We start from the raw sequence: 911,279 nt of genomic DNA, 5'->3' as shown, positions 1-911,279 counted from the left end.
ACCAGGCGCCGACGCCGATGTCGGTGATCGGCACCGAACAGCTCGCCACCAACGCGAACGCCAATATCGCGCAGTTCGTCACCAACCTGCCGGCGTTCGCCGGATCGGCCAGCACGCGCTCCAGCACGACTACCGGCTCCAACGGTTCGGCCGGCGTCAATTCGCTGAACCTGCGTGCGCTCGGCGCCAACCGCACGCTCGTGCTGCTCGATGGTCACCGCGTAACGCCGGCGCTGTCCACCGGTGTGGTCGACGTCAACGCGATCCCGCAGATCCTGATCTCGCGCGTCGACGTCGTGACCGGGGGCGCGTCGGCAACCTACGGCTCGGACGCGGTGGCCGGCGTCGTCAACTTCGTCCTCGACCGGTCGTTGACCGGCCTGAAGGGCGAAGTCTCGGGCGGCGCCACGACCTACGGCGACGGTGAGAACTACAAGATCAGCCTCGCCGGCGGCACCAAGTTCGCAGACGATCGCGGTCATGTCGTCGTCGCGCTCGAGCAGGTGCATGACGAAGGCATCGGCGCGAACCGCCGCGACTGGAACCGGCGCGGCGTTCAACTGCTGGCCAACCCTGCCTACACCGCGACAAACGGCCAGCCGCAGCGGCTGATCCTCGGCAATGTCGGCTACATGACCTCGTCGCCCGGCGGCGTGGTGTATTCGGGACCGCTGCGCGGCACCGCGTTCGGCCAGGGCGGGCAGACCTATCAGCAGAATTACGGCGACATCCAGGCCGACCCCTTCATGCGCGGCGGCGACTGGGAGCAGAACGACCTGCGCCGTACCAACGCGGTCGCGCCGTCGGAAAGCCGCCAGACCGCCTATGCACGCGCGAACTACGAAGTGTCCGACGCGCTGAACCTGTACGCGCAAGGCTCCTATGTCCGCGCCAAGACGCAGGCGGACCTCACCACCGTCTACATGATCGGGTCGAGCGGCCCGGTGATCCAGCGCGACAACGCCTATCTGCCCGCCGACGTGCGCGCGCGGATGGTCGCCGCCGGCCTGTCGTCGATCCGCATCGGCACGCTCAACCGGGATCTGGGCATCACCTACCAGATCACCGACCGCAAGGCGCAGTCCTATCAGCTCGGCGGCAACGGCAAGTTCCAGATGCTGGGCGGCGACTGGCAATGGGATGCCTATGGCCAGTACGGCGTCAGCCGCAACCTGGTGACGTTTCCGACCAACATCTCGCGCACCAATTATGCGCTCGCGGTCGACGCGGTCCGCAATCCCGCGACCGGCGCTATAGTCTGCCGCTCGACGCTGACCTCGCCGAACAATGGCTGTTCGCCGTACAACGCGCTGGGCTTCGGCGTGAACGATCCGGACGGTGCCGCGGTGAACTTCATCCGCTCGGCGAGCCGGTCCAGGCTGAAGGTCGAGCAGACCGTCCTGGCGGCCTCGTTGTCGGGCGAGCCGTTCTCGACCTGGGCGGGCCCGGTGTCGGTCGCGCTGTCGGGTGAATATCGCAAGGACCAGGCGAAGTCGGTCGTCGATGCCGGCTCACTCGCGGTCGATCACATCTACGCCAACTACACCGCAATCGACGGCTCGACCAACGTCAAGGAAGGTGCGTTCGAGACGATCATCCCGCTCGCCAAGAAGCTGAGCTGGGCGGATTCCTGGGACATCAACGGTGCGGTGCGCTTCACCAGCTACAGTCTGGCGGGCAACGTCACCACCTGGAAGCTCGGCACGACCTATTCCCCGGTCGCCGACCTGACGTTCCGTGCAACGCGCTCGCGCGACATCCGCGCGCCCAATCTGCAGGAGACCTTCCTGCCGGCGTCCACCGCCCGCCGCTCGATCTTCGATCCCTTCACCAACACCACGCCGGCGTTCGACCAGACCACCACGGGCAACCGCAATCTGCGCCCGGAAAAGGCGGATACGCTGGGCGTCGGCGCGGTCTTCACCCCGTCCTTCTTCCCTGGGTTCAGTGCCTCGGTCGACTATTGGAGCATCAAGGTCGCCGACGCGATCTCGATCATCCAGCCCGCCGACGTGCTGCTGCTGTGCTTCGACGGGTCCGATCCGGCGCTGTGCAACAACATCACCCGCGTCAACGGCGTGGTCAGCCAGGTCATCAGCCAGAACATCAACATCGCCAGCGAGAAGGTGCGCGGGCTCGATTTCGAGGCGAGCTACCGCAGCGAGCTGACCGGGCTCGGTCTGCCGGGCAGCGTCGATCTGCACGCCAACTTCACCAAATATCTCGAGGACACGATCGACAACGGGGTCAGCGCGCCGAACGACTTCGTCGGTGAGATCAGCAGCATCTATCCGCCGCGCTGGCGGACGAACGTGACGCTCGGCTATCATCTCGACGGCCTGCGCACCTCGCTGACCGCGCGCGCATTCGCGTCGGGCAAGCAATTCTCCAACTTCGTCGAATGCACCGCGTCCTGCCCGGCGAGCACGTCGCAGAACCCCACCGTCAACGACAATTACCTGCCCGGGCGCGTCTATCTCGATTTCGCGATCAGCTACGATCTGAGCATCGGGCCGGTGAAGGACATGTCGGTGTTCTTCAACGCACGCAATCTGACCAATCGCGATCCCGGCCTGACCGCGGCGGGGAACGCGTTCGGCAACGGCGCGAACACCGCAGTGATCTACGATGTCGACGGTCCCGTCTTGCGCGCAGGGGTCAGGTTCAAACTGTGAGACCGGCGGTTAGGCATGGACCGGCCGTCGAGCGCCGGCAGCCGGGTTGACACTTCCGACCAGCGACGCGTATTCACGTCGTAGATACGATCAAGAGTTCATATAGGCGAACAAACATGAGCGAAGATACGGGGATCAGCAAGCAACTCGCCCGGGCATCCTTCACCGACGCGATGCTTGACAATATGCGCTCGCGCATCGGCACCGAACTGCGCACCGACGGTTGCGTCAACAACGAGATCGCCGACCGGATGGCGATCATCCGCTTCTGCGAAGGGATCGGCGACGACAACCCGCTCTGGATCGACCCGAGCTACGGCCCGGCATCGCTGTTCGGCGAGACGATCGCGCCGCCCAGCTTCATCTTCGCCTGCATGGCGTCCGTGCAGTTCGGCTGGGCAGGGCTCGGCGGCTTCCATGCCGAGACGACGATGAATTTTCACGCCCCCATCAAGCTGGGCGACCGCATCACCCCGCGCGTGGTGTTCGACGGCTTCGAAGGCCCGACCGAGAGCCAGTTCGGGGGCCGCCGCATCAAGGACTTCATCCGCCAGGAATATTGGAACCAGGACGGCGAACTGGTGGCGACCTTCATCTGTTCTCGGATGCGCTTCGAGCGCGGCGAGATGCAGAAGCGCCGCGAGACGCGAAAGATCGAGCTGCCGCATCCCTGGACCGAGGAGCAGATCGTGGCACTCGAAGACGCCGCGCTGGCCGAGACCCCGCGTGGCGCGACCCCGCGCTTCTGGGAGGACGTGGCCGTCGGCGACGAGCTCGACGTCATCACCAAGGGGCCGCTCGGCCTGACCGACTTCATCGCGTTCATCGCGGGCGGGGCGGCTCCGATTCCGCGGATCGCAGCACACCGCATCTCGCTGCAGCGATACCGCCGCCACCCTGCCTGGGCGTTTCGCGACCCGCGGACGAACGCGCTCGAGCCCGTCTATTCGGTGCACTATAATGACTATGCCGCCGCGCTGCAGGGCGCGCAGATCGCGTATGACGTCGGGATCCAGCGGACCTGCTGGGGCATCCATGCGCTGACCAACTGGGCCGGCGATACGGGCTTCGTGAAGGCGCTGTTCGGCCAGTATCGCGCGCACGTCTATCTGTCGGACGCGGTGAAGGTCGGCGGCAAGGTCGTCTCGAAGGAGATCGACGCGGACGGCGATCATGTCGTTACGCTGGAAACCTGGGCCTATAACCAGCGCGACCAGAACGTGATGCCGGGCACCGCGGTGGTCTCGCTGCCGTACAAGGGCGCCGGCGGCGAGACGATCCTGCCGAGCGGCATCGCCAAGTTCCAGGCGGCCTGACATGGATGCGTCGCAGGTCGGCACGACGGAACCGCGCTGGGGGACCGAGATCGTCGTCGAGGATGTGGGCGGCATTCCCTACCGCCTGTATGCGGAGCGGCCCAAGCGCCTCGAACACCTGCTGGCGCTCGCACCACGCTGGGGTGCGCAGCCGCATATCGTGCAGGGCGATCGTGTCCTGTCGTTCGACGACCTGATCGGGCTGGTCGACCGCAAGACGTCGGAGCTGGTCGGGCTCGGCATCGGCGGGGGCGACCGCGTTTTCCTGATGGGGTGGAACAGCCCGGACTATGTCGTCAATTACTGGGCGGTGCTGAAGGCCGGCGGTGTGCCGGTGCTGGTCAATACCTGGTGGAGCGAGGCGGAGGTTGCCGACGCGCTCGAATTGCTGGCGCCGGTACTGGTGCTGGCGGATGCGCGCTGTGCCACGAAGATCCCGGGCGGCTGGGCGACCGGGTCGTGGGAGACGAGCGACGCGCCGCTGGCCGAGCCTGTCGCCGGCCCCGCGCTCATCGACGAGAACGCGCCGGGCGTCATCATCTTCACTTCGGGCACCTCGGGCAAGCCAAAGGCCGTCGTGCTGTCGCACCGCGCCCTGCTGTCGAACCTGCAGATGCTGCTGGTGATGTCGAAGCGGCTGCCGCACCAGTCGCCGTCGCCCGACGTCGCGCTGCACACCGGACCGTTGTTCCACATCGGCGGCGCGCAGGCGATGCTGCGCGCGGTAACGGTCGGCAACACGCTGGTGATGCCGCGCGGGCGCTTCGATCCGGGCGAGCTGCTCGAACTGGTCGAGACGTGGAAGATCAACCGCTGGTCCGCGGTACCGACGATGATTTCGCGCGTGCTCGAACATCCGGGTATCGGCAGCCGCGATCTCTCCAGCCTGAAAGCCGTCACATTGGGCGGCGCGCTGCTCCACCCCGATCTGCAGCAGCGGATCCGTACCGGGCTTCCCGGCGCCGAGGCACGGATCGCGACCGGCTATGGCCTGTCGGAAAATGGCGGGCAGGCGACCGCCGCGTCGGACGGCGACACCGTCCGGCGGCCCGGCACGAGCGGGCGCGCGCTGCCGCTGACCGAGGTCAAGATCGTGCCGCGTGCCGGCCTGCCCGACGGCGAGATCGTCATCCGCGCGCCGACGCAGATGTCGGAATATTACGGCGTCGCCGAAACGCCCATCGATGCCGAGGGCTGGCTCGCGACGGGCGATCTCGGGAAGCTGGACGATGACGGCTATCTCTGGATCACCGGACGCTCGAAGGAGCTGATCATCCGCGGCGGCGAGAATGTCGCGCCCGCGGCGGTGGAACGAGCTCTGGTCGCTGCACCCGCGGTACGCGAAGCGGTCGTCTTCGGTCTGCCGCATGCCGATCTCGGCGAGGAAGTGGCGGCGGTCGTCGTGATCGAGCCGGGCGCGTCGCAGGACGCGATCCGTCAGGCGGTACGCGCGACGCTCGCCTCCTTCTCGGTGCCGTCCTGGTGGCGGTTCCAGGAGGACGCGCTGCCCGTCAATGCGACGGGCAAGATCGACAAGGCGGCGGTGATCGCGGAGGCTCGTGCGGCCGTGACGACCGGCTAAACAGGCGACCGTCGCGTCCGCTCCCCGCTTTGCTCCTTTCATTCACGGATCTGCCCAATGTCACGAAGCTTTCGTCATTTCGACCCTGGCTCGCGGATCCTCTACGGCGAGGATTGCCTGGGCCAGCTGTCCGCCGAGCTGCGCCGGGTCGGTGCGAAGCGCGCGGTCGTCTTCTGCGGGAACACGATCGCGCGATCCGAACCGGGGCTGGAGACCGTGCGTGCGGCGCTCGGCGAGTTCTGCGTCGGTGCGTTCACGGGCGTCGCCGAACAGTCGCCCCTGCCTTCGGTCGAGGCAGCGGCGCGCCTGCTGGCCGAACGCGACGCGGATGCGGTCGTCGCGATCGGCGGCGGTTCGGCGGTCGTCACCGCGCGCGCGGCGAGCATCCTGTACGGCGAGGGCGGCGACATTCGCGATCTTTGCACCGTGTTCACGCCCGGCGCAGCCCCCAAGAGCCCCAGGCTTGCCAACCCCAAGCTGCCGCAATTCGTGATCCCGACGACGCCGACCACCGCCTTCGCGAAAAGCGGTGCTGCGGTGACGGTGGAGGACGGTCGCCGCCTGGCGCTGTTCGATCCGAAGGCGCGCGTGCAGGCGCTGTTCGTCCATCCCGCGTTCCTGCGCGCGACGCCGTGGCGGCTGACGCTCGATGCAGCGCTCGACGCCTTCGCACAGGGTGTTCAGGGTCTTGAGTCTGCGCGGCGTGAGCCGCTGGCGGATGCGCTGCTGATCCACGGCGTGCGGCTGATACGGCAGTCGCTGGACGATGCCAGGGATGGCGACAGCGATGCGGCGCGGCGCGACCTGGTACTCGCCGCGCAACTGATCGGGCAGGGCACTGATTTCGTCGGTGCCGGCATGGCGTCCGCGATCGGCCATGCGATCGGCGCGCGCTGCGCCGTCGGCAACGGACACGCCAAGGCGGTCGTGCTGCCGCACACTCTCGTCTTCAATAGCGCTGCAACCCAAGGGCGGCTGGCCGAACTGGCAAACGCGCTGGAACCGGGCAGCGGTGGCGATGCGAACGCACTTGCCGGCACCTGCACCGCGTTCTTCGCATCGCTCGACGTGCCCTCCCGCTTGCGCGACCTCGGCGTCCCGGAAGAAGCATTGCCGCTGATCGCCGCCGACGCCGCGCAGGACTGGTTTATCACGCAGAACCCGCGTGCCGTGAGCGCGGCGGACGTGGTCGCGCTTTTGCAGGTGGTCTGGTGAGCGAGCCTGCCTATGTGCCGCGGATCGTATCCGAGACGACGCGCGCGCACGTGCGCGGCGTGGACTACCGCGTGCGGCGCTGGGGACCGGTCGACGCCCCGCCACTGGTGCTGCTCCACGGCTCGCGCGACACGGCCGCGACCTTCCAGTTTCTCGTCGACTCCCTGCGCGGGACCTACCGCGTCATCGCCCCCGACTGGCGCGGGCATGGCGGCTCCAGCTGGACGCCTGGCAGCTATTGGCTGAGCGATTTCCTTCTCGACCTCGACCGGCTCGCGGACGATCTTGTCCCGGGACAGGCCGTGGCGGTCGTCGGTCATTCGATGGGCGGCAACATCGCCGCGCTGTTCGCGGCGATACGCCCCGCGCGCGTCAGCAAGCTGGTGCTGTTGGATTCGCTCGGCAGCCGACCCGACCAGAATCCGGTCGCGATCGCGGACGAGCTGGCGAAAATCCTCGCACAGCAGGATCATGCCGCGCGCTTTCGCCGCTATGCCGATGTGGCCGCGCTGGCCGACCGGCTCCAGCACCAGAACCGCCGGCTCGATCGTCCGCGTGCGCTGTTCCTTGCCGACGCATCCGCGCGCTCGTTGCCACAGGGGGGCGTGACGTGGCCACACGACCCCCGTTTCCATCGATCCTATCCCACGCTGCACAGCGTCGCCGAATGGGGGGCGTGCTGGCAGCGGATAACGATGCCCGTACTGGCGCTGCTCTCCAGCGATCCGCAGCCGGGCGCCGCGACCGCCGACGCCGCCGAGGTATCGCGCCGTGCCGCCTTCTTCCCCGATCTGACGGTGCGGCGCGTGGCCGATACCGGGCACAACCTGCATCACGACGCGACCGCTGTCGCGGCGGACGCGATCGACGCGTTCCTGCGTGGTGCCACGCTGCCGGACTGCGGTATCGACACCATCGAAACGAGGACAACAGCATGACCGACGCCAAGGTACTGATCGAACGGCACGGGCCGATCGCGCTGGTCACGCTGAACGACCCCGAGACGCGCAACGCGCTGTCGCCCGCCGTCGTCGCCGGGCTGGTCGCGTTTCTCGAAGGCGCGAACGCGGACGAGAGCCTTGGCTGCATCGTCCTGACCGGGGCAGGCGGCGCCTTTTGTTCGGGCGGCAATATCAAGGACATGCAGGAGGGCACGGATCCACAGTTCGCCGGCACGCCCGACCGGATCCAGGAAGCCTTCCGCGCGGGTATCCAGCGCATCCCGGCGCTGTTCGACGCGCTCGACGTACCGGCGATCGCGGCGGTGAACGGCGTCGCGGTCGGCGCCGGGTGCGACATCACCTGTATGTGCGACATCCGGATCGGGGCGACCCGCGCGAAGTTCGCCGAGAGCTTCCTGCGCGTCGGCCTGGTTTCGGGCGATGGCGGCGCGTGGTTCCTGCCCCGCGTCGTGGGCTATCCGCGGGCGATCGAGATGGCGCTGACCTGCCGCATGATCGAGGCTGACGAGGCCAAGGCATGGGGCCTGGTAACGCATGTCGTGGAGGCCGATGCGCTACTCGACACCGCGATGGAGATGGCGCGTACCATCACGGCCTTCCCGCCGCGAAGCGCGCGGCTCAACAAGCGGCTCATGCGCAAGTCGATGAGTCTCGATCTGGCCAGCTGCCTGGAATTGTCGGCCGCCTATCAGGCGATCGTCCAGCACACCGCCGACCAGAAGGAAGCCGTCGCGGCGCTACTGGAGAAGCGCCCCGCCCGGTTTACGGGGCGCTGAGGGAGCGTGGTCATCAAAGGGGCGGGGCGAGCGTCTCGAGCTTGCTCCGCCAGTCGTCGGGCAGCGGTGTCGGGCGCCGGCTGGCGCGTCCGACATAGACATGGGTGAAGGCGGCCTCCGCGACGGGCTGATCCTCGCCGATGCGGAAGGCGCCGAGTTCGTAGGTCACGCTGGAACGGCCGAGCCGACCGAGCGCGAGCCCGATCTCGACCGGCTCGGGATAGGCGACCGAGCGCGCATAGCGACAGCGCGTATCGACCACGAGGCCGATCGGGTCGCCCTGCGCGATGTCGAGCAGCCCCGCCGCGATCAGCCACGCGTTCACCGCGGTGTCGAACCAGTGGTAATAGATGGCGTTGTTGACGTGCCCATACGCGTCGTTGTCGCTCCACCGAGTCGTGATCGGCATCCAGGCGACATAATGCGCGCGGGGACGGAGGGGCGTCTGGGGCATCATGGTCCTTCCGGTCTGCGTCTCGTCGTATAGGCGCAGGACGGCGTTGCTGGCACCCCGGTCGCGAAAATCGGTCACGCGATTTCGCCGTTCCAGCGTGCGTCCTGCCGCTTTCTCCTTGGTCGATCGCGCGCCAGCGGGAATGATGCGCCCATGAAGATCGAAGCTGCCGTCCTGCGCACCCGTGGCGCGAGCCTGCCCTATGCCGAAAGCCGGCCCCTGCGGATCGAGACGCTCGATCTCGATCCGCCCGGCAAGGGCGAGGTGCTGGTCCGGATCGCCGCGGCGGGCCTGTGTCATTCCGACCTGTCAGTGATCAACGGCGACCGGCCGCGGCCTTTGCCGATGGCGCTAGGGCACGAGGCGGCGGGCGTGGTCGAAGCGCTGGGCGCGGACGTCACCGATCTCGCGGTCGGCGATCATGTCGTGATGATCTTCATGCCGAGCTGCGGGCATTGCCTGCCCTGCGCCGAGGGTCGCCCGGCCCTGTGCGCGCCGGGCGCGGCGGCGAACGGGGCGGGGACCCTGCTGGGCGACGGGGTGCGGATGCACGACGATGACGGCAGCGTGCACCATCATCTGGGTGTGTCGGCCTTCGCCAGCCATGCCGTGGTATCGCGCCGATCGCTGGTGAAGGTCGATCCCGACCTGCCGCTGCACGAGGCCGCGCTGTTCGGCTGCGCGGTGCTGACCGGCGTCGGCGCGGTGGTCAACACCGCCGGCGTCAAGGCGGGGCAGACCGTCGCGGTGATCGGGCTCGGCGGCGTCGGGCTGGCGGCGGTGCTTGGGGCGATCGCGGCAGGCGCGGCGCAGGTGGTCGCGGTGGATCTTGCCGACGACAAGCTCGCGCTGGCGACGGAACTCGGCGCGACCGCGGTGGTAAAGGCGGGCGCCGATGCGGTCGCCACTGTGCGTGCACTGACCGCCGGCGGGTGCGACGTGGTGCTGGAAATGGCGGGCTCGGTCCGCGCACTCGAAAGCGCGGTCGCGATGACGCGGCGGGGCGGCACCACCGTGACCGCCGGCCTGCCGCCGCCCGACGCGGCGCTCGCGGTCAACGTCGTCGCGCTGGTGGCCGACGAGCGTACGCTCAAGGGCAGCTATATCGGCACCTGCGTGCCGACGCGCGACATCCCACGCTACATCGCCTTGTACCGCGCCGGACGGCTGCCGGTGGACCGGTTGGTCAGCGGATACCTGACGCTGGCCGACATCAACGCCGGGTTCGACGAGCTGCACGCCGGGCGCGCAGTGCGCCAAGTCATCCGCTTCGATTGACCGATGCCGCTGGGATGCCCGCGGTAGCGCGAGATTTCGAACGCTACCTTGTCGACCGCCAAACCTACGACGAACGACGGCCGGCAGCCCTGCCTAGCGGCGAGCGTTCATACCGCGAGATCGGCACACGCCGTATCGCGGGCGCAAAGGCGGATCGGTCATAGCAAGCGTCGCGGGGCGAACCCAGGCGATCCGACGCTCAGCCGGATGCGTGGACCGCGTAGCGAAGGTGTACGGCGCCTGCGGCCAGGGGTTCGCAGCCTAGCAGGCATAGTGTGACTTTTCCTTTTAATCCGTCGCCTGCTGCCACGATCCGCTCGGCATCGACGCCGCCGTCCAGGGTCGGCGTCACCACGACACTGAGTTCGTCGACGAGCCCGGCGGAGAGGAACGCACCGTTGATTCCTGCGCCGCCTTCCAGCAGCACTGTCTTGATTCCGAGCTCTCGGTGCAGGGTCGCCAGTAGTGCGGCGAGGTCGATGTCGTCCGTCTCGGACACGATGTAGGATACGCCGTTGGCGGCGAGTTCTGCGAGGTGGGAGTCGTCGACGCTGCGCCCCAAGGCAACGACGACATGATCGCCGCCTATGTCCGGCTTGGCGAACCGCAGCTTGCCGGAGCGATCGATCGTGATCGCGAAGGACGACGCGTCGCGCGCCTGGAGCAGCAGCGGACGCGCGGGCGCGTCCGTGGTCGTCGGTGCGCGAGGTTCGCCCTTGGCCATTTCGGCCATGGTGACGCGTCCGACGATCCAGCCGTCGGCGTCGAGCCTGTCGTGGAGGCCTTCATAGGCACGGGTCCAGTCCTCGAGCGTTCCGTCGGGGCTCTGGGTATAGCGGCTGGGATGCAGACCGCCGTCGATCGACGCGGTCATTAGGCAGATGATGCGGGGACTGTTCATGGACGGACCAACGCCGCTATCCGAGAACGGGTCCGATCGTCAGTTCGCTGTGTCCCATGGGTCCCTGCCGACCGACGCGCCGCCCGTGGCGTCCAGGTCGAGCATCGGGCGGCGGCGGTCGTCATAGGTCGGCCAGAGAGGCGGCGGGATGCTGGTGCGGTCGCCGCGCGCGTTCGGGTTGCCGGTCTTGGCGAAATTGACCAGGTAGCCGCTGGCGAGCCGCGCGGCGGCGCGGTCGGTGGGGGTGGTGGCGGCGCCGTATTTGATCGCGGCCGTATCGAAGAAGAACGGGATGTCGGTCGCGTGCGCGGCGCCCTTCGTCTCGGTCGTGCGCGCCGACGTCGCGACGTAGGAGAAGCGGTAGTAATAGACGGGCACGTTCTGCGCAGCGAGGATGCCGGCGATCGCGCGGGCGCCGAGCGTCATCGGTCCGTTGCGTCCGCCGATATCGTCGCTGGTCGCCCCGACCATGATCGGCACCCTGGCGAACACCCCCGTTCGGTAGGCCGCGAGACTGTCGACGGCGTAGCGGCCGTCGACGACCGGCGGCGTGTACGTCACCGGCGTCGTCGTCGGCCGGTTCGCGAGGTTGAGGCCGTCCGTCACCGCATCCGCCGAGAGCGCGCGCAGCCTGGCGAGGGCGTGAGGATCGTCGGGGGCTATTCCCTTGCTGGCGGCGAACGCGACCCCGGCGGCCTCGGCGGCGGCGGGCGTCGCCTCGCCCAGCGCGATCGGCCCGCCGGACTGGACCACCGCGCGCGCGAAGAGCCCCTTGGTGATCGGGCTCGTGACGAGGGCGTGCACCGAGACGCCACCCGCACTCTCGCCGACGATCGTGACGTTCGCGGGGTCGCCACCGAGCGCGGCGATGTTGCGCTGTACCCAGCGCAGCGCAGCGACCTGGTCCATATAGCCGAAGTTCGCGGACGGTGGGCCATCCTCGCGCAATGCGTTCAGCTGCGGGTGCGCGAAGGTGCCGAAACGCCCCAGGCGATAGTTGAAGCTGACGACCATGATTCCCTGCCTGGCGAGATCGGTCCCGGCATACGTCGGCGGCGACGACCCGCCGTTGACGAACCCGCCGCCATAGATCCAGACCAGCACGGGCAGCCTGCGCTTGCCCGCCACGGGTTTCCAGACGTTCGCGTAGAGGCAATCCTCCGCGGGCGGCGTGCCGAGCGGCGCGGCGTCGCTCGGGAAGGGGAGTTGCATGCAGTCATGGCCGTAGGCGAGCGCGTCGCGCACCCCGGTCCAGGGTGCGGCCGGTTGCGGCGCACGCCACCGGAGCGCGCCGACGGGGGGTGCGGCGAAGGGAATGCCCTTCCAGGAAACGACGTCACCCGCGATCGCCCCGCGCGTGATGCCCGTGTCGATCGTGACGATTTCGGGTTCGCCGCGTGCGGCAGCATTGCTGGCTAGGACGAGGCCCACGAGGCCGATCCAACGGTACGATGCCAAGCCCATTTCTTTCGATCCCATCCCTGTCCGCCGCTGTAAGGACGGTTGATGGTCCATTCCTAGCGCGTTTTGGCGAACGCCACGACCGGCGTTCTCGAACCTTTTCGCTAACGCTTGCAGGTCGCACCCCGAACACCCAGCTATGTTGCACTGCACAACGCCGGATTGCGCGGCAGTCGCATCCCTCCGCGTTTTCCACTGTCGCCGAGAAGGGCTGCCGTGCCATCGATCTCTGATACCATCGCAAAATTCCAGCGCTTCAGTGCCGGGCTTCCGTCAGCAAGCGATACCGCCGATGCGAGTAGCCTCGTCCCGATGGAGGCGTTCGGGCGCAACCCGGGAGAGCTGCGCGCGCTGATTCACGTTCCGGCAGGGTTGCCATCGGGGGCGCCGCTCGTCGTCGTCCTGCACGGCTGCACGCAGTCGGCGGGTGCCTATGATCAGGGGTCGGGGTGGTCGGCGCTGGCCGATCGCTTCGGTTTCGCGGTTCTCTACCCGGAACAGCAACGCGGCAATAACCCCAACCTCTGCTTCAACTGGTTCTTCCCCGCGGACACCCGACGGGGTGGCGGGGAAGCCGAGTCGATCCGCGAAATGGTCGTCGCCGCGGTCGAACGCCACCGGCTGGATGCCGCACGGGTTTTCGTGACCGGCCTGTCCGCGGGTGGCGCGATGACGTCGGTGATGCTGGCGACGCACCCCGAGATGTTCGCCGCTGGCGCGATCATCGCAGGGCTTCCCTATGGCACCGCGAACACCATACCGGAGGCGCTCGAGCGGATGCGGGGGCAAGGTCATGATCGGGCAGGGCTGCGGGACCGCGTTCGTGCCGCCTCGGCGCACGGGGGACCATGGCCTGCCGTATCGGTCTGGCATGGAACCGCGGACAGGACGGTGAACGCAACCAATGCTGCGTTGATCGTCGAGCAATGGCGGGGGATCCACGGCGTGGAAACGCCGCCGGTAACCGAGCGGGTCGACGGGCAGGTGCACAGGAAATGGCACGACAAGGCGGGCCGTCCGGTCGTCGAGGAGTATGCCGTGTCCGGGCTCGGTCATGGTACGCCGATCGCAACGTCGGGCGACGAAGCCTATGGCGTTCCGGGTCCCCACATGCTCGAGGCCGGGATATCGTCGACGTACCGTATCGCAGCGTCGTGGGGCATCGTGCCGGCCATGGCGCCGACCCGGGCACGGTCCTCGACGGAGGCGCCTGTACCAGCGGCCCCCCGCCAGACGCGTGCCGCCGCGCGGTCCTTCGATCCGGGGCGGGTGATCGAGGACGCGTTGCGTGCCGCGGGGCTGAGGAAGCCGTAAGGCGGAGGAAGCTCGCCGTCGGTCGGGATTGCGCGAAAGCCGGCGCCGGACATGCGCTCAGCGTCGGGGGCGACAATCCTTCGGCAGGTCGTTCAGCGCGATGCGCGAGACCGTCCCGGCGTGAAGGTTCGTGAGCCACACGGCGCCGTGGCCGACGGACAGGGAATCGCCACCGTCTCCCGTCCACTGGCACAGCACGGTGGAGGTCGCGGCATCGATCGCGGTCAGCGGCGTCTTCATCATCGTCGTCCAGACGCGGCCCGCGCCATAGGCGATGTCCCCGCCCGGACCGGGCGTGTGGAGTGGCAAGGCAAGCGCGGGTCGACGCGCGGCGATATCGATCCGGCTGACATCGCCTTCGCCCTGGTTGAGCGTCCAGATCGCGCCGGCGCCCGCCGTGACGAAGCGGGGCGACTTGCCGACGACGATATGCTCGACGACCTTGGACGTGCTCGCGTCGACGACGGTGACTTCGGCATCCTCGACCCGCGTCACCCAGACGAAACCGTCGCTGAACACCGGATTGTACGACCCCGGCGGAACCTGGATGGTCCGGACCGACCCGTCAGCCGGGTCGATGCGCGCGAGCGTTCCGGTCTTGTCGGTCACCAGCCAGACGCTGCCCGCGCCGACCGCGACGCTCTGCTCGCCGCGTACCGGGCCGACATCGAACACACGGTCCAGCGCGCGTTTCCGGATATCGACCTTCGCCAGCTTCGGGACGGGGCCGCACAGCGGCACCCACACATAGTCGGCGTCGGCGGCGATGCCGGCGCAGGGGCGGCCAGGCAGTTCGATCGTGGTGACGCGGTTGGTCTTGGGATCGATCGCGTTGACCGAGTTCGGGCCGCTGCTGCCGACCCATACGCGGTCCGCTGTGATCGCGACCCAGTCCGCGGTCTTGCCGATCGGGATCGTCGCGGCGATCTTCAACGCCGTCATCGGCCTGACGACGGGGGGCGAGGCGGCGCGACCGGTCGCGGCGCTTGCCGAGGCCCCGACTGCCGCGAGCGCGAGCATCGCTACGCCGGTGCGGACCAGGTTGCGGCGATAGGACTTTGCGATCACGGTCACTCCTGAAGGACGTCGATGTTCGGTATAGGCAGCCCGGTACGCGGACCGGGTACCTCGGGAAGGGTGGGTCGTTCGGATGCCGCTATCGGTTCAACCGGCCGGTGCGCGAAGAGCCTTGCGAGCCCGTCCGTTTGCTAGCGGGCGCGCACCTCGAGCGAGGCGAGTTCTATACTGGAACCCAGCATGCCGATCGGTAGCGGCACGGCGACCTCCTCGCCGTCGACACCGCCGAGCCGCACCGCGATGACCCGCGCGCGGGTCGGAAACCAGGCCCGTACGGTTTCGATCGGCACGGAAACGCGCCACTTTCGCCCACCGAGCACCGTGACGGGGTGGCCGGCGAGCATGACGGGAGCGGTGGCGTCGGCGCGGTGCCCGGTCACCATCAGGCAGGTCGCGCTGCCACAATGTTCCAGGCGGGAGCGGGCGTCGATCCGTGGCGCGGCAGACGCTGTGGTTGCCGTCAGGATTGCGGCGGCGAGCGCGCCAAGGCGAAGGGGAAATGGCACCATGTCCGCGACGATCGGCCATCGTGCCGGAACACCCCATACGCACTTTGACGTAGCCGGTGATGGCCGTTGGCAGCGTGCGCGAGCGGATGTGACGGTATTCGCGCGCGCGATGGGTCGTTTGTCGTCGCGCGTGCGTTGCTGTAGCGTTGGTATCAGGTCGTCGGAGAACGATCTTGCTACGATGCAGGAGAAGATGATGATGTTGAAATTGGCTTTGGGATCGCTCGCCGTCCTCGCCCTGGCGCCCGCGACGGCTGCGATGGCCCAGCAGAACCCGTTCGCGAAGGAGTCGGTGGTGCTGGACCTCCGGAACATCGACCTGGCGACCGTGGAAGGGCAGCGGACGCTGGCGATCCGCGTGGATCATGCCGCTCGCGATGTCTGCGGCGACCGGCTCGACCGGATCCATCTCGCGATGGAAGCGCAGGCGCGTTCGTGCCGCGCCGCCGTCGCCGACGATGTCCGCTCGCGGATCGAGGCGCGGACGGCCAGTGTCGAGGGATCGCGCGGGACGCAACTCGCGATGCGCTGAGGTTGACGGACGGCCGCGTGACCTGATGGGATCACGGGGGAGTTTGCTAGCCTGAACGACGATGTGGCAACCGACGCGGGCCGGCGCTCGGCTCGCGTCGGCTGGTCGCGCCTTGCGCGCAGCGAATGGCTTCACGATGCCGCCTGTGCCCGCTAGCCTGTCGGGACGGCCTGGGTAACCGGGATTTTCGTCGTCGATCAGCCGAAGGTACGGGCAGCATGAGACTTTCGGAACGGCGTGCGCTGCATGCGGATGTGACCTTGCCGCGCGTCGTGTTCGCTTGACGTACGAGGCGCGCGTTTCGGCGGCTGAGAAAGCGCTCGAACGGGGCGATATCGCGCAGGCGGCGGGGCTTGCTGCCGCGCTGAGCAACGAGCGGCCGGATCTGTCCGATGGCGGGTATCTGCTCGGGCTGGTCGAGGCCGCTTCTGGCCGCATCTCGCGCGCGCTGCCGCTGGTCGAGCGCGCGGTCGCGCAGTCGCCGACACCGCAGCGGCTTTCGCAATATGCGCGGTTGCTGAGCCAGGGGCGGCGGGACGGTGAGGCGGGCCGCACGGCGCGCACGGCGCTGGCGCTCGACCCGCAGGATGCGCTCAGTCTCGATACGATCGGTTGCGTGCTGGCGCGGTTGGGCGACCACGAAGGATCTATCGTCCCGTTCAAGGGCGCGGTTGCCCGCGCCGGGGACGATATCGGCTTTCGCTACAATCTTGCCGCGGCCTGCGGGTTCACGGGCCGCATTGCGGAAGCGCGTGAGCATTACGAGGCGTTGCTGAGCCGGGCGCCGAACTATGCGCGCGCGCATTATGCGCTGGCGATCCTCCGACGGAACGACGCGACCGACAATCATGTCGATCGGTTGCGTGAGGTGTTGGCCGGTACCACCGATCCGCTGGACCTGATGCGCCTTCGCTACGCTTTGGCGAAGGAGCTCGAGGATTTGGGGCGCCACGACGAGGCGTATGCGGAGCTCGCCACGGCCAATGCCGCCCGCAAGCGGGACCTGGGGTATGATTTCGCGATCGACGCGTCGCTGTTCGACGCGCTTGAGGCCGGCTTTTCGACGGATGTCCTGGCGGGGACGGGCCTCGCCGACGCGGCGCCGATCTTCGTGATCGGCATGCCGCGCACCGGGACGACGCTGGTCGATCGCATCCTGTCCTCGCATCCGGACGTCGGATCGGCGGGCGAGCTGCAGGCGATGCCGCTGGCGGTCAAGGAACTGGCGCGTACCCCGTCGCGGGTCGTGGTGGATGCCGCCACGATTCACGCGTCGCTCGCTGCGGATCCGCGCGAGCTTGGCGAACGCTATATGGCGCGCGCGACGCCGCACCGGCCTGCGGGCACGGCGCGTTTCGTCGACAAGCTGCCGGCCAACATCCTCTATGCCGGTCACATCGCGCGCGCGCTGCCGCATGCCCGGATCGTCTGCTTGCGCCGCAACCCGATGGACACGGTGTGGAGCAACTTCAAGAATCTGTTCGCGCCGGGATCGCCCTATTATTTCTACTCGAACGACCTGATGGACACGGCGCGCTATTATGCGCGGTTCGATCGCCTGATGGCGTTCTGGCAGCGCCGGTTCCCCGGTCGCATCCTCGAACTCAGCTACGAGGCGCTCGTCGCCGATCAGGAGGGCGAGACGCGGCGGCTGCTCGCGCATTGCGGGCTCGGCTGGGATGCGAGCACCCTGGCCTTCCACGAGAACAAGGCCGCCGTTGCGACGCCCAGCGCGGCGCAGGTCCGTCGGCCGATCAACGCCGACGCGGTCGGACGCTGGCGGGTCCATGCCGATGCGATGGGGCCGGTGCGCCGGTTCTTCGAGGCGAACGGCATCGTCGTCGACTGAACGGCACGGGCAATACGACACGAAAGCGCCGCCCCGTCGCATGGACGGGACGGCGCTTTATGCCTGTTCGTCAGCTCACAGGTGGACGCGGACCTCCGCGCCGACCGTGCGCGGCTGGATCACGCCGAAGCCGTAGGACCGGATCAGCACGCCGTCATTGGCGCGTGCCATCGTGTAGTCGTTGGCCACGCGGGACACGGCATATTTGTCGAAGATGTTGTTGGAGAAGATCGACGCTTCCCAGATGCCCTTCTTGTACGTGATCGAAGCGCGGCTGGTGGAATAGCCGGGGATCGCCTCGCCATAGCCGCGCAGGCCTGTGGTCGAGTAGGTGTTGCTGCGCGCCGCGGTGCTCCACAAGAGGGTCAGGTCGGCATTCTCCGGCAACGGCACCGAATAGACCGCGGTGATCGATCCGGCATGCCTGGACGAGCCCGGCAGCCGATCGCCGTCGAACGCGTCACCTGCACCCGGGATATCAAAACTGCTGCTGATGCCCCCGATCAGGCCGGGCGCATCCTGCGTCAGCTTGGCGTCGAGATAGGTGTAGTTGCCCGACAGGTTCAGCTTGCCGAGCGCAAGCGACATCGACCCCTCGACCCCGCGGCTGCGCGCGCCGCCGGCGTTGGCGGTGATGCCCACGGCGCCGTTCTTCGTCTGGCTGCCCAGCTGCAGGTTCGTCCAGTCGATGTTGTAGAGATCGATCGAGCCCTGCAGCTTGCGGTTGAACAGGCTGTAGCGGACGCCGATCTCGTAGTTGGACGTCTTGTCCGGGCCATAGGCCAGCTCGTTGGGCAGCGCGCAGACATTCTGGCCGGGGGGTAAAGGCGTGATGCAGGGAGCGACGCGGTTGACGCCGCCGATGCGATACCCGGTCGAATAGGTGGCGTAGGCGAACAGCGCGGGGCTGAACTCGTAGGACGCATTCGCCTTGTAGACGAAGCCGTCGTCCTTGGTCGAACCGGTGCGGACCCGCGAGGGATCGAACTGGATCAGCGGATAGGGCGTGCGCCGACGGCCGCCCGACAGCAGCGGCGTGTCGGTCGCGCCCGAGATAAAGGCCTTGTACGAATAATAGCGGATGCCGCCGGTGAACTGCAGCTTCGGCGTGACGTGCAACGTCGCCTCGCCGAAGGTCGCGTATTCCTTCGTGTAGGTATCGGTGAACGAGATGTATTCCAGGCCGTCCGGGCGGACGAGCCCCTGGTAGAGCGTGCCGTAGAGGCTGCCGCGGCCGGTCGAATTGGCGGCGCCGAACTCGGGGAAGCCGGGGATGCGCTCTGCGCTGAAGGTGTAGCTCTTATAGTGGTTGTAGAAGCCGCCGATGATCCAGTTGATCGGCCCGCCATGGGTCGAGACGAGGCGGAGTTCCTGGTTGAACTGCTTGGGATCGCTGTCCGACGTGGTCGTGCCGGCGAAGGCGGGGAAGAGCTCGTAGTCATAGTCGAGATCGAGGAGGAGGTCGGCGATGTCGCTCTGGGTGTGCAGCTTCTGGTTGGAATAGGCGGTGGCGGAGACGAGCTGCGCGATGCTGCCGATGTCGGCCTCGACCTCGGCCGCGACCATGTCGAGCTTGCGGTGCGAGGGCTGCTCGACGCGTCCGCCATTCTCGTATTTGCCGGTGCCGAGCACGCCGCGGCAATTGGCATAGACGCACTGGCCGTCGGGGAAGGCGACGCCATTCGCGTTCGACTTATAGGTGGCGCCGTAGCCGCCATTCGTCTGTACGCCGTGGGTCTTGGTATCCTGGCGGATGTAGCTGAACGTCGGCCGCAGCCAGCCGAAGTCGAACCCCAGCTGCGCGCGAACAGAATAGGTCTGCTCGTCGTTCAGGTCCCTGCCGCGCCGCAGATTGGCCGCGACCGCGGCGGGATCGTTGAAGTTCGGCTGTGGCAGCGAAACGCCCAGCTGGCGGACCAGGAAGGGCGAATCCATGAAGCCCGGATCCCGGTAATAGCCCCCGGTGACGCGTAGCGCGACCTTGTCGGCGATGATCGGCAGGTTGATGGTCGCATCGGTGACCGATCCGAGACCGCGCGAATGCGCGACGTCGTAGACGCGGACATGGCCTTCCGCCTCGATCTTGCTGAAGTTCGGCCGGTTCGGGATGTAGCGGATCGCGCCCGCCAACGTGCCGAGGCCGTACAGCGTGCCCTGCGGCCCGAGCAGCGTCTCGACGCGGTTGATGTCGAGGAACTTGAAATCGACGTAGAGCGGAATTTCCCCGAGATAGACGCCGACCGCGGTGCTGCGGTTGGTCCCGTCGGGGCCCCCCGACGTGATGCCGCGCATGACGATGCTGTTGGCGGTGCGCGGCCCGGTTTCGGGTACGGTGAGACCGGGCGTGAAGAGGCCGATGTCGCCGATGTCGTCGAGACGCTTGCTCTCGAGGTCCGCACCACCGATCGCCGAGATGTTGATCGGTGCGGTCTGCAGCGAGACTGCACGCCGCGCGGCGGTCACGACGATCTCGTTCGATCCCTGCGGGTCCGTATCCTGTGTACCCTCGGCCACCGTTTCGGCGACCGGCTGCTGTTGCGCCTGCGCCGGCGTCATCAGGACGCCCGATAATATGGTTGCCGAGAGCAGCTGCAGCCGCATCCGTGCGCGATCGATCACGTGTGTCCCCTTTTGCCCACCCAAAGTGCCAGACGGCATCCCCCCCCGGGAGTATTCTGCCGGCGACTGCCGCCCATGCCGTCGATCGGTCCTGGTGCAGCGTCTCGGTCTCGTTGGAGCAAGGCTATGGAGGGGGGAGGCCGCGTTACATGTGTCGTTTGACGTAGCGCCTGGCGGCCCTCGGCGCGGCGCGCTGGACCATGGTTTCGGCCGCGCTTTCGGCCGCCTTCGACCGTGCGCCGTGCCTGCCTACGTTAAACGACGTAACGCCATGCGCGCGCAGTTCACATAGCGTCGGCGGATCAAGAAGATATCGGCCATACCAGCTTCATCGAAAGATCCGTCCATGAGTGGAACCGACACGCTCGAAAAGCCCTCGTACATGGTGAGCGCTCCCATCACCCGCGGGCTCGACAACCTCGGCAGGGTGCAGGGCGGGCCGGTGAAACAGGCGATCTTCACCCATTTCCAGCCGGTCTTCCTGATCGCCGTCGTCGGCTTCTATTATTATGCACCTGCCGCGTGGATCAAACCGTCGGTGACGTTGTGGATCGGCATCGGCGTCAAGCTGATGATGCTGGCGATGGAGTGGATCAGTCCGCGCTACAAGAGCTGGGAGCATACGTGGAAGGAGCTGGCCTGCGACACATTCTATGTCGCGATGGGCATGATGATCGTGCGCGTGGTCTTCGGTCCGATCAACAGCGATGCCATCATCGGCTGGTTCCAGGATAATTTCGACATCGCGAAGTTCGCCTGGTTCATCGGGCTGCCATTGCTGCTGCAGGCCTTCCTGATCTCGTTCATCGCCGATTATTTCCAGTATTGGATGCACCGCGCGATGCACAACTGGTACCCGCTATGGGTCGCGCATGCCCCGCATCACTACCTCACGCAGCTGAATGTCCAGAAGGGCAGCGTCGGCAACCCGGTCGAGATCTTCCTGATCGGCCTGGGCGTTGGCGGGCTGTTCGACTTCCTGCCGCGGGCCGCACTGCTGGCGGGCGCGTTCGGCCTGGCGGTGAGCGGCTATCAGCACTGCAACATCCGCTTCAACACGCCCAAATGGTGGTTCAAGGTCTTCAACACGACCGAGCACCACAGCCTGCACCACGCGCAGGATTACGAGAGCACGCGCAGCAACTATTCGGGCACGTGGATCTTCATCGATCGCATGCACGGCACCTGCCGGGACGGCGAGGCGGAGTTGCTGGGGCAGGATGGCGGGCGCCGCATGTCGGTCTGGGAAACGCTGCACTACACCTTCACCGAGCCCTACAAGCTGCTCAAGGGGAAGTTCGCCCGTCGCGATCCGCACGACACGCGCGAGACGATGGGCATCGCACCTGCGGAATGATGGCGCGGGCGTGCTCGCGCAGGGCGCGAAACGCCAATCTTCCCGAAGCGCCTTGCGGGACCGGTCGGCAAGGAACCGGCAGCGGGTTCGGCCGGTCCCGCGGCCGGTCTCTGTGACAGCTTTCCAAAGGACTATCGTGTGAACCTACGCTACGTCGACTGGATCTGGCGGATAAAGGGGACGCTGCCGATCGACCCGCTCCATGGCCCGGAGACGGTGTTCGGGAAGCTGGCGAGGCTGTTTCACGAACCGAACACGACCTCCGAGGTCGAGGGCGATACGCTGGTCTTCACCAAGAAGAACCAGCTTCCGCAGGACAAGATGTCGGTTTTCGATAGCGGCACGTTGCGCGTCGCCGATGGCGTCCTGCGCTACGACCTGATGAGCCGTGCACTGCTCGCCTGTTTCCTGTCGCCGCTGCTGTTCTTTGCCGTGGGCCATGTCGGCGTCGCCTTCGACACCTGGCGCAATCCGCCGGAAGTGGTGAAGGCGAAGGCCGAGGCCGCGAAGCGACGCTCGAAGATCAAGCCCGAGACCGTGCCGATGAGCCCGATCGACAAGTTCCTGGGCGCGCCCAAGCCCGAGAAGAAGAAGAAGGGCGACGAGGAGATGGGCAAGCGCAACAAGAAGCCGTCGATGACGACCGCCTACGTCTTCATGGGAATCTTCTTCGCGCTGTGGATCCTCGGGCGGATCCTCGAGCATGTGCGGATCCATTCCCGATTCCGCAGGATGTTGGCGGGGGACGACATGGCGTCCATGCCGGCAGGGGCGCCGATGATGGATGCCCTGGGTCGCGGCGCCTAATCGACAGACCCCTAGGCGCCCATCACCGGCGAGGGGCGTCTTCATCGCCTGAGCCGCGTGGGCGTTGCTCGTGCGCAGCGGGCAGGGCATGGTCGCCGGCATAACCGAGAGGAATTCCAGCCATGCTCCGACCCATTATCGTTCTCGCCTGCGCCGCTGCCCTGGGAACGGGGGGTGCGTCCGCCCAGTCCGTCCGCCCCTCGAAGGAGATCGTGGCCGCGATCGCATCGCCCGACCGCACCCCGGCCAACCGCGCGCGCGACGGCTACAGGCACCCGGCCGAGACGCTGGCTTTCTTCGGGGTGGCGCCGACGCAGACGGTGGTCGAGTTCATCCCGGGCGGCGGCTGGTACACCGAGATCCTGGCGCCGATGCTGAAGGGCCGCGGTCGCTACGTCGCGTTCGTGCCGACGTCGCAGGCCGAGCGGCTGCGTACGACGCTGGCGGGCAAGACCGCCCAATATGGCGCGACGCAGCTCCAGACCATCGACTTCAAGACCGGCGTCTCGACGATGCCCGCCGGGACCGCGGACGTCGTGGTGACGTTCCGCAACGTCCACAATCTGCTGATGCAGGATGATCCGGCCGTCGCCGCGCGCGTGTTCAAGGCCTTCCACGACATGCTGAAGCCGGGCGGCGTGCTGGGCGTGGTCGACCACCGGCTGCCCGAGGCGATGGATACCGCGCGCGAGAAGTCGAGCGGCTACCTCAAGCGCTCGACGATCATCCGGCTTGCGCAGAATGCCGGCTTCCGGCTGGCGGGCGAGTCCGAGATCAACGCGAACCCGAAGGATACGCATGATCATCCCGAGGGCGTGTGGACGTTACCGCCGACCTATCGGTTGAAGGACGTCGACCGCGCCAAATATGCTGCGATCGGCGAAAGCGATCGCCTGACGCTCAAGTTCGTGAAGGCGCGCTGACGGCAGGCGGCGTGGGACCGCCTGCAGGGGATCTCACGCCGCGTCGGCGACGGCGACGCGCAGGCTGTCCAGCGTCTCGTCGAAGGGGATCTGGCAGGACAGGCGCGACGTCGGCGTGCGCGTCGACAGGTCCGCGAGCAGCTCGGCTTCCTCGTCGCTCATCGGCGCGAGGCGGTCGAGATCGGCCGGGTCGACGATCACATGGCAGGTCGCGCAGGACAGGCAGCCGCCGCACAGCGCGCGCAGCTCGTCGATCCCTGCATCGCGGATGATCTCCATCACCGAGAGGCCGCTGGCGGCGAGCAGTTCGCGGATTTCGCCTTCGAGCGTCGTTACGATCAACTTTGACATGATGGACCTTCGGTAAGGGGCCCCGCGGTTGCCCGCGGCGGCGGCGCGGCAATGCCGCGTGGTGGATGATGGGATTGCGGGACGGGGAGGGGCGGTTGCGGCGGCGGGGGCGGGGGCGGCCTCGACCGCGTTCCGCCGCCGCTCCGCTCAATAGTGGAGGCGGAACTCGACGCCGACGCGACGCGGCGTCAGCACGCCGCGCGAATAATAGCGTTCGACGACGTCGCTGCGCACCTGGTTGTACGATGAGCGATCGTTGCTGATCGCGGTCACCGCATATTTGTCGAAGATGTTGTCGGCGAACACGCCGACCTCGAACTGGCGGGTGATGTAGTTCAGCGAGGCGCTCTGCGTCGTGTAGTGCGGGATCGCCTCGCCATTGCCGCGCAGGCCGACGCGCGAATAGATGTTGCCGCGATAGACGCTCGCGACCGTCGCCTGGACCTTGCGCCCGTCGCCGAGCGGCTGCGTGTAGATCAGCTGCGCGCTGCCCGAATTCTTGGCCGACCCCGGCAGCCGGTCGCCGTCGAAGGCATCGTCGCGAACGCCCTGGCTGACGACGAGCCCGGCGGCATCGCGGGTCAGATGCGCATCGACATAGGAATAGGTGCCGATCAGCGAGAGCTTGGGCGTGATCTTGAGCGTGCCCTGGAAATCGAAGCCCTGCGACACCGCCTCGGCACCGTTGACGGTGATGCCGATCGCTCCGTTGAGCGTCTGGCTCGGCACCTGCACGCCCGACCATTTGACGCGGTAGCCGTCGACGGTGAGCTGGAGTCGTTTGTCGAACAGGCTGGCGCGCACGCCGAGTTCGAGATTGCGGGTCCGGTCGGGACCGTAGAACAGCTCGTTGGGCAGCGCGCACAGCACCTGGCCACCCGATGCCGCGCGATCGAGGTCCGCCTGGGTGCAGGCGATGACCTGGTTCGCGCCGCCGACGCGGTAGCCGGTCGAATAGGTGAAATAGGCGAGCAGGTCGTCGCTGAACTTGTACGAGGTGTTCGCCTTCCAGACGATGCCGTCCTTGCCGGTCGAGCCAGGCTTGAACCGGTTCGCGTTGATCGTCGTCGACGGATAGGCGCCGATGCCGACGCCGATCAGCGGGAGAGCCGACCCCCCGACGACGGTCGCGTCATATTTGAAATAGCGGATGCCGCCGGTCACCTGCCATTGATCGGTCAGGTGGAGCGAGGCCTCGCCATAGAGCGCCTTCTCGACGGTCTTGCTGTTGAGCTTCGAGATGTATTCGAGGTCGTCGGTCCGCCCGAGCCCCGCGAAATTGGAAAAGCCCGGCGTGTATTCGAGCCGGTCGCTGGCGTATTTCAGCCGGTTGTAGAACCCGCCGACCACCCAGCTGACCGGGCCGCCATGCGTCGAGACCAGGCGGACCTCCTGGTTGAACTGCTTATAGCGGCGCTCGTTGTTCGCGTAGGACGAGAAGGCGGGGAACGCCTCGTAGCCGTAATCGAGATCGAGCAGCAGGTCGGTGTTGTCGTCGACGCTCTCGATATGCTGCTTTGTATAGGCGGTGGTGCTGACGAGCTGCGCGATGTTGCCCAGGCCGATGTTGAATTCGGCGGAGAACAGGTCGGCGCTGCGGTCGACGGGCTCGAGATAGCGGAACGGCGCCTCGTACTTCCCGGTGCCGAGCACGCCCGAGCCATTGGCCTGGCGACCGCCGGTCTTGGTGGTCTGGTGCGCGTAGGTCAGATACGCCTTGATGGCGGGATTGACCTCGAGCAGCAGCTGGTTGCGCGTGGTGAAGGTGTGTTCGTAGTTGACGTCCTCGCGGCGCCTGAAGTTCGCGGCGTAGTCGTCGGTCGTGCCGAGCGACCCGGTCGACGTTGCGGTCGCGCGGCCGGGCTGCGGGTTCGAGACGCCGGGCCGCTGCAGCAGGTAGTTGTAATCGATGAAGCCGGCATTGTCGTAATAGCCGGTCGAGGTGCGGAACGCGACATGGTCCTTGATGATCGGCACGTTGACCGCGACGTCGCCGACGCCGCCGAACTCGTCCGAATGCGACTGCGCATAGCCGCGGCCGTGGACGTCGACGGTGAAGTTGTTCGTATCGGGCCGGTTGGGGATGTAGCGCACCGCGCCGGCGAGCGTGCCGAGGCCATACAGCGTGCCCTGCGGCCCTTGCAGCACCTCGACGCGTTCGACGTCGATGAGCTTGAAATCGAGGTAGAGCGGGACCTCGCCCAGATAGACGCCGACCGAATTGCCGCTGTTGGCGCCGAATACGCTGGTATCGCCCGAGGCGATGCCGCGCAGGATGATGCCGCCGGTCGACGCCGGGCCGGTGTCGGCGACGGTGACGCCGGGGGTGAACGAGGCGAGCGAGCGGATGTCGTCTAGGCGCTGTGATTCGATCGTCGCGGCGGAGACCGCGCTGATGTTCATCGGCGCGTCCTGCAGCGTCGTGGTGCGGCGGCTGCCCGTGACGATGATCTCGTTGGTGTCGCTGCTGCTGCTGCTGTCCTGCGGAGCGTCCTGTGCCAGAGCGGGGGCACCCGTGACGCCCATGAGGGCGGTCGCGCACAATAAGCCTGCGCGATAGAAACCTGGTACCATTCAAAAGCCCTTTTGCGGTGAAGCGCGTCGCTTCCGGCGTGTGTGGTGGCGCGTCATGTCGACGCCGTTCGCCTGGGGGCAGAGTGTGGGCTTTGCCGCCGGACCGACATGGGTTGTTTGACGTAAGCGGACGATATTCCCGGCCTTTTTCAGGTGCGTGCGTCAAACGGCGTATGTCGGCGTGCGCCATCGCGGCTAAACCTCGCCGCATGACCCCAACCGTCCCGCGCCGCGCCGTCGCGCTTTGCCGATCCGCCGCGCTGGGGGTCGCCGCGCTGTCCGTCGTGGGTGCGACGTCGGGCGCCGTCGGGCCGCGCTTTGCGCCATGGATCGACGGCACGCGCCCGGCCGAACCAGAGACGCAGGTCCAGCGGATCGATGCCGACACCGTCGTCATCCGGCAGTCGGTAAAGACGAATTTCGAGGCGCCGTTCCTGTACCTGCTGTTCGGGCGCGAGCGCGCGCTGCTGATCGACAGCGGTGCCGGCGGGCTGCGGATCCGGCCGACGGTCGACCGGCTGGTCGCCGAATGGCGCGGGCGCCACGGCAACCGTCCCGCCCGGCTGATCGTCGCGCATTCGCATGGGCACGGCGATCATCATGGCGGCGACGACGAGTTCCGCGACCGGCCGGATACCGAGATCGTCGGGCTGATGCCGGAACAGGTTGCCGCCTTCTTCGGCATCGCGCGCTGGCCCGACGGGATCGGCCATTACGATCTCGGCGGCCGCGTGGTCGATATCGTACCGACGCCGGGGCACGAGCCCGCGCACATCATGGTCTATGACGCGCGGACCCGGCTGATCTTCTCGGGCGACATGCTGTATCCGGGGCGGCTGTATGTGCCGACCGACCGCTTCGCCGCGTTCCGCGCGAGCGTCGACCGGCTTGCGGCGTTCGTGGCGACGCATCCGGTCCGGGCGCTGCTCGGCGCGCATATCGAGATGACGAATACGCCCGGGCAGGATTATCCGATGCGGGCGTCGACGCATCCCGCGGAGCACCCCCTGGCGCTTCCCGTCTCGGCGATCGCGGCGTTGCAGGCGGCAGCGCGGTCGGCCCCGGCGATCGATCGCCACCGGGATTTCATCGTCTATCCGGTTGCCCCGAAGCCGCGTTGATAATCGCGAGCGGCCTGGATCGCGTCACGGCTCACCGCGCCAGGGTCGTCACCGCCATCGCCGTGGCGGACGCGCGGTTCTCGACGCCCATCTTCTCGAAAATCTGTTCGAGATGCTTGTTCACGGTGCGCGGGCTGATCTGCAGGATCTCGCTGACTTCGCGGTTCTGCTTGCCGCGGCTGATCCACAGCAGCACTTCGGATTCGCGCGAGGTCAGCCCGTGCTGCACCGCCAGCAGGCGCTTTTCCTTGCCCTCGTGCCGTTCGGACAGGCGGAAGACCCATTGGTCGGACCCCGTGCAGCGCAGGAATCCGGCTTCCAGCGTGCCTTCGTCGGTCTCCATCGTCAGGCGCGCGCCCGGCGCCGGTCGGGTCGCCTGCAGGCGGCGGATGCTCGACCGCAGAGGTTCCGGCAGCCGGCCCGGCGCGGACGGGCGACTGGGGAACAGCCGCTCGAGCATCTCGCTCGCGGCCGGTGTCAGCCAGCGTGGCTCGCCCGCGCTGTCGACCGCCAGCGCCGGCCGACCGCTCATGTCGAGCGCCATCTGGCTGCCGTGCGCGATGCGCGCGGTAGCAAGGTGGACGCGGATCCGCGCGAGCAGTTCGTCGATCACGATCGGCTTGCTGACGAAATCGATTGCACCGGCATCGAGCCCGCGGACGACGTGCTCGGTATCGGTCAGCCCGGTCATGAAGATGATCGGCAGATGCTGGAAGGCGGGATCGGCCTTGATCCGCTCGGTCGCGCCGAACCCGTCGAGATTGGGCATGACGGCGTCCATCAGGATCATGTCGGGGATCGTGTGCTTGAGGAGGTCGAGCGCGGTGAGCCCGTCGATCGCGATCAGCACGGTCATCCCGGCCTGTTCGAGCGTGCTGGTCAGGAAGCGCAGCGCGTCGGGCGTGTCGTCGACGACCAGGATGACCGGCCGGGGCGGTTCGGGGGGCTCAGTGCGTGACATGGTCGATGGTCTTCTGCAGCGAGCGGAGGTCGAAATCGTCCAGCTGGCGCCGGAGCAGCGCGACCAGCGGCGCGGCGGTCGGCAACGCCTGGTCGAGATCATCGATGGCGCTCTGCATCCCGCGCACATGCCCCGCCCTGGCGCAATCGCGCAACCGGTCGAGGAACGGACCGGCCGCGGCTGGCAGGGGCATGGCGGCGGGCAGGGGCACCGGCTCCGGCGAGGCGGCGACGCCGGTATCGGCCCAGCGCAGGTCGAGCTGCGCGCCGATCAGCGCGACGAGCGCGTCGAGTTCGACCGGCTTGGTGACGAACGCGTCGTGGTTGCTGCGGCCGTCGCCGCCCGCGCGGAATTCATGCGCGTCGGCGGAGACCATGACGATCCGCAGCGACGATCCATGGGCTTCGCGCAGTCGCGCGGCGACCGCCCATCCGTCGAGACCGGGCATCTGGATGTCGAGGAGCACGATATCGGCCTGGATTCGCGCCGCCAGCGCGATGCCCTCCGCCCCGTTCGCCGCGACATGCACGACGAAGCCGAGGCCGCCGAGCAACGCGTGCAGGATGGCGCGCTGCGCTGGGTCGTCGTCGATCACCAGCACGTGACGGCGCGGGCCCTGATAGCCGGTGATGCGCGCGCCGGGGGTGACCGCGCGCGGCACGGACGCTGGCGTGGGGAGCATGACGCGGAAGCGGAAGACGCTGCCGACGCCCGGCGTACTGGTCACGCCGAGGTCACCGCCCAGCACGTTGGCGAGCACGCGGGTGATCGCCAGCCCCAGCCCGATGCCGGGCTGCAATTGCGCCTCGGCCGAGCTGCCGCGATCGAACGGGGCGAACACGCGTTCGAGATCGTCGGGCGCGATACCGATCCCCGTATCGCTGACCGCGATGTCGGCGACCTGGCTGCGGTAGCGAACCGACAGCGTGACGCCACCGGTCTGCGTATATTTGATCGCGTTCGAGACGAGGTTGATCAGGATCTGGCGCAGCCTTTTCTCGTCCGCCTTGACTTGGTCGGGCAGCCGGTCGGCAACCACGAGCGTCAGGTCGAGGCCCTTGGCAGCGGCCTGCGCGCGGAACATGTCGACGACCTGGTCGAGCAGGCTGCGGATGTCGACGATGTCCGAGCGGATCGTCATCACGCCGCTCTCGATCCGCGAGATTTCGAGCAGGCCCTCGACGAGATTGGTGACGTGTTCGGCCGAGCGGCGGATGATCGTGCCCGCCTCCGCGCCCGACATCGCGTCGTCGCGCTCGAGCAGCTGCGCATAGCCGTAGATGACGTTCAGCGGCGAGCGGATCTCGTGGCTGACCGCCACGAGATAGCGCGTCTTCGCCTCGTTCGCGGCTTCGGCACTGGCCTTGGCGCGCTGCAGGTCGGCGATCGTCGGTGCTGGGGGGGGCTCGTCCGGGGTCATGAGCCCCCCGGGCGAGACAGCGTCTCGATATAGGCGCGCCAGCCGCCGAGTGCGGTGATGTCGGCCGCGCCCTCGATCGCGCGGGGTTCGGCGACGAAGCCCTTCACGGTCGAGCCGTCCGCAAGCGTGACCGAGCCGATCGCCAGCGGTGCCGGCACCTCGACCACGAAGCTGCCGAATGCGGCGACGTCGAGTTCATAGACCTCGACCGCGATTGCCGCACCGCCGGCGTCGTGGATCAGCGCGGGCTTGGGGGGCGTAGAATTGGCGATCGCGTAGAGCCTGTAGGTCGGTGCGGTGGTGGTGCTGGCAACGAGACGCGCACCCCGCGAGGTAAGCTGCCAATGCAGCGGCATGCCGTCGAGATGGGCACCGACGACGGCGAGCTTTACGGTTTCCATGAGATCCTCGGTGGTCAGGGGCGGGGGAGGGGGAAGGTCGGCCGCCGCGAGATAGGCTTCGCCCGCGTCGAGCAGCGCGCGGTCGGTCCAGGCGGGCGCGATCAGCGTGATGCCGAAGCCGGTGCGGTTGTCGCGCCACCCGGCGGGGAGCGCCAGCGCGGCCATGTCGAGCAGGTTCACGAAATTGGTATAGAGGCCGAGATTGCTGTTCAGCGCGATCGGCGCGGCGCGCATCTCGGCGATGCGGTAGATCGTCGGCGTGGTCGGCAGCGCGAGCAGGTCGATGTCCTGCCACATCGCGTCGGCGATGCGCTGCAGCGCGGCGAGGCGGTACTGGCCCTCGAACACCTCCATGCCGCTGACCGAGCGGCCGTCCTCCAGGATCGCGCAGACCACCGGGTCGATCGCTTCGGGATGGTCGTCGAGCAGCGGTCGCGCGGCGGCGGTCCGCTCGGCGACCCAGGGGCCACCGTAGAGCAGCATCGCGGTCTCGCGCAGCGGCGTCATGTCGATGTCGACCAGTTCGGCGCCATCGGCTGCGAACGTCGCCAGTGCCTGCTCGTACAGGTGTTCGGCGGCGGCATCGCCGAGGAAGAGGCGCTGGTCGGGACGGGGCACGCCGATCCGGCGCGGGGTGACGGGGCGGTCCTCCCGGGGACGGGAGTAAGGATCGGCGGCGTCGAAGCCGGCGACCGCCGCGTCGACCGCGCGCGCATCGGCAGTGCTGTGCGCGAGCACGGTGATGCAATCGAGCGTGCGGCAGGCGGGGACGAGGCCGGTGGTGCTCCAGCGGCCCTTGGTAGGCTTCATGCCCACCAGCCCGTTGAACGCGGCGGGGACGCGGCCCGATCCTGCGGTATCGGTGCCGAGCGCGAACGCGACGAGTCCCGCTGCGACCGCGACCGCCGAGCCCGAGCTCGATCCGCCGCTGACATAGGCACGGTTGAACACGCAGGCGGGCGCGCCATAGGGGCTACGCGTGCCGTTGAGCCCGGTCGCGAACTGGTCGAGATTGGTCTTGCCCATCGGAATCGCGCCGGCCGCAATAAGGCGTTCGACCACTTCCGCCGATGCGACCGGGATATAGGCAAAGTCGGGACAGGCGGCCGTGGTCGGTACGCCGGCAAGGTCGATATTGTCCTTGATCGCGAACGGCACGCCCGCGAGCGGCAGGACTTCGCCCGCCGCGACCCGTGCGTCGACGGCCCGCGCGGACGCGATCACGTCGGCGTCGGCGATGCGGGTGATCCACACCGCCGGCTGGATCGCTGCATAGGCCTCGATCCGCGCCAGCGCTTCGCGGGCGATGGTCACCGCATCGGTGCGCTCGGCCGAGACGGCAGCGGCGATTGCGCCGGCTTCGAACAGGTCCGTCATGCCACCTCCACCGCCAGCATAGCGCCGCCCGGCGCCAGCGGCTGTTTTTCCTGCACGTAGATGCGGCGCACGGTGCCGGTGACCGGGCTGGTCACGGGCGATTCCATCTTCATGGCCTCGATCACCGCGATCGTCTCGCCTGCGGTGACGCTCGCGCCCTCGGCGACGAGCAGCTTCCACAGGCTGCCGCCGAAGGGGGCTTCGACGAGTTCGCACTTGTCGGGCAGGTCGATCTCCGCGACCGCGGCGCCGGCGCTCGCGTCTTCGGTCAGCGCGGCGACCCGGTCGAACTCGCCGTTGCGCTCCCAGTCGGCGCGCTCCTCGTCGAACGCGGCCTGGCGCTGCGTCTGGAAGGCCGTGATCGACGGCGCGTTCTCGGCAAGGAAGGCGCGGTATTCGGAGAGGCGGAACACCTCCTCCTCGATGCGGATCGCCCGCCTGCCGAGCGGGAAGTCGCGCCGCCATTCGGTCAACTCGTCATGGCTGACCGGGAAGAAGCGGATCCGGTCGAAGAAGCGCAGCAGCCACGGCTTGCCGTCGCGGAACGCGTCGGTCTGGCGCCAGGCGTTCCACACCTGGATGGTGCGGCCGAACAGCTGGTACCCGCCAGGGCCCTCCATGCCATAGATGCACATATAGGCGCCGCCGATCCCGACGACGTTGGGCGGGGTCCAGGTGCGTGCGGGATTGTATTTGGTGGTGACGAGCCGGTGGCGCGGATCGATCGGCGTCGCCACCGGCGCGCCGAGATAGACGTCGCCGAGGCCCATCACGAGATACTCGGCATCGAACACGATCCGCTGGACGTCGTCGATGCTGTCGAGGCCGTTCACGCGGCGGATGAATTCGATGTTATCGGGGCACCAGGGCGCGTCGTCGCGCACCGACTCGATGTATTTGTCGATCGTCTGGTAGATCGCGGGGTCTTTCCACGACAGCGGCAGATGGACGACGCGAGATGGAATCTCGAAATCGTCGAGGCCTCCGAGCCGTTCCTCGGCATCGGTAAGTGCGTCGAGCAGTGCGGCCTGGCTCAGCTGGCGGCTGTCGTAGTGTATCTGCAGCGAGCGGATGCCCGGCGTGACGTCGATGATGCCCGGCAGGCCCATCGTGTCGATCTCGAGCATCAGGGCATGGACGCGCAACCGCAGCTCGAGGTCGAGCATGATCGGGCCGTATTCGACGAGCAGGTTGCGGTCGCCCTGCTGGCGGTAGGTGACGGCGGGACGCACGCCCTGCGCGTCGATCGCGCGCAGGATCGGCGAGCCGAGATGGTCGGGGGCTTTGGCGACGGGCGCGCCTGCCAGCGTCGCGACGAGGCGGTCCTGGGCCTGCTCCGCGGCGACCGCGGTCGCGTTGTCGATCGGTGCGAAGCGGACGGTGTCGCCCGGGGCGAACTGGCCGACCTTCCACAAATCCGCCTGCGCCACGACGAACGGGCAGACGAAGCCGCCGAGCGAGGGGCCGTCGGGGCCGAGGATGATCGGCATGTCGCCGGTGAAATCGACCGCGCCGATCGCATAGGCGTTGTCGTGGATGTTCGACGGGTGGAGCCCCGCCTCGCCGCCGTCCTGTCGCGCCCATTGCGGCTTGGGACCGAGCAGGCGGACGCCGGTGCGGTTCGAGTTGTAATGCACCTTCCACGCGGTCTCACGCAGCATGGCGATGTCGTCGGGCGTGAAGAAATCGGGCGCCCCGTGCGGGCCGTAGAGCACGGCGAGCGTCCAGTCGCGGCTGATCGCGGGCTGGTCGGCCGGCGCGAGTGCCGCGGTCGGCGCCGATGCGGGGTCGATGCGCGAAAGGTGCAGCGTGTCGCCGGTCATCACCGCGCGCCCGGCATGACCGCCGAACTCGCCCAATGTGAACGCGCTGCGGCTGCCGAGGAACAAAGGCACGTCGAGCCCGCCCGCGACCGCGATATAGCCGCGCATGCCGCCTCCGGTGACGCGGCCGATCTTGAGCGTCTGGCCGGCGGCTATGTCGACGGGCGCGTAGCTGTTCACCGACTTGCCATCGAGCGTCGCGCCGAAATCGGCACCCGTCAGGCAGAGGCGCGTGGCGACGTTGAAGAACAGGGTCGGGCCGGCGGCGGTGATCTCGAGCCCCGCGGCGTCCTCGTCGTTACCGAGCAGTCGGTTGCCGAGGCGGAATGCGAGCGCGTCCATCGGCCCCGAGGGCGGCACGCCGACGTCCCAGAGACCGAGGCGACCGGGATAATCCTGTACCGTGGTCGAGGCGCCGCCAGCGAGCACGCGGATCGTCCGCGGCGTGTAGGCGATATCAGCGAGCGCGCGCGTCGACACCGCGCCGCTGGTGAAGACGTCCGAGCGAACCACGGTGCGCAGCCAGTCGAGGTTGGTCTCGATCCCGGCAATCGTGGTGTGGTCCAGGGCGTCCTGGATCGCCGCCACCGCCGCTTCGCGGGTGGGGGCGGTGACGATCAGCTTGGCGAGCATCGGGTCGTACCAGGCGGAGACTTCGGTGCCGGCAGCGATCCAGCTGTCGACGCGCGGGCCTTGCGGGAAGGACACGCCGACAAGGCGGCCCGAGCTCGGGCGATAATCCTGCGCGGGATCCTCGGCATAGAGGCGGACCTGGATCGACGCGCCTTCGGGCTTCGCCTCGAAGCCGTCGAGGAAGGCGAAGTCGCCCGCCGCGCCGCGGACCATCCATTCGACCAGGTCGACGCCGGTCACCTGCTCCGTAATGCCGTGTTCGACCTGCAGCCGGGTGTTCACTTCGAGGAAGAAGAAATCGTCGCGTTCGGAATCGTAGAGGAACTCGACGGTCCCCGCCGACAGATAGTGCGCGGCGCTGGTGAGGCGGACGGCGGCGTTGATCAGCGCCTGGCGCGTGGCGGCGGGGAGCAGGGGGGCGGGAGTTTCTTCCACCACCTTCTGGTTGCGCCGCTGGAGCGAGCAATCGCGTTCGCCGAGCGCGACGACATGGCCAGCGCCGTCGCCGAACACCTGCACCTCGATATGGCGAGCGCGCGCGACATAGCGTTCGAGGAACACGCCGCCGTCGCCGAAATTGCCTGCACCGAGCCGCGCGACGGTGGCGAAGCCCTCGCGGATGTCGGCCTCGTCGGCGCACACCTTCATGCCGATGCCGCCGCCGCCGGCGGTCGCCTTGAGGATCACGGGATAGCCGATCCCGGCCGCCGCCTCGACCGCCGCGGCCTCGTCGCGGAGCAGGTCGGTGCCGGGGGCGAGCGGCACGCCCTGAGCGGCAGCGAGATCGCGCGCGGTGTGCTTCAGGCCGAACGCGCGGATATTGTCGGGGGTCGGGCCGATGAAGGCGATACCGCGCGCGGCGCACGCCTCTGCGAAGGCGGTGTTCTCGGATAGGAAACCATAGCCCGGGTGGATTGCCTGCGCGCCGGTCGCCTCGGCGGCAGCGAGGATCGCGTCGACGTTCAGATAGCTTTCCGCTGCGGGGGCGGGGCCGATGCGGACAGCCTCGTCGGCCTGCGCGACATGCGCGGAGCCCGCGTCGGCGTCGCTGAATACCGCGACCGAACCGACGCCCATCGCCTTCAGCGTGCGGATGATGCGGCAGGCGATCGCGCCGCGGTTGGCGATCAGGACTTTCGTGAACATCACGATGCCACCAGCATGCGGACGGGGGTCGGGTTAAAGCCGTTGCACGGGTTGTTGATCTGCGGGCAGTTCGAGACGACGACGATCACGTCCATCTCGGCGCGCAGATCGACGGTCAGGCCGGGCGCGGAAATGCCGTCGACGATGCCGAGCGTCCCGTCGGCTTCGACCGGCACGTTCATGAAGAAGTTGATGTTCGACACCATGTCGCGCTTGCCGCGGCCGGCGCGGACGTTGGCGTCGAGGAAATTGTCGACGCAGCTATGCTGCGACTTGGTGTGATGGCCGTAGCGGAGCGTGTTGGACTCGCACGAGCACGCGCCGCCGATCGTGTCGTGATAGGCGACGTTGGTGCCGGTGATCGTCATCATCGGCCGGCCTTCGTTCGATAGCAGCACCGCGCCCGTCCGCAGGAACAGGTTGGCCTGCGCGGCGATCGTGTCCTGCGCGCTGTAGCGCTCGGAATCGTCGGCGGCGGCGTAGAGCAGGAAGTCGACCGCCTGGTTGCCCTCGAGGTCGATGATGCGCAGGGTTTCGCCCGCGGCGATGCGGTGCATCCACGGCGAGCGGGCGGGAACGGTCTCGTCGTGGCGGATGGTGCCGGGAAGCGTCATATCGGTCATCTCTTCAGCGCGCATACAGATCTTCGGTGTTGAGGAAGGCGCGCAGGCCCTCCGGCGTCGCGGTGCGGATCGCGTCGTCTTCCGATGCCGGTGCGCCGCGCCACGCAGTCGCGCGCAACGGCGTGACGGTGAAGGCGGGCCGCGCGTCGAGCACGTGCGGGCAGTTGGCGATCACGACGATCAGCTCCATCTCGGCACGCAGCAGCAGCGTGCGGCCGGGCGCGAAGGGGCCGATCTGGGGATCGGTCGATCCGTCCTCGGCGATGCGGACGCCCTTGAACCAGTTGACGCACGGGTGGACGTCCTTGCGGCCGAGCCCGTGCTTGGCGACACCGAGCATGAAGCGATCGCGCGCGTTGGGCTGGGGGCCGTAATTCTTGCCGCTGCCATAGAGCCGCGTGTTCGATGCTTCGTTGGACGCGCCGCAGAACGCGTCGTGCGTGCCGGCATCGTCCTCGAGGATCGTCATCATCACGCGGCCCATGTCGGACAGCAGCAGCCGGCCGGCGCCGAGATAGCCGTTCCACTGCACCTTGAGCGTGTCGGCGACGTTCAGCCGCTCGGTCGGCGTCTCGGCGTTGAAGACCAGCATCGACGCGCAGGCGTCGCCCGCGAGATCGACGAGCCGCAGCCGCGTGCCGCGCGCGATGCGGCGCGAGGCATAGCCGGCGGGCGCGATCGTCTCTTCCCAGACGATGTCGCCGGGCGCGTCGGATGCGGCGGCGGGGAGGGTGGGCATCGCCTCGACCCGGGTGCCCGTCATCGCGCGGGCGTGGTCGCGGGCGCCGAACGGATCGGCGGTGCTGGTGGTCATGCGAGATCTTTCTGTAGAAGGTCGGCGAGCGCCTCGGCAGAGGGGGCTTCGGCGGAGGGTGTCGCGGTCTTGCGGTCGAGCGGCAGGTCGTAGGTGACCGCCGCGCCGAACCGGTGCGGCGCGTGCGGATCGGTGCGGCGCTTGTCGAAGGCGAGCACGCGCGTGCCGAGCTTGAACGCCTCGCCGATGTCGTGCGTCACCATGACGATGGTCAGCCCGTGTTCGGCCCATAGCCGGGTGATGAGCGCGTGCATGTCGAGGCGGATACCGGGGTCGAGCGCGCCGAACGGCTCGTCGAGCAACAGGATGCGCGGATGTTTGACCAGCGCCTGCGCGATCGCGAGCCGTTGCTGCATCCCACCCGACATCTGCGCGGGGTAGACGTCGAGGCTGTGTTCGAGCCCGACCGCGGTCAGCATCTCGATCGCGGTGTCGCGCGCCGCGCGCCGCTGCGCACCGAACAGCCGGGCGGCGAACGGCGCCTGCGCACATTCGATCCCGAACATCACGTTGCGGAGTGCGGTGAGGTGCGGGAACACCGAGTAACGCTGGAACACGACGCCGCGATCGGGGCCGCAGGCGGCGCGCATCGGTACGCCGTCGAGCAGCAACTGGCCGCGCGTCGGCGCCTCCTGGCCGAGGATCAGGCGGAGGAAGGTGCTCTTGCCCGCGCCCGACGGACCGACCACCGCGACGAAGCTGCGCTCGGCGATCGACAGCGAGACGCGCTCGAGCACGATCTTCTCGCCATATTCGACCCACACGTTGCGGAGTTCGAGAAGCGGGGTCATCGGCCGGCCCCGTGCGCCCAGGGGAAGCCGCGCCGGCTGATCCACAGCAGCAGCGCATCCGCCGTGATCGCGAGCAGCGAGATCCACGCGACGTAGGGGAGGATGATGTCCATCGCGAAATAGCGGCGGACCAGGAAGATGCGGTAGCCGAGCCCGACATCGGACGCGACCGCCTCCGCGGTGATCAGGAACACCCAGGCGGGGCCCATCGAGAGCCGCAGCGCCTCGATCAGCCGGGGCAACAGCTGGGGCAGCGCGACGCGGATCGTCATCTGCCAGCTGTTCGCGCCCAGCGTTTGCGCCTTGGTGAACTGCTCGGCGGGGAGGCCGGCGACGAAGTTGGTCAGGTCGCGCGTCATGAACGGCGCGATGCCGATCGCGATCAGCGCGATCTTGGACGCCTCGTCGAGGCCCAGCACGATGAACAGGATCGGCAGTACCGCGACGGGCGGGATGACGGCGATCACCGCGATGGTCGGCCCGAGGATCGCACGGGCGAGCGGCATGACACCGAGCAGGAGCCCGAGCACCAGCGCGGTCACGGTCGCGATCGCAAGCCCGATGCCGAGGCGATAGAGGCTCGCGAGCGTATCGGCGACAAGGATGATCTGGTCGGTGTTCGGATCGCGATCCGTCGTGAACGCGCGGATCGCGTCGGCCATCGCCGAGAAGGTCGGCAGCACCTTGTCGGCCGGGTTCTCGAGATGGCGCGCTTCGGACGCGAGCAGGTAGACGAGCAGCAGCACGACGATCGGCAGCGCACCCAGCAACAGCCTCGTGCCGCGCTGGAGCCGGATATCGACCAGCCGCGTCACCGCGCTGGTCCTGTATCAGTATGGATCGGCAGCAGGTTCATCTTCGTCCCAAGTTGGGCGGCCCGCAGGCACGCCGCGCCATTCGTCGGAACCGGTGGTCCGACGTCGTTCCCTCGTCCTCGTCCGCGCGAGGCTAGAGCTTCCCGTCCGCTGCCATCTTCATGTAGCTCGGGTCGAACCGCAGCTTCACGTTCTTCTGGTCGCCGAGCGCCTTGCCGCCGGCGAAGCTGATGCCGATCGCGTCGACCGACTTGGCGCCGGGTCCGAACAGGCCGTGCGCGAAGCTGAAGCGGCGGACGCGGTCGGTAACCGTGATCAGGTCCGGATTCTCGGCATAGGCGACGGCATCCTTCGCGGTGGCGTAGAGATGCGTCGTCTTGAGCTGGTCGTCGAAACTGGCCGGGGTCGTGCCCGCCGCCTTGGCCATCGCGGCGCGCGCGGCCTTGCCCGCGGAGTCGTCGCGCGCGATGATCGCCATCGTCTCGTACCAGATGCCGGCGAGCGCCTTGCCGAGGTTCGGATTGGCCTTCAGCGTCTCGGTGCTGACGTTCATCGTGTCGAGGATCTCGTTGGGGATCTTCGAACTGTCGAACACCTGCGTAGCCCCGGGCTCGGCGCGGATCGTCGCGAGCTGGGGGTTCCAGGTCGCCACCGCGTTGACGCCGGGCGAGGCGAATGCGCCGACGATATCGGCGTCGCCGGTGTTCACCGTCTTCACGTCGGCGAGCGTCATCCCGCTCTGCTCGAGCCCGCGCGCGAGCAGGAAGTGCGACACCGACAGCTCGACGAGCTTGACCGAGCGACCCTTGATGTCGGCCATCGTCCGGCCGTTCTTGAGCACGACGCCGTCATTGCCGTTCGAATAGTCGCCGATCAGCAGGACCGTGGTGTCCTTGCCGCCCGCCGCCGGGATGGTCAGCGCGTCCATCGTCGTGGCGACGACGCCGTCCAGCTTGCCCGCGGCGTACTGGTTCACCGACTCCACATAGTCGTTGACCTGGACCAGGCGGATATCGATTCCGTATTTGTCGGCCCATTTCTTCACGATGCCGGTCTGCTGGGCATAGGCCCAAGGCATCCAGCCCGTATAGATCGACCAACCGATCTTGAACTCCGTCCTGGCGGTGCCGGCGTCCGCGTTGGCGGACCCCGCCGGCTTGCTGCCGCAGGCGTTGAGCGACAGCAAGACGGCTACCGCGCCGATGCTGGTGAGCCACGGTCGACCCCGCATTCCGTGTCCCCTTCGTTGCGATCGGCCAATCGACTGCGCCGGAAAGCGCGGTGTCGGACCGGATCAAGCCGATTACCGGGGCAGAACCCCTTGCCCGAACGGTGCCCCGCACTGCGTCATTGATGAAGGCGTAAAATGGTGATGCAAGGCATAGGTAAAATCTATGCCTTGCTCTGTGCACGGTGGCGGCGGAGCACTTCGTCGAGGAACAACTGGGTCGCGGTGTCCCGCGAGGGTTCGGCGCGGGCGAGCAGGAAGATGTCGTAGGACGGCTCCGCATCCGCATGGAGCAGGGGCCACAGGCGTCCCTTCGCGACGGCGTCCGCCGCGGAGAGTACCGGCAGGAAGCCGATGCCTACGCCCAGCGCGATCAGCCGGCTCGCCTCATTGATATCCTCGGCGAGCCCGTTGACCTTCGTCCCGAGATGATAGCGGCGGCGCAGTCGGGTGATCGTGTCGAGTTCGTCGTCGCCGGTCAGGACGAAGCCCTCGTCCTTCAATTCGCCCAGACGCGCGACGCGGTGCCCGAACAGCGGGTGGCTGCGCGAACAATAGACCTGCTGGCGCTCGACGAAGAGCGGTTCGTAGACCAGCCCGCCGCGGACGTTGCTGTCATAGCCGACCCCGATCTCGGCCTCGCCATGTTCGAGCGCGTCGAGCACCGCGCGCCATGGCGAGACGCGGATCTCGATGTGGATGTTGGGATTGCGGCGGTGGAAGCTCGCAATCGCGTCGTCGAACTCGCGCGACGTGACCGCGGAGATGAGCTGGATGCGGACGACGCCCTCGATCCGCTTGGTCGCCTGCGCGATCTGGTGCGGCACCATCCGCGCCGCCTCGAGCATGTCCTCGCACAGGCCGAGCAGCGCGGTGCCCGCGGCGGTCATCTCGACGCCCGTCGAGGAGCGGTTGAGCAGCTGGACCCCGACCTGGTCCTCGAGCCGCTTGAGCGCGGCGCTGATGCTCGGTTGCTGCTTGTTGAGCTTGCGCGCCGCCGCGCCGATGCCGCCCGCGCGGACGATCTCGACGAAGGTGCGCAGCAGGTTCCAGTCGACGCGGCTGGCGAACGTCTTGTCGGGCAGCATCGCGTGGTCGTCCAAAGCTGCGCCTTTCCTGTGGTGTTCGCGGCACCTTTAGCCGCGCACCCCAAGCACGCAACGCCTAGGCGCGCGCGGCACGCGTCCCAGAGGGCGAGCCTTCACCAGCTCGGCGGGATCCAGTCGAAGGCGTGGACCGCGGAATAGCCGGTCCAGCGTTTGCACAGGCGCTCCAGCGGCCAGAAGAGCAGGCCGCCAAATGCCAGGCCCGGGATGAAGCCGAGTATGAAGACGCCGAAGCTCGCATCCGCGGAGGTCTGGCCTGCGATCTTCTGCGCGATGCCGACGCCGAGCAGGATGCCGCCGAACAGCAGCACAAGCTCGATCGCGACGAAGACGAGCAGCAGCGCGCCTTTCCACAGCGGCTCGGGCTGCTGGCGACGTGCCCGCTCCGCCTCGCGCGCGGCTACCCGCTGGTCGCGGACGCGTTCGCGCTGGACCACGGTCAGGATACGATCGAAGCGCTGGCGCCGGATCGCGAGAAAGACGCCCAGCATGACCGCGACGACGGCAAAGACGATGTAGAAGCCCGCGGGCTGCTGCGTGCCGATCGCGGCCATGAACAGCAGGAACAGCACGAGGACGACGATCGTCGAATACTCGGGCTGCATCGACGCGTCGGGATCGCGTGCCGGCAGTTCGGGCGGCCGATGTGCCAGCGCCCGCGTCGGGGCGTCGGCGTGATGGCGGAGCGAGCCGTAGAGGGCAAAGGCGACCAGCGACAGGGCAACGCCGAAGACGATCGCGTGGGAGGCATTGCCCGCCCCCGGCAGCAGGCGTTCGAGCAGCAGCCAGGCCAGGGCGCCGAACGCGACCAGCGCGACGCCGTGCAGGACGATCGCGCGCACGCCGTTGCGCATGAACGCGGCATATTCGTCGTCGGACACGCGGATCGCGGGACCATGGCCGTAGCGACGGAACAGCCAGTCGCGGTCGACGCGTTCGAACTGCGGGGGCAGCCCGGCGAACCGGTCGATGCCGGCACGGCGATGCAGGCGGCGGAACTCGGACGAGGTCGGCATCATGCTCTCCTATCTGTCTGTCAGTGTCGGCCCCGCTCGGCAGCAAGGCTCTCGCGCACGCGCCTCAGCGCGACGCTCTCGGGGTCGTGCTGGCCCATCGCCGCCCAGGACCCGGTGATCGCGAAACTGCAATGACCGTGGACGGTCGCGACGAGCGAGCGCGCGAAGGTCCCGAGCGTCGCATCCACGGGCCGGCCGAGTGCGCCGGCCACCTCCGCCGCGACGATCAGCATCAGCCGCCCCCGCGTCGCCTCCTGTTCGGCCGTCAACGTCTCGCATGCCGGCCGGTGGTCGTAGATTGCCGCCCAGCGGTGCGGGTTGTCGCGCGCGAACGCGAAATAGCCGGTAACCAGGGCCGCGATCCGGTCCTCGCCGGCGGTGTCGAGGCTCGCGGTCAGCGTGTCCGCCCAGTCGGCGAACGTCGCGGTGTTGATCGCGGTCAGCAGGCCATCGACATTGCCGAAGACGTTGTGGATCGTCCCGATCGTATAGCCGATGCGCTTGGCGACCTCGCGCGCGGAGAAGGCGGCGAACCCCTTTTCGGCCATGAGCGCGGTACCCGCGTCGAGAATCAACGCGCGCAGTTCGTCGCGGCTATGGTCGGATCGTCTGCCCATGATACGGCGTCGGCTTTCGTTGGGGATGCGGGTTGTGGGGAGGTGGGCCAAGTGGCCGTCGCCCGCGGGCGACGACCACGCCATGAGCACTCTGGGTCAGCCGACGCGGCTGAAAAGGCGTCCGCTGCGGGGGCTGGTGTCGCTGGTCGCGTCATAGCTTTCCAGCCGAGTCACCAGCCCGCTCTCGCCCCGCGTGATACGGAAGAGGCGGGTGCCCGACACGCCGCGGCCGGGATCGGTCGGACGCAGCTTGAACAGCTTGATGATGACCGTACCCATTTCGGGCGTGGCGGTGCATTTCCAGTGTCGATCGGTCTGGTATCCCTCGGCGTCGATGCGGCAGCCGGTCGAACCGGCGCTGGGCCCGAGCGTCAAGGTATGCGTCACGAAGATCGCGACCCCGTCGCGGCCCTCGCCGCCGATCCGGCCGAGCGCCTCTTCCCATACGAACTTGCCGTACCAGCCGGAAAGCGGGGCCGCCGACGCCGGCGCGGCGGCGAGGAGGGCGGCAGCGCCGAGCGCGGCGAGCGAGGTGATCGTCTTCAACATGGTATGTCTCCCGTTGCTTGGGGTTGGAACGTTTCGGAAGCGATTCGGCTTCACCGCGTGTGGAGGGGCATGCGACCGGTCAGCGGCTGCACCGCATAATCGCTCCCACCGCGGGGCGACGGCCACATCGTGACGCGGAACCGCTGCTTGGCGGCGCAGGCATTGAGCGTCCAGATCTCGGCATGGCCGCCGCGCGCCGTGAAGCTGCCCGGGACGACGCGCATGTCGGCCGAGAAGATGAAGCTGCATCCGCCCGTCGCCTTGGAATAGCGGGCGATGTCGGACAGCACGTCGGCGGCCAGCCGCGGGCTGGCAAGGGTGCGGCCGGTGGTGGTGAGGTCGTAGGCGGCGGCGGGCTGGCTGGCGACACCGGCCGCTGCGACGATCGCTGCTGCGATCAGGGTCATGCGCTTCATCGTCGTTCTCCTGTTTGCCGATCCGGTCGAGGATCGCCGATGCGACCGGTCCTGGCCGCGAAGAGGTAATTACGCAGCGCTCAATTAACGGTAAATGAACAGCGATCAATTAATCGGAATTGGCTGTCGTATCAGGCGGTCGATACGGTTCGGGAACGATTCCGGGACGTTGCGCGTCCTTCGTTCCTGCGAATGGGAGAGTAGGCCATGTCCTTCTGCAACCAATGTGGCACCGAGCTGCCGGTCGGCGCGAACTTCTGTACGAACTGCGGCGCTGCCGTCACCATCGCCACGGCCGGGGCCGACCGGCGCGCGTCGGATCCGGGCGCACCCATCGGTGATCGGTCGCCACAATCCGACTTTCCGACCCGTGCCGCACCCGCCCAGCCGATCGTGGCGGGTGCACGCGGGGCGGGCTGGATCCTGCCTGCGCTGGTCGCGGTGGCGGTCCTGATCATCGGCTATCTGCTGCTGACGCCCAAGGCGACGGATCGGGCAGAGCGGGGCGGCGCGGCCGTCGCCGCGGCGGACGGGGAGGGCACAAGGGAGCGTGCGGGCGCCGATCGCCGCGCGGTCGACGACGCGTCCGACGCTGCGTCGGTCGCGGGCGCCAATACGCGCGCCGGCGCCAGCGTGTCGGCAGCCGTGCTCGACTCGGCGTTCAACAGCGATCCGGCGGGCGCGGCGTTGCGCTATCCCGGGCCGGTCCGCGTATCGGGAACGATCGCGACGATGGTCCAGCCGGGCCGCACCCCGTCGCTCTCGCTGGAAGGGCGGACGCGGTTCAATTTCATGATCGTCGAATTCCCCGAAGGCTATCGCACGCGCCTCGCGCCGCTCGCCAAGGGCCAGTTCGTCAGCGTCGCCTGCGACCAGGTCCGCGCGCTGGGCGGTACGACGATCCTGTCGGGGTGCCTGCTGACCTGAGCGTCAGCGGGTCCAGCGGCGACGCAGTCGATCGATCCAGAGGACCGGGTAGACTGCAATGACTGCGCCGAGCCCCCAGGCGATCAGGAAGCCTTCGCCGATTTTCGGGTTGTACCCGCGGGCAGCGAGCGAGGGCGCGAGCTTCTCCGCCACCAGCGACGTGATCACCACGCCGATCGCGGCTTCCAGCCAGAGCAGCAGACCCGACAGCAGGCAGCCACCCGCGCGTGCGTTCAAGGATCGGGCGGGTGGAACGGGGGCTGGCGGGCGGGTCATCTGGTGCATCCCGGGGTTGGTCCAGCGCCAACGATATCAGCACCATGCGGGTGATCCCAGCACGGGCTTTCGGTTGAAAACCGGGGAGCCGGCTGGCACGCTCGGCGCCATCGATCCGGGAGAGACGCGATGGACGCGGTACGGCGCTACGGCTGGTTCTATTTCATCGGGTTCATGGCGGTCGTCGCGATCGGCTATGTCCCCGCGTTCCACGATCCCGACGGCAATCTGTTCGGCCTGTTCAAGCTCGACCTGTACGACGACAGCCTGCACTTCTTCTCGGGTGTCTGGGCGGGCGTCGCGGCGTGGTGGTCGCGTGACGCGGCGCGCACCTATTTCCGCCTGTTCGGTCCGCTCTATTTCGCCGACGGGGTGATGGGCCTGTTCCTGGGCAGCGGGTATCTCGACGGCGGCATCTTCCTGTACGGGCCGATCCGGCAGTCGCTCTACGCGCACGTGTTCGCCAACCTGCCGCACCTGCTGATCGGCGGGCTGGCGATCTGGGTCGGATACCGGCTCGCCGCCCGACCCGTCCCGGCGATCGCATGAAGCGTCGCTGGCGCCTGCTCGCTGGCCTGGGGACGATCGTCGGCCTGCTGGTGGTCGTGCCGGTCGCCAGTATCGAACTCGGCTGCCGCGCGACGCCGGTCGCCGCAACAGCGGTCGCCAGCCCGATCCCGATGGACCAGCGCCGGCCCGAGGCGCGGACGTGGCTGACCTATCCCGAATGGCACATCGTCTATTCGGCCGAGAGCCTCGGCCGCTATCTCGCAAAGGGCGGGCGGCCGAGCGGGTACGACTATGGCGCCGACGTCGCCGGGTTCTGGCAAAGCTATTGCGCGATCAACCGGATCGCGGGCGCGCGCCCCGGCGCGTCCGACGCCAAGCTGATGATCTCGATCATCGGGATCAGCTTCACCGTCGAGATGGCGGTTAAGGCGGGATGGGAGGCCACCGTCGGGCGCGTGACCGAATGGCTGGGCGGGTGGCACAGCCCCGAGGACCGCTACGCCGCCGGCGTGCAGCAACGCTATGGTGCGTTCATGCACGAGGTGCCGTGGTACGGGTTCGACTTCGCCGGTACGCTTGCCGGGATGTGGCGGGCGCACGGACCCTGGTCGATCGTCCGACGGCCCGAGCGGCGGATCGCGCTCTCGGCAGAGTACGGCGTCAAGGCGGTGTATGCGAAGGGCATCGGCGCGATGGCGGCGATCCAGCCGGACGCGACCAGCCTGCTTATGATCGTCGCCGCGGCACCGGCGGAGGTCAGGGCGGTCGATCAGAGACTGAGCGTGGTGGCGACGGGGCAGGGTCGCACGCTGGTCCGCGCGCCGCGCTATGCGCAGTTCACCGACCTGCTGGGAAAGCTGGCGGACCGGGGTATCCGGGTCACGGATATTGCCGGGAATCGCACCATCTTCATGACTATGCGGGCGCCGACGCGCGCGGTTCCGCGGACGGCGACGATCGCGATGCCGCTCGGCGACCGGGCGGGCTGGTCGCGCTACGGCGTGACGGTGCCGGTCAGGGCGCTGACCGACCGGATCGCGGCCGCGCGGAAGGCGGGTGCCGAGATCGAGCATGTCTATGATTACTAGGATAGCGCGGGGCGTCGCGCGCGTCGCGCTCGTGCTCGGCCTGTGGACGCTGGTGATGGTCGCGATGCCGTTCGTCGGGAGTGCAGGGCGCCAGGTCGCGGTGATCGGCGACGGCGCCGCGGCGGTGCGGACGATCGCGGCGGCGGGCGGTACCGTCGTCGAGATCCGCCGCGGCGCGACGCTCGCGCGGTCGGACCATCGGGGCTTCGTCGCGGGGCTCTATGCCGAGGGCGCGCCGCTGGTGATCGAGGGGCGGATCGCCGCGGGCTGCTTCGCGAAGGCCGGGGCGTAGCGCGCATACCAGGTGTTGCTGAACACGCCGTCCGGATCCCAGCCGCGTTTCGCGGCGAAGAACGCGCCGATCTCGGGATAGGCGCGTTCGAGCTGCTCAGGCGTATAGTGAAGCTGATAGGGCAGGAAGAAGCGCCCGCCCTCCCGATTGGTCAGGTCGATCAGGTCGCTGGTCAGCTGCCGCATCCGCTCCGTCCCCGCCGCGGTCGTCGGCTGGTTGAGATAGAGCACCACCGAAAAGGCGGGCGCCGGGGCATAGGACAGCGCATTGTCCTCCACGCCCACCGCGCGGATCGAGGCGTTGACGACGTTGGCGTCCTGCGCGCGGAAGATGCCGCGCATGCCGTCGATGAACGGTACGATCCGGTCCCGCGGCACGAAATATTCGTGGAGGATGTCGGTCTCGCCGGGCAGGTCGTTGAAGAGGTAGGCGACCGAATCGTGCATCGGGTCGTTGCGCGCGACCAGGCATGCCTCGCCCGACCCCTGGGCCTGCGCGCGGGTGACGGTGCAGGTCTCGATGCGATGCTCGATGTTCTTCTCGCTCCACCATTTGAGCGATTTGAACAGGTCGTTCTTCTTGGCGAGGTTGACGGTGAGGCGGCGGACCTTGGTCGAGGCGACCTCGCCGAGCGGCGCGCGCAGCAGCGCCTGGTCTTCGGGAAAGCGGCGATATTGATAGACCAGGGCCTCTTCGAGCAGCGTCTTCGGCGCGGTCGACAGGTGGACGTAGCTGAGGCCGACGCTGGGATCGGCGGCGATCCGCGCGAACGTCGCCGGGAAGGCGCGATAGTCGATCAGCTGGCGTTCGGAGCGGTAGATGTCGTTCGGCACGACATCGAGCACCGCGGACAGGATGACGCCGAACAGGCCGTAGCCGCCGACGACATAGCGGAAGAGATCGGCGTTCTCGGTGCGCGACGCCGTGACGATCCGTCCATCGGCGAGCATGAGGCGGACGCTGCGGAGCGAGCCCATCACCGCGCCTGCCTGATGATCCATCCCGTGCGCGTTGACCGAGATCGACCCGCCGACCGAGAAGATGTCGGTCGACTGCATCGCCTTGACCGCGAAGCGCGGATGCACCGCCTGCTGGATCGCGTGCCAGGTCGCGCCGCCGCCGACGGTGACGGTCCGCGCGGCCTCGTCGAGCCGGATCGCCTGCATCCCGCGCATGTCGAGCACGATGCCGCCCGCGCGGAACGCCTGGCCTCCCATCGAATGCTTCACCCCCGCCGCCGAGACGGGAAGGCGGTGCGCGCGGGCATAGGCGAGCGCGGTCGCGACATCGGCTTCGCTGCGCGGGCGCACCACGCCGGCCACCGCGGTGCGGCTGAGGCAGCTCGCGTCGTTGACCGTGCCGCCACGTTGCGACCAGCGCGGCTCGGCCACCGTCGCCGTCGTCGAGGCCGCTAGAGCGGGCAGGGGCGGCAGGATATCGGTGCAGTCCTTGGGCCCTGTCGGCTCGGCGAGCAGCGGCGCGACGTAGAGCGTCCCCGCACCCGCGACCAGCGCCAGACCCGAGACGCCGACCAGCAGATATTTGCTTCGAGACATGGGACCCCCGCCTTCTGCACGCTGATCGCCCATGACCCGTCGAGGACGGCCGCGTCGATCACGGCGTCGATGCTAACCCGCTGAACAGAGGCATGCAAACCGTGCCTGGCTGACCATCGCCCGCCATTGCCGGATGCTACGGATAAGGTGGTCCGGGTGGGAGCGATCCCATAAGCGCCGATGGCGGCTTGACCGAGAGGGGCAGCGGTAATGCCTTAGTGCGCGAATTGGCCATGCCGGAGGGTCTTGACTGGATGACCAGCGGCCCTAAGGTACCGCTATCAATTGCTTGCTGAAGACAAGCGGGGTCGGGAGTTGGACGGTTTGGCGCCTTAGCTTTCAGTACATATCGAACCGGCGCGCTCGGCGCACGGGAGCCTGACGCACATACCGACCCATCGACCGAAAATAACGCACCCTCGCCGCAACGTCGGCGAGGTCCAGAGAGGATCCTGATCATGACACCTTGTAAAATGGTACCTCGCCTGACCCGCGCGACCCTGTTGTGCGCGACGACCATGGCAGCGCTGTGCGCGACGATGGCGACGGCGCAGACGATACCGCCGACGCAGGACCCGTCGCCGCCCGTCGCTCAGGATTCCGCGCCCGCTGCAACCAACCCCGCCGCAATCGACCCCGCCGCTGGGCCCTCGACCTCGCCCGGCGCCGACCAGGTCCCGGGGACGATCGACGCCACCGACGATGCCGACATCGTCGTTACCGGCTATCGCTCGAGCCTGGCCAAGTCGACCGACGCCAAGCGCGCGTCGACCGGGTTCACCGATTCGATCTTCGCCGAGGATATCGGCAAGTTCCCCGACACCAACATTGCCGAAAGCTTCAACCGCATTCCCGGCATCACCATCACGCGTGATGTCACCGGCGAGGGCACGAACGTCGCGATCCGCGGGCTGGGATCGAACTTCACCAACGTGACCCTCAACGGTGCGACGATCGCCGTCGCCTCGTCGGGCGCGACCGACGCGCAGGGCACCGACCGCTCGGTCGACCTGAGCTTCTTCCCGACCGACCTGTTCACCAAGCTGACGGTCAACAAGAGCTATACCGCCGATCTGCTGGAGGGCGGCGCGGCCGGCAACATCGATCTCCGGTCGGCGCGGCCGTTCGATCGCGCGACCGGGTTCCTGGCGTACAACGTCCAGGGTACCAAGCAGTCGCCCGAGGACCGGATCGGCGCCCGAGGCTCGCTCATTGGCAGCTGGCGGAACGATACGTTCGGTATCCTGGCGGGTGTCTCCGCACAGCGTCTGTTCACCGATACGCGCGGGTTCGAGACGATCGGCTATACCAATCCGGCGCTGACCGCGGCGCAGTGTGGTGCGGCGTCGGGGTGCAACACGACCGGCGGCGGCAACTGGACGATCCCCGCGGTGGTCCCGGCGGGCGCGGGCGCGGGGCTGGTGGCGGGGACGCCGATCACCAGCGCGTTCCTGCTCGCGAACAATCCGGGTGCGACGATCCAGCAGATCGACAACGCGCTGTTGCCGCGGCTCGGGCGCACGACCAGCATCCGCGGCCCGCGCGACCGCATCAACGCGATCGTCAGCGCCGAATGGCAGCCGACCGACACGCTGCATTTCTATGTCGACGGCCTGTACGGCTACAAGAAGAACGAGCTCATCCGCGAGAACATGGCGTGGATCGTCCGCAACGGCGCGATCATCCCGACCAAACTGACGTTCGACAAGGCGGATTGCACGGTCGGCTGCGTCGTCACCGGCGGCACCTTCGCCAACGCGCAGTTCTTCAACGAATTCCGCCCCTATACCGAGACGACGAAGCTGTTCAGCATCAATCCCGGTGGCGAATGGGAGATTTCGGAGAAGCTCAAGCTCAACCTGCAGGGCAATTACGCGCGCTCGACCTTCCACCGCGAAAGCCCCTCGGTCGGCCTGACCACCCCGCTGGGCGTCGGCAACACGGTGACCTATAGCAACACCGGTAGCGGCATCCCGACGATCACGAGCGGGCTGGACCTCAACGACCCGAAGAATTTCGGGTGGAACGCCGGCAGCCGCGTGAACATCCAGGACGAACGCCGGCTCAACACGAGCAAGGGCGCGCGCGGCGACCTGACCTGGGGCGGCAAGGCGCTCAACCTGAAGGTCGGCGGCGCGTTCGACGACGTATCTCGCCGAATCCAAGGCTTCGACAACAGCCAGGCCTGGCAGAATGCGGTCTGCGGCAACAACCCCAGCGTGTTCGTCGCGTCGCCCAACTCGCAGCCGCCGTGCGAGGGCCTTAACGCGCCGGGCCGAGTGCCGGCCGGCTACCCGACCTATCCGGGCTATGGCACCGGATCGACCGCCGGCATGGCCGGTCCGGTCACTTATGGCGGGTCGTTGATCCCCAACGCGGCGGCGCCGACCTATCTCAAGCCCGGCCCGGCCGGGTTCGTGACCGTCGACTGGCCCGCCTTTGCCGCTGCCAGCAACTACAAGCTGTTCCACGACTCCGCACCCGAGAGCGGCGGCGCGAACACCGGGGCCAGCGGCGGCACGATCCGCGAGGTCGTGAAGTCGGCCTTCGCGACGGTGAACGGCGAACAGGAGCTCGGTGGCAACCTGCTGCGCTTCAACATCGGCCTGCGCTACGTCAACACGATCCAGACGATCACCGGTCGGGTCTCGTTGCCGGATCCGCGCAACACCACGAGCACGGGAGCGTCGCTGCCGGATGGCAGCCGCTACCCGAACATCGTGAACATCGTGCAGACGCGCAACGAATATTCGGAATGGCTGCCCGCCGCGACGTTCGCCTACGACGTCAGCGAACATGCCGTGGTCCGCGTCGCGGGTTCGCGCACGATGACACGTCCGGATCCGTCCGCGCAGCTGCCCGGCGTCAGCTTCGGCGCACCCTCGGCCGATCAGGCGAACATCGGCAATCCGGCGCTCGAGCCCTATCTCTCGACCAATCTCGACCTCGGGTTCGAATATTATACCGGTCGTGAAGGCGTCGTCAGCTTCAACGCGTTCCGCAAGTCGATCGAGGGCTTTACCAACACCTTCATCAGCACGGTGCCGTTCTCGAACCTGGCGCAGTACGGGATCACGTACGACACGCTGAACCCGACGCAGCAGATCGCGATCAACTCGCGCGGCGGCCCAGGCGCGGCGCAGGTGCAGGTCACGTCGCAGGTCAACGTCCCCAACAAGCTGACGATCAACGGCCTCGAATTCCAGTGGGTCCAGCCGCTCGACTTCCTGACCAAGATGATCGGCGTGACCGGGTTCGGCTTCAACGCGAACGCGACGATCGTCGATCAGCGCAGCGACGGCCCGGCACAGGCGTTCGGCGTGGCGCCGTTCACCTACAACATCACCGGTTATTACGAGAAGAACGGCGTGATGCTGCGGGTGTCGACGACGTCGCGCGACGGATCGCAGAACAGCGGCGCGGCGCAGAACGGCATTCCGGCGGCGGCGTTGTACGGCACCGACTATACGACGTACGACTTCTCGTCGTCGTTCGATCTCGACAAGATCCTCGGCGTGAAGAACGCGCCGCAGCTGACGATCAACGTCGCGAACTTCACCAACGCGACGCTGCGGTCGTACTTCCAGTTCGAGAACGCGACGTTCACGCAGTACAAGCCGGGGCGCCAGTTCCTGATCGGCCTCCGCGGCACCTTCTAGTCGAGCCGACGGGGCGGTCCTGACCCGGCCGCCCCGTCAGGCTTTCGGTGGAACGGTCGGTCCGATTGGCACATGTGCGGCGTTGCCTTGGCGCAGCCGAGACCCGAAAAGACATCGCCCGAAGGAATTGTGATGCCCAAGATCGTCTCTGCCCGCGTCATCGTCACCTGCCCGGGGCGCAATTTCGTCACGCTGAAGATCACCTGTGACGACGGGACTACGGGTGTCGGCGACGCGACGCTCAACGGCCGCGAACTGAGCGTCGCGAGCTATCTGAGCGATCATGTCGTGCCGTGCCTGATCGGGCGCGACGCGCACCGGATCGAGGATATCTGGCAGTATCTCTACAAGGGCGCCTATTGGCGGCGCGGTCCGGTGACGATGGCGGCGATCGCCGCGGTCGATACCGCGTTGTGGGACATCAAGGGCAAGCTTGCGGGCATGCCGGTCTATCAGCTGCTGGGCGGCGCGGCGCGCGATGCGTGCATGGTCTATGCGCACGCCAACGGCACGACGATCGAGGACACGATCGCGGTCGCCAGGGCCGAGCAGGCCAGGGGCTACAAGGCGATCCGGCTGCAATGCGGCGTGCCGGGGCTCGCCTCGACCTACGGTGTCGCCAAGCACGGCGCGCGCTACGAGCCTGCGGACGCCGACCTGCCGAGCGAGAGCGTGTGGTCGACCGAGAAATACCTCCGCGTCGTCCCCGAGCTGTTCAGGGCGGCGCGCGAGGCGATGGGGTGGGACGTCCACCTGCTGCACGACATCCACCACCGGTTGACGCCGATCGAGGCGGGGCGGCTGGGCAAGGCGCTCGAGCCGTACAATCTGTTCTGGATCGAGGATCCGACGCCCGCCGAGAACCAGGAGGCGTTCAAGCTGATCCGCCACCACACCACGACGCCGATCGCGGTGGGCGAGGTGTTCAATTCGATCTGGGACGCCAAGGACCTGATCCAGAACCAGCTGATCGACTATATCCGCGCGACCGTGGTACATGCGGGCGGGATCACGCATCTGCGCCGGATCGCGTCGCTCGCGGACCTGTACCAGGTGCGGACCGGTTGCCACGGCGCGACCGACCTGTCGCCGGTGGCGATGGCGGCGGCGCTGCATTTCGGCCTGTCGGTGCCCAATTTCGGCGTGCAGGAGCATATGCCGCATACCGAAGAGACCGATGCGGTGTTCCCGCATGCGTACAGCTTCGACGACGGCATGATGCATCCGGGCGACGCGCCGGGGCTGGGGGTCGACATCGACGAAGACCTTGCGGCGACGTACGAGTATAAGCGCGCGTATCTTCCGGTCGCGCGACTGGAGGATGGCACGCTGTGCAACTGGTGACCGGGGACGCCGCTGCCGCGCTGGAAAAGCCGCGCGGGAAAGTCCGCTGGATCGTCTGCGCGCTGCTGTTCGCGGCGGTGGCGCTCAGCTACATCGACCGGCTCGTGCTGCCGACGCTCAAGCCCGAACTGCAGGCGCGCTACGATTGGAGCGAGCAGGGCTATGCCGATCTCGCGATCGCATTCCAGGCAGCGTACGGCATTGCCTATGTGTTGTTCGGCCGGTTCGTCGACCGGGTCGGGGCCAAGATCGGCTATGCGGTCGCGGTGACGTTGTGGACGGTCGGCCATGTCGCGCACGCTTTGTTCACCAGCGCGGGGATGATGATCGTCGCGCGTATCCCGCTGGCGATCGGCGAGGCCGGCGCGTTCCCTGCCGCGCTGGCCGCCACCAACGAATGGTTTCCGCAACGCGAGCGCGCGCTGGCGATCGGCATTTTCAACGCAGGATCCAACATCGGGGCGATCCTGACGCCGCTGCTGGTGCCGGCGATCGCGGTGGCGTTCGGCTGGCGGATGGCGTTCGTCGCGACCGGCGCGCTGACGGTGATCTGGTTGGTGGCGTGGCTCGCTTTCTATCGGTCGCCACGCGCGCACCGCCGCGTGACTCCTGAGGAACTGGCGTGGATCGAGGCCGATCCGGTGCCGCCCGCCAGGCCCGTCCGCTGGCGCACGCTGCTGCGGTTGCGGCAGACCTGGGCGTATATGCTCGGGCGGTTCCTGATCGATCCGGTGTGGTGGACGTTCCTGTTCTGGCTGCCCGATTTCTTCAACCGGCAATACGGCGTGAAGATGCTCGATTTCGGCCCGCCGCTGGTTGCGGTGTATGTGCTGGCCGATGTCGGATCGGTGGCCGGCGGCTGGTTCTCGTCGCGGCTGCTCAGCAAGGGGGCGACGCCAAACCGGGCGCGCAAGACGGCGTTGTTCGTGTGCGCGTTGTTCGCATTGCCGATCATCTTTGCCGCGCAGGCCCCCGGGCTGTGGTGGGCGGTCGCGGCGATCGGGCTGGCGTGCGCGTGCCACCAGGGCTTCTCCGCGAACGTCTATGCGATCCCCGGCGACCTGTTTCCGCGGGGCATGGGCGGATCGGTGATCGGTCTGGGCGGGCTTGCCGGCGCGTGCGGCGGGATGCTGATGGCGAAGTTCGCGGGCACGATCCTGGCGGGGGTCGGCAGCTATGGTCCGATCTTCGCGGTCGCCGGTTGCGCGTATCTCGTCGCGCTGCTGGTGATCCACCTGCTCGTACCGCACTACACCCCGGTCGATCCGGAACGCCTCGCCTGATGGTTCGGGGCTCGGGTCAGCCGCCGACGCCGCGTTCGTGGGCCCAGACCACCGCGGCGCTGCGACGGTTGACGCCGATCTTGGCGTAGAGGCGGGCGACGTGGTTGCGCACGGTGTTGCGCGACAGGCCCAGCCGCTCGGCGATCGCGGCGTCGTCCAGGTCCTGGCAGATCAGTTCGAGGACCTCGCGTTCGCGTTTGCTCAGATCGGTCGCGGGGGAGTCCTTGCTGGTCCTCGGGTTCCGCAGCGTCGCGAGCTTGTCCATGATCGAGCGGCTGAGCCAGTTCGCGTCCTTCATGACGGCCTCGATCGCCTCGACGAGCTCCAGTTCGCTGCGGCGTCGCGTCGAGATGTCCTGGTACAGCCACAGCACGCAGGGGCCGCCGTCCATGCTGATGCGCTCGGCGGAGACGAGGCAATCCGCGGCGTCACCGTTACGATGGAGCAGGCGGACGTCGTGCCCGCGGAACCCGCCGCGTTGGGCGATCTCCTGTTCCAGACCCTCGCGCTGCGCGGCGTCGTTCCAGAGCTGCAGGTCGTCGGCAACGCGGCCGATCACGGCGGCATCGTCATACCCGGTCAGCGTCTCGAAGGCGGCGTTGACCTGCGTGATCCGGTTGTCCTCGCCTTCGGTCACGACCATCGCCACCGGCGCCATCTCGAACACCGATGCGAGATGTCGCTCGCTGTCCTGCAACGCACGTTCGGCGCGGCGGCGCGGTTCGAGATCGGCGAAGGTGAACAGCAGGCAGTCCTGGTTGGCGACCTCGATCGGCTGGCCGGCCAGCACCACCAGCGTGGTGTCGCCGCCTGCGAGCGGGAGTTCGGCCTCGAGCTGGGGCACGACCTTGCCGTGCGCGACGCAGTCCCGGACGAACGCCTTGCGATCGACCTCCGCGAGAAAGTCGAAGTCAAGCAGGGTGCGGCCGATGATGGCGTCGCGGGCATAGCCCGAGAGGTCGAGGAACCCCTGGTTGACGAGCACGAAGCGCTGGTCGGCGACGCGCAGGATCAGCGCCGGGGCGGGGTTGGCGTGGAACATCGCCTCGAACCGGTCCTCGGCATCGAAGCGTTCGGAGACGTCGTTGATGACGAGGCCCAGGCAGTCGGGTTCGCCGCCATCCTCGTCCATCACGATGTCGCGGACCTGGTGTACCCAGCGCGGCTCGTCGGCGTTCGCGGGCGCGACCTCGACGATCAGGTCGGGAAAGCTCTCGCCCGCGAGCAGGCGCAGCAACGGATAGTCGCGACGCGGCAGGCGGCGATGGTCGCGGTAGCGCAGCGAGAAGCGGGCCACATAGTCGTCGGCGGTCTCGCCGAGATCCTCCAGCTTCGCAACGCCGTGCATCTCGAGCGCGGCGGGGTTGGCGCTGAGGATGACGCCGGTCGGATCGATCAGGATCACGCCCTCCAGCAAGCCTGCCATCAGCTGGTCGAGATGATGCAGCGTTGGCGCGTGCAGCGGCTTTTTCGAAGGCTTGGTCATCCCGCACCAGCGTCGGACCGGCCTTGTGGTTCCGTCCGCAACGGCCCGGAAATACCAATCCAGGCAGTGCGCATGCACCATGATTGGCGGGTGCGCGATTGGTACGGAACTGAACCGAATGCGCAGGGCAGGGGTTTAATCCAGCGTAGCAAGTCTGCTCTGGAGTATTATCATGAACCTCATCATCCTTCTCATCGTCGGCGGTCTCATCGGCTGGGTCGCCAGCATGATCATGCGGACCGACGCACAGCAGGGCATCTTGCTGAACATCGTCGTCGGTATCGTCGGTGCGCTGCTCGCCGGCTTCATCATCACGCCGCTGATCGGTGGCGCATCGATCATGGACGGCGCGCTCAACATTCAGTCGATCCTGATCTCGCTGGTCGGTGCGGTGATCCTGCTCGCTATCGTCAACATGGTTCGTCGCGGGACGGTTCGCTAAAACCGACCCGACGACAGGGCGGCGACGCGGTTTGCGTCGTCGCCCCAGACGAAGACGATCCTGACCGGCCAGCTGCAACGAACCGTCCAGAACGGGGCGTTGTTGCTGGCCGGCAGGGCATATCCGGCCCTGATGCGTTCGGCTGATCGAACATATTCGGGAATCGGCCATGAAGATCATCGCGTTGCAATCGCCCGGCGGCCTCGACCGCCTGTCCGTCACGGTCCGTCCGGACCCCGGTCAACCCGGCCCGGGCGAGATCCGCGTCGCGTTGCACGGCAGTACGCTGAACTACCATGACCTTGGGGTCGTGCTCGGCAAGATGCCGACCGCCGATGGCCGCGTGCCGCTGGCAGACGGCGCGGGGATCGTCGAAGCGGTGGGTGAGGGCGTAACCGATTTCACACCGGGCGACATGGTCGTGTCGTGCTTCTTCCCCGGCTGGCAGGACGGCACGCCGACGATCGGCGACTTCTCCGGCACCCCGGGCGACGGCATCGACGGGTTCGCGCAGGCGTTCGTCGTACGGCCCGCAACCGCGTTCACGCTCGCACCCAAGGGCTTCGACGCGGTCGAGGCGGCGGCGATCACGACCGCGGGCCTGACCGCGTGGCGTGCGCTGGTCGTCGACGGCAAGCTGAAGGCGGGCGACACGGTACTGTTGCTCGGCACCGGCGGCGTGTCGATCTGGGCTCTGCAGATCGCCAAGGCGATGGGCGCGACCGTCATCCTGACCTCGTCCTCCGACGAAAAGCTCGAGCGCGCCCGCACGATGGGCGCGGACTTCACGGTGAATTACCGCGACCAGCCCGAATGGGGCCGGGTCGTGCGCGACTGGACCGGCGGGCGCGGGGTCGATCACGTCGTCGAGGTCGGCGGCCCGGCAACGCTAGCCCAGTCGATCGAGGCCGTGCGGGTGGGCGGCCACATCTCGCTGATCGGTGTGCTGACCGGCGCGAGCGGCGAGGTGCCGACCGCGGCGCTGATGGCGCGTCAGGCCCGGCTGCAGGGTCTGATCGTCGGAAGCCGCCGCGCGCAGCAGGATTTCGTCCGTGCGCTCGACCGTGGCCTGATCAAGCCGGTGATCGACCTGCGCTATCCGCTCGAAGACCTTGCCGACGCGTTCCGGATGCAGATGAGCGGCGCGCATTTCGGCAAGATCGGGATCGCCTGGTAACCCCGCGTGGACCGACGCGTACCCGTCGGGCCGCCGCAGGGCATGGCGACGGGCAGAATGCGCGTCCCAGCTGGGGATATAGGCTGATGCCAGACATACATAGGTTGTGAACGACTCGGCGTTATCGCAGGGCACCGAGGAAGAACGACATGGTCGCGTTGCTGTCTGCTTTGAGATCTCGTGGGGTGCCGGCATCGGACGAGTTCCTGCTCGAGCAATATGGCGCACTGCGGCGCCAGATCCCGCTGATGTACGCGCTGATGTTCATCAACGTCCTGTTCCTGGGCATCGAGACCTTCCGCGACGTGCCCTGGGGGATGAGCTTCGGCGTCCCGATCCTGCTGTCGCTCGCAATCATCGGGCGCGCGGTGCTGTGGTTGCGCCGCCGGTCGGTGCTCGCGACTCCGCAGGCGATCCGACGCTACCTGCGCGGCACGATCGTGACGGCGGGCGTGCTGAGCATCATCTTCGGCGCCTGGGGATCGCTGCTCTTTTCGGAAGCCGAGCCGATCCGCAGCGTGTCGATCGCGCTCTACGTGTTCGTCGGGGCGATCAGCTGCTGCTTCTGCCTGCAGGCGCTGCCGGTCGCGGGATATCTGGTGCTGCTGTTCGGCGTGATGCCGGTCACCGTCCGGCTGTTCGTCGCAGCGGACTGGTCGCTGTTCAGCGTCGGCGCCAATTTCCTGATCGTGGCGTTGCTGATCCTGCGCACGCTGTCGACCAACTATGCGAGCTTCAGGCAGGTGCTGGAGTCGCGGACGAGCATGCTGGCCGAGCAGGAGCGCGCCCGCGCCGCCGAACTGGTCGCGCAGGACCTCGCCTATCGCGACCCGCTGACCGGACTCGCGAACCGGCGCGCGCTCATCGAGCATCTCGATACCGTGCTGGAACGCCGCGGGTCGCGGACGCAGCTGTACCTGTTCCTGCTCGACCTCGACCGGTTCAAGGGCGTCAACGACGCCTATGGCCATGGTGCGGGCGACCGCTTGCTCGAAGCGGTCGCGACGCGGCTCGGCGCACTGGTCGAGCCGGCCGGGCAAGCCTATCGCCTGGGTGGCGACGAATTCGCGGTCACGCTCGACCTGGGCGGTAACGGCCACGGGCTGGCGATCGCGATGGCGGATCGGCTGGTCAGCGACCTGGCGGCGCCGTTCGCGATCGACCGGTTCTCGCACCACATCAGTGCCAGCATCGGGATATCCCGCTTCCCCTCCGACGCGTCGAGCCGCGAGGCGCTGATCCAGCATGCCGACATCGCGATGTACGACGCGAAGCGGATGGGGCGATCGCGGTATCGCTTCTTCGAGCGGAGCATGCGCGATGCGCTCGCCGCGCGCGCGGTGCTGGAGAGCGAGATGCGCGCCGATGTCGGCACCGATGCCTTCCGCCCCTATTACCAGCCGATCGTCAATCTGGCGTCGGGGCGGATCGTCGGCTTCGAGATGCTCGCGCGCTGGACCCGTGCCGACGGCACGACGGTCCTTCCCGGCGACTTCATCCCGATCGTCGAGGAATGCGGGCTGATCGGCGAGCTGATGCTCAAGCTGCTCAGCCAGGTGTGCGTCGATGCGCGGAGCTGGCCGTCCGAGCTGACGATCGCGATCAACGTGTCGCCGATCCAGTTCCGCGATCGCTGGCTGTCAGAGAAGATCCTCGCCGTGCTGGCGCAACAGGGATTTCCGGCACGCCGCATCAGCCTGGAGATCACCGAAAACGCGCTGATTTCCGACCCCGCAGCGGCCCAGCGGAGCATCGAGTCGCTCAAGAACCAGGGCATATCGCTGGCGCTGGACGATTTCGGCACCGGCTTCTCGTCGATCCAGCATCTGCGGATGATGCCGTTCGACAAGCTCAAGATCGACCGCTCGTTCGTCGTCAACGTCGATACCGACGAGGCCGCGTACCGCATGGTGTCCGCGATCATCCGGCTGGCCGAAAGCCTGAGACTGAGCGTGGTCGCGGAAGGGGTCGAAACGACATCGGTACGCGATACGCTGCATGCGCTGGGCTGTCGGGAAGCGCAGGGCTATCTGATGGGCCGGCCGATGAGCGCGCAGGACGTCGGCGCGATCTTCGCCGTCGATGGACCGGGCAGGTTCAGGGGGTATAACCGCGGGTAACGCTCGGGTTGACTGGCGGGCGCGTTCGACGGACGCTCGCGCGATCCTTCGGAGCAAGCATGACCGCATTTTCGACCGACGTTCCCGGGATCGCCGAGAGTCCGACGCACGAGGGCCGACCGGTGGCCGACCGGCGGGGGATGTTGCTGTACGGGCTGCTGGGCTTTGCGGCGGGGCTGCCCTTCTACATGTTCTCGACCGTGCTGGCGCTGCGGTTGCAGGCGCACGGCGTCGCGCTGACGGTGCTGGGGTTCTTCGCCTGGGTGCAGTTGCTGCCGACGTTGAAGTTCGTCTGGGCGCCGTTGCTCGATCGCTACGACATTCCCGGCTTCGGGCGGTACTGGGGCCGGCGGCGCGGGTGGATCATGCTGGCGCAGCTGGGCATCTTCACCGCGATGATCGCGATGGCGGCGACGTCGACCGACGCTAGCCTGGCGGTCACGGCGTTGTTCGCGGTGTTGCTGGCGTTCTGGACGACGACGCTCGAGATCGCGGCGGACGCGTGGCGTATCGAGCTCTATCCGACGCAGGACCAGCAGGGGCCGATCGTCGCCGCCAACCTTTGGGGGTATCGCAGTGCGATGGTCGCGGCGGGCAGCGGCGCGCTGTTGATCGCGGACAGCGGCGGCTGGGCGTTCGCCTACCTGCTGATCGCGGCAGCGGCGTTCCTACCGTTCCCGATCCTTGTGGCGATGCGGTCGCACGAGCCGGCACGGAGCGGGGGGCGAACCTCGGCGTTGGTGACGGGACTGGTCGCGAGCGTCGTCATCCTCGCGCTGGCGTGCGCCGTGACTGCGGCGGTCGGATGGGTCGTGCTCGACGTCGCCGCGCGCGCGGGGATCGACGCGAACAGCAACGTCACGCCCTGGGTGCTGGGGCTGTGCATGCTGCCGTTCGTCGCGATGGCGGTGATGCTGCCGCGGATCCGCCGTGCGCCGGCGGATGCGGGGATCCGGACCTCGACGGTGCTCGGACCCTATGTCGATTTCTTCTGGCGCTATAGTTACGGCGCGATCCTGCTGATGGTGTTCGTCTCGCTCTACCGGATGGGCGACGTGCTCGCGCTCAACCTGTCCAAGCCGATGATCAAGGGGCTCGGCTATTCGCTGAGCCAGATCGGGCGCGCCGACAGCTTGGTCGCGCTGGCGGCGAGCATGATCGGGGTCGGGCTCGGCGGGTTCCTGGTGACGCGCTGGCCGATGGCGTGGACGCTGACGATCGGCGCGGTGGTCGCGGCGCTCGGCAATTTCGGATTCGTCTGGCTGGCGCACCAGCGCGTGGACGAAGCGATCCTCTATGTGGCGACCGCGGGCGATCAGTTCGGCAACGGTTTTGCGGGCGCGGTGTTCGTCGTCTACCTCTCGATGCTGGTGAACCCGCGCTATCCGGGGGCGCAGTATGCGTTCCTGACCGGGTTCGCGTTCCTGTTGCCGCGGCTGCTGGCGGGGGCGGGCGGAGCGATGGTCGGCGCGATCGGCTATGACGGGTTCTTCCTGCTGTCGGGGGTGCTGAGCCTGGCCGCGATCCTGTTCGTGCCCGCGCTGTCGCGGATCGTGCCGCGGAAGGAGGACTCATGATCGACCGTATCGCCGACGCTGCCTTTGCACCCGCCGCGGACGCGGTCGCGCAAGGGCGGATACCCGGTGCGGTGCTGGGTATCGTCACCGCGGACGGTATGCGGGCGGTTCGCGTCGTGGGGAAGGCGCAGACGGTGCCGACCCCCGAACCGCTGACCGCAGGTCACTGGTTCGACCTGGCGTCTGTCAGCAAGGTGATGGCGACCACCAGCTTCGTGCTGCAACTGGCGGACGAGGGGCGGATCGATCTCGACCGGCCGCTGACCGATGCGATCCCCGACCTGCGGCAATATGACGTGGCGAACGCGCCCGAGCGGCGGCTGACGTTCCGCGACTGCCTGGTGCACCGGACGTTCCTGCCCGCGGTCGAGCCGATCTATACCTATGGCGACGACCCGGCGCGGCTGCGCGCGTTCGTGCTGCAGCGCGAATGGAAGCACGGGCCGGCGGTCTATTCGGACATCAACTTCATCCTGCTCGGCATCGCGGTCGAGCGGCTGACGGGCGCACCACTCGATGCGCTGCCGCTGGGCGAGGGGTTGAGCTGGGGCCCGCCGCCGGGGCCTGCGGTCGCGACCGAATTCTGCCAGTGGCGCGGGCGCGTCTTGAAGGGCGAGGTGCATGACGAGAATTGCTCGGCGATGGGCGGGCGGACCGGGCATGCCGGGTTGTTCGGGACGGTCGAGGGTGTGCTGGGCTTTGCGCAGGGGCTGCTCGACGGGAGCGGCGCGTCGGCTGCGATGCTCGAGGCGATCCGGACCCCGGTGGAGGGGCACCGGACCGCGGGGTGGGAGATCCAGTTTCCCGGCTGGTCGGGCGGGCAGGCGTGTTCGCCGACGACGATCGGGCATACCGGCTTTACTGGGACCGGGCTTTGGGTCGATTTTGAGCGCGGCGTGGCGTGGACGCTGCTGACCAACCGGGTGCATCCGACGCGGCATTTCGACAGCGGGATCTTCACGCTGCGGCCGGCGACGGGGGATGCGCTGATCGCGGCGTTCGACGCGGGCTAGTTCGCCGCAGCGACCGCTAGCAGCGCCTTGTCGACCGCCGCCGTCGCCGAGGCGTCGCCGGGCATATCGTTGGCGAGCGCGGAGAAGGTGAGCGTGCGGCCGCTGGCGGCGATCAGGAACCCGGAGAGCGCGTTGGCGGCGTTGATCGTGCCGGTCTTGGCGAAGAGCTTGCCGTTGAGCGCGGTGCCGCCGAAACGGCGCGCGACGGTGCCGTCGACCCCGCCGACGGGCAGCGTCTCGCGCCAGGCGGCGCCCCAGGGCTGGGTTTGCGTCCAGCGCAGGAACCGGACTGCCGCGCGCGGGGTGAGGCGGTTGTAGTTCGACATGCCCGCGCCGTCGGCGAAATCGTAGGACCAGCGATCGACGCCGGCGCCGTCGAGCATCGTGCGGACCGCGCGCTGGCCGTCGGCGACCGAGCCGGTGCCCGCGAGCGCGCCGATCCGGCGGAGCAGCAGTTCGGCGTGGAGGTTCTGGCTCACCTTGTTGGTGACGCGCAGGTCGGCGGCGAGAGGTGGGGGCGCGAGCCGTGCCAGCACCGACGGTTCGGGCGGACGCGCGGCTGGGGCGGCGCCGCGCGTCGCGGGATCGTCCGAGGGCGAGGGCGCGCGGTGTCGGACGCCGATCGTGCCGGTGACGCGGACGCCGAGGTCGCGCAGTATCGCGGCGAGGCGCCACGCCGCGCGGTGCGCGGGGTCGTCGATCGCGATCGTCAGCGTTTCGGACGCACCGGGGGGGACCGTTCCGGTGACCTGTACGACGCGGTCGTTGGGCGCGCGCGTGAAGCCGAGCGCCGGCTTGGTGCCGCCGGTTACGACGCGGTTGTCGATCCGGTAGTAGCCGTCGCCTGTTACCACCGGGCCGGGCTTGATGGCGATCGTCGTGACGTTGTCGTCGATCGTCAGCGCGGAGATCGCGGTGCCGTAGCGGCTTGGAATGTTGTTCCAGCTCATCCCCTGCGGCCAGCGTTCGTCGGGAAAGGCGCTGTCGTCGCCGATCACGTCATGGACGATACGTGTGCGGGCCGCGACCGCGCGGGCGAGGTCGATGAGGCAGTCGGTGGCGCAGTCCGGCGCGCTCGACAGCCGCGCGTCGCCGTGGCCCGCGAGCACGACGTCGCGCCCCTCCAGTCGGACGGTCGCGCCGCCGCCGCCATCGGGTGCCTGCGTGTCGAGCAGCGCGAACGCCGCGGCGGTCGTGAACATCTTGGTGTTCGACGCGGGGACGAAACGGTCGTCGGGGCGGATCGCGACGATCTCCTGGCCCTGCTCGTCGGTGACGACGAGCCCGATCCGCGTGCCGGGTCCGGCGCTGGCCAACGCAGCCTCGACCGCCGGGTCCGCAGGGGCTGCGGCGATGAGCAGGAGAGGGGGCAGGAGGGGGAGAAGCGTGCGCATCACGGGGCCTCGATCACGTCGCTGAGGAGGGACAGAAATTCGGTCGCGAGCGCGCTGGGCGGACGGTCGAGCAAATGCATCGCGTGCACGTCGAAGGTCAGCGGCGGCTTGAGCGAGCGCATCGCGAGACCGGGCGCCATCGACGCTTCGGCGGTGAAATTGTCGACGACGCTGAGGCCGACGCCGGCGCGGACCAAGGCGGCGGCGATGTAGAAGGTGCGCGCCGACGCGACCTCGTCGAGCTCGAGCGCGAGACGCGCGAGTTCGGTGGTGAACATCTGTCCGATCGGGCCGCTCGCCGCGGGGGTGATGAAGGGCCGGTCGGCGAGGCAGGTGAGTTCGACCCGCGACGGGGCGTCGGGCATGTCGGCGTCGCGGTAGAGCACGACGAGTTCGCCCTCGCCGAGCCAGATCTGGCCGAGCGGGGCGCCGCGCGGGACCTCGGCGGCGATCGCTATGTCGGTCTCGCGTTCGTAGAGTTTCCGCAGCAGATCGTCGTGATGGACCGTCTGCAGGTCGAAACGGACGTCGGGACGCAGCGCCATGAACCGCGCCGCTGCGGTCGGCAGCGCGCCGAGTGCCAGGCTGGGCAAGGCCGAAATCCGCAGCGTCGTGCCCGCGCCGGCGCGGCGGTTGCGGACCGCCTCGCGCAGGCCGCGGACCCGGTCCTGGATGCCGGCGACCGAATCGAACAGCGCGTGCGCGTCTTCGGTGGGGACCAAGCGGCTGTTGCTGCGCTGGAACAGTTCGAAGCCGAGCAGCGACTCCGCATGACGCAACGTCTTGGAGACCGAAGGCTGCGAGATGTTCAGCGCGCGCGCCGCGGCACTGACCGATCCGTTGACATAGACCGCGTGGAAAATCTCGATGTGCCGCAGGTTCATGCGACCGTGTCGGCCACGCCCGGGTGTCGGGTCAAGGTGCGGCTCAAGACGCCGGGCAGCCTGCCGGAGTCGGCCGCAGCAGCACGCGGCCCGATGCGGCGCCGGTGGTCACGCCGTTCGCGAGCGCGAGTTGGCCGTTCACGAGCAGCGCGGAGACGCCGACGCTGGGGACGCGCGGGTGGATATAATCGGCGCGGGGCGCGTATTTGACGGGATCGAAGACGACGACGTCGGCGAAATAGCCGGCGCGCAGATAGCCGCGATGGTCGATGCGGTAGATGTCGGCGGTCAGCCCGGTCGAGCGGCGGACGAAGTCGCGCAGCGTGATGACCTTCCGCTCGCGGACATAGGTCTGATATTTGCGCGGGAAGGTCGCGTATTGGCGCGGATGGCCGTCCGATCCGTCCGAGCTGGTGACGATCCAGGGCTGCTGCATCAGCAGGTCGACGTCGCGGTCGGCCATGTTGAAGCTGGCGATGCCGACGCCGGCGGGGCCGGTGCCCTCGGGGTTGGCGACGCGCAGGATGCGGATCGCGGCGTCGACGGGATCGATCTTCCACTGCGTTGCCATCTGGCCGAGCGTCTTGCCGGTCCAGGGCTGGTCGGCGCTGGTCAGCAGGATCGATTCCTTGCCGCCGCGGCGGCGTAGATTCTCGACCATCTCGCGCTTGATCCGGACCAGCGTCGCGGGATCGTCGAACCGTGCGATCAGCTTGGCATAGCCGCCGTTGCTCGCCCAGCGGGGGAGCAAGGACGCGTCGACGCTGGAGCCCGAGGCGAGCCAGGGATATTGGTCGGCGGTGACGTCCTGCCCTGCTGCGCGCGCGGTGGCGATCGTCGCGATCAGCTGCGGTGCCTGGCCCTGCAGGTCGACGCCGAGCGCTTTCAGGTGCGCGAAATGGACCGGCATCTTCGCCGCGCGGCCGATCTCGATCGCTTCCTTGGTCGAGCCGAGCAGGCCGATCGTGTAGTTGGATTCGTCGCGCTGGTGGGTGTCGTACATCCCGCCACGACTGCCCGCCTCGCGCGCGACGGCGATGACCTCGTCGGTCTTGGCGTAGCTCTGCGGCGCGTAGAACAGGCCAGTGGAGAGGCCGTAGGCGCCTTCGCACATGCCCTTTGCGGCGAGGGCCTGTTCCTGCGCGAGTTCGGCGGGGGTGGGTGCACGGTCGTCCTGGCCGATCACGCGCGACCGGATCGCGCCGAAGCCGACGAAGGGCACGAGGTTGGTGCCGACCTTCGCCGCGGTCAGTGTCTTGGCGTCGGCGGCGACATCGGGGGTGCCGCCGCCGTCGACACCCATCACGATCGTCGAGACGCCCTGTGCGAGCCAGGGCAGGTTGAGCCGTTCAGTCGCGTCGGCCGAGCGGATATAGGTGTCTGGGTGAGTATGCGCGTCGATGAAGCCGGGCGCGACGATCTGGCCCTTCGCGTCGATCACGCGGACCGCGGGCGTGCGGCGGGTCGGGCCGACATAGACGATGCGGTCGCCGCTGATCTCGACGTCGCCGGTAATCGGTGCGGCGTCGGCGCCCGAATAGATCGTGCCACCGCGGATCACGACGTCGACGCGTGAGGCCGCTGCTGCGGGACCGGCGAGCGCGAGCGCCAGCGTGGACAGGACGAGACGGTTCATCGGCGGTTCCTTGTCCGGCCTGGGTCGAGCGCGGTACGCTCCGCGACATTGGCATCGACCGCGGCGCGGCTGAAGAGCATCGGGTGCATCCGGCCGGCGATCCAGGGGGCGTATTGATCGCGGTAATGTGGCGAGCGCGGATCGTTCGACTGGCCGGGCAGGTTGAGCATTAGCGACTTGTCCCAGGCGCCGACGTCGATGACCTGCAGGTAGCTGGCGCCGCCGCTCGCCTTCCAGCTCGGCCCGCTGCCGAGCCAGCGCGCCATCACGGTGTAGCTATCGCCACCGGTGCCCTCGCCCCCGATCGGGGGGAAGGCGGCGGCGATCGCGGGGACGCGCGACAGCGGATGCGCGATGCGGACCTGGTGCAGCGTGCCCCAGCGCCATTTGGCAGGATCGGGGCCGAGTAGCGTTTTTGCCGATGCCCAGGCCGACAGCATCGCGGCGTCCAGCATTGCGTCGCGCGCCGCGGCGGGATCGCTGCCGAGCCGCTTGTCGGGATGCGCGAGCAGGCCCAGCAGAACCGACGGTGCGATCTCGGTGACGAGCGCCTGTGCGCGTTCGGGCACGATCGCGGCGAGCATGCGCTCGCCCAGGTCGCGCCACAGGATCTCGAACAGCGCGGCGGGGGCGCTGTCGGCGTCGATATGGCCGTTCCAGCCGCGGAGCATATTGCCGGCATCGGACGCGCGCTTCGGCAGCAGCGCGAGCAGCTGGCGGGCGGGCGTCGATAGCGTGTCGTGCTGGAGCGCAACGCTGTCGGTCAGAGCGTGGCGCGGTTGCGTCGTGAGGACGTCGGCGATCCGGTCGTAGCGATAGGGATCGCGGAACGAGAAGGCGGTGATCCGATCGCGCGGCCAGTCGGTCGGCAGGTTGTTCTGGTTGGCCGACGCGAACCAGCCTTTCTTCGGGTTGTACTCGCTCGGCAGCGACGCGAAGTCGCGCATCCCGGTCCAGTCGTATCGCCCGTCGCCCGGCACGGGCAGCAGGCCGACACCGGTCTTTCGGATGGGGGCGAAGCCGATCACCTGCCAGCCGGTGTTGCCGTCGATATCGGCATAATGGAAGTTGGTGGGCGATGGGTGGAGCCGGAACGCCTGGCGCAGCGAGGTCCAGTCGCGCGCGAGATTGATCGCGATCATCGAGAAGGAACCACCGCCGCCGGGCTGCATCGCGATCGAGCCGAGCACGGTGGCGCGGTGGCGGGCCGGATCGTGCGAGATCACCGGGCCCTGCACGCTGTAGCGCAGCGTCGCGGATTGTGCGGGGCCGTCCTTGACGGCGATCGGCGCCTCGATCCGCGTGAAGCGCTTCCAGCCGCCGGCGTGGCGGTAGCGTTCGGGGTCGGCGGGATCGAGTTCGAGGACGAACAGGTCCTCCTGGTCAATGTGGAAGTTGGTCCGGCCGAATGCGAAGCGGTCGGTATGGCCCTGCATGATCCCCGGCAGTCCGGGTGCGCCGCCGCCCATCACGTCGAGCCCCGGCGCGGTCAGGTGCGCGACGTGGCGCGGGCCCCAGCCGCCGATGCCGAGATGCGGATCGTTGGCGAGGATCGGCCGGCCCGTTGCGCTGCGGCTCGGTGCGATCGTCCAGGCATTGCTGCCGGCATTGGCGCGTTCGACCGGAGTCTCTGAAGGCTCGAGCGTCGGCGTGCCCGGGCCGAACGGCAGTCCGCCCTGACGCAGCACGCCCAGGTCTGCGTCGGACACCGCGGCGACGTCGAGCCCGGGGGGCACGGTCATCGTCCAGGCGGGGCGCAGCGGCGCGACCACCGCGTCGAGATCGAGCAGGCCGAGTGCTGCCAACTGCGCGCGCCGCACCTCGTCGTCGGCGTTGCCGATCGAGGCGCCGCGCGCGAGGACGAAGGTGCGCACGTCCCATTTGATCGGGGTGACGCCGAGGATGCCGTATTCGAGCGGCAGCAGCGACGGGTCGGCGACGAGTTCGTCGATCCGCGCATTGATCCCCGCGACATAGGACCGCGCGCAGGCGAGCACATCGGCGGGGATGCGGCGGAGTTCGGCGTCGAGATCGCCGCGGTAATGGAACAGCTTCGCGACCGCGTCGTGCTTGACGAAATCGGATCCGAACGCCTCGGCGAGCCGGCCGAGTTCGCGGCGGTGCGACAGGTCGATCTGGAACAGCCGGTCGCGCGCGACGACATAGCCTTGGCCGAAGAACGCGTCCGGGATCGATGCGGCGCGGATGTGCGGGATGCCGTAGATGTCATCGACGATCTCGATCGGAGCGGTAAGTCCGGCAAGGTCCTTGTGCACCGCGGTGGTCGCGCTTTTCGCAATGGCGGCAGGCGCCAGCGCGAGAGTCGCGACCGAGCCGTGGAGGAATGAGCGGCGATCGATCATGGACGATGTCCCCTGCTGTGGCCGGCGTCGGTGCCGGCCGCGCGCCAGTCGCTCATCGCCGACATCGGTGCCGACATCGGTGCCGGCATGGCGGTGTCGGCATGGCCAGTGTTCGCGCCTATCATAGGGCAAGACCGGGCGCTGCGGCCTATATGCCACGGTTATGGTTCGATGAAGCGAAGGACGACCGGTTGGCCTTGACGCAAGTCGCTGCAACCGCGCACCTTCACCCGTCCGACACGACCGGCGTTTCCGCTCTCCAGGGGCGGGGCGACCGGATCGGAGGACCCGCAGGGGCATCCACACAAAGCCGGCGAACAGACCGGCGAAACAACGGATTTATTGGGGGTAACATGACGAAACCTGTGCATTTCGAGCGCCATCTCCGCGACCTGGCGAGCGTTTCCAGCTGGGCCGTGCTGGCCGTGGCGATCGGGGTGGCGTCGCCGGCCCTCGCGCAGACCGTGGCGCCGGTGCAGGCGCAGACCGAGACCGAATCCGCCAAGACTGCGGACGCCGACAGCAATGCCGAGATCCTGGTGACCGGATCGCGCGTCGCGCGTGACGGGTTCCAGGCGCCGACCCCGGTGATGGTGCTGACGCAGGAGCAGATCCTGAACTCGTCGCCCTCGAACAACATCGCCGATTTCGTCAACCAGATGCCCGCGCTCGCCGGGTCGACGCGCCCTGCCAATTCGCGCCTCAACCTGTCGAGCGGGCAGGCGGGCATCAACGCGCTCAACCTGCGCAACCTGGGCGAGACGCGCACGCTGGTGCTGCTCGATGGGCGCCGCTCGGTCGGGTCGACGATCACCGGGTTGGTCGACGTCAACACCATCCCCCAGCAGCTGGTGAAGAGCGTCGAGGTCGTCACGGGCGGGGCCTCGGCAGCCTACGGCTCCGACGCGGTCGCGGGCGCCGTCAACTTCGTGCTCGACAAGAAGTACAAGGGCTTCAAGGTCAGCGTCGACAGCGGCATCACCGACAAGGGCGACGGCGGGAATTACTCGATGAGCGTCGCGGGCGGCTTCGCCTTCGGCAGCGATGACCGCGGGCATATCCTGTTGTCGGGCGAAGTCGCGCACCGCGACGGCATCTTCAAGGTCGACCGCGACTGGAACGCGACCGGATACGTCCGCATCCAGAACCCGGCTTATGACGCGACGACCAATTCGGGCGTCCCGCAGTTCCTGATCCGCAAGCAGGTCGGCGCGGCCAACTCCACCCCGGGCGGCCTGATCACGGCGTCCGCGGGGGGGCCCGCGAACCGCCTGCGTGGGCTGTATTTCGGCCAGAACGGCGCGGTGCAGCAGTACCAGTACGGTGCGCTGACCTTCCCGTCGCCGACCGGCGCGACCGCGCCGTCGTTGACGCAGGGCGGCGACTGGCGGGTCAATGATTCGGGCCGTCGCATCGGGCTGGACCCCGAGGACGATCGTCACGGCGTGTACGGTCGCGCCAGCTACGAGGTCGCCAACGGCATCGAGCTGTTCGCCGAGGGTGCGTACAACAAGCAGCACGTGTTCTTCAACGCGGGGCCGAACCTGGCGACCGGCGTGTCGCTGTCCGCCACCGGTTGCGGCACCGCGGCGACCGCGGCCGCTGCGCCGCTCACCTGCAACGCGTATCTCTACAACACGCTGGGGCGCGCGCAGCTTGCCGGCATCACCAGCGTGACGATCGCCAGCACCGCCGCCGACCTGCCGTTCCGCGCGGTCGACAACAAGCGCGAGGTGCAGCGTTATGCACTCGGCGCCGAGGGCACGGGCGAGGTGTTCGGCAAGAACGCGACCTGGGAGATCTACGGCCAATATGGTCGCGCCAAGCTGCGCGAGCAGCTGCGCAACGTGATGAACATCACCAGGATGAACAACGCGACCGCCGCGGTGTTCGCCCCGGCCGGCAACACCGGCGGCTATGCCCCGGGCTCGATCCAGTGCCTGATCAACGTCGATGCCAGCACGACCAACAACGACCCGGGTTGCGTCCCGCTGAACCGGCTCGGCATCGGCGTCGCGAACCCGGCGGCATTCTCGTACGTGCTGGGCAACCCGTACCGCGACGAGGTGGTCGAACAGTATAACGCCGCGTTCAACCTGTCGGTGACTCCGTTCCGGACCTGGGCGGGCGACGTCAGCGTCGCGATGGGCGCCGAATATCGCAAGGAAAAGATCAGCGGCTTCGTGCCCGCCGAGTTCCAGCCGCTGTCGGTGCTCGATGCGAGCGGCCGGCCAGCGACGACCAACCGCTGGTCGGTCGGCAACTATCTGCCGACCAACGGCAGCTACAACGTCAAGGAAGCCTATCTCGAGACCGTCGTGCCGCTGGGACTGGGGATCGAGTTCAACGGCGCCGCGCGTGCGACGCGCTATTCGACCGCGGGCTATGTGACGACGTGGAAGGCGGGTGCGACCTGGCAGCCGATCGAGGATATCCGCTTCCGCGTCACGCGGTCGCGCGACATCCGCGCGCCGAACCTCAACGAACTGTTCGCCGCGGGATCGGCGAACAGCGATTCGGTGCGCAACCCCGCCTTCACCAACAACGGCGCGAACGGCCCGGCGACCTACAGCTATTCGGCGACGGTCACCGGCAACCTCAATTTGCGTCCCGAGAAATCGGATTCGTGGAACGCCGGTGTCGTCGTCGCGCCGCGCTTCCTGCCCGGGTTCAACCTGTCGGTCGATTACTTCCGCATCGACGTGAAGGACGCGATCAGCACGTTCGGCGCGCAGGACATCATCAACCTGTGCTTCCAGGGCCAGCAGCAGTTCTGCGACGCCTATAGCGCGGATCCGGCGCGGTCGTCGCCGGGCCAGCCCTATCTCCTGTTCCGCAGCCAGCCATTCAACGCCGCCAGCCAGCTGGTCCGCGGCGTCGACATCGACGGGTCGTACCGTCTGCCGCTCGACAAGCTGTTCGGCGACAGCGAGGGCGCGATCACGCTGCGCGGGACCGCGACCCGCTACATCGACAACCTGTTCAACAGCGGCGTTCCGAGCACGGTGGTGCTCAACTCGGTCGGCGTGAACGGCGGGCAGGCGAGTACGCCGAAATGGATCTATCGTGGTAGCCTGACCTACGACACGCCCGACTTCTCGATCACCGGCGTCGGCCGCGGCGTGAGCTCGGGCAAATATGTCGGCAACGGCATCGAATGCCAGACCGGCTGCCCGGTCTCGACGACGCAGTTCCCGACCTATGACGTCAATCACGTGTCGGGGCTGTTCTACGCCGATCTCAACCTGACCGCGAAGATCGACATGGGCGGGGCGGATGCGCAGCTGTTCCTCAACGTCACGAACGTGTTCGATCGCTGGCCGTTGCTGGTGCCCGAGACCGGGCTGGCGGCGAACAGCACCTATTCGGACCTTCTGGGCCGCGCGTTCCGCGTCGGGATCCGGATGGAGATGCGGTAGGAGGCGTCCTTCGATCCTCCCCCGCAAGGGGGAGGTGGTACCGAAGGTGACGGAGGGGGCGGACACGGAACGGACGTTATCGTTTCCGCCCCCTCCGTCAGGCTGACGCCTGCCACCTCCCCCTGGCGGGGGAGGAGTTGATGTTCAAACCACGTCCAGTTCGGTGACGAATTCGTAGCGGTCGCCGCGATAGACCGAGCGAGTGAACTCGACGATCCGGCCGTCGGGAATGCGGGTCCGGCGGTCGATCCGGAGCACTTCGGAATTCTCCTGGACGCACAGGATTCCGGCCTCGGTCGGGGTCGCGAGCGAGGCGCGGACGCGCTGCGTGCCCGAGGTCGGGCGAAAGCCGTGTGCGTCGAGCGCCTGGTAGAGCGAATCCCCCAGTCCTTCGAGATCGGGCATGAAGGCCGCGGGGATCACCGCATGCTCGATCGCGAGCGGCTCGCCGCCCGCCAGGCGGACGCGGCCGAGCCGCGCGACGCGCGCACTCGCCGCGACGCCGAGCGCGGTTGCTTCCTCCTCGGTCGGTAGCGCGTAGGAGCGGTAGATCCAGACCACGCCGGGATCCTCGCCGCGCGACCGCGTATCGTCGCTGAAGCTGCTGAGCTTGGTGCCGGGCGCCTCGATCCGGCGCGCGACGTAGGTGCCGGACCCCTGTTTGCGGATCAGCACGCCTTCGTCGATCAGCTGCTTGATGCCCTTGCGCACGGTGACGCGCGAGAGGCCGGCAAGCTCGCTCAGGTCGCGCTCCGACGGCAGCGCGCCGCCCGGACCGATGCCGCCGCCGCTGATATGATCGCGCAGGCTGCGCGCGAGCTGCATGTACAGCGGCGTGCCTTCGCCGTTCCGCGTCCAGTCGAGGTCGAGCGTTGTCATGATCGCGCGGCGAGACCCTGCATCACGGCGCGCAGGTTGCCGCCCTGTTCGGCGAGCAACGTCGCGGCCCGGTCCGCCGGCACGCCGAGCGCGATGACGACGCCGAGCCGAATGTCGTTGTCCGCCGCTTCCAGCGCCTGTGTCGCCATGTCCGCATCCACCCCTGCGATATCCTGAACCATGCGGCGACCGCGTTGCAAGAGCTTCGCGTTGGAGATGCGCATCGCGACCATGCGGCCGCGGTAGACCAGCCCCAATCGCAGCATGATCGCGGTCGACAGCAGGTTGAGCACCGCCTTCTGCGCGGTGCCGGCCTTCATCCGGGTCGATCCGGCGAGCACCTCGCTGCCGGTCGCGGCGACCACGGCGTGTTCGGCGCGATCGACGAGCAGCGTCGCGGGGTTGTTGGCGATACCGATCGTCAGCGCGCCGGCGGCGCGCGCGCGCTCGATCGCGGCGACGGTGAAGGGGGTGCGGCCGCTGGCGGCGACACCGATCACGACGTCGGACGCGCCGATGCCGCAGGCATCGATGTCCGATCGCGCGGCGTCGACATCATCCTCGGCGCCTTCATAGGCTTCGGTCAGCGCGCTGACGCCGCCCGCCATCAGGAACACCATGCGCTCCATCGGCCAGCCGAAGGTCGGGTGGAGCTCGGTGCCGTCCTGGACCGCGAGGCGGCCCGAGGTGCCCGCGCCGACGAAGATCAGCCGCCCGGTGTCGCCGAGCCGGTCCGCGGCGGCGTCGGCGGCGCACGCGACCGCGACCGTCTGCGACTGGATCGCGGCGATCGCCGCCAACTGCCCCTCGAGCATCGCCTGGACCGCCAGTTCGGTCGGCCATAGGTCGAGGTCGAGATAGCGGGGGTCGAGCGTTTCGGTATTCGTCATCATCGTGATCCCTGTCTGGGGGCCGGTGCAGCGCAGACCAGGAACGCGACCAGCGTTCCGATGCAGAGCTGGAAGGGGAAGGCGAGGCCGGTCAGCAGCGCGGGCAGCCCGATCGCGCGCGCGATTCCGGGCTGCAGCAGAACGATCACCACGAAGCCGATCAGCAGCGCGGCGATCACCGAGCCTGTGGTCCCGCGCCGCGTGAACAGCGCGGTGAAATAGACGCCCAAGATGCCGGCATAGGTGAAGATCATGACCTGCAGCGCGAACTCCAGCAGACCCATGTCGCTGTAGCGCTGCCAGTAGAAGGAGACCACCGCCATCACGAACATCGCGACGCCGATCACGCCCATGCCGGCACGCCCCGCCTGGACGAAATGATGCTCGTCGACGGGGCCGCGACGGTCGCGCCAGGGGCGGTAGAAATCCTGCACGAGCACCGACGACATCGCGTTCAGCGCCGAATTGGTGGTCGCGACCGCGGCGGCGCAGATCCCGATCGTCACCAGTCCGCGTAAGCCCCCCGGCAGCTGGGTCAGAATGTAGTGCATGAAGATGCTGATCTTCTCGCCACCGAACTGGTTGCCTGCGACCGCACTGGTGCCGCCCATCAAATCGGGGCGGTCGTAGAAGATGTAGAGCATCAGCCCGATGACGATGAACATGCCGACCACGGGCACGGTCGCGAACACCGACAGATAGAGGCTGCGCGCGCCGGTCTTCGCGTCCTTGCACGACAACAGGCGCTGCGTGGTGTCCTGGTCCATGCCGGCGTTGGCGATGTAGAGCAGCGCCAGGCCCGTGATGATCGCGAGCATCGAGAAGGGCCGCGACAGGTCGAACGAGAAGTCGAACAGGCGCAGCTTGTTCATGCCCTCCGGCGCGTTCGAGAGCGCCTGGATGATCTCGCCGTTCGAGGCCGGGATCGACATCCGCAGGAACACCAGCACCGCGATCGCCGAGCCGAGATAGACGACGAACTGGATCAGGTCGTTCCACAGTACCGACTTCAGCCCGCCGACGAAGGTGAACAAGACGCTCGCCACGATCAGGATGGCCGCCGCGATGACGATGCCCTGCGCGTCGACGCTGCCGGTGATGACCATCGCCAGCGCGATCGCGGCGAGATAGACGCGCGCGCCGCCGGCGAACACGCGACCGACGAGGAACATGCCGCCGGCCCAGCGCGTCGCCTTCTCGCTGAAGCGCAGCGTCAGCAGTTCATAGGCTGTCGTCGCGTTGATCGCGTAGAAGCGCGGGATCATCACGCGCGCGACGAAGATCGCGCCGATCAGCCCGCCGATATTGCCGCTGAGATAGGTGAGGTCGCCATGATAGCCATAGTCGGGACCGCCGAGGAAGGTCGCGGCGGACTGTGTCGCGGACAGTACCGAGATCGCGGCGAGCCAGGCGGGGACGTTGCCGCCGGCGAGGAAATAGTCGTGCGCCGACGCGGTCTTGCGCGGCGTGAAGATCCAGCCGCCGGCGACGAGCAGAAGGAGATAGGCACCGATCACCAGCCAGTCGGCCGTCGAGAATGGCAGCATCATCGAAGGGAACTCCGGCGGTGGAGACGGGGAAGGGACATCAGCTAATCAGCCGTCGTCCTGACGAACGTCAGGACCCAGAGCCACACGCGGTGGCGTTCGTGGCCCTGGATCCCGGGACGAGCCCGGGATGACGGAGGGGCGGCGTTACATATGCGCGGTCAGCGAGAAGCCGATCGTGCGGCCCAGGATGTCGTAGGTGTCGGGGAAGGTGTTGAACACGCCGCCCGACGAGACCCGCGGGGGCTTCTTGTCGAACATGTTGTAGACGCCCGCGCTCATCGTGATCACGTCGGTGAAGTCGTGCGAAGCCGACAGGTCGAAGGTGTTCTGCGCCGACAACGTCTCGGTCGAGCCCGTTGCGCTCGATTTCACCTTGCCGATGCGCTGCCAGTCGAACTGGATCACGCCGCCATCGATCAGCCAGCCGAGGCCCGCGGTGTGGCGATAGGCGGGCTGGACCAGGGTCGTGCCGTCGCTGGAGCAGGTCGCGCCGAACGTGCCCTTGCACTGGATGCCCGCGACGGTCGAATTGGCCTGGATCACGTAGGAGGTGACGACGTTGCCCTGGTAGCTGGCGCGCAGGCCCTTGCCCGGCAGCCAATCGGCCCGCAGCGTGTAGCTGGCGGTGATGTCGAGCCCGCGCTGCAGCAGGCGCCCGAGGTTCTGGTTGTTGACGAACGCGTCCTTGAAGCTGCCGTTCGCGTTGCGCGTCACGAGCCCACACAGCGGATTGCCCGCGGTCGGATTGGTGACGTAGCAGCTGGTGATCGCCGCGATCGGCTGGATCACGCCGACCGCGCCGCGCAGGTCGAGCTCGTACCAGTCGACGGTCACGTTGAGACCGGGAAGGAAAGTCGGCGTCAGGACCACGCCCGCGGTCGTGGTGTAGCCGGTCTCGGGCTGGATATCCGGGTTGCCGCCGTAGAAATAATTGCCGGTCAGGTAACCGGGGGCGTTGGAGTTGGTCGACCCCGCGGCCGGCGCGCCGAAGCGAGCGCACTGTGCGGCGTCGCCGGTGCCGAGCACGCACGGATCGCCGCCGTAGCGCGGCTTGAGGCGGTCGACGGTGACGAGGTTGTTGAACGGCAGCGACGAGGTGCTGGCGGCGAATTCGCCGAAGTTCGGGGTGCGCAGCACGCGCTGATAGGTGCCGCGCGCGCGCAGGTTGCGGTCGACCTCCCAGTTCGCCTCGACCTTCCAGGTGCCGTGCGTGCCGAACAGATTGTAGTCGGACAGGCGATACGCGCCGCCGATGTCGAGCTTGCGGATCAGCGGGGTGTCGTGGATTAGCGGCACCAGCATTTCGCCGTACAGTTCGGCGACGTCGAACGACCCGCTATACGCGGCCTGCACGCCCTGGCGGTAGGAGTTGCCGCTGAGCAGCGCGCTGTCCTGGTCGATGCTCGCGGTCTCGCGGCGATATTCGACGCCCGCGGCAAAGCCGATCGGGCCCGCGGGGAGCGAGAACAGGTCCGCCGACGTGCCGCTGATCGTCGCGGCGGTCACGAACTGGTCGCGCTTGCGGTTGAAGCCGTTGAGCGTGGTACCGAGCGCGCCCCCGAGGCCCGGCTGGCGGGGGCCGAAGATGTTCACGGTGTTGACGATCGACGCGAAATTGTTCGCGCCAGCCGCGTTGTTGACCAGGCCGTCGCCGCGGATCAGCGAGTTCTCGGTCGAGCGGCCATATTGCGCGTAGACGGTCCAGCGCGTCGCATCGGTCAGCGGCCCGCGCAGCCCCGACTGGAACTGCAGCGTGTTGCGTTCGGTCTCATAGGTGACGAGCCCGAGCTCGGCGAGCGAACGCGACACGTTCACCTGCGCAGCGCCGCCGACGAAGGTCAGCTGGTTGCGGATCGCGTCGGTCAGGAACGGGTTGGTCTGGCTGATCGACACGACGCGGCTGACCGAGGCGGGGGTGGCGCCGGGGGTGCCGGTCTCTTCGGTGCGCGTGTTGGTGTACATCGCGCGGCCGTAATATTCGATCTGCGGGGTGATCTCGTACTTGAACAAGGCCGCGACGTTGATCCGCTTGAGCGGCGAGATCAGCGGATAGCTGGCCGAGACGTTCGAGGTCGCCGACGGGTTGGTCGTGAACGCGCCGTCGTCGGTATAGCCGAAGCGGCGCCCGCTCGCGACGTCGGTGAACACGCCGCCGATGCTGGGAATGGTCTGGTTCGGCGTCGCCGCCCAGTCGCGCTGGCCGGCACGGATGCCGTCGCGCTGCGTATAGTCCGCCGCGACGACGACGTTGCCGCGATCGCCGAGCGTGGTGCCGAGCATCAGCGAACCGCCATATTGCGCGCCGCCGTTGGTCGACAGGCGGCTGGTCGCGGTGCCGCGAATGCCCTCGTAATCATCGTTCAGGATGAAGTTGACGACGCCGGCGACCGCGTCCGCGCCGTAGACCGCGGCGGCGCCGCCGGTCAGCACGTCGACGCGCTTGATCAGCGAGGCGGGGATGGCGTTGACGTCGACCGAGTTGCGGAAGCTGAACGGCGCCGCGCGGGTGCCGTCAATGAGCACCAGCGACCGGCTCTGGCCGAAGTTGCGGAGTTCGAGCACCTGCGCGCCGAACGCGTCGCTACCCTGCGATCCCTGGCGGACGCCGCCCGAGAGCTGCGGGATCTTGGTCGAGAAATCCTCGATGGTGAGCGCGGACTGCAGCTTGATCTGCTGTTCGCCGACCGAGGCGACCGGGCTGCTGGAGGTGAGGCCGGGGACGGGGATGCGCGTGCCGGTGACGACGATGTCTTCGCCCGCGTCGGGATTCGCCTGCGCGGTGGAGTCCTGCGGGGTCGACGCGTCCTGGGGGGCGGGCGCCGCCTGCGCTAGGGCCGTGCCCGAAGCCTGCGTCATGGCGAAGGCAAGCACTGCCATGGCCGCACCGTGCCGATATGACTTCACCATTGCGTGTCCCCTATTGCTTTCATTTCCCCGATTCGGCGCGATCGTCATGTAGCGACGCGCCGTCGGACTGCGGATCGTTATGCATACCTGTCTTCGAGCTGTAAAGATGTGGTATTATGAATGGTATTTTATCTTGGCCCGATCGGGCGAGGAAGGCGGGGGAAGTTTCGTACTCGTCAAATGCCACTTGCCTGTATGGAACAACTGGTATCTATCTGCGGTATGAGCCTGCTGTCGCCCGAACCCGCCTCCATCCCGCCGTCCCGTCCCGAAACGCTGATGGCGCGCGAGGCGCGGGAGGCGCCGCAGCGCTGCGTCGAGCAGCTGCGGCTGAACGCCGATCTGGTCCGCGATGCCGGGCGGCAGTTGCGCGCGTTGGCGCCCCCGTTCGCGGCGACGCTGGCGCGGGGCAGCTCTGACCAGGCGGCGGCGTTCGCGAAATTCCTGCTCGAGACGCATGGCGGCGTCCCGACGCTCAGCCATGCGCCGTCGATCGGGTCGCTGTACCACAAGACCTCGCCGGCGTTTCGCGGCGTACCGCTGATCGCGATCTCGCAATCGGGTCGCAGCCCCGATCTGCTCGCCGCGGCGGACGATGCGCGCGCGCAGGGCGCGGTGGTGGTCGCGATCGTCAACGACGCCGCGTCGCCGCTCGCCGAGCGCGCGCAGATCGTCATCCCGGTGCATGCCGGTGCGGAAACCAGCGTTGCCGCGACCAAGAGCTTCGTCTGCACGCTGGTCGCGCTGACGCATCTGATTGCGGAGTGGAGCCAGGATGCGGCGCTGCTCGCCGCGCTGGACGATGTCGGCGACGTGCTCGAAGCCGCCGCGACTGCGGACTGGACCGGGGCGGTTGCGCCGCTGAAGGACGCCACGCAGATGCTCGTGCTGGGTCGCGGCCCGACGCTGCCGATCGCGGGCGAGGCGGCGTTGAAGCTGAAGGAAACCTGCAGCCTGCATGCCGAGGCGTTCAGCATCGCCGAGGTCGCGCATGGGCCGATGACGTTGGTCGGTCCTGGCGACCCGGTGCTGGCGCTCGCACCGTTCGATATCGCGCGGACCGGCCTGCGCGATCGGCTGGAGGATTTCGCAGCGCGCGGCGCGACGGTGATCGCCGCCGGGCTGCCCGAGGACGTCGCGCCCGCGAAGCTCGTCCTGCCGTCGCGTGCAGACGTTCATCCGGTGCTCGCCGCGATCGCACAGATCCAGAGCTTCTACGGGCTCGCCAATGCGCTGTCGCTGGCGCGGGGCTATGATCCCGACAGCCCCCCGCATCTCAACAAGGTGACTCGCACGCTATGACCGTCCAGGCCCTTTTCGGCGCGCACATCGTCCTGCCCGAGATAGTGGTGGTGGGACAGGCTTTGCTGCTCGACGGCGACCGCATCGTCGGACTGGTCGCGCGCGACGCCGTGCCGGAAGGCTGCGTGGTGCATGCGCTTGACGGCGGCTGGCTGATGCCCGGGTTCATCGATACGCAGGTGAACGGCGGCGGCGACGTGCTGTTCAACGACCGGCCCGACGTCGGGGGGATCCGCGCGATTGCCGAGGCGCATCGCCGCTATGGCACCACGGGGCTGCTGCCAACGCTGATCAGCGATTACCCCGACGTCGTCGACGCGGCGATCGCGGCCGGGGAAGCGGCGCTCGCCGAGCGCGTGCCGGGCGTGCTGGGCGTGCATATCGAGGGGCCGCATCTCAACACCGCGAAGAAGGGGATCCACGATCACGGCCGCTTCACGACGATCGACGAGACCGTCCTCGCGCGGCTGACCGTGCCGAGCGCGGGGCGTCGGATCGTGACGCTCGCGCCCGAGCTCGCGCCAGCGGGCGCGGTGCGGGCGCTGGCGGACGCGGGCGTTCTGGTCTGCGCGGGACACAGCCTGGCGGATTACGACCAGACGCGCGCGGCGCTGGCCGACGGGCTGGCGGGCTTCACGCATCTGTTCAACGCGATGACCCAGTTCCTCAGCCGTGATCCCGGCATGGTCGGCGCCGCGCTCGAGGATCGCGCGAGCCATTTCGGGCTGATCGTCGACGGCCTGCACGTCCACCCGGCTGCGCTCCGCGTTGCGCTGCTGGCGCGCGGCGTGGAGGGGGCGATGCTGGTGACCGACGCGATGCCGCCGGTCGGCGGCACGCGCGATCGGTTCACGCTGATGGGGCGCGACATCGCCGTGGTCGACGGAACCTGCCGCGGGCCCGACGGGACTCTCGCGGGGTCGGCGCTGAGCATGGTCGACGCGCTGTGCAACGCGATGGACATGATGGGCTGCGACATCGTCACCGCGTCGCGGATGGCGAGCGGCAATCCCGCGGCGTTCCTGCGGCTGGCGGACGAGACCGGCGCGATCGCACCGGGGCTGCGCGCGGACCTCGTCCATCTCGACGTCGACCGGCGTGTGGCCGCGACGTGGATCGGTGGATCAATGGAAGATCACCGCGCATGACGATCCCCGATCTCGGGCTTATCGAGGGGCGGTTCGGCCGGCTCTGGAGTGAGGCGGAACGTAGCCATGTCGTCGCGACGGTGGCGGGGGCAGGGTATCGCTTCTACCATTATGGCCCGAAGGCCGACCGCGCATTGAGGCGCGACTGGCGGGTCGGGCATGACGCCGCGCAGACCGTCGGGCTGGTTCGTCTGTCCGCGGAATGCCGCGCGGCGGGGCTGCGGTTCGGTATCGCGATCACCCCGGTCGGCGCGACTCATCCGTTCGACGACGCGACGCGCGCTGATCTGGTGCGCCGCATCGGCGATCTGGACGCGATCGGTATCGACGATCTGGCGATACTGTTCGACGATCTTCGCGGCGACCTGCCCGATCTCGCGCGGTATCAGGCGGACATCGTCAATATGTGTGCGGGCCTGACGCGCGCGACGCGGGTCTATACCTGCCCGACCTATTATTCCGACGACCCGGTGCTCGATCTCGTCTTCGGCGCGCGCCCGCACGACTATCTGGGCGAGCTCGGGCGCCGACTCGACCCTGCGGTGCAGGTCTACTGGACCGGCGAGGAGGTCTGCGCGCGCGAGATCGGCAGCGGACATCTGGCGCGCGTCGCGGGCGAACTGGGCCGGCCGGTCTGCCTGTGGGACAATTATCCCGTCAACGATGGCGCACGGATGTCGCGCTTCCTGCACCTGCGTGGCTTCACCGGGCGGCCCGCGAGTATCGTCGAGCATATTTCGGGGCATGCGATCAATCCGGCGATCCAGGCGCATCTCGGCTGCATCCCTGCGCTGACGCTGCCGATGCTCTATGCGCAGGGCGACGGCTATGCGTACGGCGCGGCGTTCGCGGCGGCGGCGACACAGTTGTTGGGCGCGGAGTTCGCCACCCTCCTGCAGCAGGATCTGCTCGCGTTGCAGGACGTCGGCCACGAACGGCTGGGCACGCGCGCCGATCGGTTGCGCGCGCGCTATGTCAAGATCGATCACCCGGCGGCGCGCGAAATCCTGCGCTGGCTCGACGGTGGCGACCTCATGACCGATGACGAAGTCCAGACGCAGTGATGACCAGGGATCGCCAGCCATGACCTATTATCTCGGCATCGATGCGGGCGGCAGCAATTGCCGCGCCAGGCTGGTCGACGCGCAGGGTCTCGTGGTCGGCAAGGGGCGGTCGGGGCCCGCCAATGCGCGGATCGGGATCGAGGCGCTCTACGCGACGCTGATCGAGACGGCGGACAAGGCCATCGCCGAAGCCGGACTGTCGGCCGGTGAGCGCGCCGCGATCCGCGCGGGGATGGGCATTGCCGGCATCACGCGGCTCGGCATGCGCGAAGCGCTGGAGGCGCTCGATTTCGGGTTCGCGTCCACTGCGTTCGCGACCGATGCGCAGATCGCCAATATCGGCGCGCATGCCGGGCAGGACGGCGCGATCCTGATCATCGGGACGGGCAGCGCCGCGAAACTGCGGATCGACGGACAGGATTACACGATCGGCGGCTATGGCTTTCCGATCTCGGACGAGGGCAGCGCCGCGGCGCTGGGGCTGAGCGCGATGCGGCACGCGCTGCGCGCGCTTGACGGGCGGACGCGGAAGACCCCGCTGAGCGCCGCGGTGACCGAGCGGTTCGACCACGACACCGCGCGTGCGATCGCCTGGATGGATCAGGCGACGCCACGCGATTACGGCATGTTCGCGCCGCTGGTGATGGACTATGCCGAGGCGAACGACCCGATCGCGCGATCGATTGTCGAGGACGCGGCCGAACATATCGAGCGCTTCATCGAGACGATTTTCGCGCGCGGCGTTGCGCGGTGCACGCTCGTCGGAGGGCTGGCGCCGCGGATCAGCCCGTGGCTGCGCGCGCGGACCGTCGAACGGTTGAGCGCGCCGCTGGGCGATGCGCTGGACGGTGCGTTGCGGCTGGCGGGATACGAACCGGCGTCCTGAGCGCAACATAACCGGCGGTTATGCGGGGCGCCCGCAATCGAACGTGCGTGGTTCCGATACCAGCGGCTAGTCTGCGGTATCCGAACCGAGAGACCTTCGATGATCCGCAGTCCGTATCTTCTCTATCTCGGCCATTCCAACGACGAGGTCGGCATCAAGACGTCGCGCGGGCTGGCCGTGTTCCGCCCCGAGGCCTGTGTCGGCGAGTTCCGCCACGACGATTGCGGCCTGACGCTCGACCTGCCGCGGATGACCTTCGCCGAGGCGGTGGCGGCGGGTGCGAAGACCCTCGTGCTGGGCATCGCCAATGCCGGCGGCAAGCTCGGCGACGACCTGGTCCGCGACGCGATCGCCGCGATCGAGGCCGGGCTGGACGTCGCGTCGGGGCTGCACAACCGGCTGCGCGACGAGCCGTCGCTGGTCGCGGCGGCGGCGCGGCACGGGCGGCTGCTCCACGACGTCCGAGATCCGCGTCCCGACCTGCCGATCGGCACGGGCAAGCCGCGTGCCGGGCTGCGGTTGCTGACGGTCGGCACCGATTGTTCGGTCGGCAAGATGTATGCGACCCTGTGTTTGGAACGCGGGATGCGCGCGCGCGGGCTGACCGCAGATTTCCGCGCGACGGGCCAGACCGGCATCCTGATCGCGGGCAGCGGCGTACCGCTAGATGCGGTGGTCGCCGACTTCATCTCGGGCGCGATCGAGCAGATCTCGCCGGCGCGCGACGATGACGGCTGGGACCTGATCGAGGGGCAGGGGTCGCTGTTCCACCCGTCCTTTGCGGGGGTGTCGACCGGATTGCTGCACGGTGCGCAGGCCGACGCGCTCGTGCTGTGCCACGACCCGGTTCGCGAGCATATGCGCGGGCTGCCGCATTACGCGATGCCGGGGCTCGCCGAGACGCTCGAGGCGAACCTGCGCGTCGCGCGGCTGACCAGCCCCGACGTCCGCGCGGTCGGCGTCGCGCTCAACACCTCGAAGCTGACGACCGCGCAGGCGGAGCGACTGTGCGCCGACACGTCGGACGCGCTTGGGCTGCCCTGCACCGACCCCTTCGCCATGGGCGTCGACCCTATCATCGACAGGATCATTGCATGCTTCGCACCCTCGTCGCGCGTCGCGACGCTTACCCACTAGCCACGCCGTTCCGCATCTCGCGCGGGGTCAAGACGCTCGCGGAGGTAGTGACGGTCGAGATCGCCGAGGACGGCGTCGTCGGGCGCGGCGAGGGCGTTCCCTATCCGCGCTACGGGGAAAACGTGGAGGGTGCGCTGGCGGCGATCGAGGCGGTGCGCGGTGCGCTTCAGGACGGGGCGGACCGCGCCGCGATCCAGCGGCTGATGCCAGCGGGCGCCGCGCGTAATGCGGTCGACTGTGCGTTGTGGGACCTGGAGGTGAAGCGCGCGGGCCGGGCGGTGACCGATATCCTGGGCGTGGCGCCGATCGGTGCCACGCCGACCGCGATGACGGTAGGGCTCGATACTCCCGAGAAGATGGCAGTCGCGGCGCGTGCGCTGGCCGGCGTGCCGCTCATCAAGATCAAGGTCGATCGTAGCGACCCCGAAGCCCAGATCCGCGCGGTGCGCGACGCGGCGCCGGGCCCGCGCGTCATCGTCGATCCCAACGAGAGCTGGACCTTCGCCGAGGTGGAGCGGCTGCAGGCGCTGCTCGTCGACCTGCAGATCGACCTGCTCGAACAGCCGCTGCCCGCGGATGCGGACGAAGCGCTGGACGGATACACGCCGCGGGTCCCGATCGCGGCGGACGAGTCCGCGCATGTCGCGGGCGATGTCGCCGCGCTGCGTCGCAAATATCAGGTCATCAACATCAAGCTCGATAAGACCGGCGGGCTGACCGGTGCGCTCGCGCTCGCCGACGCGGCCGAGGCCGCGGGGCTGGGCGTGATGACGGGCAGCATGATCGCGTCGTCGCTGTCGATCGCGCCGGCGCTGATCGTCGCGGCGCGCTCGGCGTTCGTCGATCTGGACGGCCCGTTGTGGCTTTCCGCCGACCTGCCGGGCGGGGTATGCGGGCGGGACGGCGTGCTGAGCGTGCCGGAACCGGGCTTCTGGGGGACGCCCTGACGCGCGCACGCTACCAAGGGGACTTACGATGATGCGGCGGTGGTTTGCGGTTCCCTTGTGGCAGCGCGTGCTCGGCGGGCTCGCGCTCGGGTTGCTGCTGGCGCTCGTGTGGCCGAGCGCGGCGCCGAAGGTCGCGTTCATGGGCGACCTGTTTATTCGGGCGATCCGGATGCTGGTCGCGCCGATCGTGCTGGTGACGATCGCGTCGGGGATCACGTCGCTGGCCGATCCCAAGCGGCTGGGGCCGCTCGGCGGGCGTGCGGTCGGGCTGTTCGCGGCGATGACGGGGCTCGCGGTCAGCGTCGGGATGGCGGTGGCGATGGTGATCCGGCCGGGCGAGGGGGCGGCGATAGGTAGCGCGATTCCGAAGCCGCTGGGGCCGCCGGTGGCGCTCTACGACCAGCTGGTCGGGATCGTCCCGCTCAACATCGTCGAAGCGCTCGCCAAGGGCGACATGCTCGCGCTGATCTTCGTGGCGATCCTGTTCGGGGTCGGGACGGTGCTGGCAGGCGAGGCGGGCAAGCCGTTCGCGACCGTGCTGCAGTCGTTGTCGGCGGTGCTGCTGAGGATCGTCGGCGTGGTGATGGAGCTGACGCCGTTCGGGGTGTTCGCGCTGATCGCCAACGCGGTCGCTGCCAATGGCGCGGGGGTGTTCCTCAACATCGGGTGGCTCGCGCTCAGCGTCGTGGTCGGGTCGCTGATCCAGATCGTCGTCGTCCACAGCCTGATGCTGCGGCTGCTCGCGCGGGTGCCGGTGGTGCGGTTCTTCCGCGGGATCGTCGATGCGTTGGCTGTTGCGTTCTCGACGGCGTCGTCTTCGGCGACGCTGCCGGTCGCGATGACGGTCGCGGGGCGCAACCTGGGGATCGGGAAGTCGGTGTACTCGACGGTGCTGCCGCTCGGCGCGAGCATCGGGAAGGATGGTACCGCGATGTATGTCGGGCTGCTGAGCGTGTTCAGCCTGCAGGCGTTCGCGGTGCCGGTCGATGCCGGGGTGTACGGGATCGTCCTGCTGACCGGCGCACTGGCAGCGTTCGGGACCGCGCCGGTGCCATCGGCGTCGCTGTTCATGCTCGCGGCGGTGCTGTCCGCGGTCGGCGTCGCGCCCGAGCAGACCGCGCTGGTGGTCGGCTTCGTGCTGCCGTTCGACCGGCTGCTCGACATGACGCGGACGGTGCCGTCGGCGAGCGCGAACCTGACGGTCGCGACGGTCGTGGCGCGGTGGGAGGGCGAACTCGACGATATCGCGTATCGCCGGGAGAGTCTCTAGCCGCCGAGCGTCACGAAGCTGTCCATCACCCGCTTCTGGCCGGCATTCTCGAAGTCGATCTCGAGCTTGTTGCCCTCGATCACCAGGATCGCGCCATAGCCGAACTTCTGGTGGAACACGCGCATGCCGACGCTGAGGTCGTCGCGGCCCTTGTTGCCGAGGCTGACCGCACTGGCGCGCGATTCGACGACGCGCGAGGGCTTGGACGAAAAGGTGCTGCCGGGGCTCGCCGCGCGCTGCCAGCCCGGGCCGCGACCGGTGCCGCGCGCGACGTCGGCGAACGGGTCGGCCTTCTCGGACCAGTTCGCCTGCCACAGGCTCGCGCCGCCCGACATGGTGGTCTCGGCATCGATATGCTCGTCGGGGAGTTCGCCGACGAAGCGTGACGGGATCGACGAATTCCACTGGCCGTAGATGCGGCGGTTGGCGGCGTGGATGATGACCGCAAGGCGCCGCGCGCGCGTGATCGCGACATAGGCGAGGCGGCGTTCCTCCTCCAAGCTCTTCACGCCGCCCTCGTCGAGCGAGCGTTGCGAGGGGAACAGCCCTTCCTCCCAGCCGACGCAGAAGACGGTGTCGTATTCGAGACCCTTGGCGGCGTGGATCGTCATGATCGTGACCTGCGGGTCCTGCGCGCCGCCCTCATTGTCCATGACCAGCGAGACGTGTTCGAGGAACGCGCCGAGCGAGTCGTATTCCTCCATCGCGCGGACGAGCTCGCTGAGGTTCTCGAGCCGGCCGGTGGCCTCGACCGATTTCTCGGCCTGGTACATCGCGGTGTAGCCGCTCTCGTCGAGCAGCTGGCGCGCGAGCTCGGCGTGGGGGAGGCTGGACGCCATGTCGCGCCAGCGCGCGATGTCGCCGACGAGGCGGCCGAGCGATTTCTTGGCGGCCCCGGTCAGTTCGTCGGTGTCGAGGATGCGCGCGGCGGCGGTGGTCAGCGGCACGCCCGTCGCGCGGGCGAGCTGGTGGACCTTCGCCACCGCCTTGTCGCCGAGCCCTCGCTTGGGAACGTTGACGATGCGTTCGAAGGCGAGGTCGTCGGCGGGCTGGTTGACGACACGTAAGTAAGCGAGCGCGTCGCGGATCTCGGCACGTTCGTAGAAGCGAAAACCCCCGACGATCTTGTACGGCATCCCGATCGCGATGAAGCGGTCCTCGAACTCGCGCGTCTGGTGCTGCGCGCGGACGAGGATCGCGACTTCGTCGAGGCTCTTGCCCGAGCGGCGGACGGCGTCGATCTCCTCGCCGACGCGGCGCGCCTCCTCGGGGCCGTCCCAGACGCCGATGACCTTGACCTTCTCGCCGACGTCGAGCTCGGTCCAGAGCTGTTTCCCCAGGCGCCCGCCATTGTTGGCGATCACGCCCGACGCCGCGCCCAGGATATGCGGGGTGCTGCGGTAATTCTGTTCGAGACGGATGACCTTCGCGCCGGGGAAGTCGCGTTCGAACTTCAGGATGTTCTCGACCTGTGCGCCGCGCCAGGAATAGATCGACTGGTCGTCGTCACCGACGCAGGCGATGTTCTTGTGCTCCTGCGCGAGCAGCCGCAGCCAGAGATATTGCGACGAGTTGGTATCCTGATACTCGTCGACCATGATGTATTTGAAGCGCTGCTGGTAGATCGCGAGCACGTCGCGGTGGCGCTTCAGGATGACCAGCATGTGGAGCAGAAGGTCACCAAAGTCACACGCGTTGAGAGCGACGAGGCGGGCCTGGTACTGCGCGTACAACTCGCCGCCGCGGCCGTTGGCGTAGCGTTCGGATTCGCCGGCATCGATGTCGGCGGGGACGAGGCCCTTGTTCTTCCATTGGTCGATCAGCCCGGCGAGCGACCGCGCGGGGAAGCGCTTTTCGTCGATGTCGGCGGCTAGGATCAGCTGCTTCAACAGGCGCAGCTGGTCGTCGGTGTCGAGGATCGTGAAGTTCGACTGCAGCCCGACCAGCTCGGCATGGCGGCGCAGCATCTTGGCGGCGATCGCGTGGAAGGTGCCGAGCCAGGGCATGCCCTCGACCGCGTCGCCGACGAGTCGGCCGACCCGCTCGCGCATCTCGCGTGCGGCCTTGTTGGTGAAGGTGACCGACAGGATCTCGCTGGGCCACGCTTTCCGCGTGAAGATCAGGTGGGCGAGTCGTGCGGTCAGCGCGGCGGTCTTGCCGGTGCCGGCGCCCGCGATGATCAGCACGGGGCCGTCGGTGGTCAGTACCGCCTCGCGCTGCGGCGGGTTGAGGCCGCGGAGATAGGGCGGTTCGGCTTGGGCGGTCTGAGCGAGCTGGTTCACCGGTGAACAGGTAGGGAACGGGACGGCCGGGGGCAAGCCGCGACGGGCGTGCGTCCGTGCCGAAACGGGGGCTGGTGCCGGACAAGGCCAGCGCGATTGTCATAAAAACGTCACCATCGGCGGCAAAGGCGGGTCTGCCATGGCAACCACCTTTACACCGCACGGTGAATCGATCGCGTCGCACTCCAAGCCGGCGCATGCCGGACCGAGGCTCGACCACGCGCTCCATCCCTCGACCCGCTGGATCTTCCTCGCCGTGCTGCTCGGCGGTCTGGGCTATGCCGGGTTCAGCGTCTTCGTCGATACCGCGCAGGTCGGCGAGAACCTGGCGTTCGGGGCGTTCGCGTTCCTCGCGCTCGCGCTGCTGATCGCGCTGGGGTTCGAATTCGTAAACGGCTTCCACGATACCGCCAACGCGGTCGCGACGGTGATTTACACGCACTCGATGCCGGCGCCGCTGGCCGTGCTGTGGTCGGGGTTCTTCAACTTCCTGGGCGTGGTGCTGTCGTCGGGCGCCGTCGCCTATTCGATCATCACGCTGTTGCCGGTCGATCTGATCCTCAACGTCGGCAGCGCGGGCGGGTTCGCGATGATCTTCGCGCTGCTGCTCGCCGCGATCCTGTGGAATCTCGCGACGTGGTTCGTGGGGCTGCCCAATTCGTCGAGCCATGCGCTGATCGGATCGATCCTGGGCGTGGGCCTCGCCAACCAGATCCTGCGCGGCGGCGCCGACGGGACGTCGGGCGTCGACATGGCGCAGGTCTGGAAAGTGCTCTCCGCGCTGGCGTTCAGCCCGCTGGTCGGGTTCGCGGGCGCCCTGTTGCTGTTGCTGGTGATGAAGCGGTTCGTGCGCGACAAGACGCTGTACGAGGCGCCGAAGGATCAGTCGCCGCCGCCAAAGGGGATCCGTGCGCTGTTGATCGGCACCTGCACCGCGGTCAGCTTCGCGCATGGCAGCAACGACGGGCAGAAGGGCATGGGGCTGATTATGCTGATCCTGATCGGCTGCGCCCCGACCGCCTATGCGCTCAACCGCACCGTGCCCGAGAGCGCGACGCCGGGGTTCGTGCAGGCTGCGCGCGCCGCGTCGTCGGCCTATGCGGCGCACGCCAACGGCCCGGCCACCAATCTCGCCGCCGCCCGCACGGTGGTCACGCAGGCGCTGAAGACCAAGCGGATCGACGATCCGGCGGTGTATGGCGGGCTTGCCGCGCTGTCGAACGACGTATCGGATCGCATCGCGGGCTATGGTTCGCTCGGCAAGGTGCCCGCCGCGGCGACGCCGAACCTGCGCAACGACATGTACCTGGTGCTCGACACGACCAAGCTGGTCGCGTCCGACACGCGTGCACAGGCCCGCTTCACCGCGCAGGAGGTGGGAGTCCTCAAGGCGTATGGCACGCAGCTCGAGCACGGCACGCGCTACATCCCGCTATGGGTGAAGGTCACGGTCGCGCTGGCGCTGGGGCTGGGCACGATGGTCGGCTGGAAGCGGATCGTCGTCACGGTCGGCGAGCGGATCGGCAAGTCGCATCTGACGTACGGCATGGGCGCGTCGGCCGAGCTGATGGCGGCGGCGACGATCATGCTGGCGGACCGCTATGGCCTGCCGGTGTCGACCACGCACATCCTGTCGTCGGGCGTCGCCGGCGCGAGCGTCGCGAACGGCGGGGGGCTGCAGCGGCGCACGGTGCGCAACATGATCCTCGCCTGGGTGATGACGCTGCCGGTGGCGATGCTGCTCGCTGGCGTGCTGTACTGGGCGCTGCTCGGCGTCGCGCAGGGCATGGGGTATTGAACGCACGGTTGCTAACGCCCTGACGTCCGGGAACAAGTTGACGATGCTATCGTTTCTTTTCCGTTACAACAGGGAGAGTATCATGTCCGATTACCGCACCACCGAGACCGTTCCGCCGAAGCGTCGGGGCGGCGCGTCGACGATCGTGATCGTCCTGGTCGTGATCGCCGCCATCGTCGGCGTGCTGTTCGCCACCGGGTTCTGGAGCGCCGACGTCAAGAATGACGGCGCGCTGCCGCAGGTCTCGGTCAAGGGCGGCGAGCTGCCGAACGTCGACCTGAACTCGAAGGAAGTCGTCGTCGGCACCAAGAAGACCGAAGTCGAAGTCCCCAAGGTGAAGACCGAAACCGAGACGGTCGACGTCCCGACGGTCGGCGTGAAGAAGTAAGCCGACCCGCATCACGGCGACGAAGGCCTCCACCTCGCGGTGGGGGCCTTTTTCATTTGGAACGCCTTCGATTGCCGATGCCGGATGGAATCCGTCGCGCCGGGGTGTAGCAACCGGGGTGCGCGGAGGTCCGCGTCGGGAGAGAGAGAATGTTCAACCACGTGATGGTCGGATCGAACGATATCGAGCGGTCCAAGCGGTTCTACGACGCCGTGCTGGGCGTGCTCGGTGCGGGCGAGCCGGCTCGGAACGTCACGGACAGCGGGCACGTCCGGCTGTTCTACCGCCACGCCGGCAATGCGTTCGCGGTCAGCCAGCCGATCGACGACCAGCCTGCGACGCCGGGGAATGGCAGCACCATCGGGTTCAAGTGCGAGTCGCTCGAACAGGTCCAGGCGTTCCACGATGCCGCCGTCGCCAATGGCGGAAGCTCGATCGAAGCCGCGCCGGGACCGCGTGACACGGGGCTGGGGCGGCTCAACCTCGGCTATGTCCGCGACCCCGACGGCAACAAGCTGTGCGCGATCCATCGCGGCTAGCCGGTTGACCGCGCCAGGCGTTCGACGGATGCACGGGCGATGACGACGCTTCGCTCCCATCGCCGCATCCTCGCCGCCAGCCTGGTCGGCACCGCGGTCGAATTCTACGATTTCTACATCTATGCGACCGCGGCCGCGCTGGTGTACGGGCCGCTGTTCTTCAGCGGGCAGTCGCCGGGGGCGCAGCTGTTGCTGTCCTATGCGACGTTCGGGCTCGCCTTCGTCGCGCGGCCGGTGGGCGCGGTGCTGTTCGGGCATTTCGGCGACCGCGTCGGGCGCAAGTCGACTTTGGTCGCGAGCCTGGTGCTGATGGGCGGGTCTACCGTCGCGATCGCGTTCCTGCCGACCTATGCGCAGGTCGGGTGGATCGCGCCTGCGCTGCTGTGCCTGATGCGGCTGGGGCAGGGGCTGGGGCTGGGCGGCGAATGGGGCGGGGCGGCGTTGCTCGCGGTCGAGAACGCGCCGGCGCATCGTCGCAATACGTGGGGGATGTTCCCGCCGCTCGGCGCGCCGGTCGGGTTCCTGGCCGCGAACGGGCTGTTCCTGGTGATCGGGCTGGTGCTCGACGACGCGCAGTTCCTCGCCTGGGGGTGGCGGATCCCGTTCCTGCTGAGCGCGGTGCTGGTGGCGCTGGGGCTGTGGGTGCGGCTGAAGCTGGTCGAGACGCCGGCATTCCTCGAGGCGGAGGCGGCCGAGGCGATCCCGAAGGTGCCGATCGCGACGTTGCTGACGCAGCATCTGCGGCCGACGCTGGCGGGGACGTTCGGCGTGATCGCGTGCTTCGCGCTCTTCTATCTCGCGACGGCGTTCGCGCTCGGATACGGCACCAAGACGCTCGGCTATTCGCGCGAGGCGTTCCTCGCAGTCGAGCTGGTGGCGATCTGGTTCCTTGCAGGCGGCGTGATCGTCGCGAGCGTGCTGGCGGACCGGCATTCGGCGGGACGGATGCTGGCGATCGGCTTTGCGGGATGCGTGCTGGTCGGCGCGGCGATGGGGCCGATGCTGGGCGCGGGATCGCTGTTCGTGGTGTGGCTGTGGCTGTCGGGCGCTTTGTTCGTGATGGGGTTCGCCTACGGACCGCTCGGCGGGTGGCTGCCGAGCCTGTTTCCTGCGGGCGTGCGCTACACCGGCGTGTCGATGACGTTCAACCTCGGCGGCGTGCTGGGCGGGGCGCTGGCGCCGATCGTGGCGGAGGCGCTGGCGCCGCACGGGTTGTGGATGGTCGGGCTGTACCTGATGGGCGCGGGGGTCTTGAGCCTGGGTGGGTTGGCGATGCTCGGGCGGCCTCGGTAAAGGCGCTCCGCGCGCGACAAAGACCGCCGTCATCCTGAATTTGTTTCAGGATCCACCTCGTGGAACGCGTGCCATTCGATTGCGAACGCTGCGCTTGACGCTTGGTGGATGCTGAAACGAGTTCAGCATGACGGGGACTTACGCCGCTCTCAGCAGCGTGATCCGCGCCTTGCCGTAGACCCGCGTGGCGTCGACGTCGAAGCCGGGCAGCTCGACGACTTCCTGTTTGCCGGTCTCGATGCTGATCCAGGTCGCGGCGTTGGTCCAGCCGAGGCGGGCGAGCTTGTCGAGCGCGACAAGGCCGGCGCCGGTGCCGTAGGGGGGGTCCATCATGATGACGTCGAGCGCCGCCGGCGCCGGGCCGAGCGCCATCACCGAAGTCGCGCGGACGTCGGCGCGGACGTCGAGCTTGGTGAGGTTGGCCCTCAACGCATCGACCGCGAACCGGTCCTGTTCGACGAACAGGCACGACGCCGCGCCGCGCGACAGGGCCTCGATCCCGAGCGAGCCCGAGCCGGCGAAAAGGTCGGCGACCGCCAACCCCTCGAAGCTGCCGACGCGGCTGATCAGCATCGAGAACAGCGCCTCGCGCGTGCGGTCCGCGGTCGGGCGGGTGTCCTCACCCTTGGGGGCGACAATCGGGCGGCCGCGCCATTTTCCGGCGATGATACGCATTACTTCTTGCCTCCACGCGGCGCTCTGGGGGGATGGCCGCGGCCACCCGATGGGCCCTTGCCGGCGGGTCGTGCGGGTTTGCCGCCGGTGTCCGGACGGAAGGTGCGGGGCTCGGCACCCGGCCGGCCGCCGGCGCTGCGCGCGGCGCGCTTGTCGATCGGCGTGCGCGGTGCCGCGTCGTCGCGGGTACGCTGGGGCCGCGCGGTATCGTCGCGGGTGCGCTGCGGGCGGCTCGCGTCATAGGGCGTGCGCTGCGCGTCGGTGCGGCGCGGGCCACTGCCGCCGACGCGCGTTGGCGCGGGGGGCGCGTTGCGGGGCGGCTTGGCGGGGCGGAAATGCTTGATCTTGGGGCTGGTGCTTAGCGCCTCGCCGCGGTCGCGGTCGTCGTCGCGGCGTTGCCCGGTGGGCCGCGCCGAATGCTGGGCGGGGAGGCGAGCGGCGGTGCGCTCGCCGGGTTCGGGGCGCGCCCACGGGTTGGTCGTATCACCGCGCTGCTGCAGCGCGGTCGGGCGGATGCGCTCGGGCTTCACGCGGGCCGGGCGTTCGGTGACGGGGCGATGCGTGCGGATCGGACCCGCGACGGGGAGTGCGGCGGGCTTGTTGGGACGGCCACCGATACCCGCGCCGGCACCGGCGCTCGCGCTGATGCCGATATTGGGACGCTCGGCCGGGCCCGCGGGCTTGCCCTTGCCGAGGTCCTTCTGGAAGGCGACGACGTCGTGCTGAGTCACTTCGCCGATCTGGCCGGGCATGAGTTCGCCGAGCACGAACGGGCCGTAGCGCGTGCGGATCAGACGCGAGACCTGCAGGCCCAGATATTCGAGGACGCGGCGGACTTCGCGGTTCTTGCCCTCGGTCAGGATCATCTCGATCCAGACGTTGGCGCCGGTGCGACGCTCGATATTCGCGTTGATCGCGCCGTAGCGGACCCCCTCGATCTCGACGCCCTCCATCAGCTCGTCGAGCTGCGCTTGCGTGATCGGGCCATAGGCGCGCGCGCGATAGGCGCGCTCGACGCCGCTCGCGGGGAGTTCGAGCGTGCGCTTGAGGCCACCGTCGGTGGTCATCAGCAACAGCCCCTCGGTATTCATGTCGAGGCGGCCGACGGGGACGAGGCGTGGCAGGTCCTTGGGCAGCTTGTCGTAGATGATCGGGCGACCGGCGGGATCCCGCTCGGTGACGAGCAGGCCGGGTGGCTTGTGGTAGAGGAACAGCCGCGCATGCTCGGGCGGCTGCACGGGATCGCCGTCGACGGTCACGCCGTTCAGGTTGCGCAGGATCGTCGCCGGCGTATCGACGATGGTGCCGTTGAGCGCCACGCGACCCTCTTCGATCATGCGTTCGATCTCGCGGCGCGAGGCGATGCCGGCGCGGGCGAGGAGCTTTGCGATGCGGTCACCGGTGGGGGTGCCGCTCGGTGTCCCGACAGGGGTGCCTTCCGGCGGCGTGTCGGAGTCTTTGGATGTCGTCATCGGGCGCTGATACAGCCGAATGACGTTCCGCGCGAAAATATTTGCGACCGAAGGGGCAGCGGCGCGTTAAGGTGCAAGGGCGTAACGATTATCGCCAAGCGCGGGGCCGTGGCAATGCTATTCGGTAAGAAGACACGGCGGATCGTCCGCTTGCTGCTCGTCGAGGACGAGCCGCTGGTGGCGTTCGATACAGAACATTTCCTGGGCGACGCCGATTTCACGATCGTCGCCACGGTGGACCGCGTCGCGGACGCACTGCCGATCATCGAAAGCGACGAGGTCATCCATCTGCTGCTCGTCGACGTGACTCTGGCAGACGGGTCCGGGGTCGACGTGGCGCGCGCGGCGCATGCGCGCGGGGTGCCCGTGCTGTTCGTGACCGGCAATTTCCCCGACGAGGCGAGCGCCTGGGCGTCGGGCTGTCTCGCCAAGCCCTATGCGCAACGCAGCCTGCTGGCGTCGATCGCAGCGATCGAGGGGATGCTCGAGGGCAAAAAGCCCAGCCGCCTGCCGCCGGGGTTCCAGCTGTTCGAGCGGGTTTGACATTACCCCCCGGCGGCACACGCTTCGTCAGCCCCGCGAAGGCAGGGATACATAGGCTCTAGCGCCCGCGATGGAGAAGCGACACCAGCCAATATGGATTGCCGCCTTCGCGGGAATGACGAGCGTGGGTTTGCGCCGAGTGTTGCCGCTGCGACCCGGCCTCCCTAGGGTCCCCGCCAAATCCGAGTGGGGACAAGTTTATGGAACGGACCGCGGGGACGCGATGGGTGGATGGTCTTCGCCCCTATGTCGAGAAGGCGCCGCTGGCCGCGTTCTTCCTGGGCGTGTCGTCGGGGTTTCCCTATGCGATGATCGGGGCGACGCTGACCAGCCGGCTGGCGCAGGACGGTCTCGACAAGAAGACGATCACCGCGTTCACGCTGGGGTTCCTGGTCTATAATCTCAAGCCGCTCTGGGCGTGGATGATCGACGGGGTGCGGCTGCCGCTTCTCGGGCGTCTGGGGCAACGCGTGTCGTGGCTGGTGTTCGCCGGGCTGCTGGTGATCGCCGCCGTGGTCAACCTGGCGCTGGTCAGCCCGGCCACGAACCTGTCGGGAACCGTCGCTGCCGCGATCCTGGTAGGGATCGCGGGCGCGACGTTCGACATCGTCATCGACGCGTACCGGATCGAGACGCTCAAACCCTATCAACTCGGCGTCGGCTCGGGCATGACCCAATATGGCTGGCGGATCGGCAATGTCGCGGCAGGTGGACTGGCGCTGGTGCTGGCGTCGCGGATCGGCTGGAGCGGGGCCTATGCGGCCTGCGCGATGTTCGCGCTTCCCGCGATGCTGACCGGGCTGCTGATGGGCGAGCCCGAACGCCACCGCGAACCGACCACGAAGCGGGGGATCGGTGAGATCGCCGCGTCGATCGTCGGGCCGTTCGTGGAATTCTTCCGGCGGCAGGGTGCGGCGATCATCCTGATGTTCATCCTGGTCCACAAGATCGGCGACACGCTGGGGCAGATCGTGTTGCGGCTGATGCTCAACGACCTGGGCTTCAGCAACGACGAGATCGCGCTTTACGACGTCGGGGTCGGTTTCTGGGCGTATCTGGTCGGCATCTTCGTCGGCGGTGTGCTGTACGCGCGGCTGGGGCTGAAGCGGTCGGTGCTGATCAGCCTGGTACTGATGGCGGTGTCGAACGCGAGCTTCGCGCTGCTCGCCGGCGCGGGGCATTCGAACGAGGGCCTCGCGGCTGCGATCGGGTTCGAGAACATCGCGAGCGGGATCGGCGGGGTCACGGTGATCGCCTATTTCTCCGCGCTGTGCGACCTGCGCTACACCGCGGCGCAATATGCGCTGATCTCGGCCGCGTCGAGCGTGGTCGGACGGTTGCTGACCGCGACCACGGCGGGGGCGCTGGTCGAGCGGCTCGGCTATGTGGACTTCTATTGGCTGACGACGGTCGTCGCGCTGCCCGGCGTACTGCTGTTCTGGTGGATGAGCCGGTCGGGCGTCATCGACCGGTCGATCGGCAGCGCCGGGGTCGATGGTCCCGGCGATGCGCGGAACGGCGACGCGGCCTAGACGATGACCGGCCGCCCTTCGTCGGCGAAGGCCATCGCGACGGCGGCCGCGCTGGTCAGGACGCCGTCTATGCGGCGGATGCCGAGCAGGTCGGCCATCAGGTAGCGCGCGACCTCGGGCGCGGTCTCGACGCGCGCGAGGATCGTCAGCATCGCCGACTCCGCCGACGTCATCCGCGCGCAGCAGCACGGCGCGATCGCGATCGTGCCCGACGACGCGCTTGCCAAATCCGCCATCAGCGCGCGCAGCAGGACCAGCGGACGGCGGAATCCCTGTCCGAACGCGCTGAACAGCAGGTGTGCCGCCTGCGCGTCGGCAAGGCCATAGGCACCCATCCGCCGCATCGCGAACAACGCCACGCGCGCATTCGGGCAGGTCGGCAGCGCATGCGGCAACAGCGCCATGGCGGTCTGGGTATCGGTCATTCACGCGACTCCGTGGTGGTGACCGGATCGTCGCGTGTTCGTTATTGATAGTCAATATCAATAAGGACTCAGTCGGGGATCTCGTCGTTCATCGCGAGCACTTCGCCGGCAAGGTAGAGCGAGCCGGCGATCAGGACGAGGCCGGGGGCCTCGATGCGGTCGAACGCGGCGGGGACGTCGGGGGCGGTATCGGCGGTGGGGCCGAAGGTTCGGGCGATCGTGGCGAGATGGTCCGGCGCATGATGCGCATGGCCGGGCACAGGGACGGCGACGACCTGAGTCACGGACGGGGCGAGGATGCGGAGCACCGCGTCCGCGTCCTTGTTCGCGAGCATGCCGAGGACGAGGGTGACGGGGCGGCCGCGCGCCAGCGTCCGCAGCGCCTTGGCGACGGGCTGCGCGGCGTTGGGGTTGTGCGCGCCGTCGAGCCAGAGGTCGCTGCCCTCGGGTAGGCGGGCATGGAGGGGGCCGTCGCCGAGGCGCTGCATCCGGGCTGGCCAGTGCGCCCATTCGGCGGCGGCGCGCATCGCGGCTTCGGGGACGTGCACCGCGCCCTGATGGCGGAGCATCGCGATCGCGAGTGCGAGGTTGCGCGACTGGTGCGCGCCGACGAGGCGGGGGCGGTGCGTGACGACCGAGAAGCCGGGATCGCGGTAGCGCACCGTGTTGCGCGCGGCCTCGCTGGTCCAGGCCGAGCCGCGCGCGAAGACGGGGGCGCCGGCGTCCGCGGCGGCGCGGGCGATGCGGGCGCGGAGCGGGGCGGCATAGTCCATCGTCACCAGCGGCACGTCGCGCTTGGCGATGCCGGCCTTCTCGCCGGCGATCTGCAACAGCGTGTCGCCGAGGAACGCCTGGTGGTCGATGCCGAGCGCGGCGATTCCCGTGACCGCGGGCGCCGGGATGACGTTGGTGGCGTCGAGCCGGCCGCCGAGGCCGACCTCGACGATCGTCGCCGCGGCGGGAGTGCGCGCGAAGGCGAGGAACGCGGCGGCGGTGGTGACCTCGAAGAAGCTCGCCTTGAGGTCGTCTGCCCCGGTCTCGGCGGCGTCGAGGACCTCGGACAGGAGCATCGCGAGCGCGTCGTCCTCGATCAGCGAACCGGCGAGGCGGATGCGCTCGTTGAAGCGGACGAGATGCGGGCTGGAATAGACGTGGACGCTGTGTCCGGCGGCCTCGAGTGCGGCGCGGAGGAACGCGCAGGTCGATCCCTTGCCGTTGGTCCCGGCGACGTGGAACACCGGGGGGAGGCTGAGATGCGGGTCGCCGAGACGGGCGAGCAGCTTGGTGATGCGCTCGAGGCCGAGGATGTCCGCGCCGGGAGACAGCGCGGTCAGGCGGTCGAGCTGGGCCTGGACGGCGGGGGAGGATGAGGTGGCGTGGTCGGGCATCACTTCCCCTCCCGCTTGCGGGAGGGGTTAGGGGAGGGGATGGGGCCACGAACCTCTGACAGGCCCTCCCCCGACCCCTCCCGCAAGCGGGAGGGGAGTAGAATCACGCCGCGACCTTCGCCGTCAGATAGCCGATCACCGTGCCGAGCTGCGTCTTCAGCTCCTTGCGGTGGACGACCATGTCGATCAGCCCGTGCTCGAGATAATATTCCGAGGTCTGGAAATCGTCGGGCAGCTTTTCGCGGATCGTGCTCTCGATCACGCGGCGGCCGGTGAAGGCGAGCGTCGCCTTCGGTTCAGCGATCTGGACGTCGCCGAGCATCGCATAGGCCGCCATCACGCCGCCCGAGGTCGGGTCGGTCAGGACGACGATGTACGGCAGCCCGGCATCGTGGAGCATCTGGATCGCAACCGTGCTGCGCGGCATCTGCATGAGGCTGAGGATTCCCTCCTGCATCCGTGCGCCGCCGCTGGCGGTGAAGATGACGTACGGGCAGCGATCCTCGATCGCGGCCTCGACGCCGCGGACGAAGGCTTCGCCGACCGCGAGGCCCATCGAGCCACCCATGAAGCCGAAATCCTGCACGCCGACGACGACGCGGTGGCCGTCGATCGCGCCGCGGGCGTTGACCAGCGCATCCTGTTCGCTGTTGTCGGTGCGCGCGGCCTTCAGGCGGTCGGTATAGCGTTTCTGGTCGCGGAACTTGAGCGGATCCTCGGGCACCTTCGGCGCGGGAAGTTCGCTGCAGCTGCCCTCGTCGAACAGCTGCTTGAACCGCTCCTTGGGCCCGATGCGGTCGTGATGGTCGCATTTCGGGCAGACGTAGAGATTGTCCTCTAGCTCGCGCGTGAAGACCATCTGCCCGCAACCCTTGCACTTGTGCCAGAGGTTTTCGGGCGTCTCGCGCTTGGCGACGAACGGGATAACGTTGCGGACGCTGTTGAGCCAGCTCATGCCCCGATCTCCATCTTGGCTTCCTTTCGTGCCGTGGCAACGGCATCGGCTAAAGTCTTGATATAGGCGCGAACCGGCTCCGCGGCGGCGGTGCCATGCTGTGCGACGAGATCGACGATCGCGGAGCCGACGACGACGCCGTCGGCGACGCGCGCGACGTCGGCGGCCTGCGCAGGGGTGCGGATGCCGAAGCCGACCGCGACCGGGATGTCGGTCGCGGCCTTGAGCCGGGCGACGGCGTCGGCGATCGAGGCTTGCGCGGCCTGCTGCAGCCCGGTGATGCCGGCGACCGAAACGTAATAGAGGAAGCCGCTCGCGCCATCCAGCACCTGCGGCAGCCGCGCGGCGTCAGTGGTGGGGGTGGCGAGGCGGATCAGGTCGATCCCGGCCGCGCGCAGCTGCGGGCCGAGTGCGTCGTCCTCCTCGGGCGGCACGTCGACGCAGATCACGCCGTCGACGCCGGCCGTGGCGGCCGCGTCGGCGAACCAGTCCGCGCCGCGGCGAAGCATCGGGTTGCCATAGCCCATCAGCACGAGCGGGGTGTCGGCGTGGCGCGTGCGGAACGCGGTCGCGATGGCGAGGATGTCGGCGGTCTTGGTCCCCGCGGCGAGGCTGCGGATGTTCGCGGCCTGGATCGCCGGGCCGTCGGCCATCGGATCGGTGAACGGCATGCCGAGCTCGATCACGTCCGCGCCGCCCGCGACGAGCGCGTCGAGGATGATGCCGGTCGCGGCGGGGCTGGGGTCGCCCGCGGTCACGAACGCGACGAGCGCGGCGCGGCCCGAGGCTGCGGTGCGCGCGAAGGTGGCGGCGAGGCGGGTCAAAGCTCCCCTCCCGCCTGCGGGAGGGGCTGGGGGAGGGCGTGTCCCCAAAGGCTAACGGTAGCGTGGGGGGACAGGCCCTCCCCCGACCCCTCCCGCAGGCGGGAGGGGAGAAGAAGCGTGCTCATATCGCCACCCCGAGCGCTTCGGCGACCGTGAAGATATCCTTGTCGCCGCGGCCGCACAGGTTCGCGAGGATGATCTGGTCCTGGCGCATTTCCCGTGCCTTGCGGGTCACGGCTGCGATCGCGTGGGAGGGTTCCAGGGCGGGGATGATGCCTTCGGTGCGGCACAGTAGCTGGAACGCGTCGAGCGCCTCGACGTCGGTGGCGCTGTCATACTGGACGCGGCCGATGTCGCGCAGCCAGGCGTGCTCGGGACCGATGCCGGGATAGTCGAGGCCGGCCGAGATCGAATGCGCCTCGGTGATCTGGCCGTCGTCGTCCTGCAGCAGATAGGTCTTGTTGCCGTGCAGCACGCCGGGGAAGCCGCCCGCGAGGCTCGCCGCGTGCTGCTTGTCGAGCCCGTGGCCCGCGGCCTCGACGCCGAGCATCTGCACGTCGGCATCGTCGAGGAACGGGTGGAACAGCCCGATCGCGTTGGACCCGCCACCGATCGCGGCGACGAGCAGGTCGGGGAGGCGGTCGATGCGGCTCAGCATCTGCGCGCGCGCCTCGGTTCCAATCACGCTCTGGAAGTCGCGGACCATCTCCGGATAGGGGTGCGGGCCCGCGGCGGTGCCGATGATGTAGAAGGTGTCGTGGACGTTCGCGACCCAATCGCGCATCCCCTCGTTCATCGCGTCCTTCAGCGTGTGCGCGCCGCTCGTCACCGGACGGACCTCGGCGCCGAGCAGCTTCATGCGGAACACGTTGGGCGCCTGACGCTCGACGTCCTTGGCGCCCATGTAGATCACGCAAGGGAGGCCGAAGCGCGCGCAGACGGTGGCGGTGGCGACGCCGTGCTGGCCGGCGCCCGTTTCGGCGATGATCCGCGTCTTGCCCATCCGCATCGCCAGCAGGATCTGGCCGATGCAGTTGTTGATCTTGTGCGCGCCGGTGTGGTTGAGCTCGTCGCGCTTGAACCAGACCTGCGCGCCCATCCCGGGATCCGCGGATTCGCGGAGTGCCTCGGTCAGGCGTTCGGCGTAGTAGAGCGGGCTCGGGCGGCCGACATAATGCTCGAGCAGGTCGTCGAACTGCGCCTTGAACGCAGGGTCGGCCTTGGCCGCGCGATAGGCGACGTCGAGTTCGAGGACGAGCGGCATCAGCGTCTCGGCGACGTAGCGGCCGCCGAAGTCGCCGAAATGCCCGCGGTCGTCGGGCTGGGCGCGGTAGGAGTTGGGGGCGTTCATGCCGTGCGCTTTAGCACCTCATGCGGGTGCGCCAAGTCCTTGTGTCCCCGCGAAGGCGGGGACCCCAGTCTGGGCACCCACCTTCGCGGGTGAACAATCAGGCGTTCACGGCCTGCAGGAAGGCGGCGATCCTGGTTTCGTCCTTGATCCCCGGCGCGCTTTCGACGCCCGAAGAGACGTCGACCAGCTCCGCCCCGGTCACGCGGATCGCGTCGGCGACGTTGGCGGGGTCGAGACCGCCCGACAGCGCCCAGGGCAGAGGATGGCGGAAACCAGCGAGCAGGTCCCAGTCGAAGCGCAGCCCCATCCCGCCGGGAAGCGCAGCGCCGTCGGGGGTCTTGGCGTCGTAGAGGATGCGGTCGGCGACGCCGCGATAGGTGGCGGCGGCGTCGAGGTCGGCACGCGTGCGGACCGCAACCGCAGCCCAGATCGGGAGGCCGAAGCGCCAGCGGATCGCGTCGGCGCGCTCGGACGCGGTCTTGTGGAGCTGGAGGATGTCGAGGCTGCCCGCCAGCACGGCCTGCTCCAGCAGCGCGTCGTCGGGGTTCACGAACACGCCGACGCGCTGGACGTGGGTTGGCACGCGGGCGGCGAGTTCGGCGGCTTTGGCGAAGGGCAGGTCGCGCGGGGAGGGCGTGAAGAACACGAAGCCGACATGGCTCGCGCCGTGGCGGATCGCGGCGTCGAGCGTGGGGGCGGTCGAGAGGCCGCAGATTTTCGCGGTGGTCATTACTACGTCACCCCGGACCTGTTCCGGGGTCCACCGGTCCGCAAAGGCGGAAAGCGTTACACGTGCTGCACGGTGGATGCCGGAACAAGTCCGGCATGACGGCGGGCTTTAGAGTGTCGCGCCGATCGCCCTGGCCGCGGTATCGGGGTCCTCGGCCTGTGTGATCGGGCGGCCGACGACCAGGATCGAGGCGCCCGCATCGATCGCCTGTCGGGGCGTGACGACGCGTTTCTGGTCGCCGATCGCGCCGTCGGGGAGGCGGACGCCGGGGACCACGAAGAACCCCTTGGGCCACAGAGCCTTCGCCGCGGCGACTTCGGCGCCCGAGCAGACGATGCCGTCGACCCCGGCGTCGCGCGCGAGTTCGGTCAGGCGGACGACCTGGTCGTGCGCGCTGCCGGTGACGCCGGTCGCTTCGAGGTCGGCGACGTCGAGGCTGGTCAGCATCGTCACCGCGATCACCTTGGTCCCGACCGGCGCCGCCGCCTTCGCATCCTCGAGCATCGCGCGGCCGCCACTGGCATGGACGGTCAGGATCGCGGGGGCGAGCGCGCCCAGCGCCTGCACCGCCTTGGCGACGGTGTTGGGGATGTCGTGCAGCTTGAGGTCGAGGAAGATCGGCAGGCCGAGCTCCTGCATCGCGTGGACGCCGGCCTGGCCGTGCGCCGCGAAGAATTCGAGGCCGAGCTTCAGTCCGCCGACATGGTGGCGGACCTTCGTGGCGATCGCCTTGGCCCGGTCGAGGTCGGGGGTATCGAGGGCGACGTAGATCCGGTTCATCAGACGATGCCCGGCGTGACCGTGACGGGTTCGCCGGGCGTCGCGACGACGACGGGCTCCGGCCGAGGCATGCGCAGCTCGGCGAGCTGGCGCTCGCAGGTCGCCAGGCGCTGCCGCAGCCGCCAGCGGATCGCGTGGTTGTAGAGCATCGTCGGGACGAGCCCGAGCAGGAACGTCACCAGCAGCAGTAGCGGCAGGTTCACGTCGGCGATCAGCCCGCCCCAGAGCTTGATCGGCACGGTGGTCCAGTTGCCGATGGTCGCGACCGCGGCGATGAACGCCAGCAGGCACCAGAACAGGATTTTCAGGAACTGCATTGGGACACCTCGTTGATGCCCCAAGGCTAAACGCGATGGCGGCGCTTGGCCAGCCTTCAGCCGATCTCGGTGCGCAACTCCGCGAAGAGCGCGCGGATCGCGGTGAGGCGCGGCTCTTCCTCGTCGAGGATCGCGATGAAGGCGGCGCGCTTGATCGCGGCGACGCGGCCGGGCTTCATCCGCACCGACGACGGCAGCGTCGACACGGTGATGTCGATCATCCGCTCGGCGCCGTGGAGGCGACCCCAGAGATAGTCGTTCTCGCGGTAGGCACGGCTGAAGAACGCGCCGAAGCTATTGAACTGTATGCCTTTCAGTGTCGCCTCGACCCCGCCCGAGCGGATCGCGGTGGCGTCGTCGGGAGCGATGCGGTCGACCTTGATCGGGTCGAATTCGTCGAGGCCCTCGCCCTGCAGGAGCGGCAGCGTGGCGGTGTCGAAATAGGGGAAGCCGAGATAGGCGAGCAGCAGCGTCCGCCGTGCGCGCTTGCCCAGCGCGGCGAACCCCGCCGCCAGCCGGATGTCCGCGGCGGCGTCGATCGCGGCGAGGTCGAGACTGGCGGCGAGCGTATCGAGCAACGGCGCGATGTCGCCGGTACCCGCGGTCCTGCCGAGATCGGCATGCGTGTCGGCGCGGCGCGCGTCGAGATAGGGGGCGAGCGATTCGTAGATCGTCTCGCGCATCGGGGCGAGTTCGGGTTCGCCGATCTCGACCTCGATATCCGCCAGCCGCCGTGCGATCAGCCTGAGGCGGCGGATGCGGAAACCGATGTCGAAGCGGCGGAGGAAGTCGACCTCGTCCATGTCGACCGCGTCGACCGCCGCGCGAATCCGGGCGAGACGGTGCGCGCTGTGCTCGGCGCCGGACTGGTGCAGCAGCGCGGCGACGGCATCGACGACGTTGCTGCGCTTGAGATGGCCGTAGGCGGCATAACCATAGCCGGCGCTGGCGATCGCGGCCTTTTGCGAGCGGCGGCGCCAGGCGACGAGGCGCGCGGGGGTCGGCCGGTCGAGGAACAGCGTGTGGCCGAACAGCGATTCGACTTCCGATTCGACCTGCGGACGGATCGCGACGACGATGCCGCGCATCCGGTCGATCCGCGCGGAGCGTTCGGCGATCGCCTCCAGATTGTCGCGGATCGGTTGCTGGCGCGGAATGTCGCTGATCGCGCCGACGATGGTCTGGAAGAAGCCGGGCGTCCCCTGGCCACGGTTGAGCGTCAGCTTCACGCCGGGGGAGGGGTCGATATAGACGATGCGGCGGTCGATCTGGCGGCGTGCCGGGCGGTCCTTGAGCGCGTCGAGCGCGGGGCGGAACGGCGCGTTGGCGAGCACCGAGCCGTCGATCAGCACCGCGGTCTCGGCGGCACCGGCGGCCGACTGGCGCGGCAGTGCGCGTGCCAGGAACGCGGCGCGCTCGGGCCAGGCGATGCCGCGGTCGGTCAGCACGCCATCGAGTTCGGCGACCGTGAAGGGCGGGAAGGCACCGGGAAAACTCGACGTCGCGCGCGCGGCGAAGGCGAGTTCGGCAAGCGGCGCGAGGCTGTCGACGCCGTGGCCGTCGTCGGTGAAGTCGAAGACTAGGCGGTGTTCGGTCTCGACGACCTCGGGGGGCGAATTGAGTTCTAGACGTTCGGGATGGCCCGAGAAATCGGTGACGGTGACGAACAGGTCGAGCGGCTGGCCGGGGGGCAGCAGGCGGGGGCCGCGCGTGCTCGCGGCCATGGCGTCGAACGCGTCGAGCAGGCGGTTGGTGAAGCTGGCGCCGCCGAACGGCGGTTCGAACCAGCGCGATCGGATGAAGTGCGAGAGTTTCGAGCGCACCTCGTCGCGCGTGGTGTCGTCGAGCGCCTCGACCTTCTCGGCGCTGCGGCCGGCGGCGACCCAGGCGAGCGGGAGCGCCCAGACCTTCGAGAAGCGCGACTGCGGCGCGCTGCCGGTGTCGATCAACGCCTCGACGTCGGCGGCGGTGAGCCACAGGTCGGTCAGCGGGTCTAGGCTCTGGCCGGTTGCGATCGCCTGGCCGAGGAAGATGCCGTTGATGCCGCCCGCGCTGGCGCCGGCGATGATGTCGGCGAGGACGCGGACGCGGAGGCCGCCCTGCGTTTCGATCTCCGTGAGCAGTTCGGCATAGACGCCCTGGCTGCCGCCGGCGGGGGGCGTGCCGTCGTGGAAGGCGCGGCTGGCGCAGACGAGGCGCCAGATCTCCTTGGTGATGCCGTGCATGTAGACCGCGAGGCTGATGCCGCCGTAGCAGACCAGCGCGAAGCGGAGTTCCTTCTCGCGGATCATCGGGTGGCGGGCTGTATGGCGCCGTCGCCACTGACGGCGTCGCGCCGACCCGCTGCCTCGTCGCCCCAGCGAAGGCTGGGGCCTCGCGCGGTGCGGTGCACGGCCCGAACCGGGAGATCCCAGCCTTCGCTGGGATGACGGTTCGTACGCGGGCATAGCAAGTGCGGGTGACGGACGGTGCTCAAGCGGACTCCAGCGTCGCCCAGATCGGCAGGTGGTCGGACGCCTTGCGTGACGCGGGGCTGTCGTGGACGCCGCAGTCGACCACCTTCAGCGTCCTGGACACCATGATCCGGTCGAGCTTGGCGATGGCCCGGCGCGAATGGAAGCTCGGACCGGTCGGCGCGAACAGGTGGTCGCGGCCGAAATCGCGCAGGCATCCCGAACTCGCGCTCCATTCGTTGAGGTCGCCCATCAATACGGTGGGCAGCGAGACCGGGCAACCGTCGACATGCGCCATGATCGCCGCGGCCTGCTTGCGCCGCCACAGACCCGACAGATCGAGATGCATCCCGACGACGCGGATCTTGCCAGCGGCGAGGCTGACATCCGCCATCACCGCGCCGCGCGGCTCGAGCGAGGGCAGATGGATCGTCTCGCTGGCCGCGAGCTGCGCGGACTTGCGGATCAGGATGACGTTGCCGTGCCATCCCATGCTGACCGCGCGGGAGCCCAGGGGCACGGGCTTCCAGTCGCTATGCTCGTCGAGCAGGTGGAAGGGGAGCACGCAGGCGCGTTCGCCGAAGCGGCGATCGGCCTCCTGCAGCGCGATGACGTCGGCGTCGATCTCGCGCAGGACCTCGACGACCCGCTCGGGGTTGCGCCGACGATCGAGGCCGATGCCCTTGTGGATGTTGTAGCTGGCGACCTTGATCATGAACCGTAACGAACGCCGCAAGGCGGGCAGCGGTTGCACGCTTCCGGTGTGAACTGTCCGAGGCACGGTTCCTGATCTGGATCGGCGAGGTGCGGGAGCGCGCGGCGGTCGGTGACGCTTTCGAGACGTCGCTGTGCGCCGCGGGCACGACGAGTCGGCGTCGGACCGCCCGACGATCGGGCCCGGAAAAAATTCGTCCGCACCGACTCCAGCGACTGCGGTGCGCCGCGATCGGCGGCGTCACGCCATCGAAGGAGTGCGTTGATGCGGGATGACGAGATCAAGCGGTTCGTGGGACCTCGCTTCCAGGCGGCGTTCGGCGCGGACGCGGACCTTGGCTATCCGAGCTGGCACGCGCGCACGCAGGGTGACGATGGGGCCTCGAAGGTCGCGGCACTCGGCTATCGGTCGGCCGCCGACGCGCCGCTGTTGCTCGAGGCCTATCTCGACACCCCGATCGAACAGGCGGTGTCGGACCGCCTCGGCCGCCGGTTCGACCGCGCGGAGATCGTCGAGATCGGCTGTCTTGCCAGTAACTCGCCGGTCGCGCTGATCCATTTGTGGCAGGAGATCGCGACCGCATTGGATGCGCGTCACCGGGTCGTCGCCGCCACCGTCACCGCGACCGTTCGGCGCCTGTTGGACCGTGTCGGCGTCCCGCTGCTCGAGATCGGGCGTGCGGATGCGGGGCGCCTCGCGGACGGCGCGCGCTGGGGTCGCTATTACGATGACGATCCGCGCGTCTGCATCGGGGTCATCGCGGACGGAGCAGCCAGTCTCGACCGCTACGTCGCGCGCCGGACGGAGGCGGCATGAGCGCGCTCTATTCCGCGATCCTGGACCGCGCGGCCGAGGTGCCGGATCGGATCGCGATCGACGACGGGCGCCATCCCGTCGCCTATGCCGCGCTGCCTGCCCGCGTTGCGACGATCGCCGCCGTCATTCGCCAGACGATCGGCGAAAGTGGCGCACCGGTCGGGCTGGTGATGGACAACGGCATCGATTGGATTCTCGCCGACCTCGCGCTGCGGTCGCTCGGCGTGGTGTGCGTGCCCGTTCCGCCGTTCTTCACGCCCGCGCAGGTCGAGGGCGTGCTCTGCGATGCGGGCGCGTGCGCGATCGTCGAGGGGCGAGCGATCCACTGGCTGCAGCATGCGCGGCGCCCGGTTCCGATCGGCACCGCCAAGATCAGCTATACGTCTGGATCGACCGGCGCGCCCAAGGGGATCTGCCTGTCCGACAGCCAGATGCTCGCGACCGCGTCGGCGATCGTCTCGCGGTTCGGTGCCGACGTCGCCGGCACGCATCTGCCCCTGCTGCCGCTGGCGGTGCTGCTCGAGAATGTCGCGGGGCTGTACGCCAGCCTGCTCGCCGGTGGCACCTATGCACCGCGCGGCGCCGCCGAGATCGGCCTCGACCGTCCGTTCCAGCCGGACGTCGTCAAGATCATCGGCGCGATCGCGGCGACGGGTGCGACCAGCCTGATCCTCGTCCCCGAACTGCTTAGCGGCATCGTCGCTGTCATGGAGGCGACAGGGATGCGGCTCCCAGCGCTGCGGCTCGTCGCGGTGGGGGGCGCGCGCGTGCCCGTGAACCTGTTGGAGCGCGCGACGGCGCTCGGTCTGCCCGTCGTCCAGGGCTATGGCCTGACCGAATGCGGATCGGTCGTCGCGATCGAGGCGCTCGGCGACCGCAATCGCGGCACGACCGGCCGGTCGCTCGACCATGTCCGCGTGTCGCTCGCCGAGGACGGCGAGGTCCTGGTGCATGGCATAGGCCATCTCGGCAGGGTCGGTGCACCGCGGCGCGACGACGGTCCGTTCGCGACCGGCGACATCGGCACGCTGGATCCCGCCGGGCGGCTGTCGATCGTCGGGCGCAAATCGTCGATGCTGGTCACCAGGTTCGGGCGCAACGTGGCCCCTGAATGGGTCGAGGAGACGCTTCGCGCGCAGCCGGGCGTCGCGCAGGCGCTGGTGCACGGCGACGGGGAGTCCGCGCTGTCCGCGATCGTCGTGCCATCGGCGCCGGAGGCCGATATCACCGCGGCGATCGCGGCCGCGAACCGCGCGCTGCCCGCCTATGCCCGCATCGCCGACTGGCGGATCGCAGCGCCTTTCACGCCGTCCGACGGGACGCTGACGACCAACGGTCGGCTCCGCCGCGCCGCGATTCTTCAACGGGAGACCCCAATGCCCTTTTTCGACCGTCTCGTCGCGCAGACCGCCGAGGCTCGCGCGGCGATGCTGCAGGTTCCGCAGCTCCAGGCGGGGCTGTCCGGACGGATCGATCGCGCGACCTATATCGCCTATCTGACGCAGGCGTATCACCATGTCAGCCACACCGTGGCGTTGATGCGCGAAGCCCGCGCGCGTCTGGGTCACTCGCCGATGCTGATCGAGGCGCTCGACGACTATATCGCCGAAGAGACCGGGCACGAATACTGGATCCTCGACGACATCGCCGCGGCCGGCGGGGATCGCGACGCTGCGGTCGAGGCCGGGCCGTCCGCCGCGACCGCGGCGATGGTTGCGCATGCCTATGACACGATCCGCACCGGCAACCCGGCGGCGTTTTTCGGGATGGTGTTCGTGCTGGAGGGGACCAGCATCGCCTTCGCGCAGCAGGGTGCGGAAGCGGTGCAGTCGAGCCTGGGCCTGCCGCCCGAGGCGTTTCGCTATCTCACCTCGCACGGGGCGCTCGACCAGGAGCACATGGTGTTCTTCGAAGCGCTGATGAACCAGATCGACGATCCCGCCGACCGCGCGGCGATCGTGACGATGGCGAACGCGATGTTCGCGCTGTTCGGCGGCATGTTCGCGGCGATCCCGATGGAGGCGATCGATGTCGCGGCTTGATGGCGAGCGGATCGTCCTGACCGGGATCGCCGGCGGGATCGGATCGCTGGTCGCGCAGCGGCTGCGCGATGCGGGCGCCTTTGTGATCGGCGTCGACCGGTTCGAATCGGACCTCGCCGACGAGATGCTGATCGCGGATCTGGGTAGCTTCGAGGGGCTCGCCAAGCTGGGCGACGAGCTGCAGGTGCGCGAGGTCGACGGGCTGATCAACCTGGCCGGGATCCAGTATTTCGGGCCGTTCGCGGACCAGTCGCCCGAGACTGTCTGGGGCGGCTACGTCATCAACCTGGTCGCGCCGGCGATGCTGACGCGCGCGCTGATGCCGCGGTTCAAGGCGCGTGGCAGCGGGCGGATCGTCAATATCGGATCGGTGTTCGGCGCGATCCCGTTCGCGCATTTCGTGACCTATTCGAGCGCGAAGGCCGGGCTGAAGGGGTTCAGCGACGCGCTGCGCCGCGAATATGCCGGGACCGACGTCAGCATCACGCACATCGCCCCGCGCGCGGTGCGAACCGCGCTCAATTCGCCCAAGGTCCTTGCCTTTGCCGACGCGACCAAGATGGCGATGGATGCGCCCGAATTCGTCGCCGATCGGATCGTCGCGGCGGTGGTCTCGCGCAGCCGCAACGTCGTCATCGGCTTCCCCGAAAGCCTGTTCGTCCGCGTCAACGCGCTGATGCCGCGCGTCGTCGACCAGGCACTCGCCGCCAACGACCGCAAAGCCGCCGCCCTGTTCGTCTGAAGGAGATTTCCATGCATATCATTGCCAAGACCAGCCTAGCCCTCGTCCTCGCCGCGCTCTCGGCGACCGCAGCGCTTGCGGACCCGGTCGCCGACCACGCCGCCGCGATCGCGAGGGATTGGGCGCAGATCCAGTACCGCACGCCTGCGCCGCAGAAGCTCGACGCGATGACGAAGCTCAAGGCGCAGGCCGATGCTCTCGCCAAGGCCGCGCCGAACCGCGCCGACGCGCTGGCGTGGGACGGCATCGTCACCTCGTCGCTCGCCGGCCTGAAGGGCGGGATGGGGGGGCTGTCGCTCGCCAAGGAATCGCGCACGACGCTTGAGCGCGCGAGCAAGCTCGACAGCGGTCCCGCGGGCGGGATGGCGCATACCAGCCTGGGCGCGCTCTATTACCAGGTCCCGGGCTGGCCGATCGGGTTCGGCAGCAAGGACAAGGCGCGCGCCGAGTTGACCGCTGGCCTGAAGATCGCGCCGCGCGATATCGATGCGAATTATTTCTGGGGCGACTTCCTGTTCGCGCAGGGGCAGTATGCCGAGGCGGCCAAGGCGCTGCGGACGGCACTCGCCGCGCCGCCGCGTCCCGGTCGTGAAATCGCCGATGCGGGGCGCCGGGGCGACGTGCAGAAACTGCTCGCCAAGGTGAATGCCAAGCTCGGCGCGTAACTCGCGGAGCCACGCCGTAGCCGACTTCGAATCCCCTACGTCCGAGCCCGCCGGCCTGTCGGCGGTGCTCGCGGCGAGCCGCCCGCAACTCGTCCGGTTCTTCACCGGACGAACGGGCAGCGTCGCGGAAGCCGAGGACGTCGTGCAGGAGATCTGGCTGCACGTCGCGGAGCCGATGGCGGGTCCGATCGCGAACCCGCTCGCCTATCTGCACCGGGTGGGCATGAACATCGTGCTCGACCGGGCGCGCGCGAACGGGCGGCGGCAGCGGCGCGAGGCGGGCTATGTCGACGCGACGACATCGGTGGCGGGGTGGGAGGCAGTCGACGAAGCGCCGTCTGCGTTCGACGCGCTGGTCGGTTGCGATCGTATCGCGCGGCTCGCCGAGCTGCTGTCGGGGCCGCCCGAGGGGGCGATGCGGGTGTTCCGCCGCCACCGGATCGAGGGCGCGTCGCATGCGGAGATCGCGGCCGAGCTGGGCATCACGCGCAGTACGGTCGAAAAACATATCGCGGTTGCGCTTCGGCACCTCAGAAAGGCGCTCGATGCGTAATCGCGACGGGGGACTGCGGTTCGATATCCGTGGCGGCGTCCATGGAACAAGCGGGAAAGACTCGAGCGGGGAAAGGAGGGCAACATGACAGACACACGCACGGCAATCATGGACGCGGCCACCTGGCACGCGCGGCTCGACTCGCCCGAGATGGACTGGGAGGCGTTCGGTTTGTGGCTGGAGGCCGATCCGTCGCATCGCTCTGCCTATGACAGCATCGCCCTGCTCGATGCCGAGATCGGCGAGGCTGCCCCGGCGATCGCAGCGTTGCTGCCGGCGAATGACGATGCCGTGGTCGAGCCGATGCCGGCACGATCCACGCGCTGGCGGTGGGCTGGGCTGGGGGCTGGCGGTGCGATGGCGGCGGGGCTGGCGGTGTTGCTGGTGCCCTCGGCGCCGACCACTGCGCAGGTCTATACGACCGGCCGCGGCGAGACGCGCACCGTCACGCTCGCCGATGGCAGCCGGATGCAGATCGACCGCGGATCGCGCGTGTCGGTCACCGGCGGGACGAGCCCGGTGGTGGAGATCGCCGACGGCGCCGCGAGTTTTGCCGTGCGGCACGATCCGTCCCGCCTGCTGATGGTGCGCGCCGGCGGCTATGAGGTGCGCGATATCGGCACGCGGTTCGACGTCGTCAGCGCGCGCGGACGCGTTGCTGTCACCGTCGCGCAAGGGATGGTCAGCGTCGCGCCGATCGCCGGCGACGGCGACACGACGACGCTTCATGCCGGGCAGATCCTCGACATCATGCCGTCTAAGCAGATTGCCGAGCGTCGCACGGTCGATCCGGCGCGCGTCGCCGACTGGATCGATGGGCGGCTCAATTATGATGGCGCACCGCTGACGCTGGTTGCGGCAGATATATCGCGGTATGCCGACGCGCCGCTGATGGTCGATCCATCAGCCGCGAACCTGCGATTTTCCGGGGTGTTGACGATTGGTGATGGATCGCGGCTCGTCGATCAGCTTCGTGCGGTGCTGCCGATACGCGCTCGTCGCGTCGGCGGCGTGGTGTATCTGGGCGCCGCCGACCCGCGCTGAGAAGGCGCGCCCGGGGCTGACGATCCCGGCGGGCACGCTCCGATCGGCGCTGGACGCGGTCGCCCGGCAAAGCGGCATATCGATCGGCATGGCGGGGTCGCTGCCCGACCTACGCATCCGGCGGATCGATCGCGCGCGCGACGTCGCGGACGCGCTGCGCCGGATCCTGTCGGGTAGCCGGCTGCGCGCCGTACGCGTCGATGCGACGACGTGGCGGATCGAGCCACTGCCGGCCAAGCCGATGCGGACACCCACCCGACGACAGCAGGCCGTAGCCGAGGTGGATCCCGGCGATATCATCGTCACCGCCGGCAAGCGCGACGAGCGGCTGTCCGATCTGCCGGCGTCGATCAGCATCGTCGGCGGCCAGGCGCTCGCCCGGCTCGCGGGACGGCGGGGGCTGGTCGACCTGATGGCGACGACCGACAGTGCGTTCTCGACCAATCTGGGCCCCGGCCGCGACCGCATCTTCCTCCGCGGGGTCGCCGACAGCGCGTTCAACGGCACGAGCCAGTCGCTCGTCAGCCTGTATCTGGACGAGGCGCGGATCGGCTACGCCGCGCCCGACCCCGATCTGCGCTTGGTCGATGTCGAGCGGGTCGAGGTGCTGCGCGGGCCGCAGGGCACGCTGTACGGCACGGGTGCGCTGGGCGGCGTGGTCCGGATCGTGACGGCCGCGCCCGATCTCGACCGGTTCGCAGCAGCAGGCGCGGTCGAGGCGACGGGGATCACCAACGGCGCGTTCGGGGGCGCGACCGAAGGGACGCTCAACGTCCCGATCAAAACGGGATCGCTCGCGCTCCGCGCATCCGGGTGGAGCGAGACGATGCCCGGCTGGATCGACGACACCGGCCGCAACCGCCGCGACGTCAACCGGATCCGACGGATCGGCGGACGAAGTGCGGTGCGCTGGGCGATCGGCGACTGGCACGCGACGCTCGCCGGCGTGCTGCAGCGGATCAACGCCCGCGACAGCCACTATGCGACCAGCGGGCTGTCGCGGGCGACGCGGATCGCCGAGCCGCAGGACAACGACTTCACCGCGGGCACGCTGACCGTCGGGGGGGCGATCGGCAAGCTCGATGCGCAGGCGACGACGGCGTTCGTCGCGCAGGAATTCGGCAGCACCTATGATGCGAGCGTCGTTGCATCCACGCTCGGGTTGCCCGCGCCGCTCGCCTATGTCGAGGCCCGTTCGGCGCAGTTCGTGTCGCAGGAAGTCAGGGTGAGTGACCCGACCGCGCGCCATCCGTGGATCGTTGGCGCGACGGTCCTGCATTCGACGAGCCGGCTGAACGGCCGCTTCGTCTCCACCGCGGACGGCGGCAGCATCGCGGCGCGGCGCGACGAGGAGGACGTGACCGAGGCCGCGCTGTTCGCGGAGGGGACGCAGCGGCTGACGCGGACGCTGGACTTCAAGCTCGGGCTGCGTGCTTTCTCGACGCTCAGCCATCTCGAGCAGCGGGGCCCCGACCGCGAGCGGGCGCAACGCCTGGGCGTGACCCCCAGCGGCACGCTGACCTGGCACCGCGACGATATCGGGCTGATCTGGCTGCGCTACGCCAGCGCGGTGCGGCCGGCCGGGGTAAGCCGGACCGCTGTCGTGGCCGACCGCCGCATCCCGGGGGACGAGCTGCAGAGCGTGGAGCTCGGCTGGCGCGTGCGCGCACCGGGCGCGCGGCTCGACCTGCACGGCGCGGTTTTCGGGTCCGTGTGGGAGCATTTGCGCAGCGATACGGTGGGCCGCGACGGCCTGTTGGGGACCATCGACGCGGGCAATGCCGCCAATTACGGGATCGAAGTCGGCGGGCGGTTCGACCTCGCACCGGTGATGATCGACTTCGGGACGACGCTGCAGCGCGCGCGGCTGCGATCCCGGCCCGCCGCGGTCGACGACGACCGCCGACTGCCGGTCGTTCCCGACATCTCGGCCCGGCTCGGCGCGACGCGGCGGTTCGCGGTGCGGGGACGGCCCGCGCAGGTGTTTGCCGCCGCGCGCTATACCGGTCGTACGCGCCTCAGCTTCGACCCGCTGCTCGACCGCCCGGCCGGGCGCTATGCGACGATCGACACCGGCGCGTCGATCGACACCGGCGCGCGGCGATGGTCGATCGATGTCACCAACCTGCTCGACGGCCGCGGCAACAGCTTCGGCTTCGGCAATCCGTTCACGCTCGAAACCACCACGCAGACCGTGCCGGTGCGGCCGCGGACGGTGACGCTGCGGCTTGCGATCGGGCTATGAGAGGCGGGCTCAGCCGCTGCCGATCAGGATGCCGGCGGCAAGCACCAGCGCGCCGCCGAGCATGACCTTTGCCGCGGCGGAGACAGGCGGCGTGTCCATGTAGCGATACTGGATCCAGGCGATCGTGCTGAGCTCAACGACCACGACGATCGCGGCGACGACGATCGCGGTCCAGAAATCGGCGATCAGGAACGGCAGCGTGTGACCGATGCCGCCCGCCGTCGTCATCGCGCCGCAGACCAGCCCGCGCATCAGCGGCGCGCCGCGGCCCGACAGCTTGCCGTCGTCGGCGAGCGCCTCGGCAAAGCCCATGCTGATCCCCGCGCCGACGCTGGCCGCCATGCCGATCAGGAACGCGTTCCACGGCAGATGCGTCGCAAAGGCCGCGGCGAACACCGGCGCCAGGGTCGACACCGACCCGTCCATCAGCCCCACCAGCCCCGGCTGGACGACCTGCAGCACGAAGCGACGATGCGCGTCCTCGTCCTCGCGCGCGCGACGGTCGCTGGGGAGGCGCTGCGCCTCGATCTCGCCGGCGGTGCGCAGGTGGTCGAGTTCGGCCGAGGCGAGATCGCCGAGCAGCTTGCGGATCGGTGCGTCGGTGCTGCGATCGGCGGCTTCGCGGTAGAAGCGACTGGCGTTGGTCTCCATCCGCGTGACCTCTTCGCGGACCGCGTCGATGCCCTTCAGGATCGTGGTGCGCGGCGATGCGGGGGCGGGGGCGCCGCGCACGTCGCGCCGCGTGATATAGGCGATGTGGCGCCCGAACCGTTCGACATAGAGGTCGATCAGCGCGCGGCGATGCTCTTCCTCCTCGGTGGCCATGTCGTCGAACAGCCTGGCGCTGTCGGGATAATGCTCGCGCAGATGCTCGGCATAGTCGGCGTAGATCCGGCCATCCTCCTCTTCGTTGGCGATGGCGAGGGCGAGGATCTCGCGTTCGGTCAGGTCGGAAAAGGCTCTCATCGCCCCGTATCACCACAAAGCGGCGCGCAGGGCCATGCCTTCAGCGGGGCGGGACGCGCGGATCGATCGGGTGGCCGTCGGCGGACAGCGCGCCAGCGACGGGCATCGCGGGCGCTTCGCGTATTTTGGCGGGGTAGACCGCGTGCCCTCCCATGGGGACTGCGGTCTGCCCAGCGTCGCGGGCTTACTCCGGAATCGTGCCCTCGTCGGCGATGCCGGCCGCGAACGAGGCCGACGAATCGGTCCCGTCGGCCTGATGCGCGCCCTTGGGCTCCACGGGGTCGGCGGGCTTGGGCGTGCTGCCGCGCAGGGTCAGAAGCGCGCCGACTGCGGCGGCGACACCGCCCGCAATGGCGGCTGCACCCCATTTGCCGCCGACGCGGTCGGTTGCGCGTTCGAGCGTCGTCTTCGGCGGGGTCTTGCGCGCAGCAGCGGGTTTCGCGCGTGGGGCGCTGCGCTTCGACGATCGCGGCTTCACGGCCTTGGTGGACTTGGCCGTGTCGGCGGGCTTGGACCGAGAGGGCGTCGCCTTTGGAGCAGCGGCCTTCGGGGCGGCGGGCTTCGGAGCAGCTGTCTTTGCGGTCGCGGGCTTCGGGGAGGCGGCATCGGACGTCGCGGCGGGCTTTGCGGTCGTTGCCACGGGCTTTGTGACGGCCGGTTTCCGTGTCGCGCGACGGCGGGGCTTGGGGGCGTCGGACGTCGGCGTCTCGGGAGTGTCGGCCATGATAAGCTCCTACGATCTGGTTCCGGATGCGTGACGCATCATCCCCCGATCCGTTCCGCCGTCAACCTGCGAACGTCGCGCGTTTAGCGGAACGGAGGCTCGTCGAACGCGCGCAGCTTGCGGCTGTGCAGCTTCGGCCCCTCCATGCGGAGCTGCTCGCAGGTCTCGATCCCGATCCGCAGATGCTCGCTGATCGCGCGCTCGTAGAAGCGGTTGGCCTGGCCCGGCAGCTTCAGCTCGCCGTGCAGCGGCTTGTCCGAGACGCAGAGCAAGGTGCCGTAGGGGACGCGGAAGCGATAGCCCTGCGCGGCGATCGTCGCCGACTCCATGTCGATCGCGACCGCGCGCGACAGCGAGAAGCGCAGCGCCGACTTGGAATAGCGCAGTTCCCAGTTGCGGTCGTCGGTGGTGACGATCGTGCCGGTGCGCAGGCGGCGCTTGAGATCCTCGCCGGACTGGCCCGAGACGATCTCGGCGGCCTTGGCCATTGCGACCTGGACTTCGGCGATCGCAGGGACCGGGATCTCCGGCGGCAGCACGTCGTCGAGGACATGGTCGTCGCGCAGATAGGCGTGCGCGAGCACATAGTCGCCGATGCGCTGGCTGGGACGCAGCCCGCCGCAATGGCCGATCATCAGCCACGCCTCGGGCCGCAGCACCGCGAGGTGGTCGCAGATCGTCTTCGCGTTGGAGGGCCCCACGCCGATGTTGACGAGCGTGATGCCGGTGCGGTCGTCGGCCATTAGGTGATAGGCGGGCATCTGGTGTCGGCGCCACGCGCTGTCGCTGACGATCTTGTCGATGTCGTCGCCCGAGGTGATGGTGATGCCGCCCGCGCCCGACAGGGTCGTGAATCGGCTCGGCGTCCCATCCTCGCGGGGGCCGAGCTGCGTGCCCGCCCAGCGGACGAACTCGTCGACATAGCGATGATAGTTGGTGAACAGCACGAAGCGCTGCGCGTGCTCGGCGGGGGTGCCCATGTAGTGACGCAGGCGCGCGAGGCTGAAGTCGGTGCGCAGGCCGTCGAACAGCGCGAGCGGGCGGGTCTCGTCGTGCGCGACCCAGACGCCGTCGGCGATCTCGTCGCCGATGTGCGCGAGCTCGGTCGCGGGGAAGAAGCGCGAGAGTTCGGTCGCGGAGACCTCGTCGAGGCTCAGCGCGTGGCCGGGATCGATGACATAGGGGAACGGGATCTCCTGGCGCCCCTCGACCGCCTCGACGGTGACGTCGTAATCCTCGATCAGCAGCGTCAGCTGTTCGGTGATGTAGTCGGCGAACAGGGCGGGCTTGGTGACGCTGATCCGGTATTCGCCGGGCGTCACGAGGCGGCCGAACGACCGGAGCGGAGTCGGGCGATCGACGCCGCCCGCATAGGTCAGGCGGATTTCCGGATAGGCGAAGGAGCCATCGCGGCGCGTCGCGGGATCGGGGATGGTGCCGTCGGCGATATAGGCGGCGAGGGCGGTCTGGAGCCGCTCGACGGAGGCGCGGTAGAGGCGGTCGAGGTCGGCGACGAGGTCGGAAGCGATTGTCATGGACGAGTGTTATGCGGGTGATGTTGCGGTGGCAAGACTGCCGGCTTCCGATCCTCCCCCGACAGGGGGAGGGGGACCGGCGAAGCTGGTGGAGGGGGAGGACCGGGAACGTCTGTTCCGTATCCGCCCCCTCCGTCAGCCTGCGGCTGCCACCTCCCCCTGGCGGGGGAGGATAGGTGGGGTCAGATCTCGCTCAGCAGATGCTCGGCGCTCGAGACCTTGAATTCGCCGGGGGCCTCGATGTTCAGCTGCTCGACGACGCCGTCGTTGACGATCATCGAGTAACGCTGGCTGCGCGTGCCCATCCCGAACTTCGAGCCGTCGAAGTCGAGCCCCGTCGCCTTGGCGAATTCGCCATTGCCGTCGGCGAGCATCGTGATGTCGCCGGCGTCGGCCGACTTCGCCCAGGCGCCGAGCACGAACGCGTCGTTGACCGAGGTGCAGGCGATCTCGTCGACGCCCTTGGCCTTCAGCTCGGCCGACTTCTCGACGAAGCCCGGCAGGTGCTTGGCGGAGCAGGTCGGGGTGAATGCGCCGGGGACCGCGAACAGCGCGACCTTGCGGCCCTTGAAGAACGCGTCGGTGTCGACCTGATCGGGGCCGTCCGCGGTCGCCTTGATGAGGATGGTGTTGGGAAGCCGGTCGCCGACGCTGATCGTCATGGGGAAATCTCCTGATCGCCGCGCGCTTGCCGGCGGCGGTCCCGTACCTCGGACGGGGCGGCGGTGATTTCAAGCGTGGCGGGTTTGGCGCACGCCCGCTATGCCCTGATCCGATGGAAAAAGCCGTTTATCTGTCCGGACAGTTCCTGCTGGCGATGCCCGGCATGAGCGACCCGCGGTTCGCCCGCGCCGTCATCGCGATGTGCAGCCACGATTCGACCGGTGCGGTCGGGATCGGCCTTGGCGCCACGATCGACGGGCTGGGGTTCCACGACCTGCTCGAACAGTTCGGCATCGCGCCCGGCGACGCGCCGAACGCGCCGGTGCATTTCGGCGGACCGGTCGAGCCGCGCCGCGGGTTCGTGATCCATTCGCTCGACTGGGCCGGGCAGGGGACGATCGACGTCGCGGGACGCTGGGCGCTGTCGAGCACGATCGACGTGCTGCGGGCGATCGCCGAGGGCAAGGGGCCGAGCCGGTGGGTGGTGGCCCTGGGCTATGCCGGCTGGGATGCGGGGCAGCTGGAGGGCGAGCTGTCGCGGCCGGGCTGGTTCAACGTCTTGGGCGATACCGACCTGCTGTTCGACACCGACGCCGACGATCGCTGGACCCACGCATTTGCGGCGGCGGGTGTCGATCCGCGGTTGCTGGTGGCGCAGACCGGAACCGCCTGATGCCCCCACGGGCGCTGGGTACGGAGATATAAAGATATCTTTATATTTGATCGGGACCTGCCGTTCGCCTATGTAGGGAGCATCCGGCACGGGCATGAGGCTCGCCGATCATCGATTCCAGGAGACCCATCGTGGCCACCACCCTCGCCCCCGCCCCGACGACGGCGAAGACCGATTACGTCGTCGCCGACATCAGCCTTGCCGAGTTCGGCCGCGCCGAGATCAACATCGCCGAGACCGAGATGCCCGGCCTGATGGCGCTCCGTACCGAGTTCGGTCCGTCGCAGCCGCTCAAGGGCGCACGCATCACCGGTTCGCTGCACATGACGATCCAGACCGCGGTGCTGATCGAGACGCTGACCGCGCTCGGCGCCGACGTCCGCTGGGCGACGTGCAACATCTTCTCGACGCAGGACCATGCCGCCGCCGCGATCGCTGCGACCGGCGTGCCCGTGTTCGCGATCAAGGGCGAGAGCCTGGCCGATTACTGGAACTATGTCGGCGACATCTTCAGCTGGGACGGTTCGGTCGAGGGCCAGACTGCCAACATCATCCTCGACGATGGCGGCGACGCGACGATGTTCGCGCTGTGGGGCGCCAAGCTCGAGGCCGGCCACACGATGCCCGAGCCCGAGAACGAGGAAGAGGTCGAGATGCAGCGTGCGCTGAAGGCGTATGTCGCGAAGAACCCCGGCTACCTCACCGAGACCGTCAAGAACCTGAAGGGCGTTTCGGAAGAGACCACCACCGGCGTCCACCGCCTGTACGAGATCGCCAAGAAGGGCGAGCTGCCGTTCCCGGCGATCAACGTCAACGACTCGGTCACCAAGTCGAAGTTCGACAACCTCTACGGCTGCAAGGAATCGCTGGTCGATGCGATCCGTCGCGCGACCGACGTGATGCTCGCGGGCAAGGTCGCGGTCGTCGCCGGCTTCGGTGACGTCGGCAAGGGATCGGCCCAGTCGCTCCGCAACGGCGGCGCGCGCGTGATGGTCACCGAAGTCGACCCGATCTGCGCGCTGCAGGCGGCGATGGAGGGCTTCGAGGTCGTGACGATGGAGGAAGCGGTGACCCGCGCCGACATCTTCGTGACCGCGACCGGCAACGCCGACGTCATCACTGCCGATCACATGAAGGCGATGAAGCCGATGTCGATCGTCTGCAACATCGGGCACTTCGACTCGGAGATCCAGATCGCCGCGCTGTCCAACTATGACTGGACCGAAGTGAAGCCGGGCACCGACCTGGTGAAGTTCCCGGACGGCAAGCAGATCATCATCCTGGCGAAGGGTCGCCTGGTGAACCTCGGTTGCGCGACCGGCCACCCGTCGTTCGTGATGTCGGCCTCGTTCACCAACCAGACGCTCGCGCAGATCGAGCTGTGGACCAAGGGCGAGAACTACAAGAACGAAGTGTACGTCCTGCCCAAGCACCTCGACGAGAAGGTCGCGATGCTGCACCTGGAGAAGCTCGGCGTGTCGCTCTCGAAGCTGTCGGACAAGCAGGCCGGGTACATCGGCGTGCCGGTCGAAGGCCCGTTCAAGCCGGACCATTACCGCTACTGATCGCATCCCGCGATCGTTGCGCGAAAAGGCCGCGTCCACCGGAAGGTGGGCGCGGCTTTTTTGTGCGCGGGGCGGGTGGCGGGGGAAGTGCCGTGAGACTGGCTCCATCAACGCCATCGCAGGCATGCTTGCGATGGGTCGGGTTCCATCACGTTTGTTTGCGCACTTGCGGACGTCGTCTAGCCCTCTCCCGCCTTCGCGGGAGAGGGTTGGGTGAGGGTCTTCTACCTATACTTCGCGGTCAGCGCCGAGAGAGCGGCCAAGATGGTTTAAAGAACACCCTCTCGATTTTCGATGAGCTCGTTGTTCCAGAATTGCAGCACGTATTATTTGCCTTCCAGAGCAGCAGTTCGCGGGGCATCGATTGTCGGATCATGGTGTCCACCGTCCAGTTCCACGACTAGCCTGGCTTCAAGACAGGGAAGGTCGCTGCCTAACGGTCGCCAATCGTATGCTGCTCGCGAAACTTGAAACCGAAGGCGTCGGTTGCGGACCGCCAGGCAGATAATCTGTTCCACGTCCGTATACTCCCGCCTCTGACGCGTGGCATGACGGCTGATCTGGCGACGTACCGGATACATTGGCAGAGGGTAGAAGACCCAAGGCGCAAGAAGAAGACCCTCACCCAACCCTCTCCCGCGAAGGCGGGAGAGGGCTAAGCGGCGAATGTCCGCATTCCACCACTTACGACACTTGTTCGCGGTGTCCCACGCACGACGGTGAGCGCGCTGCCATCGGCGCACAAAAAAAGGGGAGCCGTTTCCGGCTCCCCTTCGTGATCGCTGATCCGGCGGATCAGAACGACATGCGCACGCCGGCGTAATAGCGGCGGCCGAGCGGGTCGTAGATCGAGGTGTTGGTGTCCTGGCCGGTCGTGCCGCCGATATCGGCAATGAACGGCGGCTTGTTGTTGAGCAGGTTCGAACCGCCGACGTAGAATTCATAGCCATTGTCGGTGCGGAAGCGGAGCTGCGAGTCGAGGTAGAACTGCGGACGCATGCGGTAGGTCGCATCGGTCTGCGGCCGGACACCCGTCAGTTGGTCGTCGAGACCCGCCTGGCTGATCCAGGTGCCGGTCATCGTCAGGCCGACCCCCGAGATGTCGTAGCCCGAGGTGATGCTGAACTTGTCGCGCGGCGCTGCGATGTCGGAGCTGACCTCGCCTGCGAAATAGTCACGCGGCGAGCCCGGCAGCGGCACGTTGTAGCCGGTGATCAGGTGCGTGTACGCGCCGTGCAGCGTCAGGTCGCCGGCCAGACCGATGGTCGACAGGTTCGACCGCCAATCGACCGCGACGTCGATGCCCGAGGTCTTGGCGCCACCGCTGTTGGTGGGGCCGGTGTTGACCTCGTCCAGCGAGCCTGCGCTGTTCGGCCCGACGATTCCGGGGCGGCGAACGATCAGGTCGCAATATTGCTGGGCTGCGTTGTTGTAGCACTGGTTCAGGATGAACTGCAGCGGCGTGGTGACGATCGCGTCGTCGATCTTGATGTTGAAGTAGTCGACCGTGACGACGAGGTTGCGCAGGCCGCGAACCGAGGTCGGGTTGATCACGACGCCGGCAGTGAAGGAATTGCCCTTCTCTTCCTGCAGGTCGAGATTGCCGCCGCCGAAGCTGGTGATGCCCTGGAGATCGGCCTGGTTGACCGCGAACGCGCCGTTGGCGGCGATGTTCGCGGCAACGCCGGCCGCGCCGCGGCACTGCGTACCGAGCGTGCCGCCGGTCGTGGCGGTCACCCCGGCACAAGGGTCCTGCAGACCGGTCGGGAAGTCCTGCTGGGCGGGCTGGAACAGCTCGTTGACGTTGGGGGCACGGACCGAACGCGCCTGCATCACGCGGAAGCGGACGTCGGCGATCGGCGCCCATTCGCCGCCATAGTTGTAGCTGTAGGTGGTGCCGATCGTCGAATAGTTCGATACCCGGATCGCGCCGCGAACCGACAGCGAATGGAAGAACGGACGATCCTGCAGGATCGGCACGATCGTCTCGGCAAAGCCTTCGATCAGGTCGAACTTGCCGCTGGTCGAGGGCAGTGCGTTGTTGCCGTTGAGGCCCTGCTGCGTGAGCAGATCGAAGGTGTTGCTGCTGCTCTCGCGGCGATATTCCGTACCGACGCTGACGCCGATCGGATCGGCGCCGAAGATCGAGAACAGCTTGCCCGAGACGTTGGCGCCCGCGACGGTCTGCGTGATCTTCGAGCGCAGCGTCGTCGGTGCGGCGAGATAGCCGGCCGCGGGCGCGAGCGAATTGATGCCGTAGATGTTGGCGGGGACGCAGCCCGCAGCGCGTGCAGCGGGGTCGGCGCAGACGATCTGACCGGTGGTCGGATCGCGATACGCGTTCAGCGCCTGGGTGAACTTGGTGCTGTCATACTGGCCGTTGCCGGTCTGGTTGTCGACGGTCTGGCCGTAGATGCCATAGACTTCGTAATTGAAGCGATCTTCGAGGAACTTGCCGTTGGCGCCGCCCGCGATGCGGAACAGGTCGCGACGCGAGCTGCTGGTGCGGGCGCCGAAATCCGAGAGGCGACGGTCGAAGTAGATGTCCTTGAGGCCATCGGCATCGGTGTCGGTCGCGGCGTTGAAGATCGCGTCGGGGACGTACGGGTTGCGATAGGTCACGCCGCCGACGACGGTCTGGATCGGCACCTGGCCACCGGTGGCGATGTTGACGAGGTCGGAGCTGAGCGGGAACGCCTCGATGTTGGTGCGCGACTTGGTGCGCGCGAAATTGCCTTCGAGGAACAGGTTCAGCGCCGGCGAAACCTCGAAATTGCCGCGGCCGGCGGCGAGGAAGCGCTCGACCGGGACCGCGAGGTAGCGCGAGTCGGAGCGGTTGAACCCGCCGCAGCTGACCGTCGAGCAGTCGCGCAGGACGTTGTTGGTGCCGTAGCTGAAGGTCTGGTCGCCCGCATAGAAACGGCCGCCGGGGATGAAGCCCGACAGCAGGGTCTCGGGATCGTTGGGCGTCAGGCTGGCGCTGGTCTGGTCGATCGCGCTCGAGCCGGCTTCGGTCGAGCGGTCCTTCTTGAGGACGGTGCCCTGCTTCGAATAGCCGCCGAACAGCATGATGTTGCCGCGGCCGTCGGCGAAGTTCTTGCCCGCGAGGACGTTGATCTGGCGATCGGCGCCGTCGCCATATTGCGAGATGCCCATCTGGCCATCGACCTGCAGGCCGTCGAACTTGGTCTTGTAGACCAGGTTGACGACACCGGCGACCGCGTCGGAGCCATAGACCGCCGAGGCGCCGCCGGTGAGGATGTCGGTGCGCTCGAGGAACTGCGTCGGGATGACGTTGAGGTCGACCGCGCTGCTGCCCGGCAGGCCCGAGACGAAGCGGCGGCCGTTTACCAGCACCAGCGTGCGGTCTTCGCCGAGGTTGCGCAGGTTGACGGTGGCGGCGCCGGCACCCTGCGTCGCGAAGCTTGAATTGGTGCGGCTGACGCCCGGCGAACCGAAGGTCGGGTTCTGCAGCAGCACGTCCTGGACGTTGATCGCGCCCGACTGGCGGATCTGCTCGGCGCCGATCGACTGCAGCGGCGAGGCGGCGGTCGCCGACGGCGACGAGATGCGCGAGCCGGTCACGACGATGTCGCCAGCGGGCTCGTCGCCCTGGCCGGCCTGGCCGTTGGCCTGCAGCGCGGGGTCCGCGGTCGCCTGGTCGGTCGCGACCGGTGCGGCAGTGGTCTGGTCGGCGGCCGTGGGCGCGCTCGCGTCCTGCGCGATGGCGGGGCTGGCGAACAGGGTTGCGCCGACGAACAGTGTCGTCGTGAGAAGGCTGCGGCGATAGGCAAGGGTCATGCGGCGGATCCGAATGCGAGGGTCAGCAAGAAGGTCAGCGGAACTGACTTGCGTGGGCCGGTAGCGTCAGCACCGCTGCCCTTCCACCGCGTTGCGACGTGTCGCGGAGGGTTTTCAAACCGGTGTCACATGTGTGCAACAGTCTAACACATCGTTAAAACTTTATTACCTTGCCGCGGCGCTGCGGTCGGAGATCCGGGCGATTTACGCATGCCGTGACTGGTTCGACGGCATCGGTTCGGGAATTCCACCAACTCTCTTCCCGTTCGCCGCGATTGTCGCGTAAATGACGGGAATGACATGCTCGCAACGCCGTCCGATCCTTCGATGATCGTCCTTGGGACCGGTGCCGCCGCGATCGTCGGGGTGGTGTTGCTGGCGTTGATCGCCGGTGGCGCGGCGATGCTGTACCTGGGCCTGCGCGGCAAGACGGCGGCACAGGTCGACCGCGAGGCGAACGTGCACCTGAACGCGCTGGTCGCGGCGTCGCCGGCGGTCCCGACAATCGTGCGCGGGGACGGGCGGGTCGAGATGCCGCAGCGGATGGCGGACTGGCTGGGGCTGGCGACACCGCCGCGGTCGCTTGCCGAACTTACCGGCGAAGGATCGGGGCTTTCGGCCGAGGACGTGGCGGCGCTGACCGCGGACGTGACCGCGGCGCACCGATCGGGGCGGGGGTTCGTGCGTGCGGTAAGGCCGCTCGGGTCGACGCGTGCGATCACGCTGCGCGGCGCGCGGGCCCCGGGTGAGATGGGCTCGGCCGGTGCAGTGCTGCTCTGGGCGTTCGACGCGACCGACACCGAGGCGGAGATCGCGCGGCTGAGCGGCGAGACGCAGCGGCTGGGGTCGGCCTATGACGCGCTGACCGGGCTGATCGAGGCAGCGCCGATGCCGATGTGGTACCGCGCGCCCGACCTGCGGCTGACGATGGTCAATTCGGCTTATGTCGAGGCGGTCGAGGGGCGCAGCGCCGCCGATGTCGTCGCGCGCGGGCTGGAGCTGGTCGAGGGGTCGGGGCGCGGCGGGCCGCTGGCGGGCGCGGCGGCGGCGCGCGAGGCGGGACGACCGCACGAACAGGTGCTGCCCGCGACGATCGACGGCGAGCGGCGGTCGCTGCAGATCTACGACGTGCCGCTGCCGACCGGCGGGGTCGCCGGGTTCGCGATCGACATCGAGGAACTGGAACAGGCGCGGTCGGGCGCGAAGCGGTTCGCCGAGGCGCAGCGTGCGATGCTCGACCGGCTGTCGGCGGGCGTCGCACAGTTCGGGGGCGACCACGGGCTGGTGTTCTGCAACCAGCCGTTCCGCCGGATGTTCGCGATGCGCGCCGAGTGGCTCGCCGACCGGCCCGAGTTCGACCGCGTGCTCGAGCGGATGCGCGAGGCGGACCGGCTGCCCGAGGCGCGCGACTTCCCGAGCTGGAAGGCGGAGCGACGTGCCTGGTTCACGCAGACCGGCCCGATCCAGGGCGGCGGCGCGATCGAGGAGCATTGGCATCTGCGTGGCGGCACGCACCTGCGCGTCGTCGCGCAACCGCTCCCCGATGGCGGGTTGCTGCTGATCTTCGAGGATCGCACCGAGCAGGTCCAGCTGGCGAGCGCGCGCGACACGCTGTTGCGCGTGCGGACCGCGACGTTCGACAATCTGTTCGAGGCGCTGGGCGTGTTCGCGGCCGACGGTAGGCTGCAATTGTGGAACAACCGGTTCCGGGCGCTGTGGGGTCTCGAGGAGGAGTTCCTTGCCTCGCATCCGCGGATCGACGCGTTTGCCGAGGCGGCGGCGGCGAAGCTGGCGACGCCGGGGCGCGCGGCGCTGTTCCCCGAGCTCGTCCATTCGGCAACGGTCGAACGCCAGCAGCGCGGCGGGCGCGTGGCGTTTGCCGACGGGCGGCATTTCGAATTCGCGGGCGTACCGCTGCCCGACGGTAACGCGCTTTTCACGATGCTCGATATAACGGCCAGCCGGCGTGCCGAGCAGACTCTCAGGGAACGCGCCGAGGTGCTGGAAGCGGCGGACCGGGTGAAGACCGCGTTCGTCGCGAACATGAGCTACGAACTCCGCACGCCGCTGACCTCGATCAGCGGGTTCGCCGAGATGCTGCACGGGGGGTATGCGGGCAAGCTGACCAAGAAGGCCGACGGCTATGTCGAGGCGATTCTCGAATCGGTCGAGCGGCTGGGGCTGCTGGTCGACGACGTGCTCGATTTGACCCGCGATGCGGTCGAGGATGGCGGGGTGGCGCGCGAGGATGTCGACCTGGCGGCGATCGTGCGCGCGGGGGCGGAGAGCATCGTGCCGACCGCCAAGCGCCGCAAACTCGATTTCGCGATCGAGGTCGCGCGCTCGACCGGGCGCGTAACGGGCGATGCGCGGCGGTTGCGCGAGGTGGTCGAACATCTGTTGCGGCATGCCGCGGCGGCGACGCCCGATGGCGGGCGGATCCTGCTGCACGCCGACGGCAACGCGACGTCGGCGCGTATCGTGGTGTCGGACGACGGGCCCGGCATGGACGCGGATGCGGTCGCGCATGCGTTCGACCGGTTCGCCGAGACCAAGCCGATGGGCGACCGCGCGCTGGGGCTCGGGCTGCCGCTCGCGAAGCAGTTCGTCGAGGCGCATGGCGGGACGATCGAACTGGTGTCCGAGCCGGGCCAGGGGACGTTGATCACGGTCGAGGTGCCGCGGCGGTGAGAACGCGCGATACCGCAACCGTGTGTCCCCGCGAAGGCGGGGACCCAGACTGGGCACCCGCCTTCGCGGGTGAACAAGGGACGCCCGCGTCGTGAGACTGGCCGACCCACAGGCCACCGAGGCGTTCGGGGCCAGTCTTGCCACGCTGGTGCGGCCGGGCGACGTGATCACGCTGCAGGGCACGCTTGGCGCGGGGAAGACGAGCATCGCACGCGGGTTGCTCGCCGCGCTGGGGCTCGCCGGCGAGGCGCCGTCGCCGAGCTTCGCGATCGTGCAACCCTATGCGCCGCCGGAGGTGCGCCTACCCGTGCTGCACGTCGACCTCTACCGCATCGACGACCCCCACGAAATCGAGGAACTGGGGCTCGACGAGGCCGAACGCGAATCGTTGCTGCTGATCGAATGGCCCGAACGCGCAGGGCCGGACTATTGGCCGCACGCGCTCGCCCTGACGCTGACGATCGAGCCGGACGGCGGTCGCGGCTTGACAGCGCGAGTGCCGGCGGGTTGGGAGCGGCGATGGCCGACATGACCCCGCCGCCCGGCGCCGCCGCTTTTCTCGACGCCAACGGATGGGCCGGCGCGCGCATCCTGCCGCTTGCCGGCGACGCGTCGTTCCGTCGCTATTTCCGCGCCGTGGAGGGAGAGCGTCGGGCGATCCTGATGGACGCGCCCCCCGCGCACGAGGATCCGCGGCCGTTCATCGCAGTGGCGCAGTGGCTCGCCGAGCGCGGCTTTGCGGCACCCGCGATCCTGGCGTCCGATCTCGACCAGGGGTTCGTGCTGCTCGAGGATTTCGGCGACGACCGGCTGCGCGAGGCGGCGGATGCCGCGCCGGACGCCGAACAGGCGCTGTACGAGCCCGCGATCGACCTGCTGGTCGCGCTGCGGCACTATCCGGCGGGGCCGCTGCCGCCGTATGACCGCGCGGTGCTGACGCGCGAGGCGGACCTGTTCGTCGACTGGTATTGCCCGGCGGTCGGCATCGAGCCCGACAGGGAGGGCTGGTACGCAGCATGGGACGCGGTGTTCCATTACTGCATTCCTGCAGAGCCGGTGACGGTGCTGCGCGACTATCATGCCGAGAATCTGATGCTGGTGGGGCCGACGCGGTCGCTGGGGCTGCTCGATTTCCAGGACGCACTGGCGGGGCACCCGGCCTATGATCTCGTCTCGCTTCTGCAGGATGCGCGGCGCGACGTCGATCCGGCGATCGAACAGGCGATGCTCGCGCGCTACGGCGCCGCGACCGGCGTCGACGAGGATTTCCTCCACGCCTATCACGTGCTCGGCGCGCAGCGGAACGCGAAGATCCTCGGCATCTTCACGCGGCTGTGGAAGCGCGACGGCAAGCCGCGCTTTCCGACGCTCTGCCCGCGCGTCTGGACCTATATCGAGCGCGACCTGGCGCAACCGGTGCTGGCGCCCGTCGCGCAATGGTTCGACGCCAACGTGCCCCCCGACCTGCGCGGCGATCCGCTGGCGCTGTCGGCATGAGCCGGCAGCACGTCGTACGCCCGGTCCCGGGCGGGCAGGTGCCCGAAACCGCGATGGTGATGGCCGCAGGCCTCGGCAAGCGGATGCGGCCGCTGACCGCGACGCGGCCCAAGCCCTTGGTCGAGGTCGCGGGCAAGCCGCTGATCGACCACGTGTTCGACCGGTTGCGCAGCGCCGGCATCAAGCGCGCGGTGGTCAACGTCCATTATTTGGCGGACACGCTGCAGGCGCATGTGACCGATCGGTTCGACGGCATTGAGGTGGTGATGTCAGACGAGCGTGCGCGGTTGATGGAGACGGGCGGCGGGCTGGTCCAGGCGCGCGGGTTGCTGGGCGATGCGCCGGTGCTGGTCGTCAACAGCGACAATCTGTGGATCGACGGGCCGGTCGACGCGATCCGGCTGCTCGCGTCGCGCTGGGACGATGCCAAGATGGACGCGCTGCTGCTGATGGTGCCGCTGGCGCGTGCGCATAATCACGGTGGGCTCGGGGATTTCTATCTCGATGCCGACGGGCGGATCATCGGGCGGCGCAAGCCGGGGCGGGTCGCGCCGTTCGCCTATACCGGCATCCAGATCCTGCATCCGCGGCTGATCGTCGACTGGCCGGAAGGGCCGTTCTCGACCAACCTGTTCTGGGACCGCGCGATCGCGGCAGGGCGCGCCTACGGCCAGGTTCATCAGGGTCTGTGGTTCGACGTCGGCACGCCGGGCGCGATCCCGAAGACCGAGGCGATCCTCGCCGATGGCTGATGGCGCACCGGCGCTCTTCACGATCCCCGCGCACCGGGCGTTTGCGGATGCGCTGGTCGCCGGACTGACGCGGCGCGCGGGGTCGGACCCGCTGGCGCTGGCGCGCGCGTTGATTTTGCTGCCCAACAACCGGGCGGTGCGCGCGGTGACGGAGGCGTTCGTGCGTGCGAGCGGCGGCGGACTGGTGCTGCCGCGGCTGGTGGCGCTGGGCGATCCCGAGCTGGGCGAGAGCGTCGGCGCGGCGCTCGATCCGGCCCCCGCGCCGGGCGAGAACGCGCCGCTGCCCGCGGTGCCGCCGTACCAGCGCCGGATGATCCTGGCGCGGCTGGTGGCCGAGGAACGTGCGCGCGGCGGCCAGCCGATCGAGGCGGCGGAGGCGGTGCGGCTGGCGGGGGAACTCGCACGGACGCTCGACCAGCTGCTGGTCGAGGAGGTCGCGCCCGAGCGGTTGCGCGACATCGACCTGGGGCCGGAGCTGACCGAGCATTGGCGCCGCGCGCTGTCGACGTTCGAGGTCGTGCTGGAACGCTGGCCCGCCGAACTCGCGCGGATCGGCCGGGTCGATGCGGCGACGCGGCGTGCGGCGTTGCTCGACCGGCTGGAACGGCGTTGGCGGAGTGCGTCGCCTGGCGGGTTGGTGTGCGCGGCCGGCGTGACCGATTCGGCGCCCGCGGTCGCGCGGCTGTTGCGCTGCGTCGCCGATATGCCGCGGGGGATGGTGGTGTTCGCAGGGCTCGATCTGGCGTTGCCGGTCGAGGAATGGGACGCGCTGGGGCCGCATGCGCCGAATGCGGCGGGGCTGACGCGGCGGTCGATCGAGACGCATCCGCAGTTCCACCTGAAGCTGCTTCTCGAACGGATGAGCGTCGGCCGCGACGAGGTCGCGACGTGGCGCGAGGGTGGCGGGCACGACGCCGATGCGGCGCGCGGGCGGGCGATCGCTAATGCGCTGGCGCCGGCCGACTTCACCGGCAAATGGACGCGGATCGGGGCCGAGGACCGGCGGATGAAGGGCGTGACGGTCGCCGAGCTTGCGACGCCCGCCGAGGAGGCGCAGGCGATCGCGCTGGCGCTGCGCGAGGCGCTGGAGGTGCCCGAGCGGACTGCGGCGCTGGTGACGCCGGACCGGGCGCTCGCGCGGCGGGTCGCGGCGCATCTGTGGCGCTGGGGGATCGCGATCGAAGATACCGCGGGGCGGCCGCTGTCGATCCTGCCGCCGGGGACGTTGCTGCTGGCGCTGGCCGAGGCGGCGGCGCAGCGGTTTTCGCCGTTGCCGCTGCTGGCGCTGCTCAAGCATCCGTTGGTGCGCAGCGGGGAGGAGCGGCTGGCGTGGCTGGATGGGGCGCGTGCGCTCGACAAGGCCTTGCGCGGGCCGCGGCCGGCGGCGGGGTTGCAGGGCATTACCGACCATCTCGACAAACGGTTCCCCGGCGAAGGCCGGGGCCCAGTGACGCAGGTCCCCCAACGGGGCCCCGGCCTTCGCCGGGGAACCGCTGCGATGTGGTGGGAGGGGGCGTCCGAAAGTTTGACCGCGATCGCTGCGACGGTCGAGCGCGGCGCGCAGCCGTTGGGCGATCTGCTCGCGGCGCTGCGCGAGACCGCAGAGGCCCTGTGCGGTGATGCGCTATGGGCGGGGCCGGCGGGGCGTGCGGCGGCGCAGTTTCTGGCCGATCTGGAGCTGGAGGCACCGGCGGGTCCGGCGCGGGTCGATCCGGCCGAATTGCCGCAGTTGCTGCGCACCCTGCTCGACGAGGTCGCGGTGCGGCCGCAGCAGGGGGGGCATCCGCGGCTTGCGATCTACGGGTTGATCGAGGCGCGGTTGCAGACCGCCGATCTGATGGTGCTGGGCGGGCTTAACGAAGGCGTGTGGCCGGGGCGGCCCGCGCCCGACCCGTGGCTGGCGCCGCGGATCCGCGCAGAACTGGGGCTGCAGGGGCTCGAACGACGGGTCGGCACCGCGGCGCATGATTTCGCGCAAGCCCTGGGCGCGCCGGTGGCGATCGTGACTCGGGCGCGGCGCGATGCGAAGTCGCCGGCGCTCGCGTCGCGGCTGTGGCTGCGGTTGCAGGCGCTGGCGGGGGATCGGCTGGAGCGCGCGGGGGCACTGGAGGGCTGGACGCGCGCGCTCGACACGCCCGATGCGTATCGGCCCGCGGACCGCCCCGCGCCGTCGCCGCCCGCGACGTTGCGGCCCAAGGCGATCTCGGTGACCGAGGTCGACCGGTTGAAGGCCGATCCGTACGCCTTCTATGCGCGGCGCGTGCTGGGGCTGATGCCGCTCGATCCGGTCGATGCCGATCCGAGCGCGGCGTGGCGCGGGACTGCGGTGCACGACATTCTCGAACAATGGTGGAAGCAGGATTCGTGCAGCGTCGACACGCTGCGCGCGCGGGCGACGGCGATGCTGAAGGACGAACGGACTCATCCGATGCTGCGTGCCTTGTGGCAGCCGCGGTTGCTGGAGGCGATCGACTGGATCGCGGGGGCGATTGTGGCGCAGGGCGAGGACGGCCGGAGTGTGGCGAGTGCCGAGGGCAAGGGGCGGATCGCGATCGCGGGGGTGACGTTGTCGGGACGGTACGACCGGATCGACCGGCTGGCCGACGGGCGGCTGGCGGTGATCGACTACAAGACCGGCAAGCCACCGTCGCCGACCGCGGTGCGCGCGGGGTATAGTCTGCAGCTCGGGCTGCTCGGGCTGATCGCGGAGCGCGGTGGGTTCGACGATGTGCGCGGTGTCGCGGGGGCGTTCGAATATTGGTCGCTCGGCAAGAAGCGCGACGCGTTCGGCTATGTCGAGAGCCCGGTCGATCCCGACGGCAAGCGCGACAAGATCCCGACCGCGGAGTTCACGGCCATCGCCGCGCACAACTTCACCGAGGTCGCGGGCGAATGGTTGACCGGCAGCGCCGCGTTCACCGCCAAGCTGGTGCCCGAATATGCGCCCTATGCCGAATATGACCAGTTGATGCGCCGCGACGAATGGTATGGCCGTGACCACTGACACGATCGCCACGCTGCCGCGGCTGAAGGACAACCAGGCCAGGGCGAGCGATCCGTCCGCGCATGTCTGGCTGTCGGCGTCGGCGGGCACCGGCAAGACTCAGGTGCTGGCAGCGCGGGTGTTCCGGCTGTTGCTGCGCGGAGTCGATCCGGGCGCGATCCTGTGCCTGACCTTCACGAAGGCGGGTGCCGCCGAAATGGCGCAGCGGATCAACGGGCGGCTGGCCGCCTGGGTGCGGATGCCGGGGCCGGCGCTGGGCGCGGATCTGGTCGCGCTAGGCGAAAGCCCGACGATGGCGCTGCAGGATCGCGCGCGGACGTTGTTCGCCAAGGTGCTCGATGCGCCGGGCGGGGGGCTGCGGATCCAGACGATCCACGGGTTCTGCCAGGGGCTGCTCGCGGCGTTTCCGGTCGAGGCGGGACTGACGCCCGGGTTCCGGCCGCTCGAGGCGCGCGAGGAGGCGGGGCTCGCGCGCGAGGCGCTGGCCGGGTTGCTGTCGGATGCCGAGCGCGACGGGCGTGAACGGCCGATCGAGATCGTCGGGCGGCTGAGCCTGCGCATGGGCGAGGGCGGGGCGGAAGGCTTCCTGCTCGCCTGCGCGTGGGCGCTGCCGGCGCTGGAGGCGTTGCCGAGCGGGATCCAGCCTTGGTTGCGGCGGCAGCTCGAACTGCCCGCGGGGCCGATCGACGAGGCGGCCGCCGACTGGTGCCAGGCGCTCGATCACGACGCGATCCACCGGATCGCCGCGGCGAACCGGGCCTGGGGCACGGCGACCGGCCAGAGCCACGCGGCGACGATCGAGCGCTGGTTCGCGGCCGAGGATCGTACCGCCGCGCTCGCCGACCTCGCGAGCGTGGTGCTCACGGGCAAGGGCGAACCGCGCAAGGCGTCGAAGAAGCTGGTCGACGCCGATCCCGAGTACGAGATCCTCGCCGCCGACCTGGGCACCGCCTGTTCCGACGTGCTGTCGATGATCGAGCGGGCGGCCTATGCGGACCTGCTCGCCGATGCGCTGGAGGTCGGGCGCGACTATGCGCGGGCCTATGCGCTGGCCAAGCGGCGCAGCGGGGCGGTCGATTTCGACGATCTGATCGCCACGACGGTCGCGCTGCTTGACCAGCCGGGGATCGGCGAATGGGTGCGCTACAAGCTCGACCAGGCGACCGAGCATCTGCTGATCGACGAGGCGCAGGATACCAACGGGCATCAGTGGCGGATCGTGCGCGCGCTGTCGGACGAGTTCTTCGTCGGGCGCGGCATCCATGCGCCGGCGACGCGGACGCTGTTCACGGTGGGCGACTACAAGCAGGCGATCTTCGGGTTCCAGGGCACCGACCCGCTCAATTTCCAGGCTGCCGAGCAATACTTCAGCGGGCGCGCAGCGGAGGCGGGTGGCGACGACGACTGGCCCGAGGACGAGCGCGGGTTGCCGCTGGAACGGCTGTCGCTGACGCATTCGTTCCGGTCGACGCGCACCGTGCTGGAGTTCGTCGATGCGGCGATCGTGGCGATCGGCGAGCCCGGGCTCGGGATCGACGGTGCGGTCGAACTGCATGCGAGCGAGGTGCCGGGGCCGGGGACCGTCACGATCTGGCCCGCGGTCTCGGCTGGGGGGAGCGAGGACGACGAGGAGAGCTGGGTCGACGACGCGGTGCGCAAGCAGGCGGGCGATATCGCGCGTGCGGTGAAGCGCTGGATCGACGGCGGGTTGATGCTCGAGAGCAAGGGCCGGGCGCTGCGACCCGAGGATGTGATGATCCTGGTCAAGCGGCGCGGCGAGCTCGCCTCGCTGATCGTCGCGCGGCTGTATGCGGAAGGCGTGCCGGTTGCGGGCGTCGACCGGCTCCGGCTGAACGCGCCGCTGGCGGTGCAGGACCTGCTCGCGGCGATCCGCTTCGTGCTGCAACCCGAAGACGATCTCAGTCTCGCGTCGTTGCTGGTGTCGCCGTTGATCGGGTGGACGCAGGACGATCTGATGCAGGCGGCGCCGCGCGAGGCGGGGTCGCTGTGGCGGCATCTGGGGCGGACTCAGCCGGCGGCGCGGCTGGCGCCGTTGCTGGCGATGCTCGCGCGCGCCGATATCGCCACGCCGTACCAGTTTCTCGAAGAGCTGTTGTCGGGGCCGCTGGACGGACGCCGGAAACTGATCGGGCGGCTGGGAACCGAGGCGCGCGATCCGATCGAGGAACTGCTCAACGCCGCGCTGACGTTCGAGAGCACGACGACGCCGTCGCTGCAGCGTTTCCTCGACTGGTTCGACCGCGGCGATGTCGAGATCGTGCGCGATCCGTCCGCGCCGCTCGACGCGGTGCGGGTGATGACCGCGCATGGGGCGAAGGGTTTGCAGGCGCCGCTGGTGATCCTGGCGGATGCGACCGCGGACCCGACCGCGGCGCCGCGGTCGATCCTCAAATGGTCGCCCGAGCCCGGCGACGCGCCGATCCCGGTGTTCCGCCCGCGCGGGTCGGAGCGGGGCGGGCCGCTCGACGAGGTGACGAGCACCGCGGAACGGCGCGAGCTCGAGGAGCATTGGCGGCTGTTCTACGTCGCGGCGACGCGCGCGGAAGAGCGGCTGGTGATATCGGGTGCGCTAGGGCCCAAGGCGAAGGGCGTGCCGCCGGTGTCGAGCTGGTACGCCGCGGCGGACCGGGCGTTTGCCGAACTCGGGTTGCCGGCGGGCGAGGGTGAACGGACCTTCGTCGGCAGCACGGTGCAGGCGGCGATCGTGCGGAAGGCTGATCGCGCTCCGGTTGCGGACGATCGCGCGGCCTTGCCCGACTGGGCGCATCAGCCGGCGCCGCAGGAGGCGCGCCCACCGCGGCCGTTGTCGCCCTCCGCGCTCGGCGAGGATGCGGTGTCCGATCCGCCGCCGACGCCAGCGATGCGCGTCGCGGCGGAGCGCGGGCGGCTGATCCATGCGTTGTTCGAGCGGTTGCCCTCGGTCGAGTCCGCCGCGCGCGCCGATGCGGCGGATCGCTGGCTGGCGCAGGCGGGGGGCGTCGCGGAGGCGGGCGCACGCGCGGAGATCGCCGGGAGCGTGATCGCGGTGCTCGACGATCCGCGCTTTGCCGACCTGTTCGGCGCCGACACGCTGGCGGAGGCGCCGATCGCGGCGACCTTGGCCGACGGGATCGTCGTTGCGGGGACCGTCGATCGGCTGCTGATCGAGGCGACGCGGATCCGGCTGGTCGACTTCAAGACCGGTCGGCGCGCGCCGCGGACGCTGGCGGAGTTGCCGGACTATCATATCCGGCAGATGGCGGCCTATGCCGCGGCGCTCGCGGTGATCTTCCCCGGGCGGAGAATCGAGGCGGCGTTGCTCTATACCGCGGGGCCGACGATGCTCGACCTGCCCGCCGAGCTGCTCGCCGCGCACAAGCCGCACTATCGGCCCGCGGAGCAAAGCTAGCGGCCCGGTGGTTGAGGCCGGGCATGCGCACCCCTAGATTGCGTACAACCAAGGAGACTTCATAATGGCGACCAAGCAGATCACCGATGCCAGCTTCGATGCGGACGTCCTGAACGCGGACGGCCCCGTGCTCGTCGATTTCTGGGCGGAATGGTGCGGCCCGTGCAAGATGATCGGGCCTTCGCTCGAGGAGATTTCGGACGAGCTGGGCGAGAAGGTGACGATCGCCAAGCTCAACATCGACGAGAACCCCGACGCGCCGGGCAAGTACGGCGTCCGCGGGATCCCGACGATGATCCTGTTCAAGGGCGGCGCTCCGGCGGCGACGAAGGTGGGTGCCGAGCCCAAGGGTCGGTTGAAGGCCTGGCTCGAGGGTGAGCTGGCGTAACGGGCGAGCCGCTCCCGTCATGCTGAACTCGGTTCAGCATCCACTCCGCCGCGGGCGTTTACGCTGGCGGACGGGTGGCCCCTGAAACAAGTTCAGGGTGACGGGGGTGGATGACGGCGGGACCAACCCCGTCATGCTGAACTTGGTTCAGCATCCACCGCGCCACGCACGTTGCCGCGCGCGGACGGGTGGACCCTGAAACGAGTTCAGGGTGACGGGGGCTCAGCTCCGATAGTCAGCGTTGATCGAGATGTAGCCGTGAGTCAGGTCGCAGGTCCACACGGTGGCGCGGCCCTCGCCGAGGCCCAGGTCGACGCCGACCTCTATTTCTTTCCCCTTCAAATGCGCTGTGACAGGCGCTTCGTCATAGCCCGTGACCGCCAGGCCACCCTCGGCGACCTGCGTATCGCCGAAGCGGATCGCGAGCTTGTCGCGCTCGGCTGGCTCGCCAGCCTTGCCGACCGCCATCACCACGCGGCCCCAGTTGGCGTCCTCGCCGGCAATCGCCGTCTTCACGAGCGGAGAGTTGGCGATGCTCTTGGCGATGCGGTGCGCGCTGAGGTCACTATCGGCGCCCGTCACGCGAACCTCGATCAGCTTGGTGGCGCCTTCGCCGTCGCGGACAACGAGCATTGCCAACTGATGGCAGAGATCGGCGAGCGCCGCGCGGAACGCGTCCGCGCCGACGCTGTCGTCGTCCGAGAGCGCGACGTTGCCGGCCTTGCCGGTCGCGAAGGCGAGCACGGTGTCGCTGGTCGAAGTGTCGCTGTCGACGGTGATGCACGAGAAGCTCGGCGCGTTGGCGGCGGACAGCGCGGCCTGCAGGAACGCGGGCTCGACCGCGGCGTCGGTGAAGATGAAGCCGAGCATCGTCGCCATGTCGGGCGCGATCATCCCCGACCCCTTGACGATGCCGACCAGCGTCACCGTCCGGTCGCCGATGACTGCGGTCGTCGTCGCACCCTTGGTGAAGGTGTCGGTGGTCATGATCGTCGCCGCAGCGTCTTCCCAACTGCACGGTGCGGCGGCGAACGCGGCGTCGAGCCCGGCCTCGGCCTTGTCGATCGGGAGCGGCACGCCGATCACGCCGGTCGAGGCAACGAACACGTCGGAGGGCTGGCAGCCGAGATGCGCGGCGGTGCGCGCGGCGATCGCCTCGACCGCGGCGCGGCCACGGTTGCCGGTGAAGGCGTTGGAGTTGCCCGCGTTGACGACGAGCGCGCGCGCGGTGCCGAGGGTCAGTGCGGCGCGGCACCATTCGACTTCGGGGGAGGGGCATTTGCTCTGCGTGAGGACGCCCGCGACCGTGGTGCCCGGGTCGAGCATAACGAAGGTCAGGTCGCAGCGGTCCCAGGCCTTGTAGCGCGCGCGGGCGATGTGCGGCGTGGCGCCGGGGATGGCGGGCGCGGGCGGGAAGGGAAGGGCGAGGGGGGAACGGTCTGACATGGCGTGGCTCCGGGATTTGGGCGGGTGTTAGCGTGCAATGGCGGGCGCGTCATGCCGGACGTTGTTGGGGGAGGCGGGGGATCGCCCGATTCCCGTTCCCCAGCAGATATCTCCGTCACCCCAGCGAAGGCTGGGGTCTTTCGCGGCTCCTGTTCCGCGCCTGCCACCGGAGATCCCAGCCTTCGCTGGGATGACGGGTGGGCGGCGGCGGGGCTGGGAGGCGTGCCGCCCCTCCACTCGTCGCACCGCCTTTTCGGTTGGACGATGGGCGACGCAATCCCTATGTCCTCGCCACAGCGAACCGTATCGGACCCGACTTGAACCTGCTGCTCCTCCTGTCTGCACTGCTGTCCGCGCTGACCGGCGCGGTGCCGGGCGTGCGCCGGGCGGAGGTGCCGCAGGTCGCGCAGGCGATGGCCGCCGCGCAGATCGGGCAGGCCGCGGTGGCGAGCGCGACGCGGCGGCCGACAGCAGCACGCGCGACGCTGGCCGCCGTCGCGGCGGGGCCAGCGGTGACGGCTGCGCTGTTCGCAAGCCCGGCGATCTGGATGGACCGCCGGCGCGAATAGCGCGGCCTGCTCTCCCGTTTCCTAATTTCACGCCGGCCCGACCTTGTGGCCGCGACCCCCTTGTATCAGGACCTACGCCCATGTTCGGTGGCCTCGCCAAATCCTTGTTCGGTTCGTCCAACGACCGCTACGTCAAGTCGCTCAACCCGATCCTCGCGCAGATCGCGAGCTTCGAGCCCGCACTGGTCGCGATGTCCGACGAGGAATTGTCGAACCAGACGGTCAAGTTCCGCGAGCGGCTGGCGAACGGCACCAAGCTCGACGACCTGCTTCCCGAGGCGTTCGCGACCGTCCGCGAGGCGGCGAAGCGCGTACTCGGGCAGCGGCATTACGACGTGCAGATGATCGGCGGCATCGTGCTCCACCGCGGCGAGATCGCCGAGATGCGCACCGGCGAGGGCAAGACGCTCGTTGCCACGCTCGCGACCTATCTGAACGCATTGCCCGGTGACGGCGTCCACGTCGTCACCGTCAACGACTATCTCGCCGCGCGCGACGCCGAGTGGATGGGGCAAGTCTACACCTTCCTCGGCATGACGATCGGGATCATCATCCCCAACCTCAGCGACGACCAGCGCCGCGCCGCCTATGCCGCGGACATCACCTACGGCACCAACAACGAGTTCGGCTTCGACTATCTGCGCGACAACATGAAGTACGAGCGATCGTCGATGACGCAGCGCCCGTTCAACTTCGCGGTGGTCGACGAGGTCGATTCGGTGCTGATCGACGAGGCGCGCACGCCGCTGATCATCTCGGGGCCGACCGACGACAAGAGCGACCTGTACATGCAGGTCGACGCGGTCGTGAAGCAGCTCGTCCCCGGCGACTACGACAAGGACGAGAAGCAGAAGACGATCATCCTCACCGAGGACGGCACCGAGAAGGTCGAGCGGATGCTCGAGGCGGCCGGGCTGCTCGAGGGCGCGAACCTGTACGATTTCGAGAACACGCAGGTCGTGCACCACCTCAACCAGGCGCTGCGCGCGATCGTGATGTTCAAGTCGGACATCGACTACATCGTCAAGGACGGCAAGGTCATCATCATCGACGAGTTCACCGGTCGCATGATGGACGGCCGGCGCTGGTCGGACGGCCTGCACCAGGCGGTCGAGGCCAAGGAAGGCGTCGCGATCGAGCCCGAGAACCAGACGATGGCCTCGATCACCTTCCAGAACTATTTCCGCATGTATCCGAAGATCGGCGGCATGACCGGCACCGCGGCGACCGAGGCGGCCGAGTTCTACGACATCTACAAGATCAACGTCGTCAGCATCCCGACCAACGTCGCGGTCAAGCGCGTCGACGAGGAGGACGAGTTCTACAAGGATACCGCGGACAAGTTCCGCGCGATCGCCAAGAAGATCAAGCATCACGCCGACCTCGGCCAGCCGGTGCTGGTCGGCACGGTGTCGATCGAGAAGTCCGAGCTGCTGAGCGAGTTCCTGGTCGGCGAGCAGGTCGAGCACAAGGTGCTCAACGCGCGCTTCCACGAGATGGAGGCGCACATCGTCGCGCAGGCCGGGCGCAAGTCCGCGGTGACGATCGCGACCAACATGGCGGGCCGCGGCACCGACATCAAACTGGGCGGGAACCTGGAGTTCCGCATGCTCGACGAGCATCCCGACCTGATCGAGGGCACGCCCGACTATGCCGCGGTCGCGGCGCGAATCGACGAGGAGATCGAGGCCGAGAAGCAGGCGGTGCTCGCCGCGGGCGGGCTGTTCGTGCTCGGCACCGAGCGCCACGAGAGCCGGCGCATCGACAACCAGCTGCGCGGGCGCTCGGGTCGCCAGGGCGATCCGGGCCTGTCGCGCTTCTACCTCAGCCTCGACGACGACCTGCTGCGCATCTTCGGGCCGGACACGTTGTTCGCCAAGATGATGCGCAACAACATCGAGGACGGCGAGGCGATCGGCAGCAAGTGGCTGTCCAAGGCAATCGAGACCGCGCAGAAGAAGGTCGAGGCGCGCAACTACGACATCCGCAAGCAGGTCGTCGAATATGACGACGTGATGAACGAGCAGCGCAAGGTCATCTACGAGCAGCGCGCCGACATCATGGACGCGGAGACGGTCGGCGACGTCGTCGTCGACATGCGCGCGGAGACCGTCAACGTCATCGTCGGCGAGGCCTGCCCGCCCAATTCCTATCCCGAGCAGTGGGACATCGCCGGGATGAAGGCCCGGCTCGCCGATATCCTCAACCTCGAGCCGCCAATTGACGAGTGGCTGAAGGAAGAGGCGATCGATCCCGAGGTCGTCGAGACGCGCGTGCTCGAAGCGGCGGATGCGATGGTCGCGGAGAAGGCGGCCTCGCTCGACCCCGAGACCTGGACCTCGGTCGAGAAATCGATCCTGCTGCAGAATCTCGACCATCACTGGAAGGAGCATCTCGCGACACTCGACGCGCTGCGCCAGGTCGTCCACCTGCGTGCGTACGCGCAGAAGACGCCGATCAACGAGTATAAGCAGGAGGCGTTCTCGCTGTTCCAGCGGATGCTCGAGGCGATCCGCGAAGAAGTCACCAGGACGATCGCGCATGCGTCGTTCCAGATGGAGGCGCCGGTCGGCCTGCCCGAGCTGCCCGACTTCATCACGACGCATTTCGACCCGTTCACGGGGATGGACGATACGAACGACGTCGATGCCGGGACGCTCGGCCATATCACGTCGCAGATGCCGCCGCTGCAGATCCCGCAGCCGCAGGGCGATTTCGGGACGGATCCGGCGGAATGGGCCGGCGTCGTCAGCCGCAACGCGCCGTGCCCGTGCGGGTCGGGGCAGAAGTACAAGCACTGCCACGGCTCGGTGTGAGGTAGCCGCCCTTCTGCGGGGGACATGAAAAAGGCCGGGTACCCGACAGGGCGCCCGGCCTTTTCTATTTCCGTCACCCTGAACTCGTTTCAGGGTCCACCTGGCCTCAAGCGATATCGCTCGTGGTAAGATGGACGCTGAAACGAGTTCAGCATGACGTAGATATTAGCGCGTTTCCTTCGGCAGCACGACGCTCGGGCCGATATTGTCGACGACCTTCTTGGCGTCGAACGCGCGGATGTTGTCGCGCGGGATCGGGCCCTTGCGCATCACGATCTCGGCGGTCGCCTCGTAGCGGTCGATCGTACGGACGTCGAAGTCGTTGCCCCATGGGCCGCCGAAGCCGCCGCCGAAATAGGGGTCCCAGCTGCGCCAGCCGAAGCCCGCGCCGCGATAGCGCCACGACGGGCCCCAATAGCCACCGAAGCCGCCATAGCCGAAGCCGCCGCCAAACCCGCCACCGAGACCCGGCGTCGAATAGGTACGCGACTGCAGGTTGGTATCGCGGTCGGCCATCAGGAAATAGTCGTACCCGTTCTGCAGCGTCAGCTCGGCGGCGCGGAAGAAGAGGTAGCGTTCGACGGTGTCGCGCGACGTGACGCTGTTGCCCGAGAAGCTGACGAGGAAGCGGTTCGGCTCGATCCGGCGGTCGCTGTAGCCGGTGCGCGAGAAGCCCTGACCCGTGGCGGGGCGATAGGTGGTTTCGGTCGCGCAGCCCGCGACCAGCAGGGTGCCGGACGCCAACGCCGCCAGCGCAACCCTGCGACCAAATGTGGTGAACATTGCATGTCTCCGTTCGCGGCGAATGCGGCGAAACGCCTGTTATTAGCCGTCAATGGTGGAACGGGCGATGAACGAGATGGCTCCCGTTCAGTATAAATCATTCTCCGATCAGGTGCAGCGCGAGGCTGCGGCGGTGCGGCCGCCGGCGGTGCTCGAACAGATAGAGACCCTGCCAGGTGCCGAGCGCCAGCGTCCCCGCGATCAGCGGGATCGTCAGCTGGACCTGAGTCAGCGCGGTGCGCAGATGCGCGGGCATGTCGTCGGGACCCTCGTCGTCATGCGCGTACTCGGGCGATTCGGGCGCGATCCGCGCGAAATACGCCTCGAGGTCGGATCGCACCTCGCGCGCCGCATTCTCCTGGATCAGCAGCGAGGCGGAGGTGTGGCGGCAGAACACCGTCAGCAGCCCGGTGTCGAACCGCTGGGCCGCGACCCAATCGGCGACGGCTTCGGTGATCTCGACGAGGCCCTGGCGGCGGGTATCGATCGAGAGGAGGGTGGTAGCCTGTCGCATGCGGTCAGGCGGCCTCGTCGACCTGACCCAGGTTGATGCCGTCATAGAGGCGCAGCAGTGCGGTGACTTCCGCGACGACGGTCTCGTGCTCGGCGCGAACGCGGGCGGTCGCGTCGAAGGTAGGCACGCCGTCCTTGCCGTCGTGGATGGTGAAGCCCTGGTCGATCAGCCAGATCGCATCGGCCGCCCGCGCGCGCTGGCGCCGGAGATGATAGACCCACTGCTCGATGATCCCCGACGGGACCAGTCTATCGATTTCGCCCATGACGCGTGCCTAGCCGAGGCGTAGAGCGTACGCCAGTCCGTCGGCGGCGGGCAGTATCGCGCATGGAGAGAGCAGATGACCGATTGGGACGAAAAGGCCGAGGCCCGCAAACTACACGACACGCTGCAACTCGTCGGCCTGCGCGCGCATGCGACCGCGGTCGGGTTCATCCAGCTCTGCGCCGAACTCCTGAAGGCCGGCGTGATCGACGACCCCGCGGTGTCGCGGATCAAGGATGCGATCGCCAAGGACATCATCGTCACGCGGACCACGTCGCGCGGGCAGGCGGAGTTCGAGACGTCGCTGCGCCGCCGGCTCGACACACTGCTGCCGACTTCGGAAAACGCGCCCGATCACGCAAGTGCGGTGGGGACGCCCGACGGGATGCGATCGGACCTGGACCTGGATCGGCAGGACTTCCGGTAATCCTCCGACGCCTCCGCCGGTCGCGGAACGAATGGGGGTGGACCGTGTTGAATCCACGGCCGGTCGCGATCGCGGATCGGCCGCTTCAACGCCGTCCAGGGAAGTCCGATGTCCGTCCGCACCGATCATTCGCCGCCACGCCTGTCGGACATGTACGGTGAAGCCCGCCTCGACGCACTCTACCGCCGCGCGGCCGCGGACCGCGCGCGGTTCGAGGCGCGGTCGGTGAAGCGTCCGGGATTGCTGGCGCGCCTCGCGTCGATCCTCCGCGGCTAGAGGATGACCGTGGCCGCTGCCGTGAAGCGGCGAGGGCGGGCGTTACGGGAGAGGACACGCTGGTGGAGCCGAGGGGAATCGAACCCCTGACCTCTGCAGTGCGATTGCTTTCTAAGCGACGGCCGATGCGCTTTACGAGAGAGGGCTGAAGCATCGAGGGCAAACTCAGCTGTCCGATAAAGCGCTTTGCGATACCAGTGCGATACCAGGCACGGTCCGCCTGGGTGCGAATGGCGACAGTCGTTGCCAGCACTGAGCGCGTTGCTCGCGCTCCAATCTGGCCCGGAAAGGCCACGTCGATTGCGAGGGGGCTGCGTTCGTGCTTGAACCGTCCGGCTAACGAAAGCGCCAGCGTCGCCATCTGTGATCTGGGCTAGGCCGAGGGCCTCATGAAACAGATTGCGATCTTTAGTCACAAGGGCGGCGTTGCCAAGACAACGATGACTTTTCATCTGGCCTGGATGCTGGTGACCTGCTCCCCAGACATCATGCCATTGGTAAGTTAGCTCGTCAGATGGAGACGAGTAATGCGGCGAGGCCGATTTAACGAGGATCAGATCATTGGCGTGCTGCGCGAGCATGAGGCCGGCGTGAAGACTGCCGAGCTGTGCCGGAAGCATGGGATCAGTGACGCGACGTTCTACAACTGGAAGGCGAAGTACGGCGGGATGACCGTGTCGGAGGCGGCGCGGTTGCGGGCGCTCGAGGACGAGAACCGCCGGCTGAAGAAGCTGCCGGCGGAGTCGATGCTCGACGTGTCGGCGCTGAAGGATTTGCTGGGAAAAAACTGACCCGGTCTGCAGAGCGCTACGCTGCGGTGGAGAAGCTGATGGCCGACCACAGCTTTTCCGAGCGTCGCGCCTGCAGGTTGATCGGGGTCAACCGGTCGGCGTGGCAATATGAGCCGCTTCGCGGGAAGGACGACGCTGTTCGCGTACGGATGCGCGAGATCGCGAACGAACGTCGTCGCTTCGGCTATCGACGGCTGGCGATCCTGTTGCGGCGTGAGGGCAAGGGCATGAACCTGAAGAAGGTTTACCGGCTGTATTGCGAGGAGCGGCTGACGGTGCGCAAGCGTGGCGGCCGCAAGCGCGCGCTGGGCACGCGGGCGCCGATGGCAATCCCGCAGGAACGAGACCAGCGCTGGTCGCTCGACTTCGTGTCGGATGCATTGGCCTGCGGCCGGCGGTTCCGTATGCTCAACGTCATCGACGACTACAGCCGGGAATGCATGGGGCGCCGAACGTCGCGGGCTGCCGTGCATGGTGGTCAGCGATAATGGGACCGAGCTGACCAGTCACGCCGTCCTTGCCTGGTGCCAGGACACCGGGGTCGAGTGGCATTACATCGCGCCCGGCAAGCCGCAGCAGAACGGCTTCGTCGAAAGCTTTAATGGTCGCTTGCGCGACGAGTGCCTGAACGAGCACCTGTTCCCAACGCTGGCTGCGGCCAGACGGATCATCGAGGCGTGGCGTACGGACTACAATACCGTGCGTCCGCACAGCAGTCTTGGCGGGTTGGCACCCGCCGAGTTTACGAACCGCCCCCGCCAAGGGCGTATGGATACCGAAGCTAAGTTATCAGCGGCCTTAAAACGGGGAGCAGGTCACGATACCGCGCGCGCATAAACTCGCACGAAGTCAGATTGATATGGGAAAGCACGGTAAAGAACCACTTCGACGCTGCTGTCGGCAACGTGCAATCCCCTTATATGATTGAGAATTGCCTGCTCACCCTCCAGTATTTCCGCAAATCACTTTGGCCATCGGAGATTGTATTAGGAATTTGCGTTCCGCGCTAGATTACCTTGCCTCCATGATGTCTATAAGTTCTAGCCTACCGGACAACAACACGATATTTCCATTCTCTAGGCTAAGAGGCGGCCTTGAAGCCAGTTCGAGCGCCGGGCAACGGCGGACATAAAAAGCTCAAGAGGGTGGCGCGCTCTACGATCTAAGCACAAATTACCCCAAGCTTAAGGCTGTAATTATGAATAAGATTCAACCTTATGGCGCGGACGATGGCGCGCATGCTTTCGGAGACATGCTTTGGCGGATGATCACCGCTGACAATATCGATAAGCACCGGCTTTTGATGCCTATTGTTCGGCGCGCTAGATGCAAACATGTGGAATTTGAAGGCGCTGGCAGCATCTCCAGTATGAGTTTCAAAGGAAATGTTCTTCCACACGCGCCCGGCACGAGGCTGAAGAAGAATTCCGACTTTTCCGTCGATATAGTTTTTAGCGAACCAACTACTTTGGCTGGCAAGCCCGTAACCGGTACACTCATCGAAGGATGCAAAGCTGTCGGTGAGTTGATCGACATTTTTAGGAGAACGTTCGCTGCGACTTGATTTCGGTCCGTCGCTTAGCCGTCTTGGCGCACGGCACCCCCGCTCGGCCTTCCGCCGGCGAGGCTGTTCGTTGATATGATTTTAAGTCGTCTCAGGCCCGGATTTGGCGAATCGACCCGTGGAACGTAGGCTGTGGGAATGATCGAGTGGACCGACACGCACGAAGAGCAGGTCAAAGCGATGACCGACGCAGAGCTGTGAGTGGCATACTAGCGCACTGACGGACAGCCGGGAAACCCGGAGGCCGACGCACTGCTCGACGAGATTTAGCGGCGTAGCCTAGATGTCTGACACGCGCTGCCAGCACGACACGACCGGGGTCTCCAAGCAGCCGATCCGCGTCATGGACTTGGCGAACATGCGGTCCCTCGGGATTCGGAGCATCGCGCTCGCTTGCCACTGCGGGCGCGGCGCAGTGGCCAATGTCGACGCGTACCCTGACCGACGTCTCGTGCCCGACATGAAGCGGCATTTTCGATGCTCGAGTTGCGGCAGGCGCCCGTACGACAGTCAGTCGGACGTCCGCGCAATGCAGCGGCCGAAGCGCACTGTCGAAATGCGATCGGATGGGCCAGAGCCGCGCTACTGGCCGGACGATGACAGCCTGCTACCGCCCGCGCCAGCGCCGCGCCGCTTTCCTTAGCTAGCCCTCGCAACAGGTGGCTGCTGGGACCAGGCGCCACCCGTCATCTGCCTCACGGTACAAAAGCAAGGCACGGTGGCCGATCTTCCTTACCGGTGACGCCGGGAAGGTGAGCAACCCTGGGGTCGTTTCGGGTCGGCAAGGCCAGCACCCCGACCTCTCCCCACGACCAGATATTTTCCTGATCGCCGCGATAATTAGCTGGATTGAAAGCTGGAGTCTCGAGCCACCGCAAATCGTAATCCAAGCGCGCCAAAAGACGTCGGCACGCGCGCAGCGTGGACATGTCGAGAACTTCGAAGAAAATAACGGGCCGATCTCGCGCGATCGTACGCAGCGCACCACGCAGAACGTCGGGCTCCATTCCTTCGACATCAATTTTCATCAGCCGGACTGGGCGATCCATCGACAGATCATCCACCTGCACGACGGTGATCGGCATTGTGTACGCTGCGCCCTCGACTGGTTCTGTACCGACTAAGCTTACTCCGCCAACATTATGCCCGATGCTTTCGTAATTCAACTTAAAATTCAAGAAGGCGCGTCGCTTGCCAGCAGCGACGTTGAACGGAAAAATATTGGAATGCCCGGAAGACAGGATATTCGCAGATAGCAGAGCATAAGCCAGTGGCTGAGGTTCGAGCGCTATGATTTTCGCCCCAGGATTGAGTGTCGAAAATCCGACCGCATGGGTGCCTATGTTTGCACCTATGTCGAGAATTATCCCGTCGTCCTTGACGAAAGGAGACAATATCTCGATTTCTAACTGAGCCCACTCCCCGTATTTCTTGAGCGACTTTCCGATCACGCTATCCGTTCGCACGCAAAAAAATTCGCCGTAGCGCGTTGAAACGCGATCGACATCCAAGCCAAACACCGGTCATTTCTCCTGCGATACCTAGAGGCGCGTTTCTTAGATGGAACGACCGGGCAGTCAATCGACGGGAGAGATTTGGCCATCGCAACCGGTTAAACCTGCCCGCCACCAACCTCGGCCTTCTCTGCCGACTAAACTGGATCAAGCACACCGATCTATAATTCGCTTATGGAGCCCCGAGAAATCGCAGAAGAAATTTAGAAGAGCCTTAAATTTGAAGAAGATTGCGATTGTTGGTAACTGCCAGGTGATTCCCCTCGCAGACACACTCAGCATCTTCCCAAATATCGAGGTCGACCGCTTCATCGACATAAACCGGATGGGAACTCCGGAGTTCGAAAACCTAGCGCAAGACACCGTCGATCAAGCCTGTCGCAGTGATATGAACATTATTGCGCAACCTATGGGCGATGACTTTGGTTGTCTGTCCGCCAAGCCGCTGCAGAGCTGCGGTGCCGAATTCTACACGATGGTCAACATGCACTTTTCGGGGCTTCATTCCGACATCACGTATATGGGGGCGTTCCAGCAGAGGTTCATGTCTCCCCTCGGAAATTATCACAGCAAGATCGTTGCTACTGCATACTTCAAAGGCTTGTCCGCCCCCTACTGCCAGTCCCTATTTTGTGATGCGACCTATCGAACGCTTGGATATTACGACGAGTACGATAACTCCGAAGCCGAACCAGCGCGATACCAACGTCGTCGCGCTCGCCGGATAGAGGGTCCGCCGTTAGGCAGATTATCCAGCGTTTACAGGTTGTTGACGCTGGTGGAGCCGAGGGGAATCGAACCCCTGACCTCTGCAGTGCGATTGCAGGGGCGTGACTCGAAAAGGGCGGAAATGCGTTGATTTCCGCCCTTCGATTCTAAGATCGAGGGGCAGAAAGCGCTGTTTACGATACGCGTACGATACGCGGACCAGGCCCAGAATGGCGGGATGAGCGGACTTTCATAGTCCGCGCCAGCAAAGTCGCGGAGGCAAGTCGACGGCTGCATAATTCACTTGGAGCACGCGTCGATGACGGGGTGGATCGGCAGCGCGCGAGCTGTGGACGATCGGTGTCGCGTAAAGCCAGACTTCGCGGCGGTTCGCCAGGCACAGCCGCTCGCCGCGGGCGTCGACGACGTGGCTGATAATCGCTTCCGGCAGTCGGTCGAGCCGGTGAGACCCGGGCACGATGCGGAGCGGAGCATTAGTCGCGTCGACCGGGTCAAGGTGGACACGGATCGTGACCATCCGCTCCAGGATTGCGAAGGGCGGTTCGACCTGGATGAGGCCGGCCTTTACGGTCCAGGGACCGAACCCGGCGACGTCTGCACGGTGCTGGACGACGATCGTGCGATCCTGATGCCAGCCGAGCGCCCAGTTCCGGGCCGCCGTCTTGTCGAACAGGACGGCGCGAACGGCGCGAGTGTCGGGCCCCAACGCCGATGCGGCGACGCCGCCGATGGGACCGTCCACCGCGAGCATGGCGCGCAGGGCAGGGGCGAAGCCAATCCTCACGCCCGGGACGTTGCCAGGTAGGTCTGCGACCGCCTGTTCGATCAAAAGGCAAACGGAGGGATTCAATGCTTGAAGAGGTTTTGCCCGCCGTCTGGTTTGAAACGTAGAACGATCTTGATGGGCTGCGCCTTCGGGTTCATCCGATGAGGTCAGTAAAGAGCGAATCGCCGATGCGGTAGTGCATTGCTGCGGCTAACGCGGCATCGGCGAGATTGCCATGGTCGCCGCCCGAAGCGCCGACGCTGCTACCATCAAGGGCCTCGCGCGTCGGGGATGCTGATCTTGTCGATGTTTCCTCGCATGACCGATGCGACCGCCTTTGGCAAAAAGCTCTGAAAATCGTCAGTTTGTCACGACCGTCAACCAATCAACGCAGTTGAATTCGTGCGTTTGCGCAGAAACATATTCGGCGAAAGACCCGAAAGTCTACATTCGTGCGCCCTTGTTGCCTTCCGAATTTTTGGACGCCCGTTGATCTCCATCTACGACCGCTTCGGCTTGAGTAGGAGAAAGCGGCCTTCTGTTCTGTGTTGTGGCGACGTTGGGTGTGCTGGGGGAACGCCGGTCAGCTTGCATCAAGAAGTGCGGCAACAGCGCACAGCGAGATCAAAAGCTTATCGCGATCGTCGCCTGCCTGACGGTTTATACAGCGAGCCTTGTCGCTCACCGCCTGCAAATCCCATCGCCATATGGCGTGCGCGATCAATCATATACCCCGCCTCATCGAGGTTTCTTAAAAGCATTTCGACGTCATCGCGTTGATGGTCGCCGTCTGGAGACGACGCCCCGCTGACGCGACTCATGACGTTAGGAAGCAACTCGACATCGATCGCGTTCGGTGCGTGAGTCGACGACTGAAGCGCGTCGTTGAAATCCAAGAAGCGGTACTCGCTCGAATTCATATCGGCATGCGGTGGCCGGAACGGATCCTCCCGCGTGAGGAGATCGCGCACCATCCGCCGGCCTGCCGAGTTTCCGTAGCTCAGCACATTGCTCTCTTCGAATAAGGCGGCGCAGATGCCAAACCAGGTCGTGGCGCCGTCCAGCCAGCCGTCGAATTCACGGGCAGAACGTAGTTGATCAAACGAGCCATTCCCCGCGATCGCCAGCATCAGTCCGCCGACAAATTCGGAGCGTAGGCCTCGATCACTGCGACGTTTGAGATCCAAGACAACCTCATTGAAGCGATTGATTCGCTCTTCCCGCGATGCTGCGAGCAAGGTGCCGAAATCCACGCCCACCGATAGGGGGGCCAATTGCGCGAGCATGTGTGATCGAATAGCTCCCGCCGCCAACACGTTTGAAAGAAAGCGGCCAATCACGCTTGCATCGGCGCCGACATCGCCCGCGGGCGTGCCAACCGCTGATGACACGATCCTCCACGCAACATTGGGCCCTTGTAGGTCCTGCGCGCCGAATGGATCGCCGGGTTGCTTGCGAAGCTCGGTCCACTCCGCCGAAATCCAATCGATCGCGGCTTGGTCATACCGCGCCAGCACTGCCTGCCCGAGCGCTGACGAAAGCGATGCAAGCAGTACTGGAAACACATTTTTAGGACGATCGGATTCGCGCGCAGAGGCGATCCACGCTTCCGCCATCGCCGCTCCGGCAACACATTTCGCAAGAGCGAGGTCGTTCTTGCTTGCCGCCGCCCGTCTCTCGAGCACTGAAATCAACTCGACAGGGAGCACGCGAAAGAATGCCGAGAAGGGGCGGACCTTTGCATAGGTGGAAAGGAAGGCGAACAGATCATGCATTTGTGCCTGCGCGATGCAGATGATCGGCCACGCTTCGATCTCGTGGCTAGGAGCAGCGAGCGTTACGTCGGTCGACTTTGCCGATCCGGCGCTTGATGTCCGAGGCAAGGCCGCCGCACCCAATAAAGCCTTTCCAAGCCAGTCAATAAAATCTTCACGGTTGAGCCGGACCCTTTCCACAGCGGTCATAGAAAGAGATCCTTCAAATTCGGTTCGGCGGCCATCGTGATCGAGCAGGCGTTGATGCCTTTCTCGAAATAGCCGGCAAGGTCGGACTGATGATAGACAACCAATGTGGTCTTCGCGCGCGTCACCGCCGTATAAGTAAGATTTTTTTGCGTCCTGTAGTTCTTAAGCTTTTCCGCGGCAATCATATGAACCGCGCGGAATTCGAGGCCCTTCGCCCCTTGCACAGTGGTAACGATCACGGGGCGGTCGGGAAGGATTGCATCATAGGCGCCGGCACGTTGGACTTGCATGGCGCCGGCAATTTCGCTTGCGTTCAAAATGTTAGCCACCTCGCCTAGTTCCGCGGCGCGAGGACACAAAACGCCGATCATCTCGCCCGGATAAGCTTGCAACTGGACTTTGATGCGGGCAACCGCCTCGGCAACCTGCGTGGGCAAATCTGCCTTCCCGATAATATCGACGGTGGATGGGTAACTGGCCTCATCATAGTTCGACGTCGCCTCCATACCTGACGCACTGTCCAGCAAATTCTTGATGCCATCGGCCACTCGGCAAATTTTAATGCCATTACGATAATGATGCTTGAGTTCGATACGCGTCGCGCCTAGCTCCTCGAGCCGCTGGAGTGCACCCGATTGGTCGCTAATCCGCTGATTATTGTCGCCAACGGCAAAGATCCGTGTGCCAAACAACCGGATAAGTCGGGCTTCTTCGGCCGAATAATCCTGCGCCTCATCTAGCAAAATGACATCGAACACGTTCTCTGCGGCTCCCTTGGCGGCAGCTTCCGCCAGTCCCGCGAACAGACGCGCTCTGATTTCGTCAAAGTCATTGCTGTCTTCGACCTTGATGCCGTTGGCGGCCAGCATCTCATACGCCCAGCGCACGAAGGTCTGCACTTTGTCGGCGGCAAAGGGGTAGTGCTCGGTGCCTGATGAGATGAATTCCCGCAGCACGCGGCCGAACGCCAGCACCTTAATGTTGGTCACCCCCTTCGCATGCAGGTAGCTTGCCCGAAGAAGCAACAGATTGGTCTTACCGCAGCCCGGCGGCCCCACGATCAGATGATCTTCATCATCATCAAGCGCGATTGCCTTCCTCTGGTCATCATCGAGTTCGCCGATGTTTTTCCACCATGACGCTTCCATCAGTCGACCCCCACCTCGACCAGACTCAGCTGGCCAATTGTTCCGTTCTGCGCCTGATCCAGGGCGACAAGGACAGCGGCCTCCACGCGGTCGCTCGTGGCGCCTGAGCTATAAGGACCCTTGAAAACGATGACGAGCGCCAGGGGCTCTTGGGCATCATCGGAGGGCACGGACGCACACGCTTCGAGACGAACCGCCTGCGCCTCCACATCGATCACGGTTACGGCAATCTCCATACAAACGTCACGCGCCAAGCCGTATTCCGCGGACGCAACAATCCTAATCTCGAGCACCGGCACTCGCTTTGGACCACGCGTGACAATCAACGGCGGCATAATGCTCGAATTTGCCTGTCGGATACGGCGAAGCTCGACCTTCAGTCCATCAATCACGGTTTCAAGCAGTTCGGCCATGGCTGGCCCGTCGTCGACGACGGCTTCCGACTGAGCGTCAGCCAACAGAAGTCGCTTGCTGATCCGTTGCCGCGCAGCGTCACCGGCCGAAGCGGCGACCGGCGGGCGAAATGCTTCCCAACTGACCAGCGCCAATCGCTTCTCAGGGCTTTTGACCAGCGCCATCTGGCACGCGTCGATGAGATATGAGGGCACCCCCTCACTGGCGACGCTCGGCGTTTCGTGCTGTACCGCGTTGACTAGCGCGGCGTAGGGGGTAACAAATTCCTCAAAGATCGGGCGACGCATGATCAGGTCGTGAAGCACAGCACCGACTTGATAGATGGCGAGTGCGCGCCATCCATCGGCATCGTTCTCCTCGTCGCGTAGCAGGAATTCTGGCGAACTATATTGGAGCGTTCCGACGAATAGACGCTGTCCATCAGTATCGGTCAGCCCCACCTCACCGACGGGTTTCAATACGCCAAAATCGAGGAGCACGAGGCGGCTCATATCCTCCAGCAGGACGATATTCGCCGGCTTAATGTCGCGGTGTGCAAGCTCATGGGCCTCAAGAAATTCGCAAGCCGACACAAGCTGTTCGATAAGGCCCGGGATATTCCCCTCGGGCACCTTGGTCAGGCATTTGCTGAGGCTGGGCCCGTCAAGATAGTCCATGACGATATAGTGGTTGCTGCTCTCTTCATGGAATCCGCCTCCTAGGATCCCGACCATGTTCGCATGGTTCTGCCCCTTTAGGCTAAGTTCGCGCCCGATCCTTTTCAGCTGTGTTTCGTCACCATAGCGTTGGATGAGCTCATCATCGAATATCTTGAGAGCTGCCAGCTTACCGTGGCCTTCACTCACCGCTTTGAAAACGGCCGCCGATTTGCCGTGATCAATCAAAGTCTCGATCGTCCAGCCGTCAATGGCTTGCCCGCGAAACTTGGCCTCCCATTCTTTTGCTTTTACCTCGTCCACTCAGCCCCCCCGTCCAATCGGAAACAATCTCGCGTGTGGCGAGGTTCGCGCATCGGTATGCGTTATCCACAATCATCCACCGGGCGGAACAATTAAATTCACGAAGGCGTCGAATTTGGCGTTCGTAAAATTGTGCATTGCGGGCGCATCGAGCACCGTTTTCAATAAAAACGTTGGCGAGGGGACTAGGGACGGTGGGCGTTGCCTCCCATAAATTTCCGATGGCCGGGCACGGAAACATGCAGCAAACTGCTATCCGCCGCGGTCTCGTAGCTTCAGCGAAACGCTTCGCCTGCGTGATTTACCAATCATCGCGCCACCGGGCCACCGGCATCGCGGAATGGATTTGGAATATTTTTGCTTGATTTGGACAGGCTGCGGTATAGACCGATCTCCGAAGGGATTACCCGATGCCGATTCGAACGGAAGATGAAGCGTACGTCGAACTTGAGCCGCATTTCACGGCACTCCGCGAGCTTGTGGCCGAGGCTCATGCTGACTTCCGTGAGCAGTGCCGCAGCATCGCGCATGTGCTCGAACTCGGCACGCGCGCCGCAATCTACAGAGATCTCATCGTCCGCAAGCTCCGGGCATATTGCGACACCACGACCGGGGCGCAGTTCCTCCGCAAGGATCAGCTCTGTCTGGTCGGACTGGAGAATAACTGGTTAGTCCGCGTCAAGCGCCTGCGTAACGGTTTTGCGGTGGGGGTGAGTCCTACGCTTGCTTCTGAGCAGTACGACGCTAACGAGCTGCCGGACTATGCAACATCGTTGCTTCCGGGTGCTCCGGCGGCGACACTGTTGTACCTTGGTTGGGCGGTTCCCGAGAATGCGCCCGGCGAAATCGAAAGCTATCTGGTTTGCAACGATGGCAATCGGGCGGTTTTATGGGCAATCAAATTGAGCGATTCAGCACCGAGCCGCGGCATTCAGGAGCCTCTTCCAATTGACGATGGTGAAAACGAAGAGCCTCGCCGCGTCACGCTAAAGGGGTCTGCGAAGCGGAGGGCAAATGGCTAAGCCGTTCAACGGCCGGCTACTTACGCTCGCCCGCCAGATGCGGCGCATGAGCCAGACTGAGTTGGTGAACCTGTTGGGAGGCACCGTGTCCCAGGGCACGCTGTCGAAAGTCGAGCACGGGCGCATTCAGCCCGGGGAAGAGTTGGTCGAGCTTTTGGCAGGCGCCCTGAAAGTCAGGTCGTCGTTCTTTTACGATTCCGGCTTCATCCGCGATCCTGTGGTCAGTTATCATCGGAAAAGGTCGAAGTTGGGCGTGCGGCATTTGGACTCAGTCCATGCGCAGGCAGAGGTCATTCGGTTGAACCTGCGGAAGTGCCTCGAGGCTTTGGACCTCGAGGCGCGATTGCCGTTGCCTGCGATCGATCCAGATGAGTTCGGGCGGGATCCAGACGAGATCGCTCGCGCTGTTCGGCAGCGGTGGGGCGTTCCCCGCGGTCCGATTGATGACGTCACAAAGTTGGCCGAGGACGCTGGGATTATCGTGATTACTCTCGATTTCGGGAGTGAACTGATCGATGGGTTCTGCCAATACGCAGCCGACGGCGTGCCGCCGCTCGTATTCTTGAACGCAGCCCAGCCGAAAGACCGGCTTCGGTTCAGCTTGGCTCACGAAGTGGGGCATCTCGTCATGCATCACACTCCTCACCCCCAACAGGAGGTTGAGGCAAACCGGTTTGCGTCTGAGTTCCTCATGCCCAGTCGGGAGATTAAGCCTGATTTCGATGGACACTCACTGACGCGGTTTATGGATTTGAAGGTCTATTGGGGCGTGTCGATGCAGGCCCTCATGTATAAGGCTTGGCAAACTGGTAAGCTCACCGATCGGATGTACAAATATTACGTTATCGAGATGTCGAAGCGTGGATTTCGGAAACGTGAGCCTGTCGATGTGCCGCATCTCAAGGAAACACCGTCAACGCTAAAACAGATCATCCGAGCTCACATCGAGGATCTAGATTACTCAATCGACGATCTTGGCGAGATGTTCGGCCTTCTGGACGATGACGTGACAGGGATCTATCCGGTCCCAGCTGCGCGGCCGAAGCTTCGGCTTGTTCGGAATGCTTAGGGTCCTTCTGTTGTGAAGGCCGCATAGCGATGGCACGGGCGCCGCGCATACCTGAAGGGCCGCCTCGTCGGTTTGGGGCGGTGTGGCGCCAGGAACGTATACCCGTGATACTCAGGCCGCACCCTGAGCCGCCCCTGTACGTCAGGCTCCCATACGCATTGAATAATCGAGCATGGTTGCACGCGTGCGGGCGAATTAATCCGAAGAAAGAGACGAGTGAGAAGACGGGCAAAACCCACTGGGAGGTCCCGTCTGCATGGTTCGGGAAACTGTTGCGCCGTTGCGTCGAACGGTACGGTCAAGTCTATGTCATTCAGCCACTAAACCGAGCCGAAATCTGCGCAAACTCCTGCTGGACCGCGAAGCACGATATTTGCGAATGCTCATGTTTTGGGACCAACCATGGCGGCGGCAAACCCGCTGGGGCGTGGAAAGAGATCAGCGAAACGTTTGCCGTCCAGTGGTCTGGTGGGGAGTTAGCTTGCCGCTTGTTTACCCGCCCTACACAATTAGCGCAGGTGCCACGCTGCGTTCCGTTGCCGGTCGGATAGGCCACCTGCTCCGCCGTCTGAACGAGCGGCAGCATACCGCGATCTCTTCCCGAATGCGGCCGGGCTGTATGCCACCCAATTTTAACGTGCTGCCGATGAGCCATTAAAGACGCAGTGATCTGCTTCTCCAGCATAGGGACATTGACGCGCTTCACGGCCAACGCACTAGCCTGCTGTTTACCACGCAACAGTTGGGCAAGCGCCGCAAGGATGGGATTGATCGCTTCCAGTGCGTCCGGCGCGTTGTTCAGCAACGCCGACAGATCGCCCCGAATGAAGGCGTCACGCTTTGGCGCGAGGTGACGTTTGGCAAAGGCTCCCGGGGTTCGCAGGGCACCGATCATGTCTGTTTCGGCCAGATTGCTTTCAATCTCAGCCAAGGCCTCGGCGGCATTGACGAGAACCGCGGCCTTCAACCAATAATCGTCCCGCCACGCCATGATCGCGTAACGCGTGGCGGCAAGTTCCCACATGGCACTCACGGCATGCTGCCTGGGCGCGCACCTTCCCATGCCGGAAACAGCTTCTTCAGCCGATCGACGGTGTGCCGCCATTTCGGCGTCTTCGGGGCGCAGACGCTGTTCTGGTTGCCGAACATCCCGACTTCGTGGATCGCCCGATCAAGCCCGACGGTCGCGATCCATTCGACGGGAACGAAATACTCGCAGCGATCGGGATCGTCGATGAACTCGCGGTGATAGCCGGCCTGAGTGAGGAGGTCGGCCGCGGGCGCCGAAGCGCCATCATCGCGACGGAGTTTGAAGTCGCTCATTGCCACGGGCTCACCGCGAACCACGCCGACGCCCACAAACCCGTATCCCGGCGCCTTCACCCAGACGCGGTCACCCGGATCCAGCAGACGAAGCGTGCCGCTATACCATGCGCCGCCGCCGGCCGAGATGAAGCCGTATCGCCGCGCCTCATCCCAATCGCGGCCCAAACCGTGGCCGAACGACACATAGTATTCGCCGTTCCAAGGTTCGCGCTCGCCCTGCCGCGTTTCGACGGTCGCTGCGACCTGCGTTTCGACCGGGTCGATCAGCCAAGCGCGGCTCAGGAGTTGACCGGCGTCGGTGTCGAACACCTGGAAGCACAGCACGTTGATCGCGATCCCGCGCTTAGCGAGATAGCCGACGATCCGTTCCGAACTGGCATCGAGGCTGGACGCGACGATCACAATTTGCAGGCTCTGGTTGAGCGTCGCCTCGTCGAGCAGCATGCCGAACCGCGCGCGGAAATCCGCGGCGAGATTACCGCCGTTCGAGAAGCGCGCATAGACGCCGCCGATCGCCTCCGCATCGAGCGCCTCGGCCCAGGTCGCATAGTCGATCGCCTGCGCCACGACGTCGCGAGGCGTGCGCCCGCGTTTCAGCTCGATCAGGACCAGCCCGCCATCGGGGGCGATCGCGAGCAGATCGATCCGGCCGCCGAAGCCGGTATCCTCCTGCCGGCCGATGATCATCCATTCGTCGGAGAGGATCTGCGGCGCGGCGACGATCATCTGTTCGAGCAGCGCCTCGCTCGGCAGCGCGGACTCACCGAGCGGCGCGGGCGCGCTACCGACCTTCCAGATGCTGTGGCGGATCGACATGGTCAGGCGCTCGCCGCCGCGCGACGCCCGCGCTTCGGTTTCGGCGCGTCGGCGCGCTCGGCGCGGATGCGGTCGAGCAGGACGCTGGCGGGCTCGTCGTTTGGATCCTGCGGCACCAGTTCACCGCGGAACGCCTTGGCGAGGATCGCGGACTCGAGACGGTCGAGAAGGGCGCGGGCGCGGGCGGCTTCGGCTTCTAGGCGGTCGGCGCTTGCGAAGGCGGTGTTGATCTTATTCAACATAGAAGCTCGTACATCCGCTGTTGGAACTGGAATGACGACGTCGCGAATATCGTCCAACCCCAAACCAGCCTTCGTGACACCTCTGTTCTTGGCGAGCATCTGTCCTTGACCTGCTTCAGACGACAAATACCAGCCTATCCAAGGCGCCATTTCCACGTTGAGCGGCCGTGCTAAAGCGACATGCTGATTGACGAAACCTGGCCCCAAGCTTTCCGGTACGACACCAACTCTACCAAGGTCAGCTGTTATCGTGATGACAACATCCCCTGCGAGAAGAGCGGTTCGAGCACCCTCCGCTCCGCTTGGGGGCTGAACCGACTGAACGTCGTTAAGCTCAAGTGCGATATTGCGTCGGCGCACGTCCCCAACTCGGATGAATGCAGGCCCCGTATCTGCGTAGTACTTTGCCCAACCCCTTGATCCGCTCGTGACGAAATGAACAAGATCTCGCAAAGCGCTTGTCGGAAAATCACCGCTGAAAGCCTCGAGAAGAATCTTGGTCCGCAATTTTTGAGTCAGCATCGGCACTCGGTCCAATTCCACTCGCGCGCGACTGAGACCGGCGGTCATCGCGTCCAGCTTCGCGACGATGCGGCGCTGTTCGGGTTTCGGAGGGAGGTCGATGTGAAATGCCTTTACCTCAGGGAAATAAATCGTTGTGTGTGTCGATCCTTCGCCGAAACGCCGAATGTCTTGCCCTTCCGCAAGCAACGCGTTCATCAGGTAGTCGGCATCGAGAGGTTCGAGGCAGGACCACGTCACGAAGTCCTGACTCGTCGCCATCTCTCTGCCCATCTTAACGACATATCCGACTGATGCCGTACGGGAGAGACAGACGGTGTCTTTCGGCAATAGTCGTGCTGCCGAGTTTGCAAGACCGAGATCGCTGACAGTCTGCATTGTATCCACGATCACCCGACCATGATGCGCGCCAGCATCTCGAATACCTATCCACGGCACGCCGCCGTCCCAGTATTCCGGGTGGTGCCGACTCGGCGTATGGCCGGTCCCAAGATCAGCCACATCGCCAAGAGCGACGCGTCGCCATCCCCGTGGGATGGGGTGACCGGGATCATTCACCGATATTGCATGTCGCCCACGAATTATGCGGCTAGTCGCTGCGCGGCCAGCCATTATTCCGCAGCCCCGGCTAAGACAGGCTCGGGCAGGCCGTCATCCAAGTCCTCGATCAGTGCGCGCACTTCAACCATCGCATTAGTAAGATGCAACTCGATCGCCGCAGCGATCTCGTCGGGCGTCTCCAGCCCGTCTTCGGGATTACTGCTGTCGTCCTTTAGCCAGCGGATGTCGAGATTATCGCCGCGGGCCACGATCGTCTCACGCGCGAAGCTGCGGAATCGCCCTGTCTCACCCTGATCAATTCGGTCAGCGCCGCCATCGGGGTCATCCCCGAATGCCGCAACGAAATCTTCCAGGTCGGACATGCCGAACGGCTTGTTTTTGCCATAGCTCGGCATGTTGGCGCGCGCGTCGTAGATCCAGACTTCCTCGGTTGCATCCTTCAGCGGCGCTTCCTCGTCGCTCCGCGTAAAGAACAAGACGTTGGTCTTCACGCCCTGCGCGTAGAAGATGCCGACCGGCAGGCGCAGGATGGTGTGGAGGTTGCACCAGCTCATCAGGCGCTGGCGCAGGAGCTTGCCCTTGCCGTCGTCGAACAGGACGTTGTCGGGCACCACCACCGCCGCGCGGCCGCCGAGTTTCAGCGAGCGGATGACGTGCTCGACGAAGGGGAGCTGATAGGACGAGACGCGATCGGTGATCGTCAGGTCGTCGCGCGTCGGCGGGCCACCGGCTGGGCCGAATGGCGGGTTGGTCAGGATCAGGTCGGCATTCTTGTATTTCGGCGCCGCGCCGCGCGGGCTTAGCGTATCGGCCAGGTCGAGGTGATCGGGGTCGATATTGTGCAGATGCAGGTTCATCTGGAGCAGGCGGAAGGTGTCGGGCACGTTCTCGACGCCGCGCAGCGCCTGGTTGAGCTGGAACGCCTGCTGCTTGGGCGACAGGGTGAAATAATCGTCGGTGGTCGCGCGCATGTAACGGTCGGCGGCGATCAGGAAACCGCCGGTCCCGGCTGCCGGATCCTGGATCACCTCGCCCGGCTCGGGCTGCATCAAGTGGACGATCACGTCGATCAGTACGCGCGGGGTGAAGTACTGGCCGGCGCCGCGCTTGGTCTCTTCCGCCATCTTCTGGAGCAGGCCCTCATAGGCATCGCCGAACGCATCGCGCTCCTCGCTGTACCAGTGCAGGCCGTCGATCGCGTCGATGAGCTTTCGCAGATTGACGGGCTCGCGGACGATCGTAGCGGCGTTCTGGAAGATCGCGACGATCGAGCGGTCGGCGATCTTAGTGCCGTCGCCCAGATCGATCAGCGCCTGACGATAGCGCGCCAGCACCTCGGTCTCGTTCGCGGATTTGATTGCGCTCCAGCGATAATGCTCGGGGATGCGGCTTTCGTCCTTCTGCTCGGACGCCATCTTGAGGAACAGCAGATAGGTCAGTTCGGTGACATATTGCTGGTAGGTCACACCATCCTTGCGGAGCAGCGCGCACAGGCGCCACAGCTTGTTCACCAGATCGGCGGAGGGATTCATGCGCGGTCTTTCGTCATGCCGCGCGGGCGCTGTCCCAGATCGCGGCGTTCAGGTCCTTGAGTACTTCCCCTAGACCGGAATCGAACGCTCGGTCGACCTCCGCGAAGCCGCCATGTTGCGCGAACAAGGGGTCGGACAGGATCTCGGGATCGCTGACCGGCTGCGCGCGCAGCACGCGGCCTATGCGTTGGAGCCATTGGCGCTGTTTCGGGGTCCAGGTCCGGCTGGCAAGCATGCGCTGGACACCGTTGTCGACGCGCGTCTCATAGGGGACCAGCGGGTCGCCGAGCGCCGCCTGACGGACGAAGCCGATGATGTGTGCGGCGATGTCGGCGTTGCGCGCGCTGCCATAAGCTCGGCGTAGATTGGCTTCTGAAAAGCCCTGACCGTCGAGTAGGATGGCGAGCTCTTTCAGCTCCTTTCGCGTCAGCTCGCGCGGCCGCTGAGTCGCGGCGATCATCGCCGGCACCGCATTCATGTTGGCGCGGACATACGCCTCAAAGCTCTCGATATAATCGCCGGGGGTCGCCTTTTCGCCGAAATCATCCTCGATCGAAAGGAGTTCGTCGTCATGCTCGGAGAGGTAGATGCCGTCGCCCTTGCGCGCCGGGTTCGCAGCGTCGAGCACCGCCGCGAGCGAGGGGTGCTGGCGGAACAGCGCGATCGTGTCGGCGGGGGGCGCATCCTTGAGCCGGTCTGCGAGGTCGCCCAGCGGGCCGACGACGAGTTCGAGCGCGTCGCGGCGATCGGGGCTGATGTACTTGATGCGCTGGCGAAGTTTGACGACGATCTGATCGCGGACGAACGCGCGATCCTCATCGGTGGTGGCTCGCTCGATGTCGCCGACCAGCGTGCCGAAGGTCAGGCCGGGGTCGACGACCACTGGGCGCATGTCGGTGACATCCTGCAAGTTGGCATAGATGTCGACCGCGTCGAAGATACGGAAATAGTCCTTGCCGATCTCGTCGCAGCGCCGCGTGGCGCGGCCAATCATCTGGTCATAGAGGATCCGGCTGTTCACGCGACGAACGAACACGAGGTTGGTAATCGCGGGGACATCAATTCCGGTCGTCAGCAGATCCACCGTGACGACGTATTTAGGGCGCGGGTCGTTCTTGAACGCCTTGATCTTGTCGAGCGGCTTGTCGACCGAACCGGTGATCTTGTCGACCAGGTCATGCGGTTGCGGACCGTATTCGGTGGTGAGCGCCGCGCGCAACTCGTCGACGAGGATGTCTGCGTGATCGTCGCGCGTAGCGAACAGCAGCGTCTTGCCCGGCTGGTCGGGTGGGCACTCGGCGGCGATGGCCTCGGCCACCGCACGGTTGAAGGCCCGGGTGTGGACCTTCTTGTTGAACTGCGCGATCTCGAAATCGACCTGATCCTCTAGGTCGAACAGGTCGACTTCGCCGGTGCGCGGGTCGAAGATCGTGACCTCCTCGCCCTGTTCGAAGCGTATCCCGGTCTGGCTGAGCGCGGTGGTTATGCGGCGGGGCGGGCGGTGGTCGATCAGGTAACCGTCGACCACCGCTTGCCGGTAGCCATAGCGGAACACCGGCGCGCCGAAGATTTGCCTTGTGTGCAGCGCGGGCGTGGCAGTCAGGGCGACCTTGGTCGCATCGAAATAGTCGAGGACGCGGCGATAGGCGGACAGGTAATCGTCAAGATTTCGGAAGCCGAGATCGTCTTCGCGCAGCTCTGCGTCGAGCGTGTAGCCGCGGTGGGCCTCGTCGACGATGATCAGATCGTAGGTGCCGGGCGTCGGCCGCTCGGCGCCGGGATCGTCGAACACGCGGTGGATCATTGCCTGGACGGTCGCGACCTGGACGCGGTCAGTCGCTTCGGGAAATTTGCGCGCCATGTCGGCGACCGGAAAGACCTCACTGAACTTGTAGAAGCCCATCGTATCCGTCGTGCTCATCGCGTCGAGCGTCTGCCGCCCGAGTGCGTTGCGATCGACGAGGAACAGAATCCGACGGAAACGCTGCGTGCGTAGCAACTCATACATCAGCGCGATTGCGAGGCGAGTCTTGCCGGTGCCAGTCGCCATCGCGAGCAGGATCTGTCGTTGCCCGCGTACGATCGCGTCCTCGACCGCGGTGATCGCCTCGCGCTGATACGGTCGCAATCCGGTGACGCCCAGTTCGCGCTCCGCAACCATCGTGGGTTCGGCGCTTAAATGCTGCTCGAGCCGCTCGATGAGATCACGGGGCGAGAACCAATCGACGAGCGCGCGGGGCGGGTCGCCCGGCGCGCGGGCGTCCCAGAACCATGTGCCCGATTTGGTCGCGAGCTGTTTTACATAGGCGCGGCCGTTTGTCGCGAACATGAATGGCACGCTGAAGCGATCGCCGCCGTCGCTCCATGGCCCACCGGACGGGAGTTCATCGACGCTCAGCGCGATGTCGCGAGCGTAGCGTTTGGCCTGTGCGATACGCCCGGGCACGTCGCTGCTCTGCCGCTTGGCCTCGATGACGCCGACGCAGCGCCCCTCGACGAACAGCGCATAATCGACTGGTCCGCTCTTCGTCGGCCATTCAGCAATGGCGATCGGCGTGGTATAATTCGGTCGCGTCCCGAGACCATGGCGCAGCACTGCGCTGTCGACGGTCCAGCCGGCCGCGCGCAAGCGGTCGTCGATCAGAACGCGTGTCGTAACCTCGTCCAGATCGACCCGCTTCGCACCATCCGCGGCCAAATCGGCGAGCAGATCGAGTTGCTGTGCGGGCAGGGCGGATGCCTGCGCCTGTAGGCCCGCCAGCGCCGCTTCTGCTGAGCGCAACGCGGCTTCGGTTTCGGCCGCATAGCGCTCCCAGAACGCCTTGTCCTGCGCATCCTGCGCTGCGCGATCCTCGCTGTGCCGACGACGCTGCTCGGCTTCCTGTGCTGCGAGCAAGGCCTTCGCTTCACTGTCCGCACTGGCCGCGATGGTGGCCTTCAACGTGGCGAGTTCTTGGCTCAACGCCTTGCTGGCATCGACCGGCGGCGTCGGTGGAACGAAGGCCCCAGGCTTGAAGTCGGGATACCCCTCGTAACTCCGGTGGAACCAGACACCGATCTCGCGGGCGATCTTGAGCGACGTCAGGACATCGCCCGCGCTGCCGGCGTCTTCGTGAACCGCGACATTCCCGGTGCGCTTCACATGATAGAACAGGTCACTGATCTCGCGCGGCATGATCGACCGCGCCCGCAGCGTCCGAAGGACGTCGTCGAACGACACCGCCTGCCCGGGCAGCAAGGCGTGCCGCGCCGCCACGCTTTTCGCCGTGATCTCAGCGAACTGGCGAAGCTTCACCAGAGCGGCCGGGGGATCGCTCGCAAAATAGCGTTCCGCCAACTGACCGAGCTTCGACAGCTGAGGACTATGTGCCGCCAGAAACGCGAAATTGCCCCTCGTTTCCCCCATACCCGACCCTATCACGAAGCCCGTGTCTCTCAAGCCTTTGTTGACGCTGCCGATCCTAGCACGCGACCGTTTTCTCATTGCAAAAGTCAGGATCCGCCGGCGTCCCAGTCCAACATACCGTCTCCCTAGGACCGAGCGTCTTGAGTCCCAGGTCGGCGGATGGCTTGGCCTGCATTTTCGTGCCGCCGATAGGCACCACCCGGATCAAGCCTTTTCAATAATTTCTAGGACTTCGGTTCGTGTACGAAGTGCATGGTCACCACCACAATGGTTGCGCCCGACCCAACTGCTCGGGCAAGAGCGTCTCATCCCGCGTGAACCCGCGGGTCGAGGCTTCAGAACCTCTCGCAGGAACCCGCTCTGGTCGAATCCATTCGACCGGGAGGCGGGCGCGCATGTCCAAGGCCCACGGGTCCAAAGGCGTCCGCGCTCGTGGGGTTCCTGCGGGTTCTGAACTCCCGGTTTCGGGTGCTGCCTCGTTCCTTCTTACACAGGGTATGGTGAGCCGCACGCGGCACGCACCCTGACGGAGCGTGCGTATGTCGTATCAGTCCATCACCATCGCCGATGCCCTAAAGCGCGTGAATCAGTCGCTGTTCCTGCCCGCAATCCAGCGCCCGTATGTCTGGAAGCAGGAGGCCATCGTCAGCCTCTTCGACAGCCTCATGCACGGTTATCCCATCAGCAGCTTCCTGTTCTGGGCGGTCGAGCGCGAGAACCGTCGCAACTGGAGCATCTACAAGTTCAACGAGCAGCATCGGCAGGGCGAGCCGTGGAACGACAAAGTCGAGCCCGATGGTCGCGACGTCGTGTTCGTACTCGATGGGCAGCAGCGGCTCACTTCGCTGCTGATCGGCCTCAATGGGAGCTTCACGCTGCGCGCCCGCTACGGTCGCCGCGAAAAGGTCGCAAGCTACCGCGCGCATCACCTCTACCTTGACCTGTTTCAGGACCCGGACATCTTCGACGATGAGGACGAGGTAACGGCCAACCGCTATGGCTTGAAGTTCTCGGATGTCGCTCCACGGAACGATCATCGCCACCTGTGGATCAAGGTCGGCGACATACTCGACCTCGAGCACGAAGATCGCTTGGTCGCCTATATGGATGAGCGGTTCCGGGCGGTGGGAGACCGGGTCACGCGGCCGCAGCTCGACACCGCCGAACTCAACCTGCGACGCTTGCACGAGCGCATCTGGCTCGATCGTCCGATCTCGTTTTACACCGAACGCAGTCAGGACATCGAGCGCGTCCTAGCTATCTTCATCCGCGCCAACGACGGCGGCACGAAGCTTTCGAAGGCAGATCTGCTGATGTCGGTCGTCACCACGACTTGGGGTGACGCGTATGTCCGCGACGAAATTCTCGGACTCGTCAACCGTCTTAACAAGGGCTTGGGGAGCCAGTTTTCCTTCGACAAGGATCTCGTGATGCGCGCCTGTTTGGTGCTGTCCGAGCTGCCTACAGTGTACAGCATCGCTAACTTCAACGAGCACAACATGGCCGTGATGCGCGAGAACTGGCAGATGATTCGGTCGTCCCTTGAAGGCGCCGTATCACTCGCAGCCCGTTTTGGTCTCGATGACGGCCTCCTGTCGAGTATGAACGCGATCATCCCTATCGCCTATTATCTCTTCCGGTTGGGCGGTCACCCGCTCGATGGAACCTCGACCTTCGACGTTAATAATCGAGAGCGGATCCGTCGCTGGCTGTTCTCCTGCCTCCTCAACGGCGTGTTCGGTGGCAACTCGGATCAAACGATCGCGACTTGCCGTGATACGATCCGAGAGAGCTTCCGGCACGATCGCGACTTTCCGCTCGAGCAGCTGGCCCGAGATCTCCTGTCCCGCAGAAACCGTTACATCGCTTTCGACGACGAAGGCGTTAAGAAGCTTCTGGCGACGCAATACGGACACCGTCATGCCAGCTTGGCACTGAGCCTACTGTACGATGGCCGCCAGCTTCGGGCACGCTATCACGTCGACCATATCGTGCCGACGGCTTTGCTGAGCGAACGATCGCTGCGCGACCGTGGCGTTCCGGGACCCCTGATTGAACGGATCCGTGCCTCCGTCAATCGCTTGGGCAACCTCCAGCTGTTGATCGACCGCGAAAACCTCAACAAGTCCGACGGCGAACTCGCCCCGTGGCTCGCCACCCGCGGCGCCGGGTATCTTGAGCAACATCTCATTCCAGAGAATACCGCGCTGTGGCAGCCCGAGGCATTCCTCGAATTCCTAGATGCTCGCGAGGATCTGATGCGGAAGACGATCAAGAGGATCCTACTTATCGAAGACAAACCCGTATCCTTTGCAGGATAATTTAACCGAGTGGGAGTACACTACGATGCCACATCGCGTTAGAATATTCCTCGACGACGAACGCGAGCCACCGCTAGGCAAATGGTTGGTGGCGCGTGACGCCACGCAATTCTGCGCATTGCTCAGGGACTATGAGCCAACGATCATTTCGTTCGATCATGACCTCGGCTGCGATAAGCGTGGTGCCGAGCTTCCGAGCGGGCAGCATTGCATGCGCCAGCTTATCGAGGATGCAATGGATCGTCCGGCAGCGTTCGAGCATCTTAGGATGGTCGTGTTGCACAGTGCCAATCCAGTTGGTCGTGCAAATATGCGCGGCCTGCTGGAGAGTGCGCAGCGGCACGGCATTCTGCCATCGGCTCGCCTGGTCGAACTGCCAGTCACAAGCCATCCTCTGGCGACATGGCGGATCACATGAGCGGCCAACTCTCGAACCACACGCAGCACGAACCGAAGAAGCGATCCATGACCCAATCCGAGCCAACAACGCTGACCACTCGGTTGGCAGAAGACAGCGAGGCGCAAGAACGTGCCAAGCGAATTAATCGTCTCAATCAGCAGATCATTGAGAAGTCGCTCGAACGGCACCTGGCGGAGTTGGAGATGGTTGACGGGTGGCTGGCCTCACCGTTGGCTGTGGGCGGACTGGGTGTTATCGCTGCCGTCACATTAGTGTCTTTGGGCGCGCTGTTCACAAAGTTCGTCATCCTCACGCATTGACCGTGGAGCGACTGCACAACACCCAAAAGCGAAGGGCCCGCTGGTGTCTCGCCAAACCCGAATATTGTACGGCAGGCGACGAGCGGCGCGGATAAGCCTGTTGGCAGCGGAGCAGCTGGGGTTTTGCCTCTCAGACGCGTTCTCGGCCGCCCGTGGCAAGGGACGCGACGTACGCCATCGCTCGCAGCGTTAAGCCGGGGAGAGGCTCAGCGACACCCACGGCCAGGCTCGAAGCCGGCAGCCTCGTTTTAAGGGCCTGAGAGCACTTTCGCGCCCTTGGGTGTCATTACCATGTCGGAGCCTCTCTTTGCGCTCTGAGGCCCCTCCCACGCCGTTTTGAGGCGGCCTTGGCTCGCATTGGGGTTCTATCCGACCAATCTAAGCCTGGACCGCCATAGCCGGTGCACTGCCTCAGGAATCGAAGGTGCATCGTCAGGATGCTGCAATTCTCCGCGGAAACGCGTTGCGCGCGGATCACCGGAGGGGTTCGGTTCTCGCGTGCGTGCTCGCGTATGCGCGTTAGGCGCGCGCGCGTCGAGGAGATCCATGGGTTCCGTGCTTGCTCAAGCTCGCTCCCGCAAGCACGTATACTTACTACTACGTAGTAGTATGGTGACGAGGTCACTTTTTGTTCATTTTGGTGAGCAATACTTACATATTCACCGGGCAGAGCATACTCCGCGGTGGTCGACGCATACGTGCGGAGTGAGCGCTTGCGCCTAACTCCGAGCTTTTTGGTCCAAAACCCGAGCCTGGCGTCGGCGTGGGGCGCTTCGAGCGAAATTAGTTGCGTGGTGCAACCAGTCGCCGCGCCTCACTTTCGGGCTTTCACTACCAGACCATCGGTTGTCGGAGGGTGGCTTAGAGTGCGCCGGGCACGAGAATGACTGGAACCTGGCACATCACCGCCGCGGTATCTGACCTTCAGCGATCGGGATCGAGCGCGGGGCTAAATGAAAACATCGTACGCCCAACCGTCTTCAGCATCGTAAGCGACAACGCCTTCGACCCTTCCTGTGATCAAGTTTCGAGCATGCGCGGCTGCGAGCGAGGACAGTGCGATGAACTCATCCGTGACGTCGATGACAACCGTCTTCGGGGACCCTGATCCCACGGGGAGGCCGTAGGCGGCGATGGCTGCGGCTCGGTCGGGTGCCATAGCTGCCACTATCGTTGGTGGAGCCCAGGCTTCGTAGCTGACCTGATAGATCCTAAGCGCTGCGGTGGGTGGGAGTATATGGTCGATCATTATGTCACCGTCTGTCGTTGTCGATGATCGGTGATCGCATACTGCATGATGGGTTGCGGGTGGCTTCAACACCGCAAAATGCGCAACAATCTGTAAACTATACGCAACCTGACGAGAGGAGCGTCCGGCCCGAAACGAAGCCACCGCCGGCGAGCGGGAGACCACCCATCCTAACGGTGCAGCGCATGTCTCGCAGGAGCCTTGGGGAGCGCCGAGGTCGAACCCGGTCTCGCTCTGCTTTGCGAAGCGTGCGTCGCTACAGGGCCTTCGGGTCGATCGTCATCTGGTTGCCCCGCATCGTGCCGGTGCGCTTACCGCTCTTCACAAGGTCCCAGACCTGTTGGGGCGAGGGCATCGCCGTGAACGAGGGGAAGGAGGATACCGTGCCCTCGACATCGGTCAGCGACACCGCGTACGTCCCGCTGTTGTCGACCTGCCCCATCAGCGATGGGTACACGCTAACTACGCCACCGGCATCGTAAAGCGCCATTACATAGCCGTTGGTCGAAGCGATCGATCGGTACACGCCATATTCGGTGCGCCCGTCGTCCTCCCTGCACCATGTCGTCGGCGGCGCGGATGCTGGAATGTCACTCGACTTCGCCTTGGCCGCGATGCTGCTGGCCATCAGTGCCATCAGCATGTCGGCGCCGTTGGGCTTTGCCTGTCTGGCCTTGGGGAATGTCAAAGGGGTATCGCACCCCATGATCGGCCGCGCGGTAGCGGTCGCCAGCGTGGCGGTTGGTTTTGGCCAGCGAATGGCCTGGATCACCTGTTGCAGGCTGGCGTCTAGCTGGTCCGCGGTCAGCGTCTTCGCGCTCATGCGGACGCTGACGATCCACTCACCAACGGGCACGACCGCGAGAGCGGTGCTGCGATATTGGCCGCCGCCGGGCGTGGCATAGACCTGGCGCAGCGAAGCGGCTGATCCGCTGTTTCCCACGGCGAAGGAAATTGGATCGGCACTCGCCGGAGCGGCATTGCGAAACAGGTCGCGCGTTTCGATCGCGGTGCGCGAGCGGTCGAACCACAGCGCGACATCGGTGATAGCTGGGTGAAAGAGATAGATCGTTGCGAACATGCTCTTGTCCGGCATGTCGTATTGGGCGGCCACGTCACGCTCGGTCTGCGTTGCGTCGGTAAGCGCAATCCGCGAGAGGCCAGCCAGCTGCGGCATCAGGATCAGGCCGGTTTCGGCATGCTTCCAGCCCTTGTCGGCCGGCACACCCAAGTCCCGCGCCTTGACCGGCGTTGCGATGACCAGCGCCAACACCAGCACCCACTTGTTCACGCGCGTTCCCCTTTTACGCATCATGTGTCAGCTTCACTTTGGCGGCAAGCGCGTACGGAGACGCGCTATGTCGTCTTCGACGACGTCGATGCCGAGCGATACGGCGCCTCGATCTAAATAAGTCAGCCTTGAGGTGCGGTAGTGTGAAGAAGATCCTGTTCGTGTGCAGCCAGAACCGCCTTCGTAGCCCGACCGCCGAACAGGTCTTTGCGTCGCGCCCCGATCTCGAGGTCGATTCCGCCGGCACGAACAACGATGCGGACAACCCGCTGAATGCGGAGCTCGTCGAGTGGGCCGATGTCATCGTTGTGATGGAGAAGATCCACCGGACGAAGGTTCAGAAACGGTTTCGATCGTCGCTCAACGGCAAGCGCATGATCTGCCTCGACATACCGGACGACTACGCGTTCATGGACCCGGCGCTTGTAATGCTGCTGCATGCTCGTCTTGATCGCCATCTTCCGGTTGGATGAATGGTCGGGCTGCTGTGCGTGGGCAGTCGTCATTGCGACGTGATCGGCGGGGATCATCGCCGATGATGTTACCGATCGGGATCTTTTGGCCGTCGAGTTGGAGTCCGAGCGCGTATGTTCCTGATCGGGAAGAATAGTGCTTGCTTCGTTGGCTGTATCCGTTATCTTCCCGATCAGGATGATATTTAAAAGCTTTGCCACCACGTATGAGCTCGGTGCGGCAGTCCGCGCCGCCCGCAAGGCGCAAGGCTTGCGCCAAGAGGAACTCGCCGGCGTGGCGGGGGTGGGCACGCGGTTCGTTATCGAACTCGAAGCTGGCAAGCCGACGATCCAGCTTGGCAAGGCCATAGCGGTACTTGCCGCGCTGGGGTTGATGCTGAGCCTTGATGGTCTGGAGCGTTGACCGACCGCGCGCTTGTCGTGTGGTGGGACCAGGATGCCGTGGGCCTGCTGACGCAGGACCGTAGCGGCGAACTCAGCTTCGGGTATGACCCTGCGTGGGTAAGCGGCGGGAACAAGGCGTTGTCGCGCTCCCTGCCGTTACGGGATGAGCCGTTCAATCGCGCGGCCTGCCGTCCGTTCTTCGGGGGATTGCTGCCCGAGGCCGAGCAGCGGCAAGGCGCCGCAGCGGCACTCGGTGTGTCGGTTGCCAATGACTTTGCCTTGCTCGACCGTCTTGGCGGCGATGTGGCGGGCGCGATCATGCTGTTACCGCCAGGGCAGGATCCACCGGAGCGCGCAACGACTGGGTCGCCGCGTGTTCTAAGCGACGCGGCGCTGGCCGACATTCTCGACAGGCTACCTAGTCGACCTTTACTCGCCGGTGAGGATGGTCTGCGCCTGAGTCTCGCTGGCGCCCAGGCCAAGATTCCCGTGGTGCTGGTCGACGGTAGCCCGGCACTCCCCGCGCCGGGGCAGCCGACGACCCACATCATCAAGCCGGAGATCGAGCGCTTTGCCGGTTCGGTTGAGAACGAAGCATGGTGCATGACGCTCGCCGCGCGCATTGGTCTGCCGACTGCACGCGCCGAAGCGCGCCAGGCGGAAGGTCATCCGTATCTGCTCGTCGAACGCTATGATCGTGTTACCACCGCAGGCGGCGTCACTTCGCGTCTCCATCAGGAAGACGCCTGCCAGGCGCTTGGCGTGCCACCGGAGCGCAAATATGCAGCAGAAGGCGGCCCGGCGTTCCGCGACCTCTTCGCGCTTACGAGGCGCTATGTGAGGGTGCCGGCACCGGCGGTGTTAAACCTGGTCGACGTGGCGATCTTCAACCTTACGATCGGCAACGCAGACGCGCACGGCAAGAACTTCTCGTTCGTGCTCGACGATCGGGGACCACGGCTGGCACCATTTTACGATCTGCTCTCGACGATCCAGTGGCCTGCCTTGGCGTCACGCATGGCCATGAGGCTCGGAAGCGCGGGTACGATCGACGAGATTACCAAGGATACGTGGAAGGCATTCGCGGAAAGCGCGGGGATAACCTATCCCTTGCTTCGCCAACGGATCGCGCGTGTCACGACATCCATCATGACTGCGACCGACACGATGCCTTCGGATAGCGCGGTTGGTGAAGCCCTGGCCAAGATGGTGATGCTCCGCGCGGACCGAGTGCGCCATGCGGCCGCGTAACATCGAGGGGTGTGCTCGTAACGACAGGCGGCGTGCAGGCACCTCGACTTCGTCAAGGTGCTATGGCCAGCCACCGTTTCACGGCGTCAAGCCATAGGCGATTTTGCGATTTAGAGTATTCCCGCTTTTGCGTGGATCCCAGCGCCTTGCTCGATCCCGCTGGGTATGTGCCGACTGCGTCGGCACGAGGCTGCACCTCCGCTTCGCTCCGGCTTGCCATGCTTTCTTGAGTGGTTTGAAGCTGAATGCGATTGGCAATACCTCAGGAATGCCGGCCGGCGATACGCCGACAAGCTGCCGAGATGGAAACGTCTTGCCCTTGCCTAGCGCTGCGTCGGCGTGAGCTGGGCGCACCGACGAACAAGCGGTCCCCAACGTGATGATTGCGAGCACGAAGCCCACGAATGAGGGTTAGGGGGCAATATGCTCCAGAACCATCCTCAACTTGGAAGATTCTACCACAGAATCGTCCGAATGGAAATCTGTCGATAGGAGGAAACTATCGTCCTGCCGCATGCTCTTCGTGATGTAGCGGCCCCATCCAGCCTCGCTAAAAACGCGGTCTAGCTGCATCGAGCCCGACCCCCTTGTTATTCGATCCCAATGTGCTTCCAACCCGCGGACGTAGCGTTCATCAACAAGTCCTCCGAGCCATGCCGGGCTCAAATTCACTGCGGCATGCAGATGGATGTTGGTGTCCGGGTGCTCGATGAACGCTATCGCCGAAAAGCGAAACGATGATATTAATCGATCAACGCGCTTCCTTCGAAATCGGTCTTGATCAACGTTGTAGCAGAACTTGCTGAACGACCGTTTCGCGTTTTCAATACTCATCTCGCGATTGATATTGAGCGTCAGAGAATGGGTCGCCCCGTGCTGCTTGATGAGCTCCAAGATACCCGTGCGCACTGCCTGTCGCGAGAATGGGTCGGGATGGCCATCCGTGAAGACAATCGGCTGCCTCAAGCGCTTGGCGGGCGGGTGGCTTGAAGGGTCCATCATCGCAGTGCCTCCTGCACCTTCTCCTGATCGGCCTGCGTCAGCCCTTGGCTTCGAAACGTCGGCCGAAGCCGGCGAATGAGAGCAACGATCGGTAGCTCATGGAGGCTTAGCCAGCGCGAGCGTGGCTCCCGATCGGCAAGGCATTCTCGAATGAGGTCGAGGTGATCAGCCGGAAGCGTCGACAGCGGCCGTCCGGCGATGACTTCGAACTGTTTCATCAGCCGCTCGTCCTTTTCATCGATCAACGAGTGGTTTCCGATCAGCGATCGGAAGTCGAGCATAGGCAGCCTCTGTTCGAGAACCGCCAGCAGAAACGCGTTTCTATCGAGGTCCAGAAGGTCGCTGATGTCCTTCGACCGATCGATCGGTATCGGCGCGCGGCCGTTGGCCATGTGACTCACGATGACACCTGACCTGTAGCCTAGCGCAATCGCGAGATCTCTCTGGGAGACCCCCAGCGCCTGCTTCGCAGCTATCGCTTCCGCCAACATTTTGGTGGCCTCGGTGTGGGCGAGGGGGCGGTCGTTTTCGGTCTCGATCGTCACGGGCTGTTCCCTAAAAATTCCAAGAACGCATCACCTCTGTAGTCTTTGCCACTCGACAATGCGCTACGTGCGTTATAGATATTACCGATGCACAGCAACCCGTACGTTCCGCTCGTTGAGCGCGCCAAATCCGCCCGACCTATGAGTTACGCCGCACCATACGGACGCCCCTCAAGCGGCCTAGTTGCGAGCGCGCAGCAGAGCGAATGTGCATGCCTGTAACAGGCGACCATCCGATCTTCGAGTTGATGAAACGTCTCCGGCGAGCGGCAAAAACGCCCGATGGCAAGTTGCACCTCTCGAATGAGGCGGCACGGATCCTCGTGACGCACGAAATTTACCAGGCTCTGGCCCGGATGGAGGCCGAGGAAATGAGGAAAGCATGCGTAAACGCGACGGCAAACGACAACAACTTGGACAGTTCTGGCTCTGGCAACGACCGGACACCGGAACCTGGAACATCTGCTGGCTTGAAAGGCGTCCCGGAGATGAAGGCGACGTCACGAGGCGCAAGGCTACGACTGTTCGAGGAGGTGAGGCAGATCGGCCACCTGCGGCAGCAAAAGACGCGTTAGCCGCTCATTACCTCGAGCACAGCCGTCCGGTGCGTCAACGACGCGATGAGGCGCTTGTCGAAGACCTCATGGCGGATTGGCTGAAGTATCACGTGTCGACGCTCGCAGCGCCCGATAGGTACGCGGTTTCGGTTGTCCACTGGATGGACTTCTTTGATGGCGAACGAAGGGCAGGGCGATTGGGTGCGGCAGTAACCGTCGCGGATCTCACGCCGTCCTTCCAGGCACGGTTTCGAACCGAGCGCGCGAAAGCTGGCGCTGGCGGGCATACGATCAGTCGGGATCTTGCGGCGCTGCGTGGTGCGCTGAACTGGGCTTGGAAAAACCAGAAGCTCGAACACGCGCCGTTCATCGCGGATGTCCCTCCACAGCAAAAGGCTCCGGCGCGTGATCGCGTGCTGAGCTTGCAGGAGATAGCCGCGATCATGAACGCGTGCTCTGGGCGGCCGGAGCGCGAACACCTGATCGCATTCATTGTCATCGAATTGGGCACGGCTGGTCGTCCAGAGGCGGTGCTCGAGTTGAACGACGAGAACGTCGATCTTGAGAACAACCTCATCAACCTCAATGCTGTGGGCAAGGTTCACCTGCGGAAACGCCGGCCCGTGCTCCCGATCGCGCGGCATGTTCTCCCTTGGGTCTCAGGCACCGTGGGCAAGCTCATTAAGTATCGCGTGCCGATCGCCGAGCGCAACCGGACCCCGGGTGGGCCTACGCACTTCGAGCGCGAGACCCGATCGGTAAAGACCGTCTGGAACGCGGTATGCGCCGAGGCCGGGATTGTCGGCGCGACGCCGAAGACGCTGCGCCATACGATGCTGACGTGGCTTGCAAGGCGCGGCGTGCCCAAGGAGCAACGCATGGCGTTGGCGGGACATGCCGCGCAGGATACGACGGCTCGAAATTATGAGCACCTGTCGCCCGACTATCTCGTGGCAGCGATCCGGGAGGTGGATGCGTTTTTCGAGGCGCTGTCGGAGCATACGTCCGCCCATCTGCGATACGCGAATGATACGCTCGTGATTGCGTCACTCGCCGCCTGATCGCAAAAAGCGTGTTAATTCAACAGGATGCGCTGGTGGAGCCGAGGGGAATCGAACCCCTGACCTCTGCAGTGCGATTGCAGCGCTCTCCCATCTGAGCTACGGCCCCGCGCGTCCGGCAATGCCGATAGCGGCTTGGTGGCGGGGTTGCAATATCGGGTCCGACTTTTGCGGGCGGGATAAACCCCCATTCGGCGCGGTCCGGCGCACTTCCCGGTTGCAACGCGCAAGGCGCCTGCCATACCGAGCCCACGGAAATTCTGGAAATGGAGCTCGATAATGGCACGTGCGTGGAGCTTGAAGGCGAGGCCGCAGGGCATGCCGCAGCATACCGACTTTGCGATGATCACGATTCCCGATCGTCCGCTGGCCGCGGGCGAGGTGCGGATCGCGAACCGCTGGCTGTCGGTCGACCCGTATATGCGCGGGCGGATGAACGACGTGAAGAGCTATGTCCCGCCGTTCGTGCTCGGCGAGCCGATGCAGGGCGGGGCGGTCGGCGAGATCGTCGAGAGCAACGCCGACGGGTTCGCGGTCGGCGACAAGGTGCAGCACATGATGGGCTGGCGCGACGAGGCGGTGGTCCCGGCCGCGCAGGTCCAGAAGCTCCCCGCGATCGACGTGCCCGAGCAGGCATTTCTGGGGCAGCTCGGCATGCCCGGCATGACCGGCTATTTCGGGCTGACCGAAGTCGCGGCGGCGAAGAGTGGCGATGTCGTGTTCGTGTCGGCGGCGGCGGGCGCGGTCGGGTCGACCGTGGTGCAGATCGCCAAGGCGCGCGGGATGACCGTGATCGGATCGGCCGGCGGCGCGGACAAGTGCGACTGGGTCAGGAGCCTCGGCGCCGACGCAGTGGTCGACTACAAGGCGGGCGTGCCGGTCGTGAAGGCGCTCGGCGAGGCGCTGAAGACGGTCGGCGCGGACGGTATCGACGTGTATTTCGACAATGTCGGCGGCGAGCATCTCGACGCCGCGCTGGCGCATGCGCGGATGCGCGCGCGCTTTGCCGTGTGTGGAATGATCGAGGTCTACAACAGCGGTGCGGCGACCGAGCTGCGCTATCTGGCGCGGCTGATCGGCAACCGGATCCAGATCCGCGGCTTCATCGTCAGCGACTATATGGATCGGCAGGCCGACTTCGTGCGGGACATGGGCGCGCTGGTCGCGGCGGGGACGCTCAAGCGCGAGGAGACCGTGCATGACGGGCTCGACGCGATGCCGGATGCGTTCCTGGGACTGTTCTCGGGCGGCAACCGCGGGAAGATGCTGGTGCGCGTCTAGAACAGCTCGCCCTGGGGGCCGCGCGGCGGGCGGAACAGGTCGCGGCGGAGCGGCACGCGCTCGTGATTGATGTCGTGCTTGCGGCAGGCGATCGCGATGCGCGTGCGGATCAGGTCGGCCCAGGGGCCCTGGCCCTGCATCCGCGTGAAGAAGCCCGCGTCGTTGTCGCGGCCGCCGCGCAGCGACTGGATTGTCGCCATCACCTTCCCCGCGCGGTCGGGGAAATGCGCGTCGAGCCAGGCACGGAACAGCGGCGCGACCTCCCAGGGCAGGCGGACGGGGAGGAAGAAGACGCGCTGCGCACCCGCCTCGGCCGCGCGCGCGACCAGGTGTTCGATCTCGTGGTCGGTGATCGCGGGGATGACGGGCGCGATCGAGACGTTGACGGGGATGCCCGCATCCGCGAGCCGCCGCACCGCGGTCAGCCGGCGCTCGGGGGTCGGCGCGCGCGGCTCGAGCGTGGCGGCGATCTTCGGGTCGAGCGAGGTGATCGAGAGCGTAACCGAGACGAGCCCCTTAGCCGCCATCGGCGCGAGCAGGTTGAGGTCGCGGACGACGCGGTCGGACTTGGTGGTGATGCCGAGCGGATGATCGGTTTCGGCGAGCACTTCGATGACGCCGCGAGTGATGCGCCAGTCGGTCTCGATCGGCTGATAGGGGTCGGTGTTGGTACCGAGCGCCATCGGCGCGACGAGGTAGCCGGGCTTGGACAGTTCGGTGCGGAGCAGCGCGGCGGCGTCGGGCTTGGCGAACAGGCGGCTCTCGAAATCGAGGCCGGGCGACAGGTCGTGATAGGCGTGGCTGGGGCGCGCGAAGCAGTAGATGCAGCCATGCTCGCAGCCGCGATAGGGATTGATCGAGCGGTCGAAGCCGATGTCGGGCGAGGTGTTGCGGCTGATGATCGTGCGGGGATGTTCGACGGTTACCGTGGTCTTGAGGCGCGCGGGTTCGCCGTCGATATCGGCGCGAGCGTCGAGCCAGTCGCCGTCCGCTTCGGTCTGCGGCAGGTTGAACCGTGCGCTGGCGTGATTGCGCGTCGCGCCGCGCACGGGTCGAGCCTTGGACATGCGCCTTCGTACCCGGAACTATGGGAACGAAGAAAGAACAACAATCGTCAGGCGTGGCCTACCGATCCCTCGACGAGATAGGCGACGCCCGATTTGTCGTAGAGGTTCTGGAACCCGCCGGGCGCGAGCGGGTGGAGGCCGGAGCGCGCGATCAGCGCCGCGGTCGACTGGTCGGCCGGCTTGGCCTTGCCGCTCATGGTCGCGTCCTTCGCTTCCTTCATCTGCTGGAAGCAGACGACCAGTTCGGGGTCGAGATTGGTGAACCAGTTGATGCCGAAGTCGATGAAGTCGTCGGGGTCGCCGGCGGAACTGAGGAACAGTCCGATTTGGGCGAGCACCGACGGGGTGATCGCATCCTTGATATGGTTCGCCGATCCCTTCAGCTTGTCGGTCAGCTGCTGCGCGGTGAGCTTGTCGAGCGGGGTCATCTCGTTGGCGACGACCGCCTCGAGCTCGGCGCGGACCACCGGGGCGGCCTTGTCGATGATCGAGTGCATCGACGACCAGGACGTGTTGTCGCTTTCGAACGCGAGGCTGACGATGCCCAGGATTTCGGGCTTGAACGCGGGATTGGTCGAACCATGGCCCGCCCCGAGGAACTGGCTGACGCCGAAACTCGCGACGTTGGCGAAGGTCGTGCGGCCGATATTGCCGGGAATATGCCGGACCGCGCCCTTCGAGACGTGCTTCGCCCAGTCATAGGTCGCCCAGGTGTTGGTCGAGGTCTGCGCCGATCCGGGAAGTCCGAGCTTCGCGCGGAACGGGATCACGACCATGTAGACCTCGTCGCCGTTCGACAGCCAGTTATCCTCGTCGGCATTCTGCACGCGCAGCGTGTCGAGACCCAGACTCCAGTTCGCGCTCATGATCATTCCCTCCGGTTTATCCCGGAGCGACGCTGGCAGGCGCGGTCGGCAGGCTCCACCGGAGGCGGGTTCGTAACGGAGGCTTTGCGGGTCCGGCTGGCGGGGCACAACCGTTATGGTCCAGTAGCGCCCTATCGCTCGAGCAGGCGCGGCATCAGTTCGACGAAGTTGCAGGGCTTGTGGCGGCTGTCGAGCTGGTCCTTGAGGATGCCGTCCCAGCCGTCCTTCACCGCGCCGGTCGAACCGGGCAGCGCGAAGATGTAGGTGCCGCGGGTGACGCAGGCGCAGGCGCGCGACTGGACCGTCGAGGTGCCGATGGTCTGGTAGCTGAGCATGCGGAACAGCTCGCCGAAGCCCGGGATCATCTTGTCGGCGATGCGCTCGATCGCCTCGGGGGTGACATCGCGGCCAGTCACGCCGGTGCCGCCGGTCGTGATGACGACGTCGATCTCGGGATCGTCGATCCAGCTGTGCAGCCGCTGCACGATGACGTCGGCATCGTCCTTCTCGATCCGGCGATCGGCGAGCACGTGGCCTGCCTCGGTCAGCCGCGCGACGAGCGTGTCGCCCGAGCGATCGTCGGCAAGCCCGCGGGTGTCGGAGACGGTCAGGACGGCGATGCGGACGGGCAGGAACGTCGCGCTGAGGTCAATCGGCATGCGTGACCGTGGTCGATTGCGGGCTGACCGCGGCGTTCAGCGCGACGGTGTGCAGCGGCATCGTGCTGGCGCTGGCGCGGGCGTTGGGCACCGCGTTCATGCGGACCATCTGGGCGCCGGGCATGCCCGGGAAGCGGGGCCACATGCCTTGCGCGAGCGCGGAGCGGCTGACCGAAGCCTTCTTGCCGCCCTGCGCCTCGTACATCCAGTAGTTGCGCATCACCGTGGTGACGTAGCCGCGCGTCTCCCAATAGGGAATGCTCTCGATATAGAGCAGCGGGTCGCCATTATCGTGGACGATCGCGTTCCAATCGCCGACCGGACGCGGGCCGGCATTGTAGGCGGCGATCACTTTCGGCAGCAGCCCGCCGGTGACGCCGGCCATGTCGCGGAGCCGTTCGAGGTGGCGCTGGCCGATGTCCATGTTGGTCGACGGCTTGGTCAGCGCGGCCTTGTCGATCGCGGTGCCGCGTTCGCGCGCGAAATCGGTCGCGGCGGCGGGCATGATCTGCATGAGGCCGTAGGCACCGGCCGCGCTCTTCACGGTGTTGCGGAAGCGCGATTCCTCGAGCGTGTGCGCATAGACCAGCGCCTTTTCGACGCGCCATCCGCTGTCGGGCGTCCAGTTGGGGGTCGGATAGCGCGAGTCCGCGGTCGCCATGAACCCTTGCGGGCAATTATGCGCGAGCCAGACGGTGGTCGCGGGCAGGCTCAGCGCCTCGGTGACGCGGACCAGGCTCGGGAATTCGGCGGCGGCGCCGATCTTGGCCTGCTGGCGGATCACGTCGTCGGCGAGATCGGTCTCGCCGACCTCGACCAGTGCGGCCGCGACCTTCACGTTCTGGCGCTTGTCGAGCACCAGCCAGTCGGCGGCGATCCGGCCGGTCGGCCGGGCGGGCTTGTCCTTGATCGACAGCGCCTGGCGCGCGAGCTGGCCGTAGAAGCTCTCGGAGAACTGCGCGGCAGCCTTCAGGCGACCCTCGATCTTGTCGGGGCGGCCACAGACCATGTCGGCACGCGATGCCCAGTAGAGCGCAGCGCTGCGCATATCGACGTCTGCGGCGCGACCGGCGACACCCTCGAACCCCGCCTGCGCATTGGCGCAGTCGTTCTGCCGCCAGGCGGCCAGCGCGCCGACCCAGCGCGCCTGGATCGCCCAGTCGCCGGAGCCATCCTGCGCCTTGGCGGCCATCGTCCGCGCGTTGACGTCGTCGCCGCGCAGGAAATAGATCCAGGCGACGCGCTGCTGCCATTCGGTCAGCGCCTCGGGCGACAGGCCCTGCGTGGTTTCGAGCAGCGCCTGCGCCTCGGGGCCCATGTCGGCCTTGACGTAGGGCTGCATCTTGAGCGCGAGGTCGGCGGCGATCAGATCGCTCTTCACGCTCTTGGCATGCGCGCGGCGGGGCGCGCCGTCCTGCCAGATCAGCCGCTGGGCCGCGGGCAGGAGCGGGAGGTCGACCGCGCCACGGGCCTTGGCGAGGCGCGCGATATCGGTCGCCTGGGGGAGATCGGGAGCTTCGGTGAGCAGCGCGACGAGCGGCGCCATCTCGATCCGCGGCGATCCCTTGGCGGTGTAGAGTTCGGCGCGGGCTATAGCGTGCAGCGGGCCGGGCTTCATCGTGTCGAGCTGGATTTGCGCGTCGGTCCATTTCTGGTCGCGGATCGCGGCGAAGACGAGCTTGTAGGCGTCGCGCTGGGCGGGATCGAGCTGGAGCGGGATGACGTCGGTCTTCGACCCGCCGACCAGCCGCGCATCGGGGGCGGGGTCCGCGGCAGCCAGCGCCGGGATACTCAAGGTGGCGAGCGCCACTGCAACCGCGATCCGCCTCATGCGTCCGAATTCCGCATCAACATCTGCAAATCCCTCCAGGCCTCGGGCTTCGCCGCGGGTTTCTCGATCAGAAACCGCGGGTGGAAGCTGACGACAGTCCCCGTCTTGCCGGTCTTATGGTTAAACGCGTGTAAACGCCCGCGCGCATCGGGCAAATCCGTCGCGAGGATCGCACGACTCGCCGCATTGCCCAGAACGAGCAGGCGCTTGGGCGCGATCAGCCCGACATGGTGCTGCGCGATCGCCGCGAGCTGGGCCTCGACGTCCCGGTGCACGCGGCCGGCGGTCGGACGCTTGGCGCAGACCGAGGCCAGATGCACCGCCTCGCGCGTCGTGCCGATCGCGGCGAGCATCCGGTCGAACAGCCGTCCCGCAGGGCCCGACAGCAGCGTTTCGCCGTCGTCGCGTTCGGGGCAGTCGACCAGCACCATGAGCTCCGCAGTCGCAGGACCCGTAGCGGCAAAGGCCACGCCGCCCCACAATGCCTCGGGTACCGCTGGGCTGTTCCGCCAGGTCAGGAACTCGGCGAGCGACGCCGGCATTTCGGCCGGTTCGAGGACCGCGACGGGAGTCGTGGAGGCCGGTGCGAGCGCGGCCGGCGGGGGCGGGGCGGGGGCTGCGAACCAGTCGCGCGGGGCGTCGTCGACGAGCATGTCGACGCCGGCATCCTGCCACCATTCGAGCGCGCTGGCGGCAAGCGCATGCCATGCGATATTCTGGTCTGCCCCCATATCCTTATCTATGCTGTGCGGTTGACGTGGCGGTCAACTCGCGCAATCGCCTTATTGGACAATATGGTGCTGGCTCGCGCCCGAACGAACGGCGTGCACGAATGCCCCGGGAGACGATGATGAACGACCGTGAATCGATGCCCTATGACGTGGTGATCGTCGGCGCTGGCCCGGCGGGCCTGTCGGCAGCGATCCGGCTGAAACAGCTGGCTGCGCAGAAGGAGGCGGAGATTTCGGTCTGCGTGCTCGAAAAGGGCTCCGAGGTCGGCGCGCATATCCTGTCGGGTGCGGTGATCGATCCCAAGAGCCTCGACGAACTGCTGCCGGACTGGCGCGACGACGGCTGTCCGCTGGCCGAGGTGCCGGTGACGGAGAACCACCACTGGCTGTTGAACAAGACCGGCAAGACCAACGTGCCGCACTTCCTGACGCCGTCGTTCATGCACAACAAGGGCACCTATACCGGCAGCCTCGCGAACCTGTGCCGCTGGCTCGCGGGCAAGGCCGAGGAGCTGGGCGTCGAGATCTTTCCGGGCTTCGCGGCCGCCGAAGTGCTGTTCAACGAGGACGGCTCGGTCAAGGGCGTCGCGACCGGCGACATGGGCATCGCGCGCGACGGCACGCACAAGGGCGACTATACCCCCGGGCTCGAACTCCACGCGAAATACACCTTCTTCTCGGAAGGCTGCCGCGGGCATCTGACCAAGGAGCTGATCCGGACGTTCGACCTCGCCAAGGACAGCGATCCGCAGGTCTATGGCCTGGGCGTCAAGGAATTGTGGGACATCGACCCCGCGCTGCATGCGCCCGGCCGGGTGATCCACACGCAGGGCTGGCCGCTGAGCGAGACGCAAGGATCGAACGGCGGCGGCTGGATCTATCACCAGGCGAACGGCCAGGTCTCGATCGGCTTCGTGACGTGGCTCAGCTACACCAACCCCTATCTGTCGCCGTTCCAGGAGATGCAGCGCTGGAAGACGCATCCCGAGGTTGCGGCGTTGCTGAAGGGCGCAAAGCGCGTGTCGTACGGTGCGCGCGCGATTTCGGACGGCGGGCTGCAGTCGATTCCGAAGCTCGTCATGCCGGGCGCGGCGCTGATCGGCGACAGCGCGGGCTTTCTCAACGTGCCGCGGATCAAGGGCACGCATACCGCGATGAAGTCCGGCATGATGGCCGCCGACGCCGCGGTCGACGCGATCCTGTCGCAGCGCCAGCACGACGAGCTCGCCGCCTATCCGCAGGCGTTCGACGCGTCCTGGGTCAGGAAGGAGCTGTCGGTCGTCCGCAACGTCGTGCCGCTGGTCAAGAAGTTCGGCGACATGCTGGGGTCGGCGCTGTCGGGCGTCACGATGTGGTTCGAGCATTGGGGCATCAAGATGCCGTTTACGCTGCATCACCATCCGGATCATGAGAGCCTGTGGCGCAAGGACCTGGTCAAGCCGATCGTCTATCCCAAGCCCGACGGCGTGCTGACCTTCGACCGGCTGTCGTCGGTGTTCGTGTCGAACACCAACCACGAGGAGGACCAGCCGGTCCACCTGACGCTGAAGGACCCGAAGATCCCGGTCGAGTATGACCTGCCGATGTATGACGAGCCGGCGCAGCGTTACTGCCCGGCGGGGGTGTACGAGATCGTCGGCGAGGAGACCGGCGACCCGAAGTTCGTGATCAACGCGCAGAACTGCGTCCACTGCAAGACCTGCGACATCAAGGACCCGACACAGAACATCAACTGGGTGGTGCCGGAAGGCGGCGGCGGTCCGAACTACCCGAATATGTGAGGGCGTGCCTTCCGCCCCGCCGCGAGGGCCGGCGGGCGGAGCGCTCCTCGCGTGACACCGGACCTCCGCCTTCGCAGGCGAACGTCGAGCGTGTATGCCAGGGTCCCGGCCTCCGCCGGGAACCCGGCGAAAACGACAGGGACGCGACCGATCAAGCCTTCTGCCCTCTACCGCACCGTGCTGACCCTGGCGTTGCTCGCGCCCACCCCGGCGTGGGCGGACCCCGGCGACCTGTCCGCCTATGTCAAGGCGCGCGCGGCGGACGCCGATGGCGCGGTCGACCTCGCCGCCGCGAACTATGCGCGTGCGCTCGCCGCGGCGCCGAGCAATCCCGGAATCGCGATCCGAGCCTATCGCGAGGCGCTGGAGGCCGGCGACGTCGCGCTCGCCACGCGCGCCGCCACCGCACTGGATACTGCAGGCGTCGCGCCGTCCGATGCGGCGCTGCTGCCGCTCGCCGTGGCGGCACGGCGGGGTGACGCCAAGGCTGCGGACGCGGCGATCGCGCGCCTCGCGACCGGGCCGCTCGCGGTGCTCGTCCCGGCGCTGACCGGCTGGACGGTGTTCGTGCGCGGCGGCGATCCGGCAGCCGCCTTGGGGGCCGCCCCCAAGGATCTCGTTGCAACGCGCTTCGCGACCGAGACGCGCGCGCTCCTGCTGATCGCCAGGGGCCGCTACGATGCCGGCATCGCTGCGCTCAGCCCCGATCTGCGCATGCCCAACGACCTGCGCGTCGCCGCCGCGCAGCTGCTGTTCGGCCAGCGTCAGGACGCCGCCGCGCGCACGCTGCTCGACGGGCGCGACCCGACGTTCGTCGCGTTGCGCGAGGGTGCGCCGGCAAAACCCACGCTGGGGTTCGGCGTCTCGCGCCTGCTGGTCAGGGTCGCGAGCGATCTGGCCGGGGGCACGCCGACCCCGCTCTCGATCGCGCTGACCCAGGCTGCGCTCACCGCGGATCCGTCCTGCGACCGTGCGCGCATCCTGCTCGCCGATGCACTCGGGAAGGGCGGGGCGGTCGCGCGCGCGCTCGCGGTGCTCGACGGCGTCGACCCGGACAGCCCGTTCGCGGGCGCCGCGGCGGCCGAGCGGGTCGTCGTCCTGACGACGGCGGGGCGGGATGCCGACGCTCTCGCGGTCGCGGCGGCGCGCGCGGACCGGGCGGAGGCCGACGCCTATGACTGGCAACGCTATGCCGACCTGCTGGTCAATAGCGACCGCGCCGCCGATGCGGTGCCCTATTACCGGCGCGTCATCGACACCGGCGAGCAGGGCGACGGCTGGGCCGCGTGGCTGCAATATGGCGGGGCGCTCGACCAGGCGGGGCGCTGGCCCGAAGCGCGCGAGGCGCTCGCCAAGGCCGTCGCGCGCGGTCCGAACGAGCCGATCGCGCTCAACTATCTGGGATTTGCGCGCGTCGAGCATGGCGAGGACGTCGCCGGTTCGACGCGGCTGCTGGCGCATGCGGCGACGCTCGATCCCGACAATGCCTCGATCACCGATTCGCTCGGATGGGCGTATCACCTGGGCGGCAACACGGTGCGTGCGCTGCCATTGCTCGAGCGCGCCGCGATCGCCGAACCGACCAATACCGAGATCGGCGAGCATCTGGGCGATGCCTATTGGACGCTCGGGCGACGGTACGAGGCGCGCTATGCGTGGCGGGCGGCGCAGGTAACCGCGACCGGCGACGGCGTGACGCGTCTGGCAACGAAGATCGCCGACGGGTTGCCGACGGGGGTACGGCGATGATCACCGAGCGCGCACCCGCGAAGATCAATCTCGCGCTCCATGTCCGGCAGCGGCGGCCGGACGGCTATCACGATATCGAGACGCTGTTCGCGTTCGCGGCGGACGGCGACGTCGTGACGGTGGAGGGGGCCGCGCGCGACCGGTTCGCGATCGTCGGTCCGTTCGCGGCCGGGCTGGACGCGGAGGCGGACAATCTCGTCACGCGGGCCGCGCGCGCGTTCGTCGAGGCGTTCGGGATTGTGGCGGCGCACGCGATCACGCTCGACAAGCGGTTGCCGATCGCATCGGGGATCGGTGGGGGATCGGCCGATGCGGCGGCGACGTTGCGGGCGCTCGCGCGGTTGCATGCGGTGCCGCTCGACGACGCGCGGCTGTACCGGATCGCCGCGGCGCTCGGTGCGGACGTGCCCGCCTGTCTCGACGGGCGGACCACGCTCGGCACCGGCAAAGGCGATGCGCTGGTCGCGATCGACGGGCTGGCGGGGACGCCGCTGCTGCTCGTCAACCCGGGTGTCGCGGTGTCGACCGCCGCGGTGTTCCGGACGTGGGACGGTGTCGATCGTGGCGGGATCGGCGAGGGCGACCTGCTCGCGCGGGCACGGGCAGGCCGCAACGACCTGGAGCCGCCGGCGCTTGCTCTCGCGCCGGTGATCGGCGCGGTGCGGGCGGTTCTCGACGCGGCGCCCGGGGTGTTGCTGTCGCGGATGTCGGGATCGGGCGCGACGTGTTTCGCATTGTTCGACGAGGCGGGCGCGTGTGCGGCGGCGGCGGCTGAGGCGCGGGCGCGCGGATGGTGGACGCTGCAGACCTTCCTGACCTGACCGGCCATGCGATTATCTGGTCGATAATCGATGTTCTCCGCTTGTTCCATGAGAACAAATGCGATACACAGTCCGCAACGCGTTGAACGGATCGCGCGCTTGGTCTAGCGATGGAGCTTCCCGATGGCCGCAAGTCTGAAAGTGATCGATACCGGCATGGCAACAGCCACAACAGACCGCCAGAAGGCACTCGATGCCGCACTGGCACAGATCGACCGCGCATTCGGCAAGGGCTCGGCGATGCGCCTGGGTTCGAAGGAGACGATGCAGGTCGAGGTGATCTCGACCGGCTCGCTCGGGCTCGACATCGCGCTCGGCGTCGGCGGCCTGCCGCGCGGCCGCGTGATCGAGATCTACGGGCCCGAGAGCTCGGGCAAGACGACGCTTGCGCTTCACGTCATCGCCGAAGCGCAGAAGGGTGGTGGCACCGCGGCGTTCGTCGATGCCGAGCATGCGCTCGACCCGGTCTATGCCAAGAAGCTGGGCGTCAACATCGACGAACTGATCGTGTCGCAGCCCGACACCGGCGAGCAGGCGCTCGAGATCGTCGACACGCTGGTGCGGTCGAACGCGATCGACGTGCTGGTGGTCGATTCGGTCGCGGCGCTCGTGCCGCGGGCTGAAATCGAGGGCGAGATGGGCGACAGCCACGTCGGCCTGCAGGCCCGGTTGATGTCGCAGTCGCTGCGCAAGCTGACGGGCTCGATCAGCCGGTCGCGCTGCATGGTGATCTTCATCAACCAGCTACGCATGAAGATCGGCGTGATGTACGGCAACCCCGAGACCACGACGGGCGGCAACGCGCTGAAATTCTACGCGAGCGTCCGTCTCGACATCCGCCGCACCGGCGCGATCAAGACCGGCGAGGAGGTCGTCGGCAACCAGACCCGCGTCAAGGTCGTGAAGAACAAGGTCGCGCCGCCGTTCAAGCAGGTCGAGTTCGACATCATGTACGGGCAGGGCGTCTCGAAGCTCGGCGAGATCCTCGATCTGGGCGTGAAGGCCGGGATCGTCGAGAAGTCGGGCGCATGGTTCAGCTATGACAGCGTACGCCTGGGCCAGGGCCGCGAGAATTCGAAGACCTTCCTCAAGGACAATCCCGACATGGCCGACCGCCTGGAAAAGGCGATCCGCGCGCGGACCGACAAGGTGGCGGAAGACATGATGGTGGGACCCGACGCGGACGATGATGCGTAAGGGCAGACCGGTCTGACGGAATTCCCTTCAGACGTATTGCCGCGTGGTGCGCGCTATGACGTGCGACACCGGATCGGCGCCGGAAGATGTCGGCGACGTATCCATTCTTCCCCTCCCGCGTGCGGGAGGGGATCGAGGGGCGGGCTCGCGCTATCGTCGGTCGTGTGGCCGGTGGGGCGCGCGACGCCTCCGTAGGATTTTCAGTGGCAGAGTAGCGGTTGCGCCTCGCCTCCTTGGTGATGCGATCGCCAAGGCTCCTGTGTCGCGACGATCTTTGAGCCTCCTAAAGGCCCCAATATTTCAAGATCCTAGGATCCTGAGGTCCTGAGGTCCTGAGATTCTGGGATCCTGAGATCCCCCAGGTTCTTCAGGTCGTGCTTTCCGTCGGGTCTAATCTCGGCCGGACCTACGATATCAATGACGACCGCGAAGGCCGTGTGCGCATTCCTTTCCGCCCGTGGTGGGATAGACGGTAGCTTTCCGTCGACCACAGCCGATCATGGATAGAGTACGTGGCACTTCCATGCAGGATTTGGAGAAGCGTAGCAGGGCACGCTTGACCTGTTTGCTTTGGTAGTGCCCGGGATCTGGCGCTCGAAACAATTCCTACGGCTGCGAGCCTGTCGTGACAGCGGTACGATGGCGACGCGATCGCACAATCCTGACAGGTCCAGCGAACAGGACAGGTCCGGACGGTCGCGATGGTTCCGCCGGTCGGTCGGGCATCGGAGCGATACGTGGTAGCGGGTGAGGTAGATATCGCCTTGCGGCATCGTATAACAATCGGGAGGTCTTTCGGTTCTTCCACCTGTCGGTTCATTCTCAGGCATCGTGCCCCGGTCATCGTGCTCCGGTCATTGTATCCCAGTCATCGTGTCTTAGTCATCCTGCTCGAATCATTCGGCGGTGATCGTCATGCCGTCGGCAGGCTCGACTGATCGGACGTGGCGGTGGACGACTTTCGCACATGGATGTTCAGCGGCGGATATTCGACTTTGATGTCGGTGCCACCGGTGCGCTAGGACGCGCAGCACGTGGTGGTCCTTCGTCGCGCTGTCGGCGTCCGGCGATCTCGTCCGGACCGCAGGGCTAGCGAGGGGTACGCGAAAGGGACCGGGCGCAGGTCAGCATGGTCACCTGTCGCGGTTTTCGCGACGGCGGGCGAATGGAGGAGAGACGCATGTTCCTGAAGGGCAAGACCGCCGTCATCACGGGCTCGACATCGGGCATCGGCCTTGCCTACGCCAAGGCGTTCGCGGCCGAGGGCGCGGCGGTGGTGATCAACGGCTTCGGCGACGCGGACGCCATCGAACGCGACCGCGCCGCGCTCGCCGCGACGAGCGGGGCGGCGGCACTGTACGACCCTGCGGACATGACCAGGCCCGACGAGATCGCGGCGCTGGTCGCGCGCGCGGTCGCCGAGACGGGCAGTTGCGACATCGTCGTCAACAATGCCGGCATCCAGCACGTCGCGCCGATCGCCGAGTTTCCGGTCGAGAAGTTCGACGCGATCATCGCGATCAACCTGTCGTCCGCCTGGCACATGATGCGCGCGGCGGTGCCGCACATGCGCGCGAGGGGCTGGGGGCGGATCATCTCGACCGCATCGGCGCATTCGCTGGTCGCGAGCCCCAACAAGTCGGCGTACGTGATGGCGAAGCACGGGCTTGCAGGCCTCACGAAAACGATCGCACTGGAGACGGCGACCGACGGGATCACCGTCAACTGCATCTCGCCGGGCTATGTCTGGACGCCGCTCGTCGAGAACCAGATCCCCGACACGATGAAGGCGCGGGGAATGACCCGCGAGCAGGTGATGGAGAACGTGCTGCTCGCGGCGCAGCCGACCAAGGAGTTCGTCACGCCCGAGCAGGTCGCGGCGTTCGCGCTGTTCCTGTGCCGCGACGAGGCGAAGGCGATCACCGGCGCCAACCTGTCGATGGACGGCGGCTGGACCGCGGCCTGACCACATCGCGCCACGCGTAGAGCCGCCGGACGTGGGCGTGTGCCTCGCCGAGGCGCGAAATCATTGTCGCGGAGACGGATGCGCGTGTACCCTGATGGGGATGAGCGTGGGGATGACGATGCGGGCGTATGTGAGCGCGGTGGCGGCGTGTGTGGTGCTGGCCGGGTGCGGCGGTAGCGACGACGGGGGCGGCGCGGTCGCGTCGTCGGGATCGCGCGCGGTGTCGCTGGACTGGCGCCGCGTGGCGACCAGTGCGGACCGCGGGCGGCTGCGCGGCTGGCGCGGTGCGTGGATCAATGCGCTGTCGCACGTCGATCCGACCGCGATCGGGCGCGAGCCGGCCCTGTTCGACCCAGATCATTCGATCGCCGGAGCGATGCCGCAGCCCGGTGCCTATCGCTGCCGCACGTTCAAGCTGGGCGCGAAGACCGGCGTCGGGCCGACGTTCACGAGCTATGGCTGGTTCGCGTGCCGGATCGACCGCGACCTGCGCGGCCAGCTGGTGTTCGGCAAGTCGAGCGGATCGCAGCGGCCGATCGGCACGATCTATGCCGACACCGATACGCGCAGCATCTTCCTTGGCACGATGGTGCTCGGCGACGAGACGCGCGCGCTCGACTATGGCCGCGACGCCGGACGCGACATGGCCGGCGTGATCGAGCGGATCGGACCGAGGCGGTGGCGGATGGTGTTACCCTATCCACGGTTCGAATCGGTGCTCGACGTGGTGGAGTTCGTGCCGGCCTAGTCGTCCGCGACAGGATCGGTGGCGGACCGGCGGCGACAGCACAGTTGCTGAGCGCGGCTCCCGCTCGCCGTGCGCGCGATCCTCGCGCTCGGCGCAATACGGTGCCGGATCAGGTCCGGCCTGTCGCGGGTCTCAGAGGTCGACCGTGACGTGGTCGACCACGAGCGCTGCATCTGCGCGCTTTTCGGGGCGGATATAGATCGAGGCGAGCATGGGGACCGCGGCGCGCAGCTGCGTCTCCATCTCCTCGATCATGGTTTCGCCGGCGCCCATCGTGATCGAGTCCTCGAAATCGGCGCTGATCGCCGCGAAGATGCTGTCGGGCGCGGTGTGGATCGTGCGGACATGGTTGACCGAGACGATTGCGACGTGTGCGGCGACGATGGTGCGGATCGTCTCGATCACCTGCGGGTCGGCGCGCTCGCCGATCAACAACCCCTTCGATTCGCGCGCCAGCAGGATCGCGACGAGACCGAGGATCAGGCCGATCAGGATCGAGGCGACGCCGTCGATCCGCGGGTCTGAGAACGCGTGGCTGGCCCAGATGCCGACGCCGGCGATGACGAGACCGGCGAGCGCGGCCGAATCCTCGAACAGCACGATGAACCCGGCGGGGTCCTTCGAGCGGCGGATTGCGCGCCACCAGCCTTCGCGACCCTTGGACGCGGAAAATTCGCGCACCGCGAGCGTCCAGCTGGTCCCCTCGAGCAGGAACGAGATGGCGAGGACGACATAGTTGATCGTCGGGCTGGAGAGCGGTTCGGGATGCCCGATGTGCCGCCATCCCTCGTAGATCGAGATGCAGGCGCCGACCGCGAAGATCAGGATCGCGACCACGAACGCCCAGAAATACAGTTCCCGGCCATAGCCGAACGGGTGCGCTTCGTCCGCGGGACGCTTCGCGCTGTGCTGGCCGTAAAGCAGCAGGACCTGGTTGAAGCTGTCGACGACCGAATGGACGCCCTCGGTCAGCATCGAGGACGATCCGGTGATCCCGGCGGCGACGAACTTTGCCACGCCGATCCCGAGATTGGCGGCGAGGGCGCCGTAAAGGACGATGTTGTCCTTGATTTTGGATGCGAAGCTCATGCCCGCGCCCTGCACGAGGGGGGCGGGCTTGGAAAGATGCGCGGGCGTCATTGTGACGAAAGAAGAACGCCGACGAATGCAGGGTTACGGGCGGGGGGAAGAAGCCCGTAACCCTGACCCCCGGTAGGATCCGGGAGAGCGGCCGGTCAGCCGCCGACGCGACCGAGGCGGTGATAGAGCGCGCTGAGACGCGTGAGGCGCGTGTCGTCGATCGAGATCTTGCTGATCAGTTCGCCGAGCGCTTCCTTGAGCAGCGCGAAATCGTCGGTGGAGAAGACGGCGCGGGTGCGATTGGGTTCGGTCATGGGGGCCTCCAACTGTGTCGGTGTCTTTACATGTCGTTCGACACCTTCGTCCTAGGGCGGCGATGGTCGGGCGTGGAAGCGGTCGCGGCGTCGCGATGCGGTCGGGTTGTAGCTTACTACTTGCAAGTCCGGTGTTGCCTTGTAAACATCGTGACAGGAGGTGGGCATGGCGGAGCGGAAACTGCTGGCAGGGCATGCGATCCGCCGATTGCGGCGACGCACCGGGCTGACCCAGGCGGCGATGGCCGAGATGCTCGCGATCAGCCCGAGCTACCTGAACCTGATCGAGCGCAACCAGCGCCCGGTGTCGGCGACGTTGATCGTCAAGCTCGCCGAAAGCTTCGATTTCGACCCGCGTGCGCTGGCGGCGGGGGAGCCCGGCGGCGGCGCGGACGCGGTGCGGCGCCGGCTGGCCGACCCGATGTTCGCCGACCTGGAGATCGACCGCAACGAGGTGGAGGAGTGGCTGGCCAGCGCGCCGGGCGGTGCCGAGGCGTTCGCACGCGTGTTCGACCGGCTCGGCAGCGGAACGGTGGTCGAGACGGGCGACGATCCCGTGACGCTGGTGCGGCGCGAGATCGAGCGCTGGCGCAACCATTTCGCCGATCTCGACGCGGCGGCCGAGGCGCTGGCGGACGAACTGCGGATGGGCGCGGGCGACCTGTACGGCGCGATCGCCGAGCGCCTGCGCGCCAAGCACGGCCTGACGATCCGGGTGCTGCCCGCCGACGTGCTGCCCGATACGCTGCGACGGCTCGACCTCCACGCCCGGCAGCTGCAGTTGAGCGAGGTGCTCGACCCGGCATCGCGGACGTTCGCGGTGGCGTTCCAGCTGGCGCAGATCGAGTCGCGGGCGGAGGTCGATGCGCTGGCCAAGGGGGCGGGGTTTACGGATCGATCGGCCGAACGGCTGTATCGCCGGCATCTGCTGAGTTATTTCGCGGCGGCGGTGATGATGCCCTATGCGCGGTTCCTGCGCGGGTGCGAGTCGACGGGCTACGATATCGAGCTGTTGCAGCGGCGGTTCGGTGCGGGGTTCGAACAGGTCGCGCATCGGCTGACGACGCTACAGCGCGTCGGTGCGCGCGGGCTGCCCTTCTTCATGATCCGGATCGATCGCGCGGGCCAGGCATCGAAGCGCTATCCGGGCGCGAGCGGCGCCGCTCTGGTCGAGGCGGACGGTCGGTGTCCGCTTTGGCGACTGCACCACGCGTTCGACCGGCCGGGCAGCCTGACGGTGCAGCTCGTGGAGCTGGAGGACGGCGCGCGCTGGTTGACGATGGCGCGCACGGTGACGCCGCAGGGGCGGCAATATGGCGCGGTGCATGCGGAGTTCGCGGTAGGCCTAGGCGTGGAAGCGTCGCTGGCCGGCGCGCTGGCGGCTGCCGGCGGGCTCGATCTGCGCGGCGTGGCGATGCCGATCGGGCTCGGGTGCCGCTCGTGCTTCCGCGGCGATTGCCCCCAGCGATCGGCGGCGCCGGCGGGGCGTGCGCTGTTGATCAACGAACGCGAACGGCGGACATCGGCGCTCACCTTCGCGGGAGATTGACCCATATCAGGCGCAATTAACTATCATAAGTTGTAATCTCACGATTTTTTCGGACATAATGCCTGCCTGATCCGTTCGAACTGGCTCGATGCAAAATGCCCCATCGATCGGGGTGCTCGGGGTGGTTCTGACATTCGTAGAAGGGTTTATGGCGTATCTTGCGAAAATGCCTGCGCGTGACGTCGTGCTGATCGTCGAGGATCACCCGCTGGTCCAGATCACCGCCGCGGCGCTGATCGAGAATGCCGGGATGGCCACGCTGGTCGCGGCGGATGCCGACGAAGCCTTGCAGATCCTGACCGACCGCGATGACATCCACGCGGTGTTCACGGATGTGACGATGCCGGGCTCGATGAACGGGATCGAACTGGCGCGGCTGGTGCGCCGGCGCTGGCCCGACATCGCGCTGGTGGTGACGTCGGGGGATAATTTGTCCGAATCGGCTAGCCTGCCGAACGGGGTCCGGTTCCTCCGCAAGCCGGAGGAATATGCCAGCGTGGTCGACGAATTGCTGGGCGACCAGTCCTCGCGCGCCGTCCCCGACGCCGTCGGGGCGTAAGAGCGCGAGAGACTGCCGGTGCTGATCCGGCGGTCATAGGGACGTGGTATCAGGCGCCGGCGTTGGTCAGCGATTCGAGATGCTCGGGACTGAGCTCCAGTGCCATAGCCTGCAACAGGTCCTCAAGCTGCTTGACGCTGGTGGCACTGGCGAGGGGGGCGGTGACGCCGGGCTGGGCGATCAGCCATGCGAGCGCGATCTGCGCGAGCGTCGCGCCGGTGTCGTTCGCAACCGCGTCCATTGCCGCGAGCACGGGCTTGCCGGGGCCCGCGAGGAGGTCGGCCATGCGACCGCCGCGGACGCTCTGGCCGAAATCGTCGGCGCTGCGATATTTGCCGGTCAGGAAGCCCGCAGCGAGGCCGTAATAGGGCAGAACGCCGATGTTCTCGGACACGCAGTAATCCTGCAGCTCGCCTTCGAACTTCGTGCGGCTGACGAGATTATATTCGGGCTGCAGCACATGGTAGCGTGGCAGTCCGTCGGCCTTGGCGATGTCGACCGCGGACTTGAGGCGCGCGGCGTGGAAGTTGGAGGCGCCGATGACGCGGACCTTGCCGGCGTCGATCAGCTTGCCGAACGCGGCAAGGACGTCGTCCTGCGACACGGCGTCGTCGTCCTGATGCGCGTAATAGAGGTCGATCCGGTCGGTGCCGAGGCGTTTGAGCGACGCTTCCGCCGCCGCCGCGATACGCGCGGGCGCGAGCTTCTCGCCGCCGTCGCCCGGCAGCATGCCGACCTTGGTCGCGATCAGAACGTCGTCGCGCTTGCCGCTGGCCTTCAACCATTCGCCGATCATCGTTTCGGATTCGCCGCCCTGATGACCGTCGACCCAGGCCGAGTAGACGTCGGCGGTATCGATCATCGTGCCGCCGCCGGCGACGAACGCGTCGAGCACCGCGAAGCTCGCGGCACGGTCGGCGGTCCAGCCGAAGACGTTGCCGCCGAGGACGAGCGGGGCGATCTTGAGGTCGGTCGAACCGAGGCGACGGAGGGTCATGGGGTACTTTCGTTGGTGGTGGCGTTCGTCGTGTCGGCGAGCGCGTTCGCATCGACGCTGTTGGCATCGAGCATCGCGGCCGCATCGTTCAACTGGCGCGCCTCGTTCGCAGTGACCGCGCCGGGGGCGTCGGGTTGCGCGGAGCAGGCGGTCAAGAGGAGGAAGGCAAGCGCTACGCCTGACAGGTGACGCCGCCCCCTCACGTCATGCCAGCGCAGGCTGGCATCTTCCTGGGGCCGGGCGCGTGGCCCGAACCGGGAGATCCCAGCCTTCGCTGGGATGACGAAAGGGGAGGGCGTCATCTACGCTCAGTCCTTCAGCGACTTGCCGGCACGCTCGAGCGCGTTGCCGGTCGCGTCGGCGGCGCGGTCGGCGCCGTTGCTGATCGCGGCACCGGCGCGGTCGGCGCTGTTCTCGATCCGGTCACCGGCGCGCTCGGCATGGACGTCGGCATTGTCCATCGTCGCTTCGGCCGAGCCGAGCGCGCGATCGCTGGCGGCATCGACGTCGGAGATCGCGTTCTGCGTGGTGGCGTTGGCGTCGGCCGCGATCGCGTCGGCAGCCTGTGCGGTTTCGTTCTGCGCGTTGTTGCTGCACGCGGCGAGACCAGCGGTCAGGGCAAGCGCGAGGGCAAAGGTCGTCTTCATCGATGGTCTCCCGTGGATAATCGCAGTCTGGACCGGGTTTCCGCCGATCCATAGCGCAAACGAACGCGGACAACCGCCTTTCGGGTCCGTCGCTTCGCGCTTTCGGAGTCTTCCTTCGCGTTGACCGCATATAAAGAATTCTTTATATGACAAACCATGACGGTCGCCCTCGATATATTCCGTGCTCTTGCCGACGCCACGCGGCTGCGCATCCTGGCGCTGTTGCGGCGTATGGAATTGTCGGTCGGTGAGCTGGCGCAGGTGTTGGGGCAGAGTCAGCCGCGGGTCAGCCGGCACGTGAAGATCCTGTGCGACGCGGGGCTTGCCGAGCGGCGCAAGGAAGGCAGCTGGGTGTTCGTCGCGCTCGGGCGCGCCGAGCGGGTCGCGCCGGCCGCGGCGGCGATCGACAGCTGGGAACAGGCCGAGCCGGATCACTGGGCGACCGCGGATGCGGCGCGGCTGGCGGCAGTGCGCGCCGATCGCGCCGCGAGTGCGGCCGCGTGGTTCGAGGGGCATGCCGGCGAATGGGACGCGATCCGGTCGCTGCACATCGCCGAGAGCGAGGTCGAAGCGGCGATGGCCGCGGTGCTCGGCGACGGACCGGTGGGGACGTTGATCGACATCGGCACGGGGACGGGGCGGATGCTCGAGCTGTTCGCAGGGCAGGCTGACGCGGCGCTCGGGATCGACAAGAGTTCGGAAATGCTGCGGCTGGCGCGCGCGAAGCTGGAGGGCAGGGCGAATACCGAGCTGCGCCAGGCCGACCTGTACGCGCTGCCGCTGGCGGACGGCGCGGCGGATGTCGCGATCCTGCATCACGTGCTGCATTTCGCGCAGCAGCCCGGTGCGGCGATTGCCGAAGCGGCGCGCGTGCTGGGGCCGGGCGGACGGTTGCTGATCGCTGATTTCGACGCGCACGACCGCGAGGACCTACGCGTCAGCGATGCGCATGCGCGGCTGGGGTTCGCGGATACCCAGATCGCGACGTGGTTCGCTGCGGCGGGGTTCGGCGCCCCGGTGGTGACGACGCTCGAAGGCGGCGAGCTGACAGTGAAATTATGGCTGGGGCGCAGGCCCGGCGCGAGTTTGCGTGAGGTGAAGGCGGCATGAGCATTTCGATTACCCAGCTGGGCGAGGCCCGGCGTGCGCTCGAGGAGCCGCTGTTCGCGGACCTGGCGGGCGATATCGGCATCAGCTTCGAATTCTTCCCGCCCAAGAGCGAGAAGATGGAAGCGCAATTATGGGACGCGGTGCGCACGCTGGAGCCGCTCGCTCCCGATTTCGTGTCGGTGACGTATGGCGCGGGCGGCTCGACGCGCGAGCGGACTCACGCAACGGTCGCGCGGATCCAGCGCGAGACGTCTATGAACGCGGCGGCGCATCTGACCTGCGTCGAAGCGACAAAAGCGGAGATCGACCAGGTCGCGGAGGAATATTGGGCGGCGGGCGTGCGGCATATCGTCGCGCTCCGCGGTGACATGCCGACGCTCGGCCAGCCCTATCAGCCGCATCCCGGCGGGTACGAGAATGCGGCGGCGCTGGTCGCGGGGCTGACCAGGCTGCATCCGTTCGAGATCTCGGTCGCGGCCTATCCCGAATGCCATCCGGAATCCGGCGGGCACGATGCCGATCTCGACAATCTGAAGCGCAAGCTGGACGCAGGCGCGAGCCGTGCGATCACGCAGTTCTTCTTCTCGCCCGAGGCGTATTTCCGGTTCCGCGACCGGGTCGCCGCCGCCGGGATCACCGCGCAGATCCTGCCGGGCATCCTGCCGGTGTCGAACGTCGCGCAGACGCGGAAGTTCGCAGGCGCGTGTGGCGCCGAGATCCCGGCGTGGATGGATCGGTTGTTCGAGGGGCTCGACGATCATCCCGCCGCGCGGCAGCTGGTGGCAGCGACGATCGCGGCGGAAATGTGCCGGCGGCTGTATGCGGGCGGCGTGAAGGATTTCCACTTCTACACGCTGAACCGTGCCGAGCTGGCCTATGCGATCTGCCACATGCTCGGCGTTCGCGCGAAGCCGGCGGCCGAGGTCGCGGCGGCGTAATTCCCCTCCCGCTTGCGGGAGGGGCTAGGGGAGGGCCTGTGCCTTCCCCAAGCGCTCCGCTGGCGGCACTGACAGGCCCTCCCCCAACCCCTCCCGCAAGCGGGAGGGGAGGAGATACGACGATGACTGCACGTGAAAAACTGAACGCCGAAGCCGCCAAGCGCATCCTGATCACCGACGGCGCGTTCGGGACCGAGATCCAGAACTGGAAGCTGGACGAGGCGGCCTATGCGGGTGACCTGGGGCTGAGCCACGACCAGAAGGGCAACAACGACATCCTGGCGATCACCAAGCCGGAAGTGCCCGAGACGATCACGCGCGAATATCTCGAGGCGGGGTCGGACATCGTCTCGACCAACACGTTCAGCGCGAACCTGATCAGCCAGGCGGATTACGGCGCCGAGCATCTGGTGCGCGCAATCAACGTCGAGAGCGCGAAGATCGCGCGCCGGCTCGCGAACGAATATGAAGCGAAGGACGGCCGGCCGCGGTTCGTGGCGGGAGCGATCGGGCCGACCAACAAGACGCTGTCGTTGAGCCCCGACGTCAACGATCCGGGGTTTCGCGAGATCGACTTCGATTACCTCAAGGGCGTGTACCGCGACCAGATCGACGCGCTGCTCGAGGGCGGCGAGGGGGTGGGGGTCGACTTCATTCTGATCGAGACGGTGTTCGATACCTTGAACGCCAAGGCCGGGATCATGGCGGCGATCGAGGCGGGCGACGATCTCGGCCGCGACGTGCCGATCATGTTGTCGATGACGCTGACCGATCTGTCGGGGCGCAACCTGTCGGGCCACACGGTCGAGGCGTTCTGGCACGCGGTGCGACATGCCAGGCCGGTGACGATCGGGCTCAACTGCTCGTTCGGTGCGGAGCAGCTGCGGCCGCATGTGAAGACGCTGTCGGCCATCGCCGACACGCTGATCATGATCTACCCGAACGCCGGGCTGCCCAACGAGCTCGGCGAATATGACGAGATGCCCGAGACGACCGCGGGGCTGGTCGGCGAGTGGGCGGTGGCGAAACAGGTCAACGTGCTCGGCGGGTGCTGTGGATCGACGCCGGCGCATATCAAGGCGATGGCGGACGGGGTTCGCGGGCTTGAGCCGCGACTGGTGGCGAAGCCGGAAGTGCGGACCAAGCTCGCCGGGTTGGAGCCGTTCACGATGGCGGCCTGATCGGTCGCCCGCACGATACACGTCATCCCAGCGCAGGCTGGGATCTCCCGGTGGTGAGGGAGTGACCTGTCACCACAAGACCCCAGCCTTCGCTGGGGTGACGGAATTTGGATTGCCATGACCACGATCTCCTCGACCAATTTCGTCAACATCGGCGAGCGCACCAACGTCACCGGCTCGGCGCGCTTCAAGAAGCTGATCATGGCGGGCGACTATCCCGCCGCGGTCGAGGTCGCGCGTCAGCAGGTCGAGTCCGGCGCGCAGGTGCTCGACGTCAACATGGACGAGGGGCTGCTCGACGCGCACCACGCGATGACGACGTTCCTGAAACTGATCGCCGCCGAACCCGATATCGCGCGCATCCCCTTCATGGTCGACAGCTCGAAATGGAGCGTGATCGAGGCGGGGCTGAAGTGCGTTTCGGGCAAGCCGATCGTCAATTCGATCAGCATGAAGGAGGGCGAGGAGCAGTTCCTCGCCCAGGCCAGGAAGTGCATGGCCTACGGCGCCGCGGTGGTCGTGATGGCATTCGACGAGGTCGGCCAGGCGGACACCAAGGACCGGAAAGTCGAAATCTGCGAGCGCGCGTACAAGCTGCTCGTCGGGATCGGATTCCCGCCCGAGGACATCATCTTCGATCCCAACGTCTTCGCGGTCGCGACCGGGATCGAGGAGCATGACAATTACGGCGTCGACTTCATCGAGGCGTGCCGCGAGATCAAGGCGCGCTGCCCGCACGTCCATATCTCAGGCGGGTTGTCGAACTTCAGCTTCTCGTTCCGGGGCAACGAGCCCGTGCGCCGCGCGATGCACAGCGTGTTCCTATACTATGCGATCCCCGCGGGCATGGACATGGCGATCGTCAACGCCGGGCAGCTCGACATCTATGACGATATCGATCCCGAGCTGCGCCAGGCGGTCGAGGACGTCGTGCTCAACAAGGACCCGGAAGCGGGGGACCGGCTGGTCGCTCTCGCCGAGCGGTATCGCGGGACCGACGTGGTCGCCGAGAAGGCGGCGGCGGAATGGCGCTCGCTGTCGGTCAACAAGCGGCTCGAATATGCGCTGGTCAAAGGCATCGACCTCCACGTCGTCGAGGACACCGAGGAAGCACGGCTGATCATCGCCAACGATGGCGGTCGCCCGATCGAGGTGATCGAAGGCCCGCTGATGGACGGCATGAACGTCGTCGGCGACCTGTTCGGATCGGGCAAGATGTTCCTGCCGCAGGTGGTGAAGTCGGCGCGCGTGATGAAGAAGGCGGTCGCGCATCTGCTGCCCTATATCGAGGCGATGAAGGAGCCCGGCGCACGCGGCAAGGGCAAGATCATCATGGCGACCGTCAAGGGCGACGTGCACGATATCGGCAAGAACATCGTCGGCGTGGTGCTGCAGTGCAACGGCTTCGACGTGGTCGACCTGGGCGTGATGGTGCCGTGGTCAAAGATCCTCGAAGCCGCGAACGAGAACGACGCCGACATGATCGGCCTGTCGGGGCTGATCACGCCGTCGCTCGACGAGATGGTCACCGTTGCCGAGGAGATGAAGCGCGCAGGCATGACCATGCCGCTGCTGATCGGCGGCGCGACGACGTCGAAGGTCCACACCGCGCTGCGCATCGCGCCGGCCTATGACGGGCCGGTGGTGCATGTGCTCGATGCGAGCCGTGCGGTGGGCGTGGCGTCGACTTTGGTCAGCGACACGATCCGCGACGAGTTCGTGACCAAGACCGCGGACGAATATGAAGCGGTGCGCTTCGCGCGCGCAAACAAGGGACAGAGCGAGCTGATCCCGATCGAGACGGCGCGCGAGCGGAAATTCGTCGCGGACTTCGCGATGAAGCCGGCGGCGCCGGCGAAGCCGGGCGTGCACGTGTTCCCGGACTGGAACCTGACCGACCTGCGCGAGTATATCGACTGGACGCCGTTCTTCCGGGCGTGGGAGCTGGCGGGCAACTTCCCGGCGATCCTGACCGACGAGGTCGTCGGCGAGAGCGCGTCGTCGCTGTATGCGGATGCGCAGGCGATGCTGGACACGATCGTCGCGGAGAAGTGGCTGACGCCGCGGGGGGTCGTCGGGTTGTGGCCGGCGCGGCGCGAGGGGGATGATGTCGTGGTATTCCCCTCCCGCGTGCGGGAGGGGCTAGGGGAGGGCGTGTCCGCAAACGACGCGCCATCCGTGACAAGCCCTCCCCCAACCCCTCCCGTAAACGGGAGGGGAGGAGAGGTGCGTCTTCCCATGCTTCGCCAGCAGATCGCCAAGCGCGAGGGCCGCGCGAACATGTGCCTGGCCGATTTCGTCGACACGCAGGACGACTGGTTCGGCGGCTTTGCGGTCGGGATCCACGGGATCGACGAGCATATCGCGCGGTTCAAGGCCGGGCATGACGATTATAACGACATCCTGCTGAAGGCGCTCGCCGACCGCTTCGCCGAGGCGTTCGCCGAGCGGTTGCACAAGCATGTCCGTCAGGAGCTCTGGGGTTATGCCCCCGACGAGCAGCTGACCAACGACGCGCTGATCAAGGAACAGTATCGCGGCATCCGCCCGGCGCCGGGCTATCCCGCGTGTCCGGACCACAGCCTGAAGCCGATCCTGTTCGACCTGCTCGACGCGGAGACCGCGACCGGCCTCGAACTGACCGAGAGCTTCGCGATGTTCCCGACCGCTGCGGTCTCGGGCTTCTATTTCGGGCACCCGCAGGCGGAGTATTTCGGCGTGGCGCGGGTCGGGCGCGACCAGCTCGAGGACTATGCGGCGCGGCGCGGGGTTGTCTTGCCGCTCGCGGAACGCTGGTTGCGGCCGAACCTGGACTGAGCCTTACACCCCCTCCCTGGAAGGGAGGGGGCAGGGGGTGGGTGGACGCTTGGCGCAACGGTCGCGAGCTTCAGGACCCACCCCCGACCCCTCCCTTCCAGGGAGGGGAGCAGCGCCTCAGCGCCCCACCAACGCCCCCAACCGCCGCAACTTCGGCGACACCATCGGCACCGTCAGCATCGTGCTGGCCAGCGCCATAAGCAGCAGCGCGGTGAAGGTCTCGTTGGTGATGATTGTCTTGTCCAAGAGGATGTTGACGAAGATGATCATGATCAGCGCCTTGGTCTGCAGCAGCCAGCCGATCGCGGAAGCCTCGCCCGGACGCCATTTCAGGATCCGCCCGGCGATATGGACCCCGGCGAGCTTGCCACCGACCGAGGCGACGAGCAGCAGCGCGGCGGCTCCGAATACCGCATAGCCGCCGACCGCCCACTGCGTCTTGAGGCCGGTCGACAGGAAGAACACCGGCATCACCGCGAGCAGCACGAAGTGGCGGAACTGGTCCATCTTCGCGGTGGTGAACCATTTCCCGTCGAGCACCGCGCCCGACAGGAACGCGCCGACCATGAAGTGCAGTCCCGCCCAGTCGGCGGCGAACCCGCACCCGGCGAGCCAGATCAGGCTGACATACCAGCGGTCGCGTTCCTCGATCCGGGCCATCAGTTTGCGCACTAGGATCGTCGCGACCGCGAAGCCGATCAGGAAGCCGCCCTGTCGGCCGACGCGCTCCCAGTCGAGCAGGATCAGCGCGAGCACGCCCCAGATCGCGATGTCGTCGAGGCTGGCGTAGCGCAGGATGCGCTGGCCGATGGGTTGGCGCAGAATCTCGAGCTTTTCGAGGAACAGCACGAGGATCGGCAGCGCGGTGACCGCGCAGGCCATGCCGATGCCGAGGATCACCTGCCAGGTGGCACCCGACGGGCCCTGCCAGCCGGGGAGGCGGAGCATCAGCACGGCGGCTATACTGCCGGTCACCAGAGGGACCGCGAGCGCGAGCCCTGCGGTGACCCCGGTCTCGCCGCGCCGCGCCCAGGCCTCGCCGAGGTCGAGCTCGATGCCCGCGACCCAGACGAACATCATCACCGCCCACCAGGCGACGCCGTTGAGCGAGCCCAAGGTCGCTGGCGTGAAGATCGTCGCGTAATAATCGGGGTAGAGCGCGCCGAGCACGCCCGGCCCGAGCAGGATGCCGCCGATGATCTGCACCACGACCAGCGGCGCCCAGTAATCGGTGCGGAGCACCCGCCACACCAGATACGGCACTGTGAAAATGATCAGCATCGCGAGGAGGAAGACCTCCGTCGGCGTCATGGCGTGCACGTGCGTCCCCCCGTCGCTCGGTCGGGTCGGCCCGCCGGCTGTCGCTGGCGCTATGGTATTGGGAGATCCGCGTGCGTTCAATGGGATGGTGCGTGACCGTCACCGCGTATGGCGATGACGGTCACTGCATATACTCCGTCGTCCGCCGACACTGCCGTCATCCCCGCGGAAGCGGGGATCCAGAACCTCGAACGCTGGAGGCTGGAACCGCGCAGTCAGCCAGTCTGGATCCCCGCCTTCGCGGGGATGACGGGGGGTGGGGATGGCAGGGCTACGGATATCTACGGATACGACGAGGCGCTAGTGCGCCGTTCCGAGACACCCGGGCGTGCCGGCAAGCATTCCATCCGCACCGCGCGCGCGTTAACTGCGAAAGAGGCTGGCGTTGCGGGTTCGCGCGCGTGCAGGCCGGGCCGAAAGGATTTTCCCATGAAACGATCGTTGCTCGCGCTGTCGCTCCTCGCCGCTCCCGCGTTTGCCGCGGGGCCTGCACCGTTCACCATCGGGGGGCAGGGTTTCGCGACGCTGCAGGACGCGGTCGATTCGGTGCGGCTAGGCACGGCGACCATCCTGATCGCGCCGGGGACCTACCGCGAATGTGCGGTGCAAGCGGGCGGCCACATCACCTTCAAGGCGGCCGAGCCCGGCAGCGTGATCTTCGACGGCGTGCCGTGCGAGGACAAGGCGGTGCTGGTGCTGCGCGGGCAGGGGTCGGTGGTCGACGGCATCGTCTTCCGCAACCTGCGCGTCAGCGACGGCAACGGCGCCGGGATCCGCACCGAGATGGGCGACCTGGCGGTGAGCAATTCGATGTTCCTCAACAGCCAGGAGGGGATCCTCGGCGGCCAGCCCGCGGGACAGCGGATCACGATCGACCGGTCGACCTTTTCGGGGCTCGGCCAGTGCGACGAATCGCCGAGCTGCTCGCACGCCATCTACCTGGCCAACAAGGGTAGCGTGACGATCACGCATTCGCGGTTCGAGCGCGGCACCGGCGGGCATTACGTCAAGCTGCGTGCGCCCACCGTGTCGATCACCGACAACAGCTTCGACGACACCGCGGGCAAGAAGACCAACTACATGATCGACCTGTCCGAAGGATCGACGGGGCTGATCGCGCGCAACGCCTTCGTCCAGGGGACCGCGAAGGAGAACCACACCGGACTGATCGTGGTCGCGGCGGAGGCCCGGACCTATCGGTCGACGGGGCTGCGCGTCGAGGACAATGACGCGCGGTTGTCGCCGGGGGACAAGACCAGCCCTGCGTTCGTCGCGGACTATAGCCATGACAAACTGGCGCTGGGGACGAACCGGCTGGGTCCGGGGTTGCGCGCGTTCGAGACGCGCTAGGGGTTCGATCCTCCCCCGCAAGGGGGAGGTGGCAGCGAAGCTGTCGGAGGGGGCGGAAAGGGCGACAGAGGTTCCGTGTCCGCCCCCTCCGACGCCTTCGGCGCCACCTCCCCCTGGCGGGGGAGGATTGAGGCCTACAGATCCACCCCGGCGGCGATGGCCTCGAGCTTCTTGATGCGTTCCTTGAGGTCAGCGATCTCGATGCGGGCGCCGGCGGTGGGAGCCAGCGGCGATTCGCCGTCGTGCGCCGCCAGTTCCATCCGCCGCAGCGTGAGCCAGCCGCGCCATCCGGACAGGCCGCCGGCGACGACCATCGCGAGCCCGGCGAGGCCGGAAAGCGCGAGCGTGATATAGACGTTCGGGTCGGTCATGTCCGCCTCCCTAGCGGTCGCGGAGCCGCTCGATCTCTCGGTCGAGATCGACGCTCTTGTGGTTGTCGGTGATCACGCGCTCCAGCACCTGGATGCGCTCCTTCATCTGGCGGACCTCGTCGCGCAGCCGCTGCGTGTCGAGGCTTTCGGTCGGGACGATCTGCGATCCCATCGCGCGGTAGCGTTCGCGCATGACCTTGGCGACGGCTGCGATCAGGACGATGCAGACGACCATTGTGAAAGGGTTCATGGGTCCTATCCTCTAGTTGACCGGGCGCGCGTCGCGCAGCCGCTCGATGTCGTCGGCGACCGCGATGCCGCGGTCGGTGGCGAGGCGCTCCAGCACGCGGACGCGCTGTTCGAGCCGCTCGGTATGCGCCGCATATTGCGCTGCCTTCTCGGCGGTCTGCGCGTTGAGCGCGGTCGCCATCGTTTCCTTGTGCCGCATCCAGCTCTTGAACATCTCGCCGCCGATCCCGAGCGTGACGGGCAGGCCGACGCAGATGATCGCGAGCATGAAGACCGTAAATCCGTCCATCGTCGTGATCCTTATCGGTCGCGGAGTGCGTCGATCTCGCGCGCGGTACGCTCGGCGGGATCGGTGGCGATGCGTTCGAGGACCGCGATCCGTTCCTCGAGGCGCGAGACCTGGCCGTTGAGTCGCTCGTTCTCGCTGCTCAGCAGCTGGACCTGGCGATCGCCATCCGGATTGGGCTTGTGCGTCTCGCCGCTCCATTCGTCTTCCAGCGCATAGCCGTGCTTCGCGCGGATCCAGGTGTTGACCACCCAGCCAAGGGTCGAGATCGCGATGATCGCAATGACGAAACCCGGTCCACCCCAACTCATTGTCCGTCCCCTGTTGGCCGCGCCTCAGCGCAGGCTGTCGATCTCTGCCGCGAGGCTGTTGCTGCTGCGGCTGGTGTAATGCGTCTCGATGTCGGCGAGGCGACGGTCGATGTCGCGGAACTTGCTGCGGACCTCGGCGGTCGAGCGCTTCGGGTTCGAGCGGACGCCCTGCCAGAACTTGGCGTCGTCGGGCGTCTCGTAGAGGCCGATCGGCTTGGCTTCGCCCATCCAGGCGACCAGCCAATAGGCGACCAGCGTCCATGGGAAGCCGCCGGCGAAGGTCAGCAGGATCATCGCGACGCGGACCCAGAGGACTTCGACCCCGGTATAGTCGGCGATCCCTGCGCAGACGCCCTTGTACTTGGCGTTCTGCTTGTCGAGGTAGAATTTGGTACGGCTGGCGGACATCTCAATTCCTCCGTTCGAAGGGGGTACGGGCGGTCGCGCGCTCGGGCTCGCGATCGGCGAGATAGGACTGGCTGGTCAGGCCCGGCTTCCAGTCGGGATTGTCGGCGGCGATGATCCGCTCGACGGTGACGACCCGATCTTCCAGCCGGCGGGCAAGCATCTGCAGCTCGTCGAGCAGGCGTTCGTCCTCCTCGGTGATCTTCGGAGCCTGCTTCCACTTGGTGATATAGTGCATGATCACCCAGGGCAGCCCGATGAAGATCGAGACGATGGGGACGCCGACGGACATCAGATCTTCCATCTCAACCGTCCTTCTTCATGCGGGCCTTGAGCACCGCGAGTTCCGCATCGACCTTGTCGCCGGCGCGCAGTTCGGAGATTTCCTCCTCGAGCGTCTTGACCGAGCCCAGGCCCAGCGCCTCGGCGCGGCCCTCGGCCTCGTCGACGCGGCGGTCGAGGACGTCGAAGCGGCTGAACGCCTCGTGCGTCTTGGGACCGTTGTACATCTCGCGAAGCCGGGTGCGGTTGTTCGCGGTCTCCAGCCGGGTCTGCACCGCGTTCTGCTTGGTGCGGGCCTCGCGCAGCTTGGTCTGCAGTTTGGCGATGTCCTCTTCGGACGCGCGCAGCGCATCGTCGAGCACGCCGACCTCGGCCTTCAGCTGGTCGGCCATGTCGACCGCCTTCTGGCGTTCGACCAGGGCCGCCTTGGCGAGGTCCTCGCGGTCCTTCGACAACGCCAGCTCGGCCTTTTCGGTCCAGTTGTCCTGCAGCTGGTCGAGTTTCGAGATATGCCGGCGCATCTCCTTCTGGTCGGCGATGGTGCGCGCGGCGGAGGCGCGAACCTCGACCAGCGTCTCCTCCATCTCGAGGATGATCATGCGGATCATCTTCGCAGGGTCTTCGGCCTTCTCGAGGAGATCGGCGAAGTTGGCGGCGACGATGTCGCGGGTGCGGGAAAAGATACCCATGTAAATCCTACTCCGGAGTGCGCGGGGTGCGGCGTTGCCGCCTTATGCCACGATGTGGGTCGGGCTCGCCAGCGCCGCCGAGGTGGCGGGGCCCACCGCGCCCAGCACGCAGGTGGCGCTGAAGACGATGGTGCAGAGGGCGGCGGCGACGGTGCGGGCGAAATCGGTCTTGAACATGGCGTGGCTCCTTGATCCTGGTGTCTGTTTCCGTCGTTTCCGGCGGGTTGCCTGAAGCATTGCATCTGCCGTGCCAGTTTTGAAAATCGCTTCAGATCAATGGCTTAAACATAAGTGCGGCATTTCGGACCGGACTGCACTTGCCAAGAGTTGGGAATACGCGCCAAACCTTGCGCATGGAGCGCACCACACAGGTCATCGGGCAGTCGCACACCTTCATGGGGGCGCTGGAACGCGCGAGCCGGGCAGCCGCGCTCGACCGCCCGGTGCTGGTGATCGGCGAGCGGGGCACGGGCAAGGAACTGGTCGCCGAGCGACTGCATCGTCTCAGTCCGCGCTGGGACCAGCCGCTGGTGATCATGAACTGCGCGGCGCTGCCCGAGACGCTGATCGAGGCGGAATTGTTCGGTCATGAAGCGGGTGCGTTCACCGGCGCGACCAAGGCGCGTGCGGGGCGGTTCGAGGAGGCGGACGGCGGGACGCTGTTTCTCGACGAGCTAGGGACGCTGTCGATGGCGGCGCAGGACCGGCTGTTGCGCGCGGTCGAATATGGCGAGATCACGCGGATCGGATCGTCGCGGCCGATGCGCGTCGACGTGCGGATCGTGGCGGCGACCAACGAGCATCTGCCCGACAAGGTCGAGCGACACGAATTCCGCGCGGATCTGCTCGACCGGTTGTCGTTCGAGGTGGTCACGCTGCCGCCGCTGCGCGCGCGCGCCGGCGACGTCGTGGTGTTGGCGGACCATTTCGGGCGGCGGATGGCATCCGAACTGGGGCGCGAGCGGTGGGAGGGTTTCGGTCCTGCCGCGCTCGATGCGCTGACGACCTATGACTGGCCGGGCAATGTCCGCGAACTGCGCAACGTGGTCGAGCGTGCGGTCTATCGGTGGGAAAAGGCGGGCGCGATCGACGAGATCGAGATCGACCCCTTCCAGTCGCCGCATCGTCCGGGTGCGGGCAAGCCGCGCCCCGTCGTCGCGGCGGCGGCTGCACCCGTGCCGCCTGTTGGCGACGCGGAGGATCCTGTGGTCGCGTGCGAGGAGGGGCCTTCGGACTTCAAGTCGCGGGTGTCGCGGTTCGAGCGCGACCTGCTGGCCCGCGCGATGGCGGAGCATCGTTTCAACCAGCGCGCGACGGCGGAGGCACTGGGGCTGACCTACGACCAGTTGCGGCATGCGCTGCGGCGGCACGAGTTGCTGGGGGCGGGGGCCTGACCACTCCGTCACCCCGGAACGAGCCCGGGACGACGGAAGGCACGCTTGCGTAACGACTGCGCCGGGACCATTTGACCGCGGCGGGCGTTTCACGTCCGACCCCATCTACAAGGAGACTCCCGATGGCTTTCGAACTCCCGCCGCTGCCTTACGCCTATGATGCGCTCGAGCCGGTGATCGACCAGGAGACGATGCACTTCCACCACGACAAGCATCACGCGGCCTACACCGCCAAGCTGAACGAGGGTGTCGAGAAGGACTCGAACCTGGCCGGCAAGTCGATCGAGGACATCCTCGGCATGATCTCGTCGCAGCCGCCGCTGATCCGCAACAATGGCGGCGGGTTCTGGAACCACGACTTCTTCTGGAAGACGATGGGACCCAAGGGCTCGACGACGCTGTCGGGTCCGCTCAAGGATGCGATCGACGCCTATGGTGGCCTCGACAAGCTCAAGGAGGACTTCAACGGCAAGGGCGCCGGACAGTTCGGCTCGGGCTGGGCGTGGCTGATCGTCGATTCGAGCGGCGCGCTGAAGGTGACGAGCACGCCGAACCAGGACAACCCGCTGATGGACGACGCCAAGGAGCCCGGTACGCCGCTGCTCGGCAACGACGTCTGGGAGCATGCCTATTACCTGACGTACAAGAACGACCGTCCGGGCTATCTGAAGGCCTGGTGGGACATCGTGAACTGGGACGTCGTCAGCGAGCGCTTCGCAGCCGCGTCGCGGTAAGTTCCATCGCTCCTCTCTCCGCGGGAGGGGCATGATGATGGCGGACCGGGCCGGCGCACCAGTGTCGGTCCGGTCGGACCATGGTACAGGGGTGCCCGCTGATGCAGCCTCGGCGCCCGGTACTTTGCGGTAGTATTTAAGACCGCACCGCTGACCCGGTGAGCATCTCCCGAGGTCCGTCCGATTTCACTTTCACGATCGCAGGCCTATCGTCAGACGAGGGCGCAGATCATCGCAAGGTATGCTCCCCGTCCCGCCGGCTCACTGCCGTATCGACGACCTGAGCGTCGATCTTCGAAACTAGGATGAGAGGGCAGGGCGCTCCGGGTTTCGACCTGGGATGTCTTCCGGCTGCGGCCGATACCCGATCCGGAAATTCAACAAGCACGATCTGCTTGGAAGCATCGCCGCGCCATCATGGGCGTGGGGGGCGGTGCGAAGCATCGTGCGCCGATGCCAAGTTAGTCGGCCCGGACGACTGCGGCAACGACATCATCGCTACCCGACCGTCCAGGCCGACCGCAATCATTCACCAGGGGCGAATGTTGCTACCGTAGATGAGCGCGAGAATGAACTTCAGCATTGTTTGCTCCCTTATTTTTAACACCCTTTCGGATGCAAATTCCCAGTAACAGTTAACGTGGCGTTAAACAATCCCGATAGGAGTTCGTTAACCACGTTCCTGCGAAGCGGGCCGTCATGCTTAAGAGTATCTTGAGGACTGGCCGGTAATCGCCGACGATATGAGCCAGTTTCCGCATGCGCAGTTGGATCGGTCGGCACGGCAGAACGCCGCCTCAAGCGACGTGCCCAGCCGTGTTGGCATCGGCGGGACGCCGTCGGAGTTGCAGGTGGCGCAACGGGGATGGCAGTTCCTGGTGCTGGCCGAGGTCGCTGATTTCGCTGTTCTACGCCGCCATCTGGGGCGGCCGCGCGCCGACATGCTGATCGTCGACGTCACCGAACGTATTGCCACGCTGCTGCCGGAAGCGCGTGTCGTCGTAGCGGGGCGCCATCTGGTCGAGATCGGGTTCGAAAGCGGCGTGCGCTTGACGCTCGACATCGCGTTGCAGGCGCTGGAGATGGCGTTCGACACGCCGCTCGACATCGATGGTGAACAGCACACGCTTCACCTGTCATTGGGGGCCGCGGCCGTGGCCGGGCATGTCGACGACGTCCGGCTGGTCGAGGAGGCCGAGCGCGCGCTGGTTGATGCGCGAATCGAGCGCGTCGCGGTGGTGCGAGACGTCGCGCGCGTGACCGCGTCGATCGATCACATCGCGCTCGCTCGCGACCTGGCGGGGGCGATCGAGAACGAGGAACTGTTCCTCCAATATCAGCCGAAGGTGCATGTCCGTCGACAGGAGGTGACGAGCGTCGAGGCGCTGGTCCGCTGGCAGCATCCGACCCGCGGCCTGGTGCTGCCGGGCGATTTCATCCCGATGGCGGAGGAGTCGCGCGATATCGTCGCGCTGACGCTTTGGACGATCCGGCGCTCGATCATCGACCAGAAGGCGCTGGCCGATCGCGGCCACGATCTGCGCGTGTTCATCAACATTGCCGGCGGGCTGCTCGCGGACCCGGGGTTCGTCCGCCAGGTCTGCGCGATCGTGATCGAGAGCGATGCGAAACTGGGGTTCGAGATCACCGAAACGTCGGTGATCCGCGATCCGGAGAGCGCGATCGCCAACCTCAAGGTCTTCGCCGACATCGGCGTGACGATCGCGATCGACGATTACGGCGCGGGTCTGTCTTCGCTCGCCTATCTCAAGCAGTTGCCCGCGCGCGAGCTCAAGATCGACAAGCTGTTCATCACGCAGCTGACCAGTTCCAATCGCGATCCGCTGATCGTGCGATCGACCATCGACCTGGCGCATGCGCTCGACATGGAAGTGGTCGCCGAGGGTGTCGAAACCGCCGCGGCGATGGCGCTGCTGTCGGTGATGGGGTGCGACATGATCCAGGGGTTCCTGATCAGCCGACCGATCAACATCGATGCCCTGATGCGCTTCCTCGAATCGGGCGGCCACCTGCCTGCGGCGAGCGATCTACGCATGCCGTTCAACCGGCTTGCGACGGTGTGGAATCGGGGCTGATCGCGATGCGGCGCCGTTATTTTCGTGGGATCGTCGCAGTAATATGCGCATCGATGTCTGGCGTCGCCGTTGCGCAGGCTCCGACGGCCAGCATCTCGGTTGAAACGACGATTGCCGATGCCAAGGCGGCGATGCTCGTCGATCCGGAAGCCGCGCGGGCGACCGCCGGTCGGGCGGAACGGATGGCTGATGGGATCACCGATCCAAAGGCGAGGGGCGTCGCGACCGCGACCGCGCAATGGCTTCAGGGCGAAGCGTATCTGCGGACCAATGCAATCGCCAAGGCTGCGCCGCTGATCGAGCGTGCGCTAGCGACTGCGAAGTCGGTTGCGCCGGGAGAGAAGTTGCAGGCCGACGTTCTGCTTTCGCGTGGCGGGATAGAGCAGCAGACCACCAAGGTCGGTCGCGCGCTGCAGGACTATCAGGCGGCATTTGAGATCTACCAGAAGATAGGCAATAATCGCAGCCAGGCGGTCGCGCTCCTCTACATTGCGTCGCTGTACAACGAGGCGATGGATCAGAAGAACGCTCTGAAATACTATGCGCAAGCGCTGGACACGTACAAGTCGGATATCAATCTGTCGGTCTCGATCTACAACAATATCGGGAGTGCGCTGAAGGATCTTGGCGAGCTTGAGAAATCGAACGCGCGTTTTACGCAGGCCTTGACGTTGGCGCGGCAATTGCAAAGTCCGATACTCGAAGCGCAGATACTGAACAACATTGCGCGGACGAAGCTTGCGCAAGGTGATCTCGATGCCGGCGACACCGTTATCAAGGCCGGAATGAAGGTAGCGAACGGCAGCGCGACCGGGGACTGGCGAAATCAAATCATCGCAACGGCGGCGCAGGCGGCGTTGCAGCGCCACCAGCCGCAGCGTGCCGCCGCGCTGATCACGCAGGCGCTGACCGGCGTCGATCCGGCGACCACGACCCTGTCGTTCCGCGACATGCACGACACCGCGTACCAGACCTACATGGCGGTCGGGGACATGGACGCCGCGCTGGTCCACCTGCGTGCGTTGAAACGCCTCGACGACAACGCGACGCGGCTCGCGATCGATGCCAGTACCGCGCTGATGGGCGCACGGTTTGACTTCGCGAACCAGGAACTGAAGATCAGCCAGCTGAAAGCGAGCGAACTGGAGCGCGGGATCGCGTTCGAGCGGGCACGAGCGCAGACGCAGCGTTATGCCTTCCTGGGTGCGTCGGTGGCGATCGCGATCGTCATCGGGTTGCTGGCGTTCGCTTTGTTCACCGCAAGGCGCAGCCGCGACAGGGTGCGCGCGGCCAACGCCGACCTGGCGATCACCAACAGCGCGCTCGGCAAGGCGCTGGCCGCCAAGACCGAGTTCCTGGCAACGACCAGCCACGAGATCCGCACGCCGCTGAACGGCATCCTCGGCATGACCGAGGTGATGCTGGCTGACGCCGCGCTCGCGCCCGCGGTGCGCGACCGGCTGAACGTCGTCCACGGTGCGGGCGTGACGATGCGCGCGCTGGTCGACGACATCCTCGACGTGGCCAAGATGGAAACCGGCAACCTGTCGATCGAATCGGCGCCGTTCGACCTGCGTGCGACCGTCATCGAGGCGTCGCGGATGTGGGAGGAACAGGCGCGTGCCAAGGGCCTCGGCTTCGACGTCGACCTGACCGAATGTCCCGCGCTGATCGTCGGCGACGCGGCACGGGTACGGCAAATCGTCTTCAACCTGCTGTCCAATGCGCTGAAGTTCACCGCCGCCGGGAGGGTCGCGCTGGTGGTCGACGTGACGCAGGACGACTCGCTGCGCATCGCGGTGTCCGATTCCGGCATCGGCATCGCGCCCGAGAAGCTCGAGGAGATCTTCGAATCGTTCCGCCAGGCGGATGCGGGGACGACGCGGCAGTTCGGGGGTACCGGGCTGGGACTGGCGATCTGTCGCAACCTGGCGCGCGCGATGGGGGGCGACGTGTCGGTCGGCAGCGTGGTCGGCGCGGGCGCGACCTTCACGCTGATGCTGCCGCTGGTCCGCGCGGAGGCGGCCGTGGTCGAGGATTGCGAGGTCGCAGGAGACCGCGTTCTTGTCGTCGACCGGAATCCGATTACGCGGATGACGTTTCGGTCGTTGCTTGCGCCGCGCGGCGGAGAGGTCGTCTTTGCGGGGAGTGTCGAGGACGCGGTCGCGCGACTGGCGGAGGGGGGTATCCGGCGCGTGCTGGTCGACGATGCCACGGTGCGCACCTGCACGGATTGGCATGCCGGGCTGCGCGCGATCGCGGCGGCGGGATCGGGTGCCGACGTGACGCTGTTGTGGCCGGTTTCCGCGGACTCCGAGCGTGACGAATTGCTGGCAACCGGGGTCGCGCGTGTGGTAACAAAGCCGGTCAGCGGTGCAGCGCTGGTGGCGGCGATGTTCGAGACATCAGTTTCGAAAAACGACGCAATTCCGGACCTTGTGTCGCGTGCGGCTTGAAGGGTATGCGAGGCGTATGATTACGCAGCCGAAACCGCTTTTTTCCTTACAATCGAAACGGCGGTGAACGTCCTCTTCATCGAGGACGATCGGATGAATCGTCGGGTTGTCAGGGACATGCTCGACGTGGCCGGCGCGTCGATGGTGGAAGCCGAGAGCGCAGAGATCGGGCTGCGGATCCTGGACGAGCAGGACTTCCAGATCGTGCTGGTCGATTTGCGCATGCCGGGCATGGATGGCGTCACCGCGATCGAGCACATCCGCGCACGCGGCGATCACAAGGCCAAGGTGCCGATCATCGTCGTGACTGCCGATATCGCGCCCGATCTGCGCGACCGGTGCATCGCGGCGGGTGCGGACGAGGTGATCTTCAAGCCCGTCGCGATGGATTCGCTGTTCGAGGCGATGGGCCGCATCCTCGCGCGCAACGGCGACGGAATGATCGGCTAGCGCTTCAGCGCGTCGGTGAGCGAGGCGGTGCCGCTGCCACGGCGCGCGGGCTTGGGTTGCGACGGATCGGGCGACCAGCCGGTCAGGAACACGATTTTGAATTTCTCCCGCGTGCGGCCGCCCTCGTCCGCGGCGTCCGCGAACGCCTGCGCCAGTCCGGCGAGCGCGGCCTTGCCGAGCGGTCGGCGGCCGGCGAGAACGTTGGTCGCCGCCATGCCGCGCAGATCGCCGAGCAGGCGACCGACATCGCCATAGCCGACGTTGAGCGTCTCGACATCGGCGACCGGCAGCGCGAAGCCCGCGCGCATCAGCAGGTCGCCCGCCGATCGCACCTCGATCTGCGGATGCAGCCGCGCGACCGGGCGGTCCTGTTCGGCGACGCGCAGCGCCGACCGCAGCGCGGACAGGCTGCCTGCGCCGACGAACGCGCCGAGGAACAACCCGTCGGGGCGCAGCACGCGGCGGATCAGTGTCAGCGCGCCCGGCAGGTCGTTGACCTGGTCGAGCACGCCCGCGCAGATCACGCAGTCGAACGACGCATCGGCAAACGGCAGCCGGTCCTCGTCGCCCTGGACCCCGCCGGCACCTTTGGCGAACGCGAAACCGGCGTCGCAGCGCGCGACCCGGGCGCCGGGCGGGGCCGCGAACGCACCATCGAAACAGCCGAGGTCGAGGATGTCGGTAAAGTCGCGCGTCACCGCGTCGAGGCGTTCGGCGATGCCGTCGAGCATCGTCGCGCGGATGAAGTCGTGCGCGGCATAGTCGGGGGCGGCGCGGTCGCGGCGAAGGCGCCGGGCGGTGCGATCGAAGATGTCGGGGTTGTCCACGGCCGCGCTTGTGCCGGGCGCGGGCTTTGACGACAAGGGGGCGCGGCAACGGGGGGCGCGGCAAAGGGGCAAGCGGCAAAAGGGGGAACGGTAATGCGGGGAGGGCCGTTTCGCGCGCTCGTCGGCCTGGCGTTGCCGCCGCGGTGTGCCGGGTGCGGCGTACCGGTCGCGGACGACCACCGGTTCTGTGCCGTCTGCTGGAGCGGGTTGCGCTTCCTCGGCCCGCCCTGGTGTGCCGGGTGTAACACGCCGTTCGCGTTCGACCGGGGAGACGGGGCGCTGTGCGGCCAGTGTCTTGCCGATCCGCCGCGGCACGCGGGAGTGCGCGCCGCAGTGGCGTATGGCCCGGTCGCGCGGGACCTGGCGCTGCGGCTGAAATATGGCGGGCGGATCGCCTTTGCCGAGACGATGGCGCGGCACATGGCGAGGCTGATGCCCGAGGGCGCGGCGCTGCTGGTGCCGGTGCCGCTGCATCGCTGGCGGATCTGGACGCGGGGGTTCAACCAGGCGGCGCTGATCGCCGATGCGCTGGCCGCCGCGACCGGCGTGCCGCATGGCCGCGACGTGCTGGTCCGGAAAAGGCGGACCGCGCCGCTACGCGGGCTGGGCGGGCGGCAGCGGACGAAGATGGTGGCGGGTGCCTTCGCGGTCGCACCCGCAAGGCGCAATGGATTGCGCGGGCAGGCGGTCGTGCTGGTCGACGACGTCTATACCAGCGGCGCGACCGCGGACGCGTGTACGCGCGCCTTGCTGAAGGGCGGCGCGGCGTCGGTGACGGTGCTGTGCTGGGCGCGCGTGCTGGCCGAGACCGATGATTGACAAGCGGACCCGCAATCCTCACCTCCGCTCGCATGGCTAAAGTCGAAATCTACACCAAGGCGTTCTGCCCCTATTGCACTCGGGCGATGAAGCTTCTCGCCTCGAAGGGCGTCACGCCGGAGGAGTTCGACGTGACCATGGGCGGCCCCAAAAAGGCCGAGATGGTCCAGCGTTCGGGCGGGCGCATGACGATGCCGCAGGTGTTCATCGACGGGAAGCATATCGGCGGGTCGGACGATCTGGCCGCGCTCGACGCTCGCGGCGGGCTGGACCCGCTGCTCGCCTGATGCGGATCGGCGTGCTGCAGATGACGAGCGGGATCGATCCCGCGGTCAATGCAGCGACGCTGGTCGACGCGGTCGCCGCCGCGGCGGGCGAGGGGGCCGCGATGGTCTTCACGCCCGAAATGTCGGGGCTGATCGATCGGGATCGGACGCGCGCCGCCAGGCACATTGTCGCCGAAGACGATGATATCGTGCTGCGCGCCGTCCGCGAAGCCGCGGCGGCGGCGGGCATCTGGGTGCATCTCGGTTCGCTGGCGATCCGCCGGCCGGATGGGCTGCTCGCGAATCGCGGCTTCGTGATCGATGGCAGCGGCGCGGTTCGCGCACGCTACGACAAGGTCCATCTGTTCGACGTCGATCTTCCCTCGGGTGAGAGCTGGCGCGAATCGGCGTCCTATGCGGGGGGCGAGGCCGCGGTGGTGGTCGACACGCCGGTCGGGATGCTCGGCACGTCGATCTGCTACGACCTCCGGTTCGCGCGGCTGTATGCGGCGTTGAGCGATGCGGGGGCGACTTTGCTGTCGGTGCCGGCGGCGTTCACGCGACCGACCGGGGCGGCGCATTGGCACGTCCTGCTCCGCGCTCGCGCGATCGAGTGCGCGGCGTTCGTCGTGGCCGCCGCGCAGACCGGGCTGCATGCCGATGGGCGGACGACCTATGGCCATTCGCTGGTCGTCGATCCGTGGGGTGAGGTTCTGCTCGATATGGGCGAGGCACCCGGGCTGGGCTTTGCCGAGATCGATCCCGCGAAAGTGGCGGACGTGCGGGCGCGCATCCCGGTGATCGCGCATCGCCGACCGATCCCCGCCGTCACGACCGCGTGACCGGGCAGCGTGTGGGACGACGTACGGACGAGCAGGAACGCCGCCGTCCCGATAGGATGACGGAGACGGTCGCCATCAGCCTTAGCAATTTCGCAGCACGGCCTGGCCGGTAGCGGACGGCATGGCGCGCGCCCTGAAAGTCTATCGCACCGCGGCGGGGTTTCACGACGCCTATGTCGCGGCCTCCAGCCAGAAGGCGGCGCTCGAAGCCTGGGGTAGCGACCATGACCTGTTCGCGCGCGGGATCGCCGAACTGGTGACCGACCCTGCGCTGACTGCCGAGCCGCTGGCGTCGCCCGGGACCGTCATCAAGCGCTCGCGGGGGAGCGCGGCCGAGCAGATCGCTTCTCTACCAGCGCGAAAGCCGCGCGCCGCGGCGGTCGAGACGGCAGAGCCGGCCAGCGCGGAAAAGCCGGTCAAACCGAAGCCCAAACCCAAGCCGCCCAAGCCCGATCGGTCGGCGGTCGAAGCTGCCGAGGAGGCGCTGGAGGCGCTGCGTCGCGATCACGACAAGGCCCAGCGCGCACTGGCGAAGCGCGAGGCGGATCTGGCGCGCGAGCGACGCGCGGTCGAACGCAAGCAGGACGCCGCGCTGCGCGAAACGCAGGCCGAGGTCGATGCCGCCAGAGACGCGTATGACGCCAAATTGCGCGCCTGGCGCGCGGCGCGGTAGCTGCCCCGGTTCATACGGGATTCAGCGGGCGGGGTCATAAGCCGCGGCAGAGGCATCGCCTGCGTATCGCGTACCTTCAGCGCCCCGCCCTGTTCCAGTCACACGGACGGCGGGGCGCGCTTTCGCATGATTCTGGTCGCCGGTCAGCCTGCGGGATTATGTCCTGTGAGGAACAGCTGCTTCGCGTTTTTGTCCTCTACTGTGCATCGTGGCGAGCGGGTATGATCGTCCGCAACGATAAAGCAGGACGAGGAGCTGGCGATGACGATGTACCACGACCGTGCAGGATTGCATGTTGCGCCCGTGCTGGCGTCGTTCGTCGAGGAGCGTGCGTTGCCCGGCACGGGGATCGCGGCGTCGGCGTTCTGGCAGGCTCTGGCGGACCTGTTCGCCCGGTTCGCGCCGGAGAATGCGCGGTTGCTGGCGACGCGCGACGATCTGCAGGCGAAGCTGGACGCGTGGTACGCCGCGCGTGCCGGTCAGGCAGCCGATCCGGCCGAGTATCAGGCGTTCCTGCGTGAGATCGGGTATCTCGTTCCCGAGCCTGCGCCGTTCGCGATCACGACGCAGGGTGTCGATGACGAGGTCGCGCGAATTGCCGGGCCGCAGCTCGTGGTGCCGATCCTCAACGCACGGTTCCTGCTCAACGCGGCGAACGCGCGATGGGGCAGCCTGTACGATGCGCTCTACGGGACCGACGCGCTGGGCGCGCTGCCGAGCGGGGGCGGCTATGATCCGGCGCGTGGGGCGAAGGTCGTCGCCTGGGCGAAGGCGTTCCTCGATCGCGCCGTGCCGCTGGCGGACGGGCCTTGGGCGGACTGGGGCGGGGGCGATCCGGTGCTGGCGGACCCCTCGCAGTTCGTCGGGCGGGCAGGGGACACGCTGCTGCTGCGTCATCACGGGCTGCATATCGAGCTGGTGATCGATCGCGGCCATCCGATCGGGCGCGACGATCCGGCGGGGCTGGCCGACGTCATCCTCGAATCCGCGCCGACCACGATCGCCGATCTCGAGGATTCGATCGCCGCGGTCGACGCCGACGACAAGGTCGCGGCCTATGCGAACTGGCTGGCGTTGATGCAGGGCGGTCTGGAAGCGTCGTTCGAGAAGGGCGGCGCGACGATGACGCGGCGGCTGGCGGCGGATCGCGACTATGTCGCGCCCGACGGCACTGCGTTCACGCTGCCGGGGCGCAGCCTGATGTTCGTGCGCAACGTCGGGCACCTGATGACGACGCCGGCGGTGCTGTTGCCGGGCGGAGCGGAGGCGCCCGAGGGTATCCTCGATGCGGCCGTGACTGCGCTCTGTGCGCTCCACGACGTCGCGGGCGCGCGCGCCAACAGTCGCGCCGGGTCGATCTACATCGTCAAGCCGAAGATGCACGGGCCGGAGGAATGCGGCTTCACCGACCGGCTGTTCGATGCGGTCGAGGACATGCTCGGGCTCGCGCGGCACACGATCAAGGTCGGGGTGATGGACGAGGAACGCCGCACCAGCGCGAATCTTGCCGCGTGCATCCACGCCGTGCGCCACCGGATCGCGTTCATCAACACTGGCTTCCTCGATCGCACCGGCGACGAGATGCACAGCGCGATGCGGGCGGGCCCAATGATCCGGAAGGCGGAGATGAAGGGCGCGGCGTGGATCGGCGCGTACGAGGATCGCAACGTGCAGATCGGGCTCGCCTGCGGGCTCGGCGGGCGCGCGCAGATCGGCAAGGGGATGTGGGCCGCGCCGGACCGGATGGCCGAGATGCTCGCGCAGAAGATCGGGCATTCGACGAGTGGCGCGAGCACCGCCTGGGTGCCGAGCCCGACCGCGGCGACGCTGCACGCGACTCACTATCACGACGTCGACGTGGCCGCGCGCCAGGCGGCGCGCGCGCACGAGCCGGTCGCCGACCTCGACTCGCTTCTGACCGTGCCGGTGGCGACAGGCCGGAACTGGCGACCCGACGAGGTGCACGAGGAACTCGACAACAATGCGCAGGGGATCCTCGGCTATGTCGTGCGCTGGGTCGACCAGGGGATCGGGTGTTCGAAGGTGCCCGACATTCATGACGTCGGACTGATGGAGGACCGCGCGACGCTCCGGATCTCGTCGCAGCATATCGCGAACTGGCTGCTCCACGGTGTGGCGACGCCCGAGGAGGCGGATGCGGCGCTGCGCCGGATGGCGGCGCGGGTCGATGCGCAGAATGCGGGGGATCCGGCCTATCGGCCGATGGCCGGGCACGAGGAGGAGAGCCTGGCCTTCCAGGCGGCGCGCGCGCTGGTGTTCGAGGGGCTGTCGCAGCCGAACGGCTATACCGAGCCGCTGCTCCACCGCTTCCGCGCCGCGGCCAAGGCGTCAGGGTAGGGCGGGAATGCGCGCAAGGACGAAGTCGGCGCCGGCGCGTGAGAGATGCTGCGTGTCAATGTAGAAGGGCATGTCGTCGTCGCCGGTGCGACAGCGCTGCGCGTCGCACAGGATGGCGCGGAGCGCGACGTGGCGCACGCCGGGGACTGCGGTCGCGCTGGCGGCGACGATCCGGCTCGCATCGTCGTCGAGCGGCGAGACCAGCGCGCGCGGCGCTGTGCCGTCCGATCCCAGCGCCGGGCTCACGCGGCGCTCGATCGCGCGGCGGGCGGGCAAGACTCCGGACCAGGCATGGAGCGCGGGGTCGAAGCCGATCCAGGGCACGTCGCCGAGGACCAGCACCGATTTCCCCGCACGCCGCAGCGTCACGAGCGTGCGGGTGAGCGCGATGCGCAGTTCGTCGGCATTGGTCCGCGCCCTGCCGGCCGGATCAGTGTCGACCAATCCGTCGCCCATTACTTGCGCGCGCGTGCTGAACGGCGACTGCCAGAAGGCGGTGAGCACGACCAGTTTCACGCGGGGGTCGCTCGCGGCGCGGGTTATCGCGGCGGTGTTGAACGCGGCGCAGGCGCGCGATGCGCCGGGATGCTCGGTCATCCGCAAGGTCGCGCCGAGCAGCGGTGGACAGGACGCCGCGGTCATCTGCAGCACGCCGTAGCCGTGTCGGGCGACCCGCTCGCGGAGTGCGTCGCCCAGCGCGGACGCGTGGCTGTCGCCCAGCAGTGCAATCAGTGGGGCGTCGCCGCGTGGCGCGCAGGCCGGCGACAGATTGGGGCGGTCGGTGCCATAGCCGGCAAGGCACGGATTGCCGCGACCGGCATCCAGCATCGCCTCGACCCGCGCGCCCGATGGTCCGACTCGCGCCGGGATGCCGCCCGACAGCGCTATTCCGCCGAACGCCAGGCTGCAAAGCGCGAGCGTGGCGGCGTAGCGCCTGACCGTCCTGCGGTCGCTGCCTGACGCCGGGCGGCGGAACGGGCGTTCGATCCAGCGCCAACACAGCCAGGCGGGCAGGATCGATCCGAACCCGACGAGGATCGGCAGCGCGGGCGGCACCGGCCCGGCCGCGGCGACGCGGAGCAACGCGAGTAGCGGCCAGTGCAGCAGGTACCAGGAATAGGAGATCAGCCCGATCGCGACGAGCGGGCGGCTGGCGAGCAGGCGGCGGTTGAGGCCGCTGTCGGGGGCGGCGAGCAGCGCGACCGTGCCGAGCGTCGGCAGCAGCGCCGCATGACCGGGAAAGCGGACATGCTCGTCGAACAGCGTGACGCTCGCGACGATAGCGCACAGCCCGGTGGCGGACAGCCACGGCTGGAGCCTGCCGGGCACGCGGTACCCGGCAGCGTGGGCCATCGCGAGCGCTACGCCGAAGCCGAGCTCCCAGGCGCGCGTCGGCAGCAGGTAGAAGGCCTCGACCGGTCGCAGCGGTGTCGCGATCACCGAGATCGCGAGCGACACCGCGACCAGCGCGAGCGTTGCGCCGAGCCGCGTGCGCGCCGCCGACCGGCGCAGCAGCAGCAGGACGGGGGGCAGTAGCAGGTAGAATTGCTCCTCGATACCCAGCGACCAGGTCATCAGGAACGGCGCGAGCCGCGCATCGGGGACGAAATAGTCGGTGCTGTGGACGAACCACAGGTTCGAGACGCCGAGCAGCGCGGCGGTGACGGAGATGGCCAGCGCCTCGAGTTCGCCGGGTCCGAGCAGGACGAGGCCGAGCGCGACGGTGCCGAGCGCGGTCGCGATCAGCGCGGGCACGATACGCCGCGCGCGCCGCGCATAGAAGGCGGCGAATCCGAACCGGCCTTCGCCGATCTCGCGGTCGACGATGCCGCCGATCAGATAGCCCGAGATCACGAAGAAGACGTCGACGCCGGCGAATCCGCCCGACACGCCCGAGATGCCGGCGTGGAACGCCACCACGGCGGTGACCGCGATCGCGCGAAGGCCATCGATGTCGCCGCGATAGGGCAGCGCGCGGTGCGATCCGGTCGTCATGCTCTGCCCCCTAGCGCGGATAGACGAACAACTGGTTGATCCAGCACGGCTTCCACGGACGTCGCCGTGGGTATAGCAATCGTCGTCCGCCCGTCATCGGCCTGTCATGCGGGGTGGAGAACTAGTCATGCGATGACCGACTCCGTTTCCTCGCACCCTCGGCCGCGCATCGCGCGGCTGGCCGGGATCATCCTGGTCGTCGCGCTGTTCGGGCGGTTGTGGTCCGGCGGCTATCTCGATCGCAGCGCGATCCGGCGGTTTCCGGCGGAGACGCATGCGGGCCCGGTGGACGCGCTGTTCTTCTCGGGCGATGCCGGGATGCGGTTCGGCATGGGGCCGTTCATCGCCGAGGCGCTCGCCGCACGCGGGGCGAGCGTCACCGCGGTCAGCACGTCGACGCTGTTCCGGTACGGCGCGACGCGAGGCGAACTCAACCGGCGGGTCGCGGACGCGGTCGCGCACGCCGAGCAGGCGGCGGGCTCGCGCAAGCTGGTCGTCATCGGCCAGTCCTACGGCGCGGACGTGCTGCAGACCGGGCTCGCGCATCTCCCCGTTCGTCTGCGCGAGCGGATCGCCGGCATCGTGCTGATCGTGCCGGGCACCGGGACCTATTTCCGGGCCGATCCGCTCGGCCTTACCTACGAGCTCGAACCGGACAGCCGGTCGATCGAGACCGTGTCGGCGATCGACTGGACGCCGTTGACCTGCATCTACGGCGCCGACGAGACCGACAGCGTCTGCCCGCTGCTGCGGATGCGCAACGCAGCCGTCGTCCGGCTGCCGGGCGGGCATTATCTGAACCACGACAAGCCGGGCGTCGCCGCCGCCGTGCTGCGCGCCGCGCGCCTCGACCCGGTACGCCCGTGAGCGCTCCGATTATCGAGCGGATACGCGACAACCGCCGCGCGCTGGCGATCGCGGTGGCGGTTCTGCTCGCGCTTGCCGGGTTCGAGGCGCTGCACCTGATGCTGCGCGAGGTGCATCTGCGCGATGTCCGTGCGGCGTGGAGCGCGACGCCGCACTGGCGGATCGTCGCGGCGCTGGCGCTTACGACGATCAGTTACCTGGCGCTGACTGGCTACGACATGATCGGGCTGCGCGTGATCGGCCGGCCGCAGCCCTGGCCGCTGGCAGCGGTGGCGTCGTTCACCAGCTTCACGATCAGCAACACCTTCGGGCTGACGCTGATCACCGGCGGGTCCGCGCGCTACCGCGCCTATGGATCGGTCGGTCTGCGCGTTGGCGAGATCGCGAAGCTTGGGGTTCTGACCAGCCTGGTCTTCTGGGCCGGGGTCGCGGGCACGGCCGCGATCGCGCTGCTCGCGGCGGTCGGGCCGGTCCCGATCGGGGGACTGGCCGTGTCGCCCGGTGTCGCGCACGCGTTGGGCGCGGCGTTGCTAGCCATGCTGCTGGCGCTGCCGGTCGCGCGCGCAGCGGGGCTGAGGCAGGTCAGGCTCCTGCGCTGGACAGTGACGCTGCCCAGCGTCGCGCAGTTCGCGGGGCTGGGCGTGGTCGCACTGATCGACCTGATGGCGTCGGCGGCGACGCTGGCGGTGCTGGTGCCCGGCCTCGACGCGACGGCGCTGCCCGGTTTCGTCCTCGCTTACGCGCTCGCGCTGCTGGTGGGTGCGGCGACGCATGTGCCGGGCGGGATCGGCGTGTTCGAGGCGGTGCTGCTGGGTGCGGTGCCGCAGGATCGGCCGGCGGTGTTCGCCGCGCTCCTGCTGTACCGGCTGATCTATTATCTGGTGCCGCTGCTGCTCGCGTGCGTGCTGGTGGTGGGGATCGAAGGCGCGCGGTTGCGCCGGCCGATCGGCACCGGGCTGCGACTGCTCGATCGCGCCGCGCGCGCGCTGGCGCCGACGCTGGTCACTTTGCTCGTGTTCGCGGGCGGGATGGCACTGCTGGTGTCGGGGGCGTTGCCGGGTGTGCAGTACCGCCTCGCGAGCCTGGACGGCGTGCCGCTGCCGCTGGTCGAGGGCTCGCATCTCGCGGGCAGCCTGGCGGGAATGGCGCTGCTGCTGGTCGCGCCCGCGCTCAACGCGCGGCTGACCAGCGGCTTCCACGTCGCGCGCGTGCTGCTGATCGGCGGCGCGCTGTTCTCGCTGATGAAGGGGCTCGATTATGAGGAAGCGGGGATCCTGCTGATCGTCGCGATGGCCCTGCAATACAGCCGCCGCGCGTTCCATCGGCAGGGTGGCGTACTGTCGCAACCGCTCGACTGGGCGTGGTTGATGGCGGGGCTGGGGGCGCTGGGGCTGAGCCTGTGGGCTGGGTTCTTCGCGTACAAGCGCGTACCCTACAGCACCGAGCTGTGGTGGCATTTCGCGCTCGACGGCAATGCGCCGCGGTTCCTGCGCGCGAGCTTCGGCGCAGGTGTGATGATGACGACCGCGATTGCGTGGCGCCTGCTGCTGGGGCGACCCGCGCCCGCGCCGGGGCCGGCGCTTCCCGACGACGTCGCCGCACGCGCGATGGCGGTATCCCCGCGGAGCGACGCCAATCTCGCCTATACCGGCCGCAAGCGCTTCATCCTGTCCGACGCCGGCGACGCCTTCCTGATGTACGGCGTGCAGGGGCGGACCTGGATCGTGATGGGCGATCCGGTGGGCCCGCGCGAACGCTGGGGAGAGCTGGTCTGGGCGACGCGGCGCGCCTGCGACGCCGCGCGGGGGCGGCTGTGCTTCTTCCAGGCGAGCGAGGCGATGCTGGCGCTGTTCGTCGATCTGGGGCTCGCCACGTACAAATATGGCGAGGAGGCGCATATCCCGCTCGCCGGGTTCACGCTGCAGAGCCCGAAGGCCAAGGCGCTGCGCCATGGCCGCAAGCGCGCCATCGCCGCCGGGCTGACCTTCGCGATCGTGCCGCGCGCGGACCTGCCGCCGCTGCTGGGCGAATTGCGCGCGATCTCGGACGAATGGCTGCGCGCGCGCGGGGTGCACGAGAAGAGCTTCAGCCTGGGGACGTTCGCCGAGGCGTATATGCTGCGCTTCGATTGCGCGGTGGTGCGCGACGGCGACGCGGTGGTCGCGTTCGCCAATATCTGGACGAGCGGCGACGGCGCCGAAATGTCGGTCGACCTGATGCGCCATCGCGACGCGGTGTCCTATGGTACGATGGACTTCCTGTTCGTCGAACTGCTCGAGCGCGGCAGGGCGGAGGGGTTCGTGCGGTTCAACCTGGGGATGGCGCCGCTGTCGGGGATCAACGGCGACCGGCTCGCGCCTGCCTGGGCCAAGCTGGCGCGGACGCTGTTCGAGAATGGCGAGCGGTTCTACAGTTTCGCGGGGCTGCGCGCGTTCAAGAGCAAGTTCGACCCGGTCTGGACGTCGCGTTATGCCGCGACGGTGCACGGCCTGGGCGCCGGCGCGGCGCTGATCGATCTCGTCGCGGCGGTCAACGGTGCCGACTGACCGCGCCGTTCAGGCGAACAGCCCGGTCAGCCAGTAGGTGCCGGCACCGATCAGCGCGGCGGCGGGCAGCGTCAGCGTCCAGGCGACGATGATGTTGCTCGCGACGTTCCAGCGTACCGCGGACAGCCGGCGCGCGGCGCCGACGCCGACGATCGAGCCGGTGATGGTGTGCGTCGACGACACCGGGATGCCCCAGATGTTGGCGGCGAACAGCGTGATCGCACCGCCGGTCTCCGCGCAGAACCCTTGCGCCGGGGTCAGCCGCGTGATCTTCGACCCCATCGTGTGGACGATCCGCCAGCCGCCCGACATCGTGCCGATCGCCATAGCCGCCTGGCACGACAGCACGACCCAGAACGGGATGTGGAAGGTGCCGCCGAGCATGCCTTGAGAATAGAGCAGCACCGCGATGATCCCCATCGTCTTCTGCGCGTCGTTGCCGCCGTGCCCGAGCGAATAGAGCGCGGCGGAGATCAGCTGCAGCTTGCGGAAGCGCCGGTCGACGCCGAGCGGGGTGAGCCTGAGGCTGGTCCAGGCGACGGCGAGGACCAGCACGAGCGCGAGCAGCAGCCCGATTGCGGGCGAGGCGAAGATCGCGACGACGGTGCGGATGACACCGCTCCACACGATCGCGCCAAAGCCGATCTTGGCGATGCCTGCGCCGAGCAGGCCGCCGATCAGCGCATGGCTGCTGCTCGACGGGATGCCGAGCACCCAGGTGATGACGTTCCACGCGATCGCGCCGATCAGCGCGGCGAAGATCACCTGCGCGTCGATCACCTCGGCATGGACGATCCCGGTGCCGACGGTCTGCGCGACGTGGAGACCGAACACGGCGAACGCGATGAAGTTGAAGAACGCCGCCCAGAGCACGGCATATTGTGGCTTGAGGACGCGCGTCGAAACGACCGTCGCGATCGAGTTTGCGGCGTCGTGCAGCCCGTTGAGGAAGTCGAACAGCAGCGCGATGCCGATCAGACCGCAGAGCAGGGGGAGGGAGAGGATCATGCCGCCCCCCCGATCGCCGAGCCGCCACCCCGGCGGAGGCCGGGGCCCAGGTGGGAAGGCAGATTTAACGGGGCGCTGTCCGTCGTCACGGGAGTCCCCCAACTGGGCCCCGGCCTTCGCCGGGGTGGTCTGGGAGTGAAGATGTCGCGCGGCTCAAGCATGGTCGATGACCAGCCCCTGGATCTCGTTCGCGACATCCTCGAAGCGGTCGACGATCTTCTCCAGGCTGCCATAGAGTTCGCGGCCGACGATGAACGCCATCGGGTCGCTGCCGCCCTTCGAGGCGTGAAACAGCGCCTTGATCCCGGTATCGTGGATGTGGTCGGCATGACCCTCGATCTGGATCAGCCGCGCGGTCAGGTCGTGGAGGCGGCCGGCGTTGGAGCCGAGCGAGCGGAGCAACGGAATCGCCTCGGCGGTGATGCGTGCGGCTTCGACGATGATGCCGGCCATGTCGCGCATCTCGGCGGGGAATTCGGTCACCTCGTACAGTAGGATCGCGTTGGCGGTGCCGTTCATCTGGTCGATCGCGTCGTCCATGACGCCGATCAGGTCGGTAATCGCGCTGCGGTCGAACGGCGTCACGAACACGCGGCGGACGTCCTGCAGGACTTCGCGGGTGATGTCGTCGGCCTCGTGTTCGCGGCGGACGATCTCGGCGACCTGTGCCTCGATCAGGCCTTCGCCGTGCAGCAGCCGCGCGAGCGCGTCGGCGCCCGCGACCAGCGTGGCGGCATGCGCGTCGAACAGCTCGAAGAACCGGCCCTGTTTCGGCATCAGCGACTGGAACCAGCCCAGCATCGGAATTCTCCTTCTCGCGCTCGTGCGCACGGCCGGTAAAATGCGTTGCGCGAACGTCGGCAGGACCGGAGGTTCGCGGAAAGCCGCGATCAGCGCCTTCAATTCGGGCTCATCCACCGCCGCCGCGGCGCGATCAAGCGGAAACCAGCGGGTGTCGCGCTGATGCCGCTCGGGCCAGTCCGCGACCTGCTCGACAAAGGCGAGCGGAAAGACGGTGACGACCAGGTCGCGGTAGCGGCCGGTGCGGCGCTTCTTGCGGTAGGCGAAGCTGCCGACGGCGAACGCGCACGGAATGCCGCGGATGCCCGCTTCCTCATAGGCTTCCTGCGCGGCGGCCTCGTGCGCGGCGAGGCCGGGAATCGGGTTGCCCTTGGGGATCACCCAGCGGCCGGTGTCGCGCGAGGTGATGAGCATGACCTGCGTACCGCCCTGTGCGTCGACGATATAGGGTAGAGCGCCAATCTGCTGGATGTCGGGTGTCCCGTGTCGGTGGATCGGCGATGCTACAGGCGACGGGGTGGCGTGCAACCACGATTTTCCGGCGTCGATCGGCCGGGCAGCATGTCCGCAAACCGTCCCATTTCCGCACAGCGCGAACTTAACCATCTTCGGCTCTGGGCTAAATCGTAAACGCCGCGTTAACTCTTCGCCATGACAAGACGCCTCGTCCTCACCCAAGAAGCCGCCCGCCATCCGTTCCGCCGGTCGCTACCGCCAACCGCCGTGAAACCGGCGCGCAAGAACGACGACGAGGACTGGAAGCTCTTCGTGCTGAGCTTCGCCGCGTTCTTCACCTGCTTCTACAGCTTCATCTTCTGAACGGGCCCGGCGGCCTGCGCGTCAGTCGCAGGCGCGGTGGAGTTTCTGCGCGAGCCAGGCCGAGACCAGGCACATCGCCGCGACCAGGAACAGCATGTCCTCGGGCGTCACGCCCAGCGCGGTGATGCCGAGGACCGCGACCGCGCCGATCGTCATCGCGCCGGCATTGACGACGTTGTTTGCCGCCACGGTGCGCGCGGTCTGATCCTTTTCGACGGTGGTCGTCAGGAACGCGTAGAGTGGCACGACGAACATGCCGCCGGTGATCGCGATCGCGAGAAGGGTCGCCAGCAGCAGGATCGACCCGGGCTGCGCGACGAAGCCGGCCCAGTCGTAATAGGTGCCCGCCGGCGACCGCGTCCAGTGGCGCGCGATGAACGAGAACAGCACGACGAACGCGCCCATGCCGATGACCGAGGCGGGCGAGTATTTGGCCGAGATCTTGCCCTTCAGCATCGAGTTGATGACCACCGATCCGATCGCGACGCCGACCGAGAACACCGCGATCACGAAGCTCGCGACGCGTTCGTCGGCGGTCAGCACGTTCTTCACCAGCGGCGGGAAGATGATGATCAGCACCGACCCGATCGTCCAGAAGAAGCTGATCGCACAGATCGCGAGAAACAGCCTCGGGATGTGCAGCGTCGCGCTGATCAACCGCCATGAGGCGGTGAACGGGTTGTAGTCGAGCTTGAGCAGCGGCCCTTCGCGCGGTGCCGGCGGCACCTGGCGCGCGGCGAACCAGCCGACCACCGCGATCACCAGCACGGTCGCGGCGGCGCCCTCGATCGAGATCCAGCCGGCGAGCACGGTGCCCATCAGGATCGCGAGATAGGTGCCGGCCTCGACCAGCCCGGTGCCGCCCAGCACCTCGTGCGGACGCAGGTGCTGCGGCAGGATCGCGTATTTGATCGGCCCGAAGAACGTCGAGTGCACGCCCAGACACAGCACCGCGCCGAGCATCAGCGACACGCCGACCGTCGAATGCCCCGCACGCGCGACCATCAGGCCGGTGGCGCCGAGCAGCATGATGCCGATCTCGACGGTCTTCACGATCCGGATGATCCGGGCTTTGTCGTGGCTGTCCGCCAATTGCCCGGCGAGCGCCGACAGCAGGAAGAACGGCAGGATCGAGATGCCGGTCGCCAGCGCGTTGAAGTTCGCCTCCATCTTCGGGTCGTTGAAGATGGCGTAGGTCGCGAACAGGACCATCGAGGTCTTGAACAGATTGTCGTTGAACGCGCCGAGGAACTGCGTGGTGAACAGGGGTAGGAAGCGACGTTGCTTCAGCAACCCCATGGCGTTGAGCATAACGAGAAATGGCCCGATCGTGGCAAACTGACGGCGTCGCTCTTACCCCAGCCCCGGGACGACGCCAACGCTTAAACCGGTTTCGTGGCGGCGCCGACCGGTATAGGGGTGGAGGGTGTGGACCTTGCCTAACCTTCTGACGCTGTCGCGGATCGTCGCGGTACCCCTGCTCGTAGCCTTTCTGTGGTGGCCCGGTTGGGCCGCCGGCTACGGCATCGCGTTCGCGTTATATTGCCTGATGGGCGTCACCGATTATTTCGACGGATATCTCGCGCGCGCCAATGGCGCGGTGTCGCGGCTCGGCATCTTCCTCGACCCGATCGCGGACAAGATCATGGTCGCGGCCGTCGTGCTGATCCTGGTCGGCACACGCGACATCGCCGGGCTCGAGGTCATCGCCGCGCTGATCATCCTGCTGCGCGAGATCGCGGTCTCCGGGCTTCGCGAGTTTCTGGCGCAGGTCCAGGTCTCGGTCCCGGTATCGCGACTCGCCAAGTGGAAGACGACGCTGCAGCTGGTCGCGCTGGGCGGAATCATCCTGGGCGGCGCGCTGCCGACGATGGCGTGGGTGCACCAGGTCGGGATCGTCGCCCTTTGGGGCGCAGCGGTCCTGACCGTCCTGACGGGCTGGGATTACCTGCGCGTCGGCCTGAAGCATATGGACTGACCATGACGATCGAGATGCTGTATTTCGCCTGGGTGCGCGAGCGCGTGGGCGTCGCCGAGGAACGCGTGAATCCGCCGGCGGAGGTCACCACCGTCGGCGAACTGGTAGACTGGCTGGCTGGACTGGACGATGCACATGCCGACGCGTTTGCAGAGCGTGGTCGCTTGCGTGCTGCGGTGGATCAGGCGTTCGTGGCGTTCGATACGCCGATCGCCGGCGCGCGCGAGATCGCGATCTTTCCGCCGGTGACCGGCGGATGATCCACGTCGCGGTACAGCGGAATGCCATCGATCTTCCGGTCGAGATGGCGCGCGCGGAAATGGCGGGCGCCGGCGCGGTGGTGACGTTCACCGGCCTCGTCCGGGCCGACGACGGAGTCGATACGCTCGAGCTCGAACATTATCCCGGTGCGACGGAGGCGGCGCTTCGCGTGGTCGCGCAGACCGCGGTCGACCGCTGGGCGCTGCAGGCGGCGACGATCGTCCACCGCGTCGGGCCGATGGGGCCTGGCGAGCGGATCGTGTTCGTCGCGGCGACGGCGCCGCATCGTGGTGCGGCTCTGGAGGCGTGTGCGTATCTCATCGACCGGCTGAAGACCGACGCGCCGTTCTGGAAACGCGAGACGCGGGGCGGAGAGGCGTCCTGGGTCGAGGCGCGGGAAACGGATGAGGCGGCCGCCGCGCGGTGGCAGGCGGAATAGCCGGCTGGGGGGAGCGATCCGAGCGCAATCGTAGTTGAATACACTACCCCGGCGAAGGCCGGGGCCCAACTGGAAAGGTTGCAGTGACCGCGGGCTGGCCGCCGTCACCAATGTCCCCCAATTGGGCCCCGGCCTTCGCCGGGGTGGTGTTTCGTTCTAGGGAAGGGCGCCGGTTCTCCCCGGCGCCCGAAGCCTTACCCGATTTTCGGCACGCTCATGCCGTTGGTCAGGTGGACGACGCCGTTGGTCGCCTTGACGTCGGCGGTGTCGACATAGGCCTTGCCGCCGTTGACGTCGGTCAGCATCACGTTGCCGTTCTCGCCGAGCGAGGCGATCAAAGGCTGGCCGGCGAGCGTCGTCAGCGTCGCCTTGCCGCCGCCGGCGGTGATCTGCGCCTTGATCTGGTCCGCGGTCAGCGCGCCGGCGACCACGTGATATTTGAGGATCGTCGCCAGGCTGGCGGACGACGCCGGCTTCATCAGCGTGTCGAGCGCGCCCGGCGGCAAGCGGCTGAACGCCTCGTCATTGGGAGCGAATACGGTGAACGGACCGGGGCCTGCGAGCGTCGCGTCGAGCTTCGCCGCGGCAACCAGCTTGACGAGGGTCGCGTGGTTGGGAAGCGTCGGCAGCGCCTGCGTGATCGTCGTCGTCGGTGCGGCCGCGGGTGCGGCGGGGGCAGCCGGCGCGCCGGCCTGCGGAGCCGCGGTGGTCGTGCCGGCCTGCGGTGCGGCCGGTGCCATCGGCGCGGCGGTCGTCGTCCGCGGCTGGCCTGCAGCGGGGGCGGGGGCAGGGGCGGCCGGCGCGGTCTGTGCGACTGCAGCGGTGCCGCACAGCAGCGCGGCGGTCGCGGCGATTAGGGTCGTCTGGCGGATCATGGAAAACTCCCGACTGGTGATAGACGGGGGACCAATGCCGTACGACCGCCGCGGTTCCATTGCCGCTGCGCAACGACCCGCCCGGCCGTTGCCGTCCGGCGATCAGCCGAGCTTGGGGACGATCACGCCGTTGACGACATGGACGATGCCGTTCGACTGGCGGACGTCGGCGGTCTCGACATAGCTCTTGTTGCCGTTGACGTCGGTCAGCGCGATGATCGTGCCGACCATCGTCGCGGTGATCGGGTCGCCCTCGACACTGGTCAGAGTCGCGGTGCCGCCACCGGTCATGATGCGTTCCTTCAACTGCTCGGCGGTGATCGACCCGGCGACGACGTGATAGGTCAGCACCTTGACCAGGGACGCCTTGTTCTCGGGCTTGAGCAAAGTATCGACCATGCCGGGCGCGAGGCGGCCGAACGCATCGTTGGACGGCGCGAAGACCGTGAACGGGCCGGGGCCCGACAGCGTCGTGGTCAGGTCGGCAGCCTTCACCGCCGCGACCAGGGTCGTCAGCGTCGGCGCCGCGGCGGCGTTCTCGACGATCGTCCGCGTGGCCAGCATCGGCGCGCCGCCGACCGCGGGATTGGGCGCGACCGGGCCGGGGGCGTCGCGGCCCGGCGCTTCGGCAACGGGAGTGGACGCGGTCTCGATCTTGTCCTTGCCACGGCTGCAGGCGCCCAGCGCGAGCGTGCTCGCGACGATCAGAAGCAGGGTCTTGGTCGACATGGTATCTCTCCGGAAGACGGCAGCGGGTCGGATACCATATGGTTACCGAGGCACAAGGTTCCCTGCGGCGTTGCCTACTGGGCTTCGGCCAGGACCTGCGCCAGCAGCTGGAAATCCTTTTCGCGCGGGCTGCCGCGCCGCCACACGAGCGCGATCCGCCGCACCGCATTGGCCTCGTCGAGCGGCTTGGCGGTAATGGTCGTGTTGTCGAGCAGCCCGGCCTTCAACGCCATTTCAGGCAGGATGGTGATCCCCAGGCCGTTGTCGACCATCTGCACGATGGTGTGGAGCGAGGTACCGAGCATCGTCGCCTCGGCGCGGATCTCCGGCCGGTTGCACGCCGCGAGCGCGTGGTCCTTGAGGCAATGCCCGTCCTCGAGCAGCAGCAGCCGCGTCTCGTCGATGTCGGCAGCGGCGATCGCGGGCAGTGCGCTCGGCATCTCGCCGGTCGGGAAGGCGAGGAACAACCGGTCCTCGAACAAGGTCTGGTGCGCGACCTCGCCGCACGCATAGGGGAGGGCGAGTAGCACGCAGTCCGCGCGGCCATTGTGCAGCCCCTCGCACGCAGCGCCGGTCGGCTCCTCGCGCAGGAACAGCTTGAGGTCCGGATAGCTCTCGCGGATCCGCGGCAGGATGCGCGGCAACATGAACGGGGCGATCGTCGGGATCACGCTCATCCGCATGTCGCCCGACAGCGGCCGCCCGGCGGCGCGCGCCATGTCGCCCAGTTCCTCGGCCTCGCGCAGCACGCGGCGCGCCTTGTCGGCGATGCGGTCGCCGAGCGGCGTGAAGCGGACGACTCGCCGCGTGCGCTCGACCAGCACGACGTCGATCAGCGTCTCGAGCTCGCGCAGGCCCGCCGACAACGTCGACTGGGTGACGAAACTCGCCTCGGCCGCGCGGCCGAAATGGCCGTGATCCTTCAGCGCGACCAGATATTGTAGTTGTTTAAGGGTAGGGAGATAGGTTGCCATTAATCGCCTCGATCGATCATTAAACGCGAGATAGGCTATTGGATCGATAAGGCAATCGCCTATATACGCGTTGCAACAGCCGAGCGGGCCGACCCGCCGATCCCGAGGATGCCTGGAGCCCGTAATCACTCCAGGAGAACCACCATGCTGACCATCGGCGATACCTTCCCCGCCCTGACCATCCCCGTCCAGCAGGGCACGGCCGCACTCCCGGCCGGCGAGACGCTCGACCTGACCACCGCCTATCCCGGCAAGTGGAAGGTGCTGTTCTACTGGCCGAAGGACTTCACCTTCGTCTGCCCGACCGAGATCGTCGGCTACAGCGAACTGAAGGGCGACTTCGAGGACCGCGACGCGGTGCTGATCGGCGCGTCGACCGACACCGCGCACGTCCACCTCGCCTGGCGCAAGTCGGATGCCGACCTGGCCAATGCCGACTTCCCGTGGCTCGCCGACAACGGCGCGAAGCTCGCAGAAGCGCTCGGCATCCTCGACAAGAACGAGCATGTCGCGTTCCGTGCGACCTTCACGATCGATCCGGACAACGTCATCCAGGCGGTCCAGGTCAACGGCCTGAACGTCGGCCGCAACCCCGCCGAGACGCTCCGCGTGCTCGACGCGCTGCAGACCGACGAGCTGTGCCCGTGCAACTGGAACAAGGGCGAGGACGTCCTCCAGCTCGCGGCGTAACGCTACATTCCCCTCCCGCGTGCGGGAGGGGCTAGGGGAGGGCGTGTCCACGGACGCGCCCTCTCTTTTTGCCTACAGGCCCTCCCCCGACCCCTCCCGCACGCGGGAGGGGGGAAGAAAGAACCATCATGTCGCTCAAGGAATTCGCCGGGACGCTTCCCGATTTCGCCAAGGACATCCGCCTCAACGTGGGCTCGCTGCTGAGCGAGCCGCAGCTGACCGACCAGCGCAAGTTCGGGCTGTTCCTCGCCTGCGCGCATGCGACCGGCTACAAGCCGCTGGTGGACGCGGCCGAGGCCGAATGCGCGCCCAAGCTCAGCCCTGAAGCCGCCAATGCGGCGCGCGCGGCGGCTGCGGTGATGGCGATGAACAACGTCTACTACCGCTTCACGCATCTCGCCGGGAACCAGGAATATCGCAACATGCCGGCCAAGCTGCGCATGAACGTGATCGGCCAGCCGGGGATCGACAAGGTCGATTTCGAGCTGTTCAGCCTGGCGGTGTCGGCGATGAACGGCTGCGGCATGTGCATCGACAGCCACGAGCAGATCCTGAAGAAGGCCGGCGTCACTGCCGATGCGATCCAGACCTCGGTGCGGATCGGCGCGGTGATCAAGGCCGTCGGGACCGTGCACGCCGCGATGAACTGAGTGCGTCGTCATCCCGGGCCCGTCCCGGGATGACGTCCGCTTCTGGAAATCTTCGGCCCGACCCCTTAGATACTCGCCCAGACAAAGGGGACGCGCGCATGGCGAACCGATTACTCGCCTATCTCGAATCGATTCGCGCGCGCGATCCGGCGCCGCGGTCGCTGGCTGAAATCCTGCTCTATCCCGGCGTCTGGGCGCTCGGCTGGCACCGCGTCGCGCACCGGCTGTTCAAGGCGCGGTTCTTTTTCCTCGCGCGCGCGGTGAACCATTGGTCGCGGTTCACGACCGCGATCGACATCCATCCGGGTGCGACGATCGGGCGCAATTTCTTCATCGACCACGGCTTCGTCGTGATCGGCGAGACCGCCGAGATCGGCGACGACGTCACGATCTACCAGTGCGTGACCTTGGGCGGCACCAGTCCCGACAACGGCGTCACGGGCAAGCGCCATCCGACGTTGATGGACGGCGCGATCGTCGGATCCGGCGCGCAGGTGCTGGGGCCGATCACGCTGGGGCCACGCTCGCGGGTCGGCGCGAACGCCGTCGTCACGCGGGACGTGCCCGAGGGGACGACCGTGGTCGGCATCCCGGCGCGGGCCACGACGGTCGCGGGCGGCATGGCGCCGGCCGCGCCGTTCGTCCCCTACGGCACGCCGTGCAGCGAGCTGTTCGATCCCGCGACGCAGCGGATGGAGATCATGCGCTGCGAACTCGAGACGATGCGCAAGCGCCTCGACGCGCTCCTCGCCGAACCCCAGGAGCGCGACCGCGCCTGATGGGAGTCGTCACGCCATTTCCCGGCCGCACGGCGCCGCTGCAGGTCGGGTTCGATCGCGCGGAACTGGGGCGGATTCTCGACCTGTACGGCCGGATGGTCGCGGCGGGGCACTGGCGCGACTATGCGATCGACCTCGGCACCGAGGCGGCGGTGTTCGCCTGCTTCCGCCGCGCCGCCGAACGCCCCGAATTCCGGATCGAGAAGCGCCCCAGCCTGCGTAACCGCCAGGGCATGTGGGCGCTGTTCGGCGAAGGCGGGATGGTCCTGAAGCGGGGGCACGAGCTGGGCCCCGTGCTCGCGCCGGTCGAGCGGCGGCTGATGAAGCTGGTCGACTAGGCGACCGCGACCGGTACCGGCGGCAACCGGCGGCCGAGATCGCCCAGGGTGCCGATGACCAGCCGTCGCATCGGCTGCCAGAATGCCGACAGGCTGAGCAGTGCGGAGCCGATCACCAGCCCGGTGATCGCCGCGCTCAGTTCGACCGCGCCGCTGGTCTTGATGAGCGCGTACATCGCGTAGAGGACATAGGCGAGGCTGGAGACCAGCAGCGCGCGACGATCGACCGCCAGCGCGATGAACCCGAACGCCAGGTACAGCACGAGCACGATCAGCGCGGTGCCGATGCCGATATCGTTGCCGAACACGCCGAGCATCTGGAACACCGGATGCGCGATCATCGGGGCTGCCGCCAGGTGCAGCCAGAAGGCGACGTCGGCGCGGCGCGTGATCCGGTCGCGGTCGCTGAGGTCCCAGCGCATCGCGAGTGCGAACACCGCGACCCCGGCGATCACCGACAGCGGCCATATCGCGCCCTTTGCCGACGGGATCGCGGCGAGCAGCAGCGCCAGCGCGAGGCCAGCGAGCGACGCCACCCCGGCGGCGACGGTGATCGGCACCGCGAACCGGCGCCAATGCACCCAGGCCCCCGCCGCCGCGGCGATCGCGGCGACCGCCGTGACCAGCGCCTGCGCCCGGTCGGAGCCATCGTGGCCGATCACCGCCATCCCGAACAGGCTGGCAGCACCAGCGATCCCGCCGACGAAAGCGAGCAGCAACAGGATGCTCGGCAACGCCATGCGACGCCGTGCGGTGAAGAATTCGGCGAGGCCCCATGCCACCGCCGCGACCGCCGCGGCGCCGACGCCGCTCGCGATGCTGCCGCCGATCTGGCCGACCGCCATCAGCAGGATGACCAGGGCGATCGAGACGAAGATGTCGTTGAACCCGGTCAGCAGCCGGAAATGCTCCTCGTCGACTGCGGGCGTCTCGCGGGCGGCGGCGACGTGGTTGCGAAACGCGTTCGCGGTGGCCGGCGTGAGCACGCCCGCGCTCACCGCATTGTCGATATCGCTCTCGCTATACATGGATGCCCCCCCCTGTTCGGGGCCGTCATAGCATCGGTGTATTGCGCTGACCATACAGTGCGGCGCGTCCGGTTGGTCGCTCAGGTGGCAGGCAGCAGAAAGGCGCCCCTCTCTTGCGAGAAGGGCGCCTTTCACCGCGGGTCGTGCCGGCGGACGATCACGTCCGCCGGCGGGACTGCTTACTTGCGGCGGCTCGACTTGCGGCCACCACCGCCCTGCATGCAGCCGTCATACTGGCCCTTCTTGCAGATCGGGTAGGATGCCTTGGGCGCCGGAGCCGGATAGGCCTGATCGGGCGACGGTGCCGGCTGGAAGCGCACGGTCGCGCCCGGGGCTGCGGGGCCCGAGGTGGCAGGGCCAGCGGGCTGGTAGCCACCGGCAGGCGTCGGCGCGTTCGGATCGGCGGCCATCGGCGCCGGCGCCATCGGAGCGGCAGGCGCAGCCGGTGCGGCCGGCGGTGCCATTGCCGGATCGGCGGCAGGGGCCGGTGCGGCCTGGTCTGCGGGCGACGGTGCTGCGGGGTCGGCAGCCGGCGGTGCCATCGCGGGATCGGCGGCCGGGGCCGTCTGCGGCGCGGTCTGCGCGATCACCGGGGCGGCGAGGAGGGCCGTTGCGGCGAGAAGGATGAACTTCATGCGTATCTCCTTAAATTCTTAGCGCTAGTTCATTAGCACCCCGCCCCAACGCGCCAGTGCAAACTTGGGTCCTTTGTTTCGGAGGCGATTCTTTTGGGGTGTGTGTACGCAGCCGGGAACCGGCGTTCCTTCGCGGGTCGGGGTGCGTCTCGTCAGCAACTGGCAGCTTCCGAGCATCAACCGTCACCCCAGCGTAGGCTGGGGTCTTTCGCGGCTCCTGTCCCGCGCTTGCCACGGGAGACCCCAGCCTTCGCTGGGGTGACGAAGGGGGGGCGTAAGCCGGGGAGGGCTTACCCGCCCGTATCCAGCGAATAGCCGGCCGAGCGCACGGTGCGGATGATGTCGGGGCGTTCGCCGACGTTGATCGCCTTGCGCAGCCGGCGGATGTGGACGTCGACGGTCCGTGCCTCGATGTCCGAATCATGCCCCCACACCGCGTCGAGCAGCCGCTCGCGCGAGAAGACCCAGCCGGGATGTTCGAGGAAATGCTTGAGCAGCCGGAACTCGGTCGGTCCGAGCGACACGACCTCGCCCGAGCGCCGTACCTTGTGGCCGACGGTGTCCATCTCGATGTCCGAATAGCTGAGCGCCTCGCCCGCCAGCGCCGGACGCACGCGGCGCAGCACCGCGCCGACGCGCGCGACCAGTTCGCGCGGCGAGAAGGGCTTGGTGACATAGTCGTCGGCGCCGGTCTCGAGCCCGCGGACGCGGTCCTCTTCCTCGCCGCGCGCGGTCAGCATGATGATGGGGACGTTCTGCGTCTCGGGCGCGCGGCGCAGTCGGCGGCAGACCTCGAGACCCGACAGCCCCTCGACCATCCAGTCGAGCAGGACGATGTCGGGCACCTTCTCCTTGGCGAGCAGCAAGGCCTCCTCGCCGTCGGGGGTGTGCGCGATCTCGAAATCCTCGCGCTTGAAATGCCACACCAGCAGTTCGGCGAGCGCCGCGTCGTCCTCGACCAGCAACATCCGTGCGCGTGCCATCTTACTGCTCCTGCTCGCCGCCGCGGTCGCGGTCGGCCATCTGGGTGCCGGTCGCGGCGAAATAGACCATCTCGGCGACGTTGGTGGCATGGTCGCCGATCCGCTCGAGATTCTTGGCGACGAACAGCAGGTGCGCGACCTGGCTGATCGTACGCGGGTTCTCGACCATGTAGGTGACGAGCGTGCGAAAGATGCTGTCGTAGAAATCGTCGAGCGCGGTATCGCTCTCGACCACGCGCATCGCCGCGGCGAAGTCGCGCGCGGCGAACGCGTCGAGTACCGCGCGGACCATGTCGCCGGCCATCCGGCCCATCGCGGGCAGGATCGAGATCGGCTCGATACGGTGCTCGCTCTCGATCATCGGCACGCGCTTGGCGATGTTCTTGGCATAGTCGCCGATGCGCTCGACCAGCCCGGCGATCTTGAGTGCCGCGACGACCTCGCGCAGGTCGACCGCCATCGGTGCGCGCAGCGCGATGATCTGCACCGCGAGCCGCTCGACTTCGGCCTCGAGCGCGTCGATGCGCTTGTCGTCGGCGCGGACCTGTTCGGCGAGGTCGAGGTCGCTGCGCGCGAGCGCCTGCATCGCGCGCGCGATCGCATCCTCGGCGAGCCCGCCCATCTGCGAGATCAGCCCGCGCAGGCGACCGATGTCGTTGTCGAAGGCCTTGACGGTATGAGAGTTCATGCTTGTCCCTCCACTCAGCCGTAGCGGCCGGTGATATAGTCCTTGGTGCGTTCCTCGTGCGGGTTGGTGAAGATGTCGGACGTGTTGCCGTACTCCACCAAAGTGCCGAGATGGAAGAACGCGGTCTTCTGGCTGACCCGCGCCGCCTGCTGCATGTTGTGCGTGACGATCACGATCGCGTAGCGGCCGCGCAGTTCGTGGATCAGTTCCTCGATCTTCGCGGTCGCGATCGGATCGAGCGCGGAGCAAGGCTCGTCCATCAGGATGACCTCGGGATCGACCGCGATCGCGCGCGCGATGCACAGCCGCTGTTGCTGCCCGCCCGACAGCGCGGTGCCGCTGTCGGTCAGGCGATCCTTGACCTCGTCCCAGAGCCCCGCGCGCCGCAGCGACTTCTCGACGATGCGGTCGAGATCGGCCTTGGTGCCCGCCAGCCCGTGGATGCGCGGGCCGTAGGCGACGTTCTCGTAGATCGATTTCGGGAAGGGGTTGGGCTTCTGGAACACCATGCCGACGCGCGCGCGCAGCTGCACGACGTCCATGTCGGGGGAATAGATGTCCTGCCCGTCGAGCTTGATGTCGCCTGTCACGCGCGCGCTGGCGACGGTGTCGTTCATGCGGTTGAGCGTGCGCAGGAAGGTCGACTTGCCGCAGCCCGAGGGACCGATGAACGCGGTGACCTCGTCCTGGTCGACGTCGATCGACACGTCGTTGATCGCCAGCTTGGTGCCGTACGAGACGCTGACGTTGCGCGCCGTCATCTTGAAATTCGGAGTCTTGGGAGTCTGTGGCATCACCAGCGGGTCTCGAATTTGTTGCGGAGGTAGATCGCGACGCCGTTCATCGCGAGCAGGAAGACGAGCAGGACGATGATCGCCGCCGAGGTCTTCTCGACGAAGCCGCGGCTGACCTGATCGGACCAGAGGAAGATCTGCACCGGCAGCACGGTCGCGGGATTGTCGAGCCCCGAGGGCGGCGCGGCGATGAACGCGCGCATGCCGATCATAAGCAGCGGCGCGGTCTCGCCCAGCGCGCGCGCCATGCCGATGATCGTGCCGGTGAGGATGCCCGGCAGTGCCAGCGGCAGGACGTGGTGGAACACGACCTGCACCGGCGACGCGCCGACGCCGAGGGCTGCGTCGCGGATCGACGGCGGCACCGCCTTGATCGCGTTGCGCCCGGCGATGACGATCACCGGCATCGTCATCAGCGCGAGCGTGAGCCCGCCGACGATCGGCGCCGAGCGCTGCATCCCGAACGTGCCGAGGAACACCGCGAGCCCGAGCAGCCCGAAGATGATCGAGGGGACCGCGGCGAGATTGTTGATCGAGACCTCGATCAGGTCGGTCCAGCGGTTCCTGGGCGCATATTCCTCGAGATAGAGCGCCGACAGCACGCCGATCGGGAAGGCGAGCAGCAAGGTCACCGCCATTGTCAGCAGCGAGCCCTTGAACGCGCCCCAGATGCCGACGCGCGTCGCGTCGGTGGAATCGGCCGACGTCAGGAAGGTCAGGCTGAGCGCGCTGGAGATCGCGTCGCGCGCCTCGAGCCGCGCCAGTACCGCTTCGGCCGCGGGGGTGCCGCGGCCCTTGGCGGCGACGTCGATCGGGCTGGCGACGGGGACCTCGAACACCGATTTGCGGGCGAGCAAAGTCGGATCGGCCTTGATCGCGTCGCGGACGGTCATCCAGGCGCCGTCGGACAGCAGGTCGGTGGCGTCCTCGCCGAACGCCTTGGTCGCCGCGCTGTCGACCGCGCCTTCGAGGTTGGCGGCGGCGAGCGCGAGGTCGGCGCCGCGGCCCTGCAGCCGTGCGGGCTCGACCGGCAGCTTGGCCGCGGCGAAGTCGATCGGCAGCGCGACGCGGGTTTCGGTGAACCCGGTCGCACCCTGGCTCAGCATCGAGACCAGCAGGAAGGCGAGGAACCCCGCCGACAGCCACACCGCCGCCATCCCGGCGAAGCGGAACCGGCGTTCGGACGCGTAGCGCCGGCGGATGCGCGCCTGCATCGCCTGCGTCGTCCAGTCGGTCGGCACGCGCTCGGCGGGCTCGGCACCGCTGGTCGGCAGCTGCGGGATGAGCGTCTCAATCATAGGCTTCACGGTACCGTTTGACGACGCGCAGCGCGACGATGTTGAGGAGCAGGGTGACGACGAACAGCGTCAGGCCCAGCGCGAACGCAGCGAGCGTCTTGGGGCTGTCGAACTCGGCCTCGCCGGTCAGCAGGTCGACGATCTGCTTGGTGACGGTGGTGGTGCTGGCAAACGGGTTCGCGGTCAGCGTGGCGACGCCGCTGGCGGCCATGACGACGATCATCGTCTCGCCGATCGCTCTGGAGACCGCGAGCAGCACGCCGCCGACCACGCCGGGAAGGGCTGCGGGCAGCAGCACGCGGCGGATCGTCTCCGACGAGGTCGCGCCCATGGCCAGGCTGCCGTCGCGCATCGACGAGGGCACCGCGGCGATCGAATCGTCCGCCATCGACGACACGAACGGGATGATCATGATGCCCATCACCAGCCCGGCGGCGAGCGCGCTCTCCGACGAGGCCCAGCTGATCCCGATCCACACCGCGAAGTCGCGCACCGCGGGCGCCACCGTCAGCGCGGCGAAATAGCCATAAACGACGGTCGGCACGCCCGCGAGCATCTCGAGGATCGGCTTCATCCATTTGCGCGTCGCGGGTGCGGCGTACTGCGTCAGGTAGATCGCGCTCATCAGGCCGAAGGGAATCGCGACGATCATCGCGATCACCGCGCCGATGAAGAAGGTGCCCCAGAACAGCGGCACCGCGCCGAGCGAGGCGCCGGGATCGCGCGCGTCGATCACCTGCGGGCTCCAGTGGGTGCCGAACAGGAAGTCGGTAATCGGTACGACCGAGAAGAAGCGCGCCGATTCGTAGAGCAGGGAGGCGACGATGCCGACGGTGGTCAGGATCGCGATCAGCGAGGCAGCGAGCAGCAGCAGCATGACCACGCGCTCGACCTGGCTGCGCGCGCCGAACCCGGGGCGGACGCGCGTGAAGGCGAACGCGCCGCCGGCAAAGGCGAGCAGCAGCGCGAGCGCGGTCGCGATCCAGTCGAACCGGTCCTGCGCGGCGGCATAGGCGGGCGCCAGCGTGCGCGCGAGTTCGTGGAACGCGCCGTAGCTGCGGCCCTCTGCAAGGCTGCGCGCTTCGGACAGCACCGACGCGCGGTCGAAGCCGGGCGGGGGAAGCTGCACCGCGGCGGGGGTGTTCAGCACCGTGTCGGTGACGAGCGCGGGCGAGACCAGGCTCCACGCGATCAGGAAGACGAGCGGCGGCACCATCGTCCACAGCGCGACGAACCAGCCGTGATGGCCCGGCAGCGAACTGAACCGCGCGGTCGTCCCGACGCGGAACCGCGTGGCGCGGACGCGTGCGGTGAGCCAGCCGATGAGGCCTAGGGCGAGGACGAGGAAGAGCAGGGCGAGCGCGGACATCAGGCGGTCGTTCCTCCGAGATCGAGCGGACCGGAGGCCCTACGCACCCCGTCACCTCCGGAAGAGCGCGGAACACCCGTCCCACACGCCCCGTCATCCTGAACTTGGTTCAGGATCCATCTGGCGGCACGCGCCGCGGACCGTGGGATCTGCCGCGCTATGGATCCTGAAACGAGTTCAGGATGACGGAGGAGGAGTTCAGGATGACGAAGCAAAAGGCGTGGAACGAAGCTCACGACAGCACCGCCGGATCCATCACGGTCTCGTTCTTCACGATCGCCGCCGAGCGCGCCTGGACCGCAGCGGGCGCGGCGATCAGCCCGCGCTTCACCAGCGGCCCGGTCGCGCCCCAGTTCGCCGCATAGAGCTTCAGCAGGTTCCGCAGCCCCGGGATTGCGGTCAGATGCGCCTTCTTCACGTAGATATAGAGCGGCCGCGACCCGGGATACGCATTGTCCGCGATCGAGGCATAGGTCGGCGCGACGCCCGAGATCGCGACCCCGTTCACCGAGTCCTTGTTTTCCTCCAGATAGGAATAGCCGAACACGCCGATCGCATTAGGGTTCGACTGCAGCTTCTGGACGATCAAATTGTCGTTCTCCCCGGCGTCGACATAGACGCCGTCCTCGCGGACGCGGGTGCACAGCGCCTTGTGCGCCTCGGGGTCGGACTTTGCGAGGCCGGGCGCGGTCGGATCGGACTCCTCGCAGCCCTTGGTCAGGATGAGTTCGGCGAGCGCGTCGCGGGTGCCGCTGGTCGCGGGCGGACCATAGACCTGGATCGGCACCGCGGGCAGCGCCGGATTCACGTCGCGCCATACCCGTGCGGTGTTGCGCTTGCCGCCGGGGTTCGCCGCCAGCGCCTTGTAGAGATCGACCGGAGTCAGCGTCATCTTCGGCCCGTTCTTCGCCTCGGCGAACGCGATGCCGTCGATGCCGACCTGGATTTCCAGGATGTCGCGCACGCCGTTCCTGGCGCACTGGGCATATTCGCTCGCCTTCATCCGGCGCGAGGCGTCCTCGATATCGGGATGCGCGGCGCCGACGCCCGCGCAGAACAGCTTCATCCCCGCGCCGGTGCCGGTCGATTCGATCACCGGCGCCTTCGCGTCGGGATCGTTCCCGACCAGCTGTTCGGCGATCATCGTCGTGAACGGATAGACGGTCGAGGACCCGACCGCGGCGATCTGGTCGCGCGAGCCCGCGCCGCCGCCGTTCGCCTGATCGACGCAGCCCGCCAGCGCCAGCATTCCAAGACCCAAAACTCGCCGCACTGAAATCCCCGTTCCGGGATCGGCTCTACCGGTCCACGACCGCGTCCGTGTGACAGTAATGTTATCCTTTTGTGACAGCGACTTTGGCGGGGGGCAGAATGACCATGACGGTAGTGCCGACGCCGACCTGGCTGACGATGTCGAGCCGACCGCGATGCCGCTCGACGATGTGTTTCACGATCGCGAGGCCGAGCCCGGTGCCGCCGACCGACCGGCTGCGGCCGGCGTCGGCACGGTAGAAGCGCTCGGTGAGGCGGGGAATGTGAACCGCGGCGATGCCTTCGCCCTCGTCGCGCACCGACAGGCGGACCATGCCCGAATCGTCGCGGCGCAGCGATACCGTCACCGGCGTGCCCGCGCGACCGTATTTCATCGCGTTGCCGATCAGGTTGTGGAGCATCTGCGACAGCTGGACGCGGTCGCCCGAGACTGCGGGGATCGCGGTATCGACCTCGCCGACCAGATCGCGACCGCGCGCGCCGGCACCGTCGGCGAGTTCGCTGCGGACCTCGGCGACCAGCGCCACCAGGTCGACCGGATGGTCGGGCAAGCGGTATTTCTCCGCCTCGATCCGGCTGAGCGAGATCAGGTCCTCGATCAGCCGCAGCATCCGCTGCGCCTCGTCGTCCATCACCTTGAGGAAGCGCGTGCGGACCATCGCATCCTCGCCCGCCTCGTCGCTGAGCGTCTCAATGAAGCCGAGGATCGACGCGAGCGGCGTGCGCAGCTCGTGGCTGGCGTTCGCGACGAAATCGACGCGCATCCGCTCGGCGGCATAGTTGCCGGTCTGGTCGATCAGGTGGACGATGCGCTGGCCGTCCGACGCCTCGCCGACGCGCATTTCCCAGCGCTGGTCGCGGGTGCCGAGTCCGACGAGCTCGATCGGTCGTTCGATCCCGAGCGGTTCCGCCTCGGACAGCCGCTCGGCGGCGGCGGGATGGCGAATCGCGACGCGGGCGTCGTCGCCGACGATGTGCTGGCCGAGCAGCGCGCGCGCCGCGGTGTTGGCGATCGAGACGCGGCCGTCGCGGATCAGCAGCACCGGCTCGATGATCGCGTCGAGCACCTCGTCGAGGATCGACGGCGGTGGCGGGGCTGGCACCGCCGCGATCTCGGACGCATCGTCGCCGGTCCCGGCCGCGACCAGCGCCGCGGCGATCCCGCCGACCAAGGTCACGATCGCGCCCTGCACGCCCGACGTGATCGCGAACACCGCGATCGCCGCGACGACGACGACGACGATCGCCCAGAAGGTGCGCAGGCCAAATCCGGAAAGCATGCCGTCCCCTACGATACCCGGTATACGCAGCGCCAGCCCGTCCCGGTTCGGCACGGCGGTGGCGCCCGCCACGGGCCTGCCTTGTCATAGCTTCAGGATTATGAAAGGGCTGGCGTGTAGCAGGGGCATCATGAGCGACGAAATTCGATCCGAACCGGGCCCGGACGATGGCGCCACCACTGCTCCGGATGCGGGGGGCGCGCCGACGCGTCGCGCGCTGATGCTGGGGGCGGTCACGGCCAGCGCGGTCGTCTCGATCCGCCCCGCGCTCGCGCAGACCGCGGGATCGGTGCTGAACTGCGAGATCCCGGTCCCCGACCCGGGTCGTGCGGGATCCTTCATCGATCCGCAGGGACGGGTCGTCGCCTCGGGGACGCGGGGTGCGTTCCGGCCCGCGAGCCGCCCGTTCAAGGGATATGAGGTCAGGCAGGCGATGGCATCGGGCAGCACGTTGCCCGGTACCGAATCCGACCGCAGCCGCGCGTACGTGAACTATATCCGCCGGCTGCAGCGCGGCCAGGGCGGCTTCACCTGCTTCGCCTCGCTGCAGATGCCGCGCGGCTGAGGGCCGTCCCGTCCGTCGTCACTCCGGACTTGTTCCGGGGTCCACCGTGCCGCAAACCAAACAGTCCATTGGTACGCGGACCGGTAAATGCCGGAACACGTCCGGCATGACGGGGAGGACTGCAGTGACCATCTACCGCGCCCCTCCCGCCGACGCGCTGCTCGTGGCGCCGCTCGATGAATTCACGGCGGTGTTCCACCACGCGTCGGGGATCACGCATCTTTTGACCGAACCCGCGCCGCAGATCCTGCACGCGCTGGGTGAGGAGGGGATGACGCTCGACGCGCTGCTCGCGACGCTCTCGGTCGAATACGACCTCGCCGACGGGGATCGCGAGGCGCTGGCGGCGCGGCTCGACGAGCTCGTCGTCTCGGGACTCGTCGCCGCGGCATGAGGCACGCGGTCGCGATCCGCATCGGTCCGATCGGGTTCCGCGTCGGATCCGACTGGCGCGCGCCGGTCGCCGCGCTGGAGACGCTGTACCGCGACTATCCCAGGCCCGACGTTCCCGACTTCACCGTCCGGCTGTTCGCGCGGCGGCCGTGGCGTCGGTTTGTCCGGCCGTCGGTCGAGATCGGCGGCGACTATATGCTGCCCGAGGCCGCGCCGTTGCCGCTGTCGCAGGGGCTGCTCGCGGCCGAGATGGCGATGAACCTGCAGATGGCGCTGGGCGGCCGGCGCTATCTGCTGCTGCACGCCTCCGCGGTCGAGCGCGACGGGCGCGCGCTGCTGATGACCGGCATATCGGGCGCGGGCAAGTCGACGCTCGCCAGCCTGCTCGCCGCGCGGGGCTGGCGGTTCATGGGCGACGAGTTCGCGCTGCTCGATCCGGCGACCGGGCTGGTCCACGCCTTTCCGCGGCTGATCAGCCTCAAGAACGAGGGGATCGCGGCGGCGATCGCGGCGCGACCTGATGCGCGGCTCGGGCCGCTGATGCCGGACACGCCCAAGGGCGACATCCGTCACATGGTCCCCGACGCGCGCGCGATCGCGGCGATGGACGTGGCTGCGACGCCGGCGCTGCTGCTGTTCCCGCGCTATGGGTTCGCGGCCGAGGTCCGGCCGGTCCCGCCTGCCGAGGCATTCGTGCGGATGACGCAAGCGTCGACCAACTATGTCGCGCTCGGCGAGGCCGGCTTCGGTGCACTGACGAGGCTGATCGGCGCGGTGCCGTCGCTCGCGGTCGATTATCCCGACGGGGCAAGCGCGGTGGCGCAGGTAGAGGCGTTGTGGGACGCGCTGTGACTGACGCCTGGCCGCTGGCGCGCGCTCTCGCCGATCCCTCGACGACGGCGGCGCTCGATGCGGACGGCTGGACTGCGTTGCTGACGATGGCGCGGGCCGAACAACTGATCGGCACGCTGGCCGTCCGGTTGCAGGGCCTGCCCATGCCGGCCTCGGTCGTGCGTATCCTCGAGGATGTACGCGCGGGCGCCGAACAGGGGCGCCGCGCGGCGTTGTGGGAGGCGGAGATGGCGCGGCGCGCGCTTGCGCCGCTCGGCGGTCCGGTCGTTCTGCTGAAGGGAACGGCGTTCGTGGCGGCAGGGATGCTCGCGGGGCAGGGGCGGTCGATCGGGGACCTCGATATCCTGGTGCCGCGCGGCGATCTCGACGCGGTCGAGGCGGCGTTGCTCGGCGCCGGCTGGGAATGGGTGAAGCCCGATCCCTATGACGACGCCTATTACCGGCGCTGGATGCACGAGTTGCCGCCACTGATCCACCGCGAGCGCGACCGGATGATCGACGTGCACCACACGATCCTGCCGCTCACCGCGCGGCCGACGCCGGATGCAGCGGCGTTGATCGCGGCGCGCGTCGACCTCGGCAACGGGCTGTCGGTGCTGACCCCGAACGACATGATCGTCCATGCCGCCGCGCATCTGTTCGCCGATGGGGATCTCGCGGGCGGCTTGCGCAACCTGTGGGATATCCGCTGCCTGGTCGAGGAGTTCGGGACCGAGGGGCTGGCGGAGCGGGCGGTGCATCACGGATTGTCTGGCGAAGTCGCGCGCGCGCTGCGTCTGAGCGCGTCGGTGTTCGATGGCGTCGCGACGCGGAGCGTGGATCGCCTCTACCTCCGCCGGCTGCTGGCACGCGACGGCTGGGGGCGGCCGACGCGGCCGGTCACGCGGTTCGCCTTCTACGTGCGGTCGCACTGGCTGCGGATGCCACCGGCGATGCTCGCGCGGCATTTGTGGACGAAGTGGCGAAAAAGCTCGTCGCTCAAATCCCTTCCCGTCCGGGCCTGACCCGGGACCCAGGGTTCCGGGCGCCGCGCGTGAAACCCCGGGTCCTGACTTTCGTCAGGATGACGGAGGGGGGATCAGTGGATCGTCTTGCCGACGATCGTGCTGCGTCGACGGATCGTCGCGACCACCAGCAGGATGGCGATGATCGCGATCGTGTCCGCCACCCAGTCGCGGATGTCGCAGTCGCGGTGCAGTGCCGGGATCGACTGCATCACCTCGACCAGCGCGCCGAGGAACGACAGCCGCTCGCCGATCCGCACCAGCCGGATGCGCGGATAGGCCAGCGCCGCCAGCAGCGCCATCGTCGCGAAGGCGAGCATGTGCGCGAACTTGTCGCCGAACTTGTCGATCGGCAGATGCGGCGGCTGCGGCAGCAGCGCCATCGTGACCGCGACCGCAACCGCGAGGAACAGCGCCACGCGGAACAGCCAGATCGTCCGCGGGTTCACGCGGCAAGCCTCGCGAGCGTCGGCAACAATTCGTCGTAACCGTCTATGATCGCATCCGCGCCCAGCTCCGCGACCGGCTGCATGAGGAAGCCGAAGCTGCATGCGATCGCCGGCACGCCGGCGGCATGCGCCGCCTCGATATCGAAGATCGAATCGCCGACGAACGCGGTGCGCCCGCCGCCCGATCGCCGGATCATCTCGTGGATCGGCGCCGGCGAGGGTTTCGCCTTGCCCGGGCCCATCGTGTCGCCGCCGATGACGCAGGCGAAGCGGTCGAGCAGGTCCAGCTCGACGAGCACCTGCGTCGCCAGCGCCTCGAGCTTGTTGGTGACGATCGCGACCTTCGCGCCGCCGGCGACCAGCGCGTCGAGCGCGTCGAGCGTACCGGGATAGGGCCGCGTCAGCACCGCGATGTTCGCCTCGTAATAAGCGAGCAGCCGCGCGTGCAGCAGGTCGAGCGTCGCGGTGTCGCACCCGCCGGTCGCTGCCATGCCCTGCGCCAGCATGTGCCGCGCGCCGCCGCCGATCATCGGCTTGACCTGCTCCACGCTCAGCGTCGGGCGGCCGATCGAATCCAGCGCGTGGTTGACCGCCGCGGCAAGGTCGCCGCTGGTATCGAGCAGGGTGCCGTCGAGGTCGAACCCGACAATATCGAATGAAAAGTGCGTCATCCGGGCCCGCGTGCCAGCCGGGCTATGGAATTGGCAAGGCTTTCGTGGCAGCGCGGTCGGTATGTCAGACGCAGCCCCCCCCGCCGGTCTTGCCGCCGATCTCGCCGTCGTGATCCTCGCCGCCGGCAAGGGGACGCGGATGATATCGGACCTGCACAAGGTGTTGCACCCGATCGCCGGGCGGCCGATGCTGCTGCACCTGGTCGCCAGCGCGGGTGCGCTGTCGCCGGCGCGGACCGTCGTCGTCACCGGGGCGGGGCGCGAGCAGGTCGAGGCGGCGGTGACGCCGCTGGGGATCGCGACCGCGCTGCAGGCGGAGCAGCTCGGTACCGGTCACGCGGTCGCGCAGGCGCGCGTGGCGCTGGCTGGGTTCTCGGGCGACGTACTGATCCTGTACGGCGACGTGCCCTTGGTGTCGGCCGCGACGATGCGGCGGATGGTCGAGCGGCTGCACGGCGACGATGCGCCCGCGACGGTCGTGCTCGGCTTCCGCCCCGCCGATCCGGGTGCCTATGGCCGGGTGATCGCCGATGCGTCGGGACGGATCGCCAAGATGGTCGAATTCAAGGACGCGACGTCCGACGAACGCGCGGAAACGCTGTGTAATTCGGGACTTATGGCGGTGCGTTCGAACGACCTGTTCGGTCTGCTCGACCGCGTCGGCAACGACAATGCGGCGGGCGAATATTATCTGCCCGACATCGTCATGCTGGCGGCGGCGGATGGTCGGGCGTCCGCGGTGATCGAGACCGACGCTGCCGAGGTCGCGGGCGTCAACAGCCGCGGCGAACTCGCCGGGGTCGAGGCCGCGTGGCAGGCCGAGCGGCGCGCGCGTGCGATGGCCGAAGGCGCGACGCTGATCGCGCCCGAGACGGTCTGGTTCGCGCACGACACCGAGATCGGCCGCGACGTCGTGATCGAGCCCAATGTCGTGTTCGGCCCCGGCACCGTGGTCGGCGACCGCGCCACGATCCACGCCTTCAGCCATATCGAGGGCGCGGCGATCGGCGAGCGCGCCGAGGTCGGCCCCTATGCGCGGCTTCGCCCCGGCGCGATGATGGGCGTCGCGTCGAAGGTCGGCAACTTCGTCGAGATGAAGAAGGCGGTGCTCGGCGACGGCGCCAAGGCGAGCCACCTGACCTATCTGGGCGATGCCGAAGTGGGGCCGGGCGCGAACATCGGCGCGGGCACGATCACCTGCAATTACGACGGCTATTTCAAGGCGAAGACCGTGATCGGCGCGGGTGCGTTCATCGGGTCGAATTCGGCGCTGGTGGCGCCCGTCTCGATCGGCGCGGGTGCGATCGTCGCGGCGGGATCCGTCGTGACGCGCGACGTCGCGGCGGACGCGCTCGTCCTGGTCCGGCCTGAACAGACGGAAAAGCCCGGCTGGGCGAAACGCTTCCGCGAGCGCATGGCCGCACGCAAGGCAGCGAAATGACACCCGATCTGCGGAGTAGTATCTAAATGTGCGGAATCGTTGGCATCCTCAGCACGGAAGACGTCGCCGAGCGCTTGCTCGACGGCCTCAAGCGGCTCGAATATCGCGGCTATGATTCGGCGGGCATCGCCACCGATCACGATGGTGGGATCGAGCGGCGGCGCGCGTCGGGAAAGCTCGTCAACCTGGCGACCGAACTCGCCGCGCATCCGCTGCCGGGCGTGACAGGGATCGCGCACACCCGCTGGGCGACGCATGGCGGCCCGACGACCAACAACGCCCACCCGCACGCCACCAACGAGGTCGCGGTGGTCCACAACGGCATCATCGAGAACTTCAAGCCGCTGCGCGAGGAACTCGTCGCGCGCGGCCGTGTGTTCACCAGCGAGACCGATACCGAGGTCGTCGCGCATCTGATCAGTGAGAAGGTCGAGGCGGGCATGGACCCGGTCGCCGCGGTGCGCGACGTGCTACCGCGGCTGCACGGTGCGTTCGCGCTGGCGATCCTGTTCCGCCAGCATCCCGACCTGCTCATCGGCGCCCGGCTGGGCTCGCCGCTGGTCGTCGGCCACGGCGATGGAGAGATGTATCTCGGCTCCGACGCGCTCGCACTCGCGCCGCTGACGCAGCGGATCGCGTATCTCGACGAGGGCGACTGGGTCGTGCTGACGCGCGATGGCGCGCAGGTCTATGACCGCGACAACGCGCCCGTCGAGCGTGCGGTGACGATCTCGGGCGTCACCGGCGAGCTCGTGTCGAAGGGCAACCACCGGCATTACATGCTCAAGGAAATCTACGAGCAGCCGATCGTGGTGGCGCAGACGCTGCGCTCGTACCTGAAGCGGATGGAGGGCGAGGTTTCGCTGCCGATCCCCGAGTTCGACCTGTCGACCATCAGGCGCGTGACGATCGTCGCGTGCGGGACCAGCTTCTATGCGGGGATGGTCGCAAAATACTGGTTCGAGCAGTTCGCGCGCGTGCCCGTCGACCTCGATGTCGCATCGGAGTTCCGCTACCGCGCGCCGGTGATGGAGGCGGGCGGGCTCGCGCTCTTCATCAGCCAGTCGGGCGAGACCGCGGATACGCTCGCGGCGCTGCGCCATGCCAAGGCCGAGGGGCAGAAGATCGCGGTGGTGGTCAACGTGCCGACCAGCTCGATGGCACGCGAGGCGGACCTCTTGCTGCCGACGCATGCGGGCCCCGAGATCGGCGTGGCGTCGACCAAGGCGTTCACCTGCCAGCTCGCGGTGCTCGCAGCGCTCGCGGCGAACCTCGCCAAGGCCAAGGGGCTGCTGAGCGCCGAGCAGGAGCGCGACATCGTGCGGCATCTGGCGGAAGCCCCCGCCGCGCTCAACGGTGCGCTGGCCTATGACGAGGCGATCCAGGCGATGTCGGGTGTCATCGCGAGCGCGCGCGACGTGCTGTATCTGGGGCGCGGGACCGACTATCCGCTGGCGCTGGAAGGCGCGCTGAAATTGAAGGAAATCAGCTACATCCACGCCGAAGGCTATGCGGCGGGCGAGATGAAGCACGGGCCGATCGCGCTGATCGACGAGCATGTCCCGGTCATCGTCATCGCGCCGTCGGGACCGCTGTTCGACAAGACCGTCAGCAACATGCAGGAAGTCCAGGCGCGCGGCGGCAAGGTCGTGCTGATCAGCGACTATGACGGCATCCAGGCGGCGGGCGAGGGGTGCATCGCGACGATCACCATGCCCAAGGTGCATCCGCTGATCGCGCCGCTGGTTTATGCCGTGCCGGTGCAGTTGCTGGCGTACCACGTCGCGGTGGCGAAGGGGACGGACGTCGACCAGCCGCGCAATCTCGCGAAGAGCGTGACGGTCGAATAACTTCTTCGCGTGTTCTCCCGCGAACGCGGGAGCCCAGGGTAGCGAGCGATCACGCCCGAAGGCCTGGGCCCCCGCTTTCGCGGGGGAACAGTGTCTTACTTGTCGCCGCGCAGCAGTTCGGTCGCGGCGAGGTGTTCCGCCAGGAACCAGACCTGCGGCTCGCCGGTGCGGATGATGTTGCTCACCAGCAGGTCGTTGGTGCCGTCGTCACCCGATTCGTCGGCCTGCTCGGCACCCTCGTGCGCCTGGCGCAGGATGATCTCGTGCGCTTCGAGGAGGCGCGCGATCTGCGTCGGCACGTCCTCGCGCCCCTTGGGCGGGCGGGGGATGCGGGTCATCTCGGCGACGTCGGGCGCCATCGCGATGCTGATGCCGCCCAGCGCCATGATCCGCTCGGCGATCATGTCGACCAGCTCGGCCTGCGCCTCGTAGTGCGTGTCGAGCAGCAGGTGCAGCTGGTAGAAGGTCGCACCCGACATCTGCCAGTGATGCTTCTTGTACATGTCGCGCAGCGTCATCGTGTCGGCGAGGACCTGGTTCAGGATCGCGACGCTCTGGGCGCGCGCATTGTCCTCCAGCGCGATCGGCAGGCTCTTGAGCGAGCCATAGGGCTGGATCTCGCGATACTCGACCTTGTACTGCGGCTGCGCTTCGGCATCGGCGGGCGTCTTGGCGACTTTGAGTGGCTTCTTTGCCATCGGAGATCCTGTCTGCTGGAGTTGTTACGGGACCGGCCTGATGGTCGGTCATGACGGTGTAACCGATCCAGCCGGTTTTCGATCCGGTTTCGCTATGCGCATGTCGGTCGGAGGCGCAGTTTCCCGACCGGGGCATGCACAAGGGGGCCGGGATGACGAAGCGGATGCGCGGCGCGGTCCTGGCTGTGGTCGCGCTGGCGGGCTGCACGCACGCGAAGCAGATCGCCGATATCGGGTTCCGGCCGCCCGAGGGGCCGTATCGGCTGATCGTCATGCGCCCCGACGTCTCGGTCGGGCTGCTGACCGCGGGAGGCGCCGTCGAGCCGCGCGAGGACTGGACGATGGCGGCGCGCGCCAACATCCTGCGCGCGATCGAACGGCAGCAGGCCGGGCGGGGCGGCAGCATCACCGTCGTCGCGACCCGCGAGGTGACCGGATCGACCCCGGCGGCGGTGGCCGATCTCGACCGGCTGCACGACGCGGTCGGCCTCGCCATCCGGACCCACAAATATGGCGGCCCTGCGCTGCCGACCAAGCGCGGGCGGTTCGACTGGACGCTCGGCGACGACGCGGTCCGGTTCGGGCGCGCGACCGGCTATGACTATGCGCTGTTCCTGCATGCCGAAGACAGTTTTGCGAGTTCGGGCCGGGTCGCGGTGCAGGCGCTCGGCATTCTGGGCTGCGCGGTCGGCTTCTGCGTCGTCGCGCATGGCGGGCGGCAGGCGGCGTTCGCCTCGCTCGTCGATCTCAGGACCGGGCAGATCGTCTGGTTCGACGCGCTGGCGTCGGGGGTCGGCGACATCCGCGATCCGGCGGGCGCGGAGCGGATGATCGACCGCCTGCTCGACCGGATGAAGCCGGGCCGACCCGCACCGATCGCACCACGATGACGTCGCGTCGCGCGGTGATCGCCGGCGCGGCGTGCAGCTGCGCCCTCGCCGGCGTCGCGCATGCCGAGCGCATCCACCCGGCTGCGATGCAGGCGCTGGTCGGGCCCGGCTATCGTCCGGTCGACGCGGACGAGCGCGGGATGTGGCAGGACTTTGCCAAGCTAGAAACCGAGATCGCCTCGTCGAACCGGCTGCTCGGATCGCCGGCGATGCAGCGCTACACCGAGGGCGTGATCGCGCGGCTGCTCGGCCCCCGCGCCGACGAAGCCCGGGTGTATCTGCTCCACGACCCCGCGTTCAACGCCGCGATGGCGCCGAACGGGATGATGATCGTCAACACCGGGCTGCTCGCGCGATGTCGCGACGAGGCGCAGTTCGCGACCGTGCTGGGGCATGAATGCGCGCATTATCTGCGGCGGCATTCGCTGCAGCGCTGGCGCGACCGGCGGACCAAGACCGGGATCATGGCGTTCGTTGGGGCGACGACGGGACTGGTGGCGGGGGTCGCGGCGGCAGCGGGTGCCTATCCGCGGACCTGGATCGACGTCGCCAACGCGATCAACGGCGCGCTGGTGCTGTCGATCATGCACTTCACCCGCGCCCAGGAAGCGGAGGCGGATGCGTACGGCGTCCGGCTGATCGAGGAAGCGGGCTATCCGCCGGGTGCTGCCGCGGCGATGTGGCAGCAGGTGATCGAGGAGCGCCGCGCCAGTGCGCGCGCGCGTGGCAAGCGTTACCGCGACGCCGCGCGATCGGCGATGTCGAGCCATCCGCCCAACCAGGAACGGATGCTCGACCTGTCGGCCTCGGCGCGCGAGCTGGAAGCAGCGTCGGTACCGCCGCGTCGCTATGACGGGGGCCGCGACGCGTGGCGCGATGCGGTCGCGCCGCTGCGCGCGGCGCTGCTCGACGAGCAGATCAAGATGAACGATCCCGGCGTCAGCCTGTATCTCGTCCATGCCCTGGCGCGGGACGGATGGGACGGCACGCTGCGCTATTGCGAGGGCGAGGCGTACCGGCTGCGCGACGAGCCGGGTGATGCTGCGCGAGCGGCGGCCGCCTATGCCAGTGCGGTCGCGAGCGACGACGCGCCGCCCGAGGCGTGGCGCGCTCATGGGTATGCGCTGGTCAAGGCGGGTGATGCGGAGGGCGGTCGGACATCGCTCGCTCGCTATCTCGAGCGCAAACCGGGAGCGGCCGACGCGGCGATGATCCGCGGTGCGCTCGCACCATGAGGATCGGCATGCGCGTCACCGCCGTCGTGCTTCTTCTCGTGCCCGGGGCGTGTGCGCCGCGATACACGCTCGTCTCGCCGGGCACCGTCGCGGTTGCGAAGCGGAGCCTGCATGTCCGTCCGGGTATCGCCTGGAACAGGATCCCAAGGGGCAAGCACGATAGTCCCTGGGAGGAACGCTGGACCCAGAACGGCGATACGCTCGACACGATCGCGTTTCTCGGCGGGCTTCCGGATGGCCGGGCGATGGTCAGGCAGCGGCACAGGGCCGACCGGAAGGTCCCGGTGTTCCGCGCGACGATGAGCCCCGAGGACCTCGTCGCGATGATCGAGAGCTATTACCGGATCCGCGCGGGCGCCGTGCTGTTCGAAACGCGCGCGGTCGTGCCGGTGCGGTTTGTCGGCACCGCGGGGCTGCAACTCGATTTCGCCTATGTCGGCGCGGACGAGGTCCGGCGGCGCGGCCGCGCGGTGCTCGCGGTGGTCGACGCGCGATTCTACTGCGCGTCGCTCGACGGCGCGGCGCTCCATTATTTCGACGCGGCATTGCCCGAGTTCGACGCGATCGCCCGCTCCGCGACGCGCTAGGTTGGTTCTCCGTGTTCCGCGCTTGACGGCGACGGATCTCCGACCGAAGCGGGTGCAAAAGGAGATGCGCATGACCGAGGGACCATTGATCGCCGGAATCGAGCTTGGCGGCACGAAATGCATCTGCATCCTTGCGCGTGGTCCCGATGCGATCGAGGAGACGGTGCGGATCCCGACCACGCGGCCCGCCGAGACGCTCGCCGCGATCGAGGCGGTGCTGGATCGCTGGAGCGGGTTCGTCGCGATCGGCATCGCCAGCTTCGGCCCGGTCTCGATCGACCGGCACGCAGCCGATTACGGCCATATCACCTCGACCCCCAAGCCCGGCTGGGCGGGGACCGACATCGCCGGGCGGTTGCAGCGGCGCTACGGCGTGCCGACCGGGTTCCACAGCGACGTCGTCGGCGCCGCACTCGCCGAGGCGCGCTGGGGAGCGGCGAAGGGCCTGGCCGACATCGCCTATGTCACCGTCGGTACCGGGGTCGGCGCAGGCTTGATCGCGGGCGGGCGGCCGGTCGATGGCCTCACCCACAGCGAGCTCGGGCATATCCGTCCGGTGCGTTTTCCCGGCGACGACTGGATCGGCCATTGCCCGTACCATGGCGCGTGCCTCGAAGGGCTGGTCGCGGGCCCGTCGATCGCCGCGCGGATCGGTCATCCTGCGCACGAGGCGCCGGCGGACCATCCGGTCTGGGACGGCGTCGCGCACGCGCTCGGGCAATTGCTCCACACCCTGGTGCTGACCGGCATCCCGCGACGGATCGTGATGGGCGGCGGGGTGATGGATGCGTCGCATCTGTTCCCGCGCGTCCGCGCCGCGATGACGCGCAGCCTCAACGGCTATATCGCGCTGCCCGACGTCGCGCTCGTCGACAGCTATGTCGTGGCGCCGTCGCTCGGCGGCAATGCCGGCCCGCTGGGCGCGGTGGTGCTCGGCGGACAGGCGCTCGCCGACCGCGACGGAACGTCGTTTACGACGCCTTAACCGTACCCGGCTACCTCTTGCTCCCGACAGAACACGCCGGTCTGCGTCCCCGTCAGGGACGCGCGACGGCCGGCCGAGGAGCGGTATTCGATGCGCATTTTGATCGTGGACGACGAGCCGGCGATGCACGACAGCTATCGGCGCAGCTTCGCCGGGCAGCGTTCGGACAGCGGCGATGCGCTGGGGGCGATGGCCGCCGACCTGTTCGGAGACGACGATGGCGACGAGGGGGATGCCCCCGCCGCCGCCCCCGACTTCACGCTGGTCCATATGCTCCAGGGGCTCGACGCGGTCGGGCAGGTCGAAGCGGCGCTCGCGGCGGGCGATCCCTTCTCGGTCGCGTTCATCGACGTGCGCATGCCCCCCGGCATCGACGGTCGCGAGACCGCCAAGCGGATCCGCGCGCTCGACCCCGAAATCAACCTCGTCATCGTCACCGGCTTCTCCGATTTCTCGCCGATCGAGATCAGCAAGGTTGCCGGCCCGCCGGACAAGATTTTCTACATCGCCAAGCCGTTCGAGGTCGCCGAGATCGTCCAGACCGCGACCGCGCTCGCGAGCCGCTGGGCGGTGGACCGCGAGCTCGCGCGCGCACGCACCGCGCTCGCCGAGCAGATCGTGCAGCTCGAGGAACAGGGCGCCGAGCTCGCCGCCAACGAAAGCCGCGCGATCCACATCGCGACGCATGACTCGCTGACCGACGCGCCAAACCGGCTCGCCTTCGTCCGGGCATTGGCCGAGCGCACCCGGAGCGAGGAGATGTTCGCGACCGCGATGATCGACCTCGACCGCTTCAAGCTGGTCAACGACACGCTGGGGCATCTGGCCGGCGATGCGCTGATCCGCGAGATCTGCGGGATCCTCGGCCGAGCCGCGCCCGAGGGAGCGATGGTCGCGCGGCTCGGCGGCGACGAGTTCGGCATCCTGTTCGCGACGCCCGGCGAGGATGCCGCGGTGATGGCCTGCGACCGCGTGATCGCGGCCTGCTCGGTCAGCCTTCAAGTGTTCGGCAATTCGGTACAGGCGGGCGCGTCGGCGGGCGTCGTCGTCACGCAGGGCGGGCAGGGCGGCGATCCCAACGATGTCATGCGCCGCGCCGACCTGGCGCTCAACGATGCCAAGCGCGGCGGCCGCGGGATCGTCCGGCTGTTCGACGAGGGGATGGACGAGGGCATCCGCTTCCGCCGCCGCGTCGAGAGCGGGCTGTCGCAGGCGATCGACAAGGGCGAACTGAGCCTGGTGTTCCAGCCGATCGTGTCGGGCGCGGCGATCGAAGTCGTGGGCTTCGAGGCGCTGGTGCGGTGGAATACGCGCGAATACGGCCCGATCAGCCCGGCCACCTTCATCCCGATCGCCGAGGAGTCGAACCTCATCCACGAACTCGGCGACTGGGTGCTGACGCAGGCGCTCGACGTCATGAAGCAGTGGCCGGGGCAATATGTCTCGGTCAACTTCTCGCCGCGCCAGTTCCGCCGGCACAATTTCGTCGGCCACATCATGGAGAGCGTCCTGCGCGCAGGGATCGAGCCGGCGCGGCTGCAGATCGAGATCACCGAGACCGCGATCTTCGACGATGCCGAGCGCGCCGCCGACACGCTGTACAAGCTGCGCCAGATGGGCTTCCGCATCGCGCTCGACGATTTCGGCACCGGCTATTCGAGCCTCTACAACATCCGCAAGTTCGCGCTCGACTGCCTCAAGATCGACAAGTCGTTCATCGACGGCATGGGCCGCGAGCGCGAGAGCGCGGCGATCGTCCATTCGATCATCCATCTCGGCCGCGCGCTGGGGCTCGGCATCATCGCCGAAGGCGTCGAGACCGAGGTCCAGGTCCAGGCGCTGCGGCTCGCGGGCGCCAGCCATCTCCAGGGCTATTTCTTCTCGCGCCCCGTCACCGCCGACCTCGCGGCCGAGATGGCGGCGACGCGGTTCATCGGCGGGGAGGACGACACCGATGGCGACCTGCTCAGCAGCATGAGGACCGGGACTCAGGGCTGATGCGCAGCGTGACGCGCCTGCCGAGTCCGGCGTCGCTCGGCGCCAAGCTGGTGATGATCATGACCGCGGTCGGCATCATCGGCGCGATCGGCATCTCGCTGCTGCTCGCGAGCATCATCACGCCGAGCTTCGAGCAACTCGAGACCAGGGCGATCGCCGGGCATGTCGAGCGCACCCGCGCCGCGCTCGCCGAGTTCCAGGCCAAGGTCGAGAGCGCGGTCCGCGATTACGGCGACTGGACGGCGTCGTACGACTACATGGCGAACCCCAGCGCGACGTTCGAGCGCGAGAGCTTCTCGCCGCTCGCGATGAGCAATATTGGCGTCCACGGCATGGCCTATGTCGCGCCCGATCGCCGCATCGTCATCGCGCGCTGGCGTGATCCGGCGTCCGGGGCGGAGCGGCCTGCGATGCGCGCGGCGCTGCTGGCGATGATCGCGCGGACCGACCTGCCGCGCGTGCTTGGGGCCCGGAACTCGGGCGGCTTCTATGCGCGCGTCGGCACCAGCGTCGCGGCGATCGGCGTCGCGCAGGTCCGGCGGTCGGACGGCAGCGGCACGCCGCGCGGCTATGTGCTGATGGCGCGCGTGATCAGCTCGAAACAGATTGCCGACCTGTTGCAGCTGGGCGCGCGGATCGACCTGACCGCGACGGGCGACGACGAGGTCGTGACCCCCGACAGCCGGACGCTGTCGATCGCGGTGCCGATGATCGGCGCGGACGGCCATGCGGTTGCGGCGACGCGGTTCAGCGTCCCGCGCGACGTGTCGCGGCTCGGGCGCCGGATGCTGATGCTCGCGGTCGCGGGATCGACGATATTGCTGCTGCTGGTGCTGATCGTGCTGCGGCGGCTGATCGAGCAGCTCGTCCTGCGCCCGCTGCACCGGGTCGAAAGCCACATGCAGCGCGTCAGCGCGTCGGGATCGCTCGGGCTGCTGGAGGAAGAGAAGCGCGGCGACGAGATCGGCTCGCTGGGCCGGAGCTTCAACACGATGCTGCGCCAGCTGAAGGATTTGCGCGAACAGATCGAGGTCCAGTCGTTCGACCTGGGGCGCAGCGAGAGCGCGGTCGCGGTGATGCACAACGTCCGCAACGCGCTGAACCCGATCAGCACGATCCTGAGCCAGGGGATCGCGCAGCCCCCGCCGATCGACCGCGCGACGATCGACCGCGCCGTCGCCGAACTCGCGCAGGACGACATGCCGCCGGCGCGCCGCCGGAAGCTGTCCGCGTTCGTCGCCGCCGCGGTGCAGGCGCAGGACGACGATCGCCAGGCGACGCGCCGCGAACTGGGCGTCGGGCGCGAGGCGCTCGCGCACGTCCTCGACATCATCGGGCAGCAGCAGAAGGCAGCGCACGAACGCCCGACGCTGGAGGTCTGCGACATCACCGATATCATCGCACGCAACGCGACGATCGCGCGCTATTCGCAGGGCGTCTCGATCGCGTTCAGCTTCCCCGGCGACACGCACCGCGTGATGGCCAACCGTGTGATCCTGAGCCAGGTGATCGGCAATCTGTTCGGCAACGCCGCCGAATCGATCGTCGCGCGCGGTGCGGGCAGCGGGATGATTGCCGCCGCAGTCCGCGAGGAGGGCGGCCGCGTCGTCATCGAGATCCGCGACGACGGCGAGGGGTTCACCCCCGAGGTCGCCGCCACGCTGTTCCAGCGCGGCTTCTCGACCCGCGCGCACAAGTCGGGCGGGCTGGGGCTGCACTGGTGCGCCAATTCGATGAACGCGATGGAGGGGACGCTCCGGCTCGAGAGCGAGGGCAAGGGGATGGGCGCGGTGGCGATCCTGACGCTGCGCGGGGTGGATGAGGCGGTCGCGGAGGCGGCGTGAGGCCACACCGTTCTCCCGCGAAGGCGGGAGCCCAGGGTTATTGATGGCAACGCTAGCGACTTCTTGGGCCCCCGCGTTCGCGGGGGAACGGTCATGCGGCGCGCACGGCTTCCATCGGGATTTCGCGCAGGAACGGCGCGACCAGACCACGCTCGAGGAACCAGCGCTGCCGCTCGTCCGGCAACGTCGCGAACCCGCCGATCCGCCCGCGACAATCCGCGCTGCCGCAGGCGCACGGCATCGCCCAGGCATCGGGGCCGAGCGTCGTCGAATAATCCCAGGCGATCTCCTCGCCGGCCGGAATGTCGCGTAGCGCGACCAGCAACACGCCGTCCTCGCCGAACCGCAGCCCGGTGTTCGGCGCGCAGCTATGGTTGATCAGGTCGTCGATCCGTCCCGACGGCCCCATGAACCGGTCCGCGGTGACCTGGACGTAGCGGTCGTCGGCGCCCTGCATCGGCTGCGGCACGCGCGCGGCGTGCACCATCCGGCCGGAGAAGCGGATCACCGTCTCGCCCTCGGCAAAGCCCGAAGCGGCGTACACCGCCTTGCCCAGATGCGTCTCGCCGACCGCGAACAGGTTCGCCGTCGGCCGGTACGCGTCGAGCACGAAGAAGCGCCCGCGCCGCAGCCCGAGCGAGCGGACCGGGTTGATCGTCGCGAGCCCGACCATGAACCAGACGCTCGCATGGCAGAGCAGTTCGACGAGGACATAACCATATTCGCCGATCCCCGACCCGCCGCTGCGCACCGCGAGCAGCAGGGTCGCGAGATCGCCGAGCGTCCACAGCGCCCAGGCCGGCGAGCGTTCGCGCGCGCGATCCTCCCACACGCTCGCCCAGGTCGGCCAGAAGCTGACCGGTACCGCGGCGACCACCAGCATGTGTGCCCAGAAGGTCTCGTGGAACGCGACCCAGAGCAGGATCGCGGCGAACGCGGCGCTCATGCAGACGGTCTCGCTCGGCGTCGGCGCCCGCCAGCGCGAGCGCTGCCACATCACCACCGTCACGACCGCGCAGGCGATCGCGGACAGCGCGAAGATATAGCTTTGCGGCGAGTGCGGATTGACCGCGGCATAGGTCGCCGCCTCGATCCCCGTCGCCGCGCTCCAGATCAGCCACGACGCGCGATTGGGCTCGACGAGATGACGCTGCAGGCCAGCGAGGTAGATCGCATAGCCCGTGACGCTCAGCGTAATCGCGATGACGAACCACGGTTCGATGCCCATGCCCCCCAGCAGTGTAACCCGGAGCCGATGGTAAACAACGGGTTAACGCGCGTCCATCGAAAGGTCGCAGGGGGGTGCACCGATAACCTCCACCCCGGCGGAGGCCGGGGCCCAATTGGAAAGGTCGATGTAACGGAGGGCCGTCCGCCTTTCCGGACGTGTCCCAATTGGGCCCCGGCCTTCGCCGGGGTGGAGGGGCGATAACCGAGCGCCCCTGCTCTACAGCAGCAACCCGGGCTGCTCGTCCTCGTCGTCGCCGACCATCCCCGACAGCGTCAGCCCCAGCAGCCGCACGCCGTCGGGCACCGGGAGCAGCGGTGCCAGCAACTCGATCCCCGCCGCCAGGAATGCCGCCCGGTCGGGCACCGCAGACGTAAAGGACCTGGCACGCGTGATCGTGCGGAAATCGGCATGGCGCAGCTTGAGCGTCACCGTCCGCCCCCGCGCGTCGTGCCGCGCGATCCGTACCCAGGCGGCGTCGGCGACCCGGTCGAGCCCCTCGTGCAAGTCCGCGCGCTCGGTCAGGTTGGTCTCGAACGTCCGCTCCGCGCCGACCGACTTGGCGATCCGGTTCGAGCGGACCGGGCGGTGATCCTCGCCACGCGCGGCGCGGTAGAGATAGTCCGCGTAGCTGCCGAAATGCGCCTGGAGGAAGGCGAGGGGGCGATCGCGCAGGTCCGCGCCCGAGAGGATGCCGAGCCGCTCCATCTTCTGCGCGGTGACCGGCCCGACGCCGTGGAAGCGCTTGACGGGCAGCGACGCGACGAACGCCGCGCCCTTGTGCGGCGGGATCACGCAGATGCCGTCAGGCTTGTTCTGGTCCGACGCGAGCTTCGCGATGAACTTGTTGTAGCTGACGCCTGCCGACGCGGTCAGCCCCGTGGTCTCGCGGACCCGCGCGCGGATTTCCTCGGCGATCGCGCTGGCCGAGCCGAGGCCGCGGATATCCTCGGTGACGTCGAGATACGCCTCGTCGAGCGACAGCGGTTCGACCAGCGCTGCGTAGTCGGCGAAGATCGCGCGGATCTGGTCCGACACCGCCTTGTAGACCTCGAACCGCGGGCGGACGAACACCAGGTCAGGGCAGCGGCGGATCGCGGTGACCGACGGCATCGCGCTGCGCACCCCGAACACCCGCGCCTCATAGCTCGCCGCCGCGACCACCCCGCGCGCGCGCGACCCGCCGACCGCGACCGGGCGTCCCTTCAGCGAGGGATCGTCGCGCTGTTCGACCGAGGCGTAGAAGGCGTCCATGTCGACATGGATGATCTTGCGCTGGACGGGTGGGGAGGTAGGAGGGGCGCGATCGGGCATCGTCCGGCATAGATAGGCGCGCGAGCGCCGCCGATACAGGTCGCGCGTGCGCGTGCCTGATACAGTGGCGCATGCGCCGGCAAAGGGACGTCGATGCAGGTCGGAAAAGAATGCTGGCGGATCGAGAGCGCACGGCGGATGGCCGTGATCGTCGATGCCGAGGACTATTTCCGCCACGCGCGGGTCGCGATGAAGAGCGCGAAACGCCGGATCATGCTGATCGGCTGGGATTTCGACGCGCGGATCGACCTGGAGCCCAACGTCGATCGGCCCGGCGAGCCGACCACGCTCGGCGCGTTCATCTATTGGCTGGTCGAGCGCGAGCCCGATCTCGAGGTGTTCCTGCTGCGCTGGGATACCGGGGCGATCAAGTCGCTGTTCCGCGGCTCGACGATCTTCACGATGATGAAGTGGATGCAGCACAAGCGAATCCACACCAAGCTCGACGGCCACCATCCGACGGGTGCGTCGCATCACCAGAAGATCGTCATCATCGACGACAGCTTCGCGTTCTGCGGCGGGATCGACATGACCGGCGACCGCTGGGACACGCGCGAGCATCTCGACGACAATCCGCTCCGCGTCCAGCCGTCGGGCAAGCCGTACAAGCCGTGGCACGACGCGATCAGCGCGGTCGAGGGGCCGGTCGCGGTCGCGCTCGGCGAACTGTTCCGCCGCCGCTGGCAGCTCGCGGGCGGCAAGCCGATGGCGAAGGCCGCGCCCGGCGACGAATTCTGGCCCGAGGGCCTGCCGGTCGATTTCGAGGGGCAGCAGATCGCGATCGCGCGGACCGAGCCCGAGATGCCCGACCAGGTGCCGGTGCACGAGAGCGAGGCGCTGTTCATGGCGCAGATCGCGGGCGCCAGGCGGCACCTCTATATTGAAAGCCAGTATTTCGCGTCGCGGCGGATCGCCGAGGCGGTCGCGCGCCGGCTCGACGAGGCCGACGGGCCCGAGATCGTGATCATCAACCCGGAAACCGCGCAAGGGTGGCTCGAGCCGCTCGCGATGGATACCGCGCGCGCCCGGCTGATGGCGGCGCTGATGCACCGCGACGTCCACAAGCGTCTGCGCATGTATCATCCCTACACCGCCGGCGGCGCGGCGATCTATTGCCACGCCAAGATCCTGATCGCGGACGAGGACGTGTTCCGGCTCGGCTCGTCGAACATGAACAACCGATCGCTGCGGCTCGACACCGAATGCGACCTCGCATTCCGTGCGTCGGATGCGGCGACCGGCGCCTGCATCGCGACGATCCGCGACGGGCTGATCGCCGAGCATCTCGGCGTCGACCGCGACCTGGTCACCACGACGATCGCGCAGACCGGCTCGCTGATCGGGACGATCGAGCAGCTGCGGGGCAAGGGCAAGACGCTGCGGCCGTACGAGGTCCCGGACCTCACCGCGGTCGAGGCGTGGCTCGCAGACAACGAGGTGCTGGACCCCGAGGGGCCCGAGGAAATGTTCGAATCGCTCGACAAGCGCGGGCTGTTCCGGCGCTGGCGTCGCGCCGGACGCTAGCGCGCGCGTCGGGCGCTAGATGTCGGCGGGCGCGTCGGGCAGGACCGCCGGGACGAGCGTCTTGGTCAGCAGCCCTTCGACCCGTTCGAGCCCGCGCTGGGTGAGTTGCGGCTGGTCTTCCCGGCGCCCGGCGAATTCGACCAGCGCGCAGGAATGCAGCGCACGCAGCCATTTCGCCCTGGAGACCGGCGAGACGCATGCGGTCGCGCAGTCGCCGCTACCGTCGAGCCCGCGGCCCTCGGCTTCGGCGATGTACAGGCCCAGCAGGACCGACCAGGCGCCGTCGTTGAACAGGTCCGCGCCCAGCACCGCGTTACGCTCGGCCATCAGGTGGGCCTGGCGCTTCGCCGCCGACCAGAGATCGGCCGGGGTCGCGCGAAAATCCTTGAGGTCGAGACTGAAGATCGTTCCGACCAGGCAGCCCTTGTCGAGGCCGGTATCGAGTTTCGAGACCTGAACCGACGCCCAGACATAGCCGCCGCCGGGCAAAATATATCGCTTGCGCAGGCGCAACGGCGCCGAGCCGACCGACAGCAGGCCGACACCCCTGACATTCTCGTGGCGATCGTCGGGATGCGTGATGTCCGTATAGGTGAGCCCGTGGAGCTGGGCCTTCGAGCGTTGGAGGAAGTCCGCGACCGCGCTGTCCATCGTGAGCAGAAGCCCCGATTCGGCGCCGATCGAGTGACCGATCATCGTCATACCATCCACCCCGATGGTCCCGTCCGTCGTGCCCCTGTCGGTTTCATGCCTAGCCGTCGCGACCGTCCGGTGCGCCGCAGCGGGATGATTGTATCCATTCGATACAATCGGAAAGCTTTGCGGCGAGGACGTAATCCTGCAGGCTTTCCGCGATGTCGCAGGCCCGCGTCAACGGTTCGGTCAACTTCCTCAACTCGCTTGCACGATCCGACTTACACATAACTAATCGCTCCACTCGGCAGATCATGCCACCTGACATGGGTTCATTCTCGATCAATAGGTCCTAAACTTCCATAACGCAGATTGGATGCCAAGCCCCCTGCGACGGCCGCACCTGAACACTCGCACCCTAACGGCCGTGCCGTGCATTGCACCACCAGCCGCGGTCTGCGACCATCGTCGCGACGGCGGCGCCGCCCCGGCAGCCCGATAGGACATACCCATGACGATCATCGTCCACCATCTGAACAATTCCCGGTCGCAGCGCGTGCTCTGGATGCTCGAGGAACTCGGGCTGCCCTACACGATCAAGCGCTACCAGCGCGACGCCAAGACGATGCTCGCGCCACCCGAACTGAAACAGGTCCACCCGCTCGGCAAGTCGCCGGTGATCGAGGATACCGACGGGGCGAGCGGGGGTGCCGGTAGCGATCTGGGCGCGATCGCCGAGACCGGCGCGATCGTCGAATATCTGGTCGACAAGGCGGACGGGCGGCTCGGCGCGCCGGCGAAGCGCGCGGATGCGCTGCGCTACCGGTTCTGGCTGCATTATGCGGAAGGCTCGCTGATGCCGCCGCTGCTGCTCAAACTCGTCGTCAGCCGTATTCCGGTGTTCGGCAAGGTCGCGCTGAAGCGGATCCAGCCGATGATCGACGTGCATCTCGACTATATCGAATCCGAGCTCGCGCAGCGGCCGTGGTTCGCGGGCGACCAGATGACCGCCGCGGATATCATGATGAGCTTCCCGCTCGAGGCAGCACGCAGCCGCGCCGGACTGGACCAGTCGCGCCCCGCCACGATCGCGTGGCTGGCCAAGGTCCATGCGCGCCCGGCATACCAGGCAGCGCTCGCGAAGGGTGGGCCGTACGCCTACGCGTGAGGCGGACCATCCTCGCCGTCACCTGTCCCCCGTCACCCCAGCGAAGGCTGGGGTCTCCCCGTGAAGGCCGCAGCACCCGCCCCGGAAAGATGCCAGCCTGCGCTGGCATGACGTTGGGGGAGGGTGGCCCTAGGCGGTGAACTCAGCCGTGGCCGCTCAGCCCATGGCTCGGCGCATGCGGCGGCTCGATGTCGATCGGTTCGGGCGGATCGAGATCGCCCTCCCAGCGCGCCACCACGCTCGCCGCGACCGCGTTGCCGATCACGTTGGTCGCGCTGCGCCCCATGTCGAGGAAATGGTCGACCGCGAGGATCAGCAGCAGCCCGGCCTCCGGGATCTTGAACAGCGGCAGCGTCGCGGCGATCACGACGAGGCTCGCGCGCGGCACGCCGGCGATGCCCTTCGACGTCACCATCAGCACCAGCAGCATCGTCACCATCTGCCCCAGCGACAGCTCGATGCCGTACGCCTGCGCGATGAACAGCGACGCGAACGTCATGTAGATCATCGACCCGTCGAGGTTGAACGAATAGCCGAGCGGCAGCACGAAGCTCGAGATCTTCGGCGGTACCCCGAACCGGTCCAGTGCCTCGAGCGTCCGCGGATAGGCGGCCTCCGACGATGCGGTGGTGAAGGCGAGCAGCAGCGGCGCGCGGATATAGCCGACCAGCTGCCCCATCCGCTTGCCGATGAACACGAAGCCGAGGCCGATCAGCAGCGCCCAGAGCAGCGCGAGGCCGATATAGAAGGTCAGCATGAAATAGCCGAGGTCGCCGATCACCCCGGGGCCGCGCTCGGCGAGCGTGCTCGTCACCGCGGCGAACACCGCGAACGGCGCGAACCGCATGACGTAGTTGGTGATCTGCAGCATCACGGTCGCCAGCGCGTCGATCGCGCGGACGAGCGGGGAAGCCTTCTCGCCGACCGCGGTGATCGCGACGCCGACGAACAGCGACATGATGACGATCTGCAGGATCTCGTTCTCGGCCATCGCCTGGATCATCGAGGCAGGGACGATGTGCGTGACGAACTTGGCGACGTCGAACGCGGCCTGGTCGACTCCGCTCGACGCGGTGACCGGCGGCAGCGGCAGGTTCAGACCGACGCCGGGGTGGAACAGGTTCACCAGGATCAGGCCCAGCGTCAGCGACAACAGGCTGGCGCACAGGAACCAGCCGACCGCACGCAGGCCGACGCGGCCGAGCGCCCCGGTGTCGCCCATGTGCGCGATGCCCACGACCAGCGTCGAGAACACCAGGGGGGCGATGATCATCTTGATGAGGCGCAGGAAGATCGTGGTGATGATCGAGACATAGCCCGCAATCTCGGTCAGCCGCGCCGCCGACGCCGCGCTGCCGTCGTCGATCGCGACGTGAAGCCCCCATCCTGTCACCAGCCCCAGCACCAGGCCGATAAGGATATAGAGGGTCAGGCGGTTGGCCAAAATCGATCTCCCGAGAAACGTCGCGCCTAGGGAGGGGATTGCGGGCGCGCGGTCAAGGACCCTATCGTCCCGGCTTATGTCTCCATACCCCAATCGCCGCCACATCCTCGTCGCCGCCGCCACGCTTCCGCTGCTGTCGAGCGCGGCCTTGCTGCGCGCGGCGGAGCCCGACCTGTCCGCGCTATCGGACATCACCGGCACGGCGAAACCGATCGACGCTGCCGAACGCGCCGCGCGGCTGGCGCGGGCGCAGGCACTGATGAGAGCGACGGGGATCGGCGCGGTCGTGATCGAACCCGGATCGTCGATGATCTACTTCACCGGGGTGCGCTGGCACACCAGCGAGCGGCTGACGCTCGCGATCCTGCCGGTCGAGGGCGATCCGTGCATCGTCACGCCGTTCTTCGAGGAACCCTCGGTCCGCGAGACGCTCGCGGTCCCGGCCGAGGTCCGCGTCTGGCAGGAGGACGAGAACCCGATGGCCGTCGTCGCGGGCTTCCTGCGCGATCGCACGCTGGGCGGCCGCCCGATCGGTATCGAGGAGAATGTCCGCTATTTCGCCGCCGCCGTACTGGCGCGCGTGCTGCCGGGGGCGCCGCAGGTGTCCGCCAACCCGGTCGTGCGCGGCTGCCGGATGATCAAGACCGCGCCCGAGATCGCGCTGATGCATGCGGCGACCGAGGTCACGCTCGCCGCCTATCGCTGGACGCACGCGCGAGTGGAGAAGGGGATGACCGGCCCCGACATCTCCGCACTGATGGCCGCGGCGACCCGGAAACTCGGCGGCGCACCCGAATTCTCGATGGCGCTGGTCGGCGAGGCCTCGGCCTATCCGCATGGCAGCCGCGAGATCCACCGCGTGGCGGCCGGGCAGGTCGTGCTGATGGATTGCGGCTGCACCGTGCAGGGCTATCAATCCGACATCTCCCGCACCTGGGTGCACGGCACCGCCAACGCCGAGCAGCGCCGGACCTGGGACCAGGTCGCGCGCGGCCAGCAGGTCGCGTTTGCCGCGGCGAGGATCGGTGTTGCGGCGGGCAGCATCGACGACGCGGTGCGGCGCCACTACGAATCGCTCGGGTTGGGACCGGGGTACAAACTCCCAGGCCTGTCGCATCGCACCGGCCACGGGATCGGGATGGACGGGCACGAGCCGGTGAACTTCGTCCACGGCGAGACGACGAAGCTCGCGGCGGGCATGTGCTTTTCGGACGAGCCGGGGATCTATGCGCCGGGCAAGTTCGGGGTGCGGATCGAGGATTGCTTCCACATGACCGACGCGGGGCCGAAGTGGTTCAGTACGCCGCCGAAGTCGATCGACGCGCCGCTGGGGTAGGGGCAGCTACCCCCAAACCACCCCGGCGAAGGCCGGGGCCCAATTGGAAAGGTCGGGGTAACGGAGCGCTGCGCGTAGTCATGAGCGTGTCCTAATTGGGCCCCGGCCTTCGCCGGGGAAGTGAGGGGGTGGTGTTGCGGCTGACCTACTTGTTCTCCCGCGAAGGCGGGAGCCCAGTCTGGGTCCCCGCCTTCGCGGGGAAACACCTCGGCGTCCGATTGTCGCACCCACACCTCACTTGAGCGAACCGCGTCGCTCGCCTAAGTCCCGCGCATGACCTCGACCAACGACATCCGCCGCGGCTTCCTCGATTTCTTCGCGCGTGAAGGCCACACCATCGTTCCCTCGGCGCCTTTGGTGCCGCAGAACGATCCCACGCTGATGTTCGTCAACGCGGGCATGGTGCCGTTCAAGAACGTCTTCACCGGCCAGGAATCGCGCCCCTATTCGACCGCGACGTCCTCCCAGAAATGCGTCCGCGCCGGCGGCAAGCACAACGACCTCGACAATGTCGGCTATACCGCGCGGCACCACACCTTCTTCGAGATGCTCGGCAATTTCTCGTTCGGCGATTATTTCAAGGAACAGGCGATCGTGAACGCCTGGACGCTGCTCACGCGCGACTGGGGCCTGTCGCCCGACAAGCTCACCGCCACCGTCTACCACACCGACGACGAGGCGTTCGACCTTTGGAAGAAGATCGCCGGCCTCCCCGACCACCGCATCATCCGGATCCCGACCAAGGACAATTTCTGGACGATGGGCGAGAACGGGCCGTGCGGGCCGTGCTCGGAGATCTTCTACGATCATGGCGACCATATCTTCGGTGGCCCGCCGGGCAGCCCGGACGAGGATGGCGACCGCTTCGTCGAGATCTGGAACCTCGTGTTCATGCAATATGAGCAGGCGAACAACGAGATCGTCGGCAACCTGCCCAAACCCTCGATCGACACCGGCATGGGGCTCGAGCGCATCGCCGCGGTGATGCAGGGCGTCACCGACAATTACGACACCGACACGTTCAAGGCGCTGATCGCCGCGAGCGGATCGCTGACGCACACCGCGACCGACGGCGCCAACACCGCCAGCCACCGCGTGATCGCCGACCACCTGCGCACCGCGGGCTTCCTGGTCGCGGACGGTGTGCTCCCCGCGAACGAGGGCCGCGGCTATGTGCTGCGCCGGATCATGCGCCGCGCGATGCGGCATGCGCATATCCTCGGTGCGAAGGAGCCGTTGATGCATCGGCTGGTGCCTGCGCTCGTCACCGAGATGGGGGCAGCCTATCCCGAGCTGTTCCGCGCGCAGTCGCTGATCGAAGCGACGCTGCAGCAGGAGGAGACTCGGTTCCGCCAGACGCTCGACAAGGGGCTGAAGCTGCTCGACGAGGCGACCGCGGACATGACCGAGGGCACGCTCCCCGGGGAGACCGCGTTCAAGCTCTACGACACGTTCGGCTTCCCCTACGACCTGACCGAGGATGCGCTGCGCGAACGCGGCATCACCGTCGACCGCGAAGGTTTCGACACCGCGATGGCCGAACAGAAGCGCGCCGCGCGGGCCGCGTGGAAGGGGTCGGGCGCAAAGGCGTCGGACGACATCTGGTTCGACATCGCCGAGACCAGCGGCGGGACCGAATTCCTCGGCTATGCGTCGGACACCGGGGAGGGCGCAGTCGTCGCACTGGTCAAAAACGGTGCGCGCGTCGACACGGCGACCGCGGGCGACAACGTGTCGATCGTCGTCAACCAGACGCCCTTCTATGGCGAGAGCGGCGGCCAGGTCGGCGATGCCGGGCAGATTTCGAACGACGCCGGTCTGCGGGCCACCGTCAGCGACACGTCGAAGCAGCTGGGACGCGTCTTCGTCCACAACGCGACGATCGATGCGGGCGAGATCAAGATCGGCGATCCGGTGAAGCTGCAGATCGACGTCGCGCGCCGCGCGCAGATCCGCGCCAACCACTCTGCGACCCACCTGCTGCACGAAGCCTTGCGGGAGCGCCTGGGCAAGCACGTCGCGCAGAAGGGGAGCCTCGTCGCCCCCGAGCGCCTCCGCTTCGACTTCTCGCAGCCGGTCGCGATGACGCCGGCCGATATCGCGCAGGTCGAATCGGACGTGAACGCGCAGGTCCGCGGCAATGGCGCGGTGACCACGCTGCTGATGACGCCGGATGCGGCGATCGAGATGGGCGCGATGGCGCTGTTCGGCGAGAAATATGGCGACGAGGTCCGCGTCGTCTCGATGGGATCGCAGGACGACGGCCGGACCTATTCGATCGAGCTGTGCGGCGGCACGCACGTCAGCGCACTCGGCGACATCGGTCTGTTCAAGGTCGTCGGTGAAGGCGCGGTGTCGAGCGGCGTGCGCCGCGTCGAGGCGCTGACCGGCGAGGCCGCGCGCGCCTATCTGACGGGCCGCGACGACCGCCTGCGCGAGGCCGCGGCGTCGCTGAAGTCGACCCCGGACGAGGTGCCTGCCCGCGTCGCGGCGCTGATCGAGGATCGCCGCCGGCTGGAGCGCGAACTCGCCGAGGCGAAGAAGGCGCTCGCCATGGGCGGTGGCGGCGGCGAAGCGGCAGGACCCGAGCAGGTCGGCGGCGTCGCGTTCATCGGCCAGGTCCTGAACGACTTCGAGGCCAAGGGGCTGCGCGGCGCGGTCGATGAGGCCAAGCAGCGGCTGGGTTCGGGGATCGCCGTGATGCTCGCGGTCAACGAAGGCCGCGCCTCGGTCGCGGTCGGCGTCACTGCCGATCTGGTCGCGACGCACAACGCAGTCGACCTGCTGAAGGTCGCGGTCGCGGCGCTTGGCGGGCAGGGCGGCGGCGGCCGTCCCGACATGGCGCAGGGCGGTGGGCCGGAAGGCGCGAAGGCGGCAGACGCGCTGGCGGCGGTGCGCGAGGCGCTGTCGAAGGCCTGAAGGAGAGTCCCCAGTTACCCCGCGGACGCGGGGGCCCAGCTAAGTACCGACCGCGCCCGGTACCCTGGGCCCCCGCCTTCGCGGGGGGAACAGAGCGATCACTGGGCAGGCCACCATCAGCTTCCCCGGCGAGGGCCGGGGCCCAGGTGGGAAGGTCGGAGTAACGGGGGGTGTCCGCGGTTACTGCTGCCCCCCAACTGCGCCCCGGCCTTCGCCGGGGAAGCGCGTTGGAGCCAGGCCGACGTTACGCCCCGCGCATCTTCGTCAGCGTGGTCCCCGCGGTGATCGCCTCGACGTCGGTCTTCAGGTGCAGCATCCGCACCCCGGTCTGCTCCATCGCGCGCGCCAGGGCCTGCGCGAAGTCCGCAGTTCGTCCGACCGTCTCGGCCCAGCATCCGAACGCGCGCGCCAGCGCGGCGAAGTCCGGGTTGCCGAGGCTGGTCCCGACGACGCGCCCCGGATATTCGCGTTCCTGGTGCATCCGGATCGTCCCGTACGCGCCGTTGTCGACCACGATCACCAGCATGTTGGCGCCGTGCGCCACGGCCGTGGCAAGCTCCTGCCCGTTCATCAGGAAACACCCGTCGCCCGCCAGCGCGACGACGGTCCGCTCGGGATGGCGGAGCGACGCCGCGACCGCAGCGGGCACGCCGTAGCCCATCGCGCCCGCGGTCGGCGCGAGCTGCGTACCCGGTCCCGCATAGCGCCAGTGGCGGTGCCACCAGCCCGAATAATTGCCCGCGCCGTTGCAGATGATGCTGTCCGCGGGGAGCTGCTCGCGCATCGCCGCGACGCAGAGCGCCAGGTCCATCCGCAGGTCGCGCGGCTGCGGTGTCGACCAGGCCTGCCACTCGGCATGCGCCTCGGGCCCCGCGGTCCGCGGCGGCAGGTCGATCAGCAGCAGTGCCTCGGCGAACTCCGCCATCCCTGCGCAGACCGCGACGTCCGCGCGGTAGCTGCGCTGCAACTCATCGGGATCGGGATGGACGTGGATCAGCCGCTGCCCCGGATGGTCGGGCGTGACCAGCGCATAGCCGTCGGTCGTCGCCTCGCCGAGCCGCGGCCCGACGACGAGCAGCAGGTCGGCCGCCTTGACGCGCTCGACCAGCCTGGGGTTCGGGCCATAGCCGAGATTGCCCGCCCAGACCGGGCACGCATTGGGGATCGCATCCTGCCGCCGGAACGCCGCGGCGACAGGGATGCCGTTGCGGTCCGCCCAGGTCGCAAACGCGCCCGATGCGGCGACGTCCCAGCCGGCGCCGCCGACGATCGCGACCGGCCGCTCGGCGGTGGCGAGCAGGTCCGCGAGCAGGTCCATCGTGTCGGCGTCCGCGGCCTGCGCGACGCGTTCGACGCGCGGTCGGTCGACGGCTTCGACCTGGTCGAGCAGCATGTCCTCGGGCAGCGCCAGCACCACGGGGCCCGGCCGCCCGCTCATCGCGGTGGCATAGGCGCGCGCGACATATTCGGGGATGCGCCGCGCGTCGTCGATCCGCGCCGCCCATTTCGCGATGGGCGCGAACATCGCGGTGAAGTCGACCTCCTGGAACGCCTCGCGGTCGCGCGTGCCGCGGTCGACGTCGCCGATGAACAGGATCATCGGCTGCGAATCCTGCATCGCGACATGGACGCCGATCGACGCGTTGGTCGCGCCCGGCCCGCGCGTGACGAAGGCGACGCCCGGCCGCCCGGTCATCGTGCCGTCCGCGCACGCCATGAAGCCGACCCCGCCCTCCTGCCGGCAGGTGACGAGGTCGATGCCAGGCGTGTCGTGCAGCGCGTCGAGCACCGCGAGGAAGCTCTCGCCGGGAACGGTGAAGATCCGGTCGCACCCTTGGGCGACGAGTTGGTCGACCAGTATGCGGCCGCCGGTACGCGTGTGTGTCATCGCGCCATCCTGCCGCGGGGCGCCGGCCAAGTCGAGGCGGCGATTGCGGTCGCCCGGCGGCTATCCTATGCGCGGTGGAAACCCAGGAGGAGGAAAGCATGGCGCAGAAACGCTTTACCGATGCGGCCGCGGCGCTCGAGGGCGTGCTGTTCGACGGCATGACGATCTGCGCCGGCGGCTTCGGCCTGTGCGGCATCCCCGAACGGCTGATCGACGCGATCGAGGCGTCGGGCGTCAGGGACCTGACGATCGCCAGCAACAATGCCGGGATCGACGGGCAGGGGCTGGGCAAGCTGCTCCGCTCGCGCCAGGTCCGCAAGATGATCAGCTCCTATGTCGGCGAGAACAAGGAGTTCGAGCGGCAGTATCTGAGCGGCGAGCTCGAGGTCGAGTTCTGCCCGCAGGGCACGCTCGCCGAGCGCGTACGGGCAGGGGGAGCGGGCATCCCCGGCTTCTATACCAAGACCGGCGTCGGCACGCAGGTCGCCGAGGGCAAGGAGGTCAAGGTCTTCGACGGGCAGGAGTATATCCTGGAACTCGGCATCCGCGCGGATCTCAGCATCATCAAGGGCTGGAAGGCGGACGAGGCGGGCAACCTGCTGTTCCGCAAGACCGCGCGCAACTTCAACCACCCGATGGCGACCGCGGGAAAGATCTGCGTGGCGGAGGTCGAGGAGATCGTGCCCGTGGGGACGCTCGACCCCGACGCGATCCACCTGCCGGGCATCTATGTGAACCGCATGATCATGGGCGGGCCGTACGACAAGAAGATCGAGTTCCGCACCGTCCGCGAGCGCGCGACCGCGTGATGCGCCGCGCAACGCTCGCGCTCGCGACGGCGGCGTTGGTCCTGCAGGGCTGCGCGGCGGCGGCGATCCCGGTCGTCGCCGGCGGCCTTGTCGGGCGCAAGACGGTGAGCGACCGCAATGCGCGCAAAGCCCGCAAGGCCGAGGCCGCGCGGATCCGCAGCCTGCCCGCCGCTCCGATGCCTGCCCCGATGCTCCCCGGCGTGCCGCCTGCGATGCAATATCTCTACGCCTCGGGCGAGGCGGTGGCGCTCGACCTGCAGGCCTATATGGGGCTCGCCAACTATCTCGTCGGGATCTCCGCGGACCTCCGGATCGGGCATGACGTCGATTCGGTCGTGCTGGCGCCTGGTGCGACGCTCGAACAGCCGAAATTCTTGCCCTGCGCGGGGAAGCCGCCCGCGATCGTCTTCGACATCGACGAGACCGCGATCCACAATCTCGGCTTCGAGGGCGACGCCGCCCGGCGCGGCGAGGCGTACGACGCGCAGCGCTGGGCGGACTGGGAGCGGACCGGCACCAGGCAGGTCGCGGTCGTGCCGGGCCTGACCGAAGTCATTCGCGTCGCGCGGCTGGCGAAGATCGCGGTGGTGTTCAACTCCAACCGCCTCGCCGAAAATGCCGATGCGACCGCGGCGATGCTCGACGGCGTCGGTCTCGGCCCGGTGGTGCACGGCGACACGCTGTGGCTGCAGGGTGACGCCGGCAGCACCGACAGCCGCAAGGACGGTCGCCGCTGGGCGATCGCCGCGAAATATTGCGTCGTCGCGATGTCGGGCGACCAGCTCGGCGATTTCAGCGACCTGTTCAACGCGCCCGGTGCAACCCCGGCGGCACGGCGCGAGGCCGCCGCCGGGCTGCACACCACGCTGATGTGGGGGCATGGCTGGTTCATGCTGCCCAATCCCGTCTACGGCACCGGGCTGAGGGGCGGGATGGACGACGTCTTCCCGCCGGCGACGCGCTGGACCCCGACCCCGACCCCGACCCCGAACTCGACCCCCATTGCGGCCCCCATCGCCGGGGCGCCAGCACCTGTCGCCAAGGAGAAGTGAATGCCCTGGGATCGCAATCAGATGGCGGCACGCGCCGCGCAGGAGCTGCAGGACGGCTTCTACGTCAATCTCGGCATCGGCATTCCGACCTTGGTCGCCAACTATATCCCGGCGGGTGTCGACGTGACGCTGCAGTCGGAGAACGGCATGCTCGGCATCGGGCCGTTCCCCTATGACGACGAGGTCGACGCCGACCTGATCAACGCCGGCAAGCAGACGATCAGCGCGCTGCCGTCCTCGAGCTATTTCAGCAGCGCCGACAGCTTCGCGATGATCCGCGGCGGGCATGTCGACCTGACCGTGCTCGGCGCGATGGAGGTGTCGGAGACCGGCGACATCGCCAACTGGATGATCCCCGGCAAGATGATCAAGGGCATGGGCGGCGCGATGGACCTGGTCGCGGGCGTGAAGAAGATCATCGTCGTGATGGACCACAACGCCAAGGACGGCAGCCCGAAGTTCATCCCGGCCTGCACCCTGCCGCTGACCGGCAAGGGTGTGGTCGACATGATCATCACCGACCTTGCCGTGTTCCAGCGGGACGACCATCACTCACCGTTCCGGCTGGTCGAAACCGCGCCGGGGGTCTCGGCCGACGATGTCAGGGCGAAGACGACGGCACATTATATGGGGTAATCGCATGGCCTATACGCTGATCACGGCGAACCGGAATTATTCCAGCTGGTCGCTGCGCCCCTGGTTGCTGATGCGCGCGTTGGGCATTCCGTTCGAGGACCGGATCGAGCCGTTCCTGCTGCCCGACAATTACGAGGCGTTCCGCGCGTTTTCGCCGAGCGGCCTCGTGCCCGTGCTGATCGAGGGCACGCGCACCGTGTGGGACTCGTTCGGCATCGTGCTGTACCTGGCGGAGCGGCATGCAGGCGTCTGGCCCGACGATGCGGACGCGCGCGCCTGGGCGCAGTGCGCGACCGCCGAGATGCATGCTGGCTTCGGCGCGGTGCGCGAGGCGTATCTGATGAACGTAGGGGTCCGCGTCGCGCCGTCGCCACCGTTGCCGCACCTCGAGCAGCAGATCGCACGGCTGGGGGAAATCTGGGCCGAAGGGTTGGCGCGGTTCGGCGGGCCGTGGCTGGCAGGGGAAGCGTTCACCGCGGTCGACGCCTTCTATGCGCCGGTCGCGTTCCGCGTGCGGACCTATGGCCTCGATGTCGGCGCCGCCGGCGCGGCATGGGTCGCGCGGGTGCTCGAGCACCCGGCGATGCGCGAGTGGGAAGACGCGGCGCTTGCCGAAAGCTGGCGCGAAGCCAGCCATGAGGAGGAACTCGCCGCTGCGGGAACGTTGCTTGCGGATCATCGGGCTTGAGTCCGTACAATGCAGGCAGAAGTCCCGGTCATCCTGAACGTGTTTCAGGATCCACCGTGTCGCGCGCGCAGCGTTCGATCCTGATCACTCGCGCTTGCCGCCTGGTGGGTCCTGAAACGAGTTCAGGATGACGGGTGGTATTCGATCGGAATGAGATGGTGAGTAGGCGCGTTATCCTTGCCGCGATCGTCGCGCTGCTCGTGATCGTCGGCGGCCTGGCGCTGACCGCGGGGCCGATGACGCTCAGCGTGCTCGACGGGCTGGTCGGTGGCGGACGCGGGACTGCGCGCGTGCGCTCCGGCGTGCCGTTCGGGACGCACGGCCAGACGCTCGACGTCTGGCGGCCGTCGGGCGGCGCGCGCGAGGGACTGCCGGTGGTGATCTTCTGGTATGGCGGCGGCTGGGTGCACGGCGACCGCGCCGCCTATGCGTTCGCAGCGCGCGCCTATGCGAAGGCGGGGTTCGTCGTCGTGCTGCCCGACTACCGGAAGGTGCCGTCGGTCCGCTTTCCCGCCTTCGTGCAGGACGGCGCCGAGGCGGTGAGATGGACCCGCGATCATGTCCGCCAATTCGGCGGTGATCCCGGCCGGCTGGGTCTGGTCGGGCATTCGGCAGGGGCGTATACCGTCGCGATGCTCACGCTCGACCAGCGCTGGCTGCGTGCCGAAGGCGTCGATTTGGCGATCGTCCGCGCCGCGGTCGGGCTGTGCGGGCCCTACGACTTCTACCCCTTCACCGCGAAACGCGCGATCGACGCGATGCAGGGCGCCGCCGATCCGCACATGACGCAGCCGATCCGCTTCGCGCGCGCCGATGCGCCGCCGATGCTGCTGATCACCGCGGGCGACGACACGCAGGTCCAGCCGCACAACGCGAACAACCTGACCGCGCGGCTGCGCGCGCTCGGCGCGCCGGTGCGGCACATCGACTATCCCGGCCTCAGCCACGAGAATGTCGCAATGGCGCTGTCGAAGCCGTTCCGCGGCAAGGCGCCGGTGCTCGCGGACAGCGTCGCGTTCCTCGATGCGAATCTGAAGGCGCGGTAGATGCGCGTCCTGGTCTCCGGGTCGTCGGGGTGGCTGGGGCGGTACCTCGTTCCGGCGCTGACGGGGGCAGGGCACCAGGTCGTCGGGCTGGATGTTGCCACGGGCGCGCATACCGAAATTGTCGGATCGGTCGCCGATCGCGGGCTGGTCGACCGGCTGTTCGCGGAATGGCGCTTCGACGCGGTGATCCACGCCGGCGCGCTGCACAAGCCCGACATCGTCCGCTACGCGCGCCAGGCGTTCATCGACGTCAACGTCAGCGGGACGCTGAACCTGCTCGAGGCGGCGGTAGCGCACGGGGCGTCGCGCTTCGTCTTCACCTCGACCACCTCGCTGATGATCAGCCACGCGATCCGCGCCGGCGAGGGCGAGGCGGCGGTGTGGATCGACGAGACCATGACGCCGCTCGAACCGCGCAACATCTACGGCGTGACCAAGTTGGCGGGCGAGCGGCTGTGCCGGTTGCTCCACGAGGAGACCGGGCTGCCGATCGTGATCTTGCGGACCAGCCGGTTCTTTCCCGAGGAGGACGACACCCACCGGACGCTGTCGGGCGAGAACATGAAGGCGAACGAGCTGCTGCACCGACGGTTGACGGTCGAGGACGCGGTGGCCGGGCATCTCGCCGCGCTCGACCGCGCGCCGGACATCGGGTTCGACACGCTGATCATGTCGGCGCCGACGCCGTTCGCGCGCGCCGAAGCGGCGGCGCTGAAGCGCTATGCGCCAAGCGTGATCGCGACGCATTTTCCGGAAGCGGCGGCGCTGTACGCCGCGAAGGGCTGGACGCTGCCCGCGAGCATCGACCGAGTCTATGACGCGAGCAGGGCGGAGCGCGTGCTGGGGTTCCGCTGTGCGACCGATTTCGCGGCGGTACTGCGTGCGTTAGAAGATGGTGCCCCGCTGCCGTTCGCCCACGACGCCGACTACACCTCTCCCCTCGTCATCGCCCCGTCGTCATCCAGCCCGTCACCCCATCCGTCATACTCCCCGTCATCCCGGACTTGATCCGGGATCCAGGGTGACAGGCGTTGCGCTCGGTTACTCTGGATCCTGACGTTCGTCAGGATGACGGCAGAGAGGGTGACGGAGCGGTCCGAACCGTCAACGGCGCGAGCAAGAAAATTGCCGTAAAGCTTGGCCATACGCGTGGTTTCGGTTAACGCAGCGCCGTCATGGCTACCCAACCCCAAACGCTGTACGAAAAGATCTGGGCCGCGCATGTCGTCGAGCGACGCGACGACGGTACGTGCCTCATCTATATCGACCGCCACCTCGTCCACGAAGTCACCAGCCCGCAAGCGTTCGACGGCCTGCGTCTCGCCGGCCGCAAGGTGCGCCGCCCCGACCTGACTCTCGCGGTCCCCGACCACAACCTGCCGACGACGCAGCGCGTCGACGCGACCGGGCGCGAACTGCCGATCGCCGATCCCGAAAGCGCGGCGCAGCTCGACGCGCTCCGCCGCAACACGGCCGAGTTCGGTATCGACTATATCGACGCCAACGCCGTGCAGCAGGGCATCGTCCACGTCATCGGCCCCGAGCTCGGCTTCACGCTGCCCGGCACGACGCTCGTCTGCGGCGACAGCCACACCTCGGCGCACGGCGCGCTCGGTGCGCTCGCCTTCGGGATCGGCACCAGCGAGGTCGAGCACGTCCTCGCCACGCAGACCCTGCTGCTCTCGCAGTCGAAGACGATGGAGGTCCGCGTCGACGGCGAACTCGGCTTCGGCGTCAGCGCGAAGGACGTGATCCTCGCGATCGTCGGCAGGCTGGGCGCGGCCGGCGGCACCGGCTACGTCATCGAGTTCACCGGCAGCGTCATCCGCAACCTGTCGGTCGAGGGACGCCTGACGATCGCCAACATGTCGATCGAGGCGGGCGCGCGCGCCGGGCTGGTCGCGCCCGACGACACGACCTTCGCTTATCTCAAGGGCCGGCCGATGGCGCCGTCGGGCCAGGCCTGGGACGATGCGGTCGCCTATTGGCGCACGCTGCCGAGCGATCCGGGCGCGGTGTACGCCAAGACGATCGTCCTCGACGCGGCCGACATCGCGCCGGGCCTGACCTGGGGCACCAGCCCCGAGGATTTCGTGCCGATCACCGGCGTCGTGCCCGATCCGACGAGCTTCGCCGACCCCGCCAAGCGGATCGCCGCGCAGAAGTCGCTCGATTACATGGGGCTCACCGCGGGCACGCCGATGACTGAGGTCGCCGTCCAGCACGTCTTCATCGGCAGTTGCACCAACAGCCGGATCGAGGATCTGCGCGCCGCCGCGAGCATCGCCGACGGCCGCCACGTCGCCGCCGGCGTGCGCGCGCTGGTCGTGCCTGGCTCGGGCCAGGTCAAGCGCCAGGCCGAGGCGGAGGGACTCGACCGCATCTTCAAGACGGCCGGGTTCGAATGGCGCGAGCCGGGCTGCTCGATGTGCCTCGCGATGAACCCGGACAAGGTGCCGCCGGGCGAACGCTGCGCATCGACGTCGAACAGGAATTTCGTCGGGCGACAGGGGCCGGGGGCGCGCACGCACCTCGTCTCGCCCGCGATGGCCGCCGCCGCTGCGGTGACGGGCCGGTTGAGCGACGTGCGTGAATTGATGGGGGAACGGGCGTGAAGAAGGTACTGATTTTGCTGGTCGCGGGCGCGATGTTCAGCGGCGTCGCCGCCTATGTGGCGTCCGCCCGTACCCTCCCGGAGCGCACGACGCAGCGATGAAGCCCGTCACCACCGTCAGCGGCACCGCCTATCCCTGGGGTGCGAAGAACGTCGACACCGACGTCATCATACCCGCGCACTGGCTGAAGACGATCACCCGCACCGGCCTCGGCAAGGGCGCGTTCGAGACCGTGCGCGCGCAGCCGGGCAACATCTTCGACGATCCCGCTTATGCCGGCGCGCCGATCCTGATCGCGGGCGACAATTTCGGCTGCGGGTCGAGCCGCGAACATGCCGCCTGGGCGCTCGCCGACTTAGGGATAGCCGCGGTGATCGCGCCGAGCTTCTCGGACATCTTCTCGGGCAACGCGTTCAAGAACGGCATCGTCACGGTCGTCCTGCCCGAAGACGTCATCGACCGGCTGATCGAGGTCGCGAAGACCGATCCCGTCACGATCGACCTGGAGAGCATGACGGTCACCACGCCGTTCCAGGACCGCTTCAGCTTCGAGTTGGACGCGTTCCGGCGCCAGTGCCTGATGGAAGGACTGGACGAGATCGGCCTGACGCTGGCAAGGGATACCCAGATTTCAAAATTCGAGGCCGGGCTGCGCGAGAATCGCCCCTGGACCCTCAAGGAGAGCGGGTATGCGGGCGTTGCTGTCGAAGGTGTCGGGCGGACCTGAAACTCTGGAACTGAGCGAGCTGCCCGATCCCAAGGCCGGGCCGGGGCAGGTCGTGGTCGCGGTCAGGGCCTGCGCGATCAACTATCCCGACGTCCTGATTATCGAGGACAAGTACCAGTTCAAGCCGCCGCGCCCGTTCGCGCCGGGCGGCGAGATCGCCGGGACGATCGCCGAACTGGGCGAGGGCGTCACCGGCTGGGCGGTCGGCGACCGTGTGATCGCGATGATCGGCAATGGCGGGCTAGCCGAGAAGGTCGTGGCGAGCGCCGCCGCACTCTATCGCCTGCCCGAAGGTCGCAGCTTCGCCGAGGGCGCATCGCTGATCCTGACCTATGGCACCACGATCCACGCGCTGCGCGACCGCGGGCATATCGCGGCCGGGCAGACATTGCTCGTGCTCGGCGCGGCGGGCGGGGTAGGGCTCGCTGCGATCGAACTCGGCAAGGCGTTCGGTGCGACCGTCGTCGCCGCGGTGTCGTCCGACAAGAAGGCGGCCGCCGCGAAGCAGGCGGGGGCCGACACCACGCTCGTCTATGGCCGTGCGCCGTTCGACAAGGACGCGTCGAAGGCGCTCGCCGAACAGTTCAAGGCGGCGGTCGGCCGCAACGGCGCGCACATCGTCTATGATCCGGTCGGCGGCGACTATGCCGAACCCGCATTGCGCTCGATCGCATGGGAAGGGCGGTATCTGGTCGTCGGCTTCCCCGCGGGAATCCCGAAACTCCCGCTCAACCTGACCCTGCTCAAGAGCTGCGACGTGTGCGGCGTGTTCTGGGGCGCGTTCGCGGCGCGCGATCCGCAGGCCAACGCCGAGCATATCGCGACGCTGTTCGAGCTGTGGGAAGCCGGCAAGATCGCCCCGCGCGTGACTGAGACGTTCCCGCTGGAAAAGGGCGGCGACGCGATCGCCAAGATGGCCGCGCGCGGCGCGATCGGGAAACTGGTGGTCGAGGTCGCCTGATACCCGTCATGCTGAAACGAGTTCAGCATGACGTTGGGGCTTGCGCCCCATTGTTGCACCCCCGGCCTACCCCCCCTATCTAAACCCGGACGACAAACACGGGGACCCGCGCGCCATGACCAGCATCGAAGACCGCGGACGCGCGAACGAAACGCATTTCGCGCGCGAAGAAGAACTGGCGTTCCGCATCACCGCACGCCGCAACCGCCTGCTCGGCCAATGGGCCGCGACCGAGATGAAGCTGACCAAGGAAGAGGCCGACGCCTATGCGACGGCACTGGTGCACGCCGACCTCGAGGGGGGCGGTGACGACGACGTCGTGCGGAAGCTGGTCGGCGACCTGACCGCCGCCGGCGTCGACCATGACGAATCCACCGTCCGCCGCGCGCTCGCGCAGCAGATGATCGAGGCGCGGCGCCAGCTGCTGGAGGCGCAATAATGCCGATGGCCGCCGACGACATCGCCGCCGCCATCCGCGACGCGATCCCCGATGCCGATGTCGTGATCACCGATCTCGCCGGCGACGGCGACCATTATGCCGCGCTCGTCACCAGCGCGAGCTTCGCCGGCCTGAGCCGCGTGAAGCAGCACAAGGCGGTCTATGCCGCGCTCGGCGACCGCATGGGCGGCGTGCTCCACGCGCTCCAGCTTACCACCGTGATTGCCTGAGGACGAATTTATGACTGAAGACGCCAACGCCCGCATCGACACGCTCGTCAAGTCGAACCCCGTCGTGCTGTTCATGAAGGGCAGCCCGCTGTTCCCGCAGTGCGGATTTTCGAGCCGCGCGATCGCGATCCTCAACCATCTGAACGTCGAGTTCGAGAGCGTCGACGTGCTGCAGGACCAGGGCATCCGCCAGGGCATCAAGGCCTATTCGGACTGGCCGACCATCCCGCAGCTCTATGTCGACGGCGAGTTCGTCGGCGGGTCCGACATCATGATGGAAATGTACGAGAGCGGCGAGCTGGCCCAGCTGTTTTCGAAGGATGCGGAGGCCTGAACCGGGTGCGGGTGGATCGACGCGAGATCGTGAAGCGATCGATCCACCCGGCTTGAAGCGCTGAAACGCTCGGTACGCGTCAGACTATGCAGTCCGCGTGCCAGATTTGGCGACCCGCGTATTTTAGCGGGATGCGGTAGTTAACGGCGACGGTGCCGACACCGCGCTTGTAAGAGAATTCGACACATTCCCCCCACGTCATCCCGGGCTCGTCCCGGGATCCAGGGTTCCAAACGCTGCATCCGATTACCCTGGATCCCGGGACAAGCTCGGGATGACGGCGTGGGTGGGACGTCCCCCTTGACTACAACCGTAATCAATACGATTACACCCGTAGTCACAGAGGAGCCGAGTCGTGCCAGAGCGTATCAGCGATGCCGAACATGCCGTCATGGAAGTGCTGTGGGACGAATCCCCGCTGACCGCGCAGGACGTCGCCGAGCGCGTCGACCCCGCCAAGGGGTGGAGCGCCAACACCGTCAAGACCTTGCTCGGCAGACTGCTGGCCAAGACCGTCATCGGCCATGAGGCCGACGGTCGCCGCTATCTCTACCGCCCGCTCGTCGCGCGCGACGATTATGTCACGGGCGAATCGCGCCGCCTCATGGACCGGCTGTTCGGTGGCAAGTTGACCCCGCTGGTCGCGCATCTCGCCGAACGCGACGAACTCACCGCGCAGGACATCGCCGAGATCGAGGCGCTGCTGCAGGAGTACAAGGCGTGAGCGCCGCACTGTCGGGCTGGGCGATCGCGGCGCTGATCGCCTCGACGGTCCTGATGATCGCCGTGTTGCTCATCCGCACGCCGGTCCGCCGTCTTTTCGGGCCGCAGGTCGCCTATGCGCTATGGGCCTTGCCCGCGCTGCGGCTGATCCTGCCGCCAATGCCACAGGGGTGGCGCGACATCGCCACCCCCATCTCGCGCGCCGGCGAGACGATCGCAGTCTATGTGATCGAACCCGCCGGTACCGCCGCCGTCGCGTCTGCGCCCCACTATCCCTCGCTCGGTTTGGTCGCCGGTGTGCTGTGGGGCGTGGGCGCGGCGGTGTTCCTCGTCTGGCATTTCGTCCAGCACAGCCGCTTCTGCGCGCGGATGCTCGGCACCGCCGAGCGACTCGACGACCAGCAGGGGGTGCGCGTCATCGCCAGTCCCGCGGCGCCGGGCCCGCTCGCGTTCGGCGTCGTCCGCCGCTACGTCGCGTTCCCGCGCGATTTCGACGACCGCTACGATGCCGACGAACGCGCGCTCGCGCTGGCGCACGAGCTCGGCCACCATCAGCGCGGCGACCTGGTCGCCAACTGGGCGGCGCTCGTCGTGCTCGCGCTCCATTGGTTCAATCCGGTCGCCTGGCGCGCGTTCCGCCGCTTCCGCGCCGACCAGGAACTCGCCAACGACGCGCGCGTGCTCGCCGGCCGGTCCGCGGTCGACCGCCACATCTATGCCTGCGCCATCGTCAAGGCCGCGCATGGCGGCGCGGTGTCCGCCGCCTGTCACCTCCATACCATCACCGACCTGAAAGGGAGACTCCGCATGCTGACCACCTCGCGCACCTCGCGCCGCCGCCTTGCCGCCGGAACCGTTTCGGTCGGGCTGCTCGTCGCCGCCGGTCTCGGCTTCACCGCCTCGGGGACGAGCGCCGCCGAGGCGATCGGCGCCCGGATCCACACCGACCTGCCGGCCATGCCTCCGATGCCCGCGATGCCGCAGATGGCATCCGTGCCCGCGGTGACACCCGTGCCGCCGATGCCGCCACGGGCGTCGCTGCAGGCGGTCGAGCCCGTTCCGCCGGTTCCGCCCGTTCCGCCCGTTCCCGGCGTCGGCGGCCCGCGCACTCGCATCATGCAGATCCGCACGGGCGACCGGGCGACGGTCCCCGGCGTCCCGGAGGTCAGCGAGCGCGTCTGCGCCGACGGCCGCGACGGCGACGTCAAGCAGCTCGTGATCAATCGTCAGGACGGCGACCGCCGGATCATGGTGGTGTGCACCAACCGCATCGAGAAGGCGGCGTCCGATGCGGCGGAGCTCGCGGTGAACAGCAAGGACATCGAACGCAACGCGCTGCGCCACGCGATCACGGGCCTGCGCAGCGCACGCGCCGGGATCGCCGGCAACATGAGCATGTCCGCGGAGCAGCGTGCGGAGGCGCTCGCCGGGATCGACGAGGGTATCGCCGAGGTGGAATCGGATATCGCCAAGGCGAATTGAGCGGGCGCGGTCCTCACCGTTCCCCCGCGAAGGCGGGGGCCCAGGGTAATAGGCGGTAACGGTCGTAACCCTGGGCTCCCGCCTTCGCGGGAGAACGGTAGTTGGAGAGTTGCCGAGCACCCTTGCCAACCCAACCCCGAGCCGCCATCTCGCGCGCATGGCTGAGCATCCGACCGGCATCCCGATCCAGCTCGAGCCGCTCGTCGTCCGCGTTCTCGCGCCGAACGCGTCGCCCTACACCTATACCGGTACGCAGACGCATATCGTCGGCACCACCGATCTCGCGGTGATCGATCCCGGCCCCGATGATCCCGCGCATCTCGCCGCGCTCGCGCGCGTCATCGCGGGGCGCCCCGTGACCGCGATCGTCGTCACGCACCACCACCGCGATCACAGCCCCGCGACGCGTCCGCTCCAGACCGCGACCGGCGCGCCGATCGTCGGCGCCGCACCGTTCGCGCTCGACGATGCGGGCGCGCGCGCGGACGCCTCGTTCGATCCCGACTACGTCCCCGACCGCGTGCTGGCCGAGGGCGACAGCGTCTCGGGTGACGGCTGGACGCTGCAGGCGATCGCGACCCCCGGCCACACCTCGAACCACCTGGCCTTCGCGCTGCCGGAGACGAAGGCGCTGTTTTCGGGCGATCACGTCATGGGCTGGTCGACGACGATCGTATCGCCGCCCGACGGCGACATGGCGGCCTACATGGCGAGCCTCGACAAGCTGATGGGGCGCGACGACCGCGTCTATTATCCCGGCCACGGCGAGGCGATCGAACAGCCGCAGCGCCTCGTCCGCGGGATGCTCGGCCACCGCAAGCAGCGCGAGGGGCAGATCCTCCGCCTGCTCCGCGAGGATGCGATGCCGATCCCGATCCTGGTCTCGCGCATGTATGTCGGGCTCGATGCCCGGCTGGTCCCCGCCGCGGCGCGCTCGGTGCTCGCGCATCTCTATGATCTGCAGACCCGCGGACTCGTTCGCGAGCAGGAGGCGTCGTGGCAGATCGCGGCATGACCCCGATGCCGCGGGCCTTGCGCGTCGTCGTGCTGTCGCTCGTGATCGTCGCAGGGCTCGCGGCGATCCTCGCGGCGTATCGCACCTACACCACGCGCTACATCATCACGCCCGAGCGCCGCGACGGACCGGCGGTGGCGAAGATCGTCGAGACGACGTTTGCAGGCGCGAGCGACCTCAAGGTCAGCACGCTGTCCGGCACCGTCCAGAGCGTGGGGTCGAACCGCGGCTGGTTCACCTGGCTCGATTCGAGCTACGTGATGAAGGCGCCGTTCTCGGTCGGCTATTTCGTCGACCTGTCGGGGATGGGTCCGTCGGACTTCCGCTGGGACGAGAAGCGCAAGGTGCTGAGCGTCCGCGCGCCCGACGTGCGGCTCGGTGACATCAACATCGACGAATCGCACATCTATATCGAGGACACGAAGGGCGTCTTCGTCACGCGGACGATGATGGGCGCCATGCGCCGCCAGGCGTCGCAGGGGGCGGAGCGCGTCGCGGACGGCGAGGCGCGCAAGCCCGAGCGGATCGCCGCCGCTCGCCGCAACGCGCGTGCGGCTCTGACGAACCTCGTTGCCGGACCATTGCGCGCGGCGGGCTTGCGGAACGTCACCGTCGCCGTGACTTTTGCGGGTGAGCGCGGCCGCTCGACCGAGCGCTGGGACACCTCGCGCTCGCTGCAGGATGTGCTAGGCAACGCCAGCTAATCGGGATGTGATCATGGAACTTCGTCAGAACCTTGCCGGCGTGGACATCCGCGCCGAAATCGAACGCCTCCGCCGCGAGAAGAACGCGGTCATTCTCGCGCATTACTACCAGAAGCCCGAGCTGCAGGACCTTGCCGATTTCGTCGGCGACAGCCTCGATCTGTCGCGCAAGGCCGCGGCCACCGATGCCGACGTGATCGCATTCTGCGGCGTGCGCTTCATGGCGGAGACCGCGAAGATCCTGTCGCCCGACAAGATCGTGGTCCTGCCCGACATGGACGCCGGCTGCAGTCTGGAGGACAGCTGCCCACCCGAGCAGTTCGCGGCGTTCCGCGCGGCGCATCCCGATCACATCGCGCTGACCTACATCAACTGCTCGACGGAGGTGAAGGCGCTCAGCGACATCATCGTCACCAGCTCGTCGGCGGAAACGATCCTGGCACAGCTGCCCGCGGACCAGAAGATCATCTTCGGCCCCGATCGCAACCTCGGCGGCTATCTGGTCCGGAAGACCGGGCGCGAGATGCTGTTGTGGCCGGGCGTCTGCATCGTCCACGAGGCGTTCAGCGAGACCGAGCTGATGAAGCTAAAGGCGCAGCACCCCGGGGCGCCCGTCGTCGCGCATCCCGAATGCCCGGCGATCATCCTCGATCATGCCGATTATGTCGGCTCGACGCGCGGGATCCTCGAATATGCGATGGCGATGCCCGGTGATACGCTGATCGTCGCGACCGAGCCGCACATCATTCACCAGATGGAAAAAGCGCTGCCGAACAAGCGCTTCGTCGGTGCCCCCGGCGCCGACGGCAACTGCAACTGCAATATCTGCCCGTATATGGCGCTGAACACCGTAGAGAAACTCTACGTCGCGCTGCGCGATCTGGAGCCGCGCATCGAGATCGAGGAGAGCCTGCGGCTGAAAGCGAAGGTGAGCCTCGATGCGATGCTGACGATGGCGTCGGGCAGCGTGGGGAAGGGTGACCTCGGGCCGGCGCGGGTGACGGGGGACTAAACCACCTCTTCGTCATCCCGGGCTCGTCCCGGGATCCAGAGCCACGAGCGTCATCGCCTGTAACCCTGGATCCCGGGACAAGCCCGGGATGACGGAAGGGTTTGCCGAAAGAAGCCTACTGGCCGCGGCCGGTCTTGCCCTGCAGCTCGTCGATCTTGAGCGACGCATCGGCCTTGGTCAGCGAATCGTCGAATTCCTCATGCGCTTCCTCGGACAGCGTCTTGAGATAGCTCGCCTGCGCACCGGTCATCTTCTCGTCGCCGGTCGTCCAGTCGTGCGGATCCTTCTCGGCGTTGGAGAAGGGTTCGGACTTGGGGTTCGTGTCGGACATGCTGTGTTCCTTTCGAGTCTGTCCAACGCGGGTGTTCCGCATGTGTTCCCGTCGATTCCTTCTGGTGTAAGACCTTGTGCATGGCCCGGCCGCGTACCAGATCCGAGAAGCGCGTGGATGACCACGTCCCTGCCGACAGTCCCGTTGCTTGCCCTTGGCGCAACGTGCTAAATCCTGTCCCTGGGGTGAACAACGGGCATTGAACATGGTGATTTCCAACCTTTCGGACGCCGCGCAGCGCCGGTGACCGAGTCTCCCCAGGCGGCCCTTCCGGCAGCACGCGACGATGCCGACGCGCATCTCGGTCATCACAACAGCGACGGCATGCTGAAACTCGCGCTCGGCGCGATCGGCATCGTGTTCGGCGACATCGGCACCAGCCCGCTCTACGCGTTCCGCGAGACGTTCGCCGGGCACCACAAGCTCGCGCTCGACCCCGCGCACATCATGGGCGTCATCAGCCTGATGTTCTGGTCGATGATGATCGTCGTCACCGTCAAATACGTCATCATCATCATGCGCGCCGACAACAAGGGCGAGGGCGGCAGCCTGGCGCTGCTCGCGCTCGTCTCGGGCAAGACCAAGACGAAGCGGTGGAGCAAGGGGATCATTTTGCTCGGCGTGTTCGCGACCGCGTTGTTCTACGGCGACAGCATGATCACGCCGGCGGTGTCGGTGCTGTCCGCGGTCGAGGGGCTCGCGGTCGCGGCGCCCAGCTTCGCCGGGCTCGTCCTGCCGATCGCGATCGCGATCCTGATCTTCCTGTTCTACATCCAGAGCAGCGGCACCGCGCGCGTCGGCCTGTTCTTCGGGCCGATCATGCTCGTCTATTTCGGCGTGATCGCGGTGCTCGGCGTGCTCAGCATCGCGCAGACGCCCGAGGTGCTGTGGGCCTTCTCGCCGCATTACGCGGTCCAGTTTTTCCTGATCGATCCCGAACGCGCGTTCCTGGCGCTCGGCTCGGTGGTGCTCGCGGTCACCGGCGCGGAGGCGCTGTACGCCGACATGGGGCATTTCGGCCGGAAGCCGATCGGCGTGTCGTGGCTGTTCTTCGTGCTGCCCGCGCTGATCCTGAATTACATGGGGCAGGGCGCGCTGCTGTTCCGCGACGGCGATGCCGCGCTGGTCAGCCCGTTCTACAACCTCGCGCCCGCCGCGCTGCAGCTCCCGCTCGTCATCCTCGCGACGATGGCCGCGGTGATCGCGTCGCAGGCGGTGATCTCGGGCGCCTTCTCGGTCACGCAACAGGCAATCCAGCTCGGCTTCATTCCCCGCCTGCGCATCGAGCATACCAGCGCCTCGACGCAGGGGCAGATCTACATCCCGCTCGTCAACTGGGCGTTGATGATCATGGTCATCCTGCTGGTCCTGTTCTTCCGCACCTCGTCGAACCTGACCAGCGCGTACGGGATCGCGGTGACGGGGGCGATGTTCATCGATACCTGCCTGCTGGGCGTGGTGCTGTTCCGCCTCTGGAACTGGCCGGTCTACGCCGCGGTGCCGCTGCTGGCGGTGTTCTTCCTGGTCGACGGCGCCTATTTCGCGGCGAACCTGACCAAGGTGCCCGCAGGCGGCTGGTTCCCGCTGCTGGTCGGCTTCATCATCTTCACCTTCCTGACGACCTGGTCGAAGGGGCGGCAGCTGATGATCGACCGGATGCGCGAGGCGGCGATGCCGATCAAGGTGTTCATCAACTCGGCGTCGGGGTCGGCCTCGCGCGTGCCGGGTACCGCGGTGTTCATGACCTCGACGCCGGACGGCGTGCCGCACGCGCTGCTGCACAACCTCAAGCACAACAAGGTGCTGCACGAGCGCGTCATCCTGCTGACCGTGAAGATCGTCGGACAGCCCTATTGGCCCGCGCACGACCGCGCGATCCGCGAGGAGCTGGGCGAGGGTTTCCACCGTCTCGTCCTGCGCTACGGCTTCATGGAGGATGCCGACGTGCCCGCCGCGCTGCGCGAGGTGCATAATTGCGGCGCCGACTTCAAGATGATGGACACCAGCTTCTTCCTGTCGCGCCAGACTTTGCTCGCGTCGGACAAGCCGGGGATGATGATCTGGCGCGAGAAGCTGTTCGCGTGGATGCTGCGCAACGCCGAAAGCGCGATGGAGTTCTTCCGCCTGCCGACCAACCGCGTCGTCGAGCTCGGCAGCCAGATCGAGATCTGATGTCCATCGAGCCTGCGCCTGCGCCCATCATCGTCACCGCGCTGTTCGGGCGAAAGGACACCGCGTTCTTCGACACGATGCGGCGGACGCATTTTCCGCCCGAGCGCAACCAGCTCGATGCGCATCTGACGCTGTTCCATCACCTGCCACCGTCGAGCGTCGACGAGTTGAAGCACCGGCTGAACCAGGAGACGCGCGGGATCCGGGCGCCGCAGGCGCGCGTCGGCGGGCTGATGTCGCTCGGCCGGGGTGTCGCCTACCGGATCGAATCGCCCGAGCTGGTCGGCATCCGCGCGCGGCTGGCCGATGCGTTCACGGGCATGCTGACCCCGCAAGACGCCGGCGGCTGGCGCCCGCACGTCACGATCCAGAACAAGGTGACGCCCGCGGTGGCCAAGCTGCTGCTCGCCGAACTCAACCGCGATTTCCGCCCGAGCGACGTTGAAATCGCAGGGCTGGGCGCGTGGTGGTATCGCGGCGGACCCTGGGAAGCGCTTTCCCGTCACATGTTCGCTTGACCGCCCGGAATCCCCTTCCTATAGGCCCCCCTCGCGAGTGAAAGCACGCCTTTGGCGGAGTAGCTCAGTTGGTTAGAGCACGGGAATCATAATCCTGGGGTCGGGGGTTCAAATCCCTCCTCCGCTACCACTCGCGACCCATTTCTACCGGATCAGATAGCCCGGAACGGCAGCCGCCGGCGCTCCACGACCGAGCGCCAGGCCCATTCGACCGGCGCGATCGCGAAGTGGCGGACCCAGAGCATCGCCAGCGCCAGCAGCGCAAGATCGACCCCCGCCGACACCAGCATCATCGGCATCCAGGTCAGCCGCCCGTAGAGCGCGAACCCGAACGGCGGGAACAGGACCCACAGCAGCACGATCGTCTGCAGCACGTACAAAGTCAGCGCGGTCCGCCCGGCCGCCACGAACGGTCGCAGCAGACGCGCGCCGAGGGCCGTGCCGAGCAGCAGGTGGATCAGGCCGATATGGCCGAGCGTCATGCCGAGACGCGCGAACTCGTCGGTCGCCCAGCTGAACTGCGGGTCGGTCGTGAACCGCGTCGACTCATAGGCGCCGAGCACCCGCAGCGGCACAGCGAACGCATAGGCCGCGAGCGTCACCCCCGCGTAGAACGCGCGCGAGCGTTGCCCCTGCAGGATGCCGAGCTTGAACAAGGCCGCGCCGATCAGCATCGTGCTGGCCGCCTCCCAGATCGAGAAGAGTTCGCTCAGGTCCAGTCGCTCGACGGATTTCGCGATCTGCGCCTTGACCCAGTCGGTGGTGCTACCCGATCGCGCCTTGTCCTCGGCGACGACCGCGGCCTTGTGTGCTGCCTGCGCCTTTGCGCGCTTGGCGGCACGGGCGGAGGCCTTTGCAAGCGTCGCGGTCTCGGCCTTGTCGAGGGTGACACCGGCATCGCGCTTGGCCGTCAGGGCGGCGACCTCCGCGCGGGTATGGATCGGCTTGTAGATCCCGAAATAGCCCGCGCCGCCGAACTGCGCGACCGCGGCAAACAGGCCGAGCGCGATCAGCCAGCGCGGTCGCCACCGCCTGAACCAGACCGCGACCATCGCGGCGACCGCATAGGTATGGAGGATGTCGCCCGGCCACAGCAGGACGAACATGTGGACGATCCCGAACACCCACAGAACCACGTTGCGCCGAAAATACCGGCCGAGCACCAGATGGTCGCCAGCCGCCTGCGCGATCCGGTCGGTCAGGATCACCATGCCTGCGCCGAACAGCATCTCCAGCAACGCCCGGGCCGTGCCGTCCGCCACGATGTCGCGCACCCACCACGCGACCTGGTCGGCGATGCTCCAGCCCAGGTGACGAATATCGGGGCTGCTGAACGACTGCCCCATGTCGTTGACGTTCATGAACAGGATGCCGAGGATCGCGACCCCGCGCAGGATGTCGAGCGAGGCGAGACGCGGGGCGCCGTCGGGTTCGGGGGTCGGGACGGCTGTCATCGGCCGAGCGTAGGGCCGGGGCGGGGCGGGACGCAACAGGCCGTCGGTGCGCCTGCGTCGTGTCAGGAGGCGGGCTGGGCGGCGAAGCGGCTCCATGGGTCGTTGACGACCAGGATCGCATCGCTGCGTGCCAGCGCGAGCAGCGTCAGCCCGTGCTCGCGCGCATGGTCGATCGCGAGGCTGGTGGGAGCGGAGATGCCGACCAGCATCGGCACGCCGGCAACGAGCGCCTTGTCGACCATCTCGAAGCTGATCCGTGACGTCACGAGGATGAACGCGCAGTCCGTGCCCGCCACCGCGAGCCCGCCGACCAGCTTGTCGAGCGCGTTGTGGCGGCCGACATCCTCGAAGGCGGCGACGACTGCGCCTGCCTCGCCACAGGCTGCGGCGGCGTGTATCGCCCCGGTCGCGGCGTTGAGCGGCTGGTGCGCGCGCAGCCCTGCCAGCGCGGCGAACAGCGCGGCGGGCTCGACCGATGGGGCGGGGGGGCGTGCTGCAACCGGACGGCGCAGCTGCTCGAGCCCGGATATGCCGCACAAACCGCAGCTCGTGTCGCTGGTCCGGTGGCGGACGCGGTCATGGATACGGCCGCGACAGCGGTCGGCCAGGGTGACGCGGACGATCCACCCGATGTCGCCCTCGAAGACGTCGATATCGACGATGTCCGCCGGCGCGTCCGCCAATCGCTCGGTCAGCAGGAAGCCGGTGGCAAAGGCGTCCAGATCCGCCGGCGTCATCATCATCACCGCATAGCCGAGGCCGTCGACTTCGATCGCGACCGGCGCCTCGATCGCGATCCGGCGTTCGGCGGTGGTCACGCCATGAGGGCGCAGGACCAGGACCGGCTCGGTCCGCGACGACGTCATAAGGTCGCGAGATCCGCGGGCGTGTTGACGTTGGGAATGACCCCCGGCGACGCGATCGGCAACGCGCCGATCGCCAGCGCCCAGCGGCGCACCGAGCGGTTCGGAAACGACTCGATCTCCGCCAGAAGCGCAGGTCCGACCTCGACCGGCCAGTGTCCGAGCACGGGAGCGTCGGGACAGAAGGACGGGGCACGACGCGCGAGCGCTGCGACCAGGCCCTCGGGCAGACGCGGCATGTCGCAGGCGATCGTCATGACCGACGCATAGCCGAGCGTTGCGGCGCGATCGAGCGCACCGGCGATCCCGCCCAGTGGCCCCATGTCGGCACGCGGCAGGTCGGGCATGTCGCCACTCGCGCCGCCCACGATCATCGTATCCGCAACGTGCGGCGCCAGCACCGCCCGCGCATGGTCCATGAGCGCCCGGTCCCCGAGCAGCGCCTCGGCCTTGTTCGATCCGAAGCGCGACGATCGACCGCCGGCCAGGACCACGCCCAATATCATGCCTTCTCCAGCCGCACCGGAACCGATTTCGCCGCCAGAACATGGCTTTCCAGCGCGTGGTGCGCAATCGGTATCAGGATGTTGCACTCGGGATAATAGGCGCCGACGCAGCCGACCGGGATGTCGTATTCGACGACGCGCAAGCCCTCGACGCGGCGCTGCGCATTGTCACCGGCGTCGCCGACCAGATGCACCGTGTCTTCGTTCGCGACGCCGATCTTCGCCATGTCGAGCCGGTTCATGAAGATGATGTCGCGCGTGCCCTTCACGCCGCGGAAGCGGTCGTGATAGCCGTAGATCGTCGTGTTGAACTGGTCGTTGGACCGCAGTGTCATCAACCGGAACCGGCCCTCGGCATCGTCGAACCCGGTCGCGCTCAGCACCTCGGGCGTGTTGAACTCGGCCTTGCCGCTCTTCGTCTTCCATTCGCGGTGCGCCGCCGCATTGCCCTTCCAGAAGCCGCCCGGCGTGAACATGCGGTCGTTGAAGTCCGCGAACATGTCGGGATAGGTCGCCTCGATCGCGTCGCGGACCTTGGCATAGTCGCCCGCCCACGCATCCCAGTCGACCTTGGGGTTGGCCGGCATCATCGCCTTGGCAATCCCGGCCACGATCGCGGGTTCGGAAAGCAATGTGTCCGCCGCCGGGGTCGCCTTGCCCTTCGAGCCGTAGATATGGCTGAACGAGTCCTCCACCGACACGCTCTGGGCGCCGGTCGCCTGCATGTCGGTCTCGATGCGGCCGAGGCAGGGCAGGATGTAGCTGGTCTTGCCGGGCAGCAGGTGCGAGCGGTTGAGCTTGGTCGCGACATGGACGGTCAGGTCGAGGCCCTGCCACGCCGCCTCCATCGCCGCGGTGTCGGGGATCGCGCGCACGAAATTGCCGCCGAGCCCGACGAACGCCTGCGCCTCGCCCGACACGACCGCCTCGCAGCTGGCGACGGTGTCCCAGCCGAGTTCGCGCGGCGGTTCGAAGTCGTAGAGTTCCTTCAGCCGGTCGAGCGGGGCCAGCTCGGGCTTCTCGGTGATCCCGACCGTGCGCTGCCCCTGCACGTTGGAATGCCCGCGCACCGGGCCGAACCCGGCGCCCGGCCGTCCGACGTTGCCGCGCAACAGCATGAAGTTGACGACCATGTGGACGTTGTCGATGCCGTGGACGTGCTGCGTCAGTCCCATGCCATAGACGACGATCGTCGCCTTCGACCGCGCATAGACCGCCGCGGCTTCCTCGATCGCCGTGCGGGTCAGCCCGCTGTTGAGCTCGATCGCGTCCCAGCTGGTCGCGCGCGCCTTGTCGGCGAACGCGTCGAACCCGGTGGTATGCTGCGCGATGAAGTCATGGTCGATGATCCCCGGCGCACCGGATTGACGCGCGATATCATCGGCTTCGATGACGAACTTCGAAATCCCCATCATCACGGCGATATCGCCGCCAGCCTTTACCTGGTGATATTGCGAGGCGATCGGGGTCGACTTGCCGGTCGCCATCTCGAGTGGGTTCTGCGGATCCTGGAAGCGTTCGAGTCCGCGTTCCTTGAGCGGATTGAAGACGACGATCTCGACGCCGCGCTTGGCGCAGTCACGCAACGGATGGAGGAAGCGCGGGCTGTTCGACCCCGGGTTCTGCCCGAAGAAGAAGATCGCGTCGCACTTCTCATAGTCCGTGAGCTTGATCGTCCCGACCGGCGACCCGATCGCGGACTTCAGCCCGACTGAGGTCGTCTCGTGGCACATGTTCGAACTGTCGGGCAGGTTGTGGCTGCCGTACATCCGCGCCATCAGCCCGTACATGTACGAGGTCTCGAGGCTGGCGCGACCCGAGGCGTAGAAGATGACCTTCTTGGGATCATAGCCCTTCAGCTTCGATCCGATATCGCCGAAGGCTTCTGCCCAGCTTACAGCGACATAGCGGTCGGTGCTCGCATCGTATTTCAACGGATGCGTCAGCCGCCCGGCCTGTTCGAGGTCGAAATCCTTCCAGCCGCGCAACTCGGTGACCGTGTGCTCGGTGAAGAAGGCAGGGGTGGTGCGATAGGTCGTCAGCTCCCATGCCGTCGCCTTCGCGCCGTTCTCGCAGAACTCGGCGATGTGCGGCTTGGCGGGGCGGCCCCAGGCGCAGCTGACGCAGACGAATCCGTCGGGCTTGTTCTGCCGCGTCAGTTCCTTGAGCGTCTCCGGCCCGATCTTCTCGCGCGCGCTGATCTCGACCAGCGATCGCATCGATCCCCAGCCGCCCGCGGGTGCGGTATAGTCTTCGATATCGATGTCGTCGCTCATGGGTCGGTCCTTCGCTTTCGCCATCAAACGAAGCGGCGGGGCTTTCGATGCACGCAGAACCGCATCGCGGCGGTTCAAATCTCACGGCTCATCGCCTAGATGGGATCCAACGCTCCAAGGATCTGCCCCATGACGACGCACACGACCCGCATGCTCATTCTCGGTTCCGGCCCAGCCGGGCTGTCCGCCGCGATATATGGTGCGCGCGCGGGCATGGCGCCGATCGTCGTGCAGGGCATCCAGCCTGGCGGCCAGCTGACCACGACGACCGACGTCGAGAACTATCCCGGGTTCAAGGACGTGATCCAGGGCCCGTGGCTGATGGAGCAGATGCAGGCGCAGGCCGAACATGTCGGCACGCGGATGATGTGGGACACGATCGTCGAGGTCGACCTGACGCGGCGCCCGTTCCGCCTGATCGGCGACGGCGGCGACGTGTACGAGGGCGACACGCTGGTGATCGCGACCGGCGCGCAGGCCAAGTGGCTAGGGATCGACAGCGAAGAGCCGATGAAGGGCAAGGGCGTCAGCGCCTGCGCGACATGCGACGGGTTCTTCTATCGCGGCAAGAAGGTCGCGGTGATCGGCGGCGGCAACACTGCGGTCGAGGAAGCGCTGTACCTGACCAACCACTCGCCCGACGTGACTCTGATCCATCGCCGCGATTCGCTGCGCGCGGAGAAGATCCTCCAGGAGCGGCTGTTCGCGCACAAGGGCGTGTCGGTGCTGTGGAACAAGGAAGTGCGCGGGTTCGTCGACGGGGGCGGCAATGCGGGGCTGGTCGCGCTCGACCTCGAGGACACGGTGACCGGGGAGCATAGCCGACTCGACGTTGATGGCGGCTTCGTCGCGATCGGCCATCATCCGGCGACCGAGCTGTTCCGCGGGCATATCGATCTGGATTCGGACGGGTACATCGCGGTCGAGACGGGCAGCACGCGGACCAGCGTCGAGGGCGTGTTCGCGTGCGGCGACGTCGCGGACAAGGTCTATCGCCAGGCCGTGACCGCTGCAGGGACGGGCTGCATGGCGGCACTGGACGCCGAGCGCTTCCTCGCGGCGGCAGAGTTCGCGGAGCTGGCCGAGGCAGCGGAGTAACCGCTTCCCTCCGTCATCCTGACGACCGTCAGGATCCAGAGTCATGGAGCGCGGCGCGCGTTACTCTGGATCCCGGATCAGGTCCGGGATGACGGGGAATGGAGGACGGTGACGATCGCGTCCTCCAGGCCGGCTGCTTCGACGGCGCCGGCGAAGCTGTGCGACGCGGTCGGGATGTAGACGGTCCGGCAGGCCAGGCTGACGTGCCGCGCGGCCGCGGTGAACGCCAAGCCAGTCGCGTCCTTCGTAGCCACGATGACGGTCGCAGCCTGTCCCCAACCGCCAAGCGCATCCATAACGCGAGTTTCAAGGCTATCCACCGCTTCAACCGGTCTCGCATGAATCTTGCGTAAACCACGGAAAACGCCGCGGATGTTGACGCCACCGCCAAGCAGGCGTCGCCATTCACGCGGATCGCGCAGCCGCTGGGAATAGCGTGCACGGATCGCCGCCGCGGGCGGGAGATCGTCGGTCTCCTTGGCCAGCCAGGGATTGGCGAGCACGACGGCATCCAGCCCGGCGTCGCGGCCGAACAGCGCGAGCGTGCTCGCCGCATCGCAATTGCCGAACCCGACGAGGCGGGTGACGGCGGGCATGGCGGCACGGAAGGCGGCGGCCGCGGCGATCAGGTCGGGCCGCGCGGACAGGAACCCGCCATTGATGCCGCTCGAATCGCCGACCCCGCGACGGTCGTAGCGCAGCACGGGCACGCCGCGCGCCGCCAGCCGCTGCGCCAGCATCGCCATCCCGCGATGCGCGCCGCAGCGGATTACGTTGCCGCCCGAGACGATCAGCAGGCCGGTGGTGCCGGGGGCCGTGTCCAGGGTTGCCGCGAGCGTCTCCCCTTCGCAAGGGACGGCGATCACGCGGCGCATCGAGCGATCCAGTCGGCAATGTCCTCGGCGATCGCAGCGGCGAGCGCGGGATCGGTGTCGGGCTCCGCGGCACGCCATAGCGGACGCCCGGCGAACACCCGGTCCGCCGGGCGCAAATCGCCATCGAGACGGACGACGCGCTCGGCCGGTGACGGTTCGGCGGTTTTGAGGGCGACGAGCAGGTCGCGCGCGACAGCGTTGCCCGCCAGCACGATCGGCGGGCCGGGCGGGTCGATGTCCGCGGGATCGAACGCCGCGCCGCCTTCGCGGACCGCGGCCAGCCGCGTGCGGACCAAGTCGCGTACGACATCGGCGCCGGTGGGCGGTGACAGATGATAGCGGCCGACGAGGTCGGCCTCGCCGTCGAGCAGCGCGCCGCCGCGGATCGCGACGCCGTACGTGGGGCGGGGCGGGACTGCAGCTGCGAACGCCGTGCGCCAATCGTCGAGCCGCGCATCCTGCGTGGCGACCAGGCTCTCGTTGGTCCCGGGAAGATCGGGCAGGATGCTCCCGATACCCCGCAATGCCAGCCCGCGCATGACGGCGACCGTGAAGGCGCGCAGGCGGTTGGCCTCCTCGAACAACGCCGGCGCAATCAGGACGACCGGACCGGACTGCGGTCCCAGGCATAGCTGTGCCTCGCGCCCTGGGGCCGAGGCGCAGGCGTCAGACAAGCGCCTTGGTCGCAGCGAACCGGACGAGCGTGCCGAACGTCTCCAGCATCTCGCCATCGACCTCGTCATCCTCGATCACGATGCCGAGCCGGTCCTCGAGTTCGGTCAGCACGCCCGCGACCGCCATCGAATCGAGTTCGGGCAGCGCGCCGAACAACGCCGTGTCGGGTGTGAAGGCGGCGACGCGATCCGCGCTGAGGCCGAGGACGTCGGCGAGCACCGCGCGGACGGCGAGGTCGACCTGGTTGGTTCCTTCAGGGATCAAGGTTCAAGCCCAAAGTGATTGCAAACGCGCATGCGGTATAGTGCGGGGGTGAATTCGGCAACGGCTTGGGCGTATGAGGGCGCCGATGATCGCCCTCGACCCCACGCCCCATCCGATCGACTATCTGACCGCGCGCGGCGCGGCGGACGCGGTCGCGCTCGTCGATCGCGCGGGGGTGATGACGTTTGCCGAGCTCGAGGCGGCGGTGTCGGCGGTGGCGGGATGGCTGACGGGGCGGGGGCTTGCCCCGGGCGACCGGGTCGCGACGTGGTTGCCGAAGACGCGGCTGGCGTGCGTGATGCCGCTCGCGGTGGCGCGCGCCGGGCTGGTGCATGTGCCGGTCAACCCCGCGCTGCGACGCGCGCAGGTCGCGCATATCCTGACGGATAGCGGGGCGGTGCTGCTGGTGACGCAGGGGGCGCGGGCCGGGACGCTGGAGGCAGGGGATGTGCCGGCCGGTTGTGTCATCGTCGACGAGAATGAACTGCCACTTCTACCCCGGCGGAGGCCGGGGCCCAGATGGCAAGGCCCCGGTGAACAAGGGCAGCCCCCGGTTACGTCCGTTCTCCCAACTGGGCCCCGGCCTTCGCCGGGGAAGGAGGGGGGCTTGGGCCCGTCGTCCGCCGACCCCGATTCGCTCGCCGCGATCCTCTACACCTCCGGCTCCACCGGCCGGCCCAAGGGCGTGATGCTCAGCCATGCGAATCTGTGGCTCGGGGCGATCTCGGTCGCGCATTATCTGGGGCTGACCCCCGACGACCGCGTGCTCGGCGTGCTCCCCTTGAGCTTCGACTATGGCCAGAACCAGCTGTTCTCGACCTGGGCAGCAGGCGCGTCGGTCGCGCCGCTCGATTATCTCACGGCACGCGACGTCGTGAAGGCGGTCGAGCGGACGGGGGCGACGACGCTGGCAGGCGTCCCGCCCTTGTGGGTGCAGTTGCTCGAGGCGGAGTGGCCGGCCGAGACTGCGGCACGGCTGAGGCGGCTGACCAATTCCGGTGGGGCGCTGACCCCGCGGCTGGTCCGCGGCCTGCGCACGCGCTTCCCGGCGGCGGACCTGTACGCGATGTACGGGCTGACCGAGGCGTTCCGCTCGACCTATCTCGCGCCGGACCTGATCGAGTCGCATCCCGACGCGATGGGCCGCGCGATCCCGTTTGCCGAGGTCACGGTGCGACGGCCGGATGGGACCGAAGCGGCAGCGGACGAATCGGGCGAGCTCGTCCATGCCGGGCCGCTGGTCGCGCAGGGCTATTGGCGCGATCCCGAGCGGACCGCGCAGCGCTTCCGTCCCGAACCCGACGGCCGCCTCGCGGTGTGGTCGGGCGACACGGTGGTCCTGGGTGCCGACGGGCTGCTTCGCTTCGTCGGTCGCGACGACGAGATGATCAAGAGCGCGGGCAACCGCATCAGCCCGCTCGAGGTCGAGGAAGCGGTGCTGGCGGGCGGAGAAGCGCGTGAGGCGGTCGCGGTCGGCGTCGCGGACGAGCGGCTGGGCCAGGCGATCGTCGTCGTGCTGGCGGGCGACCCGGCGAACGAAGAGGCGTTGCGACATAGGGTGCGCGGCGTCCTGCCGAGTTTCATGCAGCCGGCGCGCTATGAATGGCGCGACGCATTGCCCCGCAACGCGAACGGCAAGCTCGATCGGTCGGCGATCGCATCAGGCGTCAGAAATTGTTCCCCCGCGAAGGCGGGGGTCCAGTCTGGGCCCCCGCCTTCGCGGGGGAACAAGGAGGAGTCACGATGAAGCCGATGGGGCCTCTGCCGCAGGAGTTTGTCGATCAGGCTGGCGTCCTGACGATCGGCGGTCACGCCGCGGACGCATTGGTCGCGTCAGCGGCCGACACGCCGCTTTTCGTCTATGACATGACCGCAATAGCGACGCGGATCGCGCGGTTCCGCGACGCATTTCCGAGCATTGACCTGCATTACGCGATCAAAGCCAACCCCCTACCTGCGCTGCTCGCCGCAATCGCGCCGCTCGTCGACGGCCTCGACGTCGCATCGGCGGGCGAGCTGGCCAAGGCGCTGATGGTCAAGCCGGCGCGGGCGATCAGCTTCGCGGGACCAGGCAAGCGCGACGACGAGTTGACCGACGCGATCCGCGCGGGTGCGACACTCAACGTCGAATCGGAGGGTGAGGCCGAGCGTGGGTTCGCGATCGGCGACGCACTCGGTCTCGCGCCGCGGATGGCGGTGCGCGTGAACCCGGATGTCGAACTGCGCGGGTCGGGCATGAAGATGGGCGGCCGGGCCTCGCCGTTCGGGGTCGACGCGGCCCGCGCCGCAACGCTGGTCCGGCGGATCGTCGCGGCGGGAGCCCACTGGCGTGGCTTCCATATCTATGCGGGCAGCCAGGCGCTCGACGCGCAGGCGATCGTCGATACGCAGGCGGCGACGCTGGTGCTCGCTGCGCGGCTGTCCGAGGAGGCGGGTCTCGCACCGCCGCTGGTCAATCTCGGCGGCGGGTTCGGCGTGCCCTATTTTGCCGGCGACGTGGCGCTGGACGTCGAACAGGTGGGCGCTGCGCTTGGCGATGCGCTCGCGGCGCGCGCGCCGGTCCTTGCCGACACGCGGTTCGCGATCGAGCTGGGGCGCTGGCTGGTCGCGGAAGCCGGCGTCTATCTCACGCGCGTCGTCGACGTGAAGCAGAGCCAGGGGGAGACCTTCGTCGTCGTCGACGGCGGGCTCAACCACCAGCTCGCGGCCAGCGGCAATTTCGGGACCGTCGTGCGCCGCAACTACCCGCTCGCCGTCGCCGCGCGGATGGGCGAGGCGGCGGCGGGCGAGGTCAGCGTGGTCGGCCCGCTCTGCACCCCGCTCGACCGCCTGGGCGACCGCATCGCGCTGCCGCCGGTCGCGGTCGGAGACCTGATCGCGATCTTCCTCGCCGGGGCCTATGGCGCGTCGGCGAGCCCGTCGGGGTTCCTTGGCCACCCGGCTGCATCCGAACTGGTTGTCGAGCGTTCCTAACGCTATATTCACCTGTTCGACGCATAGCGATCCTGAGTTCAGCCGCTCTTGGTGCAGACCGGGGGGCGGCATGACGTCAGGAGATTGCTACCCATGCGTGCCGGACCCGTTGCCCGTTCCCTGCTGATCACCGGCCTTGCCGCGTCGACGCTCGCCGCCTGCACGACGACCGGCGGACGGCCGGAACTGCCGCCTGCGTCCTATGTCGCGAACAAGGAAGTGCCCGGCGAGGAATATGTCATCGGGCCGCTCGACCAGCTCAACATCTTCGTCTGGCGCAACCCCGAGCTGTCGTCGAAGGTCCAGGTGCGCCCCGACGGGCGGATCACCACGCCGCTGATCAACGACATGCCCGCGGTCGGCAAGACGCCCGCCGTGCTCGCCGACGACATGAAGAAGGCGCTCGGCCAGTATATCAAGGACCCGATCGTCTCGGTGATCGTCGAGAATTTCTCGGGCACCTACAGCCAGCAGGTCCGCATCGTCGGCGCGACCGAGAAGCCCGCCTCGATTCCCTACCGCGCCAACATGACTCTGCTCGACGCGATGATCGCGGTCGGCGGTCTCAGCCAGTACGCCGCGGGCAACAAGGCGCGCCTGGTCCGCTACGACCGCGCGACCGGCAAGCAGACCGAATTCGCGCTGCAGATCGGCAACCTGCTCAAGAAGGGCGATTCCTCGGCGAACGTCCGGCTCGAGCCGGGCGACGTGATCATCATCCCCGAATCGATGTTCTGAGATGAACGGGATCTACGACGAAGTCCGCATCGCGCTGCACGCGATCTGGCACCGCCGCTGGCTCGCGCTGGCGGTGGCGTGGGCCGTGTGCGTGCTCGGCTGGCTGGTCGTGTCGCAGATCCCGAGCCGGTACGAATCGAGCGCACGCGTGTTCGTGCAGATGCAGAACATCCTGCCCTCGACGATGGATGCCGGAGCGCAGTCGACGCAGAACGACGTCGACACCATCCGCCAGACCTTGGTGTCGGCGGTGAACCTGGAAAAGGTCGTGCGCGGCACCGACCTCGCCAACACGGTATCGAGCGACCGCGACGTCGCCGACCGCGTCGCAGGGCTGGCGCAGAGCATCAAGATCGTGTCGCAGCAGGACAATCTGTTCACGATCACGACCACCTCGTCGAGCCCCAAGCTGGCGCGGACGATCACGCAGAAGCTGATCGACATCTTCGTCGAACAGAATCTCGCCGGCGACCGCACCAGCACCAGCCAGAGCCTGACCTTCCTCGATTCGCAGCTCGAACAGCGTCAGAAGCAGCTGCAGGACGCCGAGGCCAAGCGCGCCGATTTCCAGAACCGCTACCTCGGCTCGCTGCCCGGCACCGGATCGGTCAGCGACCGCATCGGCGCCTCGCGCGCGCAGATGGCGCAGGTCGACGGAGACCTGGCCGCGGCGCAGTCGAGCCTGGCCGCGGTGCAGGGTCAGATGGCCGGCACGCCCGCGACCGTCGCCGGTGCGCCCGGGGCTGCGGGTTCGGCAGGCCCGGCGCGCGCGCGGCTGCAGGCGATCCAGGGGCAGCTCGCCGATGCGCGCGCGCGCGGCTACACCGACAACCATCCCGACGTCGTGGCGCTGAAGAGCCAGCTGGCGTCGGCCACCGCGGCCGCACGCGGCGAACCGCTGGCGGGCGCCGCCGGTGGATCGGGCGCGACCGCCAACCCGCTCTACGTCTCGCTCCAGTCGATGCTCGCCGACCGGCAGGCCGCGGTCGCCGCACTCAGGATGCGCAAGAGCCAGCTGCAGGGCGACGTCGACCTGCTCAACAGCAAGATCGCCGCCGACCCCGAAGCCGCCGCCGAACAGGGCAGCATCGACCGCGACTATCAGGTGCTGAAAGACCAGTATGCGCAGCTGCTGACGCAACGCGAGCAGATCGCGCTGCGCGGCCAGGCGCAGACCCAGACCGACCGCGTGAAGTTCAGCGTGATCGACCCGCCGACGACGCCGCGCACGCCGACCGCGCCGAATCGCATGCTGCTGCTCACCGGCGTGCTGATCGCCGGGCTGGGTGCGGGCGTCGGAGCCGCCTTCGCGATGGGCCAGCTGCGCACGACGTTCGCGACCGGCGCGCGGCTGGAACGGGCCGCCGGCCTGCCGGTGATCGGTTCGATCGGCGAGGTCGTCACGCGGATCCAGTCCGACCAGCGCCGCCGCAAACTGAAGATCTTCCTGGGCGGCACCGCCGCGCTGGGAGCCGCCTATGTCCTGCTGCTGGGGGTCGAGATCCTCCAGCGTGGCATGGCGGCGTGAGGGGATGACCGTGACGACACCCAAGACGACGCGCGAACCCTCGCTGCTGGAACGCGCGGCGAAGGTCTATGATTTCTCCGCGCACGCCCGTGCCCGGGACGACGGACCGGTCGCGCCCGTCACCCCGGCCGCGCCGGTCGCGCCGGAGCCGGCCACCGCCGCTCCGATCAGCACCGACCCGACCTTCCTCGCGATCCCGGAGAACCTGCGTGCGGCGGTTGGCGAGGAGCTTCCCGACGATTTCTACCTGCCCGTCGATCATGGCGACATCGCCGCGATCGATCGTGGGATGCTGGCGTCCAGCGGGATGATCGTGCCCGGCGCGCCGGTGGGGCCGCTCGCCGAGGAATTCCGCCTGATCAAGCGGCAGCTGCTGATTACCAAGGGGCGGATCGCCGAGACCGACAGCGCCGACAAGGCGCGCACGATCCTGGTCTGCTCGGCACGCCCCGAGGACGGCAAGACCTTCTGCGCGGTCAATCTCGCGCTGTCGCTCGCCGCGGAACGCGATACCGAAGTGCTGCTGGTCGACGCCGACGTCGCCAAGCCCGACGTCCTCAACCAGCTGGGACTGTCCGACGGGCCGGGCCTGCTCGACGCGCTCGCCGATACGCAGATCGACGTCGAGACTCTCGTGATCCGCACCGATGTGCCGCATCTGTCGATCCTGCCCGCCGGCACCAAGACCGCGATGGACACCGAGCTGCTGGCGAGCGCGCGGACCCGCAACGTGCTCGCCCGCCTGCTCGCGGCGAACCCGCGCCGCGTCATCATCTTCGATTCGCCGCCCGCGCTCGCGGCCTCGCCCGCCTCGGTGCTGGCGATGATGGTGGGGCAGGTGATGCTCGTCGTTCGCGCCGATCGCACCCCCGAAGGGGAACTGCGCGCCGCGGTCAATCTGCTCGACAGTTGCGAGCATATCCAGCTCGTCCTCAACGCCGTGTCGTTCGTGCCGGGGGGCGCGCGGTTCGGCAGTTATTACGGCCAGGGGGGATCTCAATGACCCGCATATTCCGCGCCGCCACCCGGGGGGGTGGGGTTGCCTTGATCGCTCTGCTCGCCGCCGGACCCGTGTCCGCACAAGCCACGCAGGGCACGCGCCGCGTCACCGTGGTGCCCTATGTCGAGGCGAGCCAGATCTTCGACGCCGACCTGAATGGCGGCGACGTGGTGACCTATACCTCGCTGGCGGCGGGGGTCGACGGATCGATCCAGACGCAGCGCGTCGCGGCGCAGGCGAGCGTCCGCTACGAGCATCGCTTCTCGTACGACGACCGCATCGGCGATCAGGACGTCCTGTCGGGCCTCGCGCGCGCCGACGTCCAGCTGACCCGCGCGCTGTCGGTCGAGGCCGGCGGCATCGCGACGCGCGCCCGGTCCGACATCCGCGGCGCGGCACCCGGCATCCTGGTCGGCAACGTCGACAATATCGCGCAGGTCTATGCGGGCTATGTCGGTCCCAGCCTGGCGACCAACGCCGGGCCGATCGCGCTCAACGCCGACTATCGCTTCGGCTATACCAAGGTCGAGACGCCGACCTTCGCCGACACCGGGCTGGGCACGCGGCGGCTGGATTATTACGACGATTCGATCGGCCACGTCGCGACCGCGAGCGCAGGGTTCCAGCCCGGCACGCTGCTGCCCGTCGGGCTGACCGCGAGCGCCGGGTACGACCGCGAGACCGCGAGCCAGCTCAGTCAGCGGTACGAGGGCTGGTTCGGCCGCGGCGACGCGCTGTTGCCGGTATCGCCCTATGTCGCGCTGACCGCGGGCGTCGGCTACGAGAAGATCGAGACCAGCCAGAAGGACGCGCTGGTCGACGCCGCGGGCGTGCCCGTGCTCGACGACGACGGCCGCTTCGTCACCGCACCCGGATCGCCGCGCCGCATCGCCTACCGGACCGACGGCGTCTATTACGACGCGGGCGTGATCTGGCGCCCCAACCGCCGCACCTCGGTCGAGGCGCGGGTCGGCAAGCGCTATGGCTCGCTCAGCTATACCGGTACCGCGACCTACCAGGCATCGAAGGGCGTCGGCCTCGCGGTCAACGTCTATGACGGCGTCCAGACGTTCGGCCGCCAGCTCCGCACCGGGCTCGCCAACATCCCGACCAGCTTCATCTCGCCGACACAGGGGTTCAGCCAGCAGTTCAACGGCTGCGTCTTCGGATCGACCGGAGCGGCGCCCGGCGGGTGCCTCGACGACGTGTTCCAGTCGATCTCGACGTCGAGCTACCGCGCGCGCGGGATCGACGGCGTGCTGGTCGCGACCCGCGGCCGCAGCACCTGGGGAGCGGGCATCGGCTATGCCAACCGCAAGCTCTACGCGCCGCGCGTCGCGCCCGGGCTGGTGGTGTCCGGGCTCGAGGACCAGAGCTATTACGGCCAGCTGTTCTACGCGCGCGTGCTGACGCAGCAGTCGGGCATCAATGCCAACGCCTTCGTCAACTATTACGACAGCGGCATCGGCGGTGGCGGCGCGGGCCTCGTCCAGGACGGCGGGGACGACGGCGTGTGGTCATATGGCGCGACCGGGAGTTATTATCGCAACTTCGGCCGACTCGGCACGACCGCCTCGGTCGGGCTGTACAGCTTCAAGGTCGGCGATTTCGACAGCGACTGGTCGGCGCAAGCGCTGCTCGGTGCAAGATACCAGTTCTAGGACGGGCCCTATGTACGACGAACATTACGGACTGACCGGTCGGCCCTTCCAGCTGACCCCGGACCCGAAATTCTGGTTCGAGACCGCGACGCACCGCAAGGCGATGGCGTATCTCGGCTATGGCCTGGCGCAGGGCGAGGGCTTCATCGTCATCACCGGTGACATCGGGGCGGGCAAGACCACGCTGGTCGGCCATTTGATGGACACGATCGACCACAAGCGGCTGAATGCGATCCGGATCGTGTCCACCGCGATCGAGGCCGAGGACCTGTTGCGGATCGTCGCGACCGATCTGGGCGTCGATCCGGCGGGCCTCGAAAAGGCGCAGCTGCTGACCGCGATCGAACGCGGGCTTCACGCGGTGGCGCGGACCGGGCGGCGGACGCTGCTCGTCGTCGACGAGGCGCAGGCGCTGCCGGTGTCCGCGCTGGAGGAACTGCGGATGCTGTCGAACTTCCAGGCCGGCGGGCAGTCGCTGCTGCAGATCCTGCTGCTCGGCCAGCCCGAGTTCCGCGACCGGCTGCACGGCTCGGACCGGCTCGAACAGCTGCGCCAGCGGATCATTGCGATCCACCATCTCGACCCGATGGAGGAGCATGAGGTCGCGGACTATATCGCGCACCGCCTCGCCGTGGTCGGCTGGACCGGCAACCCTGATTTCCAGGAGGACGCGTTTGCCGCGCTGTACCGCGGATCGGCGGGCGTGCCGCGGCGGCTGAACCTGCTCGCCGGCCGCGTGATGCTGCACGCCGCGGTCGAGAACCTCACGCTGATCGACCAGGCGGTGGTCGAGGCGGTGATCGGCGATCTCGACGCCGACCTGCCGACGCTGGCGCTGAGCGTGCCGGACGAGCCCGAGGCGGCGCCGGTAACCCCGAGCGCACCCGCTACGGCCGCCGCACCGGCGGTCGACGCCGCACTGGCCGCGCGGGTCGCCGAACTCGAATCGCGCGTCGAGCAGCAGGACCAGGCGCTGCGCCGCGTCCTGACCCTGCTCGTCGACTGGGTCGAGAGCGATACGACGAGGCCGGACTATGCGCCGATCCGCGGCGTCGCGAACTGGCACGACGCGGCCTGACATGCTGAATGGCCAAGTTCTGAATGGCATGTCCGTCGACGTCGAGGAGTGGTTCCAGGTCGGCGCGTTCGAGCGCGTGATCGACAAGGCCGACTGGCGCGGCCTCGAATCGCGCGTCGAGGCGAACACCGACGCCACGCTGGCGCTGTTCGCCGAGAGCGGAGTGCTCGGTACCTTCTTCACGCTCGGCTGGGTCGCGGATCGCTATCCGCACCTGATCCGCCGCATCGTCGATGCCGGGCACGAGATCGCGAGCCATGGCTGGGACCATCAGCGCGTCTTCACGATGGACGCGGAGACGTTCCGCGCCGACCTGGCGCGCGCGCGGGCGACGATCGAGGATGCGGCGGGGCAGAAGGTCACGGGCTACCGCGCGCCGAGCTTCTCGATCGACCAGCGCACGCCCTGGGCACATGTCGTGCTGGCGGAAGAGGGCTATGCCTATTCGTCGAGCGTCGCACCGCTGAAGCACGACCATTATGGCTGGCGCGAGGCGCCGCGCTACGCGTTCGAGCCGCTGCCCGACAGCGCGCTGATCGAGCTGCCGGTGACGGTGGCCGAGATCGGCAAGCGGCGCCTCGCGACGGGTGGCGGGTTCTTCCGGCTGCTGCCGTCCGCGCTGACCAATTTCGCGGTGCGGCAGGTCAATGCGGCCGAGCGGCCGGCGGTGTTCTATTTCCATCCCTGGGAGATCGACCCGGCGCAGCCGCGCGTCCGACAGGCACCGATGCGATCGAAGCTGCGGCATTATTCGCGGCTGGGCGCCATGGCCGGCAAGCTGCGCGGGCTGATCGGCGAGCACGACTGGGGCCGCGTCGATACGGTCGTGGCGCGCGAAGCCGCACGGTTGCGATGAAGCCGCTGGAGGCCGCCCCGCTGGGCGTGCGCGAGGCGGATCTGCGCGAGGCGGACGACTGCGCGCGGATCGTCGCGTTCGTCGAGGCGACGCAGGGCGCGACGCCGTTCCATTTGCCGGCGTGGAGTCTGGCCGTGCAGGCCGGGTGCGGGCAGCGCGCGCGCTACCTGATCGCCGAACGCGCGGACGGGACGATCGTCGGCGTGCTGCCGCTCAGCGAAATGCGCTCGCCGCTGTTCGGGCGCGCGCTGGTGTCGACCGGGTTCGGCGTCGACGGCGGCGTGCTCGGTGACGCGGTCGAGGCACTGGCCTCGGGGGCGTGGGACCTTGCGCAGCGGCTCGGCTGCCCGTCGGTCGAACTGCGCGGCGGCGCGGCGCCCGAGGGCTGGGCCAGCGACGACACGAGCTATCTCGGTTTCGCGCGCGATCTCGCCGCGGACGACGACGCCGAACTGCTCGCGATCCCCCGGAAACAGCGCGCCGAGGTACGCCGGGCGCTCGGCTTCGACCTCGACGTCGCGACCGGTACGAGCCGCGCGATGCAGGCCGAGCACTACCGGGTCTATGCCGAATCGGTCCGCAACCTCGGTACGCCGGTGTTTCCCGCGAAACTGTTCCGCAGCGTGATGACGTCCATGGACGCCGACATCCTCACCGTCCGCCACCAGGGCCGCGCGGTGGCGAGCGTGCTGAGCCTCTATTTCCAGGGCACCGTCTACCCCTATTGGGGCGGCGGCACCGCGGCGGCGCGCGGCCTGCGTGCCAACGACCGGATGTATTTCGCGCTGATGGCGCATGCCCGCGCGCGCGGCTGCACGCGGTTCGACTTCGGCCGGTCCAAGACCGACACCGGCGCCGCCGCGTTCAAGAAGAATTGGGGCTTCACTCCCGAAAAACGTCTCTACGCGAAACGCAGCGACGGCCCGGCGCGCGAGGTGAACCCGCTCAACCCCAAATATGCGCTGATGGTCCGCACCTGGAAGAAGCTCCCGCTCTGGGCCGCCAATGCCGCCGGGCCGTGGATATCCCGGGGCCTGGGGTGAGCCTGCTCTTCCTGGCGCACCGCCTGCCGTTTCCCCCCGATCGCGGCGACAGGATCCGCAGCTTCCACATCCTGCAATATCTCGCCAGGCGAATGCCGGTGCATCTGGTCGCTTTCACGGAAGACGACGCGCCGCCGCCGCCCGCCTTCACGGCCATTCTGGCGAGCTGCACGATCGTGCCCCGCCGCAAGTCGCAGGTGCGGGCGGCCGTGGAAGCGCTGGCGACGGGGCGCCCGGTCTCACTGACCGCGTTCCACAGCGCGGCGTTCGCGCGCGCACTCGCGCAGGTCCGCAAGCAAAATGCGATCCGCGCGACCGTCGTCTTTTCGGGCCAGATGGCGCAGTATCTCGTCCCCGGCGAGCCCGCGATCATGGATTTCGTCGACGTCGATTCGGCCAAGTTCGCAGGCTATGCCGAGGATGCGACGGGGCCGATGCGCTGGATGATGCGCCGCGAAGCGCGCCTGCTCGGCGCGTTCGAACGCGACGTCGCCGCGCGCGTTTCGGCCAGCCTGTTCGTCAGCGACGCCGAAGCCGCACTGTTCCGCACGGGCGGCGCGCAGGGCAGGGTGCTCGCGGTCGAGAACGGGATCGATTCCCTGACGTTCGATCCCACCGCCCTCCCTGCTCCCCTCCCTGGAAGGGAGGGGCCGGGGGTGGGTCCTGAGACTCCCAACGCCAGCGCCAAGGTCCGACCCACCCCCAACCCCTCCCTTCCAGGGAGGGGAGCCCCCCCCCTGATCGTCTTCACCGGCCAGATGGATTATCGCCCCAACATCGACGCGGTGACCTGGTTCGCGCGCGAGATCCTGCCGATCGTCGGCCGCCGCCACCGCGCTCGCTTCGCGATCGTCGGCCGCGCGCCGACCGCGGCGGTGCAGGCGCTGGCGAGCGACGACGTCCTCGTCACCGGCGCGGTCAACGACGTCCGCGGCTGGCTCGCCGCGGCCGATGTCTGCGTCGCACCGCTCAAACTCGCGCGCGGCATCCAGAACAAAGTGCTGGAAGCGATGGCGATGGCACGGCCGGTCGTCGCGTCCGCCGCCGCTGCCGAGGGTATCGACCATGCCGGCACGATCCATGTCGCCAACGACGCCGAAAGCTTTGCAAAGCAGATCGGCGACCTGCTCGACGATCCCGCCACGGCCTCGCAGCTCGGCAGCTCGGCCCGCACGCAGGTCATCGCCCGCTACGGCTGGGACGCCCGCCTGGCCCCCCTCGACGCGCTGCTCCACTTCGATCCTCCCCCGCCAGGGGGAGGTGGCAGGCGCAGCCTGACGGAGGGGGCGGACACGGAACGCCCGAAGGAGGTGCCGCCCCCTCCGACGCCTTCGGCGCCACCTCCCCCTGGCGGGAGAGGATGATGTCGCTTTCGCAGCTTTGGCGGCGGCACCTTCTCGCGCTCGCGCTTGTCGCAGGCGCTCTGCTCCTGCTCTTTCGCAACGACGTCGCCGCTCTGGTACGGATCTGGTGGACGAGCACGACCTTCGGGCACTGCCTGTTCATCGGTCCGGTCATCGCGTGGCTGGTGTGGCAGCGCCGCAGCGAACTGGCGCAACTGACCCCCGTCGGCTGGTGGCCCGGGCTCGCACTCGTCGCCGTCGGCGGGTTGGGCTGGCTGACGGGCGACGCCGCCTCGGTCGGTTTCGCGCGGCAACTGGGGCTCGTCGTCATGCTGCAGGGTGCGGTCGTCGCGATCCTCGGGCCGAACGTAGCGCGCGGGCTGCTCTTCCCGCTCGGCTACGCGTTCTTCCTCGTGCCGTTCGGCGAAGGGCTCGAGCCGCCGCTCCAGAGTATCACCGTCGCGATCGTCATGCCGCTGCTCCATCTGGTCGGCGTGCCGGCGGTGGTCGACGGCGTGCTGATCCATGCGGGGCGCTACTGGTTCGAAGTCGCCGAGGCATGTTCGGGCGCAAAATTCGTCATCGCGATGGTCGCGTTCGGCGTGCTCGTCGCCAACCTCTGCTTCCTGTCGTGGCGGCGCAGGGCACTCTTCCTCGCCGTTTCGGTCGTCGTCCCCGTCATCGCCAACGGGGTCCGCGCATTCGGGACGATCTGGGCGGCCGACCTGACCTCGGTCGAGGCGGCGACGGGGTTCGACCATATCGTCTATGGCTGGGTGTTCTTCGCGCTGGTGATGGCGGGCGTGCTCGCGCTCGGCTGGCGCTGGTTCGACCGCGCGCCCGACGATCCCGCGTTCGATCCCACGCGGCTGCAGACGATGCCGCGCCGTCGTGCGGGGCTCGTCCTCGTGTCGGTCCTGGCGTTCACCACCGCGGCAGTCTTCCCCGCGTGGAGCGAATCGATCGCCGGCCGCGCGACGGTCCTGCCCGCGCATATCGACCTGCCCGTAGTCCCCGGCTGGCACCGCGCCCCGATCAGTACCCGCGCGCCGTGGACCCCCTATTACCCCAACGCCGATCACACCCTGTTCGGCCGCTATGCCGACGCGTCGGGCGAGACCGTGGACCTGGCGATCGCGGTCTATGGCCGCCAGCGCGAGGGCGCCAAGCTCGCCGCGTTCGGCACGGGCGTGCTCCGCGAGGAGGATCGCTGGGTCCGCATCGCCGACCTGCCCGATCTGGGGGGCGGATCGATGATGCGCATCACCGCGCCGGGGCCGGTAGAGCGGATCGTCGGGACATGGTACCGCGTCGGCCATGTCACCACGCACGACCCCTTCGCTGTGAAGCTCGCCACCCTGGAAGCACGGCTGCTCGGCGGACCGCAGCGCGCCGTCGCGGTGCATCTGTCGACCGAGGCGCCGGACGCCGCCCCGATCGCGCGCTTCCTGGCCGCGATGGGACCGGTCGACCGGCTCGCCGACCAGTCCGCGGGGATACGCTAGATGTGCGGGATCGCCGGGATCTTCCACCCGGGCACGCCGAAGCCGGTCGACCCCAGCCGCGTCCACGCGATGATCGCCGCGCAGGCGCATCGCGGGCCCGACGGCGACGGCATCTGGACCGCGCCCGGCGTCGGCTTCGGGCATCGCCGCCTGTCGATCATCGACCTCGAAGGCTCACCGCAGCCGATGTCCGACGGCGGGCTGACGGTCACCTATAACGGCGAGATCTATAATTTCGCCGAGCTGCGCGCCGAGCTCGCGGCCAAGGGCGCGGTGTTTCGCACGGCAGGCGATACCGAGGTGCTGCTGCACGGCTGGCGCGCCTGGGGACCGTCGCTACTCGACCGGCTGAACGGCATGTTCGCCTTCGCGATCCACGACGCGGGCAAACTGTTCCTCGCGCGCGACCGGCTGGGGGTGAAGCCGCTCCATTATGTCGAGCTCGCCGACGGATCGGTCGCGTTCGCCTCCGAGTTGAAGGGGCTGCTCGCGCATCCGCTGGTGCGCCGCACGCCCGACCTGCGCGCGGTCGAGGATTATCTGGCGCTCGGCTACGTTCCCGACGATGCATGCCTGGTCGCCGGCGTGAAGAAGCTCGCCGCGGGGCATTTCCTGCTCGTCGAGCGCGGTCGCGCGGTACCGCAGCCACGCCGTTACTGGGACGTCGATTTCTCCAACCGCGCGCGCGGGTCCGCCGCGGCACTCGGCGAGGAACTGGTCGATCGCATGCGCGCAGGCGTGCGCAGCCGGATGGTCGCGGACGTGCCGCTTGGCGCGTTCCTGTCGGGCGGGGTCGACAGCTCGGCGGTCGTCGCGTTGATGGCGGAGGCGAGCCCAAAGGCGGTGCGCACCTGCACGATCGGCTTCGACGAGGCAGGGCACGACGAACGCGCGCATGCCACCGCGGTCGCGCGGCGCTTCGCAACCGACCACCGCGAACGCGTCGTCGGCGCGGACGATTACGGGCTGATCGACACGCTGGTCGCGAGCTTCGACGAACCGTTCGCGGATGCGTCGGCGCTCGCGACCTATCAGGTCTGCGCACTCGCCCGCGAAAGCGTCACCGTCGCGCTGTCGGGGGACGGCGCGGACGAGGCGCTCGCGGGCTATCGTCGCTACAAGTTCCAGGCCGCCGAGGAGCGCGTCCGCGGGTTGCTGCCCGAGCATCTGCGCCAGGACGTCTTCGGTACGCTCGGGCGTTTGTATCCCAAGGCCGACTGGGCACCGCGGCCGCTCCGCGCGAAATCGACGCTGCTCGCGCTCGCGATGGGCGGCGGCGAGGCCTATGCGCGGTCGGTGGGGGTGACGACGCCCGAACTGCGCGCGCAGCTGTTCAGCGGGACCGCGCGCGCCGGGCTCGGCGGGTACCGTGCGGAGGATCGCTACGTCGCGACGATGGCCGACGCGCCCGCGCGCGACGCGATCGACCGCGCGCAATATGCCGATATCAAGCACTGGCTGCCCGGCGACATCCTGACCAAGGTCGACCGCACGAGCATGGCGGTCGGGCTCGAGGCGCGCGAGCCGCTGCTCGACCACCGCCTCGTCGAATTCTGCGCGACCTTGCCCGCGTCGATGCGCCTGCACCGCGGCGAGGGCAAATGGCTGATGAAGAAGGCGATGGAGCCCTATCTGCCGAAGGACATCCTATACCGGCAGAAGATGGGGTTCGTGACGCCGATCAGCGCGTGGTTCCGCGGCGCCCTCGCGAGCGAAGCGCGCGCGCTGGCGAAGTCGCGGACGCTGGGCGAGACCGGGTGGTTCGACATGGGCGTACTCGCGCGGATCGCCGAGGAACATCATGCCGGGCGTGCCGAGCATGGCCGGACGCTGTGGCAGTTCGTGATGCTCGAGCGGTCGATGAAGCGGATGTTCGGGTAGGCGGGCGTCATGCGCCATCCGTCATCCTGACGAGAGTCAGGATCCAGAGCCTCGAGCGCGGCCAGCTGTAACCCTGGATCCCGGGACAAGCCCGGGATGACGATGGGGTGCTACTCGATCGCCTCGCCCATCCACCGGTCGAACAGTTGCGGCCACAGCGACCCCGGCGTTCTTGGCGGCAAGCGCGTCCCGAACCCGTGCCCGCCGCGCCGCAGGATATGCGCCTCGAGCGGGATTTCCGCGCGCTGGGCCGCGGCGAGCAGGTCGAGGCCGTTGATCACGGGTACCGTGGTGTCGTCCTCGGCGTGGACCAGGAACAGCGGCGGGTCGCCGCGCTTCAGCCGGCGGTCGACGGCGTAGCGCGCCTCGACGGCGGGGGAGGGATCGGGGCCCAGCAGGTTGCTGCGCGAACCGCCGCGGCTGCGGCCCGGGTCCATGTTCGAGACCGCGTACATCAGCCCGGCAAAAGCAGGCCGCGCGGAATGCCGGTCGGCGCCGTCGATCGGGCGGTACACCTCGAGCGCGTGGTTGACGACCAGCGAACCGGCGAGATGCCCGCCGGCGGAAAACCCCAGCACGCCGAGCTTGTCGGCCCGGATCCCGTAATGCCGCGCGTTCAGCCGGATCAGCCGCATCGCGCGCTGCGCGTCGGCCAGCGGCGCATCGGCGCGGTCGAGCCAGCCTTCTCCCGGCAGGCGATAGCTGAGCACGAACACGGTGATCCCCATCGGGGTCAGCGCGCGCGCGATGTCGGTCCCTTCGCCGCGCAGCGAGGTATAGGCATAGCCGCCGCCCGGCATCACCAGCACGGCGCGGCCGTCGGGACGCGCGGGGCGGAACACGCCGACCTCGGGCCGCGCGACGCCGCGCATCAGGATGTCGCGGTACAGGCCCGGCGTGCCCGTGATCTCGGGCGTGGGGCGCGGCAGCGGCGTGGGGGCGCCCGGCGAGACGACCGGCCAGATCAGGAAATACTCGGCGGGCGGCCAGACGGGAATGTCGGACGGCGCAACCGCGCGGCTCTGCGCGAACGCCTGCGGCGCCGCACTGGCGGCGATGGGAAGGGCAAGGAGCGAACGCCGGTCGAAGGTCATCCGCGCTCGCTAGACGATCGGGTGGTGCGCGGGGAAGGGCGGTGGGTGGTTAAACCTTTCCCACCGGAAATCAAAAGACGGCGAGCGCTGCGTGCAGCGTCAGCGCGACCAGCGCGAGGCTCGACAGCGCGAACAGGACGAAGCGCGGCAGGACGCGGTTGCCGAGCGCCTGGACCAGGCTGTGCGCGATCCGCAGCCCCACATAGGCCCAGGCGATCCACGCATTGATCCCGTCGCCGGTGCCGCTCAGCGCCAGCACGGTGCAGACCGCGTAGAACAGCGTCGGCTGTTCCATCAGGTGGTTGTGGTTATGCGCCTTCCACTGCACCTGTGCCGGCAGCGCGCGGTCTGCGTCAGCGGCCTTGGACCCGACCAGCGTACCGAGGCTAAGGCCCGCCGCGCGCATGGCAGGAAGCCGCGTCGCGACCATCCAGCAAAGCATCACGAGCGTCCAGGCGATGAGCGCGACCATCGGTCGCAGGATGTCGCTGTGCATGAAAAACCTCCCCCGGTGACCCGAGGGAGGCTGCATCAATTACCGCCAAGCGGCAAGACAGACAAATGCCCCAAAATCCTCCCTCGCCAGGGGGAGGTGGCGCGAAGCGACGGAGGGGGGAGGAGACGGAACGATCGTGCCGTTCACCGCGCCCTCCGTCAGGCTGCGCCTGCCACCTCCCCCTAGCGGGGGAGGATCAGCCCGGCGTCAGTCGAACGACGCGCCCCACTTGCGGACCGGGCGATCCTTCCACAGGCCGCGATGATAGGCGTCCGACGCCAGCAGCGGCATCACGCTGCCCGCTTCGGCGAACACCATCTGCTCGATCGCCGTGTTCACCTTGCCCCACGATGCCGCTTCCTGCAGCGTCGAGGACGAGCAGGCGCCATCGCGGACGTCGGCGACGGTTATCTGCACCGCGTACTTGTGCACCTGGACGTCGTCGTGACCAAGGATCTCGGCGCAGACGACGGTATCCTGGATGAAGTTCTTGGGCACGCCGCCGCCGATCATTAGCAGGCCGGTGACGCCTGCCTTGATCTTGATCTCGGTCAGCTCGCGGAAGTCGGCGATCGCGTCGAGCACCATGTAGGGCTTGCCCGCCTTCACCGAATCGACCTGGTGCTTGACCAGCCCGAAGCCCGCCGAGCTGTCGACGAACGCCGGGCAGAAGATTGGCACGTCATGCTCGTAGGCGAGCTTGACCAGGCTGTTCTCCTTCTTGCCGTGCTCGACGAGGTACTTGCCCATCTCGCGGATGAACTCGCGGCTCGAATAGGGGCGCGGTTCCAGCGTCTCGGCGATCTCGAAGATCGTGTGGTCGACGTGCTGGAGCTGCTCCTCGTCGATGTACGTGTCGTAGATGCGGTCGATCAGCAGCGAGCGCAGCACGTCGTCGTGCGGCACGTCGAGCGCCTGGTAATGCTTGTGACCGAGGCCCTCGAAGAAATCCATGTCGACGATCGACGCGCCGGTGGCGACGATGCCGTCGATCATGTTGTTGCGCAGCAGCTCGGCATAGAGGTCCATGCAGCCGCCCGCGCTGGTCGATCCGGCGATCACCAGGAAGATCGTGCAGTCCTTGTCGGCGAGCATCTGGTTGTAGATGTCGGTCGCGCGGCCCAGGTCGCGGCTGGTGAACGACATCTTCTTCATCGCGTCGACGATCGGGCGCGCGTCGAAGCTGGTGATGTCGATATGCTCGACCTCGGTCGAGAGGAGTTCGGCCTTGCGGACGTCGTTGGGGCGGGTGTCGTTGGTGGCTTCGGTCAATGTCTGTCTCCGTTCCCCTCCCGCTTGCGGGAGGGGCTAGGGGTGGGCTCGCGCTAACGGCAAGCGATACCGGCGGAGGAGAGCGCGAGCCCACCCCCGGCCCCTCCCGCGAGCGGGAGGGGAGTTACTGCAGCTGCGTTACAGCGTGACGACGTTCGATGCGACCTCTTGGAACGCATCGTCATACAGCGACACCATCGGCTCGTCGTCGACGATCACGATCTGGTCCGATCCGAACCCGTTGAACGCGGTCCGCATCGCCGAGCCATAGGCACCGAGCATGCCGATCTCGATATAGTCACCGGCCTGCATGTCGGCGGGCAGCATGAACGGCCCGGCCATATGGTCCATGTCGTCGCAGGTGGGGCCATAGAAGCTGAACTCCATGTCCCGCGCGCGGCTGTCCGGCTCGCGCAGCAGCCGCACCGGGAACCGCCAGCCGATATGCGCCGCATCGAACAGCGCGCCGTACGCGCCGTCGTTGATGTACAGCTCGGACCCGCGACGCTTCTCGACGCGGACGATCAGCGAGGAATATTCCGCGCAGAGTGCCCGGCCGGGCTCGCACCACAGCTCGGACGAATAGCTGACCGGCAGTGATTCGAACGCGCGGTGGATGGTCTCGAAGAAGCGCTCGAGCGGCGGGGGCTCCATCCCGGGATAGCTCGACGGGAAGCCGCCGCCGACGTCGATGACGTCGACCGTGACCGCCGCCTCGACGATCGCCGCACGGACGCGCTCCATCGCGTTCGAATAGGCTTCCGGGGTCATCGCCTGGCTGCCGACATGGAAGCAGATGCCGAGCGCGTCCGCGGCCTGGCGTGCCGCGAACAGCAGCTCCTTGGCTTCGTGCGGCGCTGCACCGAACTTCGATGCGAGGCTGAGCTTCGAATGCTCGGACGACACGCGCAACCGGACGCACAAGGTCAGGTCGGTCGCGGCGTTGGTCGCGCGGACGATCTTCTCGAGCTCTTCCAGGCTGTCGAGGGAGAAGGTGCGCACGCCGTGCGTGAAATACGCCTCGCGGACGGCTTCCTCGGCCTTGACCGGGTGCATGAAGCACAGGGTCGCCTCAGGCAACGTGCGCGCGACCAGCCGCACCTCGGCGAGCGAGGCGACGTCGTAATGCGTGATGCCGTTGTCCCAGAGGATCTGGAGCAGTTCGGGAGACGGGTTCGCCTTGACCGCATACATCGAACGACCCGGGAACTTCTCGACGAAGAACCGGGCAGCGCGTGCTGCCGCATGAGGACGGACCAGAGTGACCGGATCAACCGGATTAAGGGTGGTCGCTAACCCCAGCGCGTTATGATGCTTGTGCAATTCAAGGGACCTCCAATGTCCTGAGACAAATACGAAAACACTGCCTTGCGGTTGGAAGTCCCATGGGGCAGCGGAAGCGCGATTTAGGATCGCTTGCCCCCCATGTAAATAGCCTGTGATCCGTAGGAGACGACGTGTGACGATTTTGCGACAGCCGACACGGGCAGGGCTCAGGGACGCCGCCGAGAAGATCGCGCGGATCCTGCCGCCGACGCCGCTTTTCGTCCACGAAATCAACGGTGTGGACGTCGCCTTGAAGGCCGAATCGCTGCAGCCGATCGGCGCGTTCAAGATCCGCGGGGCGTGGCACCGGCTGACGGCGCTCGACGCTGCCGCCCGCGCGAAGGGGGTGGTGGCGTTCTCCAGCGGCAACCATGCGCAAGGGGTCGCTTGGGCCGCGCGCAAACTGGGGATCGCCGCGACGATCGTGATGCCGTCCGACGCGCCGCGGCTGAAGCGCGAGTCGACGCTGGCACTGGGCGCCGAGGTCGTGACCTACGACCGCGCCACCGAATCGCGCGAAACGATCGCGGCGCGCCTTGCCGAAGCGCGCGGCGCGACGCTGGTGCCGAGCTTCGACGACGCCTGGATCATCGAGGGGCAGGGGACGGCGGGGCTGGAAGCCGCCGCGCAGATGGCGGCGATCGGGTTCGGCGCACCGACCCGCGTCGCGATCCCCTGCGGCGGCGGCGGGCTGGCAGCCGGCATCGCCCTCGCGCTGCCGGACGCCGCGATCACGATCGTCGAACCCGAAGGCTGGGACGACATGACGCGCAGCCTGGAGGCATCGTGGATCGAACCCGTCGGCCCCAACCCGCCGCCGACCGCGTGCGATTCGCTGCAGACCCTGCGCGTGTCGCCGCTGACCTTCGACGTGCTGTCACGCCGCGACGCGACCGGCGTGGCGGTCAGTGAGGCGGAGACCGCCGCCGCGCAGCGCTGGGCGGCGGAGAAACTGCGGCTGGTGATCGAGCCGGGGGGTGCGGTGGCGCTCGCGGCGGTTCTCGCGGGCAAGGTGCCGGTCGAGAAGGGGCTGCTCGTCATCCTGTCGGGCGGCAATGTCGATCTGGCCGGCTATGCCAAGGCGATCGGCGCATGAGCCCGACCCTTACCGCCATCGCCGGGGCAGCGCCGGCCATCGCGATGCTCGGCGCGTTCGCCTGCATCATCGGTGGCGGAATGCTGATCGCGAAGCAGCGAGACGTGAAGAAGGGCGTGCTGATGCTGGTGATGGCGGCGGTACTGATCGGCAACGTGCTGATCTGGACGCTGTAGTCCCCCGTCATGCCCCTCCGTCATGCTGAACTCGTTTCAGCATCCACCCCGCCACGGACGACAACGCTCGCGGGACGGTGGACCCTGAAACGAGTTCAGGGTGACGAAGAACCCGTCATGCTGAACTTGGTTCAGCATCCACCCCGCCACGGACGACAACGCCCGCGCCACGGTGGACCCTGAAACGAGTTCAGGGTGACGGAGCGATCACCGGATCGGCGAGTTCGGGTCCAGCCGCATGTCCAGATACTTGTCCACGCTGCCCATCAGCTGCGGCATCTCGTGCTCGAAGAAGTGGTTCGCCTTCGGGATCGTGTCGTGATGGATCGTGATGTGCTTCTGCGTGCGCAGCTTGTCGACCAGCTTCTGCGTGGCACCCGGGGTCGCGACCTCGTCGCCCTCGCCCTGGATGATGATCCCGCTCGACGGGCACGGCGCCAGGAAGGTGAAGTCGTACAGGTTCGCCGGCGGTGCGATCGAGATGAAGCCGCGGATCTCGGGGCGGCGCATCAGCAGCTGCATGCCGATCCACGCGCCGAAGCTGACGCCCGCGATCCAGGTCGTCTGTGCCTCGGGATGGAAGCTCTGCACCCAGTCGAGTGCGCTCGCCGCATCCGACAATTCCCCGACGCCGTTGTCGAACACGCCCTGGCTCTTGCCCACGCCGCGGAAATTGAACCGCAGCGTCGCGAAGCCGCGGCGCTGGAAGGTCTTGTAGAGCTGCTGGACGATCGCGTTGTTCATCGTGCCGCCCGCCGACGGATGCGGGTGCAGGATCATCGCAACGGGTGCGCGCGGGCGCGGGCCCGGCGCGAAACGACCTTCGAGACGGCCTTCGGGGCCGGGAAAAATGACTTCTGGCATGGAGCACTCGCGGACTGGAGGCGCACTCGGGTGGAGTGACGGAATATGCGCGCTATATAGGCCGCGCGCCTCTTTTCGCAATTGGAACCGACCCTGGCCCGCACCTATCTCGATCACGCCGCGACCACGCCGATGCGCCCCGAGGCGATCGCGGCGGTGGCGGAGGGCATGACGCGCTGGGCGAACCCGTCCTCGCCGCATGCCGAGGGTCGCGCGGCGCGCGCGGCGCTCGAGGATGCACGCAGGCGGATCGCGGCGGCGCTCGACTGGCCGCATCACGTCATCCTGACCAGCGGCGCGAGCGAGGCGATCGCGCTGGGGCTCCGGGGCCGGGGTGAGGTACCCCGGCTCGCGGTCGAGCATGACGCGGTGCTGCGCGCGGGGCAGGGGGCGATCATCCCGGTCGATGCCGACGGCGTCGCACGGTCGCTGCCGGGTGGTTTCCTCGCGGTCCAGTCCGCCAACAGCGAGACCGGGGTGCTGCAGGACGCACCGCAGTCCGCGCTGCGCGACTGCTCGCAGACCGCGGGCAAAATGCCGCTGCCCGATGCCGACATGATCGTCGTCTCCGCGCACAAGCTCGGCGGTCCGCCGGGGATCGGCGCGCTGCTCGTCCGCGACCTCGGCCTGCTCGATCCGACCGGTGGCCAGGAACGCGGCTATCGTGCGGGGACCGAGAACCTGCCGGGGGCGCTCGGCTTCGCGGCCGCGCTGGAAGCGCCGCGCGACTGGTTCGACGCGATGGCGGGCTTCCGCGCGGACCTCGACGCGGCGGTCCTGGCTGGCGGTGGCGAGATCGTCGTGGCAGAGGCACCGCGGATCCCGACGATCGCGGCCTACCGCATGCCCGGCGTGTCGTCGGCCGCGCAGTTGATCCGCTTCGACATGGCGGGGTTCGCGGTGTCGGCGGGCAGCGCCTGTTCGTCGGGCAGCATGCGGCCGAGCCACGTCCTCGCCGCCATGGGCTATTCTCCGGAGGCCGCCGGCGAGGTCGTGCGCGTCAGCTTCGGCTGGACCACCACTGCCGATGACGTCGCGCGCTTCGCGGACCTCTGGACGCGCACTGCGCGCGACGTGCGGCGCGCCGCATGACCTACCTTGATTACCAGGCGACGACCCCGCTCGCGCCCGAGGCACTGGCCGCGATGCTCCCCTGGCTCGAATTGCAGCACGCCAATCCGCATTCGCCGCATCGCGAGGGGCGCCGCGCCAGGGCCGCGGTGGAAGTGGCGCGCGATCAGGTCGCGGCGCTGCTGCCGCCCGGTGGCCGCGTCGCCTTTACCAGCGGCGCGACCGAGGCGCTCAACTGGGCGATCAAGGGCACGACCGGCGGAATCGTCACGCTGGCGACCGAGCATGCCGCGGTACTCGACACCGTGCAGGCGAGCGGGCGGCCGTCCGCGATCCTGCCCGTCGGCGCGGACGGGCTCGTCGATCTCGATGCGGCGCGCGCGGCGATCGCGCCGGGCACCGGCCTCGTCGCGGCGATGCTCGTCAACAACGAGATCGGCGTGATCCAGCCGATCGCCGCGCTGGCGGATATCGCGCACGAGGCCGGCGCGCTGATGCTGTGCGACGCGGTGCAGGGCTATGGGCGGGTGGCGATCCCCGCCACGGTCGACCTCGTCGCGATCTCCGCGCACAAGGTCTACGGGGCGAAGGGGATCGGCGCGCTGTGGATCCGCGACGGCGTCGCGCTCGCGCCGCTGCTGCACGGCGGCGGGCAGGAAGCACCGGGCCGATCGGGCACGCTGTCTCCGGCGCTCTGCGCGGGGTTCGGCGTCGCGGCGCGTCTGATGGCGGAACGCGCTGCGGAGGATGACGCGCATGTCGGGCGCCTCTGGTCGCTCGCGCTCGATCGTCTGGGGCCGGACTGGGCACTGAACGGAGCGCGCGATGATCGCTATCACGGCAATCTCAACATCCGCCGCGACGGTCTCGACGTGAACCGGCTGATGTCCGACCTGCGCGATATCGCCTTCTCCGCAGGGTCGGCCTGCGCCAGCGGGTCGGGACGGTCCAGCCACGTGTTGCGCGCGATCGGATTGACCGAGGCGCAGGCGCGCTCGAGCATCCGGCTCGGCTTCGGGCGCTACACGACGGAGGCGGAACTCGACGACGCGGTCGCGACGATCGTCGCGGCGGCAGAAGGACAATGGCCATGATCGTCCACTTCATCGGCCGTGACGGCACCACCAGCAGCGTCGTCGCGGACGACGGCGCGCGGCTGCTCGACGTCGCGCAGGCGGACGGCCAGCCGCTCGAGGGTACGTGCGAAGGCGATCTCGCCTGCGCGACCTGCCACGTCATCGTCGATGCCGCCGACTTCGCGCGCCTGCCGCCGGCCACCGAGGACGAGGAGGATATGCTGGATCTCGCGTCCAATGCCACGCGCACGAGCCGTCTCGCCTGCCAGATCCGGCTGACGGCCGCGCTCGACGGGCTGACCGTGCGGATGCCAGGCTAACACTCTCGCGGTTCCGTCGTCCCCAGCGTCGGGACGGCGGAGGGGATACGACGGGCGCGTCAGCAAACCTTACACTTCCACAACAGCGGGTTCAGGGAACGTGCACGCGGCCGAGCGGATTACCCTGTCATCGCCTCGATGTAGGAGGCCTTGAGAGGAGTAACGATGATGAAGATTATTGCTATGCTCGGTGCCGGTGCACTCGCGATCGGTGCGCTCGGTGCGACCCCCGCGGATGCGCAGCGGCATGGATGGGACGGCCATCGCGGCGGTCACGGCTGGCACGGCGGCGGCTATCGCGGCGACCGCGGCTATCGCGGATACCGGGGCGGTTATCGCGGGTATCGCGGCGGCTACGGGTATCGCGGGGGCTATCGGGGCGGGTATCGCGGGTACGGACGCTCGCGCGTCGTCTGTCGCGTCCAGCGCGGCTATTACGGACCGGTCCGGCGCTGCTTCCGCGTTTACCGCTGAGCGGAACCGTTTCGCTTCTGTAACATTGTATCGGCGGATCGTTTAGGTCCGCTTAGGAGAGTATCCCATGAAGCTGTTCACCATCGCCGCTGCGGGCCTCGTCGCCCTGACCGGGCTCGCGCCCGTGGGTATCGCGGCCGAGGCATCGGCGCAGCGCACCATCGTCCACGAACGCACCGTCGTTCGCCACAACGGCGGCGGCTATGGGCGCCACCGCGTGACCACCCGCCGGGTCTGCAACAATGTCTGGCGCCACGGCCATCGCCAGCGGGTCTGCCGCACGGTCCGCATCCGTCGCTGATGACGGAGGCCGCTAATCCGGCTTGAACATCCCGCCCGACCCCGCCATATGCGCCGCGGGAGTCGGGCGGACGTGGTCGTCGCCAACTTGGTCAGATCCGGAAGGAAGCAGCCACAACGATTTCGCCGCGGGTCGTCCCGGCTCCCACCGCGAACGTTTGCAAGCAAACGTGAGCGCGCCCAGCGGCGCAAAGCGCCGACTGACGATGCGGCTCAGCCGCAGCGCCATTCATGTTTCTTCGACGTCGGTGCTCGGTAACGCTGTAGCGATCCCGGAGGGGCAAGGACGGTGCGCCGATTGCTCTGTCCTACACGCCGCCAAGGAGTCATGCCAGACGCATGACCAGCCACGCCACCGAGTCGCGCATCCAGCAGGCCACCGGCGAAAATCGCCGCAAGGGGCAAACCAGGGAGGTACGTAGCGTCAACTTCCTCAACTTCCGGCGCGAAACGACCGTCCGAATCGCCCCCGCTACCAACCCTGCTCCCGCCCCCGCCCCCGTCCCCGCCGCCGCCGACTCCGCAAGTCCAGCCATCCTTCGACACCGCGCCTCGTACACGCTATGACATCCGCAATGTCAGACTCCTTCGACCTCGGCGAACCGCCGCAGCCCGCGACCAGGGCGCCCGACGCCGCCTACCGCGTCCTCGCGCGCAAATATCGGCCGCAGACCTTTTCCGAACTGATCGGCCAGGACGCGATGGTCCAGACGCTCGGCAACGCGATCAAGCGCGACCGGCTCGCGCATGCCTTCCTGATGACCGGCGTCCGCGGGGTCGGCAAGACGTCGACCGCGCGACTGATCGCCAAGGCGCTCAACTGCATCGGCCCGGACGGGCAGGGCGGCCCGACGATCGACCCCTGCGGCGTCTGCGAACCGTGCCGCGCGATCGCCGAGGGGCGGTTCATGGACGTGATCGAGATGGACGCCGCCAGCCATACCGGCGTCGACGACGTCCGCGAGATCATCGACGCGTCGCGCTATTCGGCGGTCAGCGCGCGCTTCAAGATCTACATCATCGACGAAGTCCACATGCTCACCAAGAACGCGTTCAACGCGCTCCTGAAGACGCTGGAGGAACCGCCGGCGCATGTGAAATTCCTGTTCGCGACAACCGAGGTCAACAAGGTCCCGGTCACGGTGCTGTCGCGCTGCCAGCGCTTCGACCTGCGCCGCATCTCCGCCGAGCAGTTGGCGGCGCATTTCGCCTGGGTGTCCGAGCAGGAGGGTGTCGTCGCCGAACCCGAGGCGCTCATGCTGATCGCCCGCGCCGCCGAAGGCTCCGCGCGCGACGGCCTGTCGATCCTCGATCAGGCGATCGCACATGGCAGCCTCGACGGCGCGGGCGTCACCGCGGACGCGGTGCGGCAGATGCTCGGCCTGTCCGATCGCGGCGCGGTGCGCGACCTGCTCGGCCTGATCCTCGACACGGACGCAGCGGGTGCGCTCGCGTCGCTGCGGCGGCAATATGATTACGGCGTCGATCCCGTCTCGGTGCTGCGTTCGCTGATGGAGACGGTCCACGGGATCACGCTGACCAAGGTCGGGACGCCGCCCGACGCAGCGCAGCCGATGGAGGAGCGCGCGGCGCGGGCCGACTGGGCGGCCGCGCTGTCGTTCCCGTCGCTGCACCGGCTCTGGCAGCTGTTCCTCAAGGGCCATGACGAGGTCGCCAAGGCTGCGCTGCCGATCGAGGCGGCGGAAATGGCGCTGCTCCGCGCGATCCATGCGTCGAGCCTGCCCGATCCCGGCGAGCTCGCCCGGCAGATCGCGAGCGGCGCGCCTGTGGCCACGATCGCAGCTCCTGCCGCACCGACGCCCGCCCCGGCGCCGGCGCCCGAACCCGTCGCCACCGGCCCGGTGTTCCCCGACACCTTCGAGGCGCTGGTCAACCGGCTCGACGACAGCGGCTCGATCGCGATCGCCGCGCGGCTGCGCCACAGCGCCCGCGTCGTCAGCTATGCCCCGCCGGAGATCGTGCTCAGCGGCAGCCGGCCTATCTCCGCCGATACGCTCGCCGAGTTCGGTGCCGCGCTGAAGGCGCTGACGCAGCAGGCGTGGCGCGTGACGATGGCCGATGCCCCGGGCGAGCCGACCTTGCGCGAGATGCAGGACGCCGCTGACGCAGCGAACAAGCAGCGCTATATGGACTCCCCCATGATGAAGGCCGCGCGCGAGGCGTTCCCCGACGCGGAACTCGAAACCTGGCCCGGCCAACGGAGCAACGCATGAAGAATATCGATGAAATCCTCGCCATGGCGCAGAACGTCCAGAGCGAGCTCGAAAAGGCGCAGGCCAATCTCGACACGATCGAGGTCGAGGGCGCGTCGGGCGGCGGGCTGGTCAAGGTGAAGGCGTCCGCGAAGGGCCGTATCATCGGCATCGCGATCGACGATTCGCTGATGGTGGCGAGCGAGAAGCAGATGCTCGAGGACCTGCTCACCGCGGCGTTCAACGACGCGCGCGCGAAGGCGGACGCGGTATCGGGCACGGAAATGTCCAAGATGACCAGCGGGCTTCAGCTACCGCCGGGCTTCAAGCTGCCGTTCTGAGCCAGTTTTAACTCCGTTCGCCCTGAGCGAAGTCGAAGGGCACCTATCGCCGAGCGCATCCGCCTTGGGACAGTGCTTCGACTTCGCTCAGCACGAACGGCAGGGGGCTACTCGGGCAGCACCCGCCTGATCCGGTACGGTCCCGCCCGCACCGCAAGCGGCACACCCTTCCAACTCAAACTCACCACCCCATCCGCCACCAGCCCGTCGACGGCCGCATGAACCGCCGGCATCGCGTCGCGCCACGCATCCGCCGTGGTAGCAATCGCCCTGGCCACCTCGCTCGGACAGACCGTCGCCTCCGGCGCCCGCCGGTCGACGAGCGCCATCACCGCATCCCGCGTCACCCCTTCAGGCACGCATCCAGCCCGTCGTTCCGCACCGTGCCGACCCGGCGCGACAGCGTATTCCCATGACGCCGAACGAACCCACGCGGATCGATCGCCGCGCGCTTCTTGGGCAGCGGCAACACCGCGGCGATCCGGCCCGCCTCGGTCGGCGAGAGCTTCGACGCGTCGTGGTGGAAATACCGCAGCGCCCCGGCGTTCGCGCCGTACGTGCCGATCCCGGTCTCGGCTATGTTCAGATACACTTCCATGATCCGCCGCTTCCCCCACAGCGCCTCGATCAGCACCGTGAAATACGCCTCGAACGCTTTGCGCAGGTAACCACCGCCCTGGAACAGGAAAGCGTTCTTCGCGGTCTGCTGGCTGATCGTCGACCCGCCGCGGATCCGCCCGCCCTTGGCGTTGCGTGCCGCCGCGCCGGCCATCGCACGGAAATCGAAGCCGTTATGCGTGCAGAACCGCGCATCCTCGCCGGCGATCGCCGCTCGGGGCATGTCGGGGTCCATCTGCGACAGCGGCATCCAGTCCTTGGTGACGCCGCGTTCGGCGATGACGTCGCCCATCATGGTCCAGGTGAAGGGCGGCGGCACGAAGCGGTAGAGCCCAACCCAGGCGACCGTCACCAGCACGAACACCAGACCGGCCTTGAGCGAAATGCGGAGGATGCGAGCGACCATCGTCGCTCCTTATGCGATCGCGCGGCGCTGGCAAATCACGCGTGCAGCGGCGACCCCGGTCTCGTACGCGCCGTGCGCCGTCGAGAAGTCGTGGGCATGGCACGCCTCGCCCGCAAAGAAGAGGCGATCGTCGATCGCCGCCGCCAGCACCGCGCGCTGCCCGGCCTGGCCGACACGCGCGTGGCTGTAGCTGCCGCCGATATGCGGAACCTGCCGCCAGCGCGTCGCGCCGCGCGGTGTCAGGCGCCGGCGCCAGTCGCTGCCGAGCAGTGCCACGAGTTCGTCGATCGCGAACTGGCTCGCGTCGCCGCCTTCGAGCGACTCTGCACAATCGCCGCCGAAGAAGCTTTCGATGATCGGCAGCCCAAATGGCGACAGGCGATGGCTGGCGGTGCAGACGCCGTAGGGGTTGCCGACGAGATGCGCGTTGGCGGGCCATTCCGGACGGTCGACTTCGAGGAACACCTTGTCCGCCAGTCCGAGCGGCAGCGCGTCGGCGGCGGCCTGCTTGTCGGGAAGCGGGGGATCGAAGGTCAGTGCGCCGGTCGCCAGCACGGTCGTCGGTACGCACACGATCGCACGATCCGCCTCGATCGTTCCCGCGGGTGTTGCCAGCTTCAGCCGACGGCCGCGATGGTCTATCCTGGTGACGGGCGTCGAAAGTCGGATGGGAACCTCGCCCGCATGGCTGGCCACGAGCGTGCCGTATCCCTCGACGATCGCCCAATTGTCGTCGGTCGCAGCGTCTTCGTACGCGGCCCAGTCCTGCAACGAAACCTGGGAAAGGTTCGCACCATTGGCGTAGCCGGAAATCGCGTCGATCATGGGCCGCCAGCGGTCGGACGGCGTTACGAAGTCAGACAGCGGTCGGTCGGGCCCGCCTAGCGCCGCATGCGCGCGCTTGCTCCATTCGGCGAAGGCGGCGTGGGACGCCTCTTGGTCCTTGGGTGGGAACCCGAGATCACGCCACTGCGTGCGCCAATTGGCCGATGATTGGTCGATGGTGAACCCGCTCGCCTCGGCGATCGCTGTCCACGGGTTCCGCTTGGCGGAATGGAGCCAGCCGCAGCCTTCGTCGACAACGGCATGACTGGCCGCACCGACGACGTTATCGAGCGGTATCGAAACGCTGCGCGTGCGACCACCTAAACGGTCGCTAGCCTCGACCAACAGAACGTCTTCGCCCGCGTCCCACAGCGTACGCGCGGCGGCAATTCCGGCCGCACCGCCGCCGATGACGACGGTGCTGACCATATCAGGCGGCGAGCAGGCGCTTCTCGCCGGCGATGCGCATCATCGCCTTCTGTAGCTTCTCGAACGCGCGAACCTCGATCTGCCGAACGCGCTCGCGCGACACGTTGTAGACCTGCGACAGCTCCTCGAGCGTCTTGGGGTCGTCGGTCAGGCGGCGCTCGGTCAGGATATGCTGCTCGCGCTCGTTGAGGTCGTCCATCGCCGAGACGAGCATCGAGTGCCGGACATCGGCTTCCTGCGCGTCCGCTACGATCTTGTCCTGCAGCGGCGCATCGTCCTGCAGCCAGTCCTGCCACTGACCTTCGCCATCCTCGCGCATCGGGACGTTCAGCGAGGTGTCGCCGCCCATCGCCATGCGGCGGTTCATGCTGACGACGTCGGTCTCGGCAACGCCAAGGTCGGTCGCGATCTTGGTGACGTGCTCAGGGCGCAGATCGCCGTCCTCGAACGCGTCGAGCCGGCTCTTCATCCGGCGCAGGTTGAAGAACAGCTTCTTCTGCGCCGCGGTGGTGCCCATCTTCACGAGGCTCCACGACCGCAGGATATATTCCTGTATCGAGGCGCGGATCCACCACATCGCATAGGTAGCGAGACGGAAGCCGCGGTCGGGCTCGAATTTCTTCACGCCCTGCATCAGGCCGATATTGCCCTCGGAGATCAGTTCCGACGTCGGCAGACCGTAGCCGCGATAGCCCATCGCGATCTTCGCAACGAGGCGAAGATGCGAGGTGACGAGTTGCGCCGCCGCATCGGTGTCGCCATGCTCCTGGAACCGCTTGGCGAGCATGAACTCCTGCTCGGGCTGCAGGATCGGGAATTTCTTGATCTCGGCGAGATAGCGATTGAGACCCGCTTCGCTGCCGAGAGCGGGAATGGTCGCCGGGACGTTGCTGCGGGCTGCCATGATCTGAATTCCCTTTCCTGAGGCGTACGCCGCACTGCGGCATTTACGCCCGATAGCTATACGTGAAGCTGGCTGAACAGTTCCTGCATATCGGCAGGCATTTCGCTGTCGAACGACAAGGTGACCATACTCACGGGATGAATGAACCCCAGGCGTGCAGCGTGCAATGCCTGCCGCCGGAAACCGAGCGTTTCGAGCAGCAACTTTTGAGCGTGCTTTGTTCTACTATAGACGGGATCGCCGAGCAAGGCGTGGCCGAGCGACGCCATATGCACGCGGACCTGATGCGTGCGCCCCGTTTCGAGCCTGCACTCCACCAGCGCGGCGTCGCGCAGCGGGGTCAGCGTCGTGTAGTGCGTGACCGCGCGCTTGCCGCCCGCGACGATCGCGATCTTCTTGCGGTTCTGCAGACTGCGCGCGAGCGGGGCGTCAACGGTGCCCGCCAACGGTCGCGGCACGCCGCCGACGATCGCCTTGTAGCGGCGGTCGATGCTGTGATCCGCGAACTGCCGGGCAAGCCCTTCGTGCGCTCGGTCGGACTTGGCGGCGACCATCAGCCCCGACGTGTCCTTGTCGATGCGGTGGACGATGCCCGGTCGCACGACGCCACCGATGCCGGAAAGATTGCCGGCGCAGTGATGGAGCAGCGCGTTGACCAGCGTCCCGTCGTAGTTGCCCGCGGCCGGATGCACGACCAGCCCGGCGGGCTTGTCGATGACGATCAGGTCGTCGTCTTCGTACGCGACGACGAGCGGGATATCCTGTGGTTCGTTGTGGAGCGGCGTGGGGGCGGGGACGGCGACAGCGAAGGTCTCTCCGAGTGTCGCCCGCCTGGACGTGTCGAGAACGGGGCGACCGTCGCGGGAGACCGCGCCGGCGGCGATCAGCGCCTGGATGCGCGCCCGGGACATGTCGGGCAGGATATTCGCCAGCGCACGATCCAGCCGCAGCCCGTCGGCCGCTGTAGTAATCGATGCGTCGATGATGGAAACCCCCCGGTCCATGTCTTAGGGATGTGGCGATGGGTGTTGCGATTTCAAGCGGGATTTTGGCGACTCTGGTCGCGGCGGCGCACGTTTTGCCCGAAGTGGAGGTGTGCGGGCTGTTGCTGGGGACGGCGGGGCGGATCGATGCGGCGGAGGCGTGCGCGAATGTCGCGGCAGCGCCGGGGCGGACGTTCGAGATCGATCCGGTCGCGTTGTTCGCCGCGCACAGGCGAGCGCGGGCAGGCGGGCCGGCCGTCGTGGGGCATTATCATTCGCACCCCTCCGGCGTTCCGGTGCCGTCGCCGCGCGACGCAGCACAGGCGATGGGCGACGGCGCGCTGTGGCTGATCCTGGGGGGCGGTGAGGCGCGGCTGTGGCGATCGGTCGAGCCGGGCGCGTTCGTCGAGGAGACGCTCGTCGTCGAGCGATAGCGCGACTTGCGCCTGGCGGACCGGCCCGGCACAACGCGGGCCTGTGACGAGAGGATTACCATGACTGTCAGCCCGGTGGATTTCGCGAGCCTGTTGTGTTCGCGGTTGTGCCACGACCTGTTGTCGCCGGTGGGCGCACTCAACAACGGGCTCGAGCTGCTAGCGGACGAGACCGACCCGGCGATGCGCGAACGGTGCATGGAACTGCTCGCCGACAGCGCGCGCGTATCCGCCAGCAAGCTCAAATTCTTTCGCCTGGCGTTCGGCGCGGCGGGCGGGTTCGGCGAGATGGTCGCGACCGACGAGGCGCGCCGCGCGATCGAGGGGCTGATCGCGGAGAACAAGCGGATCGAGCTGCACTGGGCGGTCGAAGAGGCGTCGATGCCCAAGACCGCGATCAAGGTGCTGATGAACCTGGCGCTGATGGCGAGCGAATCGCTGGTCCGCGGCGGCCGGATGGAGATCGGCGGCGAGGACAATGACGGGCATCTGGAGATCGTCGTGAAGATCGAGGGCGGACGGATCGTGCTCGACCCGGAGATCCGGCGCACGCTGATCGAAGGCGAGGGCGTCCACGACGTCACGCCGCGTGCCGCCGCAGCCTATATGATCAACACGCTGGTAACCGAAGCGGGCGGAACCGTGCTGGTGTCCGAACCGGCCGAGGGGATCATGATCTTCGGCGCGGTCTTCAATGGAAGCTGACCGGCGACCGCTGCGGCGGCGCGCAAAGCTAACGCAGTCTTAACCCGTGCAGGGCATGACGGGCCTCAATTCGCGGGGCTGGCATGGACGATCTGCTACAGGAATTCATTGCCGAGACCCGTGAGACGCTTGAGGCGATCTCGGGGGAGATCGTCGCGTGGGAGGCGGCGCCGGCCGATCGCGCGCGGCTCGATGCGATCTTCCGGTTCGTCCATACCGTCAAGGGAAGCTGCGGGTTCCTCGACCTGCCGCGGCTCGGCCGGCTCAGCCATGCCGCCGAGGACGTTCTGGCCGCGGTCCGCGATGGCAAGCGCGTGCCCGATACCGCGCTCGTCGACGCCGTGCTGGCGATCATCGACCGGATCAGCGAACTGGTCGAGGCGATCGACGCGGGAACGCCGCTGGACGATTCGAGCGAGGACCTGCTGATCGCGGCACTGGCGGAGGATGCCCGGCCGGTCGCCGCGCCGACGACGATGGCGGCGCATCGCGCGGCATCGCGCAGCGTCCGGCTCAACGTCGACCTGCTCGACCGGATGATGAGCGGCATGTCGGACATGGTGCTGGCCCGCAACGAGCTCGCCCGGCGACTGCGTGACGGGAACGACGATCCTGCGGTCGAGGCGGCGCTGGAACGCCTGTCGCTGACCGTCGCCGACATGCGCGAGACGGTGACGCGGACGCGGATGCAGAAGATCGACGCGCTGTTCTCGGCTTTGCCGCGGATGGTACGCGACACGGCCGGCGAACTCGAAAAGGCGGTCACCCTCGTCATCGAGGGCGCCGACGTCGAACTCGACCGCGAGATGATCGAGCTGATGCGCGATCCACTGGTCCACATCATCCGCAACTCGGTCGACCACGGCATCGAGGCCCCTGCCGATCGCATCGCCGCGGGCAAGCCGCAGACCGGGCGGCTCTGCGTCTCGGCGCGGCAGTCGGGCAACCAGATTTTGATCGAAGTGACCGACGACGGCCGCGGCATCGATACCGCGCGCCTTGTCGGCAAGGCCCGGCAGCAGGGCCTGTACGGCGAGGCCGAACTGGCCGCGATGGACGATACCGCGCGGCTGAACCTGATCTTCGACGCCGGGCTGTCGAGCCGCGACACCGTGACTGCAATCTCGGGACGCGGCGTCGGGATGGACGTGGTGCGCGCCAACATCGAGCAGATCGGCGGGCGGATCGTCCTGACCAACCAGCCCGGCAAGGGGCTGAGGATCGTCATCCACGTACCGCTGACTCTCTCGATCCTGTCGACGATCATCGTCGGCGTCGGCACCCAGCGCTTCGCGCTGGCGCGGCAGGCGATCGAGGAGATCGTCCGCGTGCGCAGCGAGCAGGTGCGGATCGACACGATCGGCGATGCGGCGACGGTGGCTGTTCGCGGTCGGCGGATGCCGCTGGTGTCGCTGGGCGGCCTGCTGAAGATCGACGACGCGCCGCCGACCAATCTGGTGATCGTATCGACCCGCGAAGGCGATTACGCGCTGGGCGTCGATACCGTGCTCGATACCGAGGAACTGGTGGTGAAGCCGGCGTCGTCCGCCGTGATGGCGACGCGAATCTATGCCGGCATGACGCTGCCCGACAGTGGATTGCCGATGCTGCTGCTCGACGGCGGGGGCATCGCGCTGGTGGCGGGGCTCAAGTTCGTCGCCGCCACGGTCGCCGACGACGCGGCGAAGGAAGCCGAGGAACCGGGCGTCCAGGCGCTGCTGTTCGACGATCTGGACGGCCATCGCCGCGTGATCGCGCTGGCGGTGATCGACCGCGTCGAACCCGTTTCGACCGATGCGATCCGCTTCACCGCAGGCGCGATGCGACTGGCGATCGGCGCGACGACGGTACCGCTCTACATGCTCGGCGATCTTGCCGGGCGTGCGGAGGTGCCGGTCCTGCGACTGACCGACGGCGACAGCGAGATCGCCTATGCCATCGCCGAGCCGATCGAGATCGTCACCCTGCCGAAAGCGATGGCGCCCGCGCGTGGAGCCGGCCCGATCGCCGGGGTGGTGATCATCGGCGGCGAACAGGTCGAGCTGGTCGATCCCCACGCGCTCTTCGCGGGCGAGCCGGTGATGCATGCGACGCAGCCCGTGTGCCTGTTGCAGGTCGACGGGTCGGGGTGGATGGAGACCTTCCTCAAGCCTGCGCTTGAGGCGTCCGGCTATCGCTGCGTGACCCGGCTCGGCGCCGGCGAGCAGCCCGCGATCGCGCTGGCGATGGAGGATGCCGTGGTCCCCGACGGCGGAGCACCCGTGCTGACGCTGCGCCGCAACCGTACCGGGCAGGGGGCGAACGACACGAGCATCTATCGGTACGATCGCCCCGCGCTGATCGAGGCGATGGCGAACCGCGTCGCCGGGCAGGGGGCAGCGTGACCAGCCTGTTCCTCATCGCGCACATTGCCGGGCGCGGCGTCGCCATCGATTCCGGACAGGTCGATTCGGTGGTCGACATCGGCGACGTGGTCGCGGTGCCACTCGCCGACCGCGCCGTCCGCGGGCTCGCGGCGTTGCGCAGCCGGGTGGTGACGGTGATCGACACCGGGATCGCGCTCGGGCTCGACCCGACCCCGGACTCCGCACGGCGCGCGGTCATCACACGGATCGAGGGGCATCACTATGCGGTGCTGGTCGATTCGCTCGAGGATGTCGCGCCGTTCGAGCGACTGCCGCTGGCGTCGGGCATGGCGCTCGACCGCGGCTGGGCACGCGCGGGAACCGGGATCGTCGAGCGCGACGGCGAACCGCTGCTGATCCTCGACCTCACTGCGGTCGTGCCCAGCGCGGCGGTCGCTTAAGTTTCTGACATTTAACGCCCCGCTTACGCTTTGGGCGGTACCACATTTCCAGTTCATTCCCGGAAGGCCCTTCATGAAGACCTGTCTTGTCGTCGACGATTCGAAGGTGATCCGCAAAGTCGCCCGCCATATCCTGGAGACCCTGGACTTCACCGTCAGCGAGGCGTGCGACGGTCGCGAGGCGCTGCAGGCGTGCATGGCATCGATGCCCGACGTGATCCTGCTCGACTGGAACATGCCGGTGATGAGCGGAATGGATTTCCTGCGCGCGCTGCGCGAGGCCGACGTGCCGCGTCGCGCGAAGGTGGTGTTCTGCACGACCGAGAACGGCATGGCCTATATACGGGCGGCGATCGAGGCGGGAGCCGACGAATATGTCATGAAGCCGTTCGATCGCGAGACGCTCGAAAGCAAGCTCCAGATCGTCGGCATGGCCTGATCCGGAGGCCTTCGCGATGAAGTCTCCTCTTTTTGCGCGTGCGGCTGGATGTGAAGCCGATGTCGCCCCCCGGGTGCTGATCGTCGACGATTCGGTGGTCGCGCGCGCGGTGATGGGCCGCATGATCGACGCGAGCGACCGCTTCTCGGTGGCGGGCGCGGTCGCCAACGTCGCCGCGGCGCTCGACTTCCTGGCGCGGGCCGAGGTCGACTTCATCCTGCTGGATATCGAGATGCCCGGCACCGACGGGTTGACCGCGCTGCCCGACCTGATCGCCGCGGCGAGGGGGGCGAAGGTCCTGATCGTGTCGTCCTCCGCCGACGACGGCGGGGCGGTCACGGTCCAGGCGCTGGCGCTGGGCGCGGCCGAGACGCTGGTGAAGCCGGGGTCGAGTGCCGCGCTGTCGGGACGGTTCGGCGTCGCATTGATCGACAAGCTGGAACGGCTGTGCGAGCCGGTCCGGCCGCCGTCGTCGACGCCGGAGCCTATTGCAGTGCCCACGGGTATGGCAGTTGGGCAATCCGTCACCCCGCTGCCGGGTGCCGCGAGCCCGGCGGTACCGCGCAGTAGCATCGACGAGTATGACGTCGTCGCGATCGGCGCGTCGACCGGCGGGATCCATGCGCTCAGCCAGTTGCTTCGCGCGCTGCCGCCCGGGTTCCGGCTGCCGATCGTTATCACCCAGCACCTGCCGGCGTCGTTCATGCCCTATTTCGCGGCGCAACTCGCCGTGCTCGCGGGGCGGCCGTGCGACGTCGCCACCGACAGCTTGCGGATCCGCGCGGGGCGGATCGTCGTCGCGCCGGGCGACGCACATCTCAAATGCGTGAAGCTGGGCGATGGCGGTGCTGCGCTGCGCCTCGTCACCGATCCGTCGGGGACGGGCTGCATGCCCTCGGTCGATTCGATGCTGGCGACGATGGCGACGGTGTACGGGCCTCGGATGCTGGCGATCGTGCTGAGCGGGATGGGCCGCGACGGGGCCGATGGCGCGCGGCGTGTGCGGGACGCGGGCGGGTGCGTGATCGCGCAGGACCAGGCGAGCTCGGTGGTCTGGGGGATGCCGGGCGCGGTGGCCACGTCGGGGATTGCCGACGCGGTGATGACCCCCGACGCGATCGGTCGCCTCGTCGCGTCGCGGCGTCGGCCATGAGCGCGTTGCCCTCGTCCGCACCGACGCCGGCTGCGTCCGCCAGCAGCATCACGGTCCTGACCGCGCTGCTCGAAGCGCGGACCGGGCAGCAGATCGCGGCCTATCGCTCGTGGCGGATGGACACCGCGCTGAAGCCGCTGCTCCGCGAGCGCAATCTCGATACGCTCGACCAGCTGGTCACGCAGATGCTGGAGGGGAACGACCGGGTCATCGGCGACCGGATCGTCGACGCCTTGCTGAACCAGGAAACCAGCTTCTTCCGCGACGCGCAGGTGTTCGAGATGATCGTCGCGGCGGTGGAGCAGGCCGAGCAGGAAAAGCACCGCGTGCGGATCTGGTGCGCCGGCTGCTCGACGGGCCAGGAGCCGCTGTCGCTGGCAATGCTGTTCGCCGAGCGGCACGAAGCGAAGGGCATTCCCGTGCCCGAGATCGTCGCGACCGACGTGTCCGAGGCCGCGATCGCGCGCGCGCGTGCCGGCCGGTATTCGCAGTTCGAGATCCAGCGCGGGCTGCCCGTTCGCCGGATGATGCAGTGGTTCGACAGCGACGGCGGCGACTGGTTCGCCAAGCCCGAGCTGGTGAAGCTCATCACCTACCGCCGTGCCAACCTGGTCGCCGGGGCGGTGCCGTCGGGACGGTTCGACGTGGTGCTGTGTCGCAACGTCCTGCTCTATCTGTCGAGCGCAACCAAGTTGCTGGTGTTCCCGCGGATCGCCGACGCGCTCCGGCCCGGCGGGTTGCTCGTGATGGGGGCGGGCGAGACGGTGATCGGCCAGACCCGGATGTTCGAGCCGAGCAAGCGGCACCGGGGATGCTACGAGATGACGGGCTGACGCACGACCCTATTACTTCAGGCTTGCGATGCCGCTAGTGTCGGCGATCCACCGGCTGGAGGGAATGCGCGCTTGAGGATCATCGATACGCCGTCGCCCAATTTCGATGCGCGGCTGTTGCCGATCACGATGATCGTGCTCCACTATACCGGGATGCAGGCCGGGGCGTCGGCGATCGCCCGGCTGCGCGACATCGAGGCGAAGGTCTCGTCGCATTACCTGGTCGACGAGGACGGCACGGTGGTGCGGATGGTCGACGAGGCGCACCGCGCGTGGCACGCCGGGCGCAGCCACTGGCGCGAGATCGACGACGTCAATTCGGCGAGCATCGGCATCGAAATCGTCAACCCGGGGCACGAGTTCGGCTATCGCCCGTTCCCGGCCGAGCAGATCGCCGCGCTGCTACCGCTGGTCGCCGAGATCAAGGACCGGTACGCGATCACGCGCGGCAACGTCGTCGGCCATTCCGACGTCGCGCCCGAGCGCAAGCGCGATCCGGGCGAGCTGTTTCCCTGGCACGAACTGGCCAAGCGCCGGCTGGCGCTGCCGCGGCCGACCCGGAACCTGATGGACCCGGGCTGGACCGAGGCGGGCTTCTGCCTGGCGCTCGAGCGGTTCGGGTACGACGTCACCAACCGGATGGCGGCGATCATGGCGTTCCAGCGGCGCTTCCGCCCCGAAATGGTCGACGGCGAGATCGATGCCGAGTGCCGGATGATCCTGCTCGCGTTGCTGCTTCCCAAACCGACGGGGGACGACTAGGGGTCTGCGCGCCAGAGGGTCGGGCGACCGCGGGTGCCGCAAGGCACGCGAGGAAAGTCCGGGCTCCGCGGAACGACGGTGCCGGGTAACGCCCGGCGGGGGTGACCCCAGGGACAGTGCCACAGAGAGCAAACGGCTAAGGCTTCGGCCCAGTCAGCGTGAAAGGGTGCGGTAAGAGCGCACCGCGCGCCTGGTAACAGGGGCGGCACGGCAAACCCCACCGGGAGCAAGACCGAATAGGGGTGGCACAGGGGCTTCGTTCCAGCTCGTCACCCGGGTTGGTTGCTTGAGGCGGCGCGCAAGCGTCGTCCTAGAGGAATGGTCGCCCAACTTCCGGTCGAAGGATCGGGAATGGACAGAACCCGGCTTACAGACCCTCTGGCACATTCGCGCAAAGCGCTGCACATTCCCCCGAGGGATCAGGGGGATATGATGCGGATACGATCGATCGGCGCGCTGGGTGCGGTGTGCCTCGCACTCTCGACCGCGACGGCGCAGGTGCCGAGCGTCCAGCAGGATTTCGAAGCGGCGGCCGCGCTCGATGCGAAGGGCGACCGGGCGGCGGCGCTCGCGGCGTGGGAGAAGCTCGAGGCGCGGACCAGGCCGGGCTCGCGCAGCCGTGGCCTCGTGCTGGTTCGGAAAGGCGCCGCGCTGTTCGCGTTGCAGCGATCCGACGACGCCGTGCAGGCAGCGCGTGCCGGCCTCGCCCTGTTGCCTGCAAGCGACGCGTCGCTCGCCGAGGACCGCTGGCGCGCGTATCAGCAGCTCGGCAACGTGGCTCAGGACGCGATCGATTACGCAAGTGCCGGCGAGGCGTATGCCGCGGCGGAAAAGGCCTCGCCCAGTGCCGCCTACCGTATGACGTCGATGCTGGCGTTCGTCGAGACCGCGGTCTTTGCGGACCCCGCTGCGGCGGAGGCGACGCTCGCCCGGATCGATGCGCTTGCTGCCGGCGCACCGTTCGACAAGAGCTCGAAGGCGGTGATAGCGCGCCGCCATGCACTGGTGTTGCTCAACCGCGGCGATTTCGCCGGCGCGCGGACCCATGCCGCCGACGCGGTCAAGCTACTCGGCGGACTAACGTCGCAGACCGACGTCCGGGACGTCTCTGCGCGGTCGGACGCCGCGATCGCATCGCTGTTGTCGGGCAGGAGCGACGATGCGCGCCGCTACATGGCAATGACCGGTGCGGGCCGCCTGACCAACGGGACGTTCGATCCGGCCGTGCAGATGACTCCCCCCGATTGCGGTGGCGAAGCGGATCTGAAGCCGCAGGACATGGCGGTCGTCGAGTTCAGCATCGCCAACGACGGCACCGTGTTCGGGGTGGCGCCGATCTACGCAGCAGGCGGCGGCAGGGTGGCGATGGAGTTCGCCCGCGCGGCGCGCGACTGGTCTTGGACACCCGAACAGGTGAAGGAGTTGCCGCCCTTCTTCCGCGCCAATGTCCGCGTCGAAATGCGCTGCTCCACGAGTTTCGAGCGTCCGTCGATCGGGACGGTGTTGAACGGAGACACGCGTGCCTGGCTGGCAACCAAGGGTCTGGAAGCGCCCGTGGAGCAGCACGGAGGCGACGCCGCGGCGGTCGGGCGGCAACGCGCGACGCTTTCGGCGGTCGAGGCAGAGGCGGGCCCCACGGCGCTTGCAGTGCTGCCCGCGCTGTATGCGCTGGCCGCCAACGCCGTCGTTGGACGCGAGGAGTCGAACCGCTTGTGGGTCCGGGCACGGGGCATCGCGCAGGCGAACGCCGCGCCACCCCTGGTCCGGCTGTTCTTCGACATGCAGGAACGATTGACCTCCACGTCGGACAATTGGCGGGGCAACATTTACCCGCGCATATTGACGCCGCTGTTGGCCGAGCCGGTCTATGCCGCCGACCCATCCGCCCGCGCCGCCATCCGGCTGTTCATGGCGGACCGCGAACGCCGGGCCAACAGCGGACGCGCCCGTCAGTTGCTCCGTGAAGTCGCCGATGATCCCGCACTGCCCGCGAACGACCCGATGCGTATAGGGGCGCTGATCCGTCTTGCATCCGCCGAGGAGGCGAGCGGCAACAAGCAGGCTGCACGGGCGTCGTTCGACAAATCGGGACTGGCGGCCAACCAGTGCGCGATCCTCGACACGGCCCCGCGCCTCATATCCGCCAGCGGTACCTTCCCGGAAGAGGCGCAGACATGGGGGTTCGAGGGGTGGACCCAGACGCAGTTCGACGTGGCGGCCGATGGCAAGGTGCTCAACCAGCGTGCCGTGCTGAGCTACCCGCCATTCATCTTCACCCGGGCCGGCGTCGCTGCGGTCGGCGGAGCCCGGTTCAGCAAGACGTTCCGCCCCGACGGTGGCGTCGGTTGCGGCGGATTGACGCGACGGATCGCGTTTCGGATCCCCGGCTGATCGCAGCGGCCTCCGGCGACGTCGGGTCTCAGGGTTGCAGGCTAGTCCGTGCGTCCTTGGGTCCCGACAATCGCAAGACGCCGAGGATCGTCAGTGCAGCACCTTGTCCGGCCGGCCGACCTCTTCGAGGACCGTCTGCGAATCGATCTCCATCATCGGTTTGATGAGGCCGTCGCGGATATCGTAGACCCAGCCGTGTAGCAGCACCTCCTGGCCGCGGGCGAAGGCGCCCTGGATCGTCGCGGTGCGGGCGAGCCGGATGAGCTGGTCGCGGACGTTGACCTCGACCAGCCGGTTGACCTTCTGCTCGCGGTCGGGCTGGGCGTCGATCTCGTCGGCATGGTCGTGCATCACGCAGCGCGCGGTCGAGAGCCAGTCGTCGACCGGGCCGGTGGTGCCGCCGTCGAGCGTCGCGCGGATGCCGCCGCACGCATAATGGCCGCAGATGATGATGTGGCGGACGCCGAGCACGTCGACCGCATATTGCAGCACCGACATCAGGTTCGTGTCGTCGTCCTTGACCAGGTTGGCGATGTTGCGGTGAATGAACATGTTGCCCGGCGGCGTCATCGTCATCTGTTCGGGCCCGACCCGGCTGTCCGAACAGCCGATCCAGAGGAACTCCGGGTTCTGGCCGACCAGCTGGCGCTGGAAGAAGTCGGCGCTCTCCTCGATGATCTCGGCGGCCCACGCCTTGTTGGCGAGCAGGAGCTGCTTGTACTGCCTCATGCGAAACGGACCTCGGTCTGGGGGGCGTTGATCAGCTTCACCGTGCGCAGTGCCAGATCGCCGCGGATCAGCACGGTGATCCCGCGATACTCGGCGCCCTTGATGAAGGCGTTGATGATGTCGACGTTGTCGAGATCGACATAGCTGGTCGACGACAGGTCGATCAGCAGGTTGGCGTTGTCGGGCACCCGGTCGAGCGACTTCTGCAGTTCGTACTTGTGGATGAAATACAGGTTGCGGCGGGCGCGGACGAGGCAGTCGTCATCGTCGCAGGCAAAGGTGATCGCAGTGCGGAAGTTGCGCGCGACGACGAAGACGAAGCCGACCGCAAGCCCGATCACGATGCCCTCGAGCAGGTCGGTGAACAGGATCGCGACGACGGTGACGACGAACGGTATGAACTGCGTCCAGCCCTGCTTGTAGCGTTCGAGGAACAGCTTGGGCTTGGTGAGCTTGTAGCCGGTCGCGATCAGCACGGCGGCGAGCGCCGACAGCGGGATCAGGTTGAGCACCGCGGGGATCAGCGCGACGCTGACCAGCAGCCAGAAGCCGTGGAGCATCGTCGACAGCTTGCTCTCGGCCTTGGCATCGACGTTCGCGGACGAGCGGACGATCACCGAGGTGACGGGCAGGCCGCCGATCAGGCCGGAGATGATGTTGCCGCCGCCCTGGGCCATCAGCTCCCAGTTCTTGTCGGTGCGGCGGCGGCGGGGGTCGATCTCGTCGACCGCCTTGACGCTCAACAGCGATTCGAGGCTGGCTACGATCGCGAGCGTGACGGCCGCGGTCCATACCGCGCCGGAGCCGATCGCCGTGAAGTCGGGCAGCGTGAACAGCGCGGGGAATTCCGCGAGGCTCTGCGTGACCGGGACCTGCACGAGGTGCGTCGCCTTGAGCTGCCAGTCGGGCTTGATCGCGCCGAGCAGCGCGTTGCCGCCAATGCCGATCAGCACGACCACGAGCGGGCCGGGGACGAAGCGCAACGGGCCGTCCTTCGGCTTGGCACCGTCCCACCAGAACAGGAAGGCGAGGCTGACGAAGGCGATGAGCACCGCGCCGGGCGTCAGGCTGCCGGTCAGGCTCTGCCAGACGCGCGAGAAGGTGTTGAAGCCATCGGCGGTGGTGAATTCGAAGATGCCTTCGGATTCGGCGTCGAAGCCGACCGCGTGCGGGATCTGCTTCAGGATCAGGATCAGGCCGATCGCGGCGAGCATGCCGGTGATGACCGAGGAGGGGACGAATTCGGACAGGATGCCGGCGCGGGTCAGCGAAAAGCCGATCTGGAGGACGCCGGCGAGAACGACCGCGAGCAGGAACACCTGGTAGCTCGGCATGCTTTCGATCGCGGCGAGCACGATGACGGTCAGGCCGGCGGCGGGGCCGCTGACCGACAGCGGCGATTTTGAGAACAGGCCGACCGCGAGGCCGCCGACGATGCCCGCGATGACACCGGCGAACAGCGGCGCGCCCGAGGCGAGCGCGACGCCGAGGCAAAGCGGCAGTGCGACCAGCGCCACTACGATCGAGGCAGGAAGATCTGCACGCCACGTATTGAATTTCGGGATGAGTGTCGGCACCAGGGTTCCTGTCACTAAGGTGTCGGCTGAGCTGCGGCCCGTAGACGATCGGCGCAGCCTAGAATGCCCGAGCCGGGCACCCGTCTTCTTGCCACATGACAAAAAGTTCATGATCGCTAATCGATGAACCGTTGCCCTGGTGCGACGAAGCGTTGTCGTTCGACCGATTACCCGTGTGCGGTTGCGTTGTCCGCACGGAAGCCTATTTCCAACGCCTTATGGCACGCCCGACAACACGTTCGTCCGATTGGGGCTTTCCGCGCTGGCGCGGCTATGGCTCGAGCAACGAGGCGGTCACCGTCCGGCTGTGCGATCGTCATGGCTGCGACGAGCCCGGCAACTGCCCTGCGCCCAAATCGCCCAACAGCCCCGACCGCTGGTATTTCTGTTCGACGCACGCAGGCGAATATAACCGCGGCTGGAACTACTTCGAGGGACTGAGCGCGGAGCAGGCGGCCGAGCGCGAGGCGGCGGAAACGCGGACCGCGGACGAATATACCGCATCGCGCCACAATGCCTGGGCGGGATCGGGCGACGGCAGCCGGTCGCGCGACGAGATGCGTGCGCTCGAGGTGCTCGGGCTCGAGGTCGATGCGACGTTCGAGGAGGTGCGCGCGGCGTGGCGGCGGATGGCGAAGGCCAACCATCCCGACGTGCGTCCCGGCGACAAGGATGCGGCAACGCGGTTCCAGGGCGTGCAGGCCGCCTATGAGGTGCTGCGCGCGGCCGAGGACGCGCGGACGTGGAAGCCCGCATGATCCGTCCGGTTCGCGCCGGCTGGGCCGGCGCGGTGCTGGTCTGCGGCAAATGTTCGAAGAAGCTGGACGGCGGCTTCGGCAAGGGCGGGCGGGTGTCGCTCGCCAAGGCGCTGCGCAAGGACCTGGGGCTGAAGAAGGGCCGCAAGGCGGCGCTCGGCGTGGTCGAGACCAAGTGCCTGGGGGTATGTCCGAAGAACGCGGTGATGGTGGTGGATTCGGCACAGCCGGATCGGTGGCTGGTGGTGCCTGCGGGGGCGGATCTCGACGAGGTCGAGGCGGCGGTGTTTGCGAGCGTGCCGCCGCCGGGGTAAGCGTTTTCGCGCGGCATCGTGGATGCCGGGCCGCGACCTCGCCACTCCGTGGCTGTAGTCCCCTTACGCCATTCCGGTTCCGCGTTCGTCATTCCGGTCCGCGTTCGTCACCCCAGCGAAGGCTGGGGTCTTTCGCGGTGAGGGCGCGCGCTGGCCTCACGAGACCCCAGCCTTCGCTGGGGTGACGGGGAGGTTGGCCGGTTGGGCGCGCGACCTGCCCCTAGACGTAGCGCTGGGCGGTTTCGCGGATCAGGGCGATCATGTTGGGGATGCCCTGCGTACGGTTCGAGCTGAGCTGCCTGGCGAGGTCGAAGGGCGCGAGTTCGGCGGCGATGTCCGTCGCGGCGATCTCGGTCGGCGGACGGTCCTGCACGGTGAGCAGGACGAGCGCGATGATCCCCTTCGTGATCGCGGCGTTCGAGTCCGCGAGAAAGTGCAGGCTGCCGTCCGCGGCGGTGGTCGGGTACACCCAGACCGACGCCGAGCAGCCACGGACCAGCGTCGCGTCGGTCTTGAGCGCGTCGGGCATCGGCTCCAGCGCGCGGCCGAGGTCGATCAGCAGGCGATAACGGTCGTCGGCTTCGAGGAAGTCGTATTCGTCGTGGATGTCGGAGAGGCTGGGCATGGTCGCGCGGTAGCGGGTCGCGACACCCGGAACAAGGTTGCGGGCGGCTCGTGACCGAGGTGACGCGCCGGGTTACGCGGCGGGTGACGCGCCGGGTGACGGGGGGCGCCATCCGCGCTAAGGGGCGCGCATGTCCAAACTCCCTGTGGTCGCGATCGTCGGCCGCCCCAATGTCGGCAAGTCGACCCTGTTCAACCGCCTCGTCGGCAAGAAGCTCGCGCTGGTCGACGATCGCCCCGGCGTGACGCGCGACCGCCGCGAAGGCGACGCGACGCTGATCGGGATGGAATTCCGCATCATCGACACCGCCGGCTACGAGGATCACGACGCGCAGACGCTGCCGGGCCGGATGCGCCAGCAGACCGAGGCGGCGGTCGCGTCGGCCGACGTCGCGCTGTTCCTGTTCGATTCGCGCTCGGGGCTGATGCCGCTCGACGAGGAGATCGCGCGCTGGCTGCGCGGTGCCGACGTGCCGGTGGTGCTCGTCGCCAACAAGGCCGAGGGCAAGGCCGGCGAGCAGGGCATCCTGGAGTCGCTGGCGCTCGGCTTCGGCGATCCGGTGCAGCTGTCGGCGGAGCATGGCGAGGGGCTGGGCGACCTGTTCGAGGCGCTGTTGCCGTTGCTCGAGGGCAAGGAAGAGATCCCTGAGGAACAGCCCGACAACGAGTATGAGGGGCCGTTGAAGCTCGCGATCGTCGGGCGCCCGAATGCGGGCAAGTCGACGCTCGTCAACCGCATCCTCGGCGAGGACCGGATGATCACGGGGCCCGAGGCGGGGATCACGCGCGATTCGATTTCGGTCGATTACGACTGGGAGCCGGCGGGCGGCGAGGCGCGGAAGGTTCGGCTGATCGACACGGCCGGCATGCGCAAGCGTGCCAAGGTGCAGGACAAGCTCGAGAAGATGTCGGTCGAGGATGCGCTGCACGCGGTCGACTTTGCCGAGGTGGTGGTGCTGCTGCTCGATGCGACTCTGGGGCTGGAGTCGCAGGATTTGCGGATCGCCGACAAGGTACTGCAGGAGGGCCGTGCGCTCGTCATCGCGCTGAACAAGTGGGACGTGGCGGAGAATGCCTCGTCGCTGTTCAACGGCGTGAAGAAGGCGCTGGAGGACGGACTGTCCCAGGTGAAGGGCGTGACCGTGATGACGGTGTCGGGCGCGACCGGCAAGGGCATCGACCAGTTGCTGCAGGCGTGCTTCGACACGCGCGACGCCTGGTCGAAGCGCGTCGGGACGGGCGAGCTCAACCGCTGGTTCGAGCGCGCGATCACCGCGACGCCGCCGCCGGCCCCTGGCGGCAAGCGGATCAAGATGCGCTATGTCACGCAGGTGAAGTCGCGGCCGCCGAGCTTCGTGATCTTCGGGACGCGCGTCGACCAGCTCCCCGCGAGCTATGAACGCTATCTGGTCAATTCGATGCGCAAGGACCTGGGGTTCGGTGCGGTGCCGGTGCGGCTGATGTTCCGCGCGCCGAAGAACCCGTACGACCACGACAAATGACCGCGCGGGAGGTGCGCGAAACGGGAAGTATCGATCAAATCCGATCGACTTTTTGTGCGACGCTACAGTCGCTTGGCAACATTGTGTTTACGCAATCGCGGTAGGACCGCTGTCGGACCTTCAGCGCGTCGGGTCGAACGGGAGTAACGCATCAGTGTCGTTCGAAGGTAGTACTCTGGTTGACTGGCCCGCCTTCGCGCGGGCGCGGAGCGAGCTGGGGGCGGGATTCGTCCGCATCCTCGGCTATTTCCGCGAGGATGGGGTCAAGTCCGTCGCGACGATCGAGGCGGCGATGCGCGGCGCCAACGCGGCAGCGATGGTGATCCCCGCGCATACGCTGAAGGGCGAGGCGCGCCAGTTCGGTGCCGAGCCGCTCGCCGACCTGGCCGAGACGATCGAGACGATCGCGCGCGATTGCGTCGAGATGCAGGACACGCCCGACCTGGCGCTCGAGCATATCGCGCGGTTGCGCGGGGTGTTCGAGGAGACGCTGACGCTCTTGGAGCGCGAAGCGAACCCGCTGGTCGCGCGGCGGCCGGTTGGTGGCGGTGGGTTCGGACGGCGGACGATCTGATCGCCTTGGGGGTGAACCAGCGCGCCCACACGAACGTCATCCCAGCGTAGGCTGGGATCTCCCGGTAACGGCCCGCACCCTCGCCGCACGAGACCCCAGCCTTCGCTGGGGTGACGGGCAGGGGTACAGGCCGGTCCCGGAGCTTACTTCAGATAGGGTGCCGCACCCGATTGCGGGGTGTCGTGCTCCGAGATCGAGTTGAGCTGGATGTAGTTGTGGATGCCCATCCGCGCGATCATCTCGAACTGGCGCTCGAGCGTGTCGACATGCTCTTCCTCGCTGGCGAGGATGCGCGCGAACAGGTCGCGGCTGATATAGTCCTTCACCTCTTCGCAATAGGCGATCGCGCCCTTGAGCTGCGACACCGCCTCGATCTCGAGCGCGAGGTCCGACTTCAGGACTTCCTCGACGGTCTCGCCGATGCGCAGGCGGCCGAGCAGCTGGAAGTTGGGCAGGCCATCGAGGAACAGGATGCGCTCCGACAGCATGTCGGCATGCTTCATCTCGTCGATCGATTCCATCCGCTCGAACTGGGCGAGCTTGTAGACGCCCCAATGGTCGAGCATCCGGTAGTGGAGCCAATATTGGTTGACCGCGGTGAGCTCGTTCTTGAGCGCCTCGTTCAAATATTCGATAACCTGGGGATCGCCCTGCATTGCCATAATCTCCGTACCTCTGCACCTACCCTAGGGGCGCGGGTCGGTCGGCGGCAACCTTTAAAATGGCGGATTTCTGCGGGTTTCCGCCGTTGCGACTGCTACGCAGCCGCACGCTCGTCGGCGATGATCGCGCGGGTGTAGGACGCGCACTGGCCGCATTTGGGCTGGCAACCCAGCGACCGGAACGCCTGGCAGGGAGTCGTGCAGCCCCCACGCGCGCACTGGCGGACGTCGGATTCTCGTATGGCATTGCAAACGCAGACGACCATGGAAGCTCCCTCGCTATGGAGCGAGGAATAGGGCTAATGCGAACCAGTCGCAAGCACTTTTGCAACTGGTTCGCATCAGCGATCGTGGGCATGTCGACCGGCAAGATCGGCAACCGGGTCAGGCGAGTGCGGCGTCGGCGCCCATCAGCTTCGGGAAGAAACTTTCGTGCGCGGTGCGCAGGTCGTCGAGCTTCACCGCGAAATCCGCGTCGGGCAGCTCGAAGATCAGGCGCGTGCCGCCGGTACGGCCGAGCGGCTCGACAAGGACGCCGGCGCCGTGCGCTTCGGTCATGAAGTCGAGCAGCGCATGGTCGTGGACGGTGACAACATAGACGCCCTGGTCCTCGGCGAAGAACGAGCGCGGTGCATCGAACGGCATCGCGCGGTTGATCATCGCGCCGATCCGCCCGGCGAGCGCCATCTCGGCGAGCGTGACCGCAATCCCGCCGTCGGAGACGTCGTGGACCGCGTTAAGCTTGCCGTCGAGGATCGCGGCGCGGACGAAGTCGCCGGTGCGGCGCTCGGCAGCGAGGTCGACCGACGGCGGCGGGCCGGCGTCGGCGGCCGAGCGGCCCTGGCATTCGCGCAGCCAGAGCGACTGGCCGAGATGGCCCGCGCGGGTGCCGACCACCATGATGACGTCGCCGGGATCCTTGAACGCGATCGTCATGCTCTTCTGCCAGTCGGCGAGCAGGCCGATCGCGCCGATCGCGGGCGTCGGCAGGATCGCGCTACCGCCGCCGGTCGCCTTGGATTCATTGTAGAGGCTGACATTGCCCGACACGATCGGGAAGTCGAGCGCGAGGCAGGCTTGGCTCATGCCGTCGAGGCAGCCGACGATCTGGCCCATGATCTCGGGTCGCTGCGGGTTGGCGAAGTTGAGGCAGTTGGTGACCGCGATCGGGTTCGCGCCGACCGCCGTCAGGTTGCGCCACGCCTCTGCGACCGCCTGCTTGCCGCCCTCGACGGGATCGACGAAGCAATAGCGCGGGGTGCAGTCGGTGGTCATCGCCAGCGCCTTGTCGGTGCCGTGGACGCGGACCACGGCAGCGTCGCCACCGGGGCGCTGCACGGTGTCGGCGCCGACCATGTGGTCATACTGCTCCCAGATCCAGCGGCGGCTGGCGATGTCGGGCGAGCCCATCAGCGTCAGCAGATCGGCGGCGATGTCGGACGTCGTCGGGACGTTGGTCAGCGGTGCCGCGGGCGGGGTGGGGACGTGCGGCCGGTCGTAGAGCGGCGCGTCGTCGGCGAGCGGGCCGAGCGGGATGTCGCAGACGGTGTCGCCCTTGAACTTCAGCACCATGCGGCCGGTGTCGGTGACGTGGCCGATGACCGCGAAATCGAGCTCCCATTTGCGGAAGATCGCCTCGGCCTCGGCCTCGCGGCCGGGCTTCAGGACCATGAGCATGCGCTCCTGACTCTCCGAGAGCATCATCTCGTAGGGCGTCATGCCGGTCTCGCGCTGCGGCACGTCGTCCATGATCAGCTCGATTCCGACGCCGCCCTTCGACGCCATCTCGACCGATGAGGAGGTCAGGCCCGCTGCGCCCATGTCCTGGATCGCGACGATCATGTCGGTCGCCATCAGTTCGAGGCACGCCTCGATCAGCAGCTTCTCGGTGAAGGGGTCGCCGACCTGGACGGTAGGGCGCTTGGCGTCCGAATCCTCGCCGAAATCGGCGCTCGCCATCGTCGCGCCGTGGATGCCGTCGCGGCCGGTCTTGGAACCGACATAGACGATCGAATTGCCGAGGCCGGAGGCGGCGGAATAGAAGATCTTGTCCTGGTCAGCGATCCCGACGGTCATCGCGTTGACGAGGATGTTGCCGTCATACGCGGGGTGGAAGTTCACCTCGCCGCCGACGGTCGGCACGCCGACGCAATTGCCATAGCCGCCGATGCCGTGGACCACGCCCGCGATCAGGTGGCGCATCTTGGGGTGGTCGGGCGAGCCGAAGCGCAGCGCGTTGAGGTTGGCAATTGGCCGCGCGCCCATCGTGAACACGTCGCGCAGGATACCGCCGACGCCGGTCGCCGCGCCTTGATAAGGCTCGATGTACGAGGGGTGGTTGTGGCTCTCCATCTTGAAGATCGCCGCCTGGGGCTTTCCGTCAGGCCCGGCACCGATGTCGACGACGCCGGCATTCTCGCCGGGGCCGCAGATGACGCGCTCGCCCTTGGTTGGCAGCTTCATCAGGTGGATCTTGCTCGACTTGTAGCTGCAATGCTCGGACCACATCACCGAGAAGATGCCGAGCTCGACGAGATTGGGCTCGCGGCCGAGCGCGGCGAGGACGCGCTCATATTCGTCGGGGGACAGGCCGTGGTCGGCGACGATCTGGGGGGTGATGGCGGTCATGCGCGGCAGATAGCGAAGCCGGGCGGCTGCGTCACCCTTCGCGCGCGGTTGTCGACACGAATGCGTGGGTCCGTTTCGGACAGGGTCGCGCTGGACTCGCCCCGGCCGGCACGGGACCTTCCCCGCGGGTCATCGTCGATCCGAACGAGGAGACGGACAGTGGGAACGGTCGGCTATTACATAGTGAAGCTGCTGGTGCAGCACGAAGGGTTCATGGGGGCGCCCGTGCTGCATCTCGACCTGGGCGTGAACGCGGTCACGGGGCAGGTGATGGGGTCTGCGCAGATCACGCAGGCGCTGCCCCCGCCCTATGGCAACACGGTGATCCCGACGGTCACCGGGGCGATCCTGCACACCGGGTTCGGCGAGGACACCCTGCTCGTCCATCTCACCGGTGACTATGTCGTGTCGGTGCCGCCGCCCGCGATCGGCTCCTATCTCGCGCATTTCAGCGCCGCGCTGGCGGTGTCGAAGGACTGGAACGGCAGGGGCAGCTTCTCGTACGCGCATCAGGTGATCACCGGCTGCACCGTCGAGAACGTGTCGGAGACCTGAGCGATGCGCGGTAGGCACCCCGGCCTGCGCGGCCGGGGTGCCTACACCGGAGAGGATCAATGCTTGCGGGACAGGAACAGGCCACGCGAGGCCCAGTCGCTGCTGCTCCGGCATTGTTCGGTGGACAGCATCGTTCCCGTCGCGGGCGTGATGGTGTTGTCGCGCACGCAATAATAATCGCGCTTCTGGTCGTAGCGCACGGCGTAGCGCGACGACTTGACGGGCGCTGGGCTGGCGATGGCGGCCACCGCGATCGGCACCGTCGGCGCTGCGGCTGGCGCAGCGGGGGCGGCACCGGCGCTCAGGGCAGCGGCGGCGAGCAGGGTGGTGATGGTGATCATGGCATTCTCCTGGGATAACCGCAGGCGATCTGCCTGCTCCCGATCCAATGCATGAGGTGTGCCAGTGTGCTAACTCACCGGTACGCGCCGTTTTTTTTATTCGGGTGGCGATTGCCTGCACCGATAGTTGGCGGCAATTGCCAAACCCTGGCGATCGGTCAGCCGTAGGGGGGCTGGGTGTAGCCGGCCGGGCTCAGCGTGAAGATCTCGCAGCCGTCCTCGGTGATGCCGATCGAATGTTCGAACTGCGCCGACAGCGAGCGGTCGCGCGTGACCGCGGTCCAGCCGTCGTCGAGCAGCTTCACGTCGGGGCGGCCGATGTTGATCATCGGTTCGATCGTGAAGATCATGCCGGGGCGCAGTTCGGGACCGGTGCCGGGCTTGCCGACATGGACGACCTCGGGCGCGTCGTGGAACAGGCGGCCGACGCCGTGCCCGCAGAAATCGCGGACCACGCCGTAGCGATGCTTCTCCGCATGGCGCTGGATCGCGTTGGCGACGTCGCCCATCGTGTTGCCGGGCTTCGCCTGCTCGATACCGAGCATCAGGCATTCATAGGTGACCTCGACCAGGCGGCGCGCCTTGATCGGGACGTCGCCGACCAGATACATCCGGCTGGAATCGCCGTGCCAGCCGTCGAGCAAAGGCGTGACGTCGACGTTGACGATGTCGCCCGACTTCAGCGTCTTTTCGGACGGGATGCCGTGGCAGACGACGTGGTTGATCGAGATGCAGACGCTGTGCGTGTAGCCGCGATAGCCGAGCGTTGCGGGGACGCCGCCGCCCGCCACGATGAAGTCATAGATCAGCCGGTCGATCTCGGCGGTTGTGACGCCGGGGACCATGTGCGGGACGACCATGTCGAGCGTGGCGGCGGCGAGCCGGCCGGCCTTGTGCATGCCGTCGAACGCGCTGCGTCCATGGAGCTTGATGGCGCCGGTGCGCGCTTCGGGGGCGTCGGAGGTGACGGTCACATATTCGGTCATGGTCGCCGATATAGCGTGGCGCGGCGGGTTTAGCGAGACTATGCCCCCAGGCATGAATGAGGAACGCATCTGGACCGCCGCGCTCGTCGTCATCGGCGACGAGATCCTGTCGGGTCGCACGCAGGACAAGAACGTCGCGCAGATCGCGGCGTGGCTGAACGTGCAGGGTATCCGGCTCGCCGAGGTGCGCGTCGTCTCCGACCGGACCGAGGCGATCGTCGAGGCGGTAAACAGCTTGCGGGCGCGCAACGACTATCTGTTCACGACCGGCGGAATCGGGCCGACGCACGACGACATCACCGTCGATGCGATCGCCGAGGCGCTGGGCGTCGCGGTCGAGTTCCATCCGCAGGCGATGACGGTGCTGGAGCGCTATTACGCAACGCGCGGCGGGCTGACCGAGGCGCGGGCGCGGATGGCGCGGGTGCCGGCGGGTGCGGGGCTGATCGTCAACAAGGTGTCGGGGGCGCCCGGGATCCATGTGGAGAACATCTTCATCATGGCGGGGGTGCCGCATATCACCGCGGGGATGCTCGACGCGCTGACGGGGACGCTCGAGGGCGGGCGGCCGGTGGTGTCGAAGACGATCGGGTGCTGGGTCGCCGAGAGCGAGGTCGCGGACCTGCTGCGCGATGCCGAGAAGACGCATGCGGGCGTGGCGATCGGGAGCTATCCGTTCTTTCGCGACGGGCGGACGGGGGCGAATTTCGTGGTGTGCAGCCCCGACGAGGCGCTGGTCGACACCTGCCTGGCGAATTTGACGCGGGCGTTGGAGGCGGCGGGGTTCGCGGTGGTGGCGGAGGGGATCTAGGCGCTGCCTGCCCCTCGCGTCATTCTGACGAACTCGCTTTTGCCGCGACCGCCCGGCCCCGGTCCGACAGGCTGCGGAAGGTGATCGACCAGCGGGGGGCGTCGATCGGCGCGACGCTGTGTTCCCAGTCGTGGCGCGCTTCGCCCGTGAGGTGATACGCCTCGCGCGGGACCAGCGGGAGCGCCCTGCGCTCGAAGCCGGCGTCTGTCCGCCGGCGCAGGCGGAGCGTCGCGGGCGCGCCGAGCGAGATGCCGACGACATGCTCGAATTGCGGGCGGTCGCGGTGCCAGCCGATGCCGGCGCCGGGATCGTAGCGGATTAGCAACGCCTGTTCGAGCGCGTCGGGCGCCACCCTCGCGAACGCCGCGGCGCGGTCGCGGACCGGGAGCAGGAACGCCGGGATCGGCAGGCCGCGCGCCATCGTGCCGCGGTCGAAGTCATAGCTCCAGCCAAAGCTGGTCGTCAGCCGCTTGCCGAGCCACCCCTGGAACCGGAACGGGGTCGGGCCGGTGGCGTCGATCGCCGCGATCAGCTCGGCTTCCTCGGCAGCGTCGATGAGGTCCGCCCGCGTCGCGACCAAAGGGACGGGTGCGGGGCCGAACAGGTCGGGCTGCATGGCGATCAGGCGGCGGCGCGCACGCCTGCGGCCGCGAGCGCCTGCTCGACATGCGGCAGGATCCGGCGGGCCACTTCGGCGACTGCGATGGCGTTCGGGTGGAGGCCGTCGGCGAGCGTCAGGTCGCGGCGCCCGATCACGCCGTCGAGGAAGAAGGGGTAGAGCGGCACGCCGTGGCGCGCGGCGAGATCGGGATGGATGGCGTTGAACGGGACGGCGGCGGCGCCGAGGAACGGCGGCGCGCGCATGCCCGCGAGCAGCACGGGGATGCCGCTGTCGGCGAAGCTCGTCAGCATCGCGTCGAGGTTCTGGCGGGTGCGCACCGGGTCGAGCCCCTGAAGGAAATCGTTCGCGCCGAGTTCGAGGATCGCGAGGTCGGGCCGCTGGCGCAGCGTCGACAGCACGTGCGCGAGCCGTGCCCGGCCGCTCGCGCTGGTGTCGCCCGAGACGCCCGCATTCTGGACGCGGACGGCCGGATGGCGATCGCGGAGCAGCGCTTCGAGCCGGGCGGGGAACGCCTCTTGCGGCGACAGGCCATAGCCCGCGGTGAGGCTGTCGCCGAACGCGAGGACGAACGGGGAGGGAAGGGGCATGCGATCTCCGCTGAAAAGCGTGCGATATGGGGGGATTTGTCCGCGTTTCCAGCGACGTCGAACCCCGTTCGAGTTTTCGGGTCGCGCCGGCGATCCGTTCAGCCTAGAGCGAGGTGGATCGTGCGAAGAGGCCGGTCAATCGCGCTACAGGAGCGACATGCACACCATCATTTCGACGCGGATCCTTCTGGCGGCCGGGGCCGCAGCCCTGACCTTGCCGGTCGCGGCGCAGGCCGCCCAGGGTAGCCGTCCGCCGCTCACGCTGCCGAGCCTGATGCCCGCGCCCGCGACCTCCGCGTCCCCGCAGGCCGCGCCGCCGATCCTGACGCCCGCGATCGCGATGCCGCGCCTCACCGATGCGCAGGCGACGCAGCTCGCGACCCTGCTCGAGGCCGACGTGACCGGGCAGGGGCTGGCGGTGTTGCCGCCGACGCCGGTCACCGGCGCGGACAGCGCACGACTGATCCGCCAGGCGCTCGACCATGCGCGCGCGGTGCATGCCGGACGGCTGGAGACGGCCGATTTCCAGGAGGACTGGGGCCTGCGTCCGCCGGCGTACGATCCGCTGCCGGGCTTCGTCGCGGCGGTGCGCGCGGACAAGCTGGCGGCGTGGTTCGCATCGCTGCCGCCGCCCTATGCGGGCTATGACGGGCTGAAGGCCGGGCTGGCGCGGTATCGCGGACTGGCCGCGTCGGGCGGCTGGGGTACGCTCGCCGCCGGGCCGGACATGAACATCGGGACGACCGGCGCGCGCGTGATCGCGCTGCGCAAGCGGCTGGCGGTCGAGGACCGCGACACCACTGTCAGCGGCGACCGCTACGATGTCGGGCTGGTCGATGCGGTGCGGCGCGCGCAGCGGCGCTACGGGCTCAACCCCAGCGGGATCGTGTCGACGCAGACGCTGGCTGCGCTCAACGTCCCAGCCGAGGCGCGCGTGCGGCAGATCATGGCGAACATGGAGCGCTGGCGCTGGCTGCCGCAGGTGATGCCGAGCGACCGGATACAGGTGAACATCGCCGCTGCCGTGCTGACTTTGTTCGATGGCGACAAGCCGATCCAGTCGATGCGCGCGGTGACGGGGCGGCCGGGCGACGAGACGCCGATGCTGTCCTCGACGATCCACAGCATCGTGATCAATCCGCCGTGGAACGTGCCGACCTCGATCGCCACCAGAGAGCTGTGGCCGAAGGAGAAGCGCAGCCCGGGCTATCTGAAGCGCGCCGGGTTCAAGGTGATTGACGGCACGCGGCTGCAGCAGCAGGCCGGCGACCAGAGCGCGCTCGGGCGGTTCAAGTTCGACTTCGCCAACCCCTATTCGGTGTATCTGCACGACACGCCGAGCCGCGCGAAGTTCGCGAGTTTCGACCGGTTGGCGAGCCATGGCTGCGTGCGGCTGGAGAAGCCGGCCGAGCTGGCCCAGCGGCTGCTCGCGGGCGATCCCGCCTGGACGCCCGAGACGGTGGCGGCGACGGTCGACAAGGGCGACACGGTGCGGGCGAAGCTGGTCAAGCCGGTCGCGGTCTATCTGCTCTACTGGACCGCGTTCGCGAGCGGCAACGGGCAGATGAACTTCCGCAACGACCCCTATGACTGGGACGGCAAGCTCGCCGCGAAGATCGAGGCGCGCACCGCCCGCCAGACCCAGGTCGCACAGACGCTGGCCGCACGGTAAGGACGAGAGATGAAGACGATGGCCCCCGCCTTTTCCCATGCCGCCGCCGCGCTGCTCGCGCTGAGCGTGCTCGCCGGCTGTTCGCGGTCCGAGCCGGACCAGCCGCCGCCCGTCGACAATGCGGTGACCGAGGAGCCGGCACCGGTGCGCGAGGAAGCGCCGGTGGCCGAGCCCGCGCCCGCGCCGGTCGAGCCTGCGCCGGCCGCCGTCACCAACACGGTCGCCCCGCCGCCGGCGGAAGCGATCGCGCCCGACGAGCAGATGCTCGACGATGCGGATGCGACGGGCATGACCGCCCGGGCCACGCGCGACGCGCAGAACGAGGAGGCCCCTCAGGCGAACGAGACGGAGGAGAAGTGAGGCGCTGGCTCGGCGGCGCGCTTGCCTGCGTCGCTTTCCTGGCAACCGCACCGGGCGCGACGGCGGCCGGGCGGCCGGTCTCGGCGATCCTGATCGATGCCGAGGACGGCCGCGTGCTCTATGCGCGCGACGCGACCCTGGTGCGGCGGCCGGCGTCGCTGACAAAGATGATGACCTTGTTCCTGGCGTTCGACGCGCTCGACGCGGGCACGCTGAGGTTGACCGACCGCGTGCCGGTGTCGCGTCACGCGGCCGCGCAACAGCCGTCGCGGCTCGGCCTCAAGCCGGGCACGTCGCTGAGCGTCGACGAGGCGATCCGCGCGATCGCGGTCAATTCGTCGAATGACGTCGCGGTGGCGCTCGCTGAAAAGATCGGCGGGACCGAATCGGAATTTGCGCAGGACATGACGCGCAAGGCCCGCAAGCTCGGGATGCGCGAGACCGTGTTCCAGAACGTCACCGGGCTGCCCGGCTCGAACACCACCACGGCCAAGGACATGGCGATGCTGTCGATGGCGCTGCTTGACCAGCATCCGCTGCGCTACGCCTATTTCGGCACGCGCAGCTTCCGCTGGAAGGACCGGCGGATGCAGAACCACAACCACCTGCTCGGCAATTTCGTCGGGCTGGACGGGATCAAGACCGGGTTCACCAATGAGGCGGGCTACAACCTCGCCGCATCGGCGCGGCGCGGCGGACGGCGGCTGATCGCGGTGGTGCTCGGCGAGCGGACCGTGCAGGCGCGCGACCTGCGTGTGGCGCAGATGCTCGCCGACGGGTTCGCGGGGCTGTCGATCGGGTCCTAGCCCGCGAGATGGCGTTCGAGATCGTCGGCACCGCCGATCTGCTCGCCATCGATGAAGATCAGCGGGGTGGTGGCGACGCCGTGTTCGGCCTTGAACGCGTCGACCTCCTCGCGCGACCGCAGGATCTGGTCGTCGACCTCGAAGCCCTCGGCCTGCAGCAACTGCTTGGCGCGCACGCCGAACGGGCAGATGTGGTCGGGGAGCACCATGCGGTAGAGCGTCGCGGTCCGGGCTTCGGTCATCGTCATATCCTTCGAGTGTCGGGGCTATAGCGCGGTACCGACCCGGACGTTCCGTACGAACCGGCGTTGACGGATGGGCGAAAGCTGTGGCATCGGCTCGCGGATCGGCGCTGCGGCGTCGGTTATGCGGGTGTAGCTCAATGGTAGAGCTTTTGCTTCCCAAGCAAGTGACGAGGGTTCGATTCCCTTCACCCGCTCCATCGTCCCGAATATGCCTGGCATTGCCACACGTTCGTTTCGCAGCATTCGCGTTGCGGGTGTGACAGGGCGCCGATACGGGCGGGGCAACGCCGTTGGGGCGGGGCAGATATCGGAAACCTCATGAAGCGTTACGCAATGACCGTTCTGGCGGCTGCGGCTACCGTCGCCTGTGCGATGCCGGCAGCCGCGCAGGTTGGCGTCGAAGCCAATGGCGCGCGGGCGGACGGGCATTGGGGCGGGGAGCTCGGGGTCGGCTATTCGGTCGGGCTGGCGGGGTTCAAGATCACGCCGAGTGCCGGTGCGCTGATCTATGCCGGCGACAATGACCGCTACGAGACGCAGGACAATGGCGGGTCGTCGCGGTGCCGCGACCTGTCGACCGGTCAATATGCCGACAAGGCGCGGTGCGACGACACCAGGGTCAAGCCCTATGGGCGCGTCGAGGCGACCTACTCCATCCCGCTGTTCGCGACCGTCGGTGCGGGGGTGCGCGTCGGGCGCGACGTGCGGCCCTATGGCATCGTCGCGATGCCGCTGGCGCCGCTGCTGAAGCTGAAGGGCAATGCCGGGCCGCATTATTTCGCGGCAGGGCTGACGCTCGGCTACTGACGGCTTGGCGGTGCGGGCGGGGGCGGGGCGTCGGCCCGTGCCCCCGCCGATCGCGTCAGCTGGCCGGGCAGGTCGTGGCCGGACCGGGATCGAGGTCGAGGCAGCGGCCGTCGAGCCCGCGGACCGGCAGGCCGATCGTCGCGGCGAGCGTGGGCGCGATGTCGACCGTCTCGACCGACAGCGGCTGTTCGAAGCCCGCCATACCCTTGCGCCAGAACAGGATCGGCACGCGGCGGTCGTAATCCCACGGGGATCCGTGCGTCTCGACATAGCCGACGCCGGGGTTCTCGATCGTGGTGACGCGGGGCTTGAGCAGGATGAGCAGGTCGCCCGAGCGCGTCGGGTCGAACGAGGCCCGCGCGCGCTCCAGCAGCGTCCAGCTCTCGGGCGGGCTGGTCGGCATCGCCTGCGCGGCGATCCGGTCGCGGGTGAAGGCGGCGGCGACCTGCGGCATCGCGGCGTAGCGGCGCGTCGCCTCGGCCAGCACCCTGCCACGGACCGGGGCGGGCAGGTCGCGGTCGACATAGATGTCGCCTTCGGCGGACAGCAGCACGGGACCCTTGAGCTTCAGGTCCGCGGCGATCGCGGCGGCGACCTGCTTGGTCTGCGCGGTGGGGGCGACATGCTCCTCCATCGGCATCGCGCGGTCGATCTGTCGTTCGGTCATGTCGTGCGCGCCGTGGTCGGCGGTCAGCACGACCTCGTAATCCACCCCGGTCGCGTCGAGCACGTCGAAGAAGCCGCCGAGCGAGCGGTCGAGCTCGTCCATCTGGATGCACATCTCGGTGCCCTGCGTGCCGAGGCTGTGGCCGATATAGTCGGTCGCCGACGCGCCGACGTCGATGATGTCGGTCTGCGGGCCCTGGCCGAGCTTCATGTCCTGGACGAGGCCCGCGGCCATCGCGAACACCGCGGCGTCGCTGGCGGGCGAGGCGCGGAACGCCTTCAGGTCGCCCGCGGCGCGTTCGAAGCGGCCCTGGCCGTAAACCTTGCCCGCGACGGTGATCGGGCGGTCGAGCGCCTTGCACCAGCCGGGCAGGGGGAGCGCCGCCTGTGGCTGGGCGACGAGCGCGGTCACCGCGTCGCGGGTGCGCTGCACGACCGGGGGGGCGGCGCGACCGGCATAGCTCGCATAGGTCTTGCCGTCCCACCACCAGATCTCATCGACCTTGTGGCCGCCCATCATCACCGCGGCGCGATCCTTGCCCGCGACCGAGATCACGCGCGTGCGCGGATCGGCATTCTTCATCATCTCGCCGAGCGTCGGCACCTTCAGGTGCCGGTCGGTGACAGTGTATTTCTCGTGCGTGCTGCCGGGGACGCGCTCGTCCTCGGCGCAATAGATGATCTTGTCCTCGAGCCCGACGGTCTGGTCGATCCAGTTATTGGCGACGATGCCGGTATGCGCGGGCCGCATGCCCGTCAGGATCGTCGAATGGCCGGGACACGTCTCGGTCGCGGCGTGCGCCTGATAGCCGCTGGGGAAGACGACGCCGTTCAGCAGCCGCGCGAAGCCGCCGGTGAAATGCTGGCGATATTGCTGGAACAGGTCCGCGGAGAACTGGTCGACCGAGATCGCGACGATCAGTTTCGGCAGCGTCTTTGCCGGGGCCGCGGGCGCGGGCTGGGCGACCTGTGCCGCAAGCGGCGCAGCGGTCGCAAAGAGGGCGGCGGCAATAAATGCTTTCACGGGCAGTCCTTGAAGCGGGGGCGACGCGACCGCTATGGCTGGCGGCGATGATACAGACAAGATTGGCCATGCGCACGCTTCGTTGCGTCCTGATGACGATGCTGCTGGCGGTCTGCGCGCCCGCCTTTGCCGAATCGCTGAACGGGTCGAGCCAGCACCTGACGATGCGGCTGGTGGCGGAGAGCGCGCAGCCCAGGGCGGGCGCCCCGCTGACGATCGCGATCGCGACGACGCCCGAACAAGGCTGGCACGGCTATTGGCGGGTGCCGGGCGATGCGGGCTTCCCGGCGACGATCGACTGGACGCTGCCGAAGGGCGTGACTGCGGGCGAGCCCGAATGGCCGGTGCCGACGACCCTGCTGATCGCGGGGCTGATGAACTATGTCTACGAGGCGCCGTACGCGCCGCTGGTGACGCTGCAGGTGCCCGCGGGCCTTGCCGCGGGGACCAGGCTGCCGATCCGGTTGAAGACGTCGTATCTCGTGTGCTCGGCGACGATCTGCGTGCCCGAGGAGCAGGCGCTGTCGCTCGACCTGGTGGTCGGTGACGGCGCGGCGACGCAGGCGGAGGCGTTTGCCGGCTGGCGTCGTGCGATCCCGAAGCCGCTCGATGCGCAGGCGACCTATGCGGTGAATGCCGACGGCGTGCGGATCGCCGTGCCGATCCCAGCGAGCGCCGAGGTGAAGGATGCGTTCTTCTTCCCGGTGACGGTCGGCGCGATTGACTATGCCGCGCCGCAGAAGGTGGCGCGCGTCGGGGATACGCTGACGATCGCGACCAAGGGCAAACCGTCGGGGCCGATCGAGGGCGTGCTGCGGATCGGCGATGGGCTCGGCCTGGCGGTGAAGGCGTCGCCCGGCGCGCTGCCGGCGGCGCCGACGACCGAGAGCGTGTGGACCACCGCGCTGGTCGCGCTCGCGGGCGCGGTGCTGGGCGGGCTGATCCTCAACATCATGCCGTGCGTGTTTCCGATCCTAAGTTTGAAGGCGCTGAGCCTGGCGCGGGGCGGGGCGAGCGAGACGGACGCGCGGCGCGAGGCGCTGGCCTATACGGCTGGCGTGGTGCTCGTATGCCTGGGGCTGGGCGCGGCGATCCTGGGGCTGCGCGCGGGCGGGTCGGCGGTCGGCTGGGCGTTCCAGTTGCAGCACCCGGCCGCAATCGTCGTGCTGCTGCTGCTGAGCGTGGCGATCGCGTTCAACCTGGCCGGGCTGTTCGAGGTTCCGACCCCGCGCTTCGCGGGTGAGAGCGGCGCGAGCGGCGCGTTTGCGACCGGCGCGCTGGCGGCGTTCATCGCGACGCCGTGCACCGGGCCGTTCATGGGTGCGGCGCTGGGTGCGGCCTTGGTGCTGCCATGGCCGGCGGCGATGGCAGTGTTTGCCGGGCTCGGGATCGGCCTCGCGCTGCCGTTTCTGGCGATTGGGTTCGTGCCGGCGCTGCGGCGCTTCCTGCCGAAGCCCGGCGCGTGGATGGAGACGTTCCGCCGCGTGCTGTCGGTGCCAATGTTCCTGACCGCCATCGCGCTCGGCTATGTGCTCGGGCGGCAGGCCGGGGTGGAAGCCTTGTCCTGGGCGCTGATCGCGGCGCTCAGCGTCGGCGTCGTGCTGTGGATCGGTGGGTTGCGGCAGCGTACCGGTCGCGCGTTCGGCTGGGCGGCGCTCGTCGCGCTGGCGATCGTGTTCGTCGGTAGCGGCGCGTTGATCGCCAAACTGCCAACCCCGTCCGCAAAGACAGAGGTGGCAGGGGACGCGGCGTTCACCGAGGCGAAGCTGGCGTCGTTGCGCAGCGAGAAGCGGCCGGTGTTCGTGTACTTCACCGCGGACTGGTGCCTGACCTGCAAGGTCAACGAGAAGGCGGCGATCGAGACGGCGGGGGTGCGGGATGCGTTCGCGAAGAACAAGGTCGCGGTGCTGATCGGCGACTGGACCGATGGCGACCCGGTGATGGGGCGCTTCATCCAGGCGCATAACCGTGCAGGGGTGCCGCTGTATCTCTATTACGCGCCGAGCGCGGCGGAGCCGACGGTGTTGCCGCAGGTGCTGACGCCGGGGCTGCTCGCGGGGCTGGGGGAATGATTTCTCCCCTCCCTGGAAGGGAGGGGTCAGGGGTGGGTGGGTTCGTCGGGGAACGTCGCATCTGCCCCAAACCAACCCACCCCCAGCCCCTCCCTTCCAGGGAGGGGAGCGAGTAGCCCTTGTGTCCCGCCCGATCGCAGTGCAGCATGGAACCTTAACCACGCCGGGGGCTTTACCGTTTCGATGGGGAAACAAGCGTTCGACGAGATCATGGGTAAGCCGGGCGCGGAGACCGCCCGCCCCGAACTGGCAGCGCTCGGCAGGTGGATCGAGGATACGCCCGACGCCGAGCTGCGCCGCCGCCAGGAAGCCGCGGAGACGACGTTCCGGCAGCTCGGCATCACCTTCGCCGTCTATGGCGAGGAAGAGGCCGCCGAGCGGATCATCCCGTTCGACATCGTGCCACGCGTATTCCTCCACGACGAATGGACGCGGCTGTCCGAGGGGCTCGTCCAGCGCGTCGAGGCGATCAACGCGTTCCTCGACGACATCTATGGCGAGCGGCGGATCCTGAAGGAGGGCGTGCTGCCCGAGGACCTGGTGCTCGGCAACGCGCAGTTCCGGCCCGAGATCGCGGGGATGCGGCCGCCGCACGGGATCTGGGCGCATATCTGCGGGATCGACCTGGTGCGCACCGGGCCCGACGACTTCTTCGTGCTCGAGGACAATGCGCGCACGCCGTCGGGCGTCAGCTACATGCTGGAAAACCGCGAGGCGATGCTGCGGCTGTGTCCCGAGCTGTTCCGGCAGTTCCGCGTCGCGGCGGTCGACAGCTATCCCGACCGGTTGCTGGAGACGATGAAGTCGGTGGCCCCGCACGGGACGGGATCGAACCCGACCTGCGTCCTGTTGACTCCGGGTCACTATAATTCTGCCTATTACGAGCACAGCTTCCTCGCCGATTCGATGGGGATCGAGCTGGTCGAGGGCGCCGACCTGGTGGTCGACGACGACATCGTCTGGATGCGGACGATCGCGGGGCGCGTGAAGGTCGACGTGATCTATCGCCGGATCGACGACGATTATCTCGATCCGCTCGTGTTCAGGCCCGACAGCGCGCTCGGCGTGCCAGGGCTGATCGCGGCCTATGCCGCGGGCAATGTCGCGATCCTCAACGCGCCTGGCAACGGCATCGCCGACGATAAGGCGATCTACAGCTACATGCCCGACATCGTGAAATTCTATTCGGGTGGTGATTGCAAGCTGCCCAATGTCGAGACGTGGCGGTGCCGCGAGCCGGACTCGCTGAAATACGTGCTCGACCATCTCGACGAGGTGGTGGTGAAGCTGGTCGACGGGTCGGGCGGCTATGGCATGCTCGTCGGGCCGACCGCGTCGAAGGCGGAGATCGAGGCGTTCCGCGCCGCGCTGATCGCCGAGCCGCAGCGGTACATCGCGCAGCCGACGCTGGCGCTATCGACGGTGCCGACGATGGCGGACGGCGGCCTGTCGCCACGCCACGTCGATTTCCGGCCGTTCGTGCTGACCGGATCGAAGGGTGTTCAGGTCGTCCCCGGCGGCCTGACGCGCGTCGCGCTCAAGGAAGGGTCGCTGGTCGTCAATTCGAGCCAGGGCGGCGGGACCAAGGACAGTTTCGTGCTGATGGCGGACCAGACGCAGCGGATGGCGCGCGGGGGGATGACGCAGAGCATGGGCGGGATGACGCAGACGCTGGGAGATATCGGCTGATGCTCTCGCGGACGGCGTCGTCGCTCTACTGGCTGGGGCGGTATTTCGAACGGGCGGATTTCATCGCGCGGTTGGTCGAGGCGACGGTGCGGCTCGACGTGCTGTCGTCGCAGCCCGCGGGCGAGGACGCCTGGGCGTCGGCGCTGGCGGTGACCGAGACAGACACGGCGTTCGGCGGGGCACTCGAACAGGCGGAAGTGGTGCGGTTCCTGACGCTGGATGCGAGCCATCCGGGGTCGATCGTCCGCTGCCTCGACATGGCGCGCAACAACGCGAAGGCAGTGCGGACCGCGCTGACCCGCGAGGCGTGGACGGCAATCAACCGCGCCTGGCTGCTGTTCGAGAACCGTGCGAGCCCGCGCGGGACGACCGAGACGCTCACCCTGGTCGATGCGGTCAAGAACGAGACCCGCGGGTTCGAGGGAGCGATCCACCGGATGCTGCGCAACCAGACGACCTGGTTCATCCGGCTGGGGCAGGCGGTCGAGCGCGCCGACAACACCGCGCGGCTGCTCGACGTCAAATATCATATCCTCCTGCCCGAGGGCGAGAAGGTCGGCGGTGCGATCGACCGCGACCAGTGGACGACGATCCTGCAAACGGTGTCCGCGGTGACCGCCTATCGCTGGCTGTACAATGACGGGCTCAGGCCGGCGGACGTGATCGACCTGCTGATTGCGCGCTCCGAACTGCCGCGCAGCCTGGCGGCGTCGGTCGAGGAAACGGTCGACGTGCTCAACCTGCTCGCCAAGCGGACCGGCAATCACGGCGAGGCGGACCGGATGGCGCGGATGCGCGCCGCACGGCTCGCCAAGACGCGGTCGGGCGAGGTGATCGCGTCGGGGCTGCACCAGTATCTGCAGGCGTTCATTCACGAGAACGGCCTGTTGCACGCGGCGATCGGTCGCCAGTTCAAGTTCCTCTGATGCGGCGGACCGTGCGATGAGACTCTCGATCGATCATCGCACCGTCTATCGCTTCGCGGTGCCGCAGGCGCGGCTGGTGCAGATGCTGCGGCTCACGCCCGAGAACACGCACGACCAGACGATCGCGTCGTGGCGGATCGACGTCGATTGCGACGCGCGGCTGCGCACCGGACGCGACGGCTTCGGCAATGTCATCACGATGCTGTATGCCGAAGGGCCGGTCGACGGGATCGCGATCACGGTGCACGGCGAGGTGTTGACCAGCCATTCCGACGGGGTGCTGCACGGGGTGCACGAGCCGTTGCCGCCCGCGCTGTTCCTGCGCGCGACCGAGGCGACGCCGGCCGACGTCGCGATCGCCGCGTTCGCCGCAGAGGCGGCAGCGGATGCGGAGAGCCGGGTCGGCGCGCTGCACCGCGTGAATGCGGCGCTGCACGAGCGGTTCGCGTTCGATTGCGGCCGGCCCGAGCCGGGGCGCGATGCCGCGGCGGCGTTTCGCGAGGAGCGCGCGACCTCACGCGATCTGGCGCAGATGTTCGCGGTGGCGGCACGGTCGCTGGGGACGCCGGCGCGGTATGTCTCTGGCTATCGCCACACCGACCGCGACGGCGAGCACCGGCCGACCCCGCATGGCTGGGCCGAGGCCCATGTCGACGGGCTTGGTTGGGTCGGGTTCGATCCGGCCTCGGGCCTGTGCCCTGAGGAACATTATGTGCGCGTCGCGATCGGGCTGGATGCGGCGGGGGCGGCGCCGGTGGCGGGGTCTCGGCTTGGCGATGGGGCCGAGGAGCTGGATGTGGATGTGGTGGTGGTTCAGGAGGGTTGAGGCGCTCATCCTCCCCCGCCAGGGGGAGGTGGCAGGCGTAGCCTGACGGAGGGGGAGGACAGGGTAGCAGACGTTCCGTGTCCGCCCCCTCCGACGCCTTCGGCGCCACCTCCCCCTGGCGGGGGAGGATTTAGGCCGGAACTGCCTGAGGGACGACCGCGAGATCGGCATCCTCCAGCAGGCGCCAGCCCGCGGGGCCCAGCACCTCGATCGGCCGGTACCGCGTCTTGTACGCCATGCGCTGCGAGCCCTTCACCCAATAGCCGAGATAGACATAGGGCAGGCCAGCGTCGCGCGCGCGCAGGATGTGGTCCATGATGATGAAGTTGCCGAGGCCGGGGCGCGTCGCCTCTTCGTCGGCGGCGAAGAAGCTGTAGATCATCGACAGGCCGTCGGCCTGGCGGTCGGTCAGGCAGGCGCCGACCAGCCGGCCGGGGACGCCGTCGACCGCGGGCTCGCGATATTCGACGATCAGCGAATTGACCGGCGAATGCTCGACCATGTCGGCATAATCGTCCTCGTCCATCCCCGCCATGCCGCCGCCGGGGTGGCGCGTGCCGAGATAGCGACGGAGCAGCTGGAACTGCTCGTCGGTCGCCCAGGCCTTGCACGCGGTGATCTGCAGGTCGCCGTGACGCTTGAGCAGCTTGCGCTGCGTCGCGTTGGGGACGAATTGCGGGGTGACGACGCGGACCGAGACGCAGGCGGTGCAGCCGGCGCAACTCGGGCGATAGGCGACGCCCTGGCTGCGGCGGAAGCCGATGCGGCCGAGCGCATCGTTCAGTTCGATCGCGTGCGGGCCGGTCAGCTCGGTGAACACCTTCCGTTCCTGCCGCCCGGGCAGATAGGGGCAGGGCGACGGGCTGGTCACGAAGAAGCGCGGAAAGCGGAACGGCGCAGTCACGGCTTCTGATATCCCTCCGGCGCGGACCTGCGCCGGCACGCTATATGAGACCGCACCCGGGGATGAAAAGGCGGTTTACCACGAATTCCGCGCGGGGACGGGCGTTTGCATGCCGGCGTGCCAGAGCGGGACGATCAGGCCAGTTCTACAGTACTCGTCTCATACCCCGCATCGCGCAGCGCCATGATCAGCCGGTCGAGATGCGCGCGGTCGCGTGCCTCGCATTCGATGTCGGTGATGAGGCCCTTCGCCGGCAGCGTCGTGAAGACGCGCTGGTGATAGATCTCGATGATGTTGATGCGTTCCTGGTCGAAGATCCGCGCGACGTTGAACAGCGCGCCGGGCTGGTCCTGCAGGCGGATGCGCAGGCGGGCGAGGCGGCCCGAGCGCGCGAGATCGCGCAGCAGCACGTTGGCGAGCAGCCGCGTGTCGATGTTGCCGCCGCACAGGATGACGCCGATCGTCCGGCCGGCGAACCGCTCGGGATGCTGGAGCAGGGCGGCGAGTCCGGCGGCACCCGCGCCCTCGACCACGGTCTTCTCGATCTGGAGCAGCAGGCTGACCGCCATCTCCAGGCTGCGCTCGCTGACCAGGACGATGTCGTCGACGAGTTCGGCGACCATCTTCGCGGTGATGCCGCCCGGCTCCTTGACCGCGATACCCTCGGCCAGCGTGTCGCCGGCGCAGGGCATGTCGGTGCCGTTGATGCGGTTGTACATCGACGGGAAGAGCTCGGCCTCGACGCCGACGACCTCGATCGGGTGGTCCGCCGCGCGCGCGACGGTCGCCATGCCCGAGATGAGGCCGCCGCCGCCGATCGGCGTGACGAACATGTCGATTCCCGGCACGTCCTCCAGCATCTCGATCGCGGCGGTGCCTTGCCCTGCGATCACGCGCGGGTCGTCGAACGGGTGGACGAAGGTGAAGCCGCATTCGCCCTCGAGGATGCGGGCATGCGCATAGGCGGCGTCGAACGTGTCGCCGTGGAGCACGACGGTCGCGCCGTGACCCTCGGTCTGCGTGACCTTCACGGTCGGGGTGTTGGTGGGCATCACGATCGTCGCGGGGATGCCGAGGCGGTTGGCGTGATAGGCCAGCCCTTGCGCATGGTTGCCGGCCGAGGCCGCGATGACGCCCTTCGCGCAGGCTTCGGGCGAGAGCTGCAGCAGCGTGTTGAGCGCGCCGCGCTCCTTGTAGGCCGCGGTGAACTGGAGGTTCTCGAACTTCAGATACACCGTCGCGCCGGTCATCTGGCTGAGCGTGCGGCTGATCAGCGTCGGCGTGCGGACGATCGACTCGCGGATGCGGTCGTGCGCGGTGCGGATGTCTTCGATGGATACGGGCATCGATGCGGGACGGGGTGCCGCTACGGCAGCTTGGGTAGTCATGGGGGATCGCTAGACCATCTGGCGCGAGGGGGGAACACCGCTTATGCGCTGAAGCCATGGCAAAACTGGCATTCATAGGGACCGGCGTGATGGGTGCGCCGATGGCGGGGCACCTGGTCGCGGCAGGGCACGACGTCACCGTCTACAACCGCACGCGGGCGAAGGCGGAGGCCTGGGCGGCGAAACATGGGGGTGGCGTCGCGGCGACCCCGGCCGAGGCAGCCAAGGGCGCGGAGGCGGTGTTCACCTGCGTCGGCAACGACGACGACCTGGCGGCGGTGACGCTGGGCAGCGACGGCGCGTTCGCGGTGATGACGCCGGGCGCACTGTTCGTCGATCATACGACGGTATCCGCGAAGATCGCGCGGCGGCTGGCCGAGGAGGGCAAGGGGTTGCTCGTCGTCGACGCGCCCGTTTCCGGCGGCCAGGCCGGGGCCGAGAACGGCAAGCTCTCGATCATGTGCGGCGGCACCGAGGAGGCGGTCGCGAAGGCGACGCCGTTCATGGACGCCTATGCCGCGCGGATCGTCCATGTCGGCGCGGCAGGCGCCGGGCAGACCACCAAGATGTGCAACCAGATCGCGATCGCGGGCGTGCTGCAGGGCGTCGCCGAATCGCTGCGGTTCGCGCAGGCGAGCGAGCTCGACCTGGACAAGGTGTTCGAGGCGATCTCGGGCGGCGCGGCGCAGAGCTGGCAGATGGTAAACCGCTGGGAATCGATGGGCGAGGACCGGTTCGACTTCGGGTTCGCGGTCGACTGGATGCGCAAGGACCTGGGGCTTGCGCTCGACGAGGCCAAGGGGAACGGCGCGGTGCTGCCGGTCGCGGCGTTGGTCGATCAATTCTACGCCGAGGTGCAGGCGCTGGGCGGTGGTCGGCAGGATACGAGTGCCCTGGTGCGGAGATTGCCGAAGTGAACACGTCCATGATCGCCATGCTGCTCCCCTCCCTGGAAGGGAGGGGCCGGGGGTGGGTTGGTCGGTTGGGTGACGGTGCGACTGCCCCCAGCCGACCCACCCCCAACCCCTCCCTTTCAGGGAGGGGAGTCTTGGTTGCGGCGGTCGCCCTGCTGTCGCTAGCCACCCCCGCCTTTGCCGACGGGATCATCGACAACGTCAACGGCATCACCATCGCCGACGGCGGGCGCGTCGTCCGCTTCCGGGCGATGCTGGTCGACAAGGACGGTCGGATCACGCGACTGGTGCCGCCGGGCGAGGCGCCGCCCAAGCTGAGCCGCAAGGAGCTGGTGAAGAACGCCGGCAAGCCGCTGTACGACTGGCGGCGCGACATGGGCGGCAAGATCGTGCTGCCGGGCTTCATCGACGCGCATGGCCATGTGCTCGAACTTGGGTTCCGCGCGCTCGACCTCGATCTGTCGGGGACCAGGTCGCTCGACGAGGCCAAGGCGAAGATCGCCAACTATGTGAAGGCCAACCCCGACCGCAAATGGGTGGTCGGCGGCGGCTGGAACCAGGAGGCCTGGGGGCTCGGGCGGTTCCCGACCGCGGCGGACCTGGACTCGGTGGTAAGCGACCATCCGGTGTGGCTGAGCCGCGCCGACGGGCATGCGAGCTGGGGCAACAGCGCCGCGCTCAAGGAGGCGGGAATCACCGCGAAGACCGTGGCGCCGGCGGGCGGGCGGATCGAGAAGACGGGCGCGCAGCCGTCGGGCGTGTTCGTCGATTCGGCGCAGGAGCTGGTCGCGAAGGTCGTGCCGCAGCCACTGCCCAAGGAGCGCGATGCCGCGTTCCTCACCGCGCAAGCGATCCTGCTCGGCTACGGTGTGACGGCGACCGCGGACATGGGGACGACGCTCGACGAGTGGCTGACCTATCGGCGGATGGCCGATATCGGCGCGCTGCGCGTGCGGATCATGTCGTACGGCATGGGCATGGAGACCGCGAACCGCGTCGGCGGCAAGGGGCCGACGCCGTGGCTCTATGGCGACCGGCTGCGGATGGGCGGCGTGAAGATCTATTCGGACGGCGCGCTGGGGTCGCGCGGGGCGTGGCTGAAGGCGCCCTATGCCGATGCGCCGAGCCAGTCGGGGGCGGGGTTCCTGACCGACGACCAGCTGCAGAACTCGATGAGCCGCGCGGCGATGGACGGCTTCCAGACCGCGGTCCACGCGATCGGCGACCGCGCCAACGAACAGGTGCTCGACGCGATCCAGGTGCTGTCCGAGACGTACAAGGGCGACCGGCGCTGGCGGGTCGAGCATGCGCAGATCGTCGCGCCTGAAGATTTGGTGCGCTTCGGCCGGTTCGGCACGATCGCGTCGATGCAGCCGACTCACCAGACCAGCGATAGGACGATGGCGGAGGCGCGGCTGGGGCCGGATCGGCTGGCCGGCGCCTATGCGTGGAACAGCATGCTGAAGAACGGCGCGGGGCTCGCCTTCGGGTCGGACTTCCCGGTCGAGCGGCCCGATCCGTTCGCAGGCTGGGCGGCGGCGTTCACGCGGATGGATGCCGACGGGCAGCCGTCGGGCGGCTGGCGCCCCGAGGAACGCGTGACGCGCGAGCAGGCCTGGTGGGCGTTCACCGGGGGCGCGGCCTATGCCGGGTTCGCGGAGAAGCAGTTCGGATCGCTCCAGCCCGGGCAGCGCGCGGACTTCATCGTGGTGGACCGGGATCCGACGCTGGCGTCGCCGACCGAGTTGCGCGGGACCGTGGTGCAGCAGACCTGGGTCGGGGGCGAGAAAGTGTTCGAGCGGAAATAGCGGCGCGCTAACACTCCCTTTTCCGCGCTTGACTTGTTGGAAAATGTTCCTGAAATGTTCCAACCCTTATACTGTTGCGGGGTGGCATCATGGACATGGCCGGTAGCGCGAGACGATATGCCTTCTCAACCTGGCTGAGGACCGGGCGTCTTCCAACCGCCCGTACGGCCGATGGCGGCGAACTCAAGTACAACCCGTGGCACGATCCGAAAAATGGTCGGTTCACCTTTGCGAACGGTCGCAATTTCCACGACGGCAGTTGGCAGGGTGGAGGCTTCACCGGCGGAGGAGGAGGACGCTTTGGTGGCGGGGGCGCTAGCGGAAGCTGGGATGAGCCACCGAAGAAAAAGCGAGCCGAAACCAAGCCGGTAGCATCATCGCCTGCCGGGCAGATCGCCTACGCGGAACTGCCGCCGCGAGATGAGCGACCTGTAGATGAGACGTCGCCAGATCGCCGCGAAGTCCGTAACGGCTATGAATATTGGATCGACGCCAGCGGACGAACGCGGCGCGTTTCAGGCGTTCTTGTCGTTGCCGACAAACAGGTGCGTTCCCGAACGGTGCAGGCGCAGGCGGGCGGGCCGGACCGGCGACCGACCGATGACGGAGGCCACTATATCGCCGCGCGGTTCAAGGGACCGACCGAGGCCTTCAACCATTTCGCGCAAGACGCAAACTTCAATCGCGGTGGCTACCGCGTGCTCGAAGACGAGTGGGCGCGCGAGAAGCGCGCAGGGGCCAGGGTCACCGTCAAGATCTCGCCCGTTTATGGGGACGGATCAACGCGGCCATCGGCCATCAATGTTTGGTTCATCGTCAACGGCACTCTCAAGAGCAAAAAATTTCCGAACGAGCGGAAGGAGAAGATCGATGGCAAGTGACGAAACGGATAGGATACTCGCAAAGATCGGCCGACTTCTGGCCGAGGACACCGAATACCCGCTTGATGGCACATTGTTGCACGCGGAGGTCGATAGGAACTGCGTTGCGCCTGCGATCTTTAAGAACCGTGGCAACAGCATCGTGTTCCGCTGGGCGGATCTCGACCGCCTGGGAGACGCGCTGCTCGATCTCTGGGACGCCGAGGAACCGAAGAATCGTTGGGCAGAGATCGAGTATCTGATCCAGGGAGACAGTTTCCAAGTCGCGTACAACTACAAGGAGGACATCGATCCCGATGAGCGCCCACTCGCTCGCCGCGATCGCATCGTGAAGCGCTATTTCGGGGACAAGCCGATCGTCTATCCGCCGTGGCCCGAGGATGACGACATTCCCAGCTACGATCTATAGCGAAACGACGCGTTGAAAGCCGGCGCCCGATCAGACGGGAAGGTAGACAAAAAAAGGCCGCGGCGCCCCCCGGTGCCGCGGCCTTTGCTCCCCCAAACGGTAGTGGTCAGGCGACCTGGGCGGCGGCCACGTCGTCGGGTTCGCGCAGGACGTAGCCGCGGCCCCAGACGGTTTCGATGTAGTTCTCGCCGTCGCAGGCGAGGCTCAGTTTCTTGCGGAGCTTGCAGATGAAGACGTCGATGATCTTGAGCTCGGGCTCGTCCATCCCGCCATAGAGGTGGTTGAGGAACATTTCCTTGGTGAGCGTCGTGCCTTTCCGGAGGCTCAGCAGCTCGAGCATCGCATATTCCTTGCCGGTCAGGTGGACGCGGCTGCCATCGACTTCGACGGTCTTGGCGTCGAGGTTGACCGCCAGCTTGCCGGTGCGGATGACCGACTGGCTGTGACCCTTGGAGCGGCGGACGACGGCGTGGATGCGTGCGACCAGTTCCTCGCGGTGGAACGGCTTGGTGACATAGTCGTCGGCGCCGAAGCCGAAGCTGCGCACCTTGCTGTCCATCTCGTTGACGCCGGACAGGATCAGCACCGGGGTCGAGACACGCGCGACGCGCAGGCGCTTCAGCACGTCATAGCCGTGCATGTCGGGCAGGTTGAGATCGAGCAGGATGATGTCGTAGTCGTACAGCTTGCCGAGATCGAGGCCTTCTTCGCCCAGGTCGGTGATGTAGACGTTGAACCCCTCGGTCGTGAGCATGAGTTCGATCGCCTTGGCGGTCGTCGGCTCGTCCTCGATCAGCAGCACCCGCATGCGTCGTCCCCTGTTCGCGACACCGCCCGGCACCCCATGCCCGCGGATCGACTTCAATTCCATTAACCACGCAATGTCTGAAGGCAAAAGGTTAATTTGGATTTAAATGCGACGAGTCGGGAGCGGATGGCAGCGGAGTTTTAAGAAATTGTCGCGGGCGAGGGGGCGGGAACGTCATCCGCCCTCCGTCGTGACCCCAGCGAAGGCTGGGGTCTCCTGCGGCTCCAGCTCCGTCCTCGCCTCACGAGACCCCAGCCTTCGCTGGGGTGACGGGGGGGCGACCGGGCGACGGGGCGGCGGGGGAGACGAAAAGGGAGGCGCTAGCGCGCGTCGCGCAGGCGCTGGCTGAGGAAGGCGATCAGCGCCTCGACGCGGGCTGGGCGTAACGGGCTGGGCGGGGTGAGCAGATGGAGGCCGATCGGCGGCGGGGCCCAGTCGGCGAGGATTTCGACCAGCGCGCCCGATGCGAGGTGCTCGGCGATGATGAAGCTCGGCAGCAGCGCGATGCCGAGCCCGGCGACCAGTGCGGGGACCAGCGCCTCGCCGCTGTTGGCGGAGAGCTGGCCCTGCGCGCGGATCGACACGTCGCCCTCACCCGCGCGCTGGAAGCGCCACGGCCCGGTGACGTTGGTATAGCCGAACAGCGCATGCTCGCCGAGTTGCGCGGGGTGCGTGGGGGTGCCGCGCGCGGCGAGATAGGCGGGGGCAGCGACGATGTGCGTGGTGATGCCGCACAGCCGGCGTGCGCGGAGCGAACTGTCGGGCAGCGACGCGATGCGGAGCGCGACGTCGAAGCCTTCGGCGACGATGTCGACACGCGCGTCGGAGAGGTGGAGCTCGATCTCGATGCCGGGATGGGCGGCCAGGAAGTCGGCGAGCAACGGCGCGATGTCGGTGATGCCGAAGCTCATCGGCGCGGCGAGCCGGACCCGGCCGGTGGGGGCGCTGGCGGAGTCGTTGGCGGACTCTTCCGCGGCGCGCGCTTCGGCGAGGATGCGCGCGGCGTGTTCGGCGAGCGGCTTGCCGGCTTCGGTGAGCGCGAGCCGGCGCGAGGTGCGGTGGAACAGCGACTGGCCGAGATGCGCCTCCAGCCGGGTAATCGCCTTGGAGACGGTCGCCTTGCTGAGACCGATCGTGTCGGCAGCGGCGCTGAACGACTTGTGCTCGACGACGCTGGCGAAGATCGCCCAGGCTTCGAGATCGGGCAGGCGCATGGTGGGTCTCCGTGGCCGAGGCTCCCCTCCCTGGAAGGGAGGGGCTGGGGGTGGGTCGCTATCGGGGGAATGCTGCGCCAGCCCCAAGCCGACCCACCCCCGACCCCTCCCTTCCAGGGAGGGGAGATACGCCCTGCCACCATGGCAAACGAAACGATCGGTTTCCAGCGTTTCTATTTACGGTGTGATCGCATCGCCTATCTTGGTCTCAACAGATTGGAGACTTTCCATGATCGATACCAAGACCAAAGTCGAACGCCGCCCCTTCGAGAGCCTCGGCCATGCCAATCACGGCTGGCTGAACGCGCGGCACCATTTCTCGTTCGCGAGCTATTACGACCCCGCGCGGATGGGCTGGGGTGCGATCCGGGTGTGGAACGACGACGAGATCGCCGCGAACAACGGCTTTCCGCCGCATCCGCACCAGGACATGGAGATCATCACCTATGTCCGCACCGGCGCGATCACGCACCAGGATTCGCTCGGCAACAAGGGCCGGACCGAGGCGGGCGATGTTCAGGTGATGAGCGCAGGCTCGGGCGTGCGGCACGCCGAATACAACCTCGAACCCGAAACGACGACGATCTTCCAGATCTGGATCGAGCCGACCCGCAAGGGCGGCAGCCCGAGCTGGGGTGCGAAGCCTTTCCCCAAGGGCGAGCGGTCGGGTACGTTCGTGACGCTGGCGAGCGGGTTCGAGAATGATGGCGACGCGTTGCCGATCCGGGCGAACGCCCGCGTGCTGGCGGCGACCGTGAAGGCGGGCGAGAGCGTCACGCACAGCGTCGGCGAAGGGCGTCATGCCTATCTGGTGCCGGCGACGGGCGCGATCGCCATCGACGGCGAGCGCTTCGCGGCGCGCGACGGCGCGGCACTTGTCGGCGGGCAGACCGTTACGATCACGGCGATCGAGGATGCCGAGATCGTCCTGGTCGACTCTGAATAACCGTTAAATCCCCTCCCGCTTGCGGGAGGGGGTTGGGGGGTGGGCTCGCGCTCGCCCCGACTTGCACCGCCCGTGGAAAGCGGGCGCCCACCCCCCGGCCCCCTCCCGCAAGCGGGAGGGGGTGCAGAAGACAAAGGATACCCCATGACCAAGGTTCTCGTGCTCTATTACTCGTCCTACGGCCATCTCGAGCAGATGGCGGATGCGGTCGCCGAGGGCGCGCGCGCCGGTGGCGCCGAGGTCGATATCCGCCGCGTCGCCGAGACCGCACCGCCCGAGGTCGTCGCTGCCGCGCACTTCAAGACCGACACCGCGCACGAGGTGATCGAGGGCCCCGATGCGCTCAAGGACTATGACGCGATTATCGTCGGTGCGCCGACGCGCTTCGGCCGGATGCCCGCGCAGATGGCGCAGTTCTGGGACACGACCGGTGGGCTGTGGTTCTCGGGCGCACTGGTCGGCAAGGTCGGCGGCGCGTTCACCTCGACCGCGAGCCAGCATGGCGGGCAGGAGACGACGTTGTTCTCGATCCTGACCAACCTGATGCATCATGGGATGACGATCGTCGGGCTTGATTACGGGTTCAAGGGGCAGATGGGCGTCAGCGAAGTCCTCGGCGGGTCGCCGTACGGCGCGACGACGATCGCGGACGGCGACGGTTCGCGCCAGCCGCATGCGGAAGAGCTGGCGGGTGCGCGGTACCAGGGCAAGCGGATCGCCGAGACGGCGGCGAAGCTCGCGGCATAAAATTCCGCGTCATGCTGAACTTGTTTCAGCATCCACCCAGCCACGGGCGATAGCGCTCGCGGATGGGTGGACCCTGAAACGAGTTCAGGGTGACGAAGGACGCGCCGTCGCTGACCCTAGCGGCGGCGCTTTTTTACGTCGATGACCGGCAGCTTGAGGTAGAGCTTCGGGGGTGGCGCGACCTTGATCATGACCGGGTCGATCACCGGGTCGGCCGGATAGAGTTTGCGCGCCCGCGCGAACACGAACCGCGCCCGTGCCGCGCCGGGCGCGCTGGCCGTGGTGCCGACCCAGCGCCAGTGCCAGGGCTCCCATTTGACGTTCTGCTTGTTGCCGCCAGGAAAGCTCTGCTCGAACCCGAACCGGCCTGCGTTGGCGCGCAGCCATTTCGCGGCCGGCGTTGCGGCCATGCACGCCTCGGCATCGGGGCAGCCATTCGACGGGCGCACCGCGAAGTCGAGCGCGAAGCCGGTGGAATGCTCGCTATAGCCCGGCGGCGCGACCGAGATCGCGCGGTCGGCGGCCGAGTCGCTGCCGCGGCAGAACACGCCGCGCTGGCGTTCGATCGAGCGCTGGCACGACATCGCCTTGATCTGGCCCATCACCGCAGGATCGCGCGCGGCGGCGTCGAAGAGGCGGAGGAGGTCGGGGAGGATGTCGCGTCGGACGATGCACGGGTTGCCGACCGAATAGTCCGACGGCAGCGCGACGAGCTCGGTTTCGGCCGCGTCGCCGTAGGGCAGATGGCCGAAGGCGCGGCCGTCGGGGGCGATCGCGGCGCTCTGGCCTTCGCATAACTGGGCTTGGGCAACGGACGGCGCGAGCGTCAGGACGAGGGCTAGTGTGCGGCGCAGCATGCCACGGCTCTGGCATGCGGGCGCCGATGCTGGCAAGGGCGTGCGCATGCATGGTGAACGCGTACTCTTCCTCGACGGCGAGGCCCTTATCATCGACAAGCCCACGGGCCTGCCGGTCGATCCTCCCCGTGATGGCTCGCTCAGCCTCGAGAACCATCTCGAGAGCCTGAAGTTCGGGTTCCAGCGCTGGCCGAAGCCCGTGCACCGGCTCGACCGCGATACCAGCGGCTGCCTGCTGCTGTCGCGCAATCCCAAGGCGCATGCGCGACTGCAGCAGGCGTTCGAACAGGGACTGGTGACGAAGCGCTATGTCGCGCTGCTTGAAGGCGTGCCGGCGGAGGAATCGGGGCGGATCGAGATGGTGCTCGGCAAGGTCAGCACCGCCGAGACCGGCTGGCGGATGGTCGAGGACGTCGACGGCAGCCTGAAGGGCAAGGCGTCGCGGACCGCGTGGCGCGTGCTGTCGGTGAAGGACGGGCGGTCGCTCGTCGAGTTCATGCCCGAGACCGGGCGGACGCATCAGATCCGCGTCCATGCGGCCAGCGGGCTGGGGGCGCCGGTGGTGGGCGACGGGGTCTACGGGACGGCGGACAAGCTGGGCATGATGCTGCATGCGCAGAAGCTGATCGTGCCGCGGGCTGGGAAGCCCGATGTGGTCGGCGAGGCGCCGATGCCGGAGCGGTTCGCGGCGGCTGGGTTCGGGGAGGATCCGGTGGGGGGTTCTACCGAAGTGGTAGATCTTGCCAGTCATTCCCAGGGCTAACCGTTCTCCCGCGAAGGCGGGAGTCCAGGGTAACGGAGGGTAGCGTTCGCGACTCCTGGGCTCCCGCCTTCGCGGGAGAACGGGGGGCGAGTGGTACGTCTCAGGTACTTCCCCGGCGGAGGCCGGGGCCCAGTTGGGAAGGTTGCCGTGATGGCCGCCTGCGTTCGGTTACCTCTGCCCCCAACTGGGCCCCGGCCTTCGCCGGGGAGCGGTTCAGAGGCGGCAGCGTTACTCCCTAACCTTGCCGCGACCCTGTTTTACCGCGGAGCGCTTGACCTTCGAATCGACGCGACGGGTCTGGCTGCCCTTGGTGGGCTTGGTCGGGCGGCGTTTCTTGGGGATGATCGTCGCATCGCGGATCAGCGCGACGAGGCGTTCGCGGACTTCCTGGCGGTTGAGGAGTTGCGAGCGCGAGCCTTCGCTGCGCAGGATCAGCACGCCGTCGCGCGTCAGCCGCGAGCCGGCCAGCACCGCGAGCCGGTCCTTGACCATGTCGGGCAGATTGGGCGAGCCGGCGACGTCGAAGCGCAGGATGACCGCGCTGTCGGTGGTGTTGACGTGCTGGCCGCCGGGGCCGCCGGCGCGCGTCGTCGTCTCGCCGATCTCGCTGTCATCGATCGCGATCGACCGGGTGATCGGAATCCAAACCATCGCGGCGGTCTGTAGCGGGCAATCGCCGTGCTGTGGAGCGGTATCGGCGGTCAGCCGTCGCCGAGCATCGGTGCCGCGCGACCGGTCGCGAGGTCGGCGTCGGAGAAGCGGATCGGGGTGCGCAATCCGGGTACGGTCGATCCGTCGGGGCGAGCGCCGGTGATCGCCATGCCGCGCGCGACGACCTGCGGGTCGGCGAAGGCCTGCGCGACGCTGTTGATCGGGCCGGCGGGCACGCCGACCGCTTCGAGCCTGGCGAGCAGCGTGTCGCGGGGAACCGCGCGCGTCGCCGCCTCGATTCCGGCAGTCAGGATCTCGCGGAATGCGACGCGGCCCGCGTTGGTCGCGAACCGCGGATCGTCGCGCAACGCGTCCTGACCGAGCGCGTCGCAGAAGCGGCGGAACTGCGGGTCGTTGCCGACCGCGAGGATGAACCAGCCATCGGCGCAGGGGAAGACGGCGTAGGGGGCGATGTTGGCATGCGCGTTGCCGACGCGGGTGGGCGACACGCCGCTCGCGAACCAGTTCATCGCCTGGTTGGCGAGCACGCCGGTCATGGTGTCGAGCAGCGCCATGTCGATCTGCTGCCCGCGGCCGGTGCGCTCCCGCATCGCCAGCGCGGCCTGGATCGCGATCACCGCGTACAGCCCGGTCATGATGTCGGCGAAGGCGACGCCGATCTTCTGCGGCGCGTGCTCGGGCTCGCCGGTGAGGTCCATGATCCCGCTCATGCCCTGGACGATGAAGTCGTAGCCTGCGCGCGCGGCGTAGGGCCCGTCCTGGCCGAACCCGGTAATCGAGCAATAGACGAGCCGCGGGTTGAGCGCGGAGAGGCTGGCGTAATCGAGCCCGTAGCGCGCGAGGCCGCCGACCTTGAAATTCTCGATCACGACATCGGCATCGGCGACGAGCGCGCGGACCGTGGCCTGCCCATGGGGCGTGGCGAAGTCGGCGACGACCGAGCGCTTGCCGCGGTTGGCGGCGTGGAAATAGGCGGCGTCGCGGCTGCCGTCGGGGTTGTCGATGAACGGCGGGCCCCAGCGGCGGGTGTCGTCGCCTTCGGAGGATTCGACCTTGATCACCTCGGCGCCGAGGTCGGCGAGGACCTGACCCGCCCAGGGGCCGGCGAGGATGCGGGCGAGTTCGACGACCTTGAGGCCGGCTAGGGGGGTGGGTTTGGCTTCCGCCACTTTATGCGTCACCCCAGCGCAGGCTGGGGTCTCCCGCGGCAAGGGCGCGCTCAATTACCGGGAGACCCCAGCCTTCGCTGGGGTGACGCGTGTGTGGGCGGGGGTGGCGCACTAGAACGCAGCGATCCCCGTGATCGCGCGGCCGAGGATCAGCGCGTGGACATCGTGGGCGCCCTCGTAGGTGTTCACCGTCTCGAGGTTCATCATGTGGCGCATGACGTGATATTCGCCCGAGATGCCGTTGCCGCCGTGCATGTCGCGGCTCATCCTCGCGATATCGAGCGCCTTGCCGACATTGTTGCGCTTGACGAGGCTGACCATTTCAGGCGCGAAGCGGCCTTCGTCCATGAGGCGGCCGACGCGCAAGCTCGCCTGCAGGCCGAGCGCGATCTCGGTCTCCATGTCGGCGAGCTTCTTCTGGTAGAGCTGCCGTCCGGCGAGCGGGGTGCCGAACTGGTTGCGGTCGAGGCCGTACTGACGCGCGGCATGGAAGCAGAATTCCGCGGCGCCGAGCGCGCCCCAGCTAATCCCGTAGCGCGCGCGGTTGAGGCAGCCGAACGGACCCTTCAGGCCCTGCACGTCGGGGAGCAGCGCGTCGTCGCCGACCTCGACCTCGTCCATCATGATCATGCCGGTGATCGAGGCGCGAAGCGACAGCTTGCCCTCGATCTTGGGCGTTTCCAGGCCCTTCATGCCGCGTTCGAGCACGAAGCCGCGGATCGCATCGTCATGCGCGTCGGATTTCGCCCAGACGACGAAGACGTCGGCGATCGGGGAGTTGCTGATCCATGTCTTGGCGCCCGAGATCACGTAGCCGCCATCGACCTTCTTCGCGCGCGTGGTCATCCCGCCGGGGTCGGACCCGGCGTCGGGCTCGGTCAGGCCGAAGCAGCCGATGAACTCGCCGCTGGCGAGTTTCGGCAGGTATCTGCGCTTCTGTGCCTCCGACCCATAGGCGTAGATCGGGTACATCACGAGGCTGGACTGGACGCTCATCATCGAGCGGTAGCCGGAGTCGATCCGCTCGACCTCACGCGCGACCAGGCCGTACGCGACATAGGACGCCCCGACGCCGCCATAGTCCTCGGGGATGGTCGGCCCGAGCAGGCCGAGTTCGCCCATCTCGCGGAAAATCGCAGGGTCGGTATGTTCGTGCTGGAACGCGTCGACGATCCGCGGGGCTAGCTTGTCGTCCGCATAGGCGCGGGCGGAGTCGCGGATCATCCGCTCGTCCTCGCTCAGCTGGTCGTCGAGCAGGAACGGGTCCGCCCAGTCGAACTTCGCCATGCCAGATCCGGTCATCATCGTCTCCTTCGTACCGCTCAATGCGCGGCACGAAGGGGGAAAGTCCACCCCCTAGCGGCGGATCACGTCTCTTCGAGCGTCAGGACGGAAAGCGTCGCATGCAGCTCGCCGGCGACCGGTTCGATCGCATCGACCGACAGGTCGGCGACGATGTGGCCGCGGAGCGCGAACGGCGCCTCGGGGAGCGCGGCGAGCCACGATCGAACGACGGGTATGGCGGGGGCAGCGATCCGCACGACGTGCTGCGTCCCCACGAAGGTGGCGCTGGCCCAGGGCTGGTCCGCGCGCGAATCGACCCGAAGGCCGAACGCTGCGCCCATCGTCCGCAATGCGCGGACCAGCGCTGTCCCGGCGTCGCGGTCGCGCGTCAAAGCGGTCCGCGGGATCATGCCGCGCCGCCGTCGATGAACGCTTCGATCCGCGCGACGATCGTCCGGCCGGGCTGGCGGCCGCGCTTGAGGTCGTGGACCAGCCGCGGATCGTTGACCGCGAGGCGGCCGAACTTGCTGACCGGCATGCCCGTCCTGCGCAGATAGCGGTCGATCTTGATCAGAACGGACATGGCTTGCTCCCTTCGGTTTCCTAATTTAGTTCTGGATCTGTTCCCTGATTTCCAACATGTCTAGGAAATTTCCTACGGTAGTGAGGTGTCGTGTCCGTTTCCGATCCAAGAGCCGCGCTGGCAGGGCTGGCGACCGATCGCGGAGACAGCCTGGCGGCGTTGTCGGCGATGCTCGGGCGCAACGCGGCGTATCTGCAGCAGTTCGTCCGGCGGGGTACGCCGCGGGTGCTCGCCGAGCGCGACCGGCGGGTACTGGCGGCGTATTTCGGGGTCGCCGAGACGGTACTGGGCGCGGTCGAGCGGCCGTCCGCGTTCCGGCTGCCACGGATCGATATCGCGGCGTCAGCCGGACCCGGCGCGCTGGTCGATGGCGAGATCGTGCTGGGGACGGACATGATCGACCCCGCGCTCGCGCGGCGGCTGGGGCTTCGCGAGGGGCAGGCGGCGATCATCCGGGTGCGGGGCGATTCGATGGCGCCGGGGCTGCTCGACGGCGATCACATCGTCGTCGACACCGCGGACCGGCGCCCGGGCGCGCGCGGCGGTGTGTTCGTGGTCCGGATCGACGCGGCGATGATGGTGAAGCGTGTCGTGCCGGGGGCGGACGGGCTGATGGTCAGCAGCGACAATCCGGCCGCGGCGGCGGTGCCGGCCGGGGCGGTGGACGTCGTCGGGCGAGTGGTGTGGCAGATGCGGGAGCCGCGGTAGGGGGCTGTGCACGAAAATGCCCCCACCCCGGCGAAGGCCGGGGCCCAATTGGGGGACGATCGTTACTGCGGATCGCGCTCCCTTACTCCGACCTTCCCATTTGGGCCCCGGCCTCCGCCGGGGTGGTGGTGGTCAGGGTGGGCTCAGCGGCGGTCGCGGAGCCAGACGAGGATCGCGACGACGACGCCGACCGCGGTGCCGATCAGGAATCCGGGCGTCGCCTGGCCGACCGCGAAGCCGATCGCGGCGCCGCCGATCATGCCGAGCGCGATGAGCGCACCGCCGGCGGCGTTCGGACGGGGATCGGCGGGACGGGGATCGGCGGGACGGGGATCGGTGGGGCGGGGATCGGCCATGCCGTGCCAATGCCACCCCGGGCGCGCGGATGCCAGCGTCGTCGTCGGCCTGCGCGACTTATCGCCGGAATGACGCGAACGCGCGGCCGAGTCGCGCGCATAGGCCCTGTCGCACCCGGCAAAGCGCGGCTAGGACACCGGCATGGTGTTTCGCGTTCGGCGTGCCGGCTTTTGCGCGGCCACAGCCCTGCTGGCTGTCGTCGCGAGCAATCGGTCGGTGGCGCAGGTCGCGCCGGGTGCGCCCGAGCCGATGCCGTCGCTCGACCCGAACGCGCCGCTGGCGCCGCTGCCCGATATCGGCGTCGCGTGGCCGGACCTTGCCGCCACGCCCGACGATCCCGCGACCATCGCGACGACGACCGATGCCGAGTCCGCACGGCGCTATGCCTGGCGGGTCGACGGGATCGACGATATTGCGAGCACGCTGTTGCGGCCCCGCTTCGACCAGTTGTCGACGCTCGCCGCGAACGACCGCAAGCCCGCCAATGCGGCTCAGCTCGACCGGCGCGCGCGCGAGGATGCGGCGCTGCTCAACAGCCTGTTGCGCGCGGAAGGCTATTACGACGCCGCCGTGACCACGCGCGTCGAGGGCGGCGCGAAGCCGCTGGTGGTGATCGCGGCGGTGCCGGGGACGCTGTACCGGTTCAAGGGCGTGACCATCGACGGGATCGCCGCGGCGGGCGACAAGGCGCCCGCGCTCGCCGGCGCGTTCGGCGTGAAGGCCGAGGACCCGGTCAATTCGGACGCGATCGTCGCGGGCGAGGCCAAGCTGACGTCGCAGATCGGGCGCGAGGGCTTTCCGTTCGCGACCGTGGGCGATTCGGCGATCGTGGTCGACCATGCGACGCGGACCGCGACGCTCGACCTCAGCGTGCAGCCGGGCGGCGCGCGGCGGTTCGGGCAGGTGGTCGCGCTGCCGGGGAACCGAGTGTTCGACGCGCATCACGTCGAGGAGATCGCGCGGTTTTCGCCCGGCCAGCCCTATGACGCGGCGAAGATCGACGACCTGCGCCGCGCGTTGATCCAGACCAGCCTGGTCTCGGCGGTAACGGTGAAGCCGGTGCCGGGCGCGACGCCCGACGTGGTCGACATCGCGGTCAAGCTCGACCCCGCGCCGCCGCATACCGTCGCGGGCGAGCTCGGCTACGGCACCGGCGAGGGCGCGCGCGCGGAGCTCAGCTGGACGCACCGCAATTTGTTCCCGCCCGAGGGGGCGCTGACGCTCAGGTCGGTGCTGGGGACGCGCGAGCAATTGGGCTCGGTCGTGTTCCGGCGGAGCAACTTCCACGCGCGCGACCGGGTGCTGACCGCACAGGTGTCGGCGGCGCATACCAACCGCGACGCCTATGACGCGCGGACCTTCACGCTGTCGGGCAGCCTGGAGAAGCAGACCAACATCTTCTTCCAGAAGACCTGGACCTGGTCGCTGGGCGGCGAGCTGGTGGCGTCGGACGAGCGCGACGTGCTGCTGTCGACCGGGCTGCCGCGGCGGCGGACCTTCTTCATCGGCGCGTTGCCGACGAGCCTCAACTATGACGGGTCGGACGACCTGCTCAACCCGACGCGCGGGTTCCGGCTGGGCGGGCGGCTCAGTCCCGAAGTGTCGCTGCAGGGGTCGGTGTTCGGCTATGCGCGTACGCAGGTCGATGCCAGCGTCTATCGCACCGTCGCGGACGGGGTGGTGCTGGCGGCGCGCACGCGGCTGGGGACGATCGTCGGCGCGCCGCGCGACCAGGTCGCACCGTCGCGGCGCTTCTATGCGGGCGGCGGCGCGTCGGTGCGCGGCTATGGCTATCAGGCGATCGGGCCGCGCGATCCTAACAACGACCCGATCGGCGGGCGCAGCCTGACCGAGTTCGCGGTCGAGGCGCGCGTCAAGGCATTCGGCAATTTCGGGATCGTGCCGTTCCTCGACGCGGGCAACATATACACCTCGCCGCTGCCGAAATTCACCGGGCTGCAGTACGGCGCGGGGCTGGGGGTTCGCTATTATTCGAACTTCGGGCCGATCCGCCTCGACGTCGGCACGCCGCTCAACCCGCGTGCGGGCGACAGCCGGATCGCGGTGTACGTGTCGCTGGGGCAGGCGTTTTGAGGTGGTGGCGGTGGATCGTCGGGGCAGTAGTCGCGCTGTTCGCGATCCTGGGCGCCGCTTTGCTCGTTGTCGATACCGACATCGGGCACCGCTACGTCGCGGATCGCATCGCGGCGATCCGGACCGCGAACGGCCTGCGCTTCGCGGTGGGGCGGATCGACGGGTCGCTCTATGGCGATACGCGGCTGGTCGATCTGCGGGTGTACGACCTCGACGGGCTGGTGTTCCAGGCGCCGCAGGTCGAGCTCGACTGGTCGCCGTTCAAATGGCTGTCGAACCGGCTGGAGATCCGGCGGCTGGCAATCGCGCGTGCGACCCTTCTCCATACCCCGCGTACGAGGCCGTCAAAGCAGCGCGGGCCGATCCTGCCGGATTTCGATATCCGGATCGGACGGCTCGCGGTCGACCGGCTGACGCTGGCGAAGCCGGTGCTCGGCACGCCGCGGGTCGGTCGCTTGCAGGGGCAGGCGGATATCCGGTCGGGCCGCGCACTGGTCACGCTCGACGCGCTGGTCGCGGGCAGCGACCGGCTGGCGCTCAGGATCGATGCCGAGCCGACGCGCGACGTCTTCGACATCGACGTGTCCGCACGCGGTGCGGCAAACGGCGTACTCGCGCGGATGATCAAGGCGCGAGGGCCGGTATCGCTCGACGTCACCGGCGACGGCAACTGGGCGCGCTGGCGGGGGACCGCGGACGGATCGGTCGGGCGGACAAGGATCGTCGACCTCGCGCTCGCGCAGGAGGCGGGACGCTATACGCTGTCGGGTGTGATGGCGCCGTCGTCGCTGCTGGGCGGAAAGCTGCAGCGACTGACCGCGCCGCGCGTGCTGGTGAACGGCGCGGCGACGTTCGAGCGCCGCCGGCTCGACGGGCGGCTGTCGCTGCGCACGCCTGCGCTGGCGGTGGACACGACGGGCGGGATCGATCTGGGCACCAACGCCTATCGCAACGTGCGGATCAAGGCGCGGCTGTTGCAGCCGCCCGCGTTGTTCGGCAACATGACGGGCAATGCGGTCGAGCTGCGCGCGATCCTCGACGGCGCGTTCGCGACCGCGGCGTTCGACTACCGGATCGACGCGAGCCGCTTCGCCTTCGACCAGACCGGGTTCGAGAATGCGCATGCGGCGGGCAAGGGGCGGTTGTCGGCAGCGCCGGTGACGGTGCCGATCCGCTTCACCGCGGCGCGCGTGACCGGGGTCGGCGACGTCGCAGGCGGGATCCTGCGCAACCTGTCGGTCGAGGGCAAGCTGTCGGTGACCGCACAGACGCTGATCGGCAACGATCTGCTGATGCGGTCGGACAAGCTGAGCGGGCGGATCAACCTCCAGCTCGATCTGAAGACCGGGCAGTTCGAGGTTGGCGTCAACGGCGCGCTCGGGCGGTACCTGATCCCCGGGCTCGGCATCGTCGACGTCAAGTCGGTGCTGCGCGTGGTGCCGGGGCCGGGCGGCAAGGGCACCCGGATCGTCGGGCAGGGCAGCGCGCAGATGGTGCGGCTCGACAACGCGTTCTTCCGCAGCCTGGCGGGGGGGCTGCCACGCGTCACCACCAATATAGAACGCACGCCCGACGGGATCCTGCACTTCACGAACCTCGTGCTGACCGCGCCGCAGATCCGGCTGGCGGGGAACGGCTACAGGCGGCGCGACGGGACGTTCCATTTCGAGGGCGGCGGGCGGCAGCAGAGCTATGGCCCGGTGACGCTGGTGCTCGACGGGAAGATCGACAAGCCGACGCTCGACCTGGTCTTCGCCGCGCCCAACGCGACGCTGGGGCTGAAGGGCGTGCGTGCACATCTCGATCCGACCGCGCAAGGGTATGCCTTCACCGCCGCGGGGGGATCGCGGCTCGGGCCGTTCACCGCGAACGGCGCGATCCTGTTGCCGCCGGGCCAGCCCGCGACGATCCAGATCGCCACGCTGAACGTCAGCGGGACGCGCGCCTCGGGGAGCCTGGCGGTAGTCGATGGCGGCTTTACCGGACGGCTCGCGGTCGGCGGGGGCGGGCTTGCCGGCGAGCTGCTGTTCCGGCCTGTCGGCGATATCCAGCGCGTCGAGGCGCATCTCGACGCGACCGCGGCGACGCTCGCCGGCGTGACGCTGCGGCAGGGGCATCTCGACCTCGTCACGTTGCTCCATCCGGCTGGCACGTCGGTCGAGGCGACCGCGACCGGACGCGGGCTGAGGCGCGGGACGCTCAGTCTGGCGCGATTCAGCGTCAGTGCGCGGCTGCGCGGCGGGGTCGGTGAGATTCGCGCGTCGATCGCGGGATCACGCGGGCGGGCGTTCGATATCCAGAGCGTCACGCAGGTGACCGCCGACAGCTACGGCATCGCCGCGCAGGGGACGCTCGACCGCCGGCCGCTGAAGCTGCTCACGCCTGCGGTCGTCACGCGCGACGGCGACGGGTGGCGTCTCGCGCCGACGCGGCTCAGCTTCGCGGGCGGCGAGGCGCAGGTCGGCGGGCGGTTCACCGACGCGACCACCGCGATCGACGCGACGCTGACCCGGATGCCGCTGGCGATCCTCGACATCGGCTATCCCGGGCTCGGGCTCGGTGGGACCGCGTCGGGCAGCTTCGACGTCGCGACCCATGACGGCGCCGCGCCGACGGGCAAGGCGAACCTGACTATCCGCGGGCTCAGCCGTGCGGGGCTGGTGCTCTCGTCGCGGCCGGTCGATGTCGGGGTGGCGGCGGTGTTGTCCCCCGACAAGCTGGGCGTTCGCGCGGTGATCGCGTCGGGCGGCAAGACGATCGGGCGCGCGCAGGCACAGCTGGCGCCGCTCGGTGCAGGCGACCTGTCGAGCCGGATCAGCAACGCGCGGCTGTTCGCGCAGCTGCGTTATAGCGGGCCGGCGGATACCTTGTGGCGGCTGACGGGAGTCGAGCTGTTCGACCTGTCGGGCCCGGTCGCGATCGGCGCCGACGTGACGGGCAGCGTCGCGAACCCCGTGATCCGCGGCGTTGTGCAGGCGAGCGGCGCGCGGATCGAGAGCGCGACGACGGGCACGGTACTGACCAACGTCCAGGCGAGCGGACGGTTCGGCGGGTCGCGCCTCGTGATCGATCGCTTCGCCGCCGATGCGGGCAAGGGTGGGCGCGTGAGCGGAGCCGGGCAGTTCGACTTCGCCGCCGCGCATGGTCTCGGCCTCGACCTGCGGTTGCAGGCAGACCATGCGGTGATGATCGACCGCGATGATATCGGCGCGACGGTGAGCGGGCCGCTGACCTTCACCTCGGACGGATCGGGCGGGAAGATCGCGGGCGAGGTCGTGCTCGACAGGAGCCGCTACCGGCTGGGCCAGGCGACCGCGGCGAGCGCGGTGCCGCAGCTCAACATCCGCGAGATCAACCTGCCCGACGGCGACGACGAGGTCGCACGGCCAACCGCGCCCTGGACGCTGGCGATCCACGCGCGGGCGCCGAACCAGGTGCTCGTCAGCGGATTGGGACTGACGAGCGAATGGTCGGCGAACCTGCAGATCGCGGGGCAGCCCGAGAATCCGGCGATCACCGGGCGCGCGACGCTGATCCGCGGCGACTATGAGTTTGCCGGACGGCAGTTCGAACTGGCGCGCGGGATCATCCGCTTTGCCGGCGAGGTACCGGCGAACCCGGCGCTGGATATCGAGGCGAACGCGGATTCGACCGGGCTCAATGCGTCGATCCGCGTGACGGGCTATGCGCTGAAGCCCGAGATCGGCTTCACGAGCACGCCGGCGCTTCCCGAGGACGAATTGCTGTCGCGGTTGTTGTTCGGGACGTCGATCACCAATCTGTCCGCGCCCGAGGCGCTGCAACTGGCGGCGGCGGTAGCGGCGTTGCAGAGCGGCGGCAACGGGCTGAACCCGATCAACGCGGTGCGCCGTGCGGCGGGTCTCGACCGGCTGCGCATCCTGCCGGCGGACCCGCAGACCGGGCAAGGCACGTCGATCGCGGCGGGCAAATATGTGACGCGGCGGCTGTATGCGGAGATCGTCACCGACGGGCAGGGCTATAGCGCGACGCAGGTCGAGTTCCAGGTGACGCGCTGGCTATCCTTGTTGTCGAGCATCTCGACGCTCGGGCGGCAGAGCGCGAACGTGCGGGTGTCCAAGGATTATTGAGGCTTCTGATCCTCCCCCGCCAGGGGGAGGTGGCGCCGTAGGCGTCGGAGGGGGAGGACACGGAACGGGCGTTATCCTGTCCGCCCCCTCCGTCAGGCTGCGCCTGCCACCCCCCCCTGGCGGGGGAGGATCCGGCTAGGCCTCAATGGTGCGGCTTCTCGCGTAGCGCGTCGGCCTTGGCCATCAGCGGGGTCGATGAGACGCCGTGGATCAGGATCGAGCCGAGCACGGTCGTCCCCGCGATCGCCCAGACCTGCGGGCTCTCGGCGAAGTCGCCGCGGTTGAACGCGTATTGCAGGTAGAACAGCGTCCCGATCCCGCGGATGCCGAAGAAGCCGATCAGTCGCTTGGACGGACCCTTCGCGGTCGAGCTGATGAAGCCGAGCAAGGTCGCGACCGGGCGGAAGACGAGGATGATCGCGGCGGCCAGCGCGGCGCCGCCCCAGGTCAGCGGCGCGAGCAGGCCGCGGCCGATAGCCCAGCCGAGGATCAGCATCACGACGACCAGCAGCAGCCGCTCGATCTGGCCCGAGAACTCCGCCATCGCGCTGTGGAAGTCGTCGTCGGGCCGGGTCGAGCGGATCGTCAGCGCGGCGACGAACACCGCGACGAAACCGTTGCCATGGATCAGCGTCGTAAACCCGTAGACGAACAGGGTGACGCCGATCGCGATCAGCCCGTCGCCGGTGTCCGACAGCTTCCAGGCGGGCAGGCGGAACATCAGATAGCCCGCGACCCAGCCGACCGCGATGCCGATCGCGGTGCCGATCGCGAGGTCGCCGAACAGGTCGACCATCGCCCAATGGCCCCAGTCGAGGTCGTGCGTCTGGATCGCGAGCGCGAGCAGGATGAAGGGGAAGGCAAGGCCGTCGTTGAGCCCGGCTTCCGAGGTCAGCGCGAACCGGGTCTCGCCGTCCTCGCCGCTGGCGGGCGGGCCGGTCTGGACGTCGGCCGCCAGTACCGGATCGGTGGGGGCAAGCGCACCGGCGAGCAGCAGCGCGGCGGCGACGCTGAGGCCGATCGCATAGTGCGCGACCGCGAAGATCGGCAGCATCGTCAGCGGCATCACGAACAGCAGCAACCGCCACGTCGATCCCCAGCGCCGCCAGCCGAACCGCCGGTCGAGCCGCAATCCCGCGCCCATCAGCGCGATCAGCACGACGGTTTCGTTGAGTTCCTCGAGGATCCGGTTGTGGCTGAGCGCGTCGGGATTGGTGCGCAGCCACGGGGTCAGCGAGAGCAACGCGCCGAGCCCCAGGCAGACGATCGGCAGAGACAGCGGCAGCCGCTTGAGCAGCAGCGGCAGCCAGGCACCGATCAGGATCATGGTGCCGAGGCCGAGCAGCAGCGATTCGTGGGACAGGTCGATCATTACGCGCTCAACGCGCGTCAGCGCGGATCGGACCGGCCCCCGTCTTCTGGTTCTCCCGCGAAGGCGGGAGCCCAGGGTTCCGATCGTCTGCGTTCCTGGCCCTGGGCTCCCGCGTGCGCGGGAGAACGGGTCAGGCCAGCCCGCGGCGGACCAGCAGCGCGGCTGGATCCGGATCGCGACCCATGAACGCGCGGAAGCTCTCCAGTGCAGGACGCGCCGAGCCTTGCGACAGGATGTGCGTGCGCAGCGCGTCGCCCGTGGCGCGGTCGATCAGCCCGGCATCGCGGAAACGCCCGAACGCGTCGGCGGCGAGCACCTCGGCCCAGAGGTAGCTGTAATAGCCGGCCGCATAGCCGCCCGCGAAGATATGCGAGAAACTCTGCGGGAAGCGGTGCCACGCGGGCGGGCGCATCACCGAGACCTCGTCGCGGACCGCATCCAGGACCTCGACCGGGTCATCGCCCATCACGCCGAGATGCAGCAGCAGGTCGAACATCGCGAATTCGACCTGGCGTAGCGTCGCCATGCCTTCGAGAAAATGGCGCGCGCCGACCAGCTTGTCGAACAGGTCGGCGGGGAGCGGCTCGCCGGTTTCGTACTGGCCCGACATCGCGGTGAGGACGTCGCGGTCCCAGGCGAAATCCTCCATCAGCTGGCTCGGCAGCTCGACCGCGTCCCATTCGAACCCGCTGATGCCGCCGACGCTCGGCCGGTCGACCAGCCCGAACAGGTGATGCAGGCAGTGTCCGGTCTCGTGCAGCAGCGTCGTCACGTCGCCATGCGAGAGTAGTGGCGGCACCGCGCCGCCGGTGGGGGCGAAGTTGCAGGTCAGGTAGGCGACCGGCACCATGACCGCGTCGCCATCGGTGACGCGCGAGCGCGCCTGCGCCATCCAGGCACCGCCGCGCTTGCCGGTGCGCGCATGGAGGTCGGTGTAGAGCCCGGCGAACACGCTCCCGTCGGCATCGACGAGGTCGTGGTAGCGCGCGTCGGGGTGCCAGGTGACGACGTCGGGGCGCTCGACGAGGCGGATGCCGAACAGGCGTTCGAGCAGAGCGGTCCAGCCCGCAACGACGCGGTCGACGGGGAAATAGGCGCGTACCGCCTGCTCGTCGATCGCGTGGCGCGCGAGGCGCAGGCGGTTCGCGGTGAAGCCCGTGTCCCAAGGCTGGAGATCGTCTATCCCGAGTGAGTCCGCGGCAAAGTCGCGCAATGAGGCGACATCGGCCTCGGCCGCGGGGCGGGCGCGCTTGGCGAGATCGCGCAGGAAGGCGAGGACCTCGTGCGGATCCGTCGCCATCTTGGTCGACAGCGACAGCGCGACGGGGTCGGTGAAGCCGAGCAATGCGGCGGACTCGCGGCGCAGCTTGAGGATTTCGGCGATGCGCGGGCCGTTGTCGAACTGGCCGGCATTGGGGCCCTGGTCCGACGCGCGGGTGCCATAGGCATGGTAGACGCGGTAGCGCAGCTCGCGGTTTTCGCAGAAGCCGAGGATCGCATTGACGCTCGGCTGTTGGAGCGTGACGAGCCAGCCGGTCTGGCCGGTCGCCTGGGCGGCGGCGGCGAGCATCGCCTTGTCGGCGGGCGACAACCCTTCGAGCAGCGCTTCGTCGGTGACCAGTTCGGTCCAGGCTTCGGTCGCGTCGAGCAACGCGCTGCCGAACGCGTTGGACAGGCTGGAGAGCGCCATCTGGACCTCGGCATAGCGCGCGCGCTGGGCGGGTTCGAGTGCGACGCCCGAGAGGCGGAAGTCGCGGAGCGAGCGTTCGACCGCGGTGCGATCGGCGCGCGGCAGATCGGCGAAGCCGGGCGAGGCGGCGAGCGCGTCGAGGACGTCGAACAGGTCGCGGTTCTGGCCGACTTTCAGGCCCTGTTCGACCAGGCTCTGCTGGCCGGCGGCGTGCGCGGCGCGCAAGGCCGGCGTATCGGCGACTCCGTGGAGGTGCGACACGGTCGACCAGGCATTGTCCATCGCGACGTCGATCCGCTCGAGCGGCAGCCAGGCGGCGTCGAATTCGGTGGGTTTGGTTGCCACGAGCGTCTCGATCGTCGCGGTCTGGCGCGCGATCAGCGTCTCGATCGCGGGCGCGACGTCGGCGGGGGTGACGGCGTCGAAACGGGGCAGGGCGTCGGTGGCGAGGAGCGCGTTCATGGGGACTTTCGGGTTGGGGTGACGGGTGCGGGAGGGTGTGTCGCTTATATGGGGGAACACCCGGCGGTTGCTATCGATCCGGTTCAAGTCCGCCGCATCATGCCCTCGTTTCTGTTCTCCCGCGAAGGCGGGAGCCCAGGGTCAAGCAGCGCTGCGCCCGTGACTCCTGGGCCCCCGCCTTCGCGGGGAACGGAACAGAAAAAGGGCGCCCGGGTTTGCCGGACGCCCTCTTCTAGTCCGTCGTGGCGAAGCCGCGCCGTCGGTCGGGACTGCGCCCCGCCGGCCGACAGCGGCTGTGGGCGAAGCCCACCGCCGTGCGGCACGCACGGCTCAGCCGCTGTAGTACATGTCATACTCGACCGGGCTCGGGGTCATCTCCCAACGGGCGACCTCGTCGCGTTTGATCTCGATATAGGCCTCGATCTGGTCGGCCGAGAACACGTCGCCCTTGAGCAGGAAGTCGTGGTCGGCGGCCAGGCAGTCGAGCGCCTCGCGCAGAGACCCCGCGACGGTCGGGACCTGGGCGAGCTCTGCCGGCGGCAGGTCGTACAGGTTCTTGTCCATCGCTTCGCCCGGATGGATCTTGTTGAGGATGCCGTCCATGCCCGCCATCATCAGCGCCGCATAGGCGAGATACGGGTTGGCGAGCGCATCGGGGAAGCGCACTTCGACGCGCTTCGCCTTGGGGCCGGTGCCGTAGGGAATGCGGCACGACGCCGAGCGGTTGCGCGCCGAATAGGCGAGCAGCACGGGGGCCTCGTACCCCGGGACCAGGCGCTTGTAGCTGTTGGTCGTCGGGTTGGTGAAGGCGTTGACCGCCTTGGCGTGCTTGATGATGCCGCCGATGAAATACAGGCACATGTCGCTGAGGCCCGCATAGCCGTTGCCGGCGAACAGCGGGGTCTTGCCCTCCCAGATCGAGAAGTGCGTGTGCATCCCCGAGCCGTTATCTTCCTTGATCGGCTTGGGCATGAACGTCGCGGTCTTGCCGTAAGCGTGCGCGACCTGGTGGACGACGTACTTGTAGATCTGCATGCGGTCGGCGGTCTGCGTCAGCGTGCCGAAGGTCAGGCCCAGCTCGTGCTGTGCGGCGGCGACCTCGTGGTGGTGCTTGTCACAGGGCAGGCCCATCTCGATCATCGTGGAGACCATCTCGCCGCGGATGTCGACCGCACTGTCGACGGGCGCGACGGGGAAATAGCCGCCCTTCGCGCGCGGCCGGTGACCAAGGTTGCCGCCCTCATATTCGCGACCCGAATTGCCCGGCAGCTCGATGTCGTCGATCTTGTAGTAGCTGGTCGAATAGCTGCTCTCGAAGCGGACGTCGTCGAACATGAAGAACTCGGCCTCGGGGCCGACATAGACGGTGTCGCCGACGCCGGTGGTCAGCAGATAGGCCTCGGCGCGCTTGGCGGTCGAGCGCGGGTCGCGCGCGTAGAGCTCGCCGGTGACGGGATCGGCGATGTCGCAGATCAGGATCAGCATCGGCGTCGCCGAGAACGGATCGACATAGACCGCGTCCAGATCGGGCTTGAGCACCATGTCGGACTCGTTGATCGCCTTCCAGCCCTCGATCGACGAGCCGTCGAACATCAGGCCGTCGGTCAGCTCGTCCTCGCCGATCAGGCCGGCGACCATCGTCAGATGCTGCCACTTGCCCTTGGGATCGGTGAAGCGGAGGTCGACCCACTCGATCTCCTGGTCCTTGATCATGCTGAGAATGTCGCTCGCGGAATTCGCCATGGTCTTCTTTCCTTGCTGTTCCCCTCCCGCCCTGCGGGAGGGGCTAGGGGAGGGCCTGTAAAATTCGGGAGAGCTTGCGGACAGGCCCTCCCCCGACCCCTCCCGCAAGCGGGAGGGGGGAAACTTGATCAGATCGCGTCGTCGTCGCGTTCGCCGGTGCGGATGCGCAGCGCGCTTTCGACGGGGATGACGAAGATCTTGCCGTCGCCGATCCGGCCGGTCTGCGCGGCGGCGGCGATCGCCTCGACCACGCGCTGCGCCAGGCCGTCCTCAACCACGACTTCGAGCTTCACCTTGGGCAGGAAGTCGACGACATATTCGGCGCCCCGATAGAGCTCGGTATGACCCTTTTGCCGGCCGAAGCCCTTGGCCTCGGTCACGGTGATGCCGCTGACGCCGATTTCGTGCAGCGCCTCCTTTACCTCATCGAGCTTGAACGGCTTGATGATGGCTTCGATCTTTTTCACGCGGCTACGCCCCCGGTTGTCGTTTCAGATGCCGAACACTCGCCCGCACGGGTGAAGAACGCTCGCCCGCGCGAGTCATGAACCCTCGCCCGTGCGGGCGCCTTGCACCAAACGTGCCAGCGCACGCCGCCTGGGGCAACCGTCGATTTCGATGGAAATTGCTGCCTCAATTTTTGGCAGATACCCGGTTGTTGCCTGCCGAGCGGGCACGGGTCAGAGAATGTCCGCGATGCGCGCGGTGGGGCGGCCGAGCCGCACGCCCTTGTCGGTTTCGACCAGCGGCCGCTCGATCAGCGAGGGGTCGACCATCATCGCGTCGAGGATCGCATCGGCATCGCCATGCTTGACCGCCTTGGCGCCGTCCTCGGCCATGCGGAGCCCTTGGCGCGGGGTCATCCCGGCACGCGCGTAGAGGCGTTCGAGCTCGGCGCGGGTGGGCGGGGTCTTCAGATATTCGACGATCGTGACGTCGGCGCCGGACTCCTGCAGAAGGGCGAGCGCGTCGCGCGATTTGGAGCAGCGCGGGTTGTGGTAGATCGTGGCTTTCACGCATGCTCCGGTGTTGAAAAGTCTGCCTGCCCCACAATTGTCACCCCAGCGAAGGCTGGGGTCTCCCGGCTTGGGCCGCGACACCCGCCCCGTGGAGATCCCAGCCTTCGCTGGGATGACGGTAAGGGGCGTGAGGAGGGGAGGCCTACGCGGCCTGCTTGGCCAGCCATTCCTCCAGCCATTTGATCGTGTACGCGCCGTCCTGGAACTCCGGATCGTCCAGCAGCGCGCGGTGGAGCGGGATCGTCGTCGTGATGCCGTCGATCACCATCTCGTCGAGCGCACGGCGCAGGCGGCGCAGCGCGCCGTTGCGGGTGGTGCCGTAGACGATCAGCTTGGCGATCATCGAGTCGTAGTACGGCGGCACGCGGTAGCCGGCATACAGCCCGCTATCGACGCGGACGTGCATTCCGCCCGGCGCGTGATAGACCTTCACCAGCCCCGGCGACGGCGCGAAGGTGCGCGGGTCCTCGGCGTTGATGCGGCATTCGATCGCATGGCCGCGGAACTGGACGTCCTGCTGGCGCAGCGTCAGCGGATGACCTTCCGCCACGCGGATCTGTTCGCGGACCAGGTCGAGGCCGGTGATCATCTCGGTCACCGGATGCTCGACCTGGAGCCGGGTGTTCATCTCGATGAAGTAGAATTCGCCGGCTTCCCACAGGAACTCGATCGTCCCTGCGCCGCGATAGCCCATGTCGGCCATCGCCTTGGCCACGATCCCGCCCATCCGCTCGCGCTCTTCGGGCGTGATGATCGGCGAGGGCGCTTCCTCGAGCACCTTCTGGTGGCGGCGCTGCAGCGAGCAGTCGCGCTCGCCGAGATGGATCGCGTTGCCGTTGCCGTCGCCGAAGATCTGGAATTCGATATGCCGGGGATTGCCCAGATATTTTTCCATATAGACGGTGGCGTCGCCGAACGCGGCCTTCGCCTCCGAGCCCGCCTGCTGCATCAGCGTTTCGAGCTGTTCCTCGCTCTCGCACACCTTCATGCCGCGGCCGCCGCCGCCGGAGGCCGCCTTAATGATCACCGGATAGCCGATCTCGGCGGCGATCCGCCAAGCCTCGGCGACGTCGCTGATCGCGCCGTCGGAGCCGGGGACCAACGGCAGGCCCAGTGCGCCCGCGGTGCGCTTGGCCTCGACCTTGTCGCCCATCGTGCGGATGTGTTCGGGCTTGGGGCCGACGAACAGGATGTTGTGGAGCTCGACGATCTCGGCGAACTGCGCGTTCTCGCTGAGGAAGCCGTAGCCGGGATGGATCGCGTCCGCGCCCGAGATTTCGGCCGCCGAGATGATGTTGGGGATGTTCAGATAGCTGTCGGTCGCCGACGGCGGTCCGATGCAGATCGCCTCGTCGGCGAGGCGGACGTGCATCGCCTCGGCATCCGCGGTCGAGTGCACCGCGACGGTCTTGATGCCCATTTCGTGGCAGGCGCGGTGGATGCGCAGCGCGATCTCGCCGCGGTTGGCGATCAGCAGCTTCTTGATCTGCGGCACGTTACTCTACCACGACGAGCGGCTGGTCGAACTCGACGGGCTGGCCGTTCTCGACGAGCACCGCGGTGACGGTGCCGGCGGACGGCGCGACGATCTGGTTCATCACCTTCATCGCCTCGATGATCAGCAGCGTGTCGCCGGCTGCGACTTTCTGGCCGACGCCGACGAACGCCTTCGCCTCGGGGTTGGCCGAGAGATAGACGGTGCCGACCATCGGCGACTTGACCGCGTTGGCGGTCGAGGCCGGTGCGGACGCGCCGGTCTCGGCCTGCGGGATCGCCAGCGGCGGCGCGACCTGAGCGGCGGGGGCGGACGGTGCGGGCGCATAATGCTGCACCGGCGCGGCCTGTGCGGCCTTGCGCGCGACGCGGATGCGGCGGGACCCGTCTTCGACCTCGATCTCGGTCAGCTGGGTGGTGTCGAGGAGCTCGGCGAGCTGGCGGACGAGGTTCACATCGACCTGCATCGCGCCCGTATCATGTGTATCGGTCATGGCGTGGTCTCCTGTCAGAACCGGGCGGCGGCTTCAAGCGCGAGCATGTAGCTGAGTGCACCGAACCCGGCGATCGTGCCCTTCGCCGCCTGCCCGACGAGGCTGACGTGGCGGAAGGACTCGCGTGCGTGCGGGTTCGAGAGATGGACCTCGATCACCGGGGTCTTCACGCCCTTGATCGCGTCGTGGACCGCGACCGAGGTGTGCGTGAACGCGCCGGCGTTGAGGATCACCGCCTTCGCCCCGCGCGCCTGCGCCTCGTGGATCCAGTCGATCAGATGCCCCTCGTGATTCGATTGCCGCATGTCGATCGTCAGCTCGAGATCGCGCGCGCGATCCTCAAGCTGGCCGGCAATGTCGTCGAGCGTCTCGTCGCCATAGATTTCCGGCTCGCGCGTGCCGAGCAGGTTCAGGTTCGGACCGTTCAGGACGAAGATCGTCGGGCGGATGGTATCGGGCAAAAGGGGCTCCCTGGACGTGCTGAGCGGTTGCGGGGCCGGCGAACGCACCCCTATAAGCACGCATCCTTACAAGCTCGTGTCGCGCGAAGTCGAGACACACCATCTGGACATCAATCATGCCCCATACCGACGGCACCGTCACCATCACGGTCAATGGCGAGCACAAGCGGGTCTCGGCGGGGTTGTCGCTCGCGGATCTCGCGACCGAACTGGGGCTGGTGCCCGAGAAGGTCGCGGTCGAGCGGAACATGGAGGTCGTGCCGCGCTCGACGCTGGCGCAGGTGATGGTCGAGGACGGCGACGACCTCGAGATCGTGCACTTCGTCGGTGGCGGCGATCACGGCGCGGTGATCGATACCGATACGTGGAGCGTCGCGGGGCAGACCTTCCGCTCGCGCCTCATCGTCGGCACCGGCAAGTACAAGGACTTCGCGCAGAACGCGGCGGCACTCGAAGCCTCGGGCGCGGAGATCGTCACGGTCGCGATGCGGCGCGTCAACGTGTCGGATCGCAACGCGCCGATGCTTACCGACTTCATCGATCCCAAGAAGGTCACGTACCTGCCCAATACCGCGGGCTGCTTCGATGCCGAATCGGCGATCCGCACGCTGCGCCTCGCGCGCGAGGCGGGCGGCTGGGAACTGGTGAAGCTCGAGGTGCTGGGCGAGGCGAAGACGCTGTATCCCGACATGGTCGAGACGCTGCGCGCGACCGAGGTGCTGGCGAACGAAGGCTTCAAGCCGATGGTCTATTGCGTCGACGATCCGATCGCGGCCAAGCGCCTGGAGAATGCGGGCGCGGTCGCGATCATGCCGCTGGGCGCACCGATCGGCTCGGGGCTGGGGATCCAGAATCGTGTCACGATCCGGCTGATCGTCGAGGGGGCAGGGGTGCCGGTGCTGGTCGATGCGGGCGTCGGCACGGCGTCGGATGCGGCCGTCGCGATGGAGCTGGGCTGCGACGGCGTGCTGATGAACACCGCGATCGCCGAGGCGAAGGACCCCATTATGATGGCGGCGGCGATGAAGGCGGCGGTCGAATCCGGGCGCCTCGCCTATCGTGCCGGGCGGATGGGGCAGCGGCGCTATGCCGACCCGTCGAGCCCCTTGGCCGGATTGATCTAAAGCGCCCCAAGCCCGCTCGCGGGATTGATCTGAAGCAATTGTCATGGAACTCCATGCCTATGCGGTGGTTTTAACTCCATCATTTCAAGCGGCCCGATCGTCGGAACGCGAATAGGTAATCGGAGGCCATCATGGGCGAATTCACCGACAAGGCAGCAGCCGCAGGCAACAAGATCGCCGGCAACGTCAAGGAAGCCGTCGGCAAGGCAACCGATAACGAGCGGCTGGTCGCCGAAGGCGAAGCGCAGCAGGCCAAGGGCACCGCGCAGAACGTCAAGGGCAGCGTCAAGGGCGCGCTCGGCGACGACATCTGACGCTGGTTTCCAGCTGAACGAACAGGCCGTCCCGGGCAACCGGGGCGGCTTTTTCGTTCCTGTGCCCTGCAGCAGCCCCGAACGACGATCGCCCTTCCGAGCCGAGTGACCATGACCGATCTGCCTACACGTTCCTACGCCGCTTTCCTGTTCGACATGGACGGGACGATCCTGACCTCGATCGCGTCCGCCGAGCGAAGCTGGACCGCGTGGGCGATCACGCACGGCCTCGACGTCGCGGCGTTCCTGCCGACGATCCACGGCGTCCAGTCGGTCGAGACGATCCGCCGGTTGAACCTGCCCGGGGTCGACCCGGTCGCGGAGGCCGCGGCGATCACCGCTGCCGAGATGCTCGACGTCGCCGACGTCACGCCAATCCCTGGTGCGGACGTGTTCCTCGCAGCTTTGCCCGCGGCGCGCTGGGCAATCGTCACCTCGGCACCGCGCGAGTTGGCGAAGGTGCGTCTCGCCGCAGCGGGCATCCCGCTGCCGCCGCTCCTGATCAGTGCGGAAGACGCCGCGAACGGCAAGCCCGCACCCGACTGTTTCCTCCTCGCAGCGGAGCGGCTCGGCGTCGCACCCGCCGACTGCCTGGTGTTCGAGGATGCGCCTGCGGGAATCGCCGCGGCGGAGGCGGCGGGGTGCGCCGTAATGGTGGTCACGGCGACGCATGGCCATGCGATCGAGACCAAACATTCGACGATCGACGGTTATGTCGGGATCGCCGCGACCGCGGCGGCAGACCGACTCACGCTCTGCCGCATGTAACCGACCCCTAGCGTTAACCAGCCAGCTTCACACGAAAATCAGACTTGCAGCATAGGCATGCTCCCCGGGACACAGGGTATCCACGGGGGCGAGATGCGAACTTTGATCTTACTGGCGTTGGGCATGACCATGCCTGACGTCGCGGCGGCGGACGATGCGCGGCCGCTCGTCGTTCCGGCGGTTCTCGCAGCGGGTGCCTTGGTGCCGGCGCATACCGAGATTGTCTTTCGGCTCGACGAAGAGATCGCGTCCAACCGGGCAGTGGTCGGCCAGTCGATACCGGTATCCGTAATTCGCGACGTGGTGGTCGACGGTGTGGTGCTGATTCCCCGCGGGTCCGCTGGGCACGGCGTCGTTACGGCGCGCACGGGCAAGGGCGCGTTCGGCAAATCGGGCAAGCTCGACATCGAACTGCGCAGCGTCGACGTCGCCGGGACGAGCGTGCCGGTCACCGGGCGGTACCATGCGGCCGGCGATGGGCGCACCGGCGCGACGCTTGGCACGATCCTGGTCGGCGGCGTGATCGCCGGCGCGTTTGTCACCGGCCGGCACGCGGTGTTCGCCGAGGGTCGCGAATTCACGGCCTTTACCGCAGATGCGATCCGCGTGAGGATACCACCAGCGCGCACCATCGTGCCGCAGCGCTTTGCGGCCGTCGCACCGAACGCACCCGTTCCGTTCGTCACTCCCGAACGCCCGACGCCAGTCATGACCGCGAGTGCGACTGAGATGACGGGTACCGGGCGCTACGACACCCTAGTCCGGTTCCAGCGCGCGCTGTCGCAGGCCCAGCCGACGCGCAGCGGTAACGTGCGCCAAGGCTGGACGATTAGCGACTGATCCCGGGGGTTAGATCGCCCCCGAGAAGGTGTCGCACTGCGCGGGGTCGCCCGAGTCCAGGCCCCGCTTGAGCCAAGCCTGGCGCTGGGCGGAACTGCCATGCGTGAAGCTGTCGGGGACGACGCGGCCCTGTGACTGCTTCTGCAGCGTGTCGTCGCCGATCGCCTGCGCGGCGGTCATGCCCTCTTCGATATCGCCGGGATCGAGGCGGTCGCGGTTGGCGGCGGCCCAGACGCCGGCGTAGCAGTCCGCCTGCAGTTCCAGCCGGACCGACATCGCGTTGCCCTCAGCTTCGCTGCCCGAGCGCTGCGCGCGCTGGACCTGTTCGTTGGTGCCGAGCAGGTTCTGGATGTGATGGCCGAATTCGTGCGCGATCACGTAGTTCTGCGCGAAGTCGCCCTTGGCGCCGAAGCGGTTGACGAGTTCGTCGAAGAAGCTGGTGTCGAGATAGATGCCGCGATCGGTCGGGCAGTAGAAGGGGCCCATCGCCGACTGCGCGGCACCGCAGCCCGACCGGCCGTTGCCGGTGAAGAACGAGAGCTTGGGCGCCTCGAACCGCTGGCCGCTCTTCGCGAAGATCGCTTCCCAAGTGTGGTCGGCGGAGGTGAACGCCTGGCAGGCGGCGCGCTTGGCAGGGTCGGACGAGCAGACCGCGGTCGTCGTCGTACCCGCGGGCGCGCCGTCGCTGCGGGCGACCTGCGTGGACGGCGCCGAGCCGCCGCCGAGCATCCCACCCAGATTGCCGAGCCCGCCGAAGACCGCCATCAGGATCAGCACCACGACGATCCCGCCGCAACCGAACCGGCTGCCGATCAACGGCAACAGCCCGAACAACAGCCCGCCGCCACCGCCGCCGAACCCGCCTCCGCCACCGCGGCCCTGGTCTTCGACGTTGAGGTTGGGATCGAAGTCGTCGAGCCGCATGGCGCTACCTTGGAAGTTCGTGTCGGTACCGGAATGCTTTGGCGACGCAGGAGTTGCAAGGGCGCGCTAGGTTTGTGGTCGATCGCGCCGTCCGTGCCGCCGGCGCAGGCGCTGCGCGTGGATGACTTCGGCAGTGTGGCAATGGCCGCGGCGTTCGGCGCGGACCGCGATGGCGACCCGCTTGCCGTTGACGACCAGCGCGAGGCCGATCAGCGTCACCGGCAGCGCGAGCAGGACCAGCGCCGATCCCTCCATCGCGAGGGCCGCGGCACAGGCGCCGACGATCAGCGCCGCGCCGGCCGCGCGCCAGGCCCGGTCGCGGCGGCTCACGACGCCACCATGAGGCCGGGGGCTAGGCCTGCATCGCCGATGACTCGGCGGCCGGCGGCGTGCAGCGCGTCGACCATGTCGGGGCGACAGGCCTGCGGACCAGTCGCGTGGCAGAGCAGGATGTCGGCGGGCTGGTCCGCCTCGTCCCGCAGCGCGGCGAGCATGTCGGCGGTCTCGAACACCAGCCCGATCGCAGCGTCCGCCTGGCGCGCGGCAGCGGCACGCGCGCGGCCGACCAGTGCGGGCGATCCGTCGATGCCGCGGCCCTCGATCGCGGTGAAGCCGAGCGCGCGGGCGTGGTGCGCCGCGTGGAGCAGCAGCGCCCCCGCGCCGCAATCGGCGTCGACGATCCGGACGGCGTGCCGCCCGCGGTCGCGCAGTTCCGACAGCGCCGCCACGATCCGTGGCCAGCGCGGGTCATGGATCGCGGTCCGCGAACCGGGCAGCGGGCGGCGGGTGGTTTCGGGGACGCGGACGATCCGCGGGGTGTGCAAGGCCTTGCTCATGCGGCACGCGGCAGTGCGCGTTCGTCGCGGCCGACCGGCGCGAACGAGATCAGCGGGATCAGCGGCGTCGCCGCGATCTCGATGCTGGCATGGTACATGTCGCGCTCGGCCTGCGCGTAATGGAGTGCCGCGCCATAAGAGACGAAGCGCCCCTCCATGCTGCGGCGGTCGTCCTGGACGATCCAGTGGCCGGCCTTGTCCTGGCCGACGAAGATGACGCGCTCGCTTTGGTCGGGTTCCGGATTGGGGTCTGACGGCATATCGTGCCGATGCCTTTCATGGTCGAGAGCATCGCGTGCTCACGATCCCGAGCTACGCCCCGCGCCATAGCGTTTCGAGATCGATTCCCGGGCGGCGCATAGTGGTGGCATAAAGTCCGGCTCGGTTCGTCGCATCGCGGGTCGCACGGCCGGCTAGAGCCAGTGCACCCGCTTGAACCGCCAGTAGAGGACCGAGCAGATCGTCACGATCACGCCGATCGTGACGGGGTAGCCGTAGCGCAGCCGCAGTTCGGGCATGTGGTCGAAATTCATGCCGTAGATGCCGGCGATCGCGGTCGGTACCGCCAGGATCGCGGCCCAGGCGGCGAGCTGGCGGGTGATCGCGCCGGTGCGCTGCTGTTCCATCAGATTGCTGAATTCGAACACCGAGGTCAGCACCTCGCGCAGCGCGCTCGCCATCGCTTCGACGCGGCGGACATGGTCGAGCACGTCGCTGAAATAATGCCGCGCCTCGACGTCGATACCGGGCAGGTCGCTGCGCGCCAGCTTGCGCGCGACCTCTTCCATCGGCACCAGGATGCGGTCGAAGCGGAGCAGTTCGCGGCGCAGCGCGAAGATCCGCGCGATCTCGGCGCGGCCGAGGAACGTGTCGATGGTGCGCTGCTCCATCGCGGTGACCTCCTCCTCGATCGTCGTGACGAGCGGGAGGTAGCCGTCGACGATGAAGTCGAGCACCGCGTGCAGCACGTAGTCCGCGCCCTGGCCGAGCAGATCGGGCGAGTTTTCGAGATGCTCGCGCAGCGGCCGGTGCGAGCGCGTCGATCCCTGGCGCACGGTGATGATATGGCTGTGACCGAGGAACACCGCGGTCTGGCCGTAGACGATATGGCCGTCGACCAGATGCGCGGTGCGCCCGATCACGAAAAGCTGGTCGCCATAGACGTCGACCTTGGGCAGCTGCCCGTCCTTGAGCGCATCCTCGACCGCGAGCGGGTGCAGCCCGTACAGGTCGCGCAGCGTCGCGACCTCGTCCGCGCACGGATCGGACAGCCCGATCCAGACGAATTCGGAGCGGTCGGACGGACAGTCGACGCGTTCGTCGAGCGCGATCTCGCGGACGCGGCGACCATGGCGATACAGATAGGCGGCGATTACGGTCATGGCAGGTCCCTGGTCGCCATCAAGTTTCGGGCTCCCGCTTTCGCGAGCCGGTATCCGGCGTCAAGCCCGGCGTGGTGCGCACGAGAAGCGCCGGCCCGTGGATCAGCAACAGGATGCCGACGCTGGCGAGCAGGAAGGTGGTCAGCCCGATCGCGAGTTCGAGCGCCTGTGCGGGGCGGGCGGCGGCATAGATCGCGCGGTGCAGCAGGGTGGTGCCGCCCGAGGCCAGCAGCAGCGCGACGCCGAACAGACGGGGTGCGATCGCCCTGCTCATGCCGCACCGCCACGCCGCCAGCGCGCGCTGACCTCGACCCGGTCGAACAGGTGCGCGCCGAGCAGCAGCAGGGCGCCGCCGGCGCTGGCGCAGACGAACGCCAGGATCGCAAGTGCGATGGCCAGCAGGCTCGGCGCATGCGGGGGGAAGGACAGTGCCCCCAACCGCTGCGCGGCCGCCCCCGCCGTCCCGCAAAGTCCCGATCCCAGCGCGCGCAGGCCGATATCCGCCCGCCGCGCACGATGCCACGCCGCCATGCCACATGCTCCTGTGTGGCCGTCCAGCTATCGATCCGCGCATAGCAAGACGAGATCGATTCCCGCGCGATGCGTAGCGGTTGCATAGTGTTTCGCGAGGAGGATCGTCAGCACCGCGACGCGCGCCCCATCAACGGGGCGCGCATCGCCGCCAGAGGATCAGCCGCTGCTCACCCGGTTCGCGACCAGATGCTCGACCACTTCGGGATCGGCGAGCGTCGAGGTGTCGCCGAGGCTCGATACGTCGCCCTCGGCGATCTTGCGCAGGATGCGGCGCATGATTTTGCCGCTGCGCGTCTTGGGCAGGCCGGGTGCGAACTGGATCGCGTCGGGAGTGGCGATCGGGCCGATCTCGTGGCGGACCCAGTCGCGCAGCGTCTTGACCAGCGCGTCGTCCGCGTCGACGCCGGCATTGACGGTGACATAGGCATAGATGCCCTGGCCCTTGACGTCGTGCGGCATGCCGACGACCGCGGCCTCGGCGACGGCCGTGTGCAGGACCAGCGCGGATTCGACCTCGGCGGTACCCATCCGGTGGCCGCTGACGTTGATCACGTCGTCGACGCGGCCGGTGATCCAGTAATAGCCGTCGGCATCGCGCCGCGCGCCGTCGCCGGTCGTGTAGACGCCGGGGAAGGTGCGGAAATAGGTCTCGAAATGGCGCTGCTCGTCGCCCCAGACGCCGCGCATCTGACCGGGCCAGCTGCGCATGATGACGAGGTTGCCCTCCGCCTCGCCCGTCAGTTCGCGGCCGTCCCCGTCGAGCAGCTTCGGCTCGATCCCGTAGAAGGGCAGCGTGGCGGATCCCGGCTTCAGCATCATGTCGGGCGTCGGCGTGATCATGTGGCCGCCGGTCTCGGTCTGCCACCAGGTGTCCATCACCGGGCAGCGGCCTTCGCCGACGATGTCGTGATACCAGCGCCACGCCTCGGGATTGATCGGCTCGCCGACGCTGCCGAGCAGCCGCAGCGATTTGCGCGAGGTCCGGGTGACGAAGTCGTCGCCCTCCTTCATCAGCGCGCGCAGTGCCGTCGGGGCGGTGTAGAGCGTCGCGACCTGGTGGCGGTCGACGACCTCCCAGATCCGCGACGCGGTCGGCCAGTTGGGGACGCCCTCGTACATCAGGGTCGTCGCGCCGTTGGCGAGCGGGCCGTAGACGATATAGCTGTGCCCAGTGACCCAGCCGACATCGGCGGCGCACCAGAAGACTTCGGGGGCACGGTAGTCGAACACCGTCTGGTGCGTCAGCGCGGCCCAGAGCAGATAGCCGCCGGTGCTGTGCACGACGCCCTTGGGCTTGCCGGTCGATCCGCTGGTGTAGAGGATGAACAGCGGGTCCTCCGCCGCCATCGGCTCGGGCGCGCAGTCCGTATCGACGGTCGCCGCGGCGTCGTCGTACCAGACGTCGCGGCCGTCCTGCATCGCGACGTCGGCGCCGGTCGCGCGAACGACGATTACGGTCTCGATCCCGGCGAAGATCTGCGCCGCCTCGTCGACGCACGCCTTGAGCGCGACCCGCTTGCCGCCGCGGCGGCCTTCGTCGGCGGTGACGACGACGCTCGAGCCGCAATCCTCCATCCGGTTGGCGAGCGCATCGGCGGAGAAGCCACCGAACACCACCGAATGCACCGCGCCGATCCGTGCGCAGGCCAGCAGCGCGAACGCCGCTTCGGGGATCATCGGCATGTAGATCGTGACGCGGTCGCCCTTGGCGACGCCGCGGGCTTTCAGCACATTGGCGAAGCGGCAGACCTCGCGGTGCAGCTCGGCATAGGTGTAGCGGCGCGGATCTTCCGCGGGGTCGTCGGGCTCCCAGACGATCGCGACCTGGTCGGCGCGGCTCTCCAGATGGCGGTCGATGCAGTTGGCCGAGACGTTCAGGACGCCGTCGTCGAACCAGCGGACGTGGAAATCCTTCTCGTCGAACGACCAGTCGCCCGCCTTGGTGGGCGCGGTGATCCAGTCGAGACGCTGCGCCTGATCGAGCCAGAACGCGTCGGGGTCGGCGAGCGAGCGCGCATAGGTTTCGGCGCGGGATTGGTCTGTCAGTGTCATGGGTGCCTCAAGGCTTTGAGGGATTGGAAAGGGCGATGTCCTGGTGCGCGATGTAGCTGTCGAGCGCGCTCGCGGCGTTCAGCATGTGCGCGCGCATCCGCCGCGCCGCGAGGTCGCCGTCGCCTTCGGCGATCGCGCGCATCACCGAGTCATGTTCCTCGCGCGAGCTGGCGAGGCGGTGGTCCTGGCGCAGCTGCATCCGGCGAAAGGCGTTGAGCCGCGTGCGCACGGCGATCGCCTGCTCTGCGAGAACGTCGTTGTGCGCGGCGCGGTAGATCGCCTCGTGGAACTCGCGGTTGATCGCGTCATAGGCATCGACGTCGTTGCTCGAGACCGCCGCTTCGCTCGCTTCGTGGATGCGGAGCAGGCGGCTGCGTTCGAGCGGGGTGATGCGATAGGTGGCGAGGCGGACGCAGACCGCTTCGAGCTCGGCCATCGTCTCGAACATGTCCATCACCTCGTCCGCGGTGACGTGGCGCACGATGACGCCGCGGCGCGGGCGGACCTCGACCATGCCGCTGGCGGCCAGTTGCCGCAGCGCCTCGCGGACCGGGGTACGCGACGCGCCGTAGCGCGCCGCCAGCTGCTGTTCGTCGAGCGTTGCGCCGGGCGCCAGCTCGCCGGACGAGATCGCATCGGTCAGCGCGTTGCGGATGCGGTCCGAAAGCAGGCCGGTATCGTCAGGATCACTGTCCGCCATGGTCAGCTTCCTACGATCGCGCGCACGATCAAGTAAAGGATTGACGGTGCGACGAGGCAGCCGAGCCCTGTGTGGAACGTGGCCGTGAGCGCGCCGTAAGGCACGAGGCGGCGGTCGGTCGCGGCGAGCCCGCCCGAGACTCCGCTGACGGTGCCCATCAGCCCGCCGAACACCATCGCGCTGCGCGGGTTGTTGAGCCCGATCAGCCCGGCGACGAGCGGGGTCCCGACCATCACCATCACCGCCTTGAACACCCCGGTCGCGATCGACAGCGCGATCACGGGCGAGCTCGCGCCGATCGCGGCACCGGTGACCGGGCCGACGATATAGGTGACCGCGCCCGCGCCGATCGTCGTCATCGACACCGCATCGGTATAGCCGAAGGCCGCGGCGACGAGCACGCCGACGATGAACGGCAGCACGGTGCCGAGCAGAAGCGCGACGACGCCGATCAGCCCGGCCTTCTTGGCCTGTTCGACATCGACCTCGCACGCGGTGGCGACGATCGCGAAGTCGCGCAGCATCGCACCGCCCATCAGCCCGATTCCGGCGAGCATCGGCAGGTCGGCGAGCCCCTTGTGCCCGCCGGTCGCGATGCCGCCCCAGAAGGCGAGCACGAGGCCGATCAGGATCGCGATCGCGGAGCCATGGACGCGGCCCATGGTCAACTTTGCGGAGAGGATGTTCGACAGCCACATGACGATGCCGACGACCGCGAAGGCGGTGAGCAGCGCGTTGGCGGTGAGGACTTTGGTGATCATGTCCATGGGTCCGGTCCTCAGCGCGCGGTGATCGGGGCGGGGGATCCGGCGGCGATCGCCATCTCGGCTTCGCGCGCCTCGCGGGCCTCGATCTCGTCCATCGTCTCGGTCGTGCCCGACAGGCGGCTGATCAGGGCGACCGCGCTGAAGCAGATCAGCAGCGCGCCGACGCCCGCGATCAGCACGACCGGACCGCCCTCGACCGCGGCGACGACATCCTGCTGCGCGGCCATCGCGACGACGATCGGGATGTAGAGCGCACCCCAGAAGCCGATCCCGCGCGCGACGCCCTCGACATAGCGGCCGCGCGACTTGAGCCACATCCGCGCGACGATCAGCAGGATCATCGCGATCCCGACGCCGCCGACATTGGCCTTCACGCCGAGCAGCGCACCAAGGCCTTCGCCGAGCAGCTGCCCGATAAGCGTGCAGATCGCGAGCAGGGCGACGCCGGCGATCACGCGCCGCGCTCCGGGGCGGGGTTTCGGGCGGGTAGGGAGCAGCGCATGGCATATCCTCTCAATGTATTCGGTCTGACGCCGTATCGTCCCTCAAGTATGCACAGGGTTGCTTTCTGCGCAATAGAGAATACAAGATGGCAACAAGAACGACCGTCAGGAGACGATGCGTGCGGCAATGGAATACGCGCAAGCAGATGCGCGAGGAGCGGATCGCGGCGGGCCGGGGCTTTGCCACCGGCAAGCTGGTCGATCCCGAAACGCTTGTCGACTTTCTCGAAGCGGTGCTGAGGCCCGGCGACCGGGTCTGCATCGAGGGCGACAACCAGAAGCAGGCGGACGTGCTGGCCAGGGGGCTAGCCGCGATGGACCCGGCGCGGATCCACGACCTGCACATGGTACAGTCGGGCGTCGTGCTGCCCGAACATCTCGACCTGTTCGACAGCGGGATCGCGAAGCGGCTCGATTTCTCCTATTCGGGCCCGCAATCGGCGCGGATCGCGAAGATGCTGTTCGGCGGCAAGATCGAGCTCGGCGCGATCCACACCTATCTCGAACTGTTCGCGCGCTATTTCGTCGACCTGACGCCGCAGGTCGCGCTGATCGCCGCGGTCAGCGCGGACCGCCACGGCAATCTCTACACCGGCCCCAATACCGAGGACACGCCGACCGTGGTCGAGGCGACGAGCTTCGGCAGCGGGCTGGTGATCGCGCAGGTCGGCGAGATCGTCGATACGCTGCCGCGCGTCGACATCCCCGGCGACCAGGTCCATTTCGTGCTCGACGCGGGACGGCCCTTCTATGTCGAGCCGCTGTTCACGCGCGACCCCGTGGCGATGACCGAGACGCAGATCCTGACCGCGATGATGGCGATCAAGGGGCTGTACCAGCCCTACGGCGTGCGCCGGCTGAACCACGGAATCGGCTTCAACACCGCGGCGATCGAGCTGCTGCTGCCGACCTATGGTGAGAAGCTCGGGCTGAAGGGCAAGATCTGCACGCACTGGGCGCTCAACCCGCACCCGACGCTGATCCCCGCGATCGAGGCGGGGTGGGTCGAGCAGGTCCATTGCTTCGGCTCGGAGGTCGGGATGGAGGATTACCTCGCCGCGCGTCCCGACATCTTCTTCACCGGGCCCGACGGGTCGCTGCGCTCGAACCGCGCGTTCAGCCAGACCGCGGGGTTGTACGCCTGCGACATGTTCATCGGTTCGACGCTGCAGATCGACCTTGCCGGGCACAGCTCGACGATCACCGCGAACCGCATCGCGGGCTTTGGCGGCGCGCCCAACATGGGCTCGGACGCGCGCGGGCGGCGGCATCCGAGCGAACCGTGGTTGCAGGCGGGCGCGGAGGCCGATCCCGACACCGCGGCACCCTTGCGGCGCGGCCGGAAGCTCGTTGTCCAGATCGGCGAGACGTTCGGCGAGGGCAATGCGCCGCTGTTCGTCGAGAAGCTGGGCGCGCTCGAACTCGCCGAAAAACTCGATCTCGATCTCGCGCCGATCATGGTCTACGCCGACGACACGACGCATATTGTGACCGAGGAAGGCATCGCCAACCTGCTGCTGTGCCGGAGCGCCGACGAGCGCGAACAGGCGATCCGCGGCGTCGCAGGCTTTACCGAGATCGGTCGCGGCCGCGACAGGGCGATGGTCGAACGGCTGCGCGCGCGGAAGATCATCCAGCGGCCCGAGGATTTGGGGATCGATCCGCTCGACGCGAACCGGAACATGCTAGCCGCCCGATCGATCAAGGATCTCATGCTCGCTTCGGGCGGGCTGTACCGGCCGCCGAGCCGGTTCCGGAACTGGTAGGAGACGACCCATGGAAATTCTCCATTTCGATATCGCCGCGCCAGTCCCGGCGGGCGGCACGCGCGCGATGGCGCTGGTCGGCGTGGTCGCGTCGGGCAATCTCGAGGTGCTGGTCGAGCGCGGCGACGCGCCCGATCGGTGCGCGATCGAAATCAGCACCGCGGCGCACGGCTTTCGCGACCTGTGGGACGCCGTGGTCGCCGATTTCGTCGGCCGGCGCGCGGCAGGCGGCTTGCGGATCGCAATCAACGACGGCGGCGCGCGCCCCGACACGGTGTCGCTGCGGCTCGCGCAGGCCGTCCGCCTGATCGAGGAGCCCGAGGCATGAGCAACATCCGCCAGAGCTGGTACGAGGCCGGCGCGCGCGAGCGGATCGCCGCGCTGGTCGATCCGCGCAGCTTCACCGAGTTCGTCGGGCCCGAATGTCGCGAGACCAGCCCGCATCTCGGCATCTTCGATTTGCCCGCACAGTTCGACGACGGCATCGTCGTCGGCAGCGGGACGATCGAGGGCGCGCCCGTCCTCGTCGCCGCGCAGGAAGGCCGCTTCATGGGCGGCGCTTTCGGCGAGGTCCACGGCGCCAAGCTGACCGGGCTGCTGCGTGCGGCCAAGGCACTGGCACGCGATGTGGTCATCGCGTTCGACACCGGCGGCGTGCGCTTGCAGGAGGCGAACGCGGGCGAGATCGCAATCGCCGAGATCATGCGCGCGATCGTCGAGGCGCGGCTGGACGGCGTCCGCGTCGTCGGGCTGATCGGCGGGCGCGCGGGCTGCTACGGCGGCGGCGGGCTCATCGCGGGGTGCTGCTCGACGCTGATCGTGTCCGAACAGGGCCGGATCAGCGTGACCGGGCCCGAGGTGATCGAGACCAACAAGGGCGTCGAGGAATTCGATTCGCGCGACCGTGCGCTCGTCTGGCGGACGATGGGCGGCAAGCACCGCACGCTGATCGGCGGCGCGGACGTCTTCGTCGACGACGATGCGGCGGCCTTCCGCGCCGCGACCACGGCGGCATTGGCGCGGCCGGCTGAGGCAGCGTCCGTTCGGAACGCCTCCCCCCTCCCGTTCGTGCCGAGCGAAGTCGAAGCACCACCGATCGAGCAAGGCCCTTCGACGTCGCCCAGGGCGAACGGGAGAGGGGAGCGACCCGGTCTCGATCTAGCTACTCTGGCGGCCGAGCAGGCGCGGCTCGAACGGCGGATCGCACGGTTCGGCGACCTCGGCGACGCGACCGACATCTGGCGCGCGCTCGGCATCGACGACCCCAAGGCGATCCCCGACATGCCCGCCGACGCCTTCGCGGCCCTGGCCGCCCTGTACCGGGAGAGCGCCGATGACGCCCGCTGAGATCCTCGATTCGCTGTTTCCCGGCGGCCATGACGTCACGACCGATGGCGACCTGCTATTCGGCCGCGCGCCGTTCGGCGGCGGCATCGTCCATGTCGTCGGCGCGACCGGGGGCGCGCCGATCGGGATCGACCAGGCGATCCGGCTGTCCGCCGCGGTGCTGGAGATCGCGTCGAGCGACGACGGCGCGCCGATCCTGTTCCTCGTCGACAGCGCGAGCCAGCGGATGAGCCGGCGCGACGAACTGCTCGGGCTCAGCGAATATCTGGCGCACCTCGCCAAGTCGCTGCTGCTGGCGGAAGCGAACGGGCACCGCACGATCGGGCTGCTCTATGGCGGCAGCGCGGCGGGCGCGTTCATCGCGACCGCGCTCGCCTGCGGGACGTTGGTCGCGCTGCCCGGCGCGCACCCGGAAGTGATGGACCTCGCCTCGATGGCGCGCGTGACCAAGCTGCCGATCGAGGTGCTCGAGGCGAAGGCGAAGACCACGCCGGTGTTCGCGCCCGGCCTCGACAATCTGGTCAGAGTCGGCGGGATCGCGGCAGTCTGGGATGCACGGGCAAGCCTCGCGGACCAGTTGCAGGCGGTGCTGGACGCCCCTCGCGCAGGCGACGATCGTGCGGCGCTGGGCGCGGACCGCGGCGGGCGGCCGAACGCGGCGCGGATCGCCGGGGCGGTTGCGACCGCGGCGCAAGGATGATGCGGTTCGATCGGCACCGGCTGGTCTATCTCGATCCGGCGCGCTGGCCGGGGGTACTGGACGCGCATCCGGCGTTGCGGGCGATCCCGGCGGTAGCCGACTGGGTGGCGAAGGGACGTCCGCTCATCGCGCGCCGCCCGCTATGTCCCGACGGCGCAGGGCTGGTCCCGCTCGGGCTGCCGTTGCCGCCGATGTCCGGCAAGCAGCGTCTCGCGGTCGCCGTCCCGCCGGATGCGATCCTGTCCGATGCGCCGCCGCCCTTGCTCGCGGAGGCGGGGCGGGAAGCGCCGTCGGCATGGCAGCCGACGATCGCGGCGCTGGTCGCGCTCGATCCCGAGACGCGGTGTTTCGGCAGTTTGGCCTGGTCGTATCTGACGGGCCTGCCCTATCTGTCGGCGAGGTCGGACCTCGATCTCGTCTGGCAGGTCGCGTCCGCCGACCACGCGGCGCGGCTGGCGGCGGCGCTGGGAGGAATCGAGGCGGAGGCGCCGATGCGGCTGGACGGTGAGATCGTGACGCCGGCGGGTCTTGCCGTGCAGTGGCGCGAATGGGCGTCGGATGCGCGCGGGGTGCTCGCAAAGGCTATGGAGGGCAACCGCCTGGTCGCCCGCGCGGACCTGTTCGCGTGAGCGCGCTGGCGTGCCCGGTGGCGGCGGCGATCGACTGCGACGGTATCGGGCGCCGGGCGAGCGACGGCCTCAGGGCCGAGGTCGCGCTCTATCCCAAGCCCGGCCTCGTCAGCCCGGTCGACAGCGGCGCGCATGACGACATGGACGCGGCCGTGATGATCCGCAGCGCGGATACGCTCGAGCCCTGGTTCGCGGCGCTCGCACGCGCGGGTGCGGCGGGGTCGGGGATGGGCCGGCTGCGCGCGATCGGGATCGAGGCAGAGGCCGCAATGATGGCAGCGACCGGCGGCGTGAACACGCATCGCGGCGCGATCTTCGGCATGGGGCTGCTGTGCGCCGCGGCGGGGTTCCGCGCGCGGTACGGCGCGGGCGGGACGCTGGGCGCGATCGTCGCGGGGCGCTGGGGCCGGGAGATCGGGCAGGGGCCGGTCGCGCTGCACAGCCATGGCAGCGTGGTCGCACGCCGTCACGCGACCGGCGGTGCGCGGGCCGAAGCGGCGGGCGGCTTTCCGTCGTTGTACCGGATCGCGCTGCCCGCGCTCGCCGAAGGACGGCGGCTGGCGGCGGACCCCGACGCGCACCGCGTGCACGCGCTGTTCGCGCTGATCGTCGGGGTGGACGACACCAACCTCCTCTACCGCGGTGGCAGCGACGGGCTGGCCTTCGCCCAGGCAAAAGCGCGTGGCTTCCTCGACGCCGGAAGCGTGGCGGCACCGGGATGGCGCGACCGCGCGATCGCGATCCACCGCGCTTTCGCCGCCCGGCGGCTGAGCCCCGGCGGATGCGCCGACCTGCTGGCGATGGCGCTGTTCGTCGAGGCCGTCGCATGACGCTGGCGCTGCTGTGTTCGGGGCAGGGCCGGCAGAGCCGCGAGATGTTCGCACTCTTTGCCGACGCGCCGGCAGCGGCACCGATCCTGGCGGCGGCGAGCGCGGCGTTGGGGCAGGACGTCCAGGCGTTCCTCGAAACGGCCGGGGACGCCGCGCTCTATGCGAACCGGACCAGCCAGATCCTCTGCGTCGCGCGGGGACTGGCTGCCGCCGCGTGCCTTGCGCCGACCGAGCCGTTCCTGGTCGCGGGGTACAGCGTCGGCGAGATGACGGCCTGGGGTGTCGCCGGGCTCTGGCCGGCCGAACAGACGCTGCGGCTGACCGCCATCCGTGCCGAGGCGATGGACGCGGCAGGCGGCCGAGACGACGGACTGGGCTTCGTCCGCGGCCTGCCGCGCGACCGGGTCGCGGCGCTCGTCGATCGCTTCGACTGCGCGATCGCGATCGTCAATCCGGGGTTGCTGTTCGTCATCGGCGGCGCGCGCGACGCGGTCGAGCGCTGCTGCGCGGCGGCGCTGGAGGGCGGCGCGCACTCGGCGCGGCCCATCGCGGTGCATGTCGCCTCGCACACACCACGGCTGTCGGCGGCGGTCCCGTCGTTCCGTGCCGCGCTGGAGGCGTCCGAGCCGCGGCGGCCGTCGCCGGGACGCACGCTGATCGGCGCGGCGGACGCATCGATCGTCACGGGCGCCCGCGGGATCGCCGGGCTTGCGGCACAGGTATGCACCACGGTCGACTGGGCCGCGACGCTGGACGCGCTGGTCGAGCGCGGCGTCGACCGGGTGCTCGAACTCGGCCCCGGGACGGCGCTCGCCGACATGGTGCGCTCCGCCTATCCGCTGCTGGACGTCCGCGCGGTCGACGACTTCCGCGGTATGGCGGGCGTCGCCGCCTGGGTCACCCGCTAGGGTTGCGGCCAAAAAACCGATTGTTGCGCATGGGTTACAGTACGCAACATAATTACAGATCACTGTCGATCTGATTTACAATCTTCGCCGCATCGCACAAGAAACGCACATCGGCCGCCGGGGGGCGTCCGGCTCGATTTACGACAATCGACCACCATCACCATGTTTCGGGGAAGAATCCATGCGCTCGTTCAATCGCGCCAACGCTGCACGTCTGTGCGGCGGCGCAGCGCCGCTCGCCATCCTGCTGAGCCTGAGCACCGCCGCCTTCGCACAGACCGCACCGGCCGAGCCGACCGTCACGCCGACCGATCAGGCGGCCGAGGCTGCCCCCGACGACATCGTCGTCACCGGTTCGCTGTTCCGCCGTACCAACACCGAGACGCCGTCGCCGGTCACCGTGCTGACCGCGGACAACCTCGCCAAGGCCGGCATCACCACCGCAGCCGACGCGATCCGCTCGGTCTCGGCCGATAGCGGCGGCTCGATCGGCGTCGGCTTCCAGAGCGGCTTCTCCGCCGGTGGCGTCGCGGTCTCGCTGCGCGGTCTGGGCGTGTCGTCGACGCTGGTGCTGGTCGACGGGCTTCGCTCGGCGAACTTCCCGATCAACGACGACGGCCACAACGCCTATGTCGACCTCAACTCGATCCCGTTCAGCCTGATCGACCGCGTCGAAGTGCTCAAGGACGGCGCCTCGTCGACCTATGGCGCGGATGCGATCGGCGGCGTGGTCAACCTGATCCTCAAGAAGCAGTTCACCGGGATCGCCGGCACCGTCGAGGCCGGCGCGAGCAGCCGCGGCGATGCCGCGCGCCAGCGCGCCAACCTGACGATCGGCTATGGCGACTATGCCGACAAGGGCTTCAACGTCTATCTCAACGGCGAATTCCAGCAGGACGGGCGCGTCAGCAACCACAGCCGTGGCTTCCCGTACAACAACCGCGACCTGACCTCGATCGGCGGCAACGACAATAACGGCGCCGACAACTCGCTGACCACCCCGACGCCGAACGCCGTCGTCGTGCGCACGACGCAGACCGACCTCAACAACCCGCTCAGCGGCGGCACGGCGCTGATCAACACCAACTACACGACGCTGAACCTCGCGAACTGCCTCGGCGGTACGTACACGCAGACCGGCGGCGCAAACGGCGTCGGCTGCAAGCACAACATCGAGGACGAATATTTCCAGATCGCGCCGTTCCAGCGCAAATATTCGTTCAACGGCCGCATCAGCGTCCGCCTGGCCGATAATGTCGAGGGCTACCTGACCGGCAGCTATTCGAACAGCTATGTCAGCATCAACAACGCGCCGCGCGGCCTGCGCAACACGCAGCCCTATGGCGGCGCGCCGGGTCTGGCGTCGAGCAACCCGGGCATCGTCCTGCCGGTCTATATCTGCACCTCGGGCATCAACTGCGCGATTCCCGGCGCACCCGGGCGCCAGCTCAACCCGAACAACCCCTACGCCGCGGCCAATGCCGCCACGCCTGCACAGGGTGCTGCGCGGATCTACTACACCTTTGGTGACATCGACGCGGGCAGCGATCGTACCAACGAAGTCTATCGCTTCGCCGGCGGCCTGCACGGCACGGTGGGCGACGACTGGACCTGGAAGGTCGACGGCGTCTACGCCCGCGACAACCTGGAGATCGTCCAGCGCGGCTATCTGAACATCGCCAACACGCTGAACGCGATCAACACGGGCGCGTACAACTTCGTCAATCCGTCGCTGAACACGCAGGCGGTCCGCGACTTCGTCTCGCCCGACAAGATCACGCCGTCGCATTCGGAGATGTATTCGCTCGACGCCGCGATCACCAAGCAGCTGTTCGAACTGCCGGGCGGTCCGCTGATGGTCGCGATCGGTGGCCAGGTCCGCCGTGAATCGCTCGAGAACAACAACCAGAACGCCGCGCTCGACACCTGGGGGCTGACAACCTCGTCGGCCTTCGGCAAGCACACCGTGTCGGCGGGCTATTTCGAGATCCAGGCACCCGTGCTCAACGTTCTCGAGTTGAACGGGTCGGGCCGCTACGATCATTATTCGGAAGGGTTCGGCCGCTTCTCGCCCAAGGTCGGGTTCAAGTTCACGCCGATCAAGCAGGTCGCACTGCGCGGAACCTATTCGCAGGGCTTCCGTGCACCGACCTTCGCCGAATCCGGTCCGCGGTCGCAATATGCCGGCTTCGTCACCACGCAGCCCCCGGGCAATTTCTGCGCGCTGCACGGCGGTTCGGCGACGGCGACCAACACCTGCGTCACCGGCGGCAACCCGTACAACCTGTCCTATTCGGTGGGTCGCGGCTTCGTCGGCAACCCCGACCTGAAGCCCGAGACGTCGCGCAGCTTTACCGGCGGCATCATCGTCGAGCCGACTTCGTGGTTCAGCGCGACGGTCGACTATTACAACGTCAAGAAGTCGAACCTGATCGCCAACGGCCCGCTCGCGGGTGATGCCATCGTGGCCTATTATCGCCAGTCGAACCTCGCTGCCGCCACTGCGGCGGTCGCGGCGGTCGGTCCGGGCTATTCGGTCAACACGGTCGACGGTATCGATCCGGCGTTCCCGAACGCGCTGCCGCGCCTGCTGATCATCAACGCGCCGTTCGTGAACGTGAACTTCGACAAGACGTCGGGGCTCGACTTCGCGGCCCAAGCGCGCGTCCCGCTGGGCGAGGGTCTCCGCTTCACCAGCCGCGTCGAGGCGACCTACATCATCCAGTATGATCGCCACACGGCGCAGGGCGTGCAGAAATATGCCGGCACGATGGGTCCGTACGACCTGTCGTCGGGTAACGGCACGCCGGCATGGCGCGGCAACTGGCAGAACACGCTCGACCTGGGCAAGCTCTCGCTGAGCGCGACCGCGTACTATGTCGGCAAGATCAAGGCGGTCGCGACCGACCAGGGCAACCTCGACACGTCGTGCGCCGCGGCCCTGTACAAGTCGTCGCAGCCCGGCGTGCCGAACGACCGGTTCTGCTACGTCAAGCGCTTCATCAACGTCGACCTGAACGCGACGATCGCGGTGAACGACGACTTCTCGTTCTTCGGCAATATCGGCAACGTCTTCGGCGCGCGCGCCCCGATCGCGCCGGCGTCCTATGCTAGCTCGCCCAACTACCTGACCACCTGGCATTATGCCGGTCTGATCGGGCGGACGTTCCGCGCAGGCGCGAACTTCAAGTTCTGATCGTACCGACCACGCGAAATCGGGGGCGGCTTCTTCGGAGGCCGCCCTTTTTCGTTGGGCTACAGCGCGGCGGCGGCGGCGGGCAGGATCCGCGCGAGCCGATCGGCCCACGCGGCACACGCCTCGGGCGTGGCAAGCAGGTCCTGGCGGATCTCGATCTCGGCATAGGGGCGCGATGCGGGATAGGCGTGGCGCGGGATCGTGTAGTCGATCTGGTCCATCCGGTACGGCTCGTTGTCCCCGACCACCAGATCGGGCTCGGCGCGCAGCACCGCCAGCATTGCGTGTGCGAACCTCGTATCGCCGCCGTCGTGGAGGATGCCGATATGCCAGGGCCGGTCGTGCCCGCGCATCGCCGGCGTGAAGCTGTGCAGTGCGACCAAAGTCGTGTCCAGTCCGGCAGCGTCGCGGCGCGCCAGCTCGGCGCCGATCGCGGCCTGATAGGGTTCGTGGATCTCGGCAAACCGCTGCGCGCGATCCTCGTCCGACAGGCCCCGGTTACCGGGGACGGCCGTGCCGTCGCTGACCGCGGCGATCGCGTCGGGTTGCGCGGCGCTGCGGTTGCAGTCGATCACCAGCCGCGAATAGGTCTGGCGGATGAACACGGCGTCGATCCGCTCGGCGAGCCGTTCGCCGAGCATGCCGATGCCGATGTCCCAGCCGATATGCCGGCCAAGCTCTTCGTCGCTCACCCCCAGGGCGCCGAGGCTGTGCGGCACGGCATTGCCCGCATGGTCGCCGATCAGGAGAAACGGAGACGTGCCGCGTGCGTTGAGGACACGGACCGGCGGGGCGTCGTGCTTGCCCAGCAGCGGTTTATTCGGTTCGATATTCATGCGACACGGATCCGCGATGCCATTTCTTACGCTTTCTCACATTACCACCTATACCTATCGCCATCCGGTGGCGTTTGGCGAGCACCGCATCATGGTGCGGCCGCGTGAGAGCCATGACCAGAACGTGCTCGACGAGACGCTGACGATCAGCCCGCAGCCGTCGGACGTGCGCTGGCTGCAGGACGTGTTCGGCAATTCGGTCGCGATTGCGACGTTCGACAAGCGCGCCAAGGAACTCGTCTTCGACAGCCGGATCCGACTCCAGCACAATCCCGCCGAGCTGCAGCATGTCGATATCGAGGACTATGCGCGCTTCTATCCCTTCACCTATTCGTCGGAGGACATGCCCGACCTGCTGCGCTCGATCGAGCGGCAGCATCACGATCCGCAGCGGCAGATCGATACCTGGGCGCGGCGCTTCGTCGGCGCCGCGGGGCGGACCGATACGCTCGGCATGCTCTCGGACATGACCGCCGCGATCAAGCGCGAGTTCACCTATGTCGCGCGTGCCGAGAAGGGCACGCAGTCGCCGATCGAGACGCTGACGCGGCGGAAGGGCACATGCCGCGATTACGCGATGCTGATGATCGAGGCGGTCCGCGCTCTGGGCTTCGCGGCGCGGTTCGTCTCGGGCTATGTCTACAGCCCGACCTCGCGCGAGCATCGCACCGGCGGCGGCAGCACGCATGCCTGGGTGCGCGTCTATCTGCCGGGATCGGGCTGGGTCGAGTTCGACCCGACCAACGGCATCGTCGGCAACCGCGGGCTGATCCGCGTCGCGGTCGCGCGCGACATCTACCAGGCGGTGCCGATCTCGGGTACCTGGGCGGGTTTTCCGGGGAGTTTCCTCGACATGACGGTCTCCGTGGACATTTCGGTCGACCCGGACATTGTCGCGGATACGGGCACGCAGACCGCGCTGCCGCTACAGGCTTGAGGGGGGCAGAATCGATGCTGATCCGGACCGGTTACGACATGCGCTTCGAGACCGAGGTGGCGACGCCGATGATGGCGATGCTCAGCCTGCATCCGTCGCGCAACAAGGACCTGGTCACGCCGCACCGGATCGTCGCAAGCCCGGACGTGCCGATCTACGACTATCTCGACGGGTTCGGGAACGTGTGCACGCGCGTGACGGTGCCGGCGGGCGGGCTGACGCTGTCGTGCGATTTCACCGTGCAGGATGACGGCCTGCCGGACCGCGTCGTCGCCGATGCGGTGCAGCACGCGGTCGAGGACCTGCCCGACGACGTCCTCATCTTCCTGCTCGGCAGCCGCTATTGCGAGACCGACCGGCTGTCGGAGACCGCCTGGTCGTTGTTCGGGCACGTGCCCGCCGGCTGGGAACGGGTGCAGGCGATCGTCGACTTCGCGCATAACCATGTGCAGTTCGGCTATCAGTTCGCCCGACCGACCAAGACCGCGTGGGATGCGTATCAGGAACAGCAGGGCGTGTGCCGCGACTTCGCGCACCTCGCGATCACCCTGTGCCGGTGCATGAACATCCCGGCGCGCTATTGCACCGGCTATCTGGGCGACATCGGGATCGCGCCGGTCGATGCGCCAATGGACTTCTCGGCCTGGTTCGACGTGTATCTCGGCGGCGCCTGGCATGTGTTCGACGCGCGCCACAACACGCCGCGGATCGGGCGCATCCTGATGGCGCGCGGACGCGACGCGACCGACACCGCGCTGACCACGACGTTCGGGCCGGCGCAGCTGGTAGGGTTCGAGGTGCACACCGACGAGGTCACGGGCTGAGTCGGATTTGGTCTTGTGACAGGAGGGCGGTTCGTGCGAACGGCGAGGCGACTTAAATTGCTGCGATGCACAACATGACGACGACCCCCGATGCGCCCGCCAACACCAACACGCTGTTGCTGCAGGCGATCGCGCTGCGCAAATGCGTGGCCGTGACGTACAACAAGACCCGGATGATCCTGGCGCCGCACATCCTCTACACCCGCCACGACGACGTATTCGTCGACGCGGTCGCGCTCGAACGCGAAGGGCAGCCGCCCAAGGAGTTCAAGATCGGCACGTTCAAGATCGCAGGTTTGAACGACGTCGAGGTCACCGATCGCTCGTTCCAGCCGGACAAGATCTTCAACGCGAACGACATCAAGTACGAGGGCGTGACGCTGTTCGTGGTGTGAGCCCGTCGCTCAGCTTTAAGGCCGTCATCCTGACGAACGTCAGGATCCAGAGCCAAACAGGATACCTCACGTAGCGCTGGATCCTGACGTTCGTCAGGATGACGGAGCGAGGGTGGGAAGCGCCGCTTTCACCATCGGCGCGAGCCGCTCGGCGATCTTTGCCACGCCGTCGGGATTGGGATGGACGCGGTCGGCCTGCATCAGGCGCGTGTCCCCGATCACCCCGTCGAGGATGAACGGGTACAAAGTCGCGTGATACCTGCTCGCAAGATCGGGCCATATCACGTTGAAGTCACGCGTGTAATCCGCCCCCAGATTCGGCGGGGCCATCATGCCGGTGAGCATCGCCGGGATGTTCCGCGTCTTCAGCTCGTCGAGCATCGCGGTCATGTTCGCGCGCGTCTCGGCGGGGCCGATCTGGCGCAGCACGTCGTTGCCGCCGAGCCCGATCAGCACGAGGTCGGGTTTGCGCGGCAGATTGTCGAGCGCGAAGACGAAGCGCTGGCGACCCGCCGCGCTGGTATCGCCCGAGACGCCGGCGTTGACGATCGTCGCGTTGACGCCCGCCTGCCGCAGCCGCGTCTGGATCGCGTCGGGAATGCTCTGTCCGCGGTCGAGGCCGTAGCCGGCGTACAGGCTGTCGCCGAACGCGAGAATCAGCCGTGACGGACCCTTTGGCGCGGCGACCTGCGGCACGGTCGGCCCTGCGGTCGCGGTGGGGGCGGGTGTCGGAATTTCCGCGGTCCGGTCGCACGCGGCGAGCAGTCCCGCTTGGACAAGGACGGTTGCCGCCGCATAGAGGCGCTTTCGCTGCAAGGTGATGATCTCCATGTCCGAACCTGCCACCGATATGGTCATCGCCGCGCGCGATGTCACGCTGACGCTGGGCAACGGCACTGCCGCGACCGCGATCCTAAAGGGGATCGACCTCGATATCGGCCGCGGCACCAGCGTCGCGCTGCTGGGGCCGTCGGGGTCGGGCAAGTCGTCGCTGATGGCCATCCTGTCGGGGCTCGAGCGCGCGAGCGCCGGCCGGGTGACCGTCGCCGGGCTCGATTTCGGCGCGCTCGACGAGGATGATCTTGCCAGGGCACGGCGCGGGCGGATCGGGATCGTGCTGCAGGCCTTTCACCTGCTGCCGACGATGACCGCGCTGGAGAATGTCGCGGTGCCGATGGAGCTGGCGGGGATCGCCGACGCGTTCGCGCGCGCCGAAAGCGAGCTGGCGGCGGTCGGCCTCGCACACCGCGTCCACCATTATCCGACGCAATTGTCGGGCGGCGAGCAACAGCGCGTCGCGATCGCGCGCGCGCTGGGGCCGCGGCCGGCTCTGGTGTTCGCCGACGAGCCGACCGGCAATCTCGATGCGACGACCGGCGCGGCGGTGATGGACTTGCTGTTCGAACGCCGCGCCGCGGCGGGGGCGACTTTGGTGATCATCACGCACGACCCGGTGCTCGCGGCACGGTGCGACCGGGTGGTCGAACTCGGCGACGGGCGCATCGTCGCGGACCGCGCCGCGTGAGCGACTGGCGGCTGGCGTGGCGGCTCGCGCGGCGCGAACTCAATCTGCGGTTCCGCGGGCTTCGGCTGTTGCTCGCCTGCCTGTTCCTGGGCGTCGGCGCGCTGGCCGCGATCGGCAGCCTGACGCGTGCGATCGACGACGAGCTCGCCAGGCGTGGCAGCGCGATCCTGGGCGGCGACGTCGAATTCGCCGCCTCGCAGCGCGCCGCGACCCCGCAGGAACGCAGCGCGATGGCGCGGTTCGGGACGGTGTCGGAAACCGTGCGGATGCAGTCGATGGCGGTCCGCGGCACGACCAGCGTCCCGATCCAGCTGAAGGGCGTCGACGCCGCCTATCCGCTATACGGCACGCTGGCGGTGCGTGGCACATCGGCGGCCCGCCGCGATGCCCGCACCGTCTGGATCGCGCCCACGCTGGCGCAGCGGTTGCGCGTGGCAGCGGGCGGGACGGTGCGTCTGGGGTCGGCCGACTTCGTGGTGGGCGGCATCGTCGCCGACGAGCCCGACCGGCTGGGCGAGGGCTTCACGCTGGGCCCGGTCGCGATCGTCTCGATGGCGGGGATCGCACGAACGGGGCTGATCCAGCCGGGCAGCCTGTACGAGAGCAAATATCGCATCCGCATGCCTGCCGGGGCATCGCCCAGGACCGCCGCCGACCGCATGAAGGCGGCGTTTCCGGCGGGCGGCTGGGAGACCAAGACCCGCGACCGTGCCGCGCCGGGGGCGGAGCGATTCATCGACCGGATGGGACAGTTCCTGCTGCTCGTCGGTCTGTCCGCGCTGGTGATCGCGGGGATCGGCGTCGGCAACGGCGTGTCCTCCTATCTCGCGGCGCGGCGTGGCAGCATTGCGGCCTTGAAGGTGCTGGGCGCGACGTCGGGGATGATCGCGAAGGTCTATCTGCTGCAGGTCGCGGTGGTCTCGGGAATCGGGATCGTCGCCGGGCTGGTCGCGGGCGCGGCCGCGGTGCCGCTGCTGGTGACGCTGGCGGGCGACGTGCTGCCGGTCGCGCCGAGCTTCGCGGTGCAGCCCGTGCCGCTGGTGCTGGCCGCCGCGTACGGGATGCTGATCGCGCTCGCGTTCACCGCGCCGCCGCTGATCGAGGCGGGCAGCATCCCCGCCGCCGGGCTGTTGCGCGGGACGTTCGGGCAGCGGCCGGTGCCGCTTCGCCGGACCTTGCCGTGGGTCGTCGGCGCGGGCGCGGCGATCGTCGCGCTGGCGCTGGGGACCGCCGAGCAGCCCTTGCTCAGCGCCGGGTTCCTGGCGGCGGTGGCCGGCGTGCTGCTGGTGCTGGCCGGGTTCGGCTGGATCGTGCGGCGCGGCGCCGCGCGACTGCCGCGGCCAAAGCGGCCGTTGCTGCGGCTGGCGATCGCGGCGCTGTACCGGCCGGGGGCGCGGACCGGGACGCTCGTCGTCGCGCTCGGGCTGGGCCTGACCCTGTTCGTCCTGCTCGCCGCGATCCGGACCAGCATCGACGCGAACATCGCGCGCACCGTGCCGCAGCGCGCGCCGTCGCTGTTCGCGCTCGACGTGCCGCCCGCGCGCGAAGCGGAATTCCGCCGCGTGGTCGAGGGCGTCGCGATCCACCCCGTCATCCGCACGGTGCCGGCGATGCGCGGCACGATCACCGGCTATGGCACGACGCGCGTGGCCGACCTCAAGACGCTGCCCGAGGGCGCCTGGGCGCTGCGCGGCGAGCGCGGGCTGACCTATTCTGCGATCTTGCCCGAAGGCAGCGAGCTGACCGCGGGCAAATTGTGGCCGCGCGACTATGCCGGGCCGCCGCTCGTGTCGATCGACGCGCGGCTGGCGGAGGTGCTTGCCCTCAAGATCGGAGACCCGATCAGCTACAGCCTGCTCGGGGTCGAGCGCAGCGCGCGGATCGCGTCGTTCCGGCGGATCAGCTGGGACACGCTCGGGTTCAACTACGTCATGGTGTTCTCGCCGAATGCGATTGAGGACGCACCCCACAATCTCGCGGCGACGATCGACCTCGCGCCGGGGCAGGAGGGCATGGTGATGCGCGCGCTGTTGCCCCGCTTCCCGTCGGTGTCGGTGATCGAGGTACGCGGCGTGATCGGGCAGATCCGCGACATCGTCTCGCAGATGGCCACCGCGATCACCGCCGCCGCATCGGTCGCGATTCTCGCCGGGATCGCGGTGCTGATCGGCGCGATCGCCGCGGCGCGCGAGGCGCGGACCTATGACGGCGTGATCCTGCGGACGCTGGGCGCCACGCGGCTGCAGGTGCTGGGCGTACAGGCGCTGGAATACGCGTTCCTCAGCATCGTGCTGTCGGCGCTGGCGCTGCTGCTGGGCCTGGGCGGCGCATGGTACGTCGTGACCCAGCTGTTCAGCTTCGCGTGGCTGCCCGATTATGCGGTGGTGCTGGCGACGTTGGTCGGCGGCGCGGTGATGACGATGGCGATCGGGCTGCTCGGCGCGTGGCCGATCCTGGGCGCGCGTCCGGCGAGCGCGCTGCGGCAACTTTGACCGCCGGCGCGGACATTTGCGCCGCCTGCCGCGTTTGCTGGCAGGTCCGACCGTCGGAAGGACGGACGACGGGGGATTTGATGTGACGACGACGCTTGCCCAACCCGCTGCCAGCGACGGAGCGGCCGACAGCCCCTTGGCGATGTCTCGCGGCGCCTGGTGGCAGGTGATGAAACGCGCTTGGGCCGAATCGAGCGACGACAATATCGGCCTGATCGCCGCGGGAATCGCGTTCTACGGCTTCACCACGATCGTGCCGCTGCTCGCATCGATCGTGCTGATCTATGGCCTCGTCGCGGACACCGGCACGGTGGTCGCGAACATCCGCGCGCTGTTCGGTGTGCTGCCCGACGACGCCGCACGGCTGATCGGCGACCAGCTGGCGACCGTCGTCGGCACGTCGGAGGGCAAGAAGGGGTTCGGGCTCGTCATCGCGCTGGGGATCGCGCTGTACGGCGGGACCAAGGGTGCGTCGTCGGTGATCACCGGACTGAACATCGCCTATGAACAGCGCGAAACGCGGGGGTTCATCGCGTTGAACCTGCTCGCGTTCGGGATCACCGCGGGCGCGGTGGTGCTCGGGCTGACCGCGGCGCTGTCGACCGCGGCGTTCGCGCTGCTCGATGCGCTGATCCCGGGCGCGCCTGCGATCGTGCTGACCGCGATACGGCTGAGCAGCTATGCGGTGCTGGCGCTGATCGCGATGACCGCGGCGGCGTGCCTCTATCGGTTCGGGCCCAATCGCGAGAAGGCGAAATGGGCGTGGCTGACCCCGGGGTCGGTCGCGGCGACCTTGGTGTGGCTCGCCGCGACGCTGGCGTTCGGCTTCTACGTGTCGCGGTTCGGAAATTACGGCGCGACCTATGGCTCGCTGAGCGCGGTGATCGTGCTGCTGACCTGGTTGTGGCTGTCCGCCTATGTGTTCCTGCTCGGCGCCGAGCTGAACTCGGAGCTCGAGCGCCAGACCGCGGCGGATACGACGACGGGGCCGGATCGTCCGATGGGGCAGCGCGGCGCGGTGGTGGCGGACACGGTGGTCGACGGGCCCGCAATTGCTGCGGCCCCGACACCGGCGACGAAACCCGCCGGTCTGCGCGCGACCAGCGGCCAGGTCGCGGTCGCGACTCGGTTGATCGGTCCGCGGATCGGCGTGCCGGCGACGATGCTGACCGCGGGCGGGCTCGGCGCGCTGCGTCGCGGGTCGGCGCGCAACGGCGTGCTGCTGCTCACCGCCGGCGCGATCCTGGCGTGGACGACGCGCCCGGCGCGCCCGCCGCGCGATGCCTAGCCCGAAGATCTTCTTCGACGGCGGCTGCCGGCCCAATCCGGGCCGGTTGGAGACCGCCGTCGTCGTCCGCGGCATCGCCTATGTCGACGACGACCTCGGCGAGGGGTCCAACACCGACGCCGAATGGCTTGCCGCGATCGCGGCGCTGCAGGTCGCGCTGGCGCTGGGGGAACGCGATGTCCGGCTGCTCGGCGACTCCGCGGTCGTCGTCGGCCAGGCGAACGGCACGCGCCGCTGCAGGACCCCCGAGCTGGAGGCGTACCGGGACCGGTTCCGGGACCTGGCGAGCCGGTTCGCGAGCGTTCGCGTCCGCCAGATCGGCCGCGCGCAGAACCTGGCAGGGATCGCGCTCGACCGCCGTCGCCGCTGACAGCGACTCATATAAGGCAAGCACGATCGATGCATTCCATGTTATGGTGGTGCATCGATGGCCGAGCCCTGGGCGCCGTCGGCCGGAAGATGCGTGCGCTCCCGCCCCAAATTTCGCGGGAGATTCCCATGGCCGACCTTGCCAGTCCGCTTGCCCTCATGGTGCGCAAGCTCGAGATTCACACGCCCCTGCAGCCCGACGATCGCGAAGCGCTGCTGTCGCTGCCGCATACGCTCAAGACCTACGAGCCCTCCGCCTATCTGGTGCGCGAGGGCGAGGCGCCCGAGCAGTGCGCGGTGCTGCTGTCCGGGTTCGCGTTTCGACAGAAGCTGACGGGGCAGGGGATGCGCCAGATCGTGTCGATGCACATCCCGGGTGACGCGCTGGATTTCCAGCATCTGTTCCTCGATATCGCCGATCATAACGTCCAGACGCTGACCCGCGCCGACGTCGCGACGATCCCGCGCACCGCGCTGCGCAACCTCGCCCGGTCGCGCTCGGCGATCGGCAATGCGATCTTCGTCAGCACGCTGGTCGAGGGGTCGATCTCGCGCGAATGGGTGCTGAACGTCGGCAGGCGCGACGCACGGTCGCGACTCGCGCATCTGCTGTGCGAGTTCGCGGTCCGGCTGGACGTGCTGGGGCTGGCCGGCGACCAGGGCTATGAATTGCCGATGAGCCAGGAACAGCTCGCCGACGCGCTGGGGCTGACCGCGGTGCACGTCAACCGGACCATCAAGTCGCTCGAAGCGGACGGACTGATCACGCGCAATCGCCGGCGGATCAGTTTTCCACGCTGGGATGCGCTACGCGACCTCGCCGATTTCTCGACCCGCTATCTGCATCTGGAGCATGCGCGCTAACGCGCGCAGGCGATCGCGGCGAGCACCGTCTCGGCAAGCTCCGGGCGACAGATCAACAGATCGGGCAGCAGCGGGTCCGCGCAGTTGTAGACGAGCGGCGACCCGTCGATTCGCGACGCGTGCAGACCCGATGCGAGCGCGACTGCGGCGGGGGCGCAATTATCCCACTCATATTGCCCGCCGTCGTGCAGATAGATCTCGGCGCGGCCGTCGACCACCGCCATCGCTTTGGCACCCGCCGATCCCATCGCGATCATCGGCGTGCCCATCGCCAGCGCGACGGTCCTGGCGATCTCGGGTGCGCGCGAGCGGCTGACGACCATCCGCGGCGGGTTGGCGGGGGCCGGCAGCGGCAGATGGACGTCGTCGGTGGTATGCACCGCGCAGCGCGCGGGCACCGCGACCGAACCGATCCGGGGACGCCCGTCGATCGCCAGCCCGATATGCACCGCCCAGTCGTCGATCCCCTCGGCATATTCGCGCGTGCCGTCGAGCGGGTCGACGATCCACACCCGGCTCGCGGCGCAGCGCGCCTGGTCGTCGAGCGCTTCCTCGGACAGGATGAAGTCGTCGGGCCGCGCCGCGCGCAGCCGCGCGACGATCAGCGCGTTCGCCTCGCGGTCGCCGATATCGCCCAGCGCCTTGCCCGACGCATCGCCGCGCGCGCGAATCGCCTGCAGCAGCGCGCCGGCCTCGAGCGCGATCGACCGCGCCAACTGCGCGTCGGTAAGCGGGCTGTCGGTCAAAGGTCGTGGCTCCACACGCCCATGATGTGCTCGACGATCCGTTCGGCCGCCGCCTCCGGGCTCTCGCGGCGTGTGTCGACGCGGATGTCGGGGGTCTCGGGCGCCTCATAGGGGCTCGAGATGCCGGTGAAGTTCGCGATCTCCCCGGTCCGCGCCTTGGCGTAGAGGCCCTTCACGTCGCGCGACTCGGCCACCTCCAGCGGCGTATCGACGAAGATCTCGACGAACTCGCCGGGCGGGAGCAGGTCGCGGACCATCTGCCGTTCCGCGCGGAACGGGCTGATGAACGCGGTGAGTACGATCAGGCCGGCATCGACCATCAGCCTGGCGACCTCGGCCACGCGGCGGATATTCTCGACGCGGTCGGTGTCGGTGAAGCCCAGGTCCTTGTTGAGCCCGTGCCGGATATTGTCGCCGTCGAGCAGGAAGCTGTGCCGGCCGAGCGCGTACAGCTTCTTCTCGACCAGGTTGGCGATCGTCGACTTGCCCGAGCCCGACAGGCCGGTGAACCACAGGACCTTGGGCGGCTGGCCCTTCTGCAATGCGTGGGCCTGTCGCGTGATGTCGATCGACTGCCAGTGGACGTTCTGCGCGCGGCGGAGCGAGAATTGCAGCATGCCCGCCGCGACCGTCGCGTTGGTCGCGCGGTCGATCAGGATGAAGCCGCCGAGATCGGCGCCGTCGGCGTATGGCTCGAACACGATCGCGCGGTCGGTATAGACCTCCGCCACGCCGATATCGTTGAGCGTCAGCGTCTTGGCGGACAGCTCGGCCTGCGTGTTGACGTCGACGACGTGGCGCGGCGACTGCACGGTGGCGCCGACGACCTGCGTGCCGAGTTTCAGCATGTAGCCGCGGCCGGGGACGAGCGCGGTGTCGGACATCCACACGATCGTCGCGAGGAACTGGTCGGCGGCCTGAGGGGGCGCGTCCGCGGCGGCGATGACGTCGCCGCGCGAGCAATCGACCTCGTCGGCGAGCACCAGCGTGACCGATTCGCCGGCGACGGCTTCGGCCCGGTCGCCGTCCATCGCGACGATCCGCGCGACCGTCGTGGTCTTGCCCGAGGGCACGATCCGGACAGCGTCGCCGGGGCGGACGATTCCGCTGGCGATCATGCCGGCGAACCCGCGGAAATCGAGGTCGGGCCGGTTGACCCATTGCACCGGCAGCCGGAACGCCTTCGCGTGCCGCGCATCGGCATCGATCGCGACGGTCTCGAGATGCGACAGCAGCGGCGGGCCGGCATACCAGGGCATCGTCGCGGCGGGTTCGGCGACGTTCTCGCCGGTCAGCCCCGACAGCGGGATCGCGGTGAAGCGCGCGATGCCGATCGACGTCGCGAACGCGCGATAGTCCTCGACGATCGCGTCGAACACGGCCTGGTCGTGGCCGACCAGGTCCATCTTGTTCACCGCGAGCACGATCTCGCGGATACCGACGAGGTGCGCCAGATAGCTGTGGCGACGGGTCTGCGTCAGCACGCCTTTCCGGGCGTCGATCAGGATCACCGCGAGGTCGGCGGTCGAGGCGCCGGTGACCATGTTGCGGGTATATTGCTCGTGCCCGGGCGTGTCGGCGACGATGAACTTGCGCTTGTCGGTCGAGAAGAACCGATAGGCGACGTCGATCGTGATGCCCTGTTCGCGCTCGGCGGCGAGGCCGTCGACGAGCAGCGCGAAGTCTATGTTCTGCCCCTGCGTGCCGACGCGCTTGCTGTCAGCTTCGAGCGCGGCGAGCTGGTCCTCGAAGATCGTCTTCGAATCGTAGAGCAGCCGGCCGATCAGCGTCGACTTGCCGTCGTCCACCGACCCGCAAGTGATGAAGCGCAGCATCGACTTGTGCGCGTGCGTCTCGAGGTACGCGTCGATGTCCGACGCGATGAGGGTGTCTGGGGTGTAGGCGGTCATGACGCCATCTCTGTAAATACGCCGTCATGCTGAACTCGTTTCAGCATCCATCCGTCCACGGGCGTTCCCGCGTGGGGCAAGATGGACCCTGAAACGAGTTCAGGGTGACGGAGTGGATGGAGCGACGTCGGGGGCAAGAATACCGGTTCCATCAGAAATACCCCTCGCGCTTCTTCTTCTCCATGCTCGCGGCCTGGTCATGGTCGATCGCGCGGCCCTGGCGTTCGCTGGTGGTGGTCAGCAACATCTCCTGGATGACCTCGGACAGCGTCGCAGCCTCGCTCTCCACGGCGCCGGTCAGCGGATAACAGCCGAGCGTGCGGAAGCGGATCGAGCGGTCGACGGGCACCTCGCCCGGTTCCAGCCGGAAGCGATCGTCGTCGACCATCAGCAGCATCCCGTCGCGTTCGACCGTCGGGCGCGGGGCGGCGAAATAGAGCGGGACGATCTCGATCCCCTCGGCGAGGATGTACTGCCAGATGTCGAGCTCGGTCCAGTTCGACAGCGGGAAGACGCGGATGCTCTCGTTCTTCGCAATCCGGGTATTGTAGAGCCGCCAGAGCTCGGGGCGCTGCGCCTTGGGGTCCCAGCCATGGCTGGCCGAGCGGAACGAGAAGATGCGCTCCTTCGCGCGGCTCTTTTCCTCGTCGCGGCGTGCGCCACCGAACGCCGCGTCGTAACCGCCCGCGGTCAGCGCCTGCTTCAGCCCCTCGGTCTTCCACATGTCGGTGTGGCGGCTGCCGTGGTCGAACGGGTTGATCCCCTGTTCGCGCGCCTCCGGGTTGGTGTGGACGATCAGTTCCATGCCGGCTTCCGCCGCGGCGCGGTCGCGCAGGTCGTACATCGCCTTGAACTTCCACGTCGTGTCGACGTGGAGCAGCGGGAAGGGCGGGCGCGCGGGGAAGAACGCCTTCTTTGCCAGATGCAGCATCACGGCGGAATCCTTGCCGACCGAATAGAGCATCACCGGGCGCTCGGCCTCGGCGACGACTTCGCGCAGGATGTGGATGCTCTCGGCTTCGAGCCGCTGGAGGTGGGTCAGTGCGGTCATGTCCGACCGCAGATAAGCACCATTTGGGCGTAAGCGACCAACTTATCCTGTTGCGCGCAAAAGCCGGTCAGTCGGGATAGCGTCGATCAAGCGTGTCGAGGATCATCCCGCCCGCCATGAACACCGCGACCGGGCAGCAGGCGAACAGCAGCCAGCCGCCGTATCCCGGATATTGCTGGAGATAGTGAACGCCACGCTCGGTCGCGCCTAGGCCAAGGCCGTAGATCACGAGGAAGGCCTCGAACTTGGTCTTGATGACGAACAGGCGGGTGAAGCGGTGCCACATGCCCGTCGCAAAGCAACGCGCGTGCCAGTGGCGGAAACGCGTGAGTTCTGTGCGGTTTGGAATGGTTAACTGTAAATTAACCCGACAAGATCGAGCGATTCCAGCAGCGCGGTGCGCGCGCGTTCGATGTCGGCGACCAGCGTCGCGTTGCTTATGTCCTGCGGCGCGATCGCTTCGGGCCAGTGCGCAGTGACGATCGCGGCGATCCGGTCGAGCCTGGCGTGGTCGACCAGGAAGCGCGGGTCGACGGTCGCCGGATCGCAGACGACGCGAAGCCGCAGGCACGCCGGGCCGCCGCCATTCGCCATCGATTCGCGGACGTCGACGACCTCCAGCCGGCGGATCGGGCCGTTGCCGGCGACATGATCCTGCAGCCAGCGCCAGACCGCCGCGTTCTCGCGGGCTTCCTCGGGGAGGATCAGCGTCGGGCCGTCGCGGGTCGTCACGAGCTGCGCGTTGAAGAGATAGGAGGAGATCGCGTCGGCAAGGCTGACGCGGTCGGCGGGGACCTCGACGATCTCCACCTCGGGCATCGCGCGGGCCAGGTCGGCGTAGAAGTCATCCTTGTCGGCGAATGCCTGTTCGTGCGCGAACAGCACGCGGTCGTTGGCGACCGCGACGACGTCGTTGTGGAACGCGCCCGCGGCAATCGCCGCCTCGGACTGCGCGACGAACAGCGTGCGGGCCGGATCCAGGCCGTGCCCGCGCGCGACCGCCTCGCTCGCCTCGCGGTGCTGGCGCGCGGGGAAGGGGCCGCCCGACACGCCGTAGACGAAGACCTCGACGCCCGGCGCGTCTGGGCCGTCGCAAAGCCGCATGTGGTTGGCGGCACCCTCGTCGCCGAACGGTGCGGGCACGGGCGCGTGGACCGCGAAGGCCGGGTCGGCGAACGCGATCTCGAGCTGCGCCAGCGTCGCGGGCCATTCGTGGCTGCGATGCGGCATCGTCGCCAGGTTGGCGACGGTCAGGTGGCAGCGGCCGTCGCTCGTGTCCGCGGCGGGCGAAACGGTCGCGGCATTGGCAGCCCACATCGCCGATGCCGACAGCGCCTGCGCCTGGAGATGGCCGGGGGCGCCGTCATACCCGGTCGCGAGCGCGGCCAGCCAGCGATGGTCGGGCCGCGGATGCGGGAGCAGGATACCCTGCGTCAGGCCGAGGTCGAGATTGGCGCGCATCTTCGCGATCCCCTGGAGCGCGGCGGCGCGCGGGTGCGCGACCGCGCCGGCGTTGCGCGTCGCGGCGAGGTTGCCGGGGCTGAGCCCGGCATAATTGTGGCTCGGGCCGATCAGGCCGTCGAAGTTGATTTCGACCGTCATTGATACCTCGTCGAGTACACCGCCGTCATCAAAGCCTCGTCATCCTGACGAAAGTCAGGATCCAGGGTAACGGGCGGCAGCACATGTTACTCTGGATCCCGGGTCGAGCCCGGGATGACGGAGAAGGGAGTGCCGCCATTACAACCGCGGTACGTGGAGCACCGCATCGCCCAATCCGATCCCCAGACTGCCTGCACATCCTTCGGTAACCCCGACCCCGACCCCGTCCTCGCCCACGCGAACGTCCCCGAACGCGCAGCGGAAGTCGCCGAGCGTGCCCGACGCCACCAGCGACGCGACGCCGCCATCGTCCGCGACCCTGGCCACGCGAGCCTCGCGCGCGTCGGCGATCGCGCGGACGCTGTCGGTCTTCGCGGTCATCGTCGGGCCGCCATCGAAGATGTCGATATAATTCTCGAACGCGAATCCCTCATTCTCGAGCATCCGCATCGCGGCGCGCCCCGACGGGTGCGGCAGGCCGATTGCGGCGCGCGCCGATTCTGAGAGCATCGCGGTGTAGATCGGATGCTTGGGCATCAGGTCGGCGATGAACTGGTGGCCGTTGATCGCATTGAACTGGTCGGCGTCCTGGAAATTCATCCCGAAGAACCGCCCGGCAAGCCCGTCCCAGAAGGGCGACCCGCCCGCCTCGTCGATGATCCCGCGCAGCTCGGCCAGCACCCGGTCGGCGAAGCGCGCGCGGTGCGCCTTGATGAACAGATAGCGGCTGCGCGCGAGCAGCAGCCCGAGCCCGCCGGCGCGCTCGCCCGGATGCAGGAACAGCCCGCCGACCTCGCTCGCGCCCTCCAGGTCGGTGGCGAGCGTCAGCATGTCGGCGCGGAAGGTGCGCTTCAGCTCCTTGCTGTGCTGCGTCAGCGTGCCGATCCGGTAGCTGTAGAACGGCCAGCTCTGCCCGACCTGCGTGAAGATCTGGCAGGTGCCGCGCACCTCGCCGGTCTGCGTGTTTTCCAGTACCAGCACGAACAGCTCGTCCTCGACGCCGTCGCCGGTCCGCGCGAACGCCGCATGGCTGCGCTCGAGCTTCGCGGTCAGTGCACGGCGATCAGGCGGCAGGTTGGTGAACCCGCCGCCGGTCAGCTTGGCCATTTCGTAGAGATGCTGCAGGTCGCTATCGACCGCGGCGCGGATCCGGAAACTCACAGGCGGCCCTCGGCGATGCGCAGGATGGTGACCGCCGACAGCGCCGCGCGCTCGGCGAGGCTGTCGGGGATGAGAAATTCGTCGACCGAATGGATCGCGCCGCCGCGCACCCCCATCGTGTCGACCACGGGGACGCCGGCGGCGGCAATGTTGTTGCCGTCGCACACCCCGCCGGTGGCCTTCCACGCGATGTCGAGCCCGAGGTCGCCGCCCGACGCACGGACGAGGTCGAACAGCCGCGCCGCGCCGGCGTCGATCGGCTTGGGGGGACGGTTGAAGCCGCCATGCACGCTGATCGCGACGTCGTGCTCGGCGGCGACGATCGCGATCGCGGAGTCGATGTGCGACCGGGCGCGGGCGATGTCGTCCAGCGTCGCCGGCCGGAAATTGATGCGCAGCACCGCGAGATCGGGGACGACGTTGTTCGGCCCGCCGCCCTCGATCCGCGCCGGGTTCACCGCGAGCCGCGGCCCGGCGACCCTGGCCAGCCGCATCGCGATGTCGGCGGCGGCGACGACCGCGTTGCGGCCCTCCTCCGGGTTACGCCCGGCATGCGCGCTGCGCCCGCGCACGACGATCGAGAAATTCCCCGTGCCCCCGCGTGCGCCGGCCAGCGTCCCGTCGGCGAGCGCGGGTTCGTAGGTCAGCGCCGCGACCTTGCCGCGCGCTGCCGAGGCGAGCAGCGCGGCGGACGAGAAGGAGCCGGTCTCCTCGTCCGAATTGATCACGACGTCATAGCCGATCGGCGACCCGCTCGCCTCGACCGCGCTGAGCGCCGCCAGCATCACGGCCAGCCCGCCCTTCATGTCGGCGACGCCGGGGCCGTTGATCGTGCCGTTGTCGAGCGTGCGCAGCGTCTGGAACGGGTGGTCGACCGGGTACACCGTGTCCATGTGGCCGGTGAACAGCATACGCACCGGGGCTTCCGGCCGGACGGACAGATGTAGGTGGTGGCCGTGATCGAGCGCGGAGACCGAGCCGTCCGGTGCGACGGACTCCGCTGGGGCGGGGGGCACCAGCCTCAGTTCGCCTGGGAGCGCCGAGAACGCATCCGCGAGCACGCCGGCCATCGTCGATAGTCCGGAGAGGTTGCGCGTGCCGCTGTTGATGGTCGCCCAAGCCTCGACCTGCGGGAGCATCGGTGCCGCGCTGGCATGCGCGACGGCTTGGTGTTCGGTGGGTGAAAGTCCCGTCATCGGGTCAGCCTAGAGCAAATTGCGGTCGTCCGGCCACCCCCGCGGCTTGCGGCCGACATTCCGTTCGCCCCGAGCGAAGTCGAAGGGTCGGCGCTTGGGTCCGGTGCTTCGACTGCGCTCAGCACGAACGGAATTTAGCGGATGGCACGTCGCAGAGCAGTTTCAGAAACTGTAGACCAAGGCCGCCCTGCTCGTGGTGTCCGTCGAGACCGACCCGATCGGCGGCGTGCTTTCATATTGCACATTGTACGACAGCGACGCCGACAGCGGCCCGATCAGCTTGGCGGTCAGCGCGGTGGTACCGCTGACCGTGCTGTTGTCCCGCTGCAGATAGGCCGACGCGATCTGGCTGATCGACAGCGCCTTGGTCAGGCGCCAGCGGAAATCCACCGTCCCGCGCGCGGCGACGCTGCTCTGCACCACCGCGTCGGTGAATTCGGTGTAGCGATAGGCGGGCCCGAGCTCGAGATCGAGCTTGGTCCGCGCGGTCTTCAGCACGCTGTACCCGGCACCGACCGAGGTCGAATAGCGGTTGTCGTAGCCGAGGAACCGGTCGCTCTCATATTGCGCGGCGCCGTAGATATACGCGCGGTCGTCGACCTTGAAATTGGGTTCGTACGAGGCGAGGTAATGTTCGCGCACGGTGACGTCGGCGTTGGACTGATAGTCCGCCTGGGCATGGAACTTGTGCCGCCAGCGCAGTCCCTCGCGCGTCAGGTCGATCACCGCGCTGCCGCCCGCGGTGTCCGAATTGCCCGTCGTCAGATAGCCGCCGATCGTCGCCTTGCCGCTCCACAGGTCGAGGAAGCTCGCCTGGCGGATGACCGCGGTCCGCTGCGCCGCGCGATCGTCCTTCCACTGGGTGGCGATCGCCAGCACCGCGTCGCCCGACAGCGGGTCGGCGGCACGCGCATATTTGACGATGATCGAGACGTCCGATTCGTTGCCGGATTCCAGCGCCGCATCGAGCATCGCGCGGATGTTCTCGGGGATCATCACCGATCCCGGATCGGGCGCGTTCGCCAGCAGCAGCGGGGCAAGAAGGAGCAACGGGCGGCGCACCGGCTGGACGTAGCCGGGGCGGGCGGGATTGGGAACCGCTCAGCCCGCGCGCGTTGCGACGAGGTGTGGCGCGAAGGCGGCGAGTACATCCTCGTACAGCGCCTTCTTGAACGGCACGATCATCGCCGGCAGGTCGGCCGGGTCGAGCCAGCGCCACGCCCGGAACTCCTGGTGCTCGGTCGCGATGTCGATGTCCGCATCGGTGCCGAGGAAGCGGTAGAGGAACCAGCGCTGCCGCTGGCCGCGCCACTTGCCCTTCCACACCTTGCCGATCAGCTCGGGCGGCAGGTCGTAGGTGAACTCGCCGGGCGCCTCGGCGACCAGTTCGGCGTGTTCGGGCGCGACGCCGGTCTCCTCGCCGAGTTCGCGTAGAGCCGCAGTCTGCGCGTCCTCGCCGGGGTCGATCCCGCCCTGCGGCATCTGCCAGGCCTCCAGGGTCGAATCCACTCGCTGGCCGACGAACACCTTCCCGTCGGCGTTGATCAGCATGACGCCGGCGCAGGGGCGATAGGGAAGGTCGGTCACATCTGTCTCCGGGGCGTTGCGATGCCTGACTGGGGGCCTAACTAGGGTCGATGATCCATGTCGTCCATCACCCCGCCTACGTCACCCCCGCGCCGGCGCGATCGACCTATCGCTGGAACAAGAACGGGCTGATCCGCGACCTTTTGCTGGCGCATGGCGACCGGATCGCCTGGCATGAGCCCGAGACGACGCCGCGCGTCTGGCTGGAGGCGGTGCATGACGAGGACTATGTCGCCGAAGTGCTCGAGGCCCGGGTGCCGCGCGAGAAGGAGCGGCGGATCGGCTTTCCGGTGACGCCGCTGGTCGCTGCCCGTGCGGCGATCGTGCCCAACGGGACCTGGGTCGCGGCGTGCCTCGCGCTCGAACACGGGTTCGCGGCGAATACCGCCGGCGGCAGCCACCACGCGCTCGCGACGACGGGGGCGGGCTATTGCGTGTTCAACGACCTCGCCGTCGCCGCGGTGCGGATGGTCGAGGAGGGGCGGGCGGACCGCGTGCTGGTGGTCGATTGCGACGTGCACCAGGGCGACGGCACCGCGGCGCTGCTCGCCGGCCGGCCCGAGATCGCGACCTATTCGATCCATGCCGCGAAGAACTTCCCGGTGCGCAAGGCGTGCTCGACGATCGACGTGGCGTTGCCCGACGGGGTCGACGACGACGGCTATCTCGACGCGCTGGACTCGACGCTCGTGCCGCTGCTCGACGAGATGCGACCCGACCTGATCCTGTACCAGGCGGGCGTCGATCCGTTCGTCGACGACCGGTTGGGCCGGCTCTCGCTGACGCTGGAGGGACTGGAGCGGCGCGAGCGGCTGGTGGCGGGGCTGGCGATCGCCCGCGGCGTGCCGCTCGCGAGCACGGTGGGCGGCGGCTATGGCGACGACGCGTTGGCGATCGCCGAGCGCCACGTCGCCGCGATCCTGACCTTGGGCGAGGCGTTCGGAACGCAGGACGGGGCCGGCGCGTAGGACCGCGCATGACCACGATCCTCTGGCTCCGCCAGGACCTCCGCCTGCACGACCACCCCGCGCTGATCGCCGCCGCACACGACGGCGCGGTGGTGCCCGTCTACATCCTCGACGACGACGCGCCCGGCGACTGGGCGATCGGCGGCGCGCAGCGCTGGTGGCTTCACCACAGCCTTTCGGCGCTGGCCAAGGCGCTGGAGGCCAAGGGATCGAAGCTGATTTTGCGCCGCGGCGATGCGGTCGAGACGCTGACGGCGCTGATGGACGAGACCGGCGCCGACCGGATCCACGCGATCCGCCATTACGAGCCGTGGTGGCGCAAGGCGGAGGATGCGCTGGGCGACAGGATCTGCCTGCATGACGGCAACCACCTTGCGCGGCCCGAGCATGTCCGCACCGGGGCGGGGACGCCGTTCAAGGTCTATTCGGGCTTCTGGCGCGCGCTGTCGCAGATGATGCCCCCCGCCAAGCCCGAGCCGGTGCCGCACACCATCCGCTCGCCCGATCGCTGGCCGAAGAGCGAGAAGCTCGGCGACTGGGGCCTGTTGCCGAGCAAGCCCGACTGGTCGACCGGCTTCGGCGAGGACTGGACGCCCGGCGAGGCGGCGGCGCTCGAACGGGCCGAGGATTTCGCCGACAAGGTCGACGACTATGAGGCGATGCGCAACCTGCCCGCGGAGGAGGGCACGTCGCGGCTGTCGCCGCACCTCCATCTCGGCGAGATTTCACCGCGCGCGGTCTGGCATGCGGTCGACGGGCACCGCGAGGCGGAGAAATTCCGCAAGGAGCTCGCCTGGCGCGATTTCACCGACGGCGTCGTGATGACGATGCCCGACTATGCCGACGCCAACGGCCGGCCCAAGTTCGACAAGCTGCCCTGGCGCAAGGGCAAGACGGCGGACGCGGACCTGAAGGCGTGGCAGGAGGGGCGGACCGGCTATCCGATCGTCGATGCGGGGATGCGCCAGCTCTGGACCACGGGCTGGATGCACAACCGCGTCCGGATGATCACGGCCAGCTTCCTGATCAAGCATCTGCTGATCGACTGGCGCCGCGGCGAGCGCTGGTTCTGGGACTGCCTGCTGTGCGCCGACTATGGCAACAATTCGGTCAACTGGCAGTGGGTGGCCGGCACCGGCGTCGATTCGAACATGTTCTCGCGGATCATGGCGCCGCTGACGCAGTCGGAGAAGTTCGAGGCCGGCGACTATATCCGCCGCTGGGTCCCCGAGCTGAAGGACGTCTCCGACGCGGCGATCCACGATCCGGACGAGGCGGGATGCCGGCCGAAGGACTATCCGGCGAAGATCATCGGCCACCGCGAAGCGCGCGAGCGGGCGCTGGCGGCGGGGCGCGAGGCGCGGTGATCGCAGCCGACCCAATTCGAATCCGTCATGCCGGACGTGTTCCGGCATCCACGGTGACGCGAATCCGATCAGCGAGAGTTTGCGGCACGGTGGACCCCGGAACCAGTCCGGGGTGACGGCGCTTTTTTGCGAGGCCGTAAGCTGAAACCACCTACGGCGCCTTTCCTCCTCCCCTCCGCTGTTGCATGGAGCGCCGCGATGAATGCGGGGCTTGCCATAACGACGTCACCGGCGGGCAACCGCGTCGCGCGCGCGGTCGCGCCGGTGTTCCACAGACTGCTCGACCGGATCGACGCGGGACTCGCCGTCGGCGGGATCGAGGCGAGCCTGCCCGACGGCACGCGGCGGCTGCTCGGCGGTCGTGCGGCGGGACCGGTGCCGGTCGTCGTCGTCCATCGCTGGCGCGCGCTGGTCCGGCTCGCGATGGCGGGATCGGTCGGCTGGTACGAGAGCTGGGCGGCGGGCGACTGGTCGAGCCCCGATCCGGTGCCGCTGTTCGACCTGTTCATGCGCAACCGCGTGCCGCTCGGCGACGCGGCGCGCTCGGGCGGGGTGGCGAAGCTGGCGGCGCGCGCGTGGCACCGGTTCCGGCGCAACGACCGCAGCGGTGCGCGCCGCAACATCGCCGCGCACTATGACCTGGGCAACGACTTCTACCAGGCGTGGCTCGATCCGGGGCTCACCTATTCCAGCGCGATCTTCGCCGACCGCGACGAGCCGTTCGAACGCGCGCAGGAGACCAAGCTGCGCGCGGTGCTCGACCGCACGCAGGCGAAGGCGGGCGATACCATCCTCGAGATCGGCTGTGGCTGGGGATCGTTCGCGGAAGTCGCGGCGCGCTCGGGCGTCAACGTCCATGCGTTGACGCTCTCGACCGAGCAGAAGCGCTATGTCGACGACCGCATGGCGGCGACGGGCCTGGACGGGGTGACCGTCGCGCTGACCGATTACCGCGACGCGACCGGCATGTTCGACGCGGTCGCGAGCATCGAGATGGTCGAGGCGGTCGGCGAGGAATATTGGCCCGCCTATCTCGACACGATCGCGCGCGTGCTGAAGCCCGGCGGTCGCGCCGCGATCCAGTATATCGCCATCGATGACGCGGTGTTCGATGCCTATGCGTCGAGCGTCGACTTCATCCAGCGCTATGTGTTTCCGGGCGGACTGCTGCTGTCCGAACGGCGGTTTCGCGCGCTCGCCGAGGCGCGCGGGTTGGCGTGGGAGGCGCCCCACGCGTTCGGGCTCGATTATGCCGAGACGCTGCGGCGCTGGCGCGTGGCGTTCGACGCGGCGGTCGCCGAGGGCCGCTTGCCCGCGCGGCTCGACGAGAAGTTCGTCGCGCTGTGGCGTTATTACCTGATGTACTGCGAAGGCGGCTTCCGCGGCGGCGGCATCGACGTCGCGCAGGTGACTTTGGTTAAAATCTAACCGTCACCCTGAACTCGTTTCAGGGTCCACCTGTCCGCTTGCCATGCCATCGCCTGCCGCTCGGTGGATGCTGAACCAAGTTCAGCATGACGGAAGGGCAGGTCAGACCCGCTCGAAATGCCCCGCGTCGAACCCGTCGATCGCCAACCGCACGATTCGCTCGGCGACCACCGCCGGCTCCTTCACCGACTGCGGATCCTCGCCCGGATAGGCGCGTGCGCGCATCTTCGTCCGCGTAGCACCCGGGTCGAGGATCGCGGTACGGATGCCGCTGATTTCGGCCATCTCGTCGCCATACGCGCCGATCAGCGTCTCGAACGCCGCCTTCGATGCGCCGTACATGCCCCAATAAGCCCGCGGCGTTCGTGCGACGCTCGACGTCACGCCGATCACGCGCGCGGCCTTCGCCTTCTTCAGCATCGGGTCGAACGCCGAGATCAGCGCCGCCTGCGCACTGACGTTGAGCGTCAGGATCTGCGCGAGTTCCTTTGGATCGATCGACGGCACCGACGACAGCGACCCGAGCATCGCCGCATTGAGCACGAGGATGTCGAGCGCGTCCCAGCGGCCGCCGATCGCCGTCGCCAGCCGCGCGATCGCATCGGTCTCGGCGAGATCGAGCGGCGCGATCGTCGCCGAACCGCCGGCGGCGTGGATCGCCTCCTCGACCTCTTCGAGCCCGCCGGTGGTGCGCGCGGTCAAGACGACGTGCGCGCCTTGCGCGGCGAGTGCGATCGCGGTCGCGGCGCCGATGCCGCGGCTGGCGCCGGTGACCAGCGCCAGTTTGTCAGTAAGGGGCTTCAAACCGTCTCTCCGTCAGACCACGCGTTCGGCGAGCATCGCGAACTGGTCGACCTCGGCGCCCTCGTCGTAATCGGTCAGCGTCGTCGGATAGTCGCCGGTGAAGCAGGCATCGCAATATTTCGGGCGAATATCGGCGCGCTTGGCCTCGCCGAGCGCCTTGTACAGCCCGTCGATCGAGATGAACGCCAGGCTGTCGGCATGGATGAACCCGGTCATCCCGCCGAGATCATGCTGGGCTGCGAGCAGTTTCGCGCGTTCGGGCGTGTCGACGCCGTAGAAGCAGCTGTGCCGGGTCGGCGGGCTGGCGATGCGCATGTGCACCTCGGCGGCGCCGGCCTCGCGCATCATCTGCACGATCTTGAGGCTGGTGGTGCCGCGGACGATCGAATCGTCGACCAGGATCACCCGCTTGCCCTTGATCAGCGCGCGGTTGGCGTTGTGCTTCAGTTTGACGCCGAGATGCCGGACCTTGTCGCCCGGCGAGATGAAGGTCCGCCCGACATAATGCGAGCGGATGATGCCGAGCTCGAACGGGATGCCCGATTGCTGCGCATAGCCGATCGCGGCCGGGGTGCCCGAATCGGGGACCGGGATGACGAGGTCGGCCTCGACCGGCGATTCGATCGCGAGCTGCGCGCCGATCGCTTTCCGGACCGAATAGACCGAATGATCGCCGACGATCGAATCGGGGCGCGAGAAATACACCCATTCGAAGATGCACGGCCGCGCCGCCATTGGCGCGAACGGGCGGATCGAACGGACGTCCGACCCTTGCACGATCACCAGCTCGCCCGGCTCGACCGCGCGGACGAAGGTCGCGCCGACGACGTCGAGCGCCACCGTCTCCGACGCGAAGATGATCGCATCGCCGAGCTTGCCCATGACGAGCGGCCGGATGCCGAGCGGATCGCGGCAGGCGATCATGCCCTCTGGCGTCATCACGATCAGCGAATAGGCACCCTCGACCTGCTTCAGCGCGTCGATGAAGCGGTCGAGCAGCGTCCGGTAGTTCGACGTCGCGACGAGGTGGATGATCGTCTCGGTGTCGCTGGTCGACTGGAAAATCGACCCGCGCCGCACGAGTTCCTTGCGCAGCCGCATCGCGTTCGAGATGTTGCCGTTGTGCGCGACCGCGAAGCCGCCCGTCGACAGCTCGGCGTAAAGCGGCTGGACGTTGCGCAGCGCGGTCTCGCCGCTGGTCGAATAGCGGACATGCCCGCAGGCGACGGTGCCCGGCAGCGAGCGGATGACGTCGTCGCGGTCGAAATTGCCCGCGACATGGCCCATCGCCCGGTGCGTATGGAAATGGTGGCCGTCGAAGGTCGTGATCCCGGCGGCTTCCTGGCCGCGGTGCTGCAGCGCGTGCAGCCCCAGCGCAACCAGCGCGGCGGCGCCGTCTGTGGCGGAAACGCCGAAAATTCCGCACTCCTCGCGGAGTTTGTCGTCATCATAGGGGTTTGTCGTCAGCATGGCGGTGTCCCACGTCCTGCGGAGGCCGCCATATAGGAACGGTTGTGCGACTTGTCGCCTGTTTGTCATGAAGAAGCCGCGCGGTCCGTCGCATCCGCGGCGAATTGGGGTATGACGGGGCATGACCGATCCCCACGGCGCCTCGCGCGAAACCGGGCTGACGCTCGATCCGAAATATGATGCCGCCGGCCTCGTCACCGCCGTCGTCACCGACCGCGTGTCGGGCGACGTGCTGATGGTGGCGTACATGAACGCCGAGGCGCTGGCCGCGACGCAGGCGAGCGGCGAGGCTCATTTCTGGTCGCGCAGCCGCGGCAGGCTCTGGAAGAAGGGCGAGACCTCGGGGAACGTGCTGCAGGTCGCCGAACTCCGTGTCGACTGCGACCAGGACGCGATCTGGGTGATCGCCGATGCCGCCGGCCCCGCCTGCCACACCGGCGCGCGCAGCTGCTTCTACCGGCGGATCGAGGATGGCGCGTTGGTCCCGGCGGAATGAGGTGGCTGGTCCTCGCGCTGCTGCTCGACGGATGCGGCGGCCCTGCGACGAGCGCGGCCGACGACAGCGCGGGCGCGCAGCTCGAGGCGGCTGCGACTCGGGCCGGGCTCGTCGCCGACCCCAAAGGCTCGATCCAGGGCAGCTGGGCGCGCGATACCGACCGTCTGTGCGTCGTCGAGTCGGGCAGCGGCGCGAGTCGCATCGGCGTGACGGTCGACTATGGCGAAGGGCAGGGTTGCACGGCGTCCGGCACCGTCAGCCGCTCGGGCGATCGGCTGCGCGTCGCCTTTGCCGGATGCCGGTTCGAGGCGCGGTTCGACGGCGATCGCATACGCTTCCCGGCCGATCTTCCCACCGATTGCGAAAAGCTGTGCACCGGCCGCGCCTCGCTGGCCGCGCTGAGCGTCGATCGACTGAGCGATTCGCGATCGGAAGCCGGCGCGCTGCGGTCGGCAAAGGGCGCTCTTCTCTGCGGCGGTTGACGTTGACGTAAAGGTCAGGTAATTACCGTGTCGATGACGTCCTTCGCTTCCTATGCCGTGGTCGCGCCCGACGAGAGCCGGGAAAGCTTCACGATCTCCGATCTCTCCGCCGAGTTCGACGTCACCGCGCGCGCGCTCCGCTTCTACGAGGACGAGGGGCTGATCACGCCCGAGCGTCGCGGGACCCAGCGTATCTACTCGCACCGCGACCGCGCGCGGCTCGCCTGGATCCTGCGCGGCAAGCGCGTCGGGTTCAGTCTCGGCGAGATCCGCGAGATGATCGATCTCTACGATGTCGGCGACGGCCGCCGGCTGCAGCGCCAGGTCGCGATCGATCGCGGCCGTGCGCGGATCGACCTGCTCGAGGCGCAGAAACGCGACATCGACGCCGCCATCACCGAACTCACCGCTTTCGTCGCCGTGCTCGAAGCCGGCCGTGCCCAGGACAAAGGATAAGACATGCCCCAGTATACGCCTCCCGTCCGCGACACCCGTTTCGTGCTCGACCATGTCGTCGGGCTCGAGCGTCACGCCAACCTGCCCGGGTTCGACACCGCGACGCCCGACGTCGTCGACGCGGTGCTGGAAGAGGGCGGCAAGTTCGTCTCCGAAGTGCTGTTCCCGATCAACCTGTCGGGCGACCAGCAGGGCTGCACGCGCCATGAGGATGGCAGCGTGACGACGCCCGACGGCTTCAAGGAGGCGTACAACCAGTATGTCGAGAGCGGCTGGGCCACGCTCGGCAACCAGCCCGAATATGGCGGGCAGGGCATGCCCCACGTCGTCTCGACCGCGTTCCAGGAATACATGATCTCGTCGAACATGGCGTTCGCGATGTATCCCGGCCTGACGCACGGCGCGATCGCCGCGCTGATCGCCAAGGGCTCGGACGCGCAGAAGGCGATGTACGTGCCCAAGATGGTGTCGGGCGAATGGGGCGGCACGATGAACCTGACCGAGCCGCAGTGCGGCACCGATCTGGGCCTGATCCGCACCAAGGCCGAGCCGCAGGCGGACGGCTCCTACGCCATCACCGGCACCAAGATCTTCATCTCGAGCGGCGAGCACGACCTGACGCCGAACATCATCCACCTCGTGCTGGCCAAGACGCCGGGCGCCCCCGACAGCTCGAAGGGCATCTCGTTGTTCGTGGTGCCGAAGTTCCTGGTGAACGAGGACGGATCGCTGGGGACGCGCAACGGCGTCACCTGCGGCTCGATCGAGCACAAGATGGGCATCCACGCCAATTCGACCTGCGTCATGAACTATGACGGTGCGACCGGCTGGCTGGTCGGCGAGGAGATGAAGGGCCTCGCCGCGATGTTCATCATGATGAACGCCGCGCGCCTGGGCGTCGGGCTGCAGGGGCTCGGCATCGCCGAGGTCGCCTATCAGAACGCCGTCCAGTACGCGCACGACCGCCGCCAGGGCCGTGCGCTGACCGGTGCCAAGGATCCGCAGGAAAAGGCCGACACGCTGTTCGTCCATCCCGACGTCCGCCGCATGCTGATGGAGGCCAAGGCGCAGACCGAGGGGCTCCGCGCGCTGATCATGTGGACCGCGCTGCAGGCCGATCTGGAACATGCCGCCGGGACCGAGGAGGAGCGCCAGCTCGCGGGTGACCTGATCAGCCTGCTGACCCCGGTCATCAAGGGCTACGGCACCGACAAGGGCTATGAGATCGCGACCAACGCGCAGCAGGTCTATGGTGGCCACGGCTACATCGCCGAATGGGGCATGGAGCAATATGTCCGCGACGCCCGCATCGCGCAGATCTACGAAGGCACCAACGGCGTGCAGGCGATGGACCTGGTCGGCCGGAAGCTCGCGATGAACGGCGGCCGCGCGATCCAGGCGTTCTTCAAGCTGGTCGCCGACGACGTCGCCGCCGCCAAGCAAGACGAGGCGACCGCGCAGTTCGCGACCGATCTGGAAAAGGCCAACGGCCAGCTCCAGGCCGCGACGATGTGGTTCATGGCCAACGGCATGAAGAACCCCGAGAATGTCGGCGCGGGCGCGTACAGCTACATGACGCTGATGGGCATCGTTGCGGTCGGCACGATGTGGCTGCGGATGGCGGTCGCCGCGAGCAAGCTCAAGGCGGCGGGCGAGGGCGACGCTGCTTTCCTCGACGCCAAGCTGATCACCGCGCGCTTCTTCGCCGAACGCATCCTGCCCGACGCAGGCGCGCTGCGTCGCAAGATCGAGGGCGGTGCTGAGTCGGTGATGGCGCTGCCAGCCGAGATGTTCATGGCGGCGTGATCTGACCTGTCCTCACCCGTCGCCGCCTTCGGCGTCTTTTCCCTCTCCCAATGGGAGAGGGAAGGGCCCGCGGCCACTTGGCCGTGGGAAGGGTGAGGGCAGCAATTTTGCCCCGTTGGTTTCGGGATATTACGCCCCGACGGTTTCCAGCAGGCCTTCGAAAAGACGGCGCCCGTCGGTGCCGCCATGCGCGGCCTCGATACGGCGTTCGGGATGCGGCATCATGCCGAGCACGTTGCCGGCCTCGTTGAGAAGCCCGGCGATATTGCGCGCCGACCCGTTGACCGGATCGGCGTAGCGGAACGCGACGCGGCCCTCGCCCTCGAGGCGATCGAGTGTGGCTTCGTCCGCGAAGTAATTGCCGTCGTGATGCGCGACCGGAACGACGATCCGCTCGTCTGGCGTGTAGCGCGAGGTAAAGGCCGACTGCGCGGTCCCGACGGTCAGCGCGACGTCGCGGCAGACGAAGTTCAGCCCCTGGTTGCGCATCAGCGCGCCCGGCAGCAGCCCGGCCTCGGTCAGCACCTGAAAGCCGTTGCAGATCCCGAGCACGCGCACACCCTTGCCCGCCGCGTCGACCACCGCGCGCATGATCGGCGATCGCGCCGCGATCGCGCCCGAGCGCAGGTAATCGCCGTACGAGAACCCGCCCGGGACCGCGACCAGGTCGATGGTGTCGGGCAGGACGGTCTCGCCGTGCCACACCATCACCGGCTTGACGCCGGTGACGGATTCCAGGGCGACGGCGATGTCGCGATCGCAGTTCGATCCCGGGAAGACGACGACCGCGGTCTTCATGCGCGCTCGATCCGGTAATTCTCGATCACGGTGTTGGCGAGCAGCTTGCGGCACATCGACTCGATCGCCGCGTCGTCGGTGTCGTCGGCGACCTCGAGCTCGATCAGTTTGCCCTGGCGGACGTCCTGGACGCCGTCGAAGCCGAGCGAACCGAGCGCGTGGTGGATCGCGCGGCCCTGGGGGTCGAGCACGCCGGGCTTCAGCGTCACGTAAACCTTGAGTTTCATTTACTTGCCCCGGTTCTTGCGATGCTTTTCGAGGTCGAGCACCGAATTGTCGCCACCTTCGGGCAACAGTCCAAGACGGCGTGCAACCTCTTGATAGGCTTCGACTTCGCCGCCGAGATCGCGACGGAAGCGGTCCTTGTCCATCTTCTCGTTGGTTTCCATGTCCCACAGCCGGCAGCCGTCGGGGGAAATCTCGTCCGCGAGGATGATGCGGCCATAGTCGTTGTCGAAGATCCGGCCGAACTCGAGCTTGAAGTCGATCAGGCGGATGCCGACGCCGGCGAACAGGCCGGACAGGAAGTCGTTCACGCGGATCGCCAGGTCGGCGATGTCGTGCATCTCCTCCTGGCTGGCCCAGCCGAACGCCGCGATATGCTCGTCGGAGATCATCGGATCGCCGAGCGCATCGTCCTTGTAGTAATATTCGATGATCGTGCGCGGCAGCTTGGTGCCTTCCTCGATCCCGAGGCGCGTCGACAGCGAGCCGGCGGCGACGTTGCGGACGACGACTTCGATCGGGACGATCTCGACCTGGCGGATCAACTGCTCGCGCATGTTGAGGCGGCGGATGAAGTGCGTCGGCACGCCGATATGGTCGAGCAGCGTGAAGATGTGCTCGGAGATGCGGTTGTTCAGCACCCCCTTGCCGTTGATCGTGCCCTTCTTCTGGGCGTTGAACGCGGTGGCATCATCCTTGAAATACTGGATGAGCGTGCCGGGTTCGGGGCCCTCATAGAGGATCTTGGCCTTGCCCTCGTAGATCTGGCGGCGGCGAGCCATAAGCGGGTCCCCTGAAAATGAGCGGCCCCGGCACCCACGAACGGTTCGCGGAGCCGGGGCCGGGATAGGCGCGGCCTATAGGCGAAGGGGGCGGGGGGTGCAATCGGCGGGTGCGCCGCACCATGCCGTAACGGAGGCGGCAGTGGTGTCGCCGGATCGCGGATGACGCTCGGCTGAGGGTGATCGCGCCATGAATGATCCGGAGGCGCGAAAGATTTCCGCGGAATCTTCAGAGGGAATATCGCAAGTCTTCGCCTCCGCTCCGCCGCATTGCCGTCGAGGTCAATGTTTCGGCTATAGTTGAAGTATTTGTACAAAACCGACGCCCGCAAATAATCATCAACATTTTGTTTGTCGCGCGATGGATCGTTTCGAAGCTAACGCCGTTTATACCGTACGACCAACATAGGTTAGGCAGGTTGCGCGATCTGATCGCCACCACCCCGCCCTCATGGATGCGCAAAGTCGCACCAGACCGAAGAGTTCGGACACACCCCAAAATCCGCTGCCGGCGAGAGAACGGGTGACGACACTTAACGGACATCGGCGGAGACACTCTATGCGACCGAATCTTTCGGACGCCGGGCACCGGACGCGTCAGCGCGTTCGGACGGCCGGCGCGTCGTTCCCCCACATGACGGCGTCCCGTACGGGCGGCCTGATCCCGGGTCCTATCCCGTTCGATCCCTGAGGCGGCCGTGATGGCGTCTGAGCCCAGGCGCCCCCTCTACCGATAACGCGACCTGCGACCGCCGGCGAAACGCTCGTTTCGCCGGGTGAGCGCGGCTGCCCTCCCAGTTCCGCTCTTGCTCGTCCCTGCGTCTCGCGGGGCCAGGATCCCCATGTTCAAAAATTGTCTCGTCGCCGCTGCGGCGTCGCTGCTCGCCCTGGTGCCCCAGCCTGCCGCTGCGCAGCGGCTGATCCTCCCCGGCGCGCTGCTGCTCGCCGGCTACCGCGCGACGTGCGGGCCGGTCGATACGATGATCCAGCCGATCAACGATATCGCCGCCGCGTACACCGGACGCATCATCCTCCACCCCCGCGTCCTAAACCTCCCCCGTGCACAGCAACTCTTCTGGTACACGCATGAATGCGCCCACCAGATCTTCGGCCCGGGCGAAGCCGCGGCGGATTGCTGGGCGGTGCAGCAGGGCAAGATCCAGGGCTGGCTGACCAGCGCCGAACTATCGGCCCTGGGCGCGTCGATGCGGGCATTTCCGGGCGATGCGAACCATGCCGACGGCCCGTCGCGGCTGGCTGCCATGAACAGCTGCTACGCGCGCTAGGGGCGCACGTCGATCAGGTGACGGCGTTGCGGGTCGCGAACGCCGGATCCTGCCACGCCGCGGTCTCGATCGTCTCGCGCAGGATGTCACCCGCGCGCCAGACGTCCTCGTGGCTGAGATACAGCGGGGTCAGGCCGAGGCGGAGAATGTCGGGATCGCGGAAATCGCCGATGACGCCGCGCGCGATCAACGCCTGCGTGAGGGCATAGGCATCCCGGTGACGGAAGCTGATATGGCTGCCGCGCGCCGCGGGATCGCGCGGCGTGACGCATTCGAGGCCGAGCGCGGTGCCCGCACGGGCGAGGATCTCGAACAGCGCCGCGCTCTTGGCCGCGACCGCGGTCATGTCGACGCCGTCCCAGACATCGAGCGCGGCGTCGAGCGCAGCCATCGACAGGATCCCCGGCGTGCCGGTGCGCCAGCGGGCCATTCCCGGCGCAGGGCGATAGCCGTCCTCGAACGCGAACGGCGCGGCATGGCCCATCCAGCCCGAGAGCGTGTTGTCGAGGCAATCCTGCCAGCGCTTCGCAACGAAGACGAACGCGGGCGCGCCGGGTCCGCCGTTGAGATATTTATACGTGCTCCCCACCGCGAGATCGGCGTCGGCGAGATCGATGGCGACCGCCCCGACGCTGTGGCTCAGGTCCCAGAGCATGAGCGCCCCCGCCGCGTGTGCGCGCGCGGTCCAGGCCGGCATGTCGAAGCGCGCGGCGGTCTTGTAGTGGACGTGAGTCAGCAACAGCAGCGCGGTGTCGTCGTCGAGCGCGTCGGCCAGGTCCTCGCGGGCGACGACACGCAGGCGCGCGCCGGGCACGCAGGTGACCGCCCCCTCGGCGACATGCAGGTCGGTGGGAAAGTTGCCGGCCTCGCTCACCACCGTGCGGCGCGCCGGGTCGAGGCGGAGTGCGGCGACGATCAGCTTGAACAGGTGGATCGAGGTCGAATCGCCGACGATGACCTCGTCCGGCGCGGCGCCGATCAGCGGCGCGATGCGCGCGCCGATCCGTTCGGGGGCGTCGAACCAGCCTTCGTTCCAGCTGCGGATCAGCCGGTCGCCCCATTGCCGGGTGGCAGCATTGGCGAGCGCGGCGGGAACGTGCGCGGGCAGCGCGCCGAGCGAATTGCCGTCGAGGTAGAGCGTATCCGCGGGTAGCGTGAACCGGTCGCGGTACGCCGCCAACGGATCGCGCGCGTCGAGCGCGCGGGCGTCGTCGCGGGTCACTTGAACGCGTCCCGGATAAGACGCTTGGCCTCGGCCCAGGCAGGCGTTTCGGGTGCGACCAGCTCGACATGGCCGGTGGCGGGCACGGTGTGGAGCGTCGCGGTGTCGCCCGCTGCCCTGGCCTTGGAGCCATAGTCGGTGGCCATGCGGAACGGGATGATCGTGTCCTCGTGGCCGTTGACCAGTTCCTGCGGGATCTTGAGTGGCAGCAGTCGCGGGACCGAGGTGTCGGCATAGACGTCGGTGCGTCCGGGGGCGGGCTTGCCGACCAGTGCCGCGACCACATCGGTGCCGCAGCCATTGTCGGGGCTCGCGGCAGTCGCCTCGAGGTCGGGCAGGCCGCCCAGGCTGATCACATGCGCGATCCGCAGCGGATACGCGACGCGCAGCGGGCTCGTCGGCGCGATCCGCGGCCGGGCGGCGAGCCACAGCGCGAGATGCCCGCCGGCGGAATGGCCGATCGCGACGACCTTGCGCGTATCGAGATGATATTTGCGTGCGTTCACCGCGAGTTGGTCGGCGGCCTTGCCGGCATCTGCGAAGGTTCCCGGATAGCCGCCGCCGGTCCGGTCGACCCCGCGATAATCGATGTTCCACACCGCGATCCCGTCTTTCCGCAGATCGTCGGCGACCCAGTTCATCAGGCTGCGGTCGGCGATGCCGGTCGTCCAGCAGCCGCCATGGACCATCACCACGACCGGGAACGGGCCCTTGCCCTTCGGCAGCCAGACATCGACCTTCTGCATCTGGTCCGAACCATAGGCGATCGTCGCGTCCGCCCTGGGCTTGGGGCGCGTGGTGAGGTCATCCCATGTCAGCAGGGCGGCAGCGGGTGCGAGAAGCAGGGTGGCGAGGGCGGTGAGCATCCGCCGTTCGTAGAGCGGAACGGGGCGCGATTGCTACAGCGTCGGCGGGACATTCCGCGCCAGACGGAACAGAAAGGGGGCATTCGTCTCGTGCGGGCTTTGATCGCGGGCGGCGCGGATGCTAGCGTCACCCGCAATGACCAGCGACTTCAAAGACCCGTTCGACAGCATCGTCGACGCCCCGTTCGACAGCGCACTCAGCGAGCGGTATCTCGTCTACGCCCTGTCGACGATCACCGCGCGGTCGTTGCCCGACGTGCGCGACGGGCTGAAACCCGTGCATCGCCGCCTGCTCTGGGCGATGCGGCTGCTGAAGCTCGATCCCGCCCAGGGGTACAAGAAGTGCGCGCGCGTCGTCGGCGACGTGATCGGCAAATATCATCCGCATGGCGACCAGTCGGTCTACGACGCGATGGTGCGCTTGGCGCAGTCGTTCGCGATGCGTTATCCGCTGGTCGACGGGCAGGGCAATTTCGGCAACATCGACGGCGATAACGCCGCCGCCTATCGCTACACCGAAGCCCGGCTGACGCAGGTCGCGGTCGACCTGATGGACGGACTCGACGAGAACGCGGTCAACCTCCGACCGACCTATAACGGCGAGGAGGAAGAGCCCGAGCTGTTCCCGGGGCTGTTCCCCAACCTGCTCGCGAACGGCGCCGCGGGGATCGCGGTCGGGATGGCGACGAGCATCCCGCCTCACAACGCCGCCGAGCTGCTCGACGCCGCGATCATGCTGGTCGACCGGCCGGATGCCGATGATGCGATGATCCTCGAGCACGTGAAGGGACCGGACTTCCCGACCGGCGGTCTGGTCGTCGATCCGCCCGCCGTGATGCGCGAATCCTATGCGACCGGCCGCGGGGGCTTCCGCGTCCGCGCGCGCTGGACGATCGAGCGCGAGAAGGGCGGCGGCTGGCAGGTCGTCATTTCCGAAATCCCGTACGGGATCCAGAAGGGCAAGCTGATCGAGCAGATCGCCGAGCTGATCAACGCCAAGCGGCTGCCGATCCTCGCCGACGTCCGCGACGAATCGGACGCCGAGGTGCGCATCGTTCTCGAACCGCGCAGCCGCACCGTCGATGCCCAGGTGCTGATGGACGGGCTGTTCCGGCTGACCGACCTCGAGACGCGCGTGAGCCTCAACCTCAACGTGCTCGACAAGGATCGCACGCCGCGGGTGATGTCCTTGCGCGAGGCGCTGTCGGCGTGGGTCGAGCATCAGTTCGTCGTGCTGACACGGCGGACGCAGCACCGGCTGGAGAAGATCGCCGACCGGATCGAGCTGCTCGACGGCTATCTCGTCGCCTATCTCAACCTCGACCGCGTGATCGAGATCATCCGCACCGAGGATGAGCCCAAGAAGGTGATGATCGCCGAATTCAATCTGACCGATCGTCAGGCGGAGGCGATCCTCAACATGCGGTTGCGTTCGCTCAGGCGGCTGGAAGAGTTCGAGATCAAGACCGAGCGCGACAAGCTCGACAAGGAGCGCGCCGACCTCGCCGCCTTGCTCGATTCGCCGCGCAAGCAGCAGAATCGGATGAAGCGCGACCTGACCAAGGTACGCGACCGCTATGGGCACGAGACGCCGCTCGGCAAGCGCCGCACGACGATCGAGGAAGCCGCGCCGACGCGCGACATCCCGCTCGAGGCGATGATCGAGCGCGAGCCGATCACCGTGATCCTGTCGCAGCGCGGCTGGATCCGGGCGATGCGCGGGCACAACGATCTGGCGAGCCCCGAGGCGCTGAAGTTCAAGGAAGGCGACGGCCCCGCCTTTGCCTTCCATGCGCAGACCACCGACAAGCTGCTGCTCGCGGCGGAGAACGGGCGCTTCTACACGCTCGCCTCGGACAAGCTGCCAGGCGGACGCGGGTTCGGTGAGCCGGTGCGCGCGATGATCGACCTCGACGGCAGCGTCGGCATCGTCGCGCTGCTGCCCGCGAACAAGCAGGCCAAGCTGATGGTCGCGGCAACCGACGGCCGTGGTTTCGTGGTGACTGCCGCGGACGTCGTCGCCGAGACGCGCAAGGGGAAGACGGTGATGACGCCGCGGCCCGGCGAGACGCTGAAGCTGGTGCGCCCGATCGCGGCGACCGACGATTACGTCGCGGCGATCGGCGACAACCGAAAGATGCTGGTGTTCCCGCTCGCCGAACTGGTCGAGATGACGCGCGGGCAGGGGCTGCAGATGCAGCGCTACCGCGACGGCGGACTGGCGGACGCTATCACGTTCGAATTCTCGACCGGATTGAGCTGGCCGATGGGCGGCGGGACGGGGCGCGTGCGGACCGAATCCGACCTGGGTCCGTGGCGGGCTGCACGCGGTGCGGCGGGTCGAATGCCCCCAACCGGGTTCCCCCGCGATAATCGTTTTGGATAAAACGGTTTTATTTGTTTTTGTAACGAACTTGCGTCCTTCAGAACGTCTTAACGAAGACTGGACTAGGCGGGTCGCATGGCATCGACCGCGCCCCATGTAGAACCGACCGAAATCGTTTCGGTAGAGCTGGTTACGCGCGCGCTCGAATTGGTACCGATCCCAGCGGTCCAGGTGTGCCGCCAGGATGGCGCGCTATCGGTGTACGCGACGAACCGCGCCTATCGGCTGGCCGGGTTCGGCGTGGTTTCGGAACGGTCGCCGATGCTGGCGGCGCTGGGCGATCGGATCACGACGTTCCTCGACGCGGGTCAGGTTCGCACCGAGTTCGAATGGACGATCGGCGAGGTCGTCGACTGCCGCTATTACCGCGTGACGATCGCGCGCTCGTCGGTCGCGGTCCACGACCGCTGCATGGTGATGTTCGTCGACCAGACCTCTCGCGTCCATACCGAACGCAGCATGCAGCGCGAGATGACGACCGACAGCCTGACCGGGCTGCCGAATCGCGAGGGTTTCGAGGACATTCTCGAACGCGAGGCCGATCGCGATAACGTCGCGGTGCTGGCGATCGACCTGGATCGGTTCGGTCGGCTCAACGCCTGCCTCGGCAGCCTGGCCGGCGACGAACTGCTGATCACGGTCGCGCGGCGGATCAAGGGTGCGCTCCGCGCGCGCGACACGTTGGCGCGGCTGGGCGGCGACCAGTTCGGCATCCTCATGGCGATCGACGACAACCGGGACGAGGCGCACCAGCTGGCCCGCCGGATCCGCCAGACGCTGGCGACGCCGTTCCGGCTCACGACCTACGAGATCAGCGTCGAATGTTCGGTGGGCATCGCCTACGGCGCCGACGAGCCGGGCGAGGGCGCCGAGCTCGTCCGCCACGCGCAGTTCGCGGTGAAGCGCGCCAAGGTCAGCGGCCGGTCCGAATCCTACCTGACGCAGGATTTCACGATCGCGCGCGACGCGTTCGCGATGGAGACCGCCCTGCGTCGCGCGATCGAGAATCGCCGGCTGCACCTGACCTATCAACCGATCTGTGACCTGGCGACCGGCCGGGTGACGTCGTTCGAGGCGCTGGCGCGCTGGACCGACGAGGATGGCCGCGAATATGCGCCGAACGACTTCATCCCGGTCGCCGAGGAATCCGGACTGATCGTCCCGCTCGGCCGCTGGGCGATCGAGGAGGCGGCACGGACGCTGGCGGCGTGGGATCTGGCGGCGGGCGGCAATTGCGGCGTCAAGGTCGCGGTGAACCTGTCGGCGATCCAGTTGCAGCGCGACGACATCGCGCCGGTCGTCGCGGCAGCGCTCGCGGCCACCGGGTTGAGCGGGCATCGCTTCACGCTGGAGCTGACCGAGAGCGCGATCGTCAGCGATCCCGACCGCATTGCGGGCGCGATGCACGCGCTCAAATCGCTCGGCACGACGCTGGCGATGGACGATTTCGGCACGGGGTATTCGAACCTCGCCTATCTGCAGAAGCTGCCGATCGACGTGCTCAAGATCGATCGCAGCTTCGTGACCGAGATGCTGGCGGACCGCGACAAGGTCTCGATCGTCCGCGCGATCCTCAGCCTGGCGCAGGCGCTGGGCATGAAGACCACTGCCGAAGGCGTAGAGACCAACGAGCTGGCGCAGACGCTCGCGGCGCTCGGATGCACCTATGGCCAGGGCTATTTCTTCGCACGACCGCTGGCGGCGGACGCGGCGTTCGCGATGCTGGGGTTCGCGGCCCCGCCGTCCTGAACCCAGTCTACCTGAACCCCGCCGCGCGGCGGACCGCGGTCAGGCGAGCGCTTCCACCACCCAGGCGTCCGCGATCGCGGACAGCCGTGCCGCGTCGGGAAAGTCCTCGGCGATCCACTGGGTCTCGATCCGGCGCAGCATCGCCGCCACGTCGGGTCCCTTGCGCAAGCCGCGCGCGACGAGTGCGCCGCCGTTGATCGGCAACGCCGGCGGCGACCAGTCGCGGATCGGCGCGATGTCTGCCCCCGACAGCAACAGGCGGTCGGTCGCGCCGACGGGACCTGCCCGGTACGCCAGCGCGCGCGGGCCTTCCGACCCGGGGCCGGCGGTCGCGGCGATCAGTCGTTTGCGGTCGGCATTGGAGAGTTTCAGCCTGGCGCCGACCGATTCGGCGTCGGCCCCCGGGATCACCGCGGCGAGCCGGCGGATCGGATCGGGTGCCACGTCCGCAGCGCGTTCGCGCTCCGCCAGCGCGCCTAGGCGGTCGGCGCCCGCAGCGTCGATCTCGGGCAGGACCGCGCGAAAAATACCGTGCTCGACCATCAGCCGGACGACCGTAACCGCGCCCGTGGTCACGAGCAGCTTCAGGACTTCGCTCGCGATCCGTTCGCGCGACAGCGCCATCAGGTCGTTGGCGCGCGCGGTGCAGGCGGACAGGCCGGCGGCGTCGATCTCCGCACCGAACCTGGCGTGAAAGCGGAAGAACCGCAGGATGCGCAAATGGTCCTCGGCGATACGCTGCAGCGGGTCGCCGATGAAGCGGACGTGCCGGGCGTCGAGGTCGTCGAGGCCCCCGAAATAGTCGAAGATCTCGCCGGTCGCGGGATCCGCGTAGAGCGCGTTCATCGTGAAGTCGCGGCGCGCGGCGTCCTCGCGCCAGTCGTCGGTATAAGCGACGACGGCGTGGCGGCCGTCGGTGGTCACGTCACGGCGCAGCGTCGTCACCTCGACCGGTGCTCCGTCGACGATCGCGGTGATGGTACCGTGCGCGAGCCCCGTCGGGATCGCCTTGATCCGGGCGTCTTCCAGCCGGGCGATGACCTCGGTCGGCGCATGCGAGGTGGCGATGTCGATATCCGCGACCTCGAGGCCCAGCAACGTGTCGCGCACCGCGCCGCCGACGAAGCGCGCGGCACCGTCGTCCGCGCCAAGCGCGGCTGCCAGCCGGTCGAGCCCGGGGCGGTGCCGCCAGGACGCGTCGGGGAGCACCGTCACAGCCCGGCCAGTCGGTGCGAGAGGTTGACGATCATCGCAGCGGTCGCGCCCCAGATGCGGCGGTCCTGCCAGGTGATCTCGTAGAAATGGCGTGTGCCTCCCTGCCATGCCGCGCTCGCGCGGACCTGGTTGACGGGGTCGAACAGGAAGGCGATCGGCACTTCGAAGACGCTGGCGACCTCGGCTTCGCTCGGATGCAGCGTCAGGTCGGGAGGGACGACGCCGATCACCGGGGTGACGTGATAGCCGGTGACGGTGCGATAGCGCTCGACTGCACCGACCACGGTGACGGCATGGCTGGGCAAGGCGACCTCTTCCTCCGCCTCGCGCAACGCCGCGGCGACGGCGTCCTCGCCCGGATCGACGCGACCGCCGGGGAACGCGATCTGTCCCGCATGCCGGCGCAGCGTCTCGGTCCGCTTGGTCAGAATGATGCCGGGCGCGGCGCGGTCGGTGATCGCGACGAGCACGGCGGCCTCGTGGAGCGCCTCACCCGGCGCGTCCTCGCGGTCGCCAAGCGTCACGAGGCCCGGATCGATGTCGCGGGCCAGCGCTGTCGCCAGCCGTTCGGCGAGACTCACGCCGCGGGCTCCAGCGCGAAGAAATCGCCGTCGCTCCAGATTCCGGGCGGGGTCTCGCCCCCGTCGATCGCGCGTTCGGCAAGCTCGTAATAGATCGGGCGCGCGATCAGCGCCTCCATTCCGCCGCGGACCATCAGATAGGGGCGGGGGCCGTCGGCATCCTCGGCGAAGCGCAGCGGGTGCGCGGGGCCGGCGGTGACGAGGTCGCCGGTGTTGAGCCGGAAGGCGAGGCTCGCATCGCGCCCTTCACCCTCGGCCTTCATCTCGACCGCGACGAACGGCGCGTCCTCGACGGCGATGTCGAGCTTTTCGACGGGAGTGACGAGCACATAGCCGCCGTCGGGCTCGCGCCGCAGGATCGTCGAGAACAGCCGCACCATCGTCTCACGACCGATCGGCGTCCCCTGGTGATACCAGGTGCCGTCGCGCGCGATCCGCATCTCGCTGTCGCCGCAATGCGTCGGGTTCCAGCTGGCGACCGGCGGCAATTTGGCGTCGGCGGCCAGTCGGGCGATATCGGCGAGGCTGAGCGAGGCGAGGTCGGGCAGGGGATCCATGGGCATGCGTGCGAGGTAGGCCCGGCGATCTCCGCCGTAAAGGCGGCTGCCCGCGTAAAGCCTTCAGGCGGGCGCGGCGATCCGCGGACCGAGCGTGCCGGCGATGGCGGGCACCGCCGCACCGCGCGCGAGCAGGCGGTGGCGCTCGACCGGACCGGGCAGTACCCAGCCGGCTGTACGCTCAGCCGTGAAGCCGAAGAATCGGCCGTAATATTCGGGGTCGCCGATCAGCATCATGGCGTCGTCAAGCCCGTGCGCAGCCGCCGCGTCCAGTGCCGCGGTCATCAGCATGCGGCCGATACCGTGCATCTGGTGCGCCGGATCGACCGCGACGGGGCCCACCATCACGACCGGATGGACGATGTCGTCGCTGGCGACGAGCGCCACCGGCCAGCACTGGATGCTGCCGACCAGCGCACCGTCCAGCATCGCGGCGAAGCTGAGTGTCGGGATCGCATGCCCGTCGCCACGCACGATATAGGCGGTGCGACGGTGGCGACCGGGTTCGAACGCGCGGTCGAGCAGCGCTTCCACGGCGGCGGGGGCGACGCTATCCAGACGTACGATCGTGATCATCGGCACTCTTCCCGCTCGTACGATCGCGGCTGCGCCTTGCGCTGCGACGCCGAAGGCCGCGCGCTTTACCGGTCGGGTGCGCGAACGCAAGTGGATTACCCAAGTGGATTGCCGTCACGCTCCCGTGATCCTAGAGGCGCGAGCATGGAAGACAGTCTTCAGCTCGAGGTGCACGACATCGAAGTGCCGGTCCTGACCGGCATCTATTCGGAGGAGACGCACCTGCCGCAGCCGCTGCGTATCTCGCTGACCGTCGATCTGGCCTGTCCGCCGCATTTCGCCCCCGACACGCCGCTGTCGGCGTCGAAGAACTATATGGAGCTGAAGCACGCAGCCACCGACGCGCTGCCGCCGGGCGTGCACTTCACGCTGATCGAGGCGGTCGCGGACCATATCTGCGAAACCCTGTTCCTGCAGGATGCGCGCGTGCTCAAGGTAACGGTGAAGATCGTCAAGCTGGCAATCGCGGAGGCTGGGGAGTCGATCGGGGTGACGCTCGTTCGGCACCGGCGGTGAGGATCGACCTCGCAGCGACGGAGGACCTGGCTGCCTGCGTGCGGGGCGCGACTGGTGAGTCGATCGTGCTGGTGATCGCGCCCCGCGCGCCGCTGGAGATGGCGCTGGCGCGTGCAGCGATCGCCCCGCTCGCGATCGAGCGCGCGCCCGCGATGCGGGTCAACGCAGTCGTGCCCGGCGTCGGGGCGGATGCGCACGACGTCGAGGCCGCGGTTGCGTACCTCGAAAACGCGCGATCGACGACCGGGCAGATCCTGGACGTTACCCAACCGTCATCGCGGGTTTGATCCGGATCCAGGGCTCAGGATGACGGGAGGAGGGGGCGTCAGGGTAACCGAAGAGGCGTCAGCGGCGGGTCCGCCCGCACTCGCCCAGCGCACCCATGACGAAGCGATAATCCTCCTGCGCGACAGTGGCGTCCGCCGCTTCCAGCGCGGCAGTGCTCTGCGGCGGCAGCGTCGCGGGCAACGCGCAGGCGAGGCGGTACCACAGCAGCGTATCGCGCGCCGGCGGTCCCGCCGCTTCGTCGACGATCTCGCTCAGCGCGACCGCCCAGCGCGGCTGCTCGCCGGGGCGGCGGAGTACCGAGAGCGACACCGGACGCTGGTCGGCGGTGGTCAGGAACACCTGCGTCTCGCCTTCGCCGGGCAGCGCGCCGGGCACATGGAAGGCGTTACCGACCCCCGTGATAACCGGCGGCGCGTCGGCCGCCAGCACGTCGCGGGCGATCGTGCGCAGCTGCGAATCGGTATCGGGCGTCCAGGGCAGCTGCGCGTCGCGCGCGACAAGCTGGACCTGGTTGATCGCACCGGGAACGGGGCGGGCGAGGAGGAGGATGCGGGACTTCTTCAGGTTGGGCACTTTGCCCCGCGCATCGAGCGCCACGTCGAGCACATATCCGATTCGTGGCGGCAGGCCCTGCGCCCCGCGGATCAGCGACGTCACGTCGACTTCGACGTAGAGGCGCGCGTCGCTGGGCCCGACGCCCGCGGCCTCGGCCCCCTTGATCCGGCTCACCGACCGGACCGTGGCATCGGCGATGATCGGGGCCGCGAGCACCAGGTCGGTCAGGTCGGCATAGGCGAGCCCCGCGGCGATCGCGGGGGCCGACGGCGCGGAAATCCCAGTTTGCGGCGGGACTTGCGCCACCGCCGGCAGCGTGGACAGTGCGAGCGCTACCAGCGCGATGGTGGTATGGTGAAGGGCGATCATGTCCCTTCGGTAAGCCATCCTGCATGAACGAAACAGAAATAATCCCGTCATCATGCGCTTGTACGTTTGTTGCGTCCGACAAAGCGTTTGCGTGTCGCAAGGCGTGGCGATAGGACTTGCACGCTGCCCCGTGGATATTCCGGCCCACGGAAGACGTTTTTGTGTTCTGCGCCTTCGACGCCGAGCCGCGTCCGGGACAGGCAGATTGAGGGAGTGTCGTTTCTGAATGGCCTATGTTGACCAGAAGATGTCCGGAGGCAAAATCGTCGCGATCGTTATCGTCGCGCTGATTCATGCGGCCTTGGGCTATGCTTTCGTCACCGGCCTCGCGTACCAGTACGTGAAAAAGGCCCAAGAAAAGCTTAATACGTTCGACGTGGAGCCGCCGCCGCCGCCGCCTCCGCCCGACGAGCCCCCGCCGCCGCCGCCTGACCAGCCAAACCTGCCGCCGCCGCCGACCACGGTCGTCGTGCCGCCGCCCTTGGTCGTAACGCCGTCTCCTGCACCCGCGGTGACGACGACGTCGATCATTCCGCTGAGCCAGCCGACCGCGCCGCCTGCGCCGCCTTCGCCAGCGGTCGCACCAGCGCCGCCTGCGCCGGTGGTGAACAAGGCAGCCGGTGCCAAGGGCAACCCGGCGGAATGGGTTTCGACGGACGATTATCCGCCGAGCTCGCTGCGTGCCCAGGAAGAGGGTACGACCGCGATCGCCTGGGACATCAACACGGCTGGCCGTGTCGAGAATTGCCGGGTTACCCAGTCCAGCGGTTCTTCGGCGCTCGATCGTGCGGCCTGTGCGGCGATCACGCGGCGCGGACGCTATTCGCCAGCGCTGGACCAGTCGGGCAACCCGATCCGGTCGTCGTCTTCGAGGCGCGTGACGTGGCGGATGCCGCCGCAGTAATCGCAATTCGAATCTTCATTACGAACGAAATTGACTAGTCAGAGGACAAACCCATCATGATCACCACTATCCTTGCAGCGGCGGGTGCCGCCGCCCCCGGCGACAACCCGTACGGCCTGCAGGCTGCACTTCGCGAAGGCGGCCTCATCTCGCAGTCCGTGTTCGCCATCCTGGTGCTGATGTCGGTCGTGTCGTTCTACATCCTGTTCTCGAAGCTGTTCGAGCAGCAGAAGCTGATCAACCAGGCCAAGCGCGTTCGCCAGGGCTTCTGGCAGTCGAACTCGCTGCGCGAGGGCTCGGCCAAGCTCGAGAAGAACTCGGCCTACAAGCAGATCGTCGACGACGGCCTGGCCGCCCAGGACCAGCACGCCAAGCTGACCGATCCGGTCGAGGCGCATGACTGGCTGCACGGTTCGCTGGCGCGTTCGGAAGCCGCGATCAACTCGAAGCTGGGTGGCGGTCTCGCCTTCCTCGCGACGGTCGGTTCGGTGTCGCCGTTCATCGGTCTGTTCGGTACGGTTATCGGCATCTACCGCGCGCTCGTGAAGATCGGCGCGTCGGGCCAGGCATCGATCGACAAGGTCGCAGGGCCGGTCGGTGAAGCACTGATCATGACCGCACTCGGCCTCGTCGTCGCGGTTCCCGCGGTGCTGTCGTACAACTGGCTGCAGCGTCGCAACAAGTCGATCGCCGAGGACCTGTCGTCCTTCTCGAACGACGTGCTCGGCTTCCTCGCTTCGAACGGCGCCGTGCGTCCGGTCGGCGCGACGGCTGCCAAGCCGGTCCCGGGCAAGCCCGCGACGACCACCGCGACCGCCGGTCAGACCGGTGGCGTGCCGCGCGCCAACTAAGACGAGAAGGCGGGGCTGCTGTCGGCGGCCCCGCTTCCTTTCCACCGGCGGTTCCGGTGGCGATTACAAGAATAGGATAGTTCGCACATGGCGATGAGTGTTGGTGGCGATTCCACCGAGAAATCGATATCGGACATCAATACGACGCCGCTGGTCGACGTCATGCTCGTGCTCCTGATCATCTTCCTGGTGACGACGACCGTCGCCGTCCAGGCGGTCCAGCTCAAGCTGCCCGAGGTCAAGTTCGATCCGACGACGACCAAGCCCGAGAACGTCTCGCTGTCGGTGACGACGAATGCGGACGGCAGCTGCGCGGTGTATTGGGGCATGAGCCCGGTCACCTCGACCGAGCTGCTCGACCGGGCCGTGGCCAAGCTGAAGGCCGAGATCGATCGTCAGGGTGGTCCGAATGCCGCCGGTCTGGAACTGCCCGAGGCGCATATCCGCGGCGACGTGAACACGCCGTACAAGTGCATCGGCGGCACGATCTATACGATGCAGCGCGCCGGCTTCGCCCGCGTCGGCTTCATCTCCGAGCCGCCCCCCGGCGGCACCACCGACCGCGGTTAAGCGCTCGGGACGTATTTAGGAGTAGCATTAGATGGCAATGAGCGGCGGCAAAGAAGACGACGGCCCGATGATGGAAATGAACATGACGCCGTTGATCGACGTCCTGCTCGTTCTCCTCATCATGTTCATCATCACGATCCCGATTCAGACGCACGCGGTGAAGGTCGATCTTCCGGTCAACAGCAAGAACCAGCCGCAGAACCCGGTCGATCCGCAGAAGAACAAGATCTCGATCGATCCGGCCGGCGTGGTTTCGTGGAACGGTTCGCCGGTCGATGAGGTGACCTTGCGTCAGTATCTCGACCAGAGCGCCGGGATGAACCCCGAGCCAGAGCTCCACTTCCAGCCCGATCCGCAGGCGCGGTACGAGGTCGTGGACCGGACGCTCGCAGTGGTGAAGCGCTCCGCGATCACCAAGCTCGGCTTCATCGGCAACGAGCAGTATCGCAACGACTTCTAGGTCCGCGACACTGTCGAATGATCAAGGGCGGTCCTTCGGGGCCGCCCTTTTTCGTTGTGCGTAGATTCCCTTACACACGGCCCCTTGCATGACAGTCACGGAAGTGACACACCAGTGTCACAAAAGTGAAACCTTCCGATCAGGAAGGTCGTGAGGAGACCGGACATGCGTGGATTTTCCCTGATCGTGCTCACCCTCGCCGGCGCGGCGACGCCCGCACTGGCAGCCGAACGTACCGGCTATACGCAGATCGCGGCCGGCAACATGCCCGCGGCGGAGCAGCGGATCGTCGCCGAGCGGCGCATCTTCCCCGATCGTCCCGAGCTGATGCTGAACCTCGCCGCCGTGTATCGACAGACCGGGCGCGACGCGCAGGCCAAGGCGCTCTACGCCGCGGTCCTCGACAAGCCGGCGGTAGCGCTGGATACACCGTCGGGCGCGGTGGTGTCGTCGCATGCGCTCGCGGAGCGCGCCCTCGCACGGTTCGCGCCGCAGATTGCGACGCGCTGATCCGCGATCGCTAGGGGGCCGGGTCGCGCCTGCGACCCGCTCTCCGTGCCCATACCGCGTCATGCGGTAAACCAGTAGCGCCGCAGCGATTGCGCGCGGCGCCGGGCCTTCGGTTTAGAGGCGCGGCAACGTCACGCCGCGCTGGCCCATATATTTGCCCGCCCGGTCGGCATAGCTGACTTCGCACGGCTCGTTGCCCTGCAGGAACAGGAACTGGCAGGCGCCCTCGTTCGCGTAGATCTTGGCGGGCAGCGGCGTGGTGTTCGAGAATTCCAGCGTGACATGGCCCTCCCATTCGGGTTCGAGCGGCGTCACGTTGACGATGATCCCGCAGCGCGCATAGGTCGACTTGCCGAGACAGATCACCAGCACGTCGCGCGGCACGCGGAAATACTCGACCGTGCGCGCGAGCGCGAAGCTGTTCGGCGGGATGATGCAGACGTCGGTCTTGCGATCGACGAAGCTGTTCGCCGCGAAATCCTTCGGGTCGACGATCGCGCTGTCGACGTTGGTGAAGATCTTGAACTCGTCGGCGACGCGTGCGTCATAGCCATAGGAGGACAGGCCGTAGCTGATGCAGCCGTCGCGGCGCTGGGCCTCGTGGAACGGCTCGATCATGCGATCGGCAAGCGCGCGCTCGCGGATCCAGCGGTCGGACAGGACGGACATGGTGGCTCCCCTTCGCGGCGTGCTTTCGCGCGGATGCGGTGGCGGGGCAAGGGACTATGCGCAGGCGCGCTCCACGGGCCGGTCCCCGGGCGGCGGGACCCGGCGCCTGGCATTGGTGATCAGGTCCGCCGCCAGGTAGCAGAACAGGCCATAGATCAGATAGCTGTAGCGCGGGACCGGCTGGACGAGGGCGTAGGGCATCCCGACCACGGCCAGATACACCGCGAGCGTCCGATAACCGAACCGCCGACGCCATATCCCCAGCATCAGTGAGACGATCCCGGCGACGGCAACGAGTCGCATGAGGACTGAACGGGCCACGGGCAGCACGTCGCTCTGGCTGAAGGCGAACTGCCAGGGCTCGGGGAGGAAGAACTGCCGATAATGCCGACCGCACAATGTCAGGAAGGCAACAGGGTTCGCGGCGATCCAGGTCTCCGCCGCTCGACCGACGGCCTTGGCATAGCCGACCTCGCCCATCGTCCTGGCACGACGATAGGGTGTCAGCCCGTGATAGGGATGGACGGCCTGAAGGCGGTCCCTGAACGTGACGGCGGGATCGGCGGGCGCAACCGCCGCCGCGTGATTGCCGATGGCGAGTTCCAGCCCAAAATTGCTGCGAACGACGATCGGTGCATCGAGGACCGCGATGTTGCGTATGGTCCACGGCACCGCCCAGAGCGCGGTGGCAAGCACGGTCGCCGTCGCAAACAGGAGTATCTCGCGTGGCGACAGCCGGGTCAGCGCGAACAGAGCCCAGCATATGCCCGAGGCGAGGCCGACCGCCGGGCTCACAAAGGCGCCAGCGGAGAGAATGGCAGCGGCCACGATCAGATCACGCGGGCGGATGGTAGCGCGGCGCCGAAGATGGAAGAGGAAGGCCAATGCTGCGGTCCCTATACAGACGGCGAGCGCGCCCTCCCAGTAGCGGAAGCTGATCGTCTCTTCGGGCGCGAAGACCGGCACCAGGCACAGCAGAGCCAGTCCCGCCCGCCGCGTCTCGGGCGCCATGTCAATGGTACGGAACAGCCGGTCGAGAAGCAGATATCCGACACCAACCTGCACGAGCGCCCAGACCGTGAGCGCGACGGCGGCCGGTGCCCCGGCGCCACCGAACAGGTGGATCACCCCGCCCGCGACCAGCGGTGGCAACGGCAGCATGTGCGCGGTCGGGCCGAGGCCGGGAAACGCGTCGGCAAGGCCCTTGCCGAGCGAGACGCTGATGGCCACGCGTGTCGCTTCGCCGGCCTCTTCGGGGCCGACCGGTGCAAGCCCCTGCGCGCCGTACATCCAGAGCACGCGCAGAACCGCAGCGGCGATCAGGACGGGAAGGACACCGGATCGATCGGCTCGGGCAATGGGATCGGCTGCGTCGGACACGATGGCTGGCTCCCGGGGCGGCACCGCGGTTCTGGTGGGATGTGCCCGTCCGTCCCGGTCACGACGTCGCCGACGGGGGGTGGTCAGTCAATCCCCAGATCGGCCGGCCCGAACGCGTCGGGTAGCAACGTGGACAACCGATAGCTCCGGATCGCGTCGCCGTCGGCCGCACCGCAATGAACGGGCAGGTCGATACCCGCCAGCTGTGCAGCCTCGTTCAGCACCTGGCGGCACCGGCCGCAGGGGCTGACCGGCGTCGTACCGCTCGCCCGGCCATCGGCATCCATCGCGCCGCCGATCACGCCGATTGCGACGACGTCGCGCAGGCGCCCTGCCGCGCTCGCGGTGGCGATCGCGACGGTTTCCGCGCACAGGGACAGGCCATAGGACGCGTTCTCGACATTGGCACCCGTCACGATGCTGCCATCGCTGAGCAGGACCGCGGCGCCGACCGCGAAGCGTGAATAGGGTGCGTGCGCGTTCTCCGCAGCCCGGCGGGCCGCGGCCACGAGTGTCGTCGCTTCGTTCATGGTGCCACCACGTCCCAATTCACCGGTCCTTCGATTCCGTCGATACGGCGGAAGTCGCTCGCGCGCCACATCCGCCAAGGCCGGGCGGCATAGTGCGGCACGAAGACATTGGCCACCGACCAGACCGGGCGGGCGAGCGCTTCCGACAGGCGATAGGTCGACTCCACCGGCTTCGTGATCCGCAACAGCACGGGCTTGCGGGTGTGCGTCTCGACCATCGTGACGAATCGCGCGAGTTCCTCGATCAGCACGGCGCGATCGGGACGGGCGGTGCAGTCGGCGTGGAACGCGATATCGACCGCGGCGGGCAGGGCGTCGCCGGCCTGCGGGACGAAGGTGTTGAAGGCATTGGCCTGCTCGTCCGCGCGCTGGCAAAGCGAGAAGACATGCACCGCACCCCGCCGAAGCCCGGCCTCGGGAAGTGCTGCCCAATTGCCCTCGAAGGCGGGATCGCGGCGGTCGGTGCCCGACGTCGCGACGATATAGGCGAAGTCGGCGCCGCGAGCGCGCACCGTGCCCCATTCGACCGGTCCCGGCGCCTCGCCGAGGTCGATGCCCTGGAGCGGATAGTCCTTCGCCGCGGGGTGCCATCCGGTGGCATAATGCCAGCCGATGATCGCGAGCAGGCCGATCGCGGCAAGCACGCAGGCGGTTTTCCACAGACCGTACATTAGCGGGCGTCCATCAACGGATGTGCAGCACGCAGATCAGCGTGAACAGTCGCCGCGCAGTGTCGAAATCGACGTCGATCTTGCCCGCGAGGCGTTCGCGCAGGAGTTCGGCCGCCTCGTTGTGGATGCCGCGGCGGGCCATGTCGACGGTCTCGATCTGTTGTGGGGTCGACGCGCGAATCGCCTGGTAATAGCTGTCGCAGATCGCGAAATAGTCCTTGATCGGCCGGCGGAAGCGACCGAGCGCGAGCACCAGCGTCTCGATATGCGTGCCGTCCTCGCGGTACATATGAATGCCGAGGCGGCCCTCCTCCGATTCCAGCTTGATCCGGTAGGGGCCGGCATACCCGTCCGCCTGCGGACGCTGCGGCGCGAAATAATTGCCTTCGATCAGGTCGAAGATCGCGATCCGGCGCTCCTGCTCGACATCGGCCGAGCGCCAGCCGAGCGAGCGCTCGTCGAGTTCCACAGCGATGATCCGGGGGTCGGCCATGGCCCCGCGATAGCGAGGCGCGCGGCGCGTGTCACTTGCCCGACTTATCCCCATCATTCCGCCGCAGCTTGCTTGGAACACGGGGTCGCGATGCGTACACGAAGCGGATGGCAACGCTCGCATTCCCCGTCCCCGTCCCCGAGACCCCTCAGCTTCCGCGCAACGTCGAGGCCGAAGCCGCGATGCTCGGCGCGATGATGATCGACAACCGGCTCGCCGACGACCTGGTCGACCGGCTGGAGCCTGCGCATTTCTTCGAACCCGTCCACGGCCGCATCTTCGCCGCGATCAAGACGCTGCGCGGCAACGACATGCTGGTGACCCCGGTGACGCTGCGCCCGATGTTCGACGCGGACGAGGGGATGCGCGAGCTGGGCGGGCCCGCCTATCTCGCGAGCCTGACCGGCAGCGGCGCCGGGCTGATCGGTGCGCGGCAGTTCGCGGCGCAGATTTACGACCTCGCAATGCTGCGCTCGCTGGTGTCGGTCGGGCGGACCTTGGTCGAGCGCGCGATGGATACCTCCGAGGAGGTCAATCCGCGCGCGCAGATCGAGCTGGCCGAAGAGGAGCTGTTCAAGGTCTCGGCCGATGGCGGCACCGAGAATGCGGTGAAGACCTTCGCGCAGGCGACCACCGCAGCGGTCAAGATGGCCGAGCGCGCGCTGAATTCGGGCGGCAACCTGTCGGGTGTCACCACGGGTATCGATTCGATCAACGCCAAGATCGGCGGCATGCATCACAGCGATCTGATGATCCTCGCCGGCCGTCCGGGCATGGGCAAGACCTCGCTCGCCACCAACATCGCGTTCAACGCCGCACGTCGCTGGATGCGTGACATGGCCGACGGGATCGCGCCGTCCGATTCGGTGGGGGCAAAGGTCGCGTTCTTCAGCCTAGAGATGTCAGCCGACCAGCTGGCAACGCGTATCCTTGCCGAGCAGTCGCAGATCTCGTCCGAATCGCTCCGCATGGGCAAGATCAGCCGCACCGAGTTCGCGCAGCTCGCGGCCGCGGCGGCCGAGCTCGAGAACCTGCCGCTGTTCATCGACGACACCGGCGGTCTCAGCATCGGCGCGCTGCACACTCGCGTGCGCCGGCTGCAGCGGCGGCACAACAACGAGATCGGGCTGGTCGTGGTCGACTATCTCCAGCTGCTGACGGGGTCGGGCAAGAGCAAGGACGGCAACCGCGTGCAGGAAATCTCGGAGATTTCGCGCGGGCTGAAGACGATGGCGAAGGACCTCAACGTCCCCGTACTCGCACTGTCGCAGCTCAGCCGCGCGGTCGAAAGCCGCGAGGACAAGACGCCGATGCTGTCGGATCTGCGCGAGTCGGGGTCGATCGAGCAGGACGCCGACATGGTCTGGTTCGTGTACCGAGAGGACTATTACGTCGCGTCGAAGGAGCCCAAGCGGCCGGCCGAGGGTGACAGCGCGAAGATCTTCGAGGATCACAACGCCTGGGCAGCGGAGATGGAGCGGGTCTACGGTCTCGCCGAACTCATCATCGCCAAGCAGCGCCACGGCGCGACCGGCAAGGTGCGGATGAAGTTCGATCCGACGATCACGAAATTCTCGGATCTCGCGGAATATTGAGCCGCCACCCGTCACCCTGAACTTGTTTCAGGGTCTACCGTGCCGCGGACTTTAGCGCCTGTGGTGCGGTGGATGCTGAAACGAGTTCAGCATGACGGGGGATCAGATGATCGGGTCGTAGTTCGTCGGTGCGTGGATACCGCATTCGACCTTGTCGAAACTCCGCCACCGCCCTGCACGCGGATCTTCACCCGGCGCGACCTTCGTGGTGCACGGCGCGCAGCCGATCGAGAGATAGCCCTGCGCCTCCAGCGGATGGCGCGGCAGATCGTGGTCCGCGAAATAGGCATCGAGCCGCGCCTTGTCCCAGTCGGCGAGCGGGTTGATCTTCAACCGGCCCTCGTCCTCCTCGAACCGTGGCAACGCCTGACGGGTACCCGACTGAAAGCCCTTGCGGCCCGAGATCCACGCGTCGAACGGTGCCAGCGCACGGCGCAGCGGCTCGACCTTCCGCAAATCGCAGCAGCCGTCCGGGTCGTAGGACCAGCGCAGGCCGGCGGTATCCTTGATCGCGAGCAGCCGCGGATCGGGGCGGAAGACGCGCAGGTCGGTGAAGCCCAGCCGCTCGGCGAGCGCGTCGCGGTACGCGAGCGTCTCGCCGAACATCTTCTGCGTGTTGGTGAACACGACGGGCACATCGCGGTCGATCTCCGACACCATGTGCAGCAGCACCGCGGACTCCGCGCCGAACGACGAGACCGCGGCGGTGCGCCCGGCGAGCTCGCCGGTCAGCAACGTGCGCAGCATCTCCTGCGCGGAAACGCCCGCGAAGCGCGCCTCCATCGCGGCGGCGTCGGCGCTCGTGAAGGCGGGGGAGACGTCGATCATGTCGAGCTTGCGCAAGGCGTTACCCATGTCGGAGCTTCCACACCGGCACGCGGTCGTCGGCCGCCTTCTGGTAGGGCGTGTCGTAGCGCGCCAGGCTCGCGCGCAATACGTCGATGTCGATCGGCGATTCGGGCGCGAAGCTGTCGAAGCCGCAGCGGCGCATCAGCGGGATCTGATCGACGAGCACGTCGCCTGCTGCGCGGAGCTCGCCGGTATAGCCCGCCTCGCGCAGGATCCGCGCGGTCGAATAGCCGCGGCCGTCGCGGTAGCCGGGGAAGCTCACCTCGATCAGCGCGAGCTGGTCGATCTGCGGCAGCAGCGCGCGCGCGTCGTCGCTCGATTCGAGGCGGACCGCGGTCGCGTTGGACTGGCCGATGAAGGCGTCGAGCGTGACCGCGGGCTCGTCGTGCGGCTCGTCGTCGCGGAAGCGGAGGACGGTGAAGTCGCTCATGCCGTGGCCTCCATCATGCGGTCCCGGCTCCTCACCCACCCCTCGACCGTCATGCCAGCGAAGGCTGGCATCTCCCGGTTCGGGCCGGATGCGCGCCACGGAAAGACCCCAGCCTCCGCTGGGGTGACGGAATGGGGGGCAGGGGCGGCGGCAGAAGCTTGCTCCACGATCGGGCGATTACCCATAGATCGCTTCCTTGAACGTCTCGAAGCCGACGCGGCGATAGGTGTCGAGGAAGCGCTCGCCGCCCTCGCGGACTTGCAGATAGCGATCGGTCACGCGTTCGATCGCGTCGACCACGCCGTCCTCGGAGAAGCCGGGGCCGGTGATCTTGGCGAGGCTGACGTCCTCCGCGCCCGATCCACCGAGCGAGAGCTGGTAGTTTTCGGTGCCCTTCTTGTCGACGCCGAGGATGCCGATGTGGCCGGCGTGATGGTGGCCGCACGCGTTGATGCACCCGCTGATCTTGAGCTTCAGCTCGCCGAGGTCGCGCTGACGTTCGAGGCTGGAGAAGCGTGTTGCGATCTTCTGCGCGAGCGGGATCGAGCGTGCGTTCGCTAGGCTGCAATAATCGAGGCCGGGGCAGGCGATGATGTCGCTGATCAGGTCGAGATTCGCCTCGGCGAGCCCGGCCTCGTTCAGTGCGGACCACACGGCGTGCAGATCGGCCTGGCGGACGTGCGGCAGGACGATGTTCTGCGCATGGCTGACGCGGAGTTCGTCGAAGCTGTAGCGCTCCGCCAGCTCGGCCATCAGGTCGATCTGGTCGGCGGAGGCGTCGCCGGGGATCCCGCCGACGGGCTTCAGGCTAATCGTGACGATCGCATAGCCATCCTGCTTGTGCGCCTTGACGTTCTGGTCGAGCCAGACCGCGAAATCGGGATCGCTGCGATCGATCGCGGCGGCCGGCGTCGTGTCGAAGTCGGGAGCGCCGAAGAACGCAGTGATGCGGTCGAGTTCCGCGCGCGGCGGGTCGAGGCCCAGACCCTTTACCGCGGCGAACTCCTCCTCGACCTGACGGCGATATTCGTCGGGACCGATCTCGTGGAGCAGGATCTTGATCCGCGCCTTGTAGATGTTGTCGCGGCGACCGTAGCGGTTGTAGACGCGCAGGCACGCCTCGAGATAGCTCATCAGGTCGTCCGATCCGACGAAGTCCTTGATCTCGTGGGAGATCATCGGCGTGCGGCCCATGCCGCCGCCGACGAAGATCTTCGCGCCCAACTCACCGTCACGCTTGACCAGCTGGATGCCGATGTCGTGGAGGCGCATCGCCGCGCGGTCCTCGTCCGACGCGATCACCGCGAACTTGAACTTCCGGGGAAGGTAAGTGAATTCGGGGTGGAACGTGCTCCACTGGCGGATCAGCTCGGCCCAGGCGCGCGGGTCGGCGACCTCGTCCGCGGCGGCGCCGGCGAACTGGTCGCTGCTGATGTTGCGGATGCAGTTGCCGCTCGTCTGGATGGCATGCATCTCGACCGTCGCCAGTTCGGCGAGGATGTCGGGCGTCTCGGCGAGCTTGATCCAGTTGAACTGGAGGTTCTGGCGTGTCGTGAAATGCCCGTAGCCACGATCGTACTTGCGCGCGATGTGGCCGAGCATGCGCATCTGCCGGCTGTCGAGCGTGCCATAGGGGATCGCGACGCGGAGCATGTACGCGTGGAGCTGCAGATACAGGCCGTTCATCAGCCGCAACGGCTTGAACTGGTCCTCGGTGAGCTCGCCCGAAAGGCGGCGGCGGACCTGGTCGCGAAACTCGTCGACGCGCTGGTCGACCATCGCCTGGTCGTATTCGTCGTATTTATACATGGGTATGTCCGACAGAAGGATTGTTCACGCAGAGGCGCAGAGGACGCGGAGAGTTGCCCTTGTGACTAGTGTCCGCGGCAGCAATCATCGCTTCCCCTACGGCGCGTGAGAATGAGGGCCGCTGCGCGGCAGACGCTCTCTGCGTCCTCTGCGCCTCTGCGCGCAAAACCTTCTTCTCTTCGCGTCTTAGCGGCGTAGCGTGAATCATATCACCCAGCTCCCCGCATCCGGATCCGCGGGTTTCAGGGTCAGGTCCGGCCGCATGGTAGGTCCAAGCGCGCGGATGCGGTCCTTGATGTGGGCGGGGCGGGGGCCGTCTTCGGTCTGCGTCGCCTCGATCAGATAGGGGACGTTGACGCGGCGGGCGCCTTCCTCGGCGGTGAGGATCGATTCGCCCGCAGTGCCGACGTCGACCGCCTCTTCGAGATGGCGCGACCAGCCGTTGCCCGCCCACCACACGACGTCGCCGGTGGGAAGATCGTTACCCGTCAGAAGTCTCATGCCGCTGCTGCCTCCGCCACGCGCGCCCAGCGGGCGAGCTTGTCCTGTGCGTCGGACAGTTCGACGACCTCGCCGACGACGATGATCGCCGGGCTCTTGACCGCCTCGCGCGCGACCATCGGGCCGAGATCGGCCAGCAACGTCTTCATCGCACGCGCGCCGGAGAGCGTACCGCGCTCCAGCACCGCGACGGGCATGTCGGGGGCGACGCCGTCCGCCATCAGCTTGTCGGCGATATCGGTCGCGGTCGCGACGCCCATGTAGATGACGAGCGTACGGCCCTGGCCGGCGAGCCCGGCCCAATCCTGATCTGCGAGCCCCTTGCACTGACCCGCGACGAAGCTGACCGCGCTCGAATGATCGCGGTGCGTGAGCGGCAGCATCGCCTCCGCCGCGCAACCGAGCGCCGCCGAGACGCCGGGGATGACTTCGACCGGAAGCCCCGCGGCGCGGACCGCCTCGACCTCTTCGCCGCCGCGGCCGAACACGAACGGGTCGCCGCCCTTCAAGCGGATGACGATCGCGCCGGTGCGGACATGCGCGACGATCAGCGCGTTGATCGCTTCCTGCGGCAGCGTGTGGCGCGCGCGCTGCTTGGCGACCGAGATGCGCTGCGCCTGCGGCGGCGCCAGATCGAGCACGCGCGGATCGATCAGCCCGTCATGGACGACGACGTCGGCGGTCTTGAGCGCTTCCACCGCACGGACGGTGAGCAGGCCGGGATCGCCGGGCCCCGCGCCGACGAGGATCACACGCCCGCGGGCGCTCGGGTCTAGGAGACTGGACATGGATGGGAGATGGGCTGGCCTGCGCTGCGGCGCAACGGAATGATGCTTGGGAGGGCGGTAGGAGAGCTTTTGTGCAGGCTTCCTAGTGATCCTCCCCCGCCAGGGGGAGGTGGCTGCCGAAGGCAGACGGAGGGGGCGGTCGGCGGCTACCTCCGTTCCGTGTCCGCCCCCTCCGTCACCTGCGGTAACACCTCCCCCTGGCGGGGGAGGATTGGTCAAGCGTCCCTGAGCCCAATCCCGATGCTCGCGCGCGCGCTTTCGGCTTCGCTGCTGACCACCGGATAGGCGCAGTAGTCCGCCGCATAATAGGCGCTCGGGCGGTGGTTGCCCGACCAGCCGATGCCGCCGAACGGCGCACCCGACGAGGCGCCGTTGGTCGGCTTGTTCCAGTTGACGATGCCCGCGCGGGCATTCGCCCAGAACCGGTCGTAGAGCGCAGGCGTCTGGCTGATCAGCGACGCGGACAGGCCATAGCGCGTGTTGTTCGCCTCGTGAATCGCGGCGTCGAAATCGTCGGCGCGGATGACCTGCAGGATCGGTCCGAACAGCTCGAGGTCGGGCCGTTCGGGCATGTCGGTCACGTCGATCAGCGCAGGGATCAGGAACGGGCGGTCCGCGACGGGGCGTTCGAGGTGGCGGATCGGGCGGGCGCCGCGCATCATCAGCGCGAGGTAGCTCTCGGTCAGCTGGTCGGCGGCCTCGTTGTCGATCACCGATCCCATGAAGGGCGCGGGATCGTCGTGCGGCGCACCGACGATGATCCGCCCGACCATCCGGTTGATCGTGTCGATCAGCGCGTCGTAGAGCTTGGTGTCGACGATCAGCCGGCGCGCGGCGGTGCAGCGCTGGCCTGCGGTGGTGAACGCGCTCTGGATCACCAGCACCGCGGCGGTATGCAGATCGGGCGTGTCCCACACGATGATCGGGTTGTTGCCGCCCATTTCGAGCGCGAGGATCTTGTCGGGCTTGTCGGCAAAGGCGCGGTTGAGCGCGAGGCCGGTGCGCGCGGAGCCGGTGAACAACAGCCCGTCGATGCCGGGGTGCGCGGCGAGCGCCTTGCCCTCCGCGGGGCCGCCGATGACGAGGCGGATACACTCTTCGGGCACACCCGCGGCGCGGTAGCAGTCGACCAGGAACGCGCCGCTCGCGGGCGTCTTCTCGGACGGCTTGAACACCACCGCGTTGCCTGCGATCAGCGCGGGGACGATGTGCCCGTTGGGCAGATGCGCGGGGAAATTGTAGGGTCCGAGCACCGCCAGCACGCCGTGTGGCTTGTGGCGCAGCGCGACCCGGCTGCCGAGCTGCGCGTCCATCCGACGCTGCGCGGTGCGCTCGGCATAGGCGGTGACCGAGATGTCGACCTTGGCGACGACGGTGTCGACTTCGGTGCGCGCTTCCCACAGCGGCTTGCCGGTCTCGCGCGCGATCAGGTCGGCGAACGGCTCGGCGCGCTGGCGGACGACGTTGGCGAACCGCCGCAGCGTCTCGATCCGGAAGGCAAGCGGTTTCGACGCCCATGTCGCCCAGCCGCCGCGCGCGGCGGCGACTTCGGCGTCGACATCGCTGAGGGGATTGCGCCAGAGAAGGACACCGGTGGCGGGTTCGTAGGACAGGAGCTCGTCGGCCATGCGCGGCTATTGCCTGATTTGAGACGGGGAATCCACTCGCCCGTCCTGTAGCGCGGTGCGGTTCGCTTTCTCGACCTCTGCCCACCCGTCATCCCAGCGCAGGCTGGGATCTCCCGTGGCTAGGGCGGGGCAGGAGCCGCGGGAGACCCCAGCCTTCGCTAGGGTGACGATGGGGGCGGGTGACGGACGTGTTTCGCTGTCGTCAGGCTAGCGCTTCGCCCATTGCTCGGATGGTGGCCACCTTCGCCTCCAGCACCGTCCAGTCGTCGCGCTCGGCGATCGCGGACCAGATCGTCTCCACCTCGTCGATCAGCATGCTGCACGGCTCGCCCGACCAATAGGCGTGCGACCGGTCCTTCCGCGGCGTATAGGGTGCGAGTGCGGTCCGGACCTCGGCCCAGGGTTCGCCGTAGCCGTCGGGCAGCGCCCCCCCGAACACGTCGAGATAGAAGCGGTCGATCCCTGCGCCCGTCGCGCGCAGCGCGCGCTCGACGTTCTGCACCAGCGCGCGGTCGTCGTCGGCACCGCGCGGCGTCACGCCGAGGCGCCACAGGATCGCATCCGTCACCGCGGCCATGTAGCGGTCGCCGAACCGGTCGAGCGCCTCGACCAGCGGCTCGCTCTCGGCGATCGCGCGCAGGCTGATCGCGAGCTGCATGACGTCCCAGTGGATCGCCTCGGGCTGGCGGCCGAACGCGTACAGCCCCTGGTGGTCGAAATAGGCCGCGGTGAAGCCCCGGTCCCAGGTCGGGGCGAACCGCCACGGGCCATAGTCGAAACTCTCGCCGGTGACGTTGATGTTGTCCGAATTGAGCACGCCGTGGACGAACCCTGCCGCCATGTAGCGCGCGGCGAGCGTGGCGGTGCGCCCGACGACCAGGTCGAGCAGCCGGACCGGATCGTCGCCCGGTTCGTCGTAGAGAACCCGCAGCACGTAACTGACGAGCTTGCGCAAGCCGGCCTCGTCGCGTTCGTAGGCCAGGCGCTGGAAGGTGCCGATGCGGACATGGCTGTGGCTCATGCGGACCATGACCGCGCCGCGCGTGGGGCTGGGTTCGTCGCCGCGCTCCAGCGCTTCGCCCGTCTCGATGATCGACAGCGTGCGCGACGTCGGCACGTTGAGCGCCGCGAGCATCTCGGTCGCGAGGATCTCGCGGACGCCGCCCTTGAGCGTCAGGCGGCCGTCGCCGAACCGGCTCCACGGCGTCTGGCCCGACCCCTTGGTGCCGAGGTCCATGAGTCTGCCGCCGTCGTTCCAGATCTGCGCGAAGGTGAAGCCGCGGCCATCGCCGATCTCGGGATTGTACTGGCGGAACTGGTGGCCGTGATAGCGCAGCGCGAGCGGCTGCGGCAGCGCGCCCGGCAGGGCCGTGAACCGGCCGAAATGCTGGACCCACTCCGCGTCGGTCAGCGAGTCCAGCCCGACCTCCATCGCGGCGCGGTCGTTGCGGAAGCGCAGGACCGTTTCGGGGAAGGTCGCGGCCTCGACGCGATCGTAGAAGGCATCGCCCAGATCGAGGATCGGGCAATCGGGGCGATAGGCTTGCGGGCGGATGGGCATGCGGTGATATGGAGACCGCCACCCGAAGGACGCAACCATGGCCGCTTACGAAAACCGATATTGGTGGTCCAAGGACGGATTGCGCCTCCACGCGCGAGACTATGCCGGCGACGAAACCCGCCCGCCGATCCTCTGCATGCCCGGCCTGACGCGCAACGCGCGCGATTTCGATGCGCTGGCGGCGCGGCTCGCCGGGCGCTGGCGCGTGATCGCGATCGACTTTCGCGGGCGCGGCGAGAGTGCGTACGCCAAGGACCCGATGTCCTATGTCCCGCTGACCTATGTCCAGGACGTCGAGGCGTTGCTGGCCGAACTCGGGATCGCGCGGTTCGTCGCGTTCGGCACGTCGCTGGGCGGGATCGTCACGATGCTGCTCGCGGGGTTCGAGCCGGGGCGGATCGCAGGCGCGCTGCTCAACGACATCGGGCCCGAGATCGACGCGACGGGTCTCGCGCGGATCCGCAGCTATGTCGGTCGCGCGGGCGTGTTCCCGACCTGGATGCACGCCGCGCGCTGCGTGTCGGAAACGCAGGGCGACGTCTATCCCGACTGGCAGATCGAGGACTGGCTGGCGATGGCGAAGCGGCTGTACCGCCTCAACAGTTCGGGGCGCATCGTGCTCGACTACGACCTCAAGATCGCCGAGCCGTTCCGCGTGGTCGGGGGCGAGGCGGGGCCGGCGATGTGGCCGGCGCTGGCCGCGCTGCGCGACGTGCCGACGCTGATCGTGCGCGGCGGTCGCTCGGACCTGCTGTCGGCGGCGGTCGCGGACCGGATGGTCGCGGCGCTCGACAAGGCCGAGCTTGTGACGGTGCCGGGGGTCGGGCATGCGCCGACGCTGAGCGAGGCCGTGGTGCAGGAGCCGATCGACCGCCTGCTCGCGCGGGTGGCGGAACCGGTGGAGTCCTGACACGTCCTGTCGATACGCAACCGGGAGCTTCATTTGACCAATACCGCCGACGCGCACACCAGGATGCGCCCTCTCAAGGGCCGTCGCGCCATCATCAGCGGCGGCACCACCGGCATCGGCCGCGCGATCGCGGTGCTGCTGGCATCCGAAGGTGTTAAGGTCTTCATCTGCGGGCATGACGCCGGGCATTTGGCCGACGCGCTGGCGCGCATCCGCGAGGTCGGCGAGGGCGACGGCCTGGTCATCGATCTGGCGAACCCGGACAACGTGCTGGCCTTCTTCGACGCGGCCGAGGCCTATCTCGGCGGGATCGACGTCGCGGTGATCAACGCGGCGGTCGGGGCGGGGGGGCTCACGCAGATGAGCGAGCCCGAACTGCGTTACGCGATCGCGCTCGACTTCACCGCCTATCTGCTCAGCGCGCATGCCGCGTCGTCGCGCATGAAGCCGGTCAGCGACCTGGTGCTGATGGGGTCGATGAGCGCGCACGTCCTCGGGCCGAGCTCGACCGTCTATGCCGGGATCAAGGCCGGGATCGCCGGCTTCTCCGAGGCACTGCGCCGCGAGCTGGGGCCGAAGGGGATCAAGGTCTCGCTGATCGAGCCGGGGAAGGTGGGCTCGAACATGCAGTATCCCGGTCTCCCCGACGAGAAGCAGCGCGCGATGATCGCCGCGGACGAGATGCTTCGCGCGGAGGACATTGCGGTCGGGGTCCACTATCTCCTGACCCAGCCGACGCGGACCGTGGTGCAGCAGCTGACGATCGTACCGCGGGGGTTGGAGGAGTAACGCCCGCGCCCCGTTCTCCCGCGAAGGCGGGAGTCCAGGGTGCCAGGCGCCGACGTTCGTGACTCCTGGGCTCCCGCCTTCGCGGGAGAACGGCAAAGGATAAGCCATGCTCGACCATCTGATCTTCACCCCCGCCGACATCGACCTCTCGCGCTCGCCGCTCGCGGGCAAGATCGACGCGGAGACCTATGTGCTTGGCGCGTTCAACCCCGGCATGACGCGGCTAGCGAACGGCAATCTGCTGCTGATGGTGCGCGTCGCCGAGGCGCTCAAGACGCCGACCTTCGACGGGCAGGTTCATGCGATCCGCTGGGACGACGGCGCCTATCGTCTCGACGGCTGGCCGCTCGAAATGGTCGACACCAAGGATCCGCGCAAGTTCCTGATCCCCGGCGGCGGTTGGAAGGTGATGGCGCTGACCTCGCTGTCGTGGCTGCTGCCGGTCGAACTCGACGCCGACGGCCGCAGCGTCGTCGCGGTCCATTACGACAAGGCGATTGCGCCGCGGACCTCGTACCAATGCTACGGCGTCGAGGATGCGCGGATCTCGAAGGTCGGCGACCGCTATCTGATGACCACCTGTTCGGTCAGCCCGGAGCGGCATTCGACGACGCTGTACACGTCGGACGACGCGCTAGACTGGGACCTGCAGGGGATCGTGCTCGATCACCAGAACAAGGACATGCTGATCTTCGAGGGGCTGGTCGGCGGGCAATATTGGGCGCAGACGCGACCGCTCGGCGACCTGTATTTCGCTTATCCGCCGGGGAGTGAATGGCGCAGCGGGCCGTCGATCAACCTGTCGCGCTCGCCCGACGCGCTCCACTGGAAGCCGCACGACAAGCCCGGCATCCGCCCGCATTCGGCGACCGTCTCGACCGCCCGGATGGGCGGCGGCGCCCCGCCGATCCTGACCGACCGCGGCTGGCTGACGCTATGGCACGGCGTCGAGCCGTCGGGCGTGGTCGGCATCTATCGCACCTATTGGTCGATCCTCGACAGGGACGACCCGAGCGTGACGATCGCCACCGAACACGCCGCGCTGCTCGAGGCGGCGCCCGCGCTGACCGAGCCGCTCAAGGACAGCATGTATATCGACAACGTCGTCTTCACGACGGGCATCGCGGACGCCGGTGACTTCTACGTCGTCGCGAGCGGCGAAGCGGATCTTGCATGCCGGATCACGCACATCGGCAAGGACGTCTTCGCGGGGTGAGGCGACCGCGCTCGCCGATCCGGGATTTTCGCTGTCCTACACCGACATGATTCGACACCAAGGGGTATGGCCGCTCGCCCGTCCCTTTCGTACGCCAATCCCTTGCGTACGCACGCCGCCTCGTCAGCGACGCGCAGGGGGGGGCATCGAGGGGGTACGTAGCGACAACTTCCTCAACTTCCGCGGCGGAATCGCCGGTCTGCGACCCGCAGCGATCGTCGGGCGAAGGCCGGCCGGGCAGGCTCGCGGCTTGAACGTGCGCGCGGAACTTGGCATCGCGCATCCATGGCCGCGCCCGTGAAAATCCTGCACCTTCATTCCTCGTTCAGCCTCGGCGGTAAGGAGGCGCGCGCGGTTCGGTTGATGAACGCGTTCGGCGATCGCGCGCGGCACACGATCGTGTCGGGGGTGCCCGATGCGCTCGACGCGCGCGCCTCGATCGCCAAGGGGATCGCCTACGAGATCGCGCAGACGCCGCCGCCGCTGACCGGCCGGCCGTCGGTCGCGCGGTACGAGGGGATCGCGCAGTATATGCGCAAGTTCGACCTCGTGCTGACCTACAACTGGGGTGCGATCGACGGGGTGATGGCGCGGCGCGTGTTCGCGAAGGGCGCGCCGCCACTGGTGCATCACGAGGACGGGTTCAACGCCGACGAGGCCGGCGGGCTGAAGGTCGAGCGCAATATCTATCGGCGGCTCGCACTGGGCGCGGCGCACGCGCTGGTGGTGCCGTCCGAAGTGCTCGAGGACATCGCGATCAGGACGTGGAAGCAGCCGCGCGAGCGCGTGCACCGGATCGTCAACGGCATCGGCACGGCCTATTACGCGCAGAAGCCCGAGCCCAAGGCGATCCCCGGCTTCGTGCCGAACGCCAGGCAGGTCGTGATCGGCGCGCTGGCGGGCCTGCGCGACGTCAAGGATCTGACCGCGCTGGTCCGGGCTGTCGGTGGCGTGTCGGGGCGCATCAAGCTCGTGATCGTCGGCGAGGGGCCCGAGCGCGCGAACATCATCCAGGCGGCCGCCGCGATGGGGATGGCCGACACGCTCGTCCTGCCCGGATTCCTCGACCGGCCCTATCGCTATATCGGCTATTTCGACATCCTCGCGCTGTCGTCGCGCAGCGAGCAGTTCCCGATCTCGGTGATCGAGGCGATGGCGGCGGGGCTGCCGATCGCCAGCTTTCCGGTCGGCGACGTCGTGAAGATGGTTGCGCCGGAGAACCTTCCGTTCATCACCGAGGCGCCGAGCGAGGTGCGGTTGCGCGACGCGTTGCAGGCGCTGGTTTCGGACCCCGCGCTGCGCGCCTCGGTCGGTGCCGCGAACCAGGCCAAGGCGCGCGCGGCGTTCGACGAGGGCGTGATGATCGCCCGCTACCGAGACTTGTACGAGGGTGCGCTGGGCCGGCCGGGCGCGCTAACGCTAACCTAGAGCGTAATTTGCTCGCGTGGGGCATCCTTGCGCTCTAGGAGGCCGTATTTTCCGGGAGAGGTGTTGTCGTGTTCAAGGGCCTGAAGCCTATCGTCTATAACGGTCGGGAAGTCTGGCCCTTGGTGGAGGGCGGCAAGGGTGTTGCAGCGACCAACCATGCCTCGGCAGGCGCCTGGGCCGCGGCCGGCGGCATCGGCACGGTGTCGGCGGTCAACGCCGACAGCTACGATCCCGAGGGCAAGATCATTCCCCAGGTCTATAGCGCGCTGACGCGCCGCGACCGGCACGAGGAACTCGTCGAATACGCGATCGAGGGCGCGGTCCAGCAGGTCACGCGCGCCTACGAGATTTCCGGCGGCAAGGGCGCGATCAACATCAACGTGCTGTGGGAAATGGGCGGCGCGCAGCGGATCCTGCACGGCGTTCTGGGTCGCACCCGCGGCATGGTGGCCGGCGTCACCTGCGGCGCGGGGATGCCGTACAAGCTCAGCGAGATCGCGGCGTCGTACGACGTCCATTACCTGCCGATCATCTCGTCGGGCCGCGCGTTCCGCGCGCTGTGGAAGCGCGCCTATTCCAAGGCGGCGCAGTGGCTGGCGGCGGTAGTGTACGAGGATCCCTGGCTGGCGGGCGGCCACAACGGCCTGTCCAACGCCGAGGACCCGCTGAAGCCGCAGGACCCGTATCCCCGCGTGAAGGAATTGCGCGACGTGATGCGCGAGGGTGGCATTTCCGACGACGTGCCGATCATCATGGCGGGCGGCGTCTGGTACCTGCGCGACTGGAACGACTGGATCGACAACCCCGAACTCGGCAGCATCGCCTTCCAGTTCGGCACGCGGCCGCTGCTGACGCGCGAGAGCCCGATCCCGGCGCAGTGGAAGGACGCGCTGACGCAGATCGAGCCCGGCGACGTCCTGCTCCACAAATTCTCGCCGACCGGCTTCTATTCAAGCGCGGTGCGCAACCCGTTCCTCCGCAGCCTGGAAGCACGCTCGGAACGGCAGATCGCGTTCTCGACGCAGGAGGCGGGCGACCATGTCTTCCAGCTCGACGTCGGGGTAAAGGGCAAGAATTTCTGGGTCACGCGCAACGACCTGCTCCGTGCACGCGCCTGGTTCGGCGAGGGGCATACCGATGCGCTCAAGACGCCCGACAACACGCTCGTCTTCGTCAGCCCGACCGAGAAGGGCATGATCCGCAAGGACCAGGCCGACTGCATGGGGTGCCTGTCGCAATGCTCGTTCTCGAGCTGGGCGGATACCGAGACCAACTCGACCGGGCGGCTGGCCGATCCGCGCAGCTTCTGCATCCAGAAGACGCTGCAGGACATCGCGCATGGCGGCGACATCGACCAGAACCTGATGTTTGCAGGCCATGCCGCGTACAACTTCAAGAAGGACCCGTTCTATTCGAACGGCTTCGTGCCCACAGTCGGGCAGCTGGTCGACCGTATCCTGACCGGGGATTGACCCGCCGACCGCGCGGGCAGGGGGGCGCATGACGCTGCATAGCTGGTGGCTGTTCGCGGTCGCGGTGTTCCTGCTCGCGGGGACGCCGGGCCCGAACATGCTGCACGTGATGACGCGCAGCGTCGCGTTCGGCGCGCGCCGCAGCATGGCGGCGATGGCGGGGTGCCTGGTCGGGCTTGTCCTCGTGCTGATCGCCTCGGCGGCGGGGCTGTCGGCGCTGTTGCTCGCCTGGCCGCGGGTGTTCGACGCGCTGCGCTATGTGGGCGTCGGGTATCTGGTGTTCCTGGGGATCAAGGCGTGGCGCGGGGCGGGCGGTGCTCCGATCGATCTGGGGTCGGACGCCCTGCCGATGTCGCTGTCGGCGGCGCGGCTGTTCCGCGGCGGGTTCGTCATCGCGGTCAGCAATCCCAAGCTGCTTCTCTTCGCCGCGGCCTCCCTGCCGCAGTTCGTCAATCGTGCCGCGCCGCAGGGGCCGCAGTTCGCGATCCTCGTCGCGACCTTCGCGGCGATCGAATGCTTCTGGTACGGAGTGTACGGCATCGGCGGCCACAGCCTCGCGCGCTATCTTAAGCGCCCCGGCCTGCGCCGCGCGTTCGACCGGGCGACGGGCGTCATCTTCATCGGCTTCGGCATCGCGTTGTTGCGGGTCCGCCCCTAGTATGGCGATGCGCCATTGCCGTTCGGCGCGGAGTCGCGCATAGTCGATCCATCGCGGCGCTTCGACATGAGCTAGCCGGCGACTGAGAGAGACTCTGCGCTCCCGCTCCGATCGGGAATGCCCAGATGATCAGCCACTCCATCCTCGCGCTTGCGGGGCGTACCCAGTGACGTTGAAGGCCCCGGAGGGCACGGCTGCACCCGCGCCGGTGTCCCGCGCAATCAACATCCGCGCCGCCGAGGCGCAGGTTGTCTCGGTCTGCAAGAAGCACAATGCCATCATCAGCGCGATCGAGACGCTGCCGGCAGGCGGTACCCGCGTCGTGCTGACCACCGCGACCGAGGCGGCTGCGATCGCCAAGGCGTTCGGGTCGAAGGTGATGACCGGCCCGGTGACGCGGACAAGCTGGATCCGGGGGCGCTGAGCCTAACGAATGTCCGGTCATACCGGGCGCCCACCGGGTAGCGGCACCGCCGCCTACCCGGTCTCTACCCGGCACGACCGGATTGGGTCGGGTCAGTCGGCCACCGTGCCGACGACCGCGCCGCCGGTGCCGCCGATTGCCGCACCCTTTTCGACGCTACCGCCGGTAGCCGCGCCCACGGCGGCGCCACCCGCGGCACCGATGCCCGCGCCCTTCAAGGTCGAGCACGCGCTCATCGACACGGCGGATGCGACGAGCAGGGCGGATACGGCGAATTTCTTCATGTTGGACACTCCATGTTCCGAGGGTGCGCAACAAATGCTGCAGCGCGGCATGGGTTCCAATAGCTGTCTGATTTAAGTTAAACCCAGCCTTCGAGGACCTGATCCGGCGGGCGATGCCCGTCGGCCCAGGTCCGGATGTTCTGGATCACCTTGTCGCCCGTCGCGATGCGGCCCTCGAACGTCGCGGAGCCCATGTGCGGCAGCATGACCACGTTGGGCAGCGCGAGCAGCCGCGGGTCGATCCGCGGCTCGTGCTTCCACACGTCGAGCCCCGCGCCGGCGAGCTTGCCGGCTTCGAGCGCCGCGACCAGCGCGTCCTCGTCGACGATGCCACCGCGCGAGGCGTTGATCAGATAGACGTGGCGGCGCAGCAGCGCGATCCGGCGCGCATCGATCATGTCGCGGCTGTCCGCGTTGAGCGGGGTGTGGATCGTCAGGATGTCGATCGCCGCCAGCATGTCGTCGAGCGATTCGTGCCAGGTCGCGGCCAGCTGCGCCTCACGTACCGCGGGCAGGCGGTGGCGGTTGTGGTAGTGGATCGTCAGTCCGAACGCGCGTGCGCGCAGCGCGACCGCCTGGCCGATCCGTCCCATGCCGACGATGCCCAGCGCCTTGCCGCCGATCCGGTGGCCGAGCATCCCGCCGGGACTCCATCCCTTCCACTCGCCGGACCGTACCAGCTTCTCGCCTTCCGCCAGCCGTCGCGGGACCGACAGGATCAGCGCCATCGTCATGTCGGCGGTATCCTCGGTCAGCACGCCCGGCGTGTTGGTGACGATGATCCCGCGCGCGCGTGCCGCCTTCAGGTCGATATGGTTCACGCCCGCGCCGTAATTGGCGATCAGCTTCAGCCGGGGGCCGGCGCCTTCGATCAGCGCCGTGTCGATATCGTCGGTGACGGTCGGCACCAGCACGTCGCAGTCCGCCATCGCCGCGGCGAGCTGGTCGCGCGTCATCGCAGCGTCGCCGCGCGTGTTGGTGGTGTCGAACAGCGCCTCCATCCGTTCCATCACCGTGTCGGCGAGTTCGCGGGTGACGACGACCTTGGGGTTGGGCACCTTCGGGCGCGCGGTGCGGCTGATCTCGGGCATGGACGAGGCTTGGCGAAGCGCGAGGATTGCGTCAACAATCGTTGGCGGTAGAGGGGCGCTATGGCGTTGGGGCAACGCGGGGAGCAACGGGGTATGATGATGCGTAAATGGGCTTTCGCACTGAGCGCGGTATGCGTTGTTGCGCTGGCGGGCGAGCCTGCATTCGCCGCCGAGGCGAAGCGCAAGCCGCCCTATTACGCGTCGATCGGCGCGGGCCGCGCGCGGATGCGGACCGGCCCGGCGCGCACCTATCCCGCAAGCTGGCTGTACCAGCGCGCCGACCTGCCGATCCGCGTCGTCGCGGTGTTCCACGAATGGCGCAAGGTCGCCGACCCCGACGGCACCGAAGGGTGGATGCAGGCCAACCTGCTGCGCGACACGCGGACCGGGATCGTGCGGGGCGCGGCGCCGGTCGAGTTGCGCGACCGGCCCGACACGTCCGGGCGCGTGCTGTGGCGCGCGGCACCCGGCGTGGTCGGGCGGCTGAGCCAATGCGGCAATGGCTGGTGCCGGCTCGACGTGAAGGGGCAGGCGGGGTTCGTCGACATCGCATCGCTCTGGGGCGTGGAGGCGGGCGAGAGCCTGCCGTGAGCGACGCGGGCTGGCGGATCGCTCCGGCAGACCTGGGCGATCCGCAGGTGATCGCGCTGCTCGACCTGCACCTGCGATCGGCGCACGCCAATTCGCCGCCGGGCAGCGTGTTCGCGCTCGACCTGAGCGGGTTGCGCGATCCGACGGTTGCCGTGTGGGCGGCATGGGAGGACGCGACGCTGCTGGGGCTGGGCGCGATCAAGCGGCTTGGCGACGGTCATGCCGAGCTGAAATCGATGCGGACGGCGCCCGATCATCTGCGGCGGGGCGTCGGCGCGGCGATGCTCGATCACCTGATCGCCGAAGCACGTGGCAGCGGGATCACGCGACTGAGCCTGGAGACCGGGAGCCATCCCGCCTTCGCCCCCGCGCATGCGCTCTACGCCCGTGCCGGGTTCGTCGCCTGCCCGCCGTTCGGCAGGTACGAGGACACCGTGTTCGCGCGCTATCTCACGCGCGAGATCTGATTGCGTCCGATCGTCGGTCCGTGCGTTACTCGAACGCCATGACGCGGAACGCCTTTCTTCTCATGCTCGCGATCGGGGCGAGCGGCTGCAATCGTACGACGGGGAACCCGGCGCCGCCACGGGTCGACACGCCGCCTCGACTGCCCAACCAGAGCTCCACGATCGTGGTGCCGGTGTCGGCCCCGCTGGCCGACGTCGCCGCGCAGCTCAACGCGAAGACGCCGGTCCAGTTGTGGCAGATCGACAAGGCCGAGCCGCGCTGCGTGCCCGCCAAGCGGGTGCGCGTGCTGGGGCAGACGGTGAAGGTCACGCCGCAACTCGGATGCCGCATCGTCGGCGTCGTCACGCGCGGCCCGATCACGCTCGGCGGCAGCGGCAACGTGTTGACGATCCGGCTGCCGATCCGTGCGACGATCAGCGCGCGCGACGTCGGCGGGATCGCCGGCGAGACCGCGACCGGCGCCGCGATCGTCCGCGCGACCGCAAGGCTGTCGGTCAACCGCAGCTGGTCGCCGGTCGCCAAGGTCGACATCGCCTATGACTGGACCGAGGAGCCGGGGGTCGATTTCCTCGGCCAGCGGATCCGCTTCGCCGACAAGGCGGACGAGAAGCTGAAGGGGATCGTCGCCAAGCTCGAACGCGACCTGCCCGCCGAACTGGAGAAGCTGCGGACGCGCCAGCAGCTCGAGGCGGTGTGGCGCAAGGGGTTCACGTCGATCCAGCTCAACCGCGACCGGCCGCCGGCCTGGATGCGGATCACGCCGCGGCGGCTGGGGTTCGGCGGCTACAGAATCGGCAACGGGCGGATCGAACTGGAACTGGCGGCGGAGGCGCTGACCGAGACGTTCGTCGGCAATCGCCCCGCCGATCCGGTGCCGACGCCGCTGCCGCCCCCCGCGAGGGCAGTCGGGCCGAACGGGCTGCGGTTCTTCATCCCGGTACTCGCGGATTATCGTCAGCTGGAACCGGTGGTATCGCGCGCGCTCGTCAAGCTGGCGGCGAAGGGGATTTCGCTGACCGGGGTAGGGCCTGTCGACGCGACCTTCGGCAAGGTCACGATCTATGCGACCGAGGGCGGGCATCTGGCGGTCGGTGTGCAGGCGACGGTCAAGCCGCGCAACGGGCTGTTCAAGCCGACAAAGGGCGAGATCTGGCTGTCGGCGGTGCCCTACAACGATCCCGGGTCACAGGTCGTCCGCGTCCGCGACATGAAGATCGCGGGCGAGAGTGACAACCAGACGGTCAACCTGCTGTTCGCGCTGTTCGACGACGCGGTCGTGCAGGCGAGCATCCAGGATTCGCTGACGCATGATTTCGCGCGGGATTACCGGAAGGTGCTGGTCGCGGCGCAGCGGGCGATCGCCGGGCACCGCGAGGGCGATTTCGTGCTGTCCGCGACGGTCGACAAGGTCGTCAACGGACAGATCGCGGTGACGGGCGGGGGATTGTTCCTGCCCGTCCAGGTGCAGGGCACCGCGAACATCCGGTTCGCGCCGCTGCGGTGATCCTCCCCCTTGCGGGGGAGGATCGAGCTCAGAACGTCAGGCGACCGCCGAGCGAGACCTCGATGGCGTGCGCGTTCCGGAGGAAGCCGCTGGTAATGATCGGCGTCTGCACGGCGGTGCCGGCATAGGCGGCCGTCGCACGGTCGATCGTGGTGTCGGCGAAGTCGATATAGTTCGCACCCAGGTCGAACGCCATGTTCGGGGTCAGCTGGTAGCTGCCGCCCGCCGCATACGTCCAGCGGTTGGCGTCGGGCACGCGCGCGTCGCGCAGGCCGTCCTGCGTCGGCGTCTTGGCGCGCTGGATGCCCGCGCGCAACGTCGCCTTGGGGGTGACGTCATAGTCGAAGCCGCCGGCGAGGCTCCAGCTGTCGCGGTAGTTCTCGGGGATCGCGGTGTTCAGCGGTGCGCCGAGATCGATCGTGTCGAACTTGCTCCAGTTGTACGCGACGACCTGCGCGTTGAGCGTCAGCTTGTCGGTGCCGCGGAAGCGGCCGGCGACGATCACCTGACCGGGCGTGTTGAAGCTCGCCGTCGCGCCGTCGACCGAGCGGTTCGACGCTGCCAGCGGGCCGACCAGGCCGGTGACGTTGAGGCTGCCCTTCAAATTGTGGCGGATGCTCGACTTGTAGCTGATGCCGACGGTCGCGAAGTCGTTGTGCAACTGGACGCCCGCGGTCCAGCCGAGATCCCAGCCATCGCCCTTCAGCTCCTGGAAGCCGTCCGGCTGCGCCGCCGACAGATTGGGCAGCGCGTTGTTGAGGATCGCGTCGGTATATTCGACGTTGAGCGCGCCGCCGACACGCAGCCAGTCGGTGACCGCGATGCCGATGGAAGGCTGGATGTCGATCGTGCGCAGCCGCGTCTTGTCCGCGCTGTACCGCGCCCAGCTGTTCGCCTCGTAGTTGGTGGTGAAGCTGAACGGCGAGGTCACCGCGACGCCGATCGCGATGCGATCGGTCAGCGGGTAGGCGATCGAGCCCGAGGGGACGACGCCGTTGTTGATCGGATCGCTCGACACGCGGTTGCCGCCGACGGGGGCGAAGGCCTGGCCCGGGCGGCGGATCACGGTGCCGTTGTCGATGACGTCGCCCTTGGGACGGATCACGGTCGCGGCGATCGCGGCGCTGCCGTCGCGGATGCCGGCGATCGCGGCGGGGTTCCACCACAGCGATGCCGCCCCGGTGTCGGCCGCCTCGCCCGAGAACGCACGACCGGTACCGCGTGCCGACTGCGACTGGAGATAATAGGCGTTGGCGTAGGCCGAGCTGGCGAAGCCGAACGCGGACACGATCGCGGAGACGGCCAGCAACGGGGCCTTGGTACGAAACGACATGGGAAGTTCCTAAACTAAGCTACTGTGTTCTGAAGGGACGGCGGCGCTCAGCGCACGCGCGTCCAGGTCTGGGTCTTGCAGAGCGGGAAGAACACGCAGCCGCGCAGCTTGAGCTGGTTCGCGCCGACGGGGGTGATCTTGCCGCTATAGGTCTTGCCGTCCTCGGCGTTGTAGACCTGCCCGCTGCTCCACACGCCGTCCTTGTCGGCCTTGAACCCGCTGAGCATCTGCATGCCCTGGATCGGACGGGTGCGCAGCGCGGCGTTGGCGTTCTTCGCGTCCTTCATCGAAGGATTGGCGCGGATCGCATCGGAGGTGAGGATCTTGCCGCAGATCGACGGGCCGCAGCGCGCGATCTCGACGATGGCGTTATGCGTCTCGGTCTTCCAGCGACCGATCACGGTGTCGGCGGTGGCGGGGGCACCGGCGGCCAGGGCGACGGCGATCAACAGGGACATGGTATCTTCCTCTCCTAGGCCCGGGGGGACGGGCTCGGTCGTCGGGGCGGCGCCGTATGTGTACGGTCACCGGAATTTCGTCAGGCCTGCGACTTAATCGCTAACCGCTTGCCGTATAGGGCAATTGCTTCCCGCGTAGTTTCGTGCGCGGGCAAGTCAAGCAATCTTACCCATTAGCGGCATGAAAAAGCGGTCATGCGAGGGACTTCCTTCGCCGTCATGCTGAACTTGGTTCAGCATCCACCTCGTCTCGCGCGCTAGCGCCCGTGGAGGCGTGGACCCTGAAACAAGTTCAGGGTGACGGTAGGAGGAATGCCGCCTCAGTTCCGCAGCGGCTTGCCGGTCTGCAGCATATGGACGATTCGCGCTTGGGTACGCTGGTCCTTGACGCTCGCCATGAACGCGGCGCGCTCGAGCGTGAGCACCTCGTCCTCGGTCACGGTGTCGACCAGGTCGGCCTCGCCACCGGTCAGCACCTCGGCGAGCCGGTCCGCGACGACGACGTCATAGTCGGTCGCCACGCCCTTCTTGTGGAAGTCGGCGACCGCCATCGTCAGGCCCGTGCGGCCGCTCGCGCCAGCCATGCGGAAGGTCGGCTTCTCGGGAGCGACATAACCCTCGACCAGCGACAGCGCCTTCGCCTTGGCGTCGGCGAGCAACCGGTCGCGGTTCATGGTGATGCCGTCGTCCTTGCGCAGGATCATCATCTCGCGCGCTTCGGCCGCCGACTTGGCAACCTGTGCGGTCGAGATCATCTGGAAGACCTTCGACAGCACCGGCATCGGACCCTTGGGCACCAGCCCCGACTTGGTCCAGCGGTCGAGCATCTCGCCATTGCCGCCCCAGCCCGGGACAAGCCCGACGCCGCATTCGACGAGGCCGGCATAGGTCTCGGCATGCGCCTGCACCGCGTCCGAATGGAGCAGGATCTCGCACCCGCCGCCGAGCGCGAGGCCCGCCGGCGCGCTGACGACGGGGAAGGGCGCGTATTTGAGCGCCTTGTACGCCGCCTGACCCTTGGCGACGGTCGCCTCGACCATGTCCCAAAGCCCGGCACTCACCGCGAACATCGCCGCGCCGAGGTTCGCGCCCGCGGAGAAGTTGCCTGCCTCGTTATACACGACCAGCGCCTTGAACCGGTCCTGGACGACCGGGATCGCCTCCTCGATCAGCGCGATGACCTGATCGTCGAGCGCGTTCATCTTGGTGTGAAATTCGAGCGCGGCGACGCCGTCGCCGACGTCCCACAGCGATGCAGACGCGTTGTTCAGGATCGGCTGCGAGCGCAGCTTGATGTCCTCGAGCAGTTCGACGCCATCGCCGCGCGGCACGTCGGCATACTCGCCGGCCGTCGTCAGATACTGGCGCGTACCGTTCTCGACCCGGTAGAACGGGCGATCGCCCGCGGTCTTCAGGATCGCGGGAACGTCGCGACCCTCGGCGGCGAGGCGCTGCGCGAGCAGGCCCGGACCCATCCGGTCGATCAGCTCGAACGGCCCGTATTTCCAGTTGTAGCCGAGCTTCATCGCGTCATCGATGCCGATGATGTCGTCGGTCGCCTCGCCGACGAGCATCGCGGCGTAGGACAGCACGGTGCCGAGGATCGTCCAGGCATAGGTGCCGATCTTGCCGGGTTCGGCGATCAGCGCGGCGATGTCCTTGCCGGTCTTGCCGGGCAGGTCGGCGGGCTTGGCCTCGGGCCGGTATTCGCCGGTCGCGAGGTCGAGCGACAGCTTCGTGCGCGTCGCCTTGTCGAAACGGTAGAAGCCGCCCTTGCCCTTGCGGCCGGTGAACCCCTCGGCGATCATCTTGTCGACCAGCGCCATGTCGCGCACCGTGTCGAAATACGGATCGCCCGCGGGCAGCGTCGACGACAGGCTCTTGGTGAGCAGCGGCATCAGGTCGACGCCGACGAGGTCGACAAGCCCGAAGATCCCGGTCTTGGGTACGCCCATCGGACGGCCGCCGATCTGGTCGGCCTCCTCGACGGTCAGGCCCTGGTCCATCGCGGCGTTGATCGCGACGGCGAGCCAATAGGTGCCGATGCGGTTGGCGATGAAGCCCGGCGTGTCCTTCGCGCGGACGATGCGCTTGCCCATGAAGCGGTCGACGAAATCCTCGACCTTGCCCGCGACGGCCGCGTCGGTGTGCTCGCCGCGCACGATCTCGACCAGCCGCATGTAGCGCGGCGGGTTGAAGAAGTGGGTGATCAGGAAGTCGGCCTTGAACTGGTCCGAGCGCCCCTCGACGAGGTTCCCGAGCGGGATCGTCGAGGTGTTCGACGACACCGCGGTGCCGGGACGCTTGAGCGCCTCGAGCTTGGCGTAGAGCGACTGCTTGATATCGAGCCGCTCGACGATCGCCTCGACGATCCAGTCGCACTCCGTGACGCGCTCCAGATGGTCGTCGATGTTGCCCGTCTCGACCAGCTTGGCGGCCCGCTTCGACATGAAGGGGGCGGGGTCGGTCTTGAGCATCTTCGCGACCGCACCCTTGGCCACCGCGTCGCGATCGTCACCCTCACGGGGAACGATATCGAGCAGCAGCACCGGGATGCCGGCGTTCGCGACCTGCGCGGCGATCCCCGCGCCCATCACGCCTGCGCCAATGACGCAGACTTTTTTGATCTGGTCCGACATCATGCGCGCTCCAGCACCGTTGCGATGCCCTGACCGCCGCCGATGCACTGGGTGGCGAGCGCATAGCGGCCGCCTTCGCGGGCGAGCAGCGCGGCCGCCTTGCCGACGATCCGCGCGCCGGTCGCGCCGAGCGGATGGCCGATTGCGATCGCGCCGCCGTCGAGGTTGATCATCTCGTCCTTGAGGCCGAGGTCACGGATGCACGCGATCGCCTGGCTGGCGAACGCCTCGTTGATCTCGACGATATCGAGGTCGGCGACGGTGATGCCCGCACGCTCGAGCGCCTTCTGTGACGCGTAGATCGGTCCCAGGCCCATCGTCGACGGTTCGTTGCCCGAGACGGCGACCGACTTGATCCGCGCGAGGATCGTCAGGCCGTGCTTGGTCGCGAACTCTTCCGAAGTCACGAGCACCGCCGACGCGCCATCGGTCAGCGGCGACGACGTACCGGCGGTGACCGACCCGTCGGCGCTGAACGCAGGCTTGAGCCCGGCGAGTGCCTCGACCGTGGTGCCGGCGCGGATCGTGCCGTCCTGGCTGACCGGGCCCGCCTTGGTCTGGATCGTCACGATCTCGTCGGAGAGGCGGCCGTCGGCGCGCGCGGCGGCGGCCTTGTCCTGGCTCTTCACGGCGAAGGCGTCCTGCTCGGCGCGCGTGATCTGGTAGTCGCGCGCGACGTTCTCCGCGGTCTCGCCCATGCCCATGTACGCGCCGGCGTTCTTCTTGAAGAGGTCGGGGTTGGGGAGGGGGTTGTAGCCACCCATCGGCACGCGGCTCATCGATTCGAGGCCAGCGCAGATGAAGGCGTCGCCCGCGCCGATGTTGATCTGGCCGACCGCGATGTGGATCGCGCTCATCGACGACCCGCAGAATCGGTTCACGGTCATGCCGCCGACCGACAGCGGCAGGTCGGCGAGCAGGCCGATCATCCGCGCGACGTTCAGCCCCTGCTCGCCTTCGGGGAAGGCGCAGCCGAGGATGATGTCCTCGATCTCGGCCGGGTCGACGCCGGTCTTGTCGAGCAGGCCGCGAATCGTCTGCGCGGCAAGATCGTCGGGACGCACGCGGGCGAGTTCGCCCTTGCCTGCGAGGTGGAACGGCGAGCGGGCATAGCCTGCGATGACGACGTTGGTCATGGGAATCCTCTCCATTTCGATCGCCCGAACTTGGTGTCCGGCCGGTCAGGCGCTTGCGTGCTGCCCTAAAGGTGCGATACCTAACCTATACGTCAAGGTGTCGCCGCTCACAATATGAGTCGGTAGGAATGCCGACTTGGAGAGAGATACCCGATGATGAACGCGAACGGCAGTGCGACGGGCGTACCGATGATCGAGGGCGCGCGGCTGCTCGGCGAGATGCTCGACCATTCGGTGGCGCGATTCGGTTCGCGCACCGTGCTCGACTTTCTCGGGCGGCGGATGACCTATGCCGAACTCGGCGAGGCGGTGACGCATGCCGCGCGTGGGCTGCAGGACCTGGGGGTGAAGAAGGGTACGCGGGTCGCGCTGTGCCTGCCCAACACGCCCTATTATCCGATCCTGTTCTTCGCGACGCTGAAGGCCGGCGGCATCGTCGTCAACGTCAACCCGCTCTATGTCGAGCGCGAGCTCTGCCACCTGATCAAGGATTCGGGCGCGGAGGTCATCGCGACCTGCGACATCGCCGAGATCCACGCGCGCGTGCTGAAGGTCGCGGGCGAGATGGGCGTGCGCCACATCATCACCTGCCCGATCGCGGGCGCGCTGCCACCGCTCAAGGGGCTTGCCTATCGACTGCTGAAGCGCGCGGAGATCGGCCGCGCGCCGGCCGATGCCCGCCACCTGACGTTCGATGCGCTGCTGTCCGCCAAGGGCGCTCCGACCCCTGTCGCGGCAACGCCGGACGAGGTCGCGGTGCTACAATATACCGGCGGCACCACGGGCGAGCCCAAGGCGGCGATGCTGAGCCATGCCAACCTCGTCTCCAACGCCGATGCGATGGTGGTGTTCGTCGGCGGCGAACGGCCCGAGCAGGACCGGGTGATGGGCGCGCTGCCGCTGTTCCACGTCTTCGCGCTGACCACCGTGCTGACCTATTCGATCCGGACCGGCGCGGAGATGATCCTGATGCCGCGGTTCGAACTGCAGCAGCTGCTCAAGATCATAGCGCGGACCAAACCCAGCTATTTCCCCGCGGTGCCGACCATCTATGCCGCGATCACCGCCGCGGCCGCGACGCAGAAGGTCGACCTGTCGTCGATCCGCGCCTGCATCTCGGGCGGCGCGCCGCTGCCCGCCGAGGTGCGCCACGCATTCGAGGCCGCGACCGGCGCGCTGGTGGTCGAGGGCTATGGCCTGTCCGAAGCCTCGCCGATCATCACCTGCAGCCCGTTCGACGGATCGGGCAAGGCCGGGTCCGCCGGCGTGCCCTTCCCGGGCACGACGATCGAGATCCGCGACCGCGAGGATCCGACCCGGTTGCTGCCGATCGGCGAGAATGGCGAGATTTGCGCGCGGGGCCCGCAGGTTACGCAAGGATATTGGCACAAGCCGGACGCCACGCGCGATCTGTTCGTCGACGGCGCGCTGCGGACCGGCGATGTCGGGCATCTCGACGAGGACGGCTATCTGTTCATCGTCGACCGCATCAAGGACCTGATCCTGTGCGGCGGCTACAACGTCTATCCGCGCGTGATCGAGGATGCGCTGTACGAGCATCCCGCGGTCGCCGAGGCGATCGTGATCGGTGTTCCCGACGCCTATCGCGGCCAGGCGCCCAAGGCGTTCGTGACGCTCGCGCCCGGCACCACCGCGACCCCGGCCGAACTGCGCGATTTCCTGCGCGACAAGATCAGCAAGATCGAGCTTCCCCGCGAGGTCGAAATCCGCGATGTTCTCCCCAAGACGCTGATCGGCAAGCTATCCAAAAAGGAACTTGTCGCAGAGGAAGCCGCCAAGGCTGCAGCGGGAGGGGGAGAGCGGGTTTGAACGATCGCCAGGACGACCTGACCGGAATCCAGGACGTCGCGCGGGCACTGGGCGTCAGTGCGCGGACGCTGCGCTTCTACGAGGACAAGGGGCTGATCGAGCCCTGTCGGATCGGCACCACGCGAATCTACACCCGCCGCGACGTCGCCCGGATGCAGCTGATCCTGCGCGGCAAGCGCCTCGGCTTCTCGCTGCGCGACATCGAGGAGTTCCTCGGGCTTTACGACAGCGATCCGCAACATGTCGAACAGATGCGCGCGCTCGCCGAGCGGTGCCGCGAACGGATCGACGATCTCACGCAGCAGCAGAGCGCGATCGCGCAGACGCTCGCCGAGCTCGAGAAGATGGAGGGCGAGGCGCTGCAGCGAATTGCCGACGCCAAGACGCACTGACGCACCGCACGACCGCTTGGCGGTAGTCGGCCGGTGCTCTACCGGCCGCTGCATGAAACTTCCTTCCCGCCTGCGCCGCCTAGAAGACGCGCTGTTCGCGCTGCCCGACGATTGCATGCTGCTCAGCGACGTCGACGGCTACCTGACCGGTCTGATCCTGTGTCCCGAAACGGTGCCGCCCGCCGAATGGCTGCCGGTGATCTGGGGCGGGGTCGAGGCGGGACCACCGTTCGAGGATCCGCTCGACGTACAGGATTTCGAGGCGATGCTGGTCGCCCGCCACGCCGAGATCGCGCGCGACCTGTCGCGCGGCAAGTTCCGCCCGTTCTTCGAAGTCGACCCGCGCAACGGCGACGTGCTGTGGGACGTCTGGATCGAAGGACTCGCCACCGCGATCGACCTGCGGCCCGAGGCGTGGGCCGCGGTGGAGGATCCGGCGCTGGCGTATCTCGAGACACTGGTCGCGATCGCCGACGACACGAGCGATCTTGCCAGCGACGAGATCAACGCGCTGTATGATGCGGCGGCCGGGGAGATCCCGGCGCAGGTCGCTGCGCTGTACGCGCGGCGCGAAGGGCAGGGGGTGGCGGTCGTCGAACCTGCCGCGCCGGCCGCCAAGGTTGGCCGCAACGATCCGTGCCCGTGCGGGTCGGGGAAGAAGCACAAGAAATGCTGCGGCGTTAACTGACTGACGACGGAATCCGCCAGAACAAGACCCGTCACCCCAGCGCAGGCTGGGGTCTCCCGCGGTGACGTGCCGCCTCCGCCACGGGAGATCCCAGCCTTCGCTGGGATGACGATGGGGTGGTGGGCGTTGCGCGAGAAACACGGCCCGCCTCGCCGTCAGCCCCCCAGATAATGCGCATGCGCGGCGTCCGTCGCATTCACCGCCAGCACAGACCGCGCATCGCCGGGGCTGAGCGGATGCCCCTTCGATCCGCCTGCCGCGATCACGCGGTCGAGCAGGTCCTGGCCTTCGCGCCACCAGCCGATCCCGCTCGCAGCGTTGAGGTGCCCTTGCGGGCCCGCGTCGACGAAGTGGCTGCCCCAGTCGGCGGCGAGGCTGTGCGCGCGCTCGGGGGTGATCCATGGATCGTCGCTGCTGGCGACGACGATCGAGGGGAAGGGAAGCGGCGTCCGGGGACTAGGCGCGAAGCCCCGCAATTCGCCCTGCGCATCGGGGCGATCGACATCGGCGGGCGCGACCAGCAGCGCGCCGGCTACCGGCCAGCCATAGGGCTGCGGGCTGAGTTCGGCCCACCACGCGACCGCGAGACAGCCGAGGCTGTGCGCGGCCAGGATCACCGGCGCCTCGGCAAGCCGGATCGCCTCGTCGAGCCGGGTCACCCAGGCGTTGCGATGCGGCGTCGTCCACATGCCGAGCTCGACGCGGACGGTGTCGGGGCGGGCCTGTTCCCACAGGCTCTGCCAGTGCGAGGGGCCGGAGCCGCCGAGCCCCGGCACGGTCAGGATCGTCGGATGGACGGCGTCGTACGGTGCGAAACTACACACAGCGTTGCTCCTTCTCCACGGCTTGTCGTGGTCCCGAAGATAATCCTACCGATCCGGTGGGCAATTGAATTGCGGCCGAACGAAGGCAGCTTGCGGCGGCCGGATGCGGCGGCGATAGGGGGCCATGGCAAAGCAGCGCGTGGACCAGATGCTCGTCGATCGGGGGCTAGCCGAGTCGCGCACCCGTGCGCAGGCGCTGGTGATGGCGGGCCTCGTGTTCGCCGGGACCACCAAGGTCGAGAAGTCGGGCCAGACGCTCGCCGACGACGTCGTACTCGACGTGCGCGGGCGCGATCATCCCTGGGTGTCGCGCGGCGGGATCAAGCTGGCGCACGGCCTCGATCATTTCGGCTGGGACGTGACCGGCGCGGTGGCGATCGACGTCGGGTCCTCGACGGGCGGCTTCACCGACGTGATGCTCTCGCGCGGCGCGGCGCGCGTGTTCGCGGTCGACAGCGGCACCAACCAGCTTGCGTGGAAGCTGCGGCAGGACCCGCGCGTCGTCGTCCACGAACAGACCAGCGCGCGCATCCTGACCGATGCGCAGATCACGGAAAGCGTCGACCTGATCGTCTGCGATGCGAGCTTCATCGGCCTCGCCAAGGTGCTCGAGCGCCCGATGACTTTCGCCAAGCCCGACGCGCGGCTGATGGCGCTGGTCAAGCCGCAGTTCGAGGCCGGGCGCGGCGAAGTCGGCAAGGGCGGCGTGGTGCGCGACGATGCGGTCCGCACGCGCGTCTGCGACGAGGTCGCGGCCTGGCTGACCGGGCAGGGCTGGCATGTCGCCGGCGTGGTCGAGAGCCCGATCACCGGCCCGGAGGGCAATGTCGAGTATCTGATCGCGGCCTCGGGCGCCCCGACTGTGCGGGAATGAACCACTAGCGGAACGATTGCACCCGATACGAGGTTTACGGATCGGCATCTGCGCGGCAGGACGACGCGGACGAACGACGGAAGGAAACGCGTGGGCGGCATCGCTTCGAAGAACCAGTTGCGGATGTCGTTCCTCCGCTGTGCGGTCGTGACCGTGCCCCTGATCCTGTTGCTCGGCTTCGCGGCGGGTCGATCGGTGACCGTCGGCAACGACAACCCCTGGTATGTTGCGCTGGTGAAGCCGGCGCTGACGCCCCCGGGCTGGGTATTCCCGGTCGCCTGGACCACGCTGTACGTCATGCTCGGACTGGCGCTGGCGATGATCCTCAACGCACGCGGCGCGCGCGGACGCGGTCTCGCGGTCTGCCTGTTCGTGGCGCAGTTCGCCTTCAACCTTGCCTGGACGCCGTTGTTCTTCGGCGCGCACCGGGTCGGCGCCGCGGTTCTGGTGATCGTCGTGATGCTGGTGCTGTCGATCGCCACCACGATCCTGTTCGGCCGCATCCGCACGCTGGCGGCGTGGCTGATGGTCCCGTATATGGTCTGGATCAGCTTTGCGGGGCTGCTCACCTTCGGGATCGGGCGGCTCAACCCGAATGCCGAAACCCTTGTGCCGGCCGCGCGCACGTCCCAAATGCTGTGACAGACTAGAGTAAGGTAAAGCCCATGCAGTCCGAGAACCGCATTTTCGACGATTTGGTGAAGTTCGTGAACGGCGCTGCCGGGACCATCGCGGGCGTCAGCCGCGAGGCCGAGAGCGGCGCGCGGACGCGTGCGCGCGAATGGATCGGCGGGCTGGACTTCGTCAGCCGCGACGAGTTCGAGGCGGTCAAGGCGATGGCCGCGGCGGCGCGTGACGAGGCCGAAGTGCTCAAGGCCCGACTCGATGCCATCGAAGCCCGCACGAGGACCGACGCCTGACTTTTCCACAGGTTTTAGAGACGGTCAGCCGCAAGGGGTTGTCGGCGCGGGTTCGTGGCGGCACCTTCGGGTGCGTGAAGAGGACCGCCCGGACGTGATGATGCTCGACCAAGCCGACCATGACCCCGACGACGCCGCGCCGATCGACATGCTCGAGACCTACTATGCCGCGCATGGCTGGGAGCACGAACGGCACGACGACGAGATCGTCGCGACCGTCAAGGGCAGCTGGACGACGTACGAGCTCCGCGCGCTGTGGCGCGAGGACGACAGCGTGCTGCAGTTCCTGGCCTTTCCCGACATCAAGGTGACCGACGAACGCCGCGCGTCGGTGTACGAGACGATCGGGCTGGTCAACGAACAGCTCTGGATCGGGCATTTCGAGCTCTGGTCGGCGAGCGGCATCCTGTTGTTCCGTCATGCCGCGATGGTCGATGGCGGCGACGACGGGACGATGTCGCTGACGACCGCCGAACTGCTGGTCGAATCGGCGATCGAGGAGTGCGAGCGCTTCTACCCGGTCTTCCAGTTCGTTCTCTGGGGCGGCAAGAGCCCCAAGGATGCGCTCGCCGCCGCGCTGATCGAGACGCAGGGCGAGGCATGATCCTGGCCGATACCGGTCCGATCTGGCTGATCGGGTGCGGCAATATGGGCGGCGCGATGCTGCGTCGCTGGATCGCGGCCGGCCTGGACCCGGCGCGGGTGACGGTGATCACGCGCAGCGGCACCGGCGCACCGGAGGGCGTGCGATCGCTGACCGCGATACCCGACGAGCCGGTGCCCGATACCGTGATGCTCGCGCTGAAGCCGCAGCAGATCGACGCCGCGCAGGCGTTGCTCGCGCCGCTCGGCGGGCGGATCCGGCTGCTGGTGTCGATTCTCGCCGGTGTGGACCATGCGACGCTGGCCGAGCGCTTCGCCGCCGAGACGATCGTGCGCGCCATGCCCAACCTGCCGGTCGCGATCGGCAAGGGCGTGACGACTTTGTACACCGCGGGTGGCGATGCCGCCGCGGTCATGGAGGTCGAGGCGCTCGCCTCGCTGCTCGGGCATTACGAGTGGATCGCGGACGAGCGCCATTTCGACGCGGTGACTGCGCTTGCGGGGTGCGGCCCCGGGTTCGTGTTCCGCTTCGCCGATGCGCTGGCGACGGCGGGCGCGGCGCTGGGACTGCCCGCGGACCAGGCGGCGCGCCTCGCGATCGCGACGCTGGAGGGCTCGGCAATCATGGCGGCGGCGGCCGAGGAGTCGCCTGCGGTGTTGGCCGACCGTGTCGCGAGCCCCGGCGGGTCGACGCGGGCGGGGCTGAACGTCCTGGATCGTGACGATGCGCTGGTCGGGCTGCTGACCGATACGCTGGCGGCATCGGCGGCGCGCAACGCCGAGATGGCGGCGGCGGCGCGCCGGTAAATTCGACCGGGGCCGATCAGCCCCGCAGGTTCATCACTTGACGACGCTCGCTTTCGGGGACAAGGCCTTCGAGCACTGCCCAGAAGCCGGAGACCGCAGCCTGCCCGGCGCTCGCATAGGCGGCCGACATCCGCTCGCGCACCGCCTCGAACAGTTCGCTTTCCATCGTCGCGCCTTCGGGCGTCAGGCGCAGCAGGCGTTGGCGGCGATCGCGTTCGCCGGCGCGGATTTCGACCAGCTTGCGATCAACCAGTTCGTTGAGCACGCGGCCCAGCGACTGTTTGGTAATCGCGAGCAGCGACAGCAGTTCGCTGACCGTCATGTCGGGCTTGCGCGCGATGAAATAGAGCGCGCGGTGATGCGCCCGGCCGAGCCCCTCGTCCGCCAGTCCCTGGTCGACCGATCGGGTCAGGTGACTGTGCCCGAAGTACAGGAGTTCCATGCCTCGGCGGAGTTCGGCTTCACGAAGGAACAGGGGGGAGGCGGATGATGCTTGGGCAGCCATGTTGACCGGTTTAGCCATCGCCCGTAGGCGTCTGCAACCCGCCACGAGAGAGAAAATGATGTCCGCGATCACATCTGCCGTGTCAGCCGCCGTCTCCGCTGTGTTCCGTCACGAACCGAACGCGACGCCGGTCGACGCCAACGAGCGCGCCAAGCGACTGATCGATCCCGGTTTCGGGCGCGTCTTCACCGATCACATGGCGCTGATTCGCTATAGCGAGACCAAGGGCTGGCACGACGCGCAGATCACCGCGCGCGCGCCGCTCTCGATCGATCCGGCGTCCTCCGTGCTGCATTACGCGCAGGAGATCTTCGAGGGGATGAAGGCGTATCGGCTGGCGGACGGCGGCACCGCGCTGTTCCGGCCCGAGGCGAACGCCCGCCGCTTCAACCGCTCGGCGCAGCGGATGGCGATGCCCGAGATTCCCGAGGCGCTGTTCCTCGAATCGATCGAGCGGCTGGTCCGCACCGATGCCGACTGGATCCCCGAGAGCGACGGCGGCGCGCTGTACCTGCGCCCGTTCATGTTCGCGTCCGAGGTGTTCCTGGGCGTGAAGCCGTCGGCGGAATATCTCTACATGGTGCTCGCCTCATCGGTCGGCACCTATTGGAAGAACGGCGCGTCGACCGTGTCGCTCTGGGTCTCGCAGGACTACACGCGCGCCGCGCCCGGCGGCACCGGCGAAGCGAAGTGCGGCGGCAACTATGCGACCAGCCTGGTCGCGCAGGCCGAGGCGATCCGTCGCGGCTACGATCAGGTCGTCTTCCTCGACGCGCGCGAGCGCAAATATGTCGAGGAACTGGGCGGCATGAACGTGTTCTTCGTGTTCGACGACGGCAGCATCGTGACGCCGCCGCTGACCGGCACGATCCTGCCCGGCATCACCCGCGATTCGATCCTGACGCTCGCCCGCGCGCAGGGCGTCGACGCACGCGAGGAGCTCTATTCGATCGACCAGTGGCGCGCCGACGCGACGAGCGGCCGGCTGGTCGAGGCGTTCGCCTGCGGCACCGCGGCGGTGGTGACGCCGATCGGCAAGGTCGCCTCGCCCGAGGGCGAGTTCACGATCGGCAGCGGCGGCCCCGGCCAGCTGACGATGCGCATGCACGCCGCGCTGGTCGCGATCCAGCGCGGGACCGCACCCGACCCGCATGGCTGGCTGCGCCGGCTCGACTGAGTCATTCCGGCGGCGCGGCCGATCGGGGCTTTTCACACCGGCAAGCCCCGCTATAAGGCCGCCTCCCGGTGGGGCGTCGCCAAGTGGTAAGGCAGCGGCTTTTGATGCCGCCATTCGCAGGTTCGAACCCTGCCGCCCCAGCCAGGTTCCTGCGTATCTGTAGCGTTCCAGGTGTTCCCGGATTGCGCGAGCACGTCCGCGTCTAGAACGCGCTCCATTCGTCGGCATCGTCCAGCTGCATGGTCCGCTCAACGGCCTTTGGTGCGGGCTTTGCCACAGGCGTGGGGTCGGGCTTGGGGGCGGGCGGCGCCGCGGGGGCGTGCCGGGCCGCCGCGGGCGGGGCTTTCGCCTTTCCGGGCAGGGCGCGCGAGGGGGCCGCGACAGGCGCCCGGGCAGCGATCGCGGCATCGTGCGTCTTGAACATCGCGGCATGGTCCGCCAGCGCGGTGACCTCGCTCGTCAGGTTGCGGGCCGCCGCCGAGGTCTCCTCGACCATCGCGGCGTTCTGCTGGGTCGATCGATCCATCTCGCTGATCGCGGTGGTGATCTGGGTGATCGCAGTGGACTGTGCGGCGGCATCCTCGGCCATCGTGCCGAGCAGCTTGTGGACCTCGCCGACGTCGTTCGAGATGTTCGCCAGCGCGCCGTCGACCTTCTGCACCGCCTGCACCGCAGTGACGATGTCGGTCTGCGTCAGCGTCAGCTGGTCGCGCGCGCGCTTCGCCTCCTCCTCGGCGCGCATCGCCAGCGCCGAGACGAGATCGGCGACCACCGCGAACCCGCGACCCGCATCCCCCGCACGTCCCGCCTCGACCGCGGCGTTCATCGCCAGCACGCGCGTCTGGAACGCGATCTTGTCGAGCCCTTCGATCACGCTGTCGATGCCCTTGGCGCTGTCGCTGACGCGGCCCATCGCGGCGACGGCTTCCTCGGCGGTCGCGCGCCCGCCGCCGACCGTGGCAATCGCCTGGTCGGCACGGACCACAGTCTCGCCTGACGACCGCGCGGTTGCCTGCAGTCGCGTGTCGATCTGCGCCAGCGCGGCGCTGGTTTCCTCCAGGCTGGCGGCGTTGCCCTCGGTCCGGCGCGCGAGGTCCTCCGAGGCCTGCGCGATCTCCTGCGAGCCGGTCCGGATCCCCGCCGCGCTTCCCGTGACGCCGCCGACCAGGCTCCGCAGATTGGCGAGCGCCGCGTTGAAGTTGGTCTTCACGCCCGCATAATCCTCCGGGAACGCGACCGCGATGTCCTTGGCGAGATCGCCCGCGGCCAGCGTCACCAGCGCGTCCTCCATCGTGTCGACCACCAGCTTCTGCGCGGCCTCCTGCGCTGCCTTGTCGCGCTGTGCCGTCGCCTGGGTGCGGGCGGCGTCGCGGAACACGAGCACCGCGCGCGCCATCGCCCCCAGTTCGTCGCGGCGATAGGTCCCCTCGATCTCGATCCCGGTGTCACCGGCCGCCAGCGCGTCCATCGATGCCGTCATCCGGCGGACCGGGTTCGCGATCTGCACCCGCACCATGGCGAGGACGATCCCGCCGAGCACGACCAGCCCGCCGATCGCCACGCCGATCAGCGTCCGCCACGTCATCCGCCCCGCAGCCTGCATCTCGGCATGCCCGGCGGCGAGGTTGCGGCGCTGGTTCTCGACGAGGCCGGACAGCGCGCCGTGCATCCTGTCATAGGCGGGGGTCGAGAAGCGATCCATCTGGTGTTCCGCCTCGCGCCGGTCGTTGGTCGCCAGGATCCGTTCGAGCGGCACGATGCCGTCCCGGTAGCGCGCGAAGCTCGCCTCGATCACCTCGAAGCGGGCGACGTCCGACCCGCGGACCAGCGGCCGCAACCGGTCGATCTTGGCCTTCAGCGACCCGACCCCCTTCGCGATCCTGGCACGCCACAGGGGCGCCTCGCCGGGATCGGTGGCGAGGATCCATTGCAGCGTCTCCTGCTGCAGCGTGCTCGCATTCTGGTCGGCCAGCGCCGCGAGCCGCAGGCTCTCCGCCTGGTTGGTGATCAGCCCGCTGCTCGTCGCGTTCAGGATCGTGATCTGGTGGGCCCCGAACCCGGCGATGAACAGGCACAGCGCGGCCATCAAGCCGATCGCCGACACTATCTTCGCCTGGATCGAGATGTTGCTGAAGACCGTCATGCACTGCCTCGCGTCGGATGAGCGCCGGCGCCACCGGGATCGGCGGCACGTCGGGCGTCACGTCCCCCCATTGTAGGCGGGCCGCGGTCCCGGCGGGCGACGGCGCGCCAAATCCTGTGCATCGCCAAGGCGCGCCCGAACCGCGCCCTATAATGCAGGAGGACCGCCGCGCAGGAGGTGCATCGTGCCCGATATCGCTCGCTCGCCTCGATGCTCGCAGGTGCCAGTCTCGCGCATGTCGCGGTCGCTGCCGCGCAGGCGCCGCGCGCCGATCCGCCGGTGGTGGTCGAGGCACGGGCGGTCGCCGACATGATCGGTGTCGCGGGCGGCGACGCGCACGGCGTCCGGCTTCTGCGCGACCTAGAGGTCGCAGCTGATGCCGATCTGGGGGCACTGGTCGGCTGGACCGGCGCGCGGGCCCGGGTGCATCTGCTGAGCGGGGGAGGGAGGGCGGCCGAACGACCTGGCCGGCACCGTGCAGGGCATCGACAATATCGAGCTGAGTCAGGCCGCGACCAAGCTCTACGAAGCCTGGATTGAGCAGCGCATGGCAACCGGCCATGTCGCGCTCCTGGCGGGCCTCGCCGATCTCAACGCCGAATACTACCAGAACGAGTCCGCCGGGCTGCTGATCGCGCCTGCGTTCGGGATCGGATCCGAGCTTGCCGCATCGAGACCCAACGGCGCGTCGATCTTCCCGGAAACCGCGCTGATGGCGCGGCTCCCGATCACCGCAGGGAAATCCGCTTATCTCCAGGCGGCGGCGGTCAACGCGCGGACCGGGGTCATCGGCGCGCATCACACGCTGGACCTGTCGATGCACAAGGGCGCACTGCTCATCGTCGAGGCGGGGCATGGCGGCCGCATCAAGGTCGCCGCCGGCTATTGGCGCTACACGCGGCGCCAGGCGGGCGCAGTCGCACAAGGCGGCTACGGGCTTCTCGACTATCCGTTACGCGACGGCGACGACCAGGGCGCGAGCGTCAGCCTGTTCGCGCGGGTCGGGGTGTCGGACGGCGTGACGACGTCCTATCGCGGCGGCTGGCAGGTGGGCATCCTCCTCGGCGGCCTCGTTCCGCGCCGACCCGAGGAACAGCTGTCGTTCGGAATCAACCAGGGCGTGCTGTCGACCCGATACTGCACGCAGGCCCGGCATGGCCACGCCAGGGTGTCGGGGACCGAGACGGGGTTCGAACTGACCTATTCCGACGCGGTCCTGCCGCATCTCCGCATCCAGCCCGACCTGCAATACATCGTCGGCGCATCGGGCAGCCGAAACGCCGACGTCGTGGTCCTGGGGCTTCGCCTGACGGCGTCGTTCCCAGCGATCTGATCGCGATGGTGGAGGCCGGCAACTGGCTCCCTGAGTAGGATTCGAACCTACGACCACTCGATTAACAGTCGAGAGCTCTACCGCTGAGCTATCAGGGACCGTTGCCGGAGGCGGCTCTATAACTGGCCGACCGGAGGATGCAAGCGGCTTTCTGTCAGAATGTTACGCTGCGAACTGTTCCATCGTGATTCGGTCGTCGAGCGCATGCTCGGGATCGAACAGCAGGGTCAGCTCGCGCGCGCGGTCCATGCAGATATCGACCTGCGCGACGTCGCGGATCTCGCGCTGGTCGGCGACCGCGGAAACCGGGCGCTTGCCCGCGTCGAGCACGCGGATGCCGATCCGCGCCTTGTCGGGCAGGATCGCGCCGCGCCAGCGCCGCGGGCGGAACGGGCTGATCGGGGTGAGGGCGATCATCCCCGAGCCGAGCGGCAGGATCGGCCCCTGCGCGGACAGGTTGTACGCGGTCGATCCCGCCGGGGTGGCGGCGAGGATGCCGTCGCAGGCGAGTTCGGGCAGCACGACGCGGTCGTTGACCGCGACCTCGAGCTTCGCGGTCTGGCGCGTCTCGCGTAGTAGCGACACCTCGTTGATCGCGGGCAGCGTGTGGACGCGACCGTCGACGCCGGTCGCGGTCATCTTGAGCGGGGTCACCTTGAACGACTTCGCCCGCTCCAGCCGGTCGTCGAGCCCGTGGTGGCGCCATTCGTTCATCAGGAAGCCGACCGTGCCGAGATTCATCCCGAACACCGGGACGACGGGCTTCCGGCGCTCGAGCATCGCGTGCAGCGTCTGCAGCATGAAGCCGTCGCCGCCGAGCGCGATGATCACTTCGGCATCCTCGACGTCGACCCAGTCGCCCATGTCGGCGAGCTGGACCTCCGCCTCGCGCGCCTGCGCGGTCGACGAGGCCACCAGCGCGCGCCGCGTATAGATCATCCGCCGGTGACGCTCATGTGCCGGGAAACCGCGGGCGTGCCGATCTGGAAGTCGTGGCGCTTGGGCTTGGCATAGAGCCCGGCATCGATCGCTGCGTCGAGCCCGTCGATCCCGCCGTCGCGCAGCGCCTGCTTCAGGTCGACCTGGTCGTCATGGCCGAGGCACATGTACAATTTGCCTTCGGTGGTCAGGCGGACCCGGTTGCACCCGTCGCAGAAATTGGCGGTCAGCGGCGAGATCAGCCCGAGCCGCGTCGGGCCGCCATCGACCCGCCAGTAGCGGGCCGGGCCGCCCGTGGTCCGCGCATCGCGGGTCAGCGTGAACTGCCGGCCCAGATCGTCGAACACCTTGGTCAGCGGCAGGAAGCGGTCGGTGCGATCCTCGTCGACCGCGCCCAGCGGCATCGTCTCGATCAGCGACAGGTCGAAGCCTTCGTCGCGGCACCAGGCGAGCATCGGCGCGATCTCGTCCTCGTTGAGGCCCTTGAGCGCGACCATATTGATCTTGATGGCGAGGCCGGCGTCACGCCCCGCCTTGATCCCGCCGATCACCTGCGCGACGTCGCCGTGGCGCGTGATGTAGCGGAAGCGGTCGGGGTCGAGGCTGTCCATGCTGACATTGACGCGGCGGATGCCCGCATCGACCATCTGCTGCGCATGCTCGGCGAGCCGCGTGCCGTTGGTCGTCATCGTCAGCTCTTCCAGACCCGAGCCGACGTGCCGCCCCAGCCGCTGCACGAGCTCGCCGACGTCGCGCCGCACCAGCGGTTCGCCGCCCGACAACCGGATCTTGGTCACGCCGCGCGCAATGAACCGTTCGGAGACGACCGCGATCTCCTCCAGGCTCATCAGCTTGGATTTCGGCAGGAAGGTCATCTTTTCGGACATGCAGTAGCGGCAGCGCAGGTCGCACCGGTCGGTGACCGAGATGCGCAGATAGCGTATGGTGCGGCCGTGCGTGTCCACCATCGGCTTGTCGAGCGTGGTGGGTGCAGCGTTCATGCCGTCGGAGCTAAGGTGCGCGGGCGTGCCGGACAAGTGCGTTCCTGCATTGGCGGTGGCCGATGCGGCGGCTAGGCTCGCACCGATGGGAGAGGGTGCGATCGAATATGTGGACATGCCAGGGGCAACGTCGCTGTTCGCGCTATCGTTCCGCGAAAGCGACACGATTGCCGATATAGCCGCGGGCGCCGGGTGGCAGGCAGAGGTGCGCGCGCGGGCCGACGACGTCGCCGCGGCGTATCTGGCAAGCGGTGCGGCGGTGGCGGTGATCGACGCGCGCGGGGCGCTCGACCAGGGGCTGGCAGCGACGCAGGCGCTGGGTGCCGCGATCGCTGCGAACGGCGATGCGCTCGTCGTGCTGGTGTCGCGCGACGACGCCGACGCGATCGGCGCGTTCTTCGAGGCGGGGGCGACGCAGTTCCTGCTGGACCCGTTCGGCGACGCCGAGCTGGTCCAGGCGCTGCGCTATGCCGGGCGTCATGCCGCGCGTGCGGCCGGCGTGCCCATCGAACGGCGCGTGGTACCCGGTGGCTGGCGGCACGACCGCGACGCGGGCGACGCGCGACGCTGGATCGCCGCGCGGCTGGACGATGCGCGACCCGTCGTTGCGGTGCTCATCGCGCTGTCGCGGCTCGATATCGTCAATGCCGCGCATGGCCGCCCCGCGGTCGATGCATTGATCGAGGCGGCGATCCGCCGTGCCGACGCGGTCGCGTGCGAGCATCTGGGCGCCGCCGCGATGGTCGCGCGGCTCGGCGGTGCGGAGTTCGTGCTGGTCGCCGAGGCGGAGGGGGCGGCGGTGACACGGACGATCACCGCGCTGGACGCGGCACTCGCGCGGCCGTTCGCGGTTGCCGACGCGCTGGCCGTGCTCGGCTGCCGATTCGGCGTCGCGGAGGCACAACCGGGCGAGGACGCGCCCACGCTGCTGCGCCGCGCCAGCGAGGCGCTGGTCGCCGCCAAAGCGAGCGATGGTGCGATGCTGCACATCGCGCTGCCCGACGGGGTCGTGCCGCTCGACGCGCTGGCGATCGAGCTGCATCACGCGATCGAACGCGACGAGATCGACGTCCGCTTCCAGCCGCAGGTCGAGATCGCCAGCGGCCGCGTCACCGGGGTCGAGGCGCTGGCCCGGTGGAACCACCGCACGCTCGGCGCGCTCGGCGCCGACGCGCTGTTCGCCGCGGCCGATCGCGCGGACCTGGGTGTCGCACTGTCCGACCATATCCAGCAGCTGGTACTGGCGCGCGCGATGGCGTGGCCGGCGGCGCTCGGCACGCTCCGGGTCTCGCTCAACCTGTCGGCGGCGGACATCGCGCGCCCCGGGTTCGCCGTCCTGTTCCTCGCGCGGATCGAAGCGAGCGGGTTTCCGCGGGGCCGCCTGACGATCGAGATCACCGAGACCGGGCTGATCCAGGACCTGGCCAAGGCGTCCGCGCTGCTCGCCGAACTCCGCGGCGCCGGCTGCCGCATCGCGATCGACGATTTCGGCACGGGCTATTCGAGCCTCGCCTATCTCAAGGCGCTTCCACTCGACTACGTCAAGATCGACAAGTCGCTGGTTCGCGACATCGACGGCTCCGCGCGCGACCGGGTCGTGGTCGCGGGCGCGATCACCATGGCGCGCTCGCTGGGGCTGGCGGTGATCGCCGAAGGGGTGGAAACGCCCGCGCAACTCGCGCTGCTCGCCGCTGGCGGATGCGAATTGTACCAGGGGTTCCTGCTGTCCGAACCGGTCGACGAGGATGCGCTGGTGGAGCTCATGGGGCGGTAACGTCCCCGTCATGCCGGACGTGTTCCGGCATCCACGGCGCCGCAAACCCCCAGCCATCGAGTGTGCGGCACGGTGGACCCCGGACCAAGTCCAGGGTGACGAAGGGGCCTTATCGCGCACCCTCCGTCATGCCGGGCTCGTCCCGGCATCCAGGGCCATGAGCGGTGTCGCCCGGAACCCTGGTTTCGGGGACGAGCCCGGGATGACGGGGGCGGGGGGGCGCCTTACCCCGCTGCCTTTGCCAGCCCTTTCGACAGCTGCAGTGCCCCGTGCAGCCGCGCCTTGGGATCGCCCCACGCCCGCTGCAGCACCAGCTTGCTGTCGGGCCTGAGCCGCGCGACCCCGTTCAGCCGCTCGACATAGGCCAGCAGCTTCTCGATGTTCGGCGGCGTGTCGTTGTGGAACGACACCAGCACCCCCTTCGGCCCCACGTCGATCTTCGACACGCAGGCCCGCTTCGCGTTCAGCTTGATCTCGATGACGCGGATCAGATTGTCGGTGGCATCGGGCAGGGGCCCGAACCGGTCGATCATCTCGGCCGCGAACGCTTCGATCTCGCGGCCTTCCTCCAGTTCGTTGAGGCGGCGGTACAGCCCCATGCGCAGGTCGAGGTCCGGCACATACTCTTCCGGGATCAGGATCGGCGCATCGACCGTGATCTGCGGCGAGAAGTCCTTCGGGCGTGCGGACGCGAGGCCCCCCGACTTGGCGTCCATGATCGCCTCTTCGAGCATCGCCTGGTAGAGTTCGAACCCGACCTCCTTGATATGCCCGGTCTGCTCGTCGCCGAGCATGTTGCCGGCACCACGGATATCGAGATCGTGGCTCGCCAGCTGGAACCCGGCGCCGAGCGAATCGAGATCCGACAGCACCTTCAGCCGCTTCTCCGCGGTCACGCTCATCTGCCGCTCGGGCGGCGTCACCAGATAGGCGTACGCGCGCGTCTTCGAGCGGCCCACGCGCCCGCGCAGCTGGTAGAGCTGGGCGAGGCCGAAGCGGTCGGCACGGTGGACGATCATCGTGTTGGCACTCGCGATGTCGATCCCGCTCTCGATGATCGTGGTCGAGACGAGCACCTCGAACTTCTTGTCGTAGAAAGCGGACATCCGCTCCTCGACCTCGGTCGGCGACATCTGGCCGTGCGCGACGACGAAGCGGATCTCGGGGACCTGCTGCCGCAGGAAATCCTCGATGTCGGGCAGGTCGGCGACGCGCGGCGTTACGACGAAGCTCTGCCCGCCGCGATAATGTTCGCGGAGCAGCGCCTCGCGCAGCACCACCGGATCGAACGGCATGATGTACGTCCGCACGGCCAGGCGATCGACCGGCGGCGTCTGGATCACCGACAGCTCGCGGATCCCCGACATCGCCATCTGCAGCGTGCGCGGGATCGGCGTCGCGGTCAGCGTCAGCATGTGGACGTCCGCCCGCAGCCCCTTCAGCCGCTCCTTGTGCGTCACGCCGAACCGCTGTTCCTCGTCGACGATGACGAGCCCGAGCCGCTTGAAGTCGATGGTCTTGGCCAGCAGCGCGTGCGTGCCGATCACGACGTCGATCGTGCCGTTCGCCAGCCCCTCCCTGGTCGCCTTCGCCTCGCTCGCCGTCACCAGCCGCGAGAGGCGTCCCATGTTCATCGGGAAACCCTCGAACCGGCTGACGAAGTTGTTGTAATGCTGGCGCGCGAGCAGGGTGGTCGGGCAGACCACGGCGACCTGCTTGCCGCCCATCGCCGCGACGAACGCGGCGCGCAGCGCCACCTCGGTCTTGCCGAAGCCGACGTCGCCGACGATCAGCCGGTCCATCGGCTTGCCCGCCGACAGATCGCCCAGCACGTCCTCGATCGCGCGGTCCTGGTCCTCGGTCTCCTCGTACGGGAAGCGATCGACGAAACTGGGGTAGCCGCTGTGGTCGGGCTCCAGCACGTCGCCCGGATGCAGCGCGCGTTCCGCCGCGGTCGCGATGAGTTCGCCCGCGATCTCGCGGATCCGCTCCTTCATCTTCGACTTGCGACGCTGCCAGCCTTCGCCGCCGAGCTTGTCGAGCGTCGCGCCCTCCTCGGACGAGCCGTAGCGCGAGAGGACGTCGATATTCTCGACCGGCACGTACAATTTGTCGCCGCCGGCATAGCTCAGCGCGACGCAGTCGTGCGGGCTCTTGCCGACGGGGATCGAGGTCAGCCCCTCGTAGCGCCCGATGCCATGCTCGGTATGCACGACGAGGTCGCCCGGCGTCAGCGTCGCCAGTTCGGCGAGGAACGCGTCGGCGGACTTCTTGCGCTTCTTGCGGTGGACCAGCCGGTCGCCGAGCATGTCCTGCTCGGTGAGGATCGCGATCCCCGGCGCGGTATAGCCATGGTCGAGCGGCAGCACGACGAGCGCGACGCCCGCGCTCCTTGCGGTATCGGCGACCGCGAGCGCCTCCTGCCACGTCTCGGTATGCTTGCCGCCGTGGAGGCCGTGGTCCGCCAGCAGATTGCCGAGCCGCTCGCGCGCGCCGACCGAGTAGCTGGCGAGGATCGGCCGCTTGCCGAGCTTCCTGAGCTTCGAAAGGTGGTCGACCACTGACTCATAGACGTTGGTCTGCGCCGCGCGCTCGGGACCGAAGTCGCGCGGGCCGTCGACGCCGAAGCCGAGCACGGTCGCGCTCTCGGGCTCGTAGAACGGCGTCGTGACGTGCGCGACCGTCACCGCGAGCCCGGCAGCCCATTCCTTGTCGTCGAGGTACAGCGACTTCGCGACCAGCGGGCGGAAGCTGCCCGGCTGCCCCGCCTCGGCGCGCTGGCGGTTCTCGTAATAGTCCGCGACCGATTCGAACCGGCTCTCCGCCGCCGCGGCGACGCCAGTGTCGCGCACCACCACGTCGTCGGCGCCCAGATGGTCGAACAAGGTCGCCATCTTGTCCTCGAACAGCGGCAGCCAATGCTCCATGCCCGCCATCCGGCGCCCCTCGGACACCGCCTGGTACAGCGGATCGCCGGTCGCGGTCGCGCCGAACGTTTCGCGGTAGCGGCTGCGGAAGCGCTTGATCGACTCCTCGTCGAGCAACGCCTCGGACGCCGGCAGCAGCACGAAGCCGTCGATCCGCCCGGTGGTGCGCTGGTCCTGCGCGTCGAAGGTGCGGACCGATTCGATCTCGTCGCCGAAGAAATCGAGCCGCAGCGCCTGCTCCTCGCCCGACGGATACAGGTCGACGATCCCGCCGCGGACCGCATATTCGCCCTGGTCGTACACCGTGTCGGTGCGGACATAGCCGTTCGCTTGCAGCAGCATCGCCAGCTTGTCGCGGCCGATCCGCTCGCCGGGCGCAAGCCGCGCAACCAGCTGGCGGACGCGGAACGGCGTCAGCACGCGCTGCGTGACCGCGTTGGCGGTGGTCAGCAGCAGCTGCGGACCCTTCAGCTTGCCCTGCAGCCGGTGCAGCGCCGCGACCCGCTCCGCCATCACGCGCAACGTCGGCGACGCACGGTCGTACGGCAGGCAGTCCCACGCCGGGAACTGCACGATCTCCAGGTCGGGCGCAAAGAACGCCGCGGTCGACGCGATCGCACGCATCGCCGCCTCGTCGGGGGCGATGAACACGCACCGGCTCTTCGCCGCGCGCGCGAGATCGGCGAGCAGCGACGGCTGGAACCCGGTGGGGACACCCGAGAGCGTCAGCGGGGTCTCGGCGGAAAGGATCGTCGTCAGGTCGGGCATCTGAACTCCCCCCTCCCTGGAAGGGAGGGGTCGGGGGTGGGTTGGTATGGGGCGGTTGCTGCGTCCGCCAACTGGCCGACCCACCCCCAACCCCTCCCTTCCAGGGAGGGGCGTAACGACGACGGCTACTTCACCACCGTCACGTAATCGATATCGCGCATCGCCTGCATCATCGGCCCCTCCCATTCGGGCGGGCAGACGATCGATCCGATCGCCCAGCCCATGATGTCGACATCCTGTTGCTCGAGCAGCGCCTCGAACCAGTCGAGCTGCTCGGTCGTCCAGGTCGCGCCATAGGTTGCGAAGAACCCGCCGATCATCATGTCGGCCTCGCGCGTGCCGCGGTGCGAGCTGCGGAAGCTCAGGCGCTTGAGGCGGGTTTCGTGATCCATCGTATCTCCAACGCCGATAGGCCGGCAGCCACTGGAAGGTGACGCCGGCTGGGGTATAGGACGCAGATAGTCATGCGACCCGAAATCCTCAATCCGCTGTTCGCCGAAACCACCGTCCTCAAGGGCGTCGGCCCCGCGCTCGCCAAGCCGCTCGACCGGCTGGGGCTCGCGCGGGTGGTCGACGTCGCGTTCCATCTGCCCACCGGCTATGTCGATCGCCTGCCGCGGACCGAGCTGATGGCGAGCGACGCGGGGCGGATGATCACGATCACGCTGACCCCGCGCGACTATCGGTCGAGCGCGGGCAGGGGCCCCACCCGCGTCCAGGCGACCGACGTCCACGGCAATTATGTCAGCCTGGTCTTCTTCGGCGGCAATTCGGGCTGGGCGAAGAAGCTGCTGCCGATCGGCGAGGCCAAGCGCGTCTCGGGCCGGCTGGACCAGTACGGGCAGGACCTGCAGATCGTGCATCCCGAGCTCGCCGAGCCCGACGAGGCGCTGCCCGAGCGCGAGCCGATCTACCCGCTGTCCGAAGGGCTCAACTCGCGTAAGCTCGCCGGACTGGCGGCGCAGGCGGTCGGCCGCGCGCCCGACCTGCCCGAATGGATTGAGCCGGGTCTCAAAGCGAAGCGCGAATGGCCCAACTGGCACGAGTCGCTCGTCCGCATCCACGCCGACCCCGCCGACACGAAGGCGCGCGAACGGCTTGCCTATGACGAGGTGTTCGCGAACCAGCTCGCGATGACGCTCGTCCGCGCCGACACGCGCAAGCGCAAAGGCCGCGCGCTCCACGGCGCCGGCCGCCTCCGCGCGATGCTCGACCTGCCCTATACGCTGACCGGCGCGCAGTCGCGGACCGTGGCGGAGATCGAGGGCGACCTCGCCCAGACCGCGCCGATGCTCCGGCTGCTGCAGGGCGATGTCGGCTCGGGCAAGACGCTCGTCGCCGCGATGGCGATGCTGATCGCGGTCGAGGCGGGCGCGCAGGCGGCGATGCTCGCGCCTACCGAAATCCTCGCGCGCCAGCATTACGAGACGCTCCGGAAACTCCTCGGCAACCTGCCGATCAACGTCGGCGTGCTGACCGGTCGCGACAAGGGCCGCGTCCGCGAGGCAACGCTGATGGGGCTCGCGTCGGGCGAGATCGACATCCTCGTCGGCACGCACGCGATCTTCCAGGACGCGGTCGGCTACAAGGATCTCGCGCTCGTCGTGGTCGACGAACAGCACCGCTTCGGCGTCGCGCAGCGCATGACGCTGCAGGCCAAGGGCATCGCCCCGCCGCACCTGCTCGCGATGACCGCGACTCCGATCCCGCGCACGCTGACGCTCGCGCAGTACGGCGAGATGGACGTCAGCCGCCTCGACGAGATGCCGCCCGGCCGCCAGCCGATCGAGACCCGCGTGATCTCGGAGGACCGGCTCGACGACGTCGTCGGCGCGCTCGGCCGGCACCTGTCCGACGGCGGCCAGGCCTATTGGGTCTGCCCGCTGGTCGAGGAGAGCGAGAAGAGCGACCTCGCCGCCGCCGAGATGCGCGCGGAGGTGCTGCGCGCGCGCTTCGGCGACAAGGTCGCGCTCGTCCACGGCCGGATGAAACCCGCCGAAAAGGACGCGGTGATGGCGGAGTTCGCCGCCGCGCGCACCGCGGTGCTGGTCGCGACCACGGTGATCGAGGTCGGCGTCGACGTCCCCAATGCGACGCTGATCGTCATCGAGCATGCCGACCGCTTCGGCCTCGCCCAGCTCCACCAGCTGCGCGGCCGGGTAGGGCGGGGGACCGGTCGCTCGATCTGCCTGCTGATGCGCGGGAGCTCGCTCAGCGAGACGTCGCGCGCGCGGCTGGCGCTGATGCGCGAGACCAACGACGGCTTCCGCATCGCCGAGGAGGATCTGCGCCTGCGCGGCGCGGGCGAACTGCTCGGCACCAGGCAGTCGGGCGAGATGGCGTTCCGGCTCGCCACGCCCGACATGATGGCCGACCTGCTGCAATGCGCGCACGACGACGCCCGGCTGCTGATCGATCGCGACGGAGGACTCGAGGGACCACGCGGGCAGGCGGCTAGGACGGCGCTGTACCTGTTCGACCGCGATGCCGGGGTGGCGTTGCTAAGGTCGGGGTGACGCACTCCCGCATTCCGTTCGTGCTGAGCGAAGTCGAAGCACAGGACCCAAGCGAAAACTTTTCGACTACGCTCAGGGCGAATGGGTGAGGGGTGAACGCGGGTAGGTGGGGACCCGCCTCAAACGCTCCGCAACAGCGTCGACAGCATCCCATAATATTCCGCCAGCGGGATCGGGGCATCGAACGCGCAGCCGATCCGCCCGCCGAGCACCCAGCGCACCGTCGCTGGCACCCGGCCCAGGATCGGCAGCTCGACCCCGATCACCGCCCCGACATCGGGGACCAGCTCGCACCGCGCCATCAGCCCCGTCGCGGAGATATTGACGATGACCAGCTTCATCACCGCGCCGTCGGCGCCGACCCCGCGCGTGCGATGCATCACCTCGTCGCGTGGCGCACCGCGTGCATCCATGCTCGTCGTCGCGGTGCGACTTGCCACCATAGCCTGTCCCGATCGATTGCCCCGACCCTCTCTTAGGGGGGCGTGGATGAACCGACGACAAACCGGGTTAGTTAACGCGCCATAGATCGCGACAGGAACGGCTCTAGTTCGAAGGGGTTAGCATCCCATGCCGTTTCTTGCCGAGGCTCAGCCGGACCGGGGCCGCGACATCGACCACCGCCGCCGCCTCGCGCACCGGCTCCCCGTCGATGCGCACCGCACCCTCGGCGATCTTCCGGCGCGCCTCGCCATTGGACGCGACGAACCCGAGCCCGACCAGCGCCTCGACCAGTCCGATCGATCCGCCCGCGACCGCGAAACTCGGCAGCGCGTCGCCCGACGCGCCCTCCTCGAACGTTTTCCGCGCGGTCTCGGCGGCCTGTTCCGCAGCATCCCGCCCGCGGCACATCGCAGTCGCCTCGTTGGCGAGCACGATCTTGGCGGCGTTGATCTCCGCGCCTTCCAGTGCCTCCAGCCGCGCGATCTCGTCCATCGGCAGGTCGGTGAACAGCCGCAGGAAGCGCCCGACGTCGCGGTCGTCGGTGTTCCGCCAGAACTGCCAGTAATCGAAATGCGGCAACTGGTCCTCGTGCAGCCACACCGCACCGGCCATCGTCTTGCCCATCTTGCCGCCGTCCGCGGTGGTGATCAGCGGCGTGGTGATCCCGTACACCTCGGTCGAATCCATCCGCCGCGACAGCTCGATGCCGTTGACGATATTGCCCCACTGGTCCGACCCGCCCATCTGCAGCCGGCACCCGGCGCGCCGCGACAGTTCGAGGAAGTCGTAGGCCTGCAGGATCATGTAGTTGAATTCGAGGAACGACAGCGACTGTTCGCGGTCGAGCCTCAGCTTCACCGAATCGAACGACAGCATCCGGTTGACCGAGAAATGCTGGCCGACGTCGCGCAGGAACGGGATATATTCGAGCGCGTCGAGCCACTCGGCATTGTCGAGCATCACCGCATCGGTCGGACCGTCGCCGAACGTCAGGAAGCGTTCGAAGATGCGCTTGATCGACGCGACGTTGCTCGCGATCCCCTCCGCGCCGAGCAGCTTGCGCGCCTCGTCCTTGAAGCTCGGATCGCCGATCTTGCCGGTCCCGCCGCCCATCAGCACGATCGGCTTGTGCCCGGTCTGCTGGAGGCGCCGCAACAGCATGATCTGCACCAGGCTGCCGACGTGCAGCGACGGCGCGGTCGGGTCGAACCCGATATAACCGGGCACGACGCCCTTCGACGCCAGCGCGTCGAGCGCCCCCGCATCGGTCATCTGGTGGACATAGCCGCGCGTGGCGAGCGTCGTGAGCAGGTCGGACTGGTAGGTCATGCGGAGGCGGTTAGCATGCACTTTCTAGTCCGTCATCCCGGCCCTCACTTCGTCATCCCAGCCCCACTTCGTCATCCCAGCGTAGGCTGGGATCTCGGGAGAGGTTCGCGACCTCCAACCGGGAGATCCCAGCCTACGCTGGGATGACGGGAGAGGGGAGGACGCCGCGTCCCCCCTAGGTCCGCGGCAACTGCCCCGCAGGATCCACCGGCGTCCGCCCCTTGCGAAGCTCGAAATGCACCTCGGGCCGGTCGGCGAACCCGGTATCGCCTGACAGCGCGATCGTCTGCCCGCGCTTCACCGCCTGGCCGCGCTGCACCAGCAGCTTCGACGCATGGCCATAGATGCTGGTCCAGCCGCCGCCATGCTTGACGATCACCAGCCCGCCCAGCGCCGCGATGCCGTCGCCGACATAGGCGACGACGCCGTCCGCCGCTGCATGGATCGGCGTCGCGATGGGCACCGCGATCTTGATCCCGTCGTTGCGCTCGCCGCTCGCGCCCGACCCGAACCGCTTCACGACGCGGCCGTCGACCGGCCACAGGAACCCGCCGCCCGCGAGCCGCGCCGGCGCGGTGACCACCGCGTTCGACGGCAGTACGCGCTTCGGCGTCGCGACCGGTCGCGCGGGCGCCTGGTTGCTCGCCAGCGCCGGCTCGCCGCCGGTCAGGATGTCGTCGATGTCGAGCCGGAACGCCGCGGCACGATCGGCGCGGCTCGGCCCGTTGCCGCCGCCATCGCCGGGAATGACGATTCGTTGGTCGGCGCGCAGCACATAGGGTTCGACCAGCGCGTTGGCCGTGACGATCCGCGACCATTCGACGCCATAGGCGCGCGCGATCGCGATCCCCGTCTCGCCGCGCCGGACCTGGTGATAGCGCCCCGCCGGGATCGTCAGCCGCTGCCCGGTGCGGATCGTGTACGGCTCGTCCAGGTCGTTGGCGCGCGCGATTGCCTCCAGGCTCGCGCCGGAGCGATCGACCACGCGGCGCAGCGTGTCGCCCGGCTGCACGACATAGACCGATTCGTCGATCCGCCGCGCATCCGCGCTCACCGGCCGCGCTTCCCAGGCGGGACGCGGGGCGGGGAGGGCGGCGACGTCGCTGCCGTCGCGCGTCACCGGCTGCTCGGGCGGCACCGCCTGCACCATCCGCAGCGGTTCGCGCGGGGGCCGCACCGGCGCCGCCTCGCGCGGCGGGCGGTCGACGCTCGGGATGCACGCCGCCAGCGCGAAGAGCGGCAGGACGGCGGCGCGTTTCACCGCGGCGCCAGCCGGTCGAGCCCGCCGAGATAGGGCTGCAGCACCGCAGGCACCGCGACCGATCCGTCGGCCTGCTGGTAGTTCTCGATCACCGCGACCAGCGTCCGCCCCACCGCGAGTGCCGATCCATTGAGCGTGTGGACGAACCGCGTGCCCTTCTCGCCCCCCTTTTCAACATTGGCGGGCCGGTACCGCGCGTTCATCCGCCGCGCTTGGAAATCGGTGCAGGTCGAGACGCTCGAAATCTCGCGATAGCGGTTCTGCCCGGGAAGCCAGACCTCTAGGTCGTAGGTGCGTGCCGCCGAGAAGCCCATGTCGCCGGTGCATAGCAGCATCCGCCTGAACGGCAGCTGCAGCGCGTCGAGCAGCGCTTCCGCGCACTGCGTCATCCGCTCGTGCTCGGCCTCCGACTGGTCGGGGGTGACGATCGCGACCATCTCGACCTTGTCGAACTGGTGCTGGCGGATCAGCCCGCGCGTATCGCGCCCCGCCGCGCCCGCTTCCGACCGGAAACACGGGGTCAGCGCGGTGAAGCGCAGCGGCAATTCGCCCTCCGCCAGGATCTTGCCCGCGACGATGTTGGTCAGGCTCACCTCGGCGGTCGGGATCAGCCAATGCCCCTCGGTGGTCCGGAACAGGTCTTCCGAAAATTTCGGCAGCTGCCCGGTCCCGAACAGCGCCTCGTCGCGCACCAGCAACGGCGGCGCGACCTCCTCGAACCCGCGGCCAGCGACGTGATCGAGCATGAACTGGCCGAGCGCGCGCTGCAGCCTGGCCGCCGGCCCGCGCAGCAGCGTGAAGCGCGCCCCCGCCATAGCGACCCCGGTCTCGAAATCGAGGCCCAGCGCAGGCCCGATCGCGTCATGCTCGCGCGCCGCGAACCCCAGGTCCGGCTGCGTGCCACGCGTATGGACGAGGACATTGTCGTCCTCGCCGCCGCCCTGCGGCACGTCCGCCAGCGGCGAGTTGGGGATGATCGCGAGCGCGGCTTCCAGTTCCTCGCCCAGCCGCGCCTCGTCGGACTCGAGTTTCGGCAGTGCGTCCTTGAGCCCCGCGACCTCCGCCATCAGCGCCTCGGCCCTGGCGTGATCCTTCTGGCCCTTGGCCTGGCCGATCGCCTTGGACAGCTCGTTGCGGCGCGTCTGCGTCGCCTGCGCCTCGGCGATCGTCGCGCGGTGCTGTCCGTCGAGCGTGACGAGCGCTGCCGACTGGGGCGGCAGGCCACGGCGGGCGAGGGCGGCGTCGAAGGCGGCGGGATCGTCGCGGATCAGGCGGATGTCGTGCATGGCGTCGCTATGCCCAGCGGAACGGGGCCGCGCAACCCGGCGGTCCGCCGGCGCGTTGGTCAGGGTGAACGCACAGAAAAAGGAGAGCGTCCCCGTGCAGATTCCCCATAATTCCGTTGTGCTCGTCGCGGATGGCCGCAAGCTGCTGTTCCTGCGCAACGAAGGCGACGACGCCTATCCGAACCTGGTCGTCGAAACCGCGCAGGAGCAGGACAATCCGGCGACGCGCGACCAGGCGACCGATTCGGCCGGCGGCGCGTCCTCGACGCAGGGCGGCGCCCGCAGTTCGCTCGAGCAGACCGACTTCCACCAGATCGAGGAGGACCGCTTCGCCGCGGAGGCCGCCGATCTGCTCAAGCGTCGCGCGCTCAAGAACGACTTCGACTCGCTGATCGTCGTCGCGCCGCCGCGCACGCTCGGCGAGCTTCGCAAGCATTACCACAAGGAGGTCAGCAGTCGCCTGGCGGGCGAGATCGACAAGGATTTCACCGGTCACCCGATCGCCGACATCGAAAAGGCGCTCAAGGCCGCCTGAACGCGAAAAGGGCCCGCCGGGACGACCGGCGGGCCCTTTTTTTACCACCCGGCTTGGGCCGGAGCGATCCTTACGCCGCGACGGCGTCCCGCTTGGCGAACCGCTTGCGCGCCACCAGCGCCGCGGCCGCAGCCCCGAACAGCAGCACCATCGGCGGCGCCGGCACCGGTGCCGGCGGACCGCCGGTCGACCCGGTGCTGCCCGACCCGCTGCTCGATGCGCTGGAGGCACTCGACGCGCTCGACGCACTGGAGGCGCTCGACGCGCTGCTGCCCGAGGCGCTGCTGCCGTTCGAGCTCCACCCGCCGGTCGAGCTGTAGCCGCTCGAACTCCAGCCCTTGCTGCTCGACCCATAGCCGCTCGACCCGCTGCTGGCCGACGAGGCCGAGCTTGCCGACGACGCGGAGCTCGCCGACGACGCCGAGGAGCCGGACGATCCGCTGCTCCCCGACGAGCCCGAGGACCCGCTGCTCCCGGACGATCCGCTGGACCCGCTGCCGCCGGACCCGCCGGTGCTGCCGCCCCAGCCGCCATGCCCGGGCTTCCAGGGATGGCCGGGCTTGCCCGGCTTGCCGGGATCACCGCCGCCGCCCGACGCGCTCGACGAACTGCCGCTGCTCGACGCCGACGAGGCCGACGACGCGCTGCTGCTCGAGGCCGACGACGAGGAGGACGACACGTCGCCGCTGCTCGACACGTTGCCGCTGCTCCCACCGCTGGCCGACGAGACGTTCCCGCTGCTCCCGCCACTGGCCGACGAGACGTTGCCGCTGCTCCCGCCGCTCGCCGACGAGACATTGCCGCCGCTCGAGGTCGAGGAAATCACGATGCTGCCGCTCGACCCGCCGCTGCCGCCGAAGCCGCCGCCGAACCCGCCGCCAAAGCCGCCCCCGAACCCGCCGCCGAAGAACCCGCCGCCGCCGCCGATCACCACCGGTACGCTGCCGCCGGTCGCGGCCAGCGGCTCGCCCGCGCCGCCGCCACCGAGATATTCGCGCGGCACGGGCGCCGCGTTCGCGACCGTCACCACGGTCGGGGCGCAGGTCGTCCGCGTCGTCACCACCCGGCGTCGCAGCTTGGGCGCGGAGGCGACCTGGACGGGGCGTCGCACGACGCGCTTCGTCATCTTGGTCATGTGAGTCCGCTTCGGGGTCTCTGCGACATGGACGGCCCCCCCGCCGATGATCGCACCCCCGCATGCGCACGCGCACAATTTCGCCAAGGCCATCCGCACTGACATATCGTCACTCTCTCGTTGCTGGCGTCGGCGCCAGATCCCGGTTCACGGCACTGCGATGCCGTATCCGACAAAGCGCAAAACAAAGCGTTAAGTGCAATCGATTTGAGCACCTTATTGACGAATCGGGCGAGAAATCCAGTGCTCGCGGGGCCATCGCCAGAGTTAACGTGCCGCGCTGGGACAGAATCGCCCCCTGTGGTCCACGCCCGTCACGACGCCCGGCTTTGCAACCACGGGGCCAGTCGACGCAAGAATCGGATCGGGATCGGGTTCTTTGTGCAACTTCCATGACTTGTGATCGGCTTTCGGCGAGCCTATAGGCGCGTTCACCATTTGGGGGCGGTTTCAAGGTTCGGCGCGGTCGAACCGCGGGGCCAGAGGGAGAGTGGTATGGCGACGGTTATGAATCGCGTGGACACTACCGGCGGCCGCGAGGCCGCGAACGACGACGGCGGATATCGGCCGGACGCCGACGAGCCGTTCATGAGCCTGAAGCAGCAGGCCTATTTCCGGACCAAGCTGCAGACCTGGCGCGACGCCATCCTGCGCGATTCGCAGGAGACGCTGTCGCAGTTGCAGGTCGACTCGCTGCGCGAGGCCGACCTCACCGATCGCGCGTCGAGCGAGACCGACTGGTCGATCGAACTGCGTACCCGCGACCGCCAGCGCAAGCTCGTCTCCAAGATCGAGGCGGCGATCCGTCGCATCGACGAAGGCGAATATGGCTATTGCGAAGTGACCGGCGAGCCGATCAGCCTAGCGCGGCTTGAGGCGCGGCCGATCGCGACGATGACGGTCGAGGCGCAGGAGCGCCACGAGCGGAACGAAAAGGTTTCACGCGAGGACTGACCGGTAAGCAATTCGACACGCTTTGCGGTCTACGCGTGGGATCATGGACGCGGACTGCGGGAATGGTGAATGGACAGTGTGAACGGCATCGAGACGGGACTGGGGACCGGTGACGATTTCGGCACCGAGCCCGCGACCAAGCGCGCACGCGGCCGCGACAGCCTGTTCCTCGTCGCGCGGATGCGGATCGATGGCGAGTCGGCGGTGCGCGACGTCCGCGTCCGCAATCTGTCCGAAGGGGGATTGATGGTCGAACTCGACCGGATCGTGGCGGTCGGGACGGTGGTGCATCTGGAGCTTCGCGGTATCGGCGACATTCGCGGCGCCGTCGCCTGGTGTACCGAGGGTCGGCTGGGGATCGCGCTGGACAGGCCGATCGATCCGAAAAAGGCGCGCAAGCCGGTCGGCGTGGCGAAATCGGCCGCGACGCCCTTCTATGCGAAGGTCACGCCGCGGTAGCCGACCGGTTGATGGGCACCTCCGGCAGGACGATCCTGCAGGAGGCGCCGGACCGCTAGATCCCCGACAGCTCTTCCTTGAGCCGCAGCTTCTGCTTCTTCAGCCCTGCGACGATGATGGCGTCGGGCAAGGGCCGGTGGGTTTCCTCGGCGATCCGCCGATCCAGCACGGCGTGCTTGGTTTCCAGGGCTGTCTGGTGCGTCGTCTGCATGGTGGGAGTCCTCCTGCATTCGGGTTGGGGAGCCGAATAAACCATCCGGCTCGCCAAAAGTCTGCATCGGTAACGGACCAAATCGACTGACCGAACGATTTCTCGCGACGATCCGAACGACGCGCTCGCCCTGTGCCGAATTGGTCCTCGCGCAGGCGCGTGCGTTTGCTAAGGAGCAGCCGGCGAGCAGCGGGCATTCCGGGGGGCGACGATGGACGAAGCGCAGATCAAGGTCCGGCTCGACGGCATGCGGATCGAGCATCGCGACCTCGACGACGCGATCGCGGCGCTGTCGCTGTCGACGACTCCCGATCAGCTGCAGATGGCGCGCCTGAAGAAGCGCAAGCTCCGCCTGCGCGACGAGATCGCGATGCTGGAGGACCATCTGATCCCCGACATCATCGCGTGACGGTTCCCCGAACCGCGCCATAATGGTACGGTTTTGCGATGGACTGTCGCTTCGGTTTCTGGCCGATATGGCCGCGTCATGCGATGGCGGACCCATGACTCGTGACTCGCATGACGCCCGTCTGCACCGCCGCCTGACCGATGCCCTGTATGTCGAGGCGATGCTGCTCGCCGACGAGGCGCGCGCCTATTTCGACGAAGCGGGTCGCGCCGAACGCGAGGCGCTCGACCCGCTGATCCGTGTCAGCTTCTCGTGCGAATCGCTGAAGGTGACGACGCGGCTGATGCACGTCATTGCCTGGCTGCTGACTCAGCGCGCGGTCGAGGCCGGCGAAATCGGTGCGCGCGACGCGCTCGACCCCTCGCGCCGGCTGGGCGATGCGCCGGTCACCGACGCCGCTTTGCTCGCGATCCTGCCCGATCGCGCGCGGTCGCTGATCGAATCGAGCAGCGACCTGCACCGCCGCGTCGCGCGCCTCGATGCGGCGCAGGGCAGCCCCGAACCCACGGACAGCCCTGCGCTGTCGATGCAGCGGCGGCTGTCCTCGGTGTTCTGACGCCCCGTCATCCCGGGCTCGTCCCGGGATCCAGAGTTACGGGCGCCGCGCCTGAGGCCCTGGATGTCGGGACGAGCCCGCCATGACGGTTAAAGCGCCAGCCGCACCCGTGCCGCGCGATATTCGCGCTCCAGCCGGTCGACCCGGTCCGCCACGCTCTCGACCGCGGTCACCGCGCCGATGCCCTGGCCCGATCCCCAGATGTCCTTCCACGCCTTGGGCTTCGCGCCGCCCGACGCATTGGCGCCGCCGCCGAAATCCATCGTCTTCAGGTCGCCCTCGGGCAGGTTGTCCGGATCCATCCCGGCGGCAGTGATCGACGCGCGCAGATAGTTGCCGTGCACCCCGGTGAACAGGTTCGAATAGACGATGTCCGCCGCGCGCCCCGCGACGATCCCGTCCTTGTACGCCTGGTCGGCATTCGCCTCGGTCGTCGCGATGAACGGCGACCCGATATAGGCGAAGTCCGCCCCCATCGCCTGCGCCGCGAGCACCGCGTCGCCGGTCGCGATCGATCCGGACAAGGCGAGGGGCCCGTCGAACCATTGCCGGATCTCCTGGATGATCGCGAAGGGCGACAGCCGCCCGGCATGCCCGCCGGCGCCCGCCGCCACCGCGATCAGCCCGTCCGCGCCCTTTTCGATCGCTTTGCGCGCGAACCGGTCGTCGATCACGTCGTGCAGCGTGATCCCGCCCCAGCCATGCACCGCGGTATTCAGGTCCTCGCGCGCGCCGAGCGAGGTGATCACGATCGGTACCTGCCACTTGTCGCAGGTCATCAGGTCGCTTTCCAGGCGGTCGTTCGACTTGTGGACGATCTGGTTGACCGCGAACGGCGCCGCCGGGCGGTCCGGGTTCGCGCGGTTGTGCGCGGCCAGTTCCTCGGTGATCCGGTGCAGCCATTCGTCGAGCAGCGCCTGCGGTCGAGCGTTGAGCGCCGGGAACGACCCGACGATCCCCGCCTTGCACTGCGCGATGACCAGCTCGGGTCCCGAAATGATGAACAGCGGCGACCCGATGACGGGCAGGCGCAGGCGATTTAGAAGAGCGGGTACGGTCATGGCGCGGGCTTAGCGCAGCGCGCCCGCTATCGGCAATTGCGTCCGCGCGGCAAAGGCGTACAGGCGCAGGATAATCTTCCCCGGAGTTCGGAATTCATGAAGCTCGCCGTTGCTACCGCGTTGTTGTCGCTGACTGTTTCCGCCCCCGCGCTCGCCGCCGGGCAATTGCCGAGGACCGTGGTCCCGGTGCTTTACGACATCAGCATGAAGCCCGACGCGAAGGCGATGACCTTTTCCGGCAGCGAAACCGTCACCGTCGACGTGAAGACCGCGACTCGGACGATCCAGCTGAACGCCGCCGGCCTCAAGATCGCGTCGGCGACCTTCGACGGCGCGCCCGCCGCGTTCAAGATCGACGAGGCGGCGCAGTTGCTGACAGTCACGCTGCCCAAGGCCGCGAGCGTCGGCCGCCACACGCTGGCCTTCGCATGGTCGGGTACGATCGGACGCTCGGCCTCGGGGCTGTTCGCGATCGACTATACCAACACCGACGGCTCGCCCGCGCGGATGCTGGCGACGCAGTTCGAGGCGCCCGACGCGCGCCGCTTCGCGCCGATGTGGGACGAGCCCTCGTTCAAGGCGAAGTTCCGCCTCGCCGCGACCGCACCGGGCAAGGATCTCGCCTTCTCGAACATGCCCGCGACCTCGGTGACCAAGCAGGCCGACGGCACGCAGCTCTACCGCTTCGGCGAGACGCCGGTGATGTCGAGCTACCTGCTGTTCCTCGGCATGGGCGACATGGAGCGCAAGACGATCCAGGCGGGCAAGACCGAGATCGGCATCATCTCGCGCCGCGGCGTCGTCGACCAGGGCGACTTCGCGCTCGCCGCCGCCAAAAACCTGCTGACTTATTACAACGACTATTTCGGCCAGCCCTATCCGCTGCCCAAGATGGACATGATCGCGGGGCCGGGTTCCAGCCAGTTCTTTGGCGCGATGGAGAACTGGGGCGCGATCTTCTACTTCGAGAACGAGCTGCTGTTCGACGCCAAGCGCGCGACCGAAAGCAACAAGCAACGCATCTACACCGTAGTCGCCCACGAAATGGCCCACCAGTGGTTCGGCGATCTCGTCACGATGGCGTGGTGGGACGACCTCTGGCTCAACGAGGGCTTCGCCTCGTGGATGGAAGGCAAGTCGAGTGGCGACCTGATGCCCGCCTGGAAGTCCGCCGCCGACGCGGTCGCCAGCGAGCGTGAAGCCGCGATGGGCATCGACGCGACTGCCGCGACGCATCCGATCATCCGCAAGATCGAGACCGTCGATCAGATCGGCGAGGCGTTCGACGGCATCACTTATTCGAAGGGCCAGGCCGTCATCGGCATGCTCGAGTCGACGCTCGGCCCCGATGTGTTCCGCCAAGGCATCCGCAGCTACATGGCCAAGTACAAATACGGCAACACCGTCACCGAGCAGCTCTGGGCCGAGCTCTCGGCCGCCGCGGGCAAGCCGGTCGCCGAGATCGCGCACGACTTCACGCTGCAGGGCGGCGTGCCCCTCGTGACGCTGACCCGCGCGCAGTGCGTCGGCGGCAAGACCAATGCAACGCTCGCGCAAGGCCGCTTCGGGCTCGACGCCGCGTCGAAGACGCCGCAGACTTGGCACGTGCCGCTGGTCGTCGCCACGCTCGGCGGTGGACAGGCGTCGACGATCGTCACCGGTCCCTCGACCAGCGTCACCGTCCAGGGTTGCGGCACGCTCGTCCTCAACCGCGGCAAGGGGAGTTACACGCGCGTGCTCTACGACGACGCTGGCCATGCGGCGATCGTCAAGGATTACGCGAAGCTCGACCTGACCGACAAGCTCGGCACGCTCGGCGACGATTACGCGCTCGCGGCGGGCGGCTATCAGGACCTGTCGCGCTACTTCGCGGTCACCGCGCAGGTCGGCGCGACCGCCGATCCGCTCGAATGGTCGACGGTCGCGACCGGGCTCGGCAAGATCGCGGGCCTGTACGAGAACACGCCGCTCGAAGCACCGATCCGCGCGCGACAGATCGCGATCCTGTCGCCGGTGCTCGCGCGGATCGGCATCGATGCGAAGCCGGGCGAATCGCCGCTCGTCAGCAACCTGCGCGAGACGCTCGTCGGCCGCCTCGGCACCAATGGCGACCCTGCGGTGATGGCCCGCGCCCGCGCTTATGTTGCAGCCCTCGCCAAGGACCCGACGGCGATTCCGCCGGCGATCCGCCAGCCGATCCTCTCGACCTATGCGGTCAACGCCACGCCGGCCGAATGGGACGCGCTGCTCGCGCTGACCAAGGCCGAGAAGAACCCAGTCGCCAAGAACCGCTTCGTCACGCTGCTCGGCGCCGCGCGTGAGGACGCGATCGCGACGCGGGCGCTGGCGTTGCTCAAGACCGACACGATCACCCCGCCGCAAAAGGCCGCCCTGCTCCGGGCAGTCGCGGCGCGCCATCCCGACATGGCGTTCGACTGGGCGGTCGCGAACAAGGCCACGGTCGACGGCTTCGTCGAGGAGAGCTCGCGCGCCGGCTATATCGTGGGTCTGGGCGGCGGCTCGAACGATCCCGCCATGCCCGGCAAGATCAACGCCTACGCCGCCACCAACCTGCCCGAAGCCTCGCGTGGTGGCGCCAAGCGCACGATCGCCGGCATCGCGGTGCGCAAGGCGACCGCCGACCGCCTCCGCCCCGCCGTCACCCAGTGGGTCGCGCGCTGACGTCATGCGCACGACGTTCGAAACCGCCTCGGCCCGCCTGTATCATCTGGATGATGCAGGCGAGGGCGGGGCGGTAACGACGCTCTTCTACGGCCCGATGGGCGAGGCGCTGGCGATCGCCGCACAGCAGCCCGAGGCAGTGCAGGACGGCCTTTATCTCGCGACGGAGAACGACGTCGTCGCGTATCTGGATCTGGACTAGCGGCGGGCCTGCGAACCGACTTCGGCGACGTCGGTCCGTCCCGTAACCCTCTGGCCCATTGATGGTCTTACCTGCGACGCGCGCGCCTTCGCGCCTGCTCGGCCTGATAGGCGTCGCTGTGGGCGCATTCGACTTCAGCCTTCATGCGACAGGTTGCGCGCGCACAGCGCACCGCGACGCTGTTTGACGAAATTGGCTGCGTTTCTCCGCCTTCGGCGATGCTTCCTGGCTGATCCAGTCGCTGCGCGATGGCGGGGCTCGCGGCTGCTGCGATGAGTGCTGCCAAGCCGACCAGGCGTCCGTTGCGCATACCACTCTCCTACTGTCTCGTCCGGCCGGGTAAGCCGCGTGCCAAGCACGCCGGGTTTGAATACCGGGCCAGCGGAGAGCTATGGTATGGCCGGATGTGTTCCAGTGTAAACAACGCCTTAGGTTCGCAATCGGCCGGTTTTTCCCGATCCCGCCTTTACCGACAGCCTAGACTAGCCGGTGCCGGCCGGGTCGGGTTTCGCTCGACCCCGCGAGCCTATAGGCGCCGCATGACAAGGCCACCTCGCGAAGCCAGCGCATCGAAAAAGCCACCGCTTAATGGTTGGCTCGGGACAGGCATCGTGCTGGTCACCATGACGATCTCCGTCTTCGTGGCGTACGCCTACCTGCTACCGTAAATCCCGCTCGGTCTGCCGGCCACGCGCGATGCACCCCGTCAAGGGTCGCGCCCCACCTACCAAAGCTTCGTTTGCCGCTATGCGCCGGCCGCGGCAAAGGTGAAGCGTGATCCGACATAGGAGCGGACCACCTTTTGCGGCATCACGCGCAGCGCTTCCTCGATGAACACCTCGCCCGTGCAGTGCATCGGGATGATGTAACTCGGGTCGATTCTGGCAAATTCCGCCACCGTGCGCCGGGCCTCGTCCTCAGTTCGCGGACGAACCAGATGAAATCCGCCGATGACGGCATGGACTTTCTCGATCCCCGATACCGCCTGCGCACGCCGGACGGAATTGATCACGCCGCGGTGGCTGCACGACGCGATGACGACCAGCCCCAATCCCTTCACCGCATAACAGGTGGCAAGCTCGTGCTCGCCGTCATCGGGGAATTGCGTGGCAGCCTGTCTGGCCGCGGCGAGCAGGTCGCGACGGCACCCCACGCCCGGCCGCATCTGCGTCGGGATCGCAGCGCGCTCGAAACTGTCGAGCGGGATCGTGCCGGTGGTGAACGCGTGATCGGCGACGATCAGGGGGGCCGGGCGGATACGAACCTCGAACCCCGCGCGCGCCAGCGCCATGCGGTCGAGCCTGCCCATGACCGGCGGCGGATCGCCGATCAGCGCGACCCGCTCGCAGAAGGTTTCCTCGCCGCCGACGATGAGCGGGAGGCGGCGCTTGGCAGTGGCCGCTTCGCCGGACACCGCCGCGTATCCGCCGTAATGATCGAGATGCCCGTGGCTCAATATCGCGGCATCGATGCGCAATGGGTCGATCCAAAGCAGCGCCATGTTGTTCGCCATCACCTCGCGGGAGTAGCCGAAGTCGATCAGGACACGCCGGGCGTCTGCCGCGATCCGGGACTCCGCCAGGATCGAAAGCCCGAACTCGCCGAGCAGGGGGTGGGGCAGCATCCGGGGCGCGTGCGACGGTCCACCGTTTCCGGCGCGGGCGACGGTCATGCCGGGAAGCGTCAGATTTGGCAGGAACGGCCCAAAGGTCGCGGCGTCGTCGACCACCACAAGGGTCAGCGAGTCGACTCGTGGTACGGCCAAGGGCCTGGGCGAAGCACGCACGCGCGATACCGGTGCCAGCAGGCCGCCAGCAACGACAAGACGGCGTGAGATTAGCGACTCCCCGTTGGGCATATTCTACCCCCCTGTCCATCATCTATCACGGACTGGGATTGGCCGCCAGACGACACACTGACGCGTTGTCATGTTCCTGGCAGGAACCCGTCGTCGCGGAATTGCGGCGGCTTGGCATGCACTGCGTGGCAGATGGCGAGCAACGCCGGCTTCAACCCCTCTTCGAAGGTCGGGTGATAGAAGGGCAAAGCGAGCGTCTGCGTCGCGGTCCAGCCCGACTGGATCGCCCAGGCGATCAGGTGCGCGCTGTGCTCGACCCCGGGGCCGGCCATCGTCGCGCCGATGAGTTTTCCGTCCGCCGCATCGGCGTAGAATCGCACCAGCCCGGCATTGCACGCCATCACCTTCGCGCGGCCCTGGTCGGTGTACGACGCGGTGCCGACGGCGATATCGGGCGCGCCGTCCTTTGGCACCACGCCGATCACCGCGACCGACGGCTCGGTGAACATGACCGCGAACGGCACCATCCGCTCGGCCGCGGTCACGTCGGGGAAGTGCGCGGCGTTGCGCCCGGCGATCGTGCCCTCGGACGACGCCTCGTGCAGCACCGGCCGGTCGTGGTCGGCATCGCCCGCGAGGAAGATCGGCGCATCGCCGCATTGCATCGTCTCGGTCCTGTAGGTCGGGCTGCCATGATCGTCGAGCTCGAGCCCCGTCGTCTCGAGCCCCAGACCCTTCAGCCGCGGCGGCCGTCCGGTCGCGACGAGCAGATAGTCGAACCGCCGCTCGCCGCTGTCCTTCCCCGTCCAGGACAGCCGCACGCCGTCGCGGTCGGGCACCGCCTCGGTCTCGACGCCGAGCTTGATGGGCAGTTCGCGCTCGAGGATGGCATGCAGCGCCTCGGCGACATGCGGATCCTTGAGCGCGCCGACCGCATCGCCCTTGTCGAGCACCATCGTCTCGACGCCGAGCCGCGCCAGCGCCTGCGCCAGTTCGAGTCCGATCGGCCCTGCGCCGATCACGCCGATCGAACCGGGCAGCGTCTCGAGGTCGAAGATCGTCTCGTTGGTGAGCACGCGGTCCTTCACCGCGTCAAACGTGTCGGGGATGAGCGGTGAGGCGCCCGTCGCGATCACCACCGCCCTGGCGCGAACCGTCCGCCCGTCGTCGAGTGCCAGCGTCGTGGGGCTGGTGAACCGGGCGCGTGCGCAGATCTTCACGTCGTCGGGGATCTTGGCGATCGATTCCTCGACGCCGCTGACGAACTTGTCGCGCTCCTTGCGTACCCGCGCCATCACTGCCGCGCCGTCGATCGTCGGGGTCGCCTCGACGCCGAACACGGGCGCGGTGCGAACCGCATGGGCCGCACCGGCGGCGGCGATCAGCAACTTCGACGGCATGCACCCCACGCTCGCGCAGGTCGTGCCGCCGAAGCTCTCGTCGATCAGCAGCGTCTTCGCGCCGTTGCTGCGCGCGCTGCGCTCGGCGGCAAGCCCAGCCGTCCCGGCGCCGATGATCGCAACGTCGCAGAATAGCTCGTCCATGGAATATCTCCGTCACCGGAGCATTCCGGGGTCTGGACCGGTGAACAGGCGAAGCCGCACCGGTGTTCCCCAACCTCGATTAGGTTTCGCCTAGCCGCCGAACCCGCGTCCGCCGAAACCGCCGCCGAACCCGCCGCGCGAGATCACCGAGCTGCGCGACTGGACGCGGGCAGGGGCCGACCGTGCCGCAGGGTTGAACGCGTCCGACCCGATCTGCGTCCGCCCCGTGGTGTAGTTGCGGCTGAGCATGCCGCCCGCACCGCCGAAATAATTGCCGTTGCGGTCGCGGTACATCGGCGCGCCGCGATAGCCGCCGCCGCCGTTGAGCATCTGCCCGACGATGAACCCGGTCAGCAGCGGCGTGAAGAAGCTGCCATTGTTGCGCAGCTGGCACTGCGCCTCGCCGAATTGTGCCTCGCACGACGCGCGGTCGCCGAACCGCGGGGCGTTCTGGTCGTTCGCCTTCTGCGCCTGCGCGAAGGCGGTGTCGCACTGTGCCGCCGGGATCGTCCCCGCCTGGCGGCATTCGGCGACGGTCCTGTAGCTCAGCGCGTCGACCGGCTTGCCGCCGACGTCCCCGTCGCAGGCGGACAGCGATACGCCCGAGCCCGCGATGAGCGTGGTCAGGACGATGGATCTGGAGCGTTTCATCTGCGGTCCTTCAGGCGGTCATGCACGCGGCGTTGAGGATGCCGACGCACAGCGAGATGCTGGCCATATAGGTGGCGGCGGCGATGTCGCCGCGCGCGATCCGGTCGCTGAAGTCGCGCATCAGGAAGTGGCGCACGATCGAGAAGGCGACGATCTGGATCACGCCCGCGAGCAGCGCCCACACCGCGAACTCGGCCAGGCTGACGGTATGCGCCAGCGCGGATGCGACCGGCAGGACATAGCCCAGAAGCGCGGCGCCCAGCGTGATCGCCGCCGCGGTGTTGCCCGCGCGGATCAGCGTGCGCTCATGATACGGCGTCGCCCATTGATAGATGATCTTGAACGCGATCGTGAACAGGCCCGCCGCGACGAACGCGATCAGGAAGGCGAGCGCACTGGCCCCGAAGCTGTAGGTATCGATCATATATCCCCCGTCATGCCCGGAATTCGCCGAGTTCGAGTGCGACGCCCAGCATGATCTCGAACGAGACCTCGCCGGCTTCGCTTTCCTGGTCGATCGCCAGCAGCAGTTCGCGCCCGTCGCCGGGCAGATCGCGGCCGAACAGCATGCAGGTCTGGAAGATTCGTCGGTCGACGATGCCGTCGCGGTCGTCGTGCAGCTCTTCCCAGAACGTCACCGGATCCTGCTCGCTCGCCTCGTCGCCGAACCAGACCCTACGATAGTCGGGCAGACCCTCGGCGGTGAAGCTGCGCGCGGACAGCCGCGACTTCCATGCCGGCCGCTCGGCGGACGACGAGGGATAGGCACTGTCCCACGGCGCGAACACCGTCACGTCGGTGACGTCCTGGCCCTGGCGATCGTTCGACACCGCCTGGAACATGATGTCGTCGTCGGTATAGAAGCGGTGCACGAACCCGCCCTCGTTGAGGTCGACCAGGCCCTGCGCGACGATGACGAGCGTGTCGCGGTCGAACGGAAACAGAAGATCGGACCCGAACCGCCGCCATGCGAGCGGGTCGAGCATCACCGTGCGGCCCAGCGTCACGTTGCGGATGACGGGAAGTTCTGACGCCTCAAGCGCTTGCTTGCGACCGAACAGGCGATCGAACATGGGAACCTCGTCTCTGCTGTGTGGTACCAGCATAGGACAGATCGGCGGGGTCCGCAAAGCCTTCGCGGGGGAACGTTGGGCGCAACGCTGTGGTATGCGGCTGCAACACGTCCTATGTGAGCGACACGCAAGCCCCGGGAGATCCTGCATGACCGATATCTGGACCGTCCGCAGCCTGAAAGCCGCACTCGATTCGTCCGCGCCCGTTCGCGCCGGCGAGTTCACGCCGCGCATCGTCGAGGGCGCGGACCCCGTGCTGCTCGTCACGATGCACCACCACGGCGATCTCGAACTGTTCGTCAACGTCAGCGAGGCGCAGATTTCCGCGTCCGTGCTGCTATGGCCCTGCGACGAGCAGGACGACCGCGCGGCGTTCAACGAATTCCTGCTGAAGTCGCAACAGCTCGTGCCGCTGTCCAATTTCGGCATTGGTAGCGTCGACGGACGCGATTATTACGAGCTGTTCGGCGAGCTCGCGACGTCGAGCCCGCTCGACACCGTCGTGATCGAACTCAACACGCTCGCGCAAAACGCCATCGACGCCGCGACCGACCTGCGCCACGCGCAGATTCCCGCCGCTTAAAACCTTACGGAGAGACTGGCATGGCCATCTGGAGCAAGCTTTTCACCCTCGGTCGCGCCGGCGCGCACGAAGCCGGCGCCGCTGTCGTCGATGCCAACGCGCTGCGTATTCTCGACCAGGAAATCCGCGACGCGGACCGGGCGCAGGGCAAGGCGCGCGACGACCTTGCCGGGCTCGTCGCCCGCCGCCGCATCCTTGAGACCGAGGTCGAGAGTTTCCGCGCACAGGTCGCGAAATACGAGTCCTCGGCGCGCGTCGCTGTCGAGAAGGGCAATATGGACCTCGCGCGCCAGGTAGCGCAGCGCATCGCCGACCTCGAACAAGACATCGCGCTGAAGAGCCCGCAGGTCGAGGATATGCGCACTGCCGAGGAGCAGATCCACACCGCGGTCGCGCAGACCGACCGCAAGATCGAGCAGCTCCGCCGCGAGGTCGAGGTCGTCAAGGTCAACGAGTCGGTCCAGAAGGCGCAGGCTTCGGTCGCGTCGGGCAGCATGGGCGCGGGCAACAAGCTGGGCTCTGCCGCCGACAGCCTTGCGCGGATCCGCGAGCGCCAGGCGATCCGCGGCGAGCGCATCAAGGCCGCGGGCGAGCTCGAGGATCGCCGCACCGGCGCCGATCTCGACGAGAAGCTGCGTCTTGCCGGGATCACGCCCGGTCATTCCTCGGCGGATGACGTGCTCGCCCGTCTCAGCGCACCCGCCAAGCCCACGCTGCAGATCGAGCAGCGCGACGACACCAAGGACAGCTGATCGATGAAACGGATCGCGCTCGACCCCCGCAGCGATTGGCGGGCCCAGGCCGACGCGATCGGCTTCGTCTATCACGATACCGGCGGCGCGCCGTACTGGGATGAGAGCGCCGCCTATGCGTTCACGCTCGCGGAGATCGAGAACGACCTCGAACCCGCGGCCGAGGCGCTTCACGCAATGTGCCTCGACCTCGTCGACACGGTAGTGCGCGACCAGGTGCTGATGGAACGGCTGGCGATCCCGCGCGCGCACTGGAACCTAGTCGCAGAGTCGTGGCGCACGCGCCAGCCCTCGCTCTACGGCCGGTTCGACTTCGCCTATGACGGCACCGGCCCCGCCAAGCTCTACGAATACAATGCCGACACCCCGACCTCCGTGTTCGAATGCGCGACCTTCCAGTGGATCTGGCTTGAGGAGCTGATCGGCAAGGGTATGCTTCCGCCGGGCTCGGACCAGTTCAACAGCCTGTTCGACAAGCTCCGCGACCGGTTCGCACAGATCTTCCCGACCGGCGGCTTCGTCCATTTCGCGGCCGACGCGACCGCGATCGAGGATCGCCAGACCGTCCGCTTCTTCGAGGATCTCGCGACCCAGGTCGGCATCGAGCCGAAATTCGTCGAGATGAAGCAGATCGGTCTCAACGGCGACGGTCGCTTCGTCGACGACGACGGGTTCGAGCTGCAGGCGGCGTTCAAGCTCTACCCGTGGGAATTCATGCTGCGCGAGGACTATGCGCCCAACCTCGCCAAGGCCGATGTCCGCTGGATCGAGCCTGCCTGGAAAGCGATCCTGTCGAACAAGGGGATCCTGCCGTTGCTGTGGGAGCGCCACCCAAACCACCCGAACCTGCTGCCGGCGTTCTTCGACGACGACCCCGCCGCCGCGATCCTCGGGCCGCGCTACGTGCGGAAACCGCTCTTCTCGCGTGAGGGTGCGAACGTCGAGCTGGTCGAGGAGGGCGGGACACGCACCGCGCTCGACGAGGGCTATGGCGCGGAAGGCTTCATCCGCCAGGCCTATGCGCCACCGCCGACCTTCGACGGCCGCCACCCGGTGATCGGCGCGTGGATTGTCGGTGACGCGGCGGCCGGGATCGGCGTGCGCGAGGACGACGACGTCGTCACGCGCAACCTCGCTCGCTTCGTGCCGCATTATATCGAGACCGAAGAATGACCGACGCCCGCGAACTGCCGCTGATGGAGCGACTGGTCGAGCTCTGGTTCGATGCCGCGCGCATGGGTCGCGACGACATGGTCCCCGCGCTGCTCGCTGCCGGTGTCGACATCGAGGCAACCGACGCGAAGGGCTACACGGCGCTGGTCCTCGCCAGCTACAATGGCCAGCAGAGCACGACCGCGCTGCTGCTGAAGCACGGCGCCGCGGTCGACGGCGCGCACGACGCACAGGGCAACACCGCACTGATGGGCGTCTGCTTCAAGGGTTATCTGCCGATCGCGCAGACGCTGATCGATGCGGGCGCCGACGTGAACCGCCCCAACGGTGCCGGCCAGACCGCACTGATGATGGCTGCGCTGTTCAATCGGGGCGCGATCATCGACCTGCTGCTCGCGAACGGTGCGGATGCGGGGGTCACGGACACGGCGGGCAATACGGTGCAGACGCTGGCGATCGCGCAGGGGAACACGGAACTGGCGGAGCGGTTCGCGGGCTGACCCACTCCGTCATGCTGAACTCGTTTCAGCATCCACCGTGCCACGGACGCCAGCGCTCGCGGTGCGGTGAACCCTGAAACGAGTTCAGGGTGACGGTAGGTTACGGCAGAACCGCGCCGACATGCGCCTCGCCCCGCGCCGCTGCGAGCTTTACCTGCCGCTCGCGCTCTGCATAGCCCGCCCGCTGACCTTCATTGCGCGAGTCATGACACGCCGGACAACTCACCCCTTCGACGAACAGCGCCGACGCCCGATCCGCCACGCTCACCGGCATGCGACACGCATGGCACAGGCCGTGCGTCCCCGGTGTGAGCCCATGCCCCACCGCCACGCGCTGGTCGAACACGAAGCACTCGCCCTCCCACAGGCTCTCCGCCGCCGGCACGGTCTCCAGATATTTCAGGATCCCGCCCTTCAGATGATGGACGTCCTCCAGCCCCTCGGCCTTGAGGAATGCGGTCGCCTTCTCGCAGCGGATCCCGCCGGTGCAGAACATCGCGATCGTCGGAGCGGGGCCGTCGCCGACCAGATCGTCGCGGTGCTCGCGGAACCACGCCGGAAAGTCGCGGAAACTCTTCGTCGCCGGATCGACCGCGCCCTGGAAACTGCCGACCCGCACCTCGTAGTCGTTGCGCGTGTCGATCACGATCGTCCCCGGTGCGGCGATCAGCGCGTTCCAGTCCTCGGGCTCGACATAATGGCCGACGCCCGCGAGCGGGTCGATATCGGGTTCGCCCATCGTCACGATCTCGCGCTTCAGCCGCACCTTCATTCGGTGGAACGGCAGGTCCGCCGCGCGCGAATATTTGACGTCGAGCGTTGCGCATCCCGGCAACGCGCGGATGTGCGCCAGCACCGCATCGATCGCGGCATCGGTCCCCGCGATCGTCCCGTTGATCCCTTCGGCGGCCAGCAGCAGCGTCCCCTTGACCCCGTTCGCACAGCAGATCTTGGCCAGCGGTCCCTGGATCGCGGCAATGTCGGCAAACGGCGTGAAGCGGTACAGCGCGGCGACGCGGATCGGCATCGCGTCCTCCGCGGTCGTGTCGTGATCGTCGGTCATCCCGGGGGCCCTAGCAAATCGCGCGGGCCTTCGCGACGATAGAACGGCCTTCCCCGCTGGGCGCCCGACCGGTATCGACCCCGGTACGCCTCCGTCCGAAGGATCGTTCGTCTGCCGTTCGTCGCGCTTATTCTCGCCGGTGTCTTCTGGGGCCTGGGCTTTCCGCTCGGCAAGCTCGCGCTGCGCGAGCTCGAACCCTCGCACATGGTCCTGCTGCGCTTCGCGGTCGCCAGCCTCGTGTCGCTGCCGTTCGCGTTTGCGAGCGCAGAGGCGCGCGCGCTGTTCCGCTCGCCGCCGGTGGTGATCGCGGGCGTGCTGTACGGCGTCGGCTTCCTGATCCAGTTCGAAGGGCTGGCGGGCGTCACCGTCACGCTCGCCGCGCTGCTCGTTGGCGCGATGCCCGCGCTGATCGCGGTCGCGGCACGGCTTTGGGGCGAACCCGTCAGCCGCGCCTCGTGGATCGGCGTCATCGCCGCCACGCTCGGCGCCGCGTTGATAGCGGGAAAGCCGGGCGCGGCGGGCACGCCGATCGGCATCATCCTGTCGCTCGCCTCGCTGCTCGTGTTCCTCGGCTGGCTGATCGTGCTCAAGCGGGTGCCGGTCACCCGGTCGGCAATGGCGGTCCCTGCGGTTATGCTGATCGTTGCGACCGCGGCGATCCTGCCTGTCGCGCTGCTGCTCCACGGTCCACCGCCGCTCGCCCTGTCGCCCGTCGCGTGGAGCGGGATCGTCGGGCAGGGGCTGCTCTCGACCTTCGTCGCCACCGCCGCGTGGCAATATGGCGCGTCGCGGCTCGACAGCGCGACCGCGGGGGTGTTCATCAACATCGAGCCACTGATCGGCGCGACGCTCGGCATCGGGCTGTTCGGCGATCCCGCCGGTCTGCCGCTGCTGCTCGGCGGCGTGGCGATCATCTTCGGCAGCATCATCGTCGTCCGCGGCGAGCGCAGCGCCCCCGCCGCCACGCACGCCGCGACCGCGACGCACGGCCTGTCGGTCGACTAAAGCCGTGGATGCGTCGGGTCTCGAGGCGGTCTTCCTCGCCAACCGCGGCGCGCTGCTCCGCTTCGTCGCGTCGCTCGGCGCGGGCGAGGCGGCCGAGGACGTCGTCCACGACCTGTGGCTGCGCATTGAGGCAGCGCCGACCGGCCCGATCGCGTCGCCGATGTCCTATCTCTACCGGATGGCGAACAACCTGATGCTCGACCGCCACCGCGCGGTGCGTCAGGCCGAACGGCGCGACCGCGACTGGACCGAGACGACCGGCGGCGCGGTCCCGGGGCAGTCCGACATGCCGTCCGCCGAGCGCGTCCTGATCGCCCGTGAGCAGGCGGCGCTGGCCGACGAGGCACTCCAATCCGTCGGCCCCCGCGCCGCCGCGATCTTTCGCCGCCACCGCATCGACGGCATCGAACAGCGCGTCGTCGCGGCCGAGTTCGGTGTCAGCCTCAGCACCGTCGAGGGCGACCTCCGCAAGGCGTATCAAGCGATGCTCGCGGTAAAGAGGCGGCTCGATGAGGGTTGATCGCATCGACTCCGTCATCGCGTATAGGAGGCCGTGATGGAGCAGCACGATATCGACGCACGCGCGCTGGACTGGGTCGTCCGGTTGGGCGATCCCGCGTTCGCGGACTGGAAGGCGTTCCAGGCATGGCTGGAGGCGGACCCGCGTCATGCGTCGGCCTATCATGCCGCGTCGCTCGACATCGAACAGATGGCGGCAGCCGTGTCGCCCGAGCCGGTGGTCGTCGCCCGGCGTCGCTGGCCGGCCTGGGCGGGCGGAGCGATCGCCGCGTCGCTGGCGCTCGTCGCGGGCTATGCCGCGCTCGATACTCGCGCGGATCCCTATGCCGTAGAGACCAGGGCCGGCACGATGCGCACCGTCGCGCTCGCGGACGGCAGCGCCGTGACGCTGGGCGGCGCGACCCGGCTGATGCTCGACCGCAACGACCCGCGCACCGCGACGCTGGAGCGCGGCCAGGCGATGTTCGTGGTCCGCCACGACACGGCCGATCCGTTCGAGGTGCATGTCGGCGCGGCGCGTCTCGTCGACGTCGGTACCGCGTTCGACGTCAAGCGGACCCGCGGCGAGACGCGCGTCGCGGTGTCCGACGGCGCGGTCGACTATAATCCCGGCCGTGACGGCATCCGGCTCGTGAAGGGACAGGGGCTGGTCGAGACCGATACCGGGGGCGCGGTGCGCGTGATCGCGGTCGACGTCGCCGGCGTCGGATCGTGGCGGAACAGCGTGCTCGCCTATGACGGGGCGACGCTCGCCGAAGTCGCCGACGACCTTTCGCGCGCGCTGGGCGTCGATCTGCGCGCCGAGCCGTCGGTGGCGGGACGCGCGTTCAGCGGCAGCATCGCTACCGCCAAGCTCGCCGGCGATCCGACCCGCGCCGCGCCCTTGCTCGGCGTCGCCGTCCGCCGGCGCGGCAATCACTGGGTGATGACCGCCCGGCCGTGATGCGTCGCCTCGTGCCGTTCGCCTTCGTCGCCCTCGTCGCGGCGCCTGCCGTGGCGGGCCAGCCGGCGCTCGATCTGCGCGCGGGCCGGCTGGGCGATGCGGTGCTCGCGCTCGGCCGCCAGACGGGAACGAGCATCGTCGTCGATCCCGCGATCTGGGCCCGCCGCGTCCCTGCGATCCGTGGCCGCATGAGCGCGCGCGCCGCACTCGACCGGCTCGCGTCCGCGGCGGGGGCAGACGTCACCGCCGCGGGTGCGATCGGCTGGCGGCTCGTCCCCCGGCGTGCGGCACCCGTTGCCGTCGTCCGACGGAGCGCGGTGGCCCCCGTCGCTCCCCCCGCCGATCCGGGACCCGATATCGTCGTCACCGCCAGCAAGCGCGACGTCGCTGCGCGCGATTTCGCCGGGCAGGTCGCGCTGCTCGACGGTCTCGACCTCGCGTTCGGCGGGGCAGGGGGCACCGACGCGATCGTCGCGCGGCTCGCCAGCGTCTCGTCGACGCATCTCGGCGCCGGCCGTAACAAGCTGTTCATCCGGGGCATCGCGGATTCCAGCTTTACCGGCCCGACCCAGACGACCGTCGGCCAGTATCTCGGCGACCTTCGCCTGAGCTACAACGCGCCCGACCCCGATTTGCGGCTCTACGACATCGCCTCGGTCGAGGTGCTCGAAGGGCCGCAGGGCACGCTGTACGGCGCGGGATCGCTGGGCGGGATCATCCGAACGGTGCCGAACATGCCCGAACTCGGCGCGGCGTCGGGATCGATCGTCGGCGGCGTAGCGACCACGTGGCACGGCGACCCGGGCGGTGATCTCGGCGCAACGCTCAACGTGCCGCTCGGCGACCGGACTGCGCTCCGCGTCGTCGGCTACGGCGTCAGCGAAGGTGGCTATATCGACAACCCGGTCCGCGACCGGAACGACGTGAACCGCACGACCATCTCGGGCGGCCGGGCGATGCTTCGCGTCGATCTGGGCAATGCCTGGACGATCGACGTCGGCGCAGTCGGCCAGCGCACCCGCGGCGACGACAGCCAATATGCCGACCGCAACGCGCCCCCGCTGACCCGGTCGAGCGCGATCCGCCAGGGGTTCGCTGCCGATTACGCGCTGGGGCAGGTCATCGTCTCGGGAGGGATCGGCGCCCTCAAGCTGCGCTCCTCGACCGGGATCGTCGGCCAGGACCTTACCGAACGCTACGACGCCACGGTCCCCGACGGCGCACCCCGCGTCTTCGCGCAGCGCAACGCCACCACGCTGATCGCGAACGAGACCCGGTTGTGGCGGCCGATGACGAGCGGGTTCGGATGGGTGGTCGGTACCAGCTTCACGCACAACCGCACGCGGCTGTCGCGCTCGCTCGGCCCCCTCGATGCCTCCGCGCCCGTGACCGGCGTCGTCAACCGCATCGACGAGATGACGCTGTACGGTGAAGGGAGCGTACGGCTGCTGCCCGGCCTCACCGCGACCGCAGGCGCACGCGCCACACGGTCGGCGCTGTCGGGGAGTGGCGAGGACGTCGCGCCTGCCTTCGCCCCTGCCGCCGTGCTGGCTCGCGCGCAGGTCACCGGAGATCGCACCGAGACCAGTATCCTCCCCTCCGCCTCGGTCATCGCCGCCGTGCTGCCGAAAGTGTCGCTCTACGCGCGCTACCAGCAGGGGTTTCGCCCGGGCGGGCTCGCGATCGAGGGCGATTTCGTCCGCCGCTTCCAGAACGACCGCGTCCGGACGCTCGAAAGCGGGTTGCGCTACGGGCTTGCGGGGACCGACGACGTCTATGTCTCGGCGAGCGTCTCGCACACGATCTGGTGCGATATCCAGGCCGACTTCATCGACGCTACGGGGCTACCCAGCACCGCCAATATCGGCGACGGCCGGATCTGGACGTTCGGGGCGACCGGCGGCTGGCAACCGGTCGCGGGCCTCACGCTGGATGCCGGCTTCACCTATAACGACAGCCGCGTGACCGAACCGAGCGCCGCCTTGTTTCTCGCGCTGCTGCGGATGAGCCAGGTTCCCAATATCGCGCGCTATGCCGGCCGGGTCGGGATGGACTACCGCCGCCCGCTCTCCGGCGATCTTGACCTGCGCGTCTATGGCGCGGCGCGTTATGTCGGTCGGTCGCGGCTCGGCGTCGGCCCGGTGCTCGGCGAAGAGCAGGGCGATTATCTCGACACCACGCTGACCGCGCGGATCGGTCGTCCGGCGTTCGGCCTGACGCTCGGGGTGACCAACCTGTTCGACAGCGTCGGCAACCGCTTCGCGCTCGGCACGCCGTTCCAGCTCGGCATGGGGCAGATCACGCCCCAGCGACCGCGCACGCTGCGCCTCGGCCTCGACGCCGCGTTCTAGCGGTTAAGGTTCGCTCCCGACGTCTCCGTCCTCCCTCTGAAAACAAAGAGGGTATCGTATGCGTCGTCTCCTGCTGACCACCACCTGCCTGTTCGCCGTCGCGGCGCCGGCTTATGCCCAGACCGTCATCGACGCCAAGCGCAGCGACCCGGTCCGGACCTCGACCGTCAAGGCGGGCGCCCCCGACGCGATCCGGATCACCGCGACCGGATCGGTCGTCCCGACCGCCGGCACCGCGGCGACGGTCGACAGCGCCAACGCGGTCGTCAACGAAGGCACGATCCAGATCAGCAACGCCGACAATGCGACCGGACTCCTCGCCAATGCCGGCACCGGCGGCGGCATCACCAACAGCGGCAAGATCATCCTCGACGAGACCTATGTCGCGACGGACACCGACAAGGACGGCGATCTCGACGGACCGTTCGCCGCAGGTTCGGGCCGGACCGGGATCCGTACGTCCGGCGCCTATGCAGGCGCGATCGTCAACAGCGGCAGCGTAACCGTGCAGGGCAACAACTCGGCCGGGATCTGGCTGGGCGGACCACTGACCGGCGCGTTCACGCATGACGGCACGACCTCGGTCACCGGCAACGGATCGACCGCGGTGCGGATCGCCGACGTCACCGGGAACGTCCGCCTCGCCGGCACGATCGCCGCGATCGGGCAGGGCGCCGTCGCCGCGCGGGTCGATGGCGACATCGCCGGCGCGCTGGTGGTGCAGGGCGCAATTGGCGCGACCGGCTATCGCTATGTCCAGCCGCCCGCCGATCCGTCGAAGCTCGACGCCGACGACCTGCTCAAGGGTGGGTCCGCGCTAGTCGTCGCCGGCAACATCTCGGGCGGCATCGTTTTCGCGGTCCCCCCGAAGGACGCCAGCACCACCGACAATGATGAGGACAAGGACGGCATCGAGGACGCCAAGGAAGGCTCCGCCGTCATCACCGGCTATGGGGCTGCGCCGGCCGTGCAGATCGGCGCGGCGACCCGCGCGGTGACGATCGGCGCGGTCGCCGGGACCGGCACGGGCTACGGCCTCATCGTCGACGGCGGCATCGCAGGCAGCGGTGTCTACGCCGGCATCGAAGGCAACGGCCTCGCGATCGGCGGGCTTGGCGGCGCGGTGACGATCGCCGGCGGCATCGGCATCAACGGCACCGTCTCGGCGACCGCCAACGGTGCCAGCGCGACTGCGCTCCGCGTCGGCCGCGGTGCGAGCACGCCCGAAATCCGCAACGCCGGGATCATCGCGGCGTCGGGCGGCGGCACGACCGCCTCGCGTACGACGGCAGTTCTGGTCGACACCGGCGCCACGGTCGGCACGATCCGCAACAGCGGCGCGATCCGCGCGACTGCGCAGGCTGCTGATGGCAGTGCCAACGGCATTCTCGATCGCTCTGGCAGCGTCTCGCTGGTCGAGAATAGCGGTGTGATCAGCGCGTCGGGCGCGCTCGCCACCTCGGAGCGCAACGTCGCGATCGATCTCTCCGCGAACAATGCCGGCGTCATCGTCCGCCAGACCGCGGTGGCGGCCGGCATCGCCGCACCGGGCATCGCGGGCGATCTGCGCTTCGGTGCCGGCAACGACCTGTTCGACGTCGCCGACGGGACCGTCGCCGGCACCGCGCGGTTCGGCGCGGGCAATAATCGCCTCGCGCTGTCCGGAGATGCCGCGATGACCGGCGGCGCGATCTTCGGTGCCGGCAACGACACCGTGGCGCTGGCCGGCACGTCGAGCTTCGCCGGCACCGCGGATTTCGGCGGCGGCAGCGATACGCTGACGCTGGCGGGTACGTCGCGCTTCACGGGCAGCATCGCGAACGCGGCGAACCTCGCGGTCGCGGTTACGGGCGGTACGCTGGGCGTCACCGGTGCAGCCTCGATCGCGTCGCTGTCGGTCGGCGGGCAGGGGGTGCTCGCCGTCACGCTCGACAAGACCGGCGGCACTGGCACGCTGATCACGGTCGCCGGCACCGCGTCGTTCGACAAGGATTCGAAGCTAGCGCTGCGGCTCGCCAGCATCACCGATGCGGAGGGGCGCTATGTCGTCCTGCGCGCGGGCACGCTGACCGGTGCGTCGAACCTCACCGCGACCACCGCGGTGCTGCCGTTCCTCTACAAGGGCAGCATCGCGACGGGCACGGGCAACGACCTCGCGGTCGACGTCCTGCGCAAGACGTCAGGCGAGCTCGGCCTCAACCGCTCCGAAGCCTCGGCCTATGACGCGATCTATAAGGCGCTCGGCACCGATGCGAAGGTCGGCAGCTCGTTCCTCAACATCACCGATGCCGAGGTGTTCCGCGGATCGGTGCGCCAGATGCTGCCCGAGCATGCCGGCGGCACGTTCGAGACCGTCACGATGGGTTCGCGCGCGGTCGCCCGCTCGCTCGCCGATCCGCACGGCCCGTTCAAGGACCAAGGCAATTGGGGCTATTGGGTGACGCAGGTCGGGTTCGGCACCGCCAAGAGCCTGGGCGACACCGCCAGCTACGACGTCAGCGGCTGGGGGGTCTCGGCCGGCGCCGAGTACAAGACCGGGGTCGGCAATTTCGGCACGTCGATCGCCTATCTCGACGGTCGCGACGCCGACGGCGGGACCGCCAACGAAGTCAACACCGCGCAGTACGAACTCGCTGGTTACTGGCGTGGCCATTGGGGCGATCTGCAGGCCAATGCGCACGTCGCGGGCGCGAGGGTCGCGTTCGACGGCATGCGGCGCTTTACCGGTGCGATCGGCAGCGAGGCGGTCGAACGCACGGCGCGGGGTGACTGGAACGGTACGCTCTATTCGGCGTCGGGCGGCGTGTCGTGGGACGGCGGCAAGGGCAGGTTCGTGTTCCGCCCGGTCCTCGCGCTCGATTATTACACGCTGAAGGAGGACGCCTACACCGAGACCGGCGGCGGCAAGGCGATCGACCTCGCGGTGCGCGCGCGCAGCAGCGACGAGCTCGCGGTCACGGGCAGCGCAGCGGTCGGTCTCGACTTCGGCGGGCTGGATCCCGAGCGCGGTTGGTTCCGGGTCGAGGTCGAGGGCGGTCGGCGCGAGCTGATCGGCGGTGGCCTCGGCGCGACGACCGCGTCGTTCGACGGCGGCGAAGCCTTCACGCTGACCCCCGAGGATCGCACGAGCGGATGGGTCGGCAAGCTCCGCGCGGTCGGCGGGTCGGAAGGCTATCGCATCGGCGGTGAATTCAACGCCGAACAGCAGCAGGGCCGCGCCGCGCTGTCGCTCCGCGCGACGTTGCAGGTTGGGTTGTAAGGACTAGAAATCCTCCCCCGCCAGGGGGAGGTGGCGCCGAAGGCGTCGGAGGGGGCGGACACGGAACGGATGTTTCTCTTTCCGCCCCCTCCGTCACGCTGCGCGTGCCACCTCCCCCTGGCGTGGGAGGATTGAGAGGAGTCTTACCCCGCGACGGGCAGCTTCACCTTGCCATCGGCGTCTCGCTCGAGCGGCCCATAGGCCACCACCGTCTCCAGCAGTAGCGGCCCGCCATAGACATGCGGAAACAGCGCGCCGCCGCGCGACTCCTCCCACTTCACTGCATCGCCTAGCGCCTCGAGGTCGACTGCCGCGACGTGCAGGTCGTCCTGCCTCGCGAAATGCTTGTCGACCGTCTCGGTCAGCTGCGCCGCGGTCGACAGGTGGATGTAGCCATCCGCCAGATCGACCGGCGCACCCGCGAAGCTGCCGCCTTCGAGCGTCGCCATCTGCGCCGCGGTCAGGACCTTGTACGCGATTGCGTCGCTCATTCGCCGTCCGCCGGACCAGCGGCGGCATCGTCGCCGATGATCGCACCGGTATCGGGTGCGATCTCGGGCGCAGTGTCGGCCAGGTTGATCTCGGCGTCTTCCTCGGTCTCCTCGATCCGTGCGGCGGACACGACCTTCTCGCCCTTCGCCACGTCGAACAGCTTCACGCCCGCCGAGTTGCGGCTGATGACGCGAAGGCTGGCCAGCGTCGTGCGGATCAGCTTCGCCTGGTTGGTGACCAGCATCAGCTGATGCCCTTTGGCCGCCGGGAAGCTCGCCACGACCTCGCCGTTGCGGGCGATGTTGTCGATGTTGGTGATCCCCTGGCCACCGCGCCCGGTCTGGCGATAATCATACGCGCTCGACAATTTGCCATAGCCGTTCGCGCAGACCGTCAGGATGAACTGCTCGCGATCCTTGAGATCGTTGAACCGCTCGGCGCCCAGATCATGCTCGCCCTCGCGCTCGCCCTTCCACGGCGCGAACTTCAGGTACGTCTCGCGGTCCTGCGGGGTCGCCTCGACGCGATGGAGGACCGACAGCGAGATGACCTCGTCGTTCGCCTTCAGCGTCACGCCGCGCACGCCCGTCGAGGTCCGGCTCTGGAACTCGCGGACGTCGTCGCCGGCAAAGCGGATCGCCTTGCCGAGCCGCGTCGCGAGCAGCACGTCGTCATGCGCGCTGAGCAGCGCCACGCCGATCAGGCGATCCTCGGAGCCTTCCTCGAATCGCATCGCGATCTTGCCGTTCGACGGCACGTTGGTGAACGCGTCCATCGCATTACGACGCACCGTGCCCTTCGCGGTCGCGAACATGACGTGCATCGCACCCCATTCGGCCTCGTCCTCGGGCAGCGGCAGCACGGTCGAGATCGTCTCGCCCGGCGCCAGCGGCAGCAGATTGACCATCGGCCGGCCGCGCGTGGCGGGACCGCCCTCGGGCAGGCGCCAGACCTTGTAGCGATAGACTTTCCCGTGGTTAGAGAAGAACAGCACCGGTGTGTGCGTGCTCGTCACGAACAGCTCGGTGACGACGTCCTCGTCCTTGGTCGACATGCCGGCGCGGCCCTTGCCGCCGCGCGCCTGGGCACGGAAGGTGTCTAGGCTGGTGCGCTTGATATAGCCCTGCATGGTCACGGTAACCACCATGTCCTCGCGCTCGATCAGGTCCTCGTCCTCGATCCCGCCGGCGAACAGCATGATCTCCGACTTGCGCGGGGTCGCGAACTCGTCGCGGACTTGGATCAGCTCCTCGCGCATCACCTCGTACAGCTTCGCCCGATCGGCGAGGATCGCGAGCAGCTCGCCGATCGTGCTGGCGAGCGTCTTCAGCTCGTCGCCGATCTCGTCGCGGCCGAGCAGCGTCAGCCGGTGCAGGCGGAGGTCGAGGATCGCCCGGACCTGGATCTCGGACAGGCGATAGACGCCGCCTTCCTGCTTGTCCTCGACCGCCTCGACCAGCGCGATGTACGGCGCGATCTCCTCGACCGGCCATTCGCGCGCGAGCAGTTTCGCGCGCGCTTCGGCGGGGCTCGACGACCCGCGGATGATCCGGACGACCTCGTCGAGGTTGGTGACCGCGATGACGAGGCCGAGCAAGATGTGCGCGCGGTCGCGGGCCTTGGCGAGCTCGAACTTCGACCGCCGCGTGATCACTTCCTCGCGGAACGTCACGAACGCGGCGATGATGTCGCGCAGGTTGAGCAGTTCCGGGCGCCCGCCGCGGATCGCCAGCATGTTGGCGGGGAAGGAGCCTTGCGCCGGCGTGTGCCGCCACAGCTGGTTGAGCACGACCTCCGTCGTCGCATCGCGCTTCAGCTCGATGACGATGCGGACGCCCTCGCGGTTCGATTCGTCGCGGATGTCGCTGACGCCTTCGATCCGCTTGTCCTTGGCGGCCTCGGCGATCTTCTCGACCAGCGCGTTCTTGCCCTGCTGGTACGGGATCTCGGTCAACACGATCGAGCGCCGGTCGCCGCGGCCTTCCTCGACGATGTGGCGCGAACGGAGGATGATCGACCCGCGGCCGGTCTCGTAGGCGCTGCGCGCGCCCGCCTTGCCCAGGATGATCGCGCCGGTCGGGAAGTCCGGACCGGGAACGATCTCGAACAGCTCGTCGACCGTGATCGCGCCATTGTCCATGTACGCGAGGCAGGCGTTGATGATCTCGCCGAGATTGTGCGGCGGGATGTTGGTCGCCATGCCGACCGCGATGCCGCCCGCACCGTTGACCAGCAGATTGGGGAAGCGCGCCGGCAGCACCGATGGCTCGCGCTCCGACCCGTCATAGTTGGGGATGAAATCGACCGTGTCCTTGTCGAGATCGCCGAGCAGCGAGTTCGCGACCTTCGACAGGCGCGCCTCGGTATAGCGCATCGCCGCGGCCTTGTCCGGATCCATCGACCCGAAATTGCCCTGGCCGTCGACCAACGGCACGCGCATCGACCAGTCCTGGCTCATGCGGACCAGGGCTTCGTAGATCGAGCTGTCGCCATGCGGGTGATATTTACCCATCACGTCACCGACGATGCGCGCCGACTTGCGATACGCCTTGCCCGCGACGAAGCCGCTCTCGTGCGCCGAGAACAGGATCCGGCGGTGCACCGGCTTCAGCCCGTCGCGTACGTCGGGCAGCGCGCGCGCGACGATGACGCTCATCGCATAGTCGAGGTAGCTGGTCTTCATCTCGTCGACGATCGAGATGGTCGAGATGCCGGCCGGCTCGCCGCCGGTGGGTTCGGCGAGGATGGTCTCGTCGGTCAAATTCGCATGCTTTCGGCTTGTGTCGGTGTGATGACACACCCTAGCCGAGGGGGGCAGACCTGACCACCCCCGCGCGTGCGTACGCGAGGGAGCCGCGCTAGGCGGGGAGCCGTTCGACCAGAGCGGCGATCGCATCGCCGTGGAAGACGGGCACGGCGACGCCGTCCAGCAGGATGGGGCGCTCGGGCGACAGCGTGGCCTTGTCGCGATGCTCGGGATCCAGCGTCGTCCAGGCGACGACGGCGGCGCGCAAGTTGGTCACCTCGGGCACGTCACCGCCGCCGCGCACGACATTCTCCAGCGCCGCGCTCATCGTCCAGTCGATATCGGGCGTCTTGGTCGCATCGCCCCAGGTCGCTTCGGTCATGCTCGGTCCTTATGTCAGGCCCCATGGGGCATGCCTACCAAGCGCCGACCGACCGGCGTGGTTCCCTCGAACCGTCGGGCCGGCTCGGCCGCCCGGCGCAGGTCGCGGATCTCGGCCCAGGTGATCGGCCGGTCGCGGCCGACGCAGCGGATGATCATGTCCTTGGCTTCGTCGGGGCCCATCGCCTCGGCCGCCGCGATCATGTCCTCCAGCGATCCGCTGGCCACCGGCTCGGCGTCGGTCGGCCCATCGGTATCGGTCTTCCGCAAGAGCTTGGCAGGCATATTCCACATCGTCTTGAACACAGGTCTTCGCTCCAGCCCCCCGGCTCGGGCCGCCGAGATGGCGATGGCGCGAGCCGCGGTCCAGAGCGCGGAACACCGGAATGCGCCAAGGTCACCGCCGGGTCGGACGGGCCGATCCGCCGGGTCCCGGCCCGGTCATTCGCTATGGTCGGCAGCCGCGCCGCGTCATCACTTCCAGATAGGCGTCGAGCACGGATTCGTTGATCGTGTCCCATCGATAGCCGGCGGCCTTGGCGTGCCCCGCCTGGCCCATACTGGTGCGCAGGCCGGGTTCGGTGACGATCCGGGCGATCGCGTCGGCATAGCCGCCGATCTCGGTCGGCGGTACCAGGAACCCCGTGACGCCGTCGTCGATCAGCCCGATCGCGCCCGACGCGCGCGCCGCGACCACGGGAACGCCCGCCGCCATCGCCTCGAGTGTGACATTGCCGAACGTCTCGGTGACGGACGGGTTGAAGAACACGTCCATCGACGCGACCGCGCGGCCCAGCGCGTCGCCCGACTGGAACCCCGCAAAGACCGCACCCGGCACCTGCTCCGCGAACCAGTCGCGCGCCGGTCCCTCGCCGATCACCAGCACCCTGTGCGGGACGCCCCGATCGCGCAGCGTGCGGACCACGTTCGCGAAGACGTCGAGCCCCTTTTCCTTGACCAGCCGGCCGAGGAACCCGACCGCGACCTCGTCGTCGCCGATGCCGAGCCCGCGCCGCCAGTCGAGATCGCGGCGCGCGGGCGTGAAGCGCTCATGGTTCACGCCGCGCGACCATATGCCGACCGGCGTCGTCACGCCCCACTCGCGGACGATGTCGGCCATCCCCTTGCCGGGCACCAGGACCGCATCGGCGCGGTCGTAGAACCGCGTCAGGATCTTGACCATCACCGGCTCGAAAAAGCCCATATGGTAATAACGGAAATAGGTTTCGAACCGCGTGTGCAGCGACGCCACCGACGCCAGCCCCTTGTCGCGGGCATAGGTCAGCGCGCGGTGGCCGAGAAAATCCGGGGCGGAGACATGCACGATGTTCGGCGCGAACGTGTCGAGGTCGCGGCGCACCGCGGCGGGCAGCCCGCGCGCCATCTTGTATTCGCCGCGTCCGGCCGGCAGCGGCAGCGACGGCACCCCAACCAGGTCGCCGGTCGGCGGAAAGGCAGGACGCTTCGAGGTGGGCGAATAGACACGCACCGTCACGCCGCGCGACAGCAGATGCCCGACGAGCAGATTCAGCGCCTGGTTCGCGCCGTCGCGGACATAATTGTAATTGCCGCTGAACAGCGCCACTCGAAGATCGGTCGGGAGCATGGCTCGGGCGGATAACGGGCGCGGCGCCGGTACGCCACTAAATCCCGCTTATTGTAGGGATCCACACTCCCCGGGCGAATCTTTCGGCTGTCCTACCTGCGCCGTTCGTCCTATGTTCCGGCCATGGGAATTCACACACGCACCGCAAACGACCGTTCGCGTCTCAACATTGGCAACATTCGCGCGAGCGCACGCCGTGGTTGAGATCGTCGCCGTCGCCATCCTGGCGCTCGCGCTCGGCCTGTTGGTCGGCTGGCTGATCGCGTCGCGCAAGGGACAGGCGCTCGCCAGCGACCTCGCCGTAGCGAAGACACGCGCCGCCGATGCCGACCTGATCCGCACTGCGCGCGACGCTGTCGAGCGCGAGCGCAACGACGCGCTGCAGGCCCTCGCCACGCTCCGCGCGCAGCACGCCGAACGGACGGGCGAGGCGGACCGGCTACGCACTGATCTGACCACGATCCGCGCGGATCGCGATATCGTGAAGCAGGAACTGGCTACGCTTCGAGCGCAGTCGGAAGAACGACAGGCAGCCCATCTGACAACGCTCGAGCAGCTTCGCGATATGAGGGAAACCGTTGCGATGCAGTTCGACGCCGCCGCGGTCAAAGCGCTCGATGTCGCACAGAAGAACTTCCTGGAACGCGCCGATGCCCGTTTCCGGCAGTCTGAGGAAGCGGCAGGACAGAAGCTGGAATCGCTGCTGCAGCCGGTGAGCGAACGCCTTCAGCGATACGAGCAGGGGGTGGCGAAGGTCGAAGCCGATCGGCGCGATGCCTTTGGTGACCTCAAGGGCCAGATCGAGCAGATGCGTCTCGGGCAGGAGAAAGTGAGCACCGAAGCTGCGAAGCTGGTCAATTCGTTGCGGAACGCGCCGAAGGCCAGGGGCCGGTGGGGGGAGCAGCAGCTTCGAAATGTGCTCGAGACGTGCGGGCTGAGCGAGCACACGGACTTCGCCATGGAGGTGAGCGTCGCCGACGGGGACGGGGGCAGGCTCCGTCCTGACGCCGTCGTTCGGATCCCTGGCGGCAAATCGCTGATCATCGACGCGAAGGTTTCGCTGAATGCGTACCAGGATGCGTTCGACTCGGTGGACGAAGTCGAGCGGCAACGCGGCCTTTCGATGCATGCGGCGTCCGTTAAAAACCACGTCACGGCTCTGGGCAACAAATCCTATTGGAGCCAATTCGACAGCGCGCCCGAATATGTCGTGATGTTTATTCCCGGGGAGCATTTTCTGACAGCGGCGCTCGAGTTCGACCGGGAGCTGTGGGATTACGCCTTTAACCGTCGGGTTTTGCTGGCAACACCGACCAACCTGGTCGCGATCGCCCGGACCGTCGAAGGTGTTTGGCGTCAGGAAAGCATGGAACGCCAGGCGCGCGACATCGCGAAACTTGGCAGGGAACTGTACCAGCGGCTGGCCACGATGGGCGAGCATGTTTCGAAGCTTGGCAAGAATCTAGGCACAGCGATGAATGCCTATAATTCGTTCGTAGGCAGTCTCGAAAGTCAGGTTCTGACGTCGGCTCGACGCCTGGAGGCCTACGACGTCGACGCCGGCGGCAAGGCGATCGATGCCCCTCCGTTGGTCGATCAGGCGGTCCGTCCGCTCACCAAGCTTCACGTTCCGGTCGAGCAATCGAAAGAAACAACGGAGTGATGGATGGGCGACGGACTAGCCGCGTTGCTGCGCCAGCACCTCATACGCCATCACCGCGGTCGCGACCGCGGCGTTGAGGCTGTCGGCCTTGCCCAGCATCGGGATCTTGACCAGCGTGTCGCACGCCTCGGCCATCTCGGGCAGCATCCCCTGCGCCTCGTTGCCCGTCAAGAGAAAGGTCGGCGCGCCGTAGCGCGCCGCACGATAGTCGGTGTCGGTGTCCAGGCTGAGGCCGACCAACTGCCCAGGGCCGCTGCGAAGCCAGTCGAGGAACGGCGTCCACTCGCTCTTCACCACCGGGATCGTGAACAGCGCACCCATGCTCGCACGCACCGCCTCGACCGAGAAGGGATCGACGCTCTCCCCGATCAGGATCAGCCCGCCTGCGCCGACCGCGTCGCCGGTGCGCAGGATCGTCCCCAGATTGCCCGGATCACGGAGCCGTTCGGCGACCAGCCAGATTCCCGACGTGCTGCGGTCGAAATCGGCCAGCGTCACCGCGAACTCGTCGAACACGCCGACTACCGCCTGCGGATTGTCCTTCCCCGACAGCTTCGACAGGATGTCCGGCGTCGTCTGGATCGACTCGCCGCCGGCCTCCTCGACGTCCATCGACAGCGCGTGGACCAGCGGATGGTCCGCACTCGCCGCCGCATAGAAGAGCGTCCGCGGCAGCCGCCCGGTCTCGCGCGCCTCGGTCAGGATGCGCAGGCCCTCGGCGAGAAACTGGCCGGCGGCACGCCGATGCCGCTTGTCGCGCAGGTCGCGGACATATTTGATCAGCGGGTTCGAAAAGGCGGTGATCTCGCGGGGCATCTAGCGTCCCGCCCGTTCACGGGCGGCACCGGGGAGGGGGCTGTTCATCGTGCGGGACATGCCCGCCCGCCGCCCTGCCCGCAAGCGGGATGCGCATGGGAACGCGATCGAGGACGGACCGATATGCTGGCGGCGGCGCACGCTGTCCCGGCGATGGCGCCTTCGATCGACCGCAAGACGAGCAAGCCTGGGCGTTAGATCCGGCAACCCACCGCCGAGGATGTCACGCACGTCGAATTGTGATGCGCGCGACGGTGAACTATGATCGCGACCAGGCGTCCGGACGGAACGTCGCGAATGACTGGAGACGACGATGCCCGAAGACGTGAGAGCTGCGCTCGAACGGTTCCAGACCTTTCTCGGGCGGTTCCCGGGCGGCGATACCATCGATGCCGATAGTGGCTTCACGGTGTCCGATGGCATCTTGCTGGTCGGCGAGATCGAAATGTCAATGGCACATTCCGACCCGGACGAAGATCCGATCGACTGATCGAAGGGCGCACCGCCGGCGGACGGCCCGGAGGCCAAACGCAAAGTCTTTGTAAGATTACGGGTGCAGCGCGCCCGATCGCGACTATGGTGCCGGCTGCAGGAATCGAACCCGCGACATCCAGTTTACAAAACTGGCGCTCTACCAACTGAGCTAAGCCGGCCTGACCTTGGTCACCGCGGACGTTTGCGGTTCGCGGTCTCATGAAACAAGCCGCGCGGAAGATCAATGCCTTCGCCGCTACGACTACCGAGGCCGCCCGATCACCGCACTACGCCGTCCGCCGGAAGCTTGAACCGCACGCGTTGCACGCAGCCGCGGCGGCCGGTGTCGGAGGGGGTGGTTTGGGCGTTGGAGAGGATGTTGCGTGCGGTGTTGCCGAAGGAGTCGTCGGGTTCGGACGTGAGTATCTTGGGATTGCCGACCGCACCCCATGGCGCGGTGTCGTAGGCGATCACCGCGACGCCCTCGATACGGCGTCGCCAGGCCGGTCGCGGATAGGCGCTGCCGTCGAGCAGGCTCCGGATCGACCTGGGATCGATCACGCAGCCCGGTTGGTCGCCGGTATCGGCCGGCGAGTCCGGGCCGAGGTCCGGCGCCGGATGGTCCGCGCCGCCGTTCAGGAAGAAATGATAGGTACAACCCCGATAGCCGCCCCCCGGGGCGTAGCGGTTGGCGAGAAGCGCCTCGCGTCCCGCGCGGTCCAGCGCGGCGTTGCCGGAGGTGCCGAGAACCCGGACGTTCCCGGGCTTGCCGGCCGTGTCCACGTCGAACGCCAGGAAGACCCAGGCAGGGCCGCCGGGCGACCGCGGCAGGGTTTCGAACGGCGGCATGTTCAGGCGCCGATACTGGCCGGGCTGGCGCGGACAGTTCGACCCCATCGGACGAACCCGCTCGAACAGTGCGGCCGGATAGCCGATCGTCTCGGGCCGGCTCGCGAGTTCGTACAGGACGGGCATCGCGGCGGCTTCGAGCGGCTCGGTCGAAACGGTGAAGCGAACCGAGCAGCCGGTGCGCGGCGCGCCGACGGGGAACTGCGAGGCGGCGAGGGCGGGAGCCAGATCGCTGGTATCGACGAACCAGCCCGCGGACGGGGCGGGTTCGCGGCGGATCGTGCGCGCGTGCCCCTGCGCGTCGATCACGAACGTCAGGCGGTGGGTCGGCGCGGTCATCCCGCCCGCCGCCGCATAGCGTGTCGAGATCGCGGAAAAGGGCGTGAGGATTGCACCGGCCGCGACCGGGCCGTCGGCGCACGACACGTCGGTGGCCTTGAACGCCACCACGTCCGTCCGCTGCCCCTCGGACGGTGGCGGAGGAACAGGGAGGCTTAGCAAGGCGAGCAGCGCGACGGGCATGGTCCGACTCCAGATGACGGACGTCGACTACCCCGCCGGACGCCCGAAGCCTAGGCTCCACGGCGCGACCGAATGGTCGGAATTGGGTGGCGCTTGCAGTCCCGCCGGTGCCCGAGTTGTCGGCAGATCAATGCGTCGTTCGTCCGGTCCGGCGCCCCGTTGACGGCGGACCTGTTCCCTTGATCGCCTTCACCCCCCATCTGGTGCAGCATGGACGATCAACTCACCCACCTGGGCCTCATCGACGAAGACGAGATCGCGCTCGATGACGCGGCACTGTCTCTGGCGCATCTCGACCACCCCGACGTCGATCTCGAGCCCTATCGGCATCTTCTGGGTACGATCGAGACGCGTCTGGCGCAGGTCGGACAGGGCGTCGAGACGTCGACCGATCGTGCCGAGGCGCTGGCGGCCGTGCTCGCCGGAGAGTTCGGTTTCGCGGGAGACGCAGAGACGTACGACGATCCCGCCAACGCGGACATGATCCGAGTCCTCGACCGTCGTCGGGGCCTGCCGGTCAGCCTGTCCATCCTCTGGGTCGCGATGGCGCGGCGGCTCGGCTGGAGCGCCGACGTGCTCGACGTCCCCGGCCACGTCCTGGTGATGATCGGCGCCGACGCCAAGCCGGTCATCGTCGACCCGTTCGCGGGCGGCGCGAGTGTCGGCGTCGAACGGCTCGCCGCGCTGGTCGGGATGGCCAAGGGCGAGGGCCGGGCGGCGACGCACGTCGCGGCGATGCCGAACCGCGCGGTGCTCGTCCGCCTTCTGCAGAACCAGGCGTCGCGGGCCGAACAGGCCGGCAAGGGACGCCGTGCGCTCGACCTCTATGTCCGGATGACGACGATGGCGCCCGGCTACCCCTATGCGTGGTGGGAGCGCGCCCGGCTCGAACTCGTCGACCACGAGGTCGCGGCGGCGCGGGGCAGCCTGAGCGCGATGCTGGAGATCACGCGCGAGCCCGAATTGCGTCGTCGCGTGACGGAGACGCTCGCCGCGTTGCCGTCGCCCTGATGGGGAAGGGGCCGGCAGATACGCCGGCCGAGCTTCGCCGTGGCGTTAGAGCGCAAGGTCCGGGCTGCGATCGACCTTGACGCGCGTGGCGGCGGGCAGGGGATTCTTGGCGACATGGACCGCGGGCGAGGGAACGCTCAGTTGCAGCGTCTGCGCGGTGCTGGCCCAATGCGCGGCCAGCATCTCTGGATGGTCGTTGAGCGCGATGCCGTAGCTCGGCACGATCTCGCGGATCTTGGCCTGCCAGGCGGGCGTCGCGAGCCGGGTGCCGAACACCGTCTTCAGCAGGTCGAGCATGATCGACGGCGCGGTAGAGGCGCCGGGCGACGCGCCGAGCAGGGCCGCGATCGATCCGTCCTTCGACGCGACGATCTCGGTGCCGAGTTTGAGCACGCCACCCTTTTCCGGGTCGCGCTTGATGATCTGGACGCGCTGGCCCGCCTGCCACAGCCGCCAGTCGGCGTCGCGCGCCTGGGGGAAGTATTCGCGCAGCGCCGCCATCCGGTCGGCATCGGACATGATCAGCTGGCCGGCGAGATATTCGACGAGCTCGAAATCATCCCAGCCGACCGCCACCATCGGGCGGAAATTGTCGATCGTCACCGACGCCGGCAGGTCGAAATACGAGCCCTGCTTCAGGAACTTGGTCGAGAAGGTCGCGAACGGTCCGAACAGCAGCGCCTGCTTGCCGTCCAGATAGCGCGTGTCGAGATGGGGGACCGACATCGGTGGCGAGCCGACCGCGGCCTTGCCATAGACCTTGGCCAGATGACGCTCGGCGACTGCCGGGGTCTCGCTGACCAGGAACGATCCGCCGACCGGGAAGCCGGCATAATCGTCCGCTTCGGGAATGCCAGATTTCTGCAGGATCGGCAGCGCGCCGCCGCCGGCGCCAGCGAACACGAACTTCGCGGTCACGATCTGCTTGTCGCCGGTCTTCATGTCGCGGTACGTCACGCGCCACGTGCCGTCGGGATTGCGCTCCAGCTCGCGGACTTCCTGGCCAGTGCTGAGCGCAAAGCCGGGCTGCTTCTGCAGCGACGCGATGTATTGGCGGGTGACCTCGCCCCAGTTGCAGTCGGTGCCGAGCGGCGAGCGCGTCGCCGCAAGCTTGGTGGCGGGATCGCGATTCTGCATCATCAGCGGAACCCACTGCGTGATCTGCGCGGGGTCGTTCGAGAATTCCATGCCCGAGAACAACGGGCTCGCGGCCAGCGCCTTCCAGCGCTTGTACAGGAAAGCGACGTTGGCGTCGCCCCAGACCAGGTTCATGTGCGGCGTCGAATTGATGAACGACCGCGGGTCGTGCAGCATCCCGGCCTTGACCTGGTGGCTCATGAACTGCCGGGTGACCTGGAACTGTTCGTTGATCTCGATCGCCTTCTTGATCTCGACCAGGCCGTCGGCCTTGTTCACCGGCGTATAGTTGAGTTCGCACAACGCCGAGTGCCCCGTCCCTGCGTTGTTCCACCCGTTCGAGCTCTCCTCGGCCACCTTGTCGAGCCGTTCGACCATCTCGATCGTCCAGCCGGGTTCGAGCTGGCGCAGCAACAGCGCGAGCGTCGCGCTCATGATGCCGCCGCCGATCACGAGGACGTCGACCTTGCGGTCGGGCGTCGCGCCGTGGGCAGCCGCGACCGGCAGGATGGCAGCCGAGCCGCCGATCAGGGCCGATCCGAGCAACCCGCGCCGAGTCACGCCGCGCCCGGTCGTGCCGCCTTCGTTGCTGCCGCCTTCGTTCCAGTCTGCGCCGCGCGTCTCGTTCGTTGATCCAACCACTGGTTCGTCCTTCCGGTTCGGTGAGCGCGCCGGCTGCTCATCGAGCGTGCGACGCGGTGACGGCACCGACACGTGGGGGGCGACGGTTGAGCCGGATACGATATGGCCGGGGTCACGATGCGGACCGCGAAAAAATGTCGGCAGGTACTAAGGCACTGTAAAAAGGTGGCAATCACTGAAGCAGCGCGCGGAGAAGGCGCGTTCGAGGGCAAGTTCCGGGACATCGTCGGCGCCCAATGTGCCGAAAGTTGCATACCGGGTGGTGCATGCTATTCACCCGTCATGCGAGTGGGATGGACCGATCGGGACTGGCGCTGGCTGGTGGGAACGCTGGTCGTCGCGGTCGCGGCGTTCCTGATCGTCGGACAGCTGGCCCGCCACGCTGCGATCGACGCGCGGCGTGCTCAGGCCTCGATCGACGCGCGGTTCCGCGCCGCGTTGATCGACAGCGAACTCGCGCGGTTCCGGTTGCTCCCTCTGGCGCTGGCCGACGACCGCGACGTCATCGCGGCGATCGACGGGCAGGCGGCGGCGCAGGCCGCGCTCGACCGCAAGCTGGAAACGCTGGCGCGCGTGACCCGGGCCGCCGCGATCTACGTCATCGGCGCGGACGGCATTGCCGTCGCCACGAGCAACTGGCGTTCGCCGCAGAGCTTCGTCCGCAACGACTACACGTTCCGGCCCTATTTCCGCGACGCGCGCACCAGTGGCGAGGGGAGCCAATACGCCTTGGGTACCGCAAGCGGTCGGCCCGGCCTCTATCTCGCGCACGGGACGGCCAATCGCGGCGCGATCGTGGTCAAGCTGGAGTTCGAATCCGTAGAGCGGGAATGGGCGCGCGCGGGCGGGATCACCATCGTCCGCAGTCCGCTCGGCATCGTGCTCGTGACGAGCCGGCCGGACTGGCGGTTCGCCGGCACCCGCCCGCTGTCGGCGGCGGATGCCGGGCGGTTTCGCCGCGAGACGCGGGTGCCGGCGACTGCCCTGTCCGCGCTTCCCGTCGCGCCGTCCTCCACGCCCGACCTGTTCGTCGGCAGGGGCACGACGCTGGTCGCGCAATCGGCGGCGACCACGCAGCCGGGATGGCGGCTTACGGTATTCGAACCGGTCGAGGCCGGGGGCGCCGTCTGGCGTGCCGGTGCGCTCGCCGCGCTGATGACGATCGCGCTCGCGGGCATCGCCTGGTCGGTGCGGCAACGCGTGACGCTGGCTGCGCGGCGGACGGCGGAGCTGGAAGCCGCCGTCGCCGACCGCACCGCGGACCTGCGCCGCGAGATGGACGAGCGCGCCAGCAGCGAGGCGCGCGCCGCCGATCTTCGCGAAGGGCTACGCCAAGCGAACCGGCTCGCCGCGCTCGGCCAGATCACCGCGAGCGTGGCGCACGAGACCGCGCAACCCGTCACCGCGATCCGTACCTATGCCCTGTCGAGCGAGGCACTGCTCGACGCCGGTGCACTCGACGACGTGCGCGGCAATCTGGGCGCGATCGGCCGGCTCGCCGACCGCATCGGGGCGATCACGGCGCAGTTGCGCGGATTCTCGCGCCGCCAGCCCGGGCCGTTGCGGCCGATCCGCATCGTCGACGTCCTCGACGGTGCGCTGCTGATCATGAAGGACCAGCTTCGCGACGTGACGCTCGCGCTGCCCGAGGTCGATCCCGGGCTGGCGGTGATCGGCGGCAAGGTGCGGCTGGAACAGGTGCTGGTCATCGTGGTGCAGAATGCCGTCGAGGCGATCGCCGACGGCGCGTCGCGGCGGATCGCGATCGGCCTCGCGCTCGACGCGGCGATCGTGCGGCTATCGATCACCGATTCCGGTGCCGGGGTCGCGCCGGACCTGGCGCCGAAACTGTTCACCCCGTTCGTCACCAGCAGGCCGCAGGGCCTGGGACTGGGGCTGGTCATCGCGCAGGACATCATGGCCGAGCTCGGCGGATGGCTGCGGCTGATGCCGTCGGACGGCGGCGCGACGTTCGAGATCGGGATGCGTCGGGCATGACGGCGCCGACGCCCCGGCCGCCCGCGGTGCTGATCGACGACGACGACGATTTGCGCACCGCGACCGCCCAGCTTCTGACGCTGCGCGGGTTCGACGTTCGCGCGTTTGCCGACGCGGCGACCGCGCTCGGCCATATCGATGCCAATTTTCCCGGCGTCGTGATCACCGACGTCCGCATGCCGGGGATCTCGGGCATCGACCTGTTCGAGATCCTGCACGAGCGCGATCCCGATCTCGCGGTCATCCTGATTACGGGCCACGGCGACGTCGCAATGGCGGTGACCGCGATCAAGGCGGGGGCGTGGGATTTCCTCGCCAAGCCGTTCGACCCCGACGCGCTGGTCGCCGCTGCGCTGCGCGCGGTGAAGGCGCGGACGCTGACGCTCGAGAACCGCCAGCTACGCGCGGCCGCGGATGCGGAGGCGGGCGCGGCGCTGATCGGGACCACGCCCGCGATCGTCCGCCTGCGCGGGATGATCCCGATGCTCGCGGACGCCGCGCTCGACCTCGTGATCGAGGGGCAGTTCGGCACCGGGCGCGAGCATTTCGCCCGGCTGGTCCACCGCGCGGGCCGCCGGTCGCGCCACCGGTTCCTCAAGATCGACTGTGCGACCGTTACGCTGCCGACGCTCGAACGCGAACTGTTCGCGCGCAACGGGGTGATCGCGCGCGCGCACCGCGGGACCGTGTTCCTGCACAATCTCGCGCGCGCCGGCGCGACGCTGCAGGATCACCTGGTCCGCCTCGCCGAGACGCGTACCGTGGCGTTCGAGGGCGCCGATCCCGACCCGGTGGATATCCGGATCATCGCGTCGATCGACGAGGGCGAGCGCTACCGGGTGTCGCCTGCGCTCTACCACCGCCTCGCCGGCGTGCCACTGCGGATGCCGCGGCTCGCCGAGCGGACCGGCGACGTGCCCGCCTTGCTCGCACATTTCATCGGGATCGCCGCGCGGCAGCACGATATCGCGATGCCGTCGCTCGCCGATCACGTCCACCGCCTGGCGATGAGCAACTGGCCCGGCAACGTGCTCGAACTGGCGATGGCCGCGGAGCGACTGTGCCTGGGGCTAGACGAGGGCGGCGTGGCGGTCGATACCGCGCCGGATCCGCTGCCCGCGCGGCTGGATGCCTTCGAACGCACCGCGATCGTCGAGGCGGTCACGGCGTCCGAAGGGGGCATCGCCGGCGCGATCGAGCGGCTGCAGATCCCGCGCAAGACCTTCTATTACCGCGTCAAGCGGCTGGGGATCGACCTGCGGGCGTTGCGCGCGCACCTTTCGTGACGGTCAGCCGGTCGGACGTGCGAACCGGATGACGATCGTCGTGCCGCGCGGCGCATCCCCGAACGCGACCGTCGCATCGAGACGCGCGGCCGCCGATCGTACGATCGCGAGGCCGAGACCGCTGCCCTCCGAGCCGCCGGCCGCACCCAGCCGGACGAACCGGTCGAACGCGGCCTCGCGCTGGTCGGGCGGGATGCCGGGGCCGTCGTCGACGACCGCGATCGTCGTTTCGGCCGGCGTGCTCTGCAACTGCACGGACACGGTGCCGCCGCGGCGATTGTAGCGGATGCCGTTGTCGATGAGGTTCGACAGGATCTCGAAGATCAGCGTCCGGTGGCCGGGGACGATGTGGCTCTCGCCCGGCTTGCCCTCGATCGTCAGGTCGATCCCGGCCTCGATCGCGCGGTTGATCTGGCGCGTGATCACCGCGGCCGCGACCTCGCGAAGGTCGACCGCCTCCAGCGGGGCGGAAACGCCGGCCTCCTCGGCCCGCGCGAGGGTGAGCAACTGCGTGACGAGCCGTTCGAGCCGCGTCACCGCATCGGCGATCTCGGTCAGCGCGACGCCGCGTTCCTCCCCCGATCCGCGGCGTGCCAGCGCGACCTGCACCTTCAGCACGGACAGCGGCGTGCGCATCTGGTGCGAGGCGTCCGCGGTGAAGCGGCGGACGCCGACGGTGGCGGTATCGAGCTGTGCGAGCAGGCGATCGAACGCGCCGGCGAGGGGGCGGAGCTCGCGCGGGAGCGGACCGGTGTCGAGCGGCGAGAAATCGGGGCGCGTCCGGTCGTCGCGCGCCTCGACCGCGCCGCGCAGCCGGGCGAGCGGACGCAGCGACCAACCAAGCGCGGGACGCAGCAACAGCGCGGCGGCGCCCACCAGCACGCATTCGCCGACCAGCAGCGCGAGCATCAGCCGGCGGGTGAGCGCGCCGCGATTGTCGAGCGTCTCGGCGATCTGGACGATGACCGGCCGGTCGATGCGCGGCAGCGACCGGCGGACCTCGGCGATGCGGATGGGCTGGTCGCGGTAGCGGGCGAAGCGGTAGCGCGGCACGTCAACGGCGAGCGTGGCAGGGTCGGGCGCGGGCAGGTCCGCATAGCCGGTCAGCAGCTCGTCGCCGACCGCGACGCGGTAATAGACATTGTCGCGTTCGGTGTTCTCGAGCATCCCGAACGCGGCGGCGGGCAGGTCCAGCGTCACCTCGCCGCGTTCGACCTGCACGGTTTCCGCGATCGCGCCGAGCGCACCGCCGAGCACGCGGTCGTTGGTGCGCCGGACGACGTCGGCGATCAGCGTCGCGCCGACCACGCCGATCAGGATCGCCGCGGCCAGCAGGGGCCCGAGCACCGCGGCGAGCAACCGCGTCCTGAGCGCCGGGGTGCCCCGGTCGGGCGTGATCGTCCTAGCCGGCATCGAGCATGTAGCCGACGCCGCGGACGGTGCGGATGCCGGGGCCGTCGGGCGCGAGTTTTCCCCGCAGGCGCGTGACATGGACCTCGATCGCGTTGCCGCCGACGGGCTCGTCGAAACCGAACACCTCGCCGATCAGCAATTCGCGCGGCACGACGCGGCCCGCCCGCGTCGCCAGCGCCTCCAGCACCGCGCGCTCGCGACGACGCAGGTCGAGCGCGCGGCCGGCAATGTCCGCGTCACCGGTCGAGCGGTTGATCGTCAGCGTGCCGACGACGAGCATCGGCAGCGGATCGCCGCCGCGCCGCCGTCCGAGCGCCCGGACGCGCGCCTCCAGCTCCTCGGGCTCGAACGGCTTGCGCAGATAATCGTCGGCACCGAGATCGAGCCCGCGAACGCGGTCGTCGAGCGCATCGCGTGCGGTGAGCATCAGCACGGGGACGCGCTCGCCGCGCCGCCGCAGCGTCTCCAGCACGGTGAAGCCGTCGATTCCGGGCAGCCCGACATCGAGGATCACCAGCGCGTAGGGTTCGCCCGAGACCACCGCCAGCGCATCCTCACCGGTCGCGACGTGATCGACCGCGTTGCCGCCCGCGCGCAGCAACGCCGCGATGCTGCGCGCGAGCGCGGCGTCGTCCTCGATCACCAGGATGCGCATGAAAACCCGTGAAAGGTTGGTGACAGCTTCGCTTCGTACTCCACGGGTGCAGTCTATCCGAACACAGAGACGGAAGGCGAGGAGAGTGACGATGACGCGAATTTTTCTGACAATTGCAGTGTTGGCCACGACGGTCGCCGCGACTCCGCTCGTGGCGCAGCGCCCTGCCGGCTATCCGCGGTCCTACGACCAGCTGATCGCCGACGCGCGTGCCGAGCGGCAGGTGCGGATCTACGGCAATGCCGATCGCGCCGAGTTGCTGCCGGTCGTCGCTGCGTTCCGGAAGCGGTATCCGGGGATCACCGTGCTGTACGCCGACCTCGGCTCGACCGAGATGTATCGCCGCTTCGTCACCGAAACGCGCGGCAAGCGGCTGTCCGCCGATCTCGTCTGGTCGTCGGCAATGGATCTGCAGGTCAAGCTGATCAACGACGGCTTCGCGCAAGGCTATGCGAGCCCCGAAAAGCCCGCGCTGCCGCCGGTGTCGGTGTGGAAGAACATGGGCTTCGGCGTCACCGCCGAGCCGATCGGGATCGTCTACAACACGCGGCTGATTCCGGCCGCGCGCGTACCCCGGACGCATGCCGCGCTGGAAGCGATGCTGCGGCAGAACGGCCGCGCGTTCGCGGGCAAGGTGACGACGTTCGACCCCGCGCGGTCGAACACCGGCTATCTGTACCTGACGCAGGACATGGCGACGACGCGCGACACGCGGTCGCTGCTCGCGGCGATCGCCGCCACGAAGCCGGTGCTGTCGCTGACCACCGAACCGATGCTGCGCGCCGTCGCCGAGGGGCGGCAGGCGATCGCGTACAACGTCATCGGCTCCTATGCGCTCGAACGCGCACGCACCGATCCGCGGATCGGCGTGGTCTTCCCGAAGGACTATACACTCGTCACCTCGCGGATCGCGTTCATCGCGCGCGAAGCCGCGCACCCGGCAGCGGCGAAGCTGTTCCTCGATTTCCTGCTGTCGCGCGAAGGGCAGTCGCTGCTCGCCAGGCGCAGCCTGTGGCCGGTCCGCACCGATGTCGCGGCGCGCCGTCTTCCCGGCGCGCAGGCCCGACCGATCCGCGTCGGCCCGCAACTTCTCGTCAACCTCGACCGCGTCAAGCGCCAGCGTTTCCTGCGCGACTGGACCGCGATTCTCGCCACCGGAGCCAAAGCCCCATGACCCTTTTCCGTACCGGGTGCGCCGCACTCGCCCTGATCGCAGCAACCCCGGCGCTGGCCCAGGCTCCGAGCGACGCCGACCTCGCCGCACTGGTCCGCGCGCAGGCCGCCGAGATCGCGGCGTTGAAGACCCGGCTCGACCGGCTGGAGACCGCCGCCGCCGTCGCGCAAGCGTCCGCCCCGGTCGCGCCCGCGCAGGTGGCGCCGCAGGCGGTTGCGCAGAACACCGAACCGCGTCGTACCTTGCCCTTCGCGCCGCAACTCGCGCCGCCGGGGCCGGCCGATCGCAGCGTCGCGCAGGCCTTGGCCGCGCGCGACAACCCGTCGGGGGTGACTACCGAATGGGGGGCGGGGCTGCCCGTCTTCCACTCCGCCGACGGCGTCTACACGTTCAAGCCGCGCGGCCGCATCCTGACCGACGTGAGTTCCAGCTTCGGCTCGAAATATGACGGCCGCAACATCACGACGACGGGGATGCGCGCGCTGCGCCTCGGCCTCGAAGGCGGTGTCGGCACGCATTTCTTCTACCAGTTCGAGAGCGATTTCTCGGAGAACGAGGTCGATGTCGTCACCGCGTTCGTGGGCTGGCGCAACAAGATCACGCCCGGTCTCGATTACGACGTCCGCGCCGGGCATCTGTTCAACGACCGCAGCTTCGAAGGCTCGACGGGGTCGGATTCGACGCCGTTCCTCGAGCGCACGACGGTCGCGACCGCGATCATCCCGCAACGCGGCTTCTATGGACTCGGCGTGATGCCGCGCGTGTTCTGGAAGACGGGCCATGCGTCGGTGACCGTCACCGGCGACCGGATCGACGGCACGCAGACCGTCGGCGACAGCCGCACCGTGCTCGCCCGTGCGCACTGGAACCCGCTCAAGTCCGATACCGGCGTGCTGCACGTCGGTGCCTGGGGCTTCGACGAAGCACTGTCGTCGGTCGCGGGGACGCTCACGCGCAACACGGTGATCGGCGGGCGCTTCAACGGCGCGCTGCGCGTGTCGAGCGGGCCGCTGACGGGCGGCACCGGTACGAGGGGCTACGGCGTCGAGCTCGGCGGGTATCGCGGGCCGTTGTGGGTAATGGGCGAGGCGGGTCGCCGCAACGCGCGGCTCGACGGCGGGCGACCCGATTTCGTCAGCAAGGCATGGAGCGTCTCGGGCGGTCTGTTCCTGACCGGCGACCTGCCGCCGTACAACCCGCGGCTCGGCAGCTTCGGCCAGCCCAAGGTGCTGAAGCCGACCTTCGATGGCGGCGTCGGCGCGATCGAGTTGACCGCGCGGTACGAGAGCCTGGATTACACCGACCTGCTGACCGGCGGCGAGGGCTGGGCGGCGACCGTCGGGGTCAACTGGTACCTGAACTCGTTCACGCGGTTCCAGGTGAACGCGATCCAGTGGGACACCGGCAACCGCGCCGGCGACTATGTCGGCAACGACAGCGGCCAGACGCTCAGCGCACGTGTCGGAGTTACCTTCTGATGCGGCGCGCCGTCTCCGGTCGCGACCGTCCCGTCATCCTGACGAAAGTCAGGATCCAGGGTTACGGAGCGCTGCCCTGCTTGGCTCTGGATCCTGACGTTCGTCAGGATGACGGGGGTATTGCCTTCGACCCCACCCCCTTTTTTCACGCCCTTTCCTAGGACGATGCGATGAACCTTGCCCTGCTCGGCTTCCTGATGGTGGCCACGTTCATGACGTTGATCATGACCAAGAAGATGACGCCGTTGGTCGCGCTCATCGTGATCCCGTCGATCTTCGGCGTGTTCGCGGGCGAGGCCGCGGGTCTTGGCCCGATGATGATCGACGGCATCAAGAACCTCGCGCCGACCGGCGTGATGCTGCTGTTCGCGATCCTGTTCTTCTCGACGATGACCGACACGGGCTTGTTCGATCCTTTGGTCGGGCGGCTGATCCGGCTGGTCCACGGGGATCCGATGCGGATCCTGATCGGGACGGTCGTGCTGTGCGCGCTCGTCAGCCTCGATGGCGACGGATCGACCACCTACATCATTACGATCGCCGCGCTGCTGCCGCTGTACAAGCGCTTCGCCATGAACCGGCTGTACCTGGTCTGCCTGTTGATGACGACGAGCGGGATCATGAACCTGACGCCGTGGGGCGGGCCGACCGCGCGCGCCGCGAGCGCGCTGAAGCTCGATCCCGCCACGCTGTTCCTGCCGCTGATCCCCGGCATGCTCGCCGGGCTCGCCTTCCTGATCGGCCTCGCGGTCTATTTCGGGCGCAAGGAGCGCGCGCGGATGGGGGAAGCCGGTATCACTGCGACCACCGAGATCGGCGACATGGCGGTCTCGCAATATCCCGAGGCGCGGCGGCCCAAGCTGATCTGGTTCAACGCAGCCCTCGTCGTCACGCTGCTCACGCTGCTCGTCTGGGGCATCCTGCCGCTGTCGGTGCTGATGATGCTGGCGTTCGCGATCGCGATGATCGTCAACTATCCCGGCGTCGCCGACCAGAAGGAGCGGATCTCGGCGCATGCCGGCAACGTGCTCGCGGTCGTCTCGCTGATCTTCGCCGCGGGGATCTTCACCGGGATCCTCGGCGGCACCGGCATGGTCGACGCGATGAGCAAGGCGGTCGTCGGGATTATCCCGCCGGTACTCGGGCCGTACATGGCGCCGATCACCGCGCTGCTCAGCATGCCCGCGACCTTCTTCATCTCGAACGACGCCTTCTATTTCGGGATGCTGCCGATCCTTGCCGAGGCGGGCGCGCATTACGGCGTCGCGCCAGAGGCGATCGCGCGCGCGTCGCTGATGGGGCAGCCGGTCCACCTGCTCAGCCCGCTGGTGCCTTCGACCTATCTGCTCGTCAGCCTGGTCGGCATCGACCTTGCCGATCACCAGCGCTTCACGCTCGTGCCCGCGATTGCCGTCTGCACGGTTATGACGCTGGTCGGCATGATCGCGCTCGCCTTCCCGTTCGTGGTCTGAGGTGAGCATGCCCGCAACCCGCCGCTTCCGGAGATTTCGCATGGTCCGACCGCGTACACCGCTGATGCTGCTTCCCGCGATGGGATGCGACGGGCAATTATGGGCGCGGCAGATCGTCGATCTCGCCGGGATCGCGCGGGTCGAGTTCGGCGACCTGTCGCAGGACGATACGCTGTCCGCGATGGCGGCGCGGGTGCTCGCCGCGGCCCCGCCGCGGTTCGCGGTCGCGGGCGTCAGCCTGGGCGGCTATGTCGCGATGGAGATGGTCCGGCAGGCGCCCGACCGCGTTTCGCGGATCGCGCTGTTCGGGACGCGCGCCTCGATGGAGGTGCGGCCGCGGACCGTCGTGGGGCAGGGCCTGCTCGCGACCGCGCCGCATGCCGACCCGCGCCTGACGGCAAATGTCGCAGGCCCGGCGCAGGCGATGGCCGACCGCGTCGGGCAAATCGTGTTCGAACGGCAGCAACGTGCGATGCTCGCCCGGCCGGACATCTCGGACGCGATCGCGGCGATCCGTGTGCCGACGCTCGTCGCGGTCGGCGATCGCGACCGGATCTGCACCCCCGACGACGCGCGGGCGCTGAGCGCGCGAATCGAGGGCGCGCACTTCCACCTGTTGCGCTCGTGTGGCCACCTCTCGCCGCTCGAACGGCCGGGCGAAGTGACCGCGCTGCTCCGCCGGTGGCTCGGCGTCCAGCCGGGCGACCATCGGCCCGACGCCTAGTCCGATCGCTCAGGGTTGGGAGGCGAGCACCAGCCGCGTGCGGTCGGCGTAGCGCACGCGCGCGACACCGTAGGCCGACAGCGCGTCGGCGAGCGCGGTGCCGCCGCCGTCGGTCTTCAGCACGCCGCTGAACACGCGCCTGGCGAGCCGGGCATCGCCGAGTTCGATGCGCTGCACGGAATAGCGGTTGAGTTCGGCGACGACGTCCGTGAGCGGCGCGGCGTCGAACGTCAGCGTCCCCTTGCGCCATCCGGTCGCTGTCTCGGCGCCGGCACGGGTGAGTTGCAGCGCCGTGCGGCCGATCGTCAGCGTGTTGCCCGGGACGAGAATCGTCGCGCGACCGATGTCGGGGGTGTCGACGCGGACCGATCCCTCGACCAGGCTGACGACGACGCGGTCGGCGGCGGTACGCACCGCGAACTGCGTGCCGAGCGCGGTCACGCTGTTGCCGCCCGCCGAGACGACGAACGGGTGGCGCGCGTCATGCGCCACCGTGAAGAACGCCTGGCCCCGATCGATCGCCACGCGTCGCGTTGCACCGGGCGCCGCGATCCGGACCGCGGAATCGGCGTCGAGCGTCATCCGCGTCCCGTCGGCGAGCGTGATATCGCGCGACCGGCCGACCGGGGTCGCGTAGCGGGTCTCCGCGATTTGCGTTGCTGGCTGCGTGTCCCGGTCGAGGACGAGCGCGGTGGTCCCGCCGACCGCGAGCACCACCGCTGCCGCGGCCGCCATCGGCCACCAGCGCCGCTGCGGGCGGGTGCCGATTTCGCTGCGGGTCGCGGCGATCATCGCGAGGAGGGCGGGGTCGTCGCGTGCTGCGTCGAGCAGGCGCGTCGTGGCGACCAGCTCGTGCCAGGCCTGGTCGTGCGCGTCTTCGGCGGCGAGCCAGCGGCCGAACGCCGCGCGGTCGGCCGGCGTCGCATCGTCGGCGTGCAGCCGCGCATACCAGGATGCGGCCGCCGCGGCGGCGTCGGGACTCGCCGGTACGGGGTCCATCAGCGCAGCGAACCTGCGAGGAGCTTGATCGCCTTCATGATATGCTTTTCGACCGCGCTCACCGATATGCCCAGATGTCGGGCGATCGCCGCGTAGCTCATTTCCTCGAAGCGATGAAGGACGAATGCCTGGCGCGTGCGCTCGGGCAGGTCGTTCATCGCGGCGATCAGCTGCGCGAGATGTTCCTTGCCCTGTAGGACGCGCTCGGGCGAGCGGTCCTCAACGGGATGGTGAAATTCTTCGAGGCTGTCGTGCGCGGACCGGTGGCGGACGGTGTCACGGCGGCCACGATCGGCAAGCACGCTCTGCGCGACCTGGAACAGATAGCCCTCGACATTGTCGATCGCGTCGGTCGCGCGCCGCGTCTGCATCCGGAGCGCGACCTCCTGCACCAGATCGTCGACCTCGCCGATCGGCGCACGTTTCATCAGGAACCGCCGCACGGCCCCCAGATGGCGCGACAGGTCGACGCTGTTGCCGTCGTCGGCGGCCAAGCGCGCGTGGGAAGTCTGCATGGTCGCGCCCCGTCTGAAATCCGCCCGAAGCCTGCGGCATCCCCTTTTATATATCTGTCATAATCGATCATGTTGCCAGTCGGGCGTCAAGCGGACAGTGTAGCGAGACCGTCGTCAGAACGGGTGGGAGAGGTCAGCGCTTGACCCGGGGGTAGAACGACACGTCCTGATGCATGCCCGCGGCCTTGGCACACGAACGATCGCGATCGCTGCGGCCTGCGGGTTCGGCAGCGTCGACGCGGCGGCCGCATCGCGCGATCGGGTGGTGCTCGCGATTCCCGCGGAGCGGCTCGACCTCACGCTGCGGCAGCTCGCGACGCAGACCGGGCAGCAGATCCTGTTCGATCCGGCGACGACCGGACGCCGCAGGACGGCGGCGCTGCACGGCCCGATCGACCCGGACCGCGCGCTCAGGACGCTGCTCGCCGGCACCGGGCTGGTCGCGAAACGCGTCCGCGCCGGTGTCATCATCATCGTTGCCGCACCGCCTGCACGCGTTCCCCAGGCGAGGATCGAGGTCGTGCCGCCGGACGCCGAAATCGTCGTGACCGCACTGAAACGCCCGACGACGCTCGGCGATACCGAGATCAGCATGGACGCGGTGACCGGCGCGCAGGTCCAGATGCGGGGTGCATACGACCTGCGCAGTGCCGCCGCGCTGTTGCCCGGACTGGTGCCGATCGCGACCGCGCCGTTGCAACAGCGGATCGCGATCCGCGGCGTCAGCGGCACCGGCGAGTCGACCGTCGGCCTCTATTACGGCGAAACGCCGATCAGCGGCCCGTCCGGGACGACGTTCGATCCCGCCGCCAGCACCCCCGATGTCGACCTGGTCGATGTCGACCGGATCGAGCTGCTGCGCGGGCCGCAGGGGACGCTGTACGGCGCGAGTTCGATGGGCGGCACGCTGCGGGTCCTGTTCAACCAGCCCGACGCGACGCGCTGGTCCGGGCACGTCGATGCCGGCGTATCGGCGGTGCAGGGCGGCGGGATCGGGGGCAACCTTGCCGCGGTCGTCAATGCGCCGATCGTGCAGGACACGCTGGCCGCGCGGATCGTCGTGCACCGGCGCACCGTCGGCGGCTATGTCGACAACGCCCTGCTGGGCGTGAAGGATACCGGCGGCGTCCTGCGTCAGGGTGTGCGCCTCGGGCTCGCCTGGACGCCGTCGCCGTCGCTCAGGATCGATACGCTGGCGCTGCATCAGGACACCCGGATCGACGATGCCGGGTTCTGGTATCCCGATCTCGGGCGGTATCGCAACGACCAGCCGGTCCGCACCCCCAATCGCGAGCGGCTCGACCTGGCGAGCGTCACCGCGCACTGGACCACCGGCGCGCTCGCGGTGGTGGCGACCGGATCGCATTATCGTTGGACGATCGTGAAGCAGGGCGACTTCACGCAGGTGCTGGCGCGGCAGGCGACGAGCACGGCAAGCTGCGCGCGCCATGTGGCCCTGACGGGCGGCGCGGGGTGCACGCCGGCGCAGCGCAGCGCGTTCCAGGCGTATCTGCAGACGCGGTTGCCGGGCCTGTTGTACCAGCCGTTCCGCGTCGAAAGCAGCACGGCCGAGGTCCGCGTGTCGTCCGACCGGACGGGCGTGCTCGGCTGGACGATCGGCGGGTTCGTCGAGCGGCGGCGCGATTCGGCGGAGAGCTATACGGTGCGCGCCGACGCCGCGACCGGGCTGCGTATCGTGCCGCTCGACATTACCGGGTTGCGGCTGCTGCACAGCGCGCTCGACCAGCAGGCGGCGTTCGCGGAGACCAACTGGGGCGTGACGTCGCGACTGACCGCGACGCTCGGCCTGCGCTATTTTCATTACACGCGGACCGCCTATGGATCGGTGCCGATCCCCAACATCATCACCGGCACCGGCGCGATCGGCACCGATCGCTATGCGCGCGCCGACGACGGCACCAATTTGAAGGCCGAACTCGCCTATCGCCTGCCGGGCGAGACGCTGGTCTATGCCATCGCCGCCGAAGGATTCCGGCCCGGCGGGGTCAACATCACCCCGGACCTGAGCGACCAGGAGCGCAGCTACGACGCCGACCATGTCTGGAGCTACGAACTGGGCGCCAAGACCAGGCTCGCGAGCGACCGCCTCGCGCTGGAGGGCGCGCTCTATCATATCGACTGGGCGGACACGATCTATGCCGCGTGGAGCGCGAACGGCGCGTTCGGCTACAACCGCAACATCGGCACGGTGCGGATCGACGGCGTCGAGGCCAAGGCCGTTCTGTCGATCGGCGCGGTGCGGCTGACGGGATCGGCGAACTATACCGATGCGCGGCTGGGCGAGGACCAGCCGGTCGATACCACCGACGGCGCGGGGCGGCGCGGCGATCCTCTGCCCAACGTGCCGCGGCTCGCCTACGCCATGGGCGTGCAGACCAGCGTCCCGGTGGCAGGCGGCAAGGTCGCGACGTTCGGCGTCGACGCGGTCGGTGCGACGCGCGTGCGGACCGCGTTCAACGATCGCAGCACCTATTACGCGGTGACCCCGGCGCGGTTCGTGATCGACGCCAATGCCGATATCCGGCTGGCGCAGTGGCGCGCGGGGATCGGGGTGCGCAACCTGCTGAACGCAGTCGGCGCGAACCGGCTGACGTCGAGCGCGTTCGGTACGCGCCAGCTGTACAGCAGCGCGCCGCGCACCGTGATGCTGTCGCTCGATCGCGATTTCTGACGCGTGCGGCTTTGCACGGCTGAGGGGATCGCGCACATCTGCGTCTTGCAGGGCAGGGGCCCTGCGTCCCGGTCTCGAACAATGGGTATTCTAGCGATGACAATGATCCGGCTGCTGCTCACGGGATGTGCGATGATGGCGGGGATCGGCGCGGCCTCGGCCGATCCGGCGAGCGACCGCGCGACGATCGATGCGCAGATCGAGAAGAACTACGCCGGGCTCGATGCGCTCTACCGCGACATCCACACGCACCCCGAGCTCGGCACGCAGGAGACGCGCACCGCGGCGTTGCTGGCGGGCCGGATGAAGGCGCTGGGTTTCACCGTGACCGAGAAGGTCGGCGGCACCGGCGTCGTCGCGATCTACAGGAACGGCGCCGGGCCGACGGTGATGGTGCGCACCGAACTCGACGGGCTGCCGATGGAGGAGAAGACCGGGCTTCCCTATGCCAGCCGCGAGCAGGCGCAGTTCGAGGGCAAGACGAGCTTCGTCGCGCAGAGCTGTGGCCATGACGTCCACATGGCCGCCTGGGTTGGTACCGCGCAGGCGCTGCTGGCGATGAAGGGCCAGTGGAAGGGCACGCTGATGTTCATCGCGCAACCCGCCGAGGAGACGCTGGTCGGCGCGAAGGCGATGCTCGACGCCGGGCTGTTCACGCGCTTCGCCAAGCCCGATTACGGTTTCGCCGCGCATGTCGGATCGGGTGAGGCCGGGACCGTGCTGGTCAAGGACGGCGTCACCAGTTCCAACTCGGACAGCCTGCAGGTCACCTTCAAGGGGCGCGGCGGGCACGGCTCGATGCCCAGCGCGACGATCGACCCGATCGTGATGGGCGCGCATTTCGTCACCGACGTGCAGAGTGTGATCAGCCGGCAGAAGGACGCGAATGCGTTTGGCGTCGTCACCGTCGGGGCATTCCAAGCGGGAACCGTCGGCAACATCATCCCCGATACCGCAGTGCTGAAACTCAGCCTCAGGTCGTTCGACAAGGACGTCCGCCAGCTGTTGCTCGACGGCGTCAAGCGCACCGCGGATGCATCGGCGGCGATGTCGATGGCACCGGCCCCCGAGGTGAAGTGGCTGCACGGCACCGCTGCGGTGATCAACGACCATGCGCTCGCCGAGCGCGCGGCGGCAGCGCTCAAGGCCGCGGGTGGCGACCGGGTCACCTATCTGCCCGCGACCGCGCCCGGCTGGTCGGCGAGCGAGGACTGGTCGGCGTTCGTCGATGCGGGCGTCCCCTCGGTCTATTTCACGATCGGCGGCTACGACGCCGCGACGCTCGCCGCCTACAAGGCCAAGGGCGAGGCAGTGCCGAGCAACCATTCGCCCTTCTTCGCGCCCGATCACGACAAGGCGATCCGCACCGGGATCCGTACCCTGTCGCTCGCGGTGCTGATGGTGACGCAGGCCAAGTGATCCCCTCCGCCGCGATGGAGCAGGCGCGGCAGGCCAAGGCCGCGGGCGACCTGCGCGGCGCGGCGGCGCTGTACGCGCGCGCCGCGGTCGAGCGGCCCGACAGCACGGTCGCGGAGCATAATCTCGCCTCGACGCTGGGCGACCTCGGCGATTTCGCCGGTGCGGCGGCGGCGTCGGCGCGGGCGATCGCGAAGGGATCGACCGCGCCCGAGACCTGGCTGGTCCACGCGCGCGCGCTGCAGGGGACGGGCGCGCTCGACGCGGCGGAGGCGGCCTTCCTGCGCGCGATCGGACGGCGCCCGGACTATGCGACCGCGCACCGCGACCTGGCCCAGCTGCGGTGGATGCGGACCGCGGATGTCGGTGCCGCGCTCGCCGCGATCGATAGCGCGCGCGTGCCCGCGCTCGCGTCGGTCGAGGCGGTCGTGCTGCTGAGCGCGGGCGAGCCGGCACGCGCCGCCGCGGTGCTAGATCGCGCGATCGCGCGCGCACCGGATGCGGCGTTGCACCTGCTCGCGGCGAATGCGCGAGCGGCGCTGGGCGACGCCGCGGGGCAGTTGGTGCAGGCCACCGCCGCGCTGCGACTGGCGCCCGCGTCGACCGATACCGCCAAGGCCGTCGTCGAGGCCTTGCTGCACGTCGGCCGCATCGCCGAGGGGGCCGGCCTGGCGGAACGGATCGCGCAGGCGGCACCTGACGACCAAGGCGTGATCGCGCTGCTTGCCACGGCGTGGCGCCTGCTCGGCGATCCGCGGTATACTGGGCTGTGCGAGGATCCCGCGCTCATTTCGACGCGCGGTATCGAGGTGCCGCCGGGCTGGTCCTCGCTCGACGCTTTCCTCGCCGATCTCGCCGCCAGCCTGCGCGAGCGCCACGCTTGGCGGACGCATCCGCTCGACCAGTCGCTGCGCCATGGCAGCCAGACGCAGGAGGACTTGAGCCAGGTCGACCACCCCGTGCTGCGCGCGCTGTTCGCCGCGCTCGATGCGCCGATCCGCGCGCACCTGGCGCAACTGGGGACGGGCGGCGATCCGGTGCGGCGGCGGAACACGGGTGGCTACCGGTTCGCCGGTGCCTGGTCGGTGCTGTTGCGACCCGGCGGCTATCACACCGACCATGTCCACCCGCGCGGCTGGCTGTCGTCCGCCTTCCATGTCGACCTTCCCGAGACGGTCGCGCAGCGTCCGCAGGGGTGGCTGGCGTTCGGACGGCCCGGCGTGCCGACCACGCCCGCGCTGCCGCCGACCCGGCATGTCCGCCCGGTCCCGGGACAACTCATCCTGTTCCCCTCCTATCTCTGGCACGGCACCGAACCCTTTTCGGGCGATGCGCCGCGTCTCACCGTGGCGTTCGATCTGTTGCCCGGCTGATTTATTGTGGAAACGCATTGAGGGATCGGCGCGGACATGCGTCTGATAATCAGGGGCCGGCAACGACCGGCGGGACACGGGGGATATCATATGTCGAAGACCATGTTGCTGCTGGGCGTGGGCCTGTTCGCGCTCGCAAATGCCGCTTCCGCCGAACCGATCAGCCCCAAGGTCGGCACGATCACCGCGCCGTCCGAAGCCTTCGCGCAGGAGCCCGGCAGCGATTATTTCCTCGCGAATTACGACGCCTACGAAGCCTATCTGAAGAAGCTCGCGACGCAGTCCGACCGGATGAAGCTGGTCGATATCGGCAAGTCCGCCGAGGGGCGCACGATGTGGGTCGCGATCGTCAGCGCGCCCGCGAACCTGGCGAAGCTCGATCATTACAAGGACATCGCCCGGAAACTCGCCAAGGCGGAGGTGAAGACCGAGGCCGAGGCACAGGCGCTCGCGACCGAGGGCAAGGCGATCGTCTGGATCGACGCCGGCATGCACGCCAGCGAGACCGTCACGACGCAGAGCCAGATCCACGTCCTCTACCGCATGCTCACCGGCACCGATGCCGAGACGATGCGCGTGCTGAACGACGAGATCGTGCTGTTCGGGCAGGACAATCCCGACGGGCTGCAGCTGATCGCCGACTGGTACATGCGCAACCCGGTCAAGACCGACCGCGAATTCCGCACGATCCCGCGGCTGTACCAGAAGTATATCGGCCACGATAACAACCGCGACAGCTTCATGGTGCAGATGCCCGAGACCGAGGCGGTCAACCGGCAGCTGTTCCGTGAGTGGTTCCCGCAGATCGTCTTCAACCAGCACCAGACCGGCCCCGCGGGCATGGTCGTGTTCGTGCCGCCGTTCCGCGACCCCTTCAACTACAACTACAACCCGATCGTGATGACCGAATTGCAGGAGGTCGGCTCGGCGATGCACAGCCGGCTCGTGTCCGAGGAGAAGGGTGGCTCCGGCATGCGCAGCGCCGCACCCTATTCGACCTGGCACAACGGCATGGAACGCTCGGTCGCCTATTTCCACAACTCGATCGGGTTGCTGACCGAGATCATCGGCGGACCTACCCCTGAGAAGATCCCGCTGATCGCCGACACGCAACTCGCGCGCAGCGACGAGCCTTTGCCGATCGCGCCCGGCGACTGGCATCTGAAGGACAGCCTCGAATATCAATGGTCGCTCGACCGCGCGGTGATGGACTATGCGTCGCGCAACCGCGAACGGTTGCTGATGAACATCTGGCGGATGGGCCATCAGGCGATCGCCAAGGGCAACACCGACAGCTGGACGACCACGCCCAAGCGGGTCGACGCGCTGAAGGAAGCGGGCAAGGACGCCAAGGCCGACGAGGGCTATGTCGGCTACAACAGCCGCGCCAGGGAGGGGATGGTCGCCTCGTCGCTCTACGCGAGCGTGCTCAAGGACCCGGCGAAGCGCGACCCGCGCGGCTATGTCCTCTCGCCCGAGCAGCGCGACATGCCGACGACGATCACATTCCTCAACGCGCTGATCAAGAACGGCGTCGACGTCGACCGCGCGACCGCGCCCTTCACCGCGGGCGGCAAACGCTATCCCGCGGGCTCCTATGTCGTGAAGACCGCGCAGGCCTATCGTCCGCACGTCATCGACATGTTCGAGCCGCAGGATCATCCGCACGACGCGGAGTATCCCGGCGGCCCGCCCAAGGCGCCGTACGACATCACCGGCTATACGCTCGCCTACCAGATGGGCGTGACGTTCGACCGCGTGCTCGACGGCTTTTCGGGCGCGTTCGAACGCGTGCCCGACCTGATGACGGTGGCGCCCGGTCGCGTGATCGGCGCGGGCAAGGCGGGCTGGCTCGTCGGGCACGAGGCGAACAACGCCTTCCTGCTGACCAACCGCCTGCTCAAGGCCGGCGTGCCGGTATCCTGGATCGAACCCGAGACGAAGGCCGGCGGCAAGACGCTGGCGCCGGGCGCGATCTGGGTCCCGGCGTCGCCTGCCGCGAGCGGTATCCTCGCCTCGTCGACCCGGCAGCTCGGGATCGACGCCTATGCGGTGGCCAAGGCGCCCACGGGGGCGAAGCTCGCGTTGAAACCGGTCCGCGTGGGTCTGGTCGACCGCTATGGCGGGGTGATCGCCGCCGGCTGGACGCGCTGGGTGCTCGAGCAATACGAGTTCCCGTTCAGCGTCGTCTATCCGCAGGAGCTCGACGCGGGGAACCTCAACGCGAAATACGACGTGCTGCTGTTCGCCGACGGCACCGTGCCGTCGACCGCGGGCGGGCCGTATCCGGGCGGCTATCGGTTCGGCATGCCCGATGCGAAGACGATCCCCGCCGAGTATCGCGGCTGGCTGGGCGAGGTGACGCCCGAGAAGACGCTGCCGTCGGTCGCCGCGTTCGCGAAGGCGGGCGGTACCGTCGTCACGGTCGGCAGCGCGAACCGGCTGGCCACGCTGCTCGATCCGCAAATCCAGCCTGCGCTGGTGACGAAGAAGCCCGACGGCACGCTCGCCGCGCTCGACAAGAAGGCGTTCTACATCCCCGGCGCGATCCTGTCGGCGAAGGTCGATCCGCGCCAGCCGCTCGCCTACGGGATGACGCCGACGGTCGACATCTTCTTCGACGAAAGCCAGCCGTTCACGCTCTCGGGCACCGCGGCGAAGAAGGTCGCGTGGTTTGAGGGCCCCGCGCCGCTGCGCAGCGGCTGGGCGGTCGGTCAGCAGCGGCTGAACGGCACCGTCGCGGTCACCGACGTCGATCTCGGCCGCGGGAAACTGTTCGCGATGGGCCCCGAGGTCACGCAGCGCGCGCAGCCCTATGCGACGTTCAAGCTGCTGTTCAACGGGTTGATCTACGGGCCGGCGGTGGCGGCGACGCGGTAGGCGATACGACGGCGGCCGTTCCGTTCTTCCCCCCTTGCCGTTCGCCCTGAGCGAAGTCGAAGGGCACCTCTCCTCTAGGTGCTTCGACTGCGCTCAGCACGAACGGGGGCAGGGGGTCACATTCTATCGTTGCATACGCAATCGCATCGGGGAGCGACCGGAAACGGCCGCTCCCTTTTTCATGCAACTTTTTTGCGTCTCGTGAGTGAGGGCCCCCGAAACTACCGCGTCTTACCCCGTGAGGCCGCCAACGATGCGGCCGTTTCCAAGGGGGCTTCGACATGGTTGCACGGGGTATCACGCGCGCGTTTCTCATTGGCAGCTGCGCGTCCATCGCGCTGATCGCGGGCGCGGCGCACGCGCAGAGCACGGTGCCGACCGCACCGCCCGCGAGCGTCGAGCCCGAACAGGACAGCAACGCGCCCCCCGAAGAGATCACGGTCACCGGATCGCGAATCGCGCGGTCCGACTATGTCGCCAACAGCCCGATCGTCTCGCTGTCCACCGACACGCTCGAGAATACCGGCCGCGTCACCGTCGAAGCCGCGCTGACGCAGATGCCGCAATTCGCCGGCGCGTTCGGCCAGGGCAATACCGGCAGCACCAGCACCGGGCTCAACGGCGGCCAGGCGAATGCCAGCCTTCGCGGGCTGGGGTCGAAGCGCACGCTGATCCTGATGGACGGCCGCCGCCTGCAGCCGTCCAACCCCGACGGCTCGGTCGATCTCAACACCATTCCCGAAGCGCTGATCGAGAATATCGAGGTCATCACCGGCGGCGCCTCGACCACCTATGGTTCCGACGCGACTGCGGGCGTCGTCAACTTCCGCCTGCGCCGCAACTTCAAGGGACTGGAGCTCAACGGCCAGACCGGCGTCAGCAACTATGGCGACGGCAACACCTATCGCATCACCGCGACCGCAGGCTCCGTCTTCGCCGACGAGCGCGGCCATGCGGTGCTGTCGGTCGACTATACCCGCCGCGATACCGCGCAGCAGGCCGAGCGCGACTATTTCACCTTCCGCACGTCGACGCCGGGCCTCAGCACGATCCCGCAGGGCAACGCGATCTTCGGCAGCAACCTGCCGACGCTCGCCGCGGTCAATTCGGTGTTCGTCGGGCAATATGGCACGCGCGCGCTGACCGGCAACGCCGCGGGCCGCTACACCGGGCAGATCGGGTTCAACACCGACCAGACGCTGTTCAGCACCGCGGGCGTGCCCGTGCTCAACTACCGCGACCCGCAGACCGACGAGGCCTATATCGTCAACAGCGGCACCAACAGCCAGCAGGTCAATTTCGGCTATAACGGGGGATCGATCCAGGCCGATCTCGATCGCTATTCGGTGTTCGGCAAGGTCGACTACGACGTCACCGACGACATCAAGGCGTTCACCCAGTTCAGCTACACGACCTACAGCTCGACGGGCATCACCAACCCGACTTTGGCCTCGAACGTGTACGGGCTGACCGTGCCGACGACCAATCCGTTCATCACGCCCGCCTTCCGCTCGATCCTCGCGTCGCGGCCAACGCCGAACGCGCCCTTCACCTTCTACAAGGCGCTCAGCATTTTGGGGCCGCGCATCCAGACCTACGAGTATGACGTCTACCAGATCACCGCCGGGCTTTCGGGCAAGATCGGCGTGCGCGACTGGACCTGGGACCTCTATGCCAACACCAGCCGCGCGAAGTTCGACAATTCGCAGACCGGCGGCGCCAGCGCCGGCGCGGTCTCGCGCCTGCTCAACAGCCCGACCGGCGGGACCGAGCTGTGCGCGGGCGGGTTCAACCCGTTCGGCAACGTCACCCCGTCGCAGGAATGCATCGCCTACATCTCGCGCCGCACGCTCAACACCAACGAACTGAAGCAGCGCACCGTCGAGGGCAATATCCAGGGCGGCCTTGCCCGCCTGCCGGCCGGCGAACTGCGCTTCGCGGTCGGCGCGGATTACCGCGAGAATTCCTACGCCTTCCAGCCGGACTCGCAGCTGTCGCTGCCCGACGGCACCAGCGATATCCTCGGCTACAGCGTGCTCCGCGCGGCCAGCGGCAAGGTCAAGGTCGGCGAGGCGTATGGCGAGCTGCTCGTGCCGTTGCTGCACGACATCCCGCTGATCCAGCAGTTCGATCTCGATCTCGGCTATCGCTATTCCAACTACAATTCCGTCGGTGGCGTGCACGCGTACAAGGCGGATGCGAACTGGCAGGTGTTCGACGCGCTGCGGCTGCGCGGCGGCTATAACCGCGCGATCCGCGCGCCGAGCGTGGGCGAGCTCTACGCCCCCGTCTCGACGGGCAGCGTCGCGATCGGCAGCCCGGCAGCGACGACCTCGACCGGCGATCCGTGCGACGTGCGCTCGTCCTACCGCGTCGGCGCGAACGGCACTCAGGTCCGCGCGCTCTGCCTCGCACAGGGCATCCCGACCGCGATCATCGACAGCTATCAGCTCGGCACCGCACAGGTGTTCGCGCTGACCGGCGGCAATCCCGACCTGCAGGAAGAAATCGCCGACACCTATTCGGCGGGCGGGGTGATCCAGTCGCCCTTCTCGTCGCCGGTGTTCCGCAACATGTCGCTGTCGGTCGACTACTACCGCATCGGCATCAAGCAGGCGGTCGGGCCGCTCTCGATCGCGCAGGCGTTCCAGTTCTGCTTCAACTCGGGCGGCAACAATCCGACCTACGCGGCCAGCAATTACTATTGCTCGCTGATCTCGCGCAACACCGGGAACGGCGTTCCGGTCAACCCGCTCCAGCCCTTGCTCAACCTCGGGACGTTCAAGGTGCGCGGCATCGACGTGCAGTTCGACTGGAAGGTCAACCTGTCCGACATCGGGCTTGGCGGCAATGCCGGCACGATCGCGCTCAACACCGCGGTGTCGTATCTGGAGTCGTTCAAGATCCAGGCGCTGCCGGGCGCGCCCAGCTACGACTATGCCGGCAGCATCGGTACCGGCGTCGAGACCACGGCCGGCCTCGCGCACCCCGAATGGAAGTCGGTGACCTCGTTCAGCTATTCGGTCGGCGGCGCGACGCTGGGCGTCCGCTGGCGGTATATCGACAACATGATCGCCTCGGCCAAGGTGGTGAACCCCGCGAGCACCACGCGCGGCGTCGACGCCTATAACGTGTTCGACCTGAACGCACGGTTCGAGACCGGCGAGAAGACCGAGTTCCGGATGGGCGTCACCAATGCGTTCAACAAGAAGCCGCCGCAGGTCGGCGATACCGAGGCCAATTACGACGCGCAGAACTACGACGTGATCGGCCGCTACTTCTTCCTCGGCATCACCAAGAAGTTCTGATCCTGCCTCGCATAAGGACATTGACCATGAAGACGACGATGTTTCTGGCAGCGCTGATGACGACCGCCGCGATCCCCGCGGCGGCGCAGGACCTGCCCGCCGCCGATCGCACCGCGCTGATCGGCGCAGTCGACGCGAACGCCAAGCCGATCTCCGACACCGCGCTGCAGATCTGGAAATATGCCGAGATGGGCTATCTCGAGACGCAGAGCTCGGCGCTGCTCCAGACCCGGTTGAAGGCCGCGGGCTTCACCGTGAAGGCAGGCGTTGCGGGCGAACCGACCGCCTTCGTCGCGAGCTTCAGGACCGGGGCGGGGCCGGTGATCGGCGTGCTCGCCGAATATGATGCGCTGCCCGGGCTGTCGCAGGCGGCGGTGCCGGTGCGCCAGCCGATGGGCGGCGATGCGGGCCATGGCTGCGGGCATAACCTGTTCGGCACGGCGTCCACCTATGCCGCGATCGCGGTCAAGGACTGGATGGTCAAGAACAAGGTGCAGGGCGAGATCCGCGTCTATGGCACGCCCGCCGAGGAAGGCGGGTCGGGCAAGGTCTATATGGTCCGCGACGGCCTGTTCAACGACGTCGACACCGTGCTGCACTGGCATCCGGGCAACGAGAATTCGGCCTCGCAGGCGCCCTCGCTCGCCAATATCAGCGGCAAGTTCCGCTTCCACGGCCAGTCGTCGCACGCCTCGGGCGCGCCCGAAAAGGGCCGGTCCGCGCTCGACGCGGTCGAGGGCATGGACATGATGGTCAACATGATGCGCGAGCACATCCCCGACCACACCCGCATCCACTATGTCATCACCAACGGCGGCAAGGCGCCCAACGTCGTGCCCGATGAGGCCGAGGTCTATTACTACGTCCGCGACCAGGACCCCGAGATCGTCAAGTCGGTGATGGAGCGTGTCAAGAAGGCCGCGCAGGGCGCCGCTATGGGCACCGAGACGACGGTCGATTTCGAACAGACCGGCGGCGTCTACAGCCTGTTGTCGAACGAAGTGCTGATGAAGGCGATGGACCGCGGCCTGCACGCCGCGGGCGGGATCACCTGGACGCCCGAGGAAACCGCGTTCGCCACGCAGCTGCAGAAGTCGATGCCCGCCGGCGCGCCCCCGCTGACCAGCGTGTCGCAGATCGAACCGGCGCAACTCGAGACCAAGGCGATCGGCGGTTCGACCGACGTGTCCGACGTCAGCTGGGTCACGCCCACGGTCGGCCTGTCGACCGCGACCTTCGTGCCGGGGTCGGCGGGCCATAGCTGGCAGAACGTCGCCGCCGCGGGGTCGAGCATCGGGGTGAAGGGCGCGATTGTCGCCACCAAGACGCTGGCGCTGACCGCAGCCGAACTGTTCCGCAACCCGGCCGAGATCGCCGCCGCCAAGGCGGAGTTCGAGAAGCGGCGGGGACCGAACTTCACCTACAAGGCGATGCTCGGTGACCGCAAGCCGCCGCTCGATTATCGCAAGAGCCCCTCGGAGTAACCGCGTCCGGGACGATCGGCCGGTGCCGGCGTCTCCGGATCCTGCGCCGATGGGAACAGGACGTCGGGGTCGCCGGCGCGCCACGGCGTCAACCGGACCATCGCGGCCTCGAAGCCGTCGGACGCGACCCACCGGTCGAGCCAGGCACGGACGTACGGCAACGGTTGCGCGTCGAACCAGTCGCGGTCGATCGAGGCGAATTGCCGCACGAACGGCAGGATCGCGGCGTCGGTCAGGCCCGGTGTCTCACCGCAGAGGTGGCGCGTCGTCCTCAGCCTGTCCTCCAGCGGACGCAGCAGGTCGATACAGGCGGCGCGGTGCGGGGCGGGGTCGCCGTCGTGGCGCTCGGGGTATTTGGCGCGATCGAGATGATGCTTGAACGCGTCGTCGTTGGTTGCGATCAGGTGCGTGTCCTCGTGGTCGAGCCAACCCGCCGGGTCGCGGCTCGAAAGCGCCCACCGCATGATGTCGAGGCTCTGGTCGATGACGCGGCCATCGGGCGTGATCAGCACGGGCACGGTGGCCTTGGGCGAGGCCGCGAGCATCTCGGCAGGCTTGGCGGAAAGCTTGACCTCGCGGATGATGCAGGCCGTACCGCTCGCAAGCAGAGCGAGCCGCGCGCGGATCGCATAGGGGCAGCGTCGGAACGAGTAGAGGAGGGGATAGCCGTCCATCGGCGAGGGCATAGGGCGCCGAGGGACGGCGGGCCAGGCGCGATCTTGTGCTCCCGCGCGCCATGGTCTGCGCTTTTCGGACCAGTCGCGCTCCCGAACCTTCCTCTTCGATTGTCGCAGAGCGCTCTTCCGGTTGACTACAGGAGCTTGTCGAGCGTGATCGGCAGGTCGCGGATCCGCTTGCCGGTTGCGTTGTACACCGCGTTGGCGACGGCCGCGGCGACGCCGGTGATGCCGATCTCGCCGATGCCGTGGGCGCCCATCGGGGTGTGCGGGTCGGCGATGTCGGTCCAGATCACGTCGATCTCCGGCACGTCGAGATGCACCGGCACGTGATATTCGGCGAGGCTGGGGTTCATGATCCGGCCGTTGCGCTCGTCGAACTGCGTCTCCTCCATCAGCGCCATGCCCAGCCCCATGATGATGCCGCCGCGAAACTGGCTGCGCGCCGTCTTGGGGTTGAGGATGCGACCGCAGTCGAACGATCCCAGGATCCGGCTGACGCGCGTCTCGCCGGTGACGCTGTTGACCCGCACCTCGCAGAAGATCGCGCTGTGCGAATGCATCGACCAATGCATCAACTCGAGCGGCGGCGACGCCTCCGCCGTCACTTCCAGATCGTCGCGCCGCGCGCGCGCGAGGATCGAGGCGTAGCTTTCGCGCATCGCGGGGTCATCGAGCCGGGCAAGGCCGCCATCCTCGCTGCCGACGTCGTCCGGCGACAGGCCGGCGAGCGGGGAATCGTTGCCGGCGAGCTTCAGCAGTTCGGCGACCAGCGCATTGTGCGCGGCGATCACCGCCGCGCCGATCGCGGCGGTCTGCTGCGACCCCCCGGCCATGATCGCGCCGGGGATCAGCGAATCGCCATAGCCAACCTCGATCCGGTCGAGGGGCAGGCCCAGCCGCTCCGCCGCGACGATCGCGGTCGTCGTCGACGTACCCATGCCCATCTCGGCCGCGGCAACCTCGACCTTGGCGCGCACGTCGCCGCCGTCGCGGATCAGCGTGATCCGTGCCGCGGCGCCCGGCATGCGGTAATAGGGATAGGTCCCGGTCGCGCACCCCATGCCGATCTGCCATTCGCCGTCGGTCCGGCCGCCCGGCACGGCACTGCGTTCGGCCCAGCCGAAGCGTTCGGCGCCGGCGCGCCAGGCCTCGACAATGTGGCGCGACGAGAAGGGCAGGCCCGAGGTCGGGTCCTTGTCCGGTTCGTTCCGGATCCGCAGCGCGATCGGGTCCATGCCCAGGTCGACCGCGAGTTCGTCGATCGCCGATTCGAGCGCGAACGTGCCGACGGATTCGCCCGGCGCGCGCATGAACGTGTTGGCGAGCATGGTCATCTTCGCGACGTTGACCTGCAGCGTGATGTTGGGTGCGGCATAGGCGGCACGCGAGCCCAGGATGAAGGGCTCGGGCATGTTGTTGTGCGGGGTCATGATCGACAGGCCGGTATGGATCAGCGCATCGAGCGTGCCGTCGGCCTGCGCGCCCAGCGCCACGCGCTGTTCGGTCAGGGTCCGCCCGCCCACGATCCGGTACACGCCCTCGCGCGACAGTGTGATGCGTACGGGCCGACCCGAAAGCTTGGCGGCCGCCGCGCCGAGGATCTGGTGATCCCAGAGACCCTTGCTGCCGAAGCCGCCGCCGACATAGGGCGAGCTCAACCGGACCTGATCGGTCTCCAGGTCGAACACGTCTGCGATCGTCTGCGCCTGCTGCGTCACCATCTGGCTGGCGTCGTGCAGGACCAGTCCGCCGTCGATCCAGGCGATGGTCGCGGCGTGCGGCTCGATCGGGTTATGCGTGTGCCGCGGCGTGCGATAGAGGTTGTCGACGCGGTGCGGCGCGGCCGCGAGCGCGGCGTCCGCATCGCCGATCTCGTTGAGCAGCGGCTGGCCCATGAACAGGCCCTGTTCGATCCCGTCCGCCTTGGCCCCGGCGAGCGTCGTGGTCGACGGATCCGCCTCGTAGGTAAAGCAGAGCAGCGACGCGGCGTGGTCGGCCTGTTCCTGCGTCTCGGCCAGCACGACCGCGATCGGCTGGCCGTTCCAGTGGATGCGGTCGTCCTGCAGGATCGGCAGGTCGGCCGGACCGACGGCGGTCGGGGAGGATCCGAACACGCCGGGCGTGTTCATCCGCGGCGCATTGCGGTGCGTCATGACGAGGACCACGCCCGGCGCGGCCTCGGCTGCCGCGGCGTCGATCCCGGCGATCCGCCCGCGCGGGATGGTCGCATAGGCCAGTGCGGCATAAGCCATGTCGTCGAACACGAATTCGGCCGCGAAGCGCGCCGCGCCCTTCACCTTGAGCGCGCCGTCGAGACGCGACACGGGCGCGCCGATGAGACCATGCTTGCGCGCGATCAGCGGGTCGGGGACGCCCCCCGGGATCCAGCTGTCGGGCGCGAGCGGTACCAGCTTTGCCATCGCGCCCTGCACGAGGCCCTGCGCGGCAGCCTTGGCGGTTTCGACGATGCTCATGCCTGGTCCCCTGCAAGGTCGCCGAGCACGGCGACGATGGTGCGTGTGGCGAGCGGCACCTTGAAGCCGTTGTCGCGAAGCGGCCGGGCATCCGCCAGTTCGGCAATCGCGGCATCCCTGAACGCTTGCGCGGTGGCGGGGCCGCCGCGCAGCAGCGCTTCCGCCGTCCTCGCGCGCCAGGGCCTGTGGGCGACACCGCCCAGCGCCAGCCGTATATCGGTGATCACGCCATCGTGGATGTCCAGCACGGCGGCGACAGAGACCAGCGCGAAGGCATAGCTCGATCGGTCGCGGACCTTGCGATAGCTCGATCGCGCCGAGTCCGGCAGCGCGGGCAGTTCGATCGCCGTGATCAGCTCACCCGGCTCCAGCACGGTGTCGATCTCCGGGTGATCGCCCGGCAGGCGGTGAAGGTCGCCGAACGGCACCGTGCGCTTGCCGCTTGCGCCTTCCACATGCACCACGGCGTCGAGTGCCGCGAGCGCGACGCACATGTCCGAGGGATGCGTCGCGACGCAGGCGGCGGACGCACCCAGGATCGCATGGCCGCGACTGAAACCGTCGATCGCATCGCAACCGGACCCCGGGCTGCGCTTGTTGCAGCGCGATCCGTCGGTATCGTAGAAATAAGTGCACCGTGTCCGCTGCAACACATTGCCGCCGACCGTCGCCATGTTGCGGATCTGCGCCGACGCGCCGGCCAGTATCGCACGGGCGAGGACCGGATACCGCGTGCGGACGACGCGGTGCTCGGCCAGCGCGGTGTTCTTGACGCTGGCGCCGATCATCAGGCCGCCTGAGGCAGACTCCGCGATCGTGCCCGACAGCCCGGTGACATCGACGAGGCGGTCGGGGCGTGCCACGGTCTCGCGCATCAGATCGACGAGGTTGGTACCGCCGCCGAGGAAGGCCGTCGCGGGTGTGGCGCCCAGCCGCACGGCCTCGGCCACATCGCCGGCGCGGGTATAGTCGAACGGGGTCATGCCACGGTCTCCGATGCGCCGGTATCCTCGGTAAAGGTTTCGCGGATCGCGTCGACGATGCCGTTGTGCGCGCCGCACCGGCACAGATTGCCGCTCATCCGTTCCTGGACCTCTTCGCGGGTGAGCGTCGCTGCCCCGGTCAGGTCGGCGCTGACATGGCTCGGCACCCCGCGCCTGGCCTCCGCTGCCATCCCGATCGCCGAACAGATCTGCCCCGGCGTGCAATAGCCGCACTGGAACCCGTCATGGTCGATGAACGCCTGTTGCAGCGGATGCAGACCCTGGTCGTCGCCGAGTCCCTCGATCGTCGTCACCTGCCGCCCGTCATACTGTACGGCAAGCGCCAGGCAGGACAGGATGCGCTCGCCATCGACCAGGACCGTGCACGCCCCGCACGCCCCCTGGTTGCAGCCTTTCTTGGTGCCGGGCAGGTGCTGATATTCGCGCAGGAAATCTAGCAGCGACACCCGCGGGTCCTGGGGAAGTGTCGACGGTAACCCATTGACGATAATCGACATCGCGAGCGTCCTGTCCTTCGATCCAGATAGCGAACGATCGCGCGCGTCATTCGTGCCACGATACGTCTCACTGCCGAACCATGTGGTGCACCGGAATGGCAAGGCAACCGAGAGGTCGCCGGACGGCCCGAGCGCCGCGACAGACCGTTCCACGCGTTCGGTTCACTCCATCACGCGTCGGCGATCCGGCTTCCGTCCCATCGAACCGGGCGAAGGGCACCGCATCGGTATCGGTTCGTTGTAGGGCGATGATCCGCTTCCTCACCACCGTCGCGATCGGCACGCTCGCCGTGTCGGCCACCTCCAGCACGGCGCAGACCGTACCCCTCGGCGCGAATCTTGAGCGCTTCGACTATCCGGCACCGGTCCGCTGGTATGACGCCTCGTCGCAGGGCCAGCCGATCCGCATGGCGTATCTCGATCTGGCTCCGACCGGCCGCGCCAACGGGACGACGATCGTGCTGCTCCACGGCAAGAATTTCTGCGCGGCGACCTGGGACGAGACCGCGCGCGGGCTTGCCGGCGCGGGGTTCCGCGTGATCGCGCCGGACCAGGTCGGTTTCTGCAAATCGTCCAAGCTCGCGGGCTATCAATACAGCTTCCACACCATGGCCGAACTGACCCGCGGGCTCTTCGACCGCGCCGGGGTGGGCAAGGTCGTCCTCGTCGGTCACTCGACTGGCGGAATCCTGGCGGCGCGGTTCGCGTTGCTGCATCCCGATCGCGTGTCGAAGCTCGTGCTGGTCAACCCGCTCGGCCTCAACGACACTCTGGCGGAAGGGGTGCCCTATACGGACCTGGGCTCGCTGCGTGCGGAGGAGGCGAAGACCGATGCCGCCTCGATCAAGGCCTATCAGCTGCGCAACTATTATCACGGCGAGTGGCGTCCCGCGTACGACCAATGGGTGGCGATGCTGGCGGGGCAATATGCGAGCCCCGACGGCGACGTCGTGCGTGATGCGCAGGCGCGACTGTCCGACATGATCCAGACGCAGCCCGTCGCCGCAGACCTGCCGCGCCTGGCCATGCCGGTCACCCTGATCATCGGCGAGCGCGACCTGACCGCGTTCCGCGCGAACAGTGCCCCGCCCGAACGCCGGTCCACGATCCGCACAGTCCCGCAGGCTGCCGAAGCCGCAGCAAAGGCCATTCCCGGCGCGCGCCTCGTCCGCCTCGACGGCCTCGGACATGCCCCGCAGGTGGAAGCGCCGGCGCGTTTCCTGGACGCGCTGACCGCCGCCATCGCTCGCTGACGGGGCCGGGCGATACCGGCGCCTAGAAGCGGGCGCGGACGCCGGCGCGGTAGAAGCGACCCAGCGTGTCGTACAGCGCCGGGTTGACGTCGAGCCCGGTCTTGGTTTGCGGGGCGGGTTCGGGATCGTGATCGAACACGTCGTCGACCCGCTCGCCGACGGCTTCTACTCGATCGCGGGCGGTGCGGTGGATGCGAAGGGGAAGCTCTACTTCATCGACCGGCAGTTCCAGCGGATCCATGGCTGGTCGAAGGCGGAGGGGCTGTCGATCGTCGCCGACGCGCCGCTCGACGCGGTCAACCTCGCGGTCGACAAATCGGGCGACCTGTTGGTCCTGTCGTCCGCCGGGCGCGACGCCACGGTGTACAGCATCGATCCCGCCAAACCGGCCGACGTCAGGGTCATCGCGCCCGCGCCGGCCAAACCGCACCGCGACGCGGCGACCGTACTGCCCGTCAACGCCTGGGCGAACGGCGAATTTGCCGACCGGATCGACCCCGCGACCTATCAGTTCCCGACCCTGGCCGACTTCTTCACGCAGAAGATGGGCGAGGCGAAGCCGCAGGAATATCTCTCGCTCGACGGACCGCTGGCGTTGCCTGCGTTCCGGGTCTGGAACCAGGGTCCCGACGATCACCAGGGATGGCGCTGGTCGGACACGCTCGACGCGCACGGCTTCGTCACCGCCAGGCCGGGGACGCGTGTCGTGCTGACCAACGGATCGGAGAACCGCACCTATAGCGGGCTGGTCGGAGACGGGGGGCAGGTCACCGATCTCAAGATCGTCGCCGACCGCGGCGGCGAGAGCGTTGCGCAGGACGCCGCGGGCAACCTCTATGTCGCGAACGGCCAGGTCTTCGTCCATGATCCCGCGGGCAGGCCCGTGCGCCGTATCGACGTGCCCGACCGCCCGTTGCAGCTCGTTATCGGCGGCGCGGATCGACGGACGCTGTTCGTCCTGACGCACCACGCGCTCTACGCCGTCGGCATCTGACCTGAGCGCGGCAACTCGGGTGCCCGATAGTCGTCCTGCGTCGAACGACGAAAGGCGACGGATATTTTAGCGCGTCCTAGCGCTATGACAGGGACTGCCGACCCATCCGGGTCCGGGTGTCGAGGGATCCGGTCGATGATGCAAGCTGCCGACGTATTTACCAAGCTCGACGTCGAGCTGAAGCCCGATCCCTCGCGGACGGTGATCCGGCCGTTCGACTTCACCTATCCCGCTGCGTTCGAGGCGGGGCGGCCGACGCGTCCGGAAATGGTCATGCAGCGCCTGCAGGGCCTCGATCCCGAGGTCCGGGTGCGGATGCGAACGCTGCTCGCCGCACCGATGAACGCGCGTCATCGGGGTGCCGAACAGGTGTTCCTGCGACGCTATGCCGAGGTGGAGGACCGGCTCGGCGCGGTAGCGACCGACCGTGACGAGCAGATCCTGATCGGCGCCTATTTCAGCCAGGAATATGCGTTCGAGTCCGCGGCGCTGTTCAACCCGAGCATCGTCCATATCCCGGACCAGGAACCGGCGGCGGATGGCAGCGTCGAGTTCCTGCTGTCGCTGCGCGGCATCGGCGAGGGCCATATCTCGTCAGTCACGTTCCGCACCGGCGTCTGGGGCCCCGGCGACGCGCTGGTGATCCATCCCCCCAGCGCGCAGGGCGTCCCGCCGCGGATCGACCGGACCGAGGGCGAATGGGTCCGTTTAGAATGCGACGACAGCCAGCACGTGTCCGAAACCGTGATCTTCCCCGTGCTGCCAAGTCAGCATCAGGGCGTCGAGGATCTGCGGCTGGTGAACTTCACCGACCATGACGGCACGCAGAGCGTCATCGGCACGTATACCGCGTTCGACGGCAAGTCGGTCCGCCAGGAGATGCTGCGCGGGGTCGACCTGCGCACCTTCGAGATGCGCCCGCTGAACGGCGCGATGACCGGCTACAAGGGGATGGCGCTGTTCCCCCGGCGCATCGACGGGCAGTTCGTCATGCTCGGCCGCCAGGACAGCGAGAATATCTGGCTGCTGCGGTCCGACGACCTGTACACCTGGGAACAGGGCGCGCCGATCATGGCGCCCAAATATCCGTGGGAATTCGTCCAGCTCGGCAATTGCGGGTCGCCGCTCGAGATCGACGAGGGCTGGCTGGTGTTCACGCACGGCGTCGGGCTGGTCCGCGGCTATTGCATCGGCGCTTGCCTGCTCGACAAGGACGACCCTTCCAGGGTGCTGGCCCGCACTGCGTCGCCGCTGCTGTTCCCGAGCGCGGAGCAGCGTGGCGGCTATGTTCCCAACGTCACCTATAGCTGCGGGGGGCTGCTGGTCGGGCGCCGCGTGTTGCTGCCCTATGCGATCGGCGACGAATATACCGCGTTCGCTGCCGCAAGTATCGACGACCTGCTGAGCGTCATGGTCCCCGCCTGATTGCAGCGTCGTGAGGATCATGCGGCCTTTCGCCCGGCGGTAGGACGCCGGGCGGGTCCGCGTAGCTCGCCTGCAACAGGCTTCCGCAGCGCAGACGACAAGGGCCGTCTGCATGCCGCGAACATGTCACATTCTCCCCGTAAGGGCCGCGCTGTGTGACGTACCGCTACGCGATCGAACGACGTAGCCGGACCAGGGCACCTTGCAGACTTCAAAGGGGAATTTCGTGACCAAGATTGCCGCCTTGCGGACCCGCTTCCTGTTGACCGGCGCGCTCGGCGTGCTGGCCTGCCCGGGCATCGCCCACGCGCAGGACGTCAGCACCACCCAGGCCGCGCAGGATGCTATGGCTGCTACGCCCGAGGACGGCGTCGGCGACATCGTCGTGACGGCCGAGCGGCGGTCCGAGAACCTGCAGAAGGTGCCGGTATCGGTCGGCGTCGTCGCCGGCGACCAGCTTCGCGATTACACGTCGGGCGGCGACGACACGTTGCTCTCGCTGTCGGGCCGCGTCCCCGGCCTGTACGTCGAGACGACCACCGGCCGCATCTTCCCGCGCTTCTACATCCGTGGCCTCGGCAACATCGATTTCTATCTCGGCGCGTCGCAGCCGGTGTCGATCATCCAGGACGACGTCGTGCTCGAGCATGTCGTGCTGAAGTCGAACCCGGTCTACGACGTCCAGCAGGTCGAGGTTCTGCGCGGGCCGCAGGGGTCGCTGTTCGGGCGCAACACCACGGCCGGCATCATCAAGTTCGACACCTACAAGCCGACCCAGACGTTCCAGGGACGCGCGACGATGTCGGTCGGGACCAACTACACGACCAACCTCGACACCGGCTTCGGCGGACCGCTAATCGACGGGCTGCTCGCGTTCCGCCTCTCGACGCTGGTCCAGCACCGCGCGAACTTCGTCGACAACCGCTTCAACGGGGTCAGCGCCGACAACACCGCGACGCCGCGCAAGAACGCTATGGGTGGCTTCGACGACCGCAACGTACGCGGGCAGCTGCTGTTCACGCCGGGCGAGAAGTTCTCGGTCGACCTGTCGGGGCATGCGCGCTGGTATGACGGCACCTCGACGCTGTTCCACCGCGGTGCGCTGCGCAAGGGCTCGAACAGCGTCGAGAACGAGCCGCGCGGCTCGGTTTCGCTCGACGAAGGCAACGACAACCCGCAGAGCTACAACACCTATGGCGGCTCGGCGCGCGCGTCGTACGATTTCGGGCCCGCAGTCCTGACCTCGATCACCGCCTACGAGACCACGTCGGGCTTCAGCCGCGGCGATACCGATGGCGGCGCGGCCGCGAACTTCCCGGGCCGTCCGTCCTATGGCCAGAGCCAGGGCCAGATCCGCGATCTCGACCAGTGGACGCAGGAAGTGCGGCTCGCCAGCCCCGGCGGCGATCGCTTCAACTGGCAGGTCGGCGGCATGTATTTCGAAAGCCGCGACATCACCGACTTCTACCAGCGCGGCTATTTCCTCGTCCGCCCCGACCTCAACGGGGTGGGTCCGAACCCGAACAACTGGGTGCGGCTGCACGACGTCAACACGTCCTGGGCCGGGTTCGGCCAGCTGAGCTACAAGCTCGACGACAGACTGACGCTGACCGCCGGCGGGCGGATCACCGAGGACAAGAAGCGCACGCAGCTCCTCAAGACCTCGGCGACCGCGGCGGGCGTCAACCAGTATCCCGCGAGCGGGCGCCGCGACGTGACGCTCAAGGACACCCAGCCGAGCTGGGACGTCAGCGTGCTGTATGAGGCGAGCCCCGACGTCAGCCTGTACAGCCGGGTCGCGCGCGGCTTCCGCGGGCCGACGATCCAGGGTCGATCGGCGGTGTTCAATTCGGACTTCACGACCGCCGATTCCGAGACGATCCTGTCGTGGGAGACGGGCATCAAGACCAGGCTGCTCGACAACACGCTGACGCTCAACGGCACGATCTTCGGCTACCGGGTCAGCGATATCCAGCTGAACGGCAACGACGCCAACGGCAACGGCGTGCTGTTCAATGCCGACAAGGCGGACGCGTACGGCTTCGAGGGCGAGGCCAACTGGCGGCCGGTGCGCAACCTGTCGCTGGGCCTGGGCCTCAGCCTGCTGCACAGCGAGATCAAGGACACACGCGTCTATGCGCAGGTCTGCGCGCTCAATGGCGTGGTGGTGTGCACGGTCGAGGATCCGACGATCACGCGGACGATCTTCGGGTCGCCCGCGGTGCTGGCGCAGATCAACGGCAACCCGCTGCCCAACGCGCCCGAGTACAATGTCGACATCACCGCGCGCTACGACCAGCCGGTCGGCAACGGCGCGCGCGTGTTCATCGCCGGCGACTTCAATATCCAGGGCTACACGCAGTTCGTGCTGTACAAGACCAGGGAGTTCACTGCGAACGGCAACTTCGAGGGCGGTCTGAAGGTCGGCTATGCCGCACCGGACGACAGCTGGGAGCTGGCCGCGTTCGCGCGCAACATCACCAACGAGAAGAACCTGAAGGGCGTCATCGAAAACTACATGGCCGCCGTCTTCAACGAGCCGCGCGTCATCGGCGTGCAGCTGAGCGGCAAGTTCCGCTGATCGATCGAGCGCGGTCACAACCCGACCGCGCTCGCCTTCCTTCGAGAAGGCGACGCGATAGCCGGACGTGGTGGGTTCGAAAGCTGGTGCCCCCGGCGAGATTTGAACACGCGGCCTACGGTTTAGGAAACCGTCGCTCTATCCGGCTGAGCTACGGGGGCACTCTCATCGGCCTCTAAGCCGAGCGGGAGGGTCGATCAAGCGGCGGCGTTACCCAGCGGTAACGACCGCCGCTTGCGACAGGCTTACGCCTTGACGTGCTGTGCGATGTACTTGTTCATCTCGAACATCGTGCACTTGTCGCGGCCGAAGACCTTCTTCAGCTTCTCATCCGCCAGAATCTCGCGCTTGTTCTCGGGATTCTGGAGGTTGTGCTCCTTGATATAGACCCACACCTTGCTGATGACCTCGCTGCGGGGCAGCTTGTCCTTGCCGACGATCTCGGCGAGTTCGGGTGAGGGCTGAACGGGGGCGTGGATGCCGCCGGTCTTGGGAGCTGTAGCCATAAGCATTCCTTCCTGTTCGCGCCGCATGCCGCTTCGCAAGGGCGCGGTTGGTCACGCTTTTTTGAGCGCGGACGCCTTGTGCGCTGCCTTTCCGCCCTTGTCACTCTCTACGATGTACTGCGGATCGTCCTTCGACGCGCGTACGGTATGGCTCTTGATCGTCGTGTCACTGGTCTGCTTCTTCACGACCTTGCCGTGAGCGGTGCCGCCATGGCTGTTCCAGGTGACCTCGTCGCCCTTTTTGGGTTCGTCGTCCTTTGCCTTCGTCATCAGCCCATCTCCTTGGTCTTGCTGAATTAATCGCCCGACGACGGTTTTGGTTGCGTGTCGCGGCGGTTGCGGAACGCACGATCAGGCGGCATCAGGCGCGAACCCAGGAGATCGACTGCCATGAAAACCCGCGCCGCCGTTGCCTTCGAGGCAAAAAAACCACTGGAAATCGTCGAACTCGACCTCGAGGGGCCGAAATCCGGCGAGGTTCTGGTCGAAATCATGGCGACGGGCATCTGCCACACCGACGCCTACACGCTGGACGGACTTGATTCGGAAGGCCTTTTCCCGAGCGTGCTGGGCCATGAAGGCGCCGGTATCGTCCGCGAGATCGGCACGGGCGTGACCAGCGTCGCGGTCGGCGATCATGTTATCCCGCTCTACACCCCCGAGTGCCGCCAGTGTAAGTCGTGCCTGAGCCAGAAGACCAACCTGTGCACCGCGATCCGTGCTACGCAGGGGAAGGGCCTGATGCCCGACGGGACGACGCGGTTCAGCTACAAGGGCCAGCCGATCTTCCATTACATGGGCTGCTCGACCTTTTCGAACTTCACGGTCCTGCCGGAGATTGCGGTCGCGAAGATCCGGACCGACGCGCCGTTCGACACGAGCTGCTATATCGGCTGCGGCGTGACGACCGGGGTCGGCGCGGTGGTGCATACCGCCAAGGTGCAGCCGGGCGACACGGTCGTGGTGTTCGGGCTGGGCGGGATCGGGCTGAACGTGATCCAGGGCGCGAAGCTGGCGGGCGCGGGGATGATCGTCGGCGTCGACATCAACCCCGACCGCGAGGAATGGGGCCGGCGCTTCGGCATGACGCATTTCGCGAACCCCAAGGACCCATCGGTTTTGGGGGGCGACATCGTTGCGCACATCGTCGCGCTGACCGACGGTGGCGCGGACTTCACCTTCGACGCGACCGGCAACACGACGGTGATGCGGCAGGCGCTCGAGGCGTGCCATCGCGGTTGGGGCACGTCGATCGTGATCGGCGTGGCCGAGGCGGGCAAGGAGATCTCGACCCGGCCGTTCCAGCTCGTCACCGGGCGAAACTGGCGCGGCACCGCGTTCGGTGGCGCGCGCGGGCGGACCGACACGCCGAAGATCGTCGACTGGTACATGAACGGCATGATCCAGATCGACCCGATGATCACGCACCGGCTGACGCTGGACGAGATCAACAAGGGGTTCGATCTGATGCATGCGGGCGAGAGCATCCGCAGCGTCGTGATCTACTGACGATGGTCGACACGACGGAGGCGCGCATGGAAACCATCTCGACGGCCAAGGCCCATGGGGGCGTTCAGGGGGTGTACCGCCACGCCTCGACCGTCACCGGCACCGACATGACCTTCGCGGTCTATGTGCCGCCGCATCAGGACGGCGCGCGCCTGCCGGTGCTGTGGTATCTGTCGGGACTGACGTGCACCCACGCCAACGTCATGGACAAGGGCGAGTATCGTCGCGCCTGTGCGGAGGCGGGGATCGTCTTCGTCGCGCCGGATACGAGCCCGCGCGGCGACGGCGTGCCCGACGACGACGCCTATGACTTCGGGCAGGGTGCAGGCTTCTACGTCGACGCCACGCAAGACCCTTGGGCGACCAATTTCCGGATGCGCAGCTATGTCGAGGACGAACTGCCGGCCCTGATCGCCGCGCACTTCCCGGTCGACATGGCGCGGCAGGGGATTACCGGGCACTCGATGGGCGGCCACGGCGCGCTGACGATCGCCTTGCGGAACCCGGACCGGTTTCGCAGCATCTCGGCGTTCGCCCCGATCGCATCGCCGCTCCGGTGCCCCTGGGGCGAGAAAGCGCTGGAGCGATATCTCGGTCCGGACCGTGCCGCCTGGCGTGCCTATGACGCGTGCGCGCTCATCGAGGATGGTGCGCGCGCCGAGGAAATCCTGGTGGATCAAGGGCAGGCGGACGCTTTTCTGACCGAGCAGTTGAAGCCCGAACTACTGGCGGCGGCCTGCGAGACGGCCGGAATTCCCCTGACGCTGCGGATGCAGCCGGGCTATGATCATAGCTATAGCTTCGTTTCGACGTTCATAGCGGATCATGTTGAGTGGCACGCAGCGCGCTTGAGTTGAGCTATGCCGTCGTGAAACTGTGGAGCTGCGCATGTCCGATACCTACCCGTCGCTAGGCCACGATCAGATCGACACGGACGGCAAGCCGCTGGTGCCGTCCGACGTCGCCGAGGCGATCCGCACGCTGATCCGCTGGTCGGGGGACGATCCCGATCGCGAGGGGCTGGTCGACACCCCGCGGCGCGTGGCGCGCGCGTGGAAGGAATATTGCGCCGGCTATGCCGACGATCCCGCGCGCCATCTCGAGCGCGTGTTCGAGGAGGTCGGCGGCTATGACGAGATCGTGCTGCTCAAGGACATCCCGTTCCAGTCGCATTGCGAGCACCACATGGCGCCGATCATCGGCAAGGCGCACATCGCCTATCTGCCGCGCGACCATGTCGTCGGCATTTCCAAGCTGGCGCGCGTGCTGCACGGCTTCGCGCGGCGGCTGCAGGTCCAGGAGCGGCTGACCGCCGAAGTCGCGGACTGTATCTGGGATAACTTGAAGCCGTTGGGCGTGGCCGTGGTGATCGAGGCGAGCCATGCATGCATGACCGCGCGCGGCGTACGGACGCCGGGCGTCACGATGGTGACCAGCCGGATGATGGGCGTGTTCCGCGACGACGACCGCAGCCGCAAGGAGGTGCTGGCGTTGATGGGCGCCAGGGCGTGACGCGAACGGTCCTGGTCACCGGTGGCGCGAGGCGACTGGGCGCCGCGATCGTGCGGCGCCTCGCGGCCGACGGGCATGCCGTAATCATCCACCAGGGGCATGCCGATCGGGCGATGGTCGATCTCGCCGCCGAGATCGAGCGCGCCGGCGGCCGGGCGGCCACGATCGTCGGGGACCTTGCCGATCTGCCGGGCGTCGCCTCGCTGTTCGCCGCGGCGCGGGACGCCGCCGGGGGACCGATCGACGGACTGGTCAATTCGGCGTCGCGGTTCACGTTCGACGAACCGAGGGCGATCGATCCGTCGGTGTTCGCCGAGCTTGCCGCGATCAACTGCGGTGCACCGGCGGCGCTGGCATCGGCGTTGGCGGGACAGGACGACGTGGCGGATGCGAGCGCGGTCAACATCCTCGACCAGAAGGTCGCGAACCTGAACCCCGATTTCTTCTCCTACACCTGTGCGAAGGTCGCGCTGGAGGGGGCGACGACGATGCTGGCGCAGGCGCTGGGGCCGCGGATCCGGGTGAATGCGGTGTCGCCCGGGCTGACCTTGCCGAGCGGGGACCAGACCGAAGCGGAGTTCGCCGCGGTTGCCAGCCGCAACCTGCTCGAGCGGCCGGTCGGTGCGGAAGCCGTGGCCGATGCGGTCGCGTACCTGATGCGCGCGCGCGGCGTCACCGGGCAGAACCTGTACGTCGATTGCGGGCAGCGGTTTCTGCCGTCCGCCCGCGACGTGATGTTCGAGACGCGCGGTGGCTGAGTTCACCACGATCCTCGACAGCCTGTCGATCGCGATCCGGCTCGGCATCCATCCGCATGAGGTCGAGCCGCAGCGGGTCATGGTCTCGATCGAGATGACCGTGGTCTATCCCGAGCCGCTGCGCGAGGACGCGATCGAGCAGGTGCTCGACTATGACTTCGTCCGCGCGGGCGTGCTGGCGCTGACGGAGCGCAAGTTCGCGCTGCAGGAAACGCTGTGCGAGGCGATCGCGGCTTTGTGCCTGGGGGATGCCCGGGTCCGGCGGGTCCGGGTCCGGACGATGAAGACCGACGTGTATCCGGATGCCGCGGTCGGATGCGAGATTTCGCGCGAGCGGTAAGCGCGCCTGCCCTCACCCATCGCCGGCTTCGCCGTCTCTCCCTCTCCCAACGGGAGAGGGAAGGGGCCCGCCCGGCGCAGCCGGGTGGGAAGGGTGAGGGCAGCACGTCAGGCTCGGTTGGCGGCGCTCAGAACGGCGCGGACCGAGGCGGTGGCGATGTCGCCGTCGATCCCGACGCCGAACACCGTGCGGCCGTCGGCAGTGCGACATTCGACATAGGCGGCGGCCTGCGCATCGGCACCGTGGCCGATCGCGTGCTCGTTATAGTCCACCACGTCGAGCGTCGGGCCGGTGCTCTCGCCGAGCGCGGCGATCACGCCCGAGATCAGGCCGTTGCCGCGGCCCGAGATCGACCGGTCCTCGCCGTCGACCGCGACATGGCCGACGAACAGGCGGTGCCCGACCTGGCCGCTCTCCTCATAGTCGCGCAGCACGAACCGGTCGGTGGCCTGCGGCAGGTAGGTGCGCTCGAATAGGCTCCAGATGTCGCTGGCGTCGAGTTCCTTGCTGGTCCGGTCGGCGAGCGCCTGGGTGTGGCGGCTGAAATCGGCCTGGAGGCGCTTGGGGAGTTTGAGGCCCTTGTCCTGCTCGATCACCCAGGCGACGCCGCCCTTGCCCGACTGCGAGTTCACGCGGATCACCGCCTCGTAGGAGCGGCCGAGATCGGCGGGATCGATCGGCAGGTAGGGGACTTCCCAGAAATCGTCGTTGCGCGCGTCCTGCGCGGCGAAGCCCTTCTTGATCGCGTCCTGGTGGCTGCCCGAGAAGGCGGTGAAGACCAGGTCGCCCGCATAGGGATGGCGCGGATGGACGGGCAGCTGGTTGCAATAGGTGACGGTGTTGATGATCTCGTCGATGTCGTCGAAGTGGATCTTCGGGTCGACACCATGCGTGTACATGTTGAGCGCGACGGTCACGAGGTCGCAGTTGCCGGTGCGCTCGCCATTGCCGAGCAGGCAGCCCTCGACGCGGTCGGCGCCCGCCATCAGGCCGAGCTCTGCGGCGGCGACGCCGGTGCCGCGGTCGTTGTGCGGGTGCAGGCTGATCACGATTGAGTCGCGGTTGCGAATGTGTTTGCCGAACCATTCGATCTGGTCGGCATAGACGTTGGGGCTCGCGGCCTCGACCGTCGCGGGGAGGTTGAGGATCAGCGGATGCCCGGGCGTGGGCATCAGGATGTCCATCACCGCCTCGCAGACCTCGACCGAGAAATCGAGTTCGGCGGTCGAGAAGGTCTCGGGGCTGTATTCGAAATGCCACTGCGTGTCGGGCTGCTTGGCGGCCTCGTCGCGGAGCACCTTGGCGCCGTCGATCGCGATCTGCTTCACCTGGGCGCGGTCCATGCCGAAGACGATCTTGCGCCAGGCGGGGGAGACGGCGTTGTAGAGGTGGACGATCGCGGCCTTCGCGCCCATCAGGCTCGAAAAGCTGGTCTCGATCAGGTCGCGGCGCGACTGCGTCAGGACCTGGATCAGGACGTCGTCGGGGATGCGGCCAGTCTTCACCAGGCCTGAGATGAAGTCGAATTCGGTGGCGCCGGCGCTCGGGAAGCCGACCTCGATCTCCTTGAGGCCGACCTTGATCAGCAGGTCGAAGAACCGCGTCTTCTTTTCCGCGTCCATCGGGTCGATGAGCGCCTGGTTGCCGTCGCGGAGGTCGGTCGACAGCCAGCGCGGGGGCTGGGTGATCGTCTTGGACGGCCACTGACGGTCGGGCAAATCTACCTGGGGAAAGGGTCGGTACTTGGTCGATGGGTCGCGCAGCATGGCCGGTCTCTCGTGTTCGGGAGCGTATGGGTCAGCCCTTAGGCGCTGGGCGCGCCATAGCGGGCGCGCGAAACGGTGACGCGCCTAAGGGCGCGTAAGTCGTAGCGAGAGCAGCGGACGCATCATCTGGGGACCGCCCTATCGGAGGGGCGCGGCCCTTGTCCAGTAGGTTGTTCTACCGAGAAGGCGGGGGCCCGGGGTCACGTGCGCAGGCGCGCGCGACTCTCAGGCCCGCGCTTTCGCGGGGGAACGGGGATTACTTGGCCGAGAAGGCCGCGTTGATCGTCAGGTCGACCTTGTCCGACACCACGGGCACCGCCATGCCGAGCCCGAAATCGCTGCGCTTGATCGAGCCGGTCGCGCGGAAGCCGAAATTGACTTTCTTGTTCATCGGGTTGCCGCCTGCGCCGACGAAGGTCGCATCGAGCGTGACGGGCTTGGTGATGCCCTTGATCGTCAGGTTGCCGGTGATCTTGGCGGTGTTGCCGCTCGCGACGACGCCGGTCGAGACGAAGGTCGCGGTCGGATTGGTGGCGACGTCGAAGAAGTCCTTCGACTTCAGGTGATTGGCAAAGGCCGGCGCGGTGACCGAGAGCTGGTCGGTGGCGAAGCTCACCTCGACCTTGGTCGCGTTGGGCTTGGCCGGATCGATCGTGATGGTGCCGCCCGACGCGCCGAATTGCCCCTCGAGCATCGAGAAGCCCATGTGGTTGACCTGCCACGTGACCTGCGTGTGGTTCGGGTCGACGGCATAGGTGCCGGCGGCGACGCGCGTCTTGTCGGGGGCGCCCGGCAGGCCCTGCGCGAGCAGCGGGGCGGCGGTGACGGCGAGGACGGCGGCGAGAATGAGGCGCATGGGGGGTCTCCTGTTGATGGCGGGATGCTGGCCGAGCGGGGGGCTGGCGTCAAACGTCGTTGTGGCAACGGAGCGTTTCGCGAGAGACCGCGCGCGGCCGCGGAAGTTGAGGAACTTCACGCTACGTACCCCTTGGGTTGGAGGTTTCGGGCGGTTGGCGCCGTGGGGTAAGTTTACGAACTTACCGAGAACGGCGAAAATTCGCGGGGGGCGGCTCGGGTGGCTGCGCCGGGGTGCGGTGTGGTCGCTAGGGGAGAATGCGCGAGTCATGGGCGGAGGATGACATTGGCTGGCCGTGTAGGACAGACTCAATTTTGCCATGACGCCACCCCGGCGGAGGCCGGGGTCCAGTTGGGAAGGTGGATATAACGGAGGATCGTCCGCCGCCATGCGAGTCCCCCAGCTGGGCCCCGGCCTTCGCCGGGGTGGGGTTCGGGGTGCGGCGCCGCCTCGCCGAGCTGTTCTCCCGCGAAGGCGGGAGTCCAGGGTTGCGGGCGGTGGCGCTTGGGGCTCCTGGACCCCCGCTTTCGCGGGGGAACAGGCAGAATCCTCCCCCGCAAGGGGGAGGTGTCGCCGAAGGTGACGGAGGGGGCGGACACGGAACGGTTGCATCGCTTACCGCCCCCTCCGTCAGGCTGCGCCTGCCACCTCCCCCTGGCGGGGGAGGATGAGTATTGTCGCCTGACGCCTTTAATTCTTCGCCTTGTCCACCAGCGCGTTCTTCCCAATCCAAGGCATCATCGCGCGCAGTTCGGACCCGGTCTTCTCGATCGGATGCGCCAGCGCCTGCTTCCGGGCCGCCTTCAGCTCCGGCTGGCCGGCGCGGTTGTCGAGGATGAAGTTCTTGACGAAGCGGCCCGACTGGATGTCGGCGAGGACGCGCTTCATTTCCTTCTTGGTTTCCTCGGTGATGATCCGCGGGCCCGTGGTGATGTCGCCATATTCCGCGGTGTTCGAGATCGAATAGCGCATGTTGGCGATGCCGCCCTCGTAGAGCAGGTCGACGATCAGCTTGGTCTCGTGCAGGCACTCGAAATAGGCCATTTCGGGCGCGTAGCCGGCCTCGGTCAGCGTCTCGAACCCCGCCTGGATCAGGTGGGTGATGCCGCCGCAAAGCACGGCCTGCTCGCCGAACAGGTCGGTCTCGCATTCCTCGCGGAAGTTGGTCTCGATGATCCCCGAGCGACCGCCGCCGACGCCGCTGGCATAGGCCAGGCCGATGTCGTGCGCATTGCCGCTCTTGTCCTGGTGGATCGCGATCAGGCAGGGGACGCCGCCGCCGCGGACATATTCGCTGCGCACGGTGTGGCCGGGGCCCTTGGGCGCGATCATGATGACGTCGAGATCGGCGCGCGGCTCGATCAGGCCGAAATGCACGTTGAGGCCGTGGGCGAACGCGATCGTCGCGCCCTGCTTGAGGTTGTCGTGCAGGTCGTCGGCGTAGAGCGCCGCCTGATGCTCGTCGGGGGCGAGGATCATCACGATGTCGGCCCAGGCGGCGGCGTCCTTGTTCGACTTGACCGCGAAGCCGGCGTCGATCGCCTTCCTTGCGGTGGCCGAGCCTTCGCGCAGCGCGATCGCGACGTCCTTGACGCCCGAATCGCGCAGGTTCTGCGCGTGGGCGTGGCCCTGCGAGCCGTAGCCGACGATGGCGATCTTCTTGTCGGTGATCAGGTTCAGGTCGGCGTCGCGATCGTAATAGACACGCATGGGTAGGTCCTTTCGTTCTCGAAGATTGCCGTCATGCTGAACTTGTTTCAGCATCCACCGCGCCCCGGGCGTTGGCGATCGGGGCACGGTGGACCCTGAACCGAGTTCAGGGTGACGAGGAATTTAGGTTACGCCGCGTCCTTGCCGCGGGCGATGGCGACGATGCCGGTTCTCGCGACCTCGATCAGGCCGACCTCCGCCATCAGCGTGACGAAGGTGTCGATCTTCTCGCGGCCGCCGGTGACCTCGAACACGAAGCTCGACGTCGTCGCGTCGACCACGCGCGCGCGGTAGACGTCTGCGAGGCGGAGTGCCTCGATCCGGTGGTCGCCGGTGCCGCGGACCTTCACCAGCGCGAGCTCGCGTTCGACGTGCGGCCCGAGCGCGGTCAGGTCGGTGACGCTGTGGACCGGGATCAGCCGGTCGAGCTGCGCGAGGATCTGCTCCATCGTCGCCGCGGACGCGGACGTGACGATGGTGATGCGGCTGACCGACTTGTCCGCCGTGATCTCGCTCACCGTCAGGCTCTCGATGTTGTAGCCGCGCGCGGTGAACAGGCCGGCGATCCGGGCGAGGATGCCGGGTTCGTTGTCGACGACGACGGCGAGCGTGTGACGCTCGGTGGGGGCGGTGGTGATGTGCATCAGATCCCCCTCCCATTCATGGGAGGGGTTAGGGGAGGGCATGTCCCGAACGACGCGCGTGCGTCGGACAGGCCCTCCCCCAGCCCCTCCCGCATGCGGGAGGGGAGCAGTTTCGCGTTGTTCTTCATTAAACCAGCGCCTTCGCTTCGTCGTCCATCGTGCCCGAGACCTCGTTGGCCTGGAGGATCATGTCGGTATGCGCCGCTCCGCTCGGGATCATCGGGAAGCAGTTGGCGAGCTTCGCGACGCGGCAGTCGACGATCACCGGGCCGTCATGGTCGAGCATCGCGGCGATCCCGGCGTCCAGCTCGTCGTTGGTCTCGATCCGGATGCCCTTCCAGCCATAGGCCTCGCCGAGCTTCACGAAGTCCGGCAGGGAATCGCTGTAACTCTCTGCATAGCGGCTCTCATAGGTGAGCTCCTGCCACTGGCGGACCATCCCCATATATTCGTTGTTGAGGATGAAGATCTTGACCGGCAGCCGGTATTGCGCGGCGGTGGCGAGCTCCTGGATGTTCATCTGGATCGACGCTTCGCCGGCGATGTCGATGACCAGCGCGTTCGGGTTGCCGAGCTGCGCGCCGATCGCGGCGGGCAGGCCGTAGCCCATCGTGCCGAGGCCGCCGCTGGTCAGCCATTTGTTCGGCTGTTCGAACCCGTAATAGAGCGCCGCCCACATCTGGTGCTGGCCGACCTCGGTGGTGATGATCGGGTTGCGCGCGTGCGTCGCCTCCCACAGCGCGCGAATGGCGCGCTGCGGTGCGATCTCGTCCGCGGTCTCGGGGAAGTCGAGGCACTTGATCGCGCGCCAGCCCTTGATGCGCTGCTGCCACTCGGTGGTGTCGGGCTTCGGGTGCTGGCGCGCCTTCCAGATCCGCACCATGTCCTCGAGCGCGTGGCCGACATCGGCGATGATCGCGAGGTCGACGCGCACCGTCTTGTTCACCGACGAGCGATCGATGTCGATATGCACCTTCCGGCTGTTCGGGCTGAACGCGTCGAGGCGGCCGGTCACGCGGTCGTCGAAGCGGGACCCGAGCGCGACGACGAGGTCGGCCTGGTTCATCGACATGTTGGCTTCGTAGGTGCCGTGCATGCCGAGCATGCCGAGCCAGTGCTCGCCACTCGCGGGATAGGCGCCGAGGCCCATCAGCGTCGACGTCACCGGAACGCCGGTGAGGCGCACCAGCTCGCGCAGCAGCTGCGACGCTGCCGGACCCGAATTGATGATGCCGCCGCCGGTGTAGAAGATCGGGCGTTCGGCGGCCGCGATCATGTCGACCAGCGTCTCGATCTGCTTCTGGTCGGCCTTCACCTGCGGGCGATAGGTCTTGTGCTGGATCGGGCCGGGCTTCGCATAGCGCGCGGTGGCGACCTGGACGTCCTTGGGGATGTCCACGACCACCGGGCCGGGGCGGCCCGACGTGGCGATGTGGAACGCCTCGTGGATCACGCTGCCGAGCTTCGCCGGGTCCTTCACGAGATAATTGTGCTTGGTGCAGTGACGCGTGATGCCGACGGTGTCGGCCTCCTGGAACGCGTCGGTGCCGATCAGGCCGGTCGGCACCTGGCCGGTGATCACCACCATCGGAATCGAGTCCATCAGCGCGTCGGTGATCCCGGTGACCGCGTTGGTCGCGCCGGGGCCCGACGTCACGAGCACGACGCCTGGCTTGCCGGTCGAGCGGGCATAGCCCTCGGCGGCGTGCGTAGCGGCCTGTTCGTGGCGCACCAGGATGTGCTTGATCCGCGAGCCGTTCGCGTTGGCGCGGAACAGCGCGTCGTAGATCGGCAGCACGGCGCCACCCGGATAGCCGAAGACGACCTCCACACCGAGATCGCCCAGCGCCTCGATCAGGATATCGGCTCCGCTTTTCTCGGCCATGTCACTACGTCCTTCGTGGTTGTGCGGGCTCCTTAGCGCCCTGTGGGGGCTGCGGCTAATGGTATTTATAGTGCGCGTCAACCGTATCTATTGAAACATTGTTGCGAATTGCTGCGCCTGCTCTGAATCCGATAGCCTTGTCCAGGCGGCGGGGGGCTGGTTGCGGAACCAGGTATATTGGCGCTTGGCGTAGCGGCGGGTGACGAGGCGCAGCGCGTCGAGGGTGGTCGTATGGTCCGCCCCTCCGGCGAGCAACGCCGCGATCTCGGGGACGCCGATGGTGCGGCGGATCGGGGCCTCGGGGGGCAGGTCGGCGCGGGCGAGCAGGCAGGCGACCTCGTCGGTCGCACCAGCGTCCAGCATCTGCGCGGCGCGCGCGTCGATTCGGTCGAACAGCCAGTCGCGGTCGGGGAGGAGGATGCCGGCGCCGAGCGCGATGCGATCGCCGATCCCGCCGGTCGGGACCGCGTGCCAGTCGGCGAGCGTGCGACCGGTCGAACGGACGACTTCCAACGCACGGGCGACGCGGGTGGTGTCGTTGGCAGACAGGCGCTGGGCGGCGTGCGGGTCTTCTAGCGCCAGCGCGGCATGTGCCTGCGCGACGGGGAGCGCGCGGACGGTGGCACGGATGTCGGCGTCGATGTCCGGGATCGGCGCGATGCCGTCGATCAGCGTGCGAAGGTAGAGGCCGGTACCGCCGACGAGGATCGGGAGCTTGCCCTCGCCCAGCGCGGTCTCGATCGCGGCGCGCGCTTCGGACGCCCAGCGCGCGGCGGAGTAGCTGGTGTCGGCGGCGTCGACATGGCCGAACAGGACGTGGGGGGCTTGCGCTTCTTCCTCGGGCGAGGGGCGCGCGGTGAGGATGCGGAGGTCTGCATAGACCTGCGCGGAGTCCGCGTTGATGACGACGCCGTCATGCGCGCGGGCGATCGCGACCGCGAGCGCGGACTTGCCGCTGGCGGTCGGCCCTGCGATGAGCGCGACCCTCGGACGGTCGGAGATAACCATGTTCATCGCAACGTTGATAGCAGCAGGAACGCTGACCGCAGGCGATATTTCGAGCGCGATGGACCGCCTGGCCGCGGCGGGCTGCGCGCCGGCCGGGCAGGGGTGGATCGACGAGGGGTACGCCGCCGACCTGCTGTTCGGCATGGCACCCGACGCCGCGCGAAGCGCGCTGGAGGGCGCGTTCGCGCGGACCGACGTCGTCGTGCAGCCGAGCTTCTCGCGCACCAAGACGCTGCTGATCGCCGACATGGATTCGACGATGATCACGGTCGAATGCATCGACGAACTCGCCGACTATGCGGGGATCAAGCCGCAGATCGCCGAGATCACCGAACGCGCGATGCGTGGCGAACTCGATTTCGAGGCGGCCCTGGACGCGCGCGTGGCGCTGCTCGAGGGGCTGGACGAGCGCGAGATCGCGCGCTGCCTGGCCGAGCGGGTGACGATCATGCCGGGGGCGAAGGCGCTGGTCGGCACGATGCGGGCGCGGGGCGCGCGGACGGTGCTGGTGTCGGGCGGGTTCACGCGGTTTGCCGAACCCGTGGCCGCCGAGATCGGGTTCGAGCGCGCGATCGCCAACGTGCTTGAGATCGCCGACGGGGCGCTGACGGGGACGGTGACCAAGCCGATCGTCGGGTCGCACACCAAGCTGGCGACGCTGCAGGCGGCGATCGCCGAGCACGGGCTCGCGCCCGAGGCGACGCTGGCGGTCGGCGACGGCGCGAACGACCTCGCGATGATCGAGGCGGCGGGGCTGGGGGTCGCCTATCACGCCAAGCCGATCGTCGCGGCGGCGGCGGCGGCGCGGATCGATCACGGGGACCTGACGGCTTTGTTGTATGCGCAGGGGATCGCGCGGAGCGAGTGGGTTCTGGCTTGATTGCGTCATCCCGGGCGTGTCCCGGGATCCAGGGTTACGAACGCTGAGGCCTACAACCCTGGATCCCGGGACGAACCCGGGATGACGGCTATCAGGCGGCCTTGAGCGGCGTACCCGCGACCTCGCAGACATAGCGCGCCAGTTCCTCGCGGAGCGGCAGGCCCTTGATCGGCCGCAGCGGCCCGTCATGCGCGATGTTGGTTTCGACCAGCGCGCGGTTGGGCCCGGTGCCGAGGACGTGGAACAGGCGCTTGTCGCAATCGACCTCCGCGCGCGCATAGGCGACGCGACCGGCATGCTCCTGCCGGATGATGGCGATGTGCGTGTCGGTCAGCGCCTTGCGCTCGCGCAGCAGATAATAGCGCGAGCCGCTGTCCGACGGCGTCGGGATCAACCGGCCGGCGATCCGGTCGGGCTCGCGCGCCGGCCGGGCGACCTCGGTTTCCGCGAGATTGCGGATCGAGACGGTGTCGCCGGCTCCGGTATCGGCGGCATTGCCCGCGGTCGTCGAGCTTGGCGAACAGGCGCAGGCCAGGCCAGCGCCGGCAACCGCCAGCGCGAATTTCGTGAAACGCATTACATCTTTCTCCCGGTCGATGTCAGACCGGAACGACCTAGCGGGGCTATTGATCCGTGTCAGGGTGCGACGATGACGCAGGGCTGCCCGGAGGCGGCGCAGGCGCGCGTCGCCGCGGCCTTCGAGCCGAAGCCGCCGGCCTGGAGGCGGGTCACCGTGCCGGCCTTGACGTAATAGGGCTGTGCGCCGCCGAGCTTGCCGCGGATGCGGTTCCACAGCGCCTCGGCATTGCCGGGCGTACCGAACGCGCCGAGCTGGATCCGCCAGTTGCCCGAAGGGGCCGCGGGCTTGGGCTCGGGCTTCGGTGGCGCCTTCGCCACGGCCTTGGGCGTCGGAGCAGGCTTTGCCACCGGCGCCGGTCGCGTCGCGGGAGCGGGGGTAGCGCGCGGCGGCGTCGTGCGCGTCGGCGCGGATGCGGCCGTGGTCTGGGCGACCGTCGGGCGTGGCGGCGCGGCAGCGACCTGCGGCGCGGGCTGGCGCGAGGGTGCGGTCGGCCGTTCGTTGGCGACCGTCTGGCGCGGGCGCGTGCCGGTCGGCGCAGGCGTCATGCGGGTCTGCGCGGCATATTGCTGGGCGAGGGCTGTGCCCTTTTCGCGATCCGCGGGCGAGATATACTGGTCCATCTGCGCGAGCGTCTGCGAGGCCGATTGCAGCCCCGACGCCGAGGCGCGCGTCATCAGCGCATAGGCGCGGGGATAGTCGCGCGCGACGCCGTCGCCGTTGAACAGCATCGTGCCGAGCACCAGCTGCGTACGAGGTTCGCCACGCGCGACCGATTTCTCGAGCCACGGCAGCGCCTCGGTCTTCTTGCCCGACTGGAACAGCGCGAGCCCGTAATTGTCCTCGGCCTGCAGGTGCCCCTGGACCGCGGCCTTGCGGAACCAGCTCTCGGCGAGCCCCGGATCGAGCGGCACGCCGCGACCGAGCTTGTACGCCTGCGCCAGGTTGAACTGCGCGTCGGCATCGCCGGCGATCGCGAGCGGCCGCCATTCGGCGACGGCCTTGAGGAAGTCTCCCCTGGACCAGGCATCGACGCCGGCCTTCACGTCCGCCCCGGCAGGCAGCGCCGCGCCCATCAGCCCCGCCGCCACCGCGCCAAAAATCAGCTTCCGCATCGTCCCACCCCAACCAAGTCCATGCCCGCATAATGCCGCCCTTCCGCAGCGAACGCAAAGGGGAAGGGAAACGGGATATTCACCATATCGGGTCGTGATGCCGCGTTAACCGGTTCTTAGCCCCCGGCGTGCCATTGCTCCGGTCAATTGGCGGAGTTCGGGGGACTATGCGCGTTCTGGCGTTGGCATCACAAAAGGGGGGGTCGGGCAAGACCACCCTGTCTGGACATCTGGCCGTGCAGGCGCAGCTGGCCGGGCAAGGTCCGGTCGTGCTGATCGATATCGATCCGCAAGGCTCGCTGTCCGACTGGTGGAACGAGCGCGAGGCGGAATATCCCGCCTTTGCCCAGACGACCGTCGCCCGGCTCGCCGCCGATCTCGAGGTGCTGCGCCAGCAGGGCTTCAAGCTGGCGATGATCGATACGCCGCCGGCGATCACCGTCGCGATCCAGAGCGTGATCGCGGTCGCCGAGCTGATCGTCGTGCCGACCCGGCCGAGCCCGCACGATCTTCGCGCGGTGGGCGCGACCGTCGACCTGTGCGAGCGCGCGGGCAAGCCGCTGATCTTCGTCGTCAACGCCGCCACTCCCAAGGCGCGGATCACCGCCGACGCCGCGGTCGCGCTGTCGCAGCACGGCACGGTGGCGCCGATCACGATCCACCAGCGCACCGATTTCGCCGCGTCGATGATCGACGGCCGCACGGTCATGGAGGTCGACCCCAAGGGCAAGTCGGCCGCCGAGATCACCGCCTTGTGGGTCTATATCTCCGACCGGCTCGAGAAGAACTTCCGCCGCACGGTGTTCAGCGTGCCGACCGCGCCCGCCGCCTACGGCCAGCGCAGCGCGTCGAGCGGCTTCGGTCGCCGGGTGGTCGGGTGATGGCACAGCCCAAGGCTCTCGCGTCGCTGTCGTCGACGCTGCTCGCGCGCAAGGGTACCGCACGTCCGGCAATGCGCCCGCAGGGGTTCGGCGGCGGGTTCGCGACGATGGCGTCGACCGCCGACGATCTCGGCTGGAACGACATGGGTGCGCCCGAGCCGGATCAGGCCGTTCATACGCCGGTGCCTGCCCCCGTGCCGGTGCCCGCCGTGCTCGTCGAACGCGAGGAACTGAAGGCCGAGATCGAGCGCGTGGCATCGGAAGCCGCACCGGTCGCGGTGAAGCTGGTGTCGGTCGCCACCGCGACGCGGATCGGGCGCGAGAGTGCCGCACTGACCAAGAAGTCGAAGGCCGCGTTCACGCTGCGTCTCGAGACCGAGCGCCATCTGCGGCTGCGGCTGGCGAGCGCGGTCACCAATCTTTCGTCCCAGAAGCTTGTGACCCAGGCGCTGGACGCATTCCTCTCGTCCTTGCCGGAGGTGGACGCGTTGATCGCGCAGCTGCCGTCGGCAAAGACGGCGAAATAGGGGCTCTTCCGATGAAGACCAAATTCCTGATGGCCGGTCTGTCCGCGCTGGTGCTCGGCGGCCCGATGGTCGGATGCACGGCGAACGGCAACGGGGTGGCGTCGGCCAGCGATCGTGCCGGCGCGCTGGCGGCCAAGAGCGCGGCGAGCAATGCGGGCCGTGCACAGAGTGCGCTGGCGAAGAACAACGGACAGGCCGCGATCGGCTTTGCCGAGAGCGCGGTCGCGCTGATGCCGCGGTCGGCGGAATATCGGCAGCTGCTGGCGCAGAGCTATATGCAGGGCGGGCGGTTCGCGTCGGCGACGCAGGCCTATGGCGACGTGCTGTCGCTGTCGCCGGGCAACGGCAAGGCGGCGCTCAACCTGGCGCTGTCGCAGGTCGCGACCGGCGACTGGCAGGCCGCGCGGACGACGCTTGCGACCTATGCGGGCGTGATCCCGGCGAGCGATCGCGGGCTGGCGCTGTCGCTGGCGGGTGATACGGCGGGGGGCATCGAGGTGCTGACCGCGCTGGCGCGCTCGCCTGCGACGACGGCCAAGGTCCGGCAGAACCTGGCGCTCAGTTTCGCGCTGGCGGGCAACTGGCAGGCGGCACGCGTCGTCGCGGCAGCCGACATGGCGCCGGGCGACGTCGATGCGCGGCTCGAGCAATGGGCGGCGTTCGCGCAGCCCGCCAGGGCGTCCGACCAGGTCGCAGGGTTGCTCGGCGTGCGCGCGGTGCAGGATGGCGGCCAGCCGGTCGCCCTCGCGTTGAACACCGCGCCGGTCGCGCGCGATGCCGATCCGCAGGCGCTGGCCGCGGTCGCGCCGGTTGCCGAAGCCCCGATGGCGACGTCGCCGGTGGCGGTTGCGATGGCCCCGGCTGCGAACGGCGCGACGAAGATCACCTATGCCCCGCGGCAGGAAGTCGTCCAGGCGCTGCCCGCGATGCTGTTGCGGCCGGCCGGCGCGATGAAGGTCGCGTTGGCATCGCGCCCGGCGGCCACGGTTGCGGACACGGCACGCAAGCCCGCGACCGGCAACTGGTTCGTCCAGCTCGGCGCGTTCGACAGCGCGGGCGTTGCCAAGGATGCCTGGGGTCGGGCGACGCGGCGGTTCGCCGCCTTTGCCGGCCACACGCCCAACGGGATGAACTTCCGCGCGAAGGGTGAGGACTTCTATCGCCTGTCGGTTGGCGGGTTCAGCCGTGCAGACGCCGATTCGGTCTGCCGCCAGTATCGTGCGCGCGGCGGGACCTGCTTCGTCCGCCTGAACGCGGGCGACCAGATGGCGCAGTGGGTTCGCAAGACCGGGATGCAGCTGGCTTCCCGGTAAGCGCGCCGCCGGGATAACGGCGCGCCCGCTGGCGCGTCAGTCCAGCGTCACGGGGATGCCCGACAACGCCTTTGCGGTCCGGATGGTCAGCGAGGTCTTCACGCTCGCGACGTTCGGCGCGGGCGTCAGATGCGTCGTCAGGATCTCCTGAAAGCTCTTCAGGTCCGCCGCCACGATCTTCAGGATGAAGTCGATTTCACCGTTCAGCATATGACATTCGCGAATTTCGGGAACATCGGCGATATGCTGCTCGAACGCGGTCAGGTCGTGCTCGGCCTGGCTGCGCAGGCTGACCATCGCGAACACCGTGATCGGGAAGCCGAGCTTCCCGGCGTCGAGATCGGCGTGGTAGCCTCGGATCGCCCCGGCTTCTTCGAGCGCGCGGACGCGGCGCAGGCAGGGCGGCGCGGTCAGCCCGACGCGATCGGCGAGATCGACGTTCGTCATCCGGCCGTCGGCCTGCAACAGCGACAGGATCTGCCGATCGATCCGGTCAAAAGTCATTTCAGCATTACTCCCAAGACATTGCGATCCGCGCTGTCACACACCCCCATAGCGATAAGATAATTGCGGCGAAACGCAATTGTCCCACATTGCGACGCGATGAAATCGCCTGTTCCTTCCGCGTGTGGAGCGCGGTAGTGCAGGGCGACGGCGCGCGTTCCCGAAGCGTCGGTCCGGGGGTGCCTGTGCGGTTCGACGACAGCCTGAAGACGGTGCTTTCCGCCGACATGGCGACCGGCTTCGGCGCGCAGTCGGCATGGCGCCAGCTGGTCGACCTGATGGGTCGCGGGCGTGCGGTCGCGGACGAGTCCGCGATCGAGCGGTTGCGCGTGCTGCGCGAGGCGGTGCCCGCGAGCGTACGCGCCGCGAGTGCGCGTGCGCTGGCGTTCGCGTCGCCCGGGGCCGCGTTGGTCGGGTTCTTCGCCGAGGACGAACTGGCGATCGCCGCGCCCGTGCTGCGCATGGTGACGTTGCCTGCGGCGGACTGGCTCGGCCTGCTGCCGCGGCTGTCGCCGACGGGGCGGTCGGTGCTGCGCCATCGCCGCGACCTGCCCGCCGAGGTCGCGCGGGGGCTGCAGAGTTTCGGTGCGGTCGATTTCGTTCTGCCGCAGCCCGAGCTGGTCGCCGAGACCTTCGTCGAACCGGTGGTCGAGACGGTGGTGGAGTCCGCCCCGGCGGTCGAGCCCGTGCCTGCGCCTGTCGCGACGCCCGGCGTCGTGGCCGCACCGCTCAGCGAGACCCCGTTCATGGCGCTCGGCGACATCGCCCGTGGCCTGCCGGTGGTCGCGCAGGCGTTCCGCCACATCGCCGCCGAGCGATCGAGCGACCCCGCGCGGTTCGAGATTTCCGACCTGGTCGCGCGGATCGACGCCTTCAATCGCGACCGGGTGATCCCCCCTGCGCCGCCGGTCGCGCCACGGGTCGAGGCGGAAAGCTTCCGGTTCGAGACCGACGCGAGCGGCGTCATCCGCTGGATCGAGGGGGTCACGCGCTCGCCGTTGGTCGGGGTCTCGCTGGCACACGCCACCCGGCAGGGCGACGCGCAGGTCGACGGCGTCGTCGCCGGTGCCTTCCGGCGCCGGTCGCGCTTCGGCGATGCACGGTTGCAGGTCGGCGGGCAGTCCGATGCGGCGGGCGCGTGGCGGATGTCGGGGATCCCGGCGTTCGATCACGACAGCGGGCGCTTCACGGGCATGCGCGGCACCGCGCGCCGGCCGCGCGCCGACGAGGTCGCGGAACGGATGGCGGCGACGTCGCCCGTCTCCGATTCGCTGCGCCAGCTGGTCCACGAACTGCGTACGCCGACCAACGCCATCGCCGGCTTTGCCGAACTGATCGAGACCGAGCTGCTGGGGCCGGTGTCGCCGACCTATCGCGAGCGCGCGACCGCGATCCGCACCCAGGCCGGCGACCTGCTCGCCGCGATCGACGACCTCGATACCGCCGCGCGGATCGAGGGGCACGCGCTCGACCTGCGCCCGACGATCGTGCCGGTGGTGCCGCTGCTCGAGCGTGTCGTGCGCGACCTGGCGCCGCTCGCGAGCCTGCGTGGCGCGACGCTGCTGGTCGATCCGGGCAGTTCGGACTGCGCCATCGCAGGGGACGACCGCGTCGTCGAGCGGCTGGTCGGTCGCCTGCTGGCCGCGCTCGTCTCGGCCTGCGGGCAGGGCGAGCGGATCGGCATCGCAACGGGCACCGCGGCCGGCGAGGTCTCACTGGCGTTCGATCGCCCGCGCGCGCTTCCGGCACATGCGGGCGACACGCTGCTCAGCATCGATGCCGAGGACGAGATCGAGGGCGCACCGCTGCTAGGCACGGGCTTCACGTTGCGGCTGGTGCAGAACCTCGCCGGCGAGCTGGGCGGTGGGCTCACGATCGATGTTAATCGCCTGACCCTGCGCCTGCCCTCGGCACGGGATCGCGGTCTGGGGCAGGCGTCCGACACCGTCCGGTGACCGCCGGGCCCGCGTACCGCGTACCGCCCGCCACCGACGCGCAGAGAGTGGCGTGGCCGGCGTCGTTCGGCACGCGCTACACCGTCTTCGTCGACGTCGAGGAGGAGTTCGATTGGCGCAAGCCGTTGGATAGGGCGAACCGCGCGACGACGGCGATGGCGGGATTTGCCGATGCGCATCGCCGGTTCGTCGACCACGGCATCGCGCTCGCCTGCCTGATCGACCATCCGATCGCGACCGATCCCGCCGCCGTCGCCATCCTGTCGCGCGTGGTGGAAGATGGCCGCTCCGAGATCGGGACTCAGCTCCACCCCTGGGTCAACCCGCCATTCGACGAACCCGTCACGCCGGTGACGAGCTATGCGGGGAACCTGCTCCCGGCGCTCGAGGCGGCGAAGATCGATGCGCTGACCGACCGGGTCGCGGACGCGTTCGGCCGGCGGCCGCGCGTCTATCGCGCGGGGCGCTACGGGATCGGGCCGCGCACGGTCGCGCTGCTCGCCGAGCGCGGGTACCGGATCGATAGCTCGGTGCGTCCCGGCTACGACTACAGCGCGGATGGCGGGCCCGATTTCACGGCGCTCGACAGCGGCGCCTATCGCACCGGCGGGCTGGTCGAACTGCCGCTGACGACGGTGTTCACCGGCGGTTTGCGGCGGTACGGCGCGCCGCTGCACCGGGCGCTCGGTCGCGTTCCGCGGGGCCGCGGCGTGTTCTCCCGCGCGGGGCTGCTGTCACGGATCGCGCTGACCCCGGAGGACATGCCGATCGAGGCGGCGATCGAGGCGGTCGACGTTGCCGTGGACGATGGCGTGCGCCTGCTGACCTTTTCGTTCCATTCGCCGTCGCTGGTGCCCGGCCATACGCCCTATGTGCGCGATGCAGCGGACCTGGCGCGGTTCCACGGCTGGTGGGACCGGATGGCGACGCATCTCGCACGCCGCGGCGTCGCCAATGCCACGATCGAGGACATCGTCGCCGCGCTCGGCTGACCGGGGCGACCGGGCGGGGGCGGCCCCCTACGCGCGTCGGGGTCCGGTGGCCGGACCGGCGGATTGGAGCCAGGCACCATGGATGCCGGGCGGGATGCGGTGGGGAATCGTGATGGACGCGACGGGGGATGCCTGCAGGTCCCTCGCATCGAGGATCTCCAGCGCACTGCTGGTACCGTCTGCGTCGATCACGAACCCCAGCAGCCAGCCGTCATCCTCGTCCGCATCGGGCGCGCGCGGCACGAAGACGAACTCGCCGGCGATGCGTCCCGGCCCGAACGCGTGCAGCTGCCGCGTGCCGCGCGCCAGATCATGCTTGATCAGCGGGGCCTCGCCGACCAGCGTGTCGGTCAGCTGCTCGGGCAGGCCAAGCGCATAGGCGTAGCGATAGGGCAGGCCGGTGCGGCGTTCGTCGATCGTCGGCAGTTCCTGCGGCGCGAAGTCGATCGGGCGCTGCTCCACCGTCCCGGTCTCCGGATCGATCGTCCAGCGCTCGAACCCGCGCGGCTGTTCGTCGGGCGCCAGATTGTCGCCGGCGAACATGCGGTCATAGGCGATGACGTCGAGCACCACGCGCCCGTCGGGCAGGTCGTAGGCGTTGGCGGTGTGGAACACGAAGCACGGATCGAGCGCACACCAGCGGATGTCCTCGGCACCGCCCTCCCGCGGCAGCAGCCCGATCCGGGCCGGGTGCTTCTCGTTCCAGCGGTAGGGAAAGCCGTGCCCCGCCAGTACCGTGCGCATCGACAGGGTGAGCGGCAGGTCCATGACGACGACATAGCGTTCGGTGATGGCGCAGTCGTGGATCAGCGGTCCGTGCGCGACCGGAATCGTAACCGAGCGCCGGACCGTGCCCGCGACGTCGATGACGTTGTAGCGGACGCGCTTGGGGTCGGTCGCCTCGTAGCAGAGCGCGTGAAGCTCGCCCGTCGCCGGATCGCGCCGCGGGTGGGCGGTGAACGAGCCGGGCAGGGTGCCGCCGAAATCGTCGTAGCGCTGGCCCTCGAGATGCTCGTCGAACCGGACCGGGGTGCTGCCCGCCTCGACCAGCGCCCAGCCGCTCCCGGCGTGGTGCAACACGCTGGTGTTGACGGTATCGAAGACGTGCCGCGGTCCGGGGGCGGCGGGCACCTGCCTGGCGGCGGCGACGTCGGTCGAGCGGATCCAGCGATTGCGATACCAGTGCGCGCGACCGCCTGCGATGCGCACGCCGTGCAGCATGCCGTCGCCGGTGAAGAAATGGTAGGCGCGCGGGTCCGCTGCGACCGGGTTGGGACCGATGCGAACATAGCGGCCGTCGAGCTCGGGCGGGATGCTGCCCACGACCGCGAGGTCGGTGAGGGTCAGCTCCTTGGTCATCGGCTGGTGGATGCCAGTCAGCAGCGGGTGCGGCGCATCGCGCGGCGGCAGTCGGCTCTTGTTGAACGCGGCGATGCCACCAACGATCGGCCCGGCGACCGCGCTCACGGCCCGGTCGATCGCGAGTTCGACGCGGCTGGCGATCGCCGATCGCCTGGCCGTCACGAAGCGGCGCCCGTCGACGGCGTCACCGTCTGGATGATCTCGAAGCCCTCGAAGCGGGGTGGCCCGAGATACAGCGGCGCGTGGTTGCCCGCCCCGCGGTGCGCGGCGCGGAACGCGTCCGAGCGCGTCCACGCCTCGAAATCCTCGCGGGATTGCCACGTCGTGTGCGACGAATAGAGAACATGGTCGTCGGCCGCCGGCCCGCGCAGCATGCTGAACGCGACGAACCCGGGGACGCCGGCCAGATGCGAATCGCGCGACAGCCAGAGCTCCTCGAAGGCAGGCGCCTTGTCGGGAATGACCTGGAAACGGTTCATGGCGATGAACATGCGCGCGGGCTCCTGCGTCTGACGGACAACCGCAAGATGGGGCGCGGTCGGCCCGGATACGAGGGCCGCATCGCGCGGGCCCGAACGGCCCGAACGGATTGCCACGCGGTCGCAGACGGTTATGACCGTCGCCGTGACGTCGATTGCCCTTGTCCTCCGAGCGATTGTCCGCCGTGCGATGCGCGGGATCGCCTGCGTGGCGACGGCGGGGCTCGGCATCGGTCCGGCCGCCGCGGAGACGACGGCGTTCGACCTGGCGGGGCCGGTGTTGCGTATCTCGGTGACGCATGGCGGCGAGACGCTGCCCTTGTCGCAGGTGCCCAATCTGTCGGCCGGCGACCGGCTGCGGATCGCAGCTGAGCTGCCGGCGGGGCAGGGCGCGCGGTACCGGCTGGTGCTGGCGTTCCTGCGCGGCGCGACCAATCCGCCACCCAAGAACTGGCTGGTCTCGGCCGAGACCTGGAAACCGAAAAAGGCGACCATCGACGCGGTCGTGCCCCAGGGCGCGGGCCAGGCGGTGGTGCTGATGGTGCCGGAGACGGGCGGTGCGCTCGACGCGGTGGGGTCCGCGATCCGCAGCCGGCCGGGCGCGTTCGTGCGCGCGTCGCAGGAACTCAACCAGGCGATGCTCGACCGCGCGCGGCTCGAGACGTTCGTCGACCGCGTGACCCGGCGCGATCCCGCTGCGCTCTCGGCAGTGTCGCCGCAGCTCGCGCGCAGCCTGGCGGTCAAGCTCGATACCGACTGCCTGCTCCGCCAGCCCGACGCGCGCGTCGCCTGCCTGACGCAGGGGAGCAACGCCGCGGTGCTCGCCGACGGGCAGACCAGCTCGATCGCGCAGACGCTGGCCGGTGCGCCCGCTGACATCGCGCTGCAGCTCAGCTCCACGCCGCAGGCCGGGTTCGGCTATTACAGCCCCTATGTCGGCGTGATCCGCGACGTCGCGCGTATCTTCGGCGCGTTCCAGTCGGCGCAACTCCAGTTCATCCCGGCGCTGGGCGTCCAGCACGGCCCGACGACCGCGCTGCTGCTCAACACGGTGCCGTCGTTCCGCAAGCCGCAGTCGGTCCTGGTGGCCGCACTGCCGAGCGTAGCACCCCCCGCGCTGCCGCCGCTGTCCGCCGGCGACGAGAGCGCGTTATGCGCCACTCAGCCCGGTCTGGTGCTGCCGGTCAGTGGGGCGCCGCTGGTATTCGCGACCGACTATGCGCGGCAGATGGCCGTGCGGCTGACGGGCTCGGGCGGCCGCGTGATGGAGATCCCGGCTACCGCCGACCCGGCACGCGGCGGCTATGTGCTCGGCGCGGCGGACGCGACCGCGTTCGGGCCGGGCACGCAGGCGACGCTGCACGGCCTGTGGGGTTTCCAGCCGTTCGACGGACCGACGTTCCGGCTGGTGGCCCCCGCCGGTCGCAGCTGGCGGGCAGCGGGGGATGCGACGCTGGTCGTCGGACGCGAGACGCCGTTGCGGCTCACCGGGGCCGCTGCGGCATGCGTCACCACGGTGGCGATGGAGCGCGGCACCGGCCCGGTACAGGGCGTGGCGTGGCGCGCGGACGGGGCGGACGCGCTGGCGCTGAAAGTGCCGCTCGCCGGTGCCGGCCCGGGCGACGTGACGATCGTCGTGAGCAGCCAGGGCGCGACCGAGCCGCAGCGGATCCGGATCCGTGCGTTCGCCGAAGCCAGCCGGATCGCGAGCTTCGACCTGCGCGCGGGCGACCGGGGCGGGGTGCTGACCGGCACGCGGCTCGACCAGGTGGCGGCGCTCGACATCGACGGAGTCGAGTTCCGGCCAGGCCCGCTCGAGCGCAGCGGCGCGACCGACCGGCTGCCGATGACGACAGACATGGCCGCGGTCGGTGCGTTGCAGCCCGGGCAGTCGCGCGAGGCCAGGGTCACGCTCAACGACGGTCGCGTGGTACCGTTGAAGATGACCGTCGCGCCCGCGCGCCCCGCGGCCACGCTGGTCGGCAAGACGGTCGAGCGGATCGGGCCGGCACCCGCGCTGCCCCTCGCGCTGTCGGGCGACGAGCTGGTGCCCGCGGACGCGCGGCTGACATTCTCGCTGCGCGCGGAGGGGGCGACGCGCCTGACCGCCGGCACCGTGGTGGAGGTGACGGCCGGCGAGAGCCTGCCGGTGGTGGCGCTTCCCTTGCGGCTGCAGGATCCACGGGTCGGGATCGCGGCTTTCGTGCCCTCCGTCACGCTGGGCGATTCGGCGCATGGGCCGCTTCGCTTCCGGCTGGTCCAGAATGGCGTTGCGGGCGACTGGCAGCCGCTCGCGACGCTCGTGCGGCTGCCGACACTCACCGCGCTCCGCTGCCCGCCTGCGGGCGGACGATGCATGCTGGCGGGCGACGGATTGTTCCTGGTGCGCAGCGTGTCGGACGGCACCGACGCGCCGGCCACCGCGATCCCCGACGGCTTCACCGGCGGGACGATCGAGGTGCCGCGACCCGCGAGCGGACGACTGGCGGTGTCGCTGCGGGACGCACCCGAGGCTCCGGTTAGTCTGGCAGTCGCGCCTTAGGCAGCAGCCCCCGGGCCATCGTCGCGGGAAACGCCGACGCGCGGATCAGCTCCAGTGGCGCACGGGGCCGGTGTCGACGTGGACGAAGCCATCGTGCGGATAATAGCCGACGCCGCCGCCCCGCAGCGACAGGGCGGCATCCCGCAGGCGCGCGAGCGGCACGCCGGGAATCGCGATGTCGGTCGCCTTGCCGAGCATGTGCTGGCTGTTGCTGGCGACCCCGTGCGAGCGCGCATGCATCGCGCCGTTCGTCTTGGGACTGCGATAGCCGCAGACCAGCTTCAAGGGGCTGCGCGGGGCGACGTCGAGGCGGTCGCGGACATCGACCAGCAGGTCGAGCAGCCTGGGATCCATCGTCCGCGTCGCGCCCGTCCGCCAGTCGCGCATGGCGTGGTTGAGCTCGGCCAGCCCCTCGGGCCGATAGCGGCCATTGGCGAAGAAGCAGGCGTCGTAATGCTCCCCGGTGTTCGCGTTGGTCAGTTTGAGGCGGCGTTCCGGCGTGCGTGCGGACACCCGTTCGGACAGGGCCGCCATGACGAGGGCGGCGGTCCCGCCGTTGATGAGGGCGCGGCGCGAGAGCAGGGATTGGGGCATGGGGGTTCCGGTCGAAGATTGTCCCCGCCTTACAGCATGATCGGGTGAATCTTTCGTTGCCGCGCGGGCGTTGGTCGCAGCGCGCGAACGGGCCGGCTCAATCGGTTTGAAGCGAATAGATCGCGACCCGGGCGGAAATGCGGAGCCGACCGGGTCCGGGTGCGTTCAACGAGCAAGTCATGGGGAGTAATGCGTGCGTTCGATCTTCACTAAGTCATTGGCACTGGGGCTGTTGCTGCCTGCCTGTAGCGTCCAGGTGGTGCCGGACCAGAGTGCTGCATCGAACGCCGCGGCGTCGGCCGAGGCCGCAAAGTGGAGCGACCGGACGGCGGCGCAGTTGCGCAACGCGATCGATGCCCGCGCCACCCACAGTCTCGACCAGGTCGATTTCGGCGCGGCAGCGAACGACGACGCGGGCCGTACCGCCCAGGCGCTGCGCTTCGCCGGAGCGTTGGCGCGCGGTGCGACCGATCCTTCGAAACTCTACGAGGTGTACAGCGTCCCGCGGCCCGCGCCCGATCTGAAGGCGGGACTGGCGGCGGCGCTCGCCGCCGGTGACCTGACGGGGTGGCTGGACGGACTGGCGCCGCAGGACGCCAATTACAAGAAACTGTCGGATGCCTATCGCGCGCTGCGACGCGACCCCCAGGCGCCGGTTGCCGCGATTGCCAGCACCGGCGAGGCGATCGAGCCGGGCGCGGCCGATCCGCGCCTGCCCGCGATCGCGCGCGAACTGGCGGTCCTCGACTATCTCGCGCCCGACGCCGCGTCCGGCGACCGGTACACGCCCGCGATGGTGGCCGCGGTACGGCGGATGCAGGCGGACTATGCGATGAAGCCCGACGGGATCATCGGCGGCGAGGCGCTCGCGATCCTCAACATGTCGGACGTCGACCGCTCGCGCGCGATCGCGGTGGCGATGGAACGGCTGCGCTGGCTGGAGCGGACGCCGCCCGCGACGCGGATCGACGTCAACCTCGCCGCGGCACGGCTGACCTATTGGCGCGACGGGAAGATCGCCGACAGCCGCAAGGTCGTGGTCGGCGAACCCGATACCGAGACGCCGCAGCTCGGATCGCCGATCTTCCGCCTGGTCGCCAACCCGACCTGGACGGTGCCGCGTTCGATCCAGAAGAAGGATCTCGCCAGCAAGGGCGCAGGCTATCTCAAGGCGAACAACATGGTCTGGAAGAACGGCTGGATCGTCCAGCAGCCCGGGCCGAAGAACTCGCTCGGGCTGGTAAAGTTCGACATGCAGAACGAGCATGCGATCTATCTTCACGACACGCCAGCAAAGGCGCTGTTCGCCGAGGTCCAGCGCCAGCGCAGCCATGGCTGCGTCCGCGTTGAGGATGCGCTGGGGTTCGCCGACATGCTGGCACGCGACGGGGGCGTGTACGAACAGTGGCAGCAGGCGCGCGCGACGGGCAAGGAGACGTTCGTCAAGCTGCCGCGCCAGATCCCGGTCCGGATGCTGTACCAGACGGTGCTGTTCGACGATGCCGGCGAGCCGATCGTGCGCAACGATCCCTATGGCTGGGACGACCGCGTCGGCACGGCACTGGGGTTCAAGGCCGGAAAGGCGTTGCGCGTCGAGAGCGGTGCTGCCGATGTCGGCCCCTGAGAAGCGCGCTGTTCCGGGTGAACCGGCGATGAATTCTTTGTCATGAAGCAGCCTGTCCGCTTATCCTACGTTAGCTGAACGAGGACACCGGGCGGAGCGAACTGGCATGAGACGAATTCTGGCACGCGCGCTCGGGTGGATCGTCGCGATACTCGGCGGATTCTTCGCCGTCGCGGGCGCGGTGTTGGTGGCGTGGCATGGGTCGCCCTATTACCTGATCGCGGGTCTTGCGATGATCGTCAGCGGTGCGCTGGTCGGTCGGCAGGACCCGCGCGGCAGCTGGCTGTTCCTGGGGATCTGGATCGGGACGCTCGTCTGGGCGGTGTGGGAGGTCGGGTTCGACGGCCTGCAGCTCGTGCCGCGGGTCATCGCGCCGACCGTGCTGCTGGTCCTGATCCTGCTGGTGAGCTGGCACCGCGGCGGCACCGCGCGGCGGCGGACGGGCCTTGGGCACGCCGCACCCGCCATCGCGGCCGGCGTTGCAGTGTTGTTCGTCGCGACGCTCGCGGTCCGCGGACGGGCGGTCGAGGCGCAGGCGCCGGCGCACGCCATGCGCGCCGGCCCTGTATCGCCTGGCAGCGAAGCGGATGGCGACTGGACGGAATATGGCGGCACCGCGTCGGGTCGGCGCTATTCCTCGCTCGCCGACATCACCCCGGCCAACGCCGATCGCCTGACGCTCGCCTGGACCCAGCGCACCGGCGACCTGCCGGTCGCGGCGGAGACCACCGAGCACAAGCGCGAATATCATTCCGAGGCGACACCGATCCATATCGGCAACACGCTCTACACCTGCACGCCGCATTCGTTCGTCCAGGCGATCGACGCGACCACCGGGCGGACGCGGTGGAGCTGGCACGAGGCGGCGAGCGTCAAGGGCAACAACTATCTCGTGTGCCGCGGCGTCGCCCATTTCGAGGCGCCGGCGGGGACGCCGTGCCCGCACCGCATCTTCGCGCCGACCTTCAACGCGCGGCTGGTCGCGCTCGATGCGGAGACCGGGCGGGTGTGTCCGAGCTTCGGCCAGAACGGCAGCATCGACCTGCGCGCGAACATGGGCGTCTCGAAGGCGTCCGACCAGATCGGGACGTCGCCGCCGATGGTCGTCAACGGGCGGCTGATCATCGGCGAGCGCATCACCGACAACGTCAACCGCAACATCCCCAGCGGCGTCGTCCGCGCCTATGATCCCGTCTCGGGCGCACCGGTCTGGGCGTGGGACGTCGGCCGGTCGCAGGACGCCATCGCGCCCTTGCCCGCGGGGCAGGTCTATACGCGCGGGACGCCGAATGTCTGGGGTGCGATCACCGCGGATGCCGCGAACGGCATCGTCTATCTGGGCACGGGCAACGCGTCCCCGGACTATTGGATCGGCTATCGCCGGCCGTTCGACGACCGGTTCGGGAGCTCGATCGTCGCGCTGGACGTCGCGACCGGCAAGCTGCGCTGGAGCCGCCAGCTGGTGCATCACGACATGTGGGACATGGACCTGCCGATCGGGCCGTCGCTGTTCGACTATCGCGCGCCCGACGGGCGGACGATTCCGGCGCTGCTGCAGACCACAAAGATGGGCCAGGTCTATTTCCTCAACCGGCTGACCGGCGCACCGATCGCCGCGGTGGCCGAGCGACCCGTTCGGACGGACGGCGCCACGCCCGGCGTCACGGTATCGCCGACGCAGCCCTTCTCCGTCGGGATGCCGTCGTTCACGCCGCCTGCGCCGAGCGAGAAGGCGACCTGGGGCGCGACGCCGATCGACCAGTTGATGTGCCGGATCGATATCCGGCGGTCGCAGGGCGCGGGCATCTATCAGCCGCTCGGCCTGAAACCCATCATCGGCCATCCCGCGTTCGACGGCGTGACCGACTGGGGCGGCGCCGCGGTCGACCCGGTGCGCGGCATCATGACCGTCAACACGATGGAGATGCCGTTCAAGCTGTGGCTGATGCGCCGCGACGACCCGCGCGTCGCGCCGCTGATGAAGCAGAAGCAGGGTGGCGAGAACGCGCGGCAGGCGCAGCTGCAGACGCAGTACAACACGCCGTACGTCGCGGTCGTCCAGGCGTGGATCGGCATCTTCGGCGCGCCGTGCAACGCCCCGCCCTGGGGCCATCTGACGGCGGTCGACCTGAAGACGCAGAAGGTGCTGTGGCGCGAAGTGCTGGGGACCGCGCGCGATACCGGGCTGTTCGGTTCGCATCTGGGCGTTCCGATCAAGACCGGCGTGCCGAACCTGGGCGGATCGATCGTCACGGCCGGCGGGCTCGCCTTCATCGCCGCGACCACCGACCAGTATCTGCGTGCGTTCGACCTCAGGACCGGTAAGGTGGTGTGGAAGGCACGGCTCCCGGCCGGCGCGCAGGCAACCCCGATGACGTATCGCGGTGCCGACGGGCGGCAATATGTCGTCATCACGGCTGGCGGGCACGGCGCGCTGGGGACGCGGTACGGGGATTACACGCTGGCCTATGCGTTGCCGCGCTCGTGACCGGTCCGGCGTTTCTGGAGAAGGCTGGCTAGCCAGTTCAGGAGCGCCGGCTCCGCTCGGCCTCCTCTGACGGCGGCTCGACATACGTCGCATCCCGCGCGATGCCCTGCTACAACGAAGCAGGGTGGCGATTTCGAGGGCGGCAACAGTGGCGGGCAAGTGGCATTGGTCGATGGCGACGGCGGTCGCGCTGGCAGCGCCCGTGCCCGTGTCGTCGGCTGCGGACGCCCAGACGGCGCTGAGTTTCGATGCGGCGCAAATGCGGTTCGACCGGACGTCGCGGGCAGTCAGCGCGGCCGATCACGGGGTCGACGCTGCGAAGGCGGGGGCCGACGCGATGCGGACGCTGCACCGGCCGATCGTCACTGCGTCGGCGCAGTATCTGGTCTACGAGAAGACGCTGTCGGTCGATCTTGCCGGGGCCAAGGGCGATGCGCTGGGCAGCACGCAGGATTTCCTCGCGTCCTTCCCCGCCAGCGTGCCGCCCGCTTACCAGCAGATCGCGAGCGAGATCACCGGCCGGCTGTCGCAGGCGCTGCCGGGACTGTTCGATGCGATCCCCGACCAGCTCAGCTACCGCTTCCGCGACGAGGTCTTCCGGCCGACCGTGCAGGCGGCGATGCCGCTCTATACGGGTGGCGCGATCCCGGCGATCCAGCGTGCGGCGCAGGGCGGGGTCGCAATGGCGGAGGGGCGGCGCGCGCAGGTGGTGGACCTGGCGCGGATCAATCTCATCCGTGCCTATTTCGGCCAGCAGGCCGCCGCGGGACTGCTCGATTCCGCGCGCCGCAGCCGCGATGCGCTCGACAAGATCCTCGCGGATACGCGCAAGCTGGAATCGGCGGGCGTCATTCCCCGCGCCCGCACGCTGGAAGTGCAGGTCGCGCGCGATACCGCCGAACGCGTGTATCAGCGCGCCGAGCTTTCCAGTGCGACCGCGCGCGACGAACTCGCCCGGCTGCTCGAGATCGACGGCGCGGTGGTGCCGACGACCGCGTTGTTCGTCCAGACGCGCCCGCTGGCGCCGGTCGAGACCTTCCTCGGCAGCGAGGGCAAGGCGCCGGAGGCCCGCACCGCGGACGCCGGGCGCCAGATCGCCGACGCCGGCGTCGCGCTTGCCCGGTCGCGCCGGTTGCCGCAGGCCTATGCGTTCGGCGAATACAACTTCAACCGCTCGAACGCGTTGCCGATCGAGCCGGACTGGATCGCGGGCGTCGGCGTCCGGTACACCATCCTCTCGAACATCGATCGCCGGCGTACCGAGGACGCCGCGCGCTCGCAGGCTGCCGCCGCCGCCGATACCGCCGCCGAATCGCGCCGGATCGCCACCAGCGCGACGATCCGCGCCTATAATCTCGTCGAGGGCGCACGCCGCTCGTTCGTCCTGCTCGACAGCAGCCTCGTCGCGGCGCGCGAGAATGTCCGCGTGCAGGCGGTGGCGTTCCGCGAGGGCGAGGGGACCGCGACGCCGGTGATCGCCGCGCAGGCCGCGCTCGACACCGCGGAGGCGCAGCGCATCGCGGTCGCCTATGAATACGACCTCGCGCTCGCCGGGCTGCTCGCATCGGCCAGCCGGCTCGACGCGTTCGGCACGCATCTCGCCCAGGCCGACCAGCGCCTCACCTACGGAACCGACCGATGAGCGACCCCACCGCCCCGCCGACCCGCCGCGCCCGCCTGCTGCTCTATGCCGGCCTGATCGTCGTCGTCGCGATCGTCGGGGTCGGGTTGTGGCTCGCGAGCCGTCCGGGGCCCGAGCAGATTCAGGGCATGGTCGAGGCGGACAGCGTCAACGTCGCGACCAAGGCGCTCGCGCGTGTCGACCGCCTGCTCGTCGACGAGGGCGCGCGCGTGAAGGCGGGGCAGGTGCTCGCCACGCTGTCGAGTCCGGAACTGGGCAATGCCGAACGCCAGGCGCAGGGTGTGCTCGACACCGCGCGGGCGCTCGATGCGGTGGCGCAGGCGGGTGCGCGCAGCGAGGATGTCGGATCGCTCCGCGCGATCTGGCGATCGGCACAGGCGGCGGCGGATCTGGGCGCGACGTCGAGCCGCCGCGCGGACACGCTCTATGCCGAAGGCGTGATCGCGGCGCAGCGCCGCGACGAGGCGCATGCGGCGCGCGACAGCAGCCGCATGTCCGCGGAGGCCGCGCGGCTGCAATATGAGAAGGCGCTCGCCGGGCCGCGTAGCGAGGACAAGCAGGCGGCGGCAGCGCAGGTTCGGATCGCGCAGGCGGGGCTGTCGACCGCGCAGTCGCTGATGACCGAGACCCGGCTGGTGTCGCCGATCGCCGGCGAGGTGTCGCGCAAGTTGCTCCAGCCCGGCGAGATCGTCAGCCCGGTGCTGCCCGCCTATCAGGTGATCGACATCGACCATCCCCATGTCGAGATCACGGTGCGCGAGAGCCAATATGCCGGCGTCCGTCCGGGCGGCATCCTGGTCGGCCACGTCCCGGCGCTGGCGCGCGACGTCCGGTTCCGGGTCACGCATATCGCGCCCGAGGCCGCGTTCGCGACGGTCCGCGCGACGCGGCAGTCGAGCGGCTACGACGTCCGGGCGTTCGCGGTCGAGCTGCGCCCGGTCGAGCGCGTGGCGGACCTGCGTCCGGGGATGAGCGTGCTGTTCGACTGGGCGCGATGAGCGTGTTCCGGCGCGCGCTGGCCGCGGAGCTCGCGCATCTGTGGCGCGACCGGTTCGACCTCGCGCTGCTGACCCTTGTGCCGCTGGTGTGCCTCGTTGTCATGGGCGGGATGCTGTCGCAGGGGTCGCCACGCGGGCTCGGCGTCGTGATCGTCGACCAGGATCGCAGCGCCGCGTCGCGGTCGATCGTCCGCGCGATCGGCGCGGTCGATGCGCTGAAGGTCGTCGACGACGTCTCCGGCCTGGCAGAGGGGCTCTCGGCGATCCGGCGCGAGCGCGCGGTCGCGGTGGTCGTGCTGCCGTCGGGTCTGGGCGGCAGGCGGGCGGATGCGACCCCGCGCACGATCGAGATCTTCTACCAGACCGCGTTCCTGTCGACAGGCGCGCTGACGTCGGCGCTGCTGCAGGCGACGATCACCGCGGACCTCGCGCGACAGGCGCCCGAGGACGCCGGCGTCGCGGGGGTGGCGCTGCTGCGCGTACCGCTGCCGGGCGTGGAGGTGACGTTGCTCGGCAATCCGTCCGCCAGCCTGGAATGGTATCTCGGGCTGCTGATCGGTCCCGCGATCCTCCACCTGCTGATCGCCGTGACCTGCGCGGCATCGCTCGGACGCGAGCTGGTCGATGGGTCGATGGGACCCTGGGCGGTGCGGGTCGGTGCGCCCGCAGCTGCGGCGGCGGGGCGGCTGGTGCCGCATGTCGTGGTGGGAACGCTCTGGCTGTGCCTGTGGCACGTGTGGCTGACGATCGGGCAAGGCTTCGCCTTCACCGGCGCGATCGGGCTCGTCGCGATCGGCGGGCTGTTGCTGTTCGTCGCGACCGCGGCGATTGCGACATTGCTCGTCACGCTGACCGGCGAGGTCGCCACCAGCCTGTCCGCGAGCGTGATCTATGCAGGGTCGGCGCTCGCCTATTCGGGCGCGTCGCTGCCCATCACCGGCGGCATCGTGGTCGCGCGGATCTGGAGCGCGATCCTGCCGCTCACCCATTATGTCACGCTGGAGATGGACCAGACGATCGGCGTCGACATCGCGGTATGGGCGAGGCAGGCCGCGATCCTCGCGCTCGCCGCGCTCGTCGCGGGCGGCGGGGCGACGCTGCTGCTGCGGCGGCAGGCGCGTCGATCGGCATGAGGTTCGCTCCAGCCTTCGAAGGCGCGCTCCTCGAGATACTGCGGACGCGCGACCTGGTCGCGGTCGCGGTGGTCTCGGTGCTGTTCTACGCCTTCTATTATCCGGCGCCCTATGCGCATCAGGTCGTCGAGGGGCTTCCCATCGTCATCGTCGATGCCGATCGCAGCGCCGTGTCGCGCGCGATCGTCCGCAACCTCGGCGCGTCGCACGAGGTCGAGATCGCTGCCGACGTCCCGGACATGGCGGCGGCGCGGGCGCTGGTGCGCAGCCGGCAGGCCGAGGGCATCCTGCTGATCCCGCGCGATCTGGGTCCGGCGCTGGTCGAGGGGCGGCCCGGCGGCGGGATCGCGGTGTGGCTGAACGGGGCCTATCTCCTGCGCGCGGAGGCGGTCGGCAAGACGATCGGCGCGGCGATCGGCGCGACGCTGGAGGGACGGCTGTCGGGGCTGGCGCGATCCGCGGCGGTGCCCGTCACGCCGGTCGTCACGCGCCCGCTGTTCAACACCACCCAAGGCTACCGCGACTATATCTTCCCGGCGGTCGCCAACATCATCCTGCAACAGACCTTGCTGTTCTCGGTCGCGCGCCTGATCGCCGAGCGGCGCCGCACCGGCCGGTGGCAGCGGGGGGCGTTCCTCGGCGTGTGGGCCGCGTGCACGACGATCGGGACCCTTGCCGGGCTGTTCTATTTCGGTTTGATCTACTGGCTGCAGGACATCCCGCACGGCGGCAACATCCCGGCACTGCTGCTGACCGTTCCGATATTCGCCGCGACGGTATCCGCACTCGCTATGACGATCGGCAGCCTGGTGAGGAGCGGCGACGACGCGCTGAAGTTGCTGATCCCGACGTCGATCCCGTTCGTCTTCCTGTCGGGATTCGCCTGGCCGCTGTTCGCGATGCCCGACTGGGTTCAGGCGATCGCGTGGATGATCCCCGTGACGCCTGCGACGCACATCTTCGTGCCGCTGAACCAGATGGGCGCATCGCTGGGCGAAGTCCGCGGTGCGCTCGCGGTTCTGGTGCTCCAACTCGCAGTCTTCGGGTCGGCGGCGGCCTACCGCTTGCGGTGAGCGCGGCCGGTATCGGGACGCGCCGACACGCTCACGCCGACTGGTATGCGGCGTGAGCGCCCAGAAGCCGGCGGGCCCGATCGACGACGGGTTTGTCGATCAGCTTGCCGTCCAGCGCGACGGCGCCGAACCCGCCGTCGATCGCCGCCATCACGCGGGTCGCCCATTGGACGTCGACGTCCGAGGGAAGGAAGGCCGTGTTGACGACCTGTACCTGGCGGGGATGGACGCAGAGCTTTCCGCCGAAGCCGAAGCGCCGCGCGTGGTCGGCGTCGCGTGCCAGCGCCGCATCGTCCGACAGGTCGGTCGAAACGCCGTCGACCGGGGCGGCGAGCCCGGCGTTGCGCGAATGGAGGACAATCATCGTGCGGACATGGTCGATCTCGGCACCGTCGCCGTCGATGCCGGCGTCGGCCTGGAAATCGACCGTCCCGAACGACAGCCGCGCGAGCCCCGGCGCGGTGACGAGATCGGCGAGCGCGAAGACCGCCGAGACCGTCTCGACCAGCGCATGCAACGGCTTGCCGGTCGCGGCCTCGTGCATGGCGGCGAAGTCCGACGCACGCTCGGCCTTGGGCAGCATCAAGCCCGATACGCCCGGCAGGCCCGCCAGCGCGCGGACGTCGTCGGCGTGCCACTCCGTGTCGAGGCTGTTGATGCGGACGACGAAGCGCGGCTCGGTCAGGTCCGCGAGCGTATCATGGATCGTGTCGCGCGCTGCGGCCTTGCGGTCGGGGAGGACCGCATCCTCGAGGTCGATCACCACGAGGTCCGCGCCGCTCGCGCGCGCCTTGTCGAAACGCTCGGGGCGGTCGCCGGGGACGAACAGGATGCTGCGGGCGGCAATGGTCATGAGATCATCCTCTAGGCGCCGGACACGGAGTCCTGGCGGAAGGTCTGGGAATAGGAATAGCGGTCTGCCGGATGGGTATTGATCGCCATCTCGATGACCTCGCCGCGGACGTTCAGATACTGGCGAGTCAGTCGCAGGCCCGGAGCGCCGGGCTTGGTTTCGAGCAGTCTGGCGATCGGTGCGGGGATCGCCACCGCTTCGATATGCTGGCGAACCTCGGCGACGCGTTCGCCGAACTGTTCCTCGATCCGGCTGTAGATCGGTAGCGAGCCGACATCGTCCTCCAGCTTCACGCTGCGGAACGCGGGGTGGAGATAGATGTCCGAATAGGAGATCGGGCTGATCCCGGCGGCGCGGCGCAGCGCGCGGAGGTAGAGCCAGGTCTGGCCGGGGGTGGCACCGACCTGGTCCGCGATCGGCCCGTCCAGCGTTACCGTCGACCGCCCGATGAGCGAGAGGCGGGTCTCGTTGGTGTATTGCTGGAGATCGGCAAGACCCTCCATCACCTGGCGGTAGGCGGCCGGCCGCGACAGCCCCAGGACCCGCGTGCCGACCCCCGCCTGGCGCGAGACCATGCCCGATTGGACGAGACGCTTGATCGCCTCGCGCACGGTGAAGCGGCTCGCGCCGAACTGGTCGCAGAGTTCGAACTCGGTCGGCAGCAGCGTGCCGATGGGGTAGCGTCCATCCTCGATCTCGGTGATCAGCGTCTGGGCGAGTTGCAGGTAGCGCGGTTGCTGACGAAGCTGCGGCATCGGATATCCATCGTTCGGTTTGTCGGGTAATCCGGACAATAGGATATCGTTCAACGCCTTGGCGTTCGATGCAAGCGCCGGTGTCACCGGACGGCGCCGCGGACCCGCAAGGCATCGACATCGTCGACGGTATAGCCGAGCGTCGCGAGGACGGCGTCGGTATCCGCGCCGAGGGCGGGCGCCGCCTTGTCCGGATGCTCTACACCCGCCGCTCGGATCGACGAGGCGATACCGGGCAGGGGACCGTGCTCGGGATGCTGGAAGTCGACGATCCGCTTCGATTCGGCAAGAAACGGGTTGTCGAGCGCCTGCTGGACGTCGAGCACCGGCGCGGCAGGGACCCTGCCTTCGAACATCTGCATCCAGTCCGCGGTAGTCCGGGTCGACAGCACCGCATCGAGATCGGCGTTGAACGCAGGCCTGTTCTCCAGCCTGGCGGCGAAGGTCGCGTAGCGCGGGTCGGTCGTCCAGTCCGGACGCCCGATCAGCCCGCACAGGACCTCGAAGAACTTCTCCTTGTTGCACATCACGAAGATCCAGCCGTCGCTGGTCGTGTAGAGCTGGCTGGGGGTCAGCGACGGGTGGCTGGAGCGCGAGGTGCGTTCGACGGTGACACCGCCGTTCAGATACCACTGCGCGACATAGTTGAGGTTGCCGAGCGCGACGTCGAACAGGCTGACGTCCAGATCGCACCCGACGCCGCTGGCGCGCGCCGAGACGACGCCGGCGAGGATCGCGAGCGCGGCGGTGGTGCCGGTCATGAAGTCGACGATCGACAGTCCGAAGCGCGAGGGCGGTGTTCCCGGCTCGCCGGTCAGCGACAGATAGCCGGCCTCGGCCTGCATCAGATAGTCATAGCCGGGCCACGCCGCGCGACTGCCGGTGCGGCCATAGGCGGACAAGTGGACGCACGCGATCGCCGGGTTGAACTGCGACAGCGCGGCATAGTCGAGCCCCAGCTTCGCCGGCAGATCGCCACGCAGGTTGTTGAACACCACGTCGGAATCCGCGACGAGCTTCTCCAGCACCGCACGCCCGTCGGCGCTCTTCAGGTCTAGGCCGATGCTGCGCTTGTTGCGGTTGAGCGATTCGTAGAAATGGCTGTCACCGGGGGCGAAGAAATACGGGCCGACATGGCGGCCGATATCGCCGCCGTCCTTGTGGTTCTCGATCTTGATGACGTCGGCACCCAGGTCGGCGAGTTGCTGCGTCCCGAACGGCCCGGCGCCATATTGTTCGATCGCGACGATACGGAGTCCCGCGAGTGGCTGGTTAGGGGCGGGCTGGGTCATGCCGGGTTCCGCGCGATGATCTGCTTGGCGATGATGATCCGCTGCAGCTCGTTGGTGCCCTCGCCGATCGTCAGCAGCGGCGCGTCGCGGTAGAGGCGCTCGACATTGTATTCCTTCGAATAGCCGTAGCCGCCGAAGATCCGCATCGCCTCGATCGCATTCTCCAGGCCGGCTTCGGTGGCGAAATACTTCGCCATGCCGGCTTCCATGTCGCACCGCTCGCCGCGGTCATAGGCTTTGGCCGCCGCCTCGGTCAGCAGCCGCGCGGCATGAGTGCGCGTCGTCATCTCGCCGAGTTTGAGCTGGATCGCCTGATGCTCGCAGATCGGCTTGCCGAACGTCTTGCGCGTCTGCGCATAGGCGACCGCCTCGTCGAGCGCCGCCTGCGCGATCCCGACGCCGCGCGCGGCCACGTTGATCCGCCCGAGCTCGAGCCCGCCGAGCACCTGTTTCAGGCCGACGCCCTCGACCCCGCCGATCAGCCGGTCGACGGGCACGCGGTACCCGTCGAAGGTGAGCGCGTTGCTGTCGATGCCCTTGTAGCCGAGCTTCTCCAGCTTCTTGGACACGATGAAGCCATCGCCCTTCTCGGCGATCAGCAGGCTCATGCCCTTGTGGCGCGGCTCGGCGGTCGTGTCGGTCTTGACGAGCAGCAGGATGGTGTTGCCCGAGCCCGAATTGGTGATCCACATCTTGCTGCCGTTGACGACATAGTCGTCGCCGTCGCGCACCGCGGTGGTGCGGATCGCCTGGAGGTCGGTGCCCGCATCGGGCTCGGTCAGGCCGATCCCGCCGCGGAGCTCGCCGGTCGCGAACTTCGGCAGGTAATGATCCTTCTGCGCCTCGGTGCCGCAGCGCTGCACCGTCATCGCCATGATCATGTGGCTGTTGATGATGCCCGCGACCGACATCCACACGGTCGAGATCTTCTCGATGATCCGCGCATAGGTCAGCGTCGAGACGCCGAAGCCGCCGAATTCGGGCGCGATCATCAGGCCGAACAGGCCCATCTCCTTCATCGTGTCGACGATCTTCTGCGGATATTCGTCGTCATGTTCGAGCTGGTGGACGAACGGCCGTACATCGGTCTCGATGAACTTGTCGATCGAATCGAGGATCATGATCTCTTCGTCGGTCATCGTGTCTTCCGGGATCTGAGTGGTCATGGGGAGGTCTTCCTAGAAATCAGGCGCGCCGGGCGAGGATGTCGCCGAGCGCGGAAGCGGGGTGCCGGTCCATGCCGAGCACGGCAGTCCGGATGGCGGCGGCGCGGGTCACGTCGACGGTACGCGCGGCGTTCTCGAAATATTTGACGTCGATATCGGCGTTGGCGAGCGGCCGGTCGGGCGCGCCGCGGTTGATCGCCTCGCGGTGGCGAAGCATGCGGCCGTCGGTCGTCTCGACGATCACCTCGCCGGTAAAGTGCCGGGGGTAATCGCTGTCCGGGTCGATGGCGTAGGTGACGCGGCCGGCGAGATCGAGGACCGCCGGATCGCTCAATGCCGGCGGATCGAGCGCGTCGAGCGTGAACCTGCCGGTCAGCAGCGCAGTGGCCACGGTATAGGGGATCGAGAATTGCGCATCGTAGCCGGTCCGCGGCGTGCGCTTCGGCGCGAGGGGCTCGCAGACGATCGGGATGACCGCCTCGGGTACCAGTACGACGACCCGTGCGATGTCGGTTGCGGTCAGGTCATGTTCCGACCGGAGTGCGACCGCCGCGTCGATCGCGGCGTGCGTCATGTGGCAGGCGGGGAGCGGCTTGACCGAAACCGTCTCGATCTCCCAGGTCTCCCCGAGCCCTTCGGTCGCCTGCGCGAGCAGGGCCGGCGCGGCGTCGCGCAGGTAGAGCGCGTAGAGTCCGAACCGGCCTTCATAGGCCTCGGGCGGGCCGACGAAGCCGCGTTTCGCAAGCGTGGCGGCGGTGAGCGCCGAACTCGCCGCCCAGCCGGGGTGAAGCCGCTTGGTCCAGGCGCCGTCGGCGAGGAATTCGAGGCTGCCGCCTGCCATCGACAGGACGATGCCCTGCGCCATCGCGGTCTGCGGCGCGTCGAGGCCGAGCAGCCTGCCGGCCGCGAGCGTCGATCCGAACGCGCCGATCAGGCCGGTCGGGTGGAAACCGAAGCCGTGGAACCCGCCCGCGCCGACGGCGGCCACGCGGGTCGAGACCTCCATCGCGGCGATATAGGCGACGAGCAGGTCGGCGCCCGAGGCGCCCGCCTGGTCCGCCGCGACCAGCGCGGTTGGGAACGCACTGACGGTCGCATGGATGATCCCGCGGGCGTGCGTATCGTCATAGTCGAGCCCGTGCGTGACGATCCCGTTCAGCAGCGCCGCGTCGCGCATCGCCAGCGTGCGGCCATAGCCGAGCACGGGGGCGGTGCCGCTGCCCAGGTCCTCGGCGGTGGCGAAGCTCGCCTCCGCCCAGGGCGCGCCGACCGCGGCGAGCCCGGTGCCGACCGCGTCGAGGATCAGGTGGCGCGCCCGTTCCTTGACGCGGTCCGGGATGGCATCGATCGTCAGGCGCGTCGCGAAGTCGGCAAAGGTCTGCGAGAGCGTCACTTGGCCGCCCCCCCGGTCACCAGCGAGTCGTCCGAGACGTCGTCGAGCGACTGGCCGGTGGTCTCGATGTTCAACAGGCCGACTGCCGCGATCATGCAGGCAAGCACGACGCCGACCATGCCGAGCACGCCCTCCAGCCCGAAGCGCTCGAACAGCGCGACGGTGGCGTAGGGCGTGACCATCGATGCGGCGCGGCCGCACATTCCGGCGAACCCGGTCCCGCGCAGGCGGTAGGCGGTCGGGAACAGCTCGGGAATGTAGGCGAACAGCGCGAGCGTCACGAGCGTGTAGATGCTGGAGACGAGCAGGAAGCCGGTCAGCGGCACCATCAGGTCGCCGTGCGCATTGGGATAGAGGAAGCCGAACACCATGATCGCGACCGCGGCCGCGATCAGCGAGGCGCGACGCGAGATACGGTCGGCGATGCCGATCGCGACGACCGCGCCGAACACGCTGCCGAACGACATCAGCGTGGTGTACCAGAGCGAGGTGACGATGCCGGTGCCATGGCTGACCAGGAAGGTCGGCAGCCAGGCGACGAAGCCGTAGACCGAGACGTTGACCGCGATCGCGGCGAGCGTCGCGGCGATCAGGCGACGGCGGAGCTTGGATCCGAACAGCGCGCCGAGCGGCGCGTGGACCTGCTGCACGACGCGGACCTCGGGGACGGCCGCCAGAGGGCCCTTGTGCGCGACGACTTCGGCTTCGATCTCGCGAAGCGTCGCCTCGGCCTCTTCGTTGCGGCCGACCGATTCCAGCCAGCGCGGCGATTCCGGCATCTTCTTGCGCATCACCCAGACGATCAGCGCGAGGATACCGCCGATCGCGAACATGTAGCGCCAGCCGAGGGTCGGGATGACGATATAGCCGACCGAGGTCGCAACCAGCAGGCCGGAATTGACGACCATGCCCATGATCGACACCCAGCGCCCGCGATAGGCGGGCGGGATGAACTCGCCGAGCGTCCCCGCCGCGACGACGAGCTCGGCACCGAGGCCGATACCCATGATGAAGCGGCAGACGATCAGGAAACTCATGTTGGGCGAGAAGATCGCCGCGATCGAGGCGAGCCCGAACAGCGCGAGGTTGAACTGGTACGACGCGCGGCGTCCGAAGCGGTCGCCGACATAGCCCGCCATGCCCGCACCGATCATCATGCCGAGGAACGTCATCGACATGAACACCGCGGCCTGCGCCAGTGTCGAGAAGCCCTCTGCCTTGAGCGCGGCGATGACGCCGCCGGCCAGATACACGTCGAACGCATCGAGGAACGCACCGGCGCTGATCAGCCCCAGGATGCGCCAGTGAAATCGGGAGATGGGCAGACGGTCCAGCCTGGCTCCGGCGTTGACGGCAATGGTACTGGCCATGAGGCTACCTCTCTAGGGAATGACGATCGGCCGGGGCGTCTTGGACGACGCTCTCGCAGCGCATGCACGGGGATGATCGACCGCGGGGGCGCGGGGCGGCGGCCGGTTGGTCGGTCGCTCGGATCACTGGTCGTCGGGGGACTGTCCGCGCTTGTAGACCAGCGAGTTGCGCGTGAACTCCATGATCTGCTTGGCGTCCTGGTTGAAGGCGCGGGTGCGGGTGGTGACGATCCCCTGTGTGGGCCGCGACTTCGAGTCCCGGATCGCGAGGACTTCGGTCTCCGCGGTCAGCGTATCGCCGCCGAACACCGGATGCGTCAGCTTGATATCGGTCCAGCCGAGATTGGCGGGCGACTTGCCGCTGACGTCGTTGACGGTCATGCCGAGCACGATCGCCAGCGTCAGCCCGCTGTTGACGAGCAGCCGCCCGAATTCGCTCTTGGCGGCATATTGCGCGTCGCAGTGCATCGGGTGCGCGTTCATCGTCATCAGCGAGAACTGGATATTGTCCGCATCGGTGATCGTCCGACCGGGGCGGTGCTCATAGATGTCGCCGACGATGAAATCCTCGAGATAGCGGCCATAGCTTGCGCGGTAGCGCTGCTCGCCGACCTTGATAGCCGAAAGGCTCATACATCCTCCTTATCGCTTTGTACGGACATTACAGAAGTTACGGCAGGTTGACAAGTCCTGTTCGGGGACCGGCGTTCAGAAGGCCACTTCGGCCCTTGCGGCGAAGGTGTCGCCGGAATCGCGTCCGACGAAGCTGCCCGTCCGGTTGTCGGTGCGGAAATGGGTATAATCCGCCATGAAGCGGAAATTGTTGGTCAGCGACCAGTTCAGCCCGACCGTACCCGCCGTGCCGGTACCCCCGAGCGGGAGGCTGGAACTGTCGAGATCCTCGTAGCGCACAACGGCCTCCAGCGCGCCCCAGCCGCCATCGAGCACCGAGTTCAGCACGTTCGGCGCAACATAGGTGCCGCTGCGTGCGGCATAGGTCGGCGTCTCGCCGGTGATCCAGAAGCCGCCATTGACCGACAACGCCTTGATCTTGCCGCTGCGGAAGGTCGAGGTCGGGCCGCCGTGCACGATACGCTGGCCATATTCGCCGAAGGCATAGAACGGCCCGAGCGTGCCACCGAGCTCGAGGCCGAACGCCTTCGACCCATCGGCGCCGGTCAGCGCCGCGGATTCGACGCGTACGCTGTTGTTGAGCGCCCCCGCCATGCCCTGCGCGAAGGTCGTCGGCAGCGTCGTGTCGGGGATGTTCTCGCTATACGCCCAGCCGCCGATATGGATCAGCCCGTGCTTGGTGAGGACCGGGTTCCAGTGTGCGCGGCCCAGAAACAGACGGTTGTCGCTGCGCGTGAAATCGCTGTCGATCGCGTCGCCGTGCACGCCGAAACTCGCATGCCAGTTCTTGCCGCCCGCGCGTCCGACCGCGCCCATCAGAAAGACCTTGCCGCCCTGCGTCGCGAGCGCGGTGGTGTTGATGTTGGTCGTGATGAAGGGGTTGGCGGTCGACGCGGTGCCGATATCGATGCCGCGGTCGGTGATGAGATTGCCGAACCGGACGTCGGCGTCGGTCGCGCCGAACTTCTGGCGGTAGCCGACGAACGCCTGCACGACTTCGGTCGCGTTGCGCCGGAAATCAGTCTCGAACTGGTAGAACAGGTGATCGCCGATCGTGCCGATCGCGCCGACGCGGAACTGGCGCAGCGTCGAGACGGTGATGTTGCGGCGGTCGAAGTCGGATCCGCCCGTGGACGACACGTCGGCCAGCAGGCGCCCGCGCATCTTGAAGGTGAACTTGCCGTCGCGGCTGCTGAACACGGGCGCGCCGCGGCTCCAGTCGACCGCGAGGTCGGCGGGCAAGGCGACCCCACCGGTGCTCGTGACCTGGGCGTTGCCGACCGGTACGGGGGCGATCTTCGCGCCGGCATCGGCCTCCTGCCTGGCGACCTGCACGCGGGTCGGCGCGGGTGTCGGGGTGGGGGGCGTCGGAACTGGTGGTTGCGGCGCATTCGCGGCGAGGGCGCGCCCGGCCTTCGCCTTGGCGTTGGCGATCAGCGTATCGGCGCGTTCGCGACTGACCAACTTGTTCTCGACCATCTCGTCGATCAGCGCGAGCATGGTCTGGTACGACGGATCGGTATCCAGCGCCGACATGGCCTGGGCCTGCGCCGCCGATGGAGAGGCGGCAAGCACCGCGCACAGCGCGACGGCGTAGGAAGTACGCATACAGACATCCTCTTGTGATCGGGATCGTCTGTCTTCGGCAGCGCGATAGCCCGGGACCGGCAGCGCCGGCTGGGATAGTCTTAATGTCCGTACAAATGAAATGTCAACGGCGGGGCTCGCGAAAAGCGAGTCAGGGCATGTGCGGTATGGTCGTACGCGGCGCCAGATCGGGTCGCGAACGGATCAGGCCTTCCTGCGTCACATGCGCGATCGCGCGCCCGTCGCGGGTGTGGAACACGCCGCGCGCAAAGCCGCGGCCATGCCCGGACCACGGGCTCTCGCTGGAGTAGAGCAGCCAGTCGTCGAGCGGGACATCCTCGTGGAACCACATCGCGTGATCGAGGCTGGCGGTCTGCATGCTGTGCTCGAACATGTTGACGCCGTGCGGGATCAGCGACGCACTGAGCAGCGCGTAGTCCGACAGATAGGCGAGCACACCCCGGCGCACCGCCGGTTCGGCCGGCGCGCGCCCGCGGAACCGGAGCCAGACATGGGACACGGGCACGCCGGGTTCGGTCTGCAGGAACGCCGGCACGCCGCAGGGCCGGATATCGAAGGCGGACGGTTGGCCGAGGAACGCGGCGGCCTGCGCGGAGCGGTCCGCATAGTCGCGCGCGCGGACGTCGAGCGAGCGGAGGGATTCGGGCGGCGGCACGTCGGGCATCGCGGCCGCATGCTCCAGACCGGCTTCGGGGCGCTGGAACGACGCCGTGAGGGTCAGGATCGTCGCGTCGTTCTGACTGGCGGTGACGCGACGGTTCGCGAACGAGGTGCCGTCGAAATCCCGCTCGACCCGGAAGATGATCGGTCGGGTCTCGGCGCCCGCACGCAGGAAATAGGCGTGCATGCTGTGCGCGACGGCGGGTCCGTCGACCGATCGCTGGGCGGCCATCAGCGCCTGCGCGACGACCTGTCCGCCGAAGACGCGCGCGTTGGCGCCCGGCCGCTGCGACCCGCGAAACAGGTTGGTATCCAGCGGTTCGAGGTCGAGAAGCCCGACCAGTTCGGCGGCGAGGTCCGGGGTGGAGGCTGTGTCGATCATGCCCGCCCGTACCGTTCGAGGGCGAGGGGTCAAGCGCGCAGGGTCGGTTGGGTGAGGGGCCGGAGTGGTCGCGGAGCGTGCCCGGGTCTGGCGTTCAGTGATGCAGGACCCGGACCCGCCGACCGATGACCTGAACCGTCACCGGTGCCGGATACGGTGCAGTTCGGAGACGAGGACGGCGACCGACCAGCCCATCAGCAGGACGCCGTTGATCCCCTCGATCGCCCTGACCAGCCGCCACGATGCGGCAAGCGATTCGTCCGAAAAGCCGATCGCCGCATAGGTGATCGTCGAGAAATAGACCGAGGCGGCCAGCGTCGTGGTCGCTCCGATGCCCAGATAGACGATCGCGTAGAACCAGATCTCGATGCCGGCCAGCGCGAGCAGGCCGAGCACGACCGCACTCGTATAGGCCGCCCCCGTCAGCGAATGCGGGTTGAGCTCGAGGTCGACCGCACCGCGATCGAGCGCGCGCAGCGATCGACCGATGGTGAGCAACCCGAGCCCGTGGATCACCGCGGTCGTCAGGACGAGCAACGTCGACAGAGCGAGCTCGATCAGCATCGGCAGGGAAACGGTCCGGTGATGACCGCTAGAACCTGCGCGGCTCGTTGCCGATGACGTCGCAGGTGCCGCGGAACCCGTAGCTGCTCATGCCCTGCACCGTGATCCTGCCGCTGCGGCGATCGATGACCACGCGCGGCTTGTTGAGCCCGTTGAGGCGATAGGTGCCGCGGATCATATCGGGTCCGATCGAGACGTCGTAGAGGTCCCACCAGCCGCTGTTGCCGCGCGAGTTGATCGGCGGAATCAGCGAGCGGGGAAGCCGGATGCGTCCGCCGCCGCTCCAGGTCTGGACCATCAGCGATGCGTCGAACACCTCGGTCCGGGTCTCGTTGTACCGGCCATATTCGTAGCGGTCGCGATCCCTGTTCCACGTCCAGGTCGTGCCGCTGGCGATCCCGGGCTTGGTGCCGTCGCCGAAACAGACGAGGCCGAGATCGACGGTGTTATCGCCGACCACCGGTCCGCCGCCGGGATAGCCGGGGCGTCCGAACCCGGGATCGGGGTCGTAGCCGGGGCGCGCTCGGCTGGCGGGCCGGTTCGCGTAGTTCGGGTCGGGTCGGAGATTTGCCGACTGCCGGCAGTCGGGTGGCAGCGTCGGCTGGATGGAGTTGTAGCGCCCCTCCATCGTCGCGATGGTCACGCACTGGCGGCGGTCGGCGTTCCACCAATAGCTGTAGCTGCGGTCGTCGCCCTTCTCCGTGCGGACGTTGACGTATCCGCGGCGCTGCAGCTCGCCTTCGGCTTGCCCGCCGCGGGCGCCGACCAGGTCTTCGAGACCGGTCGATTGCGCGGTTGCTGCTCCGGACAGAAGCAGCGAAGCGACGATAGCGGCGATTTCCTTGACACCTGGCATGCTGAGTCCCCCGTTTGGCCTCGATCCCTGCGATGAGACCGAAGGCTAGGACGGCGAAACGGCCGCGTCCAGCCGTTACCGGCATCGCGACGCGCGCCGCCCGTTGCGACGCCGACACCGATCGCCCATGATGCGGCATGGACTTCATGAAGTGGCTCAACTCGCTCGACGAACTTCTCTACGAAGTGATGAGCTGGCTGCTGTTCTTTCCCGTCACGATGTGGCGGGCGGCCGTCCATCCGATCCGGATCCTGCACGAGACCGAGGCGGCGGCGATGCTTCCCGAGGACCAGCGCTATGCCGACGTCCTCAGCCCGCCGCTGTTTCTCGCCCTCGCGTTGCTGGTCGCGCATGCGATCGCGACGGCGCTGGGGCAGACCGATCTGATCATCGCCAACCAGCACGGGCTGGCGGCGCTGGTGACCGACAATGCGAGCGCGCTCGTGTTGCGGATCGTCATCTTCGCCGCGTTCCCGCTGTTCCTCGCGGCGCGCATGGTCCGTCGCCAGAAGGCGAAACTGGACCGGATTTCGCTCCAGCAACCCTTTTACGGCCAATGCTACCCGGCCGCGATCTTCGCGCTCGGCATCAGCACCGGGGCCAGCCTCGGCTATGACAGCCATCCCCTGCTGCAGACCATCGGGCACTGGCTGGTCGTGGCGAGCATCGTCAATTTCTGGGTCGTCGAAACGCTGTGGTTCGCCAAGGTCCTGGGCATCGGCTATCTGCGGGCGTGCGGCAACGTGCTCGTCGGACTGCTCGAGGGCACGCTGTTCCTGCTCGCCGTCGGGTTCCTGTTCACCCGCTAGCCCGGTTGACGGCCGCCCATGCCGATCGACGCGGCGCGCCGAACGGTTTCCCGGCGGTCGCCTCAGACGCCGCGGTAGACGAGCGCCGTGAACAGCGTTCCGCCGATGATCGACCGGCCCCATGTCGCGTCGAGGTCCTTTGTCGGGGCGGCCGCCTGCGCCTGGGCGAGCGTCATCCCCTTCCGCTTGAGCGCGGCGACCCGGTTTCGGACCGTGACGAGCATGTCGCGGAAGGCGGCCTGGGACCTCAGGTCGCCGGCCGGGCCGTGGCCGGGAACGATGATCGTGCGCGGCGTCGACATCGCGATGTTCGCGTTGGCAGCGGCAATCGCGCCGTCGATGCTGCCCCCCGTCACATAATCGATGAACGGATATTGGCCGTTCCAGAAGGTGTCGCCGGTCGCAAGGATGTCGGCCTTTGCGAAATAGACGGAGATGTCGCCATCGGTGTGGCCGTGCCTGTAATGACGGATGCGGATCGTCTCGCCGCTCGCGTGCAGCGTGCGGTCGCCGGTGATGACGATGTTGGGCAGCGCGGTCGCCGGCTTGGGCCGGAACATGGTCTCCCATTCGACCACCCGGATGGTCTGCTTCAGGCGCTGCACCGCGACCGTGTCCGCGATGATGTCGCCGCCCTGTGCGCGGACCCAGCCGTTGCCGTCGGCGTGGTCCCAGTGCCAGTGCGTATCGACCGCGAGCCGGATCCGGCCCGGACCGAGGGCGCGCAGGCTTTTCAGGATCATCGGTTTCGATACGGCGATCCCGGTATCGACGAGGAAGAAGCCGTTGCGCCCGGGCAGCGCGGTGATGTTCCCGCCCGAGCCCTCGAGCATGCTGATGCCGCCGCGCAGGCGGTGGGTCTTGATCGGCCCCGCCTTCGCGGCGGCGTTGATGGCGGAGAAGGGGCTCGCGACCGCTGCCGTGTAGGCAAGGAGGAGAGCCGCGACCGAAACGGCAGACGCGACGATGGGCAGCGACCGACGTGCACGCATGATCGTTTCCTTTGGCGGCGGGCGGGGGAGGGGTAGGGGGCGCGCAGCTCGTTACTTGACGGCGCGTGCGGCCTCTTCGATCACGTCCGCGACGGCGCGCGGCTGCGAGATGAAGACGACGTGGCTGGCATCGATCTCGGTGATCTTCGCGCCCGCCCGCTTGTACATCCAGCGCTCAAGGTTCGCGTTCAGCGCGAGATCCTTGGTAGCAACGATGCCGTAGCTCGGCTTGCTGCGCCACGAGGCCACCTTGGTCTTCTCGCTGAACGCGATCGCCGCGACGGGCATCTGCGACGCCTTCATGAATTCGGCCAGATCCTTCGGCACGTCGGCCGCGAAGTCCGCCACGAACTTGTCGGAGGCCAGTGACAGGAAACCGTCCGCACTTTCCTCGACGTCGCCGTTGGGCAGCTCCATCGTCTTGGCGAGACCGATCACGGATTCGCCCACGTCGGGCTGGAGTGCTGCGACATAGACCAGCGCCTTGACCTTGGGGTCGGCGCCCGCATCGGTGATGATCTGGCCGCCATAGCTGTGGCCGACCAGGACGACAGGACCCGTCTGCTTGTCGAGCACGCGCTGGGTCGCCGCGATGTCGTCCGTCAGGCTGGTCAGCGGCTGCGAGACGATGCTGACGTGATAGCCGTCCTTGACGAGGATGTCGTAGACCCCGCGCCAGCCCGAACCGTCGGCATAGGCGCCGTGGACGAGCACGATGTTCTTCGCGGGTGCCGCCACCGCGGCGCTGACGGGCAGGACCGAGGCGGCTGTCGCGGCGAGAAGGATACTGAACGATTTCATGAGTGTCTCCGATGTCGAGGGGCCGCGTGATGCGAAATCAATGTCGGCGGGCCCGAGAGCCCGCCGTCCGTGCTCAGATCGCTGCCAGTTCGATCGCTGCAGCCTTGCCGGCCGCGATCGACGCCGCTTCGGCTTCGGTGCCGAACAGCAGTTGCTCGAGCGTGATCGTCCGGACATCGGTGATGCCGATGAACTTCAGCCAGGTGAGCATATAGGCTTTCTGGTAATCGAACTCGGACTCCGGCGTATCCGTGCCGGTCGCGTAGTTCGTGCCGCGCGTGGCGATGACGAGCGCCTTGCCCGTCGCCATGCCGCTGAACCCCGTCTCGTCGAACCGGAAGAGATAGTCCTTCTGGGTCACCAGATCGATGAAATGCTTCAGGCGGTAGGGGATCCCGAAATTCCACATCGGAACGCTGATCACCAGTTCGTCGGCGCGGATGATCCGGTCGACCAGCGGCGACAAGGTGTCCCAGGCGTTCTGCTGTTCCGCGGTCAGCGGCGTCCCGGTGATCCCGGAATATTTGGCGCTGATGGCGTCGATGCCGAAATGCGGCAGATCCTCTTTCCAGACGTCGAGCCGGTCCACTACGATGGTGGGCTCCGCTTGGAGCCGAGCGTCGATATAGGTCGTCGCGACGGCGGTCGATGCCGACAAGGCGCCCCTGGGGGAGCCGATCAGGTGCAGCAGCGTGGTCATTGGTCGGTCTCCGGTGGGATGGCGGACAGGCGGTCGAGCGCCGCACGGACGCCGGCGCCATAGGCCGGGTCGGCCCTGGTGCAGTTTGCGACGTGGCGCTGTTGGACGGGGATGGTGGCGCCACCGACGGACCGTGCCGTGTTGTCGAACAGGACCTGTTGCTGGGCGGCGCTCATCATCCTGAACAGATTGCCCGGCTGCTCGTAATGGTCGTCGTCGACCCGGTGATCCCAGTGCGCCGCCGCACCGTCGATCTGCACCGGCGGCTCGCCCAGGTCCGGCCGATCGATCCATTCGCCGCGGCTGTTCGGGAAATAGCTGGTCGCGCCGCCCATGTTGCCGTCGGTCCGCATCTGCCCGTCGCGGTGGTAGCTGTGGACCGGGCACTGGGCGGCGTTGACGGGTATGTGGTTGAAGTTGACGCCGAGCCGATAACGCTGGGCGTCTGCATAGGCGAACAGGCGGGCCTGCAACATCTTGTCCGGCGAGTATCCGATGCCGGGCACGATGTTTGCGGGCGAGAAGGCTGCCTGCTCGGTGTCGGCGAAGAAGTTCTCGACGTTGCGGTCGAGCTCCATCACGCCCACCTCGATCAGCGGGAATTCGGCATGCGGCCAGACCTTGCTCAGGTCGAACGGATTGAAGCGGTGCGTGCGCGCCTCCGCGCCGGTCATAACCTGGATGAACAACGTCCAGCGGGGAAACAGTCCCGCCTCGATGCTGTCGTACAGATCGCGGGTATGGCTTTCGCGGTCGCGACCGATCAGGTCCTGCGCCTCCGCGTCGGTGAGCGTCTCGATACCCTGCTGCGTCTTGAACGTGAATTTGACGAAGGTCCGCTCGTTCGCCGCGTCGATGAAGCTGTAGGTATGGCTGCCGAAGCCGTGCATGTGGCGGAAGCTGCGCGGAATGCCGCGCTCGCTCATCACGATGGTGACCTGGTGCAGCGCCTCGGGCAGCAGCGTCCAGAAGTCCCAATTGCTGTCGGCATCGCGCATGCCGGTGCGCGGGTCGCGCTTGATCGCGTGGTTGAGGTCGGGGAATCGAAGCGGATCGCGCAGGAAGAAGACCGGCGTGTTGTTGCCGACCAGGTCCCAGTTGCCCTCCTCGGTATAGAATTTCAGCGCGAAGCCGCGGATGTCGCGCTCCGCATCGGCCGCGCCGCGTTCGCCGGCGACCGTCGAGAAGCGCGCGAACATCGGCGTACGCTTGCCCACGGCGGAGAACAGCTTGGCCCGGGTGTAGCGGGTGATGTCGTGCGTCACCGTGAAGTGTCCGTGCGCGCCTGCACCCTTCGCGTGCATGCGCCGCTCCGGGATCACCTCGCGGTTGAAGTGCGCGAGTTTCTCGAGCAGCCACACGTCCTGCAGCAACGCCGGTCCGCGCGGCCCCGCGGTCTGGATGTTCATGTTGTCGAGTACGGGCGTGCCCGTCGCATGCGTCAGGTAGGCCGGCGTATCGGGACGGGTCATGGTTCGTCTTCCTTTCTGGTCATCGACGCGGCCGGGCACGCCAGATCAATCGGCACGACGGTGCCTTGGCGGCACGCCGGTTGCGCGCCGCCCTGTGTCGCAAGCTGGGGGCTGACGGCCCGGCGGATCGTCCCGCCGGGCCGTGCGGCTCAGCCGCGGATGAACGTGAGGATGTCGGCGTTGATCACGTCGGCATGGGTCGTCGCCATGCCGTGCGGGAACCCGGGATAGGTCTTGAGCGTGCCGTGCTTGAGCAGTTTGACGGCGAGCCGCGAGGTGGTGCCGATCGGCGCGACCTGGTCATCCTCGCCGTGCATGACGAGCACGGGCTGCTGGATGGCTTTCAGGTCGGCGGTGAAGTCGGTCTCGGTGAACACCGCGATGCAGTCGACCTGTGCCTTGATGTCGCCCGCCATCGCCTGACGCACCCAGTTGGCGATGACCCCCTTCGAGACGGCCGCGCCGGGACGGTTGAAGCCGTAGAACGGGCCAGCGGCGAAATCCTCGTAGAATTGCGCGCGATTGGCGATGACGCCCGCGCGGATGCCGGCGATTGCTTCTGGCGGCACGCCGTTCGGATTGGTCGGCGACTTGCCGAGCACCGGCGGGATGGCGCCGATCGTCACGGCCTTTGCGACGCGGCCGCCGCTGCCGTATTTCGCGACATAGCGGATCGCCTCGCCGCCACCGGTCGAATGGCCGATGTGCACGGCGTCGCGCAAACCGAGATGCGCCGTCACCGCGGCGACGTCGGCGGCATAGGTGTCCATGTCGTTGCCCGTCGATGCCGGGCTCGAGCGGCCGTGACCGCGGCGGTCGTGCGCGACGACGCGGAAGCCCTTCTCCGAGAAGAACATCATCTGCGCGTCCCAGTCGTCGCCGCTGAGCGGCCAGCCGTGATGGAACACGATCGGCTGACCCGTGCCCCATTCCTTGTAGAAGATCTGCGTGCCGTCCTTGACTGTGATCGTGCTCATGGTCTTGTCTCCGGTGAAGTTGGTGAGGGTTTGCGCGGCCGATGCGGCAGGCTGAGCCAAGGCAATCCCGGTGACGGTGGCAGCACCGAGCAGGACCTTCCGACGCGAGACGGCCAAAGCGTTCGTGGCGTCCCGGTTCGAGTTCGGACCATCGGAGAGTATCGGGTTCATCGCGGCGATCCTGTTCAGGGGCAGGGCGCCATCCGACCACCCTCGCTGATCTGAACGCAGGTGCAGCAAAAACCCTCACCGGGATCGCCGACCTTTCGACATCCGTCGGCGAGCGCGGTCATTTCAATAGCGGGCGACGAGCGACAGTTCGAAGCGGCGCAACCGCGGGTCGCCAAAGAGGCTGTAATTCGCCGTATCGGGGGCAACGATGATCGGCGGCGCATGGTCGAACAGGTTCTGGATGCCGAAACGGAGATCGACACTGACGATGCCCAGCGGTGCGCGGGATAAGGTGAAGCGGCGCGCCGCGAACGCATCGACGTAGATCTGGGCGGGGATCCGGGACCCGCCCTGGAGCAGCACGGCCTGTCCCGCGGTCGCCGCGTCATCGGTGCTCATCGCAGCGCGGTACCCGTGGAAATAGGTCGCGATGAACCCCAGGTCGAGCGGCCCGGCCTGCCAGTCGATCCCGCCATTCGCGCGCCACGCCAACGGACCGTCCGCATAGCCCGCCGAGTTGACCGGCGCGCGATCCGGCGCCGATTTGCGCGTCAGGCGCGGTTGCCGGCTTGCGGCACCATAGACGTGGAAATCGCCCAGCCTTTCGGTCGGAACCCGGTAGTCGAGCTGGACATCGACGGCTTCGACCGTGGTTCGGCCGACGTTGAAACTGGTCGTGTCGATGGCCGTGACGACCCCGGCGGCATAGCCCTTGGCCCGGTCCGCGTCGGTCAGCGGGGCGCGGATGACGCGACCGGGGAACCGCGCTTCGTTGAGAAGGAAGTAGTCCGGCTCGTCGGGGTGGAACGCGACGATCTCGTTACGCTTCTGGATCCGGGTATAGTCGACCGACAGGCGAAGCTTCGGAAGAACAGCGGGCGTCAGCACGATCCCCGCGGAGTGGCTGCGTGCCCGTTCGGACAGCAGGCGGGTGGATCCTCCGCTGACCAGGCTGGCGCTGTGCTCGCTGCCGACCCTCGTTCCGCCGCGCAACGGGTCGGCGACGATCTCGGAACTCGTTCCCAGATACCGGGTGGCCAAGCCGATCTGCGTGATGGTCGGCGGTAGGAACCCCGATGCCGTGCTGGCCCGCAGCATCACGCCTTCGGCCGGGAAAAATCGCAGGCCCGCCGTGTAGGCCGTGGCGTGGGTGACATTGTCCGGCGTCGTCCAGGATCGGGTCGCGCGATTGATATCATGGCGAAGCGCCAGCTGGACTTCCAGGCCGCGCAACCCCGCCGGCCCCGTCACGCGGTCGACCAACGGCGCCCGCACTTCGCCGTGGATCGATCGCGCGCCGATGCTGAACGTCGGCCTGGGGCCCAGACCGAAGACGTTCGTGATCTGCAGCGACGCTGGAGGATAGTGTTCGTGGCGATCCTCGGCCATCAGCGAGAGCGACAGCGGGCCGCCGCCGAGCGAGGCGATCGGCCCGGCAAGGTGAAGCGTGAGATCGCCGAAATCGGTCCGTCGCGATGTCAGCGTGGTGCTTTCGCGCCCCAGCGGGATGATCGAGGCGAGAAAGTCGGCCTGGCCGGCGAGCGGCGCGCCGGACAGGCTTACGGCGCCGATGCTCAGGCCGGTGCTCGATGTCCTGGTCGTGGCCCGCGCGAGACCATAGTCCGCATTGGCCTTCCACCCGTGCGGCAGGCCCAGGATGAGCCCCGCGGTCAACCGCGCGGCCCTGTCGTGAAAGCGGTTCACGCCGCCATAGCCGGGTAACGGCCGCGAGACCTGGATCGCCTGCTGGAAGGGATTGCCCGGCGCTTCGCCGGCAAGCGTGAACACGCGCGGTTCCCGGGGCACGATCGTTCGCCCCGTGGTCTCCAGATACAGGAGGTCGCCGTAAACCTCCAGGCTTTCGCCGATCTCCTGGCGGACATTGGCGAGCAGGAAAGCGGACCGGAGGCGTGAGAGCAGGCTGCGCTCGGTGCCACCGATGTCCGCCGCCAGCGAGGAATCGAGGCGCCCCGCATTGGCCTGGTAGAGAGCACCGCCGTCCGTAGCGACGCCCCCATAATCGACGGGAACGCTCGTCGTCGTCGCCCCGATGCTGGCACCGCCATGGGCCGCATCGAACGCCAGGGGTGCGCCGCTCACGCTCACGATATTGACCGATCCGCTGGCGGGCGGGACGGCTGCAAACCCGGCCGGGTCGCGCTGTTGCTGGAGCGCCCGCGCGCGCGCGGTGAATGGCCTGTCGCCAGCGCGCAGGTCCGCGCCCCAGGTTCGGCTGGCGGCGGCCATGACTTGCGTCCGGCCGTCTTCCGACGACAGGCCGACCCGTCCGTCGAGGCGCCTGGTCGCGGCATCGCCGCGGGCGCTGAGGCCGCTCGTCAGACCGAACTCCGCGCCGTGATAATTGCGCTTGAGGACCAGGTTGATCACGCCCGCGGTCGCGCCCGGACCGTAAATCCCGCCGGCGGTGGAGTTGAGCACCTCGACCCGCTCGATCGCGCTCAGCGCGATGGCGCCCAGGCTCGGCTGGAAAACATCGACGAGGATCGACGCTTCTCCCGGCAAACGGCGACCGTCCACCAGCAGCAGCGTCTGGCCTGAACCCAGGCCGCGCAGGTCGGCGTCGGACCGGACCCCGCTGACCATCTGCATCGCGGTGCCGATCTGCGCGTTGCTGGTCACGCGGTTGCGCAGGAAGTCGTCGACCGAGGCGGAATGGGACTGCTCGATGTCCTGGCTCGTCCATACCATGTAGGGCTGGATATCGTCCTGACTGCGACGGATATCGGTATTCTGCGTTTTCCGGCCCACGACGAGGATATCGGGGATCGCCACCGCTTCGCTCTCGTCGGGGGCCCGGACCGACGCCAGGACGACATAGGTGCCGTCGTCGGAGCGACGATAGGTCAGTCCCGATCCGGCAAGCAGCTGCGAGAGCGCCTCCTGAAGGGTGTAGCGACCCTGCAGCTTTGGCGCGGCGCGTGTTGCCCCGGCGGGCGCCGCGAGGACCAGCGCGATCCCGGCCTGCCGCGCGACGTCGAGCAGCGCCGCGGCCAGGCTCTGGTTCCTGATCGATAGGCGAACGACGCGGCCCGGCGGCGCGCCCGCGGCGTTCGCCGGGGTCGGGATGGCCAGGCACAGCCCGAGAATGACCGCCGAAAGGTTCTTCCCCCGCACCTGAGACGGAATGACAGCTTATGCGCGGAGATGCGCAACAAATCTGAAGTTTGCGCTCCAGGGGCAGTCGAGGCTCCCGGTTTGGTTCCGCCGCGATGGCCAGAATGAGGATTTCGGGTGAAGCTGCGTTCTACTTGAGGAACGCTCCCTCTGCCTTGGTCCAGCGCTTGCGCCCATGGGGAACGAGGAATGGAACCCTGAATGAATTCGGCTAACGATGCGGCCATGAGCGAGGACGACATCGCTGCTCGTAACGACGCGTTCACGCGGCACGCAGCGGCAATGCGCAATCCGTTGAACGCGTACTTCCGCAGGCGCGTCCGCGAAGCCAGCGACGTCGAGGATCTCGTCCAGGAGGTCTTCCTGCGACTGACGGTGCGCGGCGCGCCCGCCCATCTCGACGGGGCGAGCGGATACATCTTCCAGACCGCCGCCAGCGTGCTGGCCGACCGCCACCGGCGACGCACCGTCCGTCACGCCGACGACCACGTCGCACACGACCCCGAGGCGCACGGCGAAAACGATTTCGACCCGCACCGGATAATGGCAGGAAAGCAGGCACTTCACGCGGCCGCCGCGGCTCTCCTCACGATGTCGGAAAGAACCAGAACGATCTTCCTGCTCAAGCGGCTCGACGGGCTCCGCCACCAGGCCATCGCGAACCAGCTCGGGATCTCCGTAAGCGCCGTCGAGAAGCATATCGTCCGCGCCATGGAGCATCTCATGGCCTACGCAGGAGAGGGCAGATGACGGGTAACGCTTGGTCGCTGGCCGCCTTGCGGACGCTGACTCCGGCCGAGGCGGCGGCACGCTGGATCGCCACCGAGGATCGTGATCCGTCGCTCTTCGCGCAATGGCTCGCCGACAGCGAGGACAATCGCGAGGCTTGGCGCAAGGCGCAGATGGTCTGGGGCATCTTCGACGAGGCCGAGGGCGATGCGATGATCGCCGCGATGGCACGGGCCGCGCGCCAGGCGGGCCCGGATGCGCCATCGGACGCCATCCTCGAACCCGCCAACGATCGCACATGGCGCCTGCACCTCGCGGCCGCCGCGGCGGTCCTCGTCGTCGCGATCTCGCTCGTGTTCGCCCTGCAGAGCCGTTGGCAGGTCGGTCGTGCGCCGAGCGTGATCGCGGCGACGGACCGCGGCGATCCGCTCGCGCGGTTCGGCAAGCCCGATTACACGACGGGCGCCGGCCAGATGTCGATGATCGAACTTTCCGACGGCACGCGCGTGACCCTGGCACCAGACAGCGCGTTGGACCTCGCCTATGGCGACGGGCGCCGCGATCTGAGACTGTTGCAGGGGCGGGCCTATTTCGACGTCGCGCACGACACTGCGCGGCCGTTCACGGTCGAGGCGGCCAACAGGCGGGTGACGGCGCTCGGTACCCGCTTCGAGGTCGACATGATGCCCGGAGGCCTGCGGGTGGTGCTGGCGCAGGGCAGCGTATCGGTCTCGCGCGCGCCCGGCGGCAAGATGGACCAGCCCGTGATGCAGTTGCGCCCCGGGCAGGCCTTCGTTGCGGTCGGCAACACGCCGGGCACGGTGAGCACGACGAATGTCGAGCGCGACCTCGCCTGGCACGAAGGCTTCCTGTCGTTCGACGACCGGCCGCTTCCGGAAGTCATCGAGCGGCTCAATCGCTCGACGCGGGCGCAGATAGTCATCCGCGATCCAAAGGTGGCTGCGATGCGGGTCACCGCGCAGTTCCGGACGGGAAACGTCGAACGGTTCGGGCGCGCCCTCGCACTCGCCCTGCCGGTCCGCGTCGTCGCGCGCGGAGCCGATCGCTACGAGATCGTGCGCAGCCGCTGAACGCGGTCACCGGCGTTCCACCGCCAGCGGACCGGTGCGGGTGACGGAGGGTTCGGCGAGGAAAGCAGCGGCAATCCCGTTGAAGGCGACGGGATCCTCGAGATACGGCAAATGGCCGCATCGGGTCATTCCGACGATGACGCTGGCTCGGAGCCGTTGGTTCAGATCGTGGGCGCAATAGGCCGGAACGAAGCCGTCCCTCTCCCCTCGGACGATCAGCACCGGGCACGCGATCTGCGCGAGTTCGGGACCTTGTTCGTAGGCGACCAACTCGGTGAAGAGGCGACGGATGTGAGCGGGGTCGATCGTCGCCAGCGACCGCATGAAGCCGCGGACGATCGCGGGACGATCCGAGACGCCCATCCGCTCGAGCAGTTGCTGCGCCCACTCCGTCACCCCGCCCGGTTCGCCAAGCAGGTCGTAGAGCGCGAGGCGACTGGCCCTGTCCTCCGGCTCGAGATGCACGAACGCGTTGACCACGATCATCCGCTCGACGCGCGCCGGCCGCCGGGACGCGAGGGCTAGTCCGGCGCGGGCCCTTGGACAGGCCGCACAAGGCGGCGGATTCAATATCCAGGTGATTGAGCAGCGCCTCGATGACCTGCCAATAGTCCGCGAAACGGACCCCTCGGCCCGACGACCGGCCGTGCCCCGGGAAATCCAGCGACAGCACGAGATGGTCGCGCCGCAACACCGTTCGTTGCGGCAGCCAGTTGTTCGCGTTGCCGCCGAGACCATGCAGCAGCACCAGCGGCGGCCCCGCGCCCTCGGCCACGAAATGGATCGTCTCGCCCTTCCACCGGAAGTCCGTGATCGGCGCGCTCACGCCGCCGATCCGCCCGCGGCACGGACGAGCCGGATCAACGCCGACGCCAGTCCCGGATGATCGGCACGCTCGAACCCCGCGCCGGGCGGAAGGGCAGACGTCAATCGCCGATGCGCTTCGCCGAGCCGGTGATAGGGGATGCCGGGCAGCAGGTGATGCAGGGCGTGATAGCGCAAGCCGACGGGCGCCCACAGCGCGGGCAGCCACCCCGGGGGCGGCACGTTCACGCTGTCGAGATACTGTCCGGTCACGCTGAGCGGCTCGCCGTCGCTTTCCCACAGATGCGCCGCCAGGGTCCGGACCTGGTTGAGCACGGCCATCCCCGACAGGACTGCGGCGCCGGTCAGCACGACGCGGAGCGGGATCAGGCCGGCGATCGCACCGGCAAGGATGGCGATCGCCCATGCGCTGGCCGCGCTTTCGAGCAACAGCCAGCGCCGGCGTTGCGGCCCTCGCGGAGGCTCGCGCCGGAAAGCAGGATTGATCGCCAGCGCGGAGAAGCGTTCGACCAGTATCCGACGCAGCGGCGGCACGATCGCGGACACTGGCGCCAGCAGTGCAAATCGAACCATCAACAGCACCGGCGCGAAGCCGGCCATGATCACCGACACGGGCAGCGTCCAGGGCGACATCGCCGCCAGCCGCAGATATTCGGGATCCTCCGCCGTCCCGTAGCGCGTGCGGGCATGGTGGAGGTTGTGCACGCCATCATAGAGGAAGGACGGGGTGAGCAGCGGAATGCCGATCGCCAGGTTCCACGCCAGCGCGAAGCCCGGAACGGCACCGCTCTTGAGATGGCAGAGTTCGTGGATGAAGCTTTCCGCGCGGTAGAGCGCCAGGATCGAGACGCCACCGGCGAGCAGCCTGATCCAGACCGCGACGTCGCTGCACGCCAGCGCCAAAGCGAGATAGCCGAGCCCCGCAGACAACGACAGGTCGAGCCAGAAGACCGCCGGTCGCGGCGCGCCGAGCGTGAGCGTGAGGCGCGCGGCGAGACGCACCAGGGACTCCTCGCGGGCTGCCTGTCCGGCCCGATCGTCCTGGACCGTGCTCATCGCCGCCGTGCACCGTTCCAGGCATTGACGAAGGCGTCCGCGCGCTGCCGCGTGTCGGCGAGCGACGCTCCGGGCGCATACAGGGCCGAGCCGAGACCGAAGCCCGATGCCCCGGCCGCGATATGGGCTTCCATCGTCGCCGGCTCGATCCCGCCCGTCGGACACAGGAGCGCGTCGCCCATCACCGTCCGCCATGCGCGCACCGTCGATGGCGCCAGAGTGTCCGCGGGAAACATCTTCAGGCCATCGGCGCCGGCATCGAGCGCCGCGAACGCCTCGGTCGGCGTCGCGACTCCGGGGAGGGCGTGGAGCGCCAGCGCCTTGGCGGCGCGGATCAGGGCGACGTCACCGTGCGGCGTGACCATGAGGCGCCCTCCGCAATCGACGAGCTGGCGCAGCTGCGCGATCGTACGGACCGTCCCCGCGCCGACGATGATCGCCGGACCGACCCTTTTGACGAGCCGCGCGATGCTCGCAAACGCGTCGGGCGATGTCAGGGGAACCTCGATCAGGCGAAAGCCGGCCTCGACGAGAAGGTCGCCGATGGCGTCGATCTCGGCGGGCGTGATGCCGCGCAGGATCGCGACCAGCGGCAACGCCTCCATCGCCGCGCCGAATGCGGTCGCACCGTCGCCAAGGGCGTTGGGAGTGGTCGTCATGGGAGATCCGATCTGCTGGTGAGCGGGGTGATGGCGGCGTGACGCGGGACGATCATGCGTGGAGCCAGGACCGGATGACGAGCGACACCGCGCCCAGTGCCAGCACGCTGCCCAGCCAGATCAGCATCATCCATGCGACCCGTCGCCAGCGGGGAAGGGGGTGTTGACCGGGCATCAGTGATAGCCCGCCACGCCTGCCTTGCCGCGGAACACCCAATAGGCCCAGGCGGTGTAGCCGATGATGAGCGGGATGATCGCGACCGTGCCGACGAGCAGGAAAATCAGGCTGCCCTCCGGCGCGGCTGCGTCCCAGATCGTGACCGCGCGGGGCACGACATAGGGGAACATGCTGATCCCGAGGCCGGCAAATCCCAGGGCGAACAGCGCCAGCGTCAGCACGAAGGGCGCCCGCTCGTCCCCGCGTGCGAGACTGCGGAAGAACAGCGCCGCCGTCACGATCACCAGCACTGGCACCTGCGCGGTCAGCAACACGCCGGGAAAGGCGAACCAGCGGCGCCAATAGTCGAACGCCAACAACGGCGTCGCCGCGCTGACCGCAGCCATCATGACCAGCATCGCGATCCCTAACTGGAACGCCATCCGCCGCGCATGCGCCTGCGCCGCGCCGCCGGTCTTGCCGATCAGCCAGGACGCGCCGAGCAGGGCGTAGCCGGTAAGCAGCGCAACGCCGGTCAGCACGCTGAACGGCGTCAGCCAGTCCAGCCACCCGCCGCCATAGCCACGCCCGACGACGTGTATGCCCTGAAGCAACGCCCCCAGCATCATCCCCTGCGCCAACGTCGCCACCACCGACCCTGCACAGAAGGCGATATCCCATACGGCGCGATGCCGCGGATCGCGCCAGCGGAACTCGAACGCCACGCCGCGGAAGACGAGGCCGAGCAGCATCGCGATGACGAGCGGATAGGTTGCCGGGAGGATGATCGCATAGGCCAGGGGGAAGGCCGCCATCAGTCCTCCGCCGCCGAGCACGAGCCACGTCTCGTTCCCGTCCCACACCGGCGCGATCGAGTTCATCGCCTGGTCGCGCTCGTCCCCGATCGCGAAGCCCGGGAAAAGGATGCCGATGCCGAGGTCGAAGCCGTCCATGACGACATAGGCGAATATGGAGAAGGCCAGGATGGCGGCCCAGATCGTGGCGAGGTCGAAGGTCATCGTCGTCACTCCAGGCCGGCGGCGGGGACGAGCCCGGCCGCCCGTTGCGGAATGTGGGCCGGCTCGCTCTCATGGGCGTGCGGAGCGTGCGCCATCAGCCTGAGCAGGTAATAGGTTCCGGCGCCGAAGACCGCGAAATAGACGATCACGAAGGCGAGCAGCGACGTCGCGACGGCGGGCGCCGCGAGCGGCGAGCGCGACTGCGCGGTGAGCAGGAAGCCGTAGACGGTGTAGGGCTGCCGCCCGACCTCGGTCGTGACCCAGCCGGCCAGGACCGCGACGAAGCCGGTCGGCCCCATCGTCAACGCCGCACGGTGCAGCCACCGCGCGTCGTACAGTCGACGACGCAGGCGTGCCCAAAGCCCCCACGCGGCCATCCCCAGCATCGCCACCCCGAGCCCGACCATGAGGCGGAACGACCAGAAGACGATCGGCACCGGCGGCCATTCCGAGCGCGGATAGTCCTTGAGGCCGGGGAGCGGCGCGTCGGGCGCATGTTTCAGGATGAGCGAGCCGAGCTTGGGGATCTCGACCTTGTAGTGGACCGCGGCATCCTTCTGGCTGGGGATCCCGAACAGGATCAGCGGCGCGCCATCAGGGCTGGCCTCGAAATCGCCCTCCATCGCCAGGATCTTGGGCGTCTGATGCTCGAGCGTGTTCAGCCCGTGCATGTCGCCCGCGAAAATCTGCAGCGGCGCGGCGAGCGCGATCATGCCCATCGCCATCGAGAACATCGTGCGGGCGCCGGGGTTGGTCCGGTCGCGCAGCAAGTGCCACGCCCCGACCGCGGCGACCACCAGCGAGGTCGTCAGATAGGCGGCGATCACGACGTGCACCAACCGATACGGGAAGCTCGGATTGAAGATGATCGGGAGCCATGAGCCCGCGGGCATGAACTGCCCCTTGCCGTTGATCACGAACCCCGCCGGCGTATGCATCCAGCTGTTGGCCGCGGTGATCCAGGTCGCCGAGATCAGCGTCCCGAGTGCGACCATGCAGGTCGCGAAGAAGTGCAGCCCCTTGCCGACCTTGCTGATCCCGAACAGCATGACCCCCAGGAAGCCGGCCTCGAGGAAGAAGGCCGTCAGCACCTCGTACGCCATCAGCGGTCCGACGATCGGCCCGGCCTTGTCGGAGAACACCGCCCAGTTCGTCCCGAACTGATAGGACATGACGATACCCGAAACGACGCCCATCCCGAACGTCACCGCGAAGATCTTAAGCCAGTAGCGATACAGGTTGGCGTAGACGCCTTTCCCCGTCTTCAGCCAGAGCCCCTCGAGCACCATCAGGTAGCTCGCCAGCCCGATCGAGAAGGCGGGAAAGACGAAATGGAACGAGATAGTGAAGGCGAACTGCGCGCGCGCCAGCGTCAGCGCATCGAAGCCGAAATCCATTGACGGTCCTCCGGCCAGTCGGAAGCGCCGGGAGACGCTTCTTGTATGGCCTTGCTCGGCGCTTTGCGCTCAATCAGGAAGCCATACAATAGGACAGTTTGTCTCGCTTCTCAGATGTTGGTTGCCCGGCGCCCCGGCGAATGCGCGATCAGGGCGTCCAGCAAACCCAGCGTCCGCTTCAGGCGATCACGCGACAGCCCCCCACCGATCGATACGCGCAGGGCGGGCGGGACGTGCGAAGGATCGACCGCGAAGGCTTCGGCCGGAGCGACCGAGAGGCCGGCCGGCCGGAGCGCGTTGACGATGTCCGCGACCGAAGCCTCGGGCTGGAGCGGTACCCAGAGATGGTAGCCGTCGGGCTGGGACGCATAGGGCACCTCCGCCAGTATCTGCGCGGCGAGCGCCTGGCGGGCTTGTGCTTCGGCACGGACCTCGCCGACGAGCGCCGCGAAGGCACCATCGCGCAGCCAGAGGCTGACGAGCGCCGCGTTGAGCGGCGGCGCCATCACGGCCGTCTCGTGCAGGTCGGCCGCGAGCCGCCAGGCCTGGCGGGTCGAGGGGGCGAGCACCCAGGCGACACGCAAACCCGGCGAGATGATCTTCGATACGCTGGCGATATGCCATGTCCGGTCGGGTGCGAGCGTCGCGATCGAGGGGAGCGGGGACCCGGCGAGTTGGCCATAGGCGTCGTCCTCGATCACGATCAGCCCGTGTCGTTCGGCGACGGCGGCGATCGCGCGCCGGCGATCGCCGCCCATCGTCGCCGTCGTTGGGTTGTCGTTTTCCGGGACGATATAGACCGCCTTGGCGCCCGCTTGCGCCGCGCGTTCGAGCGCCTCGGGCAGGATCCCTTCGCCATCGCTCGCGACCGGCGCCAGGGTCAGGCCGTAGCGCCGCGCCAGGGACAGAAAACCGGGATAGGCGAACGCGCCCGCGCAGACGGTGTCGCCGCGCGTCAGGGTCGCGCTGATGATCGCATGCAGCGCGTTCTGCCCGCCGCTGGTGATCAGAACCCTGTCCTCGGACGCATCGATGCCACGCTGCCGCAGCGCCGCCGCCGCGGCGACGCGATCGGCGGTGGCACCGCCGCTCGGCTGATACTGCAGCGCCGCCAGGCCATGCGGCTGTGCCAGCAACGCGGCCATGCCGTCCCGCATCCGGCGGGCCAGCGAGCTGCCTTCGGGCTCGGGCGGCAGGTTCATACCGGTATCGACCGGCGTCGCCTCGGGGACCGGCGTCGGTTCGGCGGCGCCGCTGACGAAGCTGCCGCGCCGTCCGCCCCCCTTGATCAGCCCGGCATGCCGGACCTCGTTATACGCCTTGGTGACCGTCGTCAGGTCGATCGACAACTGCTCGGCGAGGACGCGCTGGGGCGGCAGCCGGTCGCCCGGACGAAGCACGCCGCGCGCGATGTCGCGGGAGAGCGCGGCTGCAATCGCTGAATATTTCGGGCCCGGCAGGTCAGTGAGGTCGGGAGTCCAGTATTGCATGGTTTAACCTTGACATTGCATGGTTATAATAACCATACGTAAACGTAGCATCGCATCCGGCTTTATGCGGCTGGTTCGGGCGGTGGACAACCCCGGAGTCGTACGATGCCCGATACCGATACCGCCGTCGCCACGCCGCCCCTGATCTATCCGGGAGTGAATTCTTTGAAGGCGGGTCTGCGTGGCCGCTGCCCGCGATGTGGCAAAGGGGCGCTGTTCGACGGGTTCCTGAACCTGCGGCGCGAATGCCCTGCCTGCGGGCTCAGCTACGCGTTCGCCGACCCCGCCGATGGTCCCGCCTTCATCGTGATCTGCTTCGGTTGCGTTCCAGCGGTGTCCCTCGCGCTCGGCCTGCAGATCGCATTCTCGCCGCCATTCTGGGTTCACCTGCTGATCAGCCTGCCCTTCGCGGTGATAACCTCGATCGCTCCGCTGCGCCCCTTGAAGGGCTGGTTCATCGCGTCGCAATATTTCAACAAGGCGCGCGAGGGACGTCTGGTGGGCACATGGCATCCCTATGGCCCCGACCAGCCGGGCGTATCCCAGCCCGCGCACCCGTGGTGAGGCGGCGGTGGACATGCTCGACCGCGCCCGCGTCGCCGCTGCGCATCATCTGGGCCATCGCGGCTACGCCGCTGAGGCTGATGCGATCCGCAAGGGCCTGGGCGACGATTTCGCGGAGGTCCGCATCGCGCTGCAGATACTCGCCGGAGAGGACGATCGCTTCGCCCGGCTCGAACGCGCGCTCGCGACATATGCGGCGGCATCCTTCTGGGCCTACGACGTGTCCGGCCTGACCGCAGCGGACCTCGACGAGGGAGACTTGGCGCGCCACGCGCTTGCCGGGACGGCGCCGCCGGGTCGGTATCACGAGTAGATCGGACAGCATCATGGATCCTTTCCCCCATTTCGAAGCGCTCCTGGCCGAAACCAAGCTCGACGGGCGCTATCGAACCTTCGTGCAACTCGAACGGATCGTCGGCTCCTTTCCAAGGCACTCTGGCACGGCCCCGATGGGGCCGAGGAAGTGACCGTCTGGTGCAGCAACGACTATCTGGGCATGGGCCAGGACCCGGCGGTGCTGGCCGCGATGCACGAAACCATCGCCTCGTCCGGGGCCGGGGCGGGGGGCACGCGCAACATCTCGGGCACCAACCGTCACCATGTCGCGCTCGAGGCGGAGCTGGCAGCCCTGCACGACAAGGACGCCGCGCTGATCTTTACCTCGGGCTGGATATCGAACCTTGCCAGCCTCGGCGCCTTGGGAAAGCTGCTGCCGGGCTGCGCCATATTCTCCGATGCGCTGAACCACAATTCGATGATCGAGGGGATCCGGCGTTCCGGCGCCGAGCGCTTCATCTTCAAGCACAACGACGTCGCCGATCTCGATCGGCAGCTCAAATCGGTCGCGTCCGATCGCCCCAAGATCATCGCGTTCGAAAGCGTCTATTCGATGGACGGCGACATCGCGCCCATCGCCGCGATCTGTGACCTCGCCGACCGATATGGCGCGCTGACCTATCTCGACGAGGTCCATGCCGTCGGCATGTACGGTGCGACGGGCGGCGGGATCGCGCAGCGTGACGGCGTCGGCGACCGGATCACCCTGATCGAAGGGACGCTGGCCAAGGCGTTCGGTGTCATGGGTGGCTATGTGGCGGGGCCGGCGCTGTTGATCGACGTGATCCGCAGTTTCGCGGACAGCTTCATCTTCACCACCTCGCTCTGTCCTCATCTCGCCGCCGGCGCCCTTGCCGCGATCCGGCAGTTGAAGGCCGATCCGACCCTGCGCGAACGCCAGCAGGTGAACGCGGCGCGGCTCAAGGATTTGCTGCGCGTGGCCGGCTTCACGCTCAGCGATACGCAGAGCCACCTCGTCCCGGTCCTCGTCGGGGATGCCCATCTCTGTCGGGCGATGAGTGAATATCTGCTCGAACGGCACCGGATCTACGTGCAGCCGATCAACTACCCGACTGTCGCGGTCGGTCAGGAACGGCTGCGGATCACGCCGACGCCGGCCCATTGCGAGGAGGACATCCGGGCGCTGGTCACGGCCTTGGTCGAGGCGCGGACGCACTGTTCGGAAATGGCGCGCGCTGCTTAGGATGGCGGAAGCTCGTCGGGGACGTGCTGGTAGAAGCCTCTGAGGGGCGCGGAACACCGTTCGGCATCTGGCCCGACCACAGGCGAATCAGCGTTTTTGCTGTGCTGAATAGATGGTCGGGGAGACAGGATTCGAACCTGCGACCCCCTGGTCCCAAACCAGGTGCGCTACCAGCCTGCGCCACTCCCCGACGACCGAGCGGTTAGGCCGGGTGGGCGCGATGTGCAAGCGTGTTGGTCGATGGTCGCGCAAAGACGCGGTGCGTCGGCGCGTGGCGGGCGTGCGACGACAGGAGGTTCCGGATCGGGGGAGGGTGTGGCACATCATTCTCATGTGGGGGACAACCAAAGCGGCCGTCTGGCTGCGCCGTAGCGCCATCGTGCTGGCCGTGACGTTTGCGAGCGGCGGTCCGGCGATCGCGCAGGACGAGACGGGCTTTCAGGCCTATCTGGCGACGTTGCGCAGCCAAGCGCTCGCGCAGGGCGTGACGCAGCGTACCGCCGATTCCGTGTTTCCGACGCTGACGCTGAACGAGCGCGTGATCGCGCTCGACCGGGCGCAGCCGGGGGCTACCAACAATAGCGTGCCGGCGTTTGCGCCGTACAAGGCGCAGCATGTCGATGCGGCGCGGATCTCGCGCGGGCGGAGCGCCTATCAGGCGCAACGCTTCCGCCTCGAGCGGATCGAACGCGAGACCGGCGTTCCCGAATCGGTGATGGTCGCGATCTGGGGCCACGAGACCAATTACGGCAGCTATACGGGCAATTTCGACCTGCTCCGCTCGTTGGCGACGCTGGCCTATGAAGGCCGGCGTCGCAGCCTGTTCGCGGGTGAGTTCATCGCGGGGCTGAAAATCATCGACCGCGGCATCGCGCGTGAGCAGTTGAAGGGCAGCTGGGCGGGGGCGATGGGCAACCCGCAATTCCTGCCGTCGATCTATCTGCGGCTCGCGCGCGATGGCGATGGCGACGGCCGCGCCGACATCTGGAACAGCCCGGCGGACACGCTGGCGTCGATCGGCAATTACTTCGTCGATGCCGGATGGCGGGCCGGGCAGCCCTGGGGGCTCGCGGTCAGCGTGCCGCCGCAGTTCGACCGCTCGCAGGTGCACAACCGGCTGGTGTCGCCACGCTGTCCGCGCGTGTTCGAACGGCATAGCGGATGGCGCACGATCGCCGAGTGGCGCGCGCTGGGCGTCGTGTCGCAGGGGCGGAGCTGGCCGGGCGATTCGGTGATGGCGACGCTGCTCGAGCCCGACGGTCCGGGCGCGACGGCGTATCTGCTGACCAGCAACTACCGCGTCATCCTCGATTACAACTGCTCGAACTTCTATGCGCTTTCGGTAGGCCTGCTGGCCGATGCGGTCGAACGCTAGCGTCCTGATCCTCGCGATTGCGCTGGCCGCGTGTGGCGGTACGCGCGAAAGCCTGGGGGCGACGCTGCCCTACGGTGCTTATGGCCGATACCAGGATACCGGACTAGCCAGCTGGTATGGCGAGGAACTATCCGGCAACCGTACCGCGTCGGGCGAGGTGTTTGACGCGAGCGCGATCACGGCTGCACATCGTACGCTGCCGCTGGGGTCGTTCGCCGAAGTGACATCGCTCGACACCGGGCGGTCGATCCTGGTGCGGATTACCGATCGCGGACCGGGGCGACGCGACCGGATCATCGACCTGTCGCGCGGCGCGGCGCGGCTGCTCGGCACCGACCGACGGCCTGTGGCGAATGTCCGCGTGCGCGCGGTGGTGCCGTCCTCGCAGGACGCGGCGACGCTGCGCGCCGGACGTTCGGTTGCGGCGCGCGATCCGGGTTTCGTGCGTGCCAGCGCCGTGTCGCTGCCCGAGCGGCGGCCGGTCGTGCTGGTTCCCGGGCACACCTATGTCCTGCAGATCGCGACCTTCTCCAACGAGGCGCGCGCGCGGGCGCTGGCCGACCGACTCGATGCGCGCGTGGTCGGCGGCGGGGGGCTGTGGCGCGTGCGGCTCGGGCCGTTCGACGATGCTGGCCGGCTGCAACGCGCGCGTGACGCGGTCGCGGAGCGCGGCTATGGCGATGCACAGGTCCTGCCCGGGGACTGACCAACCGATACCCCAAACTACGGAATTGCCATGAAGACGCTGATCGTCGCTCCGCTCGTCGCCCTGATGCTCGCGAACCCGTCGGTCGCGGCCGCGCCGCAGTTCCAGACCGCCGCGCCGATCGCCTATATGGAGGACTTGTCCTCGGGCGCGGTGCTGTATGCGCGCGATGCCGAGCGCCGGATGCCGCCGGCGTCGCTCGCCAAGATGATGACGGTCTATGTCGCGTTCGACATGGTCCGCAAGGGAGAGCTCAAGCTCGACCAGATGATGACCGTCCGCCCCGAGACCTGGGCAAAATGGCATGGTCCGGCCGCGGGTTCGACGATGTTCCTGTCATCGGGTGAGAGCGTCAGCGTCGCCAATCTGCTGTACGGTATCGTCACGCTGTCGGGGAACGACGCGTGCGTGGTGCTCGCGGAGGGGATTTCGGGATCCGAGCAGGCGTTCACCGAGCGGATGAACCGCACCGCCGCCGAGATCGGCCTGAAGAACAGCCACTTCGGCACCGCGAACGGCTGGCCCGACAATGGCGTCACCTATGTGACCGCGCACGACCTGGCCGATCTCGCCGCGGCGACGATCACCAACCACCCCGCGCTCTACAAGCAATTCTATTCGAAGCGTGATTTCACCTGGGGCAAGACGATGGGCGGCAACGCCATCACCCAGGCCAACCGCGACCCGATCCTGGGCCGCGTCGCGGGCGCCGACGGGCTGAAGACCGGGCACACCGAGGAAGCGGGCTATGGCTTCACCGGCTCGGCCGAGCAGGGCGGGCGTCGCCTGGTCATGGTCGTCGCCGGGTTGACGAGCTCGGCGCAGCGCAGCGAGGAGTCGGTGCGCTTCATGGAATGGGGCTTCCGCGCCTGGTCGTCCAAGCCGATCGTCGCGAAGGGGCGGAAGGTCGAGACTGCCGAGGTCCAGATGGGCGATTCGTCGACCGTCGGACTCGTCGCGCCCAAGGCGCTGACCGCGACGTTGCCCGCCGGCACCTCGCCCAACCTGACGGCAAAGGTCGTCTATAACGGCCCGATCAAGGCACCGATCAAGGCCGGACAGCACATCGCCGACCTGGTCGTCAGCACGCCCGACGGCGTCACGCAGACGATGCCGCTGGTCGCGGACAAGGACGTCGGCACGGCCGGCTTCTTCGGCCGCGCCTGGGCGGGGCTAACCGGGTTCTTCGGCTGATCCGATGACGTCGGTCGTCGGCAACGCGGCGGCGCAGGCCGCGTTCGTCTCGGCGATGGCAAGCGGGTCGCTGCACCACGCCTGGCTGCTCACCGGCCCGCAAGGCGTCGGCAAGGCCAGCTTCGCGCGGATGGCGGCGATCCGCATGCTGGCCGAAGGGGCGGGGGCGACCGGACTGCCCCCGGGCCTCGACGTGCCGGAAGGCAATGCGACGCGCGCGCTGGTCGAGGCCGGGTCGCACCCCGATTACCGGGTGCTGGCGCGGTTGCCCAAGGATCCGGAGAAGCCCGACCAGGATATCGCGCGCAGCATCACGATCGCGCAGGTCCGCACGCTGCAGCCGCTGTTCGCGACAACGCCGTCGATGAGCAGCCGGCGGGTGGTGGTGATCGATGCGATCGACGATCTCGAACGCGGCGGCGCGAATGCGCTGCTGAAGAATCTGGAGGAACCGCCGCAGGGGACCATCTTCCTGCTGGTCAGCCATGCGCCGGGGCGGTTGTTGCCGACGATCCGGTCGCGCTGCCGGCTGTTGCGGTTCGAGGCGCTGGGCGACGGCGAGGTCGCGACTGCGATCCGGGCGGTACAACCCGAGGCGGACGAGGCCGAAATCGCGGCACTGGTCCGCGCCAGCGACGGTGCGCCGGGGCGTGCACTGCGCTATGCCGGCCTCGACGTCGCCGGGATCGACGAGGCGATCGCGCGGATCGCAGGGGAGGGCGACCGCGACAACAGCCAGCGGCTGCGGCTGGCCAAGTCGCTCGGCGGCAAGGCGGCGCAGGCGCGGTACGAGGCATTCCTCGACCGCGCGCCCGCCTATGTCGCGCAGGCGGCCCGATCGCGGTCGGGGCCGGCTCTGCGGTCCGCACTCGATGCGCATGCCGCGGCGCGCGAGCTGGCGGGTGCCGCGATCGGGCTGTCGCTCGATGCGCAGGCGACGGTGTTCGAGATGGGCGGAATCCTCGCGTCGCTGAAAGCGTGACGGGCTTCACCTGATCCGGGCGATGCTCTAGGAGCCGGGCATGGCCGAACCCTATTATATCACCACCGCGATCAGCTACCCCAATGGTCGCCCGCATATCGGGCACGCGTACGAAGCGATCGCCGCCGACGCGATCGCGCGCTTCCAGCGCCAGGCTGGGCGCGACGTGCGGTTCCAGACCGGCACTGACGAGCATGGCCTCAAGATGGTCCAGACCGCGCGCGACCTCGGCAAGGGCGTGCGCGAACTCGCAGACGAAATGTCCGGCATGTTCAAGGCGATGTGCGATCGCCTTGAGATTTCGTACGACCGCTTCATCCGCACCACCGAGCTCGAGCATCACCGTGCGAGCCAGTCGCTCTGGCAGGCGATGGCGGACAATGGCGACCTGTATCTCAGCCGCTATGAAGGCTGGTATTCGGTGCGCGACGAGGCGTTCTACGACGAGAAGGAACTGACGGGGGAGGGCGATGACCGCCGATCGCCGCAGGGGACGCCGGTCGAATGGACCGCGGAGGAGAGCTGGTTCTTCCGCCTGTCGGCCTATCAGCAGCCTCTGCTCGATCACATTGCCGCGAACCCGGACTTCATCCGGCCCGAGGGGCGTCGTAACGAGGTGGTCAAGTTCGTCGAGGGCGGGCTGTCGGACCTGTCGGTCTCGCGCACCAGTTTCGACTGGGGCGTGCCAGTGCCGGGCAGCCCGGGGCATGTCATGTATGTCTGGGTCGACGCGCTGACCAACTATCTGTCGGGGATCGGCTATCCCGATGACGGTCCCAACCGCGGGTTCTGGCCCGCCGACCTGCATCTGATCGGCAAGGATATCGTCCGGTTCCACGCGGTCTACTGGCCGGCGTTCCTGATGTCGGCGAAGCTCGCGTTGCCCAGGCAGGTGTTCGGGCACGGCTTCCTGCTGCATCGCGGCGAGAAGATGTCGAAGTCGATCGGCAACGTCGTCGACCCGGGCGAACTGGCCGATGCCTTCGGGGTCGATGCGCTGCGCTATTTCCTGCTGCGCGATGTCAGCTTCGGACAGGATGGCAGCTATTCGGCCGAGGCGATCGTCACGCGGGTGAATGCCGAGCTGGCCAACAGCTTCGGCAACCTGGCGCAGCGGACCTTGTCGTTCATTGCCAAGAATTTGGAGGGTGTTCTTCCGACGACGGGCACGGTCGACGAGGCGGACGGCATGCTCATCGAGGAGGTCGTCGTCGCCTGCGCCGCGTTGAAAGCCGGGTTCAATGACCTCGCGCTGTCGCAGGCGATCGAGGCGTGGATGCGCGGCGTGTTCGCGTGCAACCAGTATATCGACGCACAGGCGCCCTGGGCGCTGCGGAAGACCGACCCCGAGCGGATGCACGCGGTGCTCAGGACTCTGGTACGGGCGATCAGGATGTTGGCTATCGCGATCCTGCCGGTGGTGCCTGGGGCGGCTGGAAAGGTGCTCGATCAGGTCGGCGCTGAGGACCGCGATCACGCCGCGATCGACGATGACGGCTGGTACGACCGCGTCGCTGCCGAGGGATTCCGGATCGCGCCGCCGTCGCCGGTGTTCCCGCGGCTCGACATGCCGGAGGTCGCCTGATGCTCGCCGACAGCCATTGCCATCTCAATTACGAGGGGCTGGTCGACGAGCAGGCGGCGGTGCTCGATCGCGCGCGCGCGCGCGGCGTGACCGCTATGCTCAACATCTCGACGCGGGAGCGCGAATGGGACGACGTCGTCGCGACCGCCGAGCGCGAGCCCGACGTCTGGGCGACGATCGGCATCCATCCGAACGAGGCGGACGAGCATCCCGCGATCGATGCCGCCAAGCTGATCGCGCGCGCCGCACATCCGCGCGTCGTCGGGTTGGGCGAGAGCGGGCTCGATTACTACCGCGACACGTCGGACCGCGAGCGGCAACAGGCGAGCTTTCGCGCGCACATCGCCGCGTCGCGTGAGACCGGCCTGCCGATCGTCGTCCATACCCGCGATGCCGAGGACGATACCGCAGCGATCATGGCCGACGAAATGGGGAAGGGGGCCTATACCGGCGTCATCCACTGCTTCACGGCGAGCGGAGCTTTCGCCGACAAGGCGTTGGACATGGGCCTGTATATCTCGATATCGGGGATCGTCACGTTCAAGAACGCGAAGGATCTGCAGGAGACCGCGCGGCGGCTGCCGATCGAGCGGCTGCTGATCGAGACCGATGCGCCGTTCCTGGCGCCGGTGCCCCACCGCGGCAAGCGCGGCGAACCCGCGTTCGTCGCCGACACCGCGAAATTCCTGGCGGACCTGCGCGGCGAGCGCGTCGAGGACCTGTCGCGCCGGACCGCCGAGAATTTTCACACCCTGTTTGCCAAGACCCGCGCGTGAAAATCCGGATCCTCGGGTCTGGGACGTCCTCCGGCGTGCCGCGGATCGGCAACGACTGGGGCGCGTGCGACCCGAGCGAGCCGCGCAACCGCCGGACCCGCGTGTCGGCGATCGTCGAGCACGAGGGCACGCGGATCCTGATCGACACCGGTCCGGACATGCGCGAGCAGCTGCTCGCTGCGGACGTCGACACGCTCGATGCGGTGATCTGGACGCACGACCATGCCGACCACTGCCACGGGATCGACGACCTGCGGCAGGTCTTCCATGCGATGGGCCGGCCGGTGCGTGGCTATGCGCGGCCCGAGACGCTCGCCGCGCTGGATGCGCGGTTCACCTATGCGTTTCACGGGCGGCACGGCTATCCGTCGACGATCGACGCTGCGCCGTTGCCGGACCGCCTGACGATCGGCAGCATCGAGATCAAGACGACCGACCAGCCGCACGGCAATATCAGTGCGACCGGGCTCAGGTTCGAGGCGGGGGGTGTCTCGATCGGCTACGCCACGGATTTCAACATCATGACCGACGACATGATGACGCTGTACGAGGGTCTGGACATCTGGGTGGTCGATGCACTCAGGCGCTGGCCGCACCCGACGCATCCCGAACTGTCGGCCGTGCTCGGCTGGGTCGAGCAGCTGAAACCGGGGCGTACGGCGCTGATCCATATGGACAATACGATGGACTATGCCGCGCTCTGTGCCGAGCTGCCCGACGGTGTCGAACCCGGCTATGACGGGCTCGTGCTCGAGCGATGACCGACCGGGGCGCCGACCTGCTCCTGTACGGCATCATGCTGATCCTGCCGCTGGCGGCGTTGATCGCCCGGCGTCCGCCGCTCGGGCAGACGCTCAAGATGGCGCTGGCCTGGGTCGGGATCTTCGCCGTCGGGCTGCTCGTCGCCAGCCAGTGGCAACGGTTCGGCGGGATCACCGCGATGCTGAACGACCAGCAAATCAGCGGGACCGAGACGCGCATTCGAATGGCCGAGGACGGGCATTTCTGGGCGAATGTCGAGATCGACGAAACGAAACGCCGGATGCTCATCGACAGCGGCGCGACGACCACGGCACTCTCGCCGGAGACCGCGGCGGCGGCCGGGCTGGATCTGGACGAGAGTCCGTTCGCCACGGTGATCGAGACGGCTAACGGCGCCGTGACCGCGCGGACGGCCACGGCACGCCGCGTGACGATCGGCACCGTGACCGCTACCGATCTTGGCGTCGTGTCATCGCCGGCGTTCGGCGATACCAACGTGATCGGGATGAACTTTCTGTCGCGATTGGCATCGTGGCGGGTCGAAGGCGGTACGCTCATCCTCACTCCGAAACCATCGTGAGTTTAACATAATGTATATTATCGAACTAGGATTGTGTCTGTGATCGAGCGGCTGGTAGCGATCATGGCGCGGTTGCGCGATCCCGTTTCGGGCTGCGACTGGGATCGCGTGCAGACCTGGGACACGATCGCGCCGTACACGATTGAGGAAGCCTATGAGGTAGCCGATGCGATCGCGCGCAACGATCCTGCCGATCTGAAAGACGAGCTCGGCGACCTCCTGCTCCAAGTCGTGTTCCACAGCCGCATTGCCGAGGAAGCCGACGCATTCACGCTCGCCGACGTCGTCACCGCGGTCAGCGACAAGATGGAACGACGCCACCCGCATATCTTCGGCGACGCCGATACCTTCCCCGGCTGGGAAGCGATCAAGGCGACCGAGCGTGCGGCGAAACCCGATCCCAGCGCGCTCGCGGGCGTCGCGATCGGCCTGCCCGCATTGCTGCGTGCTGAGAAGCTGCAGAAGCGCGCCGCGCGCGTCGGGTTCGACTGGCCCGATGCGGACGGCTCGCTTGCCAAGGTTCACGAGGAGATCGCCGAGGTCCAGTCCGCGGGACCCGACACGGTCGAGGAAGAGATTGGCGACCTGCTGTTCGCGGTGACCAACTGGGCGCGGCATCTGGGGATCGACCCGGAAGCGGCACTACGCGCGGGTAACGCCAAGTTCGAACGCCGTTTCCGTGCGATGGAGGTCGAGGCCGGCGATGCGTTCGCCGACCTCGATCTCGCAGGCAAGGAAGCCCTATGGCAAACGGTCAAGCATCGCGACGGCTGAAGCGGTCGTAATCCGCTTCGGACAAACGTACTTCATACGTCGTCTCAAGACCGTCGACCTGCGTGTCGATCACCTCGCCATGCGCGTGCAGCCAGGCGGCCCCTGCGCCGTCGGTTGCATCGAGCTTGAGCCAATAGCGGCGATGCGCGCCGGTCAGCTTGCCAGCGACCTGGTCGAGCAGGTTGGGCACCCCTTCCCCGCTCAGCGCCGACACCGCGACCACGTCATCGCGGTGCGCGGCCTCGCCGATGACCTCCTCGCGGTCGGCCTCGTCGAGCAGGTCGAGCTTGTTCCAGACCTCGAACCGCGGCGTCGTCTCGTCGACGCCGATCTCGGCAAGGACGGCCTCGACGTCGGCGCGCTGCGCCTCGGTATCGGGATGCGCGATGTCGCGGACGTGCACGAGCAGGTCGGCCGAGACCACCTCCTCGAGCGTCGCTTTGAACGCGGCGACGAGCTGCGTCGGCAGGTCGGAGACAAAGCCGACGGTGTCCGACAGGATCGCCTTGTCGATCCCGGGCAGCTGGATCTGCCGTAGCGTCGGGTCGAGCGTCGCGAACAACAGATCCTCGGCCATGACGTCAGCGCCGGTCAACCGGTTGAAAAGCGTCGACTTCCCTGCGTTAGTATAGCCCACCAAGGCGATCACCGGCCAGGGCGCCCGCTGGCGCCGCTCGCGGTGCAGGCCGCGGGTGCGGCTGACCTGTTCGAGCTCGCGCTTGAGCTTTGCCATGCGGTCGCGGATCAGGCGGCGATCCGCCTCGATCTGCGTTTCGCCCGGACCGCCGAGGAAGCCGAAGCCGCCGCGCTGGCGTTCGAGATGGGTCCAGCTGCGCACGAGCCGGCCGGCCTGATAGTCGAGATGCGCGAGTTCGACCTGCAGCCGCCCCTCGGCAGTCGCGGCGCGCTCGCCGAATATCTCGAGGATCAACCCGGTACGATCGATGACCTTGGTCTCGAGCGCCTTTTCAAGGTTGCGCTGCTGGATCGGGGTAAGGCTCGCGTCGAACACGACGAGCCCCGCCTCCTCCATCCGCACCTGCGCGGCGAGCATCTCGACCTGGCCGCTGCCGATCAGCGTCGCAGGTTTCGGCGCGCGGACGCGGTAGGCGATGCGCTCGACCACCGAGACGCCGATCGCCGCGGCAAGCCCGGCGGTCTCGGCCAGGCGCGCATCGGCGTCGCGCGTCGCGTCACCCTGATCGGGCAGCACGACGATCGCCTTGGTGCCGCGTGCGAACTCGTCCCGATCGCGGTCGAAGCCGCCGCTCAATCCTCGTCCGACTCGTCGTCGGCCTCGCCTGCCAGGTTCAGCGGTCGCGCCGGCTGGATCGTCGACACGGCGTGCTTGTAGACGAGCTGTGCCATGCCTTCACGCTGGAGCAGCATGCAGAACAGGTCGAAGCCCGCGATCTGGCCCTGCAGCATCACGCCGTTGATCAGGAACATCGTCACGCTGTCTTCGGACTTGCGTACCGCGTTGAGGAAAATCTCTTGCAACAACGGCTGCTTCTTCTGGTTTTCTCCGACCGCGTCGATGAGCGCGGCGATGTCCATCGGACCCGCGGGCATGATCGTCGAGATCGCATGCTTGTAGATGAGCTGGGACTGGCCATCGCGGCGCAGCAGGACGGAAAAATTGTCGAACCAGGTGACGATGCCCTGGAGCTTCACGCCCTTGACGAGGAACATCGTGACGGGCGTCTTGGAACGCCGAAGAGCGTTCAGGAACAGGTCCTGAAGCGAACCCTGCTTGTCGGCCATTGGGATAACCCTTGTTTTTGGCGGGACTTTGCCCGCGAGGCGCCGTTTCCCGGCGTCGGAGATGGACCGGTAGCCGGTCACGACGCTAATCTATAATCGCCGAGCCCCGACGTCCAGAGTAGCCGCGCGAATAGCACGGACTATTCGTCGCGCGTCTCGGTGATGCCGAGCAGCTTCAGTTTCCGGTGCAACGCCGAGCGCTCCATTCCGATGAAGCTGGCGGTGCGCGATATATTGCCCGAGAAGCGCCGGATCTGCACGCGCAGATATTCGCGTTCGAACGTCTCGCGCGCCTCGCGCAGCGGTGAGCCCATGATCGCGGTCGCGCTGCCGCCGCCCATGTCGCCCTGGTCGCCCATCACTTCGGCGGGCAGCAGGTCGAGGTCGATCCGGCCGATCCGGTCGCCCGGCGCCAGGATGATCGTCCGCTCGACGACGTTGCGGAGCTGGCGAACGTTTCCCGGCCAGTCGTAGGATTGCAGCGCAACCATCGCATCGCCCGCGATTTCCGGGGTCGGCACGCGGCGCTCTGCGGCGTAGTGCGCGATGAAATGCTGGACGAGCGCGGGGATGTCCTCGCGTCGGTCGGACAAAGGCGGGATCGTCACGGGGACGACGTTGAGGCGGTAGTAGAGGTCCTCGCGGAACCGTCCCTCGGCGATCTCGAACACCAGGTCGCGCGCGGTCGCCGAGACGACACGGACGTCGACCTTGACCACGCGGGTGCCACCGACGCGGGTGAAGCTCTGGTCGGTGAGCGCGCGCAGGATCCGGGCCTGCGTCGCGATCGGCATGTCGGCGATCTCGTCGAGGAACAAGGTGCCGCCATGCGCCTGTTCGAACAGACCGGGACGGACGAGGTCTCCCCCCTCCTCCACGCCGAACAGTTCCTCGTCAACGCGCTCGGGCGTCATCCGCGCCGCGCTGACGATGATGAAGGGGGCGTCGGTACGCTGGCTCCAGCCGTGGAGCAGCCGCGCCGCAACCTCCTTGCCGACGCCCGCGGAGCCCATGATCAGCACGCGGCTGCCGGTTGCCGCCACGCGCTTCAGGGTCGCACGGACGCCGTTGATCGAGCTCGAACTGCCGGTCAGGTCGGTCTCGCGGCCAACCGTGGCGCGCAGCGTCGCGACCTCGCGGCGCAACCGCTCGGTCTCGGTCGCGCGCGCGACCATCAGGAGGAGGCGCTCGGCCTCGAACGGCTTCTCGATGAAGTCCGACGCGCCGCGACGGATCGCGGCGACCGCCGTGTCGAGATTGCCGTGGCCCGAGATGACCAGCACCGGGATCGACGGGTCGCGCCGCTTGATCTCATCGAGCAGTTCGAGCCCGTCGAGCCGCGAGCCGTGCAGCCACACGTCGAGCAGCACCAGCGACGGCCGGCGGTCCGCGATCGCCTCCAGCGCGGCATCGCTGTCGCCGGCATTGCGCGTCTCATAGCCTTCGTCCTCCAGGACGCCGGCTACCAGTTCGCGGATGTCGCGTTCGTCGTCTACGACGAGAATATCGAGCGCCATTACATTTATGTCCGGTTGCGAGTCATCGTGTCGAGCTGGCTCCCATGAGCCATCTCCGCTGCCAAAGCCCCCCGGCTCCCCTTGCCTGCCTGATTGCCGTCCTGGTCGCCCCCCTGGTCGAGCGCTGCCAGCGCCCGCGTATCGAAGAGCATCGTGACGCGCGTACCGCCACCCGGCCGATCGGCGAACCCGATCGTTCCTGCATGCTCCTCGATGATCTTCTTGACGATGGCAAGGCCGAGACCGGTGCCCCGTGCCCGCGTCGTGACATAGGGTTCGACGATCCGGTCGCGCTCCGCAGGAAGCCCGATGCCGGTATCGGCGACCTCGATGCCGATGCTGCGGCCCGGGTCCTCGGTCAGCGTCATCACCACGGCATGGTCGCCCGGCCCCCGCGCCTCGATCGCCTCGACCGCGTTCTTGACGATGTTGGTCAGCGCCTGCCCGATCTGGCGGCGGTCGCAGACGAGCGTCGGCCCGGGATCGTCGTGGATCAGCTGGAAGCGGATGCCGGGATGCGCGACCTCGTGCAGGAACATTGCCTGGCGCGCGGCATCGACCAGCGATTCCTCCTTGAACACGGGCTTGGGCATCCGCGCGAAGGACGAGAATTCGTCAACCATGCGGCGCAGGTCGGCGACCTGGCGGATGATGGTGTCGGTCAGCCGCGCGAAGGTGCCGTCCTCGGCGTCGATCTTGCTGCCATAGCGGCGTTGCAGGCGCTCGGCGGCGAGCTGGATCGGGGTCAGCGGGTTCTTGATCTCGTGCGCGATACGGCGCGCGACGTCGGACCAGGCCGCGCGGCGCTGGTCGAGCAGTTGCTGCGTGATGTCGTCGAAGGTCAGGATCGGGCCGGTCGCGGGCCGCGCGATGCGGACCGCGAGCGTGCGGACGTCGCCGCCCTGCCCGACCTCGACGATCGCCTCGCGGTCGGTGCCCTCGACCATGTCGTCGAGCTCGGGCGCGACGTCGGCGAGTTTCCGCCCGACCAGCCCGCCCGGACCGGTGCCGAGCAGCGTGCCGGCCGAATCATTGGCGATCGAGATCGTCCGGTCGCGGCCGGTGGCGATGACGCCGGCCGAGACCCCCGCCATCACTGCCTCGATCAACGCGCGGCGGCTGTCGAGCTGGCTGTTCGCGGTGACCAGATCGGTGTTCTGTTCCTGCAGGCGCCCGGTCATCTGATTGAAGGCGCCGGCCAGCGTTCCGACTTCGTCCCGACTCTTCGAATCGGGGACGCGGGCGGTCAGGTCCCCCTCCGCGACGCGCCGCGCCGCGTCGACGAGCTCGCCGACCGGGCGGACCAGGCGATCGGCAACCGTCAGCGCGACCCATACGGCAACGCCGACGATCAACAGCGAGATGAGCAGCAGGGCGGCATTGAACTGGAGCTGCAGCGATCGAGCACGGGTGAGAAGATCCCGGTAGCTGTCCTGGACCGCCACGCCGCGCTGGCGCTGGCGCAATGCGGTCCGCATGTCGACGACGGTCGCCGTATAGAGAAACAGGTTTTCCGCACCGGGCAGTTTCGTGATCGTCTGGATACGGTTCTCGCGGACCGAGACGATGCTCGGACGCCCCGCCCGCAACGCCGCAATATCCTCCGGCGAAACCTCGCGTCCAATCTCGACCAGATCGGGATTGATCGTCGCGACGGTCTGGAACTCGTTCTTGGGTGAGATGGCGAACAATATGCCGTCCGACAGACTGCGGTAATAGACCTGCTGGAAAAAGAATCCGGGGAATTCGGGGCTATCCACCGCGCGGTCGCGCATGAATTTGGCGGTATCGTCCGCCATCGTCACCGCCGCCTGTTCCCAGCGGTTCAACATCTGGTCGTACGAGGTACGGGCAAGCCCCGTCGCGTTCTCGAGTATCCCGCGTGCCTGGTCCGAGTACCAGAATTGCACGCCATATTGGAACAGCAGCGACGCGAAGATCGTCACCAGCAGCATCGGAACGGCGGCGACGACGGAGAACAGCGCGACGAGACGGACGTGCAGGCGTCCCCCACCACCGACCGGCGACCGCGCCGCCCGGCGACGCGCGACCCGCCGTCCCGCCAGCATCATCAGCGCGATGCCCGGGACGAGATTGGCGACCAGCAGCAAGGCCACGAGGGGCGGCGCGATCAGTCTCTGCGGATCGTTGGCGCCGACGATCACGAAATAGCTGCCGACCGCGATCGCAATCGCGATCCCGAGGACGAGCAACTCGATGGCCGGGGTCACCGCGAACCGATGCGCCGGGCCTTCATCGTCTGTCGATTGCGTCGCGGCGGCGATCATCGTTGCTACAATACAACGTCAACCGTTGCTGCGAAACCACATAATGCAAAATTCAGCGTGACGGCGGCTCGACCGGACGACCCGACTCGCTGCCGACTTCGATGCCCAGCGTGTCGAGCCGCTTGCGCAGCGTGTTGCGATTGATCCCCATCGCGCGGGCAGCGCGCAGCTGGTTGTGGCCGTGCCGGGCCAGCATCGCCTCGATCAGCGGCCGCTCGACCTCGCCGATGACGCGGTCGTAGAGCGTGCCGTCGTCGAGCGCGGCGGGATGTTCGCGCGCGATCCGCTCGATCAGCGCATGGACCGCGACCGCGATGTCCGCGTCGCCGGTATCGCCGCTCGGTACCGGCGCGCCGAGAGTCGCGCGGATGGTATCGGCGCCGATCACCTCGTCGCGCGACAGCACCGCGAGCCGGCGCATCAGGTTCTCGAGCTCGCGGACGTTGCCCGGCCAGTCGTGGCTGCCGAGCGCGGCGATCGCATCGCTGGCGAGCTGTCGCCGCGGAAGGCCCTGCGCGGCGGCGTGGTCGAGGAAATGGCGAGCGAGCAGCGCGATGTCCTGGCGCCGTTCGCGCAGAGCGGGCAGCGTGATCGGCACCACGTTGAGGCGGTAGAACAGATCCTCGCGGAACTGCCCGGTGGCGACCTGCGCGGTCAGGTCGCGGTTGGTTGCGGCAAGGATGCGGACATCGACCTGGATTGTGCGCGCGCCGCCGACACTGGTGAACTCGCCGGACTGGAGGACGCGGAGCAACCGGGTTTGCGCCTCCATCGGCATGTCGCCGATCTCGTCAAGGAACAAGGTGCCCCCCGCCGCCTGTTCGAACCGCCCGGCGTTGCGCGTCGCGGCGCCGGTGAACGCGCCACGCTCGTGCCCGAACAGCTCGGCCTCGATCAGCTCGCGCGGGATCGCCGCCATGTTGATCGCGACGAAGGGCGAGGCGCGTCGCGGACCCAGGTCATGGATCGCGCGCGCGACCAACTCCTTGCCGGTACCCGATTCGCCCGAGATCAGCACGGTCAGGTCGTTCGACACGACGCGCGCGATGACGCGGTAGACATCCTGCATCGCCGCGGACCGGCCGATAAGCGGGAGCGCGCTGTCCTCGCCCGGTCCCTGGTCGGAGGCGATGCCCCCTCGGGCGAGCGCGCCCGTCACCGCACGCGTGAGCACGTCGAGGTCGAACGGCTTGGGGAGATATTCGTACGCGCCGACCTCGGCAGCGCGAACCGCCGTCGTCAGCGTGTTCTGCGCCGACAGCACGATGATCGGCAGCGTCGGGAAGCGCATGGCCACGCTGCGGATGTGGTCGATGCCGTCGCCGTCGGGGAGCACGACGTCGGTGATCAGGACGTCGGGGACGGCAGCCGCCAGCGCGCGTTCGAGCGCGGCGAGCGAGTCGGCGGCGACGACCTCGTGCCCGCCGCGCCGCAGCGCCTGTGCGACAACAGTGCGGATCGCGGCATCGTCGTCGACGACCAGGACGGTGCTCACGACGCCGATCTCGGCAGCAGCAGGCGGAGAACGGTCATTTCAGGTGTGCCTTCCCGGGCATATTGGACGATCCCGCCCATGTCGCGCGTCAGCTTGTCGACGAGCGCGAGGCCGAGCCCCTGCCCTTCGCGCCGCCCCGACACGAACGGGTCGAACAGATGTTCGGCGATATCGGGCGGCGCGCCAAGGCCGGTGTCCATGACGCAGATCTCGATCGGCAGCATCTGGCGCGGCTTGCCGGGGGCCGGGCTGACGGTGATGCCGTGGCGATAGGCGGTCGTCAGGACGATCCTGGCGTCGCGGACGTCGCGTACCGCTTCACGCGCGTTCTTAAGCAAGTTGATGACGATCTGCAGCAGCGCGTCGCGGTTGATGTGCGCTGGCGGCAGCGAGGGGTCAAACCGCTCCTCGATCACGATTCCCCGCGCGAACCCGGCGAGCGCGAGGCGCCGGGCATGCGCGAGCAGCGGATAGATATTCTCGCTCGCGAGCGGCAAGGGCCGCGTGTCGCTGAAATCCTGCATCCGGTCGATCAAGGCGGCGATGCGGTCGACTTCGGTGACGATCAGCGTCGTCAGTTCGTCGGGGCCGAGCAATTGCGCCGCGCCGCGGATGCCCGACAGCGGGTTCTTGATCTCGTGCGCGAGCATCGCCGCGGCGCCGACGGCGGCCCGCGCGCCCGCCGCCCGGTCGACCGAATGGCCGAGGCGGCGCGAATTGGACGCCGAATGCAACGTGATCACCCGCCATCCGGGATAGTCCGCGATCGGCGTCTCGGCAAAATCGACGCGGATCTTGCCGCCGTGCGAGGTGGTGATCTCGGTGTCGTAGACGGCGAGCGCCTGCCCGTCCTGCGTCCGGGCATCGGCGAGCGGCGGCAGGATCGCGGCGAGCGGCTGACCGACCATCAGCCGTTCCGACAGGTTCAGCAACTGCTCGGCGAGCGCGTTGGCGTGCGCGATCCGGTTGCCGGCATCGACCACGACGACCGCGACCGGCAAGGCGGCGAACAGCTCCGAGAAGCCGGGCCGACCCCGGCGCCGCGGATCAGGCTGCGGCAAGCTGGCGCCACGGCGCATAGAATTCGGCGAGCATCGCCTTGACCTGGTTGGGGTCGGGGATCTGGTTCACGCGGTTGCGGAACTCGGCCGAGCCGTGCAGCCCGCGGGTGTACCAGCCGATGTGCTTCCGGGCCATGTTGACGCCGGTCTCGATCCCGTAATGTTCGAGCATCGCCTCGTAATGGCCTGCGATTGCGAGATATTGCTCGTCGATCGAGGGATCGTCGACGCGCTGCCCCGTCGCGAACCAGGTCATGACCTGTCCGAGCAGCCAGGGCCGTCCATAGGCGCCGCGGCCGATCATCAGCCCGTCGGCACCCGACTGTTCCATCGCCTGTTCGGCGTCCTCGATCGAGCAGATGTCGCCGTTGACGATCACCGGGACGGTCACCGCCTCCTTGACCTTCCGAACGAAGCCCCAGTCTGCATTGCCCTTGTACATCTGGTTACGGGTGCGGCCGTGGACGGTGATCAGCTTGACGCCGAGATCCTCGGCGATGCGCGACAGTTCGGGCGCGTTGAGGCTGTCATGGTCCCAGCCCATCCGCATCTTCAGCGTGACGGGGACGTCAACCGCCTTGACCGTCGCCTCGATGATCGCGGTGGCGAGCTTCACGTCGCGCATCAGCGCCGAGCCCGCGTCGCCGTTGACGATCTTGCGGACCGGGCAGCCCATGTTGATGTCGACGATCGCAGCGCCGCGATCCTGGCTGAGCTTGGCCGCCTCGCCCATCTCGTACGGCGTGCAGCCGACCAGCTGCATCGAGACGGGCTCCTCCAGCCGGTCCCAAGCCGATTTCTGCAGCGACTGGCGCGTTTCGCGGATCGCGGCCTGGCTCGCGACCATCTCGGTCACGTTGAGGCCGGAGCCATAGCGCCGTACCAGCGTGCGGAACGGCATGTCGGTGACGCCCGTCATCGGCGCGAGCACGACGGGGCTTTCGATCCGGACGGGGCCGATCTGGATGGGGGACAAGGGTTTCATGGATGTGCCTGAAAAACGGGCACCAAGTAGCGGATGCGCGCTCTGGTGGCAAGGCGGGCGAGACGCTAACCAGACTGCCATGACCGAAGTCCAGCGCACCGTCGCCCTGATCGTCGCCGCCGGTATCGGCGCGCGTGCGGGCGGATCCGTTCCGAAGCAGTTCGCGCGCGTCGCGGGCAAGCCGATGATCGCGCATTCCTACCGGGCGCTTGCCGCGCATCCGGGGATCGATGCGGTCGTCGTCGTTGCGGGGGTCGGGCAGCAGCAGATGGTGCGCGACGCGATCGGCGACGTCACCGTCGTCGCGGGCGGTGCGACCCGGCGCGAGTCGGTGGCACTGGGGCTGGCGGCGATCAGTAATGCGACGCGCGTGCTGGTCCATGACGCCGCCCGCCCCTTCCTGCCGGCGCGAGTCATCGATGCGGTGCTGGCCGCGCTCGATACGCAGGACGGTGCGATTCCCGTTCTGCCGGTCGCGGACACGTTGGCGCGGGGTGACGGACTGCTCGGCGACACCGTGACGCGCGACGGGCTGTACCGCGTCCAGACTCCGCAGGGGTTCCGCATGGCCGCCCTGCTGGCGGCGCACGCGGCCTGGGACGCGTCCGAGGATGCGACGGACGATGCGCAGATGGTGCGACGGCTTGGCGGCGGCGTCGCGTTGGTGCAGGGCGATCCGATGCTCGAAAAAGTGACTCACCCCGAGGATTTCGCCGCGGCCGACGCCCGCGCCGCTCTTGAAACGCGCACTGCGCTCGGCTTCGACGTGCACCGGCTGGAGGTCGGCGAGGAGCTCTGGCTCGGCGGGATATTGATCCCGCACGACAAGGGACTGTCGGGACACAGCGACGCCGATGTCGCGCTTCATGCGCTGACCGACGCGCTGCTCGGCACGATCGCCGCCGGCGATATCGGCACGCATTTCCCGCCGAGCGATCCGCAGTGGAAGGGCGCCGACTCCGCGCAGTTCCTGCAGCACGCCGCCAATCTGATCGCCGACAAGGGCGGCCTGATCGATTTCGTCGACCTGACGATCATGTGCGAGGCGCCCAAAATCGGGCCGCACCGCGCCGCGATGGTCGCGCGGATCGCTGACCTGCTCGCACTGACGCCCGACCGGGTGAGCGTGAAGGCCACGACGACCGAGCGGCTGGGCTTTACCGGACGCGGCGAGGGTATCGCCGCGCAGGCGGTCGCGACCGTCCGCGTCCCGGGGACGCCGCGATGAAGATCGTCGCCGCCCTCGCCGCCATCGCACTGCTGGCGAGCCCCGCGGTCGCGCAGCCGCGTTGCATCACCGGACCCGAAGCGGAGGCTCTGACGCTGGTTGCGATGCCCGACATCATCCGTGAGACCGGGTCGGTCTGTGCCGCGCAATTGCCCGCGACCAGCCTGGTCCGGCGCACGTCGAGCCCCCTGCTCTCGCGGTACCAGGTCGAGGCGGAACGCGCCTGGCCCGCGGCGCGCGCGGCGATCGTCAAGCTGAGCGATCCCGCGGTCGACGCGCTGCTCGATTCGGAGTTCGCGCGACCGTTGTTGACGTCGTTGCTGGTCCCACAGCTCGTCGGGCGGATCGCGGTGCGCGATTGCGGGACGATCGACCGGCTCGTTGCACTGCTCGAGCCGCTGCCCGCGAAGAACACCGCGGGCATCGTCGTCGAGACGCTGCGTTACCTGAAGGCGGACCGGGCACGGCGCGGTGCCGCCATGGATCCGGATCTGCCGCTGTGCACCGCAAGGAGCCGCTGACCATGGACACCGTTCTTCCGCAGGCGCTGGTCGATGCCGCCCGCCGCGTGATCGAGGAAAACCGCGCGATCGGCCGGCGCGTCGCGGTCGCCGAGAGCTGCACCGGCGGGCTGGTCGCGGCTGCGCTGACCGAGATCCCGGGGTCGTCGGACGTGTTCGAGGTCGGGTTCGTGACCTATTCGAATGATGCCAAGCTCGGCCTGCTCAAAATCAGCAACGACCTGCTCGAAACCTTCGGCGCGGTGTCGATCGCGGTCGCCTGGGCGATGGCGACGTCGGCGCTGCAGCAGTCGGGCGCCGACGTCGCGGTGGCGATCACCGGGATCGCCGGCCCCGGTGGCGGCTCGGCGAAGAAACCGGTCGGCACGGTCGTGTTCGGCCGCGCGGAAAAGGGCGGCGATCCGGCCGACGTCCATGCCGACCGCAAGGATTTCGGCGACCTGGGCCGCGGGGGCATCCGCCTTCAGGCGGCGCTGTGGGCGCTCGAGCTGCTGCTGCCGGTACCGCCGGCGGCGTAGAGCTGCGCGGCGCGCGTCTCGAACGCGCCGATCATCTTGCGCAGCGCGACGCCGAACACCTGGCCGGCGATCATCTCGAACATCCGGTTCTTGAATGCGAAGTCGACGGTGAAGTCGACCGCGCAGCCGCCCGGCTCGGGCCGGAACCGCCATTCGTTGCGCAGGAATTTCAGCGGACCCTCGACATAATCGACGGTGATCGCGTCGGGCCGGGTCTTCTCGACGCGCGAGGTGAAGGTCTCGCGCAGACCCTTGAACCCGACGATCATGTCCGCGAGCGTCTCGGTCTCGCTATTGGACCGCACGCGCATCGCGCTGACCCAAGGCAGGAACTCCGGGTAGCGCGCCACGTCGGCGACCATGTCGAACATCTGTTCGGGGGTGTACGGCAGATGCCGCGTTTCCGCATGCTTGGGCATCAGATGCTGACGAACCCTGCTCCCAGCTTCGACACGCGATTGGCGCGCAGCCGTTCGAAATCGTCACCGGCATGATAGCTCGACCGCGTCAGCGGCGACGAGGCGACCAGCAGGAAGCCCTTCGCGCGCGCGATCGAGGCATAGGCGTCGAACGCCTTGGGGGTCACGAACTCGGCGACCTTGGCGTGGCGCGGGGTCGGCTGAAGATACTGGCCCATCGTCAGGAAATCGATGTCGGCGCAGCGCATGTCGTCCATCACCTGATGGATTTCGAGGCGCTCCTCGCCGAGGCCGAGCATCACGCCCGACTTGGTGAAGATCGACGGATCGTGCTTCTTGACGCTCTCGAGCAGCCGCAGCGACGCATAGTAGCGCGCACCGGGGCGGATCGTCGGGTAAAGCCGCGGCACCGTCTCGAGATTATGGTTGTAGACGTCGGGGCGCGCTTCGACGATCGACTCGATCGCGGCCTGCGCCTTGTTGCGGAAATCGGGGGTCAGGATCTCGATCGTCGTGGTCGGGTTCGACCGGCGAATCGCCTGGATCACCTTCACGAACTGCGACGCACCGCCATCGGGCAGGTCGTCGCGATCGACCGAGGTGATCACGATATGGTTCAGCCCCATCTGCGCGGCGGCGTCCGCGACGTTCTGCGGCTCCATCGCGTCGACCGCACGCGGCATGCCGGTCTTGACGTTGCAGAAGGCGCAGGCGCGCGTGCAGGTGTCGCCGAGGATCATGACGGTCGCATGCTTCTTCGACCAGCATTCGCCGATGTTCGGGCATGCCGCCTCTTCGCACACGGTCGTCAGGCTCTTCGAGCGCATCAATTCGCGCGTCTTGGCGAAGCCGACGCTGGTCGGCGCCTTGACGCGGATCCAGTCCGGCTTGCGAACGCGCGGCTGGACGGGGGCGAGCGGGGTCATCTCGTTCATGAGCGCGAGATAGCGATGCCGGCCCGCCGAGACAACATCGGTCAGCCTTCGGTCGCGAACGCGCGCGTCACCCCGGCCGCGTGCCGGTGACGATCCGACAGGAAGCGTTCGAACTTCTGGTGCGCCTCGCATGACAGGCGGAACGTCGTCGTCGCCTCGACGCCGGTGCCGCGCTCATATTCCACCAGACCCTCAGCGCTCAGCGCACGGATCCACCGCAGCGTGTTGGCGCTGCTCGTTCCCATCACGTCCGTAAGGTCCGCGACGGACAGCGTGCCCCCCTCCGCTTCGCAGACATAGGCAGTAAGCAGGATATCCCAGGCCGGATCGGAAAACAGCGTGATGGGGAAGGCTTCGGCCCGTGCGCGCCGCCCGTCGACCAGCAGCTTGGCGACATAGAGCAGCATCGCGGGGTCGACCCAGTCGCTCGGCGCGGCGGCGCTTTCGACCTCGATCTCGATCCGGACCGCATCATTGTCCGGCACGCCCATCGACAGCCGGTTGGAAATCCATTCGTGCGACCCGTCGTCGCGGATCAGGCGCTTCACGGTCGATACCGGTTGGCCATCCTCCAACAGCTTGGCCAACAGGAAGATGCACCGCTCGCGATCCGCCGGGGCGGTGAAGTCGAGCAGGTTGCGACCGATCAGGCGCGCCGCGTCCATCCGCATCGTCACCGCGAAATCGCGATCGGCCCGAACGATCACCCCCGTTACGTCGATGGCCACTCGTCCCAACTGGGGCATCGTCGTTCACTCACATCACTATACCGACCGACCCCGTCATCGACCCCTTTTCCGGCCCTCTTGCAAGGCCGGAAGAGCACGAACCGGATCTTCCCCGTCCCGTATGTCCGATGCGTACTTGGCTAATCTGGGTTATCAACTCAAATCGTATACCAAATTGGATATTTGGGGCCGGGAAAATACACGTGTTGCCGTAGCGCTACAGTCCGAGCGCAGCCTTTGCGACGGCCGCGACCGCCGGATCGAGCAGCGGCGGGTCCATCGGCACACCCTGTTCCAGCCGATCCGCGATCGCGGTCAGCGCCGCGATCCGTGCCGCCTTCTTGTTGTTGCCGTCGATCGCGAGCCAGGGTGCGGCGGCCGTATCGGTCCGCGCGAACATCTCGTCCATCGCGAGCCGGTAGTCGGCGCGGCGTGCGCGGTTGTGATAGTCGTCGAGACCCGTCTTCCACCGCTTCCACGGATCGTTCAGCCGGGCCTTCAGCCGCTTATCCTGCTCCTTCTGCGTGGTGTGCACGAACAGCTTGATCAGCGTCGTGCCGTTCTCGACCTGGTGCGCTTCGAACGCGTTGATCTCGTCATAGGCGCGGCGCCATTCCTCCTGGGTCGCGAACCCCTCGACCCGCTCGACGAGGACGCGGCCGTACCAGCTGCGGTCGAACACCGCGATGCTGCGCGCGGGCGGCACGCGAGTCTCGAAGCGCCAGAGAAAGTCGTGCGCCTTTTCCTCGGCGGACGGGGCAGCGATCGGATAGACGTCGAAATGTCGCGGATCCCAGGCCGCGGTCATGCGCTGGATGATGCCGCCCTTGCCCGCCGCGTCCCAGCCTTCGAACATGACGATGGCACGCTTGCCATGGACTATATGCGCGACCTGAATGCGCTCCAGCCGTGCCTCCAGCTTCGCTAGCGCGCGCTTGTAGTGGCCGTCATATTTCTTGCCGTCTTCAAAGTCGGACAGGTCGATCGTCATGCTGCTGCTCCGTTGCCGTCGGGACATGAACGTCCCAGGGGCCGCGACGACGCAGGACGAGGTGATAATAGGCGATCGACAGCGCGATCTGTGCCGCGGTCATGATGAGGCCCGGCCGCCCCTCCTCGAGGTCCAGCCAGCTCGTCCAGGTGACATAGCCCAGGGCAACCAGCGTCAGCACGGGTGCGACCGGGTAGAGCGGCATGCGGTAGCGTGCATGATCGGTCCGGCCGGTGCGACGCCCGACGATCGCCGCGAGCGCGATCCCCGCATAGATCGCGACAAGCCCGGTGCCGCTGAGCACGACGAGCAGTTCGAGCCGCACGAAACAGCACGCCATCCCGATCCCGCCGCAGATCAGCGTCGCGATCCAGGGCGACCCGAGGCGGGGATGGACCTGCGCCATCCAGCGGTCGACCGGCCGCCCCCAGCTGCCGTCGCGCGCGGTGCCGTAGAAGAAACGCGAACAGGCAAGGATGCACGCGATGATCGCATTGACGATCGCGACGACCACGCCGATCGACATCCAGGTCGACAGCCCCGTGCCGCCGCGGTCGACGGCAAGGTCCATGAACGGGCTGCGCGCAGCGAGGAAGCCGGGCAGATCGGCTGCGCCCATCAGCCCGGCAACGAGCGGAAGCCCCTCGAACAGCAGAGTAAGCACGAGCGCGGCCAGGATCGTCCGGGCGATCAGGCGCTCGGGCTCGTGCATCTCCTCGCCGAAATACACCGCGGCACCGTAGCCGTTGAGCGCGAAGATGGCGATCGAGGTGGCGAGGCCGATCGCGGAGAGCGAGGCCGGGACCAGCGCCCCGGCCTCCGGCATGACCGGGTCGAGGAGCATGGCAGCGAGCGGCCGCATCGTCTCGGTAAGGCCGAGCCAGACGATGACGACGATCGCGAGCAGTTCGACGAGCAGGAAGAGCCCCGTCACCCAGGCGTTGATGCGGATCTGCAGCACCGCCACCAGCGTCGACGCGGCGATGATCGCGAGCGCGACGGGGATCGCGGGAAGCCCCGGGACCAAAGTCTCCAGCACGTCGGCGATGCCGAGCCCGAGGATCGGCGGAAACAGCAGGTTGTTGAACACGTTGACGCCGAGCATCGCGAAGCCCGACATCGGCCCCAGCGTCCGCGCGACCATGACATATTCGCCGCCTGCGACCGGATAGGCGGACGACAGCTCGGCATAGATGAACGCGGTGGCGACACAAACCAGCCCGGCGAGGACCATCGCCCAGATCGCACCGGTGCCTGCCACCTGCAGCATCGTGGGAATGATCACGAACACCGACGAAGCGGGCGTCGCGACCGACAGGGTCAGCAGCAGCACGCCGACGACGCCGAGGCTGCGGACGAGTTTGGGCGCCGCCGCCGGTGTCAGCTGATCGTCGAGCATGCAGTCCCCTTACCCCGGGGATGTGATGGCGTGGTTAACGGCCGGGGGCAAGCGTGGTGCGTTCGCCTTCCCGCGCGACCGCCGCCCACCCCCACCCGTCATCCCAGCGCAGGCTGGGATCTCCCGTTCGGGCCACAGCACTCGACAACGGGAAGACCCCAGCCTGCGCTGGGGTGACGGAGTCCGGGGTGTCGCCGGGTCAGCCCGCGTTGGGGGCGACGACCTTCGGCGTGTCCTTCGGGCCGTCGACCGTTACCTTAATATTTAGCTCCTTGAGCTGCTTCGCGCTCGCATAGTTGGGCGCGCCCATCATCAGGTCCTCGGCCTTCTGGTTCATCGGGAACAGCACGACCTCGCGGATATTGGGTTCGCCCGCGAGCAGCATGACCATCCGGTCGATGCCGGGTGCCGAGCCGCCGTGCGGCGGCGCGCCGAGCTTGAACGCGTTGATCATGCCGGCGAAGTTCTCGTCGACATCGGCCTGGCTGTAGCCGGCGATCTCGAACGCCTTGTACATGATCTCGGGCTGATGGTTGCGGATCGCACCCGAGCTGAGTTCGACGCCGTTGCAGACGATGTCGTACTGGTAGGCGAGGATGTCCAAGGGATCCTTGGTCTGCAGTGCCTCCATCTCGCCCTGCGGCATGCTGAAGGGGTTGTGGCTGAAATCGACCTTCTTGGCATCCTCGTCATATTCGAACATCGGGAAGTCGACGATCCAGCAGAATTCGAAGCGGTTCTCGTCGATCAGGCCGAGGTCGGCGCCGATCCGCGAGCGCGCGGCACCCGCGAGCTTGGCGGCGGCGAGTTCCTTGCCGGCGGCGAAGAAGATACCGTCGTTGGGGCCAAGGCCCATCTCGGCGATCAGCTTCCGCGTCGCGTCCTCGCCGTGGTTCTTGGCGATCGGGCCGCCGAGCTCGCCGTTCTTTTGCGTGATGTAGCCGAGGCCCGCATGCCCTTCGGCACGCGCCCAGTCGTTCATGTCGGTGAAGAACTTCCGGCTCTTGTCCGCGGTGTTCGGGGCGGGGATCGCGCGCACCACGTCACCGCCGGCGACGATGCTCGCGAACAGGCCGAAGCCCGAATCGACGAAGTGGTGGCCGACGTCGTGGATCAGGATCGGGTTGCGCAGGTCCGGCTTGTCGCTGCCGTATTTCAGCATCGATTCGCGGTAGGGGATGCGCTTGAACGGGAGGGCCGAGACCTGGCGCCCCTTCCCCTGCCAGTCGGCGAATTCCTCGAACACGCCGTGGAGCACGGGCTCGATCGCGGCGAAGACGTCGTCCTGCGTGACGAAGCTCATCTCGAAGTCGAGCTGGTAGAATTCGCCCGGGCTACGATCGGCGCGCGCGTCCTCGTCGCGGAAGCAGGGCGCGATCTGGAAATAGCGGTCGAAGCCCGCGACCATCAGTAGCTGCTTGAACATCTGCGGCGCCTGCGGGAGCGCGTAGAACTTGCCGGGATGGACGCGGCTGGGGACCAGATAGTCGCGCGCGCCCTCGGGGCTCGACGCGGTCAGGATCGGGGTCTGGAATTCGGTGAAACCCTGCCCGTTCATGCGGTTGCGCAGCGAGGTGATGACCTGGCTGCGGAGCATGATGTTGGCATGGAGCCGCTCGCGACGCAGGTCGAGGAAGCGGTAGCGCAGGCGGATGTCCTCGGGGTATTCGGCATCGCCGGCGACGGGCATCGGCAGTTCCTGCGCGACCGACTGGACGGTGGCGCTGGTTGCGCGGATCTCGATCGCGCCGGTCGCGAGGTTCGGGTTCACGGCTTCTGCCGAACGCGCGGTGACCTTGCCGGTGATCGTCACGACCGACTCGTTCTTCAACTTCTCGATCACGTCGAACACGGGACCCGAGACGTCGGTGACGATCTGCGTGATGCCGTAATGGTCGCGCAGGTCGATGAAGACCAGGTCGCCATGATCGCGCTTCTTGTGGACCCAGCCGGAGACGCGGACTTCCTCGCCGACATTCTCGGGGCGGAGTGCGGCGCAGGTGTGGGTGCGATAGGCGTGCATGGTTCTTCTCTCATGCGTCATCCCGGCGAAGGCTGGGATCTCGTGCGGCAAGGGCGCGCCCTGCGACGGGAGATCCCAGCCTGCGCTGGGATGACGGGAATTGGATGGCTCGCGCTTCCCTTTACCGCCTGCCTTTGTCAACCGGCCTTTGTCATCAGTGGGGACCCTCGCTATGGACGAACCATGCATATCCATGACCTGATTTCCGACAGCGCCTCGCTCGCCAATCTCTGCACCCGCCTCGCGCAAGCCGACTATGTCTGCGTCGACACCGAGTTCATGCGCGAGAGCACCTATTACCCCGAGCTCTGCCTGATCCAGATCGCCGACGACAAGGAAGCCGCGGCGATCGATCCGATGGCGCCGGGGATCGACCTCAAGCCACTGCTCGACCTGCTGACCGAGAACGAGGACGTGCTGAAGGTCGTCCATGCCGGCGGGCAGGATATCGAGATCATCTACAACCTCACCGGCAAGACCCCCTACCCGCTGTTCGACACGCAGGTCGCGGCGATGGCGCTCGGGCAAGGCGAGCAGATCGGCTATTCGAACCTGGTCGACAGCTGGCTGGGGATCGCGGTCGACAAGGGCGCGCGGTTCACCGACTGGGCGCGCCGCCCGCTTGACGAGCGGCAGATCGAATATGCGATCGGCGACGTCACCCATCTGTCGCGGATCTTTCCCAAGATGCTCGACCGGCTGCGGACGACGGGGCGCGGTGCATGGCTGAACCAGGAAATGGAGCGGCTCGCGGACCCCGCCAACTACGCCAACGATCCGGACCTTGCGTGGAAGCGCGTGCGGATATCCGGCCGCAAACCCGAGGTGCTGGGGCGGCTGAAGGCGCTGGCGCGGTGGCGTGAACTGGAGGCGCAGGGCAAGGACCTGCCGCGCGGGCGGATCGTCAAGGACGAGACGCTGGGCGACATGGCAGGCCATCCGCCCAAGAAGCAGTCGGACCTGGCGCGGGTCCGCGGGCTGTCGGCGAGCTGGGCGGGCAACGACATCGGCGCGCGGCTGATCGCGGCGCTGGAGCGGGCGGAGCCGATGGGCGCGGACGAACTGCCGGCGCGCGACGACCGCAAGCCCGGGCTCGGCAAGGAAGGCTCGCTGGTCGCCGACCTGCTGAAACTGCTGCTGAAGATCCGGTCGCGCGACATCGACGTGGCGGCGAAGCTGCTGGCGCGGACCGAGGAGCTCGAGGCGCTCGCCGCGGGGGTGCGGACCGGGTTGCCGATGCTCGAGGGCTGGCGCTTCGACCAGTTCGGTCGCGATGCGCTCGACCTGGTCGAGGGGCGCCTCGCCTTCGCGGTGATCGACGGGCGCCTCAAGATGACCCGGACGGAGGCGGTGGTATGAAGGCGCTGGTGGTGGCTGCGGTCCTGGTGGCAGGATGCACGCCGGTCGAGATGCGCGGGCCTTCGGAGCCGAAGATCTGCAATGCCGCGTCGCTCGGCGACCTGGTCGGCAAGCGCGCGAGCGACGCGCGGGGCGATGTGCTGCTGGCGCGGTCGGGGGCCGCGACGCTGCGCTGGCTCGCGCCGGGTACGATCACGACGAAGGAGTTCCTGCAGGAGCGGCTGAACGTCCATACCGACGACAAGGGGCGGATCATCCGCCTTACCTGCGGGTAGTGTTCCTCCGGTAACGTCGTCAGGATGACGGGAGGCACGGGTCAGGCGATAACCAGCGCCGCCTTGCGGCCCAGTGCGGCCGCCAGCGCGGCGTGGCGGCGTTCGACGGCTTCGCCGTACAGGCCCTTGTCGTCCTTGCCGAGATGCAGCGCGAGCGTGGCGCCGTCGTCGACCAGCCGCGAGCGCTGCAAGGGGCCTGCGAGGCCGCCGCTCATCCGTTGTCCGAGCCGCATCGCGAGACCCCAGGCGGTCGCCTGGCGGATGTCGGCGACGGCGATCAGCCGCCCGACCGGATCGGCGGCGGACTGGCCCCCGCCAAGGCTCGTGTAGAGCGCCTGCGCGAGCAGCGCGCGGCCGGTGGCGTCGATCGCGACCCAATTGCCGTGCAGCGCGATCTCGACGCCGCGTTCCGCGCGGAATTCGGGGTTGGCGCGCCAGCCGACATCGGCCAGCAGGCAGGCGGTGTGGCGGATCCGCGCGGCGGCGGCACTTTCGCCGGCGAAGAGCGGCGCGATCCAGGCGTCGAGCAGGTCGCCATGTTCGGGAAAGCGGCCGAGCAGCCGCCCTTCCTCGCGCGCCGCGACGATCAGCGGGTCGAGCTTCCGCGTCGCCGGGTCGAGATCCTCGTACAGCAGCCCCTCGCGCAGGCCGTAGGACGAGACGATCGTCGTCCGGCTGCCGAGCTGCCGGATCAGCACGCCGAGCAGAGCGGCGGCATCCGCTAGCGTGCCGGAGCGCCCCGACGACAGCCCGGGCACGCCGCGCATCCGCGGCTTCGACAATTGCGGAATGGTGCGGCTGAGGCGGACGATCTTGGCGGGCGACAGCGCATATTGGTGGATGATCGGCAGCGGATAATCCGACAGACGCATGTCGAGCCGCGACAGCGCGCGCCACGATCCGCCGACCAGATACAGCGGCAGCCCCTGCCCCCTGCCCGCCCAGCCGGCCTCGCGGATCAGCTTGGCGACGTGGCGTTCGAGCACCTTGCCACGCTTGGCGCGGATCGGTCCGATCCGCAGCACGCCGAGCGGAAAGGACACGCGGTCCTCGATCCGGCCGGCGCGGATGCGGACGAGTTCGAGGCTGCCGCCGCCGAGATCGCCGACGATGCCGTCCGCCTGCGGGATCGCCGAGAGCACGCCATAGCCCGCCGCACCGGCCTCCTGTTCGCCCGACAGCGTCTCGACCGTCAGCCCGAGCGCGGTCGCGGCGTCTATGAGCTCCTGGCCGTTGGCGGCATCGCGGACCGCGGCGGTGGCGACGGTGCGCAGGCTGGTCACTTCCATCTCGCGCGCGACCGCGGCGAAGCGGGCAAGCGCGGTGCGCGCGGTCTTCAGCGCGGACTTCTCGATCGCTCCCGTCGCCGCCAGGCCGCGACCGAGGCCCGCCATCACCTTTTCGTTAAAGCGGATCGCCGGGAGCCTCGGCGGTCCCTGGTAGACGACCAGGCGGATCGAGTTCGATCCGATGTCGATGATCCCGGTGCGGGGATGATCGTCGGTCTCGACGGTCGCCACGGGCTTGCCGAACAGGCGCGCGGTGACGCTCACCGTTTGCGACGCAGCGACAGCGTCGGCACGCTCGCGCTGGTCGCGAGCGATGCGCCACGGCCCGACAGAGACGGATTGGTCATGAAATACCGATGCAGGTTGAACGGGCGGTCGCCGGGGTCCACGCGCGTATAGGCGCCGTCGGGCCCGCATTCCCAGCTCTGTTCGTTGTCGATGAGGTTGGCGACCATGACCTGATCGAGGATCTGGTCGTGGACGGTCGGGTTGAGGATCGGCAGCATATACTCGACGCGGCGATCGAAGTTGCGCGGCATCCAATCGGCCGACGAGATGAACAGCTTGGCGCCGTCATTGGGCAGCGCCTTGCCGTTGCCGAACGCCCAGATCCGGCTGTGCTCCAGGAACCGGCCGATCACCGACTTCACGCGGATATTGTCCGAGAGGCCGGAAACGCCGGGGCGCAGGCAGCAGATGCCGCGTATGACGAGCTCGACCTCGACCCCGGCGCCGCTCGCCTCGTAAAGCTTCTCGATGATCGCGGGATCGACCAGCGAGTTCATCTTCGCCCAAACGCCGGCGGGATTGCCGGCACGCGCGTTCGCGATCTCGGCATCGATCAGGTTGACCAGGTTGGGTCGGAGGTCGCGCGGGCTGAGGCTCATCTTCGCCATCGCGACGGGTTCGACATAGCCGGTGATGTAGTTGAACATCTGCGCGGCATCACGCCCCACCGCAGCATCCGCGGTGAAGAAGCTGAGATCGGTGTAAATTTTAGCCGTGACCGGGTGATAATTGCCGGTGCCGAAGTGGCAATAGGTGCGGAACGCGGACCCCTCGCGGCGGACGACCAGCGACACCTTCGCGTGCGTCTTCCAGTCGATGAAGCCGTAGACGACCTGGACGCCCGCGCGTTCCAGCGCGGAGGCCCAGACCATGTTCTGTTCCTCGTCGAACCGCGCCTTCAGCTCGACGACGGCGGTGACCGACTTGCCGGCTTCCGCGGCAGCGATCAGCGCGTTGATGACCGCGGGCTGCTTGCCGGCGCGGTAGAGCGTCTGCTTGATCGCGACGACGTCGGGGTCGTTGGCAGCCTGTTTGAGGAAGGCGAGCACGACGTCGAACGTCTCGTACGGGTGGTGGACGACGATGTCCTTCGACTTGATTGCCGCGAAGCAATCGCCGCCGAACTCGCGGATGCGTTCGGGGAAGCGCGGCGTGAAGGGCGGGAATTTGAGGTCGGGGCGATCCTCGTCGAACAGCCCGTCGAGGTCGACGATGCCGAGCAGATTGCCGCTCTCGGTGATGATCGCGTCGGCGCCGCCGAGTTCGTCCTTGAGCACCGCTGCCAGCGCATCGGGGATGCCGGTTTCGAGTTCGAGGCGGATCACGCGGCCGCGGCGGCGGCGCTTGATGGCGTTGGCGAAATAGCGGACGAGATCCTCCGCCTCTTCCTCGATCTCCATGTCGCTGTCGCGCAGGACGCGGAAGCTGGCGGCGGCGAGCACGTCGTAGCCGGGGAAGATCACCGGCGCGAACCGCTTGAGGATCGTCTCGATCGCGATGTAGCGCGCGGGCTCGCCGGGCAGGCGGACGAACCGCGTCGCGGTCGCCGGGATCATGATGAGCTCGCGGATCGGCTCGCCGTCCGAGCGACGGACGAGGTCGAAGATCACCGACAGCCCGCCGTTCATGATGAACGGGAACGGATGCGCGGGGTCGAGCGCCTGCGGGGTGAGGATCGGGAAGATCTGGTCGCGGAAATGCGTTTCGAGCCAGGCATCGGCCTCGTCGTCGATCGCGTCGCGGCGCAGCACGAACAATCCCGCGTCGTCGAGCAGCACGCGCAGATCGCCCCACACAGCCTGCTGGCTCGCCATCAGCGCGTCCGCCTCGACGATGATCGCGCTCAATTGCTGCCCGGCGGTGAGACCGTCGGCGGAGCGGCGATCGACGTCCTGCGTCTGCTGCCCCTTCAGGCCGGCGACGCGGACCATGAAGAACTCGTCGAGATTGGAGCCCGAGATCGACAGGAAGCGAAGCCGTTCGAGCAGCGGATGCGCAGGGTTGCACGCTTCCTCCAGCACGCGGCGGTTGAAGCCCAGCCACGACAGCTCGCGGTTGAAATAGCGGTCGTTGGGCGCTGAGGCGGTCGGCGCGTCGTCGTCTTCGGCGATGCGGACGATATGGGCTGGGCGGTTCATACGTCCTCGCGCGTAACGGGGGTTTGTTGCGGTTTCGCGATCAGTCCGGCATCCGCGAGCGTGGTTCGCGCCAGCGGGATCGACAGGCGCTTCCGGGTTTCCATCACCTCCTGGTCGAGCGCATCGATCGTCCGTTCAACGGCTACATGGCTGCGTTCGATCCGTGCGACCAGCCAGTCGACCAGGTCCGGCCGCGCATCCAGGCTGCGGCGATGGAAGAGATGATCCAGCAGCAGCCGCATGAGTTCGTCGTCGGGCGCGCCGATCGCAGCGATCGGGCTGGCCGCGAGGCGCGAGCGGAGGTCGGGCAGCTTGACCTTCCATTCGGGTGGCGCGGCGTCGGCGACGATCAGCAGCGGGCGACGCGTTTCCTGCGCGCGGTTCCAGGCATGGAACAGCTGCGTCTCGGGCACGCGCTCGGCATCGTCGATGATCGTGCCGCCACTCTTGGCCGCGAAGATCCGCGCGAGCAGGCTGCGTCCCGACTTGCGCGGCCCCGTCAGGACCGCGGTCATCACCGGCCAGGTCGCCCAATGCTCCAGCGTGTGCGCCGCGCGGGCGTTGCTGTCGGTGACCAGGAAGGCGTCGTCGCGGGGATCGGCGGGCCATCCCAGCGGAAGCGCGATCTGACTCATCCTGCGGTCGCGGTGTCCGCGGGAAGGTCCGGCGGCAGCAGTTGCGACACGCGCCGGATCCGCAGCGTCTGCCCCGACCCGAACACTTGGTAGCCGCGCACCTCGAGCGCAGTCTTGAGCGCCTCCGGATCGCCGTCATAGGTGACGCGCATCAGCGACACGCCGCCGAGCGCCAGGCTGGTCGTGGAGGCCGAACGCACGCCGGGGATGCCGCGCAGCGCCGCTTCGGTCGCGGAGATCACCGAGGCTTGCGGCGTGTCGAACTGGACGATGATCGGGATCCCCGCCCCGCTCGCGGCAGCCGCGGCGGCATCGTCGACGACGAGGCCGTCGTCGGGCAAGGTGTCGTCGATCGCGGCTTCGGGCGGCGGCGGCGGCGACAGGCTGGGGTCGACGCGCAACTCGCCGCTGCGCAGCGCACGCTGATACAGGTCGTCGATCCGCTTGACCCCGGTGTCGAGCAGCTGCGGCAGGCCATCGGCATTGCCGACGCGCAGCGTGAAGCGGCCGATCAGGTCGTTGTCGGGGCCGTGCCGCGCCTCGAACACGCCGATGATCGGCCCGCCCGGCCATTGGCGATAGAGCTTCACGACCGGGATCAGCACGTCGTTCGCGCCGTACTGGTCGATGATCGTGCGCCACCAGCCGCGGCCGGGACGCTGGATCTGGCCGATGTTGAGCAGCAGCGCGTCGGGGCCGCTGCCGGCGGGACGGACATAGTCGACGCTCGAATTGCCGGTGCGGAAGCGCGCCCAGGCCTGTTGCCAGGCGGTCGGCTGTTCGAACGCGCGGCCGACCCCGCCCGACCATTCGACCGGGATCACCAGCATCGGCGGCGATCGGTCGGCATAGGAGGAGATGCCGAGGATCGACCCGGCGCGCGCGCGATTGAACAGCACGCCGAGCTTCGCGATGTAGCGATCGGGCCCGATCTGTTCGTTCTCGACGACGATCCCCGATACGATCGAATCGAGCGTGCCGTCGGAGACGAGGCCCCCGCCGCCGCCGAGCCGCTTCGAGAGCTGGACCCAGGCTTTCCGCTGCGCGAGCCGCCAGCCGCCGAGCCGTGCGGCGTCGGCGGACTTGCCCGCGACGTCGACGGCGACGCCGCTGACTTCATAGGCGCTGCCGCTGTCGACCGGCGCAGTCCCGGCGGTACCGCCCTCGATCTGCGCCACGACGGCGCCGCCGCCGAGCAACAACAGGGCGCCGGCGAGCGCGGCGGGAAGCGGGCGAATACGGGTCACGCGGGCCTTTTGGCGAAGCAGGCGTGGAAATCCAAGCGGGATATGGCTAGCAGGCCGCATGACCGACAGCGACAAGCCCTACACCTACGCCCAAGCCGGCGTTTCGATCGCAGCGGGCAATGCCCTTGTCCGCGCGATCGCCCCCCTCGCTCGCGCCACGCGGAGGCCAGGAGCCGACGCCGATCTCGGCGGGTTCGGCGGCATGTTCGACCTGAAGGCAGCAGGGTTCGTCGATCCGTTGCTGGTCGCCGCGAACGACGGCGTGGGCACCAAGCTGAAGCTCGCGATCGAGTGGGACCGGCACGAAGGCGTCGGCGTCGACCTGGTCGCGATGTGCGTCAACGACCTGATCGTCCAGGGCGCCGAGCCGCTCTTCTTCCTCGATTATTATGCGAGCGGGAAACTGGACGCGGCGATCGCCGAGCGCGTCGTCGCCTCGATCGCGGAGGGGTGCAAGCAGGCCGGCTGCGCGCTGATCGGCGGCGAGACCGCCGAGATGCCGGGCATGTATGCCGATGGCGACTACGACCTGGCGGGCTTCTGCGTCGGCGCGGTCGAGCGCGAGAACGTGCTGACGGGCGGCGAGATCGCAGCAGGCGACGTGATGCTCGGGCTCGCCTCGTCGGGTGTGCATTCGAACGGCTTCTCGCTGGTCCGGCGGCTGGCGGCGGATCGCGGGTGGAAGCTCGATCGCCCTGCCCTGTTCGACCAGGACCGGTTGCTGATCGATCACCTGATGGCGCCGACGCGGATCTACGTGGCGAGCCTGTTGCCGCTGCTGCGCGCGCGCCGGATCAAGGGGCTGGCGCATATCACCGGCGGCGGCCTGCTCGAGAATATCCCGCGCGTGCTGCCGGGCGGGGTCCATGCCGTCGTCGATGCCGATGCCTGGGCACAGCCGCGGCTGATGGCGTTTCTGCAGGCGCAGGGGCAGATCGAGCCCGAGGAAATGGCGCGGACCTTCAACTGCGGGATCGGCATGGTCGCGATCGTCGCGGCGGACGAGGCGGCGGCGATCACCGCCGAGCTCGAAGCCGCAGGCGAGACGGTGTTCGCGATCGGCCATATCGACGAAGGCACGCATGGCTGCACCGTGAAGGGCACGATGGAGACCTGGAGCGCGCGGGCGGACTGGTCCGCCACGCATGAATAAGACCAGGGTCGGCGTCCTGATCTCGGGCCGCGGTTCGAACATGATGGCGCTGGTCGCGGCGTCGCGTGCGCCCGACTGCCCCTATGAGATCGTCGTGGTGGCATCTGACAAGCCATCCGCGGCGGGTCTGGCCTGGGCGCTGTCGGAGGGCATCCCGACCTTCGCATTGAGCCCAAAGGGCATCGACAAGCCGATCTACGAGGCGGCGATGGATGCCGCGCTGCGCGAGGCAGGCGCGGAGGTGATCGCGCTGGCGGGGTACATGCGCCTGCTGACCGACTGGTTCGTGAGCGCCTGGCGCGACCGGATCGTCAACATCCATCCCTCGCTGCTCCCCCAATACAAGGGCCTCGACACGCACGCGCGCGCGATCGACGCGGGCGATGCGGTGGCAGGGTGTTCGGTGCACGTCGTGACCGAGGAGCTCGACGGCGGCGCGGTGCTGGGACAGGCGGAGGTGCCGATCCTCGAGGGCGACGATGCCGACGCACTTGCGGAACGCGTGCTGGCGGCCGAGCATTCCCTGTATCCCCGAATACTCGCGGAGTTCGTGACCCGATGACCCTATCCCCGCTCGCCCAGTCCCCACTGGACCACGTCCGCGAGGTCGCTCTCCTGCTCCCCGAAGCGGAGGAAAGGGAATCGCACGGCCAGCCGAGCTTCTTCGTGGCGGGTACGCAGTTCGCGCAGTTCCGCGAGGATCATCACGGCGACGCGATGACTGTCGTGTGCGTCAAGACCGGGGATGCCGACGAGCAGGCGATGATGATCGAGGCGAACCCGGCGGTCTATTCGCGCCCCTCCTATCTGGGTGCCTCGGGCTGGGTCGCGATCGACCTCGCCGGCGACGTCGACTGGGCGCTGGTCGAGGACCGGATCGCGCGAAGCTGGGAACTGGCGGCGCCGCGGCGGCTGCTCGAGGCCGGCGGGCGATGAGCGAGACGCCTGCCGAACGCAAGGAAGCCGCCGCGACCCGGCGCCGCTGGGTCTCGCTCGCCGAGGTGCTTGGCGTCACCGGCGCACTGATCGCCGCGCTGACCCTGTGGATCAACTGGTCGGATCGCCGCGCCGATCAGGCGGACAAGGCGCAGGCCCGCGCGTCCGAACAGCGGGCGGAAAGCCGCGTCGCGTTGTCCGCCGAGGTGCAGGACGGCGGCAAGGCGCTGTTGCTCAAGGATTCGCGGCACGAGATTCAGGACGTCGCGATCGCCTTTCCCAAGGCGCTCGGCATCTCCGCACAGCATCCGCCCGCGGATCCGCTGATCGCGGTGTCGGCGTTCGAGACCGTGCTGCTCAAGCTGACCGACGGCGGCGCGGACGAGCGGACCGGGCGGCTGCCCGTGCTGCTGACGATCAGCTATCTCGATGGCGAGACGACCCGGACGACGAGCGGGATCTATGATCTGCTGTGGAAGACCGAGGGCCGGATGCTGCGCGGACGCGACCTGCGGCTGACGGGAATGAAGGTGCGGCAGGTTCGGGGCACGCAGGCGCAACTGGACGCGGTCTGGGCACGGGCCAAGCCGTGATCATCACCCCGGACTTGGTCCGGGGTCCATCGTGCCGCGTACCCACTGGCCGGAGAGTTTGCGGAAGCATGGATGCCGGAACAAGTCCGGCATGACGGACGGGATCAGACGTCCCGCGCGTAGACCGGATCCGTGTACGTCGCTGTCCCCACCGTGAACCGGCGCTCGCCGATCCGCGTGAACCCCAGGCGTTCGTAGAACGCGTGCGCGCGGTAGTTATGCTCGTAGACGCCGAGCAGCACCCGTCCGTGCCCAGCCGCTGCCGCATCCTCGAACGCGCGCGTCATCAGCGCCTTGCCCAGTCCGGTGCCCTGCATCTGCGCGAGGATATAGATCCGCCGCAGCTCGACGTCGGTCAGGCGGGTGTCGATGGGAAAATCGGGGGCGGTCAACACAGCGTAGCCGATCGGCGCATGGCCGGGCGCGTGCTCCGCGATCGTCACGATCGTCGACCGATCGGTCGTCCAGCGTGTGAACAGCTCCACGCTCGTGTTATTGAGGCAGTGCGCGACGATGTCGGCACCGGCCAGTTCGGTCGCATAGGTTTCGAGGAAGGTGGCGGATGCGACCAGCGCCAGTGCGGACGCGTCGTCCGGGCCAGCGCGGCGCACCCGCCAGCGCATCAGCCGACGATTTCTTCGGGCTTGAAGAAATAGGCGATCTCGATTGCGGCGTTCTCGTCCGAATCCGACCCGTGCACGGTGTTCGCCTCGATCGATTCGGCGAGCTCCTTGCGGATCGTGCCGGGCTCGGCGTTCGCCGGGTTGGTGGCGCCCATGATGTCGCGGTTGCGCTGCATCGCGTTCTCGCCTTCGAGAACCTGGACGACGACCGGGCCCGAGATCATGAACGAGACGAGCTCGCCGAAGAACGGACGCTCCTTGTGGACCGCATAGAAGCCCTCGGCCTGATCGCGTGTCATCTGGATGCGCTTCGATGCGACGACGCGGAGGCCAGCCTCCTCGAGCATCTTGGTGACGGCGCCGGTGATGTTGCGACGCGTGGCGTCGGGTTTGATGATCGAAAAGGTACGGTTCGCGGCCATGATGGTCACGGGCTCCTGTCTTGATGCTTGGAAAAGTGGCGCCGCCCTAGAGCCGGACCGGTCCGAATGCAACTAGGCGGGCCGGAATCCTCCCCCGCAAGGCGGAGGTGGCGCGCAAAGCGTGACGGAGGGGGCGGACACGGAGCGGGCGTTATCGTTTCCGCCCCCTCCGTCGCCTTCGGCGCCACCTCCCCGTGGCGGGGAGGATGAGGGATCAGGCGGCTTTTTCCCATTTCCCGCTGTCGTCCTGTTTCCAGTAGCGGCGCTCGATGCCGTCGCGGTCGGCGAGCGCCTTCCAGGCGAGGCGCGCCTCGCGGATCGCCTCGTCGTCGAAGAAGTGGAAGGCGCGGTCGAAGCCGAGCGCCTCGTCGCGCCATTGGCCGTCGACGATCGCGACATGCCGCGCGCCGTTGGCGGGGGCGATGTCGGGGGCGATCAGAATCGGCTGGTCCGCATCGGCATCGCCGCCCGCGCGGGCGTGAGGGAGGAAGCTCTCCGGCGTGTAGGTCCAGAGCAGGCGGTCGAGCGCGGTACGCTGGTCGTCGGACGCGCTGACGATGAGCAGGCGGCCGCCGGTGGCGACCACCTTTTCCGCGATCTGCGGGAGGGCGCGGTCGAGCGGGGTTGCGGTGAGGTGGTAGAAGTCGACCTGCATGATACTCCCCTCCCGCTTGCGGGAGGGGTTGGGGGAGGGCTTGCCTGCTCCAACCGGTGCCCTGACAGGCCCTCCCCTAGCCCCTCCCGCAAGCGGGAGGGGAATTACCCCTCGAAATTGTCCGCGACGAACCGGTCGAGCAACCGCACGCCGTAGCCGGTCGCGCCCTTGTCGTGGTTCGGCCCGGCCTTGTCGGCCCAGACCATCCCGGCGATGTCGAGATGCGCCCATTTCACGCCGCTATCGACGAAGCGCTGGATGAACTGCGCCGCGGTGATCGAGCCGGCGCCGCGCGGGCCGACGTTCTTCACGTCGGCGATCGGGCTGTCGATGATCTTGTCATAGGCCGGCGACAGCGGGAAGCGCCACAGCAGGTCGCCGGTCGCGCGGCCGGCGGCGAGCAGCTGGTCGGCGAGCGCGTCGTCGTTGGCGAAGATGCCGCCATGCTCATGCCCCAACGCGACGATCATCGCGCCGGTCAACGTGGCGAGATCGACGATCGTCGCGGGCTTGTAGGTCCGCTGCACCCAGGTCACGCAGTCGCACAGCACCAGCCGCCCCTCGGCGTCGGTGTTGATCACCTCGATGGTCTGGCCGGACATCGATGTCACGACGTCGCCGGGACGCTGGGCGTTGCCGTCGGGCATGTTCTCGACCAGGCCCATGACGCCGATGACGTTGACCTTGGCATTCCGCGCGGCGAGCGCCTTCATCGTGCCGGCGACCGCACCCGCGCCGCCCATGTCCCACTTCATGTCTTCCATGCCCGCGGCGGGCTTGATCGAGATGCCGCCGGTGTCGAAGGTCACGCCCTTGCCCACCAGCGCGAGCAGCGGATCGCCCTCCCCTGCGCCGTTCCACTTGAGCGCGAGGATGCGGGCCTCGCGACGCGAGCCCTGGCTGACGCCGAGCAGCGCGCCCATGCCGAGCTCGGTCATCTGCGCCTCGTCGACGACGACGATCTCGAGACCGAGTCCCTCGACCTCGGCGGCGACCTTCTCGACGAAGCTCTCGGGGTAGAGGATGTTCGGCGGCGTCGCAACCAGCCAGCGAGTCAGGTCCATGCCGCGCGTGACCGCATCCTGCGTTGCCCAGGCGGCGTCGGTGCCCTCGGGCGCGCCCGCGATCGTCACGGTGGCGAGCGTCGGCTTCGCGGTCTCGGCGAGCTTGGTGCGATAGGTGTCGTAGCGCCAGGCGCGCTGCGCGGCGGCGCCGGCGAAGCGGGCGAGCGCCTTGGCGGTCGGCTTGCCCGGCGTGGCGGCGAGGTCGACCGTCACCGCGGTCGCGCCCGAGGTCAGCAGCCTGGCGACGAGCGCGCCGCCGGCCTTCTCCCAGTCCGCCTCGCCACCGGCACCGACGCCGACCAGCAGCACCTGGCGCACCGCGTCGCCCTGCGCGACGAACAGCTCGACGATCGACCCGGCCTCGCCGGTGTAGCGCGCGGCCTTCGCCGCTGCGGTCGCGAGCGTCGCACCGTCAAGCGCGCCCCAGACCGTCCGCGCGAGACCGTCCTTCTCCACCGGGATGGCGACGATCGCCGCATCGGCGGCGGCGGTGGAGACGAAATCGATCTGCATTGGGGGGCCTCGGAAACGGGAGTTGGAACGGGGGGTTGGCCGGCTGCTCTAGGCTCATGCGCGCGCAGTGCAAAGCGTGACGATTGCAGCAGCGGCCCGGTGATGCGATAGGCCGGCTGGAACGTGGCCGCGACGGTGGCCGCGCAAGGCCGCCAAAGGGGTTGCTCCGGACCGTGTTGCGTATCGACCTGATGGCGGGCTGTGCCCTATCGCTCGCACTGCTGGCGGCGGCACCCGCCGCCGCGCAGGACCTGCAGAACCGTGCCGTCGCGCCGCCCGTACAGGACGCGCCGGTGCCGAACGCGCCGCCGCCCGCGATCGGCGACGACCAGGTCCAGTTCAGCGCCTCCGGCCTCGAATACGACACCAACGCCGACGTCGTCACCGCGACCGGCGAAGTCCGCATGTTCCGCCAGGGCGACCGGCTGCGCGCGGACAAGGTCGTGTGGAACCGCAAGACCGGCAAGGTCGTCGCCACCGGCAACATCGCGGTCACCAATCCCGAGGGCGACATCGCCTATGGCGACGAGATCAACCTGACCGATTCGCTGAAGGACGGCGTGATCGACAACATGCTCGTCGTGCTCGAACAGGGCGGGCGGCTGGCGGCGAAGCAGGGCACGCGCGACCTCAACGGCACGGTCGAGCTGCGGACCGCCGCCTATACGCCGTGCGCGGTCTCCAATTCGGCGGGCTGTCCCAAGGAGCCGACCTGGAAGATCACCGCGATCCGGGTGACCTACCGGCCCGAGCGCCAGCGCATCTATTATTCGGGCGCGCGGCTGCACCTGTTCGGGCTGCCGAGCCTGCCGCTGCCCAAATTCTCGAACCCCGTCGGCGGCGGCAGCGACAACGGGCTGTTGTCGCCCAACTTCAACTACAGCCGCGCGAACGGCCTCGAATTCGCGCTGCCCTATTATTTCAAGCTCGCCCCGAACAAGGGGCTGACCATCACGCCGCACGTCTACAGCAGCGTCCTGCCGATGTTGCAGGCGGAATATTCGGCGCTCAGCACGCGCGGAGCATTCAAGATCGGCGCCTATGCGACCGAAAGCCGCCGCAGCGACGACCTGTCGACCGCGACCCTGACCGATACCGAACGCGCGTTCCGCGGCTATATCGACGGCATCGCCCGCTATCAGCTGTCGCCGAACTGGACCGCGAGCGGATCGCTCAGGCTCACCACCGACCGCACCTTCCTGCGCCGCTACGACATCTCGCGCGACGACCGGCTGCGGAGCACCGCCAGCCTCGAGCGGATCGACGACAGCAGCTATTTCGCGCTGACCGGCTGGGTCGTGCAGACGCTGCGCGTCAACGACCAGCAGGGGATGCAGCCGATCGCGCTGCCCGAGCTCGATTACCGCAAGCGCTTCGCCGATCCGCTGCTCGGCGGTACGCTGCAGCTTCAACTCAACACGCTGGCGCTGACGCGGACCGACGGGCAGGATACACAGCGCGCGTTCGCGTCGGCGCAGTGGGACCTGCGCAAGCTGACCCGATGGGGCCAGGAGGTCACCTTCACCGCGCTCGCCCGCGCCGACGCGTACAACACCAACGATACGGCCGCGACGTTGGTCGAAAGCTATCGCGGGCTCGAGGGGTTTCACGGCCGTGCAATCGGCGCGCTGGCGGTCGACGTGAAATGGCCGTTCATCGGCAGCTTCCTCAGCGGCACGCAGCGCTTCACCCCGCGCGTCCAGCTCGTCGCCTCGCCGAAGCTCGCCAACCAGTCGCTGCCGAACGAGGATTCGCGCGCGGTCGACCTCGACACCAGCAACCTGTTCGCGCTCAACCGCTTCGCCGGCTACGACCGGTTCGAGGATTCGTCGCGCGCGACCTATGGCGCGGAATGGGCGGTCGACCTGCCCGGCATCACGCTGGATGCCACCGTCGGCCAGAGCTACCGCCTCGACGCGCGGCCGTCGCTGTTCGCGGATGGCACCGGGCTCAGCGACCGCTTCTCCGACATCGTCGGGCGCACGGAACTGCGGTTCCGCGACTTCGTGTCGCTGACGCACCGCTACCGGCTCGACAAGGACAGTTTCGCGGTGCGCCGCAACGAACTCGACGCGACGATCGGGTCGCGCGCGAGCTATGTCCTGGTCGGCTATCTCCGCCTCAATCGCGACATCTTCCCCGCGATCGAGGATCTGCAGGACCGCGAGGAGCTGCGCGTCGGCGGCCGGGTCCAGTTCGCGCGGTTCTGGTCCGCGTTCGGATCGGCGGTGGTCGACCTGACCAACAAGGCCGAGGATCCGGCGTCGCTTTCCAGCGGGTTCGATCCGATCCGGCACCGCCTCGGCGTCCAGTATGAGGACGACTGCATCCGGCTCGGCGCGACGTGGCGGCGGTATTACAACGACACCGGCGACGCGCGGAAGGGTAACAGCTTCCTGTTGTCGCTGGCCTTGACCAATCTCGGCCGCTAAGCCCGCGTTCAGCTATACTGGGGCAAGCCGCGCCACATACGCGATGATGGGATTTCGAAACCTTGAAGCATGACGTTGGATTGAAGACGCGGGTCAAGACGCGGGCTGGCAAGCTGGTCGGCGCGGCCGTGCTGGCGGCGCTGGCCACGACCGCGATCGCGCAGACGGTTCCGGACCAGAGCGTGCCCGACAATACCGGGCTCGACATCCCCGCGAACCTGCAGATCTTCGGCAAGCTCGACCCCAACGTCCGCAAGCCGACCGCGATCGTCAACGACAGCGTCATCACCGGCACCGACGTCGACCAGCGCGTGGCGCTGGTGGCGGTGGCGAACAACGCCAAGCTTAGCCCCGAGGACCGCGACCGCGTCAAGCTGCAGGTGCTGCGCCAGCTGATCGACGAGACGCTGCAGATCCAGGAGGCGAAGACCGCCGAGGTCGTGATCACGCCCGCCGAGATCACGCAGAGCTTCGACGCGGTGTCGAAGAAGTTCAATCGTACCCCCACCGCGATGCGCGCCTTCCTGCGTGAGGAGGGCTCCTCGGAGCGCTCGCTCAAGCGCCAGATCGAGGGCGAGCTCGCCTGGCAGCGCTATCTGCGCAAGCGCGTCGAGCCGTTCGTCAACGTCGGCGACGAGGAGGTCAAGGGCATCCTCGATCGCCTGCAGGCGGCCAAGGGCACCGACGAGTTCAACCTACACGAGATCTTCCTGCGCAGCGATGCGGCAAACGGCCAGCAGGTGTTTTCCAACGCCCGTGCGCTGCTCGGCGAGATCCAGAAGGGCCAGCAGCCGTTCGAAGGGTTCGCGCGGCAATATTCGGACGCCTCGACCAAGGGTGTCGGTGGCGATCTCGGCTGGGTCCGTGCCTCCACGCTGCCGCCCGAACTCGCGCAGGCGGTGAACAGCATGCAGGTCGGCCAGGTCGCGGGCCCCATCGAGGTCGCGGGCGGCTATTCGATCATCTACCTGACCGACAAGCGTCAGGTGCTCACCGCCGATCCGCGTGACGCCCGCCTCAGCCTCAAGCAGCTGACGCTGCGCTTCCCGCCCAACACCAACGCGGCGCAGGCGACCGCCCGCGCGACCGCGTTCGGCGAGGCGACCAAGGCGCTGCGCGGTTGCGGTACGGTCGAGAAGGTCGCGGCGAGCATCGGCGCCGACGTGGTCGACAACGACACCGTGCGCGTCCGCGACCTGCCGCCGCAGCTGCAGGAAATCATGCTGCGGCTGCAGGTCGGCGAATCGACTCCGCCGTTCGGCTCGGCCGAACAGGGGGTGCGCGCGCTGGTGCTCTGCGGTCGCGACGATGCCGCCGCGGGGTCGCTGCCGAGCTCGGACCAGATCCAGGGCCAGCTCGAGCAGCAGCGCGTCAATTTGCGCGCCCAGCAGAAGCTGCGCGATCTGCGGCGCGATGCGGTCGTCGAATATCGCTAATCGTCGCCCCGGCACCGCGGCGCCGATCGCGGTCTCGATGGGTGATCCCGCCGGGATCGGGCCGGAGATCATCGCCAAGGCCTGGGCCGCACGTGAAACGCATGCGCTGCCGCCCTTCGTGGCGGTCGGCGACGCGCGGGCGATCGCGCGCGTGTGGTCGGGGCCGATCGCGCGGATCGGCGACCTGGCCGAGACGCATGCGGCGTTCGCCGACGCACTGCCGGTGATGACGGTCGAGGACGCCGGCGAGATCGTGCCCGGCGTCCCGGATGTCGAGGGCGCCCGCTGTGCCCTGCATTCGCTGGAGCTTGCGGTTGGCCTCGTTCGCACCGGCGCGGCGCGGGCGCTGGTCACGGGTCCGGTGTCGAAGGCGCAGCTCTACGCGATCGGCTTCAGCCATCCCGGGCAGACCGAGTTCGTCGCCGAACGCTACGGGATCGCGGGCGAGAACGCGGTGATGATGCTCGCAGGGCCGACCCTGCGCGTCGTGCCGATCACCACGCACGTGCCGCTGGCGCAGGTCTCGTCGCTGTTGTCGGTCGAGCTGATCGTCGCGAAGGGCCGCGCGACCGCACGGGGCCTGACCAAGAATTTTGGGATCGAAGCCCCGCGGATCGTGTTCGCAGGCCTCAATCCGCATGCCGGCGAGCAGGGCGCGATCGGCCGCGAGGAGATCGATATCCTCGAACCCGCCATCGCGATCCTGCAGGCCGAGGGGATCGACGCGGCAGGGCCGTTCGCCGCCGACACGCTGTTCCATCCGCGAGCGCGCGCGACCTATGATGCGTGCCTGTGCTGCTATCACGACCAGGCCCTGGTGCCGATCAAGACCCTGCATTTCGACGAGGGCGTCAACATTACGCTGGGCCTGCCGATCGTGCGGACCTCGCCCGACCACGGCACCGCGTTCGGGATCGCGGGCAAGGACATGGCCGAGCCCGGCGCGATGATCGCGGCGATCGTGATGGCGGGTGCGGCGGCGGACCGGCGCGCGACGATCCGGTCGTGACCAGCCTGCCCCCGCTGCGCGAGGTGATCGCGCGCTATGGATTGAACGCGAGCAAGGCACTGGGACAGAATTTCCTGTTCGACGGCCAGCTGCTCGCGCGCATCGCCGCGGTACCTGGCAACCTCCGTGGCGAGGAAGTCCTCGAGGTCGGGCCCGGCCCCGGCGGCCTGACCCGCGCGCTGCTCGCCGCGGGGGCGCGCGTGACCGCGATCGAGCGCGACCGGCGCTGCATCCCCGCGCTCGCCGAGCTGAGCGAGGCCTATCCCGGGCAGCTGACCGTGATCGAGGGCGATGCGCTCGCGGTCGACGCGCCGTCGCTGTTCACGGGACGTCCGCACATCGTGTCGAACCTCCCCTACAATGTCGGCACCGCGCTGCTGGTCGGCTGGCTGTCGGGCGCTTGGGAGCCGTGGTGGCAGTCGTGCACGCTGATGTTCCAGAAGGAAGTCGCCGAGCGGATCGTCGCCAGGACCAACGACGATCATTACGGCCGGCTGGCGGTGCTGGCGCAGTGGCGCAGTGCGGCGCGGATCGCGATGCCGGTTCACCGCTCGGCCTTCACGCCGCCGCCCAAGGTGATGTCGGCGGTGGTCCACATCACCCCCCTGCCCGCACCCGACGGCGTCGATTTCTCCGTGCTGGAGCGGCTGACGGGGGCGGCGTTCGGGCAGCGGCGGAAGATGCTGCGACAGAGCGTCAAGGGCGTGGCGGGGGCGCTCGAGGGGCTCGAGGCGATCGGGGTGGATACGACTCGGCGCGCGGAGACGCTGTCGGTCGAGGATTTCGTGAACCTGGCGCGGGTCGTGGGCGCCCCCAAACCCCCGTCACCCTGAACTTGTTTCAGGGTCCACCTCTCCACAAGCGCTGACGCTCGTAACGAAGTGGATGCTGAACCAAGTTCAGCATGACGATCTTTGCGGGTTGCGGCCAACTTCACCACGTCGGTTTGGCGCGACCAGCTCACTCAAACCCCCGTCACCCTGAACGCGTTTCAGGGTCCACCTCTCCACAAGCGCTGACGCTCGTAGCGAAGTGGATGCTGAACCGAGTTCAGCATGACGTCATTCCGGCGTTGCGGCCGGCTTCACCACCTGCGCGGTCGTGATCGGCGGGCCCTTGGCGATCACCGCGGAAAGCTGGGTCGCGTCCGCGCACTGCGTCTTGCAGAGCGTCTTGATCTTGGCGAGATTCTCGCGCGCCTTGATCACCGCGCCCTTGGCGACCAGCGCCTCGCCCTGCCCGCGCAGCGCGCGGAGGTCGTTGGGTTCAAGCAGCAATGCCTCGCGGTACAACCGGATCGCCTTGCCGGGCAGGCCGCGCGTGCTGGCGATCTGCGCCATCAACACGAACGCACCGCGGTTGCGCGGATCGACCGCCGCCGCGGTCTCGAGCACGTCGGTGGCGCCGTCGAGGTTGCCGGCCGCGACGAGCGTCCGGCCCTGCGCCAGCAACTGCAGCGAGCGCGCGTCGATCTGGCTGTCGGGGCGCTGGCCGCTGAGCGACGTCGATACGCACACCAGGGTCAGGGCGGCAGCGATACCGACGGACGAAAAGCGCATGATGGTCTCCAGACGGGGCACGCCCCGCGCTATCACGGGGCAATCAGCCGCGCGACAAAAAATCCGTCGGTGCCGTCGCGGCCGGGTTCGAGGCGGATGCCCTGGCCATGCTTCGCGCCCGCGGGCAGGTCGAGCGCTTCGACCTTCCAGCCGGGGTGCGCGCCGAGGAACCAGCTGACCTGGTCGGTCCCCTCTGCATCGAGCAGCGAGCAGACGATGTAGACGAGCGCGCCGCCCGGACGAACCAGCGACGCCGCGACGCCGAGCACATGCTGCTGCGTCGACTGCAGGCGGGAGACGCGTTCCGGGGTCAGCCGCCAGCGTGCCTCGGGGTTGCGCCGCCAGGTGCCGGTGCCCGAACAGGGCGCATCGACCAGGACGCCGTCGGCGCGTTCCTGCCAGTCGGCGAGCGCCTCACGTTCGCGCGTCGGGTTGAGCAGCGTCGTCTCGACGATCGTGGCGCCGGCGCGGGTCGCGCGGGGCGCGAGGCGCGACAGACGCATGCGATCGGTGTCGCAAGCGAGGATCGTGCCCTTGTTCTGCATCGTCGCGGCGAGTGCGAGCGTCTTGCCGCCGGCGCCGGCGCACAGGTCGACGATACGCTCGCCGAACTTGGCCTGCATCGCGAGGCCGACGATCTGGCTGCCCTCGTCCTGAACCTCGATGGCGCCTTCGTTGAAGAGCGGCAGTGATTCGACGTTGGTGCCGGTCGGCAGGCGGATCCCGTCGGGGGCGTGCGGCGTGGGTTCGGCGTCCGGCAATGCCGCGAGCACGGCCTCGCGCGTCGTCGCGACGGTGTTCACCCGCAGGTCGAGCGTCGCACGGCCGGCGAGCGCGGTCAGCGCGGCGCCGTCCAGGCCGGAGGCGCGCAAGGCCTTGCTCAGCCATTGCGGTGCGACACCTGGGCGCGCGCGCGGCTCGTCCTTGGCGATCGCGGCGGGGGCGTGGGTGGAGCCGTCGAACGTCGCGGCAACCTCGGGATCGGCATCGGCGACGAGGAGCATCGCCGAACGGCCGGTCTCGGGGCGGTCGCCTGCGGCGCGGATCGCTGAGTAGACCAGCTCGCGGACCGCGCGGCGATCCTTGGAGCCGGCATAGCGGCGAGTGGCGAAATAGCGCGCGATCAGCGTATCGGCGGCGGCGCCGCCTTCGCGGGCGGCGGCGAGGATCTGGTCGAGGAGTTCGATCGCGGCTTGGGTTCTGGCGGGGGGCGTCATGTGGTCCCCCCTACCCGCTCGCGCGCGCGGGAGGGGAATTTTCTCGCGCGACCTTCCCGCCGGACCGTTCTCCCGCGAAAGCGGGAGCCCAGGGTAACCGGACGCAGCGCTGCTTGACCCTGGGCTCCCGCTTTCGCGGGAGAACGGCGGAGGTGACAGTTTACCGCGTCGGGTAGTTCGGCGCCTCGCGCGTGATCGTCACGTCGTGGACATGGCTTTCCTTCAGCCCCGCGCCGGTGATCTGCACGAACTGCGCGCGGTCCTGCAGGTCGCGGATCGTCGCCGAGCCGGTATAGCCCATCGCCGCACGGATGCCGCCGACGAGCTGGTGGATGACGTCCTTCGCCGGACCCTTGAACGCGACCTGGCCCTCGATCCCCTCGGGGACGAGCTTCATCTGGTCCTTGATGTCGCCCTGGAAATAACGGTCCGCGGACCCGCGGCCCATCGCGCCGACCGATCCCATCCCGCGATAGGATTTGTACGCGCGGCCCTGAAACAGAAAGGTTTCGCCCGGCGCTTCCTCGGTGCCCGCGAGCAGCGAGCCGATCATGCACGCCGACGCGCCCGACGCGAGCGCCTTGGCGAGGTCGCCCGAGGTCCGCAGGCCGCCATCCGCGATGACGGGGACGCCCGCCTTCAGCCCGACCTCGGCGCAGTCCATCACCGCGGTCAGCTGCGGCACGCCGACGCCCGCGACGACTCGCGTGGTGCAGATCGAGCCCGGGCCGATCCCGACCTTGATCCCGTCCGCACCCGCATCGATCAGCGCGCGCGTCGCGTCGCCGGTGGCGACGTTGCCGGCGATCACCTGCACCGAGTTCGACAGCTTCTTGACCCGCTCGACCGCGCGCGCGACGTCGCGGTTGTGGCCGTGCGCGGTGTCGATCACGACGAGGTCGAGCTCGGCATCGACCAGCGCCTCGGTGCGCGCGAAACCCTTGTCGCCGACCGTGGTTGCGGCCGCGACACGCAGGCGGCCGGCATCGTCCTTGGTCGCGTTGGGATAGGTGACCGCCTTTTCGATATCCTTGACGGTGATCAGCCCGACGCAGCGATAGCGCTCGTCGACCACCAGCAGCTTCTCGATCCGCCGCTGGTGCAGCAGCCGCCGCGCCTCTTCCTTGCCAACGCCGGTCGAGACGGTCGCGAGGTTCTCGTGCGTCATCAGCTCGGACACGGGCTGCTTCGGGTTCTCCGCGAACCGCACGTCGCGGTTGGTGAGGATGCCGACGAGCTTCCCGTCGGCCTCGACCACGGGGATGCCGCTGATCTTGTGGCGGACCATCAACGCCTGCGCCTCGGCGAGCGTCGCCGACGGCGCGATCGTGATCGGGTTGACGACCATGCCGCTCTCGAACCGTTTCACCGCGCGGACGGCCGCGACCTGTTCGTCGATCTCGAGATTGCGGTGGAGCACGCCGATCCCGCCCAACTGCGCCATGACGATCGCCATGTCGGCCTCGGTCACGGTGTCCATCGCCGAGGAGAGGATCGGGATGTCGAGCGCGATGCCGCGCGTGACGCGTGTCGCGGTGTTGGTCTGGCTTGGCACGATGTCGGATTCGGCCGGCACGAGCAGAACGTCGTCGAAGGTGAGGCCGAGGCGGATATCCATGGGCTGCCGGTTTCCTGCGTGGGGAGGTGGCGCGCCATGTAACCAAAGCGGGCACGGACGGCTAGGCCCCCTGGCGCACGGCGTGCTATATCGTCCGCACCGATTTGGGGGATGTTTCGATGGGCCTGACCTTAGCCGCACTGATACTCGCGCTGGTGCTCTTCTACCTCTTCACCAGTATCAAGATCGTCCGCCAGGGCTATCAGTACACGATCGAACATTTCGGCCGCTTCACCGCGGTCGCCCGGCCCGGGTTCAACTTCTACCCCGCCTTCTTCTACCGGGTGGGGCGGAAAGTGAACATGATGGAGCAGGTGATCGACATCCCCGGTCAGGAGATCATCACCAAGGACAATGCGATGATCTCGACCGACGGGGTCGTGTTCTTTCAGGTGCTCGACTCGGCCAAGGCCGCGTACGAGGTGTCCGACCTGTACATGGCGCTGCTGCAGCTCACGACGACCAACCTGCGCACCGTTATGGGGTCGATGGACCTCGACGAGACGCTGTCGAAGCGCGACGAGATCAACGCGCGTCTGTTGAACGTCGTCGATCACGCGACGACGCCCTGGGGCGTCAAGATCACGCGCGTCGAGATCAAGGACATCCGCCCGCCCGCCGACATCGTCAACGCGATGGGCCGTCAGATGAAGGCCGAGCGCGAGAAGCGCGCCAATATCCTCGATGCCGAGGGCAGCCGTGCTTCGGAGATCCTTCGCGCCGAAGGGCAGAAGCAGGCGCGGATCCTCGAATCGGAAGGGCGCAAGGAGTCGGCGTTCCGCGACGCCGAGGCACGCGAGCGAGCTGCGGAAGCCGAAGCGGCGGCGACGCGCGCGGTGTCGCACGCGATCGAGGAAGGCGGCGCGCAGGCGATCAACTATTTCATCGCGCAGAAATATGTCGAGGCGATCGGCAAGTTCGCGACCAGCCCCAACGCCAAGACGATCCTGTTCCCGGTCGAGGCAACCCAGCTGATGGGGACGCTGGGCGGGATCGGCGAGCTCGCCAAGGACGCGCTCGCCGACCGCGTGCCGACGCCGCAGGTCAAGACCGAGGGCAAAGCCGAAGCGCGGCGCGGGCCCTTCGAGCTGCCGAAGGCCTGAGATGGGCGCGATCGGCGCATCGAGCGCGTGGCTGATCGCGGCGCTGCTGCTCGGCATTGCCGAGCTCGCGGTGCCGGGCGTGTTCCTGGTGTTCCTAGCGATCGCCGCGGCGGCGACGGGTTTCGCCGTGTTCGCACTGCCCGACTTGCCGGTGACGGCGCAGCTCGGGTCGTTCGCGGCATGGAGCGTGGTGACGGTGCTGATCGGGAAGCGCTGGTATGTCGACTATCCGGTCGAGGGCGGCGACCCGATGCTCAACGACCGCGCCGCGCGGCTGGTCGGCGAGATCGTAACGGTCGAGACCGCGATCATCGCCGGCCACGGCCGCGTGGTGGTCGGCGACGGCGGATGGCCTGCGCGGGGCGCGGATGCGGCAGTGGGGACGCGCATGCGGGTTGTCGCGGTCGAGGGCGGGACGGTAGTGGTCGAGCCGCTGGAGGCCTGAACTGCTCCCCTCCCTGAAAGGGAGGGGTTGGGGGTGGGTCGAGCAGACAGACGACGGTCCGTCCCCAGCCTCCGCCCACCCCCGGCCCCTCCCTTGCAGGGAGGGGGGGAGAGGTGTCGGATCTGTTCTGTCAGGCCGGCTCGGTCACGCGCGTCACCTGCGGCGCAGCGTCCCGCACGCCCTGATCGACATGCTCTGCGAACTGCGCGAAATTCTCGACGAACAGGTCGACCAGCTTGGCCGCCGTCTCGTCGTACGCCGCGCCGTCCGCCCAGGTCGTGCGCGGGTCGAGGATCGCGCCATCGACGCCCGGGACCGCAACGGGCACCTGGAAGCCGAAATTGGGATCGGTCCGGAACGTCGCATCCTTGAGGCTGCCGTCGAGCGCGGCGTTGAGCAGCGCGCGCGTCGTTTGGATCGGCATGCGATTGCCGACGCCGTACTTGCCCCCGGTCCAGCCGGTGTTGACCAGCCAGCAATCGACCCCGCCCTTCGCGATCCGCTCCTTAAGCAGGTTGCCGTAGACCGACGGATGGCGCGGCATGAACGGCGCGCCGAAGCAGGTCGAGAAGGTCGCGTCGGGTTCGGTAACCCCGATCTCGGTCCCGGCGACCCGCGCGGTATAGCCCGACAGGAAATGGTACATCGCCTGGTCGGGCGTCAGCTTCGCGATCGGCGGCAGCACGCCGTACGCGTCGGCAGTCAGCATCACGATGTTGCGCGGCACCGGCCCCATGTTCTCGGCGCTGGCATTGGGGATGAAGTCGATCGGATACGCGCCGCGGCTGTTCTCCGCGAGCGTGTGATCGTCGAGATCGAGCCGCCGCGTATCGGGGTCCATCACGACATTCTCGAGCACGGTGCCGAACCGCTTGGTGGTCGCGAAGATCTCGGGTTCGGCGTCCGCGGACAGCCGGATCATCTTGGCGTAGCAGCCGCCCTCGAAGTTGAAGACCGCGGTGTCGGACCAGCCATGCTCGTCGTCTCCGATCAGCGTGCGGCTGGCGTCGGCGCTGAGCGTGGTCTTGCCGGTGCCCGACAGGCCGAAGAACACCGCGGTGTCGCCGTTCGGACCCATGTTCGCCGAACAATGCATCGGCATCACGCCGGTCGGCGGAAGCAGATAGTTGAGCAGCCCGAACACCGACTTCTTCATCTCGCCGGCGTAGCGCGTGCCGCCGATCAGAATCAGCCTGTCGGTGAAGTTGACCGCGATCACCGTCTCGCTGCGGCAACCATGGCGCGCGGGATCGGCGCGAAAACTCGGCAGGTCGATGATCGTGTAGTCGGCGACGAAATCCTTGAGCGCCGCTTCCTCGGGCCGCACCAGCATCGTCCGGATGAACAGATTGTGCCACGCAAGCTCGGTGACGACGCGCACCTTCACGCGGTGATCGGGCTGCGATCCGCCGAACAGGTCCTGGACGAACAGCTCCTGCTTCTCGCCCAGCGCGGTCATGAAGTCCGCTTTCAGCGCGGCGAAATGCGCGGGGTCCATCGCCTTGTTGCTCTTGCCCCACCAGACCGTGGTTTCGGTCTCGGCGTCGCGGACGATGAACTTGTCCTGTGCCGAGCGGCCGGTGTGCGGCGCGGTCTCGACGACCAGCGGACCGTCGGCGGACAAGCTTCCCTCGCCGCGCGCAAGTGCCGCCTCGACGAGTTGGGCGGTTACGAGGTTCCAGTGCAGTCGTGCGGGCGTGCGGATGCCCTGGGCATCGAGCCCCCTGGACGGAATACGGGCGTCGGTCATGGTCATCATCTCCAAAAATTCGTGCAATTCTTTTGAATGCATCGTTGACATCGGATGTAGCCGGCACCCTGAACTTGTCAAACCGGGGCCAATCGCGGGTCGTATCGAGCCGGTTGAGCGGCGCGGCGCTTTGCCCTAATCGGGGGTCCCCACGCACGAGGCTCGCTTCCCGACATGACGGCAACGATCGCGCTCGTCGACGACGACCGCAACATCCTGACCTCGGTGTCCATCGCGCTGCAGACCGAAGGGTTCGTGACGCGGCTCTATTCGGACGGCGAGACCGCGTTGAAGGCGCTGGTCGACAATCCGCCCGATCTGGCGATCTTCGACATCAAGATGCCGCGGATGGACGGGCTGGAGCTACTGCGCCGGCTGCGCGAGAAGAGCCGGATCCCGGTGATCTTCCTGACCAGCAAGGACGACGAGCTCGACGAGGCGCTGGGCCTCGCGATGGGCGCGGACGACTATATCGCCAAGCCGTTCTCGCAGCGGCTGCTGATCGCGCGGATCCGGGCGATCCTGCGGCGGTCGGAACTCGTCCAGTCGCCCGAGACCGCGACCGCGGCGGAGCAGGCCGGGCCGATCGATCGCGGTCGCCTCAGCATGGACCCGGCGCGGCATCGCACGACCTGGGCCGGCGAAAGCGTCACGCTGACCGTGACCGAGTTCCTGATCCTCGAGACGCTGGCGCAGCGGCCCGGCATCGTGAAGACGCGCAACCAGCTGATGGACGCGGCGTACCAGGACGACATCTATGTCGACGATCGGACGATCGATAGCCACATCAAGCGGCTGAGGCGCAAGTTCCGCCAGGTCGACCCCGAGTTCGACGCGATCGAGACGCTGTATGGCGCCGGGTACCGTTTCTCTGACGACTGACCTGACCGACGCCGAGGACGGCTCCGACGATGGCGGCGGCGGGGGTGGCACGCGCGACCTGACGCTGCGCTGGTCGGGGCAGATTTCGCTGACCCGGCGTATCCTCGCGGTCAACATCTTCGCGCTGTTGCTGCTCGCGGGCGGGTTCTTCTATCTCGATTCCTATCGCAGCCGGATCGTCGACAGCCGCGTCGCACAGACGCGTCGCGAGGTCCGGCTGATCGCCGAGGCGATCGCGGCCGTCGAGCCCGCGCGGCGCGATCCGTTGCTGAAGCGGCTGGCCGCGGATACGGGCGCCCGAATCCGGCTGTTCGACCCGGCGGGTGACGTGACCGCGGACACACGCGCACTCGGCGTGCGCAACTTCGTGCTGCAGGACCCCGACAAGGACCCCTGGGACCAGTCCGCCGCGCGCTTCCTGGATGCGGTGATCGACGTCATCGTGATGGCGCCGCGCCCACCGCTGTACCGCGAGCGCCGCGAGGGCGCGCGCTGGCCCGACGTGGCGGCGGTTCGAACGCAGCCGATCGTGGCGACGACGGTATGGCGCGCACCGGATCGTACGCCCGTGATCACCGCCGCGGCACCGCTGTCCGCGGGCGGCGTGGTGATGACGACGATCAACGCGCGCGACATCACCCGCACCGTCCGGATCGAGCGGTTCCGGCTGAGCATGGTGCTGCTGGTCGTGTCGATCGTGTCGATCCTGTTGTCGCTGTTCCTCGCGCGGACGATAGTGCGGCCGCTGCGCCGGCTGGCGCGTGCCGCAGTGCGGGTGCGGCTTGGCCGTGCACGCGAGGTGGTGGTGCCGCGCCTGCCCTCGCGCCGCGACGAACTGGGCATGCTCGCACGCGCGCTGTCGGATATGAGCCTCGCGCTGCGTGCGCGGATCGACGCCACGGAAGCGTTCGCCGCCGACGTCACGCACGAGATGAAGAACCCCCTCGCCTCGCTGCGGTCCGCGGTCGAGGGGCTGAGCCGCGTCAAGGACCCGGCCCTCCAGGCGCAGCTGCTCGAAATCGTGCGCGACGACGTGCTCCGGCTCGACCGGCTGATCTCCGACATCTCGGAAGCCTCGCGGCTCGACGCGCAGCTCAGCCGCGCGCAGTTCGAGCCGGTCGACGTCGCCGCGATGATCGAGGGCCTGCTCGCGCAACGCGCCGCACGCGGAATCGAGCGCGGTATCCGCATCCGTTTCGACCGCGATCCCGCGCTGGCGCTGGTGGTGAACGGCGAAGGCGCGCGGCTGGAGCGCGTGTTCGAGAACCTGATCGACAATGCGGTGTCGTTCTCGCCCGACACCGGGTTGATCGCGATCGCCGCCGATGCGGCGCGCCGCGAGCTGGTCGTATGCGTCGAGGACGAGGGCCCCGGCGTACCCGAGGACGAGCGAGAGACGGTGTTCCGCCGCTTCCAGTCGATCCGGCCGGAAAGCGAGGCGTTCGGCCAGCATTCCGGGCTCGGCCTCGCCATTGCGCGGACCATCGTCGAAGCGCATCAGGGCAGCATCATCGTCGAATCGCGGAAAGACCGGCTGGAGGGCGCCCGCTTCGTCGTCCGACTGCCGCTTGCCGACCCCCGCTGAAGGAGCTCGTTCTGGTCGTCCTCTCCTCTGACCGGCTGCATGCCACCACGGTCGCGATCGAAGGCCGGGCCGTGCTGATCGAAGGGCCGTCGGGCGCCGGCAAGTCGGACCTCGCGCTCAGGCTGATCGATCGCGGCGCGGTGCTGGTCAGCGACGACCAGACGCTGGTGATGCGAAAGGGCAAGATCCTCGTCGCGCGCGCACCTACCGAGATCGCCGGGCGGATGGAAGTGCGCGGGATCGGGATCGTCGCGATGCCGCATGTCGACGACGTCCCCGTCGGCCTCGTCGTGCGCCTGGACGGCCAGGTCGAGCGGATGCCCGACCGGCGGATTCGCCGGGTCGCGGGCGTCGAGGTCCGCGAGATGCACCTCGACGCGCTGCACGCCTCCACGCCGATCAAGGTCGAGATGGCGTTGCGCGGTATCGAGGTGCTGGCATGAGCCAGCGGGATGGAGGTGCGGGCATGACCCGCGATCGCAAGCATATCGTGCTCGTCACCGGCATGTCGGGGGCGGGCAAGTCGACGGTGCTCAAGACGCTGGAGGATCTCGGCTGGGAGGTCGTCGACAACCTGCCGCTGCTGCTGCTCGACCGGCTGCTCGACGCGCCGCTGCCCGAGGGATCGCCTGATGATTCGCAGCCTCTGGCGATCGGCATCGGTGCGCGCACGCGCGACTTCGATCCCGATCGCATCGTCCGCCGGCTGCGCGACATGCGCGACCCGAACGGGCCGGAAATCTCGACCCTGTTCCTCGATTGCGCGGGACCCGAGCTCGAGCGGCGCTATTCGGAGACGCGGCGGCGGCATCCGCTGGCGCTCGACCGGCCGGCGAGCGGCGGCATCGACCGCGAGCGCGCGCTGCTGAAGCCGCTGCGCGACTGGGCGAACCGGCTGATCGACACCACCGCGATGAGCGCGAACGAACTCGCGCAGGTCATCCGCACGGGCTTTGCCGGCGGCGACCGCGGCGAGCCGATCCTGTCGGTCCGCTCGTTCGGATTTTCCCGCGGGGTGCCGCGCAACGCCGATCTGGTCTTCGACATGCGCTTCCTGCGCAATCCGCACTGGGACGCACAGCTGCGGCCGGGCACCGGGCTCGATGCCGATGTCTCGGCCTATATCGCGGCGGACCCGGCCTACGAAGCCGCGGTCGGGCGGATCGAGGATCTGCTGATCCTGTTGCTCCCGCGCTACAGGGCGGAGGGGAAAAGCTATGTTACCGTCGCCTTCGGCTGTACCGGCGGGAGACACCGGTCGGTCCATGTGACCGAACGCGTCGGCGCACGGTTGCGCGAGGCGGGATTTTCGCCCACGGTCAGCCATCGCGACCTGGGGGCCGCGCCGCAGGACTCGCTAGAGGGACCATCGGTCGGCACATGAGTATGAAGCGACGGATATGATCGGTCTGGTATTGGTAACGCACGGGCGACTCGCCGAGGAGTTCGTCAGGGCGATGATTCACGTGGTCGGCCCGCAGGAGCGCGTCGCCACGATCGCGATCGGCCCCGACGACGACATGGAGGAACGCCGCGCGGACATCGCTGCGGCGATCGCCGAGGTCGAATCGGGACGCGGCGTGATCGTGCTGACCGACCTGTTCGGGGGTACGCCCTCCAACCTCGCCATCTCGCTGATGGAGCGCGGCCGGGTCGAGGTGATCGCGGGCATGAACCTGCCGATGCTGATCCGGCTGGGCTCTGCGCGCAAGTCGATGACGGTGGTCGCCGCAGTCGCCGCGGCGCGTGAGGCGGGGCGCAAATACATTTCCGTCGCGTCCGAGGTACTGGGCGAGGCCGCCGCGTGACGGTCGCGCGGACGGTGCTGATCACCAATCGCCGCGGGCTGCACGCGCGTGCGAGCGCGAAGTTCGTCACGCTCGCGTCATCGCAGACGTGCGAGGTCCAGGTCGAGAAGGAAGGCGCCGGATCGGTGACCGGCACCTCGATCATGGGGCTGATGATGCTCGGCGCGGCGATGGGCGATTCGATCGTCATCTCGGCGACCGGTGACGGCGCGGACGCGGCGGTCGCGACGCTGGTCGAACTGGTCGAAGCGAAGTTTGGCGAGGACTGACGCGCGTACCGCCGGCCCGGCGGCCCCGTCTTCGTAGTCCGGTCGATCGACCGCGCCAGACATGAAAAAGGGGACGATCCAGGATCGCCCCCTTCCCCATCTCGTCGATGTCGACGTCGCTCAGACGGCCGGTGCGGCCATCCAGGTCGTCCACAGCCCGGCCGTCTCTGCGCGCGGCGAGGACGTGATCGCCCCGAACGCCGCAGCAGCCCCTGCCTTGTCGCCCGACTTCGCCAGCGCGATGCCGAGGTGCAGGTTGACGTCGTCGGCAACGACACCGCCCTTGCTCAGCGCCAGCCGGTACATCGTCACGGCCTTGGCGTAGTTGTCCTGGCCGAGATACACGTCGCCCGTGCTGGCAGCGAGCTTGCCGTTCGGCGCAGCCTCGGAGCGCTTCTCGAGCGCCGCGACCGGACCGTCGTTGCGGATCGCGGTGGTGGTGTCGGCGACCAGCGACTTGGCCATCGCGTTGCTCGCCGGGATCTTGCCGGTCGCCAGCCCTTCCTTGACGACCGCTTGCGCCTCGCTCGGCAGGCCGCGACGGTTCACGCTGTCGGCGTACTGGAGATAGTCGGTCTGGTCGGCCAGCGACTTGGTCGCGCGCATCAGGCGGAACATGTCGATCTTCTGCGTCTCGTCCATCGGCACCAGCGGATTGTTCTGGATGCCGACCAGCACGATGGTGTCGCGCCAGTTCTTGGACGTCGGATAGGCGGTGACCCACTTCTTGAGCCAGGTCAGCGTCTGCGGCTTCAGCTTCGCCTGGTACGACTTGGCGATCGCATAGCGATAGAGCTGCTCGTCGGCCTTCTGACCGCCCGCCGATTGCGCCGCGATCGTCGCGTCGAGATCGGCCGTCGCGCCCGCGACGTCACCGCTCTCCATCTTCGCCTTGACGATCTGCAGGGACAGGTTCGGATCGTTGAAGCCGAGTTCCTTGGCCTTGTTGAAATACTGCAGGGCCTGCGGATACTGCTTGCCGTTGAACGCCAGCGCGCCGCGGCGATACGCGTAGCGGCCGCGATCGGCAGCGGGCGTGCTCGGGCTGGCGATCAGCGCGTCGAGCGGCTTGGCCAGCACCGTCTCGTTGACCGGCGCGTTGGGGTTGGCAGCCTGTGCGACGGCGAGCTTCTGCTGCTCGATATCGTAGCGCATGGCGGCTGCGATATACTTGTCGTCGTCGGTCTTCACCGCCGCTTCGATCTGCGCGACGGCGGGTTCGGCGGTGGCGAAATCCTTGGCGGCGATCGCGGTCTGCGCAACCTGGCCGGCCTTGATGACCTCGGGGCTGAGCTTGAGGCCGGGCTTGGCCTCTTCTTTCTTGTCCTTGGCGACGGCGGGGGCGACCAGCGCCATCCCGCTAACGCCGGTCGCAAATACGGCAGCCAGCGCGAGCTTCGAAACGGTCTTCATGCGTACACTCTCCTCAAGCGTCGTCGACGCGCGTGCGTCGCTATATGTCTGGGGTCCGACCTGTTCAAGCGAACTGCCGCCGTTAAGTTCCGTGCGCGACGGCCCGTGAACGGCGATTGAACGCCGCCGCTGTCGGGTTTAGGCGACGGCGATGATCGCTGTCCTCTCCCCCGCCAAGACGCTCGACTACGAGACCCCGCTGCCGTCGCTCGAGCCCACCACGCCGCGGTTCGCCGACGAGGCGGCGACGCTGGCGCATGCCGCGTCGCGATTGCCGCAGAAGCGGCTGCGCGAACTCATGCACATCTCGCCCGCGCTCGCGAAGCTCAACGCCGACCGGTTCCGCGACTTCGACACGCTGCCCGAGCGACCGGCGCTGTTCGCGTTCGCGGGCGACGTCTATACCGGGTTCGACGTCGCCTCGCTGGATGAGCAAGGCGTGGCGTTCGCGCAGGGGCATGTACGGATGCTGTCGGGGCTGTACGGCCTGCTGCGCCCGCTGGATCTGATGCGGCCCTATCGCCTCGAAATGGGCACGCGCTGGGCGCCGCGGAAGACCAAGCTGACCGACTGGTGGGGCGACCGTATCGCCAAGGTGCTCGCCGCCGATGTCGAGGAGGACGGCACGGGCGTCGTGCTCAACCTGGCGAGCCAGGAATATTGGGCGGCGGTCGACGGCCGGTTGCCGAAGTCGGTCCGCGTCGTCGCGATCGATTTCCGCGAGGGCGCGGCGCAGAAATTTGTCAGCTTCCACGCGAAGAAGGCGCGCGGCATGGTCGCGCGGTGGATGGCCGAGCACCGGATCGAGGATATCGACGCGATGAAGGGATTCGATACCGACGGCTATGCCTATGATGCCGCGGGCAGCACCGACGACATCTGGCGGTTCGTGCGGGCATGAGCGCCGTCGTCATCGGCGCGTCGGGCGGCATCGGCGCGGCGCTGGAAGCGGCGCTGATCGACGAGGGCATCGCGGTCCAGGGGTTCGCGCGATCCGAGTCGGGAGCGCGCCATATCGATCTGGAGGACGAGGCGAGCATTGCGGCCGCGGCGGGACGGATCACGGGATCCCCGACATTGGTCGTCGTCGCGACCGGCTTGCTCCACGACGGCGAGCGCGGTCCGGAAAAGGCGATGCGCGATCTCGATCCGGTCTGGATGGCGCGCAACTTCGCGATCAACGCAATCGGGCCGGCACTGGTCGCGAAGCACATCCTGCCGCTGATGCCGAAGTCCGGGCGGATGGTGTTCGCGGTGCTGTCGGCACGCGTCGGTAGCATCTCCGACAACAAGCTCGGCGGCTGGTACGGCTATCGTGCGTCGAAGGCGGCGGTCAACCAGCTCGTCCGGACGCTCGCGATCGAGGACAAGCGCCGCAACTCGAGCGGGATCGTCGTCGCCTTGCATCCGGGCACGGTCGATACCGGCCTGTCTCGGCCGTTCCAGGGCCATGTCGCACCCGGGCGGCTGTTCAAGCCGGACCGCGCTGCGGTGCAGTTGCTCGACGTCATCGACGGACTCCGCGCGCCGGACAGCGGCAAGCTTTTCGCATGGGACGGGGTCGAGGTGGCGCCCTAACCGGCCCGCCGCCTGCTACACCGTCAGCGCTTCAGCAGCGGCAGGATCGTCGAATAATCGTCGGTCCAGCCGGTAAAGCCCGCGCGGCCGACTAGCGGCGCCCAATCCGGGTCCTGCGCCTTCAGGACGGCGATGGACGCCGGGTTGCGCGACAGCGCGATCCAGTCGGACCGCGTCGCCATGTCCTTGTCGAGTTCGGACGGACGATAGCGCATCTGCATCGCGGTCCAGCCGCCCTCCGCCGCGGCGGCAGCGACGACCGGGTTCAGGTCGATGAACCGGTTCGAGACGTGGACCAGCAGCAATCCGTCATGCGACAGCACGCGGCCATAGGTCGCGAACGCCTCGCGCGTGATCAGGTGCATCGGCACCGCGTCGGACGAGAAGGCGTCGAGCGCGAGCAGGTCGAGATCGTTCGCCGGCTCGTGGCCGAGCGTGATCCGCGCATCGCCGATCCGGATCACGGGATCGGGCAGGCAGCGTGCGAGATAGCTGAACTGGCCGGTATCGCGCGCGATCCGCACCACCGCCGGGTCTATCTCGTAGAAGCGCCAGCGCTGGCCGGGCTGCGCATAGCAGGCGAGCGTCCCCGTCCCCAACCCGACGACACCCACTCGGGCGTTCGCACCGTACAGGCCGGCCAGGGCCTCCATCGCGCGACCGACGCCCGAGCCTCGGGCGTAATAGGTGGTGGGCGTCCGTTCCCGCGCCACCGATCCGCGCAGCTGGACGCCGTGGACGGTCGTGCCGTGGTCGAGCTCGTTAACCTTCGGCTTGGTACGGATCGTGTAGACCCCGAAATAGCTCCGCACCCGGGCGCCCGGCTGCATCGACAGCATCAGCGAATGATAGCCACCGAACAGGAACAGCGTCCCCGCCAGCGCGATCACGTACGGCCGCCATGCGCCGATCGTGATCAGCCCGATGGTCGCGATCACGATGAACGCCGGCCCCTGCCGCTCTTCGCCGAACAGGCTGTCGGGCAGCGCGGTCCGCATCCCGATCATCACCGCGAAGATGACGACGATGATCGCGAGTCCGACGTGCCGCGTCACGCCGCGCGTGGTCCACAGATCACGGAACCGGGGAGTGAGGAACTGCTGCGGGACCAGCATCCCCGCCGCGAGGATCAGGATCGGATATTCATAGGTCCAGTCGAAGATCACGGGTGCGATCAGCGCCGCGAACACGCCGCCGAGCACCCCGCCCCCGGACATAGCCAGATAGAATCCGGTCAGCCGGTCGGGCGCCGGACGCAGCCTGTACATCGCGGTGTGCAGCGCGACCGAGATCATGAACAGCAATGTCAGCGCGATCCCCGCGCTGAGCAGCGGGCCTTCGCTGTAGCCGCCCATGATGACGCCGCCGAACATCAGGATCGTCACCGGCGCGATCCGCGTCAGCAGGTCGGCGAGCTCGCGATTGGCGGCGAACGCCACGGTGAAGCTCAGCAGATACAGCCCGAGAGGCAGGACCCAGAGCAGCGGCATCGCGACGATGTCGGTAGTGATGTAGGTCGACGTCGCGAGCATCAGGCCCGAAGGCACGAGCGCGAGCGCGATCCAGTGCAGCACGCGCCCACGCGACGCCGGTGGGCTCGTCGCGGCGACGTGCTCCGCGGACGCGGTCCGCGGCAACCGCGTCGCGCAGGCGGCCACCAGCGCGATCAGCGCGATATAGCCGCCGCTCCAGAGCAGGCTCTGGCTGCGCGTCGCCATCAGCGGCTCGACGAGCAGCGGATAGGCGATCAGGCCGGCGAAGCTGCCGAAGTTCGATGCGGCGTAGAGCGCATAGGGGTCGCCGCCGCCGCTCGCCGCGCTGAACCAGCGCTGCACCAAAGGCGCCTGCGCGGAGACCGCGAAGAACAATGGGCCGATCGACAGGCCGAGCAGCCATGGCACCCACACCGCGGGCTGCGCGTCCGCCGGCAGGTCCATCGCGATCAGCCCGATCGGCAGCCACAGCGCCGCGACGACGAGCACGCCGATGTGGATCGCCGCCTGCGCACGCGGCCGGACGCGGCCGAGCCAGTGCGCATAGGCATAGCCGGCGAGCAGCAGCGCCTGATAGACGAGCATCGCCGAGTTCCACACCGCGGGCGCGCCGCCCAGACGTGGCAACGCCATCCGCGCGATCATCGGCTGGACGAGGAACAGCAGGAACGATCCCGTCAGGATCGTCGCGACGAACAGCATGCGGGACGATGTCGGCATCGCGCGCGGCATCGGGTCAGTCATGCACGGGCCGATCGATCGCGTAGACGATATGGCGGCCGAGCGGGTGCCCGACCGGGAAGCCGGGATGGTCGAAATCGAGCGTCGGCGCGTGCGCCATCCCGATCCGGCGCATCAGGCCCCAGGACGCGGTATTGGCCGGGACGGTCCAGGCCGTAACGCGGTCGCGGTCGGTATGCGACCACGCCCAATCGACGCTGGCGAGCGCGGCTTCGCGCGCATAGCCTTGCCCCCAGGCGTGCCGCGCGAGCCGCCAGCCGATTTCGAGTTCGTCGGGCACCGGGGTTCCGGCATGGCCGCCGATGCGCAGGCCGCAAAAGCCGAGCAGCACGGCGTCGTCGCGGCGTTCGATCGCCCAGAAGCAATGGCCCTGCGCGGCCTGGACCGCCTGCTGCCGCGCAATCATCGCCTCGACCTCGATGCGCGGTTGCGGCCCGCCGAGGTGCGTCATCACCTCCGGATCGCTGCACATCGTCGCGAACGGCTCGACATCGGCGTCACGCCAGGGACGCAGCACCAGTCGCTCGGTCTCGATCATCGCGCGAGGAGCTTGGCCGCATGCGCAGCGTGATAGGTCAGGACACCGGAGCAGCCCGCACGCTTGAACGCCAGCAACGTCTCCAGCACCATCGCGTCGCGGTCCGCGGCGCCGGCTGCGACGGCGGCCTCGATCATCGCATATTCGCCCGACACCTGGTAGGCGAACACCGGCACCTCGAACGCCTGGCGGACGCGGACGATGATGTCGAGATAGGGCATGCCGGGCTTCACCATGACGGTATCGGCGCCCTCGGCCAGGTCGAGCGCGACCTCGCGCAGCGCTTCCTCGGCGTTGGCGGAGTCCATCTGATAGGTCTTCTTGTCGCCTTTCAGCAGCCCGCGGCTGCCGACCGCGTCGCGGAACGGGCCGTAAAAGGCACTGGCGTACTTGGCCGCGTAGCTCATGATCTGGACGTTGTGGTGCGCGTCCGCCTCTAGCGCGGTGCGGATCATGCCGATGCGGCCGTCCATCATGTCGCTCGGCGCGATGATGTCGGCACCCGCCGCGGCCTGGTTAAGCGCCTGCTGCACGAGCATGTCGGCGGTGGTGTCGTTGACGACATAGCCCGCCGCGTCGACCAGCCCGTCATGGCCGTGGCTGGTATAGGGATCGAGCGCGACGTCGGTCAGCACGCCGATATCGGGCACCGCGTCCTTCAGCGCGCGGATCGCCCGGCACATCAGATTGTCGGGGTTGAGCGCCTCGCGGCCATCCTCGGTCCGGCGCTCGGGCTGCGTGTAGGGGAACAGCGCGAGGCACGGGATGCCGAGATCGCGGGCTTCGCGACCGCGTGCGACGATGTTGTCGACCGACCAGCGCGACACGCCCGGCAGCGCGCCGATCGGTTCCTCGATCCCCTGCCCGTCGCAGACGAACAGCGGCCAGATCAGGTCGGCGGGGGTCAGCACGGTCTCGGCGTGAAGCCGGCGGCTCCAGCCGGTGGACCGGGTACGACGGAGGCGAAGCGCGGGATAGCTTGCGGTCATGGTCCGCGCTTTGCGGGATGCCGAAATAGCTTGCAAGCGTTACGGGTTCGAAACCGTCGGTCGTGCGTTGAGGGCTCCGATGCCAGACACCCAGATCCGCTCCGCCGCGCTCGTCGTCAACGCCAAGTCGCGCAAGGGACAGGCGTTGTTCAAGCGCGCCTGTGCCGCGATGTCGGGCCTGCCCTACGACGTCGACGCGCATGCGGTCGAAAATCCGGGCGAGCTCGAAGCGACCGTGCTGAAGGCGCTGGCGAAGAAGCCGGACCTGCTGATCCTCGGCGGCGGCGACGGCACGATCAGCGGGCTGGTCGACCTGATGGTCGGCCATGACGTCATCCTCGGCGTCCTGCCGCTCGGCACCGCGAACAGCTTCGCGCGCACGCTGGGGATCCCGCTGACGATCGAGGGCGCGGTCGAGGTGATCCGGACGGGGGCGCCGCGCCGGATCGACCTGGGGATGATCGACGGCGACTATTTCGCCAATTGCGCGGCGATGGGGATCAGCCCGAAGATCGCCGAGACCGTGCCGCACGGGCTGAAGAAGATCCTCGGGCGCGTCGGCTATCTCGGCTGGGCGGCGTATCAGTTCATGCGATTCCGGCCCTTCACGCTGATCGTCGGCGAGGGCGACGACGCGGTCCGGATGCGCGTCGTCGAGGTCCGGATCTCGAACGGCCCCTATCATGGCGGCACCGAGCTGGTGGATGCCGCGGCGGTCGATTCGGGCGAGATCGTGGTCCAGGCAGTGATGGGCAAGATGAAGCGCCGGCTGATCCACAACTGGGTCGCAAGCGTGCTGCGCCACGAATCGCGGCACGAGGAGGTCCGCGACTTCCGCGGCAAGAGCATCCGCGTCGACACCATCCCCAAATTGCCGATCTCGATCGACGGCGAGGTGCTGGCACGAACCCCGGTCACCGCGAAGATCGCCGCCGGCATCATCCGGGTGATGGCGCCGGTGCAGCCTTAGGGTTCCGCGATGATCCTCCCCCGCCAGGGGGAGGTGGCTGCCGCAGGCAGACGGAGGGGGCGGACACGAAACCGCTGTTAGCCGATCCGCCCCCTCCGTCAGGCTTCGCCTGCCACCTCCCCCTGGCGGGGGAGGATAAAGGGGTCACCCCGTTGGCTGTAGTCGGCCGGCGGGCTCGGTGAGCGGTTGGGTCGGCTCGTCCTCGGGCACGACGAGTGACCCCTTGCGCCAGTTGCCGTAGCGGTAATAGCCGATCCCCATCACCAGGTTCGCGACTGAGCCGGCTGGGAAGCTCCACCAGATCGCGTCGGAGCCGATCCAGCGCTGCGCTACCAACGCGAAGCCGATCCGTACCGGGTACATCGAGACGAACAGGAACAGCAGCGGCATCAGCACCGCGCCGTTCGCGCGGACGGTCGAGAACAGCACCATCGTCGCGCCGAACACGATGAAGTTCCAGCTCGCGATCAGCTGGATATGCCGCGCGATCGGCAGCGCGGGGCTGGTATCGGGAACGAACAGCGTCATCACCGGCCGATCGAACAGGATCACCGCCAGCACCATCGTGCCCGTCAGCGCGACGTTGAAGATCAGGCCGTATTTGGTGATGTCCCCGACGCGGTCCCATCGCCGCGCGCCGATATTCTGCGCCGCCATCGAACTGACCGCGGCACCGATCGCGAGCGCCGGCATCTGGATATAGGTCCAGAGCTGCTGCGACACCGCATAGGCCGCCGCGGTGTCGACGCCGAGACGGTTGACAAGTCCGACCATCGTCAGCCCGGCGGTCGACATGACGAGCATCTGCGCGCCCATCGGCAGGCCTTTCCGCACGATCGTGCCGGTCAGCGCGGCGGACGGGCGGAGGTAGCGGAGCTCGGCGCCGCGCAGCCGGATCGGGAGGTCGCGGATGTAGAGATAGGCGACGAGGCCCAGCAGCGCGATATGGTTGGCGATCAGCGTCGCGGTCGCCGAACCGGCGATCCCCATCCGTGGAAACGGTCCGATGCCGGCGATCAGCAAGGGGTTGAGGCCGCTGTCGAGCACGACGCTGAGCCCCATGAACCACAGCGGCGTCATCGAATCGCCCGAGCCGCGCAGGCCCATCATGATCAGCACCATCATCATCGACGCGGGCAGCCCCAGGAAGATGACGCGCAGATAGGCAAGCGCGAGCGGCATCGCGTCGCCGGGGGTCGCGAGCAGGTGCAGGATCTCCGGCGCGAAGATCCAGCCGAGCATCGCGATCACCGCCGCGCCGCCGAACACCAGCCCGACCGCGGATCCGAACGCGCGGCGCGCGCCGTCCGCGTCGCCGCGCCCGAAGCTCTGCCCGACGAGGATCGTGGCGGCCATGCCGAACCCGAACACCGCGCCGAACATCAGGAACATGATGATGTTGGCGTTCGACGTCGCGGCCAGCGCGCCTTCGCCCAGATACCGCCCGACCCAGATCGCGTTGATCGACCCGTTGAGCGACTGGAGGATGTTCGATCCCAGGGTCGGCAGCGCGAAGGCCAGGAGCGTACGGCCAATATGGCCGGTGGTGAGGTCGCGTTGGGGTCTTGCCACGGGCCGTCCTGTTGCTGCGCGCGGCCGCGAGTCGGGGCGGCGGAAGTTGTCGAAGTTGAGGCTATGTCCGGTCGGGAATCACGTCCCGCGGGAGATTGCCGGAAGAATCCTCGAGGAAGGGGCGTAGCGTGTCACGTGGGGATGGTGACAAATTCGCGGGCTGTAGGACAGTCCAAAAGTACGCCACCAAGTGCATAGCTCCGTCATGCCGGACGTGTTCCGGCATCTACCCATCCGCATGCCCTCAGGCCAGTTGGTTCGCGGCGCGGTGGACCCCGGAGCACGTCCGGGGTGACGGTGAAGGGAGCAACGTCCCCCTCTCCGTCACCCCGGCGTAGGCTGGGGTCTCCCGTTCGGGGCAACCGTTCCGCCGCGAACGGAGAGACCCCAGCCTTCGCTGGGGTGACGGTTTGTGGATAGGTGCCCTACCCCAGCCGGCCGAGTGCCGCCTGCAACCGTGCGGCTTCGGCGGCCTTGTCGGCGTGGTCCGCCTTGGCCTTCTCCACCGCCTCGGGCTTCGCGCGTTCGACGAAGCTCGCATTGCCGAGACGCCCCGACAGCGCGTCGCGCTCCTTCTCTGCCGCGGCGATCGCCTTGGTCAGGCGGGTGCGCTCGGAGTCGAGGTCGATGACGCCCTCCAGCGGCAGGACGAAGGTCGCTTCGTCGACCACGACCTGCGCCGCGCCGCCGGTGGCTTCGCCCTCGGCGTGCGTGACGCGGGCGAGCCGTGCCAATGCGGGCGCCTGGCGCTCCAGCCGCGCGAGCGTCGCCGCGTTGGCGTCGCGGACGTGCAGCGGCAGGCGCGCGCCAGGCGGGACGTTCAGTTCGTTGCGCGCGGTGCGGATTTCCTGGACCAGGCGGATCAGCCAGTCGACCTCCCTGCTCGCCTCCGGATCGAGCGACCGCGCGTCGGCCATCGGCCAGCTCGCGAGGATCAGGTCGTGATCGCGCGGGCCCATCGCGTGCCACAGTTCCTCGGTGATGAACGGCATGAACGGGTGGAGCAGGACGAGGATCTGATCGAGCACCCAGCCGGCGACCGCCTTCGATTCCTCGTCGATTGTCCCGCGCTCGTCGCTGACCATCTGCGGCTTGATCAGTTCGAGATACCAGTCGCAGAAGCGACTCCAGACGAACTGGTAGATCGCGTTGGCGGCGCCGTCGAAGCGATAGTCGGCGAGCGCGAGGTCGACCGCCTGGACGGTCGCGATCGTCTCGGCGATGATCCACTTGTTGACCGCGAGCTCGGCGTGCGGTGCCTCCAGCGTCGTGCTGGCGACGATGCCGTTGGCCTGCGCGAATCGCGCGGCGTTCCAGAGCTTGGTCGCAAAGTTGCGATAGCCCTCGACGCGCTTCTCATCCATCTTGATGTCGCGGCCCTGGCTCTCCATCGCCGCCATGAAGAAGCGCAGCGCGTCGGCGCCGTAGCGGTCGATCAGGCCGAGCGGATCGACCGTGTTGCCCTTCGACTTCGACATCTTCGCGCCGTCGGCGGCGCGGACGAGGCCGTGGAGGTAGAGCGTGCGGAACGGCACGTCCTTCATGAAGTGCAGCCCCTGCATCATCATCCGCGCGTTCCAGAAGAACAGGATGTCGAAGCCCGAGATGAGGACGTCGTTCGGGTAGCGACCGTCCAAGACTCCCCTCCCGCTTGCGGGAGGGGTTGGGGGAGGGCTTGTCACGGCGGAGGCGCCGTCCGTGGACAGGCCCTCCCCTAGCCCCTCCCGCGAGCGGGAGGGGGATTCTTCACCATCCCACCCGAGCGTAGCAAACGGCCACAAGGCACTGGAAAACCACGTGTCCAGCACATCAGGGTCGCGCGTCAGGGTCACCCCCTCGCCTGCCTTCGCCTGCGCCTCGGCCTCGGTCTCCGCGACGTAGGCGGTGCCGTCGGGCCCGAACCACGCCGGAATCTGGTGCCCCCACCACAGCTGCCGCGACACGCACCAGGGCTGGATGTTCTCCATCCAGTTGAAGAACGTCTTCTCCCAGGTCTTGGGCACGATGGAGATCGCGCCGACGCGGACCGCCTCGATCGCGGGGCGGGCGAGCGTGTCGGCGTCGACATACCATTGGTCGGTCAGCCAAGGCTCGATCACCACGCCCGAGCGGTCGCCATACGGCGTCTGGATCGTGCGCGGTTCGGCGTCGTGCTCGACGCCCTCCTTGTCGACGTGCGCGATCAGGAAGCCCTCGGCCTTCAGCTGCGCAACGACGGCTTTCCGCGCCTCTGCGGTCGAAAGGCCGAGCAGGTCGGCTGGGATCAGCCCGTCGGACACCTGCACGACGCGTGCCTTGGCATCGAGCATGTTGAGCATCTCGCCGGCCTTCATGCCCGCGCGCTTGCCCACCTCGAAGTCGTTGAAGTCGTGGCCGGGCGTGATCTTGACCGCGCCCGATCCGAGTTCGGGATCGGCATGGTCGTCGGCGACGACCGGGATCAGGCGGCCGGTGATCGGCAGGCGGACCTTCTTGCCGACCAGCGCGGTGTAGCGCTCGTCGGACGGGTTCACCGCGACCGCCATGTCGGCGAGCATCGTCTCGGGGCGCGTCGTCGCGACCTCGATGAAGCCCGACCCGTCCTCGAGCGGATAGCGCAGATGCCAGAAGCTGCCCTTGATCTCGCGCGTCTCGACCTCGAGGTCGCTGATCGCGGTGCCGAGGCCGGGGTCCCAGTTCACCAGCCGCTTGTCGCGGTAGAGCAGGCCCTGGTCGTGCAGCGCGACGAAGACCTTCACGACGGCCTTCGAAAAGCCCTCGTCCATCGTGAAGCGTTCGTTCTTCCAGTCCATCGAGCAGCCGAGCCGGCGCAGCTGCTGCGTGATCTCGCCGCCGCTCTCTTCCTTCCACGCCCAGACCTTCGCGACGAACTCCTCGCGGGTCAGGTCGGTGCGCTTCTGCGGGGGGGACATGGCGCCCATCTGGCGCTCGACGACCATCTGCGTGGCGATGCCGGCATGATCGGTGCCGACCACCCAGAGCGCGTCCTTGCCCTTGAGGCGCGCGTGACGCGTCAGGATGTCCTGCAGCGTGTTGTCGAGCGCGTGCCCGATATGCAGCGAGCCGGTGACGTTGGGCGGCGGGTTGACGATCGTCCAGGGTTCGGCGTTGGGCCGGTCGGGCCGGAACGCGCCGGTCTCCTCCCAATGCGCGTACCAGCGCGCTTCGATGGAGGCAGGGTCGAAGGTTTTGGGAAGTTCGCTCATGGCTGCCGCCTTAGCGGGCGGGGGCTGCCAAGCCTAGGCCTGTCCGTTGCAATCCTCCCCCGCCAAGGGGAGGTGGCACCGCAGGTGACGGAGGGGGCGGACACGGAACCGATGTCGCCCTTTCCGCCCCCTCCGTCAGGCTGCGCCTGCCACCTCCCCCTGGCGGGGGAGGATGGGTTTAGGCCTGGCCGGTGATCTTCTTGATTTCTTTGGCCACCATCTCTTCGACCATGGCGGGGACGTTGGCGTCGATCCATTCGCGCAGCATCGGGCGGAGCATGTCGCGGACGAGACCCTCCAGCGTGCCGTCGCTCGACGGATCGGGCTTGACCATCATCCGCGACAGCGCCTCGAGCGGCGCACGCGCAGCGGCAGCGGTCTGGCGCGAGACGATGGGGTCGGCCTCCGGATCGGCATCGACCGCGGGCGGCGCGGGGCGCGGCGGGGTCGCGGGCTCGGGCGCAGGCTTCGCGGCGCGCGGGGAAGGCGTACGGTCGACCATCGGCATCGGATCGCTCAGTTCGAGAATCTCGTCCTCGTCCATGTCGTCGAGGTCGATCGGTTGGGTCACGATGGGCGCGCGTGCGCTACGGCGCTGACGACCGGGCGGCGTGTCGCCTTCCTCCGCGATGATCCGTTTGATCGACGAGAGGATCTCCTCCATCGACGGCTCTACGCTGATATCCCCCATGCGCGGCGTCCCGAATCGTGGCCACCGCCTCTATTGGCGGTTCGGCGAGGCTGCACCTGTGGTCAGTCCGGGGCTTCTGTCAACCGGGCTGTCGAGCAATTCGTCCTGCGGCCGCCTCACCACGGCGTCCTGCGCGGGCGACTGGACGGTCCGCGTGGCGACCGCGACGGGCTCGCCGTCGCCGCCCCAATCCCAGATTTTCCGCCGCACGCGGTTGTAGTTCGCGACCGGATCGTAGAGCACGCCGCCGTCGAGCCCGAGGTCGCGCGCCTCCGCCTCGCCCATCGCGGCGAGCAGCGCGAAGCCCGCGACATAGGCGTCGCGGCGCGCCGTCACGAGCGTCACCTGGCTGTTGAGCAGTTCCTGCTCGGCGTTGAGGATGTCGAGGATGGTGCGCGTGCCGACGCTGTTCTCGGCGCGGACCCCCTCGAGGCTGAGCTTGTTGGCGTTGACCGCGGTCTCGGACGACTGGATCACCTGTTCGGACGAGCGCCACACCGCATAGGCCGAGCGCGCCTGCGCGATGACGTTGCGCTCGGTCGCGGTGACGTTCTCGATCGCGCGGCTGCGCAGCGCTTCGGCCTGGCGCACCTGCGCGGCGGGACGCCCGCCCTGGAACAGCGGCATCGTCAGCGAGAGTCCGGCCCGCACCGCCTTGTTCGCATTGGGGGTGGTGCCCGCACCGAGCCCGCCGCCGCTCGGCGGGATCGAGTTGAGATAGTTGGTGTAGCTCGCGCCCCCGACGGCGGACACCTGCGGCAGGCGGCTCGCCCGCGCGACGCCGATATCGTAGCGGGTCGCGTCGCGCTCCTTCGCCGCGGCGAGCAGGACGGGGTTGTTGTCGATCGCGACGGTGACCGCCGACGCCGGGCTGTCGGGCAGATGCGGCAAGGTCGGCGGCGTCTCGAGGATTCCCGCCGGAGTGCCGACGAGACGGACATAGCTTTCGCGGCTGGAAATCAGCTGCGCCTGCGCCGACTGGAGCTGCGCGCGGGCGAGCGCGAGCCGCGCCTCGGACTGAGCGACGTCGGTGCGCGTCAGGTCGCCGACCTGAAAGCGGTCGCGGCTCGCCTGGAGGTTGACGTCGAGGACGCGGACGTTCTGCGTGTTGAGCCCGACGATCGCCTCGTCGCGGATCACGTCCATGTACGCGGCGACGACGTTGGTGAACAGATCCGCCTCGGTCCCGCGCAGCTGCGCGCGGCCGGCTTCGACGCGGGTCTGGGCGGCGGCGACCGAATTGCGGACCTGCCCACCCCTGTACAACGGGATCGAGACATTGGCGCCGGCGACGCCCTGCCGCTGCGGGGCGAGGAAGTTGTTCGCCGCGTTGACGACGAACTCGGTATAGTCACCGGTCGCGTTGGCGGAGGGCAGCCCGGCGGCGCGGGCGATGGGGACGTTCTCGTCGGTCGCGCGCTGTTGCGCGCGCTGCGCGGTGATCGTGGGATTGGTCGAATAGGCCTTGAGCAGCGCCTCGCGAAGCGTTTCCGCCGAGGCCTGCGTCATCGGTACGATCAGCGCGCTGCCGAGCAGCAGACGGCGCACGGCGATGCCCCCCAGCACGCCGTCAGAACCTGAACGGTTTCGCGAGCGCGAAGCCCGGGAGCCCCACGCAATCGGTGTCGACGAATGCCGCGAGGCCGAACCCGCCATCGGTCTTGCGACCCGAAGCGAGACGCGTCACGCCGCGCTCGACGAGCCCCGACACGACGCGGCCGCCGGTCTTCACCTGCGCGACCAGCGCGTCGGGAAGCTGCTCGACCGCGCCGTCGACGATCAGCACGTCATAGGGTGCGCCGGGATGGCCCTCGGCGAGCGGCCCCTCGACCAGTTCGACATTGGCGATGCCCGACAGCGCGGCGCGCGCGATCGCGACCAGCGCGGCGTCGCTCTCGACCGCGGTGACGTGCGCGACGATCCCGGCGAGGACCGCGGCGGTGTAGCCGGTCGCCGCGCCGATCAGCAGCACGCGGTCGGTCGCCGTCAGATAGGCTTCGGTGAGCAGGCGACCGGTCGCCATCGGCAGGTTCGCGCTGCGCCCGGCGCCGAGCGGAATGGCGGTGTCGCGATAGGCGAGGCCGCGGACGTCGGCGGGCAGGAAGTCCTCGCGCGGGACGCGGGCCATCGCCGCGACGACGCGCTGGTCGTTGACCGCGTTGGTGCGCAACTGGCTCGCGACCATCGCGTGGCGCATCGCCTCGAAACCGGTACCAGACGGGTTCGTGCCGGCCGGGTTTGTGCCAATCGGGAGAGTCATCGTGTTCATGGGGCCATCCTGTCGCACAACTGTTTTAGTCATGCAATACACTTGTTGATGGTCCGACCTGTATCGCGACGAGCCGCGCACGCCAAGATCGAGACGCATCGAAATCGACCAGTCCCGGCGTGTCGCACGGCTGCCAGCGATGAGGAAGGGCGCCCCGCCCGCCCGTGTGACACCGAGATGCCGCGTGCGGGGCGCCGAGGGTGCACGCAGGACTCCACGGCAACACCTCTAATGTCGCCATAGCATCCTATGCCGGTCGCGGCGCGCCCTAATCCGCGTCATCATGCAGATGGTTGCGAAGCCGGCCGGGTCGATCTAGCGGCGGCGGCGTGACCCATTCCCCGATTCCCTGGGCCGAGCCCCTTCCCGGCCTGCGCGTCGTCAAGCGCGGCGACGTCCCCATCTCACGCGTCCAGATCTACGGCTCGCGGTGCAGCGGGACCAACCTCGTCACCCGGACGATCGAGGCGAACCTGCCGTCGGTGACAATGACCGAGGCGTTCGGGTTCAAGCACTGGTTCGTGCCGCGCCAGAGCGTGTTCATGAAGGATACGCTCGTCGTGGTGGTCGCGCGCGACGCGTTCGACTGGGTGCGCAGCCTGCACCGCCAGCCGTGGCACGCGCATCCGGACCTGAAGGCGCAGCCGTTCGACGCGTTCATCCGCAGCGACTGGCACAGCTATTGGGACGAGCATTTCGGCCATGTCGAGCCGGGACACCCGATGCTCGGCAGCGAGATGCTCCACGAGCGCGATCCAGAGACGGGGGAGCGCTTCGCCAACTGCATCGCCAAGCGCACCGCCAAGTTGCGCCACTGGACCACGCTGACGGGCCGCGCGCACAATGTCGCGCTCGTCGGCTACGACGCCTTCGCGCGCGATCCGGCGGGGTTCGTGACGGCGCTGGCGGATGCGGCGGGGATCGAGGCGCCGACGACGTTCGAGGCGATCACGAGCTATAAGGGGCAAGGGTACGAACCCTATCGCCCGACCCGCTACGCCGAGCTGGCTGCGGCGGATGCGGGGCATATCGAGGCGTGGCTCGATCCCGAGGTCGAGGCGGCGTTCGGTCTGCGCGCGCGGTACGGGGCAAGCCCGGGCGGGTGATCCACCCGCTACCGTCACCCCGGACTGGTTCCGGGGTCCATGGTGCCGCGTATCCACTACGCTTTAGATTATCCACTACGCTTTAGATTTCGCCGAACGATGGACCCCGGAACAAGTCCGGGGTGACGGCGGTAGGACAGTTATGGTCCGCGCTTCAACGCGGAACCGGGGGAGCATATTTTGGACGACCGCCTGAAACCGATCACCTTCTTCATCCATCACCAGGGTCGCGGCCATGCGAATCGGGCGATGGCGATCATCCGCGAGCTGCCTGCCGCCCGCCCCGTCACGATCCTCACCGCGAAGCCCTCCCTGTTCGACGGGTTCGAGCGCGAGATCAGCATCACCGCGCTGCCCGACATGATCGGTGCGCCGGTGCCGACGCGAGGCCTTTTCGCGCAACCGACGCCGGAGGTGATGCACTGCGTCCCGCTGGGCGTAGCGCAGACGCGGGCGACGATGCGGACGATCATCGACCATCTCGACGACGTCGATCCGGCGCTGTTCGTCGTCGACGTGTCGGCGGAGATCGCGCTGCTCGCACGGATCGCGAGCGTGCCGGCGATCAGCATAAGGATGCACGGCGACCGCCTCGATCCCGGCCATCTCGGCGCGTACCAGGCGAGCGTCGGGCTGCTCGCACCGTTCGGCGAAGCGCTGGAGCAGGACGACACGCCCGACTGGGTGCGCGCGAAGACGTGCTACGCAGGCGGGCTCTGCACGACGGTAGACCCTGTGCCGACGCGGGCCGAGGCGCGTGCGAAACTCGGGCTCGATCCGGACAAGGAGATCGTCGTCGTGCTGACCGGCGGCGGCGGGGCGGGGACGCCCTATGCGCCGCTGACGATGGCGGCGCGCGCGGTGCCGGATGCGCTGTGGCTGGTGCTGGGGCCCGTGCACCGCGAGGGGCACGAGACCGATTTCGGCAATCTGGTCGAGCTCGGCTGGGTGCCGGGCGTCACCGACCATATCGCCGCGGCGGACGTCGTCATCGCGTCGGCAGGCGACAACACGGTCCACGAGATCGCGCGCGTCGGACGCCCCTACGTCTGTGCGCCCGAATGGCGCTATTTCGGCGAGCAGACCCGGAAGGCCGAGCGGCTGGCGGAGCTGGGTGCGGCGGTCGCGCTGCCGTCCTGGCCGGGGGCGCTGGCGCCGTGGCGCGGAATCCTCGATGCGGCCAAGGCGCTCGACCCGGCCGCGCTGGCCGACCTGTACGACGCCGATTCAGCGCACGTGGCGGCGGCGTATCTGGACGACCTCGCGACGTCGCTCTGGTCAGCTGAATAAGGTCGTGTCCGGCATCCGCGACGCCGCGATCTCGTCGGCGTTCGGATGCCGGAGCACGGTAATTGCGGCGTCGTCGATCCGGATCATCCCGCGTTCCGCGAATTGCCCGAGCCAATAGTCCATGCACCAGCGGCCCCAGGTCGCGCGGAACAGCGCCGCGTTGCGCAGGATCGAGTCGAAATGCTGGTAGGGCGGCATGTGCACCGCATGATGCTGGTGCCACGCCCGCGCGCCGCCGACCCACGCCATCGGCACGCCGGCCGCCTCCAGGCGCGCGGCGAAGTCGGTCTCCTCCGCGCCATAGCCGACATAGCGTTCGTCCATGCCGCCGGCCGCCGCCCAGTCGGTGGCGGACAGTGCGAAGGACAGGCCCCAGAGCTCGCCGTGATCGGGGGTCGGGCGAACCTCGTCCAGCGCGATCGCGGGTTTGGCCGGGTGGCGGACGCCTAGCCGGTCGAGCCGCTCCGGATCGAGCCCGCCTTCGGTGGCCCCCGCGGGCAGGTACAGCACCTCGCCGAGCCGAACGCCCTGCCCCGCCGTCTCGGCATAGCGCGCGACGAGCGTCGGCGACGGGATGCAGTCGACGTCGAGGAAGACGAGTGTCTCCCCGCGCGCCGCCTCGGCCGCGCGGTTGCGCGCGGCGGCGAGCGGCATCGGCTCGCCCGGCACCTGCACCATCCGCACCGGGAACGCGGTCGCGGGCAATCCGGCGGGCGCCTCGTCCTGCATATAGGCGATGACGAGCTCATCGGGCGCCTGCGTCGAAGCGTCGAGGCCGGCGATCAGGTTGACGAGATGGTCGCGGCGCCCGCGGACCAGCGTCAAAACGCTGAGCGTCACGACGCCTTCAGCGTGCCGGCCGAAGTGTCGGCGACCCCCTCTCGGAAATGCACCACACCCTCGAGGACGCCGCGGGCATGATGACCGACCGCGACATAGCCGTGCGACAGGTCGGCGCGGGCGGCGAGCCCGTCGGAATAGTTGCCGACGATGATCGCGTGGCGCGCCGAGCGGAGCATCTCGATGTCGTTGCCGCTATCGCCCGCGACGATCACCTGGCGCGGGGCGAGGCCAAGACGGCGGCGGACATGCTCGACCGCGGTGCCCTTGGATGCGGCATGCGGCAGGATGTCGATATAGCGCCCATGGCTCTGGATGATCGAGCAGCTGTGGCCGTGTGCCGCGAGCAGCGCGCGGACCCGCTCCCCCGCATCGCGGTCGCCGTCGGCGAAATAGCTGAGCTTGAACCGGCGCTGCTCGAGGGCGGCCTGCGGGACCAGCCCGCCCTGGTCGGCGATCAGGGCCGCGACCGCCTCGCGGTCCCAGCCCGCGGCGATGATCGCCTCCCATTCGGCGTCGCGGTCGTACACCGCGCCGCGATAGGCGCGGTAATAGATTTCGGAGCCGACCGACGTGATCAGGATCTCGGGACGCGGCGCATCGTGCTGGCCGAGCACCGCCATCGCGCTGTGGAAGCTGCGCCCGGTCGCGATCGCGAAGGCGACATCGACCTGCGCGCTGTGCCAGCTGGCGAAATCGACGACGGATTCGGCGCAGCCGATCAGCGTGCCGTCGATATCGGAGACGAGCAGCAGGTCTGGCTGCGCCGTCGCCGTCGTCGCGCCATCGACCACGTCGGCCAGCAGCTCGGCATAGAGCGCGACGTGGCGGTCCCAGTCATAGGCCTTGATCGCGACCGATCCCGCCGCGGCGTAGCGGTCCCACAGCGCGGGGTCGGACAGGATCGCGAGCAGCGCGTCGGTGATCGCCCCGGGCGAGCGCGGGTCGACGAGGATGCCGTTGCCGCAGGTCTCGACGATGTCGTTCGGGCCGCCGCTGTCGGTCGCGACGACCGGCAGCCCGCTCGCCGCGGCCTCGAGCAGGGTCAGACCGAACGGCTCGTTGAGCGCGGGGTTCGCGAACACGCCGCGACGTGCACGGGCGTGCGCGTAGATCGCTGCGACGTCGTCGGGGCGGTGGGTCTTGGGATAGGCGACCTTGCCGTAGAGGTCGTAGCGGTCGATCAGCTGGAGCAGCTCGGCGAGATTGTCGCGGATTTCGGGTTCTAGCGTGGTCAGGTCGTCGCGGCTGCCCGCGAAGATCACGAGGTTCGCCGTCGCCTGCAACGCGAGCGACCGGCCATAGGCATGGACGAGCGCCGCCAGGTTCTTCTTCGTGACCGGCCGCGCGATCGCGAGGATCACGGGCTTGTCCGGCGCGTCGAGGAAGCGGTCGATCGTCGCCTCGACACGCGGGTCGCGCGCGCTGTCCGCGAACTGCTTCAGGTCGCTGCCCGGCGCGAACACGCGGATGCGACCCGGGTCGTAGGCGTCGTAGCCGGCATATTGCACCTCGGCCTCGTCGCGCGACGACGCGATGATCGCCGCGGCGCCCGCGATCGCCTCTTCCTCGATCGCGATGCGGCGATCGAGCCCGGCGGTCTCGGCGCAGTCGCGGTCGAATGCGGCGCGCTTGACCCGCCCCAGCGAGTGCGCGGTGAAGACGTAGGGGATGCCGGAGCGGGCGGACACGCGCGCGGCGACGAGCCCGGCATCGGCATAATGCGCGTGGAGCACGTCCGGCCGCCGATCGAGCGCGTCGATATGCGCGACGAGCGCGTCGACCAGGCTGTCATGCTCGGTCCACAGGTCTTCCTTGACCAGATAGTCGGCGGACGCGGTCGCCAGCCGGACGATCCGCGTCGTGCCGTCGATCGTCTCGACCGGCTCGGCATAGCATTCGGCATAAGCCATGTGATGGAAGGCGCGCGTGACGATCTCGATCCGGTCGATCGCGGCGTTGCGCCGGCTCGCCGTCACCAGGTCCAGCAGGTACCGGATATGGCCCCCGGTGTCGGCGGTGAGACCATATTCGACGTCTTGGGCGCGCAGGCATCCCTGTAGCGCGATGTGGAGAACGAACACCCGGCCTCCGTTCAAAAAAGCGTTCATCTGGAATTCATGAGCGAGGGGAACCGCCGGTCGGTATGCGGGGTTCCCGTCCCGATGAGGCAAAAAACGAGTTATTGATGCAGGTTGGCACGATTGTCGGAACGCAATGAGGATCGGACTCATCACCTGGGCGTACCCGCCCGAGAAGAGCGGGCTGTCGCGTGCCGCGCGCGAGATCGTGCAGGCCCTGTCGCAAGCCGGGCATGACGTCCGCGTCTTCACGATGGACCGGCGCACCCGCGATCGCGACGGCGACGTCGAGGTGATCGGCTGCGGCGTCGGCGAGACGTCGCTGGCAGCACGGGTGCGCAAACTGGCCGGAATCGGCCACGTCATCGGACCGCTCGCCTTCCTGCGTGCGGTGCATGCCGAACATGCGCGGCGGCCGTTCGACGTGATCGAGGCGACCAACTGGTACGCCCCCGGGCTGGCGATCGCGCTGGCCGGTCCGGCGCCGCTGGCGACGCGCAACTCGACGCCGGCGGCGACCTCGGCGGCGACCGCGACGTCGCTCAGGGACCGGTTCGACCGGCGTGTGGCAATGATGCTGGAACGCTGGTCGGCGCGCGCCGGGGCGCTCATCTCGAACACCGCGCTCCATGCCGGCAAGATCGCCGCGCTGTACGGCGTCCCCGGCCCGGGGCCGCGCCATGCGGTAATCGGGCTCAGCCTGCCGCCCGAAATCGTCACGCGCGGCCAAGCCGCCGCCTACCCGGGCGGCTCACCGGTCGAGCTGCTGTTCGTCGGGCGCGACGAGCACCGCAAGGGGTTCGACGCGCTGTTGTCCGCGCTGACGATCCTGAGCGGCGAGGCGCACGCGGGAACGCTCGACGCGTTCCGGCTGACGATCGTCGGGGTGACCGACGATACGCTCGCCGCGCTGCCGGGCTCGGCCCGCGCGCATGTCCGCTGTTTCCACCGCGTCGGCGACCCGGTGCTCCACGACCTGATGGAAGCCGCGCACATCGTCGTCGCGCCGTCGCGCTACGAGAGTTTCGGGCTGGTCTATCAGGAGGCGATGATGTTCGGGCGGCCGGTGGTCGCGTGCGCCGAGGATCCGAGCGCCCGGCTGTTCATCGGCGAGAGCGGCGCGGGGCTGCTCGCCGCGACCTGTTCGGGACCCGACCTCGCCGACCCGCTGCGGCGCCTGATCCGCGACCCGGACGCCCGCGCGCACTTCGCCGAAGCGAGCCGCGCGGCGTCGGGGCAGTTCACGCGCGAGACGCTCGCGACGCAGACGATCGCCGCCTATCGCACCGCGATCGGGTCGAAGGGTTCGAGCAGCCGCGTCTCGTCCTCGGGGCGCCCCGCGCCGGTCGACATCGCCTCGTAGATCTTCGTCCGCGCGCGGACGCGGTCACCGTCGAGCCGGTGTTCGATCGCGCCTGCGAGCGCGAGCGAGCTTTCGGCGAACGGGACCACCGGGCGTTCGTGGACGCGGTTCTGGAAGCGGATATCGCTGCGATTAAGCCGGTACTGGATGTCGGGATAGAGCGCGGACTGCGCGCCATCGACCATGTTGCGGCGGGGAAGCCCCAGCGACCGCAGACCGTCGCGGTCGGCCCCTTCGACCAGCCATCCGATCGCCGCCAGCAGTGCCGGATCGGGCCGCTCGTCGGAGTCGAGCTGGAGCACCCAGCGCGTGCCCGCCAGGTCCTGCAGCCGGTTGCGCTGCGCGGCGAAATCGCCGTCCAGCGGGTGCGCATGCCCTGACACCCAGGGCGCACGCGCCACGATCGCCGCGAGGTCGTCGGCCGTGCCGTCGATCAGGACGACGATCCGCGCGAACCGGTCGCGCAGAAGGGTGGCGAGGTCGACCACGTCGTCGGCATCGGCCGGACGCGCCATGACCGCCAGCGCGACGTCGTGCGGCAAGGTGACGGCCGGGCTCGTCGTCGCCACGGCGGGCTGTCCGTCAGGCGCGAGGCCCGGCGAGACCGCAAAGCCGTAGCGCCAGGCCGCATTGCGCAGCCCGGCGCCATCGAGCCGCCACGCCGCGGATGGCTCGTCGGCAAGGTCGACCGCCCCCGCCGCGAGCCGCGCCTGCACCTCCCGCGCGACGGCCGGGAGGTCGTCAAAATCACGCACGATCAGCCGGCAATGGCTGCATTCGGGCCAGCCGCGGTCGAGCCAGTGCGCGTTGCCGCAGATCGGACAGCGCGGCTGCATCAGGCGTCGGCCCAGTCGAACGTCAGTGGCGCCTCGCGAAAGGCGAAGCGGTCGAGATGGCTCGACACCACCTCGCGCATCCGGGCAACGTCGCCACCGTCGGGCACGGTCAGCGCAACGTCGAGCGTGTCGCTGTCCGCGCGCATCTCGAGCACCGCGCCGCCCGGGAAGGCGATCCGCGCCTCCTCGGGGGTGTGCGTCACCTCCATCTTGTGGCTCCAGTGCTTGGCGAGCTGCTGGAGATACTTGCTCGCCGACTGCGTCGGCACGCGGGCTACCGAGATTTTTGGCGAGACGCTCATTTCAGGCGCTCGATCTTCTGCACGACCTCGTCGATCAGCGCCGCGACCTGGTGCACGGCGTCGTCCGAGAAACCGCCTGCGAGCAACCGGTCCTGCACGACGTGGCGCAGATTGCCCATCGCCCGGCGGATCGGGGCGCGGTCGGTACGCTCGGACTCGGCGTTGAGTGCCGCCAGCCGCGCGAACAGCGCCTCGACGAGCTCCGCCTGCCCGGCGAGCAGCGCCTGCCCCTCGTCGGTGACGGCAAAGCGCTTCTTGGCGCCCTCGGACTGCTGCTCGGCGACCAGGTTCATCTCGTCGAGCAGGGTCAGCGTCGGATAGACCACGCCGGGGCTCGGCGCATAGCTGCCGCCGGTCATCGCCTCGATCTCGCGGATCAGGTCGTAGCCGTGGCGCGGGGTGTCGGCGATCAGCTTGAGCAGCACGAGCTTCAGCTCGCCACCATCGAACATCCGGCGACGACCGCCGCCCCCCCCGAAACCGCCGCCACCGAAGCCGCGGCCATGCTCATGCCGGCCGTTATGGCGTTCGCCGCCACGGACTTCCCAGCTCATCGAAAAGGGGCCGCGCTCGAAATGCCCGCCCCGGGGACCGCATCCGCGGTTGTGTGTGTTGAACATGATGATTCCTTCTGTATCACGATAGCACTAAGATATATCTTCGATTTTGATCGTCTAGATGCGTCGAAGATATATCTTGGCGTGTTTTGAGCTGCTGATCCTCCCCCGCCAGGGGGAGGTGGCTGGCGTAGCCAGACGGAGGGGGCGGACACGGAACAGCCGTAATCGTCGCCCGCCCCCTCCGTCACGCTACGCGTGCCACCTCCCCCTGGCGGGGGAGGATAGAAGTGGACGGGGTGACGCAACGCCCCCCGCCCCCTACATTCGCGCCATGGCCGACCTCTTCGCGGGTTTCGAACCCGCCCCCGCCCCCGATACGCATCCCGAGAACGCCCCGCTCGCCGACCGGCTGCGCCCGCGCACGCTCGACGAGGTGGTGGGGCAGGATCACATCACCGGTCCCGAGGGCGCGATCGGGCGGATGGTCGCGGCGGGGCGGTTGTCGTCGGTGATCCTGTGGGGGCCGCCGGGGACCGGCAAGACGACGATCGCGCGGCTGCTCGCCGACGCGGTCGACCTGCGGTTCGTCGCGATCTCGGCGGTGTTCTCGGGCGTCGCGGAGCTGAAAAAGGCGTTCGCCGAGGCGCGCGACCATGCCAAGATCGGCAAGCGCACCTTGCTGTTCGTGGACGAGATCCACCGCTTCAACCGCGCGCAGCAGGACGGTTTCCTGCCCTATGTCGAAGACGGCACGGTCACCCTGGTCGGCGCGACGACCGAGAACCCGTCGTTCGAACTCAACGCCGCCTTGCTCAGTCGCGCGCAAGTGCTGATCCTCGAACGGCTCGGGCGCGGTGCGCTCGACCTGCTGCTTGAGCGCGCGGAGGCGGTGATGGAACGCCCCCTGCCCCTCACCCCGCCCGCCAAGGATGCGCTGATCGCGAGCGCCGACGGCGACGGGCGGTTCCTGCTCAACCAGGCGGAAACGCTGTTCTCGGTGAACCTCGCCGACCCGCTCGACCCCGCCGGGCTCTCGGCGTTCCTGCAGCGCCGCGTCGCGGTCTACGACAAGGATCGCGAAGGGCATTACAACCTGATCAGCGCGCTGCACAAATCGATCCGCGGGTCCGATCCGCAGGCGGCGCTCTACTATCTCGCGCGGATGCTGACCGCCGGCGAGGAGCCGCTGTTTCTGCTGCGCCGGCTGACGCGTGCGGCCGTCGAGGACATCGGGCTCGCCGACCCGCAGGCGCTGGTCCAGTGCATCGCGGCCAAGGACACCTATGACTTTCTCGGCAGCCCCGAGGGCGAGCTCGCGATCGCGCAGGCCTGCGTCTACCTCGCCACCGCGCCCAAATCGAACGCGGTGTACAAGGCGCAGAAGGCGGCGTGGAAATCGGCGAAGGAAACGGGCTCGCTGATGCCGCCCCCTTCGATCCGCAACGCGCCGACCAAGCTGATGCGCGATATCGGCTACGGCAAGGGCTATGCGTACGACCATGATTCCGAGGACGCGTTCTCGGGATCGGATTACTGGCCCGAGGAAATGAGTCCCGAAACCTTCTACACCCCGACCGAACGCGGGTTCGAGAAAAGGCTGTCCGAACGGCTCGCCTATTGGGACGAACGCCGGACCAGGCGGTCGTGAAGGACTGGGATGCCGTCGCCGCGTTCGCGCTGTCGCTGCCCGAGACGGAGGTGTCGACCTCCTATGGCCAGCCGGCCGTCAAGGTCCGGGGCAAGATGTTCGTCAGCACCGGGCACGAGGCGGGCAGCTTCCACGTCCGCAGTACGCACGAGGAAAAGGCGCTGCTGATCGAGACCGACCCGGCGACCTTCTGGCAGACGCCGCATTACGAGACCTGGCCGGGCCTGCTCGTGCGCTACGCCAGCGGCGACGCAGAGCGCATCCGCGTGGTTATCGCGCGGGCATGGTGGGACCAGGCGCCGGCGCGGGCGCGAAAGGGGTTTGGCGATCGCCCCTGACCGGTTCACGCGCTTCGCCGCGATCGACTGGTCGGGCGCGAGGGGGGCGTCGCACAAGGGGATCGCGCTGGCGGTGTGCGAGACCGGCGACGCCGCGCCGGTGCTGGTCGCGCCGCCCGGCCGCGCGTGGTCGCGCGCCGCGATCCGCGACTGGCTGCACGGCGAGGCGGACAGCGATCTGCTCGTCGGGCTCGACCTGTCGCCCGGCTTCGCGTTCCTCGACGAGGGCGCCTATTTCCCCGGCTGGACCGACGGCCCGGCAGACGCCCGCGCGCTGTGGGCGATGGTCGACGCGCTGGCGCGCGACGACGCCGATTTCGGCGCCGACGGAGTCCTGGGCGACCCCGAGATCCGCCGCCATTTTCGCCAACAGCGCGACTGCGGCGACCTGTTCCCCGGCGGCGCAGGACGGATGCGCGTGTGCGAGGTCGGCCAGCGCGCGATGGGGCTATCGCCGACGAGCTGCTTCAACCTGGTTGGCGCGGCGCAGGTCGGCAAGAGCAGCCTGACCGGCATGCGCGTGCTGCACGCCCTGCAGGACCGCGTGCCGACCTGGCCGTTCGATCCGGTGCCCAACCGCGGCGCGCTGATCGTCGAGATCTACACGACGATCGCCGCGCGTGCCGCAGGGATGCGCAAGGGGCTCAGCAAGATGCGCGACGCCGACGCGCTCGATACCGCGCTGGTCGCGCTCGGATCGCGTCCGCACGTCCCGATCCCGCGCTACGACGACCACGCGACCGACGCGATCCTGACCGCAGCCTGGCTCCGCGCCAACGCCGCCCGTAAGGACTATTGGACCCCCACCGGCCTAACCCCGCACATCGCCCGCACCGAAGGCTGGACCTTCGGCGTCGCGGCCGTGCCGACGGATTAGGCAGACGGCGCTGCCTGCCCCTGCGCCATAACGGGCAGAACCAGCTCGGGACGACCCGTCGCAACGGCGCCATAGCGTCCATTGATCGGACAGGCCGATGCGTGCCAACAGGGGCCATGTCTCGATCGTTAGTCCTCGGCGTCCTGCCGCTGCTTTGCGTCGGTGCGCCGGCCTTGGCGCAGCAGCATGATGCGCAAGGGTGGGAACAGCTCAACGTGGTCGTTCCCGTGGCGGACCACCTGCGCGTGACGCTCGAGCAGATCGCCCGGACCAGCGACCGCCAGGACGGGATCTACACCACCGAATATGGTGCGCTCGTCGGGTGGCAGGCGGCCAAGGGCGTCGAGTTCGGGGTCGGATACCGGCATGTCGGCTATCACAGCCGCAACACCGCGCCGGACGAGGATCGTCTCCGCCAGCAGGTCGTGCTCACCAGCGGCCGGTTCGCCGGCCGCCTGCGGGTCGACGAACGCTTCAATCCTCGCGGTAGCGAGATCGGGTTCCGGGTCCGTCCGCTGCTGCGCTACAACCTCCCGCTGCGGGGCAAGCGCCGGGCAATGTTCCTCAGCCACGAGAGCTTCTTCCTGCCGAACAGCACCCGCTGGGGACAGCGCGCGGGGTATGAGCGGATGCGCAACATCGTCGGGCTGGCCTTCCCGCTCGGCAAGGCCCTGACCGTCGATGTCGGCTATCTCAACCAGTATCGCTTCGCGCGCGGCGGTGCCCGGGCCGAGATGGACCATGCGCTGAACGTGCAGATGACGCTGAACCTCGGGACGCTGGGCGTGGTCGGGCTCCACGACTGAGCGTCCCCCCCCTGTCACCATCCGTCGGTCAGGGCACCGAGATCGGACCGTTCACCGTGACCGGGAATTGCGCGACGATCCGGTTCGCGAGCTTGGTGCCGACCGCGCGCGGGGACCCCGCGCTGGTCCCGTCGACCTGCGCGGTCAGCGCGCTGCCCGACCAGACGAGGCCCTGGTCGCTGCGGCGGCGCATCTCGATGTGCATCTCGGTGACGACGAGCCCGTGCAGGCTGGTCTTGCGCGACGGCAGCGTCACGCGGACGCCACCGCCCCAGTTGCCGACATCGGCGGAGGACTTGTCCTCGACGCCGTTCGCCGTGACCACGCCGCGTTGCTGGCGGGTGACGACGACCGTGGCGACGTAGCGGCCGTGATCGCCGGCGGGCAGGACGACGAAGTCGGCGTTGCTCAGCGCGTTGCGGGTCGCCTGCACGAAGGGGTCGTCCACCGCGTCGCCGGCCGCGTCGCGGACGGGATCGGCATCGCGCAACGTCACGGTTACGGTGCCGCGACCGGGACGGTCCGCAACGGGCGCCGCCTGCATCAGCACCGCCACGATCGACACTATCAGCATGGCATCGTCCGTCCCCTCACGACACCAACCGTCTGGTATCGGGCCTAAAACGGTTCAGCCGCCCACATGATCCGGTCGCACGCAACGCGAACCGAAAATGATGCTGGTAATAATTGGCCAGGCCCGGGGACGATCGCCGGTTTCGGCGCCGCCCGACGTCAGTCCGCTACAGGCGTGGGCTCGTCCTGCGACGCGGCGGGGGCATCCAGTCGGCTGACGGCCACGGCCCAGTCGGACACGGCGCGGTTCGCGGAGTTGCCCGTGATGCTCCACGCCTTGCCGGCAAACTCGCCGGTCGCCTTCCAGACCCCCGGCTCGGTCTGTTCCGCATACACTTCCACGTGCTGGCCACGCACTGATACCCGTCGCTTCATGGCAGCCAATTTACCGTCCGGGGATGCGATCGCAAGTCCGATGCGCCGCAAAATCGCCGGTACGGTGCACGATGCGGCGAACGCATGGCGGGACCCGCGCGCCGCCGGGAGGGCAAGGAAGGCGGCATATGTCAGCGCTTCGCCAGCGCCTTCGCCCCTGCCGCGGTGGCAAGGCCGAAGACGACGTGATTGAGCGTGTGCATGCCGATCGTTCCCACGTCGGACTGCCATTCGGGCTTCTTGAGCCCGAGCAGCGGTCCGGTTATCCAGTGCATCGCGGCGTAGAATGCCAGGCCGAACGCGACGCCCGAAGCGACGACGCCGGCATCCTCGTCCACGCTCGCGGCATAGACCGCGCCGGCAGCCGCCGAGAGCAGGAGATGGCCGCCCTGGACGATCGCCTGTTCGGTCGCGTCGGGGAGCCGATCGTCCTGCGGTACGAACCGGACGCCGAGTTCGCGCGCGCCGGCGCGTTCGAGTTCCGTCAGCTCGGACGGTTTGCCGCTCTTCCTCTCGCCCGCCATCATCATCACGGTGAGGCCGAGCCCCGCCACGAGGGCCCCGGCGATCGCGCCGGTCATGTGCTTGCCGTTCATGCGGCCTCTCCTTCTTCTGTCTCGGGTATCGCCATCCGGGAGACGACGGGGCGGCACACAGGCCGCCCCGCCGCACCGGTCAGCGGCGCGCCGGCCCGGTCAGCGCCGCCTTCAGGCGAGCGACTGCGAGATCGTTCGCGTCCTTGGCGCCACGGACCACCTTGGCCATGCCGAAGAATTCGTGCGTGACGCCCGGGAAGGTCTTCTGCTCGACCTTGACGCCGGCGGTCCGCATCGCGGCCGCCAGCGTCTCGCCGTCCGACCGCAGCGGGTCGATCTGCGCGTTGATGATCGTCGTCGGCGGCAGGCCGCGCAAGTTGGCGGCGACGAGGTTCAGGCGCGGGTCCTGCGCATCGGCGGCGCTGGCCTGGTAGTAATAGCCGAACCACTTCAGCATCGCGGCGTTCAGCGGCTTCGCGTTCGCCGAATCGGTGCGCGACGGCAGCGTCATGCTGCTGTTGGCGATCGGATAGACCGAGACGATGTGCCGCGGCACGGTCAGGCGATTGTCCCGCGCATAGATCGCCGTCGCGACCGCCAGGTTGCCGCCGGCGCTCTCGCCCGCGACCGCGATCCGCGAGGGGTCGCCGCCCCAGCTCGCGGCCTTCTCCAGCGTCCAGCGATAGGCCGATGCGGCATCCTCATGCTGCGCCGGGAACTTGAACTCGGGGGCGTGGCGATATTCGACCGACACCACGATCGCGTTCAGCGCCTTGGCCATCGCGCGCGGCGCGGCGTCGTACGTGTTGACGTCAGCGATCACCCAGCCGCCGCCGTGATAATAGACGATCACCGGCATCGGTGCGCCCTTGGCGGGGGCGTTGGCGGGCTTGTAGATGCGCGCGAACTGCTGCGGATCGGACCCGTAGGGCACGTCCTGCGTCGTCACCGCGGGGTCGGGCGCGGTCGACAGGCCCTTCTTGGCCATCACCGCCTTGGCGCCGTCCGCTGCCGACGGCTGCATCCGCGCCTCGGCCGGCGTCAGCGTCTCGATCGGCTTGCCGCCGAGCCCGGCCAGCGCGTCGAGCACCATCTGCATGTCGGGCGCGGCCTTGGCCGGCTGCACCGCTGCGGCCGGCGGCGCGGGCGGCGGCGGTGCGCTCGGCGAACGGGCCGACTGGGCAAAGACGCCTGCCGATGCCGTCAGCAACGCCGCCATGAAAAGACCGCGCGCGGCGGGACGATTAGAGATGGCCATGATGTAGTCCTCCTGTTTATCGGGTCATGAACAAGCAGGAGCGCGCAACGTTTCTGTACGAAACCGTGCAAAGACCTGTCGGAACCGGGGGAGACGCGAATGTCGACGATGATAGCCTTTGGCGGCGGAGCGCCCTTCTCGGCGAACGGGGGGGCCGCAAACGAGGGCTCCGCGAACGACGGGGCCGACGCGATGGTCGGCAACCGGCTGCTCGCGAGCCTCGCGCCGCAGGATTTCGCCCTGCTCGCGCCGCATCTCGAACCGGTGTCGTTCGCGGTCGGCGACGTCATCACGCGCGCGGGCGATCCGATCGACAGCCTCTGCTTCTTCGAACAGGGCATCGCCGGGATCCTCGATTCGCTCGAGGACGATCGTCGCTACGCGGTCGGGCTGGTCGGCGCCGAGGGCTTTATCGGCTGGCCGCTGGTGATGGGCGAGGATCGCTCGCCCTACGACGTCACGATGCGCGCCGAGCATGGCCAGGCGCTGCGCATTTCCGCCAGGGCGCTGATGGATGCGGTCGACCGGAGCCCCGCCATCCGGCTGGCGCTGTTGCGGTTCGCGCATGTGTTCATGCGGCAGATGGGACGGACGATCGTGTCGTCGCTCGCGCATTCGATCGAGCGCCGCATGGCCCGCTGGATCCTCCTCTATCACGACCGCGTGCAGGCCGACGAGATCTGCATGACGCACGAGGAGTTCCGGCTGATGCTCGGCGTGCGGCGCAGCAGCGTGACCGACGCGCTCCACCGGCTGGAGGAGGACCAGGCGATCCGCGCCGTCCGTGCCAGGGTCTTGGTCCAGGACCGGGACAAGCTGATGGCGCTGGCCGGCGACACCTACGGGCAGCCGGAGCAGGATTATGCGCGCCTGCTGGGACGCGATCCGACACGCTGAGGCGGCGACCGTCCGGCAGGCCTCCGGGCCCGGTCACGCTTGAAAGCGCCGGCCATGCCCGCCATCTTCGCGCCGACCCTTTCGAGCAATGGATACCAGCATGACGACGACCGAAGCCGCGCCCGAAACCCGTTCCTTCGAAGCCGATGTCGCAAAGCTGCTGCACCTGATGGTGCACTCGGTCTATTCGGACAAGGACGTGTTCCTCCGTGAGCTGATCTCGAACGCCGCCGACGCGTGCGAGAAGCTGCGCTACGAGGCGCTGAGCGATGCGTCGTTGCTCGGCGACGACGGCCAGCCGCGCATCACCGTGACGCTGGATCCCGAAGGGCGCCGCCTGACCATCGCCGACAACGGGATCGGCATGACCGAGGCCGAGCTGGGCGATGCGCTGGGGACCATCGCGCGCTCGGGCACCAAGGCGTTCATGGACCGGATCGCGGGCGCCAAGGAGTCCGAGGACAGCCACCTGATCGGCCAGTTCGGGGTCGGCTTCTACTCCGCCTTCATGGTCGCCGACCGCGTCGACGTCGTCTCGCGCCGCGCGGGGACCGATACCGCGGCGTCCTGGTCCTCGGACGGGCTAGGCACCTACACGATCCAGCCCGCCGACCTCGCCGATGCGCCCGCGCGCGGGACGCGGGTCCTGCTGCACCTGAAGGAGGACGCCGCGACCTACACCGACGCCGGCATGGTCGAGCGTACGATCAAGACCCAGTCGGGCCATGTCCCCGTGCCGATCGTGCTCGCCGATACCCCCGACGCGGAGCCCAGGCAGATCGCCGACGGTGCCGCGCTCTGGACCAGGCCCAAGAGCGACATCACGCCCGAGGACTACAAGGACTTCTACCGCAGCGCGGCCGGCCAGTTCGACGACCCCGCGCTGACGCTCCACTACCGCGCCGAGGGCCGGCACGAATACACGGTCCTCGCCTTCGTGCCCGAGACCAAGCCCTTCGACCTGTTCGATCCCGATCGCGAAGGGCGGATGAAGCTCTATGTCCGGCGCGTCTTCATCACCGACGAGGCGCAGATCCTGCCGCGCTATCTCCGCTTCGTGCGCGGGCTGGTCGACTCGAACGACCTGCCGCTCAACGTGTCGCGCGAGATGATCCAGGAGAGCCCGGTGCTCGCCGCGATCCAGAAGGCGGTCGCGAACCGCGTGCTGTCCGAACTCGACAAGCTCGCGACCGGCGATACCGAGCGCTATCTGGCGATCTGGGACAATTTCGGGCCGGTCCTGAAGGAGGGCCTGTACGAGGATTATGCGCGCCGCGAGACGCTGCTCGGCCTCGCGCGGTTCAAGACCACCGCGTCGGGCGGCGCGTGGCGCTCGCTGCAGGACTATGCGGGCGCCCTGAAGGAGAACCAGACGGCGATCTACTACGCCACCGGCACCGATCTCGACCGGCTGGCGACCTCGCCGCAGCTCGAGGGCTTCCGTGCGCGGGGCATCGAGGTGCTGCTGCTCGCCGATCAGGTCGACAGCTTCTGGGTGACGTCGGGGCTCGACTTCGGCGGCAAGCCGTTCAAGTCGGTGACGCAGGGCCTTGCCGATCTGAGCCTGATCCCGCTCGTCGAGGGCGAGACGCCGGCGACGGACGCGTCGGAGGCGGTCAACGGCTTCATCGCGTTCGTGAAGGAAACGCTCGGCGATGCGGTGTCCGACGTCCGCGCGTCCGACCGCCTCACCACCAGCGCGGTGTGCCTCGTCGCGTCCGAACACGGCATGGACCGGCAACTGGAAAAGCTGCTCGCAGGATCGGGTCGCCTCGATGCCGCGGCGAAACCCGTGCTGGAGATCAATCCGCACCACGCGCTGGTCGAGAAGCTGAGCGCGGTCGGAACCGGCGACGAGGACGTCCGCGCGGATGCCGCGCACCTGCTGTTCGACGAGGCGCGTATCGCGGATGGCGAGCTGCCGACCGACCCGCGTGCGTTCTCGGCGCGGCTGATGCGCCTGCTCGAACGCGGCCTGGGCTGAAAGCCTTGCGGCAGCCCGGCCGCAAAGCCGGGCACATGGCCGCGGGGGTGGTGAACTCGGCCGGCGTTTCGTGCTAGCGCCCGGCGGCGATGATGGACGGCATAGACGATATCGAGCTTCGGCACGGCGCGCGGCGGGCTCGCGCTTACACGCGCGCCGAACCGCTGATCCGGTGCATCGAGGAAGCGATCCGCGACCATCGCCGGCGCACCGAGGATCTGGACGGCATGCCACGCGTCGGCGTTCTGGTCGGCCTGTGTACCGAACAGAAACTGAGCGCGCCGCGCGGCGGGCCGATTACCTACCATACGGTCGTCCGTGCGCTGAAGCTGATGGGTTTGCGGTAACGCGCCGGACCCGATGCCGCTAGACGGTGAGAACGGCGTCCAGGCCGTCCGCCTTCCCGGTCAGGCCCGGCACCTCGTCGAGCTGACGCAGGGCGGTGAAGCCGCCGCGCTCGTCGCGGTAGCGGACGATCTCGTAGCCGTGACCCTGCAGCGCCGGCACGGCGTCCAGGTCGGCAGCGGACGCTGCGTTGAGGTCGATCGGGTCGCTCACAAATTGGCCTGCTCGTCCGCCGGCAGTTCAGCGTCCGGGCCATAATACAGCGTCGCGCATTCCTCGCGCAGGCAGCCGCCCTCGATCTCGATATCGTCGCGATACGCGTCGCCGATGAACGCCAGCGTATCGACGTGCTTCGCCTCGAAATACATCGGGTGGACGTCGCTGCGGCCCGCCCCGTAGACGACACGGCCGACCTTCGACCAGATCGACGCCATCGTGCACATCCCGCACGGCTGGAGCGTCGAGTACAGCGTCGCCCCGCGCAGTTCGAGTTCGCCGGTCTGCTCGCACGCCCGGCGGATCGCCATCATCTCGGCATGCGCGGTCGCGTCGGGCAGTTCCTTCGTCTGGTTGCGCTCGGCGGCGATCACCTTGCCGTCGAGCACGATCACGCACCCCAGCGGCGAAGTCGACGGATCCGACCCCTTCGACCGTGCCACCTCGATCGCCATGCGCATCCACTGCTCGTCGGTATCGTTCGCCATGCGCATCCCTCGATGTCTCATCGGTTTCGTCAAAGGGAACGCGATCGGTTCCGCTTGCCGCATCAGCGCGGCACCGGCCGAATGGTTGCGCCGGACGATCGCTACAGTCTTTGCATCAACTCGACCGTCACCCCGTCCGGCCCGCTGACATAGGCGACGATCGTACCGGCACGCGGGCCGCCCGGGATCGCGCGCGGCGATCCGTTCACGCGCCAGCCCTGCGCGACGATCCTGGCGATCACCGGCTCGATACGCGGCACGGTCACCGCCTGATGCGCCGCGCCGATCGCACCCGCACTGTCCGGCACGCGCCCCAGGGTCGGACCCGTCGAATATTCGAGCAGCTCGATCGGGTAGCCGGCGGGCGATACCACCAGCGCCATCCGGCACCGGGGGTCGTCGACGCCGGTCGCATCGCGCAGGAAGTCCCCGCCCATCTCGCCCGTGCGGAAGAGCGAGAAGCCCAGCGCCTCCGTCAAGAACCGGACCGCATCGTCCAGCGATGCGACCGAGAATCCCGTGTGATCCACCGTGATCACGTCGTCGCCTTCCGCCATGTCCGCTCCTCGTTCGCGTCGTCACACGCACAAACGAACGATCGTGCCCAGGTTGCGCACCGCGCGAGACGATCGGGCAGGGTGCGGCAGTTGGAAGGCACCGCGATAGAATCCGTTCACCTTTCGGCCTTATGACGGTTCGCCGTGAAAGCTCCTGCCCGCACGACGCTCCGCGACCTTCCCGATGGCACGTACATCGAACTCGTGGCGAGCCTGTGCGGCACGCGGACGCCGGCCGTGATCATGACGGTGATGTTCCTGACCGTCGGCCTGCTGACGGTCAGGGCGTCGCACGACGGCCTGCTCGCCTGTCTGACGGGCATGGGCGCGGTCGCCAGCGCGGCCCGGCTCGCCGTCCTGATCCAGGGCCGACGGCGTCCGGATACCGCCGATATGTCGCTGGCGGTCGCGCGGCGGTTCGAACGCCGGTTCGCGCTGACCTACTGGGCGTTCGCGGCCGTGTTCGGCATGTTCGCCGCGCGCGTGTTCGCGCTTCCGCTCGCCGAATGGCAGATGCCGATGGGAATCCTCGTGGTCGGCTATGCGGCCGGCGCGGCCTCGATGATCGCCCTGCGGCCGCGCATCCTCGTCGTCAGCCTGCTGCTCGCGGTCGCCCCGCCCTCGGGCGTCCTGCTGTTCCGCGATGATGCCGGCGCCTTCGTCTCGGCGCTCATCCTGCTGGCCCTGCTCGCAGGCGGTCTGCGGAGCGTCGCGCAGCAGTATCGCTCGCAGTCGGTCAAGACGACCACGCGCCAGGCGTCCGCCCGCCAGGCGATGACCGACCCCCTGACCGGACTGGGAAACCGGCTGGCGCTGGTCCGCGCGTTCGAGACGCATGCGACCTACGCGGCACCCGGCGGCATCGCGTTCCATTATGTCGACCTCGACGACTTCAAGCCAGTCAACGATCGTTTCGGGCATCTGGTCGGCGACCGGTTGCTCTGCCTGGTCGCCGACCGGCTTGAGGCGTGCCGGCATCCCGGCGACGTCGTCGTCCGGCTGGGCGGCGACGAATTCGTGATGGTCCAGGTCGATGCGAGCCGGGACGGCGACGTCGAGCGCCAGACCGCGGCCATCGCCCAGGCCTTGAACGGCCCCTATGCGATCGACGGCGTATCGGTCGTCGTCGGCGCCAGCGTCGGATCGAGCCGGTACGCCGGCCCGGGCCAGACCATGGAGGCGCTGCTGGCGGCCGCGGACGATGCGCTGCGGCAGGACAAGGCGGCGCGCAAGGGCCACGGCCGGCACCGCGGTGCGGGCGTCGATCCCGCGGTGGCGGCGGGCCTGGATGCCGGCCCCCGCGTGAGCGACGCGCTGCAGGACGAAGAGGCACGCGCGCGGTTCCTGATCGACGGCATCGCCAAGGCGATCTGGGAGAGCGCGCCCGATGGTCTCATCGAAACCGACAGCCCGAGCTGGCGCGCCTATACCGGCCAGAGCTATGACGACTGGAAAGGCTATGGCTGGCTGACCGCGATCCATCCCGACGATCGCCTGGCGACGGTCCAGAAATGGCGCGACACCGTTCAGGGTCAGCAATCGGTCGATGCCGAATACCGTCTGCGCGGGCATGACGGGACGTACCGGTGGATGGGGGTCCACGCGGTGCCGCTGCGCGACGACAGCGGACGGATCGTCAAATGGTTCGGCATCAATATCGATATCGAGGATCGCAAGCAGGCGGAGCTCGCGGGGTTCGCTACTGCGGACGGCGCTCCGATGCTGAAAATCGCCTCGGGCTGAGCTGACGCCGGCGATACGCTCCTGCCTCCCCTCCAGAACCGGGAGCCCGCATCCGCCTTGCGCCATCGACACCGGGGCGCAAGCCGGGCATCGGTTGGCCATGCACCGCGACACTCCAGCGTACCGGCGATCGCCATGACCGGACTCGCGCCGACCCGCTGCCACTGGGCGCAGACCGACCCGCTGCTCGCGGCGTATCACGACGCCGAATGGGGCGTGCCGGAACGCGACGGCCGTGCGCTGTGGGAAAAGCTGATGCTCGACGGGTTCCAGGCTGGGCTCGCCTGGATCACCATCCTGCGCAAGCGCGACGCGTTCCGGGCGGCGTTCGCGAACTTCGATCCCGTGGCGGGCGCGCGGTTCACCGAGGACGATGTCGTCCGCTTGCTCGGCGATGCCGGCATCGTCCGCTCGCGCGCCAAGATCCAGGCGACGATCGGCAATGCGCGCGCCTTTCTGGCGATGCAGGCGGCCGGCGAAGAGTTTTCTAGCTTCGTCTGGAGCTTCGTCGGCGGTGACACGATCGTGTCCGACGGACAGACGGCGCGCGCGAAATCTCCCGAGTCCGAAGCGCTGTCGGCGGCGCTCAAGGCACGCGGGTTCAAGTTCGTCGGGCCGGTGATCGTCTACGCCTGGATGCAGGCCTGCGGGCTAGTCGACGACCATGAAGCGCAGTGCTTCCGGTACAACGCCGCATGAACCCGGCGCGCTGATCGCCGCGCGGTTCGCCGTGGCAGCCGGGATCGTCGCGTTCCTGACGCTGGACCGCTGACCCCTGCACAGTGGCAGCGGCTTTGAAAGCGACGGGCGTCGTCGCCATCTGGGCAGACGAGGCGCGCGATGATCGGCGTAGGAGCATGTGGTGGAGAGAATCGGGTTTGGCGGTGGCTGCCATTGGTGCACCGAAGGAGTCTTCCAGTCGCTGAAAGGGGTCGCCCGCGTCGATCAGGGATTCATCCAGTCCGAGGCGCCGTCCGATTCCTGGGCGGAAGGCGTCATCGTGGACTTCGATCCCGCCATCATCAGCCTGGCGATCCTGGCCGAGGTCCATCTGCGGACGCATTCGGCAAAGGGCGGCTATTCGCCGGCGGGCCGGTATCGCAGCGCGATCTACGTCCTCGACGCCGCGCAGCGCCCCGAGGCGGCCGAAGCGATCGATCGGTTCGCGCAGACGACGGGTGAGCCGGCACGAACGCTGGTGCTCCCGCTGCTGGGTTTCGAACCCTCCGAGGACCGCTATCGAAACTACTACCGGACCGACCCGGACCGACCCTTCTGCCGGCGCTACATCGACCCGAAGCTCGACTTCATCCGGCAGCACTTCGCCGACGTGGCGCTGGCCGACGTCGGCAATCAGGCCCCCTGACGGACTGCAGCCTGCCTTCCCCTCGCCGCCCCGCGCCGATAGGAATGGCGCAACGGGCGGGGACGAGGGGGACAGCATGCGGTTCGGACAGATGGCGGCGGTGCTGCTCGCGCTGGTTCCCGCGGCCGCATGGGCGCAGCCGGGCCCGGCGGATACGCAGCTCAAGGCGATCTACGACGCCGAATGGGCCTGGCGGCAGAAGGAACTGGCGCAGGTCTCGGACGGGCTGCGCAGCAAGGCCGACGATCATTTCCCGGCGGTCGCCCCCGCCGACTGGGCGCGCCGACGCGCCTATTGGACCGACGTCCTCGCGCGCATCGCACGGATTCCCGTGGCGGACCTCTCCCCCGAGGAGCGGCTCAACGCCGCCGTGCTCACCGAATCGCTCCGCGCCGAGGTCGCGAACATCGCCTTCCGCACCTACGAGGCGCCGCTCAACAGCGATTCCTATTTCTGGGGCGAGGTGAAACCCTATTCGCCGCTCGAGACCGCCGACGACTATCGCCGCTATATCGGCCGGTTGAAGGACGTGCCGCGCTGGTTCGACCAGAACATCGCCAACATGCGCGCCGGGCTGAAGCGCGGGTTCACGCCGCCGCGCGTGTCGCTCGCCGGGCGCGACACGGCGATCGCGGCGTTCGCCACGCCCGGCGCCGACAACCCCCTCGCCGAGCCGTTCAGGGCGATGCCCGCCGCGATCCCCGCGAGCGAGCAGGCCGCGCTGCGCGCCGCCGGGCTGGCCGCGGTCGATGCCGCCGCGGCTCCCGCCTATGCCCGGCTGCTGGCGTTCTATCGCGATACCTATCTGCCCGGCACGCGCACGACGATCAGCGCCGCCGCGCTGCCCGACGGCAAGGCGTTCTACGAAAGCCAGGTCCGCGAATATACCACGCTCGGGCTGACACCTGCGGCGATCCACAAGATCGGTCTCAGCGAAGTGGCGCGGATCGACGCCGACATGAAGGCCACGATCGCCACCACCGGGTTCAAGGGCAGCTTTGCCGACTTCCTCGCCTTCCTGCGCAGCGACCCGCGCTTCTATGCGCGCACGCCCGACGAGCTGCTCGGCTTCTCGGCCTATGTCGCGAAACGGATGGACGGACGGCTGAAGGACGTCTTCATTACCCTGCCCCGCTACCGCTTCGCCATCCAGCCGGTGCCCGACGCGATCGCGCCGGTCTATACCTCTGGCCGCGGCGGCCTCAACGCATGCCTGATGAACACCTACGACCTGAAGTCACGCCCGCTCTACAACATCGTCGCACTGACGCTGCACGAATGCGTTCCCGGCCATAGCCACCAGGCGGCGATGGCGCTGGAGGCCCCCGACCGCCCCGCCTTTCGCCGCGAGGCGTATTTCTCGGGCTATGGCGAAGGCTGGGGGCTCTATTCGGAATGGCTCGGGACCAAGCTCGGCATGTACCGCACGCCCTATGAGGAGTTCGGCCGCGAGACGTTCGAGATGTGGCGCGCCGCGCGACTCGTCATCGATACCGGCATCCATGCGATGGGGTGGAGCCGGCAGCAGGCGATCGACTATCTCGCCGGACACACCGCGCTCGCCAAGCTCGACGTCGAGGTCGAGGTCGATCGCTACATCAGCTGGCCGGGCCAGGCGCTCGCCTACAAGCTCGGCGAGATGAAGATGCGCGCGCTGCGTACGAAGGCGGAAGCGGAGCTGGGAGACCGTTTCGACCAGCGCCGCTTCCACGAGGCGCTGCTCGGGCTGGGGTCGGTGCCGCTGCCGGCAATGGAGGCCGAAATGCTGCGGTGGATCGCGGCGGAGAAAGCGCGCTGACATCGACGCCGCACGGCCGGGTCAGGCCGCCTTCCCGTCCTTTGCCGGAGACGCCCGCCCGTTGACCATCGTCGCGATCGCGAGGTCGCCGGTGACGTTGAGCATCGTGCGACACATGTCGAGCAGGCGGTCCACCCCGAGCACGATCCCGATTGCGGCCGGCGGCACGCCGACCATGCCGAGGATCAGCGCGATCACCGGCAGCGAGCCCGCGGGGACGCCGGCAGTCCCGATCCCGCCCAAAATGCACACCAGCATCACCGTCCCCTGCTGGCCGAGCGAAAGCTCGACCCCGAAGAACTGCGCGAGGAAGATGACGGTGACGCCCTCGAAGATCGCGGTGCCGTTCTGGTTGGCGGTGGCGCCGATGGTCAGGACGAAGCGCGCGATCTTGCGCGGCAGCTTGAGCTCGGTCTCCGCGATCCGCAGCGACGTCGGCAGCGTCGCGTTCGAACTCGCGGTGGAGAAGGCCATCACCATCGCCTCTCGGACGCCCCCGAAGAAGGTCCGCGGGCTCATCCCGGCGGCGAGCCATACGCCTGCCCCATAGACGATCACCAGCTGGAACAGGATCGCCGTCAGCACGGTCGCGACGTACCAGCTCAGCCGGATCAGGATGTCGAAGCCGAACAGGGCGGCCAGGTTGAACATGAAACAGGCGACCGCGATCGGGGCCAGCCGGATGACCAGCCCGATCAGCGCCATCGCGACCTCGAGCAGACCCTCGACCGCGTTCTGGAAGGCCTGCGTCTTGTCGGTGCGGACCAGCACCAGCCCGATGCCGATCGCGAGCGCGAACACCATCAACGCGAGGATGTCGTCGTCCGCCGCGGCCTTGACCGCATTCGACGGGATGATGCCGAGCACCGCCTCGACCCCGCCCGGCTTGTCCCGGCCGGACCCGACGATCGCACCGGCGCCGCTGCCCGCCTGCGCCAGCATCGAGCGGGCGAGCGCCGGATCGACTCCCCCGCCCGGCCGGATCACGTTGACCAGCACCAGCGCGACCACCACCGAAATCGTCGACAGCGCGAGCGTGAACATGAGCGTCCGCAGCCCGACCCGCTTGAGCGAGGCGAGATCGCCCATCTCGGCCACGCCGGTCACCAGCGCCGAGAACAGCAGCGGAATGACCAGCATGAACAGCAGGCGCAGGAAAACCTGCCCGGCCGGCCCGGTGACATAGGTCGTGATCGTCTTCACCCAGGCCGCGTCGCCCGCCGTCAGGTTGACGATCAGGCCGCCGACCAGGCCGATCGCGAAACCCGCGAGCATTTGGAAGTGAAGCGGAAACCGCGAGGGGGTCGGCGTCTCGGTCTCGGTGTCGCTCATGCAGTCTCCAACGCGTGCGGTCGTCTGTGGCGGAATCCATGCCATGGATACGGCCCTGGGGCGAATGCGGGTACGCGTCCGGCGTCGGCAGTGCGGGGACGATCGTGCCGGCTCATCCTGGCGGGCATCGTCACGGTTCCTTCACCCGATCCGGGTACGATTACGACCCAGACTGAGTGAGTCGACAGCGCGTGATGTTTACCGTGACGATCGAACCCGAACACCGGCTGATGCGGATCGAAGTGCACGGCTTCTGGACGCCCGACACGATGCGCGCCTATCTCGCCGAACTCGGTACCAAGGCTAACGCGCTCGGACCGAGCGGCGGTTGCCGGCGAATCCTCGTCGACATGTCGGACTATCCGATCCAGTCGCAGGCCATCGCCGAGGGCCATGTCCGGATCATCGCGCACGGCAAGACCGAGATGCGCGCCATGACCGCGGTCGTGATGACGAGCGCGCTCTCGAAGCTCCAGGCGAAGCGGATGGCCAAACTCGCCGGCCACGAGCTGTTCGACGACGAGCCCGCGGCGCGGCACTGGCTGCTCGCACAACCGATCGGGTAACTCGCCGCCAGTACGTGGGGTCAACCGAGTGCAGCGTAGCGCCTGCGTTGCTGCTGCACCCGCTCGCGCGCCTGGTCGACCTCGTGGATCTCGGTGGTCTCCAGCAACGTGTCGAGCACGCGCCCGAGATGCGATCGCATCGCCTCGCGCGCCTGCTCCGGGTCGCCCCGCTTCAACGCATCGACGATCGCGACATGCTCCTCCACCCGCGGCCTGACACCCGCGGCATGCGCCTTGGCGGTGAGCATCCGGCTCTGCGGCGAGCGGAAGCGGATGTCCCACAGCATGTCGACGACCGCGACCATCGCGCTGTTCCCGCTCGCCTGCGCGATGGCGATGTGGAACCGCCGGTCGACCTGTTCGGACTGCGCGATGTCGTTCTCCAGATTGTCGCCGCGCATCTCCTCGACGAGCGCGTCGAGCTCGCGCAGCTGGGCCGGCTCGATCTGGGTCGCGGCCAGCGCGCACGCCTCGCTCTCGATCGCTCGGCGTGCCTCGAGCAGTTCGAACGGGCCGATATCGGTCTCGCCGGCGATACCGGTGCGCGGCTGCCTGGCGACGACATAGACGCCCGAACCCTGGCGCACCGAGACGACGCCGTCGACCTCCAGCGCGATGATCGCCTCGCGGATCGTCGGGCGCGACACGTTGTAGACCTGCGCCAGTTCGCGCTCGGGGGGAAGCCGTGCGCCGATCTCGAATTCCCCGTTCGAGATCCGCTCCTGCAGGTTCCCCGACACGCGGGCGTAGATGCGGGTGCTCGGCGGTTTCACGGTCATTCCCGAACCTACCGTCTCTGCCTAGGCGTCACAAGCCGACGCCATGGTACGAACATTTTTCTTGCACCGGACGCATGAACCACGCATTTTGGTCAGGACAATCACAATGTGGAAAGGCTTGCCGCCCGCGTTCACGGCGGACACAATACTAGGTGGCACCCTCCAACCGATGGCAGGGCGCTGGCAATGTTGTGTACGACTGGACGCGAAATTGGTCTGGCCGGTTTGCAATTTCTGACCCTGGCACTCGGGTCACCAGGAAGGGTTTTGACGTGATGGAACGGCGTTCGGTAGTCGACGGGTCGAAAGCGGCCATGGCATGCTGATGACCCAGACGATGCGGTGGTTCGGCCCCGCCGACCCGGTCACGCTAGCAGAGATCCGCCAGGCCGGCGCGACCGGTATCGTCACCGCGCTGCACGAGATACCCAATGGCGCGGTGTGGAGCAGCGACGCGATCGGCGCGCGGAGAGCGACGATCGCGGCGGCCGGGCTCGACTGGTCGGTGGTCGAAAGCCTGCCGGTCCATGAGGAGATCAAGCTCGGCGGCGACACCGCCGCGCTGATCGACGCGTACCGGCAGAGCCTGCGGAACCTCGCCGCGCATGGCATCGACGTCGTGACGTATAATTTCATGCCGCTGCTCGACTGGACGCGGACCGATCTCGACTGGCGGCTGCCCGACGACGCGCGCGCGCTGCGCTTCGAATGGGAAGCGGTCACCGTGTACGACCTGCATATCCTCAAGCGCCCGGGTGCCGAGGCCGACTACGCGGAAGGTGTCCGCGCGGGCGCCGCGGCGCGGTTCGCGGCGATGTCGGCCGACGAGCGGCACCTGCTCGAACGCACGATCATCGCCGGGCTGCCGGGCAGCGAGGAAAGCTTCACCTCGACCGCGCTCGCGGCGGCGATCGCGCGCTATGCCGATGTCGACGCCGATACCTTGCGCGCCAATCATGCGGCGTTCCTCGAGGCGGTGTGCCCGATCGCCGACGACCTCGGCATCCGGCTGGTGGTGCATCCCGACGATCCCCCCTTCCCGCTGTTCGGCCTGCCGCGCGTCGTGAGCACCGAAGCCGATCTGGCCACACTGTTCGCACGCGTACCCAACCCTTCGAACGCCCTCTGCTTCTGCACCGGTTCGCTGGGCGTCCGCGCCGACAACGACCTGCCCGGGATGATCGACCGGTTGGGCGACCGGATTGGCTTCCTCCATCTGCGCTCGGTCCAGCGCGAGGGGCACCGCACCTTCCACGAGGCCGCGCATCTCGAGGGGGATGCGGGCATGGCGTCCGTCGTTGCGGCGATCCACGACCTGTCGTTGCGCGAGGCCCGCAGCATCCCGATGCGCCCCGATCACGGCCACCGGATCCTCGACGACATGCACCGCGCCGGAAACCCGGGATACGCGCTGCTCGGTCGGATGCGCGGGCTGGCCGAACTGCGCGGGCTCGAACGCGGGATCGCGCATGCGCGCGCCGCCGCCTCGAGCCGACCTGCCACCACCTGATCGAAGGATGACAATGCGCGCACGGTACCTCGCAGCCACGGCGGTCATCGCCCTCGCCTCCCCCGCAGTCCGCGCGCACGACGCGTCGAGCGTGGTCGCGTCCGCACGCGCGACCTACAACCTCAACCCCGGCTGGCAGATGACAACCGGCGACAAGGCTGGCGCCGCGCAGCCCGGCTTCGATGACCGCGGCTGGACGCCGGTCACGCTGCCCAACGCCTTCAACGAGCGCGAGGCGTTCGCGCGCGACATCAAGAATCTGTCGACCGGGATAACCTGGTATCGCAAGCGCTTCACCGCACCGTCGCGCGCCACGGCCGGCAAGGCGTTCCTCGAATTCGAGGGCGTGCGGCAGGCCGCCGAGGTCTGGGTCAACGGCCAGTCGGTCGCGCTGTCCGAGAGCGGCGCGATGGCGTTCGGCGCGGACATTTCCAAGGCGCTGAAACCCGGCAGCAACGTGATCGCGGTGCGCGTCGACAATGACTGGCGCTACAAGGAACGCGCGACCGGCAGCGGCTTCCAGTGGAACGACCGCAATTTCAACGTCAACTACGGCGGCATCACGCGCAACGTCCGGCTGCACCTGACGCCGCGCACCTACCAGACGCTGCCGCTGTTCGCGAACCTGGGGACGACCGGTCAATATGTCTGGGCGGACGCCTTCGACATTCCCGGGCGCGCCGCGACGGTCCACGCCGAAACGCAGGTCCGCAACGAGGAAGCCGCGCCGCGCACCTTCTCACTGCGTACAGAGGTTCGCGACCGCGACGGCACGCTCGTCGGGCGGTTCGACGGCGGCAGCGTCACGCTGGCCCCGGGTGAGACGCGCATGGTCACCGCGCAGGGACGCATGGCCGGCCTCAACTTCTGGAGCTGGGGCTATGGCTATCTCTACCGCGTGACGACCAGCCTCGTCGAAGGCGGCAAGGTCGCCGATGCGGTCGACACGCTGACCGGGTTCCGCTCGACGCAGTTCGGCGACGGCATGATCCGGCTCAACGGCCGGGTGATGCAAGTGCACGGCTATGCACAGCGCACGTCGAACGAATGGCCCGCGGTCGGCGTGTCGATCCCGCCCTGGATCAGCGACTTCTCCAACGCGCTGATGGTCGAGAGCGGCGGCAACATGGTCCGGTGGATGCACATCACGCCGTCGAAGCAGGACATCGAATCCGCCGATCGCGTCGGCCTTCCCCAGGCGATGCCGGCAGGCGACTCCGAACGCGACGTCGAGGGGCGCCGCTGGGACCAGCGCAAGGAGCAGATGCGCAGCGCGATCGTCTACAACCGCAACAACCCCTCCATCCTGTTCTACGAAAGCGGCAACGAAAGCATCAGCGAGCCGCACATGGCCGAGATGAAGGCGCTTCGCGACGAGTATGACGCGCATGGCGGCCGCGCGATCGGCTCGCGCGAGATGCTCGACAGCAAGATCGCCGAATATGGCGGCGAGATGCTCTACATCAACAAGAGCGCGCACATCCCGATGTGGGCGATGGAATACAGCCGCGACGAGGCGGCACGGCTCTACCAGGACGCGCAGACCCCGCCGTTCCACGCCGACGCACCCGACTACAACCGCAACCAGGACAGCCAGGCTGCAGAGGACGTCCGGCGCTGGTGGGACTATTACCGGATCCGCCCCGGCACCGGCCGCCGCGTGAGTTCGGGCGGCGTCAACATCATCTGGTCCGACAGCAACACGCATTATCGCGGCGACAACAATTACCGCCGCTCGGGTGAGGTCGACGCCGTGCGCATCCCCAAGGAGGGGTTCTACGCGCACAAGGTGATGTGGAACGGCTGGGTCGACGTCGAGCGGCCCGCGACGCACATTGTCGGGCATTGGACCTACGCGCCGGGTACGATGAAGGCCATGAGCGTCGTCTCGACCGGCGACAGGGTCGAGCTGTTCCTCAACGGCCGGTCGCTCGGCATCGGCAAGCGCTCGAGCGGCTTCCTGTTCACCTGGCCCGACGTCGCATGGCAGCCGGGAACGCTGCGCGCCGTGGGAACCAGCGCCGACGGTCGCACCTCGGAGCATGTCGTCGAGACGGTCGGCGCGCCCGTAGCGCTGCGCCTGACGAAACACACGGGCCCGCGCGGCTTCGTCATGGACGGCGCCGACATCGCGCTGGTCGATGTCGAGGTCGTCGATGCGAAGGGCCGCCGCGTGCCGACCGCCAACGACAAGGTCACCTTCGCACTGACCGGCCCCGCCGAATGGCGCGGCGGCATCGCGCAGGGCGACAGCTCGGGCCGCCCCCGCTCGACGGTCGCCAAGGCGGAGGAGGCGATCCCCGGCACCACGCCGACCGCCGGTACCGCGCGCGACGAGGACAACTACATCCTGTCGAAGACAGTACCGGTCGAAGGCGGCATCAACCGGGTCCTGCTGCGCGCCGGGACGGCGAAGGGAACGGTCAGGCTGACCGCGACGGCGCCGGGCCTGAAGGCGGCGACGCTGGTCGTGCCTACGGTGGCGGCGGCGAGGGTCGAGGGCGGGCTCTCGCGCAGCTTCGCCGGGGACGCGCAACCCGGGCTGTTGACGCGCGGGCCGACGCCAGCGGGGCCGTCCTACCGTGTCAGCCGTACGACGCTGATGCCGTCGAGCATCGTCGCCGGATCGCGCCAGGCGGATGCAGGGAAGTCGATCGACGACAACGAACTGACGCACTGGGCCAGCGACGGCGCTCCCGCTACCGCGTGGATCGAATATCGTTTCGACACGCCCGTGACGCTGAACGAGATCGAACTGAAACTCGTCGGCTGGCGATCGCGCGGCTATCCGCTGCGGATCACGCTCGACGGCCGCGAAATCTGGACCGGCGAGACGGAGCGCCAGCTCGGCTACGCCTCCGTCAGCTTCCCCGCCGCCACCGGGCGCGTGCTGCGCCTCACCCAGATCGCCCCGACGCAGGACCGGGACGCATTCGGCAAGATCGTCGAACTCGGCACCGCCAAACAATCGGGTGACACCGGCGCGGAAGCGGTTGCGCCGGGCTGGCGGCTGGCGATCGTCGAGGCGGACTTCCACGGCCCGGTCGCGCGATGACCGGGCGATTGGGTCAATGAACTGCGCGTAAGGTCCCGATCGCTAGCGGCGCTGGCGGTCGGAAGATGGGATGCGTACGCCTGGAGCGGTTTTGCTCGATCAGCCGCGTGACGCACTGCGTCTGCGTGTCTCACCATGCCGATTCGACGAAAACCAGCGATGGTGACCCCTACGGGAATCGAACCCGTGCTTCAGCCGTGAAAGGGCCGCGTCCTAACCGCTAGACGAAGGGGCCTTGCGTGGTGGGGGCCGACTAAGGCCCGGCGGGCCGAGCGTCAAGCGTTCAATCGGCCCAGGCTGCATCTTCGAGGTGCAATTCTGCAGCAGGGCGCGACGACCAGTCGTCGATCTTGGCACGGCCGGCCAGCCAGAGTTTCCGATGCGGGGGAGCGCCTAGCAGCGCCTGGCCGAGCGCGGTGTCCGCCGCGCGGAACGCCATCGCCTTGATACTGCGGCCGTCGTCGCCCGCCACCACGGTGCGGACATGGCCGTTGCCGACCACGTCCGCCTTGATCACGCGCACCGGCCCCATCGCGACGCGCGGCGCGGGCCAGCCCATGCCGTACGGCCCCCCCGCCTCCATCGATTCGACCAGCCCCGGATTGACGCCGCCGGCCGCCAGCACCGCGTCGAGCAGCAGCGCACGGTCGTCGCGCGACCTGTCGACCGCGGCGGAGAGGCGCTCCTCGAGGAACTCTGCGAAGGCGGGGATCGCGCTCTCGACGATCGTCAGGCCCGCCGCCATCGCGTGCCCGCCGCCCGCGACGAGCAGCCCCTGCTCCCTTGCCGCCATAACGGCCGCGCCGAGATCGACGCCCGAGATCGAACGGCCCGATCCCTTGCCGAGGCCGTTCTCGTCGATCGCGATGACGATCGCCGGGCGGCCGAGCCGCTCCTTCAGCCGCCCCGCGACGATGCCGATCACGCCCGCATGCCAACCATGGCCCGAGACCACCGCGACGCGCGCGGCGCTCGCCGTCAGCAGGTCGGCAGCCTCCTGGACATTACCCTCGATCGTCCGGCGTTCCTCGTTCAGCCGGTCGAGCTCGGTCGCGATCATGCGGGCTTCGTCAGGGTCGCGCGTGGTCAGCAGGCGGACACCGAGGTCGGCACGCCCCACCCGCCCGCCGGCGTTAATCCGCGGGCCGAGCGCGAAGCCCAGATCGGTGCAGGTCGGGCTGCGTGTGAGGCGTGATGCCTCGATCAGCGCGGCAACGCCGATGTTGCGGCGTGCAGCCATGACCTTCAGCCCCTGCGCGACGAACGCGCGGTTGAGGCCGCGGAGCTGGGCGACGTCGGCGACGGTGCCGAGCGCCACGATGTCGAGCAGGTCGATGAGCCTGGGCTCGGCGCGGCCCTCGAAAAAGCCGCGGGCGCGGAGCGTGCGGACCAGCGCGGCGGCGGCGAGGAAACACATGCCGACCGCGGCGAGATGCCCGTGCGCCGCGCCCTCGCCTTCGTCGAGCCGGTTGGGGTTCACCAGCGCGAGCGCGTGCGGCAGCTCGGCCGAGCATTTGTGGTGGTCGATGACGATCACGTCGATCCCGGCGTCGCGCGCGGTGCCCAGCGCCTCGAACGCCTGCGCGCCGCAATCGACGGTGACGATCAAGCTTGCACCCTCGGCGGCGAGGCGGGTGAGGGCGGCGCCCGACGGACCATAGCCTTCGAGCATGCGGTCGGGGATGTAGGCCCGCGCCTCGATCCCGAGATCCCGCAGCACGAGGATCATCAGCGCGGCGGAGGTCGCGCCGTCGACGTCGTAGTCGCCGAAGATCGCGACCTGTTCGCCCGCCTGGACGGCGTCGGCGAGGCGCGCGGCGGCGACGTCCATGTCGCGGAAGATCGAGGGGTCGGGCATGAAGCCGCGGATCGACGGGTTGCGGTGCGCTTCGAGGTCCTCACGGGGGCAGCCACGCGCGAGCAGCAGCTGGGTGACGAGATCGTCGCTGCCGAACCCGTCGCGCTGATCCGCGGCAAGCGCGCGCCACCGCCAGGGCTGACCGAGGATCGAGGAGCTTACGCCGAGTACGTTCATGCAGGGGGAGGTAGGGCCTGGGGCGGGATTGTCGAGGTTTACCACCGCTAGCCGCCGTTCGCCCGCGGAAGCGGGAGTCCAGGGTCAAGCAGCGCTGCGTTCTATTATCCTGGATTCCTGCGTTCGCAGGAACACAGCGGGCGACGGTAAGCCGCTCACTTGATCCAGGGCCGCTCGCGAAACCACTTCGTCACGATGTACTTCACGCCCTCGACCACCGGCATGCCCTCGTGGAGCGTCAGCCGGTTGGGACTGCCGTCGCGGTTCATGTTGTTCCAGGCGAGCAGCATGCCGCGCTTGGGGGCAATCTTGATGCCCGCCTGCGGGAACCAGGTCGCGCCGCCCTCGGGAACGTCGTTCAGATAGACCATCGCGGTCCAGGTGCGCTGGCCGCCCTGCTCCTGCATCCGCTCCCAATAGCTTTCGGAGTCGTGGAAATAGTCGTGATGCGCGCGGAATTGCTGACCCGGTGCGTAGCGCTGGCCCTGCATCGTCTCACCGTGCAGCAGGTCGATGCCGAGCAGTGTCGCGATCGCCTCGTCGGTGGGCTGGACGTCGGGCGACCAGCGATCCATGTCGCAACTGTCGCTGGTGCGGAAACTGCTGTTGGGGCGATCGGACAGCAACGTCGATGGCCGCCGCTTCGAATCGATGATCGCGATCAGCCGCTTGCAGGTCGCCGCATCCAGGAAATCGTGCTGGTAATAGAATTGCGCGGCATCCATCGCGACGCGCTGGACCGCCGGATTGGCGTCGAGCCGCGCGCCGACCTCGGTGCCCGCGGCCTGGCGGAGTGCCGCCGCCGGATCCGCCTTTGGCTTGGCTTTGCTGAAGATACCCATGCGCTCGAATTCGCCGAGGTTCGCGCGAAACGCAAGGGTCCGGCAGCCTCAGCTGCCGGACCCCCGCCCCGTTACCCGCGGATTACCAGAAGATGTCGTACACCGTGTCGACCACGCGGCCGCTGTCGAGATCGACGAGCAGCGCGTCGTTGTAGTAGCGGACCCAGCGATAGGGTCCGTACGCCTCGGGCAGACGATAGGTATACGGGTCCTGGATCCAGTAGGTCGGGTTGAACAGGATGTTGCTCAGCGTGAAGCCGACCCCGAAGCGGCGATAGCCCCCGCTCCACCCGCCCGGCGCGTAGTAGCGCGGCAGGCGATAGGCGTTCCGGTTCGAGGCGCGGTAGGTGTTCCACGCATAGCGGTTGTCGTTCCGCCAGCCGCGGTTCCAGCTGCCGCCACGATCATAGCCGCCCCGGTTATAGCCTTGGTGCTGGTCGTACCCTCCGCGATATTGCCCGCGGTCCTGGTACCCGCCCCGGCCGTCCGGCCCACGACCATAGGCGGCCTGGCCCCGGTCCCGGCCCTGATAGCCGCGATCCTGGTAGCCGCGGTTCTGGTACTGGCCCTGATATTGCCGGTCGGGACGCAGGTCGGGGCGGACGTCGGGCCGGTCGTCACGACCGCCCTGCCAGCCTTGGCGATCCTGGCCGTCGCCGCGGCCGGCGAAGCGGTCGGGCTGGCCGCCGATCTGGCGGTCCTCGCGCTGCCCGCGGGGGCCGTCGTCGCCGAACTGCGCGCGTCCGGGTTGCCCCTGTGGCGGCTGGACCTGCGGCTGCTGGGCCTGCTGCGGCGCCTGGTCGCGCCAACCACGGTCGCCGCCGCGGTCGCCCCGATCACCGCGGTCGCCGCCGCGCTGGCCGTTCCAGCCGCCGCGCCCCTCGACCTGCGAGTCGGGACCGCGCTGCGCGGCGGCGGCCACCGGCACCAGCGCTGTCGCCGCCATCAGGACCTTCAGGAAAATGCTCGTCATGCCCGTCATCCTCGACTGCCGGCGCATGCCGCCGGCCCCTATGATGGACGAGCTGTGCCACTGCCGCGGCGAACCGAAGCTGAACCCCTTCGTCAGCGATCAGACAGCTTTGCCCCCGCGCGCCTAGGGCCGTGCGACTAAGGCGGGCACGACGCGCGCGGCATCGGCGGGATCGATCCCCGGCCGCGCGCCGGCTGGAATGACCTCCTCGCCGCGCGTCGCCCGTCCGGCGCGCTGGATCGCCTCGACCAGCCGCGGATAGACACCGCAGCGGCACAGGTTGGTCATCGCCTCGCGGATCTGCGCCTCGCTCGGGTCGGCGTTCCGCTTGAGCAGCACCGACGCCGCCATGATCATGCCGGGGATGCAGAAACCGCATTGCGGTACGGCTTCGGCGAGGAAGGCGAGTTGCAGCGGGTGGTTGCGTTCGCGCGACAGCCCCTCGATCGTGGTGACGTACGCGCCCTCGATCGTCCCGATCGGGACCCGGCAGCTCCGCCGCGCCTGGCCGTCGATATCGACCGTGCACGCCCCGCACTGTCCGGTACCGCAGCCATATTTCGTGCCCGTCAGGTTCGATGCATCGCGCAGCGCCCACAGCAGGGGCGTCGCGGGATCGAGCCGGTATTCGACCGGCTGGTTGTTCACGGTGAAACGTAGCATGGGTGGGGACGTTAGGCGGCTGCGGCTCCTGCGTCACCCCGCCTCTGCCCACCCTAGCTCCGTTCGCCCTGAGCGAAGTCGAAGGGCACCTGTCCCCAGGTGCTTCGACTGCGCTCAGCACGAACGGGGGGGCTGGGATCAGACCCATAACAACCCCTCGGTCGCGACCACCTTCGCGCTGGTCGGGAACACCGCCGCCATCACACGCGCCGGATCGACCCCGAAGTGCGACGACAGCGCGCCGCCGATGAACGCGTCGAGCTGGGCGGTCGGGCGGATGTCGCGCGCCTCGTAGAGCGCCGCCGTGCTCAACCCGGGCCAGTCGGCGAGCACGCGCCCGCCCTTCACGCCGCCACCGAACAGCATCGCCGCCGTCCCCGTGCCGTGATCGGTGCCGCCGGTGCCGTTGACCGCGACGGTGCGGCCGAACTCGGTCGCGACCAGCACCATCGTGTCCGCCCAGAGCGGCCCCAGCCCCGCCTGCAGCGCACCGACCATCGCGTCGAGCCCCTTCAACTGTGCCGCCAGCCGCCCGCGCTGCCCGGTATGCGTGTCCCAACCGCCGGTCTCGATCATCGCGATCCGCGCGCCGCTGTCGGGTGCCAGCAGCTTGGCGGCGAGCGCGCCCGTCGCCGCGGCGTTGCGCCCGTCGTCGGCGCTCAGGTCGCTGGTCAGGCTTCGCGTCGCCAGCGCCTCGCTCCACAGCCCGTGCAGCTGGGCATCGCCCTGATAGAGCATCGAGACGCGCTGGAGCAGGTCGTCCGACGCCTGGGGCAGGCTGGACGGCGCGTAGGAGGCAATCTCGCGCGATCCGCGGAGTGCCATCGGCACCGTCGCCGCAACCGCGATTGCGCGCGCCTGGTCCGCGGGCAGCACGCCGAGCAGTCGGTTGAGCCAGCCGTCGCGCACCTGATAGGCGCGGCTGCCGCCGGTCTCGAGCACGTTCTGCCCGTCGAAATGCGAGCGATCGCGGTACGGCGAGGCGATCGCGTGCGCGAACAGCGCCTGCCCCTTGCCGTACAACCCCGCGGCGTTGGTCATCGCGGGGTGCAGCATGAAGGTGGTGTCGAGCTTCGTACCGCTGGCCACGTCGGCCGCGAGATCGCCGCGGATGCCGGCAAAGGCGGGGTCGCCGACCGCGCCGATCACGCCGAGCCCGTCGGCGGCGCCGCGCTGGATGATGAAGACGAAGCGCTTGGGCGTCGCGGCGCGCGCGAACGCCATGCGCGGCGCGAAGGCGAGGCCGGCGGCACCGAGCGCGCCGCGGGTGAGGATGGAACGACGATCGAACATGTCTATCTCCGCATCATTTCGGGCGAGACGAGCAGCAGCGCGAGCGCCTGCCCCGGGCTTTCGGCGCGCGTCAGCGCCTGCGCAGTCGCGGCGCTCAGCGCATCGGGGAACAGCACCGGCGCCAGCGCACGCGCATCGGTATTCGCCGCAGCCCGCGTGGCGAACCGCTCCGCCGCCTCGACCCGACGCATGATCGCGTCGGGCCCCGCCCAGGTCGCGGCGAGGTCGTCATAGCCGACCGGCTGCCCCGGCTTCCACACCGGCTGGCCGAGCTGGTTCATGAGGCCCACCATCGCGCCCGGCTGCAGCGTCTTCGTGCCGAGCGCGCGGTGGACGGCGATCGTCCATTCCCACGGCGTGCGGAACTTGACCGGCGTCGCGACCCAGGCTTCGGGCGAGGCGATGATCGCCTTGTAGACGGTCGGCAGGTCGCCACCCGATTTGAGGAACGCCGTCTTGAGCCGCGTGATCATCGCCGGCGGCGGCACGTCACCCGCGAAGTGCCGCGCGAGCTTGGTCGCGATATGCGTCGCGGTCGCGGGATGGACCGCGAGATCGTCGAGCACTGCCTGCGCCTGCGCCTCGCCTGCCGCCGGATAGGTCTTGCCCATGATGATGCGGTCGCCGGGTTCGTGGATCGCGGGCATGAACGCGAACGCGCCGGGCACGCCGCCCATCTTCGGTCCTCGCCCGAAGCCGGTCGCGGTCCATCCGGTCATCGCGCGCGCGAACTCGGTGACGTCGCCCTGTTCGTAGCCGGTCCGCACGCCCAATGTGTGCAGCTCGAGGATCTCGCGCGCGAGATTCTCGTTCAGCCCGACCTTGCGCTGCCCACGCGCCGCGACGCGCAGGCCGACCGCGCTGCCCGGCCCGACCGACACCGCCTGGTCGAGATAGAGCAGCATCGCCGGATGCCGTTCGACCGCGTTCAGCATGTCGGAGAAGCGCCCCAGCACGTGCGGCCGGATCGCCTCGAACTCCATCGGTCCGGCGAGCCCGACGATCTCGATCTTGTCGGTCGAGACCGCGAAATGATTCGCCCAGAACTGCACGAGCCGCTCGACGAACGGCGCGTCCGAGACCAGCGCGGCATCGGTTCGCGCTGCCACCGCGCGGCCATAGTCGAGCCGGATCGCGCGCGCGGCAATCTGCCGGGCGTCCATCAGCGCGCGTTTCTGCGGGTCCACCGGCGGCGGGGCTGCCGCCATCGCGCCACCCATCGCGGGCGGAGTCGCGCCGGCGCCCCCCGCCCCGCTCATCGTCGGGTCTGGGGTCGCGACGGGCGGCGACGCAGCCATCTGGCGGCGCAGCACGCGGCGGTCGTCGCGATAGTCGATCAGCGCGGTCGCGATCTCGGGCGACCCCTTGGTCGCGGCGATCCCCGCCGGTTTCGGATCATAGCGGCCCAGCTGGTCGAGCAACCAGGCCTTGGGTTCGCCGCTGGAGCGATCGCCCGGCCGTGCACCCAGGCCGAAGCGATTATACGCGATACTCGACGCCATCGGGCATCTCCTCTCGAGACCCCCCTATAGCAGCTTTGTCGCACAATTGTGCCACGACGCGGTCCGTGGCATCGGCGGCGTCATGTTGCGCATCACCGAACTGAAGCTGCCGATCAACCATGCCGACGAGGCGCTGCCCGCCGCGGTGTGCAAGCGGCTGCGCATCACGCCGCGCGAACTGGTCCGCTTCAAGATCGCCAGGCGTGCCAACGACGCGCGCGACAAGATGGACATCCAGCTGGTCTATTCGGTCGACGTCAACGTCAAGGACGAGGCGACGGTGCTCGCGCGGTTCCGGAAGGATCGCCACGTCAACCCGACCCCCGACACCCGCTATGCCTTCGTCGCCAAGGCGCCGGAGGGCGTCGAGCTGCCCCGCCCCGTGGTCGTTGGCGCAGGCCCGTGCGGGCTGTTCGCCGGATTGATCCTCGCTCAGATGGGGTTCCGGCCGATCATCGTCGACCGCGGCAAGGTGGTGCGCGAGCGGACCAAGGACACCTGGGGGCTGTGGCGGCGCGGCGTGCTCAACCCCGAATCGAACGTCCAGTTCGGCGAGGGCGGCGCGGGCACCTTCTCCGACGGCAAGCTGTGGAGCCAGATCCAGGATCCGCGGCATCTGGGGCGGAAAGTGCTGACCGAGTTCGTCAAGGCCGGCGCGCCCGAGGAGATCCTGACCGAGGCGCATCCGCATATCGGCACCTTCCGCCTGGTCACCATGGTCGAGAGCATGCGCGAGACGATCGAGTCGCTCGGCGGCGAATATCGCTTCGAGAACCGCGTCGAGGGCATCGACATCGAGAGCGACGTCGACGGTAAGCGCCGCGTCACCGGGCTGCGCATGCACACTGGCGACCATCTCGCCGCCAGCCATGTCGCCGCCAGCCATGTCGTCCTCGCGTTAGGTCACAGCGCGCGCGACACCTTCCACATGCTCCACGACGCCGGCGTGCACGTCGAGGCAAAGCCCTTCTCGATCGGCGTCCGGATCGAGCATCCGCAGTCGTGGATCGACGAGGCGCGGTTCGGGCCGTGCGCGGGGCATCCCGATCTCGGCGCGGCCGCCTACAGCCTGTCGCATCACTGCAGCAACGGCCGCACCGCCTACAGCTTCTGCATGTGCCCGGGCGGCACCGTCGTCGCCGCGACCTCGGAGGAAGGCCGCGTCGCGACCAACGGCATGAGCCAGTATTCGCGGAACGAACGCAACGCGAATTCGGGGCTGGTCGTCGGGATCGATCCCGAGCGCGACTATCCGGGGTCGCCGCTCGCGGGGATCGAGCTGCAGCGGCATTGGGAAACGCGCGCGTTCGCGGTCGGCGGATCGAGCTACAACGCGCCGGCGCAGCGGCTAGGCGATTTCCTCGCCGGCCGACCGTCGACCGCGCTCGGGACGGTGATCCCGTCCTACCGCCCCGGCGTGACGATGTGCGACCTCGCCGACTGCCTGCCCGAGTTCGCGGTCACCGCGTTGCGCGAGGCGCTGGTCGCGTTCGGCAAGCAGATCCCGGGCTACGACCATCCCGACGCGGTGATGACCGGCGTCGAGACGCGCACGTCCTCGCCGGTGCGGATCACGCGGAACGAGGCGTTCCAAAGCCTCAACACCGCCGGGCTGTTCCCGGCAGGCGAAGGGGCTGGGTATGCGGGCGGGATTTTGTCCGCCGCGGTCGACGGGATCAAGGTCGCCGAGGCGGTGGCGTTGAGCATGCTGGCGGCCGCCCCCTAGGCCCAACCCCTACCCCGGCGAAGGCCGGGGCCCAGTTGGGAAGGCTGATGGAACGGAGGTCCGTGCCCAGTCACGGGAGTCCCCCAACTGGGCCCCGGCCTTCGCCGGGGTGGCGTCCACTGCAGTTCGGGTGCCCCCGTAGATGCCCGTCATCCTGACGAACGTCAGGATCCAGAGCCCGAGGCGCTAGCGCGCGTAACCCTGGAACCCGGGATGACGAACGGATTACCTTACCGCTCCAGACACATCGCGATCCCCATGCCGCCGCCGATGCACAGCGTCGCCAGCCCCTTCTTCGCGTCGCGCTTCTGCATCTCGTAGATCAGCGTGGTCAGCACCCGAGCGCCGCTCGCGCCGATCGGATGACCGATCGCGATCGCGCCGCCGTTGACGTTGACCTTCTCGGCATCCCAGCCGAGCTCCTTGCCGACCGACAGCGCCTGCGCCGCGAACGCCTCGTTCGCCTCGATCAGGTCGAGGTCGCCGATCGTCCAGCCGGCCTTTTCCAGCGCACGGCGAGTCGCGGGGACCGGGCCGATCCCCATGATCGACGGATCGACGCCCGCCGATGCCCAGCTCTTGATCGTCGCGAGGATCGGCGAACCGCGCCGCTCGGCCTCCGCGCGCGTCATCAGCACCAAGGCGGCGGCGCCGTCGTTGAGGCCGCTGGCGTTGGCCGCGGTGACCGTGCCGTCCTTCTTGAACGCCGGCCGCACGCCCGACACGCTCTCGATCGTCGCGCCGGCGCGGATATATTCGTCGTCCGCGACGACGGTGTCGCCCTTGCGGCCCGGAATCGTGACGCTGGCGATCTCGTCCTTGAACCGTCCCGATCCGCGTGCGGCCTCGGCCTTGTTCTGCGACGCGACCGAGAAGGCGTCCTGCTCGCCGCGCGTGACCTGGTACTGCTCGGCCAGATTCTCGGCGGTGATGCCCATGTGATAGCCGTTGAACACGTCGGTCAGCCCGTCGCTGACCATCGTGTCGACAAGGGACAGGTTGCCCATCTTCTGGCCGCCGCGGATCGACTGGGCGTGCGCGGACATCGACATCGATTCCTGCCCGCCCGCGACGACGATCGTCGCATCGCCGGTCTGGATCGACTGGCAGGCGATCGCGACGGCGCGCAGGCCCGAGCCGCAGACCTGGTTGACGCCCCAGGCGGGCACTTCCTTCGGCACGCCGGCCGCCATCGACGCCTGGCGCGCGGGGTTCTGGCCCTGCGCCGCGGTCAGCACCTGGCCCATGATGACTTCGGACACGTCTTCGCCAGCGACCCCGGCTTGTTCGAGCGCGGCCTCGATCGCCACGCGGCCCAGTTCGTGCGCGGGGGTTGCGGCAAAGGCGCCGAGGAAGCTGCCCACGGGGGTACGCTTGGCAGCGGTGATCACGATATCGGTCATGCTTGGTCCTCTCGGGGTCGGCGGTGCAGCAGCGCGGTACGCAGGCACTGGCAGACGAGTTCGTCACGTTGATTGTGGAGATCGTGGCGGAAGGTCACAAGCCCCGACTCGGGCCGCGACCGGCTTTCGCGCAGGGCCGTGACCGCGCTCGACGCGCGCATCGTGTCGCCGATGAACACCGGATTGGGGTGGACGAGCTTGTCGTACCCCAGGTTCGCGACCAGCGTGCCCAGCGTCGTGTCGCCGACCGACAGCCCGATCAGCAGCGCGAAGGTGAAGGTGCCGTTGACGAGGATACGCCCGAACTCGCTGGCCTTCGCCGCCTCCACGTCGAGGTGCAGCGGCTGCGGATTGTGCGTCATTGTCGAGAAGAGGAGATTGTCGGTCTCGGTAACGGTACGGCGGATCTCGTGGACGAGCGTGTCGCCGATCGTCCAGTCGTCATAGTATCTACCGGCCATGTATTGTCCCTCCGTCATGCTGAACTCGTTTCAGCATCCACCGCGCCCCAACCGCCACCATCGCCCGAGGCGCGGTGGACCCTGAACCAAGTTCAGGGTGACGGGGTGGAGGTGACGATCGTCACCAGTACCGTCCCCTCGGACACCTGCCCGCCGACCGTGGCCGCGAGCGCCTCGACCACCCCGTCGAACGGCGCGGTCAGCGAATGCTCCATCTTCATCGCCTCCAGCGTGACGAGCTTCTGACCCTTCACCACCGCATCGCCGACGGCAACGTCGACTGCAAGGATCCGCCCCGGCATCGGCGACAGGATCGCGCCGTCGGCGGCGGCACCCGCCGCGACTCCGGTCGCGCGCCAGCGCGTCAGTTGCCAGCTCTGGCCGCCCTCCGTGATCAGCACATCGTCGCCGGTCGCTACCGTCGCGGATGCGTCGGCGAAATCGATCGCGACCGGCTTGCCGTCGAGCAGGAACAGCGCTTCCATCTGGCGCGCTGCATTGAGGCGGAAGCCACTGTTCGGCCCCGCCCCCGACAACCGTGCGGCAGCAGCGATCAACGCTTCCTCGGTCGGTCGGTCGGGCGGCATGAGCGCATCGCCCTCGCGCGCGATCAGCCCGGTGTCGACCTCGCCCGAGACGAATACCGGATGGTCCAGCGCCTCGACCAGGAATCCCGCATTCGACCGCACCGGCCACACTACCGCGCCGTCGAGCGCATCGGCCAGCGTCTCGCGCGCAGTCTCGCGATCGGGGCCCCAGGCGATCACCTTGGCGATCATCGGATCGTAGAAGGGCGAGATCGCCGCGCCCTGCTCGACCCCGGTATCGACGCGCGTCGCTTCGCCGAGATCGAACCGCTCGAGCGTCCCGATGCTCGGCAGGAAGCCGGTGCGCGGATCCTCGGCATAGAGCCGCGCTTCCATCGCCCAGCCGTCGATGGCCAACTCGTCCTGCCGCTTCGGCAACGCCTCCCCGCTCGCGACGCGCAGCTGCCATTCGACCAGGTCCTGCCCCGTGATCTCCTCGGTCACCGGATGCTCGACCTGGAGCCGCGTGTTCATCTCCATGAACCAGATGCGGTCGGCGCGCAGGCCTTCGCTCGCGTCGGCGATGAACTCGATCGTGCCGGCGCCGACATAGTCGACCGCCTTCGCCGCCTTCACCGCGGCAGCGCAGATCGCCGCGCGCGTCGCCGCGTCCATGCCGGGCGCGGGGGCTTCCTCGATCACCTTCTGGTGACGGCGCTGCAGAGAACAATCGCGTTCGAAGAGGTGGACGACGTTGCCGTGCGTGTCGCCGAATACCTGGACCTCGATGTGGCGGGGCGAGAGGATGTATTTCTCGATCAGCACATGCGTATTGCCGAACGACGATTCCGCCTCGCGTCGGCACGACAGCAGCGCGTCGGCGAAGTCGGACGCGGCGTCGACGCGGCGCATGCCTTTGCCGCCGCCGCCCGCGACTGCCTTGATGAGCACGGGATAGCCCGTCGCGTCCGCCTCGGCCTGGAGCCGGTCAAGGCTCTGGTCATCGCCCATATAGCCGGGCGTGACGGGGACGCCGGCGGCGATCATCAGTGCCTTGGCAGCGTCCTTCAGCCCCATGGCGCGGATGCTGTCGGGGGCCGGGCCGACCCAGATCAGTCCGGCATCGATCACGGCTTGCGCGAAGTCGGCATTTTCGGAGAGAAAGCCATAGCCGGGGTGGATCGCCTCGGCGCCGGTCTCTTTCGCGGCGGTGATGATCCGCTCGCCGACCAGATAGCTTTCGCGCACCGGCGAGGCGCCGATATGCACGGCCTCGTCGGCCTGCCGGACGTGCAGCGCGTTCGCATCGGCGTCGGAGTAGACGGCGACGGTGCGGATCCCCAGCGCGCGCGCGGTGCGGATGATGCGGCAGGCGATCTCGCCGCGGTTGGCGATCAGGAGCGACGTAATCATTGGGCCACGCAGCTCGTCGTCCGCGACGACCAGGTCACGTTCTGGATTTTCCACCGGCCGCTCTCGCGCACCAGGTCGAAATGATTGTAGCCGCAATGCGCGGGCTTGCCGTCGATCGTGAAGACGTATGGCGCCCAGACCATCGCGATATCGCCGTCGATCTCGATCGCAGGGTCGCTGATGCGTTCGGCGTAGCGTTCGGGGCCCGGCTTCACCATCGCGGCGAACTGCACTGCGGTCATGTGGCGGACCGAACGCGTGCCGTCGGGTTTCTCCTCGGCGACGGTCGCGCCTGCATCGGGGCGCATCGCGGCAAGCACCGCTTGCGGGTCGCGCGCGGCGAGCGCTGCGAACAGCGCGTCGATCGGTACCAGCACGCCGCTTTCCTCGCTGACGACCGCGGGGGGCAGTCCGGTGCCCTTCACGATCGGCTGGACGGGGGTGATCTGGGCAAGAAGGAACAGGATCATGGGCGTTACATCCGGAACACGCCGAACGCCGGGCGTTCGGGGATGGGAGCATTGAGCGTCGCGGCGAGCGCAAGGCCGAGCACGTCGCGGGTCTGCGCCGGGTCGATGATCCCGTCGTCCCACAGCCGCGCGGTGGCGTACCAGGGATTGCCCTCGTCCTCGTACTTCTGGCGGACCGGCGCCTTGAAGGCTTCGGCCTGCTCGGGCGTCCAGTTGTCCGCATCGCGGTGGACGGTGGCGAGCACCGAGGCCGCCTGTTCGCCGCCCATGACCGAGATCCGGCTGTTGGGCCAGGTGAACAGGAAGCGGGGCGAATAGGCGCGCCCGCACATCCCGTAATTGCCCGCGCCGAAGCTGCCGCCGATCAGCACGGTTATCTTCGGCACGGTCGCGGTGGCGACGGCGGTGACGAGCTTGGCGCCATGCTTGGCAATGCCTTCCGCCTCGTACTTGCCACCGACCATGAAGCCCGAGATGTTCTGCAGGAACAGCAGCGGGATCCGCCGCTGGCAGGCGAGCTCGATGAAATGCGCGCCCTTCTGCGCGCTCTCGCTGAACAGCACGCCGTTGTTGGCGAGGATCGCGACGGGCATGCCCCAGATATGCGCGAAACCGCATACGAGGGACGTGCCGTAAAGCGCTTTGAACTCGTGGAATTCGGATCCGTCGACCAAACGCGCGATGACCTCGTGCACGTCGTACGGCGCACGGACGTCGCTCGGCACGATCCCGTACAATTCCTCGGCGTCGAACTTCGGCGGTCGGGGCGTCTGGACGTTGACCGGCATGGGCAGCTGGGGGCTGAGCGTCGAGACGATGTCGCGGACGATCGTCAGCGCGTGCTCGTCATTCTCGGCGACATGGTCGACCACGCCGGAGCGGCGCCCGTGCGTATCCGCGCCGCCGAGTTCCTCCGCCGAAATCACTTCGCCGGTCGCGGCCTTCACCAGCGGTGGGCCGGCGAGAAAGATCGTCCCCTGCCCACGCACGATGATCGTCTCGTCGGACATCGCGGGCACATACGCGCCACCCGCGGTGCAGCTGCCCATCACGCACGCGATCTGCGGGATGCCGAGCGCGGACATCTGTGCCTGGTTGTAGAAGATGCGGCCGAAATGATCGCGGTCGGGAAACACCTCGGCCTGGTGCGGCAGGTTCGCGCCGCCGCTGTCGACGAGGTAGATGCACGGAAGGCGGTTTTCCTGTGCGATTTCCTGCGCGCGCAGATGCTTCTTCACGGTGAGTGGGAAGTAGGTGCCGCCCTTCACCGTGGCGTCGTTGCACAGGATCATGCACTGGCGGCCCGAGACTCGCCCGATCCCCGCGATCACGCCGGCGCCGGGCACCTCGTCGTCGTAGAGGCCGTTGGCGGCGAGTTGGCCGATCTCGAGGAACGGGCTGCCGGGGTCGAGCAGGCGTTCGACGCGGTCGCGCGGAAGCAGCTTGCCGCGCGCGGTATGGCGGTCGCGGGCCTTCTCGTTACCGCCGAGCGCGGTGCGCGCGACGTCTTCGCGGAGGGTCTCGGCAAGCGCGCGGTTATGTGCGGCGTTGGCGCGGAAGGTGTCGCTTTCGGGGGACAGCGCGGAGGTGAGGATGGGTGCGGTCATACACGCGCTCCGTCATGCTGAACTTGTTTCAGCATCCATCTGTCGACAATCGCCGTCCTTCCCCGTGGATAGGTGGACCCTGAAACAAGTTCAGGGTGACGCTGGGGTTTGGGGCTCACTGCGCCACCTTTGGCGCCGCGCCGATCAGTTCGCGGCCGATCAGCATCCGTCGGACCTCGTTGGTCCCTGCGCCGATATCGAGCAGCTTCGCGTCGCGCATGAACCGTTCGACCGGCCAGTCCTTGGTATAGCCGGCACCGCCCAGCGCCTGGATCGATTCGAGGCTCACCTTCACGGCGCTTTCGCTGGCGAGCAGGATCGCACCCGCGGCGTCGAACCGCGTGGTCTTGCCCGCGTCGCAGCTCTTGGCGACCGCGTAGACGTACGCGCGTGCCGAACTCAGCGCGACATACATGTCGGCAACCTTCGCCTGGATCAGCTGGAACTGGCCGATCGGCTGTCCGAACTGTTTCCGCTCGCGGACATAGGGGATGACGACATCGAGGCACGCCTGCATGATCCCGAGCTGGATCCCCGCAAGCACCGCACGCTCGTAATCGAGCCCCGACATCAGCACGCCGACGCCACCGTTGAGCGGCCCCATCACCGCGCTGTCGGGCACCTCGCAACCGTCGAACACGAGTTCGGCGGTTGGGCTGCCGCGCATCCCCATCTTGTCGATCTTCTGCCCGATCGAGAAGCCCGGCATGTCCTTCTCGATCAGGAAGGCGGTGATGCCGCGGCTGCCCTCGCCGGTCTTCGCATAGACGACGAGGGTATCCGCGTAAGCCGCGTTGGTGATCCAGAATTTCGTGCCGTCGAGGACATAGCCGCTATCGGTTTTCCGCGCGCGCAGCTTCATCGAGACGACGTCAGAACCCGCTCCGGCCTCCGACATGGCGAGGCTCCCGACATGCTCGCCCGAGACCAGTTTCGGCAGACATTTCGCCTTCTGCTCAGGCGTTGCCCAGCGACGGATCTGGTTGACGCACAGGTTGGAATGCGCGCCGTAGCTGAGGCCGATCGACGCGGACGCGCGCGACACTTCCTCGACCGCGACGACATGCTCGAGATAGCCGAGGCCCAAGCCGCCGAATTCCTCCTCGACGGTGATGCCGTGCAGCCCGAGCGCCCCCATCGCAGGCCAGAGCTCGCGCGGGAACCAGTCCTCCGCGTCGATCCGAGCGGCAAGCGGCGCGATCTCCGCGGTCGCAAAGGCGTGCGTCGACTCGCGAATCATGTCCGCGTTTTCGCCGAGCGCGAAATCGAAATCGGGTATCATGCAGCCTCTCCGGGGCGTTGTGTTGTGCGCCGGCGGCTAGCAGGTTTGTTGGGGCAAGGAAAATGGGGAAGGTGGTAGGACCGCAGCCTGATCCCGCAATCCCCGTCATCCCGGGATCCAGGGTTACGGGCGTGGGCGCTTGGGGCTCTGGATCCCGGGACAAGCCCGGGATGACGGGGAGCAGTTAGGCGGCACCGCGGTTAAGCGGCCAGGCGGCCGACGCGCATGCCGGTCACGCTGACCACCAGCGTCTCGAGCTGCGCATCGACGAAGCCGGCATCGCGAAAACGCTCGATCTCCGCCATCGGCAACGCGAACCCGCGGCGCCAGGCATAGACCGCGGCGCGACGCAGCGCCTCGAGCCGGGGATCGGCGAGCCGCGACGCGGTGCCGAGCCCGAACAGGCTGCCGAGCGCGCGCGACACGCGGCTCGTACCTTCCAGGCTACGCAGCGTGTCGCGCTTGGCGAGCGCGATCACGCTCCATTCGAGCGCCGAGAAGCCCGCTTTCGGCTCGGCCTCGACGTGCGAAGCGCGGGCGCAGACTGGGGCGGCGAACATGTTGTCGATGTCGAGATAGGCCATGGCGGCGGTTCCTTGCCGCTATCCCCCTTTGGGACCCGGCTTCAATACCAGTCGGTATAGAAACGCCGTTCCGTACCGTCAATCGCTTTTTGTACCGGGCGGTATTTTTAGCGCGTTACTTGGTCGGCCAGACCGCAAGGCTCGTCTCGACGAGCTGCTCGAGTTCGTCGCAGGTCGCGCCCGATCCGCCCTGCAGGGCGAGCCCCTGCATGATCGCGAACAGGTAGCGGACCAGCGCCGCGGCGGTCATGCCTTCGGGGACTTCCCCGTCCGCGACCGCCTGCTCGAACCGCCGGATGATCATCGCCTCCGACGAAGCGCGACGTTTGACGACCTCGGCCTTGATCGATTCGGCTTCTGCGCCACAGGCCGCCGCGCTGATGACGCCAAGGCAGCCCTTGGGATCGCAGGTGCTGGTCTGCATCGCCAGCGCACCGCGCAGCAGCCGTTCGGCCACCCCGCGCGCGGTCGGCGCCTCCATCGCGGAGGTCATGTACGCCAGCTTCTCGCGCTCGTAGAGGTCGAGCGCCTTGTGGAACAGGGCTTCCTTGTTGCCGAACGCGGCGTAGAGGCTGGGCTTGGTGATGCCCATCGCCGCGGTCAGCTCGGTCATCGACGCGGCTTCGTAGCCGTTGCGCCAGAATACGCGAAGCGCGGCGGCCAGGGCCTCGTCGAGATCGAACTCGCGCGGACGGCCCTTGATCGGGGAAAGCGAACAGATATTCATACCGAACGGTATATAGGCAAAACCGATGGAAACGCCAGTCCCGTCACCGGAGACCGGCAGAGCCCGATCGCAACAACCACGTGCCGGGGGCGTTGGCGCTCTCGACAACCGAAGGACCACCAATGCCCGATCATACCGCGCTGCCGACTGAACTGATCCTGCTCGGCTGGTCGACCGTGATGCTGTTCGCCCATATCATGCTGCAGGGCCAGCTGGTCACGCGCGAGCGCGGGGTCGACTGGAATGCGGGCGCGCGCGACGGGGCGGAGACGCCGCTTGGCGACTATGCCGGCCGGGCGACGCGCGCGCTCGCCAATTTCCAGGAGACCTATCCGATCTTCGTCGCGCTCGCGCTCGGCCTCGCAGTAACCGGCCGCACCGGCGGGATCGGTGCGATCGGAGCGATCCTGTGGTTCGTCGCGCGGATCGTGTACGTGCCGCTCTACCTGTTCGGCGTGAAGTACGTCCGCTCGCTCTGCTGGCTGGTCTCGATCCTCGGGCTGCTGCTGATGCTGATCCGCTTCCTCTGACGCGGACTACAGCGTCCGGATGATCCCCGAAAAGTCGACTGCCCCCTGCCCGTCGGCGGCGAACGCCTCGTAGAGTTCCGCCGCCTTCGACCCCATCGGGGTCTGCGCGCCGGCATCCTTCGCCGCCGCCATCGCGAGCCGCAGGTCCTTGAGCATGAGCGCGGTCGCGAAACCGCCCTGATAGTCGTGGTCCGCGGGCGTCTCCGGCCCGACGCTGGGGAGCGGGGCGTAGGAGGTCATCGACCAGCTCTGCCCCGAACTCACCGACGAGATGTCGTAGAAGGTCTGCGGGTCCAGCCCCAGCTTCTGAGCGAGCGCGAACGCCTCGCACGTCGCGATCATCGTCGCACCGAGCAGCATGTTGTTGCACATCTTGACCGCCTGCCCTGCGCCGTTGGCGCCGGCGTGGATCACCGCCTTGCCCATGTCCGCCAGGTACGGCTGGGCGCGCGCGAAATCCTCCGCGGAGCCGCCGACCATGAAGGTCAGCGTGCCGGCGTTCGCCGCCGCGATCCCGCCCGACACCGGCGCGTCGACCGCCGCCATCCCGCGGCCCTGCGCGGCGACCGCGACGGCCTTGGCGGTCTCGATGTCGATCGTTGAACAGTCGATCAGGATCGCCGACGGCGCGACGACGCCGAACAGCGATTCATAGACCTCGGCGACATGCCGCCCCGCGGGCAGCATCGTCACGATCGCCTCCGCGCCGTCCGCCGCCTCGACCGCGGAGCCAACCGGAAGGCAGCCCGCCGTCTCGGCACGCGCGAGCGCGTCGGCGGACAGGTCGAACGCGCGGACGTCGTGCCCCTTCTTCGCGAGGTTGGCGGCCATTCCGCCGCCCATGTTGCCAAGCCCGATGAATCCGATGCGTGCCATTCTATCTACTCCCCTCCCGCCCGCGGGAGGGGCCGGGGGAGGGCCTGTCCACGCGCGGGTATGTCAATTCGAGAGGACAAGCCCTCCCCTAACCCCTCCCGCAAGCGGGAGGGGAATTCATTTCCCCGTCCACACCCCGGCGCGCTTCTCGACGAACGCCGCCATGCCTTCGCTCTGGTCGGCGGTGCCGAACAGCGCGTGGAACAGCCGGCGCTCGAACTGCACGCCCATGCCGAGCCCGGTCTCGAACGCGGCGTTGACCATCTCCTTGTTCGCCAGCACCGCGAGCGGCGCCATCGACGCGATCATCGCGGCAGTCTTGAGGGCTTCCTCGACCAGATCGTCGGCGGAAACGATTCGGCTGACCAGCCCGGCGCGCTCGGCCTCCTCGGCGGACATCATCCGGCCGGTCAGGCACATCTCCATCGCCTTGGCCTTGCCGACTGCACGGGTCAGGCGCTGCGAGCCACCCATGCCTGGCGTCACCGCGAGCTTGACCTCGGGCTGGCCGAACTTGGCAGTGTCGGCGGCAAGGATGAAGTCGCACATCATCGCCAGCTCGCACCCGCCGCCGAGCGCGAACCCGGCGACCGCGGCGATGATCGGCTTGCGAGTCCGCGTGAACCGGTCCCAGCCGGCGAAGAAATCGGCCGCGTACATGTCGGCGATGCCCTGCGCCTGCATCTCCTTGATGTCCGCGCCCGCCGCGAACGCCTTCGCGCTGCCGGTCAGCACTGCGCAGCCCTGGTCCGGGTCCGCGTCGAACGCGGCGAACGCGTCGAGCAGTTCGGCCAGGACCTGCGAGTTGAGCGCATTGAGCGCCTGCGGGCGGTTGAGCGTGACCAGCGTGACGCGGTCGCGCCGTTCGACGAGGATGGTTTCGTAGGGCATTCTGTTCTCCTTCTTCGTCCCCCGCTCCGTCACCCCAGCGCAGGCTGGGGTCTTGCTGGGGTGAGCGCGACCCCGCCTCGCAAAGACCCCAGCCGGCGCTGGGGTGACGATGGGGGCGGTGTTGCTTAATTCGGTGTCCACGCCTCGTTCTCGGGAAGTGGCGCGAAGATCTGCTCGATCAGGTGGTCGCTTACTGCGTCCGGCGTAGCCGGCTCCCAGCGCGGCGCGTTGTCCTTGTCGACGATCACCGCGCGGACACCCTCGATAAAGTCGTGGCGCTGCACGACGTGCGCGCCGACCGCATATTCCTGGCGCATCTCGTCCTCGAAGGTCGGCATTGCCGCGCCGTCGGCGAGCAGCCGCAGCGACACCTTCATCGACTGCGGCGACTTGGTCCTGAGCGTGGCCAGCGTGGCGGTCGCCCACTCGCCCCCGTCCGCCGCCAGTGCGTCGAGGATCTCCTCGAGCACATCGGACGCGAACAACCGGTCGATCGCCGGCTGGTCGTTCAGGATCCGCGCCTCGGGTGCCACCGTGGCGAGCGCATCGAGCACGCCGGCAATGTCCTGCGGCGTCTCTGCCAGCCCGGCCTTCGCCGCATCCAGCGCCGCGCTTGGCAGGTAATGCGTCGCCAGCCCCAGCGCGAGGCAGTCGGCGCCGTCGAGCCGGTGCCCGGTCAGCGCGACATACTGCCCGATCCGCCCCGGCAGCCGCGACAGATACCAGCCCCCGCCGACATCGGGGAACAACCCGATCCCGGTCTCGGGCATCGCGAACTTGGTGTTCTCGGTCGCGACGCGGAACCGGCAGGGCAGCGCGAGCCCGACACCGCCGCCCATCGTGATCCCGTCCATGAACGCGACGGTCGGCTTGGCATAGGTGAACAGCCGGTGGTTCATACGGTACTCGGTATGGAAGAAGGCGCGGGCATCGCTGCCGTCGCCCGCACCGGACACGGCGAGCATCCGGATGTCCCCGCCGGCGCAAAACCCGCGGCCCTCGGCATGGTCGATGGTCACGACCTCCACCGCCGGGTCGGCGCGCCACGCCTCAAGCGCATCGAGCACGCCTTCGCACATTGTGAGGTTGAGTGCGTGGAGCGCCTTGGGCCGATTGAGCCGGATCCGGCCGACAGAGCCGTCGATCTCCGAAATCAGATCATTGGTCACGAGATTTCCTTGCACGAACCGTCTCTGCGTCCTCCGCGCCTCCGCGCGAATCCATCATGCGCGCAGAGGCGCAGAGGACGCGGAGAAGAAGGGGATATGCGCTGCGCGGGCTCACGACCGCGTCAGCTCGCGGCCGACGATCATCCGCATGACCTGGTTCGTCCCTTCGAGGATCGAATGCACGCGCAAGTCGCGCCAGAAGCGTTCGATCGGATAATCCTGCAGATACCCATAGCCGCCGTGAAGCTGAAGCGCACGGTCGACCACCGACGATCCCGTGTCCGTCGCAAGCCGCTTCGCCATCGCGGCGAACTTGGTCTTGTCGGGCGCGTTGTCCGTCACCTTGGCGGCGGCGATGTAGAGCAGCGCGCGTGCCGCCTCGAGTTCGGTCGCCATGTCGGCCAGCGTGAACTGCGTGTTCTGGAAGTCGGCGATCGCCTTGCCGAACTGCTTCCGGTCCTTGGTGTACGTGATCGCCTCGTCGAGGCACCGCTGCGCGCCGCCGAGCGAGCACGCGCCGATGTTGAGACGCCCGCCGTCGAGCCCCATCATCGCGATCCGGAACCCCTCGCCGAGGCTGCCGACGAGGTTCTCGCCCGGCACGCGCACACCGTCGAAGATCACCTGCCGCGTCGGCTGCGAATGCCAGCCGAGCTTCTTCTCGTTCGCGCCGAACGAAACGCCGGGCATGTCCTTCTCGATGACCAGGCAGGAAATGCCCTTGGGGCCCTCCTCGCCGGTGCGGACCATGGTGACGTAGACCTCGTTCTCGCCCGCGCCCGAGATGAACTGCTTCGAGCCGGTGACGATCCAGTCGTCGCCGTCCTTCACAGCGCGGGTCTTGAGCGCGGCTGCGTCGGAGCCCGAGCCGGGCTCGGTCAGGCAATAGCTGGCGAGCCGCGCCATCGTGACGAGGTCGGGGAGATACTTGTCCTTGACCGTCTGGCTGCCGAACCGGTCGATCATCCACGACGCCATGTTGTGGATGGAGATGAACGCCGAGGTGGAGGGGCAGCCATAGGCCATCGCCTCCATGATCAGCGCCGCCTCGAGCCGGCCTAGCGCGATGCCGCCGGACTCCTCGCTGACGTAGATCGACGCGAAGCCGAGCTCGGCCGCCGTCTTGATCGTGTCGCGCGGGAAGATGTGCTTCTCGTCCCACTCCGCGGCGTGCGGAGTGATGCGGTCGGCGGTAAAACGCCGCGCGAGCTCCTGGATCTCGCGCTGGTCGTCGGTGAGGTCGAACTGGTTGGTCATTGCTCAATTTTCCCGTCATGCTGACGGACGTCAGCATCCATTGGCCGGGCAGCACGATGGCGCGCGAACCCTGTGTCTACATATTGTCGAGCGGGCGTCACGGTACGCTCTATATCGGCGTCACGTCGAGCCTGATGGCGCGCCTGTATCAGCATCGAACAGGCGCGTTTCCCGGCTTCACGAAGCGATATGACGTCAAACGGCTGGTCCATTTCGAGATGTTCGCCGACATGCCCTCCGCCATCGCTCGCGAGAAGCAACTGAAGGCATGGCGCCGCGACTGGAAGATCGAGCTGATCGAAGTGGAAAACCCGTTCTGGGAGGACCTTGCGATCGGGCTGGGACTCGAACCACTGCCGACGCGGTGACCGACGCCATCCCCGCCCAACGCCATGGCGCGGCAATGGATGCTGACGTCCGTCAGCATGACGGCCATGGAGGGCGCAGCCACCAGCCCCTCACCCCATCGTCGGGATAACGAACGCGTCGTTGTTGCGCGCCGGGCCACCATCTTCCGCCATCGCCGGCAAGGCCGAGCCATCGGGCCAGCGCTGCGTCACGGTCTTGACCTTGGTCCAGAATTTCACGCCTTCCATGCCGTGCTGGTTGGTGTCGCCGAACGCCGAGCGCTTCCATCCGCCGAAGCTGTGATACGCGACCGGCACAGGGATCGGCACGTTGATCCCCACCATCCCGACATTCACCCGCGCGGCGAACTCGCGCGCGGCGTGGCCGTTGCGCGTGAAGATCGCGACGCCGTTGCCATATTGGTGCTGGCTCGGCAGCCGCACCGCGTCCTCGAAATCGGCGGCACGGACAATCTGCAGCACGGGGCCGAAAATCTCCTCCTTGTACGCCGACATCTCGGTCGTGACGTGGTCGAACAGCGTCGGGCCGACGAAGAACCCCTTCTCGTGCCCCTGCAGCTCGAACCCGCGGCCGTCGACGACGAGCTCGGCGCCCTCGTCGACGCCGGTCTGGATCCACTGCTCGATCCGCGCCTTGTGCGCGGCGTTCACGACCGGGCCGTAATGCGCCTCCGCATCGGTCGATACGCCGACGCGGAGCGCCGCGATCGCGGGGATCAGTTTCTCGCGCAAGCGTTCCGCGGTCTTCTCGCCGACCGGCACGACCACCGGCAGCGCCATGCAGCGCTCGCCCGCCGAGCCGAACGCCGCGCCCGACAGGTCGGCGACGACCTGGTCGAGATCGGCGTCGGGCATGACGATGCCGTGGTTCTTCGCGCCGCCCATCGCCTGGACGCGCTTGCCCGCCGCGACGCCGCGCCGATAGACGTAATGCGCGATGTCGGAGGATCCGACGAAGCTGACCGCGCTGATCCCCGGGTGGTCGAGGATCGCGTCGACCATCTCCTTGTCGCCGTGGACGACCTGGAAGATCCCCGCGGGAAGTCCCGCTTCGAGGAACAGCTCGCCGAGGCGCACCGGCACCGACGGGTCGCGCTCGCTGGGCTTCAAGATAAACGCGTTACCGGTCGCGATTGCGACGCCGCTCATCCACAGCGGGATCATCGCCGGGAAGTTGAACGGGGTGATCCCCGCGCCGATGCCGAGCGGCTGGCGCATCGAATAGACGTCGATCCCCGGCCCCGCGCCCTGCGTGAACTCGCCCTTCAGGATGTGCGGGATTCCGCAGCAGAACTCGATAACCTCGAGCCCGCGCTGGATATCGCCCTTGGAATCCGCAATCACCTTGCCGTGCTCGGACGACAGCAGGGTCGCCAGTTCGTCCATGTTGGCCTCGACGAGCCGCTTGAACTCGAACATGACGCGCGCCCGCCGTTGCGGGTTGGTCGCGGCCCAGGCCGGCTGCGCGGCCTGCGCCGCGGCGACCGCGACGTCGAGGTCGACCGCGCCGGACAGTCGCACGCGCGCCTGCACGTCGCCCGAATTGGGGTCGAACACGTCGCCAAAGCGATCCACGGTGCTGCCCGCACCGTTCACCAGATTCTCGATCGTCCGCATGGCATCCTCTTCTTCGCGATTCATGTCGCTGTTGCCGGGCTTCTACACAGCACGCGCAGGGATATCCGCTCTTTTTTATCGGTCCGGCGCGAGCCGTCCCGGTGTGCGACCGGATGGGCGCCGTGCCCGGGATACGACGCGCCCGATTGTCGGCGCATCGTCGCCCCCCTATGGAGCGCGCTCGGCCACGACGCCGTGGAGTGAAGCGTGATCGCAGCCCAATATCACCGAATGATCGACTGGATCGGCGACGGCACCGGCCTCCCCGACACCATCCTGCACATCCATGCTGGACTCGCCTTGCTGATGCTCGCCCGACTGGTGACGCGGCGATCGTTCGGCACCTTCATCCCCTGGTCGGTGGTCGCCGTAGGCGAGGCTTTCAACGAGATCATGGATCGGTTGAACTTCGGCTCGTGGCGGTGGGAGGACACCGGGCTCGACATCGCCAACACGCTGTTCTGGCCGACGATGATCTGCCTGGGCGTCCGCCTGCGCCCGCTGATCGTCCGCGACCGGTCCGCCTGATCAGTGCGTGGCCTGCAGCGCGCTCGTCGCTGCGCCCAGCACCGCCGCCCGCGCGCGCAACACGGCATCGAGCTTCGGCGTTTCGAGCTCCATGAACCTTCGCGGCGTCATTCCCAGGAAATGCTGGGCGTCGCGCAGGAAATGCGGGACGTCGTGGTAGCTGTGCGCGATCAGCGAATAATCGGCTGGTCCGCCCGCCGACAGCATCCGCAGGAACGACCGCAGAAAACGCGTCCGGATCAGCAAGGTCTTTGGCGGAAACCCGAAATACCGCGTCGACAGTCGTCGCAGCTGCATCTCCGAGATCCCCACCGCCGCCGCGGCGGTCGGCAGGTCCTGCGTCTCGTCGTTGACGATCAAGGCCGCGAGCTGGCGGATCGCGGCCTCGTTGGGATCGGGCGCGCCGAGATACTCGAGGAAGAACGCGTCGAGTATGCCCTTCACCGCCGGACCCTGGTCCGAGGCGCGCAGCTGCGCGACGAGCGTCTCGACGATCGCGGGCGGCAGCACCTCGTCGAGCCGCGTGATCCGGTCGCGAAACGCGTCCGCCGGCCGTCGTACCAGCCGCGCCCAGCCTAGCGGGCTGATCCCGACACCGATCGTGACGCCGCCATTGGTCGTCACCTCCATGGCACGGCTGGTTGTCCCGTATAGTGACGCGACCGGGACCGGATCATAGGTCCGCCGCCGCAGCGTCACGGCCAGCCGCCGCTCCGACAGGAAGATGCGGATCGCCGGCCAGCTCGGCAGCATCCAGTCGACCGCGGGCACACCCTCGCGCTCCTCCGAATCGAGCACGTGATAATCGGTGAAGAATTCGGCCAGCCGAGCGTCCGGCTGTTCGTAGCGCAGCGCGGCATTCTCCGGCAATTGAAACGCCGCCACCGACACCCCCGGCGTATGCGACCCGCTCTCGATCATTACGCTGAGACCACCCCAAAGGACGTGGCTAATCCCACGTTTATCATGTGCTTGAGGCCTCCTGTAGGGCCATGCCGCGCGCACGCGCAAACATTCTTCCCGCCACCTCGGTCATCGACGCCGCGGTGGCAGTTGCCGCGGTCCCCCCGCACCGCTAGTCCGTCGGGCATGAAACTGATCATCGGCAACAAGGCCTATTCGTCCTGGTCGCTTCGCGGCTGGCTCGCCTGCAAACAGTCCGGGCTGCCGTTCGAGGAGGTGGTCGTTCCCCTTTACGATGCCGACTGGGACAAGCGCCGCGAGGGGGACGAGTTCGCGCCGTCGTCAGGGAAGGTGCCGATCCTGTGGGACGGCGATGCCGTCGTCTGGGACAGCCTGGCGATCGTCGACTATCTCGCCGACAAGGTCGGCCGCGACCGCTTCTGGCCGGAGGACGATGCGCCGCGCGCGATGGCGCGGTCGATGGCCGCCGAGATGCATTCGAGCTTCCAGGCGCTGCGCCGCAAGCACAGCATGAACATCCGCCAAGTCTTCCCCGCGGTGCGCCCCGACGAGGACGTCCTTGTCGAGCTGCAGCGGATCATGGAGCTGTGGGCGCAGGCGCGCGCGCGCTTCGGTGGCGGCGGCGACTTCCTGTTCGGCCAGTTCGGCGCGGCGGACATCATGTTCGCACCCGTCGTCACGCGCATCGTCACCTACCAGCTGCCGATCGCACGCTTTGCGCAAGGATATATGCAGGCGATGTTCGACCACCCGTTCATGCAGGACTGGATCGCCGCCGCGCAGGAAGAGGATTGGGTCATCGAGCAGTTCGAGCAACCCGCCGCACGCACATGATCGACCCGGTCGCGCTGGCGCAGCGGCTGATCGCGGCGGAGAGCGTCACGCCCGCGCGCGGACCGGTGTTCGACGTGCTGGAGGACGCGCTGGTACCGCTCGGCTTCGCGGTCGACCGGTTCACGGTCGGCGAGGCCCCCGACGGACCGGTCGAGAATATGCTCGCGGTCCGCGGGGACGGTCCACGGCATTTCGCCTTTGCCGGCCATGTCGACGTGGTGCCTGCGGGCGAAGGCTGGTCGCCCTGGTCCGCGGATATCCGCGACGGGCTGCTCTACGGCCGCGGCGCTGTCGACATGAAGGGTGCGGTCGCCGCGTTCGTCGCCGCGGCCAGCCGCTCCGACGTAGGCACGCTGTCGCTGATCATCACCGGCGACGAGGAAGGCCCCGCGACCTATGGCACGCGCGCGCTGATCGACCGGATGGCGACGCGGCGCTTGGTTCCGGACCTGTGCCTGGTCGGCGAGCCCACTTCGACCGCGCGGCTCGGCGACATGGTCAAGATCGGGCGGCGCGGATCGGTCAATATCTGGATCGAGGTCGCGGGCCGCCAGGGCCATGTCGCCTATCCGCATCTGGCCGACAACCCTATCCCGCGGCTCGTCGCGCTGCTCGCCGCGATCGAGGCGGTGACGCTGGACGACGGCACCGACTGGTTCCAGCCGTCGAACATCGAGATCACCGACATCACCGTCGGCAATCCCGCGACGAACGTCATCCCCGCCAAGGCCTCCGCGCGGATCAGCATCCGGTTCAACGACCGGCACACCGGGGATTCGCTCGTCGCGCGCATCGCAGCGCTGGCCGAGAAGCACGGCGCGACGGTGACCGCACGGATCTCGGGCGAAGCGTTCCTGACCGCACCCGGAGACTTCTCGACGCTGGTCGCCGACGCGATCCAGGGCGTGACCGGACTGGTGCCGGATTTGTCGACCACCGGCGGCACTTCCGACGCCCGCTTCCTGTCGAAGCTCTGCCCGGTGGTCGAGTTCGGGCTGCTCAACGCGACGATGCACAAGGTCGACGAAGCCGTCGCGGTCGCGGACCTGCACCGCCTGACCGACATCTATGCGGCGATCATCGACGCCGCGCTGGCCGACGCGCACCTCTGATTGGTGCGTATCAAGGGGGCGTCGCCGGCGCCCCCTCCCCCGGCATCAATAGTCCTTCGAGTATTTCAGGCTGGCGTTCGAGCCGCCGACGCCACCGGCCGACGAGAGCAGGCTGAGCGCCTTGGTGAGCGCGATCTCAAGCTGCGTCGAGGTGAAGCCCTTCGCGTCGGTCACGACCTCCACATAGATATTGTCGGTCAGGTACTTGCCCGCGGCCAGGCTGGTGCCCTTGCCGGTCGCCTGGTCGGCGCCGACGATCCGCAGCCGGTCGAACCCCGTCGCCGAGCGCAGCTTGCCAAGCGGGTTGAGCCCGCCGCCGCCCGACCCGCGCAGCGAGTTGAGCGCGGCCGCGAGCTGGATCGCCTCGGTCGCCGACAAATTGGTCGGGCTGGTCCCGAACAACAGGCGGCTGAGCACTTCGTCCTGTGGCAGCGTGGGCGTCGAGGTGAACGCAATCTGCGGACGCTGGCCGGTGCCGGTGATCGCGATCACGGCGGTGATGCCGTTGACCGTCGTCGTCGCGGTGATGTTGATGTCCGGATCGGTCAGCGCACCGCCACGGAAGCGCACCGTACCGCGAGTCACCTCGAAGCGCTTACCCGCGAACGAATAGGCGCCCTTCACCACGTCGAGCCCGCCGGTGATGACCGGTGCCGCCGACGTGCCGCCGATCCGCATGTCCATCCGCCATTCGGAGTCGAGGCCCATGCCCGACACGAACAGCTGGTTCGGCGCGGTGACGTGGAGGTCGAGCTTGAACAGCCCCACCGGTGCCGGCGTCGGCCGGTCGGTCGGCCGCGCGACGCGGATGTCGCTCTTGCGGCGGACGCCGGTCAGCTCGGACACCTCGGCCTGGCCCTGGCGGATGATCGCGTAGCGCGCCTCGGGGATCTGAAGCTCGCCCTGGATCAAGCCACCGTTCGGACCATTGGTCAGGTGGATCGTCCCGCTGGTCGTCGCGCTGATCGCGTCGCTCTTGGCGAGCTGCGCATTGTTCAGCCGCGCACGCACGTCGATCGGGAAGCCGCTGGCGGCGGCGAGACCGATCGAGCCGGTCGCCTCGACCGTTCCGTCGCCGGCCTTCGCGTTGAGCCGCGTGATCTCGAACCGCTCGTTGTTGAACCGGCCGGCCAGCTGCATCCGCGACAGGCGCGTGCCGTAGGTTTCGTTGTCGTAGGTCAGGTTGTCCGCCCGAACGAGCCCGTTGAGCAGCGGCGCCTGCACGCGCCCCGAGAAGTCGGCGGCGATCGCGATCGGCCCCGACAATTGCTGGTTCGGGATCGCGGCGAAGCTGAACAGCACAGCGGAGGGGCCATTGTAGCGGATCCCGCCCGATAGCGGGGCTGCCATCAGACGCTCGCTCCACGATGCGCCGGCGCCGAGCGGCTTCAGGTTCGCGACCATGCGGCCGACCACGGTCGGGCCGCGACGGACGAGTGCACGACCAGTGCCGCCCTCGGCGCCGAGCGTGCCGGCGAAGACGATGTCGACCGGCTCGGATACCGCGGCCAGCCCGGAGCGCGTGAAATTGGTGACGGTCACGCGGGCATCCGCAACGGGCACGGCGTTGCTGTTCGCCTGGGCGAAGTCGAGGCTGCCCGTCGCCTGTCCGCCGATACCGAGGTTCGGCATCAGAGCGCTCAGCACCGAGAGGTCGAGCTTGTCGAGCCGCGCCTGCGCGTTGATCCCGCGGCCGTAGCTGCCGGCCAGTCGCGCCGACCCGCCATTCGCGCCGCCGAAGTCGATCCGCGTGGGCGCGAGCGTGTACACGCCCTTCGCCGCGCGGATGCGCGCCGGGTTGGCGGTGCGGAAGGCGATCGCATTCGCCTGACCCTGCAGCGCGACGAGATAGTTGTCGGGGCTCAGCCTGGCGTTCATCGCGATCCGGAACGGTACGCCGCTCGACCCCGTCGCCAGAGCCTGCGCGGTGCCGCGGCCGCCGACATAATTGACCTTCGCGCGCGCCGCCGAGAGGACGACCGCGCCGTAGCGCAGATCGGCGACCTGTGCGTCCGCGACGATCTGGGGCGTCGGCGTCAGCACCGCGGTGGCAGAGATGATCGCGCGGCCGATGGTGAAATCGACCATGCCCGGGATCGTCGCGCCATTGGCGCGCGCGGCGACGTCGGCGCGCTGATAGCCGCCCTGGTTGGCGAGCCTCACATTGCCCGACAGCCCCTGCCCGGCAAAGGTCAGCGCACCGCCGAAAGGCCCCGCCGCAGTCTGTACGATGCGGCCCTGTGCGACGATCCCGGCAAAGACGACGCGGCGCACGTCGACCGCGAGTTGCGTGCCCGGCGTCACCAGGACGTCGGCGGTGAACGGGCCGTAATTGGTCCCGCCGCTCGCGGTGACGGCATAGGCGCCGCCGCGGCCGACGACACGCGCGTTGAGGTTGACGAGCCCGACGCCGACGCCGGGACGCGGCGCGCGCAGCACGACGACGGGTGCCGTCGCGCTGCCCGTGACGCGTGCGGAGAGCGGGCCGTAGACGGTCGAATAGGCGTCGGCATTGACCAGCACCGCGCCGGTCGCCGGATCGAAGCGGCCATCGCCCCGCGTGATGCGGAATTGGGGCGCGTTCATGCGCAGGTTGCGGAAGGTGACGATGCCTTCGGGGCTGTAGCCGATGTCCGACCGGATGACGGCGTTACCGCCGAGGAAGCTGCGCGCGCCGTCGTTGAACAGCTGCGTCGTCTGTGCCGCCACGCGGCCGACGATGCCGAAGCCGCCGTTGGGACCGGGTACCAGCTTGGCGTCGGTCGACAGGTTGATGATCCCGACGCCGTCGACGCGGTAGTTATTCACGCGGCCCTTGAGCGCGCCGCTGTAGCGGCCGGTCGCCATGTTCGCGACGATGATCGCGGTAGCGTCGATCTTGTCCGAACGGATTTTCAGATTGTCCGACAGGATGTTCGGCATCGCGATCGCGAGGTCGCCCTGGATGCGGACGTTGGTCGTGAGCCCGCCGATCGCGGCGTTGAGCCCGGTCACCCGCGCCGCACGCGCGTTGAGCGGTACGAGGATGCGGTCGGTGTTCACTCGGGCCAGGCCCTCGGCGTAGACATTCTCGACCGTGGTCGTGCCGAAGCCGATCGCCGCCGCGCGGACCTTGTAATCCACCGTCGGCGTCGCGAACGCGCCGTCGAGCACCAGGCGTGCCGTCACGTCGCGGCCGCGCAGGTTCGGCGCGATCGCGCCGGGGGTCAGCAGCCTGGCACCGACCGCGAAATTGCCGAACCGGCTGTTGGCGAGGTCGAGCAGGCCGCCAGCGTCGACCGACAGCGCGCTCGACCGCAGCGTCATCCGCGTGTCCGCCTTACGGTCATTGAGCGTCGTGTCGATCGCGACGTCGAGCTGCGGCGCGGTCAGGCGCTCGACCGGACCTTCGAGATAGAGACCCGGACGCGTCGGTCCGCGGACGGTGATATGGCCGTCGGTCGCGGTGAGCGCGAGGTTGGCGAGCTGTCCGCCGCCCAGAGTCGCGACCGCGTTGCCGCGCCACGACTTCCAGCTGCCGCGGCCGTCGACGGTCGCGGTCAGCGGGGCTTTCAGCGACCCCATCGTCGCGACCACGCCGCCCACCGGGGCGACCAGCTTTACGTTGACGTCGAGCTTGTTCTGATCGGGGACCGCGTCGAGTTTCAGCACGAGCGTGTCGCCGCCGGCGACGCCCGGGCCGACCAGGGCCGCGGCGTTGGTCGTCAGCTGGGCGCGCTTGTCGGCGATGTGCACCGCGCCGTCGATCTTCACGATATGCGTCGCGCCGGTGACCGGCTTGGCGATCACGAAGCGCGCGATCTGCAGCCGGTTCACGTCGATGTCGAGATCGGGCAGCAGCGGCGCGTTGGGGTCGCTGGGGGTCTGGTTCAGGACCGGGCGGCGCTGCAGCGTGACCAGCGGCGTCGTCAGCGAGCGGACGTCGACATGGTTGCGCGCGAACGCGAACGGGCGCCAGTCGACGGCGAGCTTCGGGCTGGTCAGGAACACGCCCTTGGGATCCGCCACGCGCACGTCGCTGAGCGTCATCGCGCCGTAGATCGATCCGTCGATCCGCCCGACCTTGATGTTGAGCCCCGACGCGGTCGTGTAGCCGCCGATCTGGTCGGCGACGAGACGTCGGCCCGGATCGGTGTTGATCCCGAACAGGACGAGCAGCACCAGCACGACCAGCGACAGGATCGCGATGCCGATCCATTTCAGGATGCGCTGCCACAGCGGCGCGCGGGCGACGACCGGCTCGGGCTGCCCGGTCTCCGCCGGATACGTGTCTTCGGCCATCAGAATGCCTGCCCGATCGAGATATACAGCGCGACCTTGCCGTCACCCTTGCGCGGGTTGAGCGGTGTCGCGACGTCGAACCGCAGCGGCCCGAAATTGGTGTAGAAGCGCCCGCCGATGCCCGCGCCGATCTTCAGCGCGCTGAGGTTGGGCGTGGTGCTCGAATAGCTGTTGCCGGCATCGACGAACGGCACGATGCCAAAGTCGCCGAACCGGTAGCGCGCCTCGAGCGCGAATTCGTTGAGCGAACGCCCGCCGATCGGATCGCCGTTCGGATCGAACGGTCCCAAACGCTGATAGCCATAGCCGCGGACCGAGCCGCCGCCGCCGCCGTACAGACGCCGCGAGGGGGCCAGGTCGTCGCGCGCGATGCCCTGGATCGTCGCCGCGCGGGCACGGCCTGCGATGACCAGGCTCGTCGATACGGGATAATAGACCGTACCCTCGACCTGTGCGCGGACATAGGGGCTGACCGATCCCTGCACCGAGGTCTCGGGACTGACGTTCAGGCGCAGGCGATAGCCCCTGGCCGGGTTGAGCAGGCTGTCCGAGCGGTCGAACAGCACCTGGCCGGGCAACGCGACGATGCCATAGGTCCGGCGGACGTTCCGTCCTTGCGCGAAATCATAGACGCTCTCGTTCGTGCCGACGAGTTCGCCGCCGTAATAGTAAGTGAGCCGCTTCTGCCAGATCGGCGTCGAATCGTAACTCCAGCGAACGCCGAGCGTACCGGTGAACGCGGTATAGGCGTCGTAATTGCTGTGGTTCGCAGACGCGATGACGTTGAACGTGCGGTCGCGCTTGCCCGCATTCGCGCGGCGGAACGTCGCCGAGGCGCCCTGCTCCTGCGTGCCGGCGATAACCGATCCGATCAGCGCGCCCTCGGGCGGGAACAGGTTGCGATGCGTCCAGGTCGCCTCGGCACGGATGCCCTGCCCCGTCGAATAGCCGGCATTGCCTGCCAGCGTCCGCGCCGGGCCCTTGGTCTGGCGCACCAGCAGGTCGACCGCCTCGGTCCCGTCGGCGTTGACCTGGCCGGTGCGCACCGGCTCGACCGAGACGGTCTGGAACAGCGACGTGCCGACCAGCGCGTTGCGCAGGTCGTCGGCGAGCCGGTTGTCGTAGAGCTCGCCGCCCTTGAACCGCGGGAAGACGTTCAGGTGCTCCAAGTCGAAAACCGGATCACCCTCGGTCCGCAGTTGGCCGAACGACGCGCGGGGGCCGATATCGACCGGCAGCGTATAGGCGCCGGTCGGGGTCTGGTCGTCGAGCAGGATGTCACGCTCGCCGACCTTGACGAAGGGATAGCCGCGCTGCGGCAGGACCAGGCTGACATTGGCTTCCGAACCCTGGATGCGCTCCGCCTCGATCGCATCGCCGACCTTCAGAGGCAGCTGGTCGCGGACCAGGTTCGGCGGCGTCGTGGCGTCGGCGACCACGGTGACCGACGACAACGTGTAGAGCCGGCCCGGCTGCGCGCTGACGGTCGCCTTCAGCTTGGCGGGCGTGCCGGGGATCGTCTCGATCGTCGACACCGCGGTCGCGTCGTAATAGCCGAGCGACTTGAGCAGCCGGACGGCGAGCGCCTCGTCCTCCTTGGCGCGCGCGGAAACCTGCGTCGCGTTCGCCGCCTTGCCCTTGCCGTCGCGCAGCGCGGACAGCGCCTTGTAACGCGCCTCCAGCCCGTCGCCCGCCTTGTCGAGCCCGACGATCGCCGAGTCGTAGCGGATTTCGGGCGCGTCCTTGTCCTTGATGTCGGCCGCAGTCTCGAACGGGACAGTGTCGTAGCTTGCGAGCGGCGTCAGCGGCTGCGCGAGTTGCGGGTCCTGCGGTCCGGTCGGGGGCAGCACGTCGCCGGTCGCGGTCGTCGCGGACTGAGTCGCGGTCGGGGCGGTGACGGCCGGCGCGGTGCTGGCGGCCGCACTCGGCATGGCCTCGAGCGGCGCGTTGAGGTCGCCCGAGAGCGGCGGCAGCGCGCTGTCGAACTCGGCCTCCGGCACGATCGGCGCATCGCCGCGCGGATCGCTCGACTGCGTCGCGGCGGGACGATCCTCGGGCCGGGGTGCGCTCGGTCCCTTGGCGGGAGCGGTACCGGGCTTGTCGATCTGGGCGACGGCGGGGGAAGACGCAACCAGCGCCAGGGCGAGCCAATATTGTCGGCTTGTCGAAGCTGTCACGCTGTACACGATCCCCGTTTTCGGGTGCGATCGCGTTCGATTCACCCCCACTCGATTGCTGTAACGCAAAACCCTTTAATTGGTTTCGGTTAAGAGGTTATTTTTCATACGCAACCGATCAAGCCGCCGACCGCGACGACGACCGTGTCGCGTCCGGGGCGGTCGATCCTGAGCGTCGCGGGCATCACCGCCGCGCCCTGTGCGATGTCGCCGCGCGTCGTGATCGTCATGTCCAGCGTCGCGGTCAGGTCGCCGCCGCGATACTCGGTCACGCCGGCAAAGCCGAACCCGCCGGGGCCCGTCTGCGTGGTGCGGGCATAGTCCTTGGTCACGCCGTCGAGCGCGATCCGGAGTTGGGCGGGCTCGGCGCTCGCCATCGCGACCAGCGACCGCGTGCCGGCAACGGTCCACAGATAGGCCGCGCATCCCTTGGCGGGCAGCGCCTGCTTGGCGATCGCGCCGAGCGGGAGGCCATCGATCAGCGGCGACGGGGCGGCGGCTTGCAGCGCGAGCGCGATCAGCATCGACATCATGGCGCCCCCGCTATCATGAACAGCCACGCGGGATAAGCCGCGATCGCCAGCAGCGTGCCGAACGGCAAGGCGGTGTCCGCGGCCACCGCCCGACCGCGCAGGCGGGTGGCAAGAACCGCGCCGAGCCCGACCATGCTCGCGATCAGCAGCACGGCGGGCAGCAATTGCCAGCCGAGCCACAGCCCGATCGCGCCGAACAGCTTCGGATCGCCGCCGCCCATGCCGTCGCGGCCGCGGACCCGGCGATAGACCGCGGCGATCGTCCACAGTACGCCGAACCCTGCCGCACCACCGATCGCGCGGTCCAGCGGCCCCGGGTCGAACCAGATCGCGCTGACCGCACCGCCCAGCGCCAGCGTCGCGGTCAGCCGGTCGGGCAACCAGAACGCGATCAGGTCGAGCGAACCGAGCGCGAGCAGCAGCCAGCCGAACGCCGCCCCCGCCAATGCGGCGGGCCCTGCCACCACCCCGCCCGAAACCGCGCCGATCGCGAGCGCGGCAAGCTCGATCCGCCAGTGCAACGGCGCGATCGGCGCGCGACAGGTCCGGCACCGGCCGCGCTGCACGAGTGCACTCACCAGCGGCACCAGTTCGACGGGGCCGAGCGTGGTGCCGCAGGAGTCGCACGCCGATCGGCCTTGCATCACCGACCGGTCGTCGCGCCACCGGGTAACCAGCGCCGCGACGAAACTGCCGATGATCGCGCCAAGGATCCCGAGCGCGACCGCCCAGACGAGCCGCTCAGACACCGGTCTTGCGGATCAGATAGCGGTACACGCCGAGCAGGTTGATGCCGAACAGCACCGTGTTCTGCGTGCCGAGCGCGAAATCCTTCGTCAGCCACGCGCCCGCGAACCAGCAGATCGACGACCCGACGAAGATCACGAACCCCCAACCCGTCACGCGGCGTCCGGAATCGAGCGACACCATGAATGCGGCCAGCATCCCCGAGATCGACGCGGTCCATTTCAGGACGGTGATGAGGGTTTCCATGGCCCGTCCCTATCCGCTGCCGAGCGGCGGCGATAGAACAGGTGTGTGTTGACGCGCGCGACCTTGACCAGCGAGTCCCGCCAATAGGGCACCATCCAGTCGGTGTGGTAATGCGTCGCCCGGCCGACCGGCGCATAGACGCGGCCGTCGAGTGCGCGCCGGGCCAGGCGCCGCGCGTCGTCCCATCCGTCGCGTTCCGGACGTCGCACGATCGATCCGTCGCACGAGAAGGAGAACTGGCACCCGGTCGCCCGCTTCGCCCCCTGGTAGACCACGCCGCAAACGGTCTTCGGGAACCCCGCCGCCTGGACGCGGTTGAGCACGACCTGGACGACCGCGCGCTGGCCGTCGCGGTCGTCGCCGGCTTCGTAGAGCGCGACGGTCGCGAGGCATTCGATCGCCTGCGCGCGCGACGCCGGGCCGCCGCGGAAGCGGTAGCGCTTCGCCGGCCGCCCGGTCGTAACGATCGGGACCTGCGCGTTCGAGGCGCGGGCGGCGGCCATCGACAGCGGCAGGACGCGCCGATCCTCGGGACCGGCGGGAGAGCGCACCAGCAGACCGAAGGCAATCGCAGCCGCAGCTGCGATCCCGAGCAGCAACAGCCAGTGTTCGGACGACGCCCCGCGCCCGCCGGTCCGGCGTCGCCGTGTCGGCGTGGATCGAGCGCGGGGCTTTGTCATGCCCGCCCGCCTTACTCAAAGACGGACGTGCTGGAAAACGGCCATCGCGCCCCTCCTCATCGGATCGTGAAGCGGACCTGATCCACCACCCGTCCAGCGACGTCGACCAGCCGCAGCAGATGCCGCCCGGGTGCCGCGAGCACTAGCGGGCTGGCCGACGCGGGCCCCAGATCCCGATTGTCGAGCATAAGACGGTGGCTCGAGACGCTGCCGGTGACGCCGACCGCGAAGCGCTGGCGGTCGGAGGGGATGTCGGGGTCGATCGCATAGACGGTGCCGGCGATCGGGTTGACGATGCGGGGGCGGCGCGCTTCGCCCGGCGCGGCGGCGATCAGGCTCTGCCCAGTGCCCGCCAGGAAATACTCGCGCCGCGGCTGCTCGACATGGTCGGCAAACGCGATCGCGCGGGCTTCGACCCCCGCCGGTCGGGACGGTGCCGAGCTGGGGATGCGCGCATGCAGAGCCAGCATCAGGTCGCGCCACACGGGTGCCGCGCCGCTGGTACCCGAGACCGCGCGCATGGGGTCACCTTCGAGATTGCCGACCCACACAGCGATCGTGAAGCGGTCCGAGAAACCGACGCACCAATTGTCGCGCATCGCTTTCGACGTGCCGGTCTTCACCGCGGTCCAGAACGGCAGCCGCAGCGCGGAATCGAGCCCGAAGGTCGCGGCGCGCGCATTGGGATCGGCAAGCATGTCGGCGACGATCCACGCAGCGGCGGGCGTCGTCACCGCGCGCGACGGCGCGTGCGGGGCGCGCTGCAGGACGCGCAGCGGCGACCAGCGGCCGGCGTTCGCCAGGCTGCGATACGCGTCGGCCTGTTCGAGCAACGTCACCTCCGCGGAGCCCAGGGCGAGCGAGAAGCCGTAATATTGCCCGTCCTCGACCAGCCCGCGGTACCCTGTATCCCAGAGCCGGTCGCGGAACGGATCGACGCCGACGAGCAGCAAGGTGCGCACCGCGGGCACGTTGAGCGAGCCCGCAAGCGCGGTGCGCGCCGAGACCAACCCCTTGAACCCGCGATCGTAATTCTGCGGCACGTACAGCCCCGACGCGGTGTCGAGCTGGACCGGCGAATCGTCGAGAATGGATGCCGGCGTCAGATAGCCGCGCTCGATCGCCTGCGCGTAGAGGAACGGCTTCAGCGTCGACCCCGCCTGGCGGTAGCTGTTCGCCCCGTCCACCGACGCCGCGGTCGAGGCGCCGCCGATCCCGCCGACATAGGCGAGCACGTCGCCGCTCGCGTTGTCGACGACCACCGCGGCGCCGTCGCGCGCGCGGCTGCCCCCGAGACCCTGCAGCTGCCGCTTGAGCGCTGCGATCGCGAGCCGCTGGATACCGGCGTCGAGCGTGGTCGCGACGCGTAGGCCGGGCTTCGTCAGCAGCCGGTCCGAGAGATGCGGCGCGAGGCCCGGATCGAGCGCGAGGCTGCGCGCGGGGCCGAGCATCGAAGCGGCCTGCGACTGGAACCGCGCGCAGTCCGTCGCGCGCGCCAGCCTGCACGCGCGCGCGCCCAGCCGGTCGGCGGACACCTGCGTATCGGGCAGCAGTGCCGTCAGCAGTGCGGCATCGTCGGCGGCGAGCGCGGCGGGGGTCTTGCCGAACAGTCCCAACGCCGCCGCGCCGATCCCCTGCGCCTCGCCGCGGAACGGCGCGAGGTTGAGATAGGCTTCGAGGATCTGGTCCTTGCTCCAACGCGATTCGAGCGACCGCGCGGCGCGCAGCTGGCGCAGCTTGTCGCGCCACCCGCGTGCGCCGGGGCGGGCGAGATCGGGCGCGAGATAGCCCGCGACCTGCATCGAGATCGTGCTCGCGCCGCGTGCCGGGCGGCCCTGGAGCCGGTTGCGGGCCGACGCGCCGAGCGCGAGCCAGTCGATGCCGTTATGCGCGGCGAAGCGGTGGTCCTCGGCGGCGATCACGGTGCGGGGAACGACCGCGGCGATGCGGTCGAGCGGGGTCCAGCCGAGCCGGCGCGTGGCGAAATCGACGCGCGCGCTGTCGATGAGGACGCCGTGGCGGTCGTAGAGCCAGGATTCGGAAGGGCGGTAGGCGGCGCGGGCGGCGGCGTAGTCGGGGATCGGCGGGGGGTAGGTCGCGTAGTCGAGCGCGGCCAACAGGAGGACGAACATGATCAGCGCCGCGAACGCCACCCTGCCACGATTGCGAGACAGCCGAGCCACTTTTCCCGTCATGCCGGACTTGGTCCGGCATCCACCGCACCGCGCAGCCACCGCGCGGTTGGTTTGCGGCACGGTGGACCCCGGACCAAGTCCGGGGTGACGGGAGTCGAGCGTTCGCTCCCACCTGGGGATCGATCGCTCAACGGTCCCCCACGACGACCACCGCATTCGGCACCGCCGCGCGGATAGCCGGCGAGTACATCGCCTCGACTCGGCTCGGCGGCAGGCCGAACCGCCCCGCGCCGTTCAGCCGCAGCGTGTACGCCACGCTGAACCGACCACGCGGGACCCAGGCGAAATAGCCGCGCCACGCATCGCGCCCGCGCTCGACATAGGCGGGCTGGACGCCCTCCCCATCCCCGGACGCCTGCAACATCGCCGACTGGCCGCCGAGATCGCCGACGATCGTCGCGCCCGCGGGGATCGGGTCGCTGACGACGACCCAGTTGCGCTCGGCGCTCGCATCGACGGTGATCGTCACCTTGACGACGTCGCCGCGCGTCAGGCGGCCGGGGTTGCGCGCCTGCACCACCGATACCTGCCGCGTCATCCGATACCCGGCCGCCAAGGGCCGGGTCAGCGGAACCGCGGCCGAGACCGAGACGGTCGCCCACGGCCCCGCCCCACCCGCCTGCGCCATTCGCAGCGGTGCAGGCGAAGCGGCAAGAGGGAAGGACGCGAAGCGCTGGTCCGCCGCGAGCGGCCAGCCGCGCGCGATCTGGCGGCCGGCATAGGCAAGCGTCGTCGTCCCAGCGATCGCCTCCGCCGGATACAGCCCGGCGAATTTCCGCGCCGCGATCGTGCCCCAGGCGTTGGCAGTCGTGGTGTCCCAATGCCCGCGCAACTGGCGCGATGCGGTGCCGACCATCATCCTCGGCGCCTCGTCCTGCCAGCCCGGGCGGCCCAGCGTAACCAGCGTCGTCTTGATCGCCGCCTCGTCGCCCGACGACATCAGCCACCACGCCGCCGACGCCTGATCCGACAGGTCGAGCCGCGTGCCCTCGTACACCAGCCGCGTCCGCAACACGCGCTCGCCCTCGGCGCGGAGCGCAGCACCGTTGGCGAGACCCGGAATCCGATCGAGCGCGGCCAGGTAATCGGCGAGCGTCGCGGTCGGCATCTCGGCAGGCGGCATGCCGATCTGGCCGAGCATCGCCGGCGTCGCCGCCCCCGCGCGCGCCAGCGCGGTCAGCGCGGCGACGCGCTGGAGGCGGACGTCGCCGTAATCCTCGCGCCGGAGCCGGCCGTTGAGCACCGCCTTCATCGCCTCGACCATCCGCGTCTTGGCCGCCTCGGGCACCGGCAGCCCCGCCTCGCCCGTGATCGACAGGACATAGGCGGTCAGCGCCTCCGACCCGTTCAGCCCATCGCCGGGGAAGTAGCGCAGCAGGCCGTCGGACGCCTGGTAGGTCGGGATCTCGCCCGCCAGCCGCGCCCAGCCCGCCGCGTCGCCCAGCACGACGATCCGCGACAGCCGCTGTTCGAAGCAATTGTACGGATAGGCGGTCATGTAATCGCGCACGCCCTTCAACGGCGGCGCGAGGCTGTCGTCGAGGCGGATGTCGACGCTGCCCCGCCCGGCAAGGGCCCCCGCCGGCGCCGCGATCGGGATCATCGAGCCTGCGTTGACGCGCGCGAGCGTCGCCGCCCAGACCTCGACCGGGACCGCGGGCACCACGTCCTGCGTCACCGTGACCGTGTCGGTCGCGCGGCCGTCCGCGGTGCGTGCGCGGACCTGCCAGCGCAGGTTGCTGACCCCCTCGGGCGCGGTCAGGTTCCACGCGATCGGCGCGGCGCCGCCCGCAGGGATCGTGACCGTCAGCGGCTTGCCTGCCGCGATCCGCGGGAACACGTCGACATCCGCGGTGACCGTCATCGGCTTCGTCGATCCGTTGCGCAGCGTGAACTGCGCCGCGAAGACGTCGCCGGTCCGCACCAGCGGCGGCAGGCCGGCATAGATCGACAGGTCCTGCGCGGTGCGGATGTCGGTGCTGCCGGTGCCGTAGAGTTGCGCGCCGTCGGTGGCGATCGCGACCAGCTTGAACGACGACAACGCATCGCTCAGCGGCACCGCGACCTTCGCTCGGCCCTGCGCATCGAGCGCGACTCGGCCGCGCCACAGCAGCACCGGCTGGAAATTCTCGCGGTTGAGCCCCGAGACGTCGCCGGCGCCGCCGCCGCCGCCCGCCTCGACCGCTTTCCGGCCATAATGCCGCTTGCCGACGACCTGCATCTGCGCGGTCGAGGTCAACACCGAGAGCGGCCGCTCGCCCATCATCGCGGTCAGCACGTCCCAGCTGTCGTTGGGCGCGAGCTGCAGCAATGCCTGGTCGACCGCCGCGAACGCGACGGCGGCGGTGCGCGCGGGCTTGCCGTCGGGGGTGCGGACCTGGACCATCACCTGCGCGGTGTCGCGCGGCGCGTAACGTTCGCGGTCGGCCTTGACGGCGACGCGCAGCTGGTGCGCCTCCCACCCGACCTTCACCTTGGCGATGCCGATGCGGTAGGCGGGCTTGGCGAGATCGACCAGAGCGGTCGGTTCCTGCGCCTCGTCGGGCGTGCTCGACAGCCCGAGCGAGCGTGCGATGCCGTGCACCCAGCTCCAGAACCCGCTCTCGACGCGGCCGCGCACGACCATCACCGACACGAACACGTCGGGCGCATAGGCGCCGTCCATCGGCACAGAGACCACGGGATCGGTCCCCGACAGATGCGTGACGAAGCTCGACAGCACGCCCTCGCGCTCGACCGTGACGAGCGCGGTCGCCTCGCGGAACGGCATCCGCACCTGGAAGCGCGCGGTCTCGCCCGATTTGTACGTCTGCTGTTCGGGGACCAGATCCATGCGGTCGCCATTGTCGCCGCCGAACCACCAGTCGTCGTCGCCCGCCAGCCACACGCTGCGCACCGCGCGCGCGACGTGGCCGTCGCCGTCGACCGTCGTCGCGACCGCATAGACCTCGCCCGAGACACCGGGATCGACCTTGCACATCGCCAGCCCCTGCGCGTCGGTGGTCGCCGAACAGGTCGCGGCGATCTTCGTCGTGCGCATCTGGTTGTCATAGGCGTAGAAGCCGCCGATCAGCCGCCGCCGCGCGGTCAGGATCTGGCGGCTATACAGCGCGACCGATATCTTCTGGCCCTTGATCGGCTTGCCCGACGTGTCGAGCGCGACGAAGCGAAGGCGCAGATCGTCCTGCTTCATCAGCCAGCCGTCGGTCTTGACGCCGAGCTGCACCGCCGACGCGAAAATCGGGATGGTCCGCGACGCGGTCAGCGTCTCGCCGTTCGCGTCGCGATAATCCATCTCGACCTGCATGTCGGCATTGCCGTCGAGCGCCTGCGGCACCTCGACGACCTGCCGCGCGGTGCCGTCGCTGCCGAGCGTCGCGGGCAAGGTCTGCGTCGGGGGGAGTTCGGTCTTTTCCTCCTCGCCGTCGCCGTCGAGCGGCCTGACGCCCTCGGCGACCGCGCGACCGCCAAAGGTGTAGCCGTCATAGCCCTCGGGCGTGGCGCTGTGCGCGAACCAGCCGACGCGCAGGTCGACCGCGAGGTTGGACGCGCCGCCGCCCGACAGATAGCCGACGAACAGGTCGAGCGGCAGGGTCGCCGGGCGCACCGCGGCGCCCTTCGGCCCGGTCACGGTCGCGCGCATCGTCGGCAGCTTGTATTCGTCGACGCGGAAACTCTGGTCGAGCGCGATCGTCCGCCCCTCGGCCTCGATCGACAGCGCATAATCGCCCATCGGCGCGCCCTGCGGCACGCTCCACGCAGTCTCGCCGATGCCGTACGCGTCGATCGACAGCGGCAAGTCGAACTGCGTGTCCGAGCCGCGATGCGTCACCCTCAAGGTCCCCGTGACCCCCGGCGCCAGCGCGAAGCCGCTGCCGCCCGGTTTGCGGAGAATATGCTTCATGTGGATCGTCTCGCCCTGCCGGACGAGCGCGCGGTCGAATACGGTGTGGACCATCTCGCCGCGTGCGGAATAGCCGTAGGGCAGGTCGAAGTCGTACGGGGTGATCCCGTTGCCCCATTCGGTCAGTGTGAAGCTGTAGTCGCCGCCGCGCCGCGCGGAGATCATCAGCGGGTGCGGAGATCCCTCGGACTCGCAATTGCCATAGGTCTCGGGCTCGGGGAGGCCGGCGGGGACGAACAGCCCGCCGGTGCGGTCGGTGACGCCGCGCGCGAGCAGCTTGCCGGTGCAGCTGTCGGTGACCTGGACGTCGGCGTTGGCGGCGGGCTTGCCGTCCGACAGCTGCGTGACCCAGGCGAGGCTGCGCTCGCGGCCCCATTTGAAATGCACCGCCATGTCGGTGACCAAGGCCGCGCTCGCGACATAGCGCGGTACGTTGCGCCCCAGCAGCGCGCGGCCCAGCACCGGGCTTGCCAGTTCGACGACGTAGAAGCCGGGGTTGGTCAGCGGGATCCCGACGACCTCGAAATCCTTGCCCTTGCCCGGCAGCGCGACCTTCATCGGGGCGCCCAGGCCCGCGGCGAGGATCGGCTTCTCGCCGGTATGGTTGATGCGGATGGGGTCGCGGGTGTCCCCGGGCGCGCGTTCGATATCCTCGATGTTCGTCTCGCCCGCCTTGGACACGGTGCGCAGCCATTTCGCGATCTCGCCGTCCGATCCCGCGACGCGGACGCTCTGGCCGTTGACGCCGAAGCTGCGTCCGGCGAGCTCGGGTTCGATCGCGCGGACCGTGACCGGCAGCACCCCGCCCTGCTTGGCCTCGAGGATCCCGAAATTCGCCGCGAACTTGACGAGCGGGGGGGCGGCATCGAACCGCACGTCGAGCGGGAAGCGCTCGGCATTGGCGAGCGCGCGGCCGCTCTCGTCCTTGACGCCGGCGGGCAGCACGACCTTGCCGGTGGTGTCGAACGCCTGGCGCGCGGCGAAGCTGATCGTCTCGACCGTCGCCTTTTTCTTGTCGTCGTCGTCGAACGTCGGCGCGATCGATTTGCCGTCCGCGGTCTCGATCCGGATCGCCGCCGCCTGGCTCATCGCGACCGGCGCGGAGAAGCGGACATAGGCTTTCTCGACCGGGCTGCACCCGCCCTGCGCATTGACGCGCGAACATTCGAACCGTGCGGTGAAGGGCTTGCGGACGCTGTAGTCGAAGCGCTGGTCGGCGCCCGCCAGCTTGCCGCCGACCCCGGCGATCGACGCGCCCCAGACCAGCGCCATGTCGCGCCCGGGGGGCAGCGGACGACGGCATTTGAGCGCGGTGACGCTCGACAGCATTTTCGCACGATCGGCAGCCGCAGTCGGGATCGTGGTCGGCAGACCGGCGGTCTCGAGGAAGTTCTCGACCTCGTACCGATCGGTCCCGAGTTCGCCCAGCAGCCTGGCCGGAAGGTCCGCGGGCAGCACGTCGACCGCGATTTTCTCGCCGATCCCATCGACCGCGCAATAGGCGTTGGCGGCAACCGACGCGCGCGTCGCGGCCATGTTGGCGGCGACCAGGAAGACCTGGTCCTCCTCGATCTCGCGGCCCTCGCCGGGCAGCACCGCGCGCGCGACCGGACCGCCGGCATCCACCTTGAAGCTCTGCTGCCCGCCGAGTGCGTAGCCGCTCGCGCTCTTCAGCCCGGCGCGGGTCTTCATCTCGCACGCCGTGCCACCGGGCAGCGGGGTCGCGAACGCCCAGACATAGGTCTGCTGGTCGGCCCAGCGCCCCTCGCCGCCGATCGGACACGTGACCTCCAGTGGCCCCTGCGCACGCGGATCGCCGAGCGCGACCATCGGCTGGCTGAAGCGGATCGTGAACCGCTCGATCGCGCCGTTGCCGAAGCCTGGGGTCGCCAGCACCACCTGCGGGCTCGCATCGCCGAACGCCGCAACGGGGGCGATGGCGAGCGCCAGGCAGGCCGGCTTCAGTTTCAGACCCATCGTCAGCGCTCCCCCAGCCCTGCCGCGAGCCTAGCCGTGCCCACGGACAAGTCCAGCGGCATGCCGGGTCGGCGGCGCGTTCAGGGGTCGACGAGCAGGCGGTATCCGACGCCCAGTTCGTTCGCGATCACGCTGCCGACTCCTGCCGACCCCTCCAGCTTGGCACGCAGGTTGCGGATCACGATGCGCAGATATTCGACGCGGCGGTCATGGTCGTTGGGCCAAGCCGCCTCCATGATCTTCTGGTGAGTCACCACCCGCCCGGGCGCGGTGGCGAGCGCGGAGAGGACGTCGAACTCCTTGCGGGTCAGGTGCGCTTCCTCGCCGCCGCGTCGCGCGATCCGGTGCTCGAAATCGATCTCCAGCTCTCCCGACGTCAGGATCTTGGGCTTGGCGATCGTCGTGCCACGTCCGCGAAGCGCGACGCGCAAGCGCGCGAGCAGCTCCTCGGTATCGAACGGTTTCGTGACATAGTCCTCCGCGCCGAGGTCGAGAGCGGCAACTTTCTGGTCGGTCGCGTCGCGCGCGGAGACGACGAGGATGATCGGACCGCCCAGCCGCTTGAGCAGCGGCACCAGTTCCAGCCCGTCGCGGTCGGGCAGGCCGAGGTCGAGCATGATCGCGGTCGGCCGCAGCGCCGCGGCGACCCTCAGCGCATCGGCACCGTCGACCGCCTCGCTGACCTCGTAGCCGGTGCGCTCCAGCGTGTTGCGCAACAGGCGACGGATCGCGAGTTCGTCGTCGACGACCAGGATACGCGTACCACTCATCACACCATGTCTCCGTCGGTGTCGCGGACCAGCAGGTCGCGCGGGAAGCAGAGGCTGAACCGCGCCCCGCCGCCGCCTTCGCGGTTGGCGGCCTCGACCGTCATGCCCATCGCCTCGGCGAACGCCTTGACGATCGCGAGCCCCAGCCCAGTCCCGCCGACCGCGCGGTCCGATCCTTCGAGGCGGCGGAACGTCTCGAACACCTCGACCTCGCGGCCGGGCGGCAGGCCGGGGCCCTGGTCGATCACCGACAGCGTCAGCAGCCCGTGGCGATGCTCGCCGCGCACCACGATCGGCGTCCCCGGCTCTGCATAGCGGCCGGCATTGTCGAGCAGGTTGAGCAGGCAGTGATGCAACAGCTGCGGATCCACGGTCACCAGCGGCAGGTTGGGCGGCACCTCGAGCTGGATCGCATGGCCGTCGAGCGCGCGCTTGGTATCGTGCACCGCCCCCGCGACCGCGTCGGTCAGGTCGGTGGCCTCGACGCGCAGCCGCAGCGCGCCCGCCTCGACCCGCGCCATGTCGAGCAGGTTGCCGACGAAGCGGTTGAGCCGCGCCGCCTCGGTCTCGATCGTCGCGATCAGTTCGGGGGTCGCGCCACGGCGCAGCTCGGCGGCGGCGGCCATCACCGAAGTGAGCGGCGTGCGCAGGTCGTGGCTGACCGACGACAGCAAGGCCGCGCGCAACCGGTCGCGCTCGCGGACCGTGTCGACGTCGCGCATCTCGCCTTCAAGTCGCAACCGTTCGAGCGCCAGCGACGCCTGGTCGACCAGGTTGACGAGCAGCGGGAGCTGGTCGGCGCGCAGCGGATCCCCCCCGCTCTCGCGCGCGAGCCCCAGCACCGCCAGCGTCCGGTCGCCGGAACGCAGCGGCTGGAAGAACCATTCGGACGCCGCGAGCGTCGCCGATCCCCGCCCCGCGGGCACGCCATTGTCCCACGCCCATTGCGCCGCGGCGAGCTCCATCGTCTCCAGCCGGTGGCCGGGCGCGTTGGCGGCCTGGACCACGAGCCCGGTCTCACCCGTGACCACCATCACGGTGCGCAGGTCGAACAGCCGGCCGATCTCGTCGCACACCGCGCGCCCCAGTTCGACGGGGTCGGCGAGTGATGTCAGCCGGCGCAGGAACCCGGCCAGCGCGGCGTTGGTCCGCGCGCTGGCGGCAGCGATGTCGGCCTGCGCCCGGACCCGCGCGGTCAACTGGCTGGTCGCGAACGCGACGCCGAGCAGGACCAGGATCGAGATGACGTTCTCGGGGTTGCTGATCGTCAGCGTGCCGGTCGGCGGCAGGAAGAAAAAATTGTACGCAAGGCTCGACGCGATCCCCGCGAACAGCCCGGTACGAAGCCCGAACAGGCTGGCGGCGGCCATCACCGGCAACAGGTACAGCAGTGCGACGTTGCCGAGGTCGAGGACGTGGAACAGCCCGCTGGCGAGGCCGGTGATCCCTGCGACCATCGCGGTGGTCCAGCCATAGCCGGCGCGGCTGCCCCAATGCCCGCCGCCGCGCGTGTGCCGCGGCGCTGGCGCGCCGCCCATCGGCAGGACGTGCACCGCCATGCCGGGCGTGTCGCGGACGAGGCGATCGACGACCGAGCCGTGGCGGAACTCGAACCAGCGCGACCGCGTCGACTTGCCGACGACGATCTGGGTCGCGCGTGCCTCGGTCGCGATCGTCTTCAGCCCTTCGACCACCGAGATCGCGGGCACCGTCGCGACCGCGCCGCCGAGCTGCGTCGCGAGCGCCAGGACCGCGGCGAGCCGGCGATGGTCCTCGTCGCCGAAATGCGCCGCGCGGGGCGTCTCGATATAGACCGCGGTCCAGGGCGCGTGGAGCGCGTCGGCGAGACGCTTGGCGGCGCGCACCAGTCCGTCGGCGCCGGGCAGCTCGCTCACCGCGACGACGATCCGCTCGCTGCCTGCCCAGGTGCCCCCCACCCCCAGCGCACGGACATGGTCGAGCATCTGTGCATCGACTGCCTGCGCCGCACGCCGCAGCGCGAGTTCGCGCAAGGCCGACAGGTTCGACTTCGAGAAGAAGTGCGACAGCGCGCGCGTCGCTTCCTGTGGCAGATACACCTTGCCCGCCTTCAGCCGCTCGATCAGCTCGTCGGGCGGGATGTCGACCACCTCGATCTCGGCGGCCTCCAGGATGCTGTCGGGCACCGTCTCGCGCACCCGGACCCGCGTGAACGAGGCGACGACGTCGTTCAGGCTCTCGATATGCTGGATGTTGATCGTCGAATAGACGTCGATCCCCGCGGCGAGCAGTTCCTCGACGTCCTGGTAGCGCTTGGCGTGGCGGCTGCCCGGCGCGTTGGTATGCGCGAGTTCGTCGACCAGCACGAGCCGGGGGCTGCGCTCGAGGATCGCGTCGAGGTCCATCTCGTCGATCGTATGGCCTTCATAGGCGACGCCCCGGCGGGGGACGACCTCCTGCCCGCGCGTCAGCGCCTGTGTCTCGACGCGACCATGCGTCTCGACGACGCCGATCGCGACGTCGACGCCCGCGCGGCGGCGCTCGGCGCCTTCCGACAGCATCTCGAACGTCTTGCCGACGCCGGGCGCGGCGCCGAGGAAGATCTTCAGACGGCCGCGACCCTCCTGCGACGCCTGTCGCAGAAGGGCCTCGGGCGACGGACGCGCGTCGCTCAACGCGGGACGGCGTCCAGCGCGCGGTTGAGGGCGAGGACGTTGACCCGCGGCTCACCGAGGATGCCGAACACCGGTGCCTCGGTCTGCGCGGCGACCAGCGCGCGGACGCGCTCGACGGACAGCCCACGGACCCGCGCGACGCGTGCCACCTGGAGCAGCGCGGTGTCGGGCGCGATATCGGGGTCCAGGCCCGAACCCGACGCGGTCACCGCGTCGGCGGGGAGCGGCCCGGCGTTGCCGGCGTCGCGTTGCTTCGCGACATCGGGCTTGATCCGGTCAACCAGCGCCTGGCTGGTCGGCCCGAGGTTCGAGCCCGACGAGGCGAGCCCATCATAGCCCTTGCCGGCGGCGGACGGCCGGGTCTGGAAATAGCGATCGCTGGTGAACGCCTGCCCGACGACGGTCGAGCCGACGACCTTGCCGTTGGCGACGACCAGGCTGCCATTGGCCTGCGAAGGGAAGATCGCCTGTCCGATACCGGTCATCGCGAGGGGATAGACGATCCCGAGCAGGATCGCGAACAGGATCGTGAGGACGAAGGCCGGGCGGAGCGCGGAGGTGAAATCGGATGTCATCGAACAATCCTCGAATGTGTAGAAGAACGCAGTCGCAACGTACCCGTCACCCCGGACTTGTTCCGGGGTCCACCGTCCCGCAAACTCATGGGCCTGAGAGTTCGCGGCGCCGTGGATGCCGGAACAAGTCCGGCATGACGAGGGTGTGTGGGGCTCACGCCAACCCCAGTCCACCGACCAGCAGGTCGATCAGCTTGATCCCGACGAAGGGCGCGAGCAGGCCGCCGAGGCCGTAGACCGCGAGGTTGCGCGCGAGCAGCGGACCCGCCGCCATCGGCTTGTACGCGACGCCGCGAAGCGCGAGCGGCACCAGCATCGGGATGATCACCGCGTTGAAGATGATCGCCGACAGGATCGCGCTTTCCGGGCTGCCCAGCCGCATCACGTTGAGCACGCCGAGCCCCGGATAGAGCACCACGAACATCGCCGGGATGATCGCGAAATACTTCGCGACGTCGTTCGCGACCGAGAAGGTGGTCAGCGCGCCGCGCGTCATCAACAGCTGCTTGCCGAGCCCCACGACCTCGATCAGCTTGGTCGGATCGCTGTCGAGATCGACCATGTTGCCCGCCTCGCGCGCGGCCTGCGTTCCCGTGTTCATCGCCACGCCGACATCGGCCTGGGCGAGCGCGGGCGCGTCGTTGGTGCCGTCGCCGCACATCGCGACCAGCCGCCCGCCCTGCTGTTCCTTGCGGATCAGCGCGAGCTTATCCTCCGGCGTCGCCTGCGCGAGGAAGTCGTCGACGCCCGCTTCGGCCGCGATCGCCGCGGCGGTCAGCGGGTTGTCGCCGGTGATCATCACCGTGCGGATGCCCATCGTCCGGAGCTCGCCGAAGCGTTCGCGGATGCCCGCCTTGACGACGTCCTTGAGGAAGATCGCACCGAGCAGCTTGCCGTTGAGCGCGACCGCGAGCGGCGTACCGCCGGCGCGGGCGATCTCGTCGGTGATGCGGCGCAGTTCGGTCGCCGCGGCGGTCTGGCCGGCGCCCGGGTTCGCCTTCAGGATCGAATCGACCGCGCCCTTCTGGATCAGCGACCCGTCGACCTTGACGCCCGAGATACGGGTCTGCGCGGTGAACGGGATGATCTCGGCACCGACCGGCAGGGTCGTCGTCGTGACCGCGAACTTCTCGCGCGCGAGCACGACGATCGAGCGCCCCTCGGGCGTTTCGTCGGCGAGGCTGGCGAGGCTCGCGGCCTCGGCAAGCTCCTGCTGGCTGATGCCGCCGACGCTGCGAAATTCGCTCGCCTGGCGGTCGCCGATCGTGATCGTGCCGGTCTTGTCGAGCAGCAGCACGTCGATGTCGCCTGCGGCCTCGACCGCGCGGCCCGACTTGGCGAGCACGTTGAAGCGCACCAGACGGTCCATCCCCGCGATGCCGATCGCCGACAGCAACGCCGCGATCGTCGTCGGAATCAGCGTGATCAGCAGCGCCGCAAGGATCGGGATCGGCACCTTGCCCCCTGCATAAGAGGCAAAGCCCGGGATCGTGCCGACCGCGATCAGGAAGATGATCGTGAGGCCGACGAGGAGCAGCGTCAGCGCGATCTCGTTCGGCGTCTTCTGCCGCTCGGCACCCTCGACCAGCGCGATCATGCGGTCGAGAAAGCCCTCGCCCGGATTGACCGAGACGCGGACGCGGATCTCGTCCGAGATGACGCGGGTGCCTGCGGTCACCGCCGAGCGGTCGCCGCCCGCCTCGCGGATTACCGGCGCGCTCTCGCCGGTGATCGCCGCCTCGTTGACCGAGGCGACACCCGAGACGACGTCGCCGTCCGACGGGATCAGGTCGCCGGTCTCGACCAGGACGATGTCGCCGACACGGAGCGCGCTGGCGGCGACCTCCTCGAACTCGCGACCGTCTCCCTTGAGGCGCTTGGCCTGGAGCTCGGACTTGGTCGCGCGCAGCGACGCGGCCTGCGCCTTGCCGCGGCCTTCGGCGAGCGCCTCGGCGAAGGTGCCGAACAGCACGGTCAGCCACAGCCAGACGACCAGCTGGAGCTTGAAGCCGGTGGTCAGCCCGTCCTGCCCGATCACGAGCAGGATGGTCATCAGCGCGGCGACGACGGCGGTGACGAACATCACCGGGTTGCGGATCAACTGCCGCGGATCGAGCTTGCGGAAGGCGTCGCCGACCGCGGGTGCGATCAGCTCGGCCGTGAACAACGACTTTGTAGGGGTGCGTGCCATGTGGGCGGTCCCGTCAGAAGGTTTTGCCGCTGATCATCGCGAGATGATCGGCGATGGGGCCGAGCGCCAGGCTCGGCAGGAAGGTGAGACCGCCGAGGATCGCGATGATCCCGATCAGCAGGCCAACCCACAGCACGCCCGTCGTCGGGAACGAGCCCGCGCTTTCAGGCGTGTACTTCTTCGCAGCCAGGCTGCCGGCGATCGCCAGCATCGGGACGATGATGAAGAAGCGGCCGAACCACATCGCGACGCCCAGCAGGCCGTTATAGAACGGGGTGTTGGCGGTCAGCCCGGCAAAGGCCGATCCGTTGTTCGCGACGCCGCTGGTATAGGCGTAGAGGATCTCGGTGAACCCGTGTGGCCCCTTGTTGAGCGGCCCCGCGAGCCCGGCCGGAAGCACCGCGCTGATCGCGGTGAAGCCCAGGATGATGAGCGGCAGGATCGCGATCGCCAGCACCGCGAGCTTGACCTCGCGGCTCTCGATCTTCTTGCCGACATATTCCGGCGTACGCCCGACCATCAGCCCTGCGACGAACACCGCGAGGATCGCGAACAGCAGGAAGCCGTAGATGCCGGCGCCGACGCCGCCGATCACGACCTCGCCGAGCTGCATGTTGATCAGCGGGACCATCCCGCCAAGGGCCGTGAAGCTGTCGTGCATCGCGTTGACCGCACCGCACGAGGCGGCGGTGGTGACGACCGAGAACAAGGCGGACGCAGCGATTCCGAAGCGGACCTCCTTGCCTTCCATGTTGCCGCCCGCGACGCCGAGGCTGTGGACGATCGGGTTGCCTGCCGCCTCCTGCCAGTAGGTCACGGTGACGCCGGCGAGGAACAGCACGAGCATCGCCGAAAGGATCGCCCAGCCCTGCCTGGTGTTACCCACCGCCTTGCCGAACGTCCAGGTCAGGCCGAAGCCGATGACGAAGATCGACAGCATTTGCACCAGGTTGGTGAGTGCGGTCGGGTTCTCGAACGGATGCGCCGAGTTCGCGTTGAAGAAGCCGCCACCATTGGTGCCGAGCATCTTGATCGCTTCCTGGCTGGCGACGGGGCCGAGCGCGAGCGTCTGCTTGACGCCTTCCAGCGTGGCGATGTCGACCGTGCCGGCAAGCGTCTGCGGCACGCCGCTTGCGATCAGGAACAACGTGTAGACGACGCAGATCGGCAGCAGCAGATACAGCGTGACGCGCGTCGCATCCGCCCAGAAATTGCCGATCGTCGTGGCTGACCGCCGCGCAAACCCGCGGAACAGCGCGAACGCCAGCGCGATGCCGGTCGCGGCCGAGAGGAAGTTGTGGATCGTCAGCCCGAACATCTGGCTTAGGTTCGACATGGTGGATTCGCCACCATAGCTCTGCCAGTTGGTGTTGGTCGTGAAGCTCACCGCGGTGTTGAACGCGAGATGCTCTGGGAGCCCCGGCAACCCCTGCGGATTGCCCGGCAGCACGCCCTGCAGGCGCAGCACCGCATAGGTCAGCGCCATCAGCATCGCGTTGAACAACAGCATGTGCAGCGCATAGCGACGCCAGCCCTGTTCCTGGGTCGGGTCGATGCCCGCCAGCTTGTAGAAACCGGTCTCGACCGGGCCGAGCACAAGGTGGAGCGGCGTGCGGCGGCCTTCGTACAAGGCGAACAGCCAACTGCCGACGGGCTTGGTCAGCGCCAGCAAGATGCCGACGAAGCCCAGGATCAGGATCCATCCCTGGAGTGTCATGGAAACGCGCTCCTAAAAGCGTTCGGGACGGATCAGCACCGCCACGAGGTAGAAGAGCAGCCCGAGCGCGACGATCGCGGCGAGCCAGAGGTCGAGATTCATGATGTCGTCCTTGGCTTCACGCGTTGTCGCACAGGCGGACATAGGCGAGCGTCGCCGCCACCAGCCCGACCATGATCGCTATCCAGAGAAGGTCCTGCATCGGTGTGTTCCTCGTCAGAAGGCGGCGGTGAGCGAGGCGACGATCGTGCCGTCGGCGATCGATCCGGTGCCGTCCTGGCCGTGGCTGAAGCTCGGCTGCAGATAGGCGGCACTGCGACGCGTGATGTCGGTGTCGACGTAACTCACGTTGAGCGTCAGATTTTTGTACGTGGCATCCGCGCCGAGCGACCAATCCCAGTAATCGCCGGTCGGCGCCGCGCTGGTCGCGTTGGGGCCGAGCCCGTCATTGCCCCAGCTATGCCCGATATGCGCCTTGGCGGTCAGCGGCGTGCCGGCGATCGCGACCGCGCCATCGCCGGTCAGGTAGAGGTTGTCCTCCTTGTCGCCGGCGTCGGTATAGACCCCCGCGGCGGCATCTGCGCCGGTACGATACCATTTGCCCAGCGCCTGCTGCGACGGCGCGTAGAACACGCTGGCGGTCAGCGTCGCCGGCCCGGTCGTCCCCGACAGCTTGGCGAACCCCTCGGCATAGTCGGTCTTCGACGCGCCGCCCGGATACATGTACCAGGTCAGCCCGACGTCGAGCGTCGCGTTGTCGGCAAGCTTGTGCTTGTAGCCGCCGATCAGGTCGAGCTCCATGTTCGAGCCGCCGAACGTCCCCCAGCCCGACAGGTTCGAGCCCCAGGCGCCGACATAGACGCCGCTCTGGTGCGCGATCGTCAGGCCGCCCTGGATCGCACCGTCCTTGTCGCTCTGCGACACGCCGCGCAGGCGATAGTCGGTGGCAAGAGTCACCGCGCCGGTGACGGTCACGGGCGCGGGCGGTGCGGTATCCTGGGCAAAGGCAGGCGTCGCGGCCGCGGCAAACACACCGAGCAGCGCAACACGTCGAAGGTCGTACATACATGTCCCCATTGGCGCGCGATCGTCGCCGGCCGTGCTCGACCGGGGCGTCGCGAGGACATGCAATTAGGCCGCTATCGCATAGCGTTTCGAGGCCGATTCACGGGGAACGCATAGGGTTTGCGTAGTATTTCGCCCCCGCGCCATCGGGGGCGTCGATGCTAGCGCGGCTCCAGCCGGAACGTCACGGTCAGCGTGACGTCCGTCGCCACCATGTCCGTCGCGGTCGTCATCGGCAGCCCGAACGATCGCAGCATCAGGCCGAGATAGTCGACCGAGCCGATGTCCTGCCGCTCGCTGATCGCCGCCAGCGTCACGCGCCCCAGCGCGAGCGGCGCGGCATAGGCGTCGGCCTCGGTCCGCGCCTTGACCAGTGCCTGCTGCTTGGCCGCGCGGCGCGCCGCGGTATCGTCGACCAGGACCGGGATCACCGCGTCGGACGGCTTGGCATCCGCCGCCTTCAGCGCCGCGATGACTCGCGCCGCGGTCGCGCGGTCCGGCGCGTCGAACGACAGGCTGGCGTTCGCGCCGAGCTTCGGCCCGTCCGTCGCATCGCTGGTCTTGGCCGGCGACTTGCCGGCACCGGGCAGAGCCAGCAGCGCAGTCATGTCGCTGTTGCATTCGCTCGCGGTCCGCGTCGCCATGAACGACGCGACCATTCCGGTCAGCGACGGCTTCTCCGCCCCTTGCGCCTTCTTCGCACCGAGCGCCGCCACCGACTGGTCGATTGCGGCGGTCTTCTGCGCGAGCAGCCGGTCCGCCTCGCCTTGCGTCGCCCCGCACGCGAGCAGGCTGCCCGACACGCGGTACGCCGAGGCCGGGGTGTCGACATGCCCCGACGCGACGATCTCGACCGTGACCGGGGTCGCGCCCGCGGCGGCCAGCGCCGCTGCGACCAGCGTCGCCATCACCATCCTTGCGGTTTCCCTTTGTTTTGGACGTCGAGCCACGCCTTCAGCGGCGCGAAATACTGGACCAGCGCCTTGCCCGACATCTCGCGGCTGCCCGTGAAGGTCTGCAGCGCGTCGGGCCAGGGCTTGGACTGGCCCATGCTCAGCATCGCGTTGAGCTTGGTCCCGACCGCCTTGTCGTCGAAGAACGAGCAGCGATGCAGCGGCCCCTTCCACCCCGACTGGTCGCACGCCGCCTTGTAGAACTGGAACTGCAGCACCCGCGCGAGGAAGTAGCGCGTGTACGGTACCGCTGCCGGGATGTGATATTTCGCGCCCGCGTCGAACTTGGTCTCGTCGCGCGCGACCGGCGGCACGATGCCCTGATACTGCAGCCGCAGCTTGTCCCAGCCGGCCTGATAGCCGGTCGTCGGGATCTCGCCCGAGAACACGCCCCAGCGCCATTTGTCGACCATCAGCCCGAACGGCAGGAACGCGACCTTGTCCATCGCCTGGCGCAGCAGCAGCCCGATGTCCTTGTCCGGAGTCGGCACCTTCGCCTGGTCGAGCAGCCCGATCTTCACCAGGTAATCGGGCGTGATCGACAGCGCGACGGTATCGCCGATCGCCTCGTGGAAGCCGTCGTTCGCGCCGTTCTTGTAGAGGAAGGGCTGCTTGTTATAGGCGCGCTGATAGTAATTGTGGCCGAGCTCGTGGTGGATCGTCACGAAATCGTCCGCGTTGACCTTGGTACACATCTTGATCCGCAGGTCGTCGACATTGTCGACGTCCCAGGCGGACGCATGGCAGATGACCTCGCGGTCGGCGGGCTTGGTGATCTGCGAACGCTCCCAGAAGGTGCCGGGCAGCGCCGGGAAGCCGAGCGACGAATAGAAGGCCTCGCCCTGCTTCACCATCTTCACCGGCTGATAGCCCTTGGCCTTCAGCAGGTCGCCGACGTCATAGCCGACATTGCCCGACCCCGCGGGCGCGACGATGTCGTAGATATTGCCCCATTCCTGCGCCCACATGTTGCCGAGCAGGTCGCTGCGGATCGGCCCCGACTTGGACTGGACCGCGTCGCCGTACTTCTCGTTGAGCTTCCAGCGCGCATAGGTGTGCAGCGCCTTGTAGAGCGGCTCGACCTCCAGCCAGATCTTGTCCGTGAGCGCGGCGAACGCGGCGGGATCCATGTCGTACCCCGAGCGCCACAGCGCGCCGACGTCCTTGTAGCCGAGTTCCTTCGCGCCTTCGTTCGAGATCGCGGTCATCTTGGCATAGTCGCCGCGCATCGGCGCGCCGACATTGTCGTTCCAGCTGACCCACATCTCCTTCAGCTTGGCGGGATCGCGCGTCTCGCCCATCGCCGCCTCGATGTCCGACCCGTTGATCGGCTTGCCGTCGAGCGTACCCTTGCCCTTGCCGTAGGAGGACGACATCCGCGTCGTCAGCGTCGAGAGCTCCTCCGATGCGCCGGGCCGCGTCGGGGCTGGCAGCGTGAGGCCGCCGCGCAGCAGGTTCAGCTTGCGCTTGGTGTCGTAGGACAGCCCGGGCAGGCTCGCATATTTCGCCGCGCCGAGCGCGTACTTCACCGCGAGGTCGGTCGACTTCGCCCCCGACTTGGCGGCGAGCGCATCGGTGTCGTCGGTGATGTAGGTCGCGCTGACCCAAGCCATCCGCGCTGCATCCACGCCGTCGGCGGCGAGCGTCTTCTCGGCCTCGGCGACATAGGCGTCGGCTTCGGCGACGGTCGGCTTGGACTGCGCGGACACGGGCGTGGCGCCGAGCGTCGCGCAGGCGAGCGCGATCGTCGAAACGGTGAAGCGAACCATGAATATCCCCTCTTTGATCAGGTCAGAGTGCGGCGGCCGCGATGGCCGGTCAAGCCGCCAGAAAATCGGCGATCGCCTGCCCCAGTTCGGGCTTCACGACCGCGCTCATATGCCCGCCCGGCGTCTCGACATAGCGCGCGTCGGGCAGGGCGTCGGCCAGCTCCTTTGCCGAGCCATTGTCGAAATCCTCCGCGCCGCACACGACCAGGGTCGGCTGCGCGATCGCCTTGACGGCCTCGAGCGGCGTATCGGCGAAGGTGTCGAGGATCCCGAGCAACGCGACCGGATCGCCACCGGTGGTCTTCAGGAACGCCTCGACCAGCCATTCGGGCGTGCCGCGGACATGCTGGCCGAGCTTGGTCAGGATGCCGCGGAAATGCCCGCTGCGCCGGTCGGTGTCGGTCAGCCCCTCCAGCCCCATGCCCGAGAAGATCACCCGCCGCGGTGTTGCGCCCGTCGCCAGCATCCGCGACGTCGTCCGCGCGCCGAGCGAATAGCCGCCGAGGTCGTACTCGGTCAGCCCGAGATGCGCGATCAGGGCGTGACCGTCGCGGGTCAGCGCGTCCTTCGGGTACGCGGCCGCGTCGTGCGGCTTGGCGCTGTCGCCGTGCGCGCGCAGATCGGGCATGATCACCCGGAACCCCTTCGCCGCGACCTTCGCCGCATGGCCGTATTTGATCCAGTTGGTCTTCGCGTCGGACAGATAGCCGTGGATAAGCACCACCGGCCGCCCCTCGCCGATCTCGTGCCAGGCGATCCGGGTGCCGTCGAAGCTGTCGAAATAGTCGGTCGAATAGTCCGTCAACGATCCTGATCCTTCTTCCGTCATCGGCTGGTCGAGGACGCCAACGGCCCACCATTCCCGTCATCCTGAACTCGTTTCAGGATCCACCGAGCCGCGAGCGCAACGCCGTTCATCGACCGCAGCGCCCGCCGCCCGGTGGATGCTGAAACAAGTTCAGCATGACGACGGGTTGAGATCCGCCACCGCCCCCACCCCCGTCATCCTGAACTCGTTTCAGGATCCACCGAGCCGCGAGCGCAACGCCGTTCATCGACCGCAGCGCCCGCCGCCCGGTTGATGCTGAACCAAGTTCAGCATGACGGGTGGAAGGACTTACCCCAGTGCCGTCTTCAACAGGTCGTTGACCACCGCCGGGTTCGCCTTGCCGCCCATCGCCTTCATCGTCTGACCGACGAAGAAGCCGAACAGCTTGTCCTTGCCGCCGCGGTAGTCCGCGACCTTGTCGGCGTTCGCGGCCATCACCTCGGCGATGACCTTTTCGATCGCGCCGGTATCGCTGGTCTGCTTGAGCCCGCGGTCCTCGACCACCTTGGCGGCGCCGTCCCCGGTCTCGAGCATCACCTCGAACACCTGCTTGGCCAGACTCCCCGACAGCGTGCCGTCGGCGACCAGCCCGAGCAGTTCCGCCGCCTGCGCAGGGCTGACCGGCGAGTTGGCGATATCCTTGCCCGTCCGGTTGAGCGCGCCGAACAGCTCCGACGTCGTCCAGTTCGCCGCCGCCGCCGGCTTCACGCCTGCGTCGAGCAGCGCATCGAACCAGCGTGCCGCCTCGACCTCGGCCGTCAGCACCGCCGCCTGATAGGTCGTGATACCGAGCGCCTCGTAGCGCGCACGCTTCGCATCGGGCAGTTCGGGCAGGCTCGCCCGGCATTCCTCGAGAAACGCGTCGTCCAGTTCCAGCGGCAACAGATCGGGATCGGGGAAGTAGCGGTAATCATGCGCGTCCTCCTTCGACCGCATCGAGCGCGTCTCGTTGCGATCGGGGTCGTAGAGCCGCGTTTCCTGCTGGATCTTGCCGCCGGCCTCGAGCACCTCGACCTGCCGCTTGGCCTCCTGCTCGACCACCGCCATCACGAAGCGGACCGAATTGACGTTCTTCGTCTCGGTCCGCGTGCCGAGCTCGTCGCCGGCTTTCCGAACACTGACATTGACGTCGGCGCGCATCGAACCTTCTTCCATGTTGCCGTCGCAGCTGCCGACATAGCGCAGGATCGAGCGCAACTTCCGCAGGTAAGCCCCTGCTTCCGCAGGCGAAGCCAGGTCGGGCTTGGAGACGATCTCCATCAGCGCGACGCCCGAGCGGTTGAGATCGACATAGGACTGGGTCGGATGCTGGTCGTGCATCAGCTTGCCCGCGTCCTGCTCGACATGGATCCGTTCGACACCGATCCGCTTGCCGGTCGCGTCGGGGTTCTTGTCGTCGAGGCTGATGTCGATCGCGCCCTCGCCGACCAGCGGATGATAGAGCTGGCTGATCTGATAGCCCTGCGGCAGATCGGCGTAGAAATAGTTCTTGCGATCGAACCGCGACCAGCGGTTGATCTGCGCCTCGATCGCCATCCCCGTGCGCACCGCCTGTCGGATGCATTCGCGGTTCGGCACCGGCAGCATCCCCGGCATCGCCGCGTCGACCAGGCTGACCTGCGTGTTCGGCTCCGCACCGAACGCGGTGGCCGCGCCCGAGAAGAGCTTCGCGTTCGACGTCACCTGCGCATGGACTTCGAGGCCGACCACGACCTCCCAGTCGCCGGTTTCGCCGCGGATTGTATAAGTCTCGGTCATGTCCGGTTCCGATGATGAATATAGTTGATCGCGGTCAGCGCCGCGTTGCTGCCGAGCAGGCCGACCACCCAGCAGGCGGACAGGATGCGCAGGATCGCGCCTTCGAACCCCATCCCGATCGCCTCGCGGTGCGCGGCGACCGCCGCGACGCCGGCAAAGGCGAGGAAGGTCGCGCCAAGCCGGTAGTCGCCGCGAAGGATCACGCTGTTGCCGACACACAGGCACAGGATGAACACCGCGAGTCCGAGGAAGAACCGCGCCAGCGCATGGTGATCGAACGGATGGTTGTCGATCTCCGACAGCGACACGCCGACATAGGCGCTGAGGATCGCCCCGAACGCCACGTTGAGTGCGTTCTGCGCCTCGCGCAGCACCGCTATGTTGCGCGTGACGAAGGCGCGGTTGCTTACCACCAGCTCTCTGGGCGCGCGACGAACCCGGCGCGCTCCTCGATCGCGAGACCTGCGTTCAGCACGCCCTGCTCGTCGAGCGGCTTGCCGATGATCTGCAGTCCCAGCGGCAGGCCGTGATGGTCGAGGCCGCCCGGCACCGACATCGCCGGCAGCCCTGCGAGGCTCGACGGCACGGTGAACACGTCGTTGAGATACATTGCGATCGGATCGTCCGACTTCTCGCCGAGCGCGAACGCCGCCGACGGCGCGGTCGGGGTCAGCAACACGTCGCACTTGGCCCAGGCCTGCTCGAAATCACGCGCGATCAGCGTCCGGATCTTCTGCGCCTGCGTGTAATAGGCGTCGTAGAACCCGGCCGACAGCACATAGGTGCCGATCATGATGCGGCGCTTCACCTCGGGCCCGAACCCGTCCGCGCGCGTCGCGGCGTACATGTCCTGCAGCCCGGCGCCCGCGGGCAGGTCGCGGATCCCGTAGCGTACGCCGTCATAGCGCGCGAGGTTCGACGACGCTTCGGCCGGTGCGATGATGTAGTAAGCGGGCAGTGCGTATTTGGTATGCGGCAGCGAGACCTCGACGATCTCGGCGCCGGCGTCCTTGAGCCAGTCGATGCCCTGCTGCCACAGCGCCTCGATCTCCTCAGGCATGCCGTCGACGCGATATTCCTTGGGAATACCGACGCGCAACCCCTTCATATCGCTCGACAGCCCGGCTTCCCATGCGGGGACGTCGAGCTTGAGCGAGGTCGCGTCCTTGGCATCGAACCCGGCCATCGCGCCGAGCATGATCGCGCAGTCGCGGACGTCGTGCGCCATCGGTCCGACCTGGTCGAGGCTCGACGCGAACGCGATCGTTCCCCAGCGCGAGCAACGGCCATAGGTCGGCTTGATCCCGGAAATCCCGGTGAACGCCGCGGGCTGGCGGATCGACCCGCCGGTGTCGGTGCCGGTCGCGCCCGGGCACAGCCGCGCCGCGACCGCGGTCGAGCTGCCGCCCGACGATCCGCCGGGTGCGAGCGGCGCGTTGCCGCCGTCGCTGCGCCGCCACGGCGAGATCACGTTGCCGAACGCCGACGTCTCGTTGGACGAGCCCATCGCGAACTGGTCCATGTTGAGCTTGCCGAGCATCCCCGCGCCCGCATCCCACAGATTCTGCGAGACGGTCGACTCATAGGTCGGCGTGAAGCCTTCGAGGATGTGGCTCGCCGCGGTGGTCGCCACGCCCTTGGTGCAGAACAGGTCCTTCATGCCGATCGGCACGCCGGCCAGCGGCTTGAGCGTCTCGCCCGCCGCGCGCGCTGCATCGGCGGCATCGGCGGCGGCGAGCGCATGCTCGGGCGTCTCGACAAGAAACGCGTTCAAGGCCTTGGCGGCACTGACTTTCGCCACGAACGCCTCGGCCACGTCGCGCGCCTTGAACGCGCCGTCGCGGACGCCGTCGCGGATCGCGGCGATCCCCAGATCGGTAAGCTCGGTCATTATTCGATCACCTTCGGCACGGCGAAGAAGCCGTGTTCGGCCACCGGCGCGTTGGCCAGCACCTGCTCGCGGATGCCGCCATCGGTCACGACGTCGTCGCGTAGGCGGAGCGTGTTGGGGATGACGGCGGTCATCGGTTCGACGCCTTGCGTGTCGACCTCGCCGAGCATCTCGATCCAGTGGAGGATGGTGTCGAGTTCGGGCGCCATCTTGACGGCGTCCTCCTCGGTGATCGCGATGCGGGCTAGGCTCGCGATCCGTTTCACGGTTGCGGTATCGACTGACATGGCGCTCGGCTAGCACCGCCGCCAGCGCAGGCGCAACGCTTTTGGTAACCCCGTGCCCATCCTCCCCTGCAAGGGGAGGTGGCGGTCCGTAGGACTGACGGAGGGGTGACACGCTATCGAGAGGGTGACACCCCTCCGTCTGGCTGCGCCAGCCACCTCCCCTTGCAGGGGAGGAATATCGATGCCGGTCGCGAGAACGGGAGATTGCAACGCGCCCGCCCATGCGGCACGAGCGAGCCGAGCTCCCGTCCGAAAGTCCCGCTTGGCCCGCAAATTCCTCTATGTCGTCGCCGCGCTGATCGTCCTCGCGATCGCCGCCGCCTTTGCCTACCGGCTGTTCGGCACGCAGCTGATGCGGATCGCGATGGTGCCGGGCGAAGCGTTCCGCGACCAGCCGCGCGTCGCCGCCGCGATCTACGAACGGCCCGCGATGTGGCTGGCGCGCCCCGACAAGCGGGGCAATCCGGCGTTCTGGACCCCGGCGGGCTACACTCCGGGCAAGCCCGGCACCGGCGCGGCGATCTTCTTCATCCATCCGACATCGTACATCAGCCGCGACCATTGGAACGCGCCGGTCGACGATCCCGAGACGAACGCCCGCGCGGAGCTCTTCCTGCGCGGGCAGGCGAGTGCATTCAACGCGGCCGGCGACATCTGGGCGCCGCGCTATCGCCAGGCGACGTTCGGTGCGTTCCTGACCAGCGCCGCCGAGAGCGCGCGGGCCCTGGACCTGGCCTATGGCGACGTGTCGGCAGCCTTCGACATCTTCCTGAAACAGGCCGGGCCGACCCGCCCGATCATCCTGGCCGGCCACAGCCAGGGCGCGCTGCACCTGACCCGCCTGCTGCGCGACCGCGTCGCGGCCGACCCCGCGCTCGCGAAGCGGATCGTCGCCGCCTATGTCGTCGGCTGGCCGGTCTCGCGCACCACCGACCTGTCGCGGCTCGGCCTCCCCGAATGCCAGCAGCCGGCACAGACCCGCTGCCTCCTGTCGTGGCAGACCTATGCCGAGCCCGCCGACCCGTCGCTGGTCGTCGACACCTATGACAGGACCACCGGCTTCGACGGCCGCACGCGCGATCATACGCCGATGGTCTGCACCAACCCGCTGCTCGGCCGCCCCGATACGCCCGCGCCCGCCTCGGCCAACCTCGGCACGCTCTATCCGTCGAAGGACCTCGGCACCGCGCAGATCGTCGCGGGTCGCGTGCCGGCGCGCTGCATCGGCCGTGGGATCCTCGCGATCGGCGAAGGGCCGGACGTCGGGCCTTATGTGCTCCCGGGCAACAACTACCACGTCTATGACTACAGCCTGTTCTGGGCGAACGTCCGCGCGGATGCGAACCGGCGACTGGCAGCGTTCGAATGATCACGCTCTCGTCGGCACAATTCCGCGATGCGCTGCCGAACGGCGGCCGGCTGATCGGGCTCGACGTCGGGACCAAGACGATCGGTACCGCGCTGTGCGACGCCGGGTGGAGCTTCGCCAGCCCCGCCACGCTCGTCCGCCGCACCAAGTTCCAGAAGGACAAGGCCGCGCTGGTCGAGCTGATGGCCAAGCAGGTCGTCGTCGGGATCGTCATCGGCCTGCCGATCAACCTCGACGGCAGCGAGAGCCCGCGATCGCAATCGACGCGTGCGTTCGCGCAGAACCTGAAGGATCTCGGCCATCCCATATTGTTGTGGGACGAACGCTGGTCGACGGTCGCTGCCGAACGCGTAATGATCGAACAGGATATCAGCCGCGCCAAGCGGGCCGAGCGGATCGACAACCACGCCGCCGCGGTCATCCTGCAGGCGGCGATCGACGCGCTCGTCTCGGTCCAGATCTAGCGCGCGACGCGGTAGAGCGCCGATCGTCCGCTGCTCCAGACGAGTCGGAGGTCGTCGGCTTTGGCGGTGCCCGGCGGGAAGCCGATCGTCCAGACATAGCCGAACGCCGCCCGCGGGAAGCGCGCGATCGCGCGTTTGAAATCCGGGCCGCCGACCGAACAGCCGGCCGCCGCCATCTGCTGCGACGGATCGACCCGGTAGCGCCCGGCCTGCGCGTACCGCACGCTCAGCAACTGCTGCCCCGCGATCGCCCAGTTGGCGTTGACGAAGGCATCACGGCGCACGACCGCGATCCCCGGCAGCACGTCCTCGCGCTGTGCGCCCCACAGGTCGCCACACGGCCGCGCCACCAACGTCAGCACCGCCGCGCCGCGCGGAATCGCCTCGATGGCGGCAAGCTCGCTGTGCTGCTCACCCGACCGCAGGACGTAGCTGGCCGTCGTGCCGACCAGTCGCACGAGCAGGAAGGCTAACCCCAGCACCGCGAGCGTGCGGCCGAACCGCGCATCCGCAGGCGGCTTCACCGCGACCAGCGCCAGCATCACTGCGGCCGGGATCATCCGCATGTCCACATAGGCCCCGCCCATCAACAATCGCGGCAACAGCACGAACGCCACGAGGCACAGCAGCGCCGGCCAGGCGAGCAGCGGTGACAGCCCGAGCCGCGCGCTGCGCGCGCCGACGCACAGCACGGCGATGAGCGGCAGCAGCGACGCCAGGTCGAACCACTGCCAGCGATCGCGCAGCATCCCCATGACCCACAATAGTTTCGCCGACCAGTCGAACCAGTCGTCCGCCCCGAGCGCTCCGCCGCCCCGTCCCGAAAGCATGACCAGCAGCGGCGCGGCCAGCGGAACGCACTGCACCCCCGCCCCGATCAGCGCCGACACCCAGCTCCTGCCCTCGCCGCGCAACCGAGCGAGCTCGGCCGCGAGCGCGATCAGCCCCAGCATCCCCCAGCCGAAGCTGTGCGTGACCCAGATCACGCAGGCGATCGGCACGAACAACGCGGCGCGCATCCCTAGCCGCCCGCCTTGCCCAAGCCGCAACCACAACGCCGTCGCGCAGAAGGCGAGCGCCTGCGACAGCGCGAAGTTGACGAACCCGAACTGGAACGGCCAGGCATAGGCCAGCGGCAGCGCGAACAGCGCGGTCGGTGGAATGCGGCCATGCGCCGCGCGCGCCATCGCCAGCAATCCCGCCGCGGTCAGCACGGGGATCGCCATCACGGCGAGCTTGGTGGCGAACGCCAGCCCGAACAGCGTCGCCAGCGCGGGCACGATCAAGTCCATCCCCAGATTGGGGATCACCTCCCAGTGGAAGTCGTAGTAACGCTGCAGGTCGGCCGATCGATCGAGCGCCATCGACACATGCCAGCGCGCCATGTGGCCCGGCACGTCGGCAAGCGGCGGCAAGGCCGGCCACAGCAAAGGCACCGCGCAGGCGAGCGCCAGCGCATACGCCACCCACCGCCGTTCCCACCAGTTTCCGGTCGCTCTCGTCTGCACCTGCCCCCCGATATGCCGACCCTGCCACGCCCTGCCTAAGCGGAGGTTAACCACGCGTCACGCTTGCCCGTACCGGCCGCGGGCGCTACCTCGCCATTTTAATGCGCATGTCCGATCACCGCCCCGCCACCCTCATCGAAGGCGGCGCCGTCTTCCCGCACCGGCATCTGACCGGGATCGACGGGCTGCAGCCCCACGAGATCGCGTTCCTGCTCGACGAGGCCGAGACCTGGGTCGAGGCGAACCGGACGCATGCGACCCCCGACAAGCGGCTCGCCGGCCTCACGCAGATCAACGCGTTCTTCGAGAATTCGACGCGCACATTGCTGTCGTTCGAGATCGCGGGCAAGCGGCTCGGCGCGGACGTCGTCAACATGCACGCCGCGCAGTCGAGCGTGAAGAAGGGCGAGACGCTGATCGACACCGCGATGACGCTCAACGCGATGCGCGCCGACGTCATCGTCATCCGCCACATGAGCTCGGGCGCGGTCCGGCTGATCGCGGGCAAGGTCGATTGCCCCGTGCTCAACGCCGGCGACGGCCGCCACGAACACCCGACCCAGGCGCTGCTCGACGCACTGACGATCCGCCGTCGCAAGGGCAGCATCGCCGGCCAGCGCGTGGTGATCTGCGGCGACCTGCTCCACAGCCGGGTCGCGCGATCGAACATTTTGGCGCTCACCGCGCTCGCCGCCGAGGTCCGGGTCTGCGCGCCCTCGACGCTGATGCCGCCCGCGATCGAGCGGATGGGCGTCACGCCCTTCACCGATTTCGACAGGGCGCTCGACGGCGCGGACGTGGTGATGATGCTCCGGCTGCAGAACGAGCGGATGGACGGCGCCTATGTCCCCTCGACGCGCGAATATCGCCTTCGCTACGGCCTCACGCTCGAGCGCCTCGCACGCGCCGCACCCGACGCGCTCGTCATGCACCCGGGTCCGATGAACCGCGGCGTCGAGATCGATTCCGCCGTCGCCGACCATGCCCGCTCCGCGATCACCGAACAGGTCGAGATGGGAGTCGCGGTCCGCATGGCGTGCCTAGACGTCCTCACGCGCCGAGCGCGCGGCGTGGAGGGCTGGGCATGATCCGCGCGTTCCTCAACGCCGAGCTCGTCTGTCCGGTCGGCGGCGTGTCGCGTGGTGGCGTGCTCGTCCGCGAGGGCGCGATCGTCGCGACCGGCATGTTCGACGTGCCCGCGGATGCCGAGACGATCGACTGCGGCGGCAAGACGCTGGCGCCCGGGATCGTCGATTTCGGCGTGTTCGCGATCGACCGCGCGGCGTTCCGCGCTGGCGGGATCGTCCGTGTCGGCGTCATGCCCGACCAGTCGCCGGTACTCGACGACCCCGGCATCGTCCAGCGCGCCGCGCTGATCGGCAAGCCCGACCTGTGGATCCACCCGATCGCCGCCGCCACCCGCGGGCTGCAGGGCGAGGATCTCGCCGAGATGGCGATCTGCCTGTCCGCCGGTGCGCGCGCGATCGGCACCGGGCGACGCTGGATCGCCGATTCAGGCGTGATGCACCGCGTGCTCGCCTATGCCCGCGACCTCGACGTCGCCGTGGTCACGCATGCCGAGGATGGCGGGCTGGCCGCGGGCGCGGTCGCGACGGCGGGCGAGACCGCGACACGGCTCGGCCTCCCGGCAGCACCTGCGGTCGCCGAGGCGCTGGCAATCGCGCGCGACCTGATGCTCGCGGAAGACACCGGCGCGCGGCTCCACCTGCGCAATGTGACGACCGCCGCCGGCTTCGACCTGGTCCGCGCCGCCAAGCGTCGCGGCGTCGCGGTCACGTGCGGGATCACCCCCGCCTATCTACATCTGTCCGACATCGCGGTCAGCGATTTCCGGACCTTCGCGCATCTGTCGCCGCCGTTGCGCGCCGAGGCCGATCGCCAGGCCGCGGTCGCCGCGATCGCCGACGGCACGATCGACCTGCTGTGTTCGGGCCACGACCCGCATGGCCCGGAAGCGAAGCGCCTGCCCTTCGCCGATTCTGACGCCGGCATGGCGGGCGCGGAGACGCTGTTGCCGCTCGCGCTGATGCTGGTCCGCGACGCGGCGATCGACCTGCCGCGACTGTTCGCGCTGCTCTCCCGCAATCCCGCGCAGGTGCTGGGACTGGACGCAGGCACACTCGAAATCGGCAAGCCCGCCGACCTGCTGCTCTACGACTCCGCAGCACCCTGGCAGATCGTCGGCGACGCGTTCAAGGGAAGCGCCGGGAACACGCCGTTCGCCGGCCTGCCCGTCCAGGGCCGGGTTTTGCGCCTGTGGAAGGGCGGCCGCGAGATCCAGGGGTGAGCGCTCGCGTCAGAGGCTGAGGCCTCGACGCTTGACCTCCATCGACGCTGCGTCCCCGATTGCGGTCGGCGTCTCACCCGAGAAGATATCGGCGAGATCGAGCAGATCCTCGTCGTTCAGCGCAGTGATCGATGCCTCGATGTCCGCGAGCGCCTGCACGGCCCGCGCGCCCTGCGCGGCACGACGCTTGATATGGGTCTTCAACATGACGACCCGATAGCAGCCGCCGTGCCGAATGGGCAGACGGTGTTTGCCAATCGTGCGGGTACGCTCACGACGCCGCCGCACCTGGCAAAGAAGATCATCCTGTCCCGTGCCCCCGGTCAGAAATTATACGACGCGCGCACGCCCCCATAGCGGCGGAAGTCGCGCGGCAGATAGCTCTGCGTCGCCAGTGCATTGCCCTGGTTGCCGAACGAGTTCGCCAGGTTCGAGAAATACTGCTTGTCGAACACGTTGTTGACGAACGCGACGATCTCCCACCGCCGCTCGGGGTGGCGGATGCCGGCGGACAGGTTGACGATCGTGTATTTGGGCTGCGCGTTCTGCGGATCCTGCGAGATCGAATAGTTGATCTTGCTCTGGTAGGTCGCCGACGCCTGAAGCAGGCCGTCGAGGTCGTCGGTCAGGTGCGGCGTGAAATCGCCGCTGACCGCGGCCTTCCATTCGGGCGCCTGCGCCGGGCGGAAGCCGGCGAGGTTCTGGCGCGACGGCGTGCCGACACAGCCTTGCGCCACCGTCTGGCCCGGATAGCATTGGCCGAACGGGAAGGACGTGATCTCGGCGTCGTTATAGGTCACGCCGCCGGTGATGTTGAACGCACGCGCCAGCCGGACGCTGCTCTCCAGCTCGACGCCGCGGGTGCGCAGCTTGCCGACGTTCGCCAGACGGAAGTTGATCGTGCCGTCGGGCAGGGTCTCGATGCCCTGCGCCTGGAAATTATCGAACTTGGTGTCGAACAGCGTGACGTTCAGCGTCACACGGCGGTCGAGGAACTGGCTCTTCAGCCCAAGCTGCCAGTCCTTCGAGGTTTCGGGCTGCACCGGCCCGGTCCGCTGGCGCAGCAGGTTGAACCCGGTGCCGATGTCATAAGCCTGGCCCTTGTGCCCGGTCGCATAGGTCAGGAACGCCATGACGTCGGTCGCGACCTGCTGCTGGAGCCCCGCCTTGTAGGTCTCGAACGTTTCGCTATCGGCGCCGGCAAAGCGCGCATTGCCGTTCAGGATATCCTGGAACGTATAGTCGATCTCGCCGCGCCCGGCGCGCGCGCCGCCGATCAGCGTGGTGCCCTTCACCAGGTCGAACTCGACCTGCCCGAACGAGGCATATTGCTTGGTGCCGTTGGTCGCATACCAGCGCGCCTGCGAGAAGAACGGTCCGCGGGTGAAGTCGCGCGTCAGTTCGAGGTTCGAATAGAACAGTCCGAGCGTGTAGCGGAACCGGTCCGCGCCGGGCGAGATCAGCCGGAACTCCTGCGAGAACGCCTTGGTCCGGAAGGTGCCGAACTGGCTGTTGTCGAGTGAGGCGATCGCCGATTCGTCCTGGTCGAGGATGTCGAACTGCTTGAACTTGTCATACGCGGTGATCGACATCAGCGTCGCCGGCCCGAGATCGAGCGAGGCGCGCAGCGAGACCGCGGTGTCGCTGTAATCGGTCCCGGAATCGATGTTGTTGACGACCGACTGGTTTGCGTCGGTGAAGCTCACCCTGGGCGCGAACACCGCGGGCGTGTTGGCGGCGACCCCGCGCAGCCGCGCATTGGGCGACACGCGGATGAACGGGCGCCCGATCGTGGTCTGGCCGTCGACATAGCCGATCTGCGCGGTCAGGTTGAGCGTGTCGGTCGGATCCCAGACCAGCTTGCCCTTCAGCGACAGCGTCTCGAACCCGCTGACCTTGTTGCCGTTGAAGAGGTTGTCGACATTGCCGCGGAACTTGTCGAAATTGCCGCTTACCCGGAAGCCGAGCCTGTCGGTGATCGGCCCCGCGCCGGCGAAGTTCCAGCCATATTCGTCGTCGGTCGTCGCCAGCACGGCGACGCGGCCGGTCAGCGTCTTGGTCGGCCCCTGCGTGACGATGTTGATGAGACCGGCCGACGCCGAGCGGCCATAGAGCGTGCTCTGCGGCCCTCGCAGGATTTCGACGCGCTCGATGTCCGACAAGTCGGCGAATGCGCGCGCGAGGAACTGGACGGGCACGTCATCGATCTGCACCGCGACGCTGGGCTCGACGCTGGGCGAGAAGGCGAAGGTGCCGATGCCGCGGATCGAGATCGAATTGTTCACCGGCTGCTCGGACGGCTTGATGACCAGCGACGGGCTCGCCTTGGTCAGGTCGGCGAACTGGCGGACGCCCTGCGCCTGCAGCGTGTCGCCGGTCAGCACCTGGACCGCGAGCGGCACGTCCTGGACGCGCTCCTCGCGCTTCTGCGCGGTGACGATGATGTCGGTGCTGGTATCGTCCTGCGCCGTGGCCTGTTCGGCGGTCTCGGGCGCAGGCGCGATTTGCGCCGACACCTGGCCGCTCGCGAGAAGCGCCGAGGCGAATAGCGCCGACCGCGCCAATATCGTGGTGCCGAGCAAATTCATCGCATCCCCCCCTCACCCGTGTCGTCTCTTGTCCGACTTGAGCATGACCTATCAGGGGGGATCGACGACCGCAAGCTTGTATTACAACAATGGACGTTCGTCAGCGTTTGCCCAGCGCGTCCATTGCGGTCGCCGCGAGCAGGAACGCGCCGACGCCGTAATATTGCGTGTCTGCCGCCTCGACCTTTTCGGGCCGGTCGCTGACCTGCTGCACCCAGCCGAGCCGGCCGTCGGGCCGGATCGACCGCGTCAGTGCCGCCCAGCCACGATCCGCCACCGGACGATAGCGACGCGCGTCGAGCAATCCCGCCTTCACGCCCCACGCCATGCCGTAGGTAAAGAACCCCGTGCCGCTCGATTCCGGCGGCGAGTCCTCGGCCGCGAGCAGCGACGGGGCCCAGTATCCGTCGGGCTTCTGCAGGTCGGCGAGCCGCGCGGCCATCTCGACGAACAGCGCCTCCATCCGCTTGCGGTCGGCGCTGCCCTTGGCGAGCAGCGGGATGATCCGCGGCATGCTGGCGAACACCCAGCCATTGCCGCGCGACCAGAACTGCTTGCGCGCCTTGTCGTCGCGGCGCTCGAAGAAGCGGCTGTCGCGGTAGAACAGCCGCTCGGCAGGGTCGTAGAGGAAGTCGACCGTTGCCCAATATTCGCGCATCGCATACTCACGGTAGCGCGCGTCGCCGGTCTGCGCCGACAGCGCGAGCATCGCCGGCGGCGCCATGAACAGCGCGTCGCACCAGCACCAGCGCTTCAGGCACTCGGTCGCGTCATACCCCTCGGGCGGCTGGTAGAAGGGCAGCCCGACGCGCGGCGGATTGGCGAGGATATAGTCGAACGCTTTCCGCGTCGGCGCCCGCGCGGGCGCCCCCGCCCCGTGCTGCGCCGCCCAGAGATAGGACTGGGTGATCACCAGATCGTCGGCATGATAGGGCCGCCGTGCGGGCAGCCACGCGTTGCGGCGACCCATGTCGAGCACCGCCTGCCGGATCGCGGGCGGACCGCCGGCATCCGCGAGCGCGGTCATCCCGACCCAGAACACCGCCTGTTCCCAGGCGCGCGGGTTCTTCGTCTCGGTCGTCACGCGCGACACGTTCGCGGCGTCGAGCCGGGCCAGCTGCCACTCGGCAAGCTTCGTCGCCATCGCGATCGGGTCCGCTTTCACCATCGGAGCGCGCGTCACGGGCGCTTGCGCGAACACCGGCACGGGTGCGGCGAGCAAGGCTAGGGCAGCAAGGGAACGCACGATCATGCATTGGTCTCCGATGGGAATGATGCTGGCTGCAGGCGACGGTCAGTCGGCATCGCGCAGCTGCGCGATCTCGCTCAGCTCGCTGTGCCGGCTGAGGCTTTCCTGCATGTGATGGCGCGCCGCGTCGCGCGCGCGCGGCGGATCCATCCGGACGATCGCATCGAGGATCGCGTCATGCTCGATCCGCACCAGCGCCGCATAGGCGCGATGCGACTCGGCGGACTGGTCGCGCAGGTACAGGCTGCGCGGCGGCACCAGCCGCAGCCCGAGGAAGTCGATCAGGCGGACGTAATAATCATTCTGCGTCGCGCGCGCGATCGCGAGGTGGAAGGCGATGTCGGCCTGCGCCGCGGCCTCGGCATCTTCGCTGACCTCCGCCATCCGCTGCAGCGCCGCGCGGATCTCGCCGATGTTCGCGGTGGTCCGCCGGGCCGCCGCGAGCGCCGCCATCTCGGTCTCGATCGCGAGCCGCATCTCGAGCAGCTTGATGACGTCGGCGAGCTCGCCCAGTTCCTCGCGCGTCACCTGGAACGCGCGGTAGGCCGCGGTGGCGGCGACGAACACGCCCGACCCCTGCCGCGACGTCGTGAGCCCCTGCGCCGCGAGCCGCGCCGATGCCTCGCGCACCACGGTGCGACTGACATTCTCCGCCGCACAGATGTCCTTCTGTGCGGGGAAGCGCGATCCCGGCGGCATCTCGCCCGATCGGATCCGCGCCTCGAGTTTGACGAACAGGTCGTCGGTCAGCGATGACGTCCGTCTTACCAAGCGCGTTCCCTCCCTCGTACGCCGGCCGCACCCACTGCGGACCGGACTTGTACTATCGATCATCGCTTGTATGACTAATCTATCTTCGACGAGATATCCAGATGGTGGCCACGCGATGGTGGCCAGCCCTGGAACCGTCGAAACGGGGACCTGAGGAGAGAGTATTTTGCGTTCACGCGTATCGCTGATCCTGACCGGATCGCTGCTGAGCCTGGCCACCGCGATGCCGGCCGGCGCGCAGAACCGCCCGGTCGCCCCGGTTCAGCCGCAGGTCTCGCCCGACCGCCCCGACTGGGAGAACCCCGCGGTGTTCGCGATCGGCAAGCAGCCTGCGCGCGCCACCGGTTTTCCGTTCGAGACGCGCGCCAAGGCGATCGCCGGCCACCGCACCAAGTCCGACCGCTTCCTGCTGCTGAGCGGGCTGTGGCGGTTCGCCTTCTCGCCCGATGCGGACCGCCTGCCCGCCGGGTTCGAGCGCCCCGATTACGACGTGTCGACATGGAAGGAGATCAAGGTCCCCGCCGACTGGCAGACCGAAGGCTATGACCAGCCGCGCTACAACAACATCGCCTACCCCTTTCCCGCCAACCGCCCGCTGATCCCGCACGCGACGAACCCGGTCGGGTCGTACCGCCGCGATATCGATCTGCCCGCGGGCTGGACGGGCAGCGACGTCATCCTGCACATCGGGGCAGCGGGGTCGGCCTATTACGTCTGGGTCAACGGCGTGAAGGTCGGCTATTCGGAGGACAGCAAGCTCCCCTCCGAGTTCGACGTCACCAGGCAGCTGAAACCCGGCCGCAACACCATCGCGATCCAGGTCTTCCGCTGGTCCGACGGCAGCTATTTGGAGGACCAGGATTTCTGGCGCGTCTCGGGGATCGAGCGCGAGGTGTTCCTGATGGCGGCACCCAAGACGCGCGTGCGCGACTTCTTCGTCCATGCCGGGCTCGATCCGAGCTACCGCGACGGCACGCTGGCGGTCGACGTCACGGTGACGCCGGGCGCTGCGACGTCTGCACGGATGACGTTGCTCGACGGCGACAAGCCGGTGCTGACGCGCTCCGCTCCCGTCGCCGCCGGCGCGGCCGAGCGGACCGTCACGCTGACCGGCGTCGTCCCCGGCGTGAAGCCCTGGACCGCGGAGACGCCTGCGCTCTACATGCTGCTGGTCGAGCTCTATGACGCCAAGGGCGCGATCATCCAGTCGACCTATAGCCGGATCGGCTTTCGCACCGTCGCGATGCGCAACGGCCTCGTCACCGTCAACGGCAAGCCGATCACGATCCGCGGCGTCAACCGGCACGAGCACGACCCCGACACCTTCCACACCATCTCGCTGGAATCGATGGAGCGCGACATCCAGCTGATGAAGCGCAACAACATCAACGCGCTGCGCACCTCGCATTACCCGAACGACCCGCGGCTCTACGACCTTGCCGACCGCTACGGCCTGTACGTGATGGACGAGGCGAACATCGAGAGCCACGGCTATATGGACCATGCCAACAAGCATCCCGAGGAGCGCGGCAAGTACCAGCTCGGCTTCGACCCCGCCTGGGACGCCGCGCATGTCAGCCGCGTCGCGAACATGGTCGAGCGCGACAAGAACCACCCCTCGATCATCTTCTGGTCGCTCGGCAACGAGGCCGGGATCGGCCCCGCCTTCGCGCATGCCGCCGCCGCCGCGAAGGGCCGCGATCCGGGCCGGCTGATCAGCTATCTCGGCTGGGGCACCTGGACCGGCGAACCGCGCCCCAACGACTATGCCGACATCTACGCGCCGATGTACGACACCCCCGACCGCATGGTCGACTACGCGACCAACTGGAATTTCCGCCAGCCGATCATCCTGTGCGAATATGCGCACATGCAGGGCAATTCGGGCGGTAATTTGAAGGAATATTGGGACACCATCTACGCGCATCCCGACAAGATGCAGGGCGGCTTCATCTGGGACTGGGTCGACCAGTCGACCAACCAGAAGACCGCCGACGGCAAACATTATTGGGGCGACGGCGGCGTCTATGGTCCCAACCCGGGTGGCGACATCGAGTTCGGCGACGGGCTGCTCCAACCCGACCGCACCCCCAACCCGCATCTGTTCGAGGTGCAGAAGGTCTATGCGCCGATCCAGTTCGCCGATTTCGACGTGGGCAGCGGCAAGGTGACCGTGGTCAACCGACACGATTTCGTCGACCTGTCGGGGTACGACCTGTCGTGGGAGGTGATGGAGGACGGCGTGGCCGTCGCGAAGGGCGCGCTGCCGACGCTCCACACCGCCGCGCATGGCCGCGAGGCGGTGACGCTCGCGCTGCCGGCGCTGACCCGCAAGCCGGGCGCGGAATATTGGCTGACGATGCGCGCGCGGGCGAAGGAAGGTTCGGTGCCGCAGGTGCCCGCGGGCCAGGTCATCGGCTGGGACCAGTTCGCGATGGGGCCGGTGACCCCCGTCCCTACCACCGGTCTGTCGGGCGACGTCGCGCTGAGCAACAAGGGTGACACGATCCGGTTGAGTGCGGCGGGCGCGACGCTGTCGATCGATCGCAAGACCGGCCTCATGACCGACTATGCCGCGAACGGCCGCACCTTGCTCGCCGGCGGCACACCGCATTTCTACCGCGCGCTGATCGACAACGACATCGGCACGGGCGCCGAGAAGACGCACGGCGCGTGGAAGACCGCGTCGGACCAGCGCCGCGTCGAGGGCATCGAGGCAAGCGGCGCCACCGTCACCGTCCGCCATGCGGTGGGCGACGGCGCCGCGCGGTTCGTCACGCGCTACACGATGAAGGGCGACGGGTCGGTCGCGGTCGAGGGCAGCTTCACGCCGCTGAAAGTCGACCTGCCCGGGCCGCTGCGGATCGGTCTCGCCTACAGCATGCCGTCGGCGATCGACACGGTCGAATGGTATGGCCGCGGCCCGCACGAGAGCTATGCGGACCGGAAAACCAGCGCCGCGATTGGGCTGTGGCGCGGGCGGATCGCCGACCAGAACCACGATTACATGCGCCCGCAGGAGACCGGCAACAAGACCGACGTCCGCTGGATGGAAGTCTCGCAGGCCGGCACCGGCGGCCTGCGCATCACCGGCGACGCGCCGCTGTCGATGAACGCGCTCGCCTTCCCCTATGGAGACCTGTCGCGCCGCGCGCCGGGTGCGCGAAAGAGCAGCGACATCATGCCCCACGACCACGACACGCTGCTGATCGACGCGGTCCAGGCGGGCGTTGGCGGCAACACCAACTGGGATGCGACCGGACAACCGCTGGCGGCGTATCGCATCCCGCTCGCGCCGCGCAGCTTCGGATTCGTCCTGCGCCCGTTCGCGGGCGACGGCACCACGCCCGCCGCCGCACAGCCCGCCAGCGCCACGGTGGTCCAGTGACCGCGCGGCTCGCTCTCGTGCTGCTCGCGCTGTCGGCGGGCGCCGCGGCGCAGGACTCGCCGGTCATGCCGCCCATCGTCAAACCGCTGACCCCGCCCACAGGCGCAGACCGCCAGCCCGCGGCACGCGTCAAACTAGCGGATTACCGCTACGACGACCTCCTCTGGGAGAACGACCGCACCGCGCACCGCATCTACGGCCATGCGCTCGAGGCGATCGAGCCGCCGTCGGGCTCCGGCATTGACGCCTGGGGCAAGAACGTCGCCTGGCCGTTCGCCGACCGCCAGCTGCGCACCGGCGACCAGCATGGCTATCATGGCGAGGGCATCGACTTCTACAATGTCGGCGCCGGGCGCGGCATGGGCGGGCTCGGCATCTGGGCCGACAACAAGCTGTGGACCTCTCGCAACTACCGCGGCTACCGCATCCTCTCGAGCGGCCCGGCGGCGGACTTCCGCGTCGACTATGCGCCCTGGCCGGTCGATATCGGCCGCAAAGTCTGGGAGTCGCGGCGCTTCACGCTGCCGCTAGGCACCAACTTCACGCGGATGGTCTCGACCTTGTCCTCGAACAAGCCGGGCGAACTGGTCGTCGGGATCGGCATCGGCAAGCGCACCACGGGCGCCGGCGGCGAGCTGACCGTCGACCGCGAGAAGGGCGTGCTCTCCTGGTGGGGGCCGCAGGACGGCGAGCATGGCCGGATGGGGATCGCGGTTCGTGTCGATCCCGCGACGATCGTCGCGATCCGCGACGATGCCGACAACCATCTGGTGATGGTCCGCGCGACGCCGGGCAAGCCGTTCGTCTATTTCGCGGGCTCGACCTGGGACAAGAGCGGCGCCTATCGCACCCGCGCCGCCTGGGACGCCTATGCCGCCGGCGAGCGGCTCGACTTCACCGTGCCGAAGGATGGCAAATGACCGAAGGCGTAGCGCGACGCGGAGTCCTGGCGGCACTGGCAGGCGGGGCGGCACTGGCAGCGACCCCCGCCACGGCACAGCGTCCCGAAGCGGGTGATGTCCCCTTGCCCGACGGCAAGACCGACCGCGCCTATATGCTCGGACTGCTCGACAAGATGGCAAGCCCGGTGCTCGACCGGATGGCGCGCGGCAAATTGCAGGCCGAATGGAAGCTCGAACTCAGCCCCACCTGGGACGGCCGCGATCCGAAGGTCGGCTATTTCGAGGGGTTCGGCCGGCTGATCGACGGCATCGCGCCCTGGCTCGCGCTCCCCGACGACGCGACCCCCGAGGGCCGCCGCCGCGCAACGCTACGGCAACAGGCGCTGCAGAGCTACGTCCACGCGGTCGACCCTAAGAGCCCGGACTATCTGCTGTGGAAGGCGAACGGCCAACCCCTGGTCGATTCGGCCTATTTTTCCAGCGCGCTGCTGCGCGCACCCGACGCGCTGTGGAAGCCGCTCGACGCGAAGACCAAGGCGCGGATCATCGCCGAGATCCAGGGCCTGCGCCGCATCTCGCCACCCTATACCAACTGGCTGCTCTTCGCGGCCATGAACGAGGCGTTCCTGCTCGCGGTCGGCGCCGAGTGGGACCCGGTTCGCGTCGACCTGGCGATCCGGAAGTTCGACGAATGGTATGTCGGCGACGGCTGGTATGCCGACGGCGTGCATTTCCATTTCGACCTGTACAACAGCTACGTCATCCACCCGATGCTGACGCAGATCCTGCAGGTGCTGATCGCGACCGACGCGTCGTTCAACAGCCTCGCCCCCAAGACCCGCCTGCCCGTCCAGATCAAGCGGATGCAGCGCTACGCGACGCAGCTCGAGCGGATGGTCGGCCCCGACGGCGCGTTCGCCGCAGTCGGCCGCTCGCTGACCTATCGCACCGCGGCGCACCAGCCGCTGGGGCAGCTCGCCTGGAAGAGGATGCTGCCGGAGACGTTGCCCGCCGGGCAGGTCCGCGCCGCGACCGTGGCCGCGCAGCGCCGGGTGTTCGCCGATCCGTCGAACTTTGATGCCGACGGCTTCCTGACGATCGGCTTCACGCGCCACCAGCCGACGCTCGGCGACTGGTATTCCAACGCCGGCAGCATGTACCTCGCCGCCGAGAGCCTGCTCGCGCTCGGGCTCCCCGCCGACGATCCCTACTGGACCAGCCCCCCGCTCCCCTGGACCATGCGCCGCGCCTATGCCGGGCACGATTTCGCCAAGGACTATTACGTCGACTATTGAATGGCGCGACCGGACACGCCCGCGCCCGAACATGACAAAATTAAAATCGAAAAGACTTGTATGATATATTGCCGGCATCGACGCTGGGATTACCGCGGCGGCTCAGCGAGGCGCCGGACTCCTCGCTCGCGGACCGGCACGCGCCGTCGATCGGGGTGCCGCCAGGCATGACGCTCCCCACCGCGATTTGCCGAGCCGCGACATCCCTGATCCCACCGTGCTCCGGCTCGTCATGCCGGCCGCGCCCAAAAGTCCCTGACGACGCAGACAGAGGCTGTCGCTCGCGCGCCAAACCGGCCAAGGGGGCGCGATGTCGCGTTATCTGCTCGTGCCCGCCCTGCTCTTCCCCTGGTCCGGCATCGCCGCCGGGCAAACGACCCCCGATGCTCCTCCGGAGATCGTCGTCACCGGGCGAGGGCTCGACGCGGCGCCGGGGGACCGCGTCTATGACATCGTCACGATCGACCGCGACCGGATTCAGGCGAATGCGAGCAGCCGGCTCGAGAGTATCCTGTCGGACGTCGCGGGTCTCCAGCAGTTCCGCCGGTCCGATTCGCGCTCCGCCAATCCGACCAGCCAGGGCATCAGCCTGCGCGGGATCGGCGGCAACGCGTCGAGCCGCGCGCTGCTGATCCTCGATGGCGTGCCGCAGGCCGATCCGTTCGGCGGCTGGGTCGCGTTTCCGGCCTATGCCAGCGGGCGCCTGGGCCGGATCCGCGTCACCCGCGGCGGCGGCAGCGGCTATCAGGGGCCCGGTGCGCTCGCCGGTACGGTCGAGCTCGACAGCGCAACGCCAGACCAACTGACGCCACTGTCGAGCAGCGTCGCCTATGGCAGCCGCGACTCGGTCGACGCGCAAGGGTCTGCGGCGCTGGTCCGCGGCGCGGGCTTCGCGACGCTGTCGGGCGCCTATGCGCGCGGCGACGGCTTCACCCCAACGGTCGCCGAGAACCGCGGCCCGGTCGACCGTGCGGCGCCGTACGAGCAGGCCTCGGGTGCGCTCCGCACCGTCATCGGCGTCGGGGCCCGGACCGAGCTCCAGCTGAACGCCAGTGCGTTCACCGACACGCGCGACCGCGGCGTCGACTTCACCACCAACCAGAGCAAGGGCGCCGATGCGAGCCTCCGCTTGGTTGGCCGCGGCCGCTGGGGCTATTCCGCGCTCGCCTATCTGCAGACGCGTAGCTTCGCGAGCAGCTTCAACAGCGTCAACGCGGCGCGCACCGCGGTCACCCAGTCGCTCGATCAGTACAACACCCCCGCGACCGGCCTCGGCGCGCGCTTCGAAATCCTGCCCCCGCTGGGCGAGAGCGTCACGCTGCGCCTGGGGGCCGACGTCCGCGACGTCAGCGGCAGGACGCAGGAGCTGTTCACCTATGTCAACGCGCAGCCGACGCGGCGACGCCAGGCGGGGGGCAGCAGCCGGACCACCGGCGTGTTCGCGGACGGCAGCCTGGTCGCGGGCGACCTGACCTTCAGCCTCGGCGGCCGGGTCGACTGGTGGCGGATCGAGGACGGCTACCTAACCGAGCGCACCCTGACCGGCCTCGGCGCGCCGCTGACCGCGTCCGCCTATCCCGACCGCGACGGCAGCGAGGCGACCGGCCGCGGCGGCGTCGCGTGGGCCGTCGTCGACGGCGTCACGCTGCGCACCGCGGCGTATCGCGGCTGGCGCCTGCCGACGCTCAACGAACTCTATCGCCCGTTCCGCGTCGGCAGCGACGCGACGTTCGGCAACGCCGCGCTCGCGCCCGAGCGGCTCGAGGGCGTCGAGGGCGGCGTCACGCTCACCCCCGCCCCGTCGGTCAGCGTCGCCGCGACCTATTTCTACAACCGGCTGAAGAGCGCGATCGCCAACGTGACGACAGCCACGCCGCCACAAATGCTGCCGGGCGTCACCACCTATCGCATCCGCCAGAATCTCGACGCGATCCGCGCGCACGGGTTCGAGCTCGACGCGTCGTGGCGCCCCGGGCCCGTCGGGCTGCAGGCATCGTGGTCGCATACGAGTTCGCGTGTGGAAGGCTCGGGCATCGCCGCCGCGCTCGATGGCTTGCGTCCCGCGCAGACCCCGCGCGACCAGGTCTCGGGGACGATCGATGGGCATTACCGGGGGGCCACGGCGTCGCTCACGCTGCGCCACATCGCGCGCCAGTTCGAGGACGACCAGAATATCCGCGTGCTCGCACCGGCGACGACTCTCGACGCCTATGCAGCGCTCCCGATCGCAGCCGGCTTCGTCGCAGAACTCCGCGGCGAGAACCTGTTCGATGTCCGTGTGGAGGCCGGCGTCACCGGAGCCGGCATCGTCGAGCGCGCGACGCCGCGGACTCTGTGGGCGGGCCTGCGCTACGCGATGAAATGACGGGCCGTCAGTGGATCATCCGCTGCATCACGGCGACCACGCTGGATCCGACATAGGGCTTCTGCACGAACACGCTGTCGCTGGGCATGGCCAGGTCGCAGGCCATGCAATGTCCCGAGGTGATGATGAGGTGGATCGGCGGCCATCGGCGCCGTACGCACCGCGCAAGACCGGCACCGTTCATCGACCCCGGCATGTCGATATCGGTGAACACGATCCCGATATCGGACCGTGTCTCCAGGATACGGACCGCTTCGTCCGCATCGCACGCCTCGAGCACGCGGAACCCCGCATCCTCGACCAGATCGACGGCCAGCATGCGCAGCAGGGGCTCGTCCTCGACGACGAGGACAGCGGCATTCGACGAACGCTGGGTCACGTTGATCCTCTCGGGCTCCGCTCCGCGACGGTCCCGTGCCGACGGCACGGGCACGTCCGATTGCCGGATCGATACTGACACAACGTGGTTAAGCCGTTGCCGTTCCTATGAAACGGTTTCGGATCTTCCCGCGCGGTGCCTCAGTCGAGTCCGACCCATATCGGCGCATGCTGCAATCGCTCCGCGATCCGCTCCCCCGTCGCGAGCATCGTGTCGCCCCACCAGCCGGCCCCAAGGGCAGGATCGGCGTTCGCGACGTGCAGCGCGACGATGCAGAGCAGCCTGACGTCGCCGGCCTGACGTCGGAACGCGAGCACATGGCCCGCACGCTCACCGATCACTTCGATCGGCGCGTAGGACCCCTCCGCGAACAAAGTCGGATGCGCCCGTCGCAGGTCGAGCAGGCGTGCGATCAGCGCCTGTTTCGCATCGCCACCGTCCGCCAGCCGTGCCGCGCGCGCGCCATAGTCCACCGGGCGCCGGTTGTCGGGATCGACCAGGCTCAGATCGGCCATCTCGGTCCCCTGATACAGGTCCGGCACCCCGGGAACGGTGTAGCGCAACGCCGCCTGCACCAACGTGTTCGCCTGCGCCGACGCCGCGACCTCCGACACGAAATCCGTCATGTCCGCGATGAACGCCGGCGATCGCAGCAGCGCGCGGGCAAGGTCGTGGCAGCGCGTTTCATAGGCGTCGTCGGGCTCCTCCCAGGCAGACCGCAGCTTGGCCTCGCGCAGCGCCTTTTCCTGCCATCCGACGATCCGCTCGCCATAAGCCTCCAGGCTTTCCGCGCCAGTCTCGTCCGGCCAGGCGCCGAACAATGTCTGCAACAACATGTACACGTCGCCCGCATCGACGCCCTCCGCGAGCGGGGCGGCGATCGCCTGCCACCGCGCGACGCGCGCGCGCCACAGGTCGGGCACCTCGCTCAGCACCGCGAGGCGCGCACGGACATCCTCGCCGCGCTTGTGATCGTGCGTTGCGGTGGCGAGCATCGCGTGCGGCCAGTCGCGGGCACGTGCGAGCATCGCGTCGTGGAACGCGGCAATGCTCGTCGCGAAGCATGCCGCGTCGAACCCGACATCGTTGCGCGAGAGCAGGCGGCCATAGCGGTAGAAGGCAGTGTCCTCGACCGCCTTGGCGGCAATCGGGGCGGACAGCTGCTGGAACCGTCGCACCGCGTCCTCGGCATCGCCCGGCCCGTCCCCGGCGAGCCAGCCGAGGATGCGGTCGACCACCGCCCCTTCGCCCGGCGGCACGAAGCGTTGCACGCGTTCGCGTGCCTCGGCACGGATAGCAGCGTCGGCGGCGGGGGCGGCATCGCCCGTGCCGTAGGTGCGGTACACCGGAAACACCCAGAGCAGCCGCTCGACCGCACGGTGGATCATGGCTTGCGTGACGCCATCGAGATCGGGATTCGCTCGCGCCAGTGTGACGAAGGCCGAGACGCACGCGCGTAGCTGCGCATCGAACTGCCAAGCCAGCATGTCCTGCCGCGCGCGCAGCTCTTCCGGTGCGAAGTCGGCCGGCCGGCCGCTGATCTCCGCCCAGAGCGCGCCCAGCGGTTCCGCCCCGGCCGGCGCATGAAGCAGCCCCGTCACCTCCGCCATGAAGTCGTAGCCGCTGGTGCCGTCGACGCCCCAGTCGCTAGCCAGTGGCGCGCCCCGCGCGAGAATTTTCTCGATCACGAAATAGGCGCCTGGCCGGATCGCATCGAGCCGTTCGCGCAGCATCCGGCAATAGCCGGCGGGATCGGTCAGCCCGTCGACATGATCGACCCGCACCCCGTCGATCAGGCCGTCACGGTACAGCCCCAGGATCAGTGCATGCGCCGCATCGAACACCGCCGGGTCCTCGACGCGCAGCCCGGCAAGATCGTTGATCGTGAAGAACCGCCGCCAGTTCAGTTCGTCGTTCGCGACCCGCCACGACGCGAGCCGGTAATGCTGGCGACCGAGCAGCGTACGAAGGTCGGTGTCGGCGGCGGCCGCCTGGTCCTCGTCACGGATGGGCAGGTGATGCTCGCCATACGCCGTGACGACATACCGCCCGTCGATCGGCTCGACGGCAAGCGCACCGGAGTCGATCGCGGCGGCGAGCGGTTCGCCGAGGATCGGCAGGACCATCGGCACGCGCCAGTCGATGTCGAAATAGCGTGCGAACGCACTCCCCTCGCCCTTTGCCAGCACGTCGTTCCACCATGCGTTCTCGCCGCCCGCGACGCCCATATGGTTGGGGACGATATCGACGATCACGCCCATGTCGCGCGCGCGCAACGCTGCAACGAGGCGGCGGAACGCATCCTCGCCGCCCAGTTCGGGATTGATCCGGGTGGGATCGACGACGTCATAGCCGTGCGTCGACCCCGTCCGTGCGGTCGTGATGGGCGAGGCATAGACGTGGCTGATCCCGAGCGCATCGAGATAGGGCACCAGCGCCTCGGCGTCGGCGAAGGTGAAGTCCTTGTGGAACTGGAAGCGATAGGTCGCGCGGGGGGTCATGCCGTCCTGCCTGTGTTGATCGCGTCGATCCGTGCCGAGACCGCGGGGCGCGCGAGCAACGCCTCGGTCGTGTCGGGCATGCGGCGACGCCAATTGGGGTGTTCGTCGATCGTACCGGGCAGATTGGGCTGTTCGACCAGTCCGACCAGATCCTCGATCGGCAGAATCGCGAGCGCGCACGGCGTCTCCGCGATCCGCTTGAGCGCGATGTCGACGACGGGCGCAGCGCTGTCGGGTGCAGGCTCCGCGTCCCAGGTGTCGAGCGCGGCCCAGAGCTGGTGGCGATCCTCGACGCGGTTGGCGCGATCGGCGGCTTCGTCGGGCGCGTCCGACCGGCGACCCAGTGTCCAGGTCCAGTCGATGTCGCGCCCCTGCCACCAGCCGGCGACGGTCGGCAGGTCGTGCGTCCCGGTCATCGCCACCGCGTCGCGGGTCCAGGTGTCGCCCGGCACGAAGCCGTCGGCATCGCGTTCGAACCACAGCACGCGCATGCCCATCATCGCGCGCTCGGTCATCACCTCGCGGAAGCCCTCGGGCAGCGTGCCGAGGTCCTCGCCGATCACGATCGCCTGCGCACGCTGCGATTCGAGCGCGACGATCCGCATCATGTCCGTAAACGGCATGTCGAGATACGCACCCTCCGCAGCGGAGGCGCCGTCGGGCACGACCCACAGGCGCCGCAGCCCGAATGCGTGATCGATACGGATACCGCCCGCCGAGGCGAGCGCCGAGCGGATCGTCGCGATGAACGCCTCGAACCCGGTGCGCCGCAGCGCACGCGGGTCGAACCCGGTGATGCCCCAGTTCTGCCCGTCGGGACCGAGCGGATCGGGCGGCGCGCCGATCGACAGGCCGGTTAGCAGGTCGCCGCGCCGGCTCCAGCCATGGCTGCCCCCCACGTCGAGACCGACGGCAAGGTCGGCGATCAGGCCGATGCGCATCCCTGCGCCGGTCGCGGCCTGCTGCGCGGCGTCGAGGCCGCGGCGGGCCAGCCATTGGAGGAAGGCGTAGAACTCGACGTCGGACGCGTGCTCGGCGACGAACGCGCGTACGGCCGCCCCCTCGGGATCGTGGAACGCCGCCGGCCAGTCCTGCCACCCGCTGGCGCCGGTCTGCGCGAAGAAATGCGCGTGGAGTGCGTCGAACCGTGCATGCCCTTCCAGCGCATCGCCGCCCGCCGCGCGGAACTCGGCAAGGGCGTCCGCGAACGCCGACGCGCGATCGTCGTACGCGCGGCGAAGCTGTGTGAGCCGTGTCGGGATGCCACCCTGCCAGTCGATCAACTCGGGCCCGGGCTGCGCCCCCACGTCGAACCCGACGAGCGCCGGATCGGCGAGCAGGACGTTGAGAAACTGCCGGCTGGACGGCGCATAGGGGCTGAACCGGCTCGCATCGGCGGGAAACAGCGCGTGCGTGGGGCTGATGGCGAGCGCATCGGCACCGCGTGCGCCGAACGCTCGGGCAGCTTCCGTGAGCGTGCCGAAGTCGCCGAACGCGCCCGGATGCGCGCCACGCAGCGCCGGGATCTGGACCGCTGGGCCCCAGAGCCGGCGCCCCGGTGCCGCGTCTTCTATCGTGAAACATCGCGGTGGGGCGACCGCAAGCCGCAGTGCCTGGTTGCCCTGGAGCAGCGTGTGATAGCCACTGACCTCGATACCGCTCGTAGCGATATCCGCGATCGACACCGACCGCGTCTCCCCGCCTTCCAGTGCGAGTTCGGCGAGCCCGTGCCAGCCCGCGGGCAGCGTGAGCGGCGCGCCGACATCGGCGGATGCGAAGGTCACGTCCCCGTCGTCGCTGTCTCCCAGCGCGTCGAGGATCGCGCGCAATGCGCTATCGGGAACGACCTGCTCGCGACCCCCGGCGTCGGTCCATTCGGGCTGCAGCCCCGCCGCAAGCGCCTGGTCCCGCAGGCTCAACGGTCGAGCCCCACACGAACGCTGCCGGGCGCGCCGGGATCGCCATCTTCGAACAGCACGTCCACCGCCGGAAATACGACCGCCTCGTCGCCGAGGTTCAGCGCGATCGTGAGCACCGCACCGTCGCCCATCCGCCAGCGTGCGACGACCGCGCCGCTCCCGATCGCCTCCCCGCCGATGGCCATCGCCCCCGCAAGCCGCGGCACGATCTCGCGGTGGCGGATCGCCAGCAGGTCGCGGTACAACTGTCGCCAGGCCTCCGCATCCGGGCCGGGCTCGGCGCGCGAGCGTTCGAACGTGGCGAGTGCGTTGGGATCGGGGATCGCCTCGCGCGCTTCGGGATCGGCGAAGGCGGCAAACTTCGCGAATTCCTTGCGCCGGCCCTCGCGGACCGCGTCGGCGAGTTCGTCGTGGAAATCGGTGAAGAACAGGAACGGCGATATGCTTCCGCTCTCGTCGCCCATGAACAGCAGCGGGATCTGCGGCCCGAGCAGCAGCAGCGCGGTCGCCGCGCGGAGCTTCTGTGGGTCGGCGAGCAGGGTGAGCCGCTCGCCCATCGCCCGGTTGCCGATCTGGTCGTGGTTCTGCAGGAACGCGACGAACGCGGTCGGCGACAGATGCGCACTTGGCTTGCCGCGCGGCTTGCCGTCATGGTTGGGCGATCCCTCGCCCTGATAGATGAACCCCTCGCCCAGGCAGCGCGCGAGCCGCTCGGCCGGGCGCTCGGCGAAGTCGGCATAATAGGCGCTGGTTTCGCCGGTCAGCAGGACGTGCAGAACGTTGTGGAAATCGTCGTTCCACTGCGCGTCATAGTGTCCGGGCTTAAGCCGATCTGCGTCGTTCTTCTCGTTCTCGAGCACCAGATGCACCGGCCGGTCGGTGATCGTCGCGCGGATCTCGCTCGCCATCGCGTCGAGAAACGCATCGTCGGCGATCGCATGCACCGCGTCGAACCGCAGCCCGTCGAAGCGATACTCGTCCAGCCACATCAGCGCGTTGTCGATAAAGAAGCGGCGTACCGGCTCGCGCTCGACCGCGACCGATCCGCCCCACGGCGTATCGACCTCGGCATCGAAGAAGTCGCCGGCATAGGCGCCGAGATAATTCCCGTCGGGCCCGAAGTGGTTGTAGACCACGTCGAGAAGCACCGCGAGACCAAGCTCGTGCGCGCGGTCGACCAGCGCCTTCAGCGCGTCGGGCGTGCCATAGCTCTCGGCGGGGGCGTAAGGCAGCACTCCGTCATACCCCCAGTTGCGCGTACCCCCGAAGGCGTTGACCGGCATCAGTTCGATCGCGGTGATCCCGAGGTCCGCGATCGCCGGCAGTGCCTCCGCGACGCCCGCAAATCCGCCGAGCGCGCCGACATGGACCTCCTGGATCACCAGTTCCTCCCAGGCGCGGCCCCGCCAGTCGCCGGAGCGCCAGCGGTAGGCGTCGGCATCCGAAGCGACGCTCCAGCCGTGCACCCCACCCGCTTGCCCGCGCGACGCCGGATCGGGCACGGCAAGGTCCGGGTCGAGACGGAAGCGGTACCGGGTTCCGGGCGCGACAGCGCGGTCGACACCGAACCACCCTTCCCCGTCGCGCTCCATCGCAGTCGGTGCATCGCCGTCGAACTCGAGCGTCACCGTGTCGCGGTCCGGCGCCCAGAGCCGGAAGCGGGTCACCCCATCGGCATGGCGCGCACCCCAGCTCATGCCGCGCCGCTCGTCCAGGTCAGCAGCACCGCACCCTGCGGCGCGACCTCATAGGTCTCTCCGATGTCGGTCGCCTGCTGCTCGGGCTTCGCGCTGTCGATCAGCACCGTCCGCACGACGTCGTTGGGCGGCGGCATGTGGAAGGTCAGCGGCCCTTCGGACGCGTTGAGCAGCAGCGAGATGACCTGGATCTCCCCGTTCGCCAGCTCGCACGCGCGGCGCATCGCGAGCGCCCGGCCGTTGGTGTTCTGCCAGTCCTCGGGGCTCAGCTGCTCGCCGCGCTCGTCCCACCATTCGATGTCGCGCAGGCCCTCGGCGGGCGTCTCGTCACCGTAGAGGAAATTGCCCGCGCGCAGCATCGGATAGTCGCGGCGCAGCGCGACCAGCCGCGCCGTGAAATCGATCAGAGCCTCACCCTCGGGCGACTTCGCCTTGCTCCAGTCGAGCCAGCTGATCTCGTTGTCCTGGCAATAGGCGTTGTTGTTCCCGCCCTGCGTCCGCCCGAACTCGTCACCCGCGACCAGCATCGGCGTGCCGAGCGACGCCATCAATGTCGTCAGCATCGACCGCATCACGCGCGCGCGCGTCGCGTTGATCTCGGGATCGTCGGTCGGGCCCTCGGCGCCCCAGTTGCGTGAGCAGTTGTTGCTGTGGCCGTCGCGATTGTCCTCGCCGTTCGCCTCGTTGTGACGCTCTTCATACGCGACCGTGTCGGCCAGCGTGTAGCCGTCATGCGCGCCGAGCAGGTTGACGCTGGCCCAAGGGCGACGTGCGCGGCGGTCGAACAGGTCGGCCGAGCCGGTCAGCCGTGCCGCGAGATCGGCGCGCTGATCGTGATCGCCGCGCCAGAATTTCCGGACCGTGTCGCGGTACTTGTCGTTCCATTCGGCAAAGCTCGGCGGGAAATTGCCGAGCTGATAGCCGCCGGGGCCGATGTCCCAGGGCTCGGTGATCAGCTTCAACCGCCCCAGCACGGGGTCCTGCCGCAGCGCTTGGAAGAACCCGGCGCTTGGATCGAACCCGGTATCCGTACGGCCCAGTGTCAGCCCCAGATCGAAGCGGAACCCGTCGATCCCGAAGCTCGTCGCCCAATAGCGCAGCGAATCGGTGACCATCTGGATCACCCGGGCCTTGGTCAGGTTGAGCGTGTTGCCCGTGCCGGTATCGTTGATCGAGAAGCGCGGCTGGTCCTTGACCAGGCGGTAGTAGCTCGCATTGTCGAGCCCGCGCCACGACAGCGTCGGCCCCTGCTCGGACCCTTCGCAGGTGTGGTTGTAGACGACGTCGAGGATGACCTCGATCCCGGCCGCATGCAGCCGGCGGATCGAGCGGCGCAGCTCGTCATGGCTGTCGGTCGAGAAATAGGAGCGCTCGGGGGTGAAGAAGTTGAGTGTGTTGTAGCCCCAGTAGTTCCGGAGGCCCTTTTCCTGCAGGAACCGGTCCTGGATGTAACTGTGGATCGGCAGCAGCTCGAGCGCGGTGACGCCGAGGCGCTTGAGATGCTCGATCACCTTGGGGTTGCCGAGCGCTGCGAAGGTCCCGCGCTCGGACGGCTGGACCTCCTCGAACAGCTTGGTCAGCCCCTTGGGATGCGCCTCGTAGATCACGGTTTCGGACCAGGGCGTGTTCGGCCGAACGTCGCGCGACCAGTCGAAATGGCTGTCGGTGACAACGCCTTTGGGCATCAGCATCGCGTTGTCGCGGCGGTCGAAGCTCAGGTCTTCGCGCGGCGACTTGACCTGATATCCGTACATCGCGTCGGTCCAGCGCAGCTCGCCGGTCATCGCCTTGGCATAGGGGTCGAGCAGCAGCTTGTTCGGGTTGAACCGGTGTCCTTCCTCGGGTGCATAGCGACCATGGGCGCGGTAGCCATAGCTCAGGCCGGGGCCGGCATCGGGCAGATAGCCGTGCCAGACCTCGTCGGTCCATTCGGGCAGCGCATAGCGCTTCAGCTCGCGCCGGCCGGTCTCGTCGAACACGCAGAGCTCGATCTTCTCGGCGTTGGCGGAATAGACCGAGAAATTGACGCCGAGCCCGTCGAACGTGGCACCGAGCGGATAGGCCGAACCGGCCTCGAGCGTATCGGGCAGAAGATGCAAGTGGGACCCCCCAAGATGAGATGAGCCGCCGCCGACCGTGATCGATCGTGCGCGAGCGAAGGGGAAACCCGCATTCGGTACGCAATGTTCCGGGGCCGATCGCGCGGCCGGGCGTTGGGCATTGTGTCCCCTTATCGAACAGCCGAGGTTTTCATGACTTTCCACCACCGGACGCCGCGATCATGAGCGGCCCCGTCCTCTTCTCGCCCACCAAGGTCGGCAGGCTCTCGCTCGACAACCGCATCGTCATCGCGCCGATGTGCCAATATTCCGCCGTCGACGGCTGCATGACCGACTGGCACCAGATCCATCTCGGTCACCTGGCACTTTCGGGCGCCGCGCTGCTCACGATCGAGGCGGCGGCAGTCCTCCCCGAGGGCCGGATCACCTACGGCGATGTCGGCCTGTACGACGATGCGACCGAAGCCGCGCTGGCCAGGACGCTCGAAAGCGTACGGCGCTGGTCCGACATGCCGATCGCGATCCAGCTCGCGCATGCCGGGCGGAAGGCGTCGTGCGAGGTGCCGTGGAAGGGCGGCGCGCAGATCGCACCCGACGCGCCCAATGGCTGGCAGACCGAGGCTCCCTCCGCAGTCGCGTTCCAGCCACACGAAAACGCGCCGACCGCACTCGATCGCGCGGGTCTCGACCGCATCCGCGATGCCTTCGTCGCGGCCGCCAAGCGCGCGGCGCGGCTCGGGATCGACGCGGTACAGCTGCACGGCGCGCACGGCTATCTCCTGCACGAGTTCCTCTCGCCGCTCTCGAACAAGCGCGAGGACGAGTATGGCGGCAGCCTTGAGAACCGCATGCGCTTTCCCCTCGAAGTCTTCGACGCGGTGCGCGCGGTATTCCCGGCCGATCGGCCGGTGACGATGCGCGTGTCCGGGTCCGACTGGGTCGAGGGCGGCTGGGATTCCGACCAGACGGTGACGTTCTCGCAAGCGCTCGAAGCGCGAGGCTGCGACGCCATCCATGTGTCGAGCGGCGGGCTCGATGCCGGGCAGCAAATCCCGGTCGGGCCGAGCTACCAGGTGCCGCTCGCCCGTGCGGTCAAGCAGGCGGTTGGCATACCGGTCGTCGCGGTCGGGTTGATCACCGACTATGAGCAGGCGGAGGCAATCGTCGGAACCGGCGACGCCGACATGATCGCGCTCGCCCGGACGATCCTCTACGACCCGCGCTGGCCGTGGCACGCCGCGGCGCATCTGGGCGGGCGGGTGAAGGCGCCGAACCAGTATCTCCGGTCGCAACCGCGGCAGTACAAGGATTTGTTCTCGGTCTAACCTCCCCCTCCCTGAAAGGGAGGGACCGGGGGTGGGTCGACACTCGCGCCGCGCTTGCCTCCACCCACCCCCAACCCCTCCCTTTCAGGGAGGGGAGCAGGGTTACGCCCAGACCGTCGGTCCGGCATCACTCAACGCCCGGTCGAGATAGAACGCCGCGCTGATCAGCGCGAGGTGGCTGAACCCTTGCGGGAAATTCCCCAGGAACCGGCCATCCTGCGCGATCTCCTCGGCGAACAGCGACAGATGGTTGCCGTGCGCGAGCAGCTTCTCGAAGTTCAGCCGGGCCTCGTCAATCCGCCCGGCACGCGCGAGGCATTCGACGTACCAGAAGGAGCAGGCGACGAACGTCCCCTCCTGCCCCGGCAGGCCGTCGTCGGTGCGGTAGCGATAGATCATGCCGTCGTCGGACAGGTCCGCGGTGATCGCGTCGAGTGTCGCCAGCCATTTGGGATCGGTCGGGCTGACGAACCGAACCAGCGGCATCATCAGCATCGCGCCGTCGACGACGGTCTCGCCCTTGCTGCGCACGAACCGGCCAAGATCCTCGTTCCAGAAGCTCGCCCAGATGTCGTCGTGAATCTCGGTCCGGGTCTCCGACCAGCGCACCAGCGGTGCGGGCAGCGAGCGCTTCTGCGCGAGCCGCACCGCACGGTCGATCGCGACCCAGTTCATCAGCCGCGAGTGCAGATATTCGCGCGGCGGCCCGCGGACCTCCCAGATGCCGGAATCCGGATCGCGCCACGTCTCGCAGACATGGTCGACGACCTTGATGATCCCCTGCCACGCGTCGTGCGAGATCGCCTCGCCATATTTGTTGCCGAGATACGTCGCGTCGAGCAGCGCGCCGTAGATGTCGTGCTGCGTCTGCGTGTTCGCGCCGTTGCCGATGCGGATCGGCTTGGCCCCCTCGAACCCGGCGAGATGGTCGAGATCCTGCTCGTCCTGCACGTCGCCGCCGTCGAGCGCGTACATCACCCCCAGATGTCCCTCGCAATGCCGCACCCGGTCCATCGTCCAATGCAGGAACGCGACCGCCTCATCCTGGAAACCGAGCCGGATCAGCGCATAGACGGTGAACGAGGAGTCGCGGATCCAGGTCGCGCGGTAATCCCAGTTGCGCACCCCGCCCGGCGCCTCGGGCAGCCCGAAGGTCGCCGCCGCGGCGATCGAGCCGTGTTTGCGCGAGGTCAGCAGCTTCAGCACGAGCGCGGAGCGATGCACCGTCTCGCGCCAGCGGCCGCGATAGTTGGACTGGTTGCTCCAGTCGCGCCAGAACGCGATGTCGCCGTCGATGATCGCGGCGATCTGGTCGGCGTCGCAGACGGGATCGTCGACATTGCCGAGGACCAGCGTGATCGTCTCGCCCGCGGCGATGTGCAGGTCGGCGGTCAGGTCGCACCCATCGGCGACAAGATCGCCGTCGGCGTAGAGCGTTAGCCCGAGCCCTGCATCGTGGTCGAACTGCCCGCGCGCGATTCCGTCCGTCGTCTGCGCCGAAGCCGCATAGCCCTGGCGTCCATAGTCGAACCGCGGCGCGCAGCGGATGCGGATCGTCGCTTCGCCGCGCGTGCAGGTCAGCCGCCGGATCAGGCGGGACGAGACGTCGCCGCCGTCGACGTCGACCGGCATCAGGTCGACCAGGTCGATGCTCGCGCCATCCGACATCCAGCGCGTGAGCAGGATGTTGGTATCGGGCAGATACATCTGCATGATCCGCCCGCCCGGCATGTCGGGTTGAATCGAGAAATGCCCGCCCTTGTCGGGGTCGAGCAGCCCGGCGAACACGCTGGGGCTGTCGAGGCAAGGCCAGCACAGATAGTCGACGGTGCCCTTGGTATCGATCAGCGCGATCGTCTCGAGATTGCCGATCGCGCCGTGGTCGCCGATTCCGCGCGCGTCAGCCATTATCGCGGAACTCCGGGTAGAGGCTCATTGCGCCGTCGACGACGAGCGTCGCGCCGACCACGTAATCCGCGGCGTCCGAGACCAGGAACAGCGCGGCACGCGCGACGTCCTCCGGATCGCCGACGCGGCCATAGGGAATGAGTTCCAGCATCTTGGTCTTGTCCGCATCGGCGTTGATCTCGGTCGCGATCGCGCCGGGGGCGACAGCGTTGACGCGGATCCGCTCCGCCGCGACTTCCTGTGCGAGCGTGCGCATCAGCATCCCGCTGCCGCCCTTCGATGCGGCGTAGTTGGCATGTCCCGCCCAGGGGATGGTCTCGTGGACCGAGCTGTTGAACAGGATCTTGCCGATCGCGCGCGACACGCCCCGATCGCCCTGTTTGCGGAACCGCCGGACGGCCTCGCGCGCGACGAGGAACTGCCCGGTCAGGTTGACGTCGATGACCTTTTGCCAGTCGGCGAGCGTCATGTCGGCGAACGCCGCATCCTTCTGCAGCCCGGCATTGGCGAACACGATGTCGATCGCGCCGTAGCGCTCGGCCGTCGTATCGAACAGTGCCTGGACCGCAGCCTCGTCGGACGTATCCGCCCCAAACGCGAAGGCCGTGCCACCGGCGTGCTCGATCTCCGCCACGACCGCGTCGGCCTTGTCCTTGCTGCTGTTGTAGTTGACCGCGACGCTGGCGCCCGCAGCGGCGAAGGCGATCGCGGCGGCGCGGCCGAGGCCGGAACTTGCGCCGGTGACGATCGCCACCTGGCGCTTCAGGTCGATGTGCATGGGGGAACTGCCTTCGGATAGTCGCTGTGAATGGGTCCAACGCGTTCTGTCCGCGGTTGCTCCCCCGGGCTATCGCGATGATCTCGATCAGTGCGTGCAACCTTGCCATGGTCCCGGGCTTTGTACGCCCGACATGTCACGGGGATTCCACATGACCGACACCGCCGCCAATCCAGATACGACCGCGCCAGAGCCGACCTACGACACGCAGGTCGGGAACGGTGGCGAACTCCACCAGACCGCGCGCGACGGCGGCGACGTGCTGACCACGCAGCAGGGCGTGCCCGTCGCGGACGACCAGAACACGCTGAAGGTCGGCGAGCGCGGTCCGCATCTGCTCGACGACTTCCACTTCCGTGAGAAGATCTTCCACTTCGACCACGAGCGCATCCCCGAGCGCGTCGTCCATGCGCGCGGCTACGGCGCACACGGCACCTTCACGCTCAACGAGAGCCTCGAGGACGTCACCGTCGCCAAGGTGCTGACCGAAGTCGGCGTCGACACGCCGATGTTCGTGCGTTTCTCGACCGTCGCGGGCAACAAGGGCTCGGCCGATCTGGCGCGCGACGTCCGCGGCTTCGCGGCGAAGTTCTACACGCCCGAGGGCAACTGGGACATCGTCGGCAACAACATCCCGGTGTTCTTCATCCAGGACGCGATCAAGTTCCCCGACCTGATCCATGCCGCCAAGCAGGAGCCCGACCGAGGTTTCCCGCAGGCGCAGACCGCGCATGACAATTTCTGGGACTTCATCAGCCTGACCCCGGAATCGATGCACATGATCATGTGGATCATGTCCGATCGCACCATCCCGCGCGGCTTCCGCTTCATCGAGGGCTTCGGCGTCCACACGTTCCGACTGATCAACGCCGAGGGCAAGGGCACCTACGTCAAGTTCCACTTCAAGCCGAAACTCGGGCTTCAGTCGGTGCTGTGGAACGAGGCCGTCAAGGTCAACGGCGCGGACCCCGATTTCCATCGCCGCGACCTGTGGAACGCAATCGACCAGGGCGACTTCCCCGAATGGGATCTGGGCGTTCAGCTGTTCGACGACGACTTCGCGGACAGCTTCCAATTCGACGTGCTCGATTCGACCAAGCTGATCCCCGAGGAGCAGATCCCGGTCCGCATCATCGGCAGCTTCAAGCTCGACCGCCTCGTCGACAATTTCTTCGCCGAGACCGAGCAGGTCGCGTTCTGCACGCAGAACGTCGTCCCCGGCATCGGCTTCACCAACGATCCGCTGCTGCAGGGCCGCAACTTCTCGTATCTCGATACGCAGCTGAAGCGTCTCGGCGGGCCGAACTTCACGCACATCCCGGTCAACGCGCCGAAGATCCCGGTGAAGAACTACCAGCAGGACGGCCACATGGCGATGCGCAACCCCAAGGGTCGCGTGAACTACGAGCCCAACAGCTGGGGCGGCCCGCGCGAGAGCCCGACGCGCGGCTACCGGCATTTCGCGGCGCAGGAGACCGGCCGTACCGCCAAGGTGCGCTCGTCGACCTTCGCCGATCACTACAGCCAGGCACGCCAGTTCTTCATCAGTCAGGCCGAGATCGAGAAGAAGCACATCGGCGACGCGCTGACGTTCGAGCTGTCGAAGGTGATCCGCGTCGACATCCGCGAAACGATGGTCGGCCATCTGCGCAACATCGACGAGGATCTGGCCAAGACGGTCGCGACCGGGCTCGGCCTGACGTCGATGCCGCCGGCCGCCAAGGCTGCGGTCGAAACGCGCCAGGACCTGCCGGCGTCGGATGCGCTCAGCATCGTCAAGAACGCCAAGGGCAGCTTCGAGGGTCGCAAGCTCGGCATCCTTGTCACCGACGGCGCTTCGGCGAAGACCGTCAATGCGCTGGTCGCAGCGGTCAAGGCCGCCGGCGCGGTGCATGAGATCGTCGCGCCGAAGGTTGGCGGGGCAAAGCTCGACGACGGCGCGATGCTGCCAGCGGACCAGAAGGTCGATGGCGGCCCCTCGATCCTCTACGACGCGGTCGCGGTGGTTGTGTCGGCAGACGGCGCAAAGATGCTGTCCAAGGACAAGACCGCCAAGGACTTCGTCAACGACGCGTTCGGGCACTGCAAGTTCATCGGCTATTCGGCCGAGGCCAAGCCGTTCCTCGCCAAGGCAGGCATTGTCGACGAGGACATGGACGACGGCGTGATTGCGCTGGATGATGGCTCGGCGGAGGCGTTCGTGAAGACCTGTGGCCAGTTGCGGCTCTGGGACCGCGAGCTCGATGTCGATCTCGACGCCGATGCCTTTCTGGCTCCCGACGCGGCTTGATCGCTGACGGCGCCATGACGACGCGATCGCACGCTCCCCAGCGTGCGGTCGCGGTCGCCATTCCCGTCAAGAACGAGGACGGCCATCTTCTGGCCTGCCTCCATGCGCTCGACAGGGCGGCTTGTCGTTACGCCGGTCGTGTCACGATCCTGGCGATGGCCAACGACTGTCACGATGGCAGTCTTGGCATTCTTCAAAACTGGCGACCGCGTCACGCGCTGCTCGACTGGCGGGCGGTCTCCATGCTCCCGGGCGCACGCCACGCAGGCTGGGCCCGGCGGCTGGCGCTCGATGCCGCCGCCGGCACGCTGGTCGACGACGGCGATCTGCTGCTCTCGACCGATGCGGACACCTATGTCGCGCCCGACTGGATTGCGCGGATCGCCGCGTATGTCGACGCCGGCTACGACGCCGTCGCGGGCCGCGCCCTTACTCTCCGCGAAGACCGCGCCGCGCTCGGGCTCACCGGCCGCTATCGCCTCAATCAGCTCGGCCGCTATTATACTGCCCTCGACTATCTCCGTGCGACCACCGAGGCCGAGGCGCACGACCCCTGGCCGCGCCATTTCTACGAAGGCGGCGCGAGCATCGCGCTGACGCTCGCGCTGTACCGCCGGATCGGGGGCGCCCCGACGCCGCAGGTCGCCGAGGACCGCGCACTGTTCGATCGCATCCGCGCGCATCGCGGTCGCGTCCGCCATCCGCTCGACGTCCGCGTGTTCACCTCGTGCCGGATCGAGGGCCGCGCGCCCGGCGGCATGGCCGACGCCGTCGCCGGCTGGATCACCCAACCCGCCGATGCGCCCCTGCACGAAGTCTATACCATGGCTGCCGCGTTATCGCCCGGCGACGCGCGGCCCGGCGACCAGATCAGCTTCCTGACGCTGCCCGCCGCGATCGCCGAGGCGAAGGCGGCGATCCGCCGCCTAAGCCAGCCGCCAGAGATCGAGCCGATACGCCTCATGCCGATCGCTGCGCTCGACGGTCACCCGGTCTTCGAGCGCAGCCCGGAGTTCGGCGACGGCATCGTCCCCGCTCTTGGGATAGTCGGTCTCGCCGATCCAGTGGACCAGAAGCACATGGCCGCCTGACCGGACCGCACCGCGCAGCCAGTCGCCGAGGCGGGCGATGTCGGCGCTGTCCCAGTAATAGACGACCTCCGACAGCAGCACGAGATCGAACATCCCGTCCGGGGCCTCGGCCGGCAGGCGCCGCTGCTCGACACGGATATGCGGCTGGTCCGCACAGCGCGCGCGCGCGGCCGCAAGCGCGGTCTCGGATACGTCCACCGCCAGCAGCGCGTCGCAGCGCGGCCCGAGCATTGCGGTCAGCACGCCGTTCGCACAGCCGACCTCGAGGACGCTCTCGAACCGCGAAGCCGGCAACGCGGCGAGCGTCTCACGGTATTTCGCTGCCTCGTAGGCGCTGGTCTCGAACTCCCAGGGATCGCCCTTGTCCTTGTACAGTGCCTCGAAATAGTCCGGGTCGATCGAGCGTTCACGACGCATTTGGCACCTCCAGCAACAGGGTGATCGGTCGGTCCGCGAGCCGCAGCATCGCGCGCGGCAAACGGAAATTCTCGCGCGCACCGGCGATCCGCCCGCCCAGCTGCGTGCGGTGGCAGCGGATCGCGCGGTGCTGTCGCGGCCGACCCGCCGCGGTTACCAGCGATCGCACCGCCATTCCCCGCACGCGGTCGGCAAGGTCGGGCAGCGTCCAGCCCCAGACGAGATACTGATAGAGCGGGATCCCGCACCGCGTCGCGACCGCCTGCGCGAGCATCGCCGCCGCCTCATGGTCGCAGTGCGGTTCGCCGCTCCACGTCACGGCCAGCCGCGTGACGCCATGCCGCCGGCACCACGCTGAGAGCCGCGCCACGCTGCGCCGGAACAGTAGGTCGCCGGGTGCGACCGGCGCGGCATCGGGCCAGCCGAGATGCAATGCGGGGCGCACACCGCCCAGCTGATGCAGGGCTGCCGCCGCCTCGCGCGCACGGACGCCCGCGATCCGCCGTGCGCTCCAGCCCGGCGCATCCGGGTGCGATCCTGCCCCGTCGGTCAGGAACGCGGTGTGTATCGGGCTCCCCGCCGCCGCGAGCGTCGCCATCAACGCACCGCACCCCAAACTCTCGTCGTCAGGATGCGGCGCGAGCACGAGCCAGGGGCCGCCGCGCGCCGCCTCGTGCACCGGGAGCGGCCGCGCTCGCCGGAGCAGCCGGCTCCAGGCGCGATGGCCCGGCGCTACCACCAGCGATCCTCGCCCCAATGATCCGCCTCGAGCCACGCCGCCGCCGCACGATCGCGCGCCTGGTCCGGCACCGGCTGGCGCAGATACAGCCCCAGATCACGCGTGATCCGGTCGATCCGGCTCGCCGCAAAGAACGATGCCGTGCCCACCGTTCGCGCCGCGGCCTCCATGACTTGCAGCCCCGCCTCCTCGACGATCCCGCGCGTCATCAGCACGAGCGGGATCGCGTCGTCGGCTTGCCGCTCCGCAGCGTGCGCCGCCTGTCGCACCCACAGCCCGGCGCTGCGCGTCGCCGACACGCACGCGCCGAAGCGCAGCCGCTGGATCGGATCCGTCCCCTTCCCGGTCTGCACCAGGTGGTCGCGCAGATGCCGCACCAACGCCTCGACCGCACCGAGCTGGACGGCCGTGAACCGCCAGGCGCCCGCACTGAACCGCGGCTCGCGCTCGTAATCGCCCGGCGCACCGATCGTCTCGGCGGCGCCGATCGGCATGCCCGAGAAATCGAACACCCCGCTCTGCGTCCCCCGCATCCCGCGAACCTGCCATGCGCTGTTGTCCGCACGCGCCGCCTGCCCCGCGATGTCGACAAGCACGAGCTGCTTGCCGCCGTCCCCGTCGCGCGCGGTCACGAGAATGCGGTCGAGATAGCCGGCGCCCGTCGCGAAACTCTTGACCCCGTCCAGCGTCCGACTCCCGTCACTGTCCTGCAGCGTCAGACCCGGCGAAGGTTCGGTGTTCCAGACCCCGAAGATCCGTCCCGCGGCAACGTCGCTCGCCAGGGTGGCGCGCTGTGCATCATCGCCATAGGTCGCGACCAGCTGCACCGCGTTGACATGGCCCTCATACACCCGCCCCAGGCTCAGGTCCGCGCCGCCCACCGCGCGCAGCACGTCGACCAAGGCGTCGGCACGCCCGTCCATCTCGACGAAAGCGGACGTCGCGCCCGCCGCATGCAACGCCGCGATGCGGGCCGCGGGGAAACCTTCGTCGCCGTTCGCACGGTCCCAGTCCGCGGCAAGGCGGCGGACGGCGTCAACGACGGAGGCGCTTGGAGAGATGGTCAGTGGTTCGGCCCTTCATGGACAATGTGACGGTACAACGCAGGCACGACGCGAGCGTTGCGGCAAACATCACCCGAATTGAGGTCGTTACCTATCGTTAATGCGCTGCCCATATTTCGCGAGTCCGCAACGAGGACACACGACCATGGCTCGCAGACAGGACATCTTCACGCTCGTCGGCAAGCGCATGGACGCGCCTTGCGCCACGCGCGGCAGCTATGAGGCCCCGCCGCTGGCCGACCTCGTCCGGCGTATCGATCGCGCGCTGCTGGAACGCCGCGCCGCCTAGTCCTCGTCGCGGCGTTCGGCCGAAGACGCCGCCCGCGCATAGGCCAGCGCCGCCTCGCGCTCGCGCGGCACCTTGAAGGCACGCGCGGGATCGGGCGCCCGGCCCAGCGCATGCAACACGGCCCACAGCGCGAACCGCCGCCCCGCCTCGCGCTCGGTCCCGAACGCGATCCCGATCCGGTCGACGCCCGCCTCGATCGCCCCGGCATCGAGCGTATCGAGCTCGACCGTCCCGAAATAATGATGAAGCAGCGCGTCGAGGTCCATCCCGCCCGCATGCCGCGCCGCCGCCACGCTGGCAAGGTTGCGATCCGCCGCCGCGCCTTCTAGATGCGGCGACAGGGAAGAGTGTCCGAGTGGTTTAAGGAACCGGTCTTGAAAACCGGCGAGGGTGCAAGCCCTCCGTGGGTTCGAATCCCACCTCTTCCGCCACCCCCTGTTTTCAAATTGATGCGCCGTCTTTCATCGCGCAGCAGGAATCCGGGCGATCACCTTGATTTCGAAGTCGAAGCCGGCGAGCCAGGTGACGCCGATCGCCGTCCACGCCGGATAGGGCGCTCGGTCGAAGACCTCTCCCTTCACGGTCATCACGGTGTCGAACTGTCGTTCGGGGTCGGTGTGGAACGTCGTGACGTCCAGAATGTCGTCAAACCCGCACCCTCCGGCCTGCAGCGTCGCTTTCAGATTGGCAAACGCCAGGCGAACCTGCGCTTCGAAATCGGGTTCGGGCGAACCGTCGGCGCGGCTTCCTACCTGGCCCGAGACGAAGAGCAGGGTGTCGGACCGGATTGCAGCCGAATAACCATGGGCTTCGTAAAGAGCGTGACGGCTGGCGGGGAACACGGCTTCGCGCTGGATCATGCTGGTGGTCCTTTGTGTATGAGGGGGAGGCGCCGTCCATCACAGTTGGATCGGTGCGGTGCAGACTATTTCGGATACGGCGCGTATGTTAAAGCAATCGCGTTCAGTTAGTCAATCTACATACGTTGCGTATACGAAAGGGCAGAGTTTGGCAGCACGGCGACGCGCGGAGACCATGGAGGAAAACCGGGTCAAACTGATCGGAGCAGCGCGCAGGGCATTCGCTGCCTCTGGGTTCGCGGGAGCGTCGATGGACGATCTGACCGCCGAGGTCGGTCTGACGCGGGGAGCACTCTACCATGGCTTTGGCGACAAGAAGGGCTTGCTGGCCGCGGTCGTTGCGGAGGTCGACAGCGAGATGGCGGAACGCGCGCAACACGCGGGGTCCGGTGCGGCGACCGACTGGGAGCGGCTGATCGCCGAGGGCGAGGCTTATATCGAGATGGCGCTCGATCCGGAGGTGCGACGCATCGTCCTGCTGGATGGCCCGGCCGTCCTCGGCGACCCCGCGACCTGGCCGAGCCAGAATGCCTGTCTCGACGTCACGAAGCAGGCGGTCACCAGGTTGATCGCCGACGGGATCATGCAGCCGGTCGATGTCGACGCCGCGTCCCGACTTTTGAGTGGCGCCGCGTTCAATGCCGCGCTGTGGGTTTCCGCCAGCGATACGCCGCGGACGGCCCTGCCAAAGGCGATCGCAGCGTTCCGGCTAATGGCCGAAGGTTTCCTGGTCAGACGGAGTTAGCGCGACACTGCTTTGAGCGCGTCCGCCATCGCAAGGCAGATCGCGCTGCATGCGACGGCGGCGGACGGGTCCGGGCACCGATGCCGTGGGAAGCCCGACCTATCGTCTCCGATGGATCGCCACCGCCGACCAAACCGGCTAGCGGGCTGAAATGATCACCGACTGGCATTTCTACGCGCTCGCCATTCCAGCCGTGATCCTGCTCGGCCTGGCCAAGGGCGGGTTCGCGGGCATGGGGGCGCTGTCGCTGCCGCTGCTAGCGTTTGCCGTGGACCCGGTTCGCGCGGCGGCGATCACGCTGCCGTTGCTGATCGTGCAGGACGTCGTCGGGGTCTGGGCGTTCCGGCGGACGGTGGACTGGCGGCTGCTTGGCTGGATGCTGCCCGGCGCCGCCGTCGGTATCGGCCTTGGCTATGTCTTCGCGGCGAGCGTCTCGCCGCGCGCGGTGATGGCGGCGGTCGGTGGGATTTCCGCGCTGTTCGGCGCCTATCGGCTCTGGGCCGCGCGGCATCCGAGCCCGCAGGCGGCGGCGCTGTGGCCCGACTGGATCGGCGCGCTGTTCGGCGTCGCGTCCGGGTTCACGAGCCAGATCGCCCATGCCGGCCAGCCGCCGTTCCAGCTCTGGGTGCTGCCGCGCAGGCTGCCGCGCGACCTGCTCGTCGGCACGACCGCGATCTTCTTCGCCGCGGTCAACTGGATCAAGGTGCCGGCCTATCTCGCGCTCGGTCAGTTCACCCGCGCGAACCTGCTCGTGTCAGCGACGTTGTTGCCGCTCGCGCTGGCCTCGACGGTGGCAGGCGTGGCGCTGGTCCGGCGCGTGTCGCCCGAGCGGTTCTTCACCGCAATCTACGTGCTGATGATCGTCGTCGGGATCGCGCTGCTCTGGGAAGCTCTGGCCTAGGCCTGCGTCCGGGCGGGGCGTCAGTCGATAGTCGTATCCGGAAGCGCATCGACGGTCCGCGCACTCAGCACGGCCTCGATCGAATCGATGCAATCGCTCAGCTTGGCGCCGAGCAGCGGATCGTCGCCCTCGTCGGCGAGTCGCAGGGCCTCCTCGATCAGGAACACCATCGATCGGAGCCGCGCGACAGTCTGCGCTTCGCTTTGCATCACCATCCTCATTATCGTCTTGCCCGGTGATACACCGACTGCCCCGATTTTTGAAGCGGCAAACGTTCCCGCGCCCCGCGACAAACTAAACTTGCCGCGGGCCAAGGCGGTGCGACTTGGCAAGGTCGCGCCGCGCGTGGCAGTGGCGGGGGCTGTTTTCTTCGAGGCTTCATGACCGATCTCGCCATCCTCTTCGAACACCCCGCCTGGTTCGTGCCGTTGTTCGCCGCGCTCGACCGTCGCGGCGTCGACTATGCGCGCGTGCGACCGGACGGCCACTGGAACCCGGCCGACCGCACGCCGCCCGCCCCGGTCGTCTTCAACCGCATCGCGATGTCGAGCTTCCTGCGCGCGGACGAGCACCCGATCTTCCACGCGCAGGCGCTGCTCGATCACTGGCAGCGTGCGGGCGCCCGCGTCGTCAACGGCGCCGACACGCTCGCGATAGACGCGTCGAAGGCACGGCAATTGTCGCTGATCGCGTCGCTCGGCCTCGCCATCCCCGAAACGCGCGTCGTCCACCGCGCCGCCGATGTCGTCCCCGCCGCGCAGACGCTCGGCTTCCCGCTGGTCGTGAAGGCCAATATCGGCGGGTCCGGCGCGGGGATCATCAAGTTCGACAGCCTTGACGAGTTGCGCGCCGCGGTCGCCGACGGCGGACTGCCGAGCAGCGTCGACGGCGTCCTACTGGTGCAGGAGTATGTCCCCGTCCGCGGCGGCGCGATCACGCGGATCGAGACGCTCGACCGGCGCTATCTCTACGCGATCGACGTCGCCGGCGGCGGCGCGTTCGACCTTTGCCCGGCGGACGCATGCGTGGTCCCGGGGTCCGGGATCAAGATGGCCGCAGTCGAACCCACCGCCGAGTTGCGCTCCGCTGCGGAAGCGATCGCCCGCGCGGTAGGCCTCGACGTCGGCGGGGTCGAAGTGATGATCGACGACCGCGACGGCGTTGCGCGCTTCTACGACATCAACGCGCTGTCGAACTTCGTCGCCAAACCGCTGGACGTGCTCGGCTGGGACCCGCACGACCGGCTCGTCGATTACCTGGTCGACGAAATCGAGAAGGCCCGCTGATGCGCTACGGATACTGGACCCCCGTCTTCGGCGGCTGGCTGCGCAACGTCCCCGACGAGGGGATGGAGGCGAGTTGGGCCTATACCAAAAAGCTGACGCAGGACGCCGAGCGCTGGGGCTATGACCTGACGCTCATTGCCGAGCTCAACCTCAACGACATCAAGGGCGTCGAGCAGCCTGCGCTCGATGCCTGGTCGACCGCTGCCGCGCTTGCCGCCGTCACCGACAGCGTCGAGCTGATGGTCGCGGTCCGCCCGAACTTCCACCACCCCGCGCTGTTCGCCAAGGCGGCGGCGAACATCGACCGGATCTCGAACGGCCGGCTCGCGCTCAACGTCGTGTCGTCCTGGTGGGCGGACGAAGCGAAGCAGTATGGCCTGCAGTTCGACCAGCATGACGACCGCTATGCGCGCACCGCCGAATGGCTGACCGTCGTCGACGGCCTGTGGACGCAGGAGCGGTTCAGCTTCGCCGGCGATTTCTACACCACCGACAACGCGATCTGCGCGCCGAAACCCGCCAAGCGCCCGACCGTCTATGCCGGCGGCGAAAGCGAGAAGGCCAAGGCGATGATCGCCGCGCAGTGCGACGCTTATGTCATGCACGGCGACCCCGCCGCCGCGATCGCGCCGAAGGTCGCCGACATGGCCGCACGCCGCGAGGCAGCGGGCGGCGCGCCGATGCAATACGGCATGGCCGCCTATGCGATCGTGCGCGACAGCGAGGCCGAGGCGAAGCGCGAACTCGACCGCATCACCACGGTCGCCGAGCTTCCCGCAGGCTACGCCAATTTCGACCAGTGGCTGTCGGGCACGCAACTCGAGCGCGAGATGAAGCTCCAGGAATATTCGGTCTCCAACCGCGGCCTGCGCCCGAACCTGGTCGGCACGCCCGAACAGCTGAAGGAGCGCATCGAGGAATATGCGGCCGCCGGCGTCGACCTGCTGTTGCTCCAGATGAGCCCGCAGGCCGAAGAGATGGAGCGGTTCGCGGCGCAGGTCATGGGGACCGCATGATCCGTCTCGTCGATATCGAGAAACGCTATGCCGGGACAGGCGGCGCGGCGCTGGCGGGCGTATCGCTGGAGGTCGTCCGCGGCGAGGTGTTCGGCGTGATCGGCCAGTCGGGCGCAGGCAAGTCGACGCTGATCCGCCTGATCAACGCGCTCGAACGCCCGACCGCCGGCCGCGTCGAGGTCGATGGGATCGACGTCGCGAGCCTCGCGCCTGCGGCGTTGCGCGTGCTGCGTCGGCGGATCGGGATGATCTTCCAGAATTTCGGGCTGCTCTCGTCGCGGACGGTCGCGGCAAACGTTGCCTTTCCGTTGAAGCTCGCCAACATGCCGCGCGCCGATCGCGACGCGAAGGTCGCGACGTTGCTCGACCGCGTCGGGCTGACGGCCCATGCGGACAAATACCCTGCCCAGCTGTCGGGCGGGCAGAAACAGCGCGTCGGCATCGCCCGCGCGCTCGCCACCGATCCCGACATCCTGCTGTGCGACGAGGCGACCAGCGCGCTCGATCCCGAGACCACGCGCCAGGTGCTCGCACTGCTGCGCGACCTCAACCGCGACCTCGGGCTGACGATCGTGCTGATCACGCACGAGATGGACGTCGTGCGCGCGTCTTGCGACCGCGTCGCAGTGCTCGAGCAAGGCCGCGTCGTCGAGACGGGGACGGTCGCCGATATCTTTGACGATCCGAAGCATGCGGCGACCAGAAAGATGCTGAAATCCCTCTCCCTTTGGGAGAGGGACGGAGCCGTGCGCAGCACGGCGGAAGGGTGAGGACAGTGACGGACCTGCCCTCACCCATCGCCGCCTTCGGCGTCTCATCCCTCTCCCGCAGGGAGAGGGATTTATGAACAACATCGACTGGAGCGATATCGGCCAGGCGTGCCTCGACACGCTCGTCATGCTCGGCGGATCGCTGGTCTTGACGATCCTGCTCGGCCTGCCACTCGGCGTCCTCCTCTACCTCACCGGCGAAGGCCGGCTGAGCGAAAGCCGCATCGCCAACGGTGCGCTCGGGATCGTCGTCAACATCCTGCGCTCGATCCCGTTCATCATCCTGCTGATCATCATGATCCCGCTGACCGTGATGCTGGTCGGCACCTCGCTCGGCGTCGCCGGCGCGATTCCGCCGCTCGTCGTCGGCGCCGCACCCTTCTATGCGCGCCTCGTCGAGGGCTCGCTCAAGGAGGTCGACCGCACCACGATCGAGGCGGTGCAGGCGATGGGCGCGACCACCCGGCGCATCGTCACCGGCGCGCTGATTCCCGAAGCACTGCCCGGGCTGATCGCGGGCGCCACCGTCACTGCGGTCGCGCTCGTGTCGTTCACCGCGATGGCGGGCGTGGTCGGTGCGGGCGGGCTGGGTGATCTCGCGATCCGTTTCGGCTATCAGCGGTTCCAGACCGACGTCATGGTCGTCACCGTGGTGCTGCTGGTCCTGCTGGTGCAGGCGATCCAGTTCACCGGCGACCGGCTCGTCCGCCACTTCACCCGACGCTAGGAATAAAAATGCACCGCCGCACCCTGATCGCCGCGCTTTCGCTGACCGCCCTCGCCGCCTGCTCGGGCGCGAAGACCGATGACGGCAAGACGCTGACCATCGCCGCCACTGCCGTGCCGCATGCGGAAATCCTCGAAGCGATCAAGCCCGCGCTCGCCAAGGAGGGCGTCGACCTCAAGATCCGCGTCTTCAACGATTACGTGCAGCCCAACCTGCAGGTCGAGCAGAAGCAGATCGACGTCAGCTATTTCGAGACCAAGCCCTATCTCGACGAGTTCAACGCGTCGCGCGGCACGCATCTCGTCCCCTATGCCGGCATCCATGTCGAGCCGCTCGGCGCCTATTCGCGCAAGTGGAAGAGCCTTGCCGAGATACCGCAGGGCGCGACGGTCGCGATCCCCAACGAGCCGAGCAACGGCGGCCGCGCGCTGCTGCTGCTGCAGAAGGCCGGGCTCATTCACCTGAAGGTGCCGACCAACCCGCTGTCGACGCTGCGCGACATCGTCGCCAATCCGAAGACCCTCAAGTTCCGCGAGCTCGAGGGCGCCACCCTGCCCCGCACCTTGGGCGAGGTCGATCTCGCGCTGATCAACACCAACTACGCGCTCGACGCGAAGCTCAACCCGGTCCGCGACGCGCTCGCGATCGAGGACAAGAACAGCCCGTACGTCAACTTCGTCGTCGGCCTGCCGGGCGGCGAGAAGGACCCGCGCGTCGTGAAGCTCATCGCCGCGCTGCGCAGCCCGGCGACCAAGACGTTCATCGAGACCACCTACAAGGGCGCCGTACTACCGGCGTTCTGAGCCCCAACGGCACCCCACCCACTCCGTCACCCTGAACTTGTTTCAGGGTCCACCGCTCCCCAACCGCCACCGCCCGTGGCGCGGTGGATGCTGAACCAAGTTCAGCATGACGGGGGACGAGGCGCTGCGCCGCCGCCGCGCCCACTCCGTCACCCTGAACTCGTTTCAGGGTCCACCGCTCCCCAACCGCCAACGCTCGTGGCCCGGTGGATGCTGAACCAAGTTCAGCATGACGGGGAGGCTAGACCGCGTAAACCCGCGACGCCCTGACCCGCACCGCCGTGTCGTCCCCCACGTGCGGCACGGCCTGCCCCTCGCGCAGGTCGATCTCCACCGGCCGCGGATCGTCGCGCGTCGTCGCCTCGACCCGCCAGCCGCCGCCGCGCGGACGAACCGCATCGATCCGCACTGCCAGCGTGCCCTCGCCTGGTTCGGCCATCTCGGCCTGATGCGGCCGGAAATGCAGTTCGCCATCGCCGGAAACGCCGCCAGCGTCCGCCGCCAGCGCCATCCCCGCATAGGCGACACGCCCGCCCGACACCGCCACCGGCAACCGATTGGTCTCGCCCACGAACTGCGACACGAACGCCGTCGCCGGCGAATCATACACCTCGGCCGGGGTCCCGACCTGTTCGATCTTCCCCTGGCTCATCACCACGACCCGGTCGGCCAGCTCGAGCGCTTCCTCCTGGTCGTGCGTCACGATCACCGAGGTCAGCCCCATCGTCTCGTGCAACTGCCGCAGCCACCGCCGCAGATCCTTGCGCACCTGTGCGTCGAGCGCGCCGAACGGCTCGTCGAGCAGCAGCAATTGCGGCTCGACCGCCAGCGCGCGCGCCAGCGCCACGCGCTGCCGCTGCCCGCCCGACAGCTGCGCCGGATAGCGTGCGGCGATCTCGGGCAGCTGGATCAGGTCGAGCAGCTCGGTCACGCGCCTGGCGATATCCGCCTTGCCCGGTCGGTCACGCCGCTTTCGCACCGTCAGCCCGAACGCGATATTGTCCGCCACCGTCATGTGGCGGAACAGCGCATAGTTCTGGAACACGAACCCGATCCGCCGCTCGGCCGCCGGCGTCTCGGTCATGTCAGCCCCGTCGAACAGCACGCGCCCCGAGTCCGGAAAATCTAGCCCCGCGATCATCCGCAGCAACGTCGTCTTGCCCGATCCCGACGGCCCGAGCAGCGCGAGGAACTCCTTCGGCCGTGCCTCCAGGCTGACACCCTTCAGTGCGGCGAAGCCCGAGAAGCGCTTCGACAGGTCTTCGACGACGATACTCAATGCGCACTCCTGGCTTGGTGGTGCCCGAAGCGCCATTCGAGGATGCTCTTCAATACCAGCGTCACGAGCGCAAGCGAGGCGAGCAGAGAGGCGACCGCGAAGGCGCCAACGAAATCATATTCATTGTACAATATCTCGACATGCAACGGCATTGTGTTGGTCAGCCCGCGGATATGCCCGGACACCACCGATACCGCGCCGAACTCGCCCATCGCGCGGGCGTTGCACAGCAGCACGCCGTACAGCAGTCCCCAGCGGATATTGGGCAGGGTCACCCGCCGGAACACCTGCCAGCCCGACGCGCCGAGCGACACCGCCGCCTCCTCGTCGTCGCGGCCCTGTTCGGTCATCAGCGGGATGAGTTCGCGTGCGACGAAGGGGAAGGTCACGAATACTGTGGCGAGCACGATCCCCGGCACCGCGAAGATCAGCCTGACGTCATGCTCGATCAGCCACGGCCCGAACCATCCCTGCGCCCCGAACAGCAGCACGAAGATCAGCCCCGACACCACGGGCGACACCGAGAAGGGCAGGTCGATCAGCGAGATCAGCAGGCTCTTGCCGCGAAAGTCGAACTTGGTGATCGCCCAGGATGCGACCACCCCGAATACGCAGTTGAGCGGCACCGAGATCGCGGCGACCAGCAGCGTCAGCCGGATCGCGGCCAGCGCATCGGGCTCGACGATCGCCGCGGCGAACGCGCCCCACCCCTTCGAGAAGGCCTGCACGAACACGACGAGCAGCGGCAGCACGAGGAACAACGCCAGGAACACCAGCCCGACGCCGATCAACACCCGCCGCGCCAACGCGCCCTCGCCCTTGGCGGACCGCCGCGTCACCGCGTGCCCCGCTTGGCGCGCCACGCCTGCAGCACGTTGACGAGCAACAGCATCGAGAAGGACGCGACCAGCATCACGCACGCGATCGCGGTGGCGCCGGGATAGTCGAACTGCTCGAGCTGCGTCGCGATCAGCAACGGCGCGATCTCGGTCCGATAGGGCATGTTGCCCGATATGAAGATCACCGACCCATATTCGCCGACCCCGCGCGCGAAGGCGAGCGCGAACCCGGTCAGCAACGCCGGCGCGATCGCCGGGAAGATCACCCGCGAAAAGGTCTGCCACCGCGTCGCGCCAAGCGTCGCCGCCGCCTCCTCGACGTCGCCGCCGAGGTCGGCGAGCACCGGCTGCACCGTCCGCACGATGAACGGCAATCCGATGAACACCAAGGCGATCACGACGCCGAGCGACGTATAGGCGACCTTGATCCCCAGCGGCACGAGCAGCGATCCGATCCAGCCATTGTTCGCATAGAGCGACACCAGCGCGATCCCCGCGACCGCGGTCGGCAGCGCGAACGGCAGGTCGACGACCGCGTCCACCAGCTTCTTGCCCGGAAATTCATAGCGCGCGAGGATCCACGCGATCAGCAGCCCGAACACGGCATTGATCGCCGCCGCCGCCGCCGCCGCGCCGAAACTCAGCCGGTATGCTGCCATCGCGCGTGGCGACAGCCCGACCGCGACGAACCCGTCCCAGCCCAGCCCCGCCGCGCGCAGGAAGATCGTCGTCAGTGGGATCAGCACGATCAACCCCAGCCAGACGAGCGTGATCCCGAAGGTCAGCCCGAAACCGGGAATCACCGACGCCCCGCGCCAACGGCTCGCAGCCGCCGCCTTACCCACGGGTCAGCGCTTCGGCCCGGCGTAGATCGTGTCGAACACGCCGCCATCGTCGAAGAACCGCTTCTGCGCCGCCGCCCAGCCCCCGAAATCGCGGATCGTCAGCGTCTCGACCTTCGGGAAGACGGCGGCATAGCCAGCGAGCACGCCGGCATCGCGCGGGCGATAATAATTCTTGGCAGCGATGTCCTGACCCTCGGGCGTGTAGAGGAACTTCAGATACGCTTCGGCGACCTTTTCGGTCCCGTGCTTCTTCGCGTTCGCGTCGACCACCGCGACCGACGGCTCGGCCAGCACCGACACCGACGGCACGACGATGTCGAACTTGCCCTTGCCGAGCTCCTTCTCCGACAGCAGCGCCTCGTTCTCCCACGCGATCAGCACGTCGCCGAGCCCGCGCTCGGTGAACGTCGTCGTCGCCCCGCGCGCACCCGAATCGAGCACCGGGACATGCTGGAACAGCTTCGTCACATAGGCCTGCGCCGCCGCGTCCGATCCGCCGCCCGCCTTCTTGCCATAGCCCCAGGCGGCGAGGAAATTCCACCGTGCGCCGCCGCTCGTCTTGGGGTTGGGCGTGATCACCTGCACACCCGGCTTCACCAGGTCGGCCCAGTCGCGAATGCCCTTGGGATTGCCCTTGCGGACCAGCAGCACGATCGTCGACGTATAGGGCGCGCTGTTGTCGGGCAGCCGCGTCTCCCAGGTCGCCGGCAACAGCTTCGCCCGCTGCGCGATCGCGTCGACGTCATAGGCGAGCGCCAGCGTCACCACGTCCGCACCCAGCCCGTCGATGACCGCGCGCGACTGTTTGCCCGAGCCGCCATGGCTCATCTTGAAGGTGACCGCCTGGCCCGTCTTCTTCTGCCAGTCGGCCGCGAACGCGGCGTTGACCTGCTTGTACAGCTCGCGCGTCGGGTCGTACGAGACGTTCAGCAGTTCGACCGACTTGCCGTCCTTGCTGCCACCCGACGGCGACGAGCAGCCCGAGACCACGCCCGATGCTGCGATGACGAGCGCGAGTGCGACCCCTGCCGTCCGATTTCCGTAGCCCATGCCGATCTCCAAATTGCCGCGCGAGCATATTCCCAGCGCCGATATAGGGAATATCGCTAATGGTGAAGCGACCGAAAGATCAGCTTTGTTGCCGCCGATCGCGGCGGTTGGCGTTTCCGGCCCCGTGCGGGTATCGCAGGCAAGCCCCGGTCGCGACCGCCGACCGGGCAGGAGAACCGCCGTGCACACCGTCAGCCCCGCGCTCCGTATACCGCCCATCATCGTCCGCCGCTGACCACGGCCCCCGCGATCATGGACCCCGATTACCAGCTGTTCGCGACCATCGTCGCCGCCGGCAGCCTCTCCGCCGCCGGCCGCACGCTCGGCATGTCGCCGACGATGGTATCGAAGCGGCTGGCGCGGCTGGAGGCGCGGCTCGGTACCCGGCTGGTGCACCGCACCACGCGGCGGCTGTCGCTGACCGGCGCGGGCATCGGCTTCCATGCCGACGTGCTCGCCATCCTCGCCGCGATCGAGGCGGCCGAGCGTGCGGTCACGGGTCGGCAGGATGTAGTGCGCGGCCCTTTGCGCGTCTCGGCGCCGACTGCGTTTGGCCGCCTGTACGTCGCGCCGCACCTCAAGGGGTTCGTCGACCGCTATCCGCAGATCGACCTTCGGCTCGATCTCTCTGATGCGTTCAGCGACCTGCTGTCGGACCGCGTCGACCTCGCGATCCGCATTGCGCCGGCGATCGGCGCCGGGCTGACCGGGCACCGGCTCGCGAGCAGCCGCCGCGTCCTGTGCGCTGCGCCGGCCTATCTGGCGCAGGCCGGCACCCCTCTCAATATCGCCGGGCTGGACGAGCACCGCCTCCTTGCCTCCGACGGCCAGATGCCGTGGCGGCTCGACGGTCCGCACGGCCCCATAGTCGTCGACCACCCTTCCCATGTCGCGACCAACTCCGGCGAGGTCGTCCGCGAACTGGCGCTGTCGGGTGTCGGCATCGCGCTGCGTTCGCTCTGGGAGGTCGGCCGCGACATCGCCGCAGGCCGACTGGCGCGCGTGCTGCCCGACCATGAAGGCTCGATCGATGTCGGCATCTACGCGGTCCACCCGGCGACACCGCTCGTTCCCCGCGGCGTCGCGGTCCTGATCGACTATCTGACCGATCTGTACCGCATTCCCCCCTGGGCCGCATAAAGCGCTGGAAATCACGCGTGCGGCAGGGGATGCAGCGCGATGGCCTTTACCGATATCGCAACGCGGACGTACAATCACGGGTGGCGGCTCGACCCGATCGTCCGCAGCCTGCTGGACACCGATTTCTACAAGCTGCTGATGCTCCAGCTGATCTACCGGCTCCATCCGGACACGCAGGTCAGCTTCGCGCTGATCAACCGCAGCCGCTCCGTCCGCCTCGCCGACACGATCGACGAGGCCGAACTGCGCGCGCAGCTCGATCATACCCGTACGCTGCGCTTCGCCAAGAAAGAGCTGATCTGGCTGGCAGGCAACAGCTTCTATGGCGAGGCACGGATGTTCGCGCCCGACTTCCTCGCCTGGCTCGCCGATTTCCGCCTGCCGGACTACGAGCTGCGTACCGTCGATGGCCAGTTCGAGCTGCGCTTCGACGGCCCCTGGACGCACACGACGATGTGGGAAATCCCCGCGCTCGCGATCGTCAACGAGCTGCGCGCACGCGCTGCGATGCGCGATCATGGCCGGTTCGCGCTCGACATCCTCTACGCCCGCGCGAAGGCCCGGCTGTGGGACAAGGTCGAGCGGTTGCGCGCGCTCCCCGACCTCGTCATCTCAGACTTCGGCACCCGGCGGCGCCACGGCTTCCTCTGGCAGCGCTGGTGCGTCGAGGCGATGAAGGAGGGTTTGGGCGACCGCTTCATCGGCACGTCGAACGTGCTGCTCGCGATGGACGCCGACCTGGAGGCGATCGGCACCAACGCCCACGAACTGCCGATGGTCGCCGCCGCGCTGAGCGATACGGACGAAGAGCTCGCCACCGCGCCGTACCGGGTGCTCGAGGACTGGCGCGCCTCCTATCACGGCAATCTCCTGATCGCCTTGCCCGACGCGTTCGGCACCGCGGCGTTCCTCGCGCAGGCGCCCGACTGGGTCGCGGACTGGACCGGCTTCCGCCCCGACAGCTTGCCGCCGATCGAGGGCGGGGAGCAGATCATCCGCTGGTGGCAGGACAAGGGCCGCGACCCGAAGACCAAGCGGCTGATCTTCTCCGACGGCATGGACGTGGAGTCGATCGAGGCGACCTATCGCCATTTCCATGGCCGCGTCCGCACCAGCTTCGGCTGGGGGACCAATCTCACCAACGATTTCCGCGGCTGTGATCCCAATGGCGGCCCCAATGGCGAGGACGCGCTCGCGCCGATCTCGCTGGTCTGCAAGGTCGTCGCCGCGAACGGCCGACCGGCGGTCAAACTGTCCGACAATCCCGCCAAGGCGACCGGCGATCCGGCCGAGATCGACCGTTATCTCCGCGTCTTCGGCAATGCCGGACGCGCGCCGCAGCCCGTCAACGTCTGACCGCGCGCTCCGGTATCAGCGGAGCTGGCTGTCCTTGCTCCCGCGCCGGTTGAAGCCTGCATTGGCCGGGCGCCGATCGCGTGACGACTGGCACGCGACACAGGTCCGCGCGCCGGGCAGGGCAAGCCGCCGCGCTTCCGGGATGGCATCGCCACACTCCAGGCAGTGCGTCTCGCTCTCGCCCGCGGGCAGTCGCGCCCGCGCGCTCATCACCGCATCCATGATCGTATCGTCGATCTGGTCCTGTACCGCTCCATCCGGAGCCCAACCGCTTGCCATCTCCGCGCTCCGCTGATTTGTCCAAGACTTAGATGGTGTTCCGGCCGGTCTTTTCCAGGTCGTGAGCGCTGTGACCATAAGCGAATGCCGCCTTCACGAACCGCACCGTGGCGTCCGGAACGGTGATCGGAAGCATATGCCCCCCCTCGATCGTGTCGATCTTCGCACCCGGGATCGTCGCCGCGGTGCGATGGCCGTGCAGCCCGGGATCGAGGATGGCGTCCTGCCGGCCGAACAGGATGCTTGTCGGCACGCGCAGTTCGGGATAGCGCGGCACCATCTGCCGCAGGTCGCGGTTCGCGCCGAACAGCTCGGCGGACGCGGTCGCGATCGCCGCGGGTCGCTGTGACAGCAGCCCACCGCCGCGGATTCCGAAATCCTCGGGCGGGATCTCGGGCGCGAACACCATCCCCAGGGTATGGCGTGCCGTCAGCTTGCTGAGCGGGGTTCCGATGGTCTGCGCGAAGACCAGTCTCGCCGATTGCGGGACCATGGCGAGCCCGCGAAAACTGTCGGGCACCGTGTCCTGCATCTGCGTCAGCGGCGCGATCAGCCCGAGCCCGCGGATCAGTTCGGGGTGGTCGAGCGCCAGTGCCAGCCCGACCGCGCCGCCCATCGAATGCCCCACCAGCAACGGCCGGTCGAGCCCCAGCGTCGTGATCAGCGCGGCGATCATCTTCCCTTGCGCGATCAGCCCCGGCGTCGTCCCCGGATCGGCGGTCGAATAGCCCGAGCCGGGCCGGTCGACCAGGATGACGCGGTGGTCCGCGGTCAACCGTTCGAGCATCGCATAGCTGAAGTTGCGCAACTGCCCGGCCAGCCCGTGGACCATCACGATCGCGGGGCCCTGCCCCTGATCGATATAATGCAGCCGCGCGCCGGCGACGTCCAAGAACTGCCCCTCGGCCGGCACCAGCGCCTCGGCCTCGCGCGCGACATGGTTCGCGTACAAGGCAAGCCCCAGTCCCGACGCGGCGGTCACCAATGCGCCGCCAATCCAACCTCGTTTCATGCTTCGTCCCTGAAAACTTGATCCCCTGCCAACGCACGAACCCGCGTTCGAGCCCAGCCTAGACCCGGCGGCTCGTCATCAGCGGCTGGATCCGAGTCCCGAACGCCTCCACCCCTTCGAGGAAATCGTCGAAGGTCAGCAACACGCCGCCGGTATTGGGCACCGCCGCCATCTCGTCGAGCATCCGCGCGACGCTTTCGTACGATCCGACCAATGTGCCCATGTTGATGTTCACCGCCCCCTCGGGCGCCGCGAGCTGGCGGACGTTGGTGTCAGCGTTGTGCGTGTCCTTCGCGCCCTGGTCCGCGAGCCAGGAAATCGCATCGATATCGACGCCGGCGTTATAGTTTTTCCACTTGGCCATCGCCTCCTCGTCGGTCTCCGCGGCGATGATCATGACCAGCACGAAGATCGACACGTCGCGCCCGGTCTTCGCGGTCGCGGCGGCAAGGCGGTCGTTGTTCGACGAGAACGCCGTCGGGGTGTTCACCCCCTTGCCGAGGCAGAAGGCATAGTCCGCCCATTTCGCCGAGAAGGCGAGGCCCTCCTCGGACGACCCCGCGCAGATGATCTTCATGTCGCCGGCGGGCTTGGGCCACACGCGGCAGTCGGTCATAGCGTAATAGTCGCCCTTGAAGTCCGAACTCCCCTCGTCCCACAGCTCGCGCAGGATGTGCGCATACTCGTCCAACATCTTGTATCGGTTCTTGAAATGCTCGTCGCCCGGCCACGCGCCCATCTGCGTATATTCGGGCGGCTGCCAGCCGGTGATCAGGTTCAGCCCGAACCGCCCATGGCTGATCGAATCGATCGTGTTGCACATCCGAGCCGCATAGGCGGGCGGGATCAGCAGCGTCGCACAGGTCGCGAAGATCTTGATCCGCTCGGTGACCGCGGCGAGCCCCGCCATCAGCGTGAAGCTCTCCAGCCCGTATTCCCAGAACTCGGTCTTGCCGCCGAACCCGCGCAGCTTGATCATCGACAGCAGGAAGTCGAGGCCGTGCTCCTCCGCCTTCTGCGCGATCGCCTTGTTGAGGTCGAAGCTCGGCTTGTACTGCGGCGCGGTCTCGCTGATCAGCCAGCCATTGTTGTTGATGGGTATGAAGACGCCGACCTGCATGGTTATTCCCCCTCGCCTGCGTCGAGCCAGTCGAGCAGCCACATGTTGAAATGCTCCGCGCGGGTGACGTTGCAGGCGTGACCGCCCGACGCCATCCGCGCGAGTTGCGCGGCGTGGATGCCGGCGGCCAGACGCTCCGACGCGGACGGCGGCACCAGCATGTCGTCGTCGGACGCGACGAGCAGAGTCGGCACACGGATCTCGTCGAGCCGCCCGGCGATGTTGAACCGGCGGACCGCGGCGACGCGGCGCTGGACCATCTCTGCGCCGGGGAAATGCGCCAGATGCACCTCCTCCTCCGCCTGCAGCGCGTCGTGATGGTCCGATATCCATTGCGGCGGATAGAGGAACAGCGGCTGCGCGTGCAGATAGGCGCGCGGCCCGCTGTCGCGCAGCAGCGCGAGGCGCGTGTCGAAGCAGCGCGCGGTATGCGGGTCGAGCTTCGCCCAGCCGTTGATCACGACCAGCCGCTCGAGCCGCTCGGGCGCGCTGAGCGCCAGCGCGAGGCCGACATGCCCGCCGAGCGCATGGCCGATGAACGTGACACGGTCGATCCCGAGTCCGTCGAGCAGCGTCACGACATCGGCTGCCATCGCCTCGACGGTCAGGTCGCCGGGCACGATCCGCTCGGACCGCCCGGTGCCGCGATGGTCGTAGGTGATGACCCGGTGCCGCTTGCCGAGTGCCGCAAGGTTCGGGTTCCAATAGGCGCCGGCACCGCCCAGCCCGCTCGACAACAGGATCGCCGGACCGTCCGCCCGACCATGCTCCTCCCAGTGCAGTCCGGCGATCGTCGGCATCAGTCGAGATGCGCGATGCTGGCGATTTCGACCAAGCAGTCCGGCTTCACCAGCTCGGTCTTGATGCAGTAGCGCGCGGGCTTCTGTCCGGCGAAATACTCCGCATATACAGCGTTGAACGCGGCATAGTCGGCAAGGTCCTTGAGGAAGATGTGATTGAACGCGACGTCCGCGAGCGTCGCGCCCGCCGCCTCGAGCGTGACCTTGATGACGTCGAGCACATGCCGCGTCTGCGCCGCCGCATCGCCGACATGCAGCACGACCCCGCCCTCCCCGAGCGCCAGCACGCCCGAGACGTAGACCGTGTTGCCGGCCTTCGCCCCGGCCGAATAGGGCGCGATCGGGGTCGGGAACTGGGCTGGATTGATGGCTTCGAAGGGCATGACGATATCCTTGTTCGCGTTTAACCTCACCGTTCGCCCTGAGCGAAGTCGAAGGGCATCGATCGGGGCAGTGCTTCGACTTCGCTCAGCACGAACGGAAGCAGGAAGAGCGTTGCAACGGTGGAATTGGCCCTCATTCCGGCCGCTGCCCGAAGCTTCCGCAGAAATCGGCGACCGTGCTCACCCAGCCGAAGAATTTCTCGACATTGTAGACGGTTGCAGCTTGCATCTCAGGCGGCCCGAGATGGTGCGTCGCGTCCTCCAGCATCACCCCGAAATACTCCAGGTGGAAGCCGTCGCGCAGCGTGCTCTCGACGCAGACGTTCGTCGCGATCCCGACGAACACGATGTTGCGCACGCCGCGCGCGCGCAGGACGCTGTCGAGTTGCGAATTGAAGAACGCCGAATACCGCGTCTTGTGAACGCGGATGTCGCCCGGCCGCGGCGTCAGCGCATCGACGATCTCGTAGTCCCAGCCGCCGCGCGCGAGGAACTGCCCGGCAAGTTCGGGCCGCGCGCGCATCGTCTTGAGCGCGTTCGACTTGTGCCAGTTGGGCGATCCCGGCCCGCCCGCCTCGACATAGTCCGGGTCCCAGCCATTCTGCAGATACACCACCGGCATGCCCGCGGCGCGGGTGGTGTCGAGGACCTTGGCGATGCGCGCGATCGTGCTCGCCGACCCCGAGATATCGAACCCCGCGACGTCGACATAGCCGCCCGGCGTCGCATAGGCGTTCTGCATGTCGATCACGACGACCGCGGTCTCCGCAGGGTCGAGCCGCAGCCCCTCGGGCCGCGCGGCGAGCGTGACGGCATTCGCTTCGTTCGCGCCGGCACGGAGGATCGTGGCTGTCATCGGCACAAGCTGCGCCGGATCGTGACGCGTGTGCAAGTGCGAAATGTCGAACGGGTCGCACCCACGACACGCGTCATCCCAGCGAAGGCTGGGATCTTCCTGGGGCGGGTGCCGCGGCCCGATCCGGGAGATGCCAGCCTGCGCTGGCATGACGGACCTGGGGAAGTGCGGCGGCGCTACCCGACCAGCGCCAACCGCGTCTCCGAGTTCTTCAGCTCGATCCCCGTCACCCCCGGCAACGTCTCGATATGCCCCGCCAGCTCCCCGTCGAGCAGGAAGTCGCGCCCGAGCAGGATCGTCACTTCGCCCGTCTTCACCCGCACCTCGCCACGCGCGCCACGATGATCGGCGAGCAGGCGCGACAGCGCGGCGAACGCCGATGCGTCGTCGATCGTCACCACCGCCTGGAACCGCGCGATCGCGGCCAGGCTCTCGAACGGCTGGATCCGCTTGACGCTGACACGCGGCGCATCCTCACCGGGCTTGCGATCGAGTTCGACGGTGATCAGCCCGCAGCCGCCAACCTTCGCCGCTTCCTCCAGATCGGCCGCGACCGCATCGTCGAAGCAGGTCGCCTGGAACTGCCCGCTGGCGTCGGACAGCTGCGCCATCATATAGCGCTTGCCCCGCGCCGACGTGCGCCAGCGCGCATCCTCGACCAGCACCGCCATCGTCGCGCCGGCCCTCGACCCGTCGTCGGGGATGTTGAGCTCGCTAAGCGCGGTATAGGCGCGCGCGCCGTGGCTGTTGGCGATGTGGCGATGGCGGTCGACCGGGTGCGACGAGAAATAGAAGCCGAACGCCTCCTTTTCCTGCTCCATCCGCTGGCTGAGCGTCCATCGCACGCCGACCGGCAGCTTGATCGCGTCGCCCGCAGGCTCGGCATCGCCGAACAGCCCGCCCTGCCCGCTGGTCTTGGCGTCATGCGTCCGCGCCGCGATCGCGAGGATCGTCTCCGCGGTCGCATGGATCCCGGCGCGATTGGGTTCGATCCCGTCGAACGCACCCGCCGCCGCCAGCGTCTCGAGCTGCCGCTTGTTGAGCAGCCGCGGATCGACCCGCTTGGCGATCGCGTCGAGCGAGCCGAACGGCCCGTTCTCGACCCGCTCGACGATCAGTTTCTCCATAGCACCCTCGCCGACGCTCTTCAGCGCGCCCAGCGCGAAGCGGACCGCGAGGCCCTCACCGGCGGCCTCGACGTCGAACTCGGCCTGGCTCGCATTGATGCACGGCGGCAGCACCGCCACGCCCATCCGCCGCATGTCGTCGACGAAGATCGCCAGCTTGTCGGTCTGGTGCAAATCGTAGCACATCGACGCCGCGTAGAATTCCTCCGGGTGATGCGCCTTCAGCCACGCGGTCTGGTAGGCGAGCAGCGCATAGGCCGCGGCATGGCTCTTGTTGAAGCCATAGCCCGCGAACTTGTCGATCAAGTCGAACAGCGCGTTCGCTTCCTGCGCCTTTATGCCGTTGACCTTAAGACACCCCTCGACGAACCCCGCGCGCTGCGCGTCCATCTCGGCCTTGACCTTCTTGCCCATCGCGCGGCGCAAGAGATCGGCGCCGCCGAGCGAGAAGCCGGCGAGGACCTGCGCGGCCTGCATCACCTGTTCCTGGTAGACGAAGATGCCGTAGGTCTCCGACAGGATCGGCTCGAGCAATTTATGGGGATAGACAATCTCTTCCGAGCCGTTCTTGCGACGGCCGAACGACGGGATATTGTCCATCGGGCCCGGGCGGTACAGCGAGACGAGCGCGATGATGTCGCCGAAATTGCTCGGCCGGACCGCCGACAGCGTCCGCCGCATGCCCTCGGATTCGAGCTGGAAGACGCCGACGGTGTCGCCCTTTTGCAGCAGCGCATAGACGCCCGCATCGTCCCATTCGAGCGCGTCGAGATCGACCACGACACCGCGCTTGGCGAGCAGCTGGACGCCCTTCTGCAGCACTGACAGCGTCTTGAGACCCAGAAAGTCGAACTTCACGAGGCCCGCACCCTCGACATATTTCATGTCGAACTGCGTGACGGGCATGTCGGAGCGCGGATCGCGGTAGAGCGGCACGAGCTCGCTCAAGGGGCGGTCGCCGATCACCACGCCCGCGGCGTGCGTCGACGAGTGGCGCGGCAGCCCCTCCAGCTTCATCGCCAGGTCCATCAGCCGGCGCACGCCATTGTCGTTGGCATATTCGCGTGCCAGGTCGGTCACGCCGTTGAGCGCGCGCTCCAGCGTCCACGGATCGGTCGGATGGTTGGGGATCAGCTTCGCCAGCCGGTCGACCTGGCCATAGCTCATCTGCAGCACGCGCCCGGTGTCCTTCAACACCGCGCGTGCCTTCAGCTTCCCGAAGGTGATGATCTGCGCGACTTGGTCGCGGCCATATTTCTCCTGGACGTAGCGGATGACCTCGCCACGCCGGGTTTCGCAGAAATCGATATCGAAATCGGGCATCGACACGCGTTCCGGGTTGAGGAAGCGTTCGAACAGCAGCCCCAGCTTCATCGGATCGAGATCGGTGATCGTCAGTGCCCAGGCGACGACCGAGCCCGCGCCCGAACCACGCCCCGGGCCGACCGGAATGTCATGGTCCTTAGCCCATTTGATGAAGTCGGCGACGATCAGGAAATAGCCGGGGAAGCCCATCTGGATGATGACGTCGAGCTCGAAGTCGATCCGGTCGCGATACGGCTGGCGCCAGTCAGACTCCCCTCCCGCCTGCGGGAGGGGTTGGGGGAGGGCCTGTCCAGCATCACCGGCTGTGGCTTGGGACACGCCCTTCCCTAGCCCCTCCCACGAGCGGGAGGGGGACTGGAGCGCCTCGATCCTGTCCAGCCGCCGCTCCAGCCCGGCATGCGCGTCGTCGCGCAGCATCTGCGCCTCGCCCGCCATGTCGCCCGCGAGCGTCGGCAGGATCGGTTTGCGGTACGGCGCCATCACCGCGCAGCGCTGCGCGACGACGAGCGTATTCGCGATCGCCTCGGGCAAGTCCGAGAAATCCGCCTGCATCACCGCCGCCGGCTTCATCCACGCCTCGGGCGAGCTGCGGATGCGGTCCTCGCTCTCGACATAGGTCGAATGCGCGATGCACAGCATGACGTCATGCGCGTCGCCGAATGCGCCCTCGGCAAAGCAGCACGGGTTGGTCGCGACCAGCGGCAGGTTGCGGTCGTACGCAAGGTCGATCAGCGCGGCCTCCGCCGCCATCTCGATCGCATCGCCGCGCCGGCTGAGCTCGATATAGAGCCTATCGCCGAACAGCCCCTGCAACCGGTCGACATAGGTCGCCGCTGCCGCCGGCTGATCCTCTGCATAGAGCCGCGCCAGCGCGCCCTCGCCGCCCGCGGTCAGCGCGATCAGGCCGTCGGTCCGGCCTTCCAAAGCGGCGAAGTCGACATGCGCGGGCATCTCGATCGGCCGGTCAAGATGCGCCATCGACACCAGCGCGCACAGATTGTCGTACCCCGTCGCGTTCTGCGCATAGAGCGCCAGCCAGTCGAACGGCGCCGCGACACCGTCGGGAATGTCGGGGCGGCAGACGCCGAGCATCGTGCCGATGATCGGCTGCACGCCGTCCTTCTTGGCCGCATCGGAGAACGCCATCGCGGCATACAGCCCGTTGCGATCGGTCAGCGCGGCAGCGGGAAAGCCGAGCTTCCTGGCCTGCGCGGCGATCGCCTTGGGCTCGATCGCGCCGTCGAGCATGGTGTAGCAGGAGAAGTTGCGAAGGGGCACGAAGCCGGAATGAGCCATCGCGCCACCCTAGGGCTGAAACGGTGATTCGACCAGCGGTGCGCCGGCCGCTTCTCGACGAACCGTTGGGGGCGGGAGTCGACGCGCCCATCCCGTCACCCCGGGCTTGTCCCGGGGTCCAGGGCCCCAAACGCCATCGCCCGTAACCCTGGATCCCGGGACGAGCCCGGGATGACGGAGGTTACAGCAACCCCTCGATATCCCCGCGCAGATCCTCGGGCTTGGTCGTCGGCGCATAGCGATCGACCACCCGCCCCTCGCGATCCACCAGGAACTTGGTGAAGTTCCACTTGATCCCCTTGGATCCGAGCACCCCCGGTGCCTCGGTCTTGAGCGCCTCGAACAGCGGGGCGGCATCCTTCCCGTTGACGTCGACCTTCGCGAATACCGGGAACGTCACGTCATAGGTCGTCGAACAGAAGGTCGCGATCTCCGCCGCGTCGCCCGGCTCCTGCGCGCCGAACTGGTTGCACGGGAAACCCAGCACCTCGAACCCGCGCTCGGCATAGTCGCGGTGCAGCGCCTCCAGCCCCGCATATTGCGGCGTGAACCCGCATTTCGACGCCGTGTTGACGATCAGCAGCACCCTGCCGCGATACGCGTCGAGCGATGCATCGGACCCGTCGGCAGCCTTCACGGTGAAGTCGGTGATCATGCGCGCTCCTCGTGCCGGGCCACGGCACCGGCGATGGCCGGTAAGCCGCATGCAATGATGATGCGCGGACCGGCCAGGCGCAATAGCGCTGCTATCAGATCCGGCAGATCCGGAGAAGATCCGTCCCGGTCCGGATCGCGGAAAGCTGCCAGCATAGGAAACGATCGCCGGCCACGCCTGCGGCCGGCGATCGTCAAGTCATCCGCGATGCCCGAACGATGCCGGATTCACGACCCAGTCCCGCACGTCTTCGATGCCGGCGCAGCAGCATTGGTAACAATATCCCATCCTCGCCCCGGCCTTCCCGATATCGATGGTATAGGAAACGCCTTTGGGGATGAACATCCAGTCGCCGGCGACCAGTTCGACGCCGTTATGCGTGATCGCGCCGTCCAGAATGAACCGGATCGCGTCGCCGCCGTCATGCGCGTGCTCTGCGACATGCGCGCCGGGCTCGGCCTCGCTGATGAAGAATTGCGACTGCTGGAACACGAACGGCAACTGGACCTTCGTAAAGCCCTTCGGGACGTTGCGGACGGTCAAGTCGTGCAACGATTTCACGACGGCGTCGTCCTTCGATGTAAGCACGCGTGTCGCGACCGGCAGGCGATGCCTGGCAACCACGCCTTCGACGCGGACCGCCCCTTGCGCAAAACTAATCTGGTTCGGATCGAACTTGGCCATCTCCTGGGCTCCCTTTGCGGTTAAACGACGTACGCGAACGCGACTGCCGCCCTGTCCTGGGAAATTCGCAGATGAGCGAGCGGCCCGGATACCGTCCGGACGCCCGCAGGGTCGTACCCGAGATGGCAGCCGGCAAGCCAAACCCCGTCCGCAACGGAGATGCTACGGAGATGCTATTGCAGCACGCCCTCGTGGAGCCGCAGCACCCGGTCCATCCGCGCCGCGAGCCGCTCGTTGTGCGTGGCGACCAGCGCCGCCGTCCCCTGTTCGCGGACCAACCGGACGAACTCGGCGAAGACGATGTCCGCGGTATGTTCGTCGAGATTGCCCGTCGGTTCGTCGGCGAGCACCAGCGCCGGCTCGTTCGCCAGCGCGCGCGCGACCGCGACGCGCTGCTGCTCGCCGCCCGACAACTGGCTCGGCCGGTGCGTCAGCCGGTGCCCCAGCCCCAGTTGCGTCAGCAGCTCGGTCGCGCGTGCGTCCGCTTTCGCACGCGTGGCGCCGTGGACGAGCTGCGGCAGCACGACATTCTCGGTCGCGTTGAAATCGGGCAGCAGGTGGTGGAACTGGTAGACGAACCCTAGCTGGTCGCGCCGCACGATCGTGCGGTCATGGGCGTCGAGCTTGGCCGCCTCGACGCCGGCGATCCGGATCGATCCCTCGAACCCGCCCTCGAGCAACCCCACCGCCTGCAACAGCGTCGACTTGCCCGACCCCGACGGCCCGAGCAGCGCGACGATCTCGCCCGGCGCGATCGCCAGGTCGATGCCGCGCAGCACCGCGATCGTCTCGCCGCCCTGCGTGAACGAGCGCGTCAGGCCGGTCGTCTGCAGCACGGCCTCGATGGTCGGCGGCACCGCGCCGCCGAAGGCGATTTTCCGGCCGTCATTCATAGCGCAACACCTGCACGGGATCGGTACTCGCCGCCTTCCACGCCGGATACAGCGTGGCGAGGAAGCTGAAGACGAGCGCCATCAGCGCGATCACGACGATCTCGACCGGATCGGGCTTCGACGGCAGCTCGGTGAGATAGCGGATCGAGGGATCCCAGAGATTCTGCCCCGTCACGAACTGCACGAAATTCACCACCGCCTGGCGATAGAACAGGAACACGAAGCCGAGACCCAGGCCCGCAACCGTGCCGAGCGCGCCGATCGTCGTGCCCACCACCATGAAGATCCGCATCAGACCGCCGCGGTTGGCGCCCATCGTCCGCAGGATCGCGATGTCGCGCGTCTTCGCACGCACCAGCATGATCAGCGACGACAGGATGTTGAACACCGCGACCAGGATGATGATCGACAGCACGGTGAACATCGCCACCCGCTCCACCGCCAACGCCTCGAACAACTGCGCATTCATCGTCCGCCAGTCGGCGATCACCGCGCGCCCCGCGACCTTGTCGGCGAGCGGCGCGAGGATCGGCCCGACCCGGTCGGCATCGACCGTCTCCAGCTCGACCATCCCGACCGAATCGCCGAGCAGCAGGAACGTCTGCGCATCCTCGATCGGCATGAGGACATAGGCCTTGTCGTAATCATACACCCCGATCTCGAAGATCGCGCCGACCGTATAGGTGACGATCCGCGGCACGGTGCCGAACGGCGTCGCCTGCCCCTGCGGGCTGATCACCGAAATCTCCGACCCCACCGACGCGCCGAGCGAATCGGCGAGACCCGATCCGATCGCGACGCGGCCGCTGCCCGTCGTGATGCTGTCCATCGACCCCATCACGATCTTCATGCCGTTCTTCGCGGTGCTGCGGATGTCGGGTACGCGCATCCCGCGCAGCAGGATGAACTCGGACCGGCCGTTGTAGCTCGCGAACAGCGGCTGCTCGATCAACGGCACCGCATTCGTCACGCCCGGCGTCGCCTTGGCCTGCTGGACGATCTCGCGCCAGTCGGGCAGCCGGCCGCCGACGCCCTGGACGACCGCATGGCCGTTCAGTCCGACGATCTTGTCGAACAGCTCGGCGCGAAACCCGTTCATCACGCTCATCACGATCACTAGCGCAGCGACGCCGAGCATCACCGCGACCAGGCTGATCGAGGCGACGAGGAAGATGAACGCCTCGCCCTTGCCCGGCAGCAGATAGCGGCGGGCGATCATCCGTTCGTAGCGTGACAGGATCATGAAGGGTCTATCTGGGAGGGTGGGCTGATGCGGAAGGCACCACGGCTCTAGGACGCGGGCCGTGATCAGGCAACCTGGGTTGCTGTTGCGGAATCGTCACAGCGACATGGCAATCGTGTCATGTGCAGCTCAAACGCCGTGACAAACGCGGTGCCACTAACTAGCAAAACTCTTGCTGAGACACAGGCAACGGCCGTGGTTCGGGGAGCTCTTACGCCCCGTCGCAAGACGAAGGGCGAGAGCGAAAAAATGGGGGCTGACGAGCGATCGTCACGCAGGCGCCCGGATCGGAAACGGTCCGGGCGTTTGCTTGTGCGCTGCACAACAATGCATGGTCGTTTCTTACAAAGCGCCGGCGGGGAGCGGGAGCTTCCGACTTCGACTCCCTGCCGACACTTGTAACATTATACCCTCGAACATGAACGCTAGGTTACCTGACGTCATCGGGTCGGTACCACATCTCCGGATCCATGCGTACCGGGCGAGTCGAAGCGGCCATATTCGGGCCATGTGCTTCGACGACGCCCGACACGGACGGAGATGCGCCACCGACGGTCAGAACGACTTCGACACGGTGATGCCGTAGGTCCGCGGGTCGCCGGGCTGGCCGACCACCAGCCCCGTGCTTCCCGACTGCAACGCCAGCAGTTCGAAATATTTCTTGTCGAACGCGTTCCGCAGCCAGCCGAACACGTTCAGCCCGTCGTCCGCCTTGAACCCCAGGCGGAAGTTGCTCAGCGCATAGCCGTTGATGTTGGTATAGGCCGACGCTGAGGGGTTCGATGAGAAGGTCGAGCGATAGCTGCCGTCATAGCCGAGATAGACGCTGCCCTGCAGGTCGCCCACCGAGGCGGGCAGGCTGTACTGCGCACCGTACGAGAACGCCCATTTGGAGATTCCCGGCAGGCGCTGCCCCGAGATGTCGCAGTTCTGCGGGCTGATGCCCCCGGGCGTCCCCGGTGCGCTCGCCGCCTGCCCCGCTGCCGCGGTGGTGCCCCCCGATAGCTCGGGCGGGCACGGCGCATCGACGAACCGCACATATTTCGCGTCGGTATAGGCGCCGTTCGCATAGACGCTGAACCGCGACGTCGGGCGGAACGCCGAGTCGAACTCGATCCCCCGCGTCCGCACCTTGCCGGCATTGGCAAGGTAACCGCGCAGCACGCCTAGCTGCCCGTTGGTCACTGTCGCCTGATAGTCGCTGATCTCGGTCCAGAAGCCGGCGAGGTTGAGCGTGACGCGGCGGTCGAGGAACTGGGTCTTCAACCCCAGCTCGTAGTGATTGACCTTTTCGGGCTTCACCGTCGCCGACGACAGGATCGGCGTGTTCGCGGCGTCGAGCGGCAGGCCCGACAGGTTGATGCCGCCCGATTTGTAGCTGCGCGCATAGGTCGCATAGGCATGGATGTCGTCGGCCACCTCATAGGCCGCGGTCACGTCGCCCGACAGGTTCCAGTTGTCGAACTTCGGCTGATAGCTTTGCGGCGCCAGCACGCCGCGCTGGTCCGCGGTCAGCGGTGTGCCGGTGCCGTTGGTCACCACCGACACGTAATCGCCGTCCTTCTTGTCGTAGTTCAGCCGCAGACCCGGCGCGATCTGCAGCCGGTCGGTAACGTGCCAGGTCAGCTTGCCGAACAGCGCCGCACTGGTGTTCTTGAACCCGATCGTGTTGCGGCTGGTCAGCCCGTCGAGCGTCGCCGGGTTGCGCCCGCCCGCGCTGGTCGGGTTGAGCAGGAACGCGCTCGCCGACCGCCCCTGGACCTGGAGTCCCTGCGTATCGATCGTCTGGTGGAAATAGAAGGCGCCGAGCACATAGTCGAACCTGCGCTTGCCGTTCGACGCGATGCGCAATTCCTGGCTATATTGTTCCTGCTGCGACGGGTTCGCCGACACCGTCGTCACCGGCAGCCCGATGAAGTCGCGGTCGTTCGACGGGTCCCAGTCCCAGAACCGCCACGCGCTGACCGAGGTGATCGTCGCCGCGCCCAGATCGAGATTGCCGACCAGCGACGCCCCGCCCAGCCGCTGCTTGGCCTGCAACGGCGTGTCGACGTCGGTCACCCGGTCGAACGGGTCGGTCGACGGCACCCGGTAGCCCTGCGCCGCTGCCAGCGCGGCATATTGCCGATTGGTCGGCCGCTGCGTCGCGCCGACCCGCGCATAATATTGCACGCAGCAATCGGGGTTCTGGTTGTTGAAATCGCCCGAAAGCGTCAGGTCGAGCGTCTCGGTCGGCTTCCACAGCAGCTGCCCGCGCAGGCTCTGATTGTCCTGCGCATTCAGGTTCCGCCCGGTGACGACGTTGTGGATCGTCCCGTCGCGCCGCGTGACCGATGCCGACAGGCGCAGCGCGAGCTTGTCGCTGACCAGCGGCCCCGACACGGACGCCTTGGCCTGGACGAACTCCAGGTTACCCGTCGTCAGCTCGATCCGCGCCTCGGGCGTGAAGCTCGGCGCCCGTGTATAGACGTTGATCGCGCCCGCGGTGGTGTTCTTGCCGTACAGCGTCCCCTGCGGTCCGCGCAGCACCTCGATCCGCTCGGTATCGGTGAAATCGAACGTCGCCGATGCGATCCGGCTGTAATAGACCTGGTCTACATAGATGCCGACGCCCTGCTCGATCCCGTCGTTGGTGAGGCCGAACGGCGCGCCCAGCCCGCGGATGTTCGCCGCCGAATTGCGCGGGTTGGTCGAATAGAATTGCAGCGTCGGCTGCAGCTGCGTCAGCCGGTTGACGTTGTACGCGCCGGTCTCGGCCAGCGCCTGCCCGCCGATCACCGAGATCGCGATCGGCACGGTCTGTACCGTCTCGACGCGCCGCCGCGCGGTGACGACGATGTCCCCCCCGCCCTGCTGCGCGGTGCCGAGGCGTCCTGCCTCGGCCTGGCTGTCGACGGGTGTTGCCTGGTCGGGCGGCGTGGCATCGGCCTGAGCGGTGACCTGGGCGGCGAGTAGCAGCGCGAGCGTGATCGACATCGAAATCCCCTTTTCGCGATCAATGTCCCCCGTATCGGTCGGGATTCAAACGAGGCGATGCTTGGCCGCGAAAAACTTTCGCTTGTCGCCCTGCGGCCCTCTTGAACCGGGTTTGGGCCCTCCCAAATTCTGGACTGCGCGGTGCCTTCGGGGCCGTGCGGCGGTGCCGCCTGATGGGGCGCCGACCTCGTACAACTCGCTCATATTAGAGGATTTGATATGCGACTCGACCTCACCCCCTATCGCCGTTCGACCGTTGGTTTCGACCGGCTGTTCGACATGCTGGAGAGCAACGCGCGCGCCGCGACCTCCGACAACTACCCCCCCTTCAACCTCGAGCGGATCGCCGAGGATCGCTACCGCATCACGCTCGCGGTCGCCGGCTTCGGTCGTGACGACATCGCGATCACCGCGCAGCAGAATTTGCTGCTCGTTTCGGGCAAGAAGGACGATGCGCCGTCCGAGGGCCAGCTGCTCCATGTCGGCATCGCCAACCGCGCGTTCGAACGCCGGTTCGAGCTCGCCGACTTCGTGCTGGTGCAGGATGCGCGCCTCAACGACGGCCTGCTCGTGATCGACCTGGTCCGCGAAGTCCCCGAGGCGATGAAGCCCAAGACCGTCGCGATCAAGACCGGCGCCCCCTTGGCTGCCGTCGAAGCCGACCCGGCAGTCGACCAGGCCGCGTAACCGCAGCCTGCCCAACCTGAAAAAAGGGCGTCCGGACCAAAAGGCCCGGGCGCCCTTTTGCGTCGTCGCCTTCAGCTTTCGCCATCCCCCCAATTCCGTCATCCCCGCGGAGGCGGGGATCCAGACTGGCTGACCGCAAGGCTCTATCGAAGCCGAAGAAACAGCAGGGTTTCACGCGGAGGCGCGGAGACGCGGAGATTTGCCCCCGTCGCGCCAGCGACCTTCTCAAACGACGAAAGCGACAGCGTCGAGCGGAAGAGCCGAGCAGGCCTCAAACTCCCTCCGCGTCTCCGCGCCTCCGCGTGAAACCCCTTCTTCGACGTGAACCGAAGAAGGGTGATTCACGCAAAGCCGCTAAGTCGCAAAGGTGTCACGCTCGGAACGGCGCCGCGCCCGCCCCATCGTTGCAAAAGGAGCGCTACGCGCTCGGCACACGCAAGCCCTTAGCGTCTTCGCGGCTTAGCGTGAACCAACCTGCCTTCAGACCAATCGGCTCTGCTTAACCGCCGCCTCGATAAAACTCGCAAACAAAGGATGCGGATCGAACGGCTTCGACTTCAGCTCCGGATGGAACTGCACGCCGACGAACCACGGATGATCCGGCCGCTCGACGATCTCAGGCAAGGTGCCGTCCGGCGACATCCCCGAGAACACCAACCCGCCCTGCTCCAGCGCCGCCTGGTAATGCGTGTTCACCTCGTAGCGATGGCGATGCCGCTCCGAAATCTCGGTCCCGCCATAGATCGACGCGACCACGCTGTTGCCGTCGAGCTTCGCGTCATACGCGCCCAGTCGCATCGTGCCGCCCAGGTCGCCCTCGGCCGCCCGCGTCTCGAGCCCCGCGCGGCCCATCCACTCGGTGATCATGCCGACAACCGGCTCGTCGGTCGCACCGAACTCGGTCGACGACGCATCCGCGATGCCGGCGGTGTCGCGCGCGCCCTCGACGCACGCCATCTGCATCCCGAAGCAGATCCCGAAATACGGGATCTTCCGCTCGCGCGCGAACTTGACCGAGGCGATCTTGCCCTCCGCCCCGCGTTCGCCGAACGCGCCCGGTACCAGGATCGCGTCGCACGGCTCGAGCGACCCGGCGATGTCGCTGTCGTCGTTCTCGAACAGCTCGGCATCGATCCAGCGGACGTTCACCTTGACCCGGTTGGCGATCCCGCCATGCACCAGCGCCTCGTTCAGCGACTTGTACGCGTCCTGCAGACCGACATATTTGCCGACCACGCCGATCGTGACCTCGCCCTGCGGGTTGGTCAGCCGGTCCATGATCTCGATCCAGCGCGACAGGTCGGGCGCGCCCTTGGGCTCGATCCCGAACGCCTTGAGGACCTCCGAATCGAGGCCCTCCGCATGATACTGCATCGGCACCGCATAGATGCTCTTGGCATCCAGCGCCGGGATGACCGCGCTCGCCGGCACGTTGCAGAACAATGCGATCTTCGCGCGGTCCGCCGGCGGCAGAGGATGTTCGCAGCGGCAGACCAGCACGTCGGGCTGCACGCCCAGCGCGGCAAGCTCGCGCACCGAATGCTGCGTCGGCTTGGTCTTCAGCTCGCCCGCCGCGGCGATGTAGGGCACCAGGGTCACGTGGATGCTGATCGCGTTGCCGCGGCCTTCCTCATTCTTCAGCTGGCGGATCGCCTCGATGAAGGGCAGCGATTCGATGTCGCCGACGGTGCCGCCGATCTCGCATAGCACGAAATCGACATCGTCGGTCTCGGCGCGGGCGAACGCCTTGATCGCGTCTGTGACGTGCGGGATGACCTGGACGGTCGCGCCCAGATAGTCGCCGCGACGCTCGCGCGCGATGATCTGCTGATAGATGCGCCCGCTCGTGACGTTGTCCGACTGGCGCGAGGGAACGCCGGTAAAGCGCTCGTAATGCCCGAGATCGAGATCGGTCTCCGCGCCGTCGTCGGTCACATAGACCTCGCCGTGCTGATAGGGCGACATCGTGCCCGGATCGACGTTCAGATAGGGATCGAACTTGCGGATGCGCACGCTGTAACCGCGTGCCTGCAGGAGAGCCGCGAGGCTCGCTGCCATGAGACCCTTGCCGAGCGAGGAGACCACGCCGCCGGTGATGAAGATGAACCGCGCCATGGGAACAATTGCCTAGCGTGTTTTGAGGACGAACGACAAGCGTCCGCGAAACGCGGACGCGCGAAATAGCGGTGAGTTGAGGCCTAGTTGGCGAGCGGGACGGTGGTGTTGTCCGCCGGCGCCGTGCCCGGGGCGACCGGCTTCTCGCCGCCGCCCGCGAACGGTGCGGCATCGCCATTAGGTGCCGCGGTCGGAACGCCGGTCGTGGCCGGAGCCGCCGCCGCCGGCGTGCGCGCCAGCGAGGTATCGATCGTCGTCCCCGACCGCTTGGTCGCCGCGAACACCGCGAGCGCGATCGAGAACAGCACGAACGCGGTCGCCAGCACGCCGGTGGCGCGCGTCAGGAAATCGGCCGCACCGCGTGCCGACATCAGCCCCGACGGGCTGCCGCCCATGCCCAGTCCGCCGCCTTCCGACCGCTGCATGAGGATGACCGTGACGAGGGCGGCCGCGATGATCGCGTGGACGACGAGCAGGAAGGCGAACATTGCGCAGGAAACCCCGGAACTTTTACGATGGGCGGCACATAGGCGAGGCGGCCGCGGCGATCAACCGCGCGCATCCTGCGTCAATCTGAAACAGGATCGTCATTGCGAGGAAACAAGCCGGACAGGCGGGCGTTAACACCCCGTAATGAAGCCTGTACTCAGGCAAAAGAGGATTGGCGGATCAACGCTGTGGCATCAATGGCAGCCCAAACCCTATCGCAATGGATGAGCGCGCTGGTGGATTATGTCCGCTCGGGCGAGCCCGATCTGACCAACCGGCAGATGGCCCTCCTGTTGCTCGTATACCTCAAACCGGGCCCGCATACCGTGCGCGGGCTGGCACGGGCGCTCAACGTGTCGAAACCCGTGGTCACACGCGCCTTGAATAGGTTGGGTGCGCTCGGCTATCTGCGCCGGCAACGCGACGATAGCGACAAGCGCAACATCTTCGTCGCGCGCACGACCGAAGGGGCAGATTTTCTTGAAGAATTCGGGCAATTCATCGGTGAGAACGACGGCGCCGCCCGCGCCCCAGGCGGGGCATCCGCAGTCTCCACCGCCTCCGCGTAGCAGCTTCGCGCTGACCGGCCGGTCGGTCGCGCTCGATCCGCGCCGCCATGCCGTGCGGCGCGATATCGCCGATATTCGCCTGGCCGAACAGGTATTTGCGCCGCATTACGCGGTGCCGATGCCGACAATCGTATCGGCCTCGATACCACTGCGCCTCGAACGCGACGAGGACAGCGAAATCGTCGCGACCCTGGAGTCGGGCGACGTGTTCGAGGTCCTGGAACTCGCCGGCGTCTCGGCCTGGGGCATGGCGGTCGGGCCGGGTCTGGTCGGCTATGTCGACCGCACGCTGCTCGATTTGCCCGGCACCGCGGCATGAACAGCGTCTTCATCGACGGTGCAGTCGGCACCACCGGTCTCGAGATCCGCGACCGGCTCGCCGGCCGGACCGACATCGCCGTCGTCCTGCTCGACGAGGCGCGCCGCAAGGACGCCGACGCGCGACGCGAGGCGCTGAACGACGCCGATTTCGTCATCCTCTGCCTTCCCGACGATGCCGCGCGCGAAGCCGTCGCGCTGATCGACAATCCGCGCACCAGGGTGATCGACGCGTCCAGCGCGCACCGCGTCGCGCCAGGCTGGGCGTACGGTTTCGCCGAACTCGCACCCGGTTGCCAGGACGCGATCGCGACAGCCGCACGCGTCACCAACCCCGGCTGCTACCCCACCGGCTTCCTCGCGCTCGTCGCGCCGCTGGTTCGCGCCGGACTGATCCCCGCCGACAATCCGATCAGCGTCAACGCGACCTCGGGCTATTCGGGCGGCGGCAAGGCGATGATCGCCGAGTTCGAGTCCGGCGGCGCCTCGGCGTTCCGCCCCTACGGCCTGCAGCTCGCGCACAAGCACGTCGCCGAGATGACGACGCACGCCGGCCTCGCCCATGCGCCGATCTTCGCGCCCGCGGTCGCAAACACCTATCGCGGCATGGTCGTCGAGGTGCCGCTGCATCTGCACGCCCTGCCCGGCAAGCCGACGCTCGCCGCGCTCGACGACGCGCTGCGCGCCGCGTTCGAGGGGTCGCCGCTGGTGACCGTCGCCTCGGGCGATGTCGGCGCGATCGACATCGTCGAGAATGCCGGCACCGACCGCCTGACGCTGCGCGTCTGCGGCAACGCCGCCGCGGGCCACGCCCGGCTGGTCGCGACGCTCGACAATCTTGGCAAGGGCGCAGGCGGCGCCGCCGTCCAGAACCTCAACATCATGGCCGGGCTCGACCCGCATGCCGGCCTGATCCTCTAGGAAATGCCCTTGACCCGGAACCCCGTCGCCAAGCTGCTCCTGTTCGGCGCCACCGGCGACCTCGCGCAGCGGATGCTGCTGCCGTCGCTCTACGGCCTCCATGCCGATGGGCTGCTGCCGCCGGAACTGACGATCACCGGCGCCGCGCGGCACGACTATGACGACAAGGACTATCGCGCGTTCGCCAAGAAGGCGCTGCATTCGTTCCTGCCCGAGGACCGCAAGGACGAGAAGGCGCTAGGCACCTTCCTCGAACGGCTGTTCTACCAGCCGACCGACCTGTCTGACCCGGCGAGCTTCCAGCCGCTCGCCGACAAGATCGGCGACATCGCCGGCGGCCTCGCCATCTATCTGTCGACCGCGCCGTCGCTGTTCGAATCGGCGATCGAGGGGCTGCACAAGGTCGGTCTCGCCGGCAACACCGTGCGCGTCGGGCTCGAAAAGCCGCTCGGCTACGACCTTCCCACCAGCCGCGAGATTAACGACGCGGTGGCGAAAGCCTTCCCCGAGGACCGCACCTTCCGCATCGACCATTATCTCGGCAAGGAAACCGTCCAGAACATCCTCGCGCTGCGCTTCGGCAACAGCTTCTTCGAACCCGTGTGGAACGCGCAAGGGATCGACAACGTCCAGATCACCATCTCCGAGATGGTCGGGCTGGAGGATCGTGCCGGCTATTATGACGGCGCCGGCGCACTGCGCGACATGGTCGCGAACCACATGCTGCAGCTGCTCGCGCTCATCGCGATGGAGCCGCCCGCGCGCTACGACGGCACCGACATCCGCGACGAAAAGGCGAAGGTGTTCCGCTCGTTGCGGATGATCACCCCGGAAACCGTGAACCAGGATACGGTCACCGGCCAATATGGCGACGGCGCGGTCAAGGGTGCGATCGTGAAGGGCTATCTCGACGAGCTCGGCCAGCCGTCGAACACCGAGACCTTCGTCGCGATCAAGGCGCATGTCGACAATTGGCGCTGGCAGGGGGTGCCCTTCTACCTGCGCACCGGCAAGCGCATGACCACGCGCCGCAGCGAGATCGCGATCCAGTTCAAGCCGGTCCCGCACTCGATGTTCGCGGGCCGCGGCGGCCAGCTCCAGCCCAACACGCTGGTGATCCGCCTGCAGCCCGAGGAATATGTCCAGCTGCTCGTGATGGCGAAGGAGCCCGGGCTCGATCGCGAGGGCGTCCGCCTGCGCGAAGTGCCGTTGAACCTGTCGCTCGACGCCGAATTCGCCGGCAGCCGTCGCCGCATCGCGTACGAACGCCTGCTGCTCGACCTGATCGAGGGCGACCAGGCGCTGTTCGTGCGCCGCGACGAGGTCGAGGCGCAATGGACTTGGATCGACGCGATCCGCGCCGGCTGGACCGCGAACGGCACCAGGCCCAAAAGCTATCCGTCGGGCAGCTGGGGCCCGTCTGCCGCGATCGGCCTGACCGAGCGCGACGGGGTGACCTGGCAGGACGACTGAGTTTCGCCCCCCGCGAGGGGGATACCTCTCCCCGTTCGTCCTGAGCGAAGTCGAAGGACCGACCGCTTGTGGCATTGTCCTTCGACTTCGCTCAGGACGAACGGCGGATGGGCAAGGTACAGATTCAAGATTTCAAGGAATGACGACATGACCGAGATCGAATGGTGGGATTACGACGACGCGGACGAGATGGCCGCGGCGGTCGCTGGCGACATCCAGTTCATCATCGAGAGCGCGATCGACGCGCGCGGCTCGGCAGTGATCGCGCTGGCGGGCGGCAACACACCGCTCCCCGCCTACAAGCTGCTCGCCGAGGCGAAGCTGGACTGGAAGAAGGTCACGATCATCCCCGGCGACGAGCGTATCGTGCCGCTCGGCGACCCGCTGTCGAACGTCACCGCGCTGGCGAAGATCTTCCTCCCCAAGGGCGCGCGCGTGAAGCCGATCGTCCCCGAGGCGACCAAGGACTACAAAGCCGCGGGCCGCTCTGCCGACGCGCTGATGCAGGACCTGCACTGGCCGCTCGACTTCTGCCTGCTGGGCGTCGGCACCGATGGCCACACCGCCTCGATCTTCCCCGGCCCCGATTACGAGGAAGCCGTCGCCGGCCCCAAGGAGCGCCGCGCGCTGGGCGTCATGCCCGACCCGTTGCCGCCCGAGGCCCCGGTCGCGCGCGTGACCTTGAGCCGCGAAGCCATCGTCACGGCCCGCGCGGTCATGATCGCGGTCACCGGCCAGGCCAAGCGCGACATCATCGAGAAGGCGATCAAGCAGGGCCCGCTGTCGGAATACCCGATCGGCCGCGTGCTCGCCGATGTCGAACTGCCGATCGATATCCACTGGGCGGCGTGAGGCAGCGCTGATCGACACCTAACCCACCACCCCGGCGAAGGCCGGGGCCCGATCGGGGGCCCAATCGGGAGCCCAATCGGGGGGCGGTGGTGACGAACGTTGCGTCCTGTTACATTGCCCTTCCCACTTGGGCCCCGGCCTTCGCCGGGGTGGGATCGTTCGGCTGAGGTAGGTAGATGAACCCAGAAATATCCGCGGTCACCGATCGCATCATCGAACGCTCGCGGCCCAGCCGCGCCGCCTATCTCGCGCTGATCGACCGCGAGCGCGACGTGGCAATCCGCCGTCCGAACCTCGGCTGCGCCAACCTCGCGCACGCCTATGCGGGGACCGAGGAAGACCGCGACGCGATGAAGGCCGATGCCGGCATGAACATCGGCATCGTCACCGCCTATAACGACATGCTCAGCGCACACGCGGTCTATTACCGCTACCCCGAGCTGATGAAGGTCTGGGCGCGCGAGGCCGGCGCCACCGCACAGGTCGCCGGCGGCGTCCCCGCGATGTGCGACGGCGTGACGCAGGGCTATCCCGGCATGGAGCTGTCGCTGTTCAGCCGCGACACCATCGCGCTCTCGACCGCGATCGCGCTCTCCCACGGCACGTTCGAAGGCGCCGCCCTGCTCGGCATCTGCGACAAGATCGTCCCCGGGCTGTTGATGGGCGCGCTGCGCTTCGGCCATCTCCCGATGATCCTCATCCCCGGCGGCCCGATGCCGACCGGCCTGCCCAACAAGGCCAAGGCCGCGGTCCGCGAGAAATTCGCCGAAGGCCTGGTCGGCCGCGAAGAGCTGCTCGACGCGGAGATCGGCGCCTATCATTCGAAGGGCACCTGTACCTTCTACGGCACCGCCAACACCAACCAGATGATGATGGAGGTGATGGGCCTGCACATGCCCGGTGCCGCCTTCGTCAATCCGGGCACCAAGCTGCGCCAGGAACTGACCCGCGCCGCGGTCCACCGGCTCGCGCAGATCGGCGCGCGCGGCGACGATTATCGCCCGCTTGGGGCTTGCGTCGACGAGAAGGCGATCGTCAACGCCGCCGTCGGCCTGCTGGCGACCGGCGGCTCGACCAACCACCTGCTCCACGTGCCGGCAATCGCGCGCGCGGCCGGCATCGTCATCGACTGGGAGGATTTCGACCGCCTCAGCCGCGCGGTACCGACCATCGCGCGCGTCTATCCCAACGGCTCGGCCGACGTGAACGCGTTCGAGGCGGCGGGCGGCATGCCCTATGTCATCCGCGAGCTGATCGGCGCCGGTCTGCTCCACGCCGACATCCCGACGGTCGCAGGCGGCGACCTGTCCGCCTACGCGCACGCGCCGTCGATCGAGAACGACACGCTCGGCTGGTCGCCGGTCGGCGACAGCGGCGACGAGACGATCCTGCGCCCCGCAGCCGCGCCCTTCTCGCCCGATGGCGGCATGCGCATCCTCGCCGGCAATATCGGCCGCGCCTGCATCAAGGTCAGCGCGGTCGAGCGCGATCGCTGGGTGATCGAGGCTCCCGCCGCCGTGTTCGAGGACCAGCTCGACGTCATCGAGGCGTTCAAGCGCGGCGAGCTCGACCGCGACGTCGTCGTCGTCGTCCGCTTCCAGGGCCCGCGCGCCAACGGCATGCCCGAATTGCACAAGCTGACCCCGCCGCTGGGCGTCCTCCAGAACCGCGGCTTCCGCGTCGCGCTCGTCACCGACGGCCGCATGTCGGGCGCCAGCGGCAAGGTGCCCTGCGCGATCCACTGCAGCCCCGAGGCGCTGCTCGACGGCGCGATCGGGCGCATCCGCGACGGCGACATGATCCGCGTCGACGCCGAGACCGGTACGCTGGAGGCCTTGGTCGGCGCCGCCGAATGGGCCGCTCGAATCCCCGCCCCCGCCCCGGCGCCTGCGTCGGGCATGGGCCGCGAGCTGTTCGGCATGTTCCGCTCCGGCGCCGACGAAGCCGAAAAGGGCGCGTCGGCGATGCTGGCCGGGGCGGGCCTGTAACCGACCGTCACCCTGAACTCGTTTCAGGGTCCACCGTGCGCCAAGCATAGCCTTTCGTTGCCGCACGGTGGATGCTGAAACGAGTTCAGCATGACGGCAAAACTATCTAGGAGAGACGCATGCAGATCGTAGCGGCGGATATCGGCGGCACCCACGCCCGCTTCGCCATCGCCGAAGTCGAGAATGGCCGCGTCGTCGCGCTCGGCGAGCCTGTCACGCTCAAGACCGCCGATCATGCCAGCCTCCAGACCGCCTACCAGGCGTTCGAAGCCGGGCTCGGCCGCCCGCTGCCCCGCGCGCTGGCGATCGCGGTCGCCTCGCCGGTCGCCAACGACGTCATCCGTTTGACCAACAATCCGTGGATCATCCGCAAGTCGTTGATCACCGAACGACTGAAGGCCGACCAATGGGTCGTGGTCAACGATTTCGGCGCGGTCGGCCACGCCGTCGCACAGGTCCCCGACAGCGACTTCATCCATCTCTGCGGCCCCGACATTCCGCTGCCCGCCGCGGGGATCACGACGATCTGCGGTCCCGGCACCGGGCTCGGCGTCGCGCAGCTGCTGCGTCACAAGGCAGGCTACGAGGTCCTCGAGACCGAGGGCGGCCACATCGACTTCGCCCCGCTCGACGGCATCGAGGACGCGCTGCTCAAGCGCCTGCGCAAGACCTTCACGCGCGTGTCCGCCGAGCGCGTCGTCGCCGGCCCCGGCATCGTCGCGATCTACGAGACGCTCGCCGCGCTCGAGGGGCGCGCTGTTCCCAGCCATGACGACAAGACGATCTGGAGCGAAGCGCTCGAAGGCACCGATTCGATCGCGCTCGCAGCCCTCGACCGCTTCTGCCTCGCGCTCGGCGCGGTCGCGGGCGACCTCGCGCTGGCGCAGGGCGCGAAGGCGGTCGTCATCGCCGGCGGCCTCGGCTTCCGCATCAAGGATCGTCTCATCCGCTCCGGCTTCGACCAGCGCTTCGTCGCCAAGGGCCGGTTCCAGACGATGATGGCCGCGATGCCCGTCAAGCTCATCACTCATCCCCAGCCCGGCCTGTTCGGCGCCGCGGCCGCCTTCGCCCAGGAGCATACCCGATGACCACCACCATCACCGACATCATGCAGACCAGCGCCGTCATCCCGGTTCTGGTCATCGAGGATGCGGCCCTCGCCCGTCCGCTCGCCGAGGCGCTCGTGCGCGGCGGCCTTCGCGTCCTCGAAGTCACGCTGCGCACCGGCGCCGCGCTCGAGGCCATCGCCGAGATGAAGAAGGTCGAGGGCGCGATCGTCGGCGCCGGCACCGTCGTCTCGACGCAGCAGTTCGCGCAGGTCATGGACGCCGGCGCCGAGTTCATCGTCTCGCCGGGCCTCACCGAGACGCTCGCCAAGCCGATCATCGACAGCCGCGTGCCGTTCCTGCCCGGGATCGCCAATGCCGGCGACATCATGCGCGGCCTCGACCTCGGCCTCACGCACTTCAAGTTCTTCCCTGCCGAAGCGAGCGGCGGCCTGAAGGCGCTGAAGGCGCTCGCGGCACCGTTCTACCAGTGCAGTTTCTGCCCCACCGGCGGCATCACCGAAGCCAATGCCCCCGAATGGCTGGCGTTCAAGCCGGTCCTCTGCGTCGGCGGCAGCTGGGTGACCGGCGGTACGATGGCCGAAGTGGAATTGAAGGCCCGCGCGGCGAACGCACTGCGGGGGTAGCCGTCACCCTGAACTCGTTTCAGGGTCCACCGCGCCCCGCACGCAATCGCCCGGGGCGCGGTGGATGCCGAACCAAGTTCAGCATGACGGAGAGAGCTACATCTCCCCCCGGCTCCGCCGGATCGCATACCATTTCCGCACATTCGCGTTATGCTGCTCCAGCGTATCCGCGAACACATGCCCGCCGGTGCCATCCGCCACGAAATAGAGCGCTTGCGTCGGCGCCGGATCCAGCACCGCATCGATGCTCGCCCGCCCGGGGTTGGCGATCGGCCCGACCGGCAGCCCGGCCTCCGCATAGGTATTGTACCCGTTCTTCGCCTGCAGCTCCGACCGCAGGATCCGCCGCCCAAGCGGCCGCCCCTTGGTGATCGGATAGATCACCGTCGGGTCCGCCTGCAGCGGCATGTGGAGCTTCAACCGGTTGCCATAGACCGCGGCCACGGTACGCCGCTCGGACGGCTTGCCCGTCTCCTTCTCGACGATTGCCGCAAGAATGATCGCCTGTTCGGGAGTCGTCACCGCGATTCCGGGCTTGCGCTTCGCCCAGGCGGCGGCGAGATATTTGCGCATCGCACCCTGCATCCGCGCCACTACCGACGCACGCGTATCGCCGCGCTGGAACGCATAGCTGTCGGGGAGCACCGATCCCTCGGCCGGCACCGCCACCTGGCCCGTCAGCCCGTCCGCCTTCATCAGCGCGTCGTGGACCATCACGGACGGATAGCCCTCGGGCACCACGACGAGCCGCTGCAGCGTCTTGCCGCCCTGAAGAAGCTTGAGGATATCGGCCTGGCTCAGATGCGGCGGGATGCGGTATTCGCCGACCTTGATCGGATCGCCCGACCCGAACACGCGGGCGTACAGCCGGAACCGCGAGGCCGACCGGATCGCGCCGGCCTTTTCCAGCTCGACCGCCGCCGCGGCGAGGCTGGCGCCTTCCGGCACCTGCACCGTCAGCGTCCGCTGGGCGGGCCCGGCACCGCCCCAGCCCTGGACGATGAGGAACAGCGCCACGATCGCCGCGAGGCCGAATACGAGTCCGAAACAACCGACCTTGCGCATCTCACGTCTCCGTCATGCCGGGCTCGTCCCGGCATCCAGGGTCACGAGCGCTACGCTGCTTGGCTCTGGACCCCGGGACAAGCCCGGGGTGACGCAGTAGTTTACACCCCAACCCCGTCACCCCGGACTTGGTCCGGGGTCCACCGATCCGCAAACTCTATAGCTGAGGCTTTGCGGCACCGTGGATGCCGGAACAAGTCCGGCATGACGAAGGAAGTTTGTGCGCCCTGTACCCTACTATACCCGCGTCATGATCAGCGACGCGTTGGTCCCGCCGAACCCGAACGAGTTGTTCAGCACCGCGCGAACCTCGCGCTTCTTCGCGACGTGCGGCACCAGGTCGACGCCGACGCAGCTGTCGCTCGGATTGTCGAGGTTGAGCGTCGGCGGCACGATCTGGTCGCGCAGCGCCAGGATGCAGAAGATGCTCTCGACCGCCCCTGCGCCGCCGAGCAGATGTCCGATCGCCGACTTGGTCGACGACATCGACAGCCCGGAGATCGCATCGCCGAACAGCCGCCGCACCGCGCCCAGCTCCAGCTCGTCGCCGAGCGGGGTCGAGGTGCCGTGCGCGTTGATGTAATCAATGTCCTCGAGCTTCAGGCCCGACTTCTTCACCGCCATCTGCATCGAGCGGAACGCGCCGTCCCCATCCGGATGCGGCGCGGTCACGTGATACGCATCGCCCGACAGGCCATAGCCGATGACCTCGGCATAGATCTTCGCGCCGCGCGCCTTGGCATGCTCATATTCCTCGAGCACCAGCACGCCCGCGCCCTCGCCCATCACGAAGCCGTCGCGGTCCTTGTCGTACGGGCGCGACGCCTTTTCGGGGGTGTCGTTGAAGCTGGTCGACAGCGCGCGCGCCTGCGCGAAGCCCGCGATGCCGAGCGGACACACCGTGCCCTCCGCGCCGCCCGCGAGCATCACGTCGGCATCGTCCATCGCGATCATCCGCGCGGCGTCGCCGATCGCATGCGCACCGGTCGAACACGCGGTGACGACCGCATGGTTCGGCCCGCGCAGGCCGTATTTGATCGAGACCTGGCCCGAGATCAGGTTGATCAGCCGCCCGTGGACGAAGTGCGGGGACACGCGACGCGGCCCCTTTTCGTGGAGCACGATCGATTCGCTCTCAATCCCCGGCAGCCCGCCGATGCCCGAGCCGATCGACACGCCCGCGCGCCAGCTCTGCTCGACCGTCATCTCGGTCAGGCCCGCATCCTCGAGCGCCTGGCCCGCTGCGTCGATGCCGTAGATGATGAACGGATCGACCTGCCGCTGGACCTTGTGGTCGACGCGCTTGCCGGGATCGAACCCGTATTCATGGTCCTTGGGCTTCACTTCGCAGGCGATGCGGCAGACATAGTCGCTCGCATCGAAGCGCGTGATCGTCCCCGCGCCCGATTTGCCCGCGAGGATGTTGGCCCACACCGTCTCGACGTCCGCGCCGAGAGGGGTGACCATGCCTAGTCCGGTGACGACGACACGCCGCATGACTTTAACTCCGTGATGCTCAAAACGAAACGGCTCCCCGCCCTCTTAGCCCAAGGACGGGGAGCCGCTCAAATCCGACCGGTCGGGGCGAGGGTCAGGCCCCCGCCCCGGGACCCAAGCCCCGGCTTACGCCTTGTGCTCGTCGATGTAGGTGATGGCGTCCTTGACGGTCGCGATCTTCTCGGCCGCGTCGTCGGGGATCTCGACGCCGAACTCTTCCTCGAACGCCATGACGAGCTCGACGATGTCGAGGCTGTCGGCACCCAGGTCGTCGATGAAGCTCGCATCTTCGGTCACCTTGTCGGCTTCGACGCCGAGATGCTCGACGACGATCTTCTTCACGCGGTCTGCGGTCTCGCTCATGTTCGTTCCCTCTATGCTCTGGGGGTTATTCGTTGTTCCTGAACGCCCGTAGAACGGGGTCCGTTTCGTGGCAAGCGTCAGTTCATCCGGTCCCCCGCCCCGCCCGACGCCGAATCGACGCCGAACCGGACGGGAACGCGGTATCACACTGCGGTATCACACCGCGGTATCACACCATCGCCATGCCGCCATTCACATGGATGGTCTGGCCAGTGACATAGCTTGCCTCGCGACTGGCAAGGTAGACGACCGCGGCGGCCACGTCAGCCCCCTCGCCGAGCTTGCCCGCCGGAATCCGCGCCGTCAGTGCCGCCTTCTGCGCCTCGGGCAGCGTATCCGTCATCGCCGAAGCGATGAACCCCGGCGCGACGCAGTTGACGGTGATATTGCGGCTGGCGAGCTCCTGCGCCAGCGCCTTCGACATGCCGACCAGTCCGGCCTTCGACGCGGCGTAGTTGGCCTGGCCCGGATTGCCGGTCTGCCCGACCACCGAGGTGATCGACACGACGCGCCCGAACCGCGCCTTCATCATCGGCTTGGCCGCCGCGCGGATGAGCCGGAACGCCGCCTCCAGGTTGACGCGGATGACGGTATCCCATTCCTCGTCCTTCATCCGCATCGCGAGGTTGTCGCGCGTGACGCCGGCATTGTTGACCAGGATATCGAGCCGCCCGAGCGCCTCGACCGCCTGCGGCACCAGCGCATCCACCGCCGCGCCGTCCGACAGGTCGCACGGCAACGCGACATGATCGCCGCCGAGCGACGCGCGAAACTGCTCCAGCTTGTCCGCATTGGACCCGGACACCGCCAACCGCGCGCCCTGCGCCGCCAAGGCCTTGGCGATCTCGGACCCGATCCCCCCCGAAGCGCCGGTCACCAGCGCGGTCATGCCTGTAAGGTCGAACATTCTATCTCCAGTTTTAAATTTGTTCGCGCAGAGGCGCGAAGGACGCGGAGGGTTTGTAGTTATTGACGAGCCGTCGCACGCCTTCCTTCAACGTATCGCCGCCAAAATTTATAAGCAGCCCGACGGGCTGCTTTGTCAGGCGCAGATATGTCAGTAGTTGCTTCGCGTGGACCGGGAGCAAACGCTCCACCGACTTGATTTCAACGATCAGCCGTTCGTCAACCAATAGGTCGATACGGAATGCTGCATCGAACCGAAGCCCCTCGAACGAGATGTCGATCGGACGCTGCCGCGCAACGACATAGCCCATGGTCTCCAGTCGCCCGGCAAGCACCGCTTCATAGACGCTTTCGAGCAACCCCGGCCCCAAGTCTCGATGCAACCGCAAAGCGACGTCAAGCACGTCGCCACTGATCGCATCGATATCCTTCATGGCCTCTGCGTCCTCTGCGCCTCTGCGCGAAATCCACGCTCTACATCACTTTAACCAAAGCCTCGATGTCGTCCATCGTCACCACGCTCACCGTCTCGACGTCGGCCGCCGTCCGCTTGACCATCGGCGCCAGGACCTTGCCGCCGAATTCCACGAACCGCTCGACCCCCGCGCCCTGCATCGCCAGCACCGATTCGCGCCACCGCACCATCCCCGTCACCTGCCGCACCAGCGACGTCCGGATCACGCCCGGATCCGCCACCGCCACCGCGTCCACGTTCGCGAACACCGGTACCAGAGGCGCGCGCAGGTCGGCGTCCAGCAAAGCCGCCTCCATCGCCTCGGCGGCAGGCTGCATCAGCGGGCAGTGGAACGGCGCCGACACCGGCAGCAGCACCGCACGCTTCGCGCCCAGGTCCCTCGCCAGCGCGATCGCACGCTCGATCGCCGCGCGGTGCCCCGAGATCACCACCTGCCCCGGATCGTTGTCGTTCGCGACGGTGCACACCAGCTCCGCCCCGCCCTCGGCCAGGATCGCATCGACCGCGGCGCCCGCGATGACCTGCGCCTTTTCGAGATCGGTGCCGAGCAACGCCGCCATCGCGCCCTCGCCCACCGGCACCGCCGCCTGCATCGCGCGTCCACGCAACCGCAGCAGCCGCGCCGTCGTCGCGAGATCCAAAGCCCCCGCCGCGCACAATGCGCTATATTCGCCCAGGCTGTGCCCCGCGACATAGTCCGCCTTGTCGGCGAGCCGGACGCCGCCCTCCTTCTCGAGCACGCGCAGCGTCGCGATCGCGTTCGCCATGATCGCCGGCTGCGCATTCTCGGTCAGCAGCAGGTCGTCCGCCGGCCCTTCGCTCATCAGCCGGTACAGATTCTGCCCCAGCGCCTCGTCGACCTCGGCGAACACCTCGCGCGCGACCGCGCTCGCGTCGGACAGCGCCTTGCCCATGCCGACCGACTGGCTTCCCTGACCCGGGAAAATGAAAGCACGCATCTTGCCTCTCCTTTGGCCCGGCGCCCTAGAAACATGGGACCCGACATGCAACCTGAACGAACCGCCACGGGTTGCGACAATCCGCGACCATTTGATGCGAAGCGCGACACGCGTTTGCGACAGGTGGGCGCCAGATAGTGTTCCGACGCCGCGATACTGGCGCCGTTACCAAACGGGAGTTTTTCATGAACAAGTTCATCCTCAGCGCGATCGCCACGACCCTGGTCGCCAGCCCGCTGATCGCTGCCGCCCCCGCCTCGGCGCAGTCGCGCCACGAGACGACCACCGTCCGCCAGGGCCCGAACGGCCGCACCGTCGTCACCAAGAAGACCGTGGTCCGCCCGACCCAGTATCGCACTTGGCGCGCCGGCCAGCGGTTCGACCGCCGCTACGCGCAGAACTACCGCGTGGTCACGACCTACAAGAACTATCGCCTGGCCGCCCCGCCGCGCGGCAGCCAGTGGGTCCGCTCGGGCCGCGACGCGATCCTGATCAACGGCCGCGGCGACGTGGTGCAGGTCCGCGGCGGCGCATTCCGGTAAAGCATACCACTACGCGTCACCCCGGACTTGGTCCGAGGTCCACCGGCCCGCAAACTCGAACGCATCGAACGCGCGGCACGGTGGATGCCGGAACAAGTCCGGCATGACGGAGGGTGGCTGTCGACCAAACGAAACCTTGCTTTTATTCCTCGAAAGGATAAAGGCCAGCGCAACCGGGGTGCAGGACTCGTTCCTTCGCCCCGGTTTGCATTTGAACGACAGCCGGAGGGGTGCACGCATGGGGCGTGTATCAGCGATCGGTAACATGAGGACGAGACATGGCTCTTTACGAGCACACGTTCCTTGCGCGCCAGGATCTGGCACAGGCGCAGGTGGACGCGCTGGCGGAAATCGCCACCAAGATCGTGAACGACAACGAAGGTCGGGTCGTCAAGACCGAGAACTGGGGCCTGCGTTCACTGGCGTACAAGATCGCCAAGAACCGCAAGGCGCACTATGTCATGCTCGAGATCGATGCCCCGGGCAGCGTGATCGCAGAGCTGGAGCGCCAGACGCAGATCAACGAAGACATCATCCGCTACATGACGGTCAAGGTCGACACCCTCGAAGAGGGCCCGACCGTGATGATGCGCAAGCAGGATCGCGACCGTGAGCGTCGTGGCGACCGCGAAGGCGGCCGTGGCGACCGTCCGGACCGTGGCGATCGCCCCGAGCGTGGGCCCCGCCGCGATCGTGAAGAGGGAGCAGAATAACCATGGCACGTCCATTCTTCCGCCGCCGCAAGAGCTGCCCGTTCTCCGCCAAGGACGCTCCCCGGATCGACTATAAGGACGTCCGGTTGCTGCAGGGCTTCGTGTCCGAGCGTGGCAAGATCGTCCCGTCGCGTATCACTTCGGTGGCCGCAAAGAAGCAGCGCGAACTGGCTCAGGCCATCAAGCGTGCGCGTCATCTGGGCCTGCTGCCCTACATCGTTAAGTAAGGAGCGCCCCCATGGACGTCATTCTGCTTGAGCGTGTCGAGAAACTCGGCGCCATCGGCGACGTGGTGAAGGTGAAGGACGGCTACGCCCGTAACTTCCTGCTTCCCAACAAGAAGGCGCTTCGTTCGAACGACGCCAACCGCAAGGTCTTCGAGGCCAACCGTGCACGGATCGAATCGGACAACGCGGCGCGCCGTGCCGATGCCGAGACGGAAGCCAAGACGTTCAACGACGCTTCGGTGACGTTGATCCGTCAGGCCTCGAACACCGGTCAGCTCTACGGCTCGGTCGCGGTCCGCGATCTGGTCGACGCGCTGGTCGCGGACGGTCACAAGGTCGGCAAGTCGTCGATCGTGCTCGACAAGCCGATAAAGTCGATCGGCGTGTACACCGTCAAGGTCGCGCTGCACCCCGAGGTGTCGGTGTCGGTCAAGGTCAACGTCGCACGCTCGCCCGAAGAGGCCGAGATGCAGGCACAGGGCGTCGACGTCATGTCGTCGATGTTCGAGCGTGACGAGGCCGGTTTCGTCGAGGATTACGATCCGAACGCGGAACCCGGCGCGACTGCCGAAGTGTCGAACGACGAGGAAGAGGCGCAGGGCTGAGCCCGACGCCGTCTTCGTCAGACGCAAAAAGGGCCGTCCGGAGCAATCCGGGCGGCCCTTTTCGTATCGCCTTGGGATTACCGTCAGGAATCCAGAAGGTCGGTCGGAGCGTACGGGCTGCGCGGCTCGACGCTGAGGTTCCGCTTTTTCAAGGGCACGACACACACGCGCCGACCACGGCGGCGAGGGGAATGAGCGCGAGCAAAACCGGGAAAATCTGCTTCATGGCGGCGGAACCTTGAGAGGATGTTTCCTCAAAAATGCGCGGGGGCAAAAAAGGTTTCGGCGAGATGAACGTGGGTATCTATCGCCGCCCGAACAGCTTCTCGATATCGCCGTGCTGCAGTTTTACCCAGGTCGGGCGGCCGTGGTTGCACTGGCCGGAATGCGGCGTGACCTCCATTTCGCGGAGCAGCGCGTTCATCTCGGTCACCGACAGGATCCGGCCGGCGCGCACCGATCCGTGGCACGCCATCGTGCCTGCCACCGCGTCGAGCCGTTCCTTGAGGCTCAGCGCCTCGTCGAACGCCGCGAGTTCGTCGGCGAGATCGGTGACCAGTCCCTTGGGATCGCTCTGCCCGAGCAGCGCCGGCGTCGCGCGGACCAGCATCGCGCGCGGGCCGAAGCGTTCGAGGTCGAGCCCGAACTCGGACAGCTCGGCCGCGCGTGACTCGAGACGGTCGCAGGCGGGCTCGTCGAGCTCGACGACCTCGGGGATCAGCAACGCCTGGCTCGCCACGGTGCCGCCGATCAGCGCCGCGCGCATGCGTTCGAGCACCAGCCGCTCGTGTGCGGCGTGCTGGTCGACCAGGATCAGCCCGTCCTCGGCTTCCGCGACGATATAGGTCTTGGCGACCTGCCCGCGCGCGACGCCCAGCGGGAAGCTCGTGCCTCCCGGCGGCGGCGACCAGGCGGGTTCCGCGCGCGCCTGTGGCGGCGCCGAGAAGAAAGTCGGGCGGTGGTCGCGGACCGATCCCCCCAGCCCCGTCATTCCTGACCCCATCCCCGTCACCCCGGCGAAGGCTGTGGTCTCTGGCGATAGGTCGCCCCCTTGCGGCACGAGACCCCAGCCTTCGCTGGGGTGACGGCTATCGGTTTGTCCCGGCTGCCACATCGCCAGCGCCGCCTCGGGCGCGCGCTGGCTGCGATGCCCTGCCGCGTCGAGCGCCCGCCGGAGCCCCGACACGATCAGACCGCGCACCATCGCCGGGTCGCGGAACCGCACCTCGGTCTTTGCCGGGTGGACGTTGACGTCGACCTGGTCGCTCGGCACGTCGAGGAACAGCGCCACCACCGCGTGGCGGTCGCGCGGAATCATCTCGGCATAGGCGCCGCGGATCGCGCCCATCAGCAACCGGTCCTTCACCGGGCGGCCGTTGACGAACAGATATTGATGGTCCGCGATCCCGCGATTGTAGGTCGGTAGGCTCGCGACTCCGCCGAGCACCAAGCCCTCCCGCTCCATGTCGATCGCCACCGAACTGTCGGCGAGCGCCCGGTCGGTCAGCGTCGCCACTCGCCCCGGCCGGTCCTCGACCTGGGACGCCGCCATCACCCGCCGCCCGTCATGCTCGACCGTGAACGCGATGTCGGGCCGCGCCATCGCGAGCCGCCGCACCGCATCGAGGCAGGCGGCATATTCCGCGCGCGGCGAGCGCAGGAACTTGCGCCTGGCCGGCACCCGCGCGAACAGGTCCTCGACCACGACCCGCGTTCCCGGCGGCAGCGCGGCCGGCCCCTCGCGCGTGACGTCGCCATTGTCGACGGTCCGCGCCCAGCCCTCGCTCCCCCGCACCCGGCTCTCGATCGTCAGCCGCGCGACGCTCGCGATCGACGGCAGCGCCTCGCCGCGAAAGCCGAGCGTGACCACCGATTCGATCGCGCCGTCGTCGCCGAGCAGGCTTTCGGGCAGCTTCGACGTCGCATGTCGCTCCAGCGCCAGCGCCATGTCCGCGGGCGTCATCCCGCAGCCGTCGTCCGCGACCTCGATCCGGCGCGTACCGCCCTCCGCCAGCACCACCGCGATCCGCGTGGCACCGGCGTCGACCGCGTTTTCCACCAGTTCCTTCAACGCGCTGGCGGGTCTTTCCACCACTTCACCGGCAGCGATGCGATTGACGAGATGCTCGGGAAGGCGCCGTATTGACATGGGTAATCGCCTAGACCAAGCGACGGTATCCCGCGAGCCGCAAATGCCGAGGACCCGCGCCTATCAGCGGCGGATCGCGAGATATCTGCGATGTGCGTCGCCGATATGGTGGCAGGTTACGGGACCCTGATTGAATGGCCTTCTATTCGCGTTTCTTCAAATTCATGAGCCATGACATGGCCATCGATCTCGGCACCGCGAACACCGTCGTCTATGTCAGGGGACGCGGTATCGTGCTGAACGAGCCTTCGGTGGTCGCGGTCGAGACCATCAACGGCGTCAAGCGCGTCAAGGCGGTCGGCGACGACGCCAAGATGATGATGGGCAAGACCCCCGGCAACATCGAGGCGATCCGCCCGCTTCGAGACGGCGTCATCGCCGACATCGACGTCGCCGAGCAGATGATCAAGTATTTCATCCAGAAGGTCCACGGCCCGCGCAAGTTCGCGCGCTGGCCCGAGATCGTGATCTGCGTGCCGTCGGGCTCCACCAAGGTCGAGCGCCGCGCGATCCGCGACGCCGCGTCGAACGCGGGCGCCTCGCAGGTCTGGCTGATCGAGGAACCGATGGCTGCAGCGATCGGCGCCGACATGCCCGTCACCGAGCCGATCGGCAGCATGGTCGTCGACATCGGCGGCGGCACCACCGAAGTCGCGGTGCTGTCGCTTCGCGGTCTCGCCTACACCACGTCGGTCCGCGTCGGCGGCGACAAGATGGACGAGGCGATCGTCTCGTACGTCCGCCGCAACCACAACCTGCTGATCGGCGAAGCCACCGCGGAACGGATCAAGAAGGAAGTCGGGATCGCCAAGCCGCCCGCCGACGGCATCGGCATGATCATCCAGATCAAGGGCCGCGACCTCGTCAACGGCGTGCCCAAGGAGATCCAGATCAACCAGGGCCAGATCGCCGAGGCGCTCAGCGAGCCGGTCGCGACGATCGTCGAGGGCGTCCGCGTCGCGCTGGAGAACACCGCGCCCGAACTCGCCGCCGACATCGTCGACCAGGGCATCGTCCTGACCGGCGGCGGCGCGCTGCTGCAGGGTCTGGACGAGGTGCTGCGCGACGAGACCGGCCTGCCCGTCACGGTCGCCGAGGACCCGCTGACCTGCGTTGCGCTCGGCACCGGCCGCGCGCTCGAGGATCCGCTGTTTCGCGGCGTGTTGATGAGCGGCTAAAAGGGCGGATTGGCATTGCGTCGGTAGACCGGCGGGGAAGGTCCCCGCGGGTCGGCCGATGCGCAACGACGGGGGGACAGGCGCATGGCGCCAGCCCGCGACCGCCGCACCGGCTTTTCCCGGCGGCGGCAATATGGTGTGTTCATGGGCTATGTGCTCGCCATCGCCGGGGCGGTGGTGGGCGCGGTGCTGCTCGTCGTCTCGACCTTCAATCCGCCGGCCTTCTCGGCGTTGCGGGTGACGGTGGCGGGCATGACGACGCCGGTCTCGTCGGGTCTGGCCTGGGTCGGGTCGGGCGTCGCTGCGGTACCGCGCGCGATCGGCACCTATTTCTTCGTGCGGCAGGAGAATGTCGCGCTCCATGCCGAGGTCGACCGGACCCGCGCGCTGCTGATGCGCGCGCGGACCATCGCCTATGACAACCGCCGGCTGCGGACGCTGCTCGCGGTGCGTGACCGCTCGGTCGACCCGATCGTCACGGCGCGCCTCGTCAGCTCGACCGCGTCGAGCGGCCGCCGCTATGCGCTGCTCAACGCCGGTCGCTGGAGCGGCGTGCGCCCGGGGATGCCGGTGCGCGGCCCCGACGGGCTGGTCGGCCGCATCGTCGAAACCGGCCCCAACGCCGCGCGCGTGCTGCTGCTGACCGACGGCGACAGCATCGTCCCCGTCCGCCGCACCCGCGACGGCCTGCCCGCGATCGTTGCAGGCCGCGGCGACGGCATGGTCGATGTCCGCTCGGTCAACGCCACCAACGTCAAGTTCGCCGCCGGCGACCTGTTCGTCTCGTCGGGGATCGGCGGTATCTACGCCCCCGGCGTGCCCGTCGCCCGCGTATTGAAGGCCGGACAGGATTCGGTCGAGGCACGGACCTTCGCCGATCCCGACACGCTCGACTTCGCGCTGGTCGAGGGTGCGTTCATGCCGATGCCGCCGCGTGGCCCGATCCCGGCCGGTCCGCCGCCCGCGCCATGACCGTCCAGTGACCGCGCAACCGAACACCGTCGACTATCGCCCGTTCGCGCCGACGCTCGGCGCGCGCCGCGTACGCGCGATCGCGGCAGCCACGGTGGTCGCCGGGTCGCTCGCGACGATCATCCCGGTCGTCGCGACGATCCCGATCCTGCCACCGCTGGGACTTGTGATGCTGCTCGCGTGGCGGCTGCTGGCGCGGTTCGCGTTCAGGCCCTGGGCCGCCGCGCCGCTTGGGCTGTTCGACGATCTCGTCAGCGGACAGCCGCTCGGCAGCGCGGTGCTGCTCTGGTCGCTCTGCTTCCTCGCGATCGACATGCTCGAACAGCGCCTCGCCTTCCGTGACTATTGGCAGGACTGGCTGATCGCCAGCGGACTGATCGCCTGCGTCATCATCGCCGGCCGCTTCATCGCGGTTCCGGTCGGCGCGCATGTCGATACCGTGTTATTAGCACAGATCGTGATGACGCTCCTGCTCTTCCCCCTCGCCGCGCGGATCGTCGCGCGGGTCGAACGCAAGCGAGGCGAGGAATGATCGGCCGCGGGCGCGTCGTGACCGAGATGTCGCAGGCCTACAGCTTCTCGCGCCGTGCCTGGCTGCTCGGCGCGGCGCAGGGCGGCGTCGGGCTGCTGCTCGCCGGCCGCATGGCGTGGATCTCGGTCGCGCAGAACGAACGCTACACCTCGCTGTCGGAGAGCAACCGCGTCAACATGACCCTGCTGCCGCCCCGCCGCGGCTGGATCGTCGACCGCCACGGCGTGCCCATCGCCAACAACCGCACCGATTTCCGCGTCGACATCGTCCCCGAACGGCTGCGCGACAAGGACCGCGTGCTCGCGCTGCTCGCCCGCCTGCTGCAACTGCCGCCCGAGGAGATGGAGCGGATCCGCATCGACCTCGACCACGCATCGGGACTGCAGCCTGTCCAGGTCGCCGAGAATCTCGACTGGGAGCGGTTCGCCGCGGTCAGCGTCCGCCTGCCCGAACTGCCCGGCGTCGCGCCCACGCGCGGCTTCGCACGCGCCTATCCCGGCGGCGCCGCGGTCGCGCATTTGACCGGCTATGTCGGCGTGCCCAATGTCGAGCAGTACAAGAAGACGCACGACCCGCTGCTCGTCACGCCGGGCTTCAAGCTCGGCAAGGACGGGCTCGAGAAGATGCTCGAGACCGAGCTGCGCGGCCAGGCCGGCGCCAAGCGCGTCGAGGTCACCGCGCGCGGCAAGCTCGTCGCCGAACTCGCCACCCGCCCCGACGTGCCCGGCAAGACCGCGCGGCTGACGATCGACGCCGGCCTGCAGGACTATGCCGCACGCCGCCTCGGGACCAATTCGGGATCCGCGGTGGTGATCGACTGCCGCACCGGCGAGATGCTCGCGATGGTGTCGATGCCCGCCTACGACCCCAACAGTTTCTCCGACGGGATCAGCCATCTCGAATGGCAGATGCTGAGCGACGACGACCACGTGCCGCTGATGAACAAGGTCACGCAGGGGCTCTATCCGCCGGGCTCGACCGTCAAGCCGATGAACGGCCTCGCGCTGCTCGAGAGCGGCGTCGACCCGCACGCCCGCGTCTTCTGCTCGGGCGCGCTGCGCGTGGGTACCGGCATCTTCCATTGCCACAAGAAGAGCGGCCACGGCCCGCTCGACCTCAAGAACGCGATCATGCAGAGCTGCGACATCTATTTCTACGAGATGATCCGCCGCCTCGGCTACGACCGCGTCGCGCCGATAGCGCGGATGGTCGGGCTGGGGCAGAAGTTCGACCTCCCCTTCTCGACCCAGCGGTTCGGCACGGTGCCCGACAGCGCGTGGAAGCTGAAGAAGTACAAGGATGCCTGGACCGTCGCCGATTCGCTCAACGCGTCGATCGGCCAGGGCTATGTGCTCGCCAACCCGCTCCAGCTGGCGGTGATGGCGTCGCGGATCGCCTCCGGCCGCCATCTGCGCCCCAGCATCCTCGCCGACCATGTCCACCGCGACGCGCCCGCCCTACCGCTCCAGTCCGAGAACCTCGCGATCGTCCGCGATGCGATGTTCGGCGTGGTGAACGGCGGCGGCACCGGCGGCGCGGCGCGCATGCTGACGCCCGGTGTCGCGCTCGCGGGCAAGACAGGCACCGCGCAAGTCCGCCGCATCACCATGGCGGAGCGTCGCTCGGGCGTGCTCAAGAACGGCCAGCTGCCCTTCAAGCTGCGCGACCACGCCGTCTTCATGGGGTTCGCCCCCGCCGACAACCCGCGCTACGCGATCGGCATGGTGCTCGAGCATAACGGCCACACCGTCCGCAACCTCGATTCCCCGCTGATCGCGCGCGACATCATGACCTATCTGTTCGACAAGGATCGCGCGATGGCGTCGCTGGCCGAGGGCGAGAAGAGCTGGGGCGGCGACATCCAGACCCGGATGGCCGCGACGGCGTCGACCTATCGCGCGGCGCAGGCGCCGCATCCCGCCGCCATCGCGACCAAGACCGACGCGATCGTCCCCAGCGACGCTCCTGCGGTCGAGAATGCCACCGATCAGGCCAACGCCACCCAGGCCGCACTCGTCACCCCCGGCAACACCGTCGCCGAAGACGGCACCACGGAACGCGAGCCATGAGATCACGGATCGTCCCCGAACCGCTGGCGAAGCTCCCGTGGAAGGTGCTGCTGCTGGTCATCGCGATCGGCTGTTTCGGCCAAGTCGTGCTCTATTCCGCCGCCGGCGGCTCGCTGAGGCCCTGGGCGCTGTCGCAGGGCCTGCGCTTCTTCGTCCTGCTGGGCGGCGCCATCCTGCTCTCCCGCGTGCCCGAGAAGGTCTGGAAGGACTGCGCGCTTCCCGCCTACGCGATCATCACCATCTCGCTGCTCGCGGTCGAACTGCTCGGAAAGGTGTCGGGCGGCTCGCAACGCTGGCTCGACCTCGGCTTCATTCGCCTGCAGCCGTCGGAGTTCATGAAGCCGGTGATCGTGCTGGCCTGCGCGAAATTCTACGACATGCTCCCGCCCGGCGAGACGCGGCGCTTCAGCGCGATCTGGC

General features: G+C 68.2%; 831 protein-coding genes, 11 tRNA genes, 2 other RNA genes and 4 pseudogenes (2 of these 848 running past the window's edge). 419 read left to right on the top strand and 429 right to left on the bottom strand.

Annotated features, from left to right (window positions below; all coding sequences use genetic code 11):
* The 6 genes from FSB78_RS09055 to FSB78_RS09030 all read left to right on the top strand — a co-directional run.
* On the top strand, positions 1–2,675 hold the 3' portion of the coding sequence (locus FSB78_RS09055; protein WP_147082017.1) for a TonB-dependent receptor plug domain-containing protein. The gene continues 283 nt to the left of window position 1, outside the view; only the last 2,675 of its 2,958 coding nucleotides appear in the window; its start codon lies beyond the left edge, outside the window; its stop codon occupies positions 2,673–2,675.
* A 116-nt stretch (positions 2,676–2,791) separates the two neighbouring features.
* Positions 2,792–3,991 (top strand): FAS1-like dehydratase domain-containing protein, encoded by a 1,200-nt coding sequence (locus FSB78_RS09050; RefSeq protein WP_147082015.1) that lies wholly within the window; start codon positions 2,792–2,794, stop codon positions 3,989–3,991.
* A 1-nt stretch (position 3,992) separates the two neighbouring features.
* Positions 3,993–5,573 (top strand): class I adenylate-forming enzyme family protein, encoded by a 1,581-nt coding sequence (locus FSB78_RS09045; RefSeq protein WP_147082013.1) that lies wholly within the window; start codon positions 3,993–3,995, stop codon positions 5,571–5,573.
* A gap of 57 nt (positions 5,574–5,630) precedes the next feature.
* A complete protein-coding gene (locus FSB78_RS09040; RefSeq protein ID WP_147082011.1) occupies positions 5,631–6,788 on the top strand; it encodes an iron-containing alcohol dehydrogenase family protein in 1,158 nt (385 codons plus the stop codon).
* Entirely contained in the window at positions 6,785–7,726 is a 942-nt protein-coding gene (locus FSB78_RS09035) for an alpha/beta fold hydrolase (RefSeq protein ID WP_158637983.1), read from the top strand. The genes FSB78_RS09040 and FSB78_RS09035 overlap by 4 nt, the downstream gene beginning before the upstream one ends.
* Positions 7,723–8,526, top strand: a complete 804-nt coding sequence (locus FSB78_RS09030; protein ID WP_147082007.1) for an enoyl-CoA hydratase-related protein — start codon at positions 7,723–7,725, stop codon at positions 8,524–8,526. The genes FSB78_RS09035 and FSB78_RS09030 overlap by 4 nt, the downstream gene beginning before the upstream one ends.
* A gap of 13 nt (positions 8,527–8,539) precedes the next feature.
* Here FSB78_RS09030 and FSB78_RS09025 read toward each other — a convergent pair whose 3' ends face one another.
* Positions 8,540–9,058, bottom strand: a complete 519-nt coding sequence (locus tag FSB78_RS09025; protein WP_242008146.1) for an acyl-CoA thioesterase — start codon at positions 9,056–9,058, stop codon at positions 8,540–8,542.
* 75 nt (positions 9,059–9,133) lie between these two features.
* On the opposite strand from FSB78_RS09025, the gene FSB78_RS09020 reads away from it, so the two are divergent.
* On the top strand, positions 9,134–10,258 hold the full coding sequence (locus FSB78_RS09020; RefSeq protein WP_147082002.1) for a zinc-dependent alcohol dehydrogenase family protein: 1,125 nt from the start codon (positions 9,134–9,136) through the stop codon (positions 10,256–10,258).
* A gap of 199 nt (positions 10,259–10,457) precedes the next feature.
* Here FSB78_RS09020 and FSB78_RS09015 read toward each other — a convergent pair whose 3' ends face one another.
* Positions 10,458–11,159 carry a dihydrofolate reductase family protein gene (locus FSB78_RS09015; protein ID WP_147082000.1) on the bottom strand — a complete coding sequence of 234 codons (702 nt, stop codon included), beginning with the start codon at positions 11,157–11,159 and terminating at the stop codon, positions 10,458–10,460.
* 39 nt (positions 11,160–11,198) lie between these two features.
* Complete coding sequence (locus FSB78_RS09010) at positions 11,199–12,623, bottom strand: carboxylesterase/lipase family protein (protein ID WP_199743147.1); 1,425 nt, start codon at positions 12,621–12,623, stop codon at positions 11,199–11,201.
* Positions 12,624–12,836: 213 nt separating this feature from the next.
* On the opposite strand from FSB78_RS09010, the gene FSB78_RS09005 reads away from it, so the two are divergent.
* A complete protein-coding gene (locus tag FSB78_RS09005; RefSeq protein WP_242008144.1) occupies positions 12,837–13,934 on the top strand; it encodes an extracellular catalytic domain type 1 short-chain-length polyhydroxyalkanoate depolymerase in 1,098 nt (365 codons plus the stop codon).
* Positions 13,935–13,991: 57 nt separating this feature from the next.
* Here the strand turns inward: FSB78_RS09005 and FSB78_RS09000 are convergent, their stop codons facing one another.
* Both FSB78_RS09000 and FSB78_RS08995 read right to left on the bottom strand, forming a co-directional pair.
* Positions 13,992–15,002 (bottom strand): Vgb family protein, encoded by a 1,011-nt coding sequence (locus tag FSB78_RS09000; protein ID WP_147081996.1) that lies wholly within the window; start codon positions 15,000–15,002, stop codon positions 13,992–13,994.
* A gap of 140 nt (positions 15,003–15,142) precedes the next feature.
* Entirely contained in the window at positions 15,143–15,520 is a 378-nt protein-coding gene (locus tag FSB78_RS08995) for a hypothetical protein (protein WP_147081993.1), read from the bottom strand.
* Here FSB78_RS08995 and FSB78_RS19490 point away from each other — a divergent pair.
* Together FSB78_RS19490 and FSB78_RS08985 are read left to right on the top strand one after the other, a co-directional pair.
* Positions 15,519–16,052, top strand: a complete 534-nt coding sequence (locus FSB78_RS19490) for a UrcA family protein (RefSeq protein ID WP_242008143.1) — start codon at positions 15,519–15,521, stop codon at positions 16,050–16,052. The genes FSB78_RS08995 and FSB78_RS19490 overlap by 2 nt on opposite strands.
* Positions 16,053–16,332: 280 nt before the next feature.
* A complete protein-coding gene (locus FSB78_RS08985) occupies positions 16,333–17,901 on the top strand; it encodes a tetratricopeptide repeat-containing sulfotransferase family protein (protein WP_147081991.1) in 1,569 nt (522 codons plus the stop codon).
* A gap of 75 nt (positions 17,902–17,976) precedes the next feature.
* On the opposite strand, the gene FSB78_RS08980 is transcribed toward FSB78_RS08985, so the two are convergent.
* Positions 17,977–20,520, bottom strand: a complete 2,544-nt coding sequence (locus FSB78_RS08980; RefSeq protein ID WP_242008142.1) for a TonB-dependent receptor — start codon at positions 20,518–20,520, stop codon at positions 17,977–17,979.
* Positions 20,521–20,866: 346 nt separating this feature from the next.
* Between FSB78_RS08980 and FSB78_RS08975 the strand changes: the two genes are divergently transcribed.
* The 3 genes from FSB78_RS08975 (at position 20,867) to FSB78_RS08965 (ending at position 23,607) form a co-directional block, all read left to right on the top strand.
* Entirely contained in the window at positions 20,867–21,877 is a 1,011-nt protein-coding gene (locus FSB78_RS08975) for a sterol desaturase family protein (RefSeq protein WP_147081989.1), read from the top strand.
* A gap of 138 nt (positions 21,878–22,015) precedes the next feature.
* The gene (locus tag FSB78_RS08970) at positions 22,016–22,684 is read left to right on the top strand and encodes a hypothetical protein (protein ID WP_199743146.1); all 669 of its coding nucleotides are present in this window, start codon (positions 22,016–22,018) and stop codon (positions 22,682–22,684) included.
* 122 nt (positions 22,685–22,806) lie between these two features.
* Positions 22,807–23,607, top strand: coding sequence for a class I SAM-dependent methyltransferase (locus FSB78_RS08965; protein ID WP_147081987.1), 801 nt, complete (start codon positions 22,807–22,809; stop codon positions 23,605–23,607).
* 33 nt (positions 23,608–23,640) lie between these two features.
* Here FSB78_RS08965 and FSB78_RS08960 read toward each other — a convergent pair whose 3' ends face one another.
* On the bottom strand, positions 23,641–23,958 hold the full coding sequence (locus FSB78_RS08960; RefSeq protein WP_147081985.1) for a 2Fe-2S iron-sulfur cluster-binding protein: 318 nt from the start codon (positions 23,956–23,958) through the stop codon (positions 23,641–23,643).
* A 147-nt stretch (positions 23,959–24,105) separates the two neighbouring features.
* On the bottom strand, positions 24,106–26,502 hold the full coding sequence (locus FSB78_RS08955; protein WP_338419964.1) for a TonB-dependent receptor: 2,397 nt from the start codon (positions 26,500–26,502) through the stop codon (positions 24,106–24,108).
* A gap of 239 nt (positions 26,503–26,741) precedes the next feature.
* Here FSB78_RS08955 and FSB78_RS08950 point away from each other — a divergent pair, with 239 nt between their 5' ends.
* Complete coding sequence (locus tag FSB78_RS08950; protein ID WP_147081980.1) at positions 26,742–27,653, top strand: MBL fold metallo-hydrolase; 912 nt, start codon at positions 26,742–26,744, stop codon at positions 27,651–27,653.
* A 31-nt stretch (positions 27,654–27,684) separates the two neighbouring features.
* Here the strand turns inward: FSB78_RS08950 and FSB78_RS08945 are convergent, their stop codons facing one another.
* From FSB78_RS08945 to FSB78_RS08880, 14 genes are all read right to left on the bottom strand, one after another.
* Entirely contained in the window at positions 27,685–28,614 is a 930-nt protein-coding gene (locus FSB78_RS08945) for a response regulator transcription factor (protein WP_147081978.1), read from the bottom strand.
* Positions 28,601–30,034 (bottom strand): ATP-binding response regulator, encoded by a 1,434-nt coding sequence (locus FSB78_RS08940; RefSeq protein WP_147081976.1) that lies wholly within the window; start codon positions 30,032–30,034, stop codon positions 28,601–28,603. Before FSB78_RS08940 ends, FSB78_RS08945 begins: the two co-directional genes overlap by 14 nt.
* Positions 30,031–31,812, bottom strand: a complete 1,782-nt coding sequence (gene atzF / locus FSB78_RS08935) for an allophanate hydrolase (protein ID WP_147081974.1) — start codon at positions 31,810–31,812, stop codon at positions 30,031–30,033. The genes FSB78_RS08940 and atzF overlap by 4 nt, the downstream gene beginning before the upstream one ends.
* Positions 31,809–35,414, bottom strand: a complete 3,606-nt coding sequence (uca, locus tag FSB78_RS08930; RefSeq protein WP_147081972.1) for an urea carboxylase — start codon at positions 35,412–35,414, stop codon at positions 31,809–31,811. Before uca ends, atzF begins: the two co-directional genes overlap by 4 nt.
* Positions 35,414–36,037 (bottom strand): urea amidolyase associated protein UAAP2, encoded by a 624-nt coding sequence (locus FSB78_RS08925; protein WP_147081970.1) that lies wholly within the window; start codon positions 36,035–36,037, stop codon positions 35,414–35,416. Before FSB78_RS08925 ends, uca begins: the two co-directional genes overlap by 1 nt.
* Positions 36,038–36,041: 4 nt before the next feature.
* Complete coding sequence (locus FSB78_RS08920) at positions 36,042–36,851, bottom strand: urea amidolyase associated protein UAAP1 (RefSeq protein ID WP_147081968.1); 810 nt, start codon at positions 36,849–36,851, stop codon at positions 36,042–36,044.
* The gene (locus FSB78_RS08915; RefSeq protein WP_147081966.1) at positions 36,848–37,642 is read right to left on the bottom strand and encodes an ABC transporter ATP-binding protein; all 795 of its coding nucleotides are present in this window, start codon (positions 37,640–37,642) and stop codon (positions 36,848–36,850) included. The genes FSB78_RS08920 and FSB78_RS08915 overlap by 4 nt, the downstream gene beginning before the upstream one ends.
* The gene (locus FSB78_RS08910) at positions 37,639–38,457 is read right to left on the bottom strand and encodes an ABC transporter permease (protein WP_147081964.1); all 819 of its coding nucleotides are present in this window, start codon (positions 38,455–38,457) and stop codon (positions 37,639–37,641) included. The genes FSB78_RS08915 and FSB78_RS08910 overlap by 4 nt, the downstream gene beginning before the upstream one ends.
* A 133-nt stretch (positions 38,458–38,590) precedes the next feature.
* Entirely contained in the window at positions 38,591–39,688 is a 1,098-nt protein-coding gene (locus FSB78_RS08905) for a putative urea ABC transporter substrate-binding protein (protein WP_147081962.1), read from the bottom strand.
* Between the two features lie 161 nt (positions 39,689–39,849).
* Positions 39,850–40,773, bottom strand: coding sequence for a LysR family transcriptional regulator (locus FSB78_RS08900; RefSeq protein WP_199743265.1), 924 nt, complete (start codon positions 40,771–40,773; stop codon positions 39,850–39,852).
* A 113-nt stretch (positions 40,774–40,886) separates the two neighbouring features.
* The gene (locus FSB78_RS08895; RefSeq protein ID WP_147081958.1) at positions 40,887–41,807 is read right to left on the bottom strand and encodes an NAD(P)(+) transhydrogenase (Re/Si-specific) subunit beta; all 921 of its coding nucleotides are present in this window, start codon (positions 41,805–41,807) and stop codon (positions 40,887–40,889) included.
* Positions 41,808–41,827: 20 nt separating this feature from the next.
* Positions 41,828–42,424 carry a TetR/AcrR family transcriptional regulator gene (locus FSB78_RS08890; protein ID WP_147081956.1) on the bottom strand — a complete coding sequence of 199 codons (597 nt, stop codon included), beginning with the start codon at positions 42,422–42,424 and terminating at the stop codon, positions 41,828–41,830.
* Positions 42,425–42,520: 96 nt separating this feature from the next.
* Positions 42,521–42,973, bottom strand: coding sequence for a DUF5991 domain-containing protein (locus FSB78_RS08885; protein ID WP_147081953.1), 453 nt, complete (start codon positions 42,971–42,973; stop codon positions 42,521–42,523).
* A 50-nt stretch (positions 42,974–43,023) separates the two neighbouring features.
* Entirely contained in the window at positions 43,024–43,389 is a 366-nt protein-coding gene (locus tag FSB78_RS08880; protein WP_147081951.1) for a hypothetical protein, read from the bottom strand.
* Between the two features lie 207 nt (positions 43,390–43,596).
* On the opposite strand from FSB78_RS08880, the gene FSB78_RS08875 reads away from it, so the two are divergent.
* Complete coding sequence (locus FSB78_RS08875) at positions 43,597–44,316, top strand: zinc ribbon domain-containing protein (RefSeq protein ID WP_147081949.1); 720 nt, start codon at positions 43,597–43,599, stop codon at positions 44,314–44,316.
* Positions 44,317–44,319: 3 nt separating this feature from the next.
* On the opposite strand, the gene FSB78_RS08870 is transcribed toward FSB78_RS08875, so the two are convergent.
* Positions 44,320–44,553 carry a hypothetical protein gene (locus FSB78_RS08870; RefSeq protein ID WP_147081947.1) on the bottom strand — a complete coding sequence of 78 codons (234 nt, stop codon included), beginning with the start codon at positions 44,551–44,553 and terminating at the stop codon, positions 44,320–44,322.
* Between the two features lie 168 nt (positions 44,554–44,721).
* Between FSB78_RS08870 and FSB78_RS08865 the strand changes: the two genes are divergently transcribed.
* From FSB78_RS08865 to FSB78_RS08855, 3 genes are read left to right on the top strand one after another with little or no spacing between them, the layout of a single operon-like run.
* Positions 44,722–45,141 carry a DUF4383 domain-containing protein gene (locus FSB78_RS08865; RefSeq protein ID WP_147081945.1) on the top strand — a complete coding sequence of 140 codons (420 nt, stop codon included), beginning with the start codon at positions 44,722–44,724 and terminating at the stop codon, positions 45,139–45,141.
* Entirely contained in the window at positions 45,138–46,190 is a 1,053-nt protein-coding gene (locus FSB78_RS08860; RefSeq protein WP_147081943.1) for a hypothetical protein, read from the top strand. The genes FSB78_RS08865 and FSB78_RS08860 overlap by 4 nt, the downstream gene beginning before the upstream one ends.
* Complete coding sequence (locus tag FSB78_RS08855) at positions 46,174–46,482, top strand: hypothetical protein (RefSeq protein WP_242008141.1); 309 nt, start codon at positions 46,174–46,176, stop codon at positions 46,480–46,482. The genes FSB78_RS08860 and FSB78_RS08855 overlap by 17 nt, the downstream gene beginning before the upstream one ends.
* Here the strand turns inward: FSB78_RS08855 and FSB78_RS08850 are convergent.
* Positions 46,410–48,038 carry an FAD-binding oxidoreductase gene (locus FSB78_RS08850; protein ID WP_147081941.1) on the bottom strand — a complete coding sequence of 543 codons (1,629 nt, stop codon included), beginning with the start codon at positions 48,036–48,038 and terminating at the stop codon, positions 46,410–46,412. The two genes, FSB78_RS08855 and FSB78_RS08850, sit on opposite strands and share 73 nt — an antisense overlap.
* Positions 48,039–48,511: 473 nt before the next feature.
* Between FSB78_RS08850 and FSB78_RS08845 the strand changes: the two genes are divergently transcribed.
* The 3 genes from FSB78_RS08845 to FSB78_RS08835 all read left to right on the top strand — a co-directional run bounded on the left by FSB78_RS08845 (position 48,512) and on the right by FSB78_RS08835 (position 54,324).
* Positions 48,512–51,697: a TonB-dependent receptor gene (locus FSB78_RS08845; protein WP_242008140.1), complete on the top strand. Its 3,186-nt coding sequence runs from the start codon at positions 48,512–48,514 to the stop codon at positions 51,695–51,697.
* A gap of 132 nt (positions 51,698–51,829) precedes the next feature.
* Positions 51,830–53,041 carry a D-mannonate dehydratase ManD gene (gene manD, locus FSB78_RS08840; protein ID WP_147081937.1) on the top strand — a complete coding sequence of 404 codons (1,212 nt, stop codon included), beginning with the start codon at positions 51,830–51,832 and terminating at the stop codon, positions 53,039–53,041.
* Positions 53,035–54,324 (top strand): MFS transporter, encoded by a 1,290-nt coding sequence (locus FSB78_RS08835; RefSeq protein ID WP_242008417.1) that lies wholly within the window; start codon positions 53,035–53,037, stop codon positions 54,322–54,324. The genes manD and FSB78_RS08835 overlap by 7 nt, the downstream gene beginning before the upstream one ends.
* 16 nt (positions 54,325–54,340) lie before the next feature.
* On the opposite strand, the gene FSB78_RS08830 is transcribed toward FSB78_RS08835, so the two are convergent.
* Positions 54,341–55,810 (bottom strand): helix-turn-helix transcriptional regulator, encoded by a 1,470-nt coding sequence (locus tag FSB78_RS08830; RefSeq protein ID WP_147081935.1) that lies wholly within the window; start codon positions 55,808–55,810, stop codon positions 54,341–54,343.
* 172 nt (positions 55,811–55,982) lie between these two features.
* On the opposite strand from FSB78_RS08830, the gene FSB78_RS08825 reads away from it, so the two are divergent.
* The 5 genes from FSB78_RS08825 (at position 55,983) to FSB78_RS08805 (ending at position 62,139) form a co-directional block, all read left to right on the top strand.
* Positions 55,983–56,252: a GlsB/YeaQ/YmgE family stress response membrane protein gene (locus FSB78_RS08825; protein WP_147081933.1), complete on the top strand. Its 270-nt coding sequence runs from the start codon at positions 55,983–55,985 to the stop codon at positions 56,250–56,252.
* A 169-nt stretch (positions 56,253–56,421) separates the two neighbouring features.
* Positions 56,422–57,429: a zinc-dependent alcohol dehydrogenase family protein gene (locus tag FSB78_RS08820; protein ID WP_147081930.1), complete on the top strand. Its 1,008-nt coding sequence runs from the start codon at positions 56,422–56,424 to the stop codon at positions 57,427–57,429.
* Positions 57,430–57,578: 149 nt separating this feature from the next.
* Positions 57,579–59,549, top strand: a complete 1,971-nt coding sequence (locus tag FSB78_RS08815; protein ID WP_147081928.1) for a putative bifunctional diguanylate cyclase/phosphodiesterase — start codon at positions 57,579–57,581, stop codon at positions 59,547–59,549.
* Between the two features lie 59 nt (positions 59,550–59,608).
* Entirely contained in the window at positions 59,609–61,126 is a 1,518-nt protein-coding gene (locus FSB78_RS08810; RefSeq protein WP_242008139.1) for an MFS transporter, read from the top strand.
* Positions 61,123–62,139 carry a serine hydrolase domain-containing protein gene (locus tag FSB78_RS08805; protein WP_147081926.1) on the top strand — a complete coding sequence of 339 codons (1,017 nt, stop codon included), beginning with the start codon at positions 61,123–61,125 and terminating at the stop codon, positions 62,137–62,139. The genes FSB78_RS08810 and FSB78_RS08805 overlap by 4 nt, the downstream gene beginning before the upstream one ends.
* Here the strand turns inward: FSB78_RS08805 and dacB are convergent.
* From dacB to FSB78_RS08785, 4 genes are read right to left on the bottom strand one after another with little or no spacing between them, the layout of a single operon-like run.
* On the bottom strand, positions 62,136–63,533 hold the full coding sequence (gene dacB, locus FSB78_RS08800) for a D-alanyl-D-alanine carboxypeptidase/D-alanyl-D-alanine endopeptidase (RefSeq protein ID WP_199743143.1): 1,398 nt from the start codon (positions 63,531–63,533) through the stop codon (positions 62,136–62,138). The genes FSB78_RS08805 and dacB overlap by 4 nt on opposite strands.
* The gene (locus FSB78_RS08795) at positions 63,533–64,417 is read right to left on the bottom strand and encodes a LysR family transcriptional regulator (RefSeq protein WP_147081922.1); all 885 of its coding nucleotides are present in this window, start codon (positions 64,415–64,417) and stop codon (positions 63,533–63,535) included. The genes dacB and FSB78_RS08795 overlap by 1 nt, the downstream gene beginning before the upstream one ends.
* A gap of 43 nt (positions 64,418–64,460) precedes the next feature.
* Positions 64,461–66,053 (bottom strand): N-acyl-D-amino-acid deacylase family protein, encoded by a 1,593-nt coding sequence (locus tag FSB78_RS08790; protein WP_147081920.1) that lies wholly within the window; start codon positions 66,051–66,053, stop codon positions 64,461–64,463.
* Positions 66,050–68,416 (bottom strand): penicillin acylase family protein, encoded by a 2,367-nt coding sequence (locus FSB78_RS08785; RefSeq protein WP_147081918.1) that lies wholly within the window; start codon positions 68,414–68,416, stop codon positions 66,050–66,052. Before FSB78_RS08785 ends, FSB78_RS08790 begins: the two co-directional genes overlap by 4 nt.
* Before the next feature lie 353 nt (positions 68,417–68,769).
* Here FSB78_RS08785 and FSB78_RS08780 point away from each other — a divergent pair, with 353 nt between their 5' ends.
* The gene (locus FSB78_RS08780) at positions 68,770–71,835 is read left to right on the top strand and encodes a TonB-dependent receptor plug domain-containing protein (protein WP_147081915.1); all 3,066 of its coding nucleotides are present in this window, start codon (positions 68,770–68,772) and stop codon (positions 71,833–71,835) included.
* 144 nt (positions 71,836–71,979) lie between these two features.
* Here FSB78_RS08780 and FSB78_RS08775 read toward each other — a convergent pair whose 3' ends face one another.
* The 4 genes from FSB78_RS08775 to FSB78_RS08760 form a co-directional block, all read right to left on the bottom strand.
* Entirely contained in the window at positions 71,980–72,714 is a 735-nt protein-coding gene (locus tag FSB78_RS08775; protein ID WP_147081913.1) for a GntR family transcriptional regulator, read from the bottom strand.
* Positions 72,711–73,604, bottom strand: coding sequence for an N-acetylmuramic acid 6-phosphate etherase (locus tag FSB78_RS08770; RefSeq protein ID WP_147081911.1), 894 nt, complete (start codon positions 73,602–73,604; stop codon positions 72,711–72,713). Before FSB78_RS08770 ends, FSB78_RS08775 begins: the two co-directional genes overlap by 4 nt.
* Positions 73,604–75,154, bottom strand: a complete 1,551-nt coding sequence (locus FSB78_RS08765; protein ID WP_147081909.1) for a sodium:solute symporter — start codon at positions 75,152–75,154, stop codon at positions 73,604–73,606. The genes FSB78_RS08770 and FSB78_RS08765 overlap by 1 nt, the downstream gene beginning before the upstream one ends.
* 144 nt (positions 75,155–75,298) lie before the next feature.
* On the bottom strand, positions 75,299–78,031 hold the full coding sequence (locus tag FSB78_RS08760; protein WP_242008137.1) for a TonB-dependent receptor plug domain-containing protein: 2,733 nt from the start codon (positions 78,029–78,031) through the stop codon (positions 75,299–75,301).
* Between the two features lie 252 nt (positions 78,032–78,283).
* Here FSB78_RS08760 and FSB78_RS08755 point away from each other — a divergent pair, with 252 nt between their 5' ends.
* From FSB78_RS08755 to FSB78_RS08725, 7 genes are all read left to right on the top strand, one after another.
* Positions 78,284–79,363: an SIS domain-containing protein gene (locus tag FSB78_RS08755; RefSeq protein ID WP_147081905.1), complete on the top strand. Its 1,080-nt coding sequence runs from the start codon at positions 78,284–78,286 to the stop codon at positions 79,361–79,363.
* Positions 79,360–80,511, top strand: a complete 1,152-nt coding sequence (gene nagA / locus FSB78_RS08750) for an N-acetylglucosamine-6-phosphate deacetylase (protein WP_147081903.1) — start codon at positions 79,360–79,362, stop codon at positions 80,509–80,511. The genes FSB78_RS08755 and nagA overlap by 4 nt, the downstream gene beginning before the upstream one ends.
* Positions 80,508–81,575, top strand: a complete 1,068-nt coding sequence (locus tag FSB78_RS08745; protein WP_147081901.1) for a beta-N-acetylglucosaminidase domain-containing protein — start codon at positions 80,508–80,510, stop codon at positions 81,573–81,575. Before nagA ends, FSB78_RS08745 begins: the two co-directional genes overlap by 4 nt.
* Positions 81,576–81,594: 19 nt before the next feature.
* The gene (locus FSB78_RS08740; RefSeq protein WP_147081899.1) at positions 81,595–82,461 is read left to right on the top strand and encodes a glucosamine kinase nucleotide-binding domain-containing protein; all 867 of its coding nucleotides are present in this window, start codon (positions 81,595–81,597) and stop codon (positions 82,459–82,461) included.
* A 99-nt stretch (positions 82,462–82,560) separates the two neighbouring features.
* On the top strand, positions 82,561–83,598 hold the full coding sequence (dgcN, locus tag FSB78_RS08735; RefSeq protein ID WP_147081897.1) for an N-acetyltransferase DgcN: 1,038 nt from the start codon (positions 82,561–82,563) through the stop codon (positions 83,596–83,598).
* On the top strand, positions 83,556–84,545 hold the full coding sequence (dgcA, locus tag FSB78_RS08730; RefSeq protein ID WP_147081895.1) for an N-acetyl-D-Glu racemase DgcA: 990 nt from the start codon (positions 83,556–83,558) through the stop codon (positions 84,543–84,545). Before dgcN ends, dgcA begins: the two co-directional genes overlap by 43 nt.
* 28 nt (positions 84,546–84,573) lie before the next feature.
* Positions 84,574–85,815 carry a dicarboxylate/amino acid:cation symporter gene (locus tag FSB78_RS08725; RefSeq protein WP_147081893.1) on the top strand — a complete coding sequence of 414 codons (1,242 nt, stop codon included), beginning with the start codon at positions 84,574–84,576 and terminating at the stop codon, positions 85,813–85,815.
* Here the strand turns inward: FSB78_RS08725 and FSB78_RS08720 are convergent.
* Complete coding sequence (locus tag FSB78_RS08720; RefSeq protein ID WP_147081891.1) at positions 85,812–88,097, bottom strand: ATP-dependent helicase; 2,286 nt, start codon at positions 88,095–88,097, stop codon at positions 85,812–85,814. The two genes, FSB78_RS08725 and FSB78_RS08720, sit on opposite strands and share 4 nt — an antisense overlap.
* Positions 88,098–88,236: 139 nt before the next feature.
* On the opposite strand from FSB78_RS08720, the gene FSB78_RS08715 reads away from it, so the two are divergent.
* The 4 genes from FSB78_RS08715 (at position 88,237) to FSB78_RS08700 (ending at position 92,115) form a co-directional block, all read left to right on the top strand.
* Entirely contained in the window at positions 88,237–89,895 is a 1,659-nt protein-coding gene (locus FSB78_RS08715; protein WP_147081889.1) for an inorganic phosphate transporter, read from the top strand.
* A gap of 82 nt (positions 89,896–89,977) precedes the next feature.
* Entirely contained in the window at positions 89,978–90,283 is a 306-nt protein-coding gene (locus FSB78_RS08710; protein WP_147081887.1) for a hypothetical protein, read from the top strand.
* 149 nt (positions 90,284–90,432) lie between these two features.
* Positions 90,433–90,822 carry a VOC family protein gene (locus FSB78_RS08705; RefSeq protein ID WP_147081885.1) on the top strand — a complete coding sequence of 130 codons (390 nt, stop codon included), beginning with the start codon at positions 90,433–90,435 and terminating at the stop codon, positions 90,820–90,822.
* A gap of 39 nt (positions 90,823–90,861) precedes the next feature.
* Positions 90,862–92,115, top strand: coding sequence for an MFS transporter (locus FSB78_RS08700; RefSeq protein ID WP_147081883.1), 1,254 nt, complete (start codon positions 90,862–90,864; stop codon positions 92,113–92,115).
* A 138-nt stretch (positions 92,116–92,253) separates the two neighbouring features.
* On the opposite strand, the gene rsmD is transcribed toward FSB78_RS08700, so the two are convergent.
* Together rsmD and FSB78_RS08690 are read right to left on the bottom strand one after the other, a co-directional pair.
* Entirely contained in the window at positions 92,254–92,790 is a 537-nt protein-coding gene (rsmD, locus tag FSB78_RS08695; RefSeq protein WP_147081881.1) for a 16S rRNA (guanine(966)-N(2))-methyltransferase RsmD, read from the bottom strand.
* Positions 92,790–94,262: a pseudouridine synthase gene (locus FSB78_RS08690; RefSeq protein WP_147081879.1), complete on the bottom strand. Its 1,473-nt coding sequence runs from the start codon at positions 94,260–94,262 to the stop codon at positions 92,790–92,792. Before FSB78_RS08690 ends, rsmD begins: the two co-directional genes overlap by 1 nt.
* Positions 94,263–94,376: 114 nt before the next feature.
* On the opposite strand from FSB78_RS08690, the gene FSB78_RS08685 reads away from it, so the two are divergent.
* Positions 94,377–94,805, top strand: a complete 429-nt coding sequence (locus tag FSB78_RS08685) for a response regulator (protein WP_147084092.1) — start codon at positions 94,377–94,379, stop codon at positions 94,803–94,805.
* A gap of 200 nt (positions 94,806–95,005) precedes the next feature.
* Positions 95,006–96,337, top strand: coding sequence for an AmpG family muropeptide MFS transporter (locus tag FSB78_RS08680; RefSeq protein WP_147081877.1), 1,332 nt, complete (start codon positions 95,006–95,008; stop codon positions 96,335–96,337).
* On the opposite strand, the gene FSB78_RS08675 is transcribed toward FSB78_RS08680, so the two are convergent.
* The 10 genes from FSB78_RS08675 to FSB78_RS08630 all read right to left on the bottom strand — a co-directional run bounded on the left by FSB78_RS08675 (position 96,334) and on the right by FSB78_RS08630 (position 106,275).
* Entirely contained in the window at positions 96,334–96,762 is a 429-nt protein-coding gene (locus FSB78_RS08675) for a DUF6628 family protein (RefSeq protein WP_147081875.1), read from the bottom strand. The two genes, FSB78_RS08680 and FSB78_RS08675, sit on opposite strands and share 4 nt — an antisense overlap.
* A 68-nt stretch (positions 96,763–96,830) precedes the next feature.
* Complete coding sequence (locus FSB78_RS08670) at positions 96,831–98,150, bottom strand: bifunctional folylpolyglutamate synthase/dihydrofolate synthase (protein WP_147081873.1); 1,320 nt, start codon at positions 98,148–98,150, stop codon at positions 96,831–96,833.
* A gap of 103 nt (positions 98,151–98,253) precedes the next feature.
* Complete coding sequence (gene accD, locus FSB78_RS08665; protein ID WP_147081871.1) at positions 98,254–99,105, bottom strand: acetyl-CoA carboxylase, carboxyltransferase subunit beta; 852 nt, start codon at positions 99,103–99,105, stop codon at positions 98,254–98,256.
* Complete coding sequence (gene trpA, locus FSB78_RS08660; RefSeq protein WP_147081868.1) at positions 99,102–99,929, bottom strand: tryptophan synthase subunit alpha; 828 nt, start codon at positions 99,927–99,929, stop codon at positions 99,102–99,104. Before trpA ends, accD begins: the two co-directional genes overlap by 4 nt.
* 121 nt (positions 99,930–100,050) lie before the next feature.
* The gene (gene trpB, locus FSB78_RS08655; RefSeq protein WP_147081866.1) at positions 100,051–101,280 is read right to left on the bottom strand and encodes a tryptophan synthase subunit beta; all 1,230 of its coding nucleotides are present in this window, start codon (positions 101,278–101,280) and stop codon (positions 100,051–100,053) included.
* Between the two features lie 97 nt (positions 101,281–101,377).
* A complete protein-coding gene (locus FSB78_RS08650; RefSeq protein ID WP_147081864.1) occupies positions 101,378–102,010 on the bottom strand; it encodes a phosphoribosylanthranilate isomerase in 633 nt (210 codons plus the stop codon).
* A 108-nt stretch (positions 102,011–102,118) separates the two neighbouring features.
* Positions 102,119–102,793: an orotidine-5'-phosphate decarboxylase gene (gene pyrF / locus FSB78_RS08645; RefSeq protein ID WP_147084091.1), complete on the bottom strand. Its 675-nt coding sequence runs from the start codon at positions 102,791–102,793 to the stop codon at positions 102,119–102,121.
* On the bottom strand, positions 102,790–103,107 hold the full coding sequence (locus tag FSB78_RS08640; RefSeq protein ID WP_147081862.1) for a lipopolysaccharide assembly protein LapA domain-containing protein: 318 nt from the start codon (positions 103,105–103,107) through the stop codon (positions 102,790–102,792). Before FSB78_RS08640 ends, pyrF begins: the two co-directional genes overlap by 4 nt.
* A gap of 56 nt (positions 103,108–103,163) precedes the next feature.
* A complete protein-coding gene (locus tag FSB78_RS08635) occupies positions 103,164–105,398 on the bottom strand; it encodes a patatin-like protein (protein WP_147081860.1) in 2,235 nt (744 codons plus the stop codon).
* 181 nt (positions 105,399–105,579) lie between these two features.
* On the bottom strand, positions 105,580–106,275 hold the full coding sequence (locus tag FSB78_RS08630) for an endonuclease/exonuclease/phosphatase family protein (protein ID WP_147081858.1): 696 nt from the start codon (positions 106,273–106,275) through the stop codon (positions 105,580–105,582).
* 264 nt (positions 106,276–106,539) lie between these two features.
* Between FSB78_RS08630 and FSB78_RS08625 the strand changes: the two genes are divergently transcribed.
* The 7 genes from FSB78_RS08625 (at position 106,540) to FSB78_RS08595 (ending at position 114,382) form a co-directional block, all read left to right on the top strand.
* A complete protein-coding gene (locus FSB78_RS08625) occupies positions 106,540–107,091 on the top strand; it encodes a thermostable hemolysin (protein WP_147081855.1) in 552 nt (183 codons plus the stop codon).
* Positions 107,088–109,133, top strand: coding sequence for an AMP-binding protein (locus FSB78_RS08620; protein ID WP_147081853.1), 2,046 nt, complete (start codon positions 107,088–107,090; stop codon positions 109,131–109,133). The genes FSB78_RS08625 and FSB78_RS08620 overlap by 4 nt, the downstream gene beginning before the upstream one ends.
* Entirely contained in the window at positions 109,120–109,875 is a 756-nt protein-coding gene (locus FSB78_RS08615) for an SDR family NAD(P)-dependent oxidoreductase (protein ID WP_147081851.1), read from the top strand. The genes FSB78_RS08620 and FSB78_RS08615 overlap by 14 nt, the downstream gene beginning before the upstream one ends.
* 11 nt (positions 109,876–109,886) lie before the next feature.
* A complete protein-coding gene (locus FSB78_RS08610) occupies positions 109,887–110,540 on the top strand; it encodes a tetratricopeptide repeat protein (protein ID WP_147081849.1) in 654 nt (217 codons plus the stop codon).
* Positions 110,521–111,093 (top strand): RNA polymerase sigma factor, encoded by a 573-nt coding sequence (locus FSB78_RS08605; RefSeq protein WP_147081848.1) that lies wholly within the window; start codon positions 110,521–110,523, stop codon positions 111,091–111,093. The genes FSB78_RS08610 and FSB78_RS08605 overlap by 20 nt, the downstream gene beginning before the upstream one ends.
* Positions 111,094–111,177: 84 nt before the next feature.
* Positions 111,178–112,137, top strand: coding sequence for a FecR family protein (locus FSB78_RS08600; protein WP_147081846.1), 960 nt, complete (start codon positions 111,178–111,180; stop codon positions 112,135–112,137).
* Positions 112,040–114,382, top strand: a complete 2,343-nt coding sequence (locus FSB78_RS08595; RefSeq protein WP_147081844.1) for a TonB-dependent receptor — start codon at positions 112,040–112,042, stop codon at positions 114,380–114,382. Before FSB78_RS08600 ends, FSB78_RS08595 begins: the two co-directional genes overlap by 98 nt.
* A 9-nt stretch (positions 114,383–114,391) precedes the next feature.
* On the opposite strand, the gene mbfA is transcribed toward FSB78_RS08595, so the two are convergent.
* The 4 genes from mbfA to FSB78_RS08575 all read right to left on the bottom strand — a co-directional run bounded on the left by mbfA (position 114,392) and on the right by FSB78_RS08575 (position 118,269).
* Entirely contained in the window at positions 114,392–115,348 is a 957-nt protein-coding gene (gene mbfA, locus FSB78_RS08590) for an iron exporter MbfA (RefSeq protein WP_147081842.1), read from the bottom strand.
* 184 nt (positions 115,349–115,532) lie between these two features.
* A complete protein-coding gene (locus FSB78_RS08585; RefSeq protein ID WP_147081841.1) occupies positions 115,533–116,072 on the bottom strand; it encodes a hypothetical protein in 540 nt (179 codons plus the stop codon).
* Between the two features lie 83 nt (positions 116,073–116,155).
* Positions 116,156–117,607 (bottom strand): AMP nucleosidase, encoded by a 1,452-nt coding sequence (locus FSB78_RS08580; RefSeq protein ID WP_147081839.1) that lies wholly within the window; start codon positions 117,605–117,607, stop codon positions 116,156–116,158.
* A gap of 182 nt (positions 117,608–117,789) precedes the next feature.
* Positions 117,790–118,269, bottom strand: coding sequence for a peroxiredoxin (locus tag FSB78_RS08575; protein ID WP_147081837.1), 480 nt, complete (start codon positions 118,267–118,269; stop codon positions 117,790–117,792).
* Positions 118,270–118,382: 113 nt separating this feature from the next.
* Here FSB78_RS08575 and FSB78_RS08570 point away from each other — a divergent pair, with 113 nt between their 5' ends.
* Positions 118,383–118,943, top strand: a complete 561-nt coding sequence (locus FSB78_RS08570) for a YqgE/AlgH family protein (RefSeq protein WP_147081835.1) — start codon at positions 118,383–118,385, stop codon at positions 118,941–118,943.
* A gap of 131 nt (positions 118,944–119,074) precedes the next feature.
* A complete protein-coding gene (gene ahcY, locus FSB78_RS08565; RefSeq protein ID WP_147081833.1) occupies positions 119,075–120,508 on the top strand; it encodes an adenosylhomocysteinase in 1,434 nt (477 codons plus the stop codon).
* 326 nt (positions 120,509–120,834) lie between these two features.
* Here ahcY and FSB78_RS19770 read toward each other — a convergent pair whose 3' ends face one another.
* Entirely contained in the window at positions 120,835–121,089 is a 255-nt protein-coding gene (locus FSB78_RS19770; protein ID WP_158637982.1) for a DUF559 domain-containing protein, read from the bottom strand.
* A gap of 214 nt (positions 121,090–121,303) precedes the next feature.
* On the bottom strand, positions 121,304–124,309 hold the full coding sequence (locus tag FSB78_RS08555; protein WP_147081829.1) for a TonB-dependent receptor plug domain-containing protein: 3,006 nt from the start codon (positions 124,307–124,309) through the stop codon (positions 121,304–121,306).
* Between the two features lie 327 nt (positions 124,310–124,636).
* On the opposite strand from FSB78_RS08555, the gene FSB78_RS08550 reads away from it, so the two are divergent.
* The 7 genes from FSB78_RS08550 (at position 124,637) to trxA (ending at position 136,050) form a co-directional block, all read left to right on the top strand.
* Entirely contained in the window at positions 124,637–127,000 is a 2,364-nt protein-coding gene (locus FSB78_RS08550) for a sensor histidine kinase (RefSeq protein WP_147081827.1), read from the top strand.
* Positions 127,001–127,091: 91 nt separating this feature from the next.
* Entirely contained in the window at positions 127,092–127,532 is a 441-nt protein-coding gene (gene tsaE / locus FSB78_RS08545; RefSeq protein WP_147081825.1) for a tRNA (adenosine(37)-N6)-threonylcarbamoyltransferase complex ATPase subunit type 1 TsaE, read from the top strand.
* A complete protein-coding gene (locus FSB78_RS08540; protein WP_199743263.1) occupies positions 127,529–128,497 on the top strand; it encodes an aminoglycoside phosphotransferase family protein in 969 nt (322 codons plus the stop codon). The genes tsaE and FSB78_RS08540 overlap by 4 nt, the downstream gene beginning before the upstream one ends.
* Positions 128,494–129,249, top strand: coding sequence for a nucleotidyltransferase family protein (locus FSB78_RS08535; protein WP_147081821.1), 756 nt, complete (start codon positions 128,494–128,496; stop codon positions 129,247–129,249). The genes FSB78_RS08540 and FSB78_RS08535 overlap by 4 nt, the downstream gene beginning before the upstream one ends.
* Positions 129,242–132,253 (top strand): double-strand break repair protein AddB, encoded by a 3,012-nt coding sequence (gene addB, locus FSB78_RS08530; RefSeq protein WP_147081819.1) that lies wholly within the window; start codon positions 129,242–129,244, stop codon positions 132,251–132,253. The genes FSB78_RS08535 and addB overlap by 8 nt, the downstream gene beginning before the upstream one ends.
* Positions 132,237–135,662: a double-strand break repair helicase AddA gene (gene addA, locus FSB78_RS08525; protein ID WP_147081817.1), complete on the top strand. Its 3,426-nt coding sequence runs from the start codon at positions 132,237–132,239 to the stop codon at positions 135,660–135,662. The genes addB and addA overlap by 17 nt, the downstream gene beginning before the upstream one ends.
* Positions 135,663–135,726: 64 nt before the next feature.
* On the top strand, positions 135,727–136,050 hold the full coding sequence (gene trxA / locus FSB78_RS08520; RefSeq protein ID WP_147081815.1) for a thioredoxin TrxA: 324 nt from the start codon (positions 135,727–135,729) through the stop codon (positions 136,048–136,050).
* Positions 136,051–136,272: 222 nt separating this feature from the next.
* Here the strand turns inward: trxA and argJ are convergent, their stop codons facing one another.
* Entirely contained in the window at positions 136,273–137,496 is a 1,224-nt protein-coding gene (argJ, locus tag FSB78_RS08515; protein ID WP_147081812.1) for a bifunctional glutamate N-acetyltransferase/amino-acid acetyltransferase ArgJ, read from the bottom strand.
* Between the two features lie 317 nt (positions 137,497–137,813).
* On the opposite strand from argJ, the gene FSB78_RS08510 reads away from it, so the two are divergent.
* Together FSB78_RS08510 and secA are read left to right on the top strand one after the other, a co-directional pair.
* Positions 137,814–138,065, top strand: a complete 252-nt coding sequence (locus FSB78_RS08510) for a hypothetical protein (protein ID WP_147081810.1) — start codon at positions 137,814–137,816, stop codon at positions 138,063–138,065.
* 80 nt (positions 138,066–138,145) lie between these two features.
* On the top strand, positions 138,146–140,881 hold the full coding sequence (gene secA, locus FSB78_RS08505) for a preprotein translocase subunit SecA (RefSeq protein ID WP_147081808.1): 2,736 nt from the start codon (positions 138,146–138,148) through the stop codon (positions 140,879–140,881).
* A 165-nt stretch (positions 140,882–141,046) separates the two neighbouring features.
* On the opposite strand, the gene FSB78_RS08500 is transcribed toward secA, so the two are convergent.
* From FSB78_RS08500 to FSB78_RS08490, 3 genes are all read right to left on the bottom strand, one after another.
* The gene (locus FSB78_RS08500) at positions 141,047–141,664 is read right to left on the bottom strand and encodes a CC0125/CC1285 family lipoprotein (RefSeq protein ID WP_147081806.1); all 618 of its coding nucleotides are present in this window, start codon (positions 141,662–141,664) and stop codon (positions 141,047–141,049) included.
* 97 nt (positions 141,665–141,761) lie between these two features.
* The gene (locus tag FSB78_RS08495) at positions 141,762–142,178 is read right to left on the bottom strand and encodes a secondary thiamine-phosphate synthase enzyme YjbQ (RefSeq protein WP_147081804.1); all 417 of its coding nucleotides are present in this window, start codon (positions 142,176–142,178) and stop codon (positions 141,762–141,764) included.
* A gap of 4 nt (positions 142,179–142,182) precedes the next feature.
* A complete protein-coding gene (locus FSB78_RS08490; protein ID WP_147081802.1) occupies positions 142,183–142,443 on the bottom strand; it encodes a hypothetical protein in 261 nt (86 codons plus the stop codon).
* Between the two features lie 75 nt (positions 142,444–142,518).
* Here FSB78_RS08490 and FSB78_RS08485 point away from each other — a divergent pair, with 75 nt between their 5' ends.
* Together FSB78_RS08485 and FSB78_RS19100 are read left to right on the top strand one after the other, a co-directional pair.
* Complete coding sequence (locus FSB78_RS08485) at positions 142,519–142,869, top strand: hypothetical protein (RefSeq protein ID WP_147081800.1); 351 nt, start codon at positions 142,519–142,521, stop codon at positions 142,867–142,869.
* Positions 142,870–142,977: 108 nt separating this feature from the next.
* Positions 142,978–143,145, top strand: coding sequence for a hypothetical protein (locus FSB78_RS19100; RefSeq protein WP_158637981.1), 168 nt, complete (start codon positions 142,978–142,980; stop codon positions 143,143–143,145).
* A gap of 60 nt (positions 143,146–143,205) precedes the next feature.
* On the opposite strand, the gene FSB78_RS08480 is transcribed toward FSB78_RS19100, so the two are convergent.
* A tRNA-Ser gene (locus FSB78_RS08480) sits at positions 143,206–143,320 on the bottom strand.
* Between the two features lie 352 nt (positions 143,321–143,672).
* On the opposite strand from FSB78_RS08480, the pseudogene FSB78_RS08475 reads away from it, so the two are divergent.
* Positions 143,673–144,773 (top strand): annotated as a pseudogene (locus FSB78_RS08475) (IS3 family transposase).
* Between the two features lie 361 nt (positions 144,774–145,134).
* Positions 145,135–145,500 carry a hypothetical protein gene (locus FSB78_RS08470; protein WP_147081798.1) on the top strand — a complete coding sequence of 122 codons (366 nt, stop codon included), beginning with the start codon at positions 145,135–145,137 and terminating at the stop codon, positions 145,498–145,500.
* A 695-nt stretch (positions 145,501–146,195) separates the two neighbouring features.
* Here the strand turns inward: FSB78_RS08470 and FSB78_RS08465 are convergent.
* Positions 146,196–147,020 carry an FkbM family methyltransferase gene (locus tag FSB78_RS08465; protein WP_147081796.1) on the bottom strand — a complete coding sequence of 275 codons (825 nt, stop codon included), beginning with the start codon at positions 147,018–147,020 and terminating at the stop codon, positions 146,196–146,198.
* A gap of 214 nt (positions 147,021–147,234) precedes the next feature.
* Between FSB78_RS08465 and FSB78_RS08460 the strand changes: the two genes are divergently transcribed.
* Positions 147,235–147,873 carry a WcbI family polysaccharide biosynthesis putative acetyltransferase gene (locus FSB78_RS08460; protein ID WP_147081794.1) on the top strand — a complete coding sequence of 213 codons (639 nt, stop codon included), beginning with the start codon at positions 147,235–147,237 and terminating at the stop codon, positions 147,871–147,873.
* Positions 147,874–147,972: 99 nt separating this feature from the next.
* Here the strand turns inward: FSB78_RS08460 and FSB78_RS08455 are convergent, their stop codons facing one another.
* The 4 genes from FSB78_RS08455 to FSB78_RS08440 all read right to left on the bottom strand — a co-directional run bounded on the left by FSB78_RS08455 (position 147,973) and on the right by FSB78_RS08440 (position 152,994).
* The gene (locus FSB78_RS08455; protein WP_242008135.1) at positions 147,973–148,572 is read right to left on the bottom strand and encodes a phytanoyl-CoA dioxygenase family protein; all 600 of its coding nucleotides are present in this window, start codon (positions 148,570–148,572) and stop codon (positions 147,973–147,975) included.
* A gap of 569 nt (positions 148,573–149,141) precedes the next feature.
* Positions 149,142–150,473, bottom strand: a complete 1,332-nt coding sequence (locus FSB78_RS08450; protein ID WP_147081790.1) for a hypothetical protein — start codon at positions 150,471–150,473, stop codon at positions 149,142–149,144.
* A complete protein-coding gene (locus FSB78_RS08445) occupies positions 150,470–151,621 on the bottom strand; it encodes a UvrD-helicase domain-containing protein (protein ID WP_147081788.1) in 1,152 nt (383 codons plus the stop codon). Before FSB78_RS08445 ends, FSB78_RS08450 begins: the two co-directional genes overlap by 4 nt.
* The gene (locus FSB78_RS08440; protein ID WP_147081786.1) at positions 151,621–152,994 is read right to left on the bottom strand and encodes a serine/threonine protein kinase; all 1,374 of its coding nucleotides are present in this window, start codon (positions 152,992–152,994) and stop codon (positions 151,621–151,623) included. The genes FSB78_RS08445 and FSB78_RS08440 overlap by 1 nt, the downstream gene beginning before the upstream one ends.
* 410 nt (positions 152,995–153,404) lie before the next feature.
* Between FSB78_RS08440 and FSB78_RS08435 the strand changes: the two genes are divergently transcribed.
* Both FSB78_RS08435 and FSB78_RS08430 read left to right on the top strand, forming a co-directional pair.
* On the top strand, positions 153,405–154,016 hold the full coding sequence (locus FSB78_RS08435) for a hypothetical protein (protein ID WP_147081784.1): 612 nt from the start codon (positions 153,405–153,407) through the stop codon (positions 154,014–154,016).
* Positions 154,009–155,085, top strand: a complete 1,077-nt coding sequence (locus FSB78_RS08430; RefSeq protein ID WP_147081782.1) for an XRE family transcriptional regulator — start codon at positions 154,009–154,011, stop codon at positions 155,083–155,085. Before FSB78_RS08435 ends, FSB78_RS08430 begins: the two co-directional genes overlap by 8 nt.
* A gap of 313 nt (positions 155,086–155,398) precedes the next feature.
* On the opposite strand, the gene FSB78_RS19095 is transcribed toward FSB78_RS08430, so the two are convergent.
* Genes FSB78_RS19095 through hsdR form a run of 5 tightly spaced genes read right to left on the bottom strand, consistent with a single transcriptional unit; the run spans position 155,399 to position 163,490 of the window.
* A complete protein-coding gene (locus FSB78_RS19095; RefSeq protein ID WP_158637980.1) occupies positions 155,399–156,118 on the bottom strand; it encodes a hypothetical protein in 720 nt (239 codons plus the stop codon).
* Positions 156,115–157,227: a PDDEXK family nuclease gene (locus tag FSB78_RS08420; RefSeq protein ID WP_147081778.1), complete on the bottom strand. Its 1,113-nt coding sequence runs from the start codon at positions 157,225–157,227 to the stop codon at positions 156,115–156,117. Before FSB78_RS08420 ends, FSB78_RS19095 begins: the two co-directional genes overlap by 4 nt.
* A gap of 2 nt (positions 157,228–157,229) precedes the next feature.
* A complete protein-coding gene (locus FSB78_RS08415) occupies positions 157,230–158,603 on the bottom strand; it encodes a restriction endonuclease subunit S (protein ID WP_147081776.1) in 1,374 nt (457 codons plus the stop codon).
* Positions 158,603–160,084, bottom strand: coding sequence for a class I SAM-dependent DNA methyltransferase (locus tag FSB78_RS08410; RefSeq protein WP_147081774.1), 1,482 nt, complete (start codon positions 160,082–160,084; stop codon positions 158,603–158,605). Before FSB78_RS08410 ends, FSB78_RS08415 begins: the two co-directional genes overlap by 1 nt.
* 13 nt (positions 160,085–160,097) lie before the next feature.
* Complete coding sequence (hsdR, locus tag FSB78_RS08405) at positions 160,098–163,490, bottom strand: type I restriction-modification system endonuclease (protein ID WP_147081772.1); 3,393 nt, start codon at positions 163,488–163,490, stop codon at positions 160,098–160,100.
* 539 nt (positions 163,491–164,029) lie between these two features.
* Between hsdR and FSB78_RS08400 the strand changes: the two genes are divergently transcribed.
* The 3 genes from FSB78_RS08400 to FSB78_RS08390 are packed head-to-tail and all read left to right on the top strand — an operon-like array spanning position 164,030 to position 166,531.
* The gene (locus tag FSB78_RS08400) at positions 164,030–165,811 is read left to right on the top strand and encodes a DUF262 domain-containing protein (RefSeq protein ID WP_147081770.1); all 1,782 of its coding nucleotides are present in this window, start codon (positions 164,030–164,032) and stop codon (positions 165,809–165,811) included.
* Positions 165,812–165,836: 25 nt separating this feature from the next.
* Positions 165,837–166,229 (top strand): cyclic-phosphate processing receiver domain-containing protein, encoded by a 393-nt coding sequence (locus tag FSB78_RS08395; RefSeq protein WP_147081768.1) that lies wholly within the window; start codon positions 165,837–165,839, stop codon positions 166,227–166,229.
* On the top strand, positions 166,226–166,531 hold the full coding sequence (locus tag FSB78_RS08390) for a hypothetical protein (protein WP_147081766.1): 306 nt from the start codon (positions 166,226–166,228) through the stop codon (positions 166,529–166,531). Before FSB78_RS08395 ends, FSB78_RS08390 begins: the two co-directional genes overlap by 4 nt.
* A 1,505-nt stretch (positions 166,532–168,036) precedes the next feature.
* On the opposite strand, the gene FSB78_RS08385 is transcribed toward FSB78_RS08390, so the two are convergent.
* The gene (locus FSB78_RS08385) at positions 168,037–169,071 is read right to left on the bottom strand and encodes a hypothetical protein (RefSeq protein ID WP_242008133.1); all 1,035 of its coding nucleotides are present in this window, start codon (positions 169,069–169,071) and stop codon (positions 168,037–168,039) included.
* A gap of 143 nt (positions 169,072–169,214) precedes the next feature.
* Between FSB78_RS08385 and FSB78_RS08380 the strand changes: the two genes are divergently transcribed.
* From FSB78_RS08380 to FSB78_RS08370, 3 genes are all read left to right on the top strand, one after another.
* On the top strand, positions 169,215–169,544 hold the full coding sequence (locus FSB78_RS08380) for a low molecular weight protein tyrosine phosphatase family protein (protein ID WP_147081762.1): 330 nt from the start codon (positions 169,215–169,217) through the stop codon (positions 169,542–169,544).
* Positions 169,545–169,680: 136 nt separating this feature from the next.
* Positions 169,681–169,947, top strand: a complete 267-nt coding sequence (locus FSB78_RS08375; protein ID WP_338419963.1) for a helix-turn-helix transcriptional regulator — start codon at positions 169,681–169,683, stop codon at positions 169,945–169,947.
* Positions 169,944–171,179, top strand: coding sequence for a type II toxin-antitoxin system HipA family toxin (locus FSB78_RS08370; protein WP_147081760.1), 1,236 nt, complete (start codon positions 169,944–169,946; stop codon positions 171,177–171,179). Before FSB78_RS08375 ends, FSB78_RS08370 begins: the two co-directional genes overlap by 4 nt.
* 411 nt (positions 171,180–171,590) lie before the next feature.
* On the opposite strand, the gene FSB78_RS08365 is transcribed toward FSB78_RS08370, so the two are convergent.
* Positions 171,591–172,181: a hypothetical protein gene (locus tag FSB78_RS08365; RefSeq protein WP_147081758.1), complete on the bottom strand. Its 591-nt coding sequence runs from the start codon at positions 172,179–172,181 to the stop codon at positions 171,591–171,593.
* The gene (locus tag FSB78_RS08360; protein ID WP_147081756.1) at positions 172,178–172,726 is read right to left on the bottom strand and encodes a hypothetical protein; all 549 of its coding nucleotides are present in this window, start codon (positions 172,724–172,726) and stop codon (positions 172,178–172,180) included. The genes FSB78_RS08365 and FSB78_RS08360 overlap by 4 nt, the downstream gene beginning before the upstream one ends.
* Positions 172,727–173,108: 382 nt before the next feature.
* On the opposite strand from FSB78_RS08360, the gene FSB78_RS08355 reads away from it, so the two are divergent.
* A complete protein-coding gene (locus tag FSB78_RS08355) occupies positions 173,109–174,344 on the top strand; it encodes a tyrosine-type recombinase/integrase (RefSeq protein WP_147081754.1) in 1,236 nt (411 codons plus the stop codon).
* 33 nt (positions 174,345–174,377) lie between these two features.
* Here FSB78_RS08355 and FSB78_RS08350 read toward each other — a convergent pair.
* Positions 174,378–174,453: transfer RNA gene (locus FSB78_RS08350), tRNA-Ala, on the bottom strand.
* A 170-nt stretch (positions 174,454–174,623) separates the two neighbouring features.
* On the opposite strand from FSB78_RS08350, the gene FSB78_RS08345 reads away from it, so the two are divergent.
* Positions 174,624–175,625, top strand: a complete 1,002-nt coding sequence (locus tag FSB78_RS08345; RefSeq protein ID WP_147081751.1) for an NADP-dependent oxidoreductase — start codon at positions 174,624–174,626, stop codon at positions 175,623–175,625.
* Here FSB78_RS08345 and FSB78_RS08340 read toward each other — a convergent pair.
* The 5 genes from FSB78_RS08340 to FSB78_RS08320 form a co-directional block, all read right to left on the bottom strand.
* On the bottom strand, positions 175,622–176,692 hold the full coding sequence (locus FSB78_RS08340; protein ID WP_147081749.1) for a PA0069 family radical SAM protein: 1,071 nt from the start codon (positions 176,690–176,692) through the stop codon (positions 175,622–175,624). The two genes, FSB78_RS08345 and FSB78_RS08340, sit on opposite strands and share 4 nt — an antisense overlap.
* A 47-nt stretch (positions 176,693–176,739) precedes the next feature.
* Complete coding sequence (locus tag FSB78_RS08335; RefSeq protein ID WP_147081748.1) at positions 176,740–177,558, bottom strand: hypothetical protein; 819 nt, start codon at positions 177,556–177,558, stop codon at positions 176,740–176,742.
* Positions 177,559–177,689: 131 nt separating this feature from the next.
* Positions 177,690–178,217, bottom strand: a complete 528-nt coding sequence (gene moaB / locus FSB78_RS08330; protein WP_147081746.1) for a molybdenum cofactor biosynthesis protein B — start codon at positions 178,215–178,217, stop codon at positions 177,690–177,692.
* Positions 178,207–180,048: a lytic transglycosylase domain-containing protein gene (locus FSB78_RS08325; protein ID WP_147081744.1), complete on the bottom strand. Its 1,842-nt coding sequence runs from the start codon at positions 180,046–180,048 to the stop codon at positions 178,207–178,209. The genes moaB and FSB78_RS08325 overlap by 11 nt, the downstream gene beginning before the upstream one ends.
* On the bottom strand, positions 180,045–180,779 hold the full coding sequence (locus tag FSB78_RS08320) for a uracil-DNA glycosylase family protein (protein ID WP_147081742.1): 735 nt from the start codon (positions 180,777–180,779) through the stop codon (positions 180,045–180,047). The genes FSB78_RS08325 and FSB78_RS08320 overlap by 4 nt, the downstream gene beginning before the upstream one ends.
* 119 nt (positions 180,780–180,898) lie before the next feature.
* Here FSB78_RS08320 and FSB78_RS08315 point away from each other — a divergent pair, with 119 nt between their 5' ends.
* The 6 genes from FSB78_RS08315 (at position 180,899) to FSB78_RS08290 (ending at position 189,041) form a co-directional block, all read left to right on the top strand.
* On the top strand, positions 180,899–182,560 hold the full coding sequence (locus FSB78_RS08315) for an electron transfer flavoprotein-ubiquinone oxidoreductase (RefSeq protein ID WP_147081740.1): 1,662 nt from the start codon (positions 180,899–180,901) through the stop codon (positions 182,558–182,560).
* A 177-nt stretch (positions 182,561–182,737) separates the two neighbouring features.
* Positions 182,738–184,309 carry a tetratricopeptide repeat protein gene (locus tag FSB78_RS08310; protein ID WP_242008131.1) on the top strand — a complete coding sequence of 524 codons (1,572 nt, stop codon included), beginning with the start codon at positions 182,738–182,740 and terminating at the stop codon, positions 184,307–184,309.
* The gene (locus tag FSB78_RS08305) at positions 184,306–185,130 is read left to right on the top strand and encodes a 4-(cytidine 5'-diphospho)-2-C-methyl-D-erythritol kinase (RefSeq protein WP_147081738.1); all 825 of its coding nucleotides are present in this window, start codon (positions 184,306–184,308) and stop codon (positions 185,128–185,130) included. The genes FSB78_RS08310 and FSB78_RS08305 overlap by 4 nt, the downstream gene beginning before the upstream one ends.
* A 123-nt stretch (positions 185,131–185,253) precedes the next feature.
* A complete protein-coding gene (gene recA, locus FSB78_RS08300) occupies positions 185,254–186,327 on the top strand; it encodes a recombinase RecA (protein WP_147081736.1) in 1,074 nt (357 codons plus the stop codon).
* A gap of 1,180 nt (positions 186,328–187,507) precedes the next feature.
* Positions 187,508–188,293: a 3-hydroxybutyrate dehydrogenase gene (locus tag FSB78_RS08295; protein WP_147081735.1), complete on the top strand. Its 786-nt coding sequence runs from the start codon at positions 187,508–187,510 to the stop codon at positions 188,291–188,293.
* Positions 188,294–188,405: 112 nt separating this feature from the next.
* The gene (locus FSB78_RS08290) at positions 188,406–189,041 is read left to right on the top strand and encodes a DUF4893 domain-containing protein (protein WP_242008130.1); all 636 of its coding nucleotides are present in this window, start codon (positions 188,406–188,408) and stop codon (positions 189,039–189,041) included.
* 132 nt (positions 189,042–189,173) lie between these two features.
* Here FSB78_RS08290 and FSB78_RS08285 read toward each other — a convergent pair whose 3' ends face one another.
* Positions 189,174–190,130 (bottom strand): cation diffusion facilitator family transporter, encoded by a 957-nt coding sequence (locus FSB78_RS08285; RefSeq protein ID WP_147081733.1) that lies wholly within the window; start codon positions 190,128–190,130, stop codon positions 189,174–189,176.
* Between the two features lie 146 nt (positions 190,131–190,276).
* The gene (locus FSB78_RS19265) at positions 190,277–190,435 is read right to left on the bottom strand and encodes a hypothetical protein (RefSeq protein ID WP_199743142.1); all 159 of its coding nucleotides are present in this window, start codon (positions 190,433–190,435) and stop codon (positions 190,277–190,279) included.
* Between the two features lie 166 nt (positions 190,436–190,601).
* Here FSB78_RS19265 and FSB78_RS08280 point away from each other — a divergent pair, with 166 nt between their 5' ends.
* Together FSB78_RS08280 and FSB78_RS08275 are read left to right on the top strand one after the other, a co-directional pair.
* Positions 190,602–191,984: a helix-turn-helix domain-containing protein gene (locus FSB78_RS08280; protein ID WP_147081731.1), complete on the top strand. Its 1,383-nt coding sequence runs from the start codon at positions 190,602–190,604 to the stop codon at positions 191,982–191,984.
* A gap of 166 nt (positions 191,985–192,150) precedes the next feature.
* Entirely contained in the window at positions 192,151–192,543 is a 393-nt protein-coding gene (locus tag FSB78_RS08275) for a response regulator (RefSeq protein WP_199743141.1), read from the top strand.
* 49 nt (positions 192,544–192,592) lie between these two features.
* On the opposite strand, the gene FSB78_RS08270 is transcribed toward FSB78_RS08275, so the two are convergent.
* From FSB78_RS08270 to FSB78_RS08260, 3 genes are read right to left on the bottom strand one after another with little or no spacing between them, the layout of a single operon-like run.
* Positions 192,593–193,540 carry an aldo/keto reductase gene (locus FSB78_RS08270; RefSeq protein ID WP_147081727.1) on the bottom strand — a complete coding sequence of 316 codons (948 nt, stop codon included), beginning with the start codon at positions 193,538–193,540 and terminating at the stop codon, positions 192,593–192,595.
* Positions 193,537–193,842, bottom strand: coding sequence for a hypothetical protein (locus FSB78_RS08265; protein ID WP_242008128.1), 306 nt, complete (start codon positions 193,840–193,842; stop codon positions 193,537–193,539). Before FSB78_RS08265 ends, FSB78_RS08270 begins: the two co-directional genes overlap by 4 nt.
* Positions 193,843–193,848: 6 nt before the next feature.
* On the bottom strand, positions 193,849–194,187 hold the full coding sequence (locus FSB78_RS08260; RefSeq protein WP_147081725.1) for a hypothetical protein: 339 nt from the start codon (positions 194,185–194,187) through the stop codon (positions 193,849–193,851).
* Between the two features lie 156 nt (positions 194,188–194,343).
* Here FSB78_RS08260 and FSB78_RS08255 point away from each other — a divergent pair, with 156 nt between their 5' ends.
* From FSB78_RS08255 to metH, 4 genes are all read left to right on the top strand, one after another.
* Positions 194,344–195,297 (top strand): ArsR/SmtB family transcription factor, encoded by a 954-nt coding sequence (locus FSB78_RS08255; protein WP_147081723.1) that lies wholly within the window; start codon positions 194,344–194,346, stop codon positions 195,295–195,297.
* The gene (gene metF / locus FSB78_RS08250; RefSeq protein ID WP_147081721.1) at positions 195,294–196,235 is read left to right on the top strand and encodes a methylenetetrahydrofolate reductase [NAD(P)H]; all 942 of its coding nucleotides are present in this window, start codon (positions 195,294–195,296) and stop codon (positions 196,233–196,235) included. Before FSB78_RS08255 ends, metF begins: the two co-directional genes overlap by 4 nt.
* A gap of 122 nt (positions 196,236–196,357) precedes the next feature.
* On the top strand, positions 196,358–197,416 hold the full coding sequence (locus tag FSB78_RS08245) for a homocysteine S-methyltransferase family protein (RefSeq protein ID WP_147081719.1): 1,059 nt from the start codon (positions 196,358–196,360) through the stop codon (positions 197,414–197,416).
* Between the two features lie 117 nt (positions 197,417–197,533).
* Positions 197,534–200,233 (top strand): methionine synthase, encoded by a 2,700-nt coding sequence (gene metH / locus FSB78_RS08240; protein ID WP_147081717.1) that lies wholly within the window; start codon positions 197,534–197,536, stop codon positions 200,231–200,233.
* A gap of 117 nt (positions 200,234–200,350) precedes the next feature.
* Here the strand turns inward: metH and FSB78_RS08235 are convergent, their stop codons facing one another.
* A complete protein-coding gene (locus FSB78_RS08235) occupies positions 200,351–201,544 on the bottom strand; it encodes a cation:proton antiporter (protein ID WP_199743140.1) in 1,194 nt (397 codons plus the stop codon).
* Positions 201,545–201,982: 438 nt separating this feature from the next.
* On the opposite strand from FSB78_RS08235, the gene FSB78_RS08225 reads away from it, so the two are divergent.
* Positions 201,983–202,903: a right-handed parallel beta-helix repeat-containing protein gene (locus FSB78_RS08225; RefSeq protein ID WP_147081713.1), complete on the top strand. Its 921-nt coding sequence runs from the start codon at positions 201,983–201,985 to the stop codon at positions 202,901–202,903.
* A 134-nt stretch (positions 202,904–203,037) separates the two neighbouring features.
* On the opposite strand, the gene FSB78_RS08220 is transcribed toward FSB78_RS08225, so the two are convergent.
* From FSB78_RS08220 to FSB78_RS19630, 8 genes are read right to left on the bottom strand one after another with little or no spacing between them, the layout of a single operon-like run.
* Positions 203,038–203,274 (bottom strand): hypothetical protein, encoded by a 237-nt coding sequence (locus tag FSB78_RS08220; RefSeq protein ID WP_147081711.1) that lies wholly within the window; start codon positions 203,272–203,274, stop codon positions 203,038–203,040.
* Between the two features lie 10 nt (positions 203,275–203,284).
* Entirely contained in the window at positions 203,285–203,524 is a 240-nt protein-coding gene (locus tag FSB78_RS08215) for a hypothetical protein (protein WP_147081709.1), read from the bottom strand.
* Between the two features lie 12 nt (positions 203,525–203,536).
* The gene (locus FSB78_RS08210; protein WP_147081707.1) at positions 203,537–203,812 is read right to left on the bottom strand and encodes a hypothetical protein; all 276 of its coding nucleotides are present in this window, start codon (positions 203,810–203,812) and stop codon (positions 203,537–203,539) included.
* Positions 203,813–203,823: 11 nt separating this feature from the next.
* Positions 203,824–204,120: a hypothetical protein gene (locus FSB78_RS08205; protein WP_147081705.1), complete on the bottom strand. Its 297-nt coding sequence runs from the start codon at positions 204,118–204,120 to the stop codon at positions 203,824–203,826.
* Between the two features lie 24 nt (positions 204,121–204,144).
* Positions 204,145–204,528, bottom strand: coding sequence for an envelope stress response membrane protein PspC (gene pspC / locus FSB78_RS08200; RefSeq protein ID WP_147081703.1), 384 nt, complete (start codon positions 204,526–204,528; stop codon positions 204,145–204,147).
* 1 nt (position 204,529) lies between these two features.
* The gene (pspB, locus tag FSB78_RS08195) at positions 204,530–204,829 is read right to left on the bottom strand and encodes an envelope stress response membrane protein PspB (RefSeq protein ID WP_147081701.1); all 300 of its coding nucleotides are present in this window, start codon (positions 204,827–204,829) and stop codon (positions 204,530–204,532) included.
* A 1-nt stretch (position 204,830) separates the two neighbouring features.
* A complete protein-coding gene (pspA, locus tag FSB78_RS08190; RefSeq protein ID WP_147081699.1) occupies positions 204,831–205,496 on the bottom strand; it encodes a phage shock protein PspA in 666 nt (221 codons plus the stop codon).
* A gap of 42 nt (positions 205,497–205,538) precedes the next feature.
* Entirely contained in the window at positions 205,539–205,673 is a 135-nt protein-coding gene (locus FSB78_RS19630) for a hypothetical protein (protein WP_277872703.1), read from the bottom strand.
* 176 nt (positions 205,674–205,849) lie between these two features.
* Here FSB78_RS19630 and pspF point away from each other — a divergent pair, with 176 nt between their 5' ends.
* From pspF to FSB78_RS08165, 5 genes are all read left to right on the top strand, one after another.
* A complete protein-coding gene (gene pspF, locus FSB78_RS08185; RefSeq protein WP_147081697.1) occupies positions 205,850–206,890 on the top strand; it encodes a phage shock protein operon transcriptional activator in 1,041 nt (346 codons plus the stop codon).
* 122 nt (positions 206,891–207,012) lie between these two features.
* Positions 207,013–207,624, top strand: coding sequence for a superoxide dismutase (locus FSB78_RS08180; RefSeq protein WP_147081695.1), 612 nt, complete (start codon positions 207,013–207,015; stop codon positions 207,622–207,624).
* Between the two features lie 743 nt (positions 207,625–208,367).
* On the top strand, positions 208,368–209,720 hold the full coding sequence (locus FSB78_RS08175; RefSeq protein WP_242008127.1) for an EAL domain-containing protein: 1,353 nt from the start codon (positions 208,368–208,370) through the stop codon (positions 209,718–209,720).
* 53 nt (positions 209,721–209,773) lie between these two features.
* Positions 209,774–212,176, top strand: coding sequence for an ATP-binding response regulator (locus FSB78_RS08170; protein ID WP_242008126.1), 2,403 nt, complete (start codon positions 209,774–209,776; stop codon positions 212,174–212,176).
* 63 nt (positions 212,177–212,239) lie between these two features.
* Entirely contained in the window at positions 212,240–212,626 is a 387-nt protein-coding gene (locus tag FSB78_RS08165; protein ID WP_147081693.1) for a response regulator, read from the top strand.
* Here the strand turns inward: FSB78_RS08165 and FSB78_RS19480 are convergent.
* The gene (locus FSB78_RS19480) at positions 212,623–213,453 is read right to left on the bottom strand and encodes a class I SAM-dependent methyltransferase (RefSeq protein ID WP_242008125.1); all 831 of its coding nucleotides are present in this window, start codon (positions 213,451–213,453) and stop codon (positions 212,623–212,625) included. The genes FSB78_RS08165 and FSB78_RS19480 overlap by 4 nt on opposite strands.
* A 93-nt stretch (positions 213,454–213,546) precedes the next feature.
* Between FSB78_RS19480 and FSB78_RS19475 the strand changes: the two genes are divergently transcribed.
* From FSB78_RS19475 to FSB78_RS08135, 5 genes are all read left to right on the top strand, one after another.
* The gene (locus tag FSB78_RS19475; RefSeq protein WP_147081689.1) at positions 213,547–214,272 is read left to right on the top strand and encodes a ComF family protein; all 726 of its coding nucleotides are present in this window, start codon (positions 213,547–213,549) and stop codon (positions 214,270–214,272) included.
* Positions 214,273–214,304: 32 nt separating this feature from the next.
* Complete coding sequence (grxC, locus tag FSB78_RS08150) at positions 214,305–214,559, top strand: glutaredoxin 3 (protein ID WP_147081687.1); 255 nt, start codon at positions 214,305–214,307, stop codon at positions 214,557–214,559.
* A complete protein-coding gene (locus FSB78_RS08145) occupies positions 214,559–215,380 on the top strand; it encodes a carbon-nitrogen hydrolase family protein (RefSeq protein ID WP_147081685.1) in 822 nt (273 codons plus the stop codon). The genes grxC and FSB78_RS08145 overlap by 1 nt, the downstream gene beginning before the upstream one ends.
* 121 nt (positions 215,381–215,501) lie before the next feature.
* Positions 215,502–216,053 (top strand): hypothetical protein, encoded by a 552-nt coding sequence (locus FSB78_RS08140; protein ID WP_147081683.1) that lies wholly within the window; start codon positions 215,502–215,504, stop codon positions 216,051–216,053.
* Between the two features lie 261 nt (positions 216,054–216,314).
* A complete protein-coding gene (locus tag FSB78_RS08135) occupies positions 216,315–218,411 on the top strand; it encodes a malate synthase G (protein ID WP_147081681.1) in 2,097 nt (698 codons plus the stop codon).
* On the opposite strand, the gene FSB78_RS08130 is transcribed toward FSB78_RS08135, so the two are convergent.
* Positions 218,403–220,406 (bottom strand): acyltransferase family protein, encoded by a 2,004-nt coding sequence (locus FSB78_RS08130; protein WP_147081679.1) that lies wholly within the window; start codon positions 220,404–220,406, stop codon positions 218,403–218,405. The two genes, FSB78_RS08135 and FSB78_RS08130, sit on opposite strands and share 9 nt — an antisense overlap.
* A 132-nt stretch (positions 220,407–220,538) precedes the next feature.
* On the opposite strand from FSB78_RS08130, the gene FSB78_RS19090 reads away from it, so the two are divergent.
* Both FSB78_RS19090 and mprF read left to right on the top strand, forming a co-directional pair.
* Positions 220,539–221,273 carry an AcvB/VirJ family lysyl-phosphatidylglycerol hydrolase gene (locus FSB78_RS19090; RefSeq protein ID WP_158637978.1) on the top strand — a complete coding sequence of 245 codons (735 nt, stop codon included), beginning with the start codon at positions 220,539–220,541 and terminating at the stop codon, positions 221,271–221,273.
* Positions 221,270–223,819: a bifunctional lysylphosphatidylglycerol flippase/synthetase MprF gene (mprF, locus tag FSB78_RS08125; protein ID WP_158637977.1), complete on the top strand. Its 2,550-nt coding sequence runs from the start codon at positions 221,270–221,272 to the stop codon at positions 223,817–223,819. Before FSB78_RS19090 ends, mprF begins: the two co-directional genes overlap by 4 nt.
* A gap of 9 nt (positions 223,820–223,828) precedes the next feature.
* On the opposite strand, the gene FSB78_RS08120 is transcribed toward mprF, so the two are convergent.
* Positions 223,829–224,827 carry an inorganic phosphate transporter gene (locus FSB78_RS08120; RefSeq protein ID WP_147081675.1) on the bottom strand — a complete coding sequence of 333 codons (999 nt, stop codon included), beginning with the start codon at positions 224,825–224,827 and terminating at the stop codon, positions 223,829–223,831.
* Positions 224,828–224,980: 153 nt separating this feature from the next.
* Entirely contained in the window at positions 224,981–226,099 is a 1,119-nt protein-coding gene (locus tag FSB78_RS08115; protein WP_147084083.1) for a DUF47 family protein, read from the bottom strand.
* A gap of 180 nt (positions 226,100–226,279) precedes the next feature.
* Here FSB78_RS08115 and FSB78_RS19255 point away from each other — a divergent pair, with 180 nt between their 5' ends.
* Positions 226,280–226,447, top strand: coding sequence for a hypothetical protein (locus FSB78_RS19255; RefSeq protein WP_199743137.1), 168 nt, complete (start codon positions 226,280–226,282; stop codon positions 226,445–226,447).
* Positions 226,448–226,468: 21 nt separating this feature from the next.
* On the opposite strand, the gene FSB78_RS08110 is transcribed toward FSB78_RS19255, so the two are convergent.
* Positions 226,469–227,758, bottom strand: a complete 1,290-nt coding sequence (locus FSB78_RS08110; protein WP_147081673.1) for an MFS transporter — start codon at positions 227,756–227,758, stop codon at positions 226,469–226,471.
* 115 nt (positions 227,759–227,873) lie between these two features.
* Here FSB78_RS08110 and pgsA point away from each other — a divergent pair, with 115 nt between their 5' ends.
* Genes pgsA through FSB78_RS08095 form a run of 3 tightly spaced genes read left to right on the top strand, consistent with a single transcriptional unit; the run spans position 227,874 to position 229,125 of the window.
* Positions 227,874–228,425 carry a CDP-diacylglycerol--glycerol-3-phosphate 3-phosphatidyltransferase gene (gene pgsA / locus FSB78_RS08105; RefSeq protein ID WP_147081671.1) on the top strand — a complete coding sequence of 184 codons (552 nt, stop codon included), beginning with the start codon at positions 227,874–227,876 and terminating at the stop codon, positions 228,423–228,425.
* A gap of 2 nt (positions 228,426–228,427) precedes the next feature.
* Positions 228,428–228,685 (top strand): molybdopterin converting factor subunit 1, encoded by a 258-nt coding sequence (moaD, locus tag FSB78_RS08100; RefSeq protein ID WP_147081669.1) that lies wholly within the window; start codon positions 228,428–228,430, stop codon positions 228,683–228,685.
* Positions 228,682–229,125 (top strand): molybdenum cofactor biosynthesis protein MoaE, encoded by a 444-nt coding sequence (locus FSB78_RS08095; RefSeq protein ID WP_147081668.1) that lies wholly within the window; start codon positions 228,682–228,684, stop codon positions 229,123–229,125. Before moaD ends, FSB78_RS08095 begins: the two co-directional genes overlap by 4 nt.
* 194 nt (positions 229,126–229,319) lie before the next feature.
* On the opposite strand, the gene FSB78_RS08090 is transcribed toward FSB78_RS08095, so the two are convergent.
* The 3 genes from FSB78_RS08090 to FSB78_RS08080 all read right to left on the bottom strand — a co-directional run bounded on the left by FSB78_RS08090 (position 229,320) and on the right by FSB78_RS08080 (position 231,703).
* Positions 229,320–230,000: a fasciclin domain-containing protein gene (locus FSB78_RS08090; RefSeq protein ID WP_147081666.1), complete on the bottom strand. Its 681-nt coding sequence runs from the start codon at positions 229,998–230,000 to the stop codon at positions 229,320–229,322.
* A gap of 102 nt (positions 230,001–230,102) precedes the next feature.
* Positions 230,103–230,729 carry a fasciclin domain-containing protein gene (locus FSB78_RS08085; protein ID WP_147081664.1) on the bottom strand — a complete coding sequence of 209 codons (627 nt, stop codon included), beginning with the start codon at positions 230,727–230,729 and terminating at the stop codon, positions 230,103–230,105.
* Positions 230,730–230,803: 74 nt separating this feature from the next.
* On the bottom strand, positions 230,804–231,703 hold the full coding sequence (locus tag FSB78_RS08080; protein WP_147081662.1) for a hydrogen peroxide-inducible genes activator: 900 nt from the start codon (positions 231,701–231,703) through the stop codon (positions 230,804–230,806).
* Between the two features lie 144 nt (positions 231,704–231,847).
* Here FSB78_RS08080 and FSB78_RS08075 point away from each other — a divergent pair, with 144 nt between their 5' ends.
* The 4 genes from FSB78_RS08075 to FSB78_RS08060 all read left to right on the top strand — a co-directional run bounded on the left by FSB78_RS08075 (position 231,848) and on the right by FSB78_RS08060 (position 234,160).
* The gene (locus FSB78_RS08075) at positions 231,848–232,393 is read left to right on the top strand and encodes a peroxiredoxin (protein WP_147081661.1); all 546 of its coding nucleotides are present in this window, start codon (positions 231,848–231,850) and stop codon (positions 232,391–232,393) included.
* A 128-nt stretch (positions 232,394–232,521) separates the two neighbouring features.
* On the top strand, positions 232,522–233,043 hold the full coding sequence (gene ahpD / locus FSB78_RS08070) for an alkylhydroperoxidase, AhpD family (RefSeq protein ID WP_147081659.1): 522 nt from the start codon (positions 232,522–232,524) through the stop codon (positions 233,041–233,043).
* Between the two features lie 98 nt (positions 233,044–233,141).
* A complete protein-coding gene (epsC, locus tag FSB78_RS08065; protein WP_147081657.1) occupies positions 233,142–233,822 on the top strand; it encodes a serine O-acetyltransferase EpsC in 681 nt (226 codons plus the stop codon).
* Positions 233,822–234,160: a DUF2794 domain-containing protein gene (locus tag FSB78_RS08060; RefSeq protein WP_147081655.1), complete on the top strand. Its 339-nt coding sequence runs from the start codon at positions 233,822–233,824 to the stop codon at positions 234,158–234,160. Before epsC ends, FSB78_RS08060 begins: the two co-directional genes overlap by 1 nt.
* Here FSB78_RS08060 and FSB78_RS08055 read toward each other — a convergent pair.
* The 9 genes from FSB78_RS08055 to FSB78_RS08015 form a co-directional block, all read right to left on the bottom strand.
* Positions 234,157–235,188: a hypothetical protein gene (locus FSB78_RS08055; RefSeq protein ID WP_147081653.1), complete on the bottom strand. Its 1,032-nt coding sequence runs from the start codon at positions 235,186–235,188 to the stop codon at positions 234,157–234,159. The two genes, FSB78_RS08060 and FSB78_RS08055, sit on opposite strands and share 4 nt — an antisense overlap.
* 179 nt (positions 235,189–235,367) lie before the next feature.
* On the bottom strand, positions 235,368–235,823 hold the full coding sequence (locus FSB78_RS08050; RefSeq protein WP_147081651.1) for a hypothetical protein: 456 nt from the start codon (positions 235,821–235,823) through the stop codon (positions 235,368–235,370).
* Between the two features lie 290 nt (positions 235,824–236,113).
* A complete protein-coding gene (phoB, locus tag FSB78_RS08045; protein ID WP_147081649.1) occupies positions 236,114–236,806 on the bottom strand; it encodes a phosphate regulon transcriptional regulator PhoB in 693 nt (230 codons plus the stop codon).
* A 1-nt stretch (position 236,807) separates the two neighbouring features.
* The gene (phoU, locus tag FSB78_RS08040; RefSeq protein ID WP_147081647.1) at positions 236,808–237,494 is read right to left on the bottom strand and encodes a phosphate signaling complex protein PhoU; all 687 of its coding nucleotides are present in this window, start codon (positions 237,492–237,494) and stop codon (positions 236,808–236,810) included.
* Between the two features lie 14 nt (positions 237,495–237,508).
* Positions 237,509–238,288, bottom strand: coding sequence for a phosphate ABC transporter ATP-binding protein PstB (gene pstB / locus FSB78_RS08035; protein WP_147081645.1), 780 nt, complete (start codon positions 238,286–238,288; stop codon positions 237,509–237,511).
* Positions 238,288–239,586, bottom strand: coding sequence for a phosphate ABC transporter permease PstA (gene pstA / locus FSB78_RS08030; RefSeq protein WP_147081643.1), 1,299 nt, complete (start codon positions 239,584–239,586; stop codon positions 238,288–238,290). Before pstA ends, pstB begins: the two co-directional genes overlap by 1 nt.
* Complete coding sequence (gene pstC / locus FSB78_RS08025) at positions 239,579–240,955, bottom strand: phosphate ABC transporter permease subunit PstC (protein ID WP_147081641.1); 1,377 nt, start codon at positions 240,953–240,955, stop codon at positions 239,579–239,581. The genes pstA and pstC overlap by 8 nt, the downstream gene beginning before the upstream one ends.
* Positions 240,956–241,187: 232 nt before the next feature.
* The gene (locus tag FSB78_RS08020; RefSeq protein ID WP_147081639.1) at positions 241,188–242,204 is read right to left on the bottom strand and encodes a substrate-binding domain-containing protein; all 1,017 of its coding nucleotides are present in this window, start codon (positions 242,202–242,204) and stop codon (positions 241,188–241,190) included.
* Between the two features lie 85 nt (positions 242,205–242,289).
* The gene (locus FSB78_RS08015) at positions 242,290–243,507 is read right to left on the bottom strand and encodes an ATP-binding protein (protein WP_147081637.1); all 1,218 of its coding nucleotides are present in this window, start codon (positions 243,505–243,507) and stop codon (positions 242,290–242,292) included.
* A 130-nt stretch (positions 243,508–243,637) separates the two neighbouring features.
* Here FSB78_RS08015 and FSB78_RS08010 point away from each other — a divergent pair, with 130 nt between their 5' ends.
* From FSB78_RS08010 to FSB78_RS07995, 4 genes are all read left to right on the top strand, one after another.
* Positions 243,638–244,072 carry a hypothetical protein gene (locus FSB78_RS08010; RefSeq protein ID WP_147081635.1) on the top strand — a complete coding sequence of 145 codons (435 nt, stop codon included), beginning with the start codon at positions 243,638–243,640 and terminating at the stop codon, positions 244,070–244,072.
* A 124-nt stretch (positions 244,073–244,196) separates the two neighbouring features.
* Positions 244,197–244,466: an HPr-rel-A system PqqD family peptide chaperone gene (locus FSB78_RS08005; RefSeq protein ID WP_242008124.1), complete on the top strand. Its 270-nt coding sequence runs from the start codon at positions 244,197–244,199 to the stop codon at positions 244,464–244,466.
* Complete coding sequence (locus tag FSB78_RS08000) at positions 244,463–245,317, top strand: HprK-related kinase A (protein WP_147081631.1); 855 nt, start codon at positions 244,463–244,465, stop codon at positions 245,315–245,317. Before FSB78_RS08005 ends, FSB78_RS08000 begins: the two co-directional genes overlap by 4 nt.
* Complete coding sequence (locus tag FSB78_RS07995) at positions 245,314–246,321, top strand: nucleotidyltransferase domain-containing protein (protein WP_147081629.1); 1,008 nt, start codon at positions 245,314–245,316, stop codon at positions 246,319–246,321. The genes FSB78_RS08000 and FSB78_RS07995 overlap by 4 nt, the downstream gene beginning before the upstream one ends.
* A 74-nt stretch (positions 246,322–246,395) precedes the next feature.
* Here the strand turns inward: FSB78_RS07995 and FSB78_RS07990 are convergent, their stop codons facing one another.
* Together FSB78_RS07990 and FSB78_RS07985 are read right to left on the bottom strand one after the other, a co-directional pair.
* Positions 246,396–246,770 carry a hypothetical protein gene (locus FSB78_RS07990; protein ID WP_147081627.1) on the bottom strand — a complete coding sequence of 125 codons (375 nt, stop codon included), beginning with the start codon at positions 246,768–246,770 and terminating at the stop codon, positions 246,396–246,398.
* Positions 246,767–247,441, bottom strand: a complete 675-nt coding sequence (locus tag FSB78_RS07985; protein ID WP_147081625.1) for an HAD-IA family hydrolase — start codon at positions 247,439–247,441, stop codon at positions 246,767–246,769. Before FSB78_RS07985 ends, FSB78_RS07990 begins: the two co-directional genes overlap by 4 nt.
* Positions 247,442–247,502: 61 nt before the next feature.
* Here FSB78_RS07985 and glmU point away from each other — a divergent pair, with 61 nt between their 5' ends.
* Positions 247,503–248,882 (top strand): bifunctional UDP-N-acetylglucosamine diphosphorylase/glucosamine-1-phosphate N-acetyltransferase GlmU, encoded by a 1,380-nt coding sequence (gene glmU / locus FSB78_RS07980; protein WP_147081623.1) that lies wholly within the window; start codon positions 247,503–247,505, stop codon positions 248,880–248,882.
* Positions 248,883–248,908: 26 nt separating this feature from the next.
* Positions 248,909–250,732, top strand: coding sequence for a glutamine--fructose-6-phosphate transaminase (isomerizing) (gene glmS / locus FSB78_RS07975; protein ID WP_147081621.1), 1,824 nt, complete (start codon positions 248,909–248,911; stop codon positions 250,730–250,732).
* Between the two features lie 95 nt (positions 250,733–250,827).
* On the opposite strand, the gene FSB78_RS07970 is transcribed toward glmS, so the two are convergent.
* A complete protein-coding gene (locus tag FSB78_RS07970; RefSeq protein WP_147081619.1) occupies positions 250,828–251,430 on the bottom strand; it encodes a Dps family protein in 603 nt (200 codons plus the stop codon).
* 152 nt (positions 251,431–251,582) lie between these two features.
* Between FSB78_RS07970 and FSB78_RS07965 the strand changes: the two genes are divergently transcribed.
* The 6 genes from FSB78_RS07965 (at position 251,583) to FSB78_RS07940 (ending at position 258,969) form a co-directional block, all read left to right on the top strand.
* Entirely contained in the window at positions 251,583–252,320 is a 738-nt protein-coding gene (locus FSB78_RS07965; protein WP_147081617.1) for a hypothetical protein, read from the top strand.
* On the top strand, positions 252,317–253,555 hold the full coding sequence (locus FSB78_RS07960) for a M48 family metallopeptidase (protein WP_147081614.1): 1,239 nt from the start codon (positions 252,317–252,319) through the stop codon (positions 253,553–253,555). The genes FSB78_RS07965 and FSB78_RS07960 overlap by 4 nt, the downstream gene beginning before the upstream one ends.
* An 8-nt stretch (positions 253,556–253,563) precedes the next feature.
* Positions 253,564–254,142, top strand: coding sequence for a hypothetical protein (locus tag FSB78_RS07955; protein WP_147081612.1), 579 nt, complete (start codon positions 253,564–253,566; stop codon positions 254,140–254,142).
* Positions 254,143–254,212: 70 nt separating this feature from the next.
* On the top strand, positions 254,213–255,127 hold the full coding sequence (locus tag FSB78_RS07950) for an ROK family protein (protein WP_147081610.1): 915 nt from the start codon (positions 254,213–254,215) through the stop codon (positions 255,125–255,127).
* 90 nt (positions 255,128–255,217) lie between these two features.
* Positions 255,218–257,125, top strand: coding sequence for a putative bifunctional diguanylate cyclase/phosphodiesterase (locus FSB78_RS07945; protein ID WP_147081608.1), 1,908 nt, complete (start codon positions 255,218–255,220; stop codon positions 257,123–257,125).
* Positions 257,125–258,969 carry a CHASE4 domain-containing protein gene (locus FSB78_RS07940; RefSeq protein ID WP_147081606.1) on the top strand — a complete coding sequence of 615 codons (1,845 nt, stop codon included), beginning with the start codon at positions 257,125–257,127 and terminating at the stop codon, positions 258,967–258,969. The genes FSB78_RS07945 and FSB78_RS07940 overlap by 1 nt, the downstream gene beginning before the upstream one ends.
* A gap of 91 nt (positions 258,970–259,060) precedes the next feature.
* On the opposite strand, the gene FSB78_RS07935 is transcribed toward FSB78_RS07940, so the two are convergent.
* Positions 259,061–260,197, bottom strand: coding sequence for an SET domain-containing protein (locus FSB78_RS07935; RefSeq protein ID WP_147081604.1), 1,137 nt, complete (start codon positions 260,195–260,197; stop codon positions 259,061–259,063).
* Positions 260,198–260,416: 219 nt separating this feature from the next.
* Positions 260,417–261,511 (bottom strand): DNA polymerase IV, encoded by a 1,095-nt coding sequence (dinB, locus tag FSB78_RS07930; protein WP_147081602.1) that lies wholly within the window; start codon positions 261,509–261,511, stop codon positions 260,417–260,419.
* Positions 261,512–261,604: 93 nt separating this feature from the next.
* On the opposite strand from dinB, the gene FSB78_RS07925 reads away from it, so the two are divergent.
* Positions 261,605–263,035, top strand: a complete 1,431-nt coding sequence (locus tag FSB78_RS07925) for a phospholipase D-like domain-containing protein (RefSeq protein WP_147081600.1) — start codon at positions 261,605–261,607, stop codon at positions 263,033–263,035.
* 15 nt (positions 263,036–263,050) lie between these two features.
* Here the strand turns inward: FSB78_RS07925 and FSB78_RS07920 are convergent, their stop codons facing one another.
* Complete coding sequence (locus FSB78_RS07920) at positions 263,051–263,737, bottom strand: hypothetical protein (protein ID WP_147081598.1); 687 nt, start codon at positions 263,735–263,737, stop codon at positions 263,051–263,053.
* 442 nt (positions 263,738–264,179) lie between these two features.
* On the opposite strand from FSB78_RS07920, the gene FSB78_RS07915 reads away from it, so the two are divergent.
* A complete protein-coding gene (locus FSB78_RS07915) occupies positions 264,180–264,836 on the top strand; it encodes a glutathione S-transferase family protein (RefSeq protein WP_147081596.1) in 657 nt (218 codons plus the stop codon).
* Between the two features lie 142 nt (positions 264,837–264,978).
* Here the strand turns inward: FSB78_RS07915 and FSB78_RS07910 are convergent, their stop codons facing one another.
* Positions 264,979–266,280, bottom strand: coding sequence for a dicarboxylate/amino acid:cation symporter (locus tag FSB78_RS07910; RefSeq protein WP_147081594.1), 1,302 nt, complete (start codon positions 266,278–266,280; stop codon positions 264,979–264,981).
* A 76-nt stretch (positions 266,281–266,356) separates the two neighbouring features.
* Here FSB78_RS07910 and FSB78_RS07905 point away from each other — a divergent pair, with 76 nt between their 5' ends.
* Positions 266,357–267,616 (top strand): M24 family metallopeptidase, encoded by a 1,260-nt coding sequence (locus tag FSB78_RS07905; RefSeq protein WP_147081592.1) that lies wholly within the window; start codon positions 266,357–266,359, stop codon positions 267,614–267,616.
* 273 nt (positions 267,617–267,889) lie between these two features.
* Entirely contained in the window at positions 267,890–270,535 is a 2,646-nt protein-coding gene (alaS, locus tag FSB78_RS07900) for an alanine--tRNA ligase (protein ID WP_147081590.1), read from the top strand.
* A gap of 244 nt (positions 270,536–270,779) precedes the next feature.
* Here alaS and FSB78_RS07895 read toward each other — a convergent pair whose 3' ends face one another.
* Positions 270,780–272,423, bottom strand: coding sequence for a thiamine pyrophosphate-binding protein (locus FSB78_RS07895; RefSeq protein WP_147081588.1), 1,644 nt, complete (start codon positions 272,421–272,423; stop codon positions 270,780–270,782).
* A 98-nt stretch (positions 272,424–272,521) separates the two neighbouring features.
* Here FSB78_RS07895 and FSB78_RS07890 point away from each other — a divergent pair, with 98 nt between their 5' ends.
* The 17 genes from FSB78_RS07890 to nadA all read left to right on the top strand — a co-directional run bounded on the left by FSB78_RS07890 (position 272,522) and on the right by nadA (position 286,896).
* Complete coding sequence (locus FSB78_RS07890) at positions 272,522–273,232, top strand: CoA transferase subunit A (RefSeq protein ID WP_147081586.1); 711 nt, start codon at positions 272,522–272,524, stop codon at positions 273,230–273,232.
* Positions 273,232–274,284, top strand: a complete 1,053-nt coding sequence (locus tag FSB78_RS07885; RefSeq protein WP_199743259.1) for an HAD family acid phosphatase — start codon at positions 273,232–273,234, stop codon at positions 274,282–274,284. The genes FSB78_RS07890 and FSB78_RS07885 overlap by 1 nt, the downstream gene beginning before the upstream one ends.
* Positions 274,285–274,920, top strand: coding sequence for a 3-oxoacid CoA-transferase subunit B (locus FSB78_RS07880; RefSeq protein ID WP_147081582.1), 636 nt, complete (start codon positions 274,285–274,287; stop codon positions 274,918–274,920).
* Positions 274,921–274,924: 4 nt separating this feature from the next.
* Entirely contained in the window at positions 274,925–275,608 is a 684-nt protein-coding gene (locus tag FSB78_RS07875) for a glutathione S-transferase family protein (RefSeq protein WP_147081580.1), read from the top strand.
* A 158-nt stretch (positions 275,609–275,766) separates the two neighbouring features.
* Positions 275,767–276,654, top strand: coding sequence for an alpha/beta hydrolase (locus FSB78_RS07870; RefSeq protein ID WP_242008123.1), 888 nt, complete (start codon positions 275,767–275,769; stop codon positions 276,652–276,654).
* Positions 276,655–277,662, top strand: a complete 1,008-nt coding sequence (locus FSB78_RS07865; RefSeq protein WP_147081576.1) for an NAD-dependent epimerase/dehydratase family protein — start codon at positions 276,655–276,657, stop codon at positions 277,660–277,662. It begins immediately after the preceding gene.
* 167 nt (positions 277,663–277,829) lie between these two features.
* A complete protein-coding gene (gene leuC, locus FSB78_RS07860) occupies positions 277,830–279,269 on the top strand; it encodes a 3-isopropylmalate dehydratase large subunit (RefSeq protein ID WP_147081574.1) in 1,440 nt (479 codons plus the stop codon).
* 97 nt (positions 279,270–279,366) lie between these two features.
* On the top strand, positions 279,367–279,996 hold the full coding sequence (gene leuD / locus FSB78_RS07855; RefSeq protein WP_147081572.1) for a 3-isopropylmalate dehydratase small subunit: 630 nt from the start codon (positions 279,367–279,369) through the stop codon (positions 279,994–279,996).
* Positions 279,959–280,957 carry an NADPH:quinone oxidoreductase family protein gene (locus FSB78_RS07850; RefSeq protein ID WP_199743136.1) on the top strand — a complete coding sequence of 333 codons (999 nt, stop codon included), beginning with the start codon at positions 279,959–279,961 and terminating at the stop codon, positions 280,955–280,957. Before leuD ends, FSB78_RS07850 begins: the two co-directional genes overlap by 38 nt.
* A gap of 115 nt (positions 280,958–281,072) precedes the next feature.
* Entirely contained in the window at positions 281,073–281,396 is a 324-nt protein-coding gene (locus FSB78_RS07845; protein WP_147081570.1) for a DUF1476 domain-containing protein, read from the top strand.
* Positions 281,396–281,626, top strand: a complete 231-nt coding sequence (locus FSB78_RS07840; protein ID WP_147081568.1) for a BolA/IbaG family iron-sulfur metabolism protein — start codon at positions 281,396–281,398, stop codon at positions 281,624–281,626. The genes FSB78_RS07845 and FSB78_RS07840 overlap by 1 nt, the downstream gene beginning before the upstream one ends.
* Before the next feature lie 10 nt (positions 281,627–281,636).
* Positions 281,637–281,960 carry a Grx4 family monothiol glutaredoxin gene (gene grxD, locus FSB78_RS07835; protein WP_147081565.1) on the top strand — a complete coding sequence of 108 codons (324 nt, stop codon included), beginning with the start codon at positions 281,637–281,639 and terminating at the stop codon, positions 281,958–281,960.
* A 355-nt stretch (positions 281,961–282,315) separates the two neighbouring features.
* A complete protein-coding gene (locus tag FSB78_RS07830) occupies positions 282,316–282,684 on the top strand; it encodes a BlaI/MecI/CopY family transcriptional regulator (RefSeq protein WP_147081564.1) in 369 nt (122 codons plus the stop codon).
* Complete coding sequence (locus FSB78_RS07825) at positions 282,681–284,165, top strand: M56 family metallopeptidase (RefSeq protein ID WP_147081561.1); 1,485 nt, start codon at positions 282,681–282,683, stop codon at positions 284,163–284,165. Before FSB78_RS07830 ends, FSB78_RS07825 begins: the two co-directional genes overlap by 4 nt.
* 157 nt (positions 284,166–284,322) lie before the next feature.
* The gene (locus FSB78_RS07820; protein ID WP_147081559.1) at positions 284,323–285,180 is read left to right on the top strand and encodes an MBL fold metallo-hydrolase; all 858 of its coding nucleotides are present in this window, start codon (positions 284,323–284,325) and stop codon (positions 285,178–285,180) included.
* Entirely contained in the window at positions 285,162–285,884 is a 723-nt protein-coding gene (locus FSB78_RS07815) for a DUF4230 domain-containing protein (RefSeq protein WP_147081557.1), read from the top strand. Before FSB78_RS07820 ends, FSB78_RS07815 begins: the two co-directional genes overlap by 19 nt.
* 13 nt (positions 285,885–285,897) lie before the next feature.
* Positions 285,898–286,896, top strand: a complete 999-nt coding sequence (nadA, locus tag FSB78_RS07810; RefSeq protein WP_147081555.1) for a quinolinate synthase NadA — start codon at positions 285,898–285,900, stop codon at positions 286,894–286,896.
* Between the two features lie 115 nt (positions 286,897–287,011).
* Here nadA and FSB78_RS07805 read toward each other — a convergent pair whose 3' ends face one another.
* Positions 287,012–287,227, bottom strand: a complete 216-nt coding sequence (locus FSB78_RS07805; RefSeq protein WP_147081553.1) for a DUF3072 domain-containing protein — start codon at positions 287,225–287,227, stop codon at positions 287,012–287,014.
* Between the two features lie 324 nt (positions 287,228–287,551).
* Between FSB78_RS07805 and FSB78_RS07800 the strand changes: the two genes are divergently transcribed.
* The 3 genes from FSB78_RS07800 to FSB78_RS07790 all read left to right on the top strand — a co-directional run bounded on the left by FSB78_RS07800 (position 287,552) and on the right by FSB78_RS07790 (position 290,047).
* Positions 287,552–289,399 carry a potassium transporter Kup gene (locus FSB78_RS07800; protein WP_147084081.1) on the top strand — a complete coding sequence of 616 codons (1,848 nt, stop codon included), beginning with the start codon at positions 287,552–287,554 and terminating at the stop codon, positions 289,397–289,399.
* Entirely contained in the window at positions 289,399–289,917 is a 519-nt protein-coding gene (locus tag FSB78_RS07795) for a 2'-5' RNA ligase family protein (RefSeq protein ID WP_147081551.1), read from the top strand. Before FSB78_RS07800 ends, FSB78_RS07795 begins: the two co-directional genes overlap by 1 nt.
* Positions 289,918–289,970: 53 nt before the next feature.
* Positions 289,971–290,047, top strand: a tRNA-Met gene (locus tag FSB78_RS07790).
* Between the two features lie 22 nt (positions 290,048–290,069).
* On the opposite strand, the gene FSB78_RS07785 is transcribed toward FSB78_RS07790, so the two are convergent.
* The 4 genes from FSB78_RS07785 to FSB78_RS07770 all read right to left on the bottom strand — a co-directional run bounded on the left by FSB78_RS07785 (position 290,070) and on the right by FSB78_RS07770 (position 295,016).
* On the bottom strand, positions 290,070–291,371 hold the full coding sequence (locus tag FSB78_RS07785) for a DUF418 domain-containing protein (RefSeq protein ID WP_147081549.1): 1,302 nt from the start codon (positions 291,369–291,371) through the stop codon (positions 290,070–290,072).
* Positions 291,372–291,433: 62 nt separating this feature from the next.
* Positions 291,434–292,237: a formate dehydrogenase accessory sulfurtransferase FdhD gene (gene fdhD, locus FSB78_RS07780; protein WP_147081547.1), complete on the bottom strand. Its 804-nt coding sequence runs from the start codon at positions 292,235–292,237 to the stop codon at positions 291,434–291,436.
* The gene (mobA, locus tag FSB78_RS07775; RefSeq protein WP_147081545.1) at positions 292,234–292,740 is read right to left on the bottom strand and encodes a molybdenum cofactor guanylyltransferase; all 507 of its coding nucleotides are present in this window, start codon (positions 292,738–292,740) and stop codon (positions 292,234–292,236) included. Before mobA ends, fdhD begins: the two co-directional genes overlap by 4 nt.
* Positions 292,737–295,016: an FdhF/YdeP family oxidoreductase gene (locus FSB78_RS07770; protein WP_147081543.1), complete on the bottom strand. Its 2,280-nt coding sequence runs from the start codon at positions 295,014–295,016 to the stop codon at positions 292,737–292,739. The genes mobA and FSB78_RS07770 overlap by 4 nt, the downstream gene beginning before the upstream one ends.
* A 129-nt stretch (positions 295,017–295,145) precedes the next feature.
* Here FSB78_RS07770 and trxB point away from each other — a divergent pair, with 129 nt between their 5' ends.
* Positions 295,146–296,114 (top strand): thioredoxin-disulfide reductase, encoded by a 969-nt coding sequence (gene trxB, locus FSB78_RS07765; RefSeq protein ID WP_147081541.1) that lies wholly within the window; start codon positions 295,146–295,148, stop codon positions 296,112–296,114.
* Positions 296,115–296,191: 77 nt separating this feature from the next.
* Here the strand turns inward: trxB and FSB78_RS07760 are convergent, their stop codons facing one another.
* From FSB78_RS07760 to FSB78_RS07750, 3 genes are read right to left on the bottom strand one after another with little or no spacing between them, the layout of a single operon-like run.
* Complete coding sequence (locus tag FSB78_RS07760; RefSeq protein WP_147081539.1) at positions 296,192–296,989, bottom strand: hydrolase 1, exosortase A system-associated; 798 nt, start codon at positions 296,987–296,989, stop codon at positions 296,192–296,194.
* Positions 296,977–297,663 carry an alpha/beta hydrolase family protein gene (locus FSB78_RS07755; protein ID WP_147081537.1) on the bottom strand — a complete coding sequence of 229 codons (687 nt, stop codon included), beginning with the start codon at positions 297,661–297,663 and terminating at the stop codon, positions 296,977–296,979. Before FSB78_RS07755 ends, FSB78_RS07760 begins: the two co-directional genes overlap by 13 nt.
* Positions 297,656–297,928 carry an acyl carrier protein gene (locus FSB78_RS07750; RefSeq protein WP_147081535.1) on the bottom strand — a complete coding sequence of 91 codons (273 nt, stop codon included), beginning with the start codon at positions 297,926–297,928 and terminating at the stop codon, positions 297,656–297,658. The genes FSB78_RS07755 and FSB78_RS07750 overlap by 8 nt, the downstream gene beginning before the upstream one ends.
* An 85-nt stretch (positions 297,929–298,013) precedes the next feature.
* Here FSB78_RS07750 and FSB78_RS07745 point away from each other — a divergent pair, with 85 nt between their 5' ends.
* The 12 genes from FSB78_RS07745 (at position 298,014) to FSB78_RS07690 (ending at position 313,534) form a co-directional block, all read left to right on the top strand.
* The gene (locus FSB78_RS07745; protein ID WP_199743135.1) at positions 298,014–299,675 is read left to right on the top strand and encodes an acyl-CoA ligase (AMP-forming), exosortase A system-associated; all 1,662 of its coding nucleotides are present in this window, start codon (positions 298,014–298,016) and stop codon (positions 299,673–299,675) included.
* The gene (locus FSB78_RS07740; RefSeq protein WP_147081533.1) at positions 299,672–300,901 is read left to right on the top strand and encodes a pyridoxal-dependent decarboxylase, exosortase A system-associated; all 1,230 of its coding nucleotides are present in this window, start codon (positions 299,672–299,674) and stop codon (positions 300,899–300,901) included. Before FSB78_RS07745 ends, FSB78_RS07740 begins: the two co-directional genes overlap by 4 nt.
* A 93-nt stretch (positions 300,902–300,994) precedes the next feature.
* Positions 300,995–301,639, top strand: a complete 645-nt coding sequence (locus FSB78_RS07735; protein WP_147081531.1) for an XrtA/PEP-CTERM system exopolysaccharide export protein — start codon at positions 300,995–300,997, stop codon at positions 301,637–301,639.
* A 1-nt stretch (position 301,640) separates the two neighbouring features.
* Complete coding sequence (locus FSB78_RS07730; protein WP_147081529.1) at positions 301,641–303,167, top strand: XrtA system polysaccharide chain length determinant; 1,527 nt, start codon at positions 301,641–301,643, stop codon at positions 303,165–303,167.
* Positions 303,168–303,171: 4 nt separating this feature from the next.
* On the top strand, positions 303,172–304,170 hold the full coding sequence (locus tag FSB78_RS07725; protein WP_147081527.1) for an AAA family ATPase: 999 nt from the start codon (positions 303,172–303,174) through the stop codon (positions 304,168–304,170).
* A gap of 41 nt (positions 304,171–304,211) precedes the next feature.
* A complete protein-coding gene (locus FSB78_RS07720) occupies positions 304,212–305,828 on the top strand; it encodes a hypothetical protein (protein ID WP_242008119.1) in 1,617 nt (538 codons plus the stop codon).
* Positions 305,829–305,838: 10 nt separating this feature from the next.
* Complete coding sequence (locus tag FSB78_RS07715; protein WP_147081523.1) at positions 305,839–306,906, top strand: XrtA/PEP-CTERM system-associated ATPase; 1,068 nt, start codon at positions 305,839–305,841, stop codon at positions 306,904–306,906.
* 28 nt (positions 306,907–306,934) lie between these two features.
* Positions 306,935–307,762 carry an XrtA system polysaccharide deacetylase gene (locus tag FSB78_RS07710; protein WP_147081521.1) on the top strand — a complete coding sequence of 276 codons (828 nt, stop codon included), beginning with the start codon at positions 306,935–306,937 and terminating at the stop codon, positions 307,760–307,762.
* Positions 307,759–308,805 (top strand): FemAB family XrtA/PEP-CTERM system-associated protein, encoded by a 1,047-nt coding sequence (locus FSB78_RS07705; protein ID WP_147081519.1) that lies wholly within the window; start codon positions 307,759–307,761, stop codon positions 308,803–308,805. The genes FSB78_RS07710 and FSB78_RS07705 overlap by 4 nt, the downstream gene beginning before the upstream one ends.
* The gene (locus tag FSB78_RS07700; RefSeq protein WP_147081517.1) at positions 308,802–310,169 is read left to right on the top strand and encodes a glycosyltransferase; all 1,368 of its coding nucleotides are present in this window, start codon (positions 308,802–308,804) and stop codon (positions 310,167–310,169) included. Before FSB78_RS07705 ends, FSB78_RS07700 begins: the two co-directional genes overlap by 4 nt.
* Positions 310,169–311,653, top strand: a complete 1,485-nt coding sequence (xrtA, locus tag FSB78_RS07695; RefSeq protein ID WP_242008117.1) for an exosortase A — start codon at positions 310,169–310,171, stop codon at positions 311,651–311,653. The genes FSB78_RS07700 and xrtA overlap by 1 nt, the downstream gene beginning before the upstream one ends.
* Complete coding sequence (locus tag FSB78_RS07690; protein ID WP_147081513.1) at positions 311,654–313,534, top strand: XrtA/PEP-CTERM system amidotransferase; 1,881 nt, start codon at positions 311,654–311,656, stop codon at positions 313,532–313,534.
* A 110-nt stretch (positions 313,535–313,644) separates the two neighbouring features.
* Here the strand turns inward: FSB78_RS07690 and FSB78_RS07685 are convergent, their stop codons facing one another.
* The 4 genes from FSB78_RS07685 to FSB78_RS07670 form a co-directional block, all read right to left on the bottom strand.
* Positions 313,645–314,628, bottom strand: a complete 984-nt coding sequence (locus FSB78_RS07685) for an alpha/beta hydrolase (RefSeq protein WP_147081511.1) — start codon at positions 314,626–314,628, stop codon at positions 313,645–313,647.
* 70 nt (positions 314,629–314,698) lie between these two features.
* Positions 314,699–315,124, bottom strand: a complete 426-nt coding sequence (locus tag FSB78_RS07680; RefSeq protein ID WP_147081509.1) for an MAPEG family protein — start codon at positions 315,122–315,124, stop codon at positions 314,699–314,701.
* Between the two features lie 207 nt (positions 315,125–315,331).
* The gene (locus FSB78_RS07675) at positions 315,332–316,396 is read right to left on the bottom strand and encodes a 1,9-bis(guanidino)-5-aza-nonane synthase (protein ID WP_147081507.1); all 1,065 of its coding nucleotides are present in this window, start codon (positions 316,394–316,396) and stop codon (positions 315,332–315,334) included.
* 138 nt (positions 316,397–316,534) lie between these two features.
* Positions 316,535–317,719 carry a type III PLP-dependent enzyme gene (locus FSB78_RS07670; protein WP_147081505.1) on the bottom strand — a complete coding sequence of 395 codons (1,185 nt, stop codon included), beginning with the start codon at positions 317,717–317,719 and terminating at the stop codon, positions 316,535–316,537.
* Positions 317,720–317,855: 136 nt separating this feature from the next.
* Here FSB78_RS07670 and FSB78_RS07665 point away from each other — a divergent pair, with 136 nt between their 5' ends.
* Together FSB78_RS07665 and FSB78_RS07660 are read left to right on the top strand one after the other, a co-directional pair.
* Positions 317,856–318,818 (top strand): threonine ammonia-lyase, encoded by a 963-nt coding sequence (locus FSB78_RS07665; RefSeq protein WP_147081503.1) that lies wholly within the window; start codon positions 317,856–317,858, stop codon positions 318,816–318,818.
* Positions 318,815–318,994, top strand: a complete 180-nt coding sequence (locus FSB78_RS07660) for a hypothetical protein (protein ID WP_147081501.1) — start codon at positions 318,815–318,817, stop codon at positions 318,992–318,994. The genes FSB78_RS07665 and FSB78_RS07660 overlap by 4 nt, the downstream gene beginning before the upstream one ends.
* Positions 318,995–319,201: 207 nt before the next feature.
* Here FSB78_RS07660 and FSB78_RS07655 read toward each other — a convergent pair whose 3' ends face one another.
* Positions 319,202–319,858, bottom strand: coding sequence for an alpha/beta hydrolase (locus tag FSB78_RS07655; protein WP_056015710.1), 657 nt, complete (start codon positions 319,856–319,858; stop codon positions 319,202–319,204).
* Between the two features lie 81 nt (positions 319,859–319,939).
* On the opposite strand from FSB78_RS07655, the gene FSB78_RS07650 reads away from it, so the two are divergent.
* The 8 genes from FSB78_RS07650 to FSB78_RS07615 all read left to right on the top strand — a co-directional run bounded on the left by FSB78_RS07650 (position 319,940) and on the right by FSB78_RS07615 (position 325,653).
* A complete protein-coding gene (locus FSB78_RS07650) occupies positions 319,940–320,950 on the top strand; it encodes a cysteine desulfurase family protein (RefSeq protein WP_277872702.1) in 1,011 nt (336 codons plus the stop codon).
* Positions 320,947–322,023, top strand: a complete 1,077-nt coding sequence (locus FSB78_RS07645; RefSeq protein ID WP_147081499.1) for a cysteine desulfurase family protein — start codon at positions 320,947–320,949, stop codon at positions 322,021–322,023. Before FSB78_RS07650 ends, FSB78_RS07645 begins: the two co-directional genes overlap by 4 nt.
* Complete coding sequence (locus tag FSB78_RS07640; protein ID WP_422396683.1) at positions 322,020–322,325, top strand: 2Fe-2S iron-sulfur cluster-binding protein; 306 nt, start codon at positions 322,020–322,022, stop codon at positions 322,323–322,325. Before FSB78_RS07645 ends, FSB78_RS07640 begins: the two co-directional genes overlap by 4 nt.
* A 168-nt stretch (positions 322,326–322,493) precedes the next feature.
* Positions 322,494–322,799 carry a hypothetical protein gene (locus FSB78_RS07635; RefSeq protein ID WP_199743134.1) on the top strand — a complete coding sequence of 102 codons (306 nt, stop codon included), beginning with the start codon at positions 322,494–322,496 and terminating at the stop codon, positions 322,797–322,799.
* A 67-nt stretch (positions 322,800–322,866) separates the two neighbouring features.
* The gene (locus FSB78_RS07630) at positions 322,867–323,100 is read left to right on the top strand and encodes a hypothetical protein (RefSeq protein WP_147081495.1); all 234 of its coding nucleotides are present in this window, start codon (positions 322,867–322,869) and stop codon (positions 323,098–323,100) included.
* Between the two features lie 56 nt (positions 323,101–323,156).
* Positions 323,157–323,250, top strand: an RNA gene (gene ffs / locus FSB78_RS07625) — signal recognition particle sRNA small type.
* A gap of 424 nt (positions 323,251–323,674) precedes the next feature.
* Positions 323,675–325,333: a DNA polymerase III subunit gamma/tau gene (locus FSB78_RS07620; protein WP_147081493.1), complete on the top strand. Its 1,659-nt coding sequence runs from the start codon at positions 323,675–323,677 to the stop codon at positions 325,331–325,333.
* On the top strand, positions 325,330–325,653 hold the full coding sequence (locus FSB78_RS07615; protein ID WP_147081491.1) for a YbaB/EbfC family nucleoid-associated protein: 324 nt from the start codon (positions 325,330–325,332) through the stop codon (positions 325,651–325,653). The genes FSB78_RS07620 and FSB78_RS07615 overlap by 4 nt, the downstream gene beginning before the upstream one ends.
* Before the next feature lie 107 nt (positions 325,654–325,760).
* Here FSB78_RS07615 and FSB78_RS07610 read toward each other — a convergent pair whose 3' ends face one another.
* The 5 genes from FSB78_RS07610 to FSB78_RS07590 are packed head-to-tail and all read right to left on the bottom strand — an operon-like array spanning position 325,761 to position 329,839.
* Positions 325,761–325,982, bottom strand: a complete 222-nt coding sequence (locus FSB78_RS07610) for a DUF3253 domain-containing protein (protein ID WP_147081489.1) — start codon at positions 325,980–325,982, stop codon at positions 325,761–325,763.
* A 14-nt stretch (positions 325,983–325,996) separates the two neighbouring features.
* Positions 325,997–326,677 (bottom strand): monofunctional biosynthetic peptidoglycan transglycosylase, encoded by a 681-nt coding sequence (mtgA, locus tag FSB78_RS07605; RefSeq protein ID WP_147081487.1) that lies wholly within the window; start codon positions 326,675–326,677, stop codon positions 325,997–325,999.
* A 9-nt stretch (positions 326,678–326,686) separates the two neighbouring features.
* Positions 326,687–327,931, bottom strand: a complete 1,245-nt coding sequence (locus FSB78_RS07600) for a flavin monoamine oxidase family protein (protein WP_147081485.1) — start codon at positions 327,929–327,931, stop codon at positions 326,687–326,689.
* A gap of 1 nt (position 327,932) precedes the next feature.
* Positions 327,933–328,835 carry an RNA polymerase sigma factor RpoH gene (gene rpoH, locus FSB78_RS07595; RefSeq protein WP_147081483.1) on the bottom strand — a complete coding sequence of 301 codons (903 nt, stop codon included), beginning with the start codon at positions 328,833–328,835 and terminating at the stop codon, positions 327,933–327,935.
* Between the two features lie 56 nt (positions 328,836–328,891).
* Entirely contained in the window at positions 328,892–329,839 is a 948-nt protein-coding gene (locus FSB78_RS07590; protein ID WP_147081480.1) for an RluA family pseudouridine synthase, read from the bottom strand.
* Positions 329,840–329,856: 17 nt separating this feature from the next.
* On the opposite strand from FSB78_RS07590, the gene FSB78_RS07585 reads away from it, so the two are divergent.
* The 10 genes from FSB78_RS07585 to FSB78_RS07540 all read left to right on the top strand — a co-directional run bounded on the left by FSB78_RS07585 (position 329,857) and on the right by FSB78_RS07540 (position 339,341).
* A complete protein-coding gene (locus FSB78_RS07585) occupies positions 329,857–330,252 on the top strand; it encodes a M67 family metallopeptidase (protein WP_147081478.1) in 396 nt (131 codons plus the stop codon).
* Positions 330,253–330,312: 60 nt separating this feature from the next.
* Positions 330,313–330,957: a histidine phosphotransferase family protein gene (locus tag FSB78_RS07580; protein WP_147081476.1), complete on the top strand. Its 645-nt coding sequence runs from the start codon at positions 330,313–330,315 to the stop codon at positions 330,955–330,957.
* A gap of 83 nt (positions 330,958–331,040) precedes the next feature.
* Positions 331,041–333,341 (top strand): chemotaxis protein CheA, encoded by a 2,301-nt coding sequence (locus tag FSB78_RS07575; RefSeq protein ID WP_147081474.1) that lies wholly within the window; start codon positions 331,041–331,043, stop codon positions 333,339–333,341.
* Complete coding sequence (locus FSB78_RS07570; RefSeq protein WP_147081472.1) at positions 333,338–333,763, top strand: chemotaxis protein CheW; 426 nt, start codon at positions 333,338–333,340, stop codon at positions 333,761–333,763. The genes FSB78_RS07575 and FSB78_RS07570 overlap by 4 nt, the downstream gene beginning before the upstream one ends.
* Before the next feature lie 73 nt (positions 333,764–333,836).
* Entirely contained in the window at positions 333,837–334,202 is a 366-nt protein-coding gene (locus FSB78_RS07565) for a response regulator (protein WP_147081470.1), read from the top strand.
* Positions 334,203–334,218: 16 nt separating this feature from the next.
* A complete protein-coding gene (locus tag FSB78_RS07560) occupies positions 334,219–335,355 on the top strand; it encodes a chemotaxis protein CheB (RefSeq protein WP_147081468.1) in 1,137 nt (378 codons plus the stop codon).
* Positions 335,352–336,188: a CheR family methyltransferase gene (locus FSB78_RS07555; RefSeq protein WP_147081466.1), complete on the top strand. Its 837-nt coding sequence runs from the start codon at positions 335,352–335,354 to the stop codon at positions 336,186–336,188. The genes FSB78_RS07560 and FSB78_RS07555 overlap by 4 nt, the downstream gene beginning before the upstream one ends.
* A 129-nt stretch (positions 336,189–336,317) precedes the next feature.
* Positions 336,318–336,950, top strand: coding sequence for an N-acetylmuramoyl-L-alanine amidase (locus FSB78_RS07550; RefSeq protein WP_422396726.1), 633 nt, complete (start codon positions 336,318–336,320; stop codon positions 336,948–336,950).
* Between the two features lie 11 nt (positions 336,951–336,961).
* Positions 336,962–337,336, top strand: an RNA gene (gene rnpB / locus FSB78_RS07545) — RNase P RNA component class A.
* A gap of 46 nt (positions 337,337–337,382) precedes the next feature.
* Positions 337,383–339,341, top strand: coding sequence for an energy transducer TonB (locus tag FSB78_RS07540; protein WP_147081462.1), 1,959 nt, complete (start codon positions 337,383–337,385; stop codon positions 339,339–339,341).
* A 90-nt stretch (positions 339,342–339,431) separates the two neighbouring features.
* Here the strand turns inward: FSB78_RS07540 and FSB78_RS07535 are convergent, their stop codons facing one another.
* On the bottom strand, positions 339,432–340,070 hold the full coding sequence (locus FSB78_RS07535) for a carbonic anhydrase (protein ID WP_147081460.1): 639 nt from the start codon (positions 340,068–340,070) through the stop codon (positions 339,432–339,434).
* Positions 340,067–341,647: a SulP family inorganic anion transporter gene (locus FSB78_RS07530; protein WP_242008115.1), complete on the bottom strand. Its 1,581-nt coding sequence runs from the start codon at positions 341,645–341,647 to the stop codon at positions 340,067–340,069. The genes FSB78_RS07535 and FSB78_RS07530 overlap by 4 nt, the downstream gene beginning before the upstream one ends.
* Positions 341,648–341,865: 218 nt before the next feature.
* Here FSB78_RS07530 and FSB78_RS07525 point away from each other — a divergent pair, with 218 nt between their 5' ends.
* A complete protein-coding gene (locus FSB78_RS07525) occupies positions 341,866–342,405 on the top strand; it encodes a J domain-containing protein (RefSeq protein WP_147081456.1) in 540 nt (179 codons plus the stop codon).
* On the top strand, positions 342,402–342,716 hold the full coding sequence (locus tag FSB78_RS07520) for a (2Fe-2S) ferredoxin domain-containing protein (protein WP_147081454.1): 315 nt from the start codon (positions 342,402–342,404) through the stop codon (positions 342,714–342,716). Before FSB78_RS07525 ends, FSB78_RS07520 begins: the two co-directional genes overlap by 4 nt.
* Positions 342,717–342,936: 220 nt before the next feature.
* Here the strand turns inward: FSB78_RS07520 and FSB78_RS07515 are convergent, their stop codons facing one another.
* Positions 342,937–343,341: a SufE family protein gene (locus FSB78_RS07515; protein WP_147081452.1), complete on the bottom strand. Its 405-nt coding sequence runs from the start codon at positions 343,339–343,341 to the stop codon at positions 342,937–342,939.
* A gap of 130 nt (positions 343,342–343,471) precedes the next feature.
* Between FSB78_RS07515 and der the strand changes: the two genes are divergently transcribed.
* Positions 343,472–344,842, top strand: a complete 1,371-nt coding sequence (der, locus tag FSB78_RS07510) for a ribosome biogenesis GTPase Der (protein ID WP_147081450.1) — start codon at positions 343,472–343,474, stop codon at positions 344,840–344,842.
* Positions 344,843–344,996: 154 nt separating this feature from the next.
* Positions 344,997–345,416 (top strand): Hpt domain-containing protein, encoded by a 420-nt coding sequence (locus FSB78_RS07505; RefSeq protein ID WP_147081448.1) that lies wholly within the window; start codon positions 344,997–344,999, stop codon positions 345,414–345,416.
* Between the two features lie 143 nt (positions 345,417–345,559).
* Here the strand turns inward: FSB78_RS07505 and bfr are convergent, their stop codons facing one another.
* The 3 genes from bfr to purL all read right to left on the bottom strand — a co-directional run bounded on the left by bfr (position 345,560) and on the right by purL (position 348,706).
* Entirely contained in the window at positions 345,560–346,072 is a 513-nt protein-coding gene (gene bfr, locus FSB78_RS07500; RefSeq protein ID WP_147081446.1) for a bacterioferritin, read from the bottom strand.
* A gap of 101 nt (positions 346,073–346,173) precedes the next feature.
* Positions 346,174–346,344: a (2Fe-2S)-binding protein gene (locus FSB78_RS19470; RefSeq protein WP_147081444.1), complete on the bottom strand. Its 171-nt coding sequence runs from the start codon at positions 346,342–346,344 to the stop codon at positions 346,174–346,176.
* Between the two features lie 118 nt (positions 346,345–346,462).
* Positions 346,463–348,706 carry a phosphoribosylformylglycinamidine synthase subunit PurL gene (purL, locus tag FSB78_RS07490; RefSeq protein WP_147081442.1) on the bottom strand — a complete coding sequence of 748 codons (2,244 nt, stop codon included), beginning with the start codon at positions 348,704–348,706 and terminating at the stop codon, positions 346,463–346,465.
* Positions 348,707–348,865: 159 nt separating this feature from the next.
* Here purL and FSB78_RS07485 point away from each other — a divergent pair, with 159 nt between their 5' ends.
* Positions 348,866–349,261 carry a DUF1842 domain-containing protein gene (locus FSB78_RS07485; protein WP_242008114.1) on the top strand — a complete coding sequence of 132 codons (396 nt, stop codon included), beginning with the start codon at positions 348,866–348,868 and terminating at the stop codon, positions 349,259–349,261.
* Between the two features lie 56 nt (positions 349,262–349,317).
* Here the strand turns inward: FSB78_RS07485 and FSB78_RS07480 are convergent, their stop codons facing one another.
* Positions 349,318–349,602 (bottom strand): hypothetical protein, encoded by a 285-nt coding sequence (locus FSB78_RS07480; protein WP_147081438.1) that lies wholly within the window; start codon positions 349,600–349,602, stop codon positions 349,318–349,320.
* 158 nt (positions 349,603–349,760) lie between these two features.
* Positions 349,761–350,588, bottom strand: a complete 828-nt coding sequence (map, locus tag FSB78_RS07475) for a type I methionyl aminopeptidase (protein ID WP_147081436.1) — start codon at positions 350,586–350,588, stop codon at positions 349,761–349,763.
* A 52-nt stretch (positions 350,589–350,640) separates the two neighbouring features.
* Between map and FSB78_RS07470 the strand changes: the two genes are divergently transcribed.
* The gene (locus tag FSB78_RS07470; RefSeq protein WP_147081435.1) at positions 350,641–351,399 is read left to right on the top strand and encodes a competence/damage-inducible protein A; all 759 of its coding nucleotides are present in this window, start codon (positions 350,641–350,643) and stop codon (positions 351,397–351,399) included.
* A 19-nt stretch (positions 351,400–351,418) separates the two neighbouring features.
* On the opposite strand, the gene FSB78_RS07465 is transcribed toward FSB78_RS07470, so the two are convergent.
* A complete protein-coding gene (locus tag FSB78_RS07465) occupies positions 351,419–352,015 on the bottom strand; it encodes an alpha-ketoglutarate-dependent dioxygenase AlkB (RefSeq protein WP_147081433.1) in 597 nt (198 codons plus the stop codon).
* Between the two features lie 5 nt (positions 352,016–352,020).
* Entirely contained in the window at positions 352,021–352,608 is a 588-nt protein-coding gene (locus FSB78_RS07460; RefSeq protein ID WP_147081432.1) for an arylesterase, read from the bottom strand.
* A 157-nt stretch (positions 352,609–352,765) separates the two neighbouring features.
* Here FSB78_RS07460 and FSB78_RS07455 point away from each other — a divergent pair, with 157 nt between their 5' ends.
* The 3 genes from FSB78_RS07455 to FSB78_RS07445 are packed head-to-tail and all read left to right on the top strand — an operon-like array spanning position 352,766 to position 355,446.
* Positions 352,766–354,280: a L,D-transpeptidase family protein gene (locus FSB78_RS07455; protein ID WP_147081430.1), complete on the top strand. Its 1,515-nt coding sequence runs from the start codon at positions 352,766–352,768 to the stop codon at positions 354,278–354,280.
* A 9-nt stretch (positions 354,281–354,289) separates the two neighbouring features.
* On the top strand, positions 354,290–354,640 hold the full coding sequence (locus tag FSB78_RS07450; RefSeq protein WP_242008113.1) for a hypothetical protein: 351 nt from the start codon (positions 354,290–354,292) through the stop codon (positions 354,638–354,640).
* A complete protein-coding gene (locus tag FSB78_RS07445; RefSeq protein ID WP_147081428.1) occupies positions 354,637–355,446 on the top strand; it encodes a D-alanyl-D-alanine carboxypeptidase family protein in 810 nt (269 codons plus the stop codon). The genes FSB78_RS07450 and FSB78_RS07445 overlap by 4 nt, the downstream gene beginning before the upstream one ends.
* Here the strand turns inward: FSB78_RS07445 and FSB78_RS07440 are convergent.
* Positions 355,443–355,688, bottom strand: coding sequence for a glutaredoxin domain-containing protein (locus tag FSB78_RS07440; RefSeq protein WP_147081426.1), 246 nt, complete (start codon positions 355,686–355,688; stop codon positions 355,443–355,445). The genes FSB78_RS07445 and FSB78_RS07440 overlap by 4 nt on opposite strands.
* 126 nt (positions 355,689–355,814) lie before the next feature.
* On the opposite strand from FSB78_RS07440, the gene FSB78_RS07435 reads away from it, so the two are divergent.
* Both FSB78_RS07435 and FSB78_RS07430 read left to right on the top strand, forming a co-directional pair.
* A tRNA-Gly gene (locus tag FSB78_RS07435) sits at positions 355,815–355,888 on the top strand.
* Positions 355,889–356,009: 121 nt separating this feature from the next.
* A complete protein-coding gene (locus FSB78_RS07430; RefSeq protein WP_242008112.1) occupies positions 356,010–356,498 on the top strand; it encodes a hypothetical protein in 489 nt (162 codons plus the stop codon).
* Between the two features lie 55 nt (positions 356,499–356,553).
* Here the strand turns inward: FSB78_RS07430 and FSB78_RS07425 are convergent, their stop codons facing one another.
* Positions 356,554–358,188: an alkaline phosphatase family protein gene (locus tag FSB78_RS07425; RefSeq protein WP_147081424.1), complete on the bottom strand. Its 1,635-nt coding sequence runs from the start codon at positions 358,186–358,188 to the stop codon at positions 356,554–356,556.
* 68 nt (positions 358,189–358,256) lie between these two features.
* On the opposite strand from FSB78_RS07425, the gene FSB78_RS07420 reads away from it, so the two are divergent.
* The 4 genes from FSB78_RS07420 to FSB78_RS07405 all read left to right on the top strand — a co-directional run bounded on the left by FSB78_RS07420 (position 358,257) and on the right by FSB78_RS07405 (position 363,701).
* On the top strand, positions 358,257–360,260 hold the full coding sequence (locus FSB78_RS07420; protein WP_199743133.1) for a protein-disulfide reductase DsbD family protein: 2,004 nt from the start codon (positions 358,257–358,259) through the stop codon (positions 360,258–360,260).
* Positions 360,261–360,443: 183 nt separating this feature from the next.
* Positions 360,444–361,949, top strand: a complete 1,506-nt coding sequence (locus tag FSB78_RS07415) for a circularly permuted type 2 ATP-grasp protein (protein WP_147081420.1) — start codon at positions 360,444–360,446, stop codon at positions 361,947–361,949.
* Entirely contained in the window at positions 361,949–362,875 is a 927-nt protein-coding gene (locus FSB78_RS07410; protein ID WP_147081418.1) for an alpha-E domain-containing protein, read from the top strand. The genes FSB78_RS07415 and FSB78_RS07410 overlap by 1 nt, the downstream gene beginning before the upstream one ends.
* Before the next feature lie 16 nt (positions 362,876–362,891).
* Entirely contained in the window at positions 362,892–363,701 is an 810-nt protein-coding gene (locus FSB78_RS07405) for a transglutaminase family protein (protein WP_147081416.1), read from the top strand.
* A gap of 130 nt (positions 363,702–363,831) precedes the next feature.
* On the opposite strand, the gene FSB78_RS07400 is transcribed toward FSB78_RS07405, so the two are convergent.
* Both FSB78_RS07400 and FSB78_RS07395 read right to left on the bottom strand, forming a co-directional pair.
* Positions 363,832–364,605 (bottom strand): arginyltransferase, encoded by a 774-nt coding sequence (locus tag FSB78_RS07400; RefSeq protein ID WP_147081414.1) that lies wholly within the window; start codon positions 364,603–364,605, stop codon positions 363,832–363,834.
* 134 nt (positions 364,606–364,739) lie between these two features.
* Positions 364,740–365,993, bottom strand: coding sequence for a threonine ammonia-lyase (locus tag FSB78_RS07395; protein WP_147081412.1), 1,254 nt, complete (start codon positions 365,991–365,993; stop codon positions 364,740–364,742).
* 56 nt (positions 365,994–366,049) lie between these two features.
* On the opposite strand from FSB78_RS07395, the gene FSB78_RS07390 reads away from it, so the two are divergent.
* The 4 genes from FSB78_RS07390 to FSB78_RS07375 all read left to right on the top strand — a co-directional run bounded on the left by FSB78_RS07390 (position 366,050) and on the right by FSB78_RS07375 (position 370,005).
* Positions 366,050–366,910 (top strand): NAD(P)-dependent oxidoreductase, encoded by an 861-nt coding sequence (locus FSB78_RS07390; RefSeq protein ID WP_147081410.1) that lies wholly within the window; start codon positions 366,050–366,052, stop codon positions 366,908–366,910.
* Between the two features lie 131 nt (positions 366,911–367,041).
* Positions 367,042–368,715: an amidohydrolase gene (locus FSB78_RS07385; RefSeq protein ID WP_242008111.1), complete on the top strand. Its 1,674-nt coding sequence runs from the start codon at positions 367,042–367,044 to the stop codon at positions 368,713–368,715.
* An 89-nt stretch (positions 368,716–368,804) separates the two neighbouring features.
* Positions 368,805–369,596: a DNA/RNA non-specific endonuclease gene (locus FSB78_RS19465; protein WP_242008109.1), complete on the top strand. Its 792-nt coding sequence runs from the start codon at positions 368,805–368,807 to the stop codon at positions 369,594–369,596.
* The gene (locus FSB78_RS07375; protein WP_147081408.1) at positions 369,586–370,005 is read left to right on the top strand and encodes a hypothetical protein; all 420 of its coding nucleotides are present in this window, start codon (positions 369,586–369,588) and stop codon (positions 370,003–370,005) included. The genes FSB78_RS19465 and FSB78_RS07375 overlap by 11 nt, the downstream gene beginning before the upstream one ends.
* Before the next feature lie 106 nt (positions 370,006–370,111).
* On the opposite strand, the gene ctrA is transcribed toward FSB78_RS07375, so the two are convergent.
* Both ctrA and FSB78_RS07365 read right to left on the bottom strand, forming a co-directional pair.
* Positions 370,112–370,813: a response regulator transcription factor CtrA gene (ctrA, locus tag FSB78_RS07370; protein WP_147081406.1), complete on the bottom strand. Its 702-nt coding sequence runs from the start codon at positions 370,811–370,813 to the stop codon at positions 370,112–370,114.
* Between the two features lie 320 nt (positions 370,814–371,133).
* A complete protein-coding gene (locus FSB78_RS07365) occupies positions 371,134–372,027 on the bottom strand; it encodes a LysR family transcriptional regulator (protein WP_147081404.1) in 894 nt (297 codons plus the stop codon).
* 229 nt (positions 372,028–372,256) lie between these two features.
* Here FSB78_RS07365 and FSB78_RS07360 point away from each other — a divergent pair, with 229 nt between their 5' ends.
* Both FSB78_RS07360 and wrbA read left to right on the top strand, forming a co-directional pair.
* On the top strand, positions 372,257–372,973 hold the full coding sequence (locus tag FSB78_RS07360; protein ID WP_147081402.1) for a pirin family protein: 717 nt from the start codon (positions 372,257–372,259) through the stop codon (positions 372,971–372,973).
* 144 nt (positions 372,974–373,117) lie between these two features.
* Positions 373,118–373,720 carry an NAD(P)H:quinone oxidoreductase gene (gene wrbA / locus FSB78_RS07355; protein ID WP_147081400.1) on the top strand — a complete coding sequence of 201 codons (603 nt, stop codon included), beginning with the start codon at positions 373,118–373,120 and terminating at the stop codon, positions 373,718–373,720.
* A 116-nt stretch (positions 373,721–373,836) separates the two neighbouring features.
* Here wrbA and FSB78_RS07350 read toward each other — a convergent pair whose 3' ends face one another.
* A complete protein-coding gene (locus tag FSB78_RS07350; protein ID WP_147081398.1) occupies positions 373,837–374,577 on the bottom strand; it encodes a M15 family metallopeptidase in 741 nt (246 codons plus the stop codon).
* 46 nt (positions 374,578–374,623) lie between these two features.
* Between FSB78_RS07350 and FSB78_RS07345 the strand changes: the two genes are divergently transcribed.
* Positions 374,624–375,340, top strand: coding sequence for an RluA family pseudouridine synthase (locus FSB78_RS07345; protein WP_147081395.1), 717 nt, complete (start codon positions 374,624–374,626; stop codon positions 375,338–375,340).
* 228 nt (positions 375,341–375,568) lie between these two features.
* Here FSB78_RS07345 and arfB read toward each other — a convergent pair whose 3' ends face one another.
* The 5 genes from arfB to FSB78_RS19250 all read right to left on the bottom strand — a co-directional run bounded on the left by arfB (position 375,569) and on the right by FSB78_RS19250 (position 379,048).
* Positions 375,569–375,991 carry an alternative ribosome rescue aminoacyl-tRNA hydrolase ArfB gene (gene arfB / locus FSB78_RS07340; RefSeq protein WP_147081393.1) on the bottom strand — a complete coding sequence of 141 codons (423 nt, stop codon included), beginning with the start codon at positions 375,989–375,991 and terminating at the stop codon, positions 375,569–375,571.
* Between the two features lie 50 nt (positions 375,992–376,041).
* Positions 376,042–377,181 carry a CaiB/BaiF CoA transferase family protein gene (locus FSB78_RS07335; RefSeq protein ID WP_147081392.1) on the bottom strand — a complete coding sequence of 380 codons (1,140 nt, stop codon included), beginning with the start codon at positions 377,179–377,181 and terminating at the stop codon, positions 376,042–376,044.
* Positions 377,182–377,292: 111 nt separating this feature from the next.
* Positions 377,293–378,483 carry an acyl-CoA dehydrogenase gene (locus FSB78_RS07330; RefSeq protein WP_147081389.1) on the bottom strand — a complete coding sequence of 397 codons (1,191 nt, stop codon included), beginning with the start codon at positions 378,481–378,483 and terminating at the stop codon, positions 377,293–377,295.
* Positions 378,484–378,548: 65 nt separating this feature from the next.
* On the bottom strand, positions 378,549–378,875 hold the full coding sequence (locus FSB78_RS07325; protein ID WP_242008107.1) for a hypothetical protein: 327 nt from the start codon (positions 378,873–378,875) through the stop codon (positions 378,549–378,551).
* A complete protein-coding gene (locus tag FSB78_RS19250) occupies positions 378,872–379,048 on the bottom strand; it encodes a hypothetical protein (RefSeq protein ID WP_199743132.1) in 177 nt (58 codons plus the stop codon). Before FSB78_RS19250 ends, FSB78_RS07325 begins: the two co-directional genes overlap by 4 nt.
* Before the next feature lie 90 nt (positions 379,049–379,138).
* Between FSB78_RS19250 and FSB78_RS07320 the strand changes: the two genes are divergently transcribed.
* Positions 379,139–379,756: a S24 family peptidase gene (locus FSB78_RS07320; RefSeq protein ID WP_147081388.1), complete on the top strand. Its 618-nt coding sequence runs from the start codon at positions 379,139–379,141 to the stop codon at positions 379,754–379,756.
* A gap of 143 nt (positions 379,757–379,899) precedes the next feature.
* Here the strand turns inward: FSB78_RS07320 and FSB78_RS07315 are convergent, their stop codons facing one another.
* A complete protein-coding gene (locus FSB78_RS07315; RefSeq protein WP_147081386.1) occupies positions 379,900–380,112 on the bottom strand; it encodes a hypothetical protein in 213 nt (70 codons plus the stop codon).
* A gap of 142 nt (positions 380,113–380,254) precedes the next feature.
* Here FSB78_RS07315 and FSB78_RS07310 point away from each other — a divergent pair, with 142 nt between their 5' ends.
* Both FSB78_RS07310 and FSB78_RS07305 read left to right on the top strand, forming a co-directional pair.
* Positions 380,255–382,207 carry an autotransporter assembly complex protein TamA gene (locus FSB78_RS07310; protein ID WP_147081383.1) on the top strand — a complete coding sequence of 651 codons (1,953 nt, stop codon included), beginning with the start codon at positions 380,255–380,257 and terminating at the stop codon, positions 382,205–382,207.
* Positions 382,204–386,316 (top strand): translocation/assembly module TamB domain-containing protein, encoded by a 4,113-nt coding sequence (locus tag FSB78_RS07305; protein ID WP_147081381.1) that lies wholly within the window; start codon positions 382,204–382,206, stop codon positions 386,314–386,316. The genes FSB78_RS07310 and FSB78_RS07305 overlap by 4 nt, the downstream gene beginning before the upstream one ends.
* 142 nt (positions 386,317–386,458) lie before the next feature.
* Here the strand turns inward: FSB78_RS07305 and FSB78_RS07300 are convergent, their stop codons facing one another.
* The 8 genes from FSB78_RS07300 to aroQ form a co-directional block, all read right to left on the bottom strand.
* On the bottom strand, positions 386,459–387,688 hold the full coding sequence (locus tag FSB78_RS07300; RefSeq protein ID WP_147081379.1) for a cation:proton antiporter: 1,230 nt from the start codon (positions 387,686–387,688) through the stop codon (positions 386,459–386,461).
* 130 nt (positions 387,689–387,818) lie between these two features.
* Positions 387,819–389,840 carry a M3 family metallopeptidase gene (locus FSB78_RS07295; protein ID WP_147081378.1) on the bottom strand — a complete coding sequence of 674 codons (2,022 nt, stop codon included), beginning with the start codon at positions 389,838–389,840 and terminating at the stop codon, positions 387,819–387,821.
* A 330-nt stretch (positions 389,841–390,170) separates the two neighbouring features.
* Positions 390,171–391,583 (bottom strand): type I glutamate--ammonia ligase, encoded by a 1,413-nt coding sequence (glnA, locus tag FSB78_RS07290; RefSeq protein WP_147081376.1) that lies wholly within the window; start codon positions 391,581–391,583, stop codon positions 390,171–390,173.
* Positions 391,584–391,711: 128 nt separating this feature from the next.
* Complete coding sequence (locus FSB78_RS07285) at positions 391,712–392,050, bottom strand: P-II family nitrogen regulator (RefSeq protein WP_055875939.1); 339 nt, start codon at positions 392,048–392,050, stop codon at positions 391,712–391,714.
* Between the two features lie 213 nt (positions 392,051–392,263).
* Positions 392,264–392,599: an arsenate reductase (glutaredoxin) gene (arsC, locus tag FSB78_RS07280; RefSeq protein WP_147081374.1), complete on the bottom strand. Its 336-nt coding sequence runs from the start codon at positions 392,597–392,599 to the stop codon at positions 392,264–392,266.
* Positions 392,600–392,744: 145 nt separating this feature from the next.
* On the bottom strand, positions 392,745–394,097 hold the full coding sequence (gene accC / locus FSB78_RS07275; RefSeq protein ID WP_147081372.1) for an acetyl-CoA carboxylase biotin carboxylase subunit: 1,353 nt from the start codon (positions 394,095–394,097) through the stop codon (positions 392,745–392,747).
* A 1-nt stretch (position 394,098) separates the two neighbouring features.
* Positions 394,099–394,590 (bottom strand): acetyl-CoA carboxylase biotin carboxyl carrier protein, encoded by a 492-nt coding sequence (gene accB, locus FSB78_RS07270; protein ID WP_147081370.1) that lies wholly within the window; start codon positions 394,588–394,590, stop codon positions 394,099–394,101.
* Between the two features lie 14 nt (positions 394,591–394,604).
* Positions 394,605–395,039, bottom strand: a complete 435-nt coding sequence (gene aroQ, locus FSB78_RS07265; RefSeq protein WP_147084073.1) for a type II 3-dehydroquinate dehydratase — start codon at positions 395,037–395,039, stop codon at positions 394,605–394,607.
* A 128-nt stretch (positions 395,040–395,167) separates the two neighbouring features.
* Between aroQ and thiS the strand changes: the two genes are divergently transcribed.
* The 4 genes from thiS to FSB78_RS07245 all read left to right on the top strand — a co-directional run bounded on the left by thiS (position 395,168) and on the right by FSB78_RS07245 (position 398,097).
* A complete protein-coding gene (thiS, locus tag FSB78_RS07260; RefSeq protein WP_147081368.1) occupies positions 395,168–396,175 on the top strand; it encodes a sulfur carrier protein ThiS in 1,008 nt (335 codons plus the stop codon).
* Positions 396,176–396,306: 131 nt separating this feature from the next.
* Positions 396,307–396,489, top strand: coding sequence for a CsbD family protein (locus FSB78_RS07255; RefSeq protein WP_147081366.1), 183 nt, complete (start codon positions 396,307–396,309; stop codon positions 396,487–396,489).
* Between the two features lie 111 nt (positions 396,490–396,600).
* Positions 396,601–397,257 (top strand): HAD-IA family hydrolase, encoded by a 657-nt coding sequence (locus FSB78_RS07250; RefSeq protein ID WP_147081364.1) that lies wholly within the window; start codon positions 396,601–396,603, stop codon positions 397,255–397,257.
* A gap of 123 nt (positions 397,258–397,380) precedes the next feature.
* Positions 397,381–398,097, top strand: a complete 717-nt coding sequence (locus FSB78_RS07245) for a hypothetical protein (RefSeq protein WP_147081363.1) — start codon at positions 397,381–397,383, stop codon at positions 398,095–398,097.
* Positions 398,098–398,106: 9 nt separating this feature from the next.
* Here the strand turns inward: FSB78_RS07245 and ypfJ are convergent, their stop codons facing one another.
* From ypfJ to madL, 11 genes are all read right to left on the bottom strand, one after another.
* Complete coding sequence (ypfJ, locus tag FSB78_RS07240) at positions 398,107–399,021, bottom strand: KPN_02809 family neutral zinc metallopeptidase (protein ID WP_147081361.1); 915 nt, start codon at positions 399,019–399,021, stop codon at positions 398,107–398,109.
* 66 nt (positions 399,022–399,087) lie between these two features.
* Positions 399,088–399,351, bottom strand: coding sequence for a hypothetical protein (locus FSB78_RS07235; RefSeq protein ID WP_147081359.1), 264 nt, complete (start codon positions 399,349–399,351; stop codon positions 399,088–399,090).
* Positions 399,348–399,857, bottom strand: a complete 510-nt coding sequence (locus FSB78_RS07230; protein ID WP_147081357.1) for a methyltransferase domain-containing protein — start codon at positions 399,855–399,857, stop codon at positions 399,348–399,350. The genes FSB78_RS07235 and FSB78_RS07230 overlap by 4 nt, the downstream gene beginning before the upstream one ends.
* On the bottom strand, positions 399,854–400,117 hold the full coding sequence (locus FSB78_RS07225; protein WP_147081355.1) for a hypothetical protein: 264 nt from the start codon (positions 400,115–400,117) through the stop codon (positions 399,854–399,856). Before FSB78_RS07225 ends, FSB78_RS07230 begins: the two co-directional genes overlap by 4 nt.
* Before the next feature lie 153 nt (positions 400,118–400,270).
* Positions 400,271–401,239 (bottom strand): magnesium and cobalt transport protein CorA, encoded by a 969-nt coding sequence (locus FSB78_RS07220; protein ID WP_147081353.1) that lies wholly within the window; start codon positions 401,237–401,239, stop codon positions 400,271–400,273.
* 19 nt (positions 401,240–401,258) lie between these two features.
* Positions 401,259–401,513 carry a hypothetical protein gene (locus tag FSB78_RS07215; RefSeq protein ID WP_147081351.1) on the bottom strand — a complete coding sequence of 85 codons (255 nt, stop codon included), beginning with the start codon at positions 401,511–401,513 and terminating at the stop codon, positions 401,259–401,261.
* Entirely contained in the window at positions 401,510–401,770 is a 261-nt protein-coding gene (locus FSB78_RS07210; RefSeq protein ID WP_147081349.1) for a hypothetical protein, read from the bottom strand. The genes FSB78_RS07215 and FSB78_RS07210 overlap by 4 nt, the downstream gene beginning before the upstream one ends.
* Positions 401,771–401,929: 159 nt before the next feature.
* Positions 401,930–403,825: an acetate--CoA ligase gene (acs, locus tag FSB78_RS07205; protein WP_147081347.1), complete on the bottom strand. Its 1,896-nt coding sequence runs from the start codon at positions 403,823–403,825 to the stop codon at positions 401,930–401,932.
* A gap of 7 nt (positions 403,826–403,832) precedes the next feature.
* Positions 403,833–404,525, bottom strand: coding sequence for a GntR family transcriptional regulator (locus FSB78_RS07200; protein WP_147081345.1), 693 nt, complete (start codon positions 404,523–404,525; stop codon positions 403,833–403,835).
* 2 nt (positions 404,526–404,527) lie between these two features.
* A complete protein-coding gene (madM, locus tag FSB78_RS07195) occupies positions 404,528–405,292 on the bottom strand; it encodes a malonate transporter subunit MadM (protein WP_147081343.1) in 765 nt (254 codons plus the stop codon).
* Positions 405,293–405,303: 11 nt separating this feature from the next.
* Entirely contained in the window at positions 405,304–405,747 is a 444-nt protein-coding gene (gene madL, locus FSB78_RS07190) for a malonate transporter subunit MadL (RefSeq protein WP_147081341.1), read from the bottom strand.
* A 167-nt stretch (positions 405,748–405,914) separates the two neighbouring features.
* Between madL and mdcA the strand changes: the two genes are divergently transcribed.
* The 8 genes from mdcA to FSB78_RS07150 all read left to right on the top strand — a co-directional run bounded on the left by mdcA (position 405,915) and on the right by FSB78_RS07150 (position 415,171).
* Positions 405,915–407,561, top strand: coding sequence for a malonate decarboxylase subunit alpha (gene mdcA / locus FSB78_RS07185; protein ID WP_242008105.1), 1,647 nt, complete (start codon positions 405,915–405,917; stop codon positions 407,559–407,561).
* Positions 407,562–407,571: 10 nt separating this feature from the next.
* Positions 407,572–407,889 (top strand): malonate decarboxylase acyl carrier protein, encoded by a 318-nt coding sequence (gene mdcC, locus FSB78_RS07180; RefSeq protein WP_147081337.1) that lies wholly within the window; start codon positions 407,572–407,574, stop codon positions 407,887–407,889.
* Entirely contained in the window at positions 407,886–408,908 is a 1,023-nt protein-coding gene (locus FSB78_RS07175) for a biotin-independent malonate decarboxylase subunit beta (RefSeq protein ID WP_242008103.1), read from the top strand. The genes mdcC and FSB78_RS07175 overlap by 4 nt, the downstream gene beginning before the upstream one ends.
* Positions 408,895–409,608 carry a biotin-independent malonate decarboxylase subunit gamma gene (gene mdcE, locus FSB78_RS07170; RefSeq protein ID WP_147081335.1) on the top strand — a complete coding sequence of 238 codons (714 nt, stop codon included), beginning with the start codon at positions 408,895–408,897 and terminating at the stop codon, positions 409,606–409,608. Before FSB78_RS07175 ends, mdcE begins: the two co-directional genes overlap by 14 nt.
* Positions 409,608–410,237, top strand: a complete 630-nt coding sequence (gene mdcG, locus FSB78_RS07165) for a malonate decarboxylase holo-[acyl-carrier-protein] synthase (RefSeq protein WP_199743131.1) — start codon at positions 409,608–409,610, stop codon at positions 410,235–410,237. The genes mdcE and mdcG overlap by 1 nt, the downstream gene beginning before the upstream one ends.
* The gene (mdcB, locus tag FSB78_RS07160; protein WP_242008101.1) at positions 410,234–411,067 is read left to right on the top strand and encodes a triphosphoribosyl-dephospho-CoA synthase MdcB; all 834 of its coding nucleotides are present in this window, start codon (positions 410,234–410,236) and stop codon (positions 411,065–411,067) included. The genes mdcG and mdcB overlap by 4 nt, the downstream gene beginning before the upstream one ends.
* Positions 411,064–411,975, top strand: coding sequence for an acyltransferase domain-containing protein (locus FSB78_RS07155; RefSeq protein ID WP_147081329.1), 912 nt, complete (start codon positions 411,064–411,066; stop codon positions 411,973–411,975). The genes mdcB and FSB78_RS07155 overlap by 4 nt, the downstream gene beginning before the upstream one ends.
* A 181-nt stretch (positions 411,976–412,156) precedes the next feature.
* Positions 412,157–415,171: a TonB-dependent receptor plug domain-containing protein gene (locus tag FSB78_RS07150; protein WP_147081327.1), complete on the top strand. Its 3,015-nt coding sequence runs from the start codon at positions 412,157–412,159 to the stop codon at positions 415,169–415,171.
* Between the two features lie 59 nt (positions 415,172–415,230).
* Here the strand turns inward: FSB78_RS07150 and FSB78_RS07145 are convergent, their stop codons facing one another.
* Positions 415,231–416,007, bottom strand: coding sequence for an N-formylglutamate amidohydrolase (locus FSB78_RS07145; protein WP_147081325.1), 777 nt, complete (start codon positions 416,005–416,007; stop codon positions 415,231–415,233).
* Positions 416,008–416,023: 16 nt separating this feature from the next.
* Between FSB78_RS07145 and FSB78_RS07140 the strand changes: the two genes are divergently transcribed.
* The 3 genes from FSB78_RS07140 to FSB78_RS07130 all read left to right on the top strand — a co-directional run bounded on the left by FSB78_RS07140 (position 416,024) and on the right by FSB78_RS07130 (position 418,163).
* Positions 416,024–416,944, top strand: coding sequence for a transglutaminase family protein (locus FSB78_RS07140; RefSeq protein ID WP_147081323.1), 921 nt, complete (start codon positions 416,024–416,026; stop codon positions 416,942–416,944).
* 14 nt (positions 416,945–416,958) lie between these two features.
* Positions 416,959–417,768, top strand: a complete 810-nt coding sequence (locus FSB78_RS07135) for a transglutaminase-like domain-containing protein (protein WP_147081321.1) — start codon at positions 416,959–416,961, stop codon at positions 417,766–417,768.
* Between the two features lie 65 nt (positions 417,769–417,833).
* The gene (locus FSB78_RS07130) at positions 417,834–418,163 is read left to right on the top strand and encodes a WYL domain-containing protein (RefSeq protein ID WP_242008099.1); all 330 of its coding nucleotides are present in this window, start codon (positions 417,834–417,836) and stop codon (positions 418,161–418,163) included.
* Positions 418,164–418,256: 93 nt separating this feature from the next.
* Here FSB78_RS07130 and FSB78_RS07125 read toward each other — a convergent pair whose 3' ends face one another.
* Positions 418,257–418,994: an arylesterase gene (locus tag FSB78_RS07125; protein ID WP_199743130.1), complete on the bottom strand. Its 738-nt coding sequence runs from the start codon at positions 418,992–418,994 to the stop codon at positions 418,257–418,259.
* On the opposite strand from FSB78_RS07125, the gene FSB78_RS07120 reads away from it, so the two are divergent.
* The 5 genes from FSB78_RS07120 to FSB78_RS07100 all read left to right on the top strand — a co-directional run bounded on the left by FSB78_RS07120 (position 418,993) and on the right by FSB78_RS07100 (position 424,701).
* Entirely contained in the window at positions 418,993–419,688 is a 696-nt protein-coding gene (locus FSB78_RS07120) for an ABC transporter ATP-binding protein (protein WP_147081318.1), read from the top strand. The two genes, FSB78_RS07125 and FSB78_RS07120, sit on opposite strands and share 2 nt — an antisense overlap.
* Positions 419,685–422,180: an ABC transporter permease gene (locus tag FSB78_RS07115; RefSeq protein ID WP_147081316.1), complete on the top strand. Its 2,496-nt coding sequence runs from the start codon at positions 419,685–419,687 to the stop codon at positions 422,178–422,180. The genes FSB78_RS07120 and FSB78_RS07115 overlap by 4 nt, the downstream gene beginning before the upstream one ends.
* A gap of 169 nt (positions 422,181–422,349) precedes the next feature.
* The gene (locus FSB78_RS07110; protein WP_158637976.1) at positions 422,350–423,468 is read left to right on the top strand and encodes a YihY/virulence factor BrkB family protein; all 1,119 of its coding nucleotides are present in this window, start codon (positions 422,350–422,352) and stop codon (positions 423,466–423,468) included.
* Complete coding sequence (locus FSB78_RS07105) at positions 423,461–423,838, top strand: reverse transcriptase-like protein (protein ID WP_147081312.1); 378 nt, start codon at positions 423,461–423,463, stop codon at positions 423,836–423,838. Before FSB78_RS07110 ends, FSB78_RS07105 begins: the two co-directional genes overlap by 8 nt.
* 128 nt (positions 423,839–423,966) lie before the next feature.
* Positions 423,967–424,701, top strand: coding sequence for a Crp/Fnr family transcriptional regulator (locus FSB78_RS07100; RefSeq protein WP_147081310.1), 735 nt, complete (start codon positions 423,967–423,969; stop codon positions 424,699–424,701).
* Here the strand turns inward: FSB78_RS07100 and FSB78_RS07095 are convergent.
* The 9 genes from FSB78_RS07095 to FSB78_RS07055 form a co-directional block, all read right to left on the bottom strand.
* The gene (locus FSB78_RS07095; RefSeq protein ID WP_147081308.1) at positions 424,698–425,447 is read right to left on the bottom strand and encodes a 3'(2'),5'-bisphosphate nucleotidase CysQ; all 750 of its coding nucleotides are present in this window, start codon (positions 425,445–425,447) and stop codon (positions 424,698–424,700) included. The two genes, FSB78_RS07100 and FSB78_RS07095, sit on opposite strands and share 4 nt — an antisense overlap.
* Positions 425,444–427,357, bottom strand: a complete 1,914-nt coding sequence (gene cysN, locus FSB78_RS07090) for a sulfate adenylyltransferase subunit CysN (RefSeq protein WP_147081306.1) — start codon at positions 427,355–427,357, stop codon at positions 425,444–425,446. The genes FSB78_RS07095 and cysN overlap by 4 nt, the downstream gene beginning before the upstream one ends.
* A 151-nt stretch (positions 427,358–427,508) precedes the next feature.
* Positions 427,509–428,408 (bottom strand): sulfate adenylyltransferase subunit CysD, encoded by a 900-nt coding sequence (gene cysD / locus FSB78_RS07085; protein ID WP_147081304.1) that lies wholly within the window; start codon positions 428,406–428,408, stop codon positions 427,509–427,511.
* Positions 428,409–428,475: 67 nt separating this feature from the next.
* Positions 428,476–428,694 carry a hypothetical protein gene (locus tag FSB78_RS07080; protein ID WP_147081302.1) on the bottom strand — a complete coding sequence of 73 codons (219 nt, stop codon included), beginning with the start codon at positions 428,692–428,694 and terminating at the stop codon, positions 428,476–428,478.
* A 65-nt stretch (positions 428,695–428,759) separates the two neighbouring features.
* Positions 428,760–430,010 (bottom strand): N-succinylarginine dihydrolase, encoded by a 1,251-nt coding sequence (locus FSB78_RS07075; protein WP_147081300.1) that lies wholly within the window; start codon positions 430,008–430,010, stop codon positions 428,760–428,762.
* 138 nt (positions 430,011–430,148) lie between these two features.
* Positions 430,149–431,171 (bottom strand): arginine N-succinyltransferase, encoded by a 1,023-nt coding sequence (locus FSB78_RS07070; protein ID WP_147081298.1) that lies wholly within the window; start codon positions 431,169–431,171, stop codon positions 430,149–430,151.
* Positions 431,168–432,367, bottom strand: coding sequence for a hydrolase (locus tag FSB78_RS07065; protein WP_147081296.1), 1,200 nt, complete (start codon positions 432,365–432,367; stop codon positions 431,168–431,170). Before FSB78_RS07065 ends, FSB78_RS07070 begins: the two co-directional genes overlap by 4 nt.
* Positions 432,368–432,529: 162 nt before the next feature.
* Positions 432,530–433,429 carry a DUF481 domain-containing protein gene (locus FSB78_RS07060; RefSeq protein ID WP_242008098.1) on the bottom strand — a complete coding sequence of 300 codons (900 nt, stop codon included), beginning with the start codon at positions 433,427–433,429 and terminating at the stop codon, positions 432,530–432,532.
* Between the two features lie 39 nt (positions 433,430–433,468).
* Entirely contained in the window at positions 433,469–433,954 is a 486-nt protein-coding gene (locus FSB78_RS07055) for an RNA pyrophosphohydrolase (RefSeq protein WP_147081294.1), read from the bottom strand.
* 50 nt (positions 433,955–434,004) lie between these two features.
* Between FSB78_RS07055 and FSB78_RS07050 the strand changes: the two genes are divergently transcribed.
* The 3 genes from FSB78_RS07050 (at position 434,005) to FSB78_RS07040 (ending at position 437,717) form a co-directional block, all read left to right on the top strand.
* Positions 434,005–434,922, top strand: a complete 918-nt coding sequence (locus FSB78_RS07050; protein WP_147081291.1) for a histone deacetylase family protein — start codon at positions 434,005–434,007, stop codon at positions 434,920–434,922.
* An 8-nt stretch (positions 434,923–434,930) separates the two neighbouring features.
* Entirely contained in the window at positions 434,931–436,289 is a 1,359-nt protein-coding gene (locus FSB78_RS07045) for a cryptochrome/photolyase family protein (protein WP_147081289.1), read from the top strand.
* Positions 436,290–436,487: 198 nt separating this feature from the next.
* Positions 436,488–437,717: an SAM-dependent methyltransferase gene (locus tag FSB78_RS07040; protein ID WP_147081287.1), complete on the top strand. Its 1,230-nt coding sequence runs from the start codon at positions 436,488–436,490 to the stop codon at positions 437,715–437,717.
* Between the two features lie 102 nt (positions 437,718–437,819).
* Here the strand turns inward: FSB78_RS07040 and FSB78_RS07035 are convergent, their stop codons facing one another.
* Together FSB78_RS07035 and purF are read right to left on the bottom strand one after the other, a co-directional pair.
* Positions 437,820–438,521 (bottom strand): SDR family NAD(P)-dependent oxidoreductase, encoded by a 702-nt coding sequence (locus FSB78_RS07035; protein WP_147081285.1) that lies wholly within the window; start codon positions 438,519–438,521, stop codon positions 437,820–437,822.
* Positions 438,522–438,533: 12 nt separating this feature from the next.
* Positions 438,534–439,991, bottom strand: a complete 1,458-nt coding sequence (gene purF / locus FSB78_RS07030; RefSeq protein ID WP_147081283.1) for an amidophosphoribosyltransferase — start codon at positions 439,989–439,991, stop codon at positions 438,534–438,536.
* Positions 439,992–440,112: 121 nt separating this feature from the next.
* Between purF and hisI the strand changes: the two genes are divergently transcribed.
* The 4 genes from hisI to FSB78_RS07010 are packed head-to-tail and all read left to right on the top strand — an operon-like array spanning position 440,113 to position 443,231.
* A complete protein-coding gene (hisI, locus tag FSB78_RS07025) occupies positions 440,113–440,487 on the top strand; it encodes a phosphoribosyl-AMP cyclohydrolase (protein WP_147081282.1) in 375 nt (124 codons plus the stop codon).
* Positions 440,484–440,969 carry a hypothetical protein gene (locus FSB78_RS07020; protein WP_147081280.1) on the top strand — a complete coding sequence of 162 codons (486 nt, stop codon included), beginning with the start codon at positions 440,484–440,486 and terminating at the stop codon, positions 440,967–440,969. The genes hisI and FSB78_RS07020 overlap by 4 nt, the downstream gene beginning before the upstream one ends.
* A 33-nt stretch (positions 440,970–441,002) precedes the next feature.
* The gene (locus FSB78_RS07015) at positions 441,003–441,425 is read left to right on the top strand and encodes a MerR family transcriptional regulator (protein WP_147081278.1); all 423 of its coding nucleotides are present in this window, start codon (positions 441,003–441,005) and stop codon (positions 441,423–441,425) included.
* A gap of 3 nt (positions 441,426–441,428) precedes the next feature.
* Positions 441,429–443,231 carry an acyl-CoA dehydrogenase C-terminal domain-containing protein gene (locus FSB78_RS07010; protein ID WP_147081275.1) on the top strand — a complete coding sequence of 601 codons (1,803 nt, stop codon included), beginning with the start codon at positions 441,429–441,431 and terminating at the stop codon, positions 443,229–443,231.
* A 129-nt stretch (positions 443,232–443,360) separates the two neighbouring features.
* On the opposite strand, the gene purQ is transcribed toward FSB78_RS07010, so the two are convergent.
* The 3 genes from purQ to purC are packed head-to-tail and all read right to left on the bottom strand — an operon-like array spanning position 443,361 to position 445,036.
* A complete protein-coding gene (gene purQ, locus FSB78_RS07005; RefSeq protein WP_147081273.1) occupies positions 443,361–444,029 on the bottom strand; it encodes a phosphoribosylformylglycinamidine synthase subunit PurQ in 669 nt (222 codons plus the stop codon).
* Positions 444,026–444,256, bottom strand: a complete 231-nt coding sequence (gene purS / locus FSB78_RS07000; RefSeq protein WP_147081271.1) for a phosphoribosylformylglycinamidine synthase subunit PurS — start codon at positions 444,254–444,256, stop codon at positions 444,026–444,028. The genes purQ and purS overlap by 4 nt, the downstream gene beginning before the upstream one ends.
* Entirely contained in the window at positions 444,257–445,036 is a 780-nt protein-coding gene (purC, locus tag FSB78_RS06995) for a phosphoribosylaminoimidazolesuccinocarboxamide synthase (protein WP_147081270.1), read from the bottom strand.
* 842 nt (positions 445,037–445,878) lie between these two features.
* Between purC and FSB78_RS06990 the strand changes: the two genes are divergently transcribed.
* Positions 445,879–446,322 (top strand): hypothetical protein, encoded by a 444-nt coding sequence (locus FSB78_RS06990; protein ID WP_147081268.1) that lies wholly within the window; start codon positions 445,879–445,881, stop codon positions 446,320–446,322.
* Positions 446,323–446,335: 13 nt separating this feature from the next.
* Here FSB78_RS06990 and kynU read toward each other — a convergent pair whose 3' ends face one another.
* Together kynU and FSB78_RS06980 are read right to left on the bottom strand one after the other, a co-directional pair.
* A complete protein-coding gene (gene kynU, locus FSB78_RS06985) occupies positions 446,336–447,544 on the bottom strand; it encodes a kynureninase (RefSeq protein ID WP_147081266.1) in 1,209 nt (402 codons plus the stop codon).
* Entirely contained in the window at positions 447,541–448,410 is an 870-nt protein-coding gene (locus tag FSB78_RS06980) for an alpha/beta hydrolase (RefSeq protein ID WP_147081264.1), read from the bottom strand. The genes kynU and FSB78_RS06980 overlap by 4 nt, the downstream gene beginning before the upstream one ends.
* 136 nt (positions 448,411–448,546) lie before the next feature.
* Here FSB78_RS06980 and parC point away from each other — a divergent pair, with 136 nt between their 5' ends.
* Positions 448,547–450,796, top strand: a complete 2,250-nt coding sequence (gene parC / locus FSB78_RS06975) for a DNA topoisomerase IV subunit A (RefSeq protein ID WP_147081262.1) — start codon at positions 448,547–448,549, stop codon at positions 450,794–450,796.
* A 75-nt stretch (positions 450,797–450,871) separates the two neighbouring features.
* Positions 450,872–452,545 (top strand): putative bifunctional diguanylate cyclase/phosphodiesterase, encoded by a 1,674-nt coding sequence (locus FSB78_RS06970; protein ID WP_147081260.1) that lies wholly within the window; start codon positions 450,872–450,874, stop codon positions 452,543–452,545.
* A gap of 39 nt (positions 452,546–452,584) precedes the next feature.
* Here the strand turns inward: FSB78_RS06970 and FSB78_RS06965 are convergent, their stop codons facing one another.
* Genes FSB78_RS06965 through FSB78_RS06950 form a run of 4 tightly spaced genes read right to left on the bottom strand, consistent with a single transcriptional unit; the run spans position 452,585 to position 455,474 of the window.
* On the bottom strand, positions 452,585–453,760 hold the full coding sequence (locus FSB78_RS06965; protein ID WP_422396681.1) for a CCA tRNA nucleotidyltransferase: 1,176 nt from the start codon (positions 453,758–453,760) through the stop codon (positions 452,585–452,587).
* On the bottom strand, positions 453,757–454,341 hold the full coding sequence (locus FSB78_RS06960; RefSeq protein ID WP_147081256.1) for a CoA pyrophosphatase: 585 nt from the start codon (positions 454,339–454,341) through the stop codon (positions 453,757–453,759). Before FSB78_RS06960 ends, FSB78_RS06965 begins: the two co-directional genes overlap by 4 nt.
* Entirely contained in the window at positions 454,338–454,904 is a 567-nt protein-coding gene (locus FSB78_RS06955) for a DUF1285 domain-containing protein (RefSeq protein ID WP_147081254.1), read from the bottom strand. The genes FSB78_RS06960 and FSB78_RS06955 overlap by 4 nt, the downstream gene beginning before the upstream one ends.
* A 57-nt stretch (positions 454,905–454,961) precedes the next feature.
* Positions 454,962–455,474 carry a GNAT family N-acetyltransferase gene (locus tag FSB78_RS06950; protein WP_147081252.1) on the bottom strand — a complete coding sequence of 171 codons (513 nt, stop codon included), beginning with the start codon at positions 455,472–455,474 and terminating at the stop codon, positions 454,962–454,964.
* Between the two features lie 144 nt (positions 455,475–455,618).
* Between FSB78_RS06950 and FSB78_RS06945 the strand changes: the two genes are divergently transcribed.
* Both FSB78_RS06945 and FSB78_RS06940 read left to right on the top strand, forming a co-directional pair.
* On the top strand, positions 455,619–455,990 hold the full coding sequence (locus FSB78_RS06945; RefSeq protein ID WP_147081249.1) for a dihydroneopterin aldolase: 372 nt from the start codon (positions 455,619–455,621) through the stop codon (positions 455,988–455,990).
* Entirely contained in the window at positions 455,987–456,277 is a 291-nt protein-coding gene (locus tag FSB78_RS06940; RefSeq protein ID WP_147081247.1) for a Rossmann fold domain-containing protein, read from the top strand. Before FSB78_RS06945 ends, FSB78_RS06940 begins: the two co-directional genes overlap by 4 nt.
* A 58-nt stretch (positions 456,278–456,335) precedes the next feature.
* Here FSB78_RS06940 and FSB78_RS06935 read toward each other — a convergent pair whose 3' ends face one another.
* Positions 456,336–457,202 carry a hypothetical protein gene (locus tag FSB78_RS06935; RefSeq protein ID WP_242008096.1) on the bottom strand — a complete coding sequence of 289 codons (867 nt, stop codon included), beginning with the start codon at positions 457,200–457,202 and terminating at the stop codon, positions 456,336–456,338.
* Between the two features lie 226 nt (positions 457,203–457,428).
* Here FSB78_RS06935 and FSB78_RS06930 point away from each other — a divergent pair, with 226 nt between their 5' ends.
* The 5 genes from FSB78_RS06930 to FSB78_RS06910 all read left to right on the top strand — a co-directional run bounded on the left by FSB78_RS06930 (position 457,429) and on the right by FSB78_RS06910 (position 460,497).
* Entirely contained in the window at positions 457,429–458,106 is a 678-nt protein-coding gene (locus tag FSB78_RS06930) for an energy transducer TonB (RefSeq protein WP_147081245.1), read from the top strand.
* A gap of 56 nt (positions 458,107–458,162) precedes the next feature.
* Positions 458,163–458,957: a MotA/TolQ/ExbB proton channel family protein gene (locus FSB78_RS06925; protein ID WP_147081242.1), complete on the top strand. Its 795-nt coding sequence runs from the start codon at positions 458,163–458,165 to the stop codon at positions 458,955–458,957.
* Between the two features lie 87 nt (positions 458,958–459,044).
* Entirely contained in the window at positions 459,045–459,527 is a 483-nt protein-coding gene (locus FSB78_RS06920) for an ExbD/TolR family protein (protein ID WP_147081240.1), read from the top strand.
* A gap of 31 nt (positions 459,528–459,558) precedes the next feature.
* Positions 459,559–459,987 (top strand): ExbD/TolR family protein, encoded by a 429-nt coding sequence (locus tag FSB78_RS06915; protein WP_199743129.1) that lies wholly within the window; start codon positions 459,559–459,561, stop codon positions 459,985–459,987.
* Positions 459,988–460,152: 165 nt separating this feature from the next.
* Entirely contained in the window at positions 460,153–460,497 is a 345-nt protein-coding gene (locus FSB78_RS06910; RefSeq protein ID WP_147081238.1) for a tetratricopeptide repeat protein, read from the top strand.
* Between the two features lie 114 nt (positions 460,498–460,611).
* Here the strand turns inward: FSB78_RS06910 and dcd are convergent, their stop codons facing one another.
* From dcd to FSB78_RS06885, 5 genes are all read right to left on the bottom strand, one after another.
* On the bottom strand, positions 460,612–461,166 hold the full coding sequence (dcd, locus tag FSB78_RS06905) for a dCTP deaminase (protein ID WP_147081236.1): 555 nt from the start codon (positions 461,164–461,166) through the stop codon (positions 460,612–460,614).
* 54 nt (positions 461,167–461,220) lie between these two features.
* A complete protein-coding gene (locus FSB78_RS06900) occupies positions 461,221–462,546 on the bottom strand; it encodes a hypothetical protein (protein ID WP_147081234.1) in 1,326 nt (441 codons plus the stop codon).
* An 83-nt stretch (positions 462,547–462,629) separates the two neighbouring features.
* Complete coding sequence (locus FSB78_RS06895) at positions 462,630–463,076, bottom strand: cytidine deaminase (RefSeq protein ID WP_147081232.1); 447 nt, start codon at positions 463,074–463,076, stop codon at positions 462,630–462,632.
* Entirely contained in the window at positions 463,073–463,747 is a 675-nt protein-coding gene (locus FSB78_RS06890; protein WP_147081230.1) for a GH25 family lysozyme, read from the bottom strand. Before FSB78_RS06890 ends, FSB78_RS06895 begins: the two co-directional genes overlap by 4 nt.
* A 13-nt stretch (positions 463,748–463,760) precedes the next feature.
* Positions 463,761–464,240, bottom strand: coding sequence for a UPF0262 family protein (locus FSB78_RS06885; protein WP_147081228.1), 480 nt, complete (start codon positions 464,238–464,240; stop codon positions 463,761–463,763).
* Positions 464,241–464,347: 107 nt separating this feature from the next.
* On the opposite strand from FSB78_RS06885, the gene FSB78_RS06880 reads away from it, so the two are divergent.
* A complete protein-coding gene (locus FSB78_RS06880) occupies positions 464,348–465,835 on the top strand; it encodes a replicative DNA helicase (protein WP_147081226.1) in 1,488 nt (495 codons plus the stop codon).
* A gap of 102 nt (positions 465,836–465,937) precedes the next feature.
* Here FSB78_RS06880 and FSB78_RS06875 read toward each other — a convergent pair whose 3' ends face one another.
* The 7 genes from FSB78_RS06875 to FSB78_RS06845 all read right to left on the bottom strand — a co-directional run bounded on the left by FSB78_RS06875 (position 465,938) and on the right by FSB78_RS06845 (position 473,401).
* Entirely contained in the window at positions 465,938–466,690 is a 753-nt protein-coding gene (locus FSB78_RS06875) for a phosphoadenylyl-sulfate reductase (RefSeq protein ID WP_147081224.1), read from the bottom strand.
* Complete coding sequence (locus FSB78_RS06870; protein WP_147081222.1) at positions 466,683–467,114, bottom strand: DUF934 domain-containing protein; 432 nt, start codon at positions 467,112–467,114, stop codon at positions 466,683–466,685. The genes FSB78_RS06875 and FSB78_RS06870 overlap by 8 nt, the downstream gene beginning before the upstream one ends.
* A 177-nt stretch (positions 467,115–467,291) precedes the next feature.
* Positions 467,292–468,923, bottom strand: a complete 1,632-nt coding sequence (locus FSB78_RS06865) for a nitrite/sulfite reductase (RefSeq protein ID WP_147081220.1) — start codon at positions 468,921–468,923, stop codon at positions 467,292–467,294.
* A 204-nt stretch (positions 468,924–469,127) separates the two neighbouring features.
* A complete protein-coding gene (locus FSB78_RS06860) occupies positions 469,128–469,424 on the bottom strand; it encodes a DUF2849 domain-containing protein (protein ID WP_147081218.1) in 297 nt (98 codons plus the stop codon).
* The gene (cobA, locus tag FSB78_RS06855; RefSeq protein ID WP_147081216.1) at positions 469,421–470,212 is read right to left on the bottom strand and encodes a uroporphyrinogen-III C-methyltransferase; all 792 of its coding nucleotides are present in this window, start codon (positions 470,210–470,212) and stop codon (positions 469,421–469,423) included. The genes FSB78_RS06860 and cobA overlap by 4 nt, the downstream gene beginning before the upstream one ends.
* A 215-nt stretch (positions 470,213–470,427) precedes the next feature.
* On the bottom strand, positions 470,428–471,840 hold the full coding sequence (gene astD / locus FSB78_RS06850) for a succinylglutamate-semialdehyde dehydrogenase (RefSeq protein WP_147081202.1): 1,413 nt from the start codon (positions 471,838–471,840) through the stop codon (positions 470,428–470,430).
* A 202-nt stretch (positions 471,841–472,042) separates the two neighbouring features.
* A complete protein-coding gene (locus FSB78_RS06845; RefSeq protein ID WP_147081199.1) occupies positions 472,043–473,401 on the bottom strand; it encodes a protein adenylyltransferase SelO family protein in 1,359 nt (452 codons plus the stop codon).
* Positions 473,402–473,438: 37 nt separating this feature from the next.
* Between FSB78_RS06845 and FSB78_RS06840 the strand changes: the two genes are divergently transcribed.
* The 7 genes from FSB78_RS06840 (at position 473,439) to FSB78_RS06810 (ending at position 480,298) form a co-directional block, all read left to right on the top strand.
* Entirely contained in the window at positions 473,439–474,311 is an 873-nt protein-coding gene (locus tag FSB78_RS06840) for an alpha/beta fold hydrolase (RefSeq protein WP_147081197.1), read from the top strand.
* 33 nt (positions 474,312–474,344) lie between these two features.
* The gene (locus tag FSB78_RS06835; protein ID WP_147081195.1) at positions 474,345–475,100 is read left to right on the top strand and encodes an SDR family oxidoreductase; all 756 of its coding nucleotides are present in this window, start codon (positions 474,345–474,347) and stop codon (positions 475,098–475,100) included.
* A gap of 106 nt (positions 475,101–475,206) precedes the next feature.
* Positions 475,207–476,316 carry a glycoside hydrolase family 130 protein gene (locus tag FSB78_RS06830; protein WP_147081193.1) on the top strand — a complete coding sequence of 370 codons (1,110 nt, stop codon included), beginning with the start codon at positions 475,207–475,209 and terminating at the stop codon, positions 476,314–476,316.
* A 285-nt stretch (positions 476,317–476,601) separates the two neighbouring features.
* Entirely contained in the window at positions 476,602–477,744 is a 1,143-nt protein-coding gene (locus FSB78_RS06825; RefSeq protein WP_147081191.1) for a glycosyltransferase, read from the top strand.
* Between the two features lie 68 nt (positions 477,745–477,812).
* The gene (locus FSB78_RS06820; protein ID WP_147081188.1) at positions 477,813–479,216 is read left to right on the top strand and encodes an NAD(P)H-dependent flavin oxidoreductase; all 1,404 of its coding nucleotides are present in this window, start codon (positions 477,813–477,815) and stop codon (positions 479,214–479,216) included.
* Between the two features lie 28 nt (positions 479,217–479,244).
* On the top strand, positions 479,245–479,874 hold the full coding sequence (locus tag FSB78_RS06815) for a LysE family translocator (RefSeq protein WP_147081186.1): 630 nt from the start codon (positions 479,245–479,247) through the stop codon (positions 479,872–479,874).
* Positions 479,875–480,040: 166 nt separating this feature from the next.
* On the top strand, positions 480,041–480,298 hold the full coding sequence (locus FSB78_RS06810) for a hypothetical protein (protein WP_242008094.1): 258 nt from the start codon (positions 480,041–480,043) through the stop codon (positions 480,296–480,298).
* A 92-nt stretch (positions 480,299–480,390) separates the two neighbouring features.
* Here FSB78_RS06810 and FSB78_RS06805 read toward each other — a convergent pair whose 3' ends face one another.
* Positions 480,391–480,582: a YMGG-like glycine zipper-containing protein gene (locus FSB78_RS06805; protein WP_147081184.1), complete on the bottom strand. Its 192-nt coding sequence runs from the start codon at positions 480,580–480,582 to the stop codon at positions 480,391–480,393.
* A 77-nt stretch (positions 480,583–480,659) separates the two neighbouring features.
* Positions 480,660–481,673 carry a 2-hydroxyacid dehydrogenase gene (locus FSB78_RS06800; protein ID WP_147081182.1) on the bottom strand — a complete coding sequence of 338 codons (1,014 nt, stop codon included), beginning with the start codon at positions 481,671–481,673 and terminating at the stop codon, positions 480,660–480,662.
* A 99-nt stretch (positions 481,674–481,772) separates the two neighbouring features.
* Here FSB78_RS06800 and FSB78_RS06795 point away from each other — a divergent pair, with 99 nt between their 5' ends.
* From FSB78_RS06795 to FSB78_RS06785, 3 genes are read left to right on the top strand one after another with little or no spacing between them, the layout of a single operon-like run.
* The gene (locus FSB78_RS06795; RefSeq protein ID WP_422396679.1) at positions 481,773–482,264 is read left to right on the top strand and encodes an SH3 domain-containing protein; all 492 of its coding nucleotides are present in this window, start codon (positions 481,773–481,775) and stop codon (positions 482,262–482,264) included.
* Complete coding sequence (locus FSB78_RS06790; protein ID WP_242008092.1) at positions 482,261–482,731, top strand: GNAT family N-acetyltransferase; 471 nt, start codon at positions 482,261–482,263, stop codon at positions 482,729–482,731. The genes FSB78_RS06795 and FSB78_RS06790 overlap by 4 nt, the downstream gene beginning before the upstream one ends.
* Before the next feature lie 20 nt (positions 482,732–482,751).
* Entirely contained in the window at positions 482,752–484,236 is a 1,485-nt protein-coding gene (locus FSB78_RS06785; protein ID WP_242008090.1) for a DUF4403 family protein, read from the top strand.
* Positions 484,237–484,264: 28 nt separating this feature from the next.
* Here the strand turns inward: FSB78_RS06785 and FSB78_RS06780 are convergent, their stop codons facing one another.
* The 4 genes from FSB78_RS06780 to FSB78_RS06765 form a co-directional block, all read right to left on the bottom strand.
* On the bottom strand, positions 484,265–485,569 hold the full coding sequence (locus FSB78_RS06780) for an OmpP1/FadL family transporter (RefSeq protein ID WP_147081176.1): 1,305 nt from the start codon (positions 485,567–485,569) through the stop codon (positions 484,265–484,267).
* Positions 485,570–485,616: 47 nt separating this feature from the next.
* Positions 485,617–486,027 carry a DUF2147 domain-containing protein gene (locus FSB78_RS06775; RefSeq protein ID WP_147081174.1) on the bottom strand — a complete coding sequence of 137 codons (411 nt, stop codon included), beginning with the start codon at positions 486,025–486,027 and terminating at the stop codon, positions 485,617–485,619.
* 320 nt (positions 486,028–486,347) lie between these two features.
* Positions 486,348–488,666, bottom strand: a complete 2,319-nt coding sequence (locus tag FSB78_RS06770; protein ID WP_147081172.1) for a 3-hydroxyacyl-CoA dehydrogenase/enoyl-CoA hydratase family protein — start codon at positions 488,664–488,666, stop codon at positions 486,348–486,350.
* Entirely contained in the window at positions 488,666–489,802 is a 1,137-nt protein-coding gene (locus FSB78_RS06765; RefSeq protein WP_147081170.1) for a thiolase family protein, read from the bottom strand. Before FSB78_RS06765 ends, FSB78_RS06770 begins: the two co-directional genes overlap by 1 nt.
* A gap of 153 nt (positions 489,803–489,955) precedes the next feature.
* Here FSB78_RS06765 and FSB78_RS06760 point away from each other — a divergent pair, with 153 nt between their 5' ends.
* Genes FSB78_RS06760 through FSB78_RS06750 form a run of 3 tightly spaced genes read left to right on the top strand, consistent with a single transcriptional unit; the run spans position 489,956 to position 492,712 of the window.
* Positions 489,956–491,632 carry a long-chain-fatty-acid--CoA ligase gene (locus FSB78_RS06760; RefSeq protein ID WP_242008088.1) on the top strand — a complete coding sequence of 559 codons (1,677 nt, stop codon included), beginning with the start codon at positions 489,956–489,958 and terminating at the stop codon, positions 491,630–491,632.
* The gene (locus FSB78_RS06755) at positions 491,629–492,024 is read left to right on the top strand and encodes a MerR family transcriptional regulator (RefSeq protein WP_147081168.1); all 396 of its coding nucleotides are present in this window, start codon (positions 491,629–491,631) and stop codon (positions 492,022–492,024) included. The genes FSB78_RS06760 and FSB78_RS06755 overlap by 4 nt, the downstream gene beginning before the upstream one ends.
* A 52-nt stretch (positions 492,025–492,076) precedes the next feature.
* The gene (locus tag FSB78_RS06750; protein ID WP_147081166.1) at positions 492,077–492,712 is read left to right on the top strand and encodes a UPF0149 family protein; all 636 of its coding nucleotides are present in this window, start codon (positions 492,077–492,079) and stop codon (positions 492,710–492,712) included.
* 155 nt (positions 492,713–492,867) lie between these two features.
* On the opposite strand, the gene FSB78_RS06745 is transcribed toward FSB78_RS06750, so the two are convergent.
* Positions 492,868–493,536, bottom strand: a complete 669-nt coding sequence (locus FSB78_RS06745) for an RBBP9/YdeN family alpha/beta hydrolase (RefSeq protein WP_147081164.1) — start codon at positions 493,534–493,536, stop codon at positions 492,868–492,870.
* A gap of 124 nt (positions 493,537–493,660) precedes the next feature.
* Here FSB78_RS06745 and FSB78_RS06740 point away from each other — a divergent pair, with 124 nt between their 5' ends.
* From FSB78_RS06740 to FSB78_RS06720, 5 genes are all read left to right on the top strand, one after another.
* The gene (locus FSB78_RS06740; RefSeq protein ID WP_199743128.1) at positions 493,661–494,410 is read left to right on the top strand and encodes a TlyA family RNA methyltransferase; all 750 of its coding nucleotides are present in this window, start codon (positions 493,661–493,663) and stop codon (positions 494,408–494,410) included.
* 123 nt (positions 494,411–494,533) lie between these two features.
* Entirely contained in the window at positions 494,534–495,052 is a 519-nt protein-coding gene (locus tag FSB78_RS06735; RefSeq protein WP_147084063.1) for a TspO/MBR family protein, read from the top strand.
* A 23-nt stretch (positions 495,053–495,075) separates the two neighbouring features.
* The gene (locus FSB78_RS06730) at positions 495,076–495,330 is read left to right on the top strand and encodes an accessory factor UbiK family protein (RefSeq protein WP_147081162.1); all 255 of its coding nucleotides are present in this window, start codon (positions 495,076–495,078) and stop codon (positions 495,328–495,330) included.
* 97 nt (positions 495,331–495,427) lie between these two features.
* Complete coding sequence (locus tag FSB78_RS06725; RefSeq protein ID WP_422396725.1) at positions 495,428–495,934, top strand: type III secretion system chaperone family protein; 507 nt, start codon at positions 495,428–495,430, stop codon at positions 495,932–495,934.
* A complete protein-coding gene (locus tag FSB78_RS06720; protein ID WP_147081159.1) occupies positions 495,931–496,740 on the top strand; it encodes a pyrroline-5-carboxylate reductase family protein in 810 nt (269 codons plus the stop codon). The genes FSB78_RS06725 and FSB78_RS06720 overlap by 4 nt, the downstream gene beginning before the upstream one ends.
* A gap of 16 nt (positions 496,741–496,756) precedes the next feature.
* Here FSB78_RS06720 and FSB78_RS06715 read toward each other — a convergent pair whose 3' ends face one another.
* The gene (locus tag FSB78_RS06715; protein ID WP_422396678.1) at positions 496,757–497,182 is read right to left on the bottom strand and encodes a MarR family transcriptional regulator; all 426 of its coding nucleotides are present in this window, start codon (positions 497,180–497,182) and stop codon (positions 496,757–496,759) included.
* Between the two features lie 121 nt (positions 497,183–497,303).
* On the opposite strand from FSB78_RS06715, the gene FSB78_RS06710 reads away from it, so the two are divergent.
* On the top strand, positions 497,304–498,422 hold the full coding sequence (locus FSB78_RS06710; protein WP_147081157.1) for a branched-chain amino acid aminotransferase: 1,119 nt from the start codon (positions 497,304–497,306) through the stop codon (positions 498,420–498,422).
* Positions 498,423–498,491: 69 nt separating this feature from the next.
* Positions 498,492–498,566, top strand: a tRNA-Gln gene (locus tag FSB78_RS06705).
* 58 nt (positions 498,567–498,624) lie between these two features.
* Here the strand turns inward: FSB78_RS06705 and FSB78_RS06700 are convergent.
* A complete protein-coding gene (locus tag FSB78_RS06700) occupies positions 498,625–500,565 on the bottom strand; it encodes a HAMP domain-containing methyl-accepting chemotaxis protein (protein WP_147081155.1) in 1,941 nt (646 codons plus the stop codon).
* A gap of 177 nt (positions 500,566–500,742) precedes the next feature.
* Here FSB78_RS06700 and FSB78_RS19455 point away from each other — a divergent pair, with 177 nt between their 5' ends.
* Positions 500,743–501,105, top strand: a complete 363-nt coding sequence (locus FSB78_RS19455) for a hypothetical protein (RefSeq protein WP_242008084.1) — start codon at positions 500,743–500,745, stop codon at positions 501,103–501,105.
* Positions 501,041–501,898 carry a carbohydrate porin gene (locus tag FSB78_RS06695; RefSeq protein ID WP_242008082.1) on the top strand — a complete coding sequence of 286 codons (858 nt, stop codon included), beginning with the start codon at positions 501,041–501,043 and terminating at the stop codon, positions 501,896–501,898. The genes FSB78_RS19455 and FSB78_RS06695 overlap by 65 nt, the downstream gene beginning before the upstream one ends.
* Before the next feature lie 23 nt (positions 501,899–501,921).
* On the opposite strand, the gene FSB78_RS06690 is transcribed toward FSB78_RS06695, so the two are convergent.
* The 3 genes from FSB78_RS06690 to moaA all read right to left on the bottom strand — a co-directional run bounded on the left by FSB78_RS06690 (position 501,922) and on the right by moaA (position 503,838).
* A tRNA-Asn gene (locus FSB78_RS06690) sits at positions 501,922–501,996 on the bottom strand.
* A gap of 64 nt (positions 501,997–502,060) precedes the next feature.
* Complete coding sequence (locus FSB78_RS06685; RefSeq protein ID WP_147081152.1) at positions 502,061–502,837, bottom strand: NAD kinase; 777 nt, start codon at positions 502,835–502,837, stop codon at positions 502,061–502,063.
* A complete protein-coding gene (gene moaA, locus FSB78_RS06680; RefSeq protein ID WP_147081150.1) occupies positions 502,834–503,838 on the bottom strand; it encodes a GTP 3',8-cyclase MoaA in 1,005 nt (334 codons plus the stop codon). The genes FSB78_RS06685 and moaA overlap by 4 nt, the downstream gene beginning before the upstream one ends.
* Before the next feature lie 25 nt (positions 503,839–503,863).
* On the opposite strand from moaA, the gene FSB78_RS06675 reads away from it, so the two are divergent.
* Positions 503,864–505,612, top strand: a complete 1,749-nt coding sequence (locus FSB78_RS06675; protein WP_338419958.1) for a putative bifunctional diguanylate cyclase/phosphodiesterase — start codon at positions 503,864–503,866, stop codon at positions 505,610–505,612.
* Positions 505,613–505,836: 224 nt separating this feature from the next.
* On the opposite strand, the gene mfd is transcribed toward FSB78_RS06675, so the two are convergent.
* Together mfd and FSB78_RS06665 are read right to left on the bottom strand one after the other, a co-directional pair.
* A complete protein-coding gene (mfd, locus tag FSB78_RS06670; RefSeq protein WP_147081148.1) occupies positions 505,837–509,307 on the bottom strand; it encodes a transcription-repair coupling factor in 3,471 nt (1,156 codons plus the stop codon).
* 125 nt (positions 509,308–509,432) lie between these two features.
* On the bottom strand, positions 509,433–509,699 hold the full coding sequence (locus tag FSB78_RS06665; protein ID WP_147081146.1) for an FAD assembly factor SdhE: 267 nt from the start codon (positions 509,697–509,699) through the stop codon (positions 509,433–509,435).
* Positions 509,700–509,771: 72 nt separating this feature from the next.
* On the opposite strand from FSB78_RS06665, the gene recG reads away from it, so the two are divergent.
* Complete coding sequence (gene recG / locus FSB78_RS06660) at positions 509,772–511,823, top strand: ATP-dependent DNA helicase RecG (RefSeq protein WP_147081144.1); 2,052 nt, start codon at positions 509,772–509,774, stop codon at positions 511,821–511,823.
* A gap of 119 nt (positions 511,824–511,942) precedes the next feature.
* Here the strand turns inward: recG and FSB78_RS06655 are convergent, their stop codons facing one another.
* From FSB78_RS06655 to serS, 4 genes are all read right to left on the bottom strand, one after another.
* Positions 511,943–512,266, bottom strand: a complete 324-nt coding sequence (locus FSB78_RS06655) for a PilZ domain-containing protein (RefSeq protein WP_147081142.1) — start codon at positions 512,264–512,266, stop codon at positions 511,943–511,945.
* A 103-nt stretch (positions 512,267–512,369) separates the two neighbouring features.
* Positions 512,370–513,596 (bottom strand): tyrosine--tRNA ligase, encoded by a 1,227-nt coding sequence (gene tyrS, locus FSB78_RS06650; RefSeq protein ID WP_147081140.1) that lies wholly within the window; start codon positions 513,594–513,596, stop codon positions 512,370–512,372.
* A gap of 175 nt (positions 513,597–513,771) precedes the next feature.
* Positions 513,772–514,746: a M23 family metallopeptidase gene (locus FSB78_RS06645; protein WP_147084060.1), complete on the bottom strand. Its 975-nt coding sequence runs from the start codon at positions 514,744–514,746 to the stop codon at positions 513,772–513,774.
* 107 nt (positions 514,747–514,853) lie between these two features.
* Positions 514,854–516,143: a serine--tRNA ligase gene (gene serS, locus FSB78_RS06640; protein WP_147081138.1), complete on the bottom strand. Its 1,290-nt coding sequence runs from the start codon at positions 516,141–516,143 to the stop codon at positions 514,854–514,856.
* A gap of 94 nt (positions 516,144–516,237) precedes the next feature.
* Here serS and FSB78_RS06635 point away from each other — a divergent pair, with 94 nt between their 5' ends.
* The 5 genes from FSB78_RS06635 (at position 516,238) to FSB78_RS06615 (ending at position 519,226) form a co-directional block, all read left to right on the top strand.
* Complete coding sequence (locus FSB78_RS06635; protein WP_147081136.1) at positions 516,238–516,678, top strand: host attachment family protein; 441 nt, start codon at positions 516,238–516,240, stop codon at positions 516,676–516,678.
* 92 nt (positions 516,679–516,770) lie between these two features.
* Entirely contained in the window at positions 516,771–516,998 is a 228-nt protein-coding gene (locus FSB78_RS06630; RefSeq protein ID WP_147081134.1) for a hypothetical protein, read from the top strand.
* 240 nt (positions 516,999–517,238) lie between these two features.
* Positions 517,239–517,817 (top strand): hypothetical protein, encoded by a 579-nt coding sequence (locus tag FSB78_RS06625; protein WP_199743127.1) that lies wholly within the window; start codon positions 517,239–517,241, stop codon positions 517,815–517,817.
* A 491-nt stretch (positions 517,818–518,308) separates the two neighbouring features.
* Positions 518,309–518,767 (top strand): RNA polymerase-binding protein DksA, encoded by a 459-nt coding sequence (dksA, locus tag FSB78_RS06620; RefSeq protein ID WP_147081130.1) that lies wholly within the window; start codon positions 518,309–518,311, stop codon positions 518,765–518,767.
* Between the two features lie 69 nt (positions 518,768–518,836).
* Positions 518,837–519,226 (top strand): PilZ domain-containing protein, encoded by a 390-nt coding sequence (locus FSB78_RS06615; RefSeq protein ID WP_147081127.1) that lies wholly within the window; start codon positions 518,837–518,839, stop codon positions 519,224–519,226.
* A 55-nt stretch (positions 519,227–519,281) separates the two neighbouring features.
* Here FSB78_RS06615 and FSB78_RS06610 read toward each other — a convergent pair whose 3' ends face one another.
* Entirely contained in the window at positions 519,282–519,437 is a 156-nt protein-coding gene (locus FSB78_RS06610) for a YdcH family protein (RefSeq protein WP_147081122.1), read from the bottom strand.
* Positions 519,438–519,648: 211 nt separating this feature from the next.
* Here FSB78_RS06610 and FSB78_RS06605 point away from each other — a divergent pair, with 211 nt between their 5' ends.
* Both FSB78_RS06605 and FSB78_RS06600 read left to right on the top strand, forming a co-directional pair.
* Entirely contained in the window at positions 519,649–519,846 is a 198-nt protein-coding gene (locus tag FSB78_RS06605; RefSeq protein ID WP_147081119.1) for a YdcH family protein, read from the top strand.
* Positions 519,847–519,940: 94 nt separating this feature from the next.
* Positions 519,941–520,402, top strand: a complete 462-nt coding sequence (locus tag FSB78_RS06600) for a DUF1465 family protein (protein WP_147081116.1) — start codon at positions 519,941–519,943, stop codon at positions 520,400–520,402.
* Between the two features lie 89 nt (positions 520,403–520,491).
* On the opposite strand, the gene FSB78_RS06595 is transcribed toward FSB78_RS06600, so the two are convergent.
* A complete protein-coding gene (locus tag FSB78_RS06595; protein WP_147081112.1) occupies positions 520,492–521,463 on the bottom strand; it encodes an NAD(P)H-dependent flavin oxidoreductase in 972 nt (323 codons plus the stop codon).
* Between the two features lie 96 nt (positions 521,464–521,559).
* On the opposite strand from FSB78_RS06595, the gene FSB78_RS06590 reads away from it, so the two are divergent.
* Together FSB78_RS06590 and FSB78_RS06585 are read left to right on the top strand one after the other, a co-directional pair.
* On the top strand, positions 521,560–524,145 hold the full coding sequence (locus tag FSB78_RS06590) for a M1 family metallopeptidase (protein ID WP_147081109.1): 2,586 nt from the start codon (positions 521,560–521,562) through the stop codon (positions 524,143–524,145).
* 4 nt (positions 524,146–524,149) lie between these two features.
* Positions 524,150–524,347, top strand: a complete 198-nt coding sequence (locus FSB78_RS06585; protein ID WP_147081106.1) for a hypothetical protein — start codon at positions 524,150–524,152, stop codon at positions 524,345–524,347.
* A gap of 67 nt (positions 524,348–524,414) precedes the next feature.
* On the opposite strand, the gene FSB78_RS06580 is transcribed toward FSB78_RS06585, so the two are convergent.
* The 6 genes from FSB78_RS06580 to FSB78_RS06555 form a co-directional block, all read right to left on the bottom strand.
* Entirely contained in the window at positions 524,415–524,657 is a 243-nt protein-coding gene (locus FSB78_RS06580; RefSeq protein ID WP_147081103.1) for a hypothetical protein, read from the bottom strand.
* Positions 524,658–525,092: 435 nt separating this feature from the next.
* Positions 525,093–525,971, bottom strand: a complete 879-nt coding sequence (locus FSB78_RS06575) for an MBL fold metallo-hydrolase (RefSeq protein WP_242008076.1) — start codon at positions 525,969–525,971, stop codon at positions 525,093–525,095.
* A gap of 302 nt (positions 525,972–526,273) precedes the next feature.
* A complete protein-coding gene (locus FSB78_RS06570; RefSeq protein ID WP_147081096.1) occupies positions 526,274–527,689 on the bottom strand; it encodes a dihydrolipoyl dehydrogenase in 1,416 nt (471 codons plus the stop codon).
* A gap of 90 nt (positions 527,690–527,779) precedes the next feature.
* Positions 527,780–528,340: a DUF1190 domain-containing protein gene (locus FSB78_RS06565; RefSeq protein ID WP_147081093.1), complete on the bottom strand. Its 561-nt coding sequence runs from the start codon at positions 528,338–528,340 to the stop codon at positions 527,780–527,782.
* A 10-nt stretch (positions 528,341–528,350) separates the two neighbouring features.
* Complete coding sequence (locus FSB78_RS06560; RefSeq protein WP_147081089.1) at positions 528,351–528,764, bottom strand: DUF350 domain-containing protein; 414 nt, start codon at positions 528,762–528,764, stop codon at positions 528,351–528,353.
* A 10-nt stretch (positions 528,765–528,774) separates the two neighbouring features.
* On the bottom strand, positions 528,775–529,413 hold the full coding sequence (locus FSB78_RS06555) for a DUF2491 family protein (protein ID WP_147081086.1): 639 nt from the start codon (positions 529,411–529,413) through the stop codon (positions 528,775–528,777).
* A gap of 148 nt (positions 529,414–529,561) precedes the next feature.
* Here FSB78_RS06555 and FSB78_RS06550 point away from each other — a divergent pair, with 148 nt between their 5' ends.
* Genes FSB78_RS06550 through FSB78_RS06535 form a run of 4 tightly spaced genes read left to right on the top strand, consistent with a single transcriptional unit; the run spans position 529,562 to position 532,421 of the window.
* Positions 529,562–529,996 carry a YjfI family protein gene (locus FSB78_RS06550; protein WP_147081084.1) on the top strand — a complete coding sequence of 145 codons (435 nt, stop codon included), beginning with the start codon at positions 529,562–529,564 and terminating at the stop codon, positions 529,994–529,996.
* A 20-nt stretch (positions 529,997–530,016) separates the two neighbouring features.
* On the top strand, positions 530,017–530,748 hold the full coding sequence (locus tag FSB78_RS06545; RefSeq protein ID WP_147081080.1) for a PspA/IM30 family protein: 732 nt from the start codon (positions 530,017–530,019) through the stop codon (positions 530,746–530,748).
* A gap of 3 nt (positions 530,749–530,751) precedes the next feature.
* Positions 530,752–531,921, top strand: a complete 1,170-nt coding sequence (locus FSB78_RS06540; protein ID WP_147081077.1) for a glutathionylspermidine synthase family protein — start codon at positions 530,752–530,754, stop codon at positions 531,919–531,921.
* On the top strand, positions 531,918–532,421 hold the full coding sequence (locus FSB78_RS06535; protein ID WP_147081074.1) for an ankyrin repeat domain-containing protein: 504 nt from the start codon (positions 531,918–531,920) through the stop codon (positions 532,419–532,421). Before FSB78_RS06540 ends, FSB78_RS06535 begins: the two co-directional genes overlap by 4 nt.
* 100 nt (positions 532,422–532,521) lie before the next feature.
* On the opposite strand, the gene trhO is transcribed toward FSB78_RS06535, so the two are convergent.
* Complete coding sequence (gene trhO / locus FSB78_RS06530; RefSeq protein WP_147081071.1) at positions 532,522–533,484, bottom strand: oxygen-dependent tRNA uridine(34) hydroxylase TrhO; 963 nt, start codon at positions 533,482–533,484, stop codon at positions 532,522–532,524.
* A 102-nt stretch (positions 533,485–533,586) separates the two neighbouring features.
* Here trhO and FSB78_RS06525 point away from each other — a divergent pair, with 102 nt between their 5' ends.
* The 5 genes from FSB78_RS06525 to FSB78_RS06505 are packed head-to-tail and all read left to right on the top strand — an operon-like array spanning position 533,587 to position 541,561.
* On the top strand, positions 533,587–534,489 hold the full coding sequence (locus FSB78_RS06525; protein ID WP_147081068.1) for a DMT family transporter: 903 nt from the start codon (positions 533,587–533,589) through the stop codon (positions 534,487–534,489).
* A gap of 4 nt (positions 534,490–534,493) precedes the next feature.
* The gene (locus FSB78_RS06520; protein ID WP_147081065.1) at positions 534,494–535,009 is read left to right on the top strand and encodes a sigma-70 family RNA polymerase sigma factor; all 516 of its coding nucleotides are present in this window, start codon (positions 534,494–534,496) and stop codon (positions 535,007–535,009) included.
* Positions 535,010–535,045: 36 nt separating this feature from the next.
* Positions 535,046–535,951, top strand: coding sequence for a FecR family protein (locus FSB78_RS06515; protein WP_147081062.1), 906 nt, complete (start codon positions 535,046–535,048; stop codon positions 535,949–535,951).
* Positions 535,951–538,302, top strand: coding sequence for a TonB-dependent receptor (locus FSB78_RS06510; RefSeq protein WP_147084059.1), 2,352 nt, complete (start codon positions 535,951–535,953; stop codon positions 538,300–538,302). The genes FSB78_RS06515 and FSB78_RS06510 overlap by 1 nt, the downstream gene beginning before the upstream one ends.
* A 58-nt stretch (positions 538,303–538,360) precedes the next feature.
* Positions 538,361–541,561: an autotransporter outer membrane beta-barrel domain-containing protein gene (locus tag FSB78_RS06505; protein ID WP_147081058.1), complete on the top strand. Its 3,201-nt coding sequence runs from the start codon at positions 538,361–538,363 to the stop codon at positions 541,559–541,561.
* Positions 541,562–541,704: 143 nt separating this feature from the next.
* On the opposite strand, the gene FSB78_RS06500 is transcribed toward FSB78_RS06505, so the two are convergent.
* The 5 genes from FSB78_RS06500 to FSB78_RS06480 all read right to left on the bottom strand — a co-directional run bounded on the left by FSB78_RS06500 (position 541,705) and on the right by FSB78_RS06480 (position 546,786).
* Positions 541,705–542,052: a DUF952 domain-containing protein gene (locus FSB78_RS06500; RefSeq protein ID WP_147081054.1), complete on the bottom strand. Its 348-nt coding sequence runs from the start codon at positions 542,050–542,052 to the stop codon at positions 541,705–541,707.
* The gene (gene gyrA / locus FSB78_RS06495) at positions 542,049–544,814 is read right to left on the bottom strand and encodes a DNA gyrase subunit A (protein WP_147081052.1); all 2,766 of its coding nucleotides are present in this window, start codon (positions 544,812–544,814) and stop codon (positions 542,049–542,051) included. The genes FSB78_RS06500 and gyrA overlap by 4 nt, the downstream gene beginning before the upstream one ends.
* A gap of 97 nt (positions 544,815–544,911) precedes the next feature.
* A complete protein-coding gene (locus tag FSB78_RS06490) occupies positions 544,912–545,181 on the bottom strand; it encodes a hypothetical protein (RefSeq protein WP_147081049.1) in 270 nt (89 codons plus the stop codon).
* 14 nt (positions 545,182–545,195) lie between these two features.
* Complete coding sequence (locus tag FSB78_RS06485) at positions 545,196–545,465, bottom strand: hypothetical protein (protein ID WP_158637975.1); 270 nt, start codon at positions 545,463–545,465, stop codon at positions 545,196–545,198.
* A gap of 163 nt (positions 545,466–545,628) precedes the next feature.
* Positions 545,629–546,786 (bottom strand): glycosyltransferase family 4 protein, encoded by a 1,158-nt coding sequence (locus FSB78_RS06480; protein ID WP_147081042.1) that lies wholly within the window; start codon positions 546,784–546,786, stop codon positions 545,629–545,631.
* Between the two features lie 196 nt (positions 546,787–546,982).
* Between FSB78_RS06480 and FSB78_RS06475 the strand changes: the two genes are divergently transcribed.
* Entirely contained in the window at positions 546,983–548,449 is a 1,467-nt protein-coding gene (locus tag FSB78_RS06475; protein ID WP_147081039.1) for a DNA recombination protein RmuC, read from the top strand.
* 15 nt (positions 548,450–548,464) lie between these two features.
* Here FSB78_RS06475 and FSB78_RS06470 read toward each other — a convergent pair whose 3' ends face one another.
* On the bottom strand, positions 548,465–549,265 hold the full coding sequence (locus FSB78_RS06470; RefSeq protein ID WP_147081037.1) for a TrmH family RNA methyltransferase: 801 nt from the start codon (positions 549,263–549,265) through the stop codon (positions 548,465–548,467).
* Positions 549,266–549,578: 313 nt separating this feature from the next.
* Between FSB78_RS06470 and FSB78_RS19245 the strand changes: the two genes are divergently transcribed.
* Entirely contained in the window at positions 549,579–549,755 is a 177-nt protein-coding gene (locus FSB78_RS19245; RefSeq protein WP_199743125.1) for a hypothetical protein, read from the top strand.
* A gap of 87 nt (positions 549,756–549,842) precedes the next feature.
* Here the strand turns inward: FSB78_RS19245 and FSB78_RS06465 are convergent.
* A tRNA-Thr gene (locus FSB78_RS06465) sits at positions 549,843–549,918 on the bottom strand.
* A gap of 100 nt (positions 549,919–550,018) precedes the next feature.
* On the bottom strand, positions 550,019–551,110 hold the full coding sequence (locus tag FSB78_RS06460; RefSeq protein ID WP_147081034.1) for a TonB family protein: 1,092 nt from the start codon (positions 551,108–551,110) through the stop codon (positions 550,019–550,021).
* A 210-nt stretch (positions 551,111–551,320) separates the two neighbouring features.
* Here FSB78_RS06460 and FSB78_RS06455 point away from each other — a divergent pair, with 210 nt between their 5' ends.
* Positions 551,321–552,121 carry a SirB1 family protein gene (locus FSB78_RS06455; RefSeq protein WP_147081030.1) on the top strand — a complete coding sequence of 267 codons (801 nt, stop codon included), beginning with the start codon at positions 551,321–551,323 and terminating at the stop codon, positions 552,119–552,121.
* Positions 552,122–552,166: 45 nt separating this feature from the next.
* Here the strand turns inward: FSB78_RS06455 and mqo are convergent, their stop codons facing one another.
* Positions 552,167–553,900, bottom strand: a complete 1,734-nt coding sequence (gene mqo / locus FSB78_RS06450) for a malate dehydrogenase (quinone) (protein ID WP_199743124.1) — start codon at positions 553,898–553,900, stop codon at positions 552,167–552,169.
* 282 nt (positions 553,901–554,182) lie between these two features.
* Between mqo and FSB78_RS06445 the strand changes: the two genes are divergently transcribed.
* Together FSB78_RS06445 and FSB78_RS06440 are read left to right on the top strand one after the other, a co-directional pair.
* Positions 554,183–555,898: a sensor histidine kinase gene (locus tag FSB78_RS06445; protein ID WP_147081027.1), complete on the top strand. Its 1,716-nt coding sequence runs from the start codon at positions 554,183–554,185 to the stop codon at positions 555,896–555,898.
* The gene (locus FSB78_RS06440) at positions 555,895–557,184 is read left to right on the top strand and encodes a sigma-54-dependent transcriptional regulator (protein ID WP_147081024.1); all 1,290 of its coding nucleotides are present in this window, start codon (positions 555,895–555,897) and stop codon (positions 557,182–557,184) included. Before FSB78_RS06445 ends, FSB78_RS06440 begins: the two co-directional genes overlap by 4 nt.
* Positions 557,185–557,187: 3 nt before the next feature.
* Here the strand turns inward: FSB78_RS06440 and FSB78_RS06435 are convergent, their stop codons facing one another.
* Both FSB78_RS06435 and FSB78_RS06430 read right to left on the bottom strand, forming a co-directional pair.
* Positions 557,188–558,597, bottom strand: coding sequence for a sensor histidine kinase (locus FSB78_RS06435; protein WP_147081021.1), 1,410 nt, complete (start codon positions 558,595–558,597; stop codon positions 557,188–557,190).
* Positions 558,587–559,252: a response regulator gene (locus FSB78_RS06430; RefSeq protein WP_199743123.1), complete on the bottom strand. Its 666-nt coding sequence runs from the start codon at positions 559,250–559,252 to the stop codon at positions 558,587–558,589. Before FSB78_RS06430 ends, FSB78_RS06435 begins: the two co-directional genes overlap by 11 nt.
* A gap of 91 nt (positions 559,253–559,343) precedes the next feature.
* Between FSB78_RS06430 and FSB78_RS06425 the strand changes: the two genes are divergently transcribed.
* The 4 genes from FSB78_RS06425 (at position 559,344) to FSB78_RS06410 (ending at position 564,100) form a co-directional block, all read left to right on the top strand.
* Positions 559,344–560,426 (top strand): ABC transporter substrate-binding protein, encoded by a 1,083-nt coding sequence (locus FSB78_RS06425; RefSeq protein ID WP_147081018.1) that lies wholly within the window; start codon positions 559,344–559,346, stop codon positions 560,424–560,426.
* The gene (locus FSB78_RS06420) at positions 560,423–561,904 is read left to right on the top strand and encodes an OprO/OprP family phosphate-selective porin (protein WP_147081015.1); all 1,482 of its coding nucleotides are present in this window, start codon (positions 560,423–560,425) and stop codon (positions 561,902–561,904) included. Before FSB78_RS06425 ends, FSB78_RS06420 begins: the two co-directional genes overlap by 4 nt.
* Before the next feature lie 170 nt (positions 561,905–562,074).
* The gene (locus FSB78_RS06415; RefSeq protein WP_147081012.1) at positions 562,075–563,376 is read left to right on the top strand and encodes a CitMHS family transporter; all 1,302 of its coding nucleotides are present in this window, start codon (positions 562,075–562,077) and stop codon (positions 563,374–563,376) included.
* A gap of 40 nt (positions 563,377–563,416) precedes the next feature.
* A complete protein-coding gene (locus tag FSB78_RS06410) occupies positions 563,417–564,100 on the top strand; it encodes an alpha/beta fold hydrolase (protein WP_158637974.1) in 684 nt (227 codons plus the stop codon).
* A gap of 9 nt (positions 564,101–564,109) precedes the next feature.
* Here the strand turns inward: FSB78_RS06410 and FSB78_RS06405 are convergent, their stop codons facing one another.
* Positions 564,110–565,099, bottom strand: coding sequence for a FecR family protein (locus tag FSB78_RS06405; protein ID WP_147081006.1), 990 nt, complete (start codon positions 565,097–565,099; stop codon positions 564,110–564,112).
* Entirely contained in the window at positions 565,099–565,614 is a 516-nt protein-coding gene (locus FSB78_RS06400; protein ID WP_147081003.1) for an RNA polymerase sigma factor, read from the bottom strand. Before FSB78_RS06400 ends, FSB78_RS06405 begins: the two co-directional genes overlap by 1 nt.
* Before the next feature lie 169 nt (positions 565,615–565,783).
* Here FSB78_RS06400 and FSB78_RS06395 point away from each other — a divergent pair, with 169 nt between their 5' ends.
* From FSB78_RS06395 to FSB78_RS06370, 6 genes are all read left to right on the top strand, one after another.
* Positions 565,784–568,306: a TonB-dependent receptor gene (locus FSB78_RS06395; protein WP_147081000.1), complete on the top strand. Its 2,523-nt coding sequence runs from the start codon at positions 565,784–565,786 to the stop codon at positions 568,304–568,306.
* 96 nt (positions 568,307–568,402) lie between these two features.
* The gene (locus FSB78_RS06390) at positions 568,403–569,725 is read left to right on the top strand and encodes an amidohydrolase (protein WP_147080997.1); all 1,323 of its coding nucleotides are present in this window, start codon (positions 568,403–568,405) and stop codon (positions 569,723–569,725) included.
* Entirely contained in the window at positions 569,722–571,095 is a 1,374-nt protein-coding gene (locus tag FSB78_RS06385) for a 2OG-Fe(II) oxygenase family protein (protein WP_147080993.1), read from the top strand. The genes FSB78_RS06390 and FSB78_RS06385 overlap by 4 nt, the downstream gene beginning before the upstream one ends.
* A gap of 90 nt (positions 571,096–571,185) precedes the next feature.
* On the top strand, positions 571,186–573,975 hold the full coding sequence (locus tag FSB78_RS06380) for a M14 family metallopeptidase (RefSeq protein ID WP_242008074.1): 2,790 nt from the start codon (positions 571,186–571,188) through the stop codon (positions 573,973–573,975).
* A gap of 281 nt (positions 573,976–574,256) precedes the next feature.
* Positions 574,257–577,283, top strand: a complete 3,027-nt coding sequence (locus FSB78_RS06375) for a TonB-dependent receptor domain-containing protein (protein ID WP_147080989.1) — start codon at positions 574,257–574,259, stop codon at positions 577,281–577,283.
* 26 nt (positions 577,284–577,309) lie between these two features.
* Positions 577,310–578,767 carry an amidohydrolase gene (locus tag FSB78_RS06370; RefSeq protein WP_147080986.1) on the top strand — a complete coding sequence of 486 codons (1,458 nt, stop codon included), beginning with the start codon at positions 577,310–577,312 and terminating at the stop codon, positions 578,765–578,767.
* On the opposite strand, the gene FSB78_RS06365 is transcribed toward FSB78_RS06370, so the two are convergent.
* The 4 genes from FSB78_RS06365 to FSB78_RS06350 form a co-directional block, all read right to left on the bottom strand.
* Complete coding sequence (locus FSB78_RS06365; RefSeq protein WP_147080983.1) at positions 578,743–579,441, bottom strand: glutathione S-transferase; 699 nt, start codon at positions 579,439–579,441, stop codon at positions 578,743–578,745. The genes FSB78_RS06370 and FSB78_RS06365 overlap by 25 nt on opposite strands.
* 137 nt (positions 579,442–579,578) lie before the next feature.
* The gene (locus FSB78_RS06360; RefSeq protein ID WP_147080981.1) at positions 579,579–581,921 is read right to left on the bottom strand and encodes a xanthine dehydrogenase family protein molybdopterin-binding subunit; all 2,343 of its coding nucleotides are present in this window, start codon (positions 581,919–581,921) and stop codon (positions 579,579–579,581) included.
* A complete protein-coding gene (locus FSB78_RS06355; protein ID WP_147080978.1) occupies positions 581,918–582,904 on the bottom strand; it encodes an FAD binding domain-containing protein in 987 nt (328 codons plus the stop codon). The genes FSB78_RS06360 and FSB78_RS06355 overlap by 4 nt, the downstream gene beginning before the upstream one ends.
* Positions 582,901–583,422, bottom strand: a complete 522-nt coding sequence (locus FSB78_RS06350) for a 2Fe-2S iron-sulfur cluster-binding protein (protein WP_147080975.1) — start codon at positions 583,420–583,422, stop codon at positions 582,901–582,903. Before FSB78_RS06350 ends, FSB78_RS06355 begins: the two co-directional genes overlap by 4 nt.
* Before the next feature lie 248 nt (positions 583,423–583,670).
* Here FSB78_RS06350 and FSB78_RS06345 point away from each other — a divergent pair, with 248 nt between their 5' ends.
* The 4 genes from FSB78_RS06345 to FSB78_RS06330 all read left to right on the top strand — a co-directional run bounded on the left by FSB78_RS06345 (position 583,671) and on the right by FSB78_RS06330 (position 589,675).
* Positions 583,671–584,675: an alpha/beta fold hydrolase gene (locus FSB78_RS06345; RefSeq protein WP_147080972.1), complete on the top strand. Its 1,005-nt coding sequence runs from the start codon at positions 583,671–583,673 to the stop codon at positions 584,673–584,675.
* A gap of 127 nt (positions 584,676–584,802) precedes the next feature.
* Positions 584,803–585,669 (top strand): SMP-30/gluconolactonase/LRE family protein, encoded by an 867-nt coding sequence (locus FSB78_RS06340; protein ID WP_338419957.1) that lies wholly within the window; start codon positions 584,803–584,805, stop codon positions 585,667–585,669.
* 138 nt (positions 585,670–585,807) lie between these two features.
* Complete coding sequence (locus FSB78_RS06335) at positions 585,808–587,094, top strand: glycoside hydrolase family 130 protein (protein ID WP_147084055.1); 1,287 nt, start codon at positions 585,808–585,810, stop codon at positions 587,092–587,094.
* Between the two features lie 226 nt (positions 587,095–587,320).
* The gene (locus FSB78_RS06330) at positions 587,321–589,675 is read left to right on the top strand and encodes a TonB-dependent receptor (protein WP_422396677.1); all 2,355 of its coding nucleotides are present in this window, start codon (positions 587,321–587,323) and stop codon (positions 589,673–589,675) included.
* Between the two features lie 84 nt (positions 589,676–589,759).
* Here the strand turns inward: FSB78_RS06330 and FSB78_RS06325 are convergent.
* The 3 genes from FSB78_RS06325 to FSB78_RS06315 form a co-directional block, all read right to left on the bottom strand.
* A tRNA-Arg gene (locus FSB78_RS06325) sits at positions 589,760–589,836 on the bottom strand.
* Positions 589,837–589,920: 84 nt separating this feature from the next.
* Complete coding sequence (locus tag FSB78_RS06320; protein ID WP_147080966.1) at positions 589,921–590,181, bottom strand: SWIB/MDM2 domain-containing protein; 261 nt, start codon at positions 590,179–590,181, stop codon at positions 589,921–589,923.
* A 51-nt stretch (positions 590,182–590,232) separates the two neighbouring features.
* A complete protein-coding gene (locus tag FSB78_RS06315; protein ID WP_147080961.1) occupies positions 590,233–590,451 on the bottom strand; it encodes a hypervirulence associated TUDOR domain-containing protein in 219 nt (72 codons plus the stop codon).
* A 120-nt stretch (positions 590,452–590,571) separates the two neighbouring features.
* Between FSB78_RS06315 and FSB78_RS06310 the strand changes: the two genes are divergently transcribed.
* From FSB78_RS06310 to FSB78_RS06290, 5 genes are read left to right on the top strand one after another with little or no spacing between them, the layout of a single operon-like run.
* The gene (locus FSB78_RS06310; RefSeq protein ID WP_147080958.1) at positions 590,572–591,690 is read left to right on the top strand and encodes an S-(hydroxymethyl)glutathione dehydrogenase/class III alcohol dehydrogenase; all 1,119 of its coding nucleotides are present in this window, start codon (positions 590,572–590,574) and stop codon (positions 591,688–591,690) included.
* 26 nt (positions 591,691–591,716) lie between these two features.
* On the top strand, positions 591,717–592,547 hold the full coding sequence (gene fghA, locus FSB78_RS06305; protein WP_147084053.1) for an S-formylglutathione hydrolase: 831 nt from the start codon (positions 591,717–591,719) through the stop codon (positions 592,545–592,547).
* A 31-nt stretch (positions 592,548–592,578) separates the two neighbouring features.
* Positions 592,579–593,202, top strand: coding sequence for a GTP cyclohydrolase I FolE (folE, locus tag FSB78_RS06300; RefSeq protein WP_147080955.1), 624 nt, complete (start codon positions 592,579–592,581; stop codon positions 593,200–593,202).
* The gene (locus FSB78_RS06295; protein WP_147080952.1) at positions 593,199–593,960 is read left to right on the top strand and encodes an SDR family oxidoreductase; all 762 of its coding nucleotides are present in this window, start codon (positions 593,199–593,201) and stop codon (positions 593,958–593,960) included. Before folE ends, FSB78_RS06295 begins: the two co-directional genes overlap by 4 nt.
* The gene (locus FSB78_RS06290; protein WP_147080949.1) at positions 593,953–594,300 is read left to right on the top strand and encodes a dihydroneopterin aldolase; all 348 of its coding nucleotides are present in this window, start codon (positions 593,953–593,955) and stop codon (positions 594,298–594,300) included. The genes FSB78_RS06295 and FSB78_RS06290 overlap by 8 nt, the downstream gene beginning before the upstream one ends.
* 107 nt (positions 594,301–594,407) lie before the next feature.
* Here FSB78_RS06290 and leuA read toward each other — a convergent pair whose 3' ends face one another.
* The 6 genes from leuA to miaA form a co-directional block, all read right to left on the bottom strand.
* Positions 594,408–596,066 carry a 2-isopropylmalate synthase gene (leuA, locus tag FSB78_RS06285; RefSeq protein ID WP_147080946.1) on the bottom strand — a complete coding sequence of 553 codons (1,659 nt, stop codon included), beginning with the start codon at positions 596,064–596,066 and terminating at the stop codon, positions 594,408–594,410.
* Positions 596,067–596,322: 256 nt separating this feature from the next.
* Positions 596,323–596,922: a YceI family protein gene (locus FSB78_RS06280; protein WP_147080943.1), complete on the bottom strand. Its 600-nt coding sequence runs from the start codon at positions 596,920–596,922 to the stop codon at positions 596,323–596,325.
* A gap of 690 nt (positions 596,923–597,612) precedes the next feature.
* Complete coding sequence (ilvC, locus tag FSB78_RS06275) at positions 597,613–598,632, bottom strand: ketol-acid reductoisomerase (RefSeq protein WP_147080940.1); 1,020 nt, start codon at positions 598,630–598,632, stop codon at positions 597,613–597,615.
* Positions 598,633–598,760: 128 nt separating this feature from the next.
* Positions 598,761–599,276 carry an acetolactate synthase small subunit gene (ilvN, locus tag FSB78_RS06270; RefSeq protein ID WP_147080937.1) on the bottom strand — a complete coding sequence of 172 codons (516 nt, stop codon included), beginning with the start codon at positions 599,274–599,276 and terminating at the stop codon, positions 598,761–598,763.
* Positions 599,277–599,403: 127 nt separating this feature from the next.
* Positions 599,404–601,161, bottom strand: a complete 1,758-nt coding sequence (locus FSB78_RS06265) for an acetolactate synthase 3 large subunit (RefSeq protein WP_147080935.1) — start codon at positions 601,159–601,161, stop codon at positions 599,404–599,406.
* Positions 601,162–601,248: 87 nt separating this feature from the next.
* A complete protein-coding gene (miaA, locus tag FSB78_RS06260) occupies positions 601,249–602,169 on the bottom strand; it encodes a tRNA (adenosine(37)-N6)-dimethylallyltransferase MiaA (RefSeq protein ID WP_147084052.1) in 921 nt (306 codons plus the stop codon).
* Here miaA and serB point away from each other — a divergent pair.
* Positions 602,168–603,049 (top strand): phosphoserine phosphatase SerB, encoded by an 882-nt coding sequence (gene serB, locus FSB78_RS06255; RefSeq protein WP_147080932.1) that lies wholly within the window; start codon positions 602,168–602,170, stop codon positions 603,047–603,049. The two genes, miaA and serB, sit on opposite strands and share 2 nt — an antisense overlap.
* 91 nt (positions 603,050–603,140) lie before the next feature.
* On the opposite strand, the gene FSB78_RS06250 is transcribed toward serB, so the two are convergent.
* Together FSB78_RS06250 and FSB78_RS06245 are read right to left on the bottom strand one after the other, a co-directional pair.
* A complete protein-coding gene (locus tag FSB78_RS06250) occupies positions 603,141–603,626 on the bottom strand; it encodes a hypothetical protein (RefSeq protein ID WP_147080929.1) in 486 nt (161 codons plus the stop codon).
* A gap of 59 nt (positions 603,627–603,685) precedes the next feature.
* On the bottom strand, positions 603,686–604,741 hold the full coding sequence (locus FSB78_RS06245) for an SPOR domain-containing protein (RefSeq protein ID WP_147080926.1): 1,056 nt from the start codon (positions 604,739–604,741) through the stop codon (positions 603,686–603,688).
* 167 nt (positions 604,742–604,908) lie between these two features.
* Between FSB78_RS06245 and FSB78_RS06240 the strand changes: the two genes are divergently transcribed.
* Genes FSB78_RS06240 through FSB78_RS06230 form a run of 3 tightly spaced genes read left to right on the top strand, consistent with a single transcriptional unit; the run spans position 604,909 to position 607,462 of the window.
* Positions 604,909–605,622: a ParA family protein gene (locus tag FSB78_RS06240; protein ID WP_147080922.1), complete on the top strand. Its 714-nt coding sequence runs from the start codon at positions 604,909–604,911 to the stop codon at positions 605,620–605,622.
* Complete coding sequence (locus FSB78_RS06235) at positions 605,622–606,149, top strand: hypothetical protein (protein WP_147080919.1); 528 nt, start codon at positions 605,622–605,624, stop codon at positions 606,147–606,149. The genes FSB78_RS06240 and FSB78_RS06235 overlap by 1 nt, the downstream gene beginning before the upstream one ends.
* An 11-nt stretch (positions 606,150–606,160) precedes the next feature.
* Positions 606,161–607,462 (top strand): SPOR domain-containing protein, encoded by a 1,302-nt coding sequence (locus tag FSB78_RS06230; RefSeq protein WP_147080916.1) that lies wholly within the window; start codon positions 606,161–606,163, stop codon positions 607,460–607,462.
* 36 nt (positions 607,463–607,498) lie between these two features.
* Here FSB78_RS06230 and FSB78_RS06225 read toward each other — a convergent pair whose 3' ends face one another.
* Positions 607,499–607,966, bottom strand: coding sequence for an Lrp/AsnC family transcriptional regulator (locus FSB78_RS06225; RefSeq protein ID WP_147080913.1), 468 nt, complete (start codon positions 607,964–607,966; stop codon positions 607,499–607,501).
* Between the two features lie 185 nt (positions 607,967–608,151).
* On the opposite strand from FSB78_RS06225, the gene FSB78_RS06220 reads away from it, so the two are divergent.
* Both FSB78_RS06220 and FSB78_RS06215 read left to right on the top strand, forming a co-directional pair.
* On the top strand, positions 608,152–609,921 hold the full coding sequence (locus FSB78_RS06220; protein ID WP_242008073.1) for a sensor histidine kinase: 1,770 nt from the start codon (positions 608,152–608,154) through the stop codon (positions 609,919–609,921).
* Entirely contained in the window at positions 609,918–610,913 is a 996-nt protein-coding gene (locus tag FSB78_RS06215; protein WP_242008072.1) for a polysaccharide deacetylase family protein, read from the top strand. Before FSB78_RS06220 ends, FSB78_RS06215 begins: the two co-directional genes overlap by 4 nt.
* Positions 610,914–610,940: 27 nt before the next feature.
* Here FSB78_RS06215 and FSB78_RS06210 read toward each other — a convergent pair whose 3' ends face one another.
* On the bottom strand, positions 610,941–612,437 hold the full coding sequence (locus FSB78_RS06210; RefSeq protein WP_242008071.1) for an 8'-apo-carotenoid 13,14-cleaving dioxygenase: 1,497 nt from the start codon (positions 612,435–612,437) through the stop codon (positions 610,941–610,943).
* Positions 612,434–612,766: a heme-degrading protein HmuQ gene (gene hmuQ / locus FSB78_RS06205; RefSeq protein WP_147080908.1), complete on the bottom strand. Its 333-nt coding sequence runs from the start codon at positions 612,764–612,766 to the stop codon at positions 612,434–612,436. Before hmuQ ends, FSB78_RS06210 begins: the two co-directional genes overlap by 4 nt.
* A gap of 133 nt (positions 612,767–612,899) precedes the next feature.
* Between hmuQ and FSB78_RS06200 the strand changes: the two genes are divergently transcribed.
* Positions 612,900–615,296, top strand: coding sequence for a hypothetical protein (locus FSB78_RS06200; protein WP_242008067.1), 2,397 nt, complete (start codon positions 612,900–612,902; stop codon positions 615,294–615,296).
* Positions 615,297–615,341: 45 nt separating this feature from the next.
* Here the strand turns inward: FSB78_RS06200 and mepK are convergent, their stop codons facing one another.
* Positions 615,342–615,890, bottom strand: coding sequence for a peptidoglycan L,D-endopeptidase MepK (gene mepK, locus FSB78_RS06195; protein WP_147080906.1), 549 nt, complete (start codon positions 615,888–615,890; stop codon positions 615,342–615,344).
* Positions 615,891–616,083: 193 nt separating this feature from the next.
* On the opposite strand from mepK, the gene FSB78_RS06190 reads away from it, so the two are divergent.
* The 6 genes from FSB78_RS06190 (at position 616,084) to FSB78_RS06165 (ending at position 624,848) form a co-directional block, all read left to right on the top strand.
* On the top strand, positions 616,084–617,514 hold the full coding sequence (locus FSB78_RS06190) for a L,D-transpeptidase family protein (RefSeq protein ID WP_147080904.1): 1,431 nt from the start codon (positions 616,084–616,086) through the stop codon (positions 617,512–617,514).
* Positions 617,515–617,620: 106 nt separating this feature from the next.
* The gene (locus tag FSB78_RS06185; protein WP_147080902.1) at positions 617,621–620,002 is read left to right on the top strand and encodes a membrane-bound PQQ-dependent dehydrogenase, glucose/quinate/shikimate family; all 2,382 of its coding nucleotides are present in this window, start codon (positions 617,621–617,623) and stop codon (positions 620,000–620,002) included.
* Positions 620,003–620,126: 124 nt separating this feature from the next.
* Complete coding sequence (locus tag FSB78_RS06180; RefSeq protein WP_242008066.1) at positions 620,127–621,644, top strand: TolC family protein; 1,518 nt, start codon at positions 620,127–620,129, stop codon at positions 621,642–621,644.
* A complete protein-coding gene (locus FSB78_RS06175) occupies positions 621,641–622,642 on the top strand; it encodes an HlyD family secretion protein (protein ID WP_147080900.1) in 1,002 nt (333 codons plus the stop codon). The genes FSB78_RS06180 and FSB78_RS06175 overlap by 4 nt, the downstream gene beginning before the upstream one ends.
* The gene (locus tag FSB78_RS06170) at positions 622,639–623,775 is read left to right on the top strand and encodes an ABC transporter permease (protein ID WP_147080898.1); all 1,137 of its coding nucleotides are present in this window, start codon (positions 622,639–622,641) and stop codon (positions 623,773–623,775) included. Before FSB78_RS06175 ends, FSB78_RS06170 begins: the two co-directional genes overlap by 4 nt.
* On the top strand, positions 623,772–624,848 hold the full coding sequence (locus FSB78_RS06165; RefSeq protein WP_147080895.1) for an ABC transporter permease: 1,077 nt from the start codon (positions 623,772–623,774) through the stop codon (positions 624,846–624,848). The genes FSB78_RS06170 and FSB78_RS06165 overlap by 4 nt, the downstream gene beginning before the upstream one ends.
* Positions 624,849–624,879: 31 nt before the next feature.
* On the opposite strand, the gene FSB78_RS06160 is transcribed toward FSB78_RS06165, so the two are convergent.
* From FSB78_RS06160 to FSB78_RS06110, 11 genes are all read right to left on the bottom strand, one after another.
* On the bottom strand, positions 624,880–625,701 hold the full coding sequence (locus tag FSB78_RS06160) for an HpcH/HpaI aldolase/citrate lyase family protein (protein ID WP_147080893.1): 822 nt from the start codon (positions 625,699–625,701) through the stop codon (positions 624,880–624,882).
* A gap of 11 nt (positions 625,702–625,712) precedes the next feature.
* Complete coding sequence (locus tag FSB78_RS06155) at positions 625,713–626,456, bottom strand: GntR family transcriptional regulator (RefSeq protein WP_147080891.1); 744 nt, start codon at positions 626,454–626,456, stop codon at positions 625,713–625,715.
* Between the two features lie 83 nt (positions 626,457–626,539).
* Positions 626,540–627,748, bottom strand: a complete 1,209-nt coding sequence (locus FSB78_RS06150; RefSeq protein WP_147080890.1) for a CaiB/BaiF CoA transferase family protein — start codon at positions 627,746–627,748, stop codon at positions 626,540–626,542.
* Entirely contained in the window at positions 627,745–628,914 is a 1,170-nt protein-coding gene (locus tag FSB78_RS06145; protein ID WP_147080888.1) for an acyl-CoA dehydrogenase family protein, read from the bottom strand. Before FSB78_RS06145 ends, FSB78_RS06150 begins: the two co-directional genes overlap by 4 nt.
* A 19-nt stretch (positions 628,915–628,933) precedes the next feature.
* Positions 628,934–630,307, bottom strand: coding sequence for an MmgE/PrpD family protein (locus FSB78_RS06140; protein ID WP_147080886.1), 1,374 nt, complete (start codon positions 630,305–630,307; stop codon positions 628,934–628,936).
* Positions 630,304–631,677 (bottom strand): MFS transporter, encoded by a 1,374-nt coding sequence (locus tag FSB78_RS06135; protein ID WP_147080884.1) that lies wholly within the window; start codon positions 631,675–631,677, stop codon positions 630,304–630,306. The genes FSB78_RS06140 and FSB78_RS06135 overlap by 4 nt, the downstream gene beginning before the upstream one ends.
* A gap of 123 nt (positions 631,678–631,800) precedes the next feature.
* A complete protein-coding gene (locus FSB78_RS06130; protein ID WP_147080882.1) occupies positions 631,801–632,310 on the bottom strand; it encodes a MaoC family dehydratase in 510 nt (169 codons plus the stop codon).
* 75 nt (positions 632,311–632,385) lie between these two features.
* Complete coding sequence (locus FSB78_RS06125; RefSeq protein WP_147080880.1) at positions 632,386–633,918, bottom strand: OprO/OprP family phosphate-selective porin; 1,533 nt, start codon at positions 633,916–633,918, stop codon at positions 632,386–632,388.
* 130 nt (positions 633,919–634,048) lie between these two features.
* Positions 634,049–634,960, bottom strand: coding sequence for an acyl-CoA thioesterase (locus FSB78_RS06120; RefSeq protein ID WP_147080878.1), 912 nt, complete (start codon positions 634,958–634,960; stop codon positions 634,049–634,051).
* Positions 634,961–635,098: 138 nt separating this feature from the next.
* Entirely contained in the window at positions 635,099–635,524 is a 426-nt protein-coding gene (locus FSB78_RS06115) for an ion channel (protein WP_147080876.1), read from the bottom strand.
* Between the two features lie 28 nt (positions 635,525–635,552).
* On the bottom strand, positions 635,553–636,380 hold the full coding sequence (locus FSB78_RS06110; RefSeq protein ID WP_147080874.1) for a hypothetical protein: 828 nt from the start codon (positions 636,378–636,380) through the stop codon (positions 635,553–635,555).
* 137 nt (positions 636,381–636,517) lie between these two features.
* On the opposite strand from FSB78_RS06110, the gene FSB78_RS06105 reads away from it, so the two are divergent.
* Positions 636,518–637,189: a hypothetical protein gene (locus FSB78_RS06105; RefSeq protein ID WP_147080872.1), complete on the top strand. Its 672-nt coding sequence runs from the start codon at positions 636,518–636,520 to the stop codon at positions 637,187–637,189.
* 62 nt (positions 637,190–637,251) lie between these two features.
* Here the strand turns inward: FSB78_RS06105 and FSB78_RS06100 are convergent, their stop codons facing one another.
* The 6 genes from FSB78_RS06100 to FSB78_RS06075 all read right to left on the bottom strand — a co-directional run bounded on the left by FSB78_RS06100 (position 637,252) and on the right by FSB78_RS06075 (position 645,437).
* A complete protein-coding gene (locus tag FSB78_RS06100) occupies positions 637,252–638,181 on the bottom strand; it encodes an MBL fold metallo-hydrolase (RefSeq protein WP_147080870.1) in 930 nt (309 codons plus the stop codon).
* A gap of 51 nt (positions 638,182–638,232) precedes the next feature.
* The gene (locus FSB78_RS06095) at positions 638,233–638,982 is read right to left on the bottom strand and encodes an alpha/beta fold hydrolase (protein ID WP_147080868.1); all 750 of its coding nucleotides are present in this window, start codon (positions 638,980–638,982) and stop codon (positions 638,233–638,235) included.
* Between the two features lie 73 nt (positions 638,983–639,055).
* On the bottom strand, positions 639,056–639,682 hold the full coding sequence (locus FSB78_RS06090; protein WP_147080867.1) for an FMN-dependent NADH-azoreductase: 627 nt from the start codon (positions 639,680–639,682) through the stop codon (positions 639,056–639,058).
* Positions 639,679–641,154, bottom strand: a complete 1,476-nt coding sequence (locus FSB78_RS06085; protein ID WP_147080865.1) for a catalase — start codon at positions 641,152–641,154, stop codon at positions 639,679–639,681. Before FSB78_RS06085 ends, FSB78_RS06090 begins: the two co-directional genes overlap by 4 nt.
* A gap of 149 nt (positions 641,155–641,303) precedes the next feature.
* The gene (locus FSB78_RS06080; protein WP_199743122.1) at positions 641,304–642,131 is read right to left on the bottom strand and encodes an alpha/beta fold hydrolase; all 828 of its coding nucleotides are present in this window, start codon (positions 642,129–642,131) and stop codon (positions 641,304–641,306) included.
* Positions 642,132–642,425: 294 nt separating this feature from the next.
* Complete coding sequence (locus FSB78_RS06075; RefSeq protein WP_147080861.1) at positions 642,426–645,437, bottom strand: TonB-dependent receptor; 3,012 nt, start codon at positions 645,435–645,437, stop codon at positions 642,426–642,428.
* Between the two features lie 225 nt (positions 645,438–645,662).
* Here FSB78_RS06075 and FSB78_RS06070 point away from each other — a divergent pair, with 225 nt between their 5' ends.
* A complete protein-coding gene (locus FSB78_RS06070) occupies positions 645,663–646,187 on the top strand; it encodes an RNA polymerase sigma factor (RefSeq protein WP_158637973.1) in 525 nt (174 codons plus the stop codon).
* Positions 646,184–647,257 carry a FecR family protein gene (locus FSB78_RS06065; RefSeq protein WP_147080857.1) on the top strand — a complete coding sequence of 358 codons (1,074 nt, stop codon included), beginning with the start codon at positions 646,184–646,186 and terminating at the stop codon, positions 647,255–647,257. The genes FSB78_RS06070 and FSB78_RS06065 overlap by 4 nt, the downstream gene beginning before the upstream one ends.
* A 6-nt stretch (positions 647,258–647,263) precedes the next feature.
* On the opposite strand, the gene FSB78_RS19725 is transcribed toward FSB78_RS06065, so the two are convergent.
* The 8 genes and pseudogenes from FSB78_RS19725 to FSB78_RS06030 all read right to left on the bottom strand — a co-directional run bounded on the left by FSB78_RS19725 (position 647,264) and on the right by FSB78_RS06030 (position 653,860).
* Positions 647,264–647,827, bottom strand: a complete 564-nt coding sequence (locus FSB78_RS19725; protein ID WP_422396676.1) for an alpha/beta fold hydrolase — start codon at positions 647,825–647,827, stop codon at positions 647,264–647,266.
* Positions 647,811–648,005, bottom strand: a pseudogene (locus tag FSB78_RS19765) (alpha/beta fold hydrolase); the annotation flags it as partial. The gene FSB78_RS19725 and the pseudogene FSB78_RS19765, both read right to left, overlap by 17 nt.
* 74 nt (positions 648,006–648,079) lie before the next feature.
* Entirely contained in the window at positions 648,080–649,138 is a 1,059-nt protein-coding gene (locus FSB78_RS06055; RefSeq protein ID WP_147080855.1) for a fatty acid desaturase family protein, read from the bottom strand.
* Positions 649,135–649,797, bottom strand: coding sequence for a 2-dehydro-3-deoxy-6-phosphogalactonate aldolase (locus FSB78_RS06050; protein ID WP_199743121.1), 663 nt, complete (start codon positions 649,795–649,797; stop codon positions 649,135–649,137). The genes FSB78_RS06055 and FSB78_RS06050 overlap by 4 nt, the downstream gene beginning before the upstream one ends.
* Before the next feature lie 52 nt (positions 649,798–649,849).
* Positions 649,850–649,972 carry a DUF2474 domain-containing protein gene (locus FSB78_RS06045; protein WP_147080853.1) on the bottom strand — a complete coding sequence of 41 codons (123 nt, stop codon included), beginning with the start codon at positions 649,970–649,972 and terminating at the stop codon, positions 649,850–649,852.
* Entirely contained in the window at positions 649,972–650,973 is a 1,002-nt protein-coding gene (gene cydB, locus FSB78_RS06040) for a cytochrome d ubiquinol oxidase subunit II (protein ID WP_147080851.1), read from the bottom strand. The genes FSB78_RS06045 and cydB overlap by 1 nt, the downstream gene beginning before the upstream one ends.
* Positions 650,974–650,978: 5 nt before the next feature.
* On the bottom strand, positions 650,979–652,370 hold the full coding sequence (locus FSB78_RS06035) for a cytochrome ubiquinol oxidase subunit I (RefSeq protein WP_147080849.1): 1,392 nt from the start codon (positions 652,368–652,370) through the stop codon (positions 650,979–650,981).
* Between the two features lie 110 nt (positions 652,371–652,480).
* The gene (locus FSB78_RS06030) at positions 652,481–653,860 is read right to left on the bottom strand and encodes an aminotransferase-like domain-containing protein (RefSeq protein WP_147080847.1); all 1,380 of its coding nucleotides are present in this window, start codon (positions 653,858–653,860) and stop codon (positions 652,481–652,483) included.
* Between the two features lie 105 nt (positions 653,861–653,965).
* Between FSB78_RS06030 and FSB78_RS06025 the strand changes: the two genes are divergently transcribed.
* The 3 genes and pseudogenes from FSB78_RS06025 (at position 653,966) to hemA (ending at position 655,964) form a co-directional block, all read left to right on the top strand.
* A complete protein-coding gene (locus FSB78_RS06025) occupies positions 653,966–654,424 on the top strand; it encodes a DUF983 domain-containing protein (RefSeq protein ID WP_147080845.1) in 459 nt (152 codons plus the stop codon).
* Between the two features lie 13 nt (positions 654,425–654,437).
* Positions 654,438–654,737, top strand: coding sequence for a hypothetical protein (locus tag FSB78_RS06020; protein ID WP_147080843.1), 300 nt, complete (start codon positions 654,438–654,440; stop codon positions 654,735–654,737).
* 13 nt (positions 654,738–654,750) lie between these two features.
* Positions 654,751–655,964 (top strand): annotated as a pseudogene (hemA, locus tag FSB78_RS06015) (5-aminolevulinate synthase).
* A gap of 113 nt (positions 655,965–656,077) precedes the next feature.
* Here the strand turns inward: hemA and FSB78_RS06010 are convergent.
* A tRNA-Pro gene (locus FSB78_RS06010) sits at positions 656,078–656,154 on the bottom strand.
* Between the two features lie 198 nt (positions 656,155–656,352).
* Here FSB78_RS06010 and FSB78_RS06005 point away from each other — a divergent pair.
* The 9 genes from FSB78_RS06005 to mazG all read left to right on the top strand — a co-directional run bounded on the left by FSB78_RS06005 (position 656,353) and on the right by mazG (position 664,698).
* Positions 656,353–657,339 (top strand): lytic murein transglycosylase, encoded by a 987-nt coding sequence (locus FSB78_RS06005; protein WP_158637972.1) that lies wholly within the window; start codon positions 656,353–656,355, stop codon positions 657,337–657,339.
* Positions 657,323–658,045, top strand: coding sequence for a septal ring lytic transglycosylase RlpA family protein (locus FSB78_RS06000; RefSeq protein ID WP_147080839.1), 723 nt, complete (start codon positions 657,323–657,325; stop codon positions 658,043–658,045). Before FSB78_RS06005 ends, FSB78_RS06000 begins: the two co-directional genes overlap by 17 nt.
* Before the next feature lie 30 nt (positions 658,046–658,075).
* Entirely contained in the window at positions 658,076–659,239 is a 1,164-nt protein-coding gene (locus tag FSB78_RS05995; protein WP_147080837.1) for a D-alanyl-D-alanine carboxypeptidase family protein, read from the top strand.
* A gap of 4 nt (positions 659,240–659,243) precedes the next feature.
* Positions 659,244–660,221, top strand: coding sequence for an AAA family ATPase (locus tag FSB78_RS05990; RefSeq protein WP_147080835.1), 978 nt, complete (start codon positions 659,244–659,246; stop codon positions 660,219–660,221).
* Positions 660,222–660,261: 40 nt separating this feature from the next.
* On the top strand, positions 660,262–661,806 hold the full coding sequence (gene metG / locus FSB78_RS05985; RefSeq protein WP_147080833.1) for a methionine--tRNA ligase: 1,545 nt from the start codon (positions 660,262–660,264) through the stop codon (positions 661,804–661,806).
* Complete coding sequence (locus FSB78_RS05980) at positions 661,806–662,582, top strand: TatD family hydrolase (RefSeq protein WP_147080831.1); 777 nt, start codon at positions 661,806–661,808, stop codon at positions 662,580–662,582. The genes metG and FSB78_RS05980 overlap by 1 nt, the downstream gene beginning before the upstream one ends.
* Positions 662,579–663,343 (top strand): MBL fold metallo-hydrolase, encoded by a 765-nt coding sequence (locus FSB78_RS05975; protein ID WP_147080829.1) that lies wholly within the window; start codon positions 662,579–662,581, stop codon positions 663,341–663,343. The genes FSB78_RS05980 and FSB78_RS05975 overlap by 4 nt, the downstream gene beginning before the upstream one ends.
* Complete coding sequence (locus tag FSB78_RS05970) at positions 663,340–663,924, top strand: retropepsin-like aspartic protease family protein (protein WP_147080827.1); 585 nt, start codon at positions 663,340–663,342, stop codon at positions 663,922–663,924. The genes FSB78_RS05975 and FSB78_RS05970 overlap by 4 nt, the downstream gene beginning before the upstream one ends.
* Positions 663,925–663,987: 63 nt before the next feature.
* Positions 663,988–664,698: a nucleoside triphosphate pyrophosphohydrolase gene (gene mazG / locus FSB78_RS05965; protein WP_147084046.1), complete on the top strand. Its 711-nt coding sequence runs from the start codon at positions 663,988–663,990 to the stop codon at positions 664,696–664,698.
* On the opposite strand, the gene hflX is transcribed toward mazG, so the two are convergent.
* The 7 genes from hflX to dusB are packed head-to-tail and all read right to left on the bottom strand — an operon-like array spanning position 664,679 to position 673,808.
* Entirely contained in the window at positions 664,679–665,971 is a 1,293-nt protein-coding gene (hflX, locus tag FSB78_RS05960; protein WP_147080825.1) for a GTPase HflX, read from the bottom strand. The two genes, mazG and hflX, sit on opposite strands and share 20 nt — an antisense overlap.
* Entirely contained in the window at positions 665,968–666,543 is a 576-nt protein-coding gene (gene hfq / locus FSB78_RS05955; protein ID WP_277872700.1) for an RNA chaperone Hfq, read from the bottom strand. The genes hflX and hfq overlap by 4 nt, the downstream gene beginning before the upstream one ends.
* 59 nt (positions 666,544–666,602) lie before the next feature.
* On the bottom strand, positions 666,603–667,979 hold the full coding sequence (ntrX, locus tag FSB78_RS05950; protein ID WP_147080823.1) for a nitrogen assimilation response regulator NtrX: 1,377 nt from the start codon (positions 667,977–667,979) through the stop codon (positions 666,603–666,605).
* A gap of 5 nt (positions 667,980–667,984) precedes the next feature.
* Positions 667,985–670,267 (bottom strand): sensor histidine kinase, encoded by a 2,283-nt coding sequence (locus tag FSB78_RS05945; RefSeq protein WP_147080821.1) that lies wholly within the window; start codon positions 670,265–670,267, stop codon positions 667,985–667,987.
* Between the two features lie 52 nt (positions 670,268–670,319).
* A complete protein-coding gene (gene ntrC / locus FSB78_RS05940; RefSeq protein ID WP_147080819.1) occupies positions 670,320–671,762 on the bottom strand; it encodes a nitrogen regulation protein NR(I) in 1,443 nt (480 codons plus the stop codon).
* Positions 671,759–672,841 (bottom strand): two-component system sensor histidine kinase NtrB, encoded by a 1,083-nt coding sequence (locus tag FSB78_RS05935; RefSeq protein ID WP_147080817.1) that lies wholly within the window; start codon positions 672,839–672,841, stop codon positions 671,759–671,761. The genes ntrC and FSB78_RS05935 overlap by 4 nt, the downstream gene beginning before the upstream one ends.
* Positions 672,810–673,808: a tRNA dihydrouridine synthase DusB gene (gene dusB / locus FSB78_RS05930; protein WP_147080815.1), complete on the bottom strand. Its 999-nt coding sequence runs from the start codon at positions 673,806–673,808 to the stop codon at positions 672,810–672,812. The genes FSB78_RS05935 and dusB overlap by 32 nt, the downstream gene beginning before the upstream one ends.
* A 79-nt stretch (positions 673,809–673,887) precedes the next feature.
* Between dusB and FSB78_RS05925 the strand changes: the two genes are divergently transcribed.
* Genes FSB78_RS05925 through FSB78_RS05915 form a run of 3 tightly spaced genes read left to right on the top strand, consistent with a single transcriptional unit; the run spans position 673,888 to position 676,075 of the window.
* Entirely contained in the window at positions 673,888–675,036 is a 1,149-nt protein-coding gene (locus tag FSB78_RS05925) for a bifunctional 2-C-methyl-D-erythritol 4-phosphate cytidylyltransferase/2-C-methyl-D-erythritol 2,4-cyclodiphosphate synthase (protein ID WP_147080813.1), read from the top strand.
* Entirely contained in the window at positions 675,033–675,557 is a 525-nt protein-coding gene (locus tag FSB78_RS05920; RefSeq protein WP_147080811.1) for a hypothetical protein, read from the top strand. The genes FSB78_RS05925 and FSB78_RS05920 overlap by 4 nt, the downstream gene beginning before the upstream one ends.
* A 2-nt stretch (positions 675,558–675,559) precedes the next feature.
* The gene (locus FSB78_RS05915; protein ID WP_147080809.1) at positions 675,560–676,075 is read left to right on the top strand and encodes a CinA family protein; all 516 of its coding nucleotides are present in this window, start codon (positions 675,560–675,562) and stop codon (positions 676,073–676,075) included.
* Here the strand turns inward: FSB78_RS05915 and FSB78_RS05910 are convergent.
* The 6 genes from FSB78_RS05910 to aspS all read right to left on the bottom strand — a co-directional run bounded on the left by FSB78_RS05910 (position 676,021) and on the right by aspS (position 682,570).
* Positions 676,021–676,494 (bottom strand): type II toxin-antitoxin system RatA family toxin, encoded by a 474-nt coding sequence (locus FSB78_RS05910; RefSeq protein WP_147080807.1) that lies wholly within the window; start codon positions 676,492–676,494, stop codon positions 676,021–676,023. The two genes, FSB78_RS05915 and FSB78_RS05910, sit on opposite strands and share 55 nt — an antisense overlap.
* A complete protein-coding gene (gene lipA / locus FSB78_RS05905; protein WP_147080805.1) occupies positions 676,494–677,429 on the bottom strand; it encodes a lipoyl synthase in 936 nt (311 codons plus the stop codon). Before lipA ends, FSB78_RS05910 begins: the two co-directional genes overlap by 1 nt.
* 41 nt (positions 677,430–677,470) lie before the next feature.
* On the bottom strand, positions 677,471–678,157 hold the full coding sequence (locus FSB78_RS05900) for a hypothetical protein (protein ID WP_147080803.1): 687 nt from the start codon (positions 678,155–678,157) through the stop codon (positions 677,471–677,473).
* Between the two features lie 217 nt (positions 678,158–678,374).
* The gene (locus FSB78_RS05895; RefSeq protein WP_147080801.1) at positions 678,375–679,148 is read right to left on the bottom strand and encodes a polyphosphate kinase 2 family protein; all 774 of its coding nucleotides are present in this window, start codon (positions 679,146–679,148) and stop codon (positions 678,375–678,377) included.
* Entirely contained in the window at positions 679,123–680,547 is a 1,425-nt protein-coding gene (locus tag FSB78_RS05890) for an APC family permease (protein ID WP_147080799.1), read from the bottom strand. Before FSB78_RS05890 ends, FSB78_RS05895 begins: the two co-directional genes overlap by 26 nt.
* A 199-nt stretch (positions 680,548–680,746) precedes the next feature.
* Positions 680,747–682,570, bottom strand: coding sequence for an aspartate--tRNA ligase (gene aspS, locus FSB78_RS05885; RefSeq protein ID WP_147080797.1), 1,824 nt, complete (start codon positions 682,568–682,570; stop codon positions 680,747–680,749).
* A 183-nt stretch (positions 682,571–682,753) separates the two neighbouring features.
* On the opposite strand from aspS, the gene rnd reads away from it, so the two are divergent.
* Both rnd and FSB78_RS05875 read left to right on the top strand, forming a co-directional pair.
* Positions 682,754–683,929, top strand: a complete 1,176-nt coding sequence (gene rnd / locus FSB78_RS05880) for a ribonuclease D (RefSeq protein WP_147080795.1) — start codon at positions 682,754–682,756, stop codon at positions 683,927–683,929.
* Positions 683,926–684,204: an I78 family peptidase inhibitor gene (locus FSB78_RS05875; protein ID WP_147080793.1), complete on the top strand. Its 279-nt coding sequence runs from the start codon at positions 683,926–683,928 to the stop codon at positions 684,202–684,204. Before rnd ends, FSB78_RS05875 begins: the two co-directional genes overlap by 4 nt.
* A gap of 41 nt (positions 684,205–684,245) precedes the next feature.
* On the opposite strand, the gene FSB78_RS05870 is transcribed toward FSB78_RS05875, so the two are convergent.
* From FSB78_RS05870 to FSB78_RS05855, 4 genes are read right to left on the bottom strand one after another with little or no spacing between them, the layout of a single operon-like run.
* Complete coding sequence (locus tag FSB78_RS05870; protein ID WP_242008062.1) at positions 684,246–685,757, bottom strand: Ppx/GppA family phosphatase; 1,512 nt, start codon at positions 685,755–685,757, stop codon at positions 684,246–684,248.
* On the bottom strand, positions 685,754–687,919 hold the full coding sequence (locus tag FSB78_RS05865; protein WP_147080792.1) for an RNA degradosome polyphosphate kinase: 2,166 nt from the start codon (positions 687,917–687,919) through the stop codon (positions 685,754–685,756). The genes FSB78_RS05870 and FSB78_RS05865 overlap by 4 nt, the downstream gene beginning before the upstream one ends.
* Positions 687,916–688,554 (bottom strand): P-loop NTPase family protein, encoded by a 639-nt coding sequence (locus tag FSB78_RS05860; protein WP_147080790.1) that lies wholly within the window; start codon positions 688,552–688,554, stop codon positions 687,916–687,918. Before FSB78_RS05860 ends, FSB78_RS05865 begins: the two co-directional genes overlap by 4 nt.
* A complete protein-coding gene (locus FSB78_RS05855; RefSeq protein WP_147080788.1) occupies positions 688,551–689,801 on the bottom strand; it encodes a heavy-metal-associated domain-containing protein in 1,251 nt (416 codons plus the stop codon). The genes FSB78_RS05860 and FSB78_RS05855 overlap by 4 nt, the downstream gene beginning before the upstream one ends.
* A gap of 58 nt (positions 689,802–689,859) precedes the next feature.
* Between FSB78_RS05855 and purM the strand changes: the two genes are divergently transcribed.
* From purM to FSB78_RS05835, 4 genes are read left to right on the top strand one after another with little or no spacing between them, the layout of a single operon-like run.
* A complete protein-coding gene (gene purM / locus FSB78_RS05850; protein ID WP_147080786.1) occupies positions 689,860–690,954 on the top strand; it encodes a phosphoribosylformylglycinamidine cyclo-ligase in 1,095 nt (364 codons plus the stop codon).
* Positions 690,947–691,516, top strand: a complete 570-nt coding sequence (gene purN, locus FSB78_RS05845) for a phosphoribosylglycinamide formyltransferase (RefSeq protein WP_147080784.1) — start codon at positions 690,947–690,949, stop codon at positions 691,514–691,516. The genes purM and purN overlap by 8 nt, the downstream gene beginning before the upstream one ends.
* Positions 691,513–691,890 (top strand): MmcQ/YjbR family DNA-binding protein, encoded by a 378-nt coding sequence (locus FSB78_RS05840; RefSeq protein WP_147080782.1) that lies wholly within the window; start codon positions 691,513–691,515, stop codon positions 691,888–691,890. Before purN ends, FSB78_RS05840 begins: the two co-directional genes overlap by 4 nt.
* Positions 691,887–692,483 (top strand): hypothetical protein, encoded by a 597-nt coding sequence (locus tag FSB78_RS05835; protein ID WP_147080780.1) that lies wholly within the window; start codon positions 691,887–691,889, stop codon positions 692,481–692,483. The genes FSB78_RS05840 and FSB78_RS05835 overlap by 4 nt, the downstream gene beginning before the upstream one ends.
* Before the next feature lie 104 nt (positions 692,484–692,587).
* On the opposite strand, the gene FSB78_RS05830 is transcribed toward FSB78_RS05835, so the two are convergent.
* The 4 genes from FSB78_RS05830 to FSB78_RS05815 form a co-directional block, all read right to left on the bottom strand.
* Complete coding sequence (locus FSB78_RS05830) at positions 692,588–693,106, bottom strand: GNAT family N-acetyltransferase (RefSeq protein ID WP_147080778.1); 519 nt, start codon at positions 693,104–693,106, stop codon at positions 692,588–692,590.
* On the bottom strand, positions 693,106–693,528 hold the full coding sequence (ndk, locus tag FSB78_RS05825; protein ID WP_147084043.1) for a nucleoside-diphosphate kinase: 423 nt from the start codon (positions 693,526–693,528) through the stop codon (positions 693,106–693,108). The genes FSB78_RS05830 and ndk overlap by 1 nt, the downstream gene beginning before the upstream one ends.
* Positions 693,529–693,742: 214 nt before the next feature.
* On the bottom strand, positions 693,743–694,183 hold the full coding sequence (locus FSB78_RS05820) for a DNA polymerase III subunit chi (protein WP_147080776.1): 441 nt from the start codon (positions 694,181–694,183) through the stop codon (positions 693,743–693,745).
* 104 nt (positions 694,184–694,287) lie between these two features.
* Complete coding sequence (locus FSB78_RS05815) at positions 694,288–695,760, bottom strand: leucyl aminopeptidase (protein WP_147080774.1); 1,473 nt, start codon at positions 695,758–695,760, stop codon at positions 694,288–694,290.
* A 191-nt stretch (positions 695,761–695,951) separates the two neighbouring features.
* On the opposite strand from FSB78_RS05815, the gene FSB78_RS05810 reads away from it, so the two are divergent.
* The 4 genes from FSB78_RS05810 to rsmA all read left to right on the top strand — a co-directional run bounded on the left by FSB78_RS05810 (position 695,952) and on the right by rsmA (position 701,470).
* Positions 695,952–698,192 carry an LPS-assembly protein LptD gene (locus tag FSB78_RS05810; protein WP_199743247.1) on the top strand — a complete coding sequence of 747 codons (2,241 nt, stop codon included), beginning with the start codon at positions 695,952–695,954 and terminating at the stop codon, positions 698,190–698,192.
* Positions 698,193–698,254: 62 nt separating this feature from the next.
* On the top strand, positions 698,255–699,628 hold the full coding sequence (locus tag FSB78_RS05805; protein ID WP_147080770.1) for a peptidylprolyl isomerase: 1,374 nt from the start codon (positions 698,255–698,257) through the stop codon (positions 699,626–699,628).
* Positions 699,606–700,637: a 4-hydroxythreonine-4-phosphate dehydrogenase PdxA gene (gene pdxA, locus FSB78_RS05800; protein WP_147080768.1), complete on the top strand. Its 1,032-nt coding sequence runs from the start codon at positions 699,606–699,608 to the stop codon at positions 700,635–700,637. The genes FSB78_RS05805 and pdxA overlap by 23 nt, the downstream gene beginning before the upstream one ends.
* On the top strand, positions 700,634–701,470 hold the full coding sequence (gene rsmA / locus FSB78_RS05795; protein WP_147080766.1) for a 16S rRNA (adenine(1518)-N(6)/adenine(1519)-N(6))-dimethyltransferase RsmA: 837 nt from the start codon (positions 700,634–700,636) through the stop codon (positions 701,468–701,470). The genes pdxA and rsmA overlap by 4 nt, the downstream gene beginning before the upstream one ends.
* 228 nt (positions 701,471–701,698) lie before the next feature.
* Here the strand turns inward: rsmA and FSB78_RS05790 are convergent, their stop codons facing one another.
* The 3 genes from FSB78_RS05790 to guaB form a co-directional block, all read right to left on the bottom strand.
* Entirely contained in the window at positions 701,699–702,196 is a 498-nt protein-coding gene (locus FSB78_RS05790; protein WP_147080764.1) for a tetratricopeptide repeat protein, read from the bottom strand.
* Positions 702,197–702,228: 32 nt separating this feature from the next.
* On the bottom strand, positions 702,229–703,413 hold the full coding sequence (locus tag FSB78_RS05785) for an RsmB/NOP family class I SAM-dependent RNA methyltransferase (RefSeq protein WP_147080762.1): 1,185 nt from the start codon (positions 703,411–703,413) through the stop codon (positions 702,229–702,231).
* A gap of 160 nt (positions 703,414–703,573) precedes the next feature.
* On the bottom strand, positions 703,574–705,031 hold the full coding sequence (gene guaB / locus FSB78_RS05780; RefSeq protein WP_147080760.1) for an IMP dehydrogenase: 1,458 nt from the start codon (positions 705,029–705,031) through the stop codon (positions 703,574–703,576).
* A 119-nt stretch (positions 705,032–705,150) separates the two neighbouring features.
* On the opposite strand from guaB, the gene FSB78_RS05775 reads away from it, so the two are divergent.
* Both FSB78_RS05775 and FSB78_RS05770 read left to right on the top strand, forming a co-directional pair.
* Positions 705,151–706,134 (top strand): SPFH domain-containing protein, encoded by a 984-nt coding sequence (locus FSB78_RS05775; RefSeq protein WP_147080758.1) that lies wholly within the window; start codon positions 705,151–705,153, stop codon positions 706,132–706,134.
* 1 nt (position 706,135) lies between these two features.
* Positions 706,136–706,579 (top strand): NfeD family protein, encoded by a 444-nt coding sequence (locus FSB78_RS05770; protein ID WP_147080756.1) that lies wholly within the window; start codon positions 706,136–706,138, stop codon positions 706,577–706,579.
* A gap of 130 nt (positions 706,580–706,709) precedes the next feature.
* Here FSB78_RS05770 and FSB78_RS05765 read toward each other — a convergent pair whose 3' ends face one another.
* Positions 706,710–708,329, bottom strand: a complete 1,620-nt coding sequence (locus FSB78_RS05765; RefSeq protein ID WP_147080754.1) for a phosphoenolpyruvate carboxykinase — start codon at positions 708,327–708,329, stop codon at positions 706,710–706,712.
* A 174-nt stretch (positions 708,330–708,503) separates the two neighbouring features.
* Here FSB78_RS05765 and FSB78_RS05760 point away from each other — a divergent pair, with 174 nt between their 5' ends.
* The 6 genes from FSB78_RS05760 to FSB78_RS05735 are packed head-to-tail and all read left to right on the top strand — an operon-like array spanning position 708,504 to position 712,873.
* Positions 708,504–709,211: a response regulator transcription factor gene (locus FSB78_RS05760; RefSeq protein ID WP_147080752.1), complete on the top strand. Its 708-nt coding sequence runs from the start codon at positions 708,504–708,506 to the stop codon at positions 709,209–709,211.
* Complete coding sequence (locus FSB78_RS05755) at positions 709,180–710,796, top strand: sensor histidine kinase (protein ID WP_147080750.1); 1,617 nt, start codon at positions 709,180–709,182, stop codon at positions 710,794–710,796. The genes FSB78_RS05760 and FSB78_RS05755 overlap by 32 nt, the downstream gene beginning before the upstream one ends.
* Before the next feature lie 11 nt (positions 710,797–710,807).
* Positions 710,808–711,239 carry an HPr kinase/phosphorylase gene (locus tag FSB78_RS05750; protein ID WP_147084042.1) on the top strand — a complete coding sequence of 144 codons (432 nt, stop codon included), beginning with the start codon at positions 710,808–710,810 and terminating at the stop codon, positions 711,237–711,239.
* 23 nt (positions 711,240–711,262) lie between these two features.
* Positions 711,263–712,180, top strand: coding sequence for an RNase adapter RapZ (rapZ, locus tag FSB78_RS05745; protein WP_147080747.1), 918 nt, complete (start codon positions 711,263–711,265; stop codon positions 712,178–712,180).
* Between the two features lie 16 nt (positions 712,181–712,196).
* Positions 712,197–712,604, top strand: a complete 408-nt coding sequence (locus tag FSB78_RS05740; RefSeq protein ID WP_147080745.1) for a PTS sugar transporter subunit IIA — start codon at positions 712,197–712,199, stop codon at positions 712,602–712,604.
* The gene (locus FSB78_RS05735; RefSeq protein ID WP_147080743.1) at positions 712,601–712,873 is read left to right on the top strand and encodes an HPr family phosphocarrier protein; all 273 of its coding nucleotides are present in this window, start codon (positions 712,601–712,603) and stop codon (positions 712,871–712,873) included. The genes FSB78_RS05740 and FSB78_RS05735 overlap by 4 nt, the downstream gene beginning before the upstream one ends.
* Positions 712,874–712,993: 120 nt before the next feature.
* Here FSB78_RS05735 and FSB78_RS05730 read toward each other — a convergent pair whose 3' ends face one another.
* Positions 712,994–714,286 (bottom strand): hypothetical protein, encoded by a 1,293-nt coding sequence (locus FSB78_RS05730; RefSeq protein WP_147080741.1) that lies wholly within the window; start codon positions 714,284–714,286, stop codon positions 712,994–712,996.
* Positions 714,287–714,437: 151 nt separating this feature from the next.
* Between FSB78_RS05730 and yaaA the strand changes: the two genes are divergently transcribed.
* Both yaaA and FSB78_RS05720 read left to right on the top strand, forming a co-directional pair.
* Positions 714,438–715,187 carry a peroxide stress protein YaaA gene (gene yaaA / locus FSB78_RS05725; RefSeq protein ID WP_147080739.1) on the top strand — a complete coding sequence of 250 codons (750 nt, stop codon included), beginning with the start codon at positions 714,438–714,440 and terminating at the stop codon, positions 715,185–715,187.
* On the top strand, positions 715,184–715,864 hold the full coding sequence (locus FSB78_RS05720) for an SDR family NAD(P)-dependent oxidoreductase (protein ID WP_147080737.1): 681 nt from the start codon (positions 715,184–715,186) through the stop codon (positions 715,862–715,864). Before yaaA ends, FSB78_RS05720 begins: the two co-directional genes overlap by 4 nt.
* Before the next feature lie 23 nt (positions 715,865–715,887).
* On the opposite strand, the gene FSB78_RS05715 is transcribed toward FSB78_RS05720, so the two are convergent.
* Genes FSB78_RS05715 through hemB form a run of 3 tightly spaced genes read right to left on the bottom strand, consistent with a single transcriptional unit; the run spans position 715,888 to position 719,625 of the window.
* Positions 715,888–718,101: a spermidine synthase gene (locus FSB78_RS05715; RefSeq protein WP_242008055.1), complete on the bottom strand. Its 2,214-nt coding sequence runs from the start codon at positions 718,099–718,101 to the stop codon at positions 715,888–715,890.
* The gene (locus tag FSB78_RS05710) at positions 718,094–718,636 is read right to left on the bottom strand and encodes a GNAT family N-acetyltransferase (protein WP_147080735.1); all 543 of its coding nucleotides are present in this window, start codon (positions 718,634–718,636) and stop codon (positions 718,094–718,096) included. The genes FSB78_RS05715 and FSB78_RS05710 overlap by 8 nt, the downstream gene beginning before the upstream one ends.
* Positions 718,633–719,625, bottom strand: coding sequence for a porphobilinogen synthase (gene hemB, locus FSB78_RS05705; protein WP_147080733.1), 993 nt, complete (start codon positions 719,623–719,625; stop codon positions 718,633–718,635). The genes FSB78_RS05710 and hemB overlap by 4 nt, the downstream gene beginning before the upstream one ends.
* 79 nt (positions 719,626–719,704) lie before the next feature.
* On the opposite strand from hemB, the gene FSB78_RS05700 reads away from it, so the two are divergent.
* Positions 719,705–720,595, top strand: coding sequence for a diacylglycerol/lipid kinase family protein (locus FSB78_RS05700; RefSeq protein ID WP_147080731.1), 891 nt, complete (start codon positions 719,705–719,707; stop codon positions 720,593–720,595).
* A 144-nt stretch (positions 720,596–720,739) separates the two neighbouring features.
* Here FSB78_RS05700 and FSB78_RS05695 read toward each other — a convergent pair whose 3' ends face one another.
* The 5 genes from FSB78_RS05695 to FSB78_RS05675 all read right to left on the bottom strand — a co-directional run bounded on the left by FSB78_RS05695 (position 720,740) and on the right by FSB78_RS05675 (position 728,324).
* The gene (locus tag FSB78_RS05695; protein WP_147080729.1) at positions 720,740–722,167 is read right to left on the bottom strand and encodes an MATE family efflux transporter; all 1,428 of its coding nucleotides are present in this window, start codon (positions 722,165–722,167) and stop codon (positions 720,740–720,742) included.
* Between the two features lie 425 nt (positions 722,168–722,592).
* Positions 722,593–725,373, bottom strand: a complete 2,781-nt coding sequence (locus FSB78_RS05690; RefSeq protein ID WP_147080727.1) for a valine--tRNA ligase — start codon at positions 725,371–725,373, stop codon at positions 722,593–722,595.
* 178 nt (positions 725,374–725,551) lie between these two features.
* Complete coding sequence (locus FSB78_RS05685) at positions 725,552–726,064, bottom strand: DUF2497 domain-containing protein (RefSeq protein WP_147080725.1); 513 nt, start codon at positions 726,062–726,064, stop codon at positions 725,552–725,554.
* Between the two features lie 30 nt (positions 726,065–726,094).
* Positions 726,095–727,573, bottom strand: a complete 1,479-nt coding sequence (locus FSB78_RS05680; RefSeq protein WP_147084039.1) for a TolC family outer membrane protein — start codon at positions 727,571–727,573, stop codon at positions 726,095–726,097.
* A gap of 61 nt (positions 727,574–727,634) precedes the next feature.
* The gene (locus FSB78_RS05675) at positions 727,635–728,324 is read right to left on the bottom strand and encodes a protein-L-isoaspartate O-methyltransferase family protein (RefSeq protein WP_147084040.1); all 690 of its coding nucleotides are present in this window, start codon (positions 728,322–728,324) and stop codon (positions 727,635–727,637) included.
* A 338-nt stretch (positions 728,325–728,662) separates the two neighbouring features.
* Here FSB78_RS05675 and FSB78_RS05670 point away from each other — a divergent pair, with 338 nt between their 5' ends.
* Both FSB78_RS05670 and FSB78_RS05665 read left to right on the top strand, forming a co-directional pair.
* Positions 728,663–729,439, top strand: a complete 777-nt coding sequence (locus tag FSB78_RS05670) for a hypothetical protein (protein WP_147080723.1) — start codon at positions 728,663–728,665, stop codon at positions 729,437–729,439.
* Positions 729,440–729,619: 180 nt separating this feature from the next.
* Positions 729,620–730,729, top strand: coding sequence for a glycosyltransferase (locus FSB78_RS05665; RefSeq protein WP_242008053.1), 1,110 nt, complete (start codon positions 729,620–729,622; stop codon positions 730,727–730,729).
* Here the strand turns inward: FSB78_RS05665 and FSB78_RS05660 are convergent.
* Together FSB78_RS05660 and FSB78_RS05655 are read right to left on the bottom strand one after the other, a co-directional pair.
* Entirely contained in the window at positions 730,718–731,569 is an 852-nt protein-coding gene (locus FSB78_RS05660; RefSeq protein WP_147080721.1) for a glycosyltransferase family 2 protein, read from the bottom strand. The two genes, FSB78_RS05665 and FSB78_RS05660, sit on opposite strands and share 12 nt — an antisense overlap.
* The gene (locus FSB78_RS05655) at positions 731,566–733,653 is read right to left on the bottom strand and encodes an HAD-IIB family hydrolase (protein ID WP_147080719.1); all 2,088 of its coding nucleotides are present in this window, start codon (positions 733,651–733,653) and stop codon (positions 731,566–731,568) included. The genes FSB78_RS05660 and FSB78_RS05655 overlap by 4 nt, the downstream gene beginning before the upstream one ends.
* A gap of 133 nt (positions 733,654–733,786) precedes the next feature.
* On the opposite strand from FSB78_RS05655, the gene FSB78_RS05650 reads away from it, so the two are divergent.
* The gene (locus FSB78_RS05650; RefSeq protein ID WP_147080717.1) at positions 733,787–735,013 is read left to right on the top strand and encodes a glycosyltransferase family 4 protein; all 1,227 of its coding nucleotides are present in this window, start codon (positions 733,787–733,789) and stop codon (positions 735,011–735,013) included.
* Here the strand turns inward: FSB78_RS05650 and FSB78_RS05645 are convergent.
* Genes FSB78_RS05645 through FSB78_RS05635 form a run of 3 tightly spaced genes read right to left on the bottom strand, consistent with a single transcriptional unit; the run spans position 734,929 to position 736,771 of the window.
* On the bottom strand, positions 734,929–735,849 hold the full coding sequence (locus FSB78_RS05645) for a glycosyltransferase family protein (RefSeq protein WP_147080715.1): 921 nt from the start codon (positions 735,847–735,849) through the stop codon (positions 734,929–734,931). The genes FSB78_RS05650 and FSB78_RS05645 overlap by 85 nt on opposite strands.
* A complete protein-coding gene (locus FSB78_RS05640; RefSeq protein ID WP_147080713.1) occupies positions 735,849–736,151 on the bottom strand; it encodes a DUF2218 domain-containing protein in 303 nt (100 codons plus the stop codon). Before FSB78_RS05640 ends, FSB78_RS05645 begins: the two co-directional genes overlap by 1 nt.
* Positions 736,148–736,771, bottom strand: coding sequence for a PadR family transcriptional regulator (locus FSB78_RS05635; RefSeq protein ID WP_242008051.1), 624 nt, complete (start codon positions 736,769–736,771; stop codon positions 736,148–736,150). The genes FSB78_RS05640 and FSB78_RS05635 overlap by 4 nt, the downstream gene beginning before the upstream one ends.
* Before the next feature lie 271 nt (positions 736,772–737,042).
* Between FSB78_RS05635 and FSB78_RS05630 the strand changes: the two genes are divergently transcribed.
* From FSB78_RS05630 to FSB78_RS05615, 4 genes are all read left to right on the top strand, one after another.
* Entirely contained in the window at positions 737,043–738,359 is a 1,317-nt protein-coding gene (locus tag FSB78_RS05630; RefSeq protein ID WP_147080711.1) for a replication-associated recombination protein A, read from the top strand.
* Positions 738,356–738,697 carry an MmcQ/YjbR family DNA-binding protein gene (locus FSB78_RS05625; RefSeq protein ID WP_147080709.1) on the top strand — a complete coding sequence of 114 codons (342 nt, stop codon included), beginning with the start codon at positions 738,356–738,358 and terminating at the stop codon, positions 738,695–738,697. The genes FSB78_RS05630 and FSB78_RS05625 overlap by 4 nt, the downstream gene beginning before the upstream one ends.
* The gene (locus FSB78_RS05620) at positions 738,687–739,574 is read left to right on the top strand and encodes a hypothetical protein (RefSeq protein WP_147084036.1); all 888 of its coding nucleotides are present in this window, start codon (positions 738,687–738,689) and stop codon (positions 739,572–739,574) included. Before FSB78_RS05625 ends, FSB78_RS05620 begins: the two co-directional genes overlap by 11 nt.
* A 116-nt stretch (positions 739,575–739,690) precedes the next feature.
* A complete protein-coding gene (locus tag FSB78_RS05615) occupies positions 739,691–740,380 on the top strand; it encodes a DUF2490 domain-containing protein (RefSeq protein WP_147080708.1) in 690 nt (229 codons plus the stop codon).
* A 28-nt stretch (positions 740,381–740,408) separates the two neighbouring features.
* Here the strand turns inward: FSB78_RS05615 and FSB78_RS05610 are convergent, their stop codons facing one another.
* From FSB78_RS05610 to FSB78_RS05595, 4 genes are all read right to left on the bottom strand, one after another.
* Positions 740,409–740,954: a DUF4136 domain-containing protein gene (locus tag FSB78_RS05610; protein ID WP_147080706.1), complete on the bottom strand. Its 546-nt coding sequence runs from the start codon at positions 740,952–740,954 to the stop codon at positions 740,409–740,411.
* A gap of 158 nt (positions 740,955–741,112) precedes the next feature.
* The gene (locus FSB78_RS05605; protein ID WP_147080704.1) at positions 741,113–741,328 is read right to left on the bottom strand and encodes a hypothetical protein; all 216 of its coding nucleotides are present in this window, start codon (positions 741,326–741,328) and stop codon (positions 741,113–741,115) included.
* A 131-nt stretch (positions 741,329–741,459) separates the two neighbouring features.
* Entirely contained in the window at positions 741,460–741,924 is a 465-nt protein-coding gene (locus FSB78_RS05600; RefSeq protein ID WP_147080702.1) for a hypothetical protein, read from the bottom strand.
* A 79-nt stretch (positions 741,925–742,003) separates the two neighbouring features.
* Complete coding sequence (locus tag FSB78_RS05595) at positions 742,004–743,122, bottom strand: alpha/beta hydrolase (protein WP_147080700.1); 1,119 nt, start codon at positions 743,120–743,122, stop codon at positions 742,004–742,006.
* Positions 743,123–743,221: 99 nt separating this feature from the next.
* On the opposite strand from FSB78_RS05595, the gene FSB78_RS05590 reads away from it, so the two are divergent.
* The 3 genes from FSB78_RS05590 (at position 743,222) to FSB78_RS05580 (ending at position 746,350) form a co-directional block, all read left to right on the top strand.
* Positions 743,222–744,019, top strand: a complete 798-nt coding sequence (locus FSB78_RS05590) for a Crp/Fnr family transcriptional regulator (protein WP_147080698.1) — start codon at positions 743,222–743,224, stop codon at positions 744,017–744,019.
* Between the two features lie 100 nt (positions 744,020–744,119).
* Positions 744,120–746,003, top strand: coding sequence for a molecular chaperone HtpG (htpG, locus tag FSB78_RS05585; RefSeq protein ID WP_147080696.1), 1,884 nt, complete (start codon positions 744,120–744,122; stop codon positions 746,001–746,003).
* A 92-nt stretch (positions 746,004–746,095) separates the two neighbouring features.
* On the top strand, positions 746,096–746,350 hold the full coding sequence (locus FSB78_RS05580) for a hypothetical protein (protein ID WP_147080694.1): 255 nt from the start codon (positions 746,096–746,098) through the stop codon (positions 746,348–746,350).
* A 19-nt stretch (positions 746,351–746,369) separates the two neighbouring features.
* Here FSB78_RS05580 and FSB78_RS05575 read toward each other — a convergent pair whose 3' ends face one another.
* The 3 genes from FSB78_RS05575 to FSB78_RS05565 form a co-directional block, all read right to left on the bottom strand.
* Positions 746,370–746,561 carry a helix-hairpin-helix domain-containing protein gene (locus tag FSB78_RS05575; protein WP_242008049.1) on the bottom strand — a complete coding sequence of 64 codons (192 nt, stop codon included), beginning with the start codon at positions 746,559–746,561 and terminating at the stop codon, positions 746,370–746,372.
* Positions 746,558–747,052 (bottom strand): nucleoside deaminase, encoded by a 495-nt coding sequence (locus tag FSB78_RS05570; RefSeq protein WP_147080692.1) that lies wholly within the window; start codon positions 747,050–747,052, stop codon positions 746,558–746,560. Before FSB78_RS05570 ends, FSB78_RS05575 begins: the two co-directional genes overlap by 4 nt.
* A 101-nt stretch (positions 747,053–747,153) precedes the next feature.
* Positions 747,154–747,609: a VOC family protein gene (locus tag FSB78_RS05565; protein WP_147080690.1), complete on the bottom strand. Its 456-nt coding sequence runs from the start codon at positions 747,607–747,609 to the stop codon at positions 747,154–747,156.
* Positions 747,610–747,753: 144 nt separating this feature from the next.
* On the opposite strand from FSB78_RS05565, the gene FSB78_RS05560 reads away from it, so the two are divergent.
* The 4 genes from FSB78_RS05560 (at position 747,754) to FSB78_RS05545 (ending at position 752,516) form a co-directional block, all read left to right on the top strand.
* Entirely contained in the window at positions 747,754–749,352 is a 1,599-nt protein-coding gene (locus tag FSB78_RS05560; RefSeq protein ID WP_147080688.1) for a diguanylate cyclase domain-containing protein, read from the top strand.
* Positions 749,353–749,487: 135 nt separating this feature from the next.
* On the top strand, positions 749,488–750,051 hold the full coding sequence (locus tag FSB78_RS05555; protein ID WP_147080686.1) for a DNA-3-methyladenine glycosylase I: 564 nt from the start codon (positions 749,488–749,490) through the stop codon (positions 750,049–750,051).
* Between the two features lie 163 nt (positions 750,052–750,214).
* Positions 750,215–750,718, top strand: a complete 504-nt coding sequence (locus tag FSB78_RS05550) for a peptide-methionine (S)-S-oxide reductase (RefSeq protein WP_147080684.1) — start codon at positions 750,215–750,217, stop codon at positions 750,716–750,718.
* A 76-nt stretch (positions 750,719–750,794) separates the two neighbouring features.
* The gene (locus tag FSB78_RS05545; protein ID WP_147080682.1) at positions 750,795–752,516 is read left to right on the top strand and encodes a DUF885 domain-containing protein; all 1,722 of its coding nucleotides are present in this window, start codon (positions 750,795–750,797) and stop codon (positions 752,514–752,516) included.
* Between the two features lie 21 nt (positions 752,517–752,537).
* On the opposite strand, the gene FSB78_RS05540 is transcribed toward FSB78_RS05545, so the two are convergent.
* Positions 752,538–753,848 (bottom strand): dicarboxylate/amino acid:cation symporter, encoded by a 1,311-nt coding sequence (locus FSB78_RS05540; protein ID WP_147080680.1) that lies wholly within the window; start codon positions 753,846–753,848, stop codon positions 752,538–752,540.
* Between the two features lie 203 nt (positions 753,849–754,051).
* On the opposite strand from FSB78_RS05540, the gene FSB78_RS05535 reads away from it, so the two are divergent.
* Positions 754,052–754,414, top strand: a complete 363-nt coding sequence (locus FSB78_RS05535) for a hypothetical protein (protein ID WP_147080678.1) — start codon at positions 754,052–754,054, stop codon at positions 754,412–754,414.
* Between the two features lie 20 nt (positions 754,415–754,434).
* On the opposite strand, the gene FSB78_RS05530 is transcribed toward FSB78_RS05535, so the two are convergent.
* Complete coding sequence (locus tag FSB78_RS05530) at positions 754,435–755,193, bottom strand: FadR/GntR family transcriptional regulator (protein ID WP_147080676.1); 759 nt, start codon at positions 755,191–755,193, stop codon at positions 754,435–754,437.
* Between the two features lie 325 nt (positions 755,194–755,518).
* Here FSB78_RS05530 and uxuA point away from each other — a divergent pair, with 325 nt between their 5' ends.
* Positions 755,519–756,703 (top strand): mannonate dehydratase, encoded by a 1,185-nt coding sequence (gene uxuA, locus FSB78_RS05525; protein ID WP_242008047.1) that lies wholly within the window; start codon positions 755,519–755,521, stop codon positions 756,701–756,703.
* 13 nt (positions 756,704–756,716) lie between these two features.
* Positions 756,717–759,758 carry a glycoside hydrolase family 2 protein gene (locus FSB78_RS05520; protein WP_147080671.1) on the top strand — a complete coding sequence of 1,014 codons (3,042 nt, stop codon included), beginning with the start codon at positions 756,717–756,719 and terminating at the stop codon, positions 759,756–759,758.
* 160 nt (positions 759,759–759,918) lie between these two features.
* Here the strand turns inward: FSB78_RS05520 and FSB78_RS05515 are convergent.
* The 7 genes from FSB78_RS05515 to FSB78_RS05485 all read right to left on the bottom strand — a co-directional run bounded on the left by FSB78_RS05515 (position 759,919) and on the right by FSB78_RS05485 (position 767,066).
* A tRNA-Glu gene (locus FSB78_RS05515) sits at positions 759,919–759,993 on the bottom strand.
* Between the two features lie 48 nt (positions 759,994–760,041).
* Positions 760,042–761,793, bottom strand: a complete 1,752-nt coding sequence (gene recJ / locus FSB78_RS05510) for a single-stranded-DNA-specific exonuclease RecJ (protein ID WP_147080669.1) — start codon at positions 761,791–761,793, stop codon at positions 760,042–760,044.
* 155 nt (positions 761,794–761,948) lie between these two features.
* Positions 761,949–762,635 carry a prolyl hydroxylase family protein gene (locus FSB78_RS05505; RefSeq protein WP_147080667.1) on the bottom strand — a complete coding sequence of 229 codons (687 nt, stop codon included), beginning with the start codon at positions 762,633–762,635 and terminating at the stop codon, positions 761,949–761,951.
* Positions 762,636–762,717: 82 nt separating this feature from the next.
* Positions 762,718–763,608, bottom strand: coding sequence for an RcnB family protein (locus FSB78_RS05500; RefSeq protein WP_147080666.1), 891 nt, complete (start codon positions 763,606–763,608; stop codon positions 762,718–762,720).
* Between the two features lie 123 nt (positions 763,609–763,731).
* Entirely contained in the window at positions 763,732–764,271 is a 540-nt protein-coding gene (locus tag FSB78_RS05495; RefSeq protein ID WP_147080664.1) for a (2Fe-2S)-binding protein, read from the bottom strand.
* Between the two features lie 138 nt (positions 764,272–764,409).
* On the bottom strand, positions 764,410–765,564 hold the full coding sequence (locus FSB78_RS05490) for a DUF1501 domain-containing protein (protein ID WP_147080661.1): 1,155 nt from the start codon (positions 765,562–765,564) through the stop codon (positions 764,410–764,412).
* Positions 765,565–765,566: 2 nt separating this feature from the next.
* Positions 765,567–767,066 (bottom strand): DUF1800 domain-containing protein, encoded by a 1,500-nt coding sequence (locus tag FSB78_RS05485; protein ID WP_147080659.1) that lies wholly within the window; start codon positions 767,064–767,066, stop codon positions 765,567–765,569.
* Positions 767,067–767,148: 82 nt separating this feature from the next.
* Here FSB78_RS05485 and FSB78_RS05480 point away from each other — a divergent pair, with 82 nt between their 5' ends.
* Positions 767,149–768,792, top strand: a complete 1,644-nt coding sequence (locus FSB78_RS05480) for an NAD(P)/FAD-dependent oxidoreductase (RefSeq protein ID WP_147080657.1) — start codon at positions 767,149–767,151, stop codon at positions 768,790–768,792.
* Between the two features lie 230 nt (positions 768,793–769,022).
* On the opposite strand, the gene FSB78_RS05475 is transcribed toward FSB78_RS05480, so the two are convergent.
* The 8 genes from FSB78_RS05475 to FSB78_RS05440 form a co-directional block, all read right to left on the bottom strand.
* A complete protein-coding gene (locus tag FSB78_RS05475; RefSeq protein WP_147080655.1) occupies positions 769,023–770,195 on the bottom strand; it encodes an acetyl-CoA C-acetyltransferase in 1,173 nt (390 codons plus the stop codon).
* Positions 770,192–770,656 carry a MaoC family dehydratase gene (locus tag FSB78_RS05470; RefSeq protein ID WP_147084034.1) on the bottom strand — a complete coding sequence of 155 codons (465 nt, stop codon included), beginning with the start codon at positions 770,654–770,656 and terminating at the stop codon, positions 770,192–770,194. The genes FSB78_RS05475 and FSB78_RS05470 overlap by 4 nt, the downstream gene beginning before the upstream one ends.
* A gap of 92 nt (positions 770,657–770,748) precedes the next feature.
* Positions 770,749–772,596 carry an acetyl/propionyl/methylcrotonyl-CoA carboxylase subunit alpha gene (locus tag FSB78_RS05465; RefSeq protein ID WP_147080653.1) on the bottom strand — a complete coding sequence of 616 codons (1,848 nt, stop codon included), beginning with the start codon at positions 772,594–772,596 and terminating at the stop codon, positions 770,749–770,751.
* Entirely contained in the window at positions 772,593–773,066 is a 474-nt protein-coding gene (locus FSB78_RS05460) for a nuclear transport factor 2 family protein (protein ID WP_147080651.1), read from the bottom strand. Before FSB78_RS05460 ends, FSB78_RS05465 begins: the two co-directional genes overlap by 4 nt.
* Before the next feature lie 5 nt (positions 773,067–773,071).
* The gene (locus FSB78_RS05455) at positions 773,072–774,673 is read right to left on the bottom strand and encodes a carboxyl transferase domain-containing protein (RefSeq protein ID WP_147080649.1); all 1,602 of its coding nucleotides are present in this window, start codon (positions 774,671–774,673) and stop codon (positions 773,072–773,074) included.
* A gap of 115 nt (positions 774,674–774,788) precedes the next feature.
* Positions 774,789–775,955, bottom strand: coding sequence for an isovaleryl-CoA dehydrogenase (locus tag FSB78_RS05450; protein WP_147080646.1), 1,167 nt, complete (start codon positions 775,953–775,955; stop codon positions 774,789–774,791).
* A gap of 200 nt (positions 775,956–776,155) precedes the next feature.
* A complete protein-coding gene (locus FSB78_RS05445) occupies positions 776,156–776,539 on the bottom strand; it encodes a hypothetical protein (protein WP_147080644.1) in 384 nt (127 codons plus the stop codon).
* 115 nt (positions 776,540–776,654) lie between these two features.
* Positions 776,655–777,266 (bottom strand): TetR/AcrR family transcriptional regulator, encoded by a 612-nt coding sequence (locus FSB78_RS05440; RefSeq protein WP_147080642.1) that lies wholly within the window; start codon positions 777,264–777,266, stop codon positions 776,655–776,657.
* 122 nt (positions 777,267–777,388) lie between these two features.
* On the opposite strand from FSB78_RS05440, the gene FSB78_RS05435 reads away from it, so the two are divergent.
* The gene (locus tag FSB78_RS05435; RefSeq protein WP_147080640.1) at positions 777,389–777,796 is read left to right on the top strand and encodes an MAPEG family protein; all 408 of its coding nucleotides are present in this window, start codon (positions 777,389–777,391) and stop codon (positions 777,794–777,796) included.
* A 6-nt stretch (positions 777,797–777,802) separates the two neighbouring features.
* Here FSB78_RS05435 and mmsB read toward each other — a convergent pair whose 3' ends face one another.
* The 4 genes from mmsB to FSB78_RS05415 form a co-directional block, all read right to left on the bottom strand.
* The gene (gene mmsB / locus FSB78_RS05430) at positions 777,803–778,672 is read right to left on the bottom strand and encodes a 3-hydroxyisobutyrate dehydrogenase (RefSeq protein ID WP_147080638.1); all 870 of its coding nucleotides are present in this window, start codon (positions 778,670–778,672) and stop codon (positions 777,803–777,805) included.
* 117 nt (positions 778,673–778,789) lie between these two features.
* Positions 778,790–779,563 (bottom strand): enoyl-CoA hydratase, encoded by a 774-nt coding sequence (locus tag FSB78_RS05425; protein WP_147080636.1) that lies wholly within the window; start codon positions 779,561–779,563, stop codon positions 778,790–778,792.
* Between the two features lie 125 nt (positions 779,564–779,688).
* On the bottom strand, positions 779,689–780,732 hold the full coding sequence (locus FSB78_RS05420; protein ID WP_147080634.1) for an enoyl-CoA hydratase/isomerase family protein: 1,044 nt from the start codon (positions 780,730–780,732) through the stop codon (positions 779,689–779,691).
* 111 nt (positions 780,733–780,843) lie between these two features.
* A complete protein-coding gene (locus FSB78_RS05415; protein ID WP_147080631.1) occupies positions 780,844–781,989 on the bottom strand; it encodes an acyl-CoA dehydrogenase family protein in 1,146 nt (381 codons plus the stop codon).
* 56 nt (positions 781,990–782,045) lie between these two features.
* Between FSB78_RS05415 and FSB78_RS05410 the strand changes: the two genes are divergently transcribed.
* Complete coding sequence (locus FSB78_RS05410; RefSeq protein ID WP_147084033.1) at positions 782,046–782,357, top strand: GIY-YIG nuclease family protein; 312 nt, start codon at positions 782,046–782,048, stop codon at positions 782,355–782,357.
* A 90-nt stretch (positions 782,358–782,447) separates the two neighbouring features.
* On the opposite strand, the gene FSB78_RS05405 is transcribed toward FSB78_RS05410, so the two are convergent.
* Positions 782,448–783,974, bottom strand: coding sequence for a CoA-acylating methylmalonate-semialdehyde dehydrogenase (locus tag FSB78_RS05405; protein WP_147084032.1), 1,527 nt, complete (start codon positions 783,972–783,974; stop codon positions 782,448–782,450).
* Positions 783,975–784,181: 207 nt separating this feature from the next.
* Here FSB78_RS05405 and FSB78_RS05400 point away from each other — a divergent pair, with 207 nt between their 5' ends.
* Positions 784,182–784,502, top strand: coding sequence for a hypothetical protein (locus FSB78_RS05400; protein ID WP_242008045.1), 321 nt, complete (start codon positions 784,182–784,184; stop codon positions 784,500–784,502).
* On the opposite strand, the gene FSB78_RS05395 is transcribed toward FSB78_RS05400, so the two are convergent.
* Positions 784,503–785,423, bottom strand: a complete 921-nt coding sequence (locus FSB78_RS05395; protein ID WP_147080629.1) for an AraC family transcriptional regulator — start codon at positions 785,421–785,423, stop codon at positions 784,503–784,505.
* Between the two features lie 168 nt (positions 785,424–785,591).
* Between FSB78_RS05395 and FSB78_RS05390 the strand changes: the two genes are divergently transcribed.
* Entirely contained in the window at positions 785,592–786,260 is a 669-nt protein-coding gene (locus tag FSB78_RS05390) for a glutathione S-transferase family protein (protein ID WP_147080627.1), read from the top strand.
* Entirely contained in the window at positions 786,257–787,372 is a 1,116-nt protein-coding gene (dapE, locus tag FSB78_RS05385; protein WP_147080625.1) for a succinyl-diaminopimelate desuccinylase, read from the top strand. Before FSB78_RS05390 ends, dapE begins: the two co-directional genes overlap by 4 nt.
* Before the next feature lie 45 nt (positions 787,373–787,417).
* Here the strand turns inward: dapE and FSB78_RS05380 are convergent, their stop codons facing one another.
* The 22 genes from FSB78_RS05380 to gatC form a co-directional block, all read right to left on the bottom strand.
* A complete protein-coding gene (locus FSB78_RS05380) occupies positions 787,418–791,653 on the bottom strand; it encodes a translocation/assembly module TamB domain-containing protein (RefSeq protein ID WP_147080623.1) in 4,236 nt (1,411 codons plus the stop codon).
* Positions 791,653–793,830 carry an autotransporter assembly complex protein TamA gene (locus tag FSB78_RS05375; protein ID WP_242008043.1) on the bottom strand — a complete coding sequence of 726 codons (2,178 nt, stop codon included), beginning with the start codon at positions 793,828–793,830 and terminating at the stop codon, positions 791,653–791,655. The genes FSB78_RS05380 and FSB78_RS05375 overlap by 1 nt, the downstream gene beginning before the upstream one ends.
* 104 nt (positions 793,831–793,934) lie before the next feature.
* Positions 793,935–794,360 carry a hypothetical protein gene (locus FSB78_RS05370; RefSeq protein ID WP_147080621.1) on the bottom strand — a complete coding sequence of 142 codons (426 nt, stop codon included), beginning with the start codon at positions 794,358–794,360 and terminating at the stop codon, positions 793,935–793,937.
* Positions 794,360–795,112: a prepilin peptidase gene (locus FSB78_RS05365; protein ID WP_147080619.1), complete on the bottom strand. Its 753-nt coding sequence runs from the start codon at positions 795,110–795,112 to the stop codon at positions 794,360–794,362. Before FSB78_RS05365 ends, FSB78_RS05370 begins: the two co-directional genes overlap by 1 nt.
* Positions 795,105–795,356 carry a hypothetical protein gene (locus tag FSB78_RS05360; RefSeq protein WP_242008042.1) on the bottom strand — a complete coding sequence of 84 codons (252 nt, stop codon included), beginning with the start codon at positions 795,354–795,356 and terminating at the stop codon, positions 795,105–795,107. The genes FSB78_RS05365 and FSB78_RS05360 overlap by 8 nt, the downstream gene beginning before the upstream one ends.
* On the bottom strand, positions 795,332–796,036 hold the full coding sequence (locus tag FSB78_RS19720; RefSeq protein WP_147080617.1) for a cell wall hydrolase: 705 nt from the start codon (positions 796,034–796,036) through the stop codon (positions 795,332–795,334). Before FSB78_RS19720 ends, FSB78_RS05360 begins: the two co-directional genes overlap by 25 nt.
* A gap of 56 nt (positions 796,037–796,092) precedes the next feature.
* The gene (gene pbpC / locus FSB78_RS05350) at positions 796,093–798,168 is read right to left on the bottom strand and encodes a penicillin-binding protein 1C (RefSeq protein WP_147084028.1); all 2,076 of its coding nucleotides are present in this window, start codon (positions 798,166–798,168) and stop codon (positions 796,093–796,095) included.
* A gap of 190 nt (positions 798,169–798,358) precedes the next feature.
* Positions 798,359–804,112, bottom strand: a complete 5,754-nt coding sequence (locus FSB78_RS05345; protein ID WP_147080615.1) for an alpha-2-macroglobulin family protein — start codon at positions 804,110–804,112, stop codon at positions 798,359–798,361.
* Positions 804,113–804,192: 80 nt separating this feature from the next.
* Positions 804,193–804,882, bottom strand: a complete 690-nt coding sequence (locus tag FSB78_RS05340) for a response regulator transcription factor (RefSeq protein WP_147080614.1) — start codon at positions 804,880–804,882, stop codon at positions 804,193–804,195.
* Positions 804,882–807,536 carry a sensor histidine kinase gene (locus FSB78_RS05335; protein ID WP_147080612.1) on the bottom strand — a complete coding sequence of 885 codons (2,655 nt, stop codon included), beginning with the start codon at positions 807,534–807,536 and terminating at the stop codon, positions 804,882–804,884. The genes FSB78_RS05340 and FSB78_RS05335 overlap by 1 nt, the downstream gene beginning before the upstream one ends.
* Complete coding sequence (gene kdpC / locus FSB78_RS05330; protein WP_147080610.1) at positions 807,533–808,111, bottom strand: potassium-transporting ATPase subunit KdpC; 579 nt, start codon at positions 808,109–808,111, stop codon at positions 807,533–807,535. Before kdpC ends, FSB78_RS05335 begins: the two co-directional genes overlap by 4 nt.
* 154 nt (positions 808,112–808,265) lie before the next feature.
* The gene (gene kdpB, locus FSB78_RS05325) at positions 808,266–810,302 is read right to left on the bottom strand and encodes a potassium-transporting ATPase subunit KdpB (RefSeq protein ID WP_147080608.1); all 2,037 of its coding nucleotides are present in this window, start codon (positions 810,300–810,302) and stop codon (positions 808,266–808,268) included.
* 13 nt (positions 810,303–810,315) lie between these two features.
* Positions 810,316–812,019 (bottom strand): potassium-transporting ATPase subunit KdpA, encoded by a 1,704-nt coding sequence (gene kdpA / locus FSB78_RS05320; protein WP_147080606.1) that lies wholly within the window; start codon positions 812,017–812,019, stop codon positions 810,316–810,318.
* 12 nt (positions 812,020–812,031) lie between these two features.
* The gene (kdpF, locus tag FSB78_RS05315) at positions 812,032–812,121 is read right to left on the bottom strand and encodes a K(+)-transporting ATPase subunit F (protein ID WP_147080604.1); all 90 of its coding nucleotides are present in this window, start codon (positions 812,119–812,121) and stop codon (positions 812,032–812,034) included.
* A gap of 114 nt (positions 812,122–812,235) precedes the next feature.
* Positions 812,236–813,084, bottom strand: a complete 849-nt coding sequence (locus FSB78_RS05310) for a TorF family putative porin (RefSeq protein WP_147080601.1) — start codon at positions 813,082–813,084, stop codon at positions 812,236–812,238.
* 161 nt (positions 813,085–813,245) lie between these two features.
* Entirely contained in the window at positions 813,246–813,992 is a 747-nt protein-coding gene (locus FSB78_RS05305; protein ID WP_158637971.1) for an SIMPL domain-containing protein, read from the bottom strand.
* Positions 813,992–815,806: a M2 family metallopeptidase gene (locus FSB78_RS05300; protein ID WP_147080597.1), complete on the bottom strand. Its 1,815-nt coding sequence runs from the start codon at positions 815,804–815,806 to the stop codon at positions 813,992–813,994. The genes FSB78_RS05305 and FSB78_RS05300 overlap by 1 nt, the downstream gene beginning before the upstream one ends.
* Positions 815,807–815,855: 49 nt before the next feature.
* Positions 815,856–816,635: an alpha/beta fold hydrolase gene (locus FSB78_RS05295; protein ID WP_147080595.1), complete on the bottom strand. Its 780-nt coding sequence runs from the start codon at positions 816,633–816,635 to the stop codon at positions 815,856–815,858.
* Between the two features lie 288 nt (positions 816,636–816,923).
* Positions 816,924–818,393 carry an Asp-tRNA(Asn)/Glu-tRNA(Gln) amidotransferase subunit GatB gene (gene gatB, locus FSB78_RS05290; RefSeq protein ID WP_147080593.1) on the bottom strand — a complete coding sequence of 490 codons (1,470 nt, stop codon included), beginning with the start codon at positions 818,391–818,393 and terminating at the stop codon, positions 816,924–816,926.
* A complete protein-coding gene (locus FSB78_RS05285; protein WP_242008041.1) occupies positions 818,390–818,806 on the bottom strand; it encodes a hypothetical protein in 417 nt (138 codons plus the stop codon). Before FSB78_RS05285 ends, gatB begins: the two co-directional genes overlap by 4 nt.
* Positions 818,800–820,284 carry an Asp-tRNA(Asn)/Glu-tRNA(Gln) amidotransferase subunit GatA gene (gatA, locus tag FSB78_RS05280; RefSeq protein WP_147080591.1) on the bottom strand — a complete coding sequence of 495 codons (1,485 nt, stop codon included), beginning with the start codon at positions 820,282–820,284 and terminating at the stop codon, positions 818,800–818,802. The genes FSB78_RS05285 and gatA overlap by 7 nt, the downstream gene beginning before the upstream one ends.
* Positions 820,284–820,571, bottom strand: coding sequence for an Asp-tRNA(Asn)/Glu-tRNA(Gln) amidotransferase subunit GatC (gene gatC / locus FSB78_RS05275; RefSeq protein WP_147080589.1), 288 nt, complete (start codon positions 820,569–820,571; stop codon positions 820,284–820,286). The genes gatA and gatC overlap by 1 nt, the downstream gene beginning before the upstream one ends.
* A 262-nt stretch (positions 820,572–820,833) precedes the next feature.
* Here gatC and FSB78_RS05270 point away from each other — a divergent pair, with 262 nt between their 5' ends.
* Entirely contained in the window at positions 820,834–821,940 is a 1,107-nt protein-coding gene (locus tag FSB78_RS05270) for a DUF3089 domain-containing protein (RefSeq protein WP_147080587.1), read from the top strand.
* Positions 821,937–822,404, top strand: coding sequence for a Holliday junction resolvase RuvX (gene ruvX, locus FSB78_RS05265; protein WP_147080585.1), 468 nt, complete (start codon positions 821,937–821,939; stop codon positions 822,402–822,404). Before FSB78_RS05270 ends, ruvX begins: the two co-directional genes overlap by 4 nt.
* Here ruvX and FSB78_RS05260 read toward each other — a convergent pair.
* Complete coding sequence (locus tag FSB78_RS05260; RefSeq protein ID WP_147080583.1) at positions 822,401–823,912, bottom strand: hypothetical protein; 1,512 nt, start codon at positions 823,910–823,912, stop codon at positions 822,401–822,403. The genes ruvX and FSB78_RS05260 overlap by 4 nt on opposite strands.
* Before the next feature lie 101 nt (positions 823,913–824,013).
* Between FSB78_RS05260 and FSB78_RS05255 the strand changes: the two genes are divergently transcribed.
* Both FSB78_RS05255 and FSB78_RS05250 read left to right on the top strand, forming a co-directional pair.
* The gene (locus FSB78_RS05255; RefSeq protein ID WP_147080581.1) at positions 824,014–825,000 is read left to right on the top strand and encodes an aspartate carbamoyltransferase catalytic subunit; all 987 of its coding nucleotides are present in this window, start codon (positions 824,014–824,016) and stop codon (positions 824,998–825,000) included.
* Positions 824,997–826,220, top strand: coding sequence for a dihydroorotase (locus tag FSB78_RS05250; RefSeq protein ID WP_147080579.1), 1,224 nt, complete (start codon positions 824,997–824,999; stop codon positions 826,218–826,220). The genes FSB78_RS05255 and FSB78_RS05250 overlap by 4 nt, the downstream gene beginning before the upstream one ends.
* A 9-nt stretch (positions 826,221–826,229) precedes the next feature.
* Here FSB78_RS05250 and FSB78_RS05245 read toward each other — a convergent pair whose 3' ends face one another.
* The 4 genes from FSB78_RS05245 to FSB78_RS05230 all read right to left on the bottom strand — a co-directional run bounded on the left by FSB78_RS05245 (position 826,230) and on the right by FSB78_RS05230 (position 830,828).
* A complete protein-coding gene (locus FSB78_RS05245; RefSeq protein ID WP_147080577.1) occupies positions 826,230–826,427 on the bottom strand; it encodes a hypothetical protein in 198 nt (65 codons plus the stop codon).
* A 116-nt stretch (positions 826,428–826,543) separates the two neighbouring features.
* Positions 826,544–828,808 carry a TonB-dependent receptor gene (locus tag FSB78_RS05240; protein WP_147080575.1) on the bottom strand — a complete coding sequence of 755 codons (2,265 nt, stop codon included), beginning with the start codon at positions 828,806–828,808 and terminating at the stop codon, positions 826,544–826,546.
* Positions 828,809–828,908: 100 nt separating this feature from the next.
* Positions 828,909–830,060 carry a glycoside hydrolase family 88/105 protein gene (locus tag FSB78_RS05235; RefSeq protein ID WP_147080573.1) on the bottom strand — a complete coding sequence of 384 codons (1,152 nt, stop codon included), beginning with the start codon at positions 830,058–830,060 and terminating at the stop codon, positions 828,909–828,911.
* A gap of 42 nt (positions 830,061–830,102) precedes the next feature.
* Complete coding sequence (locus FSB78_RS05230) at positions 830,103–830,828, bottom strand: FadR/GntR family transcriptional regulator (protein ID WP_242008040.1); 726 nt, start codon at positions 830,826–830,828, stop codon at positions 830,103–830,105.
* Between the two features lie 223 nt (positions 830,829–831,051).
* Between FSB78_RS05230 and FSB78_RS05225 the strand changes: the two genes are divergently transcribed.
* The 4 genes from FSB78_RS05225 to FSB78_RS05210 all read left to right on the top strand — a co-directional run bounded on the left by FSB78_RS05225 (position 831,052) and on the right by FSB78_RS05210 (position 838,778).
* Entirely contained in the window at positions 831,052–834,216 is a 3,165-nt protein-coding gene (locus tag FSB78_RS05225) for a glycoside hydrolase family 2 TIM barrel-domain containing protein (protein WP_147084026.1), read from the top strand.
* Positions 834,213–835,136, top strand: a complete 924-nt coding sequence (locus tag FSB78_RS05220; protein ID WP_242008039.1) for a DUF4861 family protein — start codon at positions 834,213–834,215, stop codon at positions 835,134–835,136. Before FSB78_RS05225 ends, FSB78_RS05220 begins: the two co-directional genes overlap by 4 nt.
* Complete coding sequence (locus FSB78_RS05215) at positions 835,133–836,413, top strand: DUF2264 domain-containing protein (RefSeq protein ID WP_147080569.1); 1,281 nt, start codon at positions 835,133–835,135, stop codon at positions 836,411–836,413. Before FSB78_RS05220 ends, FSB78_RS05215 begins: the two co-directional genes overlap by 4 nt.
* Positions 836,414–836,723: 310 nt before the next feature.
* Positions 836,724–838,778 (top strand): TonB-dependent receptor, encoded by a 2,055-nt coding sequence (locus FSB78_RS05210; RefSeq protein WP_147080567.1) that lies wholly within the window; start codon positions 836,724–836,726, stop codon positions 838,776–838,778.
* 7 nt (positions 838,779–838,785) lie between these two features.
* On the opposite strand, the gene FSB78_RS05205 is transcribed toward FSB78_RS05210, so the two are convergent.
* From FSB78_RS05205 to glgX, 5 genes are all read right to left on the bottom strand, one after another.
* Positions 838,786–839,157, bottom strand: coding sequence for a response regulator (locus FSB78_RS05205; protein WP_242008038.1), 372 nt, complete (start codon positions 839,155–839,157; stop codon positions 838,786–838,788).
* Between the two features lie 140 nt (positions 839,158–839,297).
* Positions 839,298–841,658 carry a malto-oligosyltrehalose synthase gene (gene treY, locus FSB78_RS05200; protein WP_147080565.1) on the bottom strand — a complete coding sequence of 787 codons (2,361 nt, stop codon included), beginning with the start codon at positions 841,656–841,658 and terminating at the stop codon, positions 839,298–839,300.
* Positions 841,655–843,577: a 4-alpha-glucanotransferase gene (gene malQ / locus FSB78_RS05195; protein ID WP_147080563.1), complete on the bottom strand. Its 1,923-nt coding sequence runs from the start codon at positions 843,575–843,577 to the stop codon at positions 841,655–841,657. Before malQ ends, treY begins: the two co-directional genes overlap by 4 nt.
* The gene (gene treZ / locus FSB78_RS05190) at positions 843,574–845,274 is read right to left on the bottom strand and encodes a malto-oligosyltrehalose trehalohydrolase (protein WP_147080561.1); all 1,701 of its coding nucleotides are present in this window, start codon (positions 845,272–845,274) and stop codon (positions 843,574–843,576) included. The genes malQ and treZ overlap by 4 nt, the downstream gene beginning before the upstream one ends.
* On the bottom strand, positions 845,271–847,373 hold the full coding sequence (glgX, locus tag FSB78_RS05185) for a glycogen debranching protein GlgX (RefSeq protein WP_147080559.1): 2,103 nt from the start codon (positions 847,371–847,373) through the stop codon (positions 845,271–845,273). Before glgX ends, treZ begins: the two co-directional genes overlap by 4 nt.
* Positions 847,374–847,555: 182 nt before the next feature.
* Between glgX and FSB78_RS05180 the strand changes: the two genes are divergently transcribed.
* The gene (locus FSB78_RS05180) at positions 847,556–848,659 is read left to right on the top strand and encodes an NADH:flavin oxidoreductase/NADH oxidase (RefSeq protein ID WP_147080557.1); all 1,104 of its coding nucleotides are present in this window, start codon (positions 847,556–847,558) and stop codon (positions 848,657–848,659) included.
* Positions 848,660–848,761: 102 nt separating this feature from the next.
* On the opposite strand, the gene FSB78_RS05175 is transcribed toward FSB78_RS05180, so the two are convergent.
* On the bottom strand, positions 848,762–850,567 hold the full coding sequence (locus tag FSB78_RS05175) for a glycoside hydrolase family 15 protein (RefSeq protein ID WP_147080555.1): 1,806 nt from the start codon (positions 850,565–850,567) through the stop codon (positions 848,762–848,764).
* Complete coding sequence (locus FSB78_RS05170) at positions 850,560–851,345, bottom strand: SDR family oxidoreductase (protein ID WP_147080553.1); 786 nt, start codon at positions 851,343–851,345, stop codon at positions 850,560–850,562. The genes FSB78_RS05175 and FSB78_RS05170 overlap by 8 nt, the downstream gene beginning before the upstream one ends.
* A gap of 151 nt (positions 851,346–851,496) precedes the next feature.
* Here FSB78_RS05170 and FSB78_RS05165 point away from each other — a divergent pair, with 151 nt between their 5' ends.
* Complete coding sequence (locus tag FSB78_RS05165; RefSeq protein WP_147080550.1) at positions 851,497–853,635, top strand: catalase; 2,139 nt, start codon at positions 851,497–851,499, stop codon at positions 853,633–853,635.
* A gap of 14 nt (positions 853,636–853,649) precedes the next feature.
* Positions 853,650–854,078 (top strand): annotated as a pseudogene (locus FSB78_RS19760) (glycosyltransferase); the annotation flags it as partial.
* Positions 854,079–854,561: 483 nt separating this feature from the next.
* On the opposite strand, the gene FSB78_RS05155 reads toward FSB78_RS19760, so the two are convergent.
* The 3 genes from FSB78_RS05155 to FSB78_RS05145 are packed head-to-tail and all read right to left on the bottom strand — an operon-like array spanning position 854,562 to position 856,841.
* On the bottom strand, positions 854,562–855,143 hold the full coding sequence (locus FSB78_RS05155) for an SAM-dependent methyltransferase (protein ID WP_147080547.1): 582 nt from the start codon (positions 855,141–855,143) through the stop codon (positions 854,562–854,564).
* Positions 855,133–855,882: a PIG-L deacetylase family protein gene (locus tag FSB78_RS05150; protein WP_242008037.1), complete on the bottom strand. Its 750-nt coding sequence runs from the start codon at positions 855,880–855,882 to the stop codon at positions 855,133–855,135. The genes FSB78_RS05155 and FSB78_RS05150 overlap by 11 nt, the downstream gene beginning before the upstream one ends.
* Positions 855,876–856,841 carry an acyl-CoA dehydrogenase family protein gene (locus tag FSB78_RS05145; RefSeq protein WP_147080542.1) on the bottom strand — a complete coding sequence of 322 codons (966 nt, stop codon included), beginning with the start codon at positions 856,839–856,841 and terminating at the stop codon, positions 855,876–855,878. The genes FSB78_RS05150 and FSB78_RS05145 overlap by 7 nt, the downstream gene beginning before the upstream one ends.
* A 250-nt stretch (positions 856,842–857,091) precedes the next feature.
* On the opposite strand from FSB78_RS05145, the gene FSB78_RS19085 reads away from it, so the two are divergent.
* Complete coding sequence (locus tag FSB78_RS19085) at positions 857,092–857,235, top strand: hypothetical protein (RefSeq protein ID WP_158637970.1); 144 nt, start codon at positions 857,092–857,094, stop codon at positions 857,233–857,235.
* Here the strand turns inward: FSB78_RS19085 and FSB78_RS05140 are convergent.
* Positions 857,232–857,528 (bottom strand): hypothetical protein, encoded by a 297-nt coding sequence (locus FSB78_RS05140; protein WP_242008036.1) that lies wholly within the window; start codon positions 857,526–857,528, stop codon positions 857,232–857,234. The two genes, FSB78_RS19085 and FSB78_RS05140, sit on opposite strands and share 4 nt — an antisense overlap.
* A 48-nt stretch (positions 857,529–857,576) precedes the next feature.
* Between FSB78_RS05140 and FSB78_RS05135 the strand changes: the two genes are divergently transcribed.
* A tRNA-Ser gene (locus FSB78_RS05135) sits at positions 857,577–857,666 on the top strand.
* Between the two features lie 30 nt (positions 857,667–857,696).
* On the opposite strand, the gene FSB78_RS05130 is transcribed toward FSB78_RS05135, so the two are convergent.
* On the bottom strand, positions 857,697–858,095 hold the full coding sequence (locus FSB78_RS05130; protein ID WP_147080540.1) for a RidA family protein: 399 nt from the start codon (positions 858,093–858,095) through the stop codon (positions 857,697–857,699).
* Between the two features lie 85 nt (positions 858,096–858,180).
* Between FSB78_RS05130 and FSB78_RS05125 the strand changes: the two genes are divergently transcribed.
* Together FSB78_RS05125 and FSB78_RS05120 are read left to right on the top strand one after the other, a co-directional pair.
* Entirely contained in the window at positions 858,181–858,840 is a 660-nt protein-coding gene (locus FSB78_RS05125; protein ID WP_422396674.1) for a TetR/AcrR family transcriptional regulator, read from the top strand.
* A 151-nt stretch (positions 858,841–858,991) separates the two neighbouring features.
* The gene (locus tag FSB78_RS05120) at positions 858,992–859,741 is read left to right on the top strand and encodes a sulfite exporter TauE/SafE family protein (RefSeq protein ID WP_147080538.1); all 750 of its coding nucleotides are present in this window, start codon (positions 858,992–858,994) and stop codon (positions 859,739–859,741) included.
* 20 nt (positions 859,742–859,761) lie between these two features.
* Here the strand turns inward: FSB78_RS05120 and FSB78_RS05115 are convergent, their stop codons facing one another.
* Positions 859,762–860,151, bottom strand: a complete 390-nt coding sequence (locus FSB78_RS05115; RefSeq protein WP_147080536.1) for a hypothetical protein — start codon at positions 860,149–860,151, stop codon at positions 859,762–859,764.
* Here FSB78_RS05115 and FSB78_RS05110 point away from each other — a divergent pair.
* From FSB78_RS05110 to FSB78_RS05090, 5 genes are all read left to right on the top strand, one after another.
* Positions 860,122–861,027, top strand: coding sequence for an ATP-grasp domain-containing protein (locus FSB78_RS05110; protein WP_147080534.1), 906 nt, complete (start codon positions 860,122–860,124; stop codon positions 861,025–861,027). The two genes, FSB78_RS05115 and FSB78_RS05110, sit on opposite strands and share 30 nt — an antisense overlap.
* The gene (locus FSB78_RS05105; protein WP_147080532.1) at positions 861,027–862,043 is read left to right on the top strand and encodes an LLM class flavin-dependent oxidoreductase; all 1,017 of its coding nucleotides are present in this window, start codon (positions 861,027–861,029) and stop codon (positions 862,041–862,043) included. Before FSB78_RS05110 ends, FSB78_RS05105 begins: the two co-directional genes overlap by 1 nt.
* A complete protein-coding gene (locus FSB78_RS05100) occupies positions 862,040–862,813 on the top strand; it encodes a methionine ABC transporter ATP-binding protein (RefSeq protein ID WP_147080530.1) in 774 nt (257 codons plus the stop codon). The genes FSB78_RS05105 and FSB78_RS05100 overlap by 4 nt, the downstream gene beginning before the upstream one ends.
* Before the next feature lie 73 nt (positions 862,814–862,886).
* Complete coding sequence (locus FSB78_RS05095; protein ID WP_147080528.1) at positions 862,887–863,540, top strand: methionine ABC transporter permease; 654 nt, start codon at positions 862,887–862,889, stop codon at positions 863,538–863,540.
* A gap of 8 nt (positions 863,541–863,548) precedes the next feature.
* Positions 863,549–864,343, top strand: coding sequence for a MetQ/NlpA family ABC transporter substrate-binding protein (locus FSB78_RS05090; protein ID WP_147080525.1), 795 nt, complete (start codon positions 863,549–863,551; stop codon positions 864,341–864,343).
* 241 nt (positions 864,344–864,584) lie between these two features.
* Here the strand turns inward: FSB78_RS05090 and FSB78_RS05085 are convergent, their stop codons facing one another.
* From FSB78_RS05085 to FSB78_RS05070, 4 genes are read right to left on the bottom strand one after another with little or no spacing between them, the layout of a single operon-like run.
* On the bottom strand, positions 864,585–865,622 hold the full coding sequence (locus tag FSB78_RS05085; RefSeq protein ID WP_242008032.1) for a sulfate/molybdate ABC transporter ATP-binding protein: 1,038 nt from the start codon (positions 865,620–865,622) through the stop codon (positions 864,585–864,587).
* On the bottom strand, positions 865,619–866,485 hold the full coding sequence (cysW, locus tag FSB78_RS05080) for a sulfate ABC transporter permease subunit CysW (RefSeq protein WP_147080521.1): 867 nt from the start codon (positions 866,483–866,485) through the stop codon (positions 865,619–865,621). Before cysW ends, FSB78_RS05085 begins: the two co-directional genes overlap by 4 nt.
* Complete coding sequence (gene cysT / locus FSB78_RS05075) at positions 866,458–867,306, bottom strand: sulfate ABC transporter permease subunit CysT (protein ID WP_147080519.1); 849 nt, start codon at positions 867,304–867,306, stop codon at positions 866,458–866,460. Before cysT ends, cysW begins: the two co-directional genes overlap by 28 nt.
* A 3-nt stretch (positions 867,307–867,309) precedes the next feature.
* Positions 867,310–868,356: a sulfate ABC transporter substrate-binding protein gene (locus FSB78_RS05070; RefSeq protein WP_147080517.1), complete on the bottom strand. Its 1,047-nt coding sequence runs from the start codon at positions 868,354–868,356 to the stop codon at positions 867,310–867,312.
* Positions 868,357–868,608: 252 nt separating this feature from the next.
* Here FSB78_RS05070 and FSB78_RS05065 point away from each other — a divergent pair, with 252 nt between their 5' ends.
* Complete coding sequence (locus FSB78_RS05065) at positions 868,609–869,496, top strand: LysR family transcriptional regulator (protein ID WP_147080515.1); 888 nt, start codon at positions 868,609–868,611, stop codon at positions 869,494–869,496.
* A gap of 39 nt (positions 869,497–869,535) precedes the next feature.
* Entirely contained in the window at positions 869,536–870,852 is a 1,317-nt protein-coding gene (pncB, locus tag FSB78_RS05060; protein WP_147080514.1) for a nicotinate phosphoribosyltransferase, read from the top strand.
* Between the two features lie 15 nt (positions 870,853–870,867).
* Here pncB and FSB78_RS05055 read toward each other — a convergent pair whose 3' ends face one another.
* The 12 genes from FSB78_RS05055 to FSB78_RS04995 all read right to left on the bottom strand — a co-directional run bounded on the left by FSB78_RS05055 (position 870,868) and on the right by FSB78_RS04995 (position 885,502).
* The gene (locus tag FSB78_RS05055) at positions 870,868–871,131 is read right to left on the bottom strand and encodes a DksA/TraR family C4-type zinc finger protein (protein ID WP_147080512.1); all 264 of its coding nucleotides are present in this window, start codon (positions 871,129–871,131) and stop codon (positions 870,868–870,870) included.
* A 28-nt stretch (positions 871,132–871,159) separates the two neighbouring features.
* Positions 871,160–872,143, bottom strand: a complete 984-nt coding sequence (locus FSB78_RS05050) for an alpha/beta fold hydrolase (RefSeq protein WP_147080510.1) — start codon at positions 872,141–872,143, stop codon at positions 871,160–871,162.
* A 58-nt stretch (positions 872,144–872,201) separates the two neighbouring features.
* A complete protein-coding gene (gene rutA / locus FSB78_RS05045) occupies positions 872,202–873,263 on the bottom strand; it encodes a pyrimidine utilization protein A (protein WP_147080508.1) in 1,062 nt (353 codons plus the stop codon).
* 2 nt (positions 873,264–873,265) lie between these two features.
* Positions 873,266–874,063, bottom strand: coding sequence for a pyrimidine utilization protein D (rutD, locus tag FSB78_RS05040; RefSeq protein WP_147080506.1), 798 nt, complete (start codon positions 874,061–874,063; stop codon positions 873,266–873,268).
* Entirely contained in the window at positions 874,063–874,446 is a 384-nt protein-coding gene (gene rutC / locus FSB78_RS05035) for a pyrimidine utilization protein C (protein ID WP_147080504.1), read from the bottom strand. Before rutC ends, rutD begins: the two co-directional genes overlap by 1 nt.
* 133 nt (positions 874,447–874,579) lie before the next feature.
* Positions 874,580–875,302: a pyrimidine utilization protein B gene (gene rutB / locus FSB78_RS05030; protein ID WP_147080502.1), complete on the bottom strand. Its 723-nt coding sequence runs from the start codon at positions 875,300–875,302 to the stop codon at positions 874,580–874,582.
* A 176-nt stretch (positions 875,303–875,478) separates the two neighbouring features.
* Positions 875,479–879,051 carry a DNA polymerase III subunit alpha gene (dnaE, locus tag FSB78_RS05025; RefSeq protein WP_147080500.1) on the bottom strand — a complete coding sequence of 1,191 codons (3,573 nt, stop codon included), beginning with the start codon at positions 879,049–879,051 and terminating at the stop codon, positions 875,479–875,481.
* Positions 879,052–879,232: 181 nt separating this feature from the next.
* Positions 879,233–879,706 carry a glutathione peroxidase gene (locus FSB78_RS05020; RefSeq protein ID WP_147080498.1) on the bottom strand — a complete coding sequence of 158 codons (474 nt, stop codon included), beginning with the start codon at positions 879,704–879,706 and terminating at the stop codon, positions 879,233–879,235.
* A 198-nt stretch (positions 879,707–879,904) separates the two neighbouring features.
* Entirely contained in the window at positions 879,905–880,390 is a 486-nt protein-coding gene (locus FSB78_RS05010) for a cupin domain-containing protein (protein ID WP_147080494.1), read from the bottom strand.
* A gap of 173 nt (positions 880,391–880,563) precedes the next feature.
* Positions 880,564–881,283: an ABC transporter ATP-binding protein gene (locus FSB78_RS05005; RefSeq protein WP_422396673.1), complete on the bottom strand. Its 720-nt coding sequence runs from the start codon at positions 881,281–881,283 to the stop codon at positions 880,564–880,566.
* On the bottom strand, positions 881,276–882,526 hold the full coding sequence (locus tag FSB78_RS05000; protein WP_147080492.1) for a lipoprotein-releasing ABC transporter permease subunit: 1,251 nt from the start codon (positions 882,524–882,526) through the stop codon (positions 881,276–881,278). The genes FSB78_RS05005 and FSB78_RS05000 overlap by 8 nt, the downstream gene beginning before the upstream one ends.
* Positions 882,527–883,081: 555 nt before the next feature.
* A complete protein-coding gene (locus tag FSB78_RS04995) occupies positions 883,082–885,502 on the bottom strand; it encodes a TonB-dependent receptor (protein WP_147080490.1) in 2,421 nt (806 codons plus the stop codon).
* A gap of 219 nt (positions 885,503–885,721) precedes the next feature.
* Here FSB78_RS04995 and FSB78_RS04990 point away from each other — a divergent pair, with 219 nt between their 5' ends.
* A complete protein-coding gene (locus tag FSB78_RS04990; RefSeq protein ID WP_147080488.1) occupies positions 885,722–886,189 on the top strand; it encodes an Hsp20 family protein in 468 nt (155 codons plus the stop codon).
* 480 nt (positions 886,190–886,669) lie between these two features.
* Here FSB78_RS04990 and FSB78_RS04985 read toward each other — a convergent pair whose 3' ends face one another.
* Positions 886,670–888,304: a CTP synthase gene (locus FSB78_RS04985; protein WP_147080486.1), complete on the bottom strand. Its 1,635-nt coding sequence runs from the start codon at positions 888,302–888,304 to the stop codon at positions 886,670–886,672.
* Positions 888,305–888,387: 83 nt separating this feature from the next.
* Entirely contained in the window at positions 888,388–888,792 is a 405-nt protein-coding gene (secG, locus tag FSB78_RS04980) for a preprotein translocase subunit SecG (protein WP_147080484.1), read from the bottom strand.
* A 225-nt stretch (positions 888,793–889,017) separates the two neighbouring features.
* On the opposite strand from secG, the gene FSB78_RS04975 reads away from it, so the two are divergent.
* From FSB78_RS04975 to eda, 8 genes are all read left to right on the top strand, one after another.
* The gene (locus FSB78_RS04975; protein WP_147080483.1) at positions 889,018–889,362 is read left to right on the top strand and encodes a MarR family transcriptional regulator; all 345 of its coding nucleotides are present in this window, start codon (positions 889,018–889,020) and stop codon (positions 889,360–889,362) included.
* 52 nt (positions 889,363–889,414) lie between these two features.
* Positions 889,415–889,681 carry an SH3 domain-containing protein gene (locus FSB78_RS04970; RefSeq protein ID WP_199743118.1) on the top strand — a complete coding sequence of 89 codons (267 nt, stop codon included), beginning with the start codon at positions 889,415–889,417 and terminating at the stop codon, positions 889,679–889,681.
* Complete coding sequence (gene argC, locus FSB78_RS04965; RefSeq protein WP_147080481.1) at positions 889,678–890,601, top strand: N-acetyl-gamma-glutamyl-phosphate reductase; 924 nt, start codon at positions 889,678–889,680, stop codon at positions 890,599–890,601. The genes FSB78_RS04970 and argC overlap by 4 nt, the downstream gene beginning before the upstream one ends.
* 3 nt (positions 890,602–890,604) lie before the next feature.
* Complete coding sequence (gene zwf / locus FSB78_RS04960; protein WP_147080479.1) at positions 890,605–892,074, top strand: glucose-6-phosphate dehydrogenase; 1,470 nt, start codon at positions 890,605–890,607, stop codon at positions 892,072–892,074.
* A 147-nt stretch (positions 892,075–892,221) separates the two neighbouring features.
* Positions 892,222–892,926 carry a 6-phosphogluconolactonase gene (gene pgl, locus FSB78_RS04955; protein WP_147080478.1) on the top strand — a complete coding sequence of 235 codons (705 nt, stop codon included), beginning with the start codon at positions 892,222–892,224 and terminating at the stop codon, positions 892,924–892,926.
* A 176-nt stretch (positions 892,927–893,102) separates the two neighbouring features.
* Positions 893,103–894,914: a phosphogluconate dehydratase gene (edd, locus tag FSB78_RS04950; protein ID WP_147080476.1), complete on the top strand. Its 1,812-nt coding sequence runs from the start codon at positions 893,103–893,105 to the stop codon at positions 894,912–894,914.
* A 119-nt stretch (positions 894,915–895,033) separates the two neighbouring features.
* The gene (glk, locus tag FSB78_RS04945; protein ID WP_147080475.1) at positions 895,034–896,002 is read left to right on the top strand and encodes a glucokinase; all 969 of its coding nucleotides are present in this window, start codon (positions 895,034–895,036) and stop codon (positions 896,000–896,002) included.
* Entirely contained in the window at positions 895,999–896,607 is a 609-nt protein-coding gene (eda, locus tag FSB78_RS04940) for a bifunctional 4-hydroxy-2-oxoglutarate aldolase/2-dehydro-3-deoxy-phosphogluconate aldolase (protein WP_147080473.1), read from the top strand. The genes glk and eda overlap by 4 nt, the downstream gene beginning before the upstream one ends.
* Positions 896,608–896,703: 96 nt before the next feature.
* Here eda and mltG read toward each other — a convergent pair whose 3' ends face one another.
* The 6 genes from mltG to fabD form a co-directional block, all read right to left on the bottom strand.
* Positions 896,704–897,672, bottom strand: coding sequence for an endolytic transglycosylase MltG (gene mltG, locus FSB78_RS04935; RefSeq protein WP_147080471.1), 969 nt, complete (start codon positions 897,670–897,672; stop codon positions 896,704–896,706).
* Between the two features lie 237 nt (positions 897,673–897,909).
* Positions 897,910–899,169: a beta-ketoacyl-ACP synthase II gene (gene fabF / locus FSB78_RS04930; protein ID WP_147080470.1), complete on the bottom strand. Its 1,260-nt coding sequence runs from the start codon at positions 899,167–899,169 to the stop codon at positions 897,910–897,912.
* Between the two features lie 126 nt (positions 899,170–899,295).
* A complete protein-coding gene (locus tag FSB78_RS04925; RefSeq protein WP_031393971.1) occupies positions 899,296–899,532 on the bottom strand; it encodes an acyl carrier protein in 237 nt (78 codons plus the stop codon).
* Positions 899,533–899,701: 169 nt separating this feature from the next.
* On the bottom strand, positions 899,702–900,439 hold the full coding sequence (fabG, locus tag FSB78_RS04920; RefSeq protein WP_147080468.1) for a 3-oxoacyl-[acyl-carrier-protein] reductase: 738 nt from the start codon (positions 900,437–900,439) through the stop codon (positions 899,702–899,704).
* 13 nt (positions 900,440–900,452) lie between these two features.
* Positions 900,453–900,872 (bottom strand): GxxExxY protein, encoded by a 420-nt coding sequence (locus tag FSB78_RS04915; protein ID WP_147080466.1) that lies wholly within the window; start codon positions 900,870–900,872, stop codon positions 900,453–900,455.
* Between the two features lie 40 nt (positions 900,873–900,912).
* Positions 900,913–901,872, bottom strand: coding sequence for an ACP S-malonyltransferase (gene fabD / locus FSB78_RS04910; protein ID WP_147080464.1), 960 nt, complete (start codon positions 901,870–901,872; stop codon positions 900,913–900,915).
* A 185-nt stretch (positions 901,873–902,057) separates the two neighbouring features.
* Here fabD and FSB78_RS04905 point away from each other — a divergent pair, with 185 nt between their 5' ends.
* The 4 genes from FSB78_RS04905 to rplI all read left to right on the top strand — a co-directional run bounded on the left by FSB78_RS04905 (position 902,058) and on the right by rplI (position 903,959).
* Positions 902,058–902,414: an RcnB family protein gene (locus FSB78_RS04905; protein ID WP_147080462.1), complete on the top strand. Its 357-nt coding sequence runs from the start codon at positions 902,058–902,060 to the stop codon at positions 902,412–902,414.
* Between the two features lie 278 nt (positions 902,415–902,692).
* On the top strand, positions 902,693–903,127 hold the full coding sequence (gene rpsF, locus FSB78_RS04900; protein ID WP_147080461.1) for a 30S ribosomal protein S6: 435 nt from the start codon (positions 902,693–902,695) through the stop codon (positions 903,125–903,127).
* A gap of 2 nt (positions 903,128–903,129) precedes the next feature.
* Complete coding sequence (gene rpsR / locus FSB78_RS04895; RefSeq protein ID WP_031393978.1) at positions 903,130–903,354, top strand: 30S ribosomal protein S18; 225 nt, start codon at positions 903,130–903,132, stop codon at positions 903,352–903,354.
* Between the two features lie 11 nt (positions 903,355–903,365).
* Positions 903,366–903,959 (top strand): 50S ribosomal protein L9, encoded by a 594-nt coding sequence (gene rplI, locus FSB78_RS04890; RefSeq protein ID WP_147080459.1) that lies wholly within the window; start codon positions 903,366–903,368, stop codon positions 903,957–903,959.
* Between the two features lie 304 nt (positions 903,960–904,263).
* On the opposite strand, the gene mutL is transcribed toward rplI, so the two are convergent.
* Positions 904,264–906,108 carry a DNA mismatch repair endonuclease MutL gene (gene mutL, locus FSB78_RS04885; protein WP_147080457.1) on the bottom strand — a complete coding sequence of 615 codons (1,845 nt, stop codon included), beginning with the start codon at positions 906,106–906,108 and terminating at the stop codon, positions 904,264–904,266.
* A 134-nt stretch (positions 906,109–906,242) separates the two neighbouring features.
* On the opposite strand from mutL, the gene FSB78_RS04880 reads away from it, so the two are divergent.
* The 5 genes from FSB78_RS04880 to rodA all read left to right on the top strand — a co-directional run.
* Positions 906,243–907,286 (top strand): rod shape-determining protein, encoded by a 1,044-nt coding sequence (locus FSB78_RS04880; protein ID WP_147080455.1) that lies wholly within the window; start codon positions 906,243–906,245, stop codon positions 907,284–907,286.
* Positions 907,287–907,370: 84 nt separating this feature from the next.
* Positions 907,371–908,258, top strand: coding sequence for a rod shape-determining protein MreC (locus FSB78_RS04875; protein ID WP_147080453.1), 888 nt, complete (start codon positions 907,371–907,373; stop codon positions 908,256–908,258).
* Between the two features lie 7 nt (positions 908,259–908,265).
* The gene (mreD, locus tag FSB78_RS04870) at positions 908,266–908,790 is read left to right on the top strand and encodes a rod shape-determining protein MreD (protein WP_147080451.1); all 525 of its coding nucleotides are present in this window, start codon (positions 908,266–908,268) and stop codon (positions 908,788–908,790) included.
* On the top strand, positions 908,787–910,859 hold the full coding sequence (mrdA, locus tag FSB78_RS04865) for a penicillin-binding protein 2 (protein WP_147080449.1): 2,073 nt from the start codon (positions 908,787–908,789) through the stop codon (positions 910,857–910,859). The genes mreD and mrdA overlap by 4 nt, the downstream gene beginning before the upstream one ends.
* A protein-coding gene (gene rodA, locus FSB78_RS04860; protein WP_147080448.1) for a rod shape-determining protein RodA crosses the window boundary here: on the top strand, positions 910,856–911,279 show its start. It continues 686 nt past the right edge of the window; only the first 424 of its 1,110 coding nucleotides appear in the window; the start codon lies at positions 910,856–910,858; its stop codon lies off the right edge, out of view. Before mrdA ends, rodA begins: the two co-directional genes overlap by 4 nt.

This window comes from Sphingomonas ginsenosidivorax, assembly GCF_007995065.1.
Lineage (GTDB): Bacteria > Pseudomonadota > Alphaproteobacteria > Sphingomonadales > Sphingomonadaceae > Sphingomonas > Sphingomonas ginsenosidivorax.
This window is presented reverse-complemented; position numbering and strand designations above follow the sequence as displayed.

What these genes read in the sequence shown, in the direction of transcription:
- FSB78_RS09050 (WP_147082015.1), top strand. Translation starts at nt 2,792, where the DNA reads ATGAGCGAAGATACGGGGATCAGCAAGCAACTCGCCCGGGCATCCTTC.
- FSB78_RS09045 (WP_147082013.1), top strand. Translation starts at nt 3,993, where the DNA reads ATGGATGCGTCGCAGGTCGGCACGACGGAACCGCGCTGGGGGACCGAG.
- FSB78_RS09040 (WP_147082011.1), top strand. Translation starts at nt 5,631, where the DNA reads ATGTCACGAAGCTTTCGTCATTTCGACCCTGGCTCGCGGATCCTCTAC.
- FSB78_RS09030 (WP_147082007.1), top strand. Translation starts at nt 7,723, where the DNA reads ATGACCGACGCCAAGGTACTGATCGAACGGCACGGGCCGATCGCGCTG.
- FSB78_RS09020 (WP_147082002.1), top strand. Translation starts at nt 9,134, where the DNA reads ATGAAGATCGAAGCTGCCGTCCTGCGCACCCGTGGCGCGAGCCTGCCC.
- FSB78_RS09015 (WP_147082000.1), bottom strand. Translation starts at nt 11,159, where the DNA reads ATGAACAGTCCCCGCATCATCTGCCTAATGACCGCGTCGATCGACGGC.
- FSB78_RS09010 (WP_199743147.1), bottom strand. Translation starts at nt 12,623, where the DNA reads ATGGGCTTGGCATCGTACCGTTGGATCGGCCTCGTGGGCCTCGTCCTA.
- FSB78_RS19490 (WP_242008143.1), top strand. Translation starts at nt 15,519, where the DNA reads ATGTCCGCGACGATCGGCCATCGTGCCGGAACACCCCATACGCACTTT.
- FSB78_RS08995 (WP_147081993.1), bottom strand. Translation starts at nt 15,520, where the DNA reads ATGGTGCCATTTCCCCTTCGCCTTGGCGCGCTCGCCGCCGCAATCCTG.
- FSB78_RS08975 (WP_147081989.1), top strand. Translation starts at nt 20,867, where the DNA reads ATGAGTGGAACCGACACGCTCGAAAAGCCCTCGTACATGGTGAGCGCT.
- FSB78_RS08965 (WP_147081987.1), top strand. Translation starts at nt 22,807, where the DNA reads ATGCTCCGACCCATTATCGTTCTCGCCTGCGCCGCTGCCCTGGGAACG.
- FSB78_RS08960 (WP_147081985.1), bottom strand. Translation starts at nt 23,958, where the DNA reads ATGTCAAAGTTGATCGTAACGACGCTCGAAGGCGAAATCCGCGAACTG.
- FSB78_RS08950 (WP_147081980.1), top strand. Translation starts at nt 26,742, where the DNA reads ATGACCCCAACCGTCCCGCGCCGCGCCGTCGCGCTTTGCCGATCCGCC.
- FSB78_RS08945 (WP_147081978.1), bottom strand. Translation starts at nt 28,614, where the DNA reads ATGTCACGCACTGAGCCCCCCGAACCGCCCCGGCCGGTCATCCTGGTC.
- FSB78_RS08940 (WP_147081976.1), bottom strand. Translation starts at nt 30,034, where the DNA reads ATGACCCCGGACGAGCCCCCCCCAGCACCGACGATCGCCGACCTGCAG.
- atzF (WP_147081974.1), bottom strand. Translation starts at nt 31,812, where the DNA reads ATGACGGACCTGTTCGAAGCCGGCGCAATCGCCGCTGCCGTCTCGGCC.
- uca (WP_147081972.1), bottom strand. Translation starts at nt 35,414, where the DNA reads ATGTTCACGAAAGTCCTGATCGCCAACCGCGGCGCGATCGCCTGCCGC.
- FSB78_RS08925 (WP_147081970.1), bottom strand. Translation starts at nt 36,037, where the DNA reads ATGACCGATATGACGCTTCCCGGCACCATCCGCCACGACGAGACCGTT.
- FSB78_RS08920 (WP_147081968.1), bottom strand. Translation starts at nt 36,851, where the DNA reads ATGACCACCAGCACCGCCGATCCGTTCGGCGCCCGCGACCACGCCCGC.
- FSB78_RS08915 (WP_147081966.1), bottom strand. Translation starts at nt 37,642, where the DNA reads ATGACCCCGCTTCTCGAACTCCGCAACGTGTGGGTCGAATATGGCGAG.
- FSB78_RS08905 (WP_147081962.1), bottom strand. Translation starts at nt 39,688, where the DNA reads ATGCGGGGTCGACCGTGGCTCACCAGCATCGGCGCGGTAGCCGTCTTG.
- FSB78_RS08900 (WP_199743265.1), bottom strand. Translation starts at nt 40,773, where the DNA reads ATGCTGCCCGACAAGACGTTCGCCAGCCGCGTCGACTGGAACCTGCTG.
- FSB78_RS08895 (WP_147081958.1), bottom strand. Translation starts at nt 41,807, where the DNA reads ATGCCGACCTCGTCCGAGTTCCGCCGCCTGCATCGCCGTGCCGGCATC.
- FSB78_RS08890 (WP_147081956.1), bottom strand. Translation starts at nt 42,424, where the DNA reads ATGGGCAGACGATCCGACCATAGCCGCGACGAACTGCGCGCGTTGATT.
- FSB78_RS08885 (WP_147081953.1), bottom strand. Translation starts at nt 42,973, where the DNA reads ATGTTGAAGACGATCACCTCGCTCGCCGCGCTCGGCGCTGCCGCCCTC.
- FSB78_RS08880 (WP_147081951.1), bottom strand. Translation starts at nt 43,389, where the DNA reads ATGAAGCGCATGACCCTGATCGCAGCAGCGATCGTCGCAGCGGCCGGT.
- FSB78_RS08875 (WP_147081949.1), top strand. Translation starts at nt 43,597, where the DNA reads ATGTCCTTCTGCAACCAATGTGGCACCGAGCTGCCGGTCGGCGCGAAC.
- FSB78_RS08865 (WP_147081945.1), top strand. Translation starts at nt 44,722, where the DNA reads ATGGACGCGGTACGGCGCTACGGCTGGTTCTATTTCATCGGGTTCATG.
- FSB78_RS08860 (WP_147081943.1), top strand. Translation starts at nt 45,138, where the DNA reads ATGAAGCGTCGCTGGCGCCTGCTCGCTGGCCTGGGGACGATCGTCGGC.
- FSB78_RS08855 (WP_242008141.1), top strand. Translation starts at nt 46,174, where the DNA reads ATGTCTATGATTACTAGGATAGCGCGGGGCGTCGCGCGCGTCGCGCTC.
- FSB78_RS08850 (WP_147081941.1), bottom strand. Translation starts at nt 48,038, where the DNA reads ATGTCTCGAAGCAAATATCTGCTGGTCGGCGTCTCGGGTCTGGCGCTG.
- FSB78_RS08845 (WP_242008140.1), top strand. Translation starts at nt 48,512, where the DNA reads ATGGTACCTCGCCTGACCCGCGCGACCCTGTTGTGCGCGACGACCATG.
- manD (WP_147081937.1), top strand. Translation starts at nt 51,830, where the DNA reads ATGCCCAAGATCGTCTCTGCCCGCGTCATCGTCACCTGCCCGGGGCGC.
- FSB78_RS08830 (WP_147081935.1), bottom strand. Translation starts at nt 55,810, where the DNA reads ATGACCAAGCCTTCGAAAAAGCCGCTGCACGCGCCAACGCTGCATCAT.
- FSB78_RS08825 (WP_147081933.1), top strand. Translation starts at nt 55,983, where the DNA reads ATGAACCTCATCATCCTTCTCATCGTCGGCGGTCTCATCGGCTGGGTC.
- FSB78_RS08820 (WP_147081930.1), top strand. Translation starts at nt 56,422, where the DNA reads ATGAAGATCATCGCGTTGCAATCGCCCGGCGGCCTCGACCGCCTGTCC.
- FSB78_RS08815 (WP_147081928.1), top strand. Translation starts at nt 57,579, where the DNA reads ATGGTCGCGTTGCTGTCTGCTTTGAGATCTCGTGGGGTGCCGGCATCG.
- FSB78_RS08810 (WP_242008139.1), top strand. Translation starts at nt 59,609, where the DNA reads ATGACCGCATTTTCGACCGACGTTCCCGGGATCGCCGAGAGTCCGACG.
- FSB78_RS08805 (WP_147081926.1), top strand. Translation starts at nt 61,123, where the DNA reads ATGATCGACCGTATCGCCGACGCTGCCTTTGCACCCGCCGCGGACGCG.
- dacB (WP_199743143.1), bottom strand. Translation starts at nt 63,533, where the DNA reads ATGCGCACGCTTCTCCCCCTCCTGCCCCCTCTCCTGCTCATCGCCGCA.
- FSB78_RS08795 (WP_147081922.1), bottom strand. Translation starts at nt 64,417, where the DNA reads ATGAACCTGCGGCACATCGAGATTTTCCACGCGGTCTATGTCAACGGA.
- FSB78_RS08790 (WP_147081920.1), bottom strand. Translation starts at nt 66,053, where the DNA reads ATGAACCGTCTCGTCCTGTCCACGCTGGCGCTCGCGCTCGCCGGTCCC.
- FSB78_RS08785 (WP_147081918.1), bottom strand. Translation starts at nt 68,416, where the DNA reads ATGATCGATCGCCGCTCATTCCTCCACGGCTCGGTCGCGACTCTCGCG.
- FSB78_RS08780 (WP_147081915.1), top strand. Translation starts at nt 68,770, where the DNA reads ATGACGAAACCTGTGCATTTCGAGCGCCATCTCCGCGACCTGGCGAGC.
- FSB78_RS08775 (WP_147081913.1), bottom strand. Translation starts at nt 72,714, where the DNA reads ATGACAACGCTCGACCTCGACTGGACGCGGAACGGCGAAGGCACGCCG.
- FSB78_RS08770 (WP_147081911.1), bottom strand. Translation starts at nt 73,604, where the DNA reads ATGACGAATACCGAAACGCTCGACCCCCGCTATCTCGACCTCGACCTA.
- FSB78_RS08765 (WP_147081909.1), bottom strand. Translation starts at nt 75,154, where the DNA reads ATGATGCTGCCATTCTCGACGGCCGACTGGCTGGTGATCGGTGCCTAT.
- FSB78_RS08760 (WP_242008137.1), bottom strand. Translation starts at nt 78,031, where the DNA reads ATGGCAGTGCTTGCCTTCGCCATGACGCAGGCTTCGGGCACGGCCCTA.
- FSB78_RS08755 (WP_147081905.1), top strand. Translation starts at nt 78,284, where the DNA reads ATGAGCCTGCTGTCGCCCGAACCCGCCTCCATCCCGCCGTCCCGTCCC.
- nagA (WP_147081903.1), top strand. Translation starts at nt 79,360, where the DNA reads ATGACCGTCCAGGCCCTTTTCGGCGCGCACATCGTCCTGCCCGAGATA.
- FSB78_RS08745 (WP_147081901.1), top strand. Translation starts at nt 80,508, where the DNA reads ATGACGATCCCCGATCTCGGGCTTATCGAGGGGCGGTTCGGCCGGCTC.
- FSB78_RS08740 (WP_147081899.1), top strand. Translation starts at nt 81,595, where the DNA reads ATGACCTATTATCTCGGCATCGATGCGGGCGGCAGCAATTGCCGCGCC.
- dgcN (WP_147081897.1), top strand. Translation starts at nt 82,561, where the DNA reads ATGATCCGCAGTCCGTATCTTCTCTATCTCGGCCATTCCAACGACGAG.
- dgcA (WP_147081895.1), top strand. Translation starts at nt 83,556, where the DNA reads ATGCTTCGCACCCTCGTCGCGCGTCGCGACGCTTACCCACTAGCCACG.
- FSB78_RS08725 (WP_147081893.1), top strand. Translation starts at nt 84,574, where the DNA reads ATGATGCGGCGGTGGTTTGCGGTTCCCTTGTGGCAGCGCGTGCTCGGC.
- FSB78_RS08715 (WP_147081889.1), top strand. Translation starts at nt 88,237, where the DNA reads ATGGCAACCACCTTTACACCGCACGGTGAATCGATCGCGTCGCACTCC.
- FSB78_RS08710 (WP_147081887.1), top strand. Translation starts at nt 89,978, where the DNA reads ATGTCCGATTACCGCACCACCGAGACCGTTCCGCCGAAGCGTCGGGGC.
- FSB78_RS08705 (WP_147081885.1), top strand. Translation starts at nt 90,433, where the DNA reads ATGTTCAACCACGTGATGGTCGGATCGAACGATATCGAGCGGTCCAAG.
- FSB78_RS08700 (WP_147081883.1), top strand. Translation starts at nt 90,862, where the DNA reads ATGACGACGCTTCGCTCCCATCGCCGCATCCTCGCCGCCAGCCTGGTC.
- rsmD (WP_147081881.1), bottom strand. Translation starts at nt 92,790, where the DNA reads ATGCGTATCATCGCCGGAAAATGGCGCGGCCGCCCGATTGTCGCCCCC.
- FSB78_RS08690 (WP_147081879.1), bottom strand. Translation starts at nt 94,262, where the DNA reads ATGACGACATCCAAAGACTCCGACACGCCGCCGGAAGGCACCCCTGTC.
- FSB78_RS08685 (WP_147084092.1), top strand. Translation starts at nt 94,377, where the DNA reads ATGCTATTCGGTAAGAAGACACGGCGGATCGTCCGCTTGCTGCTCGTC.
- FSB78_RS08680 (WP_147081877.1), top strand. Translation starts at nt 95,006, where the DNA reads ATGGAACGGACCGCGGGGACGCGATGGGTGGATGGTCTTCGCCCCTAT.
- FSB78_RS08675 (WP_147081875.1), bottom strand. Translation starts at nt 96,762, where the DNA reads ATGACCGATACCCAGACCGCCATGGCGCTGTTGCCGCATGCGCTGCCG.
- FSB78_RS08670 (WP_147081873.1), bottom strand. Translation starts at nt 98,150, where the DNA reads ATGCCCGACCACGCCACCTCATCCTCCCCCGCCGTCCAGGCCCAGCTC.
- accD (WP_147081871.1), bottom strand. Translation starts at nt 99,105, where the DNA reads ATGAGCTGGCTCAACAGCGTCCGCAACGTTATCCCGTTCGTCGCCAAG.
- trpB (WP_147081866.1), bottom strand. Translation starts at nt 101,280, where the DNA reads ATGAACGCCCCCAACTCCTACCGCGCCCAGCCCGACGACCGCGGGCAT.
- FSB78_RS08650 (WP_147081864.1), bottom strand. Translation starts at nt 102,010, where the DNA reads ATGACCACCGCGAAAATCTGCGGCCTCTCGACCGCCCCCACGCTCGAC.
- FSB78_RS08640 (WP_147081862.1), bottom strand. Translation starts at nt 103,107, where the DNA reads ATGCAGTTCCTGAAAATCCTGTTCTGGTGCCTGCTGGCGTTCATCGCC.
- FSB78_RS08635 (WP_147081860.1), bottom strand. Translation starts at nt 105,398, where the DNA reads ATGATCCGCGAGAAGGAACTCCGCTTCGCGCTGGTCTGCTACGGCGGC.
- FSB78_RS08630 (WP_147081858.1), bottom strand. Translation starts at nt 106,275, where the DNA reads ATGATCAAGGTCGCCAGCTACAACATCCACAAGGGCATCGGCCTCGAT.
- FSB78_RS08625 (WP_147081855.1), top strand. Translation starts at nt 106,540, where the DNA reads ATGCGGGATGACGAGATCAAGCGGTTCGTGGGACCTCGCTTCCAGGCG.
- FSB78_RS08620 (WP_147081853.1), top strand. Translation starts at nt 107,088, where the DNA reads ATGAGCGCGCTCTATTCCGCGATCCTGGACCGCGCGGCCGAGGTGCCG.
- FSB78_RS08615 (WP_147081851.1), top strand. Translation starts at nt 109,120, where the DNA reads ATGTCGCGGCTTGATGGCGAGCGGATCGTCCTGACCGGGATCGCCGGC.
- FSB78_RS08610 (WP_147081849.1), top strand. Translation starts at nt 109,887, where the DNA reads ATGCATATCATTGCCAAGACCAGCCTAGCCCTCGTCCTCGCCGCGCTC.
- FSB78_RS08605 (WP_147081848.1), top strand. Translation starts at nt 110,521, where the DNA reads ATGCCAAGCTCGGCGCGTAACTCGCGGAGCCACGCCGTAGCCGACTTC.
- FSB78_RS08600 (WP_147081846.1), top strand. Translation starts at nt 111,178, where the DNA reads ATGACAGACACACGCACGGCAATCATGGACGCGGCCACCTGGCACGCG.
- FSB78_RS08595 (WP_147081844.1), top strand. Translation starts at nt 112,040, where the DNA reads ATGGATCGCGGCTCGTCGATCAGCTTCGTGCGGTGCTGCCGATACGCG.
- mbfA (WP_147081842.1), bottom strand. Translation starts at nt 115,348, where the DNA reads ATGAGAGCCTTTTCCGACCTGACCGAACGCGAGATCCTCGCCCTCGCC.
- FSB78_RS08585 (WP_147081841.1), bottom strand. Translation starts at nt 116,072, where the DNA reads ATGGCCGACACTCCCGAGACGCCGACGTCCGACGCCCCCAAGCCCCGC.
- FSB78_RS08580 (WP_147081839.1), bottom strand. Translation starts at nt 117,607, where the DNA reads ATGACAATCGCTTCCGACCTCGTCGCCGACCTCGACCGCCTCTACCGC.
- FSB78_RS08575 (WP_147081837.1), bottom strand. Translation starts at nt 118,269, where the DNA reads ATGACGATCAGCGTCGGCGACCGGCTTCCCAACACCATCCTCATCAAG.
- FSB78_RS08570 (WP_147081835.1), top strand. Translation starts at nt 118,383, where the DNA reads ATGGAAAAAGCCGTTTATCTGTCCGGACAGTTCCTGCTGGCGATGCCC.
- FSB78_RS19770 (WP_158637982.1), bottom strand. Translation starts at nt 121,089, where the DNA reads ATGTATCCGGTACGTCGCCAGATCAGCCGTCATGCCACGCGTCAGAGG.
- FSB78_RS08555 (WP_147081829.1), bottom strand. Translation starts at nt 124,309, where the DNA reads ATGACCCTTGCCTATCGCCGCAGCCTTCTCACGACGACACTGTTCGTC.
- FSB78_RS08550 (WP_147081827.1), top strand. Translation starts at nt 124,637, where the DNA reads ATGATCGTCCTTGGGACCGGTGCCGCCGCGATCGTCGGGGTGGTGTTG.
- FSB78_RS08540 (WP_199743263.1), top strand. Translation starts at nt 127,529, where the DNA reads ATGACCCCGCCGCCCGGCGCCGCCGCTTTTCTCGACGCCAACGGATGG.
- FSB78_RS08535 (WP_147081821.1), top strand. Translation starts at nt 128,494, where the DNA reads ATGAGCCGGCAGCACGTCGTACGCCCGGTCCCGGGCGGGCAGGTGCCC.
- addB (WP_147081819.1), top strand. Translation starts at nt 129,242, where the DNA reads ATGGCTGATGGCGCACCGGCGCTCTTCACGATCCCCGCGCACCGGGCG.
- addA (WP_147081817.1), top strand. Translation starts at nt 132,237, where the DNA reads ATGGCCGTGACCACTGACACGATCGCCACGCTGCCGCGGCTGAAGGAC.
- trxA (WP_147081815.1), top strand. Translation starts at nt 135,727, where the DNA reads ATGGCGACCAAGCAGATCACCGATGCCAGCTTCGATGCGGACGTCCTG.
- argJ (WP_147081812.1), bottom strand. Translation starts at nt 137,496, where the DNA reads ATGTCAGACCGTTCCCCCCTCGCCCTTCCCTTCCCGCCCGCGCCCGCC.
- secA (WP_147081808.1), top strand. Translation starts at nt 138,146, where the DNA reads ATGTTCGGTGGCCTCGCCAAATCCTTGTTCGGTTCGTCCAACGACCGC.
- FSB78_RS08500 (WP_147081806.1), bottom strand. Translation starts at nt 141,664, where the DNA reads ATGTTCACCACATTTGGTCGCAGGGTTGCGCTGGCGGCGTTGGCGTCC.
- FSB78_RS08495 (WP_147081804.1), bottom strand. Translation starts at nt 142,178, where the DNA reads ATGCGACAGGCTACCACCCTCCTCTCGATCGATACCCGCCGCCAGGGC.
- FSB78_RS08490 (WP_147081802.1), bottom strand. Translation starts at nt 142,443, where the DNA reads ATGGGCGAAATCGATAGACTGGTCCCGTCGGGGATCATCGAGCAGTGG.
- FSB78_RS08485 (WP_147081800.1), top strand. Translation starts at nt 142,519, where the DNA reads ATGACCGATTGGGACGAAAAGGCCGAGGCCCGCAAACTACACGACACG.
- FSB78_RS19100 (WP_158637981.1), top strand. Translation starts at nt 142,978, where the DNA reads ATGTCCGTCCGCACCGATCATTCGCCGCCACGCCTGTCGGACATGTAC.
- FSB78_RS08470 (WP_147081798.1), top strand. Translation starts at nt 145,135, where the DNA reads ATGAATAAGATTCAACCTTATGGCGCGGACGATGGCGCGCATGCTTTC.
- FSB78_RS08450 (WP_147081790.1), bottom strand. Translation starts at nt 150,473, where the DNA reads ATGACCGCTGTGGAAAGGGTCCGGCTCAACCGTGAAGATTTTATTGAC.
- FSB78_RS08445 (WP_147081788.1), bottom strand. Translation starts at nt 151,621, where the DNA reads ATGGAAGCGTCATGGTGGAAAAACATCGGCGAACTCGATGATGACCAG.
- FSB78_RS08435 (WP_147081784.1), top strand. Translation starts at nt 153,405, where the DNA reads ATGCCGATTCGAACGGAAGATGAAGCGTACGTCGAACTTGAGCCGCAT.
- FSB78_RS08430 (WP_147081782.1), top strand. Translation starts at nt 154,009, where the DNA reads ATGGCTAAGCCGTTCAACGGCCGGCTACTTACGCTCGCCCGCCAGATG.
- FSB78_RS08420 (WP_147081778.1), bottom strand. Translation starts at nt 157,227, where the DNA reads ATGTCGATCCGCCACAGCATCTGGAAGGTCGGTAGCGCGCCCGCGCCG.
- FSB78_RS08415 (WP_147081776.1), bottom strand. Translation starts at nt 158,603, where the DNA reads ATGGCTGGCCGCGCAGCGACTAGCCGCATAATTCGTGGGCGACATGCA.
- FSB78_RS08410 (WP_147081774.1), bottom strand. Translation starts at nt 160,084, where the DNA reads ATGAATCCCTCCGCCGATCTGGTGAACAAGCTGTGGCGCCTGTGCGCG.
- hsdR (WP_147081772.1), bottom strand. Translation starts at nt 163,490, where the DNA reads ATGGGGGAAACGAGGGGCAATTTCGCGTTTCTGGCGGCACATAGTCCT.
- FSB78_RS08400 (WP_147081770.1), top strand. Translation starts at nt 164,030, where the DNA reads ATGTCGTATCAGTCCATCACCATCGCCGATGCCCTAAAGCGCGTGAAT.
- FSB78_RS08395 (WP_147081768.1), top strand. Translation starts at nt 165,837, where the DNA reads ATGCCACATCGCGTTAGAATATTCCTCGACGACGAACGCGAGCCACCG.
- FSB78_RS08390 (WP_147081766.1), top strand. Translation starts at nt 166,226, where the DNA reads ATGAGCGGCCAACTCTCGAACCACACGCAGCACGAACCGAAGAAGCGA.
- FSB78_RS08365 (WP_147081758.1), bottom strand. Translation starts at nt 172,181, where the DNA reads ATGATGGACCCTTCAAGCCACCCGCCCGCCAAGCGCTTGAGGCAGCCG.
- FSB78_RS08355 (WP_147081754.1), top strand. Translation starts at nt 173,109, where the DNA reads ATGCGTAAACGCGACGGCAAACGACAACAACTTGGACAGTTCTGGCTC.
- FSB78_RS08345 (WP_147081751.1), top strand. Translation starts at nt 174,624, where the DNA reads ATGGCACGTGCGTGGAGCTTGAAGGCGAGGCCGCAGGGCATGCCGCAG.
- FSB78_RS08340 (WP_147081749.1), bottom strand. Translation starts at nt 176,692, where the DNA reads ATGTCCAAGGCTCGACCCGTGCGCGGCGCGACGCGCAATCACGCCAGC.
- FSB78_RS08335 (WP_147081748.1), bottom strand. Translation starts at nt 177,558, where the DNA reads ATGAGCGCGAACTGGAGTCTGGGTCTCGACACGCTGCGCGTGCAGAAT.
- moaB (WP_147081746.1), bottom strand. Translation starts at nt 178,217, where the DNA reads ATGCCGATTGACCTCAGCGCGACGTTCCTGCCCGTCCGCATCGCCGTC.
- FSB78_RS08325 (WP_147081744.1), bottom strand. Translation starts at nt 180,048, where the DNA reads ATGAGGCGGATCGCGGTTGCAGTGGCGCTCGCCACCTTGAGTATCCCG.
- FSB78_RS08320 (WP_147081742.1), bottom strand. Translation starts at nt 180,779, where the DNA reads ATGGGGGCAGACCAGAATATCGCATGGCATGCGCTTGCCGCCAGCGCG.
- FSB78_RS08315 (WP_147081740.1), top strand. Translation starts at nt 180,899, where the DNA reads ATGAACGACCGTGAATCGATGCCCTATGACGTGGTGATCGTCGGCGCT.
- FSB78_RS08305 (WP_147081738.1), top strand. Translation starts at nt 184,306, where the DNA reads ATGATCACCGAGCGCGCACCCGCGAAGATCAATCTCGCGCTCCATGTC.
- recA (WP_147081736.1), top strand. Translation starts at nt 185,254, where the DNA reads ATGGCCGCAAGTCTGAAAGTGATCGATACCGGCATGGCAACAGCCACA.
- FSB78_RS08295 (WP_147081735.1), top strand. Translation starts at nt 187,508, where the DNA reads ATGTTCCTGAAGGGCAAGACCGCCGTCATCACGGGCTCGACATCGGGC.
- FSB78_RS08290 (WP_242008130.1), top strand. Translation starts at nt 188,406, where the DNA reads ATGACGATGCGGGCGTATGTGAGCGCGGTGGCGGCGTGTGTGGTGCTG.
- FSB78_RS08285 (WP_147081733.1), bottom strand. Translation starts at nt 190,130, where the DNA reads ATGAGCTTCGCATCCAAAATCAAGGACAACATCGTCCTTTACGGCGCC.
- FSB78_RS19265 (WP_199743142.1), bottom strand. Translation starts at nt 190,435, where the DNA reads ATGACCGAACCCAATCGCACCCGCGCCGTCTTCTCCACCGACGATTTC.
- FSB78_RS08280 (WP_147081731.1), top strand. Translation starts at nt 190,602, where the DNA reads ATGGCGGAGCGGAAACTGCTGGCAGGGCATGCGATCCGCCGATTGCGG.
- FSB78_RS08275 (WP_199743141.1), top strand. Translation starts at nt 192,151, where the DNA reads ATGCCTGCGCGTGACGTCGTGCTGATCGTCGAGGATCACCCGCTGGTC.
- FSB78_RS08270 (WP_147081727.1), bottom strand. Translation starts at nt 193,540, where the DNA reads ATGACCCTCCGTCGCCTCGGTTCGACCGACCTCAAGATCGCCCCGCTC.
- FSB78_RS08265 (WP_242008128.1), bottom strand. Translation starts at nt 193,842, where the DNA reads ATGACGCCCTCCCCTTTCGTCATCCCAGCGAAGGCTGGGATCTCCCGG.
- FSB78_RS08260 (WP_147081725.1), bottom strand. Translation starts at nt 194,187, where the DNA reads ATGAAGACGACCTTTGCCCTCGCGCTTGCCCTGACCGCTGGTCTCGCC.
- FSB78_RS08255 (WP_147081723.1), top strand. Translation starts at nt 194,344, where the DNA reads ATGACGGTCGCCCTCGATATATTCCGTGCTCTTGCCGACGCCACGCGG.
- metF (WP_147081721.1), top strand. Translation starts at nt 195,294, where the DNA reads ATGAGCATTTCGATTACCCAGCTGGGCGAGGCCCGGCGTGCGCTCGAG.
- FSB78_RS08245 (WP_147081719.1), top strand. Translation starts at nt 196,358, where the DNA reads ATGACTGCACGTGAAAAACTGAACGCCGAAGCCGCCAAGCGCATCCTG.
- metH (WP_147081717.1), top strand. Translation starts at nt 197,534, where the DNA reads ATGACCACGATCTCCTCGACCAATTTCGTCAACATCGGCGAGCGCACC.
- FSB78_RS08235 (WP_199743140.1), bottom strand. Translation starts at nt 201,544, where the DNA reads ATGACGCCGACGGAGGTCTTCCTCCTCGCGATGCTGATCATTTTCACA.
- FSB78_RS08225 (WP_147081713.1), top strand. Translation starts at nt 201,983, where the DNA reads ATGAAACGATCGTTGCTCGCGCTGTCGCTCCTCGCCGCTCCCGCGTTT.
- FSB78_RS08220 (WP_147081711.1), bottom strand. Translation starts at nt 203,274, where the DNA reads ATGACCGACCCGAACGTCTATATCACGCTCGCGCTTTCCGGCCTCGCC.
- FSB78_RS08215 (WP_147081709.1), bottom strand. Translation starts at nt 203,524, where the DNA reads ATGAACCCTTTCACAATGGTCGTCTGCATCGTCCTGATCGCAGCCGTC.
- FSB78_RS08210 (WP_147081707.1), bottom strand. Translation starts at nt 203,812, where the DNA reads ATGGACGGATTTACGGTCTTCATGCTCGCGATCATCTGCGTCGGCCTG.
- FSB78_RS08205 (WP_147081705.1), bottom strand. Translation starts at nt 204,120, where the DNA reads ATGAGTTGGGGTGGACCGGGTTTCGTCATTGCGATCATCGCGATCTCG.
- pspC (WP_147081703.1), bottom strand. Translation starts at nt 204,528, where the DNA reads ATGTCCGCCAGCCGTACCAAATTCTACCTCGACAAGCAGAACGCCAAG.
- pspB (WP_147081701.1), bottom strand. Translation starts at nt 204,829, where the DNA reads ATGGAAGATCTGATGTCCGTCGGCGTCCCCATCGTCTCGATCTTCATC.
- pspA (WP_147081699.1), bottom strand. Translation starts at nt 205,496, where the DNA reads ATGGGTATCTTTTCCCGCACCCGCGACATCGTCGCCGCCAACTTCGCC.
- FSB78_RS19630 (WP_277872703.1), bottom strand. Translation starts at nt 205,673, where the DNA reads ATGTTCAAGACCGATTTCGCCCGCACCGTCGCCGCCGCCCTCTGCACC.
- pspF (WP_147081697.1), top strand. Translation starts at nt 205,850, where the DNA reads ATGGAGCGCACCACACAGGTCATCGGGCAGTCGCACACCTTCATGGGG.
- FSB78_RS08180 (WP_147081695.1), top strand. Translation starts at nt 207,013, where the DNA reads ATGGCTTTCGAACTCCCGCCGCTGCCTTACGCCTATGATGCGCTCGAG.
- FSB78_RS08175 (WP_242008127.1), top strand. Translation starts at nt 208,368, where the DNA reads ATGAGCCAGTTTCCGCATGCGCAGTTGGATCGGTCGGCACGGCAGAAC.
- FSB78_RS08170 (WP_242008126.1), top strand. Translation starts at nt 209,774, where the DNA reads ATGTCTGGCGTCGCCGTTGCGCAGGCTCCGACGGCCAGCATCTCGGTT.
- FSB78_RS19475 (WP_147081689.1), top strand. Translation starts at nt 213,547, where the DNA reads ATGCGGGGAGGGCCGTTTCGCGCGCTCGTCGGCCTGGCGTTGCCGCCG.
- grxC (WP_147081687.1), top strand. Translation starts at nt 214,305, where the DNA reads ATGGCTAAAGTCGAAATCTACACCAAGGCGTTCTGCCCCTATTGCACT.
- FSB78_RS08145 (WP_147081685.1), top strand. Translation starts at nt 214,559, where the DNA reads ATGCGGATCGGCGTGCTGCAGATGACGAGCGGGATCGATCCCGCGGTC.
- FSB78_RS08140 (WP_147081683.1), top strand. Translation starts at nt 215,502, where the DNA reads ATGGCGCGCGCCCTGAAAGTCTATCGCACCGCGGCGGGGTTTCACGAC.
- FSB78_RS08135 (WP_147081681.1), top strand. Translation starts at nt 216,315, where the DNA reads ATGACGATGTACCACGACCGTGCAGGATTGCATGTTGCGCCCGTGCTG.
- FSB78_RS08130 (WP_147081679.1), bottom strand. Translation starts at nt 220,406, where the DNA reads ATGACGACCGGATCGCACCGCGCGCTGCCCTATCGCGGCGACATCGAT.
- FSB78_RS19090 (WP_158637978.1), top strand. Translation starts at nt 220,539, where the DNA reads ATGACCGACTCCGTTTCCTCGCACCCTCGGCCGCGCATCGCGCGGCTG.
- FSB78_RS08120 (WP_147081675.1), bottom strand. Translation starts at nt 224,827, where the DNA reads ATGATCCTCTCCCTCCCCCTGCTCTGCGGTCTGATCGGCATCGCGCTG.
- FSB78_RS19255 (WP_199743137.1), top strand. Translation starts at nt 226,280, where the DNA reads ATGACAAGACGCCTCGTCCTCACCCAAGAAGCCGCCCGCCATCCGTTC.
- FSB78_RS08110 (WP_147081673.1), bottom strand. Translation starts at nt 227,758, where the DNA reads ATGCTCAACGCCATGGGGTTGCTGAAGCAACGTCGCTTCCTACCCCTG.
- moaD (WP_147081669.1), top strand. Translation starts at nt 228,428, where the DNA reads ATGACGATCGAGATGCTGTATTTCGCCTGGGTGCGCGAGCGCGTGGGC.
- FSB78_RS08095 (WP_147081668.1), top strand. Translation starts at nt 228,682, where the DNA reads ATGATCCACGTCGCGGTACAGCGGAATGCCATCGATCTTCCGGTCGAG.
- FSB78_RS08090 (WP_147081666.1), bottom strand. Translation starts at nt 230,000, where the DNA reads ATGATCCGCCAGACGACCCTAATCGCCGCGACCGCCGCGCTGCTGTGC.
- FSB78_RS08085 (WP_147081664.1), bottom strand. Translation starts at nt 230,729, where the DNA reads ATGTCGACCAAGACCCTGCTTCTGATCGTCGCGAGCACGCTCGCGCTG.
- FSB78_RS08080 (WP_147081662.1), bottom strand. Translation starts at nt 231,703, where the DNA reads ATGGCAACCTATCTCCCTACCCTTAAACAACTACAATATCTGGTCGCG.
- FSB78_RS08075 (WP_147081661.1), top strand. Translation starts at nt 231,848, where the DNA reads ATGCTGACCATCGGCGATACCTTCCCCGCCCTGACCATCCCCGTCCAG.
- ahpD (WP_147081659.1), top strand. Translation starts at nt 232,522, where the DNA reads ATGTCGCTCAAGGAATTCGCCGGGACGCTTCCCGATTTCGCCAAGGAC.
- epsC (WP_147081657.1), top strand. Translation starts at nt 233,142, where the DNA reads ATGGCGAACCGATTACTCGCCTATCTCGAATCGATTCGCGCGCGCGAT.
- FSB78_RS08060 (WP_147081655.1), top strand. Translation starts at nt 233,822, where the DNA reads ATGGGAGTCGTCACGCCATTTCCCGGCCGCACGGCGCCGCTGCAGGTC.
- FSB78_RS08055 (WP_147081653.1), bottom strand. Translation starts at nt 235,188, where the DNA reads ATGTATAGCGAGAGCGATATCGACAATGCGGTGAGCGCGGGCGTGCTC.
- FSB78_RS08050 (WP_147081651.1), bottom strand. Translation starts at nt 235,823, where the DNA reads ATGAAGTTCATCCTTCTCGCCGCAACGGCCCTCCTCGCCGCCCCGGTG.
- phoB (WP_147081649.1), bottom strand. Translation starts at nt 236,806, where the DNA reads ATGGCACGCGCACGGATGTTGCTGGTCGAGGACGACGCGGCGCTCGCC.
- phoU (WP_147081647.1), bottom strand. Translation starts at nt 237,494, where the DNA reads ATGAACTCTCATACCGTCAAGGCCTTCGACAACGACATCGGTCGCCTG.
- pstB (WP_147081645.1), bottom strand. Translation starts at nt 238,288, where the DNA reads ATGCCACAGACTCCCAAGACTCCGAATTTCAAGATGACGGCGCGCAAC.
- pstA (WP_147081643.1), bottom strand. Translation starts at nt 239,586, where the DNA reads ATGATTGAGACGCTCATCCCGCAGCTGCCGACCAGCGGTGCCGAGCCC.
- pstC (WP_147081641.1), bottom strand. Translation starts at nt 240,955, where the DNA reads ATGTCCGCGCTCGCCCTGCTCTTCCTCGTCCTCGCCCTAGGCCTCATC.
- FSB78_RS08020 (WP_147081639.1), bottom strand. Translation starts at nt 242,204, where the DNA reads ATGCTGGCGCTGGCGGGCTGCGTCGATCAGGCGAACGGCGGCGGCGCG.
- FSB78_RS08015 (WP_147081637.1), bottom strand. Translation starts at nt 243,507, where the DNA reads ATGCTTTCCGGATTTGGCCTGCGCACCTTCTGGGCGATCGTCGTCGTC.
- FSB78_RS08010 (WP_147081635.1), top strand. Translation starts at nt 243,638, where the DNA reads ATGAGCGACGAAATTCGATCCGAACCGGGCCCGGACGATGGCGCCACC.
- FSB78_RS08000 (WP_147081631.1), top strand. Translation starts at nt 244,463, where the DNA reads ATGAGGCACGCGGTCGCGATCCGCATCGGTCCGATCGGGTTCCGCGTC.
- FSB78_RS07985 (WP_147081625.1), bottom strand. Translation starts at nt 247,441, where the DNA reads ATGACGCACTTTTCATTCGATATTGTCGGGTTCGACCTCGACGGCACC.
- glmU (WP_147081623.1), top strand. Translation starts at nt 247,503, where the DNA reads ATGTCAGACGCAGCCCCCCCCGCCGGTCTTGCCGCCGATCTCGCCGTC.
- glmS (WP_147081621.1), top strand. Translation starts at nt 248,909, where the DNA reads ATGTGCGGAATCGTTGGCATCCTCAGCACGGAAGACGTCGCCGAGCGC.
- FSB78_RS07970 (WP_147081619.1), bottom strand. Translation starts at nt 251,430, where the DNA reads ATGGCAAAGAAGCCACTCAAAGTCGCCAAGACGCCCGCCGATGCCGAA.
- FSB78_RS07965 (WP_147081617.1), top strand. Translation starts at nt 251,583, where the DNA reads ATGACGAAGCGGATGCGCGGCGCGGTCCTGGCTGTGGTCGCGCTGGCG.
- FSB78_RS07960 (WP_147081614.1), top strand. Translation starts at nt 252,317, where the DNA reads ATGACGTCGCGTCGCGCGGTGATCGCCGGCGCGGCGTGCAGCTGCGCC.
- FSB78_RS07955 (WP_147081612.1), top strand. Translation starts at nt 253,564, where the DNA reads ATGCGCGTCACCGCCGTCGTGCTTCTTCTCGTGCCCGGGGCGTGTGCG.
- FSB78_RS07950 (WP_147081610.1), top strand. Translation starts at nt 254,213, where the DNA reads ATGACCGAGGGACCATTGATCGCCGGAATCGAGCTTGGCGGCACGAAA.
- FSB78_RS07945 (WP_147081608.1), top strand. Translation starts at nt 255,218, where the DNA reads ATGCGCATTTTGATCGTGGACGACGAGCCGGCGATGCACGACAGCTAT.
- FSB78_RS07940 (WP_147081606.1), top strand. Translation starts at nt 257,125, where the DNA reads ATGCGCAGCGTGACGCGCCTGCCGAGTCCGGCGTCGCTCGGCGCCAAG.
- FSB78_RS07935 (WP_147081604.1), bottom strand. Translation starts at nt 260,197, where the DNA reads ATGGGCATCGAACCGTGGTTCGTCATCGCGATTACGCTGAGCGTCACG.
- dinB (WP_147081602.1), bottom strand. Translation starts at nt 261,511, where the DNA reads ATGCCCGATCGCGCCCCTCCTACCTCCCCACCCGTCCAGCGCAAGATC.
- FSB78_RS07925 (WP_147081600.1), top strand. Translation starts at nt 261,605, where the DNA reads ATGCAGGTCGGAAAAGAATGCTGGCGGATCGAGAGCGCACGGCGGATG.
- FSB78_RS07920 (WP_147081598.1), bottom strand. Translation starts at nt 263,737, where the DNA reads ATGACGATGATCGGTCACTCGATCGGCGCCGAATCGGGGCTTCTGCTC.
- FSB78_RS07915 (WP_147081596.1), top strand. Translation starts at nt 264,180, where the DNA reads ATGACGATCATCGTCCACCATCTGAACAATTCCCGGTCGCAGCGCGTG.
- FSB78_RS07905 (WP_147081592.1), top strand. Translation starts at nt 266,357, where the DNA reads ATGTCTCCATACCCCAATCGCCGCCACATCCTCGTCGCCGCCGCCACG.
- alaS (WP_147081590.1), top strand. Translation starts at nt 267,890, where the DNA reads ATGACCTCGACCAACGACATCCGCCGCGGCTTCCTCGATTTCTTCGCG.
- FSB78_RS07895 (WP_147081588.1), bottom strand. Translation starts at nt 272,423, where the DNA reads ATGACACACACGCGTACCGGCGGCCGCATACTGGTCGACCAACTCGTC.
- FSB78_RS07890 (WP_147081586.1), top strand. Translation starts at nt 272,522, where the DNA reads ATGGCGCAGAAACGCTTTACCGATGCGGCCGCGGCGCTCGAGGGCGTG.
- FSB78_RS07885 (WP_199743259.1), top strand. Translation starts at nt 273,232, where the DNA reads ATGCGCCGCGCAACGCTCGCGCTCGCGACGGCGGCGTTGGTCCTGCAG.
- FSB78_RS07880 (WP_147081582.1), top strand. Translation starts at nt 274,285, where the DNA reads ATGCCCTGGGATCGCAATCAGATGGCGGCACGCGCCGCGCAGGAGCTG.
- FSB78_RS07875 (WP_147081580.1), top strand. Translation starts at nt 274,925, where the DNA reads ATGGCCTATACGCTGATCACGGCGAACCGGAATTATTCCAGCTGGTCG.
- FSB78_RS07865 (WP_147081576.1), top strand. Translation starts at nt 276,655, where the DNA reads ATGCGCGTCCTGGTCTCCGGGTCGTCGGGGTGGCTGGGGCGGTACCTC.
- leuC (WP_147081574.1), top strand. Translation starts at nt 277,830, where the DNA reads ATGGCTACCCAACCCCAAACGCTGTACGAAAAGATCTGGGCCGCGCAT.
- leuD (WP_147081572.1), top strand. Translation starts at nt 279,367, where the DNA reads ATGAAGCCCGTCACCACCGTCAGCGGCACCGCCTATCCCTGGGGTGCG.
- FSB78_RS07850 (WP_199743136.1), top strand. Translation starts at nt 279,959, where the DNA reads ATGCGGGCGTTGCTGTCGAAGGTGTCGGGCGGACCTGAAACTCTGGAA.
- FSB78_RS07845 (WP_147081570.1), top strand. Translation starts at nt 281,073, where the DNA reads ATGACCAGCATCGAAGACCGCGGACGCGCGAACGAAACGCATTTCGCG.
- FSB78_RS07840 (WP_147081568.1), top strand. Translation starts at nt 281,396, where the DNA reads ATGCCGATGGCCGCCGACGACATCGCCGCCGCCATCCGCGACGCGATC.
- grxD (WP_147081565.1), top strand. Translation starts at nt 281,637, where the DNA reads ATGACTGAAGACGCCAACGCCCGCATCGACACGCTCGTCAAGTCGAAC.
- FSB78_RS07820 (WP_147081559.1), top strand. Translation starts at nt 284,323, where the DNA reads ATGGCTGAGCATCCGACCGGCATCCCGATCCAGCTCGAGCCGCTCGTC.
- nadA (WP_147081555.1), top strand. Translation starts at nt 285,898, where the DNA reads ATGGAACTTCGTCAGAACCTTGCCGGCGTGGACATCCGCGCCGAAATC.
- FSB78_RS07805 (WP_147081553.1), bottom strand. Translation starts at nt 287,227, where the DNA reads ATGTCCGACACGAACCCCAAGTCCGAACCCTTCTCCAACGCCGAGAAG.
- FSB78_RS07800 (WP_147084081.1), top strand. Translation starts at nt 287,552, where the DNA reads ATGCTGAAACTCGCGCTCGGCGCGATCGGCATCGTGTTCGGCGACATC.
- FSB78_RS07795 (WP_147081551.1), top strand. Translation starts at nt 289,399, where the DNA reads ATGTCCATCGAGCCTGCGCCTGCGCCCATCATCGTCACCGCGCTGTTC.
- FSB78_RS07785 (WP_147081549.1), bottom strand. Translation starts at nt 291,371, where the DNA reads ATGACAGCCGTCCCGACCCCCGAACCCGACGGCGCCCCGCGTCTCGCC.
- fdhD (WP_147081547.1), bottom strand. Translation starts at nt 292,237, where the DNA reads ATGACGTCGTCGCGGACCGAGCCGGTCCTGGTCCTGCGCCCTCATGGC.
- mobA (WP_147081545.1), bottom strand. Translation starts at nt 292,740, where the DNA reads ATGATATTGGGCGTGGTCCTGGCCGGCGGTCGATCGTCGCGCTTCGGA.
- FSB78_RS07770 (WP_147081543.1), bottom strand. Translation starts at nt 295,016, where the DNA reads ATGAGCGACGACATCGATATCGAAGACTATACCGCACCCGCGGGCGGC.
- trxB (WP_147081541.1), top strand. Translation starts at nt 295,146, where the DNA reads ATGACGACGCACACGACCCGCATGCTCATTCTCGGTTCCGGCCCAGCC.
- FSB78_RS07760 (WP_147081539.1), bottom strand. Translation starts at nt 296,989, where the DNA reads ATGCGCCGCGTGATCGCCGTCCCTTGCGAAGGGGAGACGCTCGCGGCA.
- FSB78_RS07745 (WP_199743135.1), top strand. Translation starts at nt 298,014, where the DNA reads ATGATCGCCCTCGACCCCACGCCCCATCCGATCGACTATCTGACCGCG.
- FSB78_RS07740 (WP_147081533.1), top strand. Translation starts at nt 299,672, where the DNA reads ATGAAGCCGATGGGGCCTCTGCCGCAGGAGTTTGTCGATCAGGCTGGC.
- FSB78_RS07735 (WP_147081531.1), top strand. Translation starts at nt 300,995, where the DNA reads ATGCGTGCCGGACCCGTTGCCCGTTCCCTGCTGATCACCGGCCTTGCC.
- FSB78_RS07730 (WP_147081529.1), top strand. Translation starts at nt 301,641, where the DNA reads ATGAACGGGATCTACGACGAAGTCCGCATCGCGCTGCACGCGATCTGG.
- FSB78_RS07725 (WP_147081527.1), top strand. Translation starts at nt 303,172, where the DNA reads ATGACCGTGACGACACCCAAGACGACGCGCGAACCCTCGCTGCTGGAA.
- FSB78_RS07715 (WP_147081523.1), top strand. Translation starts at nt 305,839, where the DNA reads ATGTACGACGAACATTACGGACTGACCGGTCGGCCCTTCCAGCTGACC.
- FSB78_RS07710 (WP_147081521.1), top strand. Translation starts at nt 306,935, where the DNA reads ATGTCCGTCGACGTCGAGGAGTGGTTCCAGGTCGGCGCGTTCGAGCGC.
- FSB78_RS07705 (WP_147081519.1), top strand. Translation starts at nt 307,759, where the DNA reads ATGAAGCCGCTGGAGGCCGCCCCGCTGGGCGTGCGCGAGGCGGATCTG.
- xrtA (WP_242008117.1), top strand. Translation starts at nt 310,169, where the DNA reads ATGTCGCTTTCGCAGCTTTGGCGGCGGCACCTTCTCGCGCTCGCGCTT.
- FSB78_RS07690 (WP_147081513.1), top strand. Translation starts at nt 311,654, where the DNA reads ATGTGCGGGATCGCCGGGATCTTCCACCCGGGCACGCCGAAGCCGGTC.
- FSB78_RS07685 (WP_147081511.1), bottom strand. Translation starts at nt 314,628, where the DNA reads ATGACCTTCGACCGGCGTTCGCTCCTTGCCCTTCCCATCGCCGCCAGT.
- FSB78_RS07680 (WP_147081509.1), bottom strand. Translation starts at nt 315,124, where the DNA reads ATGCACAGCGACATCCTGCGACCGATGGTCGCGCTCATCGCCTGGACG.
- FSB78_RS07660 (WP_147081501.1), top strand. Translation starts at nt 318,815, where the DNA reads ATGAGCCCGACCCTTACCGCCATCGCCGGGGCAGCGCCGGCCATCGCG.
- FSB78_RS07655 (WP_056015710.1), bottom strand. Translation starts at nt 319,858, where the DNA reads ATGCCAGAAGTCATTTTTCCCGGCCCCGAAGGCCGTCTCGAAGGTCGT.
- FSB78_RS07645 (WP_147081499.1), top strand. Translation starts at nt 320,947, where the DNA reads ATGACCTACCTTGATTACCAGGCGACGACCCCGCTCGCGCCCGAGGCA.
- FSB78_RS07640 (WP_422396683.1), top strand. Translation starts at nt 322,020, where the DNA reads ATGATCGTCCACTTCATCGGCCGTGACGGCACCACCAGCAGCGTCGTC.
- FSB78_RS07635 (WP_199743134.1), top strand. Translation starts at nt 322,494, where the DNA reads ATGAAGATTATTGCTATGCTCGGTGCCGGTGCACTCGCGATCGGTGCG.
- FSB78_RS07630 (WP_147081495.1), top strand. Translation starts at nt 322,867, where the DNA reads ATGAAGCTGTTCACCATCGCCGCTGCGGGCCTCGTCGCCCTGACCGGG.
- FSB78_RS07620 (WP_147081493.1), top strand. Translation starts at nt 323,675, where the DNA reads ATGTCAGACTCCTTCGACCTCGGCGAACCGCCGCAGCCCGCGACCAGG.
- FSB78_RS07615 (WP_147081491.1), top strand. Translation starts at nt 325,330, where the DNA reads ATGAAGAATATCGATGAAATCCTCGCCATGGCGCAGAACGTCCAGAGC.
- FSB78_RS07610 (WP_147081489.1), bottom strand. Translation starts at nt 325,982, where the DNA reads ATGGCGCTCGTCGACCGGCGGGCGCCGGAGGCGACGGTCTGTCCGAGC.
- mtgA (WP_147081487.1), bottom strand. Translation starts at nt 326,677, where the DNA reads ATGGTCGCTCGCATCCTCCGCATTTCGCTCAAGGCCGGTCTGGTGTTC.
- FSB78_RS07600 (WP_147081485.1), bottom strand. Translation starts at nt 327,931, where the DNA reads ATGGTCAGCACCGTCGTCATCGGCGGCGGTGCGGCCGGAATTGCCGCC.
- rpoH (WP_147081483.1), bottom strand. Translation starts at nt 328,835, where the DNA reads ATGGCAGCCCGCAGCAACGTCCCGGCGACCATTCCCGCTCTCGGCAGC.
- FSB78_RS07590 (WP_147081480.1), bottom strand. Translation starts at nt 329,839, where the DNA reads ATGGACCGGGGGGTTTCCATCATCGACGCATCGATTACTACAGCGGCC.
- FSB78_RS07585 (WP_147081478.1), top strand. Translation starts at nt 329,857, where the DNA reads ATGGGTGTTGCGATTTCAAGCGGGATTTTGGCGACTCTGGTCGCGGCG.
- FSB78_RS07580 (WP_147081476.1), top strand. Translation starts at nt 330,313, where the DNA reads ATGACTGTCAGCCCGGTGGATTTCGCGAGCCTGTTGTGTTCGCGGTTG.
- FSB78_RS07575 (WP_147081474.1), top strand. Translation starts at nt 331,041, where the DNA reads ATGGACGATCTGCTACAGGAATTCATTGCCGAGACCCGTGAGACGCTT.
- FSB78_RS07565 (WP_147081470.1), top strand. Translation starts at nt 333,837, where the DNA reads ATGAAGACCTGTCTTGTCGTCGACGATTCGAAGGTGATCCGCAAAGTC.
- FSB78_RS07560 (WP_147081468.1), top strand. Translation starts at nt 334,219, where the DNA reads ATGAAGTCTCCTCTTTTTGCGCGTGCGGCTGGATGTGAAGCCGATGTC.
- FSB78_RS07555 (WP_147081466.1), top strand. Translation starts at nt 335,352, where the DNA reads ATGAGCGCGTTGCCCTCGTCCGCACCGACGCCGGCTGCGTCCGCCAGC.
- FSB78_RS07550 (WP_422396726.1), top strand. Translation starts at nt 336,318, where the DNA reads ATGATCGTGCTCCACTATACCGGGATGCAGGCCGGGGCGTCGGCGATC.
- FSB78_RS07540 (WP_147081462.1), top strand. Translation starts at nt 337,383, where the DNA reads ATGCGGATACGATCGATCGGCGCGCTGGGTGCGGTGTGCCTCGCACTC.
- FSB78_RS07535 (WP_147081460.1), bottom strand. Translation starts at nt 340,070, where the DNA reads ATGAGGCAGTACAAGCAGCTCCTGCTCGCCAACAAGGCGTGGGCCGCC.
- FSB78_RS07525 (WP_147081456.1), top strand. Translation starts at nt 341,866, where the DNA reads ATGGCACGCCCGACAACACGTTCGTCCGATTGGGGCTTTCCGCGCTGG.
- FSB78_RS07520 (WP_147081454.1), top strand. Translation starts at nt 342,402, where the DNA reads ATGATCCGTCCGGTTCGCGCCGGCTGGGCCGGCGCGGTGCTGGTCTGC.
- FSB78_RS07515 (WP_147081452.1), bottom strand. Translation starts at nt 343,341, where the DNA reads ATGCCCAGCCTCTCCGACATCCACGACGAATACGACTTCCTCGAAGCC.
- der (WP_147081450.1), top strand. Translation starts at nt 343,472, where the DNA reads ATGTCCAAACTCCCTGTGGTCGCGATCGTCGGCCGCCCCAATGTCGGC.
- bfr (WP_147081446.1), bottom strand. Translation starts at nt 346,072, where the DNA reads ATGCAGGGCGATCCCCAGGTTATCGAATATTTGAACGAGGCGCTCAAG.
- FSB78_RS19470 (WP_147081444.1), bottom strand. Translation starts at nt 346,344, where the DNA reads ATGGTCGTCTGCGTTTGCAATGCCATACGAGAATCCGACGTCCGCCAG.
- purL (WP_147081442.1), bottom strand. Translation starts at nt 348,706, where the DNA reads ATGACCGCCATCACCCCCCAGATCGTCGCCGACCACGGCCTGTCCCCC.
- FSB78_RS07480 (WP_147081438.1), bottom strand. Translation starts at nt 349,602, where the DNA reads ATGATCACCATCACCACCCTGCTCGCCGCCGCTGCCCTGAGCGCCGGT.
- map (WP_147081436.1), bottom strand. Translation starts at nt 350,588, where the DNA reads ATGACCGAATATGTGACCGTCACCTCCGACGCCCCCGAAGCGCGCACC.
- FSB78_RS07470 (WP_147081435.1), top strand. Translation starts at nt 350,641, where the DNA reads ATGAATGAGGAACGCATCTGGACCGCCGCGCTCGTCGTCATCGGCGAC.
- FSB78_RS07465 (WP_147081433.1), bottom strand. Translation starts at nt 352,015, where the DNA reads ATGCAGCCCGACCTGTTCGGCCCCGCACCCGTCCCTTTGGTCGCGACG.
- FSB78_RS07460 (WP_147081432.1), bottom strand. Translation starts at nt 352,608, where the DNA reads ATGCCCCTTCCCTCCCCGTTCGTCCTCGCGTTCGGCGACAGCCTCACC.
- FSB78_RS07455 (WP_147081430.1), top strand. Translation starts at nt 352,766, where the DNA reads ATGCACACCATCATTTCGACGCGGATCCTTCTGGCGGCCGGGGCCGCA.
- FSB78_RS07450 (WP_242008113.1), top strand. Translation starts at nt 354,290, where the DNA reads ATGAAGACGATGGCCCCCGCCTTTTCCCATGCCGCCGCCGCGCTGCTC.
- FSB78_RS07440 (WP_147081426.1), bottom strand. Translation starts at nt 355,688, where the DNA reads ATGACCGAAGCCCGGACCGCGACGCTCTACCGCATGGTGCTCCCCGAC.
- FSB78_RS07430 (WP_242008112.1), top strand. Translation starts at nt 356,010, where the DNA reads ATGAAGCGTTACGCAATGACCGTTCTGGCGGCTGCGGCTACCGTCGCC.
- FSB78_RS07420 (WP_199743133.1), top strand. Translation starts at nt 358,257, where the DNA reads ATGCGCACGCTTCGTTGCGTCCTGATGACGATGCTGCTGGCGGTCTGC.
- FSB78_RS07415 (WP_147081420.1), top strand. Translation starts at nt 360,444, where the DNA reads ATGGGGAAACAAGCGTTCGACGAGATCATGGGTAAGCCGGGCGCGGAG.
- FSB78_RS07410 (WP_147081418.1), top strand. Translation starts at nt 361,949, where the DNA reads ATGCTCTCGCGGACGGCGTCGTCGCTCTACTGGCTGGGGCGGTATTTC.
- FSB78_RS07405 (WP_147081416.1), top strand. Translation starts at nt 362,892, where the DNA reads ATGAGACTCTCGATCGATCATCGCACCGTCTATCGCTTCGCGGTGCCG.
- FSB78_RS07395 (WP_147081412.1), bottom strand. Translation starts at nt 365,993, where the DNA reads ATGACTACCCAAGCTGCCGTAGCGGCACCCCGTCCCGCATCGATGCCC.
- FSB78_RS07390 (WP_147081410.1), top strand. Translation starts at nt 366,050, where the DNA reads ATGGCAAAACTGGCATTCATAGGGACCGGCGTGATGGGTGCGCCGATG.
- FSB78_RS19465 (WP_242008109.1), top strand. Translation starts at nt 368,805, where the DNA reads ATGGACATGGCCGGTAGCGCGAGACGATATGCCTTCTCAACCTGGCTG.
- FSB78_RS07375 (WP_147081408.1), top strand. Translation starts at nt 369,586, where the DNA reads ATGGCAAGTGACGAAACGGATAGGATACTCGCAAAGATCGGCCGACTT.
- ctrA (WP_147081406.1), bottom strand. Translation starts at nt 370,813, where the DNA reads ATGCGGGTGCTGCTGATCGAGGACGAGCCGACGACCGCCAAGGCGATC.
- FSB78_RS07365 (WP_147081404.1), bottom strand. Translation starts at nt 372,027, where the DNA reads ATGCGCCTGCCCGATCTCGAAGCCTGGGCGATCTTCGCCAGCGTCGTC.
- FSB78_RS07360 (WP_147081402.1), top strand. Translation starts at nt 372,257, where the DNA reads ATGATCGATACCAAGACCAAAGTCGAACGCCGCCCCTTCGAGAGCCTC.
- wrbA (WP_147081400.1), top strand. Translation starts at nt 373,118, where the DNA reads ATGACCAAGGTTCTCGTGCTCTATTACTCGTCCTACGGCCATCTCGAG.
- FSB78_RS07350 (WP_147081398.1), bottom strand. Translation starts at nt 374,577, where the DNA reads ATGCTGCGCCGCACACTAGCCCTCGTCCTGACGCTCGCGCCGTCCGTT.
- FSB78_RS07345 (WP_147081395.1), top strand. Translation starts at nt 374,624, where the DNA reads ATGCATGGTGAACGCGTACTCTTCCTCGACGGCGAGGCCCTTATCATC.
- arfB (WP_147081393.1), bottom strand. Translation starts at nt 375,991, where the DNA reads ATGGTTTGGATTCCGATCACCCGGTCGATCGCGATCGATGACAGCGAG.
- FSB78_RS07330 (WP_147081389.1), bottom strand. Translation starts at nt 378,483, where the DNA reads ATGACCGGATCTGGCATGGCGAAGTTCGACTGGGCGGACCCGTTCCTG.
- FSB78_RS07325 (WP_242008107.1), bottom strand. Translation starts at nt 378,875, where the DNA reads ATGATCCCGCGGACCGCTTTGACGCGCGACCGCGACGCCGGGACAGCG.
- FSB78_RS19250 (WP_199743132.1), bottom strand. Translation starts at nt 379,048, where the DNA reads ATGTCCGTTCTGATCAAGATCGACCGCTATCTGCGCAGGACGGGCATG.
- FSB78_RS07315 (WP_147081386.1), bottom strand. Translation starts at nt 380,112, where the DNA reads ATGGCCGATCCCCGCCCCACCGATCCCCGTCCCGCCGATCCCCGTCCC.
- FSB78_RS07310 (WP_147081383.1), top strand. Translation starts at nt 380,255, where the DNA reads ATGGTGTTTCGCGTTCGGCGTGCCGGCTTTTGCGCGGCCACAGCCCTG.
- FSB78_RS07300 (WP_147081379.1), bottom strand. Translation starts at nt 387,688, where the DNA reads ATGATCGACCTGTCCCACGAATCGCTGCTGCTCGGCCTCGGCACCATG.
- FSB78_RS07295 (WP_147081378.1), bottom strand. Translation starts at nt 389,840, where the DNA reads ATGAACGCGCTCCTCGCCACCGACGCCCTGCCCCGTTTCGACGCCGTC.
- glnA (WP_147081376.1), bottom strand. Translation starts at nt 391,583, where the DNA reads ATGGCGAATTCCGCGAGCGACATTCTCAGCATGATCAAGGACCAGGAG.
- accB (WP_147081370.1), bottom strand. Translation starts at nt 394,590, where the DNA reads ATGACCGATACACATGATACGGGCGCGATGCAGGTCGATGTGAACCTC.
- thiS (WP_147081368.1), top strand. Translation starts at nt 395,168, where the DNA reads ATGCCCCATACCGACGGCACCGTCACCATCACGGTCAATGGCGAGCAC.
- FSB78_RS07255 (WP_147081366.1), top strand. Translation starts at nt 396,307, where the DNA reads ATGGGCGAATTCACCGACAAGGCAGCAGCCGCAGGCAACAAGATCGCC.
- FSB78_RS07250 (WP_147081364.1), top strand. Translation starts at nt 396,601, where the DNA reads ATGACCGATCTGCCTACACGTTCCTACGCCGCTTTCCTGTTCGACATG.
- FSB78_RS07245 (WP_147081363.1), top strand. Translation starts at nt 397,381, where the DNA reads ATGACCATGCCTGACGTCGCGGCGGCGGACGATGCGCGGCCGCTCGTC.
- ypfJ (WP_147081361.1), bottom strand. Translation starts at nt 399,021, where the DNA reads ATGCGGCTCGACGACTTCGATCCCAACCTCAACGTCGAAGACCAGGGC.
- FSB78_RS07230 (WP_147081357.1), bottom strand. Translation starts at nt 399,857, where the DNA reads ATGAGCAAGGCCTTGCACACCCCGCGGATCGTCCGCGTCCCCGAAACC.
- FSB78_RS07225 (WP_147081355.1), bottom strand. Translation starts at nt 400,117, where the DNA reads ATGCCGTCAGACCCCAATCCGGAACCCGACCAAAGCGAGCGCGTCATC.
- FSB78_RS07220 (WP_147081353.1), bottom strand. Translation starts at nt 401,239, where the DNA reads ATGACCGTAATCGCCGCCTATCTGTATCGCCATGGTCGCCGCGTCCGC.
- FSB78_RS07215 (WP_147081351.1), bottom strand. Translation starts at nt 401,513, where the DNA reads ATGAGCAGGGCGATCGCACCCCGTCTGTTCGGCGTCGCGCTGCTGCTG.
- FSB78_RS07210 (WP_147081349.1), bottom strand. Translation starts at nt 401,770, where the DNA reads ATGGCGGCGTGGCATCGTGCGCGGCGGGCGGATATCGGCCTGCGCGCG.
- acs (WP_147081347.1), bottom strand. Translation starts at nt 403,825, where the DNA reads ATGACACTGACAGACCAATCCCGCGCCGAAACCTATGCGCGCTCGCTC.
- FSB78_RS07200 (WP_147081345.1), bottom strand. Translation starts at nt 404,525, where the DNA reads ATGGCGGACAGTGATCCTGACGATACCGGCCTGCTTTCGGACCGCATC.
- madM (WP_147081343.1), bottom strand. Translation starts at nt 405,292, where the DNA reads ATGGACATGATCACCAAAGTCCTCACCGCCAACGCGCTGCTCACCGCC.
- mdcC (WP_147081337.1), top strand. Translation starts at nt 407,572, where the DNA reads ATGGAAATTCTCCATTTCGATATCGCCGCGCCAGTCCCGGCGGGCGGC.
- FSB78_RS07175 (WP_242008103.1), top strand. Translation starts at nt 407,886, where the DNA reads ATGAGCAACATCCGCCAGAGCTGGTACGAGGCCGGCGCGCGCGAGCGG.
- mdcE (WP_147081335.1), top strand. Translation starts at nt 408,895, where the DNA reads ATGACGCCCGCTGAGATCCTCGATTCGCTGTTTCCCGGCGGCCATGAC.
- mdcG (WP_199743131.1), top strand. Translation starts at nt 409,608, where the DNA reads ATGCGGTTCGATCGGCACCGGCTGGTCTATCTCGATCCGGCGCGCTGG.
- FSB78_RS07155 (WP_147081329.1), top strand. Translation starts at nt 411,064, where the DNA reads ATGACGCTGGCGCTGCTGTGTTCGGGGCAGGGCCGGCAGAGCCGCGAG.
- FSB78_RS07150 (WP_147081327.1), top strand. Translation starts at nt 412,157, where the DNA reads ATGCGCTCGTTCAATCGCGCCAACGCTGCACGTCTGTGCGGCGGCGCA.
- FSB78_RS07145 (WP_147081325.1), bottom strand. Translation starts at nt 416,007, where the DNA reads ATGAATATCGAACCGAATAAACCGCTGCTGGGCAAGCACGACGCCCCG.
- FSB78_RS07140 (WP_147081323.1), top strand. Translation starts at nt 416,024, where the DNA reads ATGCCATTTCTTACGCTTTCTCACATTACCACCTATACCTATCGCCAT.
- FSB78_RS07135 (WP_147081321.1), top strand. Translation starts at nt 416,959, where the DNA reads ATGCTGATCCGGACCGGTTACGACATGCGCTTCGAGACCGAGGTGGCG.
- FSB78_RS07130 (WP_242008099.1), top strand. Translation starts at nt 417,834, where the DNA reads ATGCACAACATGACGACGACCCCCGATGCGCCCGCCAACACCAACACG.
- FSB78_RS07120 (WP_147081318.1), top strand. Translation starts at nt 418,993, where the DNA reads ATGTCCGAACCTGCCACCGATATGGTCATCGCCGCGCGCGATGTCACG.
- FSB78_RS07125 (WP_199743130.1), bottom strand. Translation starts at nt 418,994, where the DNA reads ATGGAGATCATCACCTTGCAGCGAAAGCGCCTCTATGCGGCGGCAACC.
- FSB78_RS07110 (WP_158637976.1), top strand. Translation starts at nt 422,350, where the DNA reads ATGAAACGCGCTTGGGCCGAATCGAGCGACGACAATATCGGCCTGATC.
- FSB78_RS07105 (WP_147081312.1), top strand. Translation starts at nt 423,461, where the DNA reads ATGCCTAGCCCGAAGATCTTCTTCGACGGCGGCTGCCGGCCCAATCCG.
- FSB78_RS07100 (WP_147081310.1), top strand. Translation starts at nt 423,967, where the DNA reads ATGGCCGACCTTGCCAGTCCGCTTGCCCTCATGGTGCGCAAGCTCGAG.
- cysN (WP_147081306.1), bottom strand. Translation starts at nt 427,357, where the DNA reads ATGACCGCCTACACCCCAGACACCCTCATCGCGTCGGACATCGACGCG.
- cysD (WP_147081304.1), bottom strand. Translation starts at nt 428,408, where the DNA reads ATGACCGCACTGACCCACCTCCAGCGGCTCGAAGCCGAGAGCATCCAC.
- FSB78_RS07080 (WP_147081302.1), bottom strand. Translation starts at nt 428,694, where the DNA reads ATGTGGCACCGCTTCACCCGCCTGTTCGTCATCAAGACCAAGTTCGAG.
- FSB78_RS07075 (WP_147081300.1), bottom strand. Translation starts at nt 430,010, where the DNA reads ATGACGGTCGAAATCAACTTCGACGGCCTGATCGGCCCGAGCCACAAT.
- FSB78_RS07065 (WP_147081296.1), bottom strand. Translation starts at nt 432,367, where the DNA reads ATGACGGGACTTTCACCCACCGAACACCAAGCCGTCGCGCATGCCAGC.
- FSB78_RS07050 (WP_147081291.1), top strand. Translation starts at nt 434,005, where the DNA reads ATGATCCATGTCGTCCATCACCCCGCCTACGTCACCCCCGCGCCGGCG.
- FSB78_RS07045 (WP_147081289.1), top strand. Translation starts at nt 434,931, where the DNA reads ATGACCACGATCCTCTGGCTCCGCCAGGACCTCCGCCTGCACGACCAC.
- FSB78_RS07040 (WP_147081287.1), top strand. Translation starts at nt 436,488, where the DNA reads ATGAATGCGGGGCTTGCCATAACGACGTCACCGGCGGGCAACCGCGTC.
- purF (WP_147081283.1), bottom strand. Translation starts at nt 439,991, where the DNA reads ATGCTGACGACAAACCCCTATGATGACGACAAACTCCGCGAGGAGTGC.
- hisI (WP_147081282.1), top strand. Translation starts at nt 440,113, where the DNA reads ATGACCGATCCCCACGGCGCCTCGCGCGAAACCGGGCTGACGCTCGAT.
- FSB78_RS07020 (WP_147081280.1), top strand. Translation starts at nt 440,484, where the DNA reads ATGAGGTGGCTGGTCCTCGCGCTGCTGCTCGACGGATGCGGCGGCCCT.
- FSB78_RS07015 (WP_147081278.1), top strand. Translation starts at nt 441,003, where the DNA reads ATGACGTCCTTCGCTTCCTATGCCGTGGTCGCGCCCGACGAGAGCCGG.
- FSB78_RS07010 (WP_147081275.1), top strand. Translation starts at nt 441,429, where the DNA reads ATGCCCCAGTATACGCCTCCCGTCCGCGACACCCGTTTCGTGCTCGAC.
- purQ (WP_147081273.1), bottom strand. Translation starts at nt 444,029, where the DNA reads ATGAAGACCGCGGTCGTCGTCTTCCCGGGATCGAACTGCGATCGCGAC.
- purS (WP_147081271.1), bottom strand. Translation starts at nt 444,256, where the DNA reads ATGAAACTCAAGGTTTACGTGACGCTGAAGCCCGGCGTGCTCGACCCC.
- purC (WP_147081270.1), bottom strand. Translation starts at nt 445,036, where the DNA reads ATGGCTCGCCGCCGCCAGATCTACGAGGGCAAGGCCAAGATCCTCTAT.
- FSB78_RS06990 (WP_147081268.1), top strand. Translation starts at nt 445,879, where the DNA reads ATGTTCAAAAATTGTCTCGTCGCCGCTGCGGCGTCGCTGCTCGCCCTG.
- FSB78_RS06980 (WP_147081264.1), bottom strand. Translation starts at nt 448,410, where the DNA reads ATGCTCACCGCCCTCGCCACCCTGCTTCTCGCACCCGCTGCCGCCCTG.
- parC (WP_147081262.1), top strand. Translation starts at nt 448,547, where the DNA reads ATGACCAGCGACTTCAAAGACCCGTTCGACAGCATCGTCGACGCCCCG.
- FSB78_RS06970 (WP_147081260.1), top strand. Translation starts at nt 450,872, where the DNA reads ATGGCATCGACCGCGCCCCATGTAGAACCGACCGAAATCGTTTCGGTA.
- FSB78_RS06955 (WP_147081254.1), bottom strand. Translation starts at nt 454,904, where the DNA reads ATGCCCATGGATCCCCTGCCCGACCTCGCCTCGCTCAGCCTCGCCGAT.
- FSB78_RS06950 (WP_147081252.1), bottom strand. Translation starts at nt 455,474, where the DNA reads ATGATCACGATCGTACGTCTGGATAGCGTCGCCCCCGCCGCCGTGGAA.
- FSB78_RS06945 (WP_147081249.1), top strand. Translation starts at nt 455,619, where the DNA reads ATGGAAGACAGTCTTCAGCTCGAGGTGCACGACATCGAAGTGCCGGTC.
- FSB78_RS06935 (WP_242008096.1), bottom strand. Translation starts at nt 457,202, where the DNA reads ATGATCGCCCTTCACCATACCACCATCGCGCTGGTAGCGCTCGCACTG.
- FSB78_RS06930 (WP_147081245.1), top strand. Translation starts at nt 457,429, where the DNA reads ATGGCCTATGTTGACCAGAAGATGTCCGGAGGCAAAATCGTCGCGATC.
- FSB78_RS06925 (WP_147081242.1), top strand. Translation starts at nt 458,163, where the DNA reads ATGATCACCACTATCCTTGCAGCGGCGGGTGCCGCCGCCCCCGGCGAC.
- FSB78_RS06920 (WP_147081240.1), top strand. Translation starts at nt 459,045, where the DNA reads ATGGCGATGAGTGTTGGTGGCGATTCCACCGAGAAATCGATATCGGAC.
- FSB78_RS06915 (WP_199743129.1), top strand. Translation starts at nt 459,559, where the DNA reads ATGGCAATGAGCGGCGGCAAAGAAGACGACGGCCCGATGATGGAAATG.
- FSB78_RS06910 (WP_147081238.1), top strand. Translation starts at nt 460,153, where the DNA reads ATGCGTGGATTTTCCCTGATCGTGCTCACCCTCGCCGGCGCGGCGACG.
- dcd (WP_147081236.1), bottom strand. Translation starts at nt 461,166, where the DNA reads ATGTCCGTCCTGTCCGACCGCTGGATCCGCGAGCGCGCGCTTGCCGAT.
- FSB78_RS06895 (WP_147081232.1), bottom strand. Translation starts at nt 463,076, where the DNA reads ATGAACGAAGCGACGACACTCGTGGCCGCGGCCCGCCGGGCTGCGGAG.
- FSB78_RS06890 (WP_147081230.1), bottom strand. Translation starts at nt 463,747, where the DNA reads ATGTACGGTCTGTGGAAAACCGCCTGCGTGCTTGCCGCGATCGGCCTG.
- FSB78_RS06885 (WP_147081228.1), bottom strand. Translation starts at nt 464,240, where the DNA reads ATGGCCGACCCCCGGATCATCGCTGTGGAACTCGACGAGCGCTCGCTC.
- FSB78_RS06880 (WP_147081226.1), top strand. Translation starts at nt 464,348, where the DNA reads ATGGCAACGCTCGCATTCCCCGTCCCCGTCCCCGAGACCCCTCAGCTT.
- FSB78_RS06875 (WP_147081224.1), bottom strand. Translation starts at nt 466,690, where the DNA reads ATGGGTAACGCCTTGCGCAAGCTCGACATGATCGACGTCTCCCCCGCC.
- FSB78_RS06870 (WP_147081222.1), bottom strand. Translation starts at nt 467,114, where the DNA reads ATGAGCGACTTCACCGTCCTCCGCTTCCGCGACGACGAGCCGCACGAC.
- FSB78_RS06865 (WP_147081220.1), bottom strand. Translation starts at nt 468,923, where the DNA reads ATGTATAAATACGACGAATACGACCAGGCGATGGTCGACCAGCGCGTC.
- FSB78_RS06860 (WP_147081218.1), bottom strand. Translation starts at nt 469,424, where the DNA reads ATGAGACTTCTGACGGGTAACGATCTTCCCACCGGCGACGTCGTGTGG.
- cobA (WP_147081216.1), bottom strand. Translation starts at nt 470,212, where the DNA reads ATGTCCAGTCTCCTAGACCCGAGCGCCCGCGGGCGTGTGATCCTCGTC.
- astD (WP_147081202.1), bottom strand. Translation starts at nt 471,840, where the DNA reads ATGGCCGACGAGCTCCTGTCCTACGAACCCGCCACCGGTGTCCTTCTC.
- FSB78_RS06845 (WP_147081199.1), bottom strand. Translation starts at nt 473,401, where the DNA reads ATGCCCATCCGCCCGCAAGCCTATCGCCCCGATTGCCCGATCCTCGAT.
- FSB78_RS06840 (WP_147081197.1), top strand. Translation starts at nt 473,439, where the DNA reads ATGGCCGCTTACGAAAACCGATATTGGTGGTCCAAGGACGGATTGCGC.
- FSB78_RS06830 (WP_147081193.1), top strand. Translation starts at nt 475,207, where the DNA reads ATGCTCGACCATCTGATCTTCACCCCCGCCGACATCGACCTCTCGCGC.
- FSB78_RS06825 (WP_147081191.1), top strand. Translation starts at nt 476,602, where the DNA reads ATGGCCGCGCCCGTGAAAATCCTGCACCTTCATTCCTCGTTCAGCCTC.
- FSB78_RS06815 (WP_147081186.1), top strand. Translation starts at nt 479,245, where the DNA reads ATGACGCTGCATAGCTGGTGGCTGTTCGCGGTCGCGGTGTTCCTGCTC.
- FSB78_RS06805 (WP_147081184.1), bottom strand. Translation starts at nt 480,582, where the DNA reads ATGAAGAAATTCGCCGTATCCGCCCTGCTCGTCGCATCCGCCGTGTCG.
- FSB78_RS06800 (WP_147081182.1), bottom strand. Translation starts at nt 481,673, where the DNA reads ATGCCCGAGATCAGCCGCACCGCGCGCCCGAAGGTGCCCAACCCCAAG.
- FSB78_RS06795 (WP_422396679.1), top strand. Translation starts at nt 481,773, where the DNA reads ATGCGTAAATGGGCTTTCGCACTGAGCGCGGTATGCGTTGTTGCGCTG.
- FSB78_RS06780 (WP_147081176.1), bottom strand. Translation starts at nt 485,569, where the DNA reads ATGTCGTTTCGTACCAAGGCCCCGTTGCTGGCCGTCTCCGCGATCGTG.
- FSB78_RS06775 (WP_147081174.1), bottom strand. Translation starts at nt 486,027, where the DNA reads ATGTCCCTGTTGATCGCCGTCGCCCTGGCCGCCGGTGCCCCCGCCACC.
- FSB78_RS06770 (WP_147081172.1), bottom strand. Translation starts at nt 488,666, where the DNA reads ATGTCGGACCAGATCAAAAAAGTCTGCGTCATTGGCGCAGGCGTGATG.
- FSB78_RS06765 (WP_147081170.1), bottom strand. Translation starts at nt 489,802, where the DNA reads ATGACCAACGTCGTCATCGCAGGCTATGCCCGCTCGCCGTTCCACCTC.
- FSB78_RS06760 (WP_242008088.1), top strand. Translation starts at nt 489,956, where the DNA reads ATGATGAACGCGAACGGCAGTGCGACGGGCGTACCGATGATCGAGGGC.
- FSB78_RS06750 (WP_147081166.1), top strand. Translation starts at nt 492,077, where the DNA reads ATGAAACTTCCTTCCCGCCTGCGCCGCCTAGAAGACGCGCTGTTCGCG.
- FSB78_RS06740 (WP_199743128.1), top strand. Translation starts at nt 493,661, where the DNA reads ATGGCAAAGCAGCGCGTGGACCAGATGCTCGTCGATCGGGGGCTAGCC.
- FSB78_RS06735 (WP_147084063.1), top strand. Translation starts at nt 494,534, where the DNA reads ATGTCGTTCCTCCGCTGTGCGGTCGTGACCGTGCCCCTGATCCTGTTG.
- FSB78_RS06730 (WP_147081162.1), top strand. Translation starts at nt 495,076, where the DNA reads ATGCAGTCCGAGAACCGCATTTTCGACGATTTGGTGAAGTTCGTGAAC.
- FSB78_RS06725 (WP_422396725.1), top strand. Translation starts at nt 495,428, where the DNA reads ATGATGCTCGACCAAGCCGACCATGACCCCGACGACGCCGCGCCGATC.
- FSB78_RS06720 (WP_147081159.1), top strand. Translation starts at nt 495,931, where the DNA reads ATGATCCTGGCCGATACCGGTCCGATCTGGCTGATCGGGTGCGGCAAT.
- FSB78_RS06715 (WP_422396678.1), bottom strand. Translation starts at nt 497,182, where the DNA reads ATGGAACTCCTGTACTTCGGGCACAGTCACCTGACCCGATCGGTCGAC.
- FSB78_RS06710 (WP_147081157.1), top strand. Translation starts at nt 497,304, where the DNA reads ATGTCCGCGATCACATCTGCCGTGTCAGCCGCCGTCTCCGCTGTGTTC.
- FSB78_RS06700 (WP_147081155.1), bottom strand. Translation starts at nt 500,565, where the DNA reads ATGACGGTCTTCAGCAACATCTCGATCCAGGCGAAGATAGTGTCGGCG.
- FSB78_RS06685 (WP_147081152.1), bottom strand. Translation starts at nt 502,837, where the DNA reads ATGATCTATACGCGGCGCGCGCTGGTGGCCTCGTCGACCGCGCAGGCG.
- moaA (WP_147081150.1), bottom strand. Translation starts at nt 503,838, where the DNA reads ATGAACGCTGCACCCACCACGCTCGACAAGCCGATGGTGGACACGCAC.
- mfd (WP_147081148.1), bottom strand. Translation starts at nt 509,307, where the DNA reads ATGCCCGACCTGACGACGATCCTTTCCGCCGAGACCCCGCTGACGCTC.
- FSB78_RS06665 (WP_147081146.1), bottom strand. Translation starts at nt 509,699, where the DNA reads ATGGATCACGAAACCCGCCTCAAGCGCCTGAGCTTCCGCAGCTCGCAC.
- recG (WP_147081144.1), top strand. Translation starts at nt 509,772, where the DNA reads ATGCGACCCGAAATCCTCAATCCGCTGTTCGCCGAAACCACCGTCCTC.
- FSB78_RS06655 (WP_147081142.1), bottom strand. Translation starts at nt 512,266, where the DNA reads ATGGTGGCAAGTCGCACCGCGACGACGAGCATGGATGCACGCGGTGCG.
- tyrS (WP_147081140.1), bottom strand. Translation starts at nt 513,596, where the DNA reads ATGACCTACCAGTCCGACCTGCTCACGACGCTCGCCACGCGCGGCTAT.
- FSB78_RS06645 (WP_147084060.1), bottom strand. Translation starts at nt 514,746, where the DNA reads ATGGTGCAGGCGGTGCCGCCCGAGCAGCCGGTGACGCGCGACGGCAGC.
- serS (WP_147081138.1), bottom strand. Translation starts at nt 516,143, where the DNA reads ATGCACGACATCCGCCTGATCCGCGACGATCCCGCCGCCTTCGACGCC.
- dksA (WP_147081130.1), top strand. Translation starts at nt 518,309, where the DNA reads ATGGCGACGGTTATGAATCGCGTGGACACTACCGGCGGCCGCGAGGCC.
- FSB78_RS06615 (WP_147081127.1), top strand. Translation starts at nt 518,837, where the DNA reads ATGGACAGTGTGAACGGCATCGAGACGGGACTGGGGACCGGTGACGAT.
- FSB78_RS06610 (WP_147081122.1), bottom strand. Translation starts at nt 519,437, where the DNA reads ATGCAGACGACGCACCAGACAGCCCTGGAAACCAAGCACGCCGTGCTG.
- FSB78_RS06605 (WP_147081119.1), top strand. Translation starts at nt 519,649, where the DNA reads ATGGACGAAGCGCAGATCAAGGTCCGGCTCGACGGCATGCGGATCGAG.
- FSB78_RS06600 (WP_147081116.1), top strand. Translation starts at nt 519,941, where the DNA reads ATGACTCGTGACTCGCATGACGCCCGTCTGCACCGCCGCCTGACCGAT.
- FSB78_RS06595 (WP_147081112.1), bottom strand. Translation starts at nt 521,463, where the DNA reads ATGACCGTACCCGCTCTTCTAAATCGCCTGCGCCTGCCCGTCATCGGG.
- FSB78_RS06590 (WP_147081109.1), top strand. Translation starts at nt 521,560, where the DNA reads ATGAAGCTCGCCGTTGCTACCGCGTTGTTGTCGCTGACTGTTTCCGCC.
- FSB78_RS06585 (WP_147081106.1), top strand. Translation starts at nt 524,150, where the DNA reads ATGCGCACGACGTTCGAAACCGCCTCGGCCCGCCTGTATCATCTGGAT.
- FSB78_RS06580 (WP_147081103.1), bottom strand. Translation starts at nt 524,657, where the DNA reads ATGCGCAACGGACGCCTGGTCGGCTTGGCAGCACTCATCGCAGCAGCC.
- FSB78_RS06575 (WP_242008076.1), bottom strand. Translation starts at nt 525,971, where the DNA reads ATGCTGCCCCACCCCCTGCTCGGCGAGTTCGGGCTTTCGATCCTGGCG.
- FSB78_RS06570 (WP_147081096.1), bottom strand. Translation starts at nt 527,689, where the DNA reads ATGGACGAGCTATTCTGCGACGTTGCGATCATCGGCGCCGGGACGGCT.
- FSB78_RS06565 (WP_147081093.1), bottom strand. Translation starts at nt 528,340, where the DNA reads ATGAAACGCTCCAGATCCATCGTCCTGACCACGCTCATCGCGGGCTCG.
- FSB78_RS06560 (WP_147081089.1), bottom strand. Translation starts at nt 528,764, where the DNA reads ATGATCGATACCTACAGCTTCGGGGCCAGTGCGCTCGCCTTCCTGATC.
- FSB78_RS06555 (WP_147081086.1), bottom strand. Translation starts at nt 529,413, where the DNA reads ATGTTCGATCGCCTGTTCGGTCGCAAGCAAGCGCTTGAGGCGTCAGAA.
- FSB78_RS06550 (WP_147081084.1), top strand. Translation starts at nt 529,562, where the DNA reads ATGACCGATATCTGGACCGTCCGCAGCCTGAAAGCCGCACTCGATTCG.
- FSB78_RS06545 (WP_147081080.1), top strand. Translation starts at nt 530,017, where the DNA reads ATGGCCATCTGGAGCAAGCTTTTCACCCTCGGTCGCGCCGGCGCGCAC.
- FSB78_RS06540 (WP_147081077.1), top strand. Translation starts at nt 530,752, where the DNA reads ATGAAACGGATCGCGCTCGACCCCCGCAGCGATTGGCGGGCCCAGGCC.
- FSB78_RS06535 (WP_147081074.1), top strand. Translation starts at nt 531,918, where the DNA reads ATGACCGACGCCCGCGAACTGCCGCTGATGGAGCGACTGGTCGAGCTC.
- trhO (WP_147081071.1), bottom strand. Translation starts at nt 533,484, where the DNA reads ATGACCGACGATCACGACACGACCGCGGAGGACGCGATGCCGATCCGC.
- FSB78_RS06515 (WP_147081062.1), top strand. Translation starts at nt 535,046, where the DNA reads ATGGAGCAGCACGATATCGACGCACGCGCGCTGGACTGGGTCGTCCGG.
- FSB78_RS06510 (WP_147084059.1), top strand. Translation starts at nt 535,951, where the DNA reads ATGCGTCGCCTCGTGCCGTTCGCCTTCGTCGCCCTCGTCGCGGCGCCT.
- FSB78_RS06505 (WP_147081058.1), top strand. Translation starts at nt 538,361, where the DNA reads ATGCGTCGTCTCCTGCTGACCACCACCTGCCTGTTCGCCGTCGCGGCG.
- FSB78_RS06500 (WP_147081054.1), bottom strand. Translation starts at nt 542,052, where the DNA reads ATGAGCGACGCAATCGCGTACAAGGTCCTGACCGCGGCGCAGATGGCG.
- FSB78_RS06490 (WP_147081049.1), bottom strand. Translation starts at nt 545,181, where the DNA reads ATGACCGAAGCGACCTGGGGCGATGCGACCAAGACGCCCGATATCGAC.
- FSB78_RS06485 (WP_158637975.1), bottom strand. Translation starts at nt 545,465, where the DNA reads ATGCCTGCCAAGCTCTTGCGGAAGACCGATACCGATGGGCCGACCGAC.
- FSB78_RS06480 (WP_147081042.1), bottom strand. Translation starts at nt 546,786, where the DNA reads ATGCTCCCGACCGATCTTCGAGTGGCGCTGTTCAGCGGCAATTACAAT.
- FSB78_RS06470 (WP_147081037.1), bottom strand. Translation starts at nt 549,265, where the DNA reads ATGCCCCGCGAGATCACCGCCTTTTCGAACCCGCTGATCAAATATGTC.
- FSB78_RS19245 (WP_199743125.1), top strand. Translation starts at nt 549,579, where the DNA reads ATGCCCGAAGACGTGAGAGCTGCGCTCGAACGGTTCCAGACCTTTCTC.
- FSB78_RS06460 (WP_147081034.1), bottom strand. Translation starts at nt 551,110, where the DNA reads ATGCCCGTCGCGCTGCTCGCCTTGCTAAGCCTCCCTGTTCCTCCGCCA.
- FSB78_RS06455 (WP_147081030.1), top strand. Translation starts at nt 551,321, where the DNA reads ATGGACGATCAACTCACCCACCTGGGCCTCATCGACGAAGACGAGATC.
- FSB78_RS06445 (WP_147081027.1), top strand. Translation starts at nt 554,183, where the DNA reads ATGCGAGTGGGATGGACCGATCGGGACTGGCGCTGGCTGGTGGGAACG.
- FSB78_RS06440 (WP_147081024.1), top strand. Translation starts at nt 555,895, where the DNA reads ATGACGGCGCCGACGCCCCGGCCGCCCGCGGTGCTGATCGACGACGAC.
- FSB78_RS06435 (WP_147081021.1), bottom strand. Translation starts at nt 558,597, where the DNA reads ATGCCGGCTAGGACGATCACGCCCGACCGGGGCACCCCGGCGCTCAGG.
- FSB78_RS06430 (WP_199743123.1), bottom strand. Translation starts at nt 559,252, where the DNA reads ATGCGCATCCTGGTGATCGAGGACGACGCCGCGCTCGCGCGCAGCATC.
- FSB78_RS06425 (WP_147081018.1), top strand. Translation starts at nt 559,344, where the DNA reads ATGACGCGAATTTTTCTGACAATTGCAGTGTTGGCCACGACGGTCGCC.
- FSB78_RS06420 (WP_147081015.1), top strand. Translation starts at nt 560,423, where the DNA reads ATGACCCTTTTCCGTACCGGGTGCGCCGCACTCGCCCTGATCGCAGCA.
- FSB78_RS06415 (WP_147081012.1), top strand. Translation starts at nt 562,075, where the DNA reads ATGAACCTTGCCCTGCTCGGCTTCCTGATGGTGGCCACGTTCATGACG.
- FSB78_RS06410 (WP_158637974.1), top strand. Translation starts at nt 563,417, where the DNA reads ATGGTCCGACCGCGTACACCGCTGATGCTGCTTCCCGCGATGGGATGC.
- FSB78_RS06405 (WP_147081006.1), bottom strand. Translation starts at nt 565,099, where the DNA reads ATGGACCCCGTACCGGCGAGTCCCGACGCCGCCGCGGCGGCCGCATCC.
- FSB78_RS06400 (WP_147081003.1), bottom strand. Translation starts at nt 565,614, where the DNA reads ATGCAGACTTCCCACGCGCGCTTGGCCGCCGACGACGGCAACAGCGTC.
- FSB78_RS06395 (WP_147081000.1), top strand. Translation starts at nt 565,784, where the DNA reads ATGCATGCCCGCGGCCTTGGCACACGAACGATCGCGATCGCTGCGGCC.
- FSB78_RS06390 (WP_147080997.1), top strand. Translation starts at nt 568,403, where the DNA reads ATGACAATGATCCGGCTGCTGCTCACGGGATGTGCGATGATGGCGGGG.
- FSB78_RS06380 (WP_242008074.1), top strand. Translation starts at nt 571,186, where the DNA reads ATGTCGAAGACCATGTTGCTGCTGGGCGTGGGCCTGTTCGCGCTCGCA.
- FSB78_RS06375 (WP_147080989.1), top strand. Translation starts at nt 574,257, where the DNA reads ATGGTTGCACGGGGTATCACGCGCGCGTTTCTCATTGGCAGCTGCGCG.
- FSB78_RS06370 (WP_147080986.1), top strand. Translation starts at nt 577,310, where the DNA reads ATGAAGACGACGATGTTTCTGGCAGCGCTGATGACGACCGCCGCGATC.
- FSB78_RS06365 (WP_147080983.1), bottom strand. Translation starts at nt 579,441, where the DNA reads ATGGACGGCTATCCCCTCCTCTACTCGTTCCGACGCTGCCCCTATGCG.
- FSB78_RS06360 (WP_147080981.1), bottom strand. Translation starts at nt 581,921, where the DNA reads ATGAGCATCGTCGAAACCGCCAAGGCTGCCGCGCAGGGCCTCGTGCAG.
- FSB78_RS06355 (WP_147080978.1), bottom strand. Translation starts at nt 582,904, where the DNA reads ATGACCCCGTTCGACTATACCCGCGCCGGCGATGTGGCCGAGGCCGTG.
- FSB78_RS06350 (WP_147080975.1), bottom strand. Translation starts at nt 583,422, where the DNA reads ATGTCGATTATCGTCAATGGGTTACCGTCGACACTTCCCCAGGACCCG.
- FSB78_RS06345 (WP_147080972.1), top strand. Translation starts at nt 583,671, where the DNA reads ATGATCCGCTTCCTCACCACCGTCGCGATCGGCACGCTCGCCGTGTCG.
- FSB78_RS06335 (WP_147084055.1), top strand. Translation starts at nt 585,808, where the DNA reads ATGCAAGCTGCCGACGTATTTACCAAGCTCGACGTCGAGCTGAAGCCC.
- FSB78_RS06320 (WP_147080966.1), bottom strand. Translation starts at nt 590,181, where the DNA reads ATGGCTACAGCTCCCAAGACCGGCGGCATCCACGCCCCCGTTCAGCCC.
- FSB78_RS06315 (WP_147080961.1), bottom strand. Translation starts at nt 590,451, where the DNA reads ATGACGAAGGCAAAGGACGACGAACCCAAAAAGGGCGACGAGGTCACC.
- FSB78_RS06310 (WP_147080958.1), top strand. Translation starts at nt 590,572, where the DNA reads ATGAAAACCCGCGCCGCCGTTGCCTTCGAGGCAAAAAAACCACTGGAA.
- fghA (WP_147084053.1), top strand. Translation starts at nt 591,717, where the DNA reads ATGGAAACCATCTCGACGGCCAAGGCCCATGGGGGCGTTCAGGGGGTG.
- folE (WP_147080955.1), top strand. Translation starts at nt 592,579, where the DNA reads ATGTCCGATACCTACCCGTCGCTAGGCCACGATCAGATCGACACGGAC.
- leuA (WP_147080946.1), bottom strand. Translation starts at nt 596,066, where the DNA reads ATGCTGCGCGACCCATCGACCAAGTACCGACCCTTTCCCCAGGTAGAT.
- FSB78_RS06280 (WP_147080943.1), bottom strand. Translation starts at nt 596,922, where the DNA reads ATGCGCCTCATTCTCGCCGCCGTCCTCGCCGTCACCGCCGCCCCGCTG.
- ilvC (WP_147080940.1), bottom strand. Translation starts at nt 598,632, where the DNA reads ATGCGTGTCTATTACGATCGCGACGCCGACCTGAACCTGATCACCGAC.
- ilvN (WP_147080937.1), bottom strand. Translation starts at nt 599,276, where the DNA reads ATGCACATCACCACCGCCCCCACCGAGCGTCACACGCTCGCCGTCGTC.
- FSB78_RS06265 (WP_147080935.1), bottom strand. Translation starts at nt 601,161, where the DNA reads ATGGCCGAGAAAAGCGGAGCCGATATCCTGATCGAGGCGCTGGGCGAT.
- serB (WP_147080932.1), top strand. Translation starts at nt 602,168, where the DNA reads ATGTTCATCGCAACGTTGATAGCAGCAGGAACGCTGACCGCAGGCGAT.
- miaA (WP_147084052.1), bottom strand. Translation starts at nt 602,169, where the DNA reads ATGGTTATCTCCGACCGTCCGAGGGTCGCGCTCATCGCAGGGCCGACC.
- FSB78_RS06250 (WP_147080929.1), bottom strand. Translation starts at nt 603,626, where the DNA reads ATGCGTTTCACGAAATTCGCGCTGGCGGTTGCCGGCGCTGGCCTGGCC.
- FSB78_RS06245 (WP_147080926.1), bottom strand. Translation starts at nt 604,741, where the DNA reads ATGCGGAAGCTGATTTTTGGCGCGGTGGCGGCGGGGCTGATGGGCGCG.
- FSB78_RS06240 (WP_147080922.1), top strand. Translation starts at nt 604,909, where the DNA reads ATGCGCGTTCTGGCGTTGGCATCACAAAAGGGGGGGTCGGGCAAGACC.
- FSB78_RS06235 (WP_147080919.1), top strand. Translation starts at nt 605,622, where the DNA reads ATGGCACAGCCCAAGGCTCTCGCGTCGCTGTCGTCGACGCTGCTCGCG.
- FSB78_RS06230 (WP_147080916.1), top strand. Translation starts at nt 606,161, where the DNA reads ATGAAGACCAAATTCCTGATGGCCGGTCTGTCCGCGCTGGTGCTCGGC.
- FSB78_RS06225 (WP_147080913.1), bottom strand. Translation starts at nt 607,966, where the DNA reads ATGACTTTTGACCGGATCGATCGGCAGATCCTGTCGCTGTTGCAGGCC.
- hmuQ (WP_147080908.1), bottom strand. Translation starts at nt 612,766, where the DNA reads ATGTTCATCGCCATGAACCGTTTCCAGGTCATTCCCGACAAGGCGCCT.
- mepK (WP_147080906.1), bottom strand. Translation starts at nt 615,890, where the DNA reads ATGCCCCAATCCCTGCTCTCGCGCCGCGCCCTCATCAACGGCGGGACC.
- FSB78_RS06185 (WP_147080902.1), top strand. Translation starts at nt 617,621, where the DNA reads ATGAGACGAATTCTGGCACGCGCGCTCGGGTGGATCGTCGCGATACTC.
- FSB78_RS06175 (WP_147080900.1), top strand. Translation starts at nt 621,641, where the DNA reads ATGAGCGACCCCACCGCCCCGCCGACCCGCCGCGCCCGCCTGCTGCTC.
- FSB78_RS06170 (WP_147080898.1), top strand. Translation starts at nt 622,639, where the DNA reads ATGAGCGTGTTCCGGCGCGCGCTGGCCGCGGAGCTCGCGCATCTGTGG.
- FSB78_RS06165 (WP_147080895.1), top strand. Translation starts at nt 623,772, where the DNA reads ATGAGGTTCGCTCCAGCCTTCGAAGGCGCGCTCCTCGAGATACTGCGG.
- FSB78_RS06160 (WP_147080893.1), bottom strand. Translation starts at nt 625,701, where the DNA reads ATGACCATTGCCGCCCGCAGCATCCTGTTCGTCCCCGGCGACCGCCCC.
- FSB78_RS06155 (WP_147080891.1), bottom strand. Translation starts at nt 626,456, where the DNA reads ATGCCGCAGCTTCGTCAGCAACCGCGCTACCTGCAACTCGCCCAGACG.
- FSB78_RS06150 (WP_147080890.1), bottom strand. Translation starts at nt 627,748, where the DNA reads ATGACCCAGCCCGCCCCTAACCAGCCACTCGCGGGACTCCGTATCGTC.
- FSB78_RS06145 (WP_147080888.1), bottom strand. Translation starts at nt 628,914, where the DNA reads ATGACCACTCAGATCCCGGAAGACACGATGACCGACGAAGAGATCATG.
- FSB78_RS06135 (WP_147080884.1), bottom strand. Translation starts at nt 631,677, where the DNA reads ATGGCCAGTACCATTGCCGTCAACGCCGGAGCCAGGCTGGACCGTCTG.
- FSB78_RS06130 (WP_147080882.1), bottom strand. Translation starts at nt 632,310, where the DNA reads ATGAGCCTTTCGGCTATCAAGGTCGGCGAGCAGCGCTACCGCGCAAGC.
- FSB78_RS06125 (WP_147080880.1), bottom strand. Translation starts at nt 633,918, where the DNA reads ATGCGTACTTCCTACGCCGTCGCGCTGTGCGCGGTGCTTGCCGCCTCT.
- FSB78_RS06120 (WP_147080878.1), bottom strand. Translation starts at nt 634,960, where the DNA reads ATGATCGACACAGCCTCCACCCCGGACCTCGCCGCCGAACTGGTCGGG.
- FSB78_RS06115 (WP_147080876.1), bottom strand. Translation starts at nt 635,524, where the DNA reads ATGCTGATCGAGCTCGCTCTGTCGACGTTGCTCGTCCTGACGACCGCG.
- FSB78_RS06110 (WP_147080874.1), bottom strand. Translation starts at nt 636,380, where the DNA reads ATGCCAGGTGTCAAGGAAATCGCCGCTATCGTCGCTTCGCTGCTTCTG.
- FSB78_RS06105 (WP_147080872.1), top strand. Translation starts at nt 636,518, where the DNA reads ATGGACTTCATGAAGTGGCTCAACTCGCTCGACGAACTTCTCTACGAA.
- FSB78_RS06100 (WP_147080870.1), bottom strand. Translation starts at nt 638,181, where the DNA reads ATGCGTGCACGTCGGTCGCTGCCCATCGTCGCGTCTGCCGTTTCGGTC.
- FSB78_RS06095 (WP_147080868.1), bottom strand. Translation starts at nt 638,982, where the DNA reads ATGAAATCGTTCAGTATCCTTCTCGCCGCGACAGCCGCCTCGGTCCTG.
- FSB78_RS06090 (WP_147080867.1), bottom strand. Translation starts at nt 639,682, where the DNA reads ATGACCACGCTGCTGCACCTGATCGGCTCCCCCAGGGGCGCCTTGTCG.
- FSB78_RS06085 (WP_147080865.1), bottom strand. Translation starts at nt 641,154, where the DNA reads ATGACCCGTCCCGATACGCCGGCCTACCTGACGCATGCGACGGGCACG.
- FSB78_RS06080 (WP_199743122.1), bottom strand. Translation starts at nt 642,131, where the DNA reads ATGAGCACGATCACAGTCAAGGACGGCACGCAGATCTTCTACAAGGAA.
- FSB78_RS06070 (WP_158637973.1), top strand. Translation starts at nt 645,663, where the DNA reads ATGAGCGAGGACGACATCGCTGCTCGTAACGACGCGTTCACGCGGCAC.
- FSB78_RS06065 (WP_147080857.1), top strand. Translation starts at nt 646,184, where the DNA reads ATGACGGGTAACGCTTGGTCGCTGGCCGCCTTGCGGACGCTGACTCCG.
- FSB78_RS06055 (WP_147080855.1), bottom strand. Translation starts at nt 649,138, where the DNA reads ATGAGCACGGTCCAGGACGATCGGGCCGGACAGGCAGCCCGCGAGGAG.
- FSB78_RS06050 (WP_199743121.1), bottom strand. Translation starts at nt 649,797, where the DNA reads ATGACGACCACTCCCAACGCCCTTGGCGACGGTGCGACCGCATTCGGC.
- FSB78_RS06045 (WP_147080853.1), bottom strand. Translation starts at nt 649,972, where the DNA reads ATGCCCGGTCAACACCCCCTTCCCCGCTGGCGACGGGTCGCATGGATG.
- cydB (WP_147080851.1), bottom strand. Translation starts at nt 650,973, where the DNA reads ATGACCTTCGACCTCGCCACGATCTGGGCCGCCATCCTGGCCTTCTCC.
- FSB78_RS06035 (WP_147080849.1), bottom strand. Translation starts at nt 652,370, where the DNA reads ATGGATTTCGGCTTCGATGCGCTGACGCTGGCGCGCGCGCAGTTCGCC.
- FSB78_RS06030 (WP_147080847.1), bottom strand. Translation starts at nt 653,860, where the DNA reads ATGCAATACTGGACTCCCGACCTCACTGACCTGCCGGGCCCGAAATAT.
- FSB78_RS06025 (WP_147080845.1), top strand. Translation starts at nt 653,966, where the DNA reads ATGCCCGATACCGATACCGCCGTCGCCACGCCGCCCCTGATCTATCCG.
- FSB78_RS06020 (WP_147080843.1), top strand. Translation starts at nt 654,438, where the DNA reads ATGCTCGACCGCGCCCGCGTCGCCGCTGCGCATCATCTGGGCCATCGC.
- FSB78_RS06000 (WP_147080839.1), top strand. Translation starts at nt 657,323, where the DNA reads ATGCGGTCGAACGCTAGCGTCCTGATCCTCGCGATTGCGCTGGCCGCG.
- FSB78_RS05995 (WP_147080837.1), top strand. Translation starts at nt 658,076, where the DNA reads ATGAAGACGCTGATCGTCGCTCCGCTCGTCGCCCTGATGCTCGCGAAC.
- FSB78_RS05990 (WP_147080835.1), top strand. Translation starts at nt 659,244, where the DNA reads ATGACGTCGGTCGTCGGCAACGCGGCGGCGCAGGCCGCGTTCGTCTCG.
- metG (WP_147080833.1), top strand. Translation starts at nt 660,262, where the DNA reads ATGGCCGAACCCTATTATATCACCACCGCGATCAGCTACCCCAATGGT.
- FSB78_RS05980 (WP_147080831.1), top strand. Translation starts at nt 661,806, where the DNA reads ATGCTCGCCGACAGCCATTGCCATCTCAATTACGAGGGGCTGGTCGAC.
- FSB78_RS05970 (WP_147080827.1), top strand. Translation starts at nt 663,340, where the DNA reads ATGACCGACCGGGGCGCCGACCTGCTCCTGTACGGCATCATGCTGATC.
- mazG (WP_147084046.1), top strand. Translation starts at nt 663,988, where the DNA reads ATGGCGCGGTTGCGCGATCCCGTTTCGGGCTGCGACTGGGATCGCGTG.
- ntrX (WP_147080823.1), bottom strand. Translation starts at nt 667,979, where the DNA reads ATGGCGCTCGATATTCTCGTCGTAGACGACGAACGCGACATCCGCGAA.
- FSB78_RS05945 (WP_147080821.1), bottom strand. Translation starts at nt 670,267, where the DNA reads ATGATCGCCGCCGCGACGCAATCGACAGACGATGAAGGCCCGGCGCAT.
- FSB78_RS05935 (WP_147080817.1), bottom strand. Translation starts at nt 672,841, where the DNA reads ATGCGCCGTGGCGCCAGCTTGCCGCAGCCTGATCCGCGGCGCCGGGGT.
- dusB (WP_147080815.1), bottom strand. Translation starts at nt 673,808, where the DNA reads ATGAAACCCTTGTCCCCCATCCAGATCGGCCCCGTCCGGATCGAAAGC.
- FSB78_RS05925 (WP_147080813.1), top strand. Translation starts at nt 673,888, where the DNA reads ATGACCGAAGTCCAGCGCACCGTCGCCCTGATCGTCGCCGCCGGTATC.
- FSB78_RS05920 (WP_147080811.1), top strand. Translation starts at nt 675,033, where the DNA reads ATGAAGATCGTCGCCGCCCTCGCCGCCATCGCACTGCTGGCGAGCCCC.
- FSB78_RS05915 (WP_147080809.1), top strand. Translation starts at nt 675,560, where the DNA reads ATGGACACCGTTCTTCCGCAGGCGCTGGTCGATGCCGCCCGCCGCGTG.
- FSB78_RS05910 (WP_147080807.1), bottom strand. Translation starts at nt 676,494, where the DNA reads ATGCCCAAGCATGCGGAAACGCGGCATCTGCCGTACACCCCCGAACAG.
- lipA (WP_147080805.1), bottom strand. Translation starts at nt 677,429, where the DNA reads ATGAACGAGATGACCCCGCTCGCCCCCGTCCAGCCGCGCGTTCGCAAG.
- FSB78_RS05895 (WP_147080801.1), bottom strand. Translation starts at nt 679,148, where the DNA reads ATGACGATCGACCTGTCCGACTTTGAAGACGGCAAGAAATATGACGGC.
- FSB78_RS05890 (WP_147080799.1), bottom strand. Translation starts at nt 680,547, where the DNA reads ATGCTCGACGATCAGCTGACACCGGCGGCGGCGCCCAAACTCGTCCGC.
- aspS (WP_147080797.1), bottom strand. Translation starts at nt 682,570, where the DNA reads ATGCACGCCTATCGCACCCACACCTGCGCCGCACTCCGCCCCGAGAAT.
- rnd (WP_147080795.1), top strand. Translation starts at nt 682,754, where the DNA reads ATGCATATCCATGACCTGATTTCCGACAGCGCCTCGCTCGCCAATCTC.
- FSB78_RS05875 (WP_147080793.1), top strand. Translation starts at nt 683,926, where the DNA reads ATGAAGGCGCTGGTGGTGGCTGCGGTCCTGGTGGCAGGATGCACGCCG.
- FSB78_RS05865 (WP_147080792.1), bottom strand. Translation starts at nt 687,919, where the DNA reads ATGAACCGCCCAGCCCATATCGTCCGCATCGCCGAAGACGACGACGCG.
- FSB78_RS05860 (WP_147080790.1), bottom strand. Translation starts at nt 688,554, where the DNA reads ATGAGTCAGATCGCGCTTCCGCTGGGATGGCCCGCCGATCCCCGCGAC.
- purM (WP_147080786.1), top strand. Translation starts at nt 689,860, where the DNA reads ATGACCGACAGCGACAAGCCCTACACCTACGCCCAAGCCGGCGTTTCG.
- purN (WP_147080784.1), top strand. Translation starts at nt 690,947, where the DNA reads ATGAATAAGACCAGGGTCGGCGTCCTGATCTCGGGCCGCGGTTCGAAC.
- FSB78_RS05840 (WP_147080782.1), top strand. Translation starts at nt 691,513, where the DNA reads ATGACCCTATCCCCGCTCGCCCAGTCCCCACTGGACCACGTCCGCGAG.
- FSB78_RS05835 (WP_147080780.1), top strand. Translation starts at nt 691,887, where the DNA reads ATGAGCGAGACGCCTGCCGAACGCAAGGAAGCCGCCGCGACCCGGCGC.
- FSB78_RS05830 (WP_147080778.1), bottom strand. Translation starts at nt 693,106, where the DNA reads ATGCGCTGGCGGGTGCGCCGCGCTGGCCCGGACGACGCGTCCGCACTG.
- ndk (WP_147084043.1), bottom strand. Translation starts at nt 693,528, where the DNA reads ATGGCCGCGAACCGTACCTTTTCGATCATCAAACCCGACGCCACGCGT.
- FSB78_RS05820 (WP_147080776.1), bottom strand. Translation starts at nt 694,183, where the DNA reads ATGCAGGTCGACTTCTACCACCTCACCGCAACCCCGCTCGACCGCGCC.
- FSB78_RS05815 (WP_147080774.1), bottom strand. Translation starts at nt 695,760, where the DNA reads ATGCAGATCGATTTCGTCTCCACCGCCGCCGCCGATGCGGCGATCGTC.
- FSB78_RS05810 (WP_199743247.1), top strand. Translation starts at nt 695,952, where the DNA reads ATGGCGGGCTGTGCCCTATCGCTCGCACTGCTGGCGGCGGCACCCGCC.
- pdxA (WP_147080768.1), top strand. Translation starts at nt 699,606, where the DNA reads ATGCGGTCGTCGAATATCGCTAATCGTCGCCCCGGCACCGCGGCGCCG.
- FSB78_RS05790 (WP_147080764.1), bottom strand. Translation starts at nt 702,196, where the DNA reads ATGCGCTTTTCGTCCGTCGGTATCGCTGCCGCCCTGACCCTGGTGTGC.
- FSB78_RS05785 (WP_147080762.1), bottom strand. Translation starts at nt 703,413, where the DNA reads ATGACGCCCCCCGCCAGAACCCAAGCCGCGATCGAACTCCTCGACCAG.
- guaB (WP_147080760.1), bottom strand. Translation starts at nt 705,031, where the DNA reads ATGGATATCCGCCTCGGCCTCACCTTCGACGACGTTCTGCTCGTGCCG.
- FSB78_RS05775 (WP_147080758.1), top strand. Translation starts at nt 705,151, where the DNA reads ATGGGCCTGACCTTAGCCGCACTGATACTCGCGCTGGTGCTCTTCTAC.
- FSB78_RS05770 (WP_147080756.1), top strand. Translation starts at nt 706,136, where the DNA reads ATGGGCGCGATCGGCGCATCGAGCGCGTGGCTGATCGCGGCGCTGCTG.
- FSB78_RS05765 (WP_147080754.1), bottom strand. Translation starts at nt 708,329, where the DNA reads ATGACCGACGCCCGTATTCCGTCCAGGGGGCTCGATGCCCAGGGCATC.
- FSB78_RS05760 (WP_147080752.1), top strand. Translation starts at nt 708,504, where the DNA reads ATGACGGCAACGATCGCGCTCGTCGACGACGACCGCAACATCCTGACC.
- FSB78_RS05755 (WP_147080750.1), top strand. Translation starts at nt 709,180, where the DNA reads ATGGCGCCGGGTACCGTTTCTCTGACGACTGACCTGACCGACGCCGAG.
- rapZ (WP_147080747.1), top strand. Translation starts at nt 711,263, where the DNA reads ATGACCCGCGATCGCAAGCATATCGTGCTCGTCACCGGCATGTCGGGG.
- FSB78_RS05740 (WP_147080745.1), top strand. Translation starts at nt 712,197, where the DNA reads ATGATCGGTCTGGTATTGGTAACGCACGGGCGACTCGCCGAGGAGTTC.
- FSB78_RS05730 (WP_147080741.1), bottom strand. Translation starts at nt 714,286, where the DNA reads ATGAAGACCGTTTCGAAGCTCGCGCTGGCTGCCGTATTTGCGACCGGC.
- yaaA (WP_147080739.1), top strand. Translation starts at nt 714,438, where the DNA reads ATGATCGCTGTCCTCTCCCCCGCCAAGACGCTCGACTACGAGACCCCG.
- FSB78_RS05720 (WP_147080737.1), top strand. Translation starts at nt 715,184, where the DNA reads ATGAGCGCCGTCGTCATCGGCGCGTCGGGCGGCATCGGCGCGGCGCTG.
- FSB78_RS05715 (WP_242008055.1), bottom strand. Translation starts at nt 718,101, where the DNA reads ATGACTGACCCGATGCCGCGCGCGATGCCGACATCGTCCCGCATGCTG.
- FSB78_RS05710 (WP_147080735.1), bottom strand. Translation starts at nt 718,636, where the DNA reads ATGATCGAGACCGAGCGACTGGTGCTGCGTCCCTGGCGTGACGCCGAT.
- hemB (WP_147080733.1), bottom strand. Translation starts at nt 719,625, where the DNA reads ATGACCGCAAGCTATCCCGCGCTTCGCCTCCGTCGTACCCGGTCCACC.
- FSB78_RS05700 (WP_147080731.1), top strand. Translation starts at nt 719,705, where the DNA reads ATGCCAGACACCCAGATCCGCTCCGCCGCGCTCGTCGTCAACGCCAAG.
- FSB78_RS05690 (WP_147080727.1), bottom strand. Translation starts at nt 725,373, where the DNA reads ATGAGCGAACTTCCCAAAACCTTCGACCCTGCCTCCATCGAAGCGCGC.
- FSB78_RS05685 (WP_147080725.1), bottom strand. Translation starts at nt 726,064, where the DNA reads ATGGGGGATATCAGCGTAGAGCCGTCGATGGAGGAGATCCTCTCGTCG.
- FSB78_RS05680 (WP_147084039.1), bottom strand. Translation starts at nt 727,573, where the DNA reads ATGACGCAGGCCTCGGCGGAAACGCTTCGCGAGGCGCTGCTCAAGGCC.
- FSB78_RS05675 (WP_147084040.1), bottom strand. Translation starts at nt 728,324, where the DNA reads ATGACTCTCCCGATTGGCACAAACCCGGCCGGCACGAACCCGTCTGGT.
- FSB78_RS05650 (WP_147080717.1), top strand. Translation starts at nt 733,787, where the DNA reads ATGAGGATCGGACTCATCACCTGGGCGTACCCGCCCGAGAAGAGCGGG.
- FSB78_RS05645 (WP_147080715.1), bottom strand. Translation starts at nt 735,849, where the DNA reads ATGCAGCCGCGCTGTCCGATCTGCGGCAACGCGCACTGGCTCGACCGC.
- FSB78_RS05640 (WP_147080713.1), bottom strand. Translation starts at nt 736,151, where the DNA reads ATGAGCGTCTCGCCAAAAATCTCGGTAGCCCGCGTGCCGACGCAGTCG.
- FSB78_RS05635 (WP_242008051.1), bottom strand. Translation starts at nt 736,771, where the DNA reads ATGTTCAACACACACAACCGCGGATGCGGTCCCCGGGGCGGGCATTTC.
- FSB78_RS05630 (WP_147080711.1), top strand. Translation starts at nt 737,043, where the DNA reads ATGGCCGACCTCTTCGCGGGTTTCGAACCCGCCCCCGCCCCCGATACG.
- FSB78_RS05615 (WP_147080708.1), top strand. Translation starts at nt 739,691, where the DNA reads ATGTCTCGATCGTTAGTCCTCGGCGTCCTGCCGCTGCTTTGCGTCGGT.
- FSB78_RS05610 (WP_147080706.1), bottom strand. Translation starts at nt 740,954, where the DNA reads ATGCTGATAGTGTCGATCGTGGCGGTGCTGATGCAGGCGGCGCCCGTT.
- FSB78_RS05605 (WP_147080704.1), bottom strand. Translation starts at nt 741,328, where the DNA reads ATGAAGCGACGGGTATCAGTGCGTGGCCAGCACGTGGAAGTGTATGCG.
- FSB78_RS05600 (WP_147080702.1), bottom strand. Translation starts at nt 741,924, where the DNA reads ATGAACGGCAAGCACATGACCGGCGCGATCGCCGGGGCCCTCGTGGCG.
- FSB78_RS05595 (WP_147080700.1), bottom strand. Translation starts at nt 743,122, where the DNA reads ATGGCCATCTCTAATCGTCCCGCCGCGCGCGGTCTTTTCATGGCGGCG.
- FSB78_RS05590 (WP_147080698.1), top strand. Translation starts at nt 743,222, where the DNA reads ATGTCGACGATGATAGCCTTTGGCGGCGGAGCGCCCTTCTCGGCGAAC.
- htpG (WP_147080696.1), top strand. Translation starts at nt 744,120, where the DNA reads ATGACGACGACCGAAGCCGCGCCCGAAACCCGTTCCTTCGAAGCCGAT.
- FSB78_RS05580 (WP_147080694.1), top strand. Translation starts at nt 746,096, where the DNA reads ATGGACGGCATAGACGATATCGAGCTTCGGCACGGCGCGCGGCGGGCT.
- FSB78_RS05570 (WP_147080692.1), bottom strand. Translation starts at nt 747,052, where the DNA reads ATGGCGAACGATACCGACGAGCAGTGGATGCGCATGGCGATCGAGGTG.
- FSB78_RS05565 (WP_147080690.1), bottom strand. Translation starts at nt 747,609, where the DNA reads ATGGCGGAAGGCGACGACGTGATCACGGTGGATCACACGGGATTCTCG.
- FSB78_RS05555 (WP_147080686.1), top strand. Translation starts at nt 749,488, where the DNA reads ATGACCGGACTCGCGCCGACCCGCTGCCACTGGGCGCAGACCGACCCG.
- FSB78_RS05545 (WP_147080682.1), top strand. Translation starts at nt 750,795, where the DNA reads ATGCGGTTCGGACAGATGGCGGCGGTGCTGCTCGCGCTGGTTCCCGCG.
- FSB78_RS05540 (WP_147080680.1), bottom strand. Translation starts at nt 753,848, where the DNA reads ATGAGCGACACCGAGACCGAGACGCCGACCCCCTCGCGGTTTCCGCTT.
- FSB78_RS05530 (WP_147080676.1), bottom strand. Translation starts at nt 755,193, where the DNA reads ATGACCGTGAAACCGCCGAGCACCCGCATCTACGCCCGCGTGTCGGGG.
- uxuA (WP_242008047.1), top strand. Translation starts at nt 755,519, where the DNA reads ATGACCCAGACGATGCGGTGGTTCGGCCCCGCCGACCCGGTCACGCTA.
- FSB78_RS05520 (WP_147080671.1), top strand. Translation starts at nt 756,717, where the DNA reads ATGCGCGCACGGTACCTCGCAGCCACGGCGGTCATCGCCCTCGCCTCC.
- recJ (WP_147080669.1), bottom strand. Translation starts at nt 761,793, where the DNA reads ATGAACGTACTCGGCGTAAGCTCCTCGATCCTCGGTCAGCCCTGGCGG.
- FSB78_RS05505 (WP_147080667.1), bottom strand. Translation starts at nt 762,635, where the DNA reads ATGGGTATCTTCAGCAAAGCCAAGCCAAAGGCGGATCCGGCGGCGGCA.
- FSB78_RS05500 (WP_147080666.1), bottom strand. Translation starts at nt 763,608, where the DNA reads ATGACGAGCATTTTCCTGAAGGTCCTGATGGCGGCGACAGCGCTGGTG.
- FSB78_RS05495 (WP_147080664.1), bottom strand. Translation starts at nt 764,271, where the DNA reads ATGCTACGTTTCACCGTGAACAACCAGCCGGTCGAATACCGGCTCGAT.
- FSB78_RS05490 (WP_147080661.1), bottom strand. Translation starts at nt 765,564, where the DNA reads ATGTTCGATCGTCGTTCCATCCTCACCCGCGGCGCGCTCGGTGCCGCC.
- FSB78_RS05485 (WP_147080659.1), bottom strand. Translation starts at nt 767,066, where the DNA reads ATGGCGTCGAGTATCGCGTATAATCGCTTCGGCCTGGGTGCACGGCCG.
- FSB78_RS05480 (WP_147080657.1), top strand. Translation starts at nt 767,149, where the DNA reads ATGTTGCGCATCACCGAACTGAAGCTGCCGATCAACCATGCCGACGAG.
- FSB78_RS05475 (WP_147080655.1), bottom strand. Translation starts at nt 770,195, where the DNA reads ATGACCGATATCGTGATCACCGCTGCCAAGCGTACCCCCGTGGGCAGC.
- FSB78_RS05470 (WP_147084034.1), bottom strand. Translation starts at nt 770,656, where the DNA reads ATGGCCGGTAGATACTATGACGACTGGACGATCGGCGACACGCTCGTC.
- FSB78_RS05465 (WP_147080653.1), bottom strand. Translation starts at nt 772,596, where the DNA reads ATGATTACGTCGCTCCTGATCGCCAACCGCGGCGAGATCGCCTGCCGC.
- FSB78_RS05460 (WP_147080651.1), bottom strand. Translation starts at nt 773,066, where the DNA reads ATGATCCTGTTCCTTCTTGCCCAGATCACCCCCGTCCAGCCGATCGTG.
- FSB78_RS05455 (WP_147080649.1), bottom strand. Translation starts at nt 774,673, where the DNA reads ATGACCGCACCCATCCTCACCTCCGCGCTGTCCCCCGAAAGCGACACC.
- FSB78_RS05450 (WP_147080646.1), bottom strand. Translation starts at nt 775,955, where the DNA reads ATGATACCCGATTTCGATTTCGCGCTCGGCGAAAACGCGGACATGATT.
- FSB78_RS05445 (WP_147080644.1), bottom strand. Translation starts at nt 776,539, where the DNA reads ATGGCCTATCTCGACATCGACAACATGTTCGCCGCCCCAGTCTGCGCC.
- FSB78_RS05440 (WP_147080642.1), bottom strand. Translation starts at nt 777,266, where the DNA reads ATGAATATCTGTTCGCTTTCCCCGATCAAGGGCCGTCCGCGCGAGTTC.
- FSB78_RS05435 (WP_147080640.1), top strand. Translation starts at nt 777,389, where the DNA reads ATGCCCGATCATACCGCGCTGCCGACTGAACTGATCCTGCTCGGCTGG.
- mmsB (WP_147080638.1), bottom strand. Translation starts at nt 778,672, where the DNA reads ATGGCACGCATCGGATTCATCGGGCTTGGCAACATGGGCGGCGGAATG.
- FSB78_RS05425 (WP_147080636.1), bottom strand. Translation starts at nt 779,563, where the DNA reads ATGCCCTACGAAACCATCCTCGTCGAACGGCGCGACCGCGTCACGCTG.
- FSB78_RS05415 (WP_147080631.1), bottom strand. Translation starts at nt 781,989, where the DNA reads ATGACCAACCAGTTCGACCTCACCGACGACCAGCGCGAGATCCAGGAG.
- FSB78_RS05410 (WP_147084033.1), top strand. Translation starts at nt 782,046, where the DNA reads ATGGCGCGCGAACCCTGTGTCTACATATTGTCGAGCGGGCGTCACGGT.
- FSB78_RS05405 (WP_147084032.1), bottom strand. Translation starts at nt 783,974, where the DNA reads ATGCGGACGATCGAGAATCTGGTGAACGGTGCGGGCAGCACCGTGGAT.
- FSB78_RS05395 (WP_147080629.1), bottom strand. Translation starts at nt 785,423, where the DNA reads ATGATCGAGAGCGGGTCGCATACGCCGGGGGTGTCGGTGGCGGCGTTT.
- FSB78_RS05390 (WP_147080627.1), top strand. Translation starts at nt 785,592, where the DNA reads ATGAAACTGATCATCGGCAACAAGGCCTATTCGTCCTGGTCGCTTCGC.
- dapE (WP_147080625.1), top strand. Translation starts at nt 786,257, where the DNA reads ATGATCGACCCGGTCGCGCTGGCGCAGCGGCTGATCGCGGCGGAGAGC.
- FSB78_RS05380 (WP_147080623.1), bottom strand. Translation starts at nt 791,653, where the DNA reads ATGGCCGAAGACACGTATCCGGCGGAGACCGGGCAGCCCGAGCCGGTC.
- FSB78_RS05370 (WP_147080621.1), bottom strand. Translation starts at nt 794,360, where the DNA reads ATGTCGATGCTGATCGCGCTCGCGCTGCAAGCCGCCGCCCCGTCGCCG.
- FSB78_RS05360 (WP_242008042.1), bottom strand. Translation starts at nt 795,356, where the DNA reads ATGGAAACCCTCATCACCGTCCTGAAATGGACCGCGTCGATCTCGGGG.
- FSB78_RS19720 (WP_147080617.1), bottom strand. Translation starts at nt 796,036, where the DNA reads ATGACAAAGCCCCGCGCTCGATCCACGCCGACACGGCGACGCCGGACC.
- pbpC (WP_147084028.1), bottom strand. Translation starts at nt 798,168, where the DNA reads ATGTTCGTCCTCCTGTTGGCCGCGCTCGACTACGCGACCTACCCCCCG.
- FSB78_RS05345 (WP_147080615.1), bottom strand. Translation starts at nt 804,112, where the DNA reads ATGGGTCTGAAACTGAAGCCGGCCTGCCTGGCGCTCGCCATCGCCCCC.
- FSB78_RS05340 (WP_147080614.1), bottom strand. Translation starts at nt 804,882, where the DNA reads ATGAGTGGTACGCGTATCCTGGTCGTCGACGACGAACTCGCGATCCGT.
- kdpC (WP_147080610.1), bottom strand. Translation starts at nt 808,111, where the DNA reads ATGACATCCGATTTCACCTCCGCGCTCCGCCCGGCCTTCGTCCTCACG.
- kdpB (WP_147080608.1), bottom strand. Translation starts at nt 810,302, where the DNA reads ATGGCACGCACCCCTACAAAGTCGTTGTTCACGGCCGAGCTGATCGCA.
- kdpA (WP_147080606.1), bottom strand. Translation starts at nt 812,019, where the DNA reads ATGACACTCCAGGGATGGATCCTGATCCTGGGCTTCGTCGGCATCTTG.
- kdpF (WP_147080604.1), bottom strand. Translation starts at nt 812,121, where the DNA reads ATGAATCTCGACCTCTGGCTCGCCGCGATCGTCGCGCTCGGGCTGCTC.
- FSB78_RS05310 (WP_147080601.1), bottom strand. Translation starts at nt 813,084, where the DNA reads ATGTACGACCTTCGACGTGTTGCGCTGCTCGGTGTGTTTGCCGCGGCC.
- FSB78_RS05305 (WP_158637971.1), bottom strand. Translation starts at nt 813,992, where the DNA reads ATGGCGACGCTGGTCGCAGCGGCGCTGGCCGCCGCGGGCGCGACCCCG.
- FSB78_RS05300 (WP_147080597.1), bottom strand. Translation starts at nt 815,806, where the DNA reads ATGGTTCGCTTCACCGTTTCGACGATCGCGCTCGCCTGCGCGACGCTC.
- FSB78_RS05295 (WP_147080595.1), bottom strand. Translation starts at nt 816,635, where the DNA reads ATGACGGAAGAAGGATCAGGATCGTTGACGGACTATTCGACCGACTAT.
- gatB (WP_147080593.1), bottom strand. Translation starts at nt 818,393, where the DNA reads ATGACCGAGACTTATACAATCCGCGGCGAAACCGGCGACTGGGAGGTC.
- gatA (WP_147080591.1), bottom strand. Translation starts at nt 820,284, where the DNA reads ATGACCGAGCTTACCGATCTGGGGATCGCCGCGATCCGCGACGGCGTC.
- gatC (WP_147080589.1), bottom strand. Translation starts at nt 820,571, where the DNA reads ATGTCAGTCGATACCGCAACCGTGAAACGGATCGCGAGCCTAGCCCGC.
- ruvX (WP_147080585.1), top strand. Translation starts at nt 821,937, where the DNA reads ATGATCACGCTCTCGTCGGCACAATTCCGCGATGCGCTGCCGAACGGC.
- FSB78_RS05255 (WP_147080581.1), top strand. Translation starts at nt 824,014, where the DNA reads ATGCGCATGTCCGATCACCGCCCCGCCACCCTCATCGAAGGCGGCGCC.
- FSB78_RS05250 (WP_147080579.1), top strand. Translation starts at nt 824,997, where the DNA reads ATGATCCGCGCGTTCCTCAACGCCGAGCTCGTCTGTCCGGTCGGCGGC.
- FSB78_RS05245 (WP_147080577.1), bottom strand. Translation starts at nt 826,427, where the DNA reads ATGTTGAAGACCCATATCAAGCGTCGTGCCGCGCAGGGCGCGCGGGCC.
- FSB78_RS05240 (WP_147080575.1), bottom strand. Translation starts at nt 828,808, where the DNA reads ATGAATTTGCTCGGCACCACGATATTGGCGCGGTCGGCGCTATTCGCC.
- FSB78_RS05235 (WP_147080573.1), bottom strand. Translation starts at nt 830,060, where the DNA reads ATGATCGTGCGTTCCCTTGCTGCCCTAGCCTTGCTCGCCGCACCCGTG.
- FSB78_RS05225 (WP_147084026.1), top strand. Translation starts at nt 831,052, where the DNA reads ATGCCGGCCGGCGCGCAGAACCGCCCGGTCGCCCCGGTTCAGCCGCAG.
- FSB78_RS05215 (WP_147080569.1), top strand. Translation starts at nt 835,133, where the DNA reads ATGACCGAAGGCGTAGCGCGACGCGGAGTCCTGGCGGCACTGGCAGGC.
- FSB78_RS05210 (WP_147080567.1), top strand. Translation starts at nt 836,724, where the DNA reads ATGTCGCGTTATCTGCTCGTGCCCGCCCTGCTCTTCCCCTGGTCCGGC.
- treY (WP_147080565.1), bottom strand. Translation starts at nt 841,658, where the DNA reads ATGACCCCCCGCGCGACCTATCGCTTCCAGTTCCACAAGGACTTCACC.
- treZ (WP_147080561.1), bottom strand. Translation starts at nt 845,274, where the DNA reads ATGAGCTGGGGTGCGCGCCATGCCGATGGGGTGACCCGCTTCCGGCTC.
- FSB78_RS05180 (WP_147080557.1), top strand. Translation starts at nt 847,556, where the DNA reads ATGAGCGGCCCCGTCCTCTTCTCGCCCACCAAGGTCGGCAGGCTCTCG.
- FSB78_RS05175 (WP_147080555.1), bottom strand. Translation starts at nt 850,567, where the DNA reads ATGGCTGACGCGCGCGGAATCGGCGACCACGGCGCGATCGGCAATCTC.
- FSB78_RS05170 (WP_147080553.1), bottom strand. Translation starts at nt 851,345, where the DNA reads ATGCACATCGACCTGAAGCGCCAGGTGGCGATCGTCACCGGCGCAAGT.
- FSB78_RS05165 (WP_147080550.1), top strand. Translation starts at nt 851,497, where the DNA reads ATGACCGACACCGCCGCCAATCCAGATACGACCGCGCCAGAGCCGACC.
- FSB78_RS05155 (WP_147080547.1), bottom strand. Translation starts at nt 855,143, where the DNA reads ATGCGTCGTGAACGCTCGATCGACCCGGACTATTTCGAGGCACTGTAC.
- FSB78_RS19085 (WP_158637970.1), top strand. Translation starts at nt 857,092, where the DNA reads ATGGCTCGCAGACAGGACATCTTCACGCTCGTCGGCAAGCGCATGGAC.
- FSB78_RS05130 (WP_147080540.1), bottom strand. Translation starts at nt 858,095, where the DNA reads ATGATCCAGCGCGAAGCCGTGTTCCCCGCCAGCCGTCACGCTCTTTAC.
- FSB78_RS05125 (WP_422396674.1), top strand. Translation starts at nt 858,181, where the DNA reads ATGTTAAAGCAATCGCGTTCAGTTAGTCAATCTACATACGTTGCGTAT.
- FSB78_RS05120 (WP_147080538.1), top strand. Translation starts at nt 858,992, where the DNA reads ATGATCACCGACTGGCATTTCTACGCGCTCGCCATTCCAGCCGTGATC.
- FSB78_RS05110 (WP_147080534.1), top strand. Translation starts at nt 860,122, where the DNA reads ATGACCGATCTCGCCATCCTCTTCGAACACCCCGCCTGGTTCGTGCCG.
- FSB78_RS05105 (WP_147080532.1), top strand. Translation starts at nt 861,027, where the DNA reads ATGCGCTACGGATACTGGACCCCCGTCTTCGGCGGCTGGCTGCGCAAC.
- FSB78_RS05100 (WP_147080530.1), top strand. Translation starts at nt 862,040, where the DNA reads ATGATCCGTCTCGTCGATATCGAGAAACGCTATGCCGGGACAGGCGGC.
- FSB78_RS05095 (WP_147080528.1), top strand. Translation starts at nt 862,887, where the DNA reads ATGAACAACATCGACTGGAGCGATATCGGCCAGGCGTGCCTCGACACG.
- FSB78_RS05090 (WP_147080525.1), top strand. Translation starts at nt 863,549, where the DNA reads ATGCACCGCCGCACCCTGATCGCCGCGCTTTCGCTGACCGCCCTCGCC.
- FSB78_RS05070 (WP_147080517.1), bottom strand. Translation starts at nt 868,356, where the DNA reads ATGGGCTACGGAAATCGGACGGCAGGGGTCGCACTCGCGCTCGTCATC.
- FSB78_RS05065 (WP_147080515.1), top strand. Translation starts at nt 868,609, where the DNA reads ATGGACCCCGATTACCAGCTGTTCGCGACCATCGTCGCCGCCGGCAGC.
- pncB (WP_147080514.1), top strand. Translation starts at nt 869,536, where the DNA reads ATGGCCTTTACCGATATCGCAACGCGGACGTACAATCACGGGTGGCGG.
- FSB78_RS05055 (WP_147080512.1), bottom strand. Translation starts at nt 871,131, where the DNA reads ATGGCAAGCGGTTGGGCTCCGGATGGAGCGGTACAGGACCAGATCGAC.
- FSB78_RS05050 (WP_147080510.1), bottom strand. Translation starts at nt 872,143, where the DNA reads ATGAAACGAGGTTGGATTGGCGGCGCATTGGTGACCGCCGCGTCGGGA.
- rutA (WP_147080508.1), bottom strand. Translation starts at nt 873,263, where the DNA reads ATGCAGGTCGGCGTCTTCATACCCATCAACAACAATGGCTGGCTGATC.
- rutD (WP_147080506.1), bottom strand. Translation starts at nt 874,063, where the DNA reads ATGCCGACGATCGCCGGACTGCACTGGGAGGAGCATGGTCGGGCGGAC.
- rutC (WP_147080504.1), bottom strand. Translation starts at nt 874,446, where the DNA reads ATGCCCTTCGAAGCCATCAATCCAGCCCAGTTCCCGACCCCGATCGCG.
- rutB (WP_147080502.1), bottom strand. Translation starts at nt 875,302, where the DNA reads ATGACAGCCACGATCCTCCGTGCCGGCGCGAACGAAGCGAATGCCGTC.
- dnaE (WP_147080500.1), bottom strand. Translation starts at nt 879,051, where the DNA reads ATGGCTCATTCCGGCTTCGTGCCCCTTCGCAACTTCTCCTGCTACACC.
- FSB78_RS05020 (WP_147080498.1), bottom strand. Translation starts at nt 879,706, where the DNA reads ATGATCACCGACTTCACCGTGAAGGCTGCCGACGGGTCCGATGCATCG.
- FSB78_RS05010 (WP_147080494.1), bottom strand. Translation starts at nt 880,390, where the DNA reads ATGGCCAAGTTCGATCCGAACCAGATTAGTTTTGCGCAAGGGGCGGTC.
- FSB78_RS05005 (WP_422396673.1), bottom strand. Translation starts at nt 881,283, where the DNA reads ATGAATGACGGCCGGAAAATCGCCTTCGGCGGCGCGGTGCCGCCGACC.
- FSB78_RS05000 (WP_147080492.1), bottom strand. Translation starts at nt 882,526, where the DNA reads ATGATCCTGTCACGCTACGAACGGATGATCGCCCGCCGCTATCTGCTG.
- FSB78_RS04995 (WP_147080490.1), bottom strand. Translation starts at nt 885,502, where the DNA reads ATGTCGATCACGCTCGCGCTGCTACTCGCCGCCCAGGTCACCGCTCAG.
- FSB78_RS04990 (WP_147080488.1), top strand. Translation starts at nt 885,722, where the DNA reads ATGCGACTCGACCTCACCCCCTATCGCCGTTCGACCGTTGGTTTCGAC.
- FSB78_RS04985 (WP_147080486.1), bottom strand. Translation starts at nt 888,304, where the DNA reads ATGGCGCGGTTCATCTTCATCACCGGCGGCGTGGTCTCCTCGCTCGGC.
- secG (WP_147080484.1), bottom strand. Translation starts at nt 888,792, where the DNA reads ATGTTCGCCTTCCTGCTCGTCGTCCACGCGATCATCGCGGCCGCCCTC.
- FSB78_RS04975 (WP_147080483.1), top strand. Translation starts at nt 889,018, where the DNA reads ATGAGCGCGCTGGTGGATTATGTCCGCTCGGGCGAGCCCGATCTGACC.
- argC (WP_147080481.1), top strand. Translation starts at nt 889,678, where the DNA reads ATGAACAGCGTCTTCATCGACGGTGCAGTCGGCACCACCGGTCTCGAG.
- zwf (WP_147080479.1), top strand. Translation starts at nt 890,605, where the DNA reads ATGCCCTTGACCCGGAACCCCGTCGCCAAGCTGCTCCTGTTCGGCGCC.
- pgl (WP_147080478.1), top strand. Translation starts at nt 892,222, where the DNA reads ATGACCGAGATCGAATGGTGGGATTACGACGACGCGGACGAGATGGCC.
- edd (WP_147080476.1), top strand. Translation starts at nt 893,103, where the DNA reads ATGAACCCAGAAATATCCGCGGTCACCGATCGCATCATCGAACGCTCG.
- glk (WP_147080475.1), top strand. Translation starts at nt 895,034, where the DNA reads ATGCAGATCGTAGCGGCGGATATCGGCGGCACCCACGCCCGCTTCGCC.
- eda (WP_147080473.1), top strand. Translation starts at nt 895,999, where the DNA reads ATGACCACCACCATCACCGACATCATGCAGACCAGCGCCGTCATCCCG.
- mltG (WP_147080471.1), bottom strand. Translation starts at nt 897,672, where the DNA reads ATGCGCAAGGTCGGTTGTTTCGGACTCGTATTCGGCCTCGCGGCGATC.
- fabF (WP_147080470.1), bottom strand. Translation starts at nt 899,169, where the DNA reads ATGCGGCGTGTCGTCGTCACCGGACTAGGCATGGTCACCCCTCTCGGC.
- FSB78_RS04925 (WP_031393971.1), bottom strand. Translation starts at nt 899,532, where the DNA reads ATGAGCGAGACCGCAGACCGCGTGAAGAAGATCGTCGTCGAGCATCTC.
- fabG (WP_147080468.1), bottom strand. Translation starts at nt 900,439, where the DNA reads ATGTTCGACCTTACAGGCATGACCGCGCTGGTGACCGGCGCTTCGGGG.
- FSB78_RS04915 (WP_147080466.1), bottom strand. Translation starts at nt 900,872, where the DNA reads ATGAAGGATATCGATGCGATCAGTGGCGACGTGCTTGACGTCGCTTTG.
- fabD (WP_147080464.1), bottom strand. Translation starts at nt 901,872, where the DNA reads ATGCGTGCTTTCATTTTCCCGGGTCAGGGAAGCCAGTCGGTCGGCATG.
- FSB78_RS04905 (WP_147080462.1), top strand. Translation starts at nt 902,058, where the DNA reads ATGAACAAGTTCATCCTCAGCGCGATCGCCACGACCCTGGTCGCCAGC.
- rpsF (WP_147080461.1), top strand. Translation starts at nt 902,693, where the DNA reads ATGGCTCTTTACGAGCACACGTTCCTTGCGCGCCAGGATCTGGCACAG.
- rpsR (WP_031393978.1), top strand. Translation starts at nt 903,130, where the DNA reads ATGGCACGTCCATTCTTCCGCCGCCGCAAGAGCTGCCCGTTCTCCGCC.
- rplI (WP_147080459.1), top strand. Translation starts at nt 903,366, where the DNA reads ATGGACGTCATTCTGCTTGAGCGTGTCGAGAAACTCGGCGCCATCGGC.
- mutL (WP_147080457.1), bottom strand. Translation starts at nt 906,108, where the DNA reads ATGTCAATACGGCGCCTTCCCGAGCATCTCGTCAATCGCATCGCTGCC.
- FSB78_RS04880 (WP_147080455.1), top strand. Translation starts at nt 906,243, where the DNA reads ATGGCCTTCTATTCGCGTTTCTTCAAATTCATGAGCCATGACATGGCC.
- FSB78_RS04875 (WP_147080453.1), top strand. Translation starts at nt 907,371, where the DNA reads ATGGCGCCAGCCCGCGACCGCCGCACCGGCTTTTCCCGGCGGCGGCAA.
- mrdA (WP_147080449.1), top strand. Translation starts at nt 908,787, where the DNA reads ATGATCGGCCGCGGGCGCGTCGTGACCGAGATGTCGCAGGCCTACAGC.